749 protein-coding genes, 3 tRNA genes, 38 pseudogenes and 3 riboswitches (2 of these 793 only partly in view) are annotated in these 914,454 nt (G+C 68.3%); of the genes and pseudogenes, 415 read left to right on the plus strand and 375 right to left on the minus strand.

Annotated elements, in window-relative coordinates:
- The 6 genes from bphP to ISN38_RS09470 form a co-directional block, all read right to left on the minus strand.
- Positions 1–1,672: the 5' portion of a bacteriophytochrome BphP gene (bphP, locus tag ISN38_RS09445; protein WP_206712184.1), read on the minus strand. 233 nt of this gene lie to the left of the window's left edge; only the first 1,672 of its 1,905 coding nucleotides appear in the window; the start codon lies at positions 1,670–1,672; its stop codon lies off the left edge, out of view.
- Positions 1,669–2,268: a biliverdin-producing heme oxygenase gene (locus ISN38_RS09450; protein WP_047324389.1), complete on the minus strand. Its 600-nt coding sequence runs from the start codon at positions 2,266–2,268 to the stop codon at positions 1,669–1,671. The genes bphP and ISN38_RS09450 overlap by 4 nt, the downstream gene beginning before the upstream one ends.
- A 189-nt stretch (positions 2,269–2,457) precedes the next feature.
- Complete coding sequence (locus ISN38_RS09455) at positions 2,458–3,702, minus strand: TCR/Tet family MFS transporter (RefSeq protein WP_003476928.1); 1,245 nt, start codon at positions 3,700–3,702, stop codon at positions 2,458–2,460.
- A 310-nt stretch (positions 3,703–4,012) separates the two neighbouring features.
- The gene (locus ISN38_RS09460; protein WP_241753997.1) at positions 4,013–6,250 is read right to left on the minus strand and encodes a lytic murein transglycosylase; all 2,238 of its coding nucleotides are present in this window, start codon (positions 6,248–6,250) and stop codon (positions 4,013–4,015) included.
- 185 nt (positions 6,251–6,435) lie between these two features.
- Positions 6,436–6,558, minus strand: a complete 123-nt coding sequence (locus ISN38_RS09465) for a diguanylate cyclase (RefSeq protein WP_003468310.1) — start codon at positions 6,556–6,558, stop codon at positions 6,436–6,438.
- 104 nt (positions 6,559–6,662) lie between these two features.
- Positions 6,663–7,055: a YchJ family metal-binding protein gene (locus ISN38_RS09470; protein WP_003468311.1), complete on the minus strand. Its 393-nt coding sequence runs from the start codon at positions 7,053–7,055 to the stop codon at positions 6,663–6,665.
- Positions 7,056–7,153: 98 nt separating this feature from the next.
- Here ISN38_RS09470 and ISN38_RS09475 point away from each other — a divergent pair, with 98 nt between their 5' ends.
- The gene (locus tag ISN38_RS09475; protein ID WP_003468313.1) at positions 7,154–7,927 is read left to right on the plus strand and encodes a sulfite exporter TauE/SafE family protein; all 774 of its coding nucleotides are present in this window, start codon (positions 7,154–7,156) and stop codon (positions 7,925–7,927) included.
- Positions 7,928–7,939: 12 nt separating this feature from the next.
- On the opposite strand, the gene ISN38_RS09480 is transcribed toward ISN38_RS09475, so the two are convergent.
- The 7 genes and pseudogenes from ISN38_RS09480 to ISN38_RS09510 all read right to left on the minus strand — a co-directional run.
- Positions 7,940–9,148: a Wadjet anti-phage system protein JetD domain-containing protein gene (locus ISN38_RS09480; protein ID WP_003468314.1), complete on the minus strand. Its 1,209-nt coding sequence runs from the start codon at positions 9,146–9,148 to the stop codon at positions 7,940–7,942.
- A 5-nt stretch (positions 9,149–9,153) separates the two neighbouring features.
- The gene (locus ISN38_RS09485; RefSeq protein WP_206712185.1) at positions 9,154–12,750 is read right to left on the minus strand and encodes an ATP-binding protein; all 3,597 of its coding nucleotides are present in this window, start codon (positions 12,748–12,750) and stop codon (positions 9,154–9,156) included.
- A gap of 82 nt (positions 12,751–12,832) precedes the next feature.
- The gene (locus ISN38_RS09490; protein ID WP_047324387.1) at positions 12,833–13,537 is read right to left on the minus strand and encodes a DUF4194 domain-containing protein; all 705 of its coding nucleotides are present in this window, start codon (positions 13,535–13,537) and stop codon (positions 12,833–12,835) included.
- Positions 13,524–14,993 carry a DUF3375 domain-containing protein gene (locus ISN38_RS09495; protein WP_003468322.1) on the minus strand — a complete coding sequence of 490 codons (1,470 nt, stop codon included), beginning with the start codon at positions 14,991–14,993 and terminating at the stop codon, positions 13,524–13,526. The genes ISN38_RS09490 and ISN38_RS09495 overlap by 14 nt, the downstream gene beginning before the upstream one ends.
- Positions 14,994–15,064: 71 nt before the next feature.
- Positions 15,065–15,667 carry a GTP cyclohydrolase I FolE gene (gene folE / locus ISN38_RS09500; RefSeq protein ID WP_003476899.1) on the minus strand — a complete coding sequence of 201 codons (603 nt, stop codon included), beginning with the start codon at positions 15,665–15,667 and terminating at the stop codon, positions 15,065–15,067.
- 145 nt (positions 15,668–15,812) lie between these two features.
- Complete coding sequence (locus ISN38_RS09505; protein WP_038237560.1) at positions 15,813–17,198, minus strand: MFS transporter; 1,386 nt, start codon at positions 17,196–17,198, stop codon at positions 15,813–15,815.
- A 120-nt stretch (positions 17,199–17,318) separates the two neighbouring features.
- A pseudogene (locus ISN38_RS09510) lies at positions 17,319–17,495 on the minus strand (YdeI/OmpD-associated family protein); the annotation flags it as partial.
- Between the two features lie 229 nt (positions 17,496–17,724).
- Between ISN38_RS09510 and ISN38_RS09515 the strand changes: the two are divergent.
- From ISN38_RS09515 to ISN38_RS09525, 3 genes are all read left to right on the plus strand, one after another.
- Positions 17,725–18,615: a hypothetical protein gene (locus ISN38_RS09515; protein WP_003468329.1), complete on the plus strand. Its 891-nt coding sequence runs from the start codon at positions 17,725–17,727 to the stop codon at positions 18,613–18,615.
- Positions 18,616–18,939: 324 nt separating this feature from the next.
- Positions 18,940–19,371, plus strand: a complete 432-nt coding sequence (locus ISN38_RS09520) for a hypothetical protein (protein WP_038237561.1) — start codon at positions 18,940–18,942, stop codon at positions 19,369–19,371.
- Between the two features lie 650 nt (positions 19,372–20,021).
- Complete coding sequence (locus ISN38_RS09525) at positions 20,022–21,284, plus strand: alpha/beta hydrolase family protein (RefSeq protein WP_206710233.1); 1,263 nt, start codon at positions 20,022–20,024, stop codon at positions 21,282–21,284.
- Positions 21,285–21,820: 536 nt separating this feature from the next.
- Here ISN38_RS09525 and ISN38_RS20270 read toward each other — a convergent pair.
- Entirely contained in the window at positions 21,821–22,726 is a 906-nt protein-coding gene (locus tag ISN38_RS20270; protein WP_230938278.1) for a hypothetical protein, read from the minus strand.
- A 61-nt stretch (positions 22,727–22,787) separates the two neighbouring features.
- On the opposite strand from ISN38_RS20270, the gene ISN38_RS09535 reads away from it, so the two are divergent.
- The gene (locus tag ISN38_RS09535; protein ID WP_139116003.1) at positions 22,788–22,967 is read left to right on the plus strand and encodes a hypothetical protein; all 180 of its coding nucleotides are present in this window, start codon (positions 22,788–22,790) and stop codon (positions 22,965–22,967) included.
- Positions 22,968–23,133: 166 nt separating this feature from the next.
- On the opposite strand, the gene ISN38_RS09540 is transcribed toward ISN38_RS09535, so the two are convergent.
- Both ISN38_RS09540 and ISN38_RS09545 read right to left on the minus strand, forming a co-directional pair.
- Positions 23,134–23,490 (minus strand): SymE family type I addiction module toxin, encoded by a 357-nt coding sequence (locus tag ISN38_RS09540; RefSeq protein ID WP_108084513.1) that lies wholly within the window; start codon positions 23,488–23,490, stop codon positions 23,134–23,136.
- Complete coding sequence (locus tag ISN38_RS09545) at positions 23,483–23,809, minus strand: hypothetical protein (RefSeq protein ID WP_058358313.1); 327 nt, start codon at positions 23,807–23,809, stop codon at positions 23,483–23,485. Before ISN38_RS09545 ends, ISN38_RS09540 begins: the two co-directional genes overlap by 8 nt.
- Positions 23,810–24,060: 251 nt before the next feature.
- Between ISN38_RS09545 and ISN38_RS09550 the strand changes: the two are divergent.
- Positions 24,061–24,885: pseudogene (locus tag ISN38_RS09550) on the plus strand (restriction endonuclease).
- A 131-nt stretch (positions 24,886–25,016) separates the two neighbouring features.
- On the opposite strand, the gene ISN38_RS09555 reads toward ISN38_RS09550, so the two are convergent.
- Entirely contained in the window at positions 25,017–25,775 is a 759-nt protein-coding gene (locus tag ISN38_RS09555) for a hypothetical protein (protein ID WP_241753998.1), read from the minus strand.
- Positions 25,776–25,939: 164 nt separating this feature from the next.
- Positions 25,940–26,209 carry a hypothetical protein gene (locus ISN38_RS09560; protein WP_141696129.1) on the minus strand — a complete coding sequence of 90 codons (270 nt, stop codon included), beginning with the start codon at positions 26,207–26,209 and terminating at the stop codon, positions 25,940–25,942.
- On the opposite strand from ISN38_RS09560, the gene ISN38_RS09565 reads away from it, so the two are divergent.
- The 6 genes from ISN38_RS09565 (at position 26,208) to ISN38_RS09590 (ending at position 28,629) form a co-directional block, all read left to right on the plus strand.
- Positions 26,208–26,462, plus strand: a complete 255-nt coding sequence (locus ISN38_RS09565; RefSeq protein WP_003466263.1) for a plasmid stabilization protein — start codon at positions 26,208–26,210, stop codon at positions 26,460–26,462. The genes ISN38_RS09560 and ISN38_RS09565 overlap by 2 nt on opposite strands.
- A complete protein-coding gene (locus ISN38_RS09570) occupies positions 26,459–26,767 on the plus strand; it encodes a type II toxin-antitoxin system RelE/ParE family toxin (RefSeq protein ID WP_003466265.1) in 309 nt (102 codons plus the stop codon). Before ISN38_RS09565 ends, ISN38_RS09570 begins: the two co-directional genes overlap by 4 nt.
- Before the next feature lie 181 nt (positions 26,768–26,948).
- Complete coding sequence (locus ISN38_RS09575; RefSeq protein ID WP_230811843.1) at positions 26,949–27,395, plus strand: HIT family protein; 447 nt, start codon at positions 26,949–26,951, stop codon at positions 27,393–27,395.
- Positions 27,396–27,609: 214 nt separating this feature from the next.
- Entirely contained in the window at positions 27,610–27,942 is a 333-nt protein-coding gene (locus tag ISN38_RS09580; RefSeq protein ID WP_003466270.1) for a lipoprotein, read from the plus strand.
- A gap of 196 nt (positions 27,943–28,138) precedes the next feature.
- Positions 28,139–28,324, plus strand: coding sequence for a hypothetical protein (locus ISN38_RS09585; protein ID WP_080627620.1), 186 nt, complete (start codon positions 28,139–28,141; stop codon positions 28,322–28,324).
- Complete coding sequence (locus ISN38_RS09590; protein ID WP_003466273.1) at positions 28,321–28,629, plus strand: type II toxin-antitoxin system RelE/ParE family toxin; 309 nt, start codon at positions 28,321–28,323, stop codon at positions 28,627–28,629. The genes ISN38_RS09585 and ISN38_RS09590 overlap by 4 nt, the downstream gene beginning before the upstream one ends.
- A 74-nt stretch (positions 28,630–28,703) precedes the next feature.
- Here ISN38_RS09590 and recD read toward each other — a convergent pair whose 3' ends face one another.
- From recD to recC, 3 genes are read right to left on the minus strand one after another with little or no spacing between them, the layout of a single operon-like run.
- Positions 28,704–30,707, minus strand: a complete 2,004-nt coding sequence (gene recD, locus ISN38_RS09595; protein ID WP_058358709.1) for an exodeoxyribonuclease V subunit alpha — start codon at positions 30,705–30,707, stop codon at positions 28,704–28,706.
- Positions 30,704–34,528 carry an exodeoxyribonuclease V subunit beta gene (gene recB / locus ISN38_RS09600; RefSeq protein ID WP_058358708.1) on the minus strand — a complete coding sequence of 1,275 codons (3,825 nt, stop codon included), beginning with the start codon at positions 34,526–34,528 and terminating at the stop codon, positions 30,704–30,706. Before recB ends, recD begins: the two co-directional genes overlap by 4 nt.
- Positions 34,525–37,938 carry an exodeoxyribonuclease V subunit gamma gene (gene recC, locus ISN38_RS09605; RefSeq protein ID WP_047324376.1) on the minus strand — a complete coding sequence of 1,138 codons (3,414 nt, stop codon included), beginning with the start codon at positions 37,936–37,938 and terminating at the stop codon, positions 34,525–34,527. The genes recB and recC overlap by 4 nt, the downstream gene beginning before the upstream one ends.
- A 500-nt stretch (positions 37,939–38,438) precedes the next feature.
- Between recC and ISN38_RS09610 the strand changes: the two genes are divergently transcribed.
- The 6 genes from ISN38_RS09610 to ISN38_RS09635 all read left to right on the plus strand — a co-directional run bounded on the left by ISN38_RS09610 (position 38,439) and on the right by ISN38_RS09635 (position 42,666).
- Positions 38,439–39,230 carry an ABC transporter ATP-binding protein gene (locus ISN38_RS09610; protein ID WP_003466285.1) on the plus strand — a complete coding sequence of 264 codons (792 nt, stop codon included), beginning with the start codon at positions 38,439–38,441 and terminating at the stop codon, positions 39,228–39,230.
- A complete protein-coding gene (locus ISN38_RS09615; RefSeq protein ID WP_003466288.1) occupies positions 39,230–39,979 on the plus strand; it encodes an MlaE family lipid ABC transporter permease subunit in 750 nt (249 codons plus the stop codon). Before ISN38_RS09610 ends, ISN38_RS09615 begins: the two co-directional genes overlap by 1 nt.
- Positions 39,980–40,079: 100 nt before the next feature.
- Positions 40,080–40,628: an outer membrane lipid asymmetry maintenance protein MlaD gene (gene mlaD / locus ISN38_RS09620; RefSeq protein WP_004425475.1), complete on the plus strand. Its 549-nt coding sequence runs from the start codon at positions 40,080–40,082 to the stop codon at positions 40,626–40,628.
- The gene (locus tag ISN38_RS09625; RefSeq protein ID WP_004425477.1) at positions 40,625–41,290 is read left to right on the plus strand and encodes an MlaC/ttg2D family ABC transporter substrate-binding protein; all 666 of its coding nucleotides are present in this window, start codon (positions 40,625–40,627) and stop codon (positions 41,288–41,290) included. The genes mlaD and ISN38_RS09625 overlap by 4 nt, the downstream gene beginning before the upstream one ends.
- Positions 41,280–41,594 (plus strand): STAS domain-containing protein, encoded by a 315-nt coding sequence (locus ISN38_RS09630; protein ID WP_047324375.1) that lies wholly within the window; start codon positions 41,280–41,282, stop codon positions 41,592–41,594. The genes ISN38_RS09625 and ISN38_RS09630 overlap by 11 nt, the downstream gene beginning before the upstream one ends.
- A gap of 4 nt (positions 41,595–41,598) precedes the next feature.
- Positions 41,599–42,666: an MlaA family lipoprotein gene (locus ISN38_RS09635; protein WP_004425484.1), complete on the plus strand. Its 1,068-nt coding sequence runs from the start codon at positions 41,599–41,601 to the stop codon at positions 42,664–42,666.
- A gap of 207 nt (positions 42,667–42,873) precedes the next feature.
- Here ISN38_RS09635 and ISN38_RS09640 read toward each other — a convergent pair whose 3' ends face one another.
- Both ISN38_RS09640 and ISN38_RS09645 read right to left on the minus strand, forming a co-directional pair.
- Positions 42,874–43,416, minus strand: coding sequence for a glutathione peroxidase (locus tag ISN38_RS09640; RefSeq protein ID WP_004425486.1), 543 nt, complete (start codon positions 43,414–43,416; stop codon positions 42,874–42,876).
- A 153-nt stretch (positions 43,417–43,569) separates the two neighbouring features.
- Complete coding sequence (locus ISN38_RS09645; RefSeq protein ID WP_004425487.1) at positions 43,570–45,162, minus strand: DNA recombination protein RmuC; 1,593 nt, start codon at positions 45,160–45,162, stop codon at positions 43,570–43,572.
- Positions 45,163–45,235: 73 nt separating this feature from the next.
- Between ISN38_RS09645 and ISN38_RS09650 the strand changes: the two genes are divergently transcribed.
- The 6 genes from ISN38_RS09650 (at position 45,236) to ISN38_RS09675 (ending at position 50,502) form a co-directional block, all read left to right on the plus strand.
- Entirely contained in the window at positions 45,236–45,571 is a 336-nt protein-coding gene (locus tag ISN38_RS09650) for a glutathione S-transferase family protein (RefSeq protein ID WP_058358705.1), read from the plus strand.
- 483 nt (positions 45,572–46,054) lie between these two features.
- On the plus strand, positions 46,055–46,483 hold the full coding sequence (locus ISN38_RS09655) for a hypothetical protein (RefSeq protein WP_004425491.1): 429 nt from the start codon (positions 46,055–46,057) through the stop codon (positions 46,481–46,483).
- Entirely contained in the window at positions 46,483–47,211 is a 729-nt protein-coding gene (locus tag ISN38_RS09660; protein WP_004425493.1) for an MgtC/SapB family protein, read from the plus strand. The genes ISN38_RS09655 and ISN38_RS09660 overlap by 1 nt, the downstream gene beginning before the upstream one ends.
- Positions 47,212–47,254: 43 nt before the next feature.
- Entirely contained in the window at positions 47,255–48,328 is a 1,074-nt protein-coding gene (locus tag ISN38_RS09665; protein ID WP_004425494.1) for a sensor histidine kinase, read from the plus strand.
- 8 nt (positions 48,329–48,336) lie between these two features.
- Entirely contained in the window at positions 48,337–48,948 is a 612-nt protein-coding gene (locus ISN38_RS09670) for a response regulator transcription factor (RefSeq protein WP_038236746.1), read from the plus strand.
- A gap of 126 nt (positions 48,949–49,074) precedes the next feature.
- A complete protein-coding gene (locus tag ISN38_RS09675; RefSeq protein WP_058361261.1) occupies positions 49,075–50,502 on the plus strand; it encodes an amino acid permease in 1,428 nt (475 codons plus the stop codon).
- Between the two features lie 197 nt (positions 50,503–50,699).
- Here ISN38_RS09675 and ISN38_RS09680 read toward each other — a convergent pair whose 3' ends face one another.
- From ISN38_RS09680 to ISN38_RS09710, 7 genes and pseudogenes are all read right to left on the minus strand, one after another.
- Positions 50,700–51,104: a DUF2628 domain-containing protein gene (locus ISN38_RS09680; protein ID WP_047324370.1), complete on the minus strand. Its 405-nt coding sequence runs from the start codon at positions 51,102–51,104 to the stop codon at positions 50,700–50,702.
- 153 nt (positions 51,105–51,257) lie between these two features.
- Positions 51,258–52,411: pseudogene (locus tag ISN38_RS09685) on the minus strand (glycerate kinase).
- 173 nt (positions 52,412–52,584) lie between these two features.
- Positions 52,585–53,835: a dipeptidase gene (locus ISN38_RS09690; RefSeq protein WP_004425502.1), complete on the minus strand. Its 1,251-nt coding sequence runs from the start codon at positions 53,833–53,835 to the stop codon at positions 52,585–52,587.
- 228 nt (positions 53,836–54,063) lie between these two features.
- Entirely contained in the window at positions 54,064–55,581 is a 1,518-nt protein-coding gene (locus ISN38_RS09695) for a tryptophan halogenase family protein (protein ID WP_004425503.1), read from the minus strand.
- Positions 55,582–55,614: 33 nt separating this feature from the next.
- Entirely contained in the window at positions 55,615–56,616 is a 1,002-nt protein-coding gene (locus ISN38_RS09700; RefSeq protein WP_038236749.1) for a cupin-like domain-containing protein, read from the minus strand.
- 23 nt (positions 56,617–56,639) lie between these two features.
- Positions 56,640–57,401, minus strand: coding sequence for a SapC family protein (locus ISN38_RS09705; RefSeq protein ID WP_004425505.1), 762 nt, complete (start codon positions 57,399–57,401; stop codon positions 56,640–56,642).
- Between the two features lie 141 nt (positions 57,402–57,542).
- A complete protein-coding gene (locus ISN38_RS09710) occupies positions 57,543–60,716 on the minus strand; it encodes a TonB-dependent receptor (RefSeq protein ID WP_058361259.1) in 3,174 nt (1,057 codons plus the stop codon).
- 310 nt (positions 60,717–61,026) lie between these two features.
- On the opposite strand from ISN38_RS09710, the gene ISN38_RS09715 reads away from it, so the two are divergent.
- Positions 61,027–61,281 (plus strand): hypothetical protein, encoded by a 255-nt coding sequence (locus ISN38_RS09715; RefSeq protein WP_139115889.1) that lies wholly within the window; start codon positions 61,027–61,029, stop codon positions 61,279–61,281.
- Positions 61,282–61,465: 184 nt separating this feature from the next.
- Here ISN38_RS09715 and ISN38_RS09720 read toward each other — a convergent pair whose 3' ends face one another.
- Positions 61,466–62,647 carry a class I SAM-dependent rRNA methyltransferase gene (locus ISN38_RS09720; protein ID WP_004425507.1) on the minus strand — a complete coding sequence of 394 codons (1,182 nt, stop codon included), beginning with the start codon at positions 62,645–62,647 and terminating at the stop codon, positions 61,466–61,468.
- A 256-nt stretch (positions 62,648–62,903) separates the two neighbouring features.
- On the opposite strand from ISN38_RS09720, the gene ISN38_RS09725 reads away from it, so the two are divergent.
- From ISN38_RS09725 to ISN38_RS09745, 5 genes are all read left to right on the plus strand, one after another.
- On the plus strand, positions 62,904–63,857 hold the full coding sequence (locus tag ISN38_RS09725) for a TerC family protein (RefSeq protein WP_004425508.1): 954 nt from the start codon (positions 62,904–62,906) through the stop codon (positions 63,855–63,857).
- Between the two features lie 109 nt (positions 63,858–63,966).
- Positions 63,967–64,752 (plus strand): rhomboid family intramembrane serine protease, encoded by a 786-nt coding sequence (locus ISN38_RS09730; RefSeq protein ID WP_206711771.1) that lies wholly within the window; start codon positions 63,967–63,969, stop codon positions 64,750–64,752.
- Between the two features lie 342 nt (positions 64,753–65,094).
- Positions 65,095–65,952, plus strand: coding sequence for an acid phosphatase (locus ISN38_RS09735; protein WP_004425510.1), 858 nt, complete (start codon positions 65,095–65,097; stop codon positions 65,950–65,952).
- 259 nt (positions 65,953–66,211) lie between these two features.
- Entirely contained in the window at positions 66,212–67,066 is an 855-nt protein-coding gene (locus ISN38_RS09740) for an acid phosphatase (RefSeq protein ID WP_004425511.1), read from the plus strand.
- A gap of 258 nt (positions 67,067–67,324) precedes the next feature.
- Positions 67,325–68,326, plus strand: coding sequence for a TIGR00266 family protein (locus tag ISN38_RS09745; RefSeq protein ID WP_004425512.1), 1,002 nt, complete (start codon positions 67,325–67,327; stop codon positions 68,324–68,326).
- 57 nt (positions 68,327–68,383) lie between these two features.
- Here the strand turns inward: ISN38_RS09745 and ISN38_RS20275 are convergent, their stop codons facing one another.
- Both ISN38_RS20275 and ISN38_RS20280 read right to left on the minus strand, forming a co-directional pair.
- Entirely contained in the window at positions 68,384–69,214 is an 831-nt protein-coding gene (locus tag ISN38_RS20275) for a M20/M25/M40 family metallo-hydrolase (RefSeq protein WP_230811721.1), read from the minus strand.
- Entirely contained in the window at positions 69,214–69,612 is a 399-nt protein-coding gene (locus tag ISN38_RS20280; RefSeq protein ID WP_241753924.1) for a zinc-binding metallopeptidase family protein, read from the minus strand. The genes ISN38_RS20275 and ISN38_RS20280 overlap by 1 nt, the downstream gene beginning before the upstream one ends.
- Positions 69,613–69,933: 321 nt before the next feature.
- On the opposite strand from ISN38_RS20280, the gene ISN38_RS09755 reads away from it, so the two are divergent.
- On the plus strand, positions 69,934–70,947 hold the full coding sequence (locus ISN38_RS09755; RefSeq protein WP_038236727.1) for a patatin-like phospholipase family protein: 1,014 nt from the start codon (positions 69,934–69,936) through the stop codon (positions 70,945–70,947).
- Positions 70,948–71,111: 164 nt separating this feature from the next.
- Here the strand turns inward: ISN38_RS09755 and ISN38_RS20695 are convergent, their stop codons facing one another.
- Both ISN38_RS20695 and ISN38_RS20290 read right to left on the minus strand, forming a co-directional pair.
- Positions 71,112–71,615 carry an XVIPCD domain-containing protein gene (locus tag ISN38_RS20695; protein WP_314733680.1) on the minus strand — a complete coding sequence of 168 codons (504 nt, stop codon included), beginning with the start codon at positions 71,613–71,615 and terminating at the stop codon, positions 71,112–71,114.
- A 36-nt stretch (positions 71,616–71,651) separates the two neighbouring features.
- The gene (locus tag ISN38_RS20290) at positions 71,652–72,233 is read right to left on the minus strand and encodes a hypothetical protein (RefSeq protein ID WP_004425516.1); all 582 of its coding nucleotides are present in this window, start codon (positions 72,231–72,233) and stop codon (positions 71,652–71,654) included.
- Between ISN38_RS20290 and ISN38_RS09765 the strand changes: the two genes are divergently transcribed.
- A complete protein-coding gene (locus ISN38_RS09765) occupies positions 72,234–72,461 on the plus strand; it encodes a hypothetical protein (RefSeq protein WP_206711772.1) in 228 nt (75 codons plus the stop codon).
- A gap of 12 nt (positions 72,462–72,473) precedes the next feature.
- Here ISN38_RS09765 and ISN38_RS09770 read toward each other — a convergent pair whose 3' ends face one another.
- Together ISN38_RS09770 and ISN38_RS09775 are read right to left on the minus strand one after the other, a co-directional pair.
- Positions 72,474–73,352, minus strand: a complete 879-nt coding sequence (locus ISN38_RS09770) for a hypothetical protein (protein WP_047324366.1) — start codon at positions 73,350–73,352, stop codon at positions 72,474–72,476.
- A 146-nt stretch (positions 73,353–73,498) separates the two neighbouring features.
- Positions 73,499–73,978, minus strand: a complete 480-nt coding sequence (locus ISN38_RS09775) for an Lrp/AsnC family transcriptional regulator (RefSeq protein WP_003476835.1) — start codon at positions 73,976–73,978, stop codon at positions 73,499–73,501.
- A gap of 127 nt (positions 73,979–74,105) precedes the next feature.
- Between ISN38_RS09775 and phhA the strand changes: the two genes are divergently transcribed.
- Positions 74,106–74,996: a phenylalanine 4-monooxygenase gene (gene phhA / locus ISN38_RS09780; protein ID WP_003476834.1), complete on the plus strand. Its 891-nt coding sequence runs from the start codon at positions 74,106–74,108 to the stop codon at positions 74,994–74,996.
- Positions 74,997–75,213: 217 nt separating this feature from the next.
- Positions 75,214–75,732, plus strand: coding sequence for a hypothetical protein (locus tag ISN38_RS09785; RefSeq protein WP_004425519.1), 519 nt, complete (start codon positions 75,214–75,216; stop codon positions 75,730–75,732).
- A 249-nt stretch (positions 75,733–75,981) separates the two neighbouring features.
- Here ISN38_RS09785 and ISN38_RS09790 read toward each other — a convergent pair whose 3' ends face one another.
- The 9 genes from ISN38_RS09790 to ISN38_RS09830 all read right to left on the minus strand — a co-directional run bounded on the left by ISN38_RS09790 (position 75,982) and on the right by ISN38_RS09830 (position 85,259).
- Positions 75,982–76,638 (minus strand): RpiB/LacA/LacB family sugar-phosphate isomerase, encoded by a 657-nt coding sequence (locus ISN38_RS09790; RefSeq protein WP_004425520.1) that lies wholly within the window; start codon positions 76,636–76,638, stop codon positions 75,982–75,984.
- A gap of 136 nt (positions 76,639–76,774) precedes the next feature.
- Positions 76,775–77,530: a 2-dehydro-3-deoxy-D-gluconate 5-dehydrogenase KduD gene (kduD, locus tag ISN38_RS09795; RefSeq protein ID WP_004425521.1), complete on the minus strand. Its 756-nt coding sequence runs from the start codon at positions 77,528–77,530 to the stop codon at positions 76,775–76,777.
- A gap of 57 nt (positions 77,531–77,587) precedes the next feature.
- Entirely contained in the window at positions 77,588–78,442 is an 855-nt protein-coding gene (kduI, locus tag ISN38_RS09800) for a 5-dehydro-4-deoxy-D-glucuronate isomerase (protein ID WP_004425522.1), read from the minus strand.
- Between the two features lie 419 nt (positions 78,443–78,861).
- Positions 78,862–79,920: a LacI family DNA-binding transcriptional regulator gene (locus ISN38_RS09805; RefSeq protein ID WP_004425523.1), complete on the minus strand. Its 1,059-nt coding sequence runs from the start codon at positions 79,918–79,920 to the stop codon at positions 78,862–78,864.
- Between the two features lie 47 nt (positions 79,921–79,967).
- The gene (locus tag ISN38_RS09810; protein ID WP_206711773.1) at positions 79,968–81,548 is read right to left on the minus strand and encodes a family 43 glycosylhydrolase; all 1,581 of its coding nucleotides are present in this window, start codon (positions 81,546–81,548) and stop codon (positions 79,968–79,970) included.
- Positions 81,549–81,598: 50 nt separating this feature from the next.
- Positions 81,599–82,882 carry a TRAP transporter large permease gene (locus tag ISN38_RS09815; RefSeq protein WP_003476826.1) on the minus strand — a complete coding sequence of 428 codons (1,284 nt, stop codon included), beginning with the start codon at positions 82,880–82,882 and terminating at the stop codon, positions 81,599–81,601.
- A 3-nt stretch (positions 82,883–82,885) separates the two neighbouring features.
- The gene (locus ISN38_RS09820; protein ID WP_003476825.1) at positions 82,886–83,404 is read right to left on the minus strand and encodes a TRAP transporter small permease; all 519 of its coding nucleotides are present in this window, start codon (positions 83,402–83,404) and stop codon (positions 82,886–82,888) included.
- 10 nt (positions 83,405–83,414) lie between these two features.
- A complete protein-coding gene (locus ISN38_RS09825; protein WP_004425527.1) occupies positions 83,415–84,398 on the minus strand; it encodes a TRAP transporter substrate-binding protein in 984 nt (327 codons plus the stop codon).
- Between the two features lie 36 nt (positions 84,399–84,434).
- Complete coding sequence (locus ISN38_RS09830) at positions 84,435–85,259, minus strand: 2-keto-4-pentenoate hydratase (protein ID WP_047324362.1); 825 nt, start codon at positions 85,257–85,259, stop codon at positions 84,435–84,437.
- A gap of 277 nt (positions 85,260–85,536) precedes the next feature.
- Between ISN38_RS09830 and ISN38_RS09835 the strand changes: the two genes are divergently transcribed.
- Positions 85,537–86,751, plus strand: coding sequence for an alpha/beta hydrolase (locus ISN38_RS09835; protein WP_080964834.1), 1,215 nt, complete (start codon positions 85,537–85,539; stop codon positions 86,749–86,751).
- 183 nt (positions 86,752–86,934) lie between these two features.
- Positions 86,935–88,590, plus strand: a complete 1,656-nt coding sequence (locus ISN38_RS09840; protein WP_206711774.1) for a carboxylesterase/lipase family protein — start codon at positions 86,935–86,937, stop codon at positions 88,588–88,590.
- 259 nt (positions 88,591–88,849) lie between these two features.
- On the opposite strand, the gene ISN38_RS09845 is transcribed toward ISN38_RS09840, so the two are convergent.
- From ISN38_RS09845 to ISN38_RS09890, 10 genes are all read right to left on the minus strand, one after another.
- Positions 88,850–90,031 (minus strand): GGDEF domain-containing protein, encoded by a 1,182-nt coding sequence (locus ISN38_RS09845; RefSeq protein WP_004425532.1) that lies wholly within the window; start codon positions 90,029–90,031, stop codon positions 88,850–88,852.
- A 269-nt stretch (positions 90,032–90,300) separates the two neighbouring features.
- Complete coding sequence (locus ISN38_RS09850; protein ID WP_206711775.1) at positions 90,301–91,848, minus strand: PepSY-associated TM helix domain-containing protein; 1,548 nt, start codon at positions 91,846–91,848, stop codon at positions 90,301–90,303.
- The gene (locus ISN38_RS09855; protein ID WP_004425535.1) at positions 91,845–92,117 is read right to left on the minus strand and encodes a hypothetical protein; all 273 of its coding nucleotides are present in this window, start codon (positions 92,115–92,117) and stop codon (positions 91,845–91,847) included. The genes ISN38_RS09850 and ISN38_RS09855 overlap by 4 nt, the downstream gene beginning before the upstream one ends.
- The gene (locus ISN38_RS09860; protein WP_004425538.1) at positions 92,107–92,403 is read right to left on the minus strand and encodes a hypothetical protein; all 297 of its coding nucleotides are present in this window, start codon (positions 92,401–92,403) and stop codon (positions 92,107–92,109) included. Before ISN38_RS09860 ends, ISN38_RS09855 begins: the two co-directional genes overlap by 11 nt.
- 6 nt (positions 92,404–92,409) lie before the next feature.
- Complete coding sequence (locus ISN38_RS09865) at positions 92,410–92,781, minus strand: TonB-dependent receptor (RefSeq protein WP_047324359.1); 372 nt, start codon at positions 92,779–92,781, stop codon at positions 92,410–92,412.
- A gap of 466 nt (positions 92,782–93,247) precedes the next feature.
- Positions 93,248–95,644 carry a TonB-dependent receptor gene (locus ISN38_RS09870; protein ID WP_038236736.1) on the minus strand — a complete coding sequence of 799 codons (2,397 nt, stop codon included), beginning with the start codon at positions 95,642–95,644 and terminating at the stop codon, positions 93,248–93,250.
- Positions 95,645–95,856: 212 nt separating this feature from the next.
- Positions 95,857–96,267 (minus strand): hypothetical protein, encoded by a 411-nt coding sequence (locus ISN38_RS09875; protein ID WP_004425543.1) that lies wholly within the window; start codon positions 96,265–96,267, stop codon positions 95,857–95,859.
- Between the two features lie 397 nt (positions 96,268–96,664).
- Positions 96,665–97,060 (minus strand): VOC family protein, encoded by a 396-nt coding sequence (locus ISN38_RS09880; RefSeq protein WP_004425546.1) that lies wholly within the window; start codon positions 97,058–97,060, stop codon positions 96,665–96,667.
- Positions 97,061–97,265: 205 nt separating this feature from the next.
- The gene (locus tag ISN38_RS09885; RefSeq protein WP_004425549.1) at positions 97,266–97,493 is read right to left on the minus strand and encodes a hypothetical protein; all 228 of its coding nucleotides are present in this window, start codon (positions 97,491–97,493) and stop codon (positions 97,266–97,268) included.
- Between the two features lie 80 nt (positions 97,494–97,573).
- Entirely contained in the window at positions 97,574–98,233 is a 660-nt protein-coding gene (locus ISN38_RS09890; protein ID WP_058363161.1) for an epoxyqueuosine reductase QueH, read from the minus strand.
- A gap of 797 nt (positions 98,234–99,030) precedes the next feature.
- Here ISN38_RS09890 and ISN38_RS09895 point away from each other — a divergent pair.
- Both ISN38_RS09895 and ISN38_RS09900 read left to right on the plus strand, forming a co-directional pair.
- Entirely contained in the window at positions 99,031–100,416 is a 1,386-nt protein-coding gene (locus ISN38_RS09895) for a type III secretion system effector protein (RefSeq protein ID WP_081316186.1), read from the plus strand.
- A gap of 42 nt (positions 100,417–100,458) precedes the next feature.
- Positions 100,459–100,698, plus strand: a complete 240-nt coding sequence (locus tag ISN38_RS09900; RefSeq protein WP_139115846.1) for a hypothetical protein — start codon at positions 100,459–100,461, stop codon at positions 100,696–100,698.
- A 419-nt stretch (positions 100,699–101,117) separates the two neighbouring features.
- Here ISN38_RS09900 and xopX read toward each other — a convergent pair whose 3' ends face one another.
- Both xopX and ISN38_RS09910 read right to left on the minus strand, forming a co-directional pair.
- Positions 101,118–103,190, minus strand: a complete 2,073-nt coding sequence (xopX, locus tag ISN38_RS09905; protein ID WP_425509966.1) for a XopX family type III secretion system effector — start codon at positions 103,188–103,190, stop codon at positions 101,118–101,120.
- A gap of 508 nt (positions 103,191–103,698) precedes the next feature.
- A pseudogene (locus ISN38_RS09910) lies at positions 103,699–104,088 on the minus strand (transposase); the annotation flags it as partial.
- A 171-nt stretch (positions 104,089–104,259) separates the two neighbouring features.
- Between ISN38_RS09910 and ISN38_RS09915 the strand changes: the two are divergent.
- Positions 104,260–106,620 (plus strand): penicillin acylase family protein, encoded by a 2,361-nt coding sequence (locus tag ISN38_RS09915; RefSeq protein WP_425509980.1) that lies wholly within the window; start codon positions 104,260–104,262, stop codon positions 106,618–106,620.
- Positions 106,621–106,868: 248 nt separating this feature from the next.
- On the opposite strand, the gene ISN38_RS09920 is transcribed toward ISN38_RS09915, so the two are convergent.
- Both ISN38_RS09920 and ISN38_RS20300 read right to left on the minus strand, forming a co-directional pair.
- Positions 106,869–108,001 (minus strand): IS3 family transposase gene (locus ISN38_RS09920; protein ID WP_108084527.1). Its coding sequence is split into 2 segments (ribosomal slippage): positions 106,869–107,746 and positions 107,746–108,001, totalling 1,134 coding nucleotides; the frame shifts between segments, so codons are not numbered across the junction.
- Positions 108,002–108,498: 497 nt separating this feature from the next.
- Positions 108,499–109,029, minus strand: a complete 531-nt coding sequence (locus ISN38_RS20300) for a hypothetical protein (RefSeq protein WP_230811694.1) — start codon at positions 109,027–109,029, stop codon at positions 108,499–108,501.
- Between the two features lie 1,149 nt (positions 109,030–110,178).
- Here ISN38_RS20300 and ISN38_RS09930 point away from each other — a divergent pair.
- Positions 110,179–110,973 carry a YopJ family acetyltransferase gene (locus tag ISN38_RS09930; protein WP_004425563.1) on the plus strand — a complete coding sequence of 265 codons (795 nt, stop codon included), beginning with the start codon at positions 110,179–110,181 and terminating at the stop codon, positions 110,971–110,973.
- Positions 110,974–111,341: 368 nt separating this feature from the next.
- Here ISN38_RS09930 and ISN38_RS09935 read toward each other — a convergent pair whose 3' ends face one another.
- The 6 genes from ISN38_RS09935 to ISN38_RS09960 all read right to left on the minus strand — a co-directional run bounded on the left by ISN38_RS09935 (position 111,342) and on the right by ISN38_RS09960 (position 122,296).
- Positions 111,342–111,695, minus strand: a complete 354-nt coding sequence (locus tag ISN38_RS09935; protein ID WP_058363552.1) for a SymE family type I addiction module toxin — start codon at positions 111,693–111,695, stop codon at positions 111,342–111,344.
- A gap of 494 nt (positions 111,696–112,189) precedes the next feature.
- Positions 112,190–112,975, minus strand: coding sequence for a hypothetical protein (locus ISN38_RS09940; RefSeq protein WP_155615912.1), 786 nt, complete (start codon positions 112,973–112,975; stop codon positions 112,190–112,192).
- 78 nt (positions 112,976–113,053) lie between these two features.
- Positions 113,054–113,860: an FRG domain-containing protein gene (locus ISN38_RS09945; protein ID WP_196480388.1), complete on the minus strand. Its 807-nt coding sequence runs from the start codon at positions 113,858–113,860 to the stop codon at positions 113,054–113,056.
- A gap of 145 nt (positions 113,861–114,005) precedes the next feature.
- Entirely contained in the window at positions 114,006–114,944 is a 939-nt protein-coding gene (locus ISN38_RS09950; RefSeq protein ID WP_155615913.1) for a hypothetical protein, read from the minus strand.
- 356 nt (positions 114,945–115,300) lie between these two features.
- On the minus strand, positions 115,301–119,137 hold the full coding sequence (locus tag ISN38_RS09955; protein WP_241753925.1) for a LamG domain-containing protein: 3,837 nt from the start codon (positions 119,135–119,137) through the stop codon (positions 115,301–115,303).
- A 360-nt stretch (positions 119,138–119,497) separates the two neighbouring features.
- A complete protein-coding gene (locus ISN38_RS09960; RefSeq protein ID WP_047324352.1) occupies positions 119,498–122,296 on the minus strand; it encodes a TonB-dependent receptor in 2,799 nt (932 codons plus the stop codon).
- A 300-nt stretch (positions 122,297–122,596) separates the two neighbouring features.
- Between ISN38_RS09960 and ISN38_RS09965 the strand changes: the two genes are divergently transcribed.
- Positions 122,597–123,619: a sugar kinase gene (locus ISN38_RS09965; RefSeq protein ID WP_004425574.1), complete on the plus strand. Its 1,023-nt coding sequence runs from the start codon at positions 122,597–122,599 to the stop codon at positions 123,617–123,619.
- Positions 123,620–124,401: 782 nt separating this feature from the next.
- On the plus strand, positions 124,402–125,373 hold the full coding sequence (locus ISN38_RS09970; RefSeq protein WP_047324345.1) for an IS110 family RNA-guided transposase: 972 nt from the start codon (positions 124,402–124,404) through the stop codon (positions 125,371–125,373).
- Positions 125,374–125,517: 144 nt separating this feature from the next.
- Here ISN38_RS09970 and fabV read toward each other — a convergent pair whose 3' ends face one another.
- Together fabV and ISN38_RS09980 are read right to left on the minus strand one after the other, a co-directional pair.
- A complete protein-coding gene (gene fabV / locus ISN38_RS09975) occupies positions 125,518–126,723 on the minus strand; it encodes an enoyl-ACP reductase FabV (protein ID WP_058362350.1) in 1,206 nt (401 codons plus the stop codon).
- Positions 126,724–127,248: 525 nt separating this feature from the next.
- Positions 127,249–127,758 (minus strand): hypothetical protein, encoded by a 510-nt coding sequence (locus ISN38_RS09980; protein ID WP_148561979.1) that lies wholly within the window; start codon positions 127,756–127,758, stop codon positions 127,249–127,251.
- 629 nt (positions 127,759–128,387) lie between these two features.
- On the opposite strand from ISN38_RS09980, the gene ISN38_RS09985 reads away from it, so the two are divergent.
- The 4 genes and pseudogenes from ISN38_RS09985 (at position 128,388) to lldD (ending at position 131,207) form a co-directional block, all read left to right on the plus strand.
- Entirely contained in the window at positions 128,388–128,732 is a 345-nt protein-coding gene (locus ISN38_RS09985; RefSeq protein WP_141696174.1) for a hypothetical protein, read from the plus strand.
- A gap of 161 nt (positions 128,733–128,893) precedes the next feature.
- Complete coding sequence (locus tag ISN38_RS09990) at positions 128,894–129,469, plus strand: methyltransferase family protein (protein WP_047324350.1); 576 nt, start codon at positions 128,894–128,896, stop codon at positions 129,467–129,469.
- A 140-nt stretch (positions 129,470–129,609) separates the two neighbouring features.
- Positions 129,610–130,005 (plus strand): annotated as a pseudogene (locus ISN38_RS09995) (GntR family transcriptional regulator); the annotation flags it as partial.
- Between the two features lie 41 nt (positions 130,006–130,046).
- Positions 130,047–131,207: an FMN-dependent L-lactate dehydrogenase LldD gene (lldD, locus tag ISN38_RS10000; protein ID WP_003470044.1), complete on the plus strand. Its 1,161-nt coding sequence runs from the start codon at positions 130,047–130,049 to the stop codon at positions 131,205–131,207.
- A gap of 314 nt (positions 131,208–131,521) precedes the next feature.
- On the opposite strand, the gene ligD is transcribed toward lldD, so the two are convergent.
- The 3 genes from ligD to ISN38_RS10015 are packed head-to-tail and all read right to left on the minus strand — an operon-like array spanning position 131,522 to position 135,486.
- Positions 131,522–134,296, minus strand: a complete 2,775-nt coding sequence (gene ligD / locus ISN38_RS10005) for a DNA ligase D (protein WP_206711778.1) — start codon at positions 134,294–134,296, stop codon at positions 131,522–131,524.
- A 6-nt stretch (positions 134,297–134,302) separates the two neighbouring features.
- Entirely contained in the window at positions 134,303–135,280 is a 978-nt protein-coding gene (gene ku / locus ISN38_RS10010; RefSeq protein ID WP_206711779.1) for a non-homologous end joining protein Ku, read from the minus strand.
- A complete protein-coding gene (locus tag ISN38_RS10015; RefSeq protein ID WP_003470039.1) occupies positions 135,280–135,486 on the minus strand; it encodes a hypothetical protein in 207 nt (68 codons plus the stop codon). Before ISN38_RS10015 ends, ku begins: the two co-directional genes overlap by 1 nt.
- Before the next feature lie 166 nt (positions 135,487–135,652).
- On the opposite strand from ISN38_RS10015, the gene ISN38_RS10020 reads away from it, so the two are divergent.
- Positions 135,653–135,949 carry a hypothetical protein gene (locus ISN38_RS10020; protein ID WP_003470038.1) on the plus strand — a complete coding sequence of 99 codons (297 nt, stop codon included), beginning with the start codon at positions 135,653–135,655 and terminating at the stop codon, positions 135,947–135,949.
- A 108-nt stretch (positions 135,950–136,057) separates the two neighbouring features.
- Here the strand turns inward: ISN38_RS10020 and ISN38_RS10025 are convergent, their stop codons facing one another.
- The 3 genes from ISN38_RS10025 to adh all read right to left on the minus strand — a co-directional run bounded on the left by ISN38_RS10025 (position 136,058) and on the right by adh (position 139,229).
- Positions 136,058–136,453 (minus strand): DUF779 domain-containing protein, encoded by a 396-nt coding sequence (locus ISN38_RS10025; RefSeq protein ID WP_003470037.1) that lies wholly within the window; start codon positions 136,451–136,453, stop codon positions 136,058–136,060.
- Positions 136,453–137,481 carry an alcohol dehydrogenase AdhP gene (gene adhP / locus ISN38_RS10030; RefSeq protein WP_003470036.1) on the minus strand — a complete coding sequence of 343 codons (1,029 nt, stop codon included), beginning with the start codon at positions 137,479–137,481 and terminating at the stop codon, positions 136,453–136,455. Before adhP ends, ISN38_RS10025 begins: the two co-directional genes overlap by 1 nt.
- Before the next feature lie 218 nt (positions 137,482–137,699).
- Positions 137,700–139,229, minus strand: coding sequence for an aldehyde dehydrogenase (gene adh, locus ISN38_RS10035; protein WP_003470035.1), 1,530 nt, complete (start codon positions 139,227–139,229; stop codon positions 137,700–137,702).
- A gap of 244 nt (positions 139,230–139,473) precedes the next feature.
- On the opposite strand from adh, the gene ISN38_RS10040 reads away from it, so the two are divergent.
- Positions 139,474–141,411: a sigma-54-dependent Fis family transcriptional regulator gene (locus tag ISN38_RS10040; protein ID WP_206711780.1), complete on the plus strand. Its 1,938-nt coding sequence runs from the start codon at positions 139,474–139,476 to the stop codon at positions 141,409–141,411.
- 134 nt (positions 141,412–141,545) lie between these two features.
- Here the strand turns inward: ISN38_RS10040 and xopAP are convergent, their stop codons facing one another.
- The gene (gene xopAP, locus ISN38_RS10045) at positions 141,546–142,829 is read right to left on the minus strand and encodes a XopAP family type III secretion system effector (protein WP_047324346.1); all 1,284 of its coding nucleotides are present in this window, start codon (positions 142,827–142,829) and stop codon (positions 141,546–141,548) included.
- A gap of 132 nt (positions 142,830–142,961) precedes the next feature.
- Positions 142,962–145,097, minus strand: coding sequence for a TonB-dependent receptor family protein (locus ISN38_RS10050; RefSeq protein ID WP_058362612.1), 2,136 nt, complete (start codon positions 145,095–145,097; stop codon positions 142,962–142,964).
- A 151-nt stretch (positions 145,098–145,248) separates the two neighbouring features.
- On the opposite strand from ISN38_RS10050, the gene ISN38_RS10055 reads away from it, so the two are divergent.
- The 4 genes from ISN38_RS10055 to ISN38_RS10070 all read left to right on the plus strand — a co-directional run bounded on the left by ISN38_RS10055 (position 145,249) and on the right by ISN38_RS10070 (position 149,596).
- The gene (locus ISN38_RS10055) at positions 145,249–146,451 is read left to right on the plus strand and encodes an amino acid aminotransferase (protein ID WP_003470031.1); all 1,203 of its coding nucleotides are present in this window, start codon (positions 145,249–145,251) and stop codon (positions 146,449–146,451) included.
- A 242-nt stretch (positions 146,452–146,693) separates the two neighbouring features.
- Positions 146,694–147,710, plus strand: coding sequence for a class 1 fructose-bisphosphatase (locus ISN38_RS10060; protein WP_003470030.1), 1,017 nt, complete (start codon positions 146,694–146,696; stop codon positions 147,708–147,710).
- Between the two features lie 353 nt (positions 147,711–148,063).
- Positions 148,064–148,720 (plus strand): LysE family translocator, encoded by a 657-nt coding sequence (locus tag ISN38_RS10065; protein WP_206711781.1) that lies wholly within the window; start codon positions 148,064–148,066, stop codon positions 148,718–148,720.
- Positions 148,721–148,888: 168 nt separating this feature from the next.
- Positions 148,889–149,596 carry a 2OG-Fe(II) oxygenase gene (locus ISN38_RS10070; protein WP_003470027.1) on the plus strand — a complete coding sequence of 236 codons (708 nt, stop codon included), beginning with the start codon at positions 148,889–148,891 and terminating at the stop codon, positions 149,594–149,596.
- Positions 149,597–149,661: 65 nt separating this feature from the next.
- Here the strand turns inward: ISN38_RS10070 and ISN38_RS10075 are convergent, their stop codons facing one another.
- Complete coding sequence (locus ISN38_RS10075) at positions 149,662–150,747, minus strand: PA0069 family radical SAM protein (protein ID WP_003470026.1); 1,086 nt, start codon at positions 150,745–150,747, stop codon at positions 149,662–149,664.
- A 108-nt stretch (positions 150,748–150,855) separates the two neighbouring features.
- On the opposite strand from ISN38_RS10075, the gene cls (ISN38_RS10080) reads away from it, so the two are divergent.
- The 3 genes from cls (ISN38_RS10080) (at position 150,856) to ISN38_RS10090 (ending at position 153,457) form a co-directional block, all read left to right on the plus strand.
- Positions 150,856–152,328: a cardiolipin synthase gene (gene cls, locus ISN38_RS10080; RefSeq protein WP_003470019.1), complete on the plus strand. Its 1,473-nt coding sequence runs from the start codon at positions 150,856–150,858 to the stop codon at positions 152,326–152,328.
- A gap of 90 nt (positions 152,329–152,418) precedes the next feature.
- Complete coding sequence (locus tag ISN38_RS10085; protein WP_003470016.1) at positions 152,419–152,688, plus strand: hypothetical protein; 270 nt, start codon at positions 152,419–152,421, stop codon at positions 152,686–152,688.
- Between the two features lie 13 nt (positions 152,689–152,701).
- Complete coding sequence (locus ISN38_RS10090; RefSeq protein ID WP_003470013.1) at positions 152,702–153,457, plus strand: pyridoxine 5'-phosphate synthase; 756 nt, start codon at positions 152,702–152,704, stop codon at positions 153,455–153,457.
- A 243-nt stretch (positions 153,458–153,700) separates the two neighbouring features.
- Here ISN38_RS10090 and ISN38_RS10095 read toward each other — a convergent pair whose 3' ends face one another.
- The 11 genes from ISN38_RS10095 to dnaA all read right to left on the minus strand — a co-directional run bounded on the left by ISN38_RS10095 (position 153,701) and on the right by dnaA (position 166,219).
- A complete protein-coding gene (locus tag ISN38_RS10095; protein WP_206711782.1) occupies positions 153,701–154,114 on the minus strand; it encodes an ExbD/TolR family protein in 414 nt (137 codons plus the stop codon).
- Positions 154,115–154,117: 3 nt separating this feature from the next.
- A complete protein-coding gene (locus tag ISN38_RS10100; RefSeq protein WP_003470008.1) occupies positions 154,118–154,543 on the minus strand; it encodes an ExbD/TolR family protein in 426 nt (141 codons plus the stop codon).
- Between the two features lie 42 nt (positions 154,544–154,585).
- Positions 154,586–155,350, minus strand: a complete 765-nt coding sequence (exbB, locus tag ISN38_RS10105; protein WP_003469996.1) for a TonB-system energizer ExbB — start codon at positions 155,348–155,350, stop codon at positions 154,586–154,588.
- Positions 155,351–155,443: 93 nt separating this feature from the next.
- Positions 155,444–156,118 (minus strand): energy transducer TonB, encoded by a 675-nt coding sequence (locus ISN38_RS10110; RefSeq protein WP_003469994.1) that lies wholly within the window; start codon positions 156,116–156,118, stop codon positions 155,444–155,446.
- A gap of 151 nt (positions 156,119–156,269) precedes the next feature.
- On the minus strand, positions 156,270–157,463 hold the full coding sequence (locus ISN38_RS10115; RefSeq protein WP_003469993.1) for a tetratricopeptide repeat protein: 1,194 nt from the start codon (positions 157,461–157,463) through the stop codon (positions 156,270–156,272).
- Positions 157,464–157,620: 157 nt separating this feature from the next.
- Positions 157,621–158,427, minus strand: a complete 807-nt coding sequence (locus ISN38_RS10120) for a M48 family metallopeptidase (RefSeq protein ID WP_206711783.1) — start codon at positions 158,425–158,427, stop codon at positions 157,621–157,623.
- Between the two features lie 67 nt (positions 158,428–158,494).
- Complete coding sequence (locus tag ISN38_RS10125; RefSeq protein ID WP_003469991.1) at positions 158,495–159,349, minus strand: CPBP family intramembrane glutamic endopeptidase; 855 nt, start codon at positions 159,347–159,349, stop codon at positions 158,495–158,497.
- Between the two features lie 79 nt (positions 159,350–159,428).
- Positions 159,429–161,876, minus strand: coding sequence for a DNA topoisomerase (ATP-hydrolyzing) subunit B (gene gyrB, locus ISN38_RS10130; protein ID WP_068873183.1), 2,448 nt, complete (start codon positions 161,874–161,876; stop codon positions 159,429–159,431).
- Between the two features lie 114 nt (positions 161,877–161,990).
- Complete coding sequence (gene recF / locus ISN38_RS10135; RefSeq protein ID WP_003469989.1) at positions 161,991–163,091, minus strand: DNA replication/repair protein RecF; 1,101 nt, start codon at positions 163,089–163,091, stop codon at positions 161,991–161,993.
- Between the two features lie 362 nt (positions 163,092–163,453).
- On the minus strand, positions 163,454–164,554 hold the full coding sequence (gene dnaN, locus ISN38_RS10140) for a DNA polymerase III subunit beta (protein ID WP_003469987.1): 1,101 nt from the start codon (positions 164,552–164,554) through the stop codon (positions 163,454–163,456).
- Positions 164,555–164,878: 324 nt separating this feature from the next.
- Entirely contained in the window at positions 164,879–166,219 is a 1,341-nt protein-coding gene (dnaA, locus tag ISN38_RS10145) for a chromosomal replication initiator protein DnaA (RefSeq protein ID WP_108084478.1), read from the minus strand.
- Between the two features lie 258 nt (positions 166,220–166,477).
- Here dnaA and rpmH point away from each other — a divergent pair, with 258 nt between their 5' ends.
- The 4 genes from rpmH to mnmE all read left to right on the plus strand — a co-directional run bounded on the left by rpmH (position 166,478) and on the right by mnmE (position 170,362).
- The gene (gene rpmH, locus ISN38_RS10150) at positions 166,478–166,618 is read left to right on the plus strand and encodes a 50S ribosomal protein L34 (RefSeq protein WP_003469983.1); all 141 of its coding nucleotides are present in this window, start codon (positions 166,478–166,480) and stop codon (positions 166,616–166,618) included.
- 38 nt (positions 166,619–166,656) lie between these two features.
- The gene (rnpA, locus tag ISN38_RS10155; protein WP_206711784.1) at positions 166,657–167,094 is read left to right on the plus strand and encodes a ribonuclease P protein component; all 438 of its coding nucleotides are present in this window, start codon (positions 166,657–166,659) and stop codon (positions 167,092–167,094) included.
- 18 nt (positions 167,095–167,112) lie between these two features.
- A complete protein-coding gene (yidC, locus tag ISN38_RS10160; RefSeq protein WP_003469970.1) occupies positions 167,113–168,852 on the plus strand; it encodes a membrane protein insertase YidC in 1,740 nt (579 codons plus the stop codon).
- 169 nt (positions 168,853–169,021) lie between these two features.
- Positions 169,022–170,362, plus strand: coding sequence for a tRNA uridine-5-carboxymethylaminomethyl(34) synthesis GTPase MnmE (mnmE, locus tag ISN38_RS10165; RefSeq protein ID WP_003469968.1), 1,341 nt, complete (start codon positions 169,022–169,024; stop codon positions 170,360–170,362).
- A gap of 113 nt (positions 170,363–170,475) precedes the next feature.
- Here mnmE and ISN38_RS10170 read toward each other — a convergent pair whose 3' ends face one another.
- Together ISN38_RS10170 and ISN38_RS10175 are read right to left on the minus strand one after the other, a co-directional pair.
- Positions 170,476–171,624, minus strand: a complete 1,149-nt coding sequence (locus ISN38_RS10170; protein ID WP_108085276.1) for a hypothetical protein — start codon at positions 171,622–171,624, stop codon at positions 170,476–170,478.
- Between the two features lie 345 nt (positions 171,625–171,969).
- Entirely contained in the window at positions 171,970–172,812 is an 843-nt protein-coding gene (locus ISN38_RS10175) for an ABC transporter ATP-binding protein (RefSeq protein WP_038238334.1), read from the minus strand.
- A 141-nt stretch (positions 172,813–172,953) separates the two neighbouring features.
- Between ISN38_RS10175 and ISN38_RS10180 the strand changes: the two genes are divergently transcribed.
- From ISN38_RS10180 to ISN38_RS10215, 8 genes and pseudogenes are all read left to right on the plus strand, one after another.
- Positions 172,954–174,150: a DesA family fatty acid desaturase gene (locus tag ISN38_RS10180; protein WP_003469962.1), complete on the plus strand. Its 1,197-nt coding sequence runs from the start codon at positions 172,954–172,956 to the stop codon at positions 174,148–174,150.
- Between the two features lie 14 nt (positions 174,151–174,164).
- A complete protein-coding gene (locus ISN38_RS10185) occupies positions 174,165–174,560 on the plus strand; it encodes an EF-hand domain-containing protein (RefSeq protein ID WP_003469959.1) in 396 nt (131 codons plus the stop codon).
- A gap of 138 nt (positions 174,561–174,698) precedes the next feature.
- Positions 174,699–175,511 carry a bifunctional DNA-formamidopyrimidine glycosylase/DNA-(apurinic or apyrimidinic site) lyase gene (gene mutM / locus ISN38_RS10190; protein ID WP_003469957.1) on the plus strand — a complete coding sequence of 271 codons (813 nt, stop codon included), beginning with the start codon at positions 174,699–174,701 and terminating at the stop codon, positions 175,509–175,511.
- 69 nt (positions 175,512–175,580) lie between these two features.
- The gene (locus ISN38_RS10195) at positions 175,581–176,147 is read left to right on the plus strand and encodes an ECF-type sigma factor (protein ID WP_047325499.1); all 567 of its coding nucleotides are present in this window, start codon (positions 175,581–175,583) and stop codon (positions 176,145–176,147) included.
- Between the two features lie 18 nt (positions 176,148–176,165).
- Positions 176,166–176,381 carry a hypothetical protein gene (locus ISN38_RS10200; protein WP_003469944.1) on the plus strand — a complete coding sequence of 72 codons (216 nt, stop codon included), beginning with the start codon at positions 176,166–176,168 and terminating at the stop codon, positions 176,379–176,381.
- Positions 176,382–176,427: 46 nt separating this feature from the next.
- Positions 176,428–176,931 (plus strand): annotated as a pseudogene (locus ISN38_RS20825) (serine/threonine-protein kinase); the annotation flags it as partial.
- An 847-nt stretch (positions 176,932–177,778) separates the two neighbouring features.
- The gene (locus ISN38_RS10210) at positions 177,779–178,741 is read left to right on the plus strand and encodes a DUF4380 domain-containing protein (protein ID WP_206712209.1); all 963 of its coding nucleotides are present in this window, start codon (positions 177,779–177,781) and stop codon (positions 178,739–178,741) included.
- A 58-nt stretch (positions 178,742–178,799) separates the two neighbouring features.
- Positions 178,800–180,404: an OpgD/OpgG family glucan biosynthesis protein gene (locus ISN38_RS10215; protein WP_003469938.1), complete on the plus strand. Its 1,605-nt coding sequence runs from the start codon at positions 178,800–178,802 to the stop codon at positions 180,402–180,404.
- A gap of 305 nt (positions 180,405–180,709) precedes the next feature.
- Here the strand turns inward: ISN38_RS10215 and ISN38_RS10220 are convergent, their stop codons facing one another.
- Both ISN38_RS10220 and ISN38_RS10225 read right to left on the minus strand, forming a co-directional pair.
- Positions 180,710–181,465, minus strand: a complete 756-nt coding sequence (locus tag ISN38_RS10220) for an SEL1-like repeat protein (protein WP_003469935.1) — start codon at positions 181,463–181,465, stop codon at positions 180,710–180,712.
- Between the two features lie 306 nt (positions 181,466–181,771).
- Positions 181,772–182,392: a thymidine kinase gene (locus ISN38_RS10225; RefSeq protein ID WP_003469932.1), complete on the minus strand. Its 621-nt coding sequence runs from the start codon at positions 182,390–182,392 to the stop codon at positions 181,772–181,774.
- A gap of 135 nt (positions 182,393–182,527) precedes the next feature.
- On the opposite strand from ISN38_RS10225, the gene rep reads away from it, so the two are divergent.
- Positions 182,528–184,504, plus strand: coding sequence for a DNA helicase Rep (gene rep, locus ISN38_RS10230; RefSeq protein WP_206711785.1), 1,977 nt, complete (start codon positions 182,528–182,530; stop codon positions 184,502–184,504).
- A 342-nt stretch (positions 184,505–184,846) separates the two neighbouring features.
- Here rep and glyS read toward each other — a convergent pair whose 3' ends face one another.
- The 3 genes from glyS to glyQ are packed head-to-tail and all read right to left on the minus strand — an operon-like array spanning position 184,847 to position 188,264.
- Positions 184,847–187,087 (minus strand): glycine--tRNA ligase subunit beta, encoded by a 2,241-nt coding sequence (gene glyS / locus ISN38_RS10235; protein WP_108085274.1) that lies wholly within the window; start codon positions 187,085–187,087, stop codon positions 184,847–184,849.
- Entirely contained in the window at positions 187,084–187,344 is a 261-nt protein-coding gene (locus tag ISN38_RS10240; RefSeq protein ID WP_003469927.1) for a hypothetical protein, read from the minus strand. Before ISN38_RS10240 ends, glyS begins: the two co-directional genes overlap by 4 nt.
- Positions 187,345–187,355: 11 nt before the next feature.
- Complete coding sequence (glyQ, locus tag ISN38_RS10245) at positions 187,356–188,264, minus strand: glycine--tRNA ligase subunit alpha (protein ID WP_003469925.1); 909 nt, start codon at positions 188,262–188,264, stop codon at positions 187,356–187,358.
- Between the two features lie 75 nt (positions 188,265–188,339).
- Here glyQ and ISN38_RS10250 point away from each other — a divergent pair, with 75 nt between their 5' ends.
- From ISN38_RS10250 to ISN38_RS10260, 3 genes are all read left to right on the plus strand, one after another.
- A complete protein-coding gene (locus tag ISN38_RS10250; protein WP_003469923.1) occupies positions 188,340–190,160 on the plus strand; it encodes a GspE/PulE family protein in 1,821 nt (606 codons plus the stop codon).
- A 223-nt stretch (positions 190,161–190,383) separates the two neighbouring features.
- Entirely contained in the window at positions 190,384–191,133 is a 750-nt protein-coding gene (locus ISN38_RS10255; protein ID WP_003469921.1) for a glutamine amidotransferase, read from the plus strand.
- A 47-nt stretch (positions 191,134–191,180) separates the two neighbouring features.
- Positions 191,181–192,080: a BPSS1780 family membrane protein gene (locus ISN38_RS10260; protein ID WP_003469920.1), complete on the plus strand. Its 900-nt coding sequence runs from the start codon at positions 191,181–191,183 to the stop codon at positions 192,078–192,080.
- A gap of 126 nt (positions 192,081–192,206) precedes the next feature.
- Here the strand turns inward: ISN38_RS10260 and tatC are convergent, their stop codons facing one another.
- From tatC to ISN38_RS10280, 4 genes are all read right to left on the minus strand, one after another.
- Positions 192,207–192,947, minus strand: coding sequence for a twin-arginine translocase subunit TatC (gene tatC, locus ISN38_RS10265; RefSeq protein ID WP_003469917.1), 741 nt, complete (start codon positions 192,945–192,947; stop codon positions 192,207–192,209).
- Positions 192,944–193,507, minus strand: a complete 564-nt coding sequence (gene tatB, locus ISN38_RS10270) for a Sec-independent protein translocase protein TatB (protein ID WP_206711786.1) — start codon at positions 193,505–193,507, stop codon at positions 192,944–192,946. The genes tatC and tatB overlap by 4 nt, the downstream gene beginning before the upstream one ends.
- Before the next feature lie 16 nt (positions 193,508–193,523).
- Positions 193,524–193,751, minus strand: coding sequence for a Sec-independent protein translocase subunit TatA (tatA, locus tag ISN38_RS10275; RefSeq protein ID WP_003476746.1), 228 nt, complete (start codon positions 193,749–193,751; stop codon positions 193,524–193,526).
- Positions 193,752–193,826: 75 nt separating this feature from the next.
- On the minus strand, positions 193,827–194,732 hold the full coding sequence (locus ISN38_RS10280; RefSeq protein WP_003469908.1) for a lipid-binding SYLF domain-containing protein: 906 nt from the start codon (positions 194,730–194,732) through the stop codon (positions 193,827–193,829).
- Between the two features lie 165 nt (positions 194,733–194,897).
- Between ISN38_RS10280 and hemH the strand changes: the two genes are divergently transcribed.
- Both hemH and ISN38_RS10290 read left to right on the plus strand, forming a co-directional pair.
- Positions 194,898–195,857 (plus strand): ferrochelatase, encoded by a 960-nt coding sequence (hemH, locus tag ISN38_RS10285; protein WP_003469906.1) that lies wholly within the window; start codon positions 194,898–194,900, stop codon positions 195,855–195,857.
- Positions 195,858–195,885: 28 nt separating this feature from the next.
- Positions 195,886–196,695 carry an alpha/beta fold hydrolase gene (locus ISN38_RS10290; RefSeq protein WP_003469903.1) on the plus strand — a complete coding sequence of 270 codons (810 nt, stop codon included), beginning with the start codon at positions 195,886–195,888 and terminating at the stop codon, positions 196,693–196,695.
- Positions 196,696–197,036: 341 nt separating this feature from the next.
- Here the strand turns inward: ISN38_RS10290 and ISN38_RS10295 are convergent, their stop codons facing one another.
- The 3 genes from ISN38_RS10295 to ttcA all read right to left on the minus strand — a co-directional run bounded on the left by ISN38_RS10295 (position 197,037) and on the right by ttcA (position 200,211).
- The gene (locus ISN38_RS10295; protein ID WP_003469900.1) at positions 197,037–197,816 is read right to left on the minus strand and encodes a M48 family metallopeptidase; all 780 of its coding nucleotides are present in this window, start codon (positions 197,814–197,816) and stop codon (positions 197,037–197,039) included.
- Positions 197,817–198,297: 481 nt separating this feature from the next.
- Positions 198,298–199,206 carry a recombination-associated protein RdgC gene (locus ISN38_RS10300; protein WP_003469897.1) on the minus strand — a complete coding sequence of 303 codons (909 nt, stop codon included), beginning with the start codon at positions 199,204–199,206 and terminating at the stop codon, positions 198,298–198,300.
- A gap of 132 nt (positions 199,207–199,338) precedes the next feature.
- Positions 199,339–200,211 carry a tRNA 2-thiocytidine(32) synthetase TtcA gene (gene ttcA / locus ISN38_RS10305; protein WP_206711787.1) on the minus strand — a complete coding sequence of 291 codons (873 nt, stop codon included), beginning with the start codon at positions 200,209–200,211 and terminating at the stop codon, positions 199,339–199,341.
- A gap of 517 nt (positions 200,212–200,728) precedes the next feature.
- Between ttcA and xylA the strand changes: the two genes are divergently transcribed.
- Positions 200,729–202,069: a xylose isomerase gene (xylA, locus tag ISN38_RS10310; protein ID WP_047325492.1), complete on the plus strand. Its 1,341-nt coding sequence runs from the start codon at positions 200,729–200,731 to the stop codon at positions 202,067–202,069.
- Between the two features lie 26 nt (positions 202,070–202,095).
- Here xylA and ISN38_RS10315 read toward each other — a convergent pair whose 3' ends face one another.
- Positions 202,096–203,187 carry a LacI family DNA-binding transcriptional regulator gene (locus ISN38_RS10315; RefSeq protein WP_206711788.1) on the minus strand — a complete coding sequence of 364 codons (1,092 nt, stop codon included), beginning with the start codon at positions 203,185–203,187 and terminating at the stop codon, positions 202,096–202,098.
- Between the two features lie 194 nt (positions 203,188–203,381).
- Between ISN38_RS10315 and ISN38_RS10320 the strand changes: the two genes are divergently transcribed.
- The 6 genes from ISN38_RS10320 (at position 203,382) to ISN38_RS10345 (ending at position 214,963) form a co-directional block, all read left to right on the plus strand.
- Entirely contained in the window at positions 203,382–205,556 is a 2,175-nt protein-coding gene (locus tag ISN38_RS10320) for an alpha-glucuronidase family glycosyl hydrolase (protein ID WP_425509981.1), read from the plus strand.
- Entirely contained in the window at positions 205,553–207,529 is a 1,977-nt protein-coding gene (locus tag ISN38_RS10325; RefSeq protein WP_206711789.1) for a sialate O-acetylesterase, read from the plus strand. The genes ISN38_RS10320 and ISN38_RS10325 overlap by 4 nt, the downstream gene beginning before the upstream one ends.
- Before the next feature lie 10 nt (positions 207,530–207,539).
- Positions 207,540–208,799, plus strand: coding sequence for a D-mannonate dehydratase ManD (manD, locus tag ISN38_RS10330; protein WP_206711790.1), 1,260 nt, complete (start codon positions 207,540–207,542; stop codon positions 208,797–208,799).
- A gap of 29 nt (positions 208,800–208,828) precedes the next feature.
- Positions 208,829–210,505: a glycoside hydrolase family 43 protein gene (locus ISN38_RS10335; protein ID WP_425509982.1), complete on the plus strand. Its 1,677-nt coding sequence runs from the start codon at positions 208,829–208,831 to the stop codon at positions 210,503–210,505.
- Positions 210,506–210,508: 3 nt separating this feature from the next.
- Positions 210,509–213,250, plus strand: coding sequence for a glycoside hydrolase family 3 protein (locus ISN38_RS10340; protein ID WP_058363723.1), 2,742 nt, complete (start codon positions 210,509–210,511; stop codon positions 213,248–213,250).
- A 249-nt stretch (positions 213,251–213,499) separates the two neighbouring features.
- Positions 213,500–214,963 carry a mannitol dehydrogenase family protein gene (locus tag ISN38_RS10345; RefSeq protein ID WP_108085269.1) on the plus strand — a complete coding sequence of 488 codons (1,464 nt, stop codon included), beginning with the start codon at positions 213,500–213,502 and terminating at the stop codon, positions 214,961–214,963.
- Positions 214,964–215,193: 230 nt separating this feature from the next.
- Here ISN38_RS10345 and ISN38_RS10350 read toward each other — a convergent pair whose 3' ends face one another.
- Together ISN38_RS10350 and ISN38_RS10355 are read right to left on the minus strand one after the other, a co-directional pair.
- Complete coding sequence (locus ISN38_RS10350; protein WP_081046575.1) at positions 215,194–215,838, minus strand: hypothetical protein; 645 nt, start codon at positions 215,836–215,838, stop codon at positions 215,194–215,196.
- A gap of 304 nt (positions 215,839–216,142) precedes the next feature.
- Entirely contained in the window at positions 216,143–216,697 is a 555-nt protein-coding gene (locus ISN38_RS10355; RefSeq protein ID WP_233243541.1) for a hypothetical protein, read from the minus strand.
- 577 nt (positions 216,698–217,274) lie between these two features.
- Here ISN38_RS10355 and ISN38_RS20310 point away from each other — a divergent pair.
- The gene (locus tag ISN38_RS20310) at positions 217,275–217,712 is read left to right on the plus strand and encodes a SymE family type I addiction module toxin (protein ID WP_233243540.1); all 438 of its coding nucleotides are present in this window, start codon (positions 217,275–217,277) and stop codon (positions 217,710–217,712) included.
- 382 nt (positions 217,713–218,094) lie between these two features.
- Here ISN38_RS20310 and ISN38_RS10365 read toward each other — a convergent pair whose 3' ends face one another.
- Entirely contained in the window at positions 218,095–219,132 is a 1,038-nt protein-coding gene (locus tag ISN38_RS10365) for an SMP-30/gluconolactonase/LRE family protein (RefSeq protein ID WP_058362438.1), read from the minus strand.
- Between the two features lie 147 nt (positions 219,133–219,279).
- Here ISN38_RS10365 and ISN38_RS10370 point away from each other — a divergent pair, with 147 nt between their 5' ends.
- A complete protein-coding gene (locus tag ISN38_RS10370) occupies positions 219,280–219,495 on the plus strand; it encodes a hypothetical protein (RefSeq protein ID WP_003469872.1) in 216 nt (71 codons plus the stop codon).
- A 105-nt stretch (positions 219,496–219,600) separates the two neighbouring features.
- Here ISN38_RS10370 and ISN38_RS10375 read toward each other — a convergent pair whose 3' ends face one another.
- The 4 genes and pseudogenes from ISN38_RS10375 to ISN38_RS10390 all read right to left on the minus strand — a co-directional run bounded on the left by ISN38_RS10375 (position 219,601) and on the right by ISN38_RS10390 (position 222,757).
- Positions 219,601–220,797: an endo-1,4-beta-xylanase gene (locus ISN38_RS10375; RefSeq protein ID WP_003469871.1), complete on the minus strand. Its 1,197-nt coding sequence runs from the start codon at positions 220,795–220,797 to the stop codon at positions 219,601–219,603.
- Between the two features lie 140 nt (positions 220,798–220,937).
- Positions 220,938–221,504, minus strand: a pseudogene (locus tag ISN38_RS10380) (glucuronate isomerase); the annotation flags it as partial.
- A gap of 44 nt (positions 221,505–221,548) precedes the next feature.
- The gene (locus ISN38_RS10385) at positions 221,549–222,529 is read right to left on the minus strand and encodes an endo-1,4-beta-xylanase (protein WP_425509967.1); all 981 of its coding nucleotides are present in this window, start codon (positions 222,527–222,529) and stop codon (positions 221,549–221,551) included.
- Between the two features lie 48 nt (positions 222,530–222,577).
- Entirely contained in the window at positions 222,578–222,757 is a 180-nt protein-coding gene (locus ISN38_RS10390; RefSeq protein ID WP_206712237.1) for a hypothetical protein, read from the minus strand.
- A gap of 384 nt (positions 222,758–223,141) precedes the next feature.
- On the opposite strand from ISN38_RS10390, the gene ISN38_RS10395 reads away from it, so the two are divergent.
- The 3 genes from ISN38_RS10395 (at position 223,142) to ISN38_RS10405 (ending at position 228,724) form a co-directional block, all read left to right on the plus strand.
- On the plus strand, positions 223,142–226,066 hold the full coding sequence (locus tag ISN38_RS10395; RefSeq protein WP_206711791.1) for a TonB-dependent receptor: 2,925 nt from the start codon (positions 223,142–223,144) through the stop codon (positions 226,064–226,066).
- A 128-nt stretch (positions 226,067–226,194) separates the two neighbouring features.
- Complete coding sequence (locus tag ISN38_RS10400) at positions 226,195–227,679, plus strand: MFS transporter (RefSeq protein WP_058361844.1); 1,485 nt, start codon at positions 226,195–226,197, stop codon at positions 227,677–227,679.
- A gap of 28 nt (positions 227,680–227,707) precedes the next feature.
- Positions 227,708–228,724: a glycoside hydrolase family 43 protein gene (locus ISN38_RS10405; RefSeq protein WP_058358236.1), complete on the plus strand. Its 1,017-nt coding sequence runs from the start codon at positions 227,708–227,710 to the stop codon at positions 228,722–228,724.
- Between the two features lie 81 nt (positions 228,725–228,805).
- On the opposite strand, the pseudogene ISN38_RS20830 reads toward ISN38_RS10405, so the two are convergent.
- Together ISN38_RS20830 and ISN38_RS20835 are read right to left on the minus strand one after the other, a co-directional pair.
- Positions 228,806–229,003, minus strand: a pseudogene (locus ISN38_RS20830) (hypothetical protein); the annotation flags it as partial.
- On the minus strand, positions 228,991–229,122 hold the full coding sequence (locus ISN38_RS20835) for a hypothetical protein (RefSeq protein WP_003469863.1): 132 nt from the start codon (positions 229,120–229,122) through the stop codon (positions 228,991–228,993). The pseudogene ISN38_RS20830 and the gene ISN38_RS20835, both read right to left, overlap by 13 nt.
- 225 nt (positions 229,123–229,347) lie before the next feature.
- On the opposite strand from ISN38_RS20835, the gene ISN38_RS10415 reads away from it, so the two are divergent.
- Entirely contained in the window at positions 229,348–229,542 is a 195-nt protein-coding gene (locus tag ISN38_RS10415) for a YdcH family protein (protein WP_003469862.1), read from the plus strand.
- Positions 229,539–230,117, plus strand: a complete 579-nt coding sequence (locus tag ISN38_RS10420; protein ID WP_003469860.1) for a DUF488 domain-containing protein — start codon at positions 229,539–229,541, stop codon at positions 230,115–230,117. Before ISN38_RS10415 ends, ISN38_RS10420 begins: the two co-directional genes overlap by 4 nt.
- Positions 230,118–230,170: 53 nt before the next feature.
- Here ISN38_RS10420 and plsB read toward each other — a convergent pair whose 3' ends face one another.
- Together plsB and ISN38_RS10430 are read right to left on the minus strand one after the other, a co-directional pair.
- Complete coding sequence (plsB, locus tag ISN38_RS10425; protein ID WP_003469858.1) at positions 230,171–232,843, minus strand: glycerol-3-phosphate 1-O-acyltransferase PlsB; 2,673 nt, start codon at positions 232,841–232,843, stop codon at positions 230,171–230,173.
- Positions 232,843–233,784 (minus strand): hypothetical protein, encoded by a 942-nt coding sequence (locus ISN38_RS10430; protein ID WP_206711792.1) that lies wholly within the window; start codon positions 233,782–233,784, stop codon positions 232,843–232,845. The genes plsB and ISN38_RS10430 overlap by 1 nt, the downstream gene beginning before the upstream one ends.
- Positions 233,785–234,179: 395 nt before the next feature.
- Here ISN38_RS10430 and ISN38_RS10435 point away from each other — a divergent pair, with 395 nt between their 5' ends.
- Positions 234,180–235,244: a LacI family DNA-binding transcriptional regulator gene (locus tag ISN38_RS10435; protein WP_425509968.1), complete on the plus strand. Its 1,065-nt coding sequence runs from the start codon at positions 234,180–234,182 to the stop codon at positions 235,242–235,244.
- A gap of 91 nt (positions 235,245–235,335) precedes the next feature.
- Positions 235,336–238,137, plus strand: a pseudogene (locus ISN38_RS10440) (TonB-dependent receptor); the annotation flags it as partial.
- Between the two features lie 31 nt (positions 238,138–238,168).
- On the opposite strand, the gene ISN38_RS10445 reads toward ISN38_RS10440, so the two are convergent.
- A protein-coding gene (locus ISN38_RS10445; protein ID WP_399507465.1) for an IS3 family transposase occupies positions 238,169–239,211 on the minus strand; the annotation gives its coding sequence in 2 pieces (ribosomal slippage) (positions 238,169–239,011 and positions 239,014–239,211; 1,041 coding nt in all).
- A 115-nt stretch (positions 239,212–239,326) separates the two neighbouring features.
- Here ISN38_RS10445 and ISN38_RS10450 point away from each other — a divergent pair.
- A pseudogene (locus ISN38_RS10450) lies at positions 239,327–239,593 on the plus strand (TonB-dependent receptor); the annotation flags it as partial.
- A gap of 118 nt (positions 239,594–239,711) precedes the next feature.
- Entirely contained in the window at positions 239,712–241,229 is a 1,518-nt protein-coding gene (locus tag ISN38_RS10455) for a tryptophan halogenase family protein (RefSeq protein ID WP_047325483.1), read from the plus strand.
- Positions 241,230–241,429: 200 nt separating this feature from the next.
- On the opposite strand, the gene pyrF is transcribed toward ISN38_RS10455, so the two are convergent.
- Together pyrF and ISN38_RS10465 are read right to left on the minus strand one after the other, a co-directional pair.
- Positions 241,430–242,164: an orotidine-5'-phosphate decarboxylase gene (gene pyrF / locus ISN38_RS10460; RefSeq protein WP_206711793.1), complete on the minus strand. Its 735-nt coding sequence runs from the start codon at positions 242,162–242,164 to the stop codon at positions 241,430–241,432.
- Positions 242,161–243,057, minus strand: coding sequence for a 5'-nucleotidase, lipoprotein e(P4) family (locus ISN38_RS10465; protein WP_206711794.1), 897 nt, complete (start codon positions 243,055–243,057; stop codon positions 242,161–242,163). The genes pyrF and ISN38_RS10465 overlap by 4 nt, the downstream gene beginning before the upstream one ends.
- 342 nt (positions 243,058–243,399) lie before the next feature.
- Here ISN38_RS10465 and ISN38_RS10470 point away from each other — a divergent pair, with 342 nt between their 5' ends.
- Positions 243,400–245,130, plus strand: a complete 1,731-nt coding sequence (locus tag ISN38_RS10470; protein WP_241753928.1) for a ShlB/FhaC/HecB family hemolysin secretion/activation protein — start codon at positions 243,400–243,402, stop codon at positions 245,128–245,130.
- A 70-nt stretch (positions 245,131–245,200) separates the two neighbouring features.
- A pseudogene (locus tag ISN38_RS20325) lies at positions 245,201–258,557 on the plus strand (hemagglutinin repeat-containing protein).
- Positions 258,558–258,566: 9 nt separating this feature from the next.
- On the opposite strand, the gene ISN38_RS10485 reads toward ISN38_RS20325, so the two are convergent.
- Positions 258,567–259,609, minus strand: a protein-coding gene (locus ISN38_RS10485) for an IS3 family transposase (protein WP_399507465.1) whose coding sequence is annotated in 2 segments (ribosomal slippage) — positions 258,567–259,409 and positions 259,412–259,609 — 1,041 coding nt in all. Because the reading frame shifts where the segments join, the coding sequence is not laid out codon by codon here.
- 251 nt (positions 259,610–259,860) lie between these two features.
- Here ISN38_RS10485 and ISN38_RS10490 point away from each other — a divergent pair.
- The 3 genes and pseudogenes from ISN38_RS10490 to ISN38_RS10500 all read left to right on the plus strand — a co-directional run bounded on the left by ISN38_RS10490 (position 259,861) and on the right by ISN38_RS10500 (position 262,013).
- Positions 259,861–260,457 (plus strand): hypothetical protein, encoded by a 597-nt coding sequence (locus tag ISN38_RS10490; protein ID WP_206711795.1) that lies wholly within the window; start codon positions 259,861–259,863, stop codon positions 260,455–260,457.
- Positions 260,454–260,744 carry a hypothetical protein gene (locus tag ISN38_RS10495; protein ID WP_141696134.1) on the plus strand — a complete coding sequence of 97 codons (291 nt, stop codon included), beginning with the start codon at positions 260,454–260,456 and terminating at the stop codon, positions 260,742–260,744. Before ISN38_RS10490 ends, ISN38_RS10495 begins: the two co-directional genes overlap by 4 nt.
- A gap of 173 nt (positions 260,745–260,917) precedes the next feature.
- A pseudogene (locus ISN38_RS10500) lies at positions 260,918–262,013 on the plus strand (IS5 family transposase).
- Between the two features lie 167 nt (positions 262,014–262,180).
- On the opposite strand, the gene ISN38_RS10505 reads toward ISN38_RS10500, so the two are convergent.
- The gene (locus ISN38_RS10505; RefSeq protein ID WP_316248855.1) at positions 262,181–262,660 is read right to left on the minus strand and encodes a SymE family type I addiction module toxin; all 480 of its coding nucleotides are present in this window, start codon (positions 262,658–262,660) and stop codon (positions 262,181–262,183) included.
- Between ISN38_RS10505 and ISN38_RS20840 the strand changes: the two are divergent.
- A pseudogene (locus ISN38_RS20840) lies at positions 262,614–262,848 on the plus strand (hemagglutinin repeat-containing protein); the annotation flags it as partial. The gene ISN38_RS10505 and the pseudogene ISN38_RS20840 sit on opposite strands and share 47 nt — an antisense overlap.
- A 46-nt stretch (positions 262,849–262,894) precedes the next feature.
- On the opposite strand, the gene ISN38_RS10515 reads toward ISN38_RS20840, so the two are convergent.
- Positions 262,895–263,983 carry an alginate lyase family protein gene (locus tag ISN38_RS10515; RefSeq protein WP_141696021.1) on the minus strand — a complete coding sequence of 363 codons (1,089 nt, stop codon included), beginning with the start codon at positions 263,981–263,983 and terminating at the stop codon, positions 262,895–262,897.
- A gap of 250 nt (positions 263,984–264,233) precedes the next feature.
- Here ISN38_RS10515 and ISN38_RS10520 point away from each other — a divergent pair, with 250 nt between their 5' ends.
- Positions 264,234–264,887, plus strand: coding sequence for a YceH family protein (locus tag ISN38_RS10520; protein ID WP_003469819.1), 654 nt, complete (start codon positions 264,234–264,236; stop codon positions 264,885–264,887).
- Positions 264,888–265,098: 211 nt separating this feature from the next.
- On the opposite strand, the gene ISN38_RS10525 is transcribed toward ISN38_RS10520, so the two are convergent.
- From ISN38_RS10525 to ISN38_RS10545, 5 genes and pseudogenes are all read right to left on the minus strand, one after another.
- Positions 265,099–265,641 (minus strand): DinB family protein, encoded by a 543-nt coding sequence (locus ISN38_RS10525; RefSeq protein ID WP_003469817.1) that lies wholly within the window; start codon positions 265,639–265,641, stop codon positions 265,099–265,101.
- 3 nt (positions 265,642–265,644) lie between these two features.
- A complete protein-coding gene (locus tag ISN38_RS10530; protein WP_003469813.1) occupies positions 265,645–265,890 on the minus strand; it encodes a GNAT family N-acetyltransferase in 246 nt (81 codons plus the stop codon).
- A 151-nt stretch (positions 265,891–266,041) separates the two neighbouring features.
- Positions 266,042–267,139, minus strand: coding sequence for an IS5 family transposase (locus ISN38_RS10535; protein ID WP_149507771.1), 1,098 nt, complete (start codon positions 267,137–267,139; stop codon positions 266,042–266,044).
- Between the two features lie 63 nt (positions 267,140–267,202).
- Positions 267,203–267,490 (minus strand): annotated as a pseudogene (locus tag ISN38_RS10540) (GNAT family N-acetyltransferase); the annotation flags it as partial.
- A 345-nt stretch (positions 267,491–267,835) separates the two neighbouring features.
- A complete protein-coding gene (locus ISN38_RS10545) occupies positions 267,836–273,016 on the minus strand; it encodes a transducer protein car (RefSeq protein ID WP_241754004.1) in 5,181 nt (1,726 codons plus the stop codon).
- Between the two features lie 1,490 nt (positions 273,017–274,506).
- Between ISN38_RS10545 and ISN38_RS10550 the strand changes: the two genes are divergently transcribed.
- Complete coding sequence (locus ISN38_RS10550) at positions 274,507–276,288, plus strand: autotransporter assembly complex protein TamA (RefSeq protein ID WP_038238302.1); 1,782 nt, start codon at positions 274,507–274,509, stop codon at positions 276,286–276,288.
- Complete coding sequence (locus ISN38_RS10555; RefSeq protein ID WP_047325478.1) at positions 276,285–280,115, plus strand: translocation/assembly module TamB domain-containing protein; 3,831 nt, start codon at positions 276,285–276,287, stop codon at positions 280,113–280,115. Before ISN38_RS10550 ends, ISN38_RS10555 begins: the two co-directional genes overlap by 4 nt.
- A 24-nt stretch (positions 280,116–280,139) precedes the next feature.
- Here ISN38_RS10555 and ISN38_RS10560 read toward each other — a convergent pair.
- The 3 genes and pseudogenes from ISN38_RS10560 to ISN38_RS10570 form a co-directional block, all read right to left on the minus strand.
- Positions 280,140–280,691, minus strand: a pseudogene (locus ISN38_RS10560) (transposase family protein); the annotation flags it as partial.
- A gap of 191 nt (positions 280,692–280,882) precedes the next feature.
- Positions 280,883–282,295: an alpha,alpha-trehalose-phosphate synthase (UDP-forming) gene (locus tag ISN38_RS10565; protein ID WP_230938591.1), complete on the minus strand. Its 1,413-nt coding sequence runs from the start codon at positions 282,293–282,295 to the stop codon at positions 280,883–280,885.
- A gap of 688 nt (positions 282,296–282,983) precedes the next feature.
- Complete coding sequence (locus tag ISN38_RS10570) at positions 282,984–283,547, minus strand: gluconokinase (RefSeq protein ID WP_206711796.1); 564 nt, start codon at positions 283,545–283,547, stop codon at positions 282,984–282,986.
- 150 nt (positions 283,548–283,697) lie between these two features.
- Between ISN38_RS10570 and ISN38_RS10575 the strand changes: the two genes are divergently transcribed.
- Both ISN38_RS10575 and ISN38_RS10580 read left to right on the plus strand, forming a co-directional pair.
- Positions 283,698–285,077 carry an MFS transporter gene (locus ISN38_RS10575; RefSeq protein WP_058362260.1) on the plus strand — a complete coding sequence of 460 codons (1,380 nt, stop codon included), beginning with the start codon at positions 283,698–283,700 and terminating at the stop codon, positions 285,075–285,077.
- Positions 285,074–287,461: a GH36-type glycosyl hydrolase domain-containing protein gene (locus tag ISN38_RS10580; RefSeq protein ID WP_206711797.1), complete on the plus strand. Its 2,388-nt coding sequence runs from the start codon at positions 285,074–285,076 to the stop codon at positions 287,459–287,461. The genes ISN38_RS10575 and ISN38_RS10580 overlap by 4 nt, the downstream gene beginning before the upstream one ends.
- Positions 287,462–287,583: 122 nt before the next feature.
- On the opposite strand, the gene ISN38_RS10585 is transcribed toward ISN38_RS10580, so the two are convergent.
- On the minus strand, positions 287,584–289,554 hold the full coding sequence (locus tag ISN38_RS10585) for an AAA family ATPase (protein WP_230938333.1): 1,971 nt from the start codon (positions 289,552–289,554) through the stop codon (positions 287,584–287,586).
- A gap of 367 nt (positions 289,555–289,921) precedes the next feature.
- Between ISN38_RS10585 and ISN38_RS10590 the strand changes: the two genes are divergently transcribed.
- Positions 289,922–293,362 carry a hybrid sensor histidine kinase/response regulator gene (locus tag ISN38_RS10590; protein WP_047325472.1) on the plus strand — a complete coding sequence of 1,147 codons (3,441 nt, stop codon included), beginning with the start codon at positions 289,922–289,924 and terminating at the stop codon, positions 293,360–293,362.
- Positions 293,363–293,515: 153 nt separating this feature from the next.
- Here ISN38_RS10590 and ISN38_RS10595 read toward each other — a convergent pair whose 3' ends face one another.
- From ISN38_RS10595 to acs, 3 genes are all read right to left on the minus strand, one after another.
- Positions 293,516–294,091 carry a manganese efflux pump MntP gene (locus ISN38_RS10595; protein ID WP_068873180.1) on the minus strand — a complete coding sequence of 192 codons (576 nt, stop codon included), beginning with the start codon at positions 294,089–294,091 and terminating at the stop codon, positions 293,516–293,518.
- A 500-nt stretch (positions 294,092–294,591) separates the two neighbouring features.
- Positions 294,592–295,257, minus strand: a complete 666-nt coding sequence (locus ISN38_RS10600; protein WP_003466985.1) for a response regulator transcription factor — start codon at positions 295,255–295,257, stop codon at positions 294,592–294,594.
- A 130-nt stretch (positions 295,258–295,387) separates the two neighbouring features.
- A complete protein-coding gene (acs, locus tag ISN38_RS10605) occupies positions 295,388–297,331 on the minus strand; it encodes an acetate--CoA ligase (RefSeq protein WP_003466986.1) in 1,944 nt (647 codons plus the stop codon).
- Positions 297,332–297,546: 215 nt separating this feature from the next.
- Here acs and ISN38_RS10610 point away from each other — a divergent pair, with 215 nt between their 5' ends.
- The 5 genes from ISN38_RS10610 (at position 297,547) to ISN38_RS10630 (ending at position 303,803) form a co-directional block, all read left to right on the plus strand.
- Positions 297,547–298,953: a DcaP family trimeric outer membrane transporter gene (locus tag ISN38_RS10610; protein WP_108085263.1), complete on the plus strand. Its 1,407-nt coding sequence runs from the start codon at positions 297,547–297,549 to the stop codon at positions 298,951–298,953.
- 125 nt (positions 298,954–299,078) lie between these two features.
- Positions 299,079–300,737: an MFS transporter gene (locus ISN38_RS10615; RefSeq protein ID WP_003466988.1), complete on the plus strand. Its 1,659-nt coding sequence runs from the start codon at positions 299,079–299,081 to the stop codon at positions 300,735–300,737.
- A gap of 278 nt (positions 300,738–301,015) precedes the next feature.
- Positions 301,016–302,452, plus strand: coding sequence for a coniferyl aldehyde dehydrogenase (locus ISN38_RS10620; protein ID WP_058362600.1), 1,437 nt, complete (start codon positions 301,016–301,018; stop codon positions 302,450–302,452).
- Positions 302,453–302,589: 137 nt separating this feature from the next.
- Entirely contained in the window at positions 302,590–303,375 is a 786-nt protein-coding gene (xth, locus tag ISN38_RS10625; protein WP_003466990.1) for an exodeoxyribonuclease III, read from the plus strand.
- Complete coding sequence (locus tag ISN38_RS10630) at positions 303,372–303,803, plus strand: GFA family protein (protein WP_003466991.1); 432 nt, start codon at positions 303,372–303,374, stop codon at positions 303,801–303,803. Before xth ends, ISN38_RS10630 begins: the two co-directional genes overlap by 4 nt.
- Before the next feature lie 66 nt (positions 303,804–303,869).
- Here the strand turns inward: ISN38_RS10630 and ISN38_RS10635 are convergent, their stop codons facing one another.
- Positions 303,870–304,121, minus strand: a complete 252-nt coding sequence (locus ISN38_RS10635; RefSeq protein WP_003466992.1) for a GlsB/YeaQ/YmgE family stress response membrane protein — start codon at positions 304,119–304,121, stop codon at positions 303,870–303,872.
- 129 nt (positions 304,122–304,250) lie between these two features.
- Here ISN38_RS10635 and ISN38_RS10640 point away from each other — a divergent pair, with 129 nt between their 5' ends.
- Complete coding sequence (locus ISN38_RS10640) at positions 304,251–304,874, plus strand: 4'-phosphopantetheinyl transferase family protein (RefSeq protein ID WP_003466993.1); 624 nt, start codon at positions 304,251–304,253, stop codon at positions 304,872–304,874.
- A gap of 248 nt (positions 304,875–305,122) precedes the next feature.
- On the opposite strand, the gene ISN38_RS10645 is transcribed toward ISN38_RS10640, so the two are convergent.
- Together ISN38_RS10645 and ISN38_RS10650 are read right to left on the minus strand one after the other, a co-directional pair.
- Positions 305,123–305,992 carry an IS5 family transposase gene (locus tag ISN38_RS10645; RefSeq protein WP_047325468.1) on the minus strand — a complete coding sequence of 290 codons (870 nt, stop codon included), beginning with the start codon at positions 305,990–305,992 and terminating at the stop codon, positions 305,123–305,125.
- Positions 305,923–306,516: pseudogene (locus ISN38_RS10650) on the minus strand (IS30 family transposase); the annotation flags it as partial. The gene ISN38_RS10645 and the pseudogene ISN38_RS10650, both read right to left, overlap by 70 nt.
- Here ISN38_RS10650 and rsmG point away from each other — a divergent pair.
- The 6 genes from rsmG (at position 306,508) to ISN38_RS10680 (ending at position 311,162) form a co-directional block, all read left to right on the plus strand.
- Entirely contained in the window at positions 306,508–307,149 is a 642-nt protein-coding gene (rsmG, locus tag ISN38_RS10655; protein ID WP_047325712.1) for a 16S rRNA (guanine(527)-N(7))-methyltransferase RsmG, read from the plus strand. The pseudogene ISN38_RS10650 and the gene rsmG sit on opposite strands and share 9 nt — an antisense overlap.
- An 88-nt stretch (positions 307,150–307,237) precedes the next feature.
- On the plus strand, positions 307,238–308,035 hold the full coding sequence (locus ISN38_RS10660) for a ParA family protein (protein WP_003466999.1): 798 nt from the start codon (positions 307,238–307,240) through the stop codon (positions 308,033–308,035).
- A complete protein-coding gene (locus tag ISN38_RS10665; RefSeq protein WP_003467000.1) occupies positions 308,035–308,958 on the plus strand; it encodes a ParB/RepB/Spo0J family partition protein in 924 nt (307 codons plus the stop codon). Before ISN38_RS10660 ends, ISN38_RS10665 begins: the two co-directional genes overlap by 1 nt.
- 64 nt (positions 308,959–309,022) lie before the next feature.
- Entirely contained in the window at positions 309,023–309,988 is a 966-nt protein-coding gene (locus tag ISN38_RS10670; RefSeq protein WP_003467001.1) for an SDR family NAD(P)-dependent oxidoreductase, read from the plus strand.
- 108 nt (positions 309,989–310,096) lie between these two features.
- Positions 310,097–310,819: a glycosyltransferase family 2 protein gene (locus ISN38_RS10675; RefSeq protein WP_003467002.1), complete on the plus strand. Its 723-nt coding sequence runs from the start codon at positions 310,097–310,099 to the stop codon at positions 310,817–310,819.
- A 1-nt stretch (position 310,820) separates the two neighbouring features.
- Positions 310,821–311,162 (plus strand): lipid-A-disaccharide synthase N-terminal domain-containing protein, encoded by a 342-nt coding sequence (locus tag ISN38_RS10680; RefSeq protein WP_003467003.1) that lies wholly within the window; start codon positions 310,821–310,823, stop codon positions 311,160–311,162.
- Positions 311,163–311,208: 46 nt separating this feature from the next.
- Here ISN38_RS10680 and ISN38_RS10685 read toward each other — a convergent pair whose 3' ends face one another.
- Positions 311,209–311,712, minus strand: a complete 504-nt coding sequence (locus ISN38_RS10685; RefSeq protein ID WP_230811802.1) for an REP-associated tyrosine transposase — start codon at positions 311,710–311,712, stop codon at positions 311,209–311,211.
- A 193-nt stretch (positions 311,713–311,905) separates the two neighbouring features.
- Between ISN38_RS10685 and ISN38_RS10690 the strand changes: the two genes are divergently transcribed.
- The 8 genes and pseudogenes from ISN38_RS10690 to uvrD all read left to right on the plus strand — a co-directional run bounded on the left by ISN38_RS10690 (position 311,906) and on the right by uvrD (position 321,643).
- Positions 311,906–313,735 (plus strand): DUF885 domain-containing protein, encoded by a 1,830-nt coding sequence (locus tag ISN38_RS10690; RefSeq protein ID WP_003467007.1) that lies wholly within the window; start codon positions 311,906–311,908, stop codon positions 313,733–313,735.
- A gap of 137 nt (positions 313,736–313,872) precedes the next feature.
- Positions 313,873–315,302, plus strand: a pseudogene (locus ISN38_RS10695) (efflux RND transporter permease subunit); the annotation flags it as partial.
- 36 nt (positions 315,303–315,338) lie between these two features.
- Entirely contained in the window at positions 315,339–315,548 is a 210-nt protein-coding gene (locus ISN38_RS10700) for a hypothetical protein (RefSeq protein WP_141696018.1), read from the plus strand.
- 258 nt (positions 315,549–315,806) lie between these two features.
- Entirely contained in the window at positions 315,807–316,043 is a 237-nt protein-coding gene (gene rpmB / locus ISN38_RS10705; RefSeq protein WP_003467012.1) for a 50S ribosomal protein L28, read from the plus strand.
- Between the two features lie 10 nt (positions 316,044–316,053).
- A complete protein-coding gene (gene rpmG / locus ISN38_RS10710) occupies positions 316,054–316,221 on the plus strand; it encodes a 50S ribosomal protein L33 (protein WP_170874102.1) in 168 nt (55 codons plus the stop codon).
- A gap of 231 nt (positions 316,222–316,452) precedes the next feature.
- Positions 316,453–317,871 (plus strand): cardiolipin synthase, encoded by a 1,419-nt coding sequence (cls, locus tag ISN38_RS10715; protein WP_003467017.1) that lies wholly within the window; start codon positions 316,453–316,455, stop codon positions 317,869–317,871.
- Between the two features lie 115 nt (positions 317,872–317,986).
- Complete coding sequence (locus ISN38_RS10720; RefSeq protein ID WP_003467019.1) at positions 317,987–319,393, plus strand: FAD/NAD(P)-binding protein; 1,407 nt, start codon at positions 317,987–317,989, stop codon at positions 319,391–319,393.
- A 48-nt stretch (positions 319,394–319,441) separates the two neighbouring features.
- On the plus strand, positions 319,442–321,643 hold the full coding sequence (uvrD, locus tag ISN38_RS10725; RefSeq protein WP_003467022.1) for a DNA helicase II: 2,202 nt from the start codon (positions 319,442–319,444) through the stop codon (positions 321,641–321,643).
- A gap of 395 nt (positions 321,644–322,038) precedes the next feature.
- Here the strand turns inward: uvrD and ISN38_RS10730 are convergent, their stop codons facing one another.
- Together ISN38_RS10730 and ISN38_RS10735 are read right to left on the minus strand one after the other, a co-directional pair.
- A complete protein-coding gene (locus ISN38_RS10730) occupies positions 322,039–322,710 on the minus strand; it encodes a hypothetical protein (RefSeq protein ID WP_230839021.1) in 672 nt (223 codons plus the stop codon).
- Positions 322,711–323,112: 402 nt separating this feature from the next.
- Complete coding sequence (locus ISN38_RS10735; protein ID WP_206711798.1) at positions 323,113–325,050, minus strand: M61 family metallopeptidase; 1,938 nt, start codon at positions 325,048–325,050, stop codon at positions 323,113–323,115.
- Positions 325,051–325,361: 311 nt separating this feature from the next.
- Between ISN38_RS10735 and ISN38_RS10740 the strand changes: the two genes are divergently transcribed.
- From ISN38_RS10740 to ISN38_RS10750, 3 genes are all read left to right on the plus strand, one after another.
- Complete coding sequence (locus tag ISN38_RS10740; protein ID WP_058363215.1) at positions 325,362–325,928, plus strand: sugar O-acetyltransferase; 567 nt, start codon at positions 325,362–325,364, stop codon at positions 325,926–325,928.
- Between the two features lie 79 nt (positions 325,929–326,007).
- On the plus strand, positions 326,008–326,454 hold the full coding sequence (locus tag ISN38_RS10745; RefSeq protein WP_003467027.1) for a universal stress protein: 447 nt from the start codon (positions 326,008–326,010) through the stop codon (positions 326,452–326,454).
- A gap of 596 nt (positions 326,455–327,050) precedes the next feature.
- Positions 327,051–327,443: a hypothetical protein gene (locus ISN38_RS10750; protein ID WP_038237049.1), complete on the plus strand. Its 393-nt coding sequence runs from the start codon at positions 327,051–327,053 to the stop codon at positions 327,441–327,443.
- A gap of 94 nt (positions 327,444–327,537) precedes the next feature.
- Here ISN38_RS10750 and ISN38_RS10755 read toward each other — a convergent pair whose 3' ends face one another.
- Positions 327,538–327,825 (minus strand): DUF2782 domain-containing protein, encoded by a 288-nt coding sequence (locus ISN38_RS10755; RefSeq protein WP_003467029.1) that lies wholly within the window; start codon positions 327,823–327,825, stop codon positions 327,538–327,540.
- Positions 327,826–328,106: 281 nt separating this feature from the next.
- Here ISN38_RS10755 and polA point away from each other — a divergent pair, with 281 nt between their 5' ends.
- Together polA and ISN38_RS10765 are read left to right on the plus strand one after the other, a co-directional pair.
- A complete protein-coding gene (polA, locus tag ISN38_RS10760; RefSeq protein WP_003467030.1) occupies positions 328,107–330,875 on the plus strand; it encodes a DNA polymerase I in 2,769 nt (922 codons plus the stop codon).
- A gap of 654 nt (positions 330,876–331,529) precedes the next feature.
- Positions 331,530–332,009, plus strand: coding sequence for a DUF421 domain-containing protein (locus ISN38_RS10765; RefSeq protein WP_003467032.1), 480 nt, complete (start codon positions 331,530–331,532; stop codon positions 332,007–332,009).
- Positions 332,010–332,132: 123 nt separating this feature from the next.
- Here ISN38_RS10765 and ISN38_RS10770 read toward each other — a convergent pair whose 3' ends face one another.
- From ISN38_RS10770 to ISN38_RS10790, 5 genes are all read right to left on the minus strand, one after another.
- The gene (locus ISN38_RS10770; protein WP_003467037.1) at positions 332,133–332,399 is read right to left on the minus strand and encodes a DUF2164 domain-containing protein; all 267 of its coding nucleotides are present in this window, start codon (positions 332,397–332,399) and stop codon (positions 332,133–332,135) included.
- Positions 332,396–333,295: an oxygen-dependent coproporphyrinogen oxidase gene (hemF, locus tag ISN38_RS10775; protein ID WP_003467039.1), complete on the minus strand. Its 900-nt coding sequence runs from the start codon at positions 333,293–333,295 to the stop codon at positions 332,396–332,398. The genes ISN38_RS10770 and hemF overlap by 4 nt, the downstream gene beginning before the upstream one ends.
- Before the next feature lie 433 nt (positions 333,296–333,728).
- Positions 333,729–334,880, minus strand: coding sequence for an LLM class flavin-dependent oxidoreductase (locus ISN38_RS10780; RefSeq protein ID WP_230811854.1), 1,152 nt, complete (start codon positions 334,878–334,880; stop codon positions 333,729–333,731).
- Between the two features lie 309 nt (positions 334,881–335,189).
- Positions 335,190–335,753 (minus strand): hypothetical protein, encoded by a 564-nt coding sequence (locus ISN38_RS10785; RefSeq protein WP_003467043.1) that lies wholly within the window; start codon positions 335,751–335,753, stop codon positions 335,190–335,192.
- A 210-nt stretch (positions 335,754–335,963) separates the two neighbouring features.
- Positions 335,964–338,345, minus strand: a complete 2,382-nt coding sequence (locus ISN38_RS10790; RefSeq protein WP_108085260.1) for a S9 family peptidase — start codon at positions 338,343–338,345, stop codon at positions 335,964–335,966.
- 280 nt (positions 338,346–338,625) lie between these two features.
- Between ISN38_RS10790 and ISN38_RS10795 the strand changes: the two genes are divergently transcribed.
- From ISN38_RS10795 to ISN38_RS10805, 3 genes are all read left to right on the plus strand, one after another.
- On the plus strand, positions 338,626–340,026 hold the full coding sequence (locus ISN38_RS10795) for a cytochrome ubiquinol oxidase subunit I (protein ID WP_003470215.1): 1,401 nt from the start codon (positions 338,626–338,628) through the stop codon (positions 340,024–340,026).
- Complete coding sequence (gene cydB / locus ISN38_RS10800) at positions 340,026–341,042, plus strand: cytochrome d ubiquinol oxidase subunit II (RefSeq protein WP_003470214.1); 1,017 nt, start codon at positions 340,026–340,028, stop codon at positions 341,040–341,042. Before ISN38_RS10795 ends, cydB begins: the two co-directional genes overlap by 1 nt.
- 136 nt (positions 341,043–341,178) lie before the next feature.
- A complete protein-coding gene (locus ISN38_RS10805) occupies positions 341,179–342,540 on the plus strand; it encodes an AMP-binding protein (RefSeq protein ID WP_003470213.1) in 1,362 nt (453 codons plus the stop codon).
- Positions 342,541–342,595: 55 nt separating this feature from the next.
- Here ISN38_RS10805 and ISN38_RS10810 read toward each other — a convergent pair whose 3' ends face one another.
- The 3 genes from ISN38_RS10810 to ISN38_RS10820 all read right to left on the minus strand — a co-directional run bounded on the left by ISN38_RS10810 (position 342,596) and on the right by ISN38_RS10820 (position 345,781).
- A complete protein-coding gene (locus tag ISN38_RS10810; protein WP_230939190.1) occupies positions 342,596–343,060 on the minus strand; it encodes a hypothetical protein in 465 nt (154 codons plus the stop codon).
- 346 nt (positions 343,061–343,406) lie between these two features.
- Positions 343,407–344,417: a chorismate transformation FkbO/Hyg5 family protein gene (locus ISN38_RS10815; RefSeq protein WP_003470211.1), complete on the minus strand. Its 1,011-nt coding sequence runs from the start codon at positions 344,415–344,417 to the stop codon at positions 343,407–343,409.
- On the minus strand, positions 344,414–345,781 hold the full coding sequence (locus ISN38_RS10820) for an NAD(P)/FAD-dependent oxidoreductase (RefSeq protein WP_087960509.1): 1,368 nt from the start codon (positions 345,779–345,781) through the stop codon (positions 344,414–344,416). The genes ISN38_RS10815 and ISN38_RS10820 overlap by 4 nt, the downstream gene beginning before the upstream one ends.
- A 129-nt stretch (positions 345,782–345,910) precedes the next feature.
- Between ISN38_RS10820 and xanC the strand changes: the two genes are divergently transcribed.
- From xanC to fabG, 9 genes are all read left to right on the plus strand, one after another.
- Positions 345,911–346,180: a xanthomonadin biosynthesis acyl carrier protein XanC gene (gene xanC, locus ISN38_RS10825; protein WP_003470209.1), complete on the plus strand. Its 270-nt coding sequence runs from the start codon at positions 345,911–345,913 to the stop codon at positions 346,178–346,180.
- A complete protein-coding gene (locus ISN38_RS10830) occupies positions 346,155–346,889 on the plus strand; it encodes a COG4648 family protein (protein WP_038238490.1) in 735 nt (244 codons plus the stop codon). The genes xanC and ISN38_RS10830 overlap by 26 nt, the downstream gene beginning before the upstream one ends.
- A gap of 54 nt (positions 346,890–346,943) precedes the next feature.
- The gene (locus tag ISN38_RS10835) at positions 346,944–347,693 is read left to right on the plus strand and encodes a lysophospholipid acyltransferase family protein (RefSeq protein WP_003470207.1); all 750 of its coding nucleotides are present in this window, start codon (positions 346,944–346,946) and stop codon (positions 347,691–347,693) included.
- Positions 347,694–347,706: 13 nt separating this feature from the next.
- Positions 347,707–347,994: an ApeI family dehydratase gene (locus ISN38_RS10840; RefSeq protein WP_003470206.1), complete on the plus strand. Its 288-nt coding sequence runs from the start codon at positions 347,707–347,709 to the stop codon at positions 347,992–347,994.
- The gene (locus ISN38_RS10845; protein ID WP_003470205.1) at positions 347,991–348,965 is read left to right on the plus strand and encodes a lysophospholipid acyltransferase family protein; all 975 of its coding nucleotides are present in this window, start codon (positions 347,991–347,993) and stop codon (positions 348,963–348,965) included. Before ISN38_RS10840 ends, ISN38_RS10845 begins: the two co-directional genes overlap by 4 nt.
- On the plus strand, positions 348,889–349,536 hold the full coding sequence (locus tag ISN38_RS10850; protein WP_003470203.1) for a LolA-related protein: 648 nt from the start codon (positions 348,889–348,891) through the stop codon (positions 349,534–349,536). The genes ISN38_RS10845 and ISN38_RS10850 overlap by 77 nt, the downstream gene beginning before the upstream one ends.
- A gap of 82 nt (positions 349,537–349,618) precedes the next feature.
- Positions 349,619–351,973, plus strand: a complete 2,355-nt coding sequence (locus ISN38_RS10855; RefSeq protein ID WP_047325462.1) for an MMPL family transporter — start codon at positions 349,619–349,621, stop codon at positions 351,971–351,973.
- 10 nt (positions 351,974–351,983) lie between these two features.
- The gene (locus ISN38_RS10860; protein ID WP_003469168.1) at positions 351,984–352,466 is read left to right on the plus strand and encodes a hotdog family protein; all 483 of its coding nucleotides are present in this window, start codon (positions 351,984–351,986) and stop codon (positions 352,464–352,466) included.
- 290 nt (positions 352,467–352,756) lie between these two features.
- A complete protein-coding gene (fabG, locus tag ISN38_RS10865; RefSeq protein WP_003469170.1) occupies positions 352,757–353,494 on the plus strand; it encodes a 3-oxoacyl-ACP reductase FabG in 738 nt (245 codons plus the stop codon).
- Between the two features lie 21 nt (positions 353,495–353,515).
- On the opposite strand, the gene ISN38_RS10870 is transcribed toward fabG, so the two are convergent.
- The 4 genes from ISN38_RS10870 to ISN38_RS10885 are packed head-to-tail and all read right to left on the minus strand — an operon-like array spanning position 353,516 to position 357,940.
- Positions 353,516–355,141 (minus strand): NAD(P)/FAD-dependent oxidoreductase, encoded by a 1,626-nt coding sequence (locus tag ISN38_RS10870; RefSeq protein ID WP_003469172.1) that lies wholly within the window; start codon positions 355,139–355,141, stop codon positions 353,516–353,518.
- Positions 355,138–355,959 carry a glycosyltransferase family 2 protein gene (locus ISN38_RS10875; RefSeq protein ID WP_058358657.1) on the minus strand — a complete coding sequence of 274 codons (822 nt, stop codon included), beginning with the start codon at positions 355,957–355,959 and terminating at the stop codon, positions 355,138–355,140. Before ISN38_RS10875 ends, ISN38_RS10870 begins: the two co-directional genes overlap by 4 nt.
- Positions 355,956–356,732 (minus strand): beta-ketoacyl synthase chain length factor, encoded by a 777-nt coding sequence (locus tag ISN38_RS10880; protein ID WP_003469177.1) that lies wholly within the window; start codon positions 356,730–356,732, stop codon positions 355,956–355,958. The genes ISN38_RS10875 and ISN38_RS10880 overlap by 4 nt, the downstream gene beginning before the upstream one ends.
- 8 nt (positions 356,733–356,740) lie before the next feature.
- Positions 356,741–357,940 carry a beta-ketoacyl-[acyl-carrier-protein] synthase family protein gene (locus ISN38_RS10885; protein WP_038237974.1) on the minus strand — a complete coding sequence of 400 codons (1,200 nt, stop codon included), beginning with the start codon at positions 357,938–357,940 and terminating at the stop codon, positions 356,741–356,743.
- Between the two features lie 219 nt (positions 357,941–358,159).
- Between ISN38_RS10885 and ISN38_RS10890 the strand changes: the two genes are divergently transcribed.
- Complete coding sequence (locus ISN38_RS10890; RefSeq protein WP_003469183.1) at positions 358,160–358,420, plus strand: YcgL domain-containing protein; 261 nt, start codon at positions 358,160–358,162, stop codon at positions 358,418–358,420.
- A complete protein-coding gene (locus ISN38_RS10895) occupies positions 358,413–361,733 on the plus strand; it encodes an ankyrin repeat domain-containing protein (RefSeq protein ID WP_047325707.1) in 3,321 nt (1,106 codons plus the stop codon). Before ISN38_RS10890 ends, ISN38_RS10895 begins: the two co-directional genes overlap by 8 nt.
- A 169-nt stretch (positions 361,734–361,902) precedes the next feature.
- Here the strand turns inward: ISN38_RS10895 and ISN38_RS10900 are convergent, their stop codons facing one another.
- Together ISN38_RS10900 and ISN38_RS20585 are read right to left on the minus strand one after the other, a co-directional pair.
- Positions 361,903–363,798, minus strand: a complete 1,896-nt coding sequence (locus tag ISN38_RS10900; protein ID WP_047325460.1) for a S8 family peptidase — start codon at positions 363,796–363,798, stop codon at positions 361,903–361,905.
- A gap of 66 nt (positions 363,799–363,864) precedes the next feature.
- Positions 363,865–366,228, minus strand: coding sequence for a YadA family autotransporter adhesin (locus ISN38_RS20585; protein WP_058359764.1), 2,364 nt, complete (start codon positions 366,226–366,228; stop codon positions 363,865–363,867).
- A gap of 239 nt (positions 366,229–366,467) precedes the next feature.
- On the opposite strand from ISN38_RS20585, the gene ISN38_RS10910 reads away from it, so the two are divergent.
- On the plus strand, positions 366,468–367,853 hold the full coding sequence (locus tag ISN38_RS10910) for a sensor histidine kinase (RefSeq protein WP_003469197.1): 1,386 nt from the start codon (positions 366,468–366,470) through the stop codon (positions 367,851–367,853).
- On the opposite strand, the gene ISN38_RS10915 is transcribed toward ISN38_RS10910, so the two are convergent.
- The gene (locus ISN38_RS10915; protein WP_003469200.1) at positions 367,829–368,536 is read right to left on the minus strand and encodes a response regulator transcription factor; all 708 of its coding nucleotides are present in this window, start codon (positions 368,534–368,536) and stop codon (positions 367,829–367,831) included. The two genes, ISN38_RS10910 and ISN38_RS10915, sit on opposite strands and share 25 nt — an antisense overlap.
- A 119-nt stretch (positions 368,537–368,655) precedes the next feature.
- Between ISN38_RS10915 and ISN38_RS10920 the strand changes: the two genes are divergently transcribed.
- The 6 genes from ISN38_RS10920 to ISN38_RS20700 all read left to right on the plus strand — a co-directional run bounded on the left by ISN38_RS10920 (position 368,656) and on the right by ISN38_RS20700 (position 377,041).
- On the plus strand, positions 368,656–370,455 hold the full coding sequence (locus ISN38_RS10920; protein WP_206711799.1) for a glycoside hydrolase family 15 protein: 1,800 nt from the start codon (positions 368,656–368,658) through the stop codon (positions 370,453–370,455).
- Positions 370,452–372,290 (plus strand): glucose-6-phosphate dehydrogenase, encoded by a 1,839-nt coding sequence (gene zwf, locus ISN38_RS10925; protein ID WP_003469205.1) that lies wholly within the window; start codon positions 370,452–370,454, stop codon positions 372,288–372,290. The genes ISN38_RS10920 and zwf overlap by 4 nt, the downstream gene beginning before the upstream one ends.
- A gap of 537 nt (positions 372,291–372,827) precedes the next feature.
- Positions 372,828–375,524, plus strand: coding sequence for a bifunctional acetate--CoA ligase family protein/GNAT family N-acetyltransferase (locus ISN38_RS10930; RefSeq protein ID WP_047325457.1), 2,697 nt, complete (start codon positions 372,828–372,830; stop codon positions 375,522–375,524).
- A 155-nt stretch (positions 375,525–375,679) separates the two neighbouring features.
- Positions 375,680–376,012, plus strand: coding sequence for a hypothetical protein (locus ISN38_RS10935; protein WP_141696065.1), 333 nt, complete (start codon positions 375,680–375,682; stop codon positions 376,010–376,012).
- A gap of 366 nt (positions 376,013–376,378) precedes the next feature.
- Complete coding sequence (locus ISN38_RS10940; protein WP_314733717.1) at positions 376,379–376,900, plus strand: cold shock domain-containing protein; 522 nt, start codon at positions 376,379–376,381, stop codon at positions 376,898–376,900.
- Between the two features lie 36 nt (positions 376,901–376,936).
- A complete protein-coding gene (locus ISN38_RS20700; protein ID WP_316605227.1) occupies positions 376,937–377,041 on the plus strand; it encodes an excalibur calcium-binding domain-containing protein in 105 nt (34 codons plus the stop codon).
- A 406-nt stretch (positions 377,042–377,447) separates the two neighbouring features.
- Here the strand turns inward: ISN38_RS20700 and ISN38_RS10945 are convergent, their stop codons facing one another.
- From ISN38_RS10945 to ISN38_RS10960, 5 genes and pseudogenes are all read right to left on the minus strand, one after another.
- Positions 377,448–378,182: a DUF6065 family protein gene (locus tag ISN38_RS10945; RefSeq protein WP_003469217.1), complete on the minus strand. Its 735-nt coding sequence runs from the start codon at positions 378,180–378,182 to the stop codon at positions 377,448–377,450.
- 202 nt (positions 378,183–378,384) lie between these two features.
- Positions 378,385–378,651 (minus strand): annotated as a pseudogene (locus ISN38_RS20845) (acyl-CoA carboxylase biotin carboxyl carrier protein subunit); the annotation flags it as partial.
- A 45-nt stretch (positions 378,652–378,696) separates the two neighbouring features.
- Positions 378,697–380,394 (minus strand): annotated as a pseudogene (locus ISN38_RS10950) (acetyl-CoA carboxylase biotin carboxylase subunit); the annotation flags it as partial.
- 822 nt (positions 380,395–381,216) lie between these two features.
- On the minus strand, positions 381,217–382,827 hold the full coding sequence (locus ISN38_RS10955; RefSeq protein WP_003469221.1) for a carboxyl transferase domain-containing protein: 1,611 nt from the start codon (positions 382,825–382,827) through the stop codon (positions 381,217–381,219).
- A 127-nt stretch (positions 382,828–382,954) separates the two neighbouring features.
- Positions 382,955–384,118 (minus strand): isovaleryl-CoA dehydrogenase, encoded by a 1,164-nt coding sequence (locus ISN38_RS10960; protein WP_058358653.1) that lies wholly within the window; start codon positions 384,116–384,118, stop codon positions 382,955–382,957.
- 133 nt (positions 384,119–384,251) lie between these two features.
- Between ISN38_RS10960 and ISN38_RS10965 the strand changes: the two genes are divergently transcribed.
- A complete protein-coding gene (locus tag ISN38_RS10965) occupies positions 384,252–384,869 on the plus strand; it encodes a TetR/AcrR family transcriptional regulator (RefSeq protein ID WP_003469226.1) in 618 nt (205 codons plus the stop codon).
- Between the two features lie 259 nt (positions 384,870–385,128).
- Positions 385,129–385,647, plus strand: coding sequence for a c-type cytochrome (locus ISN38_RS10970; protein ID WP_003469229.1), 519 nt, complete (start codon positions 385,129–385,131; stop codon positions 385,645–385,647).
- A 323-nt stretch (positions 385,648–385,970) separates the two neighbouring features.
- Here ISN38_RS10970 and ISN38_RS10975 read toward each other — a convergent pair whose 3' ends face one another.
- Both ISN38_RS10975 and ISN38_RS20370 read right to left on the minus strand, forming a co-directional pair.
- On the minus strand, positions 385,971–386,351 hold the full coding sequence (locus tag ISN38_RS10975; protein ID WP_003469231.1) for a MerC domain-containing protein: 381 nt from the start codon (positions 386,349–386,351) through the stop codon (positions 385,971–385,973).
- Between the two features lie 284 nt (positions 386,352–386,635).
- Positions 386,636–387,943 carry a hypothetical protein gene (locus ISN38_RS20370; protein ID WP_241753930.1) on the minus strand — a complete coding sequence of 436 codons (1,308 nt, stop codon included), beginning with the start codon at positions 387,941–387,943 and terminating at the stop codon, positions 386,636–386,638.
- Positions 387,944–388,265: 322 nt separating this feature from the next.
- Between ISN38_RS20370 and ISN38_RS10985 the strand changes: the two genes are divergently transcribed.
- A complete protein-coding gene (locus tag ISN38_RS10985) occupies positions 388,266–389,591 on the plus strand; it encodes a GTP-binding protein (protein WP_003469236.1) in 1,326 nt (441 codons plus the stop codon).
- A 354-nt stretch (positions 389,592–389,945) separates the two neighbouring features.
- Positions 389,946–390,917, plus strand: a complete 972-nt coding sequence (locus tag ISN38_RS10990; RefSeq protein WP_047324345.1) for an IS110 family RNA-guided transposase — start codon at positions 389,946–389,948, stop codon at positions 390,915–390,917.
- 97 nt (positions 390,918–391,014) lie between these two features.
- Here ISN38_RS10990 and ISN38_RS10995 read toward each other — a convergent pair whose 3' ends face one another.
- Positions 391,015–391,878 carry an EamA family transporter gene (locus ISN38_RS10995; RefSeq protein WP_038237995.1) on the minus strand — a complete coding sequence of 288 codons (864 nt, stop codon included), beginning with the start codon at positions 391,876–391,878 and terminating at the stop codon, positions 391,015–391,017.
- A gap of 84 nt (positions 391,879–391,962) precedes the next feature.
- Between ISN38_RS10995 and ISN38_RS11000 the strand changes: the two genes are divergently transcribed.
- From ISN38_RS11000 to ISN38_RS11050, 12 genes are all read left to right on the plus strand, one after another.
- Positions 391,963–392,628 (plus strand): alpha/beta hydrolase, encoded by a 666-nt coding sequence (locus ISN38_RS11000; protein ID WP_003469239.1) that lies wholly within the window; start codon positions 391,963–391,965, stop codon positions 392,626–392,628.
- Between the two features lie 61 nt (positions 392,629–392,689).
- The gene (gene zapE, locus ISN38_RS11005) at positions 392,690–393,787 is read left to right on the plus strand and encodes a cell division protein ZapE (protein ID WP_003469241.1); all 1,098 of its coding nucleotides are present in this window, start codon (positions 392,690–392,692) and stop codon (positions 393,785–393,787) included.
- Positions 393,788–394,003: 216 nt separating this feature from the next.
- Positions 394,004–394,471 carry a MarR family winged helix-turn-helix transcriptional regulator gene (locus tag ISN38_RS11010; protein ID WP_058363954.1) on the plus strand — a complete coding sequence of 156 codons (468 nt, stop codon included), beginning with the start codon at positions 394,004–394,006 and terminating at the stop codon, positions 394,469–394,471.
- A 116-nt stretch (positions 394,472–394,587) separates the two neighbouring features.
- Entirely contained in the window at positions 394,588–395,019 is a 432-nt protein-coding gene (locus ISN38_RS11015; RefSeq protein ID WP_003476604.1) for an organic hydroperoxide resistance protein, read from the plus strand.
- 156 nt (positions 395,020–395,175) lie between these two features.
- On the plus strand, positions 395,176–395,349 hold the full coding sequence (locus ISN38_RS11020) for a hypothetical protein (protein WP_155604470.1): 174 nt from the start codon (positions 395,176–395,178) through the stop codon (positions 395,347–395,349).
- A gap of 55 nt (positions 395,350–395,404) precedes the next feature.
- Positions 395,405–395,575: a hypothetical protein gene (locus ISN38_RS11025; RefSeq protein WP_155522270.1), complete on the plus strand. Its 171-nt coding sequence runs from the start codon at positions 395,405–395,407 to the stop codon at positions 395,573–395,575.
- Positions 395,576–396,328: 753 nt separating this feature from the next.
- A complete protein-coding gene (locus ISN38_RS20590) occupies positions 396,329–396,460 on the plus strand; it encodes a hypothetical protein (protein WP_003469247.1) in 132 nt (43 codons plus the stop codon).
- A gap of 204 nt (positions 396,461–396,664) precedes the next feature.
- Positions 396,665–396,885, plus strand: a riboswitch (cobalamin riboswitch).
- A gap of 181 nt (positions 396,886–397,066) precedes the next feature.
- Positions 397,067–399,484, plus strand: coding sequence for a ribonucleoside-diphosphate reductase subunit alpha (locus tag ISN38_RS11030; protein ID WP_003469250.1), 2,418 nt, complete (start codon positions 397,067–397,069; stop codon positions 399,482–399,484).
- A 124-nt stretch (positions 399,485–399,608) separates the two neighbouring features.
- On the plus strand, positions 399,609–400,649 hold the full coding sequence (locus ISN38_RS11035; RefSeq protein WP_003476601.1) for a ribonucleotide-diphosphate reductase subunit beta: 1,041 nt from the start codon (positions 399,609–399,611) through the stop codon (positions 400,647–400,649).
- Positions 400,650–400,765: 116 nt separating this feature from the next.
- Positions 400,766–401,335: a flavodoxin gene (locus tag ISN38_RS11040; protein ID WP_003469255.1), complete on the plus strand. Its 570-nt coding sequence runs from the start codon at positions 400,766–400,768 to the stop codon at positions 401,333–401,335.
- Between the two features lie 91 nt (positions 401,336–401,426).
- Positions 401,427–401,759: a thioredoxin family protein gene (locus tag ISN38_RS11045; protein WP_003469256.1), complete on the plus strand. Its 333-nt coding sequence runs from the start codon at positions 401,427–401,429 to the stop codon at positions 401,757–401,759.
- Between the two features lie 187 nt (positions 401,760–401,946).
- Positions 401,947–402,615: a VOC family protein gene (locus ISN38_RS11050; RefSeq protein ID WP_003469257.1), complete on the plus strand. Its 669-nt coding sequence runs from the start codon at positions 401,947–401,949 to the stop codon at positions 402,613–402,615.
- A 120-nt stretch (positions 402,616–402,735) separates the two neighbouring features.
- Here ISN38_RS11050 and ISN38_RS11055 read toward each other — a convergent pair whose 3' ends face one another.
- Positions 402,736–403,641 carry a LysR family transcriptional regulator gene (locus ISN38_RS11055; protein ID WP_003469258.1) on the minus strand — a complete coding sequence of 302 codons (906 nt, stop codon included), beginning with the start codon at positions 403,639–403,641 and terminating at the stop codon, positions 402,736–402,738.
- 97 nt (positions 403,642–403,738) lie between these two features.
- Here ISN38_RS11055 and ISN38_RS11060 point away from each other — a divergent pair, with 97 nt between their 5' ends.
- Entirely contained in the window at positions 403,739–404,992 is a 1,254-nt protein-coding gene (locus ISN38_RS11060; RefSeq protein WP_047325448.1) for an MFS transporter, read from the plus strand.
- 114 nt (positions 404,993–405,106) lie between these two features.
- Here the strand turns inward: ISN38_RS11060 and ISN38_RS11065 are convergent, their stop codons facing one another.
- Together ISN38_RS11065 and ISN38_RS11070 are read right to left on the minus strand one after the other, a co-directional pair.
- The gene (locus ISN38_RS11065) at positions 405,107–407,065 is read right to left on the minus strand and encodes a S8 family peptidase (RefSeq protein WP_047325447.1); all 1,959 of its coding nucleotides are present in this window, start codon (positions 407,063–407,065) and stop codon (positions 405,107–405,109) included.
- A gap of 57 nt (positions 407,066–407,122) precedes the next feature.
- Positions 407,123–409,459, minus strand: a complete 2,337-nt coding sequence (locus tag ISN38_RS11070) for a YadA family autotransporter adhesin (protein WP_241753931.1) — start codon at positions 409,457–409,459, stop codon at positions 407,123–407,125.
- Between the two features lie 146 nt (positions 409,460–409,605).
- Between ISN38_RS11070 and ISN38_RS11075 the strand changes: the two genes are divergently transcribed.
- Complete coding sequence (locus ISN38_RS11075; RefSeq protein ID WP_206711801.1) at positions 409,606–410,985, plus strand: sensor histidine kinase; 1,380 nt, start codon at positions 409,606–409,608, stop codon at positions 410,983–410,985.
- Here ISN38_RS11075 and ISN38_RS11080 read toward each other — a convergent pair.
- Positions 410,966–411,715, minus strand: coding sequence for a response regulator transcription factor (locus ISN38_RS11080; protein WP_003469263.1), 750 nt, complete (start codon positions 411,713–411,715; stop codon positions 410,966–410,968). The genes ISN38_RS11075 and ISN38_RS11080 overlap by 20 nt on opposite strands.
- A 350-nt stretch (positions 411,716–412,065) precedes the next feature.
- On the opposite strand from ISN38_RS11080, the gene ISN38_RS11085 reads away from it, so the two are divergent.
- From ISN38_RS11085 to purU, 5 genes and pseudogenes are all read left to right on the plus strand, one after another.
- The gene (locus ISN38_RS11085) at positions 412,066–412,902 is read left to right on the plus strand and encodes an NAD-dependent protein deacetylase (RefSeq protein ID WP_108085249.1); all 837 of its coding nucleotides are present in this window, start codon (positions 412,066–412,068) and stop codon (positions 412,900–412,902) included.
- A 130-nt stretch (positions 412,903–413,032) separates the two neighbouring features.
- Positions 413,033–414,130 carry an NADH:flavin oxidoreductase/NADH oxidase gene (locus ISN38_RS11090; protein WP_058363380.1) on the plus strand — a complete coding sequence of 366 codons (1,098 nt, stop codon included), beginning with the start codon at positions 413,033–413,035 and terminating at the stop codon, positions 414,128–414,130.
- A gap of 61 nt (positions 414,131–414,191) precedes the next feature.
- The gene (locus ISN38_RS11095) at positions 414,192–415,067 is read left to right on the plus strand and encodes an NAD(P)-dependent oxidoreductase (RefSeq protein WP_058363937.1); all 876 of its coding nucleotides are present in this window, start codon (positions 414,192–414,194) and stop codon (positions 415,065–415,067) included.
- Between the two features lie 171 nt (positions 415,068–415,238).
- Positions 415,239–415,635 (plus strand): annotated as a pseudogene (locus ISN38_RS11100) (XVIPCD domain-containing protein).
- A 403-nt stretch (positions 415,636–416,038) separates the two neighbouring features.
- Positions 416,039–416,890, plus strand: a complete 852-nt coding sequence (purU, locus tag ISN38_RS11105; RefSeq protein ID WP_206711802.1) for a formyltetrahydrofolate deformylase — start codon at positions 416,039–416,041, stop codon at positions 416,888–416,890.
- Positions 416,891–416,930: 40 nt separating this feature from the next.
- Here the strand turns inward: purU and ISN38_RS11110 are convergent.
- A pseudogene (locus ISN38_RS11110) lies at positions 416,931–417,688 on the minus strand (choice-of-anchor X domain-containing protein); the annotation flags it as partial.
- A 127-nt stretch (positions 417,689–417,815) separates the two neighbouring features.
- Entirely contained in the window at positions 417,816–420,107 is a 2,292-nt protein-coding gene (metE, locus tag ISN38_RS11115) for a 5-methyltetrahydropteroyltriglutamate--homocysteine S-methyltransferase (RefSeq protein WP_003469274.1), read from the minus strand.
- Positions 420,108–420,320: 213 nt separating this feature from the next.
- Positions 420,321–420,574, minus strand: a riboswitch (cobalamin riboswitch).
- A gap of 144 nt (positions 420,575–420,718) precedes the next feature.
- On the opposite strand from metE, the gene dusA reads away from it, so the two are divergent.
- From dusA to ISN38_RS11145, 6 genes and pseudogenes are all read left to right on the plus strand, one after another.
- Positions 420,719–421,738, plus strand: coding sequence for a tRNA dihydrouridine(20/20a) synthase DusA (dusA, locus tag ISN38_RS11120; RefSeq protein ID WP_003469276.1), 1,020 nt, complete (start codon positions 420,719–420,721; stop codon positions 421,736–421,738).
- Between the two features lie 426 nt (positions 421,739–422,164).
- Complete coding sequence (locus ISN38_RS11125; RefSeq protein ID WP_222936973.1) at positions 422,165–422,488, plus strand: hypothetical protein; 324 nt, start codon at positions 422,165–422,167, stop codon at positions 422,486–422,488.
- A 73-nt stretch (positions 422,489–422,561) separates the two neighbouring features.
- Positions 422,562–423,245 (plus strand): response regulator transcription factor, encoded by a 684-nt coding sequence (locus ISN38_RS11130; RefSeq protein ID WP_003469280.1) that lies wholly within the window; start codon positions 422,562–422,564, stop codon positions 423,243–423,245.
- Positions 423,246–423,330: 85 nt separating this feature from the next.
- On the plus strand, positions 423,331–424,701 hold the full coding sequence (locus tag ISN38_RS11135; RefSeq protein WP_170874039.1) for an ATP-binding protein: 1,371 nt from the start codon (positions 423,331–423,333) through the stop codon (positions 424,699–424,701).
- 136 nt (positions 424,702–424,837) lie between these two features.
- A pseudogene (locus ISN38_RS11140) lies at positions 424,838–426,243 on the plus strand (DUF1800 domain-containing protein).
- Between the two features lie 63 nt (positions 426,244–426,306).
- The gene (locus tag ISN38_RS11145) at positions 426,307–427,497 is read left to right on the plus strand and encodes a DUF1501 domain-containing protein (protein WP_058363950.1); all 1,191 of its coding nucleotides are present in this window, start codon (positions 426,307–426,309) and stop codon (positions 427,495–427,497) included.
- Positions 427,498–427,783: 286 nt separating this feature from the next.
- On the opposite strand, the gene ISN38_RS11150 is transcribed toward ISN38_RS11145, so the two are convergent.
- The 5 genes from ISN38_RS11150 to ISN38_RS11170 all read right to left on the minus strand — a co-directional run bounded on the left by ISN38_RS11150 (position 427,784) and on the right by ISN38_RS11170 (position 431,835).
- Positions 427,784–428,755, minus strand: coding sequence for an IS110 family RNA-guided transposase (locus ISN38_RS11150; protein WP_047324345.1), 972 nt, complete (start codon positions 428,753–428,755; stop codon positions 427,784–427,786).
- 268 nt (positions 428,756–429,023) lie between these two features.
- On the minus strand, positions 429,024–429,884 hold the full coding sequence (locus tag ISN38_RS11155; protein ID WP_060748765.1) for an IS3 family transposase: 861 nt from the start codon (positions 429,882–429,884) through the stop codon (positions 429,024–429,026).
- The gene (locus ISN38_RS11160; protein WP_038237253.1) at positions 429,881–430,174 is read right to left on the minus strand and encodes a transposase; all 294 of its coding nucleotides are present in this window, start codon (positions 430,172–430,174) and stop codon (positions 429,881–429,883) included. The genes ISN38_RS11155 and ISN38_RS11160 overlap by 4 nt, the downstream gene beginning before the upstream one ends.
- A gap of 651 nt (positions 430,175–430,825) precedes the next feature.
- On the minus strand, positions 430,826–431,614 hold the full coding sequence (locus ISN38_RS11165; protein WP_068873673.1) for a M90 family metallopeptidase: 789 nt from the start codon (positions 431,612–431,614) through the stop codon (positions 430,826–430,828).
- On the minus strand, positions 431,581–431,835 hold the full coding sequence (locus tag ISN38_RS11170) for a hypothetical protein (protein ID WP_003469289.1): 255 nt from the start codon (positions 431,833–431,835) through the stop codon (positions 431,581–431,583). The genes ISN38_RS11165 and ISN38_RS11170 overlap by 34 nt, the downstream gene beginning before the upstream one ends.
- Positions 431,836–431,996: 161 nt before the next feature.
- Between ISN38_RS11170 and birA the strand changes: the two genes are divergently transcribed.
- The 7 genes and pseudogenes from birA to ISN38_RS11205 all read left to right on the plus strand — a co-directional run bounded on the left by birA (position 431,997) and on the right by ISN38_RS11205 (position 436,391).
- Entirely contained in the window at positions 431,997–432,968 is a 972-nt protein-coding gene (gene birA / locus ISN38_RS11175) for a bifunctional biotin--[acetyl-CoA-carboxylase] ligase/biotin operon repressor BirA (RefSeq protein WP_003469291.1), read from the plus strand.
- Positions 432,965–433,705 (plus strand): type III pantothenate kinase, encoded by a 741-nt coding sequence (locus ISN38_RS11180; RefSeq protein WP_047325439.1) that lies wholly within the window; start codon positions 432,965–432,967, stop codon positions 433,703–433,705. Before birA ends, ISN38_RS11180 begins: the two co-directional genes overlap by 4 nt.
- Positions 433,706–433,714: 9 nt before the next feature.
- On the plus strand, positions 433,715–434,533 hold the full coding sequence (locus tag ISN38_RS11185; RefSeq protein WP_047325438.1) for an SPOR domain-containing protein: 819 nt from the start codon (positions 433,715–433,717) through the stop codon (positions 434,531–434,533).
- Positions 434,534–434,653: 120 nt separating this feature from the next.
- Positions 434,654–434,729, plus strand: a tRNA-Thr gene (locus ISN38_RS11190).
- 209 nt (positions 434,730–434,938) lie between these two features.
- Positions 434,939–435,861, plus strand: a pseudogene (gene rocF / locus ISN38_RS11195) (arginase).
- Between the two features lie 144 nt (positions 435,862–436,005).
- Positions 436,006–436,158: an entericidin A/B family lipoprotein gene (locus ISN38_RS11200; protein ID WP_003469323.1), complete on the plus strand. Its 153-nt coding sequence runs from the start codon at positions 436,006–436,008 to the stop codon at positions 436,156–436,158.
- 98 nt (positions 436,159–436,256) lie between these two features.
- Entirely contained in the window at positions 436,257–436,391 is a 135-nt protein-coding gene (locus ISN38_RS11205; protein WP_003469322.1) for an entericidin A/B family lipoprotein, read from the plus strand.
- A 209-nt stretch (positions 436,392–436,600) separates the two neighbouring features.
- Here the strand turns inward: ISN38_RS11205 and ISN38_RS11210 are convergent, their stop codons facing one another.
- On the minus strand, positions 436,601–437,452 hold the full coding sequence (locus ISN38_RS11210; protein ID WP_206711803.1) for a hypothetical protein: 852 nt from the start codon (positions 437,450–437,452) through the stop codon (positions 436,601–436,603).
- A 110-nt stretch (positions 437,453–437,562) separates the two neighbouring features.
- Between ISN38_RS11210 and ISN38_RS11215 the strand changes: the two genes are divergently transcribed.
- From ISN38_RS11215 to rarD, 5 genes and pseudogenes are all read left to right on the plus strand, one after another.
- Positions 437,563–438,963 (plus strand): tryptophan--tRNA ligase, encoded by a 1,401-nt coding sequence (locus tag ISN38_RS11215; RefSeq protein WP_003469320.1) that lies wholly within the window; start codon positions 437,563–437,565, stop codon positions 438,961–438,963.
- Positions 438,964–439,025: 62 nt separating this feature from the next.
- On the plus strand, positions 439,026–439,949 hold the full coding sequence (locus tag ISN38_RS11220; protein ID WP_206711804.1) for an MBL fold metallo-hydrolase: 924 nt from the start codon (positions 439,026–439,028) through the stop codon (positions 439,947–439,949).
- 141 nt (positions 439,950–440,090) lie between these two features.
- Positions 440,091–441,746 carry a M28 family metallopeptidase gene (locus tag ISN38_RS11225; protein WP_047325436.1) on the plus strand — a complete coding sequence of 552 codons (1,656 nt, stop codon included), beginning with the start codon at positions 440,091–440,093 and terminating at the stop codon, positions 441,744–441,746.
- A gap of 538 nt (positions 441,747–442,284) precedes the next feature.
- A pseudogene (yedA, locus tag ISN38_RS11230) lies at positions 442,285–443,187 on the plus strand (drug/metabolite exporter YedA).
- Positions 443,184–444,095, plus strand: a complete 912-nt coding sequence (gene rarD / locus ISN38_RS11235) for an EamA family transporter RarD (RefSeq protein ID WP_003469313.1) — start codon at positions 443,184–443,186, stop codon at positions 444,093–444,095. The pseudogene yedA and the gene rarD overlap by 4 nt, the downstream one beginning before the upstream one ends.
- Before the next feature lie 117 nt (positions 444,096–444,212).
- Here rarD and ISN38_RS11240 read toward each other — a convergent pair whose 3' ends face one another.
- From ISN38_RS11240 to ISN38_RS11255, 4 genes are all read right to left on the minus strand, one after another.
- Positions 444,213–445,370 carry an alpha/beta hydrolase family protein gene (locus tag ISN38_RS11240; RefSeq protein WP_047325435.1) on the minus strand — a complete coding sequence of 386 codons (1,158 nt, stop codon included), beginning with the start codon at positions 445,368–445,370 and terminating at the stop codon, positions 444,213–444,215.
- Between the two features lie 371 nt (positions 445,371–445,741).
- A complete protein-coding gene (locus ISN38_RS11245) occupies positions 445,742–447,055 on the minus strand; it encodes an ABC transporter permease (protein WP_003469304.1) in 1,314 nt (437 codons plus the stop codon).
- 46 nt (positions 447,056–447,101) lie between these two features.
- Complete coding sequence (locus ISN38_RS11250) at positions 447,102–448,253, minus strand: ABC transporter permease (protein WP_047325434.1); 1,152 nt, start codon at positions 448,251–448,253, stop codon at positions 447,102–447,104.
- Positions 448,254–448,314: 61 nt separating this feature from the next.
- Entirely contained in the window at positions 448,315–449,007 is a 693-nt protein-coding gene (locus tag ISN38_RS11255) for an ABC transporter ATP-binding protein (protein WP_058364722.1), read from the minus strand.
- Positions 449,008–449,156: 149 nt separating this feature from the next.
- Here ISN38_RS11255 and ISN38_RS11260 point away from each other — a divergent pair, with 149 nt between their 5' ends.
- The 3 genes and pseudogenes from ISN38_RS11260 to ISN38_RS11270 form a co-directional block, all read left to right on the plus strand.
- On the plus strand, positions 449,157–449,450 hold the full coding sequence (locus tag ISN38_RS11260) for a transposase (protein ID WP_038237253.1): 294 nt from the start codon (positions 449,157–449,159) through the stop codon (positions 449,448–449,450).
- Positions 449,447–450,307, plus strand: a complete 861-nt coding sequence (locus ISN38_RS11265) for an IS3 family transposase (protein WP_206711805.1) — start codon at positions 449,447–449,449, stop codon at positions 450,305–450,307. Before ISN38_RS11260 ends, ISN38_RS11265 begins: the two co-directional genes overlap by 4 nt.
- Positions 450,268–450,732, plus strand: a pseudogene (locus ISN38_RS11270) (LuxR C-terminal-related transcriptional regulator); the annotation flags it as partial. The gene ISN38_RS11265 and the pseudogene ISN38_RS11270, both read left to right, overlap by 40 nt.
- Positions 450,733–451,120: 388 nt before the next feature.
- On the opposite strand, the gene ISN38_RS11275 reads toward ISN38_RS11270, so the two are convergent.
- The 9 genes from ISN38_RS11275 to ISN38_RS11315 form a co-directional block, all read right to left on the minus strand.
- Entirely contained in the window at positions 451,121–451,705 is a 585-nt protein-coding gene (locus tag ISN38_RS11275; protein ID WP_003470724.1) for a cytochrome b, read from the minus strand.
- Positions 451,702–452,811 carry a catalase family peroxidase gene (locus ISN38_RS11280; protein ID WP_206711806.1) on the minus strand — a complete coding sequence of 370 codons (1,110 nt, stop codon included), beginning with the start codon at positions 452,809–452,811 and terminating at the stop codon, positions 451,702–451,704. Before ISN38_RS11280 ends, ISN38_RS11275 begins: the two co-directional genes overlap by 4 nt.
- Before the next feature lie 800 nt (positions 452,812–453,611).
- Entirely contained in the window at positions 453,612–454,982 is a 1,371-nt protein-coding gene (locus ISN38_RS11285; protein WP_058363453.1) for a leucyl aminopeptidase family protein, read from the minus strand.
- Between the two features lie 73 nt (positions 454,983–455,055).
- Positions 455,056–455,772: an HAD family hydrolase gene (locus ISN38_RS11290; protein ID WP_003470729.1), complete on the minus strand. Its 717-nt coding sequence runs from the start codon at positions 455,770–455,772 to the stop codon at positions 455,056–455,058.
- Positions 455,773–455,883: 111 nt separating this feature from the next.
- Positions 455,884–457,005, minus strand: a complete 1,122-nt coding sequence (locus tag ISN38_RS11295; protein WP_038238859.1) for an AI-2E family transporter — start codon at positions 457,003–457,005, stop codon at positions 455,884–455,886.
- Between the two features lie 136 nt (positions 457,006–457,141).
- Positions 457,142–457,597: a hypothetical protein gene (locus ISN38_RS11300; RefSeq protein WP_003476551.1), complete on the minus strand. Its 456-nt coding sequence runs from the start codon at positions 457,595–457,597 to the stop codon at positions 457,142–457,144.
- Positions 457,594–458,082, minus strand: a complete 489-nt coding sequence (locus ISN38_RS11305; RefSeq protein WP_206711807.1) for a phage holin family protein — start codon at positions 458,080–458,082, stop codon at positions 457,594–457,596. Before ISN38_RS11305 ends, ISN38_RS11300 begins: the two co-directional genes overlap by 4 nt.
- A gap of 5 nt (positions 458,083–458,087) precedes the next feature.
- Positions 458,088–458,456: a hypothetical protein gene (locus ISN38_RS11310; protein WP_003470737.1), complete on the minus strand. Its 369-nt coding sequence runs from the start codon at positions 458,454–458,456 to the stop codon at positions 458,088–458,090.
- 232 nt (positions 458,457–458,688) lie between these two features.
- Positions 458,689–460,125, minus strand: a complete 1,437-nt coding sequence (locus ISN38_RS11315; protein WP_206711808.1) for a Do family serine endopeptidase — start codon at positions 460,123–460,125, stop codon at positions 458,689–458,691.
- A 476-nt stretch (positions 460,126–460,601) separates the two neighbouring features.
- Here ISN38_RS11315 and ISN38_RS11320 point away from each other — a divergent pair, with 476 nt between their 5' ends.
- The 7 genes from ISN38_RS11320 (at position 460,602) to xopK (ending at position 470,952) form a co-directional block, all read left to right on the plus strand.
- A complete protein-coding gene (locus ISN38_RS11320; RefSeq protein WP_003470740.1) occupies positions 460,602–462,755 on the plus strand; it encodes an adenosylcobalamin-dependent ribonucleoside-diphosphate reductase in 2,154 nt (717 codons plus the stop codon).
- A gap of 194 nt (positions 462,756–462,949) precedes the next feature.
- A complete protein-coding gene (locus tag ISN38_RS11325) occupies positions 462,950–463,606 on the plus strand; it encodes a hypothetical protein (RefSeq protein WP_058361518.1) in 657 nt (218 codons plus the stop codon).
- A 94-nt stretch (positions 463,607–463,700) separates the two neighbouring features.
- Positions 463,701–464,540: a TSCPD domain-containing protein gene (locus ISN38_RS11330; protein WP_047325425.1), complete on the plus strand. Its 840-nt coding sequence runs from the start codon at positions 463,701–463,703 to the stop codon at positions 464,538–464,540.
- A 25-nt stretch (positions 464,541–464,565) separates the two neighbouring features.
- A complete protein-coding gene (locus ISN38_RS11335) occupies positions 464,566–466,161 on the plus strand; it encodes a DUF6119 family protein (RefSeq protein ID WP_206711809.1) in 1,596 nt (531 codons plus the stop codon).
- 399 nt (positions 466,162–466,560) lie between these two features.
- Entirely contained in the window at positions 466,561–466,950 is a 390-nt protein-coding gene (locus tag ISN38_RS11340) for a SymE family type I addiction module toxin (RefSeq protein WP_206711810.1), read from the plus strand.
- Positions 466,951–467,227: 277 nt separating this feature from the next.
- Positions 467,228–467,923 carry a hypothetical protein gene (locus tag ISN38_RS11345; RefSeq protein ID WP_206712215.1) on the plus strand — a complete coding sequence of 232 codons (696 nt, stop codon included), beginning with the start codon at positions 467,228–467,230 and terminating at the stop codon, positions 467,921–467,923.
- Between the two features lie 431 nt (positions 467,924–468,354).
- Entirely contained in the window at positions 468,355–470,952 is a 2,598-nt protein-coding gene (gene xopK, locus ISN38_RS11350) for a type III secretion system effector XopK (protein ID WP_081320445.1), read from the plus strand.
- A 219-nt stretch (positions 470,953–471,171) separates the two neighbouring features.
- On the opposite strand, the gene ISN38_RS11355 is transcribed toward xopK, so the two are convergent.
- The gene (locus ISN38_RS11355; RefSeq protein ID WP_206711811.1) at positions 471,172–473,262 is read right to left on the minus strand and encodes a TonB-dependent siderophore receptor; all 2,091 of its coding nucleotides are present in this window, start codon (positions 473,260–473,262) and stop codon (positions 471,172–471,174) included.
- Between the two features lie 335 nt (positions 473,263–473,597).
- Between ISN38_RS11355 and ISN38_RS11360 the strand changes: the two genes are divergently transcribed.
- Positions 473,598–474,332 (plus strand): hypothetical protein, encoded by a 735-nt coding sequence (locus ISN38_RS11360; protein WP_206711812.1) that lies wholly within the window; start codon positions 473,598–473,600, stop codon positions 474,330–474,332.
- Positions 474,333–475,336: 1,004 nt separating this feature from the next.
- Here ISN38_RS11360 and ISN38_RS11365 read toward each other — a convergent pair.
- Positions 475,337–475,477 (minus strand): hypothetical protein, encoded by a 141-nt coding sequence (locus ISN38_RS11365; RefSeq protein ID WP_003476526.1) that lies wholly within the window; start codon positions 475,475–475,477, stop codon positions 475,337–475,339.
- Between the two features lie 315 nt (positions 475,478–475,792).
- Here ISN38_RS11365 and ISN38_RS11370 point away from each other — a divergent pair, with 315 nt between their 5' ends.
- Complete coding sequence (locus tag ISN38_RS11370; RefSeq protein WP_058195687.1) at positions 475,793–478,144, plus strand: S9 family peptidase; 2,352 nt, start codon at positions 475,793–475,795, stop codon at positions 478,142–478,144.
- A 40-nt stretch (positions 478,145–478,184) separates the two neighbouring features.
- Here ISN38_RS11370 and ISN38_RS11375 read toward each other — a convergent pair whose 3' ends face one another.
- Positions 478,185–479,018: a lysophospholipid acyltransferase family protein gene (locus ISN38_RS11375; protein ID WP_038238745.1), complete on the minus strand. Its 834-nt coding sequence runs from the start codon at positions 479,016–479,018 to the stop codon at positions 478,185–478,187.
- A 300-nt stretch (positions 479,019–479,318) separates the two neighbouring features.
- On the opposite strand from ISN38_RS11375, the gene ISN38_RS11380 reads away from it, so the two are divergent.
- The 3 genes from ISN38_RS11380 (at position 479,319) to ISN38_RS11390 (ending at position 481,938) form a co-directional block, all read left to right on the plus strand.
- Positions 479,319–479,711 carry a ribonuclease domain-containing protein gene (locus ISN38_RS11380; protein ID WP_004426254.1) on the plus strand — a complete coding sequence of 131 codons (393 nt, stop codon included), beginning with the start codon at positions 479,319–479,321 and terminating at the stop codon, positions 479,709–479,711.
- A 227-nt stretch (positions 479,712–479,938) separates the two neighbouring features.
- Complete coding sequence (locus ISN38_RS11385; protein ID WP_230938351.1) at positions 479,939–480,541, plus strand: TonB-dependent receptor plug domain-containing protein; 603 nt, start codon at positions 479,939–479,941, stop codon at positions 480,539–480,541.
- Entirely contained in the window at positions 480,493–481,938 is a 1,446-nt protein-coding gene (locus ISN38_RS11390) for a TonB-dependent siderophore receptor (RefSeq protein ID WP_158273737.1), read from the plus strand. The genes ISN38_RS11385 and ISN38_RS11390 overlap by 49 nt, the downstream gene beginning before the upstream one ends.
- Before the next feature lie 552 nt (positions 481,939–482,490).
- Here ISN38_RS11390 and ISN38_RS11395 read toward each other — a convergent pair.
- A complete protein-coding gene (locus tag ISN38_RS11395; protein ID WP_058364740.1) occupies positions 482,491–482,976 on the minus strand; it encodes a hypothetical protein in 486 nt (161 codons plus the stop codon).
- Between the two features lie 126 nt (positions 482,977–483,102).
- On the opposite strand from ISN38_RS11395, the gene ISN38_RS20595 reads away from it, so the two are divergent.
- Positions 483,103–483,231 (plus strand): hypothetical protein, encoded by a 129-nt coding sequence (locus ISN38_RS20595; protein ID WP_256045957.1) that lies wholly within the window; start codon positions 483,103–483,105, stop codon positions 483,229–483,231.
- 73 nt (positions 483,232–483,304) lie between these two features.
- Here the strand turns inward: ISN38_RS20595 and ISN38_RS11400 are convergent, their stop codons facing one another.
- On the minus strand, positions 483,305–484,123 hold the full coding sequence (locus ISN38_RS11400; RefSeq protein WP_058359164.1) for an HDOD domain-containing protein: 819 nt from the start codon (positions 484,121–484,123) through the stop codon (positions 483,305–483,307).
- 524 nt (positions 484,124–484,647) lie between these two features.
- On the opposite strand from ISN38_RS11400, the gene ISN38_RS11405 reads away from it, so the two are divergent.
- Positions 484,648–485,148 (plus strand): hypothetical protein, encoded by a 501-nt coding sequence (locus ISN38_RS11405; protein WP_058361525.1) that lies wholly within the window; start codon positions 484,648–484,650, stop codon positions 485,146–485,148.
- A 159-nt stretch (positions 485,149–485,307) separates the two neighbouring features.
- Here the strand turns inward: ISN38_RS11405 and ISN38_RS11410 are convergent, their stop codons facing one another.
- Positions 485,308–485,781 carry a YehS family protein gene (locus ISN38_RS11410; RefSeq protein WP_004426259.1) on the minus strand — a complete coding sequence of 158 codons (474 nt, stop codon included), beginning with the start codon at positions 485,779–485,781 and terminating at the stop codon, positions 485,308–485,310.
- A 165-nt stretch (positions 485,782–485,946) separates the two neighbouring features.
- Between ISN38_RS11410 and ISN38_RS11415 the strand changes: the two genes are divergently transcribed.
- The 4 genes from ISN38_RS11415 to glpK all read left to right on the plus strand — a co-directional run bounded on the left by ISN38_RS11415 (position 485,947) and on the right by glpK (position 491,245).
- Positions 485,947–486,807 (plus strand): DeoR/GlpR family DNA-binding transcription regulator, encoded by an 861-nt coding sequence (locus ISN38_RS11415; protein ID WP_425509983.1) that lies wholly within the window; start codon positions 485,947–485,949, stop codon positions 486,805–486,807.
- A 326-nt stretch (positions 486,808–487,133) separates the two neighbouring features.
- Positions 487,134–488,648: a glycerol-3-phosphate dehydrogenase gene (glpD, locus tag ISN38_RS11420; RefSeq protein WP_004426264.1), complete on the plus strand. Its 1,515-nt coding sequence runs from the start codon at positions 487,134–487,136 to the stop codon at positions 488,646–488,648.
- Positions 488,649–488,829: 181 nt separating this feature from the next.
- The gene (locus ISN38_RS11425) at positions 488,830–489,648 is read left to right on the plus strand and encodes an MIP/aquaporin family protein (protein WP_004426267.1); all 819 of its coding nucleotides are present in this window, start codon (positions 488,830–488,832) and stop codon (positions 489,646–489,648) included.
- Positions 489,649–489,745: 97 nt separating this feature from the next.
- Positions 489,746–491,245, plus strand: a complete 1,500-nt coding sequence (gene glpK / locus ISN38_RS11430; protein WP_004426268.1) for a glycerol kinase GlpK — start codon at positions 489,746–489,748, stop codon at positions 491,243–491,245.
- A gap of 424 nt (positions 491,246–491,669) precedes the next feature.
- Here the strand turns inward: glpK and ISN38_RS11435 are convergent, their stop codons facing one another.
- Positions 491,670–491,888, minus strand: coding sequence for a hypothetical protein (locus ISN38_RS11435; RefSeq protein WP_003470484.1), 219 nt, complete (start codon positions 491,886–491,888; stop codon positions 491,670–491,672).
- Positions 491,889–492,133: 245 nt separating this feature from the next.
- Here ISN38_RS11435 and ISN38_RS11440 point away from each other — a divergent pair, with 245 nt between their 5' ends.
- From ISN38_RS11440 to ISN38_RS11465, 6 genes are all read left to right on the plus strand, one after another.
- The gene (locus ISN38_RS11440) at positions 492,134–492,778 is read left to right on the plus strand and encodes an HAD-IA family hydrolase (protein WP_047325421.1); all 645 of its coding nucleotides are present in this window, start codon (positions 492,134–492,136) and stop codon (positions 492,776–492,778) included.
- A gap of 307 nt (positions 492,779–493,085) precedes the next feature.
- Positions 493,086–494,087 carry an aldo/keto reductase gene (locus ISN38_RS11445; RefSeq protein ID WP_206712216.1) on the plus strand — a complete coding sequence of 334 codons (1,002 nt, stop codon included), beginning with the start codon at positions 493,086–493,088 and terminating at the stop codon, positions 494,085–494,087.
- On the plus strand, positions 494,084–494,953 hold the full coding sequence (locus tag ISN38_RS11450) for an amidohydrolase family protein (protein ID WP_003470478.1): 870 nt from the start codon (positions 494,084–494,086) through the stop codon (positions 494,951–494,953). Before ISN38_RS11445 ends, ISN38_RS11450 begins: the two co-directional genes overlap by 4 nt.
- Positions 494,954–494,984: 31 nt before the next feature.
- Positions 494,985–495,731: an SDR family oxidoreductase gene (locus ISN38_RS11455; protein WP_003470476.1), complete on the plus strand. Its 747-nt coding sequence runs from the start codon at positions 494,985–494,987 to the stop codon at positions 495,729–495,731.
- A gap of 37 nt (positions 495,732–495,768) precedes the next feature.
- Positions 495,769–496,626 (plus strand): fumarylacetoacetate hydrolase family protein, encoded by an 858-nt coding sequence (locus ISN38_RS11460; protein ID WP_003470473.1) that lies wholly within the window; start codon positions 495,769–495,771, stop codon positions 496,624–496,626.
- Positions 496,627–496,734: 108 nt separating this feature from the next.
- Positions 496,735–498,054: an L-fuconate dehydratase gene (locus tag ISN38_RS11465; RefSeq protein ID WP_003470471.1), complete on the plus strand. Its 1,320-nt coding sequence runs from the start codon at positions 496,735–496,737 to the stop codon at positions 498,052–498,054.
- 361 nt (positions 498,055–498,415) lie between these two features.
- On the opposite strand, the gene ISN38_RS11470 is transcribed toward ISN38_RS11465, so the two are convergent.
- Positions 498,416–498,793, minus strand: a complete 378-nt coding sequence (locus ISN38_RS11470; protein WP_003470469.1) for an L-rhamnose mutarotase — start codon at positions 498,791–498,793, stop codon at positions 498,416–498,418.
- A 1-nt stretch (position 498,794) separates the two neighbouring features.
- Positions 498,795–500,102 carry an L-fucose:H+ symporter permease gene (gene fucP / locus ISN38_RS11475; protein WP_206711813.1) on the minus strand — a complete coding sequence of 436 codons (1,308 nt, stop codon included), beginning with the start codon at positions 500,100–500,102 and terminating at the stop codon, positions 498,795–498,797.
- Between the two features lie 303 nt (positions 500,103–500,405).
- Here fucP and ISN38_RS11480 point away from each other — a divergent pair, with 303 nt between their 5' ends.
- From ISN38_RS11480 to ISN38_RS11520, 10 genes are all read left to right on the plus strand, one after another.
- Positions 500,406–501,161 carry an IclR family transcriptional regulator gene (locus ISN38_RS11480; RefSeq protein ID WP_047325418.1) on the plus strand — a complete coding sequence of 252 codons (756 nt, stop codon included), beginning with the start codon at positions 500,406–500,408 and terminating at the stop codon, positions 501,159–501,161.
- 191 nt (positions 501,162–501,352) lie between these two features.
- A complete protein-coding gene (locus ISN38_RS20850) occupies positions 501,353–501,517 on the plus strand; it encodes a hypothetical protein (protein ID WP_399507539.1) in 165 nt (54 codons plus the stop codon).
- Positions 501,518–501,594: 77 nt separating this feature from the next.
- Positions 501,595–503,238: a malonate decarboxylase subunit alpha gene (mdcA, locus tag ISN38_RS11485; RefSeq protein WP_058359102.1), complete on the plus strand. Its 1,644-nt coding sequence runs from the start codon at positions 501,595–501,597 to the stop codon at positions 503,236–503,238.
- Between the two features lie 13 nt (positions 503,239–503,251).
- The gene (gene mdcC, locus ISN38_RS11490; protein WP_003470460.1) at positions 503,252–503,566 is read left to right on the plus strand and encodes a malonate decarboxylase acyl carrier protein; all 315 of its coding nucleotides are present in this window, start codon (positions 503,252–503,254) and stop codon (positions 503,564–503,566) included.
- A 279-nt stretch (positions 503,567–503,845) separates the two neighbouring features.
- Positions 503,846–504,757, plus strand: coding sequence for a biotin-independent malonate decarboxylase subunit beta (locus ISN38_RS11495; RefSeq protein ID WP_003470459.1), 912 nt, complete (start codon positions 503,846–503,848; stop codon positions 504,755–504,757).
- On the plus strand, positions 504,757–505,461 hold the full coding sequence (gene mdcE, locus ISN38_RS11500; RefSeq protein ID WP_003470458.1) for a biotin-independent malonate decarboxylase subunit gamma: 705 nt from the start codon (positions 504,757–504,759) through the stop codon (positions 505,459–505,461). The genes ISN38_RS11495 and mdcE overlap by 1 nt, the downstream gene beginning before the upstream one ends.
- The gene (gene mdcG, locus ISN38_RS11505) at positions 505,454–506,107 is read left to right on the plus strand and encodes a malonate decarboxylase holo-[acyl-carrier-protein] synthase (protein ID WP_003470457.1); all 654 of its coding nucleotides are present in this window, start codon (positions 505,454–505,456) and stop codon (positions 506,105–506,107) included. The genes mdcE and mdcG overlap by 8 nt, the downstream gene beginning before the upstream one ends.
- A 341-nt stretch (positions 506,108–506,448) precedes the next feature.
- Positions 506,449–507,213, plus strand: a complete 765-nt coding sequence (gene mdcB / locus ISN38_RS11510; protein ID WP_230938370.1) for a triphosphoribosyl-dephospho-CoA synthase MdcB — start codon at positions 506,449–506,451, stop codon at positions 507,211–507,213.
- The gene (locus tag ISN38_RS11515; protein ID WP_206711814.1) at positions 507,210–508,130 is read left to right on the plus strand and encodes an acyltransferase domain-containing protein; all 921 of its coding nucleotides are present in this window, start codon (positions 507,210–507,212) and stop codon (positions 508,128–508,130) included. Before mdcB ends, ISN38_RS11515 begins: the two co-directional genes overlap by 4 nt.
- Positions 508,131–508,264: 134 nt before the next feature.
- Positions 508,265–509,620, plus strand: a complete 1,356-nt coding sequence (locus ISN38_RS11520) for an SLC13 family permease (RefSeq protein ID WP_206711815.1) — start codon at positions 508,265–508,267, stop codon at positions 509,618–509,620.
- 149 nt (positions 509,621–509,769) lie between these two features.
- Here ISN38_RS11520 and ISN38_RS11525 read toward each other — a convergent pair whose 3' ends face one another.
- Positions 509,770–510,510, minus strand: coding sequence for a GntR family transcriptional regulator (locus tag ISN38_RS11525; RefSeq protein ID WP_058363435.1), 741 nt, complete (start codon positions 510,508–510,510; stop codon positions 509,770–509,772).
- Between the two features lie 124 nt (positions 510,511–510,634).
- On the opposite strand from ISN38_RS11525, the gene ISN38_RS11530 reads away from it, so the two are divergent.
- Positions 510,635–511,237 (plus strand): DUF4142 domain-containing protein, encoded by a 603-nt coding sequence (locus ISN38_RS11530; RefSeq protein ID WP_003470449.1) that lies wholly within the window; start codon positions 510,635–510,637, stop codon positions 511,235–511,237.
- Between the two features lie 109 nt (positions 511,238–511,346).
- Here the strand turns inward: ISN38_RS11530 and ISN38_RS11535 are convergent, their stop codons facing one another.
- A complete protein-coding gene (locus ISN38_RS11535) occupies positions 511,347–512,435 on the minus strand; it encodes a pirin family protein (RefSeq protein ID WP_058195653.1) in 1,089 nt (362 codons plus the stop codon).
- A 302-nt stretch (positions 512,436–512,737) separates the two neighbouring features.
- On the opposite strand from ISN38_RS11535, the gene ISN38_RS11540 reads away from it, so the two are divergent.
- The 7 genes from ISN38_RS11540 (at position 512,738) to ISN38_RS11570 (ending at position 523,534) form a co-directional block, all read left to right on the plus strand.
- Positions 512,738–513,253: an RNA polymerase sigma factor gene (locus ISN38_RS11540; protein WP_038240298.1), complete on the plus strand. Its 516-nt coding sequence runs from the start codon at positions 512,738–512,740 to the stop codon at positions 513,251–513,253.
- Complete coding sequence (locus tag ISN38_RS11545) at positions 513,246–514,328, plus strand: FecR family protein (protein WP_206711816.1); 1,083 nt, start codon at positions 513,246–513,248, stop codon at positions 514,326–514,328. Before ISN38_RS11540 ends, ISN38_RS11545 begins: the two co-directional genes overlap by 8 nt.
- A 117-nt stretch (positions 514,329–514,445) precedes the next feature.
- Positions 514,446–516,953 carry a TonB-dependent receptor gene (locus ISN38_RS11550; protein WP_206711817.1) on the plus strand — a complete coding sequence of 836 codons (2,508 nt, stop codon included), beginning with the start codon at positions 514,446–514,448 and terminating at the stop codon, positions 516,951–516,953.
- A 10-nt stretch (positions 516,954–516,963) separates the two neighbouring features.
- A complete protein-coding gene (locus ISN38_RS11555; protein WP_206711818.1) occupies positions 516,964–518,334 on the plus strand; it encodes a histidine-type phosphatase in 1,371 nt (456 codons plus the stop codon).
- A gap of 237 nt (positions 518,335–518,571) precedes the next feature.
- Positions 518,572–519,609 (plus strand): NAD(P)H-quinone oxidoreductase, encoded by a 1,038-nt coding sequence (locus tag ISN38_RS11560; protein WP_058359097.1) that lies wholly within the window; start codon positions 518,572–518,574, stop codon positions 519,607–519,609.
- 201 nt (positions 519,610–519,810) lie between these two features.
- Positions 519,811–522,201, plus strand: a complete 2,391-nt coding sequence (locus ISN38_RS11565) for a DUF3772 domain-containing protein (protein WP_206712217.1) — start codon at positions 519,811–519,813, stop codon at positions 522,199–522,201.
- Between the two features lie 361 nt (positions 522,202–522,562).
- Positions 522,563–523,534 carry an IS110 family RNA-guided transposase gene (locus ISN38_RS11570; RefSeq protein WP_047324345.1) on the plus strand — a complete coding sequence of 324 codons (972 nt, stop codon included), beginning with the start codon at positions 522,563–522,565 and terminating at the stop codon, positions 523,532–523,534.
- 115 nt (positions 523,535–523,649) lie between these two features.
- Here ISN38_RS11570 and ISN38_RS11575 read toward each other — a convergent pair.
- Positions 523,650–524,703: pseudogene (locus ISN38_RS11575) on the minus strand (AarF/UbiB family protein); the annotation flags it as partial.
- Positions 524,704–524,906: 203 nt separating this feature from the next.
- Between ISN38_RS11575 and ISN38_RS11580 the strand changes: the two are divergent.
- The gene (locus ISN38_RS11580; protein WP_230938368.1) at positions 524,907–526,031 is read left to right on the plus strand and encodes an XAC2610-related protein; all 1,125 of its coding nucleotides are present in this window, start codon (positions 524,907–524,909) and stop codon (positions 526,029–526,031) included.
- A gap of 241 nt (positions 526,032–526,272) precedes the next feature.
- On the opposite strand, the gene ISN38_RS11585 is transcribed toward ISN38_RS11580, so the two are convergent.
- The gene (locus ISN38_RS11585) at positions 526,273–527,901 is read right to left on the minus strand and encodes a dihydroxyacetone kinase subunit DhaK (RefSeq protein ID WP_047325409.1); all 1,629 of its coding nucleotides are present in this window, start codon (positions 527,899–527,901) and stop codon (positions 526,273–526,275) included.
- A gap of 145 nt (positions 527,902–528,046) precedes the next feature.
- On the opposite strand from ISN38_RS11585, the gene ISN38_RS11590 reads away from it, so the two are divergent.
- On the plus strand, positions 528,047–528,967 hold the full coding sequence (locus ISN38_RS11590; RefSeq protein ID WP_068873535.1) for a DUF808 domain-containing protein: 921 nt from the start codon (positions 528,047–528,049) through the stop codon (positions 528,965–528,967).
- A 126-nt stretch (positions 528,968–529,093) separates the two neighbouring features.
- Here ISN38_RS11590 and ISN38_RS11595 read toward each other — a convergent pair whose 3' ends face one another.
- The 3 genes from ISN38_RS11595 to ISN38_RS11605 form a co-directional block, all read right to left on the minus strand.
- Complete coding sequence (locus ISN38_RS11595; protein ID WP_068873534.1) at positions 529,094–530,674, minus strand: GGDEF domain-containing protein; 1,581 nt, start codon at positions 530,672–530,674, stop codon at positions 529,094–529,096.
- 183 nt (positions 530,675–530,857) lie between these two features.
- Complete coding sequence (locus ISN38_RS11600; protein WP_047325407.1) at positions 530,858–531,784, minus strand: carbohydrate kinase family protein; 927 nt, start codon at positions 531,782–531,784, stop codon at positions 530,858–530,860.
- 446 nt (positions 531,785–532,230) lie between these two features.
- The gene (locus tag ISN38_RS11605) at positions 532,231–533,523 is read right to left on the minus strand and encodes a carbohydrate porin (RefSeq protein ID WP_003473402.1); all 1,293 of its coding nucleotides are present in this window, start codon (positions 533,521–533,523) and stop codon (positions 532,231–532,233) included.
- A 699-nt stretch (positions 533,524–534,222) separates the two neighbouring features.
- Here ISN38_RS11605 and ISN38_RS11610 point away from each other — a divergent pair.
- Positions 534,223–534,546, plus strand: a complete 324-nt coding sequence (locus ISN38_RS11610) for a DUF6172 family protein (RefSeq protein WP_003473404.1) — start codon at positions 534,223–534,225, stop codon at positions 534,544–534,546.
- A gap of 248 nt (positions 534,547–534,794) precedes the next feature.
- Here ISN38_RS11610 and ISN38_RS11615 read toward each other — a convergent pair whose 3' ends face one another.
- Positions 534,795–536,066, minus strand: coding sequence for a DEAD/DEAH box helicase (locus ISN38_RS11615; protein ID WP_047325406.1), 1,272 nt, complete (start codon positions 536,064–536,066; stop codon positions 534,795–534,797).
- 666 nt (positions 536,067–536,732) lie between these two features.
- On the opposite strand from ISN38_RS11615, the pseudogene ISN38_RS11620 reads away from it, so the two are divergent.
- Positions 536,733–537,695, plus strand: a pseudogene (locus ISN38_RS11620) (IS1595 family transposase).
- A gap of 49 nt (positions 537,696–537,744) precedes the next feature.
- Positions 537,745–538,239 carry a hypothetical protein gene (locus ISN38_RS11625; RefSeq protein ID WP_146170000.1) on the plus strand — a complete coding sequence of 165 codons (495 nt, stop codon included), beginning with the start codon at positions 537,745–537,747 and terminating at the stop codon, positions 538,237–538,239.
- A gap of 343 nt (positions 538,240–538,582) precedes the next feature.
- On the opposite strand, the pseudogene ISN38_RS11630 reads toward ISN38_RS11625, so the two are convergent.
- A pseudogene (locus tag ISN38_RS11630) lies at positions 538,583–539,688 on the minus strand (IS3 family transposase).
- A gap of 454 nt (positions 539,689–540,142) precedes the next feature.
- Between ISN38_RS11630 and ISN38_RS11635 the strand changes: the two are divergent.
- Complete coding sequence (locus tag ISN38_RS11635; protein WP_230939198.1) at positions 540,143–540,757, plus strand: hypothetical protein; 615 nt, start codon at positions 540,143–540,145, stop codon at positions 540,755–540,757.
- Between the two features lie 45 nt (positions 540,758–540,802).
- Here the strand turns inward: ISN38_RS11635 and ISN38_RS11640 are convergent, their stop codons facing one another.
- From ISN38_RS11640 to pdhA, 4 genes are read right to left on the minus strand one after another with little or no spacing between them, the layout of a single operon-like run.
- Positions 540,803–542,236: a dihydrolipoamide acetyltransferase family protein gene (locus tag ISN38_RS11640; protein WP_058361376.1), complete on the minus strand. Its 1,434-nt coding sequence runs from the start codon at positions 542,234–542,236 to the stop codon at positions 540,803–540,805.
- Positions 542,233–542,583 (minus strand): SH3 domain-containing protein, encoded by a 351-nt coding sequence (locus tag ISN38_RS11645; protein ID WP_038239268.1) that lies wholly within the window; start codon positions 542,581–542,583, stop codon positions 542,233–542,235. Before ISN38_RS11645 ends, ISN38_RS11640 begins: the two co-directional genes overlap by 4 nt.
- A gap of 1 nt (position 542,584) precedes the next feature.
- Positions 542,585–543,664 (minus strand): alpha-ketoacid dehydrogenase subunit beta, encoded by a 1,080-nt coding sequence (locus tag ISN38_RS11650; RefSeq protein WP_038239271.1) that lies wholly within the window; start codon positions 543,662–543,664, stop codon positions 542,585–542,587.
- Positions 543,657–544,745: a pyruvate dehydrogenase (acetyl-transferring) E1 component subunit alpha gene (gene pdhA / locus ISN38_RS11655; protein ID WP_206711819.1), complete on the minus strand. Its 1,089-nt coding sequence runs from the start codon at positions 544,743–544,745 to the stop codon at positions 543,657–543,659. The genes ISN38_RS11650 and pdhA overlap by 8 nt, the downstream gene beginning before the upstream one ends.
- A gap of 102 nt (positions 544,746–544,847) precedes the next feature.
- Here pdhA and ISN38_RS11660 point away from each other — a divergent pair, with 102 nt between their 5' ends.
- The gene (locus ISN38_RS11660; protein WP_139115918.1) at positions 544,848–545,084 is read left to right on the plus strand and encodes a hypothetical protein; all 237 of its coding nucleotides are present in this window, start codon (positions 544,848–544,850) and stop codon (positions 545,082–545,084) included.
- A gap of 300 nt (positions 545,085–545,384) precedes the next feature.
- Here the strand turns inward: ISN38_RS11660 and ISN38_RS20935 are convergent, their stop codons facing one another.
- Positions 545,385–547,256, minus strand: coding sequence for an endonuclease/exonuclease/phosphatase family protein (locus ISN38_RS20935; protein WP_483444607.1), 1,872 nt, complete (start codon positions 547,254–547,256; stop codon positions 545,385–545,387).
- Between the two features lie 18 nt (positions 547,257–547,274).
- The gene (locus tag ISN38_RS20940; RefSeq protein ID WP_484634810.1) at positions 547,275–548,618 is read right to left on the minus strand and encodes a Calx-beta domain-containing protein; all 1,344 of its coding nucleotides are present in this window, start codon (positions 548,616–548,618) and stop codon (positions 547,275–547,277) included.
- 91 nt (positions 548,619–548,709) lie between these two features.
- On the opposite strand from ISN38_RS20940, the gene ISN38_RS20945 reads away from it, so the two are divergent.
- From ISN38_RS20945 to ISN38_RS11680, 4 genes are all read left to right on the plus strand, one after another.
- A complete protein-coding gene (locus tag ISN38_RS20945; protein ID WP_484634812.1) occupies positions 548,710–549,069 on the plus strand; it encodes a hypothetical protein in 360 nt (119 codons plus the stop codon).
- A gap of 60 nt (positions 549,070–549,129) precedes the next feature.
- Positions 549,130–550,056: a tryptophan 2,3-dioxygenase gene (locus tag ISN38_RS11670; protein ID WP_047325401.1), complete on the plus strand. Its 927-nt coding sequence runs from the start codon at positions 549,130–549,132 to the stop codon at positions 550,054–550,056.
- A 176-nt stretch (positions 550,057–550,232) separates the two neighbouring features.
- Entirely contained in the window at positions 550,233–551,756 is a 1,524-nt protein-coding gene (locus tag ISN38_RS11675; RefSeq protein ID WP_058363237.1) for a peptide MFS transporter, read from the plus strand.
- A gap of 16 nt (positions 551,757–551,772) precedes the next feature.
- Positions 551,773–552,381, plus strand: coding sequence for a thioredoxin family protein (locus ISN38_RS11680; RefSeq protein ID WP_004426318.1), 609 nt, complete (start codon positions 551,773–551,775; stop codon positions 552,379–552,381).
- A gap of 139 nt (positions 552,382–552,520) precedes the next feature.
- Here the strand turns inward: ISN38_RS11680 and ISN38_RS11685 are convergent, their stop codons facing one another.
- A complete protein-coding gene (locus ISN38_RS11685) occupies positions 552,521–553,009 on the minus strand; it encodes a MarR family winged helix-turn-helix transcriptional regulator (protein WP_003476445.1) in 489 nt (162 codons plus the stop codon).
- Positions 553,010–553,143: 134 nt separating this feature from the next.
- On the opposite strand from ISN38_RS11685, the gene hppD reads away from it, so the two are divergent.
- Together hppD and hmgA are read left to right on the plus strand one after the other, a co-directional pair.
- Complete coding sequence (gene hppD / locus ISN38_RS11690) at positions 553,144–554,256, plus strand: 4-hydroxyphenylpyruvate dioxygenase (RefSeq protein WP_003476444.1); 1,113 nt, start codon at positions 553,144–553,146, stop codon at positions 554,254–554,256.
- A 151-nt stretch (positions 554,257–554,407) separates the two neighbouring features.
- A complete protein-coding gene (gene hmgA, locus ISN38_RS11695) occupies positions 554,408–555,709 on the plus strand; it encodes a homogentisate 1,2-dioxygenase (RefSeq protein WP_047325397.1) in 1,302 nt (433 codons plus the stop codon).
- Positions 555,710–555,722: 13 nt separating this feature from the next.
- Here the strand turns inward: hmgA and ISN38_RS11700 are convergent, their stop codons facing one another.
- Positions 555,723–556,220, minus strand: a complete 498-nt coding sequence (locus ISN38_RS11700; RefSeq protein ID WP_047325396.1) for a hypothetical protein — start codon at positions 556,218–556,220, stop codon at positions 555,723–555,725.
- Between the two features lie 354 nt (positions 556,221–556,574).
- Here ISN38_RS11700 and ISN38_RS11705 point away from each other — a divergent pair, with 354 nt between their 5' ends.
- A complete protein-coding gene (locus ISN38_RS11705; RefSeq protein ID WP_058358928.1) occupies positions 556,575–557,234 on the plus strand; it encodes a hypothetical protein in 660 nt (219 codons plus the stop codon).
- A gap of 458 nt (positions 557,235–557,692) precedes the next feature.
- Entirely contained in the window at positions 557,693–558,643 is a 951-nt protein-coding gene (locus ISN38_RS11710; protein ID WP_004426326.1) for a calcium/sodium antiporter, read from the plus strand.
- A 147-nt stretch (positions 558,644–558,790) separates the two neighbouring features.
- On the opposite strand, the gene ISN38_RS11715 is transcribed toward ISN38_RS11710, so the two are convergent.
- The 6 genes from ISN38_RS11715 to ISN38_RS11740 are packed head-to-tail and all read right to left on the minus strand — an operon-like array spanning position 558,791 to position 564,697.
- The gene (locus tag ISN38_RS11715; RefSeq protein WP_003476397.1) at positions 558,791–559,168 is read right to left on the minus strand and encodes a Na+/H+ antiporter subunit G; all 378 of its coding nucleotides are present in this window, start codon (positions 559,166–559,168) and stop codon (positions 558,791–558,793) included.
- Positions 559,165–559,449, minus strand: a complete 285-nt coding sequence (locus tag ISN38_RS11720) for a K+/H+ antiporter subunit F (protein ID WP_004426328.1) — start codon at positions 559,447–559,449, stop codon at positions 559,165–559,167. The genes ISN38_RS11715 and ISN38_RS11720 overlap by 4 nt, the downstream gene beginning before the upstream one ends.
- Entirely contained in the window at positions 559,446–559,946 is a 501-nt protein-coding gene (locus ISN38_RS11725; RefSeq protein ID WP_003476399.1) for a Na+/H+ antiporter subunit E, read from the minus strand. The genes ISN38_RS11720 and ISN38_RS11725 overlap by 4 nt, the downstream gene beginning before the upstream one ends.
- A gap of 1 nt (position 559,947) precedes the next feature.
- Positions 559,948–561,510, minus strand: coding sequence for a monovalent cation/H+ antiporter subunit D (locus tag ISN38_RS11730; RefSeq protein WP_047325394.1), 1,563 nt, complete (start codon positions 561,508–561,510; stop codon positions 559,948–559,950).
- Positions 561,507–561,866, minus strand: a complete 360-nt coding sequence (locus ISN38_RS11735; RefSeq protein WP_003476401.1) for a Na+/H+ antiporter subunit C — start codon at positions 561,864–561,866, stop codon at positions 561,507–561,509. The genes ISN38_RS11730 and ISN38_RS11735 overlap by 4 nt, the downstream gene beginning before the upstream one ends.
- Positions 561,866–564,697 (minus strand): monovalent cation/H+ antiporter subunit A, encoded by a 2,832-nt coding sequence (locus ISN38_RS11740; RefSeq protein WP_047325393.1) that lies wholly within the window; start codon positions 564,695–564,697, stop codon positions 561,866–561,868. Before ISN38_RS11740 ends, ISN38_RS11735 begins: the two co-directional genes overlap by 1 nt.
- A 177-nt stretch (positions 564,698–564,874) precedes the next feature.
- On the opposite strand from ISN38_RS11740, the gene ISN38_RS11745 reads away from it, so the two are divergent.
- Positions 564,875–565,795 (plus strand): SDR family oxidoreductase, encoded by a 921-nt coding sequence (locus ISN38_RS11745; RefSeq protein ID WP_058358927.1) that lies wholly within the window; start codon positions 564,875–564,877, stop codon positions 565,793–565,795.
- A 13-nt stretch (positions 565,796–565,808) separates the two neighbouring features.
- Here ISN38_RS11745 and ISN38_RS11750 read toward each other — a convergent pair whose 3' ends face one another.
- Positions 565,809–566,291 (minus strand): Mpo1 family 2-hydroxy fatty acid dioxygenase, encoded by a 483-nt coding sequence (locus ISN38_RS11750; RefSeq protein ID WP_003470221.1) that lies wholly within the window; start codon positions 566,289–566,291, stop codon positions 565,809–565,811.
- Positions 566,292–566,535: 244 nt separating this feature from the next.
- Entirely contained in the window at positions 566,536–567,462 is a 927-nt protein-coding gene (locus ISN38_RS11755) for a phosphoribosylaminoimidazolesuccinocarboxamide synthase (RefSeq protein WP_047325392.1), read from the minus strand.
- Between the two features lie 143 nt (positions 567,463–567,605).
- Between ISN38_RS11755 and ISN38_RS11760 the strand changes: the two genes are divergently transcribed.
- The 10 genes from ISN38_RS11760 to ISN38_RS11805 all read left to right on the plus strand — a co-directional run bounded on the left by ISN38_RS11760 (position 567,606) and on the right by ISN38_RS11805 (position 576,721).
- Positions 567,606–567,938, plus strand: a complete 333-nt coding sequence (locus ISN38_RS11760; protein WP_003470226.1) for a J domain-containing protein — start codon at positions 567,606–567,608, stop codon at positions 567,936–567,938.
- A 9-nt stretch (positions 567,939–567,947) separates the two neighbouring features.
- Positions 567,948–568,616 carry a ribulose-phosphate 3-epimerase gene (rpe, locus tag ISN38_RS11765; protein WP_058195541.1) on the plus strand — a complete coding sequence of 223 codons (669 nt, stop codon included), beginning with the start codon at positions 567,948–567,950 and terminating at the stop codon, positions 568,614–568,616.
- A gap of 1 nt (position 568,617) precedes the next feature.
- Positions 568,618–569,100 carry a GNAT family N-acetyltransferase gene (locus tag ISN38_RS11770; RefSeq protein WP_058195542.1) on the plus strand — a complete coding sequence of 161 codons (483 nt, stop codon included), beginning with the start codon at positions 568,618–568,620 and terminating at the stop codon, positions 569,098–569,100.
- A gap of 320 nt (positions 569,101–569,420) precedes the next feature.
- Positions 569,421–570,359 carry a lipid kinase YegS gene (yegS, locus tag ISN38_RS11775; RefSeq protein WP_003470231.1) on the plus strand — a complete coding sequence of 313 codons (939 nt, stop codon included), beginning with the start codon at positions 569,421–569,423 and terminating at the stop codon, positions 570,357–570,359.
- 335 nt (positions 570,360–570,694) lie between these two features.
- On the plus strand, positions 570,695–572,170 hold the full coding sequence (gene trpE, locus ISN38_RS11780; RefSeq protein WP_039008181.1) for an anthranilate synthase component I: 1,476 nt from the start codon (positions 570,695–570,697) through the stop codon (positions 572,168–572,170).
- Positions 572,167–573,243, plus strand: a complete 1,077-nt coding sequence (locus tag ISN38_RS11785; RefSeq protein ID WP_425509969.1) for a threonine aldolase family protein — start codon at positions 572,167–572,169, stop codon at positions 573,241–573,243. Before trpE ends, ISN38_RS11785 begins: the two co-directional genes overlap by 4 nt.
- A gap of 56 nt (positions 573,244–573,299) precedes the next feature.
- Positions 573,300–573,878 carry an anthranilate synthase component II gene (locus ISN38_RS11790; protein ID WP_003470236.1) on the plus strand — a complete coding sequence of 193 codons (579 nt, stop codon included), beginning with the start codon at positions 573,300–573,302 and terminating at the stop codon, positions 573,876–573,878.
- Between the two features lie 100 nt (positions 573,879–573,978).
- Positions 573,979–575,037 (plus strand): anthranilate phosphoribosyltransferase, encoded by a 1,059-nt coding sequence (trpD, locus tag ISN38_RS11795; protein WP_047325391.1) that lies wholly within the window; start codon positions 573,979–573,981, stop codon positions 575,035–575,037.
- Between the two features lie 137 nt (positions 575,038–575,174).
- The gene (gene trpC, locus ISN38_RS11800; RefSeq protein ID WP_003470238.1) at positions 575,175–575,969 is read left to right on the plus strand and encodes an indole-3-glycerol phosphate synthase TrpC; all 795 of its coding nucleotides are present in this window, start codon (positions 575,175–575,177) and stop codon (positions 575,967–575,969) included.
- A complete protein-coding gene (locus tag ISN38_RS11805; protein WP_003476424.1) occupies positions 575,966–576,721 on the plus strand; it encodes a haloacid dehalogenase-like hydrolase in 756 nt (251 codons plus the stop codon). Before trpC ends, ISN38_RS11805 begins: the two co-directional genes overlap by 4 nt.
- A 490-nt stretch (positions 576,722–577,211) precedes the next feature.
- Here ISN38_RS11805 and ISN38_RS11810 read toward each other — a convergent pair whose 3' ends face one another.
- Both ISN38_RS11810 and crp read right to left on the minus strand, forming a co-directional pair.
- The gene (locus ISN38_RS11810) at positions 577,212–577,970 is read right to left on the minus strand and encodes a sulfite exporter TauE/SafE family protein (RefSeq protein ID WP_058358926.1); all 759 of its coding nucleotides are present in this window, start codon (positions 577,968–577,970) and stop codon (positions 577,212–577,214) included.
- A gap of 48 nt (positions 577,971–578,018) precedes the next feature.
- The gene (gene crp / locus ISN38_RS11815) at positions 578,019–578,708 is read right to left on the minus strand and encodes a cAMP-activated global transcriptional regulator CRP (RefSeq protein WP_003470245.1); all 690 of its coding nucleotides are present in this window, start codon (positions 578,706–578,708) and stop codon (positions 578,019–578,021) included.
- A 150-nt stretch (positions 578,709–578,858) separates the two neighbouring features.
- Here crp and speD point away from each other — a divergent pair, with 150 nt between their 5' ends.
- Entirely contained in the window at positions 578,859–579,653 is a 795-nt protein-coding gene (speD, locus tag ISN38_RS11820) for an adenosylmethionine decarboxylase (RefSeq protein WP_003476431.1), read from the plus strand.
- Between the two features lie 121 nt (positions 579,654–579,774).
- Positions 579,775–580,092, plus strand: coding sequence for a DMT family transporter (locus ISN38_RS11825; RefSeq protein WP_003470247.1), 318 nt, complete (start codon positions 579,775–579,777; stop codon positions 580,090–580,092).
- 91 nt (positions 580,093–580,183) lie between these two features.
- Here ISN38_RS11825 and ISN38_RS11830 read toward each other — a convergent pair whose 3' ends face one another.
- Entirely contained in the window at positions 580,184–580,699 is a 516-nt protein-coding gene (locus ISN38_RS11830; protein ID WP_230811724.1) for a hypothetical protein, read from the minus strand.
- A gap of 190 nt (positions 580,700–580,889) precedes the next feature.
- Positions 580,890–581,534 (minus strand): 2-polyprenyl-3-methyl-6-methoxy-1,4-benzoquinone monooxygenase, encoded by a 645-nt coding sequence (gene coq7, locus ISN38_RS11835; RefSeq protein ID WP_003470249.1) that lies wholly within the window; start codon positions 581,532–581,534, stop codon positions 580,890–580,892.
- A 216-nt stretch (positions 581,535–581,750) separates the two neighbouring features.
- Between coq7 and rplM the strand changes: the two genes are divergently transcribed.
- Entirely contained in the window at positions 581,751–582,179 is a 429-nt protein-coding gene (gene rplM, locus ISN38_RS11840) for a 50S ribosomal protein L13 (protein WP_003470250.1), read from the plus strand.
- 2 nt (positions 582,180–582,181) lie between these two features.
- Entirely contained in the window at positions 582,182–582,574 is a 393-nt protein-coding gene (gene rpsI, locus ISN38_RS11845) for a 30S ribosomal protein S9 (protein WP_003470251.1), read from the plus strand.
- Between the two features lie 421 nt (positions 582,575–582,995).
- Here the strand turns inward: rpsI and ISN38_RS11850 are convergent.
- Positions 582,996–583,069 (minus strand) — tRNA-Gln (locus tag ISN38_RS11850).
- Positions 583,070–583,113: 44 nt separating this feature from the next.
- Positions 583,114–583,190: transfer RNA gene (locus ISN38_RS11855), tRNA-Met, on the minus strand.
- Between the two features lie 120 nt (positions 583,191–583,310).
- On the opposite strand from ISN38_RS11855, the gene ISN38_RS11860 reads away from it, so the two are divergent.
- From ISN38_RS11860 to bfr, 3 genes are all read left to right on the plus strand, one after another.
- On the plus strand, positions 583,311–583,922 hold the full coding sequence (locus ISN38_RS11860; RefSeq protein WP_003470252.1) for an RNA pyrophosphohydrolase: 612 nt from the start codon (positions 583,311–583,313) through the stop codon (positions 583,920–583,922).
- A 79-nt stretch (positions 583,923–584,001) separates the two neighbouring features.
- Positions 584,002–584,211: a (2Fe-2S)-binding protein gene (locus ISN38_RS11865; protein WP_003470253.1), complete on the plus strand. Its 210-nt coding sequence runs from the start codon at positions 584,002–584,004 to the stop codon at positions 584,209–584,211.
- A 112-nt stretch (positions 584,212–584,323) separates the two neighbouring features.
- On the plus strand, positions 584,324–584,794 hold the full coding sequence (gene bfr / locus ISN38_RS11870; protein WP_003470254.1) for a bacterioferritin: 471 nt from the start codon (positions 584,324–584,326) through the stop codon (positions 584,792–584,794).
- A gap of 189 nt (positions 584,795–584,983) precedes the next feature.
- On the opposite strand, the gene ISN38_RS11875 is transcribed toward bfr, so the two are convergent.
- From ISN38_RS11875 to ISN38_RS11885, 3 genes are read right to left on the minus strand one after another with little or no spacing between them, the layout of a single operon-like run.
- A complete protein-coding gene (locus ISN38_RS11875; protein ID WP_047325697.1) occupies positions 584,984–587,419 on the minus strand; it encodes a hybrid sensor histidine kinase/response regulator in 2,436 nt (811 codons plus the stop codon).
- Positions 587,420–587,454: 35 nt separating this feature from the next.
- Positions 587,455–589,338: an EAL domain-containing protein gene (locus ISN38_RS11880; protein ID WP_003470942.1), complete on the minus strand. Its 1,884-nt coding sequence runs from the start codon at positions 589,336–589,338 to the stop codon at positions 587,455–587,457.
- Positions 589,339–589,382: 44 nt separating this feature from the next.
- Positions 589,383–590,015: a DUF4126 domain-containing protein gene (locus tag ISN38_RS11885; RefSeq protein ID WP_003470944.1), complete on the minus strand. Its 633-nt coding sequence runs from the start codon at positions 590,013–590,015 to the stop codon at positions 589,383–589,385.
- 206 nt (positions 590,016–590,221) lie between these two features.
- Between ISN38_RS11885 and ISN38_RS11890 the strand changes: the two genes are divergently transcribed.
- The 5 genes from ISN38_RS11890 to ISN38_RS11910 all read left to right on the plus strand — a co-directional run bounded on the left by ISN38_RS11890 (position 590,222) and on the right by ISN38_RS11910 (position 593,769).
- Entirely contained in the window at positions 590,222–590,956 is a 735-nt protein-coding gene (locus ISN38_RS11890) for a DUF6776 family protein (RefSeq protein WP_003470949.1), read from the plus strand.
- A gap of 7 nt (positions 590,957–590,963) precedes the next feature.
- Positions 590,964–591,419, plus strand: a complete 456-nt coding sequence (locus tag ISN38_RS11895) for a bactofilin family protein (RefSeq protein ID WP_003470969.1) — start codon at positions 590,964–590,966, stop codon at positions 591,417–591,419.
- 31 nt (positions 591,420–591,450) lie between these two features.
- Entirely contained in the window at positions 591,451–591,837 is a 387-nt protein-coding gene (gene erpA, locus ISN38_RS11900; RefSeq protein ID WP_003470970.1) for an iron-sulfur cluster insertion protein ErpA, read from the plus strand.
- 48 nt (positions 591,838–591,885) lie between these two features.
- Complete coding sequence (gene nudC, locus ISN38_RS11905; RefSeq protein WP_038238963.1) at positions 591,886–592,821, plus strand: NAD(+) diphosphatase; 936 nt, start codon at positions 591,886–591,888, stop codon at positions 592,819–592,821.
- 63 nt (positions 592,822–592,884) lie between these two features.
- A complete protein-coding gene (locus ISN38_RS11910) occupies positions 592,885–593,769 on the plus strand; it encodes a hypothetical protein (protein WP_206711820.1) in 885 nt (294 codons plus the stop codon).
- A 6-nt stretch (positions 593,770–593,775) separates the two neighbouring features.
- On the opposite strand, the gene ISN38_RS11915 is transcribed toward ISN38_RS11910, so the two are convergent.
- From ISN38_RS11915 to ISN38_RS11925, 3 genes are all read right to left on the minus strand, one after another.
- Positions 593,776–594,207, minus strand: a complete 432-nt coding sequence (locus tag ISN38_RS11915; protein WP_053008610.1) for a DUF2752 domain-containing protein — start codon at positions 594,205–594,207, stop codon at positions 593,776–593,778.
- 73 nt (positions 594,208–594,280) lie between these two features.
- Positions 594,281–594,562 carry a CD225/dispanin family protein gene (locus tag ISN38_RS11920; RefSeq protein WP_003470976.1) on the minus strand — a complete coding sequence of 94 codons (282 nt, stop codon included), beginning with the start codon at positions 594,560–594,562 and terminating at the stop codon, positions 594,281–594,283.
- Positions 594,563–594,616: 54 nt separating this feature from the next.
- The gene (locus ISN38_RS11925; protein WP_222937002.1) at positions 594,617–594,904 is read right to left on the minus strand and encodes a CD225/dispanin family protein; all 288 of its coding nucleotides are present in this window, start codon (positions 594,902–594,904) and stop codon (positions 594,617–594,619) included.
- Between the two features lie 46 nt (positions 594,905–594,950).
- Here ISN38_RS11925 and xopQ point away from each other — a divergent pair, with 46 nt between their 5' ends.
- Positions 594,951–596,576, plus strand: coding sequence for a type III secretion system effector XopQ (xopQ, locus tag ISN38_RS11930; protein WP_241753934.1), 1,626 nt, complete (start codon positions 594,951–594,953; stop codon positions 596,574–596,576).
- Positions 596,577–596,632: 56 nt separating this feature from the next.
- On the opposite strand, the gene ISN38_RS11935 is transcribed toward xopQ, so the two are convergent.
- Positions 596,633–598,555 carry an MFS transporter gene (locus ISN38_RS11935; RefSeq protein ID WP_003470986.1) on the minus strand — a complete coding sequence of 641 codons (1,923 nt, stop codon included), beginning with the start codon at positions 598,553–598,555 and terminating at the stop codon, positions 596,633–596,635.
- Between the two features lie 201 nt (positions 598,556–598,756).
- A complete protein-coding gene (locus tag ISN38_RS11940) occupies positions 598,757–599,644 on the minus strand; it encodes a LysR family transcriptional regulator (protein ID WP_003470988.1) in 888 nt (295 codons plus the stop codon).
- Between the two features lie 103 nt (positions 599,645–599,747).
- Between ISN38_RS11940 and ISN38_RS11945 the strand changes: the two genes are divergently transcribed.
- Positions 599,748–600,959 (plus strand): MFS transporter, encoded by a 1,212-nt coding sequence (locus ISN38_RS11945; RefSeq protein ID WP_047325386.1) that lies wholly within the window; start codon positions 599,748–599,750, stop codon positions 600,957–600,959.
- On the opposite strand, the gene yccS is transcribed toward ISN38_RS11945, so the two are convergent.
- The 3 genes from yccS to purH form a co-directional block, all read right to left on the minus strand.
- The gene (gene yccS / locus ISN38_RS11950) at positions 600,904–603,126 is read right to left on the minus strand and encodes a YccS family putative transporter (protein WP_003470990.1); all 2,223 of its coding nucleotides are present in this window, start codon (positions 603,124–603,126) and stop codon (positions 600,904–600,906) included. The two genes, ISN38_RS11945 and yccS, sit on opposite strands and share 56 nt — an antisense overlap.
- Before the next feature lie 613 nt (positions 603,127–603,739).
- Complete coding sequence (gene purD / locus ISN38_RS11955; RefSeq protein ID WP_206711821.1) at positions 603,740–605,029, minus strand: phosphoribosylamine--glycine ligase; 1,290 nt, start codon at positions 605,027–605,029, stop codon at positions 603,740–603,742.
- 148 nt (positions 605,030–605,177) lie between these two features.
- Positions 605,178–606,764 carry a bifunctional phosphoribosylaminoimidazolecarboxamide formyltransferase/IMP cyclohydrolase gene (gene purH, locus ISN38_RS11960; protein ID WP_003470995.1) on the minus strand — a complete coding sequence of 529 codons (1,587 nt, stop codon included), beginning with the start codon at positions 606,762–606,764 and terminating at the stop codon, positions 605,178–605,180.
- 81 nt (positions 606,765–606,845) lie between these two features.
- On the opposite strand from purH, the gene ISN38_RS11965 reads away from it, so the two are divergent.
- The 6 genes and pseudogenes from ISN38_RS11965 to ISN38_RS11990 all read left to right on the plus strand — a co-directional run bounded on the left by ISN38_RS11965 (position 606,846) and on the right by ISN38_RS11990 (position 611,613).
- Complete coding sequence (locus tag ISN38_RS11965; RefSeq protein ID WP_038238980.1) at positions 606,846–607,457, plus strand: CDP-alcohol phosphatidyltransferase family protein; 612 nt, start codon at positions 606,846–606,848, stop codon at positions 607,455–607,457.
- Positions 607,458–607,545: 88 nt separating this feature from the next.
- Positions 607,546–607,818, plus strand: a pseudogene (locus ISN38_RS20375) (serine aminopeptidase domain-containing protein); the annotation flags it as partial.
- Between the two features lie 102 nt (positions 607,819–607,920).
- Entirely contained in the window at positions 607,921–609,360 is a 1,440-nt protein-coding gene (locus ISN38_RS11975) for a TIGR04222 domain-containing membrane protein (RefSeq protein WP_003471000.1), read from the plus strand.
- Complete coding sequence (locus ISN38_RS11980; RefSeq protein WP_003471002.1) at positions 609,360–610,013, plus strand: CDP-alcohol phosphatidyltransferase family protein; 654 nt, start codon at positions 609,360–609,362, stop codon at positions 610,011–610,013. Before ISN38_RS11975 ends, ISN38_RS11980 begins: the two co-directional genes overlap by 1 nt.
- Positions 610,010–610,642, plus strand: a complete 633-nt coding sequence (locus ISN38_RS11985; protein ID WP_003471004.1) for a lysophospholipid acyltransferase family protein — start codon at positions 610,010–610,012, stop codon at positions 610,640–610,642. The genes ISN38_RS11980 and ISN38_RS11985 overlap by 4 nt, the downstream gene beginning before the upstream one ends.
- The gene (locus tag ISN38_RS11990) at positions 610,639–611,613 is read left to right on the plus strand and encodes a phosphatidate cytidylyltransferase (protein WP_003471006.1); all 975 of its coding nucleotides are present in this window, start codon (positions 610,639–610,641) and stop codon (positions 611,611–611,613) included. The genes ISN38_RS11985 and ISN38_RS11990 overlap by 4 nt, the downstream gene beginning before the upstream one ends.
- A gap of 267 nt (positions 611,614–611,880) precedes the next feature.
- Here the strand turns inward: ISN38_RS11990 and fis are convergent, their stop codons facing one another.
- The 3 genes from fis to ISN38_RS12005 form a co-directional block, all read right to left on the minus strand.
- Positions 611,881–612,153: a DNA-binding transcriptional regulator Fis gene (gene fis, locus ISN38_RS11995; RefSeq protein WP_003471008.1), complete on the minus strand. Its 273-nt coding sequence runs from the start codon at positions 612,151–612,153 to the stop codon at positions 611,881–611,883.
- Between the two features lie 114 nt (positions 612,154–612,267).
- On the minus strand, positions 612,268–613,167 hold the full coding sequence (locus ISN38_RS12000) for a DUF3426 domain-containing protein (RefSeq protein ID WP_241753935.1): 900 nt from the start codon (positions 613,165–613,167) through the stop codon (positions 612,268–612,270).
- A gap of 173 nt (positions 613,168–613,340) precedes the next feature.
- On the minus strand, positions 613,341–613,709 hold the full coding sequence (locus ISN38_RS12005) for a helix-turn-helix transcriptional regulator (protein ID WP_003470517.1): 369 nt from the start codon (positions 613,707–613,709) through the stop codon (positions 613,341–613,343).
- A 189-nt stretch (positions 613,710–613,898) separates the two neighbouring features.
- Between ISN38_RS12005 and ISN38_RS12010 the strand changes: the two genes are divergently transcribed.
- Complete coding sequence (locus ISN38_RS12010; protein ID WP_146169999.1) at positions 613,899–614,357, plus strand: hypothetical protein; 459 nt, start codon at positions 613,899–613,901, stop codon at positions 614,355–614,357.
- Positions 614,358–614,392: 35 nt separating this feature from the next.
- Here ISN38_RS12010 and prmA read toward each other — a convergent pair whose 3' ends face one another.
- The gene (gene prmA / locus ISN38_RS12015; RefSeq protein ID WP_058361995.1) at positions 614,393–615,313 is read right to left on the minus strand and encodes a 50S ribosomal protein L11 methyltransferase; all 921 of its coding nucleotides are present in this window, start codon (positions 615,311–615,313) and stop codon (positions 614,393–614,395) included.
- Between the two features lie 206 nt (positions 615,314–615,519).
- On the opposite strand from prmA, the gene ISN38_RS12020 reads away from it, so the two are divergent.
- Positions 615,520–616,461, plus strand: a complete 942-nt coding sequence (locus ISN38_RS12020) for a hypothetical protein (RefSeq protein WP_058362671.1) — start codon at positions 615,520–615,522, stop codon at positions 616,459–616,461.
- Entirely contained in the window at positions 616,458–616,811 is a 354-nt protein-coding gene (locus ISN38_RS12025; RefSeq protein WP_003470513.1) for a hypothetical protein, read from the plus strand. Before ISN38_RS12020 ends, ISN38_RS12025 begins: the two co-directional genes overlap by 4 nt.
- Positions 616,812–617,228: 417 nt before the next feature.
- Here ISN38_RS12025 and accC read toward each other — a convergent pair whose 3' ends face one another.
- The 3 genes from accC to aroQ all read right to left on the minus strand — a co-directional run bounded on the left by accC (position 617,229) and on the right by aroQ (position 619,763).
- Positions 617,229–618,596, minus strand: a complete 1,368-nt coding sequence (gene accC, locus ISN38_RS12030; RefSeq protein ID WP_003470512.1) for an acetyl-CoA carboxylase biotin carboxylase subunit — start codon at positions 618,594–618,596, stop codon at positions 617,229–617,231.
- A 129-nt stretch (positions 618,597–618,725) separates the two neighbouring features.
- On the minus strand, positions 618,726–619,211 hold the full coding sequence (gene accB, locus ISN38_RS12035; protein ID WP_003470511.1) for an acetyl-CoA carboxylase biotin carboxyl carrier protein: 486 nt from the start codon (positions 619,209–619,211) through the stop codon (positions 618,726–618,728).
- 105 nt (positions 619,212–619,316) lie between these two features.
- A complete protein-coding gene (gene aroQ / locus ISN38_RS12040) occupies positions 619,317–619,763 on the minus strand; it encodes a type II 3-dehydroquinate dehydratase (protein WP_003470510.1) in 447 nt (148 codons plus the stop codon).
- Positions 619,764–620,242: 479 nt separating this feature from the next.
- Here aroQ and ISN38_RS12045 point away from each other — a divergent pair, with 479 nt between their 5' ends.
- Entirely contained in the window at positions 620,243–621,634 is a 1,392-nt protein-coding gene (locus tag ISN38_RS12045; protein ID WP_003470509.1) for an FAD/NAD(P)-binding protein, read from the plus strand.
- Between the two features lie 145 nt (positions 621,635–621,779).
- On the opposite strand, the gene ISN38_RS12050 is transcribed toward ISN38_RS12045, so the two are convergent.
- The 4 genes and pseudogenes from ISN38_RS12050 to ISN38_RS12065 form a co-directional block, all read right to left on the minus strand.
- Positions 621,780–622,340, minus strand: coding sequence for a TlpA disulfide reductase family protein (locus ISN38_RS12050; protein WP_047325378.1), 561 nt, complete (start codon positions 622,338–622,340; stop codon positions 621,780–621,782).
- Positions 622,337–624,601, minus strand: coding sequence for a protein-disulfide reductase DsbD family protein (locus tag ISN38_RS12055; RefSeq protein ID WP_003470507.1), 2,265 nt, complete (start codon positions 624,599–624,601; stop codon positions 622,337–622,339). The genes ISN38_RS12050 and ISN38_RS12055 overlap by 4 nt, the downstream gene beginning before the upstream one ends.
- Before the next feature lie 4 nt (positions 624,602–624,605).
- Entirely contained in the window at positions 624,606–624,938 is a 333-nt protein-coding gene (gene cutA / locus ISN38_RS12060; RefSeq protein WP_038238671.1) for a divalent-cation tolerance protein CutA, read from the minus strand.
- A 414-nt stretch (positions 624,939–625,352) separates the two neighbouring features.
- A pseudogene (locus tag ISN38_RS12065) lies at positions 625,353–625,716 on the minus strand (endonuclease); the annotation flags it as partial.
- Positions 625,717–626,001: 285 nt separating this feature from the next.
- Here ISN38_RS12065 and ISN38_RS12070 point away from each other — a divergent pair.
- The 4 genes from ISN38_RS12070 to ISN38_RS12085 all read left to right on the plus strand — a co-directional run bounded on the left by ISN38_RS12070 (position 626,002) and on the right by ISN38_RS12085 (position 630,210).
- Positions 626,002–626,289 (plus strand): co-chaperone GroES, encoded by a 288-nt coding sequence (locus ISN38_RS12070; RefSeq protein ID WP_003470504.1) that lies wholly within the window; start codon positions 626,002–626,004, stop codon positions 626,287–626,289.
- Between the two features lie 163 nt (positions 626,290–626,452).
- Complete coding sequence (gene groL / locus ISN38_RS12075; protein WP_003470503.1) at positions 626,453–628,102, plus strand: chaperonin GroEL; 1,650 nt, start codon at positions 626,453–626,455, stop codon at positions 628,100–628,102.
- Between the two features lie 451 nt (positions 628,103–628,553).
- A complete protein-coding gene (locus tag ISN38_RS12080) occupies positions 628,554–629,627 on the plus strand; it encodes a 3-deoxy-7-phosphoheptulonate synthase (RefSeq protein WP_003470496.1) in 1,074 nt (357 codons plus the stop codon).
- Between the two features lie 313 nt (positions 629,628–629,940).
- The gene (locus ISN38_RS12085) at positions 629,941–630,210 is read left to right on the plus strand and encodes a GIY-YIG nuclease family protein (protein ID WP_003470495.1); all 270 of its coding nucleotides are present in this window, start codon (positions 629,941–629,943) and stop codon (positions 630,208–630,210) included.
- Positions 630,211–630,471: 261 nt separating this feature from the next.
- Here ISN38_RS12085 and scpC read toward each other — a convergent pair whose 3' ends face one another.
- Positions 630,472–631,992: a succinyl-CoA:acetate CoA-transferase ScpC gene (gene scpC, locus ISN38_RS12090; protein ID WP_003470494.1), complete on the minus strand. Its 1,521-nt coding sequence runs from the start codon at positions 631,990–631,992 to the stop codon at positions 630,472–630,474.
- Between the two features lie 110 nt (positions 631,993–632,102).
- Between scpC and ISN38_RS12095 the strand changes: the two genes are divergently transcribed.
- Positions 632,103–634,331 carry an AsmA family protein gene (locus ISN38_RS12095; protein ID WP_058363386.1) on the plus strand — a complete coding sequence of 743 codons (2,229 nt, stop codon included), beginning with the start codon at positions 632,103–632,105 and terminating at the stop codon, positions 634,329–634,331.
- Positions 634,332–634,838: 507 nt separating this feature from the next.
- The gene (gene glnE, locus ISN38_RS12100; protein ID WP_047325374.1) at positions 634,839–637,679 is read left to right on the plus strand and encodes a bifunctional [glutamate--ammonia ligase]-adenylyl-L-tyrosine phosphorylase/[glutamate--ammonia-ligase] adenylyltransferase; all 2,841 of its coding nucleotides are present in this window, start codon (positions 634,839–634,841) and stop codon (positions 637,677–637,679) included.
- 13 nt (positions 637,680–637,692) lie between these two features.
- Here the strand turns inward: glnE and ISN38_RS12105 are convergent, their stop codons facing one another.
- The 4 genes from ISN38_RS12105 to ISN38_RS12120 form a co-directional block, all read right to left on the minus strand.
- Positions 637,693–637,857 carry a hypothetical protein gene (locus tag ISN38_RS12105; RefSeq protein WP_170874070.1) on the minus strand — a complete coding sequence of 55 codons (165 nt, stop codon included), beginning with the start codon at positions 637,855–637,857 and terminating at the stop codon, positions 637,693–637,695.
- A 100-nt stretch (positions 637,858–637,957) separates the two neighbouring features.
- The gene (locus ISN38_RS12110) at positions 637,958–638,515 is read right to left on the minus strand and encodes a queuosine precursor transporter (RefSeq protein WP_206711822.1); all 558 of its coding nucleotides are present in this window, start codon (positions 638,513–638,515) and stop codon (positions 637,958–637,960) included.
- Positions 638,516–638,715: 200 nt separating this feature from the next.
- Positions 638,716–639,819, minus strand: coding sequence for a glycerophosphodiester phosphodiesterase (locus ISN38_RS12115; protein WP_058364626.1), 1,104 nt, complete (start codon positions 639,817–639,819; stop codon positions 638,716–638,718).
- Positions 639,820–639,860: 41 nt separating this feature from the next.
- Entirely contained in the window at positions 639,861–642,158 is a 2,298-nt protein-coding gene (locus ISN38_RS12120; protein ID WP_038238662.1) for a TonB-dependent receptor, read from the minus strand.
- 221 nt (positions 642,159–642,379) lie between these two features.
- Here ISN38_RS12120 and ISN38_RS12125 point away from each other — a divergent pair, with 221 nt between their 5' ends.
- Both ISN38_RS12125 and ISN38_RS12130 read left to right on the plus strand, forming a co-directional pair.
- Positions 642,380–642,574, plus strand: a complete 195-nt coding sequence (locus ISN38_RS12125) for a hypothetical protein (RefSeq protein WP_139116044.1) — start codon at positions 642,380–642,382, stop codon at positions 642,572–642,574.
- An 82-nt stretch (positions 642,575–642,656) separates the two neighbouring features.
- Positions 642,657–644,540: a S53 family peptidase gene (locus ISN38_RS12130; protein ID WP_003470488.1), complete on the plus strand. Its 1,884-nt coding sequence runs from the start codon at positions 642,657–642,659 to the stop codon at positions 644,538–644,540.
- Positions 644,541–644,642: 102 nt separating this feature from the next.
- On the opposite strand, the gene ISN38_RS12135 is transcribed toward ISN38_RS12130, so the two are convergent.
- Positions 644,643–645,623, minus strand: a complete 981-nt coding sequence (locus tag ISN38_RS12135) for a mitochondrial fission ELM1 family protein (RefSeq protein ID WP_206711823.1) — start codon at positions 645,621–645,623, stop codon at positions 644,643–644,645.
- A 131-nt stretch (positions 645,624–645,754) separates the two neighbouring features.
- Between ISN38_RS12135 and ISN38_RS12140 the strand changes: the two genes are divergently transcribed.
- A complete protein-coding gene (locus tag ISN38_RS12140; protein WP_047325372.1) occupies positions 645,755–646,345 on the plus strand; it encodes a malonic semialdehyde reductase in 591 nt (196 codons plus the stop codon).
- Positions 646,346–646,436: 91 nt separating this feature from the next.
- The gene (locus ISN38_RS12145; RefSeq protein ID WP_081045900.1) at positions 646,437–647,072 is read left to right on the plus strand and encodes a YceI family protein; all 636 of its coding nucleotides are present in this window, start codon (positions 646,437–646,439) and stop codon (positions 647,070–647,072) included.
- Between the two features lie 314 nt (positions 647,073–647,386).
- On the opposite strand, the gene ISN38_RS12150 is transcribed toward ISN38_RS12145, so the two are convergent.
- The 3 genes from ISN38_RS12150 to ISN38_RS12160 are packed head-to-tail and all read right to left on the minus strand — an operon-like array spanning position 647,387 to position 650,147.
- The gene (locus ISN38_RS12150; protein WP_003467292.1) at positions 647,387–647,773 is read right to left on the minus strand and encodes an STAS domain-containing protein; all 387 of its coding nucleotides are present in this window, start codon (positions 647,771–647,773) and stop codon (positions 647,387–647,389) included.
- Positions 647,770–648,210 carry an ATP-binding protein gene (locus ISN38_RS12155; protein ID WP_047325371.1) on the minus strand — a complete coding sequence of 147 codons (441 nt, stop codon included), beginning with the start codon at positions 648,208–648,210 and terminating at the stop codon, positions 647,770–647,772. The genes ISN38_RS12150 and ISN38_RS12155 overlap by 4 nt, the downstream gene beginning before the upstream one ends.
- A complete protein-coding gene (locus tag ISN38_RS12160) occupies positions 648,207–650,147 on the minus strand; it encodes a SpoIIE family protein phosphatase (protein WP_108085207.1) in 1,941 nt (646 codons plus the stop codon). Before ISN38_RS12160 ends, ISN38_RS12155 begins: the two co-directional genes overlap by 4 nt.
- Positions 650,148–650,382: 235 nt before the next feature.
- Between ISN38_RS12160 and aceE the strand changes: the two genes are divergently transcribed.
- The 4 genes from aceE to ISN38_RS12180 all read left to right on the plus strand — a co-directional run bounded on the left by aceE (position 650,383) and on the right by ISN38_RS12180 (position 654,464).
- Positions 650,383–653,073, plus strand: coding sequence for a pyruvate dehydrogenase (acetyl-transferring), homodimeric type (aceE, locus tag ISN38_RS12165; RefSeq protein ID WP_206711824.1), 2,691 nt, complete (start codon positions 650,383–650,385; stop codon positions 653,071–653,073).
- Between the two features lie 112 nt (positions 653,074–653,185).
- On the plus strand, positions 653,186–653,380 hold the full coding sequence (locus ISN38_RS12170) for a type II toxin-antitoxin system HicA family toxin (RefSeq protein WP_206711825.1): 195 nt from the start codon (positions 653,186–653,188) through the stop codon (positions 653,378–653,380).
- Positions 653,381–653,385: 5 nt separating this feature from the next.
- The gene (locus ISN38_RS12175; protein WP_206711826.1) at positions 653,386–653,598 is read left to right on the plus strand and encodes a type II toxin-antitoxin system HicB family antitoxin; all 213 of its coding nucleotides are present in this window, start codon (positions 653,386–653,388) and stop codon (positions 653,596–653,598) included.
- A gap of 230 nt (positions 653,599–653,828) precedes the next feature.
- On the plus strand, positions 653,829–654,464 hold the full coding sequence (locus ISN38_RS12180) for an NYN domain-containing protein (protein ID WP_081324067.1): 636 nt from the start codon (positions 653,829–653,831) through the stop codon (positions 654,462–654,464).
- Positions 654,465–654,508: 44 nt separating this feature from the next.
- Here the strand turns inward: ISN38_RS12180 and ISN38_RS12185 are convergent, their stop codons facing one another.
- Genes ISN38_RS12185 through ISN38_RS12205 form a run of 5 tightly spaced genes read right to left on the minus strand, consistent with a single transcriptional unit; the run spans position 654,509 to position 659,956 of the window.
- Positions 654,509–654,988, minus strand: coding sequence for a very short patch repair endonuclease (locus ISN38_RS12185; RefSeq protein WP_081324064.1), 480 nt, complete (start codon positions 654,986–654,988; stop codon positions 654,509–654,511).
- A complete protein-coding gene (locus ISN38_RS12190; protein ID WP_241753936.1) occupies positions 654,988–656,646 on the minus strand; it encodes a DUF2357 domain-containing protein in 1,659 nt (552 codons plus the stop codon). Before ISN38_RS12190 ends, ISN38_RS12185 begins: the two co-directional genes overlap by 1 nt.
- A 2-nt stretch (positions 656,647–656,648) precedes the next feature.
- The gene (locus tag ISN38_RS12195; protein ID WP_068873386.1) at positions 656,649–658,325 is read right to left on the minus strand and encodes an McrB family protein; all 1,677 of its coding nucleotides are present in this window, start codon (positions 658,323–658,325) and stop codon (positions 656,649–656,651) included.
- Positions 658,291–659,796 (minus strand): DNA cytosine methyltransferase, encoded by a 1,506-nt coding sequence (locus tag ISN38_RS12200; protein ID WP_081324066.1) that lies wholly within the window; start codon positions 659,794–659,796, stop codon positions 658,291–658,293. The genes ISN38_RS12195 and ISN38_RS12200 overlap by 35 nt, the downstream gene beginning before the upstream one ends.
- On the minus strand, positions 659,789–659,956 hold the full coding sequence (locus ISN38_RS12205) for a CopG family transcriptional regulator (protein ID WP_141697007.1): 168 nt from the start codon (positions 659,954–659,956) through the stop codon (positions 659,789–659,791). Before ISN38_RS12205 ends, ISN38_RS12200 begins: the two co-directional genes overlap by 8 nt.
- A gap of 916 nt (positions 659,957–660,872) precedes the next feature.
- On the opposite strand from ISN38_RS12205, the gene ISN38_RS12210 reads away from it, so the two are divergent.
- Complete coding sequence (locus ISN38_RS12210) at positions 660,873–661,472, plus strand: XAC0095 family protein (protein WP_206711827.1); 600 nt, start codon at positions 660,873–660,875, stop codon at positions 661,470–661,472.
- 139 nt (positions 661,473–661,611) lie between these two features.
- A pseudogene (locus ISN38_RS12215) lies at positions 661,612–662,745 on the plus strand (IS3 family transposase).
- A 144-nt stretch (positions 662,746–662,889) separates the two neighbouring features.
- On the opposite strand, the pseudogene ISN38_RS12220 reads toward ISN38_RS12215, so the two are convergent.
- Together ISN38_RS12220 and xopAV are read right to left on the minus strand one after the other, a co-directional pair.
- Positions 662,890–663,410, minus strand: a pseudogene (locus ISN38_RS12220) (IS5 family transposase); the annotation flags it as partial.
- 120 nt (positions 663,411–663,530) lie between these two features.
- On the minus strand, positions 663,531–664,340 hold the full coding sequence (xopAV, locus tag ISN38_RS12225; RefSeq protein ID WP_206711828.1) for a type III secretion system effector XopAV: 810 nt from the start codon (positions 664,338–664,340) through the stop codon (positions 663,531–663,533).
- 379 nt (positions 664,341–664,719) lie between these two features.
- Here xopAV and ISN38_RS12230 point away from each other — a divergent pair, with 379 nt between their 5' ends.
- The 3 genes from ISN38_RS12230 (at position 664,720) to ISN38_RS12240 (ending at position 666,518) form a co-directional block, all read left to right on the plus strand.
- Positions 664,720–664,977 carry a polysaccharide deacetylase gene (locus ISN38_RS12230; protein ID WP_047325363.1) on the plus strand — a complete coding sequence of 86 codons (258 nt, stop codon included), beginning with the start codon at positions 664,720–664,722 and terminating at the stop codon, positions 664,975–664,977.
- A 109-nt stretch (positions 664,978–665,086) separates the two neighbouring features.
- Entirely contained in the window at positions 665,087–665,287 is a 201-nt protein-coding gene (locus tag ISN38_RS12235; RefSeq protein ID WP_003465798.1) for a hypothetical protein, read from the plus strand.
- A gap of 616 nt (positions 665,288–665,903) precedes the next feature.
- A complete protein-coding gene (locus ISN38_RS12240) occupies positions 665,904–666,518 on the plus strand; it encodes a DUF2076 domain-containing protein (RefSeq protein WP_206710278.1) in 615 nt (204 codons plus the stop codon).
- Positions 666,519–666,841: 323 nt separating this feature from the next.
- Here the strand turns inward: ISN38_RS12240 and ISN38_RS12245 are convergent, their stop codons facing one another.
- Positions 666,842–667,063, minus strand: coding sequence for a hypothetical protein (locus ISN38_RS12245; protein ID WP_155604413.1), 222 nt, complete (start codon positions 667,061–667,063; stop codon positions 666,842–666,844).
- Between ISN38_RS12245 and ISN38_RS12250 the strand changes: the two genes are divergently transcribed.
- On the plus strand, positions 667,062–667,691 hold the full coding sequence (locus tag ISN38_RS12250; protein ID WP_206711829.1) for a HipA domain-containing protein: 630 nt from the start codon (positions 667,062–667,064) through the stop codon (positions 667,689–667,691). The genes ISN38_RS12245 and ISN38_RS12250 overlap by 2 nt on opposite strands.
- Positions 667,692–667,945: 254 nt before the next feature.
- Here ISN38_RS12250 and ISN38_RS12255 read toward each other — a convergent pair whose 3' ends face one another.
- A complete protein-coding gene (locus ISN38_RS12255; RefSeq protein ID WP_047325362.1) occupies positions 667,946–669,163 on the minus strand; it encodes a glycoside hydrolase family 30 protein in 1,218 nt (405 codons plus the stop codon).
- A 415-nt stretch (positions 669,164–669,578) separates the two neighbouring features.
- Between ISN38_RS12255 and ISN38_RS12260 the strand changes: the two genes are divergently transcribed.
- Positions 669,579–671,666, plus strand: a complete 2,088-nt coding sequence (locus ISN38_RS12260; RefSeq protein WP_206711830.1) for a beta-galactosidase — start codon at positions 669,579–669,581, stop codon at positions 671,664–671,666.
- A gap of 190 nt (positions 671,667–671,856) precedes the next feature.
- On the opposite strand, the gene ISN38_RS12265 is transcribed toward ISN38_RS12260, so the two are convergent.
- Complete coding sequence (locus tag ISN38_RS12265; RefSeq protein WP_047325360.1) at positions 671,857–672,960, minus strand: DUF1615 domain-containing protein; 1,104 nt, start codon at positions 672,958–672,960, stop codon at positions 671,857–671,859.
- Positions 672,961–673,329: 369 nt separating this feature from the next.
- Here ISN38_RS12265 and ISN38_RS12270 point away from each other — a divergent pair, with 369 nt between their 5' ends.
- Positions 673,330–673,881 carry a LysR substrate-binding domain-containing protein gene (locus tag ISN38_RS12270; RefSeq protein WP_230839172.1) on the plus strand — a complete coding sequence of 184 codons (552 nt, stop codon included), beginning with the start codon at positions 673,330–673,332 and terminating at the stop codon, positions 673,879–673,881.
- A gap of 110 nt (positions 673,882–673,991) precedes the next feature.
- Here the strand turns inward: ISN38_RS12270 and ISN38_RS12275 are convergent, their stop codons facing one another.
- The gene (locus ISN38_RS12275) at positions 673,992–674,828 is read right to left on the minus strand and encodes a class I SAM-dependent methyltransferase (protein ID WP_038236545.1); all 837 of its coding nucleotides are present in this window, start codon (positions 674,826–674,828) and stop codon (positions 673,992–673,994) included.
- Between the two features lie 270 nt (positions 674,829–675,098).
- Here ISN38_RS12275 and ISN38_RS12280 point away from each other — a divergent pair, with 270 nt between their 5' ends.
- From ISN38_RS12280 to ISN38_RS12290, 3 genes are all read left to right on the plus strand, one after another.
- Positions 675,099–675,974, plus strand: coding sequence for a DMT family transporter (locus ISN38_RS12280; RefSeq protein ID WP_047325359.1), 876 nt, complete (start codon positions 675,099–675,101; stop codon positions 675,972–675,974).
- 124 nt (positions 675,975–676,098) lie between these two features.
- Positions 676,099–677,478 (plus strand): D-serine/D-alanine/glycine transporter, encoded by a 1,380-nt coding sequence (cycA, locus tag ISN38_RS12285; protein ID WP_003465786.1) that lies wholly within the window; start codon positions 676,099–676,101, stop codon positions 677,476–677,478.
- A 159-nt stretch (positions 677,479–677,637) separates the two neighbouring features.
- On the plus strand, positions 677,638–678,549 hold the full coding sequence (locus tag ISN38_RS12290) for a CorA family divalent cation transporter (RefSeq protein ID WP_003465783.1): 912 nt from the start codon (positions 677,638–677,640) through the stop codon (positions 678,547–678,549).
- A gap of 31 nt (positions 678,550–678,580) precedes the next feature.
- Here the strand turns inward: ISN38_RS12290 and ISN38_RS12295 are convergent, their stop codons facing one another.
- Positions 678,581–678,940, minus strand: a complete 360-nt coding sequence (locus ISN38_RS12295) for a hypothetical protein (protein ID WP_003465782.1) — start codon at positions 678,938–678,940, stop codon at positions 678,581–678,583.
- A 301-nt stretch (positions 678,941–679,241) separates the two neighbouring features.
- On the opposite strand from ISN38_RS12295, the gene ISN38_RS12300 reads away from it, so the two are divergent.
- Complete coding sequence (locus tag ISN38_RS12300; protein ID WP_003465780.1) at positions 679,242–680,141, plus strand: AraC family transcriptional regulator; 900 nt, start codon at positions 679,242–679,244, stop codon at positions 680,139–680,141.
- A gap of 107 nt (positions 680,142–680,248) precedes the next feature.
- Here the strand turns inward: ISN38_RS12300 and ISN38_RS12305 are convergent.
- Positions 680,249–681,027: pseudogene (locus ISN38_RS12305) on the minus strand (transporter substrate-binding domain-containing protein).
- A 271-nt stretch (positions 681,028–681,298) separates the two neighbouring features.
- Here ISN38_RS12305 and ISN38_RS12310 point away from each other — a divergent pair.
- Entirely contained in the window at positions 681,299–682,309 is a 1,011-nt protein-coding gene (locus ISN38_RS12310; RefSeq protein WP_230839091.1) for a hypothetical protein, read from the plus strand.
- Positions 682,310–682,942: 633 nt separating this feature from the next.
- Positions 682,943–683,632, plus strand: coding sequence for a lytic transglycosylase domain-containing protein (locus ISN38_RS12315; protein WP_241753937.1), 690 nt, complete (start codon positions 682,943–682,945; stop codon positions 683,630–683,632).
- 110 nt (positions 683,633–683,742) lie between these two features.
- Here ISN38_RS12315 and treA read toward each other — a convergent pair whose 3' ends face one another.
- The 3 genes from treA to ISN38_RS12330 all read right to left on the minus strand — a co-directional run bounded on the left by treA (position 683,743) and on the right by ISN38_RS12330 (position 690,956).
- Positions 683,743–685,434: an alpha,alpha-trehalase TreA gene (treA, locus tag ISN38_RS12320; RefSeq protein WP_206711831.1), complete on the minus strand. Its 1,692-nt coding sequence runs from the start codon at positions 685,432–685,434 to the stop codon at positions 683,743–683,745.
- An 881-nt stretch (positions 685,435–686,315) separates the two neighbouring features.
- On the minus strand, positions 686,316–689,210 hold the full coding sequence (locus ISN38_RS12325; protein WP_206711832.1) for a M16 family metallopeptidase: 2,895 nt from the start codon (positions 689,208–689,210) through the stop codon (positions 686,316–686,318).
- A gap of 312 nt (positions 689,211–689,522) precedes the next feature.
- Positions 689,523–690,956 carry a glycoside hydrolase family 5 protein gene (locus ISN38_RS12330; RefSeq protein WP_206712221.1) on the minus strand — a complete coding sequence of 478 codons (1,434 nt, stop codon included), beginning with the start codon at positions 690,954–690,956 and terminating at the stop codon, positions 689,523–689,525.
- A 296-nt stretch (positions 690,957–691,252) separates the two neighbouring features.
- Between ISN38_RS12330 and ISN38_RS12335 the strand changes: the two are divergent.
- A pseudogene (locus ISN38_RS12335) lies at positions 691,253–691,606 on the plus strand (peptidase M20); the annotation flags it as partial.
- 260 nt (positions 691,607–691,866) lie between these two features.
- Here ISN38_RS12335 and ISN38_RS12340 read toward each other — a convergent pair.
- Complete coding sequence (locus ISN38_RS12340) at positions 691,867–693,459, minus strand: APC family permease (RefSeq protein WP_058361737.1); 1,593 nt, start codon at positions 693,457–693,459, stop codon at positions 691,867–691,869.
- Positions 693,460–693,731: 272 nt separating this feature from the next.
- Here ISN38_RS12340 and ISN38_RS12345 point away from each other — a divergent pair, with 272 nt between their 5' ends.
- From ISN38_RS12345 to ISN38_RS12355, 3 genes are read left to right on the plus strand one after another with little or no spacing between them, the layout of a single operon-like run.
- On the plus strand, positions 693,732–694,154 hold the full coding sequence (locus ISN38_RS12345) for a hypothetical protein (RefSeq protein ID WP_003465756.1): 423 nt from the start codon (positions 693,732–693,734) through the stop codon (positions 694,152–694,154).
- Positions 694,155–694,164: 10 nt separating this feature from the next.
- A complete protein-coding gene (locus ISN38_RS12350; protein WP_003465753.1) occupies positions 694,165–694,614 on the plus strand; it encodes a type II 3-dehydroquinate dehydratase in 450 nt (149 codons plus the stop codon).
- A complete protein-coding gene (locus ISN38_RS12355; protein ID WP_038236538.1) occupies positions 694,595–694,813 on the plus strand; it encodes a hypothetical protein in 219 nt (72 codons plus the stop codon). The genes ISN38_RS12350 and ISN38_RS12355 overlap by 20 nt, the downstream gene beginning before the upstream one ends.
- A gap of 231 nt (positions 694,814–695,044) precedes the next feature.
- Here the strand turns inward: ISN38_RS12355 and ISN38_RS12360 are convergent, their stop codons facing one another.
- On the minus strand, positions 695,045–696,259 hold the full coding sequence (locus tag ISN38_RS12360; protein WP_058363651.1) for an FAD-dependent oxidoreductase: 1,215 nt from the start codon (positions 696,257–696,259) through the stop codon (positions 695,045–695,047).
- A gap of 232 nt (positions 696,260–696,491) precedes the next feature.
- On the opposite strand from ISN38_RS12360, the gene ISN38_RS12365 reads away from it, so the two are divergent.
- Genes ISN38_RS12365 through ISN38_RS12375 form a run of 3 tightly spaced genes read left to right on the plus strand, consistent with a single transcriptional unit; the run spans position 696,492 to position 698,978 of the window.
- On the plus strand, positions 696,492–697,778 hold the full coding sequence (locus ISN38_RS12365; protein WP_047325354.1) for a sensor histidine kinase: 1,287 nt from the start codon (positions 696,492–696,494) through the stop codon (positions 697,776–697,778).
- Positions 697,771–698,538, plus strand: a complete 768-nt coding sequence (locus ISN38_RS12370) for a LytR/AlgR family response regulator transcription factor (protein WP_003465743.1) — start codon at positions 697,771–697,773, stop codon at positions 698,536–698,538. Before ISN38_RS12365 ends, ISN38_RS12370 begins: the two co-directional genes overlap by 8 nt.
- A gap of 41 nt (positions 698,539–698,579) precedes the next feature.
- Positions 698,580–698,978, plus strand: a complete 399-nt coding sequence (locus ISN38_RS12375; protein WP_003465741.1) for a hypothetical protein — start codon at positions 698,580–698,582, stop codon at positions 698,976–698,978.
- 182 nt (positions 698,979–699,160) lie between these two features.
- Here ISN38_RS12375 and ISN38_RS12380 read toward each other — a convergent pair whose 3' ends face one another.
- The 13 genes and pseudogenes from ISN38_RS12380 to ISN38_RS12435 all read right to left on the minus strand — a co-directional run bounded on the left by ISN38_RS12380 (position 699,161) and on the right by ISN38_RS12435 (position 713,045).
- The gene (locus tag ISN38_RS12380; protein ID WP_425509970.1) at positions 699,161–699,778 is read right to left on the minus strand and encodes a transposase; all 618 of its coding nucleotides are present in this window, start codon (positions 699,776–699,778) and stop codon (positions 699,161–699,163) included.
- A gap of 116 nt (positions 699,779–699,894) precedes the next feature.
- Positions 699,895–700,086 (minus strand): annotated as a pseudogene (locus tag ISN38_RS20855) (IS110-like element ISMae40 family transposase); the annotation flags it as partial.
- Between the two features lie 278 nt (positions 700,087–700,364).
- The gene (locus ISN38_RS12385; RefSeq protein ID WP_206711834.1) at positions 700,365–702,458 is read right to left on the minus strand and encodes a TonB-dependent siderophore receptor; all 2,094 of its coding nucleotides are present in this window, start codon (positions 702,456–702,458) and stop codon (positions 700,365–700,367) included.
- Between the two features lie 370 nt (positions 702,459–702,828).
- Positions 702,829–703,815 carry a glycoside hydrolase family protein gene (locus ISN38_RS12390; RefSeq protein WP_230940992.1) on the minus strand — a complete coding sequence of 329 codons (987 nt, stop codon included), beginning with the start codon at positions 703,813–703,815 and terminating at the stop codon, positions 702,829–702,831.
- Entirely contained in the window at positions 703,808–704,944 is a 1,137-nt protein-coding gene (gene rffA / locus ISN38_RS12395; protein WP_058196447.1) for a dTDP-4-amino-4,6-dideoxygalactose transaminase, read from the minus strand. Before rffA ends, ISN38_RS12390 begins: the two co-directional genes overlap by 8 nt.
- A 65-nt stretch (positions 704,945–705,009) precedes the next feature.
- A complete protein-coding gene (locus tag ISN38_RS12400; protein ID WP_241753938.1) occupies positions 705,010–706,617 on the minus strand; it encodes a hypothetical protein in 1,608 nt (535 codons plus the stop codon).
- The gene (locus tag ISN38_RS12405) at positions 706,610–706,987 is read right to left on the minus strand and encodes an EamA family transporter (RefSeq protein WP_003465732.1); all 378 of its coding nucleotides are present in this window, start codon (positions 706,985–706,987) and stop codon (positions 706,610–706,612) included. The genes ISN38_RS12400 and ISN38_RS12405 overlap by 8 nt, the downstream gene beginning before the upstream one ends.
- Before the next feature lie 85 nt (positions 706,988–707,072).
- Positions 707,073–707,741 (minus strand): acetyltransferase, encoded by a 669-nt coding sequence (locus ISN38_RS12410; RefSeq protein ID WP_003465731.1) that lies wholly within the window; start codon positions 707,739–707,741, stop codon positions 707,073–707,075.
- Entirely contained in the window at positions 707,738–708,373 is a 636-nt protein-coding gene (locus ISN38_RS12415) for a methyltransferase domain-containing protein (RefSeq protein WP_039008022.1), read from the minus strand. Before ISN38_RS12415 ends, ISN38_RS12410 begins: the two co-directional genes overlap by 4 nt.
- Positions 708,354–709,283, minus strand: coding sequence for a glycosyltransferase family 2 protein (locus ISN38_RS12420; protein WP_058363645.1), 930 nt, complete (start codon positions 709,281–709,283; stop codon positions 708,354–708,356). Before ISN38_RS12420 ends, ISN38_RS12415 begins: the two co-directional genes overlap by 20 nt.
- The gene (locus tag ISN38_RS12425) at positions 709,280–709,975 is read right to left on the minus strand and encodes a WbqC family protein (protein ID WP_003465728.1); all 696 of its coding nucleotides are present in this window, start codon (positions 709,973–709,975) and stop codon (positions 709,280–709,282) included. The genes ISN38_RS12420 and ISN38_RS12425 overlap by 4 nt, the downstream gene beginning before the upstream one ends.
- Positions 709,972–711,786: a DUF6077 domain-containing protein gene (locus ISN38_RS12430; RefSeq protein ID WP_222936936.1), complete on the minus strand. Its 1,815-nt coding sequence runs from the start codon at positions 711,784–711,786 to the stop codon at positions 709,972–709,974. The genes ISN38_RS12425 and ISN38_RS12430 overlap by 4 nt, the downstream gene beginning before the upstream one ends.
- A gap of 641 nt (positions 711,787–712,427) precedes the next feature.
- Positions 712,428–713,045: a hypothetical protein gene (locus ISN38_RS12435; protein ID WP_003465726.1), complete on the minus strand. Its 618-nt coding sequence runs from the start codon at positions 713,043–713,045 to the stop codon at positions 712,428–712,430.
- 221 nt (positions 713,046–713,266) lie between these two features.
- On the opposite strand from ISN38_RS12435, the gene ISN38_RS12440 reads away from it, so the two are divergent.
- Both ISN38_RS12440 and ISN38_RS12445 read left to right on the plus strand, forming a co-directional pair.
- Positions 713,267–714,187 carry an oxygenase MpaB family protein gene (locus ISN38_RS12440; RefSeq protein WP_229017802.1) on the plus strand — a complete coding sequence of 307 codons (921 nt, stop codon included), beginning with the start codon at positions 713,267–713,269 and terminating at the stop codon, positions 714,185–714,187.
- 147 nt (positions 714,188–714,334) lie between these two features.
- On the plus strand, positions 714,335–717,337 hold the full coding sequence (locus ISN38_RS12445) for a bifunctional diguanylate cyclase/phosphodiesterase (protein ID WP_058358769.1): 3,003 nt from the start codon (positions 714,335–714,337) through the stop codon (positions 717,335–717,337).
- Here the strand turns inward: ISN38_RS12445 and ISN38_RS12450 are convergent.
- The 10 genes from ISN38_RS12450 to ISN38_RS12495 all read right to left on the minus strand — a co-directional run bounded on the left by ISN38_RS12450 (position 717,327) and on the right by ISN38_RS12495 (position 727,640).
- A complete protein-coding gene (locus ISN38_RS12450; protein WP_003465723.1) occupies positions 717,327–718,340 on the minus strand; it encodes a Rieske 2Fe-2S domain-containing protein in 1,014 nt (337 codons plus the stop codon). The genes ISN38_RS12445 and ISN38_RS12450 overlap by 11 nt on opposite strands.
- 60 nt (positions 718,341–718,400) lie before the next feature.
- On the minus strand, positions 718,401–719,591 hold the full coding sequence (locus tag ISN38_RS12455; RefSeq protein ID WP_038236491.1) for a GGDEF domain-containing protein: 1,191 nt from the start codon (positions 719,589–719,591) through the stop codon (positions 718,401–718,403).
- Positions 719,592–719,897: 306 nt separating this feature from the next.
- Positions 719,898–721,007 (minus strand): hypothetical protein, encoded by a 1,110-nt coding sequence (locus tag ISN38_RS12460; protein WP_003465721.1) that lies wholly within the window; start codon positions 721,005–721,007, stop codon positions 719,898–719,900.
- Positions 721,004–722,185, minus strand: coding sequence for an ATP-grasp domain-containing protein (locus tag ISN38_RS12465; protein WP_047325344.1), 1,182 nt, complete (start codon positions 722,183–722,185; stop codon positions 721,004–721,006). Before ISN38_RS12465 ends, ISN38_RS12460 begins: the two co-directional genes overlap by 4 nt.
- The gene (locus ISN38_RS12470; protein WP_058363644.1) at positions 722,178–723,026 is read right to left on the minus strand and encodes an MBL fold metallo-hydrolase; all 849 of its coding nucleotides are present in this window, start codon (positions 723,024–723,026) and stop codon (positions 722,178–722,180) included. Before ISN38_RS12470 ends, ISN38_RS12465 begins: the two co-directional genes overlap by 8 nt.
- A 154-nt stretch (positions 723,027–723,180) precedes the next feature.
- On the minus strand, positions 723,181–724,158 hold the full coding sequence (locus ISN38_RS12475; RefSeq protein WP_003465714.1) for an NAD-dependent epimerase/dehydratase family protein: 978 nt from the start codon (positions 724,156–724,158) through the stop codon (positions 723,181–723,183).
- A gap of 1 nt (position 724,159) precedes the next feature.
- Complete coding sequence (locus ISN38_RS12480) at positions 724,160–725,176, minus strand: 3-oxoacyl-[acyl-carrier-protein] synthase III C-terminal domain-containing protein (protein WP_047325342.1); 1,017 nt, start codon at positions 725,174–725,176, stop codon at positions 724,160–724,162.
- A 100-nt stretch (positions 725,177–725,276) separates the two neighbouring features.
- Positions 725,277–725,978: a glycosyltransferase gene (locus tag ISN38_RS12485; protein ID WP_047325689.1), complete on the minus strand. Its 702-nt coding sequence runs from the start codon at positions 725,976–725,978 to the stop codon at positions 725,277–725,279.
- Positions 725,979–726,051: 73 nt separating this feature from the next.
- Positions 726,052–727,047 (minus strand): aldo/keto reductase, encoded by a 996-nt coding sequence (locus ISN38_RS12490; protein WP_058358770.1) that lies wholly within the window; start codon positions 727,045–727,047, stop codon positions 726,052–726,054.
- A gap of 245 nt (positions 727,048–727,292) precedes the next feature.
- Positions 727,293–727,640 carry an aldo/keto reductase gene (locus ISN38_RS12495; protein ID WP_425509971.1) on the minus strand — a complete coding sequence of 116 codons (348 nt, stop codon included), beginning with the start codon at positions 727,638–727,640 and terminating at the stop codon, positions 727,293–727,295.
- Between ISN38_RS12495 and ISN38_RS12500 the strand changes: the two are divergent.
- Positions 727,591–728,196 (plus strand): annotated as a pseudogene (locus ISN38_RS12500) (LysR substrate-binding domain-containing protein); the annotation flags it as partial. The gene ISN38_RS12495 and the pseudogene ISN38_RS12500 sit on opposite strands and share 50 nt — an antisense overlap.
- A 31-nt stretch (positions 728,197–728,227) precedes the next feature.
- Complete coding sequence (locus tag ISN38_RS20860) at positions 728,228–728,368, plus strand: hypothetical protein (RefSeq protein WP_003465703.1); 141 nt, start codon at positions 728,228–728,230, stop codon at positions 728,366–728,368.
- Positions 728,369–728,459: 91 nt separating this feature from the next.
- Here the strand turns inward: ISN38_RS20860 and ISN38_RS12505 are convergent, their stop codons facing one another.
- Together ISN38_RS12505 and ISN38_RS12510 are read right to left on the minus strand one after the other, a co-directional pair.
- Positions 728,460–729,029, minus strand: a complete 570-nt coding sequence (locus ISN38_RS12505; RefSeq protein WP_047325340.1) for a flavodoxin family protein — start codon at positions 729,027–729,029, stop codon at positions 728,460–728,462.
- A 128-nt stretch (positions 729,030–729,157) separates the two neighbouring features.
- The gene (locus ISN38_RS12510; protein WP_003465699.1) at positions 729,158–730,066 is read right to left on the minus strand and encodes a LysR family transcriptional regulator; all 909 of its coding nucleotides are present in this window, start codon (positions 730,064–730,066) and stop codon (positions 729,158–729,160) included.
- A 189-nt stretch (positions 730,067–730,255) separates the two neighbouring features.
- Here ISN38_RS12510 and ISN38_RS12515 point away from each other — a divergent pair, with 189 nt between their 5' ends.
- The 3 genes from ISN38_RS12515 (at position 730,256) to ISN38_RS12525 (ending at position 734,384) form a co-directional block, all read left to right on the plus strand.
- Positions 730,256–731,086, plus strand: a complete 831-nt coding sequence (locus ISN38_RS12515; protein WP_108085187.1) for a DODA-type extradiol aromatic ring-opening family dioxygenase — start codon at positions 730,256–730,258, stop codon at positions 731,084–731,086.
- A 74-nt stretch (positions 731,087–731,160) separates the two neighbouring features.
- Positions 731,161–732,405 carry a putative DNA modification/repair radical SAM protein gene (locus ISN38_RS12520; protein ID WP_047325339.1) on the plus strand — a complete coding sequence of 415 codons (1,245 nt, stop codon included), beginning with the start codon at positions 731,161–731,163 and terminating at the stop codon, positions 732,403–732,405.
- A 536-nt stretch (positions 732,406–732,941) separates the two neighbouring features.
- Positions 732,942–734,384 (plus strand): UdgX family uracil-DNA binding protein, encoded by a 1,443-nt coding sequence (locus tag ISN38_RS12525; RefSeq protein ID WP_206711836.1) that lies wholly within the window; start codon positions 732,942–732,944, stop codon positions 734,382–734,384.
- 120 nt (positions 734,385–734,504) lie between these two features.
- Here ISN38_RS12525 and ISN38_RS12530 read toward each other — a convergent pair whose 3' ends face one another.
- Positions 734,505–735,041, minus strand: a complete 537-nt coding sequence (locus ISN38_RS12530) for a fasciclin domain-containing protein (protein ID WP_047325688.1) — start codon at positions 735,039–735,041, stop codon at positions 734,505–734,507.
- A 346-nt stretch (positions 735,042–735,387) separates the two neighbouring features.
- Positions 735,388–736,056 carry a class I SAM-dependent methyltransferase gene (locus ISN38_RS12535; protein ID WP_003465689.1) on the minus strand — a complete coding sequence of 223 codons (669 nt, stop codon included), beginning with the start codon at positions 736,054–736,056 and terminating at the stop codon, positions 735,388–735,390.
- A 226-nt stretch (positions 736,057–736,282) separates the two neighbouring features.
- On the opposite strand from ISN38_RS12535, the gene ISN38_RS12540 reads away from it, so the two are divergent.
- The 3 genes from ISN38_RS12540 (at position 736,283) to ISN38_RS12550 (ending at position 739,779) form a co-directional block, all read left to right on the plus strand.
- Positions 736,283–737,920 (plus strand): Na+/H+ antiporter, encoded by a 1,638-nt coding sequence (locus ISN38_RS12540; RefSeq protein ID WP_003465687.1) that lies wholly within the window; start codon positions 736,283–736,285, stop codon positions 737,918–737,920.
- Positions 737,921–738,073: 153 nt separating this feature from the next.
- Entirely contained in the window at positions 738,074–739,021 is a 948-nt protein-coding gene (locus tag ISN38_RS12545; RefSeq protein WP_060748011.1) for an ABC transporter ATP-binding protein, read from the plus strand.
- A complete protein-coding gene (locus ISN38_RS12550) occupies positions 739,018–739,779 on the plus strand; it encodes an ABC transporter permease (protein ID WP_003465683.1) in 762 nt (253 codons plus the stop codon). Before ISN38_RS12545 ends, ISN38_RS12550 begins: the two co-directional genes overlap by 4 nt.
- Positions 739,780–739,800: 21 nt before the next feature.
- Here ISN38_RS12550 and ISN38_RS12555 read toward each other — a convergent pair whose 3' ends face one another.
- Positions 739,801–740,046 (minus strand): DUF3297 family protein, encoded by a 246-nt coding sequence (locus tag ISN38_RS12555; RefSeq protein WP_003465681.1) that lies wholly within the window; start codon positions 740,044–740,046, stop codon positions 739,801–739,803.
- Positions 740,047–740,191: 145 nt separating this feature from the next.
- On the opposite strand from ISN38_RS12555, the gene ISN38_RS12560 reads away from it, so the two are divergent.
- Positions 740,192–740,737, plus strand: coding sequence for a DUF6630 family protein (locus tag ISN38_RS12560; RefSeq protein ID WP_003465679.1), 546 nt, complete (start codon positions 740,192–740,194; stop codon positions 740,735–740,737).
- A 60-nt stretch (positions 740,738–740,797) separates the two neighbouring features.
- Here the strand turns inward: ISN38_RS12560 and ISN38_RS12565 are convergent, their stop codons facing one another.
- Positions 740,798–742,861, minus strand: coding sequence for a protease pro-enzyme activation domain-containing protein (locus ISN38_RS12565; protein ID WP_233243525.1), 2,064 nt, complete (start codon positions 742,859–742,861; stop codon positions 740,798–740,800).
- Between the two features lie 275 nt (positions 742,862–743,136).
- Here ISN38_RS12565 and ISN38_RS12570 point away from each other — a divergent pair.
- Positions 743,137–743,295, plus strand: a pseudogene (locus ISN38_RS12570) (IS5/IS1182 family transposase); the annotation flags it as partial.
- 80 nt (positions 743,296–743,375) lie between these two features.
- Here the strand turns inward: ISN38_RS12570 and ISN38_RS12575 are convergent.
- From ISN38_RS12575 to ISN38_RS20385, 4 genes are all read right to left on the minus strand, one after another.
- The gene (locus ISN38_RS12575) at positions 743,376–743,807 is read right to left on the minus strand and encodes a hypothetical protein (protein ID WP_108085183.1); all 432 of its coding nucleotides are present in this window, start codon (positions 743,805–743,807) and stop codon (positions 743,376–743,378) included.
- Positions 743,808–744,035: 228 nt separating this feature from the next.
- A complete protein-coding gene (locus tag ISN38_RS12580; protein WP_003465674.1) occupies positions 744,036–744,320 on the minus strand; it encodes a DUF4031 domain-containing protein in 285 nt (94 codons plus the stop codon).
- Between the two features lie 11 nt (positions 744,321–744,331).
- Positions 744,332–744,859, minus strand: coding sequence for a hypothetical protein (locus ISN38_RS12585; RefSeq protein ID WP_108085182.1), 528 nt, complete (start codon positions 744,857–744,859; stop codon positions 744,332–744,334).
- A 195-nt stretch (positions 744,860–745,054) separates the two neighbouring features.
- Entirely contained in the window at positions 745,055–745,342 is a 288-nt protein-coding gene (locus ISN38_RS20385; RefSeq protein WP_233243524.1) for a hypothetical protein, read from the minus strand.
- On the opposite strand from ISN38_RS20385, the gene ISN38_RS12590 reads away from it, so the two are divergent.
- The gene (locus ISN38_RS12590; protein WP_233243523.1) at positions 745,320–745,955 is read left to right on the plus strand and encodes a hypothetical protein; all 636 of its coding nucleotides are present in this window, start codon (positions 745,320–745,322) and stop codon (positions 745,953–745,955) included. The genes ISN38_RS20385 and ISN38_RS12590 overlap by 23 nt on opposite strands.
- Positions 745,956–746,261: 306 nt before the next feature.
- Here ISN38_RS12590 and motB read toward each other — a convergent pair whose 3' ends face one another.
- From motB to msrB, 3 genes are all read right to left on the minus strand, one after another.
- Positions 746,262–747,473, minus strand: a complete 1,212-nt coding sequence (gene motB, locus ISN38_RS12595) for a flagellar motor protein MotB (protein ID WP_003465668.1) — start codon at positions 747,471–747,473, stop codon at positions 746,262–746,264.
- Between the two features lie 10 nt (positions 747,474–747,483).
- On the minus strand, positions 747,484–748,338 hold the full coding sequence (gene motA / locus ISN38_RS12600) for a flagellar motor stator protein MotA (protein WP_003465666.1): 855 nt from the start codon (positions 748,336–748,338) through the stop codon (positions 747,484–747,486).
- 439 nt (positions 748,339–748,777) lie between these two features.
- A complete protein-coding gene (gene msrB / locus ISN38_RS12605; RefSeq protein ID WP_003465665.1) occupies positions 748,778–749,242 on the minus strand; it encodes a peptide-methionine (R)-S-oxide reductase MsrB in 465 nt (154 codons plus the stop codon).
- 138 nt (positions 749,243–749,380) lie between these two features.
- Between msrB and ISN38_RS12610 the strand changes: the two genes are divergently transcribed.
- A complete protein-coding gene (locus tag ISN38_RS12610; RefSeq protein WP_003465664.1) occupies positions 749,381–749,770 on the plus strand; it encodes a hypothetical protein in 390 nt (129 codons plus the stop codon).
- A 138-nt stretch (positions 749,771–749,908) separates the two neighbouring features.
- The gene (locus ISN38_RS12615) at positions 749,909–750,286 is read left to right on the plus strand and encodes a baeRF12 domain-containing protein (RefSeq protein WP_003465663.1); all 378 of its coding nucleotides are present in this window, start codon (positions 749,909–749,911) and stop codon (positions 750,284–750,286) included.
- Between the two features lie 231 nt (positions 750,287–750,517).
- On the opposite strand, the gene ISN38_RS12620 is transcribed toward ISN38_RS12615, so the two are convergent.
- Entirely contained in the window at positions 750,518–750,997 is a 480-nt protein-coding gene (locus ISN38_RS12620; protein WP_003465662.1) for a winged helix-turn-helix transcriptional regulator, read from the minus strand.
- Positions 750,998–751,145: 148 nt separating this feature from the next.
- Between ISN38_RS12620 and ISN38_RS12625 the strand changes: the two genes are divergently transcribed.
- Together ISN38_RS12625 and alr are read left to right on the plus strand one after the other, a co-directional pair.
- On the plus strand, positions 751,146–752,453 hold the full coding sequence (locus ISN38_RS12625) for a D-amino acid dehydrogenase (RefSeq protein ID WP_003465661.1): 1,308 nt from the start codon (positions 751,146–751,148) through the stop codon (positions 752,451–752,453).
- Positions 752,432–753,505: an alanine racemase gene (alr, locus tag ISN38_RS12630; protein WP_003465660.1), complete on the plus strand. Its 1,074-nt coding sequence runs from the start codon at positions 752,432–752,434 to the stop codon at positions 753,503–753,505. The genes ISN38_RS12625 and alr overlap by 22 nt, the downstream gene beginning before the upstream one ends.
- 261 nt (positions 753,506–753,766) lie before the next feature.
- Here the strand turns inward: alr and ISN38_RS12635 are convergent, their stop codons facing one another.
- Positions 753,767–754,336, minus strand: a complete 570-nt coding sequence (locus tag ISN38_RS12635; protein ID WP_003465659.1) for a DUF3016 domain-containing protein — start codon at positions 754,334–754,336, stop codon at positions 753,767–753,769.
- Between the two features lie 196 nt (positions 754,337–754,532).
- Between ISN38_RS12635 and ISN38_RS12640 the strand changes: the two genes are divergently transcribed.
- The 5 genes and pseudogenes from ISN38_RS12640 to ISN38_RS12660 all read left to right on the plus strand — a co-directional run bounded on the left by ISN38_RS12640 (position 754,533) and on the right by ISN38_RS12660 (position 759,238).
- Positions 754,533–755,003 carry a hypothetical protein gene (locus ISN38_RS12640; protein ID WP_206711837.1) on the plus strand — a complete coding sequence of 157 codons (471 nt, stop codon included), beginning with the start codon at positions 754,533–754,535 and terminating at the stop codon, positions 755,001–755,003.
- 17 nt (positions 755,004–755,020) lie between these two features.
- Entirely contained in the window at positions 755,021–755,269 is a 249-nt protein-coding gene (locus tag ISN38_RS12645; RefSeq protein ID WP_141695987.1) for a hypothetical protein, read from the plus strand.
- A 166-nt stretch (positions 755,270–755,435) separates the two neighbouring features.
- Positions 755,436–757,439 (plus strand): PAS domain-containing hybrid sensor histidine kinase/response regulator, encoded by a 2,004-nt coding sequence (locus ISN38_RS12650; protein ID WP_003465655.1) that lies wholly within the window; start codon positions 755,436–755,438, stop codon positions 757,437–757,439.
- Between the two features lie 85 nt (positions 757,440–757,524).
- Positions 757,525–757,815, plus strand: a pseudogene (locus ISN38_RS12655) (DUF3247 family protein).
- An 88-nt stretch (positions 757,816–757,903) separates the two neighbouring features.
- Positions 757,904–759,238: a PQQ-dependent sugar dehydrogenase gene (locus tag ISN38_RS12660; protein ID WP_003476130.1), complete on the plus strand. Its 1,335-nt coding sequence runs from the start codon at positions 757,904–757,906 to the stop codon at positions 759,236–759,238.
- Between the two features lie 263 nt (positions 759,239–759,501).
- Here ISN38_RS12660 and ISN38_RS12665 read toward each other — a convergent pair whose 3' ends face one another.
- Complete coding sequence (locus tag ISN38_RS12665; RefSeq protein WP_003465648.1) at positions 759,502–759,765, minus strand: hypothetical protein; 264 nt, start codon at positions 759,763–759,765, stop codon at positions 759,502–759,504.
- A gap of 144 nt (positions 759,766–759,909) precedes the next feature.
- Between ISN38_RS12665 and ISN38_RS12670 the strand changes: the two genes are divergently transcribed.
- Complete coding sequence (locus ISN38_RS12670) at positions 759,910–760,983, plus strand: class I SAM-dependent methyltransferase (RefSeq protein WP_047325338.1); 1,074 nt, start codon at positions 759,910–759,912, stop codon at positions 760,981–760,983.
- Positions 760,980–761,681: a pseudouridine synthase gene (locus ISN38_RS12675; protein WP_004425459.1), complete on the plus strand. Its 702-nt coding sequence runs from the start codon at positions 760,980–760,982 to the stop codon at positions 761,679–761,681. The genes ISN38_RS12670 and ISN38_RS12675 overlap by 4 nt, the downstream gene beginning before the upstream one ends.
- 199 nt (positions 761,682–761,880) lie before the next feature.
- Here ISN38_RS12675 and ISN38_RS12680 read toward each other — a convergent pair whose 3' ends face one another.
- Positions 761,881–762,429 carry a DUF1415 domain-containing protein gene (locus tag ISN38_RS12680; RefSeq protein ID WP_004425458.1) on the minus strand — a complete coding sequence of 183 codons (549 nt, stop codon included), beginning with the start codon at positions 762,427–762,429 and terminating at the stop codon, positions 761,881–761,883.
- Positions 762,430–762,499: 70 nt separating this feature from the next.
- Positions 762,500–762,982, minus strand: coding sequence for a YajQ family cyclic di-GMP-binding protein (locus tag ISN38_RS12685; protein WP_003476107.1), 483 nt, complete (start codon positions 762,980–762,982; stop codon positions 762,500–762,502).
- A 108-nt stretch (positions 762,983–763,090) separates the two neighbouring features.
- Here ISN38_RS12685 and ISN38_RS12690 point away from each other — a divergent pair, with 108 nt between their 5' ends.
- The 4 genes from ISN38_RS12690 (at position 763,091) to ISN38_RS12705 (ending at position 766,796) form a co-directional block, all read left to right on the plus strand.
- Positions 763,091–763,987: a DMT family transporter gene (locus ISN38_RS12690; RefSeq protein WP_004425455.1), complete on the plus strand. Its 897-nt coding sequence runs from the start codon at positions 763,091–763,093 to the stop codon at positions 763,985–763,987.
- Positions 763,988–764,094: 107 nt separating this feature from the next.
- The gene (locus ISN38_RS12695) at positions 764,095–765,102 is read left to right on the plus strand and encodes a methionine ABC transporter ATP-binding protein (protein WP_004425452.1); all 1,008 of its coding nucleotides are present in this window, start codon (positions 764,095–764,097) and stop codon (positions 765,100–765,102) included.
- The gene (locus ISN38_RS12700; protein ID WP_003476103.1) at positions 765,099–765,794 is read left to right on the plus strand and encodes a methionine ABC transporter permease; all 696 of its coding nucleotides are present in this window, start codon (positions 765,099–765,101) and stop codon (positions 765,792–765,794) included. Before ISN38_RS12695 ends, ISN38_RS12700 begins: the two co-directional genes overlap by 4 nt.
- Before the next feature lie 195 nt (positions 765,795–765,989).
- Positions 765,990–766,796, plus strand: a complete 807-nt coding sequence (locus ISN38_RS12705) for a MetQ/NlpA family ABC transporter substrate-binding protein (protein WP_004425450.1) — start codon at positions 765,990–765,992, stop codon at positions 766,794–766,796.
- A gap of 34 nt (positions 766,797–766,830) precedes the next feature.
- Here ISN38_RS12705 and xopAK read toward each other — a convergent pair whose 3' ends face one another.
- Positions 766,831–767,616 (minus strand): XopAK family type III secretion system effector, encoded by a 786-nt coding sequence (gene xopAK, locus ISN38_RS20390; RefSeq protein WP_230811795.1) that lies wholly within the window; start codon positions 767,614–767,616, stop codon positions 766,831–766,833.
- Between the two features lie 149 nt (positions 767,617–767,765).
- Positions 767,766–768,398, minus strand: coding sequence for an OmpW/AlkL family protein (locus tag ISN38_RS12715; RefSeq protein ID WP_003476100.1), 633 nt, complete (start codon positions 768,396–768,398; stop codon positions 767,766–767,768).
- Positions 768,399–768,586: 188 nt separating this feature from the next.
- On the opposite strand from ISN38_RS12715, the gene ISN38_RS12720 reads away from it, so the two are divergent.
- Positions 768,587–769,129, plus strand: a complete 543-nt coding sequence (locus ISN38_RS12720; RefSeq protein ID WP_153476886.1) for a DNA-deoxyinosine glycosylase — start codon at positions 768,587–768,589, stop codon at positions 769,127–769,129.
- Here ISN38_RS12720 and ISN38_RS12725 read toward each other — a convergent pair whose 3' ends face one another.
- Positions 769,130–769,888, minus strand: coding sequence for a hypothetical protein (locus ISN38_RS12725; RefSeq protein ID WP_047325335.1), 759 nt, complete (start codon positions 769,886–769,888; stop codon positions 769,130–769,132). It abuts the gene before it with no gap.
- Positions 769,889–770,132: 244 nt separating this feature from the next.
- On the opposite strand from ISN38_RS12725, the gene ISN38_RS12730 reads away from it, so the two are divergent.
- The gene (locus tag ISN38_RS12730) at positions 770,133–771,893 is read left to right on the plus strand and encodes a dihydrolipoyllysine-residue acetyltransferase (RefSeq protein WP_004425445.1); all 1,761 of its coding nucleotides are present in this window, start codon (positions 770,133–770,135) and stop codon (positions 771,891–771,893) included.
- Between the two features lie 131 nt (positions 771,894–772,024).
- Positions 772,025–773,842, plus strand: a complete 1,818-nt coding sequence (gene lpdA, locus ISN38_RS12735) for a dihydrolipoyl dehydrogenase (RefSeq protein WP_058358406.1) — start codon at positions 772,025–772,027, stop codon at positions 773,840–773,842.
- 148 nt (positions 773,843–773,990) lie between these two features.
- Here lpdA and ISN38_RS12740 read toward each other — a convergent pair whose 3' ends face one another.
- Positions 773,991–774,818 (minus strand): porin family protein, encoded by an 828-nt coding sequence (locus ISN38_RS12740; RefSeq protein ID WP_004425443.1) that lies wholly within the window; start codon positions 774,816–774,818, stop codon positions 773,991–773,993.
- Positions 774,819–775,251: 433 nt separating this feature from the next.
- Here ISN38_RS12740 and ISN38_RS12745 point away from each other — a divergent pair, with 433 nt between their 5' ends.
- From ISN38_RS12745 to ISN38_RS12790, 10 genes are all read left to right on the plus strand, one after another.
- A complete protein-coding gene (locus ISN38_RS12745; protein WP_003476081.1) occupies positions 775,252–775,617 on the plus strand; it encodes an ATP synthase subunit I in 366 nt (121 codons plus the stop codon).
- A gap of 27 nt (positions 775,618–775,644) precedes the next feature.
- Positions 775,645–776,439 carry a F0F1 ATP synthase subunit A gene (gene atpB / locus ISN38_RS12750; RefSeq protein ID WP_003476080.1) on the plus strand — a complete coding sequence of 265 codons (795 nt, stop codon included), beginning with the start codon at positions 775,645–775,647 and terminating at the stop codon, positions 776,437–776,439.
- Positions 776,440–776,517: 78 nt separating this feature from the next.
- Positions 776,518–776,817: a F0F1 ATP synthase subunit C gene (gene atpE / locus ISN38_RS12755; RefSeq protein WP_003476079.1), complete on the plus strand. Its 300-nt coding sequence runs from the start codon at positions 776,518–776,520 to the stop codon at positions 776,815–776,817.
- A 117-nt stretch (positions 776,818–776,934) separates the two neighbouring features.
- Positions 776,935–777,405: a F0F1 ATP synthase subunit B gene (locus tag ISN38_RS12760; RefSeq protein WP_004425439.1), complete on the plus strand. Its 471-nt coding sequence runs from the start codon at positions 776,935–776,937 to the stop codon at positions 777,403–777,405.
- Position 777,406: 1 nt separating this feature from the next.
- Complete coding sequence (locus ISN38_RS12765) at positions 777,407–777,934, plus strand: F0F1 ATP synthase subunit delta (RefSeq protein ID WP_004425437.1); 528 nt, start codon at positions 777,407–777,409, stop codon at positions 777,932–777,934.
- Between the two features lie 147 nt (positions 777,935–778,081).
- Complete coding sequence (gene atpA / locus ISN38_RS12770) at positions 778,082–779,629, plus strand: F0F1 ATP synthase subunit alpha (RefSeq protein ID WP_004425436.1); 1,548 nt, start codon at positions 778,082–778,084, stop codon at positions 779,627–779,629.
- Between the two features lie 147 nt (positions 779,630–779,776).
- Positions 779,777–780,640, plus strand: coding sequence for a F0F1 ATP synthase subunit gamma (atpG, locus tag ISN38_RS12775; protein WP_003476073.1), 864 nt, complete (start codon positions 779,777–779,779; stop codon positions 780,638–780,640).
- Between the two features lie 140 nt (positions 780,641–780,780).
- On the plus strand, positions 780,781–782,187 hold the full coding sequence (gene atpD, locus ISN38_RS12780; protein ID WP_004425432.1) for a F0F1 ATP synthase subunit beta: 1,407 nt from the start codon (positions 780,781–780,783) through the stop codon (positions 782,185–782,187).
- A 170-nt stretch (positions 782,188–782,357) separates the two neighbouring features.
- Entirely contained in the window at positions 782,358–782,780 is a 423-nt protein-coding gene (locus tag ISN38_RS12785; protein WP_003476070.1) for a F0F1 ATP synthase subunit epsilon, read from the plus strand.
- Positions 782,781–783,071: 291 nt separating this feature from the next.
- Positions 783,072–783,644: a chorismate mutase gene (locus ISN38_RS12790; RefSeq protein ID WP_004425429.1), complete on the plus strand. Its 573-nt coding sequence runs from the start codon at positions 783,072–783,074 to the stop codon at positions 783,642–783,644.
- A 200-nt stretch (positions 783,645–783,844) separates the two neighbouring features.
- On the opposite strand, the gene ISN38_RS12795 is transcribed toward ISN38_RS12790, so the two are convergent.
- The gene (locus ISN38_RS12795; RefSeq protein ID WP_047325332.1) at positions 783,845–784,228 is read right to left on the minus strand and encodes a GtrA family protein; all 384 of its coding nucleotides are present in this window, start codon (positions 784,226–784,228) and stop codon (positions 783,845–783,847) included.
- A 142-nt stretch (positions 784,229–784,370) separates the two neighbouring features.
- Between ISN38_RS12795 and glmU the strand changes: the two genes are divergently transcribed.
- Both glmU and ISN38_RS12805 read left to right on the plus strand, forming a co-directional pair.
- On the plus strand, positions 784,371–785,735 hold the full coding sequence (glmU, locus tag ISN38_RS12800) for a bifunctional UDP-N-acetylglucosamine diphosphorylase/glucosamine-1-phosphate N-acetyltransferase GlmU (RefSeq protein WP_047325331.1): 1,365 nt from the start codon (positions 784,371–784,373) through the stop codon (positions 785,733–785,735).
- 120 nt (positions 785,736–785,855) lie between these two features.
- Positions 785,856–786,812, plus strand: a complete 957-nt coding sequence (locus ISN38_RS12805; RefSeq protein ID WP_038236703.1) for a DUF1565 domain-containing protein — start codon at positions 785,856–785,858, stop codon at positions 786,810–786,812.
- 95 nt (positions 786,813–786,907) lie between these two features.
- Here the strand turns inward: ISN38_RS12805 and ISN38_RS12810 are convergent, their stop codons facing one another.
- From ISN38_RS12810 to ISN38_RS12850, 9 genes are all read right to left on the minus strand, one after another.
- The gene (locus ISN38_RS12810; protein WP_004425420.1) at positions 786,908–788,260 is read right to left on the minus strand and encodes a sensor histidine kinase; all 1,353 of its coding nucleotides are present in this window, start codon (positions 788,258–788,260) and stop codon (positions 786,908–786,910) included.
- Positions 788,257–789,594 carry a sigma-54-dependent transcriptional regulator gene (locus ISN38_RS12815; RefSeq protein ID WP_003466254.1) on the minus strand — a complete coding sequence of 446 codons (1,338 nt, stop codon included), beginning with the start codon at positions 789,592–789,594 and terminating at the stop codon, positions 788,257–788,259. Before ISN38_RS12815 ends, ISN38_RS12810 begins: the two co-directional genes overlap by 4 nt.
- A 55-nt stretch (positions 789,595–789,649) precedes the next feature.
- Positions 789,650–789,874, minus strand: coding sequence for a hypothetical protein (locus ISN38_RS12820; RefSeq protein ID WP_003466252.1), 225 nt, complete (start codon positions 789,872–789,874; stop codon positions 789,650–789,652).
- A 17-nt stretch (positions 789,875–789,891) separates the two neighbouring features.
- Positions 789,892–791,124 (minus strand): ABC transporter permease, encoded by a 1,233-nt coding sequence (locus ISN38_RS12825; protein ID WP_003466249.1) that lies wholly within the window; start codon positions 791,122–791,124, stop codon positions 789,892–789,894.
- A gap of 1 nt (position 791,125) precedes the next feature.
- Positions 791,126–792,454: an ABC transporter permease gene (locus ISN38_RS12830; protein ID WP_058364052.1), complete on the minus strand. Its 1,329-nt coding sequence runs from the start codon at positions 792,452–792,454 to the stop codon at positions 791,126–791,128.
- Positions 792,455–792,493: 39 nt separating this feature from the next.
- Complete coding sequence (locus ISN38_RS12835) at positions 792,494–793,720, minus strand: ABC transporter permease (RefSeq protein WP_206711838.1); 1,227 nt, start codon at positions 793,718–793,720, stop codon at positions 792,494–792,496.
- Positions 793,721–793,784: 64 nt separating this feature from the next.
- The gene (locus tag ISN38_RS12840; RefSeq protein ID WP_206711839.1) at positions 793,785–795,083 is read right to left on the minus strand and encodes an ABC transporter permease; all 1,299 of its coding nucleotides are present in this window, start codon (positions 795,081–795,083) and stop codon (positions 793,785–793,787) included.
- 83 nt (positions 795,084–795,166) lie between these two features.
- A complete protein-coding gene (locus tag ISN38_RS12845; protein WP_003466242.1) occupies positions 795,167–795,889 on the minus strand; it encodes an ABC transporter ATP-binding protein in 723 nt (240 codons plus the stop codon).
- Between the two features lie 132 nt (positions 795,890–796,021).
- Positions 796,022–797,293 carry an efflux RND transporter periplasmic adaptor subunit gene (locus ISN38_RS12850; protein WP_003466240.1) on the minus strand — a complete coding sequence of 424 codons (1,272 nt, stop codon included), beginning with the start codon at positions 797,291–797,293 and terminating at the stop codon, positions 796,022–796,024.
- A gap of 288 nt (positions 797,294–797,581) precedes the next feature.
- Here ISN38_RS12850 and glmS point away from each other — a divergent pair, with 288 nt between their 5' ends.
- Together glmS and ISN38_RS12860 are read left to right on the plus strand one after the other, a co-directional pair.
- The gene (glmS, locus tag ISN38_RS12855) at positions 797,582–799,411 is read left to right on the plus strand and encodes a glutamine--fructose-6-phosphate transaminase (isomerizing) (RefSeq protein WP_003466238.1); all 1,830 of its coding nucleotides are present in this window, start codon (positions 797,582–797,584) and stop codon (positions 799,409–799,411) included.
- 116 nt (positions 799,412–799,527) lie between these two features.
- Positions 799,528–800,001 (plus strand): hypothetical protein, encoded by a 474-nt coding sequence (locus tag ISN38_RS12860; RefSeq protein ID WP_003466236.1) that lies wholly within the window; start codon positions 799,528–799,530, stop codon positions 799,999–800,001.
- Positions 800,002–800,199: 198 nt separating this feature from the next.
- Here ISN38_RS12860 and ISN38_RS12865 read toward each other — a convergent pair whose 3' ends face one another.
- The 3 genes from ISN38_RS12865 to ISN38_RS12875 all read right to left on the minus strand — a co-directional run bounded on the left by ISN38_RS12865 (position 800,200) and on the right by ISN38_RS12875 (position 803,613).
- The gene (locus ISN38_RS12865) at positions 800,200–801,204 is read right to left on the minus strand and encodes a copper resistance protein B (RefSeq protein WP_003466233.1); all 1,005 of its coding nucleotides are present in this window, start codon (positions 801,202–801,204) and stop codon (positions 800,200–800,202) included.
- Positions 801,201–803,063 carry a copper resistance system multicopper oxidase gene (locus tag ISN38_RS12870; protein WP_003466231.1) on the minus strand — a complete coding sequence of 621 codons (1,863 nt, stop codon included), beginning with the start codon at positions 803,061–803,063 and terminating at the stop codon, positions 801,201–801,203. The genes ISN38_RS12865 and ISN38_RS12870 overlap by 4 nt, the downstream gene beginning before the upstream one ends.
- 115 nt (positions 803,064–803,178) lie before the next feature.
- Positions 803,179–803,613 carry a CopL family metal-binding regulatory protein gene (locus ISN38_RS12875; RefSeq protein ID WP_003473175.1) on the minus strand — a complete coding sequence of 145 codons (435 nt, stop codon included), beginning with the start codon at positions 803,611–803,613 and terminating at the stop codon, positions 803,179–803,181.
- Between the two features lie 246 nt (positions 803,614–803,859).
- Here ISN38_RS12875 and ISN38_RS12880 point away from each other — a divergent pair, with 246 nt between their 5' ends.
- The 6 genes from ISN38_RS12880 to ISN38_RS12905 all read left to right on the plus strand — a co-directional run bounded on the left by ISN38_RS12880 (position 803,860) and on the right by ISN38_RS12905 (position 811,344).
- On the plus strand, positions 803,860–804,303 hold the full coding sequence (locus ISN38_RS12880; protein ID WP_003473181.1) for a heavy metal-responsive transcriptional regulator: 444 nt from the start codon (positions 803,860–803,862) through the stop codon (positions 804,301–804,303).
- Complete coding sequence (locus ISN38_RS12885) at positions 804,300–806,750, plus strand: heavy metal translocating P-type ATPase (protein WP_206711840.1); 2,451 nt, start codon at positions 804,300–804,302, stop codon at positions 806,748–806,750. The genes ISN38_RS12880 and ISN38_RS12885 overlap by 4 nt, the downstream gene beginning before the upstream one ends.
- Before the next feature lie 43 nt (positions 806,751–806,793).
- Positions 806,794–807,006, plus strand: coding sequence for a heavy-metal-associated domain-containing protein (locus ISN38_RS12890; RefSeq protein ID WP_047325327.1), 213 nt, complete (start codon positions 806,794–806,796; stop codon positions 807,004–807,006).
- A gap of 121 nt (positions 807,007–807,127) precedes the next feature.
- Positions 807,128–808,231, plus strand: a complete 1,104-nt coding sequence (locus ISN38_RS12895; RefSeq protein ID WP_003473186.1) for a PLP-dependent cysteine synthase family protein — start codon at positions 807,128–807,130, stop codon at positions 808,229–808,231.
- A 61-nt stretch (positions 808,232–808,292) separates the two neighbouring features.
- Entirely contained in the window at positions 808,293–810,317 is a 2,025-nt protein-coding gene (locus ISN38_RS12900) for a M3 family metallopeptidase (protein ID WP_003473187.1), read from the plus strand.
- A 223-nt stretch (positions 810,318–810,540) separates the two neighbouring features.
- A complete protein-coding gene (locus tag ISN38_RS12905; RefSeq protein ID WP_003473188.1) occupies positions 810,541–811,344 on the plus strand; it encodes a hypothetical protein in 804 nt (267 codons plus the stop codon).
- Between the two features lie 100 nt (positions 811,345–811,444).
- On the opposite strand, the gene fabB is transcribed toward ISN38_RS12905, so the two are convergent.
- A complete protein-coding gene (fabB, locus tag ISN38_RS12910; RefSeq protein WP_206711841.1) occupies positions 811,445–812,653 on the minus strand; it encodes a beta-ketoacyl-ACP synthase I in 1,209 nt (402 codons plus the stop codon).
- Positions 812,653–813,168, minus strand: a complete 516-nt coding sequence (gene fabA / locus ISN38_RS12915) for a 3-hydroxyacyl-[acyl-carrier-protein] dehydratase FabA (protein ID WP_003476023.1) — start codon at positions 813,166–813,168, stop codon at positions 812,653–812,655. The genes fabB and fabA overlap by 1 nt, the downstream gene beginning before the upstream one ends.
- Before the next feature lie 205 nt (positions 813,169–813,373).
- Here fabA and dinB point away from each other — a divergent pair, with 205 nt between their 5' ends.
- Together dinB and gph are read left to right on the plus strand one after the other, a co-directional pair.
- Positions 813,374–814,435, plus strand: coding sequence for a DNA polymerase IV (dinB, locus tag ISN38_RS12920; protein ID WP_003473196.1), 1,062 nt, complete (start codon positions 813,374–813,376; stop codon positions 814,433–814,435).
- Between the two features lie 189 nt (positions 814,436–814,624).
- Positions 814,625–815,278 (plus strand): phosphoglycolate phosphatase, encoded by a 654-nt coding sequence (gph, locus tag ISN38_RS12925; protein WP_003473197.1) that lies wholly within the window; start codon positions 814,625–814,627, stop codon positions 815,276–815,278.
- Positions 815,279–815,713: 435 nt separating this feature from the next.
- Here the strand turns inward: gph and btuB are convergent, their stop codons facing one another.
- From btuB to ISN38_RS12940, 3 genes are all read right to left on the minus strand, one after another.
- Positions 815,714–817,585 carry a TonB-dependent vitamin B12 receptor gene (btuB, locus tag ISN38_RS12930; protein WP_058358411.1) on the minus strand — a complete coding sequence of 624 codons (1,872 nt, stop codon included), beginning with the start codon at positions 817,583–817,585 and terminating at the stop codon, positions 815,714–815,716.
- Positions 817,586–817,695: 110 nt separating this feature from the next.
- Positions 817,696–817,912: riboswitch (cobalamin riboswitch) on the minus strand.
- 26 nt (positions 817,913–817,938) lie between these two features.
- Complete coding sequence (locus ISN38_RS12935; RefSeq protein WP_003473204.1) at positions 817,939–818,349, minus strand: TfoX/Sxy family protein; 411 nt, start codon at positions 818,347–818,349, stop codon at positions 817,939–817,941.
- A gap of 7 nt (positions 818,350–818,356) precedes the next feature.
- Complete coding sequence (locus ISN38_RS12940; RefSeq protein WP_003473206.1) at positions 818,357–818,839, minus strand: GAF domain-containing protein; 483 nt, start codon at positions 818,837–818,839, stop codon at positions 818,357–818,359.
- A 104-nt stretch (positions 818,840–818,943) separates the two neighbouring features.
- On the opposite strand from ISN38_RS12940, the gene bioD reads away from it, so the two are divergent.
- Positions 818,944–819,639 (plus strand): dethiobiotin synthase, encoded by a 696-nt coding sequence (gene bioD / locus ISN38_RS12945; protein WP_003473211.1) that lies wholly within the window; start codon positions 818,944–818,946, stop codon positions 819,637–819,639.
- A gap of 325 nt (positions 819,640–819,964) precedes the next feature.
- Here the strand turns inward: bioD and ISN38_RS12950 are convergent, their stop codons facing one another.
- The 3 genes from ISN38_RS12950 to ISN38_RS12960 all read right to left on the minus strand — a co-directional run bounded on the left by ISN38_RS12950 (position 819,965) and on the right by ISN38_RS12960 (position 822,457).
- Complete coding sequence (locus ISN38_RS12950; protein WP_004427663.1) at positions 819,965–820,336, minus strand: phasin family protein; 372 nt, start codon at positions 820,334–820,336, stop codon at positions 819,965–819,967.
- A 263-nt stretch (positions 820,337–820,599) separates the two neighbouring features.
- The gene (queD, locus tag ISN38_RS12955; protein WP_003473213.1) at positions 820,600–820,962 is read right to left on the minus strand and encodes a 6-carboxytetrahydropterin synthase QueD; all 363 of its coding nucleotides are present in this window, start codon (positions 820,960–820,962) and stop codon (positions 820,600–820,602) included.
- Between the two features lie 133 nt (positions 820,963–821,095).
- Positions 821,096–822,457 (minus strand): DEAD/DEAH box helicase, encoded by a 1,362-nt coding sequence (locus ISN38_RS12960; protein ID WP_047325324.1) that lies wholly within the window; start codon positions 822,455–822,457, stop codon positions 821,096–821,098.
- A 374-nt stretch (positions 822,458–822,831) separates the two neighbouring features.
- Here ISN38_RS12960 and ISN38_RS12965 point away from each other — a divergent pair, with 374 nt between their 5' ends.
- Both ISN38_RS12965 and maiA read left to right on the plus strand, forming a co-directional pair.
- Entirely contained in the window at positions 822,832–823,821 is a 990-nt protein-coding gene (locus ISN38_RS12965) for a fumarylacetoacetate hydrolase family protein (protein ID WP_058195427.1), read from the plus strand.
- A gap of 88 nt (positions 823,822–823,909) precedes the next feature.
- Positions 823,910–824,569, plus strand: a complete 660-nt coding sequence (gene maiA / locus ISN38_RS12970; RefSeq protein WP_038236877.1) for a maleylacetoacetate isomerase — start codon at positions 823,910–823,912, stop codon at positions 824,567–824,569.
- Positions 824,570–824,672: 103 nt separating this feature from the next.
- Here maiA and ISN38_RS12975 read toward each other — a convergent pair whose 3' ends face one another.
- Positions 824,673–825,815, minus strand: a complete 1,143-nt coding sequence (locus tag ISN38_RS12975) for a PilT/PilU family type 4a pilus ATPase (RefSeq protein ID WP_003466735.1) — start codon at positions 825,813–825,815, stop codon at positions 824,673–824,675.
- Between the two features lie 99 nt (positions 825,816–825,914).
- Here ISN38_RS12975 and ISN38_RS12980 point away from each other — a divergent pair, with 99 nt between their 5' ends.
- From ISN38_RS12980 to ISN38_RS13030, 11 genes are all read left to right on the plus strand, one after another.
- Positions 825,915–826,307, plus strand: a complete 393-nt coding sequence (locus tag ISN38_RS12980) for a DUF4398 domain-containing protein (protein ID WP_047325322.1) — start codon at positions 825,915–825,917, stop codon at positions 826,305–826,307.
- The gene (locus ISN38_RS12985) at positions 826,304–827,200 is read left to right on the plus strand and encodes an OmpA family protein (protein ID WP_003466739.1); all 897 of its coding nucleotides are present in this window, start codon (positions 826,304–826,306) and stop codon (positions 827,198–827,200) included. Before ISN38_RS12980 ends, ISN38_RS12985 begins: the two co-directional genes overlap by 4 nt.
- 338 nt (positions 827,201–827,538) lie before the next feature.
- Entirely contained in the window at positions 827,539–827,763 is a 225-nt protein-coding gene (locus ISN38_RS12990; protein ID WP_003466750.1) for an HP1242/YdcH family protein, read from the plus strand.
- Positions 827,764–827,963: 200 nt separating this feature from the next.
- Positions 827,964–829,334, plus strand: a complete 1,371-nt coding sequence (locus ISN38_RS12995; protein ID WP_058362107.1) for a pyridoxal-phosphate dependent enzyme — start codon at positions 827,964–827,966, stop codon at positions 829,332–829,334.
- 82 nt (positions 829,335–829,416) lie between these two features.
- Positions 829,417–830,604 carry a cystathionine gamma-synthase gene (locus tag ISN38_RS13000; protein ID WP_003466753.1) on the plus strand — a complete coding sequence of 396 codons (1,188 nt, stop codon included), beginning with the start codon at positions 829,417–829,419 and terminating at the stop codon, positions 830,602–830,604.
- Between the two features lies 1 nt (position 830,605).
- Positions 830,606–831,439, plus strand: coding sequence for an ABC transporter permease (locus tag ISN38_RS13005; protein ID WP_003466755.1), 834 nt, complete (start codon positions 830,606–830,608; stop codon positions 831,437–831,439).
- Positions 831,429–832,793, plus strand: coding sequence for an ABC transporter ATP-binding protein (locus ISN38_RS13010; protein WP_038236881.1), 1,365 nt, complete (start codon positions 831,429–831,431; stop codon positions 832,791–832,793). Before ISN38_RS13005 ends, ISN38_RS13010 begins: the two co-directional genes overlap by 11 nt.
- A 37-nt stretch (positions 832,794–832,830) precedes the next feature.
- The gene (locus ISN38_RS13015; protein WP_206711842.1) at positions 832,831–834,948 is read left to right on the plus strand and encodes a class I SAM-dependent methyltransferase; all 2,118 of its coding nucleotides are present in this window, start codon (positions 832,831–832,833) and stop codon (positions 834,946–834,948) included.
- A 56-nt stretch (positions 834,949–835,004) separates the two neighbouring features.
- On the plus strand, positions 835,005–837,242 hold the full coding sequence (locus ISN38_RS13020; protein ID WP_230940256.1) for a glycosyltransferase family 2 protein: 2,238 nt from the start codon (positions 835,005–835,007) through the stop codon (positions 837,240–837,242).
- Positions 837,243–839,540: a glycosyltransferase family 2 protein gene (locus tag ISN38_RS13025; RefSeq protein WP_206711843.1), complete on the plus strand. Its 2,298-nt coding sequence runs from the start codon at positions 837,243–837,245 to the stop codon at positions 839,538–839,540. It abuts the gene before it with no gap.
- Between the two features lie 43 nt (positions 839,541–839,583).
- Positions 839,584–840,084: a hypothetical protein gene (locus tag ISN38_RS13030; protein ID WP_139115828.1), complete on the plus strand. Its 501-nt coding sequence runs from the start codon at positions 839,584–839,586 to the stop codon at positions 840,082–840,084.
- 6 nt (positions 840,085–840,090) lie between these two features.
- Here the strand turns inward: ISN38_RS13030 and ISN38_RS13035 are convergent, their stop codons facing one another.
- Complete coding sequence (locus ISN38_RS13035; RefSeq protein WP_141696163.1) at positions 840,091–841,020, minus strand: methyltransferase domain-containing protein; 930 nt, start codon at positions 841,018–841,020, stop codon at positions 840,091–840,093.
- Between the two features lie 527 nt (positions 841,021–841,547).
- Here ISN38_RS13035 and ISN38_RS13040 point away from each other — a divergent pair.
- Genes ISN38_RS13040 through ISN38_RS13050 form a run of 3 tightly spaced genes read left to right on the plus strand, consistent with a single transcriptional unit; the run spans position 841,548 to position 842,628 of the window.
- Positions 841,548–841,955: a glycosyltransferase family protein gene (locus tag ISN38_RS13040; RefSeq protein WP_162489017.1), complete on the plus strand. Its 408-nt coding sequence runs from the start codon at positions 841,548–841,550 to the stop codon at positions 841,953–841,955.
- On the plus strand, positions 841,952–842,089 hold the full coding sequence (locus ISN38_RS20395) for a hypothetical protein (protein WP_230811659.1): 138 nt from the start codon (positions 841,952–841,954) through the stop codon (positions 842,087–842,089). Before ISN38_RS13040 ends, ISN38_RS20395 begins: the two co-directional genes overlap by 4 nt.
- Entirely contained in the window at positions 842,086–842,628 is a 543-nt protein-coding gene (locus tag ISN38_RS13050) for a hypothetical protein (protein ID WP_003466770.1), read from the plus strand. Before ISN38_RS20395 ends, ISN38_RS13050 begins: the two co-directional genes overlap by 4 nt.
- Positions 842,629–842,672: 44 nt before the next feature.
- On the opposite strand, the gene ISN38_RS13055 is transcribed toward ISN38_RS13050, so the two are convergent.
- The 12 genes from ISN38_RS13055 to ISN38_RS13115 all read right to left on the minus strand — a co-directional run bounded on the left by ISN38_RS13055 (position 842,673) and on the right by ISN38_RS13115 (position 857,011).
- The gene (locus ISN38_RS13055; protein ID WP_047325321.1) at positions 842,673–844,085 is read right to left on the minus strand and encodes a hypothetical protein; all 1,413 of its coding nucleotides are present in this window, start codon (positions 844,083–844,085) and stop codon (positions 842,673–842,675) included.
- Positions 844,082–844,483, minus strand: coding sequence for a GtrA family protein (locus ISN38_RS13060; protein ID WP_003466773.1), 402 nt, complete (start codon positions 844,481–844,483; stop codon positions 844,082–844,084). The genes ISN38_RS13055 and ISN38_RS13060 overlap by 4 nt, the downstream gene beginning before the upstream one ends.
- Positions 844,480–845,784 carry an NAD(P)/FAD-dependent oxidoreductase gene (locus ISN38_RS13065; protein ID WP_003466774.1) on the minus strand — a complete coding sequence of 435 codons (1,305 nt, stop codon included), beginning with the start codon at positions 845,782–845,784 and terminating at the stop codon, positions 844,480–844,482. The genes ISN38_RS13060 and ISN38_RS13065 overlap by 4 nt, the downstream gene beginning before the upstream one ends.
- A 308-nt stretch (positions 845,785–846,092) precedes the next feature.
- On the minus strand, positions 846,093–848,306 hold the full coding sequence (locus ISN38_RS20400) for a hypothetical protein (protein WP_230940257.1): 2,214 nt from the start codon (positions 848,304–848,306) through the stop codon (positions 846,093–846,095).
- A 249-nt stretch (positions 848,307–848,555) separates the two neighbouring features.
- Entirely contained in the window at positions 848,556–849,806 is a 1,251-nt protein-coding gene (locus ISN38_RS13080) for a hypothetical protein (RefSeq protein WP_003466776.1), read from the minus strand.
- Positions 849,807–849,821: 15 nt separating this feature from the next.
- Complete coding sequence (locus ISN38_RS13085) at positions 849,822–850,766, minus strand: NAD-dependent epimerase/dehydratase family protein (RefSeq protein WP_047325319.1); 945 nt, start codon at positions 850,764–850,766, stop codon at positions 849,822–849,824.
- A gap of 1 nt (position 850,767) precedes the next feature.
- Complete coding sequence (locus ISN38_RS13090) at positions 850,768–851,496, minus strand: SDR family oxidoreductase (RefSeq protein WP_058358414.1); 729 nt, start codon at positions 851,494–851,496, stop codon at positions 850,768–850,770.
- Positions 851,497–851,498: 2 nt separating this feature from the next.
- On the minus strand, positions 851,499–852,806 hold the full coding sequence (locus ISN38_RS13095) for an FAD-binding oxidoreductase (protein ID WP_058358415.1): 1,308 nt from the start codon (positions 852,804–852,806) through the stop codon (positions 851,499–851,501).
- Positions 852,806–854,194, minus strand: coding sequence for a UbiA family prenyltransferase (locus ISN38_RS13100; protein WP_003466782.1), 1,389 nt, complete (start codon positions 854,192–854,194; stop codon positions 852,806–852,808). The genes ISN38_RS13095 and ISN38_RS13100 overlap by 1 nt, the downstream gene beginning before the upstream one ends.
- A gap of 108 nt (positions 854,195–854,302) precedes the next feature.
- Entirely contained in the window at positions 854,303–855,292 is a 990-nt protein-coding gene (locus ISN38_RS13105; RefSeq protein ID WP_003475968.1) for a lysylphosphatidylglycerol synthase transmembrane domain-containing protein, read from the minus strand.
- A gap of 16 nt (positions 855,293–855,308) precedes the next feature.
- Positions 855,309–856,265, minus strand: a complete 957-nt coding sequence (locus ISN38_RS13110; protein WP_003466785.1) for an electron transfer flavoprotein subunit alpha/FixB family protein — start codon at positions 856,263–856,265, stop codon at positions 855,309–855,311.
- A complete protein-coding gene (locus ISN38_RS13115; RefSeq protein ID WP_003466787.1) occupies positions 856,265–857,011 on the minus strand; it encodes an electron transfer flavoprotein subunit beta/FixA family protein in 747 nt (248 codons plus the stop codon). Before ISN38_RS13115 ends, ISN38_RS13110 begins: the two co-directional genes overlap by 1 nt.
- A gap of 237 nt (positions 857,012–857,248) precedes the next feature.
- Here ISN38_RS13115 and rfbB point away from each other — a divergent pair, with 237 nt between their 5' ends.
- Genes rfbB through rfbD form a run of 4 tightly spaced genes read left to right on the plus strand, consistent with a single transcriptional unit; the run spans position 857,249 to position 860,714 of the window.
- Positions 857,249–858,304, plus strand: a complete 1,056-nt coding sequence (gene rfbB, locus ISN38_RS13120; protein ID WP_003466789.1) for a dTDP-glucose 4,6-dehydratase — start codon at positions 857,249–857,251, stop codon at positions 858,302–858,304.
- 57 nt (positions 858,305–858,361) lie between these two features.
- Positions 858,362–859,249: a glucose-1-phosphate thymidylyltransferase RfbA gene (gene rfbA, locus ISN38_RS13125; RefSeq protein ID WP_003466790.1), complete on the plus strand. Its 888-nt coding sequence runs from the start codon at positions 858,362–858,364 to the stop codon at positions 859,247–859,249.
- Complete coding sequence (gene rfbC, locus ISN38_RS13130) at positions 859,246–859,803, plus strand: dTDP-4-dehydrorhamnose 3,5-epimerase (RefSeq protein ID WP_003466791.1); 558 nt, start codon at positions 859,246–859,248, stop codon at positions 859,801–859,803. Before rfbA ends, rfbC begins: the two co-directional genes overlap by 4 nt.
- A complete protein-coding gene (gene rfbD, locus ISN38_RS13135; RefSeq protein WP_003466792.1) occupies positions 859,800–860,714 on the plus strand; it encodes a dTDP-4-dehydrorhamnose reductase in 915 nt (304 codons plus the stop codon). Before rfbC ends, rfbD begins: the two co-directional genes overlap by 4 nt.
- A gap of 79 nt (positions 860,715–860,793) precedes the next feature.
- On the opposite strand, the gene ISN38_RS13140 is transcribed toward rfbD, so the two are convergent.
- A complete protein-coding gene (locus ISN38_RS13140; protein ID WP_003466793.1) occupies positions 860,794–862,197 on the minus strand; it encodes a mannose-1-phosphate guanylyltransferase/mannose-6-phosphate isomerase in 1,404 nt (467 codons plus the stop codon).
- A gap of 49 nt (positions 862,198–862,246) precedes the next feature.
- Complete coding sequence (locus ISN38_RS13145; protein ID WP_003466794.1) at positions 862,247–863,593, minus strand: phosphohexomutase domain-containing protein; 1,347 nt, start codon at positions 863,591–863,593, stop codon at positions 862,247–862,249.
- Between the two features lie 133 nt (positions 863,594–863,726).
- Here ISN38_RS13145 and ISN38_RS13150 point away from each other — a divergent pair, with 133 nt between their 5' ends.
- Both ISN38_RS13150 and ISN38_RS13155 read left to right on the plus strand, forming a co-directional pair.
- Positions 863,727–864,464 (plus strand): CoA transferase subunit A, encoded by a 738-nt coding sequence (locus ISN38_RS13150; RefSeq protein ID WP_003466795.1) that lies wholly within the window; start codon positions 863,727–863,729, stop codon positions 864,462–864,464.
- Between the two features lies 1 nt (position 864,465).
- The gene (locus ISN38_RS13155) at positions 864,466–865,098 is read left to right on the plus strand and encodes a CoA transferase subunit B (protein ID WP_003466796.1); all 633 of its coding nucleotides are present in this window, start codon (positions 864,466–864,468) and stop codon (positions 865,096–865,098) included.
- A 24-nt stretch (positions 865,099–865,122) separates the two neighbouring features.
- Here the strand turns inward: ISN38_RS13155 and ISN38_RS13160 are convergent, their stop codons facing one another.
- Both ISN38_RS13160 and ISN38_RS13165 read right to left on the minus strand, forming a co-directional pair.
- On the minus strand, positions 865,123–867,954 hold the full coding sequence (locus ISN38_RS13160) for a rhamnan synthesis F family protein (protein ID WP_206711844.1): 2,832 nt from the start codon (positions 867,952–867,954) through the stop codon (positions 865,123–865,125).
- 70 nt (positions 867,955–868,024) lie between these two features.
- A complete protein-coding gene (locus tag ISN38_RS13165; protein WP_047325316.1) occupies positions 868,025–869,668 on the minus strand; it encodes an electron transfer flavoprotein-ubiquinone oxidoreductase in 1,644 nt (547 codons plus the stop codon).
- A 113-nt stretch (positions 869,669–869,781) separates the two neighbouring features.
- Here ISN38_RS13165 and ISN38_RS13170 point away from each other — a divergent pair, with 113 nt between their 5' ends.
- Positions 869,782–870,363, plus strand: coding sequence for an alpha-ketoglutarate-dependent dioxygenase AlkB family protein (locus ISN38_RS13170; RefSeq protein WP_003466800.1), 582 nt, complete (start codon positions 869,782–869,784; stop codon positions 870,361–870,363).
- Between the two features lie 149 nt (positions 870,364–870,512).
- Here the strand turns inward: ISN38_RS13170 and ISN38_RS13175 are convergent, their stop codons facing one another.
- The 4 genes from ISN38_RS13175 to ISN38_RS13190 form a co-directional block, all read right to left on the minus strand.
- The gene (locus tag ISN38_RS13175; RefSeq protein ID WP_003466802.1) at positions 870,513–871,184 is read right to left on the minus strand and encodes an ABC-type transport auxiliary lipoprotein family protein; all 672 of its coding nucleotides are present in this window, start codon (positions 871,182–871,184) and stop codon (positions 870,513–870,515) included.
- Positions 871,181–872,107, minus strand: coding sequence for an MlaD family protein (locus tag ISN38_RS13180; protein WP_058358419.1), 927 nt, complete (start codon positions 872,105–872,107; stop codon positions 871,181–871,183). The genes ISN38_RS13175 and ISN38_RS13180 overlap by 4 nt, the downstream gene beginning before the upstream one ends.
- A gap of 3 nt (positions 872,108–872,110) precedes the next feature.
- On the minus strand, positions 872,111–872,932 hold the full coding sequence (locus ISN38_RS13185) for an ABC transporter ATP-binding protein (protein WP_003466806.1): 822 nt from the start codon (positions 872,930–872,932) through the stop codon (positions 872,111–872,113).
- 81 nt (positions 872,933–873,013) lie between these two features.
- A complete protein-coding gene (locus ISN38_RS13190) occupies positions 873,014–874,126 on the minus strand; it encodes an ABC transporter permease (RefSeq protein WP_003466807.1) in 1,113 nt (370 codons plus the stop codon).
- Positions 874,127–874,225: 99 nt separating this feature from the next.
- Here ISN38_RS13190 and ISN38_RS13195 point away from each other — a divergent pair, with 99 nt between their 5' ends.
- Positions 874,226–875,482 carry a threonine/serine exporter family protein gene (locus tag ISN38_RS13195; protein WP_003466808.1) on the plus strand — a complete coding sequence of 419 codons (1,257 nt, stop codon included), beginning with the start codon at positions 874,226–874,228 and terminating at the stop codon, positions 875,480–875,482.
- A 99-nt stretch (positions 875,483–875,581) separates the two neighbouring features.
- On the opposite strand, the gene ISN38_RS13200 is transcribed toward ISN38_RS13195, so the two are convergent.
- From ISN38_RS13200 to ISN38_RS13210, 3 genes are all read right to left on the minus strand, one after another.
- On the minus strand, positions 875,582–876,058 hold the full coding sequence (locus tag ISN38_RS13200; protein ID WP_003466809.1) for an H-NS histone family protein: 477 nt from the start codon (positions 876,056–876,058) through the stop codon (positions 875,582–875,584).
- Between the two features lie 295 nt (positions 876,059–876,353).
- Positions 876,354–878,048, minus strand: a complete 1,695-nt coding sequence (locus ISN38_RS13205; RefSeq protein ID WP_003466810.1) for a proline--tRNA ligase — start codon at positions 878,046–878,048, stop codon at positions 876,354–876,356.
- A gap of 100 nt (positions 878,049–878,148) precedes the next feature.
- A complete protein-coding gene (locus tag ISN38_RS13210; protein ID WP_003466811.1) occupies positions 878,149–878,541 on the minus strand; it encodes a DUF4124 domain-containing protein in 393 nt (130 codons plus the stop codon).
- A gap of 79 nt (positions 878,542–878,620) precedes the next feature.
- Between ISN38_RS13210 and pssA the strand changes: the two genes are divergently transcribed.
- The 3 genes from pssA (at position 878,621) to rimI (ending at position 880,391) form a co-directional block, all read left to right on the plus strand.
- A complete protein-coding gene (gene pssA, locus ISN38_RS13215; RefSeq protein WP_003466812.1) occupies positions 878,621–879,397 on the plus strand; it encodes a CDP-diacylglycerol--serine O-phosphatidyltransferase in 777 nt (258 codons plus the stop codon).
- An 8-nt stretch (positions 879,398–879,405) separates the two neighbouring features.
- Complete coding sequence (locus tag ISN38_RS13220; RefSeq protein WP_206712222.1) at positions 879,406–879,903, plus strand: alanine acetyltransferase; 498 nt, start codon at positions 879,406–879,408, stop codon at positions 879,901–879,903.
- 74 nt (positions 879,904–879,977) lie between these two features.
- Positions 879,978–880,391, plus strand: coding sequence for a ribosomal protein S18-alanine N-acetyltransferase (rimI, locus tag ISN38_RS13225; RefSeq protein ID WP_230839017.1), 414 nt, complete (start codon positions 879,978–879,980; stop codon positions 880,389–880,391).
- A 247-nt stretch (positions 880,392–880,638) separates the two neighbouring features.
- Here the strand turns inward: rimI and ISN38_RS13230 are convergent, their stop codons facing one another.
- The 6 genes from ISN38_RS13230 to ISN38_RS13255 form a co-directional block, all read right to left on the minus strand.
- On the minus strand, positions 880,639–881,091 hold the full coding sequence (locus tag ISN38_RS13230; RefSeq protein WP_058195436.1) for a methyltransferase family protein: 453 nt from the start codon (positions 881,089–881,091) through the stop codon (positions 880,639–880,641).
- Between the two features lie 21 nt (positions 881,092–881,112).
- On the minus strand, positions 881,113–883,962 hold the full coding sequence (locus ISN38_RS13235; protein ID WP_047325314.1) for a valine--tRNA ligase: 2,850 nt from the start codon (positions 883,960–883,962) through the stop codon (positions 881,113–881,115).
- A 92-nt stretch (positions 883,963–884,054) separates the two neighbouring features.
- Positions 884,055–884,708 carry a DUF4276 family protein gene (locus ISN38_RS13240; protein WP_003466820.1) on the minus strand — a complete coding sequence of 218 codons (654 nt, stop codon included), beginning with the start codon at positions 884,706–884,708 and terminating at the stop codon, positions 884,055–884,057.
- 2 nt (positions 884,709–884,710) lie between these two features.
- Positions 884,711–885,943, minus strand: a complete 1,233-nt coding sequence (locus tag ISN38_RS13245; protein WP_003466821.1) for an AAA family ATPase — start codon at positions 885,941–885,943, stop codon at positions 884,711–884,713.
- Positions 885,944–885,952: 9 nt separating this feature from the next.
- A complete protein-coding gene (locus tag ISN38_RS13250) occupies positions 885,953–886,378 on the minus strand; it encodes a DNA polymerase III subunit chi (RefSeq protein ID WP_038236895.1) in 426 nt (141 codons plus the stop codon).
- Positions 886,379–886,506: 128 nt separating this feature from the next.
- The gene (locus tag ISN38_RS13255) at positions 886,507–888,006 is read right to left on the minus strand and encodes a leucyl aminopeptidase (protein WP_058363639.1); all 1,500 of its coding nucleotides are present in this window, start codon (positions 888,004–888,006) and stop codon (positions 886,507–886,509) included.
- A 108-nt stretch (positions 888,007–888,114) separates the two neighbouring features.
- On the opposite strand from ISN38_RS13255, the gene lptF reads away from it, so the two are divergent.
- The 3 genes from lptF to ISN38_RS13270 are packed head-to-tail and all read left to right on the plus strand — an operon-like array spanning position 888,115 to position 890,853.
- Entirely contained in the window at positions 888,115–889,200 is a 1,086-nt protein-coding gene (lptF, locus tag ISN38_RS13260) for an LPS export ABC transporter permease LptF (RefSeq protein ID WP_058362485.1), read from the plus strand.
- Positions 889,197–890,303, plus strand: a complete 1,107-nt coding sequence (lptG, locus tag ISN38_RS13265) for an LPS export ABC transporter permease LptG (RefSeq protein ID WP_003466828.1) — start codon at positions 889,197–889,199, stop codon at positions 890,301–890,303. Before lptF ends, lptG begins: the two co-directional genes overlap by 4 nt.
- A 25-nt stretch (positions 890,304–890,328) precedes the next feature.
- The gene (locus ISN38_RS13270; RefSeq protein WP_139115882.1) at positions 890,329–890,853 is read left to right on the plus strand and encodes a GNAT family N-acetyltransferase; all 525 of its coding nucleotides are present in this window, start codon (positions 890,329–890,331) and stop codon (positions 890,851–890,853) included.
- Between the two features lie 248 nt (positions 890,854–891,101).
- Here the strand turns inward: ISN38_RS13270 and ISN38_RS13275 are convergent, their stop codons facing one another.
- Entirely contained in the window at positions 891,102–891,575 is a 474-nt protein-coding gene (locus ISN38_RS13275) for an RDD family protein (RefSeq protein ID WP_003466830.1), read from the minus strand.
- Positions 891,576–891,727: 152 nt separating this feature from the next.
- On the opposite strand from ISN38_RS13275, the gene xerD reads away from it, so the two are divergent.
- The 3 genes from xerD to purL all read left to right on the plus strand — a co-directional run bounded on the left by xerD (position 891,728) and on the right by purL (position 897,906).
- Positions 891,728–892,702, plus strand: coding sequence for a site-specific tyrosine recombinase XerD (xerD, locus tag ISN38_RS13280; RefSeq protein WP_003466831.1), 975 nt, complete (start codon positions 891,728–891,730; stop codon positions 892,700–892,702).
- 123 nt (positions 892,703–892,825) lie between these two features.
- A complete protein-coding gene (locus ISN38_RS13285; RefSeq protein WP_003466834.1) occupies positions 892,826–893,632 on the plus strand; it encodes a DsbC family protein in 807 nt (268 codons plus the stop codon).
- Between the two features lie 200 nt (positions 893,633–893,832).
- The gene (purL, locus tag ISN38_RS13290; RefSeq protein WP_206711845.1) at positions 893,833–897,906 is read left to right on the plus strand and encodes a phosphoribosylformylglycinamidine synthase; all 4,074 of its coding nucleotides are present in this window, start codon (positions 893,833–893,835) and stop codon (positions 897,904–897,906) included.
- 169 nt (positions 897,907–898,075) lie between these two features.
- On the opposite strand, the gene ISN38_RS13295 is transcribed toward purL, so the two are convergent.
- Positions 898,076–900,703, minus strand: coding sequence for a methyl-accepting chemotaxis protein (locus ISN38_RS13295; protein ID WP_038236897.1), 2,628 nt, complete (start codon positions 900,701–900,703; stop codon positions 898,076–898,078).
- Between the two features lie 124 nt (positions 900,704–900,827).
- Here ISN38_RS13295 and ISN38_RS13300 point away from each other — a divergent pair, with 124 nt between their 5' ends.
- From ISN38_RS13300 to xpsI, 8 genes are all read left to right on the plus strand, one after another.
- Entirely contained in the window at positions 900,828–901,958 is a 1,131-nt protein-coding gene (locus tag ISN38_RS13300) for a hypothetical protein (RefSeq protein ID WP_206711846.1), read from the plus strand.
- A 1,181-nt stretch (positions 901,959–903,139) separates the two neighbouring features.
- The gene (locus ISN38_RS13305; protein WP_053008605.1) at positions 903,140–907,576 is read left to right on the plus strand and encodes an ESPR-type extended signal peptide-containing protein; all 4,437 of its coding nucleotides are present in this window, start codon (positions 903,140–903,142) and stop codon (positions 907,574–907,576) included.
- A 158-nt stretch (positions 907,577–907,734) separates the two neighbouring features.
- Entirely contained in the window at positions 907,735–909,624 is a 1,890-nt protein-coding gene (locus ISN38_RS13310) for a S8 family peptidase (RefSeq protein WP_047325312.1), read from the plus strand.
- A gap of 349 nt (positions 909,625–909,973) precedes the next feature.
- A complete protein-coding gene (gspE, locus tag ISN38_RS13315; protein WP_003466909.1) occupies positions 909,974–911,704 on the plus strand; it encodes a type II secretion system ATPase GspE in 1,731 nt (576 codons plus the stop codon).
- A gap of 115 nt (positions 911,705–911,819) precedes the next feature.
- Entirely contained in the window at positions 911,820–913,034 is a 1,215-nt protein-coding gene (xpsF, locus tag ISN38_RS13320; RefSeq protein ID WP_003466908.1) for a type II secretion system protein XpsF, read from the plus strand.
- 346 nt (positions 913,035–913,380) lie between these two features.
- A complete protein-coding gene (gene gspG / locus ISN38_RS13325) occupies positions 913,381–913,815 on the plus strand; it encodes a type II secretion system major pseudopilin GspG (RefSeq protein ID WP_009575957.1) in 435 nt (144 codons plus the stop codon).
- A gap of 103 nt (positions 913,816–913,918) precedes the next feature.
- Positions 913,919–914,344 carry a type II secretion system protein XpsH gene (xpsH, locus tag ISN38_RS13330; protein WP_170874041.1) on the plus strand — a complete coding sequence of 142 codons (426 nt, stop codon included), beginning with the start codon at positions 913,919–913,921 and terminating at the stop codon, positions 914,342–914,344.
- A protein-coding gene (xpsI, locus tag ISN38_RS13335; RefSeq protein WP_047325311.1) for a type II secretion system protein XpsI crosses the window boundary here: on the plus strand, positions 914,341–914,454 show its 5' portion. It continues 303 nt past the right edge of the window; only the first 114 of its 417 coding nucleotides appear in the window; the start codon lies at positions 914,341–914,343; the stop codon falls past the right edge of the window. Before xpsH ends, xpsI begins: the two co-directional genes overlap by 4 nt.

Raw genomic sequence — 914,454 nt, forward strand, 5'->3', positions numbered from 1 at the left:
CGCGCTGGTACAGCGCCGCGAAGGCATCGTTGACGAATGCCAGCCGGCTGGGCCGGCCGTCGCTGCCGCGCTCGATGATCGCCACCGGTTCGCGCAGCCGAGACAACGAGGCCTCCAGCAGCGCGAAATCCTGCTGGAAGCGCTTGCGCTCCATCAGCTCGATCAGCACCCGCAGGCTGCGCGCCGACTCCAGGCTCAGCGGCGACCATGGCCGCGCGCGGCCACGCACGGTTTCCTGCCACAGGTCGAAGCTCTTGCGCGGCGACAGGCGCGCGTTGGCAATGTCCTGCAGTTTGGACAGCTGCGGGTTGCCGGCCCAGTTGACCGTGCGCACCTGCTCGCGCCGCGTCCACAGCAGTGCGCTGCGCGCCTGCGGCATCAGCGGGACGAAGATGAAACCGGCGGCGGTGGGAGCCAGGTCAGCCAGTTCCGGAAAGGTTGCGCCGATCTGGTCGGTATGCAGCGCACCGACCGCGTCGTGGCGCAGCGCCTCGTGGTGGCTGGCCTCGATCTGCTCGCGGATCCGGGCAAGTTCGGCGGCGCTCGGCACCGTGCCGTGGCGGGTGACGTCGTCCCCGTGGAACACCGCCACGCCGTCGGCATCGACCACGTCGAGCAGGTCGGAGGCCATGTCGTCGAGCATGTCGCCGGTCAGGTTTTCGGCTTCGTTGAAGTTGGTGATCAGCTTCTCGCGCACGGTTAGCAGCACCGATTCCACGCGCGCACGCACCACCGCGGTCAGCGCGCCGATGCGCCCGGCCAGGGCGCGGCTGACCGCGTCGGTGACGTCGCGCATCTCGTGGTTGCAGAAGTACGGACGGTAGTGGTGGCAGGCGATCAGCCCCCACAGCGCATCGTTGACCACGATCGAGGCCACCAGGGTGGCGGTGACGCCCATGTTGGCCAGGTATTCCAGGTGCACCGGGGAGACGCTGCGCAGGCTGACGTCGCTCAGGTCCACCGGCGCATGCAGCCGCGGATGCACGGTCGGCTGGATCGGCGAGGGGATGTAGCCGACGTCGGCGATCTGGCGCACGCGGTTGCGCAGGTACAGCGTGCGCGCCTGCACCGGAATATCGCTGGCCGGATAGTGCAGGCCGAGATAGGACTCCAGCTCGGGCGTGCGCGCCTCGGCCACGACGTCGCCGTTCCACTCGTCGTCGAAGCGATAGATCATCACCCGGTCGTAGCCGATCAGCGTGCGCAGGCTCTTGGCCGCACGCTGGCAGGCTTCGTCTATGCTGTTGTCGGTCTCGAGCCGGCGCAGCAACGGCAAGGCCTCGCGCAGGGTGGCGTCGGCGAGCGGCGCATCGCGCGGCTCCAGTTCCAGCAGCCATTGCTCCGGGTACAGATGCCAGGCGCCGACCCAGCGCTGGCGCGGGGCGGTGGCGCGGCGCGGGAAGCCGACGTCGACATACGCGAGCTGGGTGCGTTCGGAGACGTCCGCCGACACGCGCGGTTCCTGCAGCGTCAGCAGCGCGTCGTAGCGCTGTCCGAGCAGGTCCGCCAGCGGCACGCCGAGCAGGTCGGCGGCGCTGGTGCTGGCCTGCACGATGCGGCCGTCGCCGGGTTCGATCACCAGCAGCGCGCCGTGCGGCTGTATCGATCCGGGAATATGGATCGGCTCGCGCGCGCAGGCGTCCATGTCCAAGGGCGCGACGGTCTCGCTCATGCGGCGGTCTCCAGGGCGAAGTGGGTGTGGAAGTGCGCGAACATCGCGCGTGCGCCGTCGACCGCGGCCTGCAGCGATTGCGGCGTCGGCAGGGCCTGCTCCAGGCGTTGCTGGAACCGCCGCCAGCAGGCCGGATCCGCATGGCCGAGTTCGAAGTAGGCCAGCGCCGGCGCGGCAGCGGCCAGCGTCTGCCGCAGTCGCCGGGCGATCAGGCGCCCGCCCAGGCGCGAGCCTTCAACCACGTACAGCATGCCCCAGCGGTTGCCGGCGTCGGCCGCTGCCGGCGCCGGCGCCGGCAGCGGCGGGGTCGCCCGCAGCGCGGCCAGATCCTGTTCCAGCAGCGGACTGCGGGGCTGGTAGCGCCAGTCGGCATCGCCGCTGGCGTGCAACCAGGCCGACTCGCGTTGCTCCCAGCCAGCCAGCACCGCGTGATGGCGGCGCAGGACCTGGACGTAGTCGGGCACGGACAGGGAGTCGCGCAGCAGCGCGCGCATCGCCGGCAATTGTTCGACGGCCAGGTGCTGTTGCGCAGTGGCTTCGCGCAGCAGGCGCGAAGCGGTGAGATGCGCGGCGGAACCGTCGGGGGGCGACATCATGGAGAGCGGGCGGTCTACAGCAGCCGGACCGGCCGCGACAGCGGAGATGCCGCACAGCGTAGCATCGTGGACGCAAGGCGCCGGGCGACACGGCGGGCACGCGCCGGCTCAAGCTGAGCAATTCATCCGCCGCCAGCGGCACCACGCCAGCCATGCGGGCAGCGGTCCGTCGCCACGCGGTTCGGCGTGCTAAGCGGTGGCGCTGTCGGGCAGGCGCGCACGGCGCCAGGCCACGACCCAGCCGGCCGCCAGCAACAGCGCGGCCAGCAGCCACGGCGCGCCGGGCAGATGCGCCGGTGCATGCTTGCCGATGAACAGCGCGAACACCCACGTGTACAGCAGCGGCCCGACGATGCCGGCCAGGCTGACCAGGCTCATCAGCGCACCCTGCACGCGGCCCTGCGCATCGGCGCCGACGTGGCGGGTGACGATGGCCTGCGCGGACGGCGACGCCACCGCCCACAGCGCGCTGACCGGCACCCCGAGCAGGAACACCGCGCCGCTGCCGGCGACGCTGTAGATGGCGAAGCCGGCTACCCCGCAGCCCAGACCGAACAGCAGTGCGCCGCGCTCGCCGAACCGGCGCACCACGCGCGCGACCAGCAAGGCGTTGACCACGATGCTGCACACCCCGACCAGGGCCAGCACCCAGCTGACCTGCTTCGGTCCCCACTGATATCGATACTCGGCGAACAGCACGAAAATGCTCGGGTAGACGTAGTGCGCCAGGTTGGCCAGGAAGATCACCGCGGCCAGCGCGAACACCTGCGGGTAGCTGCGCAGCAGCCGCAGCGCGCCGAACGGATTGGCGTGCTTCCAGTCCAGGCGCGGGGTGCGCCGTTCCGGCGCCAGCGATTCGGGCAGCACCCACAGGCCGTACAGGAAATTGAGCAGCGCCAGCGCGGCGGCGAACCAGAACGGCGCGCGCAGGTGGTAGCTGCCGAGCCAGCCGCCGAGCAGCGGCCCGATCACGAAACCGAGCCCGAACGCGGCGCCGATCATGCCGTAGGCCTGGGCGCGCTTGTCCGGCGTGGTGATGTCGGCGATGTAGGCGTTGGCGGTGGTGAAGCTGGCCGAGAACACGCCCGACACCACCCGCGCCAGCAGCAGCAACGGCAGGCTCTGCGCCAGCGCCATCACCACGAAGTCCACGCCCAGGCCCAGGCACGAGGCCAGGATCACCGGGCGACGGCCGTAGCGGTCGGACAGCGCCCCCTGCAGTGGTGAGCTGACGAACTGCAGCGCGGCGAACAGGAAACCGAACCAGCCGACCCACTTCGCCGCCGCGGCGAAATCGCCGCCGGTGAAACCGCGCACCAGCCCCGGCAGTACCGGAATGATGACGCCGAAGGCCAGCACGTCGATCAGCAGGGTGATGAAGATGAAAACCAGGGCGGCGCGGCGCGTGCGCGCGGCAGGGGGCGAGGAAGGCACGGCAGGGTCTCCGGATGGACGCGGCAGTGTAATCGGCAGGCGTGGGGTTTCGGGGTGTGGCTGGATTTGTGGCCGCGCGCATGGCGGCGCTGGCGACCGGAAGACGGCCGAGCATGCAATTGCTGCGGGAGGGCTCGATCCCGACGCCTTGTCCAGCGTCTTGTCGGTGGAGCGCGTCGGGACTGAAGTCCCTCCCGCAGGGGGCGCGCCAGCCTCCTGGTGGCGGTGGACAGCACGACTGCGGCTTGATGGCCAGAGGCCAGCGCAGCCGCCGCCTATCCGGCGCGGACGCTTGGGGCAGCGCGCGCCCTCACAGCGGCGCGACCGCGATGGTCTGCTGCAGCACGTGCTGCGCGCCGGCGGCCAGTTCGATCACCTCGGGGCCGGCGTTGGCCGCTTCCAGGCACACGAACTGGCGCCAGTGGGCGCCGACGTCGACCATCTTCTGCGCGCCGGCTTCGCCCGGATTCCAGGCCACCAGGGTGCGGCTGCCGGCGGTGGCGATCTCGATGCGGCGTTGCAGGCCCGGATCGAGCAGCGTGTAGCGGCCGCCGGCGCCGGTGTAGATGCGGTCGCTGCGGCCGGGATCGCGCGGGTCCTGCAGGCTCCAGTCGCCGTGCTGGCGGTGCGGCGTGGCGTAGTTTTCGAACTTGTCCAGGTAGTCGAGCCCGTCCAGGCCCTGCACCCGCACCCGGGTGGCGTCGGCGACGTGGAAATAGTTGTGCAGCGCCTGGGTGAAGCGCGCCGGTTCGCGGCCGACGTTGTCGGTGATCAAACGCTGCTCCAGGGTCGCGCCGATGCGCAGCTGCATGCGCAGGCGCAGCGGCAGGTCGTCGAAGTCCGGCGGCGCCAGGGTCAGCAACATGCTGCCGTCGGCCTCGCGGCGCGCGTCCTGCAGCTGCCACGGCACGGTGCGCACGAAGCCGTGCGCCGGCACGTCGGCGCTCTGGTCCTGGCGGCCGAAGTACGGCCAGCACACCGGGGTGCCGCCGCGGATCGGGGTGGGCGTGGGCTGCGCGCTCGGCGACAGCCACATCACCTCGGTGCCGCCCTTGGGCACGAACGACAGCAACTGGCCGCCGAACAGGCTGATCGCGGCAGTGGAGTGCGGAGTTTCCACCAACAGCGCGGGGTAACCGTGGAAATCGCCTGTGCTCAGGCCGGGGATCTCGGACATGGGGGTGATGCTCCGTGGCGCGGGGGATTGGACGAAGGCCGGGTAGCGCGCCGGCACGCGGAACGCGGTGGCGGGCTTGCCGCCGAACGGCGTGGGTGGCGCGGGTATTGGCGTGGTCGGCGTGGCGGGTGCAGCGGCGGGCGCACCGGGCGCCTCGCGGCGCAGCGCATCGAGGATGCGTTGCCCGGCGCGGCCATCGGCCGGCTGCAGGCCCAGGCGCAGCTGCTCGGCCTGGATCGCGCGGCGGCTGGCACTGCCGATCATGCCGTCGGCCTGGCCGATGTCGTGGCCGCGCGCCAGCAGCAGGGTCTGCAGTTCGCGTCGCTCCGGACGGCCCAGGCCCGGATCGTCGGTGGGCCACGCGGTGGCCAGGCCCGGCTTGCCGCGCAACTGGTCGGACAGCAGCGCGATCGCCAAGGCGTAGCTTTCGGCGGCGTTGTAGGCGTAGATCGCGTCGTAATTGCGGAACACCAGGAACGCCGGGCCGTTGGTGCCGGCCGGGATCAGCACCGCGGCCGGCGTCTGCGGCGCCAGCGTGGGCAGCGCGAGCGCGCTGCCGTCGATGGCGGTCACGCCGCGCGTGCGCCAGTCGGACAGCGGCCGGCGCTGGGTGCGGCCGGCCAGGGCCGGGTCGAAGCCGGCCGGCAACTTGACCTCCATGCCCCACGGCTGCCCGCTCTGCCAGCCGGCCAGTTTCAGGTAGTTGGCGGTGGAGGCCAGCGCGTCGGGAATGCTGGCGACCAGGTCGCGGCGGCCGTCGCCATCGCCGTCCACGGCGACGCGGGCATAGGTGCTGGGCATGAACTGGGTGTGGCCGAAGGCGCCGGCCCAGGAGCCGCTCAGGCCGTCGGGCTGCAGGTCGCCGGCCTGCAGCAGTTTCAGCAGCGCGAACAGTTCGCCGCGGAAGAACGGCTGGCGGCGGCCGTTGCACGACAGGGTCAGCAGCGACACCAGCAGCGGGCGCTTGCCGGAGACGCGGCCGTAGTCGCTCTCCACGCCCCACACCGCGACCACGGTCGCCGCGTCCACTCCGTATTGCTGCGCCACCCGGGCGAGCAGATCGCGATGCGTGACCAGCATCGCGCGGCCGTCGGCGACGCGCTGCGTGTCAACCAGCCCGGCCAGGTAGTCCCAGATCGGCGTGGTGAATTCGGGTTGCGCGTCGAGCAGCGGCAGCACGCTCATGTCCGGCTGCACGCCGGCGGTGAAGCGGTCGAAGGCGGTGGCGGTCACGCCGGTCCTGGCGGCGGCCGTGCGCAGCGTGGACAGGCAGCCAACGAAGGCGGAATCCGGCGCGGTGGGTGGCGCGGGCAGGGTCTGCGCAGCGGCGCAGGGCGCAGCCAGCAGCAAGGCCCAGGCGAAACGTATCATCGGAACTTCCTCGCCAACAGCAGGCCGGACATCATAAACAACCGTGGGCAATGGGCTGCTCACGCGCGGTGGCGGGGTCACGGCAGTCCGGCGCTTTTGTAGGAGCAAGCGGCTTCAGCCGCGACAGGAGCTATCGGTAAAGTCTGTCGCGGCTGAAGCCGCTCCTACAGGGGTCCCGCGCCGGCTCAATGCACGGCAACCACGCGTTTGCGGCCGCCGCTCTTGGCCGCGTACAGCGCCTCGTCGGCGCGCTGCACCAGGCCGTTGGCGTCGTCGCCTGGGCGCAGCTGGACCACGCCGGTGCTCACCGTCGGCTGCAGCTCGGGGAAGGCCAGCGCGGCCTGCGCGCGGATGCGTTTGCACCATCATCGGCCAGCGCGGCGCGAAGCGGATGCCACACCTGAGCATGGGTTCAGTCCAGCGCGTCCAGGTAGTACCAGCGGCCATCCTCGCGCACGAAACGGCTGTGCTCGATCATGCGTACTGCGCTGCCGCCACCGATGCGGTAGCGCGCCAGGAACGCGACCTCGGCGCTGTCGGCGCCACTGGCAATGACCCGCTGCACGGTCAGGCCGAGCCAGGTGGTGTGCGTATCCAGCTCCAGTTGCGCCGGGCGCGTGGACGGGTGCCAGCTGGCGCGCAGGTAGTCCGCGTCGCGGCGCACGTAGGCGCTGTAACGCGAACGCATCAACGTCTCGGCATCGGGCGCGGCGGCGCCGGCGTGGTAAAGCCCGCAGCACTGCGCGTAGTCGCGCGGGCGGCCGCAGGGGCAAGGATCGGCGAGGCGCGGAGCGGACGGAGGCATGCGCCGATTGTGCCGGCTGCGGCGGCGCGGCGCACGTGGGCGCTGCCATGCGCGGCGGCCCCAGCTATGCTTGCGCCCCCATCGCGCGGAGCGCCGCCTTGCTGGAGCTGATCCCGACCGAGCTGCCGTGGCTGCTGTGCATCGCCTTCGTCGCCGGGCTGGTGGATGCGGCGGTGGGCGGCGGCGGCCTGATCCAGTTGCCGGGGCTGTTCGCGACCCTGCCGCAGCAGGCCCCAGCGGTGCTGCTGGGTACCAACAAGTTCAGCGCAATGGCCGGCACCGGCGCGTCGGCCTGGCGCTATGCGCGCAACGTGCGCTTCCCGTGGCGGCCGGTGCTGTATGCCACCGCGGCCGCGTTCGCGTTCTCTTTTCTTGGCGCCAGCGCGGTCAGCCTGCTGCCGAAACAGGCGGTGCGGCCGCTGATCCTGGCGCTGCTGATCGCGATGCTGGCCTACACGCTGGTCAAGAAGGACTTCGGCGCGCTGCACCGGCCGCGCCAGATCGGCCGCCGCGAACTGGCCATCGCACTGGCGATGGGCGCGGCGATCGGTTTCTACGACGGCTTCTTCGGCCCTGGCACCGGCAGCTTCCTGATCTTCCTGTTCATCCGCTTCTTCGGGCTGGACTTCCTGCGCGCCTCGGCCGCGGCGAAGGTGGTGAACCTGGCCACCAATCTGGCCGCGCTGTGCTTCTTCGTGCCCAGCGGGCAGGTGCTGCTGGCGGTGGCGGGGCCGATGGCCGGGGCCAACATCGCCGGCGCGGTGGCCGGCACGCGGCTGGCGCTGCGCGGCGGCACGCCGTTGATCCGGCAGCTGTTCCTGGTGCTGGTGGTGGTGCTGATCGGCAAGATGGGTTTGGACCTGCTGCGCTGAGGAGCGGCGGAATCAGCGCACGATCGCGCACGGTTCGGCGCGCTCTTCGGCCAGTGCGGCACGGATACGCGGCCACGCGTAATTCCAGGCGATGCGCTCCTGTTCCAGGCGCGGCGCGGGGCCGAAACGGCCAGTGCGCAGGTCGGTGTACAAGGCCTGCTCGGCAGCGGTGAGCGCATCCAGCCGTTGCGCGCGATGCTGGCGGCGTTCGTGTCCCCACAGCTCGGATGGCGTATCGCGCAAGGTGGCTTCGTCCATCAGCAGCGCGACCGTCCGCGGCGCATGCCGGCGCAAGCGATGCAGGATCGCCAGACCGTGGGTATCGATGTCGCCCCAGTAGTACAGCGGCAAGGCCTGCAGCCAGTCGATGGCGCGCACGTAGTCCACGGCGTAGCCGCGCGCCATCAGCAGCAGCGTGCCGGGCAGATCCTCGCAGGCCAGGCCGGTCTCGCGATTCTCCACGATCAGCACTTGCCGCACCGGCAGCTGCAGCGCGGCGATCTGCGCGATCGGCACCTGCACGTCCTCCAGCCCGCCGAGCCGCGCGCGCAGGTCCGGATCGAGCAGGCGCAGGCGCACCCGGTCCGGCGCGCGGCGCAGTCCGGACACGCTGTCGAAGCCGCGCGGTTCGACGATACCGCGCAGCCCGGCCAGCCAGTCGGCGATGACCCCACGGCGCGGCTCGATCCATTTGCTGTCGATACCGGCGATCGGCAACTGACGCAGGAACAGGCCGCTGTGCGGATGCGCATGCAGCCACTCGACGACGGCGAGCAGGCGCACGAAACCCGCTTCCGGTGCATCGGCGAGCAGGTCGAACTGCCGGCGCAGACGCGCGGCAAACCCCAGTGCCTGCGGCCAGCGCGCGACGAGCGCTGCGCTGCGCTGGCGCGCGCGCTGCCAACGCGCGTGTTCGCCCAGCGCCAGCGCGGCCTCATCGGCGTTCGGTTGCCAGGCGTGCGGCAGACATTGCAGGCCGAGCTGCGACCATTTCACATCGCGCCATTCCACATGCCCCGGCAACGGCGTGGTGCGCCAGGCACGCAGCCAGGCGCCGAACGCATCGAATCCGGCGCTGGCCTGAGCCTGGGTCGGCATGCGCAGCGAGATCGGTTGCGGCGCCGCATCGCCCAGCAACCACGCGCCGCGGTGTAGCCGCCACTGCCCGCGCAAGGCGGCCAGCGCGGCATCGGGCAGCAGCATCGCGTTGGCGCGCGCCATCCCGGTCAGGCCTTGGATTTGGGTTTGGACCCTGGCTTGGACCCTGGCTTGGACTCGGGCTTGGATTTTGCCTTTGACTTTGGCAGCGCGCGATGCGGCACGGGCGCCATGGCGGCGGCGCCATCGGAAACCGCTGGCTCGCCGGCATCGCCACGCACCACGGCCGCAGTGTCGGCGCGCAGGCGGCTCGGCGCGGTGCCGGGTTGTTCCGCTTCCGGCGCTGGCGCCGCATCGGCTGGCGTGGCCGTGCCGCGCGTGCGCTCGGGAAGCTTGAGCCGGCGCGCCTGCTCGTCGTATTCGATCAGCAGCACGCCCGAATCGTGCCGGCCGCTGATCTCGACGAAACAAGCCCCGCCGATGAACGGCTCCAGCGTCATCACCGATTTCAGCGGCGTGGCCACCACCATCTGGAAGCCGAAGTTCTCGAAGATGTTCATCGCCAGCGCGGTGAACTCGTTGTCGGCCTTGTCGAAGGCTTCGTCCAGCACCACCGCGCAGTAACGCGGCAGTTCGCCGTCCTCGCCGCCGAGCTGGTAGCGCAGCGCCGCGGCCAGGCAGGTGGTGGCCAGCTTCTGCCGCTGGCCGCCGGACTTGCCGGCGCCGCTGCGGTAGATCTCCACCTGCTGGCGGGTGGCGGCATCGAGCTCGACGCCGACGAATTCCACGTGCAGGCGCACATCCAGCACCAGCTCGCGCCAGCGCTTGTCCTCGCCGTCCTGCGAACCGAGCCGGCGCACCAGTTCGCGCAGCACCGCGAACTGTTGTTCGGCCAGTTCGCGCTGCTCGGTCTGGTGATGGCCGAGCACGTCGCGCAGGCGCTGGTGGAATTCGATCACCTCCGGCAGACGGCGGTCGCCCAGTTCGATGGTCAGCAAGGTGCCGCGGTTGAACGGCACCTGCTCCAGGCTGGCATTGACCTCGTCCAGGCGCTGGGCGATGGACTTGCGCGCCTCGGCGGTATGCCGCTGCAGGGCCAGCAGGTTGTTCTTGCTCTGGCTCTGCAGCAACTCGAAGAAGCGCGCCTCGTGCCGCGGCAGGCCGTCGCGTTCCAGGCGCTGCAGGCGCGCGAGGAAATCCTCGGCGCTGCTCAGGCTGACGGTGAAATCGCCGCTGTCTTCGGGCCATTGCTGGCAGTAGCGGCGGAAGCAGCCGAGCAGCAGTTGCTCCAGGCGGTTGTGTTCCTTGTCGCTGGCGCTGGTCTGCTCGACGATGGCATTGCCGATTTGGCGAAAATGCGCCTCGAGATTGTCCAGGCTCAGCACGCCCAGGCCAGCGAGACGTTCGTCCAGTCCCTGGCGCTGCAACGGCGTGACCACGCGCGCATTCGCATCGGCGCAATTCAGCCGTTGCTTCTCCAGCCGCACACGCTCGACACCGAGTCCGATCCTCTCCTCGCGCACGCTCTCGTAGGTCCGCTCGGCCTGCTTGATGTCCGCGCGCGCATGGTCGATCGCCTCGCCCAGCGCGCGCAGGTTGCCGTCGCCCTCGCGCAACTGGCGCAGCGCCGTGGCGATGTCGTCCAGGCGCTGCAGCGGCGCGGCCACGTCGATCTCGTCCCAGGCCAGGTTGGCCAGGGTGTGCTGGGCCAAGCGCCGCGCGCCGTCGCGTTCGCGGCGCGCACGCAGCGCGGCCACGTCGGCGTCGCAGGCGGCGATGCGCTGCGCCAGCGCCAGGCCCTCTTCTTCGAACAAGGCCAGCTTGTCGCGGTTGTCGAAGCCCAGCAGCCAGCGCCGGCGATCGTTCACCGCGTGGCGGTCGTCCTTCTCGTAGCGCTCGCCGGGATGCTTGACCTGGCCTTCGCGGGTGATCGCGCGTTCGGCATGGCGCAGCGCCTTGGCGTTGTCCACGCAGTCGTAGTCGAAACGCTTGCCCAGTTCGCGGCGCAGCCAGCCGGCGAAGGCGTGCTCGCGCAGTTCCAGCTTGTGCAGCAGCGAGCCGGCAGCCGGCGCGCGCCCAGGCAGGGCGTGCTCGTTGTCGCGTACCCGGTAATAGACCAGGCGGATGCCCAGATGGGTGCGGTTGACCCAGTCGGCCACGTCGGCGTAGTGGCGTTCGTCCACCAGCAGCGATTGCGCGAAGCCGTGCAGCACGCGCTCGATGGCGCCGCGCCAGTCGGCATCCTCGCTGCGCACCTGCAGCAGCTCGCCGACGAACGGCAAAGCGGCCTCGGGTACGCCGGTGTCGGCGCTCAGGCGCGCGCGCAGCGCCTGCATCGGCGCCGGGATATTGGAGGGATTGCGCTTGAGGGCGTCGATCTCGGCGCGCACTTCGGCGAAGCGCTTGGCGTCCTCGGCCTTGCCGGCGATGCGCTGGCTGATCGCCTCGTCGAGTTCGGCGGCCGCGCGCGTGCCGTCCTCCAGCGCCGCGCGCGCCTGTGCGGCCTGCCCGGCGAAGCCCTGCGCGCTGCCGGCCAGCACCTGCTCCAGCTGGCGGCAGGCCTGCTCGGCCTGGGTGCGCTTGCCGGCGCGGCGGTCGCGCTCGACTTCGAGCTGGCCGCGCTCACGCTCCAGCGCATCAATGCGCTCGCCGCCCTGCGCGCGGCGCTGCGCTTCGAGGTCGTCCAGGCGCCGCTGGTGGTTCTCCAGCGCGGCACGACGTTGCCCTTCCTCGCCGGCCAGGCCGCGGTCCTGCGTGTCCAGTTCCTGCAGCCGCGCATCCAGCAGCGCCAGCCGACGCTGCTCGCGGTAGCTGTCGATGCCGAGCTTGAGTTCGTCGAGTTCGCTGCGCTGGCGGCGCACCGCCATCAGCTCGGCGTGGTGCGCGCGCGCCGGCAGCAGGGTCTCGACCTGGCGGCGCGCGGTCACCACCGCCTGATGCGCGCCGTCGAGTTCGGCGAAGTCGCCGACCAGGCGCTCGGCGGCGTCGAAGGTCTTCGGTTCCTCGAGCATGAAGCCGCGCAGGAAGGCGTTGAGGTCGCCCAGGTTCTTCGCCGACTGGGTCTTGTGCAGCAGCCGCAGCGCCATCTCGTTGCCGATGCCGAGCTGGTGGCGGAAGCGTTCGGCATAGCCGGCGAAGCTGTCGAAATGGTGTACGTCGTGCAGGCGCTGCTTGAGCTTGCGCAGGTCCAGGTCGAAACCGTCCAGGTCGGCGGCGATGTCGAACGCGCGCTCGGCCACCATGTAGTGCTTGCGCACGTCGGCCGCGGCGGTGCCGTTGCCGGCGATCCAGAACAGCCGCACCAGGCTGACCACGCGGTCTTCGCCGTTGCGGTATTCCAGCACCAGCGCGGTCCAGGTGGCGCCCTTGCGCAGGTACTGGGTGGCGATCTCGCCCGATTCGCTGTCCTGCTGGTCGGCCCAGGCGCCGCGCACGTAGGAGACCAGGTTGCGGTCGCGGCCGCTGCGCTCGGCCTCGCGCGCGGCGGCGTTGAAATCGACGATGCTCGGCGGCGTCAGCAAGGCCGACATCGCATCGAGCAGTGTGGACTTGCCCGAGCCGGAGCGGCCGACGAACAGGAAGCCGCGCGCGGCGATCGGGATCTCGGTCAGGCCGGAAAACGTGCCCCAGTTGTGCACCTGCAGGCGGCGCATGCGGAACTGCTGGAGGCGCGGATCGGGCAGATCGCCGGCGAACAGGCCAGGCGTGGAAGCGGAGGATTTCATCGGCACAGTCTAGGGACGGGGACGCGCGGAACCAAGCCCGCGCGGGCGCTGCCGCGGCAACCCGTGCCGGCCAAAGCGCGCCCTAGGCGTCCTGCGCAGCCGCGGCGGCGTCCTCGCCAGAATCGGGGCCTTCGCGCAGCTGGCGGTACACCTGCGCCAGCGCGGCCACGTCCTCGGCCGAGAACAGCAGCTTCAGCGCCGGCGAGACTTCGTAGCGTTCGTCTTCGCCGCGCAGGCGGGTCAGGATGTGGTTGTCCTTCATCTTCTGCACGGCATTGCCGACCCGGCGCAGGAAACCGGCGCGGTCGGTGGACAGGTTCTTCTCGTACACCGCCAGCGCCTCGCCCAGCTGCGCTTCCTCCACCACCGCGCGCAGGCCGCGCGCATCGGCTTCGGCCAGTTGCTGGCGCAGGTACAGCAGCAGCACCGAATCGATGAAGGTCAGCGGCGAGGAGCGCAGCAGCACCGGCGCTTCCAGTTCGCCGGTGTCGGCCTGGCGGGTGAAGGCGATGCCGGCTTCGCGGTCCAGCACCAGTTCCAGGAACAGGTCGGCCAGGGCGCTGCGGATCGCCGCCTCGCTGCGCAACAGCGCCGGCCACAGCCTGCTGTGGCGCTGCGCGTCCACGCTGGGGCCGCTGAGCAGCTGGCACAGCGCGCGGCGCGCTTCCACTGGCAGGCGGCCGCTGTCGCCGGGGAACAGGTCGGTACCGGCGTCGGGCGCGGCGCTGTCGACTGCATCGTTCGAGCGTCCCTGCTCGGGATCCAGCTCGTGGTCATGCCAGTTCATGGCGTTTCTCCTGGGTGAACCACACCAACGGAATGCGCGCGCGGCGCCACTGGCCGTCGCCGCCGCGCCATTGCGCGATCTCGTGCTGCCCGGCGGCGACCACGCCATGGCGGGTGCCCAGCGACAGGTAACCGATCACGCTGCCCAGGCCCTGGCTGGCCTCGCGCTGGGTGAGTACCTGAGCGATGGACAGTTGCGGCTGCTCGGCGAGCAGCTCGAATAGATCGCGGCGCAGGCTGCGGAAGTCGATTTCCGATTGCGCCACCAGGTCGCCGACGCTGTCCAGCGAAATTGCCGCCGCCTCGTTGCGCTGGATGCCGCCCTCGACCTGCTGCTGGCGCGGGTCGTGCAGCCGCCATTGCGCCAGCGAGCGCAGGCGGCTGGTGGTCAGGTTCAGGTCGCGGCCGATGCCGCGCTGCGCGGGGATGTGGTCGCGCAAGGCCAGCGCCTCGGCCTGCGCCTGCTTGAGCAGCTGGTTGAGCCGGCGCTGCTCCAGATAGCCGCGGCTCTGCACGAAACCGCGCAGGCTGCGCGCGAAATGCTGCATCACATCGTGCACCTGGCCGCCGCGTTCGAGCATGGTGCCGGTCAGCCCGCGCAGGAAGCCGCGCTCGCGGCGGTCGAGCTTGCGCGCGAACGAGCGCGCCAGCACCGTCTCCAGCGCCGCGTCGAGCTGCGCGCTCTGCTCGGCATCGTTGAGCAAGGCCCAGAACGCCTGGAAACTGCGCCCGGCATCGCTGTCGCCGATCACGTCCACGCCTTCGAACAACTTGCCCAGGATCTCGCCGCGCTCGCCCTCGTCGTCGATGATGCGCTCGCGGAAGTCGCGGTTGAGCTGCTCGAAATCGTCGCGCACGCGGCGGAAATCCTCGGTCAGCTCGTCGGCCAGCGCGATCACCTGGCGCGCGCGCTCCAGCGCGCGCTTGCCGTCCAGCGCGGCGACCTTGCCCTTGGAGACCCGCGCGATCTCCGCATCGATGCGCTCGCGCTCGTCGCGCAATGCCGACAGCCGCGCATCCGGATTGGTCTCGGTCAGCGCCGCCAGCTGCGCCAGCTGCTGCATCACCAAGGCCAGACGGCTCTCGGTGGCCGCGCCGCGCGCATGCTCCAGGCCATCGGCGAAGCGGATCGCCTGCGTGGCCTGGGTGGACAGTTCGTATTCCTCCTGCTGCGCGCCGTCCGGCAGCCGCCGCTCCAGCCAGCCCTGCGCCAGCCAGTGCGCGACATAGGCTTGCGCGGTGCGCGGCAGTTCGCGCGACAGCTGCTCGGCGTTGAGTTCGTCGAGCATGCGCTGCAGGCGTTCGTGCAGCACCGCCGCCGGCAGCCGGCGTTCGCTGTCCAGCAGCAGCGACTGCAGCAGGCCGATGACTTCCGGCGCCTGGTCGGCGGCGAGCAGCTTCCACAGCGGCTGCTCGCGCAGGGTGCGGTAGCGGGCGATGCGGGCGCGGTGCTTCATACCGATGCTGCGGGACCGAACGTACGTGGCGAAGAGGCGCAAATGCTAGCGCGGCAGCGCATGCGCCACGCTCAGCGCTTGCCGCCGTCGATGAAGCGCAGGAACTCGGCGCGTGTGCGCGCGTCCCCGCGGAAGGCGCCGAGCATCTTCGAGGTGACCATGCTAACGCCGCGCTTGTGGATGCCGCGGGTGGTCATGCACTCGTGCGCGCCTTCCACCACCACGGCCACGCCGAGCGGCTGCAGCACGTCCTGGATGCATTGCGCGATCTGCGCGGTCATCTTCTCCTGCACCTGGAAGCGCCGCGCGTAGGCATCGACCACGCGCGCCAGCTTGCTGATGCCCACCACCTTGCCGCGCGGCAGGTAGCCCACATGCACCTTGCCGATGATCGGCGCCATGTGGTGCTCGCAATGGCTTTCGTATTCGATGTCGCGCAGCACGATCATCTCGTCGTAATCGGCCACTTCTTCGAACGTGCGCAGCAGGTACTGGCGCGGGTCGGCCTGGTAGCCGCTGAACCAGTCGCCATAGGCCTCGGCCACGCGCCGCGGCGTGTCCAGCAGGCCCTCGCGGTCCGGGTCCTCGCCGGCCCAGCGCAGCAAGGTGCGTACGGCGGCTTCGGCCTGGTCCTGAGTAACGGGGGTGTCGGGGATATTCTTGGAATCAGCCATGAGCGAAAGCGCCCCTGAGTGGGGCTGCATGGTACCCGAGTCGCACGCGCGCCGCCGAAACCGGGATGGCGGCCGCTGTCGGCGGGCTTGCAGCGCACCGCTGCACGGGTCCGGCCAGGCCACGCCCGTGCAGGCGTTGCCGGCCTCAGCCGCGCCGGGCCGCCGCCTTCGCGGCCCGGCGCTCGCGCATCGCGCGCTCGTCGTCGAGCCAGTTCGCGCCCTTGTTGCTCAGGAACACCATGTACACCACCAGCGACACCGCGATCACCGCGGTGGCATACCAGACGAAAGTGGTCACGTGGCCGGTCTTCAGCGAGGCCTGGTACAGCAGCGGCGCAGTGCCGCCGAAGGCCGAGTTGGCCAGCGCATAGCCCAGGCCCACGCCCAGCGCGCGGATGTGGGTCGGGAACAGCTCGGCCTTGACCACCGCGTTGATCGAGGTGTAGCCGGTCAGGATCACGAAGCCGCCGGTCAGGATCGCGAACGCGGTCAGCCAGTCGCTCTGCCTGGGCAGTTCCAGCACCAGGAACCAGGTGTAGAGCACGCCGCCGATGCCGAAGAACACCAGCAGCGTCTTGCGCCCGACGATGTCCGACAGCCAACCCCCAACCGGCTGCATCAGCATCAGCACGGTCAGCGCGACCAGGTTGATGAGGGTGCCGGCCATCACGTCGTCGCCGGCGAATGCGGTCTGGATCATCTTCGGCCCGGTGACCGAGTAGGTGTAGAAGGCGATGGTGCCGCCCGCGGTCACCAGGAAGCACAGCAACAGGGGCCGCCACTGGTGCACGAACAGCTCCTGCAGCGAACCGGCAGAGCGCGCCCCGCCCTTCTTGGCCTCGGCGATGGCGTCCGACCCCAGCGACTCGTCCATCGTGCGGCGCAGCCAGAACACCACCAGCGCGCCGATGCCGCCCAGGCCGAACCCCAGGCGCCAGCCCCATTCGGACACCCAGCCCTTGTCGGCAAAATGCAGCATCAGCAGCAGCGTGGCCTGCGCCAGCACATGGCCGCCGGCCAGGGTCACATAGTGGAACGAGGACAGGAAGCCGCGCCTGCCCGGGATCGCCGCTTCGGATATATAAGTGGCGCTGGTGCCGTACTCGCCGCCGGTCGCAAAGCCCTGCAGCAGACGCGCCAGCAACAGCATGATCGGCGCGGCAATGCCGATCGTGGCCACCGTCGGCGTCACCGCGATCGCGAACGAACACAGCGCCATCAGCGACACCGAGATGGTCAGCGCCAGGCGCCGGCCATAGCGGTCGGCGAAGCGGCCGAAGTACCACGCGCCGATCGGCCGCATCAGGAAGGTCATCGCGAAGATCGCCCACACGAACATCGTGGCGTTCTTGTCTTCCTTGGAGAAGAACTGCGATTCGAAATAGACGGCGAACACCGAGTAGACGTAGACGTCGTACCACTCGACCAGGTTGCCGGCCGAGCCCTTGAGCGTATTGGACACCGAGCGGCGAAGGCTGCCGGGCGCGGCGCCGGAGGAAGCGGCGGCGGGCAGAGATGCAGGTGCACTCATGCGACAAGACCCTTCAGGTAGACATCGTCGGAGTATAGGTGGCGGTTTGCGAGGACGCCGTCGTGGACAAAGGCAACCCAGGCGTGCGGCGCGTGTCCGGGCGCGGCACGCCGCCAGCGATCATTCCCCCGCCTGCGGCGCGCCGGGCGACTTGCTGTACATGTCCGAACGATCGAAGCAACAGGCGCAGCGCTTACCCGAGGCCAGCATGTCGCAGGCGCTGGCGATGCGCTTGACCCGCGTGTCGGCCTTCTTGCCCGACACGATCCAGAAGATCCAGTCGCGCCGCGCCAGCGCAGCGCTGCAGCATCTCACCAGGCCAGCCACGGACTGCGTGCGTTGTTCGCGCCGACCACACGCAGGCATGGCTGGCCGGATCGCCCCGTCCCGCCAACAGCAACAGACCCTAAGCGGGCTGCGACCCGACAAATGCACCGGGCCTGGTCCGCGTTACGATGGCGCCCCCACCGGCCGCACCCTGCAGACCCCCCATGAAGGCCCGCACTCCCGACGCAGCCGCGGCGGCATGAGCAACACGTCGCATCGCGCGGACCCCCGGGCCACATCCTGGGCCGAACGCCTGGACCCCTGGATTGCCGCCATCGTCAGCGCCGTGCTGCACCTGCTGATGTTGCTGCTGTTGTTGCTGGCCAATCCACCCACCATGAGCACGCCGCAAGGCGCGGCCAGCGGCGGCCGCACCAAGGTGGACTTCATCGGCGCCACGCGCCAGCCCGTGCCACCGGTCAAGACGCCGCCCAGCCCGAAGCCCAAGCACACACCCGCACCGGCCAAGGCGCGGCCGGCGACCTCGCCGGTCCAATCCACCCTGGTCGCGCAGGCCGACGACCCGGTACCGCCGCCCGCTCCGGTCGCCGCCGCCAGCGCGCCTGCTCCGCCGGCGCCCACGCCGGCAGAGCAGCCGGCACCGCCGCAACCGGACCCGGCCGCGCAGCAACAAACCCAGGCCACCGCCAGCGAACCCGAACCGACCCAGCGCCGCGAGACCTGGACCGGACGCCCGCCGGGCGCGATCGACCAGGACCTCGGCCCCAACGCCGCCGGGGTGGTGCGCGACGGCGGCGGCCGTGGCGGCCGCCGCGGCGACCCCAGCGACGCCGGTCCGAGCATGGAACTGGGCGGCTACCTGGTCTATTACGACCTGCGCAGCGAAACCCTGCTACGCGCCTGGATGGACCAGGGCATGAAGGAATTCTTCATCCTGCTGCCCGGCACCCAGTACCGCATGGCCTGCCCGCTGGAAATCGCGATGAAGCGCGGCTCCGGCAAATGCCGCGCGCTGCCGCCGGACTCTCCGGAACTGAAGGCCATCGGCGACGCCCGCGAGGTCATTACCATGCTGCAGGTCTACAAGCAGGGCGAACTGGTCTGGCGCGGCCCGGGACCGTACAAATAGCCCCTCTCCCACCGGCAGAGGGCTTGGGTGAGGGTCCGGCGCGAAAGCGTCTCGCGGAGTTGAGCCTGTCACCGCGCCACCTGCGTGCCTGCCGCTACTGTGCAAGCGCCTTTTCGCCGCCCGCACCGCTCGGCACATGCAGCGTGAATGGACATGCCGCGCGGCACGCGCCATCACGCGCCTTTTGCAATTGCGCATCGGTCCGGTTGCTAGAGTGCCGGCGCGTCCATGGCGGCCGCCCACTTGTGCAGCACGGCCGACCGCGACGCTTGGAGCAATTCATTCAATAGGAGGTGTCACGCGCAATGGAAGTCCACTGTCGCACTGCTCACCCTGTCCGCCGCCGCCCTGCCTGCCTTCGCCCAGTCCGACCGGCAAGTGGTCGAGGACATGCTGCTCCGCTCGGCCAACGTCTGCCCCGGCCACAGCACCGACCGTACCTCGCCGACCGTGAACGCCGTGCCGGTCGGCGCGTTGCGCGTGATGCTCGACCGCGGCCTGGTGATGTGCCCCGACCGCCGACTCGACGCCGACGCGCCGGCCGTGTTCTACGGCAGGCTCGGCGTGTTCGCCTGGAACCCCGAAGTGAAGGCCGCCTCCACGGTAATCGTCAAACAGATCGGCAGCATGACCCGCAACGAGGAATACCCCACCGAGACCCTGGTGTGGGACGCCAAGGGCACCGCGCTCACGCAGCAGACCGTCCCCATGTTCGAGCCGAAGCCCGGCGCGGCGGTGCTGTACAAGGTGCGGTAACCCCGTTGGTCCGGCCTGCGCGGCGGCGCAGGCCGCCACCCGGCAGGCGCGCGCTTGAGGGGACCCGCCCGCCGCACCCGGTTCGCGTCGCCTCCGACAGCCACGCTGCATCCGCACGCGCTTTCCACGTCCACCTCCACGCCGGGCGATGGCGTGGCATGCGCGACCACCGTCATCGGCAATGCGAAACCAGGTAGCCATCCGCGCGACAGGCGACGTTGCCACCTTGTGACTCCTTCGCTGCCCGACCGACATAACCGCTCGATACCGGCGCACAACGGATGCCGCATTATCCAGCGACACACCGCGGCTATCTTTAAATTCATGATTATATATTTCTGAAATATTTGATTGTGGCAAACCGCCGATCCGGCGTTATTTCGCGACCCGGCCTGAATTAGGCAAAAACCTGGCAAAAAAATGCGTATTTTTCTCAAATCGCCGTGCCGATGTGGTGTTGCGCACTCGACGCCGCCGACGCGCCGCAAGTTTCGTCGCCGACGTGCGTCGCGATAATCTGCTAATTGCTGCGCGAATCAATACCGCAGATAAATCCCACCCTGGTTGTCGCAAAAATAACCAAGCTGCCGTAGTAGCGTTTGCCCCCTACTCCCCCCGGTAATCGGGATTCAACTGCGAGGATGTTGTCCATGACCCTACTGTGCAACCGGCTGACGCTGCGCGCTCTTTCCATGATTGGCGTTGCGGCGGCCGCACTGCCCCTGGCCGCGTCGGCGGCACCGGCGCGGGGGACACTGCTCAAGAGCAGTGTCCTGACCAGCTACACCCACCAAGCGATCGGCGCCATCCTGGCCGATGCGCAATCCACCGACCAGGCAACGTGCGACGTCCGCCTAGCCGAATTCACCTACGCCACGATCGGCGTCAACGGCGAACCGGCCACGGCCTCCGGGACGCTGCTGGTGCCGGGCGGCAGCCAGTGCGCCGGCCCCTTCCCGCTGGTGAGCTACAGCCAGGGCACCGAGTCGCTGCGCCACGCCGAACAGGCCAAGGAGATCCGCGACGCCAAGGGCAACGACATCCTGGTCACCCACTTCGCCACCCAGGGCTACGCGGTGGTCAGCAGCGACTACCTGGGCATCGGCCAGTCGAACTATCGGTTCCACCCCTACCTGCACGCCGCATCCGAAGCCAGCGCCAGCATCGACGCACTGCGCGCCGCGCGCCAGCTCCTGCAGCGGCTCAATACTCCCCTGTCGGGCAAGGTCATGGTGACCGGCTACTCGCAGGGCGGGCAATCCGCCATGGCCACCCAGCGCGAGATCGAAGCGCACCTGTCCAACGAGTTCCACCTGGTCGCCAGCGCGCCGATCTCCGGCCCGTATGCGCTCAGCCAGACCTTCCGCGACAGCTGGAGCGGCCACAATGCCGTGGGTGAGAACACCTTCGGCATCGTACTGGGCAGCTACGCCGTGATCGGCATGCAGCGCACTTACCACAACATCTACCTAGCCCCGTCGCAGGTATTCCAGGATCCGTGGGCCAGCAAGGTGGAAGCACTGTTCCCAGGCAAGTTGAGCCTGACCGACCTGGCGCTCGGCGACACCCTGCCCAGCATCGACAAGGTGCGCAGCTACTTCCAGCCGGGCTTCTACAACGACTTCGCCAGCAACCCCAACAACCCGTTCCTGCGCGACCTGGAGCGCAACGACCTGCTGTCCTGGACACCGCGCACCCCGACCCTGCTGTGCGGCTCGGACAATGACGCCACCGTGCCGCTGAAGAACGCCACCACCGCCATCGCCGCGTTCAAAGCCCGCGGCAGCAATCAGGTGTCCATGCTCGACCTCGGTTCCGGCGATCCCAAAGACAACAGTGCGCTCGAGCACCTGCTGACCAAGGAAGCCTGCGCCGTCGCCGTGCGCCAGCAGTTGTTCGACAAGTACCGCTGAAGTCGCGGCAGGATCGCAGGCGCGCCCCTCCCCCCGCGCCTGCATCCTGCTGCGCATGACCGCTGTCGCGCCTCACCATAGGCGCGGCAGCGCGCGCTAGACATGCAGGCAACATCCTGGTGTCGTCGCCACCGTCCGGAGGCGACGATCCCCCCGGCGCCCGCCGCCTGGTGAAAGAAGGATGGCCAGCAGCAGCGTGTCGTTACCGCCGCTGTGTCGCGACCTGTCCAACCCCTATCGCATGTACCGACGCTCCCGATGCCGCAAGTTCGGCGGCACAAGGTCGCCAGCGTTGCACGCAGCATCCCGCGGGCGTCGCAGCATCGCCACACGGATCACCGCGAACGAAACGGCTATTCCAGTGACAGCGCGTCGGCAACGCCGAACACAACACCAGCGCAACCGGCGAACGAAACAAGGGCGATACGGCGGCACGCACTGCGGGTGGCGATGGGGCGCTTCGCCATGTGCAGTTCGACATCGGCATCGACCTGGGCTGGCGCGCGGCCTCCGCACCTGACGCGCCTTGCCAGGCTTCATAACATCGGCAGTTGGGGGTTCTTCTTGATGAGGTTCTTCAGCGCATTTACCAAATCGGTGGCGTTCTCATTGTTTTGCTTGGCCGTGACCACAGCCAAAATATTCACGTCCTTACCTTGACGGATGGCCTCGAGAAAATTTCCAACCTTGGTATTCAGCACATTTTTTTCGTCTTCCATCGATTTAGACGTCTGATCATCCACTTTTACCATGCGCAAGGCGGCCTTCATGACCTCCTTCTTGATCTGGGCATGCGATCCACGCCGCGTCACCAATGCCGTTTTCGGCACGAATTCGGGGACGGATGACCAATTCGAACGAACTAGCGCAGCTAACTGAACGTGTGCATTCGCCGCAAGCAACCCAGGCGTCAATGCCGGCCGCAATGTCGGCCGAGGCGTGCCCGGGTTGCGGGTGAAGTAGTCGTCAACCTTTTTCTCAAGGTCGCCAACCATCTTCTCCAGTTCGTCGCAGCCTTCGATCCTCTCCCCCCCCTCATCGATGAGCACCCCTCGGCTGCGCTTCTCCAGCTGGTTCTGCAAGTCCAACGCTGTTGCGTACTCTGGAAAATTTCCATTTTCGAGATCCTTGCAATCTTCGACAAGATCGTTGATTTTTGGCAGCAAGTGCATCTTGATCCGGCCACGTATGTCGCGTTCTGCAGAGGGCAGATCACCTTCTAGCACGCCGTGCATGTAAGGCCGTATTGGCTTCTCGGCGAGCGCCTCAAGCCGCGAGTCGCCGGATGCGGCGCGTACATGCCAGTGATCGCTGCCTTGCTTGGCATCGCGCTGGATCAGAGGGCAACTGGGAGAAGTGGGAGAAGGGGGAGAAGTGAAAGAACTGGAACACGTCAATATTTTTTTCAATGTTTGCATTGCGACGCCACTTTGCTTGAACAAGGCAGACGAATAAACCGCCAGATGCCGTCTGCTTGATCGTGGCAACCGAAGAAGTGATGCAATGAACGAACTGCTCGCCGGCGCGATTGGCGGGAACACGCTCGCGCGGTGGACAGCGGAAAAAGATGGGATAGAGCGCACTTCATGGCAGCACGTCGCCAGCATCACGGCTGGAGCGGTGCGCCGTCGAAACAAAGGGACCGGCAATGCGCATGACGGCCGATTCCGGCGCCAGGTTTGAATCTGGGATGGGGATCGCATAGGACACAAACGCAGACCCATCGGTTCGAGCACGGCCTGGTGCTGTGCCCCGACCGCCGCCTCGACGCCGAGGCGACGGCGGCGTTCTACGGCAGGCTCGGCATGTTCGCCTCGCTCACGGAAGCACCCGCTGCCGGCCTGCCGCGTCAGTACGCGTCGGCCACGCGCACCACCAGTTCGCCGGCGCGCACCTCGATGCGCAGCGTGCTGCCGATGGCGAAACCCAGCTGTTCCAGCCAGCGCCCGCGCAGGCGCAGCGCCGGCACCACCTGGTTGCTGGCCGGGTAATAGCCGTAACCCATCTTGCAGCGCTGCGGCAGGCGCGTGCGGCGCGGTGCGCGCGGCGCGCGGGCCTGCTCAGGGGCAAGTTCGGCGGCGATCTGCTCGGGCGTCAGCATCGGCGTGAGCGTGGACTCCACGATGGTCCAGTAGCGAAATTGCGCTGGCTGATGCGGCGCACGCTTGCGCGACGTGGCGGCGGGACGGGAAGGCGGCTTACGCATGGCGCGGCTCCCCGTGCGACCCCGGCGCCAGGCCATCGCCACCCAGCCGCGGTGCGTGGATCTCGTCCACGATCCCGCGCACCGCGCGGACGGCAGTGAAGATGCTCTCGCCCAGGATCGACACGCTCTTGTCGTCCAGCGGCGCCCCGCTGCACACCGCCACCATGTCGCTCTGCGCGGTGATGGTGCGCAACAGCGCGTGGAACTGGTCGAGCTGCTGCAGGGTGACGCCGAAGGTGAAGTGTTTCTCCTGCGTGGCTGTGGCTGCTGGCGCGGCGTACGGCGGCGCGGAGGTGGTGCGAGCTTTCGAAGTCTTCATGGCATCCGTCCTCGACGTGGCGGACGGGGTGTCCGCACGGCCACCGTAGCGCGTGCTTCTGGATATCCAAAAATCAGATATTCGCTGCGAGGTTCAGCTGCGCAATGGCCCTTACGGTAATCACCTCAAGCCAATCTCGTGGGTTGCTCCCCTGCCTTGAAGCACCTGATGTCTCGATTCGTAGACGGCGCAATTGCTACACGGACAGCCACTGATTCTGGCGCTATGGTTGGTCATGGGACGGGGGTGGCATGGGACGCAAACGCGGAAACACCGGTTTTGACGCGCTGGCAGCATTGCCGTGGCCGCTTGGACTAGCGGCCGGCATCGCTGGCTTTCTTGTTGTGCGCTATGGGCTCGCATGGTGGCTCTCCCAGCATGGCGGCATGTTGGCGCAAGGTATCGCGCCACACTTGGATAGCACACTCGCGCCGCTTGCGTTGCTCCTGCTAGTCCTCTGCTGGATGGCTGCCCTCTTCTCCTTCCTCGGAGCACGCTATCGTCGCCGCCTGCTGGACACCCGCATCACCCTGGACAGCCTCGCCGCAGGCGGCTGGCGTCAATTCTAACTACTGGTCGGCGAAGCCTTCCGCCGCGAGGGCTATAGCGTGGAAGAAACCGGCTTGGGCGGCGCCGACGGCGGCATCGACCTAGTCCTGCGCAAGGAGGGTCGCCGCACGCTGGTGCAGTGCAAGCAATGGAGGCGGCAGCAGGTCGGCGTCAGCGTCGTTCGCGAGATGTATGGGCTGCTGGCGCATCACCAAGCCCACGCGGTGAAGATCGTTTGCATCGGCAGCTATACGAAAGATGCGGCGCGGTTTGCACAGGGCAAGCCGATCGAACTGATCGGTGGCGAACGATTACTAGAGATGATCCAGGCGGCGCAACGCGGCGGCAAGGTCCCGTCCTCTCCCAAACCCCGAATCGAACCAGCGCTTGTTCCAGCGAACGACGCTGCAACTCAATTGCCCGCGTGCCGACAATGTGGGAGCGCGCTGGTACAGCGGACCAACAGGCGCACGGGTGAAGCCTTTCTTGGATGCAGTCAGTTCCCGCGATGCCGAGGAACTGTATAAGTAAATATGACCCCGTTACTTTGATCCAAAAATATTCAGATATTAGAAATTAAAAATTCGATCCATTTCAAATACAAGGGAGTCTCCCGGCCGCCATCCACTGTATCATCCTTAATTGAAAGCCGAACCTGTTATTTAACCCCAATTGGGCGTTTATCCAGAGATGGAGCAACCCCATGTTTTGCTATGTAGATTTTTTCGATAGCCTCATTCAGACGTAGCGCCTCTGCTTCACCCAGCATCCTTTGCTCATTTGAAAGCGGCTTAGTTATCATCAAATCCCTTGTTATTCCAGCCCGTGTGTCACCTCGCATTTCCGTGACGCGCGACAAAGCGTACGCCGCCACAGGATCTCCACCACTGCTTCCACCTTGATAAGAGGCGAGCATGCTCAACGCAAACAAATTTCCTTCAGCGCCCGCTTCAATAAGGCGCTGTTGAGCTTGCTTATCGACGGGAAGCAACCTTGCATCAAGCATTGCTTGAGCAGCCATATCACCGGCGTCAGCCGCCTGCTTCAAAAGTGCATCTGGGGCAAGCATGTACGCTTCCCATTGCTTCTCATTGGGATAACCATGACGATCCAACCACTGCTGCTCCGCTTTACTTTCCGCAAAGGACGGATCATCCTTAAAGCTCAACCCTTCTCGTGTTCGAGGGACTTCTGGAAAAGGATGCCTGACTGATTTTTTTTTCGGAGCGTCGTTAGATAAAACAGCTTTGGAGCTTGGAATGGGGTCGGTAGAATGCGAAACATCGGAGGATACAGCCCGGGCAGCGTTCCCACTATTCGCTTCTACACCTTCATCCTTCCCGATACGCTGCATCCACACAAGGCCCACGACGATGGCTATCGCCAGAACGCCTAGTCCGACAGTTTTTTGATTCATAGCCATTTAGCTCTTTTCGCAATTTACGTTATAATAAATATTATAGATAATAATTTTATTGGCATCTTGGTTTCAAAATGCGTCACAGATGATACATTAGCCGGCAAAGCATTTAGCTGCTATCGGTAGATCGTTGCTTAGTAGCCTCTCTGAAAGATTTCGAGTCAAACCAGTACGAGCGGCCTTGGTGTCGCCCAGCGATTAACAACGGGGCCAGAGGAAGTATCTGTTTGAAAAGCATATTTCCTCTGGCACTGTACTTGACTGTACTTGCTCGCACGCGCCTCGACCTGTCCAGCAGGGTCCGCTTCGCCGATCGGCATGGCGTTGAACAGGGCGCTGCGCCATGCGAACAGGGGCGATTCACCCACCAAGCTTTGGCGCTCAATCTCCAATGTGCTAATGTGGGTTTGTGCGTTTTTGGAGACCTCCATGAGCCGGTTGACCATCGATCTCAGCGATCAGCAGCACCAGAGCCTCAAGGCGCTGGCCGCGTTGCAGGGCAAGACCATCAAGCAATACGCGCTCGAACGCCTGTTCCCCGGCGACGTGGACGCCGATCGGACGTGGCAGGAATTGAAATCCGTGTTGGGAGCGCGCATCGACGAAGGACTTGCGGGCAAGGTGTCCGCCAAGAGCGTCGGCGAGATTCTCGATGAAGAACTGGCAGAAGGCCGCCGCGCTTGACCAAGCGCTACGTCCTCACCGAGGCGGCGGAGGCCGATCTGCGTGGGGTCATCCGCTACATGATGCAACGCTGGGGCGAACCGCAGGTGCGCCGGTACATCGCAGACCTGGAACGCGGCATTGCGCGCCTCGCAGAGGGCGAAGGAACGTTCAGGGAGCTTGGCGCGCTCTACTCGGCGCTGCGGGTGGCGCACTGTGCACACCACTACGTCTTCTGCTTGCCACGTGAAAACGCCCCGGCGTTGATTGTGGCGATCTTTCACGAACGCATGGACTTGATGGCTCGCCTGGCTGACAGGCTGTAGTTCCACTTCCAGGCCACGCAGCTTGGGGCCAGCGCGCACTTCTCGCGGCCGCCATCCACCGTCCGAGCGGTCTGGCGATCGGCGCCAGCCCACCAGTTGCGTTGTCCGATTGACGCGTCGCACGGGCGCACCACAGAATCCGCTCCCGCTCCACAGTGGGTTCTCTTCGCCGTTGCGCCTCATGCAGCACGCTCCCCCTGGGTACGACTGTCCGTTCTGCGGGATTGCGGCCACGCTGCCCTCCCCTGCGCCGGAATCGGCCGTTGTCCTGGTGGATGCCAACGTGTTCGCCTTGGTGCCGACCCACCACTACGCCGGTATCCAGGGCAACTGCCTGGTGATCCCGCGTGGCCACTACGAGAACGTGCTGGACATGCCGGACGAGTTGGGCCGCGAGGTCTTCTGCGCCACGCGGCGCATGGCGCACGCGATGCTGGGGGCCTTCGGCTGCGAAGGCATCTCCACGCGCCAACACAACGGGCCGGCCGGCAATCAGGATGTGTGGCACTACCATCTGCACGTGTTCCCGCGCTACGCGAACGACCGGCTGTATGGGGGGCAGAAAGTGCGCTACGCCACCGAGGAGCGGATCGCGCTGGCCGCCCGTCTCCGGGCTGCGTTGCCGTAAGTGTGCCCTTCGGGAGCTGCCTGCATCCCTGTCTGGCTGTGGCACCCCGTGATGGCGCTTGGACGCAAGGGCTGGGCACGGTTCGGGAACCCGTGGCGCGCTTGCGCTTTCGTCGCGACGGGCGCCTGTCGGCTTGCCCATCCCTGGACTCTTGACCTTCCATACAGCCACAACGCCGCATCCTTGCGCCGATTTCAACACCGGAGAGCTGGACATGACGAAGTGGATGGGTGCCGCGCTGGCCGCGGCGATGCTGATGACCGGCTGCGCCAAGGTGGAGGGCGAGAAGTTCGTCGGCCACTGGGTCAACGTGCAGTCGCAGGACGACGTGATGGACATCGAGCACAACGGCGAGTCCTTCATGGTGCGCAACACCACGCCGCGGTTCTTCAGCCGCAAGCCCAAGACCGAGAGCTACCCGGCCATCTACAAGGATGGCGTGCTGCAGGTCTCCAACGACGGCGAAACGGTGAACTTCGCCATCGACCAGGCCAATGGGCACCTGAGTACCGGCAGCGACGAGTACCAGCGCGTTCCAGCCAAGTGAGCGCGTCGCCCGGCGCTAGATCTTGAAGGAACGCCGCGCCGCTGCCTCTCGGGCCGGCGCGGCGGCTCCACGCGTGGCGATGGAGCACCGTGCAACGGGCGTGCCTCGGGTAACGCGGCTAGCTGCGCCGAGGCTCCATTTCTCCCCTCTGCCGTTCTTCGCTAAAGTAGGCCTGTCCCTGTAACGGAGCACACCCATGCCCAACAGCATGAAAACCGAAGCCGAACAGCTAGTGCGTAGCCTGCCGGAACAGGCCAGTTGGGACGACCTGATGTACGAAATCTACGTTCGCCAGAAGATCGAACAAGGCTTGCGTGCAGCCGAAGAAGGTCGTGTGGTACCGCATGATGAAGTCAGAAGGCGCTTCGCTCTCGACCGATGAACATCGTCTGGACCGAACCTGCCGTCGATTCCCTGCAAGCCATCCGCGACTATGTCGCCCACGACAGCGTTTTCTACGCCGACCTCTTCGTCAATCGCCTCATCGACGCAGCGGAGTCGCTGCAGGCGTTCCCCGAGCGCGGCCGAGAAGTGCCTGAGGCCGGCAATCCTGCAGTGCGCGAGTTGCTTTTCCAGAGTTACCGCATCATCTATCGCTCGCACGCGGCAGTTGTCGAAATTCTCGCCATCGTGCATGGCGCACGCGACCTGTCGCTGATGCCCCGTCCGCCGTGGGAAGCCGGCTGATCTGTGCGATGAGAGTGTTTCCATAACTCTTGCGGCACGCGGATCAGATCAACGTTGTGGCTCGCCCGAATAGGTTAGAACAATGCGCCTTGGACAGGGAGCGGCTGGCCTTCTGTTTGAAGTGTTAACGACGGCGGTGCAGAAACCTGTTCCACCCCACCCAAGCGCCACGCCAACCCCGAGATCCGCGCGGCATGCCTTGCCAGCGCGGCGCGCAACACGGCTTCGCTGGCGGCCAGGTGCAGGCGCTGGCGTGCGCGGGTGAGGCCGGTGTAGACCAGTTCGCGGCTGAGCACGCGGGCGTCGCGGCTGGGCAGTTGCAGCCAGACGTCGTCGAACTCGCTGCCTTGCGCCTTGTGCACGGTCATGGCGAAGGCGCTTTCGTGCGCGGGCAGTGCGGCGGGATGGAAGCCGCGGACCTGGCCCTCGCCCTCGCCTTCGAACCAGGCCACCAGGGCACCTTGCGCATCCCTCAAACAAATGCCGACGTCGCCGTTGAACAGGCCGTGGCGGTAGCTGTTTTCGGTGATCAGCAGCAGGCGGCCGTGGAACCAGGGCGAGGCGGCGCCTAGGCGGCGTGCTCCGGCGCCGCTGTCGGCCAGCAGGTGTTCGATGCGGGCGTTGAGGCCGCGCGCGCCTTGCGCGCCGGCGCGCACGGCGGTGAGCAGGCGCAGGCGCGCGGCGTCGCGCAGGGCGGCGGCGGGATTTTCAGCGTCGGCCAGGGCGCGCCAGTGCGCGAGCAGGGCGTCGCGGCGGGCGGCGAGCGGGTCCTCGCTGTCTTCGTGGAAGTGCACGCCGGCCAGCTCGCCGCTGCGCAGCAGGGCCAGCGCGGTGTCGGCATCGCCGGCGCGGACGGCGTCGGCCAGCGGCGCGAGTTCGAAACCCTGCGCCTGGCGGTAGCCGCGCAGCAGGTGCACGCGGTGGCCGGCCAGGCCGCCGCTGTGGGTATCGCTGCGGGTGTGGCCGAGCAGCGGGTGCAGCGCTTGCGCGTCGTCCGCTTGCAGGGCATCGCCGGGGCCGGCGGCCTGCAGGATCGCGGCGAGCACGTCGCCGGCTTCCACCGAGGGCAGCTGGTCGGCGTCGCCGAGCAGGATCAATTGGGTGCCGTCGGCGACGGCTTCGACCAGTTTGCACATCAGCGGCAGGTCGACCATGGAGGCTTCGTCGACCACGATCAGGTCGAACGGCAGCGGGTTGTCGGCATCAAAGCGGAAGCGCGGCACGTCGGGGATGACGCCGAGCAGGCGGTGCAGGGTGCTGGCGCCAGCGGGTAGCGCGGCGGCCAGGGCCGGGTCGATGCCGTGGTCGAGCGCGCGTGTCACTGCCGCGCGCAGGCTTTCGGCCATGCGTTCGGCGGCGCGGCCGGTGGGGGCGGCCAGGGCGATGCGCGGGGCGGCGGTCGCGGTGGCCTGTGCTTGCGCGATGCGCAGCAGCAGCAGGCGCGCGATGGTGGTGGTCTTGCCGGTGCCGGGGCCGCCGGTGACCAGCAGCAGGGCGCGGCGCAGGGCGAGTGCGGCGGCTTGGGCTTGGTGGTCGTTGGGGGGGACGGTGATGCCCTTACCCTCACCCGCGCTTCGGGCGCCCTCACCCGAGGGGAGAAGGGAAGCGGCTGCGTTCGGGAACAACGTCGCGAACAGCGGTGCCAGAGTAGTGACGGCGAAGGGCGGCAGCGGTTGCGCGGCGAGGCGGCGCAGGCCCTGCGCGAGGCGGCGCTCGTATTCGCGGTAGCGGCGCAGGTAGAGCAGGCCGTGTTCCAGCACCAACGGGCAGTCGGCGGCCGCCGGTTCTTCGGGGGCGGGCTGGGCGATCCAGCGCGAGGCGGACAGGGCGCGTTGCCAGTCGGCGGGATCCGGGAGGTGCGGCGGCGGGCCGTCGCGTGGATCGAGCAGGACGTTGGCGCGGGCCGGGTCCAGGCCGGCATGGCCGCTGGCGACGGCGAGCGAGGCCAGGGCGGCGGCGGACAGGACCAGATCGGGGGTGGTTGGGTCCAGGCGGCTCAGGGTCTGGGCGAAGGCGTGGTCGAGCGTGCGCAGGGCGCCACTGCGGTGCAGGGCGGCTAGCAGGTTGGGTTGGTTCACGGGATGGGGGCTCCGTGGGCGGACGTACCCTCACCCCAACCCCTCTCCTGGTGGGAAAGGGGCTCTAGAGCGGTGCCGGCAAAGAGTGCGTCCAGGGACTCGACCAGCTCGGGGTCGAAGCGCCAGGCGTGGACGCCCGGCGAGGGGTCGCGGGTGGCGTCGAGGCCACGGCAGAACAGGTAGCGCACGCCGCCGAAGTCGCGGGCGTAGGCGTATGTTTCGCCGAGGCGGAAACGCAGCCAGCGGTGCAGCGCGACGGTGTAGATCAGCGCCTGCAGTGCGTATTCGCTGTGCGCCATCGCCCTCGCCAACGCGTCGGGGTCGTAGCTGGGCAGGCGGTTGGATTTGTAGTCGAGCACGTACCAGCGCCCGTCGTGCTGGTAGGTGAGATCGATCAGGCCGGTCATCAGCCCTTCCAGGCGCTGGCGCGCGCCGAAGGCCTGGCGCTCGCCGACCACGCCGAAGCGGTGCAGCAGCGCCAGCAGCGCATCGACCCGGGTAGGCCGCATGGCGAAGTGGAATTCCATTTCGTTGCGGCGCTGCGGTGCGGGCACCGCGGCCAGGCGGGTGCCTTCGGGCAAGGCGACGGTCAGGGTGTGGCCGACCAGGGCGGTGAGCATGGCGGCGCCGTCGTCCAGTTCGTCCTGGGCGTAGCCGCCGCGCTGCAGGGATTCGACGATCGCCGCGGTCTGCCCGTCGGGTGCCGGTTGGCCGGGCACCCAATCGCGCCAGGCGGCGAAGTCGCAACGTTCGAACACGTCGTGCATGGCCACGCCGAAGCGGTTGCCGGTGAAGCGGCGGTCGAAGGCTTCCACGTCCAGCGTCGTGGCGACCGCTTCGCTGGTGGAGGGCTCGTCGCTGCCGCCGCTGCCGACCACGGTGGCGCTGGCCATCGGGTCGGCGGCGGCGCCGGAATCGGCATTGGCCAGCTGGGTGAAGCTGTACACCCACCACTCCGGCACGACATGCCGCTGCGCCACGCGCGCCGGCGGCACCTGGATGGCGTCGGCCAACGGCAGGCGCGGCGGGGTGGTTGGCGGCGGGGTGGTGTCGATGGCGATGGCGGCGGCGCCGGCGGCGGCCTGCAACGCGTCCAGGTCGCCGACCATCGCCGCCAGCGCGGTGCGCTCGTGCTGGTGGAACGGACCGGTGGCGATCCACAGCGCGTGCTCGGCACGGGTCAGGCCGACGTAGAGCAGGCGCGCGTCCTCGGCGCGCTGTTCCTGTTTCCACGCCGCCTCGGCCGCGCTCCAGGCCGGGTCGTCCTTGCCTGTGTTCCAGTGCAGCTGGCGGCCGAGCGGCGGCGCGTGCACGACGCAGTGGCGGCCGGCGCCGCGCTCGCTGCGGCCGATGCCGACGTAGGGCAGGAACACCAGCGGATATTCCAGGCCCTTGCTCTTGTGCAGGGTCACGATCTGCACCCGGCGCGCGTCCGATTCCAGGCGCAGCTGCTGGGTTTCGTCGTTGTCGTCGGCATTGGCGATGCGCCGCGACAGCCAATCGACCAGGCCGTGCGCGCCGAGCGCGCGGGTGTCGGCTTCCTGCAGCGCTTCGGCCAGTTGCAGGTAGTTGGTCAGGCGGCGCTCGCCATCGGCCAGCGCCAGCAGGCGCTGCGCGTGCGCGGCGCCGAGGTCGCCGATCAGCGCCAGCGGGCCGCCGCGCTGCCAGCGCTCGCGCCAGTCCAGCGCCTGTTGCTGCCAACTGCGGTGACGGTCGCCGTTGTGTTCGAGCGCGGCGATCGCGGCGGCGTCCTCGCCGATCAGCACCGTCGCCAGCGCCGCGCGCAGGCGGCTGTCGTCGCCCGGGTCGAGCAGCGCCTGCAGCAGGATCAGCAGTTCCAGTGCTTCATCGGTGGCGAACAGGCTCTGCCTGCCGGCGGCCACCGCGGGAATGCCGACCGCGCCCAGCGCCTGCTGGATGCGGGTGGCCTCGCCATGGCTGCGCACCAGCACCGCGATATCGCCGGCCTGCACCGCGCGGCCGCTAAGCGTCGCGGTGCCGGCGCGGCCGCCGGCCAGCCAGTCGCGAATCGCGGAGACGCAGGCGGCAGTGCACAGCGCGCGCGCGCGGCCGGCGCTCCAGGGTTTGGGCTTGCCTGCGGATGTGTTTTTGGCCGCAGACGCGGCCGGCGGCGGCGGCGGTTGCGGCGCGCGCCACAGGGTCAGCGCCGGGGCGGTGGCGCCATCGCGCTGCAGCTCGGCGTCGTGGCGCTTGCTGCCCGGCTGCACCGGATGGAAGGCGATGCCCTCGGTCAGGAACGCCTGCGCGTAGCCGGCCTGCGCGTACAGCGCGTCGATCGCCGCCAGCAGCGCGGGGCGCGAGCGGAAGTTGTGGCCCAGCGGCGGCGCCGGTTCGGCGCTGGCGGCCGCGGCCAGATAGGTCTGCACATCGCCGCCGCGGAAGCCGTAGATCGCCTGCTTGGGATCGCCGATCACGAACAGCGCCGGTTCCAGCTTCGCCTCGCGCGCCAGCGCGCCTTCGCCGAACACGTTGGAGAAGATCGACCACTGGCGGTCGTCGGTGTCCTGGAATTCGTCCACCAGCGCGATGACGTATTGCGCGCGCAGCTGCCGCGCGAGCGCTTCGGCTTGCGGACTGTCGGGCCGCAATGCGTGCGCGACGCCATCGACCAGGTCGTCGTAGGTCTGCACGCGGCGCTGGCGCTTGCGCAAGGCCAGCCGCTTCACCGCGTCGCCGCGCAGCGCGTGCAGCAGGCGGATGCGGCGCCTGGCGCGCGCTTCCTCCAATCGCGCCAGTGCCGCCAGATAGCCATCGATCTCGTGGATCATCGGCGAGGCCGGCGTGCGCCCGACGAATTTCTTGTTGGTGCCGGACGCTAGTTCCGCTGTTGTAAGCTTGATCAGCTTGGCGTGCGGAGGGAGGCCAGCCGCAGGCGTGGCGGCGAAGCTTTCGCACCAATGCCAGAGCGACGCCAGCCATTCCGGCTTGTAGCTAACCTTGCTCAGCACGCCTTCTTCGATGGCGGCGGCGATCGCTTCGAAAAATGCGGTGCCGTGCGCGTGGAACGCGTTGGCGAGCGCGGCGGCCGCGTCCTGCACCTGCTGCGTGGCCGTGGCGACATCGTCGGCCAGTGCCGGTGCCGCCGGCAGCAGCTGTGGATGCCGCACCAATTGGCGCAGGTCGCTGGCCAGCGCGTCCGGTCCACCCGGCCATAGCGCGACCAGATCTTCGGCCATCGCCGCGTCGGCGGCGCGCTGGCGCCACAGGTCGGCGGCGACTTCGCCGAGCAGGTCGCGGTCGTTGGCCAGCAGTTCCGGCGCGGCGAAGGTCTGGCCGCTCTCCAGCGCGTGCTCGCGCAGAACGCGCGCGCAGAAGCCGTGGATGGTGAAGATGGCGCCGAGGTCGATTTCCTCCACCGCTTGTTGCAGGCGACGGCGCAGGGCGGCGGGGGTTTCGTCGCTGGCGGCCAAGTGCGCGGCGAGGATGGCGCGGGTGAGTGCGGCGTCCGGCGCGTCCTGTAGGAGCGGCTTCAGCCGCGACGGGTCCTCGGCGATCTCGGTCGGCAGCAGGTCGCCTGGGATTTCTGTCGCGGCTGAAGCCGCTCCTACAGAAGCAGCCGTGGGCACCAGCGTCGCTGCGAGCGCCAGCCGCTCGCGGATGCGCCGGCGCAGTTCCTGGGTGGCGGCTTCGGTGAAGGTGACCGCCAGGATCTGGCCGATGCGCAGGCCGCGCTCGACCACCAGCCGGGTGAACAGCGTGGCCAGGGTGAAGGTCTTGCCGGTGCCGGCGCTGGCCTCGATCAGGCGCACGCCGTGCAGCGGCAGGCTCAGGTACGGGTCGTCGGCGAAGGCGGCGCTCATTCGGCGTCCTCCTGCGCGCCGCGCCATTGCCGCCAGCTCTCGGCCAGCCGCGCCGGATCGAGCGTGGTGTCGGCGCTGCCGCGTTCGAGCAGGGAGTACAGCGTGTGGCTGGTAGCGGCGAATTCGGCGAAGCGCTGCGCATCGGCGAACGGGTCGCGGCCGCGGTGCACCAGGCGCAGTTCCGGCGTGGCCGCTTCGCTCCAGCCGAAGCTGGCCTGCCATTGCGCGGCGGCGTCCTTGATCGCCTTGTCGAGGTCGTCGTTACGCGCGGCCTGGTGGTATGTCCAGCCGCTGTACGGGGCGAACGCCAGCGGCGCCTGCAGGCCGTACCGATACAGCCGCAGCAGGTCGGCCAGCGCGGCCTGTGCCTGCGCCTGCGGCAGCGGTTCGGCCGCGTCGCCCTGCATCGGATGCGGGCCAAGACTGTCGTCGTCTTCGAAGAAGCGCACATAGTCCGCGCGTTCGCCGGCCGCGCGCAGCATCAGCCATTCCAGGCCGTGGCGGATCGCCGCGCGGCCGCCGAGCGCGCCGATCTGCACCCGCCCCACGCCGCTTGCGTACCAGCCGGGCAGGCGGCCATGCAGCTCGATGCCGTCGATCCGCACCTGCAACCGTTGCGACTGCGCCGGCGCGTCGCCGCGCCACTGCGCGAACGCCTGCGCATACGGGCGCAGCTGGCGCAGGCGCTCGTCGAGCTGGCGCCGGCCCAACGGCCCGGACGGCAGCAGCGCGCGGGCGCGCAGGCGTGCGTACAGGCCATCGGTGTTGTCGCTCAGCACGGCCTCCAGCACCTGTTGCTGCAAGCCGTACTGGACCAGGCCGCTACCCGGCGCCAGCAATGGCTCCAGGTCGCTGTCCTCGCCGGCCGGGTCGGGCAGGCGCATGCCCAAGCGATGGCGCAGGAACTGCCCGGCCGGGTCGACGAACAGGCGCCGCAGGTCGTCGATCGAGACGCTCGTTTGCAGCGCCGCGGCGTCGGCCGGCAACGCTGCGGCCACCCACGGCGCCAGCGACTGGCACTGCCCGGCCAGGCTGTCCACCGCCGGCCGCCATTGCCGGCGATAGCTGAAGCGGCGCGGATCGGCGCCGTCTTCGCCAAGCGCGCCGAACGCGGCGGCGGCGAAGGGTTGCAGCGGGTGGCGCACCACGAGCTTGTCGATGGCCTTCGGGTCGGCGTGGTACTGCGCCGCGCTCGCCAGCAGTTCGCTGACCAGCACCGACGGCTCGCGCACGCCGCCGTCGCGCGCATCGGCGCCGAGGTAGCTGAGGTAGAACACGTCCTGCGCCGAGGCGAACAGTTGCAGGAACAGGAAGCGGTCGTCCTCGCGGGTAGAGCGGTCACCGCGGCGGCGGCGTGCGCTGCCCAGTTCGGCGGTGAGGCGGTTGAGGCCGGCGGCCGGATCGCGGCGCGGGAAGTCGCCGTCGTTCATGCCGAGCAGGCAGATGACGCGGAACGGCAGCAGGCGCATCGGCACCATGCGGCCGAAGCTGATGCCGCCGGTGAGCAGCGGCGCGCGCGTGTCCGATTCGCCCAGCACCGCGGCGAAATGCGCGCGCACCACCTCGGCCGGCACCTTGCCGGCGTAGTCGGCGCGCGCGGCGTCGCGGGCGAACTGGTCGATCAGAGTGCGCAGCCGTTCCAGCGCGCGTTGCGCGCGCGGCGCCGACGGCGCTTGCGGGATCAGCGCATCGAGCAGGCCGAGCAGGCATTCGCGCCAGTCGGCCGGGGCCATCGGCTCGGCCAGCATGGCCTGGTGGCGGTCGAGCACGCGCAACAGCCGCAGCAACGTGTCCAGCGCGGCCAGGGCGCTGCCTTCCAGCTGCGGCCATGGCGCCACGCCGGCGATATCGTCCTCGGCACCGCTGGCGTGGCCGAGCAGCAGCCGGTCCAGCGCGAAGCGCCAGGTGTAGGCGTCGTCGGCAGGGGCCTGGTGCTGGTGCCGATGCACGGCATCCAGGCCCCAGCGCGCGCCGGCGGCTTGCAGCCAGCCGCGCAGGCGTTCCAGCCCGGTTTCGTCCAGCCCGGCCGCCTCGGCGATCGGCGCGCTGGCCAGCAGGTCGAGGATCTCGTGCAGGCCGAAGCGCGACAGCGGCAGGCCGAGCAGGCTCAGGAACACTTCGGCCAGCGGCTCGCTGGCCAACGGGCTGGCGTCGGCCAGCGCGTAGGGCAGCGCGTCGTCGCGGCCATGGCCCCCGAACACCGCCTCCAGGTAAGGCGCGTACGGGTCGATGTCCGGCGAAAGCACCGCGATCTCGCGCGGCTGCAGCGGCGGATCGAAACGCGGGTCGTCGAGCAGCGCGCGCAGCTGGTCGTGCAGCACCTGCAGTTCGCGCAGGCGGGTATGGCAGGCGTGCAGTTGCAGGCTGGGATCGACCAGATCCACCTGCGGCAACGGTGGCGGCACGGCCGGCGCGCGGCGATGGAACAGGTCGCTCTGCATGCGCCGCAGCAGGCTGTCGCCGAGGCCGCCGGCGGCGAGCGGGCGCTGGCCGGAGGCCAGCGGATCAGCGTAGACCGCGATCTCGGCCAGCGGATGCACCACTTCGTAATCGCCGAGCAGCGCCATGAAGTCGCGCCCGGCCGTGCCCAAGGCCTGCAGCAGCGGGTTTTCCTGCACCTGCGCGGCGAACAGGTCGACCGCGCCATCCTCGCGACGGCGCTGCCACAGCGTCTGCAGGTCGCCCCAGTAGCCCTGGGTCGGCGTGGGCAGGTAGAAGTGCAGCGTGCCCACGCGCGCCTGAGTGGCGAGGACGCGCAGTACGTCGGGCGAGATGTTGAGGATGGCGAAGGCGAACAGCCGCGTCGGCAGGCCTTGCGGCAGCGGGCCGTCGGGCTGCGCGTAGCGGTCCAGATACTGGCCGATGCGGCGCGCGCGGTACTGGCGGCCGCTGGCGATCCGGCGCCACAGCCGCGCCTGCGGATCGTCGGCATCGGCGCCGCTTTCCCAGCGCAGCAGCCAGTCGCGGCGCCAGGCCTGGTATTTTTCGAACACGTTGCCCAGCTCGCCGGCCAGCGCCCAGGGTTTGAGCGCGTCGCCATCGGCCAGGTAGCCGGCCAGCGGTGCCAGCGCCGCATCGCTGCCGGGATCGGCCTGCAATGCCGCGTACAGCCGCCACTGCGTGGTGGCCATGTCCAGATCGTCGGCGGCCGGGCCGAGGTTGGCGTCCAGCGCGCGCGCGACGAATTCGCCGGGCGTCAGGAATTCCAGATTCGCGGCGACGCCGTGCGCGGCCGCCAGCGTGGACTGCAGCCAGCGCCGCATCGCCACCTGCGGGATCAGCACCACCTCCGGCACCAGCAACGGCTGCTCCGGCACCGGCCGGCGCAGTTCCTCGGCGAGCAGGGCGGCCAGGGTATCCAGCGCGTTGGAGGGGTACAGGCGGAAATCGGGCGCGGAAGGGGCGTGCATGCGTGCGGCATTGTGCCGGATGCACCGGTAGGGCGTCGTTGCGCGATGGCGCGGCCGGCGGCGGTTCCTTCCCCCGAAAAGGGGACCATGGCCGCCTTTTCGGGGGAAGGTGGCCCGAAGGGCCGGATGCCGGATGCCGGTACGGGGCAGCCTCGTGCACCCAAACTCCGCGAGTCGCTGCGCGCCGCACCCTCACCCCACCCCCTCTCCCGGGGGAGAGGGGCTAGCGGCTTCACGAAGGGGATCTTGGCTTCGTTCAACTCCCTGCGACGGTCTCGGTTCACGCTTCCGGCGATGTCGCGGCACGTGCGCGGCCTTGGAAAACCTGCCGAGCCCGGCGTGGAAACTGCCAGCCCAGGGCCAATACACGCTTTTGCATGTACGGTATCCCTGGACCATGCGCACGCAGACGTCACGGATGCGACAATACTGCACGGCCCAGTTCGGTTAAGTTCAGCGGACTGGTTCAATCCTGTGTTGATTTTTCGTTAAAGGCCGCGATGGCGTCTTCCGAATCCAATGTGGTGCAGTTGTCGGGCGTGCGCATCGACCGTGGCGGCCGCGCGATCCTGCGCGATGTCTCGCTGGCCGTGCCGCGCGGCAGCATCACCGCCGTGCTCGGCCCGTCGGGCAGCGGCAAATCGACCCTGTTGGCGGCGCTGACCGGTGAGCTGGTGCCGGTCGCCGGTTCGGTCGAGGTGTTCGGCCAGGCGCTGCCGCGCGGCAGCCGCGCGCTGCGCGAAACCCGCAAGAGCATTGGCGTGCTACTGCAGGGCAACGGCCTGCTCACCGACCTGAGCGTGGCCGAGAACGTGGCGCTGCCGCTGCGCGCCCATACCCGCCTGCCCGAGCCGGTGCTGCAACGGCTGGTGGCGCTGAAGCTGCACGCGGTGGGCCTGCTCGCCGCCGCCGACGCCTGGCCGCGCGAGCTGTCCGGCGGCATGGCGCGGCGCGTGGCGCTGGCCCGCGCGCTGGCCCTGGACCCGCCGCTGATGATCTACGACGAACCGCTGACCGGCCTGGACCCGATCGCCTCCGGGGTGATCATGAGCCTGATCCAGCGCCTCAACGATACCCTGGGCCTGACCAGCATCATCGTCAGCCACCACGTCCACGAAACCCTGCCGATCTGCGACCAGGCGGTGGCCATCGCCAACGGCGGGGTGGTCTTCGCCGGCACCCCGGACGCGCTGCAGGCCAGCGCCGACCCGCTGCTGCAGCAGTTCCTGCACGGCCGCCCGGATGGCCCGATCCCGTTCGATGCGCCGCCGCGAGCGCGGAGTGCCGCCTGATGGGCGCCGTCGCCTCGATCCGCGCGCTGGGCCGCGCCGGGCTGTTCTCGATCACCGTGCTGCGCGGCTCGTTGCCGACCCGCGATTTCCTGGCCGAACTGGTCCGCGAAATCTACAAGGTCGGCGCGCGCTCGCTGCCGATCATCGCCGTCGGCGGCGCCTTCGTCGGCCTGGTGCTGACCCTGCAGGGCTACCGCACACTGCAGACCTACGGCGCCTCCGATGCGCTGTCCACGCTGCTGGGGCTGTCGCTGTACCGCGAGCTGGCGCCGGTGCTGACCGCGCTGCTGTTCATCGGCCGCGCCGGCAGTTCGATCGCCGCCGAACTGGGGCTGATGCGCGCCACCGACCAGATCAAGGCGCTGGAGCTGATGGCGATCGACCCGGTGGCCAAGGCGGTGGCGCCGCGCTTCTGGGCGGCGGTGCTGACCGTGCCACTGCTGACAGGCATCTTCTGTTCGCTGGCGATCAGCGCCAGCTACTTCGAGGCGGTGCACGTACTCGGCCTGGACAAGGGCACGTTCTGGTCGGCGCTGTCGAGCAGCGTGGATTTCTGGGATGACTTCGGCGTGGCGATGCTGAAGTCGGCGGTGTTCGGCGGCACCGCGGCGCTGGTGGCCTCGTATGTGGGCTTCCACGCCGAGCCGACCATCGAGGGCACCTCGGTGGCCACCACCCGCGCGGTGGTGAACGCCTCGCTGCTGGTGCTGATGTTCAATTTCGTCCTGTCGGCGCTGCTGTTCCAGTAGGAACCGCACGCCAACGTCCGCCGTCGCCGGCGGGCGCTGCTGCACCACCGGCCGCGGCACTGTCGCCGCTGCCCAGATGAATCAACAAGGTAGACACGTTATGGCTATCCGTGGTCCCCGTCTCGAGTTCGCCGTCGGCGCCTTCCTGCTGCTGGGCCTGGCCTCGCTGCTGGTGCTGGCGCTCGCTTCCACCAATCGTCAGTGGGGCTTCGGCGGCGGCCGCTACGAACTGACCGCCCGCTTCTCGCAGATCGGCCAGCTGCGCCAGCAGGCGCCGGTGAAGATCGGCGGGGTGATCATCGGCCAGGTGGCCAAGATCGAGCTGGATCCGGCCAAGTTCGACTCGGTGGTGACCCTGGCCATCGACGACCGCTACAAGGACCTGCCGGCAGACACCTCGGCCGGCATCCTGACCAGCGGCCTGCTCGGCGAGAGCTACGTCGGCCTGCAGCCCGGCGGCGACCCGGACACGCTCAAGCCCGGCCAGGAGATCGCCTTCACCCAGCCGGCAGTGGACCTGATCCAGCTGGTCGGCAAATACATGTTCGGCGGCGGCAGCGGCAGCGGCGGTAACGCCGGCGCGACGCCCGCTGCCGCATCCTCCGCGAACACCGCCACTCCCTCTACGGAAACGGAACCCAAGCCATGACCAACACACTGCTTCCCGCCGCGCTCGCCGCCGCCCTGGCCGTCGCCGCACCCGCCATCGCGCTGGCCCAGACCGCGCCCGCAGCCGCAGCCACCCAGCAGCGTTCGGCCAGCCAGGTCGTGCTCGACAACAGCACCCGCATCCTGACCACGCTGGAACAGCGCCGCGCCGAGTTCAAGAACAACAATGCCGCGCTCAAGCAGTTCATCGACAGCGAGATGAACACGTCCTTCGACCGCGACTACGCCGCGCGCCTGGTGCTCGGCGTGCACGGCCGCGGCGCCTCCGATGCCGACGTCAAGCTGTTCGCCGACGCGATGGCCGACAACCTGATGCAGCGCTACGGCACCTCCCTGCTGACCTTCGAAGGCAAGCCGAAGGTGCGGGTGAAGTCGGAAACCCCGCTGCCGGGCGGCCGCGGCGCCAAGGTCTCGACCGAACTGCTGCGCAGCGGCGGCGACCCGATCCCGGTCGACTACCTGCTGCGCAACAACGGCGGCAGCTGGAAGATCTTCGACGTGATGGTGGAAGGCGTGTCCTACGTGCAGACCTTCCGCAACCAGTTCGACACGCCGCTGCGCACCAAGTCGATCCCGCAGGTGGCGGCCGATCTGCGCAACGGCGCGATGCAGGTGGCACCGGCGAGCACCAGTGGCAAGTGAGCCACGCCTGCGCCGCGACGGCGACACGCTCGCGCTGAGCGGCGTGCTCGACCGCGCCGCGGCCACCGCGCTGTGGCCGGCGGCGCTGCCGCTGCTGGCCGGCGCGCGGGCGCTGGATCTGCGCGAGGTGTCGCGGGTGGACAGCGCCGGCCTGGCGCTGCTCGCCGAACTGGCCGCACGCCTGCGTGCGCAGGGCCAGGCCGAGGTCGCCCTGCATGGCGCCCCGGCCGGCCTGACCGACTTGAGCGCCGCCTACCGGCTGGCGCCGACCCTGGATTTCCAATCTCCCCCGGCGGCGAGCTGACCCCATGAACGTGCTGCGTATCCTCACTTCCCTGGCCCTGGCCGCCGCGCTGGGCGCCTGCGCCGGCGCCCCCAAGCGCTCCACGCCGCCAGCCGCGACCGCGGTGCAGGCGACACCCGCCGACACGGCGGTTGCCGATAGCGCCACCGGTGCTGCCATGGCACCGGCCACCGACGCCCAGGCGGCGCAGGCCGATGCCCCGCTCGCCGGCGACGCGATGGCGGCACCGGCGAGCGTGCCGCCGACCGGTGGCGCGGCCACCGCGGCCGAAGACGACTACGCCGCGCTGTACGCCAGCGACCCGTACAACCCGGTCGCCGATCCGACCCTGCCGGCCGGCATCACCGTGCCGCAGAGCTACGATCCGTGGGAGAAGTACAACCGCAAGGTGCACACGTTCAACAACGTGGTCGACCGCACCGTGGCGCGGCCGCTGGCGCGCGCCTACGTCAACGTGCTGCCGCGGCCGGTACGGCTGGGGGTGACCAACTTCTTCGACAACCTCAGCTCGCCGCTGACCATGGTCAACCAGCTGCTGCAGGGCCGGCCGTTGCAGGCCGGGCAGACCCTGGGCCGGTTCGTGATGAACAGTACGCTGGGCATCGGCGGCCTCTTCGACCCGGCCAGCGACGCCAAGCTGCCGCGGCGCAGCGAGGACTTCGGCCAGACCCTGGGCGCCTGGGGCTGGCGCCGTTCGCGCTACGTGGAGCTGCCGCTGTTCGGGCCGCGCACGGTGCGCGACGTGTTCGGCCTGGCCGGCGACGCACCGCTGTCGCCGCTGCGGCAGATCGACGAAGACACCGTGCGCATCGGCCTGCAGGGCCTGCAATTGGTGGATACACGCGCGCGGCTGCTGTCGCTGGACAGCATGCGCGACAACGCGCCGGACGAGTACCAGCTGACCCGCGACGCGTGGATGCAGCGCCGCACTTACCAGATCGAAGGCGACCTGCGCAGCCACAACAAGCGCCAGGACAACGACCTGCCCGACTATCTGCGCGAGGAAGAAACCAATCCGACCGTGCCGGTGGACGCGATGCCGATCCCGGAGTGGCGCGGCGGCAGCCGCTGAGTCAGGCGCGCTTTCGGCGGGACGCAAAAACCCGGCTTCGGCCGGGTTTTTTGTCTGAATCTTTTGCTGCCATTCCCCCTGTGGAAGCAGCGCAATATGAGCGGGAATTGCCGCCCGGCTTGCCCCGATGGCCAAGCTACCCAGAAGCCCACACAACGCATCTGGATAGCCAGGCATTGCCTCGTGGCATCGATCGCCGCGCGGCGTTTACCCCAGCGCCGCCGCGATCGCCGTGCGCAGGCGCAGATCCTCGGCGGTCACGTCCGGGGCGAAGCGGCCCAGCACCTGGCCGTCGCGGCCGACCAGGAACTTCTCGAAATTCCACAGCACGCCGGGCGCCGGATTGGGCTCGATGCCGTAGCCGGCCAGCTTCTCGCGCATCGGGCCATCGCCCTCGGTGTGCGGCTGCGCCTCGATCAGCGCGCGGTACAGCGGATGCGTCGCCTCGCCGGTGACCGCGATCTTGGCGAACATCGGGAAGGTCACGTCGTAGGTGAGTTGGCAGAACTGCTGGATCTCCGCCTCGCTGCCCGGCTCCTGGCCCTTGAAGTCGTTGGCCGGGAAGCCGAGCACTTCCAGCCCGTCGCCGCGCTGTTCGCGGTATAGCGCTTCCAGTCCTTCGTACTGCTTGGTCAGGCCGCACTTGGAGGCGACGTTGACGATCAGCAGCACCTTGCCGCGATGCTCGGCCAGCGCCGCAGGCTGGCCGTCGATGGCGGTCAGCGGGATGTCATAGATCGACTGGTGCATGTGCGGTTCCTGCAACAAGAGGATCGCAAGCATAGGCGCATGGCGCCGCAGCGGCTATCGCACGCCGCGCGCGGTCGCCACTTGGTCAGGGCGCGTTGCGCGGAATCGACGCGCGTCCGCCGCAGGGAAATGAAAGGCCGGGCGCGACGCAGTTCATTCCTGCTCGTCGCGCGCGGCATCCTCATCCGCATCGGCATCGGCCACAGGCAGTTCGAGATCCAGCGACGGCGTGAACTGCGCATCGGCCAGCGTCTCCACCCCGCGCAGGCGGCGCTCGATGGTGCGGGTCTTGCGGCTGGCATCGCCCAGGCTCTTGCCGACGGTGCTGATCTGCTTTTCGGCCTTTTCCAGGATGCCGGCGAACTTGCCGAACTCGCTCTTGACCGCCGCCAGCACACCCCACACCTCGCTGGAGCGCTTCTCGATGGCCAGCGTACGGAAGCCCATCTGCAGGCTGTTGAGCAGCGCAGTGACGGTGGTGGGACCGGCGATGACGATGCGGTGCTCGCGCTGCAGCAGGTCGGCCAGGCCGGGCCGTCGCAGGGTTTCGGCGTACAGGCCTTCGGTGGGCAGGAACATCACCGCGAAATCGGTGGTGTGCGGCGGTGCGATGTACTTGTCGCTGATCGACTTGGCCTGCACACGGATCGCGCGTTCCAGTTGCGCGCCCAGCAGCAGCACCTGTTCCGGATCGCCTTGCTCCTGCGCGTCGAGCAGCCGCTCGTAGTCCTCGCGCGGGAACTTGGAATCGATCGGCAGCCACACCGGCGTGTCCTCGTGGCCGCGGCCGGGCAGGCGCACCGCGAAATCGACCGCCTCGTTGCGCTCCGGGCGCACCCGCACGCCGCGCGCGTACTGCTCCTGGGTCAGGGTCTGCTCGAGGATGTTCTCCAGCTGCACTTCGCCCCAGCCGCCGCGGTTCTTGACGTTGCTCAGCACGCGCTTGAGATCGCCGACGCCGGTGGCCAGCTGCTGCATCTCGCCGAGCCCGCGCTGGACCTGCTCGAGCCGCTCGGAGACCAGCTTGAACGAGGCGTCCAGGCGCGTGTTGAGCGTGGTCTGCAACTTCTCGTCGACGGTGCCGCGCATCTGCTCGAGCTTGGCCGCGTTGTCGGCCTGCAGTTCCTTCAGGCGCTCTTCCAGGGTGCTGCGCATCTCGCCGATGCGCTGCTCGTTGCGCTGGATCAGTTCGTTGAGGCGCTGGCCGAGCGTGTCGGCGAAGCGTTGCTGCGACTCGGCGCCTTCCACGCGGCTCTTGCGCGCGTCTTCGACCAGGGTCTCGCGCAGCGCGGTCAGGTGCGCGTCGATGCGCGCGATCAGCTCGCTCTGCTGCTGGCCGAACTGCAGCATGCGCGCGTCCTGCTGCTGGCCGAACGCGTCGAGCTGGCTGCGCATTTCGACCAGGCGCTGGTTGAGCAGCTCGACCACGCGCTGCTGCGCCGCGCCGGCCTCGGCCCGGCCGCGCCGCGCGTCTTCGCTCAGGGTTTCGCGCAGCAGGTCCAGGCGCTGGTCGGTGCGGGTGGACAGATCGGACAGATGGCGGGCGAAGCCTTCGCTGCGCGCGTCCTGCTGCCGCGCCAGGCTGTCGAGCTGCTCGCGCAGTTCGCCACGGCCGCTGCGCTGTTCTTCGCGCAGCACCTGTTCCAGCGCCGTGTGGTCGCTCCGGCGCAGCAGCACCGCCAGCAGCAGCACGAGTACGGCGCACAGCAGGCCGGCCAGGATAAGGAAATGGGAATCGGTTTGCATGCCGCCAGTGTAGCCGGCCGCGTCTCAGGCGCTGCGCCACGCGCCGCAGGCGCGGGCGCAGGTCGAGCAGTGGATGGACTGGCAGGCCACCGAGCTCAACAACGCCTGGCGTTACGCGTTCATGGCGCTGGTCGGCGACAGCCCCGCGCATCGCGATGCGCTGGCGCAGAGCGTGGCCGGCTGGCACCGGCACATGGGCATTCTCGACGCGCAGCTGCAACGCACCGGCGCCGGCGCCTACGCGGCGGGCGCGGATTGCACCCTGGCCGATATCGTGCTCGGCCTGTCCACCCAGCGCTGGATGGCCACGCCGATGGTGCGGCCGCCGTTGCCGGCAGTGGCGGCGTACTACGAACGGTTGTCGGCACGCCCCGGCTTTCTGCAGCACGGGCGCAACGGCATCCCGTAATCGTTGCGCGCTTGCGCGGTTGCCGTCGCGCAAGCACCGCCGGCAGCGAAGATACCTTGGTATATCCGGGCGATGCGCATGGCCATCAAAAAGCGCCCTGTGCGTGCTGGCCTGGGTGATCCCCGTATGCCAAGCTTTGCGCCGTCGCCAAGCTGCAGCCGGCCAGCGCGGCAAGACCGCGTTGCGTGCAACCCGCTGCCCCTGCCGGCAGCGGCACGTCGCGGCTTGTCGCACCGCCGCCTCGGCCGCCTCGGCCGCCGCGTCCACGCCCGCAAGGCCTGCGGCCGTCGCCTGCGGCACGGCCGCGCATGTTCCGCCCTCATCCGGAGATCGCCATGGACCCCGACCCGCATCCGCGTGGCGCCATCGCCACGCTCCCGCCTGCGCTGTCCTTTTCACGCTTGCCCGGTCCGTTCCCGGAGACGTCTGCCTGCCCACCGGGCTGAGACGCGCTTTCCGGTGGCGTGCCGGAAGGAGGTTCTCATGCTGCTGTACACGTCCCGTTTCCAACGCGCCCTGCACCGCGCCCTGCGCGCGGCGGTGGCCATGCGCCGCGCCGATATCCTGTGCCAGCTGCTCGCCACCCATGGCGTGCGCGCGTTCGCCAAAGTCCTGTCCCGCTTCCCCGGGCGCGTGCTGGCCGATGCGCTGTCGCTGCTGCCAAGCGAGGACCGCATTCGCGTGCTGGTGCGTCTGTCGCGGCCGGCGCGGCGGCGCCTGCGCCAGCCCGTTCCCGCCGTGACGCTGCTGCCGGGCTGGCGGCAGCGGACGCGGGGCTGGTGGTCGGCTTCGGCGGCGGCGCTGCGACGCGCGTTTGCCACGCATCTGCCGCATCATGTGCGGTCCCTGTCGCCCGACATCTCCGCAGGCATTGCGATGACCCATCCGCTCCGCCACCGGTCCACGCGCTGATGGAAGCGCTGCGCCTGTTCAATCTCGCCTCGTTGCTCGACACCCTGGTGAGCCTGTCCACCGCCTTCGCGCTGGGCGCGCTCATCGGCTTCGAGCGGCAGGTGCGGCAGCGTACCGCCGGCCTGCGCACCAATACCCTGGTCGCGGTCGGCGCGGCCATCTTCGTCTCGCTCGGCGACCGCCTGTTCGAGATCCATGGCGGCACCCAGGGCGCGGTGCAGGTGGTGGCCTACGTGGTCTCCGGCATCGGCTTCCTCGGTGCCGGCGCGATCATGAAGGAAGGCGCCAACGTCACCGGCCTGAACACCGCGGCCACGCTGTGGGGCTCGGGCGCGGTCGGCGCCTGCGCCGGCGCCGGGCTGGTCGCCGAGGCGGTGCTGGCGGCGGTGTTCGTGCTGCTCAGCAACACCTTGCTGCGCCCGGTGGTGAACCGGATCAACCGCCGGCCGCTGGAGGAATCCTCGATCGAGGCGACCTACGTGTTCTACGTGATCTGCGCGCGCGGGGTGCACGGCGAGGTGCGCGAGCGGCTGATCGAGCTGCTGGAAGCCGCCCACTACCCGGCGCGCGAAGTGGATCAGCATCCGTTCGGCCAGCACGACGTGGAGATCGCCGCGACGCTGTACGCGACCGCGGTGCGCGCCGAAGAGCTGGATACGGTGATCCAGCACCTGGAAGGCGAACCCGGTGTACAACAGGCGTTCTGGAACGCCGGGGCCGAAGGCTGATCGCTCGGCCCTGCGACCGCACTCGCCCACCGCCATGACGCCGATGACCCGCTGCTTCACTTCGCCCTCGCCGCATCGCCGCCTGCTCGCGCTGGCGGCGCTGCTGCTGGCGCTGGGCGCGATCTTCGCCGCCGATACGCTGACCGACTACGGGGTGGCCGCGGCATTGTTCTACACGGTGGTGATCCTGTTCGCGGTGCGGCTGCTCACCCGCGCCGGCATGCTGCTGCTGGCCGGCGCCTGCATCGCGCTGATCGTGCTCAGTTTCCAGCTCAGCTCGGCCGGCGCGTACCGGGTGGGGGTGATCAACTCGGTCATCAGCATCGTGGTGGTGGGCGTGACCACCTCCATCGCGGTGCAGATGGAACACGCCAAGGCCGCCGCGCATGCGGCGCAGGCGCAGCTGCTGCGGCTGGCGCGCGCGCGCAGCCTGGGCGGCCTGACCGCCTCGATCGCGCATGAGGTCAACCAGCCGCTGGCCGCCATCGTCACCAGCGGCAACGCCTGCCAGCGCTGGCTCGGCCAGCGGCCGCCGAACCTGGAGCGGGCGCAGGCGGCGCTACAGCGGATCCTCGACGACGCCAACCGCGCCAGCGAGGTAATCGCGCGGATCCGCAGCCTCAGCAAGGGCGAGACGCCGCGCAAGAGCGCGTTCGATCTCAATGCCGCCGTGCTGGAGGTGCTGGCCCTGTCGCGCAGCGAACTGGAGCGCAACGCCATCGCGCTGCGGGTGGAGCTGGCGCCGGCACTGCCGCCGGTGTTGGCCGACCGGGTGCAGACCCAGCAGGTGCTGGTCAACCTGGTGTTGAATGCGATGGAGGCGATGGCGCAGACGCCGGCCGCTGCGCGCACGATCCGCATCGGCACCGAACCGGAGGATGCGCGTTCGCTGCGGCTGACCGTCGAAGATGGCGGCGTGGGCCTGTCGGCCGAAGCGCAGGCGCACCTGTTCGATGCGTTCTGGACCACCAAGCCCGATGGCATCGGCATCGGCCTGAGCATCAGCCGCAGCATCGTCGAGGCCAGCGGCGGGCGCATCTGGGCCGCGCCGCGCAGCCCGTGCGGCGCGGTGTTCGGCGTGTGCCTGCCGATCGCAACGCCGGGAACACGCCAATGAATTTGCCGCTGTCCGAACAGCGCCCGGTGGTGTATCTGATCGACGACGATCCCTCGATCCGCGCCGCGCTGGAAGACCTGTTCGCCTCGGTGGACCTGCAGGTGCATGCCTTCGGCTCCAGCAGCGCCTTCCTGCAACACGCGCTGGCCGACGCGCCCAGCTGCATGGTGCTGGACATCCGCATGCCCGGGCAGAGCGGCATGGAATTCCACCGGCAGCTGCTGGAGGCCGGGCTGCACCTGCCGACGATCTTCATCACCGGCCACGGCGATATCGCGATGAGCGTGGAAGCGATGAAGAACGGCGCGATCGAATTCCTGACCAAGCCGTTCCGCGACCAGGACCTGCTCGACGCGATCCAGCACGGCATCGCCCGCGACCGCGAACGCCGCCAGCGCGAGGCCGTGCTGGCCGAGCTGCGCGGGCGCTGGGCGACACTGACCCCGGGCGAGCAGGCGGTGACCCGGCTGGTGGTGCAGGGCCTGCTCAACAAGCAGGTCGCCGCGCGACTGCAGCTCAGCGAGATCACGGTGAAGGTGCGGCGCGGCCAGGCGATGCGCAAGATGCAGGCCGGCTCGCTCGCCGAACTGGTACGGCTGGCCGAGCGGATCGGGCTGTAGCCGCCGCGGTGCGCCGCGCCCGCTGCCGCGGCGGCGCGCCCGGCGGCTCGGGCTGGCCAGGCATAGCTTTGCTGCACCGCATTGGGCCACACTCGCGGGCGTGTCCTGTCGCTCTCCGAGGCCCGCATGTCGTTCCTGTTCCGGCGCAAGTCGCTCGATCTGGTCACCGTCCACGAAGCCGGGCGCCGGCTGCTGCCCACACTAAGCTGGCCGCACCTGGTGGCGCTGGGCATCGGCGCGATCGTCGGCACCGGCATCTACACCCTGATCGGGGTCGGCGCCGACAAGGCCGGCCCGGCGGTGCTGCTGTCGTTCGCGGTGGCCGGGGCGATCTGCGCCTGCGCCGCGCTGGCCTACGCGGAGATGGCCACGCTGATGCCGGCCGCCGGCAGCGCCTACACCTACAGCTACATCGCGCTCGGCGAGAGCATCGCCTGGGTGGTGGGCTGGAGCCTGATCCTGGAGTACTCGCTGGTGGTCAGCACGGTGGCGGTGGGCTGGTCCGGCTATGCGGTCGGCTTCCTCAAAGGCCTGGGCGTGGACCTGCCGCTGTGGCTGACCGCCGGGCCGCATGTGCCGGGCGGCTTCGTCAACCTGCCGGCGGTGCTGATCACCTTCGTCGTCGCCGGCATGCTGATGCTCGGCACCCAGGCCAGCGCCACGGTCAATGCGGTGCTGGTGGCGCTGAAGATCGTCGCCCTGACGGTGTTCGTGGTGATCGCGCTGCCGCATTTCGACAGCGCGCGGATGGAGCCGTTCATGCCGTTCGGCTTCGCCAAGTCGATGGGCGCTGACGGCGTCGAACGCGGGGTGATGGCCGCCGCGGCGATCATCTTCTTCGCCTTCTACGGCTTCGACGCGATTTCCACCGCGGCCGAGGAAACCAAGAAGCCCGAGCGCGACCTGGCGATCGGCATCCTCGGCTCGATGGTCGGCTGCACGCTGATCTACGTGCTGGTGGCGCTGTCCGCGGTCGGCGCGATGCGCTACACCGTGTTCGGTCAGAGCGCCGAACCGCTGGCGCTGATCCTGCGCGAACTCGGCCATGGCAAGGCGGCGACGGTGATCGCCGCGGCCGCGGTGATCGCACTGCCGACGGTGCTGCTGGCGTTCCTGTACGGGCAGAGCCGGATCTTCTTCGTGATGTCGCGCGACGGGCTGCTGCCGCGCGGCCTGTCCAAGGTCAGCGCGCGCACGGGCACGCCGGTGGCGACCACGCTGTTCACTGCGCTGCTGGTGGCGGCGCTGGCCGGCGTGGCGCGGCTGGACGAGATCGCCGCACTGGCCAACGCCGGCACCCTGGCCGCGTTCATCGCGGTGGCCGCCTGCCTGCTGGTGCTGCGCGTGCGCGAGCCGCATCGGGTGCGCAAGTTCCGCACGCCGCTGGCCTGGGTGGTTGGGCCACTGGCGATCATTGGCTGCCTGTATCTGTTCTGGAGCCTGCCATACACCACGCAGCGGTGGTTCGCGCTGTGGAACGCGATCGGCGTGGTCGCCTACCTGCTCTACGGGCGCCGCCACAGCCTGCTGCAGAGCGGGGAACAGCGGCCGTGACCTGGTTGCGCAGTTCCCGCTCGACAACCGCGCGATGACCGAGCGCTTCCTCGACGGCCATCGGTTGACGTGCTGGACATGGGAGCTTGAAGCCGGGACCGGGGACCCGGAAGAGCGAAAAGCAGAAGGCCAACCCGCCGCCGCGCCACTTTTCCGAGTCCCGCGTCCCGAGCCCCGCGTCCCCGGTTACACCCCGCTTACCACCAGCGCATGCCTTCGAACGGGTTCCAACTGGTGCTGCCCTTCTTCACTTCCAGGTAGTAGGCGTAGTTGGCGATCATGCCGACCAGCACCGAATAGCCCACGCCCAGCCCGTTGACGACCATCTTGGGCAGGAAGAACGACAGCACGCCGATCAGCAGCGAGATGCCGATCAGCACGATCGCCTTGCGCCACAGGCCGAGGATGAAGAAATAGATCCAGCCGAAGAAGAACGCGAAAAAGTTCATGTTGATCTTCAGGCGGTCGCCGAACGACGGCAGTGCCTTGAACGCGGCCTTGAAGTCGGGCGAGGCCGGCCCGCCGTGGCGGTCGAAGAAATCGAAGCGGAACTGCCACTTCGGGCTGAGCGGCGCGCGCTCGGGGAGGTTCTGGGCACTCATGGGGAGGCAATTCCTTTTTGTAATCGGTTACATTGTAGCTGAACAGGCGCGCTATGCACCATATGCGGCCCAGCTTGGCACCAATGTGGTGCGCCCATCACGGCGGCCGAACGCCAGCTCGCACGCGGCGGGCATGCGCGGCTTGGGAGCCGCTCAGCGCCGCAGGCTGCGTCCGATCCTGATCGCCTCGGCCACGTTCCTGGCCGCCATCCGCAGGTTCGCCGCTGCCTCGGCCAATGCCTGCTCCAGGAGGCAGGCGCGTTGCACCGCACCGAAGATCGCGTCGATGCCGTGCGCGTGCAGCAGTTCGGCGCCGGCACCCAGGCCGCCGCCGATCGCCACCACCGGCTTGCCTTGGCGTCTGGCGATGCGGGCCACGCCGAGCGGGGTCTTGCCGTGCACGCTCTGGCCGTCGAGGCGGCCCTCGCCGGTGATCACCAGGTCGGCGTCGGCCACCAACGCATCCAGCCCCAGCGCTTCGGCGACGATGTCCGCGCCTGGGCGCAATTGCGCGCCCAGAAACGCGACCAGCGCAGCACCCAGACCGCCGCCGGCGCCGCCGCCACGCAACCCGGCAAGCGCGATCCCGAGGTCGCGTTCGATGACCTTGGCGTAGTGACACAGGGTGGCGTCGAGCCGGGCGACCAGAGCCGGCGTGGCGCCCTTCTGCGGCCCGAACACCGCAGAGGCGCCAGTCGGCCCGGTCAGTGGATTGTCGACATCGCAGGCGACCTCGACCGTGCACTCCTGTAGCCGCGGGTCCAGCGCGCTGGCATCGATCCGCGCCAGCGCCGCCAGCGCGCCGCCGCCCACGCCGACGTCCAGCGCACGGCCTTGCGCATCGAACAGGCGCACGCCCAGCGCCTGCGCCATGCCGGCGCCGCCATCGTTGCTGGCGCTGCCGCCGATGCCCACGATGAGGTGGCGTGCGCCGGCATCCAGCGCGGCCAGGATCAGCTCGCCGACGCCGTAGCTGGGGTGGCGGCGAGTGGATCGCGCTGCGCCGGCGGCAGCAGCGCCAGTCCGCTCGCCGCGGCCATCTCGACGATGCCGGTGCGGCCGCCGCCGGTGAGGCCGAAGAAGGCCGCGACCGGCGCACCCAGCGGCCCGGTCACCGTGCGGCCGACGATGCGCCCGCCACTGGCCGCGACCAGCACCGCGACCGTGCCCTCGCCGCCGTCGGCAACCGGCACCTTGAGGTAGTTCCACGCAGGGAACACGTCGCGAAAGCCCGCCTCGATCTGCGTGGCCGCCTCCAGCGCGGACAGGCTTTCCTTGAACGAATCCGGGGCGATGACGATCTTCATGGCGGCCTCGATGCTAGCCGATGCCGCAGCGTCGGCTCAGCGCGCGCAGCACTGCGCCGTTCGACGCGTTGGCTGGCGTCTGTTCGCCATCGCCCGGCGTCAGGCAGCGCGCCGCGCTGTCCATCTGATCAGCAGGCGCGATAGGCGCGCTGAACCGCGCGCCGGCGATGCCCTCAGGAAGCACCGGCACGCGCCTGCGTGGCGGCCCAGTCCTGCGCCTGCTGCATCACCCGCAACACGTTGCCGCCCCAGATGGCGGCGATCTGCTGCTCGCTATAGCCCTTGCGCAGCAACCAGGCGGTGATCTTGGGCAGGGCGCCGACGTCCTCCATGCCGACCACGCCGCCGCCGCCGTCCCAGTCCATGCCGATGCCCACGTGCTCGGGGCCGATCAGCGCCAGCACGTGTTGCAGGTGCGCGAAGAAGTCGTCGAGCGTCGCCTGGCGCACCGGATGATTGGCATCCAGCGCCTTCATGGCGTCGCCGAGCTTGGGCCCATCGGCCAGTGACAGATGCTCCCAGCCGCCGTATCCGTCGATCAGCGCCTGCTCGGCGGCCTTGCGCTCGGGACTGGCGCCGGTGTCGATCAGGTAACCGCCGTAGGAGTTCATCTGGATCACCCCGCCGTGCGCGGCCAATACCTTCAGCCGCGCATCGTCGATGTTGCGCGGATGCGCATGCACTGCGCGCGCGCCGCTGTGCGAGAGCAGGATCGGTACTGGCGACAGCGCGATCAACTGATCGAAGACCGCATCAGAGGCATGCGACTGGTCGATGACGATGCCAAGCTTCTGCGCCTGCTGCACCAGCGCCCGGCCGGCGGGACTCAAGCCCTGCCATTCCGGCCCCTTCGGGTCGGTGGCCGAATCGGCGAATTCGTTGTTGAGGAAATGCACCGTGCTCATCAGCCGCAAGCCTTGCGCGTGGTAGAAACGCAGCAGCGTGGGATCGGCGACCAGCGGGCTAGCGTTCTCCATGCTCAGGTACACCACGCGCTTGCCGGCGGCCTTGATCCGCACCGCATCGGCCGGCGTGGTGGCCATGCCGAACTGCGTTGGATAGGCCGCGAGCAGCGCGTGGATCGCCATCAGGCGCTGCAGCCCGGCATCGCGATCGTCCAGATGCGCCTGCGCGCTGCGCTCGCCCTGGCCGGTGTAGATCGCCCAGAAACCGCCGTCCAGCGCGCCGGCGAGCATGCGCGGATAGTCCACCTGCGCCAGGCGATTGCCGGCATGCGCGGCCATCATGTCGAAGTCGCCGCGCGCGAAATTGGCCGGCGTGTCCAGATGCGAATCCAGCGTCAGCAGGCGCTGCTGCAGTGCGGTGGCGCGCGCCAGTTCCGCTTTCGTGAGGTCGACAGCATGCGCCGGCAGCGCCACGGCCAGCGCCAACGCTACGGAAAGACCCAGGGCGTGCAGATTCATGCGCAGCAATCCTCAAAGAGGGCGGTGGTTCGATCATAGCCATGCCGCGCCTGCCGCGACCCGACACGACGGGTAGCTGCGCGCACCGGGGTAGCGCTCGCCGTCCGCGTCGATCGGTCCGGGCTGCTGCGGGCGATGCCGGTCAGCCAGACGCATGCGGCGTGCCTGCTGCGCCGGGCGCTGCAACACGGCTCCTGCCTGCACGGCTGGTCCCCACCGCAGAGCGCGTCATGCCGGCGCCGCAACAGGAGCCCGCCCCGCCCAGACCTCCCGCCCGGCCTTGCAATAGCACGCGATGAAGTCCTGCTGCGACGGCATCTGCGCCACCGCGCGGTCGATGGGCTGGCGGATCGCGTCGAGGAACTGCTGCAGCTGCTGGTCCGGCAGCGCGCGCGCCAGCGGGTGGTGCTGCGCCGGCACGATGCCCTGGCCGAGCAGCACGTGGATCCACGAATCCACCCGGAACAGTTCGTCGGCGCCTTGCCAGGCGTGCGCGCGCTCGTGCCAGGCGCGCAGCCGCTGCTGCAGCGAATCGGGCAGCGCCATCTCGCGGCAGGCCTGCCACATCGGTTCGTCGCGCTGGTTGGCGTGGTAGTGCAGGATGATGAAATCGCGCACGTGCTCCATCTCGGTGCAGCTGACCTCGTTGTAGAGGTCCACCATCGACGGCGCGATGCCGTCGGTCGGGAACAGCGTGAGCAGCCGCATCACCGCGGCGATGGTCAGGTGGATGCTGGTGGATTCCAGCGGTTCGATGAAGCCGCTGGCCAGGCCCAGCGCGACCACGTTCTTGTTCCAGGCCTTGCGCCGGCGGCCGGTGCGGAACGGCACCAGCCACGGCTCCTTGATCGGCGGCGCGGCGGCGTCGTGCAGCAGCTTGGCGCGTGCCTCGTCGTCGGACAGGTGCGCGCTGGAAAACACCAGCCCGCAGCCGACGCGGTGCTGCAGCGGAATATGCCAGCGCCAGCCGGCGGCGTGGGCGATGGCGCGGGTGTACGGCACCGGCGCCGCCACCGCTTCGGTCTGCACCGCCACCGCGCGATCGCACGGCAGCCACTGCTTCCAATCCTCGTAGCCGGTGTGCAGGGTCTGTTCGATCAGCAGGCCGCGGAAACCGGTGCAGTCGATGAACAGGTCGCCTTCGACCAGCGTACCGTCTTCCAGCAGCAGCGCTTCGACGCAGCCGCTCTCGGCGTGCTGCCGGACCTGCTGGATCTTGCCCTCCACGCGCTTGAGGCCGTGGCGCTCGGCGTGGCCGCGCAGCAGCCGCGCGTACAGCCCGGCATCGAGATGGTAGGCGTAGTTGACGGGCGGCGACTGCTGCAGCGCGAAGCGGTCCAGGCGCGAAGCCACCGTTTCCAGGCAGTAGTCGCCCAGCTCGGAGAGCATCCCGCGCCGCTGCGCCTCCAGCCAGAAATGGTGGAACGCGCAGACCAGCGTGCTCTGCCCGGTGAGGCCGAACGGGTGAATGTAGCGCTCGCCGGGCCGGCGCCAGTTCTCGAAAGAAATGGAGAGCTTGAAGGTGCCGGCCACGGCGCGCAGGAATTCCTGCTCGTCGATCTGCAGGAAACGGTGGAAGCTGCGGATCGGCGGTACCGTGGATTCGCCGACGCCGACCGTGCCGATCTGTTCGGATTCGATCAGGGTGATGTCCAGCAGGTCGCGGAACTGGTGCGCCAGCGCGCAGGCGGCGATCCAGCCCGCCGTGCCGCCGCCTGCGATCACCACCTTGCGTATCTGGGCCATTGCGTCGTCTCTCCTGCAGTCGTGAATGGCGCGTCAGCGGTTGAGCTTGGCCAGCAGCATCGCGCGCAGCTGCCGCGCCTGCGTGTCGTCGATCGGTCCGAGCAGGTGCCGCGCCGGCGCCGGCAGGTGCGCGCCGGCGCGCTCGGCCGGGCCGAACACGTAGTAGTCGAAGATGGCCCGCCACGCCGCCTTCTCCGCCTCGGGCCGGTCGCGGATCGCCCACAGCGCGTGGTACAGCGCCTGCATCGGCGCCGGCAGGTACGCCGGGGCGCTGCTCCACCAGTAGTTGACCAGCACGTTGAACGGCTCCAGCCCTTGCACGTGGTGCCACCACAGGCCGGGCAGGAACAGCGCATCGCCGGGTTCCAGCAACGCGCTGCGGCCGTGCGCCAGCGCATCGCCAAAGCGCGGGTAGCGCGCGACATCCGGCGCGGCGAAATCCACCACGCTGATCGCCTGCCCGCCCGGCGTCGGGTCCAGCGGACCGGGGTAAAGATTGCCGATCTGCTCTGGCGGGAACACGGTGAAGCGGCGCCGGCCGACCGCGCAGCAGGCCAGGTTGTTCGGCGCGTCGTAATGGCAGGACGCGGTGATGCGGTTGCCGATCCAGATGCTGGGCCGCGCGGGAATGCCATGCGCGGCGAAGTCCACGTCGTTGCCGTCGCGGAACCCCGGCAGGCTGTCGTCCACCGGCTGCGAGGCCAGGTAGTAGGCCGGCGGCCGCGGGTCGTCCAGGTGCGCGGCGATGGCGTCCAGCAGGCCATGCAGATCGCCGCGCCGCACCTCGAAGTTCAACGCGGTGAAATCGTCGTTGTAGAACGGACGGCCGGCGATCTCCGGCGCGCCGTAGGAGTATTGCAGCGGGCGGCCGTTGCTGTGGCCGCGCAGCAGGTCCATCGCCGCACTGGTGCCGTGCGAGCCGGCCTGGACCAGCGCCCAGTCGCGCACCAGGCCACGCAATACCACCGGCTCGCCGGCGGCGAGCAGGTCGGCCAGCGGCAACGCGCCGGCCTGGCAATCGCTGCGCTCGGCCATCGGCGCCAGCGCCGCCACGCCGCTCAGGCCGCCTGCCCGGAGGCGACCGCGTCCACGCCGGCGTGCTGCAGGCGGCGCTGTTTCTCGGCCATCAGCCGGCGCAGGTTATGCAGCGAGGCCAGCAGCAGGTAGGCGCCTTCCAGATAACCGGCGTGGTGCAGCCCGTGCAGCGACGGCGCATCCAGCGCCGCCAGCCGCTCGCGGTCGATGGCGTACAGCCCGGCCAGATGCACGTTGTGCGCCTGCCCGAGCTGCACGTCGATGCGCAGCGGCTGGATCAGGCCCAGCGCATCGAACGCGGCGAACATGGCATTGCCGCCTTCCACGCCATCGCGGATGCCGCGCAACACGGTGATGATGTGCTCAAGATACGGGCTGTGTCCGCCCTGTGGCAGGAACACCCGCTCGCCTTCGCTGAAGCTGACCCGCGGGTGATCCAGATCGACGTGGATCACCGGCTCGCGGCGCAGCACGCCGTCCTCGTGCTGTTCCTGGAAGCCGATCAGGAACGGCCCCTTGGCGACGATGCCCGGCAGGTACGCCGCATTCCAGCGCGCGTCCTGCAGGAACAGGTTCTCCTGCTGTTCGAAGCCCAGCAGCGCCACCGACTGGAAGCCGCCGTCCGCGTCCTTGCGCAGCAGGATCGGATACTCGCGCTGCAACTCGGCGTACTCGGTCGGGAACGCCGGCACCACGCCGGTGGCGTCGCCGAATGCCGGGCCGAAGCGCAGGATCACCCGCAGGTCCTGGTGAGCGACGTTGTTGAGCAATTCGTAGCGGGCCATCTGGACTCCAGCGGGTCGGTGGCGGAACGGGATGGGCGCCGCGCCACGCGACCATTGCAGCAAAGCGCCGCGCCTGCAAGACGCACTGCGGCGCGGGCGCCGTTGCCGCACGGGGCCATCGCCGCGCGTGGCCTGCCGGACTCAGAAGTTGTAGCGCACGCCCAGCGTGTAGCGCGGACTCTGGTCAATCACCTTGATCACCTGCTTCTCCGAGCGCCCGTGCCAGCGCACGTCCTCGCTGGTGAGGTTGATCGCCTCGAAGCCTACGGACAGGTTGTCGGTGATGGCGTAGCTGACGCTCAGGTCCAGCTGCTGGTACGGCTCGACGTAGTACGGGTTGCGGCTGGACCCGTTCTGGTTGGCCGCGATCAGGTATTGGTCGCGCCAGTTCCAGGCCAGGCGCGCGCTCCAGCCGTACTTCTCGTACATCAGCATGACATTGGCGGTGTCGCTGAGACCGAGCAGCGCGAACTGGTCGCGGTCCAGCACCGTGTTGTCGAAGCCGACGTCGCCCTTGACGAGGGTGTAGTTGGCGTACACGCCGAGGCCGGTATCGCCCAGGAAGTACTGACCGCCCAGTTCCCAACCGTGAATCTTGGCCTTGTTCTGGTTGATCGGGCGCGACACGTCGAACTGGTACAGCGGATCGTTCGCCGCGCCGACCAGGTCGTAGGCGTTTTCCAGCGCCAGGGTCTGCGCCGAGCTGCCGTTGTAGGCGCCCAGCCCGCCGGTGGCCGCGGCGTTGCGCAGCAGCGCCATCGCCGAGAACAGGGAGGTGTCGTTGGCCGAGCATGCCCCCGCCACGTCGTTGCCGGCGGCACCGACCTGCGCCGCGCAAGCCCCGCTCTGCAGGAACGCCAGCGCCGTCTGCGCGTCCGGTCCGGAGGTGGGATCGGTCAGCCCGTACAGGTTTTCGCGGGTGACGCTGGTGCCGATGAAGTTGGACACACGCTTGTCCCAGAACGTCAGCGAGACATAGCTGGCGTCGGCGAAGTACCACTCCAGCGCCAGGTCCAGGTTGTTCGATTCCAGCGGATCCAGGCTCGGGTTCTCCGCAGCGCCGGACGCGCGCGTGGACGGGTTGATCAGGATCGAGCCGGTCGGCGTGCCCGGATTCGGTCCGGCGATCAGGTTGGTGTACGGCGCCCGCGCGATGCTCTGCCCGAACGAGGCCCGGCCTTTCAGCGTGTCGGTGAGGTTGATGCTGAAATCCAGGTTCGGCAGCACATGGCTGTAGCTGTGCTTTTCGCTGAACGGTTGCAGTTCGGCGGAGCGCAACAACAGGAAATCGTTGTTGGCCTGCCACTCCAGCGCGGTCGGGGTCGACACCTGCGAGGTGGAGACCACGTCGGTCTTCTCGTAGCGCACGCCGATGCGGGTATTGGTGGTCATGCCGCCGAGCTCGCCGTCGAACTCCAGCTGCATGTAGGCGGCGCGCGTCTTCTCCTGAACCTGGTTGTCGGAGCTGAACTGCGGGTTGTAGCGCGTGGTCGCGCCGTAGGTACTGCCGCCCCACAGCGCCAGCTGGTCGGCATTGCCGCGCCAGGCGCCCGGCGCGGCGCCGGAAGCGTTGAAGTCGTTGAACATGCCGGTGATGCCGACCGGCTGCAGCAGATCGATCATGCCCGGCTCGTTGCCGGCATTGGCCACGCTCCAGTCGCCCAGCGGCGAATTGGTGTCGCTGATGCGCCGGTGCATGGTGGTCTTGGCACTGTCCACGCCGAACTGGAAGCGGCCGTTGTCGAAGTCGAACTGGCCATCGACGCGCCCTTCCTTCACCTCCGTCACCTGGCTCTGGTAATAGATGCGCAGCACCTGCGAGCCGATTTCGGCCGGGGAGAAATTCTGGTTGCGCAGGCCGTTGGTGCCGGCGACCGAATCGGCCGCGGTCGGGTACCAGGTACGCGCGCCGATCGGCAGGCTGTTGTTGAAGAACAGTTCCTGCGCCCACTGGCCGCCGCACTGGGTGCCGCCGGTGCAATTGTTGGTGCCGGCATAGCTGAAATAAGTGGCGCTGCCGCCGGTGACCGGATCGTTGGGCAGGCTCTGGGTCTTGGAGTTGTGCGCGTCGAAGGTCAGGCGCAGGCGGTCGGTGGCCTGCCAGTCGGCATTGAAGCCGAGCGAGCCAAGCTTGTACTTCTGCATGTTGCGCTGCTGCTCCATGCCGAAGTCCTTGGCGCCGTTGGGCACGTCGCGCAGGTACACCGGCGTGGCCACCGCCTGCCCGGTGTCGAACACCAGGTCGGTGAAGCTGTTGGCGCGCTGCAGCCAGATGCCCTGCTCGCCGCGGTCCTCGCGGATCTCGTTGCTGGAGTAGGTATAGTCCAGGGTCAGGGTCAGGCTGTCGGTGGGCGCGAACTGCACCACCGCCTGGCCGTTGAGCCGCTCGCGTTCGAAGTCGGCGAAAGCGTAGCGCAGGTCGTTGGGCATGCCGTAGAGCTGGCCGATCGCCGGCGCGTTCTGCACGTTGGCGTCCGGGCGCAGCGCCGGATCGGTCCCGGTCCAGCGCTGGATGTTCCAGCCGTTCTCGGTCGCCTGCACCGACCCGCCGCGGCGCTTCTGGTAGCTGCCGCTCAGGCCGATGCCCCAGGTCTTGTCCGGGTTGGTGTAGCTGAAGATGCCGGACACTTCCGGCGTGAGCTTGTTGTCGAACGGCTGCGAGTCGTCGTACGCGGCCTTGGCGCCGGCGCTGGCGACCAGGCCTTTGTGGTTGAACGGGCGGTCGGTGAGGATGTTGATGGTGGCGCCGATGCCACCGCTGGGCGCATTGGCGCGGCTGGTCTTGTACACCTCCAGGCCGGTGATCGCCTCGGAGGCGAGCTGGGCGAAGTTGAACGCGCGAGTGCCGCCGTCGACGCCGCCGATCGGCACCGCGCCCGGCGCGCCGAACGCATCGGCGCCGGGGATCACCCGGCCGTTGAGGGTGACCGCGTTGAACTGCGGGCCGAAGCCGCGTGCGGTGACCTGCGCGCCTTCGCCGTCGCGGCGCTCGATCGAGATGCCGGTGATGCGCTGCAGCGACTCGGCCAGGTTGGTGTCGGGAAACTTGCCGATGTCCTCGGCGCTGATCGCATCGACCACGCCGGCATTGTCGCGCTTGATCCCCATCGACTGGTTGAGGCTGTTGCGGATGCCGGTGACGCTGACCGTGTCCAGCGTTTTGGCGTCGGCGGAGGATTGCTGCTGGCGGGTCTGGGCCTGGGTTTGCGCCTGGGTCGGCGGCACCTGCTGGGCGAACGCCGGATTGATCACCAGCACTCCACCGACGAAGGTGAACATGGCCTTGGAGCGGAACTTCTTCAACTGCTGACGCATCAGAATGTCCTCGGTGCTGGAGTCGGACGGACAACGCCGTCTGCGGCGTGCGACGCGGCGCATGCCGACGTCGAAGCGGTCCCTGGTGGGTGACATGCATCGCTGCATGTCTGCATGTGATCCCTACGTCTCGATCGATGGATGGATCGCGCCTTCCCCCGAAGGGCGCCGGGCACCATCGCATGCCCGTTTCCAAACCGGACGCTGACCAAGCCGACCGCTATAGCGAATGCCGATACTCGAACCCGAATCGAAATGCGTGCGGCGCTGCCGCCGCGGTGCGTGAGGCGAAGGCCGCAGATCCCGGCGCATGGCCGAGAGTGATAGCGCTATCACCCAACGCCGCAAACCTAATCCCGTGTGCCAAGGTTTGTCACCATGCGGCGCAACAAAGCTACGTGGTGCTGACAGCTGGTGGGATGCAAACCACGATGTAATCGTTATCAGCGTCGGCGTTGCGCAAATGGCGCGCTCGGCGATGGACGCGCCGTTGCCGCTGCGCACCTCGCCGCGCGCTGCAGGCAAGTGCATGCAGCGCGGCGCGTTGCCGGGCGCAACCGCGTGAGGCGTGCGCTGCCTTGCGATACGCGCAGGGATATGAATGCGCGGCCGACCGGGTACACGGGACTGTGCAGAGAGGTACAGACGCCGGTCGGCGCCAGCACTGGCGGCGCGTCAGCAGGCCGCGCGGCGTGTGCGTGGCAACACGATCGCGCCGCGCGCGGCGAACGCCGGCGCGGCGCGCCGGCTCAGTTCAGCACGCGGCAGAACACCGCTTTCAGATAGCGCGATTCCTGCACGTGGGCCATGAACGGGTGGTCGGCACCGGCGCCGGCCACTTTCAGGATCTGGATGCTGCGGCCGGAGAAATACGCGGCGCGGCGCAGCATGTCCAGGAACTCGTGCTCGGCGACCAGGCCGGTGCAGGAGAACGTGGCGAACAGGCCGCCGGGCGCGACCACGCCCAATGCCAGCTTGTTCATGTCCAGGTATTTCTTCAGCGCCGGGATCACCTGGTCGCGGTCGCGGGTCATCTTGGCCGGGTCCAGGATCACCACGTCGTAGCGGTCGCCGCGCGCGGCGGCATCGCGCAGGTACGGGAAGATGTCGGCCTGCACCAGCTTGAGCCGCACGTCGTTGAGCTTGGCATTGCCCTTGGCGATCTCGATCACGTCCTCGTCGATGTCCACCCCGACCACCTCCTCGGCGCCGCGCACCTTGGCGTAGACGGCGAAGCCGCCGGTGTTGCAGCACAGGTCGAGCACGCGCTTGCCGGCCACCTGCTGGCTCAGCCACTGCCGGTTCTCGCGCTGGTCGGCGAAGAAGCCGGTCTTGTGCGCGCCGGCCGGATCGGCGCGGAAGCGCACGCCGTATTCGCTGATGATCGCCGGCTCCGGGCGCTCGCCGCTGCTGGACACCGGGCGGTAGTCGAAGCTCTCCTGCTTCTGCACGTGCTCCTCGGCGAAGCTGTAGAAACGCGCGCCGGGGAACTGGGTGCGCAGCGCGGCGTAGATCCACTCGCGGTAGCGGAACATGCCGGCGCTGAAGAACTCCACCACCAGCAGGTCGCCGTAGCGGTCCACCACCAGCCCGGACAGGCCGTCGCCTTCGGCATGCACCACGCGCCACGCATCGGACACCGCGTCCAGCTTGAGCACGTCACGGCGCAACGACGTCGCCTCGGCGATCTTGTGCCCGAACCAGGCTTCGTCCACCGCGACCTGCGGATCGCTCTCGAGGATGCGCACGGCGATGCGCGAATGGCCGTTGTAGAAGCCGCGGCCGATCCACTCGCCGTCCACGCCGACCACATCGACGAGCGTGCCCGGCTTGGGCTTGACGGCGGGTTTTTCGACCAGTTTCTGGAAGATCCACGGGTGGCTGGAGCGCCAGGCGTTCTTGAGGCGGACTACGGGCAGGGGGGTATTCATGAAGGCCATTGTATCCGCACGGATTGACGCCACTGCCGCCAGCCGCAAGAATGGGCGCAGAAGGGGAGTAGCTCCCAGCGTTGTCGCCGTCAATTCGAGCCCGCAGGCTCCGGTGCAACGGCAGCCGGACCATCGGCTGCGAGCGAGACCTTCGCCGCAGTGGCGAAGGCATTCCCTGGAACGAACCCCATCGTTTCCGTCCAGAACGCCTCGCCGCCGCGGCCCGAGGTTCAACCTTCACTGACGGGAATTCCCCATGCAAACGATAGGCAACGTGTGGTTGTGGAGCGGTTTTGCGATCGTGGTGATCGCGGCGCTGCTGGCGGATCTGGTGCTGATGCGCCACGGCGGTCCGCACAAGGTCAGTTTCAAGGAAGCGCTGTGGTGGAGCCTGGGCTGGATCGGGCTGGCGCTGGCCTTCAACGCCGGCCTGTGGTGGTACCTGCGCGAGACCATCGACGTGGCCACCGGCAACCAGTACGGGCTGGAGTTCCTGACCGGCTACCTAGTGGAGAAGTCGCTGGCGGTCGACAACATCTTCGTGTTCCTGATGATCATGAGCTACTTCGCGGTGCCGGAGGAGCAGCGCCAGCGCGTGCTGGTGATCGGCGTGCTCGGCGCGATCGTGCTGCGCGCGATCATGATCTTCGCCGGCTCGGTGCTGCTGACCAGGTTCCACTGGCTGCTGTACGTGTTCGGCGCGTTCCTGCTGCTGACCGGCATCAAGATGTGGTTCTCGGCGGGCAAGGAACCGGACCTGGAAGCCAACCCGGTGCTGCGCTTCATGCGCAAGCACCTGCGCCTGACCCCGCAGTACCACGGCAACGCGCTGAGCGTGACCCAGGAAGGCAAGCGCTGGTACACCCCGTTGTTCGCGGTGCTGATGCTGATCGCCATCACCGACGTGATCTTCGCGGTGGACAGCATCCCGGCGATCTTCGCGATCACCACCGACCCGTTCCTGGTGCTGACCTCCAACGTGTTCGCGGTGCTGGGCCTGCGCGCGATGTTCTTCCTGCTGGCGGGCATGGCCGACCGCTTCCACCTGCTGCCGTACGGGCTGGCGATCGTGCTGGTGTTCATCGGCACCAAGATGCTGATCATCGACCTGTACAAGATCCCGGTGCTGGTGTCGCTGCTGGCGGTGGCGCTGATCATCGGCGCGACGGTGGCGCTGAGCCTGCTGCGCCCGGCCAAGCCGGCGCACTGAGGCACGGGGACGGGGACGACCACGGCCGCGGGATTGTCCCGCGGCCGCGCCCAGTCCCTCCCATCGGCAGCGCCTTGCCCTGGGCGCCGGCCGTCGCCATCCAGGGAACATGGACACCTCTTCGCTCCCCTCGCCCACGCCTGCCGACGCTGCGCAGGCGCAGGACCGCTTCGACCGGACACGGCTGCTGCGCGCCTTCAACGCCAGCCTGGCGCTGGTCGCGCTGCTGGTGGCGGTGTTCGCCAGCCAGGGCCTGTTCGACTGGCGGCCCTGGTCGGTGGGACCGCAGCACGCCGGCGGCCTGCTCGGCGTGCTGACCGCGCCGCTGCTGCACGGTTCGCTGCAACACCTGGCCGCCAACGTCGGCGCGCTGCTGATCCTGGGCACGCTGGCCGGCAGCGTGTATCCGCGCGCCACCCTGGCCGCGCTGCCGCTGCTGTGGCTGGGTTCGGGCCTGGGCGCGTGGCTGCTGAGCGAACCCGGCAGCCACCATCTGGGCGCCAGCGGCCTCACCCACGGCCTGCTGTTCCTGGTGTTCGTGCTCGGCCTGCTGCGCCGCGACCGCGCCGCGATCGCCGCCAGCATGATCGCCTTCCTGTTCTACGGCGGCATGCTGGTGTCGGTGCTGCCGCACGAGGCCGGCGTGTCCTGGCAATCGCACCTGGGCGGCGCGCTGGGCGGCGCGGTCGCGGCCCTGCTGCTGCGCCACCGCGACCCGCTGCCGCCGCGCAAGCGCTACAGCTGGGAAGACGAGGACAAACAGGCGCTGGCGCCGGTGGACGAAGTGCTGGAACCGCCGTCGCCGGCGCAGGTACCGGTGCTGTGGCAACCGCCGTCGGTGCCGCGCGGGGTGGTGCTGCGCTTCCCGCCGCGGCCGGAGCGCGACCAGGGTTGAGGCTGGCGCCACAGGCCGGCGTTTGCGTCGCGCTGCAGCGCGCGCCGCTGGCGATCGGCATGCCCGATTGTGGCCCCGCAGGGCCTGGCTGGCGCGTCGCAACGCAGGTGTTCGGGATGGTGTGGGAGCGACTTCAGTCGCGACGGGCGTTCCCAGTCACACCTGTCGGGACGGATCGCCCCGGGCCACCCAGGGCCGCTCCAACTGGTGAGGTTGCCCGCGAAAAGAAGCAGCGCTCCAGGCTACTCCTTCGTGAGACCGCACGCCGCTACGCCGGCGCTCCTGCCGCGCCGCAGCGCCGGCCATATACTGGCCGCCCCGTCGTCGCCTGCCCGAGACCAGATGTCCGCGTTCCCCGCCTTGCGTTTCCGTCGTGCCGCGCTGCTCCTGCTGACGGCCGCGCTCGTCGCGTGCAGCACGCCGGCGACCCACACCCCGCCCGCACCGGCACCGGCGACGGCCGCAGCGGCGGCGGGCAAGGCGAGCGGCTATCTGGCGCCTGCCGCGATCCCGGCCAGCCTGCAGCTGCTGCCGCCGCCACCAGCCGAGGGTTCGCCTGGGCAGGCGCTGGACCTGGCGGTCAACCGCGAGGCGCTGGCGCTGCGCGGCAGCGCGCGCTGGCAGCAGGCCACGCGCGATGCCGATCTGAGCTTCCCGGCCGGCGCCGGTCATTTCGCCTGCGCACTGGGCGTGGCCATCGATGCGCAGCGCACCCCGCACCTGTACGCCTTGCTGGAACGCAGCCGCATCGACGCCAGCGCCGCGACCAAGGCCGCCAAGAACCACTACCGGCGGCCGCGGCCGTTCATGCTCAACCAGCAGCCCAGCTGCACCCCGCAGGACGAGGAGCAGCTGCGCCACAACGGCTCCTACCCGTCCGGGCACAGTGCCATCGGCTGGACCTGGGCGCTGATCCTGAGCGAGATCGCACCCGACCACGCCGATGCCTTGATCCTCCGTGGCCGCAGCTACAGCGAAAGCCGGCTGGTGTGCAACGTGCACTGGCACAGCGACGTGCTGGCCGGCCGCCTGATGGGCGCAGCCACCGTGGCGCGGCTGCATGCCGACCCGACGTTCCGCGCCGACCTGGACGCGGCACGCGGCGAGATCGCCCGCGCGCAGGCGCAGGGCGCCATGCCGGGCGAGGACTGCGCGGCGCAGGCGCAGACGCTGCAGGTACGGCCAGCCAGCGCGCTGTAGGCGCCGCCTGGCCGCTGCCGGCGCGCTGCGCGGCCGCGGCCAGGGGCGGGCGAACGTCACCGTCGTCGTGCTGTGCAGTGACGCGCCATCGGGCCGCAACCGCGCGCCGGGTCGCGCCGCGTTCCGCGCCAGGCTGACTTCGCCGCCGCCAAACGCCACCGCATTGCCTGACGCCAGCTGTACGGCGATCGCGACGGCACTACCCAGTGTCACATTTGTGCCTTTTGATGGTCGGTTTCCCCCGCAATGGATTCTCGCCATGCTGCGTCGCTCCTCCCGTTTCCCTCTGCTGGCCGGCCTCGGCCTGGCCCTGACCGCCGCGATCGCCGCGCCGGCCCTGCTGCAGGCCAAGCCGCCTGCCGCCACGGCATCCAAGCCGATGGCCGAGGCCAAGACCAGCGGCTACCTGACGCCGGCGCAGCTGCCCGACAGCCTGCTGCTGGTGCCGCCGCCGCCGGCCAAGGGCTCGCCTGGACGCGCGCTGGACGAAGCGGTGAACAAGGAAGCGCTGGCGATGCGCGGCAGCCCGCGCTTCGCCTTGGCCGCGCAGGACGCGCAACTGCATTTCCCGGGCGCGGCCAACCACTTCAGCTGCCCGCTCGGCATCCAGGTCAGCGTTGCGCACACCCCGCACCTGTACCAGTTGCTGCAGCGCGTGGCCCAGGACGCCGGCGACGCCGCGGAAAAGGCCAAGGCCTACTACCACGTCCCGCGCCCGTTCATGGACAACGGCCTGGCCAGCTGCACGCCCGCCGACGAGGCCAAATTGCGCCCGAACGGTTCCTACCCGTCCGGCCACACCTCCATCGGCTGGGCCTGGGCGCAGGTGCTCAGCGAGGCCGACCCGGCGCGGACCGATGCACTGATGGCGCGCGGCCGCAGCTACGGCGAGAGCCGCATGGTCTGCAACGTGCACTGGCAGAGCGACGTGCTGGCCAGCCGCATCGTCGCCGCGGCCACGGTCGCCAAACTGCAGGACAACCCGCAGTTCCGCGCCGACCTGGAAGGAGCGCGCAAGGAGATCGCCGCCGCCCGCGCGCAGGGCCTGACGCCGGCCAAGGATTGCGCCGCGGAAACCAAGACCTTGCAGGTACGGCCGGCGAGCGCGCTGTAAGCAAGGCAATAGCCGCCGCACAACCGTGACGCCGGCCAATCGCTGCCGGTGTCACACGACATGGGCACCTCGCGCAAGGGCGAGCGTCAGGTGTGGGAGAGGCTTCAGCTCCGACGCCGGACTGTCCGACGCGTCGGAGCTGAAACTGCCGTCTCCGACTTCACGCCGGGCCGCCGCCGCCCATGCCTTTGGGCAGATGCAAGCCGACCGGGGCGGCGGGCTAGACTCGGCGCAGATTTCCGCCAAGGAGCTGCAGCCATGACCCAGTGGTATTTCCTGACCGGCAGCGAGCAGACCCGCTCCGGCCCGATCGACGACACCGACGCGATCGCCTTCGCCAGCAACAACCCCGCCGCCATGGCCTGGCGCCAGGGCCAGAACGGCTGGAAGCCGGCCAACCAGATCGACGCGCTGCGCGGCGCGAGCGCGGCCAGCCTGCCGCCCCCGCCCGGCGGCCGCGGCAGCGCCGACGACATCGACTTCCGCATCGTCGGCCACGAGATGCAGTTCGTGGAGATCGCGCTGGACCCGGGCGAGAGCGCGGTCGCCGAGGCCGGCGCGCTGATGTTCAAGGACGCCGCGGTGCAGATGGACACCGTGTTCGGCGACGGCTCCAGCCAGGGCGGCGGGCTGATGGGCAAGTTGTTCTCGGCCGGCAAACGCCTGGTCACCGGCGAGAGCCTGTTCACCACCGTGTTCACCCACCAGGGCCAGGGCAAGGCCACGGTCGCCTTTGCCGCGCCGTATCCCGGCACGGTGCTGGCGATGAAGCTGGACCAGCACGGCGGCCGCCTGATCTGCCAAAAGGACAGCTTCCTGGCCGGCGCGCGCGGCGTGTCGTTGGGCATCCACTTCCAGCGCAAAATCATGACCGGCCTGTTCGGCGGCGAGGGCTTCATCATGCAGAAGCTGGAAGGCGACGGCTGGGTGTTCGTGCACGCCGGCGGTTGCGTGGTCGAGCGCGAGCTGGCCGCCGGCGAACGCCTGGACGTGGACACCGGCTGCGTGGTCGCGTTCCACTCCACAGTGGACATGGACGTGCGCGCGGTCAGCGGCATCAAGAGCATGTTCTTCGGCGGCGAAGGCATGTTCCTGGCCACGCTGACCGGCCCGGGCAAAGTGTGGCTGCAGTCGCTGCCGTTCTCGCGCCTGGCCGGGCGCATGTTCGCCGCCGCGCCGCAGGGCGGCGGACAAAACCGCGGCGAAGGCTCGGTGCTCGGCGGCCTGGGCCGGATGCTGGACGGCGACAACACCTTCTGAACCCCGGCGCATCCGGCGCGACGCAACGTCGCCAAGCGCCGAGGGTCGGCGGGGATTTTAGGGCGCTGGCGGCATCACGTTCATCACCGCCAGCGTCATCGCTTCCACAGCGGTGCGGATGCTGGGCTGCGGCACCGGCGCGAAATCCGGCGAGTGGTTGACCGGAATGCGTTCGCCGCTGCGCCTGGCGCGTTGCAGCCACTGCGGGTCCAACCCGCCGATGGCGAAGTACAACGACGGCACCCCGGCAGCGATGAAGGCCGAGTAGTCTTCGCTGGCCGCGCTCGGTTCGGCTTGGCGCTCGGCATCGGTGCCAAAGGCCTGTGCGAATACTGCGCCGGTGCGCTCGGCGAGCGCCGCATCGTTGATCACCGCCTTGGAACCGTGCGCGCCCAACGCGATCTGCGGCGCCGGGGCACCGGCCATCTGCGCGCTGGCCAGCGCGGTGCGGCGCACACCGTCCAGCAGCTTGTCGCGTACCTGCGGGTCGTAGCTGCGGATGGTACCGCGCAGCTGCACGCGGTCGGGGATGATGTTGCCGGCACTGCCCGCATTGAAAGCCCCCACACTGACCACGCCGAACGCGGCCGGGTCCTTTTCGCGGCTGATCACGCTCTGCACGTCTACCACGAAGCGCGCGGCGATGAGGATCGGGTCGATCGTCGCGGCCGGCATCGCACCGTGTCCGCCCTTGCCTTCGAACACCACATCGAGCGAGTCGGAGTTGGACGTCAGCACGCCGGCCTTGTAGTACACATGGCCGTAAGGATCCGGGCCGACATGCAGCGCGAAGCCGTAGTCCGGCTTGCCGAAACGCGCGAACAGGCCGTCGTCGAGCATCGCCTGCGCGCCGCGGCCTTTTTCCTCCGCCGGCTGTGCGATGAACATCAGCGTGCCATGCCACTGCGTGCGCAACTGCAGCAATGCGCCGCCGTGCCGACCCAGGCGGCCATGTGAATGTCGTGGCCGCAGCTGTGCGCCACATAGGTCTCCCGGTCCTTGGATAGCAGATGCACGGTGCTGGCATACGCCAGGCCTGTGGTTTCGCGCATCGGCAGCGCATCCAGTTCGGTGCGCACCATGACCGTCGGCCCGGCGCCGTTGCGGTAGATCGCCACCAGCCCGGTCTTGCCGACACCTTCGTTGACCTGGAACCCCAGCGCGCGCATCGCCTTGGCCAGCCGTTGCGCGGTGACGGTTTCCTCAAAGCCGAGTTCAGGATGCTGGTGCACGCTCTTGTACAAGGCTTCCAGCTGCCGATAGCGTCGATCGAGAACGCCGTCCACCTACCGCTTCACCGCCACCGCATCCAGCGCATGGCACGGAAAGGCGGCAAGCAGCAGCAATAGCGCCAATGCGCCCGACCGCGGATGCGTCATGGCATGCGCTCCGACAATCGAAAGCAGCGACGGCAACGTGTCTGGCCAGCTGAATTCATCTGGCTATCCTAGCAACCGCTGCGCGCACGAACTGGACCTGCACAGCAGCTGGGACGCCGGGATGCGCAATTGCGAGTGTTGGCCGATCGGCGTCGCAATCGGCGACTGGCGAAGCGGCGGCGTATGCTGACCCGCCAGCCCACATCACACTTCAGTGCAATCCCCGCTATGAATGTATCTCGCCGCCCGCGTTGCTTGCTGTCCTTGTTCCTGATCTGCCTGGTCGGCGCCTGCGGCGGCGGCCCCAAACCGGCCGGGCCGGCTCCCGTGGTCGCGGCGCCGACTGCCACAACCAAGCCGCTGCGCATCGGCATCGCCCTGGGCGGCGGCGCGGCCAAGGGCTTCGCCCATATCGGCGTGATCAAGATGCTGCAAGCCAACGGGCTGGAGCCGGTGGTGGTGTCCGGCACCAGCGCCGGCAGCGTGGTCGGCGCGCTGTACGCCAGCGGCATGGACGCGTTCCAGATGCAGCAGGCCGCGGTGGCGCTGGACGAGACCAGCATCCGCGACATGCGCCTGTTCTCCGGCGGCCTGGTGCAGGGCCAGGCGCTGCAGGACTACGTCAACGCCCAGCTCAAGAACCGCCCGATCGAAAAGCTCGCCAAGCCCTTCGCCGCGGTGTCCACGCGCCTGGAGGACGGCGAGCGCACCGTGTTCGTGCGCGGCAACGCCGGCCAGGCGGTGCGCGCCTCCAGCAGCATCCCCGGCGTGTTCGAACCGGTCACCATCGGCAAGTTCCATTATGTGGACGGCGGCGTGGTCAGCCCGGTGCCGGTGGACGCCGCGCGCCAGCTCGGTGCGGACTTTGTGGTCGCGGTGGACATCTCCAGCAAGGCCAGCGGCCAGAACCCGGCCGGCATGCTTGGCATCGTCAACCAATCGATCGCGATCATGGGCCAGCGCCTGGGCCAGCAGGAGCTGGCGCGCGCGGACATCGTGATCCGGCCCAAGGTCAACGACATCGGCGCGGCCGATTTCACCCAGCGCAACGCCGCCATCCTGGAAGGCGAGAAGGCCGCGTTGGCGGCGATGCCGCAGATCAAGGCCAAGCTGGCGCAACTGCAGCAACAGCGCGCGGCCGCCGCTGCCAAGGCCGCGCAACCGGCGCCCGCGCCATGCGAACCGCGTTCGCGCCTGGGCCGCCTGATCGGCCGCGACGATCCGTGCAAGAAGCAGGACTGAACCGACGCGGCACGTCCAGAACCACCGCACCGTGCATCGCCCCTCTCCCGTCTGGAGAGGGGTTGGGGTGAGGATCCGATGCGCAGCGACTCGCGGAGCATGAGGTGGAGCGGGATGCACGCGGCAACCACGATGATCGCCGCGCGCAAGCTCCACCGCTGCGCTCAGATCCGTATCGCCACCGCGCCCTGGCGCTGCGCCTGCTGCTGCACCTCCTGCTGCATGGCGGCTTGCTGCGTTTGCGCGAGCGCCTGTTGCTGATCGAACTCGGCCAGCCGCTCGAACGACTGCGCGACCGGTGTGTGCACCGCCTCATCTGTGGGCATCTGTGCCCAGCGATGATCCGGATCCTTCGGATCCCCTTGCACCACGAAAACCCGTTCGCCCGCTTGCGCATTGCGCCCGCCCTCGCTCAGCAGCACACGATCGACCCGCTCCAGGCCGCTGCGCGCCGCCAGATCGGTCAGGCTGGCCGCCATGCAGGCGCTGGCTGCGTCGGGGCTGCGCCCGAGCTGCCGGTCCAGCGCCTGCGTGCCGGCGACGCATTGCTGATGCAGGACGTGGCGTGGATGGTCCGGCAGGGTGGGATCGCTGGCGCGCGCCGCCAGCAGCTCCGCATTTGACAGCCGCGCCGGATCGGCCTCGGCCAGCGTCTGCGGGCTACGCAGGACCGGCTGCTGCCGGTACGGATCGTCGGGATGGAACTACTGCCGCAGCTGCTGGCGTTCCAGGCGCAGCGCGCGCGTGTCGTCGAGCTCGCGCAGTTGCTGCGGATCGCGTACCGGCTGCACCACGGTTTGCTCGCCGTTGCTGACCCAGGTGTTCCAGCTGTGCGTCTGCCGGTCGTACATGTAGGAAAAATTCGGCGCGCCGATCCGGTCCGGGTCGGTGATGGGCAGCGTCTGGCTCGCCTGGATGCGTGCGCCAGTCATGCGCCCGACATAGGAGGCCGCATCGAGCTGCGCGTCGTCGTACTTACGGACATCGTCCACCGTCTGCGTCGCCCGGTTCAAACCCAGCGCAGAGTTGTCGAGCATCATCGACCAGACCTTCTCCGCCTCGGCGTCGCCGCCGTGGCGGCGCGCGGCATCGAGCAGTTGGCGCGGGGTCCAGGCATCGGGGTTGATGTGCCTTTTCTGAAAGGTGGCGTCGTGAACGTCTTCGATGTCTCTCACCGGCAGATTGAGGGTGAGTTCCGGGCGGCCGCTCCTTTGATATAACTCGCGCCGCTCGAAATCACGCCTCATCAAGTCGACGCCGAAGCTATTCCATTGGCGCTCGCTCATTTGCACGCCATCACGGCGCGCTTGGGTATCAGCAAACACGTTTGCCGTTGCGCCTGGCGCTTTGTCGTTGCTTACTACACCGAGCGCCAGCAGGCCATAGCCATCGTTGCCCTGTTTATGGGCCAGATAATTCCAGTAAAGTTCTTGATTCCTGTCTGCCGCTTAATGCTTGAGGATTTCGATATCCTTTTCGTCAAGCCCTGCCATCTGACTTTCTCCTCATCGTAAAATGATTGCGCATCAGGAATGCGGCTTTTCGACCATGAACTTCCTCAGCTCATCGCGCGCCGTCTCCTCGACCTTCTTCCAATCGGGTAACGCGAAACGGACGTATCGGATTTCCACCAGAACCTTCAAATCCTGCACGATGAAGAAATGGTCGCATTCGGGCAGCGCTTCTTCCTTGTTACGCACCAGCTTGCCATCATGGTATTCCACCCCGGATTGCGTCACTTCCTTCGAAGTGCACTTGATGATCGTGCTGATCTGGCCCTTATCGTCCAGGGCCACATACCAATCCTTGTGGCTGGCGGCATTGAAAATGCTGGTCGATTCATCCGAATGCGATTCGCTATAGCCTTTCGCACGATAATAGGCGAAGACCTTCGGAAGATCCGCATAATACGGCGTCAGGCCGTAAGTCGTTGCGCCCCGGATGCGACTTTCCAGGCGCTCCGCTGGATTGTCTTGCTCATTTGAGCTCGGCGTATATTGGTTGCGCAGGGCCTCACGCACATCCACTCGATCCAGATAGCTGTAGCCGATATTGACCGTGCGCGTGGCAACATCCAGGCTCAGATGGCTGCGCTCGCCCGGCGCGAACGGCTCCAGCGTCGGATACTCCAGGTACAGACCGAAACTGTCGTCGAAGTTCGGCCCCATCTGGTCGCCGAAGTAGTTGGCCGGGATCCGCAATTTGTAAGGCCCCAGGCACGCTTCCATCAGCGGCGGCGGCGTCTGGAACGGATCCTGGGGGCCGAGATGGCGCTTCCTCGCGCAGCCTTGGGCATTGGTGGACGTGGCAGCGGGCGAATCGGCAGCACTGGGCTTGGCGCAGCCGACCATCGGCAGGACGCTAGTCAACAGCAAGCAAAACGCCAGGCGCGAAACCGATCTCATCGTGTGCGTTCTCCGCTGATGCTCGGTCGCCCCTTATGAGTATTGAGTAAAGCACACGTCCCGCGACCGCGACAACGGGATGGGCGTGGATGCTGGCCCGCGTGGCTCCGTCGCCGTTTGGCCCGGCCCGCTGCCTGACCGCACGCTCAGCCGCGCGGCAGCGGCAGGCCGGTGAAGTCCTTGACCGTGCGCAGCACGAAGCTGGAGTTGACGTCGGCCACGCCGGCGGCATTGAGCAGCTTGTCCAGCAGGAACGCGGAGAAATGGGCCAGGTCGCGCACGTAGACGTGCAACAGGTAGTCCATGTCGCCGGTCAGCGCATGGCAGGCGACGACCTCGTCCCAGCCCTGCACGCTGTCGGCGAAATGGGCGATGCCGCTTTGCCCGTGCTTTTCCAGCTGCACGCGCACGAACGCCTGCAGGCCCAGGCCGATCGCGCCGGGCACCAGCCGCGCCGCATAGCCGGCCACCACGCCGTCGGCCTCCAGCCGCTGCACCCGGCGCAGGCAGGCCGACGGCGACAGGTTCACCTGCGCGGCCAGCTCCGCATTACTGGCCCGGCCCTGCCGCTGCAGCAAGGCCAGCAGCCGCAGGTCGGTGCGGTCGAATACGGCCGATTCGGTCATTTATTGCTCTGCAACATGGAGTTATTGCAACAATCTTGCGCGCAGTGGCTGGAATCGCGCAACTTTGCAAGCCCATTGCGCGGCCTGGCGCCTACCATCGTCGGTATTCCCTCCGGAGCCGCCGCCCATGGACACCGCACCGCGCCGCGTCGAACACCAGCAGACCGACAAGGGCTACGTGCCGGTCTACACCACCGCCGTGGTCGCGCAGCCGTGGGACCGCTACAGCGCCGACGACCACGCCACCTGGGGCACGCTGTACCAGCGCCAGCGCGAACTGCTGGTCGGCCGCGCCTGCGACGAATTCCTGCAGGCGCAGGACGCGATGGGCATGCGTCCGCAGGCGATCCCGCGCTTCGCCCAGCTCAACGAAGTGCTGGGCGCCACCACCGGCTGGACCCTGGTCGGGGTCGAAGGCCTGCTGCCCGAACTGGATTTCTTCGATCACCTGGCCAACCGCCGCTTCCCGGTGACCTGGTGGATCCGCCGTCCCGAGCAGATCGACTACATCGCCGAGCCGGACCTGTTCCACGACCTGTTCGGCCACGTGCCGCTGCTGATGAACCCGTTGTTCGCCGACTACATGCAGGCCTATGGCCGTGGCGGGGTGAAGGCGCACGGCATCGGTCCCGACGCACTGCAGAACCTCACCCGCCTGTACTGGTACACGGTGGAATTCGGACTGATCGCCAGCGCCGACGGCCTGCGCATCTTCGGCGCCGGCATCGTCTCGTCCAAGGGCGAATCGCTGTACGCGCTGGAATCGGCCGCACCCAACCGCATCGGCTTCGACCTGGCGCGGATCATGCGCACCCGCTACCGCATCGACAGCTACCAGAAGACCTACTTCGTCATCGACAGCTTCGAACAGCTGATGCAGGCGACCGCGCCGGACTTCACCCCGCTCTACGCGCAGCTGAGCGGCCAGGCGCACATCGCCGCCGGCGACGTGCAGACCGGTGACCGCGTGTACCAGCGCGGCAGCGGCGAGGGCTGGAGCCGCGACGGCGACGTGTAGCCGCGCCCGGTCGGCGCGCGGATCGAGGCTGCGCGCCGGTCAGCGCTCAGGAGTCTGCCGCCGGCAAATCGGGCCTGGACCCGATCGCGCAGCGCCGGCTCCAGGGCCACGCTGCATCGCGAGCGGCATCGGTCGACCACGGCGCGGTCACCACGGCATCCCGGTCGCTCCCGACCCGCAGCTGCGGGCGGCCCTGCGCGTCGAGAGGACCACCATCATGCTCATCTATGTCGGCCTGGACGGCGATCAAGCCGATCAACGCGGCGCCAAACTGAAGGCGCTGCAGGCGCATTTCGGCGAAACCGAATCCCACGCGCTCAACATGCTCAGCGCCACCGCGCTGGCGCCCGGCAACACGGCGTGCGGCAAGCGCCTTGTGGTCAACTCGCACGGCAACGTCAACGTGTTCGCCGGACTCACCCCCGCCGCGTTCCTGCAGCAATTGCTGAGCAAGGGGCTGGCCAAGGAGTCGTTCGAGGAGATTGCGCTGATGGCCTGCCAGGTGGGTGCGCAGAGCCAGACCAACTCCATTGCCGGCAATTTCGCCAAGGAGCTGAAGCGGCTGCTGGTGCAGCAAGGCATCGTCGCCAAACTGTACGCTCCACGCGGCACGCTGACCTACGTCGTGCACCAGGAGCAAAAGCTGGGGCAGCGTTTCTATGTGGTGGACAGCATGCATATCGCCTGTCCCGAGCGGAACTATCCGCTGCAGGAAGGGCTGTTGCTGGTGCAATGAGATTGCGCGACCGGCGAACGCGGCGGCGGCGGCGCCGCACTGACAGCCGCCATCCCGCAATCGATGTCGCGGCACAGCGGCGCCTTCAGCGCCGGCTGTAGCGCCGCCCAGTCGCGCACCACCAGGCAGGCCACCGCGGCTACGCTGGCGTGGCGGAAGGGACGCGCGGTGCGGCATGGTCGAACCGTTCGGCGCTCACCCCAACCCCTCTCCCGCGGGAGAGGGGCTTGAGCGTCGTGCGCAGCGCGATCAGGCCGCGGCGGCTTCCGGCTTGCCCAGCACGTCGGCGACGAAGGCGCGGATCTCCGCGTCCTGCGCGTTGTCGAAGAAGCACTGCTGGAAACGCGCGCCGCCGACCGCCTGCTTGAGCAGTTCCGGATCCAGCGCGCGCAGGCCGTCCAGGTAGGACTTGGCGGTGGCCTGCTTGACCTGAGCCAGGATACCTGCATTGGCCTGCTGCGATTCGCGGCGCTCGGCCGGATAGCCCATGCCGCGCTCGCCGCTGAAGGCCTTCTCGAAGATGGAGCGCACGTTGATTTCCGCGCCCCAGCCGTAGCCCTTGGCGAAGGCCAGCGCCAGCGCGTTGCCGTTGTTGACCTGGGCGAACAGGTAGGCGTCGGTCGGCTCGATGCAGTAGCCGCAGAACACGCCCGGGTAGGCGTTGAGCGACATCATCGCGCCCTGGCCGGTGCCGCAGCCGGCGACGACGAAATCGACCGCCTTGGAATTCAGCAGCAGGCTGGCGACGATACCCAGGTGGATATAGGTCAGGCGGTGGTCGTTGTCGCCGTCCATGCCGACGTTGAACACGCTGTGGCCCTGCTCGCCGGCCACGTCGGTGAGCTGCTGCAGGATCACCGGATTCTTGCCGGCCTGGCTGAACTCGTTCATCAGTGCGATTTTCATGGGTGTCTCCGATTGCGGGGGGAAGAGTGTTGCGGATGGGGGCGATGCTGCGCGTGTGGTGCTGACCCTCATCCGCCCTGCGGGCACCTTCCGGAGGGGAAGGGAGGAGCGTCGGCTGCGGCGGCGCGCGCTTGGCTCAGCGCGCCAGCCAGCCGCCGTCGACCGGGATGACGGTGCCGTTGACGTAGTCCGAGGCGCTGCTGGCCAGGAACACCGCGGTGCCGCCGAGGTCTTCCGGCACGCCCCAGCGCCGGGCCGGGATGCGCTCCAGGATCGACTGGTTGCGCGCGGCGTCGGCACGCAGCTGCGCGGTGTTGTCGGTGGCCATGTAACCGGGCGCGATGGCGTTGATGTTCAACCCCTTGCCGCCCCACTCGTTGGCCAGCAGGCGGGTGATGCCGGCGATGCCGGATTTGCTGGCGGTGTACGACGGCACGCGGATGCCGCCCTGGAACGACAGCATCGAGGCGATGTTGATGATCTTGCCGCTGCCCTGGGCGATGAAGTGGCGGCCGGCCGCCTGCGACATGAAGAACGCGGACTTGATGTTGACGTTCATCACGTCGTCCCAGTCCTGCTCGCTGAAATCCACCGCGTCGGCACGGCGGATCAGCCCCGCATTGTTGACCAGGATGTCGAGGCGGCCGAGGCCGGCCAGGGTCTCGTCGAGCACGCGCTGCACCGGCTGGATGCTGATCAGGTTGGCCTGGATCGCGACGAAGCGGCGCCCCAGCGCCTTGACCTTGTCCTCGGTCTCGGTGGGCGCCTGGATGCCGGCGGCGGCGATGTCGGCACCGGCCTGCGCCAGCGCCAGCGCGATGCCCTGGCCGAGGCCGGTGTTGGCGCCGGTGACCAGTGCGACCTTGCCTTCGAGACTGAACGGATTCGTCATTGCGGGTGCTCCCTAGAGTGATGCGGATACGTTGGCGCACGTGGCGCGCGCGGCGGCTTACTTGAGCTGGCAGATGTCCAGCACGTGCATGTCGGTGTAGTCCAGGTTCTCGCCGCCCATCGCCCAGATGAAGGCGTAGTTGCTGGTGCCGGCGCCCATATGGATCGACCACGGCGGCGACACGACGGCTTCGTCGTTCTGGATCACGATGTGGCGCTGCGCCTCGGGCTCGCCCATGAAGTGGTAGACGCGGTCGTTGGCGCCCAGGTCGAAGTAGAAATAGACCTCGCTGCGGCGATCGTGCAGATGCGGCGGCATGGTGTTCCAGACGCTGCCCGGCTTGAGCACGGTCAGGCCCAGCAGCAGCTGCGAGGACTGGCAGGTGGCCGGCACGATGTACTGGTAGATGGTGCGCGCGTTGCTGGTCTCCAGCGCGCCGCGGTCCAGCGCTACCGCGTCCTTGATCGACAGTTGCCTGGTCTCGAAGCGCGCATGCGCCGGGGTGGAGGCCAGATAGAACCGCGCCGGATTGGCCGCATCGTCGGAGGCGAAGCTGACCTCGCTGCTGCCCATCGCCACGTACAGCCCGTCCTTCGGTCCTAGCGCGTAGACGGTACCGTCCACGCTGACTGTGCCGCTGCCCGCACCGACATTGATCACGCCCAGCTCGCGGCGCTCCAGGAACGGGTGACCGGCGGCGGAGGCCGGCTCGGTTTGCTTCGGCAGCGCCACCGGTTTGCCGACCGGCGCGGCGCCGCCGAGCACGAAACGCTCGTAGTGGGTGTACTTCAGCGTGACCGCATCGGCGACGAACAGGCCATCGAGCAGGTACAACTCGCGCAGCTGGTCGTTGCTGGCGCCCTTGATGGCGTCGGGATGGGTGGCGTAGTGGGTCTTGCTGTACAGGGACATAGCGATCTCCGGTGGGCAAGGCGGCACGCGGCGAACCGTACGGGCCATTCTAGCCGCCATGGTTAACCGGTGTCATTGTGCAGTGCACGAAGGGACTCGGGACTCGGGACTCGGGACTCGGGACTCGGGACTCGGGACTCGGGACCAGCGGCCAGCGGCCAGCGGCCAGCGGCCAGCGGCTTTGAGCATGGATGCGCAATGGATGCCGCGCATGCAAGCCCGCGGGGTCACGGCGATGTCTCGCAGCAGGCTGATTTTCGCGGCCACGGTTTGCCGCATGGTGTCTGGAGAAAAGCCCCCTTTGGTAAAGGGGGCGCGCCGAAGGCGTGGGGATTCGGCAGGCTTGGCCCCCGGGGCCCAAGGTTCTGCGACGCAGAACCTTGGGGGCACCTGCCCGCACAGCGGACAGGTGCCGGCCCTCAGTCTTCCGGCGGCTGGCAGGAGTCGCGCACGATCAGGTGAGGGCGCACGCTGGCGATCGCCAGGGTCGGCGTGCCTTCGGGCTGGATCAGCATCGCCGCGGCGGTGCGGCCGGTGTCGCGGGTGTGGCGGCGCACCGAGGTCAGCGACGGCCACAGGCGCGAGGCCAGCGGGCTGTCGTCGTAGCCGATGATCGACAGCTGGCGCGGGATGTTGATCCCGGCGCGCAAGGCGACCTTGTACACGCCGGCCGCCATTTCGTCGTTGCCGGTGAAGATCGCGCTCGGGCGCTGCTTGCCGAGCAGCAGTTTCTCGGCCGCGGCCACGCCGGATTCGAAGGTGTAGCCGGCCTCGACGATGCGCTGCGGCGGCAGTTCGATGCCGCGCCGGGTCAGCGCGTCGATGAAGCCGGCAGTGCGCTCGTGCGCGGAGCGGTAGGCGCTGGGACCGGTGATCAGCGCGATCTCGCGGTGGCCCAGCGACAGCAGGTAGTCGGCGGCCTCGGCGGCGCCGTCGCGGTCGTGGGTGACCACCATCTGCGAGGTCTCGTCCAGCGGCAGCGAGGCGATGCGGGTATAGCGCACGCCGATGCCGGCGAGCATGTCGGCCAGCGCCTGGTCTTCCGAGGCGCGCGGCACCAGGATCACGCCGTGCAGTTTCTGCTGCTGCACGAAGCGGCGCACGCCCTCGATGTAGCCCGGGCTGCGGCTGTCGCACGGGTGCACCACCAGTTCGAAGCTGGAGCCGCGCAGCGCGTCCAGCGCGCCGTACTGCATGTCCACGATGTACTGCGCGGTCGGGTTGTCGTAGACCATGCCGATCAGGAACGAACGCCGGAACGCCAGCCCGCGCGCCAGCGGATCCGGCGCGTAGCCGACCTCGCGCATCAGCGCCTCGACCTTCTCGCGCGTGTCCTTGCGCACCAGCGGCGAGTTGTTGATGATCCGCGACACCGTTTTCTTCGAGACCCCGGACAGGCGCGCGATGTCGTTGATCGTCGCCGCCTTGCCGTGGACGGAGGCATGCAGATCGGCGGATGGAGGTTTGCTCGGCGCCATGGACGGAAAACCGGACGGAAGGGGACGGATTCTACCGGTAGTCATGTTCACTCCAGGGCGCGGTAGCGGAAGTGGCGGAAATGCACCTTTCCATTTCCGGCCGCGTACAAGGCCGGTTTTAATGCCAGGAACTTGCCGGCGACGTTGTGGTGGTAGCCGGACACTTCCATCTGCACCGGGTACTGGGTCCAGGTGCTGCCGTCGCGGCTGCTGTGGATCGTGACGATGTGGCGGTCGTTGCGCACCCGCAGCCACAGGCGGCCGCCCTTGGCGCTGGGCGCCAGCTGCGCCGGGCGCTCCTCGCCGTAGCGGTGCATGACGAACGCTTCGCCGTTGCTGCCCACCCCGGCGTACAGGCGCTGGCTGTAGAACAGCAGTGCGCTGCCATGCGCGCCGGGTTCGATCTGCATTTCCACCTCGAACTGGTAGGCGGGGTCGGTGGCGATCACCGTCAGCGGCGAGCTGTCGCGCGGCGCGCAGCCCTTGCCCTGCACGCTCAGCGTGCCATCGCCGAAGGACAGCCGCCGGTCTTCGTCGCGGCCCGGGTTGAAGAACGCCCACTGCGGGCCGAGGCGGCCGCCGCGGAACTCGTCGGACAGCGCCAGGCCGTGCGCCAGCGCCTGCCCGCTGGGCTTTTTCAACGGCGTGCCGAGATCGCCACCCTTGGCCACGAACCAGCCGTCGGCGGTCCACTCGATCGGATCCAGCAGCGCCTGCCTGCCAAGTGTCCAGTAGCCGTTCTCGTAGCCGTGGTAGAGCATCCACCAGCGCCCATCGGTGCCTTCGACCAGGGTGGCGTGGCCGCGCGACCACCATGGCTCGGCCGCGCGTTGGGTGCGCGTGATCGGGTTGTTCGGCGCGTTGCGCCACGGCCCGTGGATCGAGCGCGCGCGCGCGGTGATCACCATGTGCCCGGTCGGCGGGCCGGCGGTACCGCCGACCGCGGTGGTCATGTAGTACCAGCCGTTGTGCCAGGTGATCTTCGGCCCTTCCTGCGCATAGGCCTCCACGTCCCAGCTTTCCGGGTACTTCCAGCCGTCGTAGACGTGCCTGGGCGTGCCGACGACCTTCAATCCGTCGTCGGACAGCTGCACGTAGTCGCCGCCGCTCAGGAACAGGTAGCGCTTGCCGTCTTCGCCGACCGCATGGCCCGGATCGATGTACTTGCCCAGGCCGATGTCGATCGGCGCGCTCCACGGGCCGGTGATGGCGTCGGCCCAGACCACGAAGTTGCTGCGCTGGCCCTGTTCGCCGCGCCGCGCAGGGAAATAGATGTAGTAGCGCGTGCCGTGCTTGACCAGGTCCGGCGCCCAGATCGCGCCGACGTTCTCGCGGATGGCATGGCCCAGCGGCTGCCAGTTGACCAGGTCGCGCGAGTGCCAGATCGGCAGGCCCGGGTAGGCGTCGAACGAGGACAGGGTGAGGTAGTAGTCGTCGCCGTCCTTGAGCACCGACGGATCGGGATGGTCGCCGGCCAGCATCGGGTTGAGGAAGCTGCCGTCGCCCTGGTCGGCGATGCGCTGCTGCTCGATGCCGCGCTTCCACTCGGCCGCCGCGGCCAGCGTGCTGGCCGCGAGCAGGCCGGCCAGCAGCAGCCAGCGCAGGGACGAGGTGGTAGGCGACGCCATGTCGGACATTCCTTGATTCGCGCCGCAGCGGCTGCGTGCGGCGCGGTGCATCAGGCGCGCAGCGCGCGTGGCAACCACAGCGACAGTTCCGGGAAGAACGCCACGATCAACAGCACGCACAGCGCCGCCAGCCAGAACGGCCAGATCGTGCGCATGCTCTGGGCCACGGTGATCTGGCCGATCGAGGTGCCGATGAACAGCACCGAGCCGATCGGCGGGGTGATCAGGCCGATACCGCCGGCCAGCACCATCACCAGCCCGAAATGGATCGGGTCGATGCCGTAGGCCTTCACCACCGGCAGGAAGATCGGCGTGCAGATCAGGATCTTCGGCGCCAGGTCCATGAACATGCCCAGCAACAGCAGCATCACCACGATCATCAGCAGCACGGTGTTCTTGCCGTCGGCGATCGACTGCAGCAACTTCACCGCCGCCGCCGGCACCTGCAGGTAGGCCAGCAGCCAGCCGAACACCGCCGCGGTGGCGATCACGAACAGGATCACGCCGGTGGTGCGCGAAGCATGCGTGACCGCGGCGAAGAACTCGGCCCAACGCAATTGCCGGTACAGCAGCGCGGTGACCAGCAACGCATACACCACCGCGATCGCCGCGCTTTCCACCGCGGTGAAGATGCCGGCGCGGATGCCCACGAAGATCAGCGCGACCAGGCCCAGCCCGGGCAGCGCGCCGACCAGGCGCAGCGCCACCGCGCGCCAGCCCGGGAACGGCTCGGTGCCGTAGCCGCGATGGCGTGCCACTGCGTAGCCGGTGATCATCATCGCCGCGGTCATCAGCAGCGCCGGGAAGATGCCGGCCGCGAACAGATCGGCGATCGACAACCCGCCGCCGGCCGCGGCCGAGAACAGGATCAGGTTGTGCGAGGGCGGCACCAGCAGCGCGACCAGCGCCGCGGTCATGCTCACGTTGACCGCGTAGTCGCGGTCGTAGCCGCGGTTGATCATCTGCGGAATCATGGTGCCGCCGACCGCCGACACGTCGGCGATGGCCGAGCCGGACACGCCGCCGAAGAACAGCGAGGACAGCACGCTGACCTGGCCCAGTCCGCCGCGCATGCGCCCCACCAGCGACGAGGCCAGCGCGATCAGGCGATCGGAAATGCCGCCGCGCAGCATCAATTCGCCGGCGAAGATGAACAACGGAATCGCGATCAGCGACGCCGAGCCGCTGCCGGCGGAGATCTGCTGCACCAGCACGATCGCCGGCAGATCCAGGGAGAAGATGGTCGCCAACGCCGCAGCGCCCAGCGCATACGCCACCGGCACGCCGATCAACAGCAGCAGCACGAACAGCCCGAGCAGGATTGCAATGGCCATGGCTCAGTTCACTCCTTCAGCGGTGGCCGGGCGCAGCACCTGCCACGCCTGGTACAGCGCGAACACGCTCATCAGCGCGCCGCCGATCGACAGCGGCAGGTAGTTGATGCTCTGCGGCAGCCTGGCGCCGGCCATCTTGATGTTCAGCCCGTCCAGCAGCAGCACCGCACCCCACCAGGCGATCACCGCGCCGATCGCGGCGATCACCAGCGGGCGGATCAAATCGATCGCGCGGCGCACGTGGGCGTGCATCTTCTCGGCCAGCAGGAAGAACCCGAAATGGCGCCGCGTGTGCACGCCGGCAGCGGCGGCCAGGCTCATCGCGGTGCTCAGCAGCAGCAGCGTCACCGGCTCGGTCCAGCTCGGCGAATCGTTGAGCACGTAGCGGGTGAACACCTGCCAGCCCTGCACCACCACCAGCCCGAGCAGGGCGGCGGCGGCGATGCCGATGGCGAGATTGGCGATCCGGTCGAGCAGCCGCTGCAGCGGCGCCACCGGGACGGCAATGGCGTGGTCGGTCATCGGCATGGCCTCAGGCGAAATCGCGGATGCGGCGGTACAGGGCTTCGATCTCCGGCTGCCGCCGGTATTCGGCCAGCAGCGGCGCGGCGGCCTTGCGGAAGGCGGGCATGTCCACCGCGTTGACCGCCACGCCGTAGTCGAGCACTTCCTGGCGCGCCTGCGCCTCGGACGCGTCCCACAGCTTGCGCATCACCGCCACCGATTGCCGCGCGGTGTCCACCACCAGCGCGCGATCGCCCGGCGACAGCGCCTGGAAACTGCGTTGCGACATCACCAGCACGTCCGGCGCATAGGAATGCTCGCTCTGCGACCAATAGCGCGCGGCCTCGAAATGGCGGCTGGATTGGAAGCTGCGCATGTTGTTCTCGGCGCCGTCGATCATGTGCGTCTCCATCGCCGAGAAGGTTTCGCCCAGCGACATCGGCGTGGGATTGGCGCCGAGCATGCGCATCAGCTTGAGGAAGATGTCCGACGAGGCCACGCGCAGTTTCAACCCATGCAGATCTTCGGGACGATGCAGCGGGTGCTTGGTGTTGTAGAAGCAGCGCGCGCCGGAATCGTAGATGGCCAGACCGACCAGGTCGCGCTGCTCGAAGCTGCGCAGGATGCTGTCGCCGACATGGCCGTCGGTCGCGCGGCGCAGGTGCGGCACCGAGTCGAACACGTACGGCAGGCACAGCGCCTGGGTCAGCGGGAAGGTGTTGTTGAGCGCGCCGGAATAGACGCGAGTGATGTCGATGGCGCCGAAGCGGGCCATGTCGATCGCCTCGGCTTCGCGGCCGAGCTGGCCGGAGTGGTACTGGCGCAGCTTCAGCCGGCCGCCGGTCTGCCGTTCCAGGGTCTGCCCGAACCAGCGCACCGCCTCCACGGTGGGATAGTCGGCCACGTGCACGTCGGTGGCGGTAAGCAGCCGGCTGCCGCCGCCGGCCTGGGCCAGCGGCGCCGCCGCGGCCGCGGCCAGTCCTGCGCCCAGGAAACCTCTACGAGTGATCATGCTGCGCCCTCCCGCGCGTGGTCGGCATGCCGCGGCTCAGGCCGCGACCGCCCTGCAATGAAGTTCGCCATAGCCGTCGAACCGGATCGTCGCGTGCTGGCCGATGGCGATGTCGTGGATGCCGGTGGCATTGCCGGTGGCGATCAGCTCGCCACGCGTGAGCGGCCGGCCGCGCCGCGCCGATCGCGCCAGCGCGAACGCGAACGCGGTGCGCAGCCCGCCCGGCAACAGGGTGGCACCGCCGCTGCCGACGCGTTGGCCCTCGATCAAGGTTTCCGCCAACAGCGCGGCCTCGTCCAGCGTGGTCCAGTCGGCGACCTGCGGCCCCAGGAGCAGGCCGTTGTTGTTGCCGAAGTCGGAAATCACCACCCGCGGCCCGAGCTGGTTGATCGTGGCCAGCGGGCTGCTGGCCACTTCCACGCCGATGAACAGCGTGGACGGCACCTGCGCCGCCTGCTCCGCCGTCCAGTGCAACTGGTCGGCCGGCACGTCCGCGTCCACGCGCATCACGTACTCGGCCTCGACCGCGCCGAAGCCGCCGGCGAACACCGGGATGTCCGTTGTTCCACCGGTAGCATTCCACAGGTTGCGGGCGAAGATCGGGCCGAGCAGGCGCTCGTCGCCGGAGTGGTCGCGGCGCTCTGCGGCGATGTAGCCGACCTTCCAGCCGACCACCCGGTCCGGCCATTGCGCGATCGCCAGGTCCTGCACGCGGTACGCGGTCTCCAGGTCGTTGGGGATGATCCCTGGGAAATCGTGCAGCGAACGGCCCTGCTGGCGGGCCTGGACGAAGCGGGCCGCGATGTCGGCCAACGCGGGCGGTGGCGTGTCCGAAGGACCGGAATGAGTGCTCAAGGGCATCTCCGCAAAAATGTAGGGGATCGGAAGAATTGCTGCGCCGCTCATCGACAGCGCGTTGCGCAGTTGTATATGGTAAACCGGTGTCATTGGCAATGTGCGGTGCGGCAAAGAGCTCGGGACTCGGGACTCGGGACTCGGGACAGCGGACGGCGGACGGCGGACGGCGGACGGCGGACGGCGGACGGCGAGGCGCAAGCTGCCCTGCTTTAACCGGCCGTGCAGATCTGCTGCGCTGGCCGATGCGGCCGATCAACCCACACCTACATGCGAGGAAACGATGGCGATGAGCCGAATCCAGGAAAATGCAGTCCGGACGGCAGCGCGGGCAGCGCCGAGCACAGCACCGCAGCGATCCGGTGCCGGCACCCGCCGGACGCTTTTCTGCATTTTCGGGCGCTTTCCTGGTTCGGAAGGAGGCCGCGATGGAACCTCGGCATCCATTCGCAGGCCCTCGCCCTTGCGCCGCGGCACGCTGTTGGCGCTGGCTGCCGTGCTGGGCCTTGCCGGCCCCGCGCTCGCAGCCGAGCACCCGAGCAGCGAGACCGCCGCCGAGCAGGCCGCGCGCATCCCGCTATGGCCGGGTCCGGCACCGGGTTCCGCGCCCGGCCCCGAGCAGGCGCGCATCGTCGAGCGCAGCGACGACCCGGCGTTGCCCGACCGCGCCATCAGCGGCCGCTACCAGCCCTGCCTGGTGGTGTACCGGCCGAAGACGCCAAACGGCAGCGCGCTGCTGGTCGCCCCCGGCGGCGGCTACGCGCGCATCGTGCTGGACAAAGAAGGCAGCGCCTTGTTACCGATCTTCGCCGAACAGGCAGGCATCACCCTGTTCGTGCTGCGTTATCGGCTGCCCGACGCGGAAGCCGCGGGTACCGACGCGGCCGCGCAGCGCGACCTGCCGCTGGCCGACGCGCAGCGCGCGCTGCGTCTGATCCGCGCGCACGCCGCCGACGACGGCGTGGACCTGCAACGGGTCGGCGCGATCGGCTTCTCTGCCGGCGGGCATGTCGCCGCCAGCCTCGGCACCCGCTACGACGAACGCATCTTTCCGGCGCGCGACGCGGTCGACCGGCTCAGCGCGCGGCCGGACTTCCTGCTGCTGCTGTACCCGGTCATCGACATGGGCAGCGGCACCGCGGCGCATACCGGCTCGCGCCTGCGGCTGCTCGGCCGTCATCCCGATGCCGCCACGATGGCCGCCTATTCGTTGCAGAACCGCGTCATTCCGGCGATGCCGCCGACATTCCTGGTGCACGCACAGGACGACCGGGTGGTGCCGGAGGAGAACAGCCTGCTGTTCTACCAGGCGCTGCGCCAGGCCGGGGTGCCGGCGGAACTGCACCTGTTCGCGCATGGCGGCCATGGCTTCGGCACCCGCGGCATCGCCGGCCTGCCGCTGGCGGCCTGGCCGACGCTCGCACTGGCATGGATGCGCAGCGTGCAGGGCGATGCGGCTGCGCTGGCGCCGATTCCGCCTGCCGCGCCGAAGCAGTAACAGGCGTCGCTGCGTTGCCGTCGACCACACCGCCATGAACGGGCGCACGAACCCGGCCCGCATCGGGCCGCCCTGCGCGGCGCTCGCCACAGGCATGCCGCGCTGCATCCAGCCGACCCTTTCCGCTGCAGGCGCGGGCCTTCGCCCGTGGCCGCTGGCGCTTGCCTACGGACTCCGCCACGCATGACCACGCCCGCCACCCTCCCGCCTGCCGACCTTGCCGCCGCGTCCACCGCACCCGACGACCACGGCCGGCGCCGCTTCCTGCACGGCGGCGCGCTCAGCGCACTGGCATTAAGCGGCGCCCTACCCGGTGGCAGCGTCGGCGCCGCGTCCGCCGACCCGCAAGCGCCGCTGGCGCGCACCCGCAGCGGCCGCATCCGCGGCTGCCGCGTCCAGGGCGTGCAGGTGTTCAAGGGCATTCCCTATGGCGCCGACACCGCGCCGCGCCGTTTCCAGCCAGCGCTGCAGGAACAACCGTGGCGCGGCGTGCGCGATTGCATCCGCTACGCCGCTTCCGCGCCGCAGCTCAAGCTCGACCCGGTCAGCGAGGACTGCCTGTTCCTCAACCTGTGGACGCGCGCCCTGCGCGACGGCGCAAAGCGCCCGATCCTGTTCTACATCCACGGCGGCGCCTACAGCAACGGCTCCGGCAGCGATCCGCTGTACGACGGCGCGCGCCTGTGCCGGCGCGGCGACGTGGTGGTGATCAGCGTCAACCACCGCCTCAACGCCTTCGGCTATCTGTACCTGGCGCAGCTCGGCGGCGCCGCGTTCGCCGCGTCCGGCAATGTCGGCCAGCTCGACCTGGTGCAGGCGCTGCAGTGGGTGCGCGTGCACGCGGCCGAGTTCGGCGGCGATGCCGGCAACGTCACCGTGTTCGGCCAGTCCGGCGGCGGCGCCAAGATCGCCACGCTGATGGCGATGCCGGCCGCGCAGGGCCTGTTCCACCGCGCGTGGACCATGAGCGGCCAGCAGCTCACCGCCGCCGGGCCGCGCGCGGCCACCCAGCGCGCGCAACTGCTGCTGCAGGCCTTGCAGCTAGACGCCACGCAGCTGGCCGTGCTGCGCACACTGCCGATGCAGCGCCTGCTCGAGGCCACCCGCACGCGCGATCCGTCGCGGGCAGAGAACACCTCCCTGTACCTGGGGCCGGTGCTGGATGCGCAGGTGCTGCACCGGCATCCGTTCTGGCCGGACGCGCCGCCGCAGTCGGCGAAGATCCCCATGGTGATCGGCAACACCCACGACGAGACCCGCGCCTTCCTCGGCAACGATCCGGCCAACTTCGCGCTGAGCTGGGACACGCTGCCGGCCAAGCTGGAGCAGGAACAATTCGTGGACCTGCTGCCGCAGGTGGTGATCGCCGAATACCGGCGGCTGTATCCGCACTACACGCCGAGCGCGGTGTTCTTCGCCGCGACCACCGCCGGGCGCTCATGGCGCGGCGCGATCGAGGAAGCCCAGGCGCGCGCGCAGCAGGGCGCGCCGACCTGGGCCTACCAGCTGGACTGGGGCTCGCCACTGGACGGCGGCAAGTTCGGCGCGTTCCACACCCTGGACATCCCGCTGGTGTTCGACAACATTCGCCAGCCCGGTTCGCGCACCGGCGACGGCGCCGACGCGCAGCGCGTGGCCGATGCGATGAGCGAGGCGCTGCTCGCCTTCGCCCGCCACGGCGATCCCACCCACGCCGGGCTGCCACGCTGGGAACCGTATTCGCTGGCCCGGCGCGAGACCATGTTGTTCGACGCCGACAGCCGCCTGGCGCACGACCCGCGCGGCGGCGAACGCCGGCTCTACCAGCAGGTGCCGTTCGTGCAGCGCGGGACGTTGTGAGCCGGCGGATGCGAACAGACAACCACACCGTGTTTCCGCGCATTGGCAAACGGTCGCGGCAGTGACTTCATCCGGATCGAGGCCACGGCGCAGCTTCGCTCGAGATGGCGCCGCTTTTTGTGGGAGCGACTCCCACAACGTTCATTGAATTGAGAGGATAACCGCTCCCGCCTGCATGTGGGGCCGCAACGACTGCTCATCGGCTGGCGCACACAGGCCAGCCGCCATGCGCGTCCAGTCCGCGTCGACCGCCAGCGCGCTACCAGCCGGTGTCCTCGGCCAGCACCACCTGATTGCCGCCGCCGATGCGCGCGCGCTGCAGCAGCGCTTCGGCGCGTTGCATCAGCGTGGCGGCGGTGTCGGTGGGCGTGGCGAGCAAAGCGCCGACGCTGACACTCAACTGTTCGTTGGCCATGTCGGCGTGCGCGATCGCCAGCAGCTCGACCATGTCGCGCAAGGCCGGCGCGACCTGGCGCAGGTGCGCGCCGCTGGCGTCGTACAGCACCAGCGCGAAGCGGTCGGCGTCGATGCGCATGGTCACGTCCATCGGCCGCAGCAGGCATTGCAGCACCTCGGCCACGTCCACCACCGCGCGGTCGGCCTCGCGCGGGCCGTAGCGCTGCACGAAGGCGGCGTATCCATCCACTTCGACCAGGATCAGTGCAAGCCCGCGCTGCAGGCGCCGGGTCTCGGCCAACGCCAACGCCAGGTGTTCGTCGAAGCGGCGGCGATCGCCCAGGCCGGTGAGCGCGTCGCGCAAGGCCTCGTCGTCGCGCACCCGGCGCTGCAGAAACCCCTCGCGGCGCGAATGCTCGCGCAAGTAGCCGCCGACCGCGCCGATCGGCACCGCCGCCCACAGCAACCACTGCAGCCGCAGATAGCCCGCCTGCGCGGTGCTGTCCAGCAGCAGGTGCGCGGCCACGGCGCTGATCGCACACAGGATCAGCGCCACCGCCACGCTCTGCCACAGGGCCAGGCCCAGCGGGAAGAAGCCGGCGAAGATCACCAGGGTCATCACCGCAGCGGCATAGCGCAGTTCCTGCGGCGGATAGCCGATGCTCGACAGCACCAGCCCGGTGCCGCCGACCAGCAGCAGCAGCGCCGCGCGGCCCGGCCCGTGCGCATGCGCGCGATGGATCGCCACCGCCACCCACAGCAGCGCCAGCAAGGTGGCCGCGCGCACCGCCACCGCATAGCCGGCCAGCCCGGTGCTGCCCGACCAACCGAAATGCAGCGCATCCCAGGCCAGCAACGCCAGCGCGATCAGCACCCCGAGCGAGGCCGCCACGCGTTGCGCGAAGCCCATGGTCGATGCGGTGTAGCGGCGATACGCCCGTTCCAGCGGCGGGTCGAAACGCAGCGCGGCAAAGCCGTGATGCAGTTGCCTGGCGTAGTCCTCGCCGGATGCAGCGTCCGGCGGTCCTTCGTAGCGGTGGTGCATGCGATCCCCTATACGCGGCAGCCTGGAACAGAACGCGGTGGCTGTCACACAATTCACCGTACGACGCCCAGCGCCAGCGCTGCAGACTTCGACTTCCGCGTACATGAGAAGTCAATGGCGCGCAATTGTCCACTGTTGTCCGCCACGCAGGCGCGCGATGCGCAGCGCATGCCAGCGACAGGATGCAGCGTGGACACGCCACGGCTGGCATGCGACAGCGCGTGCCGCGGGCAGCCACAGCGGCCCGCGCGACGGCCGAGGGACGGCGCTCAGGTCTTCGCCGGTAGCGCCCAGACGCTGTTGGGATCGCCGTTGCGGCCACGCCGATGGGTCGCGCGCGCCATCTGCCAATACGCCCAAGCAAGGCCCAAGGCGCAGCCATCCACCGCCAACAACAGCGTGCTGCTCCACGGCGCCACCCAGCCGCCGGCCCCGCGCAGCGCGGCCAGCGGCACCAGCGCGGTCAGCACGGCGCAGGCCAACAGCAGTTCGTACGCGCCACGCGCGGTGGGACGCAGCAGCGCCCAGGCCACGCCCAGACCGAACACGGCGTAGTACACGACACGCTCCTGCCCCGGCGGCAACAGCCGCGCGGCGACGAACAGCGCCGATACCCCGGCCACGCAGCTCAGGCAGAGGCCAACGGTGAGCCGCGCCAGCGCGTGCGTACGCCACGGCTGCGCCTGCTGGCGTCGCTTGCGCCGCGCCTCCACCCACAGCAGATTGCCGCTGTAGAACAGGAACGCGCCGCCCAAACCGAGCAGGAAATACAGCCAGCGCACCGGCGCCCCGCCGAAGTTGGCGTAGTGCAGCGCCTGCAGCCCGCGCAGCGACGCCACGCCGGGCGCCATGGTCTGCGGCGCCAGCACCCGCAGCACCTTGCCGGTGGCCGCTTCCATGGCCACGCCGGCCATCGTGTTGAGCCGGCGCTGCGGCTGCTGGCCGTAGATTTCCACACGCGCATTGGCATCGCCGGCGTCGTGGAAGGACAGGCTGTCCGGCGCGAAGCCCGGACTGGCCGCGCGCGCCCGCGCCAGCAGGTCGGCCACCGGCAGCAGCGGCGCCTTGATGTGCGCCGGCTGCGCGTGCGGCGTCAGCTCCAGATCCGGCTCCAGCACCTGCATCAGCTTGCCGTCGAACACCAGGTACTGGAATGGCGCCAGCAGCAGCACGCCCAGGGCCAGGACCGCGCCGGACCAGGCGAAGATCACGTGGAACGGCAGCGACAGCATGCCGATCACGTTGTGCGCGTCCTGCCACAGGCGCTTGACGTTGCGCCCGGCGCGCAGCGCGAACAGGTCCTTCAGGAACACCGGCGCATACAGCACCACGCCGCTGACCAGGGCCAGGCCATAGAGGATGCAGACCACGCCGAACAGATAGGTGCCGAAGGTGCGCGGCAAGCCGGCGGTGAAATGCAGGTCGTACAGGAACTCGACGAAACCGCTGCGTTGCGGCAGTTGCAGCGGTTGCCCGTCGGCACCGGGCTGGAACTGCACCGTGCCGCCGAACGGCTGCGCCGGCGGCCCGAACGCATACAGCCGCGGCGGCGCGCCGTGCTCGTCCGGCAGGGTCAGGGTGAACGATTCGGCCAGCGCCGGGTAGCGCGCCAGCACCGCGTCGGCCAGCGCCTGCGCCGCCTGTTCCGGTGCCTGCGCCGGCGGCGCGACCGCGGCGGCCGGGCGCGGCCAGTCGCCGAGTTCGTGGGTGAACACGGTGATCGCGCCGACATAGAAGGCGATGAACAAGGCTATGCCGGCGAGCAGGCCCATCCAGCTGTGGGCGGACAGGAACTGGCGCAGGGTCGCCGCCTTCATGCCGTCACCTGCACCAGGCCGGCGGCCTTCAACGCGTACAACAGGCCATGGCACAGCAGCGTCGCCAGGCCCAGCCACAGCCAGGCGCGCGCGCCGCTGCGCAATACGAATGCCAGCGACATCGCGCCGATCCACAGCGGGAACATCAGCAGCAACCAGGGCAGCGTATGCACCCGCAGCGCGCCCGGCCACAGCAGCACGCACAGCCCGACCACGCCGACCGCCAGCGGCAGGCCAAGCACGATCGCCGCCAGCCACCTAGCCCACACCGGTGCGGCCTCCACCCAGCTGCCGCCACGCATCCAGGAACGGCAGCGCGACCGCGGCCAGCATCAGCGCGCTCAGCGCCGCGAATGTACCGGCCCACACCCCGAGCGCGGCGATCGCCGCGACCAGCGCCAGCGTGCTCAGCAGCACGCCGGCCATGCGCAGCGCGCGCGCATGCCGGCGCCAGCCCGGACGCATGCGCTGGTGCGCGGTGGCCAGGTAGAACGCCAGCGCCGCCAGCGGCGCGGCAAGCAGGTACAGGGCGGTGGTCAGCGCGTGCGTGGCCATGGTGGATTACCAGCGCGCCTCGAAGCCGATGCCGACCACGCGCGGCGCGCCGAGGATGGCGACCGGCTGATCCGCCCAGCGGTACTGGATGTACTGCCGGTCGAGCAGGTTGTTGGCGAACACCCACGCGCTCCAGTTCAGGTTCTCGTAGCCGAACTTGGCGTTGAGCAGGGTGCGCGAGGCCAGCTGCGGCACATCGGTGCCGATGTCGGTGTAGACGGTGTCGCGGAAGTTGGCGTTGAGGTTGGCGACCCAGCCGCCGCGGCCAGCGCAGGCGCTGGAGCATGCAGGGCCAGCACCGCGGCGACGGAAACGGACAAGGGCAGCAAATTGACGCGCACGCGCATCGCTCCGTGAAAGAAAATCGGACGGAGGCATGGCGACGGCTGTGCCTGGCTGCCGGACCCGGCAGCGCTGGGCGCGCACTTTAACAGAGTGTGAAGATGGCAGCCACACATTCGTGCGGCGTATCGAGGATTGCCATGGCAGTTGGCCAGGCATGGGGGATCTCCAACATGGGATCTCCCGCTCTCCAGGACGACCAAGCAGCCTTCTGCAGGAGCGGCTTCAGCCGCGACAGGATCTATCGATAACACCTGTCGCGGCTGAAGCCGCTCCTACACGGCCTGCGGATCACCTGCTGGTTGCACTGTAGGCGGCTTCAGCCGCGACAACGTCCGAAGCCGGAAGGCCCGCCGCTGCGCTCGTCGCGACTGAAGACCGTTGCTCCTGCACAAGCCGTCTAGACGGCCACCGCAACCAGCCAAGCGGCAGGCTGCGCCAGCGCGGCCGCTGGCCCGAGTCCAGCCGGAATCGCGTTACAGGAGCACCGGCCTTTTGCGCATCAATGCCAATGCACGTCCACCGACAGACCGACGATGCGCGGTTCGTTGTACACCGCCGCCATGTAGTTCTCGATCACGCCCTTGAGGTTCTTCTCGTTGGTGATGTTGCGCGCGAACGCCGCCACTTCCCACGCGCCGTAATCGCCGCTGTAGCCCAGCTTCAACCCGCCTTCGAAACTGCCCTTGGAATTGAATTCGGTCGAGTCGTACAGCACGAAGCTGGTCTTGCCCTGCTTGTTCCAATCGGTGGCCACGAAGAACGCGCCGCCGTCGGCGACCGGGATGTCGTAGCGCGCAGCCAGGTTGACGTTGTAGGTGGGCGCGTTCGGCAGCGGATTGCCATCGATCTGGGCGAAGGTGTTGGCGCCGACCTTGATGGTCGGATCGTTCACCATGCACACCACCACGCCGTTCAGCGCGCACACCTGCGCGTAGACGCGCGTGTCCTGGATCTCGCTGTGCAGCAGGCTCAGTCCGGCGCTCAGCGACAGGTTCGGGATCGGGCGCCAGTCCAGGTCGGCTTCCATGCCGTAGGCCTTGGCCTTGTCCGCATTGAACAGCACGCCGTTGCCGTTGGAGTCGTTGCCGTTGAGCTGGATGTCGTCGACCGTGTAGGTGAAGCCGGTGACGTTCAGGCGCAGGCGGTTGTCGAACAGGCTGCTCTTGATGCCCGCTTCCCACGACAGGATGGTCTCCGAATCGGCGGTGGTGAAGTCGGAGTTGAACACCGCCGAGCGGCCCTGGATGGTCGGGCCGCGGAAGCCGCGCGCCACCTTCGCGTACACGCTGACGTTGTCGTCGATCGCGTACATCGCGCTGAAGTCCCAGCTCGGCTGCGTATCGGCCATGCGCACGTCGCGGCGGCCGCGGTAGGTGACCCCGCCGGCGGCGGTGTCGGCGGTCTTGAGCAGCCTGGTTTCCTTGCTGTCTCGGGTCTGGCGCACGCCCGCGGTCAGGGTCAGCGCGTCGGTGGCCTTGTAGGTCAGCTGGCCGAACCCGGCCCACGAGGTGTTGCTGTTGCGCAGGCGCACCCAGTTGTTCGGGTTGCGCGCGGCGGTCTGCAAGAAATAGGCGCGCTGGTAGAAATCGGTGGTGTCCTTGCCGTCGAAGTAGAACGCGCCGGCCTGCCACTGCAGCGCCGCGTCGCCTTCGCTGGCCAGGCGCAGCTCCTGCGTGTACTGGTCCAGGTCGCGCACCTGGCCCATCGACTGGCCGTAGCCGTTGGCCACGCCGTTGACCGGATAGTTCGCCGCCGCGCCGCCGTCGGTATCGCCGCGGCTGTCGCCGGAGGTGGTCTCGTAGGCGCTGATCGAGGTCAGCGACACGCCGCCGAAGTCGTACACCGCCTTGAGCGAGCCGCCGTGGGTCGTGTACGCCTGCGGGTTGTCGTGCGCCTCGTCGTAGGCGACCTGATCGCGCGGCACATCGACCTTGTTGGAGCCGTTGGTGACCGCATTGCGCAGGAACAGCGTGGAGGTGCCGTCGTAGTCGCGGGTATGCGCCGAGGCCAGCAGCGAGAAGTTCTCGCTCGGCTTGAGCAGCAGCTGCAGGCGCGCGTTGCGGTCGTCGTAGCCGCCCATCGCGTCCTTCTTCGGCGTGACCGTGCCGTCGGCGCTGGGGCCGCTGTAGGTGTTGTCCACCCAGTCGTCGCGGTGCTGGTACAGCGCCGACACGCGGAACGACAGCATATCGTTGATCGGGCCGCCGAAGCCGCCGTCGAGCGAGGTGGTGCCATAGCTGCCGTAGCTGGCGCTGAGCCGGCCGCTGTAGTCGGCGCTGGGCTTGATGCTGTCGAACTTGACGATGCCGGCGGTGGTGTTGCGGCCGAACAGCGACCCCTGCGGGCCGCGCAGCACTTCCACCTGATCCAGGTCGTAAACCGGGTTGGACTTCAGCACCACGTGCTCCAGCACCACGTCGTCTTGGATGATCGACACCGGCTGCGAGGCGCCGAGGTAGAAATCGATGTTGCCCAGGCCGCGGATGTAGAAGCGCGGAAAGATGCGCCCGGTGGTGGTCTCGGCGTAGAAACTGGGCACCCGGCCGGACAGCGCCAGCAACGTATCGTCGCCGCCGGCGGTGTAGTTGCGCATCGCATCGCCCTGCACCACACCCACGGACACAGGCACTTCCTGCAGATTCTGCTCGCGGTGCTCGGCGGTGACGGTGACGGTGTCCAGCGAAGTCGCCGCAGCGCCCGACGCCGCGTTGCGCGTGGCCTGCGGCGCGGTGCCGACCAGCGATGGCGACGCGTCCTGCGCGACGGCCGCGGTGGCGACCGAGGCCAACAACAGGCCGGCACAGGCCTGAGCCAGGCGGTGGCGGACCGGAGCGCCAGCCAGGCGCGACGAACGCGCGGCCGAGCGGCGCGCGCAAACAGGGGAATGCAGCAACATGGCGGTTCCTTTAGGGCGCTGGATGACGATTCCGTTCGGCTTGCGCAGCAGCTCGCGACGGCGCGCCATGATATGGCGTAGTGCGGCACGATATGTCATCCATGTTGCAACTCCGTGGCATCGCCGGCATGCGCGCGATGGCATGCACTGCAAGCCCGCTCCTCGCCAGCAGGCGGGCCTGTGCCTGCGGCCTCACCGCGTGCAGCGCCGTATCAGTCGCTATCGATCCCGATCACCGTCAACCGCAGATTGGGCGGGTCTTCACCCACTGCGGCCTCGGACAGCATGCCGGTGACGCGCACGATCTGCCCGGCGCCTTCCTCTTCCAGGTGTACCGCCTGGTCCTTGCTCAGCGCCAGGCGCAGGCGGCGCACATCCTCATGGCGCGGCGCCTGTCCCGTGGGCGACGCCGCCACGCACACCGGCGTCGGCAGCATCAGCACCTCGCTGGCGCCACCGGCCGACGCGGCAGCGCCGACCGGCGCTGCTCCCGCACGCCGCTCCAGCTTGCCGGACAGCGTGACCTTGATCGGGCCATACGGCAGGCAGTGCTTCTGCGCATGCGCCAATGGCGCCGCGCCGAACAACAGACAGGCAAGCAACGACACGGTGCGCAACGACATTCGGTTTATCCGTGGACGGCAGAGGCGGGCAAGGATACGGGAGCTGCATGACCGCTGCGCGTTGCCGAAGCGATCTTACGATCGGTGCGAAGTTTGCAGCCATCTGCGATCCAATGACGCTTGGGGCGCACGCGCCACCAGCCCAGTCACCCGAACGGCAAGGGTCGTCGCTTGGCATCAATCGACCCGCATCGGCGAAATTTTTTACCGCAGGTGGGACAGACGACGTCGCTTGTCGCTACGTCGTGGCCGTCAGGACAACGCTGCTAAGGAGGACGGCCATCATGTGCTCCTGATCGATGTCCTGCGGCCAGGTCGGCCGCGCCAAGCAGCTTGGTCCGAACGCATTGCACAACGGCGAAATGGTGCCGCGAAGCGGCGCCGGCACTGCAACGCGTCAGGTGGCGATGGCCCGGACCTGTACGACATTGCCTTCCGGATCATGGCCATCCAGGTGCAGTTGCTCGCGCCAGCGCCACGCCGACGCGAGCGGCTTGAAAGCGCCGCCACAGGACTCGGCAGCGGACCGGGCCCGCTCCAGGCTCTCCACCAGGAACGCGCACTTGATTGGCGTCTCGGTTCTGACGTGGAGCGGCTCAGGTGCGGTAGCCTGTCCCCTGTCGCCCGCCATGCGGACCACCGCTATTTCGTAGTGGGAATTCCCCACCACCACGAAAGCGTCCTGCTGTTCCACAAGCGCGAGCGAGAGCGTCTTCCTGTAGAACTCCGCGACCCGCTCGATGTTGCTGGCGTAGATCACGGCGAGGGCATGGACGGGATGGGAGGTGCTCATGCAATGGGCTCCGGTTCGAAGGCGTGGTTGGGCAGCGCCTGGCCGCACCGTGAGCAGAATCGCACAAACGCATCCTGCACATTGATCGACCAACACGCATCCTCGCCCCTGAACATTTCGTACGCGAATCGGACCTCGGCGTCGGGATGCGTCGCAGCGGCGAACATGCGAATGCAGCGGTACTTGCTCGGCCGTGCGCGATGCGTCACGCGCTCGGGAAACCGGGCGTGCAGCCAGCTGGCGCTGCAACCCTGGCGCGCTGCGCCCCCTCGAGATGCGCTATCGCCGCATCCATTGCCCGTTCGGGGAAATGCGCTTCATCGACGGCGATCATCCCTTCCCCCGTCAGTTCGAGAGCGGCAGCATCGTCGATGCGATCGCGCATGCGCGACATCGTTTGTCGAGCGGCAAGGCAGGTTTCGCCGGTCGTCATGCGCTGGCCGTTCGTTGCACTGCATCAAGGAAGATGTCCGGCGCTCTGCCGGAAAACCCGCCATCGCGCAGCGCGGCGTTTCACGTCTCCGGCTCTTGCTCGCCGTAGAACTTCAAGCCCAGGCGGATGCGCTCGCGGCCCTGCGCGCGGCGGTGCCGGTTGCTGTCGCGCAGCGAATAGACGCACCCACAGTATTCCTGCTGATAGAAATTCTCGCGCTTGCTGATCTCGATCATGCGCGCGCTTCCGCCGCCCTTGCGCCAGTTGTAGTCCCAGTACACCAGGCCCTGGTAAGGCGCTGCGGCCCGGTGTCCGCAGTCGTTGATCTGCTGCATGTTCTTCCAGCGCGAGATGCCCAGCGAACTGGTCATCACCGCAAAACCGTGCTCGTGCGCGTACAAGGCCGTGCGCTCGAAGCGCATGTCGAAGCACATCGTGCAGCGGATGCCACGCTCCGGCTCGTTCTCCATGCCCTTGGCGCGGGCGAACCAGTTGTCGGTGTCGTAGTCGCCATCGATGAAGGGCACACCGTGCTTCTCGGCGAAGCGGATGTTCTCCTGCTTGCGCAGTTCGTATTCCTTCAGCGGGTGGATGTTGGGGTTGTAGAAGAAGACCGTATAGGCGATCCCCGAGGCCACGAACGCCTCCATCAGCTCCCCGGAACATGGCGCGCAGCACGAGTGCAGCAGCAGGCGTCCGCCCGCGTTGGGCAAGGTCAGCGTCTCTGGCGATCGGTTCATGGGCTAGCTCCTGCGATGATTCGGGCCGGCTGGGTTCCGCGCCCTGCCGGTGATGTCACGGACCAGGCGGACCTTGGCCCACGGCTGCGCCTCGGTCAACCTATTGCCTTGCCCGGTGGAGGCCAAACCACGTCGCGTGTTCAGGCATGGCCGCTCCAAGGCGGCAGCGGGAGGTCGATCCGGTCGCGCCGGCCAATCCTCCGCGATGGCCGTCATGGAACCACGCTCGGGAAGTCTACAAAAAAGCGGCACCAAGTCGAAGGGTTGTTCCTGCGATCGGAGCGATTTCGCCGGAATTTCAGCCGATGCGATCAGCTCGACGCGGCCTTTTCCGTCGTCTCATGCATCGCGCGCGTGTCGGAGATGCAGGGCCCGCGTGTGAACGGACCTGAAGCGGGCGCAGGCCCAAGATTCCGCTATCCGGTTCCGATGTTGCGCGAAGCGTTTGTTCGCTTATCCGTTTGCGATTGCGCCCAGCGGCGTTGCATCGCGCTCCTGTGCATTGGACCATTTCGCCATTGGTTGATGGACGCCTCATGGACTCTCGTATCAATCGCTCGGCGGGAACCGCGGGTTCGCCGCCCCCTGTCAACAGCGATCGACAACCGCAAAGCGCCCCTGCCGCTCCGACGCGCGAGCACGCTGGCGACCCTCGGCTGGAGGGACTGGCGCCGCGCAGGAGCGCGCCGGGTGGCGCGGCATCGCCTCCACGCGCGAGCGCAACGCCGCCCGCAGCGAGTTCCGCGCCAATGCCCCATGCCGCATCGCCGGCGCACGCCGATCGCCCCGATCGGCACATGTTCTCGATCGTCAGACATCTGTCGTTCCTGTCGACCGACCGCGATGCCGGCCGCGTTCCGGCGGCAGCGGCGATGTCCGGCAATGGCGTAGTGTTCTCGCGCTCGAAGAAGGTACTGGGCGGCAGCGACGTCGGCATGATCGGCATGATCGACGGCCAAGAGCATCTCGTCAAAACCGGAATCTCGCGCAGCTTGCTGGGTCAAGCGGTCACGTTTTGCGTGAACGGACAGGTCGACCAGGCGAACAAGCGCCTTGGCTTCATTGTCGACGGCGCGACCAGGCTCTTGAAGACCGACCCCAAGCAGGGCAACCAGAAGCGAGTGCTGATCCAGGCGTTCCACGCCTTTCTGCAGACGGACAAGGGCAAGCAACTCGCAGACAAAGCGAAGACCGACGCGTTGGACATCGCCGATGTCGGCGACATTCATGCAAGCCTCGTTGACGCAGACCCTCAATTGAGGAATACGCTCGGTGTGCCGATATTGTTCGACGTCATCAACGTGGCAGCTGGACAGCAATTGGTCAACGCATTGCAAGGCACTTACTTGCCGAAGAAGCACATGCCCGATTCGTCCCTGCTGGCCGTGCAGAACAATGCGCTGATTGCGTCCCGGCTCATCCCGGAGGCCAAGCCGCTGGATACGTTCCTGACCGAGGCCTTTCTTCCGCGCGGCGTGTCGCTCAAGGACGCCAAGCGTGCCGCCGCCCTGGTCAAGGCCCCCCCGGCCACGAGCAGCGCGAATTCGGATGAACTCACGCAGGCGCAAGCGCTGATGGCGCAGATCAATAACCCCGACCATCTCCGCGCGGGCAAGCAGGCGCTGAAGGAAACGTTGGACGACAAGGGATTGGACGGCCTGTTCGTTTCCCTGCTGGCCAGATTCACCCTGGGCGAAGATTCCGATCTTGGGCCGGACAACATGCTGGTCGTCCCGGGCGACGACGGCCGGAACAAGACCGTGAGCATCGATGTCACCGGATTCCGCTACGAATGGGAGAACGACACACCCGCAGATCCACGGAATCCGCCGCGGCATGGCTGGGGAAAGGTTATCGACAATCCCGCACTCGCGCTGGATGTGCTGCTCGACGGCAGCGTGATGAAAAGCCGCTATGCCAGGGGTCTTGAATCAGTCCACGCCGCCGTTGTCGACTGCCTGCGCGACGCACTGCACCAGAACGCCACACCTGAAGCGCAAGCGGTCAAACGCTGGTATGCCGCGCTCGATGTCCACGCTTCGACCGCATCGCTGCTTGCGTTGCATCAAGGCTTGGGCGACATTGCCAAAGCCCCATGGATGCCGGATGCCGGCTTGGTGGACCAGGTATTGGAGCGCAATGCCGGCTTTATCAACGATATCGTGCACAGAGCCCGGACATGATCGGGGCGAGGCCGCGAGGCGACGCAGCCTGAAGGGATCCGATTGTCATTTCGCCGCGACGCGCACCTGTGCACGCGATCGCCACCCTGCAATGACCGGATCCAGCCCCAGCACGAACAGGGCCGCGGCCTCGAGGCCAGACTGATCGAACCCGAGCTTGCGCAGGCGTATGCATCGCTCATCGGCGATGCCAGAGTGGATGTCTATGCGGCGCTTTGGCGATTGCAACAGGAACTGCGACGCGAGCCGTCCGCCAAGCGCGTGGCCGGCACGCCGCGTTGAGCGTGCCGGCCGGCGCTTCAGGACAAAAGGGCCGGAGGAAAGTTGGTTTTGAAACAGATACTTCCTCTGGTCCTTTTATTTGCTTGGTCCTTTTATTTGCTTTTATTTGACCTTCCTTTCATTTTCCATGTTCCACGCATTGCGCCAGCTATCAGCGCAGGCCAGTCACGACATGAGGTCTGTCACCTGAAAAACGTGGGGAAACCTCAGCCTCTTGCCCCTGTGTCAGGCCTCCCGTCGGTGATGGACCATCGGCGGGAAAAGCTCGGCAATAAGCAGATCCTGCGAAATGGTGCGTTTTGATCCGAAGCGGTTGATTTCGATGGCCTCCCCACATGCGTGCCGTGACAGCACCAGGCGACGCACCGATACCGGCTTTGCCGCGTTTGCGGCGACGGCATCGCACAGCGCACAAGCGCTCAGTCGGCGCGCGGCCGGTTCGCACTGCTCGCCGCCGCCTGCTCGGGCGCAGCGGGTTGGTCGTCGTCTTCGATCTCGGTGATGGTGACGCTGCTGTGCGGCACCTGCGCCTGCGCCTGCGCCTGCGCCTGCGCACCGGCATCTTGCACCGCCTGCGCGACGTTCTCGCCAACCATTCTTGCGTAAGCATCCTGCTGCTCCGGGGACAATTCTTCCAGGTATCGTGCGGTGCTCTCCATGCGTTCCTGCATTTCCTCGGGAGAGCCAGGTGCGTCTGTCGCGAGTGCGGTTCCGTCGGGGCCGGTGAATAGACGCTTCAGGCCGCTTCCTGCCAGGTTCATCGCCATTTCTGCGCTGCGGGCGATCGGGCCCGGCATCGTCACCGCCATCAGCGACATGATGACGCCGGCATAGAACTGCGCATTGGGCGAAGACTCGATCAGGCTCTTGTCGGCGAACGTCTTGGACAGTTTCTCTGCGCCCAGCGCAAGCGCGATGACCATGCTGCCCCCGCACATGCCCTTGAAACGTTCCATTGCGTCCTGCCGAGTGGCCTGCTTGTTCCATGCCGATTGCCCCATCACCGCGGTCACGATGCAGGTGTCGCTGAGCAGATTGATCGTTCCCAACCGATCCGGCTGGACGAGGTAGATGGTCGAGCCGGTCACCGCGGTGGCCAGTAGCGTCAATGCCAACTTGGAGGAGAAATCCTGGTTGTGAATTTCGCGCGACAGACTCGGCGTCTGGTTGCCATCGAGCTGCAGTACGCTGGCGAGCCGTTTGCTGCACGCGTCCAGCGTTTCCAGCAAATGCGTGCATTGCATATTCACCGTCCTGGTGAGTTCCTTGCCTCCGTCCTCACCGACGAAGTCTAGTCGCGCCTTTTGAAAGGCATCGCAGGAGGCGTCCACTTGTCCGCGGATTTGCTGTAACTGGTCGCGCAGCGCTTCATTGATCTGGGCAGGCGTCAGGCGCGCGCGTAGTTGCTGCGCCTGTTTGTTCAGACCCACCGCCTGCGCTGTGGCTGCCCCCACGCGTGCGCCTTTGTCCAGCAGGTTGTTGCCGAGTTTGCTGAGGCTGTTCCACAGGAAGGGCGTCAGCATGATGGCTGTGAAGGTCACCGAAAGGCCTGCGCCATACGCCATATTCTGGCTGACCGCCTCGGCTTGCTTGCGCAACGCCGGGTCGCCGAATTTCTTCGGAAGTTCGGTGGTGAGAAAAAGCGTGTTGATCAGCACGTTGTAGAGATGCCCTTCGTTGGCCTCGCGGCCCAGCTGACCTCCGGCGAGCGGAAAGGGCAGGCCGTCGGCGCTGGGGCGCAACGCCGAGGCGGACAGCGCGAGTACGCCCTTGGTGGCAGTGGACATGGTGAAGGCGAAGGTTTTTGCCTGCTTGCCCATCAGCGGGCTGGGAACCACGACCGGCCAGAAATTGACGAGATTGGCGATCGACTTCAAGACGCGTGAGCTGACCGGGGTGGCGTGATCGAGCGGCTGCAGGGCGTCCATTACGGCCTTGATGTCGCTCTGCAACTGCTTGCGCTGATGCGTTCCCAGCCCTTCTGCATGTTTGATGAGTTCGCTCAGGTCCTGCATTTGCTGTCGACAGGACGACAAGGTATGCGGCGTCATTCTTTCCGGATCCTCGCCTTTCATGATCGTCAAGAACGCCGGATCGTCCGCATGCATCTGCAGCATCGTGCGCAGGTCGGAGAGCGACCAGAGATTGGAGGCGGCTGTCGATAGCGCAGTGGACGCTCGCTTAACGCCGCCTGTCAGCGCGGCGCTCGCGCGCGTGGCGAGCGTTGCCGACGCGGAGGTGTGGACGGTGTCCTCTAGCGAGGGCGGGTGCGATTCAAGCAAGAGGTCATCGGTCGCAGAGGAGCGCATGGAGGCGGCGGCCGATGCGGTAGAGCGGCTGCGCGGGGGGAGCGCTGACAAGGCCGGGTCGACCGGCGCCGCTGCCGGCGATGCTGCCGGCGATGAGGGGGAGTCAATTGTCACGACTGCTTCTTTATCCGAAGGCGCGTGCATTGGGACTGAGGAAGAGGGGCCTGCGGCCTGTGGTTTCATTTGGTCACCATCAATGGTCCGTGGGGGGCGGATACCAACCGAGATGTCTGGCTGGTTTAGGTAATGTGAACAAACATGTGCAGCCGGTCCTGCGTGGCGCGAAATAGTGTGCTTCCAGCAGAACCTCGAGGCGCACACTGTCATTGCATTGCCATTGTTTTGTGGCATAGCGATCCGGCGACAGCCAACGGCGTGCATGTGAGCGCGAAGCGCCAGGACTGAGCCGGCGGGCCTGCGGCTACGCCCACGCGCGCCAGTTCAAGCGGGTGCGGCGGGTGCGGCGCCGGCAACGCAGCGTGCTGGTCAGGGTGATCCGGGGCATCGGACGCAAGCGGGAGACCCTGGAACAAAGCGCCCGGCCATCGCCGCAGGTGGTTGGAGCGGGCCGAGCGGATCTGGCGCCAGCGCCCCAAGGACAAGCGCAAGCTGCATGCCTTGCACGCCACGGAGATGGAGTGAATTGGCAAAAAAGGGGCTGGAGCCCGAGGCTTCCCCGGTTTTAGAGCGGCTAACAAAACTCTGGAAGTCGCCGTAGGCAGATGACGCAACAGGCCATGGACAGCAGAGCCAGGTGGATATCGATCCGGCGTTCGAAGCGGGTCCGCAGTTTTCCCATGCCGGCAAACCAGGCATGCGTGCGTTCAACCACCAAGCGATATCGGCCCAGGCGATCGTTGCGTTCCACGCCCTTGCGGGCGGTGCGTGGGGTCATCCCTCGTCGCTTCAGGTGGTCACGGTGCCATGCACCAGCGGCTTGCCAGTCGCGCGATCGGCGCCATCAGTCATACCACTGCGGTCGCTCAGCTTACGCGGCAGATTCTCCCGCGATGCCGGTACGCAGCACACACACGATGTCGTTGAGCGCGCTTTGGTTGTCTACTCGCGGCCTGCCGCCCTTGGGCTACGATAAAAAATTTCGTGCTTGTGGCAATGCATGCAATGGCATGCACTGCAGCAATCCCGGCCATCGCTGTATTTGATTTCGCCGTGAGTTACACGCTCAGGTATTACACTGCATAGGATGTTCCAAGTGATCTCGATGACAAGCCGTTTGCTGTTTGCGCTCAGCATGAGCCTGCTCATTCACGCTCATGCGACCGCTGCCCAGCCCAGCAATGTCAGGCTGACCGTCGCTGGTTTGCAACGGCCGGCACAGATCCGGGTGGACCACTGGGGCGTTGCGCACCTCTATGCCGAGAGCGATGACGACGTATTCTTTGTGCAAGGCTTCAATGTGGCGCGCGACAGATTGTTCCAGCTCGATTTACTGCATCGCAAAGGTCTGGGGCATCTGGCCGAGGCGTTTGGCCCGTCGTATGTAGAACAGGATCGCGCCTCGCGTTTGTTCCTTTACCGCGGCAGCATGCGCGAGGAATGGACTCGCTATGGGCCGACGGCTCAACGCAATGTCACCCGTTTTGTTGCGGGCATCAACGCCTACATCGCCTGGCTGGGGAGTAACCCAGGAGCGCTTCCTTATGAGTTCCGCACCTTCGGCTATCGACCGGAGTCCTGGTCGCCGGACGACGTAGTGCGTATCCGCAGCACGGGGCTGAGCCGAAACGTCAAGAGCGAAGTCGCTCGCGCCAAGGTGGCGTGCAAGGCGTCGCTAGGTGTAGATGCACTACGCTTGCAATTGAAGCCGGCGTGGACAACGGTTGTGCCGGACGGCCTGGATCCGTGCCTGCCGGGCGACGTGTTGAAAGTCTACGAGCTGGCGACGCAGAGCCCTAAGCTCGCTGCTGGCCAGACGTTGGCCAATGCCATGCCCTCGCCGTTGGCGCTTGCTGAGGAAGCACTTGCCGAGGGCAGCAACAACTGGGTGATCGCGCCAAACAAGTCGGCCACTGGTCACGCGGTGCTGGCCGATGACCCGCACCGCGCGTATACCGTACCCAGTCTGCGCTATTTCGTGCATCTAAATAGCCCAAATCTGGACATCATCGGCGCCGGCGAGCCTGCCGCTCCGGGCGTGGCAATCGGCCATAACGCGCAGATCGCGTTCGGGCTCACCATCTTCAATATCGACCAGGAAGACCTTTACGTCTATCGTCTCAACCCGAAGGACGCATCGCAGTATTGGTACAACGGTGCTTGGGAGCCGATGACCACGCAGCGTGAAAAGATCGCTGTGCGAGGTGGTGATGCACAGGCGGTGACGTTGCAGTTCACCCGGCATGGTCCGGTCATCTACATCGATGCAGGTACCCACACGGCCTATGCTGTACGCTCGGTTTGGAGTCAGCCCGGCAGCGCCCCCTACATGGGATCGTTGAACTATCTGTCTGCCACGTCGTATGCGCAGTTCACGGCCGCACTCGCCCACTGGGGGGCGCCATCGGTGAACCAGGTATACGCAGACGTAAGTGGGAATATCGGTTGGGTTACGGCTGGCATGTCACCAAGGCGCGATAACTGGGACGGCCTGATGCCGGTGCCCGGGGATGGTCGCTACGAATGGCAGGGGGTTTGGAAGGGCGATATCTTGCCTTCGTCGGAAAACCCACCGCAGGGCTTTATCACCACCTCCAATGAAATGAATCTGCCGCCGGGCTACCCGGTGGCCGAGCGCAAGATCGGTTTTGAGTGGGCAAACGGCGCGCGCCACGCACGCATTAGCCAGGTGCTGGCGCAATTGCAGAAGGTGACGTTGGAGGATTCGCAAGCGCTGCAGAACGATCAGGTGTCATTGCCGGCACAGCGTCTGGTCGCGCTACTGGCGCCGCTGCAGTCGCAGGACGCCACCACGGCGGCGGCGCTTGCATTGCTCAAGCCATGGGATGGCAAGGTTGCAGCGACATCGCCCGCCGCCGCGCTCGAAGAAGTCTGGTTCAGCCGATATCTCGGCAATGCCTACAAGACGTTGGTGCTCACGCCGACCCAGGCCGCCAGCTTTGGGCCGCCTGACACGGAAGTATTATTGAACGCGCTCGAACATCCCGATTCCGCTTTCGGCCAAAACCCCATCGCTGCACGGGATGAACTGCTATTGCAGACCTTGAGGGAAGCGTATAAGGCGCTTGCCGAACTGCAAGGGTCTGACAACAGCCAATGGCAATGGGGCAAGCTGCACGTCAACGCCATCTCCCATCCTCTGAGTGCGGCGGCTGGCGCCGACCGTGCTCTATTGGACATCGGTCCATTCGCCAAAGGCGGCAGTCCATACACGCCCAATCAGTCCAGTTACGACCCCAACAATTTTCGCCAGACCATTGGGCCCTCAGCACGATTGATCATCGACTTGGGCAATTGGGACAACTCGCGTGCGGTGAACTATCCAGGCCAGTCTGGCGACCCAACTAACCAGCATTACCGCGATCTTGCACCATTATGGCTGCAGGGCAAGTATTTCCCGCTGTTGTACACGCGTGCGGCGATCGACGCAGCTACCGAACAGGTCATCGATCTGGTGCCGGCTGGAATGCGCTGATACGTCATTGGTCTGCTCTAAGCATCTGCAAAAGGGGCCAGTGCAAAAAGGGCAGAGGGACGGACGCGTTTCCTTTGACGCGAATCACGAACCTCAGTTCGGGTTCGTCCTGCCAGTACGCACCAGCCAACGGTTCCCTGTATTTCTCCACTTGCTCGGCAACTTGCTGTTGCGCGGCGTGCTGCACGTTAATCCGCCTTGCGGCCTCTTGCGCCGAGATGACCTGCCCCCACCGTCCGTACCAGTGATTACTGATAAAGCCCTGGGTTGAAGGTTACTGCGTCGTTGGTTTGTTGTGTACGGTAGTTGGCGGCGAACTGTGCCGGCGGGATGCGACCACAACTGCTATGCGGCCTGATCTCGTTGTAGTGGCGTCGCCAGTCTGCGATCACGTCCCGCGCTTGTGCCAACGAGGTGAACCAGTGCTCGTTGAGGCACTCGTCGCGGAACTTGCCGTTGAAGCTTTCGATGTAGGCGTTCTGCGTGGGGGCACCCGGCTCGATCAGGATGTGCTCGATGCCATGTCGCTGTGTCCAGGCAATGAAGGCGCGACTGGTGAACTCCGGGCCATTGTCGGTACGGACCGCGCGTGGATAGCCACGGAAGCACGCCGCCTGATCGAGCAGCCGCACCACGTAAGCGCCGCTGATGCCGTGATCCACGGCAATGTCCACACTCTCGCGAGTGAAGTCGTCGACCACGGTCAGGCACTTGATGCGGCGTGCGTTGGCCAACGTATCGAACACGAAGTCCATGCTCCAGGTGTCGTTCGGCATGGAGGCCGCCAGCAGTTTCTGGCGCTCGCCTAGCGGACGCTTGGCCTTGCGCCGCTTGCGCACCTTCAGCTCGGCTTCCTCATACAGGCGATAAATCTTCTTGTGGTTCACGGACGGAAACTCCGGGCGCAACAAATCATGCAGTCGGCGATAGCCGAAGCGGCGGTGGGCCTGGGCCAGCTCGACCAGCCGCGCGGACAGCGCCTGCGTGGCTGGCGTCGGCACGGGTTCGTGGCGGAAAGCATCGCGGGACAGCCCCGCAAGGCGGCAAGCCCGGCGCTCGCTCAACGCGGTGTGTTCGAGCATTCGTCGGATTGCCTCGCGCTTGCGTTGCGGGGCTAGCGTTTTACCCCGAAGCCGATCTTCAGCGCTTCGATGTCTAGGTGCGCTTCGGCCAGCAACTTCTTCAGCCGATTGTTCTCGACCTCCAGTTCTTTCAGCCGCTTGGCCTCGTCGGCCTCCATGCCCCCGTACTTGGCCCGCCACTGATAAAAACTGGCTGGGCTGAAGCCATGTTGGCGGCACAACTCCGCCACGGCCATGCCCGCGTCGGCCTGCTTGATGAACCCGATGATCTGCTCGGTGCTGAATCTGCTCTTCTTCATGTCCGTCCTCTTGGCTTGACGGACTTTACAGCTTCAGATGGTATGACTCAGTGGGGGCAGGTCAGAGAGCATCGCGCTGTTTGCGTAAGATCTGGCTTCAATGCTATCCGCTTTCACGCCAGGGGTCTGCGCTAAAAGGGCAAAAGGCACATTCAACAATGCGGCCAATAGAAATTCTGAAGTTGTCCTCATTTTCAATTTCGTATTCACCCCTGCGCTGCGCTTTTTATCAAGCGAGAGTCCACGGGGTCAACCTCTAGTCCAAGCAGCCGGCGACCTCCTGCAAGCGTGGGCAAGCCATGACCACGTCCTTGGGAAGACGGCGGGCACTGCTGCCCGCACTCATGGGTTGCCGCCGATACGCGGTTGGCCGATTCTGTCCTAAAGGGGCCAGAGGAAATATCCATTTCAAACGCATATTTCCTCTGGCCCCTTTGCGATCCTCGGCCTGGCCCCTTTGCGGCCCCTTTGCGATCCTTCAAAGTTCATAACACGCTCTAAGCCTTTGGATTTTTGTGCTTCTCGTTGTAATAGTTGAGCATGGCATCGAATCTAGTTAATGGCCCAGAGAACTTTTCCTTAAACTCGCGAATGTAGTCTGCAATTTCTTGATGATAAAGGTCAATGAAATCCTGGGCGATGACCTGATTTTTATAGAACTTCTGGCACCCGTCGTTGTATGCATTAAGTAGTCGCTCAACCATGCTATCGAATACCTGCTGCTTTATAGCGAGTTCGTCTTTTTGATCTTTAGTTGGTGACCTCTTTGCCTTCAGGAGGGCAAGTTGCATCGCGATCGATTCAACTTGAGCTTTTGCTGCATCAATGTTGCTCTTGATCCCCTGAAGAGCTATTTGTTTAAGATTTTCGGTGGACGAGAGCTTTGCCTTATAAGCAGTGAAAATACTTGTAGCCACCGCCACAACTGAAATTAAAACGGGAATCCAAAATTGGGACTCTTTCCCCTCAAGTGCTGCGACTCTAAGTGAAAGTTGTTGGACTAGTACAACTACGAGCGGACCACTCATTTTCAATTCCCCATAGTGCTAGATCTGATTACTTGGATCAACTTGCTAAGTTCGCTCGAATCCTTAGACTCGAGGACAATCGAGAGTTCATCCGGAGTCCTTTTCTCTGGAAGAAGTACTGACTCAATATTATTTACAAGATCATTCTTGTCGAAGTCAGTTAATGAATCTCCAGATTGTGTATATTTGAGATCATTGATTCTCTGAGCGATTTCGCTCGCAGCGCTAGGGTTATCGCTATTCAAGAGCAGATAGTTTGCATACTCGGCAGCAAGCGAAATTATGGTTGCCATAAATATCTCCAGAAAGGCCTAACCACTATTGGACGTCTAAGCGCGGCATAATACGATCCTTGCCGAGTTGTTGACCACCGTCAATCCGGCCAAGGCGCTTATGTACCTCACATTTCCCGGCATTGCCAGCTTCCCGCCTGGCGTCACGTCACATTTTTGCTTGCTCAACGCCCTATTAGCGGTATAACGAAGAAGCCGGGGAAACCGGCGCTGTGTCTTTTCCCAGCGTTCACCGCACCGCCAGCGTGTTGTTGGGAACCGGGGTCAAAATGCAGCTCTAAGATGCCGGGCACGAGGAAAGAACAAACTGCAGCCATTTGCCCTGCGAAAGTTGCCGTCCGCGCCATCAAATTCATAACTTATAAAAACTAAGACTTAAAATCCAAATGGCCAGAGGAAATATCCATCTCAAATGCATATTTCCTCTGGCCCCTTTGAACCGCCCCTTTGAACCCGGGGTGAAGGCTCGGGAATCCCCCGCGTCAATGCTTCGTCGTCCGAGCCAGGATTTCGGTAAGTGAACGCGAATCGGAGAACTACGCGCCAAACTTGCTTCTACAGTCACTAGCAGGAGATCAAGATGGGTGTATGCGCTTCAAGGCCTAGCGTGGCAGGTTCACCCGTGGCAGGTTCACCTGAGCATTATCCAACCCACGTCACAGAGCAGACCACGCCCTCTACGCCTTCATCTCCCGAGGCGTCCATGTCACCCAGACTGCATGACTTAGCGGCACTCCGCTCTCCCCGGGCGAGGCGGGCCCACTCAGCGACATCCGCCCGTACCTCGGGCACCGGCGCCATGGCAGGGCGAGCGTCCCTTCCTTCATCGTCGTCCGGACCTACGCTCGCGGCTCAATTGCAGGACTATATTCAAGCGCTGGAGCACGCCGAGCTTCAAGGAAAACAATATCCGGCGGCCAAACTCGATCAGAAGCTCCAGCCACAGATGGTGGCGGCCCAGAATCACATCCATCCCAATCTCGATGTGAAGGTTTTCGAGGCGTCGAGATCCGAGCCGGATGGCTTGCGGCAAGCTATCGTCAATACCCGGCGGGGCGAGCGGTGGCGCGCCGTCGTCAACGTGGAGCGCATCGATGGAAAGGGAGCGCCGAGCCATGGCATCGCGGTGGACGTGTCGGGAGGTCGTGGCAAGGTGTCCGTTCTGGCGGTCGACAGCGTATGGGGATGCACCGACACGCTGGCCGTCATGACCGCCGCGTTGAAGGGCGTGAAGAACGCGGAGCTGACCATCCTCAACACGGGCACGCAGAAGGATAACGTCAACTGCAAGATCTTCGCCCTGGCGAATGCGAAGGCGATGGCGGATGCCGATGACTTGATGGTGGATCTCCACAAGAAGAATTTTGGAGGGAAGATCGTCGGGACGGGCGATACCATCAATGGCGTGGACGTCACGATCGCGCGCGGCTCCGACGTGCTCGATGCGCCCTTCTTCCAGCACACGACGTCGAAGGACGTCTTCGACGATCTTCCCGTGCATATCCGGGAACCACTGGAGGAGAGCTTCGCCCAGAATTTCCGGGAGATCGAGGCGGCAGGTAAGCGCAGGGCGTACAACACCTCCATCGAGCAGCAGAGGCTCAAGTACCTGCGGGATGCGCTTGCGCAGTGCCCAGGCCAGTCGCGTTGAGCGACGCGTTTTCCGAGCCAGCCCTGTCAGCCGGCGTAGAATGGACATCGACGCCTTGGCCGCGCTTTTCACCGACGCCCGGTACTGGAGCCAAGCGCTCAAGGAAATCCACGAGGTGCCCCTGAGTTGATTGTGCAATTTCGGGGGACGGTCAAAAACAGCCATTCCGCTGCACCGGCTAAAAGGACCAGAGGAAATATCCGTTTCAAACGCATATTTCCTCTGGCCCCTTTGCGGCGGGGTCAACCTCTAGTCCAAGCAGCCGGCGACCTCCTGCAAGCGTGGGCAAGCCATGACCACGCCCTTGGGAAGACGGCGGGCACTGCTGCCCGCACTCATGGGTTGCCGCCGATACGCGGTTGGCCGATTCAATCCGCTTTGACCAGGCTCACCACCAGTTCGCCGTCGCGCACGCGCACGTGCAAGGTCTGGCCGATGGCGAAGCCCAGTTCCTCCATCCAGCGGCCGCACAGGCGCAGCGCCGGCACGGTCTGGCCGCTGGCGGCCTGGTGGATGCGGCCGACGGTGCAGCGCTGCGGCGGGCGCGTGCGGCGTGGAGGGCGTTGTTGGCGCGCAAGCTCGGCGGCGTCGGCCGCGGCGATCTGCTCGGGCGTCAGCATGGGGATGAGCTCGGACTCGACGATGGTCCAGTTCGGGCAGCAGGCAGCCTTGCGCGTGGCATGCTTGCGCGCAGGGGCGGGACGGGATGACGGTTGACGCATGGCAAAGCCTCCTTGTCAGACAGGAACCCGCCGCCGACCGGCGACGGGATGTCGGGAGGTTAGAAACCGCAGACAGACGGCGGGCGTATTCCCCCGAAGGGTGTTGTATTAGCCGCCCTCCCGACGCAGGCATCGCGTCGGCTTGCGCCTGAAGATCAGGCACAAAAAACCCACCGGTTTGTCGGAGGTGGGTACCGCTGTCTGAGGAGTTTCTACGCTCCTTGAGGTTAAGATTGCTACTGGCTTCTTTAGATGTCAAGCGGCGGAAAAGCACCAGCGCAGAAGTAGAAGTGAACCTGATCTCGTTACTGGTGGCTATGGCAGAGTGCCAATCCTACGGCGCTCTTCAGAAGCCTAGAGGCGGGCTCGGCTTGAAGGGATTTTTTAGGCCACGGGCGTATTGACATCCACAAGCATTCACGCTATTAAAGGGATGCAACGGATGCCCAAGGAGCCTCCATCGTTATGCGATGTGCTCGGCGGGCATCCTTTTTTTATTCCGTGTAACGATTTACAGCGCCGACTCCCTTGAGATATCTGGCGAAGACGAGGTGTTTGATCGTTTGCTTAGAGGAGATCGACAACTTATTCGGATGAGCCTTACGCACATGACTTGACACGTGCTTTTCGTCGAGCGTATCGATCATCGCATGCAAGACAATCCCATAAACAAGTATGCGCTGACGCGTCTTCTTCACCCGAATATTATTTAGCTCTGTTTTCAGTGGTTCCAACCAGTCAGAAAATTGAGGATCTTTGATTCTCTGTGTGAAATCAATGATTGTGCTCGTTCTCAATGAAGCAGCGCTAATTTCTGTAGCGATCTCGCCGATGGCAATTTGGTGAGTTTTATCAACCAATCGAATGCGTTGCGATTCCAAGCATGAGCGAAATGCGACAAGCTTCTTTCCTCGCGCGTCCTCATTTAGTGACACACCTAAGGACTCGCGATCAAGGATAACTAAACGGCTCCAGAATGCGGCGTAGAGATATGTGAGCCCAAGCAGTTCGCTTTCGATAGTGCCTTTGGGTGAAGAAAAGTCTCTCTCGGCTAGCGATATAGTTTTTCCACAAATCGCATCTGCCGTTTTCAGCAAAGGATCAAGATGCTTGTCGACTAGGCTCTTGGCATCCTTTTTCTCCTTGAGTTGGTACTTGATCCAAGAAATTAAGTACTCCAGGATCTTGAGAGCTAGCCCGCCAGAGAAAGCAGCAGTCACTAACGACCACCAAGTAACCGGTAGTTGTGTTGCCCCTGCGGCTTGTGTAGGTTCAATCACAATAATTTCCAATTGGCTTTTAAAAACTTATGTTCAGCCAACGGCTACGTGGCGTAGGCTCGGATGAATTATTAGAGGTCACCACTCATTGAGCTCTCGGAATGCGAGTGTTTGCATCAGCGATTCTTCTGTCCCCAAGAGCGAAAAAGCATTGATATTCATAGCATCGAGCTTTCGGAGAAGCTCCCTACGAAGCCTGCCCGGTATAAGAACCTTTTCTAGCCTATCATGTTGGTCACTCGCAGAGCCCATTGCTGACTCGTGATGATTAAAATACCACTTCTCACTGTTTTTGGCTATGCATGCGGTGTATTCTGATTGTTGGATGAAGTGGCGTCTATGTGCTGAAACGTACTGGCCCAAGGTCGCTATCTCTGGTGCTCCTACCAAGCCGCCCTTGCCATAACCCAGATTCTCTACATACATATACAACGCAGAGTCTTCTTCGTGCTCGGCCCCTGCGCAAGCGAAGTAAAGGGCGACATACAAAGATCTGCTCCAGTCGAGGAGCGGCGTCGGAAATCCATGATGCCTTAGGTACACCATGAACTCGTACTGGCCCTCAAGGAAGCCGATCTGCGACAAGCAGAATGCGTTCCCAAGGGTCTTCTCGTTTCTGTGGTTGAAGGCGAATCGCCGGTCTGTGTATGCCTCAATGCCTGGCTTAACCTTGCTCAGGTAACGGATGTACTCCTCGAATTCGAGGTTTTGTTTTCCGAAGCGCTCGAGAGTGGTGTCTAAGTTCCAGCCAGCACGAGAGTGTCCTCGGAAAAGGACTGGTGAGACGTATGCGTACTCGTGTGGTTTTCTTGATCGGCACTCATCATCCAGCGTGGCAGCAAGTTGCTCTAGGTCATAGAGACTGGAAATCGTGTGTGTGGCCAATGTGACACCTCTAACGCCTCCCATAGTCCCACCAACGAAGTGGGTTGGGCTTGCACGAATTGTTATGTTGCTCCCGAGTGTCCTGTGAGAGTCCTAAGTATCTCTGCAACCAAAATTTGGTGTCAGAGTAAACATTCAAAAGTTGCTAGCGTTCAAATAGCCTAGGCTGATCATCAGTCTCAAGCGGAATTACGTATTTAAGGATAAGAGTCGGCCGTCGCTCGGCTTCTGTATGCTGTTTTGATAGACGCGTGACAGTAGCAACTATACGGCAGCGAAGGAATAACGCTGGCTTGAACTGAATTATACTGCCGACCTCAGGAACACAGTTCAGAATATGTCCGCCATATTCAAAGCCGATTGAGTTTGTATTTTCGTTACCGCGAGTCAGGCGACCTTCAAGCTCAACCACTTGGCCATGCTCAAGCTCAGGGAACAAGAATTCATCCTCACTCAATGAGTTCTCATGGCCGAAATATACTTTATCACTGGAGGTTATTAAGGCTTGCTCAATCTGACCATTGACTTTACTAGCCACGATCAGTGAGCGATTCTCTTGAATCGGGAAAGTGAGTTTTTTTAGAAGGCCAGACGATATTCCAACGTACCATTGGAAGTACTCCAGTGGTACGTACATGAGCTCACCTTCGCTATTTTTTATTCCGACGGATCCTTCTGAAACTCTCCATGAGAGATCTGGAGCTGAGAAATCTAGATTTCCCTTGGTATGTTTTACGAGGTCTATAAGCTTTCTTAGCGCGTCTATAGACTTTCGAATTACGTCTTTGAAACCGAGGTCGGCAAAGTCATTCTCAGCCATTTTCTCCGCAGCCTTCTTGATATAGGCTGCAACAAATATTCCAACCCCGCCTATTACAACAACTTCCCAAGAGCCTTTGTGGGTCTTTACGGTTATTTCGTAAGGAAGAGCAGAGAATCCTTTTGATTGCCGGCGGTTGAAGTACCGAATCAACTCATCGAGCGCTAACAACGAGTTACCCGCAGCGTCTGCGCCGATAGATCCGTCTTCAACCGCTGATCCAACAAACTTTATGTACCCAACGCCCTCGCTCTCCGAAGTCACTCTGCTCCCCCTGTTAGATTCTAGTGCGTGAATTGAGCCAACCTGCTAAGCGGATTCGACTTATATATATTGACACGCAGCATTACCGAGAACCGGGGGATAAGACGCAGCACCATCAAGTTGGTGGTCTCTTCTATTTGAAATAGTCGCGCGGGTGCAGACTACACGTGCACCGAGCTGGCCTAGCCGGTCAACAAACTCCATGAATGTCCTCCCCCCCCCCCGAATTGACGATCTCGTTGTATCACGACTCGCGGCGGGGCTGGGAGACAAATGCTAGCGTCATCGTGCGAGGCGTTTTGCTCTTCCTTGCAGCAGCGTTGCTGGTGCTTTTTACTCGCGCATACCTCTCTCGATCACGGTAACTTCATCGAATTGTTGAGCTGCGTGACTTCCGCAACCTCTACTTCCGTCATCACACGCAAACGCGCTTCCTTGCCAATTACACCAGCCAGCAACGCCAACCGCACCTTCGCAGTCCGCGGCTTCAAATCCCGCGGCGCCTCCAACGCAGGAAACGCTGCACGCGCCACTTCCCGGCCACGCGCGTCTTCCAGCACCACGTATCCCGCAGGCGCATCCGCATGGCCAAGGCTGTGCACGGTGACTTCGATAGCCTCCGCGCTCACCCGCACGTCGCCACGCCCAATCCCCAAATCCGGCCGCAACTCGACCGGCACCGCGGCAGCCGCGACCAATTCGAACTCCATCACCACGGTCTTGCCAGCCGGGAATTCCACCTCCACCGCCCCGCTCTTCTCGAACGCGAAGGCGCGCGTGGCGGCCTTGCCGTCGATGCGCCCGTCGCCATCGCGATCGACGCCCGCGCGCATGCGCCATTGCCCGGCGGCGACGTTCCAGCCGGTCATCTGCGCCCGCTGCAGCTTGCCGCTGGTGTTGTAGGCGATGACGGTGAAGCGGTCCTGGCGCGGTTTGGGCAGCAGCAGGGCGACCTGCACCGCGCCTTCGGGGTCGGCGAAGCGCCAGCTGACGGTGTGGCCGGGGTAGGTCTGGTTGCGCTTGAGGGCCACGCCGCCCAGGCGGGCGCGCTGCAGGTGCACGGTGGGCGATTCGACGCGGTCGCTCCACCAGTGGCCTTCGGTGTTCATGTAGAAGCTCTGCAGTTTGTCGCGGGTCTCGGCGCGGTACAGGGTTGCCAGCCAGGCGGTGTCGCCCGTGGCTTCCCAGGCGGCGTGGTGGGCGAAGTCGGGGACGGCGCCGGGCTGGGCGGCGGCCTTGGCCAGGTCGGCGCCCCAGCTGTCGCGTTTGCCGAGCAGATCCAGGAAATTCTCGTTGAGCAGCGACAGGCCCGCCGGGCCGGCGTTGGCGACGCGGTAGTCGATGGGTTTGAGGTAGCGCGCCTCGCCGGTCCAGCGCCAGGCGGCCCAGAAGGTGTGCAGGGTGTCGGCGCCGCCGCTGCCTTCGAACAGTTCGCCGCCGCGGGTGTTGCCGGTCTTCCAGTTGATTTCGTTGGGCAGCGCCCATTGGCCCTTGGCATTGGTGTACGCGTAGGCGAGGTAGCCGTCGGCCAGGCCGGTGACGATGCGGCGGCTGTTGGGGTCGGCGTTGTAGCCGCCCAGCAGCAGGGCCGGGTGCAGTACCGGGAACGCGTAGGGTTTCTGCCATTGCCAGTTCGGTTCGCGGTAGACCTTGCGCCCGCCGAACCAGTTGCTGGCGAACAAAAGGTGGCCTTGCGGGTTGACCTGGATGATGGTGTCGAAGGCCTTCACCGTGCGCATCAGGCGCTCGACGGTGAGCGGGTCGCCCCAGTTGAGGTAGAGCATGGCGCTGTTGAGGTTGATGCCTTCTTCGTAGGCGTGCAGTTCGTCGGTCTCGATGGTGGACAGGCCGTCGGTGAACATGCCGTTGCGATAGTTGGCGTCGGACAGCGCGGTCAGCGAGGCGTTGAGTACATCCGGGTCCACGCCCATCAGGGCGACGCCGGGCCATTGCTGGGTGAGGTCGGAATCGTCGGAGATGCCGCCGCCGAAGTCGCCGTAGGCCACTTGCCGTTTATCGATCCACCAGCGGATGTAGCGGCGCGTGGCCTTGAGGTCTTCCAGTTGCCAGAACGCCCAGGCCGGCACGCCCTTGGGCGGGGTGGGCAGGTCCACCGGCAGCGCGCCCTGGTTGCCGTAGCCGATGTCGTTCCAGTATTGGCGGGCGAGCGCGTTATCCGGGTCCACGCGCAGCAGGTCGCCGATGTCGGCATCCAGGCGCGCGTACAGCCGCTGGCGCTTGGAGGTGGTGTGTTCCTCGACCAGGAAGCCCCAGTTGTCCTTGACCTGGTTGAAGCGGTCGGCGATGTGTTCGGCCTTGGCCTGGTCGCGCGGTTTGAACAGCAGGCGCAGTTGCGCGCCGTCCAGCGCGCGCGCGTCGAAACCGGGCGCGGCGGAGGCGATGCTGAGCATCAGGCTGTCGTTGCTCAGGATGCGGTCGCGCAGGTCCAGCCATAGCGTGCGCGGCTGGCCGGGCTTGACCGACACCGACACGTCGAGCATGTCGCGCGCCGGCCAGATCGGGTCCTTGATGCGGAGGTTGAGCGGGATCAGGCCGTCGTGGGTGGCGGGCAGGTCCAGCGCCGGCAGGTCGATGGCGATGCCGTCCAGGCCGTCGTGCATGTTTTCCCAGCCGTAGGACCAGCTGCGCATCAGCGGCTGGTCCGGCGGGGCGTCGCCGAGGCTGGAGGGGATCAGCACGTGCACGATGGGCAACGGCGGCGCTGCGGATGTTTCGGCGCTGCGCTTGCGCGCCGGCGCCTTGCTCGGCAGGGCGACCACGGTGCTGCGCTCGCCCTGCGGATAGCGTCCGGCGATGTCGCTGCGCAAGGCGGCGAGGTTGGCATAGTCGGGGGCGATGTCGCTGCGCACGGTGTAGCTGAGGGTGGCGCTGGGGTCGGACGGCGGCGCGCCGGCGCTGACGTCGTAGGCCCAGATTTCCTGGATCGGGGTTTCCTGCGCGGTGTTGGTGAAGCGCAGGCGGCCGCCGCGGCGGCGCTCGAACTGATCGACGCTGCGCACGGTGCCTTGCGTGCGCTGGAACAGCGGCGCGAGTGTGGCGCCGGCGGCGGCGTAGCTGGCCTGGCCGTCAGCGGCGCCGCGCAGTTCGATGCGGTTGAACGGTTCGTCGGGCAGGGCCAGGTCCAGCGCCTTGCCGCCTTCGACGTAGGTGTTCCAATCCGGCAACTGGAAGTAGTCGTTGCGGCCGGGCAGGCGCGAGCGGTTGTAGACGCCGGGCCAGGTGGTCTCGGCGATGCCGTCGGTGGCTTTCCACATCCACTGCTTGAGGTCCCTGGCATCGGCGAATTCGACCTTGCGGATGCGGGTGGACGGCGCGTCCAGCACGGGGGGCGCGTGGCCGTGGTCCCAGCCGTAGCGGTGCAGCCAGGCGTTGCGCGCGGCGTCGGCGCGCGGCGGTTCGGCGCTGCGCGGTTCCTGCTGGCGCGCCAGGGCCGCGGCGCCGGCGGCGTCGAGCATGCGGTCGTAGGTGCGGATCTCGTCGAAGTCGCTGCCGCGCAGGAAGTTGTAGCGGCTCTGCACCTGGTGCGGCGCCATCACCCGCCCGGCCAGGCCGAGCTGGTCGAGCGCGGCGTCGAAGTCGAGCGCGCCGCCGTCGGCGCAGGCTTGCGCGCAGTCGGCGCGCGCGGCTTCCTTGCCATCCACGTACAGGCGCACGCCACGGGTTTCGTCCCAGGCGAAGGCGAGGTGAGTCCATTGGCTGGCGGTAGGGTTCTTGTCGAGCTTGAACGACACGCGGGTGCGCGCCAGGTTGGCGTCGGTGACGAAGGCGTCGAAGCCGTGGCCGTTCCAGTCGATGCGCAGCCAGGCCATGTCCCAGCTGCTGTGGTCGGCGTAGCCGACGCGGAAGATCACGAACGGCGCTTCGCCGACCGCATAGCGCGCGCGCCAGAAGAAGGACAGCGTGCCGCGTTGGGTGTAGAGGTTGCCGGGGGCGTTCCAGGCGAGGACGCCGTCGTCGGCCCAGGCGATCGCGTTGCCCTTCACGCCGGTGGGGACGAGGGCGACCTTGTCGCGGACGTTGGGGGTGGGGTCGCCCTGGGCGATGTCGGCGTCGAAGCCGTGGTCGGCGGAGACGCGGAACAGCAGGTCGGGAGCGGTGGTGGTGGTGGGTGCGGCGGCGGCGAAGGCCTGGAGTGCGAGGCAGGACAGCATGGCCAGGCAGCGGGCCAGCATGCGATTGCCGGTGTTGGGGGATGTTTGACTTGTCCGTGCGGAGTATCGCGCGTGCGGCGCGGGATCGCGGGATGGTGGGTTTCTGTCGCGGCTGAAGCCGCTCCTACAGGTGGCGGCTTCGGGGGCGATGGGCCTTGTCGGTAGGGCCCGTCGCGACTGAAGTCGCTCCCACACTCTGGTCATGGCGCCGGCAGCGCGCGCAGCGCTGCGGCGGATTGCGTCTTCCATATCGCTCCTTTGCGATCGCCGTGCGCACGTGCCGCCGCATGACGATCCTCCCTCTCCCCGATCCGGCGAGTATGCAGGCAGCGGGCATGGCGGGGGCCGCGCGGGGCCACGCGACACCAGCGGGCGTGTGACTCAGAACTTGTAGCGCACGCCGAGCAGGTACTGGCGGCCGGTTTCGGTGTATTGCAGCGGCAGGCGCCCGGTGGTCGGCGAGTACACCCACTCGTCGGACGCTTCGTTGGTCAGGTTGATGCCTTCCAGGCTCAGTTCCAGCTGCTCGCTGATCCTGTAGCGCAGCGAGGCGTCGATGACGGTGGTGCCGGTCATGCCGTGGGTGCCGTCGACGTTGAAGCCGGCTTCGGTGCCCGGCGCCTGGGTCAAGTAGTCGTCGCGGTTGGTGGCCGAGACGCGCCCGGAGAACACCTCGCCTTCGTAGAACACGGTGGCGTTCCATGAGGACTTGGACAGGCCGGTGAGGTCGTTCTTCATCACCGGCTTGCCGGTGTTGTCCAGGTACTGGATCTGCGAATCGACCCAGGTGTAGTTCAACTGCACGCCCAGGTTGGACCACTTGCCGGGCAGGAAGGTGAAGGGCTGGATGTAGTTGGCTTCCACGCCCTTGAGCTTGCCGCCGGGGGTGTTGAGCGGGATGCTGAAGGTGAAATCGTCGTTGACCGAGGCGTTGGTGCCGTCGAGCAGCGATGCCGGCAGGCCGCTGCTGGAATACGGACGCACTTCGCGCGCGGTCTGGATGAAGCTGTCGATGTCCTTGTAGAACAGGCCGACGCCGGCCATGGCGCCTTCGTCGAAGTACCACTCGAAACCCAGGTCGACGTTGGTGGCGCGGATCGGGTCCAGATCCGGGTTGCCGCCGCTGACGGTGCGCGCGCCGCCGGCCACGGCGACGGTCACGCCCGGGGTCAGGCTGCCCAGGCCCGGGCGGGTCATCACTTTGGCCGCGCCCAGGCGGATCAGGAAGTCCGGGGTGACCTCGGCGACCAGGTTGAACGAGGGCAAGGTGTCGTCGTAGCTGCGCTCGACCGTGGTCTGGGTCGGCACGTTGTTGATCAGCGCATAGCCGGTGGAGGCCTGCTTGGTGCGCACGTAGCGCACGCCGATGTTGCCCGACAGCGGAATGTTGCCCAGGTCGGTGGAGAACTCGCCCATCAGGTAGGCGCCGCGGTCCTTCTCTTCCACCCTGCGGCTGTTGTTGCTGCGCGGGGCGACGGCGAACAGACCGCTGTTGCTGTAGAGGTCGAAGCCATCGACGAAGGCGTTCAGATCCGGGATCACCCAGTTCGACGGGCTGCCGGCGATGCCCTTGAGTCCGGCCTGCCCGGTCATGTCCACCGGCACGAGCTTGGTGCCATTGGCGAAGTTGGGCACGGTGCTTTCCGAGGCGCGGCGCAGTTCCACGGTCTTGAAGGTGTAGTCCTTGGCCAGCACGCCGCCCTTGAGCCGGAAGCCGGGACTGATGTTCCAGTTGAAGTCGATCTGGCCGGTGTCGAAGTCGTTGTCCACGTACTGCGGACGCAGGCGGATCTCGGCCAGTTCCCAGCCACGCGGATCGGTGGTGTCGATACCGTAGTTGATCACCGGCGCACGGCTGTTGCCGCGGTAGTCGTAGCTGTAACCATCGACGTCGTACTTGTCCATGATGATGGTGGTCTGCACCGGGTTCTCGTGCCTGGAGCGCGAGGTGCCGACCTTGCCGGACAGGGTGACGTCGTCGCTGAAGCGGTGCTGCGCGCTGAGGCCGATCTGCTTGAACACGGTGTTCCACTCGTCGTGGCGGTTCTCGCTGCGGATGTCGGCGTTGTCGAACTCGCCGTAGACCAGCGCGTTGTTGCGGATCTCGCCGTTGCGCACGATGGTGGTGGGCTTGCCGTCGCGGTCGGGACGCCGCGCCGCGCCGGTGGCCGCATCGCGGTTGCGGCTGAAGGAGATCGCTTCGATGTAGTGTTCGTCGCGCTCGGCGTCGATCTTGGAATACAGCGTATCCAGCGCGATCTCGGTGGCGTCGCTGGGCTTCCACTGCAGCGAGCCGGTCACGCCCAGGCGCTTTTGCGCGTGCTCCATCTGCACGTAGCGCGGGAAGCGCGGCTGGTAGACGTTGGCCGCGCGCGCGGACGCGTACGGCGAGGACGCCGCGAAGCCGCCGTTGCTGGTGCCGCCGGCCCAGCGGCCGGTGTTGGAGCCTTCCTCCAGCGCCTGGCGCTCGGAGTAGGCCACCGACAGCAGCGCGCCGAAGGTGCCGTCGGCGAAGGTGTTGGAGATCAGCGCGGCCAGGCGCGGATCAGCCTTCTGCGCCATCGCGTTGTAGCCGGCCTGGCCGCTGGCGACGAAGGTGAAGCCGCTGTAGTCGAACGGGCGCGCGGTCTTCAGGTCGACGGTGGCGCCGAGCGAACCTTCTTCGACATCGGCCGAGGCGGTCTTGCGCACGATCAATTGCGAGAACAGGTCGGAGGCGAACACATTGAAGTCGAAGCCGCGGCCGCGATTGGTGCCGCCGCTCTGGTCGCCGGCGCCGACCGTGGTCAGCGCTTCCATGCCGTTGATGCGCACCCGGGTGAAGTCCGGGCCGAGGCCGCGCACCGAGATGCTGCGGCCCTCGCCCGCCTCGCGGGTGATGACCACGCCGGGGATACGCTGCAACGATTCGGCCAGGTTGAGGTCGGGGAACTTGCCGACGTCCTCGGCCACGATGGCGTCGACCACCCCAGCCTCGCCGCGCTTGATGTCCAGCGCCTTCTCCACGCTGGCGCGGTAACCGGTGACGGTGACCGTGTCGAGCTGGGTGGCCGGCTCGGTGGCACCACTGGCGGTCGCGGGAACGTCCTGTGCCTGGACGATGCCGGCCTGCAGGGCCAGTCCGATCGAGAGCGCGAGCAAGGTAACCGGTGTCTTCCGGCGTTCAGTGCGAGATTGCATGTCCTCCCCTCCCAAGGGTTACATGAACTGCGTGATATTTCGGGCTGTTTGCCGCGGATGACACCGCTGGTCAAAACCGACGTTAACAGTTGCGAAACATTGCGGCATCTTGCAGCGCAACAGAAATCGCGCCGAATTTGCGGGCTTTCGGCACAAAGCTGTGCCTGGCCTGGCGCAGCCGCTACGACGCTGGCCCCCCTGGCCGCCGCGAAAAATGACACCGATAGTCAAAAAACTTGGCTGTGGCCGCCGTTCCCGGCATGCTTGGCCTCCCCTTCGATCGATCAGGATCCTCCTGCCATGACCGCATCCCGCATCGTCTGCTTCGGCGAACTGTTGCTGCGCCTGGGCGCCCCCGGCCACGAACGCCTGCTGCAGTCGCCGCGGCTGGACGTGCACGTCGGCGGCGCCGAGGCCAACGTCGGCGTGGCGCTGGCGCATTTCGGCCACGACGTGGCGATGGTCAGCGTGCTGCCGGACAACCCGCTGGGCGAAGCGGCCGCCGGCGAGCTGCGCCGGCACGGCGTGGACACCCGCGGCGTGCGCTTCGTGCCCGGGCGCATGGGCCTGTACTTCCTGACCACCGGCGCCGGGCACCGCCCCAGCGAAGTCACCTACGACCGCGCTGGCTCGGCCTTCGCGCTGGCCCAGGCGGACGCCCACGACTGGCCGGCGCTGCTGCGCGGCGCGGACTGGCTGCATCTATCCGGGGTGACCCCGGCGCTGGGCGAACGCGGCGCGGCCGCGGCGCTGGCGGCGGCACGCAGCGCGCGCGACCTCGGCGTGCGCGTGTCGTTCGACGGCAACTACCGGCCCAAACTGTGGGAGGCCTGGAACGGTGACGCGCCGGGCATCCTGCGCCAGCTGCTGGCGCAGGCCGACGTGCTGTTCGCCGACTACCGCGACCTGGGGGTGGTGCTGGGCCACCAGTACCCGCAGGACGGCGCGCAGGCGCGGGTGCAAGCCGGCGCGCGCGACGCCTTCGCCGCGTTCCCGCAGCTGCAGGCGATGGCCTGCACCCAGCGCGTGGCACACAGCGTGGATCACCACAGCCTGGGCGCGATGCTGCTGCGCCGCGACGGCAGCGTGGCGCAGGCGCCGGCCGAGGAATTGACCGGCATCGTCGATCGCATCGGCGGCGGCGATGCGTTCGCCGCCGGCGTGCTGCACGGCCTGAGCCAGGGCTGGGACGACACCGCCACGATCCGCTTCGGCCTGGCCGCCGGCTGCCTGAAGCACTCGCTGCCGGGCGACTTCCATGCGCTGGGCGAAGCCGACGTGCAGGCCTGCGTGGGGACGTCGCGGTTCGATGTGAAGCGGTGAAAGGCCGGGAATGGGGAATGGGGATTCGTGGGAGCGCTGGTGGCGGCGTTTTTGCGCGCGGCACGGGGTTGCTGGCGATTCGTGTTCCTGTCGCGGCTGAAGCCGCTCCTACAAGAGCGTGCGGCCCTTCCTGTGGAGCGGCTTGAGCCGCGACGGGAAAATGAGGCGGTCGCGATGCCAAGCTCCCCATGGGAAACCCGGCATCGAGGCCACCACGAACCCCGAATCCCGAATTCCCGCCTTTGCAGGAGCGGCTTCAGCCGCGAGCGGCGACACGCTTCAGGTGCCGGGCGGTTTCCATGTGCGGATTGGTGCAGACCTTGCTGCAATGCCCGGCGCAGCGGCGGCCCTGGTTTCCCGCGTCGCGACTGAAGTCGCTCCCACAGTGGCGACCGACACAGTCTCTGCGGTGGCCGGCCGCGCTCCTTGTGGGAGCGCGCGGGACGCCATCCAACGTGCCTGATTGCAGGCGCCGGCCGCACCTCCCATCCGATTCGCGCCGCGGTGGTTTCATCGTTCCGGTCGCGGCTGAAGCCGCTCCTTGTATCTGGACATAGGGCCCCTACGGCGTTATGTCTTCCGACTGATCATCGGAGGAGGTGCCGGAAGTCCAGTCGCTCCTGAAGCTTCGAGCTTGTGCTGTAGATCGGCTCCCGCCCTCCGTTTGCTGGCCCACGATGTCCGTACGGTATCCAGAGTCCGCCGCTGGCGTGAACTCGCATCCACAAGGCAGGACCGGGCGCAGCGATGATCGTGTTCACCCCACGATGGAGGAATCGCTCATGTCCCCAGTCGTCGGCATCGACGTCGCCAAACGCAGTTTCGACCTGGCTATCGACCTGGCCAACAGCAAGTACCGCACCAAGGCCAAGCTCCCCAACGATCCGAAGGGCTTTCAGATCCTGCAGACGTGGCTGCAAACCCATGCGCAGGCGGACAGCTGGATCGTGATGGAAGCCACCGGCACCTACCACGAGGCCCTGGCCGAGTTCGTGTATGGGTTGGGATACCGCGTGTGCGTGCTCAATCCGGCGCAGATGGCGCTGTATGCACGCAGCCAGCTAACCCGGGTCAAGACCGACCGCAGCGATGCCAAGCTGATCGCCAGCTACGGCCAGCGCCATGCGGCCCAGCTGCGGCCCTGGCAGCCCGATCCGCCGGCGCTCAAGCGGCTCAAGGCGCTGGTGCGGCGCCGGGACGACCTGTTGCAGATGCTGCAGATGGAGCGCAACCGCTTAGACGTCGCAGCACTGGTGGTGCGCGACTCGCTCCTGGAGAACATCGGCCAGTTGCAGGCGCGCATCGCGCAGATCGAACGGGCCATCGACGACCAGATCGATCAGGACCCCACCTTGCGTGGGCAGCGCGAACTGCTGGTGAGCATCGACGGGATCGCCGGCACCAGCGCGGCGTTGATGCTGGCGGAACTGGGCAATGTGGAGCGCTTCGCCCATGCCTCGGCAGTGACCGCCTTTGCCGGGCTCAACCCCCGGCTGCAGGAGTCCGGCAAGCGTCAGGGCCAGGTCTGCATCTCCCGCACCGGCTCCCCGCGCCTGCGCGCCGGCCTGTTCCTGCCGGCCTTGGTCGCCATGACCCACAACCCAGTCGTCCGTGCGCTGAAGCAGCGCATGCGCGAGCGTGGCAAGGCCAACAAGCAGATCATCTGCGCCGCCATGCGCAAGCTGCTGCACATCGCCTACGGCGTGCTCAAATCACGCACGCCCTTCGATCCTCAAAAGACCCTTGTCTGTTAGGGAGGAAGACGGTATCTACAGTGCACCCTGCAGGCGATCCGCAGGCCGTGTAGGGGCGGCTTCAGCCGCGACAGGCACTCACAGAAAAACGGCCGGCATCGCTGCCGGCCGCATGCCGCATTCCCGATGCCGCATCCCGGCTGCCTACAGCGCGATGCAATCGAACTGCACGTCCGGATTCACGTCGGCGTCGTAGTCCACGTCGTTGCGCTCGAAGCCGAACAGCTTGAGGAATTCGTGCTTGTAGCCGGCGTAGTCGGTGAGCTGGAACAGGTTCTCGGTGGTGACCTGCGGCCATAGCGCCTTGCACGCGTCCTGCACGTCGTCGCGTAGTTCCCAGTCGTCCAGGCGCAGCCGGTTCTGCTCGTCGGTGGCCGGCGCCTGGCCGTCTGCGCGGTACATGCGCTCGCGGAACAAGCGGTCGAGCTGGTCGATGGTGCCTTCGTGCAGGCCCTTTTCCTTCATGATCTTGTAGACCATGGAGATGTACAGCGGCATCACCGGGATCGCCGCGCTGGCCTGGGTCACCACCGACTTGAGCACCGCCACGTTGGCGCTGCCGCCGCTTTGCTGCAGGCGCGCGTGCAGGCGTTGCGCGGTCTGGTCCAGGTGCACCTTGGCCTTGCCCAGCGCGCCGTGCCAGTAGATCGGCCAGGTGATCTCGGTGCCGATGTAGCTGAAGGCCACGCTGCGCGCACCCGGCGCGAGCACGCCAGCGGCGGCCAGCGCGTCGATCCACAGTTCCCAGTCCTGGCCACCCATCACGGTCACGGTGTCGGCGATCTCCTGCTCGGTGGCCGGCTCGATCGAGGCCTCGATGATCGCGTCCTTGTTGGTGTCGATCGCGGTGGCGGTATAGGTCTGGCCGATCGGCTTGAGCGCCGAGCGCTTCACTTCACCGGTGCCGGGCAGCTTGCGCACCGGCGAGGCCAGCGAATACACCACCAGATCGACCTGGCCGCCCATCTCGGTCGTGATGAGGTCGATCACCTGCGCGCGCGCCTCGTCGGAGAACGCATCGCCGTTGATCGACTTGCTGTACAGGCCCGCGGCCTTGGCATGCTTGTCGAATGCGGCCGCGTTGTACCAGCCGGCGGTGCCGGCCTTCTTGTCGCTGCCCGGCTTTTCGAAGAACACGCCCAGCGTGTCGGCGCCGAAGCCGAACGCGGCGGTGATGCGCGAGGCCAGGCCGTAGCCGCTGGAGGCGCCGAGCACCAGCACCTTCTTCGGGCCGTCGCTGCGTACGCCGCGCGCGCGCGTGGCGGCGATCTGCTCGAGCACGTTGCGCTCGCAGCCGAGCGGATGCGTGGTGGTGCAGATGAAACCGCGAACTTTGGGATGGATGATCAATGCCTACTCCTCGTCAACAAGATGCTTGCGGCATCTTAGGGCCTGGCAGCGTCATTGGGGAGGCCGCGGCGGGGCTGGGCAGACGGGCATGGCGGCAGCGACGGGTTGGCGTGCACGTGGCGGCGCCGCAACCGACATGGTTGCCGCGCGTCGGTCAGGCACGGTGCGGTGCGGTCTTGCGCAGAGGTCCAGCCGCAACGCGTCTGCTCAAGGCCAGGAAGACGAAGCGCACAGCGTTGCGACAAGACCTGACCGCAAGCGAGGCCGTTGCCTTGCCAACAATGGCGCCCGCGCGCAGGCGCAAACCAAACGCGACGAGAACGAGTGTCGTCACATTGGCGCGTGGCGGTTTTCCGGGGTCCAGACCACGGTTGGTCTACGACAGGCAGCGGCTGTCGTTTCGTGACGAACCGGTTACGCAAGGGCCTCGGTGATGCGGCTGCAGCAGCTGACAATACGCGAGCGAGAAGCTTCTCTTGTTAGTCAATTTTTTCTCTGCGGCACCCATCGCGAACTGACGCCAGTTCAACTATCTGCATGCTCTACACAGCCAAGCAGTGCGTTGTTCAATTCAATGGCGTCATTGCAGTTTGCACGTACGGCTCGCACAACATCTGGATGCACGGGTACGTCTTCTTTAATCTTATGCAAAAGATTAACCACCGATAAAGCATCTCCTTCCTTTACCCCCATAGGCTGGATATTCGTCTCAAAATTGCACGCAATGTTTACGGCTTTGGCCAGAATTTCTGGTCGGACATAGCATTTGGCTCCCGAATACTCAACGCTTGCACGAGGTGGCGCTAATCGCGATGCATAGCCGGGCTGCGCCGAGGGCCGCTGCACGCCTGGACGAGCATTATAGTATTGGTCAACTGCACGCTCAGCGTTCGCTGCCATATTATACAAACCATCCGGACTACTCTGACTTTCGCCTCTAAGTCGCTGCGTCGCCAATGTCACACCCTTCGTCGCGATTTCATGAGCATCTTGGAGATCGGGAATGCCCTCGCTGTCGACACAAGATTTCTGCAAGCTCGGGAGTGTAATGTTCCGAATGTTGGAATTTATGTCACGCTGTACCGCCGCTAAAGCAGGGGGGAGCTGAGGGCGCGCAGGGAGCCCTCCCAGTTGTGGGTGAGGGGATGCTGCTGGCGATTCCTGGCCACGACGTGGCGCTAATCGCGATGCATAGCCGGGCTGCGCCGAGGGCCGCTGCACGCCTGGACGAGCATTATAGTATTGGTCAACTGCACGCTCAGCGTTCGTTGCCATATTATACAAACCATCCGGACTACTTTGACTTTCGCCTCTAAGTCGCTGCGTCGCCAATGTCACACCCTTCGTCGCGATTTCATGAGCATCGTGGAGATCGGGAATGCCCTCGCTGTCGACACAAGATTTCTGCAAACTCGGGAGTGTAATGTTCCGAATGTTGGAATTTATGTCACGCTGTACCGCCGCTAAAGCAGGGTGGAGCTGAGGGCGCGCAGGAAGCCCTCCCAGTTGTGGGTGAGGGGATGCTGCTGGCGATTCCTGGCGAGGATTTCTCTGCTCGGCATCGTGTTCGGGCGCGCGAGAACTTGAAGAAGAACTACCGAATCCCAAGGCCCTTCCAAGTCGACGCATTTCTTTTTCCTGCCATTTAATCTTGACAAGACCATTTGAATAAAAAATCCGTCTATTTTTGCTTCGAATGCCGAAAAGATGAGGCGATAACCGAACTTCGCGCCCGTCTCCGGGCCAAAGCACCGTTACCGATTGGGTGGCCGCCGTCGCTCCTGCTCCGCTACGGCGACGGCGGCACCTGGACCGAGCGCACCTTGCACTGCAGCGTGGCCGTGCCGGCCCATATCGGTTTGCAAACACGCCTGCTGCGCACCATCGTCCGGCCTGTGCATGGACATGCAGGCACGCTGACCGTACCGATGGGCCTTGGCGCCAGCCTGCCTGGCCTGCATGGACGCGTACTGCAGCAAGATGCAGGCAGCGCGTGGCGGCAGCGATGAGTTGCATGCAAAAAAGACGTCCGGCAGGTCGCAGCGATGGCCAGCGGTCACTGTTCCCGCAACCGCATGGCGATCACACTAGCGCCATGCCATCGCCGACCGCCCGTTCGCCCGGCCTGCAGCGCGATGGCGTACACCGACAATTCCCCAAGGACACGACAATGCCTGTTCCACATCCCGATCTGTTGTTCATGCTGCTGGGCGCGAGCTGGGGCGTGTTCGAGATGCTGCTCGGCCACCGCCGCCGCGCGGCCGATGGCGGCGCGCACGACCAGGGCACGCTGCAGCTGCTGTGGCGCGTGCTGTACGCGGCGGTGGCGGTGGGCGTGTTGCTGTCCTTCGCCGGCCTATGGCGCTATGCGCCGGCGCTGCAGGAGCCGGCGCGCTGGCTGGGCTGCGCACTGCTGGCCGGCGGCCTGGGGCTGCGGCTGTGGGCGATCCGGGTGCTGGCGCGCTGGTTCACGGTGGACGTGACCATCCAGGACGACCACCGGCTGATCCGCCACGGGCCGTACCGCTACCTGCGCCATCCGTCCTATACCGGCGCGCTGCTGGCGTTCTACGGGCTGGCGATCGGCCTAGGCGATGGGCTGTCGCTGCTGGCGATCGTGCTGCCGGTGACCTGGGCGTTCCTGCGCCGCATCCGCGTGGAGGAAGCGGCGCTGACCCAGGCCTTTCCCCATGAGTACCCGGAGTACGCCAGGCACAGCTGGCGGCTGCTGCCGTTCGTCTGGTGAGAGCGGCCGCCGCCCCGGCGCGGCATGGTCCGAGGCGATTGGTATGACCAATAACTGCAGCGATCGCGTTGCCTGCGTTTGACCTGACCCAACGTGCCGCGATCTAATGGAATCCGCTCCTGCGCTCGGCCGTTTTTGGTATGACCACCTCATCCACGTGCGCGAAGGCCGGAGCACGCCGCCGGCCAGTGGCACGCCAGCGCGACCCTGCGCCCGCGCTCGGCGGCGGCCGCCTCAGCGACCGCGTCGCCGCGCAATTGCGTGCGCTGATCGCCCAGCACGGACTGGCGGCGGACGCGCGCCTGCCGGCCGAGCGCACGCTGGCGCTGCAGCTGGGCGTGTCGCGCACCGTCTTGCGCGAGGCGATCGCCCAGCTCGCCAGCCAGGGCCTGCTGCGCGCCCGCGCCGGCGGCGGCACCTACGTGCAGCGCCCGCACACGCCCGAGGAGCAGGTGGTGGCGCCGCTGCAGCCATTCCTGCCGCTGCTGCAGGGCGATCCGGCGTACCGCCTCGACGAAGACGAAGCGCGCCGTGCGCGCGCCTCGCGCCTGCCCTCCTCTCCCGACGACCCGCGCCGATGATCATTTCCGCCGCTTCCGATTACCGCGCCGCCGCCCAGGCGCGGCTGCCGCCATTCCTGTTCCACTACATCGACGGCGGCGCCTACGCCGAGCACACGCTGCGGCGCAATGTCGCCGACCTGGCCGACATCGCACTGCGCCAGCGGGTGCTACGCGACATGGCCGAGCTCAGCCTGGAAACCATGCTGTTCGGCGAGCGCCTGGCGCTGCCGCTGGCCCTGGCACCGGTCGGGCTGACCGGCATGTACGCGCGCCGCGGCGAGGTGCAGGCCGCGCAGGCGGCGGCGGCCAAGGGCGTGCCGTTCACCCTGTCCACGGTGTCGGTGTGCCCGATCGAGGAAGTGGCGCCGGCGATCGACCGGCCGATGTGGTTCCAGCTATACGTGCTCAAGGACCGCGGCTTCATGCGCAACGCGCTGGAGCGGGCCAGGGCCGCCGGCGTGACCACGTTGGTATTCACCGTGGACATGCCCACGCCCGGCGCGCGCTACCGCGATGCGCATTCGGGCATGAGCGGGCCGCACGCGTCGCTGCGGCGCATGCTGCAGGCCATGACCCATCCGCGCTGGGCCTGGGACGTGGGCCTGCTCGGGCGCCCGCACGACCTGGGCAACATCTCCGCCTACCGCGGCAGCCCGACCGGGTTGGCGGATTACATCGGCTGGCTCGGCGCGAACTTCGACCCGTCGATTGCGTGGAAGGACCTGGAATGGATCCGCGAGTTCTGGACCGGGCCGATGGTCATCAAGGGCATCCTGGATGCGGACGATGCGCGCGACGCAGTGCGCTTCGGCGCCGACGGCATCGTGGTCTCCAACCATGGCGGGCGCCAGCTCGACGGGGTGCTGTCCAGCGCGCGCGCGCTGCCGGCGATCGCCGACGCGGTGAAGGGCGAGCTGAAGATCCTGGCCGACTCCGGCATCCGCAGCGGCCTGGACGTGGTGCGCATGCTCGCGCTCGGCGCCGACGCGGTGCTGCTCGGCCGCGCCTTCGTGTATGCGCTGGCCGCGGCCGGCCAGGCCGGGGTGGAGAACCTGCTGAGCCTGGTCGAAAAGGAGATGCGGGTGGCGATGACGCTGACCGGAGCAAAGTCGATTGCGGCGATCTCGCGCGATTCGCTGGCGCGGGTCACCCGCGAATCCGCTGTGTCGCCGTAAGTGGCGTGGTGGGCGCGGCGACGGTTGCGGTTGCCGCCTACGCGAGCATCGCGCGAGTGGCTGCACCGTGGATGGCACTGGCACATTCACTGCTGGCGGCACTGCGGTGACTGCGCTCGTGCGTAGAGGTCGATGCCAACGGCGGGATCCAGGCTCCGTTCGTCGCGGCTGAAGCCGCTCCTGCAAGGAACCGCGTCTGTTGCGCGGTCAGCGCTTGGATCCAGTGCAGGGGCGACTTCAGTCGCGACGCGGTACGCCAGCAGGTGCGGGAAAAGGCGACAAAGGGAAGCCGCAATCCGCGGCCGCCCGCCGGCTCAGCTCCCAGGCAACCGCTGCTCTAGCGTCGCCATCTCCTTCCACGGATGCGCGCGCAGGCGCGCGGCGCGCTGCAGCGCCTTGGCCAGCGGGAACGCCTGCGGCGAGGCGATCCGCGCCAGTTCCTCCCAGCGCAGCGGCACCGCCACGGTGGCGTGCTCGCGCGCGCGCAGCGACCACGAGCACACGCTGGTGTTGCCGCGGCCGTTGCGCAGCCAATCGACGAAGATCACCCCGCTGCGCTTGGCCTTGCTCATCGTGGCCACGTAGCGCTCGGGCGCGGACCCAGCCAGCGCCTGGGCGAAGGCTTCGCAAAAATCGCGCGCGCGCTCCCAGTCCGCGTCGGGCACGATCGGCACCACCACGTGCAGGCCCTTGCCGCCGGACAGGCGCACGAAACTCTCCAGCCCGGTCTCGCGCAGGCGGGTGCGGATCTCGCGCGCGGCGGCCTTGATCTGCGCCCAGCTCACGCCCTCGCCCGGGTCCAGATCGAACACCAGCCGGTCGGGGTGCTCGGGATCGTCCACGGTCGCCCCCCAGGGATGCAGCTCCAGGGTGTTCATCTGCACCAGTTCCAGCAGGCCGGCCAGATCGTCGATGTACAGGTAGTCCTCGGTGCCGCTCTTCTGCTTCAGCGCGATCGCCTGCACGTGCTGGCCGAGCGCGCGGTTGTTGTGCTTCTGGAAGAAGCATTCGCCGCCGGCGCCATCGGGGCAGCGCAGTAGCGACAGCGGCCGCCCGGCGACTTCCTGCAGCAGCCATGGCGCGATGGCGCGGTAGTACGCGGCGACCTCGCCCTTGCTGATGCCGGCGCCCGGATACACGACGCGCTCGGGGTGGGTGATGACGACCGCCGGGGCCGCGGCATCGGCGCTGGCAGAGGACGCGGTCTTCTGCGCCGCGGTGCTTGCGCGCGGCGCGGACTTGGCGGTCGCCGGTTTGCGCTTGGCGGCGCCGTTTTTCGCGGCATTGCCGTTCGACGCGCTGCGTTTCGCCTGCTTGGCCGGCCCGCGCGCGGCCGGCACGGTCTTCTCCGCCGATGCCGCAGCGCGCGCCGCCACGGCATGGCGGCCCTGGCCTGCCGCCGGCTGTGGTGGCGGCGCACGATCGCCGCCAAGATCCTGCAGCGGCTTGTCCGCGCGCAGGCGCTTGAACGCGGCCTGGCGCAACAACCCTTCCTTGGCCCAGCCACGGAAAGCGACTTCGGCCACCAGCTGCGGCCGCACCCAGTGCACGCTGCGCCGCGGGAACGGCGCATGCGCGGGAAGCTCCACCGCCGCCTGCTCGCTGTGCAATGCCTGCAGCTGCGCAAGCAACCGCCGCAGGCCGGATTCGTCGAAACCGGTGCCGACACGGCCGACGTAGCGCAACCCGCCAGCGCTGCGCTGCGCCAGCAGCAGCGAACCGAAGCCGTTGCGCGCGCCCTTGGGATCGGTATAGCCGACGATGACGAAATCATCGCTGTTCTCGTGCTTGGTCTTGACCCAGTCGCCGCCGCGGCCGCCGTGATGACGCGCGTCCGCGCGCTTGCTGACCACGCCTTCGTAGCCCTTCGCCGCCGCGGCGGCGAACACCTCCGGGCCATGGCCGAGCACGTGGTCGCTATAGGCCAGCACGCCCGGCGTGTCGCCGAGCAGCGCGCGCAGCAATTGCTTGCGCTGCAGCAGCGGGACCTCGCGCAGGTCCACGCCGGCCACGCCGAGCAGGTCGAACACCAAGTAGCGCAGCGGTTGCCTGGAGCTGCCCTCGATGACCCGTTGTAAGGCGGAGAAATCGCTGCGGCCGTCGGCATCGAGCACCACCAGCTCGCCGTCCAGCCGCACCTCACGCACCGGCAAGGCCTGCACCGCGTGTGCGACTTCGGGGAAGGTCTCGGTCCAGGCCTGGTCGTTGCGCGAGCGCAGCGTCGCCTGGCCGGCGTCCAGATCGGCGAGCAGGCGGTAGCCGTCCCACTTGATCTCGTGCAGCCATTGCGCGCCGTCGGGCGCGCGCGCGCGCAGCAACGTCAGCTGCGCGCGCGCGCCTGGCGGACACGGGTGATCGCGCGCACCCTCCAGCGCCAGCGCGCGCTTGCGCCAGGCCGCGTCGCTGCGCCGTGGCCGTGCGGCGGGTGTTGCGGCAGTTGCGGCGGGCGCTTGGCTGCGCGTGGGTTTTGCCTTGCTGGCCTTGCTGGCCTTGGTCGCCTTGGTCGCCTTGGTCGCCTTGGTCGCCTTGGTCGCCTTGGTCGCCTTGGCGGCGCGCTTCGCAGCCGCCGCCGGCGAATCCTGCAGCAAGTCATCGGCCTCGCGATCGGCGGCGAACGCGTCGTCGCGCTTGATCAGCAGCCACTGCGGCTGCTTGCCGCGCAATGCGGTGCGCACCAGTTTCCAGTTGCCGTTGAGGCGCTCGCCATGCAGTACGAAATCCAGCTTGCCGGCGGCGATCGCGGCCAGCGGCTCGCCGTCGCACGACCAAGTGCCGTGATCGAACACATCGACATGGCCGGCGCCGTAATGGCCCTCGGGAATGTCGCCGGCGAAACCGGCATAGGACAGCGGATGGTCTTCCACCTGCACCGCCAGCCGCTTTTCGCCGACCCGCAACGACGGACCCTTCGGCACCGCCCAACTCTTCAGCACGCCATCGGCTTCCAGGCGGAAATCGTAATGGCGCGAACTGGCGTGGTGCAGCTGCACGACGAAGATCGGCCGCCGCGACCGCGCCGCGCCGCTGTCGTCGGCCGGTTCCGGGGTCGCGCCGAAACGGCGCTTGCGGGCGTACTCGCGCAGCGTCATCGCACCCTACCCTGCCTTGCGCCGCGCCGGCATCTTGCTTGCAGCGTTTTTTTTCGCCGGCTTGGCCTTGGCTGCGGATTTCGCGGCGGGTTTGGCCGCCTTCTTCGCCGCTTTCCTGGCCGGCTTCTTCGCGGTCTTGCGCACCGGTACCGACGCCTCCGCCTGCTTCGCCGGGGTGCGGCGCTTGGCGTCCAGGCTCTTCTGCAGCAGCGACATGAAATCGACCACGTTGGTGGCGGCGTCCTCGCGCTGCGGCGTGGCGGCGTCATCCTCCACCTGGGCGGTGCCCTCCTGCGCCTCGATCCGTTTCTGGATCACTGCCTGCAGGCGCTCGCGGAATTCGTCGTGATAGGACGCCGGATCCCACTTGCCCGACATCGAGTCGATCAGCTGTGCGGCCATCTCGGTCTCCCTGGCGCTGATCCGGTAGTCGGCGGCCTTGCCGCTGGGCAGCGTGTAGTCCTCCAGATCGATCAGTTCCTGCGGATAGCGCAGCAGGATCAGGACCAGCGCGTCTTCCTGCGGCAGCACCGCCGACAGGTATTCGCGGGTGCGGATCACCACACGCGCGATGCCGACCTTGCCGGTGGCGCTCAGCGTCTCGCGCAGCAGCACGTAGCCCTTCTCCGCCTTCTTGCCCGGCACCAGCACGTAGGGTTTCTCGAAGTAGCGCAGGTCGATGTCGGCGGCGTCCACGAACGCCTCGACTTCCACCGTCTCGTGGCTTTCCGGCGCGGCCGAGGCGATGTCCTGCTGCCCGACCACCACGTAGTTGCCCTTGTTGTACTCGAAGGCCTTGACGATGTCCTTCCACGGCACTTCTTCGCCGGTATCGGCGTTGACCCGCTCGAAGCGGATCGGACGCTTGTCGCGCGCATCGAGCATGCGGAAATGCAGATCGACGCGGCGCTCGCCGGACATCAGCGCCACCGGCACGTTGAGCAGGCCGAAGGACAGGGTGCCGGTCCAGATCGGGCGCGCCATCAGTGCGCCTCCACGCGCAGCGCCGGCGCCGGCAGATGATCCAGCGCCTGCCACGCATCCTCGATCACCGGCCGCGCCTGACGCCAGTCCAGTGCGTCGTGCGGATGCGGACCTGGAGCGTCGTCAGGACCTTGCGGCGGCATGGCCGGCAACGGATCCAGGTGGGCATTGAACAACAGCGGATCGGGGCGGGCGCTGGGGCACATGGCGGAAGCTCCGGGCGGCATCGGCGGCATGGGGATGGGCAGCAGTAGCGCCGGTGCCGTTAGGCGTTGGTGACAGTCGTGTGGACGCATTGCGATTCGCAGCGGCTTCACCGGCATCGCGCTGCACTGTCCGCACGTTCCCCAACCCCAACCGGAGGAATCAGCCATGTCCACACCCACCGACCCGCTGCGTCGCAACGACCCGGTTCCCGGCGAACAACGCGGCAAGCGTGACGGCCAGGACCGCGAGGACCGCGGCGCCGGCGACAGTCCCGAGACCATCGTCGAACACGAGCCGCGCACCGGCGCGGACCGGCCTACGCCCGACGCCGCCGCGGCCGATAGCGCCAACGAGGACCACGCGCACAAGCAGCATGCCGATGCCAATCAGGACGAGGCGCTGGAAGAGACCTTCCCGGCCAGCGATCCGGTGTCGCCGTTGGTGCCGTCCAAGGCGCCGTAGGACTGTCGGCCATCGGCACCCTGTAGGAGCGGCTTCAGCCGCGACAGGCTGCATGAATCAACGAGCCTGTCGCGGCTGAAGCCGCTTCTACAAGAGGGGTGCGTTCCGCTACACCTTCCCCGCCGCCTGCAACGCCGCGTACTCGGCGTCGCCGAACAGCCGCGAGCGCACCAGGAAACGCACGCCCTCGCCGTTCTCCAGCGAGAACATGCCGCCGCGGCCGGGCACCACGTCGATGACCAGTTGCGTGTGCTTCCAGTAGGCGAACTGCGGCGCGCTGATGTAGAACGGCGCGCCGCCGATCTCGCCCAGTTGCACGTCGCGGTCGCCGACGATGAAGTCGTCCTGCGGATAGCACATCGGCGAGGACCCGTCGCAACAGCCGCCGGACTGGTGGAACAGCAGCGGCCCGTGCCGCGCGCGCAGCGTGTCGATCAGCTGCAGCGCCGGCACTGTCGCCAGCACCTGCAGCGGCACACCGGCGGCGGGCGCGGCGGCGTCCATCAGGCGGCCATGTCCAGCACGATGCGGCCTTCGATCTGGCCGGCGCGCATGCGGGCGAACACGGCGTTGATGTTCTCCAGCCTGGCGGTGGCCACGGTCGCGGCGACCTTGCCCTGCTCGGCGAAGTCCAGCGATTCCTGCAGGTCCAGGCGGGTGCCGACGATGGAGCCGCGCACGGTCACGCCGTTGAGCACCATGCCGAAGATGTCCAGCGGGAACTGGCCCGGCGGCAGTCCGTTCAACGACACCGTGCCGCCGCGGCGGACCATGCCGATCGCCTGCTCGAACGCCTTCGGCGACACCGCGGTGACCAGCGCGCCGTGCGCGCCGCCGATCTCCTTCTTCAGGTAGGCCACCGGGTCGGTGGTCAGCGCATTCACCGTCACCGTGGCGCCCAGGTGCCTGGCCAGCGCCAGTTTGGCGTCGTCCACGTCCACCGCGGCCACGTTCAGCCCCATCGCCTTGGCGTACTGCACGGCCATGTGGCCAAGCCCGCCGATGCCGGAGATCACCACCCAGTTGCCGGGCTTGGTGTCGGTGACCTTCAGGCCCTTGTACACGGTGACGCCGGCGCACAGGATCGGCGCGATCTCGACGAAGCCGATGTTGTTCGGCAGATGGCCGATGTAGTTGGCATTGGCTAGCGCGTACTCCGCGAAACCGCCGTTGACCGAGTAGCCGGAATTCTGCTGCGCCTCGCACAGCGTCTCCCAGCCGCCCAGGCAATGTTCGCAATGCCCGCAGGCCGAATACAGCCACGGAATGCCAACCCGGTCGCCTTCCTTGACGTGGTGTACGCCAGCGCCGACCGCGACCACGTGGCCCACGCCCTCGTGGCCGGGAATGAACGGCGGATTCGGCTTTACCGGCCAGTCGCCCTCGGCCGCGTGCAGGTCGGTATGGCACACGCCGCAGGCTTCGATCTTGACCAGGATGTCGCCGGCCTGCGGCCGCGGCACCTCCACTTCCTCGATCGTCAGCGGCTTGCCGAATGCGCGCACCACGGCGGCCTTCATTGTCTTGTTCATGCAGCACTCCTTGGGAGAACGGGTGACAGCACCATCGCTGATCCGGCGATGGTGCGCTTTGATCCAAATCAGGAAGCGGCGTCGGCTGCAATGCCCTGGCGCGGCCGCGTGTCGGGCTGGACGCACGGGCCGCGACCGGGGCGACAGGCGCGCACGGCACTGGGGTGCGTCACCATGCGCCGACAGCGCCACGCCCGGCGTGAGCACGCGCGACGCGCTCAGAAGAAACCCAACGCCTTCGGCGAGTAGCTGACCAGCAGGTTCTTGGTCTGCTGGTAATGGTCGAGCATCATCTTGTGGTTCTCGCGGCCGATGCCCGACTGCTTGTAGCCGCCGAACGCGGCATGCGCCGGATAGGCGTGGTAGCAGTTGGTCCACACCCGCCCGGCCTGGATCGCGCGGCCCATGCGGTACAGCCGCGACGCATCGCGGCTCCACACGCCGGCGCCCAATCCGTACAAGGTGTCGTTGGCGATCGCCAGCGCCTCGGCCTCGTCCTTGAACGTGGTCACCGACACCACCGGCCCGAAGATTTCCTCCTGGAACACGCGCATCTTGTTGTGGCCCTTGAACACGGTCGGCTTGACGTAGAAGCCGCCGGCCAGCTCGCCGTCGAGGGCGTTGCGCTCGCCGCCGATCAGCACCTCGGCGCCTTCCTGCCTACCGATGTCGATGTAGGACAGGATCTTCTCCAGTTGCTCGCTGGAAGCCTGCGCGCCGACCATGGTGTTGGGATCCAGCGGATTGCCCTGCTTGATCGCGGCCACGCGCTTGAGCGCCTTTTCCATGAACCTGTCGTAGATCGACTCCTGGATCAGCGCGCGCGACGGGCAGGTGCATACCTCGCCCTGGTTGAAGGCGAACAGCACGAAGCCTTCGATCGCCTTGTCGAGGAAATCGTCGTCCTCGGCCATCACGTCGGCGAAGAAGATGTTCGGCGACTTGCCGCCCAGCTCCAGCGTCACCGGGATCAGGTTCTGACTGGCGTACTGCATGATCAGCCGGCCGGTGGTGGTCTCGCCGGTGAAGGCGATCTTGGCGATGCGCGGGCTGCTGGCCAGCGGCTTGCCCGCTTCCAGGCCGAAGCCATTGACCACGTTGAGCACGCCGGCGGGGAGCAGGTCGCCGATCACTTCCATCAATACCAGGATCGAGGCCGGAGTCTGCTCGGCCGGCTTCATCACCACGCAGTTACCGGCGGCGATCGCAGGCGCCAGCTTCCAGCACGCCATCAGCAGCGGGAAGTTCCACGGGATGATCTGCCCGACCACGCCCAGCGGCTCGTGGAAGTGGTAGGCGATGGTGTCGCTGTCGATCTCGGAGATGCCGCCTTCCTGCGCGCGGATGGCGCCGGCGAAATAGCGGAAGTGGTCGGCGCACAGCGGCACGTCGGCGTTGAGCGTTTCGCGCAGCGGCTTGCCGTTGTCCCAGGTTTCGGCATAGGCCAGCAGCTCGAGATTTTGCTCGATGCGGTCGGCGATCTTCAGCAGGGCGTTGCTGCGCTCGGTCGCCGAAGTCTTGCCCCAGGCGTCCTTTGCCGCGTGCGCGGCGTCCAGCGCGGCCTCGATGTCCTGTGCGTCGGAGCGCGCCACCGAGGTGAACACCTTGCCGGTGATCGGCGTGCTGTTGTCGAAGTAGCGGCCGCTCCCGGGTTCCACCCAGCGCCCGCCGATGAAATTGCCGTAGCGCGACTTGAAGATGGACCGCGGATCGGTGGCATGCGGCTTGGCGGTGGTGACGGCGTTCATCGGTGTCTCCTGCGGCGGTGGGAAAGAAATGGGACACGCCCATCCAAGTAAGTAGTCAACGCAAGAGCGATGCCAGGTTTTCGCTGTTGCGCCGCGTCATGGGCGTGCGCCGCGGCCAATGGGCGCGCAGGCTGCATTCCTGCTGCAGCGCGTCACGCCTGCCGATTGCGCGCCGGCGATGGATGTGGTGTTTATCAGAACACCCGTCCCAACACCTGTCGCAATCTGCGACAGCGGAGCCGCCATGGCGCACCCGCAAACGCAGCACCAGCTCGGCCACGCCCGCCGGATCTTCTTCGAGCGCGGCGGCGCCCCGGTCGGCCAGGTGCCGGACACCATCCTGCAGTCGTGGCAGCGCTGCCAGCGCCTGGGTCTGCCGGCGCTGGGTACGCCGCCGATCGAGCCGGTCAGCGCGCCGCGCCTGCGCGAATTGCGCGCGGCGCACGAACGCCTGTGGCGGCTGGCCCGCGCCGAACTGGAAGGCCTGGCCGGCGATGCCGCCGCCACCGGCCGCATCGTGCTGCTGACCGACGCGGCCGGCTGGATCCTCGACGCCGAAGGTAGCCCGGGCTTCCTGGACAAGGCCGGGCGCGTGGCGCTGATGCCGGGCGCGTGCTGGAGCGAGACCCAGGTCGGCACCAACGCGATCGGCACCGCCATCGTCGAGAGCCGCTCGGTGGAAGTGCGCGGCGGCGAGCATTACTTGGCGCCGCACCAGATCCTCAGCTGCGCCGCAGTGCCGATCTTCGATCCCTACGGCCAGCTGGCCGGCGTGCTGGACATTTCCGGCAATGCCAGCGTGCAGCACATGCACGCGCTGGGCCTGGCGCGCAGGGCGGTGGCCAGCATCGAGCACCGCTATTTCGACGACGCCATCGCCGAGTGCGAACTGCTGCGCGTGCACCACGATCCGGCGCTGCTCGGCACCGCGCACGAAGGCCTGCTCGCGTTCCGCAACGGCACGCTGGTCGCCGCCAACCAGGCCGGCCTGCGCCTGTTCGGGCTGCAGCGGCACGACCTCGGCCGCGTGCCCTACGCGGTCCTGTTCGAACAGCCGCTATCGCGGTTGCGCCAGCACGGCAGCGTGTTCGACCTGCAGGGTCGCGCGCTGCACGGGCGCGTGGACAGCGCGGGCGAGGCGTTGCCGCGGCGGCGTTCGCCGCCGCCGATCAGCGTGTCCACGGCCACGCGCGCGCAGCCGCATGCCGATGCGCCGCTGTTCGATGCCGCGCTGGAACGGGCGCTGGAACGCGCACGGCGTGTACTCGACGCGCAGTTGCCGGTGCTGGTGCAGGGCGAGACCGGCACCGGCAAGGAAGTATTCGCGCGCGAACTGCAGCGGCGCAGCGCGCGCGCCGGCAAACCGTTCGTCGCGGTCAATTGCGCGGCGCTGCCGGAAGGCCTGATCGAGGCCGAACTGTTCGGCTACGAGGATGGCGCGTTCACCGGCGCGCGCAAGCACGGCAGCCCCGGCCTGCTGCGCCAGGCCGAGGGCGGGGTGCTTTTCCTGGACGAAATCGGCGACATGCCGCTGGCGCTGCAGCCGCGCCTGCTGCGCGTCTTGCAGGAACGCGAGCTACTGCCGTTGGGCGGCGGCAAACCGGTGAAGCTGGATTTCGCGCTGATCTGCGCCACCCATCGCGACCTGGACGAGGCGATGGCCGAATGCCGTTTCCGCCCCGACTTGTATTACCGCATCGCCCAGCACGGCGTGCAGATTCCGGCGCTGCGCGTGCATCCGGATCGGCGTGCCGTGGTGCAGGAACTGTGGGCGCGGGTGGGGCAGGGCCGGCGTCTGACCGCGGCGGCGCTGGCGGCGCTGAGCGCCTATCCGTGGCCCGGCAATCTGCGCCAGCTGGTGGCCTGCCTGCGCACCCTGGTCGCGCTGAGCGACGCCGGTGCCGTGGTGGATGCCGATGCGCTGCCGGCCTATCTGCCTGGCCCCGCGCGCGGCCTGCACGCGGCCGGCGGCGGCGTGACGCCAGGGCAGGGCGGATTGCACGGCGAACGGCATGCGATGCGCGCGAATGCGCCACTTCCCCGAACCGACCTGGACAGCCTCGCCCTGGCGGCGATGCGCCAGGCGCTGGAGGCCTGCGGCGGCAACGTCGCCGGCGCCGCGCGCCAGCTCGGGGTCAGCCGCAGCACGCTGTACCGCCGGCTCGGCCTCGGCATGCGCTGAGCGCACGCAGCACCGAGCGCTGGCGGATGCCGGACCTGGCAAGCGTGTCCATCGCGGCGCGCATCTTCGCTGCGATCAGCCGCCAGGCAGCATCGGGCGCTTTGCTCGACGCAGCGGGTACGCAGGCCACAGCGTCACTCCGGCCCATTCTCGATCGGCGGCTCACCGCGCGGCAGGAATGGCGTCAGGAAGTCCCGGCGGGAAACACCTGCGTCCGCGGATGGCGCTGGCGGCACCTGCATGGGAGCGAAGATGCGCTGCAACTCGGCCGGTTCGATCGTGGACAGGAAATACGGGCGCCACAGCGTCAATTCGTGGTTATCCGCCAGATTGATCATGCTCGCCGGCTGGTCGGTCGCGGTGACGAACTGCGCGAAGCGATCGCCGCTGGCGGTGCCGGCGCCCTCGGCATCCGCATCGCTGTCGTGCTCCCAATGCGGATGATGCATGAACAACGGCGTGGACTGGATCGGATCCAGCTCGCGGACGAACTGGCGCAGCGAGAATCGCAATGCGCTGTGCTCCGATTTCAGGGTATCCACATAGAGCGTCTCGATGCCCGCTTGCCCCAGGCGTGGCGGGTTGAAGGCATATACGCTGACCTTGCCGCTGGCCCCGGCCGCACGCAGGAAGTGCGCGATATCGAAGCCGGCGACCGTGGCCACTGCCGCGCCCAGGCTATGCCCGGTCAATGACACCGACAGTGCCTTGCCGCTGCCGCGCGCGCGGTCCGCGTAGCGTGTCAGCACGTCCTTCATGACGACTCCGTCGGTGCGCGGCAACTGCGCTTCGGACTGCCACCATTCCTGCCAGCCCACTCCCAGCTTGCCCAACGTCGGCAGGCGCTCGTCCAGCATGTTGACGTGCGGCTGGGCGATCTGGCTCTTCATGACGCACAACAGATCGTTCGCAGCATCCGGGCGCGTGCCGGAAAAGCCCAGCACCACGACGATCGTCTCGTCCGTCGCGCCCTCCCACAGTTTCAACCGCGGCGTGGACATCGACGCATCCAGATGCAGCCCGCCGATAGCGGCGACCGCCGCCAGATCGGCCGTATAGGATTCGCCGGCGCAGGCGCGCATGCATTCAAGCACCACGCGGCAGCGCAGCTCCCCTTGCGGATCCTGTCCGGGCGACTGGGCCGATGCGTCGTCCACGTGGGCAAGCGCACTGGCCAGATCGGCGGTGTGCGCATCGATCTGCAGCAGGCGCGGGCCACATGACGGTGTCGCGTTTGCCGCGACCGAACGCGGCGCCGTGCGCACGCGCCTGACCGGGGCAGCGCCGAGACCGGCGAACGCCCCCGCGCGGTCGCGCGCGTGGCCGGCCGTGGCGGCAACGCAGACAGGTGCGCTGGCATCGGCACCGCGCAACGGCGCGGGCGGCAGACGTGGCAAAGATATCGGAACGGTTCGCATCCGACAGCTTCCGAATGAGTCCGCCGGGAGCTTAGCCGCACCCCTGCCTGGCGAGCGGCCCGGAGCGAAATAACGTATGAAAAACGGTAGCCGGCCAGGCGAGGGCGGTCGCGCGGCGCAGGCAGGCTGCGCTCAGTGCGCGAACTCCCATTGCAGCCCGACCGTATAGCCGCGATCCGGCCCCGGCTCGTAGTAGCGGCCGTTGCCGTCGTTGACGATGACCGAGCCGATGTAGGCGTGATCGAGCGCGTTGTCGATGCGCGCGAAGCTGCGCAGCGCGCCATGCGCGGTATTCCAGCGGCGCGAGGCCTCCAGGTTCAACAGCGCATAGCCGGGGGCGGTCGCGCTGGCCAGGTCGTTGGCCACGGTATCGCCGGCGGCCACCGCTTCGACCGCGAACTGCCAGGCACGCGGCTGCCACTGCCAGCGCGCGAAGACCTGCTGGCGCGGCACCCCGGGCAGGCGCGAACCAGCCGCCACCGGCGCGGTGGGCGTGGCGCAGCCGCTGCTGGCGCAGGTCAGGTAGCCCTGGCGCACGGTCGCCTGCAGCCAGGTGTAGGACAGCTGCAGCTGCGCGGTGTCGCCCAGCGGCAGCAGGTAGCTGGCCTCGGCGCCCTGGCGGCGGGTGCGGCCGATGTTGCGGTAGGTGCTGCGGCCATTGGTGTTGCTGGCCACCGCCAGTTCGTCGTCGGTCGTGGCGCGGAACAGCGCCGCTTCCCAGGCCGCGCCGGCCTGGTTCCGCCATTTCGCGCCCAGTTCCAGGTTCTCGCTGCTGGCCGCGGACAGGTCCAGCGCCAGCCCGGCGCCGCCGTCGTTGCGGTAGCCCAGCTCGTTGAAGGTCGGGGTCTCGAAGCCGCGCCCGGCCGAGGCGTAGAAGCGCAGGTCGTCGCTGGCGCGGAACACCACCCCGGCCACCGGCGTGGTCGCCGCATAGTCGGTGCGGCCGCTGTCGTCCGGGTTGCGGCCGACGATGTAGGCATCGTCCGACCGGAACCGCACCTGGCTGTGGCGCACGCCGGCCAGCAGCGACCAGCGCGCGCCGAACTGCCACCAGGCCTGGGCGAACTGATCCACGTTCTGCACCTGATCCTCCTGGTCGCGGCGCAGCCGCCCCTTCACTCCCAGCGTGCTGCCGACGAAGTTCTCGTAGCCGGTGCGGTGCTGCTGCTGGCGGTCGGCATTGGCGCCGACGGTGAACTGGAACGGCCGCCCGCCCAGCTCGCCCTGCCAGGCCCAGCGCGCATCCACGCCACCGTAGTCGCCGTCCAGATCGATCAGCCCGCCGGCATGCAGCGGATTGGGCGGATTGGCCTGCACCGCCATCGGCACCGCCAGGTATTGCTGCACGTCGCGGCGCCCGGCGTAGCCCATCAGCCGCCAGGTCTGCTGGTCCACCTGCTGGGTGAAGATCGCCCCGGCCTGCGCCTGGCGCGTGGACTTGCGCGTATCGAACTGGGTCGCCACGGCGGTGGCCTGCTGCGGATCGGCATGGAACTGGGCGCGGGTCAGGCCCAGCGGATCCTGCGCCCACGGCGCATCCAGGTCGTTCAGCACCAGGTCCAGGCGCCGGCCGGGGGCCAGGTCGAAACCGAACTTGGCGTTGACCGATTCGCGCCGCGCCTGGCTGTGGTCGCGGTAGCCGTCGGTGCGGAAGTGGGTGGCGGCCACGTTGTAGTGCACGTCGCCTTGCTGGCCCTGCAGCTGCGCCCCGGCGCTGTAGGTGCCATTGCTGCCGACGGTGCTGCGCAGCCGCCACGGTTCGCCGGGCGCGCCGTCGGCGCTCCACAGCTGCACCACGCCGCCGGAGGAGTTGCCGTACAGCGCCGAGAACGGGCCGCGCAACACCTCGATGCGTTCGGCGCCCAACAGGTTGAAGTGCGACAGCTGGCCCTGGCCGTCCGGCATCGTCGCCGGGATGCCATCCAGCAGCAGGCGCACGCCGCGCACGCCGAACGCCGAACGCGCGCCGAAGCCGCGGATCGACAGCTGGGTATCCTGCGCGTAGTTCTGGCGGTCGCGGGCCAGCAGCCCAGGCACGCCGGACAAGGCCTCGGCGACCTGCACGCCGGTGCGGTTGCTGTCGCCGACGGTAATCGCAGTCAGCGAGGCCGGCAAATCGAAATCGTCCACCCCGCTGACCCGCACGGCCTGCACCTGCACGACCGGCAGGGTGGCGGGATCGGCACCGGCCTCAGCGGCGCAGACGACGGGCGACAGCCCCGCGGCGCAAAGGCCGCAGAGCAGGGCGAGGGGATGGCGATTGGGCATGCGCGCATCATCGCGCAAGCGCCGCCCGGCCGCACGCGGCGTAGCGCAAAGCCCCGCCACGCAAGGCCTGCGTTTGCTAGGATGGGGCGTTTGACCGCGCCGGCTCCGGTCCCTCCCGGCCCCCACCTTTCGCCACCAAACGAGTACCGCCGTGTCCTTCTTTGCAAACGTGGAACAGGTCCCAGGCGACCCGATCCTGGGCCTGACCGAAGCCTACAATGCCGATTCCCGACCGACCAAGGTCAACCTGGGCGTAGGCATCTATTACGACGAGAGCGGCCGCATTCCGCTGCTGCGCGCCGTGCAGCAGATCGAACGGCAGCTGGCGCAGGACGCCAAACCGCGCGGCTACCTGCCGATCGACGGCCTGCCGGCGTACGACCTGGCCACGCAGAAGCTGCTGTTCGGCGCCGAGTCGCCATTGCTGGCCGCAGGCCGCGTCGCCACCTCGCAGACCATCGGCGGCAGCGGCGCGCTGCGCGTGGGCGCGGACCTGCTGAAGAAGCTGCTGTCCACCTCGACCATCGCCATCAGCAACCCGAGCTGGGAGAACCACCGCGCGGTGTTCTCGGCCGCCGGCTTCGACGTGGTCGACTACACCTATTTCGATGCGGCCACGCACGGCCTGAACTTCGACGGCATGCTCGCCGATCTCAACAAGCTCGCGCCGGGCACCGTGGTGCTGCTGCACGCCTGCTGCCACAACCCGACCGGCGCCGACCTGACCCAGGAACAGTGGCGCACCGTCGCCGCGCTGCTGAAGGAACGCGACCTGTTCCCGTTCGTCGACATCGCCTACCAGGGCTTCGACAAGAGCATCGACGAAGACGCCTACGCGGTGCGCCTGCTGGCCGAAGCCGGCGTGGACAGCTACGTGGTCGCCAGTTCGTACTCCAAGTCGTTCTCGCTGTACGGCGAGCGCGTCGGCGCGCTGTCGGTGGTCTCGGCCACCGCGGCCGAGAGCAAGGCGGTGCAGTCGCAGGTCAAGCGTATCATCCGCACCCTCTACTCCAGCCCATCCACGCACGGCGCCGCACTGGTGGCCGGCGTGCTCAACAGCCCCGAGCTGCGCGCGATGTGGGCGCAGGAACTGACCGAGATGCGCGAGCGCATCCACGCATTGCGCGCCGGCATGGTGCAGAAGCTGGCCGCCCTCGGCGCGCCGGAGTTCGGCTTCATCCAGCAGCAGGCCGGCATGTTCTCCTACTCGGGCCTGAGCAAGGCGCAGGTGGACCGGCTGCGCGAAGAGTTCGGCATCTACGCCGTCGGCACCGGCCGCATCTGCGTGGCCGCGCTGAGCCAGGCCAACCTGGACTACGTGACCCAGGCCGTGGCAACCGTGCACAAGAGCTGATCGCGCGGTACTGCAACACGAAGCCGGAAGCGCGTGCGCTTCCGGCTTTTTTGTGCGTGCCATTGCCCGCCTGTTGTGGGAGGGGCTTCAGCCCCGACGCATACCACTCTCGGAACGCACCAACCTTCCATCGGCCATGGCGCTGCGGTGCCGCTGCACGCCCTCGCTCGCCCGCTAATCGAAATCTCATGCAACAGCCGCGACAATAGGCACACTTCCCCCACCAAAGGCTGCCTGCGCCCATGTCGCGAACCTCGCTGACCCGCTTCCTGATCGAAGAACAGCACGCCGGCCGCATCGGCCCGGAGCTGCGCCAGCTCATCACCATCGTGACCCGCGCCTGCAAGCGCATCTCCATCGCGGTCAGCAAGGGCGCCCTGGGCGGCGTGCTCGGCGACGCCGGCACCGGCAACGTGCAGGGCGAGGCGCAGAAGAAACTGGACGTGCTCAGCAACGACATCCTGCTCGAAGCCAACGCCTGGGGCGGGCATCTGGCCGCCTGCGCATCGGAAGAGATGGACCACTGCCAGCCGGTGCCGGACAAGTATCCCAGCGGCGATTTCCTGCTGCTGTTCGATCCGCTGGACGGCAGCTCCAACATCGACGTCAACGTCTCCGTCGGCACCATCTTCTCGGTGCTGCGCGCACCGCCAGGCACCGACACGCCCGGCGACGAACACTTCCTGCAGCCCGGCACCGCCCAGGTCGCCGCCGGCTACTGCATCTACGGCCCCAGCACGATGCTGGTGCTGACCCTGGGCCACGGCACCCACGCCTTCACCCTGGAACGCGAGGAAGGCAGCTTCCTGCTGACCCAGGCCGACATGCGCATCCCCGAGGACACCGCCGAGTTCGCGATCAACATGTCCAACCAGCGCCACTGGGAAGCGCCGATGCAGCACTACGTCGCCGACCTGCTGGCCGGCAGCGAAGGCGCGCGCGGCAAGAACTTCAACATGCGCTGGATCGCCAGCATGGTCGCCGACGTGCACCGCATCCTGACCCGCGGCGGCATCTTCATCTACCCGTGGGACAAGAAGGACCCGGGCAAGGCCGGCAAGCTGCGCCTGATGTACGAAGCCAACCCGATGGGCCTGCTGGTCGAACAGGCCGGCGGCGCCGCCAGCACCGGCCGCGAGCGCATCCTCGGCCTGCACCCCGAGCAACTGCACCAGCGCGTGCCGGTGTTCCTGGGTTCCAAGAACGAGGTGGCCGAGGCAGTGCGGTATCACATGGAGCATGACGGGGCAGGGGGCTGAGTCTTCGCTTCAAGCCGCTCGACAATCCGGATATGTCCATAGCACCCGCTTTCCAGCGGGTGTAATGGTTAGGCCGGCGGAAAAGCCGCATAGCGGTATCTTTCGCTTGAGTCTGTAGGTGGCCGCAGAAGAACTGGACGGCTACGACATGTGGCGCGATGCCGAGGGCGGTTACTTCTGGCGTCGCCGCCAGTTCCCGCTTCGCTGTCGCAGTGCGCAGGCCTGTAAGCGGCATCCATCGCCGGGGAAATCGTGCGGCGCTACGTGGGCCGACGGACGACGGCACTCCCCGCATGGCGGGCGTACCGCGCCATTGCTACGATGCGCTGCCACGCCCCGCGAGCCGCTGCGCCATGAGCCTGCATGTCTGGTGGATGTTCTTGCTGACGGTGTTCGTGTTGTCGGGCACGCCTGGGCCGAACATGTTGCACGTGATGACGCGCAGCGTGCGTTTCGGCGTACGCCGCAGCCTGCTGGCGATGGCCGGCTGTCTACTGGCGGTGGTGCTGGTGCTGCTGGCGTCGGCGGCGGGCCTGGGCGCGGTGCTGGACGCATCGCCGCGCGTGTTCGAGGTACTGCGCTACGCCGGCGTCGGCTATCTGCTGTGGCTGGGAATCGCCGCCTGGCGTAGCGGCGAGGCGCCGTTGGACCCGCAAGGCGCACCGCCCCTGGCGGCGTCGCTGTCGCCGCTGCAGCTGTTCCGTGGCGGGCTGGCGATCGGATTGAGCAATCCCAAGCTGCTGCTGTTCGCCGCCGCGTTCCTGCCGCAGTTCGCCGCCGCGTTCCTGCCGCAGTTCGTCGACAAGAGCCAGCCGCGGTGGCCGCAATTCGCGATCCTGGTGGCCACCTTCGCCGCGTGCGAGCTGTTCTGGTACGCGCTCTACGGCATCGGCGGCCACGGCATCCGCCGCTACCTGTCTCGGCCCGGCCTGCGTCGGCTGTTCGACCGCGTCGTCGGAACCCTGTTCATCGGCTTCGGCATCGTGCTGTTGCGCTTCCGGCCGCAGTAGCGGGCAGAATCGCGGCGACGGACGGCGATGCCGCCCCCGTGGCCGATTGCCTGGCACGCCACGATCGAGCTGGTCTGGCACGGTTTGGCGGATGCGGATATCCATCTCAAGGATCCAGCCCATGCCGGCGCAGCTGCGATGCCGCAGGATCGCTGGTAAGGTCGCGCGATGTCCGATTCCACTGCCGATTTCATCGAAGTCTTCGACGCCGCCATGTCCCGCGAGGATTGTGCGGCAATCATGCGCCGCCTGCGCGGCAGTGCGCAGTTGCAGCCGGGCGAGGTCGGCAGCGGCGTGTTCCCCGAACTCAAGCATAGCCGCGACCTGCGCATCAGCGGCCTGGAGCCGTGGCGCGACGTGGAACAGCGGCTGCAGCAGGCGGTCTTCGCCGGCCTGCTCGGCTATCTGCGCAAGTATCCGCAGGCGCTGATCTCGCCGCTGATGCTGCAGGTGCCCGGCGCCGACGGCCAGCCGCACCGGCTCGGCGCCGACGATTTCGCGCTGCTCGACGATGCGGCGCTGTCCAGCCTGGCCCGCACCTGCCTGCGCCCGGGCGCGATCAACCTGCAGTGGTACGCCGCGGGCGAGGGCGGCTATCCGTACTGGCACTGCGAGCTGTACCCGCGCGATCCCGGCGCCGAGACCCTGCACCGGCATCTGCTGTGGACGCTGTACCTCAACGACGATTTCCAGGACGGCGAAACCGAGTTCCTGTTCCAGCAGCGCAAGATCGCACCGCGCGCCGGCAGCCTGCTGATCGCGCCCACCGCCTTCACCCACACCCACCGCGGCAACCGCCCGCAGGGCGGCGACAAGTTCATCGCCACCAGCTGGATCCTGTTCCAGTCGGCGCAGGCGTTGTACGGCCGGGAGTAGGGAATGGGGAAAAGCCGGCTAGCGGAGACAGCGTCGCGCGCGCTTGCGAGTCCCCAATCCCCGCCTCAAAACAACTCGCCCTGCGGCGATGGCGCGCGCGGCGGCAGCGGCCTGACGAAGCGGCTGCAGTCCAGCGCCGGGCGCGTGCGTTCGGCATAGCCCAGGCGTTTGTGCGCCAGCGCGAAACGCCGCGCCAGCAGGTCGGCATAGACGCCTTCGCCGCGCATGCGCTTGCCGAAGGCGCTGTCGTAGTCCTTGCCGCCGCGCAGCTGCTGCACCGTGCTCATCACGTGCGCGGCGCGGTCGGGATGATGCGCCTGCAGCCAGTCGCGGAACAGCGGCGCGACCTCATGCGGCAGGCGCAGCAGCACGTAGCCGGCCGAGTCGGCGCCGGCGGCATGCGCCGCCTCCAGCACCGCTTCCAGTGCGTGGTCGTTGATCCACGGGATCACCGGCGCCACCATCACCCCCACCGGCACCCCGGCCTGGTGCAGCGTGCGCATTGCGCGCAGCCGCGCATGCGGTGCCGAGGCGCGCGGCTCCAGCCGTGCCGACAGGCGCGGATCCAGCGAAGTCACCGAGAAATGCACGCTGACCAGGTTCTCGCGCGCCAGCGGCACCAGCAGGTCCAGGTCGCGCTCGACCAGGGCGTTCTTGGTGATCAGCGAGAACGGATGGCGGGTTTCCCACAGCACCTCGATCAACTGACGGGTCAACTGCAGCTTGCGCTCGATCGGCTGGTAGGCGTCGGTGTTGATGCCCAGCGCGATCGGGCTGGGCACGTAGCCGGGCTTGGCCAGTTCGCGGCGCAGCAGGTCCGCCGCGTTGGTTTTGGCGAACAGGCGGGTCTCGAAATCCAGTCCGGGCGACAGGTTCAGGTAAGCATGGCTGGGGCGCGCGAAACAGTAGCTGCAGCCATGCTCGCAACCGCGGTAAGGATTGACCGACTGCGAGAAACCCACGTCCGGCGACTGGTTGCGGCTGATGATGCTGCGCGCGGTCTCCTCGCGCACTTGCGTGCGCAGCCGCGGCGCGGCGAATTCCTCGCTGTCGTCGGGATGCCAGCCGTCGTCCTCGGCCTGGCTGATGCTGCGTTCGAAGCGGCCCGGCAGATGGCTGCCGGCGCCGCGTCCCTTGATGGTGGTGGTCATCGGCACAGGCTACGCCGCCGCCGTCGCGGCCGCTGCGACGGCGACGCAGCGGGGCCGAATCTTTCAGCGCCACGCGCAGGAGCCGCGCCGGCCCCGTAGAATTCGCCGATGTTCGTATTCGCAACCTTGCAAAACACCTGGGACTGGCTGACCGGCATCCCGCATTTCGGTGCCTATGTCACCGTCGCCTATCTGCTGTACATCCTGTGGCTGAGCGGCTGGATCGTGCTGCAGAAGCGCGAGCCGGCGGCGACGCTGAGCTGGGTGCTGTCGCTGGCCGCGCTGCCGTATCTGGGCTTCGTCATCTACTACCTGCTCGGGCCGCAGAAGGTGAAGCGGCAACGCCTGCGCCGCGGCCGCGCGCGCTCGGGCATGGAGCACTACAGCAGCGTCTGCCCGCCCGACGCCGACTGCACCGAGCTGGCCAAGATCGCCCAGGCCACCACCGGCCTGGCACCGAGTTCGGCGACCACCGCGCAATGGCTGGTGGACGGCGCCGCCACCTACGACGCGATCGTGCGCGACATCGCCGCCGCGCAGCACCACGTGCACCTGGAGTACTACATCTTCAACCCCGACCGCAGCGGCACGCGCATCCGCGACGCACTGGTCGAGCGCGCCCGCGCCGGGGTCAAGGTGCGCCTGCTGCTGGACGCGGTGGGTTCATCGCAGGTGCACAAGCGCTTCCTGCAGCCGCTGCTGGACGCTGGCGGTGAGACGGCCTGGTTCCACCCCACCCAGTTGCTGCGCCCGTTCAAGTTCAAGCGGCCCTGGGTGAACCTGCGCACCCACCGCAAGATCGTGGTGATCGACGGGCGCATCGGCTTCACTGGCGGCATCAACGTCACCGACGAGGAGAACGAGGCGCTGCGCCCCGACGCCTACCGCGACCTGCACGTGCGCTGCGAGGGCCACGTGGTGCGCAGCCTGCAGCTGGTGTTCGTCGAGGACTGGCTGTACGCCACCCGCCAGGGCCGCGACGCCTTCGACATGGCGCAGATCTGGCCGCACGACATGCCCGGCCGCGACGACGGGGCGATCAAGGCGCAGGTGCTGGTGTCCGGCCCGGATTCGTCGTGGGAGAGCATCCACCGCATGCAGGTGGCGGCGATCTACGAAGCACAGCGGCGGGTGTGGCTGGTGACGCCGTATTTCGTCCCGGGCGAGGCCGCGCGCATGGCGCTGACATCGGCCGCGCTGGGCGGGCTCGACGTGCGCCTGCTGGTGCCCAAGCGCAGCGATTCGCGCTTGGTGACGCTGGCCGCGCGCTCGTATTTCGACGAATTGCTGCAGTCCGGGATCAAGATCTACGAGTACGGCCCGCGCATGCTGCACAGCAAGGCGCTGATCGTCGACGACGCGCTGTGCATCGTCGGCAGCGCCAATTTCGACAACCGCAGTTTCCGCCTCAACTTCGAGGTCTCGGCGATGTTCCGCGACCGCCAGCTGACGCAGGAGCTGGCCACGCTGATCGGCCGCGAACTCGGCGCCGGGGTACAGGTGCGCGACGACCGCAAGCGCTCGCTGTGGCGCCACCGGCTGCCCGAGGCGATGGCACGGCTGACCTCGCCGCTGCTGTAGCGCTTGCTGCGCGGCGGCCGTCCGCGCAGTTCGTCGTGGAACCGGCCACCCGCGCGGCGCTACACTGCGTCCATTCTTGGGGAGATCGTCATGTACTGGCTGTTTCTGCTGCTCGCGCTCGCTGCCTTCGTCCTGGCGTTCTCCACGCCGCATATGTCGTTGCTGGTACTGGCCTTGCTGGCGGCACTGGGATTCCTGCTGGCCTGGGCGCGCGGTTGGTACGTGGCCAAAATCGGCGACGCCAGCCAGCGCGATGCGGCGCCGATGATCGATCCGGCCGAGCTGCGCCGGCTGCGCGAACAGGCCGAAGCGCGGCGCGCCGCGGCGGCCGCGGCCAGCGACGACGCACTCTCCTCGTAGGCCTCGCCCGCCGATGACCCGACTCAGCGTCAACGTCAACAAGATCGCGGTGCTGCGCAATTCCCGTGGCGGCGAGTTGCCGCGCGTGCTCGATGCGGCGCGTGCCTGCGTGGACGCCGGCGCGCACGGCATCACCGTGCACCCGCGCCCGGACAGGCGCCACATCCATGCAGAAGACGTGCTGGCGCTGGCCGAGCTGACCGGCGCGCGCGGCGTGGAATTCAACATCGAAGGCAATCCGTTCGCGCCGCCGCGGCCCGGCTATCCCGGGCTGATCCCGCTGTGCACGCAGGTGCGCCCGGCACAGGTCACCCTGGTCCCGGATGGCGACGGCCAGCTGACCTCCGACCATGGCTTCGACTTCGGCCGCGACAGCGAACGCCTGCGCCCGTTGATCGCCGAACTGAAGGCACTGGGTTGCCGGGTCAGCCTGTTCGTGGATGCCGGCAATCCCGATCTGGCACGCGCCGCCGACGTCGCCGCCGACCGCGTCGAGCTATACACCGGGCCGTATGCCGCAGCGTTCGACCGCGGCGACGACGCCACCGCGGCCGCCGTCTTCGCCGCGGCCGCGCGCCGCGCGCAGGCCGCCGGACTCGGCGTCAATGCCGGCCACGACCTGGCCCAGGCCAACCTCGGCGCGTTCCTGGACGCAGTGCCGCAGGTGCTGGAAGTGTCGATCGGCCATGCGCTGATCGGCGAAGCGCTGTATGCCGGGTTGGATGCCACGGTGAAGGCGTATCTGGGAATTCTGGATGCTGCGCGGTAGCGCGCATTCGCGTCAGGCGGTCATCGGCGCTCATGCGCGAGCGGTAGCGGTTTTTCGCTTTCGCGATCGGCCGCGACCGAGGAAGTCGAAGGAAAAGTGTCGCGGCTGAAGCCGCTCCTACAAAATCCGGCGGGGCGTTACCGAACCTGGAGGCGATTGCAGGCTGGCTTCGGGGCCAAAAAAAACGCCACCGTTGCCGGTGGCGTTTGCAGTCGCGTCATGACTGAGGTGTTGCGGTAGAGCTTATTGCTGCACGAAGCCGATCTTTTTCATTTCCGAATTCTTGGCGGCGGCCAGCACCTTGGCCATCACTTCATACTCGGAATCCGGATTGGCATCGATGCGCAGTTCCGGCTGGTTGGTCGGATCGCGCTGTACTTCGTTTTCCATCATTTGCGGAAGCGCCGTCACAGCCACCGGGCTGTTGTTCCAGAAGAGCTGGTTCGACGCATCGATACGCAGATCGATCGGCGGCGGCGGGTCGCGCAACTGCGGCGGCGGGTTGATCACTCGCTGCGGCAGGTCCACGTCGATCGGATACGTCATGATCGGCGCGGTCACGATGAAGATGATCAACAGCACCAGCATCACGTCGACCAGCGGCGTGACGTTGATGTCGGCCATGGGACCACGGCCGCCTCCTGAACTGAATGCCATGGCTCAGTTCCCCTTCTCTTTGGTCGCAACGAAACCGACGTCCAGCATGCCCTGACCCTGCGCGATCTTGGTGATCTCGTTGATCGTACGCATCTTGGTCGTGCGGTCGCCACGCAGGTTGAGCGGCGGCTGCGGGGTCTGCTGGGCGGCGGTGGAGAAGCGCGATTCCAGGGCTTCCTTGGAAACCGGCTCGTCGTTCCAGTACAGCGACCCGTCTTCCTTGACCGACAGCGTGATCGGATTGGAACGTTTCTCGTCCTTGTCCGGATCCTGCTTCAGGTTGGCTTGGGGCAGCTCCACCTTGACCTTGTGGGACATCAGCGGTGCCGTGATGATGAAGATGATCAGCAGCACCAACATCACGTCCACAAGGGGCGTGACGTTGATGTCGGCCATGGGGCCGCCGCTGTTACCACTACTGAAAGCCATAACGGGCTCCGTTAATCGTTGCGTGGACGACTCGACCGCGGATCAGCGAACGCGCGAACCAGTGGCGAAGAAGTCATGCAGGTCGTGGGCGAACGTATCGAACTTGGCGATCGTCGAGCTGTTGACCTTGCTGAAGAAGTTGAACGCGAACACGGCCGGGATCGCGACGAACAGACCGATCGCGGTCATGATCAGCGCTTCACCCACCGGGCCGGCAACGGCGTCGATCGAGGCGGAGCCGGTGGCACCGATCTTGATCAGCGCGCCATAGATGCCCCACACCGTACCCAGCAGACCGACGAACGGCGCGGTCGCACCGACGGTGGCCAGCAGGGTCATGCCCGACTGCAGCTTGGTGCTTTCGCGGGTCACGGCCTGACGCAGGGCGCGGTCGACGAACTCCGAACGGCTCAGGGTTTCGCCCAGGCCATTGCCGGCGCCGGCTTCGGCACGCTGGTGGTGCGCAGCGGCCTGTGCGGCGTCGAGCGCGATCTTCGAGAACGGCTCGCTGGCCGGCTGCTCTTCCATCGCACGGATGGCGTCCTGCGCGTTCGGCGTATCCCAGAACAGGCTGGTGACGCGGTCGGCCTGGCCCTTCAGACGGGTGGCGCGGAAGATGTTGATGACGGTCCAGTACCAGGACGACGCCGACATGATGATGAGGGTGATGAGCACTACCCAGGAGACGGCGAAGTCACCCGGCTTGGAGGTCATCTCGGTGATCAGGTGCTCGAAGCCCATCTGCGACAGGGCGTTCGATGCGTTGTTGCCCCCCGCAGCAGCGGCGATGAAAATTTCCTGCAGCATGACGCTTACCTTTGTTGTGTGTGGTGATGAGGGTGGTGCAAAGAGTAGACAGGGCGGACAGACCGGCGGGTGCGCCAGCCTGCTGCCTTTGTATCAGTTCAGCGCGAAGTTGACCGGTACGCGGACGCGGCCGGCGGTCTTCTGTCCATTGACGACAGCGGAATTGAACCGCCACTTGCGCGCTGCTTCCATGGCGGCGCGGTCCAGATCGCGATTGCGGCTGGATTTCTCGACGGCGACGTTGGTGACGTTACCGTTTGCATCGACGTCGATGATCAGGATCACCTCGCCTTCCGCGCCCGACCGGAATGCGGAAGGCGGGTACTTCGGCGGGTTCATGTTCTTCGACGAAATATCGACGCTGGCGCCGATGTCGGTCGCGGCCGCAGGCGGCGCAGGCGGCGACGGCGGCGTGGCGATGTCCGTGTCGCGCGGCGTGGGCACATCGATCACCGGGGCTTGCGGCGGCGGCGGCAACGGGGTCGGCTTCGGCGGCGCCAGGTTCTTGACCGGCGGCGGCGGCGTCTCCGGCGGCTTCGGCGGCGGCGGCGGCGGCGGCGGCGGCGGCGGCGGGGCGTCGACCAGGGTGACGACGATGTTGCGTTCCTTCTCCGCTGCGGCCTTCGGCGCAACGGCTGGAATCAGCAACAACATCAGCGCTGCCAGATGCAGCGCGATTACGAAGGCAATACCGATGATGCGCGGCCAGCTGAGGCCGGAAGCTTCATCTCTGTCGTAATGCCGATTGATGACCAATTGTTCCGTCATGCGCCAATGACTCGATTTAGGGGGGCCGGGATTCGTGAAGAATCTGAATCCCAGTTCAGGCGGTTTGATACCGCAGGAACCTCCAAGCTTATACCAATCCCTGTGACCTGCACTACTTTAAGCACTGGTTTTCGGGGGCTTTTTTTGCGTTTTACTTCAGGTTGATAATTTTCTTGGCGTCTTCCGGCTTTTTGACGCCCTTGGCGAGCGCCTGTTTCGCCGCCTGCTTGGCTTCCGGAATGCGGCCTTCCTGGTGCAACACCTTGGCCAGGTTCAGATAGGTCTCGCCGTCCTTGGACAACGGCGCGGCCTTCTGCCAGTTCTCGATCGCCTGCGGCACCTGGTCGGTGTAGTAGTACGACTGCGCCAGCGCCAGATAGGTCTGGTAGTCGGGCTTGAGGATGCCCTTCTGCAGGCCTTCGGTGATGACCGCGATGACGTCCTTTTCCTTCTTGTCGGTGTTGGCGTAGATCGAGTACAGCTGCTTGTACTCTTTCTCGTCGGTCAACTGCCCGGCCGCGCGCAGCTTGTCCATCACCGCGGCGGCCTTGTCCATCTGGTCGGCCTGCATGTACATGCTGGCCAGGTTGAGCTGGGCCTTCTTGTCGTTCGGCGTCTTCGCCGCCAGCGTTTCGGCGGCCTTGACCGCTTCGCCGGTCTGGCCGGCGGCGGCGTAGGTCGCCATCAGCAGCTGGTTCCAGCTGTCCTTGGGCTCTGGCGAGGCAGCGATGGCCTGCTTCAACACCGGGATCGCCTCCTGGTAGCGCTCGGTCTGGTACAGCGCCTGGCCCTTGAGGATCAGGTCTTCCGGACGGGTCGACTTGGATTCGGCAAGAAACTTGTCCAACGTCGCCAGGCCTGGGGCGGTCTCGTCGTCCTGCAGCTGCAGCTGCGCCAGCATCAGCATCGACTGGAAGTGGCCGTTGTTGTCCAGGCCGTTGAACTGGATCGCCTGCTGCAGGTACTGCTTGGCCGCCTTGCTGTCGTCCAGGTTGTAGGCGGCCTGCGCGGCGAGCTGCGCGGCGATCGACTTGTCGTATTCGTTGGCCGCGCTATTGGCCAGGATCTCATCGGCCTGGCTGCGCACGCCGGGGTAGTCCTCGCCCTTGTTGTAGGTGTCGATCAGCTTCTGCAGCTTGCTGCCGAGCTTGGCCGACGGCTTGCCGGCCGGCTCCTGGCGGGTGGCGTTGGGAAACATCACCGCAGCCTTTTCGTTCTTGGATTTGCGCGAGGAGCGCTGCTCGGAGCGATCGGACTGCGCGACAGCGTCGGCCACCACCGCGCCGCCCAGGGCAGCAGTGATCAGCAGGGACAACAACGCTTGCTTGCGAATACTGAATTTCATGGATCACCTCGGTGGAACCGCCCTGAGCGGCACGGAAGACGGAGCGGCCATCCTGGGCCGAGCCAGCAAAACTAACAGAAACCTATACGCCGTGAAAACGTTTCTAGGACGCATGGTCATGCACGGCGCACGCCCATGCGCGACGCCACCGATGCGCTCAACCGCACTTCGGCGTCCGTCCGGCACTGCTCGCCTGCGCATACACGGGCTCAAGCGTAGCGACATCGCGTTGCAGTTCGCCGATGCGGGCGCTGGGATCGGGGTGGGTGGACAGCCATTGCGGCGGGCGCTGGCCGCCGGCGGCCATCATGTTCTTCCACAGGTCCACCGCCTGCGCCGGGTCGAAACCGGCCTGCGCCATCAGCCGCTGGCCGACCACGTCGGCCTCGCTCTCCTGGGTGCGCGAGCCCGGCAGCAGGAACGCGGCCTGCGCGGTCATGCCGCCGACCTGGCCGACCGTATCGGCGGCGGCGCTGCCGTAGCGCGCGCCGGCCAGCGCGCCAAGCACGCTGAGCCCGGCCTGGGTGCCCATCTGGCGGGTGATGCGTTCCTCGTGGTGACGCGAGATCACGTGGCCGATCTCGTGGCCGAGGACCGCCGCCAGCTGATCCTGGTTCTTGGCCACGCTGAAGATGCCGCTGTTGACGCCGACCTTGCCGCCGGGCAGCGCGAACGCGTTGGGTTCCTTGTCGTCGAACAGCGCGGTTTCCCACGCCGTGCCGCGCCATTGCGCAGGCAACTGCGCGACCAGCGCACCGACCACGCAGCGCACGTAAGCGTTGCGCTTGGGATCGGCGTCGATCGGCTGCTTGGCCTTGGCTTCGGCGAATGCCTTCAGCCCGAGCTGGTCCAGCTCCTGCTGCGACACGCCGCCCACGACCTGGGTGCGCCCGGTCGGCGATGTGGTCGTTGCGCACGCTGCCAGCAGCAACGCGATCGATGCCCCCAGTACAACACTCTTCATACGGGTTCCCCTATGACACGCATCTCAGTGTGGTGGCCCTTGTCTTAACATTTCGTCAAACAAATCTTCAAGTTGTGCCAAACCAAGACAGCGCGGCGACGGCGACGGCGTTGTTCAGGCCGTGTGCGGCAATCGGCGCCCACAACGTGCCGGTGCGCTTGTACAGCCATGCGAACGCGGCGCCCATGCTGCCGTAGACCAGCCACAGCTGCAGGGTCTCGGCCATGCCGTTGCCGGTGGTGCCGGGCAACTCGTGCACCAGCGCGAACGCAACGCCGCTAAGCGCCATGCCCAGCCGCGGCCGCCCGGCATCCCACAGACGCCCGAACAGCACCCGGCGGAACAGCAGTTCCTCGTAGGCCGGGGCGATCAGCACCGCGAACACGACCAGGAACAGCGGCATCTGCGCCATCGCCTCGCGCATCAGCGGCAGGTTGGTCGGCACCGGCTTGATCCCCAGCTGCGCGCCGAGGTTGGACAGCAGGGTGCTGCCCACGAACACCGCCCCCGCCACCAGCAACACCCAGCCCCAGGTGGCCGGCACGCGCGCGGCCTGCCAGGAGGCGCGGCGCTCGGCCGCGCTGGCCGGGCGGCGCAGGAAGTACAGCAGCAAGGCCGCGGACAGGGTGCTGACCAGGGCGATCAGCAGCTGCGCCAGCGCGCCGGGCTGGCCGAGCCGGGAGGCGACGGCCGTGGCCAGCCGATCGGCGGGAATGCCCTGCGCACGCAGTTCCATGCTGATCTGGAAGCCGCGCACCACGCCCCAGACCAGGCCGCACAGGACGCTGACCGCCAGCAGCACGACGGCGGCCAGCAGCAGGTCGAGGACGAACCAGAGCACTGGCTTGCCCGCGCCGGACGACGGTGACGCGGCATGGGGCAGCGGGGGCGGGGCTGGCATGTGCGACGGCAGCGAGGTCATCGCGATCCTGGGCGAGAGCAGGCTAGGGGAACGCAACGCTGCCGGCCCCTGGCGCGCGCCGGGGGGCGGCGATGCCGCGTCAGATGTCGAGGTTGGCGACCTTCAGCGCGTTTTCCTCGATGAAATCGCGGCGCGGTTCGACCACGTCGCCCATCAAGGTGCTGAATATCTGGTCGGCGGCCACCGCGTCCTCGATGCGCACCTGCAGCAGGCGGCGCGTGTCCGGGTTCACCGTGGTTTCCCACAGCTGCTCGGCGTTCATTTCGCCCAGGCCCTTGAAGCGCTGGATCTGCCGGCCCTTCTTGGCCTCGTCGAACAGCCAGGCATGCGCCTGGGCGAAGCTGCTGATCGACTGGGTCTTGTTGCCGCGCACGATCTGCGCGCCTGCGCGGACCAACCCGTTCAACGCCAGCGCGACTTCGCGCAGCGGGCGCAGTTCGCCGCTCTCGAACACCGCCATCGGCAGCACCTGGGTCAGTTCTTCGCCCATGTGGCGGCGCACCGCGATCAGCGTCGCCGGCCGCTGTTCGGTAGCCGGCTCGAAGCGCAGCTGGTAGCGGGCGGTACCCAGGCTGCCCCGGTTGAGCACGGCCTGCAGCGAGGTCAGGCTCGGGTGCTGGTCGCCTTCGGCCTCCAGCTGCGCCACGTCCAGCGGCGGCAGGTCGATCAGCGCGGTCAGCAGCGCCGGATCGTAGCGGTGCGCGTTGCGCGCCACCGCGTCGTTGGCGCTGGCGAACAGCAGCAGCAGCTTCTCCAGCGCGCTGCCGGTGATCGGCGGCTCGTCGGTGGCCGGGATCAGCGCCGCCCCTTCGACCGCGCTGTTGGCCAGGTAGGCGTTGAGCGCGTTGTCGTCCTTCAGGTACAGCTCCTGCTTGCCCTGCTTGAGCCGGTACAGCGGCGGCAGGCCGATGTAGATATAGCCGCGCTCGATCAGTTCCGGCATCTGCCGGTAGAAGAACGTCAGCAGCAGGGTGCGGATGTGCGCACCGTCCACGTCGGCGTCGGTCATGATGATGATGCGGTGGTAACGCAGCTTGTCCGGGTTGTACTCGTCGCGACCGATGCCGGTACCCAGCGCGGTGATCAGCGTGCCGACCTGGTCGGAGGCCAGCATGCGGTCGAAGCGTGCGCGTTCCACGTTGAGGATCTTGCCGCGCAGCGGCAGCACCGCCTGGTTCTTGCGGTTGCGGCCCTGCTTGGCCGAGCCGCCGGCCGAGTCGCCCTCGACGATGAACAGTTCCGACAGCGCCGGATCCTTTTCCTGGCAGTCGGCCAGCTTGCCGGGCAGGCCGGCGATGTCCAGCGCGCCCTTGCGCCGGGTCAGGTCGCGCGCCTTGCGCGCAGCCTCGCGGGCGCGCGCGGCATCGACGATCTTGCCGGCGATAGCCTTGGCCTCGCTGGGGTTTTCCTGCAGGAATTCCTGCAAACGGGCGCCGAACGTGTTCTCAACGGCCGGCTTAACCTCGGAACTGACCAGTTTCTCCTTGGTCTGCGACGAGAAGCTCGGATCCGGCACCTTCACCGACAGCACCGCTATCATACCTTCGCGCATGTCGTCGCCGGACAGGGTGATTTTGGCCTGCTTGGCGATGCCGTTCTGTTCGATGTAATTGGTCAGGGTGCGGGTCAGCGCGGCGCGGAAGCCGGCCAGATGGGTGCCGCCGTCCTTCTGCGGGATGTTGTTGGTGAAGCAGAACATCGTTTCCTGATAGGCGTCGGTCCACTGCAGGGCCACGTCCACGACGATGCCGTTCTGCTCGCCGGTCACCGAGATCACGTTCGGGTGCAGCGGGGTCTTCAGCTGCGCCAGGTGCTCGACGAAGCTGCGGATGCCGCCTTCGTACTCGAACACGTCCTGGCGGCCATCGCCGCGCTCGTCCTGCAGGGTGATCTTGACCCCGGAGTTGAGGAAGGACAGTTCGCGCAGGCGCCGCGCCAGGATGTCGTAGTGGAACTCGACGTCGCTGAAGATCTCCACCGCCGGCTTGAAGCGCAGCATGGTGCCGCGCTTGTCGGAGGGCTCGAGCTGCTTGAGCGGGTATTGCGGCTCGCCCAGCTTGTATTCCTGCTGGTAGTGATGGCCATCGCGCCACACGTCCAGCCACAGGTGCTCGGACAGGGCGTTGACCACCGACACACCGACGCCGTGCAGGCCGCCGGACACCTTGTAACTGTTGTCGTCGAACTTGCCGCCGGCATGCAGCACGGTGAGGATCACCTCGGCCGCGGAGACGCCTTCTTCCTTGTGAATATCCACCGGGATGCCGCGGCCGTTGTCGGATACCTGCACCGAGCCATCCAGCATGATCTTGACCAGCACGTTGTCGGCGTGGCCGGCCAGCGCTTCGTCGATCGAGTTGTCGACGACCTCGAACACCATGTGGTGCAGGCCGGTACCGTCGTGCACGTCGCCGATGTACATGCCGGGACGCTTGCGGACTGCTTCCAGCCCGCGCAGCACGGTGATCTTGCTGGAGTCGTAGGTGGTGTTGGCGGGCGAGGTTGGCGGATTCTGTTGTTCGGTCATGCGCGTGCCGTAGGCTCCACGAGTCGGACGACGGCGAGCAGGAGCCCGGTCGCGCCGATGGATAGGGGATTGAGGCCAATTATAGCAGCCCCGGCCCTGCCCCCCCCGCGGCGGTCAGGAACGGGCCACGGCCTGCCCATGTTCCACGTGGAACCGGGCAATCGGCAGGGCGCTATCGGCCAGCGCCTGCGGGGTCTCGGTCGCGGTGACGAAGACCTGCGCCGGGCCGGCCTTCAGGCGCTGCAGCACACGCCGCTGGTGATGCTGGTCCAGTTCCGAGGCCAGGTCGTCCAGGGCGATCACCGGCCACTCGCCGCGTTGCTCGGCATAGTCTTCGGCCTGGGCCAGCAGGCAGGCCAATGCGGTGAGCTTGGCCTGGCCGCGCGACAGCGCGTCGCGGCCGGGGATGGTCGCGAATGCCAGGCTCCAGTCGGCACGGTGCGGTCCGACCGAGGTATAGCCGTACTGGCGGTCGCGTTCGCGGTTGAGCAACAGCGCATCGGCCAGCGGCACCTCGTGGCGGCGCCAGCCAGGCGCGAACTGCAGGTGCTGGATGCCCAGCGCTGGCGCTAGTTCCGGCCCCAGCGCCAGCAGGCGCTGCAGCAGCCGTTCCAGATACTGCTCGCGGCGCGAGGTCAGCGGTTCGCCGGCCTCGGCCAGCTCGTGGTCCCAGGCGTCCAGGGCTGCGCCGCCGCCACCGCTCTTGAGCAGTGCATTGCGCTGGCGCAGCGCCCGCGCATAGCGGCGCCACAGGGACAGGAAGTCAGGTTCCACGTGGAACAAGCCCCAATCGACGAAGCGCCGGCGCGGTTCGCCGCCGCCACTCACCAGTACATGGCTCCCGGGTTCGAAGGTGACCACCGCTAGCGCGGCGCACAGCGTGCCCAGGTAGGCCACATCTTCGCCATCCAGGCGGCCACGCCAGTCCTGGCCACTATGGCGCAGTCCGGCGCGGCGCCGCCGCGGCTGTTGCGGCTCGGCGCCGCGCTCCTGCCATTCGACGAACACCTCGAGCGCGTCCTGGCCCTGGCTGACCAAGCCGTCGCGGACCCGACCGCGAAAGCTGCGGCCATAGGCCATCAAGTGCATGGCCTCGAGGATCGTAGTCTTGCCGGCACCGTTGTCGCCCGTGATCAGGTTCAGCCCGGGCGCAGGCGCAAGTTCGAGCGCGGTGAAGCGGCGCAGGTGATGGAGGTCGAGGCGGGAGACGTGCATGCGGGGCAATCGGGGCGAGGGCGCTCGCACCGGGCGCACGCGGGTCGGCTCATAGGGGTAGGGCGGCAGCATACCCAAAGCGGGTGCGAACGTCGTGTGGGGAGGGGGGCTGGACGCTTGCTGCTGCGTCAGTGCTTGGTCGCGCAGGCACTGCGGCCGGCTTTATGAGGCGATCAGGACCACGATGATGCATGGCAGAAGACATCAAACCGCGGCGGTAAAGCCCGTCGCGACTGAAGTCGCTCCCACAGGGAGCATGCAAGGCGTCGAGATCGCCTGCCGAATCGCGGGCAAAAGAAACCCGGCGCTTAGGCCGGGTTTCTTTGTGTGTTCCACGTGGAACACGGGATGTCGAACGACGGTCAGAGGCGCAGCGGCATCACCACGTGGCGCGAGCGGGCGCTGCTGGCCTCGCGCACCAGGGCCGAGGAGTTGGCATCGCGCAGCTGGATCACGATGAACTCCTCGCGCAGCGCCGACAGCGCGTCGAGCAGGTAGTTCACGTTGAAACCGATCGCCAGATCGCTGACCTTGGTGTCGGCCTCGATCTCTTCCTGCGCCTCTTCCTGCTCGGGATTGTGCGCACTGATCTTCAGCTGGCCCGGCGAGACTTCCACACGCACGCCGCGGTACTTCTCGTTGGACAGGATCGCGGCACGCTGCAGTGCGGCGCGCAGCGCTTCGCGATCCAGTTTGACCTCGCGGTCGGCGCCGATCGGGATCACCGCTTCGTAATCGGGGAAACGGCCATCGATCAGCTTCGAGGTGAAGGTGACATCGTCGCGCTTGACCCGCACGTGGCTGCGCCCGACTTCCAACTCGACCTCGCGATCGCCGCCTTCCAGCAGCCGCTGCAGCTCGGTCACCCCCTTGCGCGGCACGATGATCTGGCGCTTGGCGCCGCTGGCGTTCTCCAGCGCGGTCTCGCACAGCGCCAGGCGGTGGCCGTCGGTGGCCACGCAGCGCAAGGTCTGGTCGTGGAGGTCGAACAGCAGGCCGTTGAGGTAGTAGCGCACGTCCTGCTGCGCCATCGCGAACGCGGTGCGCTCGATCAGCTCCTTCAGCGCCGCTTCCGGCACCAGCACCCGTTCGGTGGCTTCGACCTCGTCCACCGACGGGAAATCGTTGGCCGGCAGCGTGGCCAGGGTGAAGCGGCTGCGCCCGGCCTGCACGGTGATCTTGTCGCCGTTCTGGGTCACGGTGATCTTGCTGCCGTCAGGCAGCGCCCGAATGATCTCGAACAGCTTGCGTGCCGGGATGGTGGTTTCGCCGTCCTGCGCATCGTCGACCACGATGCGCGACACCATTTCCACTTCCAGGTCGGTACCGGTCAGCGACAGTTGCCCGTCGTGCACCTGCACCAGGAAGTTGGCCAGAACCGGCAAGGTCTGGCGGCGTTCGACCACATTGACGACTTGCGCCAATGGCTTGAGGAAGGCTTCGCGCTGCAGTGTGAAACGCATGTGGTTCCGTGCCCCTATGCTTTAAAAAGATATGGAATAAATCAAAAGCTTGGTGGTGATGGTAGAGCGATTTTCGGTGCAAAGGTAGCTTAACTCTCTGGAATCAAACGGGTTTTTAGCCCCTCAATCCCGGGTATTACTGCCCCTGTAGGGGTGGGGAAACCTGTGGATAGTTTTCCCGGCGCCGCCGCGCTGCACGTTATCCACAGTTTCTACCGGATTTGTCGCGAAGTCATGCACCGTTTTATCAAAGCGTCGTCGGCAGGTGCCGTGGAGGGGCGCCACGCCTCCCCTCCGCGCCTTGCCGGGCGCCCGCCTACCGGGCTACTCGCTCAACTTGCGGATCAGCTTGTCCCAGTCCTCGCGCAGCTTGCCGTCGGTTTCCATCAGGTGCTTGATCTGGCGGCAGGCGTGCAGCACGGTGGTGTGGTCGCGGCCGGCGAACGCATCGCCGATCTCCGGCAGGCTGTGTTCGGTCAGCTCCTTGGTCAGCGCCATCGCCACCTGCCGCGGCCGCGCCAGCGAGCGCGTACGGCGCTTGGACAGCAGGTCCTTGATCTGCAGGCCGTAGTAGTCGGCCACGGTCTTCTGGATGTTGGGGATGCCGATCGCCTGCTGCTGCGCGCGCAGCAGGTCGCGCAGCGTCTCCTGGGCGAACTCGGTGGTGATCGCGCGGCCGGTGAAGTTGGCGCGGGCGGCCAGCGTGTTGAGCGCCCCTTCCAGGTCGCGCACGTTGGAGCGCATCTTCTTGGCGATCAGGAACGCCACGTCGTCGGGGATGTCGGCGCCGCGCTCGCGCGCCTTGGCCAGCACGATCGCCGCACGGGTCTCGAAGTCGGGCGGGTCGATCGCCACCGACAGGCCCCAGGCCAGGCGCGACTTCAGCCGTGGCTCCAGGCCTTCGACCTCGCGCGGGTAGCGGTCGCAGGTCAGGATGATCTGCTGGCGGCCGTCGAACAGCGCGTTGAAGGTGTGGAAGAACTCTTCCTGGGTGCGGTCCTTGCCGGCGAAGAACTGGATGTCGTCGATCAACAGCGCATCCACCTGCTGGAACTGGCGCTTGAACTGGTCCATGGTCTTGTCCTGCAGCGCGCGGATCATCGCGCTGAAGAACTGTTCCGAGCGCAGGTACATGACCCGCGCGTTGGGGTTCTGCTCGCGCATCGCGTTGCCGGCGGCGAACATCAGGTGGGTCTTGCCCAGGCCGGTGCTGCCGTACAGCAGCAGCGGGTTGTGCGCGCGGTCGCCGGGTTTTTGCGCCGCCTGCGTGGCCGCGGCCAGGCCGAGCTGGTTGCTGCGGCCTTCGACGAAGTTGGCGAAGGTGTAGTGCGCGTCGAGGTTGCCGGCGAATGGCTCCAGCAGCGCCGGCGGCGGCGTGCGCGCGGCGGCCGCATCGTTCGTGGCCGCGAGCACCGGCTCCGGCGCGCGCGGACGCGAGCCGACCTGCAATGCCACCTCGCCGCTGCCGGCGAAATAGGTCATCAGCTCGCGGATCCGCGCCAGGTAGCGCTCGCGCACCTGTTCGACGATGAAGGCGTTCGGGGCGTACAGGACCATGCTGTTGTCATGGCGCTGTTCGGCTTGCAGCGGTTTCAACCAGGTGTGAACGTCCTCGGCTGGAAATTCAGCTTCCAGACGTTCCAGGCAACGGGGCCAAGCATCCATCAGATGTAATTCATTGAGAGACCAGGCGTGAGGCGCGAAACATCGCGGCGCACTCGGCCGGTGAAAAGAGGAAAGCAGATGGGCCAGACTACCATCGGCACGCGGGGTCGGGAATGGTTTTCCCGCATCTATTCACAGATTCATCCACAGGCTGCGCGTGGCGCCCCTCTCAGCGCCGGTGAAAGAGCAGTTGACCGCACCCCGGTTGGTTCTATAGAATTTCCGGTTCTTTCCGCCTCATTCAGACAGAGCGCCCCGATGGCCACCAAGCGCACATTCCAGCCCAGCAACCTCAAGCGCAAGCGCGACCACGGCTTCCGTGCCCGCATGGCCACCGCCGACGGCCGCAAGATCCTGGCCCGTCGCCGCGCCAAGGGCCGCAAGCGCCTTAGCGCTTGATTGCGTCGCCGCCCCAGGCGGCGCCTGCAATCCGGACCGTGAATCATCCCGACCCGCGTAGGCGATTTCCTCGCTCTGCGCGGGTTCGCACTTCTGCGGAATACCGCGTCGTGTTCGATGCCGCACGCCGCTGCTCCGAACCGCTGATGAGCCTGCACTGGTGCAGCGCGGACCACCCCGCGCGGCTCGGCTTGGCCGTGTCGCGCAAGGTCGACAAGCGCGCCGTGGTCCGCAATCGCATCAAACGCGTCCTGCGCGACGCCACGCGGCATCTGCTGCCGTGGCTGGCGCCCGGCGACTATGTGGTGGTGGCGCGCAGCGCCGCCGCCCAGGCCAGCGGCGAACAGCTGCGTCAGGCCTATCTGCGCCTGCTGCGTCGCGCTGGTGCATTGCCGGCCCCGGCTGCGGACGGCACAATGCCGCCGCCCCTGCTTCCTTCTTCCCCCACTTCCAAGTCAGAACCCGTTTCTGGCTGAGCCGAGCTTGCCTGTCCGATGAACCAGACCCGCCTTTTCCTGATCTTTGCCTGGCTGATGGTCGCGGCCCTGTTGTGGATGGAGTGGAACAAGGAGCACGCCGCGCCTGCGGCCGATGCGACCGCCATTGCGACCACGGCCGCGGTACCGCCCGCGCAGGACGCCGATGCCGGCGCCAGCGGCACCCAGGCCGTGCCGCGCGCCACCGAACCGGGCGCTGCGACCGTGCCCGGCGTGGGCAGCGAGACCGCTGCGCCAGCCGCCGCCAGCGCCGCGCCGCGGGTCACCATCACCACCGACGTGCTGCACCTGACCCTGGACGGGCGCAGCGTGTTCGATGCGGATCTGCTGCTGTTCCCGCAGACCAAGCAGCCCGGCAGCCCGCCGGTGGCGCTGCTCACCGAAGACCCGGTGCATCCGTACACCGCCACCAGCGGCTGGGTCGGCGAAAACAACGCGCCGTCGCCAGGCCCAGGCGGCTTCCGCCCCGAGCAGCCGGGCAAGGACTACGTGCTGGCCAAGGGCCAGGACGCGCTGCAGGTGCCGTTCGTGTGGAACGGCCCGGACGGCATCAGCATCCGCCGCGTCTACACCGTGCAGCGCGGCCACTACGCGGTGCAGATCAAGGACGAGATCGTCAACCAGGGCAGCAAGCCCTGGCAGGGCTACGTGTTCCGCAAGCTGAGCCGGGTGCCGACCATCGTCAGCCGCGGCATGACCAACCCGGATTCCTTCAGCTTCAATGGCGCTACCTGGTTCAGTGCGCAGGACGGCTACCAGCGCCGCGCGTTCAAGGATTTCCTGGAAGACGGTCCGGTCAACCAGACCATCAAGGGCGGCTGGATCGCGCTGCTCCAGCACCATTTCTTCACCGGCTGGATCCCGCAGGCCGACCAGGATGCGCTGTACGTGCTGTCCAACGACGGCCCGCGGCATGTGATCGAAGCGCGTGGCCCGGGCTTCACCGTGGCCCCCGGCGCGCGCGCCAGCAGCGAAGCGCGGCTGTGGATCGGGCCGAAGCTGGTCAACCAGATCGCCAAGGAAAACGTGCGCGGGCTGGACCGCGTGGTCGACTACAGCCGTTTCTCGCTGATGGCGATCCTGGGCCAGGGCCTGTTCTGGGTGCTCAGCCACCTGCACACCCTGCTCGGCAACTGGGGCTGGTCGATCGTGGGCCTGGTGATCCTATTGAAGCTGATGCTGTATCCACTGTCGGCCGCGCAGTACAAGAGCATGGCCAAGATGCGCAAGTTCCAGCCGCGCATCCAGCAGCTCAAGGAACGCTACGGCGACGACAAGCAGAAGTTCCAGACGGCGATGATGGAGCTGTACAAGAAGGAGAAGATCAACCCGATGGGCGGCTGCTTGCCGGTGCTGGTGCAGATGCCGATCTTCTTCGCGCTGTACTGGGTGCTGGTGGAATCGGTGGAGCTGCGCCAGGCGCCGTGGTTCGCCTGGATCCAGGACCTGACCGCGCGCGATCCGTACTTCATTCTGCCGGTGATCAACGTGGCGGTGATGTGGCTGACGCAGAAGTTGACGCCGTCGCCGGGCATGGACCCGATGCAGGCGCGGATGATGCAGTTCATGCCGCTGGTGTTCGGCGTGATGATGGCCTTCGTGCCGTCGGGCCTGGTGCTGTACTGGGTCACCAACGGTTCGCTGGGTCTGTTGCAGCAGTGGTGGATGACCAAGCGTCACGGCGAGGCGGCCACTGTTGGCGCCGGCGCCAAACCGCCGGCCAAGACCAAGAAGTAGATTCAACACCGCCCGCCGCCAGGCGGGCGTTGCGGATGCGGCCGCGGCACTGTGCGCTGGCCTGTCCTGCCACCTCTCTGGAACTGCAACCGAGCGATGCCTCGGCGGCTTATGCGCGCCGCCAGCTGCAGACGTTGTAGCCTGCAGCGTCGCCAGGACGTTCTTCGCCATGCCGCACACCGCCGATACCATCGCCGCCATCGCCACCGCCCCGGGTGCGGGCGGCGTCGGCGTGGTGCGCGTGTCCGGGCGCCTGGCCGCGGCGATCGGCACCGGCCTCGGCCTGGGCGCGCTGCCGCCGCGCACGGCGCGCTACGCGCGGTTTCGCGATGCGCATGGGCAAACGGTCGACGACGGCATCGCGCTGTGGTTCCCGGCGCCGCGCAGCTTCACCGGCGAGGACGTGCTGGAACTGCAGGCGCACGGCAGCCCGGTGCTGCTGCGGCAACTGGTGGCGCGCTGCTGCGAGCTTGGCGCGCGGCCGGCGCGGCCGGGCGAGTTCAGCGCGCGCGCGTTCCTCAACCGCAAGCTGGACTTGGCCCAGGCCGAGGCCATCGCCGACCTGATCGCCGCCGGCGACCTGCGCGCGGCGCGCGCGGCGCGCAGGTCGCTGGACGGCGTGTTCTCGCGCCGGGTCGAGGCCCTGGCCGAGCACCTGTTGCGGCTGCGCATCCACACCGAGGCGGCGATCGATTTCGCCGACGAATCGCTGGACACGCTCGGTGGCGACCAGGTCCGCGCCGGTCTGGCGCAGGCGCACGCGGACCTGGCGCAACTGCTGCTGGACGCCGAGCGCGGCCGGCGCCTGCGCGACGGCCTGCATGCGGTGCTGGTGGGGCCGCCGAACGCCGGCAAGAGTTCGCTGCTCAACGCGCTGGCCGGCAGCGAGCGCGCCATCGTCACCGACATCGCCGGCACTACCCGCGACACCTTGCGCGAGACCGTGCGCCTGGACGGCGTCGAACTGACCCTGGTCGACACTGCCGGCCTGCGCGATGGCGGCGATGCGATCGAGCGCGAAGGCATGCGCCGCGCGCGACTGGAGCTGCAGCGCGCCGACCTGGCGCTGATCGTGCTCGACGCGCGCGCTACCGACGCCGGCCGCGCGGCGATCGCCGAGGCCATCGCCGACGTGCCGCAGCGGCTGTGGATCCACAACAAGAGCGACCTGCTCGACGCGGTGCCCGAGTCCACAGCCGACAGCGTGTACGTTTCCGCCAGCACCGGCAGCGGTCTCGAACGGCTGCACGCATGCCTGCGTGCGATCGCCGGGCAGGCCGCCGGCGACGGCAGTGATGGTGAATTCTCCGCGCGCGCGCGCCACGTGGAGGCCTTGCAGCGCGCCGCAGAGCACGCCGCTGCCGCGGCCGCCGAACTGGGCTACGAGCGGCTCGAACTGGCTGCCGAGGAACTGCGCCTGGCGCACGCCGCGCTGGGCGAGATCGTCGGCCATCTCAGCGCCGACGATGTGCTGGGGCGGATCTTCTCCAGCTTCTGCATCGGGAAGTGAGGCGCGGCGCGGGCGTTCGCCCTGCCACGTCATGCGTTTGCCGCTGGGCCGACCACGCGGGCGTTCTCGGCATCACCGCGTACGCGTTCGTCGCGGTGGGTCGCCGTCGTCGTTCATTCCGACCATAGACCGGCATCGGCCAAACGGCGCAGCAGGGCCGCACGTTTGGCATGGGGAGCGAGAAAGCGCCGCAGATCCCGGTCGAAGGCGTCGCGGCTGCAGAGCATTGCATAACCTTCGGCAAGCTCGGCCAGCGCAGACACCGCTTGCGCGTAGCCCGACGCACCGCCACGCGTGGCGTGGGCGTGGGCCGCTTTCCAGAGTTTTCCCGGATCGGTCATCAACTGGCGTAGCTTGGCTTCGCGCTGCTTGCGGCGCTGGGCTTCGTGCTTCGCGTGTGCTTTGGCCTCTCGCTCCCGGCGGACCGAGGCCAACGACCCGGCCAGTTCGCACAACTCGGCCACGCGGCGTCTGGGAGAACCCGAGGATGCCGGACGCCGTGCCTTCAGCCAGGCAGCATAGTGTGATTTCACCTGCCGCTCTGCGTCCTGCCCCTGTCCCAGCACGATGCGCCTGAGTACGTCCTTCATCGCATCGGGCTGCCATCGATCCAACCAGGCAGCGATGCGCTGCGCTTCGTCCCCAGGCGATGGCGCGGACGCAGGACGACCGCTGCCCGCAGCTTCCAACAGATCCGGATCGACCTCCAGGAATTCGGCCAACGCCTGCTGTGCGGGCGACAGTTCCGCCATCCCACGCGGAAGTTCCGGCTCCAGTGCGTCTTCCCGCAGCGTGTCGATACCGGCTAGCCAGCCTAGGTAAAGCGGTCGCATGTCGCCACGCAACAACTCATCGCGCAGCGGAATCAGTCGCCGCATCCAGCCGTGGCCATCGTCCATGGCAAAACGGTCGTCGTCTTCGCTTTCGGCGAGCGTCCAGTGCAGCACCCAATGCGTGTTGCTGGACTGGATCGAGAGTGTCGCGCGGTTGCCGAAGGGCTGCAACTCGGTCTTGCGGAACGCGGCTTTCGGCAATCGCAGCGACAGCCGACAGGTGTGCCAGTTGGCCCAATAGACGAAGGCATCGAAGTAGCGCCGCATCCATTCGGCGGGGTCGGCCTTGAGGTCGCCCCAGTCGTAGTGGTTGGTGAAGCCGCTGGGCGTGATGACGGCGCGGGTGGACAGCGCGCGCAGCTCGGCCATTTCGGTACGGGTTAATGGCCGGTCGATGGCCGCAAATTCGTAGTACTGGTATTCGCTCATGATGTTGGTGTCTGGTTTGGTTCGCCACGCATCTCCGTGCCGCTCGAACCAGGCCCGCGGCTACCGCCATGATGCTCATCGGCAAGGCTAGCGCGTGTTGTGCCGCTCAGGGCACCAGGGCGGCGATCGATGTCGCGCAGCGCATGCGCCCAGACCCTGCGCGACCTGCAGCGCGAAGGCCTGGTCGCGCACGCGTTGCTGCCGCTGGTGGCGCCCGTTCGCCGCGCAAGACCGGCGCAGCGCGGTGGTGGAATTCCCGCGGCTACGTCGCCGAGATCCATCGCCCGCTGGCGCCTTGAGCGGGGGTGGGTCCGCGCTGCCGTTGCAGGCCTGTCCGCCCACGATTCACTCCGGCTCGGCCACGCTCGCGCTATAGCTCACGCCGTCGCGGCGCACCCGCACCGGGCCGCCGAACACCGCCGACAACGGCGCATCGGCCAGCAGTTCCTCGCGCTTGCCATCGGCATACACGTGGCCGCCGCGCAGCAGGATCACCCGCTCGATCTCCGGCACGATCTCTTCGATGTGGTGGGTCACCAGCACCAGGGTGATGCCCTGGCTGGCGAGGCCGCGCATCGTCGCCAGCAGGTGCTGGCGCGCGATCAGGTCCAGCCCGGTGCCGGGTTCGTCCAGCAGCAGCGCCTGCGGCCGGTTGACCAGCGCGCGCGCGATCAGTACGCGCCGGGTCTCGCCGGCCGACAGCTCCGCGTACGGCCGCTGCAGCAACGGCAACGCATGCGCCAGCTGCAGCGCCGCGCGCGCGCGGTCGCGCATGGTCTGGGTCACCTCGCGATGCGGCGGCACCACGTAGCTGGCGAAGAAGCCTGACAGCACCGCGCTCTCTACGTCCAGCCCGGGCATGTCGGCGAGATTGACGCTGAGGTCGCCGCTGACGATGCCCAACTGGCTGCGCAGTCGGTCCACCTGCCAGCGGCTCTGGCCCAGCACTCGCACCGGCGGGGCTTCGCCGGCGCGTGCGAGCGGATACAGCTCGCGTGTGATCAGCTTGATGAACGAGGACTTGCCGCAGCCGTTCGGGCCGAGGATCGCGGTGTGCTGGCCGAGCGCGATGCGCAGGCTCAGTTCGTGCAGTACGCGCACCTGGCCGCGCACCACGCTGGCGCGGTCCAGTTCGATCAGCGGCGCGGCGGCCGGCACGAGAGTTGCATCGGAAATGGCGACGGACATGGAAGTGACACCGTTCTGAGATCAAGAGCGCGCAGCGGCTGAATACCGTACGCAGGCGATGGGTGAAGTTTGCCGCCACTGCCCCCATCATGTCTTCCATATCAACCTGGCGCATGCCTTCATCGGCCTGGAGTTCTGGCAATGTCCGACGCGATCTTCGACTTCCTCAGCACCGGCCTGCTCGACGTCGGCTGGTGGGGCATGCTGGCGGTGCTGCTGGTGTTCACCCAGCTGACCATCTTCGCGGTGACCTTGTACCTGCACCGCAGCCAGGCGCATCGCGGCGTCGATTTCCATCCGCTGCTGTCGCACTTCTTCCGCTTCTGGACCTGGTTCACCACCTCGATGATCACCAAGGAGTGGGTGGCGATCCATCGCAAGCACCACGCCAAGGTCGAGACCGACGAGGATCCGCACAGCCCGCAGACCAAGGGCATCGGCCGCGTGTTCTGGCGCGGCGTGGAGCTGTACCGCGAAGCGCGCGCCATGCGCGGCGACATTGAGCAGTACGGCAAGGGCGCCCCGGACGACTGGATCGAGCGCCGCCTGTATACCCCGCGCGCGAACTTGGGTCCGGTGGCGTTGCTGGCAGTCAACTTCCTGCTGTTCGGCCTGCCCGGCATCGCGCTGTGGGCATTGCAGATGGCCTGGATCCCGTTCTGGGCGGCCGGCGTGGTCAATGGCCTCGGCCATTGGTGGGGCTACCGCAACTTCGAATCGGCCGACACCTCGACCAACCTCACCCCATGGGCGCTGTGGATCGGCGGCGAAGAACTGCACAACAACCACCACGCGTTCCCGAGTTCGGCGCGCTTCTCGATGCGGCGCTGGGAACTGGACATCGGCTGGGTCGCGATCCGCGCGCTGGCCGCGCTGCGTCTGGCCAGGATCCTGCGCGTGGCGCCGACCCTGGACGTGCGCCCGAACATCTCCGTGCCCGATGCCGATACCCTGCGCGCATTGCTCTCGCACCGCTTCCAGGCGATGACCGACTACCAGCGCAACGTGTTCACCCCGGCGCTGAAGGAAGAGGCCGCGCAGGCCGGCGCCAAGCTGCGTCAGCTGCTGCCGGGGCGCCTGCGTAAGGGCCTGGTCGACGACGGCCGCTGGCTCAAGCCCGATGCGCGCGAACAGCTGCAGCTCTGGGTCGCGCAGCGCCCGCGCATGCGCACCCTGGTCGAACACCGCGCGCGCCTGGCGGCCCTGCTGGAAGCGCGCAGCCACGACGCCAACGAACGCCTGAAGCAACTGCAGGCCTGGTGCCACGACGCCGAGTCCAGCGGCATCGCCGCCCTGCAGGCGTACGCCGCGCGCTTGAAGGGTTACGCCCTGGCATGACCCGAGGCGGCGCAATGACCTGCAGGCTCCCGCAGCCGCTTCGCGAACGCCGCCTCGTGCGGCGTTCGTCGTTCACGGCGCTGCTGGTCCTGCTGGCCGCGCTGAGCGGCGCGATCGCCGCCGCCAGCGCGCAGGTCGTCGATACCACCGGAAACTATTTGCAACGGATGGACCGCGACGGCGACGGCCGCGTCAGCCTGGACGAATACCTGGCCTGGATGAGCTACGCCTTCGACGCCCGCGACACCGACCACGACGGCGTGCTCAGCCCGGCCGAACTTCCCGGCGGGCGCGGCAAGCCGATCAGCCGAGTCCAGCACCAGGCCATACTGACTGCGCGCTTTCGCAAGCAGGACAGCAATGGCGATGGCTACCTCAGCGCAAGAGAGTTGGCGGCGCCGCCGCAGTAAAAAACGCAAAACCACGCTTGACCAAGCGTGGCTGGCTGCCGCCCACATCCGGTGTCCAATAGCGCTGTGCGTTGTGGCGACAATGTCGGATTGCGCCAGCTAAGCTTGTCAATCGCACGCCACGGCAGTCCAGCCCCCATGCCCGAACTCCCCGAAGTAGAAACAACCCGGCGCGGCCTGGAGCCGCATCTGCTGGGGCGGCGCATCCACGGCGTGATCCTGCGGCGGTCGGACCTGCGCTGGCCGATCCCGCCGGAGGTGGCGCAGCAGCTGCCGGGGCAGCGCATCGATGGCATCCGCCGCCGCGCCAAATACCTGCTGATGGACACCGCCGCCGGCAGCGCGCTGCTGCACCTGGGCATGTCGGGCAGCCTGCGGGTGTTGCCCGGGGACACGCCGCCGCGGGCGCACGATCATGTCGATATCAGCCTGGAAGACGGGCGCGTGCTGCGCTTCAACGATCCGCGCCGGTTCGGCTGTCTGCTGTGGCAGGCGCCGGGCCAGACCCACCCGCTGCTGGAGGCGCTGGGGCCGGAGCCGCTGTCGGACGATTTCGACGGCGATTATCTGTTCCAGCGCAGCCGTGGTCGCAGTGCGCCGGTCAAGACGTTCTTGATGGACCAACGCGTCGTGGTCGGGGTCGGGAACATCTATGCCGCCGAAAGCCTGTTCCAGGCAGGAATCAGTCCGCTGCGCGAGGCCGGGGAGGTCTCGCGGGCACGCTATGCGCGCCTGGCCGAGGCGGCCAAGGCGATCCTCGGCTATGCCATCGGCCGCGGCGGCACCACCTTGCGCGACTTCATCAGTCCGGACGGGGCACCCGGCTATTTCGAGCAGGAACTGGCGGTCTACGGCCGCGAGGGCGAGGCCTGCAAGCGCTGTGGGCGGCCGCTGCGCCACGCCAGCATCGGCCAGCGCGCCAGCGTCTGGTGCGGGAGCTGCCAGCGCTGACGGACGGCAGCCGCTGGCCGCCGACGCGCGCTATAGACCGCGCGACTCCCGGCCGGAGGAAAGACCGCCGTGGTAGAGACCGCCCCCGAGATCACCGTGTGGCTGGATGCCGCGCGCGGCGGCGACCGCGCGGCGCTGGATCGCGTGTTCAGCACGCTCTACCAGGAACTGCACAGCATCGCCCGGCGCCAGTTGGCCGGGCAGCGGGCGCAGACCCTGGATGCGGCCTCGCTGGTCCACGAGTCCTATCTGAAGCTGCTCGGCGCGCACGGCACGGCCCGCTTCGACGGCCGCGCGCACTTCTTCGCCTACGCCGCCTCGGCAATGCGCAGCGTGGTGGTGGATTACGCGCGCAATCGCCTGACCCGCACGCGCGGCGACGATCTCAAACGCCTTGCCGAGATCCCAGAGGACAGCGGCGGGGTGCGCCTGGACAAGGATTTGCTGGCGCTGGACGTGGCGCTGGACCGGCTGCAGGCGATCGATGCGCGCCTGGCCAAAGTGGTGGAGCTGCGCTATTTCGCCGGCCTGTCCGAACAGGAGATCGCCGAGCTGATGCAGCGCTCCGAACGCAGCATCCGCCGCGACTGGCAGAAGGCGCGCATCTTCCTGCTGGCGCCGATGCAGGATCACTAGGACCGACCGGAGCACCGCATGGACGCGCTGCAGTGGCAACGCCTGTCGTTGTTGCTCGACGAATTGCTGGAGCTGACCGCGGAGGCGCGCGCGGCGCCGCTGGCGCAGTTGCGCGCGCAGGATCCGGCCAGCGCCGACGACCTGGTGCAGATGCTGGCGCTGGGCGCGGCCGGATCGGACCTGCTCAGCGCGCTGCTGCTGGCACACCTCAACGGAGTGCCTGTGCGCCGGTAGCCGGACCGGGCCGTATGCGCTGGAGCGGCTGCTCGGCGAAGGCGGCATGGGCCAGGTCTGGCTGGCGCAGCGCGTCGACGGCCTGTACCAGCGCCAGGTCGCGTTGAAACTGCTGCGTCCCGGCTACGCCGACGCCGCGCTGCGCCAGCGCTTCACCCGCGAGCGCGAGATCCTGGCGCGGCTGGAGCACCCGCACCTGGCGCTGGCCTATGTCGAAGGCGAGCCGCTCACCGATCATTGCCAGCGCCTGCAGCTGGCGGTGAGCGCGCGGCTGCGGCTGTTCCTGCAGGTATGCGAGGTGGTCAGTCACGCCCACGCCAACCTGATCGTACATCGCGACCTGAAGCCGTCCAACATCCTGGTCAACGCCGCAGGCGAGGTGCGCCGGCTCGACTTCGGCATCGCCAAGCTGCTCGCTATCGAGGCCGGCACCGCAGCCGATCCGCATCCGCGCACCGAAGTGCGCGCGTTCACCCTGCACTACGCCGCGCCGGAGCAGGTGCGCGGCGAACCGATCACCACGCTGACCGATGTGTATTCGCTGGGCGTGGTGCTGTATGAACTGCTCACCGACCAGAAGCCCTACACCCTGCGCCGCAGCAGCGACGCCGAGTGGGAGCGCGCGATCCTGGCGGTGGAGGCGCCGCGGCCGTCGGCGGCAGTGACGCGCGCCGCGCAGCAGGGGCAGCGCGATCCGGCCGAGGCGCTGGCCCAGGACTTGCGCCGCTATCTGCAGTGGCGGACGGTGCAGGCGCGCCCGCAGGGCCTGATCTACTGCCTGCAGAAATACCTGCAGCGACACCGCTGGAGCGCGGTGTTCGGCAGCGTGACCGCGGCCGCGCTGCTCGGTGCCGCGGGCGTGGCGCTGTGGCAGGTGCGCGAGGCGCAGCGCGAGACCGTGCGCGCGCAGGCCATGCAGGATTTCGTGATCGGCCTGTTCGATCGCGCCGGCAATGCGCAACGCGGCGACGGCTTCGACCTGCGCGGTCTGCTCGCCAGCGGCGAGCAGCGCGGCGAACGCGAGCTGCTGCGGCAGCCCTTGGCGCGTGCCGAACTGCAGGGCGTGATCGCGCGCCTGCGCATCGGCCTGGGCGACTATCGCGAAGCCTTGCTGCTGCTGGAGCGGCAGCGCGCGCTGCTGGCCACGCAGCACGATGTGCCGCGGCGGCGCCGGCCGCAGCGATTTCGCGGCTTGCACCGGCTCATTGTCGTCACGGCCGTGCAGTCGCCACAATCGGGTTCCCTTCCTCGATCGCAGGTCCGTCATGCGTACCGACAAGCAGAATGTGCGGTGGCAATCGTGCGCGCTCTTGCTCGCGCTGGCGGGCGCAGACACGACCGGCAGGGCCGCGACACGGGCAATGTCCACCAATGCCGACGCGAACGCGCCGTGGGTCATGGACAACGGCGTGGTCCGGCTCACGGTCACCCCGACCCTGGGCGGGCGCGTGCTAGGCTTCCAGCGCAGCGGTGGGCCGAACCTGATCAAGGTCGGCGACGCGGTGCAGCGCCAGCGGCTGCCGACGGTCAGCGCGGCGGCCGACGACATTCCGTATTTCGGCCACGATGTCTGGGTCGGGCCGCAGAGCGCGTGGTGGCAGCACCAGCACGCCAATCCGGCGCGGCGCGCGGCGCATGCGAACTGGCCGCCGGATCCGTACCTGAGCTTCGCCACCACCACCGTCACCGCGCGCGCGCCGCAGCGCCTGCAGCTGCGCGGCGTGGACAGCCCGGTCAGCGGCGTGCGGCTGCGCAAGACCTTCGCGGTGTCGCCGCAGCGTGCCGATAGCGTGCGGCTGCAGGTGCAGGCGCAGAACGTGCGCAAGACCGCGGTGGCCTGGGACCTGTGGTTCAACACCCGGGTGAGCGCGGCCACGCGGGTGCTGGTGCCGGTCGCGGCGGCTGCCGACATCCGCGTGCAGCCCAGCGATGGCGCCGGCTACGCGCCGCCGCAGTACGTGCTGCAGGACGGGCTGATGGCGCTGGCGGCCGCGCCGCCGGGCAGCGCCGGACAACGCGGCAAGTTGCTGCTGCAGCCGTCGGCGGGCTGGATCGCCGCCTTTTCCGGCGGCCAGGCCTGGGTGATCCGCTTCGCCCACCAGCCGCTTGCGCGCATCCAACCCGAGCAGGGTCAGGTCGAGTTCTATCTGGATGCGCCGGCCTCCGCTCCGGGCGGCGGCCTGCTGGAAATGGAAGTGCACGCGCCATACCGGACCCTGGCGCCAGGCCAGAACATGCAGGCCGAAGAGCAATGGACGTTGCTGGACTACGCCGGCGGCGACGACCCGGCGCAGCAGCGCAGCTTCCTGTGCCGGCACGCTGCGGCGCTGGTGTTGGACGGCGCGTGTGCCGCGCCGTAGCTCTCGCGTTTAACGCCGCTTGTTTATGATGGAGGCCCTTTCCCCTTCGATCCGGCCCATGCAACGACGCGATTTCCTCAAGAACGCCGCCGCGGCCTTCGCCGCCATGGGCTTGCCCGCGATGCCGATGCTCGGCCAGGCCGCCCCCGCGGTCGGCCTGCGCCGGCTGGGCAAGCCGCAGCCCTTCGATTACGCCTGGCTCAAGGGCCATGCCCGGGCCATGGCCCAGGCGCCCTACCAGAGCCACAAGCGGGTGCTGCCGGGACCGCTGGAATCGTTGAACTGGGACCAATACCAGTCGATCCGCTACCGCCAGGATCACGCCTTGTGGGCGGTGGACAACGCTTCGAAGTTCCAGGCCAAGTTCTTCCACCTGGGCCTGTACTTCAAGTCGCCGGTGCACATGTTCGACCTGGTCGACGGGCAGGCGCAGGAACTGGCCTACGACGGCGCCGCGTTCGATTACGGCAAGAGCGGCCTGCAGGGCAAGCACCTGCCCCAGGAGCTGGGCTTCGCCGGCTTCCGCCTCAACACCAAGCAGGACACCGACCGCGACTTCGCCGCGTTCCTCGGCGCCAGCTATTTCCGCGCGGTGGGCAAGGAAGGCCAGTACGGCCAGTCCGCGCGCGGCCTGGCGATCGATACCGGCACCGGCGGGCCGGAGGAATTCCCGGACTTCATCGCCTACTGGCTGGAGCAGCCCAAGGCCGGTTCGGACACCGTGGTGGTGTACGCGCTGCTGGACTCGCCGAGCGTGGCCGGCGCCTACCGCTTCGCGATCACCAACGGCGACGTGCTGCTGATGGACATCGACAGCGCGCTGTATCCGCGCAAGACCATCGAGCGGCTGGGCCTGGGGCCGTGCACCAGCATGTACCAGGTCGGCGAGAACGACCGCCGCATGGACTGGGACTGGCGCCCGGAGATCCACGATACCGACGGCCTGGCGATGTGGACCGGCGGCGGCGAATGGATCTGGCGGCCGCTGTGCAACCCACCGCAGCTGCGCTTCAACATGTTCGTCGACGAGAACCCGCGCGGCTTCGGCCTGTTGCAGCGCGACCGCAACTTCGACCACTACCACGACGACGGCGTGTACTACGAGAAGCGCCCGTGCCTGTGGGTGGAACCGAAGCAGGGCTGGGGCAAGGGCTCGGTGCAGCTGGTGGAGATCCCCACCGTCGACGAGACCTTCGACAACATCGTCGCGTTCTGGAATCCGCAGGACAAGCCGCAGCCTGGGCAGGAACTGCTGTTCGGCTATCGCCTGTACTGGGGCGCGCAGCCGCCGGCGTCCTCGCCGCTGGCGCAGTGCGTGGCCACGCGCACCGGCCTGGGCGGCGTGGTCGGGCAGAAGCGCAGCCATTTCTCCTGGCGCTTCGCGGTGGACTTCGTCGGCGGCGAGCTGGCCAGGCTCGGCAAGGACAAGGACGCCAAGGTCGAGGCGGTGCTGCAGCTGAGCCGCGGCAGCACCGAGATCGTCTCGGCGCGGCCGCTGCACGAACTCTCCGGCTACCGCGCGATGTTCGACGTTGTGCCGCCGGACGAGGGCACCCAGCAGATCGACATCCGCTTGTTCCTGCGCGCCGGCGGCAAGCCGCTGACCGAAACCTGGCTGTACCAGTGGACGCCGCCGCCGGCGGCCGAGCGCAAGCTGTATTGAGTTGCAGCCGGGCGTTGCCGCGGCATGCGCGGCAGCGCCTCGCTGCTTGCAGTACCTGACTTGGTTGGTCGCGGCTGAAGCCGCTCCCACAAGAGGTGCGCGGCCGAGGTGCTGGGTGCACTGTAGGAGGGACTTCAGTCCCGACGCTTTCGCGGAATTGCACAGTGACCGGCTTCGTTCGTCGCGGCTGAAGCCGCTCCTACAGAGGTGCGCGGTCAACGCGCTGGGTGCGCTGTGGGAGGGACTTCAGTCCCGACGCTTTCCTCGATGCTGCGCGCAGACCGGCTTCGCGCATTGCGGCGGCATCAGGGCTTGGCCGGTTGCTGCGGCTTCGGCGCGGTGTCCTGGGTGATGTCGTCGACATCGCCGATATCCACGCGGCCCGGCGTGCGCCCCTCCCAGACCCGGTCCTGCAGCTTCCAGTACGCCGCCGGTTCCCAGAATTGCTTTGCGTAGAACACTTCCGGATCGATGCTGCCGCCGCGCGGGCCGTTGATCTGCACGCTGGAAGCGCCGGAGTGGCCGAGCATGCTGCCGGTGCTGCGCGCCGCTTCGCGCCGCAACATCGCTTCCTGGCGCGGCTTGGCCGCCTGGTCGCCGTACTCGGCCAGCATCTTCTTGTCCTGCTTGATCGCGCGCTGCCGCTCTTCGGGGGTCAGCTGGTTCCAGTACTCCATCTTGCGCGTAGTGAAGGCGTCGTAGCCGCGCTCGGAGGCCAGCGCCATCCACAGGAACCCCAGCGCGCGATCCTGCGCCACGCCCTGGCCTTCCCAATACATTTCGCCCAGCCGCGCCTGCGACGGCTTGTCGGCATAGCGCGCGGCGAGCAGATAGTGCTTCTTTGCCTCGGCGAACTCGCCCTTCTTGTCGGCGCGGATACCGGCGCGGCGATAGAACAGGTCCAGGTGCGCTTCGAGAAACCCGTCGGTCATCACCTGCGCCGGAATGTCGTCGAACGTACGGGCGTTGTGGGCGGCGGCGGCCGGGCCGGACAGTGCCAGCGCAACCGCAATGACCAGCGCCGCGCAGCCGGCGGTGGCATATCCCTTGAATTGATGCATGTCTCTCTTTCCATGAGTACGATCGCCGCAGAGTGTAGCCGCGCGCTATGGCGGCGATCCACAGACGAATGGCCTATGCGGCGGACGCCGTGCAGGCGCCGTCAATCGCCATTCATGGTCGGCGCATCCGCGCCCTGTCGCCGTGCGGACGCGGCGGTTGTACGCACCAGATCAGTGCATCGCGCTCGCGGCGGTTCTCGCCTACGCATGCGGCCAAGGCCAAGGCCAAGGCCAAGGCCTTGGCCTTGGCCTTGGCCAACGCGGACCGGGCGATCCTTGCGTACGCCAGCCCGACTCCGCGCTGCGCTACCGCGGCAGCGCGATCTGCAACGGGTCGATGCGGCCTTCGCCGCGCATGATCTTCTTGAACTCGGCGCGGCTCACCGACACGTAGCGCTCGTTGCCGCCGATCTCCACCTGCGGACCGTCCTGCATGGCGTGGCCGTCGGCGTCCACGCGCACGGTCATCGTCGCCTTGCTGCCGGTGTGGCAGATGGTCTTGATTTCCTGCAGTTCTTCGGCCCAGGCCAGCAGATACTGGCTGCCCTCGAACAGCTCGCCGCGGAAATCGGTGCGCAGGCCGTAGCACAGCACCGGGATACGCAGCCGGTCGACCACCTCGCTGAGCTGCCAGACCTGCGCGCGGCTGAGGAACTGCGCCTCGTCCACCAACACGCAATGCAGCGCGCCGTCGCGGGCGATGGCGTCCTGCAGCAGCGCCAGCAGGTCGGTGTCCGATACGAACGTGTTGCCATCGGCGCGCAGGCCGATGCGCGAGGCGACCACGCCGCTGCCGGCGCGGTGGTCCAGCTGCGGGGTCAGGATCGCGGTGCGCATGCCGCGCTCGCGATAGTTGTGCGCCGACTGCAGCAGCGTCGTGGTCTTGCCGGCGTTCATCGCCGAATAGTAGAAATACAGTTTCGCCATGGCCCGATTCTAGCGCGGCGGCCAGCCCCGTCGCAGGCCGGATACGCCAGGGAAAACCCGTTCAGCGCCCGCGCGGCGGCGCCGTCCTCGGCGCCGGCCGGCGCCCGTTACAATGCGCGGCCCAGGGAAGTCTTCATGCACGGTCTCAATCCCCCCCAACGCGCCGCGGTGCTGCATTGCGAAGGCCCGCTGCTGGTGCTGGCCGGCGCCGGCAGCGGCAAGACCCGCGTGATCGTGGAAAAGATCGCGCACCTGATCGCCACCGGCCGCTACCCGGCCAAGCGCATCGCCGCGATCACCTTCACCAACAAGTCGGCCAAGGAAATGCGCGAGCGCGTGGCCAAGCGCATCCGGGGCGATGCCGCCGACGGCCTGACCATCTGCACCTTCCACGCGCTGGGGCTGAAATTCCTGCAGATCGAGCACGCCGCGGTCGGGCTGAAGCGCGGCTTCTCGATCTTCGACGCCGACGATGCCGCCGCGCAGATCAAGGACCTGATGCAAGGCGCCAAGCCCGATGCGATCGACGACGCCAAGAACCTGATCTCGCGCGCCAAGAACGCCGGGCTGTCGCCGGAGCAGGCGATGGCCGCCGCGCGCAGCAACCGCGAGCAGGAAGCGGCCAGCCTGTACGAGCGCTACCAGGCGCGGCTGAGCACGTTCAACGCAGTGGACTTCGACGACCTGATCCGCCTGCCGGTGCAGGTGCTGGAGGAGAACGAGGACATCGTGATGGCCTGGCGCGAGCGCATCGGTTACCTGCTGGTGGACGAAAGCCAGGACACCAACGACGCGCAGTACCGGCTGCTGACGATGCTGGCCGGCCCGCGCGGCAACTTCACCTGCGTGGGCGACGACGACCAGAGCATCTACGCCTGGCGCGGCGCCAACCCAGAAAACCTGATGCAGATGGGGCGCGACTATCCGGCGCTGCAGATCGTCAAGCTGGAGCAGAACTACCGCTGTTCCAACCGCGTGCTGCGCGCAGCCAATGCGTTGATCGCGCACAACCCGCACGAACACCTGAAGACCCTGTGGAGCGACCAGGCCGACGGCGAGCGCATCCGCGTGTGGGAATGCCGCGACAGCGAGCACGAGGCGGAGAAGGTCGCCGCCGAGATCGCCTACCTGGGTACCGCCAAGCAGGTGCCGTGGAGCGATTTCTGCATCCTGTTCCGCGGCAACTTCCAGTCGCGGCCGCTGGAAAAAGCCTTGCAGATCGCAGGCGTGCCGTACCACATCACCGGCGGCACCGCGTTCCTGGAACGGCAGGAAGTGAAAGACGTGCTGTCGTGGCTGCGGCTGCTGGTCAATCCCGACGACGATGCCGCGTTCCTGCGCGCGGTGCAGGCGCCCAAGCGCGAGGTCGGCGCGAGCTCGCTGGCCAAGCTGGCGGAACTGGCCTCGGCCAAGCATCTGCCGATGTCGCGCGCGGCCGAGTCGATGGGCGCGCTGCAGCAGTTGCCGCCGCGCGCGGCCAACGGCCTGAGCGATTTCGTCGATACGCTGCAGGAGTTGCGCACCGCGGCGTTGACCCTGTCCTCGGCCGACGTGGTGCGCCAGCTCGCCGAGCAGTCGGGGCTGATCCGCGAACTGCGCAGCCAGTGCAAGGACGAAACCACGTTCCAGCGCCGCCGCAGCAACCTGGAAGAACTGGCCAAGTGGTTCGAGGGCGGCCCGCGCGGCGCCACCGTCGGCGATCTGGCGGCGCAGCTGGCGCTGCTGTCGCGCAACGACAAGGACGACGGCGGTAACCAGGTGCGCATGATGACGATGCACGCGTCCAAGGGCCTGGAGTTCCGCTACGTGTTCATCGTCGGCTGCGAGGACGGCGTGCTGCCACACGAGGTCAGCCTGGAGGAGGGCAACCTGCAGGAAGAGCGGCGCCTGCTGTACGTGGGCATCACCCGCGCCAAGGAGCAGCTGTGGATGAGCTACAGCAAGCTGACCCGCAAGTTCGGCGAACACATCCGGCTCAAGCCCAGCCGCTTCTTCGACGAGATCCCGGCCGAGGAGATGCAGCGCGACGGCGCCGATCCGGTGGCCGACGCCGAGCGCAAGAAGGAACGCGCCAATGCCGGGCTGGCAGCGATCCAGGCGTTGTTTGATTGAGGCGGGGAGTGGGGAGTGGGAATTCGTAGCGGCGGTTGTGCGCATGCGGTGCGTGGCAGGCCTGAGTGAAGCGCGTGCTTGCATTTCCCTTCTCCCACCGGGACCACGGCCCCCTTTTCGGGGGAGGCTGCGGCTTTTTCAAGTGCAGCCGATTGGCTGGCACTCGCCGATAGCCGGCCAGGTGCACTGTGGGAGGGACTTCAGTCCCGATACTTTCACTTGGCTGCGGGATCGCTGGCTTCGTTCGTCGCGACCGATGGCCCAAGGCCAGCCAGAGTCGCTCCCACAGAAAAAGCAGGGGCTGCTTTCGCAGCCTCTACATGCATTCATCCGCCGCGCGGCTTACGACGACAGATGCTCGATCGCGGCGACGCTGCCGAGGCGGTCGCCCAGGCGCTTGAGCAGCGCCAGGCGATTGCCGCGGATCCCCGGGTCCTCGACGTTGACCATCACCCCGTCGAAGAACGCGTCCACCTGCGGCCGCAGCCGCGCCAGGAAGTTCAGCACGGTGACGTAGTCGTGCTGGCGCAGCGCGCCGTCGGTTTCCACGATCGCCGCTTCCACCGCTTCGGCCAGGGCGCTTTCGGCCGGCTCGCGCAGCAGGGTCGGGTCGATCTGCGCCGGGATGGCGCCTTCGGCCTTGCGCAGGATGTTGCGGATGCGCTTGTTGGCCGCAGCCAGCGCCTCGGCCTCGGGCAGCGTGGCGAAGAGGCCGATCGCCTCGATGCGGCGGTCGAAGTCGTAGAGCGATCCGTGGGTGGCGGTCGCGGCTGAAGCCGCTCCTACAGAAACCGCCGCGCTCCCTGTAGGAGCGGCTTCAGCCGCGACTGAGAACAGCGCCGCCACGGCATTGAAATGCGTCGCCGGCACGCCCTTGTCGGCGTAGTAGCCGCGCAGGCGGTCGAGAATGAAATCGAAGATTTCGTGAAGCTCGGCAAGCGTGGTGCCACCTACGTTCGGAACAGCATTGGCATCCGCGCCCGAAGCGCGTGCTGTTGCGGCAGCGGTTTCAGCCTGCTTGTCCTTTTGTCGGCTCTTTGCAAACGCGACAGCATCCAATGCCTGGTCAAGCAACCCGCGCACATCCACATCAAACCCACTCTCAATCACCGTCCGCGCCAACCCCAGCGCATTGCGCCGCAGCGCGAACGGGTCTTTGTTGCCGGTCGGCTTCAACCCCGCGGCGAAGCCGCCGGCCAGCGTGTCCAGACGCTCGGCGATCGCCAGCACCTTGCCCAGCGGCGACAGCGCGATGTCGTCGCCGGCGAAGCGCGGCTGGTAGGCCTCGTCGATCGCCAGCGCGATCTCGCCCGCCTCGCCGGCGGCCTTGGCGTAGTGGCGCCCGGCGATGCCCTGCAGTTCGGGGAACTCGTTGACCATGCGCGACTGCAGGTCGTTCTTGCTCAACTCAGCGGCGCGGCGTGCTTGCGCGGCATCCACGCCGACCGGCGGCGCGATCGCTTCGGCCAGCGCGGCCACGCGCTGCACCTTGTCGGCGATGCTGCCTAGCCTGGCCTGGTAGGTCACGCTGGCCAGGCCTTCGCCCATCGCGACCAGGCCCTGCTTGAGGTCCTCGTCGAAGAAGAACTTGGCGTCGGCGAAACGCGGGCGGATCACCCGCTCGTAGCCCTTGGCCACTTCGGCTACGTCGCGCGAGACGATGTTGGCGATACCGATGAAGTGCTCGGTCAGCTTGCCGCCATCGTCGAGCACCGGGAAGAACTTCTGGTTGCTCTCCATCGTTTCGATCAGCGCTTCCTGCGGCACCGCAAGGAACGCCGGCTCGAAATGGCACAGCACCGCCGACGGCCATTCGACCAGGTTCACCACCTGCTCCAGGTTGTCGTCGGAGATGCGCGCGCTGCCGCCGGCCTGGCGCGCGGCCTGTTCGACCTCGGCGACGATGCGCGCGCGGCGCGCATCCGGGTCCACCAGCACCTGCGCCGCCTGCAGCGCGGCCACGTAGTCGCCCGGCTGGGCCAGTGCGACCGGCGCGTCGTGCAGGAAGCGGTGGCCGCGGCTGATGCGGTCGGCCTGCACGCCGAACAGCTGCACCGGCACCACGTCGCTGCCGAACAGCAGCACCAGCCAATGCACCGGCCGCGCGAAGCCATAATCGTGGTCGCCCCAGCGCATCGGCTTGGGGATCGGCATCGCCGCGATCGCCTCGCGCAGGATCTCCGGCAGCAGCGCGGCGGTCTGCGCGCCCGCGGTCACGGCACGGTGCACGAAGCGCTCGCCCTTGGCGTCGCTGGTGCGCTCCAGCGCGGTCCAGTCGATGCCGGCCTTGGCGGCGAAACCGGCCAGCGCCTTGGTCGGCTGGCCGTCGCCGTCCAGGGCGATGTTGAGATACGGGCCAAGCACTTCCGAGCGCTGCTCCGGCTGCTCCGCGACCACGCCCGGCAGCAGCACCGCCAGCCGGCGCGGGGTGGACAGCGGCTTGGCGTCGCCGCGCTCGACCGCGATGCCGCGCTTCTCCAGCCCGGCGATCACGCCATCGAACAAGGCCTGCGCCAGGCCCGGCAGCGCCTTGACCGGCAGTTCCTCGGTACCCAGTTCGATCAGCAGGGGATGCATGCTCATATCACGTCCTTACGGGTCGCCAGCAGGTCGCCGCGCCCAATCGATTTGTCTTTCGACTTGCCGCGGCCATCGCGGTCGTCGCCATTGATCGCCAGCAGCCATAACCCAGCCACCGGCAGCAAAAGGAATCCGAACAGGAACCAGCCCACCGCGCTGCGTCCGTGCTGCTGCGCCCACCAGGCGCAGAAATAGCCGAACGCCAGCGGCGCCGACCACAGCCACCCCAGCACCAGGAACAGTTCGCTGTTTGGCCGCATCGGCCGCAGCCTCAGCGCTTCACGCCGGGGAAGCCCAGCTTCTCGCGTTGCGCGTGGTAGGCCTTGGCCACCGCCTGCGCCAGCGCGCGCACGCGCAGGATGTAGCGCTGGCGTTCGGTCACCGAGATCGCGCGGCGCGCGTCGAGCAGGTTGAAGGCGTGGCTGGCCTTGGTCACCTGCTCGTAGGCTGGCAACGGCAGGCCGAGTTCGACCAGTCGCTGCGCCTCGCGCTCGCAGGCGTCGAAGCGGTGGAACAGCTCAGCCACGTCGGCATGCTCGAAGTTGTACGCGCTCTGCTCCACCTCGTTCTGGTGATAGACGTCGCCGTAGGTCACCGGCGCGCCGTCCGGGCCATAGGTCCACACCAGGTCGTAGACGTTGTCGCAGTTCTGCAGGTACATGCACAACCGCTCCAGGCCGTAGGTGATCTCGCCCAGCACCGGCTTGCATTCCAGCCCGCCGGCCTGCTGGAAGTAGGTGAACTGGGTGACCTCCATGCCGTTGAGCCACACTTCCCAACCCAGGCCCCAGGCGCCGAGCGTGGGCGATTCCCAGTTGTCCTCGACGAAGCGCAGGTCGTGCACCAGCGGGTCGATGCCCAGCGCCTGCAACGAGTCCAGGTACAGCTGCTGGATGTTGTCCGGGTTCGGCTTCATCGCTACCTGGTACTGGTAGTAGCGCTGCAGGCGGTTCGGGTTCTCGCCGTAGCGGCCGTCGGTGGGACGGCGGCACGGCTGCACGTAGGCCGCGTTCCACGGCTCCGGGCCGAGCGCGCGCAGGAACGTGGCCGGGTGGAAGGTGCCGGCGCCCACTTCCAGGTCCAGCGGTTGGATCAGCACGCAGCCGTGCTGCGCCCAGAACTGGTTGAGGGTCTGGATCAGACCCTGGAACGTGATCGGAACGGACCGGGAGACGGGCATGCAGCAAAGGCCGGCAAAGGGGGTGCGCTAGTATAGCGACCGACTTGCGGGGACTTCCGCGCACCGGACCTGACCATGGATTCGCGACCTGCCGCGCAGCCGCCCGCCGTGCCTGTACCCGCCACGGTGTCGCTGCCGCCCGGGCGGCTGAGTTTCGAGCGCGTGGCCGCGGCGCTGCTCGCCGACGGCCTGGTCGCGCCGGCCGAGCGCAGCCGCATGCAGTTCTCGGCGCAGTCCGTGCGCACCGTCAGCGACGTGCATCCGCTGGTGCTGCTGTCCAACCTGAAACTGGCCGCGACCCGCCCGCCCGGCAGCGAGCTGGGCCTGGAACGGCTGACCGAGTGGCTGGCGCAGCGCTGCGGCCTGCGCTATCTGCGCATCGACCCGACCCGGGTCGACGTGGCCGCGGTCACCGCGGTGGTCTCGCATGCCTATGCTCGCCGCCACCGCATCCTGCCGCTGGCGCTGGACGGCGAACGCCTGCTGGTGGCGACCAGCGAGCCGCTGGCGCTGGACTGGCTGGCCGACGTGCAGCACTTGGCGCGGCGCCGGATCGAGATCGCGGTGGTCAACCCGCTGGACCTGCACCGCTACACGATGGAATTCTTCGGCGTGACCCGCTCGGTGCGCGGCGCCAAGGACGGGCGCAACGAGCAGAGCAGCGGCCTGCCCAGCTTCGAGCAGCTGGTGGAACTGGGCCGCGGCGGCGACGTCAATGCCGACGACCACCACATCGTGCACATCGTCGACTGGCTGCTGCAGTACGCCTACGAGCAGCGCGCCAGCGACATCCACCTGGAGCCGCGGCGCGAGGCTGGGCGCATGCGCTTCCGCATCGACGGCGTGCTGCACAAGGTGCTGGAAGTGCCGCCGGCGGTGATGACCGCCATCGTCAGCCGGATCAAGGTACTCGGGCGCATGGACCTGGCCGAGCGCCGGCGCCCGCAGGACGGGCGCATCAAGACCCGCTCCCCGGGCGGGCGCGAGACCGAGATGCGCCTGTCGACCATGCCCACCGCGTTCGGCGAGAAGTGCGTCATGCGCATCTTCGACCCGGACGCGGCGTTCAAGAGCGTGGACCAGCTCGGCTTCAGCGTGCAGGAGGCGGCCGGCTGGAAGGCGCTGGTCGAACGCCCGCACGGCATCGTGCTGGTCACCGGCCCGACCGGCTCGGGCAAGACCACCACGCTGTACTCCACGCTCAAGCGCCTGGCCACGCCGGACGTGAACGTGTGCAGCGTCGAGGACCCGATCGAAATGATCGCGCCGGAGTTCAACCAGATGCAGGTGCAGACCAACATCGACCTGGACTTCGCCAGCGGCGTGCGCACCCTGCTGCGACAGGACCCGGACATCATCATGATCGGCGAGATCCGCGACCTGGAGACCGCGCAGATGGCGGTGCAGGCCTCGCTGACCGGGCACCTGGTGCTGTCCACCCTGCACACCAACGACGCGCCCTCGGCGATCACCCGCCTGCTCGACCTGGGCGTGCCGCACTACCTGGTCGCCTCCACCCTCAACGGCGTGCTGGCGCAGCGCCTGGTGCGCACGCTGTGCAGCCACTGCAAGCGCCCGCACATGCTCAGCGAGATCGAATGGGACGCGCTGCGCGCGCCGGGCGAAGCGCTGCCGGAGGAGCTGCAGGTGCACGCCCCGGTCGGCTGCCTGGAATGCCGCCGCACCGGCTATCTGGGCCGGGTCGGCCTGTACGAACTGCTGCCGGTGACGCCGCGCCTGCGCACGCTGATCCGCGCCGACATGGACCTGGCCGGCTTCAGCCACGCCGCGCAGGCCGAGGGCGTGCGCAGCCTGCGCCGCGCCGGGCTGGAAAAGGTCGCCGCCGGCCTGACCACCATCGAAGAAGTGCTGTCGGTGCTGCCGCCGCGCGAGTGAGGCGTGCGCGTCTTGCCGCCCCGATGCCGTCGTCGCACCGGGCACGCCAGGCGCCAGCGTGCGGGCCGGTCACGCATGCCGTGTTCGCTGGCCGGCGGCCGCGAACGACTGTCGTGCAGCTGAATTGCGACGCGCGATCGTGGCGCAGTGCGCTGCCGGCTTGGAAAAAGCCGCGAAGGTCTGACTACAATCGGGTTATCCCCAACCGAGTTGCCGCCTGCCGATGACGCCTGCGCCCTTCCTGATCCTCGAAACCGGCGAGCCGGTGGCGACGATGCGGCGCTACGGGCGCTTTCCGCACTGGATCCGTGTCGCCGCCGGCCTGGCCGCACGCGACACGGTGGTGGCCGATGTCGCCGGCGGCGCTGCGTTGCCGGCGTGCGACGGCTTCGCCGGGATCATCGTCACCGGCTCGGCCGCCTTCGTCACAGACCGTGCCGACTGGAGCGAGCGCTCGGCAGACTGGCTGCGCGAGGCCGCCCACGCCGGCACCCCGCTGCTGGGCATCTGCTACGGCCACCAGCTGCTGGCGCATGCGCTGGGCGGGGAGGTTGCCTACAACCCGGCGGGACGCGAATCGGGGACCGTGCACATCGATCTGCACCCGCCGGCGTTCGACGATCCGTTGTTCGCCGGCCTGCCCGAACGCTTCCCGGCCCACGCCACGCACCTGCAGACGGTGCTGCGCGCGCCGGCCGGGGCCACCGTGCTGGCGCGCTCGGCGCAGGACCAGTGCCATGCCTTCCGCTGGGGCGAGGCCGCCTGGGGCGTGCAGTTCCACCCGGAATTCGCCACCCACCACATGCGCGGCTACGTGCACGCCCGCGCCGAGTGTCTACGCAGCGCCGGACGCTGTGCCCGTACCATCGCCCGCGAGGTCAGCGCCGCGCCGTTGGCGCGCAAGCTGTTGCGGCGCTTCGTTCAGCACGCGCGCGGCCAGCAAACCGCCGGCGGCCAGGCAAAACCGCGATAATCTGTACACGCGCCGCCTTGTACGGCGTCCCCCACTTCGGATTGGCAATGATCGAGATTCGCAAGCTGCCGGCTTCGGCCGGCGCGGAATGGCTGTTGAGCGGGATTGCGCTGCTGCGCCGCGCGCCGCTGGGGTTGGGCCTGCTGGGCGTGATCTGGGGCCTGACGGCGTTGCTGGCGTTGCTATTGGGCGCACTGAATCCGAACCTGGGCATGCTCGCGCAATTGCTGCTGGGCCTGGCCGGGCCGTTGTTGTTCGGCGGGCTGGTGTGGGCGGTGCGCGAGGTGGACCAGGGCCGTACCGCGCAGCCGGCGCACCTGCTGCAGGGCCTGCATGACGGCCGCGCGCCGCGCCTGCTGGTGGCGCTGCTGCCGCAGGTGCTGGTCGGCCTGGGGCTGGGCGCGCTGGCGCTGGTGGTGGTCGGCCAGAGCGGCTGGGAGCAGTTGGGCACGGTGATGAACAAGCTCAACGAGCTCGGCCAGTCCAGCGCCCAGCCGGATCCGGCGCAGGTCGAGCAACTGGTGGCCACGCTGCCGGCCATGCGCATCCTGCTGTGGCTGCTGCTGGTGTTCGTCGGCTTCGTGGCGGTGACGCTGACCCTGTTCGTGTTCGCCCCGCAGGTGATGTTCGATGGCCGCAACGGCCTGGCGGCGATGCGCAACAGCCTGCGCGCCTGCCTGCACAACGTGCCGGCGATGCTGGTGTTCTTCGTGCTCGCCTTCATCGCCATGTTCGCGCTGTATTTCGTGCTGGCGCTGGTGGTGCTGCTGGTGCAGGCGCTGGCCGGGGCGAACATCGCCGCCTTGATCGCGCAATTGCTGCTGATGGCGCTGGCGATGCCGACCCTGGCTGGCGCGGTGTACGCGGCGTGGAAGCAGATGTTCGTGCACGGCGGCGATGCCGCGCCGGCGGTGCCGCCGCCGCCTTCGAATGTGTTTGCGGCTTGAGGGCCGGGAATCGGTAACAGCAGGCGGCCCTTCGGGGCCGCTTCTTTTTTGCGTGTGATGTGCGGGCACGATCCTGCGGCTGCTGCGGAAGGGTTTCGGCCCCGACGCATCACGCCGTTCCCATCCCTATTCCCTGGCCTCGATTCCCGGCTTCTTGGTCACCGCACTGGCGGCGATGATGCCGATCTCGTACAGCAGGCACATCGGGATCGCCAGCATCAGCTGCGAGACCACGTCCGGCGGGGTCAGCACCGCGGCCAGCACGAAAATGCCGACCACCGCGTAGCCGCGGCCTTCGCGCAGCTGCTGCGGGGTGACCCAGCCGAGCAGGGCAAGGATCACCAGCGCCACCGGCAGCTCGAAGCTGGCGCCGAAGGCGAAGAAGATCGCCAGCACGAAATCCAGATAGGCGCCGGCGTCTGGGGTGAGCTGGATGATGTCCGGCTTGAACGTGGTCAGGAAGTGGAACACCGCCGGCAGCACCAGGAAATAGGCGAAGGCGCAGCCGACGTAGAACAGCAGCACCGCCGAGGCCAGCAGCGGCAGCGCCAGGCGTTTCTCGCGCTGGTACAGGCCCGGGGCGACGAACGCCCAGGCCTGGTACAGCAGCCACGGCACGGCGATGAACACGCCCACGAAGAAGGTCAGCTTGAGCGGGGCGAACACCGCGCCGGCCGGGTGGGTGGCGATCACGCTCTGCCCGATCGGCAGCTGCGCCAGCATCGGCGCGGCCAGCCAGGTGTAGATGCGCTTGGAGAAGGGCAGCAGCACCAGCACCACCACGCCCAGGCCGAGCAGCGCGCGCACCAGGCGCGCGCGCAATTCGACCAGATGCTCGATCAGGCTGCTTTCGGCTTCCGGATTCATCGCGGCGGCTCAGGATCGGCGTTGGGCGGTGCGGCGCCAAGCGCCGGCGGTGCGGGGGCCGGATGGTGTGCGGCGGGTGACGTTGCGTCCGCTGGTACGTGCGCATGCGTTGCCGGTGCCGGTGCCGGTGCCGGTGCCGGTGCCGCCGCTGCGGCGGCAGGCGCGGCCGCGCCGGGCGGCGGCAACGGTTCCGGCGTTGGTGCTGGTGCAGCCGTCGCCGGCGATTCGATGGCGGCAGGCGCGGCGTCGGCGAGCGGTTCCGGCCCGGTCGGGTCGATCTCGCGGCGCAGCGCGTCGGTGTCGCGCAGTAGCTGCTGGCCGCTGTCGCGCAGCTGCGATTCGGCCTGGCGCAGCGAAGCCTGCACGTCCTGCAGGCTGCGCTTGAGCTCCTCGGCTTCCAGTTCGCGCTCCAGTTCCTGTTTCACCGAATCCCACTGCGCGCGCGCGCGGCGCACCCACAGGCCGGCGAAGCGCGCGGCCTTGGGCAGGCGTTCCGGGCCGAGCACCACCAATGCCACCACTGCGATCAGCAGCAGTTCGCTGAATCCGATATCGAACACGCCGACGGCTTCCTATTCAGCGCGCGTCGCGATCGCGTTCGGCCTGGGTCTGGTGGGACTGTTCGCCGCTGCGCGACTCGTCGCCGAGCTGGCCAGCGGGTTTGTCCTCGTCGCGCATGCCTTTCTTGAATTCCTTGACTGCACTGCCCAGATCCTTGGCGCCGCTGGTCAGCCGCTTGGTGCCGAACACCAGCAGCACGATCACCAGCACCACAAGCCAGTGCCAGATGCTAAAACCGCCCATGATCCGCTCGCAGAGAAGTCGTAAGGAACAAGCAGGATAACGCACCGCGCCGCGGTGCGTTCAGTGCCGCCGATTCTAGTGGTTGCCGTCCAGCGACTCGGTGCGGATCTCGCCTTCGGACACCGGCTGGAAGCCCTGCTGCGGCGGCGTCTGCATGGGCGCGGTGCTGGCACCGTTGGCGGCGGGTTCGGCGACCGCTGGCGCTTCGGCCCGCGCAGCCGCTTGCGGGCGGGGCGTTGGCGTCGGCGCGGCGCTGGTGGTGCGGGCGCCGCCGCTGTCGGTGCCGCGGTTCTGCCGCGCCGCGTAGGTGGCTTCCTCGAGCTTGTCGCGGAACGCGACCACGTCGTTGGACGCCAGGCCGGTGGTGCGGCCTTCGAAGATCATGCGCGGGGTGGTGTTGCTGCCATACACGTTGAGATCGGCGGCATCGTCGATCTGCAGCGCCGCGCCGTCCAGCGCCACGCCGGCGAACAGGCCGCGTGCGCGCGACCACGACCAGATCTCCGCCTTGAGCTGGCCGTCGGTGGCGGCGGAGGCGTTGCGCCCGACCGGGCCGGCGGCGACGCCGGCATCGGCGCCGAGGGTGAACTTGCCGTTGACGATGTTGTCCAGGCTGCGGTCGTTGCGGAACACCAGCACCACGTCGGAGGACTGCACGCCGACCTGGAAGCCGATGCTGCCGCCGGTGAGCTTGACGAACACCGGGTTGGACCAGGTGCCGTCGGGGCGTTTGACCGACATCAGGCCGTGGCCGCGGCGGCCGCCGATGACCAGGCCGGCCTTGAGCGTGTCCGGGATCACCACGATCGCGCGGCCCTCGTCGAGCAGCTTGTCGGGGATGGATTGCTCCGGGATCTGCTGGATGTCGGTCAGCACGCGCAGCGCGTTGCGGGCGCGCTCGTCTTCTTCCGGGCCGGCCACGGCGTGGCCGACGAACAGCGTGGTACTCAACAACAGCGCGAGGCGCGGCAGGCGGGGCATGGCGGGCTTCCGAAATAGGTCCGCAGCAAAATACTGCAAGTCCCCGAACTTAGTCACAGCGCAATGAATCGCCAATGAGCGTGTGCGGCCGTCATGCGCACTGGCGATCGTTGCGATCGACACCATCTCCACGCGCGTGGCGGGCGCCTCTGCCACAATGCACGCATGATCGACGCCCCCGAGACCGCCGTACTGGTGGTGAACCTAGGCACGCCCGAGGCGCCGACCGCGCCTGCGGTCGCCCGCTACCTGGCCGAATTCCTCGGCGACAAACGCGTGGTTGCCATCCCCAAGCTGTTCTGGTGGCCGCTGCTGAACTGGGTGATCCTGCCGCGGCGTTCGCCGCGCTCGGCGGAAAAATACGCGCTGGTGTGGTTGCCGGAAGGCTCGCCGCTGGCGGTGTACACCCGGCGCCTGGCCGAGGGCATGCAGCGCGAACTGCCTGGCCACCGCGTGGCCTGGGCGATGCGGTACGGCACCCCGGCGCTGGCGCCGGCACTGGACGCGTTGCGCGACGCCGGCGTACGCCGGATCGTGGTGCTGCCGCTGTACCCGCAGTATTCGACCACCACCACCGCCTCGATCGAGGACGTGACGCAGGCCTGGCAGGCGCGCAATCCGCAGCTGCCGGTGACCCTGATCGAGGACTATCCCACCGACCCGGCCTGGGTCGAGGCGGTGGCCGACAGCGTGCGTGCGCACTGGGCGCAGCACGGCCGCGGCGAGACCCTGTTCTTCTCCTTCCATGGCCTGCCGCAGCGCGTGGCCAACAACGGCGACCCGTACCCGCAGCGCTGCGAGGCCAGCGCGCAGGCGATCGCCGCGGCGCTGGGCCTGGGTGCCGACGCATGGCGGCTCGGTTACCAGTCGCGCTTCGGCGCCGAGCGCTGGCTGCAGCCGTATGCCGAGCCGAGCCTGTGGCAGCTGGCCGAGCAGGGGATCAAGCGGGTCGATGTGATCTGCCCGGGTTTCGCCACCGATTGCCTGGAAACGCTGGAAGAAGTGGCGATGGGCTTCGTCGAGACCTGCGCCGCGCGTGGCATGCAGGTGCGCTACATCCCCTGCCTCAACGACGCCCCGGCGCACGCGCGCGCGCTGGCGCAACTGGCCGCCCGCGCCGCATGACGCTGCGCACGTTCGCCTGCCCGTCGCGGTGGGCACGCTGGCCGGGCTGCGCAGCGGCGATCCGCACGGCCCCAAGCTGCTGGCGGTGCATGGCTGGCTGGACAACGCCGCCAGCTTCGTGCCGCTGAGCGCGCAGTTGCCGCAGCTGGACCTGGTGATGCTGGACCTGCCCGGCCACGGCCACAGCGTGCCGTTGCCGGCCGGCGCCGACTATCTGCTGACCGGCATGCTGCATCCGCTGCTGGACGCGGCCGACGCGCTGGGCTGGGAGCGCTTCGCGGTGCTCGGCCATTCGCTGGGCGCGGCGATCGCCAGCACCCTGGCCGCGGCGGCGCCGCATCGGGTCGAGAAGCTGGTCGCGATCGAGATGCTCGGCGGCCTCGCCGAGACCGTGGAAGGCACCCTGGAACGCTTGCGCGACAGCGTCGCCGTGACCCGCCGCGGCAACGCCTCGCCGCTGCGCGTCTTCCCCGACCTGGCCGCGCCGGTGCGTGCGCGGATGCGGGCCAACCAGCTCAGCGAGCCGGCGGCGCGGCTGCTGGTGGAACGCGGGGTCGAGGCGGTGGAGGGCGGCTACGTGTGGCGCAGCGACCGGCGCCTGACCCTGCCCACCGCGGTGCGGCTGAGCGAGGCGCAGGTGCAGGCGCTGCTGGCCGGCATCGACTGCCCGACGCGGGTGATCTACGCCGACCCGGCGCCGCCGTACTTCCCCGAGGCGCTGCGCAACGCGCGTGCGGCGCGGCTGCGCCACGGCCGCGTGCACGTGGTGCCGGGCAGCCACCACCTGCACATGGAGCAGCCGGCCGCGGTCGCGGCGCTGTTGCACGACTTCTTCTGAGCCGCCGGCCAGCGCCATGCGGGGCGCGGTCGGGTGGCGGCTGAATGCGGTACATACACAAACTCCGTGAAGCTTGTGTGTAGAAAAAATTTCGCTTAAGTTCCCGCCACGCCTGCCGACAAAACAGGCATAGACGCGATACGTCTTGCGTACGCGGCCCGATCCCGGCGTCCTGACATGCCGGCGTAGCGCCGTTCGGACCGTATCGTTCGCTGGCGCCGGAGGTCGCGCCAGGTGTGAGGTAGGCGGGGAGAGGGGGCCTGCCGGGCGCTGCGCATGGAGTTCTTCTTCCGCAGCGCTGAGGCGAAACCCGCCGCTCGTCCGCCGCGTCGCAGCGCGACTCAGCTCAACAGCCGCCGCAATTGCGCCTTCAGGCGCCGTCCCTGCGCATGGAAATAGTCGCGCTCGGCACGCCAGGCCGGGAACCGCGCTTCCACTTCGTGCCAGAACGCCGGCGAGTGGTTGGCCTGCAGCAGATGGCACAGCTCGTGGACCAGCACGTACTCGAACGCCGACGGCCGCCCCAGCACCAGCGCCAGGTCCAGCGCCATCGAACCATCCGGCGCCAGCGAGCCCCATTGCGAGGACATCACCTTCAGCCGCACCCGCGCCGGCGCGCGCGGCAGCGAGGGCAGGTATTTGGGCAGCCAACGGCCGATGTCTGCGCGCGCCTGCGCTTCGTAGAACTCGCGCAGCGCGCGCGCGATCGCGGCATCGCCGGCGCGCGCCGGCAACTGCAGTTCCGCCCCGTCGGCATCGACCTGCAGCCGCGCGTAGCGGCCCTCGCTCCAGCGCAGCGGCAGGCGTTCGCCGCGCAGCGGCAGCCAGCCTGGCACGCCGCGCTGCAGGCTCGGTTCGTCGTCTTCGGCCTGATAGCGCGCCAGCTGCTCGCCGAGCCAGTGCCGATGCTCGAGCAGGAAACGCTCGCCGGACACCAGGCTGGCACGCAGCGGCAGGGTCAGGCGCGCGCCGCGTTCGTCGACGCTGAGCTTGATCCGCCGTGCGCGCGGGTCGCGCACGCGCAGCACCTCGATCTCGCGCTCGTCCAACTGCAGGCGGACGAGGTCGCGTTCGACGGCCACGGCAGGCGGCGCGAGCAGGCGACGAAGGAAATCGGGCATGCGCACAGCATACCGCTCATGCGCGCGCGCACGGTGACAGCGCGCACCGATCGCGCTGCATGCTTCAGTTGAGTTCCGGTCACAGTCGGCTGCGGATCGTTCGGCAGCGGATCCGGGCAGCGCACGCCATGGCCCCTGTAGGAGCGGCTTCAGCCGCGACGAGCGAAGTGGGAGGGACTTCAGTCCCGGCTCCGGCAGCAGTCGGGACTGAAGTCCCTCCCACAGTGCACCCAGCCAGCATGCTGGTACTCCCTTGTGGGAGCGACTTCAGTCACGGCGAACGGAGTCGGGAAGTTACCCGGCTTCGGGTAGCTGCCGGTCGGGGTTGAAGCCCCTCCTACACTGCACCCGGCCAGCAGGCGCGCGGCTTGTGTAGGAGCGGCTTCAGCCGCGACGAACGCAGCCGGGAAATGGGCCGGCTTCGGTGCCTGTCTGGGCCGATAGATCGAGGCGCGATCCGCCGGGATGTGCCGGCCTCGCCTCAGCTGTCCGCCTTGCTCAGCTTCAACGCCTCTTCCAGCAGCAGGAACAAGCGCCGCACTTCGGCGCTCATCAGCGCGAAGCGGGCGTCCAGTTCGGCGCGTACGCCGTCCTGGTCGGCGTTCTCCAGCTGGTCCAGGGCGCCGTCGAGGAACTTCAGCTTGCGGATCACCAGGTCGTCGCCGAGCACGAAGGAGACGTGGTCGTCCAGGATCAGTGCCAGCTTGGTGACCTGCTTGCCGGCTTCCAGGTGCTTGTCGATCTCGTCGCAGCGCAGTTCCTGGTGCTGGCATTTGACCACCGCGCCGCCTTCGATCGGATCCTTCATCTCGCATTCTTCGCCCAGGCTCAGGCCTTCGGGCAGGGGCTCGCCGGCGATCCAGCCGGTCAGGATCGAGCGCGGCGCCACTTCCGCGTTCAGCGGCAGCGCCGGGAAGCTGCCGAGGACGCCGCGGATCTCGGACATCACGTTCTCGCCGCTCTTGCGGCTGGAGGTGTCCACCGCGACGTAGCCGTGCTGCAGGTCGAGCATCGCGTCGGTGCGCGAGGACTTGACGAAGGCGCGCGGCAGCAATTCGTGGATCAGGTCGTCCTTGAGCCGCTTGCGCGCCTTGCCACCGGGCCGGCGCCCTTCCTTCTCCTCGATCTCGGCGACCTTGCGCTCGAGCAGGTCGTTGACCACCGAGCCGGGCAGGATCTTGTCCTCGCCGCCGACGGTCAGCCACAGGAACTCGGCGATGCGGTGCGACAGCACTTCGCGCTCGTCGCGGCCGAACGGGGAGATGAAGCCGCGCGAGCTCATTTCCAACGGGCCGACCGGCTTGAGCTGCACCTCCGGCAGGAGCTTGTCGATCTCGGCGAAGTCGAGGGTGGTGGGGAAGCGGAACAGGGTCAGGTTGCGAAAGAACATCGAGCATCCAGCAGAAGGAAACGGAACGGCCCGGCGCCGTGCGCAGGGTGGGCTGCGGGCATTGTCGCATCGCTCCTGCCCGGATACCGCAACGCGCGGTTCAGCGGCGCGCGCGCAGCGCCGGCGGCGGCCTCACGCGTCGTTGTCGAGCGGCCAGGCCGTGGTCGGTGCGGCGTCGGCAGCGCCGAGCGTGCGGAAATCGAACAGCGCCGGGTCGGCCAGCTGCGCCGGCTGCACGTTGCCCATGGCGCGCGCGATCTGCTCGATGCGGCCGGGATGCTCGCGGTCCCATTGCTGCAGCATCCGCCCGACCTGGCGCCGCTGCAGGTTGTCCTGGCTGCCGCACAGCGTGCACGGGATCAGCGGGAAGCCGCGCGCCTGCGCGTACTCGGCGATGTCGGCCTCACGCACGTAGGCCAGCGGCCGGATCACCACGTGGCGGCCGTCGTCGCTGCGCAGCTTCGGCGCCATCGCGGCGAGCCTGGCGTGGAAGAACAGGTTCATGAAGAAGGTGGCGACGAGGTCGTCGCGGTGGTGGCCCAGCGCGATCTTGCTGATGCCGTTTTCGGCGGCATAACGGTACAGCGCGCCGCGGCGCAGCCGCGAGCACAGCGAACACATGGTCTTGCCCTCGGGCACCACGCGGCTGACCACCGAATAGGTGTCCTGCTCGATCACGTGCCAGGCCACGCCGAGCGTGCGCAGGTAGTCGGGCAGCACGTCGGCGGGAAAGCCGGGCTGCTTCTGGTCCAGGTTCACCGCGACCAGTTCGAACGGCACCGGCGCCTTGCGCTGCAGCTGCAGCAGGATGTCCAGCAGGGTGTAGCTGTCCTTGCCGCCGGACAGGCACACCATCACCTTGTCGCCGGCTTCGATCATGCCGAAATCGGCAATGGCTTGGCCGACCTGCCGGCACAGGCGCTTGCCCAGCGCCGACGGCGCGCGGCGCGCGCGCGGGGCGGGATCGGCGAGGCGTTGTGGCAGGGGCAGGGGCGTAGGTGTCATTGGCGCGCATTGTAGACAACGTGTGCCGCGGATCGCGTCTCCTGGCGCCGTGCAGCGCCAAGCGCGGGAAGGTGCGCGGCGCGAGTGTGCTGGCGCGCACGCTGTGCGCAGCGATGGCGCAGCGCAGCAAGCGTTTCGCCGATGGGCTGGGTAAAGTCCGCCTGTCCCCCCGCTTGCGAACCGCATCTGATGGCCCCGTCGGCTTTCCTCCGCAGCGATGCTTTTTTAGCGCGGTTTCTGGTAGCGCTACCATCGCGTCGCATATCGTGCGGTGGGCGAGGCGATCGGATTGCCTCGCGCAAAGGTACGTTCGCTCCTGCGCCGCTGTCCAGGACTGCGCCTGCATCACCCGCAGCACCGCTGCGCTGGCCGATCATGGCGATCATGCCGCGCGCGTTCCGGCGCCGGCGCCCCTGCCTCTCTTCGTGCCCGCGTCCCTCCCGCCGATCGCCGCCGCTGCGCCCGCGCGACAGCAACGCGCATCCTCTTCCTCCCACTCGACAGGATTCCCTCTCCCATGAGCAACTCCTTCTACATCGGCGCCAAGGAATACTTCCCGGGCATCGGCCGCATCGCGTTCGAAGGCAAGGCCTCGGACAATCCGCTGGCATTCAAGGTCTACGACGCGCACAAGCGCATCGGCGACAAGACCATGGCCGAGCACCTGCGCTTCGCCGTCGCCTACTGGCACAGCTTCTGCGGCAACGGTGCCGATCCGTTCGGTCCGGGTACGCGCGCCTATCCGTGGGACGCCGGCAGCGATGCGCTGGGCCGCGCCGAGGCCAAGGCCGATGCGGCGTTCGAATTCTTCACCAAGCTCGGCGTGCCGTACTACTGCTTCCACGATATCGATCTGGCGCCGGACGCGGACGATGTGGGCCAGTACGAGAAGAACCTCCGGCATATGGTCGGCATCGCCAAGCAGCGCCAGGCCGACACCGGCATCAAGCTGCTGTGGGGCACCGCCAACCTGTTTTCGCATCCGCGTTACATGAACGGCGCTTCGACCAACCCGGATTTCAACGTGGTCGCGCGCGCGGCGGTGCAGGTCAAGGCCGCGCTGGATGCCACCGTCGAGCTGGGCGGCGAGAACTACGTGTTCTGGGGCGGCCGCGAAGGCTATGCCAGCCTGCACAACACGCAGATGAAGCGCGAGCAGGACAACATGGCGCGCTTCCTCACGATCGCCCGCGACTACGGGCGCAGCATCGGCTTCACCGGCAATTTCCTGATCGAGCCCAAGCCGATGGAGCCGATGAAGCACCAGTACGACTTCGACAGCGCCACGGTGATCGGCTTCCTGCGCCAGCATGGGCTGGACCAGGACTTCAAGCTCAACATCGAGGCCAACCACGCCACGCTGTCGGGTCACAGCTTCGAGCACGACCTGCAGGTGGCGTCCGATGCGGGCCTGCTCGGCAGCATCGACGCCAACCGCGGCAACCCGCAGAACGGCTGGGACACCGACCAGTTCCCGACCGACCTGTACGACACGGTCGGGGCGATGCTGGTGGTGCTGCGGCAGGGCGGGCTGGCGCCGGGCGGGCTGAACTTCGATGCCAAGGTGCGGCGCGAGTCGTCCGATCCGCAGGACCTGTTCCTGGCGCACATCGGCGGCATGGACGCGTTCGCGCGCGGGCTGGAAGTGGCCCATGCGCTGCTGACGTCCTCGCCGCTTGAGCAATGGCGCGCCGAGCGTTACAGCAGCTTCGACAGCGGCGCCGGCGCGGCGTTCGCGGCCGGCCGCAGCACGCTGGCGGACCTGGCGGCGCACGCGGCCAAGGCCGGCGCGCCGGCGCAGGTGAGCGGCCGCCAGGAAGCCTACGAGAACCTGATCAACCAGTATCTGATCCGCTGATGCGCAACCTGCCGCCCGCCGTCGTGTCAGCGCCGTTCGGGGCGCGGGGCGGCCGGTGCGGCGACCGAATCGCGCTTGATCAGCTGATGAGCGAGCACATGATCGATCTTCGTGCGAGCCGTGCATTCCTTGCTGCGGATGCTGCGCAACAGGATGTCGATCGCCGCATCGGCCATGGCCGCGATCGGCTGGCGGATGGTGGTCAGCTCCGGCCACACGGTGGTCGCGGCGGAGGTGTCGTCGAAGCCGACCACCGACAGGTCGCGCGGCACATCCAGGCCGCGCCGATGCGCGACCGAGATCGCGGCGGCGGCCATGTCGTCGTTGCTGGCGATGATGGCGCTGGGCCGATGGCGGCCCGACAGCAGTTTCTCGGCGGCGTCCAGGCCGGAGCGGTAGGTGTAGTCGCCCGGCTGCAGCAGGTGCCGGTCCAGGCGCAGTCCGGCCTCGGCCAGCGCCGCCTGGAAGCCTTCGAAGCGGCGCGCGCTGGCCGACAGGTTGGAGCGGCCGGCGATGTAGCCGATGCGGGTGTGGCCCTGCGCGATCAGGTAGGCGGTGATGTCCTTGCTGGCGTTGAATTCGTTGATGCGCACGCAGGCGACCTGGTCGCTGAAGCGGTCGGAGGCGATCGCCACCACCGGCACCTTGGCGCGGACCAACTCGCGGATCGCTGCATCCGATTCGCACAGCGGCGGCGGCAGGATCACCCCGGCCACGCCGCTCTTGGCCAGCTTGCGCGCGGCCTTGCGTTCGGCTTCGGCGCCGAGGTCGTCCCAGTAGTCCATCACCACCTGGATCGAGGTGCGCGAAGCCGCGCGCAGCACCCCGACCAGCAGTTCGCCCAGGTAGGCGCCGCTGGGATTGCTGTAGATCAGCGCGACCCGGGTGCTCTGCGCGGCGGCCAGCACGCTGGCCGCCAGGTTCGGCGTGTAGCCGAGCGTGTCGACCGCGCGCATGACCTGTTCGCGGGTGCTGTCGCGCACGTTGCCCTGGCCGTTGATCACCCGCGACACGGTCATCGGCGAGACCTTGGCCAGTGCGGCCACCTCGTCGATGGTCACGGCGAGGCTCTTGCGGCGAACCGATTTCCTGACCTTCTCCAAGATGCGCCTCTTCATTGGCTTGCGGGCGTGGATCGCGACCGGGAACGTGCCGCGCCAGCCGCGTCTGCGGCGCCGCCGCGACACGGTGTGGATCCCGCCACGAGTGAGGCCTGCATGGTACCGGGAAGCCGGGTGAGCGGCGACCGCAGGGGGGCGCCGGCATCGTGCCAGCGGGCGCGCGCATGAGCGGCTACCGGCGGTTGCGCGCGCTGCAGCGTCGGCGCCCGCGGCGCGGCGCTTGGCTGCGCAGCGCCTGCCTGTGGCTGGCGCTTCTGGTGCCGATTGCCGTGGCGCAGGCCGAGGACGGCTACGACCTATGGTTGCGCTACCAGCCGCTGGCCGAGGCGCAGGCCGCGCCATGGCGCGCGGCCGCCACGGAGCTGGTGGCCGGCGCCGACACGCCGATGCAGCGCGCCGCGCGCGACGAACTGCGCCGTGGCCTGGGCGGCCTGCTCGGCGCCGCGCCGCCGCTGGCGGCAAGCGCAGAGCGTGCCGGTGCGATCGTGCTCGGTACCCCGGCCACGCCGGCGATCGCGCGGCTGCGGCTGGACACGCGCGGCCTGGGCGAAGAGGGCTACCTGATCCGCAGCGTGGTGGTCGATGGCCGCCCGCTCACCGCGATCGTCGGCGGTGGCGAGCGCGGCGTGCTGTACGCGGCGTTCCGCTTCTTGCGCCTGCTGCAGACCGGGCAGGCGCCGGCGCCGCTGGCGCTGCGCGATGCGCCGCGGGTGAAGCTGCGCGTGCTCGATCACTGGGACAACCTGGACGGGGTGGTCGAACGCGGCTACGCCGGCGCTTCGCTCTGGGGCTGGCAGAAACTGCCCGATTACATCGACCCACGCTACACCGACTACGCGCGCGCCAACGCCTCGATCGGCATCAACGGCGCGGTGCTGAACAACGTCAACGCCGAGGCCGTGAGCCTGACCGTGGCCTACCTGGACAAGACCGCGGCGCTGGCTGCGGTGCTGCGCCCGTACGGCATCCGCGTGTATCTGAGTGCGCGCTTCAGCGCGCCGATCGAAATCGGCGGACTGCGCAGCGCCGATCCGCTGGACCCGGCGGTGCAACGCTGGTGGCGGGTCAAGGCGGACGAGATCTACGGGCGCATCCCCGATTTCGGCGGCTTCCTGGTCAAGGCCAATTCCGAAGGCCAGCCCGGCCCGCAGGACTACGGGCGCAGCCACGCCGACGGCGCCAACATGCTCGCCGACGCGCTGGCGCCGCATGGCGGGGTGGTGATGTGGCGGGCCTTCGTCTATGCGCACCAGCAGCCGGATGACCGCGCCAAGCAGGCCTATGGCGAGTTCGTGCCGCTGGACGGCAAGTTCCACGACAACGTGGTGGTGCAGGTCAAGAACGGCGCCATCGACTTCCAGCCGCGCGAGCCGTTCCATCCGTTGTTCGGCGCGATGCCGAAGACGCCGCTGATGCTGGAGTTCCAGATCACCAAGGAGTACCTGGGTTTCGCCACGCACCTGGTCTACCTCGGTACGCTGTACCAGGAAACCCTGCAAGCGGACACGCGGCGCGGCAAGCGCGCGACGGTGGCGCGGGTGGTGGAGGGCGCCGTGGACGGGCATGCGCTCAGCGGCATCGCCGGGGTCGCCAACATCGGCGCGGACCGCAACTGGTGCGGCTCGATCTTCGACCAGGCCAACTGGTACGCGTTCGGACGGCTGGCCTGGGATCCGCAGGGCGATGCGCAGGCCATCGCCGAGGATTGGGTGCGGATGACGTTCGGCAACGATCCGGCGCTGGTCGCGCCGGTGGTCGGCATGATGATGGCCTCGCACGAAGCGGCGGTCGACTACATGACCCCGCTTGGCCTGCATCACCTGATGGGCCGCGGCCACCACTACGGCCCGGCGCCGTGGGATGCGGGCAGCGCGCGCCCGGACTGGGACCCGGTGTACTACCACCGCGCCGACCGCAACGGCATCGGTTTCGACCGCAGCGCGACCGGCAGCAACGCGGTGGCGCAGTATGCGCCGCCGCTGGCGCGCCGCTTCGGTGACCTGCGCACGGTGCCGGAAGACTATTTGCTGTGGTTCCACCACGTCCCCTGGGACCATCGCATGGCCTCGGGGCGGCCGTTGTGGGAGGAGCTGATCGGCCGCTACGACCACGGCGTGGCCCAGGTGGCGCGGATGCGCGCCACCTGGGCCGGGCTGGCGCCGTACGTGGACGCGCAACGTTATCGCCAGGTCGCCGATTTCCTGGCGATCCAGCAGCGCGAGGCGCAGTGGTGGCGCGATGCCAGCATTGCCTATTGGCAACAGGTGTCGGGCCGCGCGCTGCCGCCGGGCACCGCGCCGCCGCCGCATCCGCTGGCGTATTACCAATCGCTGTCGTTTCCGTACGCACCGGGAAATCCGAAATGACGCCGCACCGTTACGCTGTCCACATCGCCCGCCGCCTGCTGCTGGCGGCGCTGTGCGTGCCCGCGTTCGCGCATGCCGACGCCGCACCGTTGTTGAATGCCCTGTTCCAGGACCACGCGGTGCTGCAGCGCGATGCGCCGATCCGCGTCTGGGGGCAGGCCGCGGCGGGCGAGACGGTGACCGTGCAGCTGGCGCAGCAGCGCGTGCAGGCGCGCGCCGACCGCCAGGGCCGCTGGCAGGCCCAGCTGGCGCCGCTGCCGGCAGGCGGGCCGTATACCCTGCAGGCCAGCACCGCGCACGGCCGCGTGCAGCGCGCCGCCGACGTGCTGCTCGGCGACGTGTGGCTGTGTTCGGGCCAGTCGAACATGGAACTGCCGGTGCAGCGCACGCTGGATACGCGCAGCGAGATCGCCGATGCGCAGCAGCCAGCGATCCGCATGTTCAAGGTACCGGCGCAGTCCAGCCCGACCCCGCAGGCGCAGTTCGGCGGCGCGACCGCGTGGCAGCCGACCACGCCGGAGACGGTGGGCGCGTTTTCCGCGGCCTGCTATTACTTCGCCCGCGAACTGCGCAAGACCGTGGACGTGCCGATGGGGCTGATCAACGCCTCCTGGGGCGGTTCGCAGATGCAGGCGTGGATCGGCGATGCGGCCCTGCGCAAGGTGGACGGCAACGCGCCGGCGCTGGACGTACTGGCGCGCTACGCCAAAGATCCGCAGCAGGCGGCGCCGCGCTGGGGCCAGCTTTGGGAGACGTGGTGGCGCGCGCACGGCAGCGGCGCGCCGTGGCGGCCGGACGATGCCAGCGGCGACTGGCGCGACGCACCGGCGGCGCTGGGCGCCTGGGACGACTGGGGCGTGCCGCAGCTGGTCAATTTCAACGGCATGGTCTGGTACCGCAGCACGGTCACGCTGAGCGCAGAGCAAGCGAAACAGCCGGCGACGCTGGCGCTGGGGCCGGTGGACGAACTCGACCAGACCTGGGTCAACGGCCAGGCGGTGGGCAGCAGCTACGGCGCCGACCAGCCGCGCAGCTACCGCCTGCCGCGCGGCGTGCTGCACGCGGGCAAGAACACCATGGTGGTCAACGTGTACAACAGCTACCGCCGCGGCGGCCTGCTCGGCGATGCGCAGGCGCAACAGCTGCAACTGGGCGACGGCAGCCGGGTGGCGCTGGCCGGATGGCAGTACCGCATCGTGCCGCCGCAACTGGGTACGCCGCCGCGCGCGCCGTGGTCTTCGGCCGCGGGCCTGACCACGCTGTCCAACGGCATGATCGCGCCGCTGGGCCGGGTCGGCCTGCGCGGCGTGCTGTGGTACCAGGGCGAATCCAACACCGGCGCTGCGGCGGAGTATCCAGCGCTGCTCGACGCTTGGCAGCGCGACTGGCGGCAGCGCTTCGGCGCGCAATTGCCGCTGCTGCTGGTGCAACTGGCCAACTACGGCGCGCCGCCCACCCAGCCCGGCGACAGCGGTTGGGCGCAGCTGCGCGAGGCGCAACGGCGCTTCGTCGCCGCCGATCCGCATGCCGGCCTGGCGGTGGCGATCGACATCGGCGACCGCTACGACATCCATCCGGCCAACAAGCAGGAACTCGGCCGCCGCCTGGCGCGCGCGGCGCGGCACGTGGTCTACGGCGAGGCGCTGGCAGCATCGGGGCCGGTGCCGCGCGCGCTGCGCCGCGACGGCACGGCGCTGGTGGTCGATTTCGACGACGTCGATGGCGCATTGCAGACCTATAGCGCGGATACGCCGATCGGTTTCGAACTATGCGGCGCGGCATCCGGCAGCTGCCGCTATGCGCAGGCCGAACTGCACGGCCGCAGCGTGCGCCTGCCGGTGCCGGCCGGCGCCGCGCCCACCCGCGTGCGCTACTGCTGGGCCGACAGCCCGGTGTGCACCCTGTTCGACCGCGCCGGGCTGCCGGCCGGTCCGTTCGAACGTTCCCTCCCGTCCGCGGCTTCTTCCCCGTGAGCGATTCGCGATGACCCAGACTTCCGATAGCGCTTCTTCCGCCCACGGCTCGGCCCGCGATCGCGAGATCGTCGAGGCGCGGGTCATCGTCAGCTGCCCGGGGCGCAATTTCGTCACCCTCAAAATTGTCACCCGCTCCGGCGTGTACGGCCTGGGCGACGCCACCCTCAACGGCCGCGAACTGGCGGTGGCGTCCTACCTGCAGGACCACGTGGCGCCGAACCTGATCGGCCGCGATGCCGGCCGCATCGAGGACATCTGGCAGTTCTTCTACCGCGGCGCGTACTGGCGGCGCGGCCCGGTGACGATGACCGCGATCGCCGCAGTGGACGTGGCGCTGTGGGACATCCTCGGCAAGATGGCCGGCATGCCGCTGTACCAGCTGCTGGGCGGGCGCTCGCGCGAGGGCGCGCTGGTCTACGGCCACGCCAACGGCCGCGACATCGCCGAGACCAGCGAGGAAGTGGCCCGTTTCCGCGAACTCGGCTTCATCGCCATCCGCGCGCAATGCGGCGTGCCCGGGATCAAGAAGACCTACGGCATCTCCAGCGGCGGCAAGCCCTATGAACCGGCCGAGAGCGCGCTGCCGACCGAGACCGTATGGTCCACCCCGCGCTATCTCAGTGTGGTACCCAAGCTGTTCGAACAGCTGCGCGCCGACCATGGCGACGAGATCGAACTGCTGCACGACGCGCACCACCGGCTGACCCCGATCGAAGCGGCACGGCTGGCGCGCGACCTGGAGCCGTACCGGCTGTTCTGGCTGGAAGACGCCACCCCCGCGGAAAACCAGCGCGCCTTCGAGACCATCCGCCAGCACTCGGTGACACCGCTGGCGGTGGGCGAGGTGTTCAACGCGATCTGGGACTGCAAGCACCTGATCGAACAGCAGCTGATCGACTACATCCGTACCACCATCGTGCATGCCGGCGGCATCACCCATGTGCGCCGGCTGGCCGACTTCGCCGCGCTGCACCAGGTGCGCACCGGCTTCCACGGCGCCACCGACGTGTCGCCGGTGTGCATGGGCGCGGCGCTGCACTTCGACACCTGGGTGCCCAACTTCGGCATCCAGGAATACATGTTCCATTCCGACGAAGCCAACGCGGTGTTCCCGCACGACTACAGCTTCCATGCCGGCCGCCTGCATTGCGGCCAGACGCCCGGGCATGGCGTGGACATCGACGAAGCCCTGGCCGCACGCTATCCGTACGCGCCCAAGCAGCTGCCGGTGGCGCGGCTGGAAGACGGCGCGATGTGGGACTGGTGAGGCGCATGCGCTGGGGACGCGCACTGGTGTTGGCGCTGCTGTGTGTCATGGTGCTGCAGGCGGCATCGGCGCAGCGCGGGCGTGCCGCAAACATCGCCGAATTCGATTGGTTCGAATACCGCGGCGACGATGCGGTGTTCGCCGCGCCGTTGCCGCCCGGCCATTACCGCAATCCGGTGCTGGCTGGCTTCCATCCCGATCCCAGCGTCGTCCGCGCCGGCGACCGCTACTACCTGGTCAATTCCAGCTTCGCCTATTTCCCGGCGCTGCCGGTGTTCGAGAGCCGCGACCTGGTGCACTGGCGGCAGGTCGGCAACGTGGTCGAGCGCGCCGGGCAGCTGGACTACGACGGCCTGCGCGTGTCGCGCGGCATGTTCGCCGCCAGCATCGCGCACCATGATGGCCGCTTCTACGTGGTCGGCACCGCGGTCGACAGCGGCGGCAACTTCATCGCCACGGCGGACGACCCGGCCGGGCCGTGGTCGCCGCTGCACTGGCTGCCGGACATCGACGGCATCGACCCGTCGCTGTTCTTCGACGACGACGGCAGCGCCTACCTGCTCAACAACGGCCCGCCGGACGGCGCGCCGTTGTACGAAGGCCACCGCGCGATCTGGATGCAGCGCTTCGACCTGGCGCGCATGCAGCCCGTCGGCCCGCGCCAGGTGCTGGTCAATGGCGGCACCGACCTGGCCAGCAAGCCGATCTGGATCGAAGGCCCGCACCTGTACAAGCGCGACGGCTGGTACCTGCTGTCCTGCGCCGAAGGCGGCACCGGCCCGCAGCATTCGCAGGTGGCGCTGCGCAGCCGCACGCCGTGGGGCCCGTACCAACCGGCGCCGCACAATCCGATCCTGACCCAGCGCGACCTGCCCGCCGAGCGCGCCAACCCGATCAGCAACGCCGGCCATGCCGACCTGGTCGAAGGCCCCGACGGCACGTGGTGGGCGCTGTTCCTGGCCAGCCGCCCGTACGCACAGGATCGCTACAACACCGGCCGCGAGACCTTCCTGCTGCCGGTCACCTGGCACGACGGCTGGCCGTCGATCCTGCCCGCCGGGCAGCCGATTCCCTACATCGCGCCGGGGCCGGCCGGGCTGCGTGCCGAGGCCGATACCGCGCCCCTGAGCGGCAACTTCACCTGGCGCGACGATTTCGATGCGCCGCGCCGCGATCCGCGCTGGCTGCTGCTGCGCACGCCCAAGCGCGAATGGCTCGACCTGCGCGCCCGCCCGGGCTGGCTGACGCTGCAACCCGATACGCAAGGCCTGGACGGCAGCGGCAATCCGGCATTCCTGGCCTACCGGCAGCAGCACACGCGCTTCGACGCCAGCACCGCCGTGCAGATACCGGCGCAGCCGGGCCTGGTCGCCGGCCTGGCCGCGTTCCAGAATGCCGATGCCTGGTACGCGCTCGGCGTGCGCCGCCGCGGCGCGCGCGCCGAAGTGTTCCTCGACAAGCGCGACGGCAAGCGCACGACCACCGTCGCGCGCAGTACGGTCGATGCCAAGGGCGCGCTGCGCCTGAAGATCGCCGGCGACGGCGGCCGCTATGGCTTCGCTTTCGCCGCCGATGGCCAGGACTGGCAGTGGCTGCGCCGCGACGACGATGCGGCGATGCTCAGCACCGCCGTGGCCGGCGGTTTCACCGGCACCACCCTCGGGCCGTACGCCCGCCGCGAACCGGATCGATCCAGCAAGGAGTAGGCAATGCACACCGAGACTGCGCCGCACCAAGGACATGGCCGCCGCCTAGCGACGCTGGCCCTGCTGTTGGCCATCGCGCCGTGCGCGGCGCCCGCCGCGCAAGCGCCGCCGTACCTGGACACCCAGCGCAGCTTCGAGCAGCGCGCCGCCGACCTCGTCGCGCGGATGACGCTGGAGGAAAAAGCCGCGCAGATGCAGAACGCCGCGCCGGCGATCCCGCGCCTGGGCGTGCCAGCCTACGACTGGTGGAACGAGGCGCTGCACGGCGTGGCCCGCGCCGGCGGCGCCACCGTGTTCCCGCAGGCGATCGGCATGGCGGCGACGTTCGATGTGCCGCTGATGCACGAAGTCTCCACCGCGATCAGCGACGAGGCGCGCGCCAAGCACCACGAGGCCCTGCGCCACGATCAGCACGCGCGCTACCAGGGCCTGACCTTCTGGTCGCCGAACATCAACATCTTCCGCGACCCGCGCTGGGGCCGCGGCCAGGAAACCTACGGCGAGGATCCGTTCCTCACCGCGCGCATGGGCGTGACCTTCGTGCAGGGCCTGCAGGGCGAAGGCGCGGATGCGCCGAAGAACGCGCAAGGCGAGACGTACCGCAAGCTCGACGCCACCGCCAAGCACTTCGCCGTGCACAGCGGCCCGGAAGCCGACCGCCACCACTTCGATGCGCACCCCTCGCAGCGCGACCTCTACGAGACCTACCTGCCGGCGTTCGAAGCGATGGTCAAGGAAGGGAAGGTGGACTCGGTGATGGGCGCTTATAACCGCGTATTCGGCGAATCGGCCAGCGCCAGCAAGTTCCTGCTGCGCGACGTGCTGCGCGATCGGTGGGGCTTCGACGGCTATGTGGTGTCCGACTGCTGGGCGATCGTGGATATCTGGAAGAACCACAAGATTGTCGCCACCCGCGAGGAAGCCGCCGCGCTGGCGGTGAAGCACGGCACCGAACTGGAATGCGGCGCGGAGTACTCCACGCTGCCCACCGCCGTGCGCAAGGGCCTGATCAGCGAAGCCGACGTCGACAATGCCTTGCAGAAGCTGATGTATTCGCGCATGCGCCTGGGCATGTTCGATCCGCCGGAAAAACTGGCTTGGGCGCAGATTCCCCTCTCGGCCAACCAGTCGCCCGAACACGACGCACTGGCGCGGCGCACCGCACGCGAATCGCTGGTGCTGCTGAAGAACGACGGTGTGCTGCCGTTGTCGCGAGCGAAGATCAAGCGCATCGCCGTGGTCGGCCCCACCGCCGACGACACCATGGCGCTGCTCGGCAATTACTACGGCACCCCGGCCGCGCCCGTCACTGTGCTGCAGGGCATCCGCGAAGCCGCGCCCGATGCCGAAGTGCTGTACGCGCGCGGCGCCGATCTGGTCGAAGGCCGCGACGATCCCGCCGCCACGCCGCTGATCGAACCGCAGTACCTGCGCCCGTCGGCCGACTCGCCCGAGCGCGGCCTGCGCGGCGAATATTTCCGCAACCGCGACCTGTCCGGCACCCCGGCGCTGGTGCGCACCGATGCGCAGATCGGTTTCAAGTGGGACCGCGGCTCGCCCACCGACACCCTGCTCGCGCGCGGCGAAGCCGGGCCGGACCAGGCCATCCCGGCCGACAACTTCAGCATCCGCTGGAGCGGAACGCTGGTGCCGCCGGCGGCCGGTACCTACCACCTGGAAACAGCGGCCGACGATGGCGTGCGGCTCTACCTGGACGGCAAGCGCCTGATCGACCGCTGGAGCGCCAGCGACCGCCTGCATGTCGACGGCGTCGATGTGCGCCTGGAGGCCGGCCGCGCCTACGACCTGCGCCTGGAGTACTACGAAGGCGAGCGCGACGCCGGCATCCGCCTGGCCTGGCGCCAGCCCGGCGCCAAGCCGCCGCTGCAGGACGCGCTGGACGCCGCGCGCCGCGCCGACGTGGTGGTGTTCGTCGGCGGCCTCACCGGCGACGTGGAAGGCGAGGAGATGAAGGTCAACTATCCCGGCTTCGCCGGCGGCGACCGCACCGACCTGCGCCTGCCCAAGCCGCAGCGCGCGCTGCTCGAAGCGCTGCACGGCACCGGCAAACCGGTGGTGGCGGTGCTGACCACCGGCTCGGCGCTGGCCATCGACTGGGCGCAGCAGCACGTGCCGGCGATCCTGCTGGCCTGGTACCCCGGCCAACGCGGCGGCAGCGCCGTGGCCGACGTGCTGTTCGGCGACGCCAACCCCGGCGGCCGCCTGCCGGTCACGTTCTACAAAGAGAGCGAAACGCTGCCGGCGTTCGACGACTACGCCATGCGCGGCCGCACCTACCGTTACTTCGCCGGCACTCCGCTGTACCCGTTCGGGCACGGCCTGTCGTACACGCAGTTCGCCTATTCCGACCTGCGCCTGGACCGCAGCAAACTGGCGGCCGACGGCCGCCTGCACGCCACGTTGAAGGTGAAGAACACCGGCCAGCGCGCCGGCGACGAAGTGGTGCAACTGTACCTGCAGCCGTTATCGCCGCAGCGCGAACGCGCGAGCAAGGACCTGCGCGGCTTCCAGCGCATCGCCCTGCAGCCCGGCGAAACCCGCGAAGTGCGTTTTGCCATCTCCCCGCAGAGCGACCTGCGCCTCTACGACGAAGCGCGCAAGGGCTACGTGGTGGACCCGGGCGACTACGAACTGCAGGTCGGCGCCTCCAGCAGCGACGTACGCGTACGCCAGCGCTTCAGCGTGCAGCCGCCGCCCGCCGCGGCGGCAACGCCGCGCCAGTAACCGCGATCTGTGGTGCGAGCCGTCACCGCTCGCACCATCGAAGCCGTAGCCGTGGATGGCTGAGGTCAGCGCCAGGCACGTCACCGACCACGCACCCGACCCCCGCGATCCCCTGTAGGAGCGGCTTCAGCCGCGACCGCCTCACCGACCAAACCCCAACTCGCCTCAACTCCCCTGTGGGAGGGCTTCAGTCCCGATGGCTCTACCGACCAAGCCTCAGACAGAAAAAATCCTCCTCCTGGACCTCCCGTGACCGAACCACGCCTCACCGCCGCCGCGCTCCCCAACCTGCCGCCGTCCATCGCCCGCCCAACCTACGCCCTGGACCGCACCCGCATCGGCATCGTCCACCTCGGCGCCGGCGCCTTCCACCGCGCCCACCAGGCCGTCTACATCGACGACCTGCTCGCCAACGAACCGGATTGGGCGATCAGCGCCGTCTCCCTGCACAGCCCGCAGGTGCGCGACGCCCTGCGCCCGCAGGACGGCCTCTACGCCCTCGTCCTGCTCGACGCACACCCCGAGCTGCGCATCATCGGCGCCATCCGCGAAGTGCTCTGCGCGCAGGACGAACAACCCGCCGTCCTCGCCCGCCTGGCCGACCCGGCAGTGCGCCTTGTCACCCTCACCGTCACCGAAAAAGGCTACTGCCTGGCCGGCGGACCACTCGACGTCGCCCATCCGGACATCGTCCACGACCTCGCCGCCGCGCACGCCCCGCGCAGCGCCATCGGCTACCTCGTCGCCGGCCTGCGCGAACGCCTGCGCCTGGGCTTGGCGCCGTACACCGTGCTCAGCTGCAACAACCTGCCCGACAACGGCGGCAAGTTGCGCCGCGCCGTGCTGCAGTTCGCCCACGCCCTCGACCCGGCACTGGCCGCCTGGATCGAAGCCGAAGCCACCTTCCCGCGCTCGATGGTCGACAGCATCACCCCGGCCAGCGACGACGCCCTGCGCGAACGCGTCGCCGCGCAACTGGGGTGCGAAGACGCCTGGCCGATCCAGCGCGAGCGCTACAGCCAATGGGTGATCGAAGACAATTTTTGCAACGGCCGCCCCGCCTTCGAGCGCGCCGGCGTCACCCTGAGCGACGACATCGCCGGCTTCGATCGCGCCAAGCTGCGCCTGCTCAACGGCCCGCACTCCGCGCTGGCCTACCTCGGCTCCCTGCTCGGCCTGGACACCGTCGCCGACGCCATGCGCCACCCGCAACTGGCCGCCTTCGTCGAAACCCTGATGCGCGACGACATCGCACCGACGCTGCAACCGACGCCCGGCTTCGACCCGCAGCACTACACCGGCGCCATCCTCGCCCGCTTCCGCAACCCCGCCATCGCCCACCGGCTGGCGCAGATCGCCTGGGACGGCTCGCAGAAACTCCCGGTGCGCCTGCTCGGCAGCATCGCCGACGCCCTGGCCGCCGGCCGCCGCATCGACCGCCTGTGCCTGCCGATCGCAGCATGGATGCAGTTCGTGCGGCGGCAGGTGCGTGATGGCGTGGCCCTGGTGGACCCGATGAGCGAGGTGCTGAGCGAGATCGGGCCTCGCGCAACTGGCGATGCAGGCCACGATGTAGACGCGTTCCTTGCGCTGGACGCCGTGTTCGCGCCGCTGTCGGGCGATGCGCGCTTCGTGGAGGCATTGCGCAGCGCTTATGCTGCGCTGGGCGACGGAAGTCCCGCGAGCGCACGACAAGCACTCGTGCCGACGTAAATTCCGTGGCTAAACTTCCTCGGCCAACAAAGGGGCCGGAGGATATATGCGTTTGAAATGCATATTCCCTCTGGCCCCTTTATGGTCCTGGTCTGCCGTCCTCATTGGTGTGGTAACCACGAAGATCGCGCCATGCGCGCACTTTTGCAAACTCAACCCGCTGCATATCGTTGATTGATAAGAACTAAAGCTGGGGAAACCTCAGCCTCTGGCCCCTTTATGCCCAATTGTTATACATCAGCGAGCTCATCTAGAATACGAGTGTATCGATCTGGCAACAAAGCATATTCGCCCCAGCCTAAGTGCTCCGCGCAGTAGCCGATGCCGTTTGCTGTTATCGCTGCCCAGAACAGTACATAACGCCCAATCATGTCGCGTCCAATTCCTTTGCTTTCCTGCTCAGCATTGTTTTGCTTCAGATAGAAATCGATTATTCTTGGACCTGAAGAAAGTCGCGTCATGCGAAGGTGGTATGGCTGAGGGTTGTTGCTATTAACAAAGCTGCCCTCAATTTTGCCAAAATACAATCTTGGCTCGTCCCTCTCTCCTTCTATGCCTGTAACCGGGTGAAGTAATTCATAAAGCGGTTGTGGGTGAGGATGACCCGGAAGCTGATAGTAGCGGTGCAAGTTTATGTCAAAACGCCGGCATAACATTTGAATAGAAGAGATGCGCGTGGGTAGCCGAAAGGTTTCCCCCCTGTGCCTTGAGATTGGAACATCAGAGAGAGGGCCGGCCTCGTCCTCAACAGGAGTCTGTTGATACACCCCTCCACCATCTGGCTGCTCTGGCTGATTTCTCATGAACTGGTTTATCAGAACTAGCTCTTCACTATCTAATGCCTGTGCTGCTGTTTCTTCGCTATCAAAACGCATCCCGACTGATTTGGTGGAACGCAGCCCGCATGGCACATCTTTGTACGAAGGCCAATGTACGAAACATGCTTTTCGATTATTCCTGAATCTCTGACGCAGCTTAGGTGACTTACTTACGCTTGTGCAGCATTCAGGGCAGAAGAGGTGTCCGTCCATTTCTTCCGTAACGTCCACGGCAACAACGCTCTGCGCCCTCGCTCGGAGCAGGCTCTGATCTCCGGCATCCACTGCCCAACCAGCATCGTAGTAGGCGAACTTAATTCTCTGAGACTCAGTCATATTGTTCTGACGTATAACACTAGAATTAAGCCGACCCGCGAAGCGGGTTCGGCTTGAATGAATTGTTAGGCAGCGACACGTGCCAAACACTATGCGATGACTTTAGCGTCGGATGGTGGTGGCGAATCATGCCGCGGAGATAAGCAAGACGCATGTGCCCCTCTATCAGTTGATTTGAGTGCATCGGTGTGCCTTTGGGATGCTCTAGCCCAGAGGTATTTGGCGCGACGATTATGGGTGCGGGCGAGGTGCCATTAGCAAGCATGTACTTAGCGAGCCAAGTCTCTTGACGCATCTTGTCACGGAAAAGCTCATCCCCCCAGTAGTCAAGCGTCTTTAGCCATTTGTCGATGTGGCCAATCTGCATAATCTGCGAATTATTTAGTTCCGCTTGCGTAAAAGCAAAGAGCTCAATTGACTTATCAAGCCAAAGGTTCTCGAAGTCCTGCCAATGCCGATATACCCAGTTCTCAATGACGCATTTTGGAAAGTTGCTGAGCTGGTCCGGCCAGCGAGCGTAATAGTCATCGAACGACTCAGTATCGCACTCGCCATAGCCTTTGACCTCAGGAGCAATCATATCGCTGCCTAACTAATATTCGGCGACAGTTTGGCTGATAATCAAGGTGTCTATTCCTGATTTCCTCCGGCTAATCTGCCGCGGCGAACTCATCACACCAACAAATTCACCTTTGGAAGGTGTGTAACTCTTGTGCCTAATCATGGTGTCCTTTCCTAGTAGCTTGCCAATGCGACGGTATCAGCACAATTCCGCGGCCGCAAGCATCCTCGCCCTCGCGCCGGTAGACGTTTGATTCGCTGTCGCCGGGCTTTCTTTTCCAGAAAAATTGCTTGAAATCTGGATGGAAATCCATTGACAGGATTCAATACCAAGCCGCATGATCGAAATGCTGCGGCACATTCCGCAGCCGGGATTGACAGCCTGAAACCACAAGGCGCACCAGCGCCCATTGCTCGATGTCGGCGCTTTTCTTTTGTCCGGCTTTCGCGATGGGGCGCGTGCTCGCCCTATGGCGGGCGGTGTGCGGAGGCCGAAAGGTCTGCCGGTTCCTTGTGGCCGGTCTGTCAACCGCGCACCGTCCGCCACCTCGGTTGACAGCGAGTCGGTGGATTCCTCAGCACACAAGGAGTCCGACATGCACCGTTTCAACAGCACCAACTTCACTCCCCCCAAGGCTGCGTCCGCGTCGCGTACACCCAAGCGCCGTGCTCGATCAGCCGACACGCAGGCCGCTGAGCACCCGGCGACCGCCGATGCTTCCCCCTTCATCGCACCCGCCGCGTCGCGCCTGCGCTTCCGCGTGCCCGAGCGCTGCACGATGGGTTACCAGCATTACGACGTGCGCCGCGCCGAGGATGTCGTCGGCTGCGCCGTGCCCAAGCTGCGTCTGTCCGGGCGCTGGCTGGAGCAGTACGGTTTTGCGGTGGGCGATGCGTTGCGGGTGACGGTGGGGCGTGGGGTGTTGTTGATCAGCCGCGTGCCGGCTGCGGTCGTGCCATCGGCGCGGGCTGTGGGCAAGAAGAAGTCGCGGGCAGCGCGCGCCGCTCCAAATCCGCTGCGCTCCAAAGTCTGACGCCATTGGTGGGCGCACGCGCGTGTTGCGTGCGCCGCCGGGGCCACGCCAGCGTCGCGTTAGGCGGCGCCTGGCGTGGTGGTGGTGGTCGGTTTATTGCTGCGATGGCGCCGGCCTCGATCCCGAGAGTCACTCGGCATTTCCAAGACCGAAACATCGCCCTGTTCCCTGGGCATCGTTGGATTGCAGTGCGTCCACGGCGGATGCCTGCCGTGAACGCAGCAGCCTGACGCGTCGTGCGAATGTCTCGGTCGGACGTACCCTCACCCGGCGCTGTGCGCCACCTTCTCCCGGGGGGAGAAGGGAGCGGTATTGTCGGCGTCTTGCCGCGATTGATGGTCTGGGGCCACTCAGCCCCCTTCCTGCAGAAACATCGCCGCCGCTACGGCGCAAACCCCAACCCCGTCGCCTTCACCCGCACCCGCGCCAGGATCGTGTGCGAGGTCATGTACAGGGTGCGGCCGTCGTCGCCGAAGGCGCAGTTGGCGACGGGGCCGCCGGTTTCGATGCGGCCCAGGCGGCGGCCGTCGGGCGCGAACACCAGCACGCCGCCGGGGCCGGTGGCGAACAGGCGCCCGTCGCTGGCCACGGCCATGCCGTCCGGCAGGCCGGGGTGGGTGTCGCCGACGATGTCGGAGGCGTCGGCGAAGATGCGCTTGCTGGTGACCGCGCCGCGCGCGTCGAGCGTGTAGGCGGTCCAGATCGGCCGCGCCGGGTCGGAGTTGGCCACGTACAGGGTGCGTTCGTCGGGCGACAGGGCGATGCCGTTGGGCAGGCTCAGGCTGTCGTCGAGCAGGTGCACGCTGCCGTCGGGGTCCAGCCGGTACACGCCGTTGAAGCGCAGTTCCTTGACCGGGGAGGTGTCGCCGCCCTTCAGGCCGTACGGCGGGTCGGTGAAGAACACCACGCCGTCGCTACGCCGCACCAGATCGTTGGGGCTGTTGAAACGGCGGCCGTCGTAGGCGCTGGCCAGCGGGGTCTTGCGCCGCGTGGCGGGATCGAGCCGGGCGATGCTGCGGTTGCCCGAATCGGCGAGCAGCACGCTGCCGGACGGTTCGGCCTGCAGGCCGTTGGCACCGGCCTCGCGCAAGGCCTCCAGCGGCGGACCGGCGTAGCCGGACGGCTTGAGGAACACCGACAGGCCGTCGCGCTCGGACCAGCGGTACATGGTGTTCTGCGGCACGTCGTTGAACAGCAGGTAGCCGCCGTCGCGCACCCAGGCCGGGCTTTCGGACCAGGTGAAGCCTTCGGCGATGCGCTCGATGCGCGCGTCCGCGGCCACCGTGTCGCTGAACGCGGGATCGAACGCGGTGACATGGCCGATCACGGGAAAGCGCGGTGCGGGCGGCTGGCTCTTCGCGCAGCAGGCGAACAACGCCAGGACGGCGGCGGCGAGCAGGGCCCGGGTCGGAAATCGCATCGGAGCATTCCTGGGTGGTGTGGGCCGATGATGCCATCTGCCGGGCGCGTGCTCTTCACCTGCGCGCGCACGCGCGACTGGGTATGCTCGCGGCCACGGTGGCGTCTGCCAGTTGCAAATCCCGGCCACTGCCTAAGGAGATGGGTGATGGCGAACGACGATGAGTTGAAGAAGACGGTGGACACGTTCGACGCGACCGACGCGAAGCGGGGCCAGGCGCAGCGGCAGACGCTGGACAACACGCCCGAGCGCGAGGCGCGGCCGGCGCAGGAAACCTACCAGCAGTTGCAGGAGTACACGGCACAGCAACAGGCCACGCAGGCGCAGACCCAGGCTCAGTCGCCGCAGGTGCCGACGCGCTGAGTCGGCAGCGGCGTGTCGGCCCTCGCAGCAGTGCGGCCAGCTGCCTGACAAATGCCAGGGCGGGCCGTGGCGGTGGAGGCTGCTGCGGCTGCGCCAACGGACGCGCTATTGCGCCTGCGCCGGCACCGCCAGCACCGCGTCGAACGCAGGCTTGGGCTTGCGCTGGCGGTCGAACAGCAGCGGATAGTTGCGGCGGCCTGGCACCGGGTAGTCGTTCTTCCACGACATGCCGTCGTCCACGCCCCACACGCTGACCCGCGCCAGCTTGTCGCGCTTGCGCCAGAACAGTTGAAACAGTTCGGCATAGCGATCGCGCAGCCGCGCCTGCACGTCGGCCGGCAGGCCGTCGCGGTACGGATCGAGGAAGCGCTTGAACTCGGGCAGCTGGAACTGCTTGTGCGCCATGCCGGTGCCGATCACCTGGCCTTCCTTGGTCAGCGGCAGTACGTCCACATCCAGCTCGGTGATCATCACCTTGACCCCGAGCGCGGCGTAGGCGTCGATCGCCGCATCGATGTCGTGCAGGCTGGGATAGTCCAGGCCCCAGTGGCCCTGCATGCCGACGCCATCGATGCGGATGCCGGCGCGCTGCAGCATCTTCACCATGCGCACGATGCCGTCGCGCTTTTGCGGGCGCCAGGCATTGAAGTCGTTGTAGTACAGCTGCGCATCCGGCGCGGATTGTGCGGCGAAGCGGAACGCCTGCCGCACCAGCTCGTCGCCGTCGCCGACCCGCTCCACCCACTTGGTGTTGCGGTAGCTGCCGTCCTCGTCGATCACTTCGTTGACCACGTCCCAGGCCTGCACCTTGCCGACGTAGCGCCCCGCCACGGCCTTGATATGTGCGCGCATGCGTTCGAGTTGCGCGTCGCGGCCGTTGGGCTTGCCCTGCGCATCGACGAAGAACCAGTCGGGGGTCTGGTTGTGCCAGACCAGGGTGTGGCCGACCACGAACATGCCGTGGCGGCGGCCATACGCGACGAAGGCATCGGCGGCGGCGAAGTCGAAGACGCCGGGACGCGGATTGACCACCTCGGCCTTCATCGCATTCTCGGCGGTGATCGCGTTGAACTGCCGCGGCACCAGCGCGGCGCAGGCCGCGTCCTTGCCGGAGACGATGTCGGCGTTGACCGCGGTGCCGATCAGGAACGCGCCGGCGTAGGCGTCCTTGAGGCCGCGGGTGGTCGCCGCCGCCGGCGTGCCTGCAGCGGTGGCGGCAGCATCGGCGGCCTGCGCTGGCGCAATGCCGCACAGCAGCAGGCCGATCAGGGTCTTGCGCAGTGCGGGCATGGAGGCGGTCATCTTTCGAGCGTGGCGCTCAAGCGCAGTGCGCTCACAGCCGGTATGCCCGCTTCGGCAACCGGTAGGCCAAGTCGATCGCCACCTCGGCGGCCTCGTCCTCGTCGAGGCCATGTTCGGCGACCAATTTGGCCAGGAACGCTCCAATCGCTTGCGCGGATCGCGGCATGCTGCTGCAGCGGATCCAGCGGCGATTCGGTGGTGGCGATCACCTCGATGCCGAAACGATCGAACAGCGCGCGCGGCCGGAACGCCGGGGTCTGCAGCGCCTCGCCGATGCGGTCGTAGTACAGGTCGGCGCTGGCCGCATCCAGCCGCACGCGCAGGCCGAACACCTCGTGGAACACATGGTTCAACCACAGCGCCGAGGGCGTACCGCGCAGCAAGTGGAAACGCTCGGCGAACACGCGCCAGGCCGCGCGCGGGTCCACCGCGGTACGGCTGCCGTCGGCGTGCGGGATGCCCAGCGCGTCCAGGTCCACGCCCTGGCTGTAGAGCATGCGGAACACGTAGTGGTCGGCCACCAGCAGCAGTTCGGTGGCGTTGGCGAACGGCGCATCCCCGGCGAACCAGGCCGGGTCGGTGTGGCCGTGCGGGCTGACGATGGGCAGCGCGGCGACCTGTGCGTACAGGCGCCGCGCGATCGCCCGCATCCCCGGTTCCGGCGGCAGTAGGCGGTCGGGGTGCAGGGACAGGGCGGGTGAGGACATGATGGAGTGCAGGTCCGGGAAATGGAGAAGCCTGACGCGCCGCGTTACGGCCTGCTCGCCACATAGCTGCGCAGCCAGGTCATTGCCGGGCGCTCGCTGTTATTGTCGCGTTCCAGGTAGGCGCCTTCCTTGTCGCGCCACAGGCCGCGGCGGAAGCCCCACATGGTCACGCCGCGCACGCTCGGGTGCTCCCAGAACAGCGGGAACACGCGCTGGTAGTTGGCCAACTGCTGGGCGTCGTTCGGCCCGTCCAGGTCGAATTCGGTGACGTAGATCGGCAGGCCGGTCGTGGCCAGCAGGTCCAGGTTGGCGCGATGCACCGGAATCGGCGCGTACGGTTCCGTCTCGAAGGCGTGTTCCTGCAGGCCGATCGCATCGATCAGGTGTTCCTGCTGCAGCAGCTGGATGGTGTGCAGGTACTGGCGCGTGGCGTTGTTATCGCTGGTGATGCCGAAATCGTTGATCATCAGCTTGGTTCTCGGGAAATACTGCCTTGCCAGACGGAACGCCTGCAGCACCCAGTCGACGCCGGTGCTGCCGGTGCCGCCCAGCGCCTGGATGTAGTTGCCGCTGTCGCTCTTCCTGTTGTCGGGCTGATTGTGGCCCGGCAGCGTTTCGTTGGCCACCTCCAGCAGGTCGATGTTCGGATAACGCTGCGCCACCGCGGCGAACCAGTGCTCGATGGCCGCGCGCTGCTCTGTCGGCGACAGGGTCCGCATCCATAGCGGCTGTTGGCTGCCCCAGACCATCACGTGCATCTGGAACGGCATGTTGTTGCGCTTGGCCAGGTTGTAGGCTTCATCGAGCGCGCCCCAGTCCATGCGCCCGCGCACGGCTTCCACGCTGCCCCATTTGCCGGCGTTCTCGGGGGTGACCTTGTTCCAGTCCTTGGTGAAATCCTGTGCCTGCGGCGGACTGTAGGCACAGCCCAGGAAGCGCTGCTTGCCGGCCGCGATGGGCGCGGCGCCGGCTACAGCGGAACAGGCCAGCAACAGCATAAACAAAAGCGAAGTCAGTGTTTTCATCATGGCACCTTGATGGCTGGGGGGGTGGGTGGGGGTGGGGGAGACGATCTAGGCATGTGCTTGCAGCCGCGCCGGCTGCAACGGCGGCGCCAGCCATTGCAACAGCGCCAGCAGATAGGCCGAGCCGGCCATCAGGAACACCGGCACATAACTGACGGGCTGCCGGCACCTCAGCATCGAGATGCGCCGCGCAGTGCGCGCACGGCTGTCGGATACTGCATGCAGCATGCGGTCTGCGCTGTGTCCGGCTCGGTGCATTCGCTTCGATCCTGCAGGGCGCGGCGGTCGCCGCAGTGTGATAGCGCTAACACTAAAAATGCCGGCTCAGACGATCCATCGTGTCCAGCAACACGAAACACGGTGGCGAGATGCGAAGCGTGACGTGTATCTAACGAAACTGAGCGTATATTTCAGTAATGTATCGATTTTGTCCGGCATTATGTTGCCGTGCAGCGTGACTACCATCTTGGTAGCGCTACCATCCGCGGCCACGGCCCATGACACGGGTATCCGAAGTCGCTGCACATTTTTCCATCGCTCGGGCAATTCGTCGGCTGGCTGCTCCGCGTGGCATCGTAGGGCCGCAGGTCACCTGTTTTGGGGAGAATCACGGTGAAGAACAGTTACGCGCGCACCACGTTGTCTCATGCATTGGCCGCTGCATTGCTGGGCATGGCCGCTGGCAGCGCCTGGGCGCAGGCACCCACGGCGCCGCAGGCGGCACCTGCGCCGGCACCGGCCGGCGACGATGCGGTCAAGCAGCTGGATACGGTCAATGTCTCCGGTTACCGCCGCAGTATCCAGTTCTCCACCGATGCCAAGCGCGATTCGGTGACCTTCAGCGATACCGTGTTCGCCGAGGACATCGGCAAGTTCCCGGACATGAACATCGCCGAGTCGCTCAACCGCATCCCCGGCGTGCAACTCGCGCGCGACGTCAACGGCGAAGGGCTGAATATCGCCATCCGCGGCCTGGGCACCAGCTTCACCAAGACCACGCTCAACGGCGCCAGCATCGCCACCGCCTCGATCGGCATCAACGCGCAGAACCAGAACCGCGAAGTGGACCTGAATCTGTTCCCGACCGAGTTCTTCACCCAGCTGACGGTGAGCAAGACGCCCACCGCGAGCATGCTCGAAGGCGGCGTGTCCGGCGTGGTGGACATGCGCAGCGCGCGGCCGTTCGATCGGCCCGGCACGCATCTGACCTACCAACTGCAAGGCGATTGGAACAGCACCAGCGAAAAGACCACGCCGCGCGGCGCGCTGATGGGCAGCTGGACCAACGAGGCAGGTACCTTCGGCGCGCTGTTCGGCGTGGCCTCGGTGCGCAGCAAGCTCGGCGTGGAAGGCTTCGAGACCATCGGCTGGACCAACCCCGGCCTGACCTATGCGCAATGCGGGCTGACGCCGCCGGCCGGCACCCCCTCGAGCAACCAGCCGGCCGCGTGCAACGCCACTGGCGGTGGCAACTGGCGCATTCCCGATACGGTGCCGGTCACCGCCGGTGCCGGACTCACGCCCGGGCAGAGCATCGATGCGGCCTGGCTGCTGGCGCATAACCCCGGCCTGAGCATCGCGCAGATCAGCGACGCGCTGATCCCGCGCCTGGGCCGCCGCGTGCAGATGCAGGGCGATCGCGACCGCGACGCGTCGGTGATGTCGCTGGAATGGCGGCCCAGCGACACCGCGCATTTCTACCTGGACACGCTGTTCTCCAAGGCCAAGCGCACCACCGAGCGCACCAGCATGAATCTGATCGGGCGCAACGGCAACATGCTCCCGTTGGACATGCAGCTGGACGACAACAACGTCGTCACCGATGCCACCTTGACCAATGCGCAGTACTTCCTGGAAGCGCGGCCGTACCGCGAACAGGTCAAGTTCTGGAGCGTCAATCCCGGCGCCGAGCTGCTGTTCGGCGCGGACCAGGACATCAAGCTCAACGTGCAGGCCAATGCCACCCGCAGCTGGCTGTACCGGCAGTCGCCGAGCGTGCTGGTGACCTCGCCGTTCACTACCGTGGACTACCGCAACAGCGGTGGCGACCAGCCGTCGATCACCAGCCCGTTGGACCTCGCCGATCCGAACCTGGGCTGGAGCTGGACCGGCGGCCGCCTCAACATCAGCAACGAAAAGCGCGAGACCGAAACCCGCGGCGCGCGCGCCGACCTGCAGTTCGGCGAGGACAAGCGCAATATCAAGGTCGGCGTCGCCTACGACCAGGCCGAGCGCCGCATCCGCGGCTTCGATAACAGCACCGCATGGGAAACCCAGGTCTGTCGCGGCGCGGCCACCACCTGCACCGGCGGCGCCGGTTCGCTGATCCCGCAGTCGGCGCTGGCGTCCTACCTCAAGCCCGGCCCGGGCGGCTTCATCACCGTGGACTTCGACCGCTTCCTGCGCGACAGCGGTTACTACGGCCTGAGCGCCAGTGCGCCGGAGACCAACGCCGCCAACACCGGCGCCTCCACCGGCGGCATCCTGGAAAAGAACTGGGGCTTCTACGTCGAGACCAACGCCGAGACCGACGTGTGGAACCGTTCGCTGCGCTTCAATGCCGGCGTGCGCTACGTGACCACCGACCAGACCATCAGCGGCCCGGTCACCATCGGCGGGGTACGCCGCTACCAGGTGCTGAACTCGAGCTACAACGAACTGCTGCCCTCGTTCAACCTGGCCTGGGACGTGGCCGACAGCGTGGTGCTTCGCCTGTCCGGCTCGCGCACGCTGACCCGGCCCGATCCCAGCGCGATGCTGCCCAACACCAACTTCAGCGATCCCTCCGCGCAGACCGCCACCCAGGGCAATTCGAACCTGGCGCCGTACCGCTCCACCAACGTGGACATCGGCGGCGAGTGGTACACCGGCGGCGAGGGCTTCGTCGGCCTGACCCTGTTCGACAAGCGCATCGACGGCTTCACCGTCAACGGCGTGCGCCGCATCCCGTTCCTGGACCTGGGCGTGGACTACAGCAACCTGAGCGCGACCCAGCAGGCCGCGCTCGATCAGCGCGGCGGGCCGAACGCGGCCACCGTGGACGTGCAGACCCAGGTCAACGCCGACGGCACGCTCAACATCCGCGGCCTGGAAGCGATCTGGGTGCAGCCGCTGGACCGCCTGTTCGATGGCCTAGGCTTCAGTCTCAACTTCACCCACGTCAAGCAGGCGTCCGAGGGCGACGGCATCCAGGCGGTGGCGGTGGCGGTGGCGCCGAACCTGTGGAATGGCACCGTGTACTGGGAGAAGAACAACGCCTCGGTGCGCCTGTCCTACGCCTGGAACGACGACATGATCATCTCCGGCGCCAACCAGAACGGCATTCCCGACGCGCGGCTGATGGCCGATGCGCGCGGGCAGCTGGATCTGTCGGCCAGCTACACGCTGGCGTGGATCCGCTCGGCGCCGCAGATCACCCTCAACGTCACCAACCTCACCGACGAACCGCTGCGCACCACCTTCCAGTATCCGAACGCCACCTACGACCTGTACCGGCCCGGCCGCACCATCATGCTCGGCATCCGCGGTTCGTTCTGATCCTGCGTGCCGGCGGCGTGGTCTCCTCGGGGCCGCGCCGACCGGCGTGCAGATTCGCCGTACCCTCGTCCTCCAGCCCCTTTCCCGGCGCAGAGGGCGGCAAATCCCCCCCCGCGATTTCCAGGCCCATGACCAGCACGCACCGCCTCCCGCTCAGCGAAAAGATCGGTTACAGCCTGGGCGACCTGGCCGCCAACCTGATCTTCCAGACCCTGATCACGTTCCTGGCGTTCTTCTACACCGACATCTACCGCATCCCCGCAGGCACCGCGGCCACGCTGATCTCGGTGGTCGGCCTGTTCGGCGCCTTGGTGTTCACCCCGCTGGTGGGCATCCTCGCCGACCGCACGCGCACGCGCTGGGGCAAGTTCCGGCCGTGGATCCTGTGGACTGCGCTGCCGTTCGGCGCGATCTCGCTGCTCGCCTTCAGCACCCCGGCGCTGAGCGAGCAGGGCAAGGTGGTCTACGCGTTCGTGACCTACACCTTGCTGGTGCTGATCTACGTCGCCAACAACCTGCCGTACTCGGCGCTCAGCGGCGTGCTCACCGGCAGCATGGAGCAGCGCAACAGCCTGTCGGCGTACCGCTTCTTCGCGGTCACCATCGCCCAGTTCGTGATCCAGGTGCTGCTGCTGCCGCTGGTGCTGATCCTGGGCAACGGCGACAAGGCGCAGGGCTTCCAGCGCACCATGGCGCTGTTCGCGGTGGTCGGCACGCTGTGCTTCCTGATCACCTTCCTCAGCACCCGCGAGCGGGTGCTGCCGATCGCCGCGCAGCGCTCCAGCGTGCGCAAGGACCTGGGCGACCTGGTCGGCAACAAGCCGTGGCTGGTGATGCTGGCGCTGACCATCCTGGTGTTCGTCAACCTGGCGATGAAGGGCGGCATGTATGTCTACTACTTCAAGTACTACCTGGATGCGGCGGCGCTGACCCGCTTCCTCGACCAGGCCGGGTTCAACGGCTTCATCGCCGGCATCAACGGCTTGCTCGCCAGCGCCGGGCTGACCGCGCTGCACTGGCCGCAGGATGCGCCGACCTCTGCCTTCAGCGTGTTCAGCGCCGGCGGCATCCTGGCGATGATCGTCGGCATCGGCTGCTCCAAGCGCCTGGCCGACCGCTACGGCAAGCGCAACGTGTTCGGTGCGGCGCTGCTGGTGTCCACGCTGTTCCTGCTGGCGTTCGCGGTCTATCCGCCGCAGGCGATCAGCCTGGTGTTCGGCTCCTACGTGCTGCACGGGTTCTTCTACGGCATCACCATCCCGCTGCTGTGGGCGATGATCGCCGACGTGGCCGACTATTCGGAGTGGAAGAACCACCGCCGCGCCACCGCGATCATCTTCTCGGCAATGCTGTGCGGGCTGAAGGTCGGCCTGAGCGTCGGCGGTGCGCTGGTCGCCGGCCTGCTCGCGTTCTACGGCTACGACGCCGCGCTGCCGCAGCAGAGCGCGGCGGTGACCGGCGGCATCCGCCTGGCGGTCAGCGTGTACTGCGCGATCCCGTTCCTGCTCGGGGTGGCGCTGCTGTTCCTGTACGAGATCGACAAGGCGCTGGAATCGCGCATCGAACGCGAACTGGACGCGCGCCGCCTGCAGGCCGCCGCGCTCGGCAACTGACGTTTCTTCCCATCACGCTAGGTACGCAATGTCCGCCGACACCGATGCCGCCGACCTGCATGCGCTGGCCTGCAAGGCCATCTCGCAGCCCCTGGTCACCCACATGTACACCGCCGACCCGTCCGCGCACGTGTTCGAGGGTGCGCTGTACATCTATCCCTCGCACGACATCGATGCCGGCATCGCCTTCAACGACGACGGCGGCCATTTCGACATGGAGGACTACCACGTGTTCCGCATGGACAGCGCCGACGGCCCGGCGGTGGACTGCGGCGTGGCGCTGCACGTCAGGGACGTGCCGTGGGCCGAGCGGCAGATGTGGGCGCCGGATGCGGCGTGCAAGGACGGCCGCTACTACCTCTACTTCCCTGCCAAGCGCGCCGACGGCATCTTCCAGATCGGCGTGGCCATCGGTGCGCGCCCGGAAGGGCCGTTCACTGCCGAGCCGCAGGCCATGGAGGGCAGCTATTCGATCGATCCGGCCGCGTTCGCCGACGACGACGGCGCGCATTACCTGTACTTCGGCGGGATCTGGGGCGGGCAGCTGCAGAAGTACCGCGACAACGTGTATGCGCAGGCGCACGAGGAACCGGGCGATGCCGCGCCGGCGCTGGGCCCGCGCGTGGCACGGCTGCGTGCGGACATGACCCAGTTCGCCGAGCCGCCGCGCGAGGTCAGCATCGTCGACGAACACGGCCAGCCGCTGCGGGCCGGCGACCATGCGCGCCGCTTCTTCGAAGCGCCGTGGCTGCACAAGTACGGCGGCCGCTACTACCTGTCGTACTCCACCGGCAACACCCACCTGCTGTGCTACGCGATCGGCGATTCGCCCTACGGCCCGTTCACCTACCAGGGGCCGATCATGAGCCCGGTGGTCGGTTGGACCACGCATCACTCGATCTGCGAATTCCAGGGCACCTGGTACCTGTTCTATCACGACGCGATGCTGTCCGGCGGCGTCACCCACCTGCGTTCGATGAAGCTCACCGAACTGCAGCACGATGCGCAGGGGCGCATCGCGCTGGTCCATCCCTACGGGCAGTGAGGCCGCTGCAGGGCCGGTGCGCCGACCCGTACCGCACGCGCAGCGCCGACGGCCGCTGCCCGTGCGCAGGCGCTGCGCGGCTTACGGCATCCAGACCAGATTCTGGGTCTGCGGATCGGCGGTGACCTTGTCGATCTTGCCGGCAGCGTCGAAGGACACCTGGAACTCGCCGAAGCTGGTCAGCCAGTAGCGCCACAGCTTAGCGTCCAGGTTCGGGTTCTCGCTGCTGATCGGGTAGCCCAGCGCTATCAGCGTCTGTTCGCGGGTCATGCCCTTGGTGACGCGGGCTGCTCGCGGCTGTAGTCGTTGCCGATCGATTGCTTGTGGCCGTCGATCAGCAGGTTGACCCGGTAGCGGCCGTAGTCGGTGACCTTGACCGGGGTGCCGGCCGGGATCACCCGCTTGCCGTTCTCGGCGGACCAAGAGGGAAGGGCGCAAACGCATGGAGACTCGTTTCCCGGCGGCGATCCGGCCGCCGGTGATACGGACAAAGGGAATGGCGCCGCCTCCGCCGCGGCGCCGGAGACAGTGTGCCGCCAGCGCGGCGTGCCGACAAAGTCGCCGTCGCCGCCTACGGTGACGGCAGACCCGTTGCCTGTGTATGCTCGGAGCTCGTGGAAGACATGACGCCCGCCGAGATCTCCCTGCGCATCGACGCCCTGCGTCGCGAGCACCGTGCGCTCGACGAACAGATCCAGCGCACCCCGGCCAACCTCGACGACGAGCTGCAGGCCAAGCGGCTGAAGAAGCGCAAGCTACAGCTCAAGGATTGCATCATGCGCCTGGAAAACCTGCTGATTCCCGACGAACCGGCGTGAGCGCGGCGACGTTCTTCAGCGTCGGCCATTCCACCCGTCCGCTGCAAGCATTCCTGGACATCCTGCACGGCGCGCAGGTCGCCCAGCTGGCCGATGTGCGGGCATTCCCGTGGTCGCGGCGCTTCCCGCAGTTCGACGGCCGCGCGCTGGCGCGCAGCCTGGCCGCCGCCGGCATCGGCTACCGGCACTTCCGCGCGTTGGGCGGGCGCCGCGGCAAGCAGCCCGGCATCGACCCGCAGCGCAACGGCCACTGGCACAGTGCCGGCTTCCACCACTACGCGGACTACGCACTGGGCGCCGACTTCGGCGCGGCGCTGGCCGAGCTGCGCGCGCTCGGCAGCGTCGGCGCCTGCGCGGTGATGTGCGCCGAAGCCGACTGGCGCCAATGCCACCGCCAGATCGTCTGCGATCACCTGCTGCACCACGGCCACCCGGTGATCCACCTGATCGACGGCAAGCGCCGCGAGCCGGCCGTCCTCAACCCTGCCGCGCGCAGCGATGCGCACGGGCAATTGGTCTATCCAGCGGACGTCGCGCCTGCCGGGCCGGTCACTGGCGATCTGTTCGGCGGCTGAAGCCGCTCCTGCAGGTCTGCCGCTAGCGGCGAGAAAAGCACCATGCGGCCGCCTCAATCCTGCGGTACCGGAGTCTCTTCCGGCTTCGCCGCCTCCGGGCTGACCCGTTCGATCGTATGGCGCAACTCGCGGCCAAGAATGAACTTGGCGTCCTTGGCCCACGCATCCAAACGCTCGTCGAACATCAGCTTGCTGTTCGCGTCCGGCCACACCAGTTTCAGTTCGCGCAGCTTCTGGATGAAGCCGCGGAACAGGGTCTTGTCGAAGAACTCCGGCGCGGCCGGGGCGTACAGCAGGCTCAGGCGTTGCGCGGCCTGCTGGCACAGGCTTTCCAGTTCGCCGGCGCCGAGCTTGCCTGGGCCGTTCTTGACCAGCACCGAAATGGCGATGTAGTAGCGCTCGAACGCCTGCTGCAGCGAATGCCCGATCGCGCGCAGGCGGAACACTTCGTCGGTCTGCCCGGTGTTGCGCGCCAGCATCCCGCCGTCGTCGTCGTTGACCTGCAGCAGCAGGCCTTCGCGCGCGAACACCTCGATGGTGCGCTCGATGCGTTCGGCGAACTGGTCCTCGCTCCACGGCAGGAACAGCTCGGCCTGCAGGAACGGGTATACGGTGCGGCCCAGCCGCAGCAGCCCGGAGCGGCTCATGCGGCGGTTGTTCTGGAAGCAGCACGCCACCCACGAGGACGCGGTGAACAGGTGCAGCACGTTGTTGCGGAAGTAGCTCAGCAGCACCGCGTTGTCGCCGTTGACGCTGAGCACGTCGCCGAGCGGATGCGGCGTGCGGGTCAGCACGTTGATCTCCTCGGCGTGGGCGATGATGCGCTCGGGCGAATGCGGGGTGACGGTGACCCGGTCCGAGTACGGCAGTTCGGCCAGCAGTTTCTTGCACAGTTCGATCTGCGCGATCAGGTCGGCCTCGCCCATCGCGTGCTTGGGCGTGGACAGCAGCGCCAGCGCCAGCAGGTTGACCGGATTGACGTCGGCGGCGGCGTTGATGTGCACCTGGATCTGCTGCGCCAGCGCATCGACGGTGCCGTTCAACCAGTTCGGTTTCTCGTCCTCGCCCAGCGGCTGGCCGTCCCAGTCCGGCGCGCGCTGCGCCAGCACCTGACTCAGCGCGATCGGCTCGCCGAAGTTCACCACCACCTGGCCGTAGTTCTGCTTGAGCACCTTGGGGATGCTCCACAGCAGGCCCCAGATCGATTCCTTCTCCTTGGGCCGGCCGCTGAGTTCGTCGAGATAGCTGTTGCCTTCCATCAGCTTCTCGTAGCCGACGTAGATCGGCTGGAACAGCACCGGCTTGCGCGGCTGGCGCAGGAAAGCGCGCAGGGTCATCGCGATCATGCCGCCCTTGGGCTGCAGCAGGCGGCCGGTGCGCGAACGCCCGCCTTCGACGAAGTATTCGATCGAATAGCCGCCTGCCACCAGCTGCGCCACGTATTCGCTGAGCACCGCCGAGTACAGCGCGTTGCCGCGGATCGAGCGGCGGATGAAGAACGCGCCGCCCTTGCGCAGCAGGGTGCCGACCACCGGCAGGTTGAGGTTGATGCCGGCCACGATGTGCGGCGGCACGATGCCGCGTTCGTACAGCAGGTAGGACAGCAGCAGGTAGTCCATGTGGCTGCGGTGGCTGGGCACGTAGATCACTTCGTGCCCGGGTGCGGCTTCTTTCAGCTTGTCCAGGTGGTGCACCAGCACGCCAGCGTAGATGCGGTTCCACACGTGGGTGAGCAGGAAGCTGGCCGAACGCACCACCGGGCTGGAGTAGTCGGCGGCGATCTCCCAGGCATAGGCGTGGGCCTTGCGCCAGGCATCCATCGGCTTGCTGGTGTCGCGCTTGGCCTGCGCGGCGATCGCCTCGCGCACTGGCTCGGCGGCCAGCACCTGGTCCACCAGCAGCCGCCGGGTCGACAGGTCCGGCCCGATCACCGCCTCGCGGATGCGCCGGAAATGGGTGCGCAGCACGCGCTGCAGCTTGCGCACGGTGCGCTCCGGCGGCAGCCCTTCCTCGATGGTCAACCGCATCGACACCGGCGGGGCGAAGCGCACGATGGTGCTGCGGCCGTTGAGCAGCACGCCGAGCAGGCGGCGGAAGCTGCCGACCAGCGCCCAGTTTTCCGAGAACAGCACCGCGAACCAGCCGCTCTGCTTGTCCGGGGCGCGGCCGACGAAGATCGACACCGGCACCAGGTGGATGTCCAGGTCCGGGCGTTCGCGGTGCGCCTGCAGCAGCTTGGCCAGCGAATCGGAATGGGTCTTGGCGCCGCGCTGCTCGGGGATCAGCGCGTTGCTGCTGCTGCGCCGCGACAGCGCCAGGTAGGCGCGCTTGCGCCCCAGCGGGTCGCCGGGCAGCGGCACCAGCGGCGATGGCAGGCCGGCCTCGCGGCAGGCCTTGTCCAGAATCAGCGCGTTGGACAGGCCGTAGTCCTCCAGCACGTAGACCACCGGGCGGCCGTCGTCGTACTGGCTGGGTTCGGCCGGTTCGATGTTCAGGCCCAGCCACGGATCGGCCACGCGCCCGAGCAGGCGCGCCCACAGCGGCCGCTTGGCGGCGCGCGCGGCCAGCGCCTGGCTTGGCAGCGCGGCAGCGCCGGTGGCCGGCGGCACGCTGCCCGCGGCATCGCCACTGGCAGCGGGGGCGGGCGCGGACGCCGGGTCCGAGGTGCGCGCAGCCGCGGCGGCGTCGGGGAAGGGGAGGGGGTTTTGTTCTGGCATCGACGGCATTATCGCTTAGCCGGCGCTGCGTGGTCGGCGGCCGGCGCCGCCGGGGGGGCGGCAGGGGCGGCGGGTGCCGCGGCGGCCAGCAGCGCGTCCACCGCGTGCAGGGTATCGCGCAGATACCAGTGCCCCCGGCGGCGGACCAGCAAGGCGGTGGTGTCGATCTGCGCGCTGCCCAGCGGGTACTGGATGCGCACCACGGCCTGGTCGCCTTGCTGGCTGACCAGCCCGGTGCGCAGTTCGCGCGCGCTGGTGTCCAGGTCCAGGCCGTAGCCGGCCAGCACCGTCTTCAGCTCTCCCAGGAACGGGCCGAGCCGCTGCAGGCTCTGCTCCATGCCCTGGCTGCGCAGGTCGGCGTCGCTGCGCAGGCCGGTGCGGCGTGCGGCGGCGCTGAGCTGCGCGATCGCCGCCTGCGCGCGCTTGCGCTCGGCCAGCGGCGCGTGTTCGGCCCAGCCGCTCAGCCCCTGCACCAGCTGCACGTAGTGGCCGCGCTGCTCCGGCGTGTAGTCGCCCTGGTTGCGCAAATACTGCACGCCGAACAGGCCCAGCGAGTGCGCGGCCTGGCGCAGGCTCGCGGTCTGTCCGCCGAACTGCGCGTCGAAGGCGCGCTGCAGCTGTCGCTCGGCGTCCGCCGCGGCCAGGGTGTCGAGCACTTCGGGCAGGCGCTCGGCCAGCGGCAGCTGGGTCAGTGGCCAGCGGCTGCGGTCCTCGCTCCAGGCCTGCTGCAGGCGTTGGTACTGCTCGGACGGGACCGCGGCACGGGCATAGCCGGCCAGGTCGTTGCGCTGCAGCGTGCGCGCCAGCTCGCGCACGGCCGCGGCCGGTTCGGCGCTGGCGCCGGGCAGCTCGGCGGGGCTGCGCTTGCAGCCGGACAGAGCCAGCGCGGCCAGCAGCAGCGCTGGGACGACATGCAAGGGCGTGAGCCAGGTCGGGCGTGGCGGCGACATACTCTATTCGGCTCGTTCCCCAAAACGTTCAGCATCTTGCTGCGCGCGCGCGATTCCGGCAAGCCGCGCGCCTGTGCGGTGCCGTCGCGGCGGCTGCGGGACGCGATGTCGATGTCGCTGCAGGACAATGCTTGGCCCGATCGTCCTGGCCGAGACAACGATAGCGGCGCGACGTCGGCGTATCGCACGGTGTGCCGCCCCATTGCGCAATGTTGCGGCGCATCATGTCACCGCTTGCAGTTGCTGTTACCGTCCGCCAACCTCATCTTGGGGTGGTACTGGACGGGGGTCCCAGTGCGATACATGTTCGAAATCTTCCGAGAGCTGCATCACACTGATATCGCCCGCTGCGGCGTGGCGCTGGGCAAGCCGTTGCGGGCCCCGTAGGCACGCTGGTGAATCCGCGCATCGCACACCCGCCCGCGCAGCGCGCGAGCATCACCATCAAGGATGTGGCGCGCCTGGCCAACGTCTCGGTGGCGACCGTATCGCGCACCATGAACGGCCACCAGCACGTGGCCGAACCGGTGCGAGCGCGCGTGCTGGAAGCCGCGCGCACCCTGCACTACGTGCCGCACCACGCCGCGCGCAGTCTCAGCAGCCGCCGCACCCACACCATCGGCGTGGTCCTGCCCGACCTGCACGGCGAGTTCTTCTCCGAACTGATCCGCGGCATCGACATGATCGCCCGCGAGCGCGGCCTGCATTTGCTGGTGTCCAGCTACCACGGCGAGCCGGAAGAGCAGCGGCTGGCGGTGCGGCGCCTGCCCGGACGCGTGGACGGGCTGCTGCTCATGTCGCCCTATCTTGGCACCGCTACCGAGGACGCCGCGGACATGCTGCCCGGTGCGCTGCCGGCGGTGCTGATGAACTGTGCCGAGCGCATCGCCAATGCGCAGGTGCTCAACGTGGACAACTACGGCGGCGCGCGCGCGATGACCCGCCACCTGCTCGACAGCGGCCACCGCCGCATCGCCTTCATCGCCGGGCCGGACGCCAACTTCGATGCACGCGAACGCCTGCGCGGCTACCGCGACGAGTTGCGCGAGCGTTGCCCGCAGGTGCCGCCGCGGGTGTTGCCGGGCGATTTCGACGAAGCTTCCGGCTACCGGGCCGGGCAGGCGCTGCTGCAGGGCCTGCGTCCGGACGTGGTGTTCGCGGCCAACGACATGATGGCGCTCGGTTGCCTGTTCGCTTTCACCCACGCCGGCCTGCGCGTGCCCGACGACATCGCCCTGGCCGGTTTCGACGACGTGCCGATGGCGCGCTACGTGCATCCGGCGCTGACCACGATGCGCGTGGACATCGCCGGCTTCGGCGCGCGCGCGATGCAACTGCTGATCGCCGCGCTGGAACCGCAAGCCGCCGCACCGGCCGCGGAAGCTCTGCTCGACACCGATCTCGTTCCGCAATTGATCGTCCGCGCGTCCAGCGGCCAGCGAGGGACCGCCATGGACTGACAGCGCCCATCGCGTTTTTGCCGTCACTGCCTGTATCCAATTAGAAAAACAACGGATAAACCCGTTTACTGCCCTGGGAGGGGTTTCTGTCATGAAGAGAAAGCGTTCCGCGTCCACTCTGCCCGCACGCAGCCTGCTGTGCTGCGCCTTGGCCACCAGCCTGTTCGCGACGATGCCGGCGATGGCGCAGACCAGCACCGCGATCCTGCGCGGCCATGCCCAGGCCGGCGCCGAAGTGGTCGTGACCAATACCGCCACCGGTTCGGTGCGACGCACGCCGGCGGGGGCCAATGGCAACTACACCGTGATCGGCCTGCCGCCGGGCAGCTATACGGTCGAGGCCAACGGCATCAAGCGCAATGTGACGCTGCAGGTCGCCTCCTCGTCCACGGTCGATCTAGACGCCAGCACGGCCGCCGCGCCGGGTGGCGACGCCACCACGCTGAGCACGGTCAACGTCACCGCGCCGCCGTCGATGAAGGACGTCAAGACCTCGGAAGTGGGCAACGTGGTGTCGCTGCACCAGATCCAGCAGCTGCCGCAGGCCACGCGCAACTTCCTCGAGTTCGCCGACACCGTGCCGGGCATGGTGTTCCAGATCGATGGCAACGGAAATACCAAGCTGCGCGGCGGCGCCTCCAACGCCAGCGCCAGCAACCTGTACATCGATGGCGTCGGCCAGAAGAGCTATGTCAAGGGCGGCGGCATCGCCGGCCAGAGCGACACCCAGGGCAATCCGTTCCCGCAGCTGGCGATCGGCGAATACAAGGTCATCACCTCCAACTACAAGGCCGAATACGGCCAGATCAGCGGCGCGGCGATCACCGCGGCGACCAAGTCCGGCACCAACGAGTTCCACGGCGAGGCGTTCTACCGCTATACCGACCAGGATCTGCGCGACAAGCGTCCGGACGAGCAGAAAAACGGCAAGATCGATTCGCAGACCAAGGAATACGGCTTCGCCTTGGGCGGCCCGATCATCCAGGACCGCATGCACTTCTTCGTTGCCTACGAGGGCAAGGACAACATCGCGCCCAAGAGCATCCAGGCCGATGCCAACGCTGGTTCCTACACGGGCTTTCTGCCCTCCAACCTGAGTAGCCAGTATGGCGCGGCGAACATGCCGTTCTCGGAAGACCTGTATTTCGGCAAGATCGATTTCGAGCCGACCGATCGCGACCGCATCGAGCTGAGCGGCCAGTACCGCGACGAAACCCAGGTCGCCAACGTCGGCGGTACCAGTGCCACCGACCACGGCACCAACAAGATCAACAAGGACAAGCGCGCCAGCCTGCGCTGGCAGCACAGCGCCGACAACTGGTTCAACGAGCTGATCGTCGGCACCGAGAACTCGGAGAACAACCCCACGCCGATGAGCATCGGCAACGGTATCGCGTACAAGTATCTCAACTACAACGACCCGAACATCGGCGAGTACACCTTCCTGGAAACCGGTTCGGCTGGCGGCTTGAACGTGCAGCGCAAGAGCCAGAAGGGTTGGTCCCTGCAGAACGACCTGACTTTCACCAGCTTCCAGTGGCACGGCGAACACACCATCAAAATGGGCGTGAGCTACAAGGACATCAAGCTGACCTCGCAGGACGCGGCCGCGTTGAATCCGCAGTTCAGCTACTCGGTCGATGCCAATGGCATCGCCGCCATCCCGTACCGCGTGGATTTCGTCGCGCCGTACGCCACGCCGGGGCAGAAGGCGACGGTGGAATCGCCGTCCAAGCAGTACGGTATCTACATCCAGGACGATTGGGCCGCGACCGACAAGCTGATGATTAACGTCGGCGTGCGTTGGGACTACGAAAAGAACCCGGCCTACACCGACTTCGTCACCTCGCAGGACTTCGTCAACGCACTGTACTCCGACGATCCGGCCAACCCGGGCCAGCCCTGGGCCAACCGCCTGCTGCCCAGCGGCATCAATGTCGCCGATTACATCAGCACCGGCAACAACCGCAAGAACTTCAAGGATGGCTGGGCGCCGCGCCTGGGCTTCTCCTACGATTTCTTCGGCGACGAGCGCGCGGTACTGCACGGCGGCGCGGGCCGTTCCTACGACCGCAACCTGTTCGAGCAGCTGGCGCTGGAAACCAGCAAGGCCGCGTTGTCGCCGGTGGTGGTCTACTTCAAGGACCCAACCGCCAGCGCGTGCTACAAGGCCGACCGCGCTTGCGCCGATTGGGATCCCCGGTACCTGCAGGGCGTGGACCAGCTGAACACCATTCCTGGCGTCAGCGGCAGCGCCGAACTGTTCATGTTCAACAACAAGATCAAGACTCCGTACAGCGACCAGTACAGCATCGGTATCAGCAACCAGGTCGGCGACTGGCTCACCGATGTGACCTTCCAGCGCATCCTCAGCTATGACGGCTTCGCGATGTCGCTGATCAACCGCTACCCGGATGGGTCTTACTTCGATGCCACCGGCAGCGCACCTTGGGGTGAGCCGGTCCCCGGCTACCAGAACACGATTCTGGGCAGTAACGGCCTGGAACAGCGCAGCAGCCAGGTGCTGTTGTCGGCGGAGAAGCCGTATACCAAGGAATCGGGCTGGGGCCTGACCCTGTCCTACACCCACACCAGCGCGCGCCAGAACCGCAACATCGACGAGCCGTACGGGTTCGACAAGGCGACCATCCACGATTACCCGTTCGTGAAGTCCGATGCCGCGGCATCGCACCGCTTCGTCGCGTCCGGTTCGATCGACGGACCGTGGGGCATCACCTTCGGCGCCAAGGTCGTGTTGGCCACCCCGGAACCGGTCAATACCATCGCCTGCTTCGGCCACACCGATGCCGACGGCGCCACCTGCCAGCAAATCGGCTTCGTGCCGCCGGGCAGCGGCAAGTTCCTGGTCGGTGGCAAGATCTGGGGCTACCGCGACGCCCCCCCGTCCTGAGTAGCAGCGGGGTTTAGAGTCCGGGGTTGATGATATCGGTGTTGGCCAGGTGTTTGGCGTAGTCGGCGGGTGTCATGCCGTCGATGGCCTTCTTTGGACGCTCCTCGTTGTATTCCCGGCGCCAACGTTCGATCTCGGTGCGCGCGTGCAGCAGCGTCGGGAACCAATGTTCGTTGAGGCACTCATCGCGCAGGCGGCCATTGAACGACTCCACGTAGGCGTTCTGGTTCGGCTTGCCAGGCTGGATCAGTCGAAGCTGCACGCCACGCCCGTGCGCCCAGCTCACCATCGTCTTGCCGCAGAACTCCTTGCCGTTGTCGGTACGGATCACCTGCGGCAGGCCGCGACTGATCGCCAGGCGGTCCAGGACGCGGCTGACACCATGGCCGCAGATCGCACGTTCCACCTCGATCGCGACCGCTTCATGTGTGGCGTCGTCCACGATCACCAGCGATTTGATCACCCGCCCATCGGCAGTGCGGTCGAACACGAAGTCCATCGACCATACCTGGTTGGCTCGTGCTGGCCGCAGCAGCGGCTGGCGTTCGCCCACCGGCACCTTCTTGCGCTTGCGGCGCCTGACCTGCAACTGCTGTTCCTGATACAGCCGCTCCACCCGCTTGTAGTTCACGACATGCCCTTCCTGCCGCAGTTTCAGGTAGATCATTCCGACGCCATACCGCTTGTGCCGATGCGCCAGCGCCAGGATCCGCTGGCGCAGGTCGACATTGCGGTCATCGCGCGGGACATAGCGCAGTGCACTGGCACTCATACCGATCATTGCCAGAGCGCGACGCTCGCTGGCGCCACGTCCGATCCACTCGCGCACCAGCGCACGACGCGCCGGTGCGCTCACCACTTTTTTCGCAGCGCATCCTTGATCAAGTCGTTCTCGAACAACTGCTCGGCCAGCAACTTCTTCAGGCGGGCGTTCTCCGCCTCCAGATCTTTGAGCCGCTTGGCATCGGGCACGCTCATCCCACCGAACTTGCTACGCCACAGGTAGTACGAGGCCTCGCTGAAACCATGGCGGCGGCAGAGGTCCTTGATCGCCATGCCAGCTTCGGCCTCGCGCAGGAAGCCAATGATCTGTTCTTCGGAAAAACGCTTCTTCACGTCCAATCTCCTTGGGTTAGGGAATTGGACTCCAAATCTGACTGCTACTCAAAGGTGGGGGGGCGTCGACCGCACGGTGGACTTCCAGGCTACCAAGGACTTCACCGTGTACAACGACTTCAAGCTGTCGGCGCGCATCAATCTGCTCAACGCCTTCAACTTCAAGAACTACTCGAGTTACATCTACGGTGGCCCGGATGAATCGGGCAACTACTTCGGCACCGGCGGACGGTTGGACACCAGCTATGTGGGCTTGAACACCACCGGCGACATCAACTACGTCCCGCGCACCGTGACCTTCGAAATCGGCGCCAAGTTCTGATCCACCGCATCGCCCGCGCGCGCGCCCGACCGGCGCGCGTGGGGTTTTTCCGGACGGGGCCGCTTGGCCCCGTTCGCGTATCGGATACTCCCTTCTTTCCGTACAGGACCGCGCACGCATGATCGCCGCCCCTCTCCGCAATCTGGTCGTCGTCGGCGGCGGCACCGCCGGCTGGATGGCCGCCGCCGCGCTGGCGCGCGTGCTGGGCCCGGACTACCGCATCACCCTGATCGAGTCGGAACAGATCGGCATCGTCGGCGTCGGCGAGGCCACCGTGCCGCACATCAAGGCCTTCAACAACCTGCTCGGCATCAACGAAGCCGAGTTCGTGCGTCAGACCCAGGGCAGCTTCAAGCTTGGCATCGAGTTCGTCGACTGGCAGCGGCCGGGCACCACCTACATCCATGGCTTCGGCACCGAGATCGGGCATTCGCTCGGGCTGCTGCCGTTCCAGCAGTACTGGTTCAAGCAGGCGCTGGCCGGCAAGGCCAAGCCGCTGGGCGCCTACACGCTCAACACCGTAGCCGCCAGGCGCGGCAAGTTCATGACCTCGGCCAGCGATGCGCCGCCCAATTCGCCGCTGGGCAACATCGCCTACGCCTACCATTTCGACGCCTCGCTGTACGCGGCGTTCCTGCGCCGTTTTTCCGAGCAGCGTGGGGTGACCCGGCGCGAAGGCATCGTCGAGCAGGTGCAACTGCATCCGGAATCGGGCCATGTGCTCTCGGTGCGGCTGGCCTCGGGCGACACGATCGCCGGCGACCTGTTCATCGACTGCTCCGGGTTTCGCGGCCTGCTGATCGAGCAGGCGCTGCACACCGGCTACCACGATTTCACCCACTGGCTGCCGTGCGACCGCGCGCTGGCGGTGCCGTGCGCCAAGGTCGGCCCGCCGACGCCGTACACCCGCGCCACCGCGCGCGCGGCCGGCTGGCAATGGCGCATCCCGCTGCAGCACCGCACCGGCAACGGCTACGTGTATTCCAGCGCGCACATCAGCGACGACGAAGCTGCGGCCACGCTGCTGGCCAATTTGGACGGCGCGGCGCTGGCCGATCCGCGCCCGCTGCGCTTCGTCACCGGCCGCCGCAAGCAGGTATGGAACCGCAACGTGGTCGCGCTGGGCCTGGCCAGCGGCTTCATGGAGCCGCTGGAATCCACCAGCATCCACCTGATCCAGTCCGGCATCTCCAAGCTGCTGGAGCTGTTCCCTCGCGAGGGCATCAGCCCGGTGCTGGTGCAGCGCTACAACGACCGCATCGCCTTCGAGTTCGACCGCATCCGCGATTTCCTGGTGCTGCACTACACCGCCACCGAGCGCGACGACAGCGACTTCTGGCGGCAGTGCCGCGCCATGGCGATCACGCCCGAACTGCAGGCGACGCTGGACCTGTTCGGCGACAGCGGCCGTTTCTACCGCAATGGCGATGAGATGTTCGCCGAGATCAGCTGGGTGCAGGTGATGGTCGGGCAGGGCATCCTGCCGCGCGCCTACCACCCGCTGGTGGACCAGGTGCCGGCCGCGGACATCGAACGCTTCGTCGCCAGCATCGAGCAGACCATCGGCCATTGCGTGGACGCGATGCCGCCGCACCAGGCCTTCATCGACCGCTATTGCGCGGCCGCGCCGCGCTGAGCGGGCCGCCCGACCGCGCGCCGGACAAAAAAAGAGGCCACGCGCACCAAGGCGCGGGCCTCTTCAAAATCCGACCGAAGCCGGAGAACGGTTTGTGGCGCATCTCCGGCAAAGCCGGACGCTGCGCATGCTACCGGCAGTCCGCAGCTAATGCAATGGTTTAAGTTTTATTGGCTAAGTTATTGATATTTATTGATCGATCAGTGCGCTGGCGTATTTGCCAGGGTGGCGGCGATCTCGCGCTGGATCGCTTCGGCCGCGGCGCGCGGGTCGGCGGCCTGGCGGATCGGGCGGCCGACCACGATCGCATCGGCGCCATCGGCGAAGGCCTGGGCCACGCCGACGGTGCGCTGCTGGTCGTCGCCGACCGGGCCGCCGGGGCGGATGCCCGGGCACACGATCGAGAAGCCGGCGCCGGTGGCACGGCGGATCGGCGCCGCTTCCTGACCGGAGGCGATCACCCCGTCGATGCCGGCGGCCTGCGCGGCCAGGGCGCGCTCCACCACCACCTCCTGCGGTGCGCGGTCGATGCCCATCGATGCCAGGTCGGCGCGGCCCATCGAGGTCAGCACGGTCACCGCCAGCAGGCGCATGTCGCCGCCGTTGGCTGCGGCCGCGGCCTGCATCATCGCCGGGTGCCAGCCGTGGATCGTGCAGTAGTCCACCGGCCACTGCGACAGGCGCCGGATCACCCCGCCGACGGTGGCCGGGATGTCGAAGAACTTCAGGTCCACGAACACGCGCTTGCCGCGTGCGGCCAGCGTCTCCAGCACGTCGAAGTATTCGCCGGAGGCCAGCAGCTCCATGCCGATCTTGTAGAACGCCACCGAATCGTCGAGCCGCTCGATCCACTCGATCGCCTCGGTGCGGCTTGGCACGTCAAGGGCGAAGATCAGCCGTTCGCGCGCCTCCAGCGCCAGCGGCGCGCGGCTCACTGCGCCAGCTCCAGCGCGTCGCGCTTGGCCTGGTGGCGCGCGGCGCGCGGCTGCGCGAAGTCGTTGTTGAACAGCGCCGGTTCCCAGGACCCGTAGCTGGGGTTGGGCAGCATCCACCAGCGCTCGCCGAACCAGGCGTGGTATTGCTGCAGCAGCTGCGCGCGGCCGTCGGGAGTGTTGGCCACGACCTGCACGAAATCGCCGAGCTGGTCGCCGAACTGCATCAGCACGCGGTACTGCTGGCCGACCAGCTTGCGCCGGCAGTTCTTCTCCGCGCCGTTCTGCTCGCAGCCCTTGACCACGGTGCCCAGGCCCAGCAGCACGCTGTTGTCGGCCACCGGCAGGCCGGCGCTGCGTAGGTTGGCCAGGGTCGCGTCGGTGAGGTGCACCGCGCGGTTGGACACGTACAGCACGGTGATGCCCTTGGCGCTGGCCGCCTTGGCGAAATCGACCACGCCGGGGATCGGCTTGGCCTTCTTCTCGGCCACCCACTGGTCCCAGCTGACCTCGTCGTATTCCTTGCCGTTGCGGATCAGCCGCGCCTGGTACGGCGCGTTGTCCAGCACGGTTTCGTCCACGTCCATCACCACCGCCGGCTTCAGCCCGGCCGTGGCGTTGCCGCGCTCCTCCGGCACCAGCGCGTCCCAGTTCGGCTCCTTCAGCGCCGCGTCCAGGCGGTCGGCGGCGGCGCGGTAGGTCTGCTCGGCGACGGCCCGGTACTCGGCCGAGCGCTGCATCCACAGCACCGCGTTGAGGTTGTCGTCGTCGGCCACGGCGGCGTCGGCGCTCTTGGCGGTGGGCGGTGTCGCGGCATCGGTGGCCGGCGCCTGCGGCGTGCAGGCGGACAGGGCGAGCACGGCGCAGGCCAGTGCGGTGCGGGCGATCGGGGTCATCGGGCGCGGGAACCTAGGCGGGCAATCGACCGATTTTAGCGGGTTGGGGCCGTTGGCGTGGCGGGACGGACACGCCCACGCGGCGTTCGGCCAACACGCCAACGCCCCGCCACGCGTGTACACAATCGTAGACAAATGCAGAATTGTTTGATGATGTTCCGAATAAAAAGAATTATGCGTCACGCAATGCTGCAGGTGTTAGGGGATCTCCCGACATCCTGTCAGGGAGACCCGGATTTTCCAGTCATGTGGCGTGCACCACAGTGCGTCCCGCATGCACGGGAGGCGCAGCGCCAGTCGGAAGGATGCGATCGACGCCTTGCGCAGGCAGGGAGATGCCGGATGCGTAACAGGGGAACTACCGTGGTGTCGTTGAGAAAGGGAACCGTCCTTGCCGCTTTGGCGGTGTGCGCCTGCGCAGGCCGCGCGTTGCCGGCACTGGCTCAGGAGCAGCCGACCACGCTCGACCGGCAGGAGCAGCTGCGCCAGGCCGAAGAGGTGCAGCGCAAGCAGGAGCAGGACCGCCAGGCGCCGTTCGCCGGCCCGCGCGAGCCGGCGGCGCCGGCCGACATGCGCAGCCTTGCGCTGCCTACCGAAACCCTGTGCTTCCCGATCCAGCGCATCCAGCTGGGCGGCGCCGGTGCCGATGGCGCGCGCTTTGCCTGGCTGTGGCTGTACCTGCGCCAGTACCAGGGCCGCTGCATCGGCCGCGAGGGCATCGACCTGATCCGCCGCCGCGCGCTCGATCAACTGGTCGCGCGCGGCCTGGTCACCACCCGCATCGGCGTGCCCGAGCAGGCGCTGTCCAGCGGCCAGCTGCGTTTCGAACTGATGCCCGGCCGGCTGCGCCAGGTGCGCGTGCAAGCGGCCGACGGCCGTGCGTTCTGGCGCAACGCATTGCCGCTGCGGCCGGGCGACCTGGTCGATCTGCGCGCGATCGAGCAGGCCGTGGAGCAGTTCAAGCGGGTGCCGTCGCAGGACGCCAAGATCGACATCGCGCCTGGCGAGCAGCCCGGCGAATCGGACCTGGTGATCACCCTGCAGCAGGGCCGGCGCTGGCGCAGCGTGCTCAACGCCGACGACTCCGGCGTGCGCGCCACCGGCCGCGCGCAGGGCGGCATCGATGTCGCGCTGGACGCGCCGCTGGGCATCAACGACCTGCTGTCGATCGGCTACAACCACGACCTGGTGGATCGCGGCGCCGAGCGCGGCACGCGCGGCAACAGCCTCAGCTACAGCGTGCCGTGGGGCTGGTGGACGTTCGCGCTATCGCTGTCGTCTTACCGCTACCACCAGCGCGTGGACGGCTATCTGCAGAGTTTCCAGTCCAGTGGCGCGTCCAACAGCGCCCAGCTCGACCTGCAGCGGGTCATCCATCGCAACGGCAGCAGCAAGACCACCGCCGGCGTGGTCGTGGCCAAACGCGAGGCGCGCAGTTACCTGGACGGTGTCGAGATCGGCATCCAGCGCCGCCACACCACCAGCGCCGAGGCCTATCTGAGCCACCGCCGCTACCTGGGACCGATGCAGCTGGATCTGCGCCTGGCGCACCGCCGCGGCACGCCCTGGTTCGACGGGCAATGGAGCGGTTACGACCCGGCAGTGGGTTTCCCCAGCTTCCGTTACGGCGTCACCACCCTGGATGTGAGCACCGGGCTGCCGTTCAAGCTCGGCAGCGTGGCCGCCAGCTGGGACAGCAGCCTGCACGCGCAGACCGCCTCGCAGCTGCTGCTCGGCTCGGAATTCATCAGCATCGGCGGGCGCTACAGCGTGCGCGGCTTCGATGGCGAACGCACCCTCGGTGCCGAACGCGGCGCGTACTGGCGCAACACGCTCAACCTGCCGGTACAGCGCCTGGGCATCGTCCCGTACCTGGGCGTGGATGCCGGCCGCATCGGCGGCCCCAGCGCCAGCGCACAGCGCGGACGCAGCCTGGTCGGCGCCTTCGTCGGTGTGCGTGGCGCGCGCGGCGGACTCAGCTGGGACGGTTTCGCCGGCTGGGATCTGCACGCGCCGCGCGACTTCGAGACCGCGCAGCCGGCCTACGGCGTGCGTGTGACCTATCAGTTCTGATCCCCGGGCCGCCGTCGGGCGGACCGGGTTTTGTTTTTTGAGCGCCAGTGGCGCGATGAGAGAGATGGCGATGGAAAAGGATTCCGCTGGCATGGGCACCACGATGGCCGAGCGCTGCAAGCGCGCACTGGCGATGCTGCTGTGCTGCACCGTCACCTGGACCTCGCTGCCGCTCTACGCCCAGGTCGTGCCGGTCGCCAATCCCGGCGGGCAACAACCCGGCCAGCAGGCCGCGGCCAACGGTGTGCCGGTGGTCGATATCGTCGCCCCCAACGCGCGCGGCGTCTCGCACAACCGCTATTCGCGCTTCGACGTCGGCAGCAACGGCCTGATCCTCAACAACAGCGGCAACATCTCCAAGACCGAACTCGGCGGCTATATCGCCGGCAACGACAACCTGAAGAACAGCGGCGCGGCCACGCTGATCCTCAACGAAGTCACCTCCAGCGCCAGCCGCCTGCAGGGCTATACAGAAATCGCCGGGGCCAGGGCGCAACTGGTGATCGCCAATCCGAACGGCATCAGCTGCGACGGCTGCGGCTTCCTCAACGCCTCGCGGGTCACCCTGGCCACCGGCACGCCGCAACTCGGCAGCGACGGTGCGTTGAACGGTTTCAGCATCACCGGCGGCGCACTGAGCATCGGCAGCAACGGCCTGGACGCGTACAACGTCGATCGCCTGGACCTGCTGTCGCGCCAGCTCAGCGTGGGCGGCCCGGTGTGGGCCAAGGACCTGCTCGCCAGTACCGGCACGCAGCGCATCGGCTACGACGGCATGCTGCTGGAACTGCTGCCGGGCAGCGACGGTGCGGCGCCGTCGATCGGCATCGACGTGGCCTACCTCGGCGGCATGTACGCCGACCGCATCCGCCTGATCGCCACCGAAGCCGGCGTCGGCGTGGTCAGCCGCGGCACCCTGGCCGCGCAGAGCGGCAGCCTGCAGATCGACAGCGCCGGCCAGCTCAGCCTGAGCGGCAACACGGTCGCCCGCGACGACGTGGACCTGCGCGCCGCAGGCACGTTGACCCAGCAGGGCACGCTCGGCTCGCAGCAGGCCGGCATACGCCTGCGCGCCGCGCAAGTGAGCCTGAGCGGCCTGCTCGACGCGCGCGCCAGCGGCAGCGTCGACCATCGCGGGCGCAGCAGCGCCGGCGCGATCAGCCTGTTCGGCTCCGAACTCGACGCCGGCGGCACGCTGTACAGCAGCGGCACGCTGCGCCTGGACGCGAGCGGCAGCCTGCGCAGTAGCGGCGTGGCCTACGCCGGCGGTGCAGTGGCGCTGCATGCTGGCGGCAGCTGGCAGCAGAACGCCGGGACGCTGCAGAGCGGGGCGGCGATGAGCGTGCACGCGGCGCGGATCGATGCGGCGGGAACGCTCGATGCCGGCACCGGCCTGGGCTTGCGCAGCGATGGCGACATGCGCCTGTCCGGGTTGGTGCAGTCCTGGCAGGACGCCACGCTGCAGGCAGGCGGCCGCCTCGACAACGCCGGCCAGCTCAGCGCCGGCGGCCGCGTGGACATCACCGCGGCGGCGATCGGCAACGGCGCCAAAGCCGTGCTGTCCGCCAGCGGCGACCTCGCCCTGGCGACCACCGGTACGCTGGACAACGCCGGCACCGTGTACGCCGGGCGCGACCTGCGCATCGCCGCGGCAGCCTTCGCCAACGCCGGCAGCAGCTATGCCGGCCGCAACGCGGACATCGCCAGCAGCGGCACCACCCGCAGCGGCGGCAGCCTGGTCGCCGGCGACGCATTGCGCGTGGACGCGGCGCAATTCGCCAGCAGCGGCGAACTCGGCAGCCAGCGCGGCGCCACCAGCCTGCGCAGCCGCGGCGATCTCATGCTGGACGGCGCGGTGGCGGCGAAGGGCGCGCTGACCGCGCAGGCCGCAGGCGATCTGCACCAGTCCGGCACGCTCAATGCAACCAGCGCGCAGCTGCAGGCCGGCGGCGACGCGCTGCTGGATGGCACATTGAAGACCGACGGCGCCTTGCAGTTGAGCGCCGACGGGCAACTGCGCAGCACCGCGACCATCGTCGCCGGCGGCGACGCCGATCTGCGGGCGCAGGGCGCGCTGCTGCAGGCCGGGCAAGTCCAGGCGGGCGGCGCGCTGCGCCTGCAAGGTGCGGACATCGACCAATCCGGCGTGCTCGACGCGGGTACCACGCTGTCCCTGCGCAGCGGCAACGGCATGCGCCTGGCCGGCACGTTGCAGGCGCGCGGCGACGTGTCGCTGGACAGCGCCGCGGCGCTGCAGAACCAGGCGCAGGTCGTGGCTGGGGGCAACCTGGCGCTGGCCGCCGGCAGCCTGGACAACGCCAGTGGCGCGGCATTGTCGGCGAGCGGCGATGCCACCATCGCCAGTGTCTCCGCGCTGCGCAACGCCGGCAGCGTGTATGCCGATGGCGCTGCGCCTGAGCGCCGGCAGCTTCGACCAGACCGAGACCGGCAAGGCCTACGGCGGCGCAAGCCTCGACCTCGCCGCGACCGACGCGGTGGACAACCGCGGCGACCTGGTCGGTGGCGGCGACGTGCACATCGCTGCCGGCAGCATCGCCAGCGGCGGCCAGCTGGGCAGCCAGCGCGGCGAACTCGCGCTCGACAGCCGCGGCGACCTGACCCTGGACGGCGTCGTAGTCGCGGCCGGCGCCCTGCGCGCCGCCGCGCTCGGCGACCTGCAGCAGCGTGGCAGTCTGCAGGCGCAATCGGCGCAGTTGCAGGCGGGCCGCGATCTGACCCTGGCCGGCACGCTGCGCAGTGCGACGACGCTGCAGCTGCAGGCGCAGCGCGCGCTGCGCGTGGACGGCCAGGCCGTCGCCGGCGGCGATCTGGGCATGCGCGGCGACAGCGTCGCGCTCGGCCAGGACGCCGTGGTGCAGACCGCCACGGCGCTGCAGCTGGACGCGGGCACCATCGACAGCCGCGGCGCGCTGGATGCCGGCACCGATCTGACCCTGCGCAGCCGCGGCGCCCTCTCGCTGTCGGGCATCGCCCAGGGCGGGCGCGATGTCGCGCTGCAGGCAGATCAGAATTTGGACAACCAGGCCCGCGTCTTCGCCGGCCGCACTCTGAGCCTGAGCGCGGCCAGTGCGACCAATCGCGCGCAGGGCGAACTCTCGGCGCAGGCGGCGCTCGACGCCCACGTGCAAGGCGCACTCGACAACGCCGGCACGCTGCAGGCCGGACAGGCGCTGAGCCTGAGCGCAGGCAGTCTGCAGCAGAGCGGCCGCGCCTACGCTGGCGACACGCTGACCGTGCAGGTCGCTGGCGCACTCGACAACCGCGGCGACCTGATCGCCAGGCACGACGTGCGCGTGGAAGCCGGCAGCGTCGCCAGCAGCGGCCAGCTCGGCAGCCAGGACGCACAGCTGCTGGTCGATAGCCGTGGCGACGTACAGCTGGACGGCAGCCAGATCGCCGCCACCGCGCTGCGCGTGCAGGCAGTGGGCGATCTGCAGCAGCGCGGCACCACCAAGGCGCAGTCGCTGCAGTTGAGCGCCGGGCGCGACCTGAGCGTCGCCGGTTCGCTGCAAAGCGCCGCGACGCTGCAATTGCAGGCGCAGCGCGCGCTGAGTCTGGATGGCCAGGCCGTGGCCGGCGGCGCTGCGCAACTGAGTGCGGCGAGCATCGGCACCGGCAGCAACGCCGTGCTGCAGAGCGCTGCGGCGATCACGCTCGACGGCGCAAGCATCGACAGCCGCGGCGCACTCGATGCCGGCACCGATCTGAGCCTGCGCAGCCAGGGCCAGCTGATCCTGGCCGGCATCGCCCAAGGCGGCGGCGATGTCGTGCTGGAGGCCGGCGCGGCGTTGGACAACAGCGCCCAGGTCGTCGCCGGTCGCGACCTGCAGGTGAGCGCTGCCAGTGCGGTCAACCGTGCCAGCGGCACCCTGGCTGCGGCGGACACCCTCGACCTGCGCGTCGCCGGCCTGCTCGACAACGCCGGCCGCCTGCGCGGCCAGACATCCCTGCTGCTGCAGGCCGGCAGCTTCCAACACAGCGGCGAGCTGTACGCGGGCCAGACGCTGGATCTGCACAGCGCCGGCGCGCTGGACAACCGCGGCACGCTGATCGCTGGCGGCGACCTGCGCATCGCCGCCGGCAGCCTCGGCAACAGCGGCCAGATCGGCAGCGAGACCGGCAAGGTGACGTTGAGCAGCCAGGGCGACATGCAACTGGGCGGCAGCGTGATCGCCGCGCAGGCGCTGAGCGCCAGCGCGCTGGGCGATCTGCAGGTGGATGGCGCGCTCAAGGCGCAGTCGGCCACGCTCGCCGCCGGCCGCGACCTGAGCGTCGCCGGCGGCGCGCAGACCGCCGCCGCGCTGGAGTTGCAGGCACAGCGCGCGCTGCGTGTCGATGGCCAGGTCCTGGCCGGCGGCGATCTGCGCCTGAGCGGCCCCAGCATCGCCACCGGTACGGCCGCAGTGCTGCAAGGCGCCGCGGCCGTGACCCTGCAAGGCGGCGCGATCGACAGCCGCGGCACGCTCGCTGCCGGCACCGACCTCACCTTGCGCAGCGACGGCGCGCTGGCGATCGCCGGCGTGGCGCAGGCCACGCGCGACATCGCGCTCGATGCCGGCGCGGCGCTGAGCAATGCGGGCCAGATCGTGGCCGGTCGCGACCTGAGCGTCGCCGCGCACAGCATCGACAACGCCGCCAGCGGCACGCTGGCCGCGCAGGGCGCGGTGCAACTCTCCACCCCGGGGACCCTCAACAATGCCGGCAGCCTGCAGGCGGGCCAGGCCATGAGCCTGGACGTCGGCACGCTGCAACACAGCGGCCGGGCCTACGCGGGCGATCGCCTCACGCTGCGCGCCAGCGGCGCAGTGGACAACCAGGGCGAACTGATCGCCAGACATGATCTGCAGGTGGACGCCGCCAGCATCGCCAGCAGCGGCCAGCTCGGCAGCGAAACCGGCCAGGTCGCGCTGACCAGCCAGGGCGACCTGCGCCTGGGCGGCACCGTGGCCGCGGCCACGCAACTGCAGGCGCAGGCGCAAGGCGACCTGCTGCAGTCGGGCAGCCTCAGTGCGCAGGCGTTGGATCTGCACGGTCGCGACGTCACCCTGGCCGGCCAGGTCACGGCCGCGCAGGCGTTGCAGGTCCAGGCGCAGCGCGACCTGCGCCTGGACGGGCAAGCCAGCGGCCAGGCCGCGTCGCTGAGCGCGGGCGCGACATTGAGCACCGGCAGCCAGGCCGTGCTGCACAGTGCCGGCGCGATCGCGCTGACCGGCGCACGCATCGACAGCCAGGGCGCGCTGGATGCCGGCACCACGCTGGCGCTGACCAGCAGCGGCGATCTCGCGCTCGCCGGCATCGTCCAGGCAGCCACGACGTTGAAGCTGAGCGCCGGCGGCGCACTGAGCAACGCCGCCCAGGTCGTGGCCGGCACCGACCTGACGCTGACCGCGGCCAGCGTCCACAACGCCGCCAACAGCCTGCTCGCCGCGCAGGGCGATGCCACCCTGACCGTGGGCGGCGCGCTGGACAACGCCGGTGCGCTGCGTGCGCGCCAGCGCCTGCAACTGGATGTCGGTTCGCTGCAGCAGACCGGGCGCAGCTACGGCCTGCAGCGCCTGGGCCTGACCGCCAGCGGCGCCGTCGACAACCGCGGCGACCTGATCGCCGGCAGCGCGCTGCGCGTGGAAGCGGCCAGCGTCGCCAGCAGCGGCCAGCTCGGCAGCGAAAGCGGCGACGTCGCCCTGGTCAGCCACGGCGATCTTGCGCTGGGCGGCACGCTGGCCGCGGCCGGTGCGTTCAGCGCCCAAGCCGGCGGCGCGCTGTCGCAGAGCGGCACGCTCAGCGCGGCGACCACGCTGCAACTACAGGCGCACGGCGACCTGACCGTGGCCGGCAGCCTGTCGGCCAACCAGCTCACGCTGACCAGCGATGCCGCGCTGCTCCAGCGCGGCATCGTCAACGGCAGCAACATCGCCCTGCAGGCGCAGCGCATCGACAACGCCGGGCAGACCCTGTCCAGCGGCAACCTGAGCCTGCATGCCGGCGACATCGCCATCGGCGGCGTCGCCGCCGCCGGCGTGCGCAGCGACGGCAGCCTCGGCAGCAGCGGTGCGCTGGACCTGCGTGCCGACCGCATCCTGAGCGCCAGCGGCAAGCTGATCGCCGCCGGCAACCTCACCGCGCAGGCCACCCAGCTCACCCTGGCCGGCAGCACCACCCGCGTCGGCGGCGATGCCAGCCTGACCGCGAGCAACGGCCTGGATCACCGCGGCGCCGATCTGCTCGCCGGCGGCGCGCTGACCGTGCGCGCCGGCGGCAGCCTCGACAACGGCACGCTCAACGGCGTCGGCGGGCAACTGCAGGCCGCGCGCCTGGACCTGGGCGCAGCGTCGTTGCGCAACACCGGCGGCACCCTGGTGCAAAGCGGCAGCGGGCAGACCCGCATCGCCATCACCGGCGCGTTCGACAACGGCAACGGCAAGCTGGCCACCAACGGCCAGGACCTCACCCTCAGCGCCGCGTCGCTGAACAACGCCCAGGGGCGCATCGAACACGCCGGCACCGGCACCGCGACCCTGAGCATCGGCGGCGCCGTCGCCAATGCCGGCGGCCGCATCCTGAGCCAGGGCCAGCTGCAACTCGGCGCCAATGCCGGCATCGACAACCAGAACGGCGCGATCGCCGCGGCCGGCGACGCCACGTTGACCGCGGCCAGTCTGAGCAACGTCGGTGGCAGTGTGTCGGCCCGCGGCGTGAACGCCCAGCTCGGTGGCGCGCTCGACAACCGCAGCGGCGTGCTGCAGGCCGCCGGCGGCACCCTGACCGTGCGCGCCGACAGCCTCGACAACCGCAGCGGCACGCTGCAGGCGGTTGCCAATGGCGGCAGCGGCGGCGATCTGCGTGCCGATATCGCGCACACGCTCAACAACGATGGCGGCCTGCTCGGCGCCAGCAACGACGCCACCGTCGGCGCCGAAAACCTCAGCAACAGCGCCGGCACCATTCAGGCCGGGCGCGACCTGGCGCTGACCGCGCGCGGCCAGCTCGACAACCACCAGAGCGGGCGCATCGGTAGCGGCCGCGATCTCACGGTCGCGGTCACCGGCGCGCTGCTCAACAGCGGCGGCCAGCTCGACAGCGGCAACGCGATGACCGTCTCCGGCAGCCGCATCGACAACAGCCAGGGCAGCATCGCCAACAACGGCGGCGGCCTGACCCAGCTCAGCACCGGCGGCGAACTGCGCAACGCCGGCGGCAGCCTGGGCGGCCGCGGCCGCGTCGTGCTCAACGCCGCCAGCGTGGTCAACAGCGATGGCCAACTGGTGGCGGGCGGCGACCTGGTCGCCAACAGCAACAGCTTCGACAACCAGCGCGGCAACGTCTACGCGGGCAATACGTTCCAGCTGCAGCGCGCCGGCGCCACGCTCGACAACCGCAGCGGCACCATCAAGGCCGAGCAGGCGGTGCGCCTGAGCCTGCAGAGCCTGAGCAACAGCGGCGGCCGCATCGGCGCCGGCAGCAGCGCCGGCGGCGCCGGCGACGTGGTCATCGACACCGTCGGCTTCGACGGCGGCGGCAACATCCTCGCGCAGAACCTGCTCGACCTGACCGTGCGCAGCGACTACACCCACAACGCCGGCGCCGACATCACCAGCAACGGCGATTTCCGCCTCAACGTCGGCGGCAACCTTGTCAACGCCTCCGCGCTCAAGGCCGCCCGCAGCCTCAGCGTGACCGCCAACAACATCAGCAACCGCGCCGGCGCCACGATGCAGGCGGCCAATACCCAGTTGACGACCGGCGGAACCATCGACAACGCCGGCGACATTTCCGCCAGCAACAATCTGCAGCTCACGGCCGGCAGCATCTACAACACCGGCAGCCTGGTCGGCGGCAACGTACTGGTGGACACCGGCACCCTGGTCAACGGCGCCGACCTGGGCAGCGCCACCGACAACGCCGCCTACGGCTCGGCGCTGATCGGCGCCACCAACGGCATGACCCTGCTGGTCCGCGACAAACTGCTCAACCGCGACGCCAAGATCTTCAGCCTCGGCAACATCGCCATCGGCGGCGCGCGCGACGGCAGCGGCACGATCACTTCACGCACCGGCGTGGTCAACAACCTATCCGGCAGCATCGAGGCCGACGGCAGCATCTCGATTGCGGCCAATCAACTCAATAACCAACGGCGGGTGCTAAGCACCAAGACAGGGCCGCTATCCGATGCCGAGAGGGCCGAAGCGAATGCGGGGATGCCCAGCGAACTCATCGAAGGTCGAGGTATCACCTATCCCAACGTGGCTTACTACATTCGCGTTCCATACAAAGGCAAAAGCCCGGGCGTTTATCGAGAATATTCGGTCGCAGAACGCGAGAGCCTGATGGCCGCCAGCGCCGAGGGCCGTATCGCCGCAGGTGGCAACATCGCCCTGTCCGGGAGCGTGACCAATAATGCATCGACAATCGCTGCCGCAGGTGGATTGTGGATCAATCAACGGGGCGTTGCCGGGCTTTCCGATGCAATGATCAACAACGGCGAGGTTGTATCGAACCAAGCGTTGGCACTGAATCAGAAAGTGATCCAGCACGATGTCGAACACAAGGTGATCGCTTACATCGATGACTGTGCCGCCACCACCGTCTCAGGTCTGAACGCACGCAAGAAGCCGATATGCGGGTATGAGAATGAAACCAATATTCTCTCCAGTACCACGGTAGATTCCAGCTACATCGCCCTTGCCGCCAACATGACCGGTGGGCAAGGCGTGTCGATCAACGGTGCCACCATCAACAACGGCGCCGTCGGCAGCGATGGCCGCAGCATCGGCGGCGCCGCATTCAACGCCACGCAAGGTAAAGCGCTGAACCGCCGCAGCGCACAGAGCGCCAGCGGTGTCGGCAATAAAGCCGTGCAGGCGCAGACCGGCAAGGCCTCAGGCGGTGCAACCGTCAGCAACCGCATCGTCAGTGCCAGCATCGGCCCGATCACCACCGAGGACGAAAAGGGCTCGTTGTTGAAAAGCGTCGAGACATCCGCGGTCGATGTTAAGGCGCAAGGCGTACAGGGAGCGCTCACCGGCAGCGGCGATGCCACCCGCCGCCAGGTCCAGGCCGGCGGCGCACAGACCGTGCTGGCCGGCAGCAACGTCGCCGGCCAGCGCCAGCAGATCGACGCGGGCACTGGCACCGTGCCGCAAGTGGTCGGCGGCATCGGCGCCCCGCTGGGCAACATCACCTTGCCGATCGGCGGCCTGTACCGCCTGGTCGGCGCCAACGGCGCCAGCGTCAACGCCCTGGGCCGCGCCGCCAACGGCCTGGGCGGCATCAATGCCAACCGCAACACGCGCCCGGGCCGTCGCTACCTGATCGAGACCGATCCACGCTTCGTCAATTACGACACCTTCATCAGCAGCGACTACCTGCTCGACAAGCTCGGCGTGGATCCGCAGTGGACCCAGACCCGCCTGGGCGACGGCTTCTACGAACAGCGCCTGGTGCTGGACCAGATCACCCAGCTGACCGGCCGCCGCTACCTGGGCAACTACGCCGACGGCGTGGCGCAGTACCGCGCCTTGCTGGACGGCGGCGTGGCCGAAGCCGGCGCGCTGCATCTGGATGTCGGCGTGGCCTTGACCGCCGGCCAGGTCGCCGCGCTGACCCACGACATCGTGTGGATGGTCGAACAGGAGGTGCAGGGCCAGAAGGTGCTGGTGCCGGTGGTCTACCTGTCGTCCAGCACTGCGCTGACCCTGCGCAGCGACGGCGCCCTGATCGCCAGCGACAACGGCGACGTGTCGCTCAACGCCACTGCCGGCCTGAGCAACCGCGGCACGATCAGCGGCGTCAACGTCAGCGCCACCGCCGGCACCTTGTTGAACCAGGGCCGCATCGCCGGCACCGGCACGGTGGCATTGCAGGCGAAGCAGGACCTGCTCAACCTCGGCGGCCAGATTGCCGGCCGCAACGTGCTGCTGAGCGCCGGCAACGACCTGCTCAGCACCACCCGCGACGCGTTGGCCGGTGGCGATATCCGTTCCGGCATCAGCGCCGACAACACCTTGCTGATGAATACCGGCCACGACCTGACCCTCACCGGCACCGCCGTGCAGGCCGGCGGCAGCGCCGCGCTGCAGGCCGGCAACAACCTGGTGCTGCAGCCCACCGCGCTGCGCACCGAAAGCGGCCTGACCCGCGGCGGCGACGCCACCAGCCTGACGGTGGGCCAGGACCTGTCGCTGCTCGCCGGCAACGACCTGCAACTGCACGGCGTAGCGATCACCGCTGGCGGCGACGCCGCCCTGCAGGCCGGTCACGACCTGTCGCTGACCCCGGTCACCGATGCCAACGGCAAGGCCACGGTGCGCACCAGCATCGTCACCGACGGCAGCCTGCAACTGGCCGCCGGCCACGACGTCACCATCCGCCAGGCCGAAGTAAAGGCCGGCGGCGACCTGATCGCCGCGGCCGGCCACGACTTGAACGTGACCTCGGTGCTCGGCGAGAGCACCACCACGACTGACCACAGCCGCCAAGGCAAGACCAAGGTCACCACGACCACCACGACCCAGGACATCGACCAGCAGGCGCTCACTGCCGGCGGCAACCTGATCCTCAGCGCCGGCAACGACGTCAACCTGGTGGCCGCCAAGCTGGACGCGGGCAAGGGCCTGGCCGTGGTCGCCGGCCACGACCTCAACAGCACCACGCTGACCACAGTGGACAGCAGCGACACGCTGGAAACAAGGAAGCGCTTCAAGCAGACCACCAGCACCCGCGACGAGACCGTCCACGGCACGGACTTCACTGCGGGCAGCGACATCGCCCTGCAGGCCGGCCACGATGTGAACCTCACCGCGGCCAAGGTCTACACCGACACCGGCAGCGTGTCCGTAGCCGCCGGCCACGACGTCAACCTGCTCGCCGCGCAGGAGCAGCACGACGCCGAACAGGACATGCAGAAGAAGAAAAAGGGCTTCCTGTCCAGCAAGACCACCACCACGCACGACGAGTGGCATGACAGCACGGCAGTGGCGACCACGCTCAGCGGCGACAGCGTGCAGATTGCGGCCGGCAACAACCTGCTGTCGCAAGGCGCGCAGGTCGCCGGCACCGGCGACGTGGTGCTGGCGGCCGGCAACAACCTGACCCTGGAGACCGTACAGAACGCGCACAGCGAAGAGCACGACAAGCAGGTCAAGAAGACCGGCCTATACAGCGGCGGCGGCTTCAGCGTGACGCTGGGCGCGAGCAAGAAGACCGACACGCTCGACGCCACCGAAATCACCAACAGCGGCAGCCTGGTCGGCAGCACCGACGGCTCGGTGACGATGACCGCGGGCAACGCGGTATCGATCACCGGCAGCGACGTGCTGAGCAAGACCGGCACGGCCATCGTCGGCAAGGAAGTGACCATCGCCGCGGCCGAGAACCGCGTGGACACGGTGCAGACGTCCAAGCAGCAGAGTGCGGGTATCTCGCTGGGCTTGACCGGTGGTTTGGTCGATGCGGTACAAACCGCCTATGGTGCGGTCAAGCGTGGCTCCGAGGTCGAAGACGATCGGCTCAAGGCGCTGTACGCGGCCAAAGCGGGTTACTCGATCAGCGATGCCGCCGGTTTGGCCAGCAATGGCCTGAAGGGTTACAACGGCGAAGCCGTTGCTGGAAATACAACGAAGACCGGTACGGCGTCAGCAGACGGTGCTCAGGGAGCAGCCAATGCCACCGGCGTGAGCTTGCGTATCGGTATCGGTGCCAGCAGTTCGTCGAGCAAGACCACGACGCACGAGGAAACCACCGGCGGCAGTCGCATCCTCAGCGACGGCAATGTCACCATCGCGGCCACTGGTGGGGATCTCAACGTCATTGGCAGCAAGATCGCCGGCGAAAACGTGGCGCTGGCGGCGGCCAACAACCTCAACCTGCTGAGCCAGCAGGAAAACAACACGACGAAGTCGGAGAACAAGAACGCCGGCGGCGAGATCGGCTTCAGCGTCGGTGCAACGACGGGCTATTACCTGACTGTCTCGGCCGGCAAGGGCAGCGCCAAGGGCAACAGCGACCTGCATACCGAGAGCGTGGTCACCGCGAACGACAAACTGACCCTGGCCAGCGGCAACGACACCACGATCAAGGGCGCACAGGCGGTTGGCGACAAGGTCCTGGTCAAGGTCGGCGGCAATCTGTTGATCCAGAGCGAACAGGACGAGAACGAGTACAAGAGCAAGCAACAGCAGGCGAGCGTGACGCTTGCCACCGGCTCGGGCAGCAGCGCCAGCTACAGCCAGCAAAAGGTCAACAGCAACTACACCAGCGTCGCCGAACAGAGTGGCATCCAGGCAGGGAACGGCGGGTTCGATGTCACTGTGGGCGGCAACACTCACCTGATCGGTGGCGCCATCGCCAGCACGGCGGATGCATTGCGCAACCATCTGTCTACCGACAGCCTGACCGTCGAGGACTTGAAGAACGAGTCCGACTACAAGAGCAGCGGCGTGTCGGTGGCAGGTGGTTCGGGTAGCAGCATGGTCAGCGTTGCCGCTGGCACCGCGTTGAGCATGCTGGGCAATAGCAGCGGCAACAGCAGCAGTACGACGAAGAGCGATATTGCTGCGGGAACGGTCGATGTTCGCAACGGCGATCAGACCGCGCTGGCTGGACTGGATCGCACTGCAAGCGAACTGCAGCAATCGGGTCTGAAGGACATCTTCGATCAGAAGAAGCTGGCTGAGCAAAAGGAACTGGCGGCAGTCGCGGGCGAGGTGGGTTTTCGAGTAGCAGGCGACGTGGCGTCCGTCATGCAGCGCAAAGCGCAGGCGGACGTATTGAATGCGCCGGACGAAGAGACGAGGAAAGAAGCACAGTCGCGTCTGGAAGCCTGGAGTGACGGCGGCACGAACAAGGTCCTGCTGCATGGCCTGACGGGTGCCGCCATCGCGGCGCTGGGCGGTGAGAGCGCGCTACAAGGAATGGCCGCTGCCGCTGGTGCCGAAGCGGCCAAGGGTGCGATGTCGGATTACCTCGTTGCACACGGGATAACGGACAAAGAGACATACAACGCATTGATGGAGCTGGGCAGCGCAGCCATCGGCGGCCTACTGGGCGGGCAGGCCGGGGCGACGACAGCGTTGTCGGGCGATCAATTCAATCGCCAGCTGCATCCGGACGAAGTGACCTGGATCCGCCAGAATGCTCCATCGTTTGCGTTGCAGGAAGGAATCAGCGAGGAGGAAGCGAAGCGTCGCCTAACCGTGGAAGCGGCCGCGCGAGTCGATGCAGTGATCAATGGGCTCATTGGCAACACCAACGTTGATGAGAGTGCGCAGAAATTCCTTAGTACCAACACCAACCAGTACGCCTGGGGCCGCGCTTTCCAGGCGACGGATGCTGAATACAACGACTTCCACTTGTACGGAAAGGATTTGGCTTCCAGTTCGGACAATTCGACGCCCCCCCGTCCTGAGTAGCAGCGGGGTTTAGAGTCCGGGGTTGATGATATCGGTGTTGGCCAGGTGTTTGGCGTAGTCGGCGGGTGTCATGCCGTCGATGGCCTTCTTTGGACGCTCCTCGTTGTATTCCCGGCGCCAACGTTCGATCTCGGTGCGCGCGTGCAGCAGCGTCGGGAACCAATGTTCGTTGAGGCACTCATCGCGCAGGCGGCCATTGAACGACTCCACGTAGGCGTTCTGGTTCGGCTTGCCAGGCTGGATCAGTCGAAGCTGCACGCCACGCCCGTGCGCCCAGCTCACCATCGTCTTGCCGCAGAACTCCTTGCCGTTGTCGGTACGGATCACCTGCGGCAGGCCGCGACTGATCGCCAGGCGGTCCAGGACGCGGCTGACACCATGGCCGCAGATCGCACGTTCCACCTCGATCGCGACCGCTTCATGTGTGGCGTCGTCCACGATCACCAGCGATTTGATCACCCGCCCATCGGCAGTGCGGTCGAACACGAAGTCCATCGACCATACCTGGTTGGCTCGTGCTGGCCGCAGCAGCGGCTGGCGTTCGCCCACCGGCACCTTCTTGCGCTTGCGGCGCCTGACCTGCAACTGCTGTTCCTGATACAGCCGCTCCACCCGCTTGTAGTTCACGACATGCCCTTCCTGCCGCAGTTTCAGGTAGATCATTCCGACGCCATACCGCTTGTGCCGATGCGCCAGCGCCAGGATCCGCTGGCGCAGGTCGACATTGCGGTCATCGCGCGGGACATAGCGCAGTGCACTGGCACTCATACCGATCATTGCCAGAGCGCGACGCTCGCTGGCGCCACGTCCGATCCACTCGCGCACCAGCGCACGACGCGCCGGTGCGCTCACCACTTTTTTCGCAGCGCATCCTTGATCAAGTCGTTCTCGAACAACTGCTCGGCCAGCAACTTCTTCAGGCGGGCGTTCTCCGCCTCCAGATCTTTGAGCCGCTTGGCATCGGGCACGCTCATCCCACCGAACTTGCTACGCCACAGGTAGTACGAGGCCTCGCTGAAACCATGGCGGCGGCAGAGGTCCTTGATCGCCATGCCAGCTTCGGCCTCGCGCAGGAAGCCAATGATCTGTTCTTCGGAAAAACGCTTCTTCACGTCCAATCTCCTTGGGTTAGGGAATTGGACTCCAAATCTGACTGCTACTCAAAGGTGGGGGGGCGTCGAATTTCCTTGCCGTTTACAACAGCCTTTATCAGTCGGGCGTTCGCAAGGACACGTTGCAGTCGGACTACAGCGCGGAATTGCTGACGTTTGCGGGAACGCAGATAGGGTCGTCTGGTCGGGGTGTGCTTGCAGTCCCGGCTACAGGAATTGTGCTTGGTGGTGGAGCTGCGGTGGTGGTAGCGACTCCCATTGTGATCACTGCGTGTCTCAGCAATCCAGTTGCGTGCAACGGGGTGGGGATTGGTGCAATAGATATTGTTGCTGGTGATGCTATGGGGGGGCATAGTCTCAGCGGCGCTGCGGAGAAGAAGGCTGCGCAGGTTATTGAAGAGGTAACCGAAAAAACTGCACTTAAAACAGCAGCGACGTCTAGTTCTGGAAGATTCAAGGTTGGTATAAAAGCGAATGAGATTGAATCCATAAACGCATCTTTTGGTGGTTCAACATCTTTTCGTGAGATTGATACAGTTTTAGCAAATTCCTCCAATTATGATGGATTTTATAACAAAACAGGATCTATAATTAGAGATATTGCTGGCGGACACCTATTTGACAATGGAAATAAAAGAACTGCTGTTGAAGTTACGGAACAATTGATTGCCAGAAACGGGGTCGACGGTCCTCCTAAGGAAATCATATGGAGTGTGGTTGACAGGGTGGCTACTGGTGAATTGACGAAAGTTGAAGACATTGCGAAAGCATTAAGAGGCTTGAAATGATTTCTGATCGTGAGCGTGCCAATAAATATGCTGAGTATCTAGGGTTGCTGCCAATTGAAGAGTTGGCCATTGATGACTTCCTTTTGGTGATGAAATCAATTTCCTTGAAATACAAAGGATTTTTTATTATAAAAATTGATGGAGAGAGGGGTGATAAACAATATACATTCGTACTAAATATAATTCAGATGCGGAATATTTCTTTAAGAAAAGATGTGGAGAATATATTGGAGGGAATTGAATTTATATTTTCACAACTAGAAAATAATGGCATAACGATTTTTTAGCTGGACAGACTTAACTCTTTATCACAACATCAATGGTTGTGAAGAGACCCCAGGCGAGCTGACCTTGCCTCTTCACCGCCAAGTGGAGTTGCAGACGGTCATTGGCCGCCTAGCAGGCTGCTGAAGAACCTCATCCTCGCTAGACTTAGCTGAGCAGATGACGAGTCCATTCGATGCGCGGAAGCGATGAGTTCATGGAGCAGTTGTTACGGTGAAGCGGCTTGAGGATTTCGTGCCGGCCGATCATCCACTGCGTCCGGTCCGGTTGATGGTCAATGAAGCGTTGGTGCGATTGGACAGCCTGTTCGCCGGCATGTACGCCTCCAGCGCCAAGTGCGGCCGCCCCAGCATCGCACCGGAGAAGTTGCTGCGAGCGATGCTGCTGCAGGTGTTCTACAGCATCCGTTCGGAACGGCAATTGATGGAGCAGGTGCAGTACAACCTGCTGTATCGCTGGTTCATCGGCCTGTCGATGGACGATGCGGTGTGGGTGCCGACGGTGTTCAGCAAGAACCGGGAACGTCTGATCGAACAAGATGCGGTGATTGCACTGTTCCATGAAGTGGTGGAGATCGCGGATGGACGCGGCTGGCTGTCGGGCGAGCATTTCAGCGTGGATAGGACGTTGTCCAGGCCTGGGCCGGGCACAAGAGCTTCAAGCGCAAGGACGGCGATGACGAGGACGGCGACGATTTCCGTGGACAGTCCCGCAGCAATGACACGCACGTTTCCACCAGCGATGCGGATGCGCGGCTGTATCGTAAGGGCAATACGGCCAGCGAACTGCGCTACATCGGGCATACGCTGAGCGACAACCGCCATGGGTTGATCGCCAATGCACGGGCGACGCGAGCGGATGGTTACGCCGAACGCGAAGCGGCCAAGGCGATGATCGCCGATGCCCGGCAGGCGGCAGCGCCGGAGGCGGTGCTGACCCTGGGAGCGGACAAAGGATATGACGCGGCCGAGTTCATCCAGGTGCTGGAGGAGCTGAAGGTCGTGCCTCACGTGGCACAAAATACCTCGGGTCGGCGTTCGGCGGTGGCAGATGCGGTGGCGGCCAGCGAGGGGTATGCGATCTCCCAGCGCAAGCGCAAGTTGATCGAGCAGGGATTTGGCTGGGCCAAGGCAGTGGGCCGTATCCGGCAGGCGATGGTGCGTGGTCTGGAGAAGGTGGACCAGATGTTCGTGCTGAACATGGCGGCCTACAACCTCGTGCGAATGCGCACGCTGGGACAGTTGCGCCTGCCAACCGGGGCAAGGGCATGAATCGGGGTATACGCGGCGCTTGGATGCGGTATTGCTGGGGGAAAGGTGCTCTTTCGGGCTAACCTGCCGGATCAGCAGCGGTCACAGGAATCGGAAACGCTCCGGTCAGCGGTAGATGGGCTTTGGTATTTCAGCAGCCTGCTAGCACTCGCGTTAAGGCTGGCGATTCAATCCTCGTCGGCCACGGTTACTTCCAGTTCGTGGTCGCGCACGGTGATGCGCAGCGTGCAACCGATGGCGAAGCCCAGCTGTTCCAGCCAGCGGCCACGCAGGCGCAGCATGGGTACGTGCTGATTGCTGGCAGGGTAATGGCCGTACCCGGCGGTGCACTGTTGCGGTGTGCGTGGGTGCCTGGGCGCGCGTGACGCGCGGGCAAGATCGGCAGAGTCTGCAGCGGCCACCTCTTCGGCTGTGAGTATGGGGCTGAGCGTTGGTTCGACGATCGTCCATTCTCTGTAGGGTGGCGAGGACTTGAAGAATGAGTCCGAATACAAGAGCAGCGGCGTGTCGGTGGCAGGTGGTTCGGGTAGCAGCATGGTCAGCGTTGCCGCTGGCACCGCGTTGAGCATGTGACCTGCCCCCACCGTCACCGGCCACCTGCGCCAGGGCAAGATCCAGGTCACCACCACGACCACCACCCATGACATCGACCAGCAGGCCCTGAGCGCCGGCGGCAACCTAATCCTCAGCGCCGGCAACGACGTCAACCTGGTCGCGGCCAAGCTCGACGCGGGCAAGGGCCTGGCCGTGGTCGCCGGCCACGACCTCAACAGCACCACGCTGACCACGGTGGACAGCAGCGACACGCTGGAAACAAGGAAGCGCTTCAAGGCAGGCAATAGCGCGGCAACGTTCAATAGTACCGCGATCAGCCAACCTCTCTACCTGGCGCTCGACAGCGGCCGCGTCGGCAGCAAGCTCAAAGCCAGGCGCAGATCCGCCGTGCTGCCACCAAGCTGCATCGCCAAGCGGGCGCTGTCGGGGTCATAGGCCGCCGTCAGCGACAGTAGCGGCAATGCGTCGCGCGGGGCGTAGGTGCTGCCGATCACATGGCCCGCTTCGCCGTTGCGCGAGCGTGCTTTGTCGAAGGCGACGTCGCTGCCGACGAATTCGGCATGGGGCTTGTCGCCGCGGAGGTAGGGCAGCAGCCATTGCACGCTATGCGCGAGCGATGCGCCGTTGCGCGCTTGCCAGTGATACAGGTCTTCGCCACGCTCGGAGAAGGCCAAGGCGAGCGTCACCAGGGGCCGCAGGTCATAGACATGGTAGGACAGCGCATCGCGCTCGATGAAGTCGATGCTGCGGCCGTCCGGTCGCAGGTTGTCGCCGATCTGTTGCTTGAATCCATCCCTGGCATAGGCGATCAATGCGTCGTCGTCCAGCGCGATGCCGATCAGGCCGACACTCTTCAGGCGATGGCTGTGCCAGTTGTTGGTGGCGGTCTTGCGCTTGGGATCGCGCGATGCGATCTCGGCGTGCGCGATGCGCCGCATCCAGTCGTCGATGTCGTGGCGGATGCCGGTGGGGAGTTCGTTCCGGACGATACGGTAGGCAAAGATCGCCGGCTCCAGGCCGGTCTCGTCGATGGGTTCACCGCTAGGCTGGTTCACTGCGGCCCATCGGCTGAGATAGTCGCCGGCCTTGGTCGCAGAGCGCCCCTCGCCGGTCAGGGCATAGGCCACGGCCAGTGCCTGGATCTTGCGCATGTCGCCCAGGCTCGTTTCGGTGTCTGCCTTGGCGGGGTCGCCTTTCAGTCGGCCGGCGGTGCTGAGCACGGCGATGGGGTGCGCGGTATCGTGCAGTGCCGCGTCGGCCAGGCGCAGTTGCACGGTAGCCGCGTCGCTGTCGGTCCCGAGTTGACGCCATTGCTGCTCAGTCGGCCAAAGGCGCTGCATTGCGGCAGCCGGTGCGCATGGAGAAAGCGCGAGGACAGCGATGGCGAGGCTGGCTCGCAACCCGGCGAAAGACATGGGAGGCACTCCTTGCGGCTATGGCGGCTTGCGACGTGGGCGAATCTATGCCGCGCGGCATGAACCGGGCATGGCTTCAGGCAAGAGGATGGGAGGCAGCGACCGTCACGGCATCTGCCAGGCAGGGCGCTGCAATTTGACGGCAAGGTGGTGTTGCAAACCATGCCTGCATGGAAGGGTGACAGGAAAATCCCAGCTGTTGCCGCATGCCGGGCTATCCTAGCCACCCCTGCCGCTCTGGTATCCCATGATGACGACCGATGCGCCGCCGCCTCCCGTTCTCTCCGCCGTCGAGGCCCGCGCGCTCGGTTGCCTGATCGAAAAAGAGGCCACCACGCCGGATGCGTATCCGCTCACGGTCAATGCGACGGTGGTGGCGGCCAACCAGAAGACTTCGCGCGAGCCGGTGCTGTCGCTGAGTCCGGGCGATGTGCAGCATGCGCTGCGCCAGTTGGAAGGGTATGGGCTTGCGCGCCAGCAGTTCTCTTCGCGCGCGGTGCGCTACGAGCATCGCCTGGCGGCGGCGCTGGATCTGACCCAGCAGCAGGTGATCCTGATCGGGTTGCTGTTGCTGCGCGGTCCGCAGACGGCGAACGAGCTGCTGGCGCGGGCCGAGCGCATGGCGCGGTTCGCCGATGCCGAGGACGTGCGGCACCAGCTGGAGCGTCTGGCGCAGCGGCAGTTGGCGGTGCAGTTGCCGCGCGCCAGCGGCCAGCGCGAGGAACGCTACATGCACCTGCTCGGCGGGCCGATCGATGCGGAGGCGCTGGCGGCGTCGTTCAAGGCGCGCCCGGCGGCGTCCGGCAACGACGAGCTGGAAGCGCGGGTGCAGGCGCTGGAGGCCGAGGTGGCGGAGCTGCGCGAGATCGTTGCCGGATTGCAGGCGCAGAGCGGTACGGCGTAGCGCCTTCGTGACGCAGGAGGCGGCTGCAGCAGGGGGCTGGCGTCGTCGCTAGCGTGTCTTGGGCTTCTGCATCATGGCCGCGCGCATCGACTCGCCGAAGCCGATGCGGCGAGTTTTCTGCCAACCGCTCGGGGACGCTGGGCGCGCGGATCTTGCTGTCTCCCACCATCGTTAGCGCGTATTGCTGTCGCGCCGCCGGCAGCATCGATCCTCATTCGACTTCCATCTGCGCAATCAACATCAGCAGATCGGTCGCGCCCACTTCCGCGCCGGCCTGGCTGAGCAGGGTGGTGGCCTGGCCGCGGTGGTGGGTCTGGTGATTGAAGAAATGCAGCAGCACATCGCCGAAGCGCCGACGATGGGCGTCGCCGCGGGTGTTGCGGTAGTGCAGCGTGATGTCCAGGTCCGCGGCGCTCACCTGCGTCATCCAGGTGGCGATGGTGGCGTCCAGCGTCTGGCGCTGGGTCAATAGCGCAGCCAGGGTCGTGGCCTGCAGTGCATCCAGCGCGGCGGGAATCGGAGCGGCGGCGATTGCGCTCAATGCCGGATACTGCGTCGGGTGCTTGGCGAAGCGCTGCAGCCAGATCGTGTCGGCCACCACCAGGTGGTTGAGTGTGCCCAGTAACGAGCCGAAGAACGCACCGCGCGGCTGCGCGACCGCCTGCTCCGGCAGGGTCGCCGCGGCGGCATACAGCCGCTCGTTCATACACTGGTTGTAGCGCGCCAGCAACTGCAGCGATTCCAGAGCGTCCATGGCTCACGCCCCCGGTCGTTCGTTCGAGGCGGACAGGTCGCGTGCGTACAGCGCGACCTCATGCGCATCGGCCGCGACCCGCATGCGGCCTTGCGCGGCGAAGCCGAGCGCCTGCAGCAGCCGGATCGAGCGCGCGTTGTCCGGCACCACGATCGCGCGCAGGCGCGTCAGCGCCAGGGTGTCTCGCGCGTACGCCAGGACAGCGCGTGCGGCCTCGCCTGCAACGCCATGGCCTTGGGACGGCTGCAACAGCGCCTAGCAGGCTGCTGAAAAACCAAAGCCCATCTACCGCTGACCGGAGCGTTTCCGATTCCTGTGACCGCTGCTGATCCGGCAGGTTAGCCCGAAAGAGCACCTTTCCCCCAGCAATACCGCATCCAAGCGCCGCGTATACCCCGATTCATGCCCTTGCCCCGGTTGGCAGGCGCAACTGTCCCAGCGTGCGCATTCGCACGAGGTTGTAGGCCGCCATGTTCAGCACGAACATCTGGTCCACCTTCTCCAGACCACGCACCATCGCCTGCCGGATACGGCCCACTGCCTTGGCCCAGCCAAATCCCTGCTCGATCAACTTGCGCTTGCGCTGGGAGATCGCATACCCCTCGCTGGCCGCCACCGCATCTGCCACCGCCGAACGCCGACCCGAGGTATTTTGTGCCACGTGAGGCACGACCTTCAGCTCCTCCAGCACCTGGATGAACTCGGCCGCGTCATATCCTTTGTCCGCTCCCAGGGTCAGCACCGCCTCCGGCGCTGCCGCCTGCCGGGCATCGGCGATCATCGCCTTGGCCGCTTCGCGTTCGGCGTAACCATCCGCTCGCGTCGCCCGTGCATTGGCGATCAACCCATGGCGGTTGTCGCTCAGCGTATGCCCGATGTAGCGCAGTTCGCTGGCCGTATTGCCCTTACGATACAGCCGCGCATCCGCATCGCTGGTGGAAACGTGCGTGTCATTGCTGCGGGACTGTCCACGGAAATCGTCGCCGTCCTCGTCATCGCCGTCCTTGCGCTTGAAGCTCTTGTGCCCGGCCCAGGCCTGGATCAACGTCCCATCCACGCTGAAATGCTCGCCCGACAGCCAGCCGCGTCCATCCGCGATCTCCACCACTTCATGGAACAGTGCAATCACCGCATCGTGTTCGATCAGACGTTCCCGGTTCTTGCTGAACACCGTCGGCACCCACACTGCATCGTCCATCGACAGGCCGATGAACCAGCGATACAGCAGGTTGTACTGCACCTGCTCCATCAATTGCCGTTCCGAACGGATGCTATAGAACACCTGCAGCAGCATCGCTCGCAGCAACTTCTCCGGTGCGATGCTGGGGCGGCCGCCCTTGGCGCTGGAGGCGTACATGCCGGCGAACAGGCTGTCCAATCGCACCAACGCTTCATTGACCATCAACCGGACCGGACGCAGTGGATGATCGGCCGGCACGAAATCCTCAAGCCGCTTCACCGTAAACAACTGCTCCATGAACTCATCGCTTCCGCGCATCGAATGGACTCGTCATCTGCTCAGCTAAGTCTAGCGAGGATGAGGTTCTTCAGCAGCCTGCTAGCCCAGGTCCGGGCAAGGCAGGGTGCGGCGCAGCACCAGGCCGGCCATGCCGAGCCAGGCGCCATCGTCGCGGCGCTCTAGGGCATACAGGCCGAAGCCGTTCTGGGTGTAGCTGCGTACCGTGCCGTCAGCGAGGTAGTTGCGCGCCTGGGCTGCGTCGCGCACGCCGCGGTCGCCGATCTGGGCCAGGAAGCCGGGGTCGTTGAGCAGCGCCAGCGTCGCCGCGGCGTCGCGCTCGGGTTCCAGCAGGCGCAGACGCAAGCGCGCGGTTTCGATCACGGCCGACACGGGTCTTCCTGGCAGGGACGACGAGGTCCTCAGCGTGTCGTGGCCGCCACGGCTTGGCAAGCGGGCGCGGGCCTGCGCGCCAGTGCTGTCTGCCGCATGCCGCATCGCATGGACGTCCGCCATGCCCGATTGGCTGCGCAGACGCATCACGATCGCACAGGTGTGGGCTTGCCGTCCGCTGAAGCGGCTCCGGTGCTCATGGCGTCGGCGCCGTCGCGGCGGCCCGGGCCGGCGTGTATCGGCTGGGCGCGGCGACGGCGCGTCCAGCGGCGACGTCACCCGGCAGCAGCCGAACCGCGGGCCAGCGACCACAGGCCACGCCAGGCCAGGCATGGCCTGCAGCGGTCAGCGCCTGGTTCGGTCCGGGGAGGGAGACCATGTGTGGATTTCCGCCATGACGCGTTCGCGATCGGCCTGCGCCTCCGGGCCGCCATCTCCATAGGGCTCGATCTCGGGGCTTTGAATGCGGTCGTGCCGAGGCGACATATGAAGCGAGTACGGCAGCGGTTGCGGGTCGAGTTGTTGCGCATGCGAGTGGTCGCTCCGTGCTGGCGATGTCGTGCTCGATGCTGCATCGCTTGGGCGCTTGCCGCGCGGAGAAGGCGGGCCGAACTGCGACGACCGCGCGATGGCCTGGCGCCCGATCGCCTGGGTACCGTCCAGCTGCAAGCGTTGCTGCAGCGCGCGACCGCCCGCTTCCAGCACTTCGGCGCCCTGCAGCTGGTCATAGAGACCATAACGGAACTGGATTTCCGCTTCGAACAGCTGGTGTGAGGTGCCGGCATTGGTGGACAGGTTCACAAGCGGCAACCCTACCTGGTGACCGACCATGTTGGAGTCCGTATTGTGCACGGCGATCGCGGCGAGGCGGTACAGGTCCGGGGCGTTGCGGGTCTTGTCGAGTACGCTGCGCCAGTCCATCCCGGACGCTGTGGTTGAGATTCCCAGCATGTCGGTACCCTCTTCCTGCGCCTTGGCAGCAAGCGCGTCGTTGATGACGGTCATGGCCTGCGGCCTCATCTCGAAGACGAAGCGAACCTGGTTGATGTAGGGAATATCCTTGAAACGGCGCAACACGTCGTCCAGGCCGTTGATCTGCCGGCGCACCTCGGCAAGGTCGCCCATCTTCGAACCCAGCCCCGAATGACCGAGCGCATGGGTCACCACCTTGTCCAGCGATTCCCGCCCGAACATGTTCAGTTCCACGCGTGCGCCTGGAATCAGCCGGGCTCGGTGGCGTGCGGCAAGCGATTCTTCCTGCCGCAGCTCGTGCAGCAGCTGCAACACGATTGCACGCTTGATTCCCGAGCGCGAATGCCACAACGAACCGGCCGCCTCGCGCGTGGCGGCTCGCGCCTGTGCACTCTGCAGTCGCAACGGCGCGCCCTCCAGCGCTCCTTGCGCTTCGATGGTGCGGGCACCTTCGCCCTGGACGCGGTCTATCACGTGTTCGAGAAAGGCGATGCGTTCGCTGGGCAGTAAGGGATAGTCCAGCGAATCCAGTTCGGCGGCGCCTTCAGGAAACGTCGTGCGCAGAAGGTCGGCCATGTGCTGCCAACTGGCAGGTGTGATCGGACTTGCCGCTTTGGCATCCAGCGTTCGCTTGTAGCTGGCAGTGCCGAGCACTGGCCCGTCGGGCGCGTCACTCAATGCGGCGTCCAGCGGCAGCTGTACATCGCCGCACGCCACGCGAACGCTGCCCAGCTGCAGGCTGCCGACATTGGTTAAAGCAGTGATCAGGTTACGGAAGACGGCACCGAACGCGCTGGAAATTTGACCGCCGGCGCTCAGGCTGAGATTGCCCTCCATGCTGAAATCGGCGCGTCCCTGGAACTCCAGGCCGATGATATCGGTCCAGGCGTGATCCAGATGCAGCTCCATTTCACTCCAGTGCATGCCCGCTCGCCAAGTGGCGCCGGTGGAGAGGTTCCCGGAGAGGGAACTGCGCCCATTGGCTGCGCTCGTTGCCGGCGGATGCGCGGGATCGGCGGCAGGCTTCTGCGCGCCATACTGGCGGCTATCACTGAGGCCCGCTTCCGGCATGCCCAGTGCAGTGCTGGCGTTGAAGTTGGTCTCGAACAGGTCCAGGCCGATCGCGCCTTCGTTCACGCCAGCGCGCAACAGTTTGCTGGTGTCCGGGTCATGCTGGTCGAACAGCAGCCGTGCGAATTCGGGGATCGTGGATGGAGAAAGGATGACTGCCGCGCCCACGCCATGCTGGTAGGCACCGCCCAGGCTGAGGCTGGCGGAACTGCCCCAGCCGAGCGACGACTTTGTTCCCGATGCTTTGTTTTCGTACAGCGGCAGGCTCACCAGCAAGGGATCGAGTTTGATCTTGACGCTGGAGGTAGCGGAGAGGTTGCCTTTGGCGTGGCGAACGAAGAATGCGACCAGTCCAGCGTCGCCGTCCTTCGAATCGCCGATGCGTTCGACCCCCAAGGCATGGATGGCTTCGCCGCCGGCGCCTACGTTGATCGGATTGATCTGGGCCCAGATCGGATACCCCAATGCGCCGCGCAACTCCGCCGCTTTCGAAGCGACGGAGAAGAAGGTGCTGCGGTTGAACAGATCCTGCAGCAGGTCGGTCATGCGCGAGGCCATCTCGTCAGGAGCCGCATCGGCTGGCAATCCCAGGCTCTTCAGCAATTGCAGCCGGCGCGCCGTGCCCGGCGTAGCAATTTGTTCGCGGAACGTGGCTACGACATCGTCGAAGGCTTCCAGTTCCTGCCAGGACGACAGGCCTAGCTTGGACAGGCTGCGCAGCGCGGACGCCTTCTGTCGCTCCTCGGCTTGCTGCAGCGACGGCACGGTATCGGTGCGCAACAGCGCGTCGTACTCGACCAGGCTGCCGAGTAAGCAAGCGCTACGCAGCGCGTGGCGTGCCCCGCCGGTGCCGGTGGCCGGGTCCGGTTGAATCGCCGGTAGGCAGACACCGGCGGCCTTCAACTGGCCGCTGATCTCGCGCACTTTGAGCAAGAGTTCGGCCTCATGCGCGGACAGCGTCTCGGGCTGGTCCGCCGCCACCGCCGCCAGTGCCGCCAGGCTGCGATCCAGGGCCGGCAGCAGGTCGTCGCTGTGGCGCAAGCCGGCACGCTTGGCCGTGGTGGAGACGGCGGTCCGCGCGCTGCGCCAGCGTTCGGCGAGGCGATAGCTGGCGTTGGACGCCGTCGCTGCTGCACTGCGGTCCTTCAACGCGGAGAAGTCGGGCGCAATCACGCGCTCGCGGATGCCGATCTTGCGCAGCTCGCGCAGCAAGGTGCCGAGTTCGGCCTCGCGCATGCGCAGCAGCTGATCGCGCTGCGCTGGCGAGAATGCGCAGTGTTCCGGCTGCACCGGCCCCACCGCGGCGGCGATGCGCGCCTCTGCCAAGTCCGGCAGTTGCTCGAACAGTTCGGTCGCACGGTTGGTCACCTGCTGGGCATCTCCACGAAACCGGCTCAGGCGCACCTGCTGGGCGGTTCGCGGCAGCGCGATACCCACCGACCGCGCCGTGGCGCGACCGGTGGCCACGGCGGCATCGCCCAGCATTCTGGCCATGCTGCTGGCCTGCGCCTTGGCCGTGTCGGCAAACACGCGCACGGTGGAGCGCGCGGTCAGCGGATCGCTGGAGGTGGTACCCAGCAAGGTGCTGGTCACGGCGGCATCGTGATGCCGTGTGCTGATGCGGGTGGGCTGCCGTGCATTCAAGATGGCGTTGGTCCCGGACTGGGTGCCGTCGGCGGCGGGTTCCTCCGGCGCCGGTTCGGGCGCCACGCGCGACGCCTGGCGGGTGCCGTCGGCGGCCGTCATCGACGGCAGCAGTGCATGCCAGCGCTCGCCGATGCGCAGCTGTAGCTGCCCGGTTCGCGTGCTGCGCAGCGATGTCGGCGGCTCTTCCGATGGCAGGATCAACGCCACTTCGTGCCAAGTGTGATCGGCCACATGCCGCTTCAGCTGTGGGCCGACACCGTCGACGTGGTCGAGCACGTGCAGGTGGCCATCCAGTCCGATCGCGATCGCCATCGGAAGCTGCAGCCCTTTCAGTTCAAGCGCGGGCTGTCCCGGCGGAATGAGATGCAAGGTATTGTTTTCGGACAGGACCGCCAATGTCTGGTCGATGTCCACCGCCAGCTGCTGCACCGGCTCATCGAAGTCCGCCAGATGCAGCGTGTCGACATGCACGCGATCGGGAACGACCGCCAGTGGTCCGCCGGAGGGCGTGCTGGGTGCGGGATGTGCGGGCAACCAAGTGGTGCGCCCGTTCAGTTTCAGTTCGACCAGTTGCCGTTTCCCTTTCAGCAGTGCAAAGGCCGAACGCCGGTCTATGAAACCGAAGGGACTGGTCTGCAGGACATCCAAGTCGGTCAACGGTGCGCCGCCGTCCCCGGTCGGCCGCGTCCACGGTTGCCCGGGCGCAGCCTGATAGTGCAGAACGCCATCGATATGGCCCAGGCGCGCGTGGCCATCGAGCAGGACCGGCTCGCTCACCTCGCTGTCCGCCGGCGCGTGCAGACCGTCGGCGCGGATCAGCAGCATCGGCTGGTCGAGCAGGTACGCCGGGGAGAAGACGTCCTGCCCTGGCGGGCGCTGCAGCACCGCACGGCGCCCTTGTTCGTTTTCCAGCAACAAATGCACGGTGTCGTCGGCGGCCAGCCCCATGCGGGTGACCACCCAACCGTCCTGGTGCTGCCTGCCTTTGGGCAACTCCAGCCGCTGTGCCTGGATGGAACCGCTACCGCTCAGATCGGCGTGGTAGACACGCCCCTTGTCATCCAGGATCAGCGCCTCGTCACCGATCCCACCGGGCAGCGGCAGCAGATCGACCGGCATCGCCGGGCTGGGTTCGAATCCTGGGCCTGCGGCCCTGGGTCGCCACAGTTCCACTGTGCGACTGGGCGTGTTCGTGGCATGCGATGTCAGACAGCCATCGTGCAACTCCTGCGCCGCGCCATTGGCATCGACGCGGACCACGCTGCCAGGAGGGATCTGCGCAATCGGCGCCGCCGATGCCATTGTCGCGTGCGCGCGCCATAGCTGCCGGCCGTCGTGCACGTAAACGGCGCCGTCGGCTTGCCGGCCGATCATTTGCAGCGTCGGCGCATTGCGCATGACTAACGCACGCAGAGGCGTCCAGCGGCCATCCGCGCCGGCCAGGTGCAGATGGCCGGCGCGTTCGATGAAGGCGCTGCCGTCCGCGTCCTGCCAGATGTCGGTCAGCATGCCGATCGGCGGCGCCGCGAGCTGGGCGGCGACGCGCTCGGCGCTCGGCGGCCCGCCGGCCTGCGCCTCGAGCTGCGGATCCACCGTCAGCGCGGCGACCAGCAGGCCAGGATGCGACATGAAAAACGCTTCGTTGCGTGGCGCCGAAGGTTTCTGCGGATCGGCGGCATAACGCAGCAGCATGCCGCCGTTGCCCAGGCTGGATTCGCCTTGGACAGGCGGACGACGCTCCATCCACTCATCCATCGCAAGCGCAACCTGCTGCGTGTCGGGGCTGCCGGCGCACACGCGTGCGCGTCGGCCGCCGGGCGTGGACTGGGTGCGCACGTACAAAGGCGGCTGGCCGGCGCGCACGGGCGATGTGCGGCTGGGCCGGGCCGTGAGCAGGGCCGCAGGCAGGGATTCGGCCGGAGCGCTCGGTCCAGCGCCGTCGTCACTGGCTGCCTGCGGCGCCTCCTTAACAGGAGACGGGGGAGCAGACGAGCTTCCGAGAAGGATTTTTAATGTAGTCATTTCTCAACACCGCGTCATGAAACCGGACAAGCAACCAGATCACATGCCTGGCGAACCTTGGTGTTCATCGCATGGATGCCAAGGGGCGAATGGGGCAGGTCCGGCCACGAAATGGAACACCATTGACGGAACGCGCATTGGGTGGAGGTGCTCATGAGCCGGCGTGTTCTTTCGCGCGGCATCGGCCACGGCGCACTGTGCTGGCGCGTCAAAGCTTGCAGACACCGGCGAAAGGCCTGTGGCGATCCCACCGTCGATGCCGCGCTGCGACTGCCGAACGCATCGCGCAGGAACGCGCTCCTCAAGCAATGGCTTTTACGGACGTCGCCGCGGCTGTAGCCCAATCCGATGAATGCGCTTGCCGATGCGGCCTAGTTCAAATGGTGGCGCGATCGGCGCTTCCAGAGCTGGTGCGATACGCCTGCCTTGACTGGCGATGCGCCAATGTCGGCCGATCGGCAGGGCAAGCGTTTTTTGCAGGATTCGTCTGCCTCGCATACCGTCCGCCTTGAGTATCTAGAATGCGTTTTTCATGATATGCGCCCAATCATAAAACTTGATTGGACATGAAGAGCATTAAATCTGGTGCGAATGAATTTCCAGATCAGGGGTAAACTTTATTGCATTGAAATGACAACGCATGGAGATTAGGCGAAAATGTGCGGCTGTGGACGAACCTATCGGGATCGGGAGACGCCACAAAATGGTTTCAGGAAAAACGATCGGACATTCATTGCTGGCGCCATACAGCGCATTCGCACCATGCAGCCTATGGCTTCGGGAGTCGCGGGTAGCCAGTCTCCGGTACGGTGAATACGTCCGCTGGCCCAGGCAGGCGCCGCACACGCGGCGTATCCATTGGCCAGCGCCGCGCCGGCGGTCTCACCATGGCAGGGCGCCCACCTTGCCGCCGGGCAAGCAGGATGCAGCGGCAGGCCGGTCGCCCCGTGCCCAGCGACGAGGTCGCATGGCACAACGCGTCAGTGTCGCGATCCGGCGCGGACAAGCCTGGGCGTGCAGTCTCGGTCACGGTGGACAAGGTTGTCGATGCACGGATGCCGAGCGCATCGGCATGGCGGGCGCTGTCCGCTTGGGATGAAGGCGCTACCGCCGCGTTCCTGACCCGGTCTGGCTTCGTTCGCCGCGGCGCGGTAGCGCAGCAGCGCGAACGCCGCTCGGCCATGCGCTGCGTGGGCCAACGACATGCCGGACGGCCCGGGACATGATCAGCAGATGCGGCGCTGGATCGCCGTTGCGGACGCTCAGTTAACAGCTTCACGCCATGTGTCGGTATTCTGGCGCCCATGCGATCGATCCTCCGCCTCTCCCTTCTCGTGTCCTTGCTGTCATTGGTCGGCCTTGCCCAGGCCAGCGGCACCATCGAAAAAGTCCAGATACAAGGCCTGGACAAGGACGACGATGCGGCGATGATCGAGAACATCCAGGTCTCGCTGTCGCTGTACCAGGCCATCGGCAAGGTGCAGGGCGAGTCGCGCCTGGAGTACCTGCTGAGCCAGGCCGAGCGGCAGACCCGGCAGGCGCTGGAGCCGTTTGGCTACTACACCCCGACCATCACCGTCGAAGCGCCGCGCAAGGACGACACGCTCACCGTGACCGTGCACGTGGACAAGGGCGAGCCGGTGCGGGTGCGCACCTTCCACGTCGGCATCACCGGGCCTGCTGAGGACGATCGCTACCTGGGCGACGACCTGCGCAACTTCCGTCCCAAGACCGGCGGGGTCTTCGACCACACCACCTACGAGACCAGCAAGGTCACCATCACCCGGCGCCTGGCCGAGCGCGGCTATTTCGATGCCGACTTCACCCAGCGCAAGGTCGAGGTCACCCGTGCCGAGCATGCCGCCGACATCGACCTGAGCTGGGATAGCGGCCGCCGCTACAACATGGGCGCGATCCGCTTCCACCAGGACTATTTCAACCAGGACCTGTTCGATCCGCTGGTGTATTGGGACGAAGGCAGCTACTACCACGAAGGCAAGCTCGACCGGCTGCGCGAGTCGCTGGTCAAGCTCGACTATTTCAGTGCCGTCGACATCCAGCCCAAGCCCGAGGAGGCCGACGCTGACGGCAACGTGCCGGTGGACGTGAACCTGACCCGCGCCAAGCGCAGCATCTACACCAGCGGCATCAGCTACGGCAGCGAAAGCGGCGCCGGCGTGCGCCTGGGCGTGGACCGGCGCTACGTCAATGCGCGCGGGCACAAGCTCAGCACCCAGCTGGACTACGCGCAGAAGCGCAAGAGCCTGATCACCAGCTACCGGGTGCCGGCGTTCCGCTGGCTCGACGGCTGGTACACCGCCTCGTTGCGCGCCTACGACGAGCAGACCGACTACATCGACCTGCGCAACCTCAAGCTCACCGGCAGCCGCAGCGGCGAGATCAACGAGCACTGGACCGCGATCGCCTCGCTCAACGCGCTGCGCGAGCGCTGGCGCTACGCCACCGACGAGGTGTTCGACGACGCGCTGTACCAGTACTCCACGCTGGTCTATCCGCAGATCGAAGCCGACTACGTGGGCGTGGACGACAAGGTGTTCCCGCGCAAGGGCTTCAGCGGCAACCTCAGTCTGCGTGCCGGCGCCAAAGGGCTGGGCTCGGACGCCAGCTTCACCCAGGCGCACATGCGCCTGAGCTGGTTCCAGGGACTGGGCGACAACAGCCGCCTGCTCCTGCGCGGCGAAGCCGGCAGCACCTGGACCAACGCGCTGGTGGCGATGCCGCCGAGTCTGCGGTTCTTCGCCGGCGGCGACAACAGCATCCGCGGCTATGCGTTCCGCGAGGTCGGCCCGCGCACCGCCAAGCCGGACCGCTTCGCGCTCGGCGCCAAGCACGTGCTCACCGGCAGCGCCGAATACGAGCACTACTTCAAGGGCGGGCCGTGGGGCGGTGCGGTCTTCGTCGATAGCGGCAGCGCCTTCGACGATACCCCCGACTGGCATACCGGCGTCGGCGTCGGTGTGCGCTGGCGTTCGCCGGTGGGGCCGGTGCGGGTGGACATCGCGCATGGCCTGAACGATCCGGACTCGCAGTTCCAGCTCTATCTCAACATCGGAGCCAACCTGTGAGCGCGACCGGCCCGGCCACGCCCACGCCGCGGCGCCCGCGCTTCTACCGGCGCAAGCGCTTCTGGTGGGGTTCGGCCCTGACCGTCGCCGGGCTCGGTCTGCTGACCTTGCTGGCGCTGTACTGGCTGCTGCAGACCGTGGCCGGGCGCGACGTGCTGCTGGCGCAGATCGTGGCGCGGCTGCCGGCCGGCTCCTCGCTGACCTGGGAGCGCGCCGAAGGTCCCCTGGCCGGCCCGTTGACCCTGTACAACCTGGATTTCCGCTACGACCAGATCCACTTCACCGCCGAGCGCGCCTACCTGGATCCGGACATCCGCCCGCTGCTCGGGCGCAAGCTGCAACTCGACACGCTGCAGCTGCAGAACGCCACGCTCAACCTGGCCAAGAGCGACGAACCGTTCGAACTGCCGAGCTGGCCGCAGTCGCTGCCGCAGATCGAAGTGCCGCTGGCGCTGCAGGCCGATCGCATCCTGATCGATGGCCTGCGCATCACCCAGGCGCAGCAGCCGATGATCGCTATCCACACGCTGCGTGGCGGCATCGAAGTGGCCAATGGCGAATTCCGTTCGAAGCAGTTGGTGGTGACCAGCGACCGTGGCGATTTCCGCGTCGATGGCCACTACGTGCCGGCGCAGGACTACAAGACCGATCTCACCGCCACTGCGGTGTTGCCGGCCGCGCGCGGACGCACCCCGGCGCGGCTGGGCCTGGTCGCGCGCGGCAACCTGGACAAGATGGAAGTGGCGATCGCCGGCGATGCGCCGGCACCGCTGCGCGCCACGCTGGTGTTCACCGGGCGTACCGATCCCACCTGGCAATTCGCCGCCAGCAGCAAGGCGCTGGACCCGTCCTTGTTCGTGCCGCCCGGCGATGCCGCGGCGACCACCAGCGAACCGATTGCGTTCGGCCTGAGCGCCTCCGGCAAGGGCGGCGACGCCAAGTTGCAGGGCCAGCTCGCGTACGGCGCGCAGAAGTTGACCCTGGACCCGTCCAACGTGCATCTGGACAATCAGGTACTCACCGTCGCGCCGCTGCAGTTGCGCGCTTTCGACGGCCAGGCGCGGTTGCGCGGCACGGCCGACTTCCGCGATCCGGTCAACGCCACGTTCCGCTTCTCGGTCAACGCCAGTGGCCTGAATTTCGCCACCGCCCCGGATCCGTCCACCCCGCACGCGCCGGTCGTGCCGATCAAACTGGTCGAGGCCAACCTCGGCCTGGCCGGGACGCTGAAACAGTGGGCCACCTATGGCGAAGCCACGGTGTCGCGCGGCAAGGACAGCGCCAAACTGCATCTCGACGTACGCGGCAACGACCAACGCGCGCAGCTGGCGCAGGTGCAGGCGAAGATGCCCACCGGCACGCTCGACCTCGGCGGCGAAGTGGCGTGGGTGCCGGAGCTGAGCTGGGATCTGAACGCCAAGCTGGCCGGCTTCGATCCCGGCTATTTCGCGCCGGGCTGGGACGGCAACCTGTCCGGCCAGTTCGCCTCCAAGGGCAAGCAGCTGCCGGCGCATGCCGACGGCAGCGCCGCCGGCTACCAGGCCAGCCTCGACGTGCCGCACTTGAACGGCAAGCTGCGCAGCCGCCCGCTCGATGCCACAGGCAAGTTGGCGCTGCAGGGCACGCAGGGCGAAGGCAAGCTGCAACTGGCGCTGGGCGACAGCCGCGTGCAGGCACAGGGCAAGGTCGGCGACCAGCTCGACATCGATGCGCAACTGCAGCCGCTGCAACTGGCCGACCTGCTGCCCGGCGCCACCGGCAGCCTGCGCGGCAGCGTGCAGGTCAAGGGCCGCCGCGATGCGCCCGACATCACCACCGACCTCACCGGCAACGGCCTGAAGTGGGACAGCTACGGCGCCGACAGCGTCAGCCTGCGCGGGCGCCTGCCGTGGCGCGGCAGCGGCGGCGCACTGGCGCTGCGCGGCAGCGCGATCAGTGTCGGCGTGGTGCTCGAGACCTTGCGCGTGGATGCGCGCGGCGCGGTGGAAAACCTGCAGCTCGATGCCGACACCCACAACGCCATGGGCGCGCTCGCCTTCGCCGGCCAGCTGCGCCGCGACGGCGCGCGCTGGCAGGGCGGCCTGAACACGCTGCGGGTGGCGCCGGCCAAGGGCGAGCCGTGGCAACTGCGGCAACCGGCCACGTTCGCCATCGCCGGCAGCGCCTTTACGCTTTCCGACACCTGCCTCGGCGCGACCGGCGGCGGCGCGCTGTGCGTGGCCGCGAACTGGCCCAAGCAGGGCCTGACCGTGCGCGGCGACGCGCTGCCGCTGTCGCTGGTGCAACCGTGGCTGCCGCCCAACAGCGGCCGCAAGATGTACTTGCGCGGAGAACTCACCCTCGACGGCAGCTTCAAGCCGGCCGGCAACGCCTGGCAGGGATCGTTGCGGCTGGCCTCGCGCGAAGGCGGCCTGCGCCTGGGCGACAACGCGCGCGGCGAACTGGTGCGCTACGACCAGTTCAGTTTCGTCACAGATTTCACCGCCCAGCACATCCACTCCAAGCTCGGCGTCGGCTTCCAGGGCGACGGCTTCATCGACGCCACCGTGGACACCGGCTGGGACGCGTACGCGCCGCTCACCGGCGGGATCTACATGAACATGGCGCGGCTGTACTGGATGGAGCTGTTCTCGCCGGATCTGGTGCGGCCCAAGGGCCTGGTCGAAGGCCACGTCAGCCTGCGCGGCACGCGCTCGCAACCGTCGATGGGCGGCGACGCCACGCTCACCGGCTTCACCGGCGAACTGCCGGCGCTGGGCCTGACCCTGCGCGAAGGCAAGGGCCGCTTCGACGCGCAGCCGGATGGCTCGGCGCGCATCGTGGCCTCGGTCAAATCCGGCGAAGGCACGCTCAACGTCGACGGCGGCCTGTCCTGGTACGGCGACACCACGCCGCTGCAATTGAATATCCGCGGCACCAATGTACTGGTGTCCAATACCGCCGAACTGCGCGCGGTGGCCAACCCCGACCTGCAGTTCGGCATCGCCAACAAGACGATGACATTGAACGGCCAGGTCACCGTGCCATCGGCGGACATCGATCTGGAGCGGCTGGACCGCGGCACCTCGGTGTCCGAGGACGTGGTGGTGCTGGACCCGGCCGACCCGGAAGAAGCGCCGAGCTCGCCGCTGGAAATGGACCTGCGCGTGGTGCTCGGCGACCAGGTCAAGATGGCCGGCTTCGGCCTGAAGGGCGCCCTGACCGGCGCCATGCAGGTGCGCTCGCGCCAGGGCCGCGAGATGACCGCCACCGGTGGGCTGGACGTCAGCGGCCAGTACAAGGCCTACGGCCAGGACCTGACTATCACCCGCGGCCAGCTGACCTGGAGCAACAACATCGTCTCCGACCCGCGCATCAACATCCGCGCGCAACGCCAGGTCGGCGACGTCACCGCCGGCATCGACGTCACCGGCCGCGCCACCGCCCCGCGCGCCGACGTGTGGTCGGACCCGTCGATGTCGCAATCCGAAGCGATGTCGTACCTGGTGCTGGGCCGCAGCCTCAGCAACGCCAGCAGCGACGAGGCCGACCAGGTCACCGCCGCGGCCAGCGCGCTATCGGCCGGCAGCGGCCTCCTCGCCTCGCAACTCGGCGCCAGGCTCGGCTTCGACGACGCCGGCGTCAGCCAATCGCGCACCCTCGGCGGCTCGGTGGTCGGCTTCGGCAAATATCTGTCGCCGAAACTCTACGTCAGCTACGGGGTGTCGTTGGTTGGCAGCGGCTCGGTGCTGACCCTCAAATACCTGCTCGGTCGCGGCTTCGACGCGGAGGTGGAATCGAGCACGGTGGAGAATCGTGGGTCGCTTAATTGGCGGAAGGAGAAGTAAGTAGTTGTCCCTGCAGAATCCCCGTCAGGAGATGACCGCCGCAACGACTGCGGTGGATTTCGCCATCGGCGCGAGCACGCTGGTCCGGAGCCAAGCACGCAAAAACGCGATCCAACGCATCAGCCAGCGCAGGTTGTAGCCGGTAGCCGCATCGATGGCGTTCAGCGCATCGCCTTGCGCGCCCTTGAGCCAGCAGCGGTCCAGCCGGTGCTCCTGCTTCAGATGCCCGAGCACTGGTTCCACCGCCTGGCGGCGCTTGATCCAGCGCCACTACCTGCGTGTGAGCGACTTGGCCTTGCCTCGGTGCAGTATCCGTACGCCAGCCACCTCCCGACCCCGGTCGCCCAGGTCCACGATGGCCACCTGCGGTCTTGCGGCCACGTCCTGCATCAGCGCGCTCGCCTGCTCGAGCTGCTCGGACAGCGTGTCGCCGTCGTAGGGATGACCCGGGAAGCGACGTGCGCCCACGATCAAGCCTTTCTTCGCCGTCACCGCAATGCCGACCTTCACTCCGAACTCATACGGCCTGCGTGCCTTGCCCTTGCCGATGCACTCCACTTCCGGCGTCTTCATCGCCCTGGCCGCGTTGATCGTCTGCGCCAGCAGTTCCTCCATCCCGGCCTCGCCCAGGCGCTGGCGGCAGCGCCAGTCCTCGAGCGAGGCATTGTCAAAGCGGCACACCGGCTCGATCAGGGATAATCAGGAGGGAGTCGTGTTGCACTTGGAACTTGAGGCGACCAAGCCTCCCCCCGCTCTCGAAGGCGGCGTCAGGACGTGCGGCGGCGTTTGGACTGGGGAGCCGGCACGGGGTGATCGCCGGCCGATCCGGTGGAGGCTGACGGATCGGCGCACAAGGGGGCCAGGCAATCTGAGCGCCATTTGCCGAGATCCTTGGTTTGGACATTTTCAAGGAGTGGCCCATGTCTTTTCCGACGCTCTCCCAGGCGCATACCTAGCGCTGTCTCATAGGCTCCCGTGATGGCTGCACGGTCCTCTGGTGGAATCTGAAGTGCCTCTTTGAGCTGATAGGCTGATCCCGCGCCTTCGGATAGCACCAATACTCCGGGATTTTTGGGATCCTGCGCGGCAACGTACTCCTTGGACACCAAATTCATGCCGTCCGCTTTGGACGTAATGACGCCGACACGACTCATTCGATAGATCTCCGGCAAGGCGTTGCGGTTGACCGAATGGTCGATGTACATGATCGGTGACCACGACTTTGTCCCGTACCTTCGATTGATATTGTCCACGAGGGTTCGGGTGTCACGGGCCAACTTTGCATAGGCCGGCACATTCTGCCGTGACGGTGCAGCAATCTGCACGAATGTCACCTTGTTCCTCAAATCGGAACGTTTTTCCAGCATATCGCCAAGCGCGGCTAAGCGATCCGGTATTCCCTTGGCGTAATCCAGCCGCTCTACCCCGATCATCAACGTGCGGCCTTGCTTCCTTTCCTTCTTGAGATGATTGACAAGTTCCGCCGAGTCCTCGCCGGCTTGGAGGGCTTCCAGGCTTGGTATATCTATGCCAATGGGGAAATGCTGAACATTGGTCTTCTGACCAAAGGCTTCGATGCTTCGATCATCGATATTCTTTCCGACCTTCTCATTCGCAACATAATCGCGAAAATTCTGCACATCCCTGGGGATCTGCATGCCCACTAGGTCGTAGGCAAAGAATGCCTTCATCAACTCCTTATGCTGTGGGATTTCCTTGAATACATCCGGCGTCGGAAACGGCGTATGGTTAAAGAATCCAATGCGCTGCTTGCAGCCCAATTTCCGCAGCTCCTCCGCCAAGGGGATAAGGTGGTAATCATGGATCCAGAGGACGTCATCCTGCTTCAGCATGGGGGCCAGCTTCGATGCGAACATCTTGTTGACCTGTCGGTAGCTTCCATAAAATTCTGGATTGAAATCGGCCCATTGCGCACTGTTATGCATGACCGGCCACAGTGCGGAATTGCAGAATCCAGAATAATAGTTGTCGAACTGCTTGCGTGTCAGGTCGATGCCAGCGAGTTTTGATTTTCCAAAAGACTCGGTTTTAACCTCCTGGGTGCCGAGCCGTCCGCCGACTTTCCCGCTCCAGCCCAGCCATAGGTCTTCGTTGTCGCGCATCGTTTCCTCCAAGGCAACGGCGACACCGCCGGCAGCAGGCTTCTTGGGGTCGATCATGCGATTTGATACAACAACCAGACGGCCTTGCATATTGGGTTTTGACGTTTGCCGGGGCGCCTTCCCAATTGCGGGTCTGGGCCTTGAAGACAGTCCTTCGAATTGTTGAAACTTAGGTTGGGAGGAGCCTGCGGGCTCTGGAGTTTCTGCCTTGGTCTGCTCAGTGTAGTGCTGCGTTGATGGAGTGTTTTGTAATACTGCCGATGAGCGCATGTTGCATTTCCCTTTCTGAATTGGTAATGAGTTCACTAATAACCCATTTCAAAATATAATCTTTGGGCAATTAAGATTTTCCTGGACAGGGCGCTGGCGAGTGGTCTCGCCAGTATGTTTTGCTGCTGGCCAAGTTGCGTGCCCTCGATCGCATAGATTTTTATCGGGTCATCATCGACTCTTCATCAATTTATTTGGTAAATTTTTCTATTATCTTCGGTTCATGGTCAGTTCCACATGACTGCGCCGAAGAAATGCGCAAAAAACCGAAGTTGCTCGTCCGGCCGATGGGCATATGGTCTACGATCAGGTTCGCGCGATCAGAGGCGGACTGAAGCAGTACCGGAAAGCGAGCCCGTAGCCTCATCGCCGAACACTAATGGCCGAGCTGGAGCACAATCCCCTATGGGGGCAGCTTGAGCGGTAACGGACCGCGCGACTCGATCGCGATCGCCCAAATGCCGCGAAAGACGCGTCAAACAGCGCCGACGCGCGCACCGCCAGGCGTGGCATCCAGCTGCGCGATGGCATCCGCCACCATTGCATCGAACGGCGCATCCACGGCCACCGAAAGTACGTCCGGCTCCTCCAGTGGCAGTTCCAGCGTGTCGATCTGGCTCTGCAGCAGGGCAGGCGGCATGAAGTGGCCGCTGCGTCGCGCCAGGCGTTCGGCGATCACATGTGCGGCGCCATGCAGGAACACGAAACGCATCGGCACGCCGCTGTCGCGCAGCTGCTGCCGGTGCGCGCGGCGCAGCCCGGAGAAGGCCAGCACCACGCTGCGGCCGGCGTCGATCGACTGGCGCAGGCGCAGCGCCAGCGCCGCCACCCACGGCACGCGTTGCGCATCGGTGAGCGGCACGCCGCGCGCCATCTGCGCCTTGGCCTCGGCGCTGTGGACGTCGTCCGCATCCAGGAACGCGAGGCCGTAGTGCGCGGCCAGCGCCTGCGCGACGCTGGTCTTGCCGCTGCCGGCAATGCCCATCACGACGAGGGCTGCGCTGCGTTGCGGCAGGGAATTCTGGGATGTCGCGTCCATCACGAGCGGTTATACCTTGCTGGGGGTTTGGCATGATGCACGCGCCGACGTTGGCGATGCGCGCAGCGTGGTGTAGCGTCGGCACGCCACGATCAGCGCAACCTGCCTGCCGCCGTTCCATCATCGCATGACCACCCGACAGGATCGCCGATGCCCATACCGCCGCAACGCGCCGATGCCCCGCTGCGCTGGACCGAGAAGGTCGGCTATGGCATCGGCGACATGGGTTTCAATTTCTACTGGGCCAACATCTCCGCGTTCCTGCTGATCTTCTACACCGACACCATGGGCTTGCCGGCGGCGGCCGTAGGCACGATGATCCTGCTGACCAAGGTGGTCGATGCGGTCACCGATCCGCTGATGGGGGCGCTCGCCGATCGCACCCGCTCGCGCTGGGGCAAGTTCCGGCCGTATCTGTTGTTCGCGGCGCTGCCGATGGCCGCCAGCGGCGTGCTGGCCTATACCACGCCGGATCTGGGCCCCGCCGGGCGGCTGGTCTGGGCTTACGTCACCTTCGGCGTGATGATGCTGATGTACACGGTGGTCAGCATCCCGTATTCGGCGCTGTCCGGGGTGATCACCGCCGACAGCCAGCAGCGCACTACGCTGATCAGCTTCCGCTTCATCGCCGCCTTCGCCGGCACCACGCTGGTCAACTACGCCACGCTGGACATGGTGCGCTGGTTCGGCAACGGCGACGATGCGCAGGGTTGGCAACGCACCATGCTGGTCTACGGAATCGCCGCGGCGGCGCTGTTCGCGATCGTGTTTGCGACCACGCGCGAGCGTGTGCAGCCGCTGCCGCAACCGCGCACGCCGGTGCTGCAGGACGTGGCCGACCTGCTGCGCAATCCGCCGTGGCGGGTGCTGTTCGTGCTGGCGCTGATCATCATGATCACCATCGTCATGCGTGCCGGTGCCGGCGTGTACTACTTCAAGTATTACGTCGGACGCCCGGAGCTGACCGGCTGGTTCCTGGGCAGCTATTCGGTGGCGCTGGCGGTGGGCGCGGCGGCCACGCCGCTGCTGACCCGGCTGTGCGACAAGCGCCGGCTGATGATGTGGCTGATGGGGGTGGTGGGCGCGCTCAGTTGCGCGATGTTCTTCATCCCGCGCGAGGCGATCTGGGCGCTGTTCGCGATCAACCTGCTGATCGGCCTGGCGCTGGGGCCGAAATCGCCGCTGGCGTTCTCGATGTATGCCGACACCGCCGACTACACCGAATGGAAGACCGGGCGCCGCGCCACCGCAATGACGTTCTCGGCGGCGACGTTCTCGCAGAAGCTCGGTGGCGCGCTGGCCTCGGCCTGCATCGCGTGGATGCTGGCGGGGATAGGCTATGTGGCCAACCAGGCGCAGAGCGATGCCTCGCAGTTGGGGATCGTGCTGCTGCTGACGGTGATCCCGGGCGCGATCGCGCTGCTGGCGGCGTGGACGATGCGCTTCTATCCGCTCGACGACGCGGCGTTGTTGCGTATCCAGCAGGAACTGGCCGCGCGCAAGCGCGCCGCAGCGGAGGCGCGCGCATGAGCGTCGAACCTGAGACGCGCGATGTGCTGGCGCCCAGCGCCGACGGCGAGCGCTACGAGCTGCATAGCGCGACGGCCCTGCCCAATGCCGGCGGCTTCCTGTGGAACCGGCGGATGATGATCCAGGCCACCTGCCGCGGCTACGCCACCGCGCAGTTCATGCAGCCGGAGCCGGCCAAGTACGCGCATGCGCCGAACCTGGAGGCCAGGACCTTCATGCAGCCGGAGCAGCCGTACTACGCGCACCATCCGGGGCGCTTCTTCTATCTCAAGGACGAGGACAGCGGCGCGCTGTACTCGGTGCCATACGAGCCCGTGCGGGCGACGCCGCAGGCGTTCCGCTTCTCGGTCGGCAAGCGCGACATCGTCTGGTGCGTGCGCTACGCCGAGATCGAGGTGGAGGTGCGCCTGCAGTTGCCGGTCGAGGACACGGTCGAGCTGTGGCAGTGCCAGGTGCGCAATCTGGACGGGCGCGCGCGGCGGATCGCGCTGTATGCGTATTTCCCGGTCGGCTACATGTCGTGGATGCAGCAGAGCGGCGAGTACCGCGCCGACCTGGGCGGCATCGTGTGCCGCAGCGTCACGCCGTATCAGAAGGTCGAGGACTATTTCCGCAACCGCGACTTCAAGGACTGCACGTTCCTGCTGCACGAACAACTGCCCGATGCCTGGGATGCGCGGCAATCGGCGTTCGAGGGCGAGGGGGGACTGCACGCGCCGAGCGCGGTGCTGCAGCCGCGGCTGGGCGGCAGCGATGCGCGCTACGAGACGCCGACCGCGGCCCTGCAGTATTGCCTGACGCTGCAGCCGCAGCAGGAACACGCGTTGCGCTTCCTGTTCGGTCCGGCACGCGACGATGCGGAGATCGCGGCGCTGCGGCAGCGCTATCTATCTGCGCCCGGCTTCGCCGAGGCGGCGGCCGCGTACCGCGATTATCTGGCCGAGGCGGCCGGCTGCCTGCACATCGCCACGCCCGATCCGTGCCTGGACAACCTGGTCAACCATTGGCTGCCGCGGCAGGTGTTCTATCACGGCGACGTCAACCGCCTGACCACCGATCCGCAGACCCGCAATTTCCTGCAGGACCACATGGGCATGAGCTTCCTGCGCCCGCAGACGGCGCGCGCGGCATTGCTGCATGCGCTGTCGCAGCAGGACGCCAGCGGTGCGATGCCGGACGGCATCCTGCTGATCGAAGGCGCGGCGCTGAAATACATCAACCAGGTGCCGCATACCGACCATTGCGTCTGGCTGCCGGTGTTTCTGTCTGCGTATCTGGACGAGACCGGCGATGCGGCGCTGCTCGACGAGATCGTGGTAGATGCCAACGGGCATGGCGCCAGCGTCGCCGCGCGGCTGTATGCGGCGATGCGCTGGCTGCTTGGCGCGCGCGACGCGCGCGGGCTGAGCTATATCGCGCAGGGCGACTGGTGCGACCCGATGAACATGGTCGGTTACCAGGGCCGCGGTGTGTCTGGCTGGTTGTCGGTGGCCACCGCCTACGCGCTGCAGCTGTGGGCGACGCTCTGCGAACGGCATGGTCGCAGTGCGCAGGCGGCGGCGTGCCGCGCCGGCGCGGCCGAGGTCAATGCCGCGGTCAATCGCGAATTGTGGGACGGCGACTGGTACGCACGCGGCATCACCGACGACGGCGTGCGTTTCGGCATCAAGGACGATGCGGAAGGCCGCATCTACCTCAATCCGCAGAGCTGGGCGCTGCTCGCCGGCACCGCCGATGCGGATCGGCGCGCGCGCCTGCTGCAGGCGGTCGATGCGCAGCTGGACACGCCGTACGGGCCGACGATGCTGGCGCCGCCGTATACCGCGATGCGCGAAGATGTTGGCCGGCTGACGCAGAAGCATCCGGGTTCGGCAGAGAACGGTTCGGTCTACAACCACGCCGCCGCGTTCTACCTGCATGCGCTGTACGCGATCGGCGACGCCGACCGCGCCTGGCGCGTGCTGCGCGCGATGATCCCGGGACCGGACCTGGCCGACTACCTGCAGCGCGGGCAGTTGCCGGTGTTCGTGCCGAACTATTACCGTGGCGCCTGGCGCGAGTTGCCGCGTACCGCCGGCCGTTCCAGCCAGTTGTTCAACACCGGTACCGCGGCGTGGCTGTATCGCTGTCTGATCGAGGGTCTGTTCGGGCTGAAAGGCGAGGGCGAGGCGCTGTGCGTACGCCCGCAGCTGCCGTCGCACTGGAGGCAGGCGACGGTGCAGCGCCGGTTTCGCGGTGCGGTGTTCGAGGTGCGCATGCAGCGCGCGGCGGGCTGTGTTGCGCAGCAGGTCAGCGTGGACGGGCAGCTGCTGGACGTGGCGCGGATCGAGGGCATCGAGAGCGGCCGCCGTTATCGGGTCGAGGTGATGTTGCCGGAGGGGTGAAGGCGGCTCGGGCGATCGGGTTGCGGAGGGTGTCTGGTCGCGGCTGAAGCCGCTCCTACAGGGGCAGGCATGCACCCGACGGGCGCACTGTAGGAGCGGCTTCAGCCGCGACCAGCAGCCCGCTATGCGCGCACTGCATCCGCCGTTTCGATCAGGTCGTCCCATTGCAGCCGGGTGTTGGCCGCATCGTCGCCATCGACCCCGCGCGCCGGGGCGACGATGTCGATCTCGTCGACGAACACGATGCACGGCGCCTGCGCGCGGGCGCGTTCGAACGCGGCCTGTACGCGCTGGCCGGACTGGCCCAGGTAGGCCGCCTTGAGGTCGGCGCCGGTCAGGGCGATGAAGGCCAGGCCCGACTGGCTGGCCAGGATCCGCGCCAGCTGGGTCTTGCCGGTACCGGGCGGGCCGTACATCAGGATCCCGCGCGGCACCGGCACGCCCAGCGTGGCCAGGGTCTCGGCGTTGCGCAGTTCCTTGCCCAGGCCGACGAATTCCTCGATCACCGGCGCCGGCAGCACGATGTCGTTCCAGTCCAGCGGCGTCACCCGGGTGGACCCCTTGCCGCGCAGCAAGCGCAATTGCGCCAGCAGCGCGTCGCCGTCGAGTTCGCCGTCCATGCACTCGGCGGCGACCCGCGCCACCAGGGTGTGCAGGTCGCGGCCGGAAAGGCCGCTGCTGTCGGCGACCACGCGAGGGTCCAGCGCCAGCGCGAAGCCGGCGCGTTGCAGTTCGCCGCCAAGGATGCGCGCACGCGCGGCCGCATCGGGCAGGCCGATGCCGATGCTGGCGGTGAAGCGCGACATCACCGCGTCGTCGAGCAGTTCCGGGCGGTTGGTCGCGCCGATCACCAGCACCTGGCTGCGGGCTTCGTGGAAACCGTCCCATTCGGCGAGGAAGGTCTGCACCAGCTCGGCGCCGAAGCTGTCGCTGTCCACGCCGCCGCGGCGCGCGAACACGCTTTCGCATTCGTCGATGAACAGGATCGCCGGCGCCTTGGCGCGGCAGCGCTGCCAGAGCGCCTGCACCTTGGGGCCGGTATGGCCGACGTGCGCGGCTTTCAGGTCAGCCACGCCCAGCGCTTCGAAATGGCAGCCGGCATGGCGCGCCAGCTTGCGCGCGATCAGGGTCTTGCCGGTGCCCGGCGGGCCGTGCAGCAGCATGCCCTTCGGCGCCGGCGTGCGCCCGGACACGAACAGGTCCACCAGCTTCAGGATCTGGTCCAGGGTGCTGTCGGGCAGCGCCACGTCGGCCCAGTGGCGGTGGATGGCGTCCATGCTCTGCAGCCGCTGCAGCAGCATGCGCTGCTGGCTGCGCGCTTCCATCCAGGCATCCACGTGCCGGTGCAGCTCGGCGATCGGTTGCGACGCGGCTGCCGCGGCCGTCGCCACCGCCAGCGCCAGGGCGTGCAGTTGCGCCTGCGCGTCGGCGGCGAGTTCGGCGGCGATCGGGATCAGCGCCGCAGCGTGAGTCGCGTCGGGCAGCACCAGCAGCGCCTGCACCTGCGGCTCCGGTTCGGCGCCGTCGTGCAGCGCCAGCATGCGCGCGCCGAACAGGTCGCCGTGCGCCGCGGCGAGCTGCCAGCGGCCCTGCAGCTCGCGCAGCGGCCATGGCGCACGGGTGACGCGGTACGGATAGGCGGCGTCGTGGCGGCTGTCGCTGGCGAATTGCAGCAGCGCCAGCGGCCGTTGCGCGAAACCGCGCAGCAGCGCGCGTTCGTCCTGGCTGACGTGCCTGGCCAGCAGTTGCGCGCCGCCGATCACCAGCAGCGCATACACCAGCAGCGACGGCAGCGCGCGCTGCAGCAGCTGCAGCGTGTCGCGCTGCACGCCGAGCTGCCGCCACCAGTCCAGATAGTCGCGTGCATCGCCGAGCCAGTGCGCGCTCATCCACGGCAGCGCCAGCAGCAGGAAGGCCAGCAGCGCCAGCCGCCAGCGCCAGTCCGGCAGCAGCGGGCGCAGCAACAGCGCCGGCCACCACGCGCGGCGGCGTTCGCGGCGCAGCACCGCGCGCGCGGCCTGCGCGGCCTGGGCGACGAAGTCGCGGTGGATCGTGGCCACGGCCTGTTCCACCGCCGGCAGATGCCGTTCCACCTCGGCCTCGGCGGCGGCCTGCCGCGCCTGCGCCTACTGCAACTGCGTCTGCAGCCGCAGCCGTTGTTGCTGCAGATAGCTGGCCCGCGACTCGGCTGGGACGGAAGACATCAACGTGGGCGGGCGGGGACGTTCATTGCGCGAATCTTAGCGTGTCGCCTGCCATGCGCTGCGCCGCTTGCGCCACGTTGCGGACGAAACGGGCGCTGACGCGGGCTGCATGCCGGCTGGCGCGGCGAACGCGCGCGTCCAGTGCGACGGGTCGCTGCCGTCGCGCAGCACCGCGCCTTGCGCGCGCCTGCTGCGGCGCGGCGCCTTGCTGTGGGCGGCGCGCTAGACTGCAGCGAACGCACCGGGGACGTCGCTCTTGGTTTCCAGTTGGATCCTGCTGTTGGTGTCGGTCGGCTACGCGGCGCTGCTGTTCACGGTGGCGTGGTGGGGCGATCGGCGGCCGCTGTACCCGGAGCGGCCGTGGCTGCGCCCGGCGGTGTACAGCCTGGCGGTGGCGGTGTACTGCTCGTCGTGGACGTTCTACGGCGCGGTCGGCAGCGCGGTGCGCAATGGCGCCGGCTACCTGCCGATCTACCTGGGGCCGTTGCTGCTGCTGCTGTTCGGCTGGCACATCATCGAACGCCTGGCGCTGATCGCGCGCAGCGAGAACACGGTGTCCATCGCCGATTTCATCTCCTCGCGCTACGGCCGTTCGCGGCGCCTGGCGGCACTGGTGGCGGTGATCGCGCTGGTCGGCGTGGTGCCGTACCTGGCGCTGCAGTACAAGGCGGTGGCGATGAGCCTGCAGGTGCTCAGCGGCCAGTCCAGCGCCGGGGCGCCGTTCTACGCCGATCCGGCGCTGTACGTGGCGCTGCTGATGGCGCTGTTCGCGACCCTGTTCGGCACCCGCCAGGTGGATGCCACCGAACACCACCACGGCATGATGCTGGCGATCGCGCTGGAATCGGTGGTCAAGCTGCTGGCGGTGGTCGCGGTCGGCGTGTTCGCCTACGTGTGGCTGAGCGGGCGCGACGGCCAGGTGCTGCAGTCGGCGCGCACCCTGTTCCAGAACACGCCGCCAGTCGGTTTCATCTCGCAGACCCTGCTCAGCTTCCTGGCCATCGTGTGCCTGCCGCGGCAGTTCCACGTGGCGGTGGTGGAGTGCAGCGACATCGGCGACATCCGCAAGGCGCGCTGGCTGTTCGGGCTGTACCTGGTGGTGATCTCGGCGATGGTGGTGCCGATCGCCGCGGCCGGCATCGCCCTGTTCGGCCAGTCCGGCGAGGTGGCCCACGACAGCATCGTGCTGGCGTTGCCGCTGGCCGAGGGCCGCACCGCGCTAGCGCTGGTCGCCTACGTGGGCGGGTTCTCCGCCGCCACCGGCATGGTCATCGTCTCCAGCATCGCGCTGGCGACGATGATCAGCAACGATCTGGTGATGCCAGTGTTGCTGCGCCGGCGCGGGCACCGGGCGGCCGGCGCCGACGTCGCCTCGCGGGTGTTGTGGATCCGCCGCCTGGCGATCCTGCTGCTGGCGCTGATCGCCTACGGCTACGACCGCAGCAGCAGCGACGACAGCTCGCTGGCCTCCTACGGGCTGATGGCCTTCGCCGCGGTGGCGCAGTTCGCGCCGGGCGTGATCGGCGGGCTGTATTGGCGCGGCGCCAGCCGCAAGGGCGTGGAGACCGGCATGGTGCTGGGCTTCGGCACCTGGATCTACACCTTGCTGCTGCCGGCGCTGACCCAGTCCGGCTGGCTGGCCCCGGACTGGCTGCACGACGGGCCGTTCGGCGTCTCCTGGCTGCAACCGCAGCAGCTGTTCGGGATGAGCGGCTGGGACCCGCTGGCGCATGGCACGTTCTGGTCGCTGCTGGTCAATGTCGGCACGATGATGCTGGTGTCGGCGCGCTGGCGCCCGGGCCTGGACGAGCGGTTGCGCGCGGCACCGTTCCTGGAGCCGTATTCGCAGCGGCCGGCGGTGGCTGGCGACTGGCTCGGGCACGTGCACGTGATCGACCTGCAGGCCCTGGCCGAACGCATGGTCGGCGAGCGCCACGCGCGCCGCGCCTTCGCCGAACAGGCGCAACTGCTCGGCCGCGAGCCGCAGCCCAGCGCGGTGGCGGACCGGGTCTGGGTGCAGTTCACCGAACGCCTGCTCGCCGCCTCGATCGGCGCGGCCTCGGCGCGGCTGGTGCTGACCAGCCTGCTGCGCGGTTCGGGCATGGACCTGGGCGAAGTGGTGGCGGTGCTCGACGAGGCCGGGCAGGAGCTGCGCTTCAACCGCGAAATCCTGTCCACCACGCTGGAGAACATCAGCGCCGGGGTCAGCGTGGTCGATCCGGCGATGCGCCTGACCGCATGGAACCGGCGCTACCAACAGATGTTCGGCTATCCCGACGGCATGCTCTACGTCGGCCGCCCGGTCGCCGACCTGATCCGCTACAACGCCGAGCGCGGCGAACTGGGCGAGGGCCGGATCGAGGACCAGATAAGCCGTCGCATCGCGCATCTGCGCGCCGGCACCTCGCATGTGTTCGAGCGCACCCGCAGCGACGGCAAGGTGATCGAGATGCGTGGCCAGCCGCTGCCCGGCGGCGGCTACGTGACCAGCTACAACGACATCACCGACTACAAGCGCGCCGAGCAGGCGCTGCTGGAAGCCAACGAGACGCTGGAGCAACGCGTGGCCGAGCGCTCGCGCGAGGCCGAACTGGCGCAGCAGTCCAAGACCCGCTTCCTGGCCGCGATCAGCCACGACGTGCTGCAGCCGCTCAACGCGGCGCGGCTGTTTGCCTCCGCGCTGCGCGAAGCGCACCAGAACGAGGAGCAGCGGCACCTGGCCGAGCGCGTGGACGCCTCGCTGCGCGCGGCCGAGGAGCTGCTCGACGGCCTGCTCGACGTGTCGCGGCTGGACGCCGGCGGCATGCTCCCGACCATCGAGGACTTCGATGCCAGCGTGCTGCTGCGCGAACTGGCCGCGCAGTACACCCCGGTCGCCGCCGGCCGCGGCCTGCGCATGCAGGTGTACGCGCGGCCGATCTGGGTGCGCAGCGACCGCCGCCTGCTGCGCCGCGTGTTGCAGAACTTTCTCGCCAATGCGCTGCGCTACACCCGCCAGGGCCGCATCGTGCTGGGCATGCGCGGCCGTGGCGCGGCGCTGGAGTTGCAGGTGTGGGACACCGGCCCGGGCATTCCCAAACATCACATGCAGCAGATCTTCGAGGAGTTCCAGCGCTACCAGCAGCCGTTCGACTGGGGCGAGCAGGGATTGGGGCTGGGCCTGTCGATCTGCCAGCGCATCTCGCGCCTGCTCGGCCACGACCTGGATGCGCGCAGCGCGGTCGGCCACGGCAGCATGTTCTCGATCGCCGTGCCGCGGGTGGCACCGGTCCCGCAGAAGCAGCAACGCCAGCAGCGCAGCGTCGCCGCCAGCGATTCGCTGGCCGGGTTGCGCGTGCTGTGCGTGGACAACGACCAGGAAATCCTTGACGGCATGCGCGCGCTGCTCGGGCGCTGGCAGGTGGAGGTGATCTGCGCCAGCACCGTGGACGAGGCGCTGCCGCTGGCGGCGCGCGCGCCCAATGTGATGCTGGTCGACTATCACCTGCACGACCGCCTGGACGGACTGGATACGCTGGATGCGCTGCGGGAGGCGATGGTCGGCCCGGTCGCCGGCGCGCTGCTCACCGCCGATGGGCGCGACGAACTGAAACTGCTGGCGCGCGAACGCGGTTACCGGCTGCTGACCAAGCCGGTCAAGCCGGCCTCGTTGCGCGCCTTCCTCACCGCGTACCACGATCCGATCAAGGGCGATTAGCGCGCTGCAGGCCACTGCGCAGATAGTGGTGTATCGGCAATGTACCTGCACGCCGCGCAGCGGCGACAAGTACATCCTCTACACCTATCTGGAATTCACCGCCAGGCCGGCTCCGCCGCAGGGCTGCGCCGGCAGTGGCGGGGCGTGCGCGGATCAGCCCGCGCCGTGAAGGTGCTCGAACAGGATGGTGCTGCCGATTGCGATCAGCAGCACGCCGCCGCCGATCTCCGCGCGCTTGCCGGCCAGGGTGCCGAGCACGCGGCCGAGCATGATGCCCAGGGTCACCATGGTCAGCGTGCACAGGCCGATGACCACCGCGACCTCGGCGATGTTCACGTTGAGGAAAGCCAGGCCGACGCCGACCGCCATCGCATCGATGCTGGTGGCCAGGCCGGTCGCGGCCAGGTTCCAGAAGCCGTGGCGCTTGGGCGCTGCGGCGGCGTCCTCGGGTGCTTCGGGCTTGAGCCCGGCGAGGATCATGTGCACGCCAAGCGCGCCGAGCAGGCCGAACGCGATCCAGTGGTCGAACGCGATCACGTACTTGGCTGCGGCCTGACCCAGCAGCCAGCCCAGCACGGGGGTCAGCGCCTCGATGCAGCCGAAGATCAGGCCGGCGCGCAGCGCGTCGCGCCACAGGGGTTTGCGCATGGCTGCGCCCTTGCCGACCGCCGCGGCGAAGGCGTCGGTGGACATGGCGATACCGAGCAACAGAATCGAAAGAAACGACATGGGGGGACCGCGCCGGGGCAGGAGACGAACGACGAGCGCGCGCGCCCGGCTTTCGCCACGCAAGCTCGCCGCTGGTCTCGCCAACCGAGATGGCTGCCCGCACCACGGCGCAACGGCCGAGTGTGTTGATGCGGGCGCTGTCCGGTGCTGCCGGACAGCAGGCTACTCCCCAAGGGACGCGCAGTCTAACAGCGGCAAATGCCGGCGAATACGCTTCGAACGCGCGCGAACCTGCAGCTGATTTTCTTAGCAACAGCTATATGCGCGGCGTATCGATGGTAGTGCGGCATCGGTGCGCCGAAGGCGATGCGGCAAGCCGATTCGGTGCGCATCAGCAATCGCTAGGTATGCAGGCGATGGCCTGCGGTGCGCGAACAGCGGTCGCGGCTGAAGCCGCTCCTACAAGGGCGCAGGCTCGACGCCATCCCACTGTAGGAGCGACCAGGCCGCGCCACGCTGCGGTGAACCCTGGCGCACGCATCCGCCAGGACGCAGCGCGCTCAATCCTCTTCCAGCGGCAGCACGATGGCGTCGCTGTCGATGGCCAGCTTGCCGGCCATCAGCACCGCCTGGGTGCGGTTGGTGACGCCGAGCTTGCGCAGGATCGCGGTGACGTGGGCCTTGATGGTGGCTTCGGACACGTCGAGGTCGTAGGCGATCTGCTTGTTGAGGCGGCCGGCGCCGAGCATCTGCAGCACGCGGAACTGCTGCGGGGTCAGTTCGCGCAGGCGCTGCCCGACCTCGCGTTCGGCGCGGTCGGTGGGTGGCACGTTGTGCGCTTCCGGCGGCGCCCAGCGCTCGCCGTCCAGCACCGTGCTCAGGGCCAGGCCGATGGTGTCCGAGTCGGCCGACTTGGGAATGAAGCCGAACGCGCCGTGGTCCAGCGCGCGGCGCATCACCGTCGGCTCCTCGCGCGCGGACACCACCACCACCGGCAGCTGCGGATGCAGCGCGCGCATGTGCACCAGCGCGCTGAAGCCCTGTGCGCCGGGCATGTTGAGGTCCATCAGCAACAGGTCGGCATCGGCGTGATGGTCGGCCAGCGCATACAGCGCCTCGACGCTGTCGGCCTCGTACAGCTGCACCCCCGGCATCACCCGCTGCACCGCCCCGCGCAGCGCCTCGCGGAACAGGGGATGGTCGTCGGCGATCAGCAGGGTGGGCATGGGCGGGGCCGGGAATCGGGAAGGGGGAATGGCAACGGCAAAAGCAGGATGTCGGGCGTCCTGGGTGATGAAGCGATCGGGAAATACCGTTTCCCATTCCCCATTCTCGATTCCCCATTGCCGACGCGCGTCAGCGCGTCAGTCGCTCGTTCACCAGCGAATCGACCACCGACGGATCGGCCAGGGTCGAGGTATCGCCGAGCTGGTCGGGCGCGTTTTCGGCGATCTTGCGCAGGATGCGGCGCATGATCTTGCCCGAGCGGGTCTTGGGCAGGCCAGGTGCCCATTGCAGATGGTCGGGCGCGGCGATCGGGCCGATCTCCTTGCGGACCCAGGCCACCAGTTCCTTGTGCAGGGCCTCGCTCGGGGTCTCCTCGGCGATCAGGGTCACGTAGGCGTAGATGCCCTGGCCCTTGATGTCGTGCGGGAAACCGACCACCGCGGCCTCGGCCACCTTCGGGTGCGAGACCAGCGCGCTCTCCACCTCGGCGGTGCCGATGCGGTGGCCGGAGACGTTGATGACGTCGTCCACGCGGCCGGTGATCCAGTAGTAGCCGTCTTCGTCGCGGCGGCAGCCGTCGCCGGTGAAGTAGCTGCCCGGGTAGGTGCGGAAGTAGGTGTCGATGAAGCGCTGGTGGTCGCCGTAGACGGTGCGCATCTGCCCCGGCCACGAATCGCGCAGCACCAGGTTGCCTTCGGTGGCGCCTTCCAGAATCTCGCCGTCGGCGTTGACCAGGGCCGGTTGCACGCCGAAGAACGGCAGCGTCGCCGAGCCGGGCTTGAGGTCGATCGCGCCGGCCAGCGGGGTGATCAGGATGCCGCCGGTCTCGGTCTGCCACCAGGTGTCCACGATCGGGCAGCGGCTGTCGCCGACCACATCGAAGTACCAGCGCCAGGCTTCGGGATTGATCGGCTCGCCGACGCTGCCGAGCAGGCGCAGCGATGCGCGCGAGGTGCGCTTGACCGGCGCCTCGCCCTCGCGCATCAGCGCGCGGATCGCGGTCGGTGCGGTGTAGAAGATCGTCACCTGGTGCTTGTCGATGACCTCCCAGAAGCGCGACACGTTCGGGTAGTTGGGCACGCCTTCGAACATCAGCGCGGTGGCGCCGTTGGCCAGCGGCCCGTAGACGATGTAGCTGTGGCCGGTGACCCAGCCGACGTCGGCGGTGCACCAGTAGATGTCGTCCTCGCGCAAGTCGAATACGGTCTCGTGGGTGTAGGCCGCGTACAGCAGGTAGCCGGCGGTGGTGTGCAGCACGCCCTTGGGTTTGCCGGTGGAACCGGAGGTGTAGAGGATGAACAGCGGATCCTCGGCATTCATGCGCTCGGGCTCGCATTCGGCCGGCTGGCTGTCGACCACGTTGTGGAACCAGCGGTCGCGCGGGGCCTGCATGTCCACCGCGCCGCCGGTGTGGCGCACCACCAGCACGGTTTCCACGCTGGTGGTGCCGGGCAGCTTCAGCGCCGCATCGACGTTGCCCTTGAGCGGGATCTTCTTGCCGCCGCGCAGGCCTTCGTCGGCAGTGATGATCAGCTTGCTGCCGCAGTCGATCACCCGGTCGGCGATCGAGTTGGGCGCGAAGCCGCCGAACACCACCGAGTGGATCGCGCCGATGCGCGCGCAGGCCAGCATCGCCACCGCCGCGTCGGGAATCATCGGCAGGTAGATGGTGACGCGGTCGCCCTTCTTGACGCCGAGCGCGCGCAGCGCGTTGCCCAGGCGGCACACCCGCTCGTACAGCTCGCGGTAGCTGACGGTGTAGGACGGCGCGTCCGGGCTGTCCGGCTCGAACAGCAGCGCGGTTTTGTCGCCGCGGGTGGCCAGCTGGCGGTCCAGGCAGTTGACGCTGGCATTGAGCTCGCCGTCGTCGAACCAGCGGATATGGAAATCGTCCAGGGCGAAGTTCACGTCCTTGATCCGGGTCGGCTTCTTGAACCAGTCCAGGCGCTCGGCGGCCTGGCCCCAGAACGCCTCCGGCTGTTCCACCGATTGCCGGTACAGGGTCTGGTACTGGGTCTTGTCGACCCGTGCCCGGGCGGCGAACTGCGGATCGACGGGGTAGATATCGGCCATGGTGCCCTCTGCAATGAACGGGGCGCCGCATGCGGCGGCGCGTCATGGCGCAGTTTGCCGCATTCACTGTTAAGCGCGCACGCGCCGGGCTTTAGACGATGGTCGTAAACCCCGCCCCGTTCGACTAATGGCCAATAGGCGCGACCGACCGCGGCGCGCACTGTGCACACAGCCGTGCCTGCGCGCGGCGGACATCCATTATTCGGGAGGGAGTAATGAGCTACCGCATCGCATCCTTGGCACGGCGCCCGTTGGCCGCCGCGCTGTTCGTCGCGCTGATCGCCCCGGGCGCGGCCTTCGCCCAGAGCGGCAAGACCCCATCGGCGCGCGAACAGGCGCTGGAAGCCCGCGTGGCCGAGCTGGAGCGACAGGTCCAGCTGCTGCTGTCCTCGCAGCAACAGCAGCAGGGCCAGATCGCGCAGGCCCAGAGCGAGGTCGCCGCCGTGAAGTCGAGCCAGGCCGCGCCAGCGGCGCTGCCGGCCGGCAAGGCGCCGATCCAGGTGACCACGATTACCCCCGGCGCCGCCCCCGGCACCACGTTCAAGGTCGGCGGCTTCATCAAGGCCGATTTCCTGGCCACCCGCACCGGCGACGGCCAGCTCGCCGACGACGCCACCGGGCGCGCGCTGTACCTGCCCGGGCAGACCCCGGTCGGCGGCGGCAAGTCCGGTACCGACTACAACGCGCATGCCAAGTTCTCGCGGATCAACGTGGGCGTGGACAGCGTCAGCGACGCCGGCAACAAGGCCGGCGCGCTGGTGGAACTGGATTTCTTCGGCAATGCGCTGGGTACCCAGACCGCCACCAATACCTACGGCGCCACCCTGCGCCACGCCTACATGTACTGGAACCACTGGCTGGCCGGCCAGACCTGGTCCAACTTCATGGACCCGGCGGCGCTGCCGGAGGCGGCCGACTTCATCGGTCCCACCGACGGGGTGATCTTCGTGCGCCAGGCGCAGCTGCGCTACACCAACGGCGGCTTCAGCGTCGCCCTGGAGAACCCGGAGACCACCGTCTACAACCGCAGCGCGACCGGCGTGATCACCAGTGCCAGCTCCGACCGCGGCGCGTTGCCGGATCTGACCATGCGCTACGGCTGGAAGGGCGACTGGGGCAGCTTCGGCATCGGTGGCCTGCTCGGCCAGCTGAAGGTGGACAACCGCGCCACCGGCGCAAACGCCAGCAAGGCCGCCGGCGGCCTGACCCTGGGCGGCAAGTGGGTGGCGGGGGACAGCGACAGCCTGTTCTACCAGCTCAGCGGCGGCGAAGGCATCGGCCGCTACGTCGGCCTGGGCATCGCCCAGGACGCGGTCTACGACGCGGCCGACCGCGACCTGGACATGGTCGGCGTGGTCGCTGGCTACATCGGCTGGCGTCATGCGTTCTCGCCGAAGTTGCGCACCAACCTGATCTACGCGCGCAGCGACTACGACAACGACACTGCGCTGACCGGGCTGGGCGTGACCAAGAACGTGCAGAGCCTGCGCGGCAACATCTTCTACACGCCGCTGCCCAAGGTCGATGTCGGTGCCGAATTGATGGTCGGCAAGCGCGAGATCGAAAGCGGCGCCAAGGGCGACATCACCCGCCTGCAGTTCACCACCAAGTACAGCTTCTGAGGCCACGGCGGCGCGGCGCCCGGGAGGGCGCGCCGCGCCGCTGCGGACTCGCCATGCACCCGCGACGGATCGCGCCACCCGATCACCTCATCGCCACACCACCCGCTTTGGAGGGGAAGTTTCCTATGTCCAGTACCGCCATCAACCCGTCGGGCAAGCCCCTGACCCAAGGTCACAAGAAGGTGATCTTCGCCTCCAGTCTGGGTACGGTCTTCGAGTGGTACGACTTCTATCTGTACGGCTCGCTCGCCGCGATCATCGCCAAGCAGTTCTTCAGCGGGGTCAACGAGACCACCGGCTTCATCTTCGCGCTGCTGGCCTTCGCCGCCGGTTTCGCGGTGCGCCCGTTCGGTGCCGCGTTCTTCGGCAGTCTGGGCGATCGCATCGGCCGCAAATACACCTTCCTGGTCACCATCGTGCTGATGGGCCTGTCCACCTTCATCGTCGGCATCCTGCCCAACTACGCCAGCATCGGCATGGCCGCGCCGATCATCCTGATCGTGCTGCGTCTGGTGCAGGGCCTGGCGCTGGGCGGCGAATACGGCGGCGCGGCGACCTACGTGGCCGAGCACGCGCCGCCGGGCAAGCGCGGCCTGTACACCAGCTTCATCCAGACCACCGCCACGCTGGGCCTGTTCCTGTCGCTGCTGGTGATCCTGGGTACGCGCATGACCCTGGGCACCGAAGTGTTCGAAGACTGGGGCTGGCGCATTCCGTTCATGGTTTCGATCGTGCTGCTCGGCGTGTCGGTGTGGATCCGCATGCAGTTGAGCGAATCGCCGCTGTTCCAGCAGATGAAGTCCGAGGGCAAGGGCTCCAAGCAGCCGTTCCGCGACAGCCTCAAGGACGGCAATTTCCGCCTGATGCTGCTGGTGCTGCTCGGCGCCACCGCCGGCCAGGCCGTGGTGTGGTACGGCGGCCAGTTCTATTCGCTGTTCTTCCTGACCCAGACGCTGAAGGTCGACGGCACTACCGCCAACCTGCTGATCGCGGCGGCGCTGGCGCTGGCTACGCCGTTCTTCGTGATCTTCGGCTGGCTGTCGGACAAGATCGGGCGCAAGAAGATCATCCTCGCCGGCTGCCTGCTGGCGGCGCTGACCTATTTCCCGATCTTCAAGGGCCTGACCCACTTCGCCAACCCGGCGGTCGAGGAAGCCCGGCAGAGCGCGCCGGCCACGGTGGTCGCCGATCCGGCGACCTGCAGCTTCCAGTTCGATCCGATCGGCAAGGCCAAGTTCACCAACTCCTGCGACGTCGCTGCCGCGGCGCTGGCCAAGGCCGGCGTGCCTTACGCGATCAAGCCGGCGGCGGCGGGGTCGCTGGCGCAGGTCAGCATCGGCGGCACCCAGGTGCCCGCATACGAGGCCGCCGGGCTGGGCAAGGACGAGGCCAAAGCCAAATCCGATGCGTTCGGCAAGCAGCTGAAGGGCGCGCTGATTGCGGCCGGATATCCGGAGAAGGCCGATCCGGCGCGCATCAACAAGCCGATGACGCTGCTGCTGCTGTGGATCCTGGTGATCTACGTGACCATGGTCTACGGCCCGATCGCCGCCTACCTGGTCGAGCTGTTCCCGACCCGGATCCGCTATACCTCGATGTCGCTGCCTTACCACATCGGCAACGGTTGGTTCGGCGGCTTCCTGCCGACCATCTCCTTCGCCCTGGTCGCGGCGACCGGCAACATGTACTACGGCCTGTGGTACCCGATCGGCATCGCATTGATGACCTTCGTCATCGGCCTGTTCTTCCTGCGCGAGACCAAGGACGTGGACATCACCAAGTAAGCGCTGCCCCTTGCGCCGGGATGCTCCTGGCAGGGCGACGCCGGCGTTGCGCCGGCGTCGTCGTGTGCGGCATGCGCCGCGCGCGCAGGGGCTGAGGGTCGGCGGCCTGCGCACTTGCTGGCTCGACGCGCACGGCCTGGTCGTGCCGCATGACGCAGTGGCGACGCTGCAGCGCGTCCTGTAGGAGCGGCTTCAGCCGCGACACACAGGTCGGCGCAGGCCATGCCTGCTGGCACCGCCGCGCATCGCGCCATACACCGCCATCGTATAGTGCGTGCATGGTCATTTCCGCCCCCACTTCCGGCGCCACCGACACGCCGCTCGCCGCATTGCCGGTCACCTTGCAGCGGCTGCGCGCCGCCTGGCAGGCCGCCAAGCCCGACCAGGCGCAGCGCCGCGACGACCTGCTGCGCCTGCGCGCGGCGCTGAAGCGGCGCCTGCCGGAGATGGCCGACGCCATCGCCGCCGATTTCGGCCATCGCTCACGCCACGAATCGCTGCTCGCCGACGGCATGACCGTGCTCGGCGAGATCGATCACTTGCTGCGCCACCTCAAGCGCTGGATGCAGCCGCAGCGCGTCGGCGCCGGCTGGCGGCTGTGGCCGGCGCGTGCGGAAGTGCGGCCGGTGCCGGTCGGCGTGGTCGGGGTGATCGCGCCGTGGAACTACCCGGTCAACCTGGCGCTGATCCCGCTGGCCACCGCGATCGCCGCCGGCAACCATGTCTACCTGAAGCCGTCCGAGCACACCCCGCGCACCGCGCAGTTCCTGCAGTCGCTGCTGGCCGAGGTGTTCCCGCCGCAGCGGGTGGCGCTGGCGCTGGGCGCGGCCGAGGTGGCCGGCGCCTTCGCCGCGCTGCCGCTGGACCATCTGGTGTTCACCGGCTCCACCGCGGTCGGGCGCAAGGTGATGGCCGCCGCGGCGCCGAACCTGACCCCGCTGACCCTGGAGCTGGGCGGCAAGTCGCCGGCCATCGTCTGCGCCGACTACCCGCTCGCGCAGGCCGCCGCGCGCCTGGCCACCGGCAAGTGGTTCAACGCCGGGCAGACCTGCATCGCCCCGGACTACGTGCTGATCGACGCCGGCCGCAGCGCGGCGCTGGTGCAGGCGCTGCGCGCGCAGGTGCTGGCGCGCTACGGCGACTTCGCCGCGGCCGACGACTACACCCGCATCGTCAACGAAGGCCAGTACCGGCGCCTGCGCGGCTATCTGGACGACGCGCGCGCGCGCGGGCTGGAGGTCATCGAACTGGCCAGCGTCGAACCCGGGCGCGCCGAACGCGAACGCCTGATCGTGCCGACCGTGGTGCTGCAGCCCGGCGACGACGCGCTGCTGATGCAGGAGGAGATCTTCGGCCCGATCCTGCCGCTGCGCAGCTACCGCACGCTGGACGAGGCGATCGCGATGGTCAACGGCCGCGACCGGCCGCTGGCGCTGTACCCCTTCAGCCACGACCGCGCGCAGGTGGAGGCGATCCTGCACGCCACCGTCGCCGGCGGCGTCACCGTCAACGACAGCCTGTTGCACTTCGCCGCCAACGCGCTGCCGTTCGGCGGCATCGGCCCCAGCGGCATGGGCGCCTACCACGGCCGCGCCGGCTTCGACGCCTTCAGCAAGGCGCTGCCGATCCTGTGGCAGTCGCGCCGGGCCGCCAGCGATTGGCTGAACCCGCCGTACGCCAGAATTGCGCGGCTGGTCGATCTGCTGCTGCGCTGATCGCGCAGAGCCGGGCAGGGAGCGGCGGCCGCGGCCGCCGCGGCACACTCCGCCGGGCGGGCGCTGGCGTGGCGGGATTGGCTGTCGCGGCGGGCAAGGGTCAAAATACCTGCCGACCGCCCGCTACGGATTTCCCCTTGAAGATCGCCTCCTGGAACGTCAACTCGCTCAACGTGCGCCTGCCGCACCTGCAACAGTGGTTGGAGGCGTTCGCGCCGGACGTGGTCGGCATCCAGGAAACCAAGCTGGAAGACCACAAGTTCCCGGACGCGGCGCTGGCCGCGGCCGGCTACCGCAGCGTGTTCGCCGGGCAGAAGACCTACAACGGCGTGGCGATGCTGTCGCGCGCGCCGCTCAGCGACGTGCAGATCGGCGTGCCCGGGCTGGACGACGCGCAGCAGCGGGTCATCGCCGCCACTGTCGGCGAGCTGCGCATCGTCAACCTGTACGTGGTCAACGGCCAGGACGTGGGCACCGACAAGTACGCCTACAAGCTGCGCTGGCTCGAAGCGGTGCACGCCTGGCTCGCCGCCGAACTGCAGCGCTACCCGCGCATGGTGGTGCTGGGCGATTTCAACATCGCCCCGGACGCGCGCGACGTGCACGATCCGCAGGTGTGGAGCGACAACCACATCCTCACCTCCACCGCCGAGCGCGGCGCGCTGCACAGGCTGCAGGCGCTGGGCCTGCACGACGGCTTCCGCCTGCATCACGAAGACGGCGGTATCTTCAGCTGGTGGGACTACCGCCAGGCCGGCTTCCGCCGCGACCTCGGCCTGCGCATCGACCTGACCCTGGTCTCCGACGCGCTGAAGGCGCACACGCGCGCGGCCGGCATCGACCGCGAACCGCGAACCTGGGAGCGCCCCAGCGACCATGCGCCGGCCTGGATCGAGCTGGACATCGAAGGATCCGGCGCATGAGCGAACGCCAGCCGCGCCGCTGCATCGACAAGGTCGGCGACACCGTCATCGCGCCGCTGCACCGGCTCAGCTGCCACTGCGGCGCGGTGCAGATCGACCTGGAACTGCCGCACGGCATCGTCGATCCGCGCCGCTGCAACTGCTCGCTGTGCCGCCGCCGCGGCGCGATCGTCGCCTCGGTGCCGTTGGCCGCACTGCACGTGCGCGAGGGCGCCGACGCACTGCGCCTGTACCGCTTCAACACCCATACCGCGCAACATCATTTCTGCGGCGTGTGCGGGATCTACACGCATCACCAGCGCCGCTCCGATCCCGGCGAATACGGCTACAACGTCGGTTGCCTGCACGGCGTGGATCCGTATGCGCTGGCCATCGCGGTGCCGGTCAACGACGGCGTGCAGCATCCGTCCGACCGCGCCGCCTCGTGAACGGCGCCGCAAACGCAAACGCCCGGCGGGCCGGGCGTTTGCGTACACCTGCAGTGGCGTTTGCGCTTAGCGCGCGCGGCCGCGGGTGAACAGGTTGACGATGGCCAGCAGGATCACCGCGCCGATCAACGAGTACAGGAACGTCCACAGCGTGATCGCCTGGTTGATGCCGCCGCCGAACAACCAGCCGGCGATCAGCGCGCCGACGATGCCGACGACGATATTCAGGATGATGCCCTGCTGTGCGTCACGGCGCATGATGATGCTGGCCAGCCAGCCCACGATGCCGCCGACGATCAACCAGATGATGATGCCCATGGGTAACACTCCTAGATTCTGCCCGCACCGGAAGCGGTGTGGTGTGCGCCATTTAAGGAGCGCTGCCGTGAAGCGCCCGTGTACCCGGGCAGGCCTGTCGCAGCGGCCATTGTGGTTTGTGGGCGCCGCGTGAAGGAGTCTGCCGAAGCGCCGCTGCATCCGGACCCGCCGCAATGGCGGTACGGCCCGGTCGCGCTGTGGCTGCGCCCGCATCCGCCGCGCACGCCGGGCGAGGCGCAGGCGCGGCGCCTGCTGTCCGCCGAGCTGGCCACGCCGGAGGCGCAACTGCCGCTGCGCCGCGACGAACGCGGCCGGCCGTGGCTGCATGCGCCGCTGGCGCATGTCGGTACCGGCTGGAGCCACAGCGGCGACTATCTATTGGTGGCGATCGGCGCGCACGCGCGGCTGGGTGTGGACATCGAACACCAGCGCGCGCGGCCGCGGCTGCTGGAACTGGCGCAGCGCTTCTTCCATGCCGGCGAAGTTGCCGCGTTGCAAGCGCTGGCCGAACCGGCGCGCGAGGCGCTGTTCTTCCGCCTCTGGTGCGCCAAGGAAGCGCTGCTGAAGGCGCACGGGCACGGGCTGTCGTTCGGGCTGCATCGGCTGCGCTTCGGCGAAGACGCCGCCGGTGTGCTGCAGCTCGCCTGGTGCGACCCGGCGTTGGGCATGGCCGCGCGCTGGCAGGTGCACGAGTGGGTGCCGGCGCCGGACTATCGCGCCGCCCTGGCCTGGTATCCGCTCGACTCGGCGTAGCGCCGCCCGGCCTGATGGCGGTCTGCTTTGAGTAAGCGCGGGAACTGCTCCCGTTCGGGGATCTGCCGTGCCGGTTTCTCCCGGCGTGGGGCGCCCTCATCTATCCGGCGCGTGCCGTGCATCGCATGGCCGCTGTGGCGCCGCGCTCGGTTTGCTTGAGCGCATACGCGATTTGCTCTTCGGTGAAACGGAACTTCTTCATCGCCTGAATCCTCTTTTTGCCACGGGATCCATACGGTGCGGAGTCTCTACTTTAGAATGGAACGGTTATAGTTACCTGTATACAGGTTGGACTCAGCGCTTAGAGCGTGTTTCGAACTTTGAAGGATGGCGGCAGCGTTGCTGAGCATGAGGACCGTGAAGACGACGAAATGCAGGCCAGCCAGGGTTTCCGGCAAGCGCTCGTAGTCGCGTGCAAGCCGACGGAAGCGGTTGACCCAGCCGAAGCTGCGTTCGACGACCCAGCGTCGAGGAAGCAACACGAACCCTTTCTTGGCTTCGGGAAGTTTCACCACGTGCAGATCGATTCCTTCTTCCTGAGCCGCTTGCGCCGGCTCCTGGCCGGTATAGCCTTGATCCACGAATGCCACCGTCACGGTGTCACCGGTGACGTGTTGTACCTCCTGCGCCAGCGAGCGCACGTGAGCACGCTCTTGTTCGTTGGCAGGCGTGACTTGCACTGCAAGCAAATGCCCGAGCGTATCCACTGCCATATGCACCTTGCTGCCTTTCTTCCGCTTATAGCCGTCGTAACCGGCGCGCGGGCCGCTCTCACAGGTGGATTGCAGTGTCCGCCCGTCCAGGATGATGGCGCTGGGTTGGCCTTGCTTCCCCTGGGCGACACGCAGGATGGAACGCAGGTCACTGACCATGGCTTCAAAGCAGCCCGCCTGCAGCCAGCGCTGCGTCTGCTGGTAAACCGCTTCCCATGGCGGGAAGTCGTTGGGGAGCAGGCGCCACGGCGCTCCGGCACGCGCCATCCAGCGCAGCGCATTGAACATCGCCCGCAATGCGTACTTGCGCTGCGGAGCGTGCTCCGTCATCAGGCTCAGGTAAGGCGCCGCAAACGCCCACTCTTCGTCGGAAATGTCGGTCGGATATGCGCGTTTGCTCTGCATCCCGCTACGATAGCTGCATCGCCGAAAAGTTCATAACACGCTCTAGGCGTCTTCCAGTCGAGTGTCCTGCGAGGGCGAGTGTTCATCAGCAACGCGATGTGATTGAGGTATTGCTGGCTGACGGTGGACAAGTCCGCTCCCATGGGCGGGAGTTGGCGAAGTAAAAGGTTGGTGTTCTCGTTGCTTCAGAGCTGCCACGTTGCATGCGGATCGGCAAATGACAGGTTGATGTTCAACAGTTCCATCAGCTCGGCATAGCGCGTTATCTCGGTCCAGCGATCATAGGTCAAGCTGCTTCGCATCCGTGCGGGAAGCTTCTTCATCTGACGGGTAAATTCTTCCAGTGCATCTGTGGCGGTACAGTCATTCATCCGGCACAGCACGACAAAACGGGCCTTGTGCTCCGCCAGCGTGCCGACGCAGGAACGATTGAACGCTCCTTTTGTCAAGTCGCCTTCCCAATGCCCTGGAACCAAGCGCTGCTGCACATCGGCGGCACCTGCGATAATCGGGCGATGAACGATGCCTCCCTTCCCGACTCCGTCCGTGCAGCGCTCGACCAGGGCCTGCGCGCGCAAACCCTGGATGCCGCCGCGCTGGCGCCGCCGCTGCTGGCCTACCTGGCGCTGCTGGCGCGCTGGAACCGCACCTACAACCTCACCGCGGTGCGCGACCCGCACGAGATGGTGACCCGGCACCTGCTCGATTCGCTGGCGATGCAGCCGTTCGTGGAAGCAGGCACGCTGGCCGACCTGGGTACCGGCCCGGGGCTGCCCGGCATCCCGCTGGCGATCGCGCGGCCGCAGCTGCGGGTGACCCTGGTCGAGAGCAACGGCAAGAAGGCGCGGTTCCTGCGCGAGGCGGTGCGCCAGCTGCGCCTGGACAACGCGCGCGTGGCCGAAGCGCGCGCCGAGGCGGTGGACGAACCCGGCGCCTACGATGTCCTGACCGCGCGCGCGCTGGACACGCTGGCCGGCATCGTCGCCGTCGGAGGCCACCTGCTGCGCCCGGGCGGGCGGCTGCTGGCGATGAAGGGCGTGCGCCCGGATGAGGAGATCGCCGCGCTGCCGCCGGGCTGGGTGGCGCAGGCGGTGCACCGGCTGCAGGTGCCGGGGCTGGGCGCGGACCGCCACCTGGTGGTGGTCGAGCGCGGCTGAGCCGCCGGGGGCGCCGACGCCGATTTCCGCCCCGGGGGGGTGTGACCGCATAATGCCCGGTCCCACCCATCGCCGACGAGGCTCCCGCATGGCCCGCATCATCGCCATCGCCAACCAGAAAGGCGGCGTCGGCAAGACCACCACGGCGGTCAACCTGGCAGCGGCGCTCGCGCGCCAGCCGCAGCGCGTGCTGCTGGTGGACCTGGATTCGCAAGGCAACGCGACGATGGGCAGCGGCATCGACAAGCGCGAGGTGGCCGCGTCCACCTGCGACGTGCTGTTGGGCGAAAGCAGCGCCGCGCAGATCCGGGTGACCGCGCCGGAAGGCTTCGACCTGCTGCCCGGCAACATCGACCTGACCGCCGCCGAGATTCAGCTGATGGACCAGCCGGCGCGCGAGCAGCGGCTGAAGACCGCACTGGCGCCGCTGCGCGCCGAGTACGACTTCATCCTGATCGACTGCCCGCCGGCGCTGTCGCTGCTGACCCTGAACGCGCTGACCGCCGCCGACTCGATCATCGTGCCGATGCAGTGCGAGTACTACGCGCTGGAAGGGCTGACCGCGCTGCTGGAGACCATCGAGGCACTGCGCGCCGACCTCAATCCGACGCTGGAGATCGAAGGCGTGCTGCGCACCATGTTCGACGTGCGCAACAACCTGGCCAACGCGGTGTCGGCGGAGCTGACCAACCATTTCGGCGACAAGGTGTTCCGCACCATCGTGCCGCGCAACGTGCGCCTGGCCGAGGCGCCCAGCCACGGCCAGAGCATCGTCGGCTACGACCGCACCTCGCGCGGCGGCGTGGCCTACCTGGGCCTGGCCGGCGAGATCGTGCGCCGTCGCGACGAACGCAACCGGCCCGTCCCGGCCGTGGAGAGTTACTGATGAGCGCCAAGCCCCCCGCCCTCGGAGCGAAGAAGCGTGGCCTGGGCCGTGGCCTGGAAGCGTTGCTGGGACCGAAGGGCGGCGCGGCCGCGCCGGCGCCCAACGACGCAGCGCAGCCCGGCGAGAGCCTGCGCCAGCTGCCGGTCGGGCAGCTGCAGCCGGGCAAGTACCAGCCGCGCCAGGAAATGGACGAGGGCAAGCTGCAGGAGCTGGCCGAGTCGATCAAGGCGCAGGGCGTGATCCAGCCGATCGTCGCCCGCGAACTGGCGCCGGGCAGGTTCGAGATCGTCGCCGGCGAACGCCGCTGGCGCGCCTCGCAGCTGGCCGGGCTGAGCGAGGTGCCGGTGGTGGTGCGCGAGCTCGACGACCGCACCGTCATCGCCATGGCGCTGATCGAGAACATCCAGCGCGAGGACCTCAACCCGCTGGAGGAAGCGCAGGCGTTGCAGCGGCTGATCGACGAATTCGCGCTGACCCATGCCGAGGCGGCCGAAGCGGTGGGCCGCTCGCGCGCCTCGGTGTCCAACCTGCTGCGCCTGCTCGAGCTGCCGCCGGCGATCCGCGCGCTGCTCGAGGCCGGGCGCCTGGAAATGGGCCATGCGCGCGCGCTGCTGACGCTGTCGCCGGACCTGGCCAGCCGCCTGGCCTCCGACGCCGCCGACCAGGGCTGGTCGGTGCGCGAGGTCGAGCACCGCGCGCAGCAGTTCGCCGCCGGCAAGGTGCCCAGCAACCGCAAGGCCAAGCCTGGCCGCGTCGCCCCGCAGGCCGACATCGCCTCGCTGGAGACCGAACTGTCCGAATCGCTGGGCACCAAGGTCGCCATCGCCCACGGCCGCGGCGGCAAGGGCAAGCTGGTGATCCACTACACCGACCTGGACACGCTCGACGGCGTGCTGGAGCGGCTGCGCGGCAAGGTCGGCTGAGCGCCGCCGCTGATTTGCGCATGACCTCTGCCCTCGTTCCCGCTCTCGCACAAGGCGCGCGCCGATGACGGTCCTGGTCACCGGCGCGGCCGGCTTCGTGGGCGCCTACACCTGCCGTGCGCTGGCCGCGCGCGGCGAGACGGTGGTGGGGCTGGACAACTACAACGACTACTACGACCCGCAGCTCAAGCGCGACCGCGTCGCCGCGCTGTGCCCGCAGGCCGATATCCGCCGGCTCGACCTCACCGACCGCGACAGCCTCACCGCACTGTTCGACGAGATCCGTCCTGCGCGCGTGGTGCACCTGGCCGCGCAGGCGGGGGTGCGCTATTCGCTGCAGAACCCGTACGCCTACGTCGACAGCAACCTGGTCGGCTTCGTCAACGTGCTGGAACTGTGCCGGCACCGCGGCGTGCAGCACCTGGCCTATGCGTCGAGCAGCTCGGTGTACGGTGATTCGGCGACGCCGCCGTTCTCCGAGGACCAGCGCATCGACCAGCCGCGCTCGCTGTACGCGGCGACCAAGGCCGCCAACGAACTGATGGCCTACACCTATGCGCAGCTTTACGGCCTGCGCGCCACCGGCCTGCGCTTCTTCACCGTGTACGGCCCGTGGGGCCGGCCGGACATGGCGCCGCTGCTGTTCAGCCGCGCGGTGTTGGCCGGGCGGCCGATCGAGGTGTTCAACCATGGCCGCATGCGCCGCGACTTCACCTTCGTCGCCGACATCGTCGCCGGCGTGCTCGGCGCGCTCGACCACCCGTCCACGGACGCCGTGCCGCATCGCGTGTTCAACCTGGGCAACCACACCCCGGTTGAACTGGAGCGCTTCATCGGCGTGATCGAGGCCGCCGCCGGCCGCGCCGCGGAGAAGGTGTACACGCCGATGCAGCCCGGCGACATGGTCGAGACGATGGCCGATACTGCGCGCGCCCATGCCGCGTTCGGCTTCGATCCGAGCACTCCGATCGAGGTCGGGTTGCCGCAGGTGGTGCAGTGGTGCCGCGATTATTTCGGTGCCGCGGTCTGACACTGTAGCCCCGGGCCACCGGCCCAGGGCAAAATGCGCGGTCTTTTTGCGTCGTTGCCGCCGTTTCCCGCATTTTTCCATTGCGTTGCCGTCGAGCCTAATCGAGCCATGAACCAGCCTTCCCTTTCCGTCGTCGTCCCGGTGTTCAACGAGCGCGACAACGTGCCGCCGCTGGTGGCGGAGATCGTCGCCGCGCTGCGCGGCGTGACCGATTTCGAGATCGTTTACGTCGACGACGATTCGCGCGACGACACCCTGGCGGTGCTGGAGGGGCTGAAGGCGAGCACGCCGGAGCTGCGGGTGCTGCACCACGTCAGCCAGAGCGGGCAGAGCACTGCGGTGCGCAACGGGGTCAAGGCCGCGCGCGGCGCGTGGATCGCCACCCTCGACGGCGACGGCCAGAACGATCCGGCCGACATCCCCAAGCTGCTCGCCGCGCGCGCCGCGGCGGACGCGCAGGTCAAGCTGTTCGCCGGCTGGCGCGTGTCGCGGCAGGACTCGGGCAGCAAGCGCTGGGCCTCCAAGTGGGCCAACGCGATCCGCGCGCGCATGCTGCGCGACGACACCCCCGACACCGGCTGCGGCATCAAGCTGTTCGAGCGCGCCGCGTTCCTGGACCTGCCGTACTTCGACCACATGCACCGCTACCTGCCGGCGCTGATGCAGCGCGCCGGCTGGCAGACCCTGAGCGTGCCGGTGCACCATCGCCACCGCACCTCGGGCGTGTCCAAGTACAACAACCTCAACCGCGCCCTGGTCGGCATCCGCGACCTGCGCGGCGTGGCCTGGCTGATCGCGCGCAGCCGCCGCACCGTGGTGCAGGAGCGCTGAGATGGACGCGCATTTCCTCAACGAACCGATCCAGGCGCTGTACTGGACCGGCCTGCACGTCACCGGCTGGAAGCTGATCGGCTATGTCGGCGCGCTGATGTTCGGCGGCCGCTGGCTGGTGCAGTTCGTCGCCTCCAAGCGCGCCGGCAAGCCGGTGATCCCGCGCCTGTTCTGGTACATGAGCGTGGTCGGCAGCCTGATGACGCTGAGCTACTTCCTGTTCTCGGCCAAGCAGGATTCGGTCGGCGTGCTGCAGAACCTGTTCCCGGCCTTCACCGCGTTCTACAGCCTGTACCTGGACATCAAGCACCGCGGCTGGCACCGGGATCGTGCGGCGCATTGAGCCGGCGGGAGTGTTTCCCAGTTCCGGCGGGAATCTTGTCGCGGCTTCAGCCGCGACCGCTTTTGCTCTCCCCATGCGCAGACAACCAGATCGCATCCCAATACGGATAATCGCCCAAGCGACGGACCAGGCCAGCGCGCAATGGATTGGCCACGATATAGCGTGCCGCGGTCAGCATGTCGTCCTCGCGCCGCAGCGCGCGATCATGGAAGCCGGGCGACCACACCCTGCCGCCGCGGCCGCGTGCGCGATTCACCGCATGTGCGCATCGGCCCTTGGCGTGTTGCATCGCGTCGGACAGCGTCGCGCGCGGACCCAGTTCGATCAGGCCGTGCCAGTGATCGGGCATCAATACCCAGCACAGCAGTTGCACCTGCGGCCAGCTGGCGGGCGCGGAAAGGCAGGCCGCCGCTGCACGTGCGCAACGCCAGTCCGAGAACAGCGCTGCGCGTTGGAAGGTCACCACCGTCAGTAGATAGGTGCGCCCGGCCTCATCGTGGCGGCCGCGGCGCAATGCGGCATGTCCTGGGAAATGGGCGAGCGGAGGCATGGCGTGCAGCGTGCCTGCAGCAGTGAGCGGCGCCTATCGGCCGAAGTCTGTGCGCCGTGTCGGGAAATGCCACGCGTTGCACGGACGGATGCCTGGCATTGCGCGTTGGGTAGAAGCAGGACGTCCGGCCCACCCCCACGCTGCGCCCGGGATGCGATCATCGGGCTCTCGTTCCCATTACCAATTGTCGCCCATGCCGATCGCCAAGACCCCGCTGGCCGCTTCCCTGTTGCTTGCGCTCGCACTCGCCACGCCGGCGCTGGCCGCCGCGCCGGCCGTCCCGCCGGCGGCGGCCACCGCCTCCGCTGCCGATGCCCGCTTCCAGGCCATCTACGAAAAGGAGTGGACGTGGCGGCAGGCGCAGGTCGGGCAGGCCGACGAGGACAGCGACAGCAGCGGCGACAACCAGCAGCTGCCCGACGTCGGCGCGGTGGCGCAGGCGGCGCGGCTCAAGCTGTGGGACGACGTGCTGCGCCAGCTGGATGCGATCGGCCCGGCGCAGCTGTCGGCCGACAACCAGGTCAACCTGGCGGTGTACCGTCCGCAGATCGAGAACCTCGCCGCCGCGGTGCGCTTGCGCGCCTACGAAATGCCGTTCAATTCCGACAGCGCGTTCTGGTCCGACCTGGGCTTCATGGCACGGCGCACGCTGCGCACCCCGGCCGAGTACCGCGCCTACATCGCGCGGCTCGACGATGTGCCGCGCTACTTCGCACAGCAGACCGACAACATGCGCGCCGGCCTCAAGCGCGGCTTCAGCGTGCCGCGCGCGGTGCTGGAAGGGCGCGACGGTTCGATCGCCAACGTCGCCGAACTCAAGGATCCGACCGCGGCCGCGCTGTACGCGCCGTTCAAGCAGCTGCCGGCGCAGATCCCGGCCGCCGAGCAGCAGGCGCTGCGCGAGCAGGCGCAGGCGGCGATCCGCGACAAGGTGATCCCGGCGTACGCGCAGCTGCTGCGCTTCTATCGCGAAGAATACGTGCCGCAGGCGCGCACCACGCTCGCCGCCGAGGCGCTGCCCGACGGCAAGGCCTACTACCAGCAGCAGATCCGCGAATACACCACGCTGGAAATGCGCCCGGAGCAGATCCACCAACTGGGCCTGCAGGAAGTGGCGCGGATCCAGAAGGAGATGGACGCGATCATCCAACAGGTCGGCTTCAAGCCGCCGGCCGGTCAGCAGACGTTCCCGGCATTCCTGCAGTTCCTGCGCAGCGACCCGCAGTTCTACGTCAAGACGCCGCAGGAACTGCTCGACCGCGCGGCGTGGATCGCCAAGCGCGTGGATGGCGAAGTCGGCAAGTTCATCGGTACGCTGCCGCGCGGGCGCTTCACCATCGTGCCGGTGCCGCCGGAGATCGCGCCGTTCTGGACCGCCGGCCGCGGCGGCGTCGGCACCTACTGGCTCAACACCTACAACCTGCCGGCGCGCCCGCTGTACAACCTGCCGGCGCTGACCCTGCACGAATCCTCGCCCGGCCACTCGTTGCAGGGCGCGTTGGCCGAAGAGCAGGGCGCGCAGCCGGCGTTCCGTCGCGAGAACTACATCTCCGCCTACGGCGAAGGCTGGGCGCTGTACACAGAAAAGCTGGGCAAGGAGATGGGCATCTACGAAACCCCGTACGAAGATTTCGGCCGCCTCAGTTACGAAATGTGGCGCGCCTGCCGGCTGGTGATCGACACCGGCGTGCATCACAAGGGCTGGAGCCGCGAGCAGGCGCTGGCCTACCTGCGCGAGCACACCGCGCTCAGCGAGCACGAAGTCACCACCGAGGTCGATCGCTACATCTCCTGGCCGGGGCAGGCGCTGAGCTACAAGCTCGGCGAGATCGCCATCGTCAAGCTGCGCGCCGAGGCCGAACGCGAACTGGGCATGGACTTCGATATCAAGGCCTTCCACGACGCGGTACTGAAACAGGGCTCGGTGCCGCTGCCGGTCTTGCAACAGCAGGTACGCGCCTTCATCGCCGAGAGCAAACAGCGGCACCAGGCGGCCGCCCAGAAGCCCAACGCCCCCCAATAACGGCCACCCGCTCGTGCTTTTCCTTCTTCCCCGGGAGAAGGTGGCGCGCAGCGCCGGATGAGGGTGCGACCACTAGCGCGGCATGGGGAGGATAGCCGCAATGCCGGATCGAGGTGCGGCCTCCAGGGTGCGACCACATCGGCACCGGCGCGCTGGCGCTGGTGCTGCTGTGCGGCGTGCTGGCCACGCGGCTGGGCAGCGAGTTCATTCCCAACCTCGACGAAGGCGACATCGCCCTGCATGCGCTGCGCATTCCGGGCACCAGCCTGGACCAGGCGATCGCCATGCAGTCCACGCTGGAACGGCGGATCAAGCGGTTCCCGGAAGTGGCGCACGTGTTCGGCAAGCTCGGCACCGCCGAGGTCGCCACCGATCCGATGCCGCCGTCGGTGGCCGACACCTTCCTGATCATGAAACCACGCGCGCAGTGGCCCGATCCGCGCAAGCCCAAGGCGCAGTTGCTGGCCGAGATCGAGGCGGCGGTGCAGCAGCTGCCCGGCAACAACTACGAGTTCACTCAGCCGATCCAGATGCGCATGAACGAGCTGATCTCCGGCGTGCGCGCGGACGTGGCGATCAAGCTCTACGGCGACGATCTGGACACGCTGCTGGAGGTTGGCCGGCGCATCGAGGAGGTGGCCCGCAACGTGCCCGGCGCGGCCGACGTCAAGCTCGAGCAGGCCACCGGCCTGCCGATGCTGACGGTGGTCCCGGACCGCACCGCGCTGGCCGGCTATGGACTCCATCCCGGCGTAGTGCAGGACACCGTCGCCGCCGCGGTCGGTGGGCAGTGCGCCGGGCAGCTGTTCGAAGGCGACCGCCGCTTCGCCATCGTGGTGCGTCTGCCCGAAGCGTTGCGTCAGGATCCGGCGGCGCTGGCCGAGCTGCCGATCCCGCTGCGCGGCGACTGCGAGCGCGGCGACGCCGACGAGTCCAGCCGCGCGCCCGGCTGGCGCAGCGGCGCGCCGATCAGCGTGCCGCTGCGCGAGGTGGCGAACGTGGAAACGGTGCTGGGGCCGAACCAGATCAACCGCGAGGACGGCAAGCGCCGCATCGTGGTCACCGCCAACGTGCGCGACCGCGACCTCGGCGGTTTCGTCGCCGAACTGCAGCGCCGCGTGCAGGCCGACGTGGAACTGCCCAGCGGCGACTGGATCGGCTACGGCGGCACCTTCGAACAGCTGATCTCGGCCGGGCAGCGCCTGGCCTGGGTGGTGCCGGCCACGCTGCTGCTGATCTTCGCGCTGCTGTACTGGTCGTTCGGCTCGCTGCGCGATGCGGCGATCGTGTTCAGCGGCGTGCCGCTGGCGCTGACCGGCGGGGTGATCGCGCTGGCGTTGCGCGGGATCCCGCTGTCGATCTCTGCCGGGGTCGGCTTCATCGCGCTGTCCGGGGTGGCGGGGCTCAACGGGCGGGTGATGATCGCCTTCGTGCGCAAGCTGCGCGAGGACGGCCTGGCGCTGGAGCAGGCGTTGCGCGAGGGCGCGCTGGCGCGGTTGCGGCCGGCGCGGAAGTGCAGCGGCCGCTGGCCACGGTGGTGATCGGTGGCATCGTCTTGTCCACGCTGCACTTGGGTGTCGGGCCGCGAGGTAGGCGCGCCACCTTGGACAATGCGTTGCATGGTTGCGGGGCATTCGGCCTGTTCCCCGCACGTGCCGCGCAACTGATCGGCGCAATCGTAGCGGTGACCCGGACGTGGCGGCAGGTCTTCGAAGAACTGCAAGTGCCGATGCAGGACTGTGCTGCGGTGGCGACGGCCTTCAGGCGCGCATCCGATGTCGGCATGCGCGAGGTCGAGCGCCATCTTGCCTGAGCAGGCCCGACTTCACTCGCAACGGTGCGCGGACACCCCAATGGGGGCGGTAAGTGCTTGCGGCACAAAGGAAAGCCATGCATAATGCGTGTCTCGCTGTGCCCGGCTGTTGTCGGGCCGGCGGCCGGAAACGCGATCTCCGGTCGGCCTCTCCCAGCGTAACTGCTTGATTTCCCACGTCGCGTGGTGGCCCGCAAGGCTGCCGGGGCCGCCGTCTCCCAGGCTATGGGCGACTCAAAATTTTTATCGAGGTGCGTAATGTCCCGCGTATGCCAAGTGTCCGGCAAGCGTGTGCAGACGGGTAACAACGTCTCCCACGCCAACAACAGAACCCGTCGCCGCTTCCTGCCCAACCTGCACGAGCGCCGCTTCTGGGTCGCCAGCGAGAACCGCTGGATCAAGCTCCGTGTCTCCGCGCATGCGTTGCGCACCATCGACAAGAACGGGATCGATGCCGTTCTGAAAGAGCTGCGCGCGCGCGGCGAAAAGGTCTGAGGAGTAAACAATCATGGCAGGCAAGCGTGACAAGATCCGTATGATTTCCTCGGCCGCCACCGGCCACTTCTACACCACGGACAAGAACAAGAAGAACACTCCGGGGAAGATGGAAATGATGAAGTACGACCCGGTCGTGCGTAAGCACGTGATGTACAAGGAAGGCAAGATCAAGTGATCGACTGATCGCTGGGTCGCTGTTCCGGTCGACACGAAACCCGCCGCAAGGCGGGTTTCGTGCGTCTGGGGCCTGCACACTCCGAACCGGCGGTCTGCGCCGTCGCTGTTGCAGTCGCGACGTAGTTGGATCTCGCGTGCGCCGGCCTGGCCAGCGGCGGCAACGCATGCAATGGTTGCGTTTGCCGCCGCAGCCCGCAGAATCGGGCGACTTGGCTTGCGAAGGGTCGCGATGCTGCCGTTCTGGTTGGAAGGCACCTGGCTGTTGGCGCTGGACTGGCTGATCCGGCTGGTGGCGTTGTTGTGGATCCCCGCGCGCACCACGCCCGGCGCGGCGCGCAGCTGGCTGCTGCTGGTGGGCTTCGTGCCGGTGCTGGGCCTGCCGCTGTACCTGCTGCTCGGCCATCCGTGGCTGTCGCGCGAGCGCATCCAGCGCCAGGCGCAGGCTTCGCAGGTGATCCGCGAGCAGCAAGTGCCGATGACCGCGCTGCGCTGGACCCCGCCCGCCGACACCACGATCGCCGAAGTGGTGCCGCTGATCGAGCGCCAGGGCGATTTCATGCCGACCCATGGCAATACGGTGGAGTTGCTCGACCGCTATGCGGATTCGCTGCAGGCGTTGATCGACGACATCGAGGCGGCGGTCGAACGCGTGCACCTGCTGTACTACCTGATGTTCGACGATGCGGTCGGCGACGCGGTCGTGGCCGCGCTGCTGCGTGCCGCCGCGCGCGGCGTGCGTTGCCGCCTGCTGCTCGATGCGCGTGGCGGCAAGCGCGGCCTGCGCCGCTACCGCAAGCGTTTGCGCGCTGCAGGCGTCGAGGTGCAGGCGCTGCTGCCGGGCGGGCTGCGCTGGCGCCGCAGCGGGCGCATGGACCTGCGCAACCACCGCAAGATCGCGGTGATCGACAACCGCGTCGGCTACACCGGTTCGCAGAACCTGGCCGCGGCCGAATTCGTGCGCGGCCATCCTAACCGCGAACTGGTGGTGCGCCTGCAGGGGCCGGTGGTCGGGCACCTTGAGGCGGTGTTCGCCAGCGATTGGTTCATCGAGACCGGGCAGCGCCTGCGTGTGGCCGACGGCACCGCGGTGCACGGCGCCGATACCGCCACGCAACTGCTGCCCAGCGGCCCGGCGTATCCGTTCGAGAACGCGCGCGATGCGGTCAACGCGCTGATCCACCTGGCGCGGCGGCGGATCGTGATGGTCACGCCGTACTTCGTGCCCGACGAGGCCACGCTCAGCGCGCTGCGCATCGCCGCGCTGTCCGGGGTGGACGTGCAGCTGATCCTGTCGGAGAGCAGCAACCAACGGCTCACCGCCTGGGCGCAGGAGGCCTACTACGACGAACTGCTGCGCAGCGGGGTCAAGATCGCGCTGTACCGGCCGTGCTTCCTGCACGCCAAGCACCTGAGCGTGGACGAGGGCATCGCCCTGGTCGGCTCGATCAATCTGGACATCCGTTCCTTCGCGCTGAACGCGGAGATCGGCGTGCTGTGCTACTGCACGGAGGTGGTGCAGCGGCTGCGCGCGGTGGAGGCCGACTACCTGGCCGATGCGCGCGCGCTGTCGCTGCAGGAATGGCGCAAGCGACCGACCTGGCGGCGCAGCCGCGAAGGTATCGCCCGCCTGGCCGATGCGCTGATGTGAAGGCGCACGCACATGACAGCATGATGTCGCCGCCATGCGCGATCTTCACCGCGACATGCGCGATGGTTCTTAGCCGCGGGCGGAGCCGGCGAGGGCATCCCTTACAATCGCCGGCATGAGCGAACTCTTGCCCACCGCATCCGATGGCGACGGCGACTGCGATATCGCCATCGTCGGCGGCGGCGCGGCCGGCACGCTGGTCGCGTTGCAGTTGCTGCGGCAGGCCACGCATGCCCTGCGGCTGCAGCTGATCGAACCGCAGGCCGCGCTGGCGCAGGGCGTGGCCTATGCGACGCCGTGCGCGGAGCACCTGCTGAACGTACCGGCCGGGCGCATGAGCGCCTTCGCCGAGCTGCCCGACGATTTCCTCGACTGGCTGCAGCAGCAAGCCTTGTATCCGGTGCTGCCGCGTGCTGCGCTGGCGCAGGCCTATGTGCAGCGCCGCCACTACGGCGACTACCTGCGCGCACGGCTGGCCCAGGCGCAGGCCGCAAGCCCGGCGCAGCTGCAGTGGCGGCAGCAGCGGGTGCTGGCGCTGGATCGCGATGCGCATGGACAGGCGCTGCAACTGCAAGATGGCGCTACGCTGCGCGCGCAGGCGACGGTGCTGGCGTTGGGCAACAGCCTGCGTCCGCTGCCGGCGCGCGGCGCGGCCAGCCTGCCCGCGCACGTGCGCGTGGACGCCTGGAATTACGCACAGCTGCGCGCGATCCCGCGCGAGTCCACGGTGTGCATCGTCGGTGCCGGCTTGAGCATGGTGGACAGCGTGCTGACCCTGCTCGCCAATGCGCACCGCGGCCCGGTGCACGTGATCTCGCGGCATGCGGTACTGCCGCTGCCGCATGCCGAGCATGCCGGCCACGCCGCGGCCGACTTCGACCCGCAGCCGTTGCTGGCGCTACCGTTGCGCCAGCGCCTGCGCGCGCTGCGCCGGCACGCCGCCGTGGCACAGGCGCGCGGCCTGCCCTGGCAGAGCGTGATGGAGCGGCTGCGGCCGCTGGGCCAGGCGCTGTGGCAGTCGCTGTCGGCCACCGAACAGCGCCGCTTCCTGCGCCATGCGCTGCGCTACTGGGACGTGCACCGGCACCGCATCGCCGCGCCGGTGTTCGCGCAACTGCAGGCGATGCGCCGGGTCGGCCAGCTGCGCGTGCACCGCGCGCGGCTGGACACGGTGTTCCCGGTCGGCGCCTGCGTGCAGGTCAACGCGGTCGGCCCCGACGGGCTGGCGCTGCAGCTGGACGCGCACTACCTGGTCAACGCTACCGGCGTGGAGCTGCGCGCACAGACCATGCGCAACCCGCTGCTGCACCAACTGCTGGGCTGCGGCCATGCCGCGTCCGGCGCGCACGGCATCGGCGTGGCCACCGCTGCCGACGGCGCGCTGCTCGACGCCGACGGCCATGCCGATCCGCGCATCCGCGTACTCGGCAGCCTGCGCATCGGCAGCCTGTGGGAAAGCCTGGCGATCCCGGAGTTGCGGGTGCAGGGGCAACAGCAGGCGCAGGCATTGCTGGCGTTGTAGGGGACGCAGGGCCGGTCCCGGCTCCCGCACATGGCGTAAAATGCGCGGGTGGATGTCTCCCATTTGCTCGATGATCTGAACCCCGCCCAGCGCGAGGCCGTCTCCGCACCGTCCGGCCATTACCTGGTCCTGGCCGGCGCCGGATCCGGCAAGACGCGCGTGCTCACCCACCGCATCGCCTGGCTCAACGAAGTCCACGGCGTGCCGGTGCACGGCATCTTTGCGGTCACCTTCACCAACAAGGCGGCCGGCGAGATGCGCCACCGCACCGACCTGCAACTGCGCAACGGCAGCCGCGGCATGTGGATCGGCACCTTCCACGGTCTGGCGCACCGCCTGCTGCGCCTGCACTGGCCCGACGCGAAGTTGCCGGAAAGCTTCCAGGTGCTGGATTCGGACGACCAGCTGCGCCTGGTCAAGCGCGTGGTGCAGCAGCTGGAACTGGACGAGGGCAAGTTCCCGCCCAAGCAGATCATGTGGTGGATCAATCAGCAGAAGGACGAGGGCCGTCGCGCGCAGCACATCCAGCCCGAGCCGCGCGACGAGTGGACCACCACCTTGCGCAGCGCCTACGCGCTGTACCAGGAGCGTTGCGACCGCGCCGGCCTGGTCGATTTCGCCGAGCTGCTGCTGCGCGCGCACGAACTGTTGCGCGACAACCCGGCATTGCTGGCGCATTACCGCAGCCGTTTCAGCGAGATCCTGGTGGACGAGTTCCAGGACACCAACGCGATCCAGTACGCGTTCGTGCGCGTGCTCGCCGGCGATAGCGGCCGCGTGTTCGTGGTCGGCGACGACGACCAGGCGATCTACGGCTGGCGCGGCGCCAAGGTCGAGAACGTGCAGCGCTTCCTGAAGGATTTTCCGAACGCGCAGACCATCCGCCTGGAGCAGAACTACCGCTCCAGCGCCAACATCCTCAACGCCGCCAACGCGGTGATCGCGCACAACCCGGACCGCATCGGCAAGCAGCTGTGGACCGATTCGGGCGACGGCGACCCGATCGATCTGTACGCGTCCTACAACGAGATCGACGAGGCGCGCTACGTGGTCGAGCGCGTGCGCCAATGGGTGCGCGATGGCGGCAGCTACAGCGAGGCGGCGGTGCTCTACCGCAGCAACGCGCAGTCGCGCGCGTTCGAAGAATCGCTGATCGCCGAGCAGGTGCCGTACCGCGTCTACGGCGGCATGCGCTTCTTCGAGCGCGCCGAAATCAAGGACACCCTGGCCTATCTGCGCATGGTCGCCAACCGCGCCGACGATGCGGCGTTCGAGCGCGCGGTGAACACGCCCACGCGCGGCATCGGCGACCGCACCCTGGACGAAGTACGGCGCCTGGCGCGCGCGCAGTCGCTGTCGCTATGGGCGGCCGCGCAACAGGCCGCGCAGCAGGGCGGCGACCTGGCCGCGCGCGCGCGCAACGCACTGGCCCAGTTCCTGGGGCTGATCGAACAACTGTCCGCCGAAGTGGCCGGCCTGCCGCTGCCCGAGCAGATCGACCAGGTGCTGGCGCGCTCGGCGCTGCGCGAGCACTGGAGCAAGGAAAGCCGCGGCGGCCTGGATTCGGAATCGCGTACCGACAATCTCGACGAACTGGTCTCGGTCGCCTCGCGCTTCGTGCGCGCCGACAACGACGAGGACGCCGACGAGGGCCGTCAGGTGATGACCGAGCTGGTCGGTTTCCTGGCCTACGCCTCGCTGGAGGCCGGCGAAGGCCAGGCCCAGGCCGGCGAAGAGGGCGTGCAGCTGATGACGCTGCATTCGGCCAAGGGCCTGGAGTTCCCGCTGGTGTTCCTGGTCGGCATGGAAGATGGCCTGTTCCCCAGCGCGCGCTCGCTGGAAGAGAGCGGGCGCCTGGAGGAAGAGCGGCGCCTGGCCTACGTCGGCATCACCCGCGCCCGCCACAAGCTGGTGCTCAGCTACGCCGAGTCGCGGCGCATCCACGGCCAGGACAACTACAACGTGCCGTCGCGCTTCTTGCGCGAAATCCCGCGCGAGCTGCTGCACGAAGTGCGGCCGAAGGTGCAGGTGTCGCGCAGCGTCTCGCTGGGCGCGCCGCGCAACCTCGGCCACAGCGCCATCGACGCGCCGGCGATCCGGCTCGGCACCAACGTGCAGCATCCCAAGTTCGGTGGCGGCGTGGTCATCGACTACGAAGGCAACGGCGCGCATGCGCGCGTGCAGGTGCAGTTCGACGAGGTCGGCGCGAAGTGGCTGGTGATGGCGTACGCGAATCTGACGGTGCTCTGACGCGCTGGGTGCTGTGACGCCTTGTGTGGGCGCCAGAGTGGCGACTGCCGAGCACGCCGAGCGCATGGCGCCGGTGACGTGCGGTATCGCGTGGCGAACGCAGCCACGCAGCCATCCGGCTTCGGAAGCAGTAGGGACTGAAGTCCCTCCCACAGTGCATCCAGCCCGCCCGCCGCAAGCCCTTTGTGGGAGCGGCTTCAGCCGTGGCGAACGCAGCCATCAGACCGCTCGGCGTCGGAAGATGCCGCCAATACCGATGACGCCCTGCATTGCAACTTCCGGGAACCGATGGGTGGCGAAGGCGCATGGCATGCGCCTTCGCGCAGAGCGCACGAACGCGCGCCACGACCTGATGCCGGCGCGATGCCCGGTCCGGGACGCCGAATACGGCCGCCTCAGCGGCGTGGTGGCGCCGCTGGCGACGGTACGCGGGTGAAATAGTTGGTGCGCATCGTCGGGCTACCGTCCGGCGCGAACGCGGCGACGGTTTCGGTCATCGAGCGGCCATCCGTGGCGACGGTATAGATGCGGGTCGAGGCCACGCTTCTGTCCTTGGCCAGCATCATCACCAGCACGCTGGGCGCAGGCGTCTGCAGGGCGAAGGTGTCGGCTTCGAAATTGTTCTTCACCGGGGTGGCCCGGCCATCGAGGGCGGCGACGCCTTCGGCATGCATCTTCCCTCCGCCCTGCTCGACGATGTCGACCTTGGCGGACCACTTGCCGTTGCCTGCCTCGCCGAACGTCAGGGTGACGCTCTTCGGCCGTTCCTGCGGCGGTTTCGGCAAACGCGACACGTCCACCGCCCAGCTGCCGAGCAAGGGCGAGGGTTTCGGCGAATCGGCATGCACGGACGCGCACGGCGTCAGGACCGTGGCGAACACAGCTGCAAACAGCATTTTCATACGACCTCCCGGAGATAGTGCGGCTGCAGCGGACGAAGAAGCCAGCGGCGATTCGGCGACAGCACGCTGCGCACACAGGGCGGCAGCGCCGCATCCGCCATGTGCGAGCGCGCCATCGAGCCGGCGCGTTAAACCTGAAGAGGCGCGATCCCTGCATGCGTTCACGGCGTCCTCCCTTGGTTGCGCGCGCTGCGACGCTACCATTCCCAGCCGCCTGCCAACAAGCGCGGCCCGGTCAGGGGAGGGCGTTCATTCCCAGAAGCTGCACTTGCGCGCCAGCTCTTCGCCGCCGGCGAAATGCCCAGCCAGTTCCCCGAAACCCACCGCGCCGACGACGCTGGAGGCGGGGCCTGCTGCGCCAAGGCAATGTGCACCTGGTCGGCGGCCATCCGCACCTGGCCGATCGACGGCGCACCGGCCCTGCCGTCGGCGCACTGCACGCGGCGGACGGTGTCCACGCCCGGGCGCGCGAGGCGCGGCCGCTTCACGGAGGCGGGGTCAGGCAGGTTCTGCCATGGCCGCCTGTCCACGCGCTGGCGGCCGGTGCGGAACCGGCCGCCGGCGGCGTCAACGGCGCGCGGCGATGATCTGGCTCAAGCTGTCCGGCGTGCCGTCCACCCGCACCAGGTGCGGGTATTGCAGGCCGTCGTGGTAATTCACCTCCACGCTGCGCACGCCGCCCTGGAACTTCAGCATCAGCACGATCGGCGCGGTGCCGCCCCTGGCCTCGGCAATGGCCTGCTTGAGCGCATCGTGCGTGTACTCCTGGCCGTTGACCGCTAGCAGCGTGGCGCCGCTGCTGATGCCGGCCTTGAACGCGGGGCCGTCCCAGACCACGTCGTTGATGCTGGCATCGTCGTTCATCACCAGGCCCAGCGACCAGGCGAAGTTGTAGCGGTGGCGCGCCGACTGGTGGCGGCTGTCGTACTGCTTCTCGAACGCGCTGGGCTGGTCGGTATAGACCAGCTTCCAGCCGCTGGCCTGCAGCCCTTCCAGCAGCGGCGGGCTCACCGCATCCACGCGCGGCGCGAGGTAGCCGGCCCAGTCGAACGCGGCCACGCCATTGAGCGCGGCCACCACGTCGTCGAAGGTGTAGGTCCTGACCGTGTGGCTGCCATCGTCCACGCCGAAGAAGGCCTTGGCGAAATCGTCCAGCGACTTGCGGCCGTGGCTGAGCGCGCGTAGCTTGGCATCCACCGCCAGCCACAGCATCTGCCCGCCGCTGTAGTAGTCCTCGCTCATCTGCCAGCTGCGGTACGGCAGCGGCGCGCGATGCGCGGCGGTGGGATCGTTGGTGGTGTCTTCCAGCGAACGCCACTGGAAGCCTTCGCGGTTGCGGTCGTAGTTGGCCGCGGTCATCGCCAGCGCATCGCGGAACTGCTCCGGCGTCCACATCCCGGCGCGCGCGGTGAGCACATAGCCCCAATACTGGGTCTGCCCCTCGTAGACCCACAGCAGCGAATCGCCCATCGGCACGTTGAAGGTGGGCGTCCACAGATCGGCCGGACGCCGGAACTTGCCGTTCCAGGAATGCGTGTACTCGTGCGCCAGCAGATCGCGGTCGGGCGCGTTGTCGGCCCAGGCGCTGAAGTAGTCCGCCTCCAGCCCGTTCTCGCTGGACTGGTGGTGCTCCAGGCCGTTGCCGCCGAGCACGTCGGACAGCGAGAACAGGAAATCGTAGTGGTCGTAGTGGTGCGCGCCGAACAGCTTCAGCGCCTGCACCGCCAGGTTGCGGTGCGCCTGCAGCTGCGCAGGGGTGATCTCCAGCGACGCCTGGGTATCGGCAATGACGTCCAGATGCACCGGCGCGCCGCCCGGTGGGGTGAGATCCACGCGCTTGAAATAGCGCCCGGCGTAGATCGGCGAATCGACCAGCGTCTCGAAATCCACCGGCTTGAAGGTGGTGCTGGCGCCGGACTGCGTTGCGGTCTCCAGCGCGGTGCCGAACTGCCATCCCGCCGGCAGGGTCACGCTGGGCAGCACGCTGATGCCGTGCGTGTAGTGCCCGGCCGGATACAGCGCCAGCTTGTTCCATTCCAGCTGCAGCATCCTGTCGGTCATCTCGAAGCCGTCGTCGCGCGGCGACAGGTACTGGAAACGGGCCTCGATCGCGGACACGCCCGGCGGCACGTCCACATGGAAGGTGTAGACATCGAAGGTGTCGCGGCGCCACGCCAGCGGCGCGCCGTTGGCGGTGAGCGTCAGCCCGGCCAGCATCGCCACCGGCCCGCTCGGCGAATGGTCGCCGGGGATCCACTGCGGATACTGCAGCGTCAGCCGCCCGGGCGCGACCGGGATGGTTTCGCGCACCCGGTAGATGCCCTGGCGCACGTCGCCGGCATCCACCTGCAGCGCGATGCTGCCGGGGTAGGGCGTGTCCTGCGGCGCCGGCACCTCCGGCATGCGCAGGATCTGCGCGCCGGCCGTGCCTGCGATTGCCAGGCAAACGCCCAGGGCCAGGGCCGAGCAGGCGCGGCGGGGAGTAGGAATGGCGGCGACGTACATGCGGGCGCTCCGGCGGCTTGGAAGTGGGAAGGGCGAGCGCGCGACGTTAGCACTTGCGGGGCGCGCTTGGTGCGGCTGCCGGGAGTGCGGTTGCACCGTGGTCACGTCTTTGCGTGGTCTGGGGGATGGCGCGCCCGGGCGATGCACCGGTCGCGACGTTGCGCGGCGCTGCGTCGAAGTCGTGGTCGCGCGGCATGACGATCAGCGCACACCGACACGCCGCGCCGCACAGGGTCCGGCTTATCGTCATCCTGTTGGGCCCGTCACGCCGCGATGCGATGATCCCCGTCCACATCGCCTGGGAGGGCAGGATGCGTAGCGAGAAAGACAAGATGCTGGTCGGTGAGCCGTATCGCCCCGGCGATGCGCAGTTGCAGGCCGATCACGCCGCGGCCAAGGCGTGGATGCTGCGCTACAACGCGGCATCGGCCGAGCCGCCGGCGCGGCGGCGCGACTTGCTGGCCGAGCGCTTGGGCGCGGTCGGGCATGGGGCGGTGGTGCGGCCGCCGTTCCATTGCGACTACGGCTACAACATTTTTCTTGGCGAGGACGTGTTCCTCAACTTCAATTGCGTGATCCTGGATGTCTGCAAGGTCAGCATCGGCGACGGCACGCAGATCGGGCCGGCGGTGCAGCTGTATGCGGCCGACCATCCACGCGATGCGGCGCAGCGTGCGGCCGGGCTGGAATTCGGCCGGCCGCTGACGATCGGCCGCAATGTCTGGATCGGCGGCGGAGCGATCGTGCTGCCGGGGGTGACGATTGGCGACGATGCGGTGATCGGCGCGGGCAGTGTGGTCACCCGCGACGTACCCGCCGGCGCACGCGTGGCCGGCAATCCGGCCCGGCCGCTGGCGTCGCGTCCGTCCGCACATTGATCCGGGTCAAGGCGCGGCGTTTACGCCGGGTGTGCAATGGTGTCCGTGCCGCCGCAGGCGGCGTTACCGGAGTACGCACATGTACCAGCGCATCCTGATTGCCACCGACGGTTCCGAGTTGTCCGACAAGGGTTTGCAGCAGGGGCTGGCGCTGGCCGCCAGGCTCGGCGCGAACGTGGACATCGTCACCGTCTCCGAGCCCTGGGCGATGGGCATGTACGACGCGATGGGCTGGAGTGTGGGCTACGAGGCCACGCCCGAGTACCGGCAGGACCGCGAGGACGGGGCGCAGAAGATCCTGGCACCGGCGCTCGCCGCGGCTGCCGCGGCCGGCGTCACCGCGCATGGCTGCCACGTGCTCGACCGTTACGCGGCCGAGGGCATCATCGACATCGCCACCGCGCACCAGTGCGACCTGATCGTGATGACCTCGCATGGTCGCCGCGGCATGAGCCGGGTGCTGCTCGGCAGCCAGACCGCCGAGGTGCTGGCGCACAGCCACGTGCCGGTGCTGGTGATTCGTTGAGGCAGCGGGTTTCTGGACACTGCGTCCTGTCCTGTAGGAGCGGCTTCAGCCGCGACAGAAATCCACACGTCAGCGGCAGATCGGCAGATCTGTCGCGGCTGAAGCCGCTCCTACAGGGAGTGGCCGCGGCGCCGGCTGCACCGGAGTGCGCACAACGCCACATCGGGATGTAAAGGCCGTGGCGTTGGCATGGCGCCGCGCGGCACGCCTTGCGCCATTGCGCCTGGACATGCCGAAACAGGCCTGGACGCTGCGCTGGCGTTGCCGCTTCGAGGCCAAGCCCATTGCGTACAGCAGCCAGGCCAGGCTGCACTGCGGCTGCAGCGCAGTAGCGCGGACCCCACACGAACGCTCGGCTGCGCGCCGTCGCGTGCGCATGCGCCATGCGCCAGCCGTCGCTGAGGCCAGCGGCGGTCTTCGGCCCCGCGGCAGCGAAGAATCAGGTTTGCACCGATGGTCCGGCATGCGCCCTGCGCCGACGCTGGCTGCCAAGGACGCCACCCGCCGCTGGTACACCGCCGGCAGCGCACGCCTCCAGACATCGCGCCGCCGCATCCGGCGATCGGCGCCCGCCACAACCTGCGAGGAGATCGTGCATGAACGTCAATACGGAAGGCTCACGTCGCCAACGGCAAATGGAAATCCGGTGCGACGGCGCGGTCAGCGGCGACGGCAAGCAGCAGCATTCGGAAATCGGCGTCTACAACGCGCTTGGGGCGAAAGCGGCGGCCGGGCCGTTGCTGATCGTGCAGGATGCGTTTCCCTGCGCGGTCTGCGATGCCGCCTTCACCAAGCAGCGGCTGCCGCTGCTGGTCAAGGTCACCGCGAACAACGGCGCCTATCCGGCCGACCACGGCCTGGGCCAGAAACCGGCGGCGAGCATCTATGCGTACTCTCTGTGGTACCACAACCGGGTCAAGCCCGCCGGTACGGTCACGGCACCGGCGGGCTTCCCGGCGATCCCGGCCTTCGCCGCGATCACGCTCTAGTCTGCGCGGCGGCCTCTTCATATCCGGCAGACCCGGATCGTTGCGCTTGCGTCAGCTCCGCGTCCCGGGTGGCGCCGGCTGCAGACGCGGCCGGCTACCAGCTATACAGCTTCCAGTACACCGGCGACACGTTGTCCTTGTTGCCGTCCATGTGCCCGTCGCCGTTCTGGTCGTACAGGTAGTAGGCCGGGGCATTGACCGGGGTCACCTTGACCGCGCGCAGCTGGCCGGAGACCCGGTATTCGTCCACGCTGTCGCCGTTGCCCATCGTGCGGTGGGTGACGTCCGCGCCGCGGACATCCACCGGCGGGCTGTCGGGGCCGATCCCGGTCGAGGCGCAGCCGGCCAGCAGCAACAGCGGAACCAGCATCAGGGCTTTCATCGCAGCATTCTCCACAGCCTAAAGGCGTCGCCCCCGATTATGCGCCGCGCCGCCGCATTCGGCGCGCGATGGACGGCGACGCGTACCCTTCTCCCACCGGGACCATGGCCCTCTTTTCGGGGGGCGGTCGCCCGCAGGGGCGGATGAGGGTCCGGGCGAAGCCTCGTGCATTGAACTCAGCGAGACGCTTCCGCGCCGCACCCTCACCCCAGCCCCTCTCCAGGGGGAGAGGGGCTCAGGCGCTCCCGAGCCCCGAGGCCGGCGCAGCGTAGAATTGCCCGATGAGCCGATTAGTCCTGATCGACGGGTCCAGTTACCTGTATCGCGCGTTCCACGCGCTTCCCCCGCTGACCAACCCCGCCGGCGAGCCCACCGGCGCGCTGTTCGGCGTGGTCAACATGCTGCGCGCCACCTTGAAGGAGCGCCCGGAGTACGTCGCCTTCGTGGTCGATGCGCCGGGCAAGACCTTCCGCGACGACCTTTACGCGCAGTACAAGGCCAACCGCCCGCCGATGCCCGACGAACTGCGTGCGCAGGTCGAGCCGATGTGCCAGATCGTGCATGCGCTGGGCATCAGCATCCTGCGCGAGGGCGGGGTGGAGGCCGATGACGTGATCGGCACGCTGGCCCTGCAGGGCGCCGGCGACGGCCTGGACGTGACCATCTCCACCGGCGACAAGGACTTTGCCCAGCTGGTGCGCCCCGGCGTGCAGCTGGTCAACACCATGAGCGGTAGCCGCATGGACTCCGACGCGGCGGTGATGGAGAAGTTCGGCGTGTGGCCGAGCCAGATCGTCGATCTGCTGGCGCTGATGGGCGACGCCATCGACAACGTGCCCGGCGTGGACAAGTGCGGGCCCAAGACCGCGGCCAAGTGGCTGGCCGAATACGGCTCGCTGGACGGGGTCATGGCCAATGCCGATGCGATCAAAGGCAAGATCGGCGAGAACCTGCGCGCGGCGCTGGCGCGGCTGCCGCTGAACCGCGAACTGGTCACGATCAAGACCGACGTGGCCCTGCCTGGCGGCCCGCGCACGCTGGGCCTGCGCGAGCAGGACCCGGAGCAGCTGCGCGGCCTGTACCAGCGCTACGGCTTCACCCAGGCGCTGCGCGACCTGGACGGCGGGGTGGCGGCCCCGGCCGGCGCCGCCGAGGTCACCCCCAGCCTGCGCGGCACCGCCGCCGGCTATGCCCGCGCTGCCGCGCCGATCGACGCCACATTGGACCCGGCGTTGGCCGCCAAGGGCGAATACACCGCGATCATGACCCCGGCGCAGCTCGAGGACTTGCTCGCGCGCCTGCGCGCGGCCGACGGCTTCGCCTTCGATACCGAGACCGACGCGCTGGACGCGATGCGCGCCAACCTGGTCGGGCTCAGCTTCGCGATCGAACCGGGCCGTGCCGACTACCTGCCGCTGGGCCACGACTACCCCGGCGCGCCGGCGCAGCTGGACCGGACCCTCGCGCTGGCGGCGCTGAAACCGCTGCTGGAGGACGCGGCCAAGCCCAAGATCGGCCAGCACGGCAAGTACGACCTGCACGTGCTGCGCCGCCACGGCGTGGACGTGCGCGGCTATGCCGACGACACCATGCTGGAGAGCTTCGTGCTCAATTCCACCGCCAGCCGCCACGACATGGATTCGCTGGCGCGGCGCTACCTGGGCTACGAGACGGTCAAATACGAGGACGTGGCCGGCAAGGGCGCCAAGCAGATCGCGTTCTCGCAGGTGGCCATCGACGACGCCACCGGCTACGCCGCCGAGGACGCCGACATCACCCTGCGCCTGCACCGCGCGCTGTCCGCGCAGCTGGATGCCGAACCGGCGCTGGCCAGCGTCTACCGCGACATCGAGATGCCGCTGGTGCCGGTGTTGACCCGCATCGAGGCCAATGGCGTGTGCGTGGACATGGCCGAACTGCGCAGGCAGAGCCAGGACCTGAGCCAGCGCATGCTCGCCGCGCAGCAGAAGGCCACTGCGCTGGCCGGGCGCACCTTCAACCTGGACTCGCCCAAGCAGCTGCAGGCGGTGCTGTTCGACGAACTGAAACTGCCGGCGCTGATGAAGACCCCCAAAGGCCAGCCCAGCACCAACGAAGAGGCGCTGGAGGCGATCGCCGAGCAGCACGAACTGCCGCGGGTGATCCTGGACTACCGCGGCCTGGCCAAGCTGCGCAGCACCTACACCGACAAGCTGCCGGACATGATCAATCCCGACACTGGCCGCGTGCACACCAGTTACCACCAGGCCGGCGCGGCCACCGGGCGGTTGTCCTCGGCCGATCCGAACCTGCAGAACATCCCGATCCGCACCGACGACGGCCGCCGCATCCGCCGCGCCTTCGTCGCCCCGCCCGGGCGCAAGCTGATCGCCTGCGACTACTCGCAGATCGAACTGCGGATCATGGCCCACCTGTCCGAGGACTCGGGCCTGCTGCGCGCCTTCGGCGCCGGCGTGGACGTGCACCGCGCCACCGCCGCCGAAGTGTTCGGGCGCAAGCTGGAAGACGTCACGAGCAACGAACGCCGCGCCGCCAAGGCGATCAATTTCGGCCTGATGTACGGCATGAGCGCGTTCGGCCTGGCCCGCAACCTGGGCATCGGCCGCGGCGAGGCGCAGGACTATGTGGCGCTGTACTTCAGCCGCTACCCGGCGGTGCGCGACTTCATGGAGCGCATGCGCGAACAGGCGCGCAGCCAGGGTTACGTGGAGACCCTGTTCGGCCGCCGCCTGTACCTGAACGACATCAACGCCAAGCAGCAGGGGCTGCGCGCCGGCGCCGAGCGCGCCGCGATCAACGCGCCGATGCAGGGCACCGCCGCGGACATCATCAAGCGCGCGATGGTAACCGTGGACGCCTGGCTGGAGCAGCACCGCGAACGCGCGCTGATGATCCTGCAGGTGCACGACGAACTGGTGTTCGAGGCCGACGCCGACTTCGTCGACACCTTGCTGCCGGAAGTGACCCGGCGGATGGCCGCCGCCGCCGAACTGAAGGTGCCGCTGGTGGTGGATAGCGGCGTCGGCGACAACTGGGACGAGGCACACTAGTCTTTACTCGGGACTCGGGACTCGGGACTCGGGACTCGGGACGGCGGGCAGGTGCCGCGAACGGCACAGCCGGGTGGTTGGGCCGCGCGCCTGAACGTCTTTATGCGTTGCCAGGCATGCCCCCGGCGCAAGAATCGCCCGCGGCGAAGGGACGACCGCCGCGCCGGCGTCCACGCCTGGATCGCCGGCGTCGCTCGAATGCGGATCGGGACCGGATCGATGCTGGAGCATTGACGCACCAAAAGGCGAGCAGCGCGCGGTTTCGGGATTCACTCCGCATCGCAAACCAGCGGCTGCCGCGTCCTTGTGCACCGATCCGTCCTATAAAAAGCAGTTGTTCCTGGAACCCTGCGTTGCCTGGAATTTTGCGAATGAATCGGTCCTTAATTCGATGAATTTTTAACTGAAATCTTCACGAACTAGCAAGGTGCAAAATGTTTTTATATTCCTCGACAGGCGCAATACCTGTCGCGGATCTCCTCCCATCCCCTGGAGCAGATCCAGGAACGGCGACTCCTCCCCAAGTCTCCGTTCCCTGGCCCCGCCGACCTCCCCCTGGTCCGCGGGGCTTTTTATTGGGTCCTGGAAAATCCAGTGCACTGCCATCGCCAGCGGCGTAAGGTCGCGGCTCCACCCAATCCTGCGAGCCGTGCGATGCCCGATCTTTTTCATCTGTCGATGCCATGGTGGGAATTCATTTTCCGCGCGGTGGTGGTATATGCGGCGGTGCTGACCATGGTGCGGGTGTCGGGCAAGCGCGCGATGGGGCAATTGACGCCGTTCGACATGCTGCTGATCGTGCTGCTCGGCAATGCGGTGCAGAACGCGCTGCTGGGCCAGGACACCTCGCTCGGCGGCGGCCTGTTGCTGGCGGCGACGCTGATTACGCTGAACTTCGGGGTCGGCCTGATCACCTCGCGCAGCGATCGCGCCGAACGCCTGATCGAAGGCGAGCCGGTGGTGCTGGCGCGCGACGGCCACGTGTTCCGCCAGGTGCTGCGCCGCGAACTGGTCAGCAACGCCGACTTCGAGGCGGCGATGCGCCAGCAGGGCTGCCCGGGCCTGGACAACGTGCGCCTGGCGCTGCTGGAGACCAACGGCCACATCACCATCCTGACCACCAAGGACGGTTGAGCGGGCAGCGCCCCGGCGCTTGGCGGCACTGCCTGTAGGAGCGGCTTCAGCCGCGACCGGGCGTTACCGGGAAAGCTCCGGTCGCGGCTGAAGCCGCTCCTACAGGAAGCGGCGTCACCGCGGCTAGCGGCGCGGCTCGGTCGGTTGCTCCAACTGGTAGAGCGCGTCGTCCAGCGCCTCCCACTGGGTGGTCAACTGCGCACGCGCGTCCTGCAAGCCGCGGTTGTAGAAGTGCGCGCCGATGCGCTCGGCGACGAAATCGAGCAGGAATTGCGCCTCGAAGCCGCCGATCTCCTGCTGCAGCTCCTCGCGCAGATAGCGTTGCAGCTGCTCGGCGATGCGTGCCTTGTCCTCGCGCCCCAGGACGCTCGCCAGCAACGGCGCGCTCATGCCAGCCAGTCGCGCGGCACCAGGTACTCGGCCAGGCGCGCCTCGGCGCTGCCGGGTTCGGGCTGGAAGCCGTATTCCCAGCGCACCCGCGGTGGCAGGCTCATCAGGATGCTCTCGCTGCGGCCGCCGCTCTGCAGGCCGAACAGGGTGCCGCGGTCGTAGACCAGGTTGAACTCGACGTAGCGTCCGCGCCGGTACAGCTGGAACTCGCGTTCGCGCTCGCCCCACGGCAGCGCGCGGCGGCGCTCGAGGATCGGCAGGTAGGCGTCCAGGAAGCCGTCGCCGACCGCGCGCTGGTAGGCGAAGTCGCGTTCGAAGTCGGCGTGCAGGTCGTCGAAGAACAACCCGCCCACGCCGCGGGTCTCGTTGCGGTGCTTGAGGAAGAAGTATTCGTCGCACCAGCGCTTGTGCGCGGCATAGCGGTCCTCGCCGAACGGCGCGCACAGCGCCTGCGCGGTGCGGTGCCAATGGCGCACGTCCTCGTCGAACGGGTAGTACGGGGTCAGGTCGAAGCCGCCGCCGAACCACCAGGCCACGGTCTGGCCGTCGCGCTCGGCGCGGAAGAAGCGCACGTTGGTGTGGGTGGTGGGCAGGTAGGGGCTGTGCGGGTGGAACACCAGCGACACGCCGGTGGCGCGCCACGAGGCGCCGGCCAGTTCCGGCCGGTTGGCGCTGGCCGAAGGCGGCAGGCGCGTGCCGGACACGTCGGAGAAGCCGATCCCGGCCTGCTCGAACAGCGCGCCGTCGCGCAGGATGCGGGTGCGTCCGCCGCCGCCCTCCGCCCGCTGCCACAGGTCTTCGGCGAAACGGGCGCGGCCGTCGGCGGCCTCGATGGCGGCGCAGATGCGGTCCTGCAATCCGGTGAGATAGTCGCGGACTCTGTCGAAATCGTGCATGGGCGCATTCTAAGCGGTCGCCGCCGTGGCGTCTGCACGCCGTGATGCTGTGCATGGGCGGCCGCGCCGGACGCGACCATCACGCTGCCGCACCGCGGCATGCGCGCAGCGCGGCCATGCCTAATGCCTTGGAGAACGTGTCCAGCAGCACCGGGCGCCGGCCGGCGCGCACGGGTCCTCCACGTCGTCCACGGAGGCTTCGTCCACGACCAAGCTCGCGCCATGGCGCGGCGCAGTTGCTTTTCGGATAGCGCCCGGAATGGGCTTCCAGTTCCTGTTGCAACAGTGTGGTGATGCCGGGGGCGGACCGTAGGACGATTCGTTCAGATGCAGGCGCAGCAGCTGCTCGCCTGCGGCGAAGCCGCCGTTGTCGTCGACCAAGCGGCCGGTGGGCGACACCATGGGGCAATCCTGTTGGGGAGGTGCTTGGCGGTCAGGCAGGGGCGGCGTTCAGTGCCGGTATCACCTGTTCTCCGAACAGGCGGTAGGAGGTCTGTACCGCGTCGCGGTCTTGGCGATGGCCGGCGAAGAAGCCGACGATGTTGCCGGCACCGGTGGCGTGCAGCTGGGCGCGGATCTGCTCGCCGACGTCGTCGGGGCTGCCGGAGATGATGTCCTCGTCCAGGATCGACGGCATCTGCGCCTGTGCGGCCTTCGCGTGCGCCAGGGCATGTGCGCGGCTGTCGGCGACGAAGATGCAGCGGCGGATCGCCAGCTGCTCGCGGCTTTCCGCTCGCCCGGCCCGTTCCGCCGCCTGCCGGTAGGCATCGAACAGCTGTACGATCTGCGCGGTGGGCAGGAAGCCGGTGCAGACCTTGTGGCCGCGGCGGGCCGCCTCTGCCGCCGCGTCAGGGCTGCGCACCGTGGCCCAGATGGGGGGCGCCGGCTGTTGCAGCGGGCGTGGCACGATGAGCAGGTTGTCGAACGACCAGTACCGCCCCCGATGCGACAGGCCTGGGCTGTGCAGCGCTTGCTCGATGATATCCAGGGCTTCGCAGTACATCGGCGCGATATCGTCCTCGCCGATGCCGACCGCAACTGCCTCGCGCGGATTGGAGCCGCGGGCCACTCCGATCTCCAAACGGCCCTGGCTGAGTTGGTCGAGGACGCCGATTTCCTCGAGCAAACGCCATGGGTGCCACATCGGCAATACCCAGCCCAGTACGCCGATGCGCAGGCGACGGGTGCGCGCCGCGACGCTGGCCGCCAGCAGTCCCGGCGCTGGGCAGGCGCGCGCGCCGCTGAAGTGGTGTTCGCTGAAGAAGATGCCGTGGAAGCCTTGCGATTCGGCCTGTGTCCACGTCTCGCTGCGCCATGCGTATTCGTCGCTGCATAACGAGGCATCGAAATGCAGGGGGTTCTCGTCGGAAGCGATGTTCAGTTGTTCGAAAATCCATGACTTGATCATGCAGGCCTTTACGGAGGGAAGGAGAACGGTCATGAAGACCGCACGCACGATTGCCCCTTGCCGCGTGGCGAAGGCTTGCGGCTGCCAAAACTCTCCGAGGGGACGAAGCGCCAGCGGGCGAGGGGAGCGCGGCGCGTTTTCAATGCAGCCGTTACTTTTGCACGCGGCGCGGCGCACGCGGGGCGCTATAAGTCACACATAGCTCGCGCAGTCGGATTTGTCTCGCTATTACGACGGCGCTGCATGCGCCAGCGGCTGCTGCGCGCGCTCGCCGTGGCGTATCGACACAGCGCTTTGGCCAATCGGGGCTGGTCGCCAGGAGCGCACGCAATCTGCAGGAAGATGCGCCATGCAGGGTCGAGCTGCGTGGGATCGGCAAGCGGACTCATGCCGCCGTCGAACGTAGCCGATTGCCCGCGATCAGGCGCAAATCCGTTGCAGCATCACCGCGGACTCGATGCTGCCTGCCGTGGCGGTGGCGTGCGCTCAGCGGCGGAATTCGGCGCGGATCGTTGGCCGGTACAACTGGTAGACGATCCAGCCGTGCAGCGCGGCGAAGACCAGGGAGGTCGCCGTGGCAGTGGCCATGCTGATCATGCGTCCGGTCTGCAGCTGGCCAAGCAACTGCGCGCCGTCGGCGCGATGCCGCATCGCGTCGGGCAGCATCTGCTGCATCGCGCCGAAGAATTGCCATAGCAGCGGCAGGCTGGCGAAGTTAGCCAGGGCGGTGACGACCAGGAAGGCGACGAAGCTCAGCCGTGCCCATTCGCGCCGTTGCTGCAGTCCCCACGCGGAGGCGCTGAACAGCAGCGCCAACAGCGCCGATAGCAGCGACAGGGCCAGCATGTGGTCCAGGCACCATTGCAGCAGCGCCGGCAGGGGGATGCCGATGCGCAGCACCACCGCTTGCAGCGCGCCATCGGGCAGCAGCGCCAGTACCGCCAACTGGACCAGCGCGTACAGCAGCCAGGCCACGCCGACCAGCAGCGAGATCTTCGCCATCGTGTCGATCATCGGGTTGCGGGCGGTGGGCAGGGGCGGTGGCGGCATCAGCGGTCCTTCGGTGGAGTGACGCAGCGGGGGCGCCGCAAAGCGTTCGGCAAGGATAGGGCGGGTTGCTGCCGGCGCAAGCGAGCTGCGTCCCTACCGGGAAGCCGGCGTGTCGCTTGTCGCGGCTGAAGCCGCTCCTACAAGAGCCTCCGGGTTGCGCAGGCAGCCTGTGTAGGAGCGGCTTCAGCCGCGACCGCTCGCCAGGCAGCCCTACTTCAACTGCTGCTCGAATAGCTTCAGCACCCGCTTGTATTCGTCCAGCCACGAATCGGCGCGGGTGAAGCCGTGCCGTTCCAGCGGGTACGGGGCGATCTCCCAGTTGTCCTTGTGCAGCTCGATCAGCTTCTGGCTCATGCTCACCGAATCGCGGAAGAACACGTTGTCGTCGATCATGCCGTGGGCGATCAGCAGGTGGCCGCGCAGGCCGGCGGCGTATTCGATCGGCGAGGAGGCGCGGTAGGCCTGCGGGTCCAGCTCCGGGGTGTTGAGGATGTTGGCGGTGTACTCGTGGTTGTACTGGGTCCAGTCGCCGACCGGGCGCAGCGCGGCGCCGGCCTTGAACGTGCCGGGGCTGCGGAACAGCGCCATGTAGGTCAGGAAGCCGCCGTAGGAGCCGCCGTAGATGCCGGCGCGGTCGCGGTCGCCCTGCTTGTCGGCGACCAGCCAGTCCAGGCCGTCCAGGTAATCGTCCAGTTCCGGATGGCCCATGTTGCGGTAGATCGCGGTGCGCCAGTCGCGGCCGTAGCCGGCGCTGGCTCGGTAGTCCAGGTCGAGCACCACGTAGCCCTTCTGCACCAGCAGGTTGTGGAACATCTGCTCGCGGAAGTACGGGGTGTAGCGCGCCGACACGTTCTGCAGGTAACCGGCGCCGTGCACGAACATCACGATCGGGTAGCGCTTGCCGGGTTCGGGATGCTGCGGGCCGTAGTACTTGCCCCAGACCACGCCGGCGCCGTGCCTGGACGGCACCTGCACGTACTGCGGCTGCATCCAGGCGCGCGCCTTGAACGCAGCGCTGCGCGTGTCGGTGAGGGTGCGCGCGCTGCCGCCGGCCACCGGCACTACCGCCAGCTGCGGCGGCAGGTAGCTGCCCGAATAGCGCACCAGCAACTGCTGGCCGTCCGGCGACAGCGCGAAGTCTTCCACGCCGTCGAGCGCGGTCAGCTCGCTGATGCGGTCGTCGCGCAGGTCGAGCTTGCAGATCTCGTAGTCACCCGGCCATTTGCGGTTGCACAGGAACAGAAAGCCCTGGCCGTCGGCGGTCACCACCGGCGCGGAGACTTCCCACTTGCCCGAAGTGCGCTGCCGCGGCGTGTCGGTGCCGCGCTGGGTGTACAGGTGCGCATAGCCGGATTGCTCGGACAGCAGCCACAGCGTCTGGTTGTCGGGCAGCCAGCCGAAGTCGTTGAAGCTCCAGCCGATCCAGGCCGCGTCGGTGAGGCGGTGGCGGTTGCGCAGGGTGGCCTTGTCCAGATCGACGCTGGCGATCCAGCGGTCCTTGTTGTCGACCGCGCGCAGCATCACCGCGACATTGCGGCCGTCGGCGCTCCAGTGCAGCGCCGGACCGGCGCCGTCGTCGTCGGTCTCCACGCGGATCGCGCGCGGCCCTTTCAGCGGTTCCTGTTTGGCCGCCTTGCGCAATGCCGCCAGCGGATCGGCGTCGATGCCAGGCAGGCCAGCCACGTCGAGCTTGCGCGCGCTGCCGGCGACCACGTCCACCAGCCACAGGGTCTGCGCCAGCGGCGGATTGCGGCCGACGCGGGTGCGCGCTTCCTGGAATTCCTCGTAGCCCGATTCGGTCACGTACCTTGGCATCTTGCCGTCGCGGCCTTCGTCGCCGTCCTTGGCGTGGGTGACCACCAGCAGGTGGCGGCCGTCCGGCGACAGCGCACTGTCGTCGATGGCCACGTCCTCGTCCAGGTACACCGGCGCCGGCGCGCGGCTGCCGTCGGCGCGGCGCCAGGCCTGCTCCTGCTGCCGCGCCAGTTCGCGCTGCGCGCGATCGCGGGCCAGGGTTTCCAGGGTGCGCAGTTGCTGCTCGCGCAGCGCATCGGGCTTGGGCGCGGCGTCGGGATCGCGCTCGGCCTTGAGCACCGCCGCCTGCTGCGTGCCGCCGCCGGCGCTCCAGCGGTACCAGTCGTTGCCGACCCGCCACAGCGCGCCGCCGTCGGTACTGAACTGCGGGCGCGCCGCGGCCTCGTTGCTGCGGGTCAGCTGGGTCAGTGCGCCGCTGCGCAGGTCGCGCAGGAACACGTCGCCGTTGCGCACGAACAGCATGCGTTCGCGGCGCGCGTCGTAGACAGGATCGGCCGCATCCAGCGTGCTGCGCTGGGTGTCCTCGACACGCTGCGCGGCGGCGCCATCGACGCTCTGCCGGTAGGTGTCGCGCACCGGGCTGCCGGCGCGCTTGAGCTGGTACTGCACCTGGCGCCCGTCCCAGGCCCACCAGGCCGCTTCGACCGGCGGCCCGATCCAGTCCGGATCGGCCATCGCCTGCTCGATCGTCAATGGGGTAGCGGCGTCCTGCGCGACGGCCAGCGGCGCCAGGCAGGACAGGGACAGCAACACAAGGCACAAGCGGACGCGACGCATCTGGATTCCGGACGAACGGGAAGCGGCGAGGGTAGCAGCCGCGGCGCGGCGGCGACTGCGCCGTTGGTCATGGGGTCGCGACCGGGGACCCGGGGGTGTGCGCGAGGGCGCTGCATTCTTGCTTTGCTTCAGGAAAGAAGCTGCTTCGAGCCGCTTGACCATGCTTCCTGCTCCGGCACGGTCCCCGGTCCCCGCCACCCCTGCGACAACCCGTCACACGCAATTTCACGACCGGGGGCTAACAATGGCGCTCAGTTACGGTTTCCCGAGCGAACGTGCCATGGACGCAGTGCTGCTCTCGCGTATCCAGTTCGGATTCGTCATCAGTTTCCACGTGTTGTTTCCTGCCTTCACCATCGGCCTGTCGAGCTGGCTGGCGTTCCTGGAATGGCGCTGGCTGCGCACCCGCGACACGCTGTGGCGCGATCTGTATTTCTTCTGGCTGAAGATCTTCGCGGTGTCGTTCGGCATGGGCGTGGTCAGCGGCATCGTGATGAGCTTCCAGTTCGGCACCAACTGGTCGGTGCTCAGCGAGCGCGCCGGCAATATCCTCGGCCCGCTGCTCAGCTACGAGGTGCTGACCGCGTTCTTCCTGGAGGCCTCGTTCCTGGGGGTGATGCTGTTCGGCTGGCGCAAGGTGCCGGAGAAATTGCATTTCCTGGCCACCTGCCTGGTCGCGCTGGGGACGCTGATCTCCACGTTCTGGATCCTGTCGGCCAATAGCTGGCTGCACACGCCGGCCGGCTACGCCATCGTCGATGGCGTGTTCCAGCCAGCGCACTGGCGCGAGGTGATCTTCAATCCGTCGTTCCCGTACCGGCTGACGCACATGGTGCTGGCCGCGTTCATCACCACCTGCTTCGTGATCGGCGGGGTCAGCGGCTGGTACATGCGCCGCGGCGTGCATGTGGACGTGGCGGGGCGGATGCTGAAGCTGGCGGTGGCGTTCGCCGCGATCGCGGTGCCGCTGCAGATCGCCGCCGGCGACGCGCACGGCCTGAACACGCTCGAGCACCAGCCGATGAAGGTGGCGGCGATGGAGGCGCACTGGCATGGCGAGGCGCCCGGTGCCGGCGTGCCGCTGGTGCTGTTCGCGGTGCCCAACGAGCAGGCCGCGCGCAACGACTACGAGGTCAAGATTCCGCGCGTGGGCAGCCTGATCCTGACCCATACCCTGGATGGCGAGATCGCGCCGCTGACCTCGGTGCCGGTCGACGAGCGGCCGCCGGTGACGCCGTTGTTCTACGCGTTCCGGATCATGGTCGGGCTGGGCATGGCCATGCTCCTGCTGGCGTTCGTGTCGCTGTGGTTCTGGTGGCGCGGCACGCTGTTGCGGCGGCGCTGGCTGCACGTGGCCTGGAACGCGATGCTGCCGGCCGGGTTCGTGGCCTTGCTGGCCGGCTGGTTCGTCACCGAGATCGGGCGCCAGCCGTACGTGATCTACGGCCTGCTGCGCACCCGCGATGCGGTCAGCGCGATCAGCCCGGCGATGGTGTGGGTGTCGCTGGGCGTCTACGTGGCCGCGTATGCCTTCGTGTTCGGCTTCGGCGGCTGGTACATCGTGAAGATGCTGCGCAAGGGGCCGCTGCCGCACGAGCCCGAGCCGCACCTGCACGATGGCGACAAGACGCCGGCGCGGCCGATTTCGGCGGCCGACGATGACCTCGAGGAGACGCGCTGATGGACATGGCCACCGTGCTGCCGGTGATCTGGTTCGGAGTGATCGGCTTCGGCGTGCTGATGTACGTGCTGCTGGACGGCTTCGTGCTCGGCCTGGGCATCCTCGCCCCGTTCGCTGAGGACGAGGCGCAGCTCGACCTGATGATGAACACCGCCGCGCCGATCTGGGACGGCAACGAGACCTGGCTGGTGCTCGGCGGCGCCGGCCTGCTGGCGGCGTTCCCCAAGGCCTATGCGTTGATCCTGTCGGCGCTGTACCTGCCGGTGCTGCTGATGCTGATCGCGCTGGTGTTCCGCGGCGTGGCGTTCGAGTTCCGCTTCAAGGCGCACCGTTCCAAGTACCTGTGGGGGTGGGCGTTCGCGCTGGGCTCGCTGTGCGCGGCGTTCTGGCAGGGCGTGATCCTCGGCGCGCTGGTCGAGGGCATGCCGCTGCAGGGCGGCAAGTACCTGGGCGGCGTGCTCGGCTGGTTCAGCCCGTTCTCGATGCTGACCGGCGCGGCGGTGGTGTTCGGCTATGCGCTGCTCGGCGGCAGCTGGCTGATCCTGAAGACCGAGGGGCCGATGCAGCGCGTGGCGCGTTCGCTGACCCGGCCGCTGGTGCTGGTGGTGGTGGTGTTCATGGGCCTGGTCAGCGCCTGGCTGCCGTTCCTGGATTCGCGGATCATGGCGCGCTGGTTCCACGGCGGCAATTTCTGGTGGCTGTCGCCGGTGCCGCTGCTGGTGCTGGTCAACGCGTTCGCGCTGTGGCGCGCGGCGATGGCGCAGGGGCGTGATGCGCGCCCGTTCGTGCTGACGCTGTGCTTTTTCGTGCTCGGTTTCTTCGGCCTGGTGCTGGGCATCTGGCCGAACATCGTGCCGCCGGGGCTGACCATCTGGGAAGCGGCCTCGCCGCCGTCCTCGCAGGGCTTCGTGCTGGCTGGGCTGGCGGTGCTGCTGCCGGTGATCCTGGGCTATACCGCCTGGTCGTACCGGGTGTTCCGCGGCAAGATCACCGCCGACAGCGGCTATCACCACTGAGTGCCGTAGCGTCGGCGCGGCGCTTGCCGCGAGCGCGTGAGCGGCACGCCCTGCTTGCCAGCGGCGGCGGCGGCGGCCAAGCTACGGACTCGCGCCGCCCGTTGCGGGCCAGTCGCCCACCGAGCCGTCGCCACGCATGCCTGCCGCCTCTTCTGCCGTTTCCACGCCACTGCTGCATCCGCTTGCGGTCGGCGACCTGCACCGTCCGCTCGCCTACGCTGGCGGCCAGCACATCGACCTGGCCACGTTCCTCGGCCATGTGCGCGGGCTGGCCGCGGTGCTGCCACCGGGCCGGCATGCGCTGAACCTGTGCGAGGACCGCTACCGGTTCATGGTCGCGTTCTGCGCGGTGGCGCTGCGCGGGCAAACCTCGCTCTTGCCGTCCTCGCGCGCGCCGGCGGTGGTGGTCGAGGTGCAGCGCAGCCACGCCGACAGCTATTGCCTGGGCGACCTACTGTTGCCCGAACCGCCGCCGCGCTACTGGCAGCTGCCCGAACCGTTGCCGAGCCTGGACGGCGCCATGCCGCAGCTGGCGGACGACGCGCTGGTCGCGATCGGCTTCACCTCCGGCAGCACCGGCGCGCCGAAACCCAATCCCAAGACCTGGGGCAACTTCCTGACCAGCACCCGCCAGGATCTGTTGGCGCTGGTCGGACTGTGGGACGCGGACGCGGTGCCGCAGGTGGTGGCCACGGTGCCGCCGCAGCACATGTACGGCATGGAGCTGTCGGTGCTGATGCCGCTGGTGACGCCGCTGGCGGTGCACGCCGGGCGGCCGTTCTTCCCCGATGACGTGGCGCGCGCGCTGGCGCAGGTGCCGGCGCCGCGGCTGCTGGTGACCACCCCGGTGCACCTGCGCGCGCTGGTCGATTCCGGCGTCGTCTTGCCGCCGTTGGCCGGCATCGTCTCGGCCACCGCGCCGTTGGCGCAGGAACTGGCCGCCGCCGCCGAGACCCGCTTCGGCGGCGAAGTGCGCGAGATGTTCGGTTCCACCGAGACCTGCGTGTTCGCCAGCCGCCGCACCGCCTGCGAAGCGCCGTGGACGCCGCTGCCCGGCGTGCGCGTGGCGCCGCAGCCCGACGGCACGCTGGTGCACGCGCCGCACCTGCCGCAGCCGGTGCTGCTCGCCGACCTGATGGAAGTGGACGCCGACGGCCGCTTCCAGGTCCGCGGACGCCAGGCCGACCTGCTGGAGATCGCCGGCAAGCGCGCCTCGCTGGCCGACCTGACCCGGCGCTTGCTGGCCGTGCCGGGCGTGGTCGACGGCGCGATGCTGCAGTTGGAGCCCGAACCCGGCCAGGCGGTCGGCCGCATCGCGGCCGTTGTGGTCGCGCCGACCCTGGACGAAGCCGCGATCCTGGACATATTGCGCCGCGAACTGGATCCGGTGTTCCTGCCGCGCCGCCTGCGCAAGCTCGACGCCTTGCCGCGCAACGAAACCGGAAAGCTGCCGCGCGATCGGTTACTGGCGCTGTTGGTGGGCGAGCGCGAGGGCTGAGCTGCGGGCCGGCGCTGCGCCGATCACGCGGCGCTGATTTCTTATCGTGTCCGTGTCAGGGCGGGTTATGAATAAAGACCAATCCCGGACTGGAGTTCAGCTTCGATCCGGTCGTTCCAGGTTCTTCGCCCGATATGACAGACGTCTGCCATACCTTCGCCACGAGGCGCTCCAGGTCCACCGGCACGCGCGCATCCATCGCGACCACGCTCCCCAGTCCCACCGGTCCGGCGTACTGCGCAAGCATGTCCTGCGGCAGTTCTTTCAACGGATGCGCAGCATGATGGGCGCCGGCCGCCGCGTGATCCCGAAAGCGTCTGGCGGTTTCGTCGGCGCCGCAGTGGCAGTGAACCTCGACGATGACGGCGTCCAGACCGGCCAGTTTGTCGCGTTCGTACGCGCTGCGAGGCAGGAAGTTGGCTTCCAGCACCGCTGTGCGGCGCATGGCGCGCCAGCCACCAGAGAGGTTCCATCGCCGCGCCGCCAATCCGGCGCGACGCGGCGAGATCGCCGCCGCCATCGCCGAGGGCGTCGGTCAGCGTTTCCTTGATGAAATCCTTGCAGAACAGCGGAAATCCGAGCCGCGTGGCGAGCGGCACCGCCAAGGTGGTGTTTCCTGCGCCTGGTGCGCCGGACACGAGCACGATCTTGCGGCGACTGTCGGACATGGCATGCCAGTGCAAGGGATTGGAGCGGACGCCGCCGATCACCTGGCGACGCTGTTGGGAAGTCGGTGTGCGCACCGGCAAGTGGCGAACCACTTCAACAGTCGTGGCTGAACGTCCTGCATCGCTCGATGTCTGTTCGAGCAGGCCGCATCGGCCGTCGCGGCTAGTGCGAGTTGGCGCCTTCAGCCGTGCGCACGCTCACCCATGCACGCCGTCGATCTCCACCGCCAGTTCGTTGCGGCAGATCACCGCGTGCAGCAGCAGGCGCGGCACGCGCTTGCCGAAGCGGGCGTCGAGGGCGGAGGCGACCAGCGGCAGGTTGGCGGCTTCGCGCACGTAGACTTTGAGCCGGGTGCCGTCGCCGAACTGGGCCGGCAGGTCTGGGCGGTGGCCGCGGGCGGCGGCCAGCAGCGCGTCGAAGTTGGCGAAGGTTTCCTCCAGCTGCGCCAGCAGCTGGCCGGTATGCATCGAGGCGTGGCCAACCACGCTGGCGGTGCCGGACAGCAGCAGCGGCATGTCGCTGCCGGCCGGCGGCAGCATCGCGCGGGCGAAGCTCGGCGATTGCGGGCCGTACTGGCGCGGGTAGCGGTAGGCGCTGACCTGGCGCGGGTTCTCCAGCGGCGTGCCTGCCTGGGCGGCGGCCAGCCAGTAGATCTGCATCACCCGCGCGTCGTCGCAGCGGCCGACCGCGGTGGCGGCCGGCAGCTGGCTGGCGTCGAAATCGCCCAGCCCGCGCGCGCGGCCGACGCAGAACTGGCGGTAGCGCTCGCGGTCGCCATGGCCCAGGGTGATCGCGTCGAGGTAGTTCCAGATGCGCAGCATGCGCGGCGTGGCGCTGCCGGCGACGAAGGCGGTGATCTGCGCGTAGGCCAGGGCCGAGGCTTCTTCGATCGCCAGCGCCTGCTCGTCGATCTCGATCACGCCGAACTGCAGGTGCCCGTCGCTGGCCCAGGCGATGTCGCCGTCGCGGCCGCTGCTGACCGGCGCGTCGGTGCGCCACACTTCGAGCATGCGCGGGCCGTGCGGTTGCAGCGGTACGCGCAGGTAGCGGGGGGCGTGGTGGCGCGGGGCGTCGTTGCCGAAGCCGAACACCGCCAACACCCGTTCGTCGCGCAGCAGGTCGCCCAGGTCGGTTTCGGCGACGTAGTCCACTTGCAGCCGCGGATGCCGCTGCTCGTGGTGCGGGAACTGCGGGTGCGGCCGGCTCATGATTTGTCTCCATGCAAGGTGTCGCCGTGGAACTGTTCGCGTGCCTGGCGGCGACGATGGCGCCATGCGCGCCATGCGCGCGGCAGCATCGCCAGCGCGGACATGGCATAGATCGCGCGGAACACGCGCAGCCGGCGCAGCACCGCGCGGTTGTCGAACACGTCGCCGGCCAGCATCGCTACCACTGCCTGTTCCACCTGCAGCACATTGCGCGGCTGCGCGAACAGCTCGCGCATGGTGGGCGAGGTGAAGCGGTAGATGAACCATTTGAATTCGTTCAGGCCGCGCCGCAGGTGCCGCTCCAGGCCCCGCTGCAGGCGCGCTTCGCTGGCCGGATCGCGCAACGCGGCATCCACCATCGCCGCGCCGCGCTCGGCACTGTGCATGGCCAGGTACACGCCGGAGGAGAACATCGGATCGACGAAGGCGTAGGCGTCGCCGAGCATCAGCCAGCGCGGCCCGCTCATGCGCGTGCACTCGTAGGCGTAGTTGCCGGTGGCATGCACCGGCGCGATGCGTTGCGCGCCTTGCATGCGCGCGGCCACGTCGGGATTGAGCGCCAGGGTGCGCAGCAGGAACGCCTCGCTGTCGCCCTGGCGGGTCTTCATGTATTCCGGATCGCACACCGCGCCGACGCTCATCACGTCGTCGGGCAGCGGGATCAGCCACATCCAGCCGTGCGCATGGCGGTAGATGCTGATGTTGCCGGCGTCCTCGCCGGGGCGCCGCGCCACTCCGCGGAAATGGCTGAACAGCGCCGCCGACTGGTGCCGCGGGTTGGCGCGCTTGAGTTTGAGCGTGTTGCCGAGGAAGGTGTCGCGGCCGCTGGCGTCGATCAGGTAGCGTGGGCGGAACTGGCGCAGCCCGTCGGCGTCGCGCGCCTGCACCAGCGGCTGCGCGCCGTCCAGCTGCACGCTCTCGACCTTGATGCCTTCCCGCAGGTCGGCGCCGGCGCCGCGGGCGTGGGCGAACAGGACCCGGTCGAAGTCGGCGCGCGGCACCTGGAACGCGTACTCGGATTGCGCGCCCAGCGCCTGCGCGAAGCGGAAGGTGTTGTAGCCGCCGCTGTCGTTGGGGAAGTCGGCGCCGAGCTTGAGCACGCCGATCGCGCGCACCTGCTCCAGCACGCCCAGCCGCTGCAGGATCGGGATGTTCATCGGCAGGAGCGATTCGCCGATGTGGAAGCGCGGGTGGTGGCCCTTCTCCAGCAGCGTCACCTGCCAGCCCTGTTGCGCCAGCAGGATCGCCGCGGCGCAGCCGGCCGGGCCGCCACCGATCACCAGCACGTCCGGCGTTTCCGCCGCGGGCGCCTGCGGCGTGGCAGGGGAGGGCGCGGGCGCGCGGGCGTGAGCGGTGGAATTCATCCTTAAAAACCTGCGGTAGACATGTCAGACAAATGCCATGATAGCTTGCCTGCAAGGGGCGGACAGTTGCGTCGCTGCGCGCGATGCACCATCTTGTCGCTCCTGCCCTCATCGCCTGGAAGCCCCTGGATGTCTTCGCAAACCGCCGCCGAACGTGAATTGGCCGAGCTGCTGGTCGAGAGCCTGAACCTGGAGGACGTGCAGCCCGGCGACATCGATCCAGAAGCGCCGCTGTTCAATACCGGGCTGGGCCTGGACTCGATCGACGCGCTGGAGCTGGCGCTGGCGATCAGCAAGCGCTACGGCTTCCAGTTGCGCTCGGACAACGACGAGAACCGCCGCATCTTCGCCTCGCTGCGCGCATTGTCGGCGCATGTCGAAGCCAACAAGACCAGCTGATCCGCCGGCTGCCGCCGCGCCGTGGGCGCTGGCGCTGGGGGTGTTGCTGGCGCTGGCGTATTCGCCGCTGGCGCACTGGGCAAACGCCGCGCACCGTTCCGACCTGGCCGTGCTGGCCGGCGCGGCGCTGGTGCTGATGCTGCTGGTGGAGCCGATGGCGCGGCTGCGGCCGTGGGCCTGGGCGCTGGCGCTGCTGGCGCTGGCCGCGTTGCTGCCGCTGTGGCGCTCGCCATACGCGCTGCTGTTGCTGGCCGCGCCGCCGGTGCTGTTCACCGCCTGGGTGGCCTGGTTCTTCGGGCGCAGCCTGCAGCGCGGGCGCACGCCGCTGATCTCGCGCATCGTCGAGGCGCTGTACCGCCAGGCCGGGTTGCCGCTGACCCCTGCGCAGCTGCGCTATACGCGCCGGCTGACCCTGGCGTGGAGCCTGCTGCTGGCCGCGATGACCTTGCTGAACCTGGTGGTGGCGCTGTGCGCGGTGCCCAGCGGGGTGCTGGCGCAGCTGGGGCGTGCCTCGCCGTTGCCGATCGGCGACGCGCATGCCTCGCTGATCGCCAATCTGCTGGGCTACGGGGTCATCGGCGGCTTCTTCGTCGGCGAGTATTTCCTGCGCGGGCGCTGGTTTCCGCAGCGTCCCTACCGTAATCTGCCCGACTTCCTGCACCAGCTGGCGCGGCTGGGGCCGGGTTTTTGGCGCGATCTATTACGCTGACGCGCGCATCGGGGGATGCAGAGGCTTGTGCAGATCATCAAGGACAAACTGAAGATGTCGCAGGCAGGGATGCCGTCGCGCATGGCCTGGGCCGTGTGGAATGCCTTGCAGCTGCTGTTCACCCTGAGCTTCACCGGGGTCGGCATCGTCGTGGCGCTGGGCCTGTTGCTGCTGTTCGGGCCGCGGCTGCCGCTGCGCATGGGCGCGCGGGTGTGGGCGCCGGTGCTGTTCTTCGGCGCCGGCGTGCGTTTCCACGTGGAAGGTCAGGAGCGGGTGGACTGGTCGCGCAACCACTTGTTCGTCAGCAACCACCAGTCGATCATCGACATCTGCGCGCTGTTCGCGGCGCTGCCGGTGCCGCTGCGCTTCCTGCTCAAGGACGAAATGCTGCAGGTGCCGTTCGTGAGCTGGTATGCGCGCGCCACCGGCATGCTGTTCCTGGACCGCGACAGCCGCCGCGCCGGGGCCATGGTCCGGCGTCAGGCCGCTGCGCTGCTGCGCCAGGGCCAGGACCTGTGCCTGTTCCCGGAAGGCACCCGCAGCCGCAACGGCGAACTGGCCGAATTCAAGGCCGGGCTGTTGCAGGCCGCTATCGATGCTGGCGTGGATGTGGTGCCGGTGGCGTTGGACGGGGCGGGCAAAGTGCTGCCGTCGACCAGCCTGTTCCGGGTCCGGCCCGGGGTGATCCGGGTGCGGATCGGCACGCCGATCAACGTGAACGGCGCCGATGGCCCGCTGGACCGGCAACAGCTGACCCTGCGCGCACACCAGGCCGTCCGTGCCATGCTCGAACCCAGAATCTGAGTCGCCAAGCCTTATGGATTTCGTCGTACCGCATGATCATCCCAGCCTGCCAGGGCATTTCCCGGGCCATCCGGTGGTGCCCGGCGTGGTGGTGCTGGACCACGTGCTGCAGGCCGTGGAGGCCGTGCACGGCGCCTGCGGGCCGCTGCGCCTGCCGCAGGTGAAGTTCCTGCAGCCGCTGCTGCCCGGGCAACCGGCGCGGGTGGAACTGGACGGCGCCGCGCCGCGCTGGCGGTTCCGCGTGCGTCGCGGCGAGGACCTGCTGGTCAGCGGCGAGCTGGTCGCCGAGGCGGCGCCATGAGCGCCAGCTGGAAACACCGCCCCGAGGGCGGCGGCCGCGTCGCGCTGTGGCTGATCCGCAGCATCGCCCGCTACGGCGGCCGCGCGCTCGGGCGCCTACTGCTGTATCCGATCACCCTGTATTTCCTGCTGGTGCGCGGCCCGGAGCGGCGCGATTCGCGCCACTACCTGGGGCGCGTGCTGGACCGCCCGGCTACGCTGCTGGACGTGGCCCGGCACATCCACACCTTCGCCTCCACCATCCTGGACCGGGTGTTCATGCTGTGCGGGCAGATGCAGCGCTTCCAGGTCGACATCCAGGGCCTGGAACAGCTGCATGCGCAGATGGACCGCGGCCAAGGCGTGCTGATCTTCGGCTCGCACCTGGGCAGTTTCGACGCGCTGCGGGTGCTGGCCACCGAGCGCCCGGACGTGCAGGTCAAGGTGGTGCTGGACAAGGCTCACAACCCGGCGATGACCGAACTGCTGGGCGCGCTGAACCCGCAGCTGGCGGCCAATATCATCGACGCCGGCATGGACAGCACCTCGATCGTCATGGCGATCAAGCAGGCCACCGACGAAGGCGCGCTGGTCGCGCTGCTGGTCGATCGCCCGCGCCCGGAAGACCCGGCGCTGCCGGCCGCGTTCATCGGCCAGGGTGCGCTGTTCCCGACCTCGCCGTGGCTGATCGCCGCGGCGCTGAAGGTGCCGGTGGTGCTGGCGTTCGGCCTGTACCGCGGCGGCAATCGCTACCAGCTGGTGTTCGAGACCTTCAGCGAAGGCCTGGACCTGCCGCGCCGGCAGCGTGCGCCGGCATTGGCCGCGCTCATCCGCGATTACGCCGCCAGGCTGGAACATTACACGCGCTCCGCGCCGTACAACTGGTTCAACTTCTACGATTTCTGGAACAACCGCCATGCCGATGCGCCGCACCTTGCCGTGGATGCTGATACTGCTGTGCAGCGCCGCACCGCTGTGCGCCGCGTCGCCTGAGCCGCTCGACCCCGGCTGGATCCTGCAGAAGCTGGCGCGGCCGGTCCCGGTCAGCACCGAGTTCGTCGAACTGCGCGGCTCGGCGCTGCTGAAGGCGCCGTTGCGCGTGCAGGGCCAGTACCGGCGCCCGGACACCGACACGCTGGTGCGTGAAGTCACCGCGCCGTACCGCGAAATCACCACCTTGCGCGGCGGCGAAGCGACGCTGGAGCGTGCCGGCAAGGCGCCGCGGCGTTTCTCGCTGGCCCGGGTGCCGGAACTGGCCGGCCTGCAGAACGGTTTCGGCGCACTGCTGTCCGGCGACCGCGCGCAGCTGCAGCAGCACTACACGCTGAGCAGCAGCGGCACCCGCGAACACTGGCAGCTGCAACTGCAGCCCAAGGACCCGGCGCTGGCCGCGCAGGTGCGCAGCCTGCGCCTGTACGGCCGCGGCGCCGAACTGCGCTGCATCGAGACCACCCCGGCCAAGGGCGACGTGCAGCGCACCCTGCTGGCCGGCGCCGCGCGCGGCGCGGCCAGTCTGGCCGAGACCGAGGCGCTGACCGCGCTGTGCCACGGCGACGCGCGCTGATGCCGGCGCGCGTTAGTTGCAGGCGGGCCGCGCTGTGCGCGGCCCCGGGGAAGAACGTGCTGGCACTTGCGTGGTCGCAGCGATGAAACGCGAACTGAGTTCGAAGGCGCGCATCTCGCTGGCGCTGCTATGGCTGGCGCTGCTGACCGTGGCCGGTATCTGGCTGGGCAACGTGCTGCAGGTGTCCGGTGACTTGCGCAAATTCATGCCGGAAGCCCAGACCCCCGCGCAGAAACTGCTGCTCGACGAACTCGGCGAAGGCCCGGGCTCGCGGCTGCTGCTGTTCTCGCTGTCCGGCGCCGACCCGGCGACGCTGGCGCGGCAGTCGCAGGCGATACGCGCGCAACTGACCACGCAGCGCGACACCTTCGAACTGGTCGCCAATGGCGCCGATGCCGGCCTGGACGCGATCCCCGAGCGCCTGCTGGCCTACCGCTACCTGCTCAGCGACAGCTTCGACGCCCACCCGCTGGATGCGGCGACGCTGGCCGACGCGCTGCAGGCGCGCTTGCAGGACCTGGGCTCGCCGGCCGCGGCGATGGTCGAGCCGCTGCTGCCGCGCGATCCGACCCTGGAAGTGCTGCATCTGGCCGAGAGCCTGCAGCCGGCCGGCGGCCCGCAGCAGCGCGACGGGGTCTGGTTCGACCGTGCCGGCAAGGACGCGCTGCTGGTCGCGCAGACCCGCGCCGCCGGGTTCGATCCGACCGGGCAACAGCAGGCGGTGGACGCGATCCATGCCGCCTTCGCCAAGGCCAGCGCCGGCAGTGGCAGCCGCCTGACCCTGACCGGGCCGGGTGCGTTCTCGGTGGAGATCGGCGGGCGCACCCAGAACGAGGCGCAGTGGATCGGCATGCTGGATACGCTGGGCCTGATCGTGCTGCTGCTGGTCGCCTACCGCAGCTGGAAGATCCCGGTGCTCGGCGTGCTGCCGCTGGCCAGCGCCGGTCTGGCCGGGCTGGCCGCGGTGGCGCTGCTGTTCGACGGCGTGCACGGCATCACCGTGGCGTTCGGCTTCACCCTGATCGGCGTGGTCCAGGACTATCCGATCCACCTGTTCAGCCATCAGCGTCCGGGCCTGGATCCGCGCGCCAACGCGCGCCACCTGTGGCCGACCCTGGCCACCGGCGTGGTCTCCACCTGCATCGCCTACGTCACCTTCCTGTTCTCCGGAGTGGACGGCCTGCGCCAGCTGGCGGTGTTCACCATCGCCGGGCTGCTGGTGGCGGCGCTGACCACCCGCCTGCTGCTGCCGGCGCTGATCGATCCTTCGCCGCGCGACCATGCCGATTCGCCCGCGCTGGCGCGGCTGTGGCGCGGCATCGCACGGTTGCCGCGGCCGCGCTGGTCGCTGCTGCCGCTGGCGCTGGTCGCCGCGGCGGCGATCGCCTTCGCGCCGGGGCCGTTCTGGCAGAACGACCTGTCCAAGCTGACCCCGGTGCCGGCCGACGGCCTGGCCCGCGACGCGCATCTGCGCAAGGAACTGGGCGCGCCGGACGTGCGCTATGTGCTGGCCGTGCCGGCGGCCTCCGCCGATGCCGCGCTGGCCGCCTCGGAGCGGCTGCGCCCGCGGCTGGACGCGCTGGTCGCACGCGGCGAGCTGGCCGGTTACGACATGGCCGCGCGCTACCTGCCCAGCGCGGCGACCCAGCAGCGGCGCCAGGCGGTGTTGCCGGATGCGGCGCAGGCGCGCGCGCTGACCGCTAGCGCGGTGGCGGCCACGCCGTTCCGTGCCGACGCCTTCGCCCCGTTCCTGGCCGACCTGGAGCGCGCCCGCCGCGCGCCGCCGCTGACCGCGCGCGACCTGCACGGCACGCCGCTGGCGACCACCGTCGATGGCCTGCTGCTGGACCGTGCCGATCACGCCACCGCGCTGGTATCGCTGACCGGCCTGCGCGACCCGGCACTGCTGGCCGCCGCGGTACAGGGCAGCGGCGCGCAATTGATGGATCTGAAGGAGGCCTCCGAATCGCTGGTGGCCGCCTACCGCGGGCGCGTGCTCGGCGCGCTCGGCATCGCCGCGCTGCTGCTGGCGTTGACCGTGGCGATCGCGCTGCGTACGCCGCGCCGGATCGTGCGCGTGCTGCTGCCGATGGCGCTGACCACGCTGCTGATTCTGGCGCTCCTGCGCGGCTGCGGGGTCGAACTGAACCTGTTCCATCTGATCGCGCTGATCCTGGCCGCCGGCCTGGGCCTGGACTACGCGCTGTTCTTCGACCACGCCGGCGACGACCGCGCCGACCAGCTGCGTACCCTGCACGCCCTGATCGTATGCAGCCTGATGACGCTGCTGGTGTTCGCGCTGCTGGCCGCCTCCAGCATCCCGGTGCTGCGCGCGATCGGCAGCACGGTGGCGCTGGGCGTGCTGTTCAACTTCGTGCTGGCGTTGCTGATTTCGCGTGAGACGGTCAGCGACACGCTGGCGACCGCGGCGCATTAGGAGACATGGCATGACCGAGCTTCCGCGCGGACGCGATGCGATCGCGGCGCTGGTGCCGCACCAGGGCCTGATGTGCCTGTGGGAACAGGTGATCGCCTGGGACGCGCAGCGCATCGTGCTGCGCAGCCAGACCCATCGCGCCGTCGAGCATCCGCTGCGCAGCGGCGGCCGCCTGCGCGCGCTGCACCTGTGCGAATACGGCGCGCAGGCGATGGCCGTGCACGGCGGTCTGCTCGCTCGCGCCAGCGGCGAGGCGGTGCACGGCGACCTGCTCGACCGCGCCAGCGGCACACCGGCGCGCCTGGGCATGCTGGTCGCGCTGCGTGGCGTGCACTTGCATGTGGCCGATCTGCAGGATCTGCCGGATGCGATCGAGTGCGAGGCCGAGGTGCTGCTGCAGGCCGAGGACAGCCAGCAATACAGCTTCCGCCTGGTGCACCGCGCGCAACTGCTGGCCGAAGGCCGCGCCACGGTGATGCTGCGCGCTGCCTAGCTTTTTTGTATGAGCGGCTTCAGCCGCGACAATGTCCGAAGCCGCAAGGCCCACCGCTGCGTTCGTCGCCACTGAAGTCGCTCCCACAGGGCTTCCACCGGCGTCATGGAGCGGCGAGGCCTCTTGTGGGAGGGACTTCAGTCCCGACGGCATGCCCGTTCGGAACATTCACCACTGCGCTCGTCGCGGCTGAAGACCGTTGCGTCTACAAAAGCAGGCACGCGCTTTGGCGCAACGCCTGCGAATCGTTAGGATGGCGACCCGCCTCCATTCCGCCCGAGGAACTCCAGATGTCACAGCCTTCTTCCCCACGCCGCGCCCTGGTCACCGGCGGTAGCGGCGATCTCGGCGGTGCGATCTGCCGGCAGCTGGCCGCGCAGGGACTGCATGTGATCGTCCACGCCAACAGCAACGTGGCGCGCGCCGCCGCGGTGGTGCAGGACATCGCGGCGGCCGGCGGTAGCGCTGAGGCGGTGGCGTTCGACGTGGCCGATGCCGATGCCAGCACCGCGGCGCTGGCGACGCTGCTGGAGGTCGGGCCGATCCAGGTGGTGGTCAACAACGCCGGCATCCACGACGACGCGCCGATGGCCGGGATGAGCGCGGCGCAATGGCACCGCGTCATCGACGTGTCGCTGCACGGTTTCTTCAACGTGACCCAGCCGCTGCTGCTGCCGATGGCGCGCACGCGCTGGGGCCGCATCGTCAGCGTGTCGTCGGTGTCGGGGGTGCTCGGCAACCGCGGGCAGACCAACTACGCCGCGGCCAAGGCCGCGCTGCACGGCGCCAGCAAGTCGCTGGCGCGGGAGATGGCCAGCCGCGGGATCAGCGTCAACGTGGTGGCGCCCGGGGTGATCGAAGGCGCGATGGCCAGCGAGGCGTTCGCGCCGGAGGCGATCAAGCAGATGGTGCCGGCCGGCCGCCCCGGCAAGGCGGATGAGGTCGCCGCGCTGGTCGGATTCCTGTGCTCGGACGCGGCCGGCTACATCAACGGCCAGGTGATCGGCATCAACGGCGGCATGGGCTGAGGCTCGCGCTGCTGCCTGCGCTCACGCGGCGCGCGCGTACCAGGTGTCGGCCAGCGAGTTCTCGCCTTGCCGCGTGTCGGCGAGCAGCGCGTCCAGGCCGTGGTCGGCGATCTGCGGATGCTGCGCGCGCGCCTGGTCCAGCACTTCGCGTGCCAGCCAGCTCATCCGCGCGACGTTGCCGCGCAGGCGCGCGACGAAGGCCGCGTCGTCCAGCACGTCGCGCAACGCCCCGTTGAGCTCGTGGAACCAGCCGATCAGGTATTGGTCGAGCAGCCGCGCATCGGTTTCGGGACGGCCCTGCGCGTCGTTGTGGCGGCCCCAGTCGCGCAGCAGCGCCTGCATGCCCAGGTTGAGTTCGCGCGCGCGGGTGAATTCCGGCCGCAGCCGGCTCAGCGTGGGTAGGTCGGCGATGCGTTCGGAGAAATACAGCGGCGCCAGCAACGACCAGTAGTAGGTGTAGTCCCAGATCACCTTGATCGGCATCACTTGCGCATCGCCGAACAGCGGGTACTGATCCTGGTACAGGGTCAGGGTGTTCTCGTAGAACGACAAGTACAGCTGCTGGTATAGCTCGGCATAGGGCGCGATGTCGCGCCCGGCGCGGTCGCGTCCGATCAGTTCGCAGATGTAGGTGTTGGAGATGGCGATGAAGTCGCTTCCCGGCGAATAGAACGGATCCAGGAACACGCCGGCCTCGCCGGTCAGCGCCCAGCGCTGCGCCGAGAACACCTGCTTGCAGCCATAGGAGAATTTGCGCAAGAACATGAAGTCCTGCAGCACATGCTGGCTGTGCGCGAGCGTGCGCGCGACCTGCGGCTGGTGCTGGTGCAGCCAGGCCATCGCTTTTTCGTGCGTGTTCATCGTCTCCAGCGGGTGCATCGCCGCGTCGCAGACGATGCCCAGCGAATGCGCGCCCGAGGACAACGGGATCAGCCAGAACCAGTAGCCAGGGCCGCACATGTGGTTGGTCGAGCGCCAGCGGTCCGGCGGCGTGCAGCGCTGCAGCCAGCCGCTGTCCTGCGACCAGGCATTGGGATCCACCACCCCGTCCACCCGCCACCACACCGCATTGGCGTGGTGCGCGTTGTCCTGGGCCAGGTCCAGCTTGCGCTTGAGCAGGCCGGCGCGGCCGCTGGCGTCCACCACCCAGCGCGCGCGCAGCGTCGCCGCTGCGCCGTCGCGCTCGTAGCGCACCTGATGGTCGGCATCGTCGGCGGCCAGGTCGATGCCGCGCACCGTGCAGCCGTCGATGAATGCGATGTCCAGCGCGCGCGCGCGTTCGCCGAGGAAATTCTCGAAACGGCCGCGGTCGATCTGCCACGACGGCGTCGGCAGCAGCTGGCTCACGCCCAGTTCGGTGCAGCGGTCGATGTCCTCGCGTCCGTCGGAGAAGAAGAAGCGGAAGCCGAACTTGCGGATCTGTTCGCTGTCCAGATGCTCGCGCAGGCCGAGCACCTCGGCGAAATAGTGCGCACCGATCTCTACCGAGGATTCGCCGACCTTGAATGCGGCCTCGCGCACCGGGTGCGCGCGCCGTTCCAGCACGCTGATGCGCAGGTGCGGATCTTGCTGGCGCAACTGCAAGGCCAGGGTCAGCCCGGCCAGGCCGCCGCCGGTGATCACCACATCCGCATGCCGTTCGTTCATATCGTCTCTTGCTTGTCGAAAGGGGTGAGCCGCACCTCCCACTCGCCGGCGCTGTCGTCGATCAGCACCGGGTTGGCGCGGGCGCGGCGGTATTCGCGCAGCACATGGCCGTATTGCCAGACCTGCGCGATCACGTGCGAGGTGATTTTCCACAGATCGCGCACCAGGCGGAAATGGCTCTTGCGGAAACTGCCGGGCGTCTGGTTGGCGTAGCGCGTCTGGATCGGTACCGCGACCACGCGCGCGCCGGCCTGACGCGCGGCGGAGATCAGCAGCTGCGCCTCGAACACGAAGCCTTCGCCGGGCACGTCGGGCAGGGTGTACACCGCCTGCGGATACAGGCGCTGCCCGCTCTGGCTGTCGATCAGGCGGAAGCCGCAGGCCCAGGCGATGCCCCAGTCGCCGAAGTCGTTACCGATGCGGCGGATGGTCGGCTGGCTGGCGCGCTTGCGCAGGCGTGCGCCGACGATCACGCAGCCGGGGTGGCGATTGGCCGCGGCCAGCAGGCGAGGAAAATCGGCGGCGCTGTGTTGGCCGTCGCCGTCCATGGTCATCACCGCGCGCGCGTCCTGGCGCTGCGCCTCGGCGAAGCCGCTGCGCAGCGCGGCGCCCTTGCCGCGCCGCTGCGGATGGCGGATCAGGGTCACCGGCAGGTCGGCGATGCAGTCGCTGGTGCCGTCGTCGGAGCCGTCGTCGACCACGATCACCCGCGGGCAGTGCGCCAGCGCGTCGCTGACCACCTCGCGGATGCGCAGCGATTCGTTCAGCGCCGGGATCAGGATCGCGGCATCGGCGGCGTTCAGCGCGATCCGGCTCATGTCTGCAACTCCACGTGCAGGCAGCGGCCGCCACCGGCATCCAGAGTGCAGCCGGCGGCGCCGGCGGCCAGTGCGTCGAACAGCACCAGCATCGGCGCCATTGCGTTGCCGGCGGCATGCCGCGCCAGCGCGCCGTCGCCGGCGGCCGCGTCGCCGTCGGCCAGGCGCACGCGCAGGCGCGGCTTGCCGGGCAGCGCCGCGGCGCCGAGCACCAGCGCGGCGCCGAGCAGGCTGTCGCTTTGCGAAACGCGTGCGAGCGGACCGGTCGAGCGGCTGTCGTAGGCGGCCAGCAGCACCGCCGCCTCGCCGGCGGCCAGTTGCGACAGCGCTTCCAGCAGGCCCTGCGCGAAGCTGGCGCGGTGCGCGCTGATCGCGGTCGCCGCGGCGGTGGCGCCGGCGCCGATGGTCCAGTAGCCGGCGGCGGCGTTGTGCACCGAGTTGTGGAACTTGGTCGGCGAGATGGCCAGCGGATCGCTGGCCAGGGTGGTGCACATGTAGTCGGTGATCGCCACGTCGCCGTGGGTGGAGGTGAAGATGGAGGGCAGCGTGGCCGGATCGCGGCCGGCGTCCTGGCACGCGGCCAGCGCCACTTCCAGCGACACCGCCACCGTGTCCGGCGCGCGCCGCCGCTCGTTGGGCGCCAGCAGTTGCGAGGCCGGCCGCGGCGGGGTGTCCACGATGCCGCCGCGGCCGGTGGCGAAGGCGTGCGCGGCGGCCCAAGTGGGCAGGCCGGCGGCCCAGAAACCGATGCCTTCGATGGTCGCGGTCAACATCGGCGTGCTCATGCGCGGCCGAACAGCAGCGAGCAATTGTTGCCGCCGAAGCCGAAGGAATTGTTCATCGCGTAACGGACCTGTGCGTGGGCAGTGGCGAAGCGGATCTGCGGGCCGCATTCGGGATCGGGTTGTTCGCTGTTGAGGGTGCCGGGGAGCAGGCCGTCGCGCAGCGCCAGCAGCGCGAACACCGAATCGACGATGCCTGCCGCACCAAGCGTATGCCCGGTCCAGGCCTTGGTCGAACTGGCATGCAGGGTGGCCGGGAACAGTGCGGCGACCGCGCCGGCCTCGACGCTGTCGTTGGCCGGGGTGGCGGTGCCGTGCAGGTTCAGGTAGCCGACCTCGGCAGCGTCCACGCCCGCGCGCCGCAACGCCCCGCCCATCGCCAGGCGCGCACCCAGGCCCTGCGGGTGCGGTGTGGACATGTGGTGCGCGTCGCTGGATTCGCCGTAGCCGCACAGCAGGGCCAGCGCCGGCGGCGCGGCGTCCACATCGGCGCGCTCCAGCAGCGCGTAGCCGCCGGCTTCGCCCAGCGACAACCCGATCCGGCGCACGTCGAACGGCCGGCACGGCTCCGGCGAGACCACTTGCAGCGAATTGAAGCCGAACAGCACGCTGCCGCACAGCGTGTCCACGCCGCCGACCAGGGCCGCATCCACCACCCCGGCGGCGATCAACCGCGCCGCCTGCGCGAACACCTTGGCGCTGGACGAGCAGGCGGTGGCGACGGTGACGCACGGGCCGCGCAGGCCGGTGGCACGGCGCACGAAATAGCCCGGCGAATGCGGCGTATGCACGATCGGACGGTTCAGGTCGGCAGGAAAACGCATGCCCTCGGCGTGTTGTTCGAGCCGGGCATAGGCTTCTTCGCTGGCGCCGATGCTGGCGGTGGACGTGCCGATCACCACCGCCACGCGCTCGGCGCCGTGGCGCTGCGCGGCAGCGGCCACCGCCGCGACCATGCCGTCCTGCTGCAGCGCCAGCCAGGCCAGGCGGTTGTTGCGGCATTCCCACGCGGCCAGCGCCGGCGGCAGCGGCAACGTCTCCAGCGCGTCCACGCGGCCGATCCAGCAGGACAGCGGCTGCGCGCCGAAGTCGTTGCGGCGCAGGCCGCTGCGGTTGTCGCGCAAGGCCGTGGCCTGCGCCTGCAATCCGCTGCCAAGCGCGGTGGTCGCGGTATACGCACGAATTGCGACGGGGGCCATGCGGGGCGACGGGGACGCTGCGGTCACGCGATATTCCGGAAAGGATCGGTCGCAGGAGTATATCGATGCGCTCCGCACTACCGTGAAGCGCGCGCCCACGCTGAACGTGAACAGGCACGGCGCGTACATTTGTAAATGCCGTGCAGCGCGCGCGCTTTCGCCGCTGGCGCATTTCCTCCACAATCGCTTGCCTTTCCACGCCAGGCGCACGCCACGCGCATGCAAGCCTACGTCTACAAAAGCCAACGCAAGCCTGACACCTATCTGTACCTCGCTGCGCGCGACGACTTCGCCTGTCTGCCGCAGCCGTTGCTGGCGTCGTTGCAGCCGCTGGTGTTCGTGCTGGACGTGGCGTTGACCGCCGAGCGCACCCTGGCCCGGACCGACCCTGCGGCGGTCCGCGCGAACCTGGCCGGCTGCGGCTTCCATCTGCAATTGCCGCCGCTGCCCGATGGCCGGACCGATCGACACGATGACTGAATCCCCCTTCCGCGCGCGCGCTCCCTGGATCGCCGCGGCGCTGGGCGTGCTGCTGGCGCTGCTCGCCGGGTTCGGTCCGCTGGCCGCCGCGCTGGGCGCGTGGCTGGCGCAACCGGCGTTCGCGCTGGCGCTGTCCTGGTCCCGCGGCCGCCGGCCGCGGCCGGCCAGCGTGCAGGCCCTGGGCCGCGACCTGCTGGCGCTGCTGGCGCTGTGGGCCGGCGGACTGGGCTTGGTTGCGCTGCTGGTGGCGTGGCCGCTGGCGGCGCTGCACGACAGCGGCAGCCTGGCCGCGGCGCTGGCGTTGAGCGTGGCCGCCAGCGCGGCGCTGCTCGGGCTGTGGCGGACCTGGCCGTTGTGGCACGGCGGCGAATGCGAGGGCGGCGCGCTGGGCGCGCGCTGGCAGGCGCTGGCGCAGCAGGACGTGCAGGCCTGGCGCGGCCTGGCAGTGGCGGCGCTGGTGTTGCTGCTGGCCGGGGTCGGCGTGCTGCTGGCCTGGCCCGGGCTGTTGGCCGCCGCGGCGCGCTGGCCGCTGGCGCTGGCCTATGCGCTGCTGTCGCCGTTGTTGCATGCGCTGCTGCAGCGCGTGGCGCCGCCGCAGGCGCTGCCGCTGCCCGTGCGGGCCACCTCGGCGGACCTGTTCGCCGAACTGAGCGCTGCCTCCGCGCCGCGCGCGGACGAAGCGCCGCTGGCGGCGGACGAACTGCATGCGGCGCTGTACGCCGCCGCACGCGGCGGCCGCGTCGATCGCGCCCTGCAACTGCTGCAGTCCGGCGCCGACCCGCACGCGCTGCCGGCGCCGGACTGGCGCGACCAGCGCAGCCTGCCGGTGCTGGCTGCGGTGCTGCCGGACCTGCGCCTGCTGCGCGAACTGATCGTGCGCGGGGTGGACGTCAACCAGCCGCACCTGGGCATGACCCCGCTGCTGGCCGCCACCCGCGACAGCTGGCACGGCCGTCCCGAGGCGGTGATGACCCTGCTCGCCAACGGCGCCGATCCGCGCGCCAGCGACACCGACGGCAACACGCCGCTGCACCACGCCGCGCGCAGTTCCGATCCGGGCGTGGCGGCCTTGCTGCGCGATGCCGCCGCCGAGCTGGACGCATTGAACCGCGACGGCCTGACCCCGCTGGCGGTGGCCTGCCACGTCGGCAACTGGCGTATGGGCAAGTTCCTGCTTGAGCGCGGCGCCAAACCGGAACCGGCCGAGGGCAGCCCGGTGCTGCTGGCCGCGGCCGGCACCGAGGAAGACGATCCGGCTGGCGTGCAGATGCTGCTCAAGCACAAGGCGCGGGTCGATGCGCGCGATCGCCAGCGCCGCAGCGCGCTGCACGAGGCGGCGCAGGCCGGGCATGTGGAGATCGTCGATGCGCTGCTCGGCGCCGGCGCCAACCTGGAAGCGCGCGATGCCTTGGGCCGCACGCCGTGGTTGGAAGCCGCGCGGCATGGCCGCGTCGCGGTGCTCGAACACCTGCTGCCGCACAAGCCCGATCTCACCGCCGTCGATGGCGACGGCCGCAACGCGGTGCTGCTGGCCTGCACCGCCGACCAGGTCTCGCCGGGTCTGATCCGGCGCCTGCTGGAACTGGGTATCGCCGCCGCGCAGCCGGACCAGAGCGGACGCCGCGCGGTCGATCTGGCCGCCGAGGCCGGGCGCTGGGCGATCGTGTCCGCGCTGGACCCGGACTATCCGTTGCCGGCCGCGGTCAGCGACGGCCAGGGCGAGGTCGGCAGCGCCAGCCTGCCGGATCGGCCGCCGCTGGAACTGCTGCGCGAAGGCCTGCAACTGGGCCAGCGCGATGGCCTGGCGGCGTTGGCGCGGCTGTGCGCGGCCGAGGAACTGGGCGCGCTGCTGCACGATCCGCCTCTGGCGCTCAACCCGCAGGCGGTGGAATGGCTGCTGGCGCATGGCGCCGCGCCGGAAGTGCTCGACGCCTGCGGCGATACGCCGATGTTCGCGCTGTTGTCGCGTGGCGTGGAAGCGGTGCCCAGCCTGCAGGCGATGCTGCGCCAGGGCGTATCGCCGGCCGGGCGCGGCGGCCTGACCCGGCTGCTCGCCGCCTGCGCGCAGCACGACCACGCCTCGCGCGCGCTGGAACAGTTCGCGCTGGAACTGCTTGAACGCGGCGCCGACCCGTTCGCACCGTCGTCGGCCGGCGATCCGCCGTTGTCGCTGGCGGTGCGCCTGGGCTGGCTGCGCCTGCAACTGCAATTGCTGGAACGCGGCGCCGACCGCGAGGCGCGCGACAGCCACGGCATGACCGCGCTGCATCTGGCCGCCGCGCTGGGCCGCGAGGCCTCGCTGAAGCTGCTGATCCAGCAGGGCGCCTCGCCGGAGGCGCGCGCCGCCGACGGGCAGACCCCGCTGGGCGTGGCCCTGGCCAGCGGCCGCCGCGATCTGGCCGACTGGCTGGACTGGCGGATCTGGCCGCTGCCGCGGCGCCCACTGCGCGAGACCGACCTGCCGGCTGCGGCGATGGTCGGCGACGCCGACGCGATCCGCCGCCTGATCGATCTGGGCCTGGCGGTGGACGCGATCGATGCGCAGGGCTGCACCGCGCTGCTGCGCGCCGCCGGCGGCGGTCATGCCGCGGCGGTGGACCTGTTGCTGGCGCGCGGCGCCAATCTGCAGCACGCCGCGGCCAGCGGCGCCACGCCGTTGTCGGCGGCGGTGAGCATGCGCCAGACCGACATCGTTGCCGCGCTGTTGGCCGCCGGCGCGCAGATCGAGCACCGCCTGCCCGGCGGCGTCACCGTGCTGATGCTGGCCTGCGCGCTGGGCCTGCCGGACATCGCCGCGCGCCTGCTGGCCGCCGGCGCCGATGTGCATGCCGGCGACGCGCAGCAGCTGGCACCGCTGCACTGCGCCGCGCTGTACGGTTTCACCGCGCGCGACAAGTCGCGCCTGCTGGCGCTGCTGGACACCTTGCTGCTGGCTGGCGCCGAGGCCGACCGCAGCGCCGCCGGCGGGGTGACCCCGCTGCTGTTGCTGCTCGGCGCGCGCGCCGAGCCGGGCACCGCCTGCGAAGAGCCGGTGGTGCTGGCCGGGGTGGAGCGCCTGCTCGACGAGGACGTGAGCGTGGACGTGCAGGACCCGCGCGGCTTCGGCCCGCTGCACCTGGCCGCGCTGCACGGTCTGCCGTTGCTGGTGCAGCGCCTGCTGCGCGCCGGTGCCGACCCGGACCTGCGCGACACCTTGAACCGCCCGCCGCGCGAGATCGCGGTGATGCGCGGCTTCGTCGATGTCGCTGGCCAGTTCCAGCCGGCGCTACCGGGGGTGTCGTCGATGGCCCGGTTCCTGCGCGAAGGCCGCTAACGGCGGCCGCCTGCGCATTGCCGCGATCGCGCTGCATCGCTCGCTTTTGCCGCGCCGTCCAAAAAACAGCCCGCCGTATGGCGGGCCGGTCGATCCTCACGAAAACGGGCGCGGGAGGATTTCCCTCCCGCGCCCGCCGGCGCGGCGGCGAACGGCGCCGCCGCTTGCCTTACTGCCGCACCACCAGGGTCAGACCGCCGTAACTGCCGGACATGCGCAGGTAATACGTGCCTGCGCTGGACGGGGTGATGCGGATCGTCTGGGTGGTGCCGGCCCGCACCGAGCGCGCGTCGTAGCTGCTGCTGGTCGGCGCCTTGCCGGCCGCGGCGTAGAGCGCGACGTTGCCGGTGCCGCCGAAGGTCATGAAGGTCACCGGCTTGCCGGCTTCGGCCTGGAAGCTGTACAGCCCGTCGCCGCCCTGGCTGCCGAGGCCGCGCAGTTCGGACTTGTTGCTAAGGGTCTTGGTCGGCGGTACGCAACTGGTGTCCGATGGGTTGCATGGCGGTGTCGTCGCCATCTGCAGCAGCATGTCGATGTCCAGGATGCCGGCGCCGATCGGCGTGCTGGTCGGGATCGCCACCGGGAACGGACGTGCGCTGGCGCGCAGCAGGTCGCGCATGCTGCTCCAGGTGAGCGGCGTCTTGACCACGCTCTGCACCATCGCCACCGCCGCGGCCACGTGCGGCGAGGCCATCGAGGTGCCGGCCATGCCGCCGATCTTCCAGTCGCCGGTCGGACCTTGCGTACTGCCATTGACCACCTGGAAGATGTAGCCGTTCGGATTGCCGTCGACGCTTTCGCCGCCACCGGGCGCGGCGATGTCCACGCGCGTGCCGTAGCTGGAGTAGCTGGCGCGGCCGCCGTTGATGCGCGTGGCGCCGACGCTGATCACGCCGTTGCAGGACGCCATGGTGTAGGTGCTGGCGTCGGCGTTGGAATTGCCGGCAGCGACCACGATGATGCTGCCGGCGGCGTTGATCTTGTCGATCGCGTCCTGGTACAGCTGCGGGCAGCTCACCGGTCCGTCGCTGCCGAGGCTCATGTTGATCACTTCGGCCGGATTCGGGTTGGTCGGCAGGCCGTCCACCGGCAACCCTGCCGCCCACAGCATGCCGTCGGCGATGTCGCTGCTGAAGCCGCCGCACGCGCCGAGCACGCGCACCGGCAGGATCTTGGCGTCGTGGGCCAGGCCGGCGGTGGCCAGGTTGTTGTTGGTGACCTGGGCAATGGTGCCGGAGACATGGCTGCCGTGCCAGGAGCTGGCATGTGCCGGATTGCCTGACCCACCCTGCAGGGGCTTGCAGTAGTCGACGTCGACCCAGTCGCCCAGGTCGAAACCGCCCGCTGCGCGTCCGTCCTTGTCGCGGCGCGAGATGCGATGGTCGCTGATCATGTCGTAGCCGGGCAGCACATTGGCGGCCAGGTCCGGGTTGTCCTTGGCCACGCCGGTATCGACTACCGCCACCACCACGCCCTTACCGGTGGAGCGGGTCCAGGCCTGCTCGGCATTCACCCCGCCGACCGGATCGTGGAAATTCCACTGCAACTTGGCGTAGGCCGGATCGTTCGGCGCTGTCGCGGCCCCCGTCGCGGTCGCTGCTGCGCGCGGCAGGGCCACGCTGGGTTCGTCCAGGCGTTGGTATAGCCGGTCGACCTGCACCGAAACCACGGAAGGATCGGCCTTGAGTTCGGCGACGAATGCATCACGTTCGCTCTCGTTGAGGGGACGCGAGGTCTGCACCACGTGCCAGCCCGGCACCGCCATTTCGCGCAGCACCTTGGCACTGACCGCAGCTTGCGCCGGCATGTCGTTGCTGGCCGCTTTGGCCTGCTGCAGGCTGCTGCGCGACATGGCGCTGGACAGGGTGCCGTCGAGCAGGCGCCGGGCCTGGTTGCCGGTGGCGACGGTCTTGACGATGAAGCGCTGGCCCGGGTTCGCGGTCTGTGTGGATTGCGCAACCGCGTCGTGCACGCCACCCAGGCCGATGGTCGGCGTGGCGGCGTGGGCGCTGCCGACGGCGAGGGCGGCGGCGAGGGCGGCGGCGAGTTTGTCGGAGGAAATCATCTGCAGATCCTTAGAGAAACGAGAAGTAAGAGAAGAAACGTACGGCGGGTTGCGCCCCGTGTGCGATCACAGGTCCACGCCCACGCCGATGCCGGCAGAGGAATCGCTGCCGCTGAACGAGCCGCCCAGGCTGAACGAGGCGCGCGTGCCGAGCTTCTTGGCGTAGCCGATCGACAGCGCCTGCTCGCCGCCCTGGAAGCCGGCGCCGAGCGACACGCGCCCGCGCGCGCTCTGCGTGCCGGCGGCGTTGATCGCCATGTTGAGCATCGCCGCGCTCATCGCGCCCAGCCGATCCATGCGCCGGTCCATGCCGTCCAGGCGGTGCTCGGTATCGGTCCGCAGCTGGTTGAAGCTGTCGTCGAGCGCGGTGACGCGGGTGTTGGTGTAGGCGTTGGCGCTGCTCAACGTGGCGCTGTCGCCGGAACGCATCTGCGCCACGTTGGCCGCGTCGGTGCCGGCGCTGCCGGCGGCGACGTTGGCGATCTGGCGCTCGTTGCCGCCGCTGCCGACCGAGACCGTGTTGGCGCGGTCGGCGACCGAGCCCTGGCCCAGGGCGACCGCATTGCTGGCGGTGACCGACGCGCCCTGGCCGAGCGCGGTGCCGGACGCGGTGCTGACGCTGGCGCCTTCGCCTAGCGCGACCGCATTGGTGGCGACCGCGGCGATGCGGGCATTGGCGCCGACCGCGGTGCTGCCGTCGGCGTTGACCTTGGCGTTGGCGCCGATCGCGGTGTCGTTGGGGCCGTAGGCCAGCGATTTGGCGCCCATCGCCAGACCGTTGTGGCCATTGGCGGTGGCGCCGGAGCCGACGGCCACCGCGTTGGTGCCGGTGCCGGCGCTGGAGGGCGTGACGTCGCCGCCGCCGATGCTGACCCCTTGGCCAGAGCCAGCATTGGCGATGGCGTTGATGCGGGTGCCGAAGCCGGTCAGTGCCGTGTCGAACGCGCCCATCGCCGAGCCCAGGTCGTGATAGCGCGTGCCCTGTACCAGATAGCTGCCGCCGATCAGCTTGCCGTTGGCGTCCACCGTGCTGCCGCCACCGAACGCGCTGGCCACGCCGCGCAGCTGCGCCAGGTTGACCGCATCGGTATCCGCGGTGCCGGCGGCCAGGTTGGTGAGTTGGCGCTCGGCGCCGGCGTGGCCGATGGACACGGTGTTGTCGCGCTCGGCGACCGAGCCGGAACCCAGCGCCACACTGTTGTTGGTGATCAACTGCGCATTGTTGACGAAGGCGGAGTTGCCTACCCGCGCACCGGCGCCGATCGCGATCGACTGATCGCCATGGACATCCGCACCGGTGCCCATGGCGATGCCGTCGTTGAAGAGGATCGGGGTGTCGCCAAAGAAATCGCCGTTCCAGACCATCGCCTTGCCGATCGCGATGCTGCGGGTGCCGCCGGCCCAGGAGCCGCTGCCGATGGCGGCAGAGTCCTGCCCCAGCGCAAATGCGGCCTGCCCGACGGCGGTGGCGTTTTCCCCCTGTGCTAAGGCCTGCGGGCCGACGGCCACGCCGCGATCGCTCAGCGCCCGCGCGCCATTGCCCACGGCGAGGGCCCATTCGCCGGTCGCCTGCGTCTGCGCGCCCAGGGCGACCGCAGCATAGTGGTTGGCGGTGGCACCCTGGCCGACCGCGAGGGTGCGTTCGGAACTGGCCTCGGCCTGCGTGCCGATCGCGGTGGAACTGTAGGCGCTGGCCATCGCACCGCTGCCGACCGCGGTGGACAGCGGGCCGGTGGCCTGGGTGGCCTTCAACTGTATCCCTGCCGCGCTTAAGCTGTCTTCGCCCACGTCGACGATGCCGCCGATGGCGACGCTGGAGCGATCGCTGGCGATCGCGCCGGCACCGGCGGCCACGTTGTACTTGCCGCTGGCCTGGGCGCCGGCACCCAGCGCGGTCGCGGCCATGCCCGAGGCGGACGTCTGCTGCAGGATGACCGCCCCGGAGGGCTGGGAGGAGAAGTCCAGGTCGAGCATGCCGCCGACGGCGGTGGTGGAGACTTCGTTGGCCAGGCTGTTGTGGCCCACGGCCAGCGCCTGTTTGCCATAGCTGACCGCGCCTGCGCCAAACGCGACGGTGCCGGTGCCGACCGCCGAGGCGGCCTCGCCGGCGGCCAGCGTCTCCTCGCCGTCGGCGTAGGCGCCAGCGTTGCTGCTGTCGCTGCCGGTGGCCTTGAAGTAAAGGGCGGTGTCGGCGCTCGCATCCGCTGGCACCGCGTTCGCGTCGGTCGGCACTGCATCGGCGGTCGTTGCCGGCGTGGTGGCCGAGACCGCTGCCGGGGCAGTGGCGGCCTGCGCCAGCGACGATGTGGCCAGGCACAGCGCGCAGGCAAGCGCCAGCGCGCTACGGGTGCCGGTGCGCGAAACGGCGGGCGCGGCATGGCGGATCGGGCGATAGGCGGCGGTGCCGCGTATGGGCGTGCATGCGTTCATGGCGATCTCTCAGTGCAGAGGCGAATGGAAAGGAGGCAAGGAGGCGACGTCAGCGGCGCGCAAGCGCGCCGCTTCGGTATCGGTGGTCTTGGGATGCGCCGCTGACCCCGGGCGCGCTCCGTGCAGCGAACTTATGCGCCGCGTCATTTGCTTGTCACCCGCAACTTCTCGCACGATCATCACCGGGTTCTCACCGAGCGAGGTGGGATGGGGAGCGCAGTCGAATGGTGAGGGCGTTATTGAATTGGTTCGATCGGGCGCCGGTCGTGGACGAGGTGGACCGGCGCAACGTGCGCGTGATCCAGCTGTTGTTGCTGTTCCTGGCGATCACCATCCCGGCCACGTTCGCGGTCGCGGTGACGCTCGCCTGGCCGCAGCTGCGGGGCCGTGCGGTGCCGCCGGGCCTGGTGGTGTCGCTGGCGATGAGCCTGCTGATCGCGGTGTGCGCCACCATCGGCTTCGTGCGCGTGCGCCGCGGCGCGCTGCGCGGGGGCGTCGGCTTGCTGTTGGCCGCGATGCTGGCGTCGCTGCTGGTCAATGCCGCGGTCAACGGCCTGCAGCGGCAGTTGCCGGATCAGCTGGCGCAGATGCTGGTGTTGATCCTGGCCGGGCTGGTGCTCGGGCGCCGCGCGCTGTGGATCACCTTCGGCGCGCTGCTGCTGATGCTGGGCCTGGGCGTGGGCCACGATGCGCTGCTGGAATTCGTCGACGAGCCGGCGCGTGCGTTCTACAACCTGCCGTCGGTGCTGTTCAGCTATCTGCTGGTGACCCTGCTGCTGGATCGCACCACCGAAGCATTACGCGAGAGCCTGCGCGAATCCAATGCGCGCGGCCATCGCCTGCAGCAGGAAATGCTGGCGCGCGAACGCGCGCAGGCGCAGCTGATCCATGCGCAGAAGCGCGAGATCGTCGAGCGCATGGCTGGCGGCCTGGCGCACGATTTCAACAACGTGCTGGCGGTGATCGTCGGCTTCTCCGCCACGCGCCACGACGACGACGCCGGCAGCGACGGCGCGCGCATCGCGCTGCTGGAAGACAGCCTGGCGTCGGTGGAGGAATCGGCGCGGCGCGGCATGGCCATCATTCGCCGGCTGCTGCGCTTCAGCCGCCGCGATGGCGAGCAGGCCGAGGATTTCGACGCCGCGGCCGCCATCGAGGCGCTGCAGCCGATGCTGCGGCAACTGCTGGAAGCACGCATCGTGCTGCGCTGCGCCTTGCCGGCGACGCCGGCGCCGATCCACCTGGATCGCAGCCAGTTCGAACTGATGCTGCTCAACCTGGCCAGCAACAGCCGCGACGCCATCGCCGAGCGCGGTCATCTCGACATCGCCGTGCGCAGCGACGCGCCGTGGACCATCATCGAGATCGCCGACGACGGCCAGGGCATGCACGCGGACGTGATGGCGCGCGTGTTCGAGCCGTTCTACAGCACCAAGCCCGCCGACAGCGGCACCGGGCTCGGCCTGGCGGTGGTGCACGACCTGGTGGTGCGCGCCGGCGGCCGCATCCAGGTGCACAGCGAACCGGGCGTGGGTACGCGCTTCCGCATCGCCTTGCCGTGCGCGGCCGCGGCGGCCGGCGTTGCGGGCGTGGCCGCCGCTCAGCCGGACGGATCGAAGATGTAGCCCTTGCCGTGCACCGCCGTCAGCGGCAGGGCGACGTCGCAGCGGCGCTGCGCCTTGCTGCGCAGCCGGTGCACCATCGAGTCGAGGCGGTGCGCGTCGAAGTCGTACACGCGATCGGTCAGCGCCGCGATCAGCGCCTCGCGCGCGACCAGCAGGCCGGGCTGGTCGAGCAGCCGTTGGCACAGGCGGCGCTCGCTCGCGGTCAGCGCGGCGGCCACGCCGGACGGGGCCAGCAGGCACCAGCCGTCTTCGCTGAGCTGCCAGCGTCCGCGGACCGGTTGCGCTGCCGCGCCGCCCAGGCGCCGGGTCAGGCTGTGCAGGGTCGCCGCCAGCAGGTCGATCTCCACCGGCTTGGCCAGGTAGGCATCGGCACCGCCGGTGAGTCCGCGCACCCGGTCCTCGGTCTGGCCCAGGCTGGTCAGCATGACGATGCCGATGCCGGAATACCGTTGGCGCAAGTCGCGGGCCACGGTGAAGCCGTCGGTATCGGGCAGGCCGACGTCGAGCACCACGATGTCGGCGGGATCGGCCCGCAGTTGCGCCTGCAGTTCGGCGCCGCAGCCGCAGCCGTGGGGGTCGAAGCCGAAACGGCGCAGGCCGGGAATCAGGATGCGCTCGCGCAGCATCGGATCGTCTTCCAGGACCAGGACGCGCAGGGCGGCAGCAGCGGGATGGGCATTCATACGCCGGGGCAGTGTAGCCGGCGCCGACGCGCCTGCGCGTGCCGGCGCCGGCCGGCGGCACTTACGGGAAGCAAACACAGGCGCTGGCAGACTCGCGTTTTGATCGAACGGCAGACGTGATGGCAGCACGCATCGAGGATTACGCCATGCTCGGCAACTGCCGCAGCGCGGCGTTGGTGGACAAGCACGGCTCGATCGACTGGCTATGCCTGCCGCGCTTCGATTCCGACGCGCTGTTCGCCGCGCTGCTGGGCACCCCGGAGCACGGCCGCTGGTCGATCGCGCCGCTCGGCGACTTCCGCAGCACGCGCCATTACCGCGACGGCAGCCTGGTGCTGGAAACCGAGTTCGAGACCGACGACGGCGCCGTGGCGGTGCTGGACTTCATGGTCGCCAGCCAAGACGACGACGTGCACAACCACGTGGTGCGCATCGTGCGCGGGCTGCGCGGGCTGCGCGGGCGCGTGCCGCTGCGCATGCAACTGCAGCTGCGTTTCAACTACGGCCGCACCATCCCCTGGGTGTCGCAGATCGACGGCGGCCTGCAGGCGATCGCCGGCCCGGACCAGATCGCGCTGCGCAGCCCGCAGCCGATGCATGGCCACGGCTTCGCCACCGAAGCGGACTTCACCCTGGAGGCGGGCGAGAGCACCTGGTTCGTGCTCAGCCACGGCGCCTCGCACCTGGAGCTGCCGCCGCCGCTGGCGCCGGAACAGGCGCTGGCGCAGACCGAGGCGTTCTGGCATGGCTGGTCGCACCGCTGCGTGCAGGCCGGCCCGTGGACCGAGGCGGTGCGGCGCTCGCTGGTGGTGCTGAAGGGTTTGAGCTACCTGCCCACCGGCGCGATCGTCGCCTCGCCCACCACCTCGCTGCCGGAACGGCTCGGCGGCGAGCGCAACTGGGACTACCGCTTCTGCTGGCTGCGCGATGCGGTGTTCACCCTGACCGCGCTGCACGCCGCCGGTTATTCCGACGAAGCGGCCGCGTTCCACGGCTGGCTGCAGCGCACCGTGGCAGGCTCGCCCGACCAGTTGCAGGCGCTGTACGGCATCGGCGGCGAGCGGCGCATGCCCGAATGGGAAGTGGACTGGCTGCCCGGCTACGAAGGCGCGCTGCCGGTGCGCGTGGGCAATGCCGCCGCCGGCCAGTTCCAACTGGACGTGTACGGCGAGGTGATCGCCGCGTTCCATCGCGGCCACCACGAAGGCATGGCCACCGCGGCGCATGGCCGCTCGCTGGCGCGGCAGCTGCTGGAAGTGCTGGAGCAGCGCTGGCGCGAGCCGGACGAAGGCATCTGGGAAATCCGCGACCAGCGCCGCCATTTCGTGCATTCCAAGGTGATGGCGTGGCTGGCGTTCGACTGCGGCGCGCGCGACGGGGTCACCGACGCCGACGCCGCGCAACGCGCGCACTGGCGCGCGCTGGCCGACGAAGTGCGTGCGCAGGTGCTGGAGCAGGGCGTGCACCCGGACGGCTATTTCGTGCAGAGCTACGGCAGCGATCGGCTGGACGCGGCGACGCTGCTGATCCCGCTGGTCGGCTTCCTGCCGGCGGACGATCCGCGCGTGGCGGCCACCGCCGATGCGATCGCCCAACGGCTGAGCATCGACGGCCTGGTCGAGCGCTACCGCGCCGACGACGACAGCGGCGACGGCCTGCCGGCCGGCGAGGGCATCTTCATCGCCTGCAGCTTCTGGCTGGTGGAGAACTACGCGCTGCTCGGGCGCATGGCGCAGGCGCGCACGCTGTTCGAGCGCCTGCTCGGCCTGTGCAACGACGTCGGCCTGCTGGCCGAAGAATACGCTCCGCGCAGCGGCCGCATGCTCGGCAATTTTCCGCAGGGGTACTCGCACGTGGCCCTGGTCCACGCCGCGTTGCGCCTGCATGGCTTACTCGGCGAACAGGAACCCCATTCATGAGCGATGCGACACCAGCCACTCCGCCCTGCCTGATCGTGGTGTTCGGCGCGCGCGGCGACCTGACCCGGCGCCTGGTGCTGCCGGCGCTGTACAACCTGCGCCGCAGCGGCGCATTGCCCGAACAGTTCGCGGTGATCGGCGTGGACCACGGCGACATCAGCGAGAACAGCTGGCGGCGCATGCTCGGCAACGCACTGCACGGGCTGATGGCCGACCGCGACGCCGAGTTCAAGGCCGACGGCCTGGACGAAGACGTGTGGACCTGGCTGCGCACGCGCCTGCATTACCTGCGCGGCGATTTCGCCGATGCGGCGACCTATCGCGCGCTGGGCGAGGTGATCGAAAAATACGACGCGCAGTACCAGACCTGCGGCAACGTGCTGTTCTACCTGGCCACCGCGGCACGCTTCTTCGCCCCGGCGATCGAGCATCTGGGCGCGGCCGGGCTGGTCAAGCAGACCGCCGGCGGCGGCTGGCGCCGGGTGATCGTGGAGAAGCCGTTCGGTCACGACCTGCAAAGCGCCAAGGAGCTCAACGTCATCGTTGGCCGCGTGCTCGACGAGGACCAGGTGTTCCGCATCGACCATTTCCTGGGCAAGGAAACGGTGCAGAACATCCTCGCCTTCCGCTTCGCCAACGGCCTGTTCGAGCCGGTGTGGAACCGCGACCGCATCGACCACGTGCAAATCACCGCCGCCGAGACCATCGGCGTGGAAGGGCGCGGCGGTTTCTACGATCCCACCGGTTGCCTGCGCGACATGGTGCCCAACCACCTGTTCCAGTTGCTGGCGATGATCGCGATGGAACCGCCGGCGGCGTTCACTCCGGCCTCAATGCTGCGCCGGCGCGCCGAGGTGATCGAGGCGGTGCGGCCGCTGGCCGCGTCCGATGTGGTGCGCGGCCAGTACGCGGCCGGCGCGATCGGGCGCAACGCGGTGCCCGGCTACCGCGAGGAAGACACGGTGCCGGCTGATTCCAACACCGAGACCTATGTGGCGATGAAGCTGCAGGTGGATACCTGGCGCTGGGCCGGCGTGCCGTTCTACTTGCGCACCGGCAAGCGCCTGCGCGAGCGCACCACCGAGATCGCGATCCGCTTCAAGCCGGCGCCGCTGGCGCCGCTGCGCAGCGCCGAGATCGGCGGCTACGGTCCCGACTGGCTGGTGCTGCACATCCAGCCCGACGAAGGCATCTCGCTGCAGTTCGACGTCAAGCGCCCGGGCGCGCGGGTCAGCCTGGCGCCGGTGCGCATGGACTTCCGCTACCGCGACTGGTTCCCGAAGGAATACTCGGTCGGCTACGAGCGCTTGCTGCAGGACTGCATGCATGGCGAGGCCGGTCTGTTCCAGGATGCGACGATGGTCGAAGCCGCCTGGCGCATCGTGCAGCCGATCCTGGATGCCTGGCAGGCCTCGGCCGACGAAGTGGCGCAATACCCGGCCGGCAGCGCCGGCCCGGCCGCCGCAGACGCACTGCTCGCGCTCAACGGCGGCCACAGCTGGCGCACCCTGACCGCCGGCCGCCGGCCGCCGCCGCGGCGCCCAGCGGAAGGCAGTGCCGACGCCAAGCCCGCCGCGCCGGCGAAGCGTTCGGCGGCGGCCAAGCCTGCCGTGTCCAAGGCCAGGCCTGCCGCTTCCAAGGCCAAGGCGGCCGCCGCCGGCAAGTCCAGCCAGGCCGCTTCGCCGAGCAAAGCGGTCGCATCGGCGAAGAAGACAGCGGGCAGGAAGGCGGCCGCACCCAGCAAGGCCGCCACGTCGAGTGCCGCGAAAGCGAGCAAGCCGGTGGCGAAGAAGGCGCCGGCGGCCGCGACCAGGCGCGCCGGGGCGAAGCGCTGACCGGCGCTGCGCCGAGCGACGCGGGTGGCCTTGGGCCATCCGTGGCGATCAGTGCTGGCTGCAGTCGGGACTGACGTCCCTTCCACAAAAGAGCTCGTAGCGCGACTGCGCTGCGGACGCCCTTGTGGGAGCGACTTCAGCCGCGACGAGCGTAGTGGCGGGCCTTCCGGCTTCGGAAGGTGTCGCGGCTGAAGCCGCTCCTACAGTGCACCCAACCGGCTATCTGCACGCCGTTGTAGGAGCGACTTCCGTCGCGACGAGCGTAGCGGCGCCGATGGCAGGTTTCAGTGTCCGTCGGGACTGAAGAAGCCCCCGCTACAAGAAGGGCAGCAGCCACCCGCGAAATCCCTGCGATAGGCCAAGGAAGCAGCGTGGGCGTGGCTTCACCCCCGACGCGTGGACGCCGCAATCTACTGCCCTTGCCGCATCCGCCGAGGCCGGAACATGGCTGGTCGCCACGCGTGCGCATGCCCCGATCATCCCCACGCCAGCATCACCCGTGTACCGTTGGCGCACCGCTTGCCCCCCGCGCCCGCCATGAGCACCTACCACCTGCAGTCCGTGTTCCGCCCCGCTTCGGTCGCCATCGTCGGCGGCAGTCCGCGCGAGCGCTCGGCCGGGCGCGCGGTGGTGCGCAACCTGCGCGCCGCCGGCTTTCCCGGGCAGATCGGTTGGGTCAGCCCGCGCTACCGCGAGATCGATGGCGTGCCCACCGTGCGCCGGCTCACCGATCTGCCGTGGGTGCCGGACCTGGTGGTCATCACCGCGCCGGCGCGGATCGTGCCGCGCATCGTCGCCATCGCCGCGCGGCGCGGCGTCGCCGCGGCGATCATCCTCACCGCCGGCCTGGGCGAAGGCCCGGGCTCGGCCGCGGCGCGGGTCGAAGCGGCGGCCCGCGCCAAGGGCCTGCGCATCCTCGGCCCGCATTGCCTGGGCGTGATCGCCCCGCACGCCAAGCTCAACGCCAGCATCGCTGCGCACTGCCCACAGCCGGGCGACCTGGCGCTGATCTCCGAATCCAGCGCCATCGCCGCCGCCCTGGTGGAATGGGGCGTGGCGCGCTCGGTCGGTTTCTCCGCGGTGGTGTCGCTGGGCGATGCGCTGGACGTGGACTTCGGCGACCTGCTCGACTATTTCGCCACCGACTACCGCACCCGCGCGATCCTGCTGTACGTCGAACACATCCACGACGCACGCAAGTTCATGTCCGCCGCGCGGGCCGCGGCGCGCGCCAAACCGGTGGTGGTGGTGAAGTCCGGCCGCCAGCTGCGCATCGACCCCAATGCCGACACCCACGTGCAGGCGCTGGCCAGTTCCGATGCGGTCTACGGTGCCGCCTTCGCCCGCGCCGGCCTGCTGCGCGTGCGTGCGCTGGACGAACTGTTCGCCGCGGCCGAGACCCTGGGCCGGCTCAGCACCTTCCCCGGCCGGCGCCTGGCGATCCTCAGCAACGGCGGCGGCGTCGGCCGCCTGGCGGTGGACAAGCTGGCCGACCTCGGCGGCACCCTGGCCGCGTTGTCGCCGCAGACCCTGCAACGCCTGGAGCAGGCGCTGCCGCAGGCGTGGTCGCACGCCAACCCGGTGGACATCGTGGTCGATGCCGACGGCGAGCGTTACGCCGCCGCGGCCGAAGCGCTGCTGGCCGATCCGGAAAACGATGCGGTGCTGGTGGTCAACGTGCCGACCGCCTTCACCTCCTCCGCCGACGCGGCGCAGGCGCTGACCCGCACCCTGGGCCTGCGCCCGCGCCATCATCGCGACAAGCCGGTGTTCGCGGTGTGGCTCGGCAACGACGAAAGCGCCACCGCCGCGCTCAACACCGCGCACATTCCCACCTACGCCACCGAGGCCGACGCAGTACGCGGCTTCATGCACCTGGTGCGCTACCGCGAAGCACAGGCGGCGCTGATGGAGACCCCGCCCAGCCTGCCCGAGGATTTCGTGTTCGACGCGTCTACCGCGCGCGGCATCGTCGACGCCGCGCTGGCCGCCGGCCAGACCTGGCTGGACCCGCTGGTCACCACCCGCCTGCTCGCCGCCTACGGCATTCCCACCGCGCCGGTGGTGCACGCGGCCAGCGCCGCCGACGCCGCGCTGGCTGCGGCGCCGATGCTGGCCGAGGGGCTGGCCGTCGCGGTGAAGATCCATTCGGCCGACATCCCGCACAAGTCCGACGTGGACGGCGTGCGTTTGAATCTGGTCAGCGCGCATGCGGTGCAGGATGCCGCCGAAGGCATCCTCGCCCGCGCGCGCGCCGCGCGTCCCGACGCACGCATCGACGGCGTGCTGGTGCAGCCCACGCTGCTGCGGCCGAAGGCGCGCGAACTGATCGCCGGCATCGCCGACGACCCCACCTTCGGCCCGGTGATCGTGTTCGGCCGCGGCGGTACCGCAGTGGAAGTGATCGACGACAAGGCGCTGGCGCTGCCGCCGCTGGACCTGCGCCTGGCCCACGAACTGATCGGCCGCACCCGCGTCAGCCGCATCCTCAAGGCCTACCGCGACGTGCCTGCGGCCGACGAGCGCGCGGTGGCGATGGTGCTGGTCAAGCTCGCGCAGCTGGCGGCCGACCTGCCGGAGATCCGCGAGCTGGACATCAACCCGCTGCTGGCCGACCGCGACGGCGTGATCGCAGTGGACGCGCGCGTGGCGGTGGCGCCGTCGCGGCGCCTGCACAAGGGCCGCGGCCACCCGCGCTTCGCGATCTTCCCGTATCCGAAGGAATGGGAGCGGCGCATCGCGCTCAACGACGGCGGCACCGCCCTGGTGCGCCCGGTGCGCCCGGAAGACGACGCGCTGTTCCGCAGCTTCTTCGCCCGCGTCACCGACGAAGACCTGCGCCTGCGCTTCTTCCAGGCGGTGAAGCACTTCAGCCATGAATTCATCGCCCGCCTGACCCAGCTCGACTACGCCCGCTCGATCGCCCTGGTGGCGATCGAACCCAAGACCGGCGACATGCTCGGCGCGGTGCGCCTGCACGCCGACGCCGACTACGACCGCGGCGAATACGGCATCCTGATCCGCTCCGACCTCAAGGGCCACGGCATCGGCTGGCAGCTGATGCGGATCATGATCGAATACGCCGGCTGGCTCGGCCTCAACGTCGTCGAAGGCCAGGTGCTGCGCGAGAACCGCACCATGCTCGCCATGTGCGAACACCTGGGCTTCAAGGCCACCCCGGACCCGGAAGATGCGACGCTGATGGATGTGGTGTTGCCAGTGGGGAAGGGGTGAGGGGGGCTGAGTCGCGTGTTCGGTTTTTGCGCGCAGCGGTGATGTGCAAAAGAAGCGACGGTGCGGATTGGCTGGACGTCGCCAATCCATCCCAGGGAAGTTGGCGTCCAGCGAAGACGCCAAAATTAAAGGAGAATCGCGCAGTGCTTATGTGGATGACGATCGTGTTCCTTCCTTTTGCTGCATTGGCAGCGGCATATATCGCAAGCACACTCAAGCCAGCGAAACGCAGGCCGCTGATCTTCATTGTCGGCGGCTCTTTCATATCGGTCTTGGGCGCATTGGGGGGCTATGCACTTCGCCCCGCGCTCCAGTCTGGTGATGTCCGCTTCAATAGCAGGTACGCCGGAGATATCCACGCCGTCTTGGCGCAAGATCCCTTGCAATACTGGGCGATCGTGCTTGTGCTCTATGCCATGTTCGTGCTTCTGGCTGGCTTTGGATTGGCAATGATTGGGCTATGCTTTCGCAAAGGGGCCAGTAACTAACGGGGCCAGGGGAACTATCCGTTTTAAGCAGATACTTCCTCACGCTCCTGGCATTGAGCAAACCGCCGCACGCCAGGCGGGGCAAGACACCCCGCCCGGCATGCACTCCATGGCGCTGCAACGATGTCGAGCGCACAGCAAACGCGCCGGCGTGGCGGGCAGCATCGGGGGAGAATGCTGCGGTGCGGGCGATGATGCTGCCGCGCGGGGCCAGCCAAGGCGTCGTACGCGGATGCGCGTCCATCGTGCGATCCGTCGTGCGATCCGTCGTGCGATCCGTCGTGTTGCTCGACCATTTCGACTCTAGCCGATTGTTCCGAGGCAATGAGTAGACAGTTGTAGCGCCGCGGTGCCGGTGCCGGTGCTGTGCCCCGCCACCGTTCGCCGGCGATGGGGCAGTACCGGCGATGCCGGGAATCAACGCCGCGGTCGTCGGCTTGCTGGAACGAGGAGCGCGGTTTCGGCTTCGTGCGCTCGGCGTGCGGCGATGTCGAGGTATTCGTGCACATCGCGGCGTTCCCACGCGACGGCGTACGCCCGCGGCTCGGCGAGTTGATTTCGTTCGATCTGGAAAAGGACGTGGAAGGACGGCTGTGCGCGGTACGGGTGATGCGCCCCGGGCGCGCTCCGACCACGCCAGCGCGCCGCGCCGCGGCTGACGCACCTTCCGGCAGCGCGTTCGGCCGCGTGCTCGCGGTGCTGCTGGTGATCGGCATTGGCGCCTGTGCGTATTTGCTGATTGCACCGCGCTTCGCGGCCACGCCGACGCGGACGCCGAGCGTAGCCGTGCCGAAGACATCGAGTGCGGCCACTGCACCCACTTCCATTGCACCGGCCACACCGACAGCAACAGCGCAGGCCATACCCGCGGCAGCGGCACCCGCTTAGCACTTCCAGTGCGACGGACGCACCCACTGCGCACAGATGACCTCATGCGAGGAAGCGACCTATTTCCTGCGCAACTGCCCTGGCGTGCAGATGGATGGCAACCACGACGGCGTGCCGTGCGAGCGGCAGTGGTGTCATTAGCCGCCCTTCCATTGCGTAGTGCGGAGGCGGCGTTGAGAAAGCAACTTCTCGGTGGTGTCGGATCTTCAGTTGCGGCAGCTTGCTGCAACCGTACCGGCGGGAGGTGGCGATGTTTGACGGAGGTCGCGGCTGAAGCCGCTCCTACAGTGCACATAGCCCGCGACCGCACGTTCTGTAGGAGCGGCTTCAGCCGCGACGAACGCAGCGATGGAGCGGACGACGCCGGTCAGCGTCGCGGCCTTTGGTTCGAGGCTGGCTGTCGCGCATGACAAGGGCAAAGCGCCTTGGATGGTCGTTGTTCGCAGCGCAGTGGCGCTTGCACGAGCGAACCGCTCACACCCGAATCGAAGCGCATTCGGCACATGGATCGGCAGCGGCATCCCCTCGGCGATGCTCCGAAGCGAGCTCAGTCCTCGTCGCGGGTGAATGGCGCCAAGCGCAATTTGACCCGATGCTCGACCCCAGCCGGACACTGCCCTGGCGCCGGCCCGCGGAAGTAGCTGCGCTGCCAGCCTTCGCGTTTGGCCTCTGGATCGTCTTGTTCCAGGTCCTGCAGGAACTGGCCGCGGCTGCGCATCCAGGCCTGATAGTCGCGCTCCAGTTCCGGCGTCTGCGACAGCGGCTGCCAGCGCGGTTCGGTCTCGGCCAGCACCCGCCGCTGCACCGGGAAGAAGTGGCAGAACGGTTCGCCAGCGTCGAAGCGCACGCGTCCCGGACGGGTGAACTGCCAGTTCATGGTGAAGGTGTACGGACTCCAGTCGGTCTCGATCAGGCCGGTCAGCCCGGCGATGCCGTCCTTGGGCCGGTTGACTGGCGCGGTCACGTACAGGTCCATGCCCGGTTCTGTGCGGAACAGGCAGGGCACGTGGAAGGTGAGCACGCCGTAGCCGAAATGGCTGACCGCGGGCGCGTGGCTGCCGGCGTCGGGGTGCAGGCGGATGGCGTCGAGCGCGTTGCCGCCGCTCCATTCGGCCTCGAACCCGCTCTGGCACAGTAGTTCCCAGCCGTGCGCGTTGGCGATGTCCAGCGGCAGGCAGCGGTAGGCGTAGCGCTGGTCGGTACGGTCCATCCACGGCCGCTCGCGCGGCGCCGGGCGCACGTCGAGGGTATGGCCGTCGAGAACGTGGGCAGTGAGTTTCATGGCGGCGGGCTTGGCTGCGGGCGTGCGCCGAGTGTGACGCGTCGGCGCCGGTATGGCGACCGCGCACGGCGGCCGCCGTGCGCTCGCTGCGGTGTCGCGGCCGTTCGCGGTTGCGCACCGCAGTGCGATCGTGCGCGGTCGATTGCTGCCAAGCAGAAGGTGCTTGCCTTGTGCGCGCGCGCCGCGGCGTGCGGACCCGTGCTCAGTCCTCCTCGAACTCCAGCAGCGCCACGCCGTCGCCGACCAGCTCGCCCTCGCGCACACGGTAGCCGTGCACCACGCCGTCGGTGGGGGCCTGCAGGGTGTGCTCCATCTTCATCGCCTCCAGCACCAGCAACGGCGTGCCGCGCGCCACGCGGGTGCCGGGCGCGACCAGCAGCGCGACGACGCGGCCGGGCATCGGCGCGGTCAGCCCGCCGGCCTCGGCGATCGGCTGGTCGGCCTCGGCGACCGGATCGTGCAGGTCGAACAGATGCGCCTGGCCAGCGACGAACAGATGCAGGCGGCTGCCGGCGAACACCGCGTCGGCGTGCACGCGGTGCACATCGAGCTGTGCGAGCAAGCGCCCGTCCTGCAGGCTACCGGTGGCGAGGAGCACGGCGTCGGTGGCGTTGTCGTGGATGCGCCAGCCCGCGTCGGTCGCCGACGCGCGCAGCGTGCGGCGCGCATCGCCCTGTTGCAGGATCAGGCTGCGCGGCGCGGGTTCGCCCAGGCGCCAGCCGTCGCGCAGGTCCCAGGGCGAATGCGGGTCGCTGAGCTGCGCGGCCTCGGTGCGCTCGTGCAGCAGCCAGGCCAGCGCGGCCAGGCGCCAGGTCGGCTCGGCGGTGGCGGGCGCGGTTTCGAACAGCGCCGCATGCTCGCGCTCGATCAGCGCGGTGTCCAGATCGGCGCCGGCGAACGCAGCGGTACCGATCAGGCGCTGCAGGAACGCGGCATTGGTGGCCACGCCGACCACCTGGCACGCGGCCAGCGCCGCCTGCATGCGCCGCAGCGCGCGCGCGCGGGTTTCGTCCCAGACGATCAGCTTGGCGATCATCGGGTCGTAGTGCGGGCCGATGACATCGCCCTGCTCAACGCCGGCATCGACGCGGGTGTGCGCATCCGCCGCCGGCAGGCGCAGATGCTGCAGCGTGCCGGTCGAGGGCAGGAAGCCGCGCGCCGGATCCTCGGCATACAGCCGTGCTTCCAGCGCATGGCCGCGGATCGCCAGCTCATGCTGGCGTTTGGGCAGTGGCTGGCCGGCGGCCACGCGCAGCTGCCACTCGACCAGATCGGTGCCGGTGATGCACTCGGTGACCGGATGCTCCACCTGCAGCCGCGTGTTCATTTCCATGAAGTAGAACGCGCCGTCGGGCGCGACGATGAACTCCACCGTGCCGGCGCCGACATAGCTCACCGCGCGCGCCGCTTCCACCGCGGCCTTACCCATTGCGGCGCGGCGTTCGGCACTCATGCCCGGCGCCGGGGCCTCTTCCAGCACCTTCTGGTGGCGGCGTTGCACCGAGCAATCGCGTTCGAACAGGTAGGCCAGTTCGCCATGCGTATCGCCGAACACCTGGATCTCGATATGCCGCGGGCGCAGCACGTATTTCTCGACCAGCACGTGCGCGTTGCCGAACGCGGCCTGCGCTTCGCGCTGGCAGGCGGCCAGCGCGGCGACGAAGTCCTCGCGGCGATCGACCCGGCGCATGCCCTTGCCGCCGCCGCCGGCGCTGGCCTTGATCAGCACCGGATAGCCGATGGCGTCTGCCTGTTCGCGCAGGAACTCCGGCTCCTGGCGCTTGCCGTGGTAGCCCGGGGTCAGCGGCACGCCGGCGGCGTGCATCAGCGCCTTGGCCGCGCTCTTGTCGCCCATGGCGCGGATCGCTGCCGGCGGCGGGCCGATGAACACGATGCCGCGTACGGCGCAGGCTTCGGCGAAGTCGGCGTTCTCCGAGAGGAACCCGTACCCGGGATGGATCGCCTGGGCGCCGCTGGCCTGGGCGGCGTCGAGGATGCGTTCGCCGCGCAGGTAGCTGTCGCGCGCGGGGGCGGGGCCGATGTGGATGGCTTCGTCGGCCAGGCGCACGTGGCGGGCGTCGCGGTCGGCATCGGAGTACACAGCGACGCTGGCGATGCCGAGTATGCGGCAGGTGGCGATCACGCGGCAGGCGATCTCGCCGCGATTGGCGATCAGGATCTTGTCGAACATCGGCAGGTCGGGCGTGGCCATGGTCAGTTGCCTGAAAAAGGGGTGTCGTGTCTTGCGGTTGCAGTTGCGGTTGCAGTTGCGGTTGCGGTTGCTGTTGCAGTTGCTGTTGCTTTGGCTGTTGCTGTTGCCATTGCTTTTGACTTACTGGGTTCCCTTCCGCAGCGGCGGCCATGGCGGGGAAAAACCCCGAAGGGGCGGCGCACATGGATGTGCGCCGTTCGCGGCAGGGGCAGGATGCCCCTTCCGTGAATCCCCGGCATGGACGCGGACCCGGAGCGCGCAGCGCGGAGGGCGCGAGGCAGGGCGCGCTTTCTTTTGGTTACTTTTCTTTGCGCGAGCAAAGAAAAGTGACTCGCCGTAAGGCGAAAGCTTTTTGCCTTTGAGGTTGCCGTTATCTTGCTTCTGGCATTGGTGTTTTGAAGCTTTGAAGCTTTGAAGCTTTGAAGCAAGAGCAAGAGCTTCCGCTGGCGCGGGTCACTTTTCTTTGCTTGTGCAAAGAAAAGTAACCAAAAGAAAGCACACCCCGCAGCGCGCCCTCCGCGCTACGCGCTCCGGGTCCGCAGCCCCAACGGGCATTTTTCGATGGCACATCCATGTGCCAACGAAAAACGTCGCGCATCCTGCGCGCCGCCCTTCGGGTATTCGCCCGCCGGGTCTGCCGCGCTGAGGGGACCCCGTAGATCAAAAGCAAAGCAAAGGCCACAGCAACAGCAGAAGCAACAGCAGAAGCAACAGCAGAAGCAACAGCAACAGCATAGGCAGAGGCAACGGCAGAGCTGGCGGCCACGGCCTGTGGGACGGCCGCCGACCGCCGTGACTGCACAGCAGGGCGGTCGTGCCCGCTCACATCCGGAACACCCCGAACCGGGTCGGTTCCGCCGGCGCGTTCAACGCCGCCGACAGTCCCAATCCCAGCACCCGCCGCGTCTGCGCCGGATCGATGATGCCGTCGTCCCACAGCCGCGCGCTGGCGTAGTAGGGATGACCCTGTTGTTCGAACTGCTCGCGGATCGGCGTCTTGAAGGCAACTTCGTCCTCGGCCGACCAGGCGCCGCCCTTGCTCTCGATGCCGTCGCGGCGCACCGTCGCCAGCACGCTCGCCGCCTGTTCGCCGCCCATCACCCCGATGCGTGCGTTCGGCCACATCCACAGGAAATTCGGCGAATACGCGCGGCCGCACATGCCGTAATTGCCTGCGCCGAACGAGCCGCCGATCACCACCGTGAACTTGGGCACCTTCGCGCAGGCCACCGCCATCACCAGCTTGGCGCCGTCCTTGGCGATGCCGCCGTGTTCGTACTTGCGTCCGACCATGAAGCCGGTGATGTTCTGCAGGAACACCAGCGGGATGCCGCGCTGTGCGCACAGTTCGATGAAGTGCGCGCCTTTCAATGCCGACTCGGAGAACAGGATGCCGTTGTTGGCAATGATGCCCACCGGATAACCGTGCAGATGGGCGAAGCCGGTGACCAACGTGGTGCCGTAGCGCGCCTTGAATTCGTCCAGGCGCGAGCCGTCGACCACGCGTGCGATCACCTCGCGCACGTCGAACGGCTTGCGCGGGTCGGCCGGGATCACGCCGTACAGTTCCTCGGCCGGATACAGCGGCGGCTCCGGCGCGCGCAACGCCAACGCTGGGGTGGGCTTGCGCCAGTTGAGCTGGGCCACGATCGCGCGCACCCGCGCCAGCGCCTGCAGGTCGTTGTCGGCGAAATGGTCGGCCACGCCGGAGATGCGCGTGTGCACGTCGGCGCCGCCCAGTTCCTCGGCGCTGACCTCCTCGCCGGTGGCCGCCTTCACCAGCGGCGGGCCGCCGAGGAAGATGGTGCCCTGCTCGCGCACGATCACCGTCTCGTCGCTCATCGCCGGCACATAGGCGCCGCCGGCGGTGCACGAACCCATCACGCAGGCGATCTGGGCGATGCCCTGCGCCGACAGGTTGGCCTGGTTGTAGAAGATACGGCCGAAATGGTCGCGATCCGGGAACACCTCGTCCTGCAGCGGCAGGAACGCGCCGCCGGAATCGACCAGGTAGATGCACGGCAGCCGGTTCTGCTGCGCGATCTCCTGCGCGCGCAGATGCTTCTTCACCGTCATCGGGTAATAGGTACCGCCCTTGACCGTGGCGTCGTTGGCGACGATTACGCATTCCACTCCGGACACCCGGCCGATGCCGGCCACCACGCCGGCGCACGGTACCTCGTCGGCGTACAGGCCCAGCGCGGCGAGCGGGGCGATTTCCAGGAAGGCGCTGCCCGGATCGAGCAGCGCGTCGATGCGCGCGCGCGCCAGCAGTTTGCCGCGCGCCTGGTGCTTGGCGCGCGCGGCGGCGCTGCCGCCCTGTGCGATGCGCGCCTGGGTCTGCTGCAGGTCGTCGACCACCGCGCGCAGCGCCGTGGCGTTGTCGGCGAAAGCATCGCTGCCGGGTTGCAACTGGGTCTGGATCACGCTCATGGCAGGGCTATCGAAAGGAGGAAAAGAGACTCCGTGTAGGAGCGGCTTCAGCCGCGACACTGTAGCGGGAGCGTGTCGCGGCTAAAGCCGCTCCTGCACGAAGCGCATCACATCACTGCGCATCGCATCACTTGGTCCGCTCGAACAGCTCGCGGCCGATCAGCATGCGGCGGATCTCCGAGGTGCCGGCACCGATCTCGTACAGCTTGGCGTCGCGCCACAGGCGTCCGGTCGGGTAGTCGTTGATGTAGCCGTTGCCGCCGAGCACCTGGATCGCTTGGCCGGTCAGCCAGGTCGCCTTCTCGGCCGCGTACAGGATCGCGCCGGCGGCGTCCTGGCGGGTGGTGCGGCCGGCGTCGCAGGCGCGCGCCACCGCGTACACATAGGCGCGGCAGGCGTTGAGGCCCACGTACATGTCGGCCAGCTTGCCCTGGATCAGCTGGAAGTTGCCGATCGCCTCGCCGAACTGGCGGCGCGCGTGCACGTACGGCATCACTACGTCCATCGCCGCGGCCATCAGCCCGAGCGGGCCACCGGACAGCACCAGCCGCTCGTAGTCCAGGCCCGACATCAGCACGCGCACGCCGCCACCGACGCTGCCGAGCACGTTCTCCACCGGCACGGTGCAATCCTGGAACACCAGCTCGCTGGTGTTGGAGCCGCGCATGCCGAGCTTGTCCAGCTTCTGCGCGGTGCTGAAACCGGGCATGCCCTTCTCAACCAGGAACGCGGTGATGCCGCGCGCGCCGCCGGCCGGGTCGGTCTTGGCATAGACCACCAGCACGTCGGCGTCGGGACCGTTGGTGATCCACATCTTGTTGCCGTTGAGCACGTAGTGGTCGCCACGCAGTTCGGCGCGCAGCTTCATCGAAACCACGTCCGAACCGGCGCCCGGCTCGCTCATCGCCAGCGCACCGACGTGCTCGCCGCTGCACAGCCGCGGCAGGTAGCGCGCCTTCTGCGCGGCGCTGCCGTTCTTGCGCAGCTGGTTCACGCACAGGTTCGAATGCGCGCCGTAGGACAGGCCGATGGCGCCGGAGGCGCGCGAGATCTCCTCCATCGCCACCACATGCGCCAGGTAGCCCATCGCGCTGCCGCCGTACTCCTCCTCCACGGTCAGGCCGAGCAGGCCTTGCTCGCCGAGCTTGCGCCATAGCGGCGCCGGGAACGCGTTGTCGCGGTCGGCCTGCTCGGCCAGTGGCGAGATCTCACGCGCGGCGAAGGCGGCCACCGTGTCGCGCAACAGGTCGATGTCCTCGCCCAATTCGAAATTCAACGACGGCATCAGCATGGCGGGCTCCGGAGGCAGGCGTGCGGCGGACGGGACGCCTAGAATCCAGGCGGCGCCGGGGAATGGACCCCAGCGTAGCCGGGAACGGCGAAGAAGTGAACAATAATTCATTAATTGAACCTGGAATCACCCCATGGCCTACAAACGCTCCGCGCTGATGGAAGAACGCCTTGCCGGCAACCGCCAGCGGATCCTGCTGGCGGCGCGGCGGCTGGTCGCCGCCGGCGGTTTCCGCGGTGCGCCGGTGACCGCGGTGGCGGCCGAGGCGGGGGTGTCCACCGGGCTGATCTACCGCCACTTCCCGTCCAAGGCCGAGCTGTTCGTGGAAGTGCTGACCGCGGCGGTGGACCACGAGCTGGCGATCCTGCGCGGCATCGCCGCCGAACCGGCACCGGCGGCGCAGCGCCTGCGCGCGGCGATCGCCTCGTTCGTGCGCCGCGCGCTGGCCGGGCCTGGGCTGGCCTACGCCTTCATCGCCGAGCCGGTGGAGCCGGAAGTGGACGCCGAGCGCATCCGCTGCCGGCGCCTGTTCGGCGATCTGTTCAAGGGCATCCTGGCCGAGGGCGTGGCCGCGGGCGAATTCCCGGCGCAGGACCTGGACGCGGCCGCCGCCTGCCTGGTCGGCGCCTACACCGAAGCCCTGGTCGGGCCGACCGCGCCCAGCCGTGACGGCCCGCGCGACAGCCACCGCCTGGTCGAGGCGGTATGCGGCTTCTGCCTGCGCGCGGTCGGCAGCGCGCAGGCGGGATAGGGCGCGCTTGCGCAGCGCCGTGTCGGCGCCGCCCCGGCCGCGTGCAGGACGACGCGGTCGCGGTTCGCGGCTGCGCTGCCAGCAGCGCATGGAAACAGCCATATTGCCGATGGCGTCTCCCGGCGCGACGCAAAACTGCTGCGATGCAGCAAGCAACGTCTGCGATTCGACGCCTCGCCGGACTGCCGTGCGCGGCAAACGCTGGCTATACTCGGCTGCGTAGCGGTGGTTCGGTCACCACGTGCCAAAGGGGTGTGATGTGCGGAATTACGACCTCGAATTCCTCAAGCGGTTCTCGTTGGTGCTCGGCCTGTTGGCCATCATCACGCTCGGGCTGATCGCGTTCGCTGCGTATTTGCACGGATCGATTCCGCCGGAGGTCTCGCCGGTGGCGCTCAAGCGCACCGAGGAACGCATCGCCCCGGCGGGCGCGGTCTATGCCGGCAGCACCGGCGCCGCGGCGCAGGCCGCCGCGCAGGCGGCGGCGCTGGCCAAGGCCTCGGCGCAGGTCGCCTACGGCGGCACCACCGACGGCAAGGTGATCTTCAACAACCTGTGCACCGCCTGCCACACCACCGGCGTCGGCAAGGCGCCGACCCTGGATCATTCGCATTGGGATGCGCGCATCGCGCAAGGCAAGGACACGCTGTACAAGCACGCGATCGAGGGCTACACCGGCCCCGATGGCGGGAGAATGCCGCCCAAGGGCGGCAATCCGGCGCTCAGCGAAGCGCAGGTCCACGCCACGGTGGACTGGATGCTGTCGAACCTGAAGTAACCTGCGCATCGCTGAGTCCGGCGCTGGCGCCGCAGCTGCGCGGCGCGGCCGAATGGCACGTCAACGCGGATTCGCCCGACACCGACGGCTACCGCGAACGCAATCTGCCCGGCCCGTGGCGCAGCTCCGATCACGCCCCATTGCTGCTGGGCTTTGAACTCTGAGAGTCGGCATGCGGGATGCGTTGCAGCGGAGCGGCGCGAGCTGCGGCGATCGGGTGGGGGGCGCTGCCTCGAATCCAGGAATCGCGCAGAGCTGCGTGGGTAGCTGATTCACCGAAGAAAGAAGCGTACGCGTCCCCGCTTTTGCCAATCCGCAATCCCCTAGCAGGGCCGATGCCCATTGCGCCGCCAGTTCCACAGGTGCGCACTCGCCAGTAGCAGGCTGCCGGCCACGGTGGCCGGGGTCTCGGCCTGCGCGCTGGGGAATCCGGTCGCGCCGGCCAGCAATCCGCACAGGCCCAGCCCGGCCATCGTCCACAGCGGCCACGGCAGCGGACCCTGCCGCTGTGCGCGCCATAGCGCCAGCCCGGCCAGCGGCAGCGCGATCGCCACGAACAACCCATGCACCCACTCGGCCTGCGCCCACACGCCGAACAGCGGCAGGGCGGCAGCCAGCAAGGGCAGGGCCAGGCAGTGCGCCAGGCACAGCGCAGACAGCAGCACCGCGGAGGCGTCGAAAAAGGGGTGGGGCAGGGATTTCATGGGCGGCGACTCCGGCGCAATAGCGTTATATAATAACATTGCGCTGCGGGCCGCAAACGCGTCGCATCGCGCTTGCTGGATGCACCGCTGCCGTTGCAGGCGACAGCGGTGTCGATGGCGCGATCATGACGCCCAAGCGGGGAGGTGGGGGCGCGATGGCCGGGATGCTGGACGACCTGAAATAGCCTTCGCTGCCTGTGTCCAGGCTTGGCATCTCACTGCCATGCCGACCGGCGTTCATTGCATTTCGCCGCGACGCGAGCAGGCGTCCCATCCGGCTCGGATTAGTAGTAGTAGCCCTGAGCGTTTGCCTCATCCTCCTCGGCATAGTCTTTTTCACGCATCTGCACCCGTTCCTCGGGGGTCGTCGGAATGCTATCCATGAGCCGTCGCGCGCCCATGCGCTCCAACTGATCGTCGGTGTCCTGAACGATCTTTTCCAGCTTCACAAGATTGTCGTAGCCCTGCATCATGCGTTCGAGAAGTCGCACATCTTTGTGGGGCGCGCCGCTATCGCGCAAGGACTGCAGACGGCGCTCGGCGCGCGCGTAATGGCGCGCGAACTTCGCCGGCTGCAGTCCTTGTGCCTGGGCAGCACGCAATTTGTTCGCATTGAACTGCATGACATCTTGCTGGACGCTGGCCACACGGCTGGTGGTGGTCCTTGGCGCAGAGATCGTCTCCAGTGGCCCGAGCGCGCGCAGCATGTCAGCGAGTTGGCGATCGCGCGCCTGGTTGCGCGTCTTGATCAGCGCAGTGCGGCTGTCGAGCACATGCTGCTCCTGCGGCGTCGGCTCGCGATTTTCTTCCAACAGTTTGCTCGATATCGCGTATTTCGCCTTGTCCAGTGCAGCCAATTCCGCATTCAGGGCGCGGATCGAAGGTTCTCGACGGGTACGCTGCGCGATTGGCTTTTCGGCCTGGGCCTGGGCCTGGGCATGTGCGTGGTCGGGTCTGTGCGTCGGTACGCTCAATTCAGCCTTCAGCTCATTGAGCAAGTGCTGCTCCAATGGGGTCGGATCGCGTTCCTCATGCAGCATGTTGATCAATGCATCGTGTTTGCCATAGTGCGTTGAGGGCTTGGGGTGCGCGCGCGATGGCATGCCCTCCATCGCCTGGGCATGGGCAGCGCGGCGCATCGGCGCGGCCTGTGGCGCGGGTCGGGTCGGAGCGGCTGCAGCAGGTGGACGGGTGCTGCGTTGTGGCGCGTTTCCGGACGCTTGCGTGGCATGGCGTTGCTGTTTACTGAAGGCCGTTGCCGTTGCCGTTGCCGTTGGCCGGCGACCAGCGACATTTGCCGGTCCCGACGCTTCGCGCGATGGCCGTGGCGAGGTTGCAGTCTGCTGCTGGGATATTTTCCTTTGCAGCGAAAGCAGCGATTTTTGTGCCGAATTCAATGATTTCTGCATCGCGCTGAGCAGATCCTTCGGCCTCCCTGCATCCCCCCCCGAATGGGAACGAGGGGCGCGGCCCAACGGCTGCGGGATGCTCGCCGCGCCATCGGTCTTGGCAGCGCCATGCACGTGATTGCCAGCAGGCGTGGCGGTTGGCTCAGGAGCGACCCTTGATTTGTTGAAAAACGATAGCTTCATGGCCAACTTCCGACGATCGATTATCAAACAACGCTACGTGATCGCGCGCCTCCAGGTGCAAGGAATGCGAAGTTGTTTCGTCTGAAGCGAGGGGTTGGCGTGCAGCAACGTGATGCATCAACGGTTGCGCATACCGCGGATGCTCGGCGACGCAGTCACCGACATCCGCCGACGATGCCATCCGAACCGGATGGACAGGGGCGTTTTATAGAGGCTTCAAGCCCGGGGTGAGGGAGCGCATTGGTGCGCGATCCGACCGGGATTGACATGTTATACAGTAACATGTGAAGGTGACATCCAAAGCCGCTTGCCAACGTTCGCCATGCCCTCGACCGCCGTGCTCGACCGCCGCCTTCCCGTCACCGTCCTGTCCGGCTTCCTCGGCGCCGGCAAGACCACCTTGCTCAACCGCGTGCTGCGCAACCGCGACGGCCGCCGCGTGGCGGTGATCGTCAACGACATGAGCGAGATCAACATCGATGCCGCGCTGATCCGCGACGGCGGCGCCGCGCTCAGCCGCACCGAAGAGACCCTGGTCGAGTTCAGCAACGGCTGCATCTGTTGCACGCTGCGCGAGGACCTGCGCCAGGAGGTGCAGCGTCTGGCCGATAGCGGCCGCTACGACTACCTGCTGATCGAATCCACCGGCATTTCCGAGCCGATGCCGGTCGCCGCCACCTTCGCGGTGCGCGACGAACACGGCTTCAGCCTGGCGGATGTGGCGCGGCTGGACACCATGCTCACGGTGGTCGATGCGGTGAGCTTCCTGCGCGATTTCGGCTCGACCGAGCGCCTGGCCGAGCGCGGCCTGCAGGCTGGCGCCGACGACGAACGCGGCCTGGTCAACCTGCTGGTGGAGCAGATCGAATTTGCCGACGTGATCGTGATCGGCAAGTGCGACCTGGCCAGCGCGGACACGGTGGCGCGCACCCGCGCGGTGCTGCGCGCGCTGAACCGCGATGCGCGCATTGTCGAGGCCCGCGACGGCGACGTGCCATTGGACCTGGTGCTGGACACCGGCCGTTTCGATTTCGTGCGCGCACAGCTGGCGCCGGGCTGGATGCAGGCGCTGCGCGGCGAGCACACGCCGGAGACCGAGCAGTTCGGCATCGGCAGCTTCGTCTACCGCGCGCAGCGTCCGTTCCATCCGTTGCGCTTCGCGCGCCTGGCGCAGCGCGGCCTGCACGACGTGATCCGCAGCAAGGGCTTCTTCTGGCTGGCCAGTCGCATGGATTGGGTCGGCGAACTGTCCATCGTCGGCGCGGCCACGCAGACCCAGGCGGCCGGCTTCTGGTACGCGGCGCGCGAACGCGTGGAGCAGGGCCTGCTGGACACCCCGCTGCCGTTGCCGCCGCAACCGCTGCCTTACACCGAGCTGGGTTGGCAGCGGCAGCACAGCGCGTGCTGGAGCGCGCCGCCGCCGCAGGTCGAAGAGGTGGGCGACGCGCGCGAATACGCAGCCTTGCGCGCGTTGTGGCATCCGCTGTGGGGCGACCGCCGCCAGGAGCTGGCGCTGATCGGTGTCGGCCTGGACGAAGCGCGGGTGCGCGCCGAACTCGACGCCTGCCTGCTCAACGACACCGAACTGGGGCGCGGGCCATTGGCCTGGCAGGCGCTGGCCGATCCGTTCCCGGTGTGGCGGCGCTGAGTTTGTTGCCGATGGCTTCGACGTTTCGGGCTTGGCGTGTGGGCCGCATTGGTCCAGACACCGGCCCTGCATGGATGGCTCCGCGCTGCGTTCGTCGCGGCTGAAGCCGCTCCTTGTATCTGGACATAGGGCCCCTACGGCGTTATGTCTTCCGACTGATCATCGGAGGAGGTGCCGGAAGTCCAGTCGCTCCTGAAGCTTCGAGCTTGTGCTGTAGATCGGCTCCCGCCCTCCGTTTGCTGGCCCACGATGTCCGTACGGTATCCAGAGTCCGCCGCTGGCGTGAACTCGCATCCACAAGGCAGGACCGGGCGCAGCGATGATCGTGTTCACCCCACGATGGAGGAATCGCTCATGTCCCCAGTCGTCGGCATCGACGTCGCCAAACGCAGTTTCGACCTGGCTATCGACCTGGCCAACAGCAAGTACCGCACCAAGGCCAAGCTCCCCAACGATCCGAAGGGCTTTCAGATCCTGCAGACGTGGCTGCAAACCCATGCGCAGGCGGACAGCTGGATCGTGATGGAAGCCACCGGCACCTACCACGAGGCCCTGGCCGAGTTCGTGTATGGGTTGGGATACCGCGTGTGCGTGCTCAATCCGGCGCAGATGGCGCTGTATGCACGCAGCCAGCTAACCCGGGTCAAGACCGACCGCAGCGATGCCAAGCTGATCGCCAGCTACGGCCAGCGCCATGCGGCCCAGCTGCGGCCCTGGCAGCCCGATCCGCCGGCGCTCAAGCGGCTCAAGGCGCTGGTGCGGCGCCGGGACGACCTGTTGCAGATGCTGCAGATGGAGCGCAACCGCTTAGACGTCGCAGCACTGGTGGTGCGCGACTCGCTCCTGGAGAACATCGGCCAGTTGCAGGCGCGCATCGCGCAGATCGAACGGGCCATCGACGACCAGATCGATCAGGACCCCACCTTGCGTGGGCAGCGCGAACTGCTGGTGAGCATCGACGGGATCGCCGGCACCAGCGCGGCGTTGATGCTGGCGGAACTGGGCAATGTGGAGCGCTTCGCCCATGCCTCGGCAGTGACCGCCTTTGCCGGGCTCAACCCCCGGCTGCAGGAGTCCGGCAAGCGTCAGGGCCAGGTCTGCATCTCCCGCACCGGCTCCCCGCGCCTGCGCGCCGGCCTGTTCCTGCCGGCCTTGGTCGCCATGACCCACAACCCAGTCGTCCGTGCGCTGAAGCAGCGCATGCGCGAGCGTGGCAAGGCCAACAAGCAGATCATCTGCGCCGCCATGCGCAAGCTGCTGCACATCGCCTACGGCGTGCTCAAATCACGCACGCCCTTCGATCCTCAAAAGACCCTTGTCTGTTAGGGAGGAAGACGGTATCTACAGTGCACCCAGCAGGCGATCCGCAGGCCGTGTAGGAGCGGCTTCAGCCGCGACAGAACCCGTGGCGCACGCACCACCGCTAACCGCGCGCACCGACCGCGATCAGCACGATCGCCAGCAGCGCCGCCAACAGACCCGCGCGGTTGCAGGCGCTGGTCTTCTCGCCGAAAATCAGCACGCCTAGCAGCACGCCGAGCACGATCACGCCCAGGTTCATCGCCGCGAACACCACCGCCGGGCTGTCCGGCAGCGCCTGGTGCGCACGCACGTAGAACGCGATGTTGCCGAAGTTGAGCGTGCCCAGCAGCAGCCCGGCGCCGACGTTGCGCCAGGCCAGCGGCGCGGTGCCGCGCAGATGCCGCCACAGCAGCACGCCGAGCAGCAACACGAAGGCGATCGCGAAGGCGACCAGCAGCGAGGCGGCGAACGGCGTGCCGGCCTGGGCGATGCGTTTGAGCGACACGTCGATCAGGGCGAAGCCGGCCCACACCAGCAGCAGCCATGGCGCGGCGCGCGCTGCGCCGGCCGGCACCGGTTCGGGCCGGTGCACGATGCCGGCGATGGCCAGCAGGCCCAGCATCAGCCCGGCCAGCTTGTCGCCGTTGGCGCGCTCGCCGAACAGCGCGAACGCGGCCGCCAGCGACAGCAGCAGCGACAACCGTTGCGCCGCGTCGGTGCGCACGATGCCGGCCAGCGCCACCGCGCGGCCCAGCACCAGGAACAGCGCCGGCAGCAGCACGGCCAGGCCCAGCAGCGCGATCCACGGCGTCTGCGCGCTACGTAATGTGGCCAGTGGCGGTTGCAGCAGCGCCGCGCACAGCAACGCGGCGGCCAGATAGTTCCAGGTCACCGCCTGGGCCAGGTCGATGCGCCGGCGCGGCGCCAGCTTCAGCAGCGCCGAGACCAGCACGCTGCACACCACACTCAGAAGAACGAACGCCACGCGCAGGGGATCCGGTCGGGGAAGGGAACGCTGCGTGCGCGTGGCCTGCATGTGGCCTGCACCCAGCCCCGCTATTATGAGCGCATGACCTCTCCCGCTTTCCCTACTCAATCCGGCGCGTTGACGCTGGACGGTCCCGTCGGCCCGCTCGAGGCCGCGGTCGATCTGCCCGATGCCGCGGTGTCCGCCTTGCCGGTCACTGCGATCGTCTGCCACCCGCTGTCCACCGAGGGCGGCACCATGCACAACAAGGTGGTGACGATGGTCGCCCGCGCGCTGCGCGAACTCGGCGTGCATGTGGTGCGCTTCAACTTCCGGAGCGTCGGCGCCTCGGCCGGCAGTTTCGACCATGGCGACGGCGAGCAGCAGGACCTGGCCGCAGTGGCGGCCTGGGTGCGCGCGCAGCGCCCGCACGACGCGCTGTGGCTGGCCGGCTTCAGTTTCGGCGCCTATGTGTCCCTGCGCGCTAGCGCCGCGCTGCAGCCACAGGCGTTGGTCTCGATCGCGCCGCCCGCCGGGCGCTGGGATTTCACCGGGGTGGAACCGCCGCCGCAGTGGCTGGTGATCCAGGGCGACGCCGACGAGATCGTCGAGCCGCAGGCCGTGTACGACTGGCTGGAGACGCTGCCGCAGCAGCCCGAGTTGGTGCGCATGCCCGACACCAGCCATTTCTTCCACCGCAAGCTGATCGACCTGCGCGGCGCCTTGCAGCACGGGGTCAAGGCATGGCTGCCGGCGAAACAGGCGTGAGCGCGTTGCGTGGACAGGCGGCCGCAGGGTCACAGGCAGGGCGCTGCGCGGACACGCGCCGATGAGCGCCGCGGCCACGCCTTCGCAGCGCTACGCCGCCGGCGTGGCGCGCGGCGATTGGCGCGACGACCCGGCGCAGCACGCCGCGCTGGCCGCGCTGGACCGCATCCACGACGCGATCGTGGACAGCGACCAGGACGGCTGGCTGGATCGCCTGGCCGCGTTCTGGAAAAAGCCCAAGCCGGTGCGCGGCCTGTACTTCTGGGGCGGTGTAGGCCGCGGCAAGACCTTCCTGGTCGATCTGTTCTACGACGGCCTGCCGATCGAGCAGAAGTACCGCACCCACTTCCACCGTTTCATGCGCGGCGTGCACGAGCGCCTGCGCGAGCACGCCGGGCAGAGCGATCCGTTGGCCAGGATCGCGCAGGAATGGCGCACCCGGTTGCGCGTGCTGGTACTGGACGAATTCTTCGTCACCGACATCGGCGATGCGATGCTGCTGGCGCGGCTGCTGGAGCGCCTGTTCGCCGAGGGCGTGACCCTGGTCACCACCTCCAACACCGCGCCGCAGCACCTGTACCTCAACGGCCTGCAGCGCGAGAGCTTCCTGCCGGCGATCGCGCTGCTGCAGAAGTACTGCGTGGAGCTGTACGCCGAGGGCACCGAGGACTACCGCATGCGCGCGCTGACCCGCTCGCCGGTGTACTGCGCGCCGCTGGATGCGCAGTCCGATGCATGGTTGGGCGGGCGCTGGGGCGAACTCAGCGGCAATGAAGCCGCGCGCAGCGGCAACATCGTCATCGAGGCGCGCAAGATCCCGGTGCGCGGCCGCGGCAAGAGCATCGCCTGGTTCGATTTCGCCGCGCTGTGCGAAGGCCCGCGCGGGCCGGCCGACTACATCGAGATCGCGCGCGAGTTCAACACCGTGCTGCTCGGCGGCATCCCGCACTTCGACCGCATGAACGAGGACGCGGCACGGCGCTTCGTCAACCTGATCGACGAACTGTACGACCGCCAGGTCAACCTGGTCTGCACCGCGCAGGACCCGCCACCGCAGCTGTACAGCGGCGAGCGCCTGGCCGGCGCCTTCGAGCGCACCGCCTCGCGCCTGATCGAGATGCAGAGCGCCGAGTACCTGGCCACCGCGCACCGCGCCTGAGAGGGGTGTGCGGGCCGCGCAATGCCCTGGTTAGTGTCGAATTGCGCTGTGCCGCGGCGCAGCGGCCGGCACGTGTCGTGTACACGCAACGCTTGCCGCTTGCGTTCGTCGCGGCAGACGTTGCATTCCTGTCTGGGCCGACGGCGTACCTGCCGATCGGTGCAGGCTGGAAGAAATTGCTTGCAATTAAATAGCGCACTATATAAATTGCCCTCCATGACGAAGCAGCGCACCCCCGCCGAGATCCCCAGCCGCGACGCGGCGCTGCAGTTGGACCAGCAGTTGTGCTTCGCGCTGTACTCGGCCAACCTGGCCATGCACAAGCTCTACCGCGGCCTGCTGAAGACGCTGGACCTGACCTATCCGCAGTACCTGGTGATGCTGGTGCTGTGGGAAGGGGGGGCGTGCACGGTCGGGGCGATCGGCGAGCGCCTGTTCCTGGATTCGGCCACGCTGACGCCGCTGCTGAAGCGCCTGCAGGCCGGTGGCCTGGTCACACGCGAACGCTCGGCCGACGACGAGCGTCAGGTCGTGGTGCGTCTGACCAGGGCCGGCCGCGCGTTGCGCAACAAGGCCGGCGCGGTGCCCGAGCAGGTGTTCTGCGCGGCGGCGTGCTCGCTGCAGGAACTGCGCCAGCTCAAGCAGCAACTGGAAACCTTGCGTGGCAACCTGGGCGGCGGCTGATGTCGTTGCCACGCCGCCGCCACCGGCCCATGACGTTCCGTTAATTAAGTAGTGTGCTATTCAATAGCTGTCAATCAACCGGCGCGACGCGCCTCACCTCACCAGGAGCAACCACCATGGCCTCACCCGAAAAGATCCTCTACACCGCCCACGCCACCGCGACCGGCGGCCGCGAAGGCCGCGCCGTGTCCTCCGACAAGGCGCTGGACGTGAAGCTGTCCACCCCGCGCGAACTGGGCGGTGCGGGCGGCGACGGCACCAATCCGGAGCAGCTGTTCGCGGCCGGCTATTCGGCCTGCTTCATCGGCGCGATGAAGGCGGTGGCCGCGCAGGACAAGCAAAAGCTGCCGGGCGAGATCAGCATCGAAGGCAGCGTCGGTATCGGCCAGATCCCGGGCGGCTTCGGCATCGCGGTGGAACTGCGCATCGCGGTGCCGGGCATGCCGCGCGAAGAGCTGCAGGCGCTGGTCGACAAGGCGCACCAGGTCTGCCCGTATTCCAACGCGACCCGCGGCAACATCGACGTGAATCTGGTCGTCCTCGACTGATCGATGCGGCGTGTCCGAAGCCCCCGTCGCGCGTCCTGCGCGGCGGGGTTTTTTGTTGTCTGTCATACGGCAATAGCCCTAGCCATCATGGCGCACGCGCTGCGACGCCATCGAGAGCGAGGGCGGCAGTTGGTCGGCCGAGAACAGACGACTGTCATGACGCTGATCTGCGAACAATTCGAACAACGAGGCCTTCCTTACTGCGCGAGCGCGCGATTTTGCGATGATGTCAGCATCGATCCGGTGCAGACGTGGCGGTTGCTGGGAATTGGGTTGTCGGCAGCGCTGAACGGGCCGGCGACGATCCGGTTCGGATCATTCCGGATGTGAGCGAGCGTGATCGCTTTGCTTTGTACGCGCTGCGGTTATTGGCATCCCACCGACCGTGGCTGCCAGCTCCGCTGTTACTTCTGCTGTTGCTTCTGCTGTTGCCGTTGCTGCCGCCTTTGCTTTTGCTTTTGATCTACCGGGTCCCCTCGGTGCGGCAGACCCGGCGGGCGAATACCTGAAGGGCGGCGCGCAGGATGCGCGACGTTTTTCGCTGGCACATGGGTGAGCCGGATAAAGGCGAAGCACTGCTTCGCCCCGGCGAACGGGCAGGCGCCGTGAGGCACCTGCCCCGGGCTTGGCCGCGTAGCGGACATGTGCCATCGAAAAATGCCCGTTGGGGCTGCGGACCCGGAGCGCGCCCTCCGCGCTGCGCGCTCAGGGTCCGCGTCCATACCGGGGATTCGCGGAAGGGGCATCCTGCCCCTGCCGCGAACGGCGCACATCCTTGTGCGCCGCCCCTTCGGGGTTTTTCCCCGCCATGACCGCCGCTTCGGAAAGGAACCGGTAAGTCAAAGACAACAGCCGGAGCAACAGCAACAGCCACAGCTCACGCGATGACGCTGACAACAGCGCCGACGGCGGCGGGCCGCCTGTCATGGCGGCAGCGACCGCATCGCCCTTGTACCGAACCCTTTGCCGTACCGACAGCCGCGGCGGCATTGCTGTGGCGCAAATTTAGGTGGAACTGGGTCAATGCAATAGTGCGAATCTCATCACTTTCGTTCGCGCCATGCTCAGTTCCGCCTACGATGCCGAGACCGTCGCCGCTTGCATCCAGGGCGCGCGCCGCGTGCTGGTCCTCACCGGCGCGGGTATGTCCGCCGAGAGTGGCGTGCCGACCTTCCGTGGTCAGGACGCAGCCTGTAGGCGCGCTTCGATCCGCCGCAACTCGCTACCGAGGACGCCTGGCGGGCGGACCCGGTGCTGGTGTGGGGTTGGTACCGCTGGCGCATGGCCATCGTCGCGCAGGCCAAGCCGCATGCCGGGCGCCACGCGCGTGGTCGGCCTCAATCCCGAGCCCAGCGGCCTGTCTTCGCGCGCCGACGTGCACTGGCGCGATAGCGCCGCGGCGGCACTGCCGCTGTTGCTGCAGCGCTGGCCGGCGCGCTGACGCCGGCGCAAGCGCCGCGCCGCGGCAATCGCGACACACCGCCAGTGCCGCCGCGGCGGCCCTTGCCGCGTCTGCGATACGGCCCGCTCCAGGCGCGATCCGGCGCCCGCTCGCAGGGTTTTGCCGCCCGCAGCGGCAAACTCTTGCCCCGCTTGGGTTTTCAGTTTTATGACTACATTTAGCGTTGACGACGCCCGGGGACCACACTATCTTGTGGTGGTCGGTTCCAGCGGCCACCAGGCTGCGGGATCAAAAGGGAAGCCGGTGCGGCGCGCGAGCGCTCAGGCCGGCGCTGCCCCGCAGCGGTAATTGGGAACGAACCCGTCACCCGCACTGAGGCGCCTGCCTTGGGAAGCGATGGGCTAGGAACCGGCCATCGGCCGTCGCCCATAAGCCCGAAGACCTGCCGACAGCCGCGCGATGCACACAGCGCGGCGCCGACCGTTGCATCTCCGGGGGGAGAAGGTCGGTGAAGCGTTGACCGCCCGTAGGCCTCGCGCCTGCGCCATTGCGGTCTCTGCGACACCGCGCTCCACCCTTGCTGATCCGGTCGGAGCGTTGCCTGCGAGGGTCAGGCAGCCAGGTGCACCATGCTTGGAGACCTTCATGAGCCAGACCCACAGCCTGCCGGCCGCAGCCCCCCTCGACACCGCCGACGTCGATCCCACGCCTGCCGCCGCCGCCGCGGCGCAGCCCGACGCGGCCGCCAGCGAGCCGAGCAACGACCAGCGCGCCGTGACCTGGATCGTCAAGGACGGCGGCAACCGCCGCATGGCCTTCGACCGCTCGCGCCTGCAGCGCACCCTGGACCGGATCCATGCCGAGTTCCCGCAGCTGGACGTGGCCGACTACGAGCGCAAGGCGTTCGCCTTCGTCGAGAAGAAGGAAAGCCTGTCGGCCGACGAGATGGTCGACTACCTGATCCGCGAGGCCGAGTCGCGCGTGGACATCGCCACGCCGGAGTGGGAGTACTTCGCCGCGCGCCTGTACCTGCATCGCCTGTACAAGCGCGCCAGCAAGAACCGTTTCTACGATGCCGGCGAAAAGTACGGCTCCTACGTCGGCCTGCAGGAAAGCCTGGCCGACCGCGGCGTGTACTCGATCGACATCCTCAAGAACTACTCCAAGGACGAACTCGCCGAAGCCGGCAAGATGATCGACCCGGAGCGCGACAAGCTGTTCGCCTACAACGGCCTGTATCTGCTGGCCACGCGCTATCTTGCCACCGACAACTCGCGCAAGGTCTACGAACTGCCGCAGGAGCGCTGGCTGACCATCGCGCTGTACCTGATGCAGGACGAGAAGCCTCGCGAACGCCGCATGCAGTTGGTCGGCGAGGCGTACTGGGCGCTGTCCAACCTGTACATGACCGTGGCCACGCCAACCCTGGCCAATGCCGGCAAGATCGGCGGGCAGCTGTCGAGCTGCTTCATCGACACCGTCGACGACAGCCTGCAGGGCATCTACGACTCCAACACCGACGTGGCGCGCGTGTCCAAGCACGGCGGCGGCGTCGGCGCCTACCTGGGCTACGTGCGTTCGTCCGGCTCGGCGATCCGCGGGGTCAAGAATTCCAGCGGCGGCGTGGTGCCGTGGATCAAGCAGCTCAACAACACCGCGGTGTCGGTGGACCAGCTCGGCCAGCGCAAGGGCGCCATCGCCGTGTACCTGGACATCTGGCACCGCGACATCGAGGCGTTCCTGGACCTGCGCCTGAACAATGGCGACCAGCGCCTGCGCGCGCACGATGTGTTCACCGCGGTGTGCGTGCCGGACATCTTCATGGAAGCGGTGGAGCGCCGCGGCGAGTGGTACCTGTTCGACCCGCACGAGGTGAAGGAGGTCAAGGGCTGGTATCTGCAGGACTTCTTCGACGAGAAGCGCGGCGAAGGCACGTTCCGCGCCAGGTACGAGGAAGTGGTCGCCGACGAGCGCATCGGCCGCAAAGTGGTCAAGGCCATCGACATGCTCAAGCGGATCATGGTCAGCCAGCTGGAGACCGGCAACCCGTTCATGTTCTATCGCGACGAAGTCAATCGCATGAACCCGAACAAGCACCAGGGCATGGTCTATTCCAGCAACCTGTGCACCGAAATCCTGCAGAACATGAGCCCGACCCGGGTCATCCAGGAGATGATCAGCGGCGACCAGATCGTGACCACCAAGCAGGCCGGCGACTTCGTGGTGTGCAACCTGTCCTCGGTGAACCTGGGCCGCGCGGTCACCGCGCAGCCGGACCTGCTGTCGCCGGACGTGCTGGAACGGCTGATCCGGGTGCAGGTGCGCATGCTCGACAACGTCATCGATCTCAACGATCTGCCGGTGCCGCAGGCCACCATCACCAACCAGAAGTACCGCGCGATCGGCCTGGGCACCTTCGGCTGGCACCACCTGCTGGCGCAGAAGGGCATCGAGTGGAATTCCAGGCAGGCCGAGGACTACTGCGACGAACTGTACGAGCGCATCAACTACCTGACCATCCAGGCGAGCCTGGCGCTGGCCAAGGAGAAGGGCGCGTACAAGGTGTTCAAGGGCAGCGACTGGCAGAACGGCGAGTACTTCAGCAAGCGCGGTTACGACAGCGCGCAGTGGCAGGAACTGGCTGCGCAGGTCAGCATCAACGGCGTGCGCAACGCGTGGATGATCGCGGTGGCGCCGAACATGAGCACCGCGCAGATTGCCGGCTCCACCGCCTCGATCGACCCGATCTACAGCGCGTTCTACTACGAAGAGAAGAAGGACTTCCGCCGCCCGGTGGTGGCGCCGGGCCTGAACGTGGACACCTATCCGTACTACGAGAAGGGCGCCTACCGGGTCGACCAGTTCGCCAGCGTGCGCCAGAACGCGCGCCGCCAGCGCCACGTCGACCAGTCGATCAGCTTCAACTTCTACGTGCCCAGCACGATCCGCGCCAGCACCCTGCTCGACCTGCACATGACCGCGTGGAAGGAAGGCCTGAAGACCACCTACTACGTTCGCTCCAACGACATCGACATCAGCGAATGCGAGTGGTGCTCGAGCTGATCGCCACCCCGTAGCGGCGCCGGCGCGCGCATGGCGTTCCCGCGGGAACCCATGCGCCCGCCGCGTCGTCCCGCATCGCCGCGCCGCTTGCCGGCGCCGTTCAACAGACTACCGAATCCGACCCATGGCTATTGCGCTCGACCGCATCAAGATCCTCGAACCGATGCATCCCAACCGTTCCACCGGGATCATCAACGGCACCACCAGCGGCATCCTCAACTGGAACGACATCCCGTACCCGTCGTTCTATCGCGCGTACAAGGAGCTGTCGACCAACTTCTGGATCCCCGACGAGGTGGACATGAAGGGCGACGCCAAGCAGTACGGCGAACTGTCGGCGCGCGAGAAGAACGCCTACGACTCGATCATCGGCCTGCTGGCCACGCTGGATTCGCCGCAGACGCGCTTCATCTACAACGTCGCCGAATACATCACCGACCCGGCTGCGCACGCCAACGCGGCGATCATCGGCCAGCAGGAAGTGATCCACAACGAGAGCTACTCGTACGTGCTGGCGTCCATCGCCGGGCTGGCCGACCAGAACCGCGTGTTCGAGATCGCGCGCACGCACCCGACCATCATCGCGCGCAACCAGCCGATCATGCAGGCCTACGACGACTTCATGCGCGACAAGACCGCAGAGACCTTGCTGCGTTCGCTGATCCAGTCCTCGATCCTGGAAGGCATCAACTTCTATTCCGGCTTCGCGTATTTCTACAACCTGGTGCGGCAGAACCGCATGACCGGCACCGGCAAGATCATCAGCTTCATCAACCGCGACGAGCTGGCCCACACCAAGTTCATCAGCGAGCTGATCCGCGCCATCATCGGCGAGAACGCCGAGCTGCAGAGCAACGAGCTGACCGACTACGTGCACCAGGCGTTCGAGCATGCGATCCGGCTGGAGACCGAGTGGTCCGCCGAGGTGCTGGACGGCATCGAGGGCATCGACGTGGACGAGATGATCCAGTACGTGAAGTACCGCGCCAACAAGATGTCCGGCATGCTCGGTATCGAGAAGCTGTACACCGACGCCAGCGACAACGTGATGCCGTGGATCAAGGCCTACGCGGACAACTTCACCGAGACCAAGACCGACTTCTTCGAGATGCGCAACGCCAGCTACAAAAAGACCAACTCGGACAACGGCTTCGACGATCTGTGAGGGGTTGGGGATTCGGGATTCGGGATTCCTAACAGCAACGTCGAACCCCGCCTTTCCGGCTTTCCCACAGTCCAACGGCTGGTCATTCCCAATCCCGCCTTCCGAATCCCCGCCTCATGCACATCCTGCTCGCCTACGCTTCGCTCAGCGGCAACACCCGCGACGTCGCCCGCCGCGTGCAGGCGCAGTGCGAGGCCGCGGGTCATCAGGTGACCTTGATCCATACCGACGTGCAGACCCTGCACGGCGTGCTTGGCGACGCCGCGCATGCGGCCGGCTTCGACCTGCACCTGCTCGGCAGCTGGAGCGACAACGCCGGGCGCACCCCGGCGGAGATGAAGCGCTACATCGCCGAACTGGTGGAGGCGGCTGGCAAGAGGATCGAGGTCGCCGCGTTCGGCACCGGCGAGACGCAGTGGGGGCTGGAGTACTACTGCGGCGCGGTCAAGCGCATCGCCCGTTTTTTCGACAGCGCCTATCCGTTGCTGGAGATCGAGCAGATGCCGCATGGCGACCGCGACACCGCCGCGATCGACACCTGGTGCGCGCAGGTGCTGGCGCTGCGTGCCGCGCGTGCGCTGCCGGCCGGCGCCGCGCCTGCGGCCGAGGTGGCCGCTGCCGAATCCACGTCCGCCAGTGCGGCCGGATTCGTCGCGCTGGCGTTGCCGCCGCACGGCAGCGGCTGAGGCTGCATTCGTCCGTCCGTTTTTCCTGTCATCGCCGGCGTCGCACCTTCCCGCGCCGGGCTTCTTCCGACATCAGACAAGGTCCCGCTCCATGTTCACCACCATCACCGTCGCCACCGCCGAGCAGTTCGCCGACGCCATTGCCGCGCATCCGCGCGTGCTGGCCGATTTCAACAAGGACAACTGCCCCGGCTGCCGCATGCTCGACAAGTCGCTGGAGCGCTTCGCCGAGAGCGACAGCGCGCAGGGCGTGACCTTGCTGAAGGTGAAGATGGAGGATGTGGGCGAGGACTTCTTCCGCGCCCAGGGCCTGCGCCAGACGCCGACACTGATGCTGTTCCGCCAGGGCGAGGAAGTGGCGCGGGTGCCGGGCTTCGTGCCGCCTGCGAAGATCGACGAAGCGGTGCGCGCGCATCTGGGCTGAGCGCTCGCGGCAAGGCTCTCCTGTAGGAGCGGCTTCAGCCGCGACAGGTTCTACCCGGAGGTCCTGTCGCGGCTGAAGCCGCTCCTACAGGAGCACGTCCGCGCGAACATCCCACACGCTACGCGCCGTACTTGACCTCAACTACGCTTGAGGTCGTCCAATGGAGGCTCCAGCATAAGGAGCCTTCATGCGCATTGTTCAACTGAGCCTGCCTGCCAGCGATCCCGCGGCCAGCGCCGCCTTCTATCGCGACGTCCTGCAACTCCCGGTCGCGGCCACACAGGTGCGCATCGGCTGGAGCCTGCTCGATCTGGTGGCCGCCAATGTCGAGGTCGGCAGCGTGCATCTGGCGTTCAATCTTCCGCACGCGCGCTTCGACGCCGCCTGCGCCTGGCTGTCCTGGCGCGTGCCGTTGTTGCACGATCCGCTCGGTGAATCCCGCTTCGTCCTCGATGCCGCGTGGCAATCGCAGTCGCTGTATTTCGCCGGGCCCGACGGCGCGGTGCTGGAGCTGATCGCACGCAAGCCGTTGCCGGTGCACGCCACTGCCGCCGGCGCGTTCTCCGCGGCCGAATTGCTATGCATCAGCGAGATCGGGCTGCCCAGCGCGCAGGTGCCGGCGGTCGTCGCCGCGGCCCAGCAGCGGCTGGGGCTGCCGCCGTTCGTGCCGGTATCCGACGTATTCGCGCCGCTCGGCGATCACGAGGGCCTGTTGATCGTGGTCGATGGCCAGCGGCGCTGGTTCCCCGAGCAGCGACAGCTGCCGTTCGCGCACGGCGTGCGGGTGGTTGTCGAAGGCATGCGCGGCGGGCAGCTGTTGTGCGACGCGGCGGGATGGGAGGTGGTGTCGCAGTGAGGTAGTGCGCCCACGCGTCACTGTAGGAGCGGCTTCAGCCGCGACAGGTTCTACCCGGAGGTCCTGTCGCGGCTGAAGCCGCTCCTACAGGTGGAGCGGAGCCCAGCGGCCGATCCGCAGCTACCCGCGCTTCCCCGCCGCATGCGCCTGCGCCAGCTGCCACAGGTGGCGCACCACCGGCAGCGCCTGCGCGGTGGCCGGCAGCGCCGCCAACGCCAGCCGCGCCATCGGCACGCGGCCTTCGATGTCCAGGTAGCGCACGCCGGGCAACTGCACCTGGGTGGTGGAGGCCGGCACCACCGAGACGCCGAGTTCGGCGGCGACCAGATTCACGATCGACGACATCTGCGGCGCTTCCTGCTTGATCTGCAAGTCGAAGCCGGACTGGCGACAGGCTTCCAGAATCTCGTCGTACAGGCTGGTGCCGAAGCTGCGCGGGAACAGGATGAACGGTTCGCCGGCCAGCGCCGACAGCGGCGCGCGCCGGCGCTTGGCCAGGCGGTGCGCTGCCGGGACCGCGATCTTCATCGGCTCGTCGGGAAATTTCAGCAGCTGCAGTTCGGGCGGGGTAGCCACGCTGTAGCGGATGAAGGCCGCATCCAGTCGCCCCTGCACCAGCGCGGCGAGCAGGCCGGCGGTGTTGGTTTCTTCCAGCGCCAGCGCCACCGCCGGCCAGGCGCGACGGAAGTTGCGCACCAGCGTCGGCACGATGGGATTGAACGCGGCCGAGGCGGTGAAGCCCAGCCGCAGCACGCCGCTCTCGCCGCGCGCGGCACGGCGGGCGGCGTCGCCGGCGCGTTCCAGGTCGGCGAGCACGCGCTTGGCCTCGACCCGGAACGCGCGGCCGGCCTCGGTGAGGTCCGCGCCGCGCGGGGTGCGCACGAACAGCGGCGTGCCCAGTTCCTGTTCCAGCGCACGGATCTGCTGGCTCAACGGCGGTTGCTGGATGCCCAGCTGCGCCGCGGCGCGGGTGAAGTGGCCGGCCTCGGCGACGGCCAGGAAATAGCGCAGGTGGCGCAGTTCCATGTCATATCCAGAAGATATGGAGAATGCCAGGATCATATATTGGACACCGGATCGGCGCAGGCAAATACTGGCCGCCCTCGTTCGTTGCCGTGTCGCCGTGACCCCTTCCAGCCAATGCCTGCCGCTGCGGGCCGTGGCGGATGCGCCGTTGTTGCGCATCCGGCTGGCGCTGTTCCTGGCCGGCTTCGCCACCTTCTCGTTGCTGTACAGCGTGCAGCCGTTGCTGCCGGCGTTCGCGCGCGAATTCGGAGTCGACGCGGCGACCAGTTCGCTGCCGCTGTCGCTGGCCACCGGCGGCCTGGCGATCGCGATCTTCTGCGCCGGCGCGGTGTCGGAGAACCTCGGCAGGCGCGGGCTGATGTTCGTGTCGATCGCGTTGGCGGCGCTGCTCAATCTGGTCGCCGCGTGCCTGCCGCACTGGGGCGCGCTGGTCGTGGTGCGCGCGCTGTCCGGCATCGCCCTGGGCGGGGTGCCGGCGGTGGCGATGGTGTACCTGGCCGAGGAAGTGCCGGCGTCCAAGCTCGGCGCGGCCACCGGTCTGTACGTGGCCGGCAATGCATTCGGCGGCATGGCCGGGCGTATCGGCATGAGCGTGCTCACCGATCACTTCGACTGGCGCACCGCGCTGGCGACGGTCTCGGCCATCGACCTGCTGGCCGCGGTCGGCTTCGTGCTGCTGTTGCCGCCGTCGCGGCATTTCGTGCGCCGCCGCGGCATCAATCTGCGCTTCCACCTGCAGGCCTGGGGCGGGCATCTGCGCGACCGCTACCTGCCGTGGCTGTTCGCGATCCCGTTCCTGGCGATGGGCGTGTTCGTCAGCGTCTACAACTATGCCGGCTTCCGCCTGGGCGGGCCGGAGTTCGGCCTCAGCCAGAGCCAGCTGGGGATGATCTTCAGCGCCTACGTGTTCGGCATCGTGTCCTCGTCGGTGGCCGGCGCCGCGTCGGACCGCTTCGGCCGCGGCCCGGTGGTGCTGGCCGGCATCGCGGTGGCGGCGTTCGGCGTGGCGCTGACCCTGGCGCATGTGCTGGCGCTGGTCATCGCCGGCATCGTGCTGCTGACCATCGGCTTCTTCATCGCGCATTCGGCGGCCAGCGCCTGGGTCGGCCGCCTCGGCGGGCGCAACAAGGGCCATGCCGCGTCGCTGTACCTGCTGGCCTATTACAGCGGTGCCAGCCTGATCGGTTCGCTCAGCGGCGCGGCCTGGCAGCACGGCGGCTGGAACGCGCTGGCCGCTTGCTGCCTGCTGTTGCTGGGCATCGCCCTGGTGGCCGCGCAGGTCTTGCGCCGCGGCGCCGACGACAGCCGTCCGTATGGCCGCTTCGGCCCGCATCCGCCGCGCGGCGAATAGCGGATGGGGAAATGGGGGAGTGGGAAACGGGACGTGGGTTAGACAGAGCAAAGGCGATTGCCCGTGCTTTCGATTCCCGATTCCCGTTCCTCCACTCCCGGCTTCACCGGCGTGTCACTGCACCGAGTAGCTCACCGACAGGGTCACGTTGGCATAGCCGCCATTGCCGCCGAGCGTGCGGATGAAGTAGCTGCCGCTCGCCGGCAGCGCCGTCTGCACGTTCTGCGTGGTGCCATTGCGCACCGAGGCGAGGTCGGCATCGCTGCCGTCCGCACTGGGCGCGCGCGTGGAGCGCACGTAGAGCTTGAGCTGGCCGCTGCCGCCCAACGTGCGGATCTGCAGGTTGCGCGCGTTGAGCGGCAGGTCCAGGCGGTACAACTGGCCCTGGCCGGCCGCGGCGGACAGCTTGCCCAGCGTGCCGCGGTCGACCTTGATGGCCTTGCTTTCCTCGCCGCCGCCATCGGCGCCGGCGGCACGCGCCGCGGCCTTGGCTGCGTTGAGGATGCCGACACCAATGGGCAGCACCGGCTTGACCGGGAACTGATTGGAGGTCTGAGTCAGGATGTCGCGCATCTGCGTCGGCGACGGCACCGGGCGATTGGCGTTGAGCGCGGCGCTGATCGCCAGCGCGACCACGCCGGCGACGTGCGGCGACGCCATCGAGGTACCGGCATAGCCGGCATAGATCGATTGATCGGGGCCATGCTTGCCGTTGTTGAGGGTGGACCAGATCAGGCCGGTGCGGACCGAGCCGGAGCCGCTGGCCGCGTCGTTGGCATAGATGCCGCCGCCCGGTGCCGACAGGGTGATGCTGTTGCCGTAGTTGGAATAGGAGGCACGGCCGCCGGTGATGCCGGTGGCGGCCACGTTGATCACGCCCGGGCAACTGGCCGGGCTGAATCCGGCGGCGTCGGCGTTGCTGTTGCCGGAGGCCACGACCACCACGCTGCCGCGCCCGATCGCGCTGGCGATGGCTTTGGCGGTGACCGCATCCTGCTCGCAGGTTCCGCCGCCGCCCAGGCTCATGTTGATGACCTCGGCCGGGTTCGCGTTGTCTGGCACGCCGTCGATGTGGCCGCCCGATGCCCAGACGATGGCGTCGGCGATGTCGGCGGTGGAGCCGCCGCAGTGGCCGAGCGCGCGGATCGGCAGGATCCTGGCGTCCGGGGCGATGCCGACCATGCCCACGCCGTTGTTGGTGCGCATGGCGATGGTGCCCGCCACGTGGGTGCCGTGCCAGGTGCTGTCGGTCTGCTCGCCCGGCTGCGCGCAGCCGCCGTTGGCCGCCAGGTACTTGTCGTCGGTGGTCCAGTCGCCGGTGTCCCAGCCGCCGGCCGCGCGCCCGTCGCTTGCCCGGCCCGACACCAGTGCGTTGCTGATGAAGTCGTAGCCGGCGTTGGCCAGCGAAGTGTCCAGATCCGGATGCGCAGTGATGCCGGTGTCGATCACCGCCACCACCACGCCCTTGCCGGTCCCGTACTGCCACGCCGGCAGCAGGTCGATGCCGCCGTGGTTGGCGTAGCCGGTGGTCTCCGGCGCCAGCGTCTCCATGTGGCCGTCCGGCGTGCGCAGGTGCCACTGCACCACGTAGCCTGGATCGTTGGGCGCGGCGACCGCCGTGGCGCTGGCCTGCGCGGTGCTGCGCACCGGCTTGAGCAGCAGGTTCGGCTCCACGTACAGCACCGCCGGATCGGCCTTGAGGCTGGCCATCAGCGTCTCCAGCTGCGACTGGCTCAGGCGGCGGTTGGGCCGGACCAGATCGGCGCCGATCCCGAGCCGGCGCACCTGGCTCAGCGCCGGCGCGCCCTGCCGGTAGGTGCTCGACCACATGTTGGCGGCGCTCGGCGCGGCCATGATCTGCTTCAGCTTGGCGGCGGCGGCGTTCGCATCGCGGCGCTCGCTGCTGCCGTCGCGGTAGGTGACGATCAGGCCGTCGTAGAGCTTGGATTGGCCGGGCGCGGCGTTCTCCAGGACGGAGAAGCGCGGGGCGGACTGCGCGTGCGCGCTGGAGGCCAGCGCCACGCCAAGCGACAGCGCCAGCAGAGTGCGGGGAAACGAAGAAATGTCGGTCATGTCTGGATCTCTACGGAAGGTCGGAAGGATGCGGCGGCAGTGCGGTGAGGCGTGGCATCACCAGCTGAAGCCGGCACCGGCGGAGACGCTCTTCTCGTTGCCGGAGAAGGCGCCGCCGAGCGAGACGCTGGCGCGGTTGCCGATCGCGCGCTGGTAGCCCACCGCCAGCGCGTTCTCGCCGCCTTGCGAACCGACGCCGACGCCGACCCGGTTGGCGCCGGCCAGGCCGGAGGTGTTCGTCGCCATGCCGGCATAGGCCGCGCTGACCGCGCCCATCCGGTCGATGCGTCGGTCCATGTCCTGGAAGCGATGGTCGGTGTCGCTGCGCAGCTTGGTCAGGTTGTCGTCCCAGCCGGCCATGCGGCTGTCGGTGTAGGCATTGGCGCTGCGCAGCGTGGCGCTGTCGCCAGCCTGCATCTGGCCGACATTGGCCGCATCGGTGGCGGCACTGCCGGCCGCCACGTTGCTGATCTGGCGCTCGTTGCCGGCGCTGCCCACCGAGACCGTATTGGCGCGGGTGGCGCTGGAGCTGCGGCCCAGCGCCACTGCATTGTCGGCCGAGACCGAAGCGCCCTGGCCCAGCGCGGTGCCGGCGGCGGCGGTGACGGTGGCGCTTTCGCCGACCGCCACCGCGTTGGTGGCGTTGGCGCTGATGCTGGCGTTGGCGCCGACTGCGGTGCTGCCGTCGGCATTGACCCGGGCATTGCCGCCAAGTGCGGTGTCGTTGGGGCCGTAGGCCAGCGCATTGGCGCCCATCGCGGTACCGTTTTGGCCGTTGGCGGTGGCCTTGGCGCCGACCGCCACGGCATTGGTGCCGGCGCCGCCGCTGGGGGCGCCGCCGCTGCCGCTGCCGATGGCCACGCCGCCGCCGCCGGTCTGGGCAAGGTTGCCGACGCGGGTGTCCAGCGTCGACAGCGCACCGTCCAGCGCCGACAGCGCGGTACCGACGCTGCCGTAGGTCTTGCCCTGGATCAGGTAGGCGCTGCCGCTGAGCGTGCCGTCTTTGCCGACCACGCTGCCGGCACCGAGCGCGGTGGCGATGCTGCGCAGCTGCAGCACGTTGACCGCATCGGTGTCGGCGGTGCCGGCGGCGACATAGGTCAGCTGGCGCAGCGCGCCATCGCTGCCGAAGGCCACCGTGTTGTCGCGGTCGGCGATCGCGCCGGCGCCGATCGCCACGCTGTTGGCGCCGCTCGCGGCACTGTTGTAGCCCAGCGCGACGCTGCCGGCGGTCAGGGCGGTGGCGCCGCTGCCGAGCGCGGTCGCGCCGGCTGCGTTTGCGCTGGCGATGGCGCCGAGGGCGCTGGCGTCCTCGCCATAGGCGAAGGCCTGCGCGCCGACCGCGGCGGCATTGTTGCTGGTGGCCACCGATTGGGCGCCCAGCGCCAGGCTGTGGGTCGCGTCGGCATGGCTGTCGAAGCCCAGCGCGGTGCCGTAGTCGGACAGCGCCCAGCTGCCGGCGCCGATGGTCACCGCGCCCAGGCCATTGGACTGGGACGGGATGCCGGAGTTGCTGGCGCCGATCGCCACGCTCTGCTGGCCGGACGAGGAAGCGTTGTCGCCGATGGCGATGCTGCCGGCACCGGTGGCCATGGCGCTGTAGCCCATGGCGACCCCGAAGAAGCCGGAGGCCACGCTGTAGCCACCGTTGGCGATCGCACCGACGCCGCTGGCTTTGGCGGCATAGCCGAAGGCGCTGGCCTGCTGGGCCTCGGCCACCGCGGAGCTGCCGGCGGCAGTGGTGAAGTCGGCGGTGGCCGCGGACGTGGCGCCGATCGCCGTGGCGCTGGCGCCGCTGGCGCTGGTGTTCCAGCCCAGCGCACTGGCGTTGGCGGCGGTGGCGGTGGCGGCGGTGCCGAGCGCCAGCGCACCGAAGCCGGTGCTCTGCGCGCCGGCCGAATCGCCGTTGGTGCTGCCGAAGAAGCTGCCGCCGATCGCGATCGCCGACGTGCCGCTGGCCACCGCACCGTCGCCCATCGCGATGGCGGCGGCGTCGGAGGCCACGGTGTGGTGGCCGATGGCGATTGCGAAGGCGCCGGACGCGTCGGCGCGTGCGCCCATCGCCACGGCACGCAGGCCGGCGGCGGTGGCGAAGTCGCTGCCGTCGTTCAGGCCCTCGGCCATGAAGTAATCCTCGGTGTTCTGGCTGCCGGGCTGAATCGGCGCGGAGGGATTCGCATCGTCGGTGGGCTGCGCATCGCCGCTGTTTGTCGCTGTCGTGGTCGTGGCTGGCTGCGCGGCAGGCGTGGCGGCTGCGGGCGCATCGGCCGCGCTGGCGGCCAGCGGCGCCGCCGCCAGCAGCAACGCGACCGTCAGCAGGCTGTAAGGAACCTGCGACAGAGTGGACGAAGGACGTGGGCGGCGCGAACGGAAGAGCGTGTGCTTAACGGGCATGAGCGATTCCATGGAAGCGCTGAGACGATGATCCCAGCAATGGGTTTAGTCCCGATTAAGGCGGCAAGCACCTACCGCCTTCAATGCTGGTAAATTCACGTCAATCTCACGGTAGACTCACCGACATGGGAGTCTGGGTGGGACGCATGCCACAAAATCTGCTGGTCCGACTGTGGCGCCGGCATTGGACATGGCTGCGGCGCGTCCCGATTACCGATCCGGTCGACCGCGGCAATGCGCCTGCGCTGCAGGTGCTGTTCCTGTTCCTCGGCAGCGAGATCCCGCTCAACAAGCTCTACCACCTGCTGACCGCTCCGCAGATCCAGATGACTGCCGGGCAGCTGGCGGTGGACGTGGGTACCGACGCGGCGATGTCGGTGGCCGCCTGGACCGGGGTGTGGATGATCCGCCGCGGTCTGCTGCAACAGGCCGCCGCCGCGTTCATCGCGGTGGTGCTGTGCTCGGCGGTGGCGGCCAACCTGGCCTTCGGCTACCAGGTGCAGGCCTTCGATCCCTACCCGATGATGATGTTGACCCTGGCCGCACTGATGATCGGGCGGCGCGCGCTGTGGGTGGTGTACCTGTGCATCACGCTGATCTTCTGGGTAGGCATGGAGAGTCCGTGGGGGCGCGATCCGCGCGGCACGCGCAGCCCGTTCCAGAACCTGCCGTCGCTGGCGCTGAGCTACCTGATGATCACCCTGGTGCTCGATCGCACCGTGGCCGCGTTGCGCGAGAGCCTGTGGCGCGCGCGGCGCAGCGCCGCGCGGCTGCGGGTGGAGATGCGCGAGCGCGCGCAGGCGCAACAGCGGTTGCTGCACCTGCAGAAAATCGAACTGGTCGGGCAACTGGCCAGCGGCGTGTCGCACGACTTCAACAACGTCCTCAGCGCGATCCTCGGCTATGCCGAGCAGCGGCATTGCGTGCACGAACTGGATTTCGATCCGCCGCGCGATGCGCTGGCGCTGGCCGACGCACTGGACGGCGTGGCGCTGGCCGCGCAGCGCGGCGTGGCGATCAGCCGCAAACTGCTGAGCTTCAGCCGCCGCGAAGTGAGCGTGCCCGAGCGCTTCGATGCCGGCGAGGCGCTGCACGGCATCCAGCCGATGCTGCGGCAACTGTTCGGGCCGACCGTGCGCCTGCATCTGGACGTGGCGCCGGAACCGCTGCCGCTGTTCCTGGACCGCAGCCGGCTCGACCTGACGCTGCTCAATTTCGGCGCCAATGCACGCGATGCCATGCCCGACGGCGGCAGTTTCTCGATCTGCCTGCGCCGCGATGGCGCCTGCGCCCGCATCGAGATCGCCGATACCGGCGTGGGCATGAGCGCGGACGTGCAGCGGCAGGCGTTCGAGCCGTTCTTCACCACCAAGCCGGCCGGTCAAGGTACCGGGTTGGGGCTGGCGGTCGCATTCGAAATGGCGCAGGAGGCGCAAGGCAGCCTGGAGGTGCGCAGCACGCCGGGCGCGGGCACCTGCTTCGTGCTGCGCCTGCCGCTGGCGGCGCTCAACGTTCCTGCGGCATGAGCAGGTAACCCTCGCCACGCACCGCCTTCAGCGGCAGCGCGACGCCGGTACGCTCCTGCACCTTGAGCCGCAGCCGGTGCAGCAGCGCGTCCAGGCGATGCGGGTCGACCTCCAGGCCGAGGTTGCCGCCGAGCATGCCGATCAACGCGTCGCGGGTGACCAGCCGTCCGCGCGCGCTCCACAGGCTCTGCACCACCTTGCGCTCGGAGCCGGTCAACGGCACCGCCTGTCCCTCGGGCGAGAACAGGCACCAGCCGTCGTCCTGCAGCTGCCATTCCTCCGCCGCGTTGGGTGCCGAGGACGGCGGACGCGACATGCGCCGCGCCACGCTGAACAGCGTGGCGGCCAGGATCTCGATCTGCACCGGTTTGATCAGGTAGGAGTCCGCGCCCTGGGTCAGGCCACGCACCAGATCCGGCTGTTCGCCGCGCCCGCTCAGGATGATGATGCCCAGCCCCGGGCGCTGCGCCTGCAACTGCTCGGTCAGGGTGAAGCCGTCGCTGTCCGGCAGGCCGATATCGAGCACGATCAGGTCGAAACGGCGGTCGTTCAGCGCCGCCCACAGCGCCTGCGCGGTGCGCAGCGGCATGACCTCGAAACCGTGCCGTTGCAACCCGGGCACCAGGACCCGGTCGCGCAGCACGTCGTCGTCCTCCAGCAGCGCCACCCGCAGCGGGGCGGTGGCGGTGGCGGCGATCGGCTGGCCTATCGGATCGGAAAATCTGCTCACGACGCGGAATCGGGGATGGACGGCATTCCTGCCTGAGGCATCGTGCGGCAGCGAGGCTGCGCGCAGCCGATGCATCTTGCCGGTGTTCGACAGTAGCCAGTTTCAGCAGCGCTTTCAATGCGCGGTGTGCTGCGGCTGCACGCGGATTCGGCGCCGCCTGCGTCGTCTTCACGCGGCAGATGGCGCAGTGCGAAACCGGCACGCTTGCGTGCGGGCGCTTGCGTTGCCGCGCGGCGGACCCAAGATTGCATCCATCGTGTCGCTGGCGCAGCGGGCGTCCACGCCGCACCAAAGCAACCGCCCAAGGACACCGTACGATGCACCCGACATTGCCGGATCACGCCCTGCCCATGCCTGCGCCGGCCGCCGCGGACGCAGCGCTGCAAGCGTTCGTCGCGCGCCACCGGCGCCTGTTCGTGCTGACCGGCGCCGGTTGCAGCACCGATTCGGGCATTCCCGACTACCGCGATGCCGCCGGCGACTGGAAGCGCGCGCAGCCGGTCACCTATCAGGCCTTCATGGGCGAGTTGGCGACGCGGCAGCGCTACTGGGCGCGCAGCCTGGTCGGCTGGCCGCGCTTCGGCTACGCCCGGCCCAACGCTACGCATGCGGCGCTGGCGCAGCTGGAAGCGCGCGGCCAGGTCGAACTGCTGCTGACCCAGAACGTGGACCGCCTGCACCAGGCCGCCGGCAGCGCAGCGGTGATCGACCTGCACGGGCGGCTGGACGTGGTGCGCTGCATGGAGTGCGAACGTCGCCTGCCGCGCGAGGACTTCCAGCAACAGCTGCTGCAGCGCAATCCGCACTGGGCGACGCTGCAGGCCGGGCAGGCGCCCGATGGCGACGCCGACCTGGAAGACGTGGACTTCGCCGTCTTCGCGGTGCCGGCCTGCACGCAATGCGGCGGCGTGCTGAAACCGGACGTGGTGTTCTTCGGCGAGAACGTGCCGCGCGAGCGGGTGGCCGCCGCCTTCGCGCATCTGCAGCAGGCCGACGCGATGCTGGTGCTGGGCTCGTCGCTGATGGTGTATTCCGGCTTCCGCTTCGTGCAGGCCGCGGCCAAGGCCTGCATGCCGATCGCCGCGGTCAACCTGGGCCGCACCCGCGGCGACGACCTGCTGAGCCTGAAGCTGGCCCAGCCCTGCGCGCAGGCGCTGGAGTTCCTGCTGCCGCCGGTGGCCGCGTAGCGCCCCGCGGCGCAGCGCGTTCCGAATCCGCGTACGAACTGATCCATCCGCAGTGGTTGATCGGCAGCGGTGGCAGGAGTGAAATGGCAACCTGCCCGCACTGTGGCGGGCGCCCCCACGGAACGCCACCTTGAGCCATCTGTTCTCGCCCCTCGCGCTGGGGCCGCTGTCGTTGTCCAATCGCATCGTCATCGCGCCGATGTGCCAGTACTCCGCCGAGCACGGCCAGGCCAGCGACTGGCACACCATCCACCTCGGCCAGCTGGCGCAGTCCGGCGCCGGCCTGCTGATCCTGGAAGCCACCGCGGTGGAGCCGCGCGGGCGCATCAGCTACGCCGACCTGGGTCTGTGGGACGACGCCACCGAAGCGGCGCTGCGCGGCGTGCTGGCCTCGGTGCGGCGCTGGTCGCCGATGCCGCTGGGCATCCAGCTCGCGCATGCCGGGCGCAAGGCATCCACGCACAAGCCGTGGGACGGCGGCGGCGCGATCGCGCCGGGGGAGCCGAACGGCTGGCAGACCGTGGCGCCGTCGGCGCTGGCCTTCGCCGACAACGGCACGCCGCCGCAGGCGCTGGACCTGGCCGGCATCGACGCCATCGTCGCCGCCTTCGTCGCCTCGGCGCAGCGCGCCGAACGGCTGGGCTTCGAACTGATCGAGCTGCATGCCGCGCACGGCTATCTGCTGCACCAGTTCCTGTCGCCGCTGAGCAACCAGCGCGACGATGCCTACGGCGGCAGCCTGGAGAACCGCATGCGCCTGCTGCTGCGCGTGCAGGCGGCGGTGCGCGCGGCGGTGTCGGCGTCGGTCGCGGTCGGCGTGCGCATTTCCGCCACCGATTGGGTCGAGGGCGGCTGGGACGTGGCGCAGAGCGTCGCGCTGGCGCAGGCGCTGCAGGCGCAGGGCTGCGACTACCTGCACGTGTCCAGCGGCGGCCTCGACCGCCGCCAGCAGATTGCGCTGGCGGCCGGCTACCAGGTGCCGCAGGCCGAGGCGATCCATCGCGCAGTGCGCATGCCGGTGATCGCGGTCGGCCTGATCACCGAGCCGCAGCACGCCGAGGCGATCCTGGCCGAGGATCAGGCCGACGCGATCGCGCTGGCCCGCGGCATCCTCTACGACCCGCGCTGGCCGTGGCACGCTGCCGCCGCGCTGGGCGCCAGACTGACCCCGTCGCCGCACTACCTGCGCTGCGAGCCGCGTTCGGCGCGCGGCCTGTTCGACGCGTGATGCGCACGCGCTGCGCCGCACAGGACGCGGCATCCACCCCGAGTTGGGCAAGGAGTTTGCAATGAGCATCGGATTTCTCGGCCTGGGCACGATGGGCCAGCCCATCGCCCACAACCTGCTGCGCGCCGGACATGCGCTGACCGTGTGGAACCGCAGCGCGGCCGCGGCGCAGCCGCTGCTCGAGGCCGGCGCGCAACTGGCCGCGCAGCCGGCCGACGCGGTGCGCGGCCCGGTGCTGTTCTCGATGCTGGCCGACGACGCGGCGGTGCGCGAGACCCTACTCGAGCGCGGCGCGCTCGACGCGCTGCCGGCCGGCAGCGTGCACGTCAACATGGCCACGATCTCGGTGTCGCTGGCGCGCGAGCTGAGCGCCCTGCATGCCGAGCGCGGCGTGGTCTACCTGGCGATCCCGGTGCTGGGCCGCAGCGACGTGGCCGCGGCCGGCCAGCTCAACCTGCTCGCCGCCGGCGACGCCGCCGCGCTGGCGCGGGTGCAGCCGCTGCTGGAGGTGATCGGGCGCAAGACCTGGTATTTCGGCGATGCGCCGGAGCAGGCCAACGCGGTCAAGCTGGCGGCCAACCTGTGCCTGGCCAGCGCCATCGGCACCATGGCCGAAGCCTCGGCGCTGGTGCGCGGGCATGGCGTGGACGTGGCCGATTTCCTGGGCATGCTCGGCAGTACCGTGTTCGCCGCACCGGCGTACCAGAACTATGGCGGCATGATCGCCGAGCAGCGCTACAGCCCGGCCGGCTTCAAGACCACGCTGGGGCTCAAGGACGTGCGCCTGGCCTTGAACGCCGGCGAGAGCCGGCACGTGCCGATGCCGCTGGCGGCGGTGCTGCGCGACCAGTTCATCGACGCGATCGCGCACGGCGACGGCGCGCTGGACTGGTCGGCGCTGGCCAAGGTCGCCGCACGCCGCGCCGGGCAGGGCTGAGCACGCGATCGGGCCATGCCGCCGCGCGCGCTTCAAGCATCCTTGTCGCGGCATAGTGCAGACTAGGGCGCCGCGCTTGAGCTGACCGTGTCCTTGCCGCTAAGGTGCGGCGGCCTGCAGGCGCATCAGCAGGAGGATGCCATGAGCCCGAATTCCTCCGATCCCGGCGCCATGACGCCCATCCAGCCGCCGCGCGACGCCGTGCTCGGCCCCGAGCATCCGGATCACCCCGACCACCTGCTGTACGCGCTGATCCGCGAAGGCGTGCACGCGCTGGATGCCGCCTGCGGGCGTGCGCCGGATGCGATGCGAGCGCATGGTGGCGCGGCTGCTGCCGCTGACCAAGGAGTACGGCTTCGACCAGGTCGACCACGTGGTGCTGAGCCGCGAGCTGGGTGAGGTGGAGCAGGGCGAGAACGTGTTCCTGGTGCGTGGCGATCTGGACGACCCGGCGCATCTGCGCACGCACATCACCACCCACGAAGCGGTCGGCATGTCGGTGGAAGAGTCGCTGGCGCGGCTGGAGAAGGTCAACCGGCGCCTGGCGCTGCGCTTGCGTGCGGAGTGAGCGCGGCCTGGCGCGCGGGCGAGGCCGCCTGCGGCCAGCACGCCGATGCTGCAGCGTATTGCAGCGACGTCAGCCGCGACGATCGAAGCGGCGCACTTTCCGGCGTCGGAAAGCGTCGGGACTGAAGTCTCTCCCACAGTGCACCGGTTGGCCTGCAGCAAGCCCCTTTAGGAGCGGCTTCAGCCGCGATCGGGCTCTACCGGTAGGGTTCGGTCGCGGCTGAAGCCGCTCCTACATTCGGCAAACATCTGGCAATACCCCCGCGGCATCCCACCCCCGATGCCCTGTCAACATCCGTGGCCGACCATCCCATCCCGAATCCCGAATCCCGAATCCCAAGTCCCGAGTCCCGAGTCCCGAGTCCCGAGTCCCGAGTCCCGAATTCTCCTCTATCATTGTCAGGATGCGCCCCGACTACATCCTGACCCTGTCCTGCCCTGACCGTACCGGCATCGTCTACCGCGTCAGCGGCCTGCTGTTCGAACACGGTTGCAACATCCTCGACGCGCAGCAGTTCGGCGACGAGGAGAGCGGCCGTTTCTTCCTGCGCGTGCACTTCGACGTGCCTGCCGACGGCAGCGTCGCCGCGGTGCAGGCGCAGCTGGCGCCGCTCGCCGCCGACTACGCGATGGACTGGCAACTGCACGATGCGCGGCGCCGCGCGCGCCTGCTGGTGCTGGTCAGCAAGCAGGGCCATTGCCTCAACGATCTGCTGTTCCGCGCCCACAGCCGGCAACTGCGCGTGGACATCGCCGCGGTGTCGTCCAACCACGACGATTTCGCCGGGTTGGCGCGCTCCTATGCGGTGCCGTTCCACCATCTGCCGGTCGGCGCCGACAACCGCGCCGAGCAGGAAGCGCAGCTGCTGGCGCTGGTGGAACGCGAACGCATCGACCTGGTGGTGCTGGCGCGCTACATGCAGATCCTGTCGCCGACGCTGTGCGCCGCGCTGGCCGGGCGCGCGATCAACATTCACCACAGCTTCCTGCCCAGCTTCAAGGGCGCGCAGCCGTATCACCAGGCGCACGCGCGCGGGGTCAAGATCATCGGTGCCACCGCGCACTACGTCACCAGCGACCTCGACGAAGGCCCGATCATCGAACAGGACGTGGCCCGCGTGGACCACGCGATGACCCCGCGCGAGCTGGTGCGCCTGGGCAGCGACACCGAATCGCTGGTGCTGGCGCGCGCGGTGCGCCGCCACGTCGAGCATCGCATCCTGCTCAACGGCCATCGGACGGTCGTTTTTCGGTGAGGCCGGGATGACCCGCCGAATGGCCGGTCATCCCGGTCGCTCAGCGCGCCGCGTTGGCGTTCATCGTCGCGTTGCGGCTGGCGTCCAGGTATTGCGCCGGATCGCGCATCCCGGTGGTGTGGCATTGGCCGGTGGTGTGGCCGCGGTTGACCCCGCCCGGTAGCTGCGCGTTGACCTTCTCGACCACGCCGTCCTCCGGGTCGTCCAGCACCAGGTCCGAGGCTAATCGTTTTTGTACCAGCGGGTCTTGGCGAAGGAGGTCGTGTAGTAGTTGACCAGCGCCCGCGCCGAGCTCGGGATGCCGGCCAGCCAGGCCTTGGCGCCGTCATAGGTCATGTCGCTGTTGCTGCCGCAGCCCACGCCGAACCACGACCCCATCGTGGCCAGGATGCCGGACAGGTTGGTGCCCTGGTACGGCGTGCCCACCGACTGCATGACAAGGCCGCCGCTGGCATTGTCCAGGCCGCTCCAGTAGTAGCTGTACAGGTGCAGCGCGGCCATGCCGCCCTGGCTGTGCGCCACCGTGCCGAACGAATTCCACTGGCTGCCGAACTGTGCCAGCAATTGTGCGAACTGGTCGTTGCTGCGCTTCTGGTTGACGTCCAGGAAGCTGGAGGCGTTGCTGAACTGCGCCTCCGGCCAGACCCCGCCCGAGCAATAGCCATGCACCAGTATCAGGCGTGAGCCGGCCGCTTGTGTTTGCGCATCGGTCGCCGCGCGCTGCAGCGTCGCCGGGCGCTCGCCCATGCACATGCTGGCGTCGATCGTGCCGCCGCGCGCCATGCTGCTGCGGGAGAGTAGCTTTTTTAGCGTCGGCGCATGAACCAGAAGTTGCGCGGCGATGCTCGCGCACGGACATGCCGTACATGCTGCTGTTGCGATGCCCGGCGTGCAGCACGCCGGGCATCGTCGGCTCATCGCCGACTTACGCCGCTTGCGCCTGTTGCGCGCGCAGCTGCCGCGCCGCGGCCACCATCGCTTCCAGCGCGTTGCGCGTTTCCGGCCAGCCGCGGGTCTTCAACCCGCAATCCGGATTGACCCACAGCTGCTGCGGATCCAGCACTGCGCGCGCCTTGTCCAGCAACTGCACCATCTCCTGCGTGCTGGGCACGCGCGGCGAGTGGATGTCGTACACGCCCGGGCCGATCGCATTGGGATAGCGGAAGCGCACGAACGCATCGAGCAGTTCCATCCGCGAGCGCGAGGTCTCGATCGAGATCACGTCCGCGTCCATCGCCGCCACCGCCTCGATGATGTCGTTGAACTCCGAGTAGCACATGTGGGTATGGATCTGAGTGGCGTCGCGCACCCCGGCTGCGGCGATGCGGAAGCATTGCACGGCCCAGTCCAGGTACGCCTGCCAGTCGGCGCGGCGCAACGGCAGGCCCTCGCGGATCGCCGGCTCGTCGATCTGGATCACGCCGATGCCGGCCGCCTCCAGGTCGCGCACCTCGTCGCGCAGCGCCAGCGCGATCTGCCGGCAGGTCTGCGCGCGTTCCTGATCGTCGCGCACGAACGACCACTGCAGCACCGTCACTGGCCCGGTCAGCATGCCTTTCATCGGCTTGTCGGTCAGCGACTGCGCGTACTGGGTCCAGCGCAGCGTCATCGGCGCCGGCCGCTGCACGTCGCCGTAGATGATCGGTGGCTTCACGCAGCGCGAGCCGTAGCTCTGCACCCAGCCATGCTTGGTGAAGGCGAAACCGTCGAGCTGCTCGCCGAAGTATTCGACCATGTCGTTGCGCTCGAACTCGCCGTGCACCAGCACGTCCAGCCCGATCTGCTCCTGCGCGCGCACGCAGCGCTCGGTTTCGGCGGCCAGGAACGCGTCGTACTCGGCATCGCCGAGCTTGCCGGCCTTGTGCTGCGCGCGCGCCTGCCGCACCTGCGCGGTCTGCGGGAACGAGCCGATGGTGGTGGTCGGGTAGGCCGGCAGCTGCAGCGCCGCCTGTTGCGCGTCGCGCCGCTGCGGATACGGCGACTGGCGGCGTCCGGCGTCCTCGCTCAACGCCGCCACCCGGCGTGCGACCTCGGGGCGATGCACGCGCGCCGAGGAACGCCGCGTGGCCAAGGCCTCGCGCGCCTCGTCCAACTCGGCCTGCGCATGCGGCAACTCCTGCAGCGCGTCGGCCAGCGTGCGCAACTCCTGCAGTTTCTGTTTGGCGAAGGCCAGCCAGGCGTGCAGTTCGCGGTCCAGCGCCTTTTCCTGTTCCAGGTCCACCGGCACGTGCAGCAGCGAGCACGACGGCGCCAGCCACAGGCGCTCGCGGCCGACGTGCCCGGCCGCGTAGCGCGCCAGGGTCAGCGCATTCTCCAGCGGCGTGCGCCACACGTTGCGGCCGTTGACCAGCCCCGCCGACAGCACGCGCCCGGCCGGCAACGCCTGCAGCACCGCGTCCAGCTGCGCCACGCCGCGCACCAGATCCACGTGCAGGCCGTCCACCGGCAGCGCCGCGGCCAGCTCCAGGTTGTCGCCCAGTTCGCCGAAATACGTGGTCAGCAGCAGCTTCGGTCGCGGCGCCTTGGCCAGGAACGCATAGGCGCGGCGATAAGCCTCGCGCGCGGCCTCGTCCAGGTCCAGCACCAGGGCCGGCTCGTCGATCTGCACCCAGTTGGCGCCGGCCGCGTCGAGTTGCTGCAGCAGTTCGGCGTAGACCGGCAGCAGGCTGTCCAGCAGCGCCCAGCGATCGCTGCCGTCCACGGTCTTGGACAGCAGCAGGAAGGTCACCGGCCCGATCAGCACCGGCCGCGTGGTGATGCCCAGCGCCTTGGCTTCCAGGAATTCGGCCAGCGGCTTGTCGCCGCGCAGGCGGAAGTGCTGGCGCCGCGCCAGTTCCGGCACCAGGTAGTGGTAGTTGGTGTCGAACCACTTGGTCATTTCCAGCGCGTGCAGGTCCAGCCCGCCTTCCTGCGTGCCGCGCGCCATCGCGAAGTAGCCGGCCAGCGGATCGGCATCGGCCAGTGCGCGGTAGCGCTGCGGGATCGCGTCGACCAGGAACGCGGTGTCGAGCATCGCGTCGTACAGGCTGAAGTCGTTGCTGGGCGGCAGCTCCACCCCGGCCTCGACCTGCAGTTGCCAGTGACGCTGGCGCAGCTGCCGCGCCGTGTCGTGCAGACTTGCCTCATCGGTTTCGCGGCGCCAGTAGCTTTCCAGCGCACGTTTGAGCTCGCGCCGTGCACCGATGCGCGGGAAGCCCAGGTTGGTCACGATCGTCATTTGCGTTTCCTCATTGCGGTCATAGGCATTGAGGAACGAAGGAACCGCGCGCCGTCCGCCCGTTCGCACGGGACGCCCGCCACGCCAGCGACCTTCGCCCCCGCGGGCGAACCGGCGCCACGCGGGCAGGCGGAAGAGCGCGGCGCGGCGCAGGGCCACGGCACGGCTTCCGGCCGCCTCCCCGCGGAGGTGCCAGGTCGAATCGGAGGACGCACAGGTCCTCCGGCCGGGGCCGGTATTCGGGCTGATGGACGAGCGCACCGTGCCGGCTGCGCGCCTACTGTCCGCCGCTTCCCAGGCCGGCATGCGCCGGCCCAGTGCCATTGACGGAGGTCGTTTCCATTCACCGCTGCGGGGCAGCTCCGGAATGGGCAGGCGCTTGCGGCGCCGGCCTTCACCGGATTCCCGTTTAAATCCATCCCTTCATCCGAATGAAGCGATGGATACCTTCGGCGAGCGCACGATAGGCTGGATGCGGCTGCGGGTCAAGCGCCAAGTGAATTCGCCGGCGTTCCCCGGCAACGTTCACGGCGAACGTGTAAGCTATTGATCCCAAAGCCAATGATCTGACGCTTCCGCCAGCAGGCGACAGCGCAGCACCGCCGCGCCCGATGACGCTTCCGCTCCCGACCTCCGACCTGTCCGCGCGCTACGCCGCCTCCCTGCGCCTGTCCGTTGCGCCGATGATGGACTGGACCGACCGCCATTGCCGCGTGTTCCACCGGCTGCTGGCGCCGTCGGCGCGGCTGTATACCGAGATGGTGCACGCCAATGCCGTGGTGCTGGGCGATCGCGCGCGCTTGCTGGGCTTCGATGCGGTCGAGCATCCGCTGGCGCTGCAGCTCGGCGGCAGCGATCCGGCGCTGCTGGCGCAGGCGGCGCGGATCGGCCAGGGGTGGGGCTACGACGAGATCAATCTCAATTGCGGTTGCCCATCCGACCGGGTCCAGGCCGGGCGTTTCGGCGCCTGTTTGATGCGCGAGCCGGCGCTGGTCGCCGACTGCGTGGCGACGATGGTGCAGGCGGTAGACATTCCGGTCACGGTGAAGTGCCGTCTGGGCGTGGACCAGGACGACGACTACGAGGTCTTCCTTGCTTTCGTCGATCAGGTCGCCGCGGCCGGCTGCGGGCTGTTTGTGGTGCATGCGCGCAACGCATGGCTGCAGGGCCTGTCGCCGAAGGAGAACCGCGAGGTGCCGCCGTTGCGCTACGACTGGGCCTACCGGCTCAAGCGCGAGCGGCCGCAGTTGCAGGTCGTGCTCAACGGCGGGCTGGCCGACGTGGACACGGCACGCGCGCAACTGGACGCCGTGGATGGGGTGATGCTGGGCCGCGCGGCCTATCACGATCCCTATGTGCTGCACCGGCTGGACGCGGCCCTGACCGGCGCCACGCCGCGGCCGCGCGCCGCGCTGCTGCGCGCGCTGCGGCCCTATGTCGAGACGCGTCTGGCCGACGGCGTCGCCCTCAAGCACATCGCCCGCCACCTGCTCGGCCTGTTCCACGGTCAGCCGGGCGGCCGTGCATTCCGCCAGGTGCTCAGCGAAGGCGCGCACCGGCTGGGCGCGGACTGGGCGCTGTTGGAACAGGCGTTGCTTGTGACCGAGGGGACGCCCCGCGTCGCGGCGTAGCGAGGTGGGCAAGCGCGGCGGTTCGCGCGCGCCACTGCCCAACGCAAGCTGTCCAGACGAATGCCGCGCTTCCCTTTCGGTCCCCCGTTCAGTTAATTTGTTCAGCTTGCCGCGGCAGTCCGCACCGCTGCGGCAGCGGCGGCAGAGCCTTGCCGAGGCGGGGCCGGGCACCGGCAGGGACGGCTCGCGGGCCTGGAATCGGAAGTTCATTTCACTGAACGCCGCCGGCCGCTGGGGGAAAAGTTCAGATCGGATTCACCCCGAAAAATCAAGAATTTGGCTCCATTTTGCGAAATCGCGGTGCCGCTGCCCGGCATCCGGTTTCACAACTTTTGAACGTTTCCGATCAGTCCGTTAGGATGCACGCTCGTGACCTCGCCCACTCTCCGCCGCTACCGCACCGCCGCCGTGATCGCATTCGCGCTCATGGCCGTTGCCGACGGCTGGGCGCAGCAGCCGGGTCCGCCTGGCGTGTCGCCCATGGTGCCGCCCGGCGAGGCGGCCCGGCCGCGCGACTACAACGGCAGTTCGCTGTCCGACGCGGTGCGCCGGGTGCAGCGGTCCACCGGTGGACAGATCCTCGGTGCCGAGCGCGTGCCGTTCGACGGGCGCGACATCAACCGCGTCAAATACATGGATGGTCGTGGCCGCGTGCGCTACATGGACGATCCGCAGCCCGGCCGTATGGCGCCGCCGCGCGTGCCGCGCCCCAGCGACGTGCAGGAACCACCACGCGACGATAACCCCTGACCTGGATAGTCTGGTTCAGCTTGTCACACACTGCCCCGGCCGCCGGCCACCTGTAAGTCATTAGGGAGAGTTCATGCGTATCCTTCTGGTCGAAGACGAAGCCCCGCTGCGAGAAACCCTGGCTGCTCGCCTGAAGCGCGAGGGGTTTGCGGTGGATGCGGCGCAGGACGGCGAGGAAGGCCTGTACATGGGCCGCGAAGTGCCGTTCGACGTGGGCATCATCGATCTTGGCCTGCCGAAGATGTCGGGCATGGAGTTGATCAAGGCGCTGCGCGACGAAGGCAAAAAGTTCCCGGTGCTGATCCTCACCGCGCGTTCCAGCTGGCAGGACAAGGTCGAGGGTCTGAAGCAGGGCGCCGACGACTATCTGGTCAAGCCGTTCCACGTCGAGGAATTGCTGGCGCGGGTCAACGCGCTGCTGCGCCGCGCTGCGGGCTGGAGCAAGCCGACCCTGGAATGCGGGCCGGTGGCGCTGGATCTGGCCGCGCAGACAGTCAGCGTCAGCGGCAGCAACGTGGATCTGACCAGCTACGAGTACAAGGTGCTTGAGTACCTGATGATGCATGCCGGCGAACTGGTCTCCAAGGCCGACCTCACCGAGCACATCTACCAGCAGGATTTTGATCGCGATTCCAACGTGCTGGAAGTGTTCATCGGCCGCCTGCGCAAGAAGCTGGATCCGGACGGCGAGCTGAAGCCGATCGAGACCGTGCGCGGCCGCGGTTACCGCTTCGCCATCCCGCGCACCGAAGGCTGATCCCACGCGCCTGCGACAAGCAAGCGAAGGACGCGACGGCGTGGTGGCACGGCCCAAGTGGTACAAGCGCTGGCGCCCGCGTTCGTTGCAGGCGCGCCAGCTGCTGGCCGCCAGCCTGAGCCTGGTGGCGTTCCTGGCCGCGGCCGGCTATGCGCTGGACCAGGCCTTCGCCGACACCGCGCTGAGCAACCTGCGCGAGCGCCTGAAGAGCTACGCCACCGCCTACGCCAACAATGTCGACGTGGCGCGCGACGGCTCGCTGTACATCAACTACGACAAGCCGCCGCCGGACCCGCACTTCGACCGGCCGGGCAGCGGCCTGTACGCGCAGATCGTGATGCCCAACGAACGCTGGATCTCGATGTCCAGCGAGGGTCCGCTGCCGCCCAAGGGCGGCATGCTTGAACCGCGCCAGGAGACCTTCGACGGTCCCTGGCCGATGACCCAGATCGACGGCAGCGAAGGCGAGGTCTACCGCTACGGCATCGGCCTGGCCTATGTGCGCCGCGACAAGGAAACCCCGGTCACCATCTACATCATGGAAGACACCCGCGCGCTGGGCGCGCAGCTGCGCGTATTCCGCGGCCGGGTGTGGTTCAACCTCGGCGGCGCCGGGCTGATCCTGCTGCTGCTGCAGGCCTTCATTCTGCAATGGAGCCTGCGCCCGCTGCGGCGGGTGATCAACGAACTGACCAAGGTGCAGCGCGGCGAAGCGGTGCGCATGGGCGATCGCCATCCGCGCGAGCTGGAGCCGCTGACCGACAGCATCAACGCCTTCATCGAGAGCGAGCGCGAGAACCTGGACCGCCAGCGCAACACCCTGGCCGACCTGGCGCACAGCCTGAAGACGCCGCTGGCGGTGCTGCGCACCCAGCTCGACAGCGGCACCCAGGGCCTGGAGCTGCGCGAGGAACTGGACGCGCAGCTGCGGCGCATGAACAACCTGGTGACCTACCAGCTCAGCCGCGCCGCTTCCAGCGGCCACAAGCTGTTCTCCGCGCCGCTGCCGATCGAACCCAACGCCGAGGAGATCGTGCGCGGCCTGGAGAAGGTGTACGCGGCCAAGGGCGTGCTGTGCGAGTTCGACATCGAGCCGAGCGCGCGTTTCCACGGCGAACCCGGCGACTTGCAGGAACTGCTCGGCAACCTGCTCGAGAACGCCTTCAAATGGGCGCGGCGGCGGGTGCTGCTGAGCGTGCGTCCGGCCCCGGCCGCCGGCAGCCGCCGCGCCGGCCTGGTGATGTCGGTGGAAGACGACGGCCCCGGCATCGCGCCGGACGAGGTCGCGCACATCCTGCAGCGCGGCGTGCGCGGCGACGAACGCGTGCATGGCCACGGCATCGGCCTGGCGATCGTGCAGGATCTGGTCAAGGGCTATCGCGGCGAGCTGCAGGTCAGCCGCTCCGAGGAACTGGGCGGCGCGCGCTTCCTGGTGACCATGCCGCCTGGCCTATAACAGCTGGTTCGTGCGCTTCAGGTGAATCCCGCGCAAACGCCGGCTGGGCTTCCGACATTCGCTTAACCCCTGGCGTACACAGACGCGGATACTGCATTGGTTGTGACACCCGGTCTTTCCGTCCAAGGAGCGCCGCATGCCCGAGCCCCTGCATCGTCCTGTAGTGCGTCTGCGCGTGCATGGACTGCGTGCGTTGCGCACCGCGCAGCGGCTGCTGCTGGCGCTATTGCTGGTGTTGTTCACCGTGGCCGCCATCGCCGGCAGCCAGAAGGTGCTCGAGCGCGACGATGCGCGCTGGCTGCAATCGATGACCACCGGCCTGGACAGCGCCAGCGGGTCGCAACTGCAGCACGATGGGCGCAAGCGCTTCCTGAACGATCCGCTGCAGGCCACCCGCGGCGACGCGGCCGCGCCTGCGCCGGTGCGCGCGCCGCTCGATAGTTACGAGGCGGTGCATATGCCGTTACAGAAGCTGCTCAAGGAGCTGTAGACGCGCCAGCCGTAAATCGGCGATACCCGGCGGCGATGCCAAAAAAGCGCGCCGATGCGCTGCTGGCGCAACCACTTCAGCGTGTTCGCCGACAAGGGCTGCCTGCACTGGACCGTCGCCGACTACACCGACAACGCGATCCGCCCGCACGCGCTGGGCAAGTTCTCCGAGTCAACGAGAACTACGCGCGCGAACTGATGGAACTGCACACGCTGGGCGTGGACAGCGGCTACAGCCAGCACGATGTGCAGCAACTGGCGCTGATCCTCACCGGCGTCGGCATCGCCCCGCCCAACCGCGATGCGCCGCCGAAGCTGTCGCCGCCGCAGCAGGCGCAATACCTGCGCCGCGGCGCGTTCGAATTCAATCCGGCGCGGCACCAGCCCGGCGACAAGACCCTGCTCGGCCAGCGCATCGCCGGCGGCGGTTTCGACGAGGTCGAGCGCGCGGTGCAGCTGATCGTGCGCCAGCCGGCATGCGCGCATTTCGTGTCGCGGCGCCTGGCCGAGTATTTCGTCGCCGACGATCCGCCGCCGGCGCTGGTGGAGAAGATGGCGCGCACCTTCCAGCACAGCGATGGCGACATCGCCGCCGTGCTGCAGGTGCTGTTCACCGCGCCGGAAATGGCCGCCGGGGCGCCGCACAAGTTCAAGGATCCGTACCGCTTCCTGGTGTCGTCGCTGCGTCTGGCCTACGACGGGCAGACCATCGTCAATCCGCAGCCGCTGCTGGGCTGGCTGAGCCAGATGGGCGAGCCGAGCTATGGCCGCATCACCCCCGACGGCTGGCCGCTGCAGTCCAGCGCCTGGAACAGTTCCGGACAGATGGCGCAGCGTTTCGAGATCGCGCGCGCGATCGGCGGCGGCAACACCCAGTTGTTCACCAGCGACGGCCAGCAGGGCGGCGGTTTCCCGCAACTGACCACGCCGTTGTACTACCAGGCGATTGCACCGCAGCTCGGCGATGCCACCCGCAAGGCGCTGGCGCAGGCGCGCTCGCAGCAGGAGTGGAATGCGTTCCTGCTGGCGTCGCCCGACTTCAATTACCGCTGATCCGGTTCATCGCGCTGGGCGCCGCGATCGGCGCCGCGTCCAGCGATCACGGAGGTCCCTGCCATGCACCGTCGCCATTTCCTGTTCGCCTCCGCTGCCGCGGCGGCCAGCCTGCCGTTCGCCGGGCGCCTGTTCGCCGCGCCGTCGCCGTCGCCGCGGTTGCTGGTGGTGTTCCTGCGTGGCGGCTACGACAGCAACAACCTGCTGATTCCTTACGCTAGCGATTTCTACTACGCGTCGCGGCCAACCCTGGCGATCGCGCTGCCGGATCCGGCCAACCCCAACAGCGCCATCGCGCTCGACGCGCAGTGGGGGCTGAACCCGCGGTTGCGCGACACCTTGCAGCCGATGTGGAACGACAAGCAGTTGGCGTTCGTGCCGTTCGCCGGCACCGACGACCTGTCGCGCAGCCACTTCGAAACCCAGGACAGCATCGAGGCCGGGCAGCCGGCCGGGCAGCGCAGCGATTACCGCTCCGGGTTCCTGGCGCGGCTGTCGCAGGTGGCCACCGGCACCCCGGCGATCGCGTTCACCGATTCGCTGCCGCTGAGCTTCCAGGGCGGCGGCGACATTCCCAACCTGTCGCTCAAGCGCAATGCCACGCCGGCCTTCGACCAGCGCCAGGCCGCCATCCTGGCGCAGATGTATCAAGGCACGAGCCTGGCCAGCGCCGCGCACGAGGGCCTGGCGTTGCGCCAGCAGGTGTCGCAGGCGTTGCAGGACGAAATGCAGCAGGCCAACCGCGGCGCCGCCAGCGCCCGCACCTTCGCCGACGAGACTCGGCGCATCGCCACGCTGATGCGCGAGCGCTACCGGCTCGGCTTCGTGGATGTCGGCGGCTGGGACACGCACGTCAACCAGGGCAGCACCGATGGTCCGCTGGCGACCAATCTGGGCAACCTGTCCGAGGGCCTGGCCGCCTATGCCGAGGCGCTGGGACCGGAATGGCGAAACACCGTAGTGGTGGTGCTGTCCGAGTTCGGCCGCACATTCCGCGAGAACGGCGACAAGGGCACCGACCACGGCCACGGCACCACGTATTGGGTGATGGGTGGCGCGGTCAACGGCGGCCGCATCGCCGGCGAGCAGGTCGCAGTGAGCAAGGACACGCTGTTCCAGGATCGCGACTACCCGGTGCTGACTAACTACCGCGACCTGTTCGCCGGCTTGCTGAGCCGCATGTGGGGCCTGTCGCCGGCGCAATTGCAGCATGTGTTCCCGCAGGCGCATGCGCGGGATCTGCAACTGGTGTGAGAGGCGCGGTATGACATCGCACGACAACGGCGCGCCGGCTGGGTGCGGGAGGGAGGGGCTTCATCCATCTGTCACGATCGCTTCCGAAGCCTGGCAACTGGATGGCTCCGCGCGTCGCGACTGAAGTCGTTCCCACAATGACTTGCGGCGAGCCGGCTGGGTGCATTGTGGGAGGGACTTCAGTCCCGACAGCATCCGAAGCCGGATAGCTGGATGGCTCCGCTCGTCGCGGCTGAAGCCGCTCCTACACAAGCGCGCAGCTCTCCTGTAGATACCGTCTTCCTCCCTAACAGACAAGGGTCTTTTGAGGATCGAAGGGCGTGCGTGATTTGAGCACGCCGTAGGCGATGTGCAGCAGCTTGCGCATGGCGGCGCAGATGATCTGCTTGTTGGCCTTGCCACGCTCGCGCATGCGCTGCTTCAGCGCACGGACGACTGGGTTGTGGGTCATGGCGACCAAGGCCGGCAGGAACAGGCCGGCGCGCAGGCGCGGGGAGCCGGTGCGGGAGATGCAGACCTGGCCCTGACGCTTGCCGGACTCCTGCAGCCGGGGGTTGAGCCCGGCAAAGGCGGTCACTGCCGAGGCATGGGCGAAGCGCTCCACATTGCCCAGTTCCGCCAGCATCAACGCCGCGCTGGTGCCGGCGATCCCGTCGATGCTCACCAGCAGTTCGCGCTGCCCACGCAAGGTGGGGTCCTGATCGATCTGGTCGTCGATGGCCCGTTCGATCTGCGCGATGCGCGCCTGCAACTGGCCGATGTTCTCCAGGAGCGAGTCGCGCACCACCAGTGCTGCGACGTCTAAGCGGTTGCGCTCCATCTGCAGCATCTGCAACAGGTCGTCCCGGCGCCGCACCAGCGCCTTGAGCCGCTTGAGCGCCGGCGGATCGGGCTGCCAGGGCCGCAGCTGGGCCGCATGGCGCTGGCCGTAGCTGGCGATCAGCTTGGCATCGCTGCGGTCGGTCTTGACCCGGGTTAGCTGGCTGCGTGCATACAGCGCCATCTGCGCCGGATTGAGCACGCACACGCGGTATCCCAACCCATACACGAACTCGGCCAGGGCCTCGTGGTAGGTGCCGGTGGCTTCCATCACGATCCAGCTGTCCGCCTGCGCATGGGTTTGCAGCCACGTCTGCAGGATCTGAAAGCCCTTCGGATCGTTGGGGAGCTTGGCCTTGGTGCGGTACTTGCTGTTGGCCAGGTCGATAGCCAAGTCGAAACTGCGTTTGGCGACGTCGATGCCGACGACTGGGGACATGAGCGATTCCTCCATCGTGGGGTGAACACGATCATCGCTGCGCCCGGTCCTGCCTTGTGGATGCGAGTTCACGCCAGCGGCGGACTCTGGATACCGTACGGACATCGTGGGCCAGCAAACGGAGGGCGGGAGCCGATCTACAGCACAAGCTCGAAGCTTCAGGAGCGACTGGACTTCCGGCACCTCCTCCGATGATCAGTCGGAAGACATAACGCCGTAGGGGCCCTATGAACCTGCCCCCTGAGAACGGACGCCAAGAAGCAGGGGGTTAAGCGGCTTGCTTCAGTGTCTTGGCATAGTCGTTGGGGGACAGGTATCCAAGCGCCGAGTGCAAGCGCGTGGGATTGTAGAAGCCATGGATGTAGCTGGCGATGGCGGCGTGGGCAGCGGCCCGGGTCTCGTAGACGCCGGTGGCCTCTTCGTTCTTGAGCGTGGCGAAGAAGCTCTCGGCGACGGCGTTGTCCCAGCAGTTGCCCTTGCGGCTCATGCTCGGCACGAAGCCGTGCGCGGCCAGCGTCTTGCCGAAGTCGCCGCTTGCGTACTGGCTGCCGCGGTCGGAGTGGAACAGCACGCCGGCACCGACCGGCGAGGCCGACCAGGCATTGAGGAACGCTTGCCGTACCAGATCGTCGGGCATCCGCTCGGACAGGCTGTAGCCGAGCACCTGCCGAGTCCGCAGATCGAGCACGGTGGCCAGATACAACCAGCCCTCGCGGGTCGGGACGTAGGTGATGTCACCGGCCCAGGCCGGCACCGTGCTATCCACAGCGAACTGACGATCCAGACGGTTCTCGGCCACCGGCCGGCCATGCCGACTGTCCGTCGTGCGCGGCGTGAAGCGGCCCTTGGTCTTGCCACGCAGCCCCTCCTCCCGCATCAGCCGGGCCACGCGCTTGTGGCCCACGGCGTGCGCGCATGCGCGCAGCGCACGGACCATGCGCGGGCGTCCGTAGGTGCCACGGCTGCCGGCGTGGAGCGTGCGCAGGTCGGCGCGCAGGGCCGCCTCCGGGTCCGGGCGATCGCGGCGGTGCAGGTACCCATGGAAGCCGGAGACCGACACCGCCAGCACGCGGCACAACATCCGGATCGGATAGTGAGTCCGTTCACGCGCGACGAAGGCGTACCTCACTTGGACTCCCTGGCGAAGAACGCCGTCGCTTTTTTTAGGATTTCGCGCTCCATTTTGAGCGTGGCGTTCTCGGCCCGTAGCTGAGCCAGCTCGCTCTCCATCTCACTCACCGGCTTGCGGCTGGGAGAACTGCACGGGCGGCCGGCACGCGCAGCATCCACCCAATTGCCCAACGTCTTGACCGACATGTCCAACTGACGGGCCGCCTTGGCGCGACCAACCGACTCTGCCAAGGCGGTCGCCTGGGCCTTGAAATCGTCCGTGTAGCGACGACGGGTAATGCGTTGCATGGAAACCTCCAGGTTGCGGTGAAAGTATCGCTTCCTGGCGTCCGTTTCAGTGGGACAGGTTCACTATGTCCAGATACAAGGAGCGGCTTCAGCCGCGACAGGCCGCCAAAGCCAATACGATCCCCGACCTTTTCCTGGTCCATCTGTCACGATCGCTTCCGAAGCCCGGCAACTGGATGGCTTCGCGCGTCGCGACTGAAGTCGCTCCCACAATGACTTGCAGCGAGCCGGCTGGGTGCACTGTGGGAGGGACTTCAGTCCCGACAGCATCCGAAGCCGGATAGCTGGATGGCTCCGCTCGTCGCGGCTGAAGCCGCTCCTACAGGAAGCAAGCGGCCGACTTGCCGGGTGCACTGTAGGAGCGGCTTCAGCCGCGACAGGCCGCCAAAGCCAATACGATCCCCGACCTTTTCCTGGTCCATCTGTCACGATCGCTTCCGAAGCCCGGCAACTGGATGGCTTCGCGCGTCGCGACTGAAGTCGCTCCCACAATGACTTGCAGCGAGCCGGCCGGGTGCACTGTGGGAGGGACTTCAGTCCCGACAGCATCCGAAGCCGGAGGGATTCTCGCTGCACTTGTCGCGGTTGAAACCGCTCCTGCCGGGTATCCGCCCTGCGGTGATCGCCGCCTGCGCGCTTCATGTCGCGCGCTTACGCTGCGGCGAACGGAGAACGCCCGTAGAACTGCGCCAGGTGTGCAGCCACTTCCGGCATCTCGCGCTGCAGCCGCGCCGGCGCGGAGAAGTGGTATTCGCTGACCACCGCGAAGAATTCTTCCGGCGCCTCGGCGGCGTAGGCGTCGATCTCGCTGGCGCGGCCGCGGTCCACGCGCTTGCACAATGCGTCGTAGCTGCGCTGGAAATCCGCGGCCCAGCGCCGCTGCCAGTCGCGCGGCAGCGGCGGCGTGCCGTCCAGCGCGCCGTCGAGCACGTCGAGCTTGTGCGCCATCTCGTGCACCGCCACGCAGTAGCCGGCGCGTGGGTCGTCCAGGTCGGCCTGCACGTCGGCCCAGGACAGGATCAGCGGGCCGCTGTCCCAGGATTCGCCGATCAGCTCGTCTTCCCATTCGTGCAGCACGCCGGCCGCATCGACGTGGCTGCGCTGCACGCGGAACGCGTCCGGATACACCAGCAGTTGCGACCAGCCGCGCAGGCCCTCGGCCCCGAATTCCAGCAACGGCAGGCAGCACAACGCGGCCAGCACGGTGCGCTGCGCCGCGTCCAGGGTCAGCCCGTCCAGCGGCGAGATGGTCTTGCGTTGCAGGAAGTGCGTGGCCAGCGTGCGCAACGTGTCCTCTCGCTGCGCATCAAGGGCCGCCACCCACGCGCAGCGCTGCCGCACCAGGTGCCAGGTCGCATCGTCGATCGCCACCGGCGCCGGCCGCAGCCAGCGCAACCAGCGTGGGATCAGCGGAACATCCCCGGCAGGAAGCTGTGCCACTTGGGCATGCGCAGGCGCGGCACCAGGTCGCTGTCGTTGCCGCCGCCGCTGGGCGCTGCCGGCTTGGCCGCAGCGGAGGACGGGCGCGCCTGCACGGCGTCCGCGTCGGTCGCGTCGGTATAGACGCAGTCGTTGCGCTGCTTGCTCGCCAGTGCTTCGGACGCCTGGGCGGCGGCCAGCGGGAGCAACAGCAGGATCAGGCACGGCAGGAAGCGGCGCATCGTCGGCATCCAGGGCGAGCGGCGGTGAATCGCGATTCTAACGCGGTTTTCACCCGCTGCGGGGCCGGCGCTGGGCGCAGGGCCGGCGCTTCCCGCATACTTTTGCGTTCCGAATCACGTCTTCAGGGGCGTGTGGATTGAAACGAGGCGATGGAACCGGCGTGGACGAGCGCGAACTACTGGCCCGGCTCAGCCAGGGCCGCCTTTCCGGCGACGCCCTGGCGCGTTCGTTCGGGCTGACCCGGGCCGCGGTGTGGAAGTGCATCCAGGGCCTGCGCGCGGCCGGGGTGGAGATCGACGGCCGCGCCGGCGAGGGCTATGGGCTGGCACGGCCACTGGAATTGCTCGAGGCCGAGCGTATCCGCGCCGCGCTGGCGCCGGCGGCGCGCGACGAGCTGGCCGGGCTGGAAATCGCCTGGAGCCTGGCCTCCAGCAACAGCACGCTGCTGGCGCGGCCAGCCCCGCCGCGCGGCAGCCAGGTGCTGCTGGCCGAGCGCCAGACTGGCGGCCGCGGCCGCCGTGGCCGGGTCTGGGCCTCGCCGCTGGCGGCGCATCTGTACCTGTCGGTAGCGCGCGGCTTCGACGGCGGGCTGGGGCGGCTGGGCGGGCTGAGTCTGGCCGCCGGCGTCGCCGTGGCCGAGGCCCTGCACGCGGCCGGCTTCGCCACGGTCGGGCTGAAATGGCCGAACGACCTGCTCGCCGACGGGCACAAACTCGGCGGCTTGCTGGTCGAAGGCGGCGGCGAGTTCGCCGGGCCGGCGCGCGCGGTGATCGGCCTGGGTCTCAATGTGCGCATGCCGGCGGCCAGCGCCGCGAGCATCGACCAGCCGTGGACCGACCTGGCCACGCTGGCCGGCACCGGCGCCGAGGTCTCGCGCAACGCGATCGCGGCCACAGTGCTGTCGCACCTGTTGCCGGCGCTGGCGCTGTTCGACGCGCAGGGCCTGGCGCCGTTCCTGCCGCGCTACGCCGCACTGGACCTGCTCGCCGGGCGCGCGATCCGCATCGACGAGGGCGGCGTCGCCCGCGAGGGTGTGGCGCTAGGGCTGGCCGACGACGGCGCATTGCGGGTGGCCTTCGCCGATGGCGAGCGCGCCCTGCATGCCGGCGAAGTCAGCGTGAGGCCGGCATGAGCGACTGGTTGTTCGACCTGGGCAATTCGCGTTTCAAGTTCGCTGCGCTGGAGCGTGGGCATCCCGGTGCCGTGCAGGCCTGGCCGCATGGCGCCGAAGCGATGGACGCGGCGGCGGTGGCGGCGCTGCCGCGCGGCGACACCGCCTATGTCGCCAGCGTCGCCGCGCCGGCCTTGACCGCGACGGTGCTGGACGCCTTGCGCAGCCGCTTCGCCCAGGTGCAGGTGGCGCGTACCGAGGCGGTCTGCGCCGGCGTGCGCATCGCCTATGCGCAGCCGCACAAGTTCGGTGTGGACCGCTTCCTGGCGCTGCTCGCCGCGCACGGCGGCGGCGATGTGCTGGTGGTCGGGGTCGGCACCGCGCTGACCCTGGACCTGCTCGATCGCGACGGCTTGCACCACGGCGGGCGCATCGCACCGTCGCCGACCACGATGCGCCAGGCCCTGCAACAGCGTGCGGCGCAACTGCCGGCCGAGGGCGGCGACTATCGCGAGTTCGCCGCCGATACCGCCGATGCGCTGGCCTCCGGTTGCGACGGCGCGGCGCTGGCGCTGGTCGAACGCAGCCTGCAGCAGGGCGAGGCGCTGCTGACGCGGCGGCCGCGGCTGCTGCTGCACGGGGGCGGCGCACCGCCGTTGCTGCACGCGTTGCCGGCCGCCGAGCAGCGGCCATCGCTGGTGCTGGACGGGCTGGCGCTGTGGGCGCAGGCGCACGCCGCGGCCGGGCGTGCCGGGTAGAATCGGCGCATGCTCGTCCGCGCCCTGCTCGTCGTCCTGACCATCCTCAATCTCGGCGTCGCGCTGTGGTGGGCGACGCAGCCGCAGACCCCGGCGCCGGCACCGCTGCCGGCGCTGCCGGCAGGGGTGGCGACGCTGCAACTGGTGCCGGCGTCCGTGGCCGCGCCACCGGCCGCTTCCACTGCGCCGCCGCCCCCTACCGCCCACGCCGCGCCCGCGCCGGCCGCCGACGTTCCGGCCGCCAGCGCTCTCGCAGCGGACGCACCTGCGGCCACCGCAGTGCCGGCGACCGCAGCGCCAGCCCCCGCAGCCGCCGCGCCACAGCCGCCCAAGGCACCCAGCGTCGCAGCGGCCGCTGCCGCCGCCCCGGTGTGCCTGAGCCTGGGCCCGTATTCGGACCGCGCGGCGGCCGAGACCGCGGCCGCCGCACTCGGCACCGTCGTGCCGCGTCCGCGCCTGCGCGAGGTCGGTGACGGCGACGCCAGCAGTTTCCGCGTGTTGCTGCCGACCATCGGCGGCGAGGACGGGGTCAAGGCCGCGGTCGATCGCATCGTCGCCGCCGGCATCCGCGACTATTACCCGATCCGTGAGGGCGATGCCGGCAACGCCATCGCCCTGGGCCAGTACCGCAGCCGCGAAGGCGCCGAACGCCGCAAGGCCGAACTGGCTCGCGCCGGCTTCAACGTCGACCTGATTCCCAGCGGCGGCAGCGGCCAGTCGCGCTGGTGGCTGGACCTGCGCGCCGACTCCGCGGCGCAGGCCGCGGCGCTGCGCCGGCGCCTCGGCGCGCCGCGGCAACGCGCGCTGGACTGCGCCACGCTGCGCTAGAATACTGCGCTGCGGGCCTGCGCAGATCGCGGTCCGGCCGCCGCGCCGCGCTGTGTCGCAGCGGCCTGCCAACAGGTAGACTGCGACGGCCCGCAGCGCGCGGGTTGCCACGGTTTCCGTGCCGCTTTAGCTCAGTCGGTAGAGCAACTGATTTGTAATCAGTAGGTCGTCCGTTCGATTCGGACAAGCGGCACCACTTTTTTGCATCGCACAGGCATGTGCCAGGCTGCTTCAGCCGATTGCCTGCATGCACGCGCAGGCGCGGCACCTCTCGTGTGTTTCCGGCATCCAACGCACACCGTCTGCGCTCGCCTGCTGCGCCGCGGCGGGTCGCGCCGCGGACGGCTCGCTAGACTGGCGCACATTATTTCGCTGGAGCGCGTCATTTCGCTGGAGCGCGTCCGCATGACTTCCTCTTTTTTGCCAGTGTCCCTGATCGGCGTTCCCACCGATATCGGCGCCGGCCACCGTGACGCGCGCATGGGGCCGGAGGCGCTGCGCATCGCAGGTCTGCACGAGGCGCTGGCCGGGCGAGGCATCGAGGTGCGCGATCTGGGCAACCTCGACGGTCCGCGCAATCCGTGGCAATCCCCGGTCGGCGGCTACTGGCATCTGGACGAGGTGGTGGCCTGGAACCGTGCGCTGATGGAGGCCAACTACGCCGAGCTGTGCGCCGGGCGCATGCCGATCATGCTCGGCGGCGATCATTGCCTGGGCATCGGCTCGATCACCGCGGTGGCGCGGTATTGCCTGCGAGCAGGGGCGCACGCTGCGGGTGCTGTGGCTGGATGCGCATTCGGACTTCAACACGAGCGAGGTGACCCCGTCGGGCAATGTGCACGGCATGCCGGTGGCCTGCCTGTGCGGGCTGGGGCCGCAGGCGCTGACCGAACTGGGCGGCGCCGCGCCGGCGCTGCGCCCGGACCAGGTTCGCCAGATCGGCATCCGCTCGGTGGATCCGGACGAGAAGCGGCTTCAAGCAGCACCGCATCGACGTGTACGACATGCGCTACATCGACGAGATGGGCATGAAACGGACCATGGAGGCGGCGCTGGACGGGATCGATGCCGACACCCACCTGCACGTCAGCTTCGACGTGGATTTCCTCGACCCCAGCATTGCCCCGGGCGTCGGCACCACCGTGCCCGGCGGCCCCAACTACCGCGAAGCGCAGCTGGTGATGGAGATGATCGCCGACAGCGGGCGCATGGGCTCGCTGGACATCGTCGAACTCAATCCGGTGCTGGACCACCGCAATCTGACCGCCGAACTGGCGGTGGACCTGGTCGAGAGCCAGTTCGGCAAGTCCACGCTGATGCGCGATTGACGTGGCTTTTCGGCACAAAGCTGAATGCCGTGACGCTCCATTCACGTGACATCCACAGTCGTGAAGTCAGATTCAGCGCCAGACGATAGCTCGGCAACGGCTATCGCCGCTGTCCCAGACCCGATCCACTGCGAGGAATCCCCAATGAAGCGACTGTTCACCTTGACGATGCTGACCCTGTTTTGTGCAGGCATGCTGACCGGCTGCAACACCATGGCCGGCGCCGGTAAGGACATGCAGAAGGCCGGCGATAAGGTGGAAACCAAGGCCGACGACTGTAAAGACGGCAAGTGCTGATCGATCGTCCGCAGTGGTTCGGCTTGTTTGATACATCCAATGCGTAACCCCGCGCGGCCACCTGCCGCGTTCCCATGACCAAGTAAGGAGTAAGACCTATGAAGCGTACTTTCGCGTGGATGCTGCTGGCGATGTTCTCGGTGGGCCTGCTGTCGGGCTGCAACACGGTTGCCGGTGCCGGCAAGGACGTGAAGAGCGCCGGCGAGAAGGTCGAAGACGCCGCCAAGAACTGAGCCCAGCGCTCGGTGACGAAAGACGGGTCGGCTTGCCGGCCCGTTTTTTTTTGCGCTTTTCGCCATCGCCGCCTGTGTTCGCGCCGAAAAACAGGTGCGCACGTTCCAGGACGGGCTGGGCAAGGAAGACCGCGACTGAGGCGCACCCTGCGCCTGGCGTGGAAACGGGCCGCGCTGCGGCCCGTTGCGTTTGGCGCGTTGCTGCAGGCTCAGTACGCCGGCGGGTCCGCTACGAAGTCGCCGGGGAAGGCCTGCGGCACGTCGGCCACGCGCGGGTACCGCGGCCGCGGGATCACGCCGCGCGCAACCAGCCGCGCATGGCTGTCGTAGCGCAGTTGCAGGCGCTGCTGCGGCAGGTCGCTGGCCCGTTCGAATTCGGTGACGCTGGAGGGCGACCATTCGCGCTCGCCGTGGCCGGTGCCCAGGCGCTGCATCTTGCCCTGCGCCGCATCACTTTCCTGCGCGCGTGCGGCTGCAGCGGGCGCGGCTGCGACCGGCGCGGCCGCTCGCTCGCTGTATCGCTCCTCGCTGTCCTGCTCGACGCTCGCCTGCGGCACGATGGTCGGCGCCTCGTCGAACACGGCCATGCCGATCACGCCGACGTTGTCGGGGCGGCCGGTGCGTGCGGCATAGCTGTCGGCGAGATCGGTGAACACGAACTGCGCGATCTCGCGCTGCGACTTGCGCCAGCCGGCGATCTCTGTGCTCTGCCATGGCGCCAGCACATAGCCGCGCTGGTCGCTGGACGCGGTTTGCCCGCTGACCGCATTGACCCCGTCCACCGACAGCACCACCAGCACGCGGCGGTCGCTGCGGTTGGTCAGGCGCAGCGCATAGCGGTGGCCGTGCGTGGCGGCGATCCAGCGCTCGCCGCGCTGCGCGTATTGCGGCAGGTTGGCGTCATCGGCATCGCGGTCGATCACGCGCAACGCGACCGGTGCCGCGGACGCGGGCGGTGGCGCGTAGGGGCGGAAACCGCACAACAGGCCGATGCACAGCAAGGCGATCGAGAGCGGGCCGAGCGGGCGGGTCGAAAAAAACAGGCGGGCGGGCTTGCGCATCACGGCGACTCCACGGAAGGGACCTGCTGTTGAACGCGCCATGCGCCGGAACGGGGTTGCCGCGCAGCGGTTAAACTCGCCGGGTTTTCTTCTGGCCGTCGATTCCCCGCATGACCACCCGCGTCCTTACCGGCATCACCACCTCCGGCACCCCGCACTTGGGCAATTACGTCGGCGCGATCCGCCCGGCGCTACAGGCCAGCCTGCGCCCCGGTATCGAGAGCTTCTATTTCCTGGCCGATCTGCACAGCCTGATCAAGGCGCAGGACCCGGCGCGCACCCTGCGCTCGACCCTGGAGATCGCCGCCTCGTGGCTGGCGGCCGGGCTGGATCCGTCGAAGGTGTGGTTCTACCGCCAGTCGGACGTGCCGGAAACCAACGAGCTGACCTGGTTCCTGACCTGCGTCGCCGGCAAGGGCATCCTCAACCGCGCCCACGCCTACAAGGCGGCCGTGGACAAGAACCGCGCCGACGGCGAGGACGACGATGCCGGGGTCAGCGCCGGATTGTTCATGTATCCGGTGCTGATGGCCGCCGACATCTTGCTGTTCAAGGCGCAGCAGGTGCCGGTGGGCCGCGACCAGATCCAGCACATCGAGATGGCGCGCGATTTCGGCCAGCGTTTCAACCACGTCTACGGCCGCGACTATTTCACTCTGCCCGAAGCGTTGATCGACGAGAACGTGGCCACCTTGCCCGGGCTGGACGGGCGCAAGATGAGCAAGAGCTACGACAACACGATTCCGTTGTTCGCCCCGCGCGAGGAATTGAAGAAGCGCGTGTTCTCCATCGTCACCGATTCGCGCGCGCCGGGCGCGCCGAAGGACACCGAGGGCTCGGCGCTGTTCCAGCTGTACCAGGCCTTCGCCACTGCCGAGGAAACCGCTGCGTTCGCGCAGGCCTTCGCCGCCGGTATCGGCTGGGGCGAGGCCAAGCAGCAGCTATTCGCGCGTATCGATGCGGAGATCGCGCCGATGCGCGAGCGCTACGAGGCGCTGATGGCGCGGCCGGGCGACATCGAGGCGATCCTGCGCGACAACGCGCAGCGCCTGCGCGCGCGCTATGCCACGCCGTTCCTGGCAGAACTGCGGCATGCGGTGGGCCTGCGCGATCTGTCGCTGCGCGAGCAGGCTGCGCCCAACGCTAATGCTGCGACACGAGCACGGGAAGAGGCGCTGTCGTTGGTGTTCAAAGGTCCGTATCCAGACAAGGCCAATGGTACTTGGCTATTCCGGGTGGAGGATGCCCATAGCAAGGAAACGCTGTTGCATAGCATTGCGTTACCTGCGCGCGAGGCTATCGGCGGAATTTTCAAGCGTTTGCGCCAGGGGCAACTGAATCATGATTTCCGGCTCGAACTCAGGCCGCGTAGCGCAGGCAATGAAAGTAAGGAAATCGTACTGCTGGATGGAGACCAAATCGTATGCTACGGACAAGGTTTCCATGACGAAGTCGAGGTTGTAAAAGCCAAGGACCTCCTGCACGCAGCCCTTCTGCGTCTGGCCGAATAATTTCCGATCATGTAGTTACTTTTCCGAGTCCCGAGTCCCGAGTCCCGCAACCCGATCCGGCCATGTCACGCGATCCCAGCATCCATCTCATCGACACCGGCTTCCAGCGCGCGCAGTTCGATGCGGCCTACCTGATCGTGGAGCACGGGCGTGGCGCGTTCGTCGATTGCGGCACCAGTCACTCGCTGCCGGCCATGCTGGCCGCGCTCGACGGCGCCGGCCTGGCGCCGGGCGACGTGGACTGGCTGATCCTGACGCACGTGCACCTGGACCATGCCGGCGGCGCCGGTGCGCTGCTGCAGCACCTGCCGAATGCGCGCCTGCTGGTGCATCCGCGCGGCGCGCCGCACATGATCAATCCGGCGCGGCTGATCGCCGGCGCCACCGCGGTGTATGGCGAGGCCGAGATCGCGCGCAGCTACGGCACGATCGTGCCGGTGCCGGCCGAGCGCGTCGTCGCCGCCGAGGACGGCCATCGGCTGTGGCTGGGCGAGCGCGAGCTGTTGTGCATCGATACGCCCGGCCACGCGCGCCATCATCTGTGCGTGTGGGACGCGCGCAGCCGCAGCTGGTTCAGCGGCGACACCTTCGGCCTGTCGTATCGCGAACTGGACAGTGCGCAGGGCGCATTCGTGATCCCGACATCCTCGCCGGTGCAGTTCGATCCGGAGGCGATGCGCGCCTCGATCCAGCGCATGCTGGGCCATGCGCCGGAGACGCTGTATCTGACCCACTACGGCCCGGTCGGCGCGGCGGACACGCTGGCGGCGGCTCTGTTCGAGCAACTCGATGCGATGGTGGCGATCGCGCGCAGTTGCGACGGGCGTTCCGATCGCCATCGCTGCCTGGTCGCCGCGCTCGGCGCGCTGTACCTGGAGCGCGCGCGGCTGCATGGCTGCCCGCTCGACGATGCCGGCGTGGAGCGGGTGCTGCAGATGGATATCGAGCTCAATGCGCAGGGCCTGGCGTGCTGGCTTGAGCGTTGAGGGGCCGGGAAGAGCGAATCGGGAATGGGAACAGCGTGTGCCTGCGCTTCTCGCGTCTGGATCCGCCTCATTCCTGCTTCATCATAGCGTCACGTTTTACACTGTGCGGCCAGGTTTTTTCAGGTCGTTGCCGTGAATCCGATGCGCATGTTGCTGCTGTCCGCCTGCCTGTTCATGGGAGGCGCCGCACAAGCGGCCAACGAGGTGCTGCCCGGCGGCGGCATCGATGCCGAAGCGCTGGAGCGGCATGTGCGCACGCTGGCGTCCGATGCATTCGAGGGCCGCGCGCCGGCCACGCCGGGCGAGGACAAGACCATCGCCTATCTCAGCGAGCAGTTCCGCCTGGCCGGCGTGCAACCGGCGGGCGACGACGGCGGCTGGACCCAGGCGGTGCCGCTGGTGCGCGCGCAGGTGGACGGACCGGTGACGGCGACGCTGCGCGTGGCCGGCGCGGCGCAGGCGCTGGTCAATGGCGAGGACGTGGTGCTGCAGAGCCTGCACCCCGGTAGCAAGGTGGTGCTGAAGGACGCGCCGCTGGTGTTCGTGGGCTACGGCATCCATGCGCCCGAGCGCGGCTGGGACGACTACAAGGGCGTGGACCTGAAGGGCAAGATCGCGGTGATGCTGATCAACGACGCCGACTTCGAGACGCCGCAGCCCGGCGCCTTCGACGGCCGTGCGGTCACCTACTACGGGCGCTGGACCTACAAGTACGAGGAAGCCGCGCGGCAGGGCGCGGCCGGCGTGCTGATCGTGCACGAGACCGCGCCGGCGGCGTACGGCTGGGCCACGGTGAAGAGTTCCGGGCTGTCGCCGCTGTTGGACATCGAGCGCAGCGACGCACAGGCGCGCGCGCAGCACGTGCCGGTGCACGGCTGGATGCAGCGCGCGCTGGCGGTGTCGCTGTTCCAGCGCGCCGGGCTGGATTTCGAGGCGGAAAAAAAGCGTGCGCAGCGCGCCGACTTCCGCCCGCAGGCGCTGGGCGATGCGGCGCTGTCGGTGCGCTTGGCGCTCAAGCGCGAGCGCGTGGTCACCCACAACGTGGTGGCCAAGCTGGAAGGCGCCACGCATCCGCACGAGACCGTCATTTATTCGGCGCATTGGGATGCGTTCGGCATCGGCGCGGCCGACGCCAGCGGCGATCGCATCCGCCGCGGCGCGGTCGACAACGCCACCGGCGTGGCCAGCGTGCTGGAGCTGGCGCGGGTATTCGCGGCCGGGCCGCGGCCGCAGCGCACGCTGTACTTCCTCGCGCTCACCGCCGAGGAAAAGGGCCTGCTCGGCGCGACCTATTACGCCGCGCATCCGCTGGCGCCGCTGGCGACCACCGTGGCGGTGATCAACAGCGAGATGTTCAGCCCCGACGGCGCCACCCGCGACATCGCCTCGTGGGGCCGCGGGCGGGTGTCGCTGGAGCGCGACCTGGCCGCCGCAGCGCAGGCGCGCGGCCGCGCCTATGCGCCGGATCCGAACCTGGAGGCGGGGTTCTTCTATCGCGCCGACCACTTCGCCTTCGCCCGCGCCGGGGTGCCGGCGATCACGGTGGGGCCGGGGCTGGACAAGCTGGACGGCGGCGTGGCCGCCGGCAAGGCGATCCGCGACCGCTATTTCGCCGGCTGCTACCACCAGCCCTGCGATCGCTGGAGCGCGTCGTGGGATCCGGCCGGGCATGCCGCCGACACGCTGCTGCTGTACGACCTGGGCCAGCGCCTGGCCGACAGCCGCGAATGGCCGCGCTGGGACGACGGTTCCGAATTCAAGCCGGCGCGCGATGCGAGCGAGGCGGCGCGTCGCTGAGGGTAGCGTGGGTGCGGCGCGGGCGTTGCTTTACCGGGGAACTGTACGAGAAGCTCCGTAGCACCGACAGCGTCCGAAGCCGGTGCAGTTTCTCACTCCGCTCGTCGCGACTGAAGTCGCTCCCACAAGGGGTTTGCGGCATGTTGGCTGGGTGCACTGTAGGAGGGACTTCAGTCCCGACGGAGAGTGTCCGAGGGCGGTGAGTTTCCCGACTTCGCGCGTCGCGGCTGAAGCCGCTCCTACAAAGAGCTTGCGGCCTGCGTGCCGGGTGCACTGTGGGAGGGACTTCAGTCCCGACGCGGACCAGCCTGCCGGCGCGGCGGGCGGCATCGATGGGTCGACATGGCCAGGACTGCTCCTGTGCGAAAAGCGTGTGCGCTGCTACGGTCGCAGATCGCGCATGCATCGTCGATGCGTCGCGCACAGGGCGCGTGCGCCGCATGCACAACAGCGTGCCGCGCGTGTCGTGTTGCGGTGCTGTCGCTGGGCGCCGCCGCTGGCCTAGAATCCATCTTCACACCGCACGGTCCTTCTGCGCATGTCGTCCCCGCCTTCTCCCGTCGCCGCCGTGCCCGCGCGTGGCGGTTGCGTCGTCCTTGCGCTGCTGCTGGTCTACGTGGTTTGGGGCTCGACCTATCTGGCGATCCGCTTCGCGCTGGAAGGTGGTATTCCGCCGCTGAGCATGGTCTCGGGGCTGCGCTTCGTGGTCGCCGGTTCGCTGCTGTACGCGGCGCTGCGCTGGCGCGGCGTGGCCGCGCCGACCCGCGCGCAATGGGGGGCGCTGACGGTGCTCGGCGTGTTGCTGCTGTTGTGCGGCAACGGCATGGTGGTGCTGGCCGAGCGCCAGGTGTCCTCGGGCCTGGCCGCGGTCGCGGTGGCCTCGGTGCCGTTGTGGATGGCATTGTTCGGCGCATTGCGCGGGCAGCACGCCAGCCGCGGCGAATGGCTGGGCATCGTGGTCGGGTTCGCCGGTGTGCTGTGGCTCAACGCCGGCGGCAGCCTCAGCGCCAGTCCCAAGGGCCTGGTGCTGCTGTTGATCGGGCCGATCGGCTGGGCGTTGGGCTCGGTGTGGTCGCGCGGACGCGATCTGCCGATGCCGTTCATGGCCGCGGCCGGGCAGATGCTGTGCGGCGGCGTGCTGCTGGTCGCCACCGGCCTGCTGAGCGGCGAACGCACGCACGCCTAGCCGACGCCGCACGCGTTGATGGCGGTCGCTTACCTGTGCGTGTTCGGTTCGATCGTGGCATTCACCGCCTACGTGTGGTTGCTGCAGAACGTGCGGCCGGTGCTGGCCGGCAGCCATGCCTACGTCAATCCGGTGATCGCGGTGGCGCTGGGCAGCTGGCTCGGCGGTGAGCGCTTCAGCGCCAGCGACCTGGGCGCGATGGCGGTGATCCTGGCCGGCGTGGGGGTCATCACCGTGGCGCGGACGCGGCGATGACCGCTGCCGAACAGGACACGCGGCGCGGGCTGCTGATCACCTCATTGACCTTCGCGCTGTGGGGCGTGGTGCCGGTGTATTGGCATCTGCTCAAGGCGGTGCCGTCGGTGCACATCATCGTCCATCGCATCGTCTGGAGCACGCTGCTGGTGGTGGGCTGGCTGTTGTACCGCACGCGCCTGCAGTGGTGGCGCAGCATCGCCGCGCAGCCGCGCGCGCTGCGCATCCTGGCGTTGAGCAGCGTGGCGATCGCGTCCAACTGGAGCCTGTATATCTGGGCGATCAACGCCGGCCACGTGATCGAGGCCAGCCTGGGCTATTTCATCAATCCGCTGGTCAACGTGCTGCTCGGCGTGCTGGTGCTGAAGGAGCGGTTGCGCCCGTTGCAGTGGCTGGCGGTGGCGTGCGCGACGCTGGGCGTGGCCTGGCTCACTGTCGATGCCGGTGCGCTGCCGTGGATCGCGCTGAGCCTGGCCGCCTCGTTCGGGCTGTACGGCCTGCTGCGCAAGCTGGTGCAGGTGGATGCGGTGGCCGGGCTGGGCGTGGAGAGCCTGTACCTGTTGCTGCCGGCGCTGGGCTTCGTGCTGTGGGGCGAGAGCGGCCACGGCGGCGGTTTCGCCGACGGCTGGGGCTGGCGCAACGATCTGCTGCTGGTGTTCGGCGGGGTGGTCACCGCGGTACCGTTGATCGGTTTCGCCTACGGCGTGCGGCGCATTCCATTGTCCCTGGTCGGTTTGCTGCAGTACATCGCGCCGAGCCTGCAGTTGCTGCTCGGGGTGTGGTTCTTCCGCGAGCCGTTCGACAGCGGCAAGGCGATCGGCTTCGGCGCGATCTGGATCGGCCTGCTGCTGTTCGCGGGCGAGAGCCTGTGGCGCTCGGGCTGGGGGCGGCGCCGCGGTGGCGGGTAATCGCGGCCGCGCAGTGTGCGTTTGACCTGTAGGAGCGGCTTCAGCCGCGACGGGCACCTTTGGTCAGTTCCGGTCGCGGCTGAAGCCGCTCCTGCACGGTGGCGTTGTGCGGTGCGCTCAGCTGCGGCTGGCGTCCGCGGCCGGGGTGCCGGTCAGCTGCTGCTCGGCATCCACGCGTGGCGCCAGCGGCGCCGGGCAGTGGCCGTCGTGGCGCTGTGCCGGCAGTTCGGCGAACCAGTCCTCCACGGTCGGCGCCAGCAGGTCCAGCCGCATCGGTAGGCTCAGGTGGTTCTCGCCGGGCATCTCCAGGTAGTGCGCGCGCGGCGCGTCCAGCGCCAGCAGGCGGCCGTGCGCGACCGGGATGTGCTGGTCGGCGCTGCCGTGCAGCAGCAGCAGGCAGGCCGGCGCGGTGCGCGCGGCGGCGGTCACGTCGACCTGGTCCAGGTTCAGCGCCAGGCGCTGGTTGGCGTTGGCGATGACCGCATCCAGGTTCTGCCCGCCGTAGCGCCAGCGCGCCAGGTCCATCGCCGCGCTGGCCACCAGGCCCTGCGGACGGCTGGCGAGCATGTGCGGGATCATGTCGCGGATGCCGCGGCCGGCGTTGGCGAAGGACTCCATCGCGACCACCCCATCGACCTCGCCGCCCAGCTTCTGCGCGGTGAACAGCGCGGTGGCGGCACCGTAGGACACGCCGAACAGGTACAGCGGACCCTGCACCTCGCCGCGCGCGCGCAGCGCGCGGATCACCGCGACCACGTCATCGGACTCGCGGGTGCCGTAGCCGGCCGGGCCGCCGCCGGAGCGGCCGTGGTTGCGCAGGTCGATGCTGATGCTGCGGTAGCCGGCCTGGGCCAAGTCCAGCGACCACGGCAGCAGCGAATCGCCGTCCATCATCCAGCCGTGCAGCAGGATCACCGTGCCGCGCGGGGCGGCGTGGCTACCGGGCTGCGGCGCGGCCACGTCCATCGCGAAATCGGCGCGCTCGCGGCCGCTGGCGTCGCGGCCGGCGTGCTCGTAGCGGTAGCGCATGCGGTAGTCGCCCGGATCGATCGCACGCCAGAAGATCGGGATGCCGGCCGGGGTGAGCACGTGTCCGCTGCGGTTGGGCAGCGTCGCCAGCAGGCCCTGGATGCGTTCCTCGTCCATCAGCGGCGACACGCCGCCCGGCGCGACCAGGCGGTCGCTGAGCGAGGTGGCGGAGCGCGCAGCCAGACAGCCGGCGGCCAGGCACAGGCTGGTGCAGAGAACGAGCAGCAGGCGGAGGCGCGACGGCATGGCGATAGGCGGTGGATGAACGGCCGGGCAGGCTAGCGCCTTCGTCGGCGCGGCTCTACCGCAATTGGATGACGAAACGATGACGCGGCGCGGGTGCGGAGCGCCGAAGCGCGGTCGCCGGCCAGGTTTTCCCGGCGGCGCCTTGCGCGGCGGTGCATGCGCGGCGCCCGTGTGCGCCGCGCCGGGCCTATCTGGCGCTCGGTCGGTGCTGCGTGGCGCAGCCTGGCGTTCAGGTCGGCGCGGCACTAGCGGCTTGCGCCCCGCCGGGCGGGACCCGCAAGGCGGTGCTTGCGCACGTCAGCGGCTCTGCCCGACCTCGCGGTCGCCGCGCCGGGCAGGCATGGCGCCTGCCCAGGCACGGAGCCCAGCCGCTACAGCGCGCGCAGGGCGGTGGTGATCGGCAGCCGTGCCGCGCGCAGCGCCGGGAACAGCCCGCCGACCAGGCCGATGCCCAGCGCCCACTTCAGGCCGTTCCACAGCAGCGCCGGCGAGACCTTGAACTGGAACACCACCTGGCTGAAGTTGCTGCCCAGCGTGGACACGCTGTAGCTGTTGAACACGGCCCACGCGATCAGCCCGCCGAGCAGTCCGCCGAGCAGCGCCAGCAGCATCGTCTCCAGCATCACCGCGGTCACCACCGGCGTGCCGCGGAAGCCGAGCGCGCGCATCGTGGCGATCTCGCGGGCGCGGGTGGCCACCGCTGCGTACATGGTGTTGAGCGCGCCGAACACCGCGCCGACCGCCATGATCGCGCCGATCACGGTGCCGAGGATGCTGAGCAGCTTGCTGAGGTTGCCGCCCTGCTTTGCGTAGTAGGCACGGGTGGTCTGCACGTCGAGCTTGAGCCGCGGGTCGGCGGCCATCGCCGCCTTGAACTGGGCATAGTCGTCCTTGCCGGCGGTGCGCACGCTGATCGACTGGTAGGCGCTGCGGTTGTAGGTGGAGGCCAGGGTCTGCGCGTCGGCCCACAGCTCCGAGTCGTGCGCGTCGCCGGAGGCGAACACGCCGACCACGGTCCACTGCTCGCGGCCCAGGCTCAGGGTCTTGCCCATGTCCAGCCCGCGGAACTGCGCCTTGGCGTCCTGGCCGACCACGATCTCGCGCAGACCGGCGCCAAAGCGGCGGCCTTCGACGATCCTGAGTTTGTCGTGCACCGCCCAGCCGGCGTCGCCGACGCCGCGGAACTGCACGTTGGTGTTGGTGCCGTCGACCTTGTTCGGCAGGTTGATCACCTGCGACAGCTCCGCCGAGAGCAGCGGCCTGCCGTCGGCGCCCTTGGCCACGCCGGCCAGGCTGGCGATCAGCGGCACCTGGTCGCGGGTGATCACCGAGTTGATCTCGGCGCCGGAACCGCCGCGCAGCACGATCGCGGTGCTGTCGTCTCCGGTGCTGTTGAGCGTGGCCTGGAAGCCTTCGCCCATCGCCAGCATCGCCACCAGCACGCCGACTACGCCAGCGATGCCGGCCACGATCACCGATGAGGCGCCCCAGCGCTGCGGCAGGCTGGCCACGCCGATGCGGGTGGCGGCCAGCGCCAGCGGGCCGCCGCGGGTCAGCAGCAGCCACAGCGCCACACCCGCGGCCAGCGCCAGCACGCCGTACCAGGGCAAGGCGAACCACAGCGCCAGCCCGACGCCGAGCAGCAACAGCGAGAGCAGATTTCCCAGCCAGAGTTTGAGGTTCATCAGTGTGTCTTCCGAAAATGCGATAGGGAGCGATGCGACGGCGGGCTCAGCGGCCGGCCAGTGCGTCCACGATCTTCAGGCGCTGCGCGCGCAATGCCGGCAGCAGCCCGACCACGACGCCGATGGCGACCATCAGCCCCAGCGCCACCCCCCAGGTCTGCACCGGCACGCCACGCATCGGTATCATGTTGCCGCTGGCAGCGGCCACGCCGGGGATGATCAGCGCCGCCAGGCCCATGCCGATCAAGCCGCCAAGCACGATCAGCAGCACCGACTCCACCATCACCAGGGTCAGCACGGTGCCGTCGCGGAAGCCGAGCGTCTTCAGTACCGCCAGTTCCGGGATGCGCTCGCGCACCGCCTGCGCCATGGTGTTGCCGGTGAGCAGCAGCAGGGTGAAGAACACCGCGGCCATGATCGCGGTGACGATCAGGCCGACGTCGGCGAACTGTTTGGCGAAGGCCTGCGAGAACGTGGCCTCGGTCTGGCTCTTGGTCTCGTGGTCGGAGTTGAGCGACAGCGCATCGATCGCCTGCGCCACCCGCGAGGCCTGCTCGGTGCTGCCCAGCTGCACGGTGTACCAGCTGACCTGGTTCTTGATGTAGTCGTTGGACTCGTCGTTCCAGTTCATCATCAACTGGTTCTCGGCCTGCGCGTTCCTGGCGTCCTTGACCTTGAAGATGGTGGTCAGGGTCAGCGGCCAGTCGTTGCTGCCGCCGCGCGGGAAGATGGTGGCCTGCAGCGGAATGGTGTCGCCGATCTTCCAGTCATGCTTCTTGGCCAACGCGGCGCCCACTGCCGCGGCGGTGCGGGTTTCGCGGAATGCCTTGAGCTGCGCCGGTGACACGTCATACTCGCTGTACACGTCGAAGAAATTCGGCGCCACCGAAAAGTTGGGGAAGAAGTTCTTCCGGTCGCGGTAGATGCCGCCGAACCACATCGCGTAGGTCACCCTCTTCACGCCCGGCACCGATTCGATCTGCGACTGCAGACTGACCGGTAGCGACTGGGCGATCGACAGCCGCGAGGCCACGATGAGGCGATTGGCGCCCTCGACGCTGCCGCCGGAGTTGAACACCACGCGCACCGAGTCGAGCATGCCGAACAGCAGGAACGCGGCGACCACCGACAGCAGGGTCAGTAGGGTGCGGGTCTTGCTGCGGAACAGCTGCGCCCAGATCAACGAAAAGTATTTCATGTTCGATCCTCCATGGGACGGGATGCCTGGGCGCGGATGTCGCGCGGCGGCAGCGGCCGGTTCAATGCGCCACGAGCGGCGCGTCGGCCAGCTCGCCCTTGTCCAGGTGCACGGTGTGGCTGGCGTACTCGGCGGCTTTGGGGTCGTGGGTGACCATGATGATGGTCTTGCCGTGTTCGCGGTTGAGTTGCTGCAGCAGGTGCAGGATCTCCTCGGCGGCGGTGCGGTCCAGGTCGCCGGTGGGTTCGTCGCAGATCAGGAAAGTGGGGTCGGAGACGATGGCGCGGGCGATCGCCACGCGCTGCTGCTGGCCGCCGGACAGTTCGTTGGGGCGGTGGCTGCGCCGGTCGGCCAGGTTGACCAGGGTCAGCGCGATCTCGGCGTTGCGCTTGCGCTGGGTGGCGTTGAGGTTGGTCAGCAGCAGCGGCAATTCCACGTTCTTCTGTGCGGTGAGCATGGGCATGAGGTTGTAGAACTGGAACACGAAGCCGACGAGCTGGCTGCGCCAGGTGGAGAGCTGGCCGCCGCTCATGCGGTCGATGCGTTCGCCTTCGATCTCGATCTCGCCGCCGCTGGGGGTATCCAGGCCGCCGATCAGGTTGAGCAGGGTGGTCTTGCCGGAGCCGGAGGGTCCCATCAGGGCGACGAAGTCGCCGCGTGCGATGTCCAGATCGATGCCGTGCAGGACTTGTACGTTCTCGGGTCCGCGCTGGTAGGTCTTGGTGACGTTGCGCAGTTTGACGAGGGTGGACATGGTGGTGTTCCTGGCAGTGGACGGGTAGTGGATGTACCGATTGCGGTAAGGCGGTTCGCGAATGCTTGTGTCAGTTGCAGTTGCTTTGAACCTGTCCCACTGAAACGGACGCCAGGAAGCGATACTTTCACCGCAACCTGGAGGTTTCCATGCAACGCATTACCCGTCGTCGCTACACGGACGATTTCAAGGCCCAGGCGACCGCCTTGGCGGAGTCGGTTGGTCGCGCCAAGGCGGCCCGTCAGTTGGACATGTCGGTCAAGACGTTGGGCAATTGGGTGGACGCTGCGCGTGCCGGCCGCCCGTGCAGTTCTCCCAGCCGCAAGCCGGTGAGTGAGATGGAGAGCGAGCTGGCTCAGCTACGGGCCGAGAACGCCACGCTCAAAATGGAGCGCGAAATCCTAAAAAAAGCGACGGCGTTCTTCGCCAGGGAGTCCAAGTGAGGTACGCCTTCGTCGCGCGTGAGCGGACTCACTATCCGATCCGGATGTTGTGCCGCGTGCTGGCGGTGTCGGTCTCCGGCTTCCATGGGTACCTGCACCGCCGCGATCGCCCGGACCCGGAGGCGGCCCTGCGCGCCGACCTGCGCACGCTCCACGCCGGCAGCCGTGGCACCTACGGACGCCCGCGCATGGTCCGTGCGCTGCGCGCATGCGCGCACGCCGTGGGCCACACGCGCGTGGCCCGGCTGATGCGGGAGGAGGGGCTGCGTGGCAAGACCAAGGGGCGCTTCACGCCGCGCACGACGGACAGTCGGCATGGCCGGCCGGTGGCCGAAAACCGTCTGGATCGTCAGTTCGCTGTGGACAGCACGGTGCCGGCCTGGGCCGGTGACATCACCTACGCCCCGACCCGCGAGGGCTGGTTGTATCTGGCCACCGTGCTCGATCTGCGGACTCGGCAGGTGCTCGGCTACAGCCTGTCCGAGCGGATGCCCGACGATCTGGTACGGCAAGCGTTCCTCAATGCCTGGTCGGCCTCGCCGGTCGGTGCCGGCGTGCTGTTCCACTCCGACCGCGGCAGCCAGTACGCAAGCGGCGACTTCGGCAAGACGCTGGCCGCGCACGGCTTCGTGCCGAGCATGAGCCGCAAGGGCAACTGCTGGGACAACGCCGTCGCCGAGAGCTTCTTCGCCACGCTCAAGAACGAAGAGGCCACCGGCGTCTACGAGACCCGGGCCGCTGCCCACGCCGCCATCGCCAGCTACATCCATGGCTTCTACAATCCCACGCGCTTGCACTCGGCGCTTGGATACCTGTCCCCCAACGACTATGCCAAGACACTGAAGCAAGCCGCTTAACCCCCTGCTTCTTGGCGTCCGTTCTCAGGGGGCAGGTTCAATTGCCGATCCGCGTGGTCATCGTCACCACCTTCGCCCGTCCCGGCTTCCTGCGCCGCGCGCTGGACGCCGGCGTCGGCGGTTATCTGTTGAAGGACGCGCCGCCCGCGCGCCTGGTCGATGCGATCCGCCAGGTGCACCGCGGCGGCCGCGCCATCGATCCGGAGCTGGCGCTGGAAGCCTGGTCCGAAGCCGACCCGCTCAACGACCGCGAGCGCCAGGTGCTGCGCCTGGCCGGCGAGGGCGCCTCGGCCGGCGACATCGCCGTGCAACTCGGGCTGTCGCACGGCACCGTGTGCAATTATCTGTCCGAAGCGATCGGCAAGCTCGGCGTCGGCAACCGCATCGAGGCGGCGCGATTGGCACGGCAGAAGGGCTGGCTGTAGCGCTGCCGAAAACGCGAATGCTGGCGGACGCTTGCCACCGGCATTCGTTTGAAGCCAGGCCCATCCAGCGCATCGCGCCGGACGCAGTGGCGGATCAGGACGACCCGGTGAAACTCAGCGCGCCGCTGCGCGGTTCGCCCAGGCGCCAGCGGCACCGCCGCCCGCTCTCGTAGGAGCGGCTTCAGCCGCGACAGGAACCGAACTTCGCCAAGCAATCCGCCGCCGCCGAAGCCCTTCCTGCAAGCGGCACTCGACCCGCATGCCACCCGCCTGTTTGTGGGAGCGACTTCAGTCGCGACGGGCGTTACCGACCCCGCCCATCGCGACCGATGCGCCAAGTCCACCTAACCTCGTTCCGGTTGCCTGCACACAGCACAGAACACCCCCTTCAGCGCTGTTCTCGCGGGGTTGCCTGGTCCACCACCACCGGCGCCGCCCCACCCCGCGCCATGCTCGAAAACACCCCGTCGCGGCGCACCCAGGCATGGAACAGCGCCGCGCACAGATGCGCCAGCACCGTGGCGAACAGCACATATGCGAGCCAGCCATGCGCGCTGCGCAGCCAGGCGTACAGCGCCGGGCTGTGCGGCGCGATCGGCGGCAACTGTGCGCCTGGCCACAACACGATCGGATAACCGCCGGCCGACAGCATCGACCAGCCGAGCAGCGGCATCGCCAGCATCAGCGCGTACAACAGCCAGTGCGAGGCCAGCGCCGCCGTCTTCTGCCACCACGGCAGGTCGCCCGGCAGCGGCGGCGGCCGCTGGCGCAGGCGGTTGCCCAGGCGCACGATCGCCAATAGCAAGATGGCGATGCCCAACGGGCGATGCAGCTCCAGCAGCCACGGCCGCTGCGACACCGAGGCGACCATGCCCACGCCGACGAACAGCATGGTCAGGAGCATTGCCGCCATCAGCCAGTGCAGCAGGCGCGCGGTCAGGTTGAAATGCCCGGAGGCGTTGGCGCGGCTCATTGCGCACCCCCGTGCGCCTGGCCGGTCGCCTCCGGTGCCTGGCCGCGTGCGATCTCGCGCTCGCGGCGGTTGAACGAATGCGAGTACACCGCCGAGCGCGCGGCCAGGATCGGATCGTCGGAACCGGCGATGCCGCGCGGCAGGATCAGCGGGTCGTAGTTGAGGTCGCGGCACGGGCCGGTGGCCTGCGGCTCGGCGTGATCCAGTACCAGGGTGCCGGCGACGACCTGTTGCCGGTCCTGCGGCCAGGGCTGCGAGGAATCGTTCACCGGGTCGCCGGGCGCGGCCACGGTCAGCACCAGGTCCCAGCGCAGCGGGCCTTGCGCGAGCCGTGCTTGCAGGTCCTCGCCGAGGAAGTCGGCATCGGCCTGCGCGCGCTGCGCGGCCGACAGTTCCTTGAACGCGGTCTGCGGCCGCATCGACCAGCGCACGAAGCGGCTGCTGCCGTCGGCGCCGATGAAGCGGAAGCTGTTGACCCCGTTGTACTGGGTGTTGGCCCAGCTGTCTGACCATGGCGCGGTCTTGGCCCACTCCTGGAATTTCTTCGCCTCCGGATAGCGTTGCGCGAACGCGGCCAGCTTCGCCGGATCCGGCTTGCCGGTGGCCGGGTCCGGCTGCGCGGCCAGGGTCTGCGCCATGAAGCCTTCCGGCGTGGCCACCACGAAGAACGGAAAGCTGTTCATCGCCGTACGCCACTGCTGGCCGTCGTCGCTGCGTAGCAGCAGCGCCATGCTGCGCACCCGCGCCGTGGCGTCGGCGCCGTGTGGATCGCCGCCGCCGATCGACATGCGCCCCAGCACCGGCACCGATGCCTGGGTGAACACCCGGGCCGAGGACAGCGCGCGCGCCTGGCCGTTGCCTTCGAAATGGCCGCTCACGCACATGCCCTTGCTGTGCGCGCGGCGGAAGCCCGGGTGCGGCGGGCCGCCGGCCTCGATGGCGTCGGTCATGCGCTGCGCGGTCAGCCGCTGCGGCCCGCCCAGCCAGCCCGCGCTCCAGGCGAAGGCGGCGGCGAGCAGGGCGGCGATCGCGGCGATGGCCACCAGCGGTCGCCAGGGCCGCGGGCGCGGCTGCGGGGTGGGCGGCGTGGGATCGGGATGGGACATGGGGCGACTCCTGTGGCGGCGGCGATGGGGAGTGGGACATCCGGCGCCACGTTCCATTCCCGGCGCAGGCGCTTGTTGGAGACATGCGTGGAACTGCTTCGCCGCCGGCAGCGGTTCCTTGGCGGCCGGCAGGCTGCACAATCGCGTGGGTGTCGCCGCACAAGCGGGCGGCTCGCCCAGGCCAGGGAATCATCCGCCTTGCCGTGCGTCGTGCCTGTGATTGCCGCTTCCCGAGCGCTGCCGCACGATCCCTGCCATGGACGACCTCGACGAGGCGACTCCCGGCGTACGCTAATGCCCCGGCTGTGGCGCTTCGCCCGGTCGCTGAGCGGCCCGGACCTGCAGGCGCAGGGCTCCGCGCTGCGCGGGAAGGGCTGAGCCAGCAGCAAGGCGTCGGGACTGAAGTCCCTCCCACAGTGCACCCGGCGGGCGTCCCGCAAGTCCCTGTAGGAGCGGCTTCAGCCGCGACAGCGCTTTACTGATGGTGTCTGTCGCGGCTGAAGCCGCTCCTACAGTGCACCGTGCGAGCAAGCCGCAAGCTCCTTGTGGGAGCGACTTCAGTCGCGACGAGCGAAGCGGTGGAGGTGCCGCGACCGGGCAGCGTCGGGACTGAAGTCCCTCCCACAGTGCACCCGGCGGGCGTCCCGCAAGTCCCTGTAGGAGCGGCTTCAGCCGCGACGAAGGAAGTCAGGAAGCCTGGCGGTTTCGGTTGTCTGTCCGGGCTGAAGCCCGGCGACAGGGAGCTGATGCATTCCGGCACCCTCAGCCGCGCCGCCTCGGCTACGCCACCCCGCCAAACCCTAGCCCGCGTAGCGTGCCTTCAGCATCGCGTAGGCCGAGCGCAGCGCCAGCGCTTCGCCGCCGGCGGGGCGGCCGGGGCGGTCGCTGTCGTTCCAGGCGTACACGTCCAGGTGCGCCCACGGCTGCCGCGCCGGCACGAAGCGCTCCAGGTACAGCGCCGCGGTCACCGCGCCGGCCATGCGCGAGCCGGCGTTGGCCAGGTCGGCGATGGGGCTGGTCAGATAGCGCAGGTAGGGGCGCCACAGCGGCATGCGCCACACCGGGTCGCGGCTGCGTTCGCCGGCGGCGATCCAGGCCTGCGCCAGCGCGTCGTCGTTGCAGAACAGCGCCGGCAGGTCCGGGCCCAGCGCGACCCGCGCCGCGCCGGTCAGCGTGGCGAAATCCAGGATCGCGTCCGGCGCCTGCTCGCTGGCGTAGGCCAGCGCGTCGCACAGCACCAGCCGGCCTTCAGCGTCGGTGTTGTCGATCTCCACGCTGATGCCCTGGCGGGTGGCGATGACGTCGCCGGGGCGGAACGCGTGCGGGCCGACCGCGTTCTCCACCGCCGCCAGCAGCACGGTCAGTCGCAGCGGCAGCCGTTGCGCCATCACCAGCCCGGCCAGCGCCAGCGCATGCGCCGCGCCGCCCATGTCCTTCTTCATGTGGCGCATGCCGTCGGCCGGCTTCAGGTCCAGGCCGCCGGTGTCGAAGCACACGCCCTTGCCGACCAGCGCCACGTGCGGGTGCGTGTCCTCGCCCCAGCGCAGCACGATCAGCCGCGGCGCGCGGTGCGAGGCGCGGCCGACCGCGTGGATCGCCGGGAAATGGCGACTCAGCAGGTCCTCGCCGACGATGCTTTCGCACTGCGCGCCGTGCGCTTCGGCGATCGCGCGCGCCGCGGCTTCCAGCTGTTCCGGCCCCATGTCCTCGGCCGGCGTGTTGACCCAGTCGCGCACGCGCAGGCAGGCTTGCAGCTGGTCGCATACTTCCGCGCTCGGCGTGGCCAGCAACTGCGCCGGCAAGCGCATGGGCTGCTTGTAGCGGGTAAAGCGGTAGCTGCCCAGGCCCCAGCCCAGGTGCAGGGCGGCCTGCTCCTCCTCGCTCAGCGCGCTGGCCAGTTGCCAACTGCTGCCGGCCGGCAGCGCCAGCGGTGCGTGCGCGTAGGCATAGGCATCGCCGCGGTCGCCGACGCCCAGCACCGCCGCGGCCACGCCGTCCGCGCCGGGCAGCAACAACGCGGTGCCGGGGGCGGCCACGAACTGTTGCGCATCCAGCCACGCCACCCAGGCCGGCGCCTGCGCGGCGCGCCATTCGGCCAGGCGTTCGCGGTCCAGCACATGCAGCGGCAGCGCGCGCGGGGCGGCATCGGTGAAGCCGGAAGGCAGGGACATCAGCGGGTCCTTGTGAGTCGGGCGCGGCCGGCGCGACGCGCGGCCAGGGCGAAGAGGCGGCAGCGGGCAGCGCTCACGCGCGCGCGCCGATGGCCGGCTCGGTGGCGTCCAGCCAGTCGGCCAGGCCGGTGAGGGTGGCGAAGTGCAGGTCCGGAGGGGTCGGCGGATGCCAGGCCTGCGCGTCGCGGTTGATCCAGCAGCCGCGCAGCCCGGCCCGCATCGCGCCGAGCACGTCGATCTCGATGTGGTCGCCGACGTGCAGCACCTGCGCGCAGGGCAGGCCCAGGCGCGCGCAGGCGGCGTGGAAGATGCCCGGGTCCGGCTTGGCCGCGCCGTGTTCGCGCGCGCTGAGCTGGAACGCGAAATGCGGCGCCAGGCCGATCATGGCCAGGTCGGCGTTGCCGTTGCTCAGCGCCACCACCGGCACCCGCGCGGCGATCCGCTGCAATGCCGGGATGCTGTCCGGATAGCACTCCACCTGGTTGCGCGCGGCATAGAACACCGCGAACGCCGGCTCCACCAGCGCCTCGTCGGCGCCGCTGTCGCGCAGCGCGCGGCGCAGGGTCAGGCGCCGCATCTCGCTCATGTCGTGGACCAGGTGCGGATGCGCGGCGAACACCTCATCGCGCAGCTGCCGCATCGCCGCGATCGGGAAGCGCTCGGCGGTGCGCGGACTGTGCTGCAGCAGCCAGTCGTGCAGCACCTGTTCGATGCGCGCGCCGATCGGCGCGAACGGCCACAGCGTGTCGTCCAGGTCCAGCGTGATCGCGCGAACGGGGAAGGAAGGCAAGTAAGTCACTCGCACCATTTTACGCGAACCGGCCGTAGCCACCGTCGCCCCAGGTAGACACGCGCGCCGCGCCGACCGCTTTTTCGAGTCCGCAGTCCCGAGTCCCTGCTCTCATTCCAACAATCTGGCCCAGCGCTGCATGCCTTCCACCCGCGCCAGCACCATCTTGATGCACACCAGCAGCGGCACTGCCAGCAGCAGCCCGATCATGCCCCACAGCCAGCCGAACAGCATCAGCGCCAGGATCAGCATCAGCGGCGAGATCGCCATGCGCCGGCCGAGCACGATCGGCGTCACCACCTGGCCTTCGAGCATGTGCAGCGCCAGGTACAGGATCGCCGGCAGCGCCGCGCTCAGCGGATCGCGGAACTCCACGAAGCCCATCAGCAGCATCAGGATCGCGCCGATCAGCGGCCCCACGTACGGAGCGAAGTTCAGCAACGCCACCACCGTGCCCCACAGCAGCGCTTCCTGCAGCGGAATCTTCAGCAGCACCAGGATGCCGGCCAAGATCAGCCCGACCAGGGTGTTGATGACGCTGATGGTCAGCACGTAGCGCGACACCTCGCGCTCGATCGAACGCAGGATGTCGGTGGTGAATTTCTGCTGCTGGCGATTGGGCAGCAGCGCGATCGCATGCCGCTGCAGGTTCTCGCCGAAGACCATGAAGAAGAACGTCAGCAGCACCACCGCCAGCGCCGAGGCGGCCAGCCGCGGGGTGCGCACCAGCGCCTTGTACGGATCGTCCAGCTGGGTGCGGATCACCTGCACGCGGCGGCCGTTGTCGCCGCCGGCGGCGCGCGCGAAATTCTCCGCCGCTTGGTTGGCCTGCTGCATCGGCTTGGTCAGGTCGCGCACCTGGCTGGCGATGTGGCGCATCTGCCCGGGCGCCTGCTGCACCCATTCGGCGGCCGGCCCAGACAGCTGCATGGCCAGCGTGGTCGCCACCGCCATGCCCGACAGCAGCACCAGCAGCGCGCCGAGGAAGCGCGGCACATACAGCTGCCGCAGCCCGCGCAGGATCGGGTTACCGACCAGGGCGAAGAACGCGGCCAGCAGGATCGGCAGGATCACCTCCTGCGCCGCCCACAGGGTATAGCCCACCGCCAGCGTCGCCAGCACCACCAGCGACATCGGTCCGCGCGGGCGTGGCGCGGGCGGTGGCGGGAGGGCGTCTTCGGGTGGCGGTGCCACGTCGCCGGCGTCGGCCACGGATTCGGAGAGAGTGCTCATCGGACCTGCGCTGCGTACGGTGGCCCCGGCGCGGGTCCTGCGGACACGCACCGTTCGGCGCAAAAAAGGGGGAGGCAGAGTGTAGGCCGATCCTGGCCTGCGCGGTATGAAGGCCGCGTGGCGACTGCAGCGCAGCTCAGCGTTCGGACATGTCCGTGGCCGCTTCGGCCGCGCGCGGCGCTACCTGCGGCGTTGGGTCGAACGGCGCGGCGGCCGGCGCGGAGTGCTGTCCTGGCACGCCGGCAGCGGCCGGGGCCGGCGTCTCGGCCGGGTCGACCGCGTCCTGCGCCGTATCCGCCGCGCGTTCGGCTTGGTCCGACGCTTGCTTGACCTGGGTCGCGGTCAGCAGACTGGAGACCGCGCTGAGCATCTGCAGCCAGCGCGCGCCGCCGATCTTGCCGATCGCCGCCGCCGGTTCCGCGCGTCCGGCCAGGAAGCCGGCGCCCAATCCCACCGCGACGATGCGCAGCGGCGTCCAGCCTTCGCGCCAGACCCGTTGCAGCGTGGTCCATTGCGTCTGCATCTGCTGCTGGCGGCCTTCCAGCACCGTTTCGGCGCGGGCGATGCGGTGCTGCAATTGCTGGAGTTTCATCGGCCGGTCTCGGCTGCCGCGGCGGCGTGGCCGTCGGCGTTGTCATCATCCTCGCCGCCGATCCCCAGCTTCGCCAACTGGCGGCGGGTGGCGTCGAGCTTGCTCATCTCGAAATGGCGCAGCGCCTGCCAGGCGCCCAGGGCGGTGACCACCAGGCTGAACGCGGCGGTCGCCGAGATCGACGCCAGCCACGACCAGCCCAGACGCTGCAGCACCGCGATCAACGCGCCCATCAGCAGCATCCACGCCGAAGCGCCGAATGCCACCGAGACGGTCAACCACACCAGCGCGCGGGCCATCGCCGCGCGCGCCAGCGCCAGGTCCGCCACCAGCAGCTTGCGCAGCGCGCGGCCGGCTTCCAGCGTGGCGTTCAGGCCCTCGCGGCCGGCCGTGCCGAATTCGCGGAACGAGGTTTCCAGCGACGGCCGCTCGGCCACCGCCGGGTCGGGCGCTGCGGCGCCGTCGCGGACCTGCTCGTCGCTCACGTCGCTTACTTGTCGCTGCTGCGCGCCAGCTTGGCGATGATCCAGCCGGTGGCGAAGGCCACGCCGAACGAGGCCAGCGGGCGCTCGCGGATCAGCTCGGCGGCGCTGTCGATCAGGTCGCGGCCCTTGTCCAGCAGCACATCGACCTGCTCCTTCGCCGCGGCACCGCCGAACTCGGCAGCGGCCAGGCCGGACAGCGCGCTATCGGACAGCTCGGCTTTGACATTGGCCTTGCCCAGCTTCAGCTCGTCGCCTGCCGCGCCGGCGGCGCCCTTGATCGCTTCGCCGGCGTAGCTGGCGGCCGACTTCAGGTGCGAACTGGCTTCGCTGAGGTTGTCCTTGAGGTTTTCGGTATTGGTGGGGCTGGCATTCATCGCGTATCTCCTGACGGGGGTGGGGGCATACCTGCGCGCGGCAGGCGGTTCGCGGATCGCGATCGAGACAAATAGCATCGACGCGGTGTAGAGCTTGTTAGGTTGGCGCTGCGCGTGTGCCTCCTGGCCGACCGGCATTCATTTGCTTCCTGTAGGAGCGGCTTCATCCGCGACAGAACGACGCCGCAAGCCTGACCGGCCGCGCCATCCATCGGTGCCGCGCCGCCCCACCTCATTGCATCAACAAATCCGCCTGCGCCCCGCCCCGCACCACGCGCAGCACCAGCTGCGCCGGCTTGCGCGCGAAGTTGGCGCGGAAGCTGGCCAAGTCGGCGAATTCGCCGGTGGAGGCGGCCATCACGATGTCCCCGTTGGCCAGGCCGTTGCGCGCCGCACGGCTGCCGCGCGCCACGCTGCCGACCAGCACCCCGCTGATGCCGGACTGGCGCAGCGACTCGGGCAGGTCGGTGAAGCTGGCGCCGCCCAGCCGCGGGTCCAGCGATTCGCCGCTCACCGCGCGCGGCTGCTCCTTCAGCGTGGCCTTGATCTGCAGCGGCTTGCCGTCGCGGCGCACGTCCAGCGTCACCGTGCTGCCCACCGGCTGCAGGCCTTCGTAGTTGTGCAACGCCTCGGCGCTGTCCAGGCGCTCGCCGTTGGCGCCGACCACCACGTCGCCGGGCTGCAGCCCCGCGCCGGCCGCCGCCGAACCGCTCAGCACCCGCGTCACCAGCGCGCCGCGCGGCGCGTCCAGGCCCAGGCCCTGCGCCATCTGCGCGGTCAGGTTCTGGGTCTCGACGCCAAAGGTGCCGCGGATCATCACCCCGTTGTTCTTCAGCAACTGCTCGACCACCGCCCGCGCCAGGTTCGACGGAATCGCCAGGCCCAGGCCGATGTTGCCGGCCATGCTGCCCTGCGGGTTGAAGCTGGCGGTGTTGATGCCGACCAGCTCGCCATGCAGATCGACCAGCGCGCCGCCGGAGTTGCCCGGGTTGATCGAGGCGTCGGTCTGGATGAAGTTCTGGTAGCCCAGGCCGCGGATGCCGTTGCGGCCCATCGCCGAGACGATGCCCGAGGTCACCGTCTGGGTGAAGCCGAACGGGTTGCCGATCGCCACCACGAAATCGCCCACGCGCAGCTTGCTGCTGTCGCCCAGGCGGATCTCGGTGAGCTTGTCGGCCTTGATCCGGATCAGCGCCACGTCGGTGTCCGCGTCCGAGCCCATGAACTCGGCCTTGAAGCTGCGTCCGTCGGCCAGGGTCACCTGCACGTCGTCGGCGTTCTCCACCACGTGGTGGTTGGTCAGTACATAGCCGTTCTTGGCGTCGATGATCACGCCCGACCCCAGCGACTCGTTGATCCGCTCCTGCGGGATGTCCGGGAACAGGCGGCGGAAGAACGGGTCGTTGAAGTACGGATTGCGCACCCGCACCACCTGCTTGGTGTTGATGCTGACCACCGCCGGCATGGTCTGCTGCAGCATCGGCGCCAGCGACGGCAGCGGCTGGCCGGTGACCGAGGCCGGCAAGGCGGCGCTGCCGGCCACGGTCTGCGCCACCGGCGCGGGCGCGGCCTCGGCGCGGTTGTCCAGGTGCGCGTTGATCGCGGTGGCGGTGAAACCGCCGAAGGCAGCGGCGGCGGTCAGGGTCAGCAGCGTGGGCAGCGGTCGCATGGGTCGGGTTTCCGGATGGCGCGGCGGGAGACGCAAGACAGATGGGCGCCGGGGCGCATAAATCAAGATGAACGCGCGGCATTTAACCGCCAGTGAAAGCGCGGCGCGGGCGACATCCGCAGCGGCGTACGGAGCCGCCGTACGCCGCCGTTTGGGCGTTGACAGCAGGCCCGCCCAGGGTTAGCGTGGACACTTCGTTTTGCCACTACATGTAGCGGTAAAACGTCAAAGCAACCCAACTACTGGGGTTTTCGCTGGGGTCCACGCCCTAGGGGGGCGCACGCAGTGACGCATGGCGTGAACGTGAGACGGGCGATCGAACGCCCTATGCATTCCCATTCGACCGAAGGGCGGCGCCGCGCGCGCTGCCGCGGCTGTCGTCGTCGCGCAGCGCAAACCGCATACACAGATAGAGACACGGCGGACGGTCCACCCCATCCGCCCCATCGGGACAGGTTCGAGGAGAACAGAAAAGAATGAGCACGGTGCGCCTGGACGTCGTCCAGACCGAGTCCAAGCAGACCCCCATCCCGATGCAGCCGGCGTCGCAGGATATCTGGGACAAGAAATACCGCCTGAAGACCAAGCAGGGCGAGCCGCTGGATGCCGACATCGACGGCACCTACCAGCGCGTGGCGCGCGCGCTGGCCGATGCCGAAGCCACCGAGGAAAAGCGCGCCTACTGGTTCGAGCGCTTCGCCTGGGCGCTGCGCCGCGGCGCGATCCCGGCCGGACGCATCACCTCCAACGCCGGCGCGCTGGAACACAAGCCGGCCACCAGCACCATCAACTGCACCGTGTCGGGCACCGTCACCGACTCGATGGACGGCATCCTGGAGAAGGTCCACGAAGCCGGCCTGACCCTCAAGGCCGGCTGCGGCATCGGCTACGAATTCAGCACGCTGCGCCCGCGCGGCGCGTTCGTGGCCGGCGCCGGCGCCTACACCTCCGGGCCGATGTCGTTCATGGATATCTTCGACAAGATGTGCTTCACCGTGTCCTCGGCCGGCGGCCGCCGCGGCGCGCAGATGGGCACCTTCGACGTGGCGCACCCGGACGTGAAGGATTTCATCCGCGCCAAGCGCGAGGACGGACGCCTGCGCCAGTTCAACCTGTCGCTGCTGATCACCGACGGCTTCATGCAGGCGGTGGAGACCGACGCCGACTGGCCGCTGGTGTTCCCGGTGAATCGCAACGAAGAGGCCGACATCGACCTCACCAGCGCCACCGACGTGGTCTGGCGCGACTGGCCCACCCACAGCAACTACATCGTGCGCGACGACGGCCTGGTCGCATGCAAGGTGTACGGGCAGATCCGCGCCCGCCACCTGTGGGACATGATCATGGTCTCCACCTACGACTACGCCGAGCCGGGCTTCATCCTGATCGACCGCGTCAACGAGATGAACAACAACTGGTGGTGCGAGAACATCCGCGCTACGAATCCTTGTGGCGAGCAACCACTTCCGCCGTACGGCGCATGCCTGCTCGGCTCGATCAACCTCACCCACTTCGTGCGCGACCCGTTCACCGCGCAGGCGCGCTTCGATTGGGAGGAATACAAGGACGTGGTGCGCGTGTTCACCCGCATGCTCGACAACGTGGTCGAGGTCAACGGCCTGCCGCTGCAGCAGCAGCGCGACGAGATCCTGCGCAAGCGCCGCCACGGCATGGGCTTCCTGGGCCTGGGCTCGACCATGACCATGCTGCAGATGAAGTACGGCAGCGCCGCCTCCTGCGCATTCACCGAAGCCATCGCCCGCGAGATGGCCGTGGCCGGCTGGGAAACCGCGCTGACCCTGGCCAAGGAAAAAGGCCCGGCGCCGATCATGCGGGAGAGCTTCGCCGTCACCGCCGCGATGCTGCGCCAGCGCCCGGAAATGGCCAAAGACGGCTGGCGCGTGGGCCAGCAGATCGAAGGCAGGCTGCTGCACGCCAAGTACAGCCGCTACATGCAGCGCATCGCCGACGTGGCGCCGGAACTGGTGGACGCACTGGCCGAAGTGGGCGCGCGCTTCACCCACCACAGCTCCATCGCCCCCACCGGCACCATCTCGCTGAGCCTGGCCAACAACGCCTCCAACGGCATCGAACCCAGCTTCGCCCACCACTACAGCCGCAACGTGATCCGCGAAGGCAAGAAGTCCAAGGAGAAGGTGGACGTGTTCTCCTTCGAACTGCTGGCCTACCGCCACCTGGTCAACGCCAAGGCGATGCCGTACGCCGAGGCCGCCGACGCGCAGCTGCCGGACTACTTCATCTCCGCCGACGACATCCACCCCAAGGAACACGTGGACGTGCAGGCCGCCGCGCAGAAGTGGGTGGACAGCTCCATCTCCAAGACCGCCAACGTCCCCACCGACTACCCCTACGCGCAGTTCAAGGACATCTACCGCTACGCCCACCAGCAGGGCTTGAAGGGCTGCACCACGTTCCGCTTCAACCCGGCCGCCTTCCAGGGCGTGCTGGTCAAGGAAGCGGACCTGGAGAACACCACCTACCGCTTCGAACTGGAAGACGGCAGCGTGGTGGACGTGAAGGGTAACGAGCAGATCGAATACGACGGCGAAATGCACAGTGCCGCCAACCTGTTCGACGCGCTGAAAGAAGGGTATTACGGCAAGTTCTGACGGCGGCGTGTTGCGCCCTCCGCAGCGGTGGGGGGACAGGGCGGCGGCGGGAAAACAGGGAGCGCGGCACGCCGTGCTTCCCCAACGTTCGCCTACCGCCTGTCGTTTGTCGCCACATCCGGTTCCACGCTTTGCTTCAATCGGTATAGCATCGCCCGCGTACATAAACACTGACACCCTGAGGAGGGTTTTTTATGAGCAACGGTAATGGTGTGACGGCGACGCTGACGCAAGTCGCCGAAAACGTGAAAGAGACCGCCAGCCACATGGGCGACGCGATCGCTGCCACCGCCAGCGACGCCGTCGCCAGCGTCAAGCAGACCGCCGAGAACGTGCAAAAGCGCGTGCAGGACCAGGTCACCAAGACCCGCAAGGTGGTCAAGAAGGCCGAAAAGGCCGTGGCCAAGCGCGCGGAGAAGGCCGGCAAGTCGGTGAAGAAGACCGTCGCCAACGCGCGCAAGAAACTGGAAGCGGCCAAGGTCAGCGCCCAGTCCGAAGCCGCCGCGCTGAAGAAGGCCACCAAGAAGACCGCCAAGAAGGCGGCAGCGAAGAAGGCCCCGGCCAAGAAAGCCGCCGCCAAGAAGACCGCGACCAAGAAAGCCGCAGTGAAGAAGGCGCCGGCCAAGAAGGCCGCACCGAAGAAGGCGGTCAAGAAGGTCGCCGCGAAGAAGGCCGTGGCCAAGAAGAGCGTCGGCGCCAGGAAGGCCGTCGCCAAGAAGGCAGTGAAGAAGGTCGCCAATGCCGTCAAGAAGAGCACCGCCAAGGTCGCCAAGAAGACCGCTGCGGTGAAGAAGACCGCCGTGCGCAAGAGCGCCGGCAAGCAGGCCGCGGCCACCCGCGCCAGGAAGTAAGCCGTCCCACGCTGCACCCTCTCTCCCGTGCGCGGGAGAGGGGCAGGGCGAGGGGACGCGCGCGCCAACACGACACGCACATCAGGAACGCATCATGGCCGTCAAGATCGACAAGAAAATCAAGGGCTACGCCGTCGTCACCGCCGAAGACAAGGCGCGCGACGCCGCACCGCCGGTGCCCGCCGCGTCGATCGACCGCGCCACCGCCCAGGCCGACGTGCCGGTGGACAACATCATCCACATGCACGAGCGCATCGAGCGCCCGGACGTGCTGATCGGCAGCACCTACAAGATCAAATCGCCGTTGGTGGAACACGCCATGTACGTGACCCTCAACGACATCGTGCTCAACGCCGGCACCGAGCACGAACTGCGCCGCCCGTTCGAGATCTTCGTCAACTCCAAGTCCATGGAACACTTTCAGTGGATCGTGGCGCTGACCCGCATCATGTCCGCCGTGTTCCGCAAGGGCGGCGACGTCACCTTCCTGGTCGACGAAATGAAGGCCGTGTTCGACCCCAAGGGCGGCTACTTCAAGGCCGGCGGCGTGTACATGCCCTCGCTGGTGGCCGAACTGGGCTACATCGTCGAAGAGCACATGAAGTCCATCGGCCTGCTGCACGACCCGGAGATGAGCGACCACCAGCGCGCGCTGATCAACGAAAAGCGCAAGCAGTACGAAGACCGCTCAAAAAAAAACAGTGAAGTGAAGCCCGCTGTTCCTTCGCCTGCGGGAGAAGGTGCCCGCAGGGCGGAGGAGGGGACGGTGGTCGCGAACTCCACCGCCGACCATGAAGAAGACATCGCCGTCACCGGCGATGGCGCGAGCTTCCCGCCCTCGGCCACGATGTGCCACAAGTGCAACACCAAGGCCCTGGTCATCATGGACGGGTGTGCTACTTGTTTGAATTGTGGGTATTCTAAGTGCGGGTAATGTTGTTGGCGTATAAGGAGGTGTTATGGACGTGCCTGGGACAGGAGCGAGATTTCCCTTAAACATATTCCTTATACGGCAGGGGCATGAGCTGCAGCTCGATACTGCTAACTTCTCTAGGAGCATGGACATTGACGTCGGGGCTGAGGCTCCTGTGCGTCTCTACTACGGGCATACTTTGGGAAGACCTCCTTGGCTTATAAAACTGTCGAGATTTTCAATCTCGCCCGCATTTCAACTCCCTGAGGTGGGTTCTGTATCCGGCCTATTTCATGTGAGAATAAAAGATCGCGATTTAGTTCTCACATTTGGGCATGCTTGGCAGAAGATGCGTAGCAAACCAATAGAACCTAATTTTGGGATACGGTGTGTATTAAATTTAGCGGAAGAGAATGCATTAAGGGCGATACGGCGTGATCGGGTTGCTGATGAAACCCTTCAGGCTATTGAGCAAATTCCCGGTAGTGATGGGATTGAAAGATTTGGCCTTGATGTTGAAAAGGATATATTAAGAGGCGTTAAGGCAAGTGTTTCGGAGCAATTTGGATTTGGGGCATGGATTGCTGGAAGTGATTCATTCAAAGCGTCTGTCGATTTAAGTGCGGAAAGCATTTTTTCTTTTCTGCTACGAGTTTTGGATGTATGGGCTGCTGATAAATATAAGAAAAATTTCGACTGGATTGACAACATTTCTCCAGTGAGGGATGAGCACGACATATCTACTCTAAATACTGCCTTGGTAGAAGAGCTGCTAGAGAATCCTGATAAATTCTCTCTTTGCTCCCCAGAGTTGCTCTCTTGGGATGATTTTGATTTCTTTTCCTTTGAGAGAAAAAAGACTGGACAAGCGCCATGCGCCAATCATATGGATATATCCCATTGGCTTTCTTGTTTAAGATATAAATATGGTCAGGTGACATCAAAAGAAATATCCGAAAGCCAAATATTTGCCTATAGCGCGGATGGTATTCGGAAAGACCAATGGCCAGCACTTAGCTGCGTCAATGGCGTCTTGTTTTTAGACGCAGAGACATACCTGACGCATGCGGGGAATTGGTACCGCGTCAGCGAGGATTTTGTTGAAAGGATTGATAGACGCGTTGAAAGCATTGAAGTTTCCAATGTGCGTCTCCCTTCAGTAGAGCTAAGAGAGAAAGAGGGTGACTATAACTCGAGAGTGGCAGCGATAGAAGGTTCGCCGCTCTTGTTGATGGATAAGAAATTGATCAACTATGGAGGGGGGAGGAGTAAGCTGGAGGTTTGTGATCTTTTCACGGATGACGGTCACCTGATATGTGTAAAGCCTTGGGGAAATGCTTCCGAATCTTTAAGTCACTTATTCCTCCAGGCAAGGCACACTGTGACTTTGATTAATAATGATGAGGCTTACCGGGGGCGGGTAAAGGAATACATTGCCGGGCTTGACGCCGGTTACGCCATTATTTGGGATTGTATATGTGACGACACCAAAGACGCCGAACTGGTTTTGGCAGTTCTCCGTGGCTGTCCCAAAGAAAAGCTTCCCTTTTTTGCAAAGTTGTCACTAGTTGGATGCGTTGACGAACTGAGAAAAATGCGGTTCAAATGCACGTATATTTCAGTTCCTGTCGCGCAGCATTGACGATAATGATTTTCCAAAAAGGGGGCGAAATGCACCTATGCATTAACAAATGCTTGAGAAATGCCGCGGTCAGGGTGAACTTTTATTGGTGCCTAGCCTGAATTTCTGTCTGCAAAGCTAGTTGACGCGGGGCTTGCCAAAGAGCAAGATTGAATCGCCGCGTTAAATCACGCAGCCGGGATTGGTCTCCCGCTATCGAGGCGCACCAGCGCCCATCGTCCGATGCTCGGCGCTTTCTTATTGCCTGCATTGTGCGAGGCGCGTGCTCGCCAGTTCATGGCGGGCGGTACGCGGGGGGCTTCGGCCCCGCCGGTCCTCGGTCCGGTAGACCAACCCGTACCGTCCGCCACCTCGATTGGTCTCGGCGTGGCGGATTCCCTTTCTACCGAGGAATCCACTATGTTCTGCAAAGCAACCACATCCGTAAGCGCCCAAGTTCCCCGTCGCCGCACCCGCAAGCCAGTAGCGCCGGAGGCGGCGCACGCCACCACCTCGCCCATGCTGGGGCTCTCGCTCGGCGACATGGCGCGCACCACGCTGTTCCATCCCATTCCGACGGAGGACGAACTGCCGCGCAAGCGCGCGTCGCGTCCGCGCCAACCCGCGCAGTGCACCATTGGCTCCACCTGCCACGACGTGATGGTGGACGGCCGCTGGCAGAGCCAGGAAATTCCCACCTTGCGCCTGAGCGGCCAGTGGCTGGCCGCACTTGGATTCGTGCCGGGCAGCAAGCCGCAGATCGCTGTCGTCGATGGCGCGCTAGTCATCACGGCCGCGCCGCAAGAGTAGGCGCCGCGCAATCGCGCCGATCGACGTGTCCCGTCGATCGGCGCTGGTTGTGGATGCCGTCCCCCGCGCCGCACCGGATCATCCGTTCCGCTATAAACGATTTGGCCTACAACTGTTCAAAACTTTCGCTCTATGCTGCGCCATGCAGCAACAGATCAACCAGAACCCGAGCCAGGAAGAGCAGGTTTGTAGCGGGTCGCGGATGGCATGATCTGATGATCGCCATCAACGTGGCTCTCTACTAGGTGAGGTGATGAAAAAGCATGTCGCTCTGTGCATGAGTGCACTTTCCATCGTGCTTGCCGCGTGTGGAACACCAGACAAACCGAAAGCTGGCAGCGCTTCGGTGACACCACCGTCGCAGGTGGCCGTTTCCCCGGCCGACGCAAGCGAACAGCGTTCCGCCGCCAATCCAGCCGATCACGAACGTACCCAGGCGTCGGCGCAGCACCAGGATGCCAGCCAGTATCTTTGCCAGGGCGACGCCGATGCCTGCAAGGTCAGAGGGCCGCTGGTGGCCGATTCCGAGGCAGAAGCGCAGTGGCTGCTGGCGCATGGCTACCCGACGCAGGCCGAACTGGCGCGCCTGGAGCCAATGAGCCTGGTGCAGTTGAAAGCGCAGGCGCAAGCCGGCAACAAACCCGCAGCCGTGCTCTATGGCAAGAAGACCGCGATCGAGGGTGGGCGCTTCCAGGAAGGCCTGGGCATTCTTCGGCAGGCGGCAACGGCGGGGAACCTGTATGCGTACTACGGGCTGTCCGCCGTGTATGGCGCCGAGACGAAAAACAAGAACCTGATCGAGAGTGCAGCTTACCTGCGGCTGGCTTACTTGTTGGGTGACGCACAGGCGTCGGCCGGCCCGGCGTTGCAGGGCTTGAGCGTCGTTGAACGTGTTGCTGCGGATGAGCGTGCGGCTTTGCTCTACAGGACAGTCGCAACGTATCGCAGCGCGTCGCCCAGGCCGATTGAGTGAATATTTAATAATCCGCAGACGTTGGGGAGTGTGCTTGAGCTTTTGCGATGTTGATCCAACGTGGGCAAGGCGGCCGGCGGCGCCATCGCCCACCATCGGTGAATCATCTCAGTTCTTTAGCTGGTTTTTTGCGTGGTCTCGACCAGGACGTGTCAGTCCACGCATGTCATCGCCGAAAACCCGATAAGTTCCTGAAAATTTATCGTTTTATTCATATCATTCATATCATTAATTTTGTTCATATTGTTCATATTGTTCATGATATTCAGGTTATTCGATCGCGGCCTTCAAATTAATTTACATGGAATGAATTATCACCCCGGATGCAGGCGCGTTATTTCGCTTCGGCACCGGGACATTCGCAGACCGATTGCACCCGCTGTGCCGGCAGCGTCAGCATTGTTGCGTCACAGCATTTTTTGGTTTCTGGTATGCGCATACAGCAAAAACACAGTTCTGCCGGCCAGCTCGCTTCCGCGCTCCCTGAAACGCCCGCCGCACCGAAAGACCTGCACGTCGCCGGCGGGTGGCCGTTTGGGCTTGCGGCGCTGAAGAAGAAACCGACGCTGGCCCGGCTGGACGTCGCCCACGCGTCGCTGGATGCCGTCCACACGTCCCTGTGGCAATGCGGCGAGGACATCGTCGCCGATATCCAGGAGGCCGAGGCGGCCTACGACGTCTTCGTGGTCGCCAAATACCTTGCCGATCCCTTGCACGGCACGGCTGACAATACGGCCGAACTGGTCAACGAGGTGCCCCCCTCAGGCGACCCTGAGTCTGCCCCGAAAGCCGAGCAGCCCGCTCCTCACGAACACGCCCACGTCGACCACGCGCCAGCGCCGGCAGACGATCACGCTCGGCCGGCTGCCGATGCCGGGCTCCAGCAGGCGCCGCACCCGATCGAAGCGCAGACAAGCGGGAGCATCATGCACACGCTGGCCGAACATGGCGCACCGGACGGCACCTTCGAGCTGGCGCTGAATTTGAGCATCAGCAGTGCGATGCTGCCGCTGTCGGGCCTGGCGATCTACGCCGCCTATAAGGAAACACGCGAGGTCTCCGAACAGCGCAGCGCGTTGCGACAGCGCAGCCAGCAGCTGCAATCGGAGCGGGCCTTGCTGCAACCGGCAGTGGCGAGCGGCCCCCTTGCGGCGGCGGCAGGCCCCCAGATCCATGCCCTGAACGATGCGATCGAAACGCTCGCTTATCACCAACAACGCAACACCCGCGATGGCCACATTGCGCTGACCTCCATGGCGTCGGCCAGCGTGATCTCCGCCAAGGCGACGGAAGGGCTCGCACTGCAGGGCGGGCTGGCGATCGGCGCCAAAAGCACCACGGCCACAGGCTTGATCGGTCACAGCGCGGCGGCGGCAGGCGCGGCCTCCGCGGCGAGTATTTCCAGCACCTTCGTGCTCGCCCCGTTGGCCAGCGTTGCGGCCGTGGGGCTGGGCGGCGCGTTCCTGCACCAGTCGCGCAAGGAGAAAACGCGCATCGTTGCGGATGTGGCACGTGTCGAACGCTTTCTGCAACAACTGGAACCCAGCGAGCTCAGCCCTGACGCGCAACGCTACCAGCACTTCCTGAGCACCAAGCTGGAGCAGCGCAGCAGCTTTGCCGGCAGCTTCAACGCCTGGAACAAGGGGTTCGTCGCCGGCGGCGCCACCTACACCGCCAGCACGCTCGCCAAAACCGGGCTCAGTGCTGCGGTGCTGTTCGGCGGCGCCACCGTGACCGGGCCGGTGGGCACCGGGTTGATCGTCGGTGCCGGCCTGCTGGGCGCGGCCACGATGGGCGTCGGCGGACACCAATTCCTGCTGGCGCATGGCAGGCAGAAACGCTATCGCAATTACGAGACATCGGACACGCCGGGTGCGGACCGGGCATTGTTGGCCGTGGCCGATCTGTTGCCTGCCGCAGAGACGGCGGCAGCCGCCACGCAAGATCCCGCACTGCTTCGCAGTGCATCGCCCGCGCGTGATCCCGATCGGGGCAAGGCAGCGGAGACGGGGGTAAAGGGCAGCGCCGGCGACGGACGCAAACAGGATCGCACGCTGTCCGCTTCCATCGGCGCACCCATGGCAACCGCGCAAGCCGCGGGGGCGGATCAGGCATTGACTGCCGTGGCCGATGCGCTGCCTGCGCCCGAGGCCATGCGGGCTGCCCCGCAGCATGGATTCGAGCTGCGCAGCGCGCTGCATGCCTGCGCCGACGGCCAGGAGAAAGCGCGGGAAACGTTGCTGCAGCGCTGTGCCGAGGATCGGAAACAGCGCTACCGTGCGGTGCCGCGTTCCACCGACGCGCACACCGCACTCGCTCAGCCGGCGCACAAGCCCTCGCTCAGGCAACGGGCCAAGGCCGCGCTTTTTGCAGGTGCCACCTACGGACGCGCCGTGTTGAGCGGCAAGCACCGCCAGGCCGGCGAGAAAGCCGCGCGCAGCTATGCCAAGCACGCCGACACGTTGACCGAAACCGCACTGGCGCAGTGGCTGCAAACCCCGGACTCGGTCAAGCCGCAGATCGCCTACATGCAATGTTGCCTGGAGTTACAGAAGAAGTACCTTCAAACCAAACTGAGCGCACGCGTGACGCTGCCGCCGCTGGATGCCGGCACCGATCCGGCCGGTGAAGCGGAGCGCGAGCGCACGCCCGCGCAGCAGGCGCAAACGCGCCTGGCAACGCAATTGCGTGAAGCGCAGGAGCGCGACGAAGTCCAACTGCGCAGCGTGAGCCTGATGCTCGAAGAGCTTGGCATGGCGGAGACAGAGCAGGCAAGTCCAGACGCAAGACAGCGTGCGCGTGCGCAAAACAGGCTGCCGGGGCTGCAACAGCGCCTGGTTGGCGCGCTGACCGCGAACGAAATCGCGCCGCAGCCGGGTGCCGCGGGCTTTGCGCATTTCTGCATGAAGCAGGCCCGTGAGGACACCACCGATTTGCGTGGCACTTTGCTGTCCATCGAAATGCAGGCGGCCCGCATCCGTGAAGAAGCGGCGGCTGGCGCAGCAGCGCCGCCCGCGCCCGCTGCCTGAGCGGCTGACGCGTGCATGCGCAGTGCCCACTGTGATCGAGGTTGGGCATGGCCCGGTTCGGGGGGCGCGATGCCGGGCGATGCAAGCGGACCGCGCCGCGGCGCGGCAGGGCGCGGTTCGGCATCCGCCCAGCCGCGGCGTGCGTGCCGCTTGCGCCACCAGCGGTGAACGCCGCCGGCATCGCGATGCGCCGCACCCAGCGCCGGCGCACGCCGTGGCCTAGTCGCGGTAGGACAGGGTGAAGCTCGCCGTGCGCGGCATGTCCGGCCACACTTCGAAGGTGCTGAAGGCGTGGGTGTAGCCGCGTTTGTCGGCCACGTTGTCGATGCGCAGCCCCAGTGTGAGCTGGCGGCTCATCGCGTAGTCCATCGACAGGTCGGTGCGCCAGTACGCCGGCAAGTCGAAGCTGCCGTCCACGTCGCCGGTGCGGGTGCCGATGTAGGTGGACGACGCGCCGAGGCGCAGGCCGCTGAGGCCGCCGTCGTTGAAGCGGTAACCGGTCTGCAGCGCGAAACTGTGCCTGGGGACGTTGCGGATGGGCACGCCGACCAATGCGGCATTGGTGTCCTCGGTGGTCTTGGCGCGCGTGTAGGCGTAGCCGGTCTGCACGTCCCAGCCGTGCATGCCCAGGCGGGCGGAAACGTCCATGCCTTCCGAGCGCTGTTGGCCGATGGCGGCGAGCGAACTTGGGTTGTCGCGATCGGAGACCGCCACGTTCTGCCGCTCCAGCCGGAACAGCGCGCCTGTCGCCAGCAGCCGCCCGTTCCAGAACGAGGACTTGGCGCCGACTTCGTACTGCACGCCGGTTTCCGGCTGCAGCGGCGTGCCGCGCGCGGTCAGGCCGGAGACCGGCAGGAACGAGGTAGTGCGGTTGGCGAACAGCGCGAGGTCCTCGCGCGGCGTGTACAGCAGGCCCAGTTGGCTCGTCCACGCGTCCTGCTTCTGCTGGAAGTCGCCGCTCACGCCTGCGCCCGACAGCGAGGCGCTGTCCTGCCGGTAGGTGGACCAGCGCGCGCCGACCACTGCCCGCAGCCGTTCGGTCAGGCCGATCCGATCCTGCGCGAACAGGCCGAGGGTGCGGAACGCTTCGTCGCCAGTTCTGCTGCGCGAGGGGATCGGGGTCACCTCGGGCCTGCGGTCGAACTGGTAGACCGGCGCATACAGGTCCAGGCTGCTGGCCAGCCCGGTGCTGCTGGTGGTGCGGCGGTTGAACCGGGTGTAATCGCTGCCGGCCACCAACGCGTGGGTGATGGCGCCGGTGCTGGTCTGCCATGCCAGGTCGTTGTGCGCCGACCACGCTTCGCCGCGCGCGTGTCCATCGAGCACCGCGCGGGTCAGCGTGCGCTGCGGCTCGTCCCAGCCGAGCACGCCGAAAATGTTTTCTTCGTCCACCTCTTCCCGCGTCCAGGAAATGGCCGCGCGGTAGCGGACGCTGTCGCTGAAGCGATGCTCCAGGCGCGCGCTGACGTCGGTGTTGCTGCGCACGGAAGGAGCGAAGGTGGGGTCGACCAGGCTGAGCGCGCGCGGCAGCGGGCCGTTCGCGTTTGCAAGCACCGTGCCTTCGGCCGGCAGGCCGTTGAAGAACCCTTCGATGCGGTTGCGGGTGTAGAACGTTTCCAGCGTCAACGTGGTGCGCTCGCCCAGGTCGATGGCGATCGACGGCGCGATGAACTGGTGTTCCCGGCTCCAGAAATCCACGAACGATGTGCTGTCGTCGACGGCGCCGGCCAGGCGGAATCGCACCGCGCCGTCGGCGGCCAGCGGGCCGGTCAGATCCAGGGTGCCGCGCCAGTCGTCGAAGCGTGCGTACTTCACGGCGCCTTCGAAGCCCCACACGCTCTCCGGCTGTTTGGTGACGATGTTGACGAGGGCGCCCGGCTGCAGCTGCCCGTACAGGACCGAGGCCGGTCCCTTGAGCACCTCGATGCGCTCGATGGCGACCGCATCGCGCGCCTGGCGCAGGGGATTGGCGGTCATGCCGTTGACCGTCTGATTCGCCGCGAATCCGCGGATCAGGTAGGTGTCGCCGAACGCATCGAGGGTGGAGCCATCGCGCGACGCGCCCGGGATGAAGCGCAATGCATCGCCCACGGTCTCGCTTCCGGTCGCCTCGATCATCGCCCGATCAATCACGTCCACCGTCTGCGGTATGTGCAGCGTCGTCTCGTTGGTCACGCGCCCATAGACGGAGATCTGGTCCAGCGTGACCGCATCGCTCCGCGCGTCCTGCGCGGCGGCCGACTGGCCGGTCACGCTCAAGGCAAAGGCCACGGCCAAGGGCAGGCGGTTGCGACGGGGACGCAGGTGCATGGTCGAATCCGGAATGAGAGTTAGTCGCATATGGTAGCTGAATGGGGGGTTCAGCATGCGCCCGGATGTGGGGTGGCCCGGCGCAGCGGGCCGGGACGGCCAGGACCGCCGTAGCGACCGCCGGGCTTGCCCGGTGTCTTGCCCGCTTATCTGCGCGACGCTGCCGTCAGCGGTGGCCGGCGCAGGCCCGGTGTCCGTTCACCATGGCGGCGAGCGCCCCGCCGCATAGCGCACGGTCGTGCCAGGGCGGCGACCGCAGAGGAGGTCTGCCGCACTGGCCGATGGCCTGCGAGATGGAGGAAAATTCCACTTCCTTGCCGAGTCTGGAAACCGCCATGTCAGGACGATGGAACTGGACGGTGTTGTTGCTGTGCACTGCGAGCTGCGCTGCTGCCGCGGCCGCGCCGGCGCCCAGCGAGTACGGCACCAAGGATGGCTGGGGCAGCCTGCAGCTCAGGGGGCAGGGCGACGTGCGTGAGTTCGCGATCGACGCGGTGGGTGCCAATGGCCATAGCTGCGGGCTGTCCGGCACGCTGCGCGGCGAGATCGCCGAGGTCACCGAGGGCAGCGACACGCCGTGCCGCGTGTCGTTCACGCGCACGCCGGGTGGGTTCGCGGTGAAGGCGCTGACCGCGGAGAGCTGCCGCGCCTATTGCGGCGCGCGCGCCAGCTTCGAGGGCGAGTACCTTGCGTTGCCGGCCGGCTGCACCGCTGCGGCGAGCACACGGCGGCGCGCGGCGTACCTGGCCGACTATCGCGGCAAGCGCTATGCGGCGGCGCTGGCGGGGATGGACGCGTTCGACAAGGAATGCGGCACCTTCTTCAACTGGCTGGAGCGCGACCGCTTCGCCAACGACCGCGCCATCGCCCTGCTGTGCCTGGGCCGTCCGAAGGAGTGCCTGGCGGTGCTGGACACCACCATCGCCGCCGGCAGCCGCGACGAGGACGCGCTGCAGCAGGAACTGGACAAGAATGGCAGCATGCTGCCGCCGAGCGATTGGGACAGCTACCTGCCGATCGCCAAGTCCACCTGGTTCAATCGCAAGCTGTGCGAGGCGGCGAAGCCGTAGCGGCGAGTGGGGGAGCCGCGTTGGCCGCGACGAGCGCAGCGGTGGGTGTTCCAGCTTCGGATGCGGTCGGGGCTGAAGCTCCTCCCACCGTGCACCCGGCCAACCTGCCGCAAGCTCCCTGTAGGAGCGGCTTCAGCCGCGACGAACGCAGCCGGGAAATGCACTGGCTCCGGACACTGTCTGTCGGGGCTGAAGCCCCTCCTACAGTGCACCCGGCCAGCCTGCTGCAAGCTCCCTGCAGGAGCGGCTTCAGCCGCGACGAGCGGAGCCATCCAGCTATCCGGCTTCGGAAACAGTCGGGACTGAAGTCCCTCCCACAATGCAGCCAGCCTTGCCGCAATGCATTGTGGGAGCGACTTCAGTCGCGACGCGCGAAGCCGTCCAGCTGCCGGGCTTCGGAAGCGATCGTGACAGATGGACAAGGAAAAGGCCCGGGATCGCAGCGGCTTTGGCGGCCTGTCGCGGCTGAAGCCGCTCCTACAGTGCAACCGGCAAGTCGGCCGCTTGCTTCCTGTAGGAGCGGCTTCAGCCGCGACGAACGCAGCCGGGAAATGCACTGGCTCCGGACACTAGTCTGTCGGGGCTGAAGCCGCTCCTACAGTGCACCCGGCCAGCCTGCTGCAAGCTCCCTGCAGGAGCGGCTTCAGCCGCGACGAGCGGAGCCATCCAGCTATCCGGCTTCGGAAACAGTCGGGACTGAAGTCCCTCCCACAATGCAGCCAGCCTTGCCGCAATGCATTGTGGGAGCGACTTCAGTCGCGACGCGCGAAGCCGTCCAGCTGCCGGGCTTCGGAAGCGATCGTGACAGATGGACAAGGAAAAGGCCCGGGATCGCAGCGGCTTTGGCGGCCTGTCGCGGCTGAAGCCGCTCCTACAGTGCAACCGGCAAGTCGGCCGCTTGCTTCCTGTAGGAGCGGCTTCAGCCGCGACGAACGCAGCCGGGAAATGCACCGGCTCCGGACACTAGTCTGTCGGGGCTGAAGCCCCTCCTACAGTGCACCCAGTCAACCTGCGCAGCCGAGCCTGCCGAGGATTTCCCGGGTCACCTTGTTCGGTTTTTCGATGTCGTTGCCGACGCCGACCGGCATCGCGATGGTGACGGCGTGCGGGGACCGGAACGACGAGACGGCCCTCGCGCTTTTCATTTGCGTTCTCCATGAACGGTCGCGATGGATCTGCGCGGACGCCGCCCCGTGTCCGGGCGCGCAGCATGGCAGGCAGGCAAGCGCGCCAGCGACCCGTGCGGGTCGCAAGACGCCGCACCGGTCGCTGCTGCCTGCCGATCACAACGCAGGCAGTGCTGCGCAGCGGCCACGACCCGGACCGCCACGGGCACCGTCAGTGCGCCACTACGACTTCCGGCAGGGGAGCGCCGGCTGCGCCGGGCGTAGCATCGGCGGATGACGCGCAAGGATCGCTTCCCCTCGCCTGCACCTGTCCGCTCCGGAACCCCCCACGCCATGCCTTCCCCGCTTCTTGCCCCACGCGCGCTCGGCGCCGTCCTCCTTGCCATGCTGCTGCCGGCCGCCGCCGCCGCCGCCGCCGCGCCGGCGCCGGCGCCGGCCGTCACCGCCGCCGACTATGCGCGGGCCGAGCGCGCGCTCGGGCACCTGACGCAACCGCTGCTGGACCATGCGGTCGAACGCGTGGACTGGCTCGACGCCACCCATTTCGCCTATGTCGACCACGACGCCAACGGCGATCACTTCATGCGCATGGACGCGGTCAGCGGCCAGCGCGCGCCGCTGTTCGACCAGGCCGCGCTGGCCGCGGCGCTCAACAGCTTGCTGGCGCTCAGCGAGCGGCCGCTGGCCGCGGCCGACTTGCCGATCAAGTCGCTGCGCCTGGCCGCCGATGGCCGCTACCGTTTCAGCGTGCGCAACACCCAGGTGTTCTGCGACCCCGACGCGCATTGCAGCAAGGTCTACGCCACGGACAAGCCCGAGCCGGGCGTCCTGTCGCCGGACAAGAAGACCGAGGCGTTCGTCCGCGACTGGAACCTGTGGTTGCGCGACCTGGCCTCCGGCAAGGAAACCCAGCTCACCACCGATGGCGTGCAGGACTTCGGCTACGCCACCGACAACGCCGGCTGGAAGCACAGCGACACGGCGATCCTGGAGTGGTCGCCGGATGCGCGCAAGATCGCCACGTTCCAGCAGGATCAGCGCAAGAGCGGGGACATGTACCTGGTCAGGAGCAAGCTGGGGCATCCGGAGTTGTTGCAGTGGAAGTACCCGATGCCCGGCGACAAGGAGGTGACCATGATCGAACGGGTGATCGTGGACGTGCCCACGCGCATGGTGGTGCGGCTGCAGATGCCGCCGGACCAGCACCGCTCGACCCTGTGCGACGACGTCAGCTGCGGCGCGGACGGCGGCTGGGACGATGTGAAGTGGGCGCCGGACAGCAAGACCCTGGCGTTCGTCTCCACCTCGCGCTACCACAAGGACGCCTGGTTCCGCATCGCCGACGCGGCCACCGGCGCGGTCCGCACCGCGTTCCGCGAAACCGCAAAGACCTACTATGAAAGCGGTCAGGTCGCGGCGAACTGGGCCTACCTGCCGGCGCGCAACGAAGCGGTGTGGTTTTCCGAACGCAGCAACTGGGGCCAGCTGTACCTGTACGACCTGACCACCGGCAAGCCCAAGCGTGCCATCACCACCGGCGAGGGCAACGTCACCGAATTGCTGAAGGTCGATGCCCAGACCCGCACCGCCTGGTTCCGCGCGGTTGGCCGCAGCCGCGGGCTGGATCCGTACGACCAGCAGCTGTGGAAGGTGAGCCTGGACGGCGGCGCGCCGCGGCTGCTGACGCCGGAGCCGGCCGACCACAGCATCGCCCTGTCGCCGGACAGCCAGCGCTTCGTCGACAGCTACTCCACCACCACGCAGCCGCCGGTGACGCTGCTGCGCCAGGCCGGCGATGGCCGCACCCTCGCCACCGTGGCCAAGGCCGACATCGACCGCCTGCAGGCCGCCGGCTGGGTCCCGCCGGTGCCGATCACGGTGCGCGCGCGCGACGGCAAGACCGTGCTGTACGGGGTGATGTTCAAGCCCTCGCGGTTCGACCCGGCCAGGAAGTACCCGATCATCGACTACATCTATCCCGGCCCGCAGACCGGCTCGGTGCGCGGGCGCAGTTTTCTGGCCAGCCATGGCGACAATCAGGCGCTGGCCGAACTGGGCTTCATCGTCGTGGCCATCGACGGCATGGGCACGCCGTGGCGCTCCAAGGCCTTCCATGACACCTGGTACGCCGACATGGGCGACAACACCTTGCCCGACCAGGTGGCCGGGTTGAAGGAGCTGGGGCAGCGCTACCCGTGGATCGACCTGCAGCGCGTGGGCATCTGGGGCCACTCCGGCGGCGGCAACGCCTCCACCGACGCGATGCTGCGCTACCCGGACTTCTTCAAGGTGGCCTGGTCGGAGAGCGGCAATCACGACAACCGCAACTACGAGGACGACTGGGGCGAGAAGTATCAGGGCCGGCTCAGCGTGGACAAGGAGGGCAAGGACAGCTACGACAACCAGGCCAATCCGCTGCTCGCCGCCAACCTCAAGGGCCGGCTGATGCTGGTGCACGGCAGCCTGGACGACAACGTCCCGCCCTACGAATCGCTGTTGATGGCCGACGCGCTGATCAAAGCCAACAAGACCTTCGACATGTTGGTATTGCCCAACGCCAAGCATGCCTATGGCGACGACGACACCCCGTATGTGACCCGCCGCCGCTGGGACTACTTCGTGCAATACCTGCTCGGCGCGACGCCGCCGGACAACTACCGGATGCAGCCGCTGCCCACGCATTGACCCGACGCCGCGGCGCGCGCAGGCCCGGCCGCGCGGTGGCCTAGGCCGGTGGGCCGTCGCTGCGGGGTGCAGGCAGCGCCGCTGCCACGATCGCGTGCAGCCGCTGCGCTACGACCTTGCGGTCGGCGCCGTGGTCGAGGGCGATCGGCGCGTGGAAGGTCACCCGCACCACGGCGCCGGACATGCCCAAGAAGCGCATGACATGGGCGCCGGCCTGCATCGTGCCGTAGAACGCGTAGGCGTCGCGCTCGCCGCCCTGCGCCAGCGGTCGGCCATCGACGGACAGCACCTGCAAAGTGAACGCTTGCAGCGTCCATGGCCGGGCGTGGGCGTCGCCGCCCAGGAACAGCGAGAACAGGCTCGACTTGAACGCAGCGACGCGCTCGCCGGAGGAGGTGGTGCCTTCGGCGAACAGCACCACGTCGTGGTCGGGGCGGATCTGCGCGGCGACAGCCGCCGCCACGTTGGCCGCGTCGATCCGGCGGCGGCTGATGAACAGGGTCTGCGCCAGTGCGCCGAAGCGGCGCATCCCCGGCCAGCGTTCCATGTCGTTCTTGGCGATGAAGCGCGCGCGCAGCAGGCTGCCCAACACCACGATGTCGAAATGCGAGAGGTGGTTGCCGACGAACAGGGTGCCGCCGCCGCTGCGCGGCACGCCGACGCACTCAACGCGGATGCCCATCAGCCTGCGCACGCAGGCGAACCACAGGCGCGGCAGCACGAAGGCGCCGCGGCCGCGGGTGCAGCGCATCAGCAGCCATTGCAGCGGCAGCAACGGCACGCTGATCAGGGCCAAGGCGGCGAGCTTGGCGCTCACGCGCAGGGTGGCGAGAACAGTGCTTGCTGCGAGGCGAGACGAGGCGGCGTGGTTCATGGATGACGAAGGGGCGGTCGTGTGCGCAGCGCAACGGGCGCCGGCGTGGGGACGCCGCCGGCGCCGCCGATGGTAGCCGACGCTGTCGCGTCCGGCATCTACGGGCAAGGCCGCGGCGGGATGCGCGCACCCGCAACGGTGCCTGGCGCCACCCGCGCTTGCCGCGCATGCGGCGGCGGCAGCGATAGATCAGGTATTGCCGGATGGGCAGCGCAGGCGTTGCTTCGCATAGTCCCAGACGCGGCCTGTGTGCGGTGCACATCGGCAGCAATCGCTCCATCCGTCCTCAAGGAGTCATCCATGTATCCCTCGATCAGAGTCGCGCTGCTTGCCGTCTTCGCCCTGTCGGCTGCGCAGGCGCAGGCACAGAAAGCCCCGCCGGGCTGCGGCGCGCTGCCCACCTATGTGCGCGAAGCCATGCGCGATGTGTCCGCCTGCATCACCATGCCCAATCCGATCGTCGCCTGCGGTGCCGGCGCCGTCGATGTGCAGGTCTTCGGCAACGGCGAGCGGCGCCTGCCCCAGGCCGGCCGCGGCCAGACCTACTACGAGGGCAAGGCGCGGCGCGATCCCGGCGGCCCGGCCGGCACCTATCGGTTGGTGTACCTGGTTACCGACGGCGCCAAGAAGTCGGTCATCGACAAGCGCTACTATTCCGCCGACCACTACCTCAGCTTCTGCACGATTCCCTGAGCAGTCGCGCGCAGCGTGTCCGCTACCGGCGGACACGCTGCGCCTGTGGCGTCGTCGGTGGGTGGCAGGCAGCGCTTGCAGCGCGCGCGGTGCACTCGTCGCGGCGGCGGCGCTCGGCTAGACGTTGCCCACTTGACGACGCGCAAGCCGTGTTCCAGCGCCAGCCCCAGTCGTGAGAATCCGCACAGGCCGCCTGCCTGTGTCTCACTGCATCCAGGGGGTTTTCCATGTCCGCTTTCCATCCTCGCGCCGCTGCCGTGCGTTTGAGCGCGCTGTCCGCCGGCCTGTGCATCGCGCTGTCGGCCGCGGCACAGCCTGACGCCGCCGCCGATCCGACCACGCTGGATGCGATCAACGTCAAGGCCGAGCGCGCGCGCGGGTATACGGTCGAACAGACCGCGGCGGCGACGCGCCTGGCGCTGACCCCGCAGCAGACGCCGCAGTCGCTCAGCATCGTCACCGCGCAGCGGATCGAGGACCAGCACCTGACCTCGGTGCGCGATGTGCTCGACAACGTCACCGGGGTGTCCTCCAACGCCTACGATACCGAGCGGGTGTTGTTCTATGCGCGCGGCTTGCTGGTCGAGAACATGGCCTACGACGGCGTGCCGGTCGCGCCGGGGATCAACGCCGGGTCCGCCGATGCCAGCCTGGATACGGCCATCTACGAACGCATCGAGGTGCTGCGCGGGGCCAGCGGCCTGCTCAGCGGCGCCGGCAGCTGGTCGGCGCCTACGAGCAGGGCGATTCCTACCTGGACCGCTACAGCAAGCAGAAGACCGTGCTGTACGGCGTGGTCGATGCCGATCTCGGCGCCGCCACCACGCTGAGCGTGGGCTACGACTATCAGAAGAACCGGCCCAAGGGCGTGACCTGGGGTAGCTACCCGGTGTTCTACGACGACGGCAGCTTCCTGGAATGGCCGCGCGGCTTCAGCAGCGCCGCGGACTGGAGCTACTGGAACACCACCACCGCCACCGCCTTCGCCGATCTCAAGCACCCATTCGGCAACGGCTGGCTGCTGCGGGCGCTGGCCAGCCACCGCGCCACCGACGGCGACATGGCGCTGTTCTACGTCTATGGCTTCCCGAACCGGGCCACCGGCGAAACGCTGGTTCCCTCCGCCTACCGCAGCCGCGACCGCGGCCGCCAGAACATGCTCGATGTGTATGCGTCCGGCCCGTTCCAGGCCTGGGGCCGCGCGCACGAACTGGTGCTGGGCCTGAGCGGTTCGCGGTACGCCAGGCGCGCGTGGCTCAACGCCACCGAGGCGCTGGCGCCGATCGGCGATTTCCTGCAATGGGATGGTCGCTATCCGTACCCGCAGTTCGCGGCCGAGGCCGACAAGGTCACCGACCTGCGCACCGACCAGCAGGGCGCGTACGCCGCCGCGCGCCTGTCGCTGGCCGAGCCGTTGACGCTGGTCGTGGGCGCCCGCTACAGCCGCTGGAAGAACGACACCGACGACCTGTACAGCGGCGTGTTCCGCCACGACCACCGCAAGACCGTGCCCTACGCCGGGCTGATCTACGCGATCACGCCGGTGTATTCGGCGTTCGTCAGCTATACCGAGATCTTCGACCCGCAGGACAACCGCCGCCGCGACGGCAGCTTCCTCGATCCGGTGCTCGGCAGCAGCCGCGAGATCGGCCTCAAGGGCCGCCATCTCGACGGCCGCCTCAACACCGCGCTGGTGCTGTTCGACACCCGCCAGGACCACGTGGCCGAGGCCGACATCGGCAAGACCCTGCCCGACGGCCTGACCCAGGCCTACGTGGCGGTGGACGGCACGCGCTCGCGCGGCATCGAATTGGACGCGTCGGGCGAGCTGAGCGAAGACTGGAGCGCGTCGTTCGGCTGGTCGCATTTCGAACTGGAAGGCCCGGACGGCGCCGACCTGCGTACCGCGCTGCCGCGCACGCTGGTGCGCGTGTTCAGCACCTACCGGCTGCCCGGCGCCTGGAACCGGCTCAGCGTGGGCGGCGGCGCCAACTGGCAGTCCGCCAGCCATGCCGCGGTGGATGGCCCCAATGGCCCGCAGCGCGTGGACCAGGCCTCGGTGACCCTGCTCGGCGCGATGGCGCGCTACGCGTTCAATGCGCAGGCGGCGCTGCAGCTCAACGCCAACAACCTGCTGGACCGCAAGTATTTCGTGCTCGACGCGTACAGCAACCTGGATTACGCCCCCGGACGCACTGCGACGCTGAGCTTCAGCTACCGGTTCTGAGCGGCCCTGCGCTGCGTCGTTGGCGCAGCGCGCGTCGCTTGCCGGCCGTTCGCGCGCCTATGTTTTCAATTCCAGCACCGGCACGAAGCCGCCATAGATCATGCGCTTGCCGTGACGTGCCTGGCGCAGTGGCGTCCTTCTATCGAACGCGCGAAGCCGGGCCGACCGACCACGCACGCTGCGGCGATGGATGCGCTTCGCCCCGCGGGGCCGTTTAGATGGCGGGCGGTGGCGATGCGCGGATGGGGGACCGGACTGGAACCACGATGGGCGCACTCGTGCATGCGTTGCATGCCAGGCCCGCGATCGATCCGGCCAGGGCGATCCCGATCCGCAGGACGCCATTTGTGGGAGCGACTGCAGTCGCTCCCACAAGGACATTGCCGCTGGGTGCGTTGCGGGAGGCGCTTTGGGATCGGCCTGGACACTTCGACGCACGCGGCGGTTCCGCTGCTCCGACGGTCGCGGTTGAAACCGCCCCTACAGGGGGCGAACGGCCGATGGAAACGCGCTGATCCGCACCCGGGCCGCCCTCTGCGCGCAGGCGGCAGCTCAGCCCTGGCCGGCGCCACCCGGGCACGCGGCGGTCAGCTTCAGGCTGTAGGACTGCAGGTCCCAGCGGTGCTGCGGGCTTTCGTCCGGCACGTAGTGCCACGACTGCAGGTAACCCTGCGCGCACGATGCGATGGCAATGCTGTCGCCGGGCGCACCGGTCGCAGGCAAGGGCAGCGGCTGCGGTACCGTGCGGGTGGTGGCCGGCCTGGTCGCGCTGTAGGCCAGCGTCACCGCGCCCAGTTGGGCGGGATCGCCCACGCGCTTTCCTTGCATCGTCGCCGGATGCTGGACCAGCCAATCGCGGAGTTGGCGCCATTCCGGTGTTCCCAGCGCATACGTAGTGCTGGTCGCGACTTGCAGCGCGTCCTGCTGCGCGCTCGCGCTGCCGGCCAGTAAGGCCAGCGCTAGCACGGTGCTGCGCGCCAGCCGCGTCGGCCGCTGGCCAACGCCCGCCGCATGATCGGTGTCCTTGTTCGACTGCATGCGTCCGCTCCTCGCCGATGGGCGTTGGCTCGGAAGATACCACCGGTCCGGGCTGGCGGCACGCTGCCCGCATGATCAGGCCTGCGGGTTGTCTACGGGGCAGGCGCGTGCGCAAATCGTCGCTGCGTGGCGCACCTGGCCGACTACGGCGTGCAGTTGCACGGCGAGGTCGGCATCGACATCGCGTGGGCGATGCCGCGGGCGCACGCCATCAAGAAATGTAGGAGCTTCAGCCGCGACCGCGTCTACGGATAGACCCTGTCGCGGCTGAAGCCGCTCCTACAGTGAGGCCGATCGCTTTCGTTGCCGAAGGTGCGGCTGGAAGCGCTTAGCGCAGCATCTCGGTGAAGGCGCGGTCGGCCTCGATCACGTCCGGCAGCGCGGCGAACAGCGCGTCCAGGTCCACGTCGTCCAGCAACGGGCCGCCGACCGCCTGCCGCGCTTCCGGGGTGGCGCCGCCATGGTGCTCCAGCGCATCGGCGACCAGCGCCGCCTGCGCCACCACGCGCGGCATCGGCTGGCCGTCCGGCGCCTGCAGCGGCCTTGCCTGGAAGGCGATCGCGGTCTGGATCACCTGCGGCAGCTGCCAGCGCCGCGCCAGTTCGGCGCCCACTTCCGGGTAGCCGAAGCCCAACTGCACGGTCTCGTCGGCGGCGCGGCCGCTGGAGGATGCGCCCGGATGCAGCTGCGCCGCATAGTCCGGCGCGCCGGTCTGGATCAGCAGCTCGCCGATGTTGTGCATCATCCCGCAGGTGAACGCGGTTTCCGGATCCAGGCACTTCTGCCGGGCCAGCAGCCGGCAGATGCCGGCGACCTCGAAGCTGTGCAGCCAGAACGCGCGCAGGTCGAAATGCGCCGGCGCGTGGAACGCGTCAGTCATCGACGAGGCCAGCACCAGGGTGCGCAAGGTGTTGAAGCCCAGGCGCAGCGCCGCGTCCTCGACGCTGGTCGAGTCGCGTGCGCCGCGGAACCGCGTCGAGTTGGCCAGGCGCAGCACCTTGGCCGCGATCACCGGGTCGCGCTCGATGCTGCGCGCCACGCTGTCCAGGCTGGTGGTGGGATTGTCGAATTGCAGGATCAGTTCCTGTGCCACCTTGGGAATGGTCGGCAGGGTGTGCAACTGGTCGAACAGCACCTCTAGTTTCATGGGGACCTCAAAACGGAACGGGAAGGGACACCGCCGGCGCAGGAAATGGGCGGCGCCCGCCATGGGGGCGAACCCCACGCATCGTAGACCGAATCGCGTCAAGCGGCGTGCACGCCTGGGGGCGCGGTTTCGCACAGGTTGCCGGACGTCTGCAGCGCCGTGCCGTGGCTAGGAGGCACCATTCGCGTGCGTATGCGCGCAGGCGCAGCGATCTGCAGGCCGGTTGGCGAAGACAGCGCAGCAACAGCGCGAACAGGTCAATGCGTGGCGGTGCAAGTACGCGGGCCAGCAAGCCAGGCCGCCGCAGACCGCTGCGGCGGCCGCTGGCGCGGCGGCGGGCGATGCCAGCGCAAGCGCGGATTCGCCCGACAGGCAGCGCCGAGCCGGTGCGGCCAGGCCGTGGCGGCTCACGTCTGGCGCATGTCATCCCGCCGTCACCGGATTGACCCACACTTGCCGAACTGGGGAGCCGGTCCTGGCGACCGCGCGGCCTTTCTTCTCTGCCAAGGCGACAGGATCCAACGATGAAAGACTTAGTGCTGGCGCTGGCATGTGTCCTGGCGGCACCGGTGGCGTTGGCGCAGTCGGGCTATGTGCAGATCGAGCGCCGCTTGAGTGCCGAGCAGCTGCGCGAGGTCGGACTGACCCCCGCCCAGCTGGCCACGCTCAATCGCCTGCTGCGCGATGCCGAGACGCGCGAGGCGTCGCAGGCCCCGGCGCGGCCCGCCGCGACGCCGGCGGTCGCGGGCGCCGCAGTGGGCGACCCCCAGGCCGAGCAGGGCATGCTGATCGGCCTGGACGACGGCCCGATCAGCGCCCGCGTGCAGGGCGAGGTCGCCGGCTGGGCGCCGGGCACTGTGTTCGTGCTGGACAACGGCCAGCAGTGGAAGGTGCTCAAGGGCAGCATGACCCTGCACACCGCACTGGCTTCGCCGGCGATCAAGGTGGTGCCCGGCATCGCCGGACGCTGGTTCCTACAGGTGGACGAAGACCTGCCGAAGGCGCGGGTCTACCGGATCCGCTGAGCGCCTGCGTCTATCGCGCATCCTGTAGAAGCGGTTTCAACCGCGACGCAAGGCCCGGGCAAGATCACGGCTTCCGCTGCGGGGTAGATGGCCAGACGGCCACCCCGTGCCGCTCCTGCAGGAACAAGCTGGCCCCGTGTGCGCACCAGGCACGCCGCCTCACCCCGCCGCGCGCAGCCGCAGGGTCAGCCCCTTGAGGAAGTTGCGCAGCAGCTGGTCGCCGCACAGGCGGAAGTTCTTGTGCCCCGGTTGGCGGAACAGCGCCGACAGCTCCGGCTTGGACACCGGGAAGCCGGCCTCGGCGAAGATCTGGTGCATGTCCACGTCCTTCAGCTGGAACGCCACGCGCAGCTTCTTCAGCACCACGTTGTTGGTGATCCGGGTTTCCACCGGGCGCGCCGGCAGGCTGTCGTCGCGGCCGCGGTAGTGGAACACCAGCCCGTCGAGGAAATGCGCCAACACCCGGTCGCTGCATTCGACGAAGCCATCCTCGTCCTCCTTCTTCAGGTAGGCCGGCACCTCGCTCCTGTCGATCGGGAAGGCCGGATCGGCGAGGTGCACCGTGTCCACGATCATCTGGTCGCTGAGGTCGAGCATGTAGCGGATGGAGCGCAGTACGTCGTTGTTGATCATGGCCGGTCCGGTGCTGCCGGTGGCGTCCGGCGGGGTGCGTAGTCTAGGCCGTGTCGTCGATGGCCGGGTAGGCGCGTGGCGCGGCGCAACGACGGCCGCGGCTGCATCGATGCGATGTGCGCGATTGCGATCGCCGCGGCCGCCGGCGTTTGCATCGGCCCGCGCATGCGCCATCATCGGCGCATGGACAACACGATCCCGAAACCGAGCGCGGTGCCTGCGCTCAATCCGCGCCAGGAGCAACTGGTCGCGCTGGTGCGGCAACAGGGCTATGCCGAAGTGGAAGGGCTGGCCACGCGTTTCGACGTGACCCCGCAGACCATCCGCCGCGACCTGACGCTGCTGTGCGAGGCCGGCGTGCTGCGCCGCTACCACGGCGGGGTCAGCCTGCCGTCGAGCGTGGAGAACCTGGCCTACACCGCGCGCAAGGCGCTGCAGGCGCGGGAGAAGCGGCGCATCGCCACGCTGCTGGCGCAGCACATCCCCGACGACGCGTCGCTGTTCATCAACATCGGCACCACCAACGAGGACGTGGCGCGCGCCTTGATGGGGCATAGCGGGCTGCGGGTGATCACCAACAACCTCAACGTGGCGGTGATGATGAGCGCCAATCCGAGCTTCGAGGTGATGGTCGCCGGCGGCCGCGTGCGCGGCCGCGACCAGGGCGTCACCGGCGAGGCCACGATCGAGCTGATCCGCCAGTTCAAGGTGGATTTCGGCGTGATCGGCATTTCCGGCATCGACCCGGACGGCACCTTGCTGGATTTCGATTTCCATGAGGTGCGGGTGGCGCAGGCCATCATCGAGCACTCGCGGCAGGTGTTCCTGGCCGCCGACCACAGCAAGCTCGGCCGCAACGCCATGGTCCGGCTCGGGCCGATCGCGCGGGTCCAGGCCTGGTTCACCGACCGCGCGCCGCCGCCGGAGCTGGCCGTGGTGCTGGAAGAGGCCGGGACCCGCGTGTTCGTCGCCGAGGGCGAGGCCGAGGCGGAAAGCGGGGCCGGCGATCAGGCCGATCTGGACTGAGCCGCGCCGCCCGCCGGCGTGCGGCGGATGCCGGGTCACCGCGGGGACCGACCGCGGACATGGCAACCCCGCATTTCGTGTGCGTTTATGTTCGTATTATTTCTTTATTGTGACGTTAAATTCTGCCGGAAGTCGCTATCGGCGGCCGCTCGGCTGCCGGAAATGAAGCGGTCGCCCTATGTCCTCGTCCCCAGCCGCGAGGCTTTGCGCTGACGCGACGCTGCACTGCAGCGTGCTATGTTCGAAAATGTTCGTTTACGATCTTTTCGTCCCGCGTCGTCGCCCCCGGCTTTTCGCCGCGGACACGACGCTTCCGGAGTCAGGCAATGCGCGAGATCTACGATGTGCTGGTGGTCGGTGGTGGCATCAACGGCGTGGGCATCGCCCGCGATGCGGTGGGCCGTGGCCTGTCGGTATGCCTGTGCGAGCGCGACGACCTCGCCTCGCATACCTCCAGCGCCAGCACCAAGCTGATCCACGGCGGGCTGCGCTACCTGGAGCAGTACGAGTTCGCGCTGGTCGGCAAGGCGCTGGCCGAGCGCGAAGTGCTGCTGCGCCTGGCCCCGCACATCATCTGGCCGCTGCGCTTCCTGCTGCCGCATCAGCCGCACCTGCGCCCGGCGTGGATGATCCGCACCGGCCTGTTCCTGTACGACCATCTCGGCCGCGGCCGCCGCACCCTGCCGGGGTCCAGGCGCATGGCGCTGCGCTCGGATCCGGTCGGCGCTCCGTTGCGCGAGGAATTCCGCACCGGCTTCGTCTATTCCGACGCCTGGGTGCAGGACGCGCGGCTGGTGGTGCTCAATGCGATGGATGCAGCGCAACGCGGCGCGCGGATCCTGACCCGCACCCGCTGCGTGGCCGCGCGCCGCGTCGGCGGCGTCTGGCAGGTGCAGCTGGAGCATGCCGACGGCCGCCGCCAGGACCTGCAGGCGCGTGCGCTAGTCAATGCCGCCGGGCCGTGGGCGGTGCAGTTCCTGGACGACGTGGCCAAGGTCGGCCACGACCACGCGCTGCGCCTGGTCAAGGGCAGCCACATCGTGGTGCCGCGGCTGTTCGAGCACGACCATGCCTACATCTTCCAGCAGCCGGACCGGCGCATCGTGTTTGCCATTCCCTACGAGCACGACTTCACCTTGATCGGCACCACCGACGTGGACTACCGCGCCGATCCGTCCGCGCCGAAGATCGATGCCGAGGAGACGCGCTACCTGTGCGAGGCGGCCAACCGCTACTTCCTCAAGCAGATCGCGCCCGACGACGTGGTGTGGAGCTATAGCGGCGTGCGCCCGCTGCTCGACGACGAGGAGGACAACGCCGCCGAGGTCACCCGCGACTACCTGCTGGAACTGGACACGGACGGCAGCGCGGCGCTGCTCAACGTGTTCGGCGGCAAGCTCACCACCTACCGCAAGCTGGCCGAGGAGGCGGTGGACCGGCTGGTCGCGCACGCTGGGCGCAAGGCGTCGGCGTGGACCGCGCGCGGTGCGCCGCTGCCCGGCGGCGAGCGCCGCGACATCGGCGTGCTGGCGCAGGAACTGCGTGCGGCGCGGCCGTGGCTGAGCGAGGCGACCGCGACGCGGCTGGCGCGCAACTACGGCACCCGTGCGGTGCAGTTGCTGGGCGCCGCGGCCTCGCTGCAGCACCTGGGCGAACACTTCGGCGCCGACCTGTACCAGGCGGAAGTGGACTACCTGCGTGCGCACGAATGGGTGACCCAGGCCGACGACCTGCTGTGGCGCCGCAGCAAGCTCGGCTTGCGCATCGACGCCGCCGGCCGCCAGCGCCTGATCGACTATCTGCAGCAGGCGCCGGCCGCGCTGGCCGCCGCGCCCGCATGAGGCAAGCACCGCGGCCGGCTTGCCCCGTTGTGGGCGCCGGCCGCGCGTGCGCAATCGCCGCGCGCATCGGCAACCGCCGCCGCGCGCGAACCTGGGAACGACCGTGGAGGGTGGCAGGCATGTACAAGACGACGACCGGGATGACCGGCAAGACGACGACCGCAACGCAGGAGCAGCGCGCATGAACCGGCAACTGCTTGGCGAACTGATTTCCGAGGCGGTGGCGATGGTGATCATCATCGCCTTCGGCTGTTCGGTGGCGTGCATGTACGTGCTGTACGACCCCAGTCCGTACCAGAACGCTTACTGGGGCGTGTGCATCGCCTGGGGCCTGGCGGTGACGATCGCCATCTACGCCACCGGCTCGGTCTCCGGCACCCATGCCAATCCGGCGGTGACCCTGGCGTTGGCGCTGTTTCGGGGGTTCGCCTGGAACAAGGTGCTGCCGTACTGGGTGGCGCAGGTGGTCGGCGGGTTCCTCGGTGCGGGCATCGTCTACCTGCTGTTCGCGCCGGTGATCGACCACTACAACCAGGCCCATCAGCTGACCCGCGAAGCGGGCGGCGCGGCCGGCGTGTTCTTCACCGCACCGGGCCTGGCGATCACCCCGATGCATGCGCTGCGCGACCAGGCGATCCTGACCGCGTTCCTGATCTTCGGCATCTTCGCCATCACCGAGCGCTATAACGAGGCCGCGCCCACCGCCAATTCCGGTGCGCTGATCATCGGCCTGCTGGTGGCGACCATCGGCGCCTCGATGGGCTACCTGGAAGCCTGGGCGATCAATCCGGCGCGCGATTTCGGGCCGCGCATGTTCGCCTACTTCGCCGGCTGGGGCTCCTCGGCGCTGCCGTCGGCCAACAGCTACTGGTGGATTCCGATCGTCGGCCCGCTGATCGGCGGGGTGATCGGCGGCGGCGCCTATCAACTGCTGATCTATCCGTTCCTGCCGGCGCGGGTGAAGGCGCTCGAGGAAGCAGCGGCGTCGCGCCGGGCCTGAGCCTGCGCGCGATACCCGGTGCCGGCACCGCCGGCACGTCCCCAATCATTCCGGGCGCCGCCGCGGCGCGCGCCTCACGACCCCGCAGGAGTCACCGATGGAAAAGAAATTCATCCTGGCCATCGACCAGGGCACCACCAGTTCGCGCGCGATCCTGTTCGACCGCAAGGGCCACATCGCCGGCATGGCGCAGCGCGAGTTCGGGCAGATCTTCCCGCAACCGGGCTGGGTGGAACACAACCCGCGCGAGATCATGACCAGCGTCTACACCACGATCACCGAGCTGCTGAACAACCAGCAGGTGGACGCGAGCGCGATCGCCGGCATCGGCATCACCAACCAGCGCGAGACCACGGTGGTGTGGGACCGCGCCACCGGGCAACCGATCTACAACGCCATCGTCTGGCAGTCGCGGCAGACCAAGGACATCTGCGAACAGCTCAAGGCCGCCGGCCACGAGGACATGGTGCGGGCCAAGACCGGGCTGCTGATCGATGCGTATTTCTCCGGCACCAAGGTCAAGTGGATCCTCGACCATGTGGAGGGCGCGCGCGAACGCGCGCAGCGCGGCGAACTGGCGTTCGGCACCATCGACAGCTGGCTGATCTGGAACCTCACCGCCGGCAAGGTCCACGTTACCGACTACACCAACGCCTCGCGCACGCTGCTGTACAACATCCACGAGCTGCGCTGGGACGAGGAGCTGCTGCAGATGCTCGACATCCCGGCCTCGATGCTGCCCGAGGTGCGGTCCTCCAGCGAGATCTACGGTACCACCCAGGGCCAGTATTTCTACGGCCACGAAGTGCCGATCGCCGGCATCGCCGGCGACCAGCAGGCGGCGCTGTTCGGCCAGGCCTGTTTCGAGCCGGGCATGGCCAAGAACACCTACGGCACCGGCTGTTTCATGCTGATGAACACCGGCGAGAAGGCGGTGGAATCCAAGAACGGCCTGCTCACCACCATCGCCTGGGGCGTGGACGGCAAGGTCGAATACGCGCTGGAAGGGGCGATCTTCGTCGCCGGTTCGGTGGTGCAGTGGCTGCGCGACGGCCTGCGCATGTTCGGCAAGGCCAGCGACTCGCAGTCCTACGCCGAACGCGCCGGCGACAACGACGGCGTGTACTTCGTGCCGGCCTTCGTCGGCCTGGGCGCGCCTTACTGGCGCAGCGATATCCGCGGCGCGGTGTTCGGCCTGACCCGCGGCACCACCAAGGAACATTTCATCCGCGCCGCGATCGAATCGATGGCCTACCAGACCCGCGACGTGCTGACCGCGATGCAGGTCGATTCGGGCATCGAACTGAAGGAACTGCGCGCCGATGGCGGCGCGATCAGCAACGACTTCATGGCCCAGTTCCAGAGCGACATCCTCGACGTGCCGGTGCTGCGTCCGGAAGTGGCGGAAACCACCGCGCTGGGGGCCGCCTATCTGGCCGGCCTGGCGACGGGCTTCTGGAAGGATCGCGCCGAGATCGCGCAGCAGTGGGCGGTGGACCGCCGTTTCGAGCCGAGCATGCCGGCCGAACGCCGCGAGGAACTGTATGCCGGCTGGCAACAGGCGGTGGAGGCGACGATGGGCTTCCGCATTCGCTAGCCGCTGCCAGCGCGTTCTGTGCTTCCTGTAGGAGCGACTGTCTTCAGCCGCGACGAGCGCAGTGGTGAATGTTCCGAACGGGCATGCAGTCGGGACTGTAGTCCCTCCCACAAGAGGCATTGCCGCTCCGCGGCGCCAGTGGAGTCCTTGTGGGAGCGACTTCCGTCGCGACGAGCGCAGCGGCGGGCCTTCCGGCTTCGGACGTTGTCGCGGCTGAAGCCGCTCCTACAGGTGTCTCGCTGCCGACGCGTTGAGTGCACTGTAGGAGCGGCTTCAGCCGCGACAGGTTGCCGAAACTGCCGCATTACCCAGCCCTTTTCTCAGTCCATCTGTCTCTGCCACGGTCGCTTCTGAAGCCCGGCAGCTGGACAGCGCCGCGCGTGGCGACTGAAGCCGCTCCTACAGGGGTTTTCGCGGCAGGACGCTACACGTACTGCGTCGGCCCACGCCGCCCTGGCACCGGAGCATCGACGTCGCCGACCGGATCGCTGATCGGCGGGATGGTCGGATCGATCGGCTGGTTGGGGATCGGATCCACCGGCCGGTCCGGGGTCGGGTCCACGCCGGGATTGGGGATCTGTCCCGGCACCGCGTTCGGTGGCTGCTGCGGATCCTGGCCGGGGTTGGGAGTGTGCATCTGCATGTGTACCTCGCGCTTCGGGAACCAGGCTGCACCGTGCGCGCCGCGCCGAACGCAGCGCGTGAAGCCGGAGGCAAGGGCGCATGAAGGCGCGCAAGCGACAACGCGTGATTCCCCACCCGCATCGTCACCCGGCCGCAGAAACCGCGCGCTGGGCGTTGCCATGGCGAGCGTTGGACAGCGTTGCGCAACGGCATGCGCGCCGCCGCGCTGGCGGCGCGGCCGCTGCTGCGGCATGCTGCCGTCGCATGCGCCGCTACGATCTGGTCATCTTCGATTTCGACGGCACCCTGGCCGATTCCTTCCCCTGGTTCCTCGATACCATCAACGACGTCGCCGACGCGTTCGGCTTCCGCCGCTTCGAGCCGGAGCGGCTGCAGGAAATCCGCAGCCTGAGCGCGCGCGAGCTGATGGCGCGCAGCGGCATCCGCTGGTGGCGGGTGCCGGCGGTGGCGCGGCGCATGCGCGCGCTGATGGCCGCACAGATCGAGCGCATCGCCCTGTTCGACGGGGTGGCCGAGTTGCTGGATGCGCTCGCGCGGGACGGCGTGCAGCTGGCGCTGGTGACCTCCAACAGCCGCGACAACGTCGAGCGCGTGCTCGGCGCCGAACTGACCGCACGCTTCCGCCACATCGGCTGCGGTGCCGCGGTGCTGGGCAAGCGCCGCAAGCTGCGCGCCGCGCGCAAAGCGTGCCGGGTGCCGACCACGCGCGCGCTATGCGTGGGCGACGAGATCCGCGACGCCGACGCCGCACGCCAGGCCGGCATCGCCTTCGCCGGCGTCGGTTGGGGCTACACCCTGCCGGCGGCACTGCAGCCGCACACGCCGCTGCCGCTGCTGCAACACCCGGCCGACCTGTGGGACCTGCTGGGCCTGCCAAGCCCGGCCTGAGCGCGGCCCGGGTCGCCTCAGTGAACGATGCGCCCAAGCATTCCCCATTCCCGCCCAATGCTGCACCGCAACGTGCTGTTCACTTATGATTGATATATTCATATACGAACAGTTGGCAGGCAGCGTCCGCAATGGCGGCGTCGCGTGCCGGCATCATCCGATCTAGCCCACGTGGGCGGAGGCGTGCCATGCGCAACCCCAGCAGCAACTGGTCCCGGAGCGCGCGCGGGCCGTGCGCGGCGGCCATCGGCGCGAACGCCGGCAGGTGCCGTTGAACGCCGTCAGCGCCGCCGCCGAACCCGGCGCGATCGCGCAGCTCCCGCTGGGCCGCAGCGGCGTGCGCATCGCCACGCTGGGCTTCGGTGCCGCGCCGATCGGCAATCTGTACGCGGAAGTGGACGACGCGGTGGCGTTGGCCGCGGTCGCCGACGCCCATGCCGCCGGCATCCGCCATTTCGACACCGCACCGTATTACGGCTACGGGCTGAGCGAACGCCGGCTCGGGCAGGGCCTGCGCGGGTTGCCGCGTGCGAGCTACACGCTGTCGACCAAGGTTGGGCGCCGCGTCTATGACCAGGCCGATGCCGCGCCGGGACGCGACGGCTTCGCCGTGGCCGGGCGTGGCGCCGCGTTCGACTACAGCCGCGACGGCGTGCTGCGCGAATTCGAAGCCAGCCTGCAGCGGCTGGGCACCGACCACGTGGACGTGCTGCTGCTGCACGATATCGGCCGCCTCACCCATGGCGAACGGCACCCGGCGATGCTGCGCCAGGCGCTGGACGAGGCCTTGCCGGCGATGGCCGAGCTCAAGGCCAGCGGCGCCTGCCGCGCGATCGGCATCGGCGTCAACGAGGAAGACATCGCGCTGGAACTGATGCCGCTGTTCCCGCTGGACTGCGTGATGCTGGCCGGCCGCTACACCTTGCTCGAACAGCACGCGGCGCAGCGGATCATGGCGCAGGCGCTGCAGCACCAGGTCGGCATTCTGGTCGCCGGCCCGTACAGCTCGGGCCTGCTCAGCGATGCGCGCGGACCGGGCGCCACCTACAACTACGCGCCGGTGGATCCGGACACGCTGGCGCATGCGCAGCGCCTGTTCGCGGTCTGCGCGGCGCATGGCGTGGACGTGGGCGCGGCGGCCTTGCAGTTCCCGCTCGCGCACCCGGCGGTCGCTGCGGTGGTCGCCGGCATGCGCACGCCGGCGGAAGTGGCCAGCGCCGCCGCGCGGCTGCACGCGCCGATCCCGCCGCTGCTGTGGCAGCAGCTGCGCGACCAAGGCTTGTTACAGGCGCAGGTGCCGACGCCGTGAACGTGGTCGATGCGCACGTGCATTTCTGGCAGATGGCGCGCGGCGACTACGACTGGCTGACGCCTGAACTCGCCGCGCTGTATCGCGACTTCGTGCCCGACGACCTGACCGCCGCGCTCGATGCGCACGGGGTGGATGCGATCGTCGCGGTGCAGGCGGCGCAGACCGAAGCGGAGAGCCGCTACCTGCTGCAGCTGGCGCGCGCGCAACCGCGCATCGCCGGCGTGATCGGCTGGATCGATTTCGAGGCCGGCGACGCGGCCGCGCGCATCGCCGCGCTGTGCGCCGAGGGCGATGGCCTGCTCAAGGGCCTGCGACCGATGGTGCAGGACCTGGCCGATCCGCAGTGGCTGGCGCGGCCTCAGCTGGACCCCGCGTTCGACGCGATGCTGCGCCACGACCTGGCGTTCGACGCGCTGGTCAAGCCGCTGCATCTGCCCGCGCTGCAGGCGCGCTTGCAGCACCATCCGGCGTTGCGCGTGGTGCTCGACCACGCCGCCAAGCCGGCGATCGGTGCCGACGGTTTCGCCGCCTGGGCCGACGGTCTGGCGCGGTTGGCACGGCACCCGAACGTGCTGTGCAAGCTGTCTGGCCTGCTCACCGAACTGCCCGCCGACGCCGACCTCGCCGCGATCGAGCCGTACGTGGCGCAGGTGTTCGCCTGCTTCGGTGCGCAGCGGGTGATGTGGGGCAGCGACTGGCCGGTGTTGACCCAACGTGCCGGCTACCGTGACTGGTTCGCGCTGGCGCAGTCACTGGTCGCGCGCCATGCCGCCGGCCACGCCGCCGACGTGTTCGCCGGCACCGCACGCCGCTTCTACCGTCTGCCCGAATCTCCTTCCCCCCGACCGGAACTTCCACGATGAACACGTCTGCATTCCACCCCCGGAGCCGCGCATGAGCGGCCGGTTGCAAGGCAAGCGCTGCCTGATCACCGCCGCCGGCGCCGGCATCGGCCGCGAGAGCGCGCTGGCCTGCGCGCGCGCAGGCGCGCAGGTGCTGGCCACCGATATCGATGACGCGGCGTTGCAGGCGCTGGCCGCCGACTCCGCTGCGATCGTCACCCAGACCCTGGACGTCACCGACGCCGCTGCGATCCAGGCGCTGGTCGCGGCGAACGCGCCGTTCGACGTGCTGTTCAACTGCGCCGGCTACGTGCACCAGGGCAGCATCCTGGACTGCGACGAGCCGGCATGGCGGCGTTCGTTCGCGATCAACGTCGATGCGATGTACTACCTGTGCCAGGCGGTGTTGCCGGGCATGCTGGAACAGGGCCGCGGCAGCATCGTCAACATGTCCTCGGTGGCGTCGAGCATCAAGGGCGTGCCGAACCGCTTCGCCTACGGTGTGACCAAGGCCGCAGTGATCGGGCTGAGCAAGGCCATCGCCGCCGACTACGTGGCCAAGGGCATCCGCTGCAACGCGATCTGCCCGGGCACGATCAAGACGCCGTCGTTGGGCCAGCGGGTCAAGGCGTTGGGCGGCGACGAGCAGGCGGTGTGGAAGAGCTTCACCGACCGCCAGCCGATGGGCCGCCTCGGCGACCCGCGCGAGATCGCGCAGCTGGTGGTGTACCTGGCCTCGGACGAATCCTCGTTCACCACCGGGCAGACCCACATCATCGACGGCGGCTGGTCGAACTGACCGCGCCTGCCTTCCACTTCCAACAAGAGGACATTCCATGAAACTGCTGCGCTACGGCGAACCCGGCCACGAACGTCCCGCCCTGCTCGACGCCGACGGCCACCTGCGCGACCTGTCCGCGGTCATCGACGATGTCGCCGGCGAGCACCTCACCGCCGCCGGCCTGGACAAACTGCGTGCGCTCGATCCGGCCACGCTGCCCAAGGTGGAAGGCGAAGTGCGTTACGGACCGGCCGTGGGCCGCGTCGGCAAGTTCATCTGCGTCGGCCTGAACTACGCCGACCACGCCGCCGAGTCGGGCATGGCGGTGCCGGAAATGCCGGTGCTGTTCATGAAGGCCACCACTGCGATCAGCGGCCCCAACGACACCGTCGTGATCCCGCGCGGCTCGAAGAAGAGCGACTGGGAAGTGGAGCTGGGCGTGGTGATCGGCGACATCGCCCGCGACGTGTCGTTGGAAGACGCGCTCAAGCACGTGGCCGGCTATGCGGTGATCAACGATCTGTCCGAGCGCGAATTCCAGCTCGAGCACGGCGGGCAATGGGTCAAGGGCAAGAGCTGCGACGGCTTCGGCCCGCTCGGCCCGTGGCTGGTCACCGCCGACGAAGTGGCCGACCCGCAGAACCTGTCGATGTGGCTGGAGGTCAACGGCCACCGCTACCAGAACGGCAACACGCGCACGATGGTATTCGGCGTGGCCGAGCTGGTCAGCCACATCAGCCGCTACATGACGCTGATGCCGGGCGACGTGATCAGCACCGGCACGCCGCCAGGCGTGGGCTTGGGGCAGAAACCGCCGATCTACCTGAAGCCGGGCGACGTGATGGCGCTGGGCATCGAAGGCCTGGGCGAGCAGCGCCAGGCCGTCGTCGCCCACCCGCGCGGCGCAAGCTAAAGCCGTAAAGCCCCCTCTCTCCCCGGCGACCGAAGGAAGTCCCGTGGCAGAGAGGGGCTCTTCACTGCATTTTCTTTTTCTCTTCGCGCTTCACCCATCAGGATCCCCATGAGCAAAATCGTCGCCCTCGAGACCTTCGACGTGCGTTTCCCCACTTCGCGCGAACTGGACGGTTCCGATGCGATGAATCCGGATCCGGACTACTCGGCTGCCTACCTGCGGCTGCGCACCGATACCGACGACGGCCTCGCCGGCTACGGCCTGGTGTTCACCATCGGCCGTGGCAACGACGTGCAGAGCGCGGCGATCGCGGCGCTGTCGCACCATGTGGTCGGGCGCGACGTGGACGCGGTGATCGGCGACCTGGGCGGCTTTGCGCGCAGCCTCACCGACGATTCGCAGCTGCGCTGGCTGGGCCCGGAGAAGGGGGTGATGCACATGGCCATCGGCGGTGTCATCAACGCCGCCTGGGACATGGCCGCGCGCAGCGCTGGCAAGCCGCTGTGGCGCTACATCGCCGAGCTGTCGCCGGAACAGCTGGTGGCGACCATCGACTTCCGTTATCTCAGCGATGCGCTGACCCCGGACGAAGCGCTGGCGCTGCTGCGCGCCGCCGAACCGCTGCGCGCCGAACGCCTGCGGACGCTGCTCGAACAGGGCTATCCGGCCTATACCACCTCGCCCGGCTGGCTCGGCTACTCCGACGAGAAGCTGGTGCGCCTGGCCAAGGAGGCGGTGGCCGACGGCTTCCGCACGATCAAGCTCAAGGTCGGCGCGAATGTGCAGGACGACATCCGCCGTTGCCGCCTGGCGCGCGCAGCGATCGGCCCGGACATCGCGATGGCGGTGGACGCCAATCAGCGCTGGGACGTGGGTCCGGCGATCGCCTGGATGCGCCAGCTGGCCGAATTCGACATCGCCTGGATCGAGGAGCCGACCAGCCCCGACGACGTGCTCGGCCACGCCGCGATCCGCCAGGGCATCGCGCCGGTGCCGGTGTCCACCGGCGAGCACACGCAGAACCGGGTGGTGTTCAAGCAGCTGCTGCAGGCCGGCGCGGTGGACCTGATCCAGATCGACGCCGCGCGCGTGGGCGGGGTCAACGAGAACCTGGCGATCCTGCTGCTGGCGGCGAAGTTCGGCGTGCGCGTGTTCCCGCATGCCGGCGGCGTCGGCCTGTGCGAACTGGTGCAGCATCTGGCGATGGCCGATTTCGTCGCCATCACCGGCAAGATGGAAGACCGTGCGATCGAATTCGTCGATCACCTGCACCAGCACTTCGTCGATCCGGTGCGGATCGCACACGGCCGCTATCTGGCGCCGACGCTGCCGGGCTTCTCGGCCGAGATGCACGCCAACTCGGTCACCCAGTTCCTGTATCCGGACGGCCCGTTCTGGAGCGCGGACCTGGCCGCACAGCAGGTATAACGCGACAAGCGCGCGGGCCAGGGCCACGCGCGCCCATGTAGGAGCGGCTTCAGCCGCGACGAACCATGCCAGGAACCTTGGCGGTTTTGCTTGTCTGTCGCGGCTGAAGCCGCTCCTACAATGCACCTTGCGAGCAAGCCGCAAGTCTCCCGTGGGAGCGGCTTCAGCCGCGACGAACGCAGTGGTGGCCCTGATGGCTTCGCAAGCTATCGGGACCGAAGTGCTTTCGCAGTGTCACTGCCTGCACCGCGCACGAATCCTGTAGGAGCGGCTTCAGCCGCGACGCGCTCTACCGATGCAATCTGTCGCGGCTGAAGCCGCTCCTACAGGATGGTTCAGCAGCGCGGGGGAACCGCTTGCCTCAGTCGCGCTGCTGCTTCCGCGCCTGCTCCGCTACCGCCGCCTGCAACGAAAAGATCTGCAGCGCCTCGCGCCATTTCTCGCCCGGGGCCGAACCCGGCAGCGGTTTCTGGAAGCGCCACATCAGTGCCTCCCAGGCCTGCACGCGCGGGTCGGCCGCATCCGCGGCGGCCTTGGCCGCGGGCGAATAGTCGTGGTCCACTTCCATCAACATCACCAGGCGGTCGCCGCAGCGGTGGATGTCCAGTTCGCGGATGCCAGCGTTGCGCAACGAGGCGACGATCTCCGGCCATACCGTGTCGGGGCGATGCCAGCGTTCGTACTCGGCGATCAGCGCCGGGTCGTCGTGCAGGTCGAGCAGATAGCAATGGCGCGGCATTTCAGGCTCCCGCAACGCTGGCGCGCGTCGCGGTCGCGCGCGCGCAGGACGCGAACACCAGAATCACCGCGAAGCACAGCGCCGGCACCGTCATCGCCCAGTGGATGCCGGCACGGTCGGACAGTGCGCCCATCAGCGCGGTCAACGCCGCGCCGCCGATGATCGCCATCACGATCAGCGAGGAGCCGAGCTTGCGCGCGTCGTCGTCCAGCCCGTCCAGGCCCAGCGCGAAGATGGTCGGGAACATCACCGACATGAACACGCTGCTGGCGACCAGCGCGTACAGCCCGGTCCAGCCCGGCAAGGCGATCGCCACGCCGCACAGCAGCAGGTTGAGCAGCGCGAACGCGCCCAGCAGCACCGCTGGCGACACGAAGCGCAACAAGGCGGTGCCGATGAAGCGGCCGGCCATGAACAGCACCAGCGACACGGTCAGGAAGCCGGCCGCGGTCTTCTCCGGCGTGCCCGGCACCGCGTCCTGCAGGTAGCGGATCAGGAAGCTCCAGATGCCGACCTGCGCGCCGACGTAGAAGAACTGCGCGACCACCGCAAACACGAAGCGGCGGTTGCGCAGCAACGGGCCGAAATAGGCCTTGCCGGCGCTGGCCGCGGTGCCGCTGTCGCGGGTGACCGGGAAGCGGGCCAGCCCGATCAGCAGCGCCCACAGCACCACTACCGCGCCGATGATCAGGTACGGGGTCTGCACCGCCGCCGATTCGGCGGCGAAGAAGCTGGCGCGTGCGGCCGGTGCCATCGCCGCCAGTTGCTGCGGCGTGTGCTCCACGCCGGAGAGGATGAAGTGCTGGCCGATCAGCACGCCGGTGATCGAGCCCAGCGGATTGAACGCCTGCGCCAGGTTCAGCCGCCGCGCCGCGCCCTCGGCCGGGCCGAGCACGGTGACCAGCGGATTGGCGGTGGTTTCCAGGAACGCCAGGCCGCTGGCGATCACGAACAGCGCCAGCAGGAAAAAGCCGTAGGTGTGCTCCTGCGCGGCCGGGTAGAACAGCAACGCGCCCGTGGCGTACAGCAGCAAGCCGAGCACCACCGCCGCCTTGTAGCTGAAGCGGCGCATGAACATCGCCGCCGGGATCGCGAACACGAAGTAGCCCAGGTAGAACGCGCTCTGCACCAGCCCGGCCTGCAGGTCGGACAGCTCGAAGGCCTTCTTGAACTGCTTGATCAGGATGTCGTTGAGGTTGTTCGCCATGCCCCAGAGAAAGAACAGGCTGACGATCAGCACCAGGGGCACGATGGCGGTACGCGCCAGGCTGCCGGGCGCCGCTGTTGCGGTGTCGCTGCTGTAATGCATGCCGCCTACCCCTCCCAGGATGTGCCGCGTCGCGTTGATTGTGGCCGGAGCGTACTGCGCCCGCTGTCGTCATGCAAATATAAAATTCGTGTTTATATTTGGATGGCGCGATCGGGCGAGGGTCGTGCCCGAGCACGGGCGCGGGCTGGCGTCGCAAGCGGCTGCGTCGGCGTCCGCGCGTCGGACCTGGCAGGCGCTTTGGACATCCGTGCCGCAGGCGCGGGCCGGGTGCGTCGCGCCTCTGCGCACGGACATTCCCTGTACCCTAGCGCCCTTCCACTCCCCCTGCCTGGCCTCGACGGAATGACCACGCCCCCGCCAAAGTACCGTGCTCCCGCCCTGGACAAGGGCCTGGACATCCTGGAACTGCTGGCGCGCGACGCGCGGCCGATGACGATGAGCGAGATCTCGCAGGGCATCGGTCGCTCGCGCGGGGAGATCTTCCGCATGCTGCAGGTGCTGGAAGAGCGCGGCTACCTGACCAAGGGGCCGGGCGAGGGCGGCTACGTGCTGACCAACCGCCTGTTCATGCTCGGCATGCAGCAACCGCAGGTGCAGAACGTCACCGAGGCGGCGCTGCCGGTGATGCGCCGGCTGGCCGATGCGATCCGCCAGCCCTGCCACCTGGTGGCGCCGTCGGACGACCAGATCGTGGTCATCGCGCAGATGGACGTGCCCAGCGACCTGGGCCTGATGGTGCGCCCAGGTCACCGCCGCCCGCTCGCGCATTCCACCTCCGGCCTGGTGTGGTTCGCGTTCCAGCACGAAGACGCGCAGGCGCGGTTGCTGCAGCGCCTGGACGCCGGCGACGTGGCCTACGACCGTGCCGCGTTCCTCGCCGCCGCCGCGCAGGTGCGCGCGCTGGGCTACAGCATCCACCCCAGCGAAGCGGTGGTGGGCGTGATCGACCTGACCGCGCCGATCCTGCAGCACGGCAGCGCCATCTACACGCTCACCGTGCCCTTCATCGAACGCCGCCCGCAGGAGATCGACGCGCAGGCGGCGATGCAGGCGGTGTGCGCGGCGGCGGCGGAGATCAGTGCGGTGTTGGGTGGTTAGCCTCATGGGCCGTCATCATGGACGCACAAACTAAAGCGAACATCGAAGCGCGTTGCCTTCAATGAAGACAGTGCTGTGTTGATTTGGGTCGGTTGTTGCCTACAACCCATCCGCCCTTATTACGAGCTGACTTTGCTCGTAAAGCCATTGATCTGGCGATCGAGCACCATTCCTCAATCATCGGCCTAGTGATGCATCAGCACTACGCTTCCGCTGGTGCTCTCCTGAGGCCGCTATTGGAGGCAGCTGCCTGCGCCTTCTGGTTCATGTACTACGTCGGGACAAAGAGCGGCGACAGCGTTTCTTGCGTTAGGAGAGCGCCTGTTGCAGCGCAGCGTGCATTGGTCACGGTTTGATAATTATATCGTAATTACAATTTCGGCCGGCCCCGCCGCCAGGCGCTGCCGCCCTCCATTCGCCGACGGAAAGCCTTATGCCTCAGGACTGGAACACGCTCGCCGACAACCGCCGGCAACGCCTTCAGCGCGCCGCCGGGCTGGCGCGCGGGCGCCTGGTGGAGGCCAAGGACGCGGTGGCGCTGCTGGAGGCGGTGATCGAGCCGGGCGACCGCGTGTGCGTGGAAGGCAACAACCAGAAACAGGCCGATTTCCTCTCGCAGTGCCTCACCGAAGTCGATCCGGCGCGGGTGCACGGGTTGCACCTGCTGCAGTCGGTGCTGGCGTTGCCTTCGCACCTGGACGTGTTCGAACGCGGCATCGCCCAGCGCCTGGATTTCTCCTTCTCCGGGCCGCAGGCGCTGCGCCTGGCGCGGCTGGTCGCCGACAAGCGCATCGAGATCGGCGCGATCCACACCTACCTGGAACTGTTCGGCCGCTACTTCGTCGATCTGACCCCGCGCGTGGCGCTGGTCGCCGCGCAGGCCGCCGACCGCCACGGCAATCTCTACACCGGGCCGAACACCGAGGATACGCCGGTGATCGCCGAGGCCACCGCGTTCAAGGGCGGCATCGTCATCGCCCAGGTCAACGCGATCGTGGACACGCTGCCGCGCGTGGACATCCCCGCCGACTGGGTCGGCTACGTGGTGCAGGCGCCGCGCCCGCACTACATCGAACCGCTGTTCACCCGCGATCCGGCGCAGATCTCCGAGATCCAGGTGCTGATGGCGATGATGGCGATCAAGGGCATCTACGCCGAGTACGGCGTGGACCGGCTCAACCACGGCATCGGGTTCGACACCGCGGCGATCGAACTGCTGCTGCCAACCTATGCCGAGTCGCTCGGCCTGCGCGGCAAGATCTGCCGGCATTGGGCGCTGAATCCGCATCCGGCGCTGATCCCGGCGATCGAGTCGGGCTTCGTCAAATCGGTGCACTCGTTCGGTTCGGAACTGGGCATGGAGCAGTACATCGCGGCGCGCGCCGACGTGTTCTTCGCCGGCCCGGACGGCTCGATGCGGTCCAACCGCGCGTTCGCGCAGACCGCGGGCCTGTACGCCTGCGACATGTTCATCGGCTCCACGCTGCAGATCGATCTGCAGGGCAACAGTTCCACTGCCACCCGCGACCGCATCGCCGGCTTCGGCGGCGCGCCGAACATGGGCTCGGATGCGCGCGGCCGCCGCCACGGCAGCGACGCCTGGCTCAAGGCCGGGCGCGAGGCCGCGCGCCCGGGCGAGATGCCGCGCGGGCGCAAACTGGTGGTGCAGATGGTGGAAACGTTCCGCGAGCACATGGCGCCGGCCTTCGTCGAGCGGCTCGATGCCTGGGAACTGGCCGAGCGCGCCAACATGCCGCTGCCGCCTGTGATGATCTATGGCGACGACGTCAGCCACGTGCTGACCGAAGAGGGCATCGCCAACCTGCTGCTGTGCCGCACGCCGGAGGAGCGCGAACAGGCGATCCGCGCTGTGGCCGGCTACACCGCGGTGGGCCTGGGCCGCGACAGGCGCGTGGTCGAGAACCTGCGCGACCGCGGCGTGATCCGCCGCCCCGACGACCTGGGCATCCGCCTGCGCGATGCCAGCCGCGATCTGCTGGCCGCGCGCAGCGTCAAGGATCTGGTGCGCTGGTCCGGCGGCCTGTACGCGCCGCCGCAACGTTTCCGCAACTGGTAAGGGATGTCGATCGATGGAAACCCTTCGCTATCGCTACGACGGGCGCCTGGCGCCGAACGGCCGGCGCGACCACGTGCTGGTCGGCGTGGTGGCTTCCGGCAATCTGGAAGTGCTGATCGAACCGCAGGACCTGGGCGGGGCGATGCAGATCGAGATCGTCACCGCCGCCGACGGCTTCGGCGCGATCTGGCAGGCGGTGCTGGACGATTTCGCCGCGCGCCATCCGCTGCGCGACGTGCGCATCTCGATCAACGATGTCGGCGCCACGCCGGCGGTGGTCGGCTTGCGCCTGGATCAGGCGGTGGAAGCCTTGCAGGAGGAGGCGTGATGCGTTCCATCCGGACATCCGCACTCGCCGTGCTCCCTGTAGGAGCGGCTTCAGCCGCGACAGTGTCCGCAGCCGGCGATAGTTCGGCTCCGTTGGTCGCGGCTGAAGCCCTACAGGGGATGCCGTGCCTGCGAAGCGTTGTGTGGGAGGGCCTTCAGCCCCGACGCGATCCTCCGGCAGCGTCTGGATGGCTGCGGCCGCGATCCAGGCGCCTGATGCAATGAACGAGCGTCCCGAACTACTCATCCGGCGAGTATGCCGCCCACACCGGAGCTGCGCATGAGTGCGATCCCGAACAACCGCCGCCCGCGCAGCTTCTACGAGGCCAACGCGCGCGAACGCATCGCCGGGCTGCTCGATCCCGGCGCGTTCCGCGAGTTCGTCGGCCCGCGCCAGCGCGCGATGAGTCCGCATCTGGCGCAGCTGGACCAGCCCGGCGCGTTCGACGACGGCATCGTGGTCGGCGAGGGCCGGCTCGACGGGCGCACGGTGCTGATCGCCGCGCAGCAAGGCCAGTTCATGGGCGGTGCGGTCGGCGAGGTGCATGGCGCCAAACTTACCGGCTTGCTGCAGCGCGCCGTGGCCACCAGGCCGGCGGCGGTGCTGCTGCTGCCCGACACCGGCGGCGTGCGCCTGCACGAGGCCAACGCCGGGCTGATCGCGATCTCCGAGATCATGCGCGCCACCCTCGACGCGCGCGCCGCCGGCGTGCCGGTGCTGGCACTGATCGGCAGCGGCACCGGTTGCTTCGGCGGCATGGGCATCGTCAGCCGTTGCTGCTCGCGCATCGTGATGTCCGAGGAAGGGCGGCTGGGCCTGTCGGGTCCGGAAGTGATCGAGACCGTGCGCGGAGTGGAGGAATTCGACGCGCGCGATCGCGCGCTGGTGTGGCGCGTGACCGGCGGCAAGCACCGCTATCTGCTCGGCGAGGCGCAGGCGTTGGTTGCCGATGCCATCGAGGCCTTCCGCGTCGCGGCGATTGCCGCGCTGGCGGCGGCGCCGGCCGAAGACGATGACGGCCTGGCGCGCATCGCCGCCGAGCACGCCGCGCTGCGCCAGCGCCTGGACGCCTATGGCGACTGCCGCGACGGCGTGGAGATCTGGCGCCGCCAGGGCATCGCCGATCCGGACGCGCTGCCGCTGCTGGACACCGCCGCCTTCCTTGCCGCCGTCGCCGACCGGAGCCCGTGATGGAACTGACTCCTCTATTGCAGCAACTGTTCCCGCTTGGCCACCGGGTCGAGGTGCGCGACGGCGTGATCGGCGGCAGCGCCAGCACCGCGCTGGGCGAAGTCAGCGTGATCGGCAGTGCCGACAAGCTGGAAGTGGGCGTGGAGCACGCGCTGGCGCTGGCCGCCGCGGTGCTGGACAGCACCCGCACGCAGCCGCAGCGGCCGATCGTGATGCTGGTCGATACCGCCGGCCAGCGGCCGTCGCGCAAGGACGAACTGCTCGGCATCAATGGCTACTTCGGCCACCTGGCGCAATGTCTGGACCTGGCACGGCGGCGTGGCGCGCGGCTGCTGACGCTGGTCTACGGCGAATCGGTCAGCGGCGGTTTTCTCGCCTTCGGGCTGATGGCCGACGCGATCTACGCGCTGCCCGAGGCGCAGGTGCGGGTGATGGACCTGCGTGCGATGGCGCGGGTCACCAAACAGCCGCTGGAGAAGTTGCAGGCCTTGAGCAAGAATTCCCCGGTGTTCGCGCCGGGCGTGGAGAACTATGTGGCGATGGGCGCGGTGGAGGCGCTGTGGCAAGGCGATCTGGCGCACGCGCTGGTCGCCGCGCTGCAGGCGCCGCTGCAGCGCGATGTGCGCGCGCAACGCGGCGCCGAGCGCAACGGCCGCTTGCTGGCCGCACCGATCGCGGCGGAGGTTGCCGCCGGCCATGCATGAACCGCTCGCCCGGCACGACCTGGTCTGGCTGGCGGCCGATGCGCCATGGCAGGCACGCACACCGGGCGCGCAGGCGCGCCTGCGCGACTGGTTCGCTGCCGGCCACCCGGCGATCGTCGCGCGCGGCGACCGCAGCGACGACGCGCAGCTGCTGCGCCTGGGCGTGCCGTTGCCGCCGGCCGAGGGCAAGCAGCGCCTGTCGTTGTCGGTAGAACGTGGCGCGGTACGGCAGCAGCGCGCGCCGCTGACGCTGGGCGAGGTCTGCGCGCAGGTGCCGGCAGTGCACGATTGGGAATTGCCGCTGCGCGAACTGCAGGCATTGGCCGCCACGCATGGGCTGATCCCGCGCGTGTTCGGCGCCTTCGCCTGGCAGGCGCTGACCGGCTTGCCCTACGTGCAGGCCGGTTCGGACATCGATCTGCTGTGGCCGGTGCCATCGCCGGCGCAGGCCCGCGCGCTGCTTGCCGACCTGGCGCGCTGGGAGCAGCGCCAGGGGCATCGCGTGGATGGCGAAGTGCTGCTGCCCGACGGCGACGCGCTGAGCTGGCGCGAACTGGCCGGCGACAGCGCGCAGCTGCTGGTCAAGGCGCTGCGCGACTGCCGGCTGCAGCCGCGTGCGGAACTGCTGCAGGCGTGGGGGGCGTGATGGATCTGCAGGCGCTGCGCGGCATGGAGGACGGCTGCTTCTTGCAGGTGCCCGCAGCCGTGGACGGGTCGGCGCCAGAAGCGGTCGGGGCTGAAGCCCCTCCTACAGTGGCCCCAGCGGATCATTCGCTGGCTCCTGTAGGGGCGGCTTCAGCCGCGACGAATGCAGCGAGGTGCTTTCCGGCATCGGAATCGGTCCAGACCGATGCGTCTCTTGCAGTGCAATGCGCAAGCAACCCGCGATCGGCACCCGCAGCCGCGAAGGCCACGGCGATCCTTCCCAATGCCGTCGCCACCCCACACCGCCTCGGCCGTCTCGCCGTCGCCAGCCTGCATGCCGAGTTGGCCTGCGCGCCGAAGCCCGGTCTGGTCACGCCGTTCGATCGCGGCAGCCACGACGACATGGACGCCTCCACGTTCCTGCGCAGCCTGTTCGCGTTGCGCGGCTACTTCGTTGCGATCGCCGCTGCCGGCATGGCGGATGCGCCGTTCGCCACGTTGCGCCAGCGCGGCATCGAGGCCGAGCGCGCCATGCTGCGCGCCACCGGCGGCGTCAACACCCACCGCGGCGCGATCTTCAGCCTGGGCCTGCTGGTCGCAGCGGCGGCGCGGTTGCGCAGCCAGCAGCATGCGATGCCGGACGGCGTGGCGGTCTGCAATGCCGTCGGCCACTGGCACGATGCGTTGCTGGACGCGCCACTGGATCCGCATAGCCACGGCCAGCGCATGCGCCGCCGGCATGGCGTCGCCGGCGTGCGCGAACAGGCCGCAGAAGGCTTTCCGCTGCTGCGGGAGGTGGCGCTGCCGACACTGCGCCGCGCGCTGCGTGCAGGCGTTGCGCACGATGCCGCCATGGCGCAGACCCTGCTGCAGCTGATCGCGCAAACCGACGATCTGAACCTGCTGCAGCGCGGCGGCCGCGATGGCCTGCGCTTCGCGCAATGCAGCGCGCGGGCGTTCCTCGAGGCCGGCGGTGTGGCGCAGCCGGACTGGCGCCAGCACCTGGCGTGCATCGGCGACGCCTTCGTCGCGCGCCGATTGAGTCCGGGCGGCAGCGCCGATCTGCTTGCCTGCGCCTGTTTCCTGCAGCGCCAGGAGGCCGCATGAGCCTGGCACTGCTATGCCCGGGGCAGGGCGCGCAACATCCGGCGATGTTCGACTACAGCGCCGGCGCGCCGGCGGCCGAGGCGGTGTTGGCCGCGGCCGCGCAGGTGCTCGGCGCCGATCCGCGCGCGCTGGTCGGCGCCGACGCGCGCTACGACAACGCGCTCGCGCAGCCGCTGGTGTGCGCGGCGGCGCTGGCCAATGCCGCCGCGCTGCTGCCGCAACTGCCGCCGCCGGCGTTGCTGCTCGGCTACAGCATCGGCGAACTGGCCGCGCATGCGTTGGCCGGCGGCATGGAGGCGTTCGCCTGCCTGGCGCTGGCGCAGCGGCGCGCGCAGCGCATGGATGCGGCCAGCCGCAAGGGCGACGGCCTGATCGCGGTGCAGGGCCTGTTGCGCGATGCGGCCGAGACGCTGTGCGCGCAGACCGGCCTGCACATCGCCATCGTCAATGGCGACGATCACCTGATTCTTGGCGGCCATGCCGATGTGCTGGCGCAGGGCGAGCGCCAGGCGCGTGCGCAACGCGCGCGGGTCACGCGGCTGCCGGTCGCGGTGGCAGCGCATACGCCGTTGCTGGCCAGCGCGGCGCAGGCGTTCGCCGCCGACCTGCGCGCCGCGCCGCTGGCCGCGCCGCGTGCCGCACTGCTGGCCGGTATCGACGGACACCGCATCGGCGATCGCGACGACGCCATCGGCGCGCTGTCGGCACAGCTGGCGACGACGCTGGATTGGGCAGGAACGCTGCGCCAGGCCGCCGAGCGCGGTGCGCGCGTGTTCCTGGAGCTGGGGCCGGGCGGGGCGCTGGCGCGCATCGCGCGCGAGCTGCTGCCGCAGTGCCAGGCGCGTTCGGTGGAAGAGTTCGGCAGCCTGGCCGCGGCGGCGGCATGGGCGCGGCAGGCGCAGCAACGCCTGCAGTAAGGCGGCTGCGGCGGCGAGGGGGACGGCGATGGCCGCCGTCGCGCCGCAACGGCGGTTGGCAGTGGGCGATCGACCCAGAATGGCGGGCGGCCATTCGCGTCAGTGGGACGGATCCAGCAAGCTCGGGAGGGCGCATGAGTCCACAAATCGCGACGATCATCGGCTTGATCGTCATGTTCATCGTGGCCACGGCGTTGCCGGTCAACATGGGTGCCGTCGCGTTCGCGTTGGCCTTCATCATCGGTGGCGTCTGGGTCGGCATGGACGGGAAGGAGGTCCTGTCCGGGTTTCCCGGCGACCTGTTCCTGACCCTGGTCGGCATCACCTATCTGTTCGCGATCGCGCGCAACAATGGCACCATCGATCTGTTGGTGCATTGGGCGGTGTGCGCGGTCCGCGGCAAGATCGTGGCGATCCCGTGGGTGATGTTCGTGGTCACCGCGGTACTGACCGCCTTCGGCGCGCTCGGCCCGGCGGCGGTGGCGATCATCGGCCCGGTCGCGCTGCGCTTCGCCAGGCAGTACCGGATCAGTCCGTTGCTGATGGGCTTGCTGGTGATCCATGGCGCGCAGGCTGGCGGTTTCTCGCCGATCAGCGTGTACGGCGGCATCACCAACAAGGTGGTGGAGAAGGCCGGGCTGGATGTGACCGAGATGGCGGTGTTCCTGACCAGCCTCGGCTTCAACCTGCTGATGGCGCTGATCTGCTTCTTCGCCTTCGGCGGCCTGGCGCTGCTGCGGCGCGAACCGACGCCGTCGCTGGCCACCGCCGCGTCCGTGCCGGTGGGCGATCAGTCCTCGCACCGCCAGTTCGCGATCGAAGGCCATGGCGCGCTGTTGTCGGCCGGCGGCGGCACCTTGTCCACCGACCCGGCGGCGCTGGAGGCGATGAGCCTGAATCGCGATCGGGTGCTGACCCTGTGCGGCCTGCTCGGCCTGGGCATCGCCTCGCTGCTCTACAACCTCAACGTCGGCCTGGTGTCGATGACCGTGGCGGTGGTGCTGGCGCTGCTGTCGCCGAAGGCGCAGAAGGGCGCGGTGGACGGCATCAGCTGGTCCACGGTGCTGCTGATCAGCGGCGTGGTTACCTACGTGGCGGTGCTGCAGGAGAGCGGGGCGGTGGACTACATCGGCAACGGCGTGTCCGATATCGGCATCCCGATGCTCGGCGCGCTGCTGGTGTGCTACGTCGGCGGCATCGTCTCCGCGTTCGCCTCTTCGGCGGCGGTGCTGGGCGCGACCATCCCGCTGGCGGTGCCGTTCCTGCTGCAGGGCCACCTCGGCGCGGCCGGGGTGATCTGCGCGTTGGCGATTTCGTCCACGGTGGTGGACGTGAGCCCGTTCTCGACCAACGGCGCGCTGGTGGTGGCCTCGGCCGCCCCGGACGAGCGCGAGTCGCTGTACAAGCGCTTCCTGATCTACAGCGGCCTGGTGGTGCTGTTCGGCCCGCTGCTGGCGTGGTTGCTGCTGGTGGTGCCGGGCTGGCTGTGAGGGACGCGGACCGGGGAGCGGCGACCGCCGATCGCCGTTCCCGGCCCGCAACGCATCGAACAAAAAAAGCGCCGTCCCTCGGGGCGGCGCTTTTGTGTGTGTGGCTCTCCGCGAGTGCCTTGCAGCGGCAAAACCGAACGCGCCGCTTTTTACGAGTCCCGCATCCCGGGTCCCGCGTCCCGCCCACCAGGCAACGGCGCCGGCACATTCAACTTGCCGCCGGCGGCCACGTACATCGCCAGGGCGTTGCCCTGGCTTTGCAGGTGCCGGTTCATGGTGCGCTCGGCGCCTTCGGCGTCGCCGCGGCGGAAGCAGTCCATCAGTTCGCGGTGTTCGCACAGCGATTGCTGCATGCGCCCGGGCGCCAGCAGCTGGCGGCCGCGGTGCATCTTGAGGATGCGGTGCAGGTCGTGGGTGACGCGGATCAGCCACGGGTTGCCGGCGAATTCCTGCACCGATTCGTGGATCAGATAGTTCTGCCGGAAGTACTCGGCCAGGTCGCCTGCGTCGGCCGCCTGCTCCATGCGCGCGTGCAGCGCTTCCAGCCGCGCCAGACCGGCGGCATCGACCTTGCGTACCGCCTCGTAGGCGCAGCGGCCTTCCAGCAGCGCCATCACCGGGAACAGCTCGTTGAGGTCTTCCAGGTTCAGTCGGGTCACGCGCGCGCCGCGGCCGGGTTCGATCTGCACCAGGCCTTCGGCGGCGAGCAGCTTCAGGCTCTCGCGCAACGGGGTGCGGCTGATGCCCAGTTCGGCGACCAGCGCCGGCTCGTCGATCCACTCGCCCGGCGGCAGCACGTAGTCGTAGATCTTCTGCCGCAGCCGCTCGGCCACGTCTTCGTACAGCGCCACGCGCTTGCGCGGCGCGGGGGTGTCGGGCGCGAGGGTCATCGGCGGATCGGAACGCTCTGGAGCCGTGCTGGCGATGCCGTCATTCTAGCGGCCGGCGCAGGCGATTCACGCGGGTTTGCGCCGCGCCTGGGCAAGGTAGGCACTGGCAAACCAGGAGCATCCCATGACCCCGAGGCTGATCACGACCCGGCTTTCGATTCTCGCGGCGCTGGCCGCCGTGGCACTGAGCGGCTGCGGCAAGCCGGGCGAGCAGACCTCGCGCACCGCACCGGCGACCTCGCCGGCACCGACCGCGGCCCCGGTCGGCGGCGAAAGCGGGCGCGCGCCGATCGCCGGCGACGCCTCGGCCAAGGCGATGCTGCAGGTGCTGGAGGGCAACGCGGTGGCGCTGTCGCAGCAGGCGCTGTCGCGCAACGTCAGCGCCAGCGTCGCCGACTTCGCCCGCGAAGTGGTCGCCGCGCATCAGGGCGCCGCGGCTGCGGACGCCGGCAAGGGCGGTCCCGGCGATGCGCAGAAGATCGCCGCGCAAGTGGCCAAGGGCAAGGCGCAACTGCAGGCGCTGGACCAGGAGAAGGACGATTCGGCGTACATGAACGCCTACATGGCGACGATGGTGCGCAGCTATTCCGATGCGTTGACGGTGATCGATGCCGAGCTGGTGCCGGCGGCGCAACAGGACGCGACCAGGCAGGAGCTGCAGCAGGCGCGCAAGCGCATCGCCGAGCAACTGGAGCGCGCGCAGGCGCTGGCCTCGGCGCGCTATTGATGTAGCCCCTCTCCCGCCGGGAGAGGGGTTGGGGTGAGGGTCCGGCGCGAAAGCGACGCGCTGATTCGAGTACGCGAAGCCAGCATGGCGCGCTACGTTTCCACACGCGCTAACCGTTCGCGATCTCCGGGGTTGCCGCGGTTGCCGCGTGCGCTGCCGGCCGCTCCTCGCGCCCATCCGGGTGTCGCGCGAAGCGGGCCGGATGGCTGCCGTGCACCGGCGCCTCGTCGTTCCATGGCCAGCCGCCGAACTGGGTGCGGCGGTAGTCGGCCATGGTCTGGGCGATCTCGGCCTGGGTGTTCATCACGAACGGGCCGTGCTGGGCCACAGGTTCGGCGATCGGCCGGCCCTGCAGCACCAGGAACTCGCTCACGTCCAGATCGCCGTTGACCAGTTCCACCGCCTGGTCGGCACGCAATTCGATGGCGGCGTGGCGTTGCACCTCGCGTCCGCCCACGGTCACCGCTGCGCCCTTGAAGAAGTACAGGCTGCGGCGCGTGCCGCGACCTTGCGCGGCGGGCAGCGTCCAGCGTGCGCCGGGCGCCATGCGGATCGTCCAGATCGCCACATCGGCATCGTCCTGCGCCGCCCACGAATCCGGCGGCGGCGCCAGCGGGCCGCCGGCCGCGCCGGGCGCGGCGTCGACCGGGCCGATGCGGCCGGCCACGCAGGCCACCTCGGTGCTGCGGCCGGCGGCGTCGGTGGCGCTGAAGCGCGGCAGGTCGTGCGCCCAGAACATGGTGAAGTGCGGCGCCACCATCTTGCTGCGCGCCGGCAGGTTGAGCCAGATCTGGAACAGTTCCAGCGGGTTGGGCGTCTCGGTCTCGAGCAGCGGGAACATCTCCGAATGGACGATGCCGGCACCGGCCGTCAACCACTGCACGTCGCCGGCGCCGAAGCGCGCCACTGCGCCGAGCGAGTCGGCATGGTCGATCAGCCCCTGGCGCACGATGGTCACGGTCTCGAAGCCGCGGTGCGGGTGGCCGGGAAAGCCGGGGATCTGCTCGCCGTGGTACATGCTCCAGCCGTCCTTGCGGCTGAAGTCCTGGCCGATCGCGCGGCCCGCGAGCGACGCCGCCGGACCCATCGCGCCGTTGCCGGCGGGATAGGCGTCGTCGTGATAGACGCAGAACAGAAACGGGTCGATCGTTTCCCATGGAAAGCCGAGCGGCTTGATCTGGACGACGGGGTCGGTCATGACGATGTCCTTGGTGCGAACGCCGGCGCAAAGGCCGCAATCCCTTGAACATGGAGCGGGTCCGGCGCAACGGAAGGCCGCTGCGAAGGACATCCTATCCCGCATGTGGAACGCCGCCCGCTGCCGCCCCGGCCATCGGCCACGTTACATCCGCCGATCGAGCGCACCAGGCCGACCCCCGGCGCGCAACTGCATGCCGGCTGGGGCGCGGCCCCGCATCCGTGTCCGCGCGGCCCCTGCGTCATCGGACTGTCATCCGCCGCGACCAGCATCGCAGGCCTTTCCGATCCTGCGAGCGCCTGGTGCGTCCCGAACCTTTGCCGGCCCTGTCGCGGCTGTTCCTGCAATGGCGGCCGTCGCTGAGCCGCTATTTCCGGCGTCGCCGCGCCGCGGCCTGGGACGCAGAGGACCTGGTGCAGGAAGTGTGGCTGCGCCTGCAACGCAGCGAGGCGCATGCCCCGGAGATCGCCAATCCGGAGGCCTACCTGTTCACCATCGCCGCCAACCTGATGCGCGAGCACGCGCTGCTCAACCAGCGCAGCACGCAGCGCGACACCTGCCTGGACGAAGTGCTGGAGCGGCTGGCGGTGCCGTGCGAGGCGGATGCGCAGATGCACCGCGAGCAGCGCCGGCGGCGCCTGGCCGAACTGATGGCGCGGCTGCCGCCGAAATGCCGCGCGGCGATGGTGCTGCGCTACCGCGACGAACTCGGCTACCAGGACATCGCCGAGCGGCTGCAGATCTCCAGCCACATGGTCAAGAAATACATCATCAAGGGCCTGGCGGTGTGTCGGCAGGGCATGGCGCGCTATGCGTGAGTCGCCGATCGCCGCGGCGGCCGCGGCCTGGTACCTGGCACAGCGCGAGGCGCCGCTGGCGCCGGTGCAGCACGCCGAATTCCTGGCGTGGCTGCGGCAATCGCCGGCGCACGTGGCCGAATACCTGGGCATCGCCCACCTGCACCAGGACCTGCAGGCCGCGGCGCACTCGCAGCAGGCCAGCAGCGAGCAGTTGTGTGCGCATGCGCGCCACAGCGGCGCGGTGGTGGTGCCGTTGCTGCCCGAACTCAGCCGCAGTGCCGCGCCGCTTGCGCGCGCAGCGGCGCCCGCGCGCAAGCGCAGCCGGCGCCGGGCGTTGGGCTTGGCCGCGGCGCTCGCGCTGGCCGCAGTGGGCGTGGCCACGCAGCTGGCGGCGCCGAAGACGGTGCCGGCGACAGTCTACGCCGCCGCCGCCGATGCCGGGCGTGAGGTCGCGCTGGCCGACGGCAGCGTGGTGCGCCTGGACCGCGGCAGCGCCATCGCCGTGCGCTACGGTGCGCAGCGCCGCGACATCGCACTGCTGCGCGGCAAGGCGCTGTTCGACCTCGGCCGCGATCCGGCGCGGCCGCTGCGGGTCAGCGTCGGCACGCTGGTGCTGCGCGACATCGGCACCGTGTTCGGCGTCGACCACCACGACGGCGCCACCCGCGTCACCGTGTTGCAGGGACGCGTGCACGTGCTGCGCGGCGCGCATCCGTGGTGGTGGCCCAACGCGTTGCCCAGCGAGGGCGCGCAGCTGGCGGACCTGGGCGGCGGCCAGCAGGCGCGGCTGGATGCGCGCGGCCAGTTGCTGGGACTGGACGCGCATGCCGACATCGCCGGCGCCACCGCCTGGTTGCCGGCGCAGATCGGCGTGCACGACCGCAGCGTGGGCGAGGTGGCGCGGCTGTTCAACGCCTACACCACGCAGCCGCTGCGCATCGCCGACCCGGCGCTGGCCGCGCGGCGGATCAGCGGCGTGTTCCACCTGCGCGATCCGGACGCCTTCGTCGCCTATCTGGCCAGCCTGCCGAACGTGCAGGTGCACCGCGACGCCCACGCGGTGACGATCCGCAGCGCGCCGGCGCCGATGTAAGAAAAAATTCATGCAACTACCGGTAGCCGCGCGGCGCTGTGCGGCACTCCTAGGTAGGCATGGCCGTCGCGCTGGATGCGCACGGCCGCCTTCCTCTCCCCTCCGGTAGCACGTCCCATGCGCAACACGCTCGTCGTTTCCATCGCCCTGCTGCTCGGCAGCACCGCTTCGCTGCCGGCCTGGTCGGCCCCCGTCGCCGCCACCGCGCCGGCGATCGCGCCGATGCCGCTGGACCAGGCGCTGGAGCTGTTCGCCCGCAACAGCGGCCTGCAACTGATGTACGACCCGGCACTGGCGGCCGGGCAACGCAGCAGCGGCGCGCCGGCCGGCCTGGCGCCGGCACAGCAGCTGCAGAAACTGTTGGCCGGCACCGGCCTGGACTACCGCATGCCGACCCCGAGTACGGTCAGCATCGTGCGCGGTGCCGCGGCCGCGCCCCGCAGCGCCGCCGCTCCGCGCGCGGCGCCCGCCGCGGCCACGCCGGCCGCCGATCCCGGAGACCGCGACGATGGCCCGCGCGAACTGGCGCCGATCAACGTCACCGCCAACAGCGTCGACACGCTCGCGCCCAGCGCCGCGCCGCTGGAGGCGAGCCAGCCGACCTCGGTGATCGACGAACGCTTCATCCGCGACGGCCTGCGCCTGAACGCGAACTACGACGACATCATCAAGTACGCGCCGAGCGTGGTCACCACCTCGCCGGAAGGCCCGGGCCTGGGCAAGAACGAAGGCATCAGCATCCGCGGCTTCCAGGACGGCCAGTTCAACATCACCTTCGACGGCATCCCGTTCGGCGACGCCAGCGACCTGCACCACACCACGTCCGCTTACTTCAACAACCACGTACTCGGCCAGGCCGAGATCGACCGCGGCCCCGGCGGCGGCGCCACCATCGGCAACGCCACCTTCGGCGGCACGCTGGCGCTGCGCACGCGCAACCCCAGCGCGGTGGACGGGGTCACCGCCTACGTCACCGGTGGCAGCTGGGACACCTGGTCCACCGGCGTCAGCGCCGACGAGCACATCGGCAACACCCGCGTGTTCGCCGACCTGTCCAAGGAAACCAGCGACACCTACCTGAAAGGCACCGACGACCGCCGCGAGCACGCCTTCGTCAAGACCGTCACCGAACTGGGCGAGGCGACCACGCTGAGCTTCGTCAGCAGCTACAACCAGGAGCACCAGAACACCATGCAGGGCGCCACCCGCGCGCAGATCGCACAGCACGGCTGGCGCTACGGCCTGGGCAACGATCCGACCCTGCAGAACTACACCGGCTACAACAGCGCCGCGTACTATTCCAGTTTCAGCTACCTGGGCCTGAGCACGCGCCTGGGCGACTGGGACCTCGACAACAAGGTCTACTACAACAGCTTCGACCACACCGCCGCCAAGAGCAGCATCCCCACCAGCGAGAGCGCCGCGGACAACGGCGTGACCTTCTACTCCAGCACCGGCAAGAAGCTGTCCAAGGCGGCCAAGGACGTGCCCGGCAAGCTGTCGGACAACGATTTCCACGCCTTTGGCGATGTGCTGCGCCTGGCGCGCGAGCTGGGCCCGGGCCAGTTGCAGACCGGCGTGTGGGCAGAGCGTAATCTGGACGAACGCAACCAGCTGCCGGTGGACATGAGCACCGGCGCGGCCAGCGGCACCAAGTACGGCTATCTGTACAACTACCAGCTGCACGACCGCACCGACACGCTGCAGCCCTACGTGCAGTACGACTGGAAGCTGAGCGACACGCTGACCCTCAGCCCCGGCGTGCGCTATTCGCGGGTCGAGCGCCAGCTCGACGCGCAGCTCAACAAGCGCACGCCGCCGGCGCCGGCCTACAGCAGCGCCAGCTACGACGCGACGCTGCCGTCGCTGAGCCTGCACGACGCCTTCAGCGAGCACTGGAGCGGCTACGTACAGGCCGCGCGCGGCTTCCTGGCGCCGCCGATCGACGTGATCGAACTCAACGGCGCGCGTGGCCTGCAGCCGGAGCTGACCAGCAACTACCAGCTCGGCACCAGCTACGCCGCGCGTGGCCTGACCTTCGGCGCCGACGTCTACTACATCGACTTCAGCAACTACATCAGCCAGACCCTGATCGCCACCGACAGCGGCAGCGAGAGCGCCTACGTCAACGGCGGCGGCGCGGTGTACCGCGGTGCCGAGGCCGAGGCAACGTATGCGCTCACGCCAACGCTGAGCCTGTACGCCAACGCCAGCTACAACGAGGCCACCTACAAGCACAGCAGCACCCAGGTCGCCGGCACCCCGCACGTGACCGGCGCATTGGGCCTGCTCTACAACAGCGGCAGCGGCTATTTCGGCTCGTTGATGGAAAAAGTGGTCGGCGCGCAGTACGGCGTGGACAACAGCACCGACGCCAGCGGCGCCACCGTGTTCGGCAACGACCAGCGCCTGGGCGGCTACGCCAGCCTGGATGCGGCGCTGGGCTATCGCAGCACGCATGGCCCCTACGGCCTGAAGGGCTATTCGATCAGCATGGACGTCAACAACCTGCTCGATCGGCATGCCTTGATCGGCTATGCCGGCGCGCGCTCTTCCGATAACCAGCCGCTGTACTTCGGCCTGGCCGGACGCGGCGTGTTCCTCGACCTGTCGTTGAAGTTCTGAGGCCGGCGGCATGCACGTCTCCATTGAGGTACCCAGGACCGCCACGCTTGCGCGGCGCCGCCTGCATCGCGTGGCGGCGCTGTTGTTGCTGGCCGCGGCGGCGTTGCCGGCCGCGGCCGCCCGCGTGCCGACCGGCACCGCAGTTCGCGCCGGCGCAAACCCGCCAGCGCAAGTGCGCCTGAGCATCGTGGTGATGCGCCACGGCGTGCGCGCGCCGACCAAGGATCCGCAAGCGCTGGCCAGGTACGCGGCGCAGCCATGGCCGCAATGGCCGGTGGCGCCGGGCATGCTCACCGCGCACGGCACGGCGGGGATGCAGGCGCTGGGCGCACGCTACCGGCAGCGCTGGCTGGGCGAAGGTCTGCTGGCACCTGGCTGCGATGCCGCGCAGGTGGTGCTGATCGCCGACAGCACGCCGCGCAACCACGCCAGCGCCGCGGCCTTCGGCGAGGGCCTGCAGCCGGGCTGCCATGCCCACTATCTGGCACTGCCGACCACGCAGAACAATCCGCTGTTCCACTACGCGGCCGGCGAGGACAAGAGCGACGACAAAGGCGGCGATGCGGTGGCCGCACCGCTGCATCCGGATGCGGCCGCGCGCGCGCGGCTGCGCGCACTGCAACGGGTCCTGTCCGGCTGCCAGGGTGCTGCCTGCCCCGCGCAAGTGCCGGGCCAGGACACGCCGCGGCTGGACGATCCGCAACGCCTGGACGATCCCGCGCAGGCGGCCAAGCTGCTGAAGACCGCCGGCAGCCTGGCCGAAAACCTGATGCTGGAATACGCGCAGGGCCTGCCGCTGGCGCAGGTGGCATGGGGCCGTGCCGATGCGGCCGCCCTGCAACGCCTGATCGGCCTGCACAACGCCGCCTTCGACCACAGCAAGCGCGCCCTGCCGGCGGCGCGTGCCGGTGGCTCCAACCTGCTCGCGCATCTGCTGGCGACGCTGCAGGCCGCGGCCGGGCAGACCCCGGCAGTGGCGCCACTGGCACCGGCGCAGACCCGCGCGCTGCTGTTGCTCGGCCACGACACCAACCTGGCGCATCTGGCCGGCCTGCTCGACGTGCCGTGCGCGGTGCCTGAGCAGCCGGATGCCTATCCGCCGGGCGGCGCGCTGCTGCTGGAGCTGGTGCGGCAGGGCGGCCGCGACTACCTGCAACTGCGCAGCGTGGTGCCGACCTTGCAGGCGCTGCGCGACAACCGCTTCGACGGCGCCGCACTGCGCGAGCGACGCTGGCCGTTGCCGGGTTGCGGCGGTCGCCTGCGCTGCCCGCTGGCGGTGGCATTGCCGGCCTTGCAGGCGCGTCTGGATGCGCAGCAGGTGCAGGCCGAAGTGCCGACAATGCGCGCGTGGCCGGTGCAGGCGGCCGGGGGCGGCGACTAGCGCGGATGTCCACCGCGCTGTGCCCCCTGTAGGAGCGGCTTCAGCCGCGACCGGGCGTTACCGGTAACGCCCGGTCGCGGCTGAAGCCGCTCCTACACTGGCTCCGCAGTATCTGTCCCATTTCCAGACGAAACGCTGCGCGCGCCATCACGGATCGCAGCGCGGCGAAGGCCGATCATCGCGGTTCCCCCGCGCTTCGCGCCTGCCTGGCGCCGCGCCTTGCCCAGGTTCCCCGCCATGTCCCCCACCTCCGCCGCCGCACTCCCCGATTCGATGACCGCGATCGAGATCCGCCACCCCGGCGAGCCGGAGGTGCTGGTGCCGGTGCACCTGCCGCTGCCGCATCCGCACCGCGGCGAACTGCTGGTGCGGGTGGCGGCGGCCGGGGTCAACCGCCCGGACGTGATGCAGCGCCGCGGCAGCTATCCGCCGCCGCCGGGCGCCTCGCCGCTGCCCGGGCTGGAGTTCGCCGGCGAGGTAGTGGCGCTGGGAGAGGGCGTGGAGCGCTACCGGCTCGGCGATGCGGTGTGCGCGCTGGTCGCCGGCGGCGGCTATGCCGAATACGCGGTGGTGCACGAACGCAACGCGCTGCCGGTGCCGACGCCGCTGAGCCTGGCCGAGGCCGCGGCGCTGCCAGAGACCTTCTTCACCGTGTGGGCCAACGTGTTCCAGCGCGGCCGCCTGCAGGCCGGCGAGACCATGCTGGTGCACGGCGGCACCTCCGGCATCGGCAGCGTCGCCACCTTGCTCGGCATCGCGTTCGGCGCGCGCGTGATCAGCACCGTCGGCTCGGCCGACAAGCGCGCCGCCAGCCTGGCGCTGGGTGCGGAGGCGGCGATCCTGTACCGCGACGAGGACTTCGTTGCCGAGACGCTGCGCCTGACCGGCGGCCGCGGCGCCGACGTGATCGTGGACCTGCTCGGCGGCGACTACCTGCCGCGCAACTACCAGGCGGCGGCGCTGGACGGGCGCATCGTGCAGATCGGCATCCAGCAGGGCAAGGTCCGCGACCTGGACCTGATGCCGCTGCTGGCCAAGCGCCTGACCCATACCGGCTCGACCCTGCGCGCGCGCTCGGTGATGGAGAAGGCGGCGATCGCGCGCGAACTGGAGCAGCAGGTCTGGCCGCTGCTCGAACAGGGCCGGATCAAGCCGCAGCTGGACCGCTGCTTCCCGCTGGCCGAGGCGGCGCAGGCGCATGCGCGGATGGAGTCCAGCGCGCATATCGGCAAGATCGTGCTGCTGACCGAGGCGGGGGCAGTGGCGAAGCAGTGAGCAGGATGCTGTGGAGTGCCTGTCGCGGCTGAAGCCGCTCCTACAGGAGCGCTCTTGTAGGAGCGGCTTCAGCCCCGACAGGCACCTACCGGCCGCACGCCGCTGGCCCTGTTCAAGCCCCACGCCGTATATTGCGCCGCACGCGCGGTGGTCCGCGCTTCACTGCCGGTCCCCCGCGTGCGCCTGCCTTCCCGTTCTGCCGTGCTGCTGCCATTGCTGCGCCGTTCGCTGCTGCTGCTGTTCCTGTACCTGAGTGCGGCGGCGACCGCGCAGCCGCAGGACGAGCCACAGGCGCCCGATCCGCAGGCCTTGCTGAGCGGCGCCGAGCAGACGCTGCAGGACGCGCGGCGCGGCATGGACAACGCCGACGACCAGGAGGTGCTGCGCAAGCTGATCGGGCAGGTGGCCGATGCGCAGCGCGATGCCGAAGCCGCGGTCGCGGCGCTGACACCGCAGCTGGCCCAGGTCGATGCGCGGCTGAAGCAACTGGGTGAGCCTGCCGCGGGCGAGGCGAGCGACATCGTCGCGCAGCGCAAGGATCTGGCCAAGCAGCGCGCGCCGCTGGATTCGGGGATCAAGCGCGGCAAGTTGCTGGTGCTGGACGCCAAGCAGCTCGGCGAGCAGATCGAGGCCTTGCAGGCCGAGCATTTCAGCCAGGAGCTGTCGATGCGCTCGGACTCGCCGCTGTCGCCGACGCTGTGGCGGCAGATCGCCAGCGATTTCCCCGACGACCGCGATCGCTTGCTCGCGTTGTACCAGTTGGCGGCGCAGGCGCTGGACGCCGCCATCGCCGAGAACGGCACCGGCGCGCTCGGCATCGGCCTGAGCATCGCGTTCGTACTGCTGTTCCCGCTGCGCTACCTGCTGCGCTGGCTGGGCAAGCGTTACGCGATGTCGCGCGCGCCGGGCAGCCGCCTGCGCCGTTCCGGCCTGGCGTTGTGGTTTCTGCTGCTGGGCACGTTGACCTCGGGTCTGGCCGCGCTGGTGCTGGCCGAGAGCCTGCGCAGCATCGGTGCGGTGCCGGCGCGGCTGGAAAGCGTGCTGCGTGGCTTCGTCGTGGTCAGTTTCGCGGCCGCGTTCATGGGCTCGCTGGGCGCCAGCGTGCTGCTGCCGAACCAGCCATCGTGGCGGCTGTTCCCGATCGACGACGCCACCGCGCGGCGCCTGCGCAAGTACACTTGGGCCACCGCGACGCTGGCCTGGGTCAGCAGCATGCTGCTGGTGATCAACCGCGCCAGCCATACCAGCGCCTCGGCGACGGTGGCCGCCGACGGGCTGATCGCGCTGGCCTACGCGGTGCTGATCCTGGCCATCCTGACCAGCCTGTCGCGGCTGCGCCGGCGCCAGTACGCCGAGGCCGCCGCGCAGGCGCTGGAGAACGGCCAGCCGCCACCGCCGGGCCAGCACGGCGGCGCGCTGGCGCTGGTCGGGGTGCTGGTGCGGGTGGCGGTGGTGGTGGCGCTGCTGGCCGCGCTGCTGGGCTATCTGTACCTGGGCCTGTTCATCACCCGGCAGATCATCTGGATCACCATGGTGGTCGGCGCGATCCGCCTGCTGATGACCTTCGCCGACGATTTCGCGCTATGGCTGTTCGCCAGCGAAGGCCGTCTCGGTCGCGCCGCCAACGGGGCGTTCGGGGTGCGCGCCAGCCGCCTGGAGCAGGCCGGCGTGCTGACCTCGGCGGTGGTGCGGGTGGCGCTGCTGCTGATCGGCCTGGGCGCGCTGCTGATGCCGTTCGGCACCAACACGTCGACCGTCGCCGACTGGTTCTCGGTGCTGTCGCAGGGTATCCCGATTGGCAAGGATAACCATCTCTATCCGGTCGCGGTGCTGAAGGCGGTGCTGGTGCTGGGCCTGAGCCTGCTGGCGGTGCAGTACATCCACGGCTGGCTGACCCAGACTTACCTGCCCAAGACCGAACTAGACGATGGGTCGCGCAATTCGATCAGCACCGTGGCGCGCTACGTCGGCATCCTGTTGGCCGTGCTGTGTGCGCTGGCGTGGTCGGGGATCGACGTGGCGCAGATCGCGCTGGTGGTCAGCGCGCTGTCGGTCGGCATCGGTTTCGGCCTGCAGTCGATCATCCAGAACTTCGTGTCCGGGCTGATCCTGCTGGCCGAGCGCCCGGTCAAGATCGGCGACTGGGTCAAGATCGGCGACCAGGAAGGCGACGTGCGCAAGATCAGCGTGCGTTCCACCGAGATCCAGGTCGGCGACCGCTCCACCCTGATCGTGCCCAACTCCGAACTGATCACCAAGACCTTGCGCAACATGACCCTGGCCGGGCCGCTGGGCCGGGTGCAGATCCAGTTCGCGGTGTCGCTGGGCACCGACGTGGTCAAGCTGCGCACGCTGCTGCTGGAACTCTACGCCGCGCACCCGGGCGTGCTGCAGGATCCGGAGCCGTCGGTGTTCATCGACTCCATCGCCAGCGGCCACGTCACCCTCAACAGCTTCGCCTACGTCGGCAATCCGCGGCTCGTCTACGGCATCCGCAGCGATCTGTTCTTCAGCCTGCTGCAGCGCCTGGCCGAAGAGGGCATCGCCCTGGAATCGCCGCAGGAAGTGCGGCTGCTGCGCAAGGACCCGTAAGCGCGAATGGCGCAAGGCCTCGGCGCTCCTGTGGCCGCGCGTGCCGGGCCATCGGCGCCGGCGCCGTCCGTCCGCAGCGCTCAGCGCCGCCGCTTCGTTCATCGCGGCTGAAGCCGCTCCTTGTATCTGGACATAGGGCCCCTACGGCGTTATGTCTTCCGACTGATCATCGGAGGAGGTGCCGGAAGTCCAGTCGCTCCTGAAGCTTCGAGCTTGTGCTGTAGATCGGCTCCCGCCCTCCGTTTGCTGGCCCACGATGTCCGTACGGTATCCAGAGTCCGCCGCTGGCGTGAACTCGCATCCACAAGGCAGGACCGGGCGCAGCGATGATCGTGTTCACCCCACGATGGAGGAATCGCTCATGTCCCCAGTCGTCGGCATCGACGTCGCCAAACGCAGTTTCGACCTGGCTATCGACCTGGCCAACAGCAAGTACCGCACCAAGGCCAAGCTCCCCAACGATCCGAAGGGCTTTCAGATCCTGCAGACGTGGCTGCAAACCCATGCGCAGGCGGACAGCTGGATCGTGATGGAAGCCACCGGCACCTACCACGAGGCCCTGGCCGAGTTCGTGTATGGGTTGGGATACCGCGTGTGCGTGCTCAATCCGGCGCAGATGGCGCTGTATGCACGCAGCCAGCTAACCCGGGTCAAGACCGACCGCAGCGATGCCAAGCTGATCGCCAGCTACGGCCAGCGCCATGCGGCCCAGCTGCGGCCCTGGCAGCCCGATCCGCCGGCGCTCAAGCGGCTCAAGGCGCTGGTGCGGCGCCGGGACGACCTGTTGCAGATGCTGCAGATGGAGCGCAACCGCTTAGACGTCGCAGCACTGGTGGTGCGCGACTCGCTCCTGGAGAACATCGGCCAGTTGCAGGCGCGCATCGCGCAGATCGAACGGGCCATCGACGACCAGATCGATCAGGACCCCACCTTGCGTGGGCAGCGCGAACTGCTGGTGAGCATCGACGGGATCGCCGGCACCAGCGCGGCGTTGATGCTGGCGGAACTGGGCAATGTGGAGCGCTTCGCCCATGCCTCGGCAGTGACCGCCTTTGCCGGGCTCAACCCCCGGCTGCAGGAGTCCGGCAAGCGTCAGGGCCAGGTCTGCATCTCCCGCACCGGCTCCCCGCGCCTGCGCGCCGGCCTGTTCCTGCCGGCCTTGGTCGCCATGACCCACAACCCAGTCGTCCGTGCGCTGAAGCAGCGCATGCGCGAGCGTGGCAAGGCCAACAAGCAGATCATCTGCGCCGCCATGCGCAAGCTGCTGCACATCGCCTACGGCGTGCTCAAATCACGCACGCCCTTCGATCCTCAAAAGACCCTTGTCTGTTAGGGAGGAAGACGGTATCTACAGAAGAGCGCCGCGCCTCCATTGCGCACAGGCCAATGGCGCTGCCACGCTTTCCCGAGTCCCGAGTCCCGAGTCCCGAGTCCCGCCGTAACAACGCCTAACGCCGTCCACGCTCCTCCCGCGCATGCGCACGGCGGTCGAACAGCACCGCGCTGGCGACGATGCCCAGGCCCAGCGCCACGCCGAGCAGGAACAGCACCATCGCGATGGCCGGATAGCCGAACAGCTTGGCGCCGGTGTCGATGCGCATCATCTGCGTGGAGGCCAGGATCAGCGCGGCGGTGACGATGCCGGCGGCGACGCGGTTGGCGATCTTCTGCAGGCTCTCCATCAGCCGCGATTCTTCCAGCCCGGCCACGCGCACCTGGAGGCGGTTGTCGGCGGCAAGCGACAGGATGTCCGACAGCTTGCGCGGACCTTCGCGCAGCAGCGCCTGCAGTTCCATCGCCTCGCTGGCCAGGTTCGCCGCCGACAGCGATTTCTTCAGCTGCGCGCGCATCACGTGCTGCAGCTGTTCCTCGACCACGCTGCGCCTATCCAGGTGCGGCGACAGCGCGCGGCACACCGCTTCCAGGTTCAGCAGGGTCTTGCCGAGCAGGCGCAGTTCCGGTGGCGTGCGCAGCCCGTAGGCGGTGGCGATGCGCACCATGTCCAGCACCACGCGGCCTTCGGAGGTGGCGTCGTGCGCGGCGTAGCGCGCGATCATCTGCCCGGTCTCGCGCTGGTAGCGGTCCTCGTCGAAGTCTTCCAGGCGCGTGCTCAGCGCGAAGGTTTCCTCGGCCACTTCCTCGCCGCGGCCATCGACCGCGGCGAACAGCAGCTTGAGCAGGCGCTCGCGCAGCTTCGGTTTCGTAGTTCAGCTCGGCCAGCAGCGCCTTGCCGAACTCGGCCAGCCAGTCGGCGAAGCGGATGCGCCGGCCCAGCCCGGTCAGTTTGTCGGCGGCGTTTGCGAAACTCTTCAGCACCTCCAGGTCCGAACGCACCTGCGCGGCCACTTCGGGCTTTTGCACCTTGATCGCCACCGGCGTACCGTCGCGCAGCGCGGCGCGGTGCACCTGCGCCAGCGAGGGGGTACCCAGCGGCGTGTCGTCGAACGCGGAGAAGGCCTTGTTGACCGCCACGCCGAGTTCGGACTCGACGATCTCGCGGATCCACCGGGAAAGGTTCGGCTCCGGAAATGGCGGGGATTACGGCGACCAGTCTGGCCAGGACCGGGTCGTCGTATGGTGAACCCCCGGTGGCCCGTGGCGCGCAGCGCACGGCGCGGATGGGCGGGCTGCTCTAGACTCCCTCGCTCAGGCACATTCGCCGACATCCAGGACATTCCATGCGATCGTTCTCTGCGCTTCTCCCCATGCGCGCCGCGTGGCGTTGCGGTTTCCTCCTGCTGGGCACGCTGTCGCTGGCCGCCACGGCGTCGGCCCAGTCGCGGCGCAGCGCCGACGCTGGTTTCGATGCGCAGGCCTTCGCCCACAGCCAGCACCGTACCTACGAAGTGCAGGATTTTTCCGACCGCTACCGGGCGACGCTGGAGATCGAGGACAACCGCGAGGAGTTCCGCCCCGGCATCGTGCGCGTGTTCGCGCGCGGCAGCGCCAAGCCGCTGATCGAGGTGGCTTCGCCCGAACTGGTGCTGGACCCCGACGCCCAGGGCGGCAAGGCCAAGGGCGAGCTGCACGAACTGCCGTACGCCAGGCAGAGCGTCATGATCTATGCCGACTTCAACTTCGACGGGATCAAGGACCTGGCGCTGATGGACGGGCAGAACAGTTGCTACCACGGCCCGTCCTATCAGGTGTATGTCGGTACCGCCAATGGCTTCGCGCCGAGTCCGGCATTCACCCAGTTGGCGCAGAAAAATTGCGGCATGTTCAAGGTGGATGCGCAGGCGCGCGAACTGCAGACCATGAGCAAGGACGGCTGCTGCTGGCATCGTTCCGCGGTGTACACGGTGCGCGACGGCGAGCCGTTGCTGCAGCGCGAATTGGTCGAGGACGCCAGCAGCGCGCCGGGCCTGGCCCAGGAGACGCGCTACCGCGACCAGGGCGGCAAGCGCGTGGCGCAGACGCATTACCTGTGGGACGAGCACGGCAGCACGGCGATGGTGCCGCACAAGATCCTGCTGGAATTCCGCCTGGCCCCTGCCGGCAAGCGCATCGTCGTGTTCGCCAGCGAGCAGAACGGTCAGTTCGGTAAGCCGTACTACGCGGCGATCGGCGCGCAGCAGCAGGTGGAGTTGCTGTACCCGGATGGCAAAGGGGAAAGCTTCGCCTACGACGCTGCGCGGCATACGTTGAGCTTCGTGCGCGGCGCCACCACCTACCGCATCGTCGGCGACGCCCAGGGCGTGCCGCAGCGCATGGACGTGGTGGCGCGCGGCAAGACCCAGCCGCTGGCGCTGCAACCCGGCTCGGCGCACGGCTCGCTGCAGGCGGTGGCGCAGGCGCTGCGCGCTGCGCAGGCGGCCGTGGCGCAGTAAGTAGCAGCATGCCTCGCTGTCCCCTGTAGGAGCGGCTTCAGCCGCGACAGGCATCCTCGGTAACGCCCGTCGCGGCTGAAGCCGCTCCTACAACGGGCTTGCGGCGTGCGTGCGGGGTGCACTGTGGGAGGGACTTCAGTCCCGACTGTGTCCGACGCCATGCAACTGGCCGGCGCCGTTGGTCGCGGCCGAAACCGCTGCTACAGGTCCGCGCCTGTCTGCCGCGGCGCAGTGTCGGCGTTCATCCACGCCACGCCGCGAACGCACGCGCCACCGCGTCGGCGCCCGGATCGGCCACGCCGCGCAGCGCGTCCGCCGGTACCGCGGCCGCGCGGCCGGCGCGGGCCTGGGTCAGCTGCGCGGTGGCATCGGCGCCGGCACGCGCCGCGCGTGCCGCGTCGTCGGCGCTGCCGCCGCGCGCCAGCGCGTGCAACGCCGGCAGCAGCGCGTCGAGCATGGTCCGGTCGCCCAGTTGCGCGCCGCCGTAATGCTGCATCCGCGCCACGCCGGCCTGCAGCGCCGGCACCCACCCATGCCCGGCCTCCAGTTCGGTGGCCGCGGTGGTGAACAGGATCGACAGCAGCACGCCGCTGGAACCGCCCATGCTGCGTTCGATCGTCGCCGCCAGGCCGTGCGCCAACGGCGCGGCCGCGCCGGTCGCCATCGCGTCTTGCTGCAGCGCCTGCTGCAGCGCGCGCGCGCCGGCGGCGAAGGTGCTGCCGGCATCGCCGTCGCCGGTCTGCGCGTCGAGTGCGTCCAGCTCCGCCTGCGCGGCGATCAGCGCCTGCGCGACCCGGGCCAGCGCCGCAGCGCGCTGCGCATCGCGCACGCCGTGCCGGAACGCATTGCTGCGCGACAGCGCGGGGGTGAAGTGCACGGGCGCGTGCGGCACGCGCACGCCCGGCCAGCCCACGGTCTGCACAGGCGATCGCAATGCGGCGAGCACGTCGGCGTCGGCCGGCGCCAGGGTGATCGAGAAGCCGTGCATGTCCATCGAAGTCATCAGCGCGGCCGGCAGCGTCATCAAGGCGATCCGCTCGCTGCCGATGCGTTGCAATGCCAACCGGGTCAGCACGCCCAGTTCCTGGGTGGAGCAGCCGCCCAGGTCGTTGAGCAGCAGCACCAGCGGCGCGTCGGCGCCGTAGCGCGCATCGGCCTGCGCCAGCAGCGGATCCAGTACCAGCGCCAGCGCGTCCTCGATCGAGGCCGGCTGCACCTTGCGCGTACCCGGCTCGTTGTGAATGCCCAGGCCCAGTTCCGGCGCGCGGCGGCCGGTGTGCCGGCCCGGCACGGTGCAGCTGGACAACGCCATGCCCAGCGACAGCAGGCGTTCGGCGAAGGCCTGGCCGCGCTGCGCCAGCTCGGCCAGGGCTACGCCTTCGCGCGCCAGATGGCCGACATACTTGTGCACCAGCACCGTGCCGGCGATGCCGCGCGGCTGCGCGGCGTCGGGCAGGGCGATGTCGTCGGCGACCAGCACGCTGGCCACGTCGATGCCTTCGGCGCGCGCGCGCTCGGCGGCCAGGCCGAAATTGAGCCGGTCGCCGGTGTAGTTCTTGATCACCAACAGCACCCCGGGCGCGTCGGCGCAGGCGCGGATCGCGGCCAGCACCGCGTCCACCCCCGGCGAGGCGAACAGGTCGCCGGCGATGGCGCCGCTGAGCATGCCGGGGCCGACGAAGCCGGCATGCGCCGGTTCGTGGCCGGCGCCGCCGCCGGACAGCACCGCCACCTGCGCCGGGTCGCGCGCGGCCTGCAGCACGATGCGGGTGCCGCTGGCGGGGTCCGAGCGCAGCAGCGGTTGCAGCGCGGCGACGGCGTCGAGCACGTCGTCGACGATCGCGCGCGGGGCGGTGAGGAACTGGTCCATGTAGATCCTTCGCAGGCGGCATTGGTCTGCCGCGCACGGTAGCCGAGCCGGCGTTATGCGCGGTTGAGGCGGTGCGCGCCGCTCACGCAGCGGGCGCGCGGAATCGGCGAGAATCCGCGCTCATCCCCCCGAATGGAATCCCCGCATGGCCGGCGCCAGCCTGTTCACCCTGCTCGACGATATCGCCTCGCTGCTCGACGACGTGTCGATCCTGACCAAGGTGGCGGCGAAGAAGACCGCCGGCGTGCTCGGCGACGACCTGGCGCTGAACGCGCAGCAGGTCACCGGGGTCAACGCCGACCGCGAGCTGCCGGTGGTGTGGGCGGTGGCCAAGGGCTCGCTGCTCAACAAGGCGATCCTGGTGCCGGCGGCGCTGGCGATCAGCGCCTGGCTGCCGTGGGCGATCACCCCGCTGATGATGATCGGCGGCGCGTTCCTGTGCTTCGAGGGCGTGGAGAAGCTGGCGCACCGCTTCCTGCATTCCAGGGACGAGGACGCGCAGCGCCATGCGCAAACGCTGCAGGCGCTGGCCGACGAAAAGGTGGACGTGGTCGCGTTGGAGAAGGACAAGGTCAAGGGCGCGATCCGCACCGATTTCATCCTGTCCGCGGAGATCATCGTGCTGTCGCTGGGTGTGGTCGCCGGGGTGCCGTTCTCCCAGCAAATCATGGTGCTGGTGGCGATCGCGCTGGCGATGACGGTCGGCGTGTACGGCTTGGTCGCCGGCATCGTCAAGCTCGACGACCTGGGCCTGTACCTGACCCGCAAGGGCGCCGCCGCGGCAGCGGTCGGCCGCGGCATCCTGTGGCTGGCGCCGTGGTTGATGCGGGTGCTGTCGATCGCCGGCACCGCGGCGATGTTCCTGGTCGGCGGCGGCATCCTGGTGCACAGCATCGGCCCGCTGCACCACGCCCTCGAAGGCCTCGCGCCGCAGGGCGCCTGGGGCAGCGTGGTGCTCAACCTGGGCAATGCGCTGGTCGGCATGATCGCCGGGGCGCTGGTGCTGGAGGCGGTGATGCTGTTCCAGAAAGTTCGGGACTCTGGACGCGGGACGCGGGACGCGTAACAACGGGCGCAGTGGGTGCGGATGGATTGCGACTGCGCGTTGCGTTGCGCCGTCGCCGGGATCACGCTCTGCGAGTCCCGCGTCCCGCGTCCCGCGTCCCGCGTCCCGAGTCCCGAGTCCCGGCCATCAATCCGCTGAAATCACCCGGTTCTTGCCCGCCTTCTTGGCCTCGTACATGGCACGGTCGGCGCGCTTGACCAGCACGTCCTGGGTCTCGCCGGCGCGGCGCATCGCCACTCCGGCGCTGAAGCTGATGAACACGCGCTGGTCCTCGTGCACCAGCGCGCGCTGGGCCAGGGCGCGCTGCACCCGGGTCACCGCTGCGGCCGCTTCGAAGATGGTGCAGTCGGGCATCAGCAGCAGGAATTCCTCGCCGCCGAAGCGCGCGATCGCGTCGCTGCCGCGCAAGGTGGTGCGCGCCACCTCGACCACGTGGCGTAGCGCGGCGTCGCCGCCGGGATGGCCGTAGATCTCGTTGAGCGTGCGGAAATCGTCCAGGTCCAGCATCGCCACGCACAGCGGCTGGGTGCTGCGCTCGGTGCGCACCAGTTCGCGCGCGAACAGCTCGTCCAGCCCGCGCCGGTTGAGGCTGCCGGTGAGCTGGTCCACCCGCACCAGCCCGCTGACGTCCTGCAGCTCCTGTTCCAGGCGCAGGATGCGCTGCTCCGCCGCGTCCACTTCCTGGCGCGCGGCGGTCAGGTGGTCGCGCGCGCGCAGCGCCTGCTGCTGCACGTGGCCGGTGTCCTGCAGCACTTCCTGCAGCAGGCGGTTGAGGTCGCCGATGCTGCGCGCGTCGCGGATGGTCTGCGAATAGTCGGCGATGCGGTCGTGGAATTCGCTGGTGCTGATCGCCATGCCATCCAGGTTCTCGACGAAGGACACCATCATGTCCTTCATCGCCTCCTTGGATTCGGCGATGCCCTGCTTCAGCAGGCCCTGCTTGTAGATCACCTCGCGCAAGCTGCCGCGCGCTTCCTCGATCGAATAGCGGTCCAGCGGGCCGCTGATCATGTCGCGCACCACCGCGATCTGGCCCTGCAGCCAGCTGGTGTCGTCGAGCAGTTCGCCGACGTTTTCCAGCAGCAGGTCGAACAGACCCAGCAGCAGGGTCTGCTGCTCCTGGCTATCGCTGGCGCGCAGCGACACCTGGTGGCACAGCTCGCGCACGCGCTGCGCCACCGGCTCCAGCGGCAGGCCCGGGCGCCATTGGCGCAGCGCCTCGCCGGTAGCCTCCGATGCGTTGGCCAGTTCCGGCAGGGTGTGCAGCAGCGAGGCCAGCGCGCCGGCGATGGCCTGGCGCAGCAGGTCGCGCAGGCGTTCGGTGTCGCTGGGCCCGGCCAGCGGATCGCCGACGTCGATGGTGCGGATGTACTTGTCGATCAGCTGGCGCAGCGCGCGGCCGTAGCTGGGCCAGTCGCTGCTGCTGGCGGCCGATTGCAAGCGCCGGCCCATGTCGCCCAGTTCGCCGTGCAGGCCGGCCATGCCGTCGGCGAAGGCATGGAGCAGGTCCAGCGGCGTGTGGGCGTGGTTGAACAGGCGGATCAGCGCCGCGGTCACCGCGGCCGGATCGGTATGGTCGCCCGGCGCCGCATGCGCATGCGCATGCGGCGCCAACGTCGCGGCTGCCGGCGTTGCCGGTTCGCGACGGCGCGGCGACAGCAGCTTGCGCAGGCCGCCGGCGGGTGGCTCGTCGCGTTGATCCGGCATGTGGGCTGTACCTCCCCAGTAAACGCGCCGCCTTGCCGCAAACGCGGCGTACATGGCGACACTCAGGAACAGGATATCGGCGTTCGCAGCGCGGGCTTGAGCCGGCAGCCGCCAGCCAGCACCGTGCCACGCAGGCTGGTGGCGCGACAACAGGGCGGCCTATTCGGGAATGGAGCGCACGCTCTACAGCGCGGCGCGGACCTCGTCCAGGCTGGGCGGGTTGGCGCCGGCGCGGGTGCAGTTGATCGCCGCCGCGGCCACGCAGAAGTTCAGCAATTGCTGCAGCGCCGCTGCCGACTGGCCCAGCGCGGCGAGCGCGGCCAGGTCGGGCAACTGGTGCAGCAGCGCCGCCTGGAAGCTGTCGCCGGCGCCGACCGTATCGGCCACCTGCACCGAGCGCCCGGCCACGCGCGCCTCGGCCTCGCCGCGCCAGGCCACCGCGCCGTCGCTGCCCAGGGTCATCACCACCAGCGATGGGCCCTGCTGCAGCCAGCTGCGCGCGATCGCGAACGGATCCTGCTGCGGGTATAGCAATTCGATGTCCTCCTGGCTGACCTTGACCACGTGCGCCAGCGCGATCCAGCGCGCCAGCCGCGCGCGCCACACCGCCATGTCCGGCTCCACCGTCGGCCGCACGTTCGGATCCAGCGAGATCAGCCGCTGCGCGCGTTCGCGCTCGGCCAGGGCCTGGAAGGTGCTGGCGGTGGTCTCGGCGACCAGGGTGTAGGAGCCGAAATGCAGGCCGCCGACCGTGGCGTCGAGCGCCGGCAGGTCGGTGGCGGTCAGTGCGCGGTCGGCGCAGCCGGTGCCGTAGAACGAATAGTTGGGCACGCGCTGCGCGTCCAGCGCGACCATCACCAGGGTGGTCGCCTCGCGCTTGTCGATGCAGTGCTGCAGCGCCACGCCCTCGTGTTCGAGGGTGCTGCGCAGCTGGCGGCCGAGCGGATCGGTGGACAGCCCGGTGAACAGCGCCGACGGCGTACCCAGGCGGGCCAGGCCGATCGCCACGTTGAACGGCGAACCGCCCTGGCGCGCGGTCATGCCGACCGCGGTACCGGCGTAGCCGTCGATGAAGATGTCGTACAGGGCCTCTCCACACACCACGAACATCGAACGGCTCCTCGGTTGGCTGCAGCGGCGCCGGGCGGCGCGATGGGCGGCTATTGTGGCGTACAAGCCGCAGCGCGGCGACCATGCGCGGCGGTGTGGAATCGTGGTGGCTGCCTGGGTGTGGGGTGCGAGGCTGCGCCCGTACCCTCATCCGCCCCTGCGGAGCACCTTCCCCGAGAAGGGGGGGCATGGTCCCGACGGGAGAAGGAACAGTCGGGACCATGGCCCCTCTCCCGTCGGGACAGAGGGTGTGAGGGTCGTGGGTACAGGCGCCAGGCGGACGCGCATGCAGGCATCAGCTTGCGATCGGGATCGCCAGGTCGGCGGCGTGGCGCCCAGGTGACCGTAGCGCCGCTGCGGTCCCGCGCCGTCGCGCCCGCGCAGGCCGCGCCCGCGTGGCGCCGCGCCGCGTCGCCATCGATGCGACGCGACGCGGCGCGCGGCGATCAGAAGTTCATGCTGACGCGCAGGCCGCCGACCACGCCGTTGTTGTCCTTGATCCCGTTGGCGTTGCGGATGTACTGCAGGTTCGGCATCAGCGACAGCGCCGGGGTGATGGCGTACTGGTAGTTCAGTTCCAGCGGATATTCGTAGCCCTGCACGCCCACCGCCGCCGCCCCGGCCGGCAGCGCGACGTTGTAGCGGCGCTGCGCATCGCCGAGGCGTTCGCTGACGCGGGTACGGCCGGCCGCAAAGCCGATGCGGTCGTCCGGGCGGGAGGCGAACGGCGCATCCAGCCACGCGCCCAGCTGCAGCATCTGGTCGATGCGATCGGTGTCCTTGTCGGCCTGCACCCAGTTGCCGAACAGGCGCAGCGTGCTGCCGCCGGGTCCGCGCCACAGCACCTGCTCGGCGGTGGCGTAGTAGCCGCTTTCGCTGTCCATCGTCGTGGTGGCGGCGTCGCTGACGTCCGACGGCAGGCCGCTGACGGTGACGGTGTTGCGGTAGTCGGCGCTGTTGCGCCAGCCGCCGACGCGATAATGGCCTTGCAGGCCGTCGCCGAAGGTGGGCAGGTACTCGATCTCGGCCACCACCAGCGTGCCCTGGCTGTCGCCGTCGGTGCGCAGTTTCAGGCCCTGGTCGCGGTCCAGGTTGTTCGGGTTGACGTCGTAGGCGCCGAGCTTGAAGCGCCAGGCGTCGTTGGGCTTGAACGCGACCACCGCGCCGTACTGGCTGATCGGATCGACGTACCAGCCGTTGCTGACGTAGCCGGGCAGGCCGCCGCAGACGCTCAGGTTCTGGAACTTGCAGGAGAACGAGAAGAAATCGCCGTTGGCGTAGAGCCGGCCGAGCTTGATGCTGAGGCGCTTGTCGAACAGTTCCTGGGTCAGCGAGAACTGGCTCAGGCGCGTCACCGGAGCGCGGCCGTGGATCTCCTGCACCGACAGCAGGGTCGGAAAGCCGGCCGTGTCGTTGAGCGAGTCGCCGTTGCGGTTGGCCACTTCGACCTTGAAGGTGGCGCCACGCCAGGCCCACAGCTTGTCCAGGTCGAAGGTACCGGCCAGGAAGAACTGGTCGGCATAGGCGTAGGTGTCGTCGCGGCTGCCGCCGACGTTGTTGTGCGCGAACTCGCCGGTGTAGGACAGGCGCAGATCCACGCCGCTGTCGACCAGGCGGGTGCGGGTGCCGCCCCAGTCGCCGGTCAGGGTCTTGGCCGGATCGACATCCTGTGCGGCGGCCTGCGCGCAGCACAGCGCTGCCGACAGCGCCGCCAGGGCGATGCATCGGGTCTTTTTCATGGGCGACTCGCTTGGTACGGGGCCGGCATGGGGGCGCGGCCGGTCATGGAAAGGACGCCGGCGTGGCGGTTGCCGGCGCTTGGGGGCAGGTGGCGGTGGCGGCGTGTGCAAGGTGCGGAGCGAAACAGGCGCTGCGGCCCGCGCCGCTGACCCGGCAGCGGGAAGCGGTACGGCGGACGGCGGCTGTGCATGGATGGAACACATGGCCTCCCGGTTGCCCATCGCGCTGCGCTGGACTGGATGAATGCGAATGCAACCCCTGTGGCCGGAGCATATCGTCGCCACGCTCGTTTCATGTTCGTTATTTTTCGAATTAGATCTTTCTTGTTTTTCTTTGTTCAGGATGAGTGGGCAATGTCGCCCGCAGTGCGTGCTCCGCGGCACCCGTGGCGCCTTGTGCGGCAGGGGTCTTGAGGTTCGAGCAGGCCGCGCTGCGGGCGTTGATCATCGCTGCTACCGCTACCCGGCGCAGCGGTGGAACCGCGACCTTTGCTGCGTCGCAGCGTCCGGAACAGGCGCAGGCGCCGCTGCGGTGGCGCCGCGCACCGACGATTGGTCAAACCGCAGTGCGGGGCCGTGTTCTGGCACCATGGCGGCCCGCCGCGCACGCAGGCGGCCAGCGCGACGGCCTGTGCCGCCAGCGGCCGCGGCCGCGCGTGCCCGGCCACCGCGTTCCCTCTTTCCAGGATCCTCCCCGCAGTGAAGAAGACCTACCAGCTCCGTATCGAAGGCAAGCACCCCGACCGCCTGCTCGACGCCAGCAAGCACGACATCCGCAAGTACATCCGCCGCGAACGCCGCAAGACCTTGCCGGCCGGTGCCGACTACTGGGATTTCGACACGCTGTTCGGCGCCGAAGAGGCCAACGCCGCGGTGGTGCCGCCGGCCGAGCTGCTGCGTTCGATCGACGCGCTGGTCGCCACGGGCGGCACCCAGTTCTACGTGGAAATCCGTAGCAAGCCGGGCAAGCGCACGCCGCGGCCGCAGGGCGATGCCGCCGTGGCCGATCCGTTCGACGATTGAGGGCGGTTCGCGCATCTGCCTGCGGGAGCGGATCCGGGTGGCCTGCGGGCCATCGGCCGCGATGATCGAGGCGGGGACGTTGCGGCTGCGGTCGCGGCTGAAGCCGCTCCTACAAGAGCGTGCTGCCCTCCCTGTAGGAGCGGCTTCAGCCGCGACCGACAGGATCGGCGCACGCAATGCATCGGATCGCTGGCGACCGCCGCGCTGCGCAATAGCGCGGGCATCTCTCGCCATGGCCGCGAACGCGGTCAATCCTTCGCAGGCAGCCCGCCAGCGCCCGTCGCACTCGCCGCGCGCAGCTTGTCCTTCTTGCTCGGGCGCTTGCCCTTGATGCCTCCCGCCTGCGGCGCCGCTTCGGCGGCGGTCACGGCCGCCGAAGCCGGTTCGAAACCGGCGATGCGCTCGCGCGGCACGCGCAGCTGCTGGCGCTTTTCGATCAGGCGCAGGTGCGTGGCGCTGGTCGCATCGACGAAGCTCACCGCCAGGCCGTCGGCGCCGGCGCGCCCGGTGCGGCCGATGCGGTGGGTGTAGTCGGCGGTGGCGCGCGGCAGGTCGTAGTTGACCACCACCGGCAGTTGCGCGATGTCCAGCCCGCGCGCGGCCACGTCGGTGGCGACCAGCACCTGCAGCTGGCCGCTCCTGAAGCCGGCCAGCGCCTGGTTGCGGCGGCCCTGGCTCAGTTCGCCGTGGAACGGCTGCGCCGACACGCCGGCCTTGTGCAGTTTCTCGGCCAGGTTGTCGGCGCCGCGCTGGCTGGCCACGAACACCAGCGCCTGCGGCCAGGCCTCGCTGCGCAGCAGGTGCCGCAGCAGCGCGGTGCGCTGCGTGCTGTCCACTTCGATCGCACGCTGGCGGATCGTCGCCGGGACCGCGGCGGCGGCGTCTTCGCCGATGCGCCGCGGTCCGCGCAGCAGGCGTTGCGCCAGCCCTTCCACCGCGGCCGGGAAGGTGGCCGAGAACAGCAGTGTCTGCCGGCGCCGCGGCAGCAGCGCCAGGATCCGGCCCAGTTCGGCTTCGAAGCCCAGCGCCAGCAGGCGGTCGGCCTCGTCCAGCACCAGCGTGCGCACTGCGCCCAGGTCGAGTGCGTTGTGTGCGGCCAGGTCGAGCAGGCGACCCGGCGTGGCCACGACGATGTCGGCACCGCCGCGCAGCTTCAGCATCTGCGGATTGATCGAGGCGCCGCCGGCGACCGCGGCCACCTTGATGCGGCGCGGTAGGTAGCGTCCCAGTGCCTGCAGAGTGTCGCCAACCTGCGTGGCCAATTCGCGGGTCGGCACCAGCACCAGGCCGTGCACGCGGCGGCCAGGCGGCAGCAGCGCCGCCTGCTGCAGCAGCGGCAGCGCGAACGCGGCGGTCTTGCCCGAGCCGGTCGCGGCGCAGGCCAGCAGGTCGTCGCCGCGCAGGATCGGCGCGACCGCCTGCGCCTGGATCGGCGTGGGCGCGGTGTAGCCGGCAGCGTCGAGCGCGCGGGAAAACGCGGGCAGCAGCTCGGGGGCGAGGCCCAGCGTGGCGAATGGCATGCAGCGAGGTCCGGAAGGTAGGGCGGCGAAACCAATGCCGCCGCGATGCTCCGCGACGGACGTAGCCGCGCAGCCTACCCGCAGCTGGACGTCTATGCGAGGCGTGCGCGCCTGTGAGTGTCGATTGTCGCCGATCGAGAGATGGTCGGTCAGTTGGTCAGGGGCGGCGGACAGCTGCGGCATGCCCTGGCGTCGTGTGGGAAACGGTCGCCGCAGCCGCCGCTCGCAGGCAAGGCGGCGCGGCGTACGGAAAACTTGGCGTCGTGCTGGGCTCGGTGCAGAGCCGATCGTGCGTGGCAGCGACGTGCGCAGGCGCCTTGCCATGCGCAACCAAGTCTGTTTGGACGCGCAGACTCGCTACAGCTTTATGCATAGACGAGTAATGCTGCAGACGCCGAGCGTTCATAGCAACAATGATTGGTTACTGCATGGGCTGAGACGTCCTAGCAGAGGCGTGGCCTCGAACAACTGTCAGACGCTATATCCACAGAATGCAAATGAAAATTTAATGGCTTTGCGGGTAGCCTCTAGTCGACGTACCCCAGCCCTGAGTAGCGGTCAGGTTTAGAGTCCTCCTGATTAGCCCTGACCCTCAGCCAATAGTCGCAGGATCTGCGCCATGCTGGGTAGAGGCTGGCGCCACCTGAAAGCCGACGAGGTGGCGTGATGAGCATCAATGCCGTGCAGTTCCAGCCTGGATTGTCGATGTCCCAGTTCATCGCATGGTACGGCACCGAGGCCAAGTGTTATCGTACTTTGTACAAGTGACGTTGGCCGCAGGGTTTCCGTTGTCCGTCCTGTGCCGGACGGACTCGGTCGCGTTTCAAGCGCGGCGCGGCGATCTACTACCAGTGCTGCGCCTGCCACCATCAAACCACCTTGATGGCCGGCACGATGTTCGAAGGAACCAAGCTGCCGCTGCGCACCTGGATGCTGGCCTTGCACCTGTTGACGGCAACCAAGACCAATCTGGCGGCGCTGGAGTTGATGCGCCATCTGGGCGTCAACTACAAGACCGCCTGGCGGATGAAGCACAAGATCATGCAGGCCATGGCCGAGCGCGAGGCCACGCGCACACTCAGCGGGTTCGTGCAGATCGACGATGCTTACCTGGGCGGGGAGCGCAACGGCGGCAAAGCCGGACGCGGATCGGAGAACAAACAGCCGTTCCTGATTGCCGTGCAGACCGATGCCACCTTCGCTGCGCCGAGTTTTGCGGTGATCGAGCCGGTGCGCAGTTTCGACAACGCCTCGCTGCAGGATTGGACCGCGCGTCGCCTGGCGCCGGAGTGCGAGGTCTACACCGATGGACTGGCCTGCTTCCGTCGGCTGGAAGACGCCGGGCACGCGCATACGACACTGGACACCGGCGGAGGGCGGGCGGCGACTGAAGCGCCTGGCGCGCGCTGGGTCAACGTCGTGCTGGGCAACCTCAAACGCGCAATCAGCGGCGTGTATCACGCCATCGCGCAGAGCAAATACGCAAGGCGCTACCTGGCCGAAGCCGCCTATCGTTTTAACCGCCGATTCCGCTTGCGCGAGATGCTGCCGCGACTCGCAACTTCCATGATGCGTTGCAAGCCTTGCCCAGAGCCGGTTCTGCGTGCAGCAAGCAATTTTCATGGCTGAGGGTCAGGGCTAATCAGGAGAGTCCTTGACTTATAATGTGAGGTGCTAGATGAAGAATAATAAGAGAATTGTATTGATCACGCTAATGATCTTGGCGTTATTGGTAAGCATTGCGGCCACGGCTTCGTCGGCAAAAATTAATGCTGGTGTCTTGTCGACTTACTTTGGCCAGTCAGCGGGTGACTATATTGTTCCCGGAAAGCCCCTGGTTCAGCAGTTTGGAGAAGCTCTGAGTGGTCCGCCAAACAAAGACGGCGACGCTGGGAATGGCTTAACATTGATAGCAGGCTGCCGATACAAAAGCTGCATCGAGAAAGGTGCGGTTGCGATTAGGAGCGATAACACGGTCGAAGCCGCTGGACTCATACACTTTAGTTGCAGGGCCGACACTAAAAAGTCGGGCGCCTCCTGCTCAAAAGATCCTACCTTCACGTTGTTCGTGCCGAGGATTAATAAGAACCTAGATGCAGAGATATCAGTCCTGAGGTGGGCGCATGAATACGCACCAGATGCTACTTTTGAAAAAGTAACTTTAGAGAAATGACGGAAGCATGCCAAAAATAAGGGCGGACAGAGCTATCATTGTCTTGACCTGATTTGAATTCGCTATCCCTATCTCCGTGTGACGCCGCTTCACACGGGGGTATTATTTATTTTACTGGGGGGTAATTGAGATTGCTGTTTAAAAAGAAAAGAAAACGAAATAGTGATTTTCTAATCCAAGTATTGCATGGAGCGCAGTGGTGAGAGAGCTGACGAACGAAGAGCTGTTCCTAGTAGCAGGTGCAGCGGCCGCTGCGGATGTCGATCCAAGTGAGCCATCCACTGATTTTCCACCAGTCGTAGTTAACCCACCTCCAAGTCCACCTCTGTCGACTCCCCGCAATTCAGTGCCAGCCAAAACGAGAGGTCTGCGGTTGATGTTGATCACGGAACTCGGCGGGCGTTAGCCCGCCCAGGCTGTCGTGCGGGATCTGGTGGTTGTAGTCGGCCAGCCAGTGTTCGGTCTGTTCGCGAACCTCGCTCAGCGTGCGGAAGAGATGCATGTCCAGCACGCCGCGCCGGTAGCTGCCGTTGAAGCGTTCGATGAAACCGTTTTGCATCGGCCGTCCCGGCTCGATGAAGTCCAAGGCGATGCCTTTGCGCTCGGCCCACTCAGCCAAGGCTAAAGCGACAAACTCCGGGCCATTGTCCAAGCGAAGTTTGGCGGGATAGCCGCGCCAGGCTGCGATGCGCTCCAAGGTGCGGATGACGCGGGCGGCCGGAAGATTCAAGTCCACTTCGATCGCCAAGGCTTCCCGGCTGAAGTCGTCGATGACAGTGAACGCGCGGAAACGTCGACCATCCCACAGCGCATCGGACATAAAGTCGATCGACCATCCAGCATTGGGGCGTGCTCCGCATGTCAGCGGTTGTGGGTGACGGGTCCGGACCCGGCGCCTGCTGCGACGCCGGTGATTGAGCTACATCAGGCAATACACGCGCCACACCCTTTTGTGATTCCACACATGTCCGCGACGGCGGATGATCTGAAAGAGCTTTCCAAAACCACGCTCGGGGAAGCGCTCGGCCAATTCGGACAACAGCGCAACGACCTCCTCATCCCGGTCGGGACGACGCCGATAGCGCTGTCGAGCGAGCCACGCCAACGACCGTACAGGCACGGCGCTCGCTCCAGCCATGCTGCTCGATGAGCCAGGCAAGAAGCGGGCGTTTGTGCGCCGGGTCTACAGCTTTTTTGCGATGACATCCTTGAGTGCATGGTTTTCCATGGCGAGCTCGGCGTACATGCGTTTGAGCTTGCTGTGCTCGGTCTCCAGGTCGCGAAGGCGCTGCACGTCAGCAGCCTCCATGCCGCCGTACTTGGACTTCCAGACGGAGTACGTCGCGTCGGAAATACCAGCTCACGGCGCACATCCTTGACATGGCGGCCGCCCTCAACCTGCTTCAGCGTGGCGACGATCTGGCTCTCGGTGAATTTGCTCTTGCGCATCGTTGGTCTCCTCGGTGGCTAGTGTGCCCGGAGACCTCTAGTTATGGATGGATCAATTTTACGGGGAGTCGACAGTCGACACACGCAAGCCACGATTCGGCATTGGCGAAGATGGCAAAAAACCGCATGTTTTACGCTGGATTACGCACAATGCGGGCGTTTGATTGCGATACTTTTCTGGGCTGTAGAAAAGCGCCGGCGATGCCTGCGCGAGATACATGGAGTTAATCGTAGACGTGGGCGATCCAAAACGCGCGGCAAGTCACCGTTGCGGACATTGCCGATTGCCGCCGCGCAGAGCGGATTGCTATATAGCTGTCGCCTCGGTGCGCTGTTGTTGCCCGCCGAGTCTCCCTCCTCCTTTTGGAATCGCAACCGTATGCGCGGTTCGCCACTGTGGCCGATGTCGGCTGCGCTCGCTGCGGCGATGCGCGGATGCTGGCGGTGTGCGCCCGTGCTGGCCGTACGGCAGCGCGTGCGCCATCCCACCGCATACCGCGTGCTCGGCATGGCGCTGGTCGCGGTGGTGCTGGTCCCGCCGTCGCTTTCGGCGCAGGTGGCGGATATCGGCGCGTTACGGCAGGCGGCGACCGGCGCGCGCTTCAGCTACGGACATTCCACCTATCGCCTGATTCCCGGTGCGGTGGTGCGCCTGCACGCCGAACAACGCCTGCGCGGGCCGCATCCGGCCGATGCCGGGGACCGCGTTGCGGCACGGGTCGGCCCGTATGCGATCGTGCTGGGGCGCGAGGCCCGCGACGCGGCGCATGCGCCGCCGGATCCGTCCGCGCCGGACGAACGCCTGGTCGCGGCGATCAACGAACTGACCGCGCAGACCGTGCTGGTCGCGCCCAAGCTCAAGTTGTTCGGCACCACCCCGGCGGTGGCCGACGCGCTGGCGCGAAGGACCGGCGGCACCACGGTCTATGCCTCGGCGATGGATGGCAGCGCGGCGATCCGCTACGGCTCGGTCGAGGCAGCGCATGCGGCGCTGGTGCAACTGCAGAAGGCCAGGGGCGTGACCGAGGTGGCGCTGCAGGTCATCCAGAGCGTCGACGAGCGCAACTAATGGATCGCCACGCCGCCGCCGTAGTGTTAGGCGGCGGCGCGCAGTTCAGCCGGCCAATGCCAGCTCATCGAGCATCGCGCGCAGGAAGCGCGCCGCCTCGCCGCCGGTGCAGGCGCGATGGTCGAAGCTCAGCGACAGCGGCAGCAGCTTGTGCGTTTCCACGCCGCCCAGCACTGGCACCAGTTGGTGGCGGGCGCGGCCGGCGGCGACGATCGCCACGCACGGCGGCACCACGATCGGGGTGGCGTAGCGGCCGGCGAACATGCCGAAGTTGGACAGCGAGATGGTGTAGCCGCTCAGTTCCGTGGCGGCGATGCTGCGCGCCTCCACCTGCTGGCGCAGGCGGTTGACGCCCTCGCGGATGCCGCGCGCATCGAGCATGTCGGCGTTGCGCAGCGCCGGCACGAACAGGCCATCGTCGGTGTCCACGGCGATGCCGATATCCACGTGCGCGTGCAGGGTGCGGGTCAGCGCCTCGCCGTCGAACCAGGCATTGAGCGCCGGCACCGCGTGGCAGGCGGCGACGATCGCGCGCACCAGCCGCGCGGTCATGTCGTTGCCGGGTGCCCAGGCGTGCAGGTCGGCATCGTCGTTGAGCGTGGTCAACACCACCTCGCGTTGCGCCTGCGCCATCACCCGCGCCATGTTGCGGCGCACGCCCTTGAGCGGCTCCGGCTGGCCGTGCGCGGCGGGGCCGGGCGGTTGCGTGCGCATGGGCTTGCCGGTGGCGGACAGTGGCGTGCGTGAGGATGCTGCAGTTTTTGCAGGAGCGGCTTCAGCCGCGACCTGCGGCGGCGGTGCGGTCGCGGCTGATGGCCCGAGGCCACCCTGAGCCGCTCCTACAACGGCCGAACCGTCGGCGGCAGCCTGCTTCACGTCGGTCAGGGTCACTGCGCCGTCGCCGCCGCTGGCGCGTACCCGGGTCAGGTCCACGCCCAGTTTCTTTGCCAGCGCGCGCACCGCCGGCATCGCGCGGACCCCGCCGACCGAGACCGTGCGCTCGCTGTGTACGGCGTTGGAGCTCTGCATCGCACCGACCACGGTGCCGGCGTCGTTGCGTGCGCCATCGCCCGGCGCCGCGTCGGCATCGCGCAGTTCGCCGCCGGTGTCGGAGGCGATCACGCGGTCGTTGTCGCCCGGCGCATCGGCACCGGCGCCCTTGCCGGAGCTGGCCGGCGCCGCGCCGCCGTGGTGGTGGCCGGTGTCCTGGCCTTCGGCACGCTGCGGCATGCTGGCGTCGGGCGCGAACTGCGCCAGCATGCTGCCGGTGACGATGATGTCACCCGGCGCGCCGGCCAGTTTCAGCACCTTGCCCGAGACGGGCGAGGGTACTTCGACTACCGCCTTGGCGGTTTCCATCGACACCAGCGGCTCGTCGAGCTGGATGGTGTCGCCTTCCTTGACGAACCATTCGACGATGGTGGCGTCGGGCAGGCCCTCGCCCAGGTCGGGCAGGTTGAAGTTCTTGGTTTGGCTCATGTGGTCTCTTCCAGCAGTTCCAGGTCGCGCGCCGGCAGCCAGCCCTGCACGCCATCGGCGCGCTCGGCCCACCACCAGTCGCCGTATTCGTGATGCAGGGTCACGGTGTCGCCCTGCACGGCATCCAGTTCGCGCGCGTCGTAGTCGCGCAGCGCTTCGGCGCGGCCGTCGCCGGTGGCGCGCAGCCAGGCCAGTGGCGCCCAGCCGGCGTTGCCGGCCGCGGTCGTGGTCCAGACGAACGCAGGCCATTCCTCGTCGCGCACGCCCAGCAGCACGCGCTCGCCGGCGGCGAAGCGGATCGGGTGCGGGTAGGCGGCGCGGTAGTCGCTGAGCAGGCGCGCCCGCATGTCAGCCTGCGGCGACGGCACGCTTGGCCGCCGCGACGATCTTGTCCACGCTCGGCAGGTATTTCATCTCCAGCCGGAACAAGGGAATGTGGGTGTCGTAGCCGGTCACGCGCTGCACCGGCGCGACCAGGTCGTACATCGACTGCTCGGCCAGGCGCGCGGCGATCTCGGCGCCGAAGCCGGCGCTGCGCGGTGCCTCCTGCACGATCACGCAACGGCCGGTGCGCGCCACCGATTCGGCGATGGTGTCGAAGTCCAGCGGGCGCAGCGTGGCCACGTCGATGACCTCGGCGCTGATGCCGTCGGCGGCCAGTGTGTCGGCCGCTTCCAATGCTTCCTTGACCTGTGCGCCCCAGGCGACCAGGGTCACGTCGCTGCCCTCGCGCAGCACGAAGCACACGTCCAGCGGCAGCGCCTCGCCGTCGTCGGCGACCACTTCCTTGTACTGGCGGTAGATGCGCTTGGGCTCCATGTAGATCACCGGATCCGGCTCGCGAATCGCCGCCAGCAGCAGGCCGTAGGCGCGCTGCGGCGAGGACGGCAGTACCACGCGCAGGCCCGGCACGTTGGTGAAGATGGCCTCGTTGGCCTCGCTGTGGTGCTCCGGTGCGCGGATGCCGCCGCCCCACGGCACGCGCAGCACCATCGGGCAATGCAAGCGGCCGCGGGTGCGGTTGCGCAGGCGCGCGGCGTGGCAGATCAGCTGATCGACCATCGGATAGACGAAGCCGTCGAACTGCGCCTCGGCTACCGGCTTCATGCCCTGCGCGGCCAGGCCGACGCTGAGGCCGGCGATGGTGGTTTCGTCCAGCGGCGTGTCCAGCACGCGCTGCGTGCCGAAGCGCTGCTGCAGGCCGGCAGTGGCGCGGAACACGCCGCCGTTGACGCCCACGTCCTCGCCCAGCACCAGCACCGACGGGTCGTGCTGCAGTTCCCAGGCCAGGGCCTGGGTGACGGCTTCGATCAGGGTAATGGGGGGGCTGGTCATGGGGCTGTCTCCGCGCGCTGTGGCCGCGCTGTGGGCGGTGCCGGCCGCGTGTGCGGCGGCCGTGTCGGCGAGACGAGGGCTGAACTCATCCATGGCGCTGCTCCAGGGCGATGGCGTCGGCGCGCTGTGCGAGCAGGTCCGGCGGCGGATCGGCATACAGATAATCGAACATCGCTTCCACCGGCTGCACCGGGGTGGCCAGGTAGGCATCGACCTCGATGTCGACCAGGCGCGCGCATTCCTGCTTCCACGCCGCTTCCTCGGCCTCGTTCCACAGGCCCTGCGCGGTCAGCCAGGTGCGCAGGCGGGTCAGCGGCTCGCGCTCCCAGGCGTGCTTGACCTCGTCGGCGTCGCGGTAGCGGCGCGCGTCGTCGGCGGTGGTGTGGTCGGACAGGCGGTAGGTCATGAATTCGATGACCATGGCGCCCTGGCCACACAGCGCGCGCTCGCGTGCCTGGCGCATCGCTTCCAGCACCGCGATCAGGTCGTTGCCGTCCACCTGCAGGCAGTGCAGGCCGCCGGCCAGGCCCTTCTGCGCCAGGGTCTGCGCGCCGGTCTGCGCCGCGCGCGGCACCGAGATCGCCCAGCCGTTGTTGATCACGCACAGGATCAACGGCAGCTGGTAGGCGCCGGCGGAATTGAGTGCGGCATAGAAATCGGTCTTGGAGGAGCCGCCGTCGCCGCAGGTGGCGACCGCGACATGGCCTTCGTTGCGCAGTTTGAACGCCAGCGCGGCGCCGGCGGCATGCAGGCATTGGGTGGAGATCGGTACGCAGATCGGGAAATCGCGGGCCGCGTCGGAATCGCGCAGGAAGTCGCTGCCGCGTTCGTCGCCGCCCCAGTACAGCAGCACCTCGCGCGGGCGCACGCCGCGCATGAACATGACGCCGTACTCGCGGTAGCTGGGCGCCAGCACGTCGCCGCTGCGCATCGCCGCGCCGATGCCGATGTGGGTGGCCTCGTGGCCCAGGCACGAGGCGTAGGTGCCGAGTTTGCCGGTGCGCTGCAGGGCGACCGCCTTGCTGTCGAAGGTGCGCACGTAGAGCATCTGCTTGAATAGCGACAGCAGGGTCTGCGGGTTGGCCGAGTCGGCCGGGAGAGCGCCGCGAGCCGGCTGGCCGTCCGCGTCGAGGTACTGCAGGTACTGGATTTCGAACTGGGCGGCGATGGTCATGACAGCGGCACTCTCGACAACAAGTTTCAAATGATATGACCGCCATGTTAAGGACGGCGTGCACAAAAGCTGTCCTGCACCGCAGCACGGGATCTTGCTGGATTGCAGCAAAAACGCGCGGTGGGTTGGCTGTGCGCATTGCTGGCGTTCACATGGGCGATTGCTGCGTTGCGGTGGGTGGTCGTGCAGCGTGTGTGGATGTCCAGCGATGGACGCGTGGGGCTGGGCGTGATGGCGGGCTGCCGTGGTGTTCGGGCGATTGCGCAAATGCAATTGCTTGAGCAAGAGAAGAGCTTTCGCGCCTGCCGGCGCGAGTCACTTTTGTCTTGGCAAAAGTAACCAAAACCGCTCCCGCCCGACACGAGCCGGTGCGATACAGCCGCACCGGTCCCCTGCGCTCCTCGCGGCGAGCGGCACGGCGCCCAAACTCGCTTCGCTCAAACAAGGGCGCCTCTTCGGCCGCTCACCGCTGCGGTGCTCGGCTCGCTTTAAGGCGGACCCTCACCCCAATCCCTCTCCCGAGGGGAGAGGGGCTTCGATAGCGGAGGCTTCAAGGGCTACTGCTGCTTCTGGAGCGACGGCAAAAGAAAAGGCGCGGCTTTGTGGCCGCGCCCTTGTTCTGCCCGAAGACAGTTGCGCTCAGCGGCCGATGCGGGTGCTGAAGCGTGCGGTGTCGTCGGATGGGTCGGCATCGGCCGAGGCCGAGTTGGCGCTGGCTTCGATCACGATGCTGCGGTCGGCCGGTAGCGGGCGGGTCGCGGTGGTCAGGGTGAACGCGGTGCTGGCGCCCGGTGCCAGATCGGCGCGGGTGCTGCACTTGTACTGCGCGCTGCGCAGGCCGTGGGTCTGGCGCACGCACTGCCAGCCGCGCGGCGGAAGCAGTAGCGGCAGCACCGACAGTGTGTTGCCGCTGACGCTCAGGCTGGCGCGCTTGACCGGCGCATTGCCATGGTTGACCAGGGCGAGGCGGTAGTTGGCGCTGAACGCGGTCAGCGGCAGCGTCGCCGGGCCGTCGATGCGCAGCGCCAGGTTGCCGGCAGGCGCGGCCTGCACCGCCACTTCGGCGTTGGCGCCATTGTTGCCGCCATTCGGGTCCTTGGTCTGCGAGGCGACCGAGGCGGCCAGGGTCAGCGTGCGCCCGATCAGTTCGGCGCCGGCCGGCACCGCGACCTCGAAGCGCTGCGCCGCACCGGCGGCGAAGTGCGCCGTGGTGCAGGTCACCACGGTCTGCGCGGCCACGTCCGGCGCGGCGAAGTCCCAGCCCGGAGCGGCGGTCACGGGCGGGGTCACCGCCGCGTCCAGGGCGAAGGCGACCGCGGCGAAGCGGGCCGCATTCGGGCCGGCGTTGCCGAGCGCGACGCTGTAGCGGATGGTGTCGCCGGCGTAGACCGCGGCATTGGCCGCATTCGCGGTCACGCTCAGGTCGGCGCGCTGCAGCAGCTTGAGCGTGAGCAGCACTACCGCCGGCTCGTGGTCGGACAGCCGCGCCGGCGAGTTGGCGTCGTTGCGCGCGGTGGCCGGGAAGTCGGCGTTGAGCCGCGCATGGCTCTCGCTCAGCGTCGCGACCTGCGCCGAGTTCATCAGCGCGCGGTTGGCCAGGATGTGGTCCAGCGACTGCACGTTGCCGTCGTAGGCGTAGGCGTAGGCGTAGCTTTGGTCCGGCGTGGACAGCAGGGTCAGGTTGTACAGATCCGGCGTGACCAGATCCGCGCCGTCGCCATCGACCACGGTCTGCGCGTCGGCCGAGGGCAGGCCGGTCACCGTGCCCATCGCATCGACGTAGCCGTCGTTGAACTCGAAGGCGTTGAAGTCGCCCATTACCAGCAGCTGCTCGCCGGGATCGGCCACTTGCCGCGCCTGCAGCAGGTCGGCCAGGAATACCGCCTGCGCCTGGCGCTTGGCGCGGATGCGCAGGCCGCTGGCGTCGTCGGTCTCGGCACCGTTGAGCGAACGCTGGTGCACCTCGACCATGGTTAGCGGCAGCGTGCGGCCGTCGGCGAAATGCACGATCGCCTTCAGCAGCAGCGGCGGGCGGTCGTTGAGCAGGCTGCTGCCTCCGGCCGGCTCGGTCCAGGTGGTGGCCTTGCCTTGCTGGCTGACAGAGCGCACTTCCACGCGGGCGATGCCGGCGCCGACCGCCGCGGTCTTGACCAGGAAGCCGACGTCGATGCCGCCCACGTCGTTACCTTCCTGCAGATAGGCCACGTACTGCGGATCGGGCTGGCCGGCGGCGAGCGCATCGGCGTTGACGCGCGCGGCCAGGGTCTGCAGCACGCTCAGGCTTTCCACTTCCACCGTGCCCAGGATGTCGGGCGTGTTGAGGTAGTTGCGGATCGCCAGCGATGCCTTGTTGAGCCGGCCCTGGTAGGCGGCCGCGGTCAGCATCGGTTCGCCGATCGCCGGGTCGTTCTGGTCGTCGAAGAAGCGCTCCATGTTGTAGGTGGCGACGTTGACGTCGTCGGCCTGCGGCGCGGGCGCAGGCTTGGGCTGGTCGGCGCCGTTGCACTGCACGCTGGGCGCGGTTTCCGGTTAGATCGTGTAGCGGCGGAAGCTGTAGTCCAGCGGGCCGCTGACGCCGAGCACCACGCAGCCGCCGGCCACGTCGATGCGCTCGCCGCCGAGGCCGGCGCTGCCCACTGCGATCACCTGCGGGTTGGTGTTCCAGCGCGGCACGTCGGCCGGTGAGCCGGCCGGCAGCGGGTCGGGCTGCTGCACGCTGGCGCTGCGCCAGGCGCGCGGCAGGCCGGTGACCACCGCATGGAACACGCCGTTGCTGCTGGCGGTGGCGTTGGTTTCGTTGACGCTGCCGCCGGTGGGTGCATTGACGGTCAGGCTGGGCACGTTGACGCGCATGCCTTCCAGGCGCTCGAGCTGGTCGTAGGCGCCGTTCGGGTCGGGGAAGCGGGTGGTCAGCGTCACCGCGGCCGGCAGCGGGTTGCCCGTTGACTGCAGCAGCACGGTCGGTGTGCCCAGTGCGGTCAGCGGCGGCTGGGTCGGGTCGGCGCTCGGCACGTATTCGAGCACGGTGGCCTGCACCCGCACCGCATTGCCCACCGCGGCCTCGGCCGGCGGCGCGCTGCCGGTGTAGACGTAGATGCCTTCGGAGGTCTGCGGATCGGCATCGGCCTGGGCGTCGGGCGCCTGCAGGAAGAAGCCGGCGCTGCGCCGCGCGGTGACGATACCGCTGGTGGCGACGATCTGCCCGACCAGCGGCGAATGCGCGCCGCTGCCCTGGATGCTGTGGATCGGCACCAGGTTGAAGTCGTCGTTGAGGATCACCGCGCTGGCGGTCAGCGCGGCCGGCAGCGCGCCGCTGATGCCGCTGATGTCGAGGGAGAAGGTTTCGTCGGGTTCGTTGGCGGTGTCGCCGTTGACCAGCACGCTGACCTGCGCGCTGCTCTCGCCGGCGGCGATGCTCACATCGGTCGCGGCCAGGGCCTGGTAGTCGCTGCCGGCGCTGGCGCTGCCGTCGCGGGTGGCGACGCTGAAGCTGACCCCGCCGCTGCCGGCAGGCTGGCTCAGAGCGATGGTGAACACGAATGCGCTGCTGCCGCTGTCGCCTTCGCCCCGGCTGAGGTTGGCCACGCTAGCCACCGGCTGGTTGCCGCCGCCGCACAGGTTGGCGGTCGCGGCGCTGTTGCGCGGTGTCGGCGCGGCGGTGGCGAAGTCGGCGTTGTTGTTGTCGCTGTCGCTGCCGCCGCCGCTGCCGCGCAGCACCGCCAGGGTGTTGCTCGGCGCGGCGCTCGGCGCGGTGCCTTCGGCGCAGCTGGCGCTGCTGCCGTAGCCGACGAAATCGACATTGCCGGCGGGGCAGGCGCCGCTCAGCGCGGTCGTCGCGTTGCTGAGCGCGAGCTTGCCGGCGGTGCCGCTCATCGCGGTGGTGCCGGTGGCGTCCGGCGCCGGCAGCGCGGCACTGCCGCCGCTGCCGTCGGCCTGCTTGACCAGGTAGTAGCCGGCGGCGGCGATGCTGCCGGCCAGCGTGGTGACCTGCCAGCTGCTGCCAGCTGCTGCCGGCGGCCGAGGCGTACTGCAGCGACCAGCCGGCCAGGCTCACCGCCTGGTTGCCGTTGTGGTGCAGTTCGACGAAATCGCTCTTGTAGGTGGCGCCGCTGTTGCCGCCGCCGCCATAGACCTGGCTGATGACGACCTGGGCCTGGCCGGTCCCGGCACAGGCAAGCGCGCACGACAACGCTGCAGCACGAAGCAGCATGGTTCGCATGACGAAGACTCTCCCCAATCCTGGAAGAAGCAGGTAACGGCGATGACCAACGGCGCTCCCCGAAGCGCCGGCTCGATTCTGCCCGAGTTTGCCGTGCGCCGCTGACCGGGATGTGACACGCGTCGCTGCGGTACCCTTGCCGGCCCCGGATCGCCGTCCCTGCCCATGCCCGTCGAACAGAACCAGCGCCCGCTCGAAGCCGGCATCCACACCGACCTGGAAGGGCGCCTGAGTTACGGCGGCTATCTGCGGCTGGACCAGCTGCTGTCCGCGCAGCAACCGCTGTCCGATCCGCCGCACCACGACGAGATGCTGTTCATCATCCAGCACCAGACCTCCGAGCTGTGGCTGAAGCTGCTGGCGCACGAGCTGCGCGCGGCGATCATGCACCTGCAACGCGACGAGGTCTGGCAATGCCGCAAGGTGCTGGCGCGCAGCAAGCAGGTGCTGCGCCAGCTCACCGAGCAGTGGTCGGTGCTGGAGACGCTGACCCCGTCCGAATACATGGGCTTCCGCGACGTGCTCGGCCCGGCCTCGGGCTTCCAGTCGCTGCAGTACCGCACCATCGAGTTCCTGCTCGGCAACAAGAACGCACAGATGCTGCGCGTGTTCGGCCACGACCCGCACGGCCAGGCGGCGCTGCAGGCGGTGCTGGAAGCGCCCAGCCTGTACGAGGAATTCCTGCGTTACCTGACCCGCTTCGGGCATGCGATTCCCGCGCAGTACCGGGCGCGCGACTGGCGCCAGCCGCACGTCAGCGATCCGCTGCTGCGGCCGGTGTTCGAGCGCATCTACGAGAACACCGACCGCTACTGGCGCGAATATGCGCTATGCGAGGACCTGGTGGACCTGGAGACCCAGTTCCAGCTGTGGCGCTTCCGCCACATGCGCACGGTGATGCGGGTGATCGGCTTCAAGCGCGGCACCGGCGGCTCCAGCGGCGTGGGCTTCCTGCAGCAGGCGCTGGCGCTGACTTTCTTTCCGGAGTTGTTCGAGGTGCGCACCTCGGTGGGGTTGCCGGACGGGCGCGACCTTGTGCCGGGACTCGGGACTCGGGACCCGGGACCCGGTGGCGCGCCGCAGCCGTCTTAGTACGCGCTTGGGTGCCGCTTTCAAACGGTGTGCTCAGGTCGAGGGACGTCTACGAGTCCCGGGTCCCCAGTCCCGACCCAATTTGACGCCAGCGCCAACTGTCGGTGATGCTCGCCCGTTGCCCGGCCTGGCCGGGAATCGCCCCAGCCCATACTGAATACGCAAGGGAACACCGCATGAGCGTTGACGACGTCGCGTCGCACCCCCCAGCCTCACCGCCGCAGCCGCCAGCGCAACCGCCCGAATTCAAGACCCTGCTGGGCCATCCGCGGCCATTGTGGCTGTTGTTCATGACAGAATTCTGGGAGCGCTTCGCGTTTTACGGGATTCGCTGGGCGCTGACCCTGTACATCGTGGCCGAGTTCTTCCAGGGCTCCGGCGCCGGCGAGGCCCCGGCCAACCGGCTGTACGGCGCCTACCTGGCGCTGGTCTACGCTTCGGCGCTGTTCGGCGGCTTCGTCGCCGACCGGCTGATCGGCTACCAGCGCTCGCTGCTGATCGGCGCGGTGGTCATGTCGGTGGGCCTGTTCCTGATCGCGATGCCGAACCAAGAGGTGTTCAAGATCGGCCTGGCCACGATCATCGCCGGCAACGGCCTGTTCAAGCCGAACGTGTCCACCATGGTCGGCAAGCTGTATCCGCTCAACGATCCGCGCCGCGATTCGGGCTTCACCATCTTCTACATGGGCATCAATGCCGGCGGTTTAGTCGCGCCGATTCTCACCGGCCTGCTGGCCGACAAGCTGTTCGGCAGCGAAGCGATGCCGGCTTACAAGTACGTGTTCATCGCCTCCGGCATCGGCATGCTGATCAGCCTGGTGTGGTTCTGGATCGGCCGCCACCAACTCGGCGCAGTCGGTCGGCCGCCGGCCGGCGGCGAGGGCATGGGCCGCACGATCGGGGTGCTGCTGGCGACGCTGGTGGTGATCCCGGTGGCCTACGGCCTGCTGCTGATCGATGCCGGCATCCTCGGCTGGATCCTCACCGCGCTGTTCGTGGCGCTGTGCGCGCTGATCCTGGTCGAAGGCATCCGCGAGGGCCGCGTGCCGCGCGACCGTTCGATCGCGATGCTGATCGTGTTCGTGTTCAACGTGATGTTCTTCATGTTCTTCGAGCAGGCCGGCAGTTCGTTCAATTTCCTCGCGCAGAACATCGTCGAGCGCGACCTGGGCGGCTGGATATTCCCGGTCGGCTGGTTCCAGTCGGTCAACACGCTGGCGATCCTGGTGTTGGGGCCGGTGTTCGTGTGGCTGTGGGTGGCGCTGAAGTCGTCCAACCCGTCGATCCCGCGCAAGTTCGGTCTGGGCCTGATCTTTAACGGCCTGGCCTTCGCGCTGCTGATGTACGCCTTGTCCTCGCTGGTCGACGGCGCCGGCAAGATCCCGTTCTGGACCCTGTTCATGGTCTACGTGATCCAGACCGTGGGCGAGCTGTGCCTGTCGCCGATCGGCCTGTCGATGACCACCAAGCTGGCGCCGACCAAGGTGGTGGGCTTCGCGATGGGCGGCTGGTTCCTGTCCACCGCGATCGGCAACAACCTGTCCGGCATCTTCGCTGCAGGCGTCAGCGGCGAAACCGGGATGACCGTGGACTCGGCGCTGAAGGGCTACACTTTCGGTTTCTGGGCCCTGCTCGGCTCGGGTGTGTTGTTGTTCCTGATTGCACCGTTGATCAACAAGTTGATGCACGGTGTCAAATGACGTGAGGTAGATCGCAATGGCGAACAAGACGATCAAGACGATAGGCAGCGCGGCGGCGCTGATGCTGGCCCTGGGCGGTTGCAACAAGGCGCCTGCGCCGGAACCGGAACAGGCGCCGGCCAAGCCGCTGGACACCTCGGTGCAGAAGCAGTCGGTGGCCGATCCGAACCAGCCGGTGGCCTCGGGCAACACGCCCGCCGCCGCCGACGTGGCCGCAGCGGCGGCGTTGGGCGCGCAGTTCGATCCGAACCGCGATCCGGCCAACGACCTGGAAACGGCCGAGGTGGAAGCCAAGCGCGGCGGCAAGCGCATCCTGCTTGACGTGGGCGGCGAGTGGTGCCCGTGGTGCCACGCCCTCGACAACTTGATCGAGAGCGACGCCGAGGTGCGCAGTTTCCGCGACGCCAACTACGTGTGGGTCAAGGTCAACTACAGCGACGCCAACAAGAACGAACCGTTCCTGGCCCAGTACCCGAAGATCGAGGCCTATCCGCACCTGCTGGTGCTCGATGCCGACGGCAAGCTGCTGCACTCGCAGTTGACCGGCGAGCTGGAGAAGGCCGAGGGCTACGACCGCAAGAAGTTCTTCGACTTCCTCAAGCAGTGGGCGCCGCCGAAGACCTGAGCGCGGCGGCCGACTGCTGAACGTCGCTCGAATCCTGTAGGAGCGGCTTCAGCCGCGACGGGCCTTACCGACGATGCCTGTCGCCGCTGAAGCCGCTCCTACAGGAACGTGTGGCAGCGCCTGCTTCAGGCGCTGCGCCTCACTTGCCAGTCATGCTCGGCAACCCCTCGGCCGCCAGCCGGTCGATCAACCGGTTCAGCACGCGCTGCTCTTCCTCGCTGAACGGCGCCAGCAGGCGGCGCTCGCATTCCAGCACCATCGGCGCGACCACATGGTAGACCTCTACCCCCGCCTCCGACAGGTGCAGCACCGAGCGGCGGCGGTCGTCGCCATGGGTCTCGCGCTGGATGAAGCCGCGCTCGAGCAGGCGCGCCACCGCGCGGCTCACCGCCACCTTGTCCATCGCTGTGCGCTCGGACACCTCGCCGGCCGACAGCCCCGGGTACAGCGCCAGCACCGCCATCACCCGCCATTCGGTCACTGCCATGCCGTAGCGCTCGCCGTAGACGCGGGCGATGTTGCTGCTGATCCGGTTGGACAGCACGCTGATGCGGTAAGGCAGGAACTGCTCCAGGTCGAGCGAAGGCTGCTCGGGGGCGGGCGGGGCGGCGGAAGCGATCGAAGTCATGCTGCATTGCACCTTGCTGGTGGTTTCATTTGTAACTATAACGAGGGGGGCGGTTGTCCATTCTCGCGAGTCTGGCGTCCGTCCGCATCCGAAATTTCGGCCGGGCGCTGCCCGCGTCCTCCAGGAGACGAGCCATGAGCGCACAACCGCAGTATCCGTCCCAGCCGGCCAACCTGGGCATGCAGGTCACCACCTTCGAGAACCCGATGGGCATCGACGGCTTCGAGTTCGTCGAGTTCGCCGCGCCGGCCGGGCAGGGTGAACAGTTGCACGCCTATTTCCGCAGCATGGGCTTCAGCGCAGTGCTGCGCCATCGCCGCCGCGCGATCACCGTGTACCGGCAGGGCGGGGTGAACTTCCTTGTCAATGAAGACCCGGATTCGTTCGCCGCCGATTTCGCCGCCGCGCATGGTCCCTGCGCCTGCGGCTTCGCGATCCGCTTCCGGCATCCGGCCGACACCGTGTTCGCCAAGGTGCTGGAGAACGGCGGCGAAGCCATCGCCGACAAGGCCAACACCCGCGCGGTGCCGGCGCCGGTGGTCAAGGGCATCGGCGACTGCATGCTGTACCTGGTCGACCGCTATGGCGAAAAGGGTTCGGTCTACGCCGAGTTCGAGCCGGTGCCAGGCGCCGAGCCGCATCCGGCCGGCTTCGGCCTGACCTTCATCGACCATCTGACCCATAACCTCTACTTCGGCAACATGCAGCGCTGGTCGGACTACTACGAGCGCCTGTTCAACTTCCGCGAGATCCGCTACTTCGACATCAAGGGCGCCAAGACCGGGCTGACCTCCAAGGCGATGACCGCACCGGACGGCGTGGTGCGCATCCCGCTCAACGAGTCCTCCGACCCGAAGAGTCAGATCAACGAATACCTGGACGCCTACCACGGCGAAGGCATCCAGCACATCGCCTGCTTCACCGACGACATCTACGCGACCGTGGAGCGGATGCGCGCGGCCGGCGTGGAATTCCTGGACACCCCGGACGCCTACTTCGAGGTGATCGATCAGCGCATCCCCGACCACGGCGAAGACGTGGCGCGGCTGGCCAGGAACAAGATCCTGATCGATGCCGATCAGGAGACCAAGCAGCGCAAACTGCTGCAGATCTTCACCCAGAACTGCATCGGCCCGATCTTCTTCGAGATCATCCAGCGCAAGGGCAACGAAGGCTTCGGCGAGGGAAACTTCCAGGCGCTGTTCGAGAGCATCGAGCGCGACCAGATGAAGCGCGGGGTGCTTTGATTGGCGGGACCGGGGACTCGGGACTCGGTAAAGCAGTCCCGGGTGGGGTACATCCTTGTGCCCGTCGGCGCCATGCGGCAAGCGTTTCGTTCGTTAAGCTTTTCCGAGTCCCGAGTCCCGAGTCCCGAGTCCCGACCTCCCGAGTCCAGCCATGCACAACGACACGTTCCACTACCAATCCGGCTTCGGCAACGAATTCGCCACCGAGGCTGTGCCCGGCGCGTTACCTGTCGGGCAGAACTCGCCGCAGCGCGTGGCCCATGGGCTGTACGCCGAGCAGCTGTCGGGCACCGCCTTCACCGCGCCGCGCGGCGTCAACCGGCGCAGCTGGCTGTACCGGATCCGCCCGGCCGCCTTGCACGGCACGTTCGCCGCGTACACCCAGGCCGGCAGTTTCCATAACGACTTCAATGCCGGGCCGGTGTCGCCGGACCAACTGCGCTGGAGTCCGCTGCCGTTGCCGCAGTCCCCGGTGGATTTCGTCGATGGCCTGTACACGATGGCCGGCAACGGCTCGGCCGCCGCACAGCACGGCGTGGCGGTGCATCTGTACACGGCCAACGCGTCGATGCAGGGCCGTTTCTTCTACGACGCCGATGCCGAACTGCTGATCGTGCCGCAACTCGGGCGGCTGCAGCTGTGCACCGAACTGGGCACGCTTGAGGTCGAACCGCAGGAGATCGCGGTGATCCCGCGCGGCGTGCGCTTCCGCGTCGTGCTGCTCGACGCGGAAGCGCGCGGCTACGTGTGCGAGAACTTCGGCGCGCTGCTGCGCCTGCCCGAGCTGGGGCCGATCGGCGCCAACGGCCTGGCCAATCCGCGCGATTTCCTGGCCCCGGTGGCCGCCTATGAGGAAGACGAAGGCGATTTCGCGCTGATCGCCAAGTTCCAGGGCCACCTGTGGCAGGCGCCGATCGCGCATTCGCCGCTGGACGTGGTCGCCTGGCACGGCAATTACGCGCCGTACAAATACGACCTGCGCCGCTTCAACACCATCGGCTCGATCAGTTTCGACCATCCCGATCCGAGCATCTTCACCGTGCTCACCGCGCCCAGCGACACGCCAGGCACCGCCAACCTAGACGTGGCGATCTTCCCGCCGCGCTGGCTGGTGGCGCAGCATACGTTCCGGCCACCGTGGTTCCACCGCAACGTGGCCAGCGAGTTCATGGGCCTGGTGCACGGCGTGTACGACGCCAAGGCCGAAGGCTTCGCGCCGGGCGGCGCCTCGCTGCACAACGGCATGAGCGGACATGGGCCGGATGCGGCGACCTTCGACAAGGCTTCGCAGGCGGACCTGTCGCGGCCGGACGTGATCGCCGACACCATGGCCTTCATGTTCGAGACCCGCGCCGTGCTGCGCCCGACCGCGCAGGCGCTGGCCGCCGCGCATCGCCAACGCGACTACCAGCAGTGCTGGCAGGGCCTGCGCCGCAACTTCCGCGCGCCCTGAGCGCGCGCTTCGCTCAGGCGCCTTGCAGCGAGGCGTGCAGCGGCGCCGGCAGCACTTCCAGCACGCGCTCGCGGATGCGTTGCGCATAACGCTCGGAGGTCATTTCCGGCATCGCGCGCAAGGCGTGCGCGATCGCTTGCAGCGTGTCGGCGTCCTCGCGCGCGTCGCGCAGCAGTTGCTGCAAGGTGCGTGAGGCGGGATGGCGCTGCAGTTGCAGCAGGTCGATCAGGTACATGCGCGCATTGAGCAGCGCGCGGCGCGGATTCGCCGGCACAACGGTTGGTGGTGTCGGTGCCGCGGGCGCGGCGGTGCTTGCGCGGCCATCGTCCAGATAGCCCTGCTGCAGCAGGGCCTGCACGATCGCCGCGGCATTGCTGCCGCCCAGTGCGGCCAGTTCGTCCACGCTGCGCTGGCCGTCGGCCAGGATCAACACACGCCGCTGGCGCATGTCCAACGGCGCGGCATGGGATTTCAGTGCGGCGAGGGCGAGGGCGGTCTTGCGCGGATGCATGGCAGCGGTACCGGAAGGTGCGAAGCTTGGCCGCCGGCGGTGAAACATTGATGACAGGCGCTGAGGCGTCGCGGCGGCGAGGCAATGGCGCGTACGTGAGCGCGGCCAGGCGCCACGCTTGGTCGGGGCTGCGATAGCGAGGCCGTGCCCTGCGCACTGTGTGGCGCGTGGGGATGCGCGGATGGGGGGCTTGTGGGGCGGTTTCCGCCGAAGCCGAAGCAGCTTCTTGCCCTGACGCCGTGCTGCGTCGCGCAGGTAGCGGGAGCGGACCCCGCTGCGCGATTCCGCAACGCCAGGCAGTGCATGCGCCCGGCACGCGCGCTAGCCTATGCGCTGCTCTTGCGAGGAACTGCGATGAAGCCGACCCTGCCCGCCGCCGCATTGCTGCTGCTCGCGCTGAGCGCCTGCGACAAAGCGCCGCCTCCACCGCCGCCTGCACCGCCCGCGCCCGCCACCGCGAACGATGCCGCCTTGCCGCCGCCGGCGCTGGACCAGCCCGATAGCGACGTCCCCCCGGCGCAGGCCCCGGCCGCGGCGATGCCGCCGCAGATGGCGCAGGCCGAGGGTCAGCTCGCCCGCGACGACGGCTATGGCGACCTGCGCCTGGGCATGAGCGCGGCGCAGGCGCGCGCGGCCTGGGGCGGCGAACTCGACGGCCAGCCCGGCGCGGCCGGCGGTTGCCATGTGCTCAAGCCGCGCTGGGCCAAGGGCAGTGCCGACTTCGGCCTGATGTTCGAAGCCGACAAGCTGGTGCGTTACGACGTGCGCACCGCCAAGGAAACCGCGCCGGGCGGCGGCAAGGTCGGCATGGACCTGGCGCAATTGCGCGCGCTGTACGCCGGGCGCGTGCAGGAGCAGCCGCACAAGTACATCGAAGGCGGCAAGGTCCTGCGTATCGCCGGCCCCAATGCCCAGTCCGGCGTGCTGGTGTTCGAGACCGACGCCGCAGGCAAGGCGACCGCCTGGCGCGTGGGTCTGCCGCCGCAGGTGGACTACGTGGAAGCTTGCGGCTAGGAAAAGCCACTGCGCGCACCTCCCGCAGTTCGCCCATGCATCCCGTCGCAAGTCTCTGTAGGAGCGGCTTTAGCCGCGACATGTTGCCGAAGTCCTTGCAGTCCTTGCTCCGTTCGTCGCGGCTGAAGCCGCTCCTACAGGAAGCTTGCTACCGACGCGCCGGGTGCACTGTAGGAGCAGCTTCAGCCGCGACGAACGCAGCGGCGACCTCGACGGTTTCGGGCAGCTTCCGCAGCCGATGGCCGCAAGCCTCCCGAAGCTGCACCCATCCAGCGCTAGCCGTCATCCGTGCAGGAACAACTGCGGGCGGCCTGCGACCATCGAGCTACGGCCGACACCGCCGGCGCCCGGCGTCAACGAATCCGCCTGGCCATCCGCCCCATGTCACCGCCACGATGACGGCCGCATCATCCGCGCTGCGCATAGAATCGCGCATCGGAATGGCGAGAGGATGGGCGATGGCGAGCGCGATCGGCTTGGTGCTGGTGGGACTGCTGTTGCTGGCCTTGGGCGGCGATTCGATCGTCAAGGCGGCCTCGGGCCTGGCGCAGCGCTGCGGCGCCTCGCCGTTCGTGGCCGGCCTGCTGCTGGTGGCGTTCGGGACCTCGTTGCCGGAACTGGCGGTCAATGCGCGCGCCTATGCGGTCGGCGCGCAGGACCTGGCGCTGGGCAACGCGGTCGGCAGCAACATCGCCAACCTCGGCCTGACCCTGGCGCTGGCCGCGCTGGCGGCACCGCTGCTGGTGCGCACGCGGATGCTGGCGCCGTTGCTGCTGGTGCTGGCGGTGGCGACGCTGGCGCTGATCGGGTTCGGACTGGACGGGGCGATCTCGCGCCTGGAAGGCGTGCTGCTGTTGCTGGGCTTCGTCGGCGTGGTGGTGTTCCTACTGCGCCGCGCGCGCAGCGAGGACGCCGCGCGCCAGCTCGGCCTGTCCGGCTATGCGGTAACCCGCACCGCGCTCGGCCTGAACCTGCTGCGGCTGCTGATCGCGGTCGTGCTGCTGTATGTCGGCGCCAAGCTCGTGGTCGATGCGGCGCCGCGGCTCGGCGCTGCCTGGGGCTTGTCGCCGCTGCTGGTGGGCCTGTTGCCGGTGGCGATCGGCACCGCGCTGCCGGAAGCCGCCGCGGCGATCGCCGCCGCGCGCCGCGGCCAGGGCGACATGGTGGTCGGGCATGTGCTCGGCTCCAGCCTGTTCAACCTGCTGGTGGTGATCGGCGGCATGGCGGCGCTGCGCCCGTTGCCGCTGCCGGCCTCGTTCGTGCGTCTTGAATTGCCGGCGGCGGTGGCGCTGAGCGTGGTGCTGTATCCGATGCTGCGCGGCGACATGCGCATCAGCCGCGGCGAAGGCGCGGTGTTGCTGGTCGCGTTCCTGGCCTGGATCGGGCTGGAAGTGGTGCTGGTGGGGTAATGCGGGACTCGGGAAAGCGGGGAACCGGTTGCCGGCGGTGCTCCCATGCAGACGATGCCACCTGTAGGAGCGGCTTCAGCCGCGACAGAATCTACCCGTAGAGCCTGTCGCGGCTTAAGCCGCTCCTGCAGGGCTGCGCCAGCGCGGCTAGCGCGCGTCGTCCGGCTGCGCCGGCGGCGGCAAGCCTTCCTTGTCGGCATGGTCGCCGCTGTTGGGTACCTGTGGCCGCTGCTCCATCATCAGCGACAGCGCCGCCTTGGCCATCATGTGCGCGCTGATCGGCGCGGTGATGAACAGGAACGCGGTGATCAGCAGTTCGCGCGGTTGCGGGTCCTGGCCCAGGAACAGGTGGTAGCCGACCGAGGCCAGCAGCACGCAGCCCACGCCCAGGGTGCTGGCCTTGGTCGGCGCATGCAGGCGCTTGAAGAAGTCCGACAGCTTCACCAGCCCCAGCGCGCCGAGCAGGATGAAGCCGCAGCCGACGATCAGCAGCAGCGACAGCCCGACCTGCAGCAGCGTGATCATTCGACGATGTTCCGGCGCAAGACGAACTTGCTGAGCACCACGGTGCTGCCGAAGCCGAGCATGGCGATGACCAGCGCGGCCTCGAAATACACCGGCGAATCCAGGTACATGCCGAACAGCATCAGCTCGGCGATCGCGGTCACCGACAGCGTATCCAGCGCCAGGATGCGGTCGGGCACGGTCGGTCCGCGCAGCAGCCGCCACAGCGCCAGCAACATCGCCAATGCCACCACGTGCATGCACACGGCGATGGTGCCATCGATGAACATGTGGCCGGTCATGGGAAGATCTCCATCAGGGGCGCTTCGTAGCGCGTCTTGATCTGCCGGATCACGGTCTCGGCGTCGTCCAGGTGCAGCACGTGCACCAACAGGTATTTGCGGTCGTCCGACAGCGCCGCCGACACCGTGCCCGGGGTCAGCGTGATCATGCTGGTCAGCGCGGCGATGCCGTGGATGTTGGCGATGTCCAGCGGCACCCAGATGAAGCCGGGGTGGATCCGCGATTCCGGACCCAGCACCTGCAGCGCCACCACCACGTTGGAGCGCACGATGTCCCAGGCGACCACGCACAGCATCTTCGGCACCGAGCGCAGCGAGCCGATGCGCGCGAACTCGCGGTCCAGGCGTGCGGCGAACAGCGGCACCGCCACGCCCAGCAGCGCGCCCAGCAGCGCTTGAGCGAGGCTGAAGCTGTCGCTCATCAACAGCCAGAACACGCTGACGGTGACGCTCAGCGGCCAGGACGGAAACAGGCGGCGCAACCACGGACGGCGCATGTCAGGGATCCCGCAGCGCCGGCGCGGTCGCGCGCAGCTCGGTGGCGTAGTCGGCCGGGCGCAGCAACTGCGCGGCGGCGGCCTCGGTATAGCGCAGCATCGGCCCGGCGGCGACGGTCATCGCCACGCCGTAGCCGAGCAGCAGCAGCGTCGCGGCGGTTTCCAGCGGCCGCGCGCGCGCCTTGCGTGGCTGCGGCTGCGGCAGCTGTTCGATGCCGTCGTCATCGACGTGCTGGTCGCCCGGCACCCGCCAGAACAGGCGCACGCCGGCGCGGGTCAGGCCCATGATCACCATCAGGCTGCTGAGCAGCACCGCGGCCCACACCGGGCCGACGTTGCCCGCCGGCGTGGCGCTGAGGATCGCGAGTTTGGCCAGGAATCCGGACAGCGGCGGCAATCCGGCCACCGAGATTGCGGCGATCAGGAACAGCACGCCGGGCACGGTCTTGCCCGGCAGCGGCGCGATCACTTCCTTGCGGTCGCTGGCGTCGCCGCGGCGGCGCCGGATCAGGTCGGCGACCAGGAACAGCGCCGCGGCGACGAAGCTGCTGTGCGCCAGGTAGTACAGGCCGGCGCCGAGCGTGCCCGGCGCATCCAGCGCGAAGGCGATGAACAGCGTCGCCGCCGACACGATCACTAGGTAGCCGACCAGCACCCGCAGGCGCACCGCGGCCAGCACCCCGAGCGCGGCCAGCAGCAGCGTGCCGATGCCCAGCCACAGCAGCCAGGCGCGGCCGTAGCCGTCCAGCGCCTGCGCCTGGTTGCCCAGGATCAGCGTGCTCACCCGCAGCACCGCGTACAGCCCGACCTTGGTCATCACCACGAACAACGCCGCCACCGGCGCCGGCGCGCGCGCATAGGTTTCCGGCAGCCACAGGTACAGCGGCAGCAGCGCGGCCTTGGCGCAGAACACCAGCAGCAACAGGCCGAAGCTGGCCTTGATCAGGCGCAGGCTCTCCGGCGGCGCCTGCGCGATGCGCTGCGACAGCTCGGCCATGTTCAACGAGCCGAGCAGCGCGTACAGCAGGCCCAGCGCGATCAGGAACACGGTGGAGGAGGTGACGTTGAACACCACGTAGTGGAAGCCCACGCGCAGGCGCAGGCCCCGCCCGCCGCTGAGTAGCAGGCCGTAGGAGGCGATCAGCATCACCTCGAAGAACACGAACAGATTGAACACGTCGCCGGTCAGGAACGCGCCGTTGAGGCCGACCAGCTGGAACTGGAACAGCGCGTGGAAATGCGGCGCGCGCCGGTCCCAGCCGGCGCAGGCGTGCAGCAGGCAGGCCGCGGCGAGCAGGGTGGTGGTCAGCAGCATCCACGCCGACAGGCGGTCGGCCATCAGCGCGATGCCCAGCCGCGACGGCCAGTCGCCGAGCAGATACACCTGCACCTGGCCGTCGCCGGCGCGCACGAACAGCGCGATCACCGCCGCCGCCAGCGCCGCCATCGCGGTCCAGGCCACGGCGCGGCGCACGTGGCGCCCGTAACGGCGATGCTCGACGAACAGCGACAGCGCCGCGCCGAGCAGCGGGATCAGGATCGGCAGGATCAGCAGATGGTTCATGGTGCGCTGTCGCCATCGGGATCGACGCGCGCATCGACGTGGTCGCTGCGGTTGTCGCCGCGGCTGCGCATCGCCAACACGATGCTGACCGCGGTCATCGCGAAAGCGATCACGATCGCGGTCAGCACCAGCGCCTGCGGTAGCGGGTCGGCGTGCTCGGCCAGGGTCGGCGCGACGCCGTCGCGCAGCACCGGCGCCTTGCCCTGCACCAGCCGCCCGCCGGCGAAGATCAGCAGGTTGGTGGCGTAGGACAGCACGGTCATGCCCAGGATCACGTCGAAGCTGCGCGCGCGCAGCAGCAGATATACGCCGACCGCGGCCAGCACGCCGATCGCGCTCGCCAGGGCCAGTTCCATCAGTGCATCTCCCCGGTGCGGGCGGAGCGCTGCGCCGGATCGATCTCGCCGCGCTGCGAGGCGCGCGTGCGCGACGGTTTGATCGTACCCATCATCGACAGGGTCAGCATGGTGCCGCCGAACACCACCAGGTACACGCCGGTATCGAAGCCCAGCGCGCTGGCCAGCGGGATGTCGCCGATCAGCGGCATGTAGAGGTCGTAGTGGCCGCTGGTCAGGAACGGCACGCCGAACAGCAGCGAGGCCATGCCGCTGAGCGCGGCCAGCAGCAGGCCCAGGCCGATGCAGCGGATGTAGTCGAAACCGAAGCGCGATTCCACCGAGGCCGCGCCCTGGATCACGTACTGGATCAGCAGCGGCACCGCCAGCACCAGGCCGGCGATGAAGCCGCCGCCGGGCGCGTTGTGGCCGCGCAGGAACAGGAAGATCGACACGGTGAGGGTCAGCGGGAACATCAGCTGCGCCAGGTCGGCCGGCACCGGCAGCTTGATCGGCGGCCCCGGCATCACTTTTTCCGGCGCCATCCGCGCGCGCCGCAGCAGCGCGTGCACCACCAGCGCGGCGATGCCGAACACGGTGATCTCGCCGAAGGTGTCGAAGCCGCGGAAATCGACCAGGATCACGTTGACCACGTTGCGCCCATAGGCTTCCGGCAACGCGCGTTGCAGCAGCTCGCCGGCCATCGTCGCCGCCGGCCGGGTCATCACCGAATACGCCAGCAAGGCCATGCCGGTGCCGGCGGCGATCGCCAGCATCGCATCGCGCAACTTGCGCCAGCGCCGCGGCTCCACCGGCGAGGCCTTGGGCAGGTAGTTCATCGCCAGCAGCATCAGCACCAGCGTCACCATCTCCACCAGCAGCTGGGTCAGCGCCAGGTCCGGCGCCGACAGGAACACGAACACCAGGCTCACGCCCAGGCCGCTGCCGCCGATCACCAGCACCGCCAGCAGCCGCTGCCGGTACAGGAACAAGGTGGCCAGCGCGCAGCTGACGATCAGCAGCCACAGCGCCCAGCCCAGCAACGGCATCGGCTGTGGGGCCGGCCACTGGCTCCACAGCGGCGGCGCGGCGACGAACGGCGCTGCCGCGACCACCACCGCGCTCAGCAGCAGCCAGCGCAGGCTGCGTTGCAGGCTGCCGTTGCTCAACACGCGGGTGAAGCGCGCGGCGATGCCGAACAGCGCGTCCACCTGCCAGTGGAACACGCGCTTGCCCAGCGAGCGGCGCACTTCGGTGTACAGCACGGTCAGCCGGCGCAGGCCGAAGTACAGCGCCACGCCGCCGACCATGCCGGCGATGCTCATCGCCAGCGGCGCGTTCCAGCCGTGCCAGACCGCCAGGCTGTAGTCGGGCAGCGCGTCGCCGAGGATCGCCCCGGCCGCGCTGTGCAACACCGGCGCCACGGTCAGCGCCGGGAAGATGCCGACCGCCACACACAGCAGCACCAGGATCTCCACCGGGATCTTCATCCAGCGCGGCGGCTCGTGCGGCAGCGCCTCCAGTTGCCGCGGCCCGCTGCCGAAGAAGGTCTCGTAGACGAAACGCAGGCTGTAGGCGACGCCGAACACGCCGGCCAGCAACGCCGCGGTGGCGGTGAACACGCGCATCGCCACCGGGCCATCGGCGTCCAGCGCCTGCGCGAAGAACATCTCCTTGGACAGGAAGCCGTTGAGCAGCGGAATGCCGGCCATCGACAGCGAGGCGATGATCGCCAGCGCGCTGGTGAACGGCATCCAGCGGCGCAAGTTGCCGAGCCGGCGCATGTCGCGGGTATGCGTCTCGTGGTCGATGATGCCGGCGGCCATGAACAGCGAGGCCTTGAACACCGCATGGTTGAGGATATGGAACACGCCGGCCACCACTGCCAGCGGCGTGGACAGGCCGAACAGCATGGTGATCAGGCCCAGGTGCGAGATCGTCGAATACGCCAGCAGGCCCTTCAGGTCGTGCTGGAAGATTGCGTACCAGGCGCCGACCAGCAGGGTGACCGCGCCGACGCCGCTGACCGTGTAGAAGAACAGATCGCTGCCGGCCAGCGCCGGGTGCAGCCGCGCCAGCAGGAACACGCCGGCCTTGACCATCGTCGCCGAGTGCAGATACGCCGACACCGGGGTCGGCGCGGCCATCGCATGCGGCAACCAGAAATGGAACGGGAACTGCGCGCTCTTGGTGAAGATGCCGAGCAGGATCAGCCCCAGCGCCCACGGATACAGCGCGCTGGCGCGGATCGCATCGCCGGCGGCGAGCACCGCATCGAGCTGGTAACTGCCAACGATGCGCCCGAGCAGCAGCACCCCGCCGAGCAGGGCCAGGCCGCCGCCGCCAGTGATCACCAGCGCCATGCGCGCGCCGTCGCGCGCGTCCTTGCGATGCGACCAGAACCCGATCAGCAGGAACGAGCTGATGCTGGTCAGTTCCCAGAACACCATCAGCAACAGCAGATTGCCGGCGATCACCATGCCCAGCATCGCGCCCATGAACAGCAGCAGGTAGCCGTAGAAGCGCGCCGCGTTCTCGCGCGCGCTGAGATAGTAATGCGCGTACATCACCACCAGCGCGCCGATCGCCAGCACCAGCCCGGCGAACATCCAGGCCAGCCCGTCCAGACGTAGCGAGAACTGCAGTCCGATCTGCGGTAGCCAGGCGTGGTCGGCGCGCACGATGCCGCCGCCGAGCACGGTCGGGGTCAGCATGCCGAGCAGGATCAGACCGGCCAACGGCGCCGCCGCGGCGACCCAGGCCAGCGTGGCGCGCGAACGATGGCGCAGGGCGATGAGGACCGCCGCCATCAGGAACGGCAAGGCCAGCAGGATATCCAGAACCGGGATCATGCAGGGAATACGAGATTCGCGCGCAGGAGCCAGAGTGTAACAGGCGCTTCCCGGCGCTGGCCTGCGATGGTGGTCGGCGCATGCAAGGTCATTTTTTCACCATAGCGCAGGCCGGGTGATGCGCATGCGAGCACGCAGGCATTGGGCGCAGCGGCGCGCGCTCGCTATGCTTGCGCGATGACCGACCTGCCCATCACTACCGCTTCCGCCGCCACGCTTGCCGGCGAGGCACGAGCGCGCGTGGCGCTGCTGTTCGGCGGCAGCGGCCAGATCGGCGAGCGCCTGTTGCAGGGCTTGCTGGCCACGGGCTGGCAGGTACATGCGTTCTCGCGCACGCCGCAGCCGCCGCGCGACGGCCTGCACTGGCATGTAGGCGAATTGAGCCAGTTGCAGGCGCCGCCGGTGCAGGCCGAGGCGATCTTCAGCTGCGGCCCGCTGGATGCGTTCGCCGACTGGTACCGGCGCACGCCGCTGCCTGCGCGGCGCGTGGTCGCGTTCGGCTCCACCAGCCTGGAGGTCAAGCGCGATTCGCTGGATGCCGCCGAACGCGACGTCGCGCGGCGCCTGCGCGAGGCCGAGGTCGCGCTGTTCGCCAGCGCAGCCGAGCGCGGCGCCGCGGCCACCGTGCTGCGCCCGACCCTGGTCTACGGCGCCGGCCGCGACCGCACGCTGAGCGCGATCGCCGCGCTGGCCCAACGCAGCGGCTGGTTCGTGCTGCCGCACAGCGCGCGCGGCCTGCGCCAGCCGGTGCACGTGCACGACCTGGCCGATGCGGCGCTGGCCGTACTGGGGCATCCGGCAACGCATGGCCGCAGCTATGCGCTGGGCGGTGGCGAAGTGCTCAGCTATCGCGAGATGGTGCAGCGGGTGCTGGCCGCGCTGCAGCCGCCGGCGCGGCTGCTGTTGCTGCCGCATGCCGTGTTCGCGGTGGCCCTGCGCATCGCCCATGCCGGCGGCCGCCTGCGCGGCATGAACCGCGCCGCGCTGCAGCGCATGGGCGATGACCTGGTCTTCGATCTGGCGCCGGCGCAGCGCGATTTCGGCTATGCGCCGCGCGCGTTCGCGCCGGATGCGGCGATGCTGGGCGTGGAACTGTGAGGCGCAGCGCCCGTCAGTAGCGCCAGTCCATGCGCCGATAGAGCTTGGACAGTACCCAGGCCGGCCCGATCAGCAGGTACACCAGATCGGTCAGGAAGCTGGGCCTGTGGCCTTCCAGTGCATGCCCGACGAACTGCGCGATCCAGGCCACCACGAACACGCCTACCGCCAGCCACAGCAGGCCGTGCAGGCCGAGCCGCGCCTCCAGCAACCGGCACAGGCAGCCACAGAAGAAGAACGCGGCGAGCATGCCGTAGCCCAGCGGCCGCGACAGCCGGTTGTAGAACATCCACGCCGCGAACATGCCCAGCGCCGCCCACAGCCCGCTCTGGAACCAGCTGCCGCCGACCGGGATGCACCACAGCAGCGCCACCACCGACCACAGGATCGCCGGCACCGCCAGCACATGGATGCGCTGGTTGGCGACATGGCGGTGATCGTCGGAATAGCTGGCGAAATAGCGGTCGATCGGGCGCGCGTAGGCGGTGGTATCCATCGTCCCTCCCAGGAGTCGGGCCAGGATAGCGCCATCCGGGCCGCGGCGCGGAGACAGCGTTGGCCGCCGTTTTTCCTGCCGTTTCAGCGGTGACGGCCGGGCTCGATCTGCAGCGGTGTCAGAAGCGCATGCCTTGCGTCTGCGCGATGGTCGCGCAAGCGTCGGCGTTGCAGCCCGCAAGCGCGATGCGGGAAGCGGCGCGCGCCACGCTTCAGCGACGCTTGGCGCGCGCGCCGCATCGCGCTCAGTCGATCGAAATCCCCGCCAGCCGCTGCAGCGCTTCGGCGTACTTGGCACGGGTGCGGTCGATCACGTCTTGCGGCAGGCTGGGGCCGGGTGCGGTCTTGCCCCAGTCCAGCGTCTCCAGGTAGTCGCGCACGAACTGCTTGTCGTAGCTCGGCGGGCTGGTGCCCACTTCGTATTGGTCGGCCGGCCAGTAGCGCGAGGAATCCGGGGTCAGCATCTCGTCCATGATGTACAGGCGGCCGTCGGCGTCGGTGCCGAATTCGAACTTGGTGTCGGCCAGCAGGATGCCGCGCTCGGCGGCGAAGTCGGCGGCGAAGCGGTAGATGCGCAGGGTGGCGTCGCGCACGCGCTCGGCCAGCTCGGCGCCGACGGTCTTGACCATCGCGTCGAAGTCGATGTTCTCGTCGTGGTCGCCGACCGCGGCCTTGGTGGAGGGAGTGAAGATCGGTTCGGCCAGCTTCTCGGCCTGGTGCAGGCCGTCGGGCAGCTCGATGCCGCTGACCTTGCCGGTGCGCTGGTAGTCCTTCCAGCCGCTGCCGATCAGGTAGCCGCGGGCGATCGCTTCCACCGGCACCGGCTTGAGCTTCTTGGTCACCACCGCGCGCCGCGCGTACAGCGCCGCGTCCACGCCGGCGGGCAGCACCGCGGCCACGTCGATGCCGGTCAGGTGGTTGGGCATCAGGTGCTCGGTCTTCTTGAACCAGAAGTTGGAGACCTGGCACAGCATCTCGCCCTTGCCCGGGATCGGGTCGGGCAGCACCACGTCGAAGGCGGACAGGCGGTCGCTGGCGACCATCAGCAAGTAGTCTCCGGGTGGGGCGTCGGCAGGCAGGCGGTCGCGGGGGATATCGAATACGTCGCGGACCTTGCCCCGGTGACGCAAAGGCAGGCCGGGCAGATCGGATTGCAACAGCGTGGTGGACACAGGCACTCCTACGGACTTCGCAATGGCGGCTGTCCCGGGACCCGGCGGGCCCGCGGCTCGACAGCGGGCCGCGTAGTGTACGGCCGGAAAGCTCCGCTGTGCCGTAAAATGCGAGGCCTTGTCCGCCGAGCCCGCCCTCGCCCATGCACTGGTACGGAAAACTGCTCGGCGCCATCGTCGGGGCGCTGCTGTTCCGGCCCAATCCGGTGGTCGGCGCGGTGCTCGGGCTGCTGGTCGGGCACGCCTTCGATGCTGACTGGTTCAAGTTCGGCCAGCGCGACGATCCCTACCGCGAGCTGGGCGTGACCCGCGACGCCACCGATGCCGAGATCGAACTGGCCTATCGGCGGCTGATCTCCCAGTACCACCCCGACAAGGTTGTCGGCGGCAGCCCGGAGCTGCGCGCGCGGGCCGAGAAGAAGGCCAGCCAGCTCAATACCGCCTACGACCGTATCCGCACCCTGCGCAAGCGCTGAGACCTCGCCATGTCCGATTGCATCATCTCCCCGTCCATCCTGTCCGCCGATTTCGCCCGCCTCGGCGAGGAAGTGGACAACGTGCTCAAGGCCGGCGCCGACTGGATCCATTTCGACGTGATGGACAACCATTACGTGCCGAACCTGACCATCGGCCCGATGGTGTGCCAGGCGCTGCGCAAGCACGGCGTCGCCGCGCCGATCGACGTGCACCTGATGGTCGAGCCGGTGGACCGGCTGATACCGGATTTCGCCGAGGCCGGCGCCAGCCTCATCAGCTTCCACCCCGAGGCCAGCCGCCACGTGCATCGCACGATTCAGCTGATCAAGTCGCATGGCTGCAAGGCCGGGCTGGTGCTCAATCCGGCTACGCCGGTAGACATCCTCGACTGGGTGCTCGACGACCTGGACCTGGTGCTGGTGATGTCGGTCAATCCGGGCTTCGGCGGCCAGGCCTTCATCCCCTCGGCGCTGGACAAGCTGCGCGCGATCCGCAGCAGGATCGACGCCAGCGGCAAGCCGATCCGGCTGGAGATTGACGGCGGGGTCAAGCCCGACAACATCGCCGCGATCGCCGCGGCCGGCGCCGACACCTTCGTCGCCGGCTCGGCCATCTTTAACGCGCTCGACTATGCCGCGGTGATCGCGCAGATGCGCGCCGCGGTGGCGGCGCGCTGAGATGGCCGCGCTGCACATCCGTCCGGCCACCGCCGACGATGCCGCGCTGATCCTGCGCCTGATCCGCGACCTGGCCCGCTACGAGCGCGCCGAGGACGCGGTGCAGACCGACGAGGCTGGCCTGCGCGCCAGCCTGTTCGGCCCCGGCGCCAGCGCCCACGGGCTGATCTGCGAGGCCGACGCGCAGCCGGTCGGCTACGCGGTGTACTTCTACAACTACTCGACCTGGCTCGGCCGCAACGGCCTGTACCTTGAAGACCTGTACGTGGCCCCGGAACACCGCGGCAGCGGCGCCGGCAAGGCTTTGCTGCGGCACCTGGCCAGGCAGGCGCTGGCCGAGGGCTGCGGCCGCTTCGAATGGTCGGTGCTGGACTGGAACCAGCCGGCGATCGAGTTCTACCAGGCCGCTGGCGCGCAGGCGCAGGACGAATGGACCGTGTACCGCCTGCAGGGCGAAGCGCTGGCCCGGTTCGCGGCCGGCTGAGCCGCGCCACCGGCGCAAAAAAAGAACCGCACTGTCGCCAGTGCGGCCCCTGGGAGAAATCGGAGGCTGATCCTGCCTCCATCCGTCGTCCTTGCTATGGCCTTCCATGTTCCGGGCGATCGGTGACGCAGGGATGACATTGCGGCGAACATCGGGTTGCGCACCGGCGGCCCCACCCGAAGCGCAGGCATGCCTGCCGATCGCGCGCCTTGCCGCGTGCGGGGCGCGGCGCCCGAGGCCCGCTGGCACGCACGCCGCGCATTCACGATGCCCGCATCCGGCGCCGGCTAGGCTGCAGGCCTGATCTCGGGAAGGTCCGCATGGCAGCAGCGCACTGGCGTCTGATCCTCAATGGCAAGTCGGCGGGCGACGAGCCACTGCGCGCCGCCGTGTCCGCGCTGCGCGCGCGCGGCATCCAGTTGCAGGTGCGGGTGACCTGGGAGGAGGGCGATGCCGAGCGCTACGTGGCCGAGGCGGTCGCCGACGGCGCCGACTGCATCGTCGCCGCCGGTGGCGACGGCACCCTGAGCGAAGTCGCCAGCGCGCTCGCGCACCATGACGCCGATGCCGCGGCGCTGCCGGCGCTGGGCCTGGTGCCGCTGGGCACGGCCAACGATTTCGCCACCGCTGCCGGCATTCCCGACACCGCGCTGGCGGCGCTGGAACTGATCGCGCAGGCGCCGGCGGTGGCCATCGACCTGCTGCGCATCGAAGCCGAGCATGGGCCGCACTGGTGCGCCAACGTCGCCAGCGGCGGCTTCGGCACCCAGGTCACGGTGGACACCGACGAGGGGTTGAAGAAGATGCTCGGCGGCCTGGCCTACCTGATCACCGGGATGGGCAAGCTGGGCCAGATCGATCCGATCCAGGCGCGCTTCGAAGGGCCGGAGTTCGCCTGGGAAGGCGAGTTCATTGCGCTCGGCCTGGGCAACGGGCGCCAGGCCGGCGGCGGCCAGGCGCTGTGCCCGGACGCCTTGCTCGACGACGGCCTGCTCGACCTGACCATCGTCCCGGAGATGAACGGCGAACTCGCCGCGACCCTGGGCACGCTGCTCACCTCTGGCAAGCAGGCCGCGCTGGAGCGGGTCGCGGTACGCGCGCAACTGCCGTGGCTGTGCATCGACGCGGCCATGCCGCTGACCTTGAACCTGGACGGCGAACCGGAGACCTCGCGGCACTTCCGCATCGATTGCGTTGCCGGCCGCCTGCGCATGCACCTGCCGGCCGACTCGGCGTTGCTGCGCGGCCGGGTGGGGTAGCCACGCGGCGGTCGCTGGTCTGAAGAGTGGGTCGCGTCGCGACTGAAGTCGCTCCCACAATTGGACTTGCGGTGCGCCGGATGGGTGCACTGTGGGAGGGACTTCAGTCCCGACTGCATCCAGCCCAGGCAGTCCTGGCGCTTTCCAGGCTGTAACAGCCAGCGCAGCGCCGATGGTCCCTTTTGCAACCGTTGCCAGTCGCCGCAGTTGCGGTAAAGTAGCCGCCGTGTCCAGCCTGACGACCCCGCGTTCCTTCACTTCCGCTCGCCGTGCGTGGCGATGGTGGCCTGCAGCCGTCGTCCGCCCCGCCACCGAGTCCCGGAAGGAAAGTCGTCTTGATCACCCGCGAGCTGTTCCAGCGCTACGCCGCTGAAGGCCATACCCGCATCCCCGTCGTCCGCGAAGTGCTGTCCGACCTGGACACGCCGCTGTCGGTCTATCTCAAGCTCGCCGACGCCCCGCATACCTATCTGTTCGAATCGGTGGAAGGCGGCGAACGCTTCGGCCGCTACTCGATCATCGGCCTGCCGGTGCGCCGCGTGTACACCTTCAGCGGGCATACGCTGGAAGTGCGCGATCACGGCGAGTTGATCGAGCGCCGCGAGGTCGCCGATCCGTTCGCCGAGGTCGAGGCGCTGCGCTCGGCGCATTCGGTGCCCAGGCTCGACGGCGTGCCCGGCTTCACCGGCGGCCTGGTCGGCTGGTTCGGCTTCGAATGCATCGGCTACATCGAGCCGCGCCTGGCCAGCGGCGACAAGCGCAACGAGCTGGACACGCCCGACATCCTGCTGATGCTGTCCGAAGAGGTCGCGGTCTTCGACAACCTCAAGGGCCGCCTGTACCTGATCGTGCACGCCGATCCGCGCGACGCCGACGCCTGGGACCGGGCGCAGGCGCGGCTGGACGCGCTGACCGCCACGCTGCGCCAGCCCGGCGCCGGCTACCCGGTGCCGCTGGCGCGCGACGTGCTCGACGAAAGCGACTTCGTGTCCGGCTTCACCCGCGACGGCTTCATCGCCGCGGTGGAGAAATCCAAGGACTACATCCGCGCCGGCGACATCTTCCAGGTGGTGCTGAGCCAGCGCCTTAGCGTGCCGTTCAGCGCCCGGCCGGTGGACGTGTACCGCGCGCTGCGCGCACTGAACCCGTCGCCGTACATGTATTTCCTCGACGTCGGCGACACCCAGGTGGTCGGTTCCTCGCCGGAGATCCTGGTGCGGCTGGAAGCCGGCCAGGTCACCGTGCGCCCGATCGCCGGCACCCGCCCGCGCGGCAAGACCGTGGAAGAGGACCTGGCGCTGGAAGCGGAGCTGCTGGCCGATCCGAAGGAGCGCGCCGAGCATCTGATGTTGATCGACCTGGGCCGCAACGACGCCGGCCGGGTGTCGCAGGCCGGCACCGTCGCGGTCGGCGAGCGCTTCGTGATCGAGCGCTACAGCCACGTGATGCACATCGTCAGCGAAGTCACCGGCACCTTGCTGCCCGGGCTCAGCTACGCCGACGTGCTGCGCGCCACGTTCCCGGCCGGCACCGTCAGCGGCGCGCCGAAGATCCGCGCGCTGGAAGTGATCCGCGAGCTGGAGCCGATCAAGCGCAACGTCTATGCCGGCAGCATCGGCTACCTCGGCTGGCACGGCGACGCCGACACCGCCATCGCCATCCGCACCGCGGTGATCAAGCACGGCCGCCTGCACGTGCAGGCCGGCGCCGGCATCGTCTACGACTCCGATCCGCAGAAAGAGTGGGACGAGACCATGAACAAGGGCCGCGCGCTGTTCCGCGCGGTGGCCGAGGCGGCGAAGGGGCTGTGAGCGTGCCCGCAGCGACCGCGCGGATCGGCTTCCGCAACGACTACAGCGAAGGCGCGCATCCGCGCCTGTTCGCCGCCCTGGCCGCGGCCAGGGCCGAGCAGAACGGCGGCTACGGCCTGGACCGGCACAGTGCACGCGCCGCGCAACTGATCCGCCGCGAATGCGCCTGCGACGATGCTGACGTGCACCTGCTGGTCGGCGGCACCCAGACCAACCTGGCCGCGATCGGCGCCTTCCTGCGCCCGCACCAGGCGGTGATCGCTGCCGCCTGCGGGCATATCGCCACCCACGAGACCGGCGCCATCGAGGCCACCGGGCACAAGGTGTTGACCGTGGACGCGGCCGATGGCCGGCTCAGTCCCGAACGGATCGCGCCGCTGCTGGCCGAACACGGCAACGAGCACATGGTGCAGCCGCGGCTGCTGTACGTGTCCAACACCACCGAACTCGGCACCATCTATCGCAAGCGTGAACTGCAGGCCTTGCGCGCGTTCTGCGATGCGCACGGGCTGTGGCTGTTTCTGGATGGCGCGCGCATCGGCAGCGCGTTGACCGCCGAGGGCAACGATCTGAGCCTGGCCGACATCGCCGCGCTGACCGACGCGTTCTACATCGGCGGCACCAAGAACGGCGCCTTGCTCGGCGAAGCGCTGGTGATCGTCAACCCCGCGTTGCAGGCTGATTTCCGCTACCTGCTCAAGCAGCGCGGCGCGCTGCTGGCCAAGGGCATGGTGCTGGGCGCGCAGTTCGCCGCGCTGTTCGAGGATGGGCTGTTCTACGAACTGGCCGCGCACGCCAACCGCATGGCCGCGCGCCTGCGCGAGGGCCTGGCCGCGGCCGGCGCGCAGTTCGCGTCGGACTCGCCGACCAACCAGCTGTTCGTGACGCTGCCGGCCGACGCCGTCGAAGCGCTGGCGCAGCGCTACGACTTCGAGCGCTGGCAGCTGTTGGCCGACGGCCGCAGCGTGATCCGTTTCGTGACCTCGTGGGCCACGCAGGCCGCGGCGGTGGACGCGCTGTGCCGCGATTTCGCTGCGCTTTCGTACCCCGGCGCGCAGCGCGCGGCCGGCTGACATTCTTTCCGAAAACGTCCATGCGGTCTTCCTGATCGCGCAATGAGTCCTTCGCCATGCTGCTGATGCTCGACAACTACGACAGCTTCACCTACAACCTCGTGCAGTACCTGCAGGCGCTCGGCGCCGAGGTCAAGGTGCTGCGCAACGACGCGCTCAGTGTGGAGGAGATCGAGCGGCTGGCGCCGGAGCGCATCGTGATCTCGCCCGGCCCGTGCACGCCGAACCAGGCCGGGGTGTCGCTGCAGCTGATCGAGCGGCTCGGCCAGCGCACGCCGATCCTGGGCGTGTGCCTGGGCCACCAGAGCATCGGCCAGGCCTACGGCGGCGAGGTGGTGCGCGCCGGCACCATCATGCACGGCAAGACCTCGCGCATCCGTCACGAAGGGCGCGGCGTGTTCGCCGGCCTGCCGGACCGCTACGAGGCCACTCGCTATCACTCGCTGGTGGTGGAGAAGACCACGTTGCCGGAGTGCCTGGAAGTGACCGCCTGGACCGAAAACGAAGACGGCACGATGGAAGAGATCATGGGCCTGCGCCATCGCCAGTTCCCGGTCGAGGGCGTGCAGTTCCATCCCGAGTCCATCCTCACCGAGCACGGCCACGCGCTGCTGAAGAACTTCCTGGAGCGATGAGCATGCGCCTGCTCTACTCCCCGATGCGCGACGGCGACTGCGTGCTGGTGGGCCAGGAAAGCCTCGCGCACGCCCGCCTCTGATCCTTCCAGGAACTGCCATGACGCTGACCCCCCAGCAAGCCCTGCAACGCACCATCGAGCACCGCGAGATCTTCCACGACGAGATGGTCGGGCTGATGCGGCAGATCATGCGCGGCGAAGTGTCGCCGATGATGACCGCGGCGATCCTCACCGGGCTGCGGGTGAAGAAGGAGACGATCGGCGAGATCGCCGGCGCGGCCGCGGTGATGCGCGAATTCTCGCGCACCGTCGAAGTGGCCGACCGCACCCATATGGTCGATATCGTCGGCACCGGCGGCGACGGCTCGCAGACCTTCAACATCTCCACCTGCGCGATGTTCGTGGCCGCCGCGGCCGGGGCCAAGGTGGCCAAGCACGGCAACCGCAGCGTGTCCTCCAAGTCCGGCAGCGCCGACGCGCTGGAAGCGCTGGGCGCGGCGATCGAGCTGCAGCCCGAGCAGGTGGCGCAGGCACTGGCCGTCACCGGCATCGGCTTCATGTACGCGCCGGTGCACCACCCGGCGATGAAGGTGGTGGCGCCGGTGCGGCGCGAGATGGGGGTGCGCACCATCTTCAACATCCTCGGCCCGCTGACCAACCCGGCCGGTGCGCCGAACATCCTGATGGGCGTGTTCCATCCCGACCTGGTCGGCATCCAGGCGCGTGTGCTGCACGAGCTGGGCGCCGAGCGCGCCTTGGTGGTGTGGGGCCGCGACGGCATGGACGAACTCTCGCTCGGCGCCGGCACCCTGGTCGGCGAACTGCGCGACGGCCAGGTGCGCGAGTACGAAGTGCATCCGGAGGATTTCGGCATCGCCATGTCGGCCAGCCGCAACCTCAAGGTGGCCGATGCCGCCGAATCGATGGCGATGCTGCTGGGCGTGCTCGATAACGTACCCGGCCCGGCGCTGGACATCGTCGCCTTCAACGCCGGCGCGGCGCTGTACGTGGCCGGCGTGGCGGCCGACATCGGCGCAGGCATCGTCCTGGCGCGTGCCGCGATCGCCGACGGCCGCGCGCGGGCAAAGCTGGATGCGTACGTGGCGTGCACGCGGCAGTTGGCGGCAGTCCGCGATGCAGCGCGCTTCCCCGCCTGAGCGCGGCGGATCGGCAAGGCCGCCGGCGCTGCTCCTGCTCTTTGCCGATGGTGTTAGCGGCATCACGCATTGTGTGTACGCTCGCCTTCATGATCTTGGCCGATAATGCCCGGCCGCCCTCACCGGACACTGTGCACATGAGCGATATTCTCCGCACCATCCTCGCCCACAAGGCCGAAGAGGTGGCCACGCGCAGCGCGCGCGTGCCGCTGGCCGACTTGGTCGAGCGCGCCAAGGCCGCGCCGCCGGTACGTGGCTTCGCCCGCGCGCTGAAGGCCGCGGTCGCCAACGGCGATCCGGCGGTGATCGCCGAGGTCAAGAAGGCCAGCCCGTCCAAGGGCGTGATCCGGCCCGACTTCCATCCGGCCGACATCGCGGTCAGCTACGAATTCGGCGGCGCCGCCTGCCTGTCGGTGCTGACCGACGAGAAATTCTTCCAGGGCCATGACCGCTACCTGCAGGAAGCGCGCGAGGCGTGCACGCTGCCGGTGCTGCGCAAGGACTTCATCAGCGACCCGTACCAGGTCTACGAGGCGCGCGTGCTCGGCGCCGACTGCATCTTGCTGATCGTCGCCGCGCTGGACGACCTGCAGCTGTCCGAACTGTCCGAACTGGCGCTGCAGCTGGGCATGGACGTGCTGGTCGAAGTGCACGACATCGACGAGCTGGAGCGTGCGCTCCAGGTGCCGGTGCCGCTGATCGGCATCAACAACCGCAACCTGCGCACCTTCGAGGTCTCGCTGCAGACTACGCTGTCGATGCGCGACGCGGTGCCGCGCGACCGCCTGCTGGTCACCGAAAGCGGCATCCTCGGCGCGGCCGATGTGGCGATGATGCGCGCCGCAGGCGTGCACGCGTTCCTGGTAGGCGAGGCCTTCATGCGTGCAGAGGAGCCCGGCGAGGCGCTGCGCCAGCTGTTCTTCGAGTCATGACCGGTGGCTATCCAGCGCCGCGCGCCGATGCGCCGCTGGTGGTGTTCGATTTCGACCACACGCTGTACGACGGCGACTCGGGTAGCCACCTGTTCGCCTGGCTGATCCGGCGCAATCCGCTGCGCCTGGCCGCCGCGCTGCTGGTCACGCCGCTGCTGGGGCCGCTGGTGGCGATGCTGCCGACCCGGCGCACCGGCATTTCCGGCTACGTGTGGATCGCCAGCTTCGGCCTGCACCGCGCGCGCGAATTCAACCGGGTGATCGACCAGTACGTGCTGCGGCACGAGGCGCGAATCCGCCAGCGCCTGCTGCCGCACGCGCTGGAGGTGTTCGCCCGGCACCGCGCCGCCGGCGACCGGGTGGTGGTCGCCACCGGCGCGCCGCCGGAACTTGCGCGTGCCATCCTCGGCTTCGTCGCGCACCAGGACGTGCCGGTGGTCGGCAGCCTGATCGGCCCGCGGCTGGGCGCGGTTACCGCCACCCGCCACTGCCACAACGAAGAGAAGATGCGCATGCTGCGCGAGCTGGGCTATGGCGAGATCGCCACCGCCTATTCCGACAGCACCGCCGATCTGCCGTTGCTGCAGGCTGCCGCGGTGCCGGTGGTGGTCAATCCCAAGGCCTCGGCGGTGGCGCGCTTCCGCCGCGAACTGCCGTCCGGCACGCCGATCCTGAACTGGGGTTGCCGCGACCGCGCTGGCGATCAGGGTGTTTCGCCTGTCGCCCCGAGTGGGGGACGGCGCCTGGAATAAGCACCATCGCGCGACACCAGCGCCCGGTGCAGCGGTTCGATCCAATGTCCCTGGCCGATGTCGTAGGCGCCGAAGCTGCCCTCGAATTGCCAGTACGCCCACGCGAAATGGCGTTTCTCGGCCGCATTGACCACCGCGGTGGTCAATGCCAGGCGTCGGCATGCGCCAGCGGTGTCGGCATCGCCATGGCCAACGGCATGGCGATCGTCGGAAGTCCGCGGTTGCGCTGCATCGCGATCTCGCAAGCGGGGAGCAGGGAACAGCATGCCGACCGAATGGCGGCGTGCGCCGGCGGCCGGGTTCGCTGCGCATCATCGCGCCTGTGGGCGCCGCCAATGCGAACCTCCAATCACCAAGGCAGCGGCCGATGCGTCCGCAACGCTCCGTGGCGGCCGGGTGCTGGATTTTCCGCAGCGCGATCTTTCGGCGGTTCTCCGGCGCCGCCCGCCCGCCTGCTGTTGCGCGCGTGCGCTTGCACTGCCTTGGCCGGCTAGGCCAGCCAGCGCGCCAGGGTGCTGCCGATCTGGTACAGGCTGATCCCGAACACCAGCATGCCCACCGCCACCAGCACCCAGCGTTCGCGCACGCGCTTGACCAGCAGCGCCGCCAGCGGCGCGGCCAGCATGCCGCCGACCAGCAGGCCGAGCACGATCTGCAGGTGCTGGATGCCCATGGTCAGCAGGAAGGTCAGCGAGATCGACAGCGTCACCAGGAATTCGGCGGCATTGACCGTGCCGATCGTGGTACGCGCCTGGCCGCCGCGCGCCAGGAGGGTTGAGGTCGCCACCGGCCCCCAGCCGCCGCCGCCGCTGGCGTCGAGCAGACCGGCGACGAAGCCCAGCAGCGGCACCCGCTGCACCTGCTGCCGCGGCAGCGCGCGGCCGGCGGCGCGCAACAGGATCAGCACCGCCAGGCCGAGCAGATACAGATGCACGAACGGGCGGATGAACTCGCCCGGCAGCTGGGTCAGCCCATAGGCGCCGAGGACGCCGCCGGCCATGCCCGGCAGCGCCAGGCGCAGGAACAGGCGGTTGTCGACATTGCCCAGCGCCAGGTGCGACAGGCCCGAGGCGCCGGTGGTGAACACTTCGGCGCTGTGCACGCTGGCGCTGACCGCCGCTGGCGGCAGGCCCATACTCAGCAGTACCGACGAGGACACCAGGCCGAAGGCCATGCCCAGCGCGCCATCGACCAGCTGCGCCGCCAGGCCGACCAGCACGAACCAATAGAACGTCTCGCTCAGCACCATTGCGGTGGACCGCCGCCGCCAGCGCGGCGCGCGGTCACGGCCTTGCGCTCAGCGCGCGCCGTACAGCACCACGGTCTTGCCGCGGGCGTGCAGGATGCCGTCCACTTGCAGCTTCTTCAGCACGCGGCCGGCCATCTCGCGCGAGCAGCCGACCAGCCGCGCCAGCTCCTGCCGCGACACGCGCAACTGCATGCCCTGCGGGTGGCTCATCGCTTCCGGTTCCTGCGCCAGGTCGTGCAGGGTACGCACGATACGGTCGGTGACGTCCAGGAACGCCAGGCGGCTGGCCTTGCGCGAGGTGTCGAGCAGGCGCTTGGACAACTGCACACCGATCGCGTACAGCACCCGCGGCGCATCGGCCGACAGCGAGCCCAGGAACAGCTGGTGCAAGCGTTCGTAGCTGATCTCGGCCAGCTCGCACGGGGTGCGGGTGCGCAGGATCACCTCGCGCTGGTCCGATTCGATGAACAGGCCCATTTCGCCGACGAACTCGCCGCTGCCGAAATAGCCCAGCACCAGCTCGCGGTCGTCATCTTCCTCGGCGATGATGCTGACCGAGCCGCTGACGACGTAATACAGAGTGCCGGCCGGATCGCCGGGTCTGAACACGTCGGTACGCGCCGGATAGCGTCGCCGATGGCTATGCGCCAGAAAGCGATCCATGGTGGCGGTATCCAACGTCAGAGGACTTGGAGCGATGCGCACAGGTGTTGCTGTGGAGGTGTTTCCGGGACTCATGTCGGCTTCGCTACTACGTGAGGCCCGAAGCTTAACGGGACGCGTTCTCTGCGGCAAACGAGTGCCAGTCCCCACGTTTCGCTACGCGCGCGTTTGTCGCATAATTGCTGCCCTTTATACCCCGTCCATCTTTTTAGAGGATTCACGCCCGTGGTCAAGCCGTTGCCTCGTCTGAGGCTGCAAGGTTTCAACAACCTCACCAAGGCGTTGAGCTTCAACATCTACGACGTCTGCTACGCGGTTTCCGAAGAGGAGCGCCAGCGCTACATCGAGTACATTGACGAGCAGTACGACGCCGACCGGCTGACCGAGATCCTCACCGATGTGGCCGAGATCATCGGCGCCAACATCCTCAACATCGCGCGCCAGGACTACGATCCGCAGGGCGCCTCGGTGACCATCCTGATCTCCGAAGAGCCGGTCATCGACAAGAAGCTGGCTGGCAAGGAGATCATCTCAGACGCGGTGGTCGCGCACATGGACAAGAGCCACATCACCGTCCATACCTACCCGGAAACCCATCCGCAGCACGGCATCGCGACCTTCCGCGCGGATATCGACGTCGCCACCTGCGGGGTGATCTCGCCGCTGAAAGCGCTCAACTACCTGATCGAGCGGCTGGAATCGGACATCGTGATCATGGATTACCGCATCCGCGGATTCACCCGCGACGTGAAGGGCAAGAAGCACTACATCGACCACAAGATCAATTCGATCCAGAATTTCCTGGCCAAGAACATCAAGGCGCGCTACGAGATGTTCGACGTCAACGTCTATCAGGAGAACATCTTCCACACCAAGATGCACCTGAAGGACTTCGACCTGGACCAGTACCTGTTCGAGGAAAAGGCCAAGAACCTGTCGTTCAAGGAGCGCATGCGCATCGAGGCGCTGCTCAAGCGCGAAATCGAGGAACTGTTCCACGGTCGCAATCTGGCTGAGTAGCGGGTCACATTTGGCGGGACGGTCCGCCCCGCGGCGTTTTGCGCGGCGACCCCTGCTGACGGCGGCCCGATGTGCAGACATCGGGCCTTTTTTTGTCCCTATTTGTCTACGGAGACAGACAATGCCATGGATCTATCTGCTGCTCGCCGGCCTGTTCGAAATCGGCTTTGCGCTCGGCCTCAAATACAGCGAAGGCTTCACCCGTCTGTGGCCGACGCTGGGCACGCTGGCCGGTGCCGGCATCAGCCTGTGGCTGCTGACCCAGGCGCTGAAACACATACCGCTGGGGACCGCATATGCGATCTGGACCGGGATCGGCGCGTTGGGCACCGCCGCGCTGGGCATCGCGCTGTTCGGCGACAGCGCTTCGCCGGCGAGGCTGGCCTGCATCGGCCTGATCGTGGCCGGGGTGATCGGCCTGAAGCTGGTCCAGTCCTGAGCGTTGCAGGCGGCGCCAGGTGAGAACAGGCCGAATGCGATAGCGCCGCGGTCGCCGCGCTGCCTCAGCTCCGCGGAACGTGCCCGGGCGCTCAGGCGACGGCGGCGCGGCGCGTGCCGAGCACGCGTCCGATCAGCAACTGGTGTGCGGCCGCGGCCAGCAGCGCGGTGATCGACAGCGCGATCGCCAGCCGGGTCAGCACGCTGCCGAGGTTGCCGGCGTGCTGCAATTGGTCGAGGCGGCCGAAGCGCGACGGGTCGGCGTTGGCGTAGGCGATCTCCACCGTGGCGCCATCGAGCAGCAGCGGCGCGGCTTCGGCGCCGCTGGCCTCGAACGTGCCGCGGTGCAGCCGGCCCTTGCTCTCGAAGACATAGTGAAAGTGGTAATGCACCAGCGGTTCGGCATGCACGCCGAAGGCGCCGTCGGCGATCACCGGCACCGTCGCCACCGAGTGGTCGTGCAGGATCGCGCTGGCATGGCGATAGGCGCCGAGCAGGTGGTACAGCAGCGCGCCGCCGCCGAGCACGAACAGGCTGGCGAACAGCAGGCGCGAGAGCCAGCGGGTCCGTGGCGAGGGGAGATGGATGTGGATGGAGCGTGCGGGCATGTCGGTCGGAAAGGCGCGTGCAAGCGGCATGGCTCGGCGCAGTGGTGCATCGGGAGGCGGTGTCGGCATGGAACCGCCGGTCGCTGGAACAGGGTGGGCTGGCGTAGAATCAGTCAGCTTTCGTTCACTTTAACCCGGATGCGCTGGCAATGCCAGTGCGCTGTCCCGCGATAGGCGCGCCGCGCTGTGCTCAAAGCCGGTAGGCGACCGCTTTCATCAGCCGCGAGGCCGCCGCCATCAGGCGCGGGATCGGCGCCGGCAAGCGCCGCGCGCCGGCCTGTTCGGCGTGTTCGGCATGGCGCGCCTCGTCGGCTTTCATTACCTTAAGTATGTCGCGGCTGCGCAGGTCGGCCGGCGGCAGCGTTTGCAGGTGCTCGTCCAGGTGCGCCTCGACCTGGCGTTCGGTCTCCACCACGAAACCGAGGTTCCAGCCGTCGCCGCGCAGCCCGGCCAGGGTTCCGATCGCATAGCTGCCTGCATACCAGACCGGATTGAACAGGCTAGGGCGGCTGTCCAGTTCGCGCAGCCGCGCCGCGCACCAGGCCAGGTGGTCGGTCTCTTCCTGCGCGGCCTCCAGCAGGTGCGCGCGGGTCGCCGGATCGTGCGCGACCGCGGCCTGGCCGAAGTACAGGCCCTGCGCGCAGACCTCGCCGACATGATTGATACGCATCAGCCCGGCAGCGTGGCGGCGTTCGTCCGGTGCCAGCACCACATCGGCGCTTGCCGCGGCGGGGTAGGCGCGCTGTGCCGGCGGATTGCCGAACACCGTCTCCAGCGCGCGCTGGGCTTCGACCAGGGCGCGGTCGAGCGGGGTATGCAGGCGGGGAGCCGTCATCGCGAGGGGCCTGGGAACGGTGGGGATTCGATTTTCGCCGCGGGGCGCCGCGATGCCAAGCGCCGGCCGGCGCTGGCGTCCCGCATAGGGGCGTACTTGCGCGTGCCGCTGCCGGCGCGTAGAATTTCGCCTCTTGCGTTTTTGCAAGTCACAACGCGTGGCAAAGTTCAGGCAGCGTGCTGCCGGAATCCGCCCGACCAACCGAGTCATTCATTAATGAGCACCTTCACCGCTAAGTCCGAGACCGTCCAGCGCGACTGGTATCTCGTCGACGCCGCCGGCAAAACGCTGGGCCGGCTTTCCACCGAACTGGCCCGCCGTCTGCGCGGCAAGCACAAGCCGGTCTATACCCCGCACGTCGATACCGGCGATTACCTGGTGGTGATCAACGCCGAGAAGATCACGGTCACCGGCAACAAGCTCAACGACAAGAAGTACCACCGCTTCACCGGCTACATCGGCAACCTGAAGACCGAGACCTTGGCGCAGGCGCTGGAGCGTCACCCCGAGCGCGTCATCGAGATCGCGGTCAAGGGCATGCTGCCGAAGGGTCCGCTGGGTCGCGCCATGTACCGCAAGCTCAAGGTCTACAAGGGCTCCGAGCATCCGCATACCGCCCAGCAGCCGCAAGTTCTGGATATCTAATCATGGCGATCACGCAAAACTACGGCACCGGCCGCCGCAAGTCCTCCACCGCTCGCGTGTTCCTGCGCAAGGGCACCGGCAACATCACCGTCAACAACCGTCCGCTGGACGAGTTCTTCGGCCGTGAGACCGCGCGCATGATCGTGCGCCAGCCGCTGGAGCTGACCAAGAACACCGAGAGCTTCGACATCTTCGTCACCGCCGCCGGCGGCGGCACCACCGGCCAGGCCGGTGCGATCCGCCTGGGCATCGCCCGCGCGCTGGTCGAGTACGACGAAACCCTGAAGTCCGAGCTGCGCAAGGCCGGCTTCATGACCCGCGACGCCCGCGAAGTCGAGCGCAAGAAGGTCGGTCTGCACAAGGCCCGCCGCGCCACCCAGTTCTCCAAGCGCTGATCCACCGCGCCTGGCGCGGAATCCTCCGGGATTCCCCTGGGAAGACGCAAAAGCCCGGTCCCGGCCGGGCTTTTGTCGTTTCGGGGCTCGGGTCTGTGCCGCGGTGGCCGGCAGGCCATCGCAATGGCCACTGCTGCTGATCGTGCGCGTTCGATCGCAATGCGACATTCAATAGCATCGGCAGTCGAGCGCGGTCCGCCTGCAGATCAATGCTTACCTCCAGCCTGCATCAAAGTGTCTGGTGAAAAGCCCCCTTGGAGTCCAAGGGGGGGGGGCGACAGGCGCGGGGATGGTGGGAGCGGAAGGGCTGGGGCCCGCACCTTGCGCAGCAAGGTGTGGGGCGTAGGCGCGCCACGCCTACGCAAACCCCGCGCCAAACAAAAAAAGAAGGCCGATCAAAGATCGGCCTTCTTTTTTTGTTTGGCTGCCCCGGATGGATTCGAACCACCGATGCCTGAGTCAGAGTCAGGTGCCTTACCGCTTGGCGACGGGGCAATGTCGCAGATCGCAATTATCGCACGCTTGCTGCGTGGACACCATGGTGGCTATGGGTGGACTCGAACCACCGACCCCAGCATTATGAGTGCTGTGCTCTAACCGGCTGAGCTACATAGCCTTGGTGAACCGTCAATTCTTATAGCAAATCGGGCGGCTGTCAACGGGTTTTTGCCGCGCTTGTGGGCCGGCCGCCGCCATGGCAGAGTCGGAGCCAGTAGATTTTTCAGGAGTCCGCATCGTGATCGATCCGGACGGTTATCGACCGAACGTGGGCATCGTGCTGATGCGGCCGGACGGTCAGGTGTTCTGGGCACGTCGCGTGCGCCGGGATGGCTGGCAGTTCCCGCAAGGCGGCATGAATACCGACGAGACCCCGGTCGAGGCCATGTACCGCGAGTTGCGTGAAGAGACCGGGCTGTTGCCCGAGCACGTCGAAGTGCTCGGGGCGACGCCTGGCTGGCTGCGCTATCGGCTGCCCAGCCGCGCCATCCGCCGCAACGAACGCCAGGTGTGCATCGGCCAGAAACAGGTCTGGTTCCTGCTGCAGATGCGCTGCGACGAAAGCGAGTTGAATCTGGAACTGACCGAGACTCCGGAGTTCGACCATTGGCGCTGGGTCGACTTCTGGTATCCGGTGGAGCACGTGGTGCTGTTCAAGCGCGGCGTCTACGCGCGCGCGCTGCGCCATCTGGCGCCGTTGGCGCAGACCATCGCCGGGCCGGGCATCCGCGCCATGCCGAGCCTGGCCCAGGAAGCGTGGATGCCGGGCAACAACGCCGGCCACGAGCGTCCGCGCAAGCGGGCGCGCAAGCACGGCGGGCCTTGGGTCGCCCGGATTAATAACGATTAACGCCCGGAATTGACAACCATTCTCACTTTGGGTTGAATGGCGACAGGCGCAGTCCGCGCCGTTCGCCGCCAACGCCATCGTGTACGTCTGCATCTGCAATGGGGTCACCGATCGTCAGATCCGCGAAGCCGCCGACGCCGGCTGCCGCAGCGTGTCCGAACTGACCATGCGCACCGGTTGCGGTGCCACCTGCGGCTCCTGCCTGGACATGGCCGGCGACCTGCTGGAACGCGCACTGCGGCGCGAGCTGCCGCTGCCCGTGCTGGGCGGCCTGGCGCGCGCAGCCTGAGGCTGCGCGCGCCCGCCGGCGCATGCGCCGCGGGATGATCACGATTCGCGTTCCTTCACCGCGGCGTCCGATTCGCTAGAGTCTGCGCTTTCCAAGACTAGCGAGTGGTGCGATGAAGGGCGACAGCAAGGTCATCGAGTTCCTCAACAAGGTCCTCTACAACGAGCTGACCGCGATCAACCAGTACTTCCTGCACGCCAAGATGCTGAAGAACTGGGGGCTGAAGGAATTGGCCGAACACGAGTACAAGGCATCGATCGACGAGATGAAGCACGCCGACAAGTTGGCGGATCGCATCCTGTTCCTCGAGGGGCTGCCCAACTTCCAGGCGCTGGGCAAGCTGCGCATCGGCGAGAACCCGAAGGAAATCCTCCAGTGCGACCTGGCCCTGGAGCAGGACGGCACCACCACCTTGCGCGACGGCATCGCCTACGCCGAGTCGATCCAGGACTACGTCAGCCGCCAGTTGCTGGCCGACATCCTGGAGTCGGAGGAAGAGCACATCGACTGGCTGGAAACCCAGCTCGATCTGATCGGCCGCATCGGCGAGCCGAATTATCTGCTAACCAAGCTTGAGGACTGAGCGGCGCGTCTGCCGGCGCCTGCTGGTACGCGCCGCGCAATGCCGCCTGGCGGTGCGTCGAGCACACTCGGCCGCATGGATGCTGGCGCCCGTGTAGGAGCGGCTTCAGCCGCGACAGGACCTCCGGTTAGAACCTGTCGCGGCTGAAGCCGCTCCTACAGGGGGCTCCGGCAGGGGGCCGTGGGCCGTTTATGGCGCGGCGCTTTCCGCGGCGTCGCGCAAGGTGTTGCGGTAGCCCTTCAGGGCCAGCCGCGCACGCGCGAATTCGGCGATGACCAGCGCCACCGCGACCGCCGGGCGCTCCAATTGATGGGCGCGCACGCCGGCCTCAATGCGCGCGGCCGCAGCCGACAGCGCCAGCGCGCCGACATTGGCCGCCGAGGACTTCAGCGTATGCGCCGCGTCGCGCAACGGGTCCAGCTGCGGGATCGCAGAGGCCTGCTCCATGCGTTGGATCAGCTGCGGCGCATCGCCCAGGAACAGTTCGACGATCTGCGCGGTGGTCGCGTTGCCGGCGAGTTCGCGCAATTCGTCGAGCACCGCGATGTCCAGCACCGGTAACGGTGTCGGCGGCAGCATCGGTGCCGGTTCGACGGCGCCGCCCGCAGACACCGGCGCGGTGCTGGATGACGGCGTCGGCGCGGCCGCAGTTGCCGACGTAGTCATCTCCGTCTCCACATCGGTCGCCAGCGTCACCGCCGCCGGCGCGGCATGTGCGGCACGGTGCGGCAGCCAGCGGTGCAGGCATGCCGTCAGCAATTCACGGTTGACCGGCTTGGACAGGTAGTCGTCCATGCCGGACTCCAGGCAGCGCTGGCGGTCGCCGGCCATGGCATTGGCGGTCATCGCCACGATCGGCATCCGCGTCCGTCCTGCCGCCGCTTCGGACTGGCGCCACTGGCGGGTGGCGGCGTAGCCGTCCAGCACCGGCATCTGGCAGTCCATCAGCACCAGGTCGTAGGGCTGCGCCTCCAAGTGCGCCAGTGCGGCGGCGCCGTCGGCGGCGCTGTCGCTGCGGTAGCCGAGCATGTCGAGCAGCTTCTGCGCGACCAGCAGGTTGACCGGGTTGTCCTCGACCAGCAGCAGGCGGTAGTCGGCCGCCGGCGAGGCCGGGCCGGTACTGGCGTCCGGGTCCGGCGCGAGGGTCGGACCCGCTGTCGGCACTGTCTCGGCGCCATCCGCGGGATCCAGTTCCGCGATGGAATCGGGCGGCAGCAATCCTGCAACGGAAGGGGCGGCCGCCGCAGGCGCCAGCGCGAGCATGCCGCGCAGGTCCAGGTCCGCTGCCTGCCGCGACAGCAGCGTGCCGTGCGCGCGGATTTCATCGGGAATCTCCACGTCCCCGTACAGCCAGGTCAGGCGCACCGCGTGCGACGGCGGCAAGCGCGCCACCGCGCGCTGCAACGCGCGCCCGCTCTGGCGCAGGCCGTCGAAGTCGCCGATCACCAGGTCGTAGGGCGGGCGCCCGGGGCCGCCGGCGCGCAGCCGCTCCAGCGCTTCCTGGGTCGAGTCGACCTCGCTCAGTTGCACGCCCCAGTTCGGCAGCAGGCCTTTCAGGCGCTGGTACAAGCGCAGGTCGGCGCCGACCAGCAGCGCGTGCAGCCGCGGCAGGGCCCCCTGGAGTTGCGGCAGGTCGCCGATCACCTTCAGCAGCGGGATCTCGAACCAGAACGTGGCGCCGCGGTCGCTGACCGATTCCACGCCGATGCGCCCGCCCATCAGGTCGACGATGCGCTTGCAGATCGCCAGCCCCAGGCCGGTGCCGCCGTACAGGCGGGTGGTGGAGGCATCGGCCTGGGTGAAGGAGCGGAACAGCCGTTGCTGCTGTTCGGCGCTGATGCCGATACCGGTGTCGCGCACCTCCAGGCGCAGCAGGTGCTGCGCCGGGGTCTCGCCGAGACGGCGCACGCGCAGCTCCACGCTGCCGCGCGCGGTGAACTTGATCGCGTTGCCGATCAGGTTGCTCAGCACCTGGCGCAGCCGCACCGGGTCGCCGCGCACCGGCAGGCGCACCGACGGGTCCAGCTGCAGGCTCACGCGCAGGCCCTTGGCTTCGGCCGAGCGCTGCATCAGTTGCAGCACGCCGTCGAGCAGTTCGCGCAGGTTGAAGCTGGTGATCTCCAGTTCCAGCCGGTTCGCCTCCAGCTTGGAGTAGTCAAGGATGTCGTCGACGATATGCAGCAGTTGCAGCGAGGAGTCGGTGGCGGCGCGCAGCATCTCGCGTTGCTCGGTGCCGAGCTGGCCGCGCGCGATCAGTTCCAGCATCGGGATGATGCCGTTGAGCGGGGTGCGGATCTCGTGGCTCATGGTGGCTAGGAATTCGCCCTTGGCCATCGCGGCGGCCTCGGCCGCCTGCTTGGCCTGCACCAGTTCCCGTTCCAGGCGCTCGCGCAGGTGCACGTCGCGCTGCAGCGCGTCGCGTTCGGACTCGGCCAGCGCGGCGCGCGCCAGCGCCGCATCCAGCGCGCCGGCCTGCTGCCGCGCGCGCCAACCGGCGAGCAGGGCCAGCAGTGCGGCGGCACCGATGCAGGCCGGCGCCAGCAGTTGCCACGGCGCCGGTGGCGCCAGTGCCGGCGCCGCCAGCAGCGCGCCGACGGCGGCGCTCGCCGCGCTGGCCGCGGCCAGCCACGGCAGGGGCCGGCGCCGGCGTGCGGGCATCGTTACAGCACCGCGCTCTGGAAATCGAAGTTCAGTTCGTCGCCGACCGACTGCACCAGGTTGCCCTGGATGAAATCGACCCCGCTTATCCACATCGCCGCGGCGGCCTGCGCTTCCTCGATCTGCTGGCCGATGATCAGCAGCCCGGCGCGGTGCGCCAGGTCGATCGCGGCGCGCAACTGGTCGCGCAGTGCGGCATCGGCATGCGCGTTGGCGAAGCGCGCGGACAGGCGCAGGTAGCCCAGCGGCAACTGGTTGAGCAGCGCCTCGGCTTCAGCGCCGGGTTCGAACTGGCTGAGGCAGAATTGCACGCCCAGCGGCATCAGCCGGGCGCAGAACTGCTGCAGCGTCACCGTGTGGATCAGCGCGTCTTCCAGGCGCAGATCGATCACCAGCGAGGTGCCGGTGACGCCGCGGCGATCGATCGCCTCGACTAGCCAGTCGGCGAAGGCGCCGCGCGCCAGCGTGCGCGAGGACTGCGAGACGAACAGGCGCAGCGGCGGCGTGGCGTGCTGGTACAGGTGCAGCAGGCCGAGCGCGTGGTCCAGCACCTGCTGGTCGAGGTCGGCGATGCGCCCGCCGGCTTCGGCCGCGGGCAGGACCTGCCCGGCCGACAGCAGGGTGCCGTCGCGCTGGCGCAGGCGCAGCAGCACTTGGTATTGCGCGGTGTCGCCACCGGCGACGGCGACGATCGGCTGGTAGGCCGGTTCCAGCTGGCCTTCGAACATGGCGATGCGGCCCAGGTCCTCTTCCTCGCGCGGCGGCGCATACAGGGCCACGCCCTGCGGGTGCAGGCGCGCCTGCAGCGCGGTGCGCTCGACCGCCTCCAGCACGCTGCCGGCGTCTTCGAAGCCCTGCGCCAGGTCGGCGTAGCCGATCGCGCAGCGCAGGTGCACCGCCTCGTCGTCGCGTAGCGGGAACGCGTGGCTGGCCAGGGCTTCGCGCAAGGTCTGGGCACGCTGCCGCAGCGCGTCCAGGTCGCTGTCCTGGATCAGCAGCAGGAAGCTGTTGTCGTTGAGCCGGGCCAGCGGCTGCGGCGCGGTGACGCTGGCCAGACGGCGCCCGGCCTGGGTCATCAGGCGTTCGAATGCGGCATAGCCGTAGCGTTCGCGCAGGCCCAGCGCGCTGGCGATCTCGATGAAGAACAGGCCGCCGCGGGCATCCGTGCGCAGCGCATCGCCGAGCAGCTGCAGCACGTGGGTGCGGGTCGGCAGGCCGGTCTCGGGATTGTTCTGCGGCACGCTGGCGCTGGCGCTCTGCTGGCGCGCGCGGCGGATACGGTTGGAGACCGCAGCGATCAGGTGCCGCGGGCGGATCGGCTTGGTCAGGAAATCGTCGGCGCCGCTGTCTAGCACTTCGTATTGCAGCTCCGGATCCGGGTCGCCGGTCAGGAACACGATCGGCAGCAGCTGCTGCTGCGGTTGCTGGCGGATCAGCGCGGTCAGGCGCATGCCGTCCAGGCCGGGCATGTGCAGGTCCATCAGGATCAGGTCTGGCCGGTATTCGGCGATCGCCTGCTGCACGCCTTCGGCCTGCATCTCCACCTGCGCCTGCATGCCGGCGCCGTGCAGCACGCTCTGCGCGAACAAGGCCTGCGAGCGGTCGTCCTCGACGATTAGGATGCGGTATGGCGCGTCCAGCGGCTGCGCCGGCGCGGCGCCGTCGCTGGACGCAAGCGACGCGGCGGCGGGCACTTGATCCGCACCGGCGGCGGAGGCAATGCCGTCCTGCGTGCTCGCCGCCAGGTCGGGCGCCGGCGCAGGGGCGTCGGGTACGGCGTCGGCGGCCCAGCGCCGCCAGTAGTGCGGCGGCGGGATCTCGACACGGATGTTGCGCGAGCGCAGTTCGTCGCGGCTTGAAAGTGGTGCGGTGTCTGTTGCGGCCATCGGTCTTTAGGGATCCTGAGTGCACACCAATTATGCGATGAAGCTCACGAAGACGGGGGGCCATCCTGGCTCGGCCGGGCGACGGCGGCGTCCGCGGGTGGCGCCAGCAGGCGGCGCACGCCGCGCCACAGCGTGCGCCACACCCACCACACCAGCAGCGCACCCAGCACGCTCACCCCAAGTGCTACGGTCAGCGCCAGCCACGGATGCACCAGGGCCAGCGCCAGCGTGGCGAGCACCACCGAATCCTCGGTCAGCGAGGCGATCCAGTTGCTGGCCGGTTCCGGCGAGGTGTTCAGCAAGGCGCGCGAACCGGCCTTCAAGACATGGCTGGTGAGCGCGACGCCGGCACCCGTGGCCAGCGCGCCGGCACCCAGCTGGCCGTCCTGGGACAGCGTGGCGGCGGCCAGGAAGGCCCCGGCCGGGATCCGGGTCAGGGTCTGCAGCAGGTCCCAGGCCGAATCCACGCCGGGAATCTTGTCGGCGAAGAACTCGGCCAGGGCCAGCGCACCGGAGGTGCCGAGCACCCACCACGACTCGGTCGCCTGCAGCGCCGGCGGCAACTGCAACCAGCCGCACAGGCCGGCCAGGCCGATCCCGAAGACGGTCAGATAGACGCGGATGCCGGCCAGCCAAGCCAGCAGGATGCCGATGACAAAGAGGTGGGCGTCGGTCATGCCGAGGCGCTCCTGCAGATACGCGAGTGGCGGCCACTATCGGCCAAGCGTGCAGCGAAGGCCAGCGCAGGGAGAGTGGCGGCTGGACGCGGCATGGCCGCGGCGGCGCTGTCCGGCGCCGGTCAAACGCGTGGCTTACACTAGCCGGCCGGCCGACCCCCCGCGAGGATCGACGCCGCTGCCGCCTCGGTGGCACGGCTTTGACGATGAACCGACCCGTCCCCCGTTTCCAGATCGTGCCCAACGGCGCCGCGCCGCCGCGCGGACGCGCCCTGTGGCTGCTGATCGCCATCGTCTGGCTGCTGTCGCTGGCCGGGACCCGGTGGCTGGCCAGCCGCCAGGCCGCGCCGCAGCTGGGCGCGGTGAAGACGCAACTGGGCGCGGCCGAACGCAAGCTGCAGGCGCAGCAGCGGCAGATCGACACGCTCAACCAGCGCCAGGCCACGCTGGCCCGCTCGGACCAGATCAGCCGCGCCGCCAACAACGAGGTGCAGAGTTCGCTGGCCGAGCGCGACGAGGAGATCGCCGGGCTGCGCGCCGACGTGGCCTTCTACGAGCGCCTGGTCGGCGCGACCAGCCAGCGCAAGGGCCTGACCGTGCACTCGGCCGAGTTCTCTGCCGAGGCCGGCGGCACCTGGCACTACAACGTGGTGCTGACCCAGAACCTCAACCGCGGCGCGATCAGCCAGGGGCAGATGCGCCTGGCGGTGGAGGGCGTGCGCGGCGGCAAGCTGACCAGCGTGGGCTGGGACGAACTGCACCAGAAGAGCGGCGTGCCCGGGCAGGACTATTCGTTCCGCTATTTCCAGCAGTTGGACGGCAGCGTGATCCTGCCCAAGGATTTCACCCCGCAACGGGTGCGAGTATCGCTGTCCGGCGGCGGGGCGCCGGTCACCCAGAGTTTCGATTGGATACTGGCCGGCAACGGCAAAGGGGAGTAGGCAGCTTATGTTCGGAAGCAACAAGAACGGCCGCAGCAGCGGCCAGACCGTGGTGGATACCCTGATCGGCGCGCAGGTGGTGATCCGGGGCGATTTGGTGTTCAGCGGCGGCCTGTACGTGGAAGGACGCATCCTCGGCAAGGTGCTGGCCGAGGACGGCGCGCCGGCGACGCTGACCCTGTCCGAGCACGGCAGCATCGAGGGCGAGGTGCGTGCGCCGATCGTGATCATCAACGGCCAGCTGACCGGCGACGTGCATGCCGCCGAGCGCGTGGAACTGGCGCCGAAGGCGCGTGTGCAGGGCAACGTGCACTACCAGGTAGTGGAGATGAACGCCGGCGCGCAGCTGACCGGGCGGCTGATCCATGTCGGCAGCATGGCCGCGCTGGCCCCGCCGGAGCGTCTGGACGAGGACGCGGCGGACGCGCCGGCGCAGCGCGCGCTGAGCTCGGCCGAGGCTTGATTCGGCCGCCGGCCGCCCCCATCCTGCTCCCATGAGCACCCTCGTTTCCCTGCCCAGCGCCGCGCCCGCCCCCGACTACCAGTCGCTGGAGCGTCCGCTGAACTTCACCCAGGCGGCCGCGGCCAAGGTGCGCGAGCTGATCCGCGAGGAAGGCAACGATGCGCTGGCGTTGCGCGTGTACATCCAGGGCGGTGGCTGTTCCGGTTTCCAGTACGGCTTCGAGTTCGACGAGAACCGCGCCGAGGACGATCTGTCGGTGCGCACCGACGATGTCACCCTGCTGGTCGATCCATTGAGCCTGCAGTACCTGATGGGCGCTGAAGTGGATTACAGCGAAGGTCTGCACGGCGCGCAGTTCGTGATCCGCAATCCCAACGCCAAGACCACCTGCGGCTGCGGCAGCAGCTTCAGCGTGTAGACACGCTGCGGCTTGCAGGATGCGCGGTTTGCCTGCACCCTGCGGCGCATGCTCGAGCTGACGCCTGCTTGCTTCGCCTTCGCCAACGCGGTCATCGACCGCGCCGATGCGCTGCGCAACGATCCCGATGCGCTGCGCAGCGTCTGGCCCGCGGCGCAGCTGCTGCTGCTCGATGCCGACGGCAACGCCTACGCCGATGCGCATGGTCAGCCGCTGGCGCTGACCGGCGCGGCGCTGGGCGAGGTCGTCGAACAGGCGATCTTCCTCGGCCTGCGCGACGGCGCCGCCTGGTTCGCGCTGGCCGCCGCCGCGCTCGAAGTGGACATCGACCCGCCGCAACGCATCGAGCTGCGCCGCGCCGCGACCGAATGGCCGGCGTTCGCCTCGGGCCTGTTCGCCTATGCCCGCGGCATGTTGCATTGGCAGTCGCGCACCCGCTTCTGCGGCGTCTGCGGCGGCGCCATCGGATTTCGCCGCGGCGGCTTCCTCGGCGTGTGCACGCACTGCGCCAGCGAACACTATCCGCGCGTGGATCCGGCGGTGATTGTGGCGGTCAGCGACGGTACGCGGCTGCTGCTGGGGCGCCAGGCGAGGTGGCCGGCGCGGCGCTATTCGGTGATCGCCGGCTTCGTCGAGCCGGGCGAGTCGCTGGAGCAGACCGTGGCGCGCGAAGTGGTAGAGGAGACCCAGGTGCGGGTCCGGCCCGGCAGCTGCCGCTATTACGGCGCGCAGCCATGGCCGTTCCCCGGGGCGCTGATGCTCGGCTTCAGCGCGTTGGCCGAACCCGATGCGCCGCAGGTGGATGGCGAGCTGGAGGACGCGCGCTGGTTCGAGCGCGACGAGATCGGCGGCGCCCTGCAACGCGCGGCGGCGCACGGCGACAGCGCCGACGATGGACACGGCCTGCGCCTGCCGCCGCGGATCTCCATCGCGCGCGCGCTGGTCGAGGACTGGTACCGCCGCGGCGGCGACCACGCCGCCTAGGCCACACTGCCGTGCCGGCTCTCCGCCGCGGCACCCGCTTCAGAACGGTCCCGGAGGACCTGCATGTTCACTACCCTCGTCGCTGTGATCGTCGCCCTGGTGCTGGGCCATGTCGCGCCCGGCATGGTGGCCTCGCTGCGCCGCTTCGACGCCTATGGCGACTGGTTGTCGTGGCTGGATGCGCATGCCGGCGAAGGCAGCGGCTGGCGCGGCCGCTACGGCATCGCGCTGGCGCTGCTGCTGGTCGGCCTGTTGCAGTGGCTGCTCGCCGCGCCGCACCTGGGCCTGCTGGCATTGCTGTTCGGGGTGCTGGTGCTGGCCTTCAGCTGGGGGCCGCGCGACCTGGATACAGATGTGGAAGCGGTGATCGAGGCCGACGATGTCGCCGCGCGGCGTGTGGCGGTCGCGCACCTGCACGCCGACGGCGGGCCGCTACGCGAGGACCCGGCCGGGCTGATCGAGGCGGTGGCGGTCAGCGCGTTGCGGCGCTGGTTCGCGGTGCTGTTCTGGTTCCTGTTGCTGGGGCCGTTCGGCGCGCTCGGCTATCGCCTGCTGGCGCTGGCCGCGGTCGGCCCGTACGCGTCGCGGTTGCCGTTGGCCACCGCGCTGGGCGCACGCACCGCGCTGGCGGCGATGGAATGGCCGGTGGCGCAGCTGATGACCTTCTCGCTGGCGCTGGTCGGCAATTTCGAGACCGTGTTCGGCGCCTGGCGCGCGGCCGGCGGCAATCGCTGGCAGCTGGACAGCGGCTTCCTCGGCCTGGTGGCCTGCGCCAGCGTGCGCGGCGAACTGGACGCAGAGGCGCACGATTACAGCGATGCCGGCATGGTGGTGCCGGCGCTGCGGCGCTTGCCGGAATTGCGCGATGCGATGAGCCAGGTCTGGCGGGTATTGCTGCTGTGGCTGGTGGTGCTGGCGTTGCTGGTGATCGCCGGCTGGGTCAGCTGAGGCGCCCTAACCCGGCGCGAGCAGGGTGAACGGGAACCACGGCAAGTTGCGCAGCACCGCGTAGCCGAGCAGCAGCCACAACCACAGGCGCGGATCGGCCAGGATCTTCAACAGAGGTGCCAGCGGGCGCATGCGCAGTCCGGCGGCATTGAGCGCCATGACCGCCAGCAGCGGCAGCGCCCCCACCAGCAGCGGATTGCTCGCCAGTGCGTGGGCCAGATCCAGGTGCACCAGCGCGTGCAGGCAGCGGGTGCTGCCGCAGCCGGGGCAGTACAGACCGGTGAGTGCGTAGAACGGACAGGCCGGCAACGGATTGCCCGGCACATTGGGATCGACCCGGCGCAGCACCAGCGTCGCCACCACGGCGGCACCGCTCAGTGCGGCCAGCGGCAGCCAATGGGGCAGCGGGCGTCCGCGCAGGAACATCGGCAACGGCATCGTCGGCAACGGAATCGTAGAGCGATCGAACAAGGCCGCCGCTGCGCGTGGCAGCGGCGGCCCGCGGCGTCGATCAGGACATCGACGACTGCTGCATCATGCCCAGACCGCCCAGGGCGAAGAGGAAGATCAGGTACAGGACGACCAGCACCACCCAGGCGATGACCGAGTAGATCGCCCACTTCTTGGCCTTGTCGGCCGATTCGCGGGCGCCGCTGACATCGCCGGCAGTGAGCTTGGTGTTGACCTGGGCGGCGAACACGATCGAGACGATGCCCAGCGGCAGGCAGCAGAACAGCGTGCTCAGGATCGCCCAGACCAGATTGTTGGACACTTGCGGTGCGGTGGTATTCATCCGTGTTACTCCGGTTGCGTGGTGGAACGAAGAAAAAAGAGAGGGCGGGCGCGCTCAGTGCTCCAGCACGCTGCCCAGGATCGCGAGGCCGCCGAACAGCAGAAACCACATGGCAATCAGGATCGGCGCGGCCAACGCGGACCACATCGCCCACAGGCCGGCCTTGCGCGAGGCGTCGCGTGCGCCGGCCACATCGCCGACGGCGCGCTTGCCGTCCACCTGCGAGGCATAGACGATCGACACCACGCCTAGCGGCAGGCAGCAGAACAGGGTGGACAGGATCGCCCACACCAGATTGTTGGGGACGTAGATGCCAGTGCCTGTGGGCGGTGGTGGCGGCAAAACCTGACTCACTGATCGATCCCTGAAATGGACACCGCTGCGGCCAGTGGCTGCAGTGCGCGGTCGCGCAGGCGTCTCCCCGGCACCTAATCTACCTGAAGTGGCGTTTCCCGGCACAGTGACTGGTGGCAGCGGCGGGCGCGGTAGCGCCAGCGCCGCTACCGCGGGATCAAGGGCAAGGGCCGCGTCGCGATCGCTTCGCTGGCGTACCAGCCGCTTCGTGTACGCTGGCCGGCGACGCTGGCGCCGGCGCCATCATGCCCCCATGAAAATGTCTTCTCCCCATGCCACGGGCGATGCGGCGGCGGCCCATTGCCGGACAGATCAGTACGCGTGCGGCGCAGCGGCCGAGTCCCTGCACGAGGTGGCCGACATGGCGGCGTCGCCGCACCCGCATGCGCCGCCTGATGGCGCCCTGCGCGAGTTGGGACGGCAGGGCCGGCTCGGCTCGGGCCGCGTGTCGCGGCCGCCGCGTTATACCGCGCAGGCGGGGCTGCAGCGGGCCTTGTTCGGCGCGTTCTGGACCAGCGGCCAGGAGCGCATGCTCACCGCCGAGGAGCGGACCCTGCTGCATCAGCTGAGGCCGTCTTCGCCGGCCGCCGCGCAGGACTGCATCCTGTTCAGCGATCCGAACAAGGACCCGGACGACGTGGTGTCGTTCGTGATGGCCAAGCAACTGGAGATGCTGGGCCTGGCCCGCGTCGGCCATGTCGTTACCACTTTGGGGCCGCAGGCGGTGCGCGCCGAGCGGGCGATGCTGGCCAAGGGCGTGTTCGGCGCGCTGGGCATGCCCGGGGTCGGGGTCGCCATCGGGCGCGATTACGAGATCGGCGCGCGCCAGGCCGATCACGGCAGTTTCCTGTCGCGCGGCACGCCGCTGTGCGCCGAGCACGCCGGTGTCGGCCAGGACAGTCTTGCCGGCATGCGCCAAAGCCTGCGCGATGCGTCCGGCAAGGTGACCCTGATCGCGATCGCCGGCATGACCGACGCCAATGCGTTGCTGTTGATGGAACCGGGTCTGGTCAGGCAGAAAGTCGGGCGGGTCGTGGTGATGGGCGGCATCGCCCGCGACAAGGACGATCAGGGCCTGGTATGCCCGGACGATCGCGCCTACAACAACCATACCGATCTGGCGGCCGCGCGCAGCTTCTATCGCCTTGCCCAGCAGTATGGGATTCCGTTGCGCGTGGTCTGCAAGGAGGCCGCCTACAAGGCGGCGGTATCGCCGCGCTTCTACGATGCGCTGGCCGCATCGGGGCATCCGGTCGGCGGATACTTGCGCGACATCCAGAAGGAATCGCTGAAGACCCTGTGGGACCGGATCGGCAAGCGCGAAATCGGCAAACTGGATGAGCGCTGGTTCTACAGCACGTTCATCGCGCGCGGCGGCGACGCCACCGGCTTCGAGCAATGGCACGCGCAACGGCCGCCGTTCGAGCAGATATGGGGCCAGGTGGAACGCTTGAATCTGTACGATCCGCTGACCTTGCTGGCCGCGCTGGACGCGCCTTCGCAGATGCTGTTCAAACCGCTGGGCGCGCACGCTCCGGACAAGCCGCCGGTCGAGGTGATCGGCGCCGAAGAAGTGACCAGCCCGGACGCCGCAAGAACCCTGATGGCGGCCCTGTCAAAGCTGGCGCTGGCGACCGAGATCGGCTACGGGGCGCGGTAAGCGCGGCCTTGCATCGGCCTGGTGTTCGCGCGCGGCCGGAGACGGCACTTGCCGGTTCACGCGGCATCCCCGCGCAACTGCCGCACCTGCGCTTCCAGCCGCTCGGCGCTGGCCTCGGCGGCCGCCACCGGCGCGCCGGCGATCACCTCCACGTGCGCGCGGAAGCGCCGCGGCACGCGCATGCGCCGCAGCCGCGAGTCGCGCTTGCTCCACATGCTGGTCCACATGTTGCGCAGCGCCATCGGCAGCACCGGCACCGCGCGGCGCTCGAGGATCTTCTCCACGCCCGACTTGAACTTGGCGATGGCGCCGTCCTTGGTCAACGCGCCCTCGGGGAAGATGCACACCAGCTCGCCCTCGGCCAGCGCCGCGTCGATGGCGTCGAACGCGCGCTGCATCAGCGCCGGGTCCTCGCGCGCGCCGGCGATCGGGATCGCCTTGGCGGTGCGGAAGATCCAGCGCATCACCGGGATGTTGAAGATGCGGTAGTACATGACGAAACGCACCGGACGCGGGATCGACGCGGCCAGCACCAGCGCGTCCATGTAGCTGACGTGGTTGCACACGATCAGCGCCGCGCCCTCGTCGGGCACGTGCCGCGCGATGCCATGCAGGCGCAGCCGGTACAGCGCCCGCACCATCACCCAGCTGAGGAAGCGCATCAGGAATTCGGGGACGATGCTGAAGATCCAGATCGCCACCACCGCGTTGGCGATGGCCAGCGCCAGGAACACCTGCGGGATGCTCAGCCCGGGCATCGGCACGCGTACGCCGAACAACGTCAGCTGTTGCATCTGCAGCGCGATGCCGACCATCGCGGCGATGACGATGAACATCGAGTTCTGGATGTTGAGCCCGGCGATGACCCGCGACAGCTCGGCCTTGGGCGTGCGGCTCTGGATCAGCGCGAACAGCGGCACCACGAACAGGCCGGTGCACAGGCCGATGCCGACCAAGTCGAGCATGATCCGCCAGCTGCCGGCCTGGTGCACGAACTGGCCGATGCCCAGCCCGGCCTGCAGCGCGCCGCCGGGGCGGGCGAAGTACAGGTCGAGCATGAACGCGCTGATGCCGAACGCGCCCAGCGGCACCAGGCCGATCTCCACGGTACGCCCGGACAGTTTCTCGCACAGCAGCGAGCCGGTGCCGGTGCCGATCGAGAACAGCGCCAGGGCGAAGATGTACAGGTCCTGCGCGCCACCCAGGTTGAGTTCGGCGTAGGTCGGCAACTGCGCGGTCAGCACCGTGCCGACGAACCAGAACCAGGACACGCCGAGTACCGCGTTGCGCACCGCCAGCTGGCGCCGGGTCAGGCGCATGATCGCCAGCGACTCGGGCAGCGGATTCCAGTTGATCTTCAGCTCCGGCGCGCCGGCGTCGACCTTCGGGATCAGTCGCGCTACCAGGTTGCCGGTGACCGCCAGCGCGATCACCGCGGTGGCCGCGGCGACCGGGCCGTGGCTGCCGGCGATCTGGAAGATCAGCCCGCCCAGGATCATGCCGCACAGGATCGAGATCGAGGTGCCCATCTCGACCAGACCGTTGCCGCCAGTGAGTTCCTCCGGCTTCAGCACCGACGGCAGGATCGAATATTTCACCGGGCCGAACAGGGTGGATTGCAGGCCGGTGCAGAACAGCGCGACCAGCAGCACTGCCATGTTCTCGGTCAGGAAGCCGACCGCGGCCAGCGACATGATCGCGATCTCCAGCGTGGTGGTGATCACCACCAGCCGCGATTTCTCCAGCTTTTCGGCGATCTGCCCGGCCAGCGCGGAGAACAGGAAGTACGGCAGGATGAACAGCGCCGGCGCCAGGTTGGTGTACAGCGTGCGTTGCTCGGGGGTGACGCCCAGATAGAACAGCAGGCCGATGATCGCCTGCCGGTAGACATTGTCGTTGAACGCGCCCAGCCCCTGGACCACGAAGAACGGCAGGAAGCGGCGCTGTTTCAGCAGGGCGAACTGGCTATGGCCGGACATGCAGGCTCCTTTGCGAACGCGCGCAGCCTAGCAGGTTCGCTGCGCGGCGAATGCGGAGCCGTGGAGCGGGGTGCCGCGGTACGGGCTGTTCCGATGGTGGGGTCTGCGGGGGTTGCGCGTGTTGCTGTTTTTGCAGGCGCGCGAGGGTGGCGTGGTCCGTGCGTCGCGGCTGAAGCCGCTCCTACAGGGGGGGCGGTGCGGCTAGCCGGTTTCGGCCGCGCCTGTCTGCTGCCGCAGCAGCGCGATCAGCGCGCGTGCGGCCGGGGTCGGGTCCGCGCGCCAGGTGGCGTAGGTCAGGAAGCGGAAGCGCTCGCGCAGCGCGACCACCGTTACGCCGCGCATCGCCGCGGCCATGGTCCGCGGCACGATCGCCACGCCGAGGTCTTCCACCACCAGCTGGCGCAGCAGGTCGGCGTGGGTGACTTCGTACTGCAGCCGCTGGCGCAGCCCGGCCTCGGCGAAGGCGCGGTCGATGATGCCGCGCACGCCGGCGCCGGCGATCAGCCCGGCCATCGGCGCGTCCTCCAGTTCGTGCAGGGACACGTCGGCGCGCGCGGCGAAGCGGTTGCCGGGCGCGGCGATCAGCGCCAGCGGTTCCTCGTGCAGCAGCAGGCGTTGCGCGGGCAGGACGATATGCGGGCCGACCCCGACCAGGGCCACGTCCAGCCGGCCTTCGCCCAGGTCCAGCAGCAGCGCATCGCTCATGCCGGTGCGCAGGTGCACGTCCACCGCGCGGTGCGCCTGGCCGAAGCGGCGCAGCAGGGCCGGCAGCTGCACCGTGTTGAGCGAGGAGATCTGGCCGATGTGCAGGCGCCCGCGCACCGTGCCCAGGGCCTGCGCCATCTCCTCGTGCAGGCGTTCGGCCGCACGCAGCGTGGCGCGGGCGTTGTGCAGGAACACCTCGCCGGCGGCGGTCGGCCGTACCTGCCGCGCGCCGCGCTCGAACAGGCGCGCGCCCAGCGCTTCCTCGATCTTGGCGATCTGGTGGCTCAGCGCCGACTGCACCGTGTGGCAGCGCCGCGCGGCGGCGGTGAAGCTGCCTTCCTCGGCCACAGCGACCGCGAATTCGAGTTGGCGCAGGGTCAGCATGGCATCTAAAAACAAGATGGATCGAGTGAAAACAATACATTGGAAAGATCGATGGCGCTTGCCCAGACTGGCGCCATTCCTTCCGCACCCTTGGATTCCGCTCATGGACACGTCCCCGCATCCCCCCATGCCGCGCGGCCTGGTGCTGTTGATGGCTGCCGCCACCGGCCTGGCGGTGGCCAGCAACTACTACGCGCAGCCGTTGCTGGAGGTATTGGCGCAAACCTTCGCGATCGACGTGCGCAGCGCCGGCGCGGTGGTCACCACCGCGCAGCTGGCCTACGCCGCCGGCCTGCTGTTGCTGGTGCCGCTGGGCGACCGCTTCGAGCGCCGCAGCCTGATCGTCGGGCTGTATGCGCTCAGTGCGGTGGGCCTGCTGATCAGCGCAGCCTCGACCAGCTTCGCGCTGCTGCTGCTCGGCACCCTGGTCACCGGGCTCAGCTCGGTGGCCGCGCAGATCCTGGTGCCGTTCGCCGCCACCCTGGCCGCGCCGCACGAGCGCGGGCGGGTGGTCGGCACGGTGATGAGCGGCCTGCTGCTCGGCATCCTGCTGGCGCGCACCGTGTCCGGGCTGCTGGCTGGCGCCGGCGGCTGGCATACCGTGTACTGGCTGGCCGCGGCGCTGATCCTGCTGGTGGGGGCGCTGCTGTGGCGCGCGCTGCCGCGGCATCCTGGCAATCCGCAGCTGTCCTATCCGCAGCTGATCGGTTCGGTGCTGGCGTTGCTGCGCGACGCGCCGGTGTTGCGTTCGCGGGCGATCCTGGGCGGGCTGATCTTCGCCGGCTTCAGCATGTTCTGGACCACGCTGGCGTTCCTGCTGTCCGGTCCCGACTACCGCTACGGCACTGCCACGATCGGGCTGTTCGGCCTGATCGGCGCTGCCGGCGCGTTCGCCGCCAACCTGTCGGGCAAGCTCGCCGACCGCGGCGCCGGGCAGTGGGTGGGCTGGGGCGGGCTGGCCATGCTGCTGCTGTCGTGGCTGCTGTTGGCCGCCGCGCCGCACTCGCTGTGGCTGCTGATCGCCGGGGTGCTGCTGCTGGACGTGGCGGTGCAGGGGGTGCACATCGGCAACCAGCACGTGATCTACCAATTGGATCCGAAGGCGCGCAATCGCATCACCTCGGCCTACGTCACCTGCTACTTCATCGGTGGCGCGATCGGTTCCAGCCTCGGCACCGCCGCCTACGCCTACGCCGGTTGGCACGGGGTGGTGGTTGGCGGCGCGGCGCTGGCGCTGGCCGCGCTGCTGTGGATGGGCCTCAGCGTGCGGCCGGCCGCGCCGCCGGCGGTGCCGGCGCCGCTGCCGGAGCGGTGACCGCATGCGCGGCGGCGCGCAGCTTGGGCAGCAGGCCCAGGGTCAGCGCCAGCTGGTTGCGCACCAGCCGGCGCTTGGCGTCGTCGATCCCGTCCTCGTCTTCCAGCGCATCGGCCATGCCCCGCTCGGCCGCTTCGTCGACCGGCGGTAGCGCCTGGCGCTGCGCCAGCGCGTCGGCGATCGCGCCCAGGGTGTCCTGCAGGTAGCCGCCGGCGTGGTCGATGGCCGGGTCGGCCTCGCCGGCCAGCGCGGCGCGGTGCACACCCAGCGCCGACAGATAGCCGAGCAAGGTGTTGGACAGCGCCAGGAAGCGGAAGCCGGCATCCAGGTTGCGGCGGTAGTGGCCGGGTTCGCGCAGCATGTTGGACAGCGCCACCGACAGCGCCGCGTCGGCGTTGTGCATGTCGCGGCGGGCGATGCGGTAGGGCAGGTCGTCGCGCATGCCGCTGCGGTATTGCTCCAGCACCTGCGCCAGGTAGCGCGCGCAGCTGGCCAGCACCGTCGCCATCACCTGGTTGAGGCGCCGGCCCTGCCAGTCGGGCAGGATCAGGAACGCCGCCGCCGCGGCGATCGCGCAGCCGATCAGGGTATCGACCAGGCGCGGCCAGATCAGCACGAAGCCGTCGCCGAGCAGGTTGAAGCAGAACAGCGCCATCACCGTGATCGCGGCGGTGGCCAGCATGTAGCGGTCGGTGCGGGTGACGAAGAACAGCAGCGCGCCGAACAGCGCGAACAGCAGCTGCAGTTCGGTGCCGGGGAACAGCTGCATCAGCGCCCAGGTCGCGATCAGGCCGATCAGCGTGCCGGCGATGCGCTGCGCCAGGCGCAGCCGTGTGGCGCCGTAGTTGGGCCGGCACACGAAGGCGGTGGTGAGCAGGATCCAGTAGCCGTTGCTGGCGTGGATCGACTGCATGATGGCGTAGCCGACCACCAGTGCGATCGCCATGCGCAGCCCGTGCCGGAACAGCACCGAACCCGGGGTGAGCTGCTGGCCGACGCGCACCAGCATTTCGCGCAGGGTGTGCGGCGCCGAGTCGCGCAGGCGGGTGTCGAGATTGTCGCTGGTGGTGTCCGATTGCGCGGCCTCGGACAGCCGCCGCTCGATGCTCTGCAGGTTGGTGACCAGCAGTTCCAGCGAGCCGAGCAGCCGCGCGTGGCGCGGATCGGCCTGCGTGTGCAGGAAGTCCAGCGACTGGCGCAGGTCGGCGGTGGCCTGCTGGGTCTGTTCGCCGTATGCGAACGGATGGCGCAGCCGGATCGCCTCGCCCAGCGCGGTGCAGGCCTTGCCCTGCAGTGCCAGCAGGCGCTGGCAGCGGTACAGCACGTCGCTGTGAAAGAACGCGTCGGTCAGCGCTTCGTAGGGGTAGTGCGAGGAGCTGGCGCGCTCGTGGAAATCCTGCGCCATGTAGTACAGCCGGAAGTACAGGCCGGACTGCACGCCTGGCCGGCCGGAGCGGCCGAAGCGGCTCATGATCGCGGTCTTGGCCGCGTTCAGCGCCGCCACCACGTGCGCGTTCTGCTCGGCCAGCGCCAGCCGCCGCGCATGCAGGTCGCTCTGCCGTACCGGCTCGAACAGCGCGGCCTTCAGCCGCAGGTAGCGGCTGAGTTCGAGGAACAGCCGCGACAGCCGTTCGCGCACCGGGCGGTTGGCGAACAGCACGGTCCACAGAATCGACAGCAACCCATACCAGGCCGCGCCGAGCATCAACAGCGCGATGCCATGCCAGGCGCTGCCGCCGACGTGGCCGGCGCGGCCGCCATGGTCGATGCCGATCATCGCGTAGATCGCCAGCGCCACGGTGGCCTGGGCGATGGAGGCGTAGCGTTCCCCGAGCGCGCCGAGCAGGGTCAGGGCAAAGGTGGACAGTGCCATGCCGGCGACGAACGCCAGCGGATACGGGAACAACAGCACCACCGCGGCGGCGGCGGCGGCGAAGCACAGCAGCGACAGCAGCACCGACTTGATCCGGCCCAGCCAGTTGTCGTCGGTCTCGGCGATGGCGCTGGCGATGGCGCCGAGGAAGATCGCCGGCAGCGCGGTCAGTTGCTGCTGCTGCCAGCACACGCCCATCGCCACGCCCAGGGCGATGAACACGCGCAGCCCGTAGCTGGCCTTTTCATGGGCCCACAGGCGGCTGAGGCGGGTTTCGATCGAGGATTTCGGCACGGCGACACGATAACGCAAGGCTGGCGCGCAGTATCGCAGCCGCTGGCGGATCGGTGCACCGCGGTGCTGTCCTGCTCCGATTTCCAGTTGCCGCAGGCACGCGTCGCGCAGCGCCGGGAAACGTTTGAATCAGGTCTGGTTGAGCGGCGAGGGGGGCGCCAGCGGAGACAGCCTGAAGCGTCGCGTCGCGCCGGTCTCGGTGTGCAGGCCGGCCTCCATGTGCGCGCTGAAGCGCTATGTGCTGGCCCAGAACGCGTTCTTTGCGGACACCGCCGTGGCGATGCCGTCGGTGCGCGCGGCCAGTGCGCAGAATTGCGCGCGGAGGTCGGGATCCGGCGGCATGGAATGGCCTCGAATACCGATGGTGTCGCCTGTAGGAGCGGCTGCTGGGTGCACTGTAGGCGCGGCTTCAGCCGCGACAACGTCCGAAGCTGGAAGGCCCGCCGTTGCGCTCGTCGCGACGGAAATCGCTCCCACAAGGGCTACTCCGGCACCGCGGAACTGCGAGGCCTCTTGTGGGAGGGACTTCAGTCCCGACTGCATGCCGCTTCGGAAAATGCACCACTCCGCTCGTCGCGGCTGAAGCCGCTCCTACACGGGGGTGGGGTGCGGCCTATTCGCCGCGTTCGCGCGCGATCGCGCGCCAGCCGATGTCGCTGCGATGGAATTCGCTGGGCCACCGGATCTGCGCCACGCCAGCATACGCGTTGCGCTGCGCGTCCGACACGCTGTCGCCCAGCGCGGCCACGCACAGCACGCGGCCGCCGGCGCTGAGCACGCGGCCCTGGCCGTCCAGCGCGGTGCCGGCATGGAACACCTTGGTGCTGGCCGGCACCTGGTCCAGGCCGGAAATCGCTTCGCCTGTGACCGGCGTTTCCGGATACGGCGCCGCCGCCAGTACCACGCCCAGCGACGGGCGCGGATCCCACTGCGCTTCGGTCGTGTGCAGGCGGCCATCGATCGCCGCCTCGATCAGCTCCACCAGATCCGACTGCAGGCGCAGCATCACCGGCTGCGTTTCCGGGTCGCCGAAGCGCACGTTGAACTCGATCACCTTCGGCGCACCGCTGGCGTCGATCATCAGCCCGGCATACAGGAAACCGGTGAACGGCACGCCATCGGCGATCATGCCCTGCACGGTCGGCTCCACCACCTCGCGCATCACCCGCGCGTGCACCTGCGGCGTGACCACAGGCGCTGGCGAATACGCGCCCATGCCGCCGGTGTTGGGGCCGCTGTCGCCGTCGCCGACGCGCTTGTGGTCCTGGCTGGTGGCCATCGGCAGCGCGGTGGCGCCATCGACCATGGAGATGAAGCTGGCTTCCTCGCCGTCGAGGAATTCCTCGATCACCACGCGCGCGCCGGCATCGCCGAAGGCATTGCCGGAGAGCATGTCGCGCACCGCGGCCTCGGCCTCGTCCAGGGTCATCGCCACGATCACGCCCTTGCCCGCGGCCAGGCCGTCGGCCTTGACCACGATCGGCGCGCCTTTGTCGCGCACGTAGGCCAGCGCCGCGTCCACCTCGGTATGTACTTCATAGAACGCAGTGGGGATGCCGTGGCGGGCGAGGAATGTTTTGGCGAAGGCCTTGCTGCCTTCCAGCTGCGCGGCCTTGGCGCTGGGGCCGAAGATGCGCAGGCCGGCGGCGCGGAAACGGTCCACCACGCCCAGCACCAGCGGCACTTCCGGGCCGACCACGGTCAGCGCGACGCCTTCGGCCTGGGCCAGTGTGAGCAGGCCGTCCAGGTCGTCCACCTTGACCGCCACGTTGCGGCACTTGGCTTCAGTGGCGGTGCCGGCATTGCCCGGGGCGACCAGCACTTCGCTGACCCGCGGGGATTGGGCGAGTTTCCAGGACAGGGCGTGTTCGCGGCCGCCGGAGCCGATGACGAGCAGTTTCATTGGAGTGCCGGGAATGGGAAGTGGGGAATAGGGAATGGGAAAAGCGACGGCAAGGCAGCAGCGGGCGCGTGGCTAGGGCCGGTGGCAGGGAGCGGTCAGGGAATCCGCTTTTGCGACTCCCCATTCCCCACTCCCGAATCCCGGCACCTCAGTGCCTGAAATGCCGCACGCCAGTGAACACCATCGCGATGCCGTGTTCGTCGGCGGCGCCGATCACCTCGCCGTCGCGCATCGAGCCACCGGGCTGGATCACCGCCTTGATGCCGGCCGCCGCCGCCGCGTCGATGCCGTCGCGGAACGGGAAGAACGCATCGGAGGCCATCACCGAGCCTTGCACCACCAGTTCCGCGTCGGCCGCCTTGATGCCGGCGATGCGCGCCGAATACACCCGGCTCATCTGCCCGGCGCCGACGCCGATGGTGCGGTGGTCCTTGGCATAGACGATAGCGTTGGACTTGACGTACTTGGCCACCTTCCACGCGAACAGCAGGTCGGCGAACTGCGCTTCGGTCGGCGCCAGGCGGGTGACCACCTTCAGTTCGTCGCGGCTCACCACGCGGTCGTCGGCGGTCTGCATCAACAGGCCCGAGCCGATGCGCTTGGTATCGATGAAACCGCGGGAGGCCGGCGCCAGCGGGATGCGCAGCACGCGCACGTTGGCCTTCTTTTTCGCGTATTCCAGCGCGCCCTCTTCGTAGTCCGGTGCGATCAGCACCTCGACGAACTGGCGGTCGAGGATGACCTTGGCGGTGGCCGCGTCCAGCGTGCGGTTGAAGGCGAGGATGCCGCCGAAGGCGCTGGTCGGATCGGTCGCATACGCCAGTTCGTAGGCATCGCCGCAGGCCGCGCCCACGGCCACCCCGCACGGGTTGGCGTGCTTGACGATGACGCAGGCCGGCGCGTCGAACTGGCGCACGCATTCCCAGGCCGCATCGCTGTCGGCGATATTGTTGTAGCTCAGTTCCTTGCCCTGCAGCTGCCGGAACGTGGCCAGCGACCCCGGCGCCGGATGCAGGTCGCGATAGAACGCGGCCTGCTGGTGCGGGTTCTCGCCGTAGCGCAGGTCCATCACCTTGACGAAGCTGCCGTTGCTCTGCGCCGGGAACGCGCTGCGGCACACGCCGGCCTCGTTGTGCTCGACCACCGCCGAGAGGTAATTGCTGATCGCCGCGTCGTACTGCGCCACGCGGTTGAACGCGGCCACCGACAGCGCGAAGCGCTTGGCCGCCGACAGCTGGCCCTCGTGCGCCTCCAGGTCGGCGAGCAGGTCGGCGTATTGCCCTGGATCGGTGGCCACCGCCACGCGCGCGAAGTTCTTCGCCGCCGAGCGCAGCATCGCCGGGCCGCCGATGTCGATGTTCTCCACCGCCTCGGCGAGCGTGCAGTCGGCCTTGGCGGTGACCGCCTCGAACGGATATAGGTTCAGCACCAGCAGGTCGATCGGGGCGATGCCGTGTTCGGCCATCACCGCATCGTCGCTGCCGGCGCGGCCGAGCAGGCCGCCGTGCACCAGTGGGTGCAGGGTCTTGACCCGGCCGTCCATCATTTCCGGGAAGCCGGTCAGCTCGGCCACGTCCTTGACCGCCAGCCCGGCCTCGCGCAGCGCCTTGGCGGTGCCGCCGGTGGACAGCAGCTCCACATTGCGCGCGGCCAGCGCGCGGGCCAGGTCGATCAGGCCGGTCTTGTCGGAAACGGACAGCAATGCCCGGCGCACGGGCAGGAAATCGGAGGACATGGGGGCAGGGCACACATCGGAGCGGGGAGCCGATATTGTAGGCTGCGCCGCTCCGGCATGGACCCTCAGGACCCCGCAATGGTGTCGATCTACGCATTGAAAGGACGCTTCCAGGACCTGCTGCGGCCCGGGGTGCGCGGCCTGTACCGGCTCGGTGCGACCGCCAACCAGGTCACCGTGGGCGCGGCCGCGGTGTCGCTGCTGCTCGCCGCCTGGGTGTTCTGGCGCGGGCCGGCGCAGCCGCTGTGGTACGCGCTGCTGCCGGCGTGGATGCTGCTGCGCATGGCCTTGAACGCGGTCGACGGCATGCTGGCGCGCGAGTTCGGCCAGCAGTCCAGGCTTGGCGCCTACCTCAACGAATTGAGCGACGTGATCGCCGATGCGGCGCTGTACCTGAGCCTGGTCAGCGTACCCGGCGCGGCTGCCGGCTGGCTGTGGGCGCTGGCGCTGGCGGCGGCATTGACCGAGTATGCCGGGGTGTTGGGGCTGATGGTCGGCGCCGGACGGCGCTACGACGGCCCGATGGGCAAGAGCGATCGCGCCTTCGCCATCGGCCTGCTCGGGCTGTTGCTGGCCGGTGGCTGGGGTGGGGCGAAGACGGTGGACGGGTTCGCGATCGTGCTGGCGCTGCTGTGCGCGGCGACGGTGCTGCGGCGCGTTGCCGCCGGCCTGCGCGAGGGCGCGCCGCGCTGAGACGCGCGGCGCAGGCCGCGGCCACGGCACGGAAGCGGTAGCGGCACTTACCGCAACGGCAAGTACCACGACAGGGAATCGGCAACGGATGCGGCAGGTCAGCGAAAGCGCGTTTTGCAGTTTCGACGGAACACGGTTGTCCTACCGGCACTGGTCAGCCGCGGCGCCAGCGGCGCCGCCGCGCGCGGTGGTGCTGCTGCACCGCGGCCACGAGCATGCGGGGCGGGTCGTGCACCTGGCCGACGAACTGGGCCTGGACGACTGCGCGATGTTCGCCTGGAATGCGCGCGGCAACGGCCGCTCGCCCGGCGTGCGCGGCGATGCGCAGGCGCTCACCGTGCCGGTGCAGTTGCTGGCGTCCGGCGACGATGTCGTCGTGCAGCGCGGCCCGCAGGACCGCTTCAGCAGCTTGAACGTGGAGCGTGGGCACTGCTGGCGCCGTGCATATGAAGGAGCGTAAGCAATGACCACAGCGACCGGTTCGAGCCTGCTGCGCTACGCCGACGATCCGCAACGGGCACTGTGGGAGCGGCTGCAGGCCTATCGCTTCGGCGAGGACGACGCTGCGCTGCCGGCATTCGTGCGCCGCGTGGCGAAAGAGGTCGACATTCCACCGGCGTTGGCGGCGCAAGCGGTCGAAGAATACCGGCGCTTCTGCTTCCTGGCCTGCACCGCGCAGGAGCAGGCCACGCCCAGCCCGTTGCTGGACCAGGTCTGGCATACCCATCTCACCGATACCCGCGAGTACTGGCAGCGGTTCTGTCCGCAGGTGCTGCGGATCACGCTGCACCATCAGCCCGGCCGCGGCGATGCTGCCGACGCGGTGCGCCATCGCGAACAGTACCGCGCGACCCTGGAGCGCTATTGGCGCCATTTCGGCGAACCGCCCGCAAGCTGCTGGCCGCCAGCGATGGCGGCCCATGCGCAGGTCTACACCGTAGGCCCGCGCGAGCGCTGCTGGCGCATGCCGCGCGAAGGCGGCAAGGCGGTGTGGATCTGGGCGCTGATCACGCTGTTGCTCGGCATGTGCCTGGCGCCGTTCAACGATGCGGCTTCGCCGCTGCATTGGCGCGGCGGTTCCTTTCTGCTGCTGTTCTTCGCATCGATCGGCCTGGCCTGCACAGCGGCGGCACGCGTACGTCGCATGGTGCGCGGCATCGGCCAGCATCGTGCGGTCATGCAGGTCGATAGCGCCGAGCTGGCCTATCTGGCCGGCGGCAGCGAGCGCGTGGCGGAGATGCAACTGGGATTGTTGCTGGCATGCGGCGCGGTGCGTTTGCATGCGCCGCGAAGGACGCGGCGCCGCGCTGGCGCCGACCTGCAGGACACCGGCGTCGAAGCGCCGGCGTCGCTGCAGCGCGCCCTGCTGCTGGTCCGCGCCAACCCGCAGCTGACGCAGGCGCTGCAGGCGTTGCGCGACGATGCCAGGCCATTGCGTGATGCGCTGATCGGCAAGCGCCTGTGGCTCGGGCGCGGCCAGGCGTGGTGCGCGCGCCTGGCCGGCGCTGCGCCGCTGCTGACGCTGTGGCTCGTCGGTCTGCGCAAGATCCAGATCGGCCTGCAGCTGCAGCGCCCGGTCGGCTTCCTGGTGGCGGCGATGGTGGTGGTGACGCTTGTCGCGCTCGGTTTTCTGCTGACCCCGCCGCGGCGCAACCTCGCCGGCGAGCGGCTGCTCGCCGAGCGCGATGTGGCATTGCTGACCGACGCCGGGCCGCGGCATACGGCACAGGCGCTGGATCTGGCGCAGCCGCTGGCCTTGGCCGGAACCGGCATGCTGCTGGGAACGCCGTGGGCGGACTACCATTCGTTGCGTGCACCGATCGCCAGCGGCAGCGGTGGCAGCGGCTGTTCCAGTTCCGGCTGCGGTGGCAGCGGCTGCGGCGGCTGCGGAGCAGGTAGCTGATGGCACGATCGACCCTGGCACAACGCCGCGCGCAACTGCGCGCGCGCCTGGCGACGGCGCTGCGCGCGCGTGGCGCCACGCCCAACGGCCTGTCCTGGACCGCCACCGGCTTCGCCGCGCTGGCGGCGCTGATGTTCTATTGCGCCTGGCGCGAGCCGCCGCGCGATGCCGCCGGCTTGCTGCTGCTGGCTGCGCTTGCCCTGCAGGGCCGGCTGCTGTGCAACCGCCTTGACGGGCTGATGGCGCGGCAGGCGCAAATGGTCGGCCGCGCCGGCGAGGTCTACAACGAGGCACCGGACCGGCTGTCCGACACTCTGGTGTGTCTCGGCGTGGGCTACGGCCTGCAGCACGTGCTGAGCTGGGGCGCCGACTTGGGCTGGGCCGCGGCCTTGCTGTGCGTGGGCACCGCCTATGTGCGCATGCTCGGCCTGGCCTGCGGCGTCAGCGAGCCGCTGCAGGGGCCGATGGCGCGCGTGCAGCGCATGCGCTGGCTGTCGCTGGCGGCGTTGCTGGCGGCCGTCGCGCTGCTGCTGCAGCGCAGTGCTATCGCCGAAACCATTCTGGTCTCAACCATGGCGCTGCTGATCGGCGGCGCGGCCTTGACCATCGTGATGCGTCTGCGCGCCATCGTGCGCGAACTGGAGTGGACATGATCGAGCGTCTGATCGCCCGCGGCTGCAGTGCCGCGATCCGCATCCTGACCGGCGCGCGTGCGTTCTGGCGCGGCTGCATTCCCTCCAGCGAGCGCCGCGTGTACTACGGCAACCACGCCAGCCACGGCGACTTCGTGCTGATCTGGTCGTCGTTGCCGGCGGCGCTGCGGCGCGAGGTGCGGCCGGTGGCCGCGGCCGAGTACTGGCAGCGCGACGCGCTGCGCCGCTACCTGATCCACTCGGTGTTCAACGGCGTGCTGATCGAGCGCGAGGCCGCGCAGCGCCGCCGCGATCCGATCGAGTGCCTGTGCGAGGCGGTCGATGGCGGCGGCTCGCTGATCCTGTTTCCGGAAGGCACGCGCAATACCGAGGAAGGCGTGCTGCCGTTCAAGAGCGGCATCTACCACCTGGCGCGGAATCGGCCGGAGCTGGAGTTCGTGCCGGTGTGGATCGACAACCTGAAGCGGGTCATGCCCAAGGGCAAGTGGCTGCCGCTGCCGTTGCTGTGCACCACCACCTTCGGCGAACCGTTGCGGCTGGGCGCCGGCGAGGACAAGCAGGCGTTCCTGGAGCGCACGCGTGCGGCGCTGCTGGCGCTGTCGCCGGAACAGATGGAGGCCGCACGATGAACGCGATCGCCTTCAGCGACCACCTGCAGCAGTCCTCGCTGCGGCAGCAGACCATCTGGCTGTTCCTCGGCATCGCCGCGGTGCTGCTGCTGGCCACGCTGATGTCCGAAACGCTGCGCTGGCGCGCGCGCGGGCGCCCCAGCGCGGTGCTCGACAACCTGGTGGCGCGAATCCGCGCGTGGTGGGTGATGGCTGCGGTGGTGGCGCTGGCGTTCGTGTTCGGGCGCATCGGCGTGATCGCGCTGTTCGCGCTGGTGTCGCTGTTCGCGCTGCGCGAGTTCATCACCCTGGCGCCGACCCGGCGCGGCGATTACTACGCGCTGCTGGTGGCGTTCTACATCGTGCTGCCGTGGCAGTACTGGCTGGTGTGGAGCGGCTGGTACGGGTTGTACACGCTGCTGATCCCGGTCTATGCGTTCCTGGTGCTGCCGATCCTGGCCACCATCGGCGGCGACACCACGCGCTACCTGGAGCGCACCGCCAAAGTGCAGTGGGGGCTGATGATCTGCGTGTTCTGCATCTCGCACGTGCCGGCGCTGCTGAACCTGGAGATTCCCGGCTACGCAGGCCGCAACCTGCTGCTGTTCGCGTTCCTGGTGATCGTGGTGCAGTCCTCGGACGTGCTGCAGTACGTGTGGGGCAAGTTGATCGGCAAGCACTTGATCGCGCCGAAGCTGTCGCCGTCCAAGACCGTGGAAGGCTTCGTCGGCGGCATCCTGTCGGCGAGCCTGCTTGGCGCGGCCCTGTGGTGGATCACCCCGTTCTCACCGCTGCAGGCGTTCGCGCTGGCGCTGGTGGCCAACCTGATGGGCTTCTTCGGCGGCCTGGTGATGTCGGCGATCAAGCGCGACCGCGGGATCAAGGACTGGGGCCACATGATCGAAGGCCACGGCGGCGTGCTCGACCGGCTGGACTCGGTGTGCTTCGCTGCGCCGGTGTTCTTCCACCTGATCCGGTATGGGTGGGTGTGAGGGGCCGGGATTGGGGATTGGGGATTCGCGCGAGCGACCGCTTTCTGTAGGAGCGGCTTTAGCCGCGACGCATTACCGGTAACGCGTCGCGGCTAAAGCCGCTCCTACAGAAGAGCGCACAGATTGAAATGAAAAAGCCGCTTTTTCTGCAGAAAAGGCGGCTTTTTTATCAGTGGTTTGACAACGATTTGCACGCAGGCGCAATCCTGCAGTCCGAATCCAGAATCCCGGGCTTTTCCACAGCCGCATGGCTGGTCATCCCGAATCTCAAGCCAACCCGTATTCCTTCAGCTTCTTGCGCAGCGTGGCGCGATGGATGCCCAGCATCGCCGCGGCGCGGCTCTGGTTGCCTTCGCAGTGGTTGAGCACTTCCACGAACAACGGGATCTCCATCTCGCGCAGCACGATCTCGTACACGTCGTCGGCGTCGCAGCCATCGAGGTCGCGCAGGTAGCGGCGCACGGACTGCGCCACGTGTTCGCGCAGCGGCGGCTTCGGCGCGCCGCGACTGGAGTCAGGACGAGTGGTGGCAGCGTTCAAGTTCGGCGGGTCCCCGGATGACGGCGGCGCCGGAAGGCTGAAGGGCCGGCGCGGGGGACGAGTCTAGCGCGTGGCCTGCCTCGCTGCCATGGCGGATCGTGGTGTCACAGTGTTTCAGTGGAAGTCGAAACTGAATGCAGCGGTTCCCGCGGCCGGTTCGCGCACCTGGAATGTCACCTGCGCGCTTTGCCCGGGCGCCAGCGTCGCCGCCTCGGGGCGGGTGCGGCCCAGGTACTCCTCCGGGCGCAGCACGCGGCTGCCGATGGTGCGGCCGTCGGCATCGGCCAGCGACAGTTGCAGCAGCGGCCAGGCCTGCGCCCAGCGCGCGTCGTTGCGGAAGGTGGCCTGGATCTGCAGGGTGCCGGCACGGCCGGGCAGCGGCCGCACTTCGCGGCTGAGCATGGTGAACGCGCTCGGCTCGCGCCACGGCGGCAGGCTGCAGCGCAACGCCTGGCACACCCCGGCCACCCACGGCCGCCAGCGCGCGTCGGCGCCCAGCCGTTGCCGGTCGGCGATCAGAATCTGCAAGGCCAGCAGCAGGCCCAGCCCGGTCAGTGCGATCCACTGCCACGGCGCGGCGCGTAGCACCGGCTGCCGCGGCGCGCGGCGCTGCATGAAGCTGGGCGCGGCGGTGGCGGATGCGGCGCTGGCTTGCGGCGCGGGTGCTGGTTCTGGCTCCAGCGCCGCTTCCGATGCCAGTTCGGATTCGGATTCGCATGCGTCAGCGCGGGATGCCAGCGACGCGTCGGCCTTGGAAGCAAGCGGGGGCGAGGGAGCCGTGGCGGCGAGCGCAGCGTCTGGGGCCTGGCTGGGCGTGGCCGGCGCCGCCTGCGCTGGCGTGGGCATTGCATCAGCGTGCTGCGCAGCGCTGGCGCCAAGCGCCTGGGCCGGGCTGGCCGCCGCGCCCGGCTCGGCATCCGCCGGCGCGGTGGCATCGGCCTGTTCCGGCGCGGGCCGCTCGGGCTGACGCAGCAGGGTCGCGAGGCTGGGGCGGGGCGGGTTGGGATCGGGCATGCGGGGGCGACGGCGGCAATGAGAACGCTATTCAAGCACGCGCGGCAGCGGGCTGCAGCGCGGTCGTGGCCTAGTGTAGGAGCGGCTTCAGCCGCGACAGATCCTTGCCGAAGGTGCCTGTCGCGGCTGAAGCCGCTCCTACAGGGACGTCGTGCGTGGCGCCATGGCGCCGCTCAGCGCCGGTGCTTGCCGGTGCCGATCAGGTCCAGCAGGCCGGCGCGCTGGCGCGGGCTCAGCGTCTCGAAGCCGTCGAGCAGACGTGCCTGCTGGTCGGACAGGTGCCGGTAGTGCAGGGGGTCCTCGGCCACCGACAGCGGCTCGCCGAACACGCGCTCGCCGCGGCCGGTGGCCAGGTATTCGAAGGTCAGCCCGCTGCGGCGGGCCAGGGCGCTCAGGTGTTCCACCGCCGGCGCGGTGCCGTCGGCCATTTCCCACTGCGCCACGGCGCTGCGGGTCACTGCCAGGTCCAGCGCGAGCGCTTCCTGGGTGAGACCGGTCAGCTTGCGCGCTTCGCGCACCCGTTCGTACAGCTTGCTGCTCACACTCACCTCCGCGTGGGAGGCGAGATATAGCCGTGCCGGCTGGAAAAGTTGGTTCGTACGACTTTCAATGACGGCTTTGTTGTTGATACTGTCGTCGGCGATGGCTGAGTGCAGGGAAGACGCCGCATCGTTCGCGCCGTCTCTGCCGCCGCCATCGACCGACCCGCTGCCATGGACCAGGACGCGCCGATGCACACACAGGATGCCCCACCGCAGGACACTGACCGCCCCCGTTTCGCGCCCGCGCCGCCGCCCGCGTCGCGCCGTCCGTGGCCGCCGCCGGGGATCGGCGCGCACCGCTACCGGATCTGGGCCGACGCCGGTGACGGCCGCTGCGCGGTCAGGCAGGGCTGGTCGTGGCGGGTGTTCGCGCTGCCGTATCCGCCTGTGCCGCTGCCGCCCGCGCTATGGCTCCTGCTGCACGCCGCGGCCTGGGTGGTGCTGCTGCAGGCGCTGGGCGTGGCCGCGGCGTTCGGATTGGCGTTGGAACTGGCCTGGCGGCTGCCGCGGGCGCGGCGCGGCCATCGCTGGCACGAGCGCCGCTTGCGCGCGCAAGGCTGGCGGCCGTGCACGCGGGTGCTGGCGATCCATGCCGAGGCGGCGCTGCTGACCGCGGCGATCCGCAGTCTGGCCGCCGGGCGGCATTGAGCGCCGGCCGCGCTGGCGTCCGGCGCGGGCCGGCCTCAGCCGCGGCGCACGCCGTCGATGCGCATCCAGTCGCCGTCCTGCTCGGTGCGCAATTGTTCGAACCAGGGGGCGTAGCGCTGCAGCAGTTCCTGTTCCTGGCCGTGCAGGATGCCGGACAGGGCGATGCGCCCGCCCGGCGCGACCCGTTCGGCCAGGGTCGGCGCCAGCGCGTCCAGCGCCGAGGCCAGGATGTTGGCGACCACCACCGGATAGGTGGCCACCGGCGCGTCGGCCGGCAGGTGCACCGCCAGGCTCACGCCGACGTCATTGCGCTCGGCGTTGTCGTGCGTGGCCAGCAGCGCCTGCGGGTCGTTGTCCACGCCCACCGCCGCCGCCGCGCCCAGCTTCAGCGCAGCCAGCGCCAGGATCCCGGAGCCGCACCCGAAATCGAGCACGCGCGCCTGCGCCAGCGCGCCGTCGGCGGCCAGGGCGTCGAGCCAGCGCAGGCACAGCGCGGTGGTCGGGTGGGTACCGGAACCGAACGCCAGGCCAGGGTCCAGCCGCACCACCGCGGCATCGGCGCCGCGCGCGTCTTCCGGCAACGCGTGGTTCCACGGCACGATGAAAGTACGGGTGCCGAAGCGCATCGGCTGGAACTGGTCCAGCCAGGCGCGTTCCCAGTCCTGGTCGGCGACCTTGCGGAACGCGGCCTGGCGCCAGTCCAGGCCGGGATCGAACGCCTCCAGCGCGGCCAGCAGTAGCAAGGCGTCCTGTTCGGCGGGGAACAGCGCGCTGAGCACCAGCGTGCCCCACAGCGGGGTCTCGCCGACGCCCGGTTCCAGGATCGCGCGCTCGTTGCTGGTGTCGGCCTCGGCGTCGAGCAGGGTGACCGCCAGCGCGCCGACGTCCTCCAGCGCGTTCTCGTAGCGGGGCTGGGTGGCATCGGTGCAGCGCACAGTCAGTTCGAGGAACGGCATCGGTCAGGCACACGGAGGAATGACCGCGCATCTTAGACGACCGCCGCGGCGGCCCGGACCGGCGCTGGCTGCGCGCCCGCCGTGACCGCGGCCGCCACTGCCTGGCGTGGCCCACCAGCGGCTGGGCTAGACTGCGGCATTCGGCGTCCGCCGGTTGCAGCCGGCCCGGCCGCTCTCGTCGCCCGTTGCCCAGATCGCCTACGCGCATGCCCTTCGCCGTGTCCCGCAAAACCTGGCTGTTGCTGGCGCCCGCTGCGCTGCTACTGGGCGTGGTCGGGTATCGCGCGGTGCTGCTGGCGGCCGCGCCGGCGCTGCCGCCGGTGGCCGCCGCCGCCGCCCCGGTTGCGATGGACGTGCCGGACCAGGACCAGCGTCGGCGCAGCTCGGTGCAGGTATTGCCGGCGGCGTCGCCCGACCGCCGCGCCGCGCTGGAGCGCAGTCTCGACCTGTATCGCACCGCGCAGCAGCTGTCCGCCGCCGCCGCGCAGGGCGATGCCGACGCGTCCTGGCTGCTCAGCCGCATCTACGACTACTGCGCCGGCTATGCGATGGACCCGGCCGGCTATGCCGCCGACACCCGCGCGATCGATGCGGCGCAGTTGCCCATGTCGGCGCGGATGGCGGTTGCGCGCGCGCGGGTCGGTCGCCGCTGCGCCGGCTTCGTACCCGGCGACGGCCTGACCCGCCAGGCCATCGTCGCCCAGCGCGTGCGGGCCGCGCGCGGCGGCAACCTGGCCGCGGAGGCGGCGCTGCTGGCGCTGGGGCAGCCGTTGCAGTCCTCGGCCGGCTACAAGCGCCACCTGGTCGAACGGGTCCGCGCCTCCGGCGATCCGGATGCGTACCTGGCGCTGGCGCCGGCGATGGGCCTGGCCGCCAACGGCGACGACAGCCTGGACGAGCGCATCGCAGGCACCGCCTTCACCGAACTGGCCTGGCAGCTGGCCGCCTGCCGGCTGGGGCTGGATTGCGGCCCGAACAGCGAGCTGATGACCCGCTATTGCGCCAACGGCGGAATCTGCTCGCAGGACCCGGCCCAGGATTTCAGCAGTTTTGTTTACGCCGCCGCGGTGCCGCGGCAAGGCACGGACACGATGAACGAGATGGTCAACCGGTTGATGGATACGACAGCGACAGGAGCGGGCTCATGAATTACCGGCGATGGCTGCACGGCGCCAAGTTCTGGTTCTGGGTGCTGGCCCTGGTCGCCTATTCGGCGGCGGCGGCCGGCTTGCTGCTGATCGACACGGCCGAACAGCGCTACCGCGGCCTGTCCAAGGTCGAACTGACCACCGCACACGCCGCCCCGGACCTGCGCCGCGCCGGCGCCGCGCAGGTGGCGGCGATCTACCGCGCGCGCAGCGGCATGCCGTTCTCCACCCTGAGCCCTGGCAGCACCTTCCAGATCGTGTGGCCGGACGGTTCCACCGAGACGGTGATGATCGTCAGCCCGACTTCGACCCTGGGCGCCGAACCGGTGCCGGGGACGCAGGCGAAGTAGCTGGGAATGGGGAATGGGGAATCGCAACGGCGGATTTCCATTTCCGATTTGCCGTCTGCGATTCGGTGGGGTCAGCGCCTCACGGCCAGGCGCTGCACCTGTAGGAGGGGCTTCAGCCCCGACGGGGAGGCCGATGGCCTGCCCTGCGGTCGCGGCCTCTCTCATAGCGGAATCGTTCCGAATCCGGCTGTTCCGAATTCCGAACCTCGGCTCTCGGGCAAGATGAGCCGCCAGGCGGTCGGTCGCGGCTGAAGCCGCTCCTACAAGGGCGAGCCGGCCGGGTGAGGCGTCGCAATGGCGGGCGACAGGGCCATCAGTCCGGACAGCTGCCGCACTCCCCATTGAGATCGCAGCCTCTCATCGCCAGGAATCCATCAGGAACCGGCTCTGGCGATTCCCGATTCCCCACTCCCGGCCTCACACCAACGCAATCGACTTGTTCTTGCGCTCGGCCAGGCGCTTTTCCAGGTAGTGGATGTTCTGCCCGCCGGCCTGGAAGCCCTTGTCGCGCATGATCCGCTGCTGCAGCGGGATGTTGGTCTTGATCCCGTCCACCACCATCTCGCTCAGCGCCACGCGCATGCGCGCGATCGCGGTGTCGCGGTCGGGGCCGTGCACGATCAGCTTGCCGATCATCGAGTCGTAGTTCGGCGGCACCTTGTAGCCGCTGTAGATGTGCGTGTCCACGCGCACGCCGGGGCCGCCGGGCGGATGGAAGGCGGTGATCAGGCCCGGGTTGGGCATGAAGGTTTCCGGATCCTCGGCGTTGATCCGGCATTCGATGGCGTGGCCGCGCAGCACGATGTCGCTCTGCTTGATGCTCAGCTTGTGGCCGGCGGCGATGCGCAGCTGTTCGCAGACCAGGTCGATGCCGGTGATGCGCTCGGTGACCGGGTGCTCGACCTGGATGCGCGTGTTCATTTCGATGAAGTAGAAACGGCCGCCCTCGAACAGGAATTCAAAGGTGCCGGCGCCGCGGTAGCCGATGCGCACGCAGGCATCCACGCAGACCTTGCCGATCTCGCTGCGCAGCTGCTCGGTGATGCCCGGCGCGGGCGCTTCTTCGACCACCTTCTGGTGGCGGCGCTGCATCGAGCAGTCGCGCTCGCCCAGGTGAATGGCGTTGCCCTGGCCATCGGCCAGCACCTGGATCTCCACATGGCGCGGATTCTCCAGGAACTTCTCCATGTACACCTGGTCGTTGCTGAAAGCGGCCTTGGCCTCGGACTTGGTGGTCTCGATCGCCGCCTTCAGCGCCGCCTCCGAATGCACCACGCGCATGCCGCGGCCGCCGCCGCCGCCGGCGGCCTTGATAATCACCGGGTAGCCGATTTCGCGCGCGACCTTGGTGTTGGCGACGATGTCGTCGCCCAGCGGGCCGCCCGAGCCGGGCACGCACGGCACGCCGGCGGCCTTCATCGCGCGGATCGCCTCGACCTTGTCGCCCATCAGGCGGATGGTGTCGGCCTTGGGCCCGATGAAGATGAAACCGGACTGCTCCACGCGCTCGGCGAAGTCGGCGTTCTCCGACAGGAAGCCGTAGCCGGGATGGATGGCCTGCGCGTCGGTGACCTCGGCCGCGGCGATCAGCGCCGGGATGTTGAGGTAACTCTCGGCCGAGGCCGCCGGGCCGATGCACACCGACTCGTCGGCCATGGCCACGTGCTTGAGGTTGCGATCGACGGTGGAATGCACCGCGACCGTGCGGATGCCGAGCGTATGGCACGCGCGCAGGATGCGCAGCGCGATTTCGCCGCGATTGGCGATGACGACTTTATCTAGCATGGGATGGGGTTCCGAACACGGGGTGTTCGGGACTCGGGACCCGGGACCCGGGACTCTGAAGAGCATCGGGCATGTCGCGCCCGCTTTTGCTCCCGCGAGTCCCGAGTCCCGAGTCCCGAGTCCCGGCGCTTAGCCAATCACGAACAACGGCTGATCGAACTCCACCGGCACGCCGCTCTCGCTGAGGATGGCGACGATGGTGCCGGAGACGTCGGCTTCGATCGGGTTAAACATCTTCATCGCCTCGATGATCGCCAGCGTCTCGCCGGCCTTGACTGCCTGGCCGACCGTGACGAAGGCTGGTTTGTCCGGCGACGGCGAGGTGTAGAAGGTGCCGACCATCGGCGCGCGCAGCACGTGGCCTTCGGGCAGGGCGTTGCCGGGCTTGGCGGTGCCGCCGGTGGAGGCCTCGGTGGGCGAGTTCATCGGCATCGGCGCGGCCGCAGGCGGCGCGGCGGCGGGAGCCGGGGCGGGTGCGTACTGCGGGGCGCTGGCAATCATGCCCTTCGGCGTGCGCGCCAGGCGCACGCTTTCCTCGCCTTCCTTGATCTCGATCTCGGCGAGATTGGACTCTTCCAGCAGGTCGATCAGCTTCTTGATTTTACGGAGATCCATAACGGCCTCTTGAGGTGAATCGGGAAATGACCGGGCACGCGGCCCGGCGAACGCGGAGAGGGTGGCGCAGCGCCGCGCGACGCGCGCTGAAGCCAGGGTTGTCGTTCATGCACTGGCTCCCAGCCGGGCCAGCGCCGCGTCCAGCGCGTAGCGGTAGCTGTCGTCGCCGAAGCCGCAGATCACCCCGAGCGCGTGGTCGCTGAAATAGCTGTGGTGGCGGAACGGTTCGCGGCTGTGCGGGTTGGACAGGTGGATCTCGATGAACGGGATCGCCACCGCCGCCAACGCGTCGCGCAGCGCCACCGAGGTATGGGTGAACGCGGCCGGGTTGATCAGGATGAAAGCGGTGCCGTCGCCGCGTGCGGCCTGCACCCGTTCCACCAGCACGTGCTCGGCATTGGACTGCAGGCTGTCCAGCTGGTGCCCGGCGGCCGTGGCCTGCGCGAGCAGCGCCGCATCGATCTGCGCCAGCGTCGTGTGCCCATACACGTCCGGCTCGCGGGTGCCGAGCAGGTTGAGGTTGGGGCCATGCAACAGCAGCAGTCGCGCCATGGAAGACAAAGCAGCGGAAAGGGCGGCAGTCTGCGCGAAGCCGGGATTACTGTCCAGTTCGGCGAAGTTGCGGCTGTTTTAAACGAGCGTTTGGTTGCCGCGCGACGACCGCACCGGCGCCGGGTCAGGACGAAGCTACACGTTCGTCCATGAATCGCCTGTGCGTGTGCGCTTCGGTCGCATCGGCCAACGCGCCGGCAACGTGGCCGATCGGTTGGATCCCGGGGCGCAGGCGATCGGTGCAGACGGGGTTGGCCGGAGCGGTTCTTCGCTGACTCGGCCGCGTGCCTGCGTGGCGGTGCCGTCATGCGTGGCCGATGCCGGCCCGGATCGAGACCGATCAGCCGCCGCTCATGCGCCAGGCGCATCTGCTGATGCCCGATCGGCATGCGCCATGTGGCGCGCATTAACCGGCGATTTACACCCGCAGCCGGCATCCCGGGCACAAAGGACGCTCCGACCGGCCACGAGTGTCAGCCATGCGAATTGCGATCATCGGCGCAGGATTCTGCGGCAACCTGCTGGCCGCGGCCCTGGCCAGGCAGGCAACGGCCAGCCGGCTGACGTTGATCGGCGTGGCCGATACCTTCGGCCGCGGCATCGCCTATGGCGCGGCGCGGCCCGAGCATCTGTTGAACGTGCGCGCCAAGGACCTGGGCGTGGACCCGCAGGATCCGGGCGGGTTCGCCGACGCCTTGCAGCTCGACGCCGGGCAGCGCCTGGATTTCCTGCCGCGGCTGCGCTACGGCCGTTACCTGGAGCAGCACCTGGACGCGGCGCTGGCGGCCTCGGCGGTGGAAGTGGCGCGGGTGAGCGAAGAGGCGGTGGCGGTGGAGCGTGGTCCCGCCGGTTTCCGCATCTTCCTGGCCAATGGCGAGGACCTGGTCAGCGACGTGGTGGTGCTGGCGATCGGCGCGCTGCCGCCGGCGGCGCTGCCCGGCATCGGGCCGCGCCTGGCGGTGCACCGGCGCTACATCGGCTGGCCGTGGCAGGACGGGGTGCTGGACGAGGTGCCGCCGCAGGCGCGGCTGTTGCTGGTCGGCACCGGCCTGACCATGGCCGATGTCGCGCTGACCCTGCGCCGCCGCGGCCATCGCGGTCCGATCACCGCCTTGTCGCGGCGTGGCCTGGCGCCGCAGGCCCATCTGGCCGAGCCGGGCGCGCTGGTGACGCTGCCGCCGAGCGTGGCGCAGGCGCTGCGCAACCACGACCTCACCGGCCTGGTGCGCAGCCTGCGCCAGCTGACCACGGTGGTGGAGGACTGGCGCTGCGTGGTCGATGCGCTGCGTCCGCATCTGCAGCCGTTCTGGAAAGGCCTGGCGCCGGCGGCGCGCTCGCGGTTCCTGCGCCATCTGCGCCCGTACTGGGAAGCGGCGCGGCATCGGCTGGCGCCGGCCGCGGCCAGCGCGCTGGCGCAGATGCAGCAGCAGGGCCAGTTGCGCATCCGCGCCGGGCGCCTGCTGCGCGCGCGGCTGGGCGAACGTGCGGTGGAGGCGGTGATCCGCGAGCGCGCCAGCCACAGCGCGCGCACCGAAGACTTCGACGTGCTGATCCGCGCCACCGGGCTGGACACCGACGTCGCCCGCACCAGCCATCCGCTGATCGCCACGATGCGCGATGCGGGCCTGCTGCAGGCCGATCCGCTGGGCCTGGGCCTGGTGGTGGACGCGCGGTTGCAGGTACGCGACGGCAGCGGCCATCCGGTGACGGGGCTGTACTGCCTGGGACCGCTGCTGCGTGGCGGCCTGTGGGAAATCACCGCGGTGCCGGAATTGCGCGCCGGCGTGCAGCACTTGGCCGCGGAACTGGCGGCGTTGGGGCAGGCGCGGGGTACAGGCGGCGGCGCCGAGGCGCAGCGGCAGGCGGTGTAGCGCATCCCGATCCAGACAACGATCCCGATCCCCTGTAGCAGCGGCTTCAGCCGCGACAGGCATGATCAGTAAAGCCCGTCGCGGCTGAAGCCCCTACGGGGGCGAGTGGGCAAACGGGTACAGGGGCGATTGCGCAAACGAGCGGTTATGGCAACTGCGCCCAGCGCTCCGCTTCGCCCGGCGCGAACGGCCCCAGCTTCTGCCGCACGATGCGGCCGTTGGCGTCGATCAGAACGCTGTACGGCAGCAGGCCCTGGGTGTCGCCCAGGCGCACGCTGGCGTCGGCCGGGCCGGGGGGTTCCAGCGCGATCGGGTAGGCGATCGGGATCCGCTGCAGGAACGCGCGCACGTCCTCGGGACGGTCCAGGGCGATGCCCAGCACCTGCAGGCCATCGGCAGGTTGCGCGCGCGCCAGCCGATCGAGCTCCGGCATCTCGCGCACGCACGGTTCGCACCAGCTGGCCCAGACGTTGACCAGCAAGGGGCGGCCGCGGAACTGGGCCAGGGTCAGGGTGCCGCCGTCGAGCGTGGGCAGGCGCAGCGCCGGTGCCGGGTCGCCGCGGCGGGCCGCGACGACGCCTGTGGGCGCCGCGCTGCCGCTGGCCGGCGTGTGCGCCGGCGTGCGCCACCACACTTGCGCGGCGAGCAGGCCCAGCGCCGCCGCGATCGCCGCCACCGCGAGCAGGCGCGGCGGCGTGGCCTTCATCGCGAGGCGCGCAGCAGCGCGTCCTCGACCACCGCCTGGCTCAGCACCGGCGGCAGCACGGTCGGCGGCGCGCCCGGGCCGTAGACCACGTACAGCGGCACGCCCACCGCCTTGTGTTCGGCGAGGAAGGCGCTGATGCGCTCGTCCTCGTTGGTCCAGTCGCCCTTCATGTACACCGCATCCACGCGCTTGAGCGTGTCGCGGAAGGCGTCGCTGCTGAACACATTGCGCTCGTTGGCCTTGCAGGTCACGCACCAGTCGGCGGTCATGTTGACGAACACCACGCGGTTGTCGGTGCGCAGCCGGTCCAGCATCTGCGGCGAATACGCCACCGTGTTGCGCTCCACCGTGGCGCCGGGCGGCGCCAGCCGGGTCACGCCCCAGGCCGGCACCAGGGCCAGCAGCAGCAACACGCTGGCCAGGCGCATGCCCGTTTTGTGGCCGCGCCAGCGCGCGCGCTCGAACCACCACAGGCCCAGCGCCAGCAGGGTGGCGCCGACCAGCAGCAGCGCCACCGCGTCCACCCCGCGCTGCTTGCCCAGTACCCACAGCAGCCAGATCGCGGTCAGGTACATCGGGAACGCCAGCACCTGCTTGAGCGTTTCCATCCACGCGCCGGGCTTGGGAAGGCGCCTGGCCAGCGACGGCACGAAGCCGATCAGCAGGAACGGCAGCGCCAGGCCCAGGCCCAGGGTCAGGAACACCAGCATCGCCATCGCCGGCGGCGCGGTCAGCGCATAGCCCAGCGCCGGGCCCATGAACGGGCCGATGCAGGCGCTGGACACCACGCAGGCCAGTACGCCGGTGAAGAAGTCGCCGACCGGGCCGCTGCGCGAGGACAGCGACTGGCCCAGCCCGCCGAGATTGGCGCTGAGGGTGAACACGCCCGACAGGCTCAGGCCGACCACGAACATCAGGTACACCAGCACTGCCACGAAGCCCGGGCGCTGCAGCTGGAAGCCCCACAGCAGGCGCGCGGCGACGGCGATGCCGCCGACCACGGCGAAGGACACCAGCACGCCCAGCGTGTACCACAGCGCATGGCTGCGCGCGCGGCTGCGGCTCTCGCCGCTCTGCGCCACGCCCAGCACCTTCAGCGACAGGATCGGCAGCACGCACGGCAGCAGGTTCAGCACCAGGCCGCCGCCCAGCGCCAGCAGCAGCATCCACAACAGGCTTTGCGGTTCCGCCACCGGCGCAGTGCTGCGCGCGGCGTTGTGCGCCGAGGCATCGGGCGCGCTCGCCGCGTCGGGCGCGGTCGCCGGCGCCGCCGTGTCGGCCGCCGCGACGTTGGCGTCGGCCTGGCTGCTGTTCAGCGGCGTGACCAGCAACGGCGCCACCTCGGCCTGGTCGGCGGGGCTGAGCTTGCCCTTGGGCAGCGACAGCTTCACCCGCCGGGTCATCGGCGGATAGCAGATGCCTTCGGTCTGGCAGCCCTGGAAGGTGGCGACCAGGGTCGCTTCGGAGGCATCGGCGCGCTGGCGCTGCAGCGGTACGCTGACCTCGGTCTGGTCGAAATACACCACCACGTTGCCGAAGTGCTCGTCCTGGTGCGTGCGGCCCTGCGGCCAGCGAGGCAGGCCGGTGCGGATGCCGGTCGCGCCTTCCAGCGCCAGCGCGGTGCGGTCGCGATACAGGTAGTAGCCCGGCGCGGGGGTGAAGCGCAGCAGCAGGGTGTTGCCGTCGCCGACGATGGCTTCGAAGCCGAACGCCTGGTCCGACGGCAACGGCAGGCCTTGCATGGCGCCGGCGCCGCCGCCGAACAACGGCTTGGCGGCGGGGCCGGCAGCGCCCTGGGCGCTGCCCGGCAGCGGCGAGGACGCGGCCGCCGGCAGCGCTACCTTGAGCACGCGCTTCTGCGGTGGATAGCACACCCCGGCGTCGGCGCAGCCCTGGTAGCGCACCTCCACCTGCACGCTGGTCGTGGCGGGATCGGCGACGCCGCTCTGCACCGCGTTCAACGCGCCGCGATAGGTTTCCACCTCGCCGAAGTACGGGTCGGTCTTCTTGTGCCCGGCCGGCAGCTGCAGGGTTGGGTTGGGCTTGAAGCCGCCCAGCACCCGCACTGCGATCCGGTGCCGGTACAGGTAGTAGCCCTCGGCGATCTTCCAGTGCAGCTCGATGCGGCCGCGCTCGGGCGCCTGCGCGGTGAGTACGAAGGCCTGATCGACCGGCAGCAGATCCTTTTCGTCGACCGCCAGGGCGGGAAAGGCGGCCAGGGCCAGCAGGCATAGGGCAGCGATACGGTGCAACACGGTCATCGGCTTACGGTTCCTCACGGGTTTGGGCATCCACCCACTGCAGGTAGGCGGGCAGGCCGCCGGCGACCTCGACCTCGATCAGTTCGGGGACGTCGAAGGGGTGCAGTTCGCTCAGCCGCCGCTGCAACGCTGCAACGCGGTCGGCGGCGGTCTTGATCAGCAGCAGCACTTCCTCGGCCTGCTCCACGGCGTCCTGCCAGCGATAGGTGGCGTGCACGCCGGGCAGGCGGCTCACGCACGCGGCCAACCGTTCTTCGACCAAGACCTGGGCGATCCGCGCGGCGCTGGCCGGATCGGGGCAGGTGCTGAACAGCAAACGGAGTGGGGGCGAAGACATGCGGCCGACAGTATAGGGACGCCGGCAGGGCTTTGCCGGGCCTGGTTCGGACATGAGTACAGGTCTGCGGGCGCCTGGTTGCAGGTCGGTGCGCGATGGCCGCGAGCGCGTGGCCAGGCCTGGTGCCGGGCCGTGCGGCGGCGAACCGATCCGCAGCGGGAAACTCCCTGCGGCCTGGGGACTGCGCACGGCAGCAGCGGCCCGCCGGCCGTCCGCCGCCGAGCCTTCAATGCGGCGCGAGCGCCTGCGGATCGCCCAAGGCCACCCGCGGTGCCTGCGGCACCCGGCGCGCCGCAGTCGGCGCGTCGGAGATCCGGCTCAGTTGAGCAGCTGGCAGCTGGCCGGTTTGGCCGAGGTGAACAGCGAGGAGGTCGCCCACTCCGGATGGTCGATGAACGGGTTGCGGTTGCCCTGGAGGCTGTACACCACCTTGCCGCTGCCGTCGACCAGCGCCAGGCCGTCGTTGGGGCCGTTCTGCACGCCGTTGCTGGCATAGCCGACGGTGGCGATACGCACCTGCCCGCCGCAGTTGACCAGGCTGCCGGCCGGCACCCCGGTGGTGGCATAGACGGCGGCGCTGCCGGGGGGGGGGGCTGCCGTTGTACAGGTGGATTTTGTAGCCGCTTAGACTCTCGCCGGCGGTGGCGACGATCTCCACGCCCTCGCCGGTATCGCCGGCGGCGGTGGCATCGTCGTCGTGCAATTCGTTGATCAATACGGCGGTCTGTGTGTGGTCGGCCAGGGCCAGCAGACAGGCGAGAGGTGCGCAACGGCGGATCGCTTCATCGACAAATCCTTTTGGATGGTCCCCCCTGGGTCTGCGAGCCCAGCCTGCCGCTGTGACGGCGTTGCGCAATCCGGGGAGCCGCTCCGCGGCCGGACGACCGATGGCGGAAACGAAATTTTTTGCCGCCAGCCCTTGAAAGCGCGCCGGCCAGCACCACATCTTGCGCATCCCGGCGTACCGGGTTTTTTCGCGAGCGTTGCTGGCAGTCGTCACATGCGAGTGCTAACATCGCCAGCCTTTCCTCGACCAATCAATCACTTAAGAGGGTCTTTCTCAATGAGCATCAAGCCGCTTCACGACCGCGTCGTAGTCAAGCCGATCGAAGCCGATGAAATTTCCGCCGGCGGCATCGTGATCCCGGATTCGGCCAAGGAAAAGTCCACCAAGGGCGAGATCGTTGCCATCGGCAGCGGCAAGCCGCTGGACAACGGCAGCGTCCGCGCCCCGGCGGTCAAGGTCGGCGACAAGGTCATCTACGGCCAGTACGCCGGCTCCAGCTACAAGGCTGAAGGCGTCGAGTACAAGGTGCTGCGCGAAGACGACATCCTGGCGATCGTCGGCTAAAACGCTGCCGATCGCGGGATCGGGAGCGGGGATGAGCAGCCACATACGGCTGCGGAAAAGCCGGGATTCTCGCTGCGCTCGCCGCGGCGCGATCCCGGATCTCCCCCGAATCCCGCTCTTGGCCAATCCCTAATCCCCAATCACGAATTCCGGAGTTACACACATGGCTGCCAAAGATATCCGTTTCGGTGAAGACGCTCGTTCGCGCATGGTGCGCGGCGTCAACATTCTCGCCAATGCCGTCAAGGCCACCCTGGGCCCGAAGGGCCGCAACGTCGTGCTCGAGAAGAGCTTCGGCGCGCCCACCATCACCAAGGACGGCGTCTCCGTCGCCAAGGAAATCGAACTGGCCGACAAGTTCGAGAACATGGGCGCGCAGATGGTGAAGGAAGTCGCGTCCAAGACCTCCGACAACGCCGGCGACGGCACCACCACCGCCACCGTGCTGGCGCAGGCGCTGATCCGCGAAGGGTCCAAGGCGGTCGCCGCCGGCATGAACCCGATGGACCTCAAGCGCGGCATCGACCATGCGGTCAAGGCCGCCGTGGCCGAGCTGAAGAAGATCAGCAAGCCCACCGCCGACGATAAGGCGATCGCCCAGGTCGGCACCATCTCGGCCAATTCCGACGAGTCGATCGGCAACATCATCGCCGACGCGATGAAGAAGGTCGGCAAGGAAGGCGTGATCACCGTTGAAGAAGGCTCGGGCCTGGACAACGAGCTGGACGTGGTCGAGGGCATGCAGTTCGACCGCGGCTACCTGTCGCCGTACTTCATCAACAACCAGCAGAGCCAGTCGGCCGACCTGGACGACCCGTACATCCTGCTGCACGACAAGAAGATCTCCAACGTGCGCGACCTGCTGCCGGTGCTGGAAGGCGTGGCCAAGTCGGGCAAGCCGCTGCTGATCGTGGCTGAGGAAGTCGAAGGCGAAGCGCTGGCGACACTGGTGGTCAACACCATCCGCGGCATCGTCAAGGTCGTGGCGGTCAAGGCGCCGGGCTTCGGCGATCGTCGCAAGGCGATGCTGGAAGACATGGCCACCCTGACCGGCGGCACCGTGATCTCCGAGGAAGTGGGTCTGGCGCTGGAGAAGGCGACCATCAAGGACCTGGGCCGCGCCAAGAAGGTGCAGGTCTCCAAGGAGAACACCACCATCATCGACGGCGCTGGCGACAGCTCGGCGATCGAGTCGCGCATCAAGCAGATCAAGGCGCAGATCGAAGAGACCTCGTCGGACTACGACCGCGAGAAGCTGCAGGAGCGCGTGGCCAAGCTGGCCGGCGGCGTGGCGGTGATCAAGGTCGGTGCTTCGACCGAGATAGAGATGAAGGAAAAGAAGGCGCGCGTCGAAGACGCCCTGCACGCGACCCGTGCGGCCGTGGAAGAAGGCGTGGTCCCGGGCGGCGGTGTGGCCCTGGTACGCGCGCTGACCGCGATCGGCGATCTGAAGGGCGCCAACGAAGATCAGACCCACGGCATCCAGATCGCGCTGCGCGCGATGGAAGCGCCGCTGCGCGAGATCGTCACCAACGCCGGTGAAGAGCCGTCGGTGATCCTGAACCGGGTCAAGGAAGGCACTGGCAACTTCGGCTACAACGCCGCCAACGGCGAGTTCGGCGACATGGTCGCGTTCGGCATCCTGGATCCGACCAAGGTGACCCGTTCGGCGCTGCAGAACGCCGCGTCGATCGCCGGCTTGATGATCACCACCGAAGCGATGGTGGCCGACGCGCCGAAGAAGGACGAGCCGGCCGGCGGCGCTGGCGGCATGGGCGGCGGCATGGGTGGCATGGGCGGTATGGATTTCTGATCCGCACCGGCGCAAGCCGACCTGCAGTCCGCAGTGAAAAGGGCCCCGCAGCGATGCGGGGCTTTTTTTATGCGCGTTTGCGGGGTGGGGGGCATGCACACGACGCGAGCGGGCGTTGAGTCGGGACGCGGGACCCGGAAGAGCCGAGAGCCGACCTGCGCGCGCTAACCTGCCTTGCGAGTCGCGAGTCGCGAGTCGCGAGTCCCGTAGCCAAAGTTGCACCAGCAACTGTGGCACTCGCAAAAATCCTGTGCTATCAATGCATCCCATGAACGCCAACCGCCGCTTTTATTTTTGGTACTACGGTTTTCCGATGCCGCTGGCGGAGGAAGGAGTGCGTTCACCCTGAAGGAAACTTCAGCCGCATCCCCGAAAGCCGCCAGCGAACCTGGCGGCTTTTTTCATACCGCCGGACCTGGCCCCCACCCAGAACCCGACCGAGAGATTCCCCATGGCCCCGCATACCGACGATCTGCGCATCCGCAAGATCGAACCGCTGACCCCGCCCGCCCAGCTGCTGTCGCTGCTGCCCTGCGACGAGCAGGCCTCGCAGACCGTCGCCGCCTCGCGCGCGGCGCTGCACGCCATCCTGCACGGCCGCGACGACCGCCTGGCGGTGGTGATCGGCCCGTGCTCGATTCACGATCCGGTGGCGGCGATGGAGTACGCGCAGCGCCTGCGCCCGCTGCGCGACAGCTACGGCGATGCGCTGGAGATCGTGATGCGGGTGTACTTCGAGAAGCCGCGCACCACGGTCGGCTGGAAGGGCCTGATCAACGATCCCAATCTCGACGGCAGCTTCGACATCAACAAGGGCCTGCGCCTGGCGCGCGGCCTGCTGCGCGACATCAACCGCCTCGGCCTGCCGGCCGGCGTGGAATTCCTCGACATCATCTCGCCGCAGTACATCGCCGACCTGGTGGCCTGGGGCGCGATCGGCGCGCGCACCACCGAAAGCCAGGTGCACCGCGAACTGGCCTCGGGCCTGTCGTGTCCGGTCGGGTTCAAGAACGGCACCAGCGGCGACGTCAAGATCGCGGTCGATGCGGTCGGCGCGGCCTCCCATCCGCACCATTTCCTGGCGGTGACCAAGGACGGGCAGACCGCGGTCGCCACCACCACCGGCAATCCCGATTGCCACGTGATCCTGCGCGGCGGCAAGCTGCCCAACTACGACGCGGCCAGCGTCGTTGCCGCCGGCCAGGTGCTGGAGAAGGCGGGGCTGCCGGCACGGCTGATGGTCGATGCCAGCCACGCCAACAGCGGCAAGAATCCGGACAACCAGCCGAAGGTGATCGAGGACATCGCCACGCAGCTGGAGGCCGGACAGACCCGCATCGTCGGCGCGATGGTGGAGAGCCATCTGGTCGGCGGCCGCCAGGAACTGCTCGACGGCCAGCCGCTGGTCTATGGGCAGAGCATCACCGACGGCTGCATCGATTGGGACAGCTCGGTGCAGGTGTTGGAGCGGCTGGCGCAGGCGGTGCGTGCGCGGCGCCAGGCGCGGTTGTCGCAAGCGGCCTGAGCGTGGCGGAGCGCGGATGCGCAGCGAGCTGAGCGCCCGTTGCGTGCCGCCCAAAACCCGGCCGTGCCGTCGAATCCAAAGGGAGAGAGCCGCTTCATCGACGGCATCCGGCCGGTGAGTAGCGTTATGCGCCCGTGCCGTGGCTGCGGTGTGCCGGCGTGTGGCAGCGACTGGCAAGGTGTTCGGGTTGCGTTAAAGCCGGTTGCGTGGCGGTTCAGCGCGGTGCCGCCGCCGCCGCATCGGTTTTCCGGACGCAGAGCGCTGTGGCGCGGCACAGGCTGGCGCAAATCACGCGCCGGGCGATAATGCGTGCATGGCCGACGCCCCGCCCTGGTTCCTGTACCTGCTCGAATGCCGCAACGGCAGTTACTACGCGGGCATCACCCTCGACATCGAAGCACGCTACCAGGCGCATCTGCGCGGCACCGGCGCCAAGTACACCCGTGCCAACCCGCCGCTGCGGCTGCTGGCCAGTCGCGCCTACCCGGACCGCGCCGCCGCCTCGCGCGCCGAATGGGCGCTCAAGCAATTGCCGCGCGCGCGCAAGCTGGCGTTTCTGAGCGAACCCGACCTGGTGTCTTAGTCCATCGATGCATGACAGCGCTGTGGAGGTTGGCCCCGATTGCATCCGGAGTCGATAGACATCCCCGCTTCGCTCGTCGCGGCTGAAGCCGCTCCTACAGGGAGCTTGCGGTGAGCTTGCCGGGTGCACTGTAGGAGCGGCTTCAGCCGCGACCGATCAGCGAAACGGCCGCGGGCCGGACTTCGCTTGTCGCGGCTGAAGCCGCTCCTACAAAAAAGCGCGGGAGCCGCGGTGCTGGCGCTGCGCAGCACGCTGGATGGGTCAACCCGCCGCGTGCATGCTGCCGGTGTCCAGCCAGCGTTGGTGCCAGGACAGCGCCTCGGGCAGTAGGTGCGGGGTGTGCTTGCCGTAGCTGTCGTGCAGCGCGCGGTCGAAATAATCCTCCAGCTGCGCGCGGTAGCTCGGGTCCACGCAGTGGTTGATAAGCTGCCGCGCGCGGTGCCGCGGCGGCAGCCCGCGCAGGTCAGCCAGGCCGTGTTCGGTGACGATGATGGAGACGTCGTGCTCGGTGTGGTCCACATGGCTGACCATCGGCACGATCGCCGAGATGCTGCCGTGCTTGGCGGTGCTGGGGCTCAGGAAGATCGACAGGAAACTGTTGCGAGCGAAGTCGCCGGAACCGCCGATGCCGTTCATGATGCGGCTACCCATCACGTGGGTGGAATTGACGTTGCCGTACAGGTCGGCCTCGATCATGCCGTTCATCGCAATGCAGCCCAGCCGCCGCACCAGTTCCGGATGATTGGAGATCTCCTGCGTGCGCAGGATGATGCGCTGGCGATAGAACGCGATGTTGCGCTTGAACTCCTCGTTCGCCTCCGGGCTCAGCGCAAACCCCGTGCACGAGGCTACCTTCAGCACGCCGCTGCGCAGCAGGTCGAGCATGCCGTCCTGGATCACCTCGGTGAAGGCGCTCAGGTCGCGAAAGCCGCTGCTGGCCAGGCCGGCCAGCACCGCGTTGGGAATGTTGCCCACGCCCGATTGCAACGGCAGCAGGTTGGCCGGCAGCCGGCCCTTGCTCACTTCGTGCTGGAGGAAGGCGATCAGGTGCGCGGCGATGCGCTCGCTGCTGGCGTCGGCCGCGGTGAACGGGCTGTTGCGGTCGGGGCCATGGGTGCGCACCACCGCCACGATCTTGTCCGGGTCGCAGCGCAGCGACGGCTCCCCGATGCGGTCGTCGGCGTGCAGCAGCGGGATCGGCTTGCGCTGCGGCGGCAGCGCGGTGCCGTAGTACACGTCGTGCATGCCGTCGATGCCGGCCGGTTGCCAGTCGTTGACCTCGACGATCACCTTCCTGGCCAGGTCCAGCCAGGTCTTGTTGTTGCCGATCGAAGTGGACGGGATCAGGCTGCCGTCCTCGCGGATGCCGGCCACTTCCACCACTGCGGTGTCGATCTCGCCGTAGAAGCCGAACCACACGTGCTGGGCGACGTGGCTGAGATGGATGTCGATGTAGTCCAGGGTGCCGGCGTTGATCCGCTGGCGCGCGTCGGGGTCGGTCTGGAACGGCATGCGCAGGGCGATGCCTTCGGCCTTGGCCAGCGCGCCATCCAGTTCCGGCGCGGTGGAGGCACCGGTCATCAGCCGGATCTTGAAGGCCTGGCCCTGCAGGTGCGCGGCCTCGATCCGCTGCGCCAGCGCGATCGGCACCGCCTTGGGATAACCGGAACCGGTGAAGCCGCTCATCGCCACCGTCTCGCCCGGCTGGATCAGTGCGGCGGCGGCCTCGGCGCTGACGATGCGCTCGCGCAGGCGCGGGTGGAGGATGCGTTCGGCGGACATGGGGCGGCGACCTTGGCGGGAAGGAGAGGAGCGATTATCGCGGATCGCGCCGCGGCTGCAGTGGCGGCACGGCTTTCACGCGGCCCACGCCGCGGCGCGGCGATAGTGCCATGGTGCCGCCCTTCAGCCGCCTCTCGCCCAACGCCGCCCTCGACCGCTACCGGCGCTGGCCGCGTCCGTGGCGTTTGTTGCTGCGCGGGCTGCTGATCGCCTATTTGCTGTACCTGCTGCTGGGCAACGTGTTCCTCAACACGCCGCTGTTCGACCTGGCGACCAACCGCACGCCGGAAAAATTCCGCATGCACACCGGGCCTGCGCTGACCGTGCTGCCGGGCTTCGTCACGGCGTGGGACCTGCGCATGCGCGGCCACGTGCAGCGCAATGTATGGACCTTGCGCGCCGATCGCGCCAGTGCGCGTATCGCCTTGCTGCCGCTGCTGCACCGCGAAGTGCGCCTGCCATGGATGGAGGCGGTGAACGTGATCGGCGCGATCGACCGTGTCGCCGACGCGATTCCGCCGCCGCCGCAGAGCGACCAGGGCTGGACCCTGCGCTTCGACGCGATCCACAGCGGCACGCTGCGCCGCGCCCGCTTCGGCGACCTGGCGATCGAAGGCAAGGGCCACGGCACGGTGGGCTTCCTCAAACAACTCAAGGGCGGGCCGGCGCAACTGTTTCCGTCGCAGATCGTGTTCGACGACGCCAGCGTGCGCGACGGCAAGCGCCAGATCGCCGACCAGGCGCATGTGGACGCGCGCTTTTCGTTCCCGCGCCACTACCGCGCGCAGGCGCCGGGCCTGCGCAAGCTCGGCATCGCCGACCTGGCGTTGCAGCTGCACGGACGCAGCGTGGCGCTGCGCATCGACACGGCCGGGGCGCAGACGCGCTTGAGCACCGAACCCGGGCTCGGCCACGTCGAGGCGAACCTGCGCCTGCTGCGCGGCGAACTGCAGCCCGGCAGCAAGCTCAACTGGCGGGTGCCGCTGCATGCCGGCGTCGGCGCCACCGATCGCGGCGTGCTGGCGTTGCTGCTCGACGTCGATCGTGACATCCGGCTGCGCGCACGCCTGCCTGGGCAGATCGATCCGCGCAGCATGCTCGACGCCGACCTGCGCATCGCTGGACGTACGCTGCCCTTCGACGCCCCCAGCGCGCTGTTGCCGCGGCTGTCCGGCACGCTGCTAGGGCGCTGGCATTTCGAATCGCTGAACTGGATCAGCGACCTGTTGGTGCGCAAGCCGTGGTTCCGGCTCGACGGCGGCGGCGATGTGGCGGCCGATCTGCGCCTGGCGCAGGGCGCGCTGCAGCCGGGCAGCCGCATCGACGTGCCCGAGGTCCAGGCCACGGCCGATGTGCTGCGGGTGCGCATCCACGGCAAGGCACAGGCTGCCGGACGCATCGTCGGCAGCACCGCGCAGCCGCGCACCGAGGTCGCTGTGCGCATGCACAGCTTCGCGCTGGCGCCGCTGGCCGAACCCAAGGCGATCTTTGTGCAGGGCGAGAACCTGCGCCTGGACCTGGACGGCGCTGGCACCCTGGCGACGATGCACGACTCGCTGCAGGCGCGGCTGCGCTTCGACGATGCGCGCGTGCCCGACCTGCGCGCCTACAACCGCTACCTGCCGGCAGCGCAGGTACGCGTGCTCGGCGGCAGCGGATCGCTCAGCGGCGATGTGCATCTGGACGCGGCTGGGCAAGTGGGCGAAGGCCATGTGCGCGTGCGCGGCCGCCAGGCGCGGCTGCAGGCGGCCGGATTGGCGCTGGCCGGCGACCTCGATCTCGACGCGCGGCTGCGGCGCGCGGAACTGCACGACAAGCGTTTCGACCTCAGCGGCAGCACGCTGCGCGTGCAGGGCGTGCGCTACGGCGACGGCGGCAAACAGCGCGATTGGTGGGCCACGCTGCGCGTGCCGCAGGGGCGCATCGCTGCGGCGCCGGCCACGCAGGCCGATGCGCAGGTGCAGATGCAGTTGCGCGATGCCGGCCCGGTGCTGGCGGTATTCGCGCAGCGCAGCGATGCGCCGGCCTGGCTGCTGAAGCTGGTCGATGCCGGGCAACTGGATGCGCGTGGTCAGTTGCGATGGAGCAAGGACGCACTGTGGCTGGACCGTCTGCACGCGGAAAACCAGCGCGTCTCGCTGCGCGCGCGCCTGCGCGTCGGCGATGCCGGCACCCAGGGCGATCTGTATGCGCGCTGGGGCGTGCTCGGCGTCGGCGTGGCGCTGCGCGGCGAACAGCGGCAATGGCATCTGCTCAACGCGCGCGAATGGTACGAGCGGCAGCCGGCGTGGTTGCCGGAACCGCCGCCGGCGTCTGCACCGGCCAAGTCGGCACCCTGACCAGGCAGGCCACTGCAGCGTCGCGCATTGCGGTCATGCACGTTCGGAGCGGGATGCAGCGCACACACCTGCGCAGCCGATGGCAGGCTGCAGGAGCAGCGTCAGTCGCCGCCGATAGCCAGGTCCTGGGCGGCTGACGATGCGACGAGTGCACACGCCACAGCGCGACTGCGGCCACGGCGCTTGCGCGGCGACGCTTTGGGGGCTGCCCATACTGCGCCGCAGCAGAATGTACCGCCCGGTTTCGTTTTGCAGTGCAGCGTGCAATGGGTGAAAAAAGCGTCCAAGATCAACCTGCATCCCGACGTGGGGGAGGGAGCAAAGCCCGCTGGCAGTTCGCTGCCAGCGGGCTTTTTTTTGCCTGGCGATCGTCGATTCTGCCACGCCGTGGTTGCTGCGGGCAGGCGGCGTCCCGCCCTTTCCCGGAGCATGCGAACCACGCTCGCCGCCCGCCGCCATGTTCGCGCGCCGCTGTCTGCGGACAGGCCGGGATGCCAGAATCGGCCAATGCCAACCCCGTCCTCGATTGTTCCCGACGCCTTGCAGCCCTTGCTCGAACGCAGCCTGGCGCGCTTGCGCCAGAGCCTGGCCGCGCCGCCATGGCCCGCCGCGCCGGGATTCGACGCGCCGCTGCGCCGCGCGCTGCTCGCCAGCGATTTCCTGCTCGACACCTTGTGCCGGCAACCGACGCTGCTCGCGCACCTGGCGCAGCCCGACCCACCGCCGTTGCCGGTGCCGCAGCTGGATCCGGCGCAGCCGGCGGCGTGGCCGGCGCAGTTGCGCCGCTATCGCGCCGCCGCCTCGGCGCGGCTGGTATGGCGCGACGTGCTGGGCCTGGACGACGTCGACGCGACCCTGGCCGGCAGCACGCAGTTGGCAGAGACCTGCCTGGGCATCGCGCTACAGGCGCTGGAAGGCGAATTCGCCACGCGCCACGGCGTGGTCCGCGGCGCCGACGGCAGCGTGCAGCGGCTGGTGGTGTTCGGCCTGGGCAAGCTCGGCGGCGGCGAACTGAACTTCTCCTCGGACGTGGACCTGGTCTACGCCTATGCGCAAGGCGGCGAATCTGACGGCGCGCGCGTGCTCGCCGCCGAGGAATATTTCGCCCGCCTCGGCCAGCGCCTGGCGCGGCTGCTGGACGAGACCACCGCCGATGGCTTTTCGCACCGGGTGGACCTGCGCCTGCGTCCGTTCGGCAGCGCCGGGCGGGTGGCGCTGTCGTTCGCCGCGATGGACCACTACTTCCAGCGCGAGGGCCGCGACTGGGAGCGCTATGCATGGCTGAAGGCGCGTGCGGTGGCCGGCGACAGCGCTGCCGGCGAGGACTGGCTGCAGACGCTGCGCCCGTTCGTGTACCGGCGCTACCTCGACTTCACCGCGCTCGACGGACTGCGCGAGATGAAGGCGGCGATCACCGCCGAAGTCGCGCGCCACGACCGCCTGGACGACATCAAGCGCGGTCCCGGCGGGATCCGCGAGATCGAGTTCCTGGTGCAGTCGCTGCAACTGATCCGCGCTGGCCGCGAACCGGCGCTGCGCGAGCGCCGCTTGCTGCCCGCGCTGCAGGCGCTGGTCGCCGGCGGCCAGGTCGCGGCCGCGGACGGCGCGGCGCTGGCGCAGGCGTACCGCTTCCTGCGCCGGATCGAGAACCGCCTGCAGATGCTGCGCGACGCGCAGACCCATGCGCTGCCGGAAGAAGCGCTGGACCGCGCGCGCATCGCGTTCGGCCTGGGCTACGCGGATTGGGCGCAGTTGTATGCCGCGTTGCAGGCCCAGCGCGACCGCGTCGCCGCCGAATTCGCCGAGTTGCTGGCGCCGCGGGTGCAGGCGGTGGCACCGGATGCGCTGGCCAGTTACTGGCGCGGCCTGCCGCAGCAGCCCGGCGCGCAGGCGCTGGCCGCGGCCGGCTTCGCCGATGCCGACGGTGCCGATCAGGCGCTGCGCGGCTTCGTGCAGTCGCTGGGCGTGCGCACGCTGTCGGACGCGGCGCGCGCACGCCTGGACCGGGTGCTGCCGGCGTTGCTGCACGCCGCCGCGCGCGCGCCGCAGGCCGATGCCGCGTTGCACCGCGTGCTCGGCCTGCTGCAGGCGATCCTGCGCCGCGCCAGTTATCTGGCCTTGCTCGACGAACAGCCCAGCGCGCTGGCGCGGCTGGTCGATGTGCTGGCGCGCAGCGCGTTCCTGTCCGAACGGCTGGTGGCGCATCCGCTGTTGCTCGACGAACTGCTCGACAGCCGCGTCGCCGGGCCGATGCCGGACCGGGCGGCGCTGCAGCGGCTGTGCGATAGCGCGGTTGCCGCCGCCAGCGACGATCCGGAAGCCGCCCTGCGCGGCCTCAACGAAGCACGCCAGGCGCTGAGCTTCCGCATCGCCCTGGCCGCGCTGGACCGGCGCCAGCCGGCGGTACACAGCGCCCGCCAACTGGCGGAACTGGCCGAAGGCGTGGTGCTGAGCGTGCTGCGCCTGGCCCGCGCCGAGCTGGCCGCCGCGTATGGCGAGGTGCCTGGCGGCAGCTTCGCGATCATCGGCTACGGCAGCCTCGGCGGCATCGAACTGGGCATCGGCTCGGACCTGGACCTGGTGTTCCTGTACGACCATGCCGCCGGTGTGGAGGCTTCGGACGGGGCGCGGCCGCTGGAGAGCGGGCGCTGGTTCGCGCGGCTGGCGCAGAAGGTGATCGCGCTGCTCGGCGCGGTCACCGGCGGCGGCCGCCTGTACGACATCGATGTGCGCCTGCGCCCGGACGGCGGCAAGGGCGCACTGGTGTCGTCGCTGGCCAGCTATAGCGACTATCAGCGCGAGCGCGCCTGGACCTGGGAACACCAGGCGCTGGTGCGCGCGCGCGGCGTGGCCGGCGATGCCGCGCTGCTGCAGCGCTTCGAGCAGGTCCGCGCGCAGACCCTGGCGCGCCCGCGCGACGCGGTGCAGTTACGCGAGGAAGTATTGAAAATGCGCGCCCGCATGCGCGCCGAACTGGACCGCAGCGATGCGGTGCGCTTCGACCTGAAGCAGGGCGCCGGCGGCCTGGTCGATCTGGAATTCCTGCTGCAGGCCGGGGTGCTGCTCGGCGCCGCCCAGCATCCCGAGCTGAGCGTGCCGCGCGACACATCGGCACTGATCGACGCATTGGCGGCCACCGGCTGGCTGGGCGTGGGCACCGCGCAAGGCCTGCATGCCGCGCACGCCACGCTGGTGGACGCCGGGCTTGCCTGCACCCTGGACCGGCGCCCACGGCTGACCACCCGCAGCGCGGAGATCGACGTAGCGCGGGCGGCGATTGGCGATGCCGCCGCCGCGCTGCAGCTCGCGTTCGTCGGCCGGCGCGACACCCAGGCCGCGCCGCGATGAGCACCGCCGCCACTCACACGCTGCCGTACTGCGACCGGAACCAGACCGCATCGGCGCCGGTCGCCGCCAGCATGTCCGGGTTCACGCCGAATAGCGCCACACAGGCAGGTTTGCCACGGCCGGCTTTCCCGGCGCTGAGGGCGCAGCCCTGTGCATGCAACGTGGCGGTGTCGAACACGCGCACGCTGTCCAGCGTCTGCCCGGGGGAGGCCTCGAACGGATAGGTCTGCGTCCCGGCCAGGGTGAAGCCGGCGTGGGCCGGTGCCGGCCTTGCGCGATCAGCGCGGCGGCGCGGTGCGCCACAGCAGCGCCCGGAACGGCGCCAGCAGGCATACGCCGATGCCGAGTTTCACCGCCAGATCGCCGGCGGCCCAGCTGACCCACGGCAGCGCCGAACCGGCGAAGGCGACCGACCAGAAGAGCATCGTGTCCAGCGTCGCGCTGCAGGTGGTGGACACGATCGGCGCGCGCCACCAGCGGCCGCGGCGCAGGCGGTCGAACACCGCGATATCCAGCAATTGCGCGGCGATGAACGCCAGGCACGAGGCGGCGGCGATGCGCGCGGTGGCGATCCAGATCGACAGCAGCACCCCCAGCGCGAAGCCGCACCAGGCCACGCGCCGCGCGGCGCGCGGGCCGAAGCGGCGATTGATCAGGTTGCTGACCAGGAACGCCAGCGGATAGCTGAAGGCGCCCCAGGTCAGCCAGTCGTTGATCGGGAACTGCACCAGCACGTTCGACAGCAGCACCACCGCGCCCATCGCCAGCACCGCCAGCAGCAGCGCGCGCGGGGTCAGCGCGGCGAACGCGGGCGATGGCGTGGAGAGCGGAGGCATTGGGCGGTTGCGCGGCAGGCGAGGCGAAGCGGCGCATTATCGCGATGCGGCGCCGCCGCGGCCAGCGCGGCATGCCGGCGGACCGCGGGTGCTCCCTATAGGAGCGGCTTCAGCCGCGACCGGGCTTCACCAGGAAGATCCGGTCGCGGCTGAAGTCGCTCCCACAATCTGGCTGGTGGACCCTGGAGAACGCGCTAGCGCTAGCGCGGCACCGCCGTCCCATCCACCGCCGCACGCCCCAGCGCCGGGTCGTCGGTGAAGAAGGCATCCACGCCCGCGGCAATGAACGCGTGCATCTCGGCGATGCTGCCTGCGGCATTCACCGCGGCCGGGCCGCGCGCATCCTGCAGGTGCTTGGGCAGGAAATAGTTCTCCGGGCGGAACGTGTACGGCACAACCTGCAGTCCGGCCGCATGCGCATCGGCGATGAAAGCGCTGGGCGCGGCCAGCGCGCCATCGGCATCGACCGGGATGATGGTGCGTAGGCTGGGACTGACCAGCTGCGCATACTTGGCGATCGCACGCAGGCCCTGCGCACTGCCCATCTGCGCATAGGTCGGGCCGTCGCGCAGCTGGTCGCCGGGGCGTTCCTTCGGGTCGCCCAGCAACTGCACCAGGCGCACGTTCGGATGGCTATCGCCGAGCTTGCGGTGCAGATAGTGCAGATTGCCGATCTCGAACGACTGCACGATCACCGGCGCGCTGCGCGTGTACGCATGCGCGTCCAGCGTGGCCAGCACCTTGTCTTCCATCGCCAGGCCCAGCGACTGGAAATAGGTGCCGTGCTTGATCTCCGGGATCAGCCCGATCGGGCGCCCGCGCGTGGCCGACTCGGCCGCGGCGAAATCGATGATCTCGTCGAAGGTGAGCAGCTGGAACTGGCCGTCGAAGGCGGTGCTGCGCAGTTGCGGCAGGCGCTCGCGCGCGCGCAGCGTCTTCAGCTCGGCCAGGGTGAAGTCTTCGCTGAACCAGCCTTCCACGCGCCGCCCATCGATCTGCTTGACCGTCTTGCGCGCGGCGAACTCCGGGTGCGCGGCGACGTCGGTGGTGGCGCCGATCTCGTTCTCGTGGCGCGCCAGCAGCGCACCGTCCTTGGTCGAGACCAGGTCCGGCTCGATGAAATCGGCGCCGTCGGCGATGGCCTTGGCATACGACGCCAGCGTGTGCTCGGGGCGCAGCGCGCTGGCGCCGCGGTGACCGATCACCAGCGGCTTGCGCGTACCCGGTGCCGCGGCCTCGGCCGCGGCGGTCAGCGACGACAACGCCATCGAACATCCCAGCACCCAGACCAGGGGTTTCATCATCGCATGCGCTCCGGAGCGGGGTTGGGCCAGGATGCGCGCGTTCAGAAGCGCGCGTCCAGGGTCAGGAACACCTGCCGCGGCGCGCTGGCATGGAACGCCAGCGAACGCCCGTTCGGATCGCTGTTGCCGAACGCGGAGAGGTTGGAGGCGTAGCGCTTGTCGGTGAGGTTGGTCACGTTGAGCGACAGCTTCAGGTCCTGCAGGAACGACACCGCGCCGAAGTCGTAACCGGTGCCGGCGTCGAATGCGGTGTAGCCGCCGAAGCCCTGGTCGTTGGTGTAGGTGTAATAGCGCTGGCCGGTGTACTTGCCGCGCAGGTTCGCGTTCCAGCCGTTGTAGTTCCAGCTGATCTCGCTGGTGAGCATGCGCTTGGGCGTGTCCACCGTGTACTTGCCGGCGGTGGGAATGGTCACGCCGTTCTGCACGTAGTTGTCGTCGTAGGTGGAGCGGTTGATCGAGGCCGAGTTGTACCACTGCAGGTGCGCGGTCGGCTTCCAGATGACGGTCAGCTCGCCACCGCGGCTGCTGACCGAGCCGACGTTGAAGAAGCGCGTGGTGCATGCCGGCGTGGTGCCCTGCTGGATGCTCGCGCAGGGATTGAGCGAGAGCAGGCGGTTGTCGAAGGTCACGTCATAGCCGACCAGCGAGGCCTCGAACTGATCGCGCACCAGCCGGTAGCCGGCCTCGAAGGTCTTGGACTTCTCCGGTTCCAGCGCGCCGACGCTGGCATCGAACGAAGCCTGGGTGACCAGCAGCGGGCCGCCGGCGCCGCCGCCCTGGAACGCGGCGATGTTCTCGGCGTAGGAGGCGAACACTTCCTGCCCTTCGGCCAAGCGATAGCGCACGCCCGCCTGCGGCAGCAGCGCTTCGCTGGCCTTGAGCGTGCCGTTGGCCACCGGCGATTCCACCGCGATCCCGGGCGTCTCGCGCGCGGTCATCGTGGTGTGCGGGCTCTTCACGCCCACGTCCAGGGTCAGGCGCTCGTCGAGCAGCTTGAAAGTGCCCTGCACGTACGCCTGCTTGGTGGTGATCGTGTAGTCCTGCGAGAACAGCCTGCGGTCCGGGCCGCTGAGGAACAGGTCGTCGTCGATCGGGCCGTCGATCCAGTAGAAGTTGCGCTCCACGTGGTGCTTGTTGCGCTCGTACCACACGCCGGCTTCCAGGTGGTGCGGGCCCAGGTCCCAGCCGAGCGAGGCGATGCCGCCGCTGCGGTTGATGGTGTAGTTGGTGCTGCGGATCGAGATCGGCAGCGCCTGCGGCGTGCCCGGATTCGAGGCCTGGCCCGGCGACCACCAATGGCCCTGGCCTTCGTTCTCGTGGTGGTAGACCTGGGTGTGCACGCTCACCGCGTCCGACGGCTGGAAATCGCCGGCCAGGTAATACAGGTCGTCGTTGCGCAGCGCGCGGCTCTGGTAGTACGCGTCGTCGGTGTTGTCCACGCCGCCGCTGTAGGCGCAGCGGCTGGCATTGCGGGTGGCCGGCGCGCAGTAGGCGGCCGCCAGCGCGCGCTGCCAGTCCGGCGCGTACAGGTTCCAGTCCCAGCCCAGGCCGCGGTGCAGGCCGCTCTTGGACAGGTAGGCGTAGTCGGCCTGCGAGGTGCGCGAGGTATCGACGAAGGCGGTGATCTTGCCGCCGTCGAACTGATACACGCCCTTGCCGTTGAACTGCGCGGTGTGGGTCGGCGACTTCGGGTCGGCCCACATGTCGGCGCTGGCGTGGATACCGGACAGATACGCCGAGAAGCCGTTGTGCTCGCCGGTGTCCAGGCGCAGGTAGGTGCGACGGTTCTGGTCCGAGCCGACCGTCTGCGACAGGCGCACGCCGGTTTCGGTGGACGGATCGTCCGAGAAGTACTGCACGGTGCCGCCGAGGTTGCTGGTGGAGGCGGTGCCCAGGCTGCCGATGCCCGAGGCCAGTTCCACGCCGCCGAAGTTCTCGGCGATCAGCGCGCGGCTGATGTTCAGTCCGTTGTAATTGCCGTAGGCGTTGTCGCCCAGCGGCAGTCCGTCGAGCGTATAGCCCAGGCGCGTGCCGTTGAAGCCGCGCAGGCTTACCGTCTGCGATTCTTCGTTGGCGCCGAACGCGTCGTTGGACTGCACGTTGACGCCGGGAATACGGTTGAGCAGCTTCTGGATGCTGGTGCCTGGCGGCAGCACCGCCACGTCCTGGCGGGCGATGCGTTGCACCTGGCGGGTCTCGCCCTGGCCGATCACCGACACCGTATCGAGTTGGCGGGCCTCACCGGTGGCGCTGTCGGCCGGGGCGTCCGCCGCGTGCGCCGCCAGCGGCGATAGCAACGTGGCGAGGATCGCGGCACTCAGCAAATGATGGGTAGGCATGCGTGAAAAATTCGCTAAAGGAGGTCGGGCGAAGATGCGACAGCGAGGTTTCAGGATCGCGTCACCCATGTTGCGGTTGTCATGCAATGCACACACGGTCGATACATTTGCCCGGCCGGCCACGGTGCGCCTGATGCGGTCCAGTGCTGCGGGGGCGCGGCTCCCATGAAACTAAACGGCCGCAAAACAGGAAGTTTGATTATTTACGGATGAATATTTGAATGTCGCCGTTTCCCGCTGAAAAATGCGCATCGCCGCCACATTTTTCACAAGCGCACATGGATTTCGACGGTGCCCATGAAACATTGCCGATGCATTCTTTGCAGGATCGAAAATTCGCTACAGCGTCAAAGTTTTCGATGCGTGGCACCGTGAATGATGGCGGCCCACCTGATGATCTGGTTTTGCACGCGTGACCCTGCGCATTTTTGTTCCCACGTGACGCCGCCAGCAGTTGCCTGCAGGCGACGCCCTATCGTCCCACCCACGGAGAGAGATATGATCGATCGTCGTCGCCGCCGCCAGCCGTTGCTGGCCGCCGTGTTGTCCGGGTGCGCGCTCGTGTTCGGCAATGCCCATGCCGCACAGGACGCCACGCTCGCGGCCATGTCCGCCACGTTGCGTGCCGCACCCGTCACCTTCGACGTGCATCTGCCGTTGCGTGACCAGGCAGGCCTGGACGCCTTGCTGGCCGACATCCAGGATCCGGTGTCGCCGCAGTACCATCATTGGCTGTCGCGCGCCGAGTTCGATCGCCGCTTCGCGCCGTTGCCTGCGCAGGTCGAACGCGTGCGCTCGGCGTTGCAGGCCGCGCGCATGACCGTCACCCAGCAGGGCGCAACCCTGCACGTGAACGCCAGCGCCGACAATGTCGAGCGGCTGTTCTCCGCGCCGTTGGCGGTGGATCTGCACGAAGGCGCCAACGCCAAGCTCGCCGTGGCAGGTCCGCTGCAACTGCCGGCGGCCTTGCGCGACAGCGGTGCCGTGGTCACCGGCCTGACCGGCGGATTGCCGCTCTACCAGGTGCAGTCGCAACGTCTGCCCCAGGTCGATCCGGACAACCGCAGGGGTCCCAACGGCACTTATGCGTACAACGATCTCAAGCAGGCCTACGGCTATCCGTCCTACCAGAGCATGATCGGCTCGCCCGGCCAGCAGCGCCGCCTCGACGGGACCGGCACCACGATCGCCATCCTGATCTCCAGCGACGTGCTGGATTCGGACGTGGACGCGATGTTCAACAAAGAGAACTTCAGCCGCTATGGCGCCGGTCACGTCAACCCGAAACTGTACGCCCGCCGCTACGTGGCGGGCGCCAAGCCGGGGATCAACGAGGCGGGCGGGGCGGGAGGCGAAGCGGCGCTGGACGTGGAGATGGCGCTGGCCGGCGCGCCGGGCGCGCACGTGCTGCTGTATGTGATCCCCAACCTGAGCGAGGAATCTCTGATCGCAGGCTACCGGCAGATCGTGCAGGACAACGAGGCGGACGTGGTCAGCTCCTCGTTCGGCGGCTGCGAGCTTTACCGCACCAAGGCCTACCAAGGCGGCCAGGATCTCACCTCGACCTTCCGCACCATGAATGCGATCTTCAAGCAGGGCAACGCGCAAGGCATCACCTTCATCGCCTCCAGCGGCGACAACGCCGGCCTCAGCTGTGCGGATACGCACTATGCGGTGGACGGCAAGGACGGCAACTTCGTCGCCGGCGTCGTGCATCCGGCGGTGGATGCGAATGTGACCGCGGTCGGCGGCGGCAATCTGTCCACCAATTACCAGAAGGGATCGCTGGATTCCAGCTACCGGTCCGAGAGCGCCTATGCCGATCCGCTGGTGACCATGGACTACTACGGCGTAGGCGCACAGCTGGCCGGCGGCTACTGGGGGGCTGGCGGCGGGGTGAGTACCTTGATCCAGCGGCCGGCCTATCAGTTGCGTGCGCTGGGCGGCACCCGCGCGTCGATGCGTGCGTTGCCCGATATCGGCATGCTGGTCGGCGGTTGCCCCGGGAAAAGGGCAAAACAGCCGTGCGGGGAAGGCAGGGCGCCTTTCGCCAGTTCGGTGTTGTCGGTGTACAAGGGCAAGTTCTATTCGACGATCGGCACCAGCGTCGCCGCGCCCGAGTTTGCAAGCGTTGCCGCGCTGCTGGTGGAAAAGCAGGGGCGCCAGGGCAATCTCAACGACTACCTGTATCGGTTGGCGGCCAATTCTCCGCAGGCGTTCCATCGCGATATCCCGGGCAACAACGGCGTGGTCGGCAACGACGTGCCGCTCAACGGCAAGTACAACTACACGACCGGTCTCGGCACGCCGATCGTGCGTTTGCTGATCGGCGCGCTGGACGCGGCGCCGGCCGGGATACCGCGGTCTCCCAGCAACCCTTGATCTAGCGGGAAGGCAAGCACGGGGCCGTATGCGCGCCAATGCCGGCGCGCCTGCGGCCCCGTTGCGTTTGCGCAGGTGCCGCCGCCCGCAGGCGGCCTTGCGTCAGTGGCTGGCGTCCAGCGGCAGGCGCGCGCGGATGCGTGTGGCGATGCGTGCGGTTTCGCGCAGCGGTTCGATCGTGTGCATAGCGGCGCCATGCACGTCCGTTGCATCGGCGAGGCGGCCACGCGCGTGCAGCGCCGCATGGAAGTCGCACGCGCGGCCGCGCGCCGTCAGCGGCATCGCCACCGACACCGGCACCCGCGTGGCGCAGGCTTCCGACAGCAGGTTCACCGAATCGGGCGTGCACACGATGCGCTCGGCCCAGCCGAGCAGGCCGGCGTAGGGATTCGGACCATCGCGTTCGCCGCACCAGACCACGCCTGGTACAGCAGCGAATGCGCTGCGCAATGCGGCCGCCACCGCCGGCGGCGTCCTCCGCGAGGTACTGGCGAGCACGCTGCCGCCGCCGGCGTGCAGCTGCGCCGCCAGTTGCTGGAACAGCGCCGCCGCCGCCCCGGCGGTCCACGGCGCCAGCGTGGCGGGGCCGCCGACCAGCAGCGCGGTACGCGGCGACGGCAGCGTGCCGAACTGCGGGAACGCCGCGCGCGCAGCGGCCAGCCAGGCATCGTCGATCGGATGCAGGCTGCCGAGCAGGGTGAGCACGTTGTCGCCACGCAGCCGATCGTGCTCGGGCACCACGACCACGTCCCAGTGCCGCGGCGACAGGCGTGGATCCAGCAACTGCACCACCGTGCTGCCGCGCGCGCGCAGCAGCCGCGTCGCCAGCGCCGCCTGGCGGCCGCAGCCGATCGCCAGTGCCGGCGGGCGACGCAGCAGTTCGGCGAAGCCGGCGCCATAGGCCTGCGCCGCGCCGGGCAACCGCCGCGGCGCCAGCCAGCGCCAGGGCATGTGCGGTTGCAGCACCAGTGCCGCAGCGGGCGACGCTGCAGGTGCGGACAGCGCCGCGGCCAGCGCTTCTGCCTGGCGCGCGTTGCCGGCGTTGCCGTCGCTAATCGCCCACGGCGCGCCCGATCGTTTCACGTTTGGTAGTAATCCGTTGCATTGCGGCTGGGTGTTGCGGCTATCGTGCCACTCTACACTGGCCGCCTTGCGCCGAAACCGCCACCCACGGGTGGCACCGGTCTTTCCCTGACGACAAAAGGTACTTCCGCATGTCTGACGCCTTGCACGCCGCCGCCCTCGATCAGTTGTTCCGGAACGCCCGCACCCAGAACGCCTTCCGCGACACCCCGGTCGGCGAAGACACCGTGCGCGCCCTGTACGAATTGCTGAAGTGGGGCCCGACCGCGGCCAACGGCAGCCCGGCGCGCTTCGTGTTCGTGACCTCGGCCGCGGGCAAGGAGAAGCTCAAGCCGGCGCTGTCCGAAGGCAACCTGGCCAAGACCCTGGCCGCGCCGCTGACGGTCATCGTCGCCCACGACGAGGACTTCCACGAGAAGCTGCCGTACCTGTTCCCGCATGCCGATGCCAAGAGCTGGTTCGACGGCCCGCGCGAAGGCCGCAGCGAATCGGCGTTCCGCAACGGCAGCTTGCAGGGCGCCTACCTGATCCTGGCCGCGCGTGCGCTGGGCCTGGATGCCGGTCCGATGTCCGGCTTCGACAACGCCAAGGTCGATGCGGCCTTCTTCGCCGGCACCGCGGTCAAGTCCAACTTCCTGGTCAACCTGGGCTACGGCGATCCTGCCGGCCTGTTCCCGCGCTTGCCGCGGCTGAGTTTCGACGAGGCCGCGCGCATCGAGTGAGTCTCGTCGCGTCTGGTCCGCCCGTGTCCCCCTGCATGCCGGCGTCTGCCGCTGGCGTGTCCAACCGCCGCATCACCCGGAGTTCCCGCTCATGACCAAGACCCGCAAACTGCTGCTCCCGCTCGCCCTGGCCCTGACCGTCGTCGTCGCCCAGCCCGCCACCAGCGCCTTCGCCGCGCCGGCCGCCGCTGCCGCCGCGGTCAAGGGCACCACCGGCACCTACACGCTGGACCCGTCGCACACCGACGTGCTGGTGCAGTGGAGCCATTTCGGCTTCTCCAACCCCAGCGCGCACTTCGGCAACGTCGACGGCACCCTGGTCTACAACGCCGAGAACGTGGCCAAGTCCAGCGTCCAGGTGACCCTGCCGCTGTCGGGCCTCAACAGCTTCACCGCCGAGTTCGACGAGCACCTGAAGAGCGCCGACTTCTTCGATGCCGTCACGTTCCCGACCGCCACCTTCAAGAGCACCAAGGTGACTGCGGCCGGCGCCAACAAACTGAGCGTGGCCGGCGACCTGACCATCAAGGGCACGACCAAGCCTGTGGTGCTGGCGGTGACCCTCAACGGCGCCGGTCCGCACCCGATGAAGAAGGTGCCGGCGCTGGGCTTCGACGCCACCACCACGATCAAGCGCAGCGACTTCGGCCTGGGCGCCTACGTGCCGAACGTCAGCGACGAAGTCAGGATCCGCATCACCACCGAGGCGCTGCAGGGCGCGAAATAAGCCTGCGCACTGCGGTGCGGGCGGTGGCCTGAAATGGGTCGCTGCCTTCGATGGAAACGCCCGCCTTTCGGCGGGCGTTTTCGTTTGCGGCCGGGTGGAGGGAGCTACCGGCGTCGCTGACGGGAATCCGCGTCGACGCGCGCAGCCGCGGGCGTTTCGGCGGGCTGCAGTCGGGACTGAACTCCCTCCCACACTCGGCCAAGCCTTTTGCGGGAATGACTCAGGCTTTTTGTGGGAGGGACTTCAGTCCCGACGCATGACCCCGCGGCCTCCGCGCGCTTTCACGCAGGCGGGCAGCCGCGCCGAGTTCAAGATCAGCCGCCGTCGCCGTCCTCCAGCACCCGCCGTTGCATCTCGTCCAGGTAGTCGTCCAGTTCCTGCACCGAGGTGAAGATCTCGTTCAACGGCACCGCCTTGACCACGTCGAACACCTTGCGGATCTGCGGCTGCGGGTTGACCACCAGCACCCGGCCGTCGCGCGTGGCCAGTACCTTGCGCGCCTTGAAGATCGAGCGGATGCCGGCGCTGCTGATGTAGTCCAGCTGCGACAGGTCCAGCACCAGGGTGGTGATCTGGGTGGCCAGCAGCGGCGCCAGGGCCTCGTCCAGGGCCTGGTAGGTATGCGTGTCCAGGCGCCCGCTGAGCGTGATGCGCTGGCGCCGGTCCTGCGTGGGGTCGATCTGCAGGCTCAACGTGGTCATGCGGGGAACTCCTGGGGGATGGGGTCGAAGGGCGGCAGCAGGGTAATGCGCACGATGTTGCGGCCGGCATGGTGCCGGTAATCGATGTGGTCGGCGAGCTGCCGCACCAGGTGCAGGCCGAGGCCGCCGATCGGGCGCTGCGCGATGTCCGCGTCCAGGTCCGGCGCCGGCGCCGCGCGCAGATCAAAGGCCGGGCCGCTGTCGTGGAATTCCAGCACCAGCGCGCCGCTGTCCACCTGCAACAGCACTTCCACCGGCGGCTGTTCGCTGCGCAGGTGGCCGTGCTCGAGCGTGTTGCAGGCCAGTTCCTCCACGATCAGCCGCGCCCGGTTCACGTGGTCCAGGGCCACGCCGTAGCGCAGCAGCGCGGCCTCCAGCGTGTCGCTCAGCTGCGCCAGCGTGTCCAGCCCCGGCACCATCTGCAGCCGCAGTTTCATGTGCTTCCCTCCCGCGTCGGATCCTGGCGCAACCGGATCGCCAGCAAGGTAATGTCGTCGGACTGCGGTGCGGCGGCGGTGAACGCATGGACCTCGGCCAGCACCCGCGCGCACTGCGCCTGGGCGTCGATGCCGGCTTCCAGCGCGGCCAGCAGCCGCTCGGGGCCGTAGGCCTGCGCGTGCGCGTCCATGGCCTCGGTGATGCCGTCGGTATAGCCCAACAGCGTGGCGCCGGCGGCCAGGCGCCCGCGCACCACGGGGTAGCGCGTCTGCGGCTCGATCCCCAGCGGCGGCCCCGATTCCACCGCCAGCAATTGCACGTGGCCGTCGGCGCCGAGCAGCACCGGCGGCTCGTGGCCGGCGCTGGACAGCCAGTAGTCGCCGCTGTGCACGTCGATCAGGCCGCACAGCACGGTGGCGAACATGCAGGTGTCGTTGCCCTCGGCCATGCGCTGCGAGGCCGCGATCAGGATCGCATCCGGCTGGGTGTGGCGGCGTGCGGCCACTTCCAGCACGGTCATCGCCCGCGCCATGAACAGCGCCGCCGGCACGCCCTTGTCGGACACGTCGCCGACCACGAACCACAGCAACCCCGGCTCGGTCTCGAAGAACTGGTAGAAATCGCCGCCGACCATCGTCGCCGGTTCCAGCAGCGCGTAGGTTTCCAGGTGCTTGTGCGCGCTGTCGAAGGTGCGCCCGCCGGGCAGCATCGCCTGCTGGATGTCGCGCGCGATCGACAGCTCGCTCTGCATGCGCTGCCGCGCCTGCGCCAGCGCGGCGATCTCCTCCAGCTGCAGCTTGATCGAGCCGCGCGCGCGCTCGAAGGCGCGCGCCATCACCCCCACCTCGTCCTGCCGCTCCACATGCCGCAGCGGGTAGTCGAACTCGCCCTGGCTGAAATGCCCGGCCGAGTTGGTCAGGTCCTCGATCGGCCGCGCCAGCCGCGCGGTGTAGCGATGCAGCAACCACAGCCATAGCAGCAGCGCGGCGCCGCCGCCCAGTCCCACCCACAGCGCGATGCGGTTGAGCCCGGCCACGATGTAGCGTTCGGACACGCTCAGCGCGAAGGTCCAGCCGGTGTCGCCGACCGCCGCACTCTGGGTCAGGTAGCGCTCGCCGTCCGGTGCGGTATGGGCAAAGCGCACCGGCATGTGCGTGACCACCGCCGCGGCCAGCGGCGACAGGTCCGGCCGCGCGTGCGCCACGTGCGTTTCCAGGGTGCGGCGCAAGCGCAGTGCCGGATCCGGGTGCAGCACGAACAGCCCGTCCGGCGACAGCAGCATCGCCTGCAGCCCGGCGTTGGCCGGCAGCTCGGCGACGATCGCCTGCAACCGCTTCACCGGCACGTCCACGCTGACCATGCCGATCGCGCGCGCCTGCGTGCCGTCGCCGGGCAGGCGCAGCGGCAGGTTGTAGGCGGTGAGATAGTCGCCGCCGGTGGAGGCGTCGCTATACGGCTCGGACCACCACGGCGCCGGCGCCGCCAGCGTGCGCCGGTACCCGGGCATGGTCCGGTAGTCGTCGCCCAGCGCATCGGCCGGTTGCTCGGTCACGGCGCCGTTGGCCCGCCGCAGGTGCCAGGCGAAGCCGCGGTCGTCGCCCTTCAGCGTACCCGGCTCGATCACCAGCAGCGCTCCGGCGATGTCCGGATCGCCCTCCAGGGTGGCGTGCAGCAGGCTGCGCAGATTGAACGGCTGGCGCCCGACCGCCGAGGCGCCGGCGGCCAGCGTGCGCCCGCTCACCTGCACCGAGCCCAGCGTCGCATCCAGGCTGCGCGCGGTCTGCTGGGCCAGCCCGGCCACCTCGTCGCGCGCATTGCGCAGCACCACCTGGCGCGCGCCCAGATAGAACAGCAGCGCCAGGCCCAGCAGCAGCGCCACCTGGATCAGGCTGCCCCACAGCACCAGCCGCGTGCGCAGGCTGTGCCGCCAGGCCACTGCGGAAGCGTCCTGCACTGACGATAAAGCGGCGATGGCGGCGCTCCGCGGGAGACGGCCCCGATCATAAGCGCAGCCGCGCCCCGCTGCGCATCCGGCGCGCGCGGTCCCGGGCCATAATGAAAGTCCGCTCCATACGCTGGCGTACGAGGTCCGGCGGGGGCGGTTGCGCTACACTTGGGGGCTACAAAAAACACAAGCAATCGCGCGCGTGCGTGCGACCTACGGGAGCGCTATGAACTGGTTGAACGAGGTGCTGCAGAACGATCCGAACCCCACTGAGACCCAGGAGTGGATCGAATCGCTCAAGGCCGTCATCGATGTCGCGGGCCCCGAACGCGCGCATCAGCTGCTGGAGGACATGGTCGAACTGACCCGCCGCTCCGGCGCCTACCTGCCGTTCTCGCCGACCACCGAGTACGTCAACACCATCGCGCCCGCCAACGAGGCCAAGAGCCCGGGCGATGCGGCCATCGAGTGGAAGATCCGCTCGATCATCCGCTGGAACGCCATGGCCACCGTGGTCCGCGCCAACCGCAAGCCCGGCGACCTGGGCGGCCACATCGCCTCCTTCGCCTCGGCCGCCACCCTGTACGACGTGGGCTTCAACCACTTCTGGCGCGCCCCGTCCGACAAGCACCCCGGCGACCTGCTCTACATCCAGGGCCACAGTGCCCCGGGCATCTACGCCCGCGCCTTCCTCGAAGGCCGCATCAACGAGACCCAGCTCGACCATTTCCGCATGGAAGTGGACGGCCAGGGCATCTCCTCCTACCCGCACCCGTGGCTGATGCCGGATTTCTGGCAGACCCCCACCGTGTCGATGGGCCTGGGCCCGCTCAGCGCCATCTACCAGGCGCAGTTCATGAAGTACCTGGAGCACCGCGGCCTGATCGAGAAGTCCGACCGCAAGGTGTGGTGCTTCATCGGCGACGGCGAGAGCGACGAGCCGGAAACCCTGGGCGCCATCGCCCTGGCCGGCCGCGAAGGCCTGGATAACCTCATCTTCGTGGTGAACTGCAACCTGCAGCGCCTGGACGGCCCGGTGCGCGGCAACGGCAAGATCATCCAGGAGCTGGAAGGCGTGTTCCGCGGCGGCGGCTGGAACGTCATCAAGCTGCTGTGGGGCGGCTACTGGGACGCGCTGCTGGCGCGCGACACCGACGGCGTGCTGCGCAAGCTGATGATGGAAACCGTCGACGGCGAATACCAGAACTGCAAGGCCTTCGGCGGCGCCTACACCCGCGCCAACTTCTTCGGCAAATACCCGGAGACCGCGGCCATGGTCGCCGGCCTGTCCGACGACGACATCTGGCGCCTGAACCGCGGCGGCCACGACCCGCACAAGGTCTACGCCGCCTACCACCAGGCGGTGAACACCAAGGGCATGCCCACCGTGATCCTGGCCAAGACGGTCAAGGGCTACGGCATGGGCTCCTCGGGCGAATCGCTCAACCCCACCCACCAGACCAAGAAGCTGGACGACGACGCTGTGCGCGCGTTCCGCGACCGCTTCAACATCCCGCTCAGCGACAAGCAGCTGGCCGACGCCGAGCAGGTGCCGTTCTACCACCCCGGCCCGGACTCGCCGGAAGTGCAGTACCTGCAGGAGCGCCGCGCCGCGCTCGGCGGCTACCTGCCGCAACGCCGCCGCAAGGCCGACCAGTCGTTCACCGTGCCGGGCCTGGACAAGTACGACCGCCTGCTCAAGTCCAGCGGCGAGCGCAGCTACTCCACCACCATGGCCTTCGTGCAGAGCCTCAACATCGCCCTGCGCGACAAGGACCTGGGCCCGCGCATCGTGCCCATCGTGGCCGACGAAGCGCGCACCTTCGGCATGGAAGGCATGTTCCGCCAGATCGGCATCTACGCCCCGTTCGGCCAGAAATACAAGCCGGTGGACGCGGACCAGCTGATGTTCTACCGCGAGGACCAGTCCGGCCAGGTGCTGCAGCAGGGCATCAGCGAACCGGGCGCCATCTCCTCGTGGCTGGCCGCCGGCACCAGCTACTCGGTCAGCAACGTGCCGATGCTGCCGTTCTACATCTACTACTCCATGTTCGGCTTCCAGCGCGTGGGCGACATCGCCTGGCAGGCGGCGGACATGCGCACCCGCGGCTTCCTGCTCGGCGGCACCGCCGGCCGCACCACGTTGAATGGTGAAGGCCTGCAGCACGAAGACGGCTTCAGCCAGGTCATCGCCGGCTCCATCCCCAACGTGCGCAGCTACGACCCCACCTTCGGCTACGAAGTCACCGTGGTCATGCAGTACGGCATGAAGCGGATGATGCAAGAGCAGGTGGACGAGTACTACTACATCACCCTGATGAACGAAAACTACACCCACCCGGAAATGCCGGCCGGTGCAGAAGAGGGCATCATCAAGGGCATGTACCTGCTGACCGACGCCGGCAAGCCCAAGAAGGGCGAACTGCGCGTGCAGCTGCTGGGCTCGGGCACCATCCTGCGCGAAGCCATCGCTGCCGCCGAACTGCTGGACAAGGACTTCGGCGTCACCGCCGACATCTGGTCCTGCCCCAGCTTCAACGAACTGCGCCGCGACGGCTTCGACGCCGAGCGCTGGAACCGCCTGCATCCGGAAGGCGAGCAGCGCAAGCCGTATGTGACCCAACTGCTGGAAGGACGCCAGGGCCCGGTGATCGCCGCAACGGACTATGTGCGTGCCTTCGCCGACCAGATCCGCGCCTTCGTGCCGACGCATTACACCGTGCTGGGCACCGATGGCTTCGGCCGCTCCGACACCCGCGCCAACCTGCGTCGCTTCTTCGAGGTTGACCGGTACTACATCGCGCATGCCGCGATTGCGGCGCTGGCGAAGGATGGGAAGATGACCGGCAAGGATGTGGCTCGGGCGATCAAGCAGTACAAGATCGATCCGGAGAAGTCGAATCCGGTTGGCGTCTAACCGACCCGCCAGGCAATAACGCTCAGCCCCTCTCCCGCCACGCGGGAGAGGGGGCCGCAGCGGAAGAGGGCGCTCTTCCCCTGGCCGGCCCGCATTCGCAAGGACCGCGAACATGCCCCCGAAAATCCGCGACGTGCTGCAACAACTCAAGGACGCAGGCTGGCAGCAAGTCGGCCAGACCGGCAGCCACCGCCAGTTCAAGCATCCTGTCTACCCAGGCCGCGTGACAGTGGCCGGCAAGCCGAGCGATGATGTGGCTCCCGGCACCATGAACAGTATCCTGAAGCAAGCCGGCCTGAAGAGGTAATCGCCATGCGCTACGCCGTCGTCATTGAGCAAGCGGGCAACAACTACTCCGCCTACGTGCCGGATCTGGCGGGGTGTGTGGCGACGGGCGCGACGACCGCGGAGGTGGCAGGATTGATCCGCGAGGCGATTGAGCTGCATCTGGCTGGCATGCGTGAGGATGGGGAAGTGATTCCGCTGCCGTCGAGTCAGGTTGAGTATGTGGATGTGGCGGCTTGATGGGCCAGACTCTGCCGCTGAGGCTGCTGGTGATAGGAATGCCGAGCATTGTATGCTCGACTCGAAAACTGGCTAAAAGCGTGAAAGCCGAACTTCTGGATAAATTTATTTGCCGAAGTTAGTTGACACCTCGAATTCGTTGCATCATCATGCGGGCACACCACCAAGCGCTTAGGCGTTTGGCCGCAGGGCTCCCATAGTGGAGCCCTTGCCTTTTGGGGGAAAGGGACTTGCGTACATTTGTCTATGTCGATGGATTCAACCTTTATAACTCCGGATTGAAGCAGGATCGCTCACTGCGCTGGCTTGATATCAGAGCAATGTGTGGAGCTGTTCTCAAGCCCGAAAATAAGATCGAGGGTCTACGTTATTTCACGGCGCGGATCAGCGCCGAACCAGATGACCCGTCTGGTCCTAATCGACAAGATGTATATATTCGTGCTTTGCAGGCTCACATCTCCGAGTTGATTGTACACCTCGGGCAATTTCAGTCAAACAATAGGCGTCGTCCTCTGGCATATCCAGAGGCAGGTAGGCCGCGGACGGTAGAAATTGTTGAGCGTTGCGAAAAAGGCTCAGATGTTAATCTGGCGGTCAATCTTTTGAATGATGCGTGGGAGGATAGGTTTGATTGCGCGGTTGTTTTATCTAATGATTCTGACTTGGCAGAAGCGCTAATGCTTGTGCGTAAGCTTAAGAAGTGTATTGGGTTGATGACAACTGCAACTCGCCCTACCGCTTCACTTCAGGCTCATGCGCATTTCTTTCGCCATTTGACGAATACACACTTTAGGAATTCGCAGCTTCCCGACGAAATTACTGATGGCGCTGGTCGAGTGATTCATCGTCCCGTGCGATGGGTATAGTAGCATTGGTGGCAACAAGGATGGTGTGAATATAATGCTATTTGCTAAAGGGTGGTCCCAGTCACTTTATTTGTTCCCTGAATAATAATTTTCTCGACTTCACTAGATAACAGGAATGTTTGGCACGCATTTATAATTTCGTGCTCACTGAGCTTTCCGGTGCCTTTAAGGCTGCATTCCCATACGATTGCAATCCGCCACCCCTGCTCTAACAGGGCTGCAGCGGCTCTCTCGTCCCGAGTACGGTTCGATGCGATCTTGGATTTCCAGAATTCTCTGCGAGTTCCGGGGAGTTTGAATAAAGAGCAATCGTGGCCGTGCCAGAAGCAGCCATTTACAAAAATTACGGCCCGGTGTCGTGGAAAAACCAGATCCGGCCGACCGGGAAGCGCGCGGTCCTGAAGCCGATAGCGGAAGCCGCATGCATGCAGAGCACGCCGGATTATCATCTCCGGTTTGGTATCACGTCCACGGATCCGGCTCATATTGAACCGGCGCTGCGCTGGTGTCAGTACGTCGACCATTACGGTGCTCCGCTTGCATCCGCGACGATCGTTCGAAGCAAATTGCGTAGCTCTTCGCTGTTCATGCCTGGGCGTAAAGTCACAGCACCAAACCGGAACTTCTCCCGATACTGTGGATGGAAAAGCCGCCCGGGAACCGGCGTTCTTCTGAAATCCTTTTCCAGAAGTGGGACGTGTGGTGTCAAGAGATAAGCGGCTGTGACTATGCCTGCAATCTCTCCGCTTTCTGCTTCCTGTACCAAGGCATCGCGATAAGTATGAATCGAGCTGAGGGCATCGTTCAGCCCCTCATCGATGCGGTATTTCGCATCCAGTACAATCACCTGTTTTTCCATGCTGCCAAGGCCGGCCCCGGCAAAGACTAGGTCGGGTACCATGGTTCGGCTAAAGCTGCCTTCGCCGCTGGGCTCAAGCCAGTATTCGCGATATTGACGTTGAAAGCACAATGTCCTGCCGGCTCCTACTGACACGGTGACAGATCCTGCAGAAATGGTCACGCCACCTGCTGCGTCTGTCGTGAACAATTCGCTGAGATCAACATCGGTTTGTCCAAACTCATCGATGGCCGCGCGCAGAAGGCGAAGGAAACACCAGAGTTCATACAGCTCATACGTTCTCGCCAGGGGCATTTGCAGAAAATCACCGAACAGAGCGGCAAGTCCGAGGTTCATGTCCTGCCACAGCCTATAAAAGCGGCTATATGCGGTATCATTCCTGAACAATGACGACAGCTGCAACATCGCGGGGCCAACACTCACGTCTGACATAAAGCCCGAATTGGTTGCATCTTTGAGCTTTCTTGCGATATGTTTGATGCGAATTGCCCAACTCCCGGCAGTTGTAAAGTTCTCCGCGTCGCTTCCCCTATCTGTTCTATTCAATACATCAGCCACGCCGGATAGCCATGTCGCCCAAGATCTAAGGCATGCTTTGATCTGCCGATGCTCCGGGATATCCACACTGTTACGCCGCTGCCGCATCGTAATCTGTGCAGGCAGGCGACCATTGAGTGCTGTGGGAAGCCGAGAGGGGCCACTTGCTTCAGTCCGGATAAGCCCGGTTTTGAGGGATTTAATAATCTCCGGTCCGGTGGCGCGTCTGGCGCGATGAAAGGGTAAGGTTACTGACTCTGCCCGCAGAAAATGTCTGGGTGAACGATTGATTGCCGAGATAGCTTTTGTGATCTCATTTGCGCGTGAGCGAAGGAACTCCAGCCTAGCTATCGGCGGAGCTCGGTTTCCAGGCTGACGTGCAATGCCCTTGCGAAAAGAACTGAGCGAGAAAAGCGCGAACGTATCTTCCAGGACTTCGCGAACCATAGTGTCAAAGTCGTCACGTGTAAGCTTCCGCTGATCCGGATCAGTGGTTATCTCGAAGCGGTGTATACCTTGGCCGGGAAGCTTGAGTGTCGCTTCTACTGAGCCGGCGTGGAAGCCTGGTGTCCAGCGCCAGCGCGCATTCCTGAGCTGCCGCGAGCGCAGTGCTTCCACTGGAATATCGTCAATCAGTAGATCTGCAGCGATTGCATCGTCACTGTCCTTAAGTTCAAACAGGTAAGACGAAGCCTCCCTGATTGCTCCTGCAGGGATCACATCCTGTGAAGGCCAGACCTGCCAAGCAGGCCCTCCACCTTCGCTGTGTATGTGGAGCGTGCTCATAATTACCGCATTGCCTGGAATGAGCCGAATTCATCCAGGTCATCCATCAGTCTGCGGACGTAAGCGCGGGCGCTAGGAAGACCTTCGCAAGCTTTTTCCAGTGCGGTGAGTAGAGGGCGCTGGCGCTCAGATCCCCGAAGCTTCACCAGGACCTTCTGTACGAGTAACTGGTCGGTAACGCTGTCAGCAGAGTTCTGAATGTGCCGAGCATCGAACGCGTGGTATCGGACAAACTCTTCGATCACACGATAGCCAAAGCCGAGATTGTGTCGATCAAGTAATCCGTGTATCTCAGTCAGTTTCTGCTCGGATGCGTCACTTGCTGCCTTTAGTTCTGGGTGCCGCCCGGTCAGGGATCTCAGGAAGCCGGTGACATCCACTGCTGACATGTCGATTACTGATGCGCGATCCAGTACCTTATCACTAACCGGGTTAGTGGTTTCATCAATGTTGATTGTGCCGATTATATATAGATTGGACGGCAAAGGAATTTCCGCTCGCACAGCGGCGCCAGTAGTGCCTTCCAGCGGAACGCCGTTTGAGTGAAGCTGCAGAGCTCCACCAGACTCGATACTGGAAAGTACATCTGAAAGGTAGTACTCAATGCGCGCGAGGTTCATTTCATCGAGTATCACAAACACCGGGGACTCACGATGTGCTGTGGCTACCAGCACCGCTTCCAGGAAGGTTGGCACTACGTATCGGTTTGTCAATACATCGTAGTAGCCGGTCAGGCCTGTGGGATCAGTCCACTCCGGGCGAACAGGGCATTCGAAGAGCAGAGGATCCTGTACCGTGTTTGATGTCAGGCCGTGGACCGCACGGGCGTACTTCAGAGCCAACTGGGTTTTACCTGTTCCCGACAGCCCGGAGAGAATGACGAAGTGCTTGTGATCCAGGAAGTTCAGGGCAGCATGAAAGCGTCTGACCTCACTATTGGGATAGTAGCCGCCCAAAGATTCTATGGCTGACTCGAGATCATTGACTGCAATAGTTGATGGCATGCGGAGCATGCCTGGGCCGAGCATTGCGGCATCTGTCCAAACGGGAATTTCGTGAATCTTTTCTCTACCAACCAAGCTACCCAGCCAGCCGATGAATTCTCGTGCAAGCAGGCTACGCCTTGCCGAGGCTGTCGGCGGATACAGTGCGACTACGATCTGGTCAGGTTCAGTAGAAGGGCCGAAAGGAGCGAGGTCAAAAGCCAGGCTGTCCCAGAACTTGGCATTGCGCAGCCACAGGCGACCATCGCCAGCCAGATAGATCGGCACCAGATTGTTCCTGGCGCTGTACTTGATGCTGGTTCCTGGAGCTTCCGAATCCTCGCTGTCACTAGCAGCTTCCAGCGCAAAATCCGCGTCGTCGCCGGCATTCTTTGCCGCTATGCCTAAACGTTTCATTTCGGCAAGGCGCGATAGAAAGTTTTCCTTATCTTTGCGGACCAGGACGGCGAAATAGACTTCGTCCTCTGGTGGAAATCTGAGAACACAGCCGAAGATCAGGGCCTCAACGTCATTCTTGACATTCTCCAGGTTGACCACGCCAAGCTGAATGCCTCCGTCAACGATTTTGGCGCTGTTCGAGACGCCAAACAGTTCGCGTGGGCGGACGGCTTTGGAGGTGCCGAAGTGCTTCTGCGCCGCTTCAAGAAATTGTCGCTGCCGCTCGACGAGGCTCATCTGCTGCTTCCTTTTGAATGATTGCTTGTCTGATGGTCTGCATCATATGAATGGCCAGCGCTTTAGCCATCAGGGGAGGGACTGCATTACCAATCTGCTTAAACGCCGGATTCATGGTGCCACTAAAACGAAACCCGTCTGGAAATGACTGCAAGCGCGCAGCTTCACGCACCGAAATAGTCCTGGCTTGCTTACTATCGTAATGTATATGACTGTAACTATCCTTACCCAGGTGTGCCATAAGCGTGCGTGCTGGCTGATCACGCCACATCTTGCGCCACTTGTTCGGGAACTTGCTGGCGTCATAGGGTGGGACGATCGAATCCCATAACGCTTTGTAACTTGATGAATCTTTGGCAAGCTTTTCGCCTCGTATGCGAGCGGCAGCAAGCTTTTCTTGGAACATTTCCACAGCATGTGCATGCGCTTGGGGATACTGGTCGCCTGGATTCATGCGGGCAAAGAGCTCGTAGTCCCGCGGCAAGTAACGTATGACATGGTCGGTCAGTCCTGCTTCGGGGGCTTCGTGCCCGGGCCAAGTACGCATCAGCTCCGCATAGGCAGAGGGCTTTTTACGGCTATATCTGATCGGGGTATCAAACCGTCGTGCTCCGCGGGCGATCTTCCCTGCTGCTAAAAGCTCCCGTGCATTGATCGCAGGAAGGTCTGCTAATGCGTCTTCGGCAGTTACTGCTGGAGGGAGATCCCGTGTGGCTACAGGTGGCGTGACATAGGAATGAGCCTGATCAGCAAGATTGCTGAGTGTCTTGAGGGCGACAGAACGCGACCCGCCGTACCCGGGCGGAAGCACAAGCCAGTGGGTAGGAGAGGGAAATGACACTGCGGCGCCGAGCTCATGTCTGTATGCAATCAGAAACATACGTTCTCGCATCTGCGGCACACCATAAAATGCGGCATTAAGCAGTGTGTATCTACAAACGTAGCCCTTGGCAGCGAGAACCTCGCAGGTCTCCTCCGCAATGTTCTGCCCACCATGATTCAGAATGTCGGGTACGTTCTCCATGAGAACAGCCAGCGGCTGAAACGTATCAACGTATTCAAGATACTTCTTGTAAAGCTGGGCCCGGGGGTCATGGATAAAGGCCTCTGGATGCTCCTCGATCTCACGCAGCTTAGAGCGGCCTACGCGAGCGAATGCTTGGCAGGGAGGCCCGCCTACGACGATATCAAAAGCGTCCGAAGTACTGCCCAGTGTCAGCTGGCCGCATAGATCTGCTGGCGATGTCTTTGTGATATCAATAGGTTGGCTATGTGCCTCAGCTCCGTTATGAAAGTTTACGCCGTGGGAACGTGCCGCGTCGGGATCGAACTCGACAGAAGCTCGCATCTCGAAGCCTGCGGCCTCGAAGCCCAGAGAAATTCCACCGCAGCCGGCGAACAGATCCAGCACGCGAGGCTTCGCGCCGGATTGCAGCCGGTTGAGCTTGCGGAGGATGGCATCGTTACTCATGAATCGAATCCTTGTCACGCGAAACGCGGAATGGCAGCTCAAGCTGCCCTTGGTACTCGTCCAGAAAGCGCTGCACCGCCATTCGGATCACCCAGGCGGACGAGACGTGATTGGAATCCGCCAATGCCTGTATCTGTGAGTGCACTTCTTCGGGCAACATGACGGAAGTCCTGACGGTCTTCCGATCAGATGCGATGGGTTGGCGGGCCATGGACTGGGGCCGGAGATGAAAGTGGTGCTATTGTGCACCATAGTGCATATGCTTGCACCAAGATGGCGCGGGCTGCTGGGGAGATGTCGGCTTGGCGGGGCTCGCATGACTTGCAAGCTAACAGTGGAGCGTCGCAGGGCTTCAGATCAGTGCCCTGGCAAGTGGCGCTAGCACCGCCCTTACCGCCACTATCACCAAGTTGTGACGTTGGCCGGCAGCCAAGAGCTTTGGGCAGGAACGTCTCGTTCCGATCACGTGAGCTCGCTCGATATAGCTATCGAGAGCCCGGGCGCGGAGTGCATAGCCTGCGGTCGTGAATGAGTGCCCCGGCACAGCTATGCCGCTTGCTCAAGGAGGCGCCTATTTTTTTCGTTGAGCGGCATCCGTAATCGGTGCGCAGGCGTGCTTCCGGGATGTAGATATAATGCCCATTCGAGGGCAGCTTGAGTTGTCGGAAATTTGCACTACTTTGTGTAAGACGTTCCCAATTTTAGGGGTAGGAGTTAACCGAATTTGCTTCATCTTGGCATATTGGTTAGGTCCATCAAAAATCGAATCAGGTCCACCTATCGTCGACTGTCTACCCGCTTTTTTACTTTAGCGGTTGACTTTCTGTGCAACGAATAGCAATCTCTATCCAAGGAGCGTCGAAACTCCGTACATAGCGGTACCCACCTCCGACAAACCGGTGGGTTTTTTGTGCCCAAAGCTCGGGCACAAGCCGATGCGATGCCTGCGTCGGGAGGGCGGCTAATACAACACCCCTCGGGGAAATATGCCCGCCGACTATGTACGGTTTCGAACCTCCCGACTTCCCGTCCGCCCTGCGTGGCGGGCGGACCTTTCATGGACCGAGGAGGCAACGATGGCGTACGACCGTTTGGACGATGAAGACATGCCCGGCTATTTCCTGCCGGAGGAGAGCCAGTTCCGGCTGGCCAAGCTGCGCGATCACGTGCGGTTCCTGGTCCGGCTGGCGCAGCCGCGCACGCCGGACGAGGAGCGCGCCGCCGAGCCCAAGGTGCGCATGGGCGAGCTGGCGGTCTGTCTGGAGCTGTTGGCCGACCAGGTGGAGCTGGTGCTGGACGCGCTGTCCTATCCTGCGCAGCGGACCGACACGACGCGCGACGCCCGGCCCGCTGCCACCGTCGCCGTGGCGCCGGACGTGGGCGGCGGCGCCTTCCGCGTCACGCTGGCGCAACTCGACCGGCTCACCCTGCTGGCCGAGACTGTCTCGGCCCATGCCCGGGTGGTGGCGGACGGCGACGCAACCGCGCGTGCCGGCCAGGCATTGCCAGCGGTGGGCGACACGCTCTGCGAGGCAGCGAACGCGATGCGGGCGCTGCTGCTGCAGATCGAGTGCCAGCCGCTGCGCGAACCCACGCCCAACGGCGTAGGCGAGGAGCGGGCGGTCTATGCGGTGGAGGGGAGCGCGCCGCCTGCGGGAGGCGGGCGGCTGCATTGATCGCGGCCTAGGTGGCATGAGGCCGGGATGCGTCGCTGGAGCGGGCTGGCCTCGTGGTGCGGGGCCGGCCCTGGGTGACCTGCCCCCACTGAGTCATACCATCTGAAGCTGTAAAGTCCGTCAAGCCAAGAGGACGGACATGAAGAAGAGCAGATTCAGCACCGAGCAGATCATCGGGTTCATCAAGCAGGCCGACGCGGGCATGGCCGTGGCGGAGTTGTGCCGCCAACATGGCTTCAGCCCAGCCAGTTTTTATCAGTGGCGGGCCAAGTACGGGGGCATGGAGGCCGACGAGGCCAAGCGGCTGAAAGAACTGGAGGTCGAGAACAATCGGCTGAAGAAGTTGCTGGCCGAAGCGCACCTAGACATCGAAGCGCTGAAGATCGGCTTCGGGGTAAAACGCTAGCCCCGCAACGCAAGCGCGAGGCAATCCGACGAATGCTCGAACACACCGCGTTGAGCGAGCGCCGGGCTTGCCGCCTTGCGGGGCTGTCCCGCGATGCTTTCCGCCACGAACCCGTGCCGACGCCAGCCACGCAGGCGCTGTCCGCGCGGCTGGTCGAGCTGGCCCAGGCCCACCGCCGCTTCGGCTATCGCCGACTGCATGATTTGTTGCGCCCGGAGTTTCCGTCCGTGAACCACAAGAAGATTTATCGCCTGTATGAGGAAGCCGAGCTGAAGGTGCGCAAGCGGCGCAAGGCCAAGCGTCCGCTAGGCGAGCGCCAGAAACTGCTGGCGGCCTCCATGCCGAACGACACCTGGAGCATGGACTTCGTGTTCGATACGTTGGCCAACGCACGCCGCATCAAGTGCCTGACCGTGGTCGACGACTTCACTCGCGAGAGTGTGGACATTGCCGTGGATCACGGCATCAGCGGCGCTTACGTGGTGCGGCTGCTCGATCAGGCGGCGTGCTTCCGTGGCTATCCACGCGCGGTCCGTACCGACAATGGCCCGGAGTTCACCAGTCGCGCCTTCATTAGCCTGGACACAGCGACATGGCATCGAGCACATCCTGATCGAGCCGGGTGCCCCCACGCAGAACGCCTACATCGAAAGCTTCAACGGCAAGTTCCGCGACGAGTGCCTCAACGAGCACTGGTTCACCTCGTTGGCACAAGCGCGGGACGTGATCGCAGACTGGCGACGCCACTACAACGAGATCAGGCCGCATAGCAGTTGTGGTCGCATCCCGCCGGCACAGTTCGCCGCCAACTACCGTACACAACAAACCAACGACGCAGTAACCTTCGACCCAGGGCTTTATCAGTAATCACTGGTACGGACGGTGGGGGCAGGTCAATGGACATGAACGACCTGGGCTTGCTCGCGGTGACCGATCCGACGTTCTAGGGACGGTTGACCGCACGGTATGCCGCGGGTTTCAGAACCGCGACGCGTCGCTGTCTTAGAGTGGCTAACAAAACTCTGGAAGTCGCCGCAGGCAGATGACGCAACAGGCCATGGACAACAGAGCCAGGTGGATATCGATCCGGCGTTCGAAGCGGGTCCGCAGTTTTCCCATGCCGGCAAACCAGGCATGCGTGCGTTCAACTACCCAGCGGTATCGGCCCAGGCGATCGTTGCGTTCCACGCCCTTGCGGGCGATACGTGGGGTGATCCCTCGTCGCTTCAGGTGGTTCCAGCACCGTTCCATGTCGTAGGCCTTGTCGGCATGCAGCTTGTCCGGCCAGCGTCGTGGCCGTCCAGGTTTGCCGGCAATGGAGGGCAATGCATCGACCCGTTCCTCGAACACGACCGAATCGTGCCGGTTGGCCCCGGTCACGCAGAACGCCAGGGGGACGCCGTGCCGATCCGTGATCACATGCCGCTTGCTGCCGCGTTTGCCGCGGTCGGTCTGGTTCGGCCCCGTATGGGGGAGGCCACGCTGGCCGCGTCCAGGCTGGCACGGCTGAAATCGAGCCGGTCGGCGCGGCGCAGCTGATCCTGCGCGAGAGCCTATCGGGCATCCTGAAGTCGGCGCAGGTGTAGTCCTGCAGCAGCACCTGGCGCCCATTGGGGACAACGCGCTCCCTAGAAGTTGCATGGTACGCGCGTTCAGTCTTCTTCCGACGACGTAGACGTCTCGTTTGGCGCGCGGGTTCTCGCTGCCAGCAGCAGCCGGTTGACCAGCTTGGGCGCATCGTCGCCAACGCCACTGGCCGCGTTCCAGAGTTCCGCAGGCAAGCGCGAACGCTCTGCGGTGATGAGATTCATCAGATCCTTGGCCAGGGCCGTCTGCTCGCCCAGGCTCAGGTGAGAGCCAGGACCATCGTCCTCGGGCATGGTCACCATCTCGACCGCCTCATCCAGGCAAGCTTCGGTTGTCCCCAATTCCCTTGCCCGCTCGGCTTTTTGCACACGGATGTGCACCGGGGTTTGCGCCTGTTGTATGTACCGGGAGGCGACAGACTCGATTGCCTTAAAGCCACCGAATGCCACCGCTGCACCCACCGCTATAGTGCCTTTGCTCCGAGCAAGGTCATGGTAATGCTGCGAACCCATCGATACCATGCCATTGCTACGAGCAAGCTCCTGATAATACGGGTCATCCATGAAATTGCCTCGTGTCTTGTTGGAGAAACTTTCCGATACGGTAGCGCCAAACACCACGCCGGAGCCCCAGGCGAGGATATTTGCCGTGCTACGTACAAAATTGGCCGCACGCACGCCAGCAGTCGGTTCCTGAGGCTGAGCAGCCCCGAGCCGCGCCGCGCGTACCGGTCGCCGTTGCAGGCTTTGGAGTTGCGTGTTGGCATGCGGGTCCTGCGTGCGTGCAGAGGAGCTGGCCTCGGGTTCGTTGGCCACATCGTCCTGCGTGTGCCTCGCTACTCGGCGCGTTACAGACGTTAGTGTCACAGGACGCATACATCGCCTCACACGTTGAATGGAGCGCCATTCTTTCGTCGCTCCATCACCACAGCGCGCAACTGGCCGAATAACCGTGGCCTGTGGCGAAACGGACACCGCCGCGCCCGAGGCATCGGGCGGCCTATCCACGCATGGCCGTGGTTCCACCTTCGGCACCTTGTCAACGACTGCCTGCACGTGCGCCGGATGTCACTGGCCAAGCGCCCGGCCGATGTGCGCGTTGTGGGCTTCATCGGCGGCCTGCTCGAAGATCGACATCAAGCGTACCTGCGCTGCGGCTGCGCAAGGGCTATGTGCCGTACATGCTCAACATGCTGGATTATGTCGAGGCGCAATCGCAGCGCTGTTCGGCCGCCGCATCGCGCAGGTGTGGTTGATGCATGCCAACGCGTTGAACGCCGTGGCGTTCCCGGAGCTGATCGCCGCCACCCGCCGCCGCGGCTATGCGTTCGTCAGCCTGGACGAAGCGCTGCGCGATCCGGCCTACCGGCACGCCGAGGGCTATCCCGGCGGCGGTGGCATCAGCTGGCTGCACCGCTGGGCGATGGCCGAGCACACGCCCAAGGACGTCTATGCCGGCGAGCTGGCGGTGCCGGGGTGGGTGTTGGCGCTGGCGGGGATCGATGCGGAATAGGGCCTCGCAGGTCGGGACAGCCTGGGCGCATCGGTGCGCTGGTGTCGTTCACTCGTTCGCGCACCGCATCGCGTCACGATGGGCGCCTGCCTTGCCTGCAGCCATGCCCATGCCCGCCTCCAAGCCCCCACCCTGGAAGAAGCCCAAGCCGCGCGGCCAGCGTGCGCAGCCGTTGTCGCCTGCGCAGAAGGCCGCGGCGCGGCAGCGTGCGGAAGACAACGGCCGCCCGTATCCGAACCTGATCGACAACATGTGGGCAGTGCGGCAGCCGCGCGCCGACGGCGTGGCGGACGCAGCCGGGGAGGAATAGGCATCGAGGTGCGCATGCGCTTTCAGGGCATGGGGTGAGTTCCTGTGCGGGAGGTGGTGCCGCCGCCTTTTGATTTGGGCCATCGGTTGCGGCAGGCCCTGTCGGTAAGGCCCGTCGCGGCTGAAGTCGCTCCCGCTACGTGGACGAATGCCGTGGCTCCGGCGCTCAGCGCGGTGCTGCGTTCGCTCTCGACGCGGCCGTCGAAGCGGTAGACGCGGCCATTGGCGGAGGTGGTCACGAAGGCGAGCGCATCGCCGTTGCGGGTGCCATGCACCTGGTTGGCGTCCAGCCGTCCTTATTGCTTGCCGCCCCGACGCCGACGCGGCTGCGGCCAATGCCTGCGCGAGTCGCCATTGCCTGCCTCGCCACTGCATCGTGGTTCCCGTTGCGGGCCTTTTTGACGACATGTCTCGTCATGGGCGTGGCGGGCGGAAATGCCGGAAGTCATGCGGTCGTGGAGCGGGAGACCGCTGGCGATGGCCTCCGCTGCAGCAGCCGATCCGGTCACTTTAATGAATGTCGGCGCACCAGGCCGCAAGGGTAGCCCTTGGCGCCGGCCGGTCCGCGCCCATGCTGTGCCTGCCGGCATTGGGCCGGTCCCCTTCCAGGTACTGGTATGACCCCGCAAGAACAACAGCTACTCGAAGATTTCCTGGCCCGCGTGCGCAGTGCCGGCGGCGTGGCGATCGATCCGCAGGCCGACGCCCTGATCCGCGAGCGCCTGGCCGGTCAGCCCGATGCGGCCTATCTGCTGGTGCAGCGGGCCTTGCTGCTCGAACATGCGCTGGAGAGCGCCAAGGCGCAGATCGCGCAGTTGCAGCAGGCCGCGCCGTCGCCAGCCACCAGTTTTCTGGGCCAGGGATTCAATGCAGGACCGCCGCCGTTGCCACCGGCGCCCGCACCGCAGGCCGCGCCGGGTTGGCGCGAGCGGCTGTTCGGCGGTGGCGCTGGCGTGCCGGAGCAGGCGCCGGTCGCGGCGCCGGCCGCACGTGGGCCGAGTTTTCTCGGCACTGCAGCCACCACGGCGGCGGGCGTGGCCGGCGGCATGTTCCTGTTCGAAGGCGTGGAGAGCCTGCTTGGCGGTCACCACGGCGGGTTCCTGGGCGGCGGGTCGTCGCCGCCCACCGTGGTCGAGAACGTCACCAACAATTATTACGACGAGGCGCCGCTGCAGGATGCCGGTCAGGACTTTGCGGACGACAGCGGCCTGGATGGCGACAACTGGACCTAGGAAGAAGGTTGCGCCCGCTCGGCAGGCCCCATGCCGGGCTGCCGAGTCGGCGGCGCATGGCCGTTGCGCCTGCGATTTCCGGCCGTCGGCATTCCTGCTCCTTTCCTGAAAAGCTGATGCCGCCCATCCGCACTGCCGTGTCGGCCGGTGGACACGGCCTTCTGGCTGGTGCCGGGGTGGGTCCGCCGCGACGGATCGACTCCGGCACCAGCGATCAACCATGAATCCAGTCTCTATTTATTCATATTTTTTCGATTTCTTCTGGATGATAAAGTGAAGCGGCTGATAACTAAGTCGATCGATAGTCGTGGTTTCTTGACTATCTATTCATAAGCCAGCCGACCGTGTCGCGCCTGTTGCAGGGGATGCTGCAGCCGGCCGACACGATCGCGCAGGCGCAGCGCCTGCTGGCGTCTCCGCGCCTTGCCGAAGCCGCCTTGCGTGGCGAAGACGTCGGTTCCTCGGTAGGCGGCGAACAGCCGAAATTCGCTGCAACATTGCAGCACGACTGCCGCTCCCCTCAAGTTCAGCGGGCGCGCCGGCATGCCTGCTGCGCAGCGATGGGCGGATTTGCTGCATTGCGAACAGCTTGCCGGGCAGGTGCTGCGCGCGCAGGGCCTGGCCGCCGCCGAGAGCGAAATCGTCGAAGCCGACGGCCGCATGTTCCTGCAATCCATGCGCTTTGACCGCACGCCGGATCTGGGGCGTCGCGGATTCGTCTCGTTGGCTGCACTGGACGCGGCCTACGACGCGCATGGTCGCATCGACTGGTGGCTGTTTTCCCGGCAATTACAGCGCGACGGTTGGCTCGATCGCGACGATGCGCGGCGGCTCGGCGTGTATGGCTGGTTCGGCGCGCTGATCGGCAATAACGACATGCCTCTGGGCAATGCGGGCATGATGCTCGCCGATATGCGTCCGCTTGCGCTGGCGCCGGCATACGACATGCTGCCGATGACGTTTCGTCCCGCTGTGAGCGGCGAGGTGGTGGAGCGCGTCTACACGCCCGCCTTGCCCGCGCCGGACTACCAGGACGACTGGCGTGTCGCTGCGAGCATGGCGCTGGAGTTCTGCAAGCGCGTGGCGCAGGCAGATGCCATTCCCGCAGGCTTCCGCAGCCTGGCGCTGGCCGCACTGCAGCAGCTCGGCCGGGCCGTGCAAGGCATCGGTTGATAGCGGCGCAGCGTGGCATCTGCGCCGACGCAGCTGCCTGTGCATGTCGCCAGGCAGATAGAAAACGAGCGCGTATCCATCTGCACGCAGAAGGCCGCGCTCACACGAACACTGCGATGCGTGGAGGTTGCGGCACGGTCGCGACGCGCAGCATGCGTGGTCGGACGCATCTGCGGCCCGTCGGGCCGCAGATCCTCCCTGCATCGTGCGCTGTGGCGAACGGACGATCAGTCCGGGCGCGGCAACGCAAACGCTCAGTTGCTGATGAACGTCGCCACGCTCTGCGGATCTACATAGAACGCGGTCCGGCCGTTGCTGATCTGGTACCTGCCGCCATAGCCGACATTGACGCTGGCCGAGGTACTGTACTTGGTGAAGCTGGTCGCGCTGCCGCTGGGCAGGGTGACCTTCAGTTCGCGGTACTGGGTGCCGGTATTGACCGCGACCAGCACGATCTTGTTGTCGGCGCGCTTGTAGGCGGTGACCGCGACATCGCTGTACGGCGCGGCGGTGGCGTCGATCCGTTTGGCGCCGGGGCGCACGAAGCGCGCGTATTGCGCCATCGCGTAGCCGCGCTTGCTGACTGTGCCGCCCTCGGTGATCAGGCCGTAGCTGCGCCGGATGTACCACCAGATGTAGGCGCTGTAGTTGGCTGCCATGCTCTTGTGCAGCTCGCTCGCCACGCCGAGCGCGGACGGCCAGGCGTTACCGTCGGTGTTGTCGGTGTAGTGCTCAGTCATCCACAGAGACTTGCCCTTGCTGCGTGCCAGAGGATCGTCCTTCGGCGTCGCCCCGTACAGATGCCCGCCGATGATGTCCACGTGCTGGCTGCCGCTGCTGTTGAGGACGGCATCGTTCAGGGTGGCATTGAAGTTCAACGACTCGCCGGCGAGCACTTTCAGGTTGCCGAATCCACCGCCCTGGGCGCTGAGGAAGTTGGCGAAGTCGCTGGCGTTCCATTCTGCCGACTCGTAGCCCGGGTGCCAGTCCGGCTCGTTCTGCATGGACAGCGCATACAGCGGGGCGCCCTTGCCCGACATGTAGCTGGCGAAATCCAGCAGGTGCTTGGCGTAGGCGCCGTAATACTGCGGCAGCAGCTTGCCGCCGTTGTTGAGGCTGTTGTTCGACTTCATGTACGCAGGCGGCGACCATGGCGTGGCCAGCAATACCGCGCCATGCGCGCGTGCGCGCACCGCGGCCGGGACTTGCACGTTCCAGTCTGAGCTAGAAGGTGCGATGCGCATGCGCATGATCGACAGGCCGATCTGGCCATTGTCGCTGCCGAAGGCCAGATCGACCTGGGCTGGCGTGAGGTCGGCGATCCAGCCGGCGCCGTTCATGCCGCCGAATCCCTGGATGGTCTGATAGGTCTGGCTTGGGGTGACGGTGACGTTCTGCGCCAGGGCGGGCGCAGTGGAAAGGATTGCTGTGGTCATCGCCAGCAGGGTGGCTAGGATCCGTGGTGGTGTCATGCTTGTATCCGGGAAAGGGGAAAGGGGGGGCGTGTGCCAGGGCGCGACGCTACCCGGTCAACATGACATCGACAATCGGTGCATGCGCCAGCGGCGGCAAATGAGGCGAAACGCCTAGGGAGGCAAGGATTGCATTCGCGAAGGGGCAGGACCGTCGCGAGCATGTCCTGAGACAGGTGGATGCCGACCGACAGCGTGCTGGATGGGCGCGTGTGCCTGGCCAGCGCGTGCATGATACCCGGTGCTGCGCTGCTCAATCCGTTGCCGCGCGACGCCGTATTGCCCGCGTTGTGCATAGTTGCGCATCCAGGTTCGGCAAGTTGCGCAAGTGCGCGCCTGGCGCAGGCGTGCACAATGGGCGTTGGCGGCTGAGCGGATCCACCGGCTGCCGTTCCTTCCATCGCCGAGTCCGCCTATGTCATCGCCCTCCTGGTTCCCGCAGCGCGCGATCGCGCTGGTGTGCGCCGCCTTGTTCGCCCTGACCGCGGCAGTGCCCGATGCCCGCGCGCAGGCCACGCGCTATGCGGATGCCGCGCCGTTGCTGTTGGGCGTGGCCTGGTATCCGGAGCAGTGGCCGGAGGCGCAGTGGGAGCGCGACCTGACGCTGATGCAGGCGGCACACGTGCGCGTGGTGCGGATCGGCGAGTTCGCGTGGAGCCGCATGGGGCCGCGCGAGGGCCAGTACGACTTCGCGTGGCTGGACCGCGCCATCGCCGCGGCCGCGCGCCATCACATTGTGGTGGTGCTCGGCACGCCGACCGCGGCGCCGCCGGCGTGGTTGACCCAGGCCTATCCGGACACGCTGCGCGTCGGCCAGGACGGCGTGCGCGACGAACACGGCAACCGCCAGCAGTTCTCCTTCGCCAGCGCGCGCTACCGCCGTTTCGCCCATGCCATCGCCGAACAGATGGCGCAGCGCTATGGGCGCAATCGGCATGTGGTCGGCTGGCAGCTGGACAACGAATACGCACAGGCCTCGTTCGATCCGGAAGCCAAGGTGCAGTTCCATGCCTGGCTGCAGCGCAAGTACGGCAGCATCGAGGCATTGAACCGGCGCTGGGCGACCGCGTACTGGAGCCAGACCTACAACGACTTCGCGCAGATCCCGGTGCGCGAGGACGAGGAGAATCCGGCGTTGCTGCTGGAATGGAAGCGCTTCGTCAGCGCTACCTGGACGGATTACTCGCGCAACCAGATCGCGGCCATCCGCCCGCACGCCGATCCGCGCCAGTTCATCACCACCAACACCATGGGCTGGTTCGCCGGCTTCGACGCCTACACCGTGCACGATGTGCTCGACATCGCCGCGTGGGACGACTACGTCGCCGGCGAACGCTACGACTGGGTGGACAACGCGGCGCGGCACGACCTCACCCGCGGCTACAAGCAGCGCAACTACTGGGTGATGGAAACCCAGCCGGGCTTCGTCAACTGGCGCGCGACCAACGTGGCGCTGCGCAAGGGCCAGGTGCGGGCGATGGCCTGGCAGGCGGTGGCGCACGGCGCCGATGCGGTCTCTTACTGGCAGTGGCGCGCCGCGCCGAACGGGCAGGAGGAATACCACGGCACCCTGGTCGGCGCCGATGGCGAGCCGGTGCCGGTGTATGCGGAGATCCAGCAGGTCGGCGCGGAGTTCGCCAAGGCCGGCGCGGCGCTGGCGGGCACCACGCCGCACGCCGAGGTGGCGCTGATCAACGACTTCGACAGCCGCTGGGCGCTGGGTTTCCAGAAGCACTCGGCCGACTTCGATCCGGTCGTGCAGATGAAGTCGTTCTACCGGCCGCTGCGGCAGCAGGCACAGGTGGTCGATGTGGTCTCGGCGCTGGCGCCGCTGGACGGCTACAAGCTGGTGGTCGCGCCGTCGCTCAATGTGCTCAGCGAGGTGCAGGCGCAGCGGCTGACGGCCTATGTCGAACGCGGCGGGCATCTGGTGCTGGGCCCGCGCAGCGCGATGAAAAACGCCGACAACGGTTTGCAGCCGCAGCGCCAGCCCGGCCCGCTGGGCGAACTGCTGGGCGGCCGCGTGCAGCAGTTCTATGCGCTGGACAAGCCGATCCCGGTCGCCGGTGCGGCCGGCCAGGGCAGCGCGAAGATCTGGGCCGAGCAGTTGCAGGCGCGCGCGGCGCAGACCGAGGTGCCGTTGCGCTACGGCCAGGCCAACGGCTGGCTGGATGGCGCGCCGGCGGTGCTGACCCGGCGGGTCGGCAAGGGCCGCATCAGCTATGTCGGCGCCTGGCTGGACGATGCCACGCTCGATCGCCTCACCGGCGACTGGCTGCGCGATGCGCAGGTGCGCGTACCGCTGGCGGACGTGCCGCAGGACGTGGAAGTCGGCGTGCGCAGCGACGGCCGCCGCCGCGTGCTGGTGCTGATCAACCACGGCAGCGATGCGCAGCAGGTGCGCCTGCCGGCGCCGATGCGCTCGTTGCTGGCCACGGGGGCGGCCAGCGATATGGTGCAGCTGGCGCCGGAAGACGTGGCGGTGCTGGACGCGCGTCGCTGAGTGCGGTGGCGATGCGCGGCTGACGCCGTGCAGCCGGCTCCGCACGTGCAGCACGTGCGGATCGGCGCAAGCAACGGCCATGGTGGACGCCACCCGCGTGCGGACGCATTGCGCGCAGCGGGCGTCGCCGCCGCCATCGCGTGGGTGGACAAGCCGAAGTCGCGCCGCCCGTTTGACCTGTCTGCCGGTGTTACTTGCCCATGCAGCGGCGCCAGCGTTCGGCGACGCGCTGGGCGAACCAGGCGGTGGTGAGGGTGCGGGTGATCTTCGGGCTTTGCAGGGTGATGCCGGGCAGGATCGCGCGCGGCAGCGGCTTGCCGGCGCTGCGTTCGGCCAGCGCGAAGACCTTGCGGTAGAGCGCGGTGTCGCCGAAATCGGCGGCGTTGCCGCGTTGCAGGGCGCGGCGGATCTCCTTGTCGTCCAGTGCCAGCCGCGTGCCCAGGCTGCGCGCAACGCGCTCGGTGGCGCCGGGCTGGTCGATGTCGCTGCCGGGAATCAACAGGTCGCCGTCCAGCGCCAGTGTGGTGCCGCTGGCCTTCGCCAATGCCGCCTGGAACGCCGCATTGCGGCTGGCGTACCAGCCGGCGTTGAAGTCGGCGAAGCGGTACAGCAGCGCGTCGTCCTCGCTCGGGTAGCCGAGCAGATGGCGGGTGCCGAACCACACGCCACCGCGGCGGCCGAACACCTCGTGGCGCACCGTGTCTTGCAACGGGTACGGATAGCCGTCGCGATGGGCCTCGGCAAAGGCGATGCTCACCTGCATCGGCCCGCCGGTGTGCACCGGGTTGAGGTCGCCGAACAGGCGCTGGCCCAGCGGCACGCTGCCGGCGAGGTCCTCGAAGATGGCGCTCAGCTCCTGCTCGGTGCGTGCGGCGGCGATGCGTTCGCCGTAACTGCGGCCATTCGCTGAGGTCACCGCCAGCGCGGCGTCGAGCATGAACGCGGGCACATGCAATGCGGACGCGCGGCGGCCGAGTTCGGCGCGCGCGATCTTGCCCAGGCCGGGTACCGGCGGATTGGCCTGGTAGGTGGATTCCTGTTCGATCACCGCCAGCACCGCGCAGATGTTGTCGGCGCTGGTGGCCAGTTGCTGCGAAGACAGCGCCACGTACACGTCGTTGGCCCAGCCGCTGCGGTCGGGGATGGCGGCCGGGATGCGCCGTGCGATGTCGGCCTTGATCTCGGTCGGCGTGCGCTCGGGCGCGCGCGGTGGCTGCGTGGCGCAGGCACCGAGCAGCACGGTGGCGCACAGGGCGAGCAGGCGGGCGAACGCAGGGGCGGTGACGTGCGGCATGGTTCCGATGGCAAGCGCGGCGCATTCGCCGCAGGCGCCATCCTACCGTCCAACGCTGCGCTTGATGTCTCACGGATCCGGTGGTCGTGCGCGGGCGATGCCGCTGCAGCGTTATCTTCCTCGCAGCCCATCACATGCGCCGCAAACCCGACCTGGCCCTGGGCGATCTGCGGCTGCAGCGTCAGCTCCGGGATGGCATAGTCGCCGCCGTTCTGCTTGCGGAACGCGATCGGCGCTGTGCTGCACAACGTGACCCGTGCGGCCGAGCGCCTGCATCTGTCGCAGTCCTCGGTCAGCGTGCACCTGGCCAAGCTGCGCGCCGCGCTGGACGATCCGCTGCTGCTGCGGCGGCTGCCGGGACCGCGCGGCATGCGCCCGACCGCGCGTGCCGAGGCCTTGCGCGCGCGGCTGCGGCAGGCGCTGGAGGCGTTGCAGCGCGCGGTGGCGGCGAAAGCGCCGTTCGTGCCGGCGCAGGCCGGCAACCGTTGGCGTGTGGCCGCGACCGACTATGGCGAATCGACCATCCTGCTGCCGGCGCTGGCCGCGCTGCGCAGCGCGGCGCCGGGTACGCGGCTGCCGGTGCTGGAAATGGCGCCGTTGCAGATCGCGCGCCAGGCCGAGCGGGGCCAGATCGACCTTGTCCTGAATACCCGCGACGGCGCACCGCCAAACCTGCGCCAACGCACGCTGTTCGCCGAACGCTGCTCTGGCACGAGCGCGTGCACCGCGATCCGGCGCATCGCTGGTTGCGCGAGCATATCGCTGCTTCGGTGTGAAGGCAGCGTTGCAGCCTTTTCCAGTGTTTTACATGGTGCGGAAGCGGCTGCGGATGGCGTTGGGTCAGCGGTCGCGATGGGCTGCCTGTCGCGGCTGAAGCAGCTCCTACAAGGGCGTGCGGCAAGCCGGTTGAATCCACTGTAGGCGGGGCTTCAGCCCCGACGCTTTTTTCCGATGTCGTTGGCCCACCGTTGCCGGTGGCTCGAGGCGACGCGGCGCGGCTCCTGCAAGGACTACGATCGAATCGAGACAGCCTAGCGACGCGTCGCCAACACTCCATCCAGCGCCAGTTCCGCGCGGAAGCCGGCCTTCTCCAGGCGCTTGGCCACTTCGCGCGGCACGTCGCGGCCGCTGGTCAGTTTGTTCGGGCTGCCGGTGTAGTGGAACAGCCGCCCGCCGCGGCGCAGCACCCGCGCCAGCTGGTCGTAGAACGCCTGCGAATACAGTTCGCCGGCGATGCCGAAGCGCGGTGGGTCGTGCAGCAGCGCATCCACCGAATCGCTGGCGATGGCGCCGATGGCCTGGCCGACGTCGGCATGCGCCAGCTGCAGGCGCCCGTCGCTGGCGGCCGGATCCGGCGACCACGGGTTGAGCGTGCGCAGCCACAGCACGTCGGCGTTCTTCTCGAACGACTGCAGCTGCGCCACGCCGGCCTCCAGCGCGCAGGCGGCGAAATAGCCCAGCCCGCCGCAGGTGTCGAGCACCCGCTTGCCGCGCGGTTCGATCAGCGCGACCTTGCGCCGCGCGTCCTCGAACGGCGACAGCTGCGCGCTGGGTAGCATCTTGATGCCGTCGATCTCGAAGGTCGGCGCGCCCCATTCGGTCGGCACCAGCTTGATCAGCGCGCCGCCGAAGCGCGACACAGGCGCGAATTCCTCGCCGTCCCAGTAGTAGATCGTGCGCTCCTTGAGCTTGGGCGGATACGGATACGCCTGCCCGCGCCACTGCCAGCGGTCCGCGGCGAGCAGCGCCTGGTCTTCGCTGCGCTGCAGATCCAGCGACCCGGTCCAGGTGGCGGCGCCGCCAGCACGTGCGGCAAGCAGCGCGTCGGCGAGCGGGCGGGTCAGCAGGGGGCCGGAGGAATGGGTCACGTCGAGGGAGGCGATGCGCCAGCGCGCGCTGCGCGAGGCCGGGTCGTCGATACGGGGGGAGGGCATCGTAACCGAGGCTCGCTGCGACGTCCTGCGCTGGCGCTGCCGCGGCGTGCCAGGCATGCGGTCGTCGGCATGCGTCGCACGGGACTCATCGGCGACGGCGGCGCAGAACCGTCATGGTGGCCGTGGCGATGGCGACGCATAATGGCGCCGTCTTCTCCCTTCAATGGCCGACGCCGCGCGCGGCGCCAGCTGCCAGGATCCGCGATGCTCAAAGGTGTGCTGCTCGGTTTCGCCTGCTATGCCGCCTATTCGATCAGCGATGCGTTCGTGAAGGGCTTGGAGGGCACGCTGCCGGCCTACGAGGTGGTGTTCTTCGGCGCCTTGCTGATGCTCGCGGCCCTGCCGTTCCTGAAGAAGCGCGGCGACCGCTGGCGCGAGGTGGTGGTGGCGCAGCGTCCCAGCATCTGGCTGCTGCGCGCGTTCACCGGGGCGGTCGGCAATCTGTCGGCGGTCACCGCGTTCACCCTGTTGCCGATGGCCGAGGCGTTCGCGCTGATCTTCCTGATGCCGATCTTCGTCACCGTGCTGTCGGTGTTGCTGCTCAAGGAGGAAGTGCGCTGGCGGCGCTGGCTGGCGGTGATCGTCGGCTTCGTCGGCGTGCTGATCGTGTTGCGGCCGGGCTTTCGGCATCTGAGCGAAGGTCATGTCGCGGCCATCGTCTGCGGCCTGGTCGGGGCGGTGTCGGTGATCAGCCTGCGCATGGCCGGGCCGGGCGAGAAGCGCCTGACCCTGTACGGCGCCGGCGTGCTCGGCCCGTTGCTGATGGGGGCGTTGCTGATGCTACCCAGCTTCGTGTGGCCGACCTGGCAGCAATGGGTGCTGCTGGCCGGCTATGGCCTGCTCGCCGGCCTGGCGGCGATCTTGCTGATGTATGCCTCGCGGCTGGCGCCGGTCAGCGCGGTGGCGCCGACCCAGTACAGTCAGATGCTCTGGGCGATCGGTTTCGGCTATTGGCTGTTCCACGATCATCTGGACTGGCCGATGCTGGTCGGCATCGCGCTGATCCTGGGCGCAGGGCTGTTCACCCTGGTGCGCGAGGAAAAAGTCACGCAGTGGTGGCGGCGCACCAAGATCGTCTGAAGCGCCGGCGCCCGGGCGTGGCGCGCCTTGTGCCGATTTCCGCGCGCAAAGCGGGCGCAGCGCTCTGGCGCGTGCGCGTCGCATCTTCTACGTTGTCGGATCGTCCCCGCCGATGGCCGCGCCCATGTCCGACCCGTCCGCCCAGCCCGACCATCTCAAGCGCAGCTTGTCCAACCGCCACCTGCAATTGATCGCGATCGGCGGCGCCATCGGCACCGGCCTGTTCATGGGCTCGGGCAAGACCATCAGCCTGGCCGGCCCGTCGATCCTGTTCGTGTACCTGATCATCGGCGCGATGCTGTTCTTCGTGATGCGGGCGATGGGCGAGTTGCTGCTGTCGAACCTGGAGTACAAGTCGTTCATCGACTTCTCCACCGATCTGCTGGGTCCCTGGGCCGGGTTCTTCTGCGGCTGGACCTACTGGTTCTGCTGGATCATCACCGCCATCGCCGACGTGATCGCGATCGCGGCCTACGCGCAGTTCTGGTTTCCCGGCCTGGCGCCGTGGATCCCGGCGCTGCTGTGCGTGCTGTTGCTGCTGAGCCTGAACCTGGTGACGGTGAAGCTGTTCGGCGAAATGGAGTTCTGGTTCGCGCTGATCAAGATCATCGCCATCTGCGCGTTGATCCTGACCGGTGCCGGGTTGGTGGCCTGGGGCTTCCAGTCGCCGTCCGGGCACGTGGCGGCGCTGGCCAATCTGTGGAACGACGGCGGCCTGTTCCCGATGGGCATCGGCGGTTTCTTCGCCGGCTTCCAGATCGCGGTGTTCGCCTTCGTCGGCATCGAGCTGGTCGGCACCACCGCCGCCGAGACCGCCGACCCGCGGCGCAACCTGCCCAAGGCGATCAATTCGATTCCGGTGCGGATCCTGGTGTTCTACGTGCTGGCGCTGATCGCGATCATGGCGGTGACGCCGTGGCGCGAGGTGGTGCCGGGCAAGAGCCCGTTCGTGGAGCTGTTCGTGCTGGCCGGGGTGCCGGCCGCGGCCAGCCTGATCAACTTCGTGGTGCTGACCTCGGCCACCTCCTCGGCCAACAGCGGCATCTTCTCCACCAGCCGCATGCTCTACGGCCTGGCCGAAGAGCGGCACGCGCCGCGCGGCTTCGCCCGCCTGTCGCGCGCGGCGGTGCCGGCGCGCGGGCTGCTGTTCTCCTGCGTCTGCCTGCTCGGCGGCACGCTGCTGGTGTACCTGATCCCGAACCTGGTCACCGCGTTCACCCTGGTCACCACGCTGGCCGCGGTGTTGTTCATGTTCGTCTGGTCGCTGATCCTGTGCGCGTACATCGCCTACCGGCGCAAGCGCCCGCAGCTGCATGCGGCCTCGGCGTTCAAGATGCCCGGCGGCGTGCGCATGTGCTACGTGTGCCTGGCGTTCTTCGCCTTCGTGCTGGCGTTGCTGACGCTGCAGGACGACACCCGGCAGGCGTTGCTGGCCAGTCCGGCCTGGTTCCTGCTGCTGGGCATTGGCTATGCGTTGAAGCGCCGCGGTGGCGCGCGCGCCTGAAGCAGCGGCCGCGTGGCGCGGGTGGGGCCATAGCGCGGCGATGGCGCTGTTCGGCGCGGTGGCGCGGCGTTGGCGGCCGCGGCCCTTGCCTGCGCCGTTGACGTTCGCTTCAGCCGCGGCGGAGGATGCTCGCGCCCTCCCGCCATCGAGCCGATCCCGATGATCACGATCCACCGCATTGCCGGAACGTCCGCGCCACCGTTCTGCTGGGTGGATCTGTGCCAGCCCAGCCGCGAGGAACTCGCCGAGGCCGACCAGCAGGTGGGGTTCGCCTTGCCCACGCGGGCGGCGATCGGCGAGATCGAGTTCAGCAGCCGGGTGCGCATCGAGGGCGACGTGCTGTTCCTCAACGTGCCGCGCTTCCAGGACGAGGACGGCCCGACCGCGCCGCTGGGCTTCGCGCTGTCGCCGCGGGTGCTGGTGACCCAGCGCGAGCAGCGCATGGGGTCGTTGCAAGCGGTGGCCGCGCACTTGGAGAAGAACCCGTGCCGGAGCAGCGACGATCTGCTGCTGCGCCTGCTCGATCAGCTGGTCGGGCAACTGGCGGATCGGCTGGAAGCGCTGGAAGCGGAGATCACCGAGACCACCCGCATGGCCTTCGACCAACCGCATACCTCGCGGGACCTGGAGCGCATGCTGCACGCGGTCGGCGGCATGGGCCGGCGGCTCGGCGGCATGCACAACGCCGGCCACGGCCTGTTGCGCCTGGCCACCTACCTGGACGGCGCCGCGCCGGACTGGTTCGGCGACGATGCGGCCAAGCGCATCGGCCTGCTGCACAAGGACCTGGTCACCCTGAGCGAATTCGAGCAGCACCTGGACGACCGCGTCGAGTTCCTGCTCGACAGCGTGCTGGGCATGATCAACATCGACCAGAACAACGTGATGAAGGTGATGGCGGTGGCGTCGGTGGTGGGCATTCCGCCGACGGTGCTGGTCGGCATCTGGGGCATGAACTTCGCGCACATGCCCGAACTCAAGTGGCACGACGCCTATTACTGGGCGCTGGGCGTGATCGCGCTGAGCGTGGTGCTGCCGCTGGCGTGGTTCCGCCGCCGCGGCTGGGTGTAAGCGCGCCGGTCGCCGTCGGCGGCCGCTGTTCCTAAGCCGCGAGACTGTCGGCTTCGGCTTCCGCCTCGTTGCCGCCGCGCTCTTCGCCGCTGACGTGCTGCACCGGCGCGATGTCCCAGGACACCGTATCTGGATCGATCAGCGCATGGATCGCGGCGCCTTGCAGGTCGCGCATCAGCCGCCGTGCCGAGGCGGTGCCGTGGGCCACGCTGTCCCACAGCAGCATGTCGACCACGGTGCCATCGCGGCGCCGCGCGATGCGCCGCGAGCGGAAGCCGGGCTGGCGCTGCAACCAGGCATCGACCTCGGCGTTGGCGCGCAGGAAGGTGCGCCAGGTGCAGTCCTGCAGGCGGAAGGTGGTGATTTCCAGGGCTTCGGTATGCGCTTGCATCGGCTCAGCCCTGCGCGTTGCGCGGCGCGGTGCAGTGGTGGGAAAGGGCGCGGCAGGGCGCGGCGGCGGCGATCGGCATGCAGGTGAGCGAGGCGGGAAGCAGCAGGGGCATGGGAGCACTCCGGTAGACGCGACGGGGGATCCGGCCTGCACAGGATGCGAGCGCGGCGCCGCGGCGCGTTATCGCGATCCCGCGGAATTCTTGTCCGATCCTGCAAACCGTGCCATGGCGGCGACCGCGCCGTCGCAGCATCGGGCAAGCTGTAGGTCCCTCGATTGCCCGCCGCTGCGCCCGACGCCGATGAACGCGCTTGCCGACCGCTATCAAGAAATCGCCGCACTCATTGCCCGATTGGCCGTCCCCGACGGCGACGGCGATACCGCCATCGACGGCCTGTTCTGTTCGCACCGCACCGCGCCCTCGCCAAAGGCACACACCGCGCAATGGCCTTGCTTCGCCCTGGTGGTGCAGGGCGAGAAGTGCCTGAGCCTGGGCACCGAAGAATACCGCTACGCGGCCGGCACCTATCTGCTGGTGGCGCTGGACCTGCCGGTGGTGTCGCGGATCACCCAGGCCAGCCCGGAGCGGCCGTTGCTGGGCGTGGGCATGGCGATCCGATCGGACCGGCTGCGCGACCTGCTCGAACGCATTCCGCTGCCGGTGCAGGCCAGCGCCGATTGTGTGCGCGGCGTGTCGGTCAATACCGCCAGCGCTGCGCTGCTGGATGCGACGCTGCGCATGCTCAGGCTGCTCGAACAGCCCGACGATATCGCCGCGATGGCGCCGCTGATCGAGCAGGAAATCCTATATCGCCTGCTGACCGGTCCGTGCGGCCCGAACCTGCTGCGCATCGCGCAGGAGGACAGCCCCAGCAACCGCATCGCCAAGGCGATCGCGTGGCTGCGCCAGCATTACGCCGAGCCGCTGCGGATCGAAGACCTGGCGCGGCAGGTGAACATGAGCGCTTCGTCGCTGCATCACCATTTCAATGCGGTGACCGCGATGACCCCGCTGCAATACCAGAAGCAGTTGCGCCTGCGCGAGGCGCGGCGGCTGATGGTGGTGGAGCGGATGGACGTGGGTGCGGCCGGCTACCGCGTCGGCTACCAGAGCCCGTCGCAGTTCAGTCGCGAATACAGCCGCCTGTACGGCCGCTCGCCGCGCAACGACCTGGCCGAACAGCTCGGCCAGGCTGGCTGACCGCACGCCGCCGTTCGCCGATTGCTACGGCATCATGGTCGATGCGCATGACGCGCCGTACATCGCCGATCCCGGCAACCGTGCGATCCGCAACGCTTCCCGGCAAGCTACTCGGCCGCCTCCCCCAGCCACGGCACCTGTGCCTTGCGGTACTCGCCGCTGGCCTTGCTCAGGTGCAGCCACTGGTCCACGTAGGCCTTCCAGGCCATGTCGTGGCGCGGCAGCAGGAAGGCCTTTTCGCTGTACTGCAGCGGCTGCTGCGGGTTCACCGCACACAGGCCGGGCACGCGGCGCTGCTGGAAGCGCGCTTCGGAGGCGTCGGTGATCATCACGTCGGCGTGGCCTTCGCGTAGTTCGCGGAAGATCGCGGTGTTGTCGTCGGACAGGGTCAGCTGCGCCTGCGGCAGCGCGCGGCGGGCGAAGGCGTCGTTGGTGCCGCCGCGCGGTTCGATCACCCGCACCTCGGCGCGATTGATCTGCGCGATGTCGCGATAGCGCTGCTGGTCGGCGCAGCGTACCAGCGGGATCTTGCCGTCCACGTCGAGCACCGCGCTGAACCAGGCGTGGCGCTGCCGCGGCAGCGACACCGAGATGCCGCCGTCGGCGATGTCGCAGCGATCGGCGAGCAGGTCCGGCAGCAGTGTCGCCCAGCGCGTGGCTACCCAGGTCACCGGCACCTCCAGGCTGGCCGCGAGCGATTGCGCCAGGGCGATGTCGATGCCCTCGTAGCCGCCGTCCGCGGCAGCAGGCTGTACGGCAGGTAGTCGCCGGTGGTGCACACGCGCAGCGTGCCGCGCTGCGCGATGCTGTCCAGGTGCGAGGGCGCCGCGGTGGCCGGCAGCGGCGCGGCGGCGCTCAGCAGGCAGGCGCCGAGCCATCGGATCATGTGCTTCTCCACAACAGGCGCGTTCTCCAGAACGGGGGATATCGGCGCCGACGACGCGCGCTGGCTGTACGCCGGCTGTCGCCGTATCGGCGCCGGCCACCTTAGCCGGTTTCCTTGCGGCATGGCGCAGCGTCAAGCGTGGCAGGGGTTTTGCACCTGCAGTCCGGCGGCGCATGGCCGTGCACGACGGCAGCCGGTGCCGACCGGCACGGTGTGGCACAGGAACTCACGGCACCATAGCGCAGTCCGGAAACACTCCTCCGGTGGACGCATGCCTCGCTATGGAATCTCGATCGTCGTGACGTCTGCACCTGCGCAAGACCGGCTGCTGCACCTGGGTGCGGCAGCCACCACCGTGCTGATCCTGCTGCTGCTGGGCCGCCTGCTGTTGATCGCGCCGGCGGCGGCGCCGGCGCGTGCCCACGACGCGATGCGGCTGGTCTTCGTGCCGCGCTCGGTAGCGCCCGCCGCGCCGCCGCCATCGCAGGCCGCCCAGTCCGCGCCGCATGCTGCGGCACGGCGCGCGCCGGCGGCCTCGCGCGCGGCGCAAGCGCCGCTGCCGCCACCGACCCGCACTGCCGCCGCTGTGGCCACGCCTGCCGCGTCGATGCGCGCCACGCTGTACACCCGCGATGGCAGCGCGCGGCTGCCGGACGGCGTGGCGGTGGACCCGTTCGCCGAGGCGCCGGGCACCCCGCCGGGCACCACCAACCCGCGCGACCTGGCCAAGGCCAAGCGCCTGCTCGAGCGTCCGAACCCGATCGACTACCGGCCCACCCGCTTCGACAAGGACTGGGCCAGCGACGGCACCCTGGGCGACGTGGCGATGCAGGGCATCGGCGATGCAGTGAAGAAGATGCTGCCCAAGAACAGCCACCAGCCGGCGGTGGCGCGGCCGCCGCCGGACGTGCGCTTCAATCCGGCGCTGCACGATCGCCCGGGCGATCTCGGCAGCGAGGCGACCGGCGATGCCTACAAGGCCGCGCCGATTGCGTTGGAAAAGGCGCCCGGCCTGGACGGCGAGGCCAGCCGCCGCATCCGCAAGGCGATCGGCGAACTGGAGCAGCGCCGTGCGGCCTGCCCGGCGGCGCAGCGCAGCCGCCTGCTGCAGCCGGTGCTGGACAACCTGGGCGACCTGCAGCGGGTGGAAAACGCCATGGCCCGCGGTGCCGACCCGCTCCTGGCGCAGCAGACCCTGCCGCGCGCCGCCGACAGCGCCTACGACCTGGCGCGGCGCGCGCTGTGGTACGCCGACCAGAAATTGGCGGCGTGCGCGCCGTAACGGTGGCGTTTTCCGGGCTGCTTGCGGTTGTAGGAGCGGCTTCAGTCGCGACGAGCGGAGCCATCCAGCTATCGGGCCTCGGAAACAGTCGGGATTGAAGCCCTCCCACAGTGCACCCGGCCGGCTCGCTGCAAGTCTCCTGCGGGAGCGGCTTCGCGACGCGCGGAGCCGTCCAGTTGCCGGGCTTCGGAAGCGATCGTGACGGATGGACCAAGCAAAGGCCGGGGATCGCCGCGGCGTTGGCAACCTGTCGCGGCTGAAGCCGCTCCTACAGTGCACACGGCGAGTCGGTAGCAAGCTTCCTGTAGGAGCGGCTTCAGCCGCGACGCGCGGCGCCGTCCAGCCGCCGGGCTTCAGAAGCGATCATGACAGATGGACCAAGCAAAGGCCGGGGATCGCCGCGGCGTTGGCAATCTGTCGCGGCTGAAGCCGCTCCTACAACGGCGCGGGTCAAAACGAGCGTCCTGGCCGGTCCTCACCCGCGCCGACGCCCGGTGCGCGATGATGCGCGCCCACCGTCGCCGGTTCCATCTCCCGCCCCATGCGCTGTGCCCGAATGCTGCTGAGCCTGCTGCTGTGCTGCTGTGCTGCTGTGTCGTCGCTGCGGCGCAGGCGCGTACCGTCTACCGCTGCGTGCGTGACGGCACGGTCAGCCTGGCGACCGCGCCGGAGCCGGGGTCGCGGTGCACGCCGAAGGAACTGGACGATGCCGCGATTGCCAAGCCCAACCTGTGGGGCAGCATGGGCGTGTTCAGCGGCACCTTGTACGAGCGCGACCAGGATGGGCGCCTGGTGTATTCCACGCGCAATCTGCCCGGCTCGCGCCCATACCTGCGCTTCACCGCGGTGACCCCGCCCGGCGAGGCGGCGCATCCTGGCCTGGGCAAGGTCGGCGTGCCGCAGTGGAACAGGCACGCCAGGCAGTTCCACGCCGCGGCGCGCGCCACCGGGGTGGACGATCCGTGGCTGCGCGCGATCGCGCATGCCGAAAGCGGCTTCGACGCCGCGGCGGTGTCGCCGAAGGGCGCGCAGGGCGTGATGCAGCTGATGCCCGAGGTGGCGAAGGAATACGGCGTGGCCGATCCGTTCGCCGCCGATCAGTCGATCGCCGGCGGTGCGCGCTACATGCAGTCGCTGCTGCGCCGCTACCAGGGCGACCGCACCCTGGCCGCGGCCGCCTACAACGCCGGCATCGGCACCGTGGCGCGCTATCGCGGCGTGCCGCCGTATGCGGAAACCCGCGACTACATCGACAAGGTGATGGCGCTGTACCAGCGCTACCGCGAGGCGATGGGGATCAGGACGGAAATGCCGGCGCAGTAGCGCGCGACGGTGAACAGCGGGCCGCGCTGCGCGTTCACCGGTAGCGTCAGCGGTTCGTAAGGCGAGGGGATGGCGACGATGCCGTGGCCGCACACCCGCCGGCCGTCGCCTCAGGGCGTGGCCGGCTCCGGCTGTGCGTGGCGCTGCGCCGCCGCTGCGGGCGGCGCGGCGACGGCCGGTTTCGCGTACAGGTCCAGCAACAGCAGGGTCACGCCGTTGGTCCAGCCGAAGCCGTCCTGCAACGCGTATTCGCCGCCGCCGCCGCCCTGGGCCTTGGCGTCGACGCCGTACTTCTCCACCAGCTTGTGCTGCTGCGCGAACAGCGCCTGCACCCGCGCCAGGAAGCGGCTGCCGATGCGCTGCGCCAGCGCGTCCTGGCCGTAGCGGCGCAGGCCGTCCACCGCGATCCATTGCAGCGGCGCCCAGCCGTTGGGTTCGTCCCATTGCTGACCGGTATGCAGGCGGGTGGTGGCCAGGCCGCCGGGACGCAGCAGCTGCGCCTGCACAGTGTCGGCGCTGCGCTTGGCGCGCGCCGGCGAGGCGATGCCGACGAACAGCGGATACAGCGCCGCGGCGGTGACCTGTTCGCGCAGCCGGCGCTGTTGCCAGTCGTAGTCGGCGTAGTAGCCGGCATCGCTCCAAAGGTGCTTGTCCATCGCGGTCTTGCGCGCGCTGGCCAGGGCCGCGTAGTCGGTGTCGCAGCCCGAAGCGCCCGGGTTCTTTTTGCAGGCCACGGCCAGGGTGGTTTCGAGGTGGTAGAGCAGGCTGTTGAGATCGACCGGGACGATGGCGGTGGTGCGGATGGTGGCCAGGGTCTTGCGGTCGCCGAGCCAGCGGCTGGAATAGTCCCAGCCGCTCTCGGCGCCGGCGCGCAGGTCGCGGTAGACGTCAGCGGCGGGGCGGTCCTTGGCCTCGGCGGCGGTGCGCACGTCGTGCAGCCAGGCTTCCGGGCGCGGCGTGTCGCGCGCGTCCCAGTAGCGGTTGAGCAGGCTGCCGTCGGCCAGCCGCACCACGTGCGCCTGCGCGCTGCCCGGCGCCAACGCCTGCGCGCCCTGCATCCAGTACGCGTATTCCTTCTGCAACTGCGGCAGGTAGCGCGCATAGGCGGCGTCGCCTTCCACCTTGGCCTGCAGCTGCACCATGTGCGAGAAGAACGGCGGCTGCGAGCGGCTCAGGTAGTAGCTGCGGTTGCCGTTGGGGATGTGCCCGTAGGTGTCGATCAGGTAGGCAAAGTTGTCCAGCATCTGCCGGCTGCGCTCCTGCTCGCCGCTCTCGACCAGGCCGAGCATGGTGAAGTACGAATCCCAGTAGTAGACCTCGCGGAAGCGCCCGCCCGGCACCACATAGGGCTGCGGCAGCGACAGCAGGCTGCTGTGCGCCGGCACGTCCACCTGGCGCCGCACCAGCAGCGGCCACAGCGCGTCGATGTGCTCGCGCAGGCCGGTGTCCTGGCGGATCGCCTCGGTCTGCACCGGGCCGGATTCCTCAAAGTTGGCGGCGACGAAGCGGGGCAGGTCGAAGCCCGGCTGCTGGCGCTGCGCCAGGTAGTCGGCGTTGATCAGCGCCGGGTCGCGCAGCGGCAGCGCATCGACGAAGTGCTTCTGGTCGTCGAACAGTTCCTGTCGCTGTACAGCCTGGAACAGTTCGGGATAGGCCAGGTCCGGGGTCAGCGGCGCCGGCGCCCGCGCGGTCTGCATCGCGCGCGGCGTGGGCTGCGCCGAGGCGGTGTCGTAGTTGCCCAGCAGCAGGCCCAGCGACAGGCTCAGCAGCGGCGTGCAACAGGGGGGAGCGGCATGGCTCATCTCGAGTCCAGAGCAGGATGCGTGCGGCATGGTAAACGACCGAAGGAGGAGGCGGGTGACTGGCGGCTGTGGCGGTCGCTTGCCGAGGAACAGGCGTGCATGCGCCGCGATCCTGGCAGCGCGTGGCGCGGTTAGCCGATCTGCTGATAGCGGCCGCGTTACGATCGGCTTGAACGGAGGCATGGCCGGGGGCATATCGCAAGCGATGCAAAAGCGGCGCCAATCGGCGGGTCGCGGTGGTCGCGACACCTGGCAGGAGCACCGGTCTGCCCATCGCCCAGCCGATCAGCGTGCCGAGGGGCGATGCTTGCAGTGCTCTGGGTGGACGGCCTGCGGTGTTGCTTACAGATGACGCTCCACTTCGCGCATGCCCACATCGGCGGCACGCCGGAAGGCGGTGTTCACCAGAGCGCAGTCCCTGTCCGACACGCCCGCTTGCTCGAACACCGCGCTACTCGCGCATGGCGGCGACAACCAAGAAATTCGCTGCCGGTCGGACAGCGATGGGAGCGCACGAGTCAAAACGATCTGGGGCAGATGGCCGGCGGTCGGCAGGGGCCGCAAGCCAGGTGGGACGCATCGGTGCCGAGTTCAAGCACGGCGCCTTCGAGCAGGCGCGACAAGCCGGCGTCGGCTGCGCCCAGTGGTCGGGATTCGGGAATCCGGCGTTACCGACACGATCGAGTCAGTCCCGACACGGGAACTGGGCTGGCCGACAGGATCAAGCACTCTCCACGGCTGTGCAGGACGATGCAGCGGGGCAGGGTGTGGACCATTGCACAGGGGTGTGGTACTGCCGAGACGTCCAGCGTCGCGGGCGATCCGCCCGCACGCCGCGTTGCAACGCATGGCCGGCAGTTCCCGGCCATGTGGGTGTCGCGTTACTGCTTGGCGGTGGCCTTGGCCTTCGCCTTGACCGGCTGGCCGTCGCTGTCCAGCACCTGCACCTGGCCCAGCTTCAGCGCGCGCACCGGCGCCTCGATCTGCTTGAGGTCGCCGACGATGACCCAGGTCATCGCCTGCGGCGCGACGATCGCCTTGATCGCCGCCTGCGCGGCTGCCTGGTCGATGCCTTCCATGTGCGTCTTCAGGGTCTGCACGTAGTCGTCCGGGCGCCCGTACTGGACGATCCTTTCGACCATGCCCAGCACCGCGTCGGTGGTTTCGAAGCTGCCCGGCAGGGCGCGGATGCGCTGGGTCTTGCTGTTGGCGATCTCCTCGGCGGTCAGCGGCTTGTCGCCGACCACGGCCTTGGCTTCCTTCAGGATCTCGGCAGCCGACTCGGCGGTCTTGTCGGTCTGCACCGGGGCTGAGAACAGGAACGGGCGCTGGCCCTGCGTATCCAGCATGAAGGTGTAGGCTCCGTAGGACCAGCGCTTGTCCTCGCGCAGGTTCATGTTCAGCCGCGAGGTAAAGTCGCCGCCGAAAGCGCCGTTGGCCACGCCGATGACGATGTTGTTCGGCGCCTTGTTCGACGGCGCCAGCAGGCCGGCCAGGATCAGCGACTGCGGCGCGTCGGCGCGGTTGATCAGAAACACGCGCGGTTTGGGCTGCGCGGCGACCTGCGCCAGGGTCTTGCTCGGGCGCGTGGCTGCCGGCGGCTGCCAGTCGCCGAACGCCGCGTCCAGCTGCGGGATGATCTGCCCCAGGGTGGTGTCGCCGGCGACCAGGATGCGCAGGTTGTCCGGGCGCAGCCAGGTGTTCTGGAACGCGGCCAGGTCGCTGGCGCTCAGGCTCTTGATCGCCGCCTCGGTACCGCTGCCGGTGAGCGGCACGCCGTAGGGATGCTGCGGGCCGTACAGCAGCGGCGGCAGGATGCGCAGCGCCAGGTCCTGCGGTTCGGTCTTCTCCTGCGCGATGGAAGCCAGCCACTGGCCGCGGATGCGCTCGATGTCCTCGGCCTTGAACGCCGGGTTACGCACGATGTCGGCAAACAGCGCCAGCGACGGCGCCAGCTGGTCGTTGAGCGCGTCGAGCGAGGCGGCGCAGCTGTCCAGCTCGCACGCCACGCTGGTGATCGCGCCCAGGCGCTGGCGGCGCTGCGCCACTTCCACCGAATCCAGGCTGCGGGTGCTCTCGTTCATCAGCGCGGCGGTGAAGTTGGCGGTGCCGAGCTTGCCGCCCTGGTCGGCCGCGTAGCCGGCGTCGAACAGCAGTTCGACCTGGGTCACCGGGATGGTGTGGCGTTCGGCCAGCACCACTTCGATGCCGTTCTTGAGCTTGCCGCGCTGCAGCTGCGGGAAGCTCAGGCTCGGAAACTGGCTAGTCTCCGGGATGCCGGCGGCGCGGTTGACCTGGTTCTTGCCGACGCTGTAGCTGGCCTTGGTCAGCAGCTTGGGTGCGGGCTTGCCGGCGGCCACGGGCAGCGGCTTGACCGCCTTGTCCTCGGCCGCCGGGTCGAAGCCGTCGCCGGCCGGCAGCACGGTCAGCAGGTAGTCGCCCTTGCCGAACCAGGTGTCGGCGGCCTTGCGCACGCTGGCCACAGTGGCGGCCTGGGCGCGCTGCAGGTCGTGCTGGTAGGCGCCCGGATCGTTGCGGTAGACCTGGCCCTCGGCCAGGATCGCGGCCTTGCCGGTGAAGCCGCCGACCTTCTCCAGGCCGCGCACGAAGCCGGCGCGGGACGCGACCTGCGCGCGCTGCAGTTCGTCGGCGCTCGGGCCTTCGGCCAGGAATTTCTTCAGCTCGTCGGCGATGGCGGCCTCGACCTTGGCCGGGTCCGCGCCGTCCCTCACGTCGGCGACGATCTGCAACTGGCTGGCCAGCGCGAACGGCTGGATGCTGGCCGAGACATCGTCCACCAGGTTGTCGCGGTACACCAGGCGCTGGTACAGGCGGCTGGTCTTGCCGCCGCCGAGCACGTTGCTGGCCAGGTCCAGCTGCACCGCGTCGTCGCTGCCCAGTTGCGGCGCCACCCAGGTGCGGTAGATGCGCGGCTGCGCGACATGGTCGTGCTGCACGCCGCGGGTCTGCCTGGCCAGCGGGGTGATCCACGGCTGCTGGCGCGGCACCGGCTTGCCGGCGGGGATGTCGCCGAAGTACTGCGCGGCCTTGGCCTGGGCCTGGGCCACGGTGATGTCGCCGGCCAGCACCAGGGTGGTGTTGGCGGCGCCGTAGTTGTCGTGGAACCACTGCTTGACGTCGTCCAGCGACGCCGCGTCGAGGTCGGCCATCGAGCCGATGGTCGTGTGCTGGTACGGATGGTTGGCCGGGAAGATGTTGGCCAGGATGTTCTCGTCCACGCGCCCGTAGGGGGCGTTCTCGCCCTGGCGCTTCTCGTTCTGCACCACGCCGCGCTGCGTATCCAGTTCCTTCTGCCCGATCGCGCCGAGCAGGTGGCCCATGCGGTCCGATTCCATCCACAGCGCCAGGTCCAGGGCGGTGGTCGGCACGGTCTCGAAGTAGTTGGTGCGGTCGGACCCGGTGGTGCCGTTCATGTCGTTAGCGCCGACTTTCTCGAACGGCTGGAAATAGCTGCCCTTGTGGTTTTCCGAGCCGGAGAACATCAGGTGTTCGAACAGGTGGGCGAAGCCGGTCTTGCCGGCCGGCTCGTCGCCGGAGCCGATGTGGTACCAGATGCTCACCGCCACCACCGGCGCCTTGTGGTCCTCGTGCACCACCACGGTCAGGCCGTTGGGCAGGGTGAAGCGGGTGTAGGCGATCTCCGGCACGGTGGCCTTGGCGGCCAGCACCGGCAGCGCGGCGCTGGCTGGGGCGATGGCGGCACCGACGCCAAGGGTGAGGATGCTGGAGATCAACAACGACAAGGGTCGGAGCATGGACCGTGCCTGATGAGGATGATCGAACAGCATAGTGGCCGCGTGCCGGACCCGGAAGGTGACTTATGGCAGGGCACCGATGCCTGGCCGCGGGGGCTGTGCCGAGCCGCAGACGCCGTGGCGGCCGCTGCCGAGGAGAAGCCCGTCGTCCGATGTCCGATGTGTCGCGCAGGACGGATCCGCGCACGCAACGATCGTCATCCGCGCCGCCGCTCATGGTGCTGGCCCGAAACGCGACCGGCAGCGCCGTGAGCGCTGCCGGTCGTTGCCATCGCCGCGCAGGACGCGCGATGACGGTGTCGCTGCAGGCGCTCAGCGCGCGGCGCAGAAGCCGAATTCGGCGCTGGCGCCGGGGGCCAGGGTCTTGTTCCAGCCTACGCCGGCAGCGTTGAGCGTGCTGCCGGACTGCGTCCACGTCGCATTCCACAGGTTGTTGACGGCGCCGCCGATCGACAGGCTGACCGCCCAGTTGCCGCTGGCCTTGCCGGTGTTGGTCACCTGCACGCGGTGGCAATAGCCGGCATTCCAGTCGCTGTCCACCACGGTCTTGGTGCTGAAGCTGGCGCCGCCCTGGGTGGATGTGAGCGCAGGACTGAGGGCAGCAGTGGGCGTCGGTGTCGAACTGCTGGAATCGCCCCACAGTTTCTTCAGCAGGGTGACCTTGTCGGTACGTACCGACTTCCAGTCGTCGTTGAGGATGCCGCCGGTGTCGTTGCTGTTCGGATTCCACGACCAGTAGAAGCCGCTGTGGATGCCCTTGCCGATCAGGTAGTTGACCAGCGCGTTGTGCCACTGCACGTCCAGCGCATTGCCCTGGCCGTACTTGCCGCCGAACTCGCCCAGCAGCAAGGCATGCCCGGATTTGGCGAACTGGCCGAAATGCCGCTCCCAGATCGTCGGCATATTGGCCGGGAAATTGGAGGCGCTGAAATAGGACTGCATGAACACGTCCGGACCGTATACATGCGGTGCCAGCAGCAGGCGGTTGGCCGGGATCTTCAGCGCGGTGCAGGCCAGCGGCTCCAGGTTGCCGCCCCAGAAGTGGCCGCCACTGCTGGAGCAGTTAGCGCTATCACTTATGCCCTCGACAACGATCAGCCATTTCGGCGCCACCTTCAGCACCGCCGCCGAAGCGCGTTCGGCGGCCTTGTTCCAGTCGGTGCTTGCATTGCCGCTGCCCCAGGTGGCCGCGCCATGCGGCTCGTTCTTCAGGTCCAGGCCGATCACGCCCGGCACGTTTGCGTAGCGCTTGGCGACGAAGCTCAGGTCCTTGAGCCACTGCTGCTCGCTATAGGAGGAGGTGTACCACAGCTCGGAAATCGCATTGCAGTCCGGCGTGTGGTGGTCGAGCAGCACGTACATGCCGCGGCGGCTGAGTTCGTTGATCACCTTGCCCATCACCTGCAGCGCGCTCAGGCCCTGCAGGTCGGGATTGAGGCCGTAGTCGATACTGCTCGGCGTGGTGCCGTTCAAGGTCTGCGGGCAGAACGGCAGGCGCACCGCGTTGAAGCCCAGGCCCTGCATCTGCGTGATCATGTCCTTCCAGTTGCGCGCCCACAGGCCGTGCACGGTGTGCACGTTGGTATCCAAACCGAACCAGTTGACGCCGCGCAGCTGCACGGCGTTGCCCTTGTCGTCCACGACCTTGCCGCCGTTGATGGCGTAGCTCCATGCCGAACCGCTTGCCGCCAGCAACGCTGCGGCCAGCACGCAGCGGCTGATGCGGGATTTTCTCGACATCGACATCATCTCTGTTCACTCCGAAAGCGGCCGGTCCAAGACGGAGCGGCCAAGGTGGGGGCGCAGGCTGGCGGATGGCGGGCATCATCGAGAGCGGATGAGGCGGGTGCCGTGATTGACCGCACAGAAAACGGTGTTGTCCACGGACCCTGCGGGGCGATTCGCGAGCGCGGCGATTAGAACACGCGCCGATGGAAATTTGTGATATAAATCATGTTTTCCTGGGCGGCGCCGGCAGCGCGTGCTCGCCCGCCGCCGGCGTCGCTACATTCGAACGCATCCGCCAACTCCAAGGGGCAAGAGTGAAGCGACCGATCATGGGCATGCTGGCGCTGGCGGTTGCCGGCGCATTGATGGCGGCGCCGCCGTCCGTACCGCGTTTCGACACCCAGCGCATTTCCGCCGACGTCAAGACGCTGGCCTCCGACGCGTACGCCGGCCGCGCGCCGGCCACGCCGGGCGAGGACAAGACCGTGGCTACCTGAGCGCGCAGTTCCAGGCCGCCGGGCTGCAGCCGGGCCGGCGACCTGCGCGCCGGCAAGCGCCTGTGGACGCAGACGGTGCCGCTGCGCCGTGCCGAGATCGTCGGCAGCCCGCAGCTGGCGATCGAGAACGGCGGCCAGCCTCAGGCGCTGACCCAGGGCAAGCAGAAGGCTGGATCCCGCGCGACCTGGCCGTGGACCTGTTCAAGCGCGCCGGGCTGGATTTCGAGGCCTTGGAAGAAGCAGGCGCAAGCGCGCGACTTCACGCCGGTGGACTCGGGACTCGGGACTCGGGACCGGAAGACCGGAAGAACGGAAGAACGGAAGAACGGAAGTTGGTAGAGCTTCAGGTTGCGACGCCACGCTCTTCCGAGTCCCGAGTCCCGAGTCCCGAGTCCCGAGTCCCGAGTCCCGAACCAGCACCAGCCTCAGCCTCAGCCGGCGCTGGCCTGCTGCAACGACGGCGTGCGCCAGCCGGCGCGCACGCCCCAGAAGTAGAAGCCCAGCGCGACCACGCCGACCACGATCAGGTCCGGTCCATAGGACAGGTAGCCATGCCCGCCGAAGGTGGTACTGCCGGCCCACGACAGCAGCGCGATGGTCGGCAGGTAGGCGATCAACCAGCTGGCGCCACGCAGGTGCCGGCCGAAATCCTCCCAGCCCTGGCGATGCTGGTAATACGCGTACACCGGCAGCGCCACCAGCATCAGCACGATGATCTCGCCGGTCAGCGGCCAGCGCGCCCAGTACAGCAGTTCGGTGGCCAGCACGAACGCGGCGGCGGCCAGCACCGGCAGGCCGAAGATGCGCAACGGGCGGTGCATCTCCGGCGCGTGGCGGCGCAGCGCCATCGCGCTGATCGGGCCGGTCAGGTAGGAGATGATCGTGGCCACCGAGATCACCGCGGCTAGCGTGCCCCAGCCGCGGAAGAAGAACAGGAACAGGTAGGACACCGCCAGGTTGAATAACATCGCCGGGCGCGGCACGCCCCAGTGCGGATGCAGCTTGCCCAGTACCGCCGGCAGCGTGCCGTTGCGCTCCATGCCGTAGATCATCCGCGCGGTGGTGGCGGTGTAGGTGATGCCGGTGCCGCTGGGGCTGACGAAGGCGTCCACGTACAGCAGCATCGCCAGCCAGTGCAGGTTGACGATGATCGCCAGCTGCGCGAACGGCGAGCGGAAATCGATGCCGTGCCAGCCGGCCTTGGCCAGCAGCTCCGGCGGCACCGCGCCGATGTAGGCCACCTGCAGGATCACGTAGATCACCGTGGCCAGCGCGATCGAACCGAGCACCGCGAACGGAATGCTGCGCCCGGGATCGCGCGCTTCGCCGGCCAGATTCACCGGACTCTGGAAGCCGTTGAAGCTGAACACGATGCCGGCGGTGGCCACCGCGGTCAGCACCGCCGCGAAATCGATCGTATGCGTGCCGCCATGCAGGCCGACGCTGAAATTCTCGCTGTGGAAACCGCTGGCGACCAGCGCGATGCCGGTCAGCGCCGGCACCACCAGCTTGAACACGGTGATCAGGCTGTTGGAGCGCGCGAACAGCTTCACGCTCCAGAAGTTCAGCAGGAAATACACCAGCACCAGCGCCGCGGCGATGTACAGGCCCGGCACCGATAGCTCGCCTGCGCCACCGGGCTGCTGCACGTACAGATCCTGCGCCCACTGCCACGGCCACGACGCCATGTACTGCACCGACGCCTCGGCTTCGACCGGGATCACCGACACGATCGCGATCCAGTTGGCCCAGCCGGCGATGAAGCCGACCAGCGAGCCGTGCGAGTAGTGGCTGTAGCGGACCATGCCGCCGGACTCGGGGAACATCGCGCCCAGTTCGGCGTAAGCCAGGGCGATGGTGGTAACGATCGCCGCGCCCAGCAGCCAGGCCCAGATCGCGCCGGGGCCGGCCAGCCCGGCGGCGCGCCAGGCGCCGAACAGCCAGCCGGAGCCGATGATCGAGCCCAGGCCGGTGAGCATCAGGGCGAATGGGCCGACATCGCGGCGCAAGGCAGTCTGGGTCATGGGAGGTTCCTGGCAGCGTCGGCAGCGGGAAACCGGGAATGATCGCAGATGCGGCCGGGGATCGCACGGCTTTGGGCGCGCGACTTGGGACTCGGGACTGGAAGAACGGAAGTCGGTAATGCCCCAGTTCGCGGCGTTACGCTTTTCCGAGTCCCGAGTCCCGAGTCCCGAAACTTCTTACGCAAGCTTTACGCCCCAACCGCATAGCGCAATAGCGCGCTTACGCGGCACGGGCCTACAGTCCGCAGCGTCCTTTCCGTTGGATGTGTTCCATGTCGATTCTGGTGATCCAAGGCCCGCACCGCGATGCGCCGGCCATTGCCGTTGCGCGGCGCCTGGCCGGGGCGTCCGGCGCCCAGCTGGTGCCGGTGGCCTGCGCCGATGCGGCGCAGATCGTGGCGCGGCTGCAGCAGGGCGCACGCGACGACACCGAACTGGTGCTGCTGGACTCCGGTGAGCTGCCGGCCGCGGACCTGGCCGATCACGGCGCGCACCTGCGCGAGGCGCTCGATGCGCTCGGTCATCCGTACATCGAAGTGCACGACGCCAGCGCACAGGCGCTGGAGCCGCTGCTGCATCCGCGCCACGCGCCGCTGCTGACCGTGATCGCCAATGGCGCGCTCGCCGACAGCTACGCGATCGCATTGGGCGTGGCGGCGCGCCACCTCGGCGCGCGCGCCGCGCTGGCCGGTTGAGGGCGCCGCCATGTCGATCCTGTTGTTGCGCGGCCCGGACAGTGTGGCCGGCCATCGCGGCCGCCCGGCGCGTATCGCGCCGCGGATGATGCGGCAATTGCTCGAACACGCCGGCCGCGCCGGCAAGACCCTGGCGGTGCGCGGCTGCGCAAGCGAGGCCGAACTGCTGCAGGCGCTGACCCAGGCCGACGCGGCGCGGGTGGAGATGCTGCTGCTGGATCCGGGCGCCTGCTCGGACAGCGCCGCCGCCGCCGCCGCGGTGGCGCGGCTGGGCCGGCCGTATGTGGAAGTGCACGACGATGCCTGCGACCAGCGCGAACCCTGCCTGTGCGCGGCCTCGCGGCAGCGCGTGGGGCAGGTCGGCGGCTACTGTGCGCAGAGTTATGCGCTGGCCTTGTCGATCGCGCTGGAACACCTGGGCTGCAACGGCTATGAAGGCGATGTCCACGTCGGCACCTGAGCGCGCGCGCCACTACCTGGCCGACTACGACGCCTACAGCTACGGTCAGCGCGTGGCCTGGGGCACGCTGGCGCACAGCTGGGACGCCACCGCGCCGCTGGACCCGCAACGCCTGCTGCAGCAGCTGCGCGCGCAGGCGGCGCAGCGGCACGGCGTGGACAGCGAGGAGATCCGCATCCGCAGCGTCAGCCGGCTGTAGCGCGCACGCGTGCAGCACGCATGTCGGCCGGTCGCGGAGCGACCGCAAGGCGACCGCATGCTGGCCACGCGCGGCGCCCACGGATCGATGCGATGGGCGCCCAGCCGTGGCAAGCGAGCCAGCGCGCTGCGGCGCGTAGGCGGCGTATCCGTCGACCGACGGGCTGCAGCTTCTGCGAACCGAAGCCGCGGCCGTCACGGCGTGGCTGGCATGCGGCGCGTCATGGCGCAGTTACGCGAACAGCGCAGCCAGCCGCGCCACCGCCGCCTCGGAGGCGGCGCGGTCCGGGGTGGCATCGGGATTGCCGAAATCGCCGTCGGCCTGCGCCTGCACCAGGATGCCGTCGGGGCGCGGCACCACGTTGAAGTTGTGGCCGCGGTAGACCAGCCCGTAAGTGACTTCCGGCTGCGGCACCAGCCGCGCGGTCTGTCCGCGCACCGGCACCAGGCTGTCGTCGCCGAGCAGGGCGCGCGCGCCATAGCCGGTGGCGTTGACCAGGGTCTTCTCGCGCAGGTCGGCGAACTGGCGCGGGCTTGCGAACTCGCGCGTCTCGATCTCGCCGCCGGCGGCGAGGAAGTCGTCCAGCAGCAGCCGCGCATAGGCGCTGATGTTGAATACCAGTTGCGTATAGCGGCGCACATGCGCCACCCGGAACGGATGCTGGCCTGCCGCCAGCGGCTGCGAGTGCGGGCCGAGGTCGGCCAGATACTGCGCCTCCAGCGGCGGGTAGTCGGGTTCGCCGTTGCCGCCATGGCCGCTGGGCTGGTCGAATGGCACATCCGACAGCACGTAGCCGTCGCGCCACTCGATCGGATCGCCGGGCAGGCCGAGCAGGTTCTGGTACATGTCGAACGAGGTGCGCGCCATCCGTTCCCAGCGCCGCCCGAACTCGGGCGTGGCGTAGGCGCTGCTGCACACCCGCGAATCCGGCGACCACACCCCGGTGGCGAAGGAGGAGCGCACTTCCGGCGGCCGCTCCCTGGCGGAGATGCGCACGCGCAGCCCGGCGCGCTGCGCGACCAGCGCGGTGGTCAGGCCGATCGCGCCGCAGCCGATCACCGCCAGCTGGGTCTGGCCGGTGGCGCGCGCCAGCTGCGTGGCGATCGCCGCCGACCCCCACGACAGCGACCAACCGCTGCCGCCATGGCCGTAATTGTGGATCACGGTCTTGCGGCCGATGCGCTCGGCCTCGATGCGCGGCCCCTGCGCGCGGAACGGACGCGTGCATGCGTGCAGCGCGACGATGCGGTCGGCGCTGGCGCGGATCGGCGCCAGCGGCGCAGGCGTCGCAAAGGCGGCGCTGAAAGCGGGCGTTGCGGGGAGGATCGGCCGGATCGGCGCTGGCTGCGGCAGCGCGGCATCGCGCCGCGGCTGCGCCAGTAGAGGACCGGTACCGAAGGCGGCGGCGGCCACTGCGCCGCTGCGCAGGAAATGTCGTCGGTGCATGCCGGGCTCCTGATCATGACGGCTGAAGTCTAAGCGAGCGTGTGCGCCCGCGTCGCTGCGGCATGCCCGCGGCAGGCGCACGGGCAGACTCGCGGCCGAACCGTCGCCGGCACCGAGGTTTGGCTCTGCCGATCCGAGCTTCCGTCCGCGCTCGCACGGTTTTGTCGCAAGGGGACTGGCGGCCTGCGCTGCCGCGGCTATTCTCGCGGCCATGTCACCGATCCCCGCCGCCATGTTTTCCAGCGTGTCCCTGATCCTCCGCCTGCTGTGCGCCTGGGTGGCGGCGGTGGTCGTCGCCGGCTTCGTCTGGAGCGGCCTGTTCTACGGCATGGAAAACCGGCCTGGCTGGTTCTTCGGCCTGCTGGCGATGCTGCTGATACTGTCGGCGCTGGCCGCCGGCATCACCCATCTGCGCCGGGTCTGGTTGATCGCCGGGCGGCTGGACAATGCCACCCTGTCCAGCCGCCAACGCCGCCAGATCGAGATCCCGCTGGGCACCCGCGAGGCGTTCGCGCTGGTCGCTGCGGCGGTGTGCGAACTGCCGCGCGTGGAGGAGATCGAGAGCACCGCCGACAGCCTGCAGGTGCGCGCCAAGGTGCGCCGCATCGACCCGTACAACGGCCGCACGCCGTCGCGCTGGAACCTGGCCGCGCGCTTGGCGGTGAAGCGCAACCAGGTGCTGGCGACGCTGACCCCCGGCGCCGGCACCAGCAGCCTGACCCTGCTGCTGGAACCGGACGCCAGCGCCTGGATCGACCTGTTCGCGGTCGACGAGGGCAGCAACTACGAGAACGCCGAGGCGCTGAGCCGCGCGGTGGCGCGCCGCGTGGCCGAGTCACGCCGCGACGAGCAGGCCGCCGCCAAGCAGGCGGCCACCGATCAGGAGCTGACCGTGGCCCGGCTGAATCTGCTGCACGCGCAGGTCGAGCCGCACTTCCTGTACAACACGCTGGCCAGCGCGCAGGTCCTGGCGCGCACCGATCCGCCGCGCGCCGACCTGATGCTCGGCTATTTGATCCAGTACCTGCGCCGCTCGCTGCCCAGCGCCGAGGACGCATTGAGTTCGCTCGGCGAAGAGCTGGAACGCACCCAGGCCTACCTGGAGATCCTCAAGATCCGCATGGGCGCGCGGCTGCAGCTGGAGTTGCAGGTGCCTGAGGCGATGAAGCCCCTGGCGCTGCCGTCGATGATGCTGCAGACCCTGGTCGAGAACGCGATCAAGCATGGCCTGGAACCCAAGCCCGGCGGCGGTACGGTCTGGATCCTGGCGCGCGCGTTCGACGACCACGTCACCCTCACCGTCGCCGACGACGGCCTGGGCTTCAACAGCCAGTCCAGCGGCACCGGCATCGGCCTGAAGAACCTGCGCGAACGCCTGCGCCTGACCTACGCCGGCGCGGCCACGTTCGCGATCGTGGCCAATTTCCCCAGCGGCGTGGCCGCGACGATCACCTTGCCGTGTCCGCCGTCGTCGCCTTCGCCGCCACTGCCGCTGCCGACTGGAGCCGGTCATGGTTGACGCCGTCATCGCCGAAGACGAGGAACTGCTGCGCAGCGCGCTGGTCGCCCTGCTCGGCGAGGTGTGGCCGCAGCTGCACATCGTCGCCGAGTGCGAAGACGGCGCCAGCGCGCTGGAGCGCCTGGCCGAGCACCAGCCGGACGTGGCCTTCCTGGATATCCGCATGCCCGGCCTGAGCGGCATCGAGGTGGCGCGCGCGCTGGGCGAACTGAGCCCGCGCACCCAGGTGGTGTTCGTCACCGCCTACGACCAGTACGCGATCGATGCGTTCGAGCAGGGCGCGGTGGACTATCTGCTCAAGCCGATCGTGCGCGAACGCCTGCAGGCGACCGTGCAGCGGCTGCAGGCGCGCGCCGCGCAAGGGCCGGACGTGGCGGTGCTGGATGCGCTGCTGCACCGCCTGGGGCAGCGCCCGGCAGCGCCCGCCGCGGCGCCGCCGCTGGCCTGGATCACCGCCAACAGCGGCCGCGAGACGCGGCTGATCCTGCTCGACGACGTGGTCTATTTCCAGGCCGACAACAAGTACACCACGGTGCTGACCCGCGATGGCGAGGCGCTGCTGCGCACGCCGCTGCGCGAACTGCTGGACGTGCTCGACCCGGCCGCGTTCCGGCAGATTCACCGTTCCACCATCGTCAACCTGAAAGCGGTGGCCTCGGTAGTGCGCGACGACACTGGCAAGGGCCGGATGAAGCTGCGCCACCGCGACGAAATGCTGACCGTCAGCCAGCCGTACATGAGTCTGTTCCGCGGCATGTAAGCGCCGCCTCCGCATCTGCGCACTGGAACAAGGAATCCGCCATGCGTCTGCTCTCCGCGCTGTGGTCGTGCCTGCTCAGCCTCGCCGGCTGTCAGGGCCACGCCACCCTCGACCTGTCCACCGACGCCCACCGCCAGACCGTGGTGCATGCCAGCGAGCGCGGCGTGGCGGTGATCTTCAGCCGCACCAGCTACCGCGGCGGGTTGGCCACGTTCCGCTGCGTGGACAGCCGCAGCGGGCGCTGCCACTACCAGGTCTACGCCGCCTGCGCGGCGCCGGTCGCGCCCGCCGGCAGCACTGCTGCGTGCGTGCCGCACCTGCTGCAGGAGTTCGACCTGCAGGTCGGCCAACGCCGTGAGGTCGGCGGCCTGCCGCGCGACTTCGGCCAGTGCGTCGCACCCGAGACCCCGGTCGCGGCGCAGCCGTGCATGCAGGGCTGAGGGAGGCTGGCGTCGAGGGATTGGGACCCCGCTACTGATACCGTCGCGGATCACAGTGCGCTCATCAGTCCGACTGCGTCCGAAGCCGGATAGCAGGATGGCTTCGTTCGTCGCGGCTGAAGCCGCTCCTACAGGTGTCTCGCTGCCGACGCGTTGAGTGCACTGTAGGAGCAACTGTCTTCTCATCCGATCACCTCACGCCATGGTGTGCGATCTCGTGCCATGGCGTTGAGTCGGATAAGCAGTACGCGCATGCATGCGGTGATGGCGACCTTGGCGGGCTTGCCGCGTGCCCGTAACTGTTGATAACGCTCCTTGAAGGAGGCTTGGGTGCGCACAACGCTCCAACAGGCCATGTACAGCACTCGTCGGATCGTGGCACGCCCGCCGCGGATGCGGCGTTTGCCGCAGTGCTGCCCGCTGTCCACGTTGTAGGGAGCCAGGCCGACCAGGGCCGCGATCTGGCGACGATCCAGCGTCCCCAGTTCGGGCAGATAGGCCATCAGGCTGGCGGTGGTGACCTCGCCGATGCCCGGGACCGTGCCCAGGGCGTGCGCCAGCGCATCGTCGAGCTGGCACCGCACCTGCTTGATCGCCTGGTTCATCCGCTGGATACGGCGGCGCAAGTCGCCGATCTGCTCGATCAGGCATGCGCGCACCATGGCCAGGGTCGCCTGATGCAACCGACGGCGCTCGTCGTCACGTTGCTGGACCAGTTGCTCGCGGCGCTGGACCAGCATGCGCAGTTGCTCACGCAAGGGATCGGGAACCGGCGCGGGCGCTTGCACCAGTTGAGCCATGCGCGCCAGCAAGGCCGCATCCAGCGGATCGGTCTTGGCGGTTGTGCCCAGGCCGTGGCGAAAGCGCGTGCCCGGCGCGGATTGATCCGGGTCACCGGGATCCCTGCCGTGGCCAGTGCCGTCATCACCGCCCGTTCGTAGCCGCCGGTGGCCTCCAGCAGCGCGTTGCCGACGCAGTGCCCGGCAAGGTGGTCGCACAGGCGCTGGTGGCCCTGGGCGGTATTGGGAAAGGACAGCAACTGGTCCAGGGGAAGCACGTGGACGGCCAAGGTGTCCTTGGCCACATCGATACCGATCCAAAGAGGCATAAGCGTTAGGTAGACTAAGGGACAGGAGAGAGCCACCTCGTCGCTGCCCACGCTTGTGAAGTTCGAGCGAACGCTCGTTCAACTGTTCGGGCTAGGCAACGAGGTCGATGTGCGGCCGCCCTGGCTCCTACACGTGCTGGAACACTGCGGCCTGTCGGCGTGCCGCACATCGCTCTCCACTCAAACTGTAAAGCAACCTCTAGACACAAGCGGCTTCAGCCGCGACATATCGCCGGGGCCGCTGAACTTCCTGCCAAGTGCAGCACGCACTCAGTAGCTCAGTAATCCACGCCTACCGAGAACAGCAGCGTGCGCGGGTCGCCCAGCGCCACCGCGCGCTGCAGGCCGCCGCTGTAGTAATCGTGGTCGAATACGTTCTTCAGGTTCAGCGCGTAGCGCCAGTGGCCCTGGCGATAGGTCAGGCCGGCATCGAACACCATATAGCCGGGAATGCGCTGGCCGTAGGCGGTCTTTTCGCCTTCGGCGCGGGCGCCGCCGCTGAAGGTCCAGCCGTCGTCCACGCCATGCGCGGCGTACTGCAGCCACAGCGAGCCGCTGTGCTTGGGCACGTTGTACAGGCGATCGCCGACGGTGGTGAGGCGCTGCGCGCCGTCGTCGGTGACCACCGCGTCGGTGTAAGCGTAGCCGGCGAACAGGCTGACCCCGCTGCCCAGGTCGGCGGCGGCGTTGAGTTCCATGCCGCGGCTGCGCTGCTCGCCGACCGCGATGCTGTAGCCGTCGTTGAACGGGTCGCTCTGCAGCACGTTGCGCCGGCGCAGGTCGTACAGCGCCATGCTCAGGCTGGTGCCTGCGTCCAGTTCCATCTTCAGCCCCAGCTCCACCTGGCGGCCGCGCTCGGGATCGAACTGCGCGCCCTGCGCGTCGGTGCCGACGTTGGGATAGAACGAGGTGGCGACGCTGGCATAAGGATGCAGCCCGCCGCCGGCATCGAACATCAGCGCCGCCGAGCCGGTGCTGGCGCTGGCCGCGTTGCGCGTGTCCACCCCGCTCAGGTCATCCTCGCTGCGGTTGCGGCTACGGTCGTGGCGCACGCCCAGCAGCAGTTGCCAGTCGGGCGTGAACTGGATGCGGTCGCGCAGATACAGGCCGCCGGAGCTCACCACGCTGAGGTTGTCGCGGCTGGGCGTGGACGGGCAGACGATCGCGCCGCCGTAGACCGGCGCGTACACGTTCAGCGTGCCGATCCGGCAGGTGGACTGCAGGTTCCATTCCCAGGTCTTGAACGCGTCCACGCCCGCGGTCAGCGTGTGCTGCCAGGCGCCGCTGGCGAAGCCGCGCTGCAGATAGGTGTCCTGCACCCAGGTGCGTCCGTCGTAATGCTGGTCGGTGGCGGTGCGGCGCAGCGTGCGCAGGTCGGCGGCCAGGCCATTGTTGGCGACGATGAAGCCGTCCAGTCCGAAGGCCTGCCAGCGCGCCGCGTGGTGCAGGGTCCAGCCGTTGTCGAAGCGATGGTCCAGCACGTAGCCGATGCGGCTCTGGTGGCTGTGGTACGGCGGCTGCGTGGGTTCGCCGGTGAACAGCGCGCGATCGATCTTGCCGTTGGGATTGGCCTCGGCGCTGCCTTCCCAGGGCAGGCCCTGCTGGCGGAGGTAGTCGCGTTCCTGGTAGCTGGTGAGGAGCACGAAGTCGGTGCGCGCGCCCAGGTCCAGCGACAGCGACGGAGCGATCCAGCGGCTGCGGAAATACACGTGATCGGTCGGGTCGTCGGCGTTCATCGCCAGGCCGTTGAGCCGCAGCGCGGTCTTGCCGTTGGCCGACAGCGGCTGGTTCAGATCGAAGCTGCCCTGCTGCAGGCCGTCGCTGCCGACGCCCAGTTCGGCGCGGCGCAGCGTGGTCGCTTCGGGGCGCTTGCTGACCAGGTTGACCAGCCCGCCCGGCAGCACCTGGCCGTACAGCAGCGAGGCCGGACCTTTCAGCACTTCCACCTGCTGCATGCCGAACAGCTGCTCGGCGACGCGGTTGTCGGAGGCGGTGCGCAGGCCATCGACAAACAGCGAATGGGAGGCGGTCTGGCCGCGGATGATCAGGTCGTCCCAGCCGCGCCGGCCGTAGGTGTTGGCGACCACGCCGGACACGTTGTGCAAGGCATCGGCCAGGGTCTGCGCCTGCTGGCTGTTCAGCAGCGCGCGCGGCACCACGGTGATCGAGAACGGGGTCTGCGCCAGCGGCGTGTCCGACTTGTCGGACTGCGCCGGGGCGGTGCTGCGGAAGCCATTGTCGGCGGCCTCGGCGCGGACCTGCACCGCCGGCAATGCGGTGGCCTGTGCGGCGTCGGTGGCGTTGGCCGTGCGCGCGGCAGTGGCAGCCGCCATGCCGAGCAGGCAGGCGAGCGGAAGGGGATGCAGGTTCATCGCGACCGTGGGGTGGGGAAGGGGCTAATCGAGAATGATTATATTTCGCGAAGTGGCGATTGCGAAGCCTCGCCCATCGGTGTGGCATGCAGGCGGTCGTCGCCGGGGCATGCCGTCGCTGCCGAACGCCCTGGCAATGCGCTGCACGGGGCCATCCGTGGTTGGCGTCGAACTGGCGCCTTGCGCAAGCCTGAGGCCAGCGCAAGGCCGCCCGTGGTGTGCTCAGGCAGCGGTCATGCGAGACCTTCAGCTGACACTGCGGCTGCGCGTGTACGTTGGCTGTGTACGACTACGTGCCGGCGTACCGGCCGTGCGCCGCCGCGATCGCCGCATTGGCCGGATCGCGCGGGGGCTTTGGCGCAGGCCGCTACTAACCGTGTTCCAGAACCGCCAGCCCGAAGCCGCTGCGGCCATAGTCGTTGCCGTTGTAGAGCATGTAGCGCTCGCCCTCGTGATCGAACACGAAGGGATACTCGATCATCTGCGAATCCCAGCCGCTGGGAGAGGGCGCGATTCCCGCCAGATGATCCAGTCGCTGCCAGCGCACGCCGTCGGCGGACTCGGCGTAGCCGATGCGATAGGCGCTGCCGCGACAGGAGTACCACATGCGCCAGCGGTCGGGGTCGCGGATCACGCAGGGGCGGGAGATGGCGTACTCCGCGGCGTCGGCATAGTCGATCGCGACATCGCCGTTGCGGCGCCAGGCGATACCGTCGTCGGACTCGGCGTACTTGAGATGATAGCGGTGTCGCGGCTTGCCGTCGTGCAGCTCCCAACCGGTGCAGGACAGGTACCACATGCGCCACAGATCCTCGCCCGGCAGCACGCAGCAGCTTGCGCAGAAATGCGGTTCGGTGGCCGAGCGGTCGACGATCGGCCCGGGCAAGTGGCGCGCGAACGGCTGTTCGGCTCCCGCGGCGATCGCCAGGCCGATTGAATTGCGGAAGGGCACGGTCACGCCGAGGTTCCATCCGATGTAATACAGGAACCGCTGCCCGCGATGCGTCGCCAGCCAGGTCGCCATCGCGCCGCTGTCGTCGAACTCGCCCAGAGCGCCCGGCTGCAGGACCGGTGCGGTGGCGGCATCGAGGATGCGCTGGGGGTGGCGGAGATCGATGACGACGTAGGAGGTGAAACTGCGATTTGCCGCGTCGCGGCTGCTGAAATAGATCCGATAGCGGTCGCTGTCGCCGAGGCGCTCGGCGATCGGTACGGCGGCGTAGGCGTGCAGCCAGGAGGTCTGGCCACTCGCGCTGAAGACCAGCCCCAGTTTCTTCCAATACGCCGCCATCGGTACTCCCCGTGTCAGATGCGGCCGCCGCCGCGCGTTGCCGTGCGCGACCAGCGACTCAGCCAAGCGCGCGCGTAAAGACGTCCACCACCCGATCCTGCTGGGCTGCGCTCAGTCCTGTCCACAGCGGCAGCCGCAGCAGGCGCCTGGACTGGCGCTGGGTGATCTCCAGCTGTCCCGCGGCCCGGCCGTAACGCTTGCCCGCGGGCGAGTCGTGCAGCGGCACGTAGTGGAAGACCGATCCGATGCCCTGTGCGCGCAGCGTCTCCAGCACATGTTGCCGATCGGCCTGCGGATGCAGCAGGACGTAGTACATATGCGCGTTGTGCTGGCACTCGTCCGGGATGATCGGGCGGCGGATCGCGCCGCTGTCTTCGAGCGATTGCAGCGCGGCGTGATAACGCTCCCAACTGCGCAACCGATCCTGGGTGATGCGTTCGGCTTCTTCCAACTGCGCCCACAGGAAGGCGGCGGTCAATTCGCCTGGCAGGAACGAAGAGCCGACATCCTGCCAGGTGTACTTGTCCACTTCGCCGCGGAAGTAGCGGCTGCGGTCGGTGCCCTTCTCGCGGATGACCTCCGCGCGTTGCGCCAGCGCGGTATCGCGCATCAGCAGAGCACCGCCTTCGCCACTGATCACGTTCTTGGTTTCGTGGAAACTGTAGGCCCCGATATCGCCGATCGCGCCAAGCGCGCGGCCCTTGTAGCTGGCCATCACCCCCTGCGCCGCATCTTCGACCACGCTGAGCCCGTGGCGTGCGGCGATGTCCAGGATGCTGTCCATCTCGCAGGCAACACCGGCATAGTGCACCGGCACGATGGCGCGGGTGCGGGCGGTGATGGCGGCTTCGATCAGGCGCTCGTCCAGGTTCAGGGTGTCTTCGCGGATATCGACGAACACCGGGATGCCACCGCGCAGCACAAAGGCGTTGGCGGTGGAAACGAAAGTGTACGAAGGCATGATGATTTCGTCGCCCGGCTGGATGTCCAGCAGCAAGGCGGCCATTTCCAGCGCGGCCGTGCACGAGTGGGTCAGCAGCGCGCGCGCGCCGGTGCGCTTGTGCAGCCAGTCGTGGCAGCGGCGGGTGAACGGGCCATCGCCGGCAAGGCGGCCGTTGAAATGCGACTCGGCGATGTAGGACAGCTCCTTCCCGGTCATGTGCGGCCAGTTGAAGGGGATGGAATCGTTGCTCATGCGATACGTGTCCGCGGTCCGGGAAGAGGCATCTGCGTGAAACGGGTCGGTGTGGCCATGCGCTGTCACCTCGCCGCCGCGCATCGCTGGCGGCTGGCCAGCAACGCGCCGGCCTGCCACCCCTGCAATTGCGCTGGTTCGCCTGTCAGGCGCTGCCTGCAATACAGGTCCAGCCACTGCAGGCGTTGCTCGTTGGCGACGATCGTCACCCCTTCGCTTCGTTGCAGCAGGCGCACGAATCCGCGTCCGGCGCGGTCTTCGTGCCTGGCAACGGAGTTCGGCACCAGCGTGAAGGCGCCCAGTGCGTAAAGCCGATAGCGGGCGTGTGCGTCGGCACCACTCAGCGGCTGGTACACGGCCTCGAAAGGAAAGGTGGCGCCCCACACCACGACAGATCCATGCGGAAGCGATGCGAGATCGCCGCGTGCCTGCGCGTCCGCGCGCCGCGCGGTCTGCCACGCGCCGGCCGCCAGCCAGACGTTGGCCAAGGCCGCCAGTGCCACGATGGCCAGGATCGCAGGACGCTTCCTGGTCTGCAGCGCGGTGCCGAACAGCAACGGCGCGATCGTCAACAAGGCGATCAGCGGGATGTACACGCGCAAGACACCGGGCCGGCCAAGCAGCCCCATCGTGAACACGGCCGAGACGCAAACAAGCCAACTGGCCGCCACCCTGCGCTTGGGGAGCAGCACGCCGAGCAGCAACGCGGCAATCAGCGACGGCAGCAGGTTGGGATGCCAGAGCGCGCGGATGCCTTGCCAGCCGGCGCTCAACCCGTTCTCGCGCAGCGCAAGCGCGCCGGCTTCCGCCAGCATGGCCTTCAACGCGGTCGGATCGGCCAGTTGCGGGTCGGGGAAGAACCAGCGACTCAGCAGGTCGATGTCGTTGGTCGTATAGGCGTGGCGTGCCAGGATGTCGGGACGGGTCTTGAGGTAGTCGCCGGCGCCGAAATCGGTGAATGCGGCCCGGGCCAGATTCAGATCGTTGAAATCCTTCCATTCCGGCGTGGCGTACGCATTGCGGTCCAGCAGCGCAGCGGCAAGCAGCGCGAGACAAAGCGCGGCGGCGGCCCAGCGCGGAGCACGTGCTTGCGTCAGTGCGCGCCAGGGCAGCAGCGGCAGGGCGATCAACAGCACCAGCAGGAATTCATGGCTGCGCACCATGCAACTCAGGAACAGCAGTGTCGTGCCGAGCCACAGCGCCTGGGCGCGTCCTGCGTGGGCGTAGAGGCGCAAACACACGACCGCAGCCACGGCCAATAGCCCGGCGTTAACGGTGAACTGCGGGAGCAGCAGCGGGCGTGCCAGCGTCAGCAGTACGATGCCGGCCGCCAGTGGCCAGCCGTTGCCGAGGCGCCGCAGGCTGTACAGCAAGGTCGTTGCGACCAGAACCAGCACGGCGAATGTCGCCAGCGTATAGCCATCGATGCCACCCGGCGTGGGCAACAGGCGCACGATGTACCCCCAGACGACATTGGAGAACACCAGATTGGGCGAGCCGACGGCGGCCATGCCGTAGCCATGCGCCAACATCGCCATGCCGACATCGTCATTGGTTTCCCAACGCGGCGGACAGGCGGCACAGACCGCCAGCACCGACAGCAAGACCATCAGCGCCACCACAAGCCATCGATACCGCTCGGCGAAGCGTGGGCGGGCCAGCGGCTCAGCCACGGGCGGCAACCACGGTGCCTGCCATGATCAAGGCAACGCCGGCCAGCCGTTGCGGCGTCAGCGGCTCGCTCAGCAACCAGCCGCTGAGCAACAGCACGATGACGAAATTCAGGCTCATGAAAGGGTAGGCGTGGCTGAGTTCGAAGCGGGTCATCGCCGCCATCCATGCCAGCGAGGCCAGGAACGCTGCGGCGAAGCCAGAGAAGATCGCCGGGTCGAACAGCAACGACACCAGGAATTTGAGCTTGTCGAACGCCTCGGCAGGCAGCGGACCCAGCTTGGCGATCCGCCATTTCAGGATCAACTGGCCGTACACGGTGAACACGATCGTGGCGGCGATATACAGATAGTCCAGGGGCCGTGGCGGCATCAGCAAGGCTCCGGCTGTGCGGCAGTCGCTCTGCGCTCGGCCAGGCCGGCGATGCGACCCGGCGCATCCTGTGCAGGCGTGCGTGTCATATCTTTCTCAGCCGTGTGCTGGGGACCGCGGAGCGCTCGGTGGCGGCGCCGATATACAGACCTTCCTGCTCGGCGTCGCCCAGCAGCAGGGCGCCGGCGCCGACCACGGTTTTGGCGCCGATGCGGATGTGGTCGCGCAGCGTCGCGTTCACCCCGATGAAGCATTGCTCGCCGATCTCCACGCCGCCGGACACGACGATGTGCGAAGCGAGGAAGCAGTGGCTGCCGATGTTCGAGTGATGGCCGATATGGTTGCCGCTCCACAGCGTGACGTTGTCGCCGATCTGCACGAACGGCTGGATGGTGTTGTCTTCGAGCAGGAAGCAGTTGTCGCCGATCCGGCCGTCGTTGAGGACGGTGGCATGCGAGCTGACATAGCTGGCGCAACGGTAACCGGCCGCCTTGGCGGCGAGGTACTTCTCCTTGCGTATCGCATTGAGCTTGGAGTAGCTCAGCGCGATGAACATCGCGTTGCGCTCGGGCGGGTAGGCGTCTGCGAGTTGCGCGTAGGCCACCACCGGCAAGCCACAGAAATGGCTGTCGGTGATGTAGTCGGCATCGATGGTGAACGCCACCACTTCGTAGTCCGAGTCGGTGCTGAAGTAATAGTGTGCCAGTTGCGCGATGTCGCCTGCGCCGAAGATGACCAGCGGTTGCTTGCTCATGGTGCTTTTCTCACCAGTATCGTGAATTCGTACAGGCTGTAATCGTGGAGCAGCGCGACATTGCGTGAATAACGCCGCTTGCAAAGATCGAAGGACTGGCAGGGATCGGCGTAGTGGAGATGCGCGCGCATGCGCTCGCGGTCGGAATAGCTGGTCAGGCAGTTGAACGCGAAGCCGGCGCGGCTGGTGCGGTCCAGCACGTCCAGCGTCGCCTCCACGTAGGATTGCCAGCGCGCCGGATCGTGGCCGAGGCGGACATTGAAAATGCCGCTGGCCATGCCGTAGTCGGCAATCCGGTCGGGTTCTGCGGCGACCACGAATCTGGCGTTGGGCTGCGCGGCGTGTCGCGTGGCCGCGGCCGCCACCATGTCGGCGGAGACGTCGAAGCCGGCATAGTCCACGCCGGCGTGGCGCGCGCGCAGGTAGTCGTAGAGCGCGGCATAGCCACAGCCCAGGTCGTTCACCGAAAACGCGCCGTCGCCGCCGATCAGCGTGCACAGCTGGGCGAAGCGCAGGGCCTGGCCGTCCTCGCCGTTCCAATCCACGCCGCGCGCGGTCTGCCCGTGCTGGGCGAGCTTGTCGCTGTAGTAGCCAGCGACATCGGCGAGCAGCTCAGTCGTGTCGTTGTGCATGGATCCGCCTTACGATCGTATAGGGGCGCTGCTTGGTTTCGGAAAAGATCTTCGACAGGTAAATGCCGATGACGCCGATGAAGGAGATGATCATGCCACCCAGCAGCCAGATCGACGCCATCACCGAGGTCCAGCCGCTGAGCGGTCGTTCCAGGAACGCCCAATGCACCATCAGGTAGGCGATATAGACCAGCGCCATCAGCGAAATTGCCACGCCGACATAGAAGATGCTGACCAATGGCGCATTGCTGAAAGAGGTGACCGAGTTCACCAGCAGCGACAGCTTGCGGCGCAGCGTATACGTGGTCTGGCTGGTGCTGTGCTTGGCGACCGCATGCGGCTGCTGCCGGAAGCCGGTGATATGCCATAACCCGGCCATGAACACTTCGCGTTCGCGATGCTGCACCAGCGCCTGTACATAGCGCTGGCGCATCAGGCGTGCGGTGACCACGTTTTCGGGCAATGCCATGCCGGTCAGCAGTTTGAACGCGCGATAGAACCACTGCCCGCTCCAGCGCTCGAACGCGCTGCCTTTGCGTTGCGTCTGCACGCCGTAGACGACATCGGCCGCGTGATCCTGCAGGGCGTGGCTGAACGCTGCCAGCCACTCCGGTTCTTCTTCCAGGTCGCTGTCGATCAGGAACACCCGTTCGCCGGTGGCGTGGGCCAGGCCGGTCATCATCGCCTTGTGGTGACCGAAGTTGCGCGACAGGTCCACCACCACGACATGCGGATCGGCCTCGCTCAAGCCCACCGCCAGCTCCAGGCTCTGATCCGGAGAGCCGTCGTTGACCAGGACGATCTGGTAATCGTCCGCCACCAGACGCTGTGCCGCAAGGCTGGCGCGCCGATGGAACTCCGCCATGTAGGGGGCTGACTGGTACAGGGTGGTGACGATGGACAGTTTCATGGGCGCACGCGTCTCATGTATTTGTGAGCCTCGGCGCCGCAATTGAAGAGCAGGTCGAGGATGCTCACGCCGTGCACGAAGTCGCCCCACAGCTGCGGGTATTCGGGATAACCGGCATAGTCGAACCAGGCCAGCGCGATGCCGTACTGCCGGAACACATCTTCGTCGATGTAGGTTTTTGCCGCCGGCCCGGAAATATAGGTGGTCGCGCCCACTTTCGCGCACAGGTCGGCCAGGCGTTCGGTTTTGCCGTCGAGCAACGCGTAGTCGGACGAACTCCTGAACACGGTCGGTATCTTCAGGTAGCCGCAGATCGCTTCCAGGAAGCGCCGGTTCATCTGCGAAAGATGGGTATGGGGCTGAAGGTAGAGCGGTTGCAGCCAGGCGGCGATCTCATCGAAGTGCGGGGCGCGGCGATAGTTCTGCGCGAGCGCGCGCCAGTGCAGTTCGGCCCATTCGGGTCCGTCCAGTTCGGTGTCGGCAATACGCTGGTGATACTTGCCCTTGCTCAGCACCGGTACGCTCAACCATTGCACGCCCTGCGGGGTCTTGATCTGGTTGCGGTTGCGCCAGTCGCGACGTGTGTACTGCATGTCGTCATAAAGAACGAATTCGTCGACGGCGGCGATCAGGTCGAAATAGCCCTTCCACGGAATATAGTTGGACTGCAGGATGGCGACTTTCTTGGTCACGGATGGGGCCTCGGTGTGCGGCTGAACAGCTCGTATCCGCCCGCGACGGCGAATGCCCGGCGGTAGCCTGCGGCACCGAGCTGCGCTGCGATGACCGCGTGGCGATCGGCATCGGTACGAACCAGGACATGCGCCGGTCCGTTCGCTGCGGCGATCGTGGCGCGGAAGGCATTCTCCGCTTCCGGGGTGGCGGCATTGCGGTACAGGTAGGCTGCGGTGTCCTGCCTTTGCTGGAACGAAATGCGCGCCGGTACGCTGCTCATCATGAGGCCAAGATAGTCTTCGCGCACGACGTACTGCGGAAAGCGCGAGGACAGCAACAGCACGTTGCTGGCGATTTCGACCGGGGCCAGCATCGAACCCGGCGCGGCCCCCTGCACCAGCTGCTGCGCGCAGATCCTGTCCGCCGTGCCGATCTTGTAGCCGGGCAGCGCGAGCGTTGCGCCGTTGTCGTGGCGCAGCACCGAGGTCGGCCCGATCGTCGCCGCGATGCCGGCGGCGACCAGGCACAGACCCGCCCAGATCGGGCCGCGGCGGCCGGCATTGGCGAGCGGCGCCAGCGCCAGCGCGGCGAGCAGCGGAAATGGAAGCAGGTAGAACATGCGCCAATAGATGTTCTCGGTGGTGAGGTGCAGCATGACCAGGTGCGACACCCACGGATTCAGCAGCAGGACGCACAGCGTCGCCACCCAGGTGGCGAAAAAGCGGCGATACGGCGAGAACGCCAGGACCAGCGCCAGGGACGCCACGAACAGTACCGGCGTCAGTGGGTAGTCGGGATTCACGATCAGGCGCAGCTGATCGGCGAACGACGTTGGGAATCCCGCGTTGATCTGGCTTCTCGCCGCGATGTTGTCCACCGCGTAGAAGCGAAACGCGATCGCCATCAGCACCACCGGCGCCAGGCAGGCACCGTAGCGCAGCGCCGCCAGCCATGCCGCGGTCGAGGCAAATGCTCTGGATTCCTGCACGTGGACCGCCAGTGCCAGGGTCAGCGCCAGGAACGGCAGGAACACCATCGCCGTGGGTGTGGCGGCGGCCATGCCCACGCCCACCGCGGTGAGGATCAGCCAGCTGCACGGCTGCGGCTGGCGCAGATAGCGCAGCGAGAAATAGATCCACGCGGGCACGCCCACGGACAGGAACATGTACTTGCCATGGAAGGCGCGCGCGATGCTCAGGTTGCCGTAGGCGCGATGGGTTTCCCCCAGCGCGAGCAGCAACAGCAGGTAGAAGACGCCGCACAGCAGGATCGTGCGCGGCCGCGTCTCGAACGCTCCGATCAGGACGATCGCGGCCGCGCACATCAAAAAGCCGACGATTCCCGGGAATAGCACGTGATATACGGCCAGATACGGAACGCCGCCGAGCCAGGAAAGGGCGGCCTGGGTGAGTTCGTAGTAGGGAAAGACGCCGGAGTTGGGAGTGCGCTCCAGGCCTGCCAGCCAGTTCACGCTGGTGTCGATCGGCGCATCGGGATGTTCGACGTAGTAAACCGCCTTCGGAACGTAGATGGAGTCGTCGATATCCGGGCGATTGATCGACATCGCCAGCCAGCCGCCGGCCAGGGCAAGCGCGATCGCCCCGGCCAGGTGCAAGCGCTGCCCAGGTTGGCGCAGGCGCCGATAGCCGCCAATCACCTGCATCGCCGTCGCCGACAGCGTCGCAACCGCCAAGCCGCCGATCAGCACTGCGACGACGGAGAAGCGCAGCGATAGCCGCTGCGCGAACATCAGCGACGCTACGGACGTGGCCAGGAAAATCGCAAATGACGCAAGGCACGCCGCAAGGATTTCATGACTCTTGTGCATGAAACTGGCACGGTTGTGCTGGTGCTGAGGGGTTGCCACTTCGGCTCGGAGTCCAGGAGAGGGGAGGCGTCGGGGCCGTGCGTTCCTATGTATCCATGCGGCCGTCGGACGTCGTGGCTATGCCGGCCCGCGTCCCCATCACGCATCTTACCGTCATGCAATGGAGTTGTCGGGGAGTTGGCAAATTCAGTTGACGCCGCCGCCGCCGGGCTGGTTCTGGCGGCATGGGCCGTCGCTGCCGGTGCAGTGGGGCGGGGCCGCTCCGCACGGGAGTCGTGCAAGCGCGGAGGCAGGGCGTTGCGCCTGGCGAACGGGACGCTGGCATCGGCCGCGCTGCAATGGCGGTCCGGCGGCGTCGGGCGCAGCGCCGCTGCGGCTGCGCGCCTGCTGGCCGTGCAGCGCTGGACCCGGCATGGCGGTAATCGAGCGCGGCGTCGGTGCCGGCGATGCCGCACGACGCTGCCGTGCGCGTTCATTCCAGCGCTGCTGCATGGCGCAGCGCGGACTGAGCGTTGCTCGCATGTTCCTTGGAACCCGCGGCATCGCCGGGCATCGGCGCCACATGCGCGCCGTCCCCTCGCGGGCGGCGGCATGTGGCAGCCACGTTGTGCCGGCGTAAACGCCGCGCGGGCGCTGCCGGTTCAGCCGGCGACGCGCAGCACGCCGTTCTGGCCGCCGGGGGGCGTGCCTTCGAACTGGGTCAGGGCGGCGACCAGTTCGGCATGCAGGCGGATGCGGCCCATCTCGCGCATGATGCGGATGTCCTCGTGGCGCAGTGCGCGGTTGGCTACCACTTCGCGCTTGTAGTCGAGGATTTCCGGATACTTGCGCGCCATGTTCAGCGCGTCGGCAACGCACTCCACCGTATCGGCGTCGGCGGTCAGCGGCTCGCGGCTGTTGAAGGCGGTGAGCCAGCGTTCGAAGCCGGCGGTGCGGTCGAACATGTTGGCGATGAACCAGATCACGAACAGGATCGCGACCCAGGAACTGACCACGATCACGATGCGCGAGAAGGTCAGGTGATAGTCGTGCTGCCACAGCTGATTGGTGATCACGCCCAGGATGATCAGCGAGATCGCCTGCCAGCCGATGATCGAGGCCACCAGCCATTGCTGCTTGGCCTGGGCCAGCAGATCCACTTCCGAGCGCAGTTGCGCCTCGCTCTTGTGCTGCCAGTGCGCGACTTGTTCGGGGAACGAGCGCTGATGCAGCGCGTTGTCCTCCAGCAATAACCCCAACCCCTTGAACAGAGCGATCATGACAGGCTCCCTGCAGATGCGGTGATGGACGACGAGCGACGCAGCTTCTTTCTAGCACAGTGTGCGCAATTGGCATGTTGCATCCGCACATGGGCCGCTCGCGGCGCGCTCCCGCGCGACGCCATTGCGACGCGCGCGCCTGGCCGTGGCGGCCGCTCGCGGTCCGGTGTCGCCGCCCGCGGTTTGCACGGCGCATGCAGGCCGCTCGCTACGATGGCACGATGACTGCCATGTTGCGTACGCTCACCGCCCCTGCCGTCGCCCGGATCCGCCGCTGGGTGCTGGACGTATTCCCGCGCGGCCAGGGCGGCATCGACTACGACCGGCCGCTGGGCGACGCCGGCCTGTTCGGGCCCGACAGCGTCACCTGGCGCATCCATGCCGAGTTCCCCGGCATGCTCTCCGGCGGGCTGTGCGCGTTGCTGCTGCAGACCCTGCATCCGCTGGCGCTGGCCGGCGTCTACGACCATTCCAATTTTCGCCAGGACCTGGTCGGGCGCCTGCGCCGCACCACCCAGTTCGTCGCCGCCACCAGCTATGCGCCAACGGCCGAGGCGCAGCGCCTGATCGCGCGCGTGCGCAGCATTCACGCGCCGATCCGCGGCCACACGCCCGACGGCCGTGCCTACGCCGCCGCCGATCCGGCGCTGCTGACCTGGGTCCACGTCACCGAGGCCTACGGTTTCCTGCAGGGCTATCGCCGCTACTGCCGCGCGGTGCCGACGGCCATCGCCGATCGCTACTACGCCGAGGGCCGGCGCGTGGCCGAGGCGCTCGGTGCGCAAGCGGTGCCGGGCAGCGAGCGCGAGGTGCTGGACTACTTCGCGCAAGTGCGTCCGCAGCTGCAACTGGATGCACGCTCGCGCGAGGTGCTGGCGGTGCTGGCCGGCCTGCGCCTGCCGGTGCCGGCGGCGGGCCTGTCGCGCGAACTGTTCCTCGGCGCCGGCGCGGCGTTGCTGCCGCCCTGGGCGAGCGCGATGCTGCGCCGCAGCCGCGTGCAACGCGTCCAGGCGGCCACGTCGGCACGGGTGCTGCAGGGGCTGTCGCCGTTGTTCCGCATCGCGCTCCATGACGGCATCGCGCAGCGCGCCTGCCGCCGGGTCGGCGTCGCCCCGCAGCGCCTGACGCAGTGGCCCGATTGAGCAGGCCGCCGGCCGCTGGCGGCGCGTGGGCTTTGTTGCCGCCGCGCCGACAAAGCTGAACGGTATCGGCGCTGCGGCGGACGGCCTGCGTCGCGGCGCCGCCGTCCGGTCAAGATCGCCGCACCTGGGCCGCTCTATGCAGGACCGATGCAGCGCCGTTTCGCCACCGCCGACAAGCTCTACGAGGTCCGCTTCCGGCAGCGCCTGCGGCGTGCGTTGCGCGCGCCGCTGCGCGCGATCCTGGTCTGGGGCCTGGCCTTGGCGCTGCTGCTGGCCTGCGGGCTGGCCTATGTGCTGGTGCAGGATCGCGGCAACCGCCTGGCCGCCGCGCAGCGGCAGAGCCTGGCGCTGGCGACCGGCGCCGACCGCCTGCTGCAGCTGGAGCTGGACAACCTCAGCCAGGCCCTGCGCGGCGAAGGCGTGGGCGCGCAAACGCTGCTGGCCGACGCGCCCGCGCGCGCGCCGGAGCTGATCGAGGCATCGCTGCGCGGGTTGTTGCGGCGCCATCCGGAACTGCACGACGTCGCGCTGCTGGATGCGCAGGGCCAGCGCAGGTTCGGCGGGCCAGGCGATCCGACCCTGCGCGAATGGGCGCTGGGCTCGCGCCGCAATGGCGAGGACGTGTTCGTCGGCCCGTGCCGTCGCCTGGCCGACGGGCAAGCGGTGGTGACGCTTGCGCTGCCGCTGGCATCGGGCGACTGGGTGGTGGCGCATTGGCGGGTCGCGGCGCTGCAACGCATCGTCGGCGGGGTCGATGCCGGGCGCGACGGGGTGGTCGCGCTGACCGATACGCATGGCCTGCTGCTTGCGGCCAGCAGCGCCGCTGCCGGGCCCATCGGCACCCGCGTGCGGCTGCCGTTGGGCCTGGTGCGCGGGCGGCCGCAGGGCAGCGCGATGGGCATGCACCATGCGGTGTTCGGCCAGCAGGCGCGCATGCTGGCAGTGAGCGGTGGAGGCGACTATCCGTTGCTGGCGGTAGCCGGACTGTCGGTGCGCGAGGCGCTGGCGCCGTGGTGGTGGTTCGCCGGCGCGGCGCTGTCGGTCTATCTGCTGTATCTGGCCGGGTTCGGCTACCTGCTGGGCAGCCTGCGCCGCGCCGAGGGTCGCCAGCGGCAGATGCTGGAGCGCTTGCGCCGCGGCGACCAGGAGCTGCGCCTGGCGCACGAGATGGGCGGCATCGGCACCTGGCGGGTCGAGGCCGATCGGGGCCACCTGCTGCTGGCCGAGCCGACTGGCGCCCTGTTCGGGTCGCCGAAGCTGCGCATGAGCCTGCCCGCGTTCCTGGCCCGGGTGCACGACGACGATCGCGCGCGGATCGAGCAGTTGTACGACCAGGCGCTGCAGGGCAAGGGCGAGTACAACGTGGTGTACCGCATGCACACGCCCGATGGCGGCCTGCGCTGGCTGGCCGCGCGCGGTGCGCGGGTGCAGGGCCGCGACGGGCTGTGCATGACCGGTGCGGTGCAGGACGTCAGCGAGCGGCTCGAGGCGCAGGCGCGGCTGTTCGACGCCGAGCGCCAGTTCCGCCTGGTGTTCGAGCGCAACCCGCTGCCGTTCTGGCTGTTCGCGGTGGACAGCCTGCGCTTCCTGGAAGTGAACCAGGCGGCGATCCGTCAGTACGGCTACAGCCGCGAAGAATTCCTCGGCATGACTCTGCTCGACCTGCGCCCGCGCAGCGAGGCCGAACGGCTGCTGCAGGACGTGCGCATGCCGCGCGAAGGCTTCGACGCGCCGAGCGTGTGGACCCACCAGCGCAAGGACGGCAGCCTGCTGTCGGTGCGGACGCACAGCGCGGACCTGGACTTCGGCGGCGTGCCGGCGCGGCTGATCCTGGCCGAGGACGTCAGCCAGCGCATGGCGGACGAGCGCGAGCTGGCGTTCCGCGCCAGCCACGACGTCACCACCGGCCTGCTCAATCCGCGCGCCCTGGCCGAGGCGCTGGACGCGCGCCACCAGGCCGGCTATGCGGTGGCCTACGTGCAGTTGCGCGGGCTGGCGCTGATCGGCGCCACGCTGGGCCAGGCCGCTGGCGATGCGGTGCGCTGCGCGGTGGCGCAGCGGCTGCGCGGGCTGGGCGAACGCTTCGGCCTGACCGCGCACCAGCCGTCGCAGGATTTCGTGCTGGCGGTGCTGGATGCGCAGCAGCTGCCGCAGGCGCTGCAGGCCTTGCTTGAGGCGGTGTCGGCGCCGGTGCAGGGCGGCGCTTTCACCCAGCAGTTGCAGGCGCACGTCGGCGTGGCGCTATGCCCGGACGATGCCGCAGGCGCCGAGGAGACCATCGGCAGCGCCGCGCAGGCCGCGCATGCGGCGCAGGCCGAGGGGCGCAGCGTGGTCCGTTTCGAGCGCAGCATGTCCGCGTGCATCGGCGAACGCCTGCGCCTGGCCGGGCGCATCCATCAGGCGATCGCGCGGCAGGAGTTCGAACTGCATTTCCAGCCGATCATGCACGCCGGCAGCGGTGCGCCGCGCCTGCTCGAGGCGCTGATCCGCTGGCCGCAGGCCGACGGCAGCTATATCGCCCCGGATCATTTCATCCAGCTGTGCGAGGACACCGGGCTGATCCTGCCGCTCGGCCGCTGGGTGATGCAGGCCGCCGCGCAGGCGCGGCGGCAATTGGCGTTGCATGGCTGGGCCGACCTGCCGGTGGCGGTGAACGTGTCGGCGCTGCAGTTCTTCGACGGCGACCTGGTCGCGGACCTGATGCAGGCCTGCGCCGCGGCCGGGCTGGCCGCCGACGGCCTGCACCTGGAACTGACCGAGAGCAGCCTGATGCGGCAGCCGCAGCAGGCGCTGGAAGTGCTGCGGCAGCTGCGTGCGCTGGGGGTGAGCGTGGCGCTGGACGATGTCGGCACCGGGTTCTCAAGCATGGCCTACCTGCGCGATCTGCCGCTGGACACGCTGAAGATCGACCGCAGTTTCATCGCCGACGTGCATCGCGACGCGCGCAACGCCTCGATCTGCGAGGCCTTGCTCACGCTCGGCCGCAGCCTGGGCCTGGACGTGGTGGCCGAAGGCGTGGAAACCGAGGAACAGCTGCAGTGGCTGCGCGCGCACGGCTGCGACCATGTGCAGGGCTATCTGCTGGGCCGGCCGGCGCCGCTGGCGCAGGTGATCGGCGCGCTCGGCCCGCGCGACGCGGTCACAACATGAGGTCGATGCCGTGCTGCGCGCCCGGCGCGGGCAGCGGCTCTCCGTCCCAATAGCGGCGCAAGGGTTCGCGCACCAGATCCAGTGCGGTGCAGGCGCCGCGCACGCCGGGAAAGCGTTGCAGGTTGTGCGACTGCAACGCGAGCATGCGCCGGTCCTGCTCGCCGACCTTGCGCAGCAGCGGCCACACCAGCCAGCGCACCGCCCACGCCGGCGCCCAGCGCCCGTCCACGTGCAAGCTGGCGAACACCTCGGTACTGCGCGGGCCGACCGGGGTGAAGTGCAGGCTGATCCGCACGCGGCCGCTGCGGGCGTAGCGGTATTCGATCTGCGCGGTGCCGGGCGCGGCGAAATGCGCGCGTTCCAGCGTGCGCGGCGATTCGAACAGGCGGTACAGCCAGCCGCTCTGCGCGGCGGCGCCGGCGTAGTCCACGTGGAAGCCCTCGGCCGTGGTGTGCAGGCAGGCGCGCATCGCGCTGCGCGCGCCGCCGTGGCGCACCAGCCCCGGATGCAGCAGGTGGGTATGCAACGGATCGAGGAAGTTCTCCAGCGCATCGACCACGTGCGCTTCCCAGCGCGTGCGCCACAGGAAGCGCCGCGCCGATGGCTGCAATGCCCGCACCAGCGGTGCGGGCTCGGCGTCGCCTTCGGGGTCCGCGCGCAGCCAGATCAGCCCGTCATGCTCGCGCGCGGCGAATGCGCGCACCCGCACCGCCGGCAGCGCCTGCCCGGTCGGCATGCCGGGAATCTCGCGCAGCGCACCGTCGCGGCCGAAGCGCCAGCCATGGTACGGACAGGCCAGGCCGTCGCCGCTGGCGCAGCCGGCCGACAGCGCCGCGTGCCGGTGCGGGCAACGGTCCTCCAGCGCGAGCAGGCTGCCGTCGGCGCAGCGCGCGATCGCCGCATGCCGGTCCATCACCGTCACTGCCAGCGGCCGCTGCCGCACTGCGTCGGCGCGGGCCACGGCGAACCAGTGTCGGTACAAAGAGGGATGCCAGGCGTTCATGGCGGCTAGCGTCGCATGCGCGGCAGGCGGATGTGCGGATGCACGCTCGAACGCGACGCACTACGCGACGACCGTCCCGGTGACTCGGTTGCGTCCGCCGTGCTTGGCCGCATACAGCGCCTGGTCGGCGATGACGACCAGCTTCTGCCACTCGATCTGCGCATGCGTCGAAATGCAGTAGCCGATGCTGACCGTGCAGACCAGCGCGGCGCTGGAGGGAGGCGCGATGTCCTGGCGTTCGACCACGCGCCGCAAGCGTTCGGCGATGTCGCGCACTACCGATTCGTCGCCATGCGGGATCAGCACCATGAATTCCTCGCCGCCGACGCGGGCCAGAAAGTCCGGGCTGCGGATATGCCGCGCAAGCGTATCGGCGATGGCGATCAGCACCTGGTCGCCGACGGTATGGCCCAGGCGGTCGTTGATCGACTTGAAATTGTCTACATCGATCATCAGCACCGCGATCGGCGCGTTCCTGTCGCGCGCGTCCTGCGTGGCCGATTCGCCTTTTTCCCACATGATGCGGCGGTTGGCCACGCCGGTCAGGGAGTCCAGCGTGGCATGGCGAATCAGTTCCGCGTTCATTTTCCGCGCCAGCATCCACAGGAACCCTGGAGTGATGATCGAGGTCAGGATCATGCGCGAGAGCAGGCCGAATTTCGACGTCGGGTCGTAGCGGGTGTCCGCGGACGGGTGGATCGTCCACCAGACGATGCGCAGCAGTAGCATCAAGGCCCACAGGAAGTGGAACGCGGCCGTGAAGCGCGCCGCGGTGCGCATCTCCGCGTCCGCATGGCGCCACAAGGCCATGCCGGTGGCGACGGTCAACAGGCCGCGCAGAGTGCAGCCGAAAATCACCATGATCCTGAGATTCTCGCCTCCACGGTGCACGCAATAGATCTCCGCCGCGCCGATCAGCGCGACCGTGAGCAGGATCCAGGGCTGGATCAGCGTCCGCCGCAGATAGGCGTTCACCGCGCACAACTCCAGCACCGTGGCGGCATCGATCGTCAAGTTGCCGATCAATCCCAGGGCGGCGTCGTGCGCCGGCCACCCCGTCGGTAGCACGAGTGCGGCAAAGCCCGCCGCGAATGCGGCGTAGCTCAGGCCAAGCAGCAGCAATCCGCAGCTGTGCTGGGATTTGCGCCCGGTCAAATGAATGGCGAGGAACACCGCCGACGAGACCGCCGCCAGCAAGGCATTGACGATCAGCAAGGTGCCAGCGTGAGCCAGGTGTGTGATCGAATCCACAGGTCCCCCGGTCCGCGGCGGAAGCGATTTTTAGATGCCGCCCAGTATAGGGCGGGGAGAATATGCGAGCTGCCCGTTTGCAGTGGTTTTCCCGTTGCAAGCGTTTCCAGATGCCGTGCGCGGCAGGCCGCTGTTGCTGCGCACGCCGGCTTGGTTTTGCAGGCGCGGCACAGCTCGACGGCAAGGGGCGATTCGGTGCATCTGGGTTCCTGGCGCTAACGTTTGTGCTTGCCGTGATATCGGCGGTGAGTGCGTGGCCTTTAGTCCATGCCGTTGCGACTTTGCGGGCACCGGCATGCCGGTCGTTCATAATCGATAGCGGCGCATCACCGGCACGCCGATACGCTCGGTCAGCACGCCGAGCGCGGCGATCGGCTGGCGCCGGCGCAATGGCAGGTGGCGCGCATCCACCGCGCTGTACTCGATCACCGGCATGCCGCCGCGCTGGCGCTTGAAGCTGGCCGCGCCGGCGCTCTGATTCAGTCGGCATCCGTACCGCAGCGCATGTTCGAACCCGCAGGCGGTGAGCGTGCGGTACAGCGCCAGCCGTTGCGGTTGCCGCAGGTCGTAGCCGACGATCGGCGCGGTCAGCGTCTGCCCCACGCCGAACAGGCCGGTGATGCAGACCAGCTCGCCGCCCGCGTCGCGAAAGCCGTCGAAGTGCAGCAGCCCGGCGCGGTGCCAGGCGCGCAGTAACGCGGCGCGGTAGGCCGGATTGCAGCGCAAATACTTGTCCAGGTACAGCTGCGCGTACAGCGCGGCGATGCGCGGGTAGTCGGCCTCGCCGATGGCGGCGTTGCCGCAGCGCTGCAGGTCGGTGCGTGCGGTCAGTTTGAGATCGCGGGCCAGGTCGCGGTGCTGCAGCAGCGCCGGCCAGTCGTCGTACAGATACACCTGGCGGCTGCCGATCAGGGTGAAGCCTTGCGCCTGCAGTGCATCCAGCCACTGCGCTGTGTCCACCCGGTTGACCGAGCGGAACCACAGCGCATGGTCGGGCCAGCGCGTGCGCGCCGCGTCCAGCAGGGCGCCCAGGCCTTCGCGCGGCAGCGGCGGATACAGGTTGGTGGATAGCAGCCAGTTGTTGAGGGTGACCGCGCGGTCGATCTGCGCCCAGTCCAGCCAGGCGCCGATGCCGCCGCACACTCCGCGCAGCGGCGCGGCCAGCGCGCGCGGCAACAGGCGCACGGCCTCCTCGGCGGCGTAGTCGGCATAGGTGGTGCGCGGCGAACATACCCATGCGTTGCCCGCGCGCTGCTCGCTGACCGTGACCGGCATCGACAGCGTGCCGGCCTGCAGCATGTCGATGCGTGCGTACAGGTTGCCGGCCACATGCTGCGCGTCGCGGCCGGCATGCAGGTCGGCGAAGCGCTGCGCCTGCACGGTGTAGTCGCTGCCGGCCTCGGCGGCGCCGTTCATGGTGGCGGCAGGGCCTGGCCGTCCCATTCGGTATCGCGGGTGGAGGCTTCGCGCACGCTGCAGCGCTGCGCCAGTGCCAGCCGCGCATGGCTGCCCAGGTCGCACAGCGCGCCGGTCAGCGGGCGCCGATCGCCGCGCGGGGCGAGCACGTCGTCGGCGCGGGCGTAGTCGTGCCGCCATTGCGGCAGGCGGCCATGGCGCAGCGCCGCCGGCAATGCGACGCCGAGCATCAACAGGCCGAGCATCGCCGCGCGCGTCGGCGCAGGGCGCACGATCGCCGCCGGGTCGCGGCAGCTGCCGTCCAGCGCCGCGACCAGCGGATCGGCGGCGGCGAACAAATGCAGGCCGCTGGTCGCGCGCGGATTGCATTCGATCACGCTGTAGCGGCCCTGCGCCGAGACGATCCAGTCGAAGGAGAGGTGTCCGCTGAAGCGCAGCGAGCGCACCAGCTGCGCGGTGAAGCGTTCGATCTGCGGGGCCGGCGCGGCGTCGAAGTAGTAGCTGGAGCTGCGCTGCAGCCGGTAGCGCGGCCGGTACACCGCATGCGCGAGCAGCACGCCGTTGCGCGCCACCGCGTACGAGCAGCGTTCCTCGCCGGCGCAATAGCGCTGGGCGACCCAGTCGCCCTGTTCGGGCAGCGGCGGCGCCGCGGCGGGCAGGCCGTGCGGATGCACGCGCACGTGCACGCCGAAGCGCGAGTATTCCGGTTTCAGGACCAGCGGCGCGCGGCCGGACCAGTCGCGCGCCTGCTCCAGGCTGCGCACGCGCATGCTGTCGGGCACGTCCACGTCGGCATCGATAGCGCGCGCCAGGTGCAGGAAGTGCCATTTGCTGTGCAGCGCGCGCAGCGTGTCGAACGCGTCCACCAGTACGTCCAGCTGCGTCGGCAAGGCATGCCGGTAGCGGGCCAGGTAGAACACTTCCTCGCAGGTCGGCAGCAGCAGCGCGATGCGTTGGCGCGCGACCAGCGCGTTGAGGTCGGCGATGTAGGCGGCCGGCGCGTAGCGTGCCGGGGCGATGCGATGGCGGGCGGCGACCGCGTGCGACCAACCGGAAATGCGGCAGGCCACGCTGTCGGCCAGATGCACGCGCCAGCCCTGCGCGGCGAAGCGGCGCGCCAGGTCCAGCGCCACCGGTGCGCGTGCGCCGGTGATCAGGACGGCCGGTGCGTTAGCCATCGATGCTCGCGGCGGCAGCAGGCCGCCACTGCCGGCAATGCGAGGGCACCATGCGCAGCGTCGGTTCGGCCAGGCGCAAGGCGTGCAGCCGCGCCAGCGTGTCGCGGTAGACGCGGTGTTCGCCGAGCAAGTGGGTGACCAGCGCCGGCGGCAGCGTGCCGTCGGCGATCGCGGCGCTGGACCAGGCTGCATCGGCGACCAGGAACACCGGCCCGTGCGCGTCCTCGAACCACAGCCCGTAGTGGCCGAGAGCGTGCCCGGGCAGCGGCACCAGCAGCACGCTGCCGTCGCCGAACAGGTCGCGCCGCGTGCCGAAGCCGCGCAGCGCCGCCGGTCCCGGGCAGGCCGGCAGTGCTTCGAACCAGTGCATGCGTTCGCGCGCGCCGTGCAGCAGTGCCGGCAGGAAACCTTCGCGCAGTGCCGCCAGCCGCCCGCGCCGCTGCAGATCGTCCCAGGCCTGTTGCGCGCAGGCGATGCGCGCCTGCGCGAAGTCGGCCACGCCGCCGATGTGGTCGCCATGGAAATGCGACAGCACGATCCAGTCGATCGCCGCCGTGTCGATGCCGTCGCCGGCCAGCTGTTCGCGCAACGACTGGCCCGGCGCCAGGTGCACCGGCGTCAACAGGCGGTACAGCCGCTCGGGAAAATGCGCGGTGGCGGCGAGGAAGTGCTGCGAATAGCCGGTGTCGAACAGCAGGTTGCCGTGCACCGGATGCTGCAGCAGCGCCGCCAGCGCCGGGAACTGGCAGGGCGCCAGCGTCGCGTCGCGGCGCGTGGCGCATTCGGGATGGGTGCAGTGGCCGGCTTCGTACAGACGCCAGCGCAGCGTCGCTGCGCTCATGTGCGTTCCCGCCCGGCTGCGCGATGGGTGGGCGATGTTTCGGCCGCGACGCTTTGGCGGGTAAGTCGCGTCAGGACTGAAGTCCCTCCCGCACGTGCAAACACGCGTGCGCCTGCGTAGGCCGGGGGCTGGCCAGGCGCTTGCCGACGTTGGCTCACGTGCGCGCCAGGGCCGCGATCCCGGCCTCGGTGGACAGCACCGGCGCATAGCCGAGTTCGCGCCGGGCGCGGCCGATGTCCAGCGTCTGCGAATAGCCGAGCACGCCGATGCCGTAGCGGCTCAGCCGCGGCTCCGGTTGCCCGCGCCGGCGCAGCGCGATCTGTTCGCCGACGGTGGCCAGCGCCAGGGCCAGGCGGCGCGGCACCGGCAGCAGGCGCACGCGCAGTTGCAATGCCGCGAACAACGCGGTGAGCAGGTCGCGCACCGCGATCGGCGTGCCGTTGCTGATGTTGTAGGCGCGGCCGTCGCCGAGGTGTTCGGCGCGCAGTGCGGCCAGCGCCGCGGCCACCGCGTTCTCCACGCAGCACACGTCGATCATCGCGCGTCCGCCGTGCACCAGCGGGAACCAGCCGCGCTGCGCCACCGCCAGCAGCCGCGGCACGATCGCGTTGTCGCCGGGGCCGAACACCGCGCGCGGGCGCAGCACCAATGCCGGCAGCCCAGCCGCGGCGGCGGCGCGCACTTTTTCCTCCGCCTCCCACTTGGTCTGCGGATAGCCCCCGATCCAGCGCGCCGGCGGGCTGAAGTCCTCAGTCACCTGGTATTGGTCGGCGAAGCGGAAATAGATGCTCGGCGAACTGAAGTGCACGAAGCGGCGCAGCTGCGCGCGCTGCGCGGCGGCGAGCAGGCGCCCGGTGGCGATCACGTTGGCCTGGCGGAACAGCTCGGCGCTGGCCCACGGCGCGGACAGCGCGGCGCAGTGGATCACCGCAGCGCAGCCGTGCAGCAGCGGTGCCAGATCGTCGCGGCACAGGTCGGCGCGGACCACGTCGATGCGCGGATCGCCGGCGAAGGCGGCCAGCGCGGCGGCATTGCGGCCGCTGGCGCGGACCTGCGCGCCGTCTGCGGCGAGCGTGCGGACGATGTGCGCGCCGATGAAGCCGGAGGCGCCAGTAACCAGGATGCGCGCCATGTCAGTACCTGAGCACCGCGCCGCCGAACGCCAGCCCGGCGCCGGAGCCGACCAGGCCGATCAGGTCGCCGCGCACGATGCGGCCGTCGGCGATGGCCTGGTGCAGGGCGCTGGGGATCGAGGCGGCCATCTGGTTGCCGCGTTCGCCGATCACGTTGACCAGCGTGTCCGGCGCCAGCCGCAGCGCGCCCTGCAGATGCCGCAGCGCCTTGGCGCTGGCCTGGTGCGGCACGATCCGCTGCAACTGCGCCAGTTCGACGCCGGCCTTGTCCAGCAGCCGCTGCAGGAACCCCGGCAACTTCGCCGCGGCGAGCCGGTAGGTGGCGCGGCCGTTCATTTCGAACAGCGAGCCGGCGCGCAACGCGTCGATGCCATGTTCCAGACGCAGGCGCGCGCCGCCGGCGCGGACCCGGCAATGCTCGATGCCTTCGGAATAGGTTTCCAGGTAAGCGGCCAGCAGCTGCGAGCCGTTGTCGCCGCTGTCCGCGCCCAGCACCGCCGCCGCGGCGCCGTCGCCGAACAGCGGCGCGGTGTCCATGTCCTCGCCATTGAGGCCGACGCTGGCGATCTTGCTGGACACGATCAGCACCCGCCGGTAGCGGCCGGCGGCGATCGCGCAGGCGGCCAGATCCAGCGCGGCGATGAAGCTCAGGCAGGGGGCGTTGATGTCGAACGCCGGCAACCCGCTGCCCTGCAGGCCGAGCCGCGCGTGCAGTAGCGCGGCGCTGCACGGGATCGCCTGTTCCATCACGCTGCAGGCGGAGATCACGCAATCGACCTGGTCCGGTTCGAGTTGCGCCGCCGCCAGTGCCGCGCGCGCAGCGCGTTCGCCCATCAGCGAGGCCGGTTCGTTGGCGCCGGCGTAGTGGCGCACGCCGACTCCAGCATGGCGCAGGGTCCAGCCGGCGGGCTTGCCCCAACGCCGGTCGAAGCTGTCCGAGGCCACTTGCCGCGCCGGCAGATAGTCGCCCGTGCCGAGGATGCGCACCGCGATGGGCCTGCTGGGGGCGACGGTCATTGCCAAAGCTCGGGCAAAGGAGACGCAGCGTACTGCCAGCGGATCGGCGCCGGCAACCGCGCCGCGGCGGCGCGTCCTGCCCGCGAATGGAGCGCGTGCGCTAGCGGCCGCGGCGCTGCCCGTACCAGAAGCCGAGCGCGTCGCGTGAACGCAGCATGCCGCGGCCGCGGCGCAGCAGCTGCAGCAGCAGGCCCAGGTGCTCGCGCTTGCTGAAGCTGCGCAGTTTGCGGTCGGAGGTGTGCACCGGCTCGCGCAGGATCACGAAGCGCCCGCGCCGTGCCAGCGCGCGGCTCAGCGCCACGTCCTCGCCGGCGTAGTAGCGTTCGTCGAAGCCGCCGGCGGCGTCGAACGCGCTGCGCGTGCAGAACAGGAAGCAGCCCGGGGCGATGCCGGTGCGGCGGAACAGCCAGGCGAACACGGTTTGCGCCATGCGTTCGTGCCAGGCGATGTCGCCGAGCAGCTGCACCTGCGCGCCGCCGCCGACCGCGCCGGTGTGCAGCGCGCGCAGCGCCGCGGCCAGCAGCGGCGTGTTGACGCGGGTGTCGGCATCGACGAACAGCAGGTAACGGCCACGGCTGGCGGCGGCGCCGGCATTGCGGGTGGCGGCGATATGCCGCAGTTGCACGTCCAGCACCTGCGCGCCGTGGCGGCGCGCGATCTGCGCGGTGTCGTCGTTGCAGGCGTCGGCGACGACGAGCGTCTCGTAGTCCAGCCGCAAGGCGTCGGCGGCGATATGCAGCCACGCCAGGGTGTCGCCGATCAGGGCGGCTTCGTCGTGGGCGGGGACGATGAACGAGATCACGCCCCGCATCATGCGGCGCGGCGGCGGTGCGGGCAAATCCGCCCGCGCCGCCGCCGCGACCGCGCAGCGTGGGTCAGCGCTGCAGCGTTGCCATCATCGCCGGCGGGTAGCGGGTGCCGGCGGCGGCGTCGGCCGGGAAGATCGCCTCGATCTGCGCGCGTTCGGCCGCGCTTAGCGTCACCTGCAGCGCGCCCAGATTCTCTTCCAGGTAGGCCAGGCGCTTGGTGCCCGGGATCGGCACCACGTCCTCGCCCTGCGCCAGCACCCAGGCCAGTGCCAGTTGGCCCGGGGTCACGCCCTTGGCCTGGGCCAGGGTGCGCACCTGTTCCACCAGTTGCAGGTTGCGCGCGAAGTTCTCGCCCTGGAAGCGCGGCGAGTGGCGGCGGTAGTCGTCGGCTTCGAAGTCCTCCGGCGAGCGGATCGCCCCGGTCAGGAAACCGCGGCCCAGCGGCGAATACGGCACGAAGCCGATGCCCAGCTCGCGCACCGTATTCAGCACCTGATCGCTCTCCGGATCGCGCGACCACAGCGAATATTCGCTCTGCAGCGCGGTGATCGGGTGCACCGCATGCGCGCGGCGGATGGTGCCGGCGGCGGCCTCGGACAGGCCCAGGAAGCGCACCTTGCCCTGTTCCACCAACCGTGCCATCGCGCCGACGGTGTCCTCGATCGGCACGTTCGGGTCCACCCGGTGCTGGTAGTACAGGTCGATGTGGTCCACGCCCAGGCGCTGCAGGCTACCCTCGCAGGCGGCCTGCACGTACTCGGGGCGGCCGTCGACGCTGCGCACGCTGGGATGGTCGGGATCGAGCTTGATGCCGAACTTGGTGGCCAGGAACGCCTGGTCGCGGCGCCCGGCCAGCGCCTTGCCGACCAGCACTTCGTTGGTGTGCGGGCCGTACATGTCGGCGGTGTCGATCAGGGTGACGCCGTGGTCGAGCGCGGCATGGATCACCGCGATCGCGGCAGCGTCGTCGCTGCGACCGCCGTAGAACGCGCTCATGCCCATGCAGCCGAGGCCGAGGGCGGACACGCGGGGGCCGTTGCGGCCGAGGGTGCGGGTTTGCATCGGGAAACTCCTGTTGGAAAGCGGGAAGCGACGTGGAAGAAAAGATGCGGCGCGCACGCTGTGGTCGCGGGGTACGGAGGATGCGAGCGCGGCGCGGCGATGCGTTATCGCGATCGCGCAGGATCCTTGTCCGATCCTGCAATCGCGCCGCCGCGCCGCGCCGCGATTGCGCAGGCGCCGACCATGCCATGGCCGACGTTTGCGCAAAGTCAGTGCCGCGTTCCGTCACGCGTCGGCGGCGCGGTTCAGATCGCCGGCGTATGTGGCCGCAGCTGGGTGCCGCCGGGTACCAGTTGCCGCGGCATCGGCAGGCGCACGAACGCGTGCGGGAACGGATGCGCCACCGCGCTGACCGCATCCAGCCGCTGCAGCTGCGCCGCGTCCAGTTGCAGTTCCAGCGCGCCGAGGTTGTCGTCCAGCTGCGCCAGGTTGCGCGCGCCGACGATCGGGATCGCGCCGCCGCCCGGCCGCTGCAGCAGCCAGGCCAGCGCCACCTGCGCCGCCGCCGAACTCGGCGCCTCGGTCTCGGCCCTGTCGCAGAGGGTGCGTGCGCTGGAAGCGCAGCCGGGCGTGCGCCTGCTGCACCGGACCACGCGCCGGGTGGCGCTGAGCGAACATGGCGCGCGCTTCCTGCAACGGGTGACACCGGGCCTGGCGCAGATCGAGGCGGCGTTCCTGGACCTGGATACGGTGCGCGAACGCCCGGCCGGGCACCTGCGCATCACCTTGCCGCGGGTGGTCGCCGACCAACTGGTGATGCCGTGGCTGCCGGCGTTCCTGGCGCGCTATCCGCAGATCGAAGTGGAATTGTGCGTGGATCCGGCGCTGGTGGACGTGGTGGCCGAGGGCTTCGATGCCGGCATCCGCCTGGGCGAATGCCGGGCCCGCGACATGATCGCGGTGCCGCTGGGGCCGCTGCAGCGCCAGGTGATCTGTGCCGCACCGGACTATTTCCGGCGGCATGCGCCGCCGCGCACGCCGGCCGATCTGGTCGACCACGACTGCATCGTGCATCGCCTGAGCAATGGCCGGCGCATGGCCTGGGAGTTCAGCCGCGACGGCCGCGATTTCGAGGTGGAGGTGAGCGGCACCCTGGTGTTCAACGACAGCGGCCTGACCCATGCCGCGGCGCTGGCCGGGCTGGGCCTGGCGCAGGGCTTCGAATCGGTGGTCGCCGCCGATGTCGCCGCTGCGCGTGCTCGACGACTGGCAGCAGCCCTTCGCCGGTTTCCATCTCTACTACCCGGCGCGCGAACACCTGGCGCCGAAACTGCGCGTGTTCATCGACCATCTACGCGCGGCGAACGCGGCGGCGGGGTAGCCACCGCGTCCGTTGGTGTTCGGTGCCGGCACCGGTCGTGCCAACGCGGAACCGGCGTCGCCCGCATGGCGGTGGCGACGCCGTACGCGGCTCAGCCCTTGAGCTTGGCCGCGTATTCGGCAACCCGCTGGCCGAGCAGCCTGGCGGTTTCCAGGTCGCCGGCGCGCGGCGCCTCTTCCGGCGAGGCGTCCGACGGCGAGATCGCCAGCGCGCCGCCGGAGCCGGCGGTCCAGTTCACGTCGTCCGGGCCGTGCGCCTTGGTGTTGGCCGGCAGCAGGCCGGTGCCGACCCAGATCTGGCCGTGCTGCTGCGACAGGGTCCAGAAATATTCGATGGTGGCGAACTTGTCGCCATTGACCGAGGCCGAGTTGGTGAAGCCGGCGGCGATCTTGTCCTTCCACGCCTGCGCGAACCACGGCTTGGAGCTGGCGTCGGCGAACTTCTTGAACTGCCAGGCCGGGCCGCCCATGTAGGTCGGGCTGCCGTAGACGATCGCATCGGCCTGGCCGATCGCTTCCCAGGCGCCGTCCGCCAGGTTGCCGTCCTGGTCGATGCGGTACAGCGTGGCGGCGCCGACGCTGGCGGCACCGGCGTGCACTGCCTCGGCCTGCTTGACGGTATGGCCGTAGCCACTGAAATAGACGATCGCGATCTTGCTCATCGGTGAGCTCCTGAAATGACGGGGGAAACGCGGTTATTGTGCGCATGCGCCGCCGCTTCGATCATCGCCACACGCGGGATGTTGTGTTCGACCGGCCGGCCGCCGCCGTGCGCCTGCCGCTCGCCGTCTCAGGGCGCCGCGGCGCCGTGCATGTCGCGCTCGATGCCGACTTCGACCAGGTAGTCGATGAAGCTGCGCACCTTCGGTGCCAGATGACTGCGGCTGGCATAGACCGCGTAGACGCCGATCGGGCCGAGCCGGTGCTCGGGCAGCACCCGCACCAGGCGGCCGTCCTGCAGCGCGTCCTGGGCGATGAAGTCCGGCTGCAGGACGATGCCCATGCCGGCGATGGCGGCCTCGCGCAGCACGTCGCCGCTGTTGGCGCGCAGCCCGCCCTGCACGCGCACCCTTGTCTCGCCGTCGGGGCCGTGCAGGGCGATCTCGTCCAGCGGCATGTAGCTGTAGGTCAGGAATTCGTGGCCGGCGATGTCGGCAGCCAGGCGCGGCGTGCCGGCGCGTTCCAGGTAGGCCGGCGCGGCGTACAGAGCGGCTTGCACCTCGCCGAGCTTGCGCGCGATCAGGGTGGGGGTGACCTGGCGGGTGATGCGGATCGCCATGTCGTAGCCTTCCTCGACGATGTCCACCATGCGATCGGACAGCGACAGGTCCAGCGCGACCTGCGGATAGCGCGCGCGGTAGCCGGCCAGGCGCGGCCCCAGCCGGGCGATGCTGAAGCTGAAGGGCGCGTTGATGCGCAGCGTGCCGGACGGAGTCAGCGCCTGCTCGCCGACCGCCGCCTCTATGTCGTCGAACTCGGCCAGCAGCACCTGGCAGCGCTGGTAATACGCGGTGCCGACGCTGCTCGGGCTGACCCGGCGGGTGGTGCGGTTGAGCAGGCGCAGGCCCAGCCGCTTCTCCAGCCAGGCCACCTGCCGGGTGACGCTGGCGGTGGACATGCCCAGCGCCTCGGCGGCGCTGTTGAAGCCGTTGCGGTCGACCACGGTGACGAACACGCGCATCGCTTCCAGCGTATCCATTGTTGCCGTTCCTGAAATAGATATCCGGTCGCAGGGTAATTTATCTCCTCTGACGTCGGGAATATCCTGTGGATCCGCTGCCATGGCCGCCGCCAACGCCGCCAACGCCGCCAACGCATGTCGGTGCCGCCGCTCGCGGCAAGGTCCCGGCCGGCGCACGCAGCGCCGCATCCTCCTGGAGAAGCCATCATGCCGCGTCTGCCCTCGCTGTACATCTCGCACGGTTCGCCGATGACCGCGCTGGATCCGGGCCTGGTCGGCGTGCGCCTGGCCGAACTGGCGGCGGCGCTGCCGCGTCCGCGCGCGATCGTGGTGGCGTCGGCGCACTGGCTGGGGCGGCGGCCGCTGGTCGGCGCCGCGGCGCAGCCGCAGACCATCCACGATTTCGGCGGTTTCCCGCGCGCGCTGCACGAGATGCAGTACCCGGCGCCGGGTGCGCCGGCGCTGGCGCGCGAGGTCGCCACGCAGCTCGAACGCGCCGGCCTGCAGCCCTACGTGGACGCGCGCCGCGGCCTGGACCATGGCGTGTGGGTGCCGTTGTCGCTGCTGTACCCACAGGCCGACATCCCGGTCGTGCCGCTGTCGATCCAGCCGGAACTCGGCCCCGCCCACCAGCTGGCGCTGGGCCGCGCGCTGGCGCCGCTGCGCGACAAGGGCGTGCTACTGATCGGCTCGGGCAGCATCACCCACAACCTGCACGACGTCGGCCGCTACGCCGAGGGCAAGGACGCGCCGTACGTGCGCCCGTTCATCGATTGGGTGGAGCAGGCGTTGCGGCGCGAAGACCTGCCGGCCTTGCTCGACTACCGCCGCCAGGCGCCGTTCGCCGAACGCGCGCATCCCACCGACGAGCACTGGTTGCCGATCTACTTCGCGATGGGCGCGGCCGGCGCGGAGGGTCTGGGCGCGCAGCGCATCGATGCCGGCATCGATGCCGGCCTGTTGGCGATGGACCTGTATCGGTTCGATGGCGGGGCGCAGCGCGCCGCGCCTGAGCCAGCCGGGCCGGCGACCGGCTGAGTCGTTCATCGCGGTGAAGGCGATGGCGCATTGCCGTCTCACAGACTGAGACGGTTGCCGGGCATCGTATCCGGGTGAATACCCTCGACAAGCTCGCCGTGCTCGCCGACGCCGCCAAATACGACGCCTCCTGCGCCTCCAGCGGCGCGGATCAGCGCCATTCGCTGCGCAGCGGTGGCATCGGCAGCACCGAAGGCATGGGCATCTGCCATTCGTACACGCCCGATGGCCGCTGCGTATCGCTGCTGAAGATCCTGCTGACCAACTTCTGCGTGTTCGATTGCGCGTACTGCGTCAACCGCGTGTCCAGCAATGTGCGCCGCGCGCGCTTCACGCCGGCCGAGGTGGTCAAGTTGACCATGGATTTCTACAAGCGCAACTACATCGAGGGCCTGTTCCTGTCCAGCGGCATCATCCGCAACAGCGACTACACGATGGAGCAACTGGTGGAAGTGGCGCGGCAGCTGCGCGAGGAGCATCGCTTCGCCGGCTACATCCATCTCAAGACCATTCCCGATGCGGCGCCGGACCTGCTGGCCGCGGCCGGCCGCTACGCCGACCGGCTCAGCATCAATGTCGAGCTGCCGACCGAACAGGGCCTGGCCCAGTTGGCGCCGGAGAAGAGCGTCGGCGGCATCCGCGCGGCGATGGGCGAGCTGCGCTGGCGCATCGAGGAAAGCAAGGCGGCGCGCAAGGCCGAGCGCAAGCTCAGCGCCAAGCCGCCGCGTTTCGCGCCGGCCGGGCAGAGCACGCAGATGATCGTCGGCGCGGATGGGGCCAACGACCGCGCGATCCTGCGCACCAGCCATAATCTCTACGGCAATTACCGGCTGCGCCGGGTCTATTACTCGGCGTTCAGTCCGATTCCCGATGCGTCCTCGAAGCTGCCGTTGCAGGCGCCGCCGTTGCAGCGCGAGCATCGTCTGTACCAGGCCGATTGGCTGTTGCGGTTCTACGACTTCTCGGTGGAGGAGATCGCGCCGGAGGCGGCCAGCGGCATGCTCGATCTGGATGTGGATCCGAAGCTGGCCTGGGCATTGCGGCATCCGGAGCGGTTTCCGGTGGATGTGAATACGGCGGCGCGGGAGATGTTGTTGCGGGTGCCGGGCCTGGGGACGCGCAATGTGGAGCGGTTGTTGTTGGCGCGGCGGCATGCGCGGTTGCGGGTCGAGGATCTGGCGCGGTTGCGGATGCCGATGAAGAAGGTGCTGCCATTCGTCAGTGTGGTGGATCATCATCCGCGGCGGCGCCTGGACGATCCGCAGCGGTTGCGGGCGCAGTTGGCGCCGGCGCCGCGGCAGGGTGGGTTGTTTGATTGACGCTGTGCTGTGGCGAAGTGGGGGCTGGGTTGTTGCGATGGTTGCCGCAACCGCAACCGCAACCGCAACCGCAACCGCAACTGCAACTGCAGAAGCTGAAGCTGAAGCAAGATCAAGAGCAAGATCAAGAGCTTTCGCGCCGGTCGGCGCGAGTCACTTTTGTCTTGGCAAAAGTAACCAAAACCGCTCCCGCCCGACACGAGCCGGTGCGATACAGCCGCACCGGTGCCCTGCGCTCCTCGCGCCGAGCGGCACGGCGCCCAAACTCGCTTCGCTCAAACAAGGGCGCCTCTTCGGCCACTCGCCGCTGCGGTGCTCGGCTCGCTTTAAGGCGGGAAGTTTTAGAAGCGTGAGCAACAGCCACGGCCATAGCCACAGCCACGGCCACAGCCAGAGCAACGGCCACAGCGACGGCCAGAGCACCAACAACCACAGCAACAGCCACCACAACTGCAACTGCGATGGTGGGAGGGGTGCTGTGGTGGGGAGCGGCACTCGCGTTGCCGGTTCTTGTGGCCTGGTTTGGAGGGGTGGGCGTGTTTCGGGCTGAGGTGGTGCCGCCGTGGAGTCTGGAGGCGTGGCGGATTGCGGCGCGGGCGGCGTGGTGTGCGCAGGTGGTGCCGGAGCTGTTGGTCTGGGAAGGGGATACGCAGGCTGGGTTGCTGGCCGGGACCGATGTGGCCATGTTGCCGGCGACGGTGGCGGCGCCTCGGGTGTCCGCCGAGTTCCTGGCGTTGGCGGGGGCGGTGCTGTGCCATCGCGATGCGCAGCGGCATGCCTTGCTGTATCGGTTGCTGTGGCGGATCGCGTCGGGCGAGCGGGCGCTGTTGCAGCGGGTCACCGATGCCGATGTGCATCGGGCGCAGCAGTGGGCGCAGGCGGTGCGCCGCGATAGCCACAAGATGAAGGCGTTCGTGCGCTTTCGCGAGGTGCCTGGCGAAGAGGAGACGTTCGTCGCCTGGTTCGAGCCGGAACATCGCATCGTCGATCGCGTCGCGCCATTCTTCGCGCGCCGTTTCGCCGGCATGCGCTGGGCGATCCTGACCCCGTACCGCAGCGTGCGCTGGGATGGCGCGGCGCTGCAGTTCGGCGCCGGCGCGCAGCGCGCCGATGCGCCGGCCGACGATGCGCAGGATGCCTTCTGGCGCACCTACTACGCCAACATCTTCAATCCGGCGCGGCTCAACCCGGACATGATGCGCCAGGAGATGCCGCAGAAATACTGGAAGAACCTGCCGGAAACGCAGTTGCTGCCGGGCCTGATCCGCGAGGCCGGGCAGCGCGTGCGCGCCATGGCCGAGCGTGCGCCAGAGCCGGTGCGCCGGCGCATTCCCGCACCGCCGGCACCGGCCGTGGTCGCAACCGACGACAGCCTCGAGGCGCTGCGCGCGGCGGCGCGCGAGTGTCGGCGCTGTCCGCTGTGGCAGCCGGCCACGCAGACCGTGTTCGGCGAGGGACCGCACGATGCGGCGGTGATGGTGGTGGGCGAGCAGCCCGGCGACGAGGAGGATCTGAGCGGGCGGCCGTTCGTGGGTCCGGCCGGGCGCCTGTTCGATCGCGCGCTGGACGAACTCGGCATCGCCCGCGCCGGGCTGTACGTGACCAATGCGGTCAAACATTTCCGCTTCGAGCAGCGCGGCAAGGCGCGGCTGCATCGCAATCCCGACCGCGCGCACGTGGAAGCCTGCCGTTTCTGGCTGGCCGGCGAACTGGCACGCGTGCGTCCGAGCATCGTGCTATGCCTGGGTGCCACCGCGGCGCGCGCGGTGCTGGGCAACGGCTTTGCGTTGATGGCGCAGCGCGGGCAGTGGCAACCGCTGACCTACGGTAGCCGTGCGCTGGCCACGGTGCATCCGTCGTGGGTGCTGCGCCAGCGCGGCCGCGAGGCGGCCGAGGCCGCCTATCAAGGCTTCGTGGACGACTTGCGCGTTCTCGCCGGGCAGACGCAGGCGCCGCGCGAGGGCAATGCCGGCGACTGAGCGCGCGCGCCCGTCATTGCAGTGGGCCGGCCGCGCAGGTCCCGACCTGCCAAATGGACGGCGCAAAACGAGGACGGCCGCAGCCGTCCCCGCGATGCCAATGCACCCCCCGAGGTGTGCTTACGGCATCAAAACCTTGTCCACCACATGGATCACGCCATTGCTCTGCATCACGTCGGCGGTGGTGACCTGGGCGGTATGGCCCTTGGCGTCGGTGAGGGTGACCTTGCCGCCGCGGGTCTTGGCGATCAGCGGTTCGCCCTGCACGGTGGTCAGCTTGGCGCTGCCGCCGCCGGCCTTGATCTGCGCCAGCAGCGTCGTCGCATCGAGCTTGCCGGCGACCACGTGATAGGTCAGCACCTGGGTCAGCTTTTCCTTGTTCTCGGGCTTGAGCAGGGTGTCCACCGTGCCCGCCGGCAGTGCGGCGAAGGCGGCGTTGGTCGGTGCGAACACGGTGAACGGGCCGGCGCCCTTCAGCGTGTCCACCAGGCCGGCGGCCTTGACCGCAGCGACCAGGGTCGTGTGATCCTTGGAGTTGACCGCGTTGTCGATGATGTCCTTGGTCGCGTACATCGGGGCGCCGCCGACCATCGGATTCGGTTTGGCCTCGGTCATCGCGGCGTGGTCGTGCATCGCCGCCGGCCTGGTTGCGGCCATGGCGGGCAGCGAGACGAGGCCGGCGAGGGACAGGGCCAACAAGTGGATCTTCATGGGATGACTCCTTGAGGGAATGCCCGGCCAGTTACCGTGCACACGGTTTACGGCGATTGCGCTGGCGCGGTTGCATCACGCCTCCCAGATAATGATGAATGGGCATCGCGCATGAGTAGCGCACCGCGCGGCTATGCGCGTTGCCGGCGCCGCGACCGCGCCGACGCCGCGCAGGCAAGACCGCGTATGGCGACGGACGTGTGCCTGCCGCAGATGCTGCGCGTCGAGCGCCCATGCAGGCGCTGCCACCGGCCGGCGCTGACTGGCGCGGACGTAGACACCACCTGTGGGCTCAGCGGCGCTGCAGCACGTAGCTGTTCTCGAACCCATGCGCGCACCCCAGCACATGGAAGTCGTTGAAGTAACCGGTGGCGCGCAGCAGGTCGACCGCCGGGCCGACTTCCGGCGAGTGCTGGTGGTCGCCGTAGTCGTCGAACACCACGAATCCGCCGGTCACCACGCTGGGCGCATACAACAGGAAATCCAGCAACACATTGCGTCCGGTGTGGCCGCCGTCGACATGCAGCAAGACCACTTCCGGCTTCATGTTGTAGAAGTGCTGGGCGCAGAACTCCGAGTAGCCGCGGATGAACTGTGCATTGGGCAGCAGCAGCTGGCGATAGTGGTTGAACTCTTCGAACTGGTTGGGCAAGGCGAACGGATCCATGCCGATCACCCGGCGCTGGCGATTGCTGATCTCGTTCATCAGCACCAGCGACTTGCCCTTCCACACGCCGATTTCCACCAGGTCGCCGGGGATTCCCTCCAGCAGCAGGCAAAGATACCCCAGCAGCCGCACATGATCGTGGAACGACAGTTCGCGCCGCGCCATCGCCTGGTCGGCCGGCAGGCCGGCCTGGGCCTGCTCGAAATGCGCGCCGATCAGGTTCCAGACCTGCGCGACCTTGTCGCTCACCGCCGGGTCGTCGAGGAAGCGGTTGAGTTCTTGGATGGTAAGCATGGAGTCTCCGACGGCGGCGGCACGCTGGGTTCGGTCTGCGCACAGATCGATGCGATGGTAACGCGTGCCGCGGCGCGGCGCCGGGTCGCGCAGGTTTCGCCGCCATGCCGGCGCATGAATACCGCGCGCAGCTGCCACTGGACATCGCGCCTGCGGTGCGCTTTGCTTGCCGCTTCCCCCATTCATGGTGCGGTGCCGGCGGCGCGGCGCCGCCGTCCGGACGAGCATGCATTCGATCGAAGTGGTGTTGGCGATGTTGCTGGCGGTGGTGGCCAGCGGCTATCTGGTCCGCGTATTGCCGTTTTCGCTGCCGTTGCCGCTGGTGCAGATCGGCCTGGGCGCGGTCATCGCCGGGGTGTTCAAGAAGGGCTACGCGCTGGAGCCGGAGCTGTTCTTCCTGCTGTTCCTGCCGCCGCTGCTGTTCCTGGACGGCTGGCGCATCCCCAAGCAGGGCCTGTTCCGCGACAAGGGCGCCATCCTGGAACTGGCGCTGGGCCTGGTGGTGTTCACCGTGGTCGGCGCCGGCTTCCTGATCCACTGGATGATCCCGGCGATGCCGCTGGCGGTGGCGTTCGCGCTGGCCGCAGTGGTGTCGCCGACCGATCCGATCGCGGTGTCCTCGATCGCGGCACGGGCGCCGATCCCGAAGCGGCTGATGCACATCCTGGAGGGCGAATCGCTGCTCAACGACGCATCCGGCCTGGTCTGCTTCCAGTTTGCGGTGGCCGCGGCGATGACCGGCACGTTCTCGCTGGCCGACGCCTCGCTGACCTTCCTGTGGGTGTCCCTGGTTGGCGTGGCCGCCGGCGTCGGCGTGACCCTGGGCGCGAGCCTGGCGCAACGCTGGATCTGGCGCCAGGTCGGCGAGGAGCCGGGCGCGGCGATCCTGGTCAACCTGCTGCTGCCGTTCGCCGCTTACCTGCTGGCCGAGGCGATCAACGCCTCCGGCATCCTCGCCGCGGTCGCCGCCGGCATCAGCATGAGCTACGTGGAGCTGAGCGGCCGCGCACCGGGCAGCATGCGCGTGCAGCGCTCGGCGGTGTGGGACATGGTCCAGTTCACCCTCAACGGCATCATGTTCGTGCTGCTCGGCGAGCAGTTGCCGGGGATCGTGCAGGGCGCGGTGCACAATATCGACGAGGCCGGGCACCTCAATCCGTGGTGGCTGCTGTGCTACGCGCTGGCGATCTACCTCGGCCTGCTGCTGCTGCGCTTCGTCTGGGTGTGGCTGTCGCTGCGCTGGAATCTGCTCAAGGCGCGGCGCCGCGGCGAGGAACGGCGCAGTCCGCCGTCGCGGATCATCGTGGCCACCTCGCTGGCCGGGGTGCGCGGCGCGATCACCCTGGCCGGCGTGCTGACCCTGCCGCTGTTGCTGCCCACGGGCGCCGCGTTCCCGGCGCGCGACCTGGTGATCTTCCTGGCCAGCGCGGTGATCGTCACCTCGCTGCTGGTCGCCAGCGTGGCGCTGCCGCGGCTGCTGCGCGGCCTTGAACTGCCGGAGGAACCCAGCGACCGCCTCGAGGAAGACCTGGCGCGGCGCGAATCCTCGCGCGCGGCGCTGGTGGCGGTGGAGAAGCTGCGCCAGCGGCTGGTGCATGACAGCGAACACGCCGACCTCTACAACGAGGCGGCGATCCGGGTCAGCGCCCTGTACCAGCGCCACCTCGACCACGGCGAGGCGATGGAGAGCGATCCGGAAGAGGCGCGTCGGCTGGACGACGTGCTGCGCCAGCTGCGCCACGCCGGCCTGCAGGCCGAACGCCAGGAACTGTTCAAACTGACCCGCCAGCGCAAGATCTCCGACGAGATCGCGCGCCGGCTGATCCGGAATCTGGATTTGCTGGAGGCGCGGAGGAAGAGTTGAGGAGCCGGGACTCGGGACCCGGGACTCGGGATTCGTAGGGCATGCGATGACTGATACGGCTCCGGCTGGCGGATGCTTTGCTTCCCATGCTCGCAACCATGCGGCTGCTAGGCTCTTCGAGTCCCGAGTCCCGAGTCCCGCAAAGGAATCCGCGTGTCCCCGATCATCTCCATCCAGCAGCTCACCAAGACCTATGCCGGCGGCTTCCATGCGCTGAAAGGCATCGACCTGGACATCCAGCGCGGCGAGATCTTCGCCCTGCTCGGCCCCAACGGCGCCGGCAAGACCACGCTGATCAGCGTGGTCTGCGGCCTGGTCAATCCCAGCTCCGGCACGGTGCTGGCCGATGGCCACGACATCGTGCGCGACTACCGCGCCGCGCGCGCCAGGATCGGGCTGGTGCCGCAGGAACTGGCCACCGATGCGTTCGAGACGGTGTCGGCGACGCTGCGCTTCAGCCGCGGCCTGTTCGGCAAGCCGAAGAACCCCGCCTACCTGGAGCAGGTGCTGCGCGAGCTGTCGCTGTGGGACAAGCGCGACAGCAAGATCTCCATCCTGTCCGGCGGCATGAAACGGCGCGTGCTGATCGCCAAGGCGCTGGCGCACGAGCCGAGCATCCTGTTCCTGGACGAACCCACTGCCGGCGTGGATGTAGAGCTGCGCCACGACATGTGGCAGATGGTGCGGCGCCTGCGCGAGCAGGGCACCACCATCATCCTGACCACGCACTACATCGAGGAGGCCGAGGACATGGCCGACCGGGTCGGGGTGATCAACCGCGGCGCGCTGGTGCTGGTGGAGGACAAGCGCACGCTGATGCGCAAGCTCGGCAAGAAACAGCTGGCGCTGACCCTGCAGGCGCCGCTGCCGGCATTGCCCGCGGCGCTGGCGGCGCAGCCGCTGGAACTGTCCGCCGACGGCGCGGTGCTGACCTATACCTACGACGTGCAGGCCGAGCAGACCGGCATCGGCAGCCTGTTGCGGCAACTGGAGGAGCACGGCGTAGAGATCAAGGATCTGCATTCCAGCGAAAGCTCGCTGGAGGAAATCTTCGTCAACTTGGTGCGCCCGGTCACTGCCGGCGCGCAGGTGCGCGCATGAACCTGCATGCGATCGCCGCGATCTACCGCTTCGAGATGGCGCGCACCTTCCGCACGCTCACCCAGTCGATCGCCTCGCCGGTGCTGTCGACCTCGCTGTACTTCGTGGTGTTCGGCGCGGCGATCGGCTCGCGCATGGGCGCCATCGACGGGATCAGCTACGGCGCCTACATCATCCCCGGGTTGGTGATGCTGTCGCTGCTCAACGAGAGCGTGTCCAACGCCTCGTTCGGCATCTACATGCCGCGCTGGGCCGGCACCATCTACGAGGTGCTGTCGGCGCCGGTGGCGTGGTGGGAGGTGGTGATCGGTTATGTCGGCGCGGCGGCGAGCAAGTCGGTGCTGCTGGGCCTGCTGATCCTGCTCACCGCGCGCGCGTTCGTGCCGTACGAGATCGCCCATCCGCTGTGGATGTTCGGCTTCCTGGTGCTGACCGCGCTGACCTTCAGCCTGTTCGGTTTCATCATCGGCATCTGGGCCGACGGCTTTGAGAAGCTGCAGGTGATCCCGCTGATGGTGGTGACCCCGCTGACCTTCCTAGGCGGCAGCTTCTACTCGATCAGCATGCTGCCGCCGCTGTGGCAGAAGATCAGCTGGTTCAACCCGGTGGTGTACCTGGTCAGCGGCTTCCGCTGGGCGTTCTTCGGCAAGGCCGACGTGCACATCGCGGTCAGCGCGGGCATGACCGGGGTGTTCCTGGCGCTGTGCCTGAGCGTGGTCTGGGCGATCTTCCGCAGCGGCTACCGGCTCAAGTCCTGAGCCGGCGGCCGCGGGCGGCGCTCAGGCGGTTTTTTCCAGGTAGTACGCCTCGACTTGGCCGTTGATCTTCATCGTCATCGGATTGCCGCGGCGGTCGCGCGCCTTGCCGACCTGCACGCGGATCCAGCCTTCGCTGACCGAATACTCCTCCACGTTGTCGCGCTCCACGCCGTTGAAGCGGATGCCGACGCCGCGCGCCAGCGCCTCGGCGTCGTGAAACGGGCTGTGCGGGCTGATCGCCAGGTGATCGGGAGGGGTATCGGGCATGGTCGTGGGTTCGCTTGGCGGCGAGTGGCGCCGTCTTCCGGAGGCGCAGGATAAACGCCTGCGGCGCCGCTGCCGAGTGTCGCCGCGCTTCCGTCGCCGCGCCCGGCGCGTCACACTGCGCGTTCCGCAGCACAGATCCGCCGCCATGCCCGACAACAGCGCCGACTACGAAGACCCAGACGACCTCAGCGGCGATGCGGACGACGACGATCCGGATACCCAGCAGGGGCTGATCTGGAACCTGCTGCTGCTGATCAATCCCGGCGACGACGAAACCGCGCTGCGCCAGTTCAACGCCTACCGCGAGGTGGCGGGCGAAGTGGAGAGCGACGGCGACGGCTGGCTGTGGACACTGAAGGACGCCATCGACTGGACCTCCGGCTTCTACGTGGACGGCGGCGATACCGTAGCGCTGATCGGTGCGATCGACGAACTGGCCGCGCGCTGGAACCTGCGCATCGACTGGGGCGGCGACCTCGACGACGAGGACTTCCTCGGCGCCCACGACACTGCCTCGCTGCTGGCGGTCGCCTACGACCGCCTGCGCGAGTACGGCTACAGCATCTGGTGCTGGGACACCGGCGGTGACGGCCGCGCCGGCTGGATGGCGCTCAGCCGCGACGACGAGGACATGCAGCGGCTGGCGGCGATCCTGGGCATCGATCTGCGCCCGGGCAGCGATCCGTTCTAGGCGCCGCGTGCGCCGTGCCGGTCCGGGCCGCGCACGGCGGCCCGGACGGCGGCCTGAGCGCTAGCTCTTCTTCGCGGTCTTGACGATCACCGGCGAACTCTGCGTCGCCCTGCCCTTGTTCAGTGCGATGACCAGGAACGCGTAGTAGGTGTTCGGCTTGAGGTCCTTGAACGTGTAGCGCGTGCCGCGGGTGAGTGCGTAGCCGCTCAACGCGCCGCTGGCGTAGTCTTCCGCAATCAGCTCGTACGCGGTCGCGTTGTCCGCCGCGCTCCATTCCAGCGTGCTCGTCGTCGTGGTCGGGCTGGCGTGCACGCCGCGCGCCTGGTTCGGCGGTGGCGTGCTGCTGTCGTGCGCGATGAGCAGGGAGTCGATCAGCAGCGAGGAGGACAGCATCGAGCCGAGCCCGGTCACGTTGTCGTAGCCCTGGCCGGCAGAGAAGCCGGCGACGCCGCCGAACAGCTTGGCGTTGCCATTGCTGCCCTTGAGCACGTCGTGGGTATCGATAGAGACGGTGCCGTCGAGAGTACTGTACAGGAACGGATTGGCGAAGCCGATTCGCCCCAGTCCCGCGTACTGGTGCGCCTGGTCGGCAATGGACATGAAGCTGGCCCAGATCGGCGCCGAGACGCTGGTGCCGCCCATGTTGATCCAGCCACCTTCCAGTTCGGAATAGACTGCGACCGGCGTGCTGGGGCTGGCCACGGCGGCCACGTCCGGGAAATTGCGTTGCGTGGACGAGCCGTGGTTGGGCGCGGCGATCGACGTCTGCTTGCCCTGGGCGTCGGCGATCAGCTGGTAGTCCGGGATCGGCCAGTAGGCACTGATGCCACCGCCTGTGGCGCCTTCGCCCTTGCCGAGCAGGTTCCAGGTTTCTTCGTTCAGGTAGCTGCCGTTCTGCCGGGTGAACAGCGCGGTGCCGCCGACCGAGGTGACCAGCGGCTGGGTGCCGGGATCCTCGCCGTGCAGGCCGCTGCCGGTGCGTCCGTAGGCGCCCTGGTCGCCGGAACTGACATAGACCCCCTGGCCTTGCGCGACCATCTGCGTCAGCACCTGGCCTTCCGCGGCGAGCGCCGCATTGCCCAGGATTTCCTCGTCCACCCCGTAGGAAATGCTCACCGTCTGCGCGGTATTGTCGTCGGCGATGGCGCCCAGTGCCGCCAGCAGCGACACCGGATACGGATCGTCGCCTTCTTCGTAGACCTGGATCTGCTGCAATTGCGGATTCACCGCGATCGCCATGTCGATGTCCAGCGCCGCCTCGCCAGCGACGCTTGTATCGTTGACCGCACCGGCATAGCCGTTGACGTTGCGGACCTTCACCGGCACGTTCGGCAGTCCGAACTTCTTGACGTAGGTGGCGATATCGCTGCTCAGGAAGCCGCCTTGTTCGAACAGCGCAAGGGTCTCCTGCTTGCCCGGTGCCAGTTGCGCGGGAATGGCATAGGCCGTGCGGATGTCCTGCGGACTCAGGCCGCCGTTGGGGCCGTGGCCGGCGGATTCGGTCGCCGCATGCGCATTGCCACTGGTGTGATCGTCGGCCATCGCCGCAGGCCTCGCCGGCGCGCGGATGGCCAGCGGCGCGAAGCGGACGGCGTCGTTGAGTCCGACGATGCCGCCGACGTGGCTGGCGATCTCGCGGGGCAATTGCGGTTGCCGATCGGCCGAAAAGAAGGTCTTGCCGTCGCTGGCCTGGTAGCGCCCGAAGTTCACCCCGAGATGGTGGGCGAAGGTGCTGGCGGGTGCCTTCAAGGTGATCAGCGAGCCGGCGCCGCCGATGCTCTTGACCTGCATTCCATGCGCCTGGGCGAAGGCCGTGACCGCGTCGATGTCGCTCTGCCGCGCGCCGAAGCGCGCCGCGAATTCGCTCGGGGTCAGGTAGTGCCCGTAGAGCGGATCGCCCGATCGCGACACATGCATCGCGTAGTCGTAGGCACCGGCACCGTCCTTCAACGGCAGGGTCATCACCACACTGATCGGCGCACTTGCCGTCAGCGCGCCGAGTTGCTTGGCGCTCTGCAGCTGCGCGGGGAGGTGGGCGATCTCGGGCGTCGCGGTCTGGCCGCTTTGCGCGGCGCTGATCGCAGGCGTGGAAAGCGTGGCCAGGCAGGCCAGGTGCAGAGGCATGCGGCGAAGCAGGGAGGCATCTTTCATGCAGTGGGTACCTTCGATAGGGAGCTGTGAAACGACCACGCCGGAACGACATGCACATGCACGCCGCAACGCTGGCGTGCCAGGATTCGAAACAATTAAAAAATGCGCGATTCAAACACAGCGAGCCTCTGCAGAGGCTCGCTCGAAGCATAGCGCTGTCGTTGGATGTTCCGTAGACAAATGCGGACAAGATTGAGCGCGGCTAAGAAAAGCCTTTGAGCTGGTCTGTTGAACCGCCACTGTGCGCTGTGCACACTTTCAAGGTCATGCCCAAACGGTGGGTCGAGTGCAGTTTTACGCGGCTGCAGAAGAGCCTACTGCTGTGGAAGAACTGCAAACGCAACCTCAACACCAGCTTGCAGTTCATCGCCAGAGGATTCTTGGCACTACTGCTCAGAAGGTCGTAAACAGGCCCTAAGGGGCGCATAGACGTTGTACATGGCCGGGCCGAAAAATTCTTCGGCCCGGCTGTATTGCATTGAGAGCATTATCCCTTGTAGCCGTTGTTCTCTTTGATTTCTTTGTAGGCGGCGTAAAGTTTACGATCTTTCTTTACTTCTTTCTTGGTGTCTTCTCTCTTGGTGTCTTCTTTCTTGGTGTCGATGGGAAGGCCATTAGGATATCTCTTCCAGAGGCTATACGCTTTCTGGCTAATTTGGGTGTCCTCTTGCACGCTAATGTGTGCCTGTCGGCCATCATCATAGCCAGGTACATCATGAGTGGTTTGCTCATCCGAAAAGCGTGCGTTGAATGCGCTTCCGGCAGTGCGGCGGCTAGCGTTCAGGCGCTGCAGCGACCGGAGCCCTGAGGATTGGGCGGGGCTTGGCGATTGATTGTGCGGCGGCGGTGAGCTTTCCGGGCTGCTTGTTTGGTAGGAGTGATAGCTGCTGCTTGATGCGCCACGAATTGGACTAGTCATGAAAAAACTCCAACATCAGACATGTATTGTTATGCGCGAGCCGGGAACGCCTTCGTCAGGCCGGTGCGGCGCCGCAACGCGAATGATCCGCCTAGTCAGTTTCTGGGGATTCTTGCGCAAAGAATCTTGTACGCCAAAAACGAAGGCTTCCGGGTACCTGATTACCCATCAGGGGTATCCCCTGATTCGGAGAGGATCGTGGCGGCGCCTATCCAGGTCCCAAGCCGTTCAATCGGCCTCGCCGCGCGCCTGTGCGCACGCCTGGCGGATCAGCGCCTTCATCAGCGCGCGATCGGTGTGCCGCGACACCGGCAGCGCGCCCAGCCGGATCGCTTCGTCACGCAAGGCGGCGGGCACGTCATAGTGCGCGCCGCTGCGTTTGTTCTGGAAGGCGCGGCGGGGAATGCCCAGCCGCGCCGCCATCGCATGCAGTTCGTCCAGCGTATCGGCGAGCAGGTGTCCCCAGCGCTGGCCGCGCCAGGGATGCACCGCATCGTCGATGTAGACCGCCATCGCCGCGCCGATCAGGCGGGCTTGTGCTTGCTGTCGGCGTCCGCTTCGGCGTCGGCCGCCGGCGCCGAAGCGTCGCTTCCTGCCGCGTCCGCTGCGCCAGCGGCAGCAGCGTCGCCGGCCTCGGCGACGCCATCTTCTTCTTCGGCCGCGGCCTCATCGCCCTCGGCGAACTCGGCGACCAGCGCGTCCAGATATTCGCCCGCGGTCTGGCCTTCGTCGGCAGCCAGGTCGTCGATCATCTGCTGCAACTGGGTCGAGTAGTCCAGGGTGATGGTGTTGCCTTCCTGCTCCTGCACGTTGGCCAGGTGCTTGAGCATCGCCAGCATCGGCACCGGGTTGTCGGCGTTGCCCATGGTCTGGCCACCGATCGACAGCCGCCATTCGCTGCCCTGCAGCCCGATCGCGGCCAGCACCCGGCCGCTGTCGTCCTGCAGCACGGCATGGTTGGCGATGGGCTGCTCGCGGCCCAAGCGGGCGAAGCCGCGTTTGGGTTGCTGCTTCTTGCGCTTGTCGCGCTTGGCTTTGGATTGCTTGGACACGTTCGTCTCGCTCGTGGAGTGGGCGCCATTGTAGCGGGGCCGGCCGGCATGACCTTCGGCAGGCTTTACTACATGTGTAGTCATCGATAGTTTGGCTACAGGTGTAGTTATCGGTTGCCGACACCGACGCACAGCCCGAACCATCGTCCCGCAGCCGCGGCGGGGGTTCGCCCTGGCAGCGGAATCGGCAGCGCGCTACGCCAGCGCGTGGTCGGTGGCGCTGCCGGCGGCTTCGCGCTGCGCGGATGCCATCGCCTCGTCCATTTCGATCCGCCCACCAGGAGACACCGCATGCTGCACTCGCACCTCATGCTCTGGCGCTGCCGCGCCGCCTTGCTGGTCCTGGCCGCCGTCGCCGTTGCCGCGATCCCGTGCGCGCAGGCAAGCACCCAGGATGCGGCGATGCCGAGCGCCGCCCGCAGCGCCGATGCCGCCCCACCACGTAGCCGGCGCGCAGCGCATGGCGATCCGTTCCAGCGTCACCACTCTGTCCAACGATCGCCGCAACGCGTCGGTGCTGTTCGAACATGGGGACACCAACGTGTACGGCAGCAGCGGCGACCTGCGCGAGGCGCGGCGTGCGCGCCGCGGCGAGGAGACGCTGTGGTGGATCCGCAAGGACGGCAAGCGCTACGTGGTGCGCGATGCGGCCACCATCGGGCAAGTGAAGGCCGCCTATGCGCCGGTCCAGGCGCTGGCACGGCAGCAGGGCGAACTCGGCGCGCAACAGGGGCGGCTGGGTCAGCGCCAGGGTGAGCTCGGCGAGCAGCAGGGCGCCATCGCGCAGCGCCAGGCGGTTGTGGCCGTCGAGCAGGCCAGGGCGGCCAGCGCGCAGGCGCGGCGCGCCGCCAGCGGCGATCAGGCCGCGTCCGCAGCTGCGCCACGCACCGACGCAGCGCAGGCCGATTACCCGCAGCAGATGCAGGCATTGGCCAAGCGCCAGTCGGCGTTGGCCGAACAGCAGGCGGGGTTCGCCAGGCAACAGGCGGTGCTGGCGCAACGCCAGCAGATCGCCAACGCGGCGTTGCAGCGCGACATCGAACGGATCGTGCAGCAGGCGATCGCGCAAGGCGTGGCGCAACCGCTGGCACCGTGAGCGCTGCGGCGCGAGTGCGCAATGCGGTGGACAGGTAGGTGCGCCGCTGGAGCGCTTTTCCGCAGTGGGGCATACCTGTAGGAGCGGCTTCAGCCGCGACAACGTCCGAAGCCAGAAGGCCCGCCGCTGCGTTCGTCGCGACTGAAGTGGCTCCTACAAGGATTCCACCGGCGCCGTGCAGCTGCGAGGCAGCTTGTGGGAGGGACTTCAGTCCCGACTGCATGCCAGCTCGGAAAATTCACCACTCCGCTTGTCGCGGCTGAAGACATTTGCTCCTACACAGGAGGGGGAGCGCGCCGAAACGTCTCAGCGCTGCTCCTCACCCTCGGCGGTCACCGTCACCGTCGCCGGCGACGGCGCCGTACTGCTGCGCGGCTTGCCGCCGGTGACGCTGTTGACCGCACGGATCGCTTCGCGGGCGGCGTCGGCCGCGATCTCCGGAGAGGTGGTGCGCGGCGCCGCGATCGTCACCGTCGCCGGCTTGGCGGCGCTTGCCGCCGGCGCCGCGGCAGGTGCTGCCGGGAGCGGGGCCGGCAGCTTCACCGCGGCGGGCAACGGCGGCGGCGCCGCGCTCGCCGTCGCGCTCAGGTCCGGCACCTTGGTGTCGGCATCGCTCTGCGGCTTGCCCAGCGCCAGCGCATGGTCGCTGCCGGCCAGCGCCGCGTCCTCGGCGTCCTTGGTCATCACCACGATGCTGATGCGGCGGTTGATCGGGTTGTCCGGCGTCTGCTTGTCGAACAGGATCGACGAGGACAGGCCGACCACGCGCGACACCTTGTCTTCGCCCATGCCGCCGACCACCAGCTCGCGCCGCGCGGCATTGGCGCGGTCCGCGCTCAGCTCCCAGTTGCTGTAGCCGTTCTTGCCGCTGTACTGGGTGACGTCGGTGTGGCCGGTGATGCTGATGTGGTTGGGCACTTCGTTGATGAAGCCGGACAGCTCGTGCAGGATGTCGCGGGTATAGGACTTTAGCACCGCGCTGCCGATGTCGAACATCGGCCGGTTCTCCTTGTCCACGATCTGGATGCGCAGGCCGTCCGGGGTCAGGTCCAGCAACAGCTGGTCCTTGAACGGCTCCAGCGCCTGGCTCTTGTCGATCGCTTGCTTCAGGTCCTGCATCAGCGCTTCCAGGCGCTGCTTTTCCTTCTCGCGCTGCGCCGCCTTGCTTTGCGTGTCGCCCTTCAGGCTCTTGCTGCCGAACGGATCCTTGTTGTCGCCGCGCTGCATGTCTGCGCTGCCGCCGAGCTTGATCATCGAGGTGCTGGCGCCGCCGGGACCGGCCATGCCGGGGCTCGGCGCCGGGCTCTTGCCGACCAGCGGGCTGGGATTGCGGAAGTATTCGGAGATCGCCGCGCGCTGTTCCTTGGTGGTCGCCGCGACCAGCCACAGCACCAGGAAGAAGGCCATCATCGCGGTCACGAAGTCGGCGAAGGCCACCTTCCAGGCGCCGCCATGATGGCCGCCGCCCTGGACCTTCTTGACCCGGCGGATGACGACGGTGGCTTTGGTCTCCGGCATGGCGGCGGCGCTACTTGATCGTCTTCAGGTGCGTCTCGAAGTCCGAGAAGCTCGGCCGCACGTTGCTCGGCAGGGTCTTGCGCGCGAACTCCAGCGCAATCTTCGGGTTGTAGCCGCGCAGGCAGGCCAGCAGCGCGGTCTTCACTGATTCGAAGATGCGGCTGTCCTGCTCGGCGCGCGCTTCCATCGCCGCCGACAGCGGCGCGACGAACCCATAGGCCAGCAGGATGCCGAGGAAGGTGCCGACCAGCGCGGCGCCGACGTGTTTGCCGATCTCCTCGATCGGGCCGCCGATCGAACCCATGGTGATGACGATGCCGAGCACCGCGGCGACGATGCCGAAACCGGGCAGGCCATCGGAGACCTTGCTCAGCGCATGCGCCGGCGCCATCGCTTCGTGGTGATGCTTTTCCAGCTCCAGTTCCAGCAGCGGCTCCAGCTCGTGCGGCTCGATGTTGCTGCCGATCATCAGGCGCAGGCAATCGGTGATGAAGTCGAGCAGGTGGTGGTCGCTCAGCACCTTCGGATAGTTGCCGAAGATCGCGCTGTCGGCCGGTTTTTCGACATGGTCTTCCAGGGCCATGAAGCCGTCGCGCCGCGCCTTGTTCAACAGCTCGTAGATCAGGGACAACGTGGCCCGGTAGTCGTCGGACTTGTACCGCGGTCCTTTGAACACGCCGGCAATGTCGATGAAGGTCGCCTTGACGATCTTGGCGGGGGTGCTGACCAGGAACGCGCCCAGCGCTGCGCCGCCGATGATCACCAGTTCGTAGGGCTGCCACAGTGCGCCAAGCTTGCCGTGCGACAGCACATAGCCGCCGACGACACTGATGATGACGATGAGGAAGCCGACAATGATGAGCATGGCGGAAGCAGCCTGCGAGCGGTGAACGGGGATACTTCCATTTCGGCCCGGCGGCGGCTTTCTGAAGTCGGCGCTGCCGCGGCGGCGGCGTGAAGGCGCGCGTGAAGATGGGTGTGACGATGCGCGTGAAAGCGCCGCCGGCGCGGCGGCAACGTACGCTGGCGTGCGTTGCGGTAGCCGTTTCGCTCTAGCGCTGACGCGCACTCAGGCGCAGCGAACTGCCGCAGCGCAGGCATTGCTGACGCGCAGCGACAGTTTCTTCGCTGGCGCGTGCCGCAGCGTGTGTGCGTTGTGCTCAAGATCGCATGCCGCAGCGGGTCGGCGTTATTCTCACGATTGCATGCCGCAGTGGGTCCGCGTTGTTCTCAAGGACGATGGGCAGCGCCGCGTCGCAGCGGCCTGCAGCACGGCGCCGCTCGCCGCTGCGGCGTCGCGGCGCTCAGGCCGGTTCGCTGTCGCCGCCGCCGCGGCGCAACGGATTGGGCAGCGCCTGGCCCTGCTCGGTGAATTGCAGCGACACCGAGTTCAGGCAATGCCGCTCGCCGCTGGGCGGCGGGCCATCCGGGAACACGTGGCCGAGATGGCTGTCACAGCGCGCGCAGACGATCTCGGTGCGGATCATGCCGTGGCTGCTGTCGCGGATCTCGCGCACGTGGTCCGGATGGTAGGGAGCGAAGAAACTGGGCCAGCCGGTGCCCGAATCGAACTTGGCGCTGGAACGGAACAGCGGCAGTCCGCACAGCCGGCAGCTGTAGATGCCTTCCAATTTGTTGTCCAGGAACACACCGCAGAACGGCGCTTCGGTGCCGTGCTGCAGCAGCACCCGGCGCTCCTCGTCGTCGAGCCCGGCGATCAGGCGCTCGCGTTCGGCAGAGGTGGGAGGCGTGAGGTCGAATCGGCTCATGGCGGGGCCTGCGGCGCGGAGGGATGCGCACAAGATGAGGGCGTCGCCGCGGCGATCAAGCCGTATCCGCTGCCGTATCGACGTGTCGCCCCGGTTGCGCTAGCGTTGGTGCATCGACGTTGGTGCAATGGAGCGGTTGTGCATCCTTCCCTGATCCGCGCGCTCGCCATCGCGCTGCTGCTGCCTGCGCTGGCGAGCGCGCAGAGCCTCAATCCGGCCCCGTCGTCGCCGACCGCCAGCCGGCAAGCGACTACGCTGAAGTCGGCGCCGGCCACCAGGGTCGCGCCCGTGTCGTCCAGCCTGGACGACCGGCCGCAGTCGCCCGCGCACAAGCCGGCCAAGACCAAGCCGGCACCCGCCAACGGCGCCAATGCCGCCGCCGACCGCCGTCCGGTCAAACTGTACGACCGTGGCGGCCGCGTCATTCCCGGTGCGCTGCAGGTCGGCCCCAACCGCGTGCTCGACACGCGCAGCGGCCGCTACTACAGCACCGTGCCCAGCGGCGACGGCCAGCGCATCGACGAGTAGGCGCCGATCGTTGGAGTGCATGGCCGTTGCGTGAAAACGGGCCAACGCTCCGTGGTCGCGATCCTCACGAACCGCTTCCTAGACTGGCCCGACCCAGGCGCTCCCGTCGCCTGTGCCGTTCCTTCGCTAGGAGAACCGATGAGCAAGCTTCCCGACAACACCCTGGTCGTCGTCGCCGATCGCATCAGCGCCCGCCTGTTCCGCACCAATCGGGCCGGGCAGACCTCGTTGCTGGAGCAGACCGAAGTGCTGACGCCCACGCCGATCGAAGGCGTCGAGGATGGCGACCGGCCGATGACCATGGACGAGGCCGGTTTCGTCCGCCAGCTGGCCGAGCGCCTGTACCAGAGCGCCTTGCGCAGCGACTTCGAACACCTGGTGCTGGTCGCCGACCCGCAGACCCTGGGCCAGTTGCGGCCGCTGCTGCACAAGGAAGTCCAGAAGCGGGTGGTGTCGGAGCTTGCCAAGAATCACGCGCACACCCCGCGCGACGAGCTGGAAAAGCTGCTCGCGTAAGCGTGTCCGTCGCGCAGGCCGATGCGGCAGGGCACTGCGCATTGCGCCCACTCCCTTGTGCCCTCTACAGTTATTTTCCCGTGGGGAGGAGGTGGCCCGACGGGCCGGATGAGGGTCCGGGTGCAGCCTCGTGCACCCAAACTCCGCGAGACGCTTTCGCGCCGGATCCTCACCCCAACCCCTCTCTCCCACGGGACTTCCTTCGGTCGCCGGCGGGAGAGGGGCTTGCGCTCAGTCGGCGATCGGCAGGCTCAGCGTCTCCTTCACTTCCTCCATCACGATGTAGCTCTTGGACGCGCGCACATGCGGCAGGGTCAGCAGGGTGCTGCCGAGCAGCTTGCGGTACGAGGCCATCTCGCTGATCCGCGCCTTGAGCAGGTAGTCGAAGTCGCCGGAGACCAGGTGGCACTCCAGCACATTGGGCAGCTTCAGCGCGGCGCGGCGGAATTCCTCGAAGATGTCGCCGGACTTGTAGGCCAGGCTGATCTCCACGAACACCAGCAGGCTGGCCTTGAGGTAATGCGGGTCCAGCCGCGCGTAGTAGCCGGTGATGGCGCCATCGCGTTCCAGCCGGCGCACCCGCTCGGTGCACGGGGTGGTCGACAGGCCGACCCGCTCGCCCAGTTCGGTGAAGGAAATACGCCCTTCCTGCTGCAGAATGCGCAGGATCTTGCGGTCGATCTTGTCCAGTTCGCGGGCGCGGGCGGCCATGGCGCAGGTCTCGGTGGGTTGGGGCAGGGCATTGACCTGTCCGATGTTCGAAAATCAGGAGAAAATCCTGAGTTGTGCTTCATATACTGCGCCTAAACCCATCCGTGGCGCCATCCAGCCAGGGATTTGATCCGACAGAGGTGAGTGCATGCGGGTTCTGGTTCTCGGCAGTGGTGTGATCGGCACGGCCACGGCGTGGTATCTGGCGCGCAGCGGCTGCGAGGTGACGGTGGTTGATCGCCAGCCCGCGGCCGCGCTGGAGACCAGCTATGCCAATGCCGGCCAGGTGTCGCCCGGCTACGCCTCGCCGTGGGCCGCGCCGGGGGTGCCGCTGAAGGCGCTGAAATGGCTGTTCCAGCGCCATGCACCGCTGGCCATCACCCCCACTGGCGACATCCACCAGTACCTGTGGCTGGCGCAGATGCTGCGCAACTGCACCGCCGAGCGCTATGCGATCAACAAGGCGCGCATGGTGCGGCTGTCCGAATACAGCCGCGACTGCCTGGACCAGCTGCGCGCCGACACCGGCATCGCTTACGAAGGCCGCCAGCTCGGCACCGCCCAGCTGTTCCGCACCCAGGCGCAGCTGGACGGCGCGGCCAAGGACATCGAGGTGCTGCGCGAGTACGGCGTGCCCTACGAACTGCTGGACCGCGCCGGCATCGCCCGCATCGAACCGGCGCTGGCCAGCGCCCCGGCCACCCTGGTCGGCGCGTTGCGCCTGCCCAACGACCAGACCGGCGATTGCCGCCTGTTCACCCAGCGCCTGGCCGCGCTGGCCGCCGCGGCCGGCGTGCAGTTCCGCTACGGCGAGACGATCGACGGCCTGCACGCCGATGGCGACCGCCTCGACGGCGTGCGCATCGGCGGCCGCCTGGAACGCGCCGACCGCTACGTGGTCGCGCTGGGCAGTTATTCTGCGCAGCTGCTCGCGCCGCTGGGCATCCGCCTGCCGGTGTATCCGTTGAAGGGCTATTCGCTGACGTTGCCGATCCGCGACGCGGCGCTGGCCCCGATGTCCACGATCCTCGACGAAACCTACAAAGTGGCGATCACCCGCTTCGACCAGCGCATCCGCGTCGGCGGCATGGCCGAACTGGCCGGCTTCGACCTGTCGCTGCCGGCACGGCGCCGCGCCACCCTGGAAAACGTAGTGAACGACCTGTACCCGCGCGGCGGCGACCTGGCCCGCGCCGAATTCTGGACCGGGCTGCGCCCGGCCACGCCCGACGGCACCCCGGTGGTCGGCGCCACCGGTTACCGCAACCTGTTCCTCAACACCGGCCACGGCACCCTCGGCTGGACCATGGCCTGCGGCTCCGGTCGCTACCTGGCCGACCTGATCGCCGTGCGCCAGCCGCAGATCAGCGGCGAGGGCCTGGACATCTTCCGTTATTCGCGCGGCGCCTCGGCGCCCGTCGCCGAGGCAAGTGCGTGCGCCCAGCCCGTGCGTTGATCGATCTGCAGGCGCTGCGCCACAACTACCGCCTGGCCCGGCGACTGGGCGGCGGCAAGACGCTGGCGGTGGTCAAGGCCGATGCCTACGGGCACGGCGCGGTAGCCTGCGCGCGCGCGCTGGAGGCAGAGGCCGACGGCTTCGCGGTGGCCTGCATCGAGGAGGCGCTGGAACTGCGCCATGCCGGCATCGCCGCGCCGATCCTGCTGCTGGAAGGGGTCTTCGACGCCGACGAACTGCCGCTGATCGCCGAGCACCGGCTATGGTGTGCGGTGGCCTCGCCATGGCAGGTGGAGGCGATCGCCGCCTATGCCGCGCCGCAGCCGCTGTGCCTGTGGCTGAAGCTGGACAGCGGCATGCACCGGCTGGGCCTGGCGCCGCACGAATTCCGTGCCGCGCATGCGCGGCTGAGCGCGTTGCCGCAGGTCGAACGGCTGGTGCTGATGAGCCATTTCGCGCGCGCCGACGAACTGGACAGCGCGCGCACCCTGGAGCAGGCCGAGGTGTTCCGCCAGGCCACCGCCGGCCTGGCCGGGGAGACCAGCCTGTGCAATTCGCCGGGGCTGCTGGGCTGGCCGCAACTGCATAGCGACTGGGGCCGCCCCGGGCTGATGCTGTACGGCGCCGACCCGTTCGCCGCCGGCGCCGAGCTGCCGGGCGAACTGCGCCCGGTGATGACCCTGCAGTCCAAGGTGATCGCGGTGCGCGAGCTGGCCGTCGGCGAGCCGGTCGGCTATGGCGCGCGCTTCGTCGCGCCGCGCCCGACCCGGGTCGGCGTGGTCGCGATCGGCTACGCCGACGGCTATCCGCAGTTCGCGCCGAACGGCACCCCGGTGCTGATCGACGGCGCGCCCGGCGCGCTGATCGGGCGGGTGTCGATGGACATGCTGACCGTGGACCTGACCGAGCACCCGCAGGCCGGGCTCGGCAGCGAGGTGCAGCTATGGGGCGCGCAGCCGCGTATCGACACCCTGGCCGCACGCTGCGGCTCCAGCGCCTATCGCCTGCTGTGCGGACTCAAGCGCGCGCCACGGCAGTACCTGGGCGGCTGAGCGTCGCAGGCGTTTGCAGGGGCGTCGGCGTGTGGCCTCGGGCCAGCGGCTGCGACCGTCAGGCCGGGAATGCGTGGTCTCGCGCGTCGATCGCCGCCAGCGATGCGCTGGCCGCACCGGGCGTTGCCGGTCGCGCCTGGTCGCGGCTGAAGCCGCTCCTACAAAAGCCGGGGTTGGCTGAAATGCCGGGTCGCACGCGCAGGAGGGTCCGCGGCGCATGCCGTTCCCGATTCCCAGCCCTGCCCGCATCACACCACCCGCTCAGCGTTCGGCCACCGCCGCCTGCTCGCGGAACTGGCGGCGCAGCCAATCGTCGAGCATCCGCTTCTCGTAGCGCAGCGGATCGTTGCTCAGGCCGATCGCGCTGTTCATCAGGTAGCTGCTGTCGAGCAGCTTGCGCTCGCCCTGCTCCAGCACCTGTCCGTCGGCGCCGTACAGGGTGAAGTTCAAGCTGATGCGCGGCGGGTAGATATCGCGCATGACCCGCACGTCGTTCCATTGCGGGCCGTGCCAGGGCTCGTAGTCGCCGGCGCGCTTGATGTCGGTCAACTCCACCTGCAGCCGGTGGCCGGGCGCCAGCTGCTTGCCGGCGCGCTGCTGCAGGTAATCGGCCAGTTGCTTCACCCAGTCGCCGCGCTGCGCTTCCCAGCGATTGCGGCTGTAGCGCAGTTCGCTGAAGGCGGCGGGGTCGGTCCAGCGCACTTGCACCAGGCTGTCGCCCTCGGTGCTGCGCACGGCCTGCGGATCGGTGACGTTGCGGGTCGCGGCAGAGGCGCCACCCGCCAGCAGGCAGGCCAGGGCCAGCGCCGTCCAGGCATATCGGATCTTCATGACGGATCTCCAAGGAAACGGCCCGGCCAGTGTGTGCCTGCGCGGGCGCGGCCGCAATCGCGGCGCCGCCACGTGCGGCGCGCGTTCTTCGCCGGTTCATTGGCGCGGCCAGGTGACACGCGGTTCACGCCGCGTCGCCGCGTGCTTCACGGTGCCGGCGCGACCATGGTGGCAACCAGCGTGATACGGGGATCGCATGAAGATGCCGCTGTTCCACCAGGCCCACGCCGCTTCGGACGTGCGCCTGCAGTTCATCGACTGGGCCAAGCGGCATGGGCATAGCCCGGCGAGCGGCGCGGCCAGCTTCGTCGATCAGCAGGCGGACCTGGACGCGGCGGCGCGTCATCTGCGGCTGAACCCGGGCGAGGACGTGCGCCAGGAACTGCGCCGTTACCTGGCCTCGCTCGGCGAGCAGCAGGACGTGGCGGTGCAGTTCCCGCCGATCTATGCCTACCGCAATCCGCAGGGGCAGGGTTTCCGCTATTCGTTGACCCTGGTGCTGGCCGAGAGCGGGGTCGAGTGGAAGGCGCGGGTCTGGAGCGGTCTTGAGTATCTGGGCCTGATCGTTGGCCGCGGCGCCGGCCAACGCGCCAACTACACGCGGCTTGCGCGGATGGCGGTGGAGCAGGAACTGGCCAGCGACAATCCCCGTTTCACGCTGGGCTAGGCCGGGAGCAGACCGCAATGTCCTGCGCAATCGCGCCAGAAGACGCCGCTGCGCCAGAGCACTGCCGGCAGCAATGCCGCGCGCTGGGGGTGGCGCGGGTCCAGCAGATGCTGGAGCAGTCGCCGCCGCCGTCATGGCGGCAGGAGGCCGAGCGCTGGCTGGAAGACCAGGCGCTGCGCAGCGCGCAGCTGACCCAATGCGGCGTCCTCGCGGGGATTGCGCTGGCATTGGTGGGGATCGTGCTGGTCGTCGTCTTCTTGTGGTGACCTGCCGCCGCCGGGCGGCCGGGCCGGCTTGACGGCAGCGGAGCGGCTTCACAAGATGCGGGGTCCGTCGTGCCATTGCCGGTCCTGTGCATCCGTCATCACGCCGTTGGCGCGGAGCGCGCTGTCGCCTCCGCCGCCGCAGGCCGTTTCCAGAGCAAACTCCGTCATGCATGTCAGCACCGAATCTTCCTCCACGTCGCGCACGCAGGCGTCGGACCTGGACTACCGCGAGATCTTCGACAAGATCGACTCCGGTTTCTGCGTGGTGCAGGTGCTGTTTGACGCGGACCAACGCGCCGTCGATTACGTGTTCCTGGAGGTCAACCAGGCGTTCGAGCGCGAGACCGGCCTGCGCGACGTGATCGGCAAGCGCATCCGCGAACTGTCGCCGACCAACGAGGAGCATTGGTTCCGCATGTACGGCGAGGTGGCGCTGAGCGGGCGCTCGGCAAAGCTCGAGAACTTCGCCGCCGGGTTCGGCCGCTGGTGGGCGGTAGAGGCGTTCCGCATCGGCGCGCCGGAACGGCATCTGGTCGCCGTGCAATTCCTCGACATCACCGAGCGCAAGCGTGTGGAGCGCGACCTGGCCGAGAGCGAGGCGCGTTTCAGCGCGCTCGCCGAGGGCCTGCCGATGCCGGTGTGGGTGCTGGATGCCAGCGGCCAGCTGCGTTTCACCAATACCGCCTACGCCGAATTCTTCGGCATCGACCTGCAGGCCGACGACGCGTGGCCGGGCTGGGGCGACGTGCTGCACCCGGAGGATGCCGGCGTGTTCGCGTTCGAACTGCGCAGCGCGCTGGACGAGCAGCGCAACCTGCGCGCGCTGGTGCGCGCGCGTCGCCACGACGGCGAATGGCGCTGGATCGAGATGACCGCGGTGCCGCGCTATTCGGCCGAGGGCGAATTCATCGGCCTGGCCGGCAGCAGCCCCGATGTCACCGAACGCCGCGACATCGAACTGGCCCGCGAGCAACTGCTGGAATCGGAGCGCAGCGCGCGCAACGCGGCCGAGAGCATGGCACGGCTGAAGGACGAATTCCTGGCCACGCTGTCGCACGAACTGCGCACGCCGCTGACCACCATCCTGGGCTGGAGCGACCTGCTGCTGCAGCGGCTGCCGCCTGGCGACCCGAGCAGCAAGGGGTTGTCGGTGATCGCCAGCAGCGCGCGCGCGCAGCAGCGGCTGATCTCGGACATGCTCGACCTGAGCAGCATGCTGCTGGGCAAGATCCAGCTGGAAGTGGAGGCGCTGGACCTGACCGAGCAGGTGCGCGAAGCGCTGCGCGCGCAGGAGCCGGTGGCCGAGGGCAAGGACCAGGCGCTGAGCCTGCGCGAGCCGTCACATCCGTGCGTGGTGCTGGGCGACGCCACGCGCCTGCAGCAAGTGTTCTGGAACCTGTTGTCCAATGCGATCAAGTTCACCCCGGCGCATGGCCGCATCGAGCTGGCGATCGACGTCGATGCCGATGGCGAACACGCCACGGTGGCGGTACGCGATTCCGGCGACGGCATTCCGCCGGAGTTCCTGCCGCATCTGTTCGGCCGCTTCCGCCAGGCCGACGGCACCACCACCCGCCTGCACGGCGGCCTCGGCCTGGGCCTGGCGATCGTGCAGCAACTGGTGGAAATGCATGGCGGCCAGGTCAGTGCGGCCAGCGAAGGCCGCGGCTGCGGCGCGGTGTTCACCGTGCGTCTGCCGCTGCACCGCGACAAGGCGGGCAAGCGGCCGATGCGCGAGGTGCGTACGTTCGCGGTGGCCGAGCAGGTGGTGGAAGCGTATGCGCTGAAGGGCATGCGCCTGCTGGCGGTGGAAGACCAGCCGGACATGCTCGAATACCTGCGGCGGCTGCTCGAGGAGCAGGGCGCGGAGGTGGTCACCGCCGGTTCCGCCAGCGAGGCCTTGGCGCTGCTCGACGATGGCGGCCACACCCGCATCGATGTGATGGTCACCGACATCGGCATGCCGGGCATGGACGGTTATGGCCTGATCCGCACCATCCGCGACAATATGGGGCTGCAGGCGGCCGAGTTGCCGGCGGTGGCGGTGACCGCGCTGGCGCGTGCCGACGATCGCCGCCGCGCGCTGCAGTCCGGCTTCCAGGAGCACCTGGCCAAGCCGTACAGCGTGGCCCAGCTGGTGTCCGCGGTGCGTTTCGCGCGCCAGCAGTAGCCGCGCTTTCCGGCGTTCAGCGCATTGCCGCTCCGTTGCGCAGGGTCCTTCGCAGGAGCGGCGCATACGCAAGCCCGCCGATGCGGTGCATCCCGATCCCTGCGCCATCGCCGCATTGCAGGCATGGCGGCCGACATGGCCGGACCAGGCGCAGGCGCTGCTGCGCCTGGACGATGGCCGCCAGGTCAGTGGCACGGTCTCGGTGCGGCCCAGCTTGCAGACCTTCCGCGACCCGTAGGAACGCGAGGGCCGCCAAGCGGTGGTGCGGCTGGACGATCTGCTGCATCCCGAGCAACAGCACGACGTCTGGCTGGATCGCATCGGCGAGGTCGCGCCATTGACGCCGACCTCATTAGGCAGGCACGGCGACGCATAACGGTATTTGTGACATCTATTTCACGTTTACCGAGCGCGCGCTGTGCATCATCGGTGGTTCTGTCGTCACCATGGAGAGTTGAGCAGCGATGATGCGACTTCCTACGTCCGCAGCCCGTTGGGCCTTTTGTTTCCTGTCCGCTGCCGCATTGAGTGCCTGTGGCGACACCGCCAAGCATTCCATCGAGGACGGGATGGGGCCCGACCCGGTGCTGCCCGACCCGGTCAAGCGCATGATCCCCACGGTGAAGGTCGCCGAGGTCAAGCGCTGGGCCGAAGGCGCCGCGCCGGTGCCGGCCGAAGGCCTGGCGGTGCAGGCCTTCGCCCGCGACCTGGACCATCCGCGCTGGATGTACGTGCTGCCCAACGGCGACGTGTTGGTGGCCGAGACCGCGGCGCCGCCGGCGCCGGAAAAGGAAGGCAGCGGCCTGCGCGACAAGATCCAGGGCGCGATGATGGCCAAGGCCGGCTCGACCGTGCCCAGCGCCAACCGCATCACCTTGCTGCGCGACGCCGATGGCGACGGCGTGGCGGAGGTGCGCACGCAGTTCCTCAAGGGCCTGTATTCGCCGTTCGGCATCGCCTTGGTCGGCGACCGCCTGTACGTCGCCAATGCCGACGCGCTGGTCAGCTTCCCGTACAAGGAGGGCGACACCCAGATCAGCGCCGCGCCGCGCTTCGTCGCCAACCTGCCCGGCGGCATCAACCATCACTGGACCAAGAGCCTGCTGGCCAGCCGCGACGGCAACAAGCTCTACGTCGGCGTCGGCTCCAACAGCAACGTCGCCGAAAACGGGATGGACGCCGAACTCAACCGCGCCGCGATCCTGGAAGTGGACGCGCACAGCGGCGCCACCCGGGTGTTCGCCAGCGGCCTGCGCAACCCCGTTGGCCTGGCCTGGCAACCGGGTGCGGACACGCTGTGGGTGGTGGTCAACGAGCGCGACGAGATCGGCAGCGATCTGGTGCCCGACTACCTGACCTCGGTGCGCGAAGGCGGCTTCTACGGCTGGCCGTACAGCTACTACGGCCAGCACGTGGACGAACGCGTGCAGCCGCAGAACGCGGAGATGGTGGCCAGCGCGATCAAGCCGGACTATGCGCTCGGCCCGCATACCGCCTCGCTTGGCCTGACCTTCTACGAAGGCGCGCTGTTGCCGCAGGCGTATCGGGGCGGTGCCTTCATCGGCCAGCACGGTTCCTGGAACCGCGATCCGCCGTCCGGCTACAAAGTGATCTATGTGCCCTTCGCCAACGGCAAGCCCAGCGGCAAGGCGCAGGACGTGTTGACCGGCTTCCTCGACGCCGAAGGCAAGGCCCAGGGCCGCCCGGTCGGCGTGGCGGTGGACAAGCCCGGCGCCCTGCTGGTGGCCGACGATGTCGGCAACGTGATCTGGCGGGTGACGCCGAAGGCCGGACCATAGTCGGGGTTGGTTCGCTGTGCCCGGCCTCGTCGTGCGGCCGGGCGATGATCGGTCGGGAAGACCGATTGCCTAAGCCCAACAGCGCGCGGCATTGCTATCGCCATGGCCTTTGTAGGAGCGGCTTCAGCCGCGACCGGGCGTTACCAGTAGTAACGCCCGGTCGCGGCTGAAGCCGCTCCTACAGTGAGTACATACGCATCTGATTGCATCCGAATCGAATGCCTGCTTCGCCCGGGTAGATCCCGGGCAATCAATCCAAAGGCCTAATGCTCCACCGGCGCCGGCTCCACGCCGAAGCGGCGTGCGTAGCCGCGCTCGCTGACCACGCGTTCCACCTCGGTGTCGCCGAGTTCGGGCGCAGCATAGACCGCATACACCACGCTGCCGTCGTCGCGTTCGCCGCGCTGGTGCAGTCGGTAGCGCGGGCGTCCGGTGCCGGTGTTTTCCGGATAGTGCAGCGGCGGTTGGCTGCCTTCCAGATCCACTTCGCTGTTGTCGACGACGCCACCGATGAACACTGCACGCATATGCCTCTCCAATCCGTCCGGGGTGACCTGCAGCCTAGGCGCGGCGATGTTGCCATTGCATCAATGATGCGTTCACTGGGCGCAAAACCGGGCCGGCGCCGGGCTGCCGCTAGAATGCGCGCTCCCTGACCGATTCCGATCCCGATGCCGGCTCTGCAAGACGCTCCCCTCGATACCCTGTTCCTGCCGTTCGCCCAGGGCGCGCTGCGCTGGCCGGCCGGCAAGGTGCTGTTCCTGCGCGCGCGCGACGGCTGGGCGCTGCGCCAGCACGCGCAGCCGGCGCAACTGGTCTGCGAGCAGGGCTACCGCCCGTTCGCCACCGCCCTGCAGCAGGGCGGCTGGCAGGTCCGCGCCGAGGATGCCGACGACCACGACGACGCCGGCGGCTATGCGCTGGTGCTGGTGCTGCCGCCGCGCCAGCGCGACGAGGCGCGGGCGCTGCTGGCGCGCGCGCTGGCGCTGGCCGCGCCGGGCGGCATCGTGGTCGCCTGCCAGTCCAACAACGAAGGCGCGCGTTCCGGCGAGGACGACCTGCAGCAACTGGCCGGCCTGGGCGGCAAGCTGACCAAGCACCACTGCCGCGTGTACTGGACCGCGCCGCTGCACGGCGGCCACGACGCCGCGCTGCAGCAGCGCTGGGCCAGGCTCGACGCGCCGCGGCCGATCCTGGACGGACGCTTCCGCAGCCGTCCCGGGGTCTTCGCCTGGGACCGCATCGATCCGGCCTCGGCGCTGCTGGCCGAGCATCTGCCGGCCGACCTGGCCGGCCGCGGCGCCGATCTCGGCGCCGGCTACGGTTATCTGTCGGCGGAATTGCTGGCGCGTTGCCCGACCATCGCCGCACTGGACCTGTTCGAGGCCGACGCGCGCGCGCTGGCGCTGGCGCGGTCGAACCTAGCGCAGGCGCAGGCCGCGGTGGAGATCGGCTACCACTGGCACGACGTGACCGCGGGGCTGCCGGCGCAGTACGACTTCATCGTTAGCAATCCGCCGTTCCACGCGCCGGGGCGGATGGAGCGCCCGGACATCGGTCGCCGCTTCATCGCCGTGGCCGCGCAGGCGCTCAAGCCCGGCGGCAGGCTGTACCTGGTCGCCAACCGGCACCTGCCGTACGAGGCGGTGCTCGACGCCAGCTTCGGTGACACCAAGGTGGTCGCCAGCCGCGACGGCTTCAAGCTGATCCTGGCGGTCCGCGCCCGCGCCACGGTGCGCCGGTGAAACTGGTCAAGCATCTGGCCAATCTGGGCTACGGCAGCCGCAAGCAGGTCACCCTGATGTTCCGCGAAGGCCGCATCACCGACGCCGACGGCGAGGTGCTGTACGCCGACGACCAGATCGAACATGCCGCGATCCGGGTCGATGGCCAGGCGCTGGATCCGCCGCCGGGGCTGATCCTGGCGCTGCACAAGCCGGTCGGCTACACCTGCTCGACCAAGGACCCGGGGCGCATCGTCTACGACCTGCTGCCGCCGCGCTTCCGCCTGCGCTCGCCGTTGCTGTCCACGGTCGGGCGGCTGGACCGCGATACCAGCGGGCTGTTGCTGATGACCGATGACGGCGCGCTGCTGCATCGCATCGTTTCGCCGAAAGCGCAGCTGGCCAAGGTCTACGAAGCGACCCTGGCCGAGGACCTGCGCGGCGACGAGGCGGCGCAGTTCGCCAGCGGCACGCTGCTGCTGGACGGCGAGACCACGCCGCTGCTGCCGGTGCAGCTGGAGGTGCTGGGCCCGCGCCAGGCGCGCATCACCCTGTACGAAGGCCGCTACCACCAGGCGCGGCGCATGTTCGCCGCGGTCGGCAACCACGTGGTGACCTTGCACCGCAGCCGTATCGGCGGCTTCGCGCTGGACGCGAGCTTGCCGGCCGGGCAGTGGCGCGTGCTGGAAGCGGCGGATCTGGGGCGGGTGTTTGGGTGAGGGTGTATCGGGACTGGGGACTGGGGACTCGGAAAAGCCGGGGTGCTGCTTGGTGCTGTCTGCCCGGATTTTTGTAAAGCGCGGCAGCGTTTGTAGGAGCGGCTTCAGCCGCGACGAGCGTTACCCATAACGTCTGTCGCGGCTGAAGCCGCTCCTACAGGGTCTTGCAGGGAGACACGATCCGGATGCGCTTTGCGCGTTACGCGAACAGCTTTTTCCACCCGTCCAGCCCCAGCTGTTCCAACGTCTGCAGATTGCGCTCCACGATCACGTCCGCGTCCGGGAATGCGGCCACGGCGCGTTCGACGCTGTCCTCGCGCAGCAGGTGCAAGGTGGGGAAGGGCGCGCGGTTGGTGTAGTTGCCGATGTCGTCCCGCGCGGTGCCGGCGAACTGGTAGTGCGGATGGAAGCTGGCCACCTGCAGGATGCCGTGCAGGTTCAGCGCGTCCACCGCGGCGTCGGCGTTGTCGAGAAAATCGTTGTAGTCCAGGAAATCGCCCAGCACCTGCGGATGCACGATCAGCGTGGTGTCGATCTGCGCGGCCGGCGTGTCGCGCAGCAACAGCAGTTCCTCGCTCAACTCCTCCAGCAACGCCTCCGGCGTGGTCGCGTCGCTGAGCACGTAGCGGATCTGCTGCTTGACGTGCACCGCCTTGGCGAACGGGCACAGGTTCAGGCCGATCACCGCGCGCTCCAGCCATAGGCGGGTTGCGGCGATCGGATCTGAGTTGGGGTCGAGGTGGTTCAAGGCGATTCCAGCGGGCGAGGGCGGGCGGCGATCGGGCGAAGCGGACGGCGGGCGTGCCGCCGCGCGCGGCTCAGTCGCGGAAATTCTCGAACTGCAGCGGCAGCTCGAAATCGCTCTTCTTCAGCAGCGCCATCACGTCCTGCAGGTCGTCGCGCTTCTTGCCGCTGATGCGCAGCTTGTCGCCGTTGATCTGCGCTTCCACCTTGAGCTTGGCGTCCTTGATCGCGGCGACGATCTTCTTGGCCAGCTTCTGCTCGATGCCCTGCTTGACCGTGACCTTCTGCCGCGCGCCGGCCAGGTTGGTCTCCACGTCGCCGAATTCCAGACAGCGCACGTCGATGCCGCGCGCGATCAGCCGCGCGCGCAGGATGTCGGTCATCTGCTTGACCTGGAAGTCGCTCGGCGCGGCCTGGTTGATGACCTGGTCGTCGAGTTCGAAGCTGGCCTCCACGCCCTTGAAGTCGAAGCGGGTCGACAGCTCGCGGTTCGCCTGGTCGATGGCATTGGTCAGTTCGTGCTTGTCGATTTCGGAGACGACATCGAAGGAAGGCATGGCAGTTCCTCGGGAAAAGACCGCCTATCCTACCGATCTCGCCGCAGCGCCGCTGCCGGCGCGTTCGCGCCGCTGCGCGCTGCCGCCGATCGCGGCGATAATCCGCGCATGCCCAGCTCCCGTTCCAACGCCGCGGCCGCTGCCTGGATGATCGCGGCGGTCGCCTGCTTCGCGCTGATGGATGCGACGATGAAGCTGCTGACCGCGCACTATCCGGCGCTGCAGGTGGCCACGCTGCGCGGCGGCGCCTCGCTGCCGTTCGTGCTGCTGTGGGTGCTGGCCACCGCCGGCCCGCGGTCGATCCTGCCGGTGCGCTGGGGCCTGCACCTGCTGCGCGGCGTGCTCGGCATCGCGATGATCGGCTGCTTCGCCTGGGCGCTGCGCAGCCTGCCGCTGTCCACCGCCTACACGATCTACTTCGTCGCGCCGCTGCTGGTGACGGCGTTGTCGGTGCCGCTGCTGGGCGAGCAGGTCGGCCCGCGGCGCTGGGCCGCGATCGGCATCGGCCTGGTCGGCGTGCTGGTGGTGCTGCGCCCCGGCGTGGGCGGCTTCGTGTCGTTGCCGGGGGTGATGGTGCTGCTGGCGGCCACCGCCTATGCGCTCGCGGTGGTGCTGGTCAGCCTGCTGGCGCGTACCGAGACGCCGCAGTCGCTGGTGGTCTGGTTCCTGCTGATCATGGCGCTGGGCGCCGGTGCGCTGGCGTGGCCGGCCTGGCTCCCGCTGCGCCTGGCCGATGCTGGCTGGATCGCCACGCTCGGCCTGGCCGGCGCGCTGGCGCAGGTGGCCTTGACCCAGGCGTTCCGCCGCGGCGACGCCTCGCTGATCGCGCCGTTGGAGTACAGCGGCCTGATCTGGGTGATCCCGTGGGACTGGCTGCTGTGGCGCAAGCTGCCCGACGCCTGGACCTGGCTGGGCGCAGCGATCATCGTCGCCAGCGGGCTGTACCTGCTGCACCGCGAGCGGGTCCACGCCACGGTGCGCCCGCCGCCGCTGGCGCATCCCTAGCGGGTGCCGGCGGCGCTCCAGGCGCACGCGTTAGAATCGAATGGAATAACGCCTGCAGGCCTGGCCTGCTAGGCTTTGCGCCCCCTTCCGCTGCCGGTCCCCGCGCGTTGATCCAGTTCGAGCACCTGCACAAGTCCTACTCCGTCGCCGGCCAAGCGGTCGTGGCCTTGCATCCGCTCGACCTGGAGATCCGCGCCGGCGAGGTGTTCGGCATCATCGGCCATTCCGGCGCCGGCAAGTCCACGCTGATCCGCCTGATCAACCGGCTCGAGGAACCCAGCGGCGGGCGCTTGCTGATCGACGGCGAGGACGTCACCGCGCTGGACCGTGCCGGGCTGCGCACGCTGCGCCGGCGCATCGGCATGATCTTCCAGCACTTCAATCTGCTGTCCTCGCGTAGCGTGGCCGGCAATGTCGCCTTCCCGCTGGAACTGGCCGGCACCCAGCGCGCGCAGATCGAGGCGCGGGTGGCCGAGCTGCTGGCCCGGGTCGGCCTGGCCGAGCACGCCAACAAGTATCCGGCGCAGCTGTCGGGTGGGCAGAAGCAGCGCGTCGGCATCGCGCGCGCGCTGGCCACCGGGCCGCAGATCCTGCTGTGCGACGAGGCCACCAGTGCGCTGGATCCGCAGACCACCGCCTCGGTGCTGCGCCTGCTGGCGCAGATCAATCGCGAGCTGGGCCTGACCATCGTGCTGATCACCCACGAGATGGACGTGATCCGCCGCGTCTGCGACCGCGTGGCGGTGCTCGATGCCGGGCATCTGGTCGAGAGCGGGCCGGTCACCGAGGTGTTCCTGCACCCGCGCCATCCAACCACGCGCCGCTTCGTGTCCGAGGCCGAACATGTGGAGGAAGGCGAACTGCATCGCGACTTCGCCGCGGTGGCCGGGCGCATCCTGCGCCTGACCTTCCTCGGCGGCGACACCTACGCCCCGCTGCTCGGGCGCATCGCGCGCGAGACCGCGGTGGACTACAACATCCTGTCCGGGCGCATCGACCGGATCAAGGACACCCCCTACGGCCAGCTGACCGTGGCCCTGGTCGGCGGCGATCTGGACGCGGCGCAGGCCGGGTTCGTCGCCGCCGGCGTGCATGTCGAGGAGCTGCGCCGATGATCCCGTTCGCCACCGCCGCCAGCGGCTTCTTCCGCAATCTCGACGCCGGCAAATGGGCCGAGATCGGCAACGCCACGCTGGACACGCTGCTGATGCTCGGCGGCGCGCTGCCACTGACCCTGCTGATCGGCCTGCCGCTGGGCGTGCTGCTGTTCCTGACCGGGCCGCGTCAGACCCACCAGCGGCCAATGCTGTACGGCGTGCTGGCGCTGGCGATCAACGTGCTGCGCTCGGTGCCCTTCATCATCCTGATGATCGCGATGATTCCGCTGACGCTGTGGGCAATGGGGACTTCGCTGGGCGTGCGCGGCGCGATCCTGCCGCTGGTGGTGGGTGCGGCGCCGTTCTACGCGCGGTTGGTGGAGACCGCGCTGCGCGAAGTGGACCGCGGCGTGGTCGAGGCCAGCCTGGCGATGGGCGCGACCACCTGGCAACTGGTGACGAGGGTGCTGCTGCCCGAAGCGCGGCCGGGGCTGATCGCCGGCGCCACGGTGACCACCATCGCGCTGATCGGCTTCACCGCAATGGGCGGCGCGATCGGCTCCGGCGGCCTCGGCGACCTGGCCTATCGCGACGGCTACCAGCGCTCGCACGCCGACGTGGCCCTGATCACCGTGGTGGTGCTGCTGTTGTTGGTGCAGGGGCTGCAGATGCTCGGCGACCGGCTGGTCGCGCATTACAGCCGGCGCTGAGCGCGCAGTGCCTTGCCTTGCTCTGTGTAGGAGCGGCTTCAGCCGCGACAGGATCTCTCGGTAAGCGGTCGCGGCTGAAGCCGCTCCTACAGAAAAGCCATCCCTGGCCCTTCGCCGCATGCAGCGCCGGGGTCTGCTAGCTTGCCTGCATGGCGGCCTGGCCGCTTTTCTTCCCCACGTTTCGGATTCCTGCCCATGACCAACCTCCCGCTTCGTCTGCTGCTCGGCGCCGCCGTGCTCGCCCTGGCCGCCTGCGGCAAGACCTCCGCGCCCGGCGCCGACAACGCAACGCTCAGCGTCGCCGCCACTGCGGTGCCGCACGCGGAGATCCTGGAGGTGGTCAAGCCGCTGCTGGCCAAGCAGGGCGTGACCCTGCAGGTGCGCGTGTTCAACGATTACGTGCAGCCCAACGACCAGGTGGTGCAGAAGCAGATCGACGTGAACTACTTCCAGACCGAGCCGTACCTGGACGCCTACAACCGCGATCGCAAGAGCGGCCTGGTCACCGTGATCGGCGTGCACATCGAGCCGTTCGGCGCCTATTCGCGCCGCTTCACGGCGCTGGCCGAGCTGCCGCAGGGCGCCGACGTGGTGATTCCCAACGATCCCAGCAACAACAGCCGCGCGCTGATCCTGCTCGACAAGGCCGGGGTCATCAAGCTCAAGGATCCGGTCAATGCGCTGTCCACCCAGCGCGACATCGTCGCCAACCCGAAGCAGCTGAAATTCCGCGAACTGGATTCGGCGATGCTGCCACGGGTGCTGGACCAGGTCGATCTGGCCCTGATCAACACCAACTATGCGCTCGATGCCGGACTCAATCCCACCCGCGACGCGCTGGCGATCGAGAGCAAGGACTCGCCGTACGTGAACTTCCTGGTCGCGCGCGCCGACAACAAGGACGACCCGCGCGTGCAGAAGCTGGCCAAGGCGCTGACCAGCCCCGAGGTCAAGGCCTTCATCGAGCGCAAGTACCAGGGCGCGGTATTGCCGGCGTTCTGAGCGCCGGCAGTCCTGCCTTCGGGCCGGCGTGGCTTCACCAAGCGGCGCGGTAGTAGATTTTGTCCTTCGTCATCACGACGTCGACGGCGTTCGCTTCGCCGTCGCTGTCGCTGATGCTGACGTGAAGCTTGGCGCCGGTGATGTTGAAAGGATTGTGCAGCGCCAGAAGATCTCTCTCCATCTCGAAGCTGCTCAGGTCCTCTTGGTTGGAGATCAGGCCGCCCACCAGGAACATCTCGGGATTGCGCGCGCCTTTTTGCTGCATCCCCTCCCTGATCTCGGAGAGAACCTCGTGTGCATCCGCGACTCCCGAGTAATGCGACAGGCCTAGAATGTCATGGCCGCGACGATTCTTTCCTTTCGCGCAAATGGCAATGCATGACGCCACCCCGAGCGTACCGAGGGAGTCGAATCCATCGAGAGTGGTGTTGATCACAGCGCATTCGTCCATGTCCACATCCATTCTCCTTTCCCGGTCGTCCGGGACATCGTCTGCGGACTGGACTTCTTCGACATGGGATGTCCGGAACAGCGCGGCGTATTGCCTTTCCAGCGCGCGGAATGGCTCGATCTGCTCCTGAGTAAAGCCGTTTGGCACGGGAGAGGAGCCGCGCGGACCACGTCCGGAATCGCCTGTGCCGGCCGCAAGACGCCTGGCGATGCTTTGTCGCGACAGTCCCTCGAAGACGGGTGGGGCCGATGGCGACTCCTGGCCCGGATCGGCGGCATTGGCCGAAGACGGCTCGCCGGGATCGTAAGAGGTGTGGATGAACCGGCGGGCGGGGATGGAAGGGGCAGTCGGCATGGGATCAATTTTCATGAAAACTGTGAACGGCGATGTTTCCATTCTCCCTGAATCGGAGGTGCCGCGATGCCGAACCGATGGGCCGAAAAGGCGAAGCAAACGCATCAAATAAAGAAAAACGGGCCCCGAAGGACCCGTTTATCCGAACATGGCGATTGGATCGGTTAGAAACGCGCGCCGACGCCAAAGCTGACCAGCCACGGATCCAGCTTCAGGTCCTGGCCCGTGCCGCTGCCGGCAACCTGCACTTCCGGACGCGAATGCATGTAGCGGGCATCGGCGCGGGCGAACCAGGTCGAATTGATGTTCATGTCCACGCCGACGGTGCCGATCGCACCCTTGGCGGTGTCCAGGCCGACGTGCTGGCCGCTGGCCGACAGGCCGTCGATCTTCTCGTTGCTGAAGTTGGACTCGTAGTAGCCGACGCCGACGAACGGACGGAACACGTTGTCCGCCTGGCCGAAGTGGTACTGGCCGCTCAGCGCCAGCGGCTGCTGCTCGACGGTACCGACCTTGCCCACGCCGCTGGCCGTGACCCGATGGTTGAACTTGTCGGCGGCGCCCCACAGCTCGACGGCCCAGTTGTCGTTGATCAGCCAGCTGGCGCTGATGGTCGGCGCCGGGCCGCCATCGACGTTGAGGCCGTTGGCCGGCTTGGAATGGGGGTCGAGCAGGGTCGCGCTGCCGACGACGGCAAAGCGCTTGCCGGATGCGGTGTCGGCATCCTGCGCAAACGCGGCGGGCGCGAACGCAAGGGCGGAAACGACAGCCAGGCTCAGGATTTGAATGGACCGCATGGGAATCTCCTCAATCTTTTTTTTGTGGGGCCACAGGAGTGGGCGCGCACACCGTATCGATGAGAAGATGAATCGACGCCGACCCTGGCCGCGCGAAGGCGGGCATTGTTCAGGCACGGGCCGCCAAGGCTTGAAATAACGAGGTTTTAATACTTGGCGGCATTCACCCACATGCGCGCGATGTGACGATGCAGGACGTATTGCAGGGCTTGCCTGCGCAGATTCGCGACGATTGCCGGGTGCTGATTCTCGGCTCCATGCCCGGTGCGATGTCGTTGCAGCACGCCCGCTATTACGCGCATCCGCGCAATCGCCTGTGGCCGTTGCTGGGCGCGCTGTGCGGCTTCGATCCGCAACTGGACTACGACGCGCGCTTGCAGGCGATGCAGGCCTGCGGCGTGGGCCTGTGGGACGTGATCGGCCAGTGCCGTCGCCGCGGCAGCCTGGACACGGCGATCGTGCGCGGCAGCGAAGTGCCCAATCCCTTGCCCGCGCGCATCGCGCAATTGCCGCAGTTGCGCGCGATCGCCTGCAACGGCGCGGCGGCGGCGCAGGCGTTCGCGCGCTTCGTGCAGCCGCAGCTGGCGCCGCGCGAAGCGCCGCTGGCGGTGTTGGCGCTGCCCTCGACCAGTCCGGCCAACGCCGCGTTTTCGCTGCCGCGCTTGCAGCAGGCGTGGGCGCCGCTGCAGGCCTGGCGCATGCCGCTGTCGGCAGCGCCGGTGCCGCGCTGATCAGCGGTGCGCGCGCAGCCCCGGCGCGCGCAGCCGCAGCCACAGCGTCTGCACCAGCAGCACCGCGGCCAGCACCAGCGCCACCCAGGCGGCGCTGCGCGCACCGTCCAGGTCGCTGCCGGCCTGCTTGACGTAGACCGCGGCCAGCGCCCACAGCGCCGCGGCGACATAGGCCAGGTTGCCGCGCATCGCCCGGTTCAGGCCGAGCAGCAGCGCCGCGGCCAGCGCGAACAGCACCAGGCTCCACGGCAGCATGTGCTCGGTGGACAGCCAGCGGTAGGCGACGATCACCTGCGCGGTGTCGAGGAAGGCGGCCAGCGACAGCCAGCCGGCATGCAGCGACAGCGGCAGCCAGGCCCACAGCGTCTGCCACGGCTCGGCGCGCCGATCGCGCGACAGGCGCAGCGCGGCCAGCGCCAGGCACGCCAGCGCCGCCCAGATCACCGCCAGCGCCAGCAGGAAATGCTGCTGCGAGAACACCGGCATCCACAGTGCGGTGAGGCCGAAGCCCAGCGCCGCCGGCAGCCGCACCCGCTTCAGCGCGCTGTCGCGCCGGCGCCGCGGCGACAGCTGCCACGCAGCGAAGGCCAGGTCGAGCAGGAAGATCGGCCCCCAGATCGCGAAGGCGTAGCCGGCGGCGACAATCAGCGTCGGGTAGCGGTCGGAGATCGCGCCGTTGCTCGGGCCGAACGCGCCGCGCTGCGCAAACCAGGCGACCAGCGGCATCGCTAACGACATCAACAGCACGAATGCGCGCATGGCCACACTCCGATCAAGGTGCGGCGCATGCTAGGCGCCCGTCCGTGAAGGCTGTGCGCCGCCCGAGGCCGCGATGACCCCGGGACAATGCGCAGGCGTACAGTCCGCCGCGCACGCCGCATACAGGCGCTTCTCGGCGCCGTTGCGCGTCCGCCGTGGGTTTTTTGCCAAGCAAAGGTTGGCGCTAAGGCTGCGGGCCGCCACAATAGGGGTTTCCCCCTCATTAGTTGCCGGAGTTGCCCGCATGGCCGAAATCAAGGAAGCACTTGTCCCCGATATCGGTGACTACAGCGACGTCCCGGTAATCGAAGTGCTGGTGGCGGTCGGCGACACGGTGAAGAAAGACCAGAGCCTGGTCACCCTGGAGTCGGACAAGGCGACGATGGAAGTGCCGTCGCCGTTCGCCGGCGTGGTCAAGGAGTTGAAGGTCAAGATCGGCGACAGCCTGTCCGAAGGCAAGCTGGTGGCCTTGATCGAAGTGGCCGAGGACGGCGCCAGCGCCGCCGCGCCGGCTCAGGCCAAGGCCGCGCCAGCGCCGACCAGGCAGGAACCGGCCCAGCCGGCGCCGGCCGCGCAGCAGGCGAGCAAGCCGGCGGCGGCCGCGGGCGACGGCGGCATCGTCGAGGCGCGCGTGCCCGATATCGGCGACTACAGCGACGTGCCGGTGATCGAGGTGCTGGTCGCGGTCGGCGACACCGTGGCCAAGGACCAGAGCCTGGTCACCCTGGAATCGGATAAGGCGACGATGGAAGTGCCTTCGTCGGTGGCCGGCGTGGTCAAGGAGTTGAAGGTCAAGGTCGGCGACAGCCTGTCCGAGGGCAAGGTCGTGGCGCTGATCGAAGTGGCCGGCTCCAGCGCCGACGCGCCGGCCGCGGGCGCGATCCAGCCCAGCGCCGAGACCGGCGGCGGGGTGGAGCCGGTGCCGGCCTCGGCCGCGCCGGACAAGCTCGCGCAGCGCGAGATCGCGCAGGTGCAGGGCTCGGCACCGGCCAAGGTGGGCGCGGCCGCGCCGTCGGCCGGCACCCCGAGCAGCCCGCCGGTGGAGTTCAACGCCGACAGCGTGCTGCCGCAGAAAGTGCCATACGCCAGTCCGGCGGTGCGCGTGTTCGCCCGCGAACTGGGCGTGGACCTGTTCCAGGTCAGCGGCACCGAGCACGGCGGGCGCATCACCAAGGACGACGTGCAGCGCTACGTCAAGGCCGCGCTGGCCGGCGGCGTGCCGGCCGCCGCCGCTGGCGGCGCGGCGTCGACCGGCGGCGGCAACGGCCTGAACCTGCTGCCGTGGCCCAAGGTCGATTTCGCCAAGTTCGGCGAGGTCGAGATCAAGCCGCTGTCGCGGATCAAGAAGATCTCCGGCGCCAACCTGGCGCGCAACTGGGCGATGATCCCGCACGTCACCCAGTTCGAGCAGGCCGACATCACCGACCTGGAAGCGCTGCGCGTGGCGCTGAACAAGGAAAATGAAAAGGCCGGCGTCAAGCTGACCATGCTCGCCTTCCTGCTCAAGGCCAGCGCCGCGGCGCTGAAGCAGTTCCCCGACTTCAACGCCTCGCTGGATGCGGCCGGCGAGAACCTGACCCTGAAGAAGTACTTCCACATCGGGTTCGCCGCCGATACCCCGAATGGGCTGGTGGTGCCGGTGATCCGCGACGTGGACAAGAAGGGCGTGGTCGAGCTGGCGCGCGAGAGCGGCGAGCTGGCCAGGAAGGCGCGCGACGGCAAGCTCGGCCCGGCCGAGATGAGCGGCGGCTGCTTCTCGATCAGCTCGCTGGGCGGGATCGGCGGCACCGCGTTCACGCCGATCGTCAACGCGCCGGAAGTGGCGATCCTGGGCGTGTCCAAGGCGGCGATCCAGCCGGTCTGGAACGGCAAGGAATTCGTGCCCAAGCTGCTCCTGCCGCTGTCGCTGAGCTACGACCACCGGGTCATCGACGGCGCCGCGGCGGCACGCTTCACCACCTACCTGAGCCAGGTGCTGGCGGACATGCGCCGCGTGCTGCTGTAAGTCCCACCGCAAAGGCGCCGCGCCCGGCGCGGCCCGTGTTTCCCCCACCTGCGTGCGCCGCGTCCATCGCGGCGCCGCCGTAGAACTGCAATCGCCCGCCGGCGCGCCGGCCGGGCCACAGGAGAAGCTGCATGGCGGTCATTGAGGTCAAGGTCCCGGATATCGGCGACTACAGCGAGGTTCCGGTCATCGAAGTGTTGGTCGCCGTCGGCGACACGGTGAAGAAGGACCAGGGCCTGCTGACCCTGGAGTCGGACAAGGCCACGCTGGAAGTGCCGTCGGCGGCGGCCGGCGTGATCAAGGAACTGAAGGTCAAGCTCGGCGACGTCCTGTCCGAAGGCGCGGTGATCGCGCTGCTGGAGACCGAGGACGCCGGCACCGCGCCGGCCGCCGCGCCGGCCGCCGCGCCTGCCGCGGCCAAGGCCGAGCTGCCGGCCAGCAAGCCGCCGGTGGCGCCGTCGCATCGCGCCCCGGCCGAGCCGCCGGCGCCCAAGCCGGCGCTGGCCAGCGGCAAGCCGGCCGACATCGAATGCAAGATGGTGGTGCTCGGCGCCGGCCCCGGCGGCTACACCGCCGCATTCCGCGCCGCCGACCTGGGCCTGGACACGGTGCTGATCGAGCGCTACCCCAGCCTCGGCGGCGTGTGCCTCAACGTCGGCTGCATCCCGTCCAAGGCGCTGCTGCACGCGGCCGCGGTGATCGACGAGGTTGCCCATGCCGGCGACTTCGGCGTGACCTTCAGCGCGCCCAAGATCGCCCTGGACAAGCTGCGCACCTACAAGGAAAACGTGGTCGGCAAGCTCACCGGCGGCCTGGCCAGCATGGCCAAGCAGCGCAAGGTGCGCACCGTCACCGGCGTGGCCAGCTTCGTGTCGCCGAACGAACTGGAGATCGTCGGCGCCGACGGCAAGACCCGGCTGCTGCGTTTCGAGTTCTGCATCATCGCCGCCGGGTCGCAGGCGGTGAAGCTGCCGAACTTCCCGTGGGACGACAAGCGGGTGATGGACTCCACCGACGCGCTGGAGCTGCAGGAGATCCCCAAGACCCTGCTGGTGGTCGGCGGCGGCATCATCGGCCTTGAAATGGCCACCGTGTACAGCGCGCTGGGCAGCAAGGTCACCGTGGCCGAGTTCATGGACCAACTGATGCCGGGCGCCGACAAGGATCTGGTCAAGCCGCTGGCCGAGCGCCTGAAGAAGCAGGGTGTGGAGATCCATCTGAACACCAAGGCCACCGAGGTCAAGGCCGACAAGAAAGGGATCACCGTGTCCTTCGAAGCCGCGGCCGCGGGCGAGACGCCGGCACTGGGCGCGACCAGCTACGACCGCGTGCTGGTCGCGGTGGGCCGCTCGCCGAACGGCAAGAAGATCGGCGCGGAGAAAGCCGGGGTCAACGTCACCGAGCGCGGCTTCATCCCGGTGGACCGGCAGATGCGCAGCAACGTGCCGCACATCTTCGCCATCGGCGACATCGTCGGTAACCCGATGCTGGCGCACAAGGCCACGCATGAAGGTAAGCTCGCCGCCGAAGTGGCTGCCGGCGAAAAGAAGGAGTGGGTGGCGCGGGTGATCCCGTCGGTGGCCTACACCAACCCGGAAATCGCCTGGGTCGGCGTCACCGAGACCGAGGCCAAGGCCAAGGGCCTGAAGGTTGGCGTGGCCAAGTTCCCGTGGGCGGCCAGTGGCCGCGCCATCGGCATCGGCCGCACCGAGGGCTTCACCAAGCTGATCTTCGATGAGGAAACCCACCGCATCATCGGCGGCGCCATCGTCGGTGTGCATGCGGGCGACCTGCTGGCCGAGATCGGCCTGGCGATCGAGATGGGCGCGGAGGCCGAGGACATCGGCCACACCATCCACGCCCATCCGACCCTGAGCGAGTCGGTCGGCATGGCGGCCGAGGTCTACGACGGCACCATCACCGACCTGTACATCCCGAAGAAGAAGTAGGCGCAGGCCTGTTCGCAGCGCAAAACCCCGGCCCGTGCCGGGGTTTTGCGTTTCTACAGCGCCACAACGACAAAACCCCGCATCGCCGCGGGGTCCTGCATAAAACTTCTTGCGAGTCCCGAGTCCCGAGTCCCGAGTCCCGAAGGAATCAGAACGCGAAGGTCACACCGGCCACCGGACCCTTGAACTCCTGCTTCAGGCCGACGCTGGTCAGCGAGGCGGCATTGGAGTCGGTCTCGCGGTCCACGTCCAGCTTGAACCAGTCGTAGCCGGCGAAGATGCCGAAGTTCCTGGTGAAGCGGTACTCGACGATCGCATTGGCGCGGGTCAGGTCGCCGTCGTACTTGCCGAAATCGCCCCACTTGGTGTTGACGTACTGGCCCTGCGCGCTGAGCAGCCAGTGTTCGTTCGGCTGTGCGGTGAAGCGCACGCCGACCACCGGCGCGGCGCCGTCCTCGCTGTCGTCGATGAAGGTGCCCGAATACAGGTCGCCCAGGTCGGCATAGGCATTGGCCTGGACCTTGGCCCATTCGGCGCCGAGCTGCAGGCCCAGGCTGAACTGCGGCGTGTCGATGACCGAGTAGTCGTACACCAGGCTGGCGACCTGGTACTTCAGCTCGCCCTTGATGAAACTGCCGGCCGGCACGGTGACGCCGTCGTAGCTGAGGTCCTCGCCCAATTCCTCGCGGCGGTTCTTGTCGTACTTGAAGTAGTCGAAGATCAGGCGCTGGCGGGTGCTGATGCGGAACATGCCGTCCACGCGCGGCTCCCATTCCTTGCCGCCGAAGCCGAAGTCCTGCGAGCCGGAGAGCGCGTTGCCGTCGATGGTGGTGTTGCCGCGCAGGGTGTTGTCGTTATCCACGTTCATCGCGCCGAGGCGCAGGGTGAAGCGGTCGTCGCCGTCTTCGGCGTGGGCGGGAAGGGCGTAGGCGGCGGCGAGCGCGCACGGCAACGCCAGGGCAAGCAAGTGTTTCATAGGGAGTGGAGCTCCGTCATCTGGGGATGGATGCGCCGATGGCGAGCGCCACCGCGTGCCGCAACTATCCTTAAAGCCGTGTCCACCATTCGTGAAAGTATGGAGGTGGCATCGGTCACCAAATCACAGGCAAAAAGAAGAGCCCCGGTCGCCCGGGGCTCCATGGGTCCGCGCTGCAAATCGACAAGGATGGACGCAGTCCCTGCATGATCTGACCGGAGGTGAGATGAAAAGTTCCCACGCAAATCCCTGTTGCGATGCATCAATCCAGGCCGCGGTGCGGGTCCGCGACGTGGTATCGTTGGCAGCTTGGCTCGATCGGGGGGCGGCCGCGACCTTTGGCGGTTGTCTCGTAAATTGTCCCATTGCTATAATTCCGCGGCTCGACGGACGCGAAAGCGTCCTCAACTCACCACCAACTGCAGGATTTTCTGTGCTGAACTCCGTTGATGCGGGGCGGCGGCTGATGCTGCGCGCAGCGATTTACCCGCTGCTGGCGGTGGCCGTGGTTTCCCTGGCGTTCCTGCTGCTGGGGCCGAAGTACGCCATGGGCGCTGCCGCAACCGGCCTGGCGACCGTGGTGGGAGGATGGCTGGCGGCACGCACCGCGTTGAGCGGCGGCGTGCAGGCGGCAGGTGCGGCGATGGCGCGGTTGATCGTGGCCATGGTGCTGAAGTGGGTGTTGATATTCGCGGTGCTGGCGCTGGGCTTTGCCTGGTGGCGGTTGCCTCCTCTGGCCCTGTTGACGGGTATCGCCGTCGGGCTGATGTTCCAGGTTCTGGCGTTGGCCAGACGTTGATTGAATCACGATAAGGGCTCAGGACTCATGGCGGGCGAGGAAGCAACCCCTACCTCCTACATCCAGCACCACCTGCAGAACCTCACCTTCCAGGTGCAGGAAGGCGGGTTCTGGCAGGTGCACGTCGATACGCTGGTCATGTCGGTGCTGTCCGGCCTGCTGATGGTGTTCGGCTTCTGGGTCGCCACGCGCAAGGCCACCGCCGGCGTGCCGGGCAAGTGGCAGGCGTTCGTGGAGATCCTGCTGGAGTTCGTCGACCGCCAGGTCAAGGACACCTACCACGGGACCAGCAAGCTGGTGACCCCGATCGCGATCACCCTGTTCTTCTGGATCCTGATGATGAACCTCATCAAGATGGTCCCGGCGGACTTCATCGCCAGGCCGCTCGAAATGGCCGGCGTGCACTATTGGAAGCCGGTACCCACCGCCGACGTCAATGCCACCCTGGGCATGTCGATCAGCGTGTTCTTCCTGATGATCTTCTTCTCGCTGCGCTCCAAGGGCGTGGGTGGGATGACCAAGGAATTCCTGACCGCCCCGTTCGGCAAGTGGATGCTGCCGTTCAACCTGATCCTCAATATCGTCGAGTGGGTGAGCAAGCCGATCTCGCTGGCGATGCGACTGTTCGGCAACATGTTCGGCGGCGAGATCGTGTTCCTGCTGATCTGGGTGCTGGGCGGTGCAGGCATCTTCGGCGCCCTGGCCGGCGGCGCGTTCGGCTTCGGCTGGATGCTGTTCCACCTGCTGGTGATTCCGTTGCAGGCTTTCATCTTCATGATGCTGTCCATCGTGTATCTGAGCCTGGCGGAAGACAGCCACTGACGTTTCTGTTCCACGCGTTTTACGCAATCCTTCGTTCGATTCACCATCCTCAAGCAACTTTAGTTCTCGGAGAAAACCATGTCCTTCGCCGTCCTGACCAACCTCGCCCAAGTCCAGAGCTCCACCGTCCTCGCCGTCGGCATCATGATCGGCCTGGCCGCGCTGGGCGCCGGCCTCGGTCTGGCCATCATGGCCGGCAAGTTCCTGGAGTCGGCCGCGCGCCAGCCGGAACTGATCCCGGTGCTGCAGGTGCGCATGTTCATCACCGCCGGCCTGATCGACGCCGCGTTCATCATCAGCGTCGCGGTCGGCCTGCTGTTCGCGTTCGCCAACCCGATGATCGGCGAGTTCGTGTCGCGCCTGCCGCAGGGCGGCTGATCCAGTAGCACCGGCGGACGGCCGCAGCGATGCGGCAGCCCCGCTGCGGATGAAGGTTCGGACGCGCCCGCCGCGATGGCGGCGCGTCCACCCCGTCACTTTGGCTGAGCGTACCCCATGAATATCGGTCTCACCCTCTTTGCCCAGGCGCTGGCGTTTGCCGGTCTGATCTGGATCGTCGCGACCAAGATCTGGCCGCCGCTGACGAAGGCCATCGAAGAGCGCCAACAGAAGATCGCCGAAGGCCTCGCCGCCGCCGATCGCAGCCAGAAGGACCTGGCGCAGGCGCAGGAAAAGGTCAACGAAGCGCTGAAGGACGCACGCGTCAAGGCCAACGAAATCATCGACCAGGCCCACGCGCGCGCCAACCAGATCGTCGAGGCGGCCAAGCACGAGGCGATCGCCGAGGCCAACCGTCAGAAGGATTTGGCCCAGGCCGAGATCGACGCCGCCGCCAACCGTGCGCGCGAAGAACTGCGTCGCCAGGTGTCGCTGCTGGCGGTGAGCGGTGCGGAAAAGCTGCTCAAGCGCGAAATCGACGCCAACGCCCACAAGGCGCTGCTCGACGCGCTGGCGGCGGAGATCTGAGATGAGCCAGGCCCTCACACTGGCGCGTCCGTATGCCCGCGCCGCGTTCGCCGCGGCCAGCGATGCCGGCAAGCTCGCGCCCTGGTCGCAGGCCCTGGCGTTGTCCGCCCAGGTCGCCGCCGATCCGCGCGTGGCGGCGTTGCTGCACAACCCGCAGCTGCAGCGCGAGCAGGCGGTGGCGCTGCTCGCGCCGCAGGTGGCCGACGAGCAGTACGCGCGCTTCCTGGGCCTGCTGGCCGAAGCGCAGCGGCTGCCGCTGCTGCCCGAGATCGCCGGGCTGTACGATCAACTGCGGGCCGAGGCCGAATCCGTGGTCAAGGCCAACGTGACCTCGGCCACCCAGCTCAGCGACGCGGAAGTGGCCTCGTTGAAGGTGGCGTTGAAGCAGCGCTTCGGCCGCGAGGTCGAGATCACCACGGCGGTGGACGCTTCGCTGATCGGCGGCGCGGTGATCGACGCCGGCGACGTGGTCATCGACGGTTCGCTGAAAGGCAAGCTGTCGCGCCTGCACTCCGCACTGGCCCACTAAGAAGCGGGAATGGCGAATAGAGAAAAGAGAACCCGGCCCGGCGGCGACGCCAGCAGCGATTCCCGATTCCCCATTCCCGATTCTCAAAGAAGCTAACCAAACGTCGCCATCCGCCTTCGCGCGGTGGACGATCCGAAGGAAACCAAGATGGCAACCACGCTCAACCCCTCCGAAATCAGCGAACTGATCAAGAACCGCATCGAGCAGGTCACGCTGGCCGCGGAGTCGCGCAACGAAGGCACGGTCACCAGCGTGTCCGACGGCATCGTGCGCATCTTCGGCCTGGCCGACGTGATGCAGGGCGAGATGATCGAACTGCCGAACGAGACCTACGCCCTGGCGCTGAACCTGGAGCGCGACTCGGTCGGCGCCGTGGTGCTCGGCGACTACGAGAACCTGCGCGAAGGCGACGTGGCCAAGACCACCGGCCGCATCCTGGAAGTGCCGGTGGGCAAGGAACTGCTCGGCCGCGTGGTCAACGCGCTGGGCGAGCCGATCGACGGCAAGGGCCCGCTCGGCACCAGCGCGACCGCGCCGGTGGAGCGCGTGGCGCCGGGCGTGATCTGGCGCAAGTCGGTCGACCAGCCGGTGCAGACCGGCTACAAGTCGGTCGATGCGATGATCCCGATCGGCCGCGGCCAGCGCGAGCTGGTCATCGGCGACCGCCAGACCGGCAAGACCGCGCTGGCGATCGATGCGGTGATCAACCAGAAGAGCACCGGCATCAAGTGCGTGTACGTGGCGATCGGGCAGAAGGCCTCGACCGTGGCCAACATCGTGCGCAAGCTGGAAGAGAACGGCGCGATGGCGCATACCATCGTGGTCGCCGCGACCGCCTCCGAATCGGCGGCGATGCAGTACATCAGCGCCTACGCCGGCTGCACCATGGGCGAGTACTTCATGGACCGCGGCGAAGACGCGCTGATCGTGTACGACGATCTGTCCAAGCAGGCGGTAGCCTACCGCCAGATCTCGCTGCTGCTGAAGCGCCCGCCGGGCCGCGAAGCGTATCCGGGCGACGTGTTCTACCTGCACAGCCGCCTGCTGGAGCGCGCCGCGCGCGTGTCCGAGGACTACGTGGAGAAGTTCACCAACGGCGAAGTGAAGGGCAAGACCGGTTCGCTGACCGCGCTGCCGATCATCGAAACCCAGGCCGGCGACGTGTCCGCGTTCGTGCCGACCAACGTGATCTCGATCACCGACGGCCAGATCTTCCTGGAAACCGACCTGTTCAACGCCGGCATCCGTCCGGCGGTGAACGCGGGCATCTCGGTGTCGCGCGTCGGCGGCGCCGCGCAGACCAAGATCATCAAGAAACTGTCCGGCGGTATCCGCATCTCGCTGGCGCAGTACCGCGAGCTGGCGGCGTTCGCGCAGTTCGCCTCGGACCTGGACGAAGCCACCCGCAAGCAGCTCGAGCGCGGCCAGCGCGTCACCGAGCTGATGAAGCAGAAGCAGTACCTGCCGATGTCCATCGCCAACCAGGCGCTGTCGATCTACGCGGTCAACGAAGGCTTCCTGGACGACGTGCCGGTCAACAAGATCGGCGCGTTCGAGGAAGGCCTGCACGCGCATTTCGCCAACACCGCCGGCGAGCTGATCGCCAAGGTCAACGACAGCGGCGACTGGAACGGCGAGATTGAAGCGGCGTTCAAGAAGGGCATCGGCGAGTTCAAGACGACTGGTAGCTGGTAAGCGCGCCGGGACTCGGGACTCGGGACTCGGGACTCGCGAAAGCGGGTCCCCGGTGCCCGGGGCGCGAGATCCGGAACAGTAAAAACGATTCGTGCGCGGGCTTTTGCGAGTCCCGAGTGCCGAGTCCCGAGTCCCGACGAGAAGAGAATGGCAGGCGGACGCGAAATCAAAACCAAGATCAAGAGCGTGCAGAACACCCGCAAGGTGACGCGCGCGCTCGAGATGGTCTCGGCCTCCAAGATCCGCAAGGCGCAGGATCGGATGAAGACCTCGCGCCCGTACGCGCAGGCGATGAAGCAGGTGATCGGGCATCTGGCGCAGGCCAGCACCGACTACACGCATCCGTTCCTGGTGCAGCGCGACGCTGTCAAGCGTGTCGGCTACATCGTGATCTCCTCCGATCGCGGCCTGGCCGGCGGCCTCAACAACAACCTGTTCCGCAAGATGCTGGGCGAAGTGCGCCAGTGGCAGGACCAGGGCGCCGGCATCGACGTGGTCACCATCGGCCAGAAGGCCTCGGTGTTCTTCCGCCGGCTCAAGGTGGACATGGTCGGCAGCGTCAGCCACCTCGGCGACGTGCCGCAGCTGGAGCAGCTGATCGGCGTGATCAAGGTGATGCTGGATGCGTTCACCGAGGGCAAGGTCGACCGCGTCTACCTGGTCTACAACCGCTTCGTGAACACGATGACGCAGAAGGCCAGCTTCGACCAGCTGCTGCCGCTGCCGGCGGCGGAGAACCAGGTGGCGCACCACGACTGGGACTACCTGTACGAACCCGATGCCGCGAGCGTGCTGGAGCACGTGATGACGCGCTACATCGAGTCGCTGGTGTATCAGGCGGTGCTGGAGAACGTGGCCTCCGAACATGCCGCACGCATGGTCGCGATGAAGGCCGCTAGCGACAACGCCAACAAGCTGATCAGCACCTTGCAGCTCATTTACAACAAGGCGCGGCAGGCGGCGATCACCCAGGAAATTTCCGAGATCGTCGGCGGCGCGGCGGCCGTCTGACGACGGCCGCGGGATTGGGGATTGGGGATTCGCAGAAGCAGCAGGCGCGCTTACGAATTCCCAATCACGACTCCCGAATCACGGATCACTGAAGGGCCGACCCGTTGGCCGATCGAACTAAGTTAACCGGAGCAGCAAACATGAGTCAGGGCAAGATCGTTCAGATCATCGGCGCGGTCGTCGACGTCGAATTCGCGCGTGCCGATGTGCCGAAGATTTACGACGCACTCAAGGTCGAAGGCACGGCCATCACGCTGGAAGTGCAGCAGCAGTTGGGCGACGGCATCGTGCGCACCATTGCGCTCGGTTCCACCGACGGCCTCAAGCGCAACCTGCTGGCGACCAACACCGGCCGTGCGATCTCGGTGCCGGTCGGCCCGGGCACGCTGGGTCGGATCATGGACGTGCTGGGCCGCCCGATCGACGAAGCCGGCGAGGTGCAGGCCACCGACCATTGGGAAATCCACCGCGCCGCGCCGAGCTACGAAGACCAGTCCTCGGCCACCGAGCTGCTGGAAACCGGCATCAAGGTCATCGACCTGATGTGCCCGTTCGCCAAGGGCGGCAAGGTCGGCCTGTTCGGCGGCGCCGGCGTCGGCAAGACCGTCAACATGATGGAACTGATCAACAACATTGCCAAGGCGCACGCGGGTCTGTCCGTGTTCGCCGGCGTGGGCGAGCGTACCCGCGAGGGCAACGACTTCTACCACGAGATGAAGGACTCCAACGTCCTGGACAAGGTCGCGATGGTGTACGGCCAGATGAACGAGCCGCCGGGCAACCGCCTGCGCGTGGCGCTGACCGGCCTGACCATGGCCGAGTACTTCCGCGACGAGAAGGACGAGAACGGCAAGGGCAAGGACGTGCTGCTGTTCGTCGACAACATCTACCGCTACACCCTGGCCGGTACCGAAGTGTCGGCGCTGCTGGGCCGCATGCCGTCGGCGGTGGGCTACCAGCCGACCCTGGCCGAGGAAATGGGCGTGCTGCAGGAGCGCATCACCTCGACCAAGACCGGCTCGATCACCTCGATCCAGGCCGTGTACGTGCCCGCGGACGATTACACCGACCCGTCGCCGGCGACCACCTTCGCCCACCTCGACTCGACCGTGGCGCTGTCGCGCAGCATCGCCTCGCTGGGTATCTACCCGGCGGTGGATCCGCTGGATTCGACCTCGCGCATGATGGATCCGAACGTGATCGGCCACGAGCACTACGACACCGCCCGCCGCGTGCAGATGACCCTGCAGAAGTACAAGGAACTGAAGGACATCATCGCGATCCTGGGCATGGACGAGCTGTCCGAAGAGGACAAGCAGTCGGTGTCGCGCGCGCGCAAGATCGAGCGCTTCTTCAGCCAGCCGTTCCACGTGGCCGAAGTGTTCACCGGTTCGCCGGGCAAGTACGTGTCGCTGAAGGACACCATCCGCGGCTTCAAGGGCATCGTCGAAGGCGAGTACGACCACCTGCCGGAGCAGGCGTTCTATATGGTCGGCAGCATCGAAGAAGCGGTCGAGAAGGCCAAGAAGATGGCCGATAAGGCCTGATCCGGACAGCCGGCCGCGCGGCGGCCGGCCGTCGCGCATCGGCATTCGGCAGCAGAGCATCGTCAAGGCGGGGCGCTGGAATCGAACAAGCGGGAACAGGATGCGGCCGCCGAGCTGCTTCTGAGTCCCGGGTCCCGAGTCCCGAGTCCCGCCGCACCCAGTGAGGCACCATGAGCACCATCCGTTGCGACATCGTCAGCGCCGAGCACGAGATCTACCACGGTGAAGCGACCCTGGTGGTCGCCACCGGCGAGCTGGGCGAGCTGGGCATCGCGCCCAAGCACGCGCCGCTGATCACCCGGCTCAAGCCCGGCAAGGTGGTGGTGACCACCCCCAGCGGCGAACAGCTGGATTTCGCCATTTCCGGCGGCATCCTCGAGGTGCAGCCGCAGGTGGTGACCATCCTGGCCGACACCGCGATCCGCGCGCAGGACATCGACGAGGCGTCGGTGCGCAAGGCCAAGGACGAAGCCGAGCGCATGCTCGCCAACCGCGGCGACGGCATCGACGTGGCCGAGGCGCAGGCCAAGCTGGCGGAAGTCACCGCGCAGCTGCAGGCGCTGGAACGCCTGCGCAAGCACCTCAAGCACTAGCGAAACCGCGCGCCGCCTTGCGGCCGCACGACCGCGACGAAGACGCCGGCGATTGCCGGCGTTTTTCGTTGATGGAATGCGCCGCGTGCGGGCGAGATCGCGTGCGCAGCGGGGTGGGGGGTGCCTGACAGTGACATGGCGCACGGCGCTGGCTTTATCGCCGCTGACTCGCTTGCGCGCTTGCGACGCAAGCGCGGCGTGCTGCAACGCAATCGTCCGCCGGCTCCGGCAAGATGGCGGCCCGATCTGTGCATCCTTCCCCCACGCAGACGCTTCCCCTGGAGACACACGATGACCGCTTACGTTGCTGCCACACTCCCGCGCGCGCTGACCGCGCTGCTGGCCGGCGCCGCCATGATGGGCTGCGCGATACCCGCACGCAGCGCCACCCCGTTCGACCCGCTGCTGGACCATATCGTCGAGCGCAACGCGATCGGCGACCAGGTGGCGCTGAGCAAATGGGACAGCGGCAAGCCGGTGCTGGATGCCACGCGCGAGGCCGCGGTGCTGGCCAACGTACGCGCGCAGGCGCCGGCGCACGGCGTGGACGCGGACGATGCGGCGCGTTTCTTCGGCATGCAGATCGAGTCCAACAAGCTGGTGCAGTACCAGCTGCTGGCGCGCTGGCGGCTGCGCGGCCGCGCCCCGAACCAGCCGCGTCCGGACCTGACCGCGCTGCGCGCGCGCCTGGACCAACTGCAGGGCGAGATGCTGGACGCGCTGCAGGCCAGCGCCGCGGTCCGGCAGGCGCCGGATTGCCCGGCGGCGACCGCGCGTGCGGCCGAGGCCTATGCGCTGCGCTGGCAGCTGGACCAGGTCCATCGCACCGCACTGGTACGCAGCCTGGGCGATTTCTGCCACTGAGCAGGGCGAGCGGGTCGCAGTCGCGCCGATTGCACCCGCATCCGGCCTGCGCCGCCAAGCGCGCAGGCCGACCCGGTTGCCGCCGGGCGCATGCTGTGCACTTTGTAGGAGCGGCTTCAGCCGCGACAGGCGCGATCCGTAACGCCCGTCGCGGCTGAAGCCGCTCCTATAGGGGTGCCGGCATGCTGAGGCCAGCGCGCCTAGCGGTACACCACGTGCCGCCCGACGAAGAACGACAGCACTGCCAGCACGCCTTCGACCACCGGCTTGGCCAGCCAGGCCAGGCGCAGGCCCAGCGCGTCCACGCACAGCGCCAGCAGCCAGGTGCTGAGCAGGGTCAGCACGCTCCACATCGCCATGAAGCGGCCGAAGCGCTGCCAGCCCAGGCGCACGCCGTCGTCGCCGGCGAAGGTGATGCGGCCGTTGAGCCAGAAGCCGAGCAGGGCCCCGCACACGCGGCCGAGCACGTTGGCTGGGATCGGCGGCATGCCGGCGGCGGTCGCCGCGACGAACACGCTCCAGTCGATCAGCAGTTGCAGCAATCCGATCACCACGAATTGACTGCCCTGGCGCAGCAGACTCATGCAAGCCCTGGGTTGGGGTCAAGCGCGCATGCTAGCGTCTGCTGCGCAGATGTAAATGCCGCGGCGGCGCGATGCGCGGGCATTGCGGCACGCACACGCGGCTGCCTCTAAAATCCCCGTCTACCCGGAATGGAACCTGCCCATGAGCCTGCCTCTGCACGTCGTGATCCTTGCCGCCGGCGCGGGCAAGCGGATGAAGTCGGCCAAGCCCAAGGTGCTGCAGCCGGTCGCCGGCCGGCCGATGCTGGCGCACGTGATCGAGACCGCCCGCCAGCTGCAGCCGGCGGCGATCCATGTGGTCTACGGGCACGGCGGCGACGCGGTACGCGCCGCGTTCGGCGCGCAGCCGGATCTGCTGTGGGCCGAGCAGGCGCAGCAGCTGGGCACCGGGCACGCGCTGCAGCAAGCGATGGCCGCGGTGCCGGATGCGGCCACCGTGCTGGTGCTGTACGGCGACGTGCCGCTGATCCGCGCCGACACCTTGTTGCGCCTGCTGCATTCGCCCGGACGGCTGGCGGTGCTGGTGGCCGAACCCGAGGACCCCAGCGGCTACGGCCGCATCGTGCGCGACGCGGCGGGCAAGGTCGCCGCGATCGTGGAGCACAAGGAGGCCGACCACGAGCAGCGCCGCATCCGCATCATCAACACCGGCATCGTCACCGCCGAATCCACCGCGCTCAAGCGCTGGCTGGCGCAACTGCGCAGCGACAACGCGCAGGGCGAGTATTACCTCACCGACGTGTTCGCCGCCGCCGCCGCCGAATTCACCCCGGCGGAGATGGTGTTGGTGGCCGATCCGACCGAGGCCGAAGGCGCCAACGACCCGTGGCAGCTGGCGCAGCTGGAGCGTGCCTGGCAGCTGCGCGCGGCGCGTGCGCTGTGCGAGCAGGGCGCGCACCTGCTCGACCCGAACCGACTGGACCAGCGCGGCCGCGTGCGCGTGGGTCGCGACGTGTGCATCGACGTGAACGTGGTGCTGGAAGGCGAGGTGGAACTGGGCGACGGGGTCAGCATCGGCCCGTTCGTGCGCTTGAAGGACGTGGTGCTGGGGCCGGGCACCGAAGTGCGCGCGCATTGCGACCTGGAAGGCGTGATCACCGAGGGCGCGGTGCTGATCGGTCCGTTCGCGCGGCTGCGGCCGGGCACGGTGCTGGCCGATGGCGTGCACATCGGCAACTTCGTGGAGACCAAGCAGGCGGTGCTCGGCGTCGGCAGCAAGGCCAATCATCTGAGTTATCTGGGCGATGCCACGATCGGCAGCGGGGTCAACATCGGCGCCGGCACCATCACCTGCAACTACGACGGCGTGAACAAGTCGCAGACCGCGATCGGCGACGACGTCTTCGTCGGCTCCAACAGTGCGCTGGTGGCGCCGCTGACGATCGGTGCGGGGGCGACCATCGGCGCCGGGTCGGTGATCACCCGCGATGCGCCGGCCGGCCAGCTCACCGTGGCGCGGGCGCGGCAGGCCTCGCACGAAGACTGGAAGCGGCCGAAGAAGAAATAGCCGGCAGCGCGCGCCGGCCGGCGCGTGACAGGCATCGCAGCCGCACGCGCAGGGCGGCGCTAAGGTAGCGCGGCTGCCCGCATCCGGTAGCAGCGTGGCAACGTTTCACGGAGGTGTTCGATGTCGCTACGACATACGCGATGGTGGGTCTTGATGGTGCTGCTGGCGGCGAGCGCCGTGCACGCGCAGACGTTCCGCCTGTACCTCGCGCCGGACGGCAACGATGCCGCGGCCGGGACCAGTGCCGCGAGCGCATTGAAGACATTGAGCGCCGCGCACCAGCGGCTACTGGCGCAGCCGCCGCCTGCCACCGTGGAGATCGTGGTCGCGCCCGGCACCTATCTGCGCCAGTCGGTGCGCTGGACGTTTCGCAACGGCGCACCACTGCGCATCGTCGCCGCCGCTGGTGCGCGCACGATGCCGCACTTCGACGGACGCGGCGGCGGTACCTGGTTCACCCTGCGCGGCGGCGGCAATCAGCGCACCCAACTGCAGGTCGTCGGCCTGGAGGTCAGCGACTACTGGATGGCGATGGACCTGGGCGGCAGCAACGCGGCCGCCGACGGCAATGCCGCCAACACGATCCGCGGCATGCGCTTCACCCGCATCGGCGGCCTCCATGGCCAGGGCGATCCGGCGTATTCGTACGCGGCGATCCGGCTTCAGAACTCGCGCGACAACGTGATCGCCGGCAACCAGTTCAGCGCGATCGAGAACAGCAAGGACACCTCCGGCTATCTCCATGCGCTGTACCTTGCGCGGCATTCGACCGGCAACACGGTCGAGGGCAACAGTTTCACCGACGTCAACGGCGACGTGGTGCGCACCCGCGATGCGTCCGACGATACCATTGTGCGTGGCAACCGCTTCGTGCGCGCCGGCAAGTACGCCGCGTTCTCCGACTGGTTCGACCCGGAGCAGGGCGAATGCCCGTCGCAGGGCGGGCGCTTCGTCGACAACACGGTCGGCGCCGGTTACTACGGCGCGATTCCGGCCACGGCCACGACCGGCGCCGACGATGCCTGCGGCGCGCTCGGCACGCCGCGCATCGTCGAGCGCGGCACCGTGCGCGAGTGAGCGCGTGTGGATCCTGTAGGCGGCTTCAGCCGCGACGGGTTCTACCGAAAATGTCTGTTGCGGCTGAAGCCGCTCCTACAGGGATGCGCGAGGCGCTAGCCCGACGACCCCAGCGGCAACTGCACTGCCACGCACAGCCCGCCTTCGTCGCGGTTCTGCAGCGACAGGCGGCCGCCGTGCGCTTCGACGATCTCGCGGGTCAGCGCCAGGCCCAGGCCGGTGCCGTTGCGCTTGGTCGAATAGAACGGCATCAGCGCGTTGTGCAGTACCGCTTCGTTCATGCCGCTGCCGCGGTCCAGCACTTCGATGCGCAGCCACTCGGGGCGGGTGGAGACGCGGATGCGCACGCTGTCGGCCGGTGCCTGGCCCTCGGGGCTGGACTCGTGCGCGTTCTTGACCAGGTTGAGCAGCGCCTGCTGCAGCTGCGCCGGATCGACCCGGCTGTGCAGCTCGTGCGCTTCCAGTTCCAGCGCGAACGGGATCTGCTGCTGCAGCCCGCCCAGGAACTGCGCCCAGTGCACGGTCTGCAATTGCGGCTGCGGCAGCTTGGCGAAGCGTGCGTAGCCGCGGATGAAGCCTTCCAGGTGCCGCGCGCGTTCCTCGATGGTGCCGAAGACTTCTTCCAGCCGCTCCACCTTCTGCCGCCGCACCAGCTCGGCGCCGGAATGCGCCAGCGAGGCGATCGGCGCCAGCGAGTTGTTCAATTCGTGGCTGATGACGCGGATCACCTTCTTCCAGGTATGCACTTCCTGGCGGCGCAGTTCGGCGGTGAGCAGGCGGATCAGCAGCAGTTCGTGCGGGCGGCCGTTGAGACGGAAGCGGCGTCGCGACAGATGGTAGACCTGCTCCTCTTCCGGGTCCTCGTCGTCGTCGATGGTGAACAGGCTGTCGCCGCCGCGCGCCACGGCCTCGCGCAGCGCCGGCGGCATACCCAGCAGCAGGTCGTCCAGGCGCTGGCCTTCCAGTTTCCAGCCGCCGTGCAGCAGCTTGCGCGCGGCCAGGTTGGAGAACACCACGCGGCGCAGGCCGTCGCCGCCGTTGGAGGTCAGCAGCATCGCCACCGGCGTGTTCTGCACGATGGTGTCGAGCATCAGTTCGCGTTGCGCCAGACCCTGGCGCTGTTCGCGCAGGATGTCGCCCAGTTGCCGGTGCGCGGCGACCATTTCGCCGAGTTCGTCGTCGCCGCGCCAGTGCACGCCGAAGTTGTACTCGCCATCGCGGTAGCTGCTGACGGTGCCGGCCAGGGCGCGGAACAGCGAGCGCATCGGCGCAGTGGCGCGGCGCAGCGTCCACCACATCAGCGCCAGCAGCAGCAGCGCCGAGAAGCTCACCACTTCCCAGCCGCGGTCCATCCAGTACGCCAGCAGCCACGGCATCGCCGCGGCCAGCGCCAGCACCGGCAGCAGGCGCAGGAACAGGCCGACGGTGAAGGAGCGTTGCAGTTTCATTCGCGCGGAATTCCGTAGCGATCCATGCGCCGGTACAGCGCCTGCCGGCTCATGCCCAGCTCGGCCGCGGCCTGGGCGATGACGCCATTGGCGCGGCCCAGCACCGCGACGATGCGCTCGCGATCCGGTTCGGCACCTGCAGCAGGGCGCTGCGGCACGGGCTTGGGCAGGTTGAGGTCGGCGGCCTCGATGTGGCGGCCGCCGGCCAGCAGTTCGGCGCGCTGGATCACGTTGCGCAGCTCGCGCACGTTGCCGGGCCAGGCATGCCGCTGCAGCGCCTGCACGGCGCCGGCCGACAGCGCCTTGGTGCTGGACAGGAAGTGCTCGGCCAGCGGCAGGATGTCGCCGGGCCGGTCGGCCAGCGCCGGCAGCGACAGCTCCACCGCGTTGAGCCGGTAGTACAGATCCTCGCGGAACGCGCCATCGCGGATCATCGTGGGCAGGTCGGCATTGGTGGCGCTGATCACCCGCACCTTGACCTGGCGCTCGCGGTTGGAGCCGAGCCGTTCGAAGCGCCCTGTCTCCAGCACGCGCAGCAGTTTCATCTGCCCGGCCAGCGACAGGTTGCCGATCTCGTCCAGGAACAGGGTGCCGCCGTCGGCGGCTTCGAACTTGCCTTCGCGGACCTTGTTGGCGCCGGTGTAGGCGCCGGCCTCGGCGCCGAACAATTCGGCTTCGATCAGCTCGGCCGGAATCGCGCCGCAGTTCAGCGCCACGAACGGGCCTTGCCGCATCGGCGAATTAGCCTGGACGATCTCGGCGATCTTCTCCTTGCCGCTGCCGTTGGGGCCGGTGATCAGCACCGCCAGTTCCGAGCGCGCGATCTGGCAGGCCAGGGCGATGGCGCGCTCGCTGGCCGGGTCGGCAAACACCGCGCCGCGCAGGTCGTAGCGCTGCGCCAGCTGCTGGCGGTGGCGGCGTTCGCCGTCGCGGCGCCGTTCCAGTTCGCGCCGCGCTTCGGACAGTTCCAGCAGGTTGTTGACCGTGGTCAGCAGCTTGCGGTCGTCCCAGGGTTTGGCCAGGTAGTCGGCGGCGCCGGCCTTGACCAGTTCCACCGCGCTGCTGAGCTGGGTCCAGGCGGTCAGCAGGATCAGCGGCAGGTCCGGATGGCGCGCGCGGATCGCATCGAACAGCGCCACGCCTTCCTCGCCCGAGGTGGTGTCGGCGCTGAAGTTCATGTCCTGCAGCACCAGATCGATATCGCCTTCGGCCAGGCGCTGCAGCCCGGCAGCGGGGCTGTCGGCATGCACCGTCTCGATGTCGTGCAGCGAGAACAGCACTTCCAGCGCGGTGGCGACGGCAGGGTTGTCGTCGATGATCAGGATGCAGGGCATCGGAAACCTTGTCGGATGGCTGGGGCGGAACGGGCGAACGCAGAACGAGACGGCATCATCGCAGTCCCCGTGGGGCTTGTCGTGTGCGCCAGCGGCCGCCGAGCCGCAGCGTCAGCAGCTGCGCGTCGTCGTCAATGCCGCTGGCGGCGTGCCTGCCCGCATGCGCCTGGGACGCCAGCGTGCCCATGGCGAGCAGCACCGGATAGCCGAGTGCCATTTGCAGCACGCTCAGCGTCGCCAGCAGCGGGTGCCTGCCTGGCGAGATCAGCCCTCGCTCCATGATCCGAAGCGTCCCGCTCAGGTGCTGCGCGTGGCCACCGCCGGCGGTACGGCGGCGGCGTGTTGCGCCGGCCACAGCACCGCGAGCTGGCCGAGCGAGAGCAAGGCCATGGCCGCCGCCGCCAGGTAGCCCAGCGGCAGACGCGACAGGTCGTAGTGGCGCATCAGCGCCTGGTTGAGCAGCACTGCCAGCGCCATGCCCAGCACGCTGCCGCTGCCCACGATCAGCAGGTTTTCGGTCTGGAAGTAGCGCCGGATGTCGCGACGGGTAGCGCCGATCGCGCGGCGGATGCCGATCTGGCGCGTGCGCTGCTGGACCCAGAAGCTGGCCAGTCCGCCGATGCCCAGGGCGGTGACGAACAGCAGGCCCGTGGTCGCCGCGAGCAGCAGTCCGATCATGCTGGCGTCGTGCTGGAAGTAGCGCTGCCGCAGCTGCGCGAAACTGCGCCGTCCCTCGTTCGGGATCAGCCGCAACGGACCGGCCTTGGCCAGTGCGCCGGCCGCTGCGGCCAGCACGCGGTCGCGGTCCTGCGCTGCGCTGCGCAACAGATACTGCATCTGGCTGCCCGCAGGAAGCTGCGGCGACAGCGCGACCAGATGATCGATCGCTGCGTTGCGCAGCGTCGGGCGCAGCAGGTCGTCGACCACGCCGACGACGGTGACTTGGCTGTCGCCATACAGCGTTTTGCCGACGGCCGGTTGGCCTGGCCACAGCTGCTGCGCCAGCGTGCGGGTGACGATCAGCGCGCTCGGGGCGGTGGTGGAATATTCGTCGGCATGGAAGTCGCGGCCGGCGATCAGGCGCGCGCCCATGGCCTGCACAAAACCGGGCGAGCCGGTGTAATACGTGGCCTGGATGCAACCGGCCGCCTCCATCGAGCGCTGCGCGCTCGCGCGTTCCAGCGCTTGCCGGTCGGCACAGCCGCCATAGTCGTTGGCGCCGCCCGACAGCGGCGTGCTGAAGCCGAACGCGGTTGCCGCTTTGACACCGGGAATGCTGCGCAGCGCCAGCAGGTCGGCCTGTTGCTGGGCCTGTGCGTTGCCGCCGCCCTGCAGGCCGCGCACCGAGATCAGCGACAGTTCGTCCTCGGGCAGGCCGCTCGGGGTCCGCAGCCGTTCGATCCGCCCACCGATCAGGAACACCGCGTTGGCGACGAAGGCGCAGGTCAGCGCCACCTGCAGCATCAGCAGCGCGGCGGTGAGGCGGTGGTGATGCAGGCTGGAGAGGATGGGACGGATCGGCAGATTCATATCAGATGTCCTTGATCTGCAGGGCGGGGTTGATCCGGCTGGCGCGCCAAGCCGGCAGCAGGCCCGCCAGCAGCGCGGCGATCACCGCCAGCGCCACGGTGGCCAGCAGCATCTGCAGGTCCATCCGCGCGACCTTGGCATAGTCGTCCGGGCGCTGGCGCACGCTCCACAGGCCCAGCTCGGCGATCACGGTTCCCAGGGCGCCGCCGAGCAGCCCGATCAGCACGGCTTCGCTGCCGAACTGCAGGAGCATGTGGCCGCGCCTTGCGCCGAGCGCGCGGCGCACGCCGATCTCGCTGCCGCGGCGCAGGAACTTCGCCAGCAGCAGGGCGATGACGTTGACCAGGCAGATCCACAGAAAGCCCAACGCCAGCAACGTCTGCAGGTGTACGTCGTCGGGCACCATCCGCAGGTGACCCAGCCAGTCCATCAGCGTGTACAGCCTGGCGCGCTGCGGCGGGCGCTGGAAGCGTCCGTCGGCATGTTGCGCCGCTGCGTAGTCGTAAAGGAAGCGCTGATAGGCCGCCACTTGCTGCGGCGTGTCCAGCTGCACCCAGAACTGCAGCCAACTGGTGGAGGGATCCTTAAGCCGCGCCTGATCGCTGCCGCTGAACGCATCCCAGCCGCTGATGCTGTTGCTGGTGCCCATGTCCAACTCCATCGCGGTGGACAGCGGCAGGAAGAAATCGTCCCTGTCGCCGAAGCCGCCCTTGCTGTGCGGATCGGCGTAGAACAGCGGCTGCGGATTCCAGTGTCCGGCCACGCCGATCACCTGGAAGCCGATCCGCTGTTCGCCGAGCGCAACCCGCTGGCCGATCGGATCGCGTGCGCCGAACAGGGTGTCGGCCAGCGCATGGCTGAGCACGATGACGCGGGCATGGTTCTGGTCGTCGCTTGCGCTCCAGCCGTGTCCGCGCTCCAGTGGTATGCCGAATAAGGCGAAGACTTCGGCGGTGGCGTAGCGGCCGCTCATGTCCAGCGGCACGCTGGCCGCGCGTGGCGGCCACAGCAACGTCTGTGCGCCGGCCATCGCGGCCTGGTGGGTCGCGCGCTTTGCGCGCAGCAAGGCCATGGCGTCGGGCCAGGTGAGGTTGTCCGCTGGATCTGCCCATTCCTGGTCGTCTGGATAGTTCGCCGGTAACGGATCCAGATGCGGGGCGTAGAGCGCACGGCTCTTGCCAGGCAGCGGATCGCGCGACATCACGTGCAGCACCGTCAGCATGGTCATGCTCGCGCCGATGCCCAGGCCGACCGCCAGCACCAGCAGCGCGGTGGCGATCGGCGTGCGCAGCAGACTGCGCCGGGCCATCATCAGGGAGTATTGCAGCATCCGGAAGTTCCTCGGTTGCGGGTCGTCGTCTGCGCTAGGTCAAGCGCTGCGCGTGGCCACCGCCGGCGGCACCGCGGCGGCGCGTCGCGCCGGCGCGAACACCGCGATCTGGCCGAGCAGCCACAGGGTGAGCGCGCCGAACGGCAGGTAGTACAGCGGCAGCCGCGGCAGTTCGTACTTGCCCATCAGCCACTGGTTGATCGCATACGCCAGCAGCATGCCGAGCACGATGCCGGTGCTGGCCAGCAGGAAGTTTTCGGTCTGGAAGTAGCGCAGGATCTGCCCGCGGGTAGCGCCGAGCGCGCGGCGGATGCCGATCTGCCTGGTGCGCTGCTGCACCCAGAAACTGGCCAGGCCGACGATGCCCAGCGCGGTCACGATCAGCAACGCGATGCACACCGCACCGAGCAGCCAGACCATCGCGCGGTCACCCTGGAAGTAGTCGTCGCGGATCTCGGTATAGGTCTGCTGCTTCAGCACCAGGCGGCTGTTGTCCACCTTCATCAGCGCCGCGGTCGCCGCGGTGAGCACTTCCTGGCGCCGCGCCGGATCGGTGACGCGCAGCACGTACAGGCCCTTGGTGTAGTTCAGGCGCAGCGGCAGCAGCATCGCGTAGTCGATCTCCGCCAGGCTGCTGGTCGCGGCCGGCCGCGCCAGCGTGTCGACGATGCCGACCACGCGCACCGGGATCGGTCCGGTATAGAGGGTCTTGCCGAGGGCATTCTGCCCGGGGAACATCTTCTCCGCGGTGGCGCGATTGAGAATGATGGCGGTACCTTTTTTCTGCGCGTCCCTGTCGGTTTGCGCGATTTCCAGATCGAGGTATTCGTCGGGCGTGAAGTCGCGCCCGGCCACCAACTGCAGCCCCAGGGTCTGCAGCGTGCCTTCCTCGGCCATGTACTGCGCCGCGTTGAGGGTGGGCCGCTCCTGGTCCGGGGTCAGCGCCAGGCTGGTGTTCCAGGAGTAATGCACGAACGGCACCTGGTTGAGCACGGTCGCATTGCGCACGCCGGGTACGGCGCGCAACGCGGCCAGGTCCTCGCGGGTCCTCGCGGCGGCGTTGACCTGCTGGCCGATGCCGCCCAGCGAGATCGTCACCAGTTCCGACTCGGCGATGCCGCTGGGCCGGTGCAGGGTCTCGATGCGGTTGCCGATCAGGAACAGCGCGTTGCACACGATGGCGCAGGCCAGCGCGATCTCGAGCACGATCAGCGCGGCGGCGGTCTTGTGCCGGCGCAGTGTGGAAAGGATGGGGCGGATGTCCATGGCGATAACCTTGTGAGGGACCTTCGTTGGCGGTCTGCCCGCCGCCGTGCGGCGGGGGCGATGGTCAGGACGATTTGAGCTGCAGTGCCGGCGCCACCTGGATCGCGCGCCAGGCCGGCAGCAGGCCGGCCAGCAGACTGGCGGCCAGGGCCAGGGCGAAGGTCAGCGCCAGCATCGTGGGGTCCAGATGGGCGAGCTTGGCGTAGCCGGAGGGCTGCTGGCGCACGGCCCACAGGCCGAGCACGGCCAGGCCGAGACCGGCGATGCCGCCGGCCAGGCCGATGGTGCCGGCCTCCACCAGGCACTGCGCGAAGATCGCACTGCGCGAGGCACCCAGCGCGCGGCGCACGCCGATCTCGCCGCTGCGGCGCAGAAACTTGGCCAGCAGCAGGCCGACGGTGTTGAGCAGGCATACCAAAAGAAAACCCATCGCCAGCCACAGCTGCAGGCGCACGTCGCCCGGCACCACTTCATTGTGGTCCAGCCACTGCATCACGTTGCGCACGCGCACGTTGTTCGGACGCTGGAAGCGGCCGGCGGCGCGCTGCTGGTTGGAGTAGTTCTCGAGGTAGGCCTTGTAATCGGCGGCCTGCGCCGGGCTCTCCAGTTCCGCCCAGTACTGCATCCAGGTGCAAGGCGCATTGAGCGAAGTCTGATCGCCGTTGCTGTCGCCGAAGCAGTTCATGTTGCCGTTGCGGTCTATCTTCAGGTCCATCGCGACCGAGAACGGCAGGTAGGCCTGTTCGTCCGAACCGTAGGTGTTGGTGATGTCGTAGAAGCGCGGATTGGGGGCCCAGGTATCGAGCACGCCGACGATGCGGAACGTGTTCTGGTCCATGCGCAGTTCGCGGCCGACGCTGTCGGCGCCGTCGTACAGTTTCTCGTTGAGCTTCTTGCTGATGACCGCCACGCGCTCGTGGCGTTCGTCTTCCGTACCGGTCCCGCCGTGGCCGTACAGGAACGGCGTGTCGAACATCGGGAAGAAGTCGGCCGAGGTGAAGCGCACTTCCGACTTGAACGGTTTCAGCCCGCTCTTGAGTGGTTCGATCGCCGCCGATCCGCCGCTCATCATCGCCTGCCGCTTGGCCCGCTTCTCGCGCAGCAGCGTCTCCGCGTCGAAGCGCGTGTTCTGGAAGTCCGGCTCCTCGCCGGGCTGGAAGCCGGCCTTCGGCTGCGCGTCCACCTGCACGTAGAACAGCCGGTCGCTCTTGTGCGGGATAGGGTCGCCGGACAACACGTAGAACACGGTCAGCGTGGTCATGCTGGCGCCGATGCCCAGCGCGATGGCCAGCACCATCAGCGCGGTGAGCACCTTGTTGCGGCGGAAGCTGCGCAAGGCGAGGCGGAAGTAATAGCCGAACATGAGGTGGCTCCGGGTCGGGCGCTGCAGGTAGCGACGATGGGTGGGATGGCGATGGCGCGCAGCGCCGGGCCGGTTGCGTTCGCTCAGCGCGCGACGTTGGGGCTGGTGCCGATCGCGGCGTGCGCCAGCACCGGTTCGCGCTGCAGGTCGGTGGCCTGGCCATCGACGATGTGCACGTTGCGCTGCGCGCGCGCGGCCAGTTCCGGGTCGTGGGTGACCATGACGATGGTCGAACCCTGCGCGTTGATTTCTTCCAGCAGTTCCATCACCCCGCGCGCCATCTGCGAGTCCAGGTTGCCGGTCGGTTCGTCGGCCAGCAGCAGGCGCGGGCTGCCGGCCAGCGCACGCGCGATCGCCGCGCGCTGTTGCTGGCCGCCGGACAGCTCGGACGGATAGTGCTTCATCCGCGAGCCCAGCCCGACCCGGCCCAGCGCCTCTTCGATGCGTTGCTTGCGCTCGGCCGCGGCCATGCCGCGGTAGCGCAGCGGCACGTCGACGTTGTCGAACAGGTTGAGGTCGGGGATCAGGTTGAAGCCCTGGAAGATGAAACCGATCTTCTGGTTGCGCATGCGCGAGCGCGCGTCGTCGTTGAGGTTGCTGACGTCGTGGCCGTCGAGCAGGTACTGGCCGCTGGTGAAGGTCTCCAGCAGGCCGGCGATGTTGAGGAAGGTGGTCTTGCCGGAGCCGGACGGGCCGGTGACCGCGACGAATTCGCCTTCGCGCACATGCAGATCCAGCGAGCGCAAGGCATGCGTCTCGACCTGTTCGGTACGGAAGACCTTGGAGACGGAGCGCATTTCGAGCATGAGGTGGTTCCTTTGCTGGGAGTGGTGGTGGTGGTGTCGGGACCAGGGACCGGGGGCCGGGGACCCGGAAAATCAACTGCCGAAGCGCTTTTGCTTTCCGGGTCCCCGGTCCCCGGTCCCGAGTCCCGGCTTCTAATGCACCGTCACCTGCGGCGCCTCGCCGAACAGGTCGCTGCCGGAGACCACGACGCGGTCGCCCGGTTGCAGGCCCGAACGCACCTCGACTTCGCCCAGGCTGGTGACGCCCAGTGCCACCGGGCGGCGGATCGCCGCGTTGCCGTCCATCACGTAGGCGTAGCGGCCGCCGGATTGTTCGACGAACGGGCCGCGCTCGAGCTTGAGCACGTTCTTGCGGGTATCCAGCAGCACCCGCGCGCTCATGCGCTGGCTCTGGCGCAGGCCGGGCGGCTGCTTGTCGGTGAAGCGGATGCGCGCATTGACCTCGCCGTTGACCACTTCCGGCGACACCGCCGAGATCGCGCCGGCGAACGGTTCGCCGGCACCGCTGGTCAGCTGCGCCGGCATGCCGATCGCCAGGTCGCGGGCGAAGCTCTCCGGCACCTTGATCTCCAGTTCGAACTTGGACAGGTCGACCACGCCCAGCACCGGCGCGTTGGCGGCGACGTTGGTGTGCTGCGACACCTGCACCTGGCCGACCTGGCCGTCGAACGGCGAGCGCAGGGTGAGCAGATCCACTTGCCGCTTCACCTCGGTGACCACCGCGCGCTGGCGCTCGGCGAGCAGGCGCTTGTTGCGCGCGTCCAGAGCCGCGCCCTGGGTCTGCAGTCCGGAATCCTTCTGCGCATGGCGCATCGCGATGTCGGCCTTCTTCAGCGAGTCCTGTGCCTTGGCCAGTTCCACCGCCGGCACCGCGCCGCCGTCGTAACCGCGCTGGTAGCGTTCCAGGTCGCGGCTGGCGGCCTGCCGTTCGATCTGCGCCTGGTCCACCAACTTGCTGGCATTGGCGCGGGCCAGCACCGCATCCAGGTCGGCGCGGCCGGCTTCGGCTTCCAGGCCGGCCAGCGTGGCCTCTTCCTGGGCCAGCTTGCTGCGCAGTTCGGGGCTGTCGATCTCGGCCAGTGCCTGGCCCTGCCTGACCACGTCGCCGGCGACCACCTTCAGGCTCACGGTGCCGCCGCAGATCGCGTACAGGGTAGGGCTGTTGGCGGCGATCAGGCGCCCGTCGGCGGAGATGTCGCGGACCAGGTCGCCGCGGCTGACCGTGGCGATGCGCACGCGTTGCGCATCGAACGAACGGCTGCCGGCGATCCAGCCGCGCGCGGCGAAGGCGATGCCGAGCAGCACCGCCAGCGCGATCAGTACCGGCCAGAACCAGCGGCGCCAGGCGGCGGCGGAACGGGGGCGGGCGAGAACCTTGTCCTGGGCGGAAGTGTCGCGGATCATCGGTCGGGTCGGCGCAGCGGGGAATGAACGAATCCACAGCACACTGCGTGCCAATTGCAAGTGATTGAAATGCATAAGGTTCGATTGCGGCGAACGGCTGTCCGCGTGTCCGCGGACACGTTCGCGGACACCGTGGCCGGATCGATCGGCCAGCGCCTGGCGGCGCTCACGGCAATCGCAGCGGCCGTGACGAGGCCGGCGATGGCCGGTCCAAGTCGCACTGACGGGTCGTGTAGGACATCCAGCGGACAACGCTAGAATGGCGATCTTTCGGTGCAGGGTGCGGCTATGTGCGGGATCGTAGGTGCGATTGCGGAACGGGACGTGGTGCCGGTGCTGATCGAAGGCCTGAAGCGGCTGGAGTACCGCGGCTACGATTCCTCCGGCATCGCCGTGGTCGCCGCCGACGGTGTGCGCCGGGTACGCCGCACCGGGCGCGTGGCGGAGATGGAAAGCGCGGCGCTGGCCGAGGACCTGCACGCCACGCTCGGCATCGGCCATACCCGCTGGGCCACCCATGGCGGCGTCACCGAGGCCAACGCGCATCCGCACGTCAGCCACGGCGACCTGGCGCTGGTGCACAACGGCATCATCGAAAACCACGAGCAGCAGCGCGAACGGCTGCGCGCGCTCGGCTATGTGTTCGAGTCGCAGACCGACACCGAAGTCATCGCGCACCTGATCCACCATCACGCGTCCCAGGAGCTTTCGCTGCTGGCGGCGCTGCAGGCCGCGGCCAAGGAACTGACCGGCGCCTACGCGCTGGCCGCGGTCAGCAAGTCGCGCCCGGACGTGCTGGTGTGCGCGCGCATGGGTTGTCCGCTGCTGATCGGGCTGGGCGAGGGCGAGAACTTCATCGCCTCCGACGTGTCGGCGGTGATCCAGGCCACGCGCCGGGTGATCTTCCTGGAAGAGGGCGACACCGCCGAGCTGAGCCGCAGCGGCGTGCAGGTGTACGACGCCGAGGACCGGCCGGCGCAGCGCGAAGTGCACATGTCGGAAGTGTCGCTTGCCTCGCTGGAACTGGGGCCGTACCGCCATTTCATGCAGAAGGAGATCCACGAGCAGCCGCGCGCGCTGGCCGACACGCTGGAAGCGCTGTTCGATGCCGGCGGCTTCGACACCACGCTGTTCGGCCGCAATGCCGAAATGCTGGCCGACATCGACGGCGTGCAGATCCTCGCCTGCGGCACCAGCTACTACGCCGGGCTGACCGCGCGCTACTGGATCGAGGCGATCGCCGGGCTGCCGTGCAGCGTGGAGATCGCCAGCGAATACCGCTACCGCGCCGCCTACGCCAATCCGCGGCAGCTGATCGTCACCATTTCCCAGTCCGGCGAAACCCTGGACACGATGGAGGCGCTGAAATACGCCAAGTCGCTGGGCCACGCCAAGACCTTGTCGATCTGCAACGTGCCTGAAAGCGCGATCCCGCGCGCCAGCGCGCTGGTGTTGTACACCCGCGCCGGCGCCGAGATCGGCGTGGCCTCGACCAAGGCCTTCACCACCCAGCTGGCGGCGCTGTTCCAGCTGACCTGCGTGCTGGCCAAGCTGCGCGGACGCCTGAGCGCCGCGCAGGAAGCCGAGTCCCTGGAACAGCTGCGCTACCTGCCGGGCAGCGTGCAGCACGCGCTGAACCTGGAGCCGCAGATCGCGGTGTGGGCCGAGCGCTTCGCCGACAAGCGCAACGCGCTGTTCCTGGGCCGCGGCCTGCACTACCCGATCGCGCTGGAAGGCGCGCTCAAGCTCAAGGAAATCACCTACATTCACGCCGAAGGCTATCCGGCCGGCGAACTCAAGCACGGCCCGCTGGCACTGGTGGATGCGGCCATGCCGGTGGTGGTGATCGCGCCCAACGATGCGCTGCTGGAGAAGGTGAAATCCAACATGCAGGAAGTGCGCGCGCGCGGCGGCGAGCTGTTCGTGTTCGCCGACCAGGACAGCCGCTTCAGCGAATCCGACGGCGTGCACGTGATCCGCACCCCGCGCAACGCCGGCCTGCTCAGCCCGGTGGTGCACACCATCCCGGTGCAGCTGCTCGCCTACCACACCGCGCTGGCGCGCGGCACCGACGTGGACAAGCCGCGCAATCTGGCCAAGTCGGTGACGGTGGAGTAGCGGCGGCAGCAGACGGCACGCCGCGACGGCTGGCAGATGCCATCCTTGGCTGCCAACGCAATGGCCCAGGTTATGCATAAGCTCCTGGCGAGGGTTCCCACCACGCAGGAGGACGTATGTACGAGTCTTTCAGACAGGGGGCGCCGGCCGAGCTGTGGCAGGCGCTGGTGCACGAGGCAGGGCAGCGGCTGGGGCGGCCGCTGGACGAGTCGCGCGAGAGCTATCTGGTGTTCGTGTTGTTGCGCTACCAGGCCGATGGACACCTGTTGTCGCGTACCCAGGCGCTGGCCTGGCTGCATGCGCAGGAGCAGGTCGGGCGCGCCCGCGCCGATGCGCTGCGCGAGGTCGGCGACGGTTGCCTGCTGATCGCCGGGCTGTTTCCCGGCGTGGCCGCGCGGCGCCGGGTCAGCCTGGACTACTTCATCGACCTGGGCCGCGGCGCCTATTACGAAGTGGCCGAGACCCGCGCCAGCGATGCGGGCCTGTTCGGGCAGCTGGCGCGCAGCTACCAGGAACTGGTGCGCACGCTGGGGGCGCTGCGTCCGCCGCGCGACTGGCGGATCGGGGCGGATGGTTCGCTGCGCGCTTGAGCGGCCGGGACTGGTGTGAGGAAGCGGTTGCTGGGCGCCGTGGTGTCGCCTGATGCGCGTCCTGCCATTACGGTTGGCGAAGCGGTGTAGGAGCGGCTTCAGCCGCGACAGGATCTATGGGTAACCTGTCGTGGCTGAAGCCGCTCCTACAAGGGCCATTGCCGTTCAAATGGACGGGAAAGAATCCTCTGGCAGTCGCTAAAACCAGATGCGTACGCCGGCGACGACACGCGTGTCGCGCGCGGCGTCTCCCGCGTCGCGCCGATAGCCGGCGGTTGCGCCGAAGGCGCGTTCGTGGACCACGCCGAGATACGGCGCGAAGCGGCGGCTGATTTCGTAGCGCAGGCGCAGGCCAGCCTCGATCGAGGACAGGCCGCTGCCGACGCCGTGCGCGCGATCGTCGGCGAACGCCGCCTCTGCTTCCAGCCGCGGCTGCAGGATCCAGCGGTTGCTCAGCAGCACGTCGTATTCACCTTGCAGGCGTGCACTGGCGCTGCCGCCTTCGCCGATATACAGCGTGGCCGCGACCTCGAACTTGTAAGGCGCCATGCCCTGCACGCCGAATGCGGCCGAGGTGCGGGCATCGCCCGGGGCGAGGCCCTGTTTCACCCCGACCAGCAGATCCCACCACGGAGAGACCGCGTGGCCGTACAGCGCGTCCAGCTCCGCCGCTTCGGTACGGCCGCCGCTGCGCGCGCCTTCGCTGCGCAGCCACAGCCGATCGATGTCGCCGCCGTACCAGGCGCTGGCTTCCCAGGCCTGGCCGCTGCCGTGGTGGTTATCCCAGCCCTCCAGACGATCGAACAGCAGATAGCTGGTGCGCGGTGGCGCATGCAGCATCGCGTGCGTACGCAGGACCGGGAACGCGGCGGCGCGGTCGGCGTCGGTGAGCGGCGGGATCGGCTCGCGCGGCAGCGCGGAAGCGGGCGCACTGGCGCCGCTAGACGTCGCCGCTGAGCTGAAGTGAGCAGGCCGCGCTTGTGCTTTTCCGGGTCCCCGGTCCCCGGTCCCTGGTCCCGGCTCCACAGTCCCCGGCTGCATCCCGGCAGGGTCCGGCACGGCGCGATCGGCCTGCGCTGCGCTTGGCATGCCGTGCTCTTTCGTGGCCGGGTGCATGTCCATCTGCGCACGCGCAGCACCGTGCGCGAACAGCAGCGCCAGGCCGAGCGCCTGCGCCAGCGCGGCGCGCGGCGTGGCGTTCATGCGTCCACCCGCACTTCGCGCATCATGCCGCCGTCCATGTGGTACAGCAGGTGGCAGTGGTAGGCCCAGCGGCCCAGCGCATCGGCGCGCACGCGGTAGCTGCGGCGCGTGCCCGGCGGCATGTCCACGGTGTGCTTGCGCACCTGGAACTGGCCGGCGGCATTCTCCACGTCGCTCCACATGCCGTGCAGGTGGATCGGGTGCTGCATCATCGTGTCGTTGACCAGCACGATGCGCAGGCGCTCGCCGTAGTTGAGCCGCAGCGGCGCGGCGCTGGCGAACGGGATGCCGTCGAAGGACCAGGCGAACTTCTCCATGTTGCCGGTGAGGTGCAGTTCGATCTCGCGCCCTGGGTCGCGGCCGTCGGGGTCGTCGAACAGGCTGTGCAGGTCGGCGTACGTCAGCACCCGGCGGCCGTTGCCGCGCAGGCCGATGCCCGGATCGTCCAGCTTCGGCGCGGTGGCAGCGGACTGCATGTCCACCAGCGGATTGCCGCGTTCGCTGGGCGGATGCGTGGGCGCCGCGCCGGCGTCGCCGGCCGCATGCGCGCCGTGGTCCATCGTGCCGTGGTCCATCGCCGCATGCTCCATCGCGGCATGGTCCATGCCGGCCATGCCGGTCATGCCCATGCTCGCGCCGCAGCCGCCTTCCATGCCTTGCATCGCGGCCGCGCCGCCATGGTCCATGCCGGCGTGCCCGCCCATGGCGTGTCCCATGTCCTGCATGCGCAGCAGCGGGCGCGGGTCGTTCGCCGGCACCGGCGCCTGCAGCCCCTGGCGCACGGCCAGGGTGCCGCGCGCGTAGCCGGTGCGGCCCATGTCCTGGGCGAACACGGTGTAGGCGTCCTGGCCGTTGGGTTCCACCAGCACGTCGTAGGTCTCGGCCGCGGCGATGCGCAGTTCGTCCACGCTCACCGGGTGCACGTATTGCCCGTCGGCGGCGACCACGGTCATCTTCAGCCCGGGAATGCGCAGGTCGAAGTAGGTCATGCTGGAGGCGTTGATCAGGCGCAGCAGCAGTGTCTCGCCGGGACGGAATGCGCCGGTCCAGTTACCGCCGGGGGCGACGCCGTTGAGCAGGTAGGTGTAGGTGTTGGCGTTGACGTCGGACAGGTCGCTGGGCGTCATCCGCATGCGTCCCCACCTGCCGCGGTCGGCGAGGGTGGCGCGCACGCCGTCTTCGTGCGCGTCGCGCAGGAAGTCGCCGACGGTGCGCTGGTAGGTGTTGTCGTAGGACGGCATCTTCTTCAGCCGCCGGAACAGCGCCGCCGGGTCCAGATCGGTCCAGTCCGACAGCAGCAGCACGTGTTCGCGGTCGTAGCGGTAGGGCGGCGGCTGCAGCGGGTCGATCACGATCGCGCCGTACAGGCCGGCCTGTTCCTGGTGCAGCGAGTGGCTGTGGTACCAGTAGGTGCCGGACTGGCGCAGGGTGAAACGGTAGCGGTAGCGTTCGCCGGGAGGGATGCCGTCGAAACTCATGCCCGGCACGCCGTCCATGTTCGCCGGCAGCAGGATGCCGTGCCAGTGCACGGAAGTCCGGGTGTGGCCGGGCAGGCGGTTGGCGACCCGCACCTCGACGGTATCGCCTTCGCGCCAGCGCAGGATCGGCGCCGGCACGCTGCCGTTGACGGTGATGGCCGGGCGCTCGCGCCCAGTGAAGTTGACCCGCGCGCTGCCGATGCTCAGGTCGAAATCGGTGCCATGCAGTTGAGACGGCACGGCGCCGTTGCGCGCCAGCGTGGCGGCCTGGGCTTGCCGCAGCGACAGGCCGCCGAGGCCGGCGGCGGCGCCCAGCGCCAGTCCGGTGACGAAGCGGCGCCGCGACGGCAGGGTCGGCAGGCCGGAGGAAGGTGGTTTCATGAGCGAGCCTCGATGCGATGCGATGCGCGACCGCGTGGGCGGTGCGTGCGCAGACGCGACGGCGCGCGGATGCGCGGTCGCCGTGGCGCCACCCGGGCGGGCGGCGGCGTCGCGATCAGGCGCTGGGAGGTCGCTCCAGCCGCGCCAGGCCGGGCGCGCCGCGGCCATCCTGGCGGCCGTGCGGGAACTGCTGTTGCGCGGCGACCGGTAACGCCAGCGGCAGCGCGATCAGCGCCGGCAGCGGCTGCGCATGCGCGCACTGGCAGCCGGCCGCGGTGCCGCAGCAACCGCGCTTGCCGGCCTGCCTGGGGCAATGCCCCTCGCCATGTTCCGCGGCGGGCGCTGCGGCCTCATGGTGGTGGCACGGCATCGCCGCGGTGGCGACGACGCGCGCGGCAGGCGCTTGCTCGGCGGCGTGGTGCGGGGAGCTCACAGCGTCCGTGCGCTGCGGCGTCGCGGCCATGCCCGGCATCGCCACAGCCGTGCCGGCGCCATTGAGCAGCAGGCTCAGGCACAACAGCAGGCGGGTCAGCAAGGCGAAGATCGGCACGGAACACGCAAGGCAGGCGAGGGGATACGCGCAGAATACTGCAGTGATCGCGGCGGGCAAGCGCCGGGATGGCGTCGCGGCGCGCTATCGGCGCCCCCTGGAGTCGGGTCCAGGGCGCGCGTCCATGTCCGGCGAACGCCTGCGCGGCAAGGGGTTGGTGCCAGCGTGAGCCGCCAATGAACAATTCCCGCGCAACGGCGACAATGGCTTGACCCTGGACCAGCCTCCAGGGAGTAGCTTGCACGCATGAATCCGGTCGCCACTCCGTCCCGCTTCACCATCGGCGCGCTCGCGCGCCAGGCCGATGTCGCCATCGACACGGTGCGCTACTACGAGCGCCAGGGCCTGCTGCCGGCGCCGCCGCGGCGCGCCTCCGGCTACCGCGACTACGATGCGGCCGCGGTGGAGCGGGTGCGTTGCATCCGCCGCGCCAAGGACCTGGGCTTCTCGCTGGAAGAAATCCGCGACCTGCTCGCGCTGCAGGACGATCGCCTGCATGGCGTGGAAGGCATCAAGCAGCGCGCGCGCGTGCGCCTGCACGCACTGGACCGGCGCATCGCGCAACTGACCGAGATGCGCGACGCGCTGGCCGTGCTGGTCGCCGAATGCCCGGGCCACGGCGAACCGGCGTGCTGCCCGATCCTCGGCGACATCCGCGGCGACGCTGCGCCGGGCAAGGTGCAGCCGTGAACACGGCCGGCGGCACCGCCACGCTGAGCCTGCCGGTGCACGGCATGAGTTGCGCGTCCTGCGCCGTCGTTCTGGAGCAGGCGCTCAGGCAGTTGCCTGGCGTCGACGCCCAGGCCAATTACGCCGCCGCGCGCGTGCGCCTGCACTACGACCCGCAGCAGGTGGATACGCAGACGCTGCTGCAACGCATCGGCCAGGCCGGCTATACGGTGCCGACGCAGATGCTGACGCTGGACCTCGGGGGCATGCGCTGCGCGTCCTGCGCGTCCGCGATCGAAGCAGTGCTGGCGAACACGCCCGGGGTGATCACTGGCAACGTCAACCTGGCCTCGGCCAGGGCGCGTGTGGAATACGTGGCGGAACTGGTCGCGCCGGCCGACATCATTGCGCGGATCGGCAGCGCCGGCTTCGGCGCCAGCGTCGTGCGCGCGCTGGACCAGACCCAGCTACACGCGCGCGAACAGGCCGAGCGCCGCGCCTGGCACCACGAGCTGGGCCGGTTCGCCGTGGCGATGCTGCTGACCCTGCCGTTGTTCGTGCAGATGTTCGGCATGCTGGACGTCTCCGCCATCGCGCATGCGCTCGGCGGCCAGCACGCCGAGCCGTTGCCGCGCTGGCTGCAGCTGCTGCTGGCCACGCCGGTGCAGTTCTGGCTCGGCGCGCGCTTCTACCGCGCCGGGTTCATTGCCTTGCGCAACGGCCGCGCCAACATGGACGTGCTGGTCGCGCTCGGCACCAGCATGGCCTACCTGTACAGCGCCGCGGTCACCGTGTTCGGCCTGGCCGGGCAGCACGTGTACTTCGAGGCCAGCGCCTCGATCATCACCTTGATCCTGCTCGGGCGCCTGCTGGAAGCGCGCGCCAGGCGCAGGACCTCCTCGGCGATCCGCGCGCTGCTCGACCTCAAGCCCAAGACCGCCAGGGTGGAGCGCGACGGCGTGCTGGTGGAGGTCGAGGTGGCCGAGCTGGTGGTCGGCGATGTGTTCGTGGTCGCCGCCGGTGAGCGCGTGCCGGTGGACGGCGAGGTGCTCGACGGCCGTTCCAGCGTGGACGAGGCGATGCTGTCCGGCGAGGCGATGCCGGTGGCCAAGGAGCCGGGCAGCCGCCTGTTCGCGGCCACCGTGAACCAGTTCGGCCTGCTGCGCGCGCGCGCCACCGGGGTCGGCGCCGACACGCTGCTGGCGCAGATCATCCGCATGGTCGATGCGGCGCAGGGTTCCAAGGCGCCGATCCAGCACCTGGTCGATCGCATCGCCGCGGTGTTCGTGCCGGCGGTGATCGCCATCGCCGCGCTCACCCTGGCCGCGACCTGGTGGCTCGGCGCCAGTTTCGCCACCGCGCTGGTGCACGCGGTGGCGGTGCTGGTGATCGCCTGTCCGTGCGCGTTGGGCCTGGCCACGCCGACCGCGATCATGGTCGGCACCGGCGTGGGCGCCCGCGCCGGCATCCTGATCCGCAACGCCGAGGTGCTGGAGCGCGCCCGTGCGCTGACCACGCTGGTGCTGGACAAGACCGGCACCCTGACCGAGGGCCGCGCGCAGGTGACCGCGATCGGCGTGGCGCAGGGCGGCGATGCCACCGCGCTGCTGCGCCTGGCGGCGGCGTTGGAGGCCGGTTCCGCGCATCCGCTGGCGGTTGCGATCGTGCGCCGTGCCGCCGACGACGGCGTGCGCGCGGCGCTGCCGGTGGCAACGCCACAGGCGGTGGAGACGCTGCCCGGGCAGGGCGTGCGCGGCCGGGTCGCTGGCCAGGCGGTGGCGCTGGGGTCGCTGGCGTGGCTGCGCGGGTTGTGCGCGCCGCCGCTGGATGCCGAACTGCTGCAGCGGGCCGAGGCGGCGCAGGCGCAGGGCCAAAGCGTGGTCGGTATCGCGCTGGACGGCCGCCTCGCCGGCTACATCGCCATCGCCGATCCGCTGCGCGACGGTGCCCTGGACGCGGTGGCGCGGCTCAAGGCGCGCGGCATCGAGGTGATCATGCTCAGCGGCGACAACCGCCATGTCGCGCAGGCCGTGGCCGCGCAAGTCGGCATTCAGCGCGTGCTGGCCGAGGTGTTGCCGCAGCACAAGGCCGAGGAAGTGCGGCGCCTGCAGGCCGAACCCGGCGCGCACGTCGGCATGGTTGGCGACGGCATCAACGATGCGCCGGCGCTGGCCGCGGCCGACGTCAGCTTCGCCATCGGCGCCGGCTCGGACATCGCGGTGGAGGCCGCCGACGTGGTGCTGGTGCATGGCGACCTGGACGGCGTGGCCACCGCCATCGACCTGTCCGCGGTGACCTTGCGCAAGATCCGCCAGAACCTGTTCTTCGCTTTGGTCTACAACGTGCTCGGGATCCCGCTGGCCGCGTTCGGCCTGCTCAATCCGGTGCTCGCCGGCGCGGCGATGGCGCTGAGTTCGGTCTCGGTACTGGCCAATTCCCTGCTGCTGAACCGCTGGCGGCCGCGCTGAGCGTGGTGCGGCGGCAACGCTCTTTCCAAACCAGGACACGGCAATGCAGCACATCCAACTCACGGTCCATGGCATGACCTGCGGCGGCTGCGCGGCGCGTTTGCAGCGGGTGCTGCAGGCCAGCGCCGGGGTCGCCGCGGCGCTGGTGGTGCTGGACGGCGGGCGCGTGGAGGTGGAGTACGACGCCGCGCGCATCGATGCGGCGGCGATCGAACGCGTCATCGCCGATGCCGGTTTCGGCGTGGTGCCGCGCTGAGCGGTCGCCGCCGCCAGCGCCGCCGGCAGGTGAACATCGCGGCCCAGCGCCGCTCCGGCGCAGCCCCGGGGCCGGGGCGGGCGTGTATCGTGGACGCGATTTTTCCGTCCTGCGTACCGTCATGACCTATCGCGATTGGGTGGCCAACGCCATCCAGAAGATCGAAGCCGATTTCAACCGCTCGGCCGACACCCACCTGATTCCGCTGGAGCTGCCCGGTTTCCCGGGCATTGATCTGTATTTCAAGGACGAGTCCAGCCATCCCACCGGCAGCCTCAAGCACCGCCTGGCGCGTTCGCTGTTCCTGTACGCGCTGGCCAACGGCTGGCTGCACGAGGGGCGGCCGGTGATCGAGGCCTCCAGCGGCTCCACCGCGGTGTCCGAAGCCTATTTCGCGCGCCTGCTGGGGTTGCCGTTCATCGCGGTGATGCCGGCGACCACCTCGCCGGAAAAGATCGCCGCGATCGAATTCCAGGGCGGGCGCTGCCACCTGGTCGAACGCGCCTGCGACCTGCACGCCGATTCGGTGCAGCTGGCGCGCGAGAGCGGCGGCCACTTCATGGACCAGTTCCTGTACGCCGAGCGTGCCACCGACTGGCGCGCCAACAACAACATCGCCGAATCGATCTTCCGGCAGATGCAGGAAGAGCCGCATCCGGTGCCGGCATGGATCGTGTGCAGCCCCGGCACCGGCGGCACCGCCGCCACGCTCGGCCGCTACGTGCGCTACCGCCGCCACGCCACCCGCATCCTGTGCGCGGATCCGGAGGTGTCGGTGTTCTTCGAAGGCTATTGCGAAGCGCTGGCCGGGCGCGACTACGCCGGCCTGGCCAGTACCGGCGGGTCGCGCATCGAGGGCATCGGCCGGCCGCGGGTGGAATCGAGCTTCATCCCCAGCTGCATCGATGCGATGGTCAAGGTGCCGGATGCGCTGAGCCTGGCGGCGATGCGCTATGTCACTGCGCGCCTGGGCCGGCGCGTCGGCGGTTCCACCGGCACCAACTTCGTCGGCGTGCTGCAAGCGGCGACGCGGATGCGCGAGCACGGCCGCAGCGGTTCCATCGTCACCATCCTGTGCGACAGCGGCGAGCGCTACGGGCACAGCTACTACCGGCCGGACTGGTACCGCGAGCACGGCATCGACGTGGCGCAGGCCGATGCGCAGCTGGCCGCGGCGGTGGCCGGCGCCGGCTTGCCGCCGCTGGCTTGTGCCGCGTTGTCGTGACCGCCATATCTCCCTCGAGGCCGGCAGCGCCGGCCCTTCCCCCGCTACCGAGATTCCTGCGATGACCAATCCCCTGCTCGATTTTTCCGGCCTGCCGCGCTTCGATGCGATCCAGCCCGAGCACATCGGCCCGGCGATCGACGCGCTGCTGGCCGCCGCCGAAGCCGCGGTCGCGCACGCCGAGCAGGTCGCGCCGGTGCGCTGGGACAGCTTCGTGGTGCCGCTGGACGATGCCACCGAGCGCCTGTGGCGCGCCTGGGGCCAGGTCAATCACCTGCAGGGCGTAGTCAATACGCCGGCGCTGCGCGAGGCCTACAACACCAACCTGCCCAAGCTGACCCGCTTCTCCAGTGCGCTGGGGCAGAACCTGGCGCTGTTCGCGCAATACCGCGCGCTGGCCGCCACGCCCGAGGCCGCCGTTTACGACGCCGCGCGGCGCAAGGTGCTGGACAACGCGCTGCGCGATTTCCGCCTGGGCGGCGCCGAACTGGGCGATGCCGACAAGCAGCGTTTCGCCGCGATCCAGGAAGAACTGTCGGCGCTGTCGGCGAAGTTTTCGCAGAACGTACTCGACGCCACCGATGCGTGGTCGCTGCTCATCGACGAACCGTCGCGTCTGGCCGGCCTGCCCGACGACGTGGTGGCCGCAGCGCGCGCGGCAGCGGACAAGGACGGCCAGGCCGGCTGGAAGCTGACCCTGCAGATGCCGTGCTACCTACCGGTGCAGATGTACGCCGAGGAGCGCGCGCTGCGCGAGACCCTGTACCGCGCCAACGCGATCCGCGCCTCGGAATTCGGCGACCCGGCGCTGGACAACAGCGCAGCGATCGAACGCATCCTGGCGCTGCGTGGCGAACTGGCCGGCCTGCTCGGCTTCGCCAGTTACGCCGAGTATTCGCTGGCGACCAAGATGGCGCGCAGCCCCGACGAGGTGCTGGGTTTCCTGCGCGACCTGGCCGCGCGCGCCAAGCCCTACGCGCAGCGCGACCGCGCCGAACTGGAAGCCTATGCGCGCGAACACCTGGGCCTGGACGAGCTGCAGGCCTGGGACCTGGCCTATGCCAGCGAAAAGCTCAAGCAGGCGCGCTACAGCTTCTCCGAGCAGGAAGTGAAGCACTACTTCACCGAACCGAAGGTGCTGGACGGCCTGTTCGGCGTCATCAACGACCTGTACGGCCTGCAGGTGCAAGCGGACACGGCGCCGGTGTGGCATCCGGACGTGCGCCTGTTCCGCGTCAGCGATGCGCAAGGCCGCCTGGTCGGACAGTTCTACCTGGACCTGTACGCGCGTGAGGGCAAGCGCGGCGGCGCCTGGATGGACGATTGCCGCAACCGCCGCGACCGCGCCGACGGCGTGCAGACGCCGCTGGTGTACCTGGTGTGCAACTTCGGCCGCGGCGGCGACGGCAAGCCGGCCACCTTCACCCACAACGAAGTCACCACCCTGTTCCACGAAATGGGCCACGGCCTGCACCAGTTGCTGACCCAGGTCGGCGAACTCGGCGTGGCCGGCATCAACGGCGTGGAATGGGACGCGGTGGAACTCCCAAGCCAGTTCATGGAGAACTTCTGCTGGGAATGGCCGAGGCTGCAGGCGATGACCGCGCACGTGGACAGCGGTGAACCGCTGCCGCGCGCGCTGTTCGACAAGATGCTGGCGGCGAAGAACTACCAGAGCGGCATGTTCACCGTGCGCCAGCTGGAATTCGCGCTCTTCGACATGCAGTTGCATCACGCCTTCGATGTCGCCGGCGACAGCATGCTGCAACTGCTCGAACGCGTGCGCGACGAGGTCGCGGTGAACCGCCCGCCGGCCTGGAACCGCTTCCCGCACCAGTTCAGTCACATTTTCGCCGGCGGCTACGGCGCCGGCTACTACAGCTACAAATGGGCCGAAGTGCTCAGCGCCGACGCCTATGCCGCGTTCGAGGAAGCGCCGGACCAGTTGGCCGCCACCGGCGCGCGCTTCCTGCACGAGATCCTGGCGCGCGGCGGCAGCCGACCGGCGCTGCAGAACTTCACCGCCTTCCGCGGCCGCGCGCCGGAGCTGGATGCCTTGCTGCGGCACAGCGGCATGGCGGGGTGATCCGCGTGCGCCGCGCCGCCTGGTGCGCGGCGCGGCGCGGCGAGGAGCAGGCCGGCCGGCATAGCGCGCGCCTTGGCCGCTGCGCGTTCGGTGAACGCCATTGCAACCGCATGCGCCGATGCCGGTGTCGCAACGCATAATTTATGCGCGCAGAGGCTGGCTTTATGGCGGATTTGTGCGGTGTTTGCGTAGCGTGTGCGGTAACCCAGCAACGAGATCGCAGATGGCTGTCCGCGCAGTGTCTTCCACGTCCCACCCGCGCATCGATCTGGAAGCCGGCGCCAGCGGCGCGGCCACCATCGCCGCGCCTTCGCTTCTGCCGTCCGCCAGCGCCGCGCTCTCCGGATTGACGCCAGCGCCGGCGCGCGCTGCGCCGAGGCGTGCGCCGGTGACGGATGCCCGGGCGCAGTCGGCGCCGCCGAGCGCGCTGCGGCAGGTTGGCAGCTATGGCGGGCCGGCGCTGGACGCGCTTGCGTCCGGCTTGTCCTTGGCGGCCTCGCGGCTGTCTGCGGCGCCGGATGCGGCGAAGCTGACCGGGACGCTCAGCGGTGCCCTGTGGGCCGGAGGCGCTGGCCTCACGCAGGTCGGCAGCGCTTCACCGCCGCTGCTCGTCACCGGCGCCAACGCCCTGGGCGGCGTCGCCGGCGTGCTCGGCGCAGTGCAACCGTGGATCGGCGCAAGCAGCGCCAGCACGCTGGCTTACGCGTCTGCGGCGGCGTGGGCTGTGAACGGAGCCGCCAACATGGTGCGCGCCGGCAGCGATGCCGGCCGCCATCTTCCCAGCCGAGTGCTGCAGGGGGTCAGTGGCGCCGCCAATGTCGCCGCCGCCGCCCTGGCCGCCGCCGCCGCGAGCGCTGCGCAACAGGACGCACCCGTCAAGGCCGCCAATCTGGGCGCCGCATCGTCGCTGGCATGGGGCGTGGGCGCGATCGCCGCGCTTGGTTCGGCGTGCACCGCAGCGCCTGCTGGCGACGGCGCCAGCGCAGAAGATCCGCCGCCGCCGCATGGGTCCGCTGTGGCGCCCTGATCCGGCATCGGCAAGCGACGGGCGCATCCGCGCCGTCGCTTCGATCAGGGCAACGGCCACGCCGCAACCGGGGTGCGGCGCGCTCCCGTCGCGTTGCGCTTCAACCGCGCCCGAACACCAGCGTGGCGTTGGTGCCGCCGAAGCCGAAGCTGTTGGACATCACCGTACGCAGCGTCGCCTCGCGGCTCTCGCGCACGATCGGGAAACCCTCGGCGCGCGGGTCCAGCGCGTCGATGTTGGCCGAGCCGGCGATGAAGCCGTCGCGCATCATCAGCAGGCAGTAGATCGCCTCGTGCACGCTGGCCGCGCCCAGCGAATGCCCGGACAGCGCCTTGGTCGAGGACAGCGGCGGCACCGCATCGCCGAACACCTCGCGTACCGCGCCCAGCTCGGTCACGTCGCCCAGCGGCGTCGAGGTGCCGTGCGTGTTGAGGTAGTCGATCGGCGCAGCCACGCCCTGCATCGCCATCTGCATGCAGCGCACCGCGCCTTCGCCGGACGGCGCGACCATGTCGGCGCCGTCGGAGGTCACGCCGTAGCCGAGCAGTTCGGCATGGATGCGCGCGCCGCGCGCCACCGCGCGCTCGTAGTCTTCCAGCACCAGCATGCCGCCGCCGCCGGCGATGACGAAGCCGTCGCGCTCGGCGTCGTACGGGCGCGAGGCCACTGCCGGGCGCTCGTTGAAGCCGCTGGACAGCGCGCCCATCGCATCGAACATCAGGCTCATGGTCCAATCCAGCTCTTCGCCGCCGCCGGCGAACATCACGTCCTGCTGGCCGTGGCGGATCAGGTCCGCGGCCGCGCCGATACAGTGCGCCGAGGTCGCGCACGCCGCCGACAGCGAATAGCTGACGCCCTTGATCTTGAACGCGGTGGCCAGGCTGGCCGAGACCGCCGAGCACATCGTGCGCGGCACCATGTACGGGCCGACCTTGCGCACGCCGCGGTTGCGCAGCAAATCCGCCGCTTCCACCTGCCAGTGGCTGGAACCGCCGCCGGAACCGGCGATCAGGCCGGTGCGCACGTCGCTGACCACGGCCTCGTCCAGGCCGGCGTCGGCGATCGCATCGCGCAGCGCCAGGTAGGCGTACGCCGACGCGTCGCCCATGAAGCGCTTGAGCTTGCGATCGACCAGCGCTTCCAGGTCCAGCTGCACGTCGCCGGCGACCTGGCTGCGCAGGCCGTGTTCGGCCGCCTCGAGGTTGGCGCGGATGCCGGCGCGGCTCTCGCGCAGCGCGCGCGACACCGTGTCCAGGTCGTTGCCCAGGCATGAGGTGATGCCCATGCCGGTGATCGCGACGCGGCGCATCAGAACGCCTCCGTCGAGGTGAACAGGCCCACGCGCAGGTCCTTGGCTGTGTAGATCTCGCGGCCGTCCACCGACATGCGCCCGTCGGCCACTGCCATCACCAGCTTGCGGTTGATGACCCGGCTGATGTCCAGCTCGTAGACCACCTGCTTGGCGGTCGGCAGCACCTGTCCGCTGAACTTCACTTCGCCCACGCCCAGCGCGCGGCCGCGGCCGGGCGCGCCGATCCAGGTCAGGAAGAAACCGGTCAATTGCCACAGCGCATCCAGGCCCAGGCAACCGGGCATCACCGGATCGTCGATGAAATGGCAGCCGAAGAACCACAGGTCCGGGCGCACGTCGAGTTCGGCGCGGACCACGCCCTTGCCGTGCGTGCCGCCGTTGTCGTCGATGTGGCTGATGCGGTCGAACATCAGCATCGGATCGTTGGGCAGCCGTGCGGCCTCGGCGCCGAACAGTTCGCCGCGCGCGCTGGCGAGAAGGTGTTCGCGTGAATACGAAGTGAGGCGGCTCATGAGTGATTTCCCAGGGCAGACAGTCGAGGCGCGCAAGCGTGCACGACGCCTGCGCTTTCAATCAAACGTTTTATCCGTACGCACGCGTAGCGTAGGCCGTGCCGCCATGGTTGGCCGTGCGCAAGGTCAAGGCGTGCGTTCTCGGTGCATGCGCGGGCCTGGCTTATCATGCCGCTACCGTTCGCTGGCGTAGGGTGCAGGGCCGATGCGCAAGATCATTCACGTCGACATGGATGCGTTCTACGCGTCCGTGGAGCAGCGTGACGATCCCGCATTGCGCGGCAAGCCGGTGGTAGTGGCCTGGCGCGGCATGCGGTCGGTGGTGTGCGCCGCGTCGTATGAGGCGCGCGTGTTCGGCATCCGCTCGGCGATGCCCGCGCTGCGTGCAGAACGGCTGTGTCCGGACGCGATTTTCGTGCCGCCGGATTTCGCGCGTTACAAGGCGGTGTCGCGGCAGGTGCGCGAGATCTTCCAGCGCCACACCGATCTGATCGAGCCGCTATCGCTGGACGAAGCCTATCTCGACGTCACCGAGCCCAAGGGCGAACTGGCCACCGCCACCGAGATCGCGCAGACCATCCGTGCGCAGATCCGCGAGGAAACCGCGCTGACCGCCTCGGCCGGCATCGCGCCGAACAAGTTCCTGGCCAAGATCGCCTCGGACTGGCGCAAGCCCGATGGCCAGTTCGTGATCCGCCCGCACCAGGTGGACGCGTTCCTGACCCCGCTGCCGGTCAGCAAGGTGCCGGGCGTGGGCAAGGTGATGCAGGCCAAGCTGGCGGAGTTGGGCATCGTCACCGTCGGCGACCTGCGCACGCACGGCGAAGTGGAACTGGAGGCGCGCTTTGGCAGTTTCGGCTTGCGCCTGTACCAGCGTGCGCGCGGCATCGACCAGCGCCCGGTGGAAGCGGACCAGCAGGTGCAGTCGATTTCTTCGGAAGACACCTTCGCCGAAGACCTGGCGCTGGACGCGCTGGAGCCGGCGATCCGGCTGCTGGCGGAAAAGACCTGGACCGCGACCCGCCGCACCGAGCGCATCGCCCGCACCGTGGTGCTGAAGCTGAAGACCGCGCAGTTCCGCATCCTGACCCGCAGCTTCACGCCCGAGCAGCCGCCGGATTCGCTGCAGGCGCTGACCGACATCGCGCTGGCCCTGCGCCAGCGCGTGGACTTGCCCGCGTCCACCCGCTACCGGCTGGTCGGCGTGGGCCTTGCCGGCTTCCACGAACCCGAGCCGATGCAGACCCAGGGGCGGCTGTTCCGCTGACGCGCGCCGGCGCTTCGTGCATGGCCTGCGCACTTCCCCTGCGGCGTGCCCGCATAGGGCCGGCAGCAGGCGGCGATCTTGCGCGTGTTCCTGGATGTCCTGGCGGCGCGTTTCGGCGAAGTGCCGTACGGGGATCGCGAGGGAGCGCGGCGCCTACAATGGGCGCCGCTTTTCGCACCCAGGAACGACATGACATTTCCGTATGCGCTGGTGGTGTTCGATCTGGACGGTACCCTGGTGGACAGCGGCGCCGATATCGCCGAAGCGCTCAATCGCACCCTGGCCGACTTCGGTCTGGCGCGCGTGCCGGAGGCCACCGTGCTCGGCTGGATCGGCGAAGGCGTACGCAAGCTGGTCGAGGCCGCGTGGGGGCATGCGCACGACGCCACCCCGATCGACGCGGTGATGCCGACCTTCATGCGCCACTACGCAGCCTGCCTGCTGCGCAGCCCGCGCCTGTACCCGGGCGTGGCCGAAGCGCTGGCACAGTTGCGCGCGCGCGGCGTGACCCTGGCGCTGTGCACCAACAAGCCGTCGGCGTTGGTGTTGCCGTTGCTACGCCATCTCGGTGTGGCCGATGCGTTCGCCACGCTGCTCGGCGGCGACAGCCTGGCCGAACGCAAGCCCAGCGCGCTGCCGTTGCTGCATCTGGCGCAGCAGTTCGCGCAGCCGCCGGCGCGTTGCCTGATGGTCGGCGATTCCGGCACCGACCTGCAGGCCGCGCATGCCGCCGGCATGCCGGCCGCGCTGGTGCGCTACGGCTATCCGCGCGACCTGGACCTGGCCGCGGCGGACGTGGTGCTACTGATGGACGACCTGCGCGAGTTGCTGGCGTTGGGGTGAGGCGGGCTATCGCACGTGCGGCACGCATGCGGCATCTGGCGCTGCGCGCGTCGCTGCCGCTGCAATCGCCTGACGGTCGATCACCCCCTGTAGGAGCGGCTTCAGCCGCGACGCTTTACCGGTAGAGCCCGGTCGCGGCTGAAGCCGCTCCTACAGGTGCGCGCAGTCTGCACTTGGTTCGCGACGCACGGCATGAGGACTGCCGACATGTGCAGGCACGGAAAAAACTGTGGGAGCGACTTCAGTCGCTAAGGGCCTTATTGGTAGCGCCCGTCGCGACTGAAGTCGCTCCCACAGCATCGCGGCAACTGTCACGTTCGCATTGAGGAGGTTGCGTTCACGACCGCCAAACGCTGTAGCGGCGTCGGCGAGACCGCAGGAGGCGGATCCGTGTTCGTGCAGCGGGCTGCGCCGAATGGCGCAGCCCTTCCAGACTCAGCGCGCCGCGGGTGCGTAGCGCAGGGTCAGCGCGTATTCGCGGCCGGGCTGGTTGTACCAGTTGATGGTCTGGTAATCGCGATCGAACACGTTGCTGGCCTTGGCCTGCAGCGTCCAGTCCGCGGCGAACGCGTATTCCACGCGCAGGTCCAGCGTGCCGTAGCCGGCCAGGCGCACGCTGTTGGCCGCGTCGTCGTAGCGGTGGCCGCTGCCGAATGCGGTGACGCCGAGCTTGACCGGGCCGAAGCCGCGGTCCACGTCCAGCCGCGCGGTGTCCTGCGCGCGCCGCGCCAGCCAGTTGTCGCGGTTGGCGCCATCGCTGCGGTTGCGCGGATCGGTGTGGCTGAGCTGCGCCGACAGTTCCCAGCCGGCCAGCGTGGCGTAGCCGGTCAGCTCGGCACCGCGGATCCGCGCCTTGTCCACATTGACCGGCAGGAAGCTGGCGGCGTCGTAGGAGATCAGGTCGTCAACACGGTTTTCGTAGACGTTGAACGTCCAGTTCCAGGCATCGGCGTACTGCGCCACGCCCAGGTTGCCGCTCTTGGACTTCTCCGGCTTCAGTTCCGGATTGCCGGAGAACGGGTAGTACAGGTCGTTGAAGGTCGGCGCCTTGAAGCCGGTGCCGAGGCTGGCGGTGAGCTTGAAGCCGCCGTCCAGCGCCAGGCCCCAGCCGAGGCTGCCGGTGGTGTGCTGGCCGAACTGTTCATTGTCGTCGCTGCGCACGCTGGCCTGCAGCTGCTGCGCGCCGAAGCGGCCCTGGTACTCGGCGAACACGCCTGTATTGTCGCGCTGATCCACATCGAAGGCGGTGGTGCCGGTGACTTGCTCGCGCTGCCAGTCGGCGCCGGCGCTGAGCAGATTGCCTTCGGCCAAGCCGAAGTCGCCCTGCAGCGAGGCGCTGTCGCGGCGGCTGTCGAAGGTGCTGACGAAGCTGCGCGTGTCGCTGCCGGCGGCGTGGTAGTAGCTGTCGGCCTGGTCGGTGTTGCGGCCGAGCTGCGCGGCCAGGTGCACGCGCTCGGACGGGGTCCAGTCGAGCTTGCCGCCGACCACCTGCTGGGTGTTGTCGGCCTCGTTGCCGGCGAACAGCGCATCGCCGTCGTACTCGTTGCGGCTGTCGATGTTCAGCGCCTGGCCTTCGATGCGCAGTGTGTCGCTCAGCGCATAGCCGCCGCGCGCGCTGAGCGAGGTATTGCGGTAGCCGTCGCGGTCCGGCTCGTCGACGAAGCAACCGGCGAACAGGGTGGCCGAGCCGTTGCAGGCGTTGATGCCGTCGGTGTTCTGGTAGCCGCCCTGCACCGACAGCCAGCCGCGCTCGCCGCGGTTGCTGAAGCCGGCGCTGGCTTCGCGCAGGCCGTGGCTACCGGCGCCCAGGCTCAGGTTCTGCTGCAGGCCCTGGCCGCCGCGGCGGGTGAAGATCTGGATCACGCCGCCGATCGCATCGGAGCCGTACAGACTCGAGCGCGGGCCGCGCACGATCTCGATGCGCTCGATCTGGCTCAGCGGCAGGTCCTGGAACGCGGCCAGGCTGGCGCTGGCCGAGCCGATGCGCACGCCGTCCACCAGCACCAGCACGTGGTCCGATTCGCTGCCGCGCAGGCTCAGCGTGGTCAGCTTGCCGAGACCGCCCTGGTTGGACACGCCGATGCCGGCGCGGCCCTGCAGCAGTTGCGCCAGCGACGTGGCCTGGCTGCGCTCGATCTCGGCGCGGTCGATCACCTGCGCCGGGACCACGCTGTCCTCCACCGCGATCTGGGTGCGGGTGGCGGTGACCAGGACCTGGTCCAGGTCGGTGGCGGCATCGGCGGCGAGCGCCAGCGAGGGCAGGGACAGGGCGGACGCGATCGCGACCGAAAGCAGGCGGGACGACATGGTGCAACTCCGGCGCGCGGGCGCGCTGTGACGGCGAAGGAGTCGCGAACCGAAGGTGCGAGCGGACGGCGCCAGACGCGGCGCGGCACGCCGCGACGCCCTCCGCATCGCAACCAGTGGACTGCAAGGCCGGTCTCCGGGCTGGCGATCTGGGAGTCGGACTCCCGGCTGCGACGCCTTCCCATGCCCAAGGCACAGTGGCGCAAGTCGTTAGCGCGGATCGCTTACCGTTGCGGGGGCAGCGCCGGCCTTGTCGCAAGACGCACCGGCTTCCCGTTTCAACCTGCAGGCCGGAGCCGGCGGGTCACCTTGACGCGGCGCGATTGTACGCGATCGCCGCTGCGGCGCACGGATCAGTCGGCGTCGCGCTCGCCTACGTGGCCATCGGCGTCGGGTGCGTGGTCGTACCCGGCGGCGTCCGCGTAGGGCGTGTCGCTGCGGTCGCCGTCGCGGTCGAAATGGGTGGTCGCCACCGGTCCGGCCACCGGCAGGCCGCGCTGCGCCGGCAACTGCGCCGCCGCGGCTTCCAGCTCGCCAAGCAGTTGCGTGCGCCGTGCCTCGGGCAGTTCCTGCCAATGGCAGCCGGTCAACGCGCCTTCCAGCGAATACAGCAGGTTGAGGCTGGGCTTGAAGCCGGCACGCTTGACCTTGAGGAATGCGCCCACCGCACCGGCGGCGGCCAGATCCTCTTGCGTGCGCAGGCCGACCTGGCGCAGCCAGGCCGCGCTCTTGGGACCGATGTTGCGCAGCTTCTCGGTGCTCATCGCCGGCTCATCGCAGCGCGTCGACGAAGACCTGGGCGATCGCCTCCAGGCCGTGCTGGTCGTCGGCGTCGAAGCGTGCCAGGTCCGGGCTGTCCAGGTCGAGCACGCCGACCAGCGCGCCGTCGCGCAGCAGCGGCACCACCAGCTCCGAGCGCGAGGCCGCATCGCAGGCGATATGCCCGGGAAAGGCCGCGACGTCGTCGATGCGCTGGGTCTGGCCAGTGTTGGCGGCCGCGCCGCACACCCCCTTGTGCAGGGGAATGCGCACGCACGCGGGCAGGCCCTGGAACGGCCCGACCACCAGTTCCTTGCCGTCGTACAGGTAGAAACCGACCCAGTTCAGCCGCGGCAGCGCGTGGTACACCAGCGCCGCCAGGTTGGCGGCATTGGCGATGCGGTCGGGCTCGCCGCTGACAAGGGCGCGGGCCTGGGCGAGCAGCTGGGCGTACTGTTCCGGCTTGCTGCCGGTGAGCGAAGAGGAGGCGAACATCGCCCGAGTCTAGCAGCGGCCGATGGCGGCCTGTGCGCCGGCGCCTGGCCCCGGCTATCCTGCGCGCCCGCGCCGCATGCGCCGACCTCGAGGATCCTGCAACGATGAGCGTCCCCGCCTTCTACGTCACCGGCACCGATACCGGCATCGGCAAGACCGTCGCCAGCACCGCACTGCTGCATGCGTTGCGCGCGCGCGGGCAGACCGCGGTGGGCATGAAGCCGGTCGCCAGCGGCTGCGAGCGCAGCGTGGACGGCTGGCGCAACGAGGACGCGCTGGCGCTGCAGGCGGCGAGCCTGCCGCGCCCGGACTACGCCGACCTCAATCCCTACGCCTTGCCGCTGCCGCTGGCGCCGGAACTGGCGGCCGCCGACGCCGGGGTGTGCGTGGAACTGGGGCCGATCGCCGCCGCCTTCGCGCGGCTGCGTGCGCAGGCCGACGTGGTGGTGGTGGAGGGCGTCGGCGGCTGGGCGGCGCCGCTGTCGGCGACCCTGGAGCAGGCCGATCTGGCGCGTGCGCTGGCGCTGCCGGTGGTGCTGGTGGTCGGCCTGCGCCTGGGCTGCCTCAACCATGCCCGGCTCACGGCCGCGGCGATCGCCGCCGACGGCCTGCGCTGCATCGGCTGGATCGGCAACGAGATCGATCCGGCGATGGAGCGCATCGACGCCAACATGGGCATGCTGCAGGAGCGGTTGCCGATGCCGTGCTGGGGGCGGCTGCCGTATCGGCCGCATCCGGACCCGGCGGCGCTGGCGTCGTCGCTGCACCCCTGGCAGGGCGCGCAGGTGGCGCAGGACTGAGTCGGCGCCTGGTCGGAAGCGCGCGCAGCGCAGAAAGGGCTTCCGCGAGGGAAGGCCTGTTGTGCAGGAATGGCTTCAAGCCCTGGCGCCGGACCGGAACTTAGGGCCGAGGTCCTGGCAAGCAGTGCCAGAATGTCTCCGCACTTGCGAAATCCCGAATACCGCGCGCGCTTCGACAGCCGCCGGCTGTCCATCCCGAATCCCGGCCATAAAAAGGCCCGGTAGAGGGAGGGATCTACCGGGTCTTGGCTGCACGGGGGGAGGGACCCGCGCGTACCACTGGTCAGTCGTGCGGCTGCGCCGCAGCGGACTTGTCTGGTCTTGCTTATTTGGTCTTGGCCTTCGGTGCGGCCTGGTCGCTGGCCGCGTCGAACTGGCTCTTGGCGAGCTGGCCGATAGCTTCGGAGGTCTTCAGGCCGAGGCCGAACACTTCCTGGTTGGCCGTGGCCAGCCGCTCGAAGTTGTCGCGGGCGATCTGCAGGCCCTTCGGCCACAGCGACTGCACGCTGCCGATGTCGCGCGCTTCGGTGAGCTCGCCGAGGAAGCCGGTGGTCGCGGCCACGTTCTTCTCGAAAGTCTTCAGCTGCACGCCGAACACGCTCTCGGCGCTTTCCAGCGCCAGACGGTTGGCCCGCGACGCGGCGGCGGCGAACTGCTGGGTGTAGCTGCTGAATTGGTCATTGAACTGAGCGGACATCATGCGACTCCAAGGGAATGCCGATTGCTGTTGCAGTGCAACATACGCGCATTCTGCTGCAATGCAACATTATTTTCTGAAGTCGCTCAGGAAGCGTTCAAACTGGCTTTTCGATCAATGGGTTGGCGCAGGTCGGCCGGGCTCTGCCCGGGTTTGCGGATGCGTCAAACAGGTCTCATTTGCGCCGCTGCCGCGCCTTGGGCGGAAACCGGCCACCGGCACTGCATCCGGCACCGTCCTGCCGCGCTTGCGAATCCCCGCTTTCAGGCCTGCGGACCGCGATAGCGGCAGCCCGACGTGCACGTCTCGTGGACCACCACCTCGCTCAGCAGCGGCAATGCCGGCTTGAGCTGCTCCCAGATCCACATCGCCAGGCGCTCGCTGGTCGGGTTCTCCAGCCCCTCGATGTCGTTGAGGTAGTGGTGGTCGAGTCGGTCGTAGATCGGGCGGAACGCGGCCTTGATGTCGCCGAAGTCCATGACCCAGCCGCTGTCGGCCCCGGGTTCGCCGCTGACGTGCAGCTCGATCCGGAACGAATGCCCGTGCAGCCGCGCGCACTTGTGGCCTGGCGGGACGTTGGGCAGGCGGTGCGCCGCCTCGAGGGTAAAACTTTTGAAGATATCCATGGCGTCATTGTAAGTGGCGGGGGAATTGGCCGGCCGATCGCCGGTACGGGTGGATGCTGTTGCGCTACCGGGGCGTCGCGAAAACACGAACGCCGCCCGGAGGCGGCGTTCGTGCTGCTGCGGTCGGCTGCGCTTAGCGCGCGGCGCTGGGCTGGCCGCCGCCGCTGCGACGGCGCTCGCCCTGGCGGCGTGCGCCGCCCGGCTGGGTGCCGCCGGCCGGCTTGGCCCCGGCATGCGCGTGCGCGCGCGGCGCGTCGCCGTGCGGACGCCGCACATGGGTGCTCTTGCGCGGCGGACGCTGGCCGCCCGGACGTTCGTCGGCCGGATTGTTGTTGCCCCAGCGGATCGGCGTGGACGGCTCGAAGCCCGGCACGTCGCGGATGTCCATCTCACGCTTGAGCATGCGCGAGATCGCCCGCAGCAGCTTGGCCTCGTCCTGCGCCACCAGCGACACCGCCTCGCCCTGCGCGCCGTTGCGGCCGGTGCGGCCGATGCGGTGCACGTAGTCTTCGGCGACCATCGGCAGGTCGTAGTTGATGACCTTCGGCAGCTGGTCGATGTCGATGCCGCGCGCGGCGATGTCGGTCGCCACCAGCACGGTGATGCGGCCGGCCTTGAAGTCGCTCAGCGCGCGCAGGCGCTGGCCCTGACTCTTGTTGCCGTGGATCGCGGCGGTCTTCAGCCCGGACTTGTCCAGGAACATGGTCAGCTTGTCGGCGCCATGCTTGGTGCGCGCGAACACCAGGGTCTGCATGCGCGAATCGGCGGCCAGCAGGTGCAGCAGCAGTTCGCGCTTGCGCGTGCCATCGACCGGGTGCACGCGGTGGGTGATGGTGTCGGCGACGGTGTTGCTGGGCGTGGCCTGGATTTCCTGCGGGTTGTGCATGAACTCGCGGGCCAGCTGCTTGATGCCTTCCTCGAAGGTCGCCGAGAACAGCAGGGTCTGCCGGTTCTGCTTGGGCAGCTTGGCCAGGATGCGCTTGATCGAGGGCAGGAAGCCCATGTCGAGCATGCGGTCGGCTTCGTCCAGCACCAGGATCTCGATGCCCGACAGGTCCACGCTGCGGCGCTCGAGGTGATCGAGCAGGCGGCCCGGGCAGGCGATCAGCAGGTCCACGCCGCGGCGCAGCGCGTCGAGCTGGTTGCCCATGCCGACGCCGCCGTAGATGGTGGTGCTGGGGATGCGCAGGTACTTGCTGTAGCCGCGCAGGCTGTCGTGCACCTGGGTGGCCAGTTCGCGGGTCGGGGTCAGGATCAGCGCGCGCGGCCTGCGTGCGCCGTTGCCGACCGGCTGCGGCGAGGTACCCAGGTGCTGCAGCAGCGGCAGACCGAACGCGGCGGTCTTGCCGGTGCCGGTCTGCGCGCCGGCCATCAGGTCGTGGCCGGCCAGCGCCAGCGGAATCGCCTGCAACTGGATGGGGGTGGGCGTTTCATAGCCCTGCTCGGCCAACGCACGCAGCAGGAAGGGCGCCAGGCCCAGGGATTCGAAAGACATCGAGGAAAGCTCCGGATAACGCGCCGTCGCCGGGACGTGCCCGGCGTGAAGACGCAAGTAGGGTGAGGCTCGGAGCGTTCCCGTGAACCGCGCTGCGAGAGGGTGGATCAACCCGGAGCAGACAGCGCTCGGGTTTGTCGGCACCACGAAAGGCGTCGGGCGGGGCGGGCGAGCGGATCGCAACGATCCTGACCTCGCCGGCGATCCCTAAGGGAAACGGACGGCCGCATGCAGACCTCGCAAGTCTACGCTGAATTGGCGCGTTGCACAAAAGGCGCTGCCGGCCATCCGACAGCGGTGGTTCCGTTTCAGTTGCAACCAATATTCGGTCTGGCCGTACAATCCCCCGATCGGCTCCCCAGCACTGGACGGACATGAAGCTAGGCTCCCTGAAGGAAGGCGGTCGCGACGGCACCCTGATCGTCGTTTCCCGCGACCTGACCCGCGCGGTGCGCGCCACCGGCATCGCCACGACCCTGCAGCGTGCGCTGGAAGACTGGAGCAATCTGGCGCCGCGCCTGAACGCGTTGTCCGAATCGCTCAACGACGGCAGTGCCGACGGCCAGTTCGACCTGGACATCGCCGCATTGGCCGCGCCGTTGCCGCGCGCCTACGAATTCCTCGACGGCAGCGCCTACCTGCCACACGTGGAGCGGGTGCGGCGCGCGCGGGGCGCCGAGGTGCCGGAGAGTTTTTATACCGATCCGCTGATGTACCAGGCGGTCAGCGCCGGTTTCTACGGTCCGCGCGATGCGGTCAAGGTGGTCAGCGAGGACCACGGCATCGACCTGGAAGCGGAGATCGTGGTGATCACCGACGACGTGCCGATGGCGGTCGATGCGCAGCAGGCCGCCGCGCATATCCAGCTGGTGGGGTTGGTCAACGACGTGTCGCTGCGCAACCTGATCCCGGCTGAGCTGGCCAAGGGGTTCGGCTTCGTGCAGTCCAAGCCGCGCTCGGCGCTGTCGCCGGTGTTCGTCACCCCCGACGAGCTGGGCGAGGCATGGCGCGACAACAAGCTGCATCTGCCGCTGCTGACCCACATCAACGGCGCCTGGTTCGGCGCGCCGGAGGCCGGTGAGGACATGCAGTTCGATTTCGCGCAGCTCGTCGCGCACGCGTCCAGGACGCGGCCGCTGGCGGCCGGCGCGGTGATCGGTTCGGGCACCATCGCCAACCACGACACCACGCGCGGTGCGTCCTGCTTCGCCGAACTGCGGGTGGTGGAAACGCTGCGCGACGGCCAGCCGAGCACGCCGTTCATGAAGTTCGGCGACGTGGTGCGGATCGAGATGCTGGACCGTGATGGAGTGAGCATCTTCGGCGCGATCGAGCAGCGCATCGAGCCGGCCGCGCGGCCCTGAGCCGGCCAGCGGCGGCGCGCGGGCGACCGGCGGCGCGGCGCTGACGGTGTCCACCGGTATCTTGAGCGTCCGAACGGGGAGAGAACGCGTGCAAGAGGCCTTGCAGCTATACACCTACTGGCGTTCCAGCGCCGCCTATCGCGTGCGCATCGGCCTGAATCTGAAGGGGCTGGCCTACCAGGCGCTGCCGGTGCACCTGCTGCGCGACGGCGGCCAGCAGCATTCGCCGGAGTACGCGCGGCTCAATCCGCAGGAACTGGTGCCGACCCTGTGCCACGACGGCCAGCCGATCCGCCAGTCGCTGGCGATCCTGGAATACCTGGACGAACGCTGGCCGGAGCCGCCGCTGCTGCCGGACGCGGCGATCGACCGCGCCCGCGTGCGCGGGATCGCGCAGCTGATCGCCTGCGACATGCATCCGCTCAACAACCTGCGCGTGGGCCAGTTCTTCGAGCGCGTGTGGAGCGTGCCGCAGTCCGAGCGCGAGGAGTGGATGCGGCACTGGCTCGTGCTGGGGTTCGATGCGCTGGAGCAGTTGCTCGCCGAATCGGCGGATACCGGCCGCTACTGCCACGGCGCGCAGCCGGGCATGGCCGATTGCTGCCTGGTGCCGCAGGCGTTCAATGCGCGCCGTTTCGGCGTAGACATGCAGGCGTATCCGACCATCGCGCGGATCGAGCATGCCTGCCTGGCGCTGCCGGCGTTCGCCGCGGCGCGTCCGGAGCAGCAGCCGGACGCGCAGGGTTGAGGCCTGGCGTCTGGACCTTGGTAGGAGCGGCTTCAGCCGCGACAAGGTCTTGCCGGATGATGTGTGTCGCGGCTGAAGCCGCTCCGACAGGGGAACGGCGGTTTCAGCCGAAGCCGTGGGTGATCCGCGGCGGGCTGGCGCCGCCGCCGGCGTCGTAGTCGGCGTAAGGGTCGTGTTCGCCGCTGGCGCCTTCGGACAGGCGGAATTTCAGCGCCAGGCCGTCGCGCGAGTCGGCCGCGCGCAGCGCTTCCTCCTGCTCGATCTGGCCCTGCTTGACCATCCGGAACAGGCATTGGTCGAAGGTCTCCATGCCTTCCTCCAGCGATTCCTCCATCGCCTGTTTGATCTCGTGGATCTGGCCGCGGCGCAGCAGGTCGCGGATCATCGGCGTGTTCAGCAGCACCTCGGTGGCCGGGCGCCGGCGCGCGTTCTTGTCCTTGACCAGGCGCTGCGAGACCACCGCGCGCAGGTTCAGCGCCAGGTTCATCAGCACGTTCTTGTGCGCGCTTTCCGGGAAGAAGTTGAGGATGCGCTCGATGGTCTGGTCGGCGTTGTTGGAGTGCAGCGTGGCCAGGCACAGGTGACCGGTCTCGGCGAAGGCGATCGCCGCCTCCATCGTCGTCGCATCCAGGATCTCGCCGATCAGGATCACGTCCGGCGCCTCGCGCATCGCGTTCTTCAGCGCGTTGTTGAAGGTGTGGGTGTCCAGGCCGACCTCACGCTGGTTGACGATCGACATCTTGTGCTTGTGCAGGTATTCGATCGGATCCTCGATGGTGAGGATGTGCCCGGTGGTGGTGCTGTTGCGGTGGTCGATCATCGACGCCAGCGAGGTGGACTTGCCCGAGCCGGTCGAGCCGACCATCAGCACCAGCCCGCGCGGGGTCATGATCACGTCCTTCAGCACCTGCGGCAGGTGCAGTTCCTCGATGCTGGGGATCTTGCTGCGGATCGCGCGGATCACCAGGCCGACCTCGCCGCGCTGCTTGAACATGTTGACCCGGAAGCGGCCGGCGTCCTGCAGCGCGATGGCCATGTTCAGTTCCAGCTCGCGCTCGAACTGCGGCACCTGGCCCTCGTCCATCAGCGAATAGGCGATTTTCTTGACCATGCCCGGCGGCAGGCCGGTGGCGCCGAGCGGGTACAGCTTGCCTTCGATCTTGATATAGACCGGTGCGCCCGTGGTCAGAAACATGTCCGAGGCGTTCTTTTCGGTCATCAGCTTCAGGAAGTAGCCGATATCCATGCGCAATGGTTCCCCAACAATCCGCGACAGCCCGTTGCAAGCGCGCCACAGGCTTCCGACAATGGCCGTGCTCGACGTCTCCGCCTACGGCCCCCCTTGATGAAAACTAGCTTCGCACAAATCCGTTGCCCGCAGTACGTGATGGCGGGCGCGTTGGCGCTGTTCGCCGCGCCCGCGGCCTTTGCCCAGGTCGCCTCGCCGGAACTGCAGACCGCGCAGCAGGCGGTGCAGCGCGCGATCCAGGCCGACGCCGACCAATACGCCCCGGACCTGATCGCCACTGCCCGCCAGGGCCTGGAGCAGGCGCAACAGGCGGCGCTGGACCGCCGCCAACGCAAGACCGCACCGCAGCTGGCGCTGCGTGTGGCGGCCGACGCCGACCTGGCGCGGGTGCGCAGCGAGGAGGCGGTGGCCAATGCGCAGCTGAAACAGCGCAAGGCCGAGGTGGCCGAGCTGGAGCGCAGCTTGAACACCGGGGAGGGCCGTCCATGAGCCGCCGCCTGGGGATGGCCGGCCGCCTGGCCGCGTTGCTGTTGCTGGTCGCACCGCTGGCCGTGTTCGCGGCCGACGATCCGGAACTGGCGGTCCTGAACCGGCGCCTGGTCGCGCTGCAGGCCGATCCCCTGAGTGCCGACGTGGCTGCCTACGAGCGGTTGCAAGCGCAGCAGGCGGTCGCCGCGTTCGCCGCGGCCAAGCGCAAGGAGCAGGACGACGCGCGCTATCTCGCCGAGCGCCGCGTCGAGATCGCCGAGACCGCCGCACGCGCGGCACTGGCGCGGCGCCAGGTTGAGCAGTTGGAGAAGACCCGCAGCGACTTGCTGGTCGAGGCCAGCCGCCGCGAGGCCGCGCGCGCGCGCCAGGAAGCCGAACGGCTGCGGGTGCAGGCGCAGATCCAGGCCGAAGAGGCCGCGAGCCTGCGCCAGGCCGCCGAGGCCGATCAGTTGGCCCGGCAGGACGCCGAGCAGGCGCTGACCAACGTGGCCGGGCAGCAGACCGCCAAGCTCAGCGCCGCGCAGCAGAAGTCGGCCAAGCTGGCCCGCGAGGAGGCCGAACTGGTCGCCGGGGCCAAGCTGCCGGCTTCGCGTTTCGAGCCGCGCGGTGAGGTCTTCACCGTCAATGGCGGCGCCTTTGCGGCAGGCAAGGCGGCGCTGTCGGCCGATGCCGCAGGCCAGGCCAAGGCGCTGGCGCAGTACCTGCAGATCGGCGCCAAGAGCCGGGTGCGGATCGAGGCTTACGACGCCGATGCCGGCGTGGCGCAGAAGCGCGCCGACGCGTTGCGCGATGCGCTGGTCAGTGGCGGGGTCGCGGCCAGCCGCTTGCAGGCGGTCGGCAAGAAGGCGCCGGCGAGCAAGGCGCGTGCCGCCGAGGTGGTGATCAGCCCCTGAGCGAGCGCCGGCCGTTGCGGCCCTATGGCCGCGTTTAGCCCGGTTTTTCCCTGGGCCTGAGCGGCAAGCAACTGAATGCGAAAAAGCCGGCTGTCGTCTCTTGCCGGATCCGGTGGGGAGGCGTAGGGTCGAACTCCCAGGCGACACATCGTCGCCTGGTTCCACGGAGACACCGGGCCGATGAAGCAATGGCACGCACCGCAGCGAGACGTTCCGAGGGCAGCAGGCCCGGGCGTTGCGGTGGAGTGGCTGGCGGCCCGCGCGATTCCGCTCCCAGGCAACGCCCCGCGCCGTTCCGGCCGGGGCGTTCTTGTTTTCACCTGAAGGAGGCTATTCCTATGTTCGAAGGGCAACCGCAGACCGAAATCGACGCGTTGATCAAGTCCGATCCGGAGTTCAAGCAGCTCTACCAACGCCACAAGACCCTGGACAAGAAGTGCATGGACGCCGAACTCGGCGTGCTGCCGATCGACGATCTCACGCTGTCGCAGATGAAGCGGGAAAAGCTCGCGGCCAAGGAAAAGCTGTTGCGGCTCTACGACGAGCAGCAAACGCCCCACTGATTCCTCTTTCCCACGACAAACGTTCCATTGTCGCGGGCGGTGGCCGGCCTCCTCGTCGGCTTGCCACCGCCCGCGTCATCTCCTCCGAAGCCGCGATCGCGGCTTTTTTGTGCCGATTCCGCGCTTTGTCTGACATTCCGGCGCATACCGCGGATAATCACCGGTCCAGCCGCTATGACGGCGCGATGCATCCGGACGCGATGGCCATTCACTCTTCCGTACTCGACCTGATCGGCGACACCCCCATCGTCAAGGCCAGCAAGCTCGACACCGGCGTGTGCGAGCTGTACCTGAAGCTGGAAAGCGCCAATCCCGGCGGCTCGATCAAGGATCGCATCGGCCTTTCGATGATCGAGGCGGCCGAGCGCCGCGGCGAGCTCAAGCCCGGCGCCGTGCTGATCGAGGGCACCGCCGGCAACACCGGCATCGGCCTGGCCTTGGTGGCGCAGCAGAAGGGCTACAAGCTGATCCTGGTGGTCCCGGACAAAATGAGCCGGGAGAAGATCTTCAACCTCAAGGCGATGGGCGCCGACGTGGTGCTGACCCGCTCGGACGTGGCCAAGGGCCATCCCGAGTACTACCAGGACCTGGCCGCGCGCCTCGCCGCCGAAACGCCTGGGGCCTATTTCGTCAACCAGTTCGGCAACCCCGACAACCCGGCCGCGCACGAGTTCGGCACCGGCCCGGAGATCCTGCGGCAGATGGACGGCAAGCTGGACGCGATCGTGTTCGGCTGCGGCAGCTCCGGCACCATGACCGGGCTGTCGCGCGCGTTCGCCGCCGCCTCGCCGCATACCGAACTGGTGCTGGCCGACCCGGTCGGCTCGATCCTGACCGAGTACATCGAGCACGGCACGGTCAGCGAGAAGTCCGGCAGCTGGCTGGTGGAGGGTATCGGCGAGGACTTCCTGCCCGACATCTCCGATTTCTCGCGGGTCAAGAAAGCCTACTCGATCAGCGACGCGGAGAGCTTCCACACCGCGCGCGAACTGCTGGCCAAGGAGGGCATCCTCGGCGGCTCCTCGACCGGCACCCTGCTGGCCGCGGCGCTGAAGTACTGCCGCGTGCAGACCGAACCCAAGCGGGTGCTGGTGTTCGTCTGCGACACCGGCAACAAGTATCTGTCGAAGATGTACAACGACTACTGGATGCTGGACAACGGTTTCCTGGAGCGCCCGCAGCACGGCGACCTGCGCGACCTGATCCTGCGCCCGTACAGCCAGCGCGACACCGTGGTGGTCGGCCCCAACGACCTGCTGACCACCGCCTACCAGCGCATGAAGCTGTACGACGTGTCGCAGCTGCCGGTGATGGACGGCGACCAACTAGTCGGCATTGTCGACGAAAGCGACGTCTTGTTGCACGTTTATGGCGACGAGGCGCGGTTTCGCGACCCGGTGTCCACGGCCATGGTCAGCAAGCTCGACCGGCTCGACGTGAAATCGCCGATCGAAGCGCTGCTGCCGGTGTTCGACCGCGGCCAGGTCGCGATCGTGATGAACGATGGCGCCTTCCTCGGCCTGATCACCCGCATCGACCTGCTCAACTACCTGCGCCGCCGCGTGCAGTGACGGTCGCCTCGTGACGGCCCCAGTACATGGGGCCGTTCAGACCGCGCTGCTAGAATCACGCCCCTCCTCTGGGAACCCCCTCATGACGGACCACACGTCCAACCCCAATGGCGACGGCCCCGCGCTGTCGCTGGCGACCCTGGCGATCCATGGCGGCCAGCATCCGGACCCGTCCACGGGCGCGGTGATGCCGCCGATCTATGCGACCTCCACTTACGCCCAGTCCAGCCCTGGCGAACACCAGGGCTTCGAGTACTCGCGCACCCACAATCCGACCCGCTTCGCCTACGAGCGCTGCGTCGCCGCGCTGGAAGCTGGCACCCGCGGTTTCGCCTTCGCCTCGGGCATGGCCGCCACCTCCACGGTGATGGAGCTGCTGGACAGCGGTAGCCACGTGGTGGCGATGGACGACCTGTACGGCGGCAGCTATCGCCTGTTCGAGCGTGTGCGACGGCGCACCGCCGCACTGGACTTCAGCTTCGTCGACCTGACCGATCCGGCCGCGTTCGCCGCGGCGATCGGACCCAAGACCAGGATGGTGTGGATCGAGACACCCACCAACCCGATGCTGAAGATCGTCGACATCGCCGCGATCGCCGCGATCGCGCACAAGCACGGCCTGCTGGTGGTGGTGGACAACACCTTCGCCTCGCCGATGCTGCAGCGCCCGCTGCAGCTGGGCGCTGACATCGTGGTGCATTCGGCCACCAAGTACCTCAACGGCCACTCCGACATGGTCGGCGGCATCGCCGTGGTCGGCGCCAACGCCGAACTGGCCGAACAACTGGCGTTCCTGCAGAACTCGGTGGGCGGCGTGCAGGGCCCGTTCGACAGCTTCCTGGCGCTGCGCGGGCTCAAGACCCTGCCGCTGCGCATGCGTGCGCATTGCGACAACGCGCTGCAGCTGGCGCAGTGGCTGGACACCCATCCGGCGCTCGACAAGGTGATCTATCCCGGCCTGGTCTCGCATCCGCAGCATGCCCTGGCGCAGCGGCAGATGTCCGGCTTCGGCGGCATCGTTTCGATCGTGCTCAAGGGCGGCTTCGACGCGGCCAAGCGCTTCTGCGAACGCACCGAACTGTTCACCCTGGCCGAATCGCTGGGTGGCGTGGAAAGCCTGGTCAACCATCCTGCGGTCATGACCCACGCCTCGGTGCCGGTGCAACGGCGCGCACAGCTCGGCATCAGCGATGCGCTGGTGCGGTTGAGCGTGGGGGTCGAGGATGTGGGGGATTTGCAAGCCGATCTCGATCGCGCGCTGCGGAGCTGACATGCACGACGTGCTGCAACGGGCGAATCGCATTTCGCCGACCGGACCGTTCCATGCCTGGCTGCACTATCCCAGCCTGACGATGGAGATGACCCGACGCGACGTGCTCGGTCGCTATCGTGGGGCCAGCTTCGGCCTGCTGTGGTCGCTGATCAGTCCCTTCATGATGCTGATCATCTACACCTTGGCGTTCGGCTACGTGCTGAAATCGCGTTGGCCGGGGACCAGCGGCAACATCGCCGACTTCGCGATGCTGCTGTTTCTCGGCCTGATCGTGCACGGCCTGTTCGCCGAGTGCCTGACGCGCGCGCCCACCCTGGTCATCGGCAATGCGAACCTGGTCAAGCGGATCGTGTTTCCGCTCGATGTCCTGCCGTGGACGATGGTGCTGTCGGCCCTGTTCCACGCCTGTACCAATTCGCTGGTGTTCGTGGTGCTGAACCTGATCGTGCGGCATGAAATGCACCCGACGCTGATCTTCCTGCCGATCGTGTTCCTGCCGCTGGCGGTCGGATTGCTCGGCCTGGGATGGCTGCTGTCCTCGCTGAGCGTCTTCCTGCGCGATATCGGGCAGATGACCGGCGTGATTGCCACGGCCACCTTGTTTTTGTCCTCCGCGATCGTTCCGGTGAGCACGCTGCCGCCGAAGTACCAGTTCGTCTTCCACCTCAATCCCTTGACCTTCATCATCGACGAGGCGCGCGACGTGGCGTTCTGGGGGCGCGCGCCGGATTGGGCGGGCCTGGGGATGTACACGCTCGGTGCGCTGGCGTTCGCCTATTTCGGTTACTTCGTGTTCCAGAAGACGCGCCGGGGGTTCGCCGATGTCCTCTAAGCCCCTGGCCGTGCAATCGGGCAGTCCGGTGTCCCGCGACGCCGATCTGGTGGTCGATGCGCGTGGCGTCGGCAAGTGCTACCACATCTACGACCGGCCTTCGCATCGTCTGCTGCAGGGCTTGGTGGGCGGTTCGCGCCGCTACTATCGCGAATTCTGGGCCTTGCGCGGCGCCGATCTGCAGGTGCGCCGCGGCGAGACGGTCGGCCTCATCGGTCGCAACGGTTCGGGAAAATCGACGTTCCTGCAGATGATCGCCGGCACGCTGACCCCGACCGAGGGCAGCATCCAGGTGAAGGGGCGTGTGGCGGCATTGCTGGAGCTGGGAAGCGGCTTCAATCCCGAATTCACCGGGCGCGAGAACGTCTATCTGAATGCCGCGATCCTGGGCTTGAGCAAGGACGAGGTGGATGCCAGCCTCGATCGCATTCTCGCCTTCGCCGACATCGGTGCGTTCATCGACCAGCCGATCCGCAGCTACTCCAGCGGCATGGTGGTGCGCCTGGCATTCGCGGTGCAGGCCCAGGTGCATCCGCAGCTGCTGATCGTCGATGAAGCCTTGTCGGTCGGCGACGCCAAGTTCCAGGCCAAATGCTTCGCGCGGCTGAAACAGCTCAAGGACGATGGCGCTTCGATCCTGCTGGTCAGCCACTCGGCCGACCAGATCGTGCAGCATTGCGAGTTCGCGCAGTTGCTCGATGGCGGCCGCGTGCTGCGTCAAGGCAAGCCCAAGGACGTGGTCAACGCCTACTACAATTTGTTGTTCGGCAGCGGCGACAGCGAGGCTCCGGCGCCCGACGCGGGCGAGCGGGCCGCGGATGCGCCATTCCCACAGACGGCGCCGTTCGCCGGCGAGGGCAGTGGCTACGAGTCGCGTCCCAACTACAATCCGCACGAATTCCGCTGGGGCGATGCGGCCGTGCGCATCACCGACTTCGAGCTGCGCTCGGCGCAAACGCTCTATCCGCCGATTCTGGAGTCCGGCCAGGAAGTGCGCCTGGTGGTCAGATTGGCGTTCGATCGGGAGGTGGTCAGGCCGATCGTCGGCTTCACCTTGAAGACGGCCGAAGGCGTTGTCGTTTACGGCACCAATACCGAGTACAAACCATTGCCAGCGTTCACCGCGGGCGGTGCTGCCGGTAGTACGGTCGATGTTGTGGCCGACTTCCGCTGCGACCTGGCCGATGGCGACTATTTTCTGTCCGTGGGCGTGGCCAGCCGTGGCGAAGAGGACGTGGTGCCCCATGACAGGCGCTACGACAGCATCCATTTCAAGGTGATCAACGCCGATTTTTTCGGTATGGGCGGGCTGGACATGCAGCTGGAAATCGCAGGTTCTCGCCAGGCTGTCTGATCAATCACGCCGACGATGATTCAAGAGGAAGCATTGCATGATTGATTTATTGGCAGCAGCTGGCTATGTCCTGCCTGCGGACGTTGCCGTATGGCGCCGCGAGGGCTATGACAGCATCGACTACAGCGATGGTGACAGTTCCGAAGATGGGCTGTTGGCGACGTTGCGCGCCGCTGCCGATGTCAGCGTGTTTTCTTCCGATCTGGTGGCCGCTTGCGTCGATTGGCCGAGCCGTTATCACCTGTCCACGGAGCGCGCGAACCTGCTGCGGCCGTTCGCGCAGTATCTCCAGCCCGGTGCCAGCGTTCTCGAAATCGGTGCCGGATGCGGGGCGGTCACGCGCTATCTCGGCGAGAGCGGGGCCGACGTGCTGGCGCTGGAAGGCTCGTTGCGGCGTGCAAGCATCGCCCGCGAGCGCACCCGCGAGCTAGGCAATGTCGCGGTGGTGGCCGAGCGGTTTCAGGATTTTTCCGTCGCCCAGCGCTTCGACGTGGTGACCCTGATCGGTGTGCTGGAGTACGCCAGCCTGTTTTCCGATGCGCAGAATCCAGCGCTGCACATGCTGCAGGTCGCGAAGCAGCTGCTGGCGCCAGGCGGGCGCCTGATCCTGGCCATCGAGAATCAGTTGGGCCTGAAGTATCTGGCTGGCGTGCCGGAAGATCATCTGGGGCAGCCGATGGTTGGGTTGGAGGACCGCTATCAACCGCGAGGCGCACGTACCTACGGGCGCAACGAGCTCGACGCGCTGCTCCAGCGCGCCGGCTACGCACGCAGCCGTTTCTCGGCGCCCTTGCCCGATTACAAGATGCCGGCAACAATCCTGACCGGACGCGGCATCTCGGCCGACCCCGTTCTGTTCAATGCCGGCGCGCTGGCATCGCAGGCGGTTTTCCTCGATCCCCAGCTCACGCCGACGACATTCAATCTTCAGCGCGCTTGGCCGGTCGTCGCGGCCAATGGCTTGGCGCTGGATCTGGCCAATTCCTTCCTGGTGGAAGCGGTGGCCGACGACGCGGCGATGGCCGAACAAACGGCGCTGGCGTATCACTACAGCACGCAGCGGCTGGGCGCCTATGCGCGTGAAACGGTTTTCGTGGCGGAGCAGGGTCAATCGGTGCGGGTGCACGCACGCAGGTTGTCCGACGCGCCAGCGGCAGACGGTGGGGTGCGTCTGCAGGTGGAACGCGATATGGAGTATTTTCAGGGTCCTCTGCTGGTCGACGGAATTCGTGCGGTACTGAGTCAGCCTGGCTGGACCCAAGCCGATCTGATCGCGGAAGTCAGACGCTATTTGCACGCATTGGCGCAGGTGCTGCATGACGAGGGACATGCCATCGCGTTGGACAGTGTCGACAGCGTTTTGCCCGACGACTATCTCGACGCCACACCATCGAATTTGTTGTGCACCGCCGATGGCCGGATCGTCTACTTCGATCGCGAGTGGGTCGTCGAGCGGCCGACGCTTGGCTGGCTGCTGTTGCGTTCGCTGTTGTTCACCTATGGCGGCAGCGTCGTGGCGCCGATGGCCGGAGGCGAGCCGATCATGTTGCGGACCCTGCTGCTGGATGTCGTTGCTGGAGTGTTGGCTCGCTCGGCAAATAGTGGTTTCGATCTCTGGCTTGAGCGCGAATTGGCGTTTCAGCGCCAAGTCACGGGCAAGGATCAGCGCGAAGCGATCGACAATATGCTCGATGCGCCCGTGCCGCGTGCCGCAGCGCGGGGGGCGGCGGCCGGGCGCCAGCACGTAGAGATCGCAGACGGCTTCGCGTCGCTTCAGCACGCGTTCAACCTGGCTGGTCAGCACAGCGTGAACATGCATGCCTCCATCGAGGCGCTGCACACCGCCCTTGGAGATAGTCTGGCGCAGACGCTGCCGGCGTTGCAGCGGATTGAGGCCGTCGTCCAGCAGTTGGCCGAGGGCCAGGGCGCCTTGCATGACCGAATCGCCGCCACCGACGATCGTCTGGTCGATTCGATCCGGCGCTGGAGCACGCAGCAGGCCGAATTGACCGGCCGGCTCAGCGGGGCGCTGGACCGGATGGAGCGATACGCTGCGCTCGAGGCCAAGATGGATGCGCTCGCTGCCGTCCAGGGCCAGCAGATGGACATGCTTGCGCAGCTGCAAGGAAGCAGATGGTGGAAGTTGCGGCGGTGACTGCGGCGGATTCGAGCCAACCACCGCCAACGCGAATGCGGTGGGATGCGACGCCGTTGGCCGATCTTGCCTGCATCGCCGCTGGCGAGATCGTGACCTGGGAATCGGTCGGGTCCGATCCGCAGTTTGCGCTGGGCCAGTCTGCACTGCCGCTTGCCGCCGGCTGGTACCGGCTGCGTGGTGTCTTGCGCGAACTGGATGGACGCCTGGCCAACCCCTGCCTCTATCCCGACTATGGGAGCGGGATCGCCGAAGACACCCGAATCGATCTCGCGCTTGCGGCTGGCCGTGGCCGCTTGGATGTCGTGGTGCAGTTTCCCGCGTCGCTGCAGGCGCTGAGGTTCGACCCGACCAACGCCTATGCGAGGTTCGAGCTGGGGCCGCTGGAGTGTTACCGGTTGAGCGAGCGCGAAGCCTTCTGGTTGCTGCTGCGCAGTGGTATCGGTGAGCGGCTGCGCGATGCGCCACAGGAAGCGCTGGAACTGGTCGATGAGGCGCAGTCGCAGTGGCGCGAGCAGGGCGCGAACGCGTCCTTGCAGGCCCTGCTGCGCACCGAGCGTGCGGACACGACGGCGCGCGATGCTGGCTATGCGACATGGGTACTGCGCGAGGATCGGCGGCTGGCCGAGCTGGTGTCGATGCCGGGCAGCGAGATCTGTGTCCAGGCTCCGGTTCTCTCGCTGGTATTGCACGATCGAGCGGGAGTGGATTTCTCGGCATGCCTCGATGCGCTCGGTTCTCTGGCGGGGCAAGCGGTCGAAATCGTGGCCGATGCCCGGCAGCTGGGCGAATGGCCCGTGCAGCGGGCGCTGCCATCGCTGCGCAGGGTGGATGCTTCGGCGGTGCTGGGCGCGCGTCTGCGCGTGGCGCAAGGCGCCTACGTGGCGGTGCTGGCGGCGGACGATCGCCTCCATCCGATGATCGCCAAGGTCCTCTCTCAGCTGGTCTGGCTTGATGCCGCGACCTTGGTGTACAGCGACGAGGACAGGGTGGATGACGACGGGCGGCGTTTCGCGCCGCTGTTCAAGCCGGCTTGGGACCGCCTGCGCTGGTATGAGCAGGATTATCTCGGGCGCAGCGCCTGCGTGCGCAAGGCGGCGCTGGTGGATGGCCTGCTCGATGGCCTCGACCCGGATGCGCCGTGGTTCTCGCTGCTGTGCGCGCTGATCCACGAGCGCGCCGCGATCCCGCTGCACCTGCCGCACATGTTGCGTCACGTGAATGGCGACGTCGGCCCGATCTGCGCGCCGTTTGCGCGTAGCGAAGCGGATGCGATGGCGCGTGCGCGCGTGCTCGGCGCGGCATTGCAGCCGCAAGGCGCGCGGATCGATGTGCTGGACCCGCAGCGCTTGCGTGTGCACCATGCGCTGGACGCCGCGCCGGACGTGGAAATCATCATCCCGACGCGCGATCGCATCGATCTGCTCGAACAGTGCATTTCTACGCTGCTCGCCAAAACGGCGTATTCGCGCTATCGCATCACGGTGGTGGACAACGGCTCCGTCGAAGCGCGCTCGCATGCCTATTTCGAGGCGATCGGCCAAGATCCGCGGGTGCGGATACTGCGCTACGACCACCCGTTCAATTATTCCGCGATCAACAACTACGCGGTGGCGCATTGCACGGCGCAGATCGTGGTTCTGCTCAACAACGATATCGAAATCACCGATGCGGGGTGGCTGCAGGAACTGGTGCGGCTGGCGTCACGCCCGGGGGCGGGGGCGATCGGCGCGAAGCTGTTCTATCCGGACGGGTCGCTGCAACATGCCGGTGTGGTGCTGGGCATCGGCGGCGTGGCGGCGCACGCGTTCGCCCACGCGCCACACGATTTCGCCGGCGAATACGGCCGCGCGTTGCTGACGCAGCGCTATTCGGCGGTCACTGCGGCGTGCCTGGCAGTCACACGCGCGGCCTATGTCGCAGTGGGCGGCCTGGATGAATCGATCGCGGTGGCGTTCAACGATGTCGACTTCTGTCTGCGGCTGTGCGCGCACGGTTACGACAATGCATGGACGCCGCACGCCCAGGCCTACCATCATGAATCGGCCAGCCGGGGCATCGATGACGATCCGGTCAAGCAGGCGCGGTTTGCCGGCGAGGTCGCCACGATGCAGGCGCGTTGGCAGCAGGTGCTCGGGGACGACCCGGCCTATAGCCCATGCCTGTCGCTCGATGCGCCCGCGTTCTCGCTGGATCCCGACCGTCACGCGCTGGCGCTGGCGCGCGGTTCACATCCCGTTTATCCTATGGAGTACGCTCCCCCGGTGACCCGAGGGACTTTCCCCGAGAGTTAGATGTCCGAAACGATTGCACTTAGCGTCACTCCACTGCAGCAGATTGCGCCGCTACCTCCGACATTCCCGGCTGCGGCAGCGCACGACGCGATGTGGCGCGCCTCCGGCAGCGACCCTCAGGTTGAATTGCATTGGCAGGGCGAGGCCCTGGCGGGCGGCTGGTACCTGCTCACCGGCGAGCTGTCGGTCTATCGCGGGCGTATGTTCGCGCCGGTGCTGTATCCGACGTATCGGGTCAGGCACAGCGGCGAGGCCGAGCGCATCGATCTTCCTCTGAATATCCCCAGCGGCGAAACGCGGCGGTTCGAGATCGTGGTCCGTTTGGTGGAGTCCACCACCGGCATCCGCTTCGATCCCTCTGTCGCGCCGGTGGATTTCAGTCATTCCGTCCTGCACCTGCAGCGCATCGAGCGCGGCGGCGCCATGTGGCGTCTGTTCGGCGCATCGTTCGATCGCCGCGAAGGCGGTGTGAGCAAGCTGCGGTTATTGGCGCGAACGACGATCGATCTGCTGACCAAGGGCGTCCGCAGGATGGCCGATCGGCTCTATCACGAATACGCCACCCGCATGCGTTCGGGGTTTTTCTCTGACTACGAGGTGTGGCAGGAGTTCTACGACTGCCGCGATGCCGCGTGGCAAGAGGCTGCAGATGCAGAACTCGCCTCGCTAACGCGCAGGCCGCTGGTTTCGGTGATCGTGCCGACGTACAACACCCCTGAGCGCTGGTTGCGGCGCTGCATCGAAAGCGTGCGCGAGCAGGTTTATCCGAATTGGGAGTTGTGCATCGCCGACGATGCCTCCACCGATCCTGCGGTGACGCGGGTGCTTGCCGAATATGCCGAACGCGACGATCGCGTGCGGTTCCAGCGACGCGAGCAGAACGGGCATATTTCCGCGGCGTCGAACACGGCTCTGCAGATGGCCAGGGGCGAGTTCGTGGCATTGCTCGACCACGACGACGAACTGCATCCCCTGGCCCTGCTCAAGAGCGTTCACGCGTTCGAGCACAATCCGCAGTGGCAGATGCTGTTCACCGACGAAGACAAGATCGACGTGGAAGGGAAGCGTTCGGATCCCTACTTCAAGTCCGACTGGAATCCCGACCTGTTCCTTTCGCAGAACTGCGTCTGCCACTTGACCGTCTATCGTGCCGAAGCGGTGCATGCGGTCGGCGGTTTCCTGGAGGGATTCGAGGGCGCGCAGGATTGGGATCTGACCTTGCGGATCACCGAGAGGCTGCCGCACGATGCGGTCGGTCATGTTCCGCTGGTGCTGTATCACTGGCGCATGATCAGCGGATCCACAGCGATGGCGCCGGGTGAAAAGTCGTATGCGCATCTTGCCGCGCTGCGCGCCGTCCAGGCGCATCTGGACCGAACCGGCAACGGCGCGAAGGTGCTGGAGATGCCGAGCTACAGCGGCTATTTCCGCATTTCGTATCCGCTGCCCGCACCGGCGCCGCTGGTCAGCCTGCTGATTCCCACCCGCGATCGCATCGATCTGCTCAAGCAGTGCATCGATTCGATCCTGGAGCGCACCGACTACCCGAACTACGAGATCGTGGTCATCGACAACGATTCCCAGGAGGAGGCGTCCAGGGAGTATTTCGCACAGGTTCAGCAGGATCCGCGCGTACGCGTGTTGCCGTATCCGCATCCGTTCAACTACTCGGCGATCAACAATGCCGGCGCACGCGTGGCGCGCGGCACGGTGCTTGGGTTGCTCAACAACGATATCGAAGTCATCAGTCGCGATTGGTTGGACGAGATGGTCGGCCACGCGCTGCGCCCCGAGATCGGGGTGGTCGGCGCGATGCTGTATTACCCGAACAACACGATCCAGCACGCCGGCGTGATCCTCGGCATCGGTGGCGTGGCCGGGCACTGCTATGTGGGCATGGCGCGCGGCTGGCCGGGCGACAAACACCGCGGCGGCCTGGCGCAGAGTCTGAGCGCGGTGACTGCGGCCTGCGCGATCGTGCGCCGTTCGGTGTTCGAGCAGGTCGGTGGCCTGGACGAGCAACTGGAAGTGGCCTTCAACGACGTCGACTTCTGCCTGCGCGTGCGCGAGGCCGGCTATCGCAACCTGTGGACGCCGTTCGCCGAGCTGTATCACCACGAATCGGCGTCGCGCGGCTACGAGACCACCCCGGAGAAGATCGCCCGCTTCAAGCGCGAGGAGAGCTTCATGAAGGCGCGCTGGGGCAAGGCGTTGCAGCAGGATCCGTACTACAACGTCAATTTGACAACCGAATCGACGCCATTCACGTTAGCTTATCCACCACGCGTTGTGAACTAAATAGCGCCCTCTTGCATCATGTCAATTACTCTGGAGTCCTGACGTGCGACCGATTACCTTGATTGTTCCCCTGATGCTGACCTCGCTGGTCGCGTGTAAGCAGCATGAAGCTCCGATCCCGGGAGATTCGAGCACCGATGCAGTCAAATCGGCGGTATACCAAATCCCCGTGCAACCACTTGCAGCCGGTGGCAGCTGTGCATTGGATTCAGTGAACGGCGCGCCGGCGGCGACTGCGTCGCTCAAGACCGGGACCGGCGCATTGTTCGCAGGTTGGATGGGCGATGCGCAAAAGCAGGTTCCCGAGAAAGCCGAGCTGATCTTCAAAGGACAAGGGCAGTCCTATCAGTATCCGCTTCGTGCGGGGGGCGAGCGCCAGGATGTGGTGGCGGCGCTGGGCGCTCCTGGTCTGGCCAAGTCCGGCTATAACGTCACGCTTTCGCTTGGAGGGGTGGCGCCTGGCAAGTACGCTCTTTCCATCGTCAATGGTGGAGAGCCTGCGACCGAGTGCAATCTGAACATCGATCTGACCATCATCGATTGATCGCAATCAGCGCCAGCGCCGTTGCTCGCGACGTCCGTACTCGACGTAGTGATCGTTGGGATCCACCCCGGCCGCGCGTACATCAGGATTGAGGTGATAGTAGAGGTTGGCGTCGAATCCTTCCGGCAGCGAGCGGTAACGCTCGCCTGCTGCGGGATAGCTGGCCATGCGCGATGTCCGGTCCATGTGATCAGCACGGCCGAGCCTGACCAGGAATTCGTTTTCCGCGGTGCCGCGCAATTCGAGAAGATGAAGTTCCAGCATGCCGGCGGCCACGACAGTGCGCATTAAATTGCAGAAGGATTCCGGTGTGAATGCCCAGCAGTGAACGTCGAAATACTCGCCGCTCGCCAGCACATGTCGGGCGATCGACAACGCGTGGTCTGGCTTGCGGCTGAGTTTGAGTTCCTCGAGTGCTGGCTGATGGTTCCAGCTGATTTGATCATCCAGCTTCACTTCATTGGCGAGCGCATCGAAGATGCGGCCAGGCGAAGGGCGCGAATGTTCCAGCAGCGCTGCCTCCACCCATTCTCCAGCGGTGGTTTCCCGCCGCAGAGCATCGAAGCAGCGTCCTCGATCCGGTATCGCCAGTGCCAGCCATCCTCCATCCTCTAGCAGCGTGTGAATGTCGGTCAGCCATTTGATCGGGTTCGGGACATGCTCAATGACATGCGATGCGATGAGATAACGAAACCGGTCGTCACCCACCGCCGCGAGTAGTCCGTCCGGGCCGATGATGTAATCGATCTCTGGAATGCCTGCTGGATCCACCCCCGAATGCGCCGCATACTTTTGAATGAGGGCTTCCCGTCCCAGGTGGTCGGCATAGCGGATCTGCGCTCCCGGCTTACCCACGATGGGGTGATTAAGCGGACCAATCTCCAGCCCCAGGTGATTTTCAGTGATGCCTTGGCGCAACCATGCAGTACGATCCATCAACGACTCCAATGACCAATTGCAATAGTGCAAAAACAGGCCGAACGGTATTTTGCTTGGTGCAGAATCTAATCGCGACTTGTGCTTGCGAACGTGCCTCAATCTTTTTTGGTGGGCAAGATTTTTCGCAACGTTGGGCGTCGAGCATCTGGCGCAGAAGATCCAGCCTGGGCTAGGGTATCTCGAAATGGGGTGCGTTCAATGCTTCTGTGTTGCCGGTACGTAGATACTGCAGCGTATTGCGCTGTTGCAGGGCAAGCGCGCTCGATCTGTGCACCAATTCCGTGCTGTTTTATCCGGGCGGTTCGCTGCAATATGCGCGTGCCGGGCTGGGCCTTGGCGGCGTCGCTGCCCATCCCTTCACCCACGCGCCCACGATTTTGCTGGCGACCACGCCTGTCGCTCGAAGCGCCCGCGTTCTCGCTCGATCCCGACCGCCATGCAGTGGTGCTGGCACGGGATTCATATCCCGTTTATGCTTTGGAGTGCGCGCCCCGGTGACCCGGGGGACTTTTCCCGAGAGTTAGATGTCCGAGATGTCCGAAACGATTGCACTTAGCGTCACTCCACTGCAGCAGATTGCGCCGCTGGCTTGCACTTTTCTCGTCAGGGCGTCGCACGATGCGGCATTGCGGGCCTCCGGTAGCGATCTCCGGGTGGAACTGCGTCGGCAGGGCGAAGCGCTGGCTGGCGGCGGGTGCTTGTTCACCGACGAAGACAAGATCGACGTGGAAGGGAAGCGTTCGGATCCCTACTTCAAGTTGGACTTGAATCCTGACCTGTTCCTTTCGCAGAACTGCGTTTGCCACCTGACTGTCTATCGCGCAACCTGTGGACCCGGTTCGCCGAACTGTATCGCCACGAATCGGCGTCGCGCGGCGACGAAACCACTCCGGAAAAGATCGCCCGCTTCAAGCGTGAGGAGAGCTTCATGAAGGCGCGCTGGGGCAAGGCGTTGCAGCAGAATCCCTACGACAACGTCAATCTCGCGGTGGAATCCACGCCGTTCACGCTGGCCTATCCGCCGCGCCCTTGGGAACCGCAATCGTCGGCTCGAGCGCTTGCATGAGCGCGCGCCATTGCGCCGCAAGCGTCGGGATCGTGAAGCGCCTGCCTTGGTTTGCGCTGGTGCTCGGCACGATGCTCGCCGGGTGCCACAGGCAACCGCCGATTTCCGACGAAGGCATCGCCGCGGCGACCGAGCCGGCGTTCGCGCCGTATGCGGGGCCGGTCTCCGACTTGCCTGCGGGGGGGCGTTGCAGCCTGGATGCGGTCGACGGCAAGCCGGCTCAGCAGGCCCGGGTCAGGCCGCGCGGCTGGGTCACGTTCGGCGGCTGGATGGCCGATGCGGCGGATGCGGTGCCGGATGGGGCGACCCTCGTGCTGAACGCCGCTGCGGCGTCGTACGCGGTTCCCATCGTCGCTGGCGGAGAACGGCCGGATGTCGCCCAGGCGTTCGGCAAGCCGGCGTTGCTGCGATCCGGTTACAACCACCGGGCATGGTTGCCGGCCATCCAGCCGGGACGCTATCGCGTCTTCCTGCTATACGGGCGCGACAACGCCATGTCGGCATGCGCAATGGGAACGCTCGTCGCTGGCGCGCCTTGAGCGCCGCTTCTAGCGCCGCACCTGCTGGCGGTCGCTAGCCGCCGCTAGCGCACGTCGTTCGGCGAGATGAAGCTGTGCAGCGGCCTGGGCCGGTCGCTGCCAGAAAGCGCCTGCAGCAGATACGGATCTTGCAAGAGCTGGTGTAGCCGCTGCGAATTGGGATAAGGCAGCGGCAATTGCCCGCTTTCGAACGTGACATCGTCCTTGGAGGCGATGTAGTACAGCACGCCTTGCGCCTGCGCCTGGGTGGCCTCGTGGCGGGCGCGCAGCGCCTGCATATCGACGTGGAATCGCTCGGCCCAGCCACCGAATAAGGTGAGCGTAAACAGTGCTGCCACTGCGTAAGTGCCGCGTTGGACCAGCACAGGAACGTTGTGACGCAGTTGCAGCAGGCGGATGGCGAACCAGGCATTTGCGAACAACCCGGGAATGAGAATCTCGGTATAGCGCGGAGACAGCTCCACCAGGTCGTGGCCTCGCCCATAGGCAATAGCGGCGGCCTGCAGGCCGCCCCAGGCCAACAGGCCGGCCATCGTGATGTCGGTCTTGCCGGCTGGCCGGGCATACAGGGTCAATGCCACGCCGAGCACGCCGGGCAGCCAAAGCAGCAGCGCAGGCACGTGCATGCCGCGCACCGGCCAGCTCAATACGCGGGTCAGGCCGCCAAACAGCTCGAGCCCGGATTGCGCGCGCATGACGGCATGCTCGGGGATGACCGGCATGCTTTTGTACGCCAGCACGGCGATCGCCAGCAACAGGCAAATGGCCAGGACGGATGGCCACCTGCGCCCGGGCAGCAGCCAGGCGGCCAGCGCATAGGTGGCCGCCGCTGCGACCGGCGTCAGCAGGCCCGATGCCATCGTGAGCACGCTGATCACGCAGAGCAAGACAACGCCGCCGATGGCGATGAGATTTTCATGCATTGCCGCGGCGAGCGAGACCGCCAAGACGGCAGACAGGATCAGGAAGTAGAACTGGCTCTGGAAGCCGACCAGGAAGTTCTCCCATGAGTAGGGCAGCACCGCCGCGCAGATCGCCACGGCAATCAACAAGAAACGCGAGCGCAGCGAGGCGCCGATGCGCATGCCGTGCCAGACCAGAATGGCGGGAATCATTGCGTAGATCGCCGCGCTGATCCTGGCTTCGTAGATGTTGTTCCATTGTCCGGTTGCGAGGTAGCTCACCAGCGTCACCAACTTGGTAGGCACAATCCGATGTTCGTTGTGCGCATGCAACAGATCGGCCAAGCCTAGCGAGCCCGACAGCAGTGGTTTCAGCAGATGGTCGCCCTCCGCATCCCATTGATCCCAGAACGGCATGCTGACGGCAAAGTGTTCGATGTAAAGCAGGCGCGCGGCAAGTGCGACCAGGCCCACGGCCACAGCGATCCACCATGCGGAACCAGGCCGGAACTGACGCAGGCTGGCACGTGTATGTTGCATGTCAGTTCCGTTCATGCTGGCCGCTCTTTGAAGGTGAGTGCCTTGTGGCCGAAGTAGCTGGTGAACACAGGCACCGCCACGCCGATCGCGTGCGCCAGCGTTTCAGGATGGAAGCGCATGCCCATCGCCGGAAACATCCAGCGTGCGAGGATCAGGCTGCAGGCGAGCGTCTGCAGCACGGCGGCGATATTGATCAGGGTGAACCAGATGGCCTGGTGCCTCAGGCCGGTGCTGGCCGCTTCGAACACGAACATGCGGTTGAGCACGAACGCGGTGAGCATGCCGATCAGATAGGCCACCACGATCGACCATGTGTACGGCATGACCTGGCCGAGCAGGATGCGCGAACCGAAGTTGGCGGCGGCAGCGGTCCCTCCAGCCAGCAGGAACTTGATGAACTTGCGCGATGTCATGCCTGAAGCACGGCTTCTGCCAAGCGGTCCGCCGCTTGCAGGCTCTCGGAGATCGAACGGTCCTCAGGGTAGTAATAGGCAGTGTCGGCCATGAAAAACCCGTTCAGCGGCGTGTGCATCGCCGGGAGGCGATCCTGGAAGCCTGGCGGGCAGATCGTCTGCGCGAATTCATAGCGGTGGCAGTGGGTTGCCAGCACCCAGTCGCGCTCGAAGGAGGGATTGAGCTTCGGCAGATAGCCAAGCACTTCTTCGATCAGCGCGTCGTTGCTCATGCTCCATTTCGGGTGGGTCTTGGGCATGTAGAACGGGGCGTACAGGATCTTCTGCCCCGGCGGCGTGGTGGGGTTGAGGTTGCTGTACTCGATCACGCCTGGGATCGCGATGCTCGGGTCGCTGATGTTCATCCAGAAGTTTTCGCTGATTGGCTGCTTCAGTTTGAGGATGACGCAGGCGACCGGAATATTTTCGATGGCGCGGATCTGGGCGCTGAAATCGGGCGGCAGGCCCGGCACCATCGCCGGCACGTATTGGATGGGTGCCGTGGAGACCACGCCATCGTAGGCAACGAACTGGCCGCCGGCGCGCACGCCGCTGACGCTACCGTTTTCGCTGACGACTTCGTCGATGCCCTGCGACAGCAGAATGCGACCGCCGCGGGCGGTGATGTCTGCGGCCATCTTGTCGAGCAGGGTCATCGAGCCGCCATCCAGGTAGCCCAGGCTTTCGTGCATGAGGCTGCGCCGCGATAACGCGATGCGCTTGATGCGCGTGCCGATCCAGCTCGCGGAAAGATTGTCCCGGTACTCGAAGAACTTCAGCCGGAATGCGTCCTTCCACATCACGTCGTACGCCTTGTCGCCGATCCACTTGCGGATCCAAGTGGTCGCATTGACCTTGTCCAGCGCCGTCCAGTCCTTGATGCCCTTGGTGTACATGACGTGCAGCGCGTAGCGCAATTTGCTGATCGGCCCAAGATGCGGGAAGCCCAGCAAGGCGAACGGCGTGCCCCACTTGTAGAGCTTGCCATTGTAGAAATAGCCCATCTTGGTGTCTGTCCAATGCAGCTTGTCGGACAGGCCGTAACGGCTCAGCAAAGCGAACAGCGGATCGTCGGTCTTGCAGATGAAGTGATAGTAGCGCTCGATCGGAAGGCCATCGAAATCGAAGGTGGCGGACATGCCGCCGATGCGGTCGTCGCGTTCGTAGATGTCCACGCTGTGGCCGGCGTCGAGGAGCCGCACGGCCGCCATCAGGCCCATGGGGCCGGCGCCGACGATCGCGTAGTGCTTCTTTGAGGTCATGTGATTGGCTTCGGTAGAGGGTCGCCAGCGCCAGCAGTCAGGGGTGGCGCGGCAGGCAGGAGGCAAGTTTAGCGTGTCATCGCCATGGGTGATGCGGTGGCGGGGTGCGTCAGATCCGCGGGGCGCGTGGCGTCATATGCAGAGCGCCAGGCGTGCAGGGCCAGGATCGGCGGTGCCGCTGCGCGCAGTCCAAACAGGCGCCAGTCGCCCCACGCCACGGCAGCCGGACGCAATCCCGGATGCGGCAAGACACCGGAACAGGTGATCGACATTGACTCAAGGGCGACGCGCCGCACCCAATGACCGCATCAACACCGACGACGCTCGTCGTCCATGGTTTCAGCTGAAGCCAGCCTGCAGGCGGCAAGCAAGCCGCCGGTCAGTGCCAGCGTGGCGCCGAGATGGATCGCGGAGGACGCACCGTCGAAAGGCTTGTCGAAGGCGTAGGCGAGCGCAGCCACCGCGAGGTTGAGCGCGACAACGGCGTATAGCGCCAGCGGGAAGCATTGAGCCAGCATCAGCAGGATCACCAGCATGCTCGCCAAGAAGCTGAAGTAGGCGCCTTGATGAATGACCGTCTGCCCAGGCTCGTAGATCACCAGGATCCAGAACAGGAACGACAGTGCCGCGGCGAGCGCCAGGTCGGAGGGAAACCGCACCGGGCGCAGGCTGCGGCGCTTGAGCAACGCGTAGGCAACGCAGGGCAACAACCACAGCGGCGATGCGAACCACATCGAATACGCGCCGTAGAAAAAGCTGTTCTCCACGATGGTGGCGATCGCGGCCGGGCTGCGATTCCAGAACAGTGTCCATACGTCGCCGAAAAAGCTGAAGCTGCCATGCAACAGGCTGTTCAGGTTGGAGGCACGCCCGGCGAGCCATGGCCACAAGCCGAGATCGGCATAGGCCGCACGCAGCACGTGCAAGAACGAGTCCTGCGTAACCGGGATGTGCCCGGCGAAATGCCATTTCAGCAGTCGGTCGCCTGGTGGGTCGATGAGGCGCTGGTAGGCGACCCAAGGCAGGTAGGCCGCCACCGCAAGGGCGCCGGTCTTGAACAGCACCGGCAACGCCTGGCTGCGTTTCAGCAGCACGAAGGCGGCCGTGGATCCCACCAGGGCGAACAGCGCGCCGCCATGCGACAGCATGGCCAAGGCCGCCGCCAGCCCGGCCATCGACCAGCGCGCCGGCCGGGCGATGCTGGATGGCCCGAACAGGGCGATGTGGAAGATGGCGCAGAACGTCGCCGCGAAGAGCTTGGGCCACACGAACAGGCCATTGAGCAGCACCAGCGGAGACAGCGCGAGCGCGAAGACGATCGCGGCGCGTTGCGATCGCCGCGGCAGATTGCCGACCAGGACGAGCAACGGCACGATGACCAGCGCTTGCGCCCACGTCGACAGGGCCTGATAGATCAGGCCGCCGTGCGGTAGCCAGGAATGGAAGAACAACAGATACAGGCCCGACTGCAGCGGCGGCCGATCGCTGCTCAGCCAGTCGCCGATCATCGGTACGTCCAAGCGCCCTGCGGAAACCATGTCGGCGAAGGTGAGCGGCAACCATGAATCCATCGGCAGGTTCCGCCAACGATTGGCGGCGATCTGCCAGTCCTGCCCGTCCCATGAAAACGGATAGAGGCCGATCCAGAGAATCAGCAATGCCAGCAGGAACGAGGGAAAGAACAGGCGGTGCAGCGCGGTTGCCTCGGCCATCGGCGCCGGTCCCCGGCGCAGCCGCAGCGGCAACGCAAGCAGCGGCAATGCGGCAGCGGCATAGGCGAGGATTGCGCCGAAGGCGGGAGATGCAATGTAGCCGGCAATCACGCACGCGGATGCCGTGCCGAGCGCCAGGAGCGCGCACAGCGCCCGCGCCGGCACCGTCCATGTTCGTGGCAGCAGCCAGCCGGCGAGGATCAGCCACAGATGCGCGGTCAGGATCGCCAACGCCATCGGCAGCGCATGGGTCGGCAGCGTCGTGGCCAGCCCGGCATGCTCCAAGCCCAGGCCTGCCCAGCCGAACGTGCCGGTGGCGTCGTCGACCAGCCGAAGGTAGAACGCGTGCGTCTGGGCCGCCTCGGGCAATTGCAGGGTGACCGGCTTCCAGCTGTCGCCGATGTTGTCCGTCTTCAAGCCCGAAGTGAAACTGCCATCGGTGGCGACCGCCAGCACGCGCACGCCCTCGGTCGCCGGATACCCGGCCATCATCACGGTGACGCGGCGCGTCCCGGCGGGGTATGCGGTTGTGCTGATCTGGCCGGTGGAAGCGTCGCCCTGGTCGCAGTAGGTGATGCGTCCGTCGACGCTCGGCGCCTGCTTGAGATAGGGCGAGTGCTGCGGCGGGCAGCCGCCGTCCTGCACGAAGTCCGGATGCGGCGACTGCTGGCATGCGAGCAGCGACATGCTCAGGATGACAATCGCATGCCATTTACGAAATAGGGGGAACATGGACGTTTCTTCGAAAAGTGAGCGAGTAGGCGCTCTGGCAAGGGGCGCGCGGATGCCGCCGCGCAGCGGGTGGAGCATTGGTTTTCCCGGTGGCATTCGTGGCGAGAGCGGAGCAGCCGGCGTGCATGCACCCGAAAATGGAATATACCGTCAATGCAAGTGATTTGGTACGCCGCGCCGTACGTCGCACACACCGGTATTGGCGCCTGCCCCCTGCCAGCGCCGCTCAAATCCTTGTCGCTTTCTGCCCATCGGATACCCGTCCTCGCGCCTTGCCCATCATGAAAATGGCGCATGTGCGCCTTCTCCCTCCCACCAGGGCGGGCGTCATTGCTTCGGGGTGATGGTGGTTTCCCAGCCCGCCGGGTTGAGCTTGATGGTATGTGAGCCCGGCTGGTCGAGTTTGCGCAGTTCTGCGGCGGATCCGTAGTCGATAAGGCGTGGCCGCAGCATGTGATCCTTGTTCAAAAGGCAGATAAACAGCAGCAATAGCAGCGTGCAGTTGGCGCCTTGCCGTTCGCTGCCAAGCAGGTCTTTCAAGCAGATGAAGACGGTCCACCAGAAGACGATCTTCAACGCGAAGAAATAACGGTCGCCGTGAAGCAGCGACAGCATCGGCTCGACGGTGAACTTGTGGGCTGCGGCGAAGACTTCGAGGATTGCGAAAGCAAGAACGAGAAACATGCCAATACGGGCTGCTGGGACGAGCTTGCTGAAAAGCAGGATATATGACCCGACTGCTGTGTAACCGGTCGGCCAGAACACCGGGCGAAGCGGGTTATAGCCCAGGATATGCAATGGAGCGGCTTGCCCGAGCGAGCCTACGATGAGGTGGGCGAGGGACGTGATCGGGGGATGGCTGGGCGCGGATGTGTACAGGAATGACAGTTGGATCACTGCACACGCCGCCACGACCGCCCATGCAGTGAAGTCGCGCTGTTCGAAGTATGCGGTGGCAATGGCGAGCGGATTCGAGCACCTGGTGACGCGCAGGGTGAGAAAGCCAAAGAAGCTCAGCGCCATCAGCGCAATGCAGATGATCGAGAAGGGGCCGGTCAACGCGGCGAGGGCAAGCACGCTCCTGAGCAGGTGTCTGCTGATCGAATTGCTGGCTTTCGGGGCGATGAAACAGTAGGTGATCAGTGGAAACTGCAGGAACCATTGCATGTTGGTGATCGTGCCGAACACCTCCCCATTCGTGGGAGTGAACAAGAACGCAGCCAGGACCAGATACGGCGGAATCAGCGGGCGCAGGTTCTTCGCGCAAATGAAGATCGACCCGGCGGCGACCGCAATCGCGCTGGCGTTGTAGATCAGCGGCGTGTATGCCGCGCTGACGAATGAGGCGAACCATGTCACCAGCCGCGGCGCGGCGTGCAGATAGCCTGCGTATGGGCTGAACAGCAGCAGTCCCCGCTGTTCCAGTTGGTCTTTCAAGAAAAGAACGGCGTCTTCCGCCCACAACTGCGGATGCGCCAGGGCATCATTGGATTTCAGGCAGACCAGCGCGAAAGCAAGCAAGAACAAGCCAAGATCGTATCTCCTCAAGTCGATCCGGTCGTCGCTGCGTGGGTTCATCGACGTCGGGTCTGTTCAGCGCTGCAGCACGATACGGCTATACCGCGGATCGGTGTAACTCTCACGGATCGCGTCCTCGAACGGCGTCTGGCGTACGCCGAATACCGCTTCGGTATCGATACCCTTGAAGTCGTCGCCGGCGCTGAGCGCTTTGAGCTGGTCGGCGGTGAACGGCGGCTTTGCGCTGAACAGCGAATACACGCGCAACAGGAAGGCAAAGAACCCGATTGGGATATGCACGATGAGCGTACGCAGCTTCTTGACCCGCTTGATCGTCTTGATGATGTCCACGTAATCCACGCGGGTGTCGCCGACGATGTCGTAGACCTCGCCGTCGGGCTCGCGTTCGATGCATTTGGCGATGCAGCGGCAGAAGTCGCGCTCGTACAGCGGCTGGCGCATGAACCTGCCGTCGCCGGGAATCGGGAACACGGGGGTCTTGGCCATGAAGCGCGACAGCCAGCCCAGGTGCTTGGGATCGAACCAGCCGAACATCAGGGTCGGGCGCAGCACGCAGTGGCGCAGGCCGCTGGCCACTACCATCTGTTCCTGCGCGCGCTTGGTGTTGGTGTAGTCGTCCTTGGCCAGCGAGTTCACCACCGAGGAACTGATGTGGACCAAGTACGGCACCTTGGCCGCGCGGCAGACGTCGAGCACGTGCGAGGTGGCCACCAGATTGTTGCGGGTGAACAACGCGGCGGTCTTGCCGGTGATCTGCGCGTGCAGTTGGGCGACGCAGGCGGCGCCGTCGAACTCGCGCGCCCAGTCGCCGGGTTCGGCCAGATCCGCATGCACCACGCGCACCGCCGGATGCAGCTCGCGCAGGATCTGCAGGTTGTGCGCGTGCTTGTCGATCGCCACCAGCTGGGTGTAACCCTGCTCTTCGAGTTCGACGATCAGGTTCTGTCCGACCAGCCCGGCGGCTCCGGTGATGACGATCTTGGCGTGTTTGTCGGTCATGTCAGAGCTTGATCCTGCGGAAAACGAACTCGGGGATGGACGTGATGATGAACATGATCGCCCACCAGAACCCCGGCAGGTAGGCGACGGCACGCCGCCGATCGACGGCGCGCACGATGCCCTGGGCGATCTGGTCGGGCTTGGCCCACAGTGCGCCCTTCTTGAAGGCGGCGGTCATCGGCGTGTCGACGAAGCCGGGCTTGATCGTGAGCACGTTGATCCCGGCCGGGCGCAGGCGCTGGCCCAGGCCGCTGAGATACGCGCTGACCGCGGCCTTGGCGCTGCCGTACAGGTAGTTGCTGGCCCGGCCGCGGTCGCCGGCGACCGAGGAGATCACCGCCAGCGTCGCACCAGCCGCCAGGCGCGGCGCCAGCGCCGCGCACAGCGCGATCGTGGAGGTGCCGTTGGTGGCGAACTCGCGCAGCGACAGCTCCACCGAGGCGTCGCACGCGGCCTGGTCCGGCAGGGTGCCATGCGCGATCAGGACCACGTCCACGCCGCCGAGCGCCGACCATGCCGCGTCGAACGCGGCGCCGTGCTGCGCGCCGTCGTTGACGTCGAGCACGCCGCTGCTGCTCCTGGCGCCGCGCACCGACAGGTCGGCCGCGATCGCCTCCAGGCGCGCGGCCTGGCGGCCGAGCAGGTGGATCGCCGCGCCGCGTGCGGCGTAGCGTCGGGCAGTGGCTTCGGCGATGGCCGAGGTGGCACCGATGATGAGGACGCGTTGCATGGCTACTCCGTGACCCGGCGCCAGAAGCCGGAAGAAAAGCGTGGATCGAGGTAATGGCTGAATTCCTGCCAGCGGCCGTAGGCGCGCTGGAACGAGGTCGCGCTCATGCGCGCGTCCTTGGCAGGGTACAGAGCGCCGCCAGCCGCGTCGACGATGCGGTCCAGCCGCTCCAGCAGCCGGAAGACGTCCGGGCCGCTATTGGGGAAATCCAGCGCCAGGGTGGTGCCCGGGCGCGGAAACGACAGCATGCCCAGCGCGCGCGCGGCGCCGAATTCCTTCAGCACCGCCAGGAACGAGCCGCTGCCGCTGCGCGCGATCTCCGCCAGTAACGCGTCGATGCCATCGCGCGAGGCGGCCGGCGGCAGTACGCACTGGTACTGCAGGAAACCGGCCGGGCCATACATGCGATTCCAGTTGCGGATGCCGTCCAGCGGATAGAAGAACGGCAGCAAGTGGCTGACCGCGCGCTTGCGCGGCGCAGGCTGGCGCCAGAAGTACAGCGCGTTGAACGGCCGCAGCGACAGCTGGTTGACCAGCGAGAATGGCGGCGTCAGCGGCATCGGCAGGCCTGCGCCCGGGGGCTTGGGCCGTTCTTCCGGCAGGACCGGGCAATGGTCGGCGCGGGTGAAGTGGCCGCGGCCGCGCGCGCGGCCGCTGGCCAGGCAGTCGATCCAGGCGACGCTGTATTCGTGGCTGTCGGCGGAGGCAGCCGACAAGGCGAAGAACTCGTCGAGCGAGCCGAAACGGATGTTCTCCGTTTCCAGCGCGGCGCTCGCGACCCGCCGCAATTGGATCTGCGCCCAGGTGATCAGGCCGGTCAATCCCAGGCCGCCGACGGTGGCCGCGAACCAGCCTTCGGCGTCGTCGTCGGGGCTGCACAGGCGGCGCGTGCCGTCGCTGCGCAGCAGCTCGAAGGCGCGCACATGGTGGCCGAAGCTGCCGGTGCGGTGGTGATTCTTGCCGTGCACGTCGTTGGCGATGGCGCCGGCCACGGTCACGTAGCGGGTGCCCGGGGTCACCGGCAGGAACCAGCCCTGCGGCAAGGCCAGGTCGATGATCTCGGCCAGGGTGACCCCGGCTTCGCAGCGCAGCAGGCCGGTTGCCGGATCGAAGCCGATGAACCGGTCCAGGCTGCGCGTTCCCAGCAACGTGCCGTCCGGATTCAGGCAACTGTCGCCATAGCTGCGGCCGTTGCCGCGCGGCAGCGCGTGGCCGTCGAATGGCGGCAGGTTCGCCGCGCGGTCGGTGACCGGCAGCAAGGTCTGCGTCGCCTTCGGATAGCGCCCCCAGGATTGCCCCGCGTCCGCCATCAGATCGCGCTCAGCGCGAACAGTCCGCACAGCATCACCACCACCTGGCTGACCCGGTCGGTGGCGGCGAACACGATCGGGTCGTCGTGCATATCGCCGCGGTGCGCGATCACCCAGACCCGGCTCACCCAGTACAGCAGCACCGGACAGACCAGCCAGAGCACCTTCGGGTGGCTGTACAACTCCACGCTCTCCGGGCTGTTGATGTACAGCGCCATTACCATCACCGCGATGTAGCCGGCGGCGGCACCCATCGACTGCAGCAGCGACAGGTCCTCCACCGAGTAGGCGCGTCCGCTGGCCTTGGTCTTGCCGCTGCTGAGCATCGCGTGCAACTCGGTATAGCGCTTGAGCAGGGCCAGCGACAGGAAGATGAACATCGAGAAGGCCAGCAGCCAGAACGACAGTTCGACGCCGATCGCCATCGCGCCGCCGATGATGCGCACCGTGTACAGCGCCGCCAGCAACACCACGTCGATCATCACGATCCGCTTCAGCTGCAGCGAGTACGCCAGCGTCATCACGTAATAGGCCAGCAGTACCAGGGTGAATTCCAGGTTGCAGGCCAGCGACAGCGCGAGTCCGGCCACGGTCAGCGCCGCAGCGGCGAACACGCCGTGCAGCAGCGGAAGGCGGCCGGCGGCGAACGGGCGCTTGCGCTTGCGCGGATGCTGCCGGTCCGGGGTGAGATCGAGTAAATCGTTCAGCACGTACACGCCGGAGGCGCACAAGCCGAACGCGATCAGCGCGATCGCCGCCTGCAGCACCGACTCCGGATCCAGGAAGCGATGCGCGGTCAGCAGCGGGACGAACACCAGCAGGTTCTTCAGCCACTGGTGCAGCCGCAGCGCCTTCAGCCAGGCGCGGGCGCGCGGCGGCGCGGGCCAATGCGCGTGCACCGTGGTGCGCTGCGCGGCGGCCTTGCTGAGCGCGCTGCCATTGTTGACGACCCAGGCGCCGCCCGCCTTCTCCCACACGTGCAGGTCCACGCTGCCGTTGCCGGCGTAGTCGAAATTGCCGGCACCGAACGCTTCGACCAGGACATCGGCCTTGTTGCGCCCGGAGAGATTGCGTTTGCCGTCGCTGGCGATCACCTGCTCGAACAGGCCCAGATACTCGGCGATCGGCGTCACCAGCAAGGCATCGGAGGCGGTGCACAGCACGCGCGGACGCTGCGTGGTGGTGCGCAGCAGTTCCAGCACTTGCTCGTTGTAGGGCAAGGTCTCGGCCGGCAAGGTGACGCGCGAAGCCAGTTCGCGCTTCAGCGCCGCCTTGCCGCGCAGCAACCACAGCGGCAGCAGGAACAGGTACAGCGGATTGCGTGCCAGCAGCGCCAGCACCGACTCGTAGAGAATGTCCGAGTTCAGCAGGGTGCCATCCAGATCCACGCACAGGGCGCGCCCCGAAACTGTCGGAGGGTGGGGCGTGGGACTGGAGGGGACGGGCATTCTCTGGCCTGGCGATCCATTGCGGGGCTGCGATTATACCTATGTGAATCAAACGGCCTTGTCGCGAGGCAGCAACTCGGCCCGGATCATCGCCAGCGCGCCGACCACAATGGCGTACCACAGCGTGACCAGGCGCGCCGCCACCGCCACGGCGATCGCATCGGCGGTGGCGATGCCGAGGCGGTCGAGCATCAGCACGATCGCCAGTTCGGTGGTGCCGACGCCGCCTGGCACGAAGGACAGCGCGCCGACCAGCATCGCCAGCGGGTAGATGCCGAACGCCACGATGGGATCCAGCTGCAGGCCCATCCCCAGGCACAGACCCACGAACACCAGGGAGGTCAGGCCCCAGGCCACCACTCCGGCGACCATGCTTTGCCCGAATTGGCGCGCACCCAGGCAGCCGCGCAGCTCCAGCGCCGCGGCCAGCGCGAACTGCGCCGGGCGCTGCAGCCAGCGGCCGGGAATCCACCGCACCAGCGCGGTCAGCCGATCCAGCAACGGCGGCCATGCGGCCGCGCCAAACAACAGGCCAACGAAGGCCAGGACCACTGCCGCAAGCACGCCCAGCGTAGGAAAGACCGGCGCGGCCAGCAGCGACAGCGCCAGGATTACCAGCAGATCGGAGGCGCGCTCGAACACGAACACGGCGATGGTGCGCCGCGCCGGTACGCCGATGCGGGCGAAATAGCGGATACGCAGCAATTCGCCGGCCTTGCCCGGCGTTGCGGTCAACGCGAAGCCGGCCAGGTAGCCGGCCAGCCCGGCGCCGAACGGCACTGGATGGCCGTAACGCTGCAGCAGCCAGCGCCAGCGCCAGTAGCGGAACAGGTAGCTGGCGCTGACCGGCAAGGTGGCCAGCGCCATCAACTGGCCGACCTCGCTCAGGCGCGAGAACGTCCCGTTGCCGCGGTCCACCCAGAACAGCGTGGCCACATAGCCCGCGCACAACAGCAGCACGAACCCGGCCAGGTGGTCCAGGCGCCGCCGCCGCGGCATCGGCATGCCGTCGGCGCCGGGGGGCGGCAGCGAGGTCATCGGAGCCGCATCGGCATCAGCCCAGTGCCGTTTCCAGTTCCGGGAGCAAGGTGAACAAGTCACCCACCAGCCCGATGTCGGCGATCTCGAAGATCGGCGATTCCGGGTCCTTGTTGATCGCCACGATGGTGCCGGCGTCCTTGATCCCGGTCAGGTGCTGGATCGCGCCGGAGATGCCCACCGCCACGTACAGGTCCGGTGCGATGATCTTGCCGGTCTGGCCGACCTGCAGTTCGTTGGGCACGTAGCCGGCATCCACCGCCGCGCGCGAGGCGCCGACCGCGGCGCCGAGCTTGTCGGCCAGCGTGTAGATGATCTGGAAATTCTCCGCCGAGCCCACGCCGCGGCCGCCGGAGACCACACGCTTGGCGCTCTGCAGATCGGGGCGGTCGGAGGTGCCGGCGGCCAGGCCGACGAAGCGGGTGTGAGTGGGCAGCGTGGCGCTCACGCTGGCCGCTTCGATCGCCGCGCTGCCGCTATCGCTTTCACGGGAGCGGGCCGCTTCCGGCCACGAGGCGCTGCGCACGGTGGCGACCACGGTCTGGTCGGCGGGCGCCTGCACGCTGATGATCGCGTTGCCGGCGTAGATCGGGCGCTTGAACGCGTAGTCGCCATCGACCGCCATCAGGTCGGAGATCTGGTTGACCCCGAGCAGTGCGGCGACCACCGGCATCAGGTCCTTGCCGAAGGTGGTGGAGGGGCCGAACACGTGGCTGTAGCCCTGCGCCAGCTGCGCGATCTGCGGCCCCAGCACCTGCGCGATGGCGTGTGCGTTGGCCGGGTCGGCGACGGTGAGCACGCGGCGCACGCCGGCGATCTGCGCGGCCTGCGCGGCAACGGCGGCCGGGTCGGCGGCCAGCACCACGATGTCGATGGCTTCCGGCGACAACGCCTGCGCGGCGCTGACGGTCTTGGCAGTGGCCGCGTTGAGCTGGCCGTTCAGGTGTTCGGCGACGACGAGGATCTTGGCCATTACAACAACCCCTTTTGCTTGAGTGCGGCCACCAGTTCGGCGGCGTCCTTGACCATCACGCCGCGGCTGCGCTTGGGCGGCGGCGCGTAATGGGTGGTGGTGAGGCTGTTGTTGGACTCCACACCCAGCTCGGCGAACGCCAGCGTCTGCAGCGGCTTGCTCTTGGCCTTCATGATGTCCGGCAGCTTGATGAAACGCGGCTCGTTCAGGCGCAGGTCGGTGGTGACCACTGCCGGCAGATCCACTTCCAGCGTTTCCAGGCCGGCGTCGACCTCGCGGGTCACCGTGGCCTTGCCGTCGGCGACCACCAGCTTGCCGGCGAAAGTGGCCTGCGGGCGGCCCCACAGCGTGGCCAGCATCTGCCCGGTCTGGTTGGCGTCGTCGTCGATCGCCTGCTTGCCCAGGAGTACCAGGTCCGGCCGCTCCTGCTCGACCAGCTTGAGCAGCGCGCGGGCCGCGGTCAGCGGCTGGATCGCGGTATCGGTGACCACGTGGATGGCGCGGTTGGCGCCCATCGCCAGGCCGTTGCGCAGGTGCGCGGCGGCATCGGCCGGGGCCAGGGTGACCACCACCACCTCGCTGGCGATGCTGGCATCGCGCAGGCGCAGCGCCTCTTCCAGGGCGATTTCGTCGAACGGGTTGGGGGAAAGCTTGACGCCCTCGGTCACGACGCCGGAGCCGTCCGGCTTGACCTGGATGCGGACGTTGTAGTCCACCACGCGCTTGTAGGCGACGAGGATTTTCATCTTGTACGAGATCCTTCAGCAGTGCGGGGAGGCCCGGCCGCGGCGGCTGGCGCGGGGCGGTCGGTGGATTCTAACCGGCGGCGGCTTGCCATGCGATGGCGTATGGTGTTCGCCGGAGGCGGCCGCCTCAGCCTGAACCCGGCACAGCAGGCGCAGGCGACCATCCCGGGGAAAGCGTATATGCTGTTCGGTTCGGACAGTGGAGCGCGTCGCAGCGCCCGATCAGGAGACGTCACAGTGGCTACTTGGCTTGTAACCGGCGGCGCCGGGTTCATCGGCGGCAATTTCGTGCTGGAGGCGGTGTCGCGCGGCGTGGGCGTGATCAATCTGGACGCTTTGACCTACGCCGGCAATCTGAACACGTTGGCGTCGCTGGAGGGCAATCCCGACCACGTTTTCGTGCAGGGCGATATCGGCGACCGCGCGCTGGTCGCCCAACTGCTGCGCGAGCATCAGCCCGACGCTGTGCTGAACTTCGCCGCCGAGAGCCATGTGGACCGCTCGATCGACGGCCCCGGCGCCTTCATCCAGACCAACGTGGTCGGCACCCTGGGCCTGCTGGAAGCGGTGCGCGACCACTGGAAGGCGCTGCCGGAAGGGGCGCGCGCCGCGTTCCGTTTCCTGCACGTCTCCACCGACGAGGTCTACGGCACGCTCGGCGAGACCGGCAAGTTCTCCGAGACCACGCCGTACGCGCCCAATTCGCCGTACTCGGCCTCCAAGGCCGCCTCCGACCACCTGGTGCGCGCGTTCCACCACACCTACGGCCTGCCGGTGCTGACCACCAATTGCTCCAACAACTACGGCCCGTACCACTTCCCCGAAAAGCTGGTGCCGCTGGTGATCGCCAAAGCGCTGGCCGGCGAGCCGCTGCCGGTCTACGGCGACGGCAAGCAGGTGCGCGACTGGCTGTTCGTCGGCGACCATTGCGAGGCGATCCGCACCGTGTTAGCCAAGGGCCGGGTCGGCGAGACCTACAACGTCGGCGGCAACTCTGAGAAGCAGAACATCGAAGTGGTGCAGGCGATCTGCGCGCTGCTCGATGCGCGCCGCCCGCGTGCCGACGGCCAGCCGCGCGCCAGCCAGATCACCCATGTCGCCGACCGCCCCGGCCACGACCGGCGCTATGCGATCGATGCGTCCAAGCTGAAGAATGCGTTGGGCTGGGAGCCGAAGTACAGCTTCGAGCAGGGTATCGCCATCACCGTGGACTGGTACCTGGCCAACCAGGCCTGGGTGCAGGGCGTGCTCGACGGCAGCTATCGGCTGGAACGCATCGGCACGGCGGCATAACGCGAGTCCCTCGCAAGAGCCCGCACATCGATGTGCGGACTTCCTAGGAAGCACCTCATGACCCAACGCAAAGGCATCATCCTGGCCGGCGGCTCCGGCACCCGGCTGTATCCGATCACCAAGGGCGTCAGCAAGCAGCTGCTGCCGGTGTACGACAAGCCGATGATCTATTACCCGCTCAGCGTGCTGATGCTGGCCGGCATCCGCGAGGTGCTGATCATCAACACCCCGCACGAGCAGGTCTTGTTCCGTGCGCTGCTGGGCGACGGCTCGCAGTGGGGCATGCAGCTCGAATACGCGGTGCAGCCGAGCCCGGACGGACTGGCGCAGGCCTACCTGATCGGCCGCGATTTCATCGACGGCAAGCCGAGCTGCCTGGTGCTGGGCGACAACATCTTCCACGGCCATGGCCTGACCGAGACCCTGCGCCGCGCCGATGCGCGGCAGCACGGCGCCACCGTGTTCGGCTACTGGGTCAACGACCCGGAGCGCTATGGCGTGGCCGAGTTCGACCAGGCCGGCAAGGTCATCGACATCGCCGAAAAGCCGGCGCAGCCGCGCTCCAACTATGCGGTCACTGGCCTGTACTTCTACGACGGCCAGGCCAGCGAGCACGCAGCCGCGTTGACCCCCTCGCCGCGCGGGGAGCTGGAAATCACCGATCTCAACCGCCGTTACCTGGACGCGGGCGAACTGCACCTGGAACCGCTGGGCCGCGGCTACGCCTGGCTGGATACCGGCACCCATCAGTCGCTGCACGAGGCGTCCAACTTCATCGAGACCATCCAGTCGCGACAGGGGCTGCAGGTGTGCTGCCCCGAGGAGATCGCATTCGGCCAGGGCTGGATCGATGCCGCGCAGCTGGAGAAACTCGCCGCGCCGCTGTTGAAGAACGACTACGGCAAATATCTGCATGAACTGGCTGTCCGAGGAACCGTTCCGTGAAAGTGATTGAAACCCATCTGCCCGGCTGCGTGGTGATCGAGCCGGCGGTGTTCGGCGACGAACGCGGCTATTTCTTCGAGACCTGGAACGCCGAGCGTTTCGGCCAGCACGGGCTGCCGACCAACTTCGTGCAGAGCAACGTCTCGACCTCGGCCAAGGGCGTGTTGCGCGGCCTGCATTACCAATGGCCGCGCCCGCAGGGCAAGCTGGTCAGCGTGCTGGAAGGCGAGGTCTACGACGTCGCCGTGGACATCCGCCGCGGCTCGCCGCAGTTCGGTCGCTGGGCGGCAGTGGTGCTCAGCGCGGAGAACAAGAAGCAGTTCTGGATCCCGGAAGGTTTCGCCCATGGCTTCGCGGTGCTGTCCGAGCGTGCGGTGTTCAGCTATCTGTGCACCGACGTGTACGTGAAGGAAGCCGACGCCGGCGTGCGCTGGGACGACGCGGCGATCGGCGTGGACTGGCCGATCAGCCAGCCGCTGCTGTCGGCCAAGGATGCGGTGGCCCCGTTCCTGGCCGACATCGCGGCCGAGCGTTTGCCGGTGTACGCGCCGTGACCACGCTGGTGTTCGGAGCCAACGGCCAGGTCGGCCAGGAGCTGCTGCGCGCGCTGCGCGTACGCGGGCCGGTGCTGGCGACCACGCGCAGCGGCCGCCTGCCCGACGGCAGCGCCTGCGAAACCGCCGACTTCGATCAGCCGCACACGCTGGGCGCGTTGCTGGATCGGTTGCAGCCGAGCGCCGTGGTCAATGCGGCGGCCTACACCGCGGTGGATCGCGCCGAGCAGGAGCGCGACGCGGCCTTGCGCGCCAACGCCGAGGCGCCTGCGGCGATTGCCGGCTGGTGCGCGGCGCATGGCGTGCCGATGGTGCATTACTCCACCGATTACGTGTTCGATGGCCAGGGCAGCCGCCCATATCCGGAGGACGCGCCGACCGCGCCGCTCGGCGCATATGGCGCGACCAAGCTCGCCGGCGAAGCCGCGATCCGCGCGTCCGGCGCGCAGCACCTGATCTTGCGTACCGCCTGGGTCTACGCCGCACATGGCAGCAATTTCCTGCGCACCATGCTGCGCGCCGGCGCCGAGCGCGACGAACTGCGCGTAGTCGCCGATCAGCTGGGCACGCCGACGCCGGCAGGGTTGATCGCCGATGTCAGCGCGCAAGTCCTCGCGCAGCGCACTGCCGCGCAATCGGGGACCTGGCACCTGACCGCCGCCGGCGAGACCACCTGGCATGGCTTCGCCGAGGCGATCTTCGAAGAAGCGCTCGCTGCGGGCCTGCTGGCGCGCGCGCCGCGCGTGCTGCCGATCGCCACGGCCGAATATCCGACCCCGGCCAAGCGCCCGGCGTATTCGCGGCTGGACGTGTCCAGGCTGCAACGCGATTTTTCGCTGGTGTTGCCGCAGTGGCGCGATGGCCTGCGCCGCGTGATCGGCGAACTGGCTGCGCAAGCGAAGCTTGTGTAAGGCGCCGCGCGCGGGTTGAAGCAGAAACGAAAAAAGCCGGGCATCGACCCGGCTTTTTTCTTTGCGCTGCAGCAGGGACTCAGGTGCGCCCGTAGGTGTCCTCGAAGCGCACGATGTCGTCCTCGCCCAGATAGCTGCCGGACTGCACCTCGATCAGTTCCAGCGGCAACTTGCCCGGGTTCTTCAGGCGATGGGTCACGCCCAGCGGGATGTAGGTGCTCTGGTTCTCGGTGAGCAGCAATACGTCCTCGCCGCGGGTGACCTCGGCGGTGCCGCTGACCACGATCCAGTGCTCAGCGCGGTGGTGGTGCATCTGCAGGCTCAGCGTGGCGCCTGGCTTGACCGTGATGCGCTTGACCTGGAAACGCTGGCCGTTGTCGATCGAATCGTAGGCGCCCCACGGGCGGTACACCTTGCGGTGCCAGGTGGCCTCGGAGCGGCCGCTGGCCTTGATCCTGGCCACGATCTGCTTGACCTCCTGGATACGATCGCGGTGACCGACCAGCACCGCATCGTCGGTCTCCACCACCACCACGTCCTGCAGCCCGACCATCGCGATCAGCCGCGAACCGTAGGCGTAGGTGTTGCTGCAATCGATCTCGATCACGTCGCCGTGGTGCGCATTGCCCTGTGCGTCCTGCGGCGAGACTTCGAGCAAGGCTGACCAGGAACCGACATCGTTCCAGCCGGCGTCGAGCGGCACCACCACCGCATCGGCGGTCTTCTCCATCACCGCATAGTCGATCGAGTCCGACGGGCTGGCGGCGAAGGCGTCCTTGTCCAGGCGCGTGAAGTCGGCGTCGCGCTTGGACGCTTCCCAGGCCTTGCTGCAGGCGTCGGCGATCGCCGGCTGGAAGCGGCGCAGTTCTTCGAGGTAGCGCGAGGCGCGGAACAGGAACATGCCGCTGTTCCAGTAGTACTCGCCCGACGCCAGGTAACCCTGCGCGGTGGCCAGGTCCGGCTTCTCGACGAAGCGCTCGACCGCGCTGACGCCGCTGCCGGCGCCGGCCTTGATGTAGCCGTAGCCGGTTTCCGGCGCGGTCGGCTTGATCCCGAAAGTGACCAGCTTGCCTTGCTCGGCGGCCGCCGCGGCCGCGCGCACCGCGGCCTGGAATGCCGCTTCGTCGCGGATCACGTGATCGGAGGGCAGGATCAGCAGCAGCGGATCGGCGCCGTTGCGCGTGGCCTCCAGCGCCGCCACGGCGATGGCCGGGGCGGTATTACGGCCCTTGGGCTCGAGCAGGATCGACTGCGGCTTGACGCCGATCTGCTGCAATTGCTCAGCGGCGACGAAACGGTGCTCTTCGTTGGCGACCACGATCGGCGCATGCCCGGCGACGGGCGCCGCACGCAGCCAGGTGGCCTGCAGCATGCTGTGTTCGCCGACCAGCGGCAGGAACTGTTTCGGGTAGGACTCGCGCGACAGCGGCCAGAGCCGCGTGCCGGAGCCGCCGGACAGGATGATGGGTAGGACGTCGCTCATGGGCGGGGGAACTCCATCGTGCGTCTAGGGGGGAGGGGGGAGGGGGAGATCAACCGCGCAACAGGTCGGAAATTTCCTGGGTGCGCTGTTCCAGCAATGCCGCATCGCCACGCGTTTCCACGTTCAGGCGCAACAGCGGTTCGGTATTGGAGCTGCGCAGGTTGAAGCGCCACTGCGCGAATTCGGCGCTGACGCCGTCGGTATGGTCCAGCGCCGGCGACTGCGCGGCGTAGTGCTGCATCACCCGCGCCACCGCGGCCTTGGCATCGGCGACCTTGAAGTTGATCTCGCCGCTGCACGGGAATTTCTGCATGCGCGCCTCGACCAGGTCGGCCAGCGAACGGCCCGACTGCGACACCAGCTCGGCGATCAGCAGCCACGGGATCATCCCCGAGTCGGCGTAGGCGAACTCGCGGAAATAGTGGTGCGCGCTCATCTCGCCGCCGTACACGGCGTTCTCGCTGCGCATCTTCTCCTTGATGAAGGCATGCCCGCTCTTGCACAGCACCGGCACGCCGCCGGCTTCTTCGACCATCTCGATCGTGTTCCAGGTCAGGCGCGGATCGTGCACCACCTTGCCGCCCGGCTGCTTGGCCAGGATCGCCTGCGCCAGCAGGCCGACCAGGTAATAGCCTTCGATGAAGCGGCCGTTCTCGTCGAAGAAGAAGCAGCGGTCGAAATCCCCGTCCCAGGCGATGCCGAAGTCGGCGCCGTGTTGCTTGACTGCCTTGGCGGTGGCCTCGCGGTTCTCCGGCAGCAGCGGGTTCGGGATGCCGTTGGGGAAGTGGCCGTCCGGCTCGTGGAACACGCGCACGAACTCGAACGGCAGGTGCGGCGCCAGCAGGTCGACGATGGCGCCGGCGCCGCCGTTGCCGGCGTTGACCACCAGCTTCAACGGCTTGAGCGAGCCGATGTCGATGTAGCTCAGCAGGTGCGCGATATAGGCGGACTTGTCCGGGCGGCTGTGCTGCGCCGCGGTCGGCGTGCCGGCCGGCGCGGTGTCGGCGGCCACGGTGTCGCGGATCGCGAACAGGCCGGTATCGGAGCTGATCGGGCGCGCATTCTCGCGCACCAGCTTCATGCCGTTGTAGTCCATCGGGTTGTGGCTGGCGGTGACCATCACCCCGCCGGCGGCCTGCAAATGGTCGGTCTGGAAATACACTTCCTCGGTGCCGCACAGGCCGATGTCGATGACCTCGCGGCCGCTGGCGCGCAGGCCGGCCGACAGCGCGTCCTGCAGCCCCTGGCTGGCCAGGCGCACATCGTGGCCCACCACCACCGGCCCGCTCTCCAATTGCCCCGCCAATGCCACGCCGATGCGGCGGGCCAGGTCCTCGTTCAGTTCGTCGGGAACGCGACCGCGGATGTCGTAGGCCTTGAATGCGGGAAGCGACATAGGGCAGAAACCTTGCATGGGGGAACCTGGAGTGTAACGGTCCGGCCCTTAATCGGTCATTGCGGCAGTGCGCATTAGGCCGCGCGCGGCGAGCGGCTAAACTACTTGTCTACTTCCGATGCGGAGCTGGCGAATGGGCGACACCTCTACACGGGCGACCGGACGGCGCGGCAAGCTGTTCCCCGACGCGGCCACGGCGCTGGCCGACGTGGTCGGCGACGGCCAGACCCTGGCGGTCGGCGGCTTCGGCCTGTGCGGCATCCCCGAGGCCTTGATCGCCGCGCTGCGCGACAGTGCGGTGACCGGCCTGACCGTGATCTCCAACAACGCCGGCGTCGATGGCTTCGGCCTGGGCCAGCTGCTGGCGACCCGGCAGATCCGCAAGATGATCTCGTCCTATGTCGGCGAGAACAAGGAATTCGAGCGCCAGTACCTGGCCGGCGAGCTGGAGCTGGAATTCAATCCGCAGGGCACCCTGGCCGAACGCCTGCGCGCCGGTGGCGCCGGCATTCCCGCGTTCTTCACCGCCACCGGCTACGGCACGGTCGTCGCGCAGGGCAAGGAGACGCGCGAATTCGACGGCAAGCACTACGTGCTGGAAACCGCGCTGCAGGCCGACGTGGCCCTGGTCAAGGCGTGGAAGGCCGACGCGGCCGGCAACCTGGTGTTCCGCAAGACCGCACGCAACTTCAACCCGGCCTGCGCGATGGCCGGCAAGGTCTGCATCGCCGAGGTCGAGCAACTCGTCGACACCGGCAGCATCGACCCGGACCAGGTGCACCTGCCTGGCATCTACGTGGACCGCATCGTGCACAACCCGCATCCGGAAAAACGCATCGAACAGCGCACCCTGCGCCAGAAGGACGCCTGACATGGCCTGGACCCGCGACGAAATGGCGCAGCGCGCCGCCCGCGAACTCACCGACGGCGCCTACGTCAACCTGGGCATCGGCTTGCCGACCCTGGTCGCCAACCACATCCCCGAGGGCGTGGACGTGTGGCTGCAGTCGGAGAACGGCCTGCTCGGCATCGGCCCGTTCCCGAGCGAGGACGAGGTCGATGCCGACCTGATCAACGCCGGCAAGCAGACCGTCACCGCGCGCGCCGGCGCCAGCTATTTCGGCAGCCACGATTCCTTCGCGATGATCCGCGGCGGGCATATCGACCTGGCGATCCTGGGCGCGATGCAGGTCAGCGCGCGCGGCGACCTGGCCAACTGGATGGTGCCGGGCAAGATGGTCAAGGGCATGGGCGGGGCGATGGACCTGGTCGCCGGGGTCAAGCGCGTGGTGGTGCTGATGGAGCACGTGGCCAAGGACGGCAGCCACAAACTGCTGCCAGCCTGCGACCTGCCGCTGACCGGGGTGGGCGTGGTCGACCGCATCATCACCGACCTGGCGGTGTTCGATGTGAGCGCCGATGGCCTGGTGCTGGTCGAGGCGGCCGATGGTGTGGAGGCGGCGGAACTGGTTGCCAAGACCGGGGTCGCGTTCCGCAGCGCCTGACGCTACCGCGCCCGCAGGCGCCGCTCAGATGGTCACGGCGACCCGGCCGCGGCCAGTGAACGCGTCGCTGACCGCCAGGCCGCGCGCCCAGTCGCCGGCCTGCCAGCGGCCCTCGCCCAGGCAACGCAATGGCGCCTGGATCAGCGCATGGTCGAACGTGAGCTGCCAGGTTTCGCTGCCGCCGACCGCGCACAGGTCGGCGACGAAGTCGAGCGCGCCTTGCTGGACCGCCGCCACCGTGGCGAACTGCGTGGCGTCCAATTCACTGTCGGCGAAGACCGCTTCGGTGCTGCCGTCGTCGCGCAGGGCGAAGTGCGAGAACTGGCCGTGCGCTGCGGTCAGAAAGGTTTCCAGCAGCAAGTCGTGTTGCAGGATCGGCGAGGGGGGCGTCTGCGTGCTGCGCCCATCGAAATAGCAGGCTTCGGCCCAGCCGCTGGCCTCGACCTGGGCGATGCCACGGTTCACCGCGAAATAGCCGCCACCCAGCGCGGTTCCGCTCAACCGGGCCAACTGCGCCTGGATCGTGCCGGCGTAGCCCAGGTCCGCGACCATGGCCGGCTCCTCGCCGACCGTATCGCGCCAGTAACGCAAATAGCCTTCGCGTTCTGCGGCGGCCACGGCCAGCAGCGCCGGCATCGCGGGCGCCAGCTTCTGCAGCAGTGCGGCACGCATCTCCGGCAAGAGCACGGTGCTGCGCATGTCTGCCGCGCCGAGCTGCGCGGCGATCGCGGTGGTCGCCGGTGCGCCAAGCCGCGCTTGCAACAGTTCCTGCAGGCTGCCGGTGTAGGTATTGCCGAGCAAGGCTTCCAGGTCCTTTGCCTCACGCAGCGTCGGCACGCCGGTGCCGCGGCGCGAGGCCAGCAGATAGCGGCCGCGCAGCGCGGCCAGGGAGGGACACGCGGCCTGCAGCTGCGCGAACGCCTTTTGCAACAAATCGCCTTCGCGGCTCAGGAACAGGATCTGGCCAATGCCGCGCGACAGCGCCAGCCGCGCCAGCCACAGCAAGTAATCGGCGATCAGCGGGCCGAGCATCAGGTAGCCGAGCGATGCCGGCGACTCCAGGCGCAGCCGGTCGCCGAACTGCTCCGGCCGCACATCGGCCAGATCCGCCAGGTGGCGACTGAGCAGGCCCAGCCACAACTGATCCTGCCAGGGGCTGGCGGCGCCCGCGGCAGGCCGCAACGGGCGCAATGCCGGGACCACGTCGAGCAGGGCCGATGGCCGCAGCACATGCATGGGGGTGAGATAGCCGTGCATCTGCGGGCGCTGGATATCCGCCTGTTCGTTGTCGCCGACGTGCAGCCAGTGCCGCGCGGCCACGCTTTCGCGCGCCGGCAGCTGTTCCCAGGCCTGGCCGTCGTCCTTGCGCCAGCCGGTTTCGCAAGACACATACCAGGCGTGCGGCAGTGCGCGCACGGCCGATGGCAACACCCTTTGCAGATCGGCGCTGTCCAGGTACATGTCCGACACGGCGACCAGGCGCCGCCCGTTGGCGGCGAGCGCGGCGGCAGCGGCGACCAGCGCCCGACGCGGCTGCAACAGGCGTGCTTCTGTCTCCAACTCGAGTTTCTGCAAGGCGTGCAGGGGAAGATCCTTCGCCTCCGCCAGGTGCGCCATCGCCGCATAGATGGCGTCCAGATCGACATCGCGTCCGGCCGCTGCGCGCGCGCGGGCTTCGGCACGCTCGCGCAACATGGCGAATTCGGCGACGCCCAGCGATTCGGCGGCCAGATGCGCGAGATAGGCGCGTGCGCCGGCAGGGGTCAGGAAGGGGCGCGTCACCAGGGTGTCGAATACGTCCAGCGATACCACGCTTGCATCGATCGCCGACAGCGCCACGCGCGTCGCCAACGGCATCTGGAAGGCCTGCATCCAGTTGCGGCTTCCTTCCGTGCTCAGCGCGAGCGTTCCATCCGCTGGCAGGATGCCCGCCAACAGGCCTTGCTGGCGGACCACCGCGACGAACATCCGTTCCAGGGCATGCTGCAGCGTCCCGTCGATCTGGCCGCGCTCTTCCGGGAAGTCGTGCAGGTTCAATCCCAGTGCGTAGATCGGCCGCAATGCTTCCACGCGCGCCCAGAACATCGAGCCGGCCGGGAAATCGATGTAGGCCGTCGCATCGATGCCGATGCCGAGGCGCTGGCCGAGTTCGCGACATACGTGCAGGTTGCTCAGCCAGGTGTGCGCCCACAGCGGCACGCTGCCGAAGCTCTCCGGGTAAACGATGCCTAGCTTCGGTTCGGCGGCGAACATGCCCAGGATCCAGGCAACGCGTTGCGTCGAACCGAATAGGGAGCCGGTCAGGTAGCTGCGCCAGTCGCGGCGTTCGCTGCCGGTATACAGCGATTTCTTGGTGTGCCAGTGCGCCACGACATCGAGCGACAAGACTTCCTCGCGGAACGTCACGATCAACGGCGCCAGGTCGCGGCCGCGGTTGGCGACCTGGCGCACATGCAGCGTCTGCAGGTTAGGCAGCGCCGACAATTGCTGTCGGACCATGCGCTGCGCGTCGTCGTCGATCACCGACACCATCAGCACGTACGGCACCGGCATGGCCGCCAGCGCTTGCGCCAATTCATCCAGCAGGTCTGGATAGAACACGTGCGCCATCACCCCCACGCGCAGTTGCACGCGTTCGATCGGCGTCGGTGCCGGGAACACCGCATCCGATGGCGGCGCTGCCGACACCTGCGCCTGCCCGGCATGGCGCAGGCGCTGCAGAAAACCGGACAGGCCCAGCGCGCGCAGCACTTTCCAGCCGCGTTCGGCGACTGCGCGCAGGCCGCGCCAGCCGCCGCCATGGCGCTCGACCGCCGCGCGCACGGCTAGCGTTGCCTTGCGCCAGGCGGCGCTCATCGCAAGGTCATGCCGCGCCGCGCCCTGTCGCGGCGCAGCCAGCACATCGTCCCGGAAGCGCGCAAGCGGCTCACAGGTTCTGGTAATTCGGCCCGGAGCCGCCTTCCGGGGTGACCCAGTTGATGATTTCGTAGGGGTCCTTGATGTCGCAGGTCTTGCAGTGCACGCAGTTGGCGGCGTTGATCTGCAGGCGCTTGCCGGCCGCGTCGTCGACGATCTCGTACACCGCGGCCGGGCAGAAGCGGGTGCAGGGGTTGCCGTATTCCTCGGTGCAGCGGGTCACGCAGATCTGCGGGTCCAGCACCTGCAGGTGCACGGGCTGGTCCTCGTCGTGTTCGGTGGCGGCGAAGTACACGCCCTGCAGGCGGTCGCGCGGCGCCAGCTCGCGCTGCGCGTAGTCGCGTTTGGGCTGTTCGTGTTCGCCCAGCCGGTCCAGCGACGACCAGTCGGCGGTCACCTTCAGCGTCCACGGCGAGGCGCCCTTGACCAGGGTTTCCCAGGCGGCGTTGAGCATGCCGAACCACAGCCCTTTCTTGAAGCCGGGCTTGATGTTGCGCACCTGGCGCAGTTCGGCCATGACCGCCGAACCGCGCAGTCTGGCGTCGAAGCCGGCCGGGTTCAGCGCGGCGCCGGCGGCCAGGTGTTCGGCGGCGAGCATGCCGCTGCGGATCGCCTGGTGGGTGCCCTTGATCTTCGGCACGTTGAGCAGGCCCGCGCTGTCGCCGATCAGCAGGGCACCGGGCATCTCCACTTTCGGCAACGACTGCCAGCCGCCGCTGGCGATGGCGCGGGCGCCGGCCGACAGGATGGTGCCGCCTTCCAGCAGCGGCTTCAGCAGCGGGTGGTTCTTCCACTGCTGGAACGCCTCCCACGGCCGGTACTCTGGGTCGTGGTAGTCCAGGCCGCTGACGTAGCCCAGCGCCACCTGGTTGTGCTCCAGGTGGTACAGGAAGCTGCCGGCGTAGGTGGCGTTGTCGGCCGGCCAGCCCAGGGTGTGCACGATCTTGCCGGGTACCACGCGCCCTTCCGGCAGCTGCCACAGTTCCTTGATGCCGATCGAATAGGCCTGCGGGTCGCTGTCGGCGTCCAGCGCGAAGCGCTTGACCAGGCGCTTGGTCAGATGACCGCGCGCGCCTTCGGCCAGCACCGTGACCTTGGCGCGGATATCGATGCCGGGGGTGTAGCCGGGCTTGTGCGCCCCGTCCTTGGCCACGCCCATGTCGCCGATGCGTACGCCCAGCACGCTGCCGTCGTCGGCGTGCAGGGTTTCGGCGGCGGCGAAGCCGGGATAGATCTCCACGCCCAGCGCTTCGGCCTGCGGCGCCAGCCACGCGCACAGCGCGCCGAGGCTGACGATGAAGTTGCCGTGGTTGCGCATGCCCGGCGGCACGATCGGGAACTTGCGCCCGCCGTCCTTGCTCAGATGCCAGAACTCGTCCTCACCGGCGGGGACGCAGATCGGCGGCGGGGCGTCGCGCCAGCCGGGCAGCAGCGCGTCCAGCGGCGCCGGTTCGATCACCGCGCCGGACAGGATCTGCGCACCGACCGCGCTGGCCTTCTCGATCACGCAGACCGAAATGTCCGGGTTGAGCTGCTTGAGCCGGATCGCGAACGCCAGCCCGGCCGGGCCTGCGCCGACGGTGACCACGTCGTATTCCATGACGTCGCGCTCCACTGGCTGCGGCGCGCTGGCGCCGCCCTCCGATCCCGTCATCTGCTCCGCTCCGGTTGGCTCGTTCTGGCTGGCTGCATTTTCAGGCTTTGTGCGTGATCGGGCAAATTCCGCACGCTGGCGTATGGTGCCTGCCCGCATGCTAGCGTGGCGCGATGCGACTCGATCTGCCCGGCGCCGACCTCCGCTGGCTGCCCGGCTGGCTCGCGCCGGCCGAGGCGGCAGTGCTGTTCGCGCACTTGCTGACCGCGGTGAATTGGGAAGTGCACCGCATCCGTCTGTTCGGAAAGCTGGTGGATTCGCCGCGGCTGAGCTGCTGGATCGGCGATGCGCAGGCGAGCTATCGCTATTCCGGCACCCGTTTCGCACCGCATCCGTGGCCGCCGGCGCTGCAGCCGTTGCGCGAACGGCTGGCGGCGGAAACCGGGGTGGCGTTCAACAGCGTGCTGGCCAACCGCTACCGCGACGGCCGCGACGCGATGGGCTGGCATAGCGACGACGAGACGGAACTGGGGCCGCATCCGCTGATCGCCTCGCTGAGCCTGGGCGCCACGCGCCGCTTCGTGCTGCGCCACCGCCAGCAGCCGGCGCTGCGCCAGGCGCTGGAACTGAGCGCCGGTGGATTGCTGCTGATGGGCGGGGAGACCCAGCGCCTGTACCGGCACGCCTTGCCGCGGACGGCGAAGCCGGTCGGCGAGCGGATCAATCTGACGTTTCGGAACATCGCCGCGCGTTAGCGGCCAAGAATCCTCTTCTCCCTGCGGGAGAAGGTGGCCCGCAGGGCCGGATGAGGGTCCGGGCGCAGCCTTGCGCATCCAAGCTGCGCGAGTCGCTTCGCTCCGTACCCTCATCCCAACCCCTCTCCCGGAGTAGAGGGGCTTTGCGGTCAGCGGCGTGGTGCAGGGGCGGGCTTCGGCGGCGGTGCCAGCGCCGTTGCCGCATCGGCCTGGCCCTGCTGCAGGGTCCAGCCGACCACGTCGCCGGTCACCTGCGACAGCGCCTGGCTGAAGGCGTCGGCGACCTGCGCCTGGGCGGTGCTGGCCGCCGGTTGCGCGGCGAGGAAGGTGCGCGAGGCGACCACGCGCTGGTCGGGCGTGTACAGCAACTTGGCGTTGAGCTCGATCGTGGCCGAGGGCACAGCGCGGCCGGCGTAGTCCGATTCGAAGCGGCGCAGGTCCAGGATCAGTTTGTAGTCGGCGCGGATGCCGGTGCCGAGCCGGGCCACACCCGCGATGCGCCCGGAATCCTCGAACGCGCGCACCACGGTGTCCTCGAGCATGTCGGTGGCCGGCTGCGCCCAGCTGACGCCGCTGTACACCTGCAGTTCGTCCGGGGTGGGGCGCACCGCGATGCGCGGGCTGTCGACCATGCGCGATGCGCTGGGCTTGGCGATCGCCAGTTGCCAGGTCGCCTGTGGCCAGGCCGGGTTCGGCACGACGCGCACGTTGGGCGCGTAGATCGTCACCGGCTCCTTGCTGCCGCCGGTCAGCGCGGAGCAGCCGGCGGCAAGCAGCAGGGCCGGGACGGCGAGCAGCAGGAGGGCGCGCGTCGGCTTCATTTGGGTTGGAACTCCTTCGGGGCGTCGCGGCCGAGCAAGTAGCGCGCGGGGTTGTTGTCCAGGCGGTCGCTGACCCGGCGCAGGTCGCGGATCAGCCCGCGCAGTTCGGTCAGGGTCGGGCCGAGCTGGCCCAGGCCGTCGTTGGCGAAGCTGTTGATCGCCGCGCGGTTCTCGCCCAGGATCTTGTCGGCGTTGCCGGACGCCGAATCGAGCTTGCTCAGCGTGCTTTCCAGCTTGTCCAGGATCGGCGGCAGCTGCTGCACCAGGTTGGTGTCCAGGCGCTGGATGGTGCCGTTGGTGGTCTTCAGGGTCACGTCGAGATTGCGCGCGGCATCGCGCGCGCTGAGGATCAGCGATTGCATGCCTTCGTCGCGGTCGGCCAGCGCGCCGCTGATCGTTTCCAGGTTGTGCAGGGTGGCGGTGATGCTGGCCACGTTGCGGTCGCTGAGCATTTCGTCCAGGCGCTCGACGATGCGGTTGGCGGTGTCGGTGATGTTCTGCAGCGCCGAGGGCGTGGTCTGGATGATCGGCGCGTCGCTGGTATCGATGGTGGTCAGCGCCGGCGCCTCCGGGGTGCCGCCGGAGAGCTGGATGATCGACGGCCCGGTCAGGCTGGTGATGCCCAGCTTGGCGCGGGTGTCGCTCTTGATCGGCGTGGTCGAGTTCACCCGCACCCGCGCCACCACCTGGCGCGGATCGTTCGGCGCCAGGGTCAGCTCGGTGATCGAGCCGACCGCGATGCCGTTGTACTGCACCGGGCTACCCACCGACAGGCCGGTGACCGCCTCACGGAACACCACCCGATATTCCTGCCAGGTGCGGTCGGAGGAATACTTGGCGGCCCACAGCCCGAACAGGAGCAGGGCCAGCCCGGCGACGAGGGTGAAGGCGCCGATCAGGACGTAGTTGGCTTTGGTTTCCATGGCTCAGTGGGTCTCGCTCCAGGCGGTTTTGGCGTCGCGCGCCGCGCGCGCGCGCGGGCCGTGGAAATAGTCCTGGATCCAGGGGTGGTCGACCTGTTCGATCTCGGCCAGCGGCGCGTTGGCGATGACCTTGCGGTCGGCCAGCACCGCCACGCGGTCGCAGATAGCGTACAAGGTGTCCAGGTCGTGGGTGATGAGGAACACGGTCAGCCCCAGCGCTTCCTGCAGGGTGCGGATCAGGCGGTCGAAGGCGGCCGCGCCGATCGGGTCCAGCCCGGCGGTGGGTTCGTCCAGGAACAGCAGCGGCGGGTCCAGCGCCAGCGCGCGCGCCAGCCCGGCACGCTTGCGCATGCCGCCGGACAGCTGCGAGGGCAGCTTGTTGAGCGCATCGGCCGGCAGCCCGGCCAGCTTCACCTTCAGCAGCGCCAGTTCGTAATGCCAGCTGTCGGGCAGTTCGCCGAAGTGCTCCTTCAGCGGCACCTGCACGTTCTCGCCCACGCTCAGCGAGGAGAACAACGCCCCGTCCTGGAACAGCACGCCGGTATTGCGCTCCACGTGCAGGCGGTCTTCGCGGCGCCGCGAGTCGGCGTCCACGCCGAGCACGCGGATCTGGCCGGCATCGGGCTCGCGCAGGCCGAGGATGCTGCGCATCAGCACCGACTTGCCGGTGCCCGAGCCGCCGACCACGCCCAGGATCTCGCCGCGGCGCACATCCAGCTCCAGGTCTTCGTGCACGGTCTGTGTGCCGAAGCGGTTGAGCAGGCCGCGCACCGAGATCGCCAGTTCTTCTTCGGGATTGGGGATGGGGGATGGGGGATTGGTCAACGCATGCACTCCCGGCCGGATGCATAGATGCAGTCGGCTTTGCCCATTCCCGATTCCCGATGTGCGATTCCCGGCCTCACATCACCACCCCACGTTCATGAACCACAGCGCGGCGATCGCGTCGATGATGATCACCAGCGAGATCGACTTCACCACGCTGGAGGTGGTGCGCTCGCCGACCGACTGCGCGGTGCCTTCCACGCGCAGGCCTTCCAGGCAGCCGATCAGGGCGATCAGGACCGCGAAGATAGGGGCCTTGGACAGGCCGACCAGCATGTGCCGCAGCTGGATGGTGTCGTGCATGCGCGCCAGGTACATCTGCGGCGGGATGCCCAGGTCGAAGGCGCCGACGGTGACGCCGCCGGCCAGGCCGGCGATCATCGCCACGAACGTCAGCAGCGGCAGCATCACCAGCAGCGCCACCAGCCGCGGGATCACCAGCAGGTCCATCGGGTCCAGGCCCAGGGTCTGGATCGCGTCGATCTCTTCGCGCGCCTTCATCGCGCCGATCTGCGCGGTGAACGCGCTGGCGGTGCGCCCGGCCAGCACGATCGCGGTCAGCAGCACCGCGAATTCGCGCAGGAAGGCGATGCTGACCAGTTCCACCACGTAGATCTCGGCGCCGAAGTCGCGCAGGATGGTCGAGCCCAGGAACGCGATCACCGCGCCGACCAGGTAGGACAGCAGCGCGACCAGCGGCACCGCGTCCAGCCCGACCTGTTCCATCTGGTGCACGGTGGCGGTCGTGCGGAAACGCCGGGGTTCGTGCACCAGGCGCAGCATCTTGACCAGGGTCTCGCCGAGGAAGCCGACCAGCGCGACGATCTCCTTGCCGTTGCGGTGTACCGCATAGCCCAGCCGCTCCAGCGCCGCGGCGAAGCCGTAGTCGCGCTTGCGCTTGGGGCGGTCGTCGGCGACGTCTTCGATGGTGCTGACCAGCGCCTGGTGGTCGTGGCGGAAGTTCAGCGCCTCGTGGGCGATGCCGTTGCGGGTGGCGTAGCGGATCAGCTGCAGCACGCCGGCCGAATCCAGCTGGGCGATGCCGCTGGCGTCGATGCCGGTGGTGCCGGCCGGCAGCGTGCGCAGCACGTCCGACGACGCCAGCGCGGTGGCCAGCGTCCAACTGCCGGACAGCCGCACCCGCGTGGGGTCTCGGTCGTCCTGGCTGAGTAGTGGCGGTTGCGGTTCGATCATGGGGCGTCCGGGGCGCGAGCATACCTGTTTCGCCTGCAGCGCAATGTCGTCGTGCGCCACAGGGTGGCTGTGCGCGGGGTTGGCGCCATACTAGCCGACATGCAAGCCGCACCCATCGCCCACGCTTCCACCGCCACCTATGCGCAACGGATCGCCTTCGTCTCCGAGATCGCCGGCCGCCTGCACACCTACGGCACCACCGCGCAGCGCCTGGAGGCGGCGGTGGTGGCGCTGTCGCAGCAGCTGGACCTGGACTGCGAACCCTGGTCCAACCCGACCGGCGTTATCCTCAGCTTCAGCGATCCGACCAAGGCGATCGGCTCCAGCGACATCACCCGGGTGGTGCGGCTGGCGCCGGGCGACAACGACCTGCACAAGCTCAGCGTTGCCGACAGCATCGCCGACGACGTCGCCAGCGGGCGCATGAGCGTGGCCCAGGGGCATACCGCGCTGCGCCAGCTGGACCGCCCGCCCGGGCGGCGCTGGAAGGCGATGCAGGTGCTCGGCTTCGGCCTGGCGGCGCTGGGCGTGGCCGGGCTGTGGCGGCTGCCGTGGCTGGACATCGCCACCGCCACCGCGATCGGCCTGCTGATCGGCGCGTTGACCCAGCTCACCGACACGCGCCCGGCGGCCAAAGAGGCCAGCGAGGCGCTGGCGGCGCTGCTGGCCGGCGTCGTCGCCGCGCTGGTGGCGACCTTCGTGGCGCCGCTGAACCTCAATTCGGTGATCATCGCCTCGCTGGTGGTGCTGTTGCCGGGAATGGCGCTGACCAATGCGGTCAACGAACTGACCAGCCAGCACTGGGTGTCCGGCGTGGCGCGCTTCGCCGGCGCGGTCACCACCATCCTCAAGCTCACCGTGGGCGCGGTGATCGCGGTGACCCTGGCGCAGTTGCTGGGCCTGCAGCCGCTGGTGCACGCATCGCGGCCGCAGGCGGTGTGGGTGGAATGGTCCTCGCTGCTGGTGGCCGCGTATGCGTTCGCGCTGCTGTTCAAGGCCAACGGCCGCGATTATCCGTGGGTGATGGCGGCCTCGGTGGCCGGCTACGCGATCGCGCGCTTCGCCGGCGAGGCCTGGGGCAGCCCGGTCGGGATCTTCCTGTCGGCGATGTCGCTGACCGCGGCTGGCAACCTGTTCGGCCGGTTGGTGCACCGGCCGGGCGCGCTGATCCGCCTGCCCGGCATCATCATGCTGGTGCCGGGCAGCGCCAGCCTGCGCGGGCTGCTGACCATGGTGCAGCAGCACGACGTGTCCGGCGGGCAGTCGGCGCTGCTGGCGGTGACCAATATCGTGATGGCGCTGGTCGCCGGCCTGCTGTTCGGCAATCTGCTGGTGCCGGCGCGGAAGAATCTCTAGCGCCATTGCGCTTGCGGCAGGCATGAAAAACGCCGGCTTGCGCCGGCGTTGCTTGAATCGACGGACGCTCCCCGAGCCGTTGCCGGATCGGGTTCCCGATCAGTTTTTCGGGGCCGCGGACTTGCCGGCTTTCCTGGCGACCTTGGCGACTTTCTTGGTGGTCTTCTTCGCCGTCTTCTTGGCTGGCGCGGCGGACTTGGCCGGCGCGGCGATCAGGAAGTCGTCGACCTTCTTGCCCTTGGCCACCTGCTCGGCCAGCCAGCGCGGCTGCTTGCCGCGGCCGGTCCAGGTCTCCGTGGCATTGGCCGTATTGCGGTATTTCGGCGGCACCTTGCCGAGCTTGCGGCCCGGCTTCGGACCCGGCTTGCCGGCAGCCGGCTTGCGGCCACGCTTGGCTGGAGTGGCGCCATCGACGACTTCGTCGATGCTGTAACCGTGGGACTTGGCCAGGCGTGCCAGCAGGGTGCGGACCTTGGCGATGGGCGTGCGCTTGGCGACGATGGTCTGTTGCTTCTTGGCCGTCTTGATAAGAGCGCCCAACTGCTTGGCCGACAGGCCACTGAGATCGATGGTCATTTTTACTCCGGAAAATGGACGATGGGCATGCAGCCATTGCCTGGCTAGAGGACCCTGGCTAGAGCGGAATCATAATATCGCTTTATCGAATTGACAAATATTCCGGGTATTTCGATAGGCAGGCCGTCATTGGATCGGCGTGGCTGACACTTATACGCGCCGAATTCTGCTTGTCAAATCAACGAGGGGCAGCGCCGCTGATTCGATTGGCATATTGCCCCGGCAAATGTAGAGGCTGTGTCATGAAGACGGCGGCACAAGAAAAAAGGCCGGGATATATTCCCGGCCTTTCCGATTAACCCTGCAGGCGCGCCAGCAAGGCGGCGCTGTCCAGGTTTTCCGCCTCGCCGCCGCTGCGCGCGCGGTACTCGAAGGTGCCGGCGGCCAGCCCGCGTTCGGACACCACCACCCGCTGCGGGATGCCGATCAGTTCGATATCGGCGAACATCGCGCCGGCGCGCAGGCCGCGGTCGTCGAGCACCGGGTCCAGGCCGGCCTGCTGCAGCTCGGCCAGCAGCGCCTCGCCAGCCGCGTCGATCGCCGGATCGCGCTTGGGATTGATCACGCATACCGCCACCGACCACGGCGCCATCGGCGGCGGCCAGCGGATGCCGGCCTCGTCGTGGTTCTGCTCGATCGCCGCGGCGACGATGCGCGAAATGCCGATGCCATAGCAGCCCATCGCCATCGCCACGGTCTTGCCGTTCTCATCCAGCACCGTGGCGTCCAGCGCCTGCGCATACTGGCGCCCGAGCTGGAACACGTGGCCGACTTCGATGCCGCGTGCCAGGCGGATTTCGCCGCCGTCGTGGGCGCGCTCGCCCTCGACCACGTTGCGCAGGTCGGCTACGACGTCCGGCTCGGGCAGGTCGCGGCCCCAGTTCACCCCGGCCAGATGTAAGCCGGCCGCGTTGGCGCCGACCACGAAATCGGCCATCGCCGCCACGTCGCGGTCGGCGACCACGCGGATCGGCTGGCTGGGATTCAGCGGGCCGAGGAAGCCCGGCTCGCTGCCGAGGTGAGCGCGTATTTCGGCCTCGTTGGCCATGCGGTAGCCGGCCAGGCCGGCGACCTTGCCCAGCTTGATCTCGTTCACCGCGTGATCGCCGCGCACCAGCGCCAGCACGAACGCGTCGCCGGCCATCACCGCGACCGATTTGACCGTGCGCTGCAGCGCGATACCGAGCAATTCGGCCACCGCCTCGCAGGTCTTCTGGGTGGGCGTGGCGACCCTGCGCAGTTGTTCCTGCGCTGCCGGGCGCGGCGCAGGATCGGCGGCGACTGCGGTCTCGACATTGGCCGCGTAGTCCGAGCCGGTGGAGAACGCCAGCGAATCCTCGCCGGACTCGGCCAGCACGTGGAATTCCTGCGAGGCGTCGCCGCCGATGTCGCCGGAATCGGCCTGCACCGCGCGGAACTGCAGGCCCAGGCGGGTGAAGATGCGGCCGTAGGCGGCCTTCATGTTCTCGTATTCGCGCGCCAGGTCCGCGTCGCTGACATGGAACGAGTAGGCGTCCTTCATCAGGAACTCGCGCGCACGCATCACCCCGAAGCGCGGGCGGATCTCGTCGCGGAACTTGGTCTGGATCTGGTAGAAATTGACCGGCAGCTGTTTGTAGCTGCTCAGCTCCTGGCGCGCGAAATCGGCGGCGGCCTCCTCGGCGGTGGGGCTGTAGCAGTATTCCTGCTCCTTGCGGTCCTTCATCCGCAGCATCAGGCCGCCGAACTTCTTCCAGCGCCCGGTGGCTTCCCACAGTTCGCGCGGCTGGATGGTCGGGAACAGCACTTCCACCGCGCCGGCGCGGTTCATTTCCTCGCGCACCACCGCTTCCACCTTGCGCAGCACGCGCAGGCCCAGCGGCGACCAGGTGTACAGGCCGGAGGCGAGCTTGCGGATCATGCCGGCGCGCAGCATCAGCCGATGGCTGACCAGTTCGGCGTCGGCCGGGGTTTCCTTGGTGGTGTGCAGGTGGAACTGGGAAAGGCGCATCGAGGGGCTTCGCTGACGGCGGGCGCCCATTTTGCCAGTCATTGCCGGCGCTGCGGGGATGCACGGCCGCCCGCGCCGCGTCCGTGCCGCCGCGCCGCGCTCACTGCGCGGCGGCGGGCGGCGCGCAATAGGCCTTGATCGCGGCCTCGGCCAGGCCCTTCTGCGCGTCGCGCTGGGCTTCTTCCAGTTCTCCGTCGGGCTTGCCGTCGCCATCGCGGTCGGTCAGCACCTTGCCCGGCTTGCCCAGGATGTCCAGGTTCTTGCGCGCGCTCAGGCAGTTGGCGTTTTCGGCCGGGGCGGCGACCTCGCTGCTCTCGGCCTGGGTGCCGCCGTGGCTGTCGACCCGCCGCGCCTGGTACTTGCCGTCCGCCGGCGGACTCTGCGAATAGTGGGTGACGCCCTGCGCATCCTTCCATTGGTACAGGGTGGTGGCGCCGGCCACGCCGCTGGCGGTGAGCAGGCACAGGCAGCAAAGCCGGGTCAGGGCGCGCATCACGGTCTCCACGGGCACGGGGCGAGTGCCGATTGCAGCACCCGCCGTCGGGCCTGGCAAGTCGATTAAACTGCCGGGCATGGACCCATCCCGACTGCCTCCCCGTTCGCGCACCATCTATCTGCTGCCGAACCTGTTCACCACCGCCGGCCTGTTCTCCGGCTTTTACGCCATCATCGCTGCCGCCAACGGCCAGTTCGTGCACGCCAGCGTGGCGGTGTTCGTCGCCGCGGTGATGGATGGGCTGGACGGGCGGGTGGCGCGGCTGACCGGCACCAGCAGCGAATTCGGCGTGCAGTACGACTCGCTGGCCGATCTGGTCAGTTTCGGCATGGCTCCGGCGCTGGTGATGTACCACTGGTCGCTGTCGGCGCTGAAGTTCGACGGCAGTGTGATGGGCCGGGTGGGCTGGTCGGTGGCGTTCCTGTACGCGGCCTGCGCCGCGCTGCGCCTGGCGCGCTTCAACACCCAGGTCGGCACTGTCGACAAGCGCTGGTTCGTCGGCCTGGCCAGTCCGGCCGCGGCAGGGCTGATGATGGCCTTCGTGTGGGCGTTCGCCGACGGCAACCTGGGCTGGGACGGCGAGCAGCTGCGCTACGTGGCGCTGGGCCTGACCGTGGTCGCGGCGCTGCTGATGGTCAGCCGGATCCGCTTCTGGAGCTTCAAGGGCGGCGCCGGCAAAGGCCCGCGCGCCGACCGCGTGCCGTTCCTGATGCTGGTGCTGGCGTCGGTGGTGATCGCGGTGCTGGTCATCGACCTGTCGCGCGCGCTGCTGGCGATCGGCGTGCTGTACGCCTTGTCCGGTCCCTGCCACTGGCTGTGGCGGCGCTGGCGCAAGCTGCCGGACGCGACGTGAGCGAGGCGATGTCCAGCGCTGCGCCGCTGTTGACGGCCGAGCAGCATGGCTGGCTGCAGGCGCTGGGGCATACCGTGTATGTGGGCGTCGATGCCGAGGTCGGTGCGGTGGTCGCGCAGCCGGCGCAGGCGCAGCTGCGCGATCCGCCTGCCGCCGATGCCGTTGGATCGGTGCCGCTGTCCGGGCACGCGGCACCGGCGCCTGCACCGCGCGCCGCAGCGCCCACGCCCACGGAGCCGTCGCCACGCGGCCGCGCGCCGGCCGCACCGGCGGCTTATCCTGAGCCGCAACGCGCGGCGCCGGCGCCGGTTGCGCGCCGCGCCGGCCTGCGCTTGCCCGACCGGCTGCAGATCGCAATGCTGCGCGCTTCCGGATGCAATCCGAACGATCCGGCCACGCAGACCTTGATGGCGACCTGGCCGCTGGCCGAGCTGCGCGGCAACGCCGCCGCCAAGCGTGCGCTGTGGCCGCAGCTGCGCGCGCTGCGCAAGCAGGCGCCGCGGTGAGCGCGCTGGGTTCGGCGTCCTCGCCGGCGGCGGCGACGTTGCGCACGTTGCGCGAAACCGACCTCGATACGGTGATGGAGATCGAGCGCCGCGCCTATCCGTTCCCGTGGACGCGCGGCATCTTCCGCGACTGCCTGCAGGCCGGCTACCCGGGCTGGGTACTGCAGGAACAGGGCCAGATCGTCGGCTATGGCGTGATCAGCGTCGCCGCCGGCGAGGCGCACATCCTCAACGTCTGCGTCGCGCCGGAACGGCAGTCGCGCGGCTACGGCCGCCTGCTGCTGCGCGCGCTGATCAAATACGGCGCCGACCTGGGCGCGCGCCGCGTGTTCCTGGAAGTGCGCCCGTCCAATCCCGGCGCGATCGCGCTATACCACAGCGAAGGCTTCAACGAGATCGGCCGCCGCCCACGCTATTACCCGGCGGCGAACGGCCGCGAGGACGCGCTGGTGATGGCGATCGAGCTGTTCTTCGAAGGCATGTCGTAACACGCGACTTCATGCCGCCGGTAGCGCGCCGGCATGCTGCGTGCGCGTGCGCGGCGGTTTTTGCGGTGCGCTGATTTTCTTCCCGATTGACTGCTTGCGCAGTGCAGCGTTGCGCAAGCGGTGCGCCGTGCCTGCGCTGAAAGAGCACGTCGTTCGCGCATCCGGTCGCCGCCTTGCGGCGCATGCGGTGCAGGCCGCCGTCCGCAATGCTGGGCGGCGGTCGCTGGCCAACGTCGCGGAATTCCCGCTACAGCCAGCGGCGCACGCGGCTGCAGTAATTCGTGTAGCCGGTGCCGAAGCGTTCGCGTAATGCCGCTTCTTCGCGCGGAATCTGTACACGATCGATATACAGCAGATAGATCGCCAGGGCGAGACCTGCGGCCGGATGGCCGAGGCACAGCATCCAGCCCAGCAGGATCAGCACATGCCCCAGGTACATGGGATTGCGCGAATAGCGATGCAGGCCGGATTGCACCAAGGCGCTGGCGCGCTGTGGATGCAGCGGATTGACCGTGGTCCCGGCACGGCGGAAATGCAGCTTGGGCGCCACGTTGGCGATCAACCCGACGACGATCAAGGCCACGCCCAGCGGGCGTTGGCCGGACAGGAGCAGGGTCGCTGCCGGCCAGGCATGTGCTGCGCCCCATGCGCACAGCGCGCCGGCGACCACGATCAGCGGCGGCGGCACGCGCAGCTGCATGCGCTTGCGCCTGTCCGCGACTTACAGCTTGGCGCGCTGCTCGCGCAGGCCGGCCAGTTGCGTGGTCCAGTCGGCCAGGCGCGCGCGCTCCTGCTCGACCACCGCCGCCGGTGCGTTCTGCACGAAGGTGGCGTTGCCGAGCTTGCCGTTGCACTTGCCGATTTCCGCATCCACGCGCTTGATCTCCTTGTCCAGGCGAGTGCGCTCGGCATCCAGGTCGACCAGTCCTTCCAGCGGCACCAGCAGCCGCAGCTCGCCGACGATCGCCGCGGCGGCCGGCGGTGCGTCCTGCGCCGCGTCCAGCCCCTGGATCGTCTCCAGCCGCAGCAGGAACTTCAGCTGCGAGGCGAAGCGTTCCACCCGCGCGCGGTCCTCGGCGTGGCCGCCCTGCAGCAGCAGCGGCACCAGCCTGGACGGTGGCACGTTGAGTTCGCTGCGCACCCGGCGCAGCGCCGAGACCATCGCCTTGAGCCACTCGATGTCGGCTTCGGCGCCGGCGTAGGCGCTCACGTCCAGGTCGCCGGTGCGCGGATAAGGCTGCAGCGAGATGGTCGGCGCGGCGATGCCCAGGCGCGGCGCCACCTGTTGCCACAGTTCCTCGGTGACGAACGGGGTCAGCGGATGCAGCAGGCGCAACAGCGTCTCCAGCACCTGCAGCAGGGTATGACGGGTGCTGTCGGCGGCCGCGGCGTCGTCGCCGTTCAAGGCCGGCTTGGTCAGCTCCAGGAACCAGTCGCAGAACTCGTTCCAGGCGAACTCGTACAGGCACTGCGCCAGCAGATCGAAACGGTAGGCGGCGTAATGCGCCTGCGCCTCGGCAATGACCTTGTCCAGCCGCACCAGAATCCACTTCTCGGCATCGGTGACCGGCGCCTGTCCCGCGTCCCGCGTCCCGCCTCCCGCGTCCCGCCCTTCCGTGTTCATGAGCACGAACCGGCTGGCATTCCACAACTTGTTGCAGAAGTTCTTGTAGCCCTCGGCACGGCCGAGGTCGAACTTGATGTCGCGGCCGTGGCCGGCCAGCGCGGCGATGGTGAAGCGCAGCGCGTCGGCGCCGTGGGCGATGATGCCCTCGGGGAATTCCTTGCGCGTGGCCTTCTCGATCTTCTCGGCCATGCGCGGCTGCATCAGCCCGGTGGTGCGCTTGGCGACCAGATCCTCGATGCTGATGCCGTCGATGATGTCCAGCGGGTCGAGCACGTTGCCCTTGGACTTGGACATCTTCTGCCCGTCCTTGTCGCGGATCAGGCCGGTGATGTACACGTCGCGGAACGGCACCTGGCCGGTGAAGCTGTCGGTGGCCATGATCATCCGCGCCACCCAGAAGAAGATGATGTCGAAGCCGGTGACCAGCACGCTCGACGGTAGGTAGCGGTCGAAGCCGCGCTCGCCCATCGCCTGCGGATCGGGCCAGCCCATCGTCGAGAACGGCCACAGCTGCGAGGAGAACCAGGTCTCCAGCACGTCGTTGTCCTGGTGCAGGGCGATGTCGGCGCCGAGGCCGTGCTTCGCGCGTGCCTCGCCCTCGTCGCGACCGACGTAGCAAGTGCCGGCGTCGTCGAACCACGCCGGAATGCGATGGCCCCACCACAGCTGTCGGCTGATGCACCAGTCCTGGATGTTCTCCATCCAGTGGCGATAGGTGTTGATCCAGTTCGGCGGCACGAACGTGATCTGGCCCGACTCGACCAGTTCCAGGCCGCGTTTGGCCAGCGCGTCCATCTTCACGAACCACTGGTCGGTGAGGTAGGGCTCGATCACCTGGCCGGTGCGGTCGCCGCGCGGCACCTGCAGCTTGTGCGGCTTGGTCTCAATCAGCAGGCCGAGGTCTTCCAGGTCGGCCAGCACCGCCTTGCGCGCGTCGTAGCGGTCCAGGCCACGATACTTCTCCGGCGCGTTGTCGTTGATCGCCGCGGTTGGGGTGAACAGGTTGATTATCGGCAGGCTGTGGCGCACGCCAACCTGATAATCATTGAAATCGTGCGCCGGCGTCACCTTGACCACGCCGGTGCCGAACGCGCGGTCCACGTGGTCGTCGCCGATCACCGGCACGCTTCGACCGGTCAGCGGCAGCGTCACCGTCTTGCCGATCAGGTGCGCGTAACGTTCGTCCTGGGGGTGCACCATCACCGCGGTGTCGCCGAGCAGCGTTTCCGGGCGCGTGGTGGCCACCACCAGAGAGTCGCGGGTTTCGCGCAGGGTCTCGTTGCCGTCGGTATCGTGCTCGACGTGCTCGTAGCTGGCGCCGTCCTCCAGCGCGTAGGCGATCGACCACAGGAAACCGTCTTCCTCCACGTTCTCCACTTCCAGGTCGGAGATCGCGGTCTTCAGCACCGGGTCCCAGTTGACCAGGCGCTGGCCGCGGTAGATCAGGCCCTGCTCGTGCCAGCGCACGAACGCCTCGACCACCGCCGCCGACGGCTGCGGGTCCATGGTGAAGGTGCTGCGCGACCAGTCGCCGGAGGCGCCCAGGCGGCGCATCTGCCGCTCGATGGTGTCGCCCGACTGCGCCTTCCATTCCCACACCTTGGCGATGAAGCCCTCGCGCCCCAGCGCGTCGCGGGTTTCGCCCTTGCCTTCCAGCGCCAGGTTGCGCGACACCACCATCTCGGTGGCGATGCCGGCGTGGTCGCTGCCGACCTGCCACAGCGTGTCGTAGCCGCGCATGCGGTGGTAGCGCACCAGTGCATCCATCAGCGTGTGCTGGAAGGCGTGGCCCATGTGCAGGGTGCCGGTCACGTTCGGCGGCGGCAGCAGCACCGTGTACGCCTCGCCTTGCCCGGACGGCTTGAAGTAGCCGGCCGCTTCCCACTGGGCGTACAGGCGCGATTCGAAGGAGGTGGGGTCGTAGCTGGGGGCGAGGGTAGTCATGGTGGAACCGGAAAGAAAGTGCGGGAAAGGAGTGCAGTGCGTTGATGTGGGTTTGCTTTTGTGCTGCTTTTGCGGGTTGGTCCTGGGTTCCGCTAGGCGGCTTGCGCCGTCAATTTACGCAGCCCATCGCGGAACTTGCGGAAGCTGGGGGATTGATTGCGTTCCACGTCCATCTCCGGCCCGATCCGCTCGGCCCAGGCGTGCTTGAGCTGGCCGGGCAATGGCCACCCCGCCTTGCGAATCGCGGCCGATCCGCCGGGGTGGATGGCGTCCGCCAACAGTTCCCAAGTCCCGCAGAGGCTGTCTTGCCTGTAGCCGTTGACGATCTCTTTCCGGGCCTTCGGATAAGCGGCGAGCAGCGCCTGCCGATCGCCCAGCAGCCAGGCTTCGATCTCCTCGATCGCCAGGCGGAACAGGGTTTCGGGTGCTGACTTGCAGCGTGCCTGCACGCCTTTCAGCTCCTTCAGGAAGGCAGCGCAGTCGCGCTGGTCGCTGTCCACAACGACGACGACGGCATCGATGCCGGGTGTCTTGCCACAGCCGTTGAGCACTTTCGGCAATCGATCCAGTAGCGCGCGCTTCGCCGGGTCGGCGTTGCTTGAAAGACCGCGGGGAATCCGGCCGATGCCCTTGTACTCATGGATGCGCCAAGTATGCGGCTGCCCATGCGCGCCGATAACGCGGGGAAGCAGCATGCCGATCAGTTTGGCCCCGGAACTGTCCTCCACCAAGACTTCGATGTGCATGCTTATTTCGCGTCCAGATAGTCGCTGTACCAAAGCCCACCCAGCGGCAGTCCCTCGTCCACAAGGTTGCGCACCAGTTCTATGTCCGAAGCGCGGCGGATGGTGGAGAAACCACTGCTGCTCTTTTCGAGGATCCACACTTCCTTTGGGGAGAGCGCATCCACGAAATAGGGCTGGTGCGTGGTGACGAAGATCTGCGGCGCGTTCTTCTTTCCGGTCGCATGCGCGCGTAATTCGCGCGCGAGTGAGTCGAGCAGACGATGGTACAGGCCGTTCTCCGGCTCCTCGATGCAGATGAAGGGCGGCGGCTCCGGATCTTCCATCAGCAGCAGGTAGGCGAAGATCTTCAATGTGCCATCGGACATCTGGCTTGCATAGAATGGATCGGCGAAGGCGCCATCGTTGAACTGCAACAGCACGCGCTTGTCGTCTGTCACTTTCGTGCTGATGCTGTGCACGCCGGGAATCTTGGTGGCGATACGGTCCAGGATCGACTGGAAGCGATCCTTGTGCTCGCGCTCCATGTACTGCACGACATTGCCGAGGTTCTCGCCATGGATGTCGAGATGCCGTTGCGGGCCGGCCGTTGGAATCGAACGGGCGGCATTCGGATGGAAGTACGACAGGTACCAGCCCTTCAGGAAATCACGGAAGCGCTTGATGCGCGGGTGCTCTTTCAGCGTCCCTAGCGTGGCGATGCCTAGTTGCCGTAGATCGGTCAGTTCAACGTCTTCTTGCGCGCGGTCTTCCTCGCCGCCGTCCGTTTCCACCGCCTCTTCCCCGGCCCAGACCTTGCCGACGCCATGGTGCAGGCGCAGGAAGGGATAGGGCCTTCCATACTTCTGCCCCTTGCGGCGCTGTTTAAGAACTTCCGATTCCACGAAAGGCCGTCCGCCCTCGTCCACGTTGATGGCTAGCTCGTAGGTGATGGGGCGGTCTTGATTCGCCTCGCGGTAATAGATATCGAAGCGGATGGGCTCTTCGATTCCCTGAGAACGCATCCGCTCGAAACCGCCGCGCTGCTTGGCATCGCAGGCCGACTCCACGTTGGTGGACAGGCAATCGGCGACGAAGCCGAATGCATCGAACAAGGTGCTCTTGCCAGCGCCATTCTTGCCGATGACCACCGTGAAGGGAGACAACGGGGCGACCTTCTGCTCAGTGGAAAGCTTACCCAGCGTGATATCACGCAGTGCTCGGTAATTGCGAACACGGAACCCTTCGATCAGCGCCATTGCATTGCCTCACATGTCGTATTTGCTGAGTTCGAAGCCCAGCGCCTTGTACTGTTTCCAGCGTTCGCGCAGCGGTTCGCGCGCGGCGGGGTCGGCCGGGACCACTTCCAGCACGCGCTCGCAGGTGCCAAGGTAGGCGTCGTCGCGCAGGTTGATCACCAGCGCGCGCGACGGCGCTTCCACGCCGGGCGGGACGATCAGCACCTGCGCCTCTTCCTCGTCGACATCGGCGCCGGCGATCTGGTGCGGAATGTAGGCGTCGTCGTCGAATGCCCACAGCAGTTCGTCCAGCTCCTCGGCCTGCGCCTGGTCGCGCGCCAGCACCAGCGTCCACAGGTTGGCGTCGTTGGCCTTGCGCGCCAGCTCGCAGACCAGCCGCAGCGGCTCGGTGAGGAAGCGCGGCTTGGCGATCAGGTAGAAGTCGGCGCGCATCAGGGGGCGGGACTCCGGACCCGGGACTCGGGACTCGGAAAGCGGGTTCGCGAGTAACGGCGACTCTTTCTGGAATCCAGCAAGATCCTGCCGGTGCTGACGCAGGTTCGGGAGAATGACATGGTAGCGCCTTACCGAGTCCCGAGTCCCGAGTCCCGAGTCCCGGCTCTATCCAGCAACCACTGACTCAACAACCCCACCGGCCGCCCGGTCGCCATGCCGCGCTTGCCTTCGTCGCTGGCCACGCCGGCGATGTCCAGGTGCGCCCAGCGCTGGCCTTCGGTGAAGCGCGACAGGAAGCAGCCGGCGGTGATGGCGCCGGCCCAGCGGCCGCCGATGTTGTAGACGTCGGCGAAGCTGGAATCGAGCAGGCCCTGGTATTCGTCCCACAGCGGCAGGCGCCAGGCGCGGTCGAACACGTGCTCGCCGGCCGCCAGCAACTCGTTGGCCAGGTCGTCGTGCTTGCTCATCAGGCCGGCGGTCTGGTGGCCGAGGGCGACCATGCAGGCGCCGGTGAGGGTAGCCACGTCGATCAGCGCCTCGGGGTTGAAGCGCTCGGCGTAGGTCAGTGCGTCGCACAGGATCAGGCGGCCTTCGGCGTCGGTGTTGCCGACTTCGATGGTCTTGCCGGACATGCTGGTGATCACGTCGGAGGGGCGGTAGGCGTCGCCGTCGATCGCGTTTTCCACCGCCGGCACCACCACCACCAGGTTCAGCGGCAGGCGCGCGGTCGCCGCGGCGACGAAGGTGCCGATGACGTTGGCGCCGCCGCACATGTCGTACTTCATTTCCTCGATGCCGCCCTGGGTCTTCAGGTTGACGCCGCCGGTGTCGAAGGTGATGCCCTTGCCGACCAGCACGTAGGGCTTGGCGTCGCCGCCGCCGTTCCACTTCAGTACCAGCAGCCGCGGGCGGTTGGCCGAGCCGCGCGCCACCGCCAGCAGCGAGCCCATGCCCAGTTCCTGCATCTGCGTTTCGTCGAGGATCTCGGCTTCGGCGCCGTCGATGCCGTAGGCGAACGCCGCGGCGGTCTCGGCCAGGTAGGCCGGGGTGCACAGGTTCGGCGGCAGGTTGCCGAGCTCGCGGGCGAATGTCACGCCGGCGGCGATGGCCTGGCCCTGGGTCAGCGCGGTGGCGTCCTGGCCGAGCACGGCCAGGCTGGCCAGGCCGCCGTCGTCGGGCCTCTTCTTGCCCAGGGTGGCGGTGTAGCGGTAGCAGGCGTGGTCGCTGGCGATCACCGCCTGGCGGATCGCCCAGGCCTGGTCGCGGCCCTTGATCTCCAGTTCGGACAGGGTGAACAGCGCCCTGGCCGCCGGCCCGCTCTTCAGCGCGCGCGCCGCGTCGCCGACCGCTTTCAGGTACTGCGGCACGCCGAACTTGGCGGCCTCGCCCAGGCCGACCACCAGCACGCGCGGCGCGGTCACCCCGGGCAGGTCGTGCAGCAGCGCGCTGGCGCCGGTCTTGCCGCTGAGGTCGCCGCGGCCGGCCAGGGCGGTCAGGCGTCCGCCGCTGGCCGCATCCAGGGCCTGGGCGGCAGGCGACAAGCGCTTGTCGGCGAACACGCCGACGACGATGCAATCGAACGCCGCAGTCGCCGGGGCGTCGTGGTTCAGGGTGAATTCCAGGGCCATTGATCAGATTCCGTTGGCAAATCCGTACAATCGCGGGCTGTTTAGGTCCAGCCGGGTTAGGCTGGCTCCGCCGCGAACGAATCCGAGAGTCTAAATCAACCCACCCCCATGCCGAAGCTCGATCGATACCTGCTGCGCGATTTCATCCAGAGCTTCCTGGCCACCCTCATCGTGCTGCTGGTGGTCAGCGTCGGCGGTGTGCTGGTCGACATCCTGGGCAACATCGCCGATGGCCGCATCCCGGCCAAGCTGCTGTTTTCGCAGTTGGGCCTGCAATTCGTGGTGTATCTGCCGCTGATCCTGCCGCTGGCGCTGATGCTGGGCCTGCTGCTGGCGCTGGCGCGGCTGTACCGCGACTCGGAAATGGCGGTGATCACCGCCATCGGCGTCGGCCCGCGGCGCCTGCTGCGGCCGATCCTGATGCTGGTGGTGCCGGTGGTGGTCCTGGTCGGGCTGTGCTCGCTGTGGCTGGGTCCCTGGGCCGACCGCACCTCCGACCGGCTGATCGACGAAGCCAACCGCAGCCTGCTGATGGCGGGCCTGGAGGCTGGGCGCTTCACCCCGCTGTCCGACGGCGGCATCGTCTACATCAGCACCCTGTCCGGCGACGGCACCAAGCTGGGCAAGGTGTTCATGCAGCGCCAGAAGGACGGCCGCCTGGACGTGGTCACCGCGCAGCGCGGCGCGATGTTCTTCGAAGGCAAGGCCGACCGCTACCTGCGCCTGGAGGACGGCTACCGCGTGGAAGGGCCGCTGGCCGGCGTCGACATGGACTACCGGCTGATGCGCTACGTCAGCAACGACGTGGCCCTGCCCGACCGCAGCGAGGCGCGCAAGGACGACGATCCCGAGCTATTGCCCACCGCCAAGCTGATCGGCGACCCGCGGCCGCAGGCCAATGCGCAGTTGCACGCGCGCATCGCCCCGCCGCTGCTGGCGCTGGCCTTCGCCCTGCTGACCCTGCCGCTGTCGCGCAGCTCGCCGCGGCAGCAGCGCTACGGCCGGATCATGCTGGCGTTCCTGGCCTATCTGGTCGGCACCAACCTGATGTTCATCGGCACCCAGTGGCTGAGCACCGATAAGCTGCCGCGCGCGCTGGGCCTGTGGTGGCTGACCGTGCCGCTGCTGGTGCTGGCGGTGTGGACCTATCTGCGCGACGGCCAGCTGTCGCGGCCGCGGAGGCAGGCGGCATGAGGCTGCGTCCGAACCTGCACGACGTCTACGTCGGCCGCGCCGTGCTCGGCACCGTCCTGCTGACCTGGGCGGTGTTGCTCGGGCTCGACGTGATCATGGCCTTGTCCAACGAATTCAAGGACATCGGCAAGGGCAGCTACAGCCTGGGCCACGCCGTGGCGTTCGTCGCCTACACCGTGCCGCGGCGCGCCTACACCCTGTTCCCGACCGGCGCGGTGATCGGCGTGCTGATGGGCCTGGGCCAGTTGGCGGCCACCTCCGAGCTGACCGCGCTGCGCGCGCTGGGCCTGTCGCGGCGGCGGCTGAGCGTGGCCGCGGCGGCGACAATGGCGGTGCTGACCGTGGCGATGGTGTTCAGCGGCGAGACCCTGGCGCCGTGGGCGCAGAACCAGGCCGATGCGATCAAGGCCAACGCCAAGTACAACGGCAACATGAGCATGGCCCGCTACTCCGGGCTGTGGGCGCGCGAAGGCGACACCTTCCTCAATGCGCAGAGCGGCGAAGAGCATCTGGAAGAGGCCGGCGGCACCTGGCTGGAACTGCGCGACGTGCGCCTGTACACGCTGGACCAGGCCGGTCGCCTGGCCTCGCTGACCCACGCCACCACCGCCGAGCACCGCAGCAGCGGCTGGACCCTGAAGCAGGTGTACCGCGATACCTTCGCCGAGCGCGCGGTGCAGCGCGAGAAGTTCGACAGCCTGCCGTGGGCCTCGCGGCTGGACGCCGCCGCGCTGGCCTCGGGCCTGGCCAAGCCACGCAACCTGTCCGCGCACGACCTGAACACCAGCATCGAGTACCGGCGCCGCAACGGCCTGGACGCGCGCGACTACGAGGACCAGTACTGGAGCCGCTGGTTCTATCCGGTCAATGTGCTGGCGCTGTGCTTCGCCGCGATCCCGTTCGCGTTCGGCGCGCTGCGCAGCGGCGGCATGGGCAAGCGCCTGTTCCTGGGCATCCTGTTCGCGCTGGTGTTCTGGCTGCTGCAGCTGTTCTTCGGGCGCATGGCCGGCGCGCTCAAGTTCGATTACCGCATCGCCTACGCGTTGCCGCCGCTGGTGATGCTGACCGTGTCGTGGCTGTTGTTCCGCAAACGCAGCAGTTGAGTCGCGGCGTCTGCGAACGCACGCCGTGCCAGGCCTGATGCGGCGATTTCCGGTCGAGTTTCCTTCGCTCGAGACCGACCGGCTGACACTGCGGCAGGTGCGTATCGCCGATCTGGACAGGCTGCGCGCGATCTATGGCGATCCGCAGGTGATGCGCCATGCCTCCGATCCGGTGTTCGCGCGTGCCGAGCATTACGTGCAGACTATCGAGGGCATGGCGCGGGGATTCAGCGCGGACCAGGCGGTCGAGTGGGGCATGGCCCGCAGGTCCGACGACGTGTTGATCGGCACAGTGGGGCTGCATAACTTCCGCGAAACGGTGGCGGAAGTGGGCTGCCTGCTGGCGGCGGCATATTGGCGGCAGGGCTTCATGCGCGAAGCGGTCGGCGCGGTGCAGGCGTTCGCGAAGGAGCGGCTGGGCTTGGCCCGGCTCGAAGCCGACATCGATGCTGGCAATACGGCATCGCTCGCCTTGTTCGGCGCACTGGGCTACACCGTGGCGGAGCGCACATCGGAGCAGGCAGCGCTGCTTTTGACGAAGCGGCTTTAGCCTCCGGATGTTCCAGGCTCCGCGGCCCGCCGGCCGCACCTGCTTCTGCGTCATCGCAGCAGCAGCGCTTCCCGCCACAGGGGATCCGAACAGGCTTGGATCCGCCGCGCGCCCGTGTGCTGCGGTTTTTAGGGCTTTTGCTTCGGAAGTCGAACCAGCGGCGTGCCGCTGGCACGGTCGTGCCGCGCCGCAGTGGCCTGGAAGCTCCAACGGAGTTCGCCGCGCCGCCGCGCGCCCATGTTTTTCGGTCAGGGCTTCTTCGGAAGTCGAACCAACTGTGTGCCGCTGGCGCGGTCGTGCCACGTCAGCCGTTCGCGATCCAGCAGCGCCCACCAGAAGCCCAGCCCGCCCAGCAGCAGCGACAGCGTGCCGACCAGGTAGCGCCGCCACAGCGCGCCCCAGCTCGGCGTGCCGCCATCGGCCCCATGCAGGCGCAGCCGCCACGGGCGCATGCCCAGGGTCTGGCCGCCGCGGCGCCAGCTCAGCGTCGCGTACAGCCCGGCGGCCAGCCAGCAGCACAGCCACAACAGCCACTGCAGGGCGCTGAACGGCGCGATGTTCTCGCGCGGCGCGTGGCCTTCGAGCGTATAGCCCAGGGTGAACAGCGCGGAGATCGCGAACCATAGCGCCAGCACCGGCCAGGCATCGTAGAACAGCGCCAGCAGCCGCCACGGCAGCAGCGCGCGCGGACGGGAAGCGGTGGCGGTGGACGCGGCGGTCATCGCCACAGCTTAGCGGCAGCACCAGCAGCACGTCACCGGCCGCCATCGCGATCGGCGCAGCCCCCGCCTTGCGCCACGCGAAGTCGGGGCTAGGCTTTGCCGAGTCCCGAGTCCCGAGTCCCGAAAGCTCCCGAGTCCCGTAAGCTCCCCCGATGCCCGAACTCCGTACCCCCGCCGAGCGCCGCCAACAGGCGCAACGGCTCGCCCCGCTGCGCGATGCCGATGCCGTCGCGATCCAGCAGTTCCTGGACACGGCCTGGGCCGAGCAGGGGCTGGCGCGGCAGAGTCTGGACAGCTACCGGCGCGACCTGGAAGGCTTCGCGCGCTGGCGCGACGGTGCCGGCGGCGGCCTGCCCGGGGCTGATCGTCAGGCCTTGTTCGACTACCTGGCCTGGCGCACCCGGCTGGGCTATTCGCAGCGCAGCAACGCGCGCTGGCTGTCCTCGCTGCGCGCGTTCTTCGCCTTGCGCCTGCGCCGCGGCGAGCGCAGCGACGACCCGACCGCGCTGATCGACCCGCCCAAGCTGCCGCGCTCCCTGCCCAAGGCGCTGGCCGAAAGCCAGATCGACGCGCTGCTGGAGGCACCGGACGCCGCCGATCCGGCCGGCCTGCGCGACCGCGCCATGCTCGAGCTGATGTACGCGGCCGGGCTGCGGGTCAGCGAGCTGGTCAACCTGCCGGCGAACGCGGTGAACCTGCGCCAGGGCGTGTTGCGGGTCACCGGCAAGGGCAGCAAGGAACGCCTGGTGCCTCTGGGCGAGGAATCGCAGCACTGGCTGCAGCACTACCTGGACACGGCGCGGCCGGCGCTGGCGGCGGGGCAGGCGGTGCCGGCCAGCGACGGCACCGTGCCGATGTTCATCGATGCGGCGCGGCACCCGCTGAGCCGACAGCAGTTCTGGGGCCTGGTCAAGCGCTACGCGGCGCTGGCCGGCATCGACCCGGCTGCGGTCAGCCCGCACGGGCTGCGCCACAGCTTCGCCACCCACCTGCTCAACCGCGGCGCCGACCTGCGCGCGCTGCAGATGCTGCTCGGCCACAGCTCGCTGTCCACCACCCAGATCTACACCCTGGTCGCGCGCGAACACCTGCAGAAGCTGCACAGCAAGCACCATCCGCGCGGCTGAGGCGCCCGCGCTGCGCCTGTGTCCGCTTGCGCGGGCGGTGCCGCGGCCGCTCAGGCTGGCTACATGGAGCGGACCAATCGGTATGCGACAATCCAACCGATTCGCCGCCCTCATGGATAGCCAATGCTCCGTTTTGCTCTGTTTGCGCTGCTGGGCGCCACCACCCTTTCCGCCTGTGCGCAGCCGGCTTCGCCCACCGGCGCTGCCGCCGCCCCGGCCAAGCCGGCCGTTGCCGCTGCTGGCGCCCCGGGCGACCAGCGCGTGCGTGCGGCGCTGCTGCAGCTGGATCCGAACTTCAAGCCCGACTTCATCGGCGCCGCGCCGTTCCCTGGCTTCCGCGAAGTGGTGGTCGGCGGGCAGGTGCTGTACGTGTCCGACGACGGCCGCTACCTGTTCCAGGCGCAGCCGTTCGACATTCAGGAAAGGCAGGTCGCCTCCAGCGAAGGCTTGCTGAGCTACCGCCGCAAGCTGCTGGAATCGGCGCCGCGTGCCGAGCGCATCGTGTTCGCCCCGACCAACCCGAAGTACACCATCAGCGTGTTCACCGACATCGAATGCGGCTACTGCCGCAAGCTGCACAGCGAGATCGCCGAGCTCAACAAGCAGGGCATTGCGGTGGAGTACCTGGCGTTCCCGCGCATGGGCCTGGGCAGCCAGGACTACAAGGACATGGTCGCGGTGTGGTGCGCAGCCGACAAGAAGAAGGCGCTGACCGAGGCCAAGGCCAACGGCAAGGTGCCGAGCGCGACCAGCTGCAAGAATCCGGTGACCATGCAGTACAACCTGGGCCAGCGCCTGGGTGTCAACGGCACCCCGGCGATCTTCGCCCCGGACGGCACCCAGCTCGGCGGCTACCTGCCGCCGGCGCAGCTGCGCGAGGCGCTGGACAAGCGGGCGGCCGAGGCGGGTCGGGCGGGGGGGAGTCGCTGAGCTGTCGGGACTCGGGACTCGGGAAAGCGGGTTCCGGGTGGCTGATCCGTTGTCGGCGAACGATGCGTTCCTTGCGAACTAGTTCCTGATTTTCTTGGGTTTTTTCCGGTCGTCGGAAACTGCTTTTGCGAGTCCCGAGTCCCGAGTCCCGAGTCCCGGCTACACTACACAGCCCGTTTACCTCACACGGTTCCCCGGACATGATCGTCCTCGAGGGCGCTTCCGCCCTTTCGCCGTTCCGCCGCGCTCGGCTCGAAACCCGCCTGCACTCCGTCGTTCCCGGTGTGCGCATCGCCGGCGCCTGGCACGTCTACTTCGTCGACAGCGATGCCGACGCCGCGGTGGATAGCGCCGCCGCGCAGCGCATCCTGCAGGCGCAGGACGTGCCGGCCGTGGCCGAGGCGAGCACCTGCTCGCGCTACGTGGTGCCGCGGCTGGGCACGCGCTCGCCGTGGTCGAGCAAGGCCACCGAACTGCTGCGCGGCGCCGGCCTGGCGATCCGCCGGGTGGAGCGCGGCACCCGCCTGGACTTGGCCGGCTGGCCAAAAGATGCCCTCCAGCAGGCGGCGCTGGCCAAGCTGCTGCACGACCCGATGACCCAGTCGCTGCTGGATGGCGCGGCGCAGGCGCAGGCGCTGTTCCAGGCGCCGCTGCGTGGCGCCGTCGAGCGCATCGCGCTGGACCAGCTGGACGCGGCCAACGCGCGGCTGGGCCTGGCCCTGGCCCAGGACGAGATCGACTACCTGCGCCAGCGCTTCGGCGACCTCGGCCGCGATCCGGCCGACGTCGAGCTGATGATGTTCGCGCAGGCCAATTCCGAGCACTGCCGGCACAAGATCTTCAACGCCAGCTGGAGCATCGACGGCAAGGCGCAGGAACGCTCGCTGTTCCGGATGATCAAGCACACCCACCAGCAGACCCCGCAGCACACGCTCAGCGCGTACAGCGACAATGCGGCGGTGGTGGAAGGCCATCCGGCCGCGCGCTACCGCCCGGACCCGGTCAGCGGCGAATACCGCAGCGAGCCGGTGACGCCGTCGGCGTTCTGCATCAAGGTCGAGACCCACAACCACCCGACCGCGATCGCGCCGTTCCCGGGCGCCGCCACCGGCGCCGGCGGCGAGATCCGCGACGAGGGCGCCACCGGCCGCGGCGGCAAGCCCAAGGCCGGCCTGACCGGCTTCAGCGTCTCGCACCTGCGCATTCCGACCCTGCCGCAGCCGTGGGAAGCCGCACGCCCGTTGAACCCGCGCATGGCCCCGGCGCTGGAGATCATGCTCGAGGCCCCGCTCGGCGGCGCCGCGTTCAACAACGAATTCGGCCGGCCCAACCTGCTCGGCTATTTCCGCAGCTTCGAACTGCCCGAGACGCTGGACCTGACCCGCGCCTACGACAAGCCGATCATGCTGGCCGGCGGCCTCGGCGCGATCGACCGCATCCAGGTCGAGAAGATCCGCCTGCAGCCGGGCGATGCGGTGATCGTGCTCGGCGGCCCGGCGATGCTGATCGGCCTGGGCGGCGGCGCGGCCAGTTCGGTGGCTTCCGGCGACAGCGCCGAGGACCTGGATTTCGCCAGCGTGCAGCGCGACAACCCGGAGATGGAGCGGCGCGTGCAGGAGGTCATCGACCGCTGCGTGGCGCTGGGCGCCGACAACCCGATCCGCTGGTTCCACGATGTCGGCGCCGGCGGCCTGTCCAACGCGATTCCCGAACTGCTGCACGACTCCGGCGTGGGCGGCATCATCGACCTGGACCGTGTGCCCAGCGACGACCCGTCGCTGTCGCCGATGCAGCTGTGGTGCAACGAATCGCAGGAGCGCTACGTGCTCGGCGTACCGCAGGCGCGTCTGGCCGAATTCGCCGCGATCTGCGAACGCGAGCGCTGCCCGTTCGCCGCGGTCGGCGTGGCGACGGCGGAGGAGCGGCTGGTGGTGGGCCATGGGGTGCTCGGGACTCGGGACTCGGGACTCGGGACTCGGATGGAGCAAATGCAGGCGGTAAGCACCCTGCATGCGCCGACCGTAGATCTTGCCCTTTCCGCTGACCCCGCTTCTTCCGCGTCCCGCGACCACCCCATCGACCTGCCGATGGACGTGCTGTTCGGCAAGCCGCCGAAGATGCACCGCGATGCCCGGCAGCCGCCGGCGCCGCGTTGGCCGGAGCTGGACACCGACACGCTGGACCTGCGCGACGCCGGGCTGCGCGTGTTGGCGCATCCGGCGGTGGCGGCGAAGAGCTTCCTGGTCACGATCGGCGACCGCAGCGTCGGCGGCCTGACCGCGCGCGAGCAGATGATCGGTCCGTGGCAGCTGCCGCTGGCCGACTGCGCGATCACCCTGGCCGGGTTCGACACCCATGCCGGCGAAGCGATGGCGATCGGCGAGCGCACCCCGCTGGCGCTGCTCGATGCCGCCGCCGCGGCGCGCATGGCGGTCGGCGAGGCGATCACCAACCTGTGCGCGGCGCCGGTCGAGGCGCTGGCCCAGGTCAAGCTGTCGGCGAACTGGATGGCCGCGGCCAACCACCCCGGCGAGGACGCGCGGCTGTACGCCGCGGTCAAGGCAGTGGGCATGGAACTGTGCCCGCAGCTGGACCTGAGCATTCCGGTCGGCAAGGATTCGTTGTCGATGCAGGCGCAGTGGGTGGTAGCCGGGACTCGGGACTCGGGACTCGGGACTCGGCAAGAGCAAGAGCCTGATTCCGCCCCGTTCCGCAATGCCGATGCCACTGCTGTCCCGAGTCCCGGCGAAACGCATAAAAGCGTTTCGCCCGTCTCCCTCATCGTCACCGCGTTCGCCCCGGTGGCCGACGCGCGCGCGCAGCTGACGCCGTTGCTGGCGCGCGAGGCGGAGAGCGAGCTGTGGCTGATCGGGCTGGGCGGCGGCAAGCAGCGCCTCGGCGGGTCGGTGCTGGCGCAGGTGCATGCCGAGGGCGGCGTGCCGGCGTTCGGCGGCGCGGTGCCGGACCTGGACGATGCGCAGCGCCTGCGCGCGTTCTTCGAACTGATCCGCGATGCGCGCGAGGCCGGGCTGCTGCTGGCCTACCACGACCGCAGCGACGGCGGCGCCTTCGCCACCCTGTGCGAGATGGCGTTCGCCGCGCGCCAGGGCCTGGAGATCAACCTCGATGCCTGGGGCGACGATCCGTTCCGCAGCCTGTTCAACGAGGAACTGGGCGCGGTGGTGCAGGTCGCCAACGAGGACCGTGCCGCGTTCGCCGATCTGATCGAGCGGCATGCGCTGACCGAGTGTGCGCAGCGCATCGCCCGTCCCAGCACCGCCGCGGTGGTGCGCGTGGGGCTGGCCGGCAAGATCCTGGCCGAATGGCGCTGGGAGGAACTGTTCGACGCGTGGTGGTCGGTGAGCCACGCGATGCAGAAGCTGCGCGACAACCCCGACAGCGCCGACGAGGAACGCGCGGTGGCGCGCGATTTCGCCGCGCCGGGGCTGAAGCCGAAGCTGGCCTTCGACCCGGCCGAGGACGTGGCCGCGCCGTTCGTCGCCAGCGGCCAGCGGCCGAAGGTGGCGATCCTGCGCGAGCAGGGCGTCAACGGTCAGATCGAGATGGCCCATGCATTCGAGCGCGCCGGCTTCCGCGCCTTCGACGTGCACATGAGCGACCTGATCGCCGGCCGCGTGGACCTGGCCGATTTCACCGGCCTGGCCGCCTGCGGCGGTTTCAGCTACGGCGACGTGCTCGGCGCCGGCCGCGGTTGGGCCACTTCGATCCTGGAGCGGCCGGCGTTGCGCGATGCGTTCGCGGCGTTCTTCGCGCGCCCCGACAGCTTCGCGCTGGGCGTGTGCAACGGCTGCCAGATGCTCAGCCAGCTCAAGGACATCATCCCCGGCGCCGAGCACTGGCCGCGTTTCCTGCGCAACCGCAGCGAGCAGTTCGAGGCGCGTACCAGCCTGCTGGAAGTGGTGGAATCGCCCTCGATCTTCCTGCGCGGCATGGCCGGCTCGCGGATCCCGGTGGCGGTGGCGCACGGCGAAGGCCGCGCCGAGTTCGACAATGCCGTGGATCAGGCCGCCGCGCGCGTGGCGCTACGTTTCGTGGACGGTAACGGCGAGGTCGCGCAGCGCTATCCGCTGAATCCGAACGGCTCGCCCGAGGGCATCACCGGCCTGACCAGCGACGACGGCCGGGTGACGATCCTGATGCCGCATCCCGAGCGCACCCCGCGCTCGCTGAACCTCAGCTGGCACCCTAAGGGCTGGGCGGACGCTTCGCCGTGGCTACGCATGTTCCGCAACGCACGGGTGTGGGTGGGTTGAGCATCCGCTGCTGCCGCGTCCGCCACGGAGGACGTGGCGGCGCGAACGCAAGCCGGCGTGGGCGCGGGCCTTCGCGCGCTTGCGGCGCCGGCGCTGCTTGAACATCAAGAACTGCAGCTAGACCCAACGCAGCCAGCGCGCCGACCTGGGCGCCCCGCGCCGGCCTTGGTCAGAATTCCGTCCAGCTGCTTTCGTTGCTGGGAGCGGCAACCAAAGCACGCGGCCTGGACGTGGCAGCGCGGCCGGCCGTCGCCACCTTGACCACCGGCGCCGCCGCCGGTCCTGGCGCGGCCCGCTTTGCCTCAACCGCATGGCTGGCGCCGATCTTGAACACCGCGACCGCTTCGGTGAGCTGCACCGCCTGGTCCTCGAGCGAGCGAGCGGCGGCGGTGGCTTCTTCCACCAGTGCCGCGTTCTGCTGGGTGGCCTCGTCCATCTGGGTGATGGTCTGGTTGACCTGCTCGATGCCGGCCGATTGTTCCTGCGACGCGGCGGAGATCTCGCCCATGATGTCGGTGACCCGCTGCACGCTGGCCACTACCTCGCTCATGGTCTCGCCGGCGCTGTGCACCAGCGTGGAACCTTCGGCCACGCGCTGTACCGAGTCTTGGATGAGATCCTTGATCTCCTTGGCCGCGCCGGAGGAACGCTGTGCCAACATGCGTACTTCCGAGGCCACTACCGCAAAGCCGCGGCCCTGTTCGCCGGCACGCGCCGCTTCCACGGCCGCGTTCAATGCCAGGATGTTGGTCTGGAACGCGATGCCGTCGATGACCGAGATGATGTCGGCAATCTTCTTGGACGAGGCTTCGATGCCGCTCATGGTCTCGACGACCTTGTCCACGACCTGGCCGCCCTGCGCGGCCACGCTGGCCGCACCGATGGCAAGCTGGTTGGCCTGGCGCGCGCCATCGGCGTTCTGCTTGACGGTGGAGGTGAGCTCCTCCATCGAGGCGGCGGTTTCCTCCAAATTGGCGGCCTGTTGCTCGGTGCGCTGCGACAGGTCCTGGTTGCCGGCGGCGATCTCGCTTGCGGCGCCCTTGATCGATGCGGCCGAGGTCTGGATGCTGCCGACGATCTGCGCCAACTGGCTGGCGGTGGCATTGGCGTCGTCGCGCATCTGCGAGAACACGCCGCGGAACTCGCCGCTCATGCGCACTGTGAGATCGCCGGCGGCGATCGCGCGCAACAACCGCGACAGCTCGGCCAGGTTGGTGTCGGTCGTCTGCATCAGGTTGTTCAAGCCTTCGACCATGCTGCGGAAATCGTGGTCGAACGCGTTCGCATCCCCGCGGGTCGAGAAGTCGCCGGCCTCCGCTGCCTGCGCCAAGGCGAGAATCTGCCGATTGATCGCCTGCAGATTGTGTTTGGTTGCCGCCATCGCATCGCTGAGGGCCGCCTTCTCGCCCGGCAATGCCGGCATGTCGGCCTGCATGTCGCCTACCGCGTAGCGCGACATGACGGACACCAGCTCGCGCTGGACCCGCACATGCGCATCGACCAGGTTGTTGGTGCCGGCCACCATGCGGCCGTACTCCCCTGGAAAACGCGCTGCATCCATGCGGTAACTCATTTCGCCGGCGTCATGCCGGCTGGCCATATGGTCTTGCGCTTCGATGACCGCGCGCAGCTGCGCCTGCATGGTGCCCATCGAGAGCAGCAGCTGGCCCAGTTCGTCCATGCGGCGCGGCTCGATGCGACTGTTCAACTGGCCGGAGGACACCGCCGCAGACACCTTGACGGCCGCGGCGAGGGGCGCCAGTACCTGGCGCCGCAGCAACAGGTACAGACACACGCTCAGCAGAGCGGCCGAGAGCAGCCCCACCGCGATGATGACCCATAGCAACGTGCGTGCCTGCGCCATGACATGGTGTTTGGGCACCATGATGCCGAGCGCGAACATTTCCGGTGCCTTGCCCAGCCGCATCGGGACGAACACGCGCAGCCAATCTTCGCCACCGATCGCGGCCTCGTCGCTGCTCACTTGCCCCGCGCGCACTTTCGCCAGCATGGCCTGCGTGCCGGCGTCGGTCAGCTTCTTGCCCACCTGCTTGGCATCGGCGCTGGCCATCACGGCGCCGGTGGGCGACAGCAGCAGCGCCTGCCCAACGCCCAGCGGCCGCAGCGTCGCCACGCGCTTTTGCAGCGCGTCGAGCGAAATGGTGATATTGACCGTGCCGAGGAAATGATCGCCTTCCATGACGGGCGTGCTCAACGTCGTCATCAGCGTGTCGACGCCGGCAACCGGATAGTAGTAAGGCTCGATGACCACGGGCGCGTGGCTCCCGCGCGCAGCGAGATACCAGTCGCCCTCGCCGGGCTTGTCGTAGCTGTGCAGCGCTTCACGCACCAGTTCGCCTTTTTGGTACGACCAATACACCATGAAACGGCCGGTCGCATCATGGAAGGGGGCGTCGACGTTGCTGGCGTCGTGTCCGTCGAATGCGTTGGGTTCCCAAAGCGTACTGATGCCAAGCCAGTTCTTCTGCAGGCGCAGCTGCTCATGAAGCACCAATGCCGCCGAATCGCGGCTCGCGCCGGCAATGCCGCGCTGGATTCTGAACGTATTGGCCAGCGTTGCCCCGGTGTTGAACGCCGACCCGATGTCGGACGAGATCTCGCTTGCTTGGTGACGCGCCACTTCGCGCAGCATGCCTTGCGACGTCCCGAGCAACGCCTGGCTACTGCGCCAATAGCTGATGGCAGCGGTCATGCCGAAACACAGCAGGGCCAGGATGCCGGTGCCGATCATCAAACGGCTGGCGACGCTGTTGCGGCGAACTAGGGGCCTGTTCATTGGTGCTCCGGGGATGGATTTTCAGGTGTCCTGCTGGACACTTCGCTAAGCTGAGGTATCGACGAGCGGAAACGAAACTTAAATCCCGCCGTGGGCCTCATGCTGGCTCGATTGCGGCCGATAGATGTCTGGCGAAACCAACGCGAAGGCGGCCACACCCATGTCATTTCATTCAGGTATTTTGCTGCTGCTGGCCATTGCGTGCAGCGCCCAGGCGTATGCGCAGGATGCTCGGGATACCGACTCGTACGCGAAGCTTGGCGGAGCGGTCCGATTCAATTACGGCTGGCGCGATTACGGCCCCACGCAGCGGCTCGATCTGGAGTTGCTGCGCGTCGATGCGAATGCGGGAACAGGCCCGCTCTTCGTTTCCGCGCAGTATCGTTGGTACGACGGATTCGACGCGGTGCATCACGCTTTCCTTGGCTGGAACGTCGACGACCACACCGTGGTGAAAGCCGGCATCCAGCAGGTGCCGTTCGGATTGTTGCCGACCGCGTCGAACAGTTTCTGGTTCGGCTCCGGCTACTACCTCGGGATCGAAGACGATTACGATCCGGGCGTCGTATTCGCGCGCAGCATCGGCAAGGATACCGTGCATGTCGGCTGGTTCTCGGGCGACGAATACGGCGATGGAGCGCGCACGGACCGCTACTCGTTCGATGTCGCCGACACCGCGCTGTCTCCCTATCGCGAATACCATCGTTGGAATGCCCGCTACGAACATCGCTACGACCTTCGCCGTGGCACCCTCCTGCTGGGCGCTTCAACCTTTTCCGGACACGTATTGAATGTCCAGGACCGCAGCCTCCACGGGCATCGCGGCGCGGCCGTGCATGCGCAGTGGAGCGGCGGCAGCTGGACCGGCCAGTTGCAATGGGCGCGCTATCGCTACGATGTGCCTGGCGTTCGCATTGCCATGTCGGCGTTTCTGGCGCCCTTCGAGATCGCTGCCGAAGCCGACGTGCCCACCGCCAACATCGCGTATTCGTTCGGCAAGGGGCGCTGGCTGGACGACGTGACCTGCTACAACAATTTCAGCATGACGGTGCCGTCCCACGATCGTCTTGGCGTGCGCGAATCAATGCAGAACGTAACTGGCTGCAGCGTGAAAAGAGGCGCGATGCTGACCTATCTGGACTGGATCGCCGGCAAGAACATGTGGTTCGCAGGTGGCGACGGCATTGCCATCGACGACGGTGACCGGTCCAGGTGGCATTCGCGTTTCAATCTGAACGTGGGGTTCTACTTTTAGTCGGTACGGCGTGTCGATCTCGACGAAGGCGGTGACCCGTCCAGCGGCTTCGACCTGCATCCTCGGCGTTATTGCCTGCCACCTGATACATGTGGCGTTGCGCCTGGAACCTGATTCGGAGTCCCCATTGCTTGCGCGGAGGCCTGGCGCAGGCTGCGGCAAACTACGTCGCCCCTGCCTGCTGCGGGTATGCGGAAGGCCGCATGCGCAGCCCCGATGCAATGACGGCGACGCAGCACACCATCGATGTGCCGGAAATCGGGGGTTGCCAAAACGGCGATCTTCTTCGCCCCGAGCGCTGCGGCTCAGGGGTTCGACCCACCGAGGATTCGGCATCGGCGGCATCCTCACGCTTGCCCGGCCCGCGCCCCCGAGGCGCCACGCGTCGGCGTAGCTCAAGGCGCCCGCTCGTGTTGCCACCTCACGCTTGAGCGTGCAGGTTCACCGGTGTCTCTAGGCGCGCCACCGTTGCAACAAGCCCGATCCGGGTTAGGGGATCACGGTCGATGAGCTCCAGGTCGCCACGCCAGCGCCGCCAGGCCTTGGTTGAATCAGGCCGTGTATCGGCTCAGGCGTCCGGCGCTCGACGGCGGATGGCCGAGGTCACCGCCGCTTCAAGGCTCCGGGGCTACCGGGTGGGCACATCTGCCGTCGCCGACAGCAGGCCGATCGTTCGTCTCCATGTGCTCTTTTTGCGCCCAGCCCGCTCGGGTTTGCGCAGTCGGTCTTGTACACGGCCGCATGCGGATGAGCGATGAGCGTGCATTTGCCGCTTCGCCGCTGTCGCGTCGGTACATGTCAAACCCTTGGCGCAGCAGCGCATATCGCCTCCACCTGAGGTCAACGCATGGCAAATGCCGTGCCGAGAATTTGGCGGAATGTCTTGTTTTTATTGAAATTTATCTAAAAATTAACACCCTTTATATAAATTCGAGACTTTTATCACTCTTCGTGCTGTTTTTAGTCAAAAACTTGACGTAATCAGGATGCGGGGTTAACACTCCAGACAGTTCCGCATTTTGCTTTGGTTCATCAAGGCAGGCGCGCAGCGACAGGCACCCGCCTCTCGCGCTCCGGGTCAGGGATGCGGCGCAAATACCGACAGGGGGTCGGCCGGCTGGAAGGCCGGGCGAGGGTGGCTTTTTGACCAAAAACCAGCCTAATTTGAGGAGCAGTAGTCGATGAATCGGATTTATCGCAAGGTCTGGAACAAGGCGTTGGGGATGTGGACCGTGGCCTCGGAACTGGCCAGCGGCGATTCCCGCGGCCAGCTGGTTCGCGAAGGCAGGGCCGGGCGCGTGCAGGGCCTGGCCTTGTCGGCCGTGATCGCCCTGACGCTGGGCGCCGTCGGCTCCATGCTGCCCTCCAGCGCGCAAGCGCAGGCGCTGCAGATCGGCGCCGGCGCCAGCGCCAGCGGCGACTACGCCACCGCGGTCGGTGCCGAAAGCAACGCCAGCGGCGAACAGAGCACCGCCACCGGCGCGGCCAGCAACGCCAGCGGCGACGGCAGCGTGGCCAGCGGCGCGCTCAGCGAAGCGGACGGTCTGGAATCCACTGCCCTCGGCTACTACAGCACCGCCAGCGGCATCGGCGCGACCGCGCTCGTCGCCGAGAGCGTCGCAAACGGCACCGCCACCGCGGCGGTCGGCCTGGGCGCTACGGCCGATGCCGACTTCGCGACCGCCGTTGGCGGCTTCGCCACGGCGACCGGCTACAACAGCACCGCGCTGGGCAATGCTGCCGTGGCGCAGGGCGAGAACAGCGTGGCGCTGGGCGCCGATGCGCTCGCCGATCGCGACAACAGCGTGTCGGTCGGCAAGGCCGGCGCCGAGCGCCAGATCACCAACGTCGCCGCCGGCAGCGAGGGCACCGATGCGGTGAATCTGGACCAGCTCGATGCGGTCGCCAACGTCGCCGACACCACCGCGCGCCTGTTCTCCGCCAGCGGCGCGGGCAGCGCGCTGGCGCAGGGCGAAGAGGCCACCGCGTCCGGGTCCAACGCGCTGGCCGACGGCGACTACGCCACCGCGCTCGGCTCCAGCAGCTTCGCCGGCGGCACTGCGGCGTCGGCGATCGGCAGCGGTGCGCTGGCCAACGGCCAGAACGCCAGCGCGCTCGGCGCCAACGCCACCGCCAATGGCGAGTCGGCGACCGCGATCGGCGGCGTCGCCACGGTCTACGAGTACGACGACGCCGGCTTCATCATCGGCAGCCGCGAACAGACCACCCAGGCGCTGGGCATCGCGGCCACGGCGATCGGCGGCGGCGCGCAGGCGCTGGACCCGCTGAGCACCGCGGTCGGCACCGGCAGCTTCGCCAGCGGCGTGCAGAGCACCGCGCTGGGCTATCACGCGCAGACCTTCCAGGACGGCGCCACTGCGGTCGGCGCCCTGGCGGAAGTGTCCGGCGCGCTGGGCACGGCGGTTGGCTACGGCTCGCGCGCCGTGGGCGACTACGCCACCGCGGCCGGTATCGGCGCGCGCGCGACCGCGACCAGTACCGTGGCGATGGGCATGAATGCCTTGGCCAGCGGCACCGACAGCGTCGCCATCGGCGGTGTCAGCACGGCCGCCGAAAGTGCCGGCAACAGCGTCGGCATCGCCGCGGCGACCGGCGTCGGCGGCGTCGCCCTGGGCGCGGGCGCGCAGAGCCAGGGCAACTACGCGATCGCGCTGGGCTACAACGCCAACGTGTTCCCGAACCTGGAGAACAACGCCGTCGACTCGGTGGCGATCGGCCACAGCGCCGGTTCGTTCGCGCCGCACACCGTCTCGCTCGGCGCCTATGCGCTGTCCGCGGGCGAGGGCGCGATGGCGATCGGCCAAGCGTCCACCGCGTGGACCGCCAACAGCATGGCCCTCGGCGCCGGTTCGGTGACCTCGATGTTCCATGAAAGCGGCACGGCGATCGGTGCCAACAGCGCGGCCAACGGCATCGACGCGACCGCGATCGGCTACGGCGCGCGGGTCAGCAGTTGGCTCGCGGATGCGCAGGACCGTTCAGCGTCCAGCGCAGTCGCGCTCGGCGCGTATTCCTACGCGGACCGCGACAACAGCGTCGCGGTCGGCGACGTCGCCAACGGCCTGACCCGGCAGATCACCAGCGTCGCCGCCGGCACCGAGGCCACCGATGCGGTCAACGTCGCGCAGCTGGACGCGGTCAAGCAGTCCGCCGACGCCACCGGCAAGCAGTTCAAGGCCAGCGGCGGCGCAGATCCGGCCGACGACGTCGGCAGCTATGTCGAGGGCAACTACGCCACCGCCGCCGGCGAGGCGTCCAACGCCTTCGGCAGCGGCGCCTCGGCGTTCGGCAGCGGCGCGCTGGCCGGCGCCCAATACGCCACCGCGTCCGGCTACAACGCCACCGCCACCGGCGCGTCCAGCACCGCGATCGGTGGCGCGCTGTACTACACCGACGCCGACGGCACCGTGCTGCTCGACGGCACCACCACCGCCAGCGACGTCGGCGCCACTGCGCTCGGCGCGGGCGCGCAGGCCACCGGGGCGTTCAGCAGCGCCAGCGGCGCCGGCGCCACGGCCGCCGGCCTGCAGTCCACCGCCAACGGCTACAAGGCCGAGGCCACCACCGACTACAGCACCGCGGTCGGCGCGTTCAGCAGCGCCAGTGGCGGCCGCACCAGCGCGTTCGGCTACGGCGCGGCGGCGGCGGGCGATTACGCCTCGGCGCTGGGCTACAGCGCCCGCGCCAGCGGCGAGGATGCGACCGCGCTCGGCGCTTCGGCCTGGGCCACCGCGGCGCAGACCACCGCAGTGGGCCAGTTCGCCTGGGCCACCGCGCAGGGCGGCACCGCGATCGGCCAGGATGCCTACGCCTACAGCGGCATCAACGCCACCGCACTCGGCAGCAACGCCTGGGCCAGCGGCAGCAACAGCGTCGCACTCGGCGCCGGTTCGCGCGCCAGCGAAGCCAACGTGGTGTCGGTGGGCGGCGGCAACGGGGTCAGCGCTCCGGCCACGCGCCGCATCACCAACCTCGGCGCGGCGCTCAACGCCACCGATGCGGTGAACAAGGCGCAGCTCGATGCGGTGGCGGCGGTGGCCGGCGAAGCCAGCGCCGACTTCCAGAGCTCGGGCAGCGGCGTGGTCAGCGCCAGCGGTGTGGACAGCACCGCGGCCGGGGCCGGGGCCACCGCCAGCGGCCTGCGCAGTACCGCGCTGGGCGTGGCCAGCGTGGCCAGCGGCGCCGGCGCGACCGCGTCCGGTGCCAGCAGTTCGGCCAGCGGCGCGCGCAGCACCGCGATCGGCCTGCAGACCAATGCGATCGGCGAGAACGGCGTGGCGCTGGGCTACAACAGCTTCGTGCGCAACAGCGGCAGCAACGGCGTGGCGATCGGCGCCAATGCCGGCGTCTCGGCCGACAATGCGGTCGCGCTCGGCGCCGGCTCGCGCGTGTACGAGGCCGACACGGTGTCGCTGGGCAGCGGCAACGGCCGCGGCGGCCCGGCCACCCGGCGCATCGTCAACCTGAGCGCCGGCAGCGTCGCTGCCGGCAGCACCGAGGCGATCAACGGCAGCCAGCTGTACCAGTCGCTGAGCAACATGGCCACGTTCCTGGGCGGTGGTGCCGGCCTCGGCGCGCAAGGCCTGTTCGTGGCCCCGACCTACGTGATCCAGGGCGCCAGCTACAGCAACGTCGGCGATGCGCTGGCGGCGCTGGACGGCAAGGTCAGCGAGCTGGATGCGCGCAGCGGCGGCAGCGCCAGCCTGGCGCGCAGTGCGCGTGTCGCCAGCGTCGCGTCGGTGACCGCGTCGGAACCGGGAGTTGCCACGGCGCAGGCCGCTTCCGCGTTGGCGCCGGTCTCCGGCAGCGCGTCCACCGCGCAGGTCGGCGAAGCGGTCGTGGCCGATGCGGGGGCCACCGCCACCGCGGTCGGCACGGCGGCGCGCGCCAACGACGTCACCGGCACCGCGATCGGCGGCAGCGCCTATGCGCATGGTCGCAACGACACCGCGATCGGCAGCAACGCCAAGGTCAACGCCGACGGTAGCACCGCGGTGGGTGCCAACAGCCACATTGCCGCGGTGGCGACCAATGCGGTGGCGATGGGCGAGGGCGCCAGCGTCACCGCCGCGTCGGGCACCGCGCTCGGCCAGGGCGCCAGCGCCACGGCGCAGGGGGCGGTGGCGCTGGGCCAGGGGGCGCTCGCCGACCGTGCCAACACTGTATCGGTGGGCAGCGCCGGCAACGAGCGCCAGGTCGCCAACGTCGCCGCCGGCACCCAGACCACCGATGCGGTCAACAAGGGCCAGCTCGACAGCGGCGTGGCCACCGCCAAGTCGTATGCCGATTCGCGCTTCGACACCATGGCCGACAGCTTCGACGTGCTGCGCGGCGACGTCGCTGCGCGCTTGCGCGACCAGGACCGCCGCATCGACCGGCAGGGAGCGATGAGCGCGGCGATGCTCAACATGGCCACCAGCGCCGCGGGCATCCGCACCCAGAACCGTGTCGGTGCCGGTGTCGGTTTCCAGAACGGCGAGTCGGCGCTGTCGGTGGGTTACCAGCGCGCCTTCAGCGACCGCGCCACGCTGACCATCGGCGGCGCGTTCAGCGGCGACGATAGCTCGGTCGGCATCGGTGCCGGCTTCGGCTGGTGAGCCATCGCGGATGGCGGCGCGTGCCGCCGTCCGCCCACGCAATGGCCTGAGGGGGCAGACCGAAGGACCTTGGCTGGGCCGGCCAACGGATTCGGGGAGAAGGAGTTTTTACGGCCGCAACTGTCGCCTGATCCACGAACTTTGAAGAGGACGTCAACGTGATCGACAAGCAAAACCTTCGTATCAATGCCATCGCCGCCGCCATGCTGATGATGTCGCTGGGGGTCTCGAGCGCATTCGCGTCCGTTGCCGCGTCGCTGCCGGTCAAGCCGCCGGCCAAGGTCGCACCGGCCGACGCGCAGACTTCCAGCCGCATCGTGGTGCGCTACAAGGCCGGTACCGCCGTGGCCAGCGACCGCCGCGCCAAGCTGTCGGCGGTGCAGTCGGCGGTGACCCGCGCCAGCCTGGGCGGCGGCAACGGCATCTCGCGTGCGGCGGCGGCCAGCGTGCGCGCCGAATACGTGCGCACCCTGGGCGTGGGCGCCGACCTGATCCGCCTGTCGGGCAAGCTGAGCAAGGCCGACATGGACAAGGTGGTGGCGGAAATCGCCGCCGACCCGGCGGTCAAGTACGCGCTGGTGGACGTCACGCTGCAGCATACCGATCTGCCCAAGGCAGCGCTGGCGCAGCCGCAGCTGGTGCCCAACGACCCGCTGTACGCGCAGTACCAGTGGCACCTGAGCAGCGCCACCGGCGGCATCAATGCGCCGGCCGCGTGGGATATTTCCAAGGGTAAAGGCGTTGTCGTCGCGGTGCTGGATACCGGCATCCTGCCGAACCATCCGGACGTGGCGGTCAACCTCCTGCAGGGCTACGACTTCATCTCCGATGCGAAGAAATCGCGGCGTCCGACCGACGCGCGCGTTCCCGGCGCGCTGGACTACGGCGACTGGGTCGAGAACGACAACGAGTGCTACACGGGATCGCTGGCCGATGCCAGCTCCTGGCACGGCAGCCATGTCGCCGGCACCATCGCCGAGGCCACCAACAACGGCATCGGCATGGCCGGCGTCGCGCCGAACGCCACCCTGCTGCCGGTGCGCGTGCTCGGCAAGTGCGGCGGCTACACCTCCGACATCGCCGACGCGATCACCTGGGCCTCCGGCGGCACCGTCGCCGGCGTGCCGGCCAACGCCAATCCGGCCGAGGTCATCAACATGAGCCTGGGCGGCGGCGGTACCTGCGATATGCTGTTCCAGGAGGCGATCGACGGTGCGGTCGCGCGCGGCACCACCGTGGTGGTGGCGGCCGGCAACAGCGCCGGCAATGCCGCCAACTTCAGTCCGGCCAGCTGCGCCAACGTGATCGTGGTCGGCGCGACGCGCATCACCGGCGGCATCGCCTCCTACTCCAACTATGGCGCGGCGGTGGACCTGTCAGGCCCTGGCGGCGGCGGCAGCGTGGACGGCAACCCGGGCGGCTACGTCTGGCAGAACGGCTATAGCGGCGCGACCACGCCGACTTCGGGTGCCTACAAATACACGGGCCTGGGCGGCACCTCGATGGCCTCGCCGCACGTGGCGGCGGTGGCGGCCCTGGTGCAGAGCGCGGTGATCGCCGCCGGCAACGCGCCGCTGACCCCGGCCGCTCTGGAAACCCTGCTCAAGCAGACCGCGCGTCCGTTCCCGGTGTCGATCCCGACCAGCACTCCCATCGGCACCGGCATCGTCGATGCCAAGGCCGCGCTGGCCAAGGCGCTGGAAGTGCCGTGCGACCCGCAGACCGAACAGTGCACGCCGCCGGCGACCGCGCTGACCAATAAGGTGGCGGTGGCCGGCCTGACCGGCGCGACGGGCAACGAGGTGCTGTACAGCTTCGAGGCCGAGGCTGGCGCGGTGCTGAGCTTCCTCACCTACGGCGGCAGCGGCAACGTGTCGCTGTACGTGAGCTTCGACAAGGAGCCCAGTACCACCAACTACGACGCCAAGTCGGTGCGCCCGGGCAACAACGAGACGGTGCGCTTCACCGCGCCGCAGGCCGGCACCTACTACGTCAAGCTGGTCGGCACGTCGAGCTACAGCGGGGTCAGCCTGGTCGCGCGCCAGTAAGCCTGCGATGACGGCGCCGGAGACGGTGCCGGAGCAACCCAAGGAAACCCGGCTTCGGCCGGGTTTCCTTGGGTTGCGGCAATGCAAAAGCCGCGCGCGCGCCTGGCGATACCGCTGTCGGCACGGCGGCCGGCAGTCCGGCATGCGCCGCTGTCGGTTGCGCTTGTGCGCTGCCGCTGGCCATGCACACCGCGCCGCAAGGCACGATGCTGCGCGCCGCGTGTGTCATGCCAATGACGCGCGCCGTGCCGGCATGGCAGTCGTAGACAGTCGCGCCGCCCGCTGCGCCGCGGGCGGGCGGCAGGTCGTGCTGAACTGTTAAAGTCGCCGCACGCTTTGGAGGGATTGTGTGAACGCGCTTGTGAAGGACACTGCTGCCGCTGTCGATACGCCCGAGGCGCGCATCGTCGATGCGTTGCTGGCCAAGGGCCGGCTCAAGGAGGGCGACCTGCTGCGCGCGCGCCAGTTGCAGCGCGAATCCGGCGGCGGCCTGCTGTCGCTGCTGGCGCGGCTGGGGCTGGTCTCCGAGCGCGACCATGCCGAGGTCAGCGCCGAAGTGCTGGGCCTGCCGCTGCTTGACGCCAAGCAATTGCCGGCCACCGCGCCGGAGCACCTGCCCGAGGCGCAGCCGCTGTCGCTGCGCTTCCTCAAGCAATTCCACGTGTGCCCGCTGGGCGAGCGCGATGGCGCGCTGGAACTGTGGATGTCCGATCCGCACGAGGCCTATGCCGCCGACGCGGTGCGCCTGGCCACCGGTTTCCAGGTGCTGCCGCGGGTCGGACTGCGCTCGGAGATCGACGACCTGATCGAGCGTTGGTTCGGCCAGGGCCGCAGCGCGATGGGCGCGATCGTGGAAACCGCCGACGGCGACAGCGCCGCCGCCGACGACATCGAGCACCTGCGCGACCTGGCCTCGGAAGCGCCGGTGATCCGGCTGGTGAATCTGGTGATCCAGCGCGCGGTGGAACTGCGCGCCTCGGACATCCACATCGAGCCGTTTGAGAACCGGCTGAAGGTGCGTTACCGCGTCGACGGCGTGCTGATCGACGGCGAAAGCCCGCCGGTCAACCTGACCGCAGCAGTGATCAGCCGGGTCAAGATCATGGCCAAGCTCAACATCGCCGAGCGCCGCCTGCCGCAGGACGGGCGCATCATGCTGCGCGTGCAGGGCAAGGAACTGGACCTGCGCGTGAGCACCGTGCCCACCGCGCACGGCGAGAGCGTGGTGATGCGCCTGCTCGACCGCGAGACGGTGGTGTTCGACTTCCACCGGCTCGGTTTCACCGACGCGTTCCTGCCGCAGTTCCGCAAGGTGCTGGAGCAGCCGCACGGCATCCTGCTGGTCACCGGCCCCACCGGCTCGGGCAAGACCACCACGCTGTACACCGCGCTGAGCCAGCTCAACACCGCCGACGTCAAGATCATCACCGTCGAGGATCCGGTCGAATACCAGATCGAGGGCATCAACCAGATCCAGGCCAAGCCGCAGATCGGGCTGGATTTCTCGCACGCGCTGCGCAGCATCGTGCGCCAGGACCCGGACATCATCATGATCGGCGAAATGCGCGACCTGGAAACCGCGCGCATCGCGATCCAGTCGGCGCTGACCGGCCACCTGGTGCTGTCCACCCTGCACACCAACAACGCCGCCGGCGGCATCACCCGCCTGCTCGACATGGGCGTGGAGGATTATCTGCTGACCTCCACCATCAACGGCATCCTGGCGCAGCGCCTGGTGCGGCGCCTGGAGCCGACCCACGCCGAGCGCTATCCGGCCTCGCCGGAGGAGATCGAGAAGTTCGAACTGCGCCGGCTGCAGCCCGAGGGCGAGATCTGCCTGTTCCGCCCGCGGCCCTCGGCGATCGCGCCGACCGGCTACCTGGGCCGCACCACGATCATGGAATTTTTGGTGATGAACGACGCGCTGCGCCGCGCGGTGATGCGCCACGCCGGCATGGGCGAGATCGAGCAGCTGGCGCGCGAGGCCGGCATGCGCACGATGTACGAAGACGGCATTGGCAAGGCGCTCAGCGGGCAGACCACGATCGAGGAAGTGCTGCGCGTGACGGAGGAAACCTGATGCGCGCGGCACGCTGCCCGGCAGTGCGCGTCAGCGCCGCGGCGCGCCGGCGCGCGTGCAGTGCGCGCGGCCTGCTTTGCGCGTCCCGCGTCCCATGTCCCGCGTCCCGCAGCTAATGCCCCTGTACCGCTACAAAGCGCTCAACCCGCACGGCGAGATCCTGGAAGGCCAGATGGAAGCCGCCAGCGACGCCGAGGTGGCGCTGCGCCTGCAGGAGCAGGGGCATATGCCGATGGAGGCCAAGCTCGCGGCGCAGGGCGGCGGCACCTCGCTGCGCGGCCTGTTCCGGCCCAAGCCGTTCGACGGTGCGGCGCTGGTGCAGTTCACCCAGCAGCTGGCGACCCTGCTCGGCGCCGGCCAGCCGCTGGACCGCGCGCTGACCATCCTGCTCGAACTGCCCGAGGACGAGCGCTCCAAGCGCACCGTTGGCGACATCCGCGACGCGGTGCGCGGCGGCGCGCCGCTGTCCACCGCGCTGGAGCGCCAGCACGGCCTGTTCTCGCGCCTGTACATCAACATGGTCCGCGCCGGCGAGGCCGGCGGCAGCCTGCACGATACGCTGCAGCGCTTGGCCGAATACCTGGAGCGCAGCCGCGAACTGAAGGGACGGGTGATCAACGCGCTGATCTATCCGGCGATCCTGGTCAGCGTGGTCGGCTGCGCGCTGCTGTTCCTGCTCGGCTACGTGGTGCCGCAGTTCGCGCTGATGTACGAGAGCCTGGACGTGCAGCTGCCATGGTTCACCCAGGCGGTGCTGGGCGTGGGCCTGTTCGTGCGCGACTGGTGGATCGCGCTGCTGGTGGTACCGGGGCTGGCGCTGCTGGCGATCGACCGCAAGCGCCGCGATCCGGTATTCCGCGCCCGCTTCGACGCCTGGTTGCTCAAGCAGCGCTTCATCGGCGTGCTGATCGCGCGGCTGGAAACCGCGCGGCTGACCCGCACCCTGGGCACCTTGCTGCGCAACGGCGTGCCGCTGCTGTCCGCGCTGGGCATCTCGCGCAACGTGCTGTCGAACCTGGCGCTGACCGCCGACGTCGGCGCCGCCGCCGACGACGTCAAGAACGGCCATGGCCTGTCGGCGTCGCTGTCCAAGGGCAAGCGCTTCCCGCGGTTGGCGCTGCAGATGATCCAGGTCGGCGAGGAATCCGGCGCGCTGGATACGATGCTGCTGAAGACCGCCGACACCTTCGAACAGGAAACCGCGCAGGCGATCGACCGCTTGCTTGCCGCGCTGGTGCCGCTGATCACCCTGGTCCTGGCCTCGGTGGTCGGGCTGGTGATCATTTCCGTCCTCGTTCCTCTGTACGACCTCACCAATGCGATTGGGTGAGGCGCCACGCTCATGCGCCATGGCGCATGTGGCGCCGAACGCCCGGCCATGGATGGCCGGGCCGGTCTGTCTGGGTGCAGCCTGTTGCGCCATGGACGGCAGCAGCAATGCCGGCAGCGCAGGGATGATGGCGTGAACCTGTGGCGCCGCGAATGGTCGAAGCAATGGGCGCACCCATGCCCGCAGCATGTGTGCGCCGCGTCATGCGCGAAGTGCGAGATGCGTCAATCGCGGCCCTGCCGCCGCCGTCGCCGCGCATGAAGCGTAGCTGCACGACCCGCACGCGTCGGCGTCGCTTGTCACCGCGTTCGGCTACATAGGCTTTCCACCGCAAGGATCCGATGCAATGCGAAATATCCGCTCCCTGACCCGTTCCCCCTCTGCCGCGCGCCAGTCGGGCATGAGCCTGCTGGAAATCATCATCGTCATCGTGCTGATCGGCGCGGTGCTGACCCTGGTCGGCAGCCGCGTGCTCGGCGGCGCCGATCGCGGCAAGGCCAATCTGGCCAAGTCGCAGATCCAGACCATGGCCGGCAAGATCGACAACTACCAGCTGGACACCGGCAAGCTGCCGTCCAAGCTCGACGATCTGGTCGCCGCGCCGGGTGGCGTCAGCGGCTGGCTCGGTCCGTATGCCAAGGCCACCGAACTGAACGATCCGTGGGGCCATCCGATCGAGTACAAGGTGCCCGGCGACGGCAAGCCGTTCGATCTGATCAGCCTGGGCAAGGACGGCCAGCCCGGCGGCACCAGTTACGACGCCGACATCAAGTACGAGTGATCGCGGCATCGTGAGTCACACTTCTGCCGGCGTTCTCCAGCGCGGTGCGCACGCGTGCGTACCGCCGGCGCCTGCGCGCCTGCGCGGGGTGTCGCTGCTGGAGATGTTGCTGGTGGTGGGGCTGATTGCGATCGCCGCAGTACTGGCGGCGTCGGTGCTGACCGGCGGCGTCGACGGCATGCGCCTGCGCTCGTCGGCCAAGGAGATCGCCGCGCAGCTGCGCTACACGCGCGCGCAGGCGATCGCCAGCGGCCAGCCGCAACGCTTCCTGATCGATCCGCAGGCGCACCGCTGGCAGGCGCCCAACGGTCGCCATGGCGAAATCCCGGCGTCGCTGGCGATCCGCTTCAGCGGCGCGCGCGAGGCGCAGCGGCGCCAGGACGAAGGCGCGATCCAGTTCTTCGAGGACGGCGCGGCTACAGGCGGGCGCATCGAGTTGCTGACGCGCAAGGCCAGCTGGCGCATCGACGTGGCCTGGCTGACCGGCGAGGTCAAGGTCGGGCGTCCGCCGCAGCAGGGCATGCCATGAAGGCGCAGCGCGGCTACACGCTGATCGAGGTGATCGTGGCGTTCGCGCTGCTGGCGCTGGCGCTGACCCTGCTGCTCGGCTCGCTGTCCGGCGCCGCACGCCAGGTCAAG

It is taken from the genome of Xanthomonas translucens pv. undulosa (assembly GCF_017301775.1).
Taxonomy (GTDB): domain Bacteria; phylum Pseudomonadota; class Gammaproteobacteria; order Xanthomonadales; family Xanthomonadaceae; genus Xanthomonas_A; species Xanthomonas_A translucens.

What these genes read in the sequence shown, in the direction of transcription:
- ISN38_RS09955 (WP_241753925.1), bottom strand. Translation starts at nt 119,137, where the DNA reads ATGCTGGCCCGCTGCCTGGCCATGCTGTCCTGCCTCGCACTCCAGGCC.
- ISN38_RS10945 (WP_003469217.1), bottom strand. Translation starts at nt 378,182, where the DNA reads ATGAAACTCACTGCCCACGTTCTCGACGGCCATACCCTCGACGTGCGC.
- ISN38_RS12195 (WP_068873386.1), bottom strand. Translation starts at nt 658,325, where the DNA reads ATGAGCCTCGTCGAGCGGCAGCGACAATTTCTTGAAGCGGCGCAGAAG.
- ISN38_RS12765 (WP_004425437.1), top strand. Translation starts at nt 777,407, where the DNA reads ATGAGCCAGGCCCTCACACTGGCGCGTCCGTATGCCCGCGCCGCGTTC.
- ISN38_RS10375 (WP_003469871.1), bottom strand. Translation starts at nt 220,797, where the DNA reads ATGACCGCCTCCATGCCCGCACTGCGCAAGACCCTGATCGGCCTGCTG.
- ISN38_RS10635 (WP_003466992.1), bottom strand. Translation starts at nt 304,121, where the DNA reads ATGGGCATCATCATCTGGTTGATCGTCGGCGGCATCGTGGGCTGGCTG.
- ISN38_RS10505 (WP_316248855.1), bottom strand. Translation starts at nt 262,660, where the DNA reads ATGTCATGGGTGGTGGTCGTGGTGGTGACCTGGATCTTGCCCTGGCGC.
- ISN38_RS11185 (WP_047325438.1), top strand. Translation starts at nt 433,715, where the DNA reads ATGCTCGTCCGCGCCCTGCTCGTCGTCCTGACCATCCTCAATCTCGGC.
- ISN38_RS11215 (WP_003469320.1), top strand. Translation starts at nt 437,563, where the DNA reads ATGACCACCCGCGTCCTTACCGGCATCACCACCTCCGGCACCCCGCAC.
- ISN38_RS13170 (WP_003466800.1), top strand. Translation starts at nt 869,782, where the DNA reads ATGCGACTCGATCTGCCCGGCGCCGACCTCCGCTGGCTGCCCGGCTGG.
- ISN38_RS12565 (WP_233243525.1), bottom strand. Translation starts at nt 742,861, where the DNA reads ATGCCTCTGCACCTGGCCTGCCTGGCCACGCTTTCCACGCCTGCGATC.
- motA (WP_003465666.1), bottom strand. Translation starts at nt 748,338, where the DNA reads ATGCTCATCATTGTCGGCTTCCTCATCGTCATCATCAGTGTCGTCGGC.
- prmA (WP_058361995.1), bottom strand. Translation starts at nt 615,313, where the DNA reads ATGCCGTTCCTCGAACTGACTGTGCGCTGCACCGATGCCACCCAGCCC.
- cls (WP_003470019.1), top strand. Translation starts at nt 150,856, where the DNA reads ATGTTCGTATTCGCAACCTTGCAAAACACCTGGGACTGGCTGACCGGC.
- ISN38_RS12110 (WP_206711822.1), bottom strand. Translation starts at nt 638,515, where the DNA reads ATGCCTCCGCTCTCCACGCCATCGCCCGCGTTCGCCGCGCTGACCCCG.
- rpsI (WP_003470251.1), top strand. Translation starts at nt 582,182, where the DNA reads ATGGCGATCACGCAAAACTACGGCACCGGCCGCCGCAAGTCCTCCACC.
- hemH (WP_003469906.1), top strand. Translation starts at nt 194,898, where the DNA reads ATGATCGACGCCCCCGAGACCGCCGTACTGGTGGTGAACCTAGGCACG.
- ISN38_RS10515 (WP_141696021.1), bottom strand. Translation starts at nt 263,983, where the DNA reads ATGTCTTTCGCCGGGTTGCGAGCCAGCCTCGCCATCGCTGTCCTCGCG.
- ISN38_RS10620 (WP_058362600.1), top strand. Translation starts at nt 301,016, where the DNA reads ATGGTCATTTCCGCCCCCACTTCCGGCGCCACCGACACGCCGCTCGCC.
- ISN38_RS11750 (WP_003470221.1), bottom strand. Translation starts at nt 566,291, where the DNA reads ATGGATACCACCGCCTACGCGCGCCCGATCGACCGCTATTTCGCCAGC.
- ISN38_RS09555 (WP_241753998.1), bottom strand. Translation starts at nt 25,775, where the DNA reads ATGAATCAAAAAACTGTCGGACTAGGCGTTCTGGCGATAGCCATCGTC.
- ISN38_RS11615 (WP_047325406.1), bottom strand. Translation starts at nt 536,066, where the DNA reads ATGCCATTCGCCACGCTGGGCCTCGCCCCCGAGCTGCTGCCCGCGTTT.
- ISN38_RS10260 (WP_003469920.1), top strand. Translation starts at nt 191,181, where the DNA reads ATGATCGAGATTCGCAAGCTGCCGGCTTCGGCCGGCGCGGAATGGCTG.
- yidC (WP_003469970.1), top strand. Translation starts at nt 167,113, where the DNA reads ATGAACCAGACCCGCCTTTTCCTGATCTTTGCCTGGCTGATGGTCGCG.
- ISN38_RS11545 (WP_206711816.1), top strand. Translation starts at nt 513,246, where the DNA reads ATGCGTGAGTCGCCGATCGCCGCGGCGGCCGCGGCCTGGTACCTGGCA.
- ISN38_RS13015 (WP_206711842.1), top strand. Translation starts at nt 832,831, where the DNA reads ATGATTGATTTATTGGCAGCAGCTGGCTATGTCCTGCCTGCGGACGTT.
- ISN38_RS12995 (WP_058362107.1), top strand. Translation starts at nt 827,964, where the DNA reads ATGGCCATTCACTCTTCCGTACTCGACCTGATCGGCGACACCCCCATC.
- ISN38_RS11460 (WP_003470473.1), top strand. Translation starts at nt 495,769, where the DNA reads ATGAAACTGCTGCGCTACGGCGAACCCGGCCACGAACGTCCCGCCCTG.
- fabG (WP_003469170.1), top strand. Translation starts at nt 352,757, where the DNA reads ATGTCACAGCCTTCTTCCCCACGCCGCGCCCTGGTCACCGGCGGTAGC.
- ISN38_RS09700 (WP_038236749.1), bottom strand. Translation starts at nt 56,616, where the DNA reads ATGGCCGAGCGCAGCGATTGCCAGGCCGGCGCGTTGCCGCTGGCCGAC.
- ISN38_RS10170 (WP_108085276.1), bottom strand. Translation starts at nt 171,624, where the DNA reads ATGAGCGAATACCAGTACTACGAATTTGCGGCCATCGACCGGCCATTA.
- ISN38_RS12255 (WP_047325362.1), bottom strand. Translation starts at nt 669,163, where the DNA reads ATGACACCACCACGGATCCTAGCCACCCTGCTGGCGATGACCACAGCA.
- ISN38_RS09850 (WP_206711775.1), bottom strand. Translation starts at nt 91,848, where the DNA reads ATGAAGGCGGCGACCCTGCGCCAGTTCCTGTCCGCCCACAGCTGGATG.
- ISN38_RS10040 (WP_206711780.1), top strand. Translation starts at nt 139,474, where the DNA reads ATGGCGCACCCGCAAACGCAGCACCAGCTCGGCCACGCCCGCCGGATC.
- ISN38_RS12300 (WP_003465780.1), top strand. Translation starts at nt 679,242, where the DNA reads ATGAACGCGCTTGCCGACCGCTATCAAGAAATCGCCGCACTCATTGCC.
- ISN38_RS12840 (WP_206711839.1), bottom strand. Translation starts at nt 795,083, where the DNA reads ATGTTCGGCTATTACTTCCGCCTCGCCTTGCGCAGCTTCCGCCGCAAC.
- ISN38_RS11385 (WP_230938351.1), top strand. Translation starts at nt 479,939, where the DNA reads ATGTCCGCTTTCCATCCTCGCGCCGCTGCCGTGCGTTTGAGCGCGCTG.
- ISN38_RS11200 (WP_003469323.1), top strand. Translation starts at nt 436,006, where the DNA reads ATGAAGCGACTGTTCACCTTGACGATGCTGACCCTGTTTTGTGCAGGC.
- metE (WP_003469274.1), bottom strand. Translation starts at nt 420,107, where the DNA reads ATGACGATCGTGACCAACCTGGGCTTCCCGCGCATCGGTGCACGGCGC.
- ISN38_RS12575 (WP_108085183.1), bottom strand. Translation starts at nt 743,807, where the DNA reads ATGACTAGTCCAATTCGTGGCGCATCAAGCAGCAGCTATCACTCCTAC.
- ISN38_RS20590 (WP_003469247.1), top strand. Translation starts at nt 396,329, where the DNA reads ATGCCGGGCGCCACGCGCGTGGTCGGCCTCAATCCCGAGCCCAGCGGC.
- ISN38_RS13245 (WP_003466821.1), bottom strand. Translation starts at nt 885,943, where the DNA reads ATGGCGCTGATCGAAGGGTTCCGTGTTCGCAATTACCGAGCACTGCGT.
- ISN38_RS11410 (WP_004426259.1), bottom strand. Translation starts at nt 485,781, where the DNA reads ATGATCAACAACGACGTACTGCGCTCCATCCGCTACATGCTCGACCTC.
- ISN38_RS10895 (WP_047325707.1), top strand. Translation starts at nt 358,413, where the DNA reads ATGACTGAATCCCCCTTCCGCGCGCGCGCTCCCTGGATCGCCGCGGCG.
- ISN38_RS12505 (WP_047325340.1), bottom strand. Translation starts at nt 729,029, where the DNA reads ATGAGCAAGATCGCGATCGTCTATTTCAGTGGCTACGGCCATACCGTC.
- ISN38_RS12560 (WP_003465679.1), top strand. Translation starts at nt 740,192, where the DNA reads ATGCCCGACAACAGCGCCGACTACGAAGACCCAGACGACCTCAGCGGC.
- ISN38_RS12290 (WP_003465783.1), top strand. Translation starts at nt 677,638, where the DNA reads ATGATCACGATCCACCGCATTGCCGGAACGTCCGCGCCACCGTTCTGC.
- ISN38_RS13000 (WP_003466753.1), top strand. Translation starts at nt 829,417, where the DNA reads ATGACGGACCACACGTCCAACCCCAATGGCGACGGCCCCGCGCTGTCG.
- ISN38_RS11720 (WP_004426328.1), bottom strand. Translation starts at nt 559,449, where the DNA reads ATGACCGGCCACATGTTCATCGATGGCACCATCGCCGTGTGCATGCAC.
- mdcC (WP_003470460.1), top strand. Translation starts at nt 503,252, where the DNA reads ATGGAAACCCTTCGCTATCGCTACGACGGGCGCCTGGCGCCGAACGGC.
- ISN38_RS12240 (WP_206710278.1), top strand. Translation starts at nt 665,904, where the DNA reads ATGACCCCGCAAGAACAACAGCTACTCGAAGATTTCCTGGCCCGCGTG.
- ISN38_RS11315 (WP_206711808.1), bottom strand. Translation starts at nt 460,125, where the DNA reads ATGCGACCGCTGCCCACGCTGCTGACCCTGACCGCCGCCGCTGCCTTC.
- ISN38_RS11145 (WP_058363950.1), top strand. Translation starts at nt 426,307, where the DNA reads ATGCACCGTCGCCATTTCCTGTTCGCCTCCGCTGCCGCGGCGGCCAGC.
- ISN38_RS12795 (WP_047325332.1), bottom strand. Translation starts at nt 784,228, where the DNA reads ATGAGTCTGCTGCGCCAGGGCAGTCAATTCGTGGTGATCGGATTGCTG.
- ISN38_RS13065 (WP_003466774.1), bottom strand. Translation starts at nt 845,784, where the DNA reads ATGACCTCAAAGAAGCACTACGCGATCGTCGGCGCCGGCCCCATGGGC.
- mlaD (WP_004425475.1), top strand. Translation starts at nt 40,080, where the DNA reads ATGGCTATCCGTGGTCCCCGTCTCGAGTTCGCCGTCGGCGCCTTCCTG.
- ISN38_RS11470 (WP_003470469.1), bottom strand. Translation starts at nt 498,793, where the DNA reads ATGCCGCGCCATTGCTATCTGCTCGACCTGCACGACGACCCGGCGCTG.
- ISN38_RS12850 (WP_003466240.1), bottom strand. Translation starts at nt 797,293, where the DNA reads ATGATCCGCGACACTTCCGCCCAGGACAAGGTTCTCGCCCGCCCCCGT.
- ISN38_RS13165 (WP_047325316.1), bottom strand. Translation starts at nt 869,668, where the DNA reads ATGACGGGATCGGAGGGCGGCGCCAGCGCGCCGCAGCCAGTGGAGCGC.
- ISN38_RS10495 (WP_141696134.1), top strand. Translation starts at nt 260,454, where the DNA reads ATGATTTCTGATCGTGAGCGTGCCAATAAATATGCTGAGTATCTAGGG.
- pdhA (WP_206711819.1), bottom strand. Translation starts at nt 544,745, where the DNA reads ATGACCATCGCCGCCCAGTTCGAAATCCAGTACCTGCAGTACCTCGAC.
- ISN38_RS11360 (WP_206711812.1), top strand. Translation starts at nt 473,598, where the DNA reads ATGTCAGGACGATGGAACTGGACGGTGTTGTTGCTGTGCACTGCGAGC.
- xopK (WP_081320445.1), top strand. Translation starts at nt 468,355, where the DNA reads ATGCGCATACAGCAAAAACACAGTTCTGCCGGCCAGCTCGCTTCCGCG.
- ISN38_RS09835 (WP_080964834.1), top strand. Translation starts at nt 85,537, where the DNA reads ATGGCGATGAGCCGAATCCAGGAAAATGCAGTCCGGACGGCAGCGCGG.
- ISN38_RS09870 (WP_038236736.1), bottom strand. Translation starts at nt 95,644, where the DNA reads ATGTTGCTGCATTCCCCTGTTTGCGCGCGCCGCTCGGCCGCGCGTTCG.
- glpD (WP_004426264.1), top strand. Translation starts at nt 487,134, where the DNA reads ATGCGCGAGATCTACGATGTGCTGGTGGTCGGTGGTGGCATCAACGGC.
- ISN38_RS11010 (WP_058363954.1), top strand. Translation starts at nt 394,004, where the DNA reads ATGACGAAGCAGCGCACCCCCGCCGAGATCCCCAGCCGCGACGCGGCG.
- ISN38_RS12020 (WP_058362671.1), top strand. Translation starts at nt 615,520, where the DNA reads ATGCCCTTCGCCGTGTCCCGCAAAACCTGGCTGTTGCTGGCGCCCGCT.
- atpD (WP_004425432.1), top strand. Translation starts at nt 780,781, where the DNA reads ATGAGTCAGGGCAAGATCGTTCAGATCATCGGCGCGGTCGTCGACGTC.
- ISN38_RS11605 (WP_003473402.1), bottom strand. Translation starts at nt 533,523, where the DNA reads ATGAAAAAGACCCGATGCATCGCCCTGGCGGCGCTGTCGGCAGCGCTG.
- ISN38_RS11435 (WP_003470484.1), bottom strand. Translation starts at nt 491,888, where the DNA reads ATGCAGATGCACACTCCCAACCCCGGCCAGGATCCGCAGCAGCCACCG.
- ISN38_RS10735 (WP_206711798.1), bottom strand. Translation starts at nt 325,050, where the DNA reads ATGTACGTCGCCGCCATTCCTACTCCCCGCCGCGCCTGCTCGGCCCTG.
- ISN38_RS12890 (WP_047325327.1), top strand. Translation starts at nt 806,794, where the DNA reads ATGCAGCACATCCAACTCACGGTCCATGGCATGACCTGCGGCGGCTGC.
- ISN38_RS12490 (WP_058358770.1), bottom strand. Translation starts at nt 727,047, where the DNA reads ATGCAAACCCGCACCCTCGGCCGCAACGGCCCCCGCGTGTCCGCCCTC.
- ISN38_RS12975 (WP_003466735.1), bottom strand. Translation starts at nt 825,815, where the DNA reads ATGGATATCGGCTACTTCCTGAAGCTGATGACCGAAAAGAACGCCTCG.
- ISN38_RS11760 (WP_003470226.1), top strand. Translation starts at nt 567,606, where the DNA reads ATGCACTGGTACGGAAAACTGCTCGGCGCCATCGTCGGGGCGCTGCTG.
- ISN38_RS10125 (WP_003469991.1), bottom strand. Translation starts at nt 159,349, where the DNA reads ATGACCTCGCTGCCGTCGCACATGCCAGCCCCGCCCCCGCTGCCCCAT.
- ISN38_RS20310 (WP_233243540.1), top strand. Translation starts at nt 217,275, where the DNA reads ATGCACCGTTTCAACAGCACCAACTTCACTCCCCCCAAGGCTGCGTCC.
- ISN38_RS09875 (WP_004425543.1), bottom strand. Translation starts at nt 96,267, where the DNA reads ATGTCGTTGCGCACCGTGTCGTTGCTTGCCTGTCTGTTGTTCGGCGCG.
- ISN38_RS13195 (WP_003466808.1), top strand. Translation starts at nt 874,226, where the DNA reads ATGCAAGCCGCACCCATCGCCCACGCTTCCACCGCCACCTATGCGCAA.
- ISN38_RS10365 (WP_058362438.1), bottom strand. Translation starts at nt 219,132, where the DNA reads ATGCGATTTCCGACCCGGGCCCTGCTCGCCGCCGCCGTCCTGGCGTTG.
- pssA (WP_003466812.1), top strand. Translation starts at nt 878,621, where the DNA reads ATGGACCCATCCCGACTGCCTCCCCGTTCGCGCACCATCTATCTGCTG.
- xanC (WP_003470209.1), top strand. Translation starts at nt 345,911, where the DNA reads ATGTCTTCGCAAACCGCCGCCGAACGTGAATTGGCCGAGCTGCTGGTC.
- ISN38_RS12295 (WP_003465782.1), bottom strand. Translation starts at nt 678,940, where the DNA reads ATGCAAGCGCATACCGAAGCCCTGGAAATCACCACCTTCCGCCTGCAG.
- queD (WP_003473213.1), bottom strand. Translation starts at nt 820,962, where the DNA reads ATGGATATCTTCAAAAGTTTTACCCTCGAGGCGGCGCACCGCCTGCCC.
- ISN38_RS09515 (WP_003468329.1), top strand. Translation starts at nt 17,725, where the DNA reads ATGAGCAACACGTCGCATCGCGCGGACCCCCGGGCCACATCCTGGGCC.
- ISN38_RS11595 (WP_068873534.1), bottom strand. Translation starts at nt 530,674, where the DNA reads ATGCCGGATCAACGCGACGAGCCACCCGCCGGCGGCCTGCGCAAGCTG.
- ISN38_RS12260 (WP_206711830.1), top strand. Translation starts at nt 669,579, where the DNA reads ATGTCATCGCCCTCCTGGTTCCCGCAGCGCGCGATCGCGCTGGTGTGC.
- xopAK (WP_230811795.1), bottom strand. Translation starts at nt 767,616, where the DNA reads ATGAAAATTGATCCCATGCCGACTGCCCCTTCCATCCCCGCCCGCCGG.
- ISN38_RS11735 (WP_003476401.1), bottom strand. Translation starts at nt 561,866, where the DNA reads ATGGAACTGGCCCTGGCGAGCGCGATCGGCGTGCTGGCCGCGGTCGGC.
- motB (WP_003465668.1), bottom strand. Translation starts at nt 747,473, where the DNA reads ATGCCGGAGACCAAAGCCACCGTCGTCATCCGCCGGGTCAAGAAGGTC.
- ISN38_RS11990 (WP_003471006.1), top strand. Translation starts at nt 610,639, where the DNA reads ATGAACGCGATCGCCTTCAGCGACCACCTGCAGCAGTCCTCGCTGCGG.
- ISN38_RS09650 (WP_058358705.1), top strand. Translation starts at nt 45,236, where the DNA reads ATGGACTGGCAGGCCACCGAGCTCAACAACGCCTGGCGTTACGCGTTC.
- dusA (WP_003469276.1), top strand. Translation starts at nt 420,719, where the DNA reads ATGACGCTTCCGCTCCCGACCTCCGACCTGTCCGCGCGCTACGCCGCC.
- ISN38_RS11590 (WP_068873535.1), top strand. Translation starts at nt 528,047, where the DNA reads ATGGCCGGCGCCAGCCTGTTCACCCTGCTCGACGATATCGCCTCGCTG.
- gspG (WP_009575957.1), top strand. Translation starts at nt 913,381, where the DNA reads ATGCGAAATATCCGCTCCCTGACCCGTTCCCCCTCTGCCGCGCGCCAG.
- ISN38_RS09815 (WP_003476826.1), bottom strand. Translation starts at nt 82,882, where the DNA reads ATGGCCATTGCAATCCTGCTCGGGCTGTTCGTGCTGCTGCTGTTGATC.
- ISN38_RS09865 (WP_047324359.1), bottom strand. Translation starts at nt 92,781, where the DNA reads ATGCCTCCGTCCGATTTTCTTTCACGGAGCGATGCGCGTGCGCGTCAA.
- erpA (WP_003470970.1), top strand. Translation starts at nt 591,451, where the DNA reads ATGAGCACCCTCGTTTCCCTGCCCAGCGCCGCGCCCGCCCCCGACTAC.
- recB (WP_058358708.1), bottom strand. Translation starts at nt 34,528, where the DNA reads ATGAGCGCCGCCTTCGCCGACGACCCGTACCTGAGCCTGCCGCTGCAC.
- ISN38_RS13110 (WP_003466785.1), bottom strand. Translation starts at nt 856,265, where the DNA reads ATGGCCAAGATCCTCGTCGTCGCCGAACACCTGAACGGCCAGCTCAAC.
- ISN38_RS12720 (WP_153476886.1), top strand. Translation starts at nt 768,587, where the DNA reads ATGCAGGACGTATTGCAGGGCTTGCCTGCGCAGATTCGCGACGATTGC.
- ISN38_RS11985 (WP_003471004.1), top strand. Translation starts at nt 610,010, where the DNA reads ATGATCGAGCGTCTGATCGCCCGCGGCTGCAGTGCCGCGATCCGCATC.
- ISN38_RS11050 (WP_003469257.1), top strand. Translation starts at nt 401,947, where the DNA reads ATGCGCATTGTTCAACTGAGCCTGCCTGCCAGCGATCCCGCGGCCAGC.
- xopX (WP_425509966.1), bottom strand. Translation starts at nt 103,190, where the DNA reads ATGAAACCACAGGCCGCAGGCCCCTCTTCCTCAGTCCCAATGCACGCG.
- ISN38_RS10240 (WP_003469927.1), bottom strand. Translation starts at nt 187,344, where the DNA reads ATGCGGCCAAACAGCGAACTGTTCCTGGTGCTGGGGTGGCTGTGGTCG.
- ISN38_RS12825 (WP_003466249.1), bottom strand. Translation starts at nt 791,124, where the DNA reads ATGAATCTGCCGATCCGTCCCATCCTCTCCAGCCTGCATCACCACCGC.
- ISN38_RS11910 (WP_206711820.1), top strand. Translation starts at nt 592,885, where the DNA reads ATGTTCACTACCCTCGTCGCTGTGATCGTCGCCCTGGTGCTGGGCCAT.
- ISN38_RS11455 (WP_003470476.1), top strand. Translation starts at nt 494,985, where the DNA reads ATGAGCGGCCGGTTGCAAGGCAAGCGCTGCCTGATCACCGCCGCCGGC.
- ISN38_RS10070 (WP_003470027.1), top strand. Translation starts at nt 148,889, where the DNA reads ATGTCCGATTCCACTGCCGATTTCATCGAAGTCTTCGACGCCGCCATG.
- ISN38_RS10935 (WP_141696065.1), top strand. Translation starts at nt 375,680, where the DNA reads ATGACGATCGTGTTCCTTCCTTTTGCTGCATTGGCAGCGGCATATATC.
- ISN38_RS10090 (WP_003470013.1), top strand. Translation starts at nt 152,702, where the DNA reads ATGACCCGACTCAGCGTCAACGTCAACAAGATCGCGGTGCTGCGCAAT.
- ISN38_RS12590 (WP_233243523.1), top strand. Translation starts at nt 745,320, where the DNA reads ATGGCGATCCGTTCCAGCGTCACCACTCTGTCCAACGATCGCCGCAAC.
- ISN38_RS11255 (WP_058364722.1), bottom strand. Translation starts at nt 449,007, where the DNA reads ATGTCCACCCTCGTCAAACTGCGCAACGTCACCAAGACCTACCAGCGC.
- ISN38_RS11285 (WP_058363453.1), bottom strand. Translation starts at nt 454,982, where the DNA reads ATGTCCCTGCCTTCCGGCTTCACCGATGCCGCCCCGCGCGCGCTGCCG.
- ISN38_RS09820 (WP_003476825.1), bottom strand. Translation starts at nt 83,404, where the DNA reads ATGACCGACCACGCCATTGCCGTCCCGGTGGCGCCGCTGCAGCGGCTG.
- ISN38_RS12410 (WP_003465731.1), bottom strand. Translation starts at nt 707,741, where the DNA reads ATGAGCAAGCAACCGCTGGTCATCTTCGGCGCAGGCGACATCGCGCAA.
- ISN38_RS10690 (WP_003467007.1), top strand. Translation starts at nt 311,906, where the DNA reads ATGCCGATCGCCAAGACCCCGCTGGCCGCTTCCCTGTTGCTTGCGCTC.
- ISN38_RS12045 (WP_003470509.1), top strand. Translation starts at nt 620,243, where the DNA reads ATGCGAATTGCGATCATCGGCGCAGGATTCTGCGGCAACCTGCTGGCC.
- lptG (WP_003466828.1), top strand. Translation starts at nt 889,197, where the DNA reads ATGAGGCTGCGTCCGAACCTGCACGACGTCTACGTCGGCCGCGCCGTG.
- ISN38_RS12230 (WP_047325363.1), top strand. Translation starts at nt 664,720, where the DNA reads ATGCATGCCAACGCGTTGAACGCCGTGGCGTTCCCGGAGCTGATCGCC.
- accC (WP_003470512.1), bottom strand. Translation starts at nt 618,596, where the DNA reads ATGCTAGATAAAGTCGTCATCGCCAATCGCGGCGAAATCGCGCTGCGC.
- ISN38_RS10025 (WP_003470037.1), bottom strand. Translation starts at nt 136,453, where the DNA reads ATGGACGCCGCCGCGCCCGCCGCCGGTGTGCCGCTGCAGGTGCTGGCG.
- ISN38_RS10520 (WP_003469819.1), top strand. Translation starts at nt 264,234, where the DNA reads ATGACGACCGATGCGCCGCCGCCTCCCGTTCTCTCCGCCGTCGAGGCC.
- ISN38_RS12540 (WP_003465687.1), top strand. Translation starts at nt 736,283, where the DNA reads ATGCATTCGATCGAAGTGGTGTTGGCGATGTTGCTGGCGGTGGTGGCC.
- ISN38_RS10535 (WP_149507771.1), bottom strand. Translation starts at nt 267,139, where the DNA reads ATGCGCGGAAGCGATGAGTTCATGGAGCAGTTGTTTACGGTGAAGCGG.
- dinB (WP_003473196.1), top strand. Translation starts at nt 813,374, where the DNA reads ATGCGCAAGATCATTCACGTCGACATGGATGCGTTCTACGCGTCCGTG.
- aroQ (WP_003470510.1), bottom strand. Translation starts at nt 619,763, where the DNA reads ATGGCGCGACTGCTGCTGTTGCATGGCCCCAACCTCAACCTGCTCGGC.
- ISN38_RS09805 (WP_004425523.1), bottom strand. Translation starts at nt 79,920, where the DNA reads ATGGCGCCGAGCAAACCTCCATCCGCCGATCTGCATGCCTCCGTCCAC.
- ISN38_RS10280 (WP_003469908.1), bottom strand. Translation starts at nt 194,732, where the DNA reads ATGCCCCGCCTGCCGCGCCTCGCGCTGTTGTTGAGTACCACGCTGTTC.
- ISN38_RS11330 (WP_047325425.1), top strand. Translation starts at nt 463,701, where the DNA reads ATGGCCGTCAAGATCGACAAGAAAATCAAGGGCTACGCCGTCGTCACC.
- ISN38_RS09775 (WP_003476835.1), bottom strand. Translation starts at nt 73,978, where the DNA reads ATGACCGAATCGGCCGTATTCGACCGCACCGACCTGCGGCTGCTGGCC.
- adhP (WP_003470036.1), bottom strand. Translation starts at nt 137,481, where the DNA reads ATGAACAAGACAATGAAGGCCGCCGTGGTGCGCGCATTCGGCAAGCCG.
- ISN38_RS12125 (WP_139116044.1), top strand. Translation starts at nt 642,380, where the DNA reads ATGTCGCCGTTTCCCGCTGAAAAATGCGCATCGCCGCCACATTTTTCA.
- ISN38_RS12185 (WP_081324064.1), bottom strand. Translation starts at nt 654,988, where the DNA reads ATGGTCGACGTACTGACACCAGCGCAGCGCCGGTTCAATATGAGCCGG.
- ISN38_RS13305 (WP_053008605.1), top strand. Translation starts at nt 903,140, where the DNA reads ATGAATCGGATTTATCGCAAGGTCTGGAACAAGGCGTTGGGGATGTGG.
- ISN38_RS11880 (WP_003470942.1), bottom strand. Translation starts at nt 589,338, where the DNA reads ATGGCCGCAACAGACACCGCACCACTTTCAAGCCGCGACGAACTGCGC.
- ISN38_RS09680 (WP_047324370.1), bottom strand. Translation starts at nt 51,104, where the DNA reads ATGAGTGCCCAGAACCTCCCCGAGCGCGCGCCGCTCAGCCCGAAGTGG.
- ISN38_RS12095 (WP_058363386.1), top strand. Translation starts at nt 632,103, where the DNA reads ATGGTGCCGCCCTTCAGCCGCCTCTCGCCCAACGCCGCCCTCGACCGC.
- rarD (WP_003469313.1), top strand. Translation starts at nt 443,184, where the DNA reads ATGACCGCTGCCGAACAGGACACGCGGCGCGGGCTGCTGATCACCTCA.
- ISN38_RS12645 (WP_141695987.1), top strand. Translation starts at nt 755,021, where the DNA reads ATGTCCTGCGCAATCGCGCCAGAAGACGCCGCTGCGCCAGAGCACTGC.
- ISN38_RS10400 (WP_058361844.1), top strand. Translation starts at nt 226,195, where the DNA reads ATGACCAGCACGCACCGCCTCCCGCTCAGCGAAAAGATCGGTTACAGC.
- ISN38_RS11915 (WP_053008610.1), bottom strand. Translation starts at nt 594,207, where the DNA reads ATGCCGTTGCCGATGTTCCTGCGCGGACGCCCGCTGCCCCATTGGCTG.
- ISN38_RS10845 (WP_003470205.1), top strand. Translation starts at nt 347,991, where the DNA reads ATGAGCGCCAGCTGGAAACACCGCCCCGAGGGCGGCGGCCGCGTCGCG.
- ISN38_RS11535 (WP_058195653.1), bottom strand. Translation starts at nt 512,435, where the DNA reads ATGACCGACCCCGTCGTCCAGATCAAGCCGCTCGGCTTTCCATGGGAA.
- ISN38_RS12740 (WP_004425443.1), bottom strand. Translation starts at nt 774,818, where the DNA reads ATGAAACACTTGCTTGCCCTGGCGTTGCCGTGCGCGCTCGCCGCCGCC.
- ISN38_RS10565 (WP_230938591.1), bottom strand. Translation starts at nt 282,295, where the DNA reads ATGATCGACCCCAAGAAGCCTGCTGCCGGCGGTGTCGCCGTTGCCTTG.
- ISN38_RS09735 (WP_004425510.1), top strand. Translation starts at nt 65,095, where the DNA reads ATGTCCGCGTTCCCCGCCTTGCGTTTCCGTCGTGCCGCGCTGCTCCTG.
- ISN38_RS11600 (WP_047325407.1), bottom strand. Translation starts at nt 531,784, where the DNA reads ATGTTCGTGGTGTGTGGAGAGGCCCTGTACGACATCTTCATCGACGGC.
- ISN38_RS10100 (WP_003470008.1), bottom strand. Translation starts at nt 154,543, where the DNA reads ATGGCTTTCAGTAGTGGTAACAGCGGCGGCCCCATGGCCGACATCAAC.
- mdcA (WP_058359102.1), top strand. Translation starts at nt 501,595, where the DNA reads ATGCCTCAGGACTGGAACACGCTCGCCGACAACCGCCGGCAACGCCTT.
- ISN38_RS09505 (WP_038237560.1), bottom strand. Translation starts at nt 17,198, where the DNA reads ATGAGTGCACCTGCATCTCTGCCCGCCGCCGCTTCCTCCGGCGCCGCG.
- ISN38_RS12025 (WP_003470513.1), top strand. Translation starts at nt 616,458, where the DNA reads ATGAATTACCGGCGATGGCTGCACGGCGCCAAGTTCTGGTTCTGGGTG.
- ISN38_RS12845 (WP_003466242.1), bottom strand. Translation starts at nt 795,889, where the DNA reads ATGCTCGAAATGCGCTCCGTCTCCAAGGTCTTCCGTACCGAACAGGTC.
- ISN38_RS11280 (WP_206711806.1), bottom strand. Translation starts at nt 452,811, where the DNA reads ATGTCCCATCCCGATCCCACGCCGCCCACCCCGCAGCCGCGCCCGCGG.
- atpB (WP_003476080.1), top strand. Translation starts at nt 775,645, where the DNA reads ATGGCGGGCGAGGAAGCAACCCCTACCTCCTACATCCAGCACCACCTG.
- ISN38_RS10930 (WP_047325457.1), top strand. Translation starts at nt 372,828, where the DNA reads ATGAGCACCTACCACCTGCAGTCCGTGTTCCGCCCCGCTTCGGTCGCC.
- gph (WP_003473197.1), top strand. Translation starts at nt 814,625, where the DNA reads ATGACATTTCCGTATGCGCTGGTGGTGTTCGATCTGGACGGTACCCTG.
- ISN38_RS09655 (WP_004425491.1), top strand. Translation starts at nt 46,055, where the DNA reads ATGCTGCTGTACACGTCCCGTTTCCAACGCGCCCTGCACCGCGCCCTG.
- ISN38_RS12365 (WP_047325354.1), top strand. Translation starts at nt 696,492, where the DNA reads ATGTTTTCCAGCGTGTCCCTGATCCTCCGCCTGCTGTGCGCCTGGGTG.
- ISN38_RS12880 (WP_003473181.1), top strand. Translation starts at nt 803,860, where the DNA reads ATGAATCCGGTCGCCACTCCGTCCCGCTTCACCATCGGCGCGCTCGCG.
- ISN38_RS10220 (WP_003469935.1), bottom strand. Translation starts at nt 181,465, where the DNA reads ATGCATCAATTCAAGGGATATGCCACCGCCGGCTGCGCGGCGCTGGTC.
- ISN38_RS11465 (WP_003470471.1), top strand. Translation starts at nt 496,735, where the DNA reads ATGAGCAAAATCGTCGCCCTCGAGACCTTCGACGTGCGTTTCCCCACT.
- ISN38_RS12555 (WP_003465681.1), bottom strand. Translation starts at nt 740,046, where the DNA reads ATGCCCGATACCCCTCCCGATCACCTGGCGATCAGCCCGCACAGCCCG.
- ISN38_RS13010 (WP_038236881.1), top strand. Translation starts at nt 831,429, where the DNA reads ATGTCCTCTAAGCCCCTGGCCGTGCAATCGGGCAGTCCGGTGTCCCGC.
- ISN38_RS10615 (WP_003466988.1), top strand. Translation starts at nt 299,079, where the DNA reads ATGTCCAGTACCGCCATCAACCCGTCGGGCAAGCCCCTGACCCAAGGT.
- ISN38_RS10115 (WP_003469993.1), bottom strand. Translation starts at nt 157,463, where the DNA reads ATGAAATTCAGTATTCGCAAGCAAGCGTTGTTGTCCCTGCTGATCACT.
- atpG (WP_003476073.1), top strand. Translation starts at nt 779,777, where the DNA reads ATGGCAGGCGGACGCGAAATCAAAACCAAGATCAAGAGCGTGCAGAAC.
- ISN38_RS09890 (WP_058363161.1), bottom strand. Translation starts at nt 98,233, where the DNA reads ATGAACCGATCGCCAGAGACGCTGACCTTGCCCAACGCGGGCGGACGC.
- yegS (WP_003470231.1), top strand. Translation starts at nt 569,421, where the DNA reads ATGGCAGCAGCGCACTGGCGTCTGATCCTCAATGGCAAGTCGGCGGGC.
- ISN38_RS10225 (WP_003469932.1), bottom strand. Translation starts at nt 182,392, where the DNA reads ATGGCGAAACTGTATTTCTACTATTCGGCGATGAACGCCGGCAAGACC.
- ISN38_RS11885 (WP_003470944.1), bottom strand. Translation starts at nt 590,015, where the DNA reads ATGACCGACGCCCACCTCTTTGTCATCGGCATCCTGCTGGCTTGGCTG.
- gyrB (WP_068873183.1), bottom strand. Translation starts at nt 161,876, where the DNA reads ATGACCGAACAACAGAATCCGCCAACCTCGCCCGCCAACACCACCTAC.
- ISN38_RS09470 (WP_003468311.1), bottom strand. Translation starts at nt 7,055, where the DNA reads ATGCCTCCGTCCGCTCCGCGCCTCGCCGATCCTTGCCCCTGCGGCCGC.
- ISN38_RS10570 (WP_206711796.1), bottom strand. Translation starts at nt 283,547, where the DNA reads ATGGACGCGACATCCCAGAATTCCCTGCCGCAACGCAGCGCAGCCCTC.
- ISN38_RS10120 (WP_206711783.1), bottom strand. Translation starts at nt 158,427, where the DNA reads ATGAAGAGTGTTGTACTGGGGGCATCGATCGCGTTGCTGCTGGCAGCG.
- ISN38_RS11705 (WP_058358928.1), top strand. Translation starts at nt 556,575, where the DNA reads ATGAAGCCGACCCTGCCCGCCGCCGCATTGCTGCTGCTCGCGCTGAGC.
- ISN38_RS10470 (WP_241753928.1), top strand. Translation starts at nt 243,400, where the DNA reads ATGCGTAACAGGGGAACTACCGTGGTGTCGTTGAGAAAGGGAACCGTC.
- ISN38_RS10210 (WP_206712209.1), top strand. Translation starts at nt 177,779, where the DNA reads ATGGACAACGGCGTGGTCCGGCTCACGGTCACCCCGACCCTGGGCGGG.
- ISN38_RS10765 (WP_003467032.1), top strand. Translation starts at nt 331,530, where the DNA reads ATGCCCGATCTTTTTCATCTGTCGATGCCATGGTGGGAATTCATTTTC.
- ISN38_RS12280 (WP_047325359.1), top strand. Translation starts at nt 675,099, where the DNA reads ATGCTCAAAGGTGTGCTGCTCGGTTTCGCCTGCTATGCCGCCTATTCG.
- ISN38_RS13295 (WP_038236897.1), bottom strand. Translation starts at nt 900,703, where the DNA reads ATGAACAGGCCCCTAGTTCGCCGCAACAGCGTCGCCAGCCGTTTGATG.
- ISN38_RS12325 (WP_206711832.1), bottom strand. Translation starts at nt 689,210, where the DNA reads ATGCTCCGACCCTTGTCGTTGTTGATCTCCAGCATCCTCACCCTTGGC.
- ISN38_RS10580 (WP_206711797.1), top strand. Translation starts at nt 285,074, where the DNA reads ATGAGCGTCGAACCTGAGACGCGCGATGTGCTGGCGCCCAGCGCCGAC.
- ISN38_RS13090 (WP_058358414.1), bottom strand. Translation starts at nt 851,496, where the DNA reads ATGCAACGCGTCCTCATCATCGGTGCCACCTCGGCCATCGCCGAAGCC.
- ISN38_RS09705 (WP_004425505.1), bottom strand. Translation starts at nt 57,401, where the DNA reads ATGGCCCGCTACGAATTGCTCAACAACGTCGCTCACCAGGACCTGCGG.
- ISN38_RS13235 (WP_047325314.1), bottom strand. Translation starts at nt 883,962, where the DNA reads ATGACTACCCTCGCCCCCAGCTACGACCCCACCTCCTTCGAATCGCGC.
- ISN38_RS13050 (WP_003466770.1), top strand. Translation starts at nt 842,086, where the DNA reads ATGAGCGCGCGCCATTGCGCCGCAAGCGTCGGGATCGTGAAGCGCCTG.
- fabB (WP_206711841.1), bottom strand. Translation starts at nt 812,653, where the DNA reads ATGCGCCGCGTCGCGATCACCGGCATGGGCATCACCTCATGCCTGGGC.
- ISN38_RS12835 (WP_206711838.1), bottom strand. Translation starts at nt 793,720, where the DNA reads ATGGACATCCGCCCCATCCTTTCCACACTGCGCCGGCACAAGACCGCC.
- ISN38_RS09610 (WP_003466285.1), top strand. Translation starts at nt 38,439, where the DNA reads ATGGCGTCTTCCGAATCCAATGTGGTGCAGTTGTCGGGCGTGCGCATC.
- ISN38_RS12820 (WP_003466252.1), bottom strand. Translation starts at nt 789,874, where the DNA reads ATGGAGCGAGGGCTGATCTCGCCAGGCAGGCACCCGCTGCTGGCGACG.
- ISN38_RS10200 (WP_003469944.1), top strand. Translation starts at nt 176,166, where the DNA reads ATGGACGCGCTGCAGTGGCAACGCCTGTCGTTGTTGCTCGACGAATTG.
- ISN38_RS13105 (WP_003475968.1), bottom strand. Translation starts at nt 855,292, where the DNA reads ATGACCTCGCTGCCGCCCCCCGGCGCCGACGGCATGCCGATGCCGCGG.
- ISN38_RS10830 (WP_038238490.1), top strand. Translation starts at nt 346,155, where the DNA reads ATGTCGAAGCCAACAAGACCAGCTGATCCGCCGGCTGCCGCCGCGCCG.
- ISN38_RS10790 (WP_108085260.1), bottom strand. Translation starts at nt 338,345, where the DNA reads ATGCGTCGCGTCCGCTTGTGCCTTGTGTTGCTGTCCCTGTCCTGCCTG.
- ISN38_RS10295 (WP_003469900.1), bottom strand. Translation starts at nt 197,816, where the DNA reads ATGCCCGATTTCCTTCGTCGCCTGCTCGCGCCGCCTGCCGTGGCCGTC.
- ISN38_RS11830 (WP_230811724.1), bottom strand. Translation starts at nt 580,699, where the DNA reads ATGCCCGCACGCTCCATCCACATCCATCTCCCCTCGCCACGGACCCGC.
- cycA (WP_003465786.1), top strand. Translation starts at nt 676,099, where the DNA reads ATGTCCGACCCGTCCGCCCAGCCCGACCATCTCAAGCGCAGCTTGTCC.
- ISN38_RS09725 (WP_004425508.1), top strand. Translation starts at nt 62,904, where the DNA reads ATGCAAACGATAGGCAACGTGTGGTTGTGGAGCGGTTTTGCGATCGTG.
- ISN38_RS10610 (WP_108085263.1), top strand. Translation starts at nt 297,547, where the DNA reads ATGAGCTACCGCATCGCATCCTTGGCACGGCGCCCGTTGGCCGCCGCG.
- ISN38_RS10430 (WP_206711792.1), bottom strand. Translation starts at nt 233,784, where the DNA reads ATGTCGCCGCCACGCCCGACCTGGCTCACGCCCTTGCATGTCGTCCCA.
- mutM (WP_003469957.1), top strand. Translation starts at nt 174,699, where the DNA reads ATGCCCGAACTCCCCGAAGTAGAAACAACCCGGCGCGGCCTGGAGCCG.
- purL (WP_206711845.1), top strand. Translation starts at nt 893,833, where the DNA reads ATGATCGTCCTCGAGGGCGCTTCCGCCCTTTCGCCGTTCCGCCGCGCT.
- tatA (WP_003476746.1), bottom strand. Translation starts at nt 193,751, where the DNA reads ATGGGCGGTTTTAGCATCTGGCACTGGCTTGTGGTGCTGGTGATCGTG.
- ISN38_RS09970 (WP_047324345.1), top strand. Translation starts at nt 124,402, where the DNA reads ATGTCCCCAGTCGTCGGCATCGACGTCGCCAAACGCAGTTTCGACCTG.
- glpK (WP_004426268.1), top strand. Translation starts at nt 489,746, where the DNA reads ATGGAAAAGAAATTCATCCTGGCCATCGACCAGGGCACCACCAGTTCG.
- ISN38_RS12210 (WP_206711827.1), top strand. Translation starts at nt 660,873, where the DNA reads ATGGCGTACGACCGTTTGGACGATGAAGACATGCCCGGCTATTTCCTG.
- ISN38_RS10855 (WP_047325462.1), top strand. Translation starts at nt 349,619, where the DNA reads ATGAAACGCGAACTGAGTTCGAAGGCGCGCATCTCGCTGGCGCTGCTA.
- ISN38_RS10020 (WP_003470038.1), top strand. Translation starts at nt 135,653, where the DNA reads ATGTCCACACCCACCGACCCGCTGCGTCGCAACGACCCGGTTCCCGGC.
- ISN38_RS12805 (WP_038236703.1), top strand. Translation starts at nt 785,856, where the DNA reads ATGTCGCTACGACATACGCGATGGTGGGTCTTGATGGTGCTGCTGGCG.
- ISN38_RS11205 (WP_003469322.1), top strand. Translation starts at nt 436,257, where the DNA reads ATGAAGCGTACTTTCGCGTGGATGCTGCTGGCGATGTTCTCGGTGGGC.
- ISN38_RS13040 (WP_162489017.1), top strand. Translation starts at nt 841,548, where the DNA reads ATGTCCGAGATGTCCGAAACGATTGCACTTAGCGTCACTCCACTGCAG.
- ISN38_RS12650 (WP_003465655.1), top strand. Translation starts at nt 755,436, where the DNA reads ATGCATGTCAGCACCGAATCTTCCTCCACGTCGCGCACGCAGGCGTCG.
- ISN38_RS12905 (WP_003473188.1), top strand. Translation starts at nt 810,541, where the DNA reads ATGGCTGTCCGCGCAGTGTCTTCCACGTCCCACCCGCGCATCGATCTG.
- ISN38_RS11675 (WP_058363237.1), top strand. Translation starts at nt 550,233, where the DNA reads ATGAGCGTTGACGACGTCGCGTCGCACCCCCCAGCCTCACCGCCGCAG.
- ISN38_RS10810 (WP_230939190.1), bottom strand. Translation starts at nt 343,060, where the DNA reads ATGGCGGCGGCGATCTCGCCGCGTCGCGCCGGATTGGCGGCGCGGCGA.
- bfr (WP_003470254.1), top strand. Translation starts at nt 584,324, where the DNA reads ATGAAGGGCGACAGCAAGGTCATCGAGTTCCTCAACAAGGTCCTCTAC.
- ISN38_RS11745 (WP_058358927.1), top strand. Translation starts at nt 564,875, where the DNA reads ATGACCGACCTGCCCATCACTACCGCTTCCGCCGCCACGCTTGCCGGC.
- ISN38_RS10050 (WP_058362612.1), bottom strand. Translation starts at nt 145,097, where the DNA reads ATGCCCAATCGCCATCCCCTCGCCCTGCTCTGCGGCCTTTGCGCCGCG.
- accB (WP_003470511.1), bottom strand. Translation starts at nt 619,211, where the DNA reads ATGGATCTCCGTAAAATCAAGAAGCTGATCGACCTGCTGGAAGAGTCC.
- ISN38_RS09845 (WP_004425532.1), bottom strand. Translation starts at nt 90,031, where the DNA reads ATGCACCACCGCTACGAAGGACCGCCGGACGCTGCATCCGGCGAGGAC.
- tatC (WP_003469917.1), bottom strand. Translation starts at nt 192,947, where the DNA reads ATGAATCCGGAAGCCGAAAGCAGCCTGATCGAGCATCTGGTCGAATTG.
- ISN38_RS09935 (WP_058363552.1), bottom strand. Translation starts at nt 111,695, where the DNA reads ATGCGTCAACCGTCATCCCGTCCCGCCCCTGCGCGCAAGCATGCCACG.
- purU (WP_206711802.1), top strand. Translation starts at nt 416,039, where the DNA reads ATGCGCCCCGACTACATCCTGACCCTGTCCTGCCCTGACCGTACCGGC.
- ISN38_RS10850 (WP_003470203.1), top strand. Translation starts at nt 348,889, where the DNA reads ATGCCGATGCGCCGCACCTTGCCGTGGATGCTGATACTGCTGTGCAGC.
- ISN38_RS09660 (WP_004425493.1), top strand. Translation starts at nt 46,483, where the DNA reads ATGGAAGCGCTGCGCCTGTTCAATCTCGCCTCGTTGCTCGACACCCTG.
- ISN38_RS11250 (WP_047325434.1), bottom strand. Translation starts at nt 448,253, where the DNA reads ATGAAATACTTTTCGTTGATCTGGGCGCAGCTGTTCCGCAGCAAGACC.
- coq7 (WP_003470249.1), bottom strand. Translation starts at nt 581,534, where the DNA reads ATGACGGCTCCCCGCCTGCATACCCCGCTCGACCGCGCCCTGGTCGAA.
- ISN38_RS10060 (WP_003470030.1), top strand. Translation starts at nt 146,694, where the DNA reads ATGTCGCGAACCTCGCTGACCCGCTTCCTGATCGAAGAACAGCACGCC.
- ISN38_RS11700 (WP_047325396.1), bottom strand. Translation starts at nt 556,220, where the DNA reads ATGCATCCGCGCAAGACCGCCCTCGCCCTCGCCGCACTGAAATCCCAT.
- ISN38_RS10740 (WP_058363215.1), top strand. Translation starts at nt 325,362, where the DNA reads ATGCGTAGCGAGAAAGACAAGATGCTGGTCGGTGAGCCGTATCGCCCC.
- ISN38_RS11570 (WP_047324345.1), top strand. Translation starts at nt 522,563, where the DNA reads ATGTCCCCAGTCGTCGGCATCGACGTCGCCAAACGCAGTTTCGACCTG.
- ISN38_RS09830 (WP_047324362.1), bottom strand. Translation starts at nt 85,259, where the DNA reads ATGCCCTTGAGCACTCATTCCGGTCCTTCGGACACGCCACCGCCCGCG.
- ISN38_RS11055 (WP_003469258.1), bottom strand. Translation starts at nt 403,641, where the DNA reads ATGGAACTGCGCCACCTGCGCTATTTCCTGGCCGTCGCCGAGGCCGGC.
- recF (WP_003469989.1), bottom strand. Translation starts at nt 163,091, where the DNA reads ATGCACGTCTCCCGCCTCGACCTCCATCACCTGCGCCGCTTCACCGCG.
- trpD (WP_047325391.1), top strand. Translation starts at nt 573,979, where the DNA reads ATGACGCTGACCCCCCAGCAAGCCCTGCAACGCACCATCGAGCACCGC.
- ISN38_RS10685 (WP_230811802.1), bottom strand. Translation starts at nt 311,712, where the DNA reads ATGCCTCCGCTCGCCCATTTCCCAGGACATGCCGCATTGCGCCGCGGC.
- ISN38_RS10985 (WP_003469236.1), top strand. Translation starts at nt 388,266, where the DNA reads ATGCCCTCGACCGCCGTGCTCGACCGCCGCCTTCCCGTCACCGTCCTG.
- ISN38_RS11825 (WP_003470247.1), top strand. Translation starts at nt 579,775, where the DNA reads ATGCCATGGATCTATCTGCTGCTCGCCGGCCTGTTCGAAATCGGCTTT.
- ISN38_RS13055 (WP_047325321.1), bottom strand. Translation starts at nt 844,085, where the DNA reads ATGAACGGAACTGACATGCAACATACACGTGCCAGCCTGCGTCAGTTC.
- ISN38_RS09490 (WP_047324387.1), bottom strand. Translation starts at nt 13,537, where the DNA reads ATGAACTGGCATGACCACGAGCTGGATCCCGAGCAGGGACGCTCGAAC.
- ISN38_RS13150 (WP_003466795.1), top strand. Translation starts at nt 863,727, where the DNA reads ATGGGCGACACCTCTACACGGGCGACCGGACGGCGCGGCAAGCTGTTC.
- ISN38_RS09675 (WP_058361261.1), top strand. Translation starts at nt 49,075, where the DNA reads ATGTCGTTCCTGTTCCGGCGCAAGTCGCTCGATCTGGTCACCGTCCAC.
- ISN38_RS12690 (WP_004425455.1), top strand. Translation starts at nt 763,091, where the DNA reads ATGCCCAGCTCCCGTTCCAACGCCGCGGCCGCTGCCTGGATGATCGCG.
- phhA (WP_003476834.1), top strand. Translation starts at nt 74,106, where the DNA reads ATGGACACCGCACCGCGCCGCGTCGAACACCAGCAGACCGACAAGGGC.
- ISN38_RS11170 (WP_003469289.1), bottom strand. Translation starts at nt 431,835, where the DNA reads ATGCGCCGCTTCCTGCCGTGCCTGATCCTGCTGTTGCTCCCGCTGGCC.
- ISN38_RS12405 (WP_003465732.1), bottom strand. Translation starts at nt 706,987, where the DNA reads ATGCCGCCACGGCCCCTGGACTATCTGTATATCGCCGCCACGATCGTG.
- ISN38_RS11015 (WP_003476604.1), top strand. Translation starts at nt 394,588, where the DNA reads ATGGCCTCACCCGAAAAGATCCTCTACACCGCCCACGCCACCGCGACC.
- kduD (WP_004425521.1), bottom strand. Translation starts at nt 77,530, where the DNA reads ATGACGAATCCGTTCAGTCTCGAAGGCAAGGTCGCACTGGTCACCGGC.
- ISN38_RS12235 (WP_003465798.1), top strand. Translation starts at nt 665,087, where the DNA reads ATGCCCGCCTCCAAGCCCCCACCCTGGAAGAAGCCCAAGCCGCGCGGC.
- ISN38_RS11555 (WP_206711818.1), top strand. Translation starts at nt 516,964, where the DNA reads ATGCACGTCTCCATTGAGGTACCCAGGACCGCCACGCTTGCGCGGCGC.
- ISN38_RS11895 (WP_003470969.1), top strand. Translation starts at nt 590,964, where the DNA reads ATGTTCGGAAGCAACAAGAACGGCCGCAGCAGCGGCCAGACCGTGGTG.
- ISN38_RS13025 (WP_206711843.1), top strand. Translation starts at nt 837,243, where the DNA reads ATGTCCGAAACGATTGCACTTAGCGTCACTCCACTGCAGCAGATTGCG.
- ISN38_RS12475 (WP_003465714.1), bottom strand. Translation starts at nt 724,158, where the DNA reads ATGGCGCGCATCCTGGTTACTGGCGCCTCCGGCTTCATCGGCGCGCAC.
- ISN38_RS12310 (WP_230839091.1), top strand. Translation starts at nt 681,299, where the DNA reads ATGCCTCGCTATGGAATCTCGATCGTCGTGACGTCTGCACCTGCGCAA.
- ISN38_RS11710 (WP_004426326.1), top strand. Translation starts at nt 557,693, where the DNA reads ATGGCGAGCGCGATCGGCTTGGTGCTGGTGGGACTGCTGTTGCTGGCC.
- ISN38_RS10890 (WP_003469183.1), top strand. Translation starts at nt 358,160, where the DNA reads ATGCAAGCCTACGTCTACAAAAGCCAACGCAAGCCTGACACCTATCTG.
- ISN38_RS12810 (WP_004425420.1), bottom strand. Translation starts at nt 788,260, where the DNA reads ATGAAACTGCAACGCTCCTTCACCGTCGGCCTGTTCCTGCGCCTGCTG.
- ISN38_RS11160 (WP_038237253.1), bottom strand. Translation starts at nt 430,174, where the DNA reads ATGCAACGCATTACCCGTCGTCGCTACACGGACGATTTCAAGGCCCAG.
- ISN38_RS10385 (WP_425509967.1), bottom strand. Translation starts at nt 222,529, where the DNA reads ATGAAAACACTGACTTCGCTTTTGTTTATGCTGTTGCTGGCCTGTTCC.
- ISN38_RS11975 (WP_003471000.1), top strand. Translation starts at nt 607,921, where the DNA reads ATGACCACAGCGACCGGTTCGAGCCTGCTGCGCTACGCCGACGATCCG.
- ISN38_RS10095 (WP_206711782.1), bottom strand. Translation starts at nt 154,114, where the DNA reads ATGGCATTCAGTTCAGGAGGCGGCCGTGGTCCCATGGCCGACATCAAC.
- ISN38_RS10900 (WP_047325460.1), bottom strand. Translation starts at nt 363,798, where the DNA reads ATGATTTCCTCCGACAAACTCGCCGCCGCCCTCGCCGCCGCCCTCGCC.
- ISN38_RS09785 (WP_004425519.1), top strand. Translation starts at nt 75,214, where the DNA reads ATGCTCATCTATGTCGGCCTGGACGGCGATCAAGCCGATCAACGCGGC.
- glmU (WP_047325331.1), top strand. Translation starts at nt 784,371, where the DNA reads ATGAGCCTGCCTCTGCACGTCGTGATCCTTGCCGCCGGCGCGGGCAAG.
- ISN38_RS11335 (WP_206711809.1), top strand. Translation starts at nt 464,566, where the DNA reads ATGGACGTGCCTGGGACAGGAGCGAGATTTCCCTTAAACATATTCCTT.
- ISN38_RS09580 (WP_003466270.1), top strand. Translation starts at nt 27,610, where the DNA reads ATGACGAAGTGGATGGGTGCCGCGCTGGCCGCGGCGATGCTGATGACC.
- ISN38_RS12355 (WP_038236538.1), top strand. Translation starts at nt 694,595, where the DNA reads ATGTCCACGTCGGCACCTGAGCGCGCGCGCCACTACCTGGCCGACTAC.
- ISN38_RS11180 (WP_047325439.1), top strand. Translation starts at nt 432,965, where the DNA reads ATGAGCGACTGGTTGTTCGACCTGGGCAATTCGCGTTTCAAGTTCGCT.
- ISN38_RS20585 (WP_058359764.1), bottom strand. Translation starts at nt 366,228, where the DNA reads ATGAACGCATGCACGCCCATACGCGGCACCGCCGCCTATCGCCCGATC.
- ISN38_RS10670 (WP_003467001.1), top strand. Translation starts at nt 309,023, where the DNA reads ATGACGGTCCTGGTCACCGGCGCGGCCGGCTTCGTGGGCGCCTACACC.
- ISN38_RS12200 (WP_081324066.1), bottom strand. Translation starts at nt 659,796, where the DNA reads ATGAGTAACGATGCCATCCTCCGCAAGCTCAACCGGCTGCAATCCGGC.
- ISN38_RS10065 (WP_206711781.1), top strand. Translation starts at nt 148,064, where the DNA reads ATGAGCCTGCATGTCTGGTGGATGTTCTTGCTGACGGTGTTCGTGTTG.
- ISN38_RS12190 (WP_241753936.1), bottom strand. Translation starts at nt 656,646, where the DNA reads ATGAGCACGCTCCACATACACAGCGAAGGTGGAGGGCCTGCTTGGCAG.
- ISN38_RS09710 (WP_058361259.1), bottom strand. Translation starts at nt 60,716, where the DNA reads ATGCGTCAGCAGTTGAAGAAGTTCCGCTCCAAGGCCATGTTCACCTTC.
- ISN38_RS12515 (WP_108085187.1), top strand. Translation starts at nt 730,256, where the DNA reads ATGCCGCGTCTGCCCTCGCTGTACATCTCGCACGGTTCGCCGATGACC.
- ISN38_RS12055 (WP_003470507.1), bottom strand. Translation starts at nt 624,601, where the DNA reads ATGACCGTGTTGCACCGTATCGCTGCCCTATGCCTGCTGGCCCTGGCC.
- ISN38_RS11085 (WP_108085249.1), top strand. Translation starts at nt 412,066, where the DNA reads ATGCCTGCGCCGGCCGCCGCGGACGCAGCGCTGCAAGCGTTCGTCGCG.
- ISN38_RS10960 (WP_058358653.1), bottom strand. Translation starts at nt 384,118, where the DNA reads ATGCTGATGCCGTCGTTGAATTTCGAATTGGGCGAGGACATCGACCTG.
- ISN38_RS11730 (WP_047325394.1), bottom strand. Translation starts at nt 561,510, where the DNA reads ATGAACCATCTGCTGATCCTGCCGATCCTGATCCCGCTGCTCGGCGCG.
- ISN38_RS10370 (WP_003469872.1), top strand. Translation starts at nt 219,280, where the DNA reads ATGGCGAACGACGATGAGTTGAAGAAGACGGTGGACACGTTCGACGCG.
- ISN38_RS09450 (WP_047324389.1), bottom strand. Translation starts at nt 2,268, where the DNA reads ATGATGTCGCCCCCCGACGGTTCCGCCGCGCATCTCACCGCTTCGCGC.
- ISN38_RS13220 (WP_206712222.1), top strand. Translation starts at nt 879,406, where the DNA reads ATGTCCAGCGCTGCGCCGCTGTTGACGGCCGAGCAGCATGGCTGGCTG.
- ISN38_RS09495 (WP_003468322.1), bottom strand. Translation starts at nt 14,993, where the DNA reads ATGAAGCACCGCGCCCGCATCGCCCGCTACCGCACCCTGCGCGAGCAG.
- ISN38_RS20850 (WP_399507539.1), top strand. Translation starts at nt 501,353, where the DNA reads ATGCATCAGCACTACGCTTCCGCTGGTGCTCTCCTGAGGCCGCTATTG.
- scpC (WP_003470494.1), bottom strand. Translation starts at nt 631,992, where the DNA reads ATGTCCGCCGAACGCATCCTCCACCCGCGCCTGCGCGAGCGCATCGTC.
- atpE (WP_003476079.1), top strand. Translation starts at nt 776,518, where the DNA reads ATGTCCTTCGCCGTCCTGACCAACCTCGCCCAAGTCCAGAGCTCCACC.
- rpmB (WP_003467012.1), top strand. Translation starts at nt 315,807, where the DNA reads ATGTCCCGCGTATGCCAAGTGTCCGGCAAGCGTGTGCAGACGGGTAAC.
- polA (WP_003467030.1), top strand. Translation starts at nt 328,107, where the DNA reads ATGAGCCGATTAGTCCTGATCGACGGGTCCAGTTACCTGTATCGCGCG.
- ISN38_RS11000 (WP_003469239.1), top strand. Translation starts at nt 391,963, where the DNA reads ATGACCTCTCCCGCTTTCCCTACTCAATCCGGCGCGTTGACGCTGGAC.
- ISN38_RS10215 (WP_003469938.1), top strand. Translation starts at nt 178,800, where the DNA reads ATGCAACGACGCGATTTCCTCAAGAACGCCGCCGCGGCCTTCGCCGCC.
- ISN38_RS10720 (WP_003467019.1), top strand. Translation starts at nt 317,987, where the DNA reads ATGAGCGAACTCTTGCCCACCGCATCCGATGGCGACGGCGACTGCGAT.
- ISN38_RS12250 (WP_206711829.1), top strand. Translation starts at nt 667,062, where the DNA reads ATGCCTGCTGCGCAGCGATGGGCGGATTTGCTGCATTGCGAACAGCTT.
- ISN38_RS10415 (WP_003469862.1), top strand. Translation starts at nt 229,348, where the DNA reads ATGACGCCCGCCGAGATCTCCCTGCGCATCGACGCCCTGCGTCGCGAG.
- ISN38_RS12050 (WP_047325378.1), bottom strand. Translation starts at nt 622,340, where the DNA reads ATGAAGGCCACGCCGCCGCGCCTGCTCGCGGTGGCGGCGATCGCGGCG.
- ISN38_RS09585 (WP_080627620.1), top strand. Translation starts at nt 28,139, where the DNA reads ATGCCCAACAGCATGAAAACCGAAGCCGAACAGCTAGTGCGTAGCCTG.
- ISN38_RS10550 (WP_038238302.1), top strand. Translation starts at nt 274,507, where the DNA reads ATGCGATCGATCCTCCGCCTCTCCCTTCTCGTGTCCTTGCTGTCATTG.
- bioD (WP_003473211.1), top strand. Translation starts at nt 818,944, where the DNA reads ATGAGCGTCCCCGCCTTCTACGTCACCGGCACCGATACCGGCATCGGC.
- ISN38_RS12385 (WP_206711834.1), bottom strand. Translation starts at nt 702,458, where the DNA reads ATGAACCTGCATCCCCTTCCGCTCGCCTGCCTGCTCGGCATGGCGGCT.
- ISN38_RS11355 (WP_206711811.1), bottom strand. Translation starts at nt 473,262, where the DNA reads ATGCACCTGCGTCCCCGTCGCAACCGCCTGCCCTTGGCCGTGGCCTTT.
- ttcA (WP_206711787.1), bottom strand. Translation starts at nt 200,211, where the DNA reads ATGACACCTACGCCCCTGCCCCTGCCACAACGCCTCGCCGATCCCGCC.
- ISN38_RS10185 (WP_003469959.1), top strand. Translation starts at nt 174,165, where the DNA reads ATGACCTGCAGGCTCCCGCAGCCGCTTCGCGAACGCCGCCTCGTGCGG.
- ISN38_RS09770 (WP_047324366.1), bottom strand. Translation starts at nt 73,352, where the DNA reads ATGAGATCGGTTTCGCGCCTGGCGTTTTGCTTGCTGTTGACTAGCGTC.
- ISN38_RS12440 (WP_229017802.1), top strand. Translation starts at nt 713,267, where the DNA reads ATGACTGCCATGTTGCGTACGCTCACCGCCCCTGCCGTCGCCCGGATC.
- ISN38_RS09825 (WP_004425527.1), bottom strand. Translation starts at nt 84,398, where the DNA reads ATGATCACTCGTAGAGGTTTCCTGGGCGCAGGACTGGCCGCGGCCGCG.
- ISN38_RS12480 (WP_047325342.1), bottom strand. Translation starts at nt 725,176, where the DNA reads ATGACCGTCGCCCCCAGCAGGCCCATCGCGGTGCGCATCCTCGGCACG.
- ISN38_RS12950 (WP_004427663.1), bottom strand. Translation starts at nt 820,336, where the DNA reads ATGTCCGCTCAGTTCAATGACCAATTCAGCAGCTACACCCAGCAGTTC.
- ISN38_RS10805 (WP_003470213.1), top strand. Translation starts at nt 341,179, where the DNA reads ATGCCTGCCGCCTCTTCTGCCGTTTCCACGCCACTGCTGCATCCGCTT.
- rfbA (WP_003466790.1), top strand. Translation starts at nt 858,362, where the DNA reads ATGACCCAACGCAAAGGCATCATCCTGGCCGGCGGCTCCGGCACCCGG.
- ISN38_RS10660 (WP_003466999.1), top strand. Translation starts at nt 307,238, where the DNA reads ATGGCCCGCATCATCGCCATCGCCAACCAGAAAGGCGGCGTCGGCAAG.
- ISN38_RS10965 (WP_003469226.1), top strand. Translation starts at nt 384,252, where the DNA reads ATGGCCTACAAACGCTCCGCGCTGATGGAAGAACGCCTTGCCGGCAAC.
- ISN38_RS11245 (WP_003469304.1), bottom strand. Translation starts at nt 447,055, where the DNA reads ATGAACCTCAAACTCTGGCTGGGAAATCTGCTCTCGCTGTTGCTGCTC.
- ISN38_RS12960 (WP_047325324.1), bottom strand. Translation starts at nt 822,457, where the DNA reads ATGTCTTTCGAATCCCTGGGCCTGGCGCCCTTCCTGCTGCGTGCGTTG.
- ISN38_RS10405 (WP_058358236.1), top strand. Translation starts at nt 227,708, where the DNA reads ATGTCCGCCGACACCGATGCCGCCGACCTGCATGCGCTGGCCTGCAAG.
- ISN38_RS09720 (WP_004425507.1), bottom strand. Translation starts at nt 62,647, where the DNA reads ATGAATACCCCCCTGCCCGTAGTCCGCCTCAAGAACGCCTGGCGCTCC.
- acs (WP_003466986.1), bottom strand. Translation starts at nt 297,331, where the DNA reads ATGGCCGATATCTACCCCGTCGATCCGCAGTTCGCCGCCCGGGCACGG.
- ISN38_RS12510 (WP_003465699.1), bottom strand. Translation starts at nt 730,066, where the DNA reads ATGGATACGCTGGAAGCGATGCGCGTGTTCGTCACCGTGGTCGACCGC.
- ISN38_RS09545 (WP_058358313.1), bottom strand. Translation starts at nt 23,809, where the DNA reads ATGAAGACTTCGAAAGCTCGCACCACCTCCGCGCCGCCGTACGCCGCG.
- ISN38_RS11625 (WP_146170000.1), top strand. Translation starts at nt 537,745, where the DNA reads ATGAAGAATAATAAGAGAATTGTATTGATCACGCTAATGATCTTGGCG.
- rpe (WP_058195541.1), top strand. Translation starts at nt 567,948, where the DNA reads ATGTCCGATTGCATCATCTCCCCGTCCATCCTGTCCGCCGATTTCGCC.
- ISN38_RS11530 (WP_003470449.1), top strand. Translation starts at nt 510,635, where the DNA reads ATGACCCCGAGGCTGATCACGACCCGGCTTTCGATTCTCGCGGCGCTG.
- ISN38_RS13080 (WP_003466776.1), bottom strand. Translation starts at nt 849,806, where the DNA reads ATGAACCCACGCAGCGACGACCGGATCGACTTGAGGAGATACGATCTT.
- hmgA (WP_047325397.1), top strand. Translation starts at nt 554,408, where the DNA reads ATGCACAACGACACGTTCCACTACCAATCCGGCTTCGGCAACGAATTC.
- lldD (WP_003470044.1), top strand. Translation starts at nt 130,047, where the DNA reads ATGATCATTTCCGCCGCTTCCGATTACCGCGCCGCCGCCCAGGCGCGG.
- ISN38_RS10015 (WP_003470039.1), bottom strand. Translation starts at nt 135,486, where the DNA reads ATGTGCCCCAGCGCCCGCCCCGATCCGCTGTTGTTCAATGCCCACCTG.
- ISN38_RS12205 (WP_141697007.1), bottom strand. Translation starts at nt 659,956, where the DNA reads ATGTTGCCCGAAGAAGTGCACTCACAGATACAGGCATTGGCGGATTCC.
- ISN38_RS12865 (WP_003466233.1), bottom strand. Translation starts at nt 801,204, where the DNA reads ATGAACGCCACGCCGCGCGCCGCGCTGGCGCAGGCGCTCGGCCTGGCG.
- ISN38_RS20940 (WP_484634810.1), bottom strand. Translation starts at nt 548,618, where the DNA reads ATGAGCGGCACCGCCGGCAAGCTCGCGCTCAGCAACGCGACGACCGCG.
- ISN38_RS12155 (WP_047325371.1), bottom strand. Translation starts at nt 648,210, where the DNA reads ATGAAACTGCGGCTGCAGATGGTGCCGGGGCTGGACACGCTGGCGCAG.
- ISN38_RS10175 (WP_038238334.1), bottom strand. Translation starts at nt 172,812, where the DNA reads ATGTCCGTCGCCATTTCCGATGCAACTCTCGTGCCGGCCGCCGCGCCG.
- ISN38_RS12375 (WP_003465741.1), top strand. Translation starts at nt 698,580, where the DNA reads ATGCGTCTGCTCTCCGCGCTGTGGTCGTGCCTGCTCAGCCTCGCCGGC.
- ISN38_RS11220 (WP_206711804.1), top strand. Translation starts at nt 439,026, where the DNA reads ATGTCACGCGATCCCAGCATCCATCTCATCGACACCGGCTTCCAGCGC.
- ISN38_RS12360 (WP_058363651.1), bottom strand. Translation starts at nt 696,259, where the DNA reads ATGCACCGACGACATTTCCTGCGCAGCGGCGCAGTGGCCGCCGCCGCC.
- ISN38_RS11075 (WP_206711801.1), top strand. Translation starts at nt 409,606, where the DNA reads ATGCCACAAAATCTGCTGGTCCGACTGTGGCGCCGGCATTGGACATGG.
- ISN38_RS10350 (WP_081046575.1), bottom strand. Translation starts at nt 215,838, where the DNA reads ATGCGTTTTGATAGCGAAGAAACAGCAGCACAGGCATTAGATAGTGAA.
- ISN38_RS10795 (WP_003470215.1), top strand. Translation starts at nt 338,626, where the DNA reads ATGGACGCAGTGCTGCTCTCGCGTATCCAGTTCGGATTCGTCATCAGT.
- ISN38_RS11415 (WP_425509983.1), top strand. Translation starts at nt 485,947, where the DNA reads ATGCGCCATCATCGGCGCATGGACAACACGATCCCGAAACCGAGCGCG.
- ISN38_RS12330 (WP_206712221.1), bottom strand. Translation starts at nt 690,956, where the DNA reads ATGTCGATGTCGAGAAAATCCCGCATCAGCCGCTGCGTGCTGGCCGCA.
- ISN38_RS12150 (WP_003467292.1), bottom strand. Translation starts at nt 647,773, where the DNA reads ATGACCACGTTGAGCCTGCAGATCGACCCCACGCAGGACCGGCGCCAG.
- ISN38_RS09885 (WP_004425549.1), bottom strand. Translation starts at nt 97,493, where the DNA reads ATGACGACCGGCGAAACCTGCCTTGCCGCTCGACAAACGATGTCGCGC.
- ISN38_RS10300 (WP_003469897.1), bottom strand. Translation starts at nt 199,206, where the DNA reads ATGTTCTTTCGCAACCTGACCCTGTTCCGCTTCCCCACCACCCTCGAC.
- ISN38_RS11320 (WP_003470740.1), top strand. Translation starts at nt 460,602, where the DNA reads ATGAGCACGGTGCGCCTGGACGTCGTCCAGACCGAGTCCAAGCAGACC.
- ISN38_RS11645 (WP_038239268.1), bottom strand. Translation starts at nt 542,583, where the DNA reads ATGCGGGCGCGCCTGCTCAGCGACTACCGCGCCGCCTACCCGCACCCG.
- ISN38_RS12170 (WP_206711825.1), top strand. Translation starts at nt 653,186, where the DNA reads ATGCCCCCGAAAATCCGCGACGTGCTGCAACAACTCAAGGACGCAGGC.
- ISN38_RS11560 (WP_058359097.1), top strand. Translation starts at nt 518,572, where the DNA reads ATGTCCCCCACCTCCGCCGCCGCACTCCCCGATTCGATGACCGCGATC.
- ISN38_RS12430 (WP_222936936.1), bottom strand. Translation starts at nt 711,786, where the DNA reads ATGCACAAGAGTCATGAAATCCTTGCGGCGTGCCTTGCGTCATTTGCG.
- ISN38_RS09535 (WP_139116003.1), top strand. Translation starts at nt 22,788, where the DNA reads ATGAACGAACTGCTCGCCGGCGCGATTGGCGGGAACACGCTCGCGCGG.
- ISN38_RS09960 (WP_047324352.1), bottom strand. Translation starts at nt 122,296, where the DNA reads ATGCAATCTCGCACTGAACGCCGGAAGACACCGGTTACCTTGCTCGCG.
- ISN38_RS11980 (WP_003471002.1), top strand. Translation starts at nt 609,360, where the DNA reads ATGGCACGATCGACCCTGGCACAACGCCGCGCGCAACTGCGCGCGCGC.
- ISN38_RS20300 (WP_230811694.1), bottom strand. Translation starts at nt 109,029, where the DNA reads ATGAGTGGTCCGCTCGTAGTTGTACTAGTCCAACAACTTTCACTTAGA.
- ISN38_RS10875 (WP_058358657.1), bottom strand. Translation starts at nt 355,959, where the DNA reads ATGAGCCGGATCGCGCTGAACGCCGCCGATGCCGCGATCCTGATCCCG.
- ISN38_RS12435 (WP_003465726.1), bottom strand. Translation starts at nt 713,045, where the DNA reads ATGATCGCTCTGTTCAAGGGGTTGGGGTTATTGCTGGAGGACAACGCG.
- ISN38_RS12935 (WP_003473204.1), bottom strand. Translation starts at nt 818,349, where the DNA reads ATGAGCACCGAGAAGCTGCGCAACATCGGTCCCAAGAGCGCGGCCTGG.
- ISN38_RS11550 (WP_206711817.1), top strand. Translation starts at nt 514,446, where the DNA reads ATGCGCAACACGCTCGTCGTTTCCATCGCCCTGCTGCTCGGCAGCACC.
- ISN38_RS13160 (WP_206711844.1), bottom strand. Translation starts at nt 867,954, where the DNA reads ATGAGCGCCGCCTGGCGCAAGGCAACGCTAGCCGTGCGCGCGGCGGTC.
- ISN38_RS09690 (WP_004425502.1), bottom strand. Translation starts at nt 53,835, where the DNA reads ATGAATCTGCACGCCCTGGGTCTTTCCGTAGCGTTGGCGCTGGCCGTG.
- ISN38_RS12370 (WP_003465743.1), top strand. Translation starts at nt 697,771, where the DNA reads ATGGTTGACGCCGTCATCGCCGAAGACGAGGAACTGCTGCGCAGCGCG.
- lpdA (WP_058358406.1), top strand. Translation starts at nt 772,025, where the DNA reads ATGGCGGTCATTGAGGTCAAGGTCCCGGATATCGGCGACTACAGCGAG.
- ISN38_RS20395 (WP_230811659.1), top strand. Translation starts at nt 841,952, where the DNA reads ATGAAGGCGCGCTGGGGCAAGGCGTTGCAGCAGAATCCCTACGACAAC.
- ISN38_RS10630 (WP_003466991.1), top strand. Translation starts at nt 303,372, where the DNA reads ATGAGCGAACGCCAGCCGCGCCGCTGCATCGACAAGGTCGGCGACACC.
- xerD (WP_003466831.1), top strand. Translation starts at nt 891,728, where the DNA reads ATGCCCGAACTCCGTACCCCCGCCGAGCGCCGCCAACAGGCGCAACGG.
- ISN38_RS12450 (WP_003465723.1), bottom strand. Translation starts at nt 718,340, where the DNA reads ATGAACGCCTGGCATCCCTCTTTGTACCGACACTGGTTCGCCGTGGCC.
- btuB (WP_058358411.1), bottom strand. Translation starts at nt 817,585, where the DNA reads ATGTCGTCCCGCCTGCTTTCGGTCGCGATCGCGTCCGCCCTGTCCCTG.
- ISN38_RS12640 (WP_206711837.1), top strand. Translation starts at nt 754,533, where the DNA reads ATGAAGATGCCGCTGTTCCACCAGGCCCACGCCGCTTCGGACGTGCGC.
- ISN38_RS12635 (WP_003465659.1), bottom strand. Translation starts at nt 754,336, where the DNA reads ATGAAGATCCGATATGCCTGGACGGCGCTGGCCCTGGCCTGCCTGCTG.
- ISN38_RS13140 (WP_003466793.1), bottom strand. Translation starts at nt 862,197, where the DNA reads ATGAGCGACGTCCTACCCATCATCCTGTCCGGCGGCTCCGGCACGCGG.
- ISN38_RS10595 (WP_068873180.1), bottom strand. Translation starts at nt 294,091, where the DNA reads ATGTCGTTTCTTTCGATTCTGTTGCTCGGTATCGCCATGTCCACCGAC.
- ISN38_RS10770 (WP_003467037.1), bottom strand. Translation starts at nt 332,399, where the DNA reads ATGAGCGCGCCGTTGCTGGCGAGCGTCCTGGGGCGCGAGGACAAGGCA.
- ISN38_RS10645 (WP_047325468.1), bottom strand. Translation starts at nt 305,992, where the DNA reads ATGCAGAGCAAACGCGCATATCCGACCGACATTTCCGACGAAGAGTGG.
- ISN38_RS12010 (WP_146169999.1), top strand. Translation starts at nt 613,899, where the DNA reads ATGCACACACAGGATGCCCCACCGCAGGACACTGACCGCCCCCGTTTC.
- ISN38_RS10675 (WP_003467002.1), top strand. Translation starts at nt 310,097, where the DNA reads ATGAACCAGCCTTCCCTTTCCGTCGTCGTCCCGGTGTTCAACGAGCGC.
- ISN38_RS11770 (WP_058195542.1), top strand. Translation starts at nt 568,618, where the DNA reads ATGGCCGCGCTGCACATCCGTCCGGCCACCGCCGACGATGCCGCGCTG.
- ISN38_RS11585 (WP_047325409.1), bottom strand. Translation starts at nt 527,901, where the DNA reads ATGGACCAGTTCCTCACCGCCCCGCGCGCGATCGTCGACGACGTGCTC.
- xopAP (WP_047324346.1), bottom strand. Translation starts at nt 142,829, where the DNA reads ATGCGAACCGTTCCGATATCTTTGCCACGTCTGCCGCCCGCGCCGTTG.
- ISN38_RS13255 (WP_058363639.1), bottom strand. Translation starts at nt 888,006, where the DNA reads ATGGCCCTGGAATTCACCCTGAACCACGACGCCCCGGCGACTGCGGCG.
- ISN38_RS12415 (WP_039008022.1), bottom strand. Translation starts at nt 708,373, where the DNA reads ATGCACAACGACACGACTGAGCTGCTCGCCGATGTCGCTGGCTACTAC.
- ISN38_RS10085 (WP_003470016.1), top strand. Translation starts at nt 152,419, where the DNA reads ATGTACTGGCTGTTTCTGCTGCTCGCGCTCGCTGCCTTCGTCCTGGCG.
- ISN38_RS11365 (WP_003476526.1), bottom strand. Translation starts at nt 475,477, where the DNA reads ATGAAAAGCGCGAGGGCCGTCTCGTCGTTCCGGTCCCCGCACGCCGTC.
- ISN38_RS09915 (WP_425509980.1), top strand. Translation starts at nt 104,260, where the DNA reads ATGAGCCTGCTCATTCACGCTCATGCGACCGCTGCCCAGCCCAGCAAT.
- ISN38_RS12815 (WP_003466254.1), bottom strand. Translation starts at nt 789,594, where the DNA reads ATGCCCTGCATCCTGATCATCGACGACAACCCTGCCGTCGCCACCGCG.
- ISN38_RS10975 (WP_003469231.1), bottom strand. Translation starts at nt 386,351, where the DNA reads ATGAAATCCCTGCCCCACCCCTTTTTCGACGCCTCCGCGGTGCTGCTG.
- ISN38_RS10110 (WP_003469994.1), bottom strand. Translation starts at nt 156,118, where the DNA reads ATGACGGAACAATTGGTCATCAATCGGCATTACGACAGAGATGAAGCT.
- glyQ (WP_003469925.1), bottom strand. Translation starts at nt 188,264, where the DNA reads ATGCCCGTCTCCCGGTCCGTTCCGATCACGTTCCAGGGTCTGATCCAG.
- ISN38_RS13180 (WP_058358419.1), bottom strand. Translation starts at nt 872,107, where the DNA reads ATGGAAACCAAAGCCAACTACGTCCTGATCGGCGCCTTCACCCTCGTC.
- ISN38_RS10250 (WP_003469923.1), top strand. Translation starts at nt 188,340, where the DNA reads ATGGATTCGCGACCTGCCGCGCAGCCGCCCGCCGTGCCTGTACCCGCC.
- ISN38_RS13095 (WP_058358415.1), bottom strand. Translation starts at nt 852,806, where the DNA reads ATGGCGGACGCGGGGCAATCCTGGGGGCGCTATCCGAAGGCGACGCAG.
- rep (WP_206711785.1), top strand. Translation starts at nt 182,528, where the DNA reads ATGCACGGTCTCAATCCCCCCCAACGCGCCGCGGTGCTGCATTGCGAA.
- ISN38_RS11210 (WP_206711803.1), bottom strand. Translation starts at nt 437,452, where the DNA reads ATGCGCAAGCCCGCCCGCCTGTTTTTTTCGACCCGCCCGCTCGGCCCG.
- ISN38_RS12900 (WP_003473187.1), top strand. Translation starts at nt 808,293, where the DNA reads ATGACCAATCCCCTGCTCGATTTTTCCGGCCTGCCGCGCTTCGATGCG.
- ISN38_RS13035 (WP_141696163.1), bottom strand. Translation starts at nt 841,020, where the DNA reads ATGGATCGTACTGCATGGTTGCGCCAAGGCATCACTGAAAATCACCTG.
- ISN38_RS12830 (WP_058364052.1), bottom strand. Translation starts at nt 792,454, where the DNA reads ATGCTGCAATACTCCCTGATGATGGCCCGGCGCAGTCTGCTGCGCACG.
- mnmE (WP_003469968.1), top strand. Translation starts at nt 169,022, where the DNA reads ATGCCGCACACCGCCGATACCATCGCCGCCATCGCCACCGCCCCGGGT.
- ISN38_RS11375 (WP_038238745.1), bottom strand. Translation starts at nt 479,018, where the DNA reads ATGAACCACGCCGCCTCGTCTCGCCTCGCAGCAAGCACTGTTCTCGCC.
- ISN38_RS11380 (WP_004426254.1), top strand. Translation starts at nt 479,319, where the DNA reads ATGTATCCCTCGATCAGAGTCGCGCTGCTTGCCGTCTTCGCCCTGTCG.
- ISN38_RS11935 (WP_003470986.1), bottom strand. Translation starts at nt 598,555, where the DNA reads ATGTCCGGCCATAGCCAGTTCGCCCTGCTGAAACAGCGCCGCTTCCTG.
- zapE (WP_003469241.1), top strand. Translation starts at nt 392,690, where the DNA reads ATGAGCGCCGCGGCCACGCCTTCGCAGCGCTACGCCGCCGGCGTGGCG.
- ISN38_RS12615 (WP_003465663.1), top strand. Translation starts at nt 749,909, where the DNA reads ATGAGCAAGCTTCCCGACAACACCCTGGTCGTCGTCGCCGATCGCATC.
- ISN38_RS10755 (WP_003467029.1), bottom strand. Translation starts at nt 327,825, where the DNA reads ATGAAAGCCCTGATGCTGGTTCCGCTGTTGCTGCTGGCCGGCTGCGCC.
- ISN38_RS10665 (WP_003467000.1), top strand. Translation starts at nt 308,035, where the DNA reads ATGAGCGCCAAGCCCCCCGCCCTCGGAGCGAAGAAGCGTGGCCTGGGC.
- ISN38_RS12420 (WP_058363645.1), bottom strand. Translation starts at nt 709,283, where the DNA reads ATGAAACTGTCCATCGTCACCACCCTGTACCAGTCAGCCCCCTACATG.
- ISN38_RS11095 (WP_058363937.1), top strand. Translation starts at nt 414,192, where the DNA reads ATGAGCATCGGATTTCTCGGCCTGGGCACGATGGGCCAGCCCATCGCC.
- ISN38_RS12470 (WP_058363644.1), bottom strand. Translation starts at nt 723,026, where the DNA reads ATGAGCGCAGCGACGCTGCGCTGGCGTCTGTACGAAGCCGGCCACTGC.
- ISN38_RS11680 (WP_004426318.1), top strand. Translation starts at nt 551,773, where the DNA reads ATGGCGAACAAGACGATCAAGACGATAGGCAGCGCGGCGGCGCTGATG.
- ISN38_RS09635 (WP_004425484.1), top strand. Translation starts at nt 41,599, where the DNA reads ATGAACGTGCTGCGTATCCTCACTTCCCTGGCCCTGGCCGCCGCGCTG.
- ISN38_RS09730 (WP_206711771.1), top strand. Translation starts at nt 63,967, where the DNA reads ATGGACACCTCTTCGCTCCCCTCGCCCACGCCTGCCGACGCTGCGCAG.
- trpC (WP_003470238.1), top strand. Translation starts at nt 575,175, where the DNA reads ATGAGCGATATTCTCCGCACCATCCTCGCCCACAAGGCCGAAGAGGTG.
- ISN38_RS11580 (WP_230938368.1), top strand. Translation starts at nt 524,907, where the DNA reads ATGCGCGCCGCGTGGCGTTGCGGTTTCCTCCTGCTGGGCACGCTGTCG.
- ISN38_RS11260 (WP_038237253.1), top strand. Translation starts at nt 449,157, where the DNA reads ATGCAACGCATTACCCGTCGTCGCTACACGGACGATTTCAAGGCCCAG.
- ISN38_RS11300 (WP_003476551.1), bottom strand. Translation starts at nt 457,597, where the DNA reads ATGAAACTCCAGCAATTGCAGCACCGCATCGCCCGCGCCGAAACGGTG.
- ISN38_RS11805 (WP_003476424.1), top strand. Translation starts at nt 575,966, where the DNA reads ATGACCGGTGGCTATCCAGCGCCGCGCGCCGATGCGCCGCTGGTGGTG.
- ISN38_RS10325 (WP_206711789.1), top strand. Translation starts at nt 205,553, where the DNA reads ATGACGCCGCACCGTTACGCTGTCCACATCGCCCGCCGCCTGCTGCTG.
- ISN38_RS13115 (WP_003466787.1), bottom strand. Translation starts at nt 857,011, where the DNA reads ATGAAAATCCTCGTCGCCTACAAGCGCGTGGTGGACTACAACGTCCGC.
- cutA (WP_038238671.1), bottom strand. Translation starts at nt 624,938, where the DNA reads ATGTCTTCGCCCCCACTCCGTTTGCTGTTCAGCACCTGCCCCGATCCG.
- recC (WP_047324376.1), bottom strand. Translation starts at nt 37,938, where the DNA reads ATGCACGCCCCTTCCGCGCCCGATTTCCGCCTGTACCCCTCCAACGCG.
- ISN38_RS13200 (WP_003466809.1), bottom strand. Translation starts at nt 876,058, where the DNA reads ATGACCATCGATCTCAGTGGCCTGTCGGCCAAGCAGTTGGGCGCTCTT.
- ISN38_RS12685 (WP_003476107.1), bottom strand. Translation starts at nt 762,982, where the DNA reads ATGCCTTCCTTCGATGTCGTCTCCGAAATCGACAAGCACGAACTGACC.
- ISN38_RS12465 (WP_047325344.1), bottom strand. Translation starts at nt 722,185, where the DNA reads ATGGCTAACGCACCGGCCGTCCTGATCACCGGCGCACGCGCACCGGTG.
- ISN38_RS11310 (WP_003470737.1), bottom strand. Translation starts at nt 458,456, where the DNA reads ATGAATGCCAGCCCCACCAATACCGAAAACCTCAAGGACAACCTCAGC.
- plsB (WP_003469858.1), bottom strand. Translation starts at nt 232,843, where the DNA reads ATGCCGTCGATGCCAGAACAAAACCCCCTCCCCTTCCCCGACGCCGCC.
- ISN38_RS11370 (WP_058195687.1), top strand. Translation starts at nt 475,793, where the DNA reads ATGCCTTCCCCGCTTCTTGCCCCACGCGCGCTCGGCGCCGTCCTCCTT.
- dnaN (WP_003469987.1), bottom strand. Translation starts at nt 164,554, where the DNA reads ATGCGTTTCACACTGCAGCGCGAAGCCTTCCTCAAGCCATTGGCGCAA.
- ISN38_RS13190 (WP_003466807.1), bottom strand. Translation starts at nt 874,126, where the DNA reads ATGATCGAACCGCAACCGCCACTACTCAGCCAGGACGACCGAGACCCC.
- ISN38_RS12980 (WP_047325322.1), top strand. Translation starts at nt 825,915, where the DNA reads ATGAAAACTAGCTTCGCACAAATCCGTTGCCCGCAGTACGTGATGGCG.
- ISN38_RS11295 (WP_038238859.1), bottom strand. Translation starts at nt 457,005, where the DNA reads ATGAGCACTCTCTCCGAATCCGTGGCCGACGCCGGCGACGTGGCACCG.
- ISN38_RS13300 (WP_206711846.1), top strand. Translation starts at nt 900,828, where the DNA reads ATGTCTGGCGAAACCAACGCGAAGGCGGCCACACCCATGTCATTTCAT.
- ISN38_RS11020 (WP_155604470.1), top strand. Translation starts at nt 395,176, where the DNA reads ATGACGCTGATCTGCGAACAATTCGAACAACGAGGCCTTCCTTACTGC.
- ISN38_RS10465 (WP_206711794.1), bottom strand. Translation starts at nt 243,057, where the DNA reads ATGACCCCGATCGCCCGCACCGCACTGGCCTGCGCCGTGCTCGCCCTG.
- ISN38_RS11150 (WP_047324345.1), bottom strand. Translation starts at nt 428,755, where the DNA reads ATGTCCCCAGTCGTCGGCATCGACGTCGCCAAACGCAGTTTCGACTTG.
- ISN38_RS11275 (WP_003470724.1), bottom strand. Translation starts at nt 451,705, where the DNA reads ATGAGCCGCGCCAACGCCTCCGGGCATTTCAACCTGACCGCGCGCCTG.
- rffA (WP_058196447.1), bottom strand. Translation starts at nt 704,944, where the DNA reads ATGAGCAACGATTCCATCCCCTTCAACTGGCCGCACATGACCGGGAAG.
- ISN38_RS11890 (WP_003470949.1), top strand. Translation starts at nt 590,222, where the DNA reads ATGAACCGACCCGTCCCCCGTTTCCAGATCGTGCCCAACGGCGCCGCG.
- ISN38_RS12705 (WP_004425450.1), top strand. Translation starts at nt 765,990, where the DNA reads ATGACCAACCTCCCGCTTCGTCTGCTGCTCGGCGCCGCCGTGCTCGCC.
- dnaA (WP_108084478.1), bottom strand. Translation starts at nt 166,219, where the DNA reads ATGGATGCTTGGCCCCGTTGCCTGGAACGTCTGGAAGCTGAATTTCCA.
- ISN38_RS12580 (WP_003465674.1), bottom strand. Translation starts at nt 744,320, where the DNA reads ATGGCGGTCTACATCGACGATGCGGTGCATCCCTGGCGCGGCCAGCGC.
- ISN38_RS10745 (WP_003467027.1), top strand. Translation starts at nt 326,008, where the DNA reads ATGTACCAGCGCATCCTGATTGCCACCGACGGTTCCGAGTTGTCCGAC.
- ISN38_RS13240 (WP_003466820.1), bottom strand. Translation starts at nt 884,708, where the DNA reads ATGCACATCGAAGTCTTGGTGGAGGACAGTTCCGGGGCCAAACTGATC.
- ISN38_RS11525 (WP_058363435.1), bottom strand. Translation starts at nt 510,510, where the DNA reads ATGACCCTCGCGCCCGACACCCCCGCGCCGCGCAAGCGCGTGGCGCTG.
- ISN38_RS20945 (WP_484634812.1), top strand. Translation starts at nt 548,710, where the DNA reads ATGCTGCCGGCCAGCGTGGTGACCTGCCAGCTGCTGCCAGCTGCTGCC.
- ISN38_RS12620 (WP_003465662.1), bottom strand. Translation starts at nt 750,997, where the DNA reads ATGGCCGCCCGCGCCCGCGAACTGGACAAGATCGACCGCAAGATCCTG.
- ISN38_RS13145 (WP_003466794.1), bottom strand. Translation starts at nt 863,593, where the DNA reads ATGTCGCTTCCCGCATTCAAGGCCTACGACATCCGCGGTCGCGTTCCC.
- ISN38_RS12550 (WP_003465683.1), top strand. Translation starts at nt 739,018, where the DNA reads ATGAACCTGCATGCGATCGCCGCGATCTACCGCTTCGAGATGGCGCGC.
- ligD (WP_206711778.1), bottom strand. Translation starts at nt 134,296, where the DNA reads ATGACGCTGCGCGAGTACGCCCGCAAGCGCCGTTTCGGCGCGACCCCG.
- ISN38_RS12760 (WP_004425439.1), top strand. Translation starts at nt 776,935, where the DNA reads ATGAATATCGGTCTCACCCTCTTTGCCCAGGCGCTGGCGTTTGCCGGT.
- ISN38_RS10075 (WP_003470026.1), bottom strand. Translation starts at nt 150,747, where the DNA reads ATGACCACCACCATCAAGGGACGCGGCGCCGGCAGCCATCTGCCGGGC.
- ISN38_RS10315 (WP_206711788.1), bottom strand. Translation starts at nt 203,187, where the DNA reads ATGAAGAGGCGCATCTTGGAGAAGGTCAGGAAATCGGTTCGCCGCAAG.
- ISN38_RS13285 (WP_003466834.1), top strand. Translation starts at nt 892,826, where the DNA reads ATGCTCCGTTTTGCTCTGTTTGCGCTGCTGGGCGCCACCACCCTTTCC.
- ISN38_RS09565 (WP_003466263.1), top strand. Translation starts at nt 26,208, where the DNA reads ATGAGCCGGTTGACCATCGATCTCAGCGATCAGCAGCACCAGAGCCTC.
- ISN38_RS12140 (WP_047325372.1), top strand. Translation starts at nt 645,755, where the DNA reads ATGTCTGACGCCTTGCACGCCGCCGCCCTCGATCAGTTGTTCCGGAAC.
- ISN38_RS10785 (WP_003467043.1), bottom strand. Translation starts at nt 335,753, where the DNA reads ATGCCGCCACCGCCCCTGCCCACCGCCCGCAACCCGATGATCGACACG.
- ISN38_RS10835 (WP_003470207.1), top strand. Translation starts at nt 346,944, where the DNA reads ATGTCGCAGGCAGGGATGCCGTCGCGCATGGCCTGGGCCGTGTGGAAT.
- ISN38_RS10600 (WP_003466985.1), bottom strand. Translation starts at nt 295,257, where the DNA reads ATGCCCACCCTGCTGATCGCCGACGACCATCCCCTGTTCCGCGAGGCG.
- ISN38_RS11425 (WP_004426267.1), top strand. Translation starts at nt 488,830, where the DNA reads ATGAACCGGCAACTGCTTGGCGAACTGATTTCCGAGGCGGTGGCGATG.
- mdcG (WP_003470457.1), top strand. Translation starts at nt 505,454, where the DNA reads ATGCATGAACCGCTCGCCCGGCACGACCTGGTCTGGCTGGCGGCCGAT.
- ISN38_RS09615 (WP_003466288.1), top strand. Translation starts at nt 39,230, where the DNA reads ATGGGCGCCGTCGCCTCGATCCGCGCGCTGGGCCGCGCCGGGCTGTTC.
- ISN38_RS11940 (WP_003470988.1), bottom strand. Translation starts at nt 599,644, where the DNA reads ATGCTGACCCTGCGCCAACTCGAATTCGCGGTCGCTGTGGCCGAGGAA.
- ISN38_RS09525 (WP_206710233.1), top strand. Translation starts at nt 20,022, where the DNA reads ATGACCCTACTGTGCAACCGGCTGACGCTGCGCGCTCTTTCCATGATT.
- ISN38_RS12145 (WP_081045900.1), top strand. Translation starts at nt 646,437, where the DNA reads ATGACCAAGACCCGCAAACTGCTGCTCCCGCTCGCCCTGGCCCTGACC.
- zwf (WP_003469205.1), top strand. Translation starts at nt 370,452, where the DNA reads ATGAGCGATGCGACACCAGCCACTCCGCCCTGCCTGATCGTGGTGTTC.
- ISN38_RS11640 (WP_058361376.1), bottom strand. Translation starts at nt 542,236, where the DNA reads ATGAGCCAAACCAAGAACTTCAACCTGCCCGACCTGGGCGAGGGCCTG.
- ISN38_RS11515 (WP_206711814.1), top strand. Translation starts at nt 507,210, where the DNA reads ATGAGCCTGGCACTGCTATGCCCGGGGCAGGGCGCGCAACATCCGGCG.
- ISN38_RS11715 (WP_003476397.1), bottom strand. Translation starts at nt 559,168, where the DNA reads ATGATCACGCTGCTGCAGGTCGGGCTGTCGCTGCTGCTGATCGTCGGC.
- xpsF (WP_003466908.1), top strand. Translation starts at nt 911,820, where the DNA reads ATGCCCCTGTACCGCTACAAAGCGCTCAACCCGCACGGCGAGATCCTG.
- ISN38_RS11650 (WP_038239271.1), bottom strand. Translation starts at nt 543,664, where the DNA reads ATGGATGAGTTCAGCCCTCGTCTCGCCGACACGGCCGCCGCACACGCG.
- ISN38_RS10455 (WP_047325483.1), top strand. Translation starts at nt 239,712, where the DNA reads ATGATCGCCGCCCCTCTCCGCAATCTGGTCGTCGTCGGCGGCGGCACC.
- ISN38_RS09715 (WP_139115889.1), top strand. Translation starts at nt 61,027, where the DNA reads ATGGCCGAGAGTGATAGCGCTATCACCCAACGCCGCAAACCTAATCCC.
- lptF (WP_058362485.1), top strand. Translation starts at nt 888,115, where the DNA reads ATGCCGAAGCTCGATCGATACCTGCTGCGCGATTTCATCCAGAGCTTC.
- ISN38_RS10870 (WP_003469172.1), bottom strand. Translation starts at nt 355,141, where the DNA reads ATGAACGAACGGCATGCGGATGTGGTGATCACCGGCGGCGGCCTGGCC.
- rplM (WP_003470250.1), top strand. Translation starts at nt 581,751, where the DNA reads ATGAGCACCTTCACCGCTAAGTCCGAGACCGTCCAGCGCGACTGGTAT.
- atpA (WP_004425436.1), top strand. Translation starts at nt 778,082, where the DNA reads ATGGCAACCACGCTCAACCCCTCCGAAATCAGCGAACTGATCAAGAAC.
- ISN38_RS09460 (WP_241753997.1), bottom strand. Translation starts at nt 6,250, where the DNA reads ATGATACGTTTCGCCTGGGCCTTGCTGCTGGCTGCGCCCTGCGCCGCT.
- ISN38_RS12715 (WP_003476100.1), bottom strand. Translation starts at nt 768,398, where the DNA reads ATGCGGTCCATTCAAATCCTGAGCCTGGCTGTCGTTTCCGCCCTTGCG.
- ISN38_RS12120 (WP_038238662.1), bottom strand. Translation starts at nt 642,158, where the DNA reads ATGCCTACCCATCATTTGCTGAGTGCCGCGATCCTCGCCACGTTGCTA.
- ISN38_RS09840 (WP_206711774.1), top strand. Translation starts at nt 86,935, where the DNA reads ATGACCACGCCCGCCACCCTCCCGCCTGCCGACCTTGCCGCCGCGTCC.
- ISN38_RS10525 (WP_003469817.1), bottom strand. Translation starts at nt 265,641, where the DNA reads ATGGACGCTCTGGAATCGCTGCAGTTGCTGGCGCGCTACAACCAGTGT.
- ISN38_RS11945 (WP_047325386.1), top strand. Translation starts at nt 599,748, where the DNA reads ATGGACACGTCCCCGCATCCCCCCATGCCGCGCGGCCTGGTGCTGTTG.
- ISN38_RS09745 (WP_004425512.1), top strand. Translation starts at nt 67,325, where the DNA reads ATGACCCAGTGGTATTTCCTGACCGGCAGCGAGCAGACCCGCTCCGGC.
- ISN38_RS13085 (WP_047325319.1), bottom strand. Translation starts at nt 850,766, where the DNA reads ATGACCGACAAACACGCCAAGATCGTCATCACCGGAGCCGCCGGGCTG.
- mdcE (WP_003470458.1), top strand. Translation starts at nt 504,757, where the DNA reads ATGGAACTGACTCCTCTATTGCAGCAACTGTTCCCGCTTGGCCACCGG.
- ISN38_RS11325 (WP_058361518.1), top strand. Translation starts at nt 462,950, where the DNA reads ATGAGCAACGGTAATGGTGTGACGGCGACGCTGACGCAAGTCGCCGAA.
- ISN38_RS12445 (WP_058358769.1), top strand. Translation starts at nt 714,335, where the DNA reads ATGCAGCGCCGTTTCGCCACCGCCGACAAGCTCTACGAGGTCCGCTTC.
- ISN38_RS11035 (WP_003476601.1), top strand. Translation starts at nt 399,609, where the DNA reads ATGGCTATTGCGCTCGACCGCATCAAGATCCTCGAACCGATGCATCCC.
- ISN38_RS10990 (WP_047324345.1), top strand. Translation starts at nt 389,946, where the DNA reads ATGTCCCCAGTCGTCGGCATCGACGTCGCCAAACGCAGTTTCGACCTG.
- ISN38_RS11790 (WP_003470236.1), top strand. Translation starts at nt 573,300, where the DNA reads ATGCTGCTGATGCTCGACAACTACGACAGCTTCACCTACAACCTCGTG.
- ISN38_RS10920 (WP_206711799.1), top strand. Translation starts at nt 368,656, where the DNA reads ATGGCAGCACGCATCGAGGATTACGCCATGCTCGGCAACTGCCGCAGC.
- ISN38_RS10860 (WP_003469168.1), top strand. Translation starts at nt 351,984, where the DNA reads ATGACCGAGCTTCCGCGCGGACGCGATGCGATCGCGGCGCTGGTGCCG.
- ISN38_RS11405 (WP_058361525.1), top strand. Translation starts at nt 484,648, where the DNA reads ATGAAAGACTTAGTGCTGGCGCTGGCATGTGTCCTGGCGGCACCGGTG.
- ISN38_RS13060 (WP_003466773.1), bottom strand. Translation starts at nt 844,483, where the DNA reads ATGACATCGCGCAAGTTCATCAAGTTCCTGCTGGCTGGAGGGACCGCT.
- ISN38_RS10180 (WP_003469962.1), top strand. Translation starts at nt 172,954, where the DNA reads ATGTCCGACGCGATCTTCGACTTCCTCAGCACCGGCCTGCTCGACGTC.
- ISN38_RS12080 (WP_003470496.1), top strand. Translation starts at nt 628,554, where the DNA reads ATGGCCCCGCATACCGACGATCTGCGCATCCGCAAGATCGAACCGCTG.
- ISN38_RS10815 (WP_003470211.1), bottom strand. Translation starts at nt 344,417, where the DNA reads ATGAGCCGGCCGCACCCGCAGTTCCCGCACCACGAGCAGCGGCATCCG.
- ISN38_RS12895 (WP_003473186.1), top strand. Translation starts at nt 807,128, where the DNA reads ATGACCTATCGCGATTGGGTGGCCAACGCCATCCAGAAGATCGAAGCC.
- glnE (WP_047325374.1), top strand. Translation starts at nt 634,839, where the DNA reads ATGCCAACCCCGTCCTCGATTGTTCCCGACGCCTTGCAGCCCTTGCTC.
- ISN38_RS11480 (WP_047325418.1), top strand. Translation starts at nt 500,406, where the DNA reads ATGACCACGCCCCCGCCAAAGTACCGTGCTCCCGCCCTGGACAAGGGC.
- ISN38_RS11725 (WP_003476399.1), bottom strand. Translation starts at nt 559,946, where the DNA reads ATGCGCCGTCCGTGGTTGCGCCGCCTGTTTCCGTCCTGGCCGCTGAGC.
- glyS (WP_108085274.1), bottom strand. Translation starts at nt 187,087, where the DNA reads ATGAGCATGCATCCCCTGCTGATCGAACTGGGTACCGAGGAACTGCCG.
- ISN38_RS11130 (WP_003469280.1), top strand. Translation starts at nt 422,562, where the DNA reads ATGCGTATCCTTCTGGTCGAAGACGAAGCCCCGCTGCGAGAAACCCTG.
- ISN38_RS12660 (WP_003476130.1), top strand. Translation starts at nt 757,904, where the DNA reads ATGATGCGACTTCCTACGTCCGCAGCCCGTTGGGCCTTTTGTTTCCTG.
- ISN38_RS12730 (WP_004425445.1), top strand. Translation starts at nt 770,133, where the DNA reads ATGGCCGAAATCAAGGAAGCACTTGTCCCCGATATCGGTGACTACAGC.
- ISN38_RS20400 (WP_230940257.1), bottom strand. Translation starts at nt 848,306, where the DNA reads ATGCTCCACCCGCTGCGCGGCGGCATCCGCGCGCCCCTTGCCAGAGCG.
- ISN38_RS11920 (WP_003470976.1), bottom strand. Translation starts at nt 594,562, where the DNA reads ATGAATACCACCGCACCGCAAGTGTCCAACAATCTGGTCTGGGCGATC.
- ISN38_RS11395 (WP_058364740.1), bottom strand. Translation starts at nt 482,976, where the DNA reads ATGCAGTCGAACAAGGACACCGATCATGCGGCGGGCGTTGGCCAGCGG.
- ISN38_RS09645 (WP_004425487.1), bottom strand. Translation starts at nt 45,162, where the DNA reads ATGCAAACCGATTCCCATTTCCTTATCCTGGCCGGCCTGCTGTGCGCC.
- ISN38_RS09790 (WP_004425520.1), bottom strand. Translation starts at nt 76,638, where the DNA reads ATGAAAATCGCACTGATGAACGAGTTCAGCCAGGCCGGCAAGAATCCG.
- ISN38_RS12265 (WP_047325360.1), bottom strand. Translation starts at nt 672,960, where the DNA reads ATGCCGCACGTCACCGCCCCTGCGTTCGCCCGCCTGCTCGCCCTGTGC.
- folE (WP_003476899.1), bottom strand. Translation starts at nt 15,667, where the DNA reads ATGGCTGATTCCAAGAATATCCCCGACACCCCCGTTACTCAGGACCAG.
- ISN38_RS11810 (WP_058358926.1), bottom strand. Translation starts at nt 577,970, where the DNA reads ATGGTGCTGAGCGAGACGTTCTATTGGTTCGTGCTGGTCGGCCTGGCG.
- ISN38_RS09860 (WP_004425538.1), bottom strand. Translation starts at nt 92,403, where the DNA reads ATGGCCACGCACGCGCTGACCACCGCCCTGTACCTGCTTGCCGCGCCG.
- ISN38_RS12345 (WP_003465756.1), top strand. Translation starts at nt 693,732, where the DNA reads ATGTCGATTCTGGTGATCCAAGGCCCGCACCGCGATGCGCCGGCCATT.
- ISN38_RS11740 (WP_047325393.1), bottom strand. Translation starts at nt 564,697, where the DNA reads ATGATCCCGGTTCTGGATATCCTGCTGGCCTTGCCGTTCCTGATGGCG.
- xpsH (WP_170874041.1), top strand. Translation starts at nt 913,919, where the DNA reads ATGTTGCTGGTGGTGGGGCTGATTGCGATCGCCGCAGTACTGGCGGCG.
- treA (WP_206711831.1), bottom strand. Translation starts at nt 685,434, where the DNA reads ATGAGCCATGCCGCTCCCCCCTGTTGCACGCCGCTGCTGAGCCTGTCG.
- ISN38_RS09640 (WP_004425486.1), bottom strand. Translation starts at nt 43,416, where the DNA reads ATGCACCAGTCGATCTATGACATCCCGCTGACCGCCATCGACGGCCAG.
- ISN38_RS09665 (WP_004425494.1), top strand. Translation starts at nt 47,255, where the DNA reads ATGACCCGCTGCTTCACTTCGCCCTCGCCGCATCGCCGCCTGCTCGCG.
- ISN38_RS13155 (WP_003466796.1), top strand. Translation starts at nt 864,466, where the DNA reads ATGGCCTGGACCCGCGACGAAATGGCGCAGCGCGCCGCCCGCGAACTC.
- rpmH (WP_003469983.1), top strand. Translation starts at nt 166,478, where the DNA reads ATGGCCACCAAGCGCACATTCCAGCCCAGCAACCTCAAGCGCAAGCGC.
- aceE (WP_206711824.1), top strand. Translation starts at nt 650,383, where the DNA reads ATGAACTGGTTGAACGAGGTGCTGCAGAACGATCCGAACCCCACTGAG.
- ISN38_RS12115 (WP_058364626.1), bottom strand. Translation starts at nt 639,819, where the DNA reads ATGATGAAACCCCTGGTCTGGGTGCTGGGATGTTCGATGGCGTTGTCG.
- ISN38_RS12790 (WP_004425429.1), top strand. Translation starts at nt 783,072, where the DNA reads ATGACCGCTTACGTTGCTGCCACACTCCCGCGCGCGCTGACCGCGCTG.
- ISN38_RS12965 (WP_058195427.1), top strand. Translation starts at nt 822,832, where the DNA reads ATGAAGCTAGGCTCCCTGAAGGAAGGCGGTCGCGACGGCACCCTGATC.
- ku (WP_206711779.1), bottom strand. Translation starts at nt 135,280, where the DNA reads ATGGCGCGCCCGATCTGGACCGGCACCCTGTCCTTCGGCCTGCTCAAC.
- ISN38_RS11040 (WP_003469255.1), top strand. Translation starts at nt 400,766, where the DNA reads ATGCACATCCTGCTCGCCTACGCTTCGCTCAGCGGCAACACCCGCGAC.
- cls (WP_003467017.1), top strand. Translation starts at nt 316,453, where the DNA reads ATGCTGCCGTTCTGGTTGGAAGGCACCTGGCTGTTGGCGCTGGACTGG.
- ISN38_RS12670 (WP_047325338.1), top strand. Translation starts at nt 759,910, where the DNA reads ATGCCGGCTCTGCAAGACGCTCCCCTCGATACCCTGTTCCTGCCGTTC.
- ISN38_RS12990 (WP_003466750.1), top strand. Translation starts at nt 827,539, where the DNA reads ATGTTCGAAGGGCAACCGCAGACCGAAATCGACGCGTTGATCAAGTCC.
- ISN38_RS11225 (WP_047325436.1), top strand. Translation starts at nt 440,091, where the DNA reads ATGCGCATGTTGCTGCTGTCCGCCTGCCTGTTCATGGGAGGCGCCGCA.
- ISN38_RS09895 (WP_081316186.1), top strand. Translation starts at nt 99,031, where the DNA reads ATGTTCTCGATCGTCAGACATCTGTCGTTCCTGTCGACCGACCGCGAT.
- ISN38_RS09560 (WP_141696129.1), bottom strand. Translation starts at nt 26,209, where the DNA reads ATGGAGGTCTCCAAAAACGCACAAACCCACATTAGCACATTGGAGATT.
- ISN38_RS13230 (WP_058195436.1), bottom strand. Translation starts at nt 881,091, where the DNA reads ATGCAGCTGCGCGTGCCGCCGCCGCTGATCGTGGTCGCCGGCGCGCTG.
- ISN38_RS12085 (WP_003470495.1), top strand. Translation starts at nt 629,941, where the DNA reads ATGGCCGACGCCCCGCCCTGGTTCCTGTACCTGCTCGAATGCCGCAAC.
- ISN38_RS13175 (WP_003466802.1), bottom strand. Translation starts at nt 871,184, where the DNA reads ATGAAGCCGACGCGCGCCCTCCTGCTGCTCGCCGTCCCGGCCCTGCTG.
- rsmG (WP_047325712.1), top strand. Translation starts at nt 306,508, where the DNA reads ATGAACGATGCCTCCCTTCCCGACTCCGTCCGTGCAGCGCTCGACCAG.
- ISN38_RS11520 (WP_206711815.1), top strand. Translation starts at nt 508,265, where the DNA reads ATGAGTCCACAAATCGCGACGATCATCGGCTTGATCGTCATGTTCATC.
- ISN38_RS11030 (WP_003469250.1), top strand. Translation starts at nt 397,067, where the DNA reads ATGAGCCAGACCCACAGCCTGCCGGCCGCAGCCCCCCTCGACACCGCC.
- ISN38_RS12380 (WP_425509970.1), bottom strand. Translation starts at nt 699,778, where the DNA reads ATGGCTCAACTGGTGCAAGCGCCCGCGCCGGTTCCCGATCCCTTGCGT.
- ISN38_RS10955 (WP_003469221.1), bottom strand. Translation starts at nt 382,827, where the DNA reads ATGAGCGTGATCCAGACCCAGTTGCAACCCGGCAGCGATGCTTTCGCC.
- crp (WP_003470245.1), bottom strand. Translation starts at nt 578,708, where the DNA reads ATGAGTCCCGGAAACACCTCCACAGCAACACCTGTGCGCATCGCTCCA.
- manD (WP_206711790.1), top strand. Translation starts at nt 207,540, where the DNA reads ATGACCCAGACTTCCGATAGCGCTTCTTCCGCCCACGGCTCGGCCCGC.
- ISN38_RS20370 (WP_241753930.1), bottom strand. Translation starts at nt 387,943, where the DNA reads ATGAAGCTATCGTTTTTCAACAAATCAAGGGTCGCTCCTGAGCCAACC.
- kduI (WP_004425522.1), bottom strand. Translation starts at nt 78,442, where the DNA reads ATGTCCCTGTACAGCAAGACCCACTACGCCACCCATCCCGACGCCATC.
- groL (WP_003470503.1), top strand. Translation starts at nt 626,453, where the DNA reads ATGGCTGCCAAAGATATCCGTTTCGGTGAAGACGCTCGTTCGCGCATG.
- ISN38_RS10575 (WP_058362260.1), top strand. Translation starts at nt 283,698, where the DNA reads ATGCCCATACCGCCGCAACGCGCCGATGCCCCGCTGCGCTGGACCGAG.
- ISN38_RS12460 (WP_003465721.1), bottom strand. Translation starts at nt 721,007, where the DNA reads ATGAACGGCGCCGCCGAGGCCGGCAGCGACTACACCGTGCAGGCGCAG.
- ISN38_RS09880 (WP_004425546.1), bottom strand. Translation starts at nt 97,060, where the DNA reads ATGAGCACCTCCCATCCCGTCCATGCCCTCGCCGTGATCTACGCCAGC.
- adh (WP_003470035.1), bottom strand. Translation starts at nt 139,229, where the DNA reads ATGAACGCCGTCACCACCGCCAAGCCGCATGCCACCGATCCGCGGTCC.
- ISN38_RS09575 (WP_230811843.1), top strand. Translation starts at nt 26,949, where the DNA reads ATGCAGCACGCTCCCCCTGGGTACGACTGTCCGTTCTGCGGGATTGCG.
- ISN38_RS11070 (WP_241753931.1), bottom strand. Translation starts at nt 409,459, where the DNA reads ATGCCCGTTAAGCACACGCTCTTCCGTTCGCGCCGCCCACGTCCTTCG.
- ISN38_RS10340 (WP_058363723.1), top strand. Translation starts at nt 210,509, where the DNA reads ATGCACACCGAGACTGCGCCGCACCAAGGACATGGCCGCCGCCTAGCG.
- ISN38_RS09540 (WP_108084513.1), bottom strand. Translation starts at nt 23,490, where the DNA reads ATGCGTAAGCCGCCTTCCCGTCCCGCCGCCACGTCGCGCAAGCGTGCG.
- ISN38_RS09485 (WP_206712185.1), bottom strand. Translation starts at nt 12,750, where the DNA reads ATGAAATCCTCCGCTTCCACGCCTGGCCTGTTCGCCGGCGATCTGCCC.
- nudC (WP_038238963.1), top strand. Translation starts at nt 591,886, where the DNA reads ATGCTCGAGCTGACGCCTGCTTGCTTCGCCTTCGCCAACGCGGTCATC.
- ISN38_RS12245 (WP_155604413.1), bottom strand. Translation starts at nt 667,063, where the DNA reads ATGCCGGCGCGCCCGCTGAACTTGAGGGGAGCGGCAGTCGTGCTGCAA.
- purD (WP_206711821.1), bottom strand. Translation starts at nt 605,029, where the DNA reads ATGAAACTGCTCGTCATCGGCTCCGGCGGCCGCGAACACGCCCTGTCC.
- ISN38_RS12725 (WP_047325335.1), bottom strand. Translation starts at nt 769,888, where the DNA reads ATGCGCGCATTCGTGCTGTTGATGTCGTTAGCGATGCCGCTGGTCGCC.
- xopAV (WP_206711828.1), bottom strand. Translation starts at nt 664,340, where the DNA reads ATGCGTCCTGTGACACTAACGTCTGTAACGCGCCGAGTAGCGAGGCAC.
- ISN38_RS10885 (WP_038237974.1), bottom strand. Translation starts at nt 357,940, where the DNA reads ATGGCCCCCGTCGCAATTCGTGCGTATACCGCGACCACCGCGCTTGGC.
- ISN38_RS12870 (WP_003466231.1), bottom strand. Translation starts at nt 803,063, where the DNA reads ATGAAACCACCTTCCTCCGGCCTGCCGACCCTGCCGTCGCGGCGCCGC.
- ISN38_RS09810 (WP_206711773.1), bottom strand. Translation starts at nt 81,548, where the DNA reads ATGGCGTCGCCTACCACCTCGTCCCTGCGCTGGCTGCTGCTGGCCGGC.
- ISN38_RS11045 (WP_003469256.1), top strand. Translation starts at nt 401,427, where the DNA reads ATGTTCACCACCATCACCGTCGCCACCGCCGAGCAGTTCGCCGACGCC.
- hppD (WP_003476444.1), top strand. Translation starts at nt 553,144, where the DNA reads ATGAGCGCACAACCGCAGTATCCGTCCCAGCCGGCCAACCTGGGCATG.
- ISN38_RS09740 (WP_004425511.1), top strand. Translation starts at nt 66,212, where the DNA reads ATGCTGCGTCGCTCCTCCCGTTTCCCTCTGCTGGCCGGCCTCGGCCTG.
- ISN38_RS10880 (WP_003469177.1), bottom strand. Translation starts at nt 356,732, where the DNA reads ATGTTGACCGCGACCATCGAAGGCATCGGTTTCTGGGCCGCCGGCCTG.
- ISN38_RS10355 (WP_233243541.1), bottom strand. Translation starts at nt 216,697, where the DNA reads ATGATTGCTCCTGAGGTCAAAGGCTATGGCGAGTGCGATACTGAGTCG.
- fabA (WP_003476023.1), bottom strand. Translation starts at nt 813,168, where the DNA reads ATGAGCCGCCTCACTTCGTATTCACGCGAACACCTTCTCGCCAGCGCG.
- msrB (WP_003465665.1), bottom strand. Translation starts at nt 749,242, where the DNA reads ATGAGCCGATTCGACCTCACGCCTCCCACCTCTGCCGAACGCGAGCGC.
- ISN38_RS13005 (WP_003466755.1), top strand. Translation starts at nt 830,606, where the DNA reads ATGCACGACGTGCTGCAACGGGCGAATCGCATTTCGCCGACCGGACCG.
- ISN38_RS10680 (WP_003467003.1), top strand. Translation starts at nt 310,821, where the DNA reads ATGGACGCGCATTTCCTCAACGAACCGATCCAGGCGCTGTACTGGACC.
- ISN38_RS09625 (WP_004425477.1), top strand. Translation starts at nt 40,625, where the DNA reads ATGACCAACACACTGCTTCCCGCCGCGCTCGCCGCCGCCCTGGCCGTC.
- ISN38_RS11345 (WP_206712215.1), top strand. Translation starts at nt 467,228, where the DNA reads ATGAGTGCACTTTCCATCGTGCTTGCCGCGTGTGGAACACCAGACAAA.
- ISN38_RS09590 (WP_003466273.1), top strand. Translation starts at nt 28,321, where the DNA reads ATGAACATCGTCTGGACCGAACCTGCCGTCGATTCCCTGCAAGCCATC.
- ISN38_RS12130 (WP_003470488.1), top strand. Translation starts at nt 642,657, where the DNA reads ATGATCGATCGTCGTCGCCGCCGCCAGCCGTTGCTGGCCGCCGTGTTG.
- ISN38_RS12985 (WP_003466739.1), top strand. Translation starts at nt 826,304, where the DNA reads ATGAGCCGCCGCCTGGGGATGGCCGGCCGCCTGGCCGCGTTGCTGTTG.
- ISN38_RS13205 (WP_003466810.1), bottom strand. Translation starts at nt 878,048, where the DNA reads ATGCGCCTTTCCCAGTTCCACCTGCACACCACCAAGGAAACCCCGGCC.
- ISN38_RS20275 (WP_230811721.1), bottom strand. Translation starts at nt 69,214, where the DNA reads ATGTTCATCGCACAGCCGGCGGAGGAAAAAGGCCGCGGCGCGCAGGCG.
- ISN38_RS12175 (WP_206711826.1), top strand. Translation starts at nt 653,386, where the DNA reads ATGCGCTACGCCGTCGTCATTGAGCAAGCGGGCAACAACTACTCCGCC.
- ISN38_RS12340 (WP_058361737.1), bottom strand. Translation starts at nt 693,459, where the DNA reads ATGACCCAGACTGCCTTGCGCCGCGATGTCGGCCCATTCGCCCTGATG.
- ISN38_RS20290 (WP_004425516.1), bottom strand. Translation starts at nt 72,233, where the DNA reads ATGAGCGAGCGCCAATGGAATAGCTTCGGCGTCGACTTGATGAGGCGT.
- xylA (WP_047325492.1), top strand. Translation starts at nt 200,729, where the DNA reads ATGAGCAACTCCTTCTACATCGGCGCCAAGGAATACTTCCCGGGCATC.
- ISN38_RS12940 (WP_003473206.1), bottom strand. Translation starts at nt 818,839, where the DNA reads ATGTTCGCCTCCTCTTCGCTCACCGGCAGCAAGCCGGAACAGTACGCC.
- ISN38_RS11685 (WP_003476445.1), bottom strand. Translation starts at nt 553,009, where the DNA reads ATGACTTCGATCGCTTCCGCCGCCCCGCCCGCCCCCGAGCAGCCTTCG.
- purH (WP_003470995.1), bottom strand. Translation starts at nt 606,764, where the DNA reads ATGTCCTCCGATTTCCTGCCCGTGCGCCGGGCATTGCTGTCCGTTTCC.
- ISN38_RS12625 (WP_003465661.1), top strand. Translation starts at nt 751,146, where the DNA reads ATGCGGGTTCTGGTTCTCGGCAGTGGTGTGATCGGCACGGCCACGGCG.
- ISN38_RS12000 (WP_241753935.1), bottom strand. Translation starts at nt 613,167, where the DNA reads ATGCCCGATCCCAACCCGCCCCGCCCCAGCCTCGCGACCCTGCTGCGT.
- exbB (WP_003469996.1), bottom strand. Translation starts at nt 155,350, where the DNA reads ATGCTGCAGGAAATTTTCATCGCCGCTGCTGCGGGGGGCAACAACGCA.
- ISN38_RS09755 (WP_038236727.1), top strand. Translation starts at nt 69,934, where the DNA reads ATGAATGTATCTCGCCGCCCGCGTTGCTTGCTGTCCTTGTTCCTGATC.
- ISN38_RS11670 (WP_047325401.1), top strand. Translation starts at nt 549,130, where the DNA reads ATGCCCGTCGAACAGAACCAGCGCCCGCTCGAAGCCGGCATCCACACC.
- ISN38_RS12270 (WP_230839172.1), top strand. Translation starts at nt 673,330, where the DNA reads ATGCGCCCGACCGCGCGTGCCGAGGCCTTGCGCGCGCGGCTGCGGCAG.
- ISN38_RS09480 (WP_003468314.1), bottom strand. Translation starts at nt 9,148, where the DNA reads ATGGCGCGCGCCAACGCGATGCTGCTGCCCGATGCCGCGCTGGCCGCC.
- ISN38_RS09695 (WP_004425503.1), bottom strand. Translation starts at nt 55,581, where the DNA reads ATGGCCCAGATACGCAAGGTGGTGATCGCAGGCGGCGGCACGGCGGGC.
- fucP (WP_206711813.1), bottom strand. Translation starts at nt 500,102, where the DNA reads ATGCATTACAGCAGCGACACCGCAACAGCGGCGCCCGGCAGCCTGGCG.
- ISN38_RS12535 (WP_003465689.1), bottom strand. Translation starts at nt 736,056, where the DNA reads ATGCTTACCATCCAAGAACTCAACCGCTTCCTCGACGACCCGGCGGTG.
- ISN38_RS10750 (WP_038237049.1), top strand. Translation starts at nt 327,051, where the DNA reads ATGAACGTCAATACGGAAGGCTCACGTCGCCAACGGCAAATGGAAATC.
- ISN38_RS12785 (WP_003476070.1), top strand. Translation starts at nt 782,358, where the DNA reads ATGAGCACCATCCGTTGCGACATCGTCAGCGCCGAGCACGAGATCTAC.
- ISN38_RS10840 (WP_003470206.1), top strand. Translation starts at nt 347,707, where the DNA reads ATGGATTTCGTCGTACCGCATGATCATCCCAGCCTGCCAGGGCATTTC.
- ISN38_RS10915 (WP_003469200.1), bottom strand. Translation starts at nt 368,536, where the DNA reads ATGAATGCCCATCCCGCTGCTGCCGCCCTGCGCGTCCTGGTCCTGGAA.
- ISN38_RS11400 (WP_058359164.1), bottom strand. Translation starts at nt 484,123, where the DNA reads ATGAAACTAGAGGTGCTGTTCGACCAGTTGCACACCCTGCCGACCATT.
- ISN38_RS12530 (WP_047325688.1), bottom strand. Translation starts at nt 735,041, where the DNA reads ATGGCCGCAACCAGGCCGGCGGCGATGCACGACCACGCCGCGATGACC.
- ISN38_RS11065 (WP_047325447.1), bottom strand. Translation starts at nt 407,065, where the DNA reads ATGACCGACATTTCTTCGTTTCCCCGCACTCTGCTGGCGCTGTCGCTT.
- rimI (WP_230839017.1), top strand. Translation starts at nt 879,978, where the DNA reads ATGGAGATCGAGCGCCGCGCCTATCCGTTCCCGTGGACGCGCGGCATC.
- ISN38_RS11495 (WP_003470459.1), top strand. Translation starts at nt 503,846, where the DNA reads ATGAGTGCGATCCCGAACAACCGCCGCCCGCGCAGCTTCTACGAGGCC.
- ISN38_RS10820 (WP_087960509.1), bottom strand. Translation starts at nt 345,781, where the DNA reads ATGAATTCCACCGCTCACGCCCGCGCGCCCGCGCCCTCCCCTGCCACG.
- ISN38_RS20860 (WP_003465703.1), top strand. Translation starts at nt 728,228, where the DNA reads ATGTCGCCGCTGCGCGTGCTCGACGACTGGCAGCAGCCCTTCGCCGGT.
- ISN38_RS11340 (WP_206711810.1), top strand. Translation starts at nt 466,561, where the DNA reads ATGTTCTGCAAAGCAACCACATCCGTAAGCGCCCAAGTTCCCCGTCGC.
- ISN38_RS11440 (WP_047325421.1), top strand. Translation starts at nt 492,134, where the DNA reads ATGCGCCGCTACGATCTGGTCATCTTCGATTTCGACGGCACCCTGGCC.
- ISN38_RS12860 (WP_003466236.1), top strand. Translation starts at nt 799,528, where the DNA reads ATGTACGAGTCTTTCAGACAGGGGGCGCCGGCCGAGCTGTGGCAGGCG.
- ISN38_RS13275 (WP_003466830.1), bottom strand. Translation starts at nt 891,575, where the DNA reads ATGACCGCCGCGTCCACCGCCACCGCTTCCCGTCCGCGCGCGCTGCTG.
- ISN38_RS11240 (WP_047325435.1), bottom strand. Translation starts at nt 445,370, where the DNA reads ATGCCGTCGCGCCTCCGCCTGCTGCTCGTTCTCTGCACCAGCCTGTGC.
- ISN38_RS11125 (WP_222936973.1), top strand. Translation starts at nt 422,165, where the DNA reads ATGGCCGTTGCCGACGGCTGGGCGCAGCAGCCGGGTCCGCCTGGCGTG.
- ISN38_RS12700 (WP_003476103.1), top strand. Translation starts at nt 765,099, where the DNA reads ATGATCCCGTTCGCCACCGCCGCCAGCGGCTTCTTCCGCAATCTCGAC.
- ISN38_RS10255 (WP_003469921.1), top strand. Translation starts at nt 190,384, where the DNA reads ATGACGCCTGCGCCCTTCCTGATCCTCGAAACCGGCGAGCCGGTGGCG.
- cydB (WP_003470214.1), top strand. Translation starts at nt 340,026, where the DNA reads ATGGACATGGCCACCGTGCTGCCGGTGATCTGGTTCGGAGTGATCGGC.
- ISN38_RS12350 (WP_003465753.1), top strand. Translation starts at nt 694,165, where the DNA reads ATGTCGATCCTGTTGTTGCGCGGCCCGGACAGTGTGGCCGGCCATCGC.
- hemF (WP_003467039.1), bottom strand. Translation starts at nt 333,295, where the DNA reads ATGCACGATTTCGACAGAGTCCGCGACTATCTCACCGGATTGCAGGAC.
- ISN38_RS12070 (WP_003470504.1), top strand. Translation starts at nt 626,002, where the DNA reads ATGAGCATCAAGCCGCTTCACGACCGCGTCGTAGTCAAGCCGATCGAA.
- glmS (WP_003466238.1), top strand. Translation starts at nt 797,582, where the DNA reads ATGTGCGGGATCGTAGGTGCGATTGCGGAACGGGACGTGGTGCCGGTG.
- ISN38_RS20700 (WP_316605227.1), top strand. Translation starts at nt 376,937, where the DNA reads ATGACCTCATGCGAGGAAGCGACCTATTTCCTGCGCAACTGCCCTGGC.
- ISN38_RS13210 (WP_003466811.1), bottom strand. Translation starts at nt 878,541, where the DNA reads ATGCGCGCCCTGACCCGGCTTTGCTGCCTGTGCCTGCTCACCGCCAGC.
- ISN38_RS12665 (WP_003465648.1), bottom strand. Translation starts at nt 759,765, where the DNA reads ATGCGTGCAGTGTTCATCGGTGGCGTCGTCGACAACAGCGAAGTGGAT.
- ISN38_RS09965 (WP_004425574.1), top strand. Translation starts at nt 122,597, where the DNA reads ATGACCGCATCCCGCATCGTCTGCTTCGGCGAACTGTTGCTGCGCCTG.
- ISN38_RS10390 (WP_206712237.1), bottom strand. Translation starts at nt 222,757, where the DNA reads ATGCTGCATGCAGTATCCGACAGCCGTGCGCGCACTGCGCGGCGCATC.
- ISN38_RS09990 (WP_047324350.1), top strand. Translation starts at nt 128,894, where the DNA reads ATGCCTGTTCCACATCCCGATCTGTTGTTCATGCTGCTGGGCGCGAGC.